Genomic DNA, 805,910 nt, shown 5'->3' on the forward strand with positions numbered 1-805,910 from the left:
GGCGACCACCCCGCCGAGGCCGCGCCGGCCGCTGGGGATGCCGAGCAGATCGATGGCGACCAGGGGCCGGAAGAACTCCCCGTACACCGAGACCACCGCCTCCGTAAGCTCGGCGATGAGCCGGGGTCCGGTCGTGCTGTCGAGCTGGTCCTCGTCGATGTGGACCTGGTAGTGCGGCATGCGGGGCTCCTTCACCGAGCAATTACCTTTGCACTCAAAGATAAAAGTCGAGGGATGCGATGTCAACGGACGAGAGCGGCCCGCAGGACGTGGACGCGGCCGTCAGGGATCTGCTGCTGCTCATGCCGCGGATGGTCGGGCGGGTCAAACGCATCCAGGTGCCCGCGGAACTGCGCTCGATGGCCCTGGCGCCGCGCCATCTGTCCCTGCTGTCCTACCTGCTCTTCGACGGCCCGATGACGGTCAACGACCTCGCCGCCCGGCTGGAGGTGGCCCCCACCACCGTGAGCCTGATGGTCGGCGATCTGACCCGGAAGAACGTGCTGGAGCGCCGTCCGGATCCCGCCGACCGCCGCCGCCGGATCGTCAGCGTCACCGACGAACTGCGCCCGGCCATCACCCGCTGGCTCGCCCCCGGGGCCGCCGCCTGGCGCCAGGCACTGGCGCCGCTCACCCCGGCGGAGCGGGCGCTGTTCGTCGCCACGTTCCGCGCGTACGAGGCCGCCCTGGCCCGGGAGGACGACACGGACCGGGCGGACGGCTGACGGGACCGGCCGTGCGGACGGCCGGCGGCAGGCCCGTGCATCCGGTCCGTGCATCCGGTCCCTGCCGCCTCCGGCACGAGAAAACCCCCGGGGCCGGCACGGGAGTGAGCCGGCCCCGGGGGTCATCCGGGGGTGAGGGTCGGGAAACGCTCAGCGGCGGGTGCGGCCACCCACCGGCGCCTTGGCGCCCTTGGTCAGTTCGGCGGCCTTGTCCACTTTCTCGGCCTCCTCCAGGGCGGCCACCGCCTCCTCGATCAGGCGTTCCTCCGTCTTGCGGCGCTGCGCCGCCAGATAGGCGGCCCGTTCCGCGCGGAAGGATTTGAGCGTGGCCACACACATCGCGATCATCACGAAACTGAACGGCAGCGCGATGATGATCGCCACCGTCTGGAGTGTGGTCAGCGCGTCACTGCCCGCCGCCACCAGCAGGGCGATGGCCACGGTGCCCTCGACGACCGACCAGAACACCCGGCTCCAGCGCGGCGGGGTGGGGTCGCCGCCCGAGGCCAGCATGTCCACCACGTACGAGCCGGAGTCCGAGGAGGTGACGAAGAACAGCACGATCAGCAGCATCGTGATACCCGCGACCAGGGCGCCGCCCGGGAAGTGGTCGAGCAGCTGGAAGAGGGCGCTGTCCTTGTTGACGCCGTCCGCGCCGACCATCGAGCCGGGCTCGTTCCGCTCCTGGTGCACGGCGGAGCCGCCGACGACGGAGAACCAGAAGAAGGTGAGCGCGGCCGGGACCAGCAGCACGCCGCCGACGAACTGGCGGACGGTGCGGCCCTTGGAGACGCGGGCGATGAAGATGCCGACGAAGGGCGCCCAGGAGATCCACCAGCCCCAGTAGAAGACGGTCCAGCCGCTCACCCAGGACTTGCCCTCCTCGCCGTACGCGGCTCCGGTGTCGAAGCTGAGCGAGGGCAGCGCCTGGAGGTAGTTGCCGATGTTCTCGGTGAAGTCCGACAGCAGCAGGGTGGTGGAGCCGGCGATCAGCAGGAACGCCATCAGGCAGAAGAACAGCACCATGTTGGTGTTGGACAGCCACTTCATGCCCTTGGCGAGGCCGGAGAGCACCGAGATCAGCGCCAGCAGCGTGATGCCGACGATCAGGGCCACCTGGAGCGCGGTGCCCGGGTTGTCGGCCCAGCCGAGGAAGTCGGCGCCCGCGGATATCTGGAGCACACCGAAGCCGAGCGAGGTGGCGACACCGAAGACGGTACCGACCAGCGCGATGACGTCGATGGCGTCACCGGCCTTGCCCTTCACCCGGTCGCCCAGCAGCGGCTCCAGCGCCCAGCGGATGGAGACCGGCCGGCCCTTGCGGTGCACGGCGTACCCGATGGCCAGGCCGACCACCACGTAGATCGCCCAGGGGTGGATGCCCCAGTGCAGGAAGGTCTGCGAGAACGCGGCGCGCGCGGCCTCCGCCTCGCCGCCCTCGACGCCGGGGCGCGGCGAGTCGTAGAAGGTCAGCGGTTCGGCGACGCCCCAGTAGACGAGGCCGATGCCCATGCCGGCGGCGAAGAGCATCGCCAGCCAGGAGGCGGTGGAGAAGTCCGGCTTGTCGTCGTCCTTGCCCAGCTTGATGTCACCGAAGCGGCTCAGGCCCACCCAGACGACGAAGACCACGAAGAGCGAGACCAGCACCATGTAGTACCAGCCGAGGTTGCCGACCACATCGGAGTTGAGCGCCATGACCGCACGGTTCGCGGCGTCGTCCCAGATGATGGCCCACAGCACGAAGGCGCCGATGATCGCGACGGAGGGCCAGAAGACCCAGGGGGCGATCGTGCGGTGCCATGGCTCTGGTCTCACCGGTGACGGTGCGGGTTTCCGGTCGGACATGCGTTTCCCCTCTGGGCGGTGCGAAGGCTGTGCAAACAGCCTGGTCAACGTGTCGCGCCTGCCCGAGAAGGAAAGATGTATGTGTCACGATTGGGTCTCTGTGCGGAGACGAACAGCACACGGGCCCCATCGGCCGCGTTCCGTACCGCCGTCCCCGCACCGCCGGGCCGCTATCCGGCCGAAAACCGCAGCACGTCGTTGAGGAACGGCACCTCCAGCCACGGCCGGGGCTGGGCCATCAGCGTCAGCAGCACGATCGTGGTGCCGAACACCCCGTAGGTGACGATGTCGGTGGTGCGCGAGCGGACCGCGAGCATGCCGACCTCCGGCACCCAGGCGCGCAGCAGCGCGCCCGCGGCCAGGGAGCCGCCGACGATGAGCAGCCCCACCCGGAAGTTGCCGAGCGTGACCAGCAGCCCCACCAGCGTGCCGCCGATCACCGTCAGCAGCGGCCACTGCCGTATGGCGGCGGGGGCGCTGCCGGGCGCGGTGCGCCGGCCGCCCTCGGGGCGTGCGGTGTCCCGGGTGCTGTACTTGTCGGACGGGGTGCCGCCACCGCCGACGGTGGCGACCTTCCGTACCCGGCGCACCCAGCCGCGTACCGGGCCCGGCAGCCCGATCCTTCGGGTCATGCGGTGGCCGCCTGCCGCTCGGCCGCCTCCACCACGTTGCTCAGCAGCATCGCCCGGGTCATCGGGCCGACCCCGCCGGGGTTGGGGGAGAGCCAGCCGGCCACCTCGGCGACGCCCGGGTGGACATCGCCGACGATCTTGCCGCTCTCGTCGCGGCTGACACCGACGTCGAGGACGGCGGCGCCGGGCTTCACGTCCTCCGGCTTGACCAGGTGCGGCACCCCGGCCGCCGCGACGACGATGTCGGCGCGGCGCAGCTGCGCGGACAGGTCGCGGGTGCCGGTGTGGCACTGGGTGACGGTGGCGTTCTCGCTGCGCCGGGTGAGCAGCAGCGGCAGCGAGCGGCCGACGGTGATGCCGCGGCCGACGACGGCGACCTCGGCGCCGGCGATCTCCACGCCGTGCCGACGCAGCAGCTCGATGATGCCGGCCGGGGTGCAGGGCAGCGGCGCGGGCTCGTTGAGGACGAGCCGGCCGAGGTTGACCGGGTGCAGCCCGTCGGCGTCCTTGGCGGGGTCCATGAGGGCGAGGACGCGGTTGACGTCGGTGCCGCGCGGCAGCGGGAGCTGCACGATGTAGCCGGTGCAGGCGGGGTCCTCGTTCAGCTCGCGGACGACGGCCTCGATCTCCTCCTGGCTCGCGGTGGCGGGCAGCTCGCGCTGGATGGAGGCGATGCCGACGGCCGCGCAGTCGCGGTGCTTGCCGGCCACGTACTTCTGGCTGCCGGGGTCCTCACCGACCAGGACGGTGCCGAGTCCGGGGGTGATGCCGCGCTCACGGAGGGCCTGGACCCGGGTGGTGAGGTCGGACTTGATCGCGGCGGCGGTCGCCTTGCCATCGAGAATCTGCGCGCTCATGCCCCCATCCTCGCGGATGCGGGGGCCTGCCTCCCAATCGCCCGCCGGGAACCCTGGACAGGGCACGGGTGGGCACGATCAAATGACGAGCGGCATTGTCCGCAAAGGGAACTTTCCGAGAGGGCCGTCGACCGCATGAGCACATCTCCGTCCCCGCAGCTGCCCAGCCGCGTCCGGTCGGCCCGTACCGTCTCCTACGCCGTGGCCGTGATCACCCTGCTGATGGCGGCGATCTCGCTCCAGGCCGGGTTCGGGGACGAGGAGGCGCTGCGCGAGCTGGAGATGACGGCCGGGCCGGTCATCGCGCTCGGGGTGATCTTCCTGGTGTACGCGGCGGCCGGGTTCGCGCTGGCCGCCCGGTTCACCAAGGGCGGGGCCGGGGTGCGGATCGCCGGGCTCGGCTGGGGTACGGCGGGGATCGTGCTGGGTTTCGGCACCGGGACGCTGGGGCTGCTGGTGCTCGCCGCCTCGGCGACGGTGGTGGTGCTGCTGGCGATGAAGGACAGCCGCGTCTGGTTCACCCGCGCGCAGAAGTAACCGCCCGGGCGCGTACGCGAGTTGGACGGCGCGTTATCAACTCGCGCAGTAAGCGTCATGAACATGTCATCTACGCGCTCAACAATCTGTCGGGAACCCCCACCCCCACCCCGGGAGGAACCCGATGCTCACCCGCGCCCGACGCCGCGCCACCGTGCTCATCACCGCACTGTGCACCGCGCTGCTGTTCGTCCTGCTGGGCCAGCCGGCCACCGCCGCACCCCCCAACATCCCCTCCGCCGCCACCGCACGCACCGAACTGAACGCCCTGCGGGTCGCCGCCGAGGGCCCCATGACCGGCTACTCCCGCGACCTCTTCCCCCACTGGACCAGCTCCGGCGGCTGCACCACCCGCCAGACCGTCCTCAAACGGGACGGCAGCAACGTCGTCGTGGGCAGCAACTGCCAGCCCACCTCCGGCAGCTGGTACAGCCCCTTCGACGGGGTCACCGTCACCAGCGCCTCCGGCGTGGACATCGACCACATCGTGCCGCTCGCCGAAGCCTGGCGCTCGGGCGCCAACTCCTGGACCACCGACACCCGCCGCGCCTTCGCCAACGACCTGTCCAACCCCCAGCTGATCGCCGTCAGCGCCTCCTCCAACCGCTCCAAGGGCGACCAGGACCCCGCCGACTGGAAGCCCGTCTCCTCCTACCAGTGCACCTACGCCCGGATGTGGATACGCGCCAAGTACCGCTGGAACCTCAGTGTGGACACGGCCGAGAAATCGGCCCTGACAACCATGCTGGGCACCTGCTGATCTGGTCGGATGTCCGGTATGAGCGAACGCTATTCCACTTTCAAAGCGCCGCGCGGCGGCATCATGACCACCGAAGTCGGCGCCATCACCGGTGAACTGGAACTGCACACGGCGGCGGACGAGAACGGCCTGCTCGCCCTGCACATCCGCTACGCGGGCGCCGACGAGTGGTACACCATCGAAGGCTCCCCGTACCAGCTCCACGACGCGCGCGACGCGGACGTCCTGCACACCATCCTCATCGAGATGCTGCACCGGCCGCAGCCCTGACCACCACGGCCGGACGGCCGCGCCCCTCTCGCGGGGGCGCGGCCGTCCGGCTGCCGGTGCGACCCGGCGCGGTATGTATCAGTGGAAGAAGTGCCGCGTCCCGGTGAGGTACATGGACACCCCGGCCGCCCGGGCCGCCTCCATGACCTCGCCGTCCCGCTTCGACCCGCCCGGCTGCACCACCGCGCGGATCCCGGCCGCCGTCAGCACCTCGAGACCGTCCGCGAACGGGAAGAACGCGTCCGAGGCCGCGTACGAACCCGCCGCCCGCTCCGCGCCCGCCCGCTGCACCGCCAGCCGCGCCGAGTCCACCCGGTTCACCTGGCCCATCCCGACGCCCACCGTGGCGCCGTCCCTGGCCAGCAGGATCGCGTTCGACTTCACCGCGCGCGAGGCCCGCCACGCGAACGCCAGCTCGGCCAGCTCCGCCTCGCCCAGCGCCTCGCCCGCCACCAGCGTCCAGTTCGCCGGGTCGTCCCCCTCCGCCTGGAGCCGGTCCGCGACTTGGAGCAGCGTCCCGCCCTCCAGCGGCCGGTACTCCACCGCGCCCGCGCCCGCCGGGGCACCCGGAGCGCGCAGCACCCGGATGTTCTTCTTCCGGGCCAGGACGTCGACGGCGCCGTCCTCGTACCCGGGCGCCACGATCACCTCGGTGAAGATCTCCGCGACCTGCTCGGCCAGCGCCACCGACACCGGGCGGTTCACGGCGATCACGCCGCCGTACGCCGACAGCGGGTCGCAGGCGTGCGCCTTGCGGTGCGCCTCGGCCACATCGGCGCCGACCGCGATCCCGCACGGGTTGCTGTGCTTGATGATCGCGACCGCCGGCGCCTCGTGGTCGTACGCGGCGCGGCGGGCGGCCTCGGCGTCGATGTAGTTGTTGTAGCTCATCTCCTTGCCGTGCAGCTGCTCGGCGGCCGGCAGCCCGGTGCCCGAACCGTCCGCGTACAGCGCCGCCCCCTGGTGCGGGTTCTCGCCGTACCGCAGCACGCCCTGCCGGGTGAAGGTCAGCGAGGTGGTGGCCGGGAACGCCTCGGCGTCGCCCGCCTCCTCGTTCTGCGCCGCGAACCAGCCCGCCACCGCCGCGTCGTACTCGGCGGTGTGCGCGAACGCCTCCGCCGCCAGCCGGCGCCGCTGCGGCAGCGTGAACCCGCCCTCGGCGACGGCCGCCAGCGCGTCCCCGTACCGGTCCGGGTTGACGACCACGGCCACCGACGGGTGGTTCTTCGCCGCGCCGCGCACCATCGACGGGCCGCCGATGTCGATCAGCTCCACGCACTCGTCGAAGGAGGCGCCGGAGGCGACGGTCTCCGAGAACGGGTAGAGGTTCACCACGACCAGGTCGAACGCGTCGATCTGGAGCTCCGACAGCTGCTGCCGGTGCTCGGGGCGGCGCAGGTCGGCGAGGATGCCGGCGTGCACGCGCGGATGCAGGGTCTTGACCCGGCCGTCCAGCATCTCGGGGAAGTTGGTGATCTCCTCGACCGGGGTCACCGGCACCCCGGCGGCGGCGATCGTCCTGGCGGTGGAGCCGGTGGAGACGAGCGCCACCCCGGCCGCGTGCAGACCGCGGGCCAGCTCCTCCAGACCGGTCTTGTCGTACACGCTGACCAGAGCCCGGCGGACCGGGCGCTTCGTACCTTCTTCGGAGGTCACGGGATGGAAACCTTTCGTCCCTCGATGCGGTATCCCTCGCGGGCCAGCCGGCCCACGGCGTCGACGAGCAGCGAGCGCTCGACTTCCTTGATCCGCTCGTGGAGCGACGCCTCGTCGTCCTCCTCGCGGATGTCCACCGCCCCCTGGGCGATGATCGGGCCGGTGTCCACCCCGGCGTCCACGAAGTGCACCGTGCAGCCGGTCACCTTGACGCCGTGGGCGAGCGCGTCCCGTACCCCGTGGGCACCGGGGAAGCTCGGCAGCAGCGCGGGATGGGTATTGATGAATCGCCCGCCGAACCGGGCGAGGAATGCCGGGCCCACGATCTTCATGAAGCCGGCCGAGACGACGAGATCGGGCTCGTACGCGGCCACCTCCCCGGCGAGGGCACGGTCCCAGTCGGCGCGGGTGGCGAAGTCGCCGACGCGCCGTACGAAGGTGGGCACCCCGGCGCGTTCGGCCCGGCGCAGCCCCTCGATGCCGTCGCGGTCGGCGCCGACCGCGACCACCTGGGCGCCGTACCAGCGCGGGCCGAGGGCGGACTGGGCATCCAGCAGCGCCTGGAGATTGGTGCCGGAGCCGGAAACCAGGACGACGAGGCGTGCGGGATCCTTGGGCGGCTGGGCTGGGGCCACGGCGGACATCTTCCTCGAGCGGTGGGCGAAGCGCGACAGGGCCGTCGGCCACCGGTCACCATACCGGCATACCGGGCTCCCCCATGCGACGGGTGAGGCGGGGCCGGGTACGGTCGTTGCCAGCGGATCCGCGGACGAAGGGGACAGCCGACCACCATGACCGATCGACGGCGAGCCTCGGGGCGGCAGGACCGGCCCGGCGAGGAGCACAACCCCTTCGCACCGCCGCCCGAGGGCCAGCCGGACCGGCCGTGGCAGTTCCGCCGTGACGACAGCGGCAACGGCGACAGCGGCGGACGCGGCGGCCCCGGGAGCGGCGGGGGCAACGGGAGCGGCGGCGACGGTGGCAACACCGGCGACGACGAGAACGAGGACAACCAGCGCTCCCGCTGGGGCAGCCAGTGGAGCCGGCGCCAGCCGGGCCGGGGCACCGGCGGCTTCGGCCAGCCCCCGCAGCAACCCGGCGAGGAGCCGGGCGGGCGGCCGTTCGGCCCGCGCTGGGACCCGACCGACCCGCGCCAGCGGCACGCCAGATACGCGCTGCTGGCCGGCCTGTGGGGCATCTTCGCCGGCCTGCTGGGCTGGGAATGGCTGGGCCTGCTGCTCGGCGCGCTCGCCCTGTACTGGGGCATCAGCGGACTGCGCGGCGCCCCGCGGGAGGAAACGGAGAAGGACGGGAAGACCGGCACGGACGAGCAGGAGCCGCACCACCGGGCGACCGTAGCCCAGGTGGAGGGCGAGGCCCCGCGCCCCGGCCCGGGCCCCACCGCCACCACCACCCCGCCCGCACCCCGGCGTTCCCCGGTGGGCATGGCGATCGGCGGTGTGGTGCTGGCGGGCCTGGCCCTGCTGATCGTCTTCACCACCTACACGGTGCAGCTGGTGTACAAGGACTACTTCGACTGCCACCAGGACGCCCTGACCACCACCAGCCGCGAGGCATGCGAGGACCTGCTGCCCGAGCGGCTCCGGCCGATCCTCGGCGACCGGAACTGAGGCGAGGGGCGGTGGTGGGCGCCCGGCCCACCACCGCCCGTCGCCGCCGCGCCCGCGCGGACTCAGTCCGCCGTTGCCGCGAACGCCCGGGCCACCGCCAGGCTGTCCTCGTAGATGTGCTGACAGGCGATCAGCCCGTCCTCGACGGTGAGGTGCAGGGCGAACGCCGCCGTGTAGGCCCGGCCCGTGGAGCGGGCGGTCTGCCTGATCTCCCCGGTGATCACGGCGTCGGTGCCGTCCACCAGGATCCGCTCGACCGTCGTGCTGGCTTCCTCCGGCACATGGTGCGCGGCCAGCTCCCGGTAGTGCGCGGCGATGTCGGCCCGGGTGCGGCGGTGCCGGATCCACGGGGTCGCAGCGCGGCCGTGCTCCTCCCGGGGCCAGTCCAGCCGCCAGTCGACCTCCGCCGCGTACAGCTCGGCGATCTTCTCCGGGTCCCCGGCGCCGATCCGGCCCAGCAGGTCGTGCACCACGGCCCTCGTTCTCGAACTGTCGTCCATGCGGGCGATGTTCTCACGCACCGCTCAGGTACGTCCGCCGGATTCACGGGCGTGCGGAGCCGTCCGTCTCCTGGTCGAAGGGCACATCCGGGGTACGGGGCACGGCCGACAGCGGTGGCTCGGCGGCGGCCCCGGACGGTTCGGGGCGCAGCAGCCGGCGCAGCCGGCTGATCGTGCCGGGTCCCAGGGGTTCGATGTCCGGGCCGCCCTTCCGCCGCCGCCCCGGCCACCGGCCGCGGGGACGTGCCCGGTCCGCGCCCCGCCCCCGGCCCCGGGTCCGGTCCCACCGCCTCCGCCGGGCCTTCGGCCCTCTCCCCTTCCCCGCCCCGGGCACCGGCTCCAGTTGCTCCGCCCGGGCCTCCCGCCACCGCCACAGCCGGCCCGTCAGCAACTGCCACGGGCCCGCAGTCCGCAGCTGCCAGGCGCGCAGCGCCAGCGCCAGCGGCACCCCGCCCACCACGCCCCACGCGGCACCGGCCGCGCCCGTCAGCAGCGGATCGGGGCCGAACTCGGCCAGCGCGGCGGTGCCCAGCGGCCCGCCCGCCAACGTCGCGAGACCGCCCAGCACCACCCCGCAGCCCACCGCCGCCAGCAGCGCGGTCAGCGCGGTGGCCGCCGGCCCGGAGCCGGACCGTACGGCGCCGCGCGCCGTGAAGTGCGCCAGGACTCCGATCCCGGCCGCCGGCACCACGGCGGCCACCGCCCACACCGCCCAGCCACCGCCCGTACCGCCGGGTGCGACCGCCAGCAGCGGGAACGCCGGCAGCCGCGGCCCCTCCCCCGTGCCGCCGCCGAACGGCAGCGGCGCCAGCAGGCTGCCCGCACCGAGCGTGAAGCCGGGCCCGAGGCCGTACGCCGCCGCCCACACCGCCGCGTTCGGCGCCAGCGCGAGCCCCAGCAGCAGCACCGCGATCTGCCCGGACCAGGGCCCGGACAGCTGGCCGAACGTCCGCTGCGCCGCATCCGCGTGCAGCACCAGCGCCCCGGCCGCCAGCAGCGCGCCCGCCCCGACCACCGCCGCCGTACCGGCCACGGCGGCGCGGCCGGCCGCCGCCAGCCGGTACGGGTCGGGCCACGGCGCCGGCCAGCCCAGCACCGAGACGGCGGAGGCCAGCGCGACCGCGCAGGTCAGCAGGGGCATCGCCAGCAGCGCGCTCGGCGGATGCACGCTGATCGGGCCGCCGAGTGTGTACAGCGCGGCGGGGACGGCCGGCAGCAGATAACCGGCGCTCACCCACAGCGCGGCGCGCGGGCCGAGCGCCGGATCCCGTTCGCCGATCAGCGCCACCCGCACGGCGCGGTGCAGCAGCCAGCACGGCAGCGCGGTGAGCAGCAGCGGGGTCAGTCCGATCGGGGCGGGGATACCGCTGAGTGTCTCGGCGCGCACGAGTTCGGCGCCGTGGGCCAGCAGCCACAGCCCGGCGACGACGCGCAGCGCGCCGCCCGCGCCGCTGTCCGGGAACGGGGAGGTGGTCCACAGCACGAGCCCGATGACGGCCGGCACACCGAAGCCGAGCCCGGCGGCGACCAGCCCCTCACCGAGCCAGCGGGTGCGGGCGATTCGGCCGTCCGGGGCAAATCGCTGGATAAGGGAGCGCACGCGGCCATGCTGCCAAGAACGCCCGGCAGGCTGGGGTACCGCCACGGCCGGGACCAGGAAGGACAGCCGTCATGGAGACCCTGACCAGCGCACCGGGCCGAAGACGTACGCCCGTTCGGTGGTGGAATCCGCCGGGCACCCCGGAGGCGGCGTTCGCGGCCCTGTACGAGACGTACGCGGCCGGGCTGACCCGGCAGGCGTTCCTGCTGTGCGGCGGGGACGCGCGGTTCGCGGCGCGCGCCGTGGAACGCGGGTTCCAGCGGTGCTGGGAGGAGTGGCCCGCCGTGGCGGCGGACGACGACCCGCCGGCCCGGGTGCGGGCGGCGGTGTACGGGTACGCCCTCTCGCCGTGGCACCGGCTGCGGCCCTGGGGCCGGCCCCGGCCACTGCTGCCCGCGCTGCTGGCGCTGCCGCCGCACCGGCGCGGCACGGTGGTGCTGCACGACTGCGCGGGGGTGGGCCTGGCCCGCACGGCGGCCGAGACCGAGGCGACCGAACCGGCGGCCCTGGCCCGCCTGCTGGCGGCCCGGGCGGCGCTGCCCGCCGGGATGCCGCCGCTGCCCGCGCTGGCGGCGGCGGCCCCGTCCCGCACCCGCCGCCCGGACGCGGTACGCCGCGCGGGCGAACGGTCCACCGCCCGCCGCACCCGCGCCTGCCTGCTGCTGACGGCGGCGACGCTCACCGCGATGACGGCCTCGGTCCTGTCGGCGCTGCGCTGAGCCGCGCCAGCACGCGCGGCCGGGCCGGGGGCGCAAGGTACGTCGTGCGGCGGAGCGACGTGCCCGACGGCACGAAGCCGAAGCCGCGTCCGGCACGGCGAGACACCGTGCCCGGGAACACCCTCCCGCCGCCCACGTCACGGGCCGGGCGGCCGAACGCGGCAGAGCCGCCCATCGCCCCTACGCCCGCCACCCCGTCACGGAGCAGTCCCGCACCACGCCCCGGCCTGCGTCGTCGGAAAGGCGAAGGGCGCCCCGGCCGTACGGTGTACGGCCGGGGCGCCCTTCTGTGCGTTCCCGTGGGTCAGCCGGCGGCCAGCAGCTCGCGGGCGAGCAGCGCCGTCTCGGACGGGGTCTTGCCGACCTTGACGCCCGCGGCCTCCAGGGCCTCCTTCTTGGCCTGGGCCGTGCCGGAGGAGCCGGAGACGATGGCGCCGGCGTGGCCCATCGTCTTGCCCTCGGGCGCGGTGAAGCCCGCCACGTAGCCGACGACCGGCTTGGTGACGTTGGCCTTGATGAAGTCCGCGGCCCGCTCCTCGGCGTCGCCGCCGATCTCGCCGATCATGACGATCAGCTCGGTGTCGGGGTCGGCCTCGAACGCGGCGAGGGCGTCGATGTGGGTGGTGCCGATGATCGGGTCACCGCCGATGCCGACCGCCGAGCTGAAGCCGATGTCGCGCAGCTCGTACATCATCTGGTAGGTCAGGGTGCCGGACTTCGACACCAGACCGATCTTGCCCGGCTTGGTGATGTCGGCCGGGATGATGCCCGCGTTGGACTGGCCCGGGGTGATGAGGCCGGGGCAGTTGGGGCCGATGATGCGGGTCTTGTTGCCCTTCTTGCCGGCGTGCGCCCAGAAGGCGGCGGTGTCGTGCACCGGGATGCCCTCGGTGATGACGACGGCCAGCGGGATCTCGGCGTCGATGGCCTCGATGACCGCGTCCTTGGTGAACTTCTCCGGGACGAAGATGACGGTCACGTCGGCGCCGGTCGCCTCGATGGCCTCCTTGACGCCGCCGAAGACCGGGATCTCGGTGCCGTCGAAGTCGACGGTGGTGCCCGCCTTGCGCGGGTTGACGCCACCGACGATGTTGGTGCCGGCGGCCAGCATCCGCCGGGTGTGCTTCTGACCCTCGGAGCCGGTCATCCCCTGGACGATGACCTTGCTTTCCTTGGTGAGGAAAATAGCCATGGTGTGTTCGGTGTCCTCGTCCTGTGATTACTTGGCGGCGGCCAGCTCGGCGGCACGGTCGGCCGCGCCGTCCATGGTGTCGACCTGCTCCACCAGCGGGTGGTTCGCGTCGGTCAGGATCTTCCGGCCCAGCTCGGCGTTGTTGCCGTCGAGACGGACGACCAGCGGCTTGGTGACCTCCTCGCCCTTGCTGCTCAGCAGGTCGAGCGCCTGGACGATGCCGTTGGCGACCGCGTCGCAGGCGGTGATGCCGCCGAAGACGTTGACGAAGACGGAGGTGACGTCCGGGTCGCCGAGGATGATCTCCAGGCCGTTGGCCATCACCTCGGCGGAGGCGCCGCCGCCGATGTCGAGGAAGTTGGCCGGCTTGGCGCCGTTGTGGGCCTCGCCCGCGTAGGCCACGACGTCCAGGGTGCTCATGACGAGCCCGGCGCCGTTGCCGATGATGCCGACGTTGCCGCCTTCGAGCTTGACGTAGTTCAGGCCCTTGGCCTTGGCCGCCGCCTCCAGGGGGTTGGCCGCGGCCTTGTCCTCCAGGGCGGCGTGGTCGGCCTGGCGGAACTCGGCGTTCGCGTCCAGGGAGACCTTGCCGTCCAGGGCGATGATCTTGCCGTCGCCGGTCTTGACCAGCGGGTTGACCTCCACCAGCAGGGCGTCTTCCTTGATGAAGACGTCCCACAGCCGCTGGAGGGTGGTGACGACCTGGTCGGCGATCTCGGCCGGGAACTTCGCCGCCTCGACGATCTCGCGGGCCTTCGCCTCGGTCACGCCGTCGATCGGGTCCACCGCGATCTTGGCCAGCGCCTCGGGGTTGGTGGCGGCGACCTCCTCGATCTCCACGCCGCCCTCGACGGAGGCCATGGCGAGGAAGGTGCGGTTGGTGCGGTCCAGCAGGAAGGAGACGTAGTACTCCTCCGCGATGTCCGCGGTCTGGGCCAGCATCACCTTGTGGACCGTGTGGCCCTTGATGTCCATGCCCAGGATCGCGCCGGCCTTCGCCACCGCGTCATCGGGGTCGGAGGCGAGCTTGACACCGCCGGCCTTGCCCCGGCCACCGGTCTTCACCTGCGCCTTGACGACCGCGCGGCCACCCAGTCGCTCGGTCACCTCGCGCGCCGCCTCCGGCGTGTCGATGACTTCACCGGCCAGCACCGGTACGTCATGCTTGGCGAAGATGTCCCTCGCCTGATACTCGAACAGGTCCACGCGCGTCCGTCCCTCAATCAGTGGTCTCGCGGTTCGTTTCAGCGTGGGCGTGCCGGGTGGCCGCAGCGCATGCGAGCACGCGGCAGGTCCGCAGTGCAGCGTACCGGTGGGTCATTTGCCTCTTTGAAATCCAGGTCACACCTGGGTGGTGACAAGGGTCACAAAACCGTACCCGGGCCGCCCCGGGACCCACCCGCCCCACCCGCCTCCGGCTCCGTCGGACGGCCCTCCGGCGGCCTCCGGACGGCTTCAGACGACCCTCAGGCGGCCCGGATGTGCTCGCGGACCCAGGTCACCACGTCCCCGGTGGGCGCCCCGGGGGTGAAGATCGCCGAGACGCCCGCCGCCTTGAGCGGCGGAATGTCCGCCTCCGGGATGATCCCTCCCCCGAAGACCTTGATATCGGTGGCGTCCCTTTCCTTCAGGAGCTCGATCACCCGGGCGAAGAGTGTGTTGTGGGCGCCGGAAAGGACCGACAGGCCGATGGCGTCGGCGTCCTCCTGGATGGCGGTGTCCACGATCTGTTCCGGGGTCTGGTGCAGCCCGGTGTAGATGACCTCCATGCCCGCGTCGCGCAGGGCGCGCGCGATGACCTTCGCGCCCCGGTCGTGACCGTCGAGCCCTGGTTTGGCGATAACGACCCGGATCGGTCCGGAAACACCCATCGCTAGCCTCCCGAGATGCTCCGGCGCCGATGCCGGAGTGAACGGACATTAACTTCAGCATCCCGCAATCGGCCAGGCTTACGCACCCGCCGCGAGGCAGATCACATGAGGGGGGGGGTGGCGGGACCTTTATCCGAACAGATATCGAACACAACGTGTGGCACCGATGATGCCGGTCCCGAATGGCGGCTGATTGCCCGATTCTTGAGCCCCCGAAACCTCGGGAAAGATTGTCTCGGCGAGGAAACGACAGGTACAGTCGCGCTGCCGTACGCAGCCGCCGGGTCCCCACCCCAGCTCCTGTAGTCGAGCCGAAAGGCGTAGTCAGTGAGCGATCGTCACCCGTCGGGAGTCTTCTCACCGACAGGCCACACTGACGAGATCGGAAACCCCTCCTACGGGACGCTCTCGTACGACGGTTACCCGGCGTACGACGGGTACCAGGCCCACACCCAGGCGCCTGCCCAGGACGCCGGGTACGACACCTACCAGGCCGGCTGGGACAGCGCCTACGGCTGGGAGCAGCAGCACACCCCCGCCACCGGCACCGGCACCCTGGCCCCCGAGACCGCCGCACCGGCGGACGGGCAGCAGGCGTACGCCGGTTACGACGCGTACGAGACCTACGGCGCCCCCGACCCCGGCACCGCGTACGACGCCTACGACACCCCCGTGCACGGAACTCCCCGCTACGAGCAGGAGTACCAGCCGGAGCACGCCGCCGGTTCCGAGCAGGAGTACCAGCCCGAGCAGGAGTTCCGGCCCGACCAGGCCGCCGGCTCCGAGGAGCAGTTCCCGGCCGGGCAGGCCGCCGAGTCCGCGCCCGGCCTCCAGGACCGGGAGGCGGACGGCGAGAGCGGCCCGGACGAGGCGGGCGAGGCCGGACAGCACGGCCCCGAGGACGCCTGGCAGCCGGAGCCCTGGCAGCCCGCCGAGGGCCCGCAGGGCGCCGCCGTGGACGAGTGCGCGCCCGAACGCCCGGCGGGACGCGGCCGGCGCCGCTGCCCCAAGCCCAAGCGCTCCGCGCTGCTCTCCGTCGCCGCCCCCTCCCTCGCCGTGCTGGGCATGACGGCCGTGGCCACCGCCGCCACCGTCTCCAGCTCGGACAGCGTGGAGGACGAGCCGCCCGTGGCCGCGCCCGACCCCGCCGAGGCCAAGCAGGTGGAGGCGAACAAGGAGTTCGACACCCAGCTGGAGAGCCTGTCGGCCGCCGCCGACGACTACGCCGACCGCGCCAACCGCACCCAGGGCCGGCTGGACCTGGAGGAACGGCTGGAGCAGGAGCGGATCGAAGCCGCGGAGGAGGCCGCCCGGATCGAGGCGGCCCGCCCCAAATTCGCGATCCCGGTCGACCAGCACGGGCTGAGCGCGTACTACGGGCAGGCCGGCATCAACTGGCTGTCGCTGCACACCGGCATCGACTTCCCGGTCAGCTACGGCACCCCGGTGAAGGCCGCCACCGACGGCACCATCCGCACCCAGTGGCACATCAGTTACGGCAACCTGCTGATCCTGACCGCCGCCGACGGCACCGAGACCTGGTACGCGCATCTGAGCAGCACCGCCTACCAGTCCGGGTACGTGCAGGCGGGCACCGTCATCGCGTACTCCGGCAACTCCGGCAACTCCACCGGGCCGCACCTGCACTTCGAGGTGCGCCCGGCGGGCGGCGGCACCATCGACCCGCTGACCTGGCTGCGCAACAAGGGCCTGGAGCCCACCTGATCCACGCCGGCCACGGCGAACGGCCCGCCCTCCCCCTGCGGGGACGGCGGGCCGCGGTGCGTTTCCAGTGCCGGACGGGTCAGTTGTTGCTGCTCTGGCCCACCCGGTAGGCGACACCGAGCGCGGCGAGCGGCGCCACGAAGACGAAGATCCAGTTGATGGCCTCGGCGCCTTCCTTCCACGCGTCGAAGACATCGCCGAAGTCCCCGAAGAAGTAGCCGAAACCGCTCTTGGTCTCCGCGCCCATGGCGGCGAGATCCGCCGAGCTGATGCCCTGCTGGTCCATGAACGCGGACTCGATGCCGGAGATCATGCTCGCGGTGGCGAACAGCTCACCCAGGAACATGGACAGCAGCGCGATCACCGCACCCGCCGCGTACGCACCCCAGTTGCGGGGCGCCAGCTTGCCGATCGGGAGCGCGATGAGCGCACCGACGACCACAGCGGCGTACGTCCACTGCGGGTACTCGGACGACCCGCTGCGGGCGGCCTCCTCGGCGTCGAAGAAGCTGGACACGATGAACCCGTACACGAACAGCAGCACGATGCCGATGCCGAGCGCGGCCGCGATCGCGAGCAGCACCTTGTTCTGGCCGCCGGTCTGCGGCGGCGGGGGCGGCGGGAAGCCGCCCTGCGGCGGGGCCCCGTAGGGCTGCTGCGGGGGCTGGCCGTAGGCGCCCTGGGCCGGGGACGGGCCGGGGGGCTGCTGCGGGTAGCCGTAACCGGGCTGCGGCGGCTGCTGCGGGGGCTGGCCCTGCGGCGGGCCGTACCCACCGCCCGGCGGCTGCTGGCCGTACCCGCCCGGCTGTTGCGGCTGCTGCCACGGCTGGCTCATGACGATTCCCCCTGGGTGGAGAGTGTGAAACCGTACTCCGCGGTCGATGAGGAACTGGAGTACGACAACGAGGATGAGAACAATGCCGGGCCATCTCATCCCGTCCCGGGGGACTTCACAAGGTTTTTATCCCGTCTGTGACAGGACAGCGACACATCCGCCGCACGGTGTCAGCTCAGCGTCAAAGCTTCTCCACCGGGGCGTAACGGAGCAGCAGCCGCTTGGGCTTCTCGCCGCCGAAGTCGATGGTCGCCTCCGCCCGGTCGCCGCTGCCCTGCACCGAGACGACCCGGCCCAGGCCGAACGAGTCGTGGCTGACCCGGTCCCCGGCCGCCAGCTCGACCACCTGCCGCGCCGTACCGCCCCTGGCGGGCGCCCGGCCGGTGGCGAAGCCGCCGGTCACCCCCGTGGAGGTGCCGCGCCGCACGGAACTGAGCGGGGGCGGGGGCGCCGCCGCCAGCGGGCCGGTGCGGCGCCAGTCCAGGTGCTGCTCGGGGATCTCCTCCAGGAAGCGGGAGGGCGGGTTGTGCTGCGGCTGGCCCCAGGCGCTGCGCAGCGCGGCCCGGGTCACGTACAGCCGCTCGCGCGCCCGGGTGATGCCCACGTACGCCAGCCGGCGCTCCTCCTCCAGTTCCTTGGTCTTGCCGAGGGAGCGCAGATGCGGGAAGACGCCGTCCTCCATGCCGCTGAGGAACACCACCGGGAACTCCAGGCCCTTGGCGGTGTGCAGGGTCATGAGCGTGATGACGCCCTTGTCCTCGCCCTCCGTCTCGTCCGGGATCTCGTCGGAGTCGGCGACCAGCGCCACCCGTTCCAGGAACTCGGCCAGCGTGCCGGGGGTCTCGTCCTCGCGCTGCTGCTCGAACTCCAGGGCGACGGAGGCCAGCTCCTGGAGGTTCTCCACCCGGGTCTCGTCCTGCGGGTCGGTGGAGGACTGCAACTCCGCCAGATAGCCCGTCTGTTCGAGGACGGCTTCCAGGACGGTGGCCGGTCCCGCGCCGGATTCGGCGATCGTGCGCAGTTCCTCCAGCAGCACATTGAAGCGCTTGACGGCGTTCATGGAACGGGCCGCCATGCCGTACGCCTCGTCCACCCGCGCGAGCGCCTGCGCGAAGGAGATCTTCTCGCGCTGGGCGAGCGCCTCCAGCATCGCCTCGGCGCGGTCGCCGATGCCGCGCTTGGGGACGTTGAGGATGCGGCGCAGCGGAACGGTGTCCTCCGGGTTGGCCAGCACCCGCAGATAGGCGAGGACGTCGCGGACCTCACGGCGCTCGTAGAAGCGGACGCCGCCGACGACCTTGTACGGCAGCCCGACCCGGATGAAGACCTCTTCGAAGACCCGGGACTGGGCGTTGGTGCGGTAGAAGACGGCGACGTCGCCCGGCTTGGCGTCGCCGGCGTCGGTGAGCCGGTCGATCTCGTCGGCGACGAACTGGGCCTCGTCGTGCTCGGTGTCCGCGACGTAGCCGGTGATCCGGGCTCCGGAGCCGGCCCGGGTCCACAGGTTCTTCGGGCGGCGGCTCTCGTTGCGCTCGATGACGGCGTTGGCGGCGGAGAGGATGGTCTGGGTGGAGCGGTAGTTCTGCTCCAGCAGCAGGGTGGTGGCCTGCGGGTAGTCCTCCTCGAACTGGAGGATGTTGCGGATGGTGGCGCCCCGGAAGGCGTAGATGGACTGGTCGGCGTCGCCCACCACGCACAGCTCGCCGGGGTCCTCGGTGCCGACGAGCTCGCGGATGAGGGTGTACTGGGCGATGTTGGTGTCCTGGTACTCGTCCACCAGGATGTGCCGGAACCGCCGCCGGTAGTGCTCGGCGATGTCGGGGAACGCCTGGAGCAGATGGACGGTGGTCATGATGATGTCGTCGAAGTCCAGCGCGTTGGCCTCGCGCAGCCGGGACTGGTAGAGCGCGTACGCCTCGGCCAGCGTCTTCTCGAAACCATCGCTCGCCTGTCCGGCGAAGGTCTCCTCGTCGATCAGCTCGTTCTTGAGGTTGGAGACCTTGGCGCTGAACGACTTCGGCGGGAACCGCTTGGGGTCCAGGTCCAGGTCGCGGCAGACCAGCGCCATCAGCCGCTTGGAGTCGGCGGCGTCGTAGATGGAGAAGCTGGAGGTGAACCCGAGATGCTTGCTCTCCCGGCGCAGGATGCGCACGCAGGCGCTGTGGAAGGTCATCACCCACATCGCGGCGGCGCGCGGGCCGACGAGATCGGCGACCCGTTCCTTCATCTCGCCCGCCGCCTTGTTGGTGAAGGTGATGGCGAGGATCTGGCCGGGGTGGGCGCCGCGCGCGGCCAGCAGATAGGCGATGCGGTGGGTGAGGACCCGGGTCTTGCCGGAGCCGGCGCCGGCCACGATGAGCAGCGGCGTACCACTGTGCGTGACGGCGGCGCGCTGCTGCTCGTTCAGCCCGTCGAGCAGTTGGGCCGGGTCGGTGACCGGCTTGAGGGCGCCGTTGCGGTAGTACACGTCGCGCTGGGACACCTCGGACGACATGGCGAACAGCTCATGGGGGACCTCCTCCTCCCCGTGGCCCGCGTCGTCCTCGGGGGGAGGCGGAGGCGCCTCCGCACCCGGGGGTACGAGGTCCGCCAGAACACTGTCGTCAAAGAGGCCGCTCATCGTCTCCCGAGTCTAGGACGTGCCCGCCGGTGGGCGGTCCCGGATTCCGACCGGGCGGACCGGCCGCGCACCGGATCGCCACTCCTACAATCAGGTTCATGACCGACCGCCGATCGCAGGACGAACTGCGTGCCTCGCACGCCGACCGGGACATCGTGGTGGAACGGCTCCGGGAGGCCGCCGGGGAGGGCCGGCTCGATCTCGACGAGCTGGAGGAGCGGCTGGAGCGGGCGCTCAGCGCCCGGACGTACGGCGAGCTGGCCGCCCTGACCGCCGACCTGCCGGGCCCCGGCGCGCCCACGCCCGCGGCGACCCCCGCTCCGCTCGCGCCCCGGCCGGCGGCGCGCCCCGTCCCCGCCGAACTCACCATCAAGGGCGGGGTGGGCGGCGCGGAGCGGACCGGCCACTGGCGGGCACCGGCCAGGATCATCGCCCGGGGCGGCATGGGCGGCGTCAAGCTCGATTTCACGCTGGCCGAACTGAGCGCCCTGGAGACCGAGGTGGAGATCCAGGGCGGGATGGGCGGGGTGACCCTGGTGGTTCCGGCGGGCTGGGCGATCGACGCCCAGGACTTCGAAGGGGACCTCGGCGGGTTCAAGAACAAGACCCAGCACGTGGTGCCCGACGAGCGCACACCCGGGCTGCGGCTGACCGGCAACGGCGGCATCGGGGGCGCCGTCGTCCGCCATCCGAACCTCTGGGAACGGCGCCGGCTGAAGGAAAACCCCTCCTAGGTCACAAATTGATTTCGGTCATATCGCACATCAGTCTTCACAAGAGCCCCTCGTGATGGCTACCGTGCGAGCGCAGGTGGCTCGCTCCCCTGTCCGCCGTCCCCGGCGGCACGAGCCGCCGACCGCTGACTCGGGGTGCGCCGTGGGGGCCACCTTCCCCCGGTAGGCGGCGAGGAAGAGGACACAGAAGGAGACCTCCGGCCTTGGGTACTCACCGCAAGCCGCGCACCGGAATCCTGGAATTCCCCGCCGGACGCAGGGGCGCCCTGGGCATGGGCGCCGCCGCCCTCGCCTCGGCCACCTGGCTGTCGTCCCAGCCCGCGTTCGCCGACGACATCGACGACCAGCGCCAGCGCGCCGAGGAGGCGACCGCCCGCGCCGCCGAGGTCAAGGACCGGGTGGACACCCTGTACCGGGAGGCGGGCACCGCCACCCAGCACTACAACGCGGCGCAGGAGAACGTCACCGAGCAGCAGGCGCTGGTCGAGACGCTGCTCGACGAGGCGGAGCGGGCCACCGACCGGGTCAACGAGGCCCGCCGCACGCTCGGCAGCTTCGCCGCCGCCCAGTACCGTTCGGGCGCCGGCTCCGCCATGCCGTCCACCGTCACCTTCATGCTGGCGGACGACCCGCAGAGCTACTTCGACCAGCGCTACGCGCTCGCCCGGCTCGGCGACCAGCAGCAGCAGGCGCTCAGCGACTACACCGACCGGCAGGCGGAGGCCACCGAGCAGCGCGAGGAGGCCACCGAGGCGCTGGACGAGCTGGTGGTGCGGGAGGACGAACTCCAGGCGCAGAAGGAAGAGGTGCAGGGCAAGCTCGCCGAGGCCCGGCAGTTGCTGGAGCAGCTGACCGAGGAGGAGCAGGACGAGCTGGCCGAGCTGGAGCGCCTGGAACGCGAGGAGGCCGAGCGGGTCGCCGAGCAGGAGCGGCTGGAGCGCGAGGCGGCGGAGCGGGCGGCGGCCGAGGAGGCCGCCCGCGCGCAGGAGGAGGCGGACGCGGCGGCCGGGCAGGGCTCGGGCGGTTCCGGGTCGGGCTCCGGCTCCGGGTCGGGCTCGGGAGGCTCGGACACGGGCGGCACGTACGCGACGAAGGCGCAGGCGGCGATCGCGTTCGCCGAGGCGCAGATCGGCAAGCCGTACGTGTGGGGCGCCACCGGCCCCAACTCGTACGACTGCTCGGGCCTGACCCAGGCGGCCTGGCGCGAGGCCGGGGTGCAGATCCCCCGGGTCACCTGGGACCAGGTGAACATCGGCACCAAGGTCGCCAAGTCCGACCTCCAGCCCGGCGACCTGGTCTTCTTCTACAGCGACATCAGCCACGTCGGCCTGTACATCGGCGGCGGCCAGATGATCCACGCCCCGAAGCCGGGCGATGTGGTGAAGGTCGAGTCGATCGACTACATGCCCTGGCACAGCGCGGTCCGCCCGGCCTGACCCGGGCGGGCCTGACACCGGCCGCCGCCGGGCGGTCGCGGGCCGGCCATGCCGGAATGGCATCGTGCCGCGCGTTCGCGTCTTGGACGGCGGGCGCGGGGGTGCGGAGGCTGAGCGGCATGACACACCGCACACACTCACGGGGCGGGCGGCGTCCGCTCCTTCTCTCCGTATCCCTGCTCGTGGTGCTCCTCGCGGCGACCGGCGTGATGCTGGGCCTGCGCGGGGACGGCACGGACCCGGACGAGGCGGCGCGGGCCGGGGCGCAGCGGTTCCTGGACGCCTGGGCGGCCGGCGAACCGGAGCGGGCCGCCGCGTACACCGACGATCCGGAGGCCGCGCGGTCGCTGCTGGAGTCGGTCGCGACCCACCTGCGGGCGGAGGACGTGGAGTTCGCCCCGGCGGGACCGGTCACCGCGGCGGACGGGGAGGACGGGGCGGACGCGCGGACCGTACCGTTCACCGCCACTTTCACCCTGCCCGGCCTCGGCGACTGGTCGTACGCCTCCGAGGCCGTCCTGCGGCCCGGCGGCGCGGACGGCGGCTGGCAGGTGGCGTGGCGGCCGGCGCTCGTCCATCCGGAGCTGGGCGAGGAGCAGACGCTGGTGCTGAACCAGGGGCGGGGCGAGCGGGCGCCGGTCCTGGCGGCGGACGGCAGCGAGCTGGCGGGCCCGGGCACCGTGTGGGAGGTGAGCATCTGGCCGGGGCGGCTGACCGACCGGGACGCCGCCTGGGCCGCGCTGGACGCCCTCGACGCCGGTATCGACACCGACGCGCTGGCCGGCCGGGTGGCGGCGGCCGGCGAGGACGAGGCGGTACCGGTGGTGACGCTGCGCGAGGCGGCGTTCGAGGAGCACGCGGAGCGGCTGCGCGCCGTCCCCGGGCTCCAGTTCGCCGAGGGGACCCGGCAGCTGACGCACGCGGCGCGCGCCGTGGTCGGCGCGGTCGATCCGGGCAGCGGCGCCGGTGTCTCGGGCCTGGAGGAGCGGTACGACGAGCGGCTGGCGGGCACCGCCTCGGCCGCCGTGGTGATCGCCGACCGGGCCTCGGGCGCGGCCGTGGAGACGCTGCACGCCTGGGAGGGCGGCGAGCCGGGTGAGCCGGTGGTGACGACGCTCGACCCGGCGGCGCAGCGGGCGGCCGAGGAGGCGCTGGCGGACGCGGGCCGGGAGGGGGCGATCGTGGCGCTCCGCCCGTCGACGGGCGAGGTGCTGGCCGCCGCCGACTGGCCGGCGGACGGCTTCAGCCGGTCGCTGTCGGGACAGCTGGCGCCCGGCTCGACGTTCAAGGTGGTGACGGCGGCGGCGCTGCTGGAGGGCGGGATGACACCGCAGGACGTGGTGGGCTGCCCGCGGTACGTCACGGTGAACGGCTTCACCTACGAGAACCAGGACGAGTTCGAACTGGCCCCGGACACCACGCTGCGCGAGGCGTTCGCGGCCTCCTGCAACACCGCGCTGATCGAGCACCGGGACCGGTTCGCGGACGACACCCTGCACACCACCGCCCAGGCGTTCGGGATCGGCGCGGAGTGGCGGGTGGGCGCGTCCACCTTCGACGGCGGCGTGCCGGTGGCCGGGGACGAGAACGAGCTGGCCGCCTCGCTGATCGGCCAGGGCCGGGTGCAGGCCAGCCCGCTGGTGATGGCGTCGGTGGCGGCCACGGTCGCCGACGGCACGTTCCGGCAGCCGGTGCTGGTGCCGGACGCCGCCGGCGCCCCGCACGAGGCGCCGACGACGCTGGCCCCGGCCACCGTGGAGGCGCTGCGGTCGATGATGCGGGCCACCGTCACCGAGGGGTCGGCGTCCGCCCTGGCCGGCGTCCCGGGCCTGCCGCACGGCAAGACCGGGACGGCCGAGTTCGAGACGGCGGACGGCGAACTGTCCACCAACGCCTGGATCATCGGCTACCTCGGCGAGCGGGACGTGGCCTTCGCGGTCGTCCTGGAGGACGGCGGCTCCGGCGGCCGGGACGCGGGGCCGGTGGCCGCCGCCTTCCTCACCGCGCTGGAGCCGTGAGCCGCCGGTCCGCCTGGCCGCCGGTCCCCGATCACGCGTACTGGGCGCTGGGATAGCTGATGAACGCGGTGTCGTCCTGGTAGAAGGTCATGTGGTCGGGCGTGGGGTGCAGCGGGGCGCCGGTGCGGAACCGTTCCACCAGGTCGGGGTTGGCCAGGTACTTGCGGCCGTAGCTGACCAGGTCGGCGCCCCGGGCCAGCCACTCCTCGCCGCCCTCGCGGGTGGCCTCCTGCGGGCCGATCTGGCCGGAGGGGTTGACCATGAAGGTGCCGGGCCACGCCTTGCGCAGGGCGAGGAGCGTGTCCTCGTCGGTGGTGACGAGGGTGTGGAGGTAGGCGAGCCCGAGCGGGGCGAGGGCGTCGGCGAGCGCCCCGTACAGCTGCGGGATGTCCTCCTCCGCGGTGTCCCAGGCGGTGCCGCCGGGCGAGATCCGCAGGCCGACCCGGTCGGCGCCGATGGCGTCGGCCGCCGCCTCCACCGCTTCGACGGCGAACCGGATGCGGCCGGTGACGCCGCCGCCGTAGGCGTCGGTGCGCCGGTTGGCGCGCGAGGAGAGGAACTGCTGGATGAGGTAGCCGTTGGCGCCGTGGAGTTCGACGCCGTCGAAGCCGGCCTCCACGGCCCGGCGGGCGGCGGCCCCGAAGAGCCGCGCCTCCTCGGCGGCCTCCGCCGTGGAGAGGGCGTACGGTACGGGCGCGGGCTGGAAGCCCAGCTCGGTGCCCGCGTACACCTGGCCGTCCAGGGCCACGGCGGAGGGCCCGACCGGCCGGTGGCCCTGGACCGCCTCGTGGCCGACCCGGCCGCCGTGCATGAGCTGGGCGAAGATCCGGCCGCCGTTGGCGTGCACGGCGGCGGTGACCGGCCGCCAGGCCGCGACCTGTTCGTCGGTGTAGAGGCCGGGGGCCTTGACATTGGACTGGCCCCGGGCGCTGGGGGCGACGCCCTCGCTGACGATGAGCCCGGCGGTGGCGCGCTGGGCGTAGTAGGTCGCGATGGCGGGGGTGACGAGCCCGTCCGCGGTGGCGCGGGCCCGGGTCATCGGAGCCATCACGACGCGGTTGGGCAGCCGGAGGCCGCCGAGCTGGTAGCTGTCGAACATGCTGGTCACAAGCTTGTCCCTGGCGTAGAGGAGGGGTGTTGCTGACTGCTCCGTTACGCTAGAACCTGACGCTGACGTCAGAGGCAAGTTGTGTGACGGGCTTCATACGGAAGGACGGTGGAGGCGGTGCGGATCGGCGAACTGGCCCGGCGGACCGGGGTGAGCGTGCGGGCGCTGCGCTACTACGAGGAGCAGCGCTTGCTGACCTCCGAGCGCAGTTCCGGCGGACAGCGGCACTACCCGGAGAGCGCGGAGGACCGGGTGCTGCTGATCCAGCAGCTGTACGCGGCCGGGCTGTCGAGCCGGGTGATCCTGGACCTGCTGCCGTGCGTGGTCTCGGGCAAGGCGGATCCGGGCGTGCTGGACCGGCTGGCGGCCGAGCGCCGGCGCATCGACGAGCAGATCACCTCCCTGATCCGCACCCGGGAGCGGATGGACCAGGTCATCGGCTACGCCACGACCTCCGCCACCACGGGCCACGCCTGCCCCCGCCCGGGGCGGTCCCAGGATCCGGTTCCGGCACGGGGTTGACCCGGTCGGCGTCGACGGCCAGCGAGTCGTCGGGGCCGACGGCCGCCACCTCCAGGCCGGGGGTGCGCAGCAGTTCGCCCACCAGCGCGGTGCTGCCGCCCACCAGGGTGGAGTCGAAGTCGATCTCGGAGGCCAGGCACCAGGCTCGGTCGGCGGGCCAGCAGAGGTTGGGCGACCGGTCGGCGAACCAGGGCGGCCACGCACCGTCCAGCGCGCCGCTGAACAGCAGGTACTCGCGGCCGGGCAGTTCGACGTGCGGCAGGGCGGCGGCCCCGGGCGGCAGGTCCACCGCGCCGTAGCCCTCCCACAGCCCGAACCAGCACGCGTCCGCGGTGCCGGTGTGCCGGGCCAGTACGGTGCGCAGCCGGACGAAGTCGGCCGGGTCCAGCCGTCCCAGCTCCGGGGGGTACCCGTCCCACAGCGGCTCGTGGCGGGAGAACGGCTCCGGCAGCCCCATCAGGGCGTGCCACTGCATCAGCGGATGCGCCGTCCGGCCGGTGGCGGCGGCCACCTCGGCCCAGGTGTGGTCATCGGCGGGGTGGAAGATCCGGGCATAGGCGGCGAACCCGCCGGGCACCGTACGCCGGACCGCGCCGAACGCGCCGCCCAGCCGAGGGCCGATCCAGTCGGCGGCGGTGATCTCCGCGCTGGGGCGCAACTCTTCGCTCATCCGGCAAGCCTGGCACGATGGGAACCATGGCGACGATGCTGCACGGTGCGCGGGTGGTGCTGAGGCCGACGGCGGACGCGGACGTGTCCGCGCTGGCGGCCATCCGCCGGACTCCGGAGGTGTACGCGCGCTGGCGCGGCGGGGACGATCTGCGGGCCGCCGTACGGGACGACCTGGCGGAGCCGGGTACGACCACCCTGGTCATCGAGTACGAGGGAAAGGTGGCCGGGGCCATCCAGTGGCACGCCGAGGAGGAGCCGGACTACCGGCACGCCGGGATGGACATCTACCTGGATCCGGCGCTGCACGGGCGCGGTCTTGGCTCGGACGCGGTGCGCACGCTGGCCCGGCATCTGATCACGGAGCTGGGCCATCACCGGCTGGTGATCGACCCGGCGGCGGACAACGCGGCGGCCATCGCCTGTTACCGCAAGGTCGGATTCCGGCCGGTGGGCATCATGCGGCGCTACGAGCGGGGGCCGGACGGCGAGTGGCACGACGGGCTGCTGATGGATCTGCTCGCGGACGAACTCAGCTAGCGGGGCTGCCGCCCTCTTCCTCCTCGCCCCACTGGCGGTACTGCTTGTAGGCGGGGCGCTGCATGAGGATGCGCTGCATCACGTGGACGGCGTCGACGACATCGGGGTGTCGGAGGGGTGGAGCTGCGGCAGCGCGAAGAACGCGGCTCCGGCGCGGGCCACCTCAACAATCCCAGAGCGGGTCTCCCGTCACAAGAGGCGTGCCGTCACCCCAGCCGTACCTTCCGGATCTCCTCCGTCGGCCACCCCGGCACGGGGTTTCTCACCAGAGGGTGGCGATGAAGATGTTCGCCGTCGTCAGCGCGCCGATCGTGGCGAAGACCGGGGTGGAGACCTTCTCCTCGTCCCGGTTGAGGTAGGCCAGCACGCTCAGCACCAGCAGCAGGACCAGCTTCACCGCGATCTTGGTGTTGTTGACCTCGTTGTCGTCGGCCTGGTTCAGGCCGACCAGCACCAGACCGGTCACCAGCATGGTCGCGGCGCCGTGCACCATGCCCGGGACGATGCGCGCCTCGCCGGCGCCCATCGCCTTCATCTGGGTGAGGAAACCACCGAGCAGCGCCGCGATGCCGATGATGTGCAGGGCGACGAAAATGTGGATGAGTACGTCCATGCCGCGCAGCGTACGCACCCCCTTTTTCCCGGAAAGCAGCCCCCCGCATTACGCTCGCCGGTGAGCGTGTGCGCACACCCCCGGCCCAGAAAGTCCTCCGATGCCCCCCTCCCGGCCGACCCGGCCCGCCCGGCGCCCCGACCCGCGCCCGTACGCCGTGCGGAAGCGTCCGCTGACCTTCGTGGTCCTGGCGGCCGTGCTCGTCCTGGTGCTGGTCTTCGGCGCCATGGCGGCCCTCTTCAGCAGCGGCAACAGCACCGCGGACAACCAGCGGAACCCCACCCCCGGCGACGGCACCCTCCAGCCGCTGCCCGAGGGCCACCCGGCCCTGGCACTGGCCCGCCGCGACGCGGACGACCCGCTCGCGCTCGGCGCCGCCGACGCACCGGTGGTCATGATCGAGTACAGCGACTTCCAGTCGGCCTTCAGCGGCACCCACGCCCGCGGCGTCCACCACGAGCTGATCGAGGAGTACGTGGAGCGCGGCGCGCTGCGCATCGAGTTCCGCAACTTCCCGGTCTACGGCCCCGAATCGGACGCCGCCTCCCGCGCCGCGTGGGCGGCCGGGCAGCAGGGGCGGTTCTGGGAGTTCTACGACGCCGCGTTCGCCGAGGAGTTCCACCGGGACACCGGCCGGTTCTCCGAGGACGGGCTGCGCGAGCTGGCCGAGGCGGCCGGGGTCCCCGACGTCGAGCGGCTGCTGGCCGACATGGAGTCCCCCGAGGCCGACGAGGCGGTGGCCACCGACGCCGAGGAGGGCGTCGAACTGGGGGCGACCACCACCCCGGCCTTCCTCCTGAACGGGCACCCGATCGTGGGCGCGCAGTCGATGGACACCTTCCGCGAGACCATCGACCAGCTGCTCGACGCGGCGTGAGGACCATCACACGCGTCACCAACAGCGAACCGACCCGGGCAGATCACCCGGAGTGAAACGGTCACCCTCGATCAGCGATCGAGCGATTGCCGCCAATCCCGTTCCGGCCACTCCCGGGGAGCCCGGCCCGGCCTAGCGTCCTCAGCCATGGCCCAGCATCGCAAGCCCGGCTCCCCGAGCTACCCGTGGCGCAGACCGTTCGCCGCCCCCGGCGCCGCGCACCGCAAGCCCCGCTCCGGCGGGGCGGTGCGCACCACCGCCACCCTCACCCTGGCCGGCGCCGCCTCGGCCGCGGTGGCCGGCGGCGGTACGGCCCTGGCCGACCCGCAGCCCGGGCCCGACCAGGTGCGCAGCGAGATCGACACCCTGCACCACGAGGCCGAGCAGGCCACCGAGCGCTACCACGCTGCCAACGAGGCCGTCGCCCGGGCCGAGCGCGAGCTGGAGCGGGTCAGCCTCGCCGCCGACAGCAGCACCGACCGGCTGAACGAGTACCGCCGGGCCCTCGGCTCGCACGCCGCCGCCCAGTACCGCGCCGCCGGGATGCCCCCCGAGGTCCAGCTGGCGCTCTCCTCCGACCCGGACACCTACCTCGCCCGCGCCGCCGCCATGGACCGCAGCGGCGACCGGCAGGCCGACGCGCTGACCGGCGCCCAGCGGCAGCTGCGCGACCTCGAACAGCTGCGCGCCGAGGCCGCCGAGCTGACCGAGGAACTGACCGGGGCCCGCGACCGGGCCGACGCCGAACGCGACACCGTGGAGACCAAGCTCGCCGAGGCCGAGGCCCTGCTGGAGACCCTCACCGAACGCGAACGGCAGCGGCTGCTCAGCCAGGACGCCCACGCCACCGGCCCTGGCCCCGGCACCGCCGCATCGGCCGCCGCCCCGCTCGCCGCACCCGCCCCCGCCGCCGGGCCGCGCGCCCAGGCCGCCACCACCTTCGCCCTCGGCCAAGTCGGCAAGCCCTACGGCTGGGGCGCCACCGGACCGGACGCGTACGACTGCTCCGGCCTCACTCAGGCCGCCTGGTCCGCCGCCGGGGTCGCCCTCCCGCGCACCAGCCAGAGCCAGTCCGGGGCGGGCACCCGGGTCAGCCGCGACCAACTCGCCCCCGGTGACCTGGTGTTCTATTACCCCGGTCTGACGCATGTCGCCCTCTACATCGGCAACGGCCAGGTCGTGCACGCCTCACGCCCCGGAACCCCGGTACGGACCGCCCCCGTCGACTCCATGCCGTTCGCCGCCGCCACCCGGCCCGCGTGACGTGAACCGCCCCGGATAGGGCAGAATTTCCCCTCCACCATCAGGGGAGGGAACCCATCGTGTCCGTGCAGCCGGCCCCACCAGGCGACTGCCCGCTCGGCGCCCGCGCCGCCCACCGGAGCGCCGTGCGCGCGTTCCGCGCCGAGCGCGACCGCCTGGCCGCCGGCCACGGCATACCGGAAGCCCTCGCCTACTCCCCCGAGGCCACCCGGCAGTGGATCTCGGACGAACTCACCGCCGCCGCCCACACGGTCGCCGACCGCGCCCGCGCCGCCGGCCCCGCCTGGCTGGCGCTGCGCGCCCAGCGCACCACCGTCCTGCTCTGGTCCGCGGTCCTCGCCCTGCTGCTGGGCCAGGCCCTCACCGCGATCGGCGCCGGCTGGACCCTGCCGCGCACCGCCGCGCTGCTCGCCGCCACCGTCCTGGCCGCCCTGCTCACCTGCGTGGCCTGGCTGCACCGGCGCAAGGGCGGCGCCCTCGCCCCGCTGATCGGCGCCGACAACCGCGTCTCCACCTCCCGTACGGTCGCCGCCGGCTGGCTGCTGCTCGCCGCCTACGCCGTCCTCACCCTCGCCCTCACCCTGGCCGGCACCGGCGACGGCGAGGACCGCGCCGCGCTGCGCGCCGGGCTCGGCCTGCCGGACGGCGCCGGGCTGCTCACCGTCACCGCCCTCACCTGCGCCGTCGCCCTGTGGACCGGGCAGGCCGTGGCCCACCGGGTACGGCACTTCCGCACCCAGAAGATCCGCGCCCACCGCCCGCGCGCCCTCGACCCGCTCACCGACGACTCCGGCACCATCAGCTTCACCGCCGCCCAGTACGTCCTGGTCAACACCGCCGCCGTGGTCTTCGCCGCCGTCCAGCTCGCCCGCGACCCCTACCAACTGCCCAGCCCGCCCTGGGCACTCGTCGTCCTGGTCGCCGTCTCCGGCCTCGGCTACGCCGCCGCCAAACTCACCGAGGGCGGACGCCCCGTCATCCAGTCGGTGGTCCGGGTGCGCGAGCCCGGCGGCCCGCACTCCGCGATCCGCTACGGCGACGAACTGGAGATCCGCGGCTCGGGGTTCGTGCCGCCGGGCGCCGAGACGGCCGACCAGCTGGCCAGGACCCTGGTGCGCATCGGCGACATCCTGGTCCCGGTCCCGCTGGTCCCGGTAGCCGGCGGCGGCTTCACCAACCCCAGCGACACCGTGCTGCGGCTGCCCGTCCCGGCCGAACTCGACCCGGGCCCCGCCGACATCCAGGTCATCACGGCAGCCGGTACGGAGTCTGGCCGCTACCCGATCACGGTGGCAGACTGAGGCACCGACCGACGCGCCGTACCCGCCGCACCACCCGGAGGGAGCCCGCGATGACCGTGCCGCACGACCCGCGCGAGAGCGCCACCGCCCGCTACGCACTGCTGCCGCTGCGCCTCTTCCTCGGCCTGACCTTCCTGTACGCGGGCCTCGACAAGTACCTGGACAGCGGCCCGTTCTCCGCGTTCTCCCGCGAACACACCATCACCCTGCTGGAGTTCTCCCACGACGGCAGCCCCGTCCCGTGGCTCGTGGACCTCGCGCTCGACCACCCCACGCTGGTGGGACACGGCACGGCCGTCGCCGAGATCCTGGTCGGCCTCGCCGTACTGGCGGGCCTGGCCACCCGCGCCGCCGCCGCCCTCGGCGCGCTGCTCACCCTGCTGATGTGGCTGACCGTCTCCTGGAGCACGTCCCCGTACTACTTCGGCGCCGATCTCCCCTACCTCTTCGGCTTCGTCACCCTGCTGCTCACCGGCAGCGGCCCGTACGCCCTGGACGACCTGCGCGAACGCGGCCGGCGGCGGCGCGGCAGCCTGATGTTCGGCTAGCCACCGCCTACCCCGCGTCCGCCGGCTCCCGCTTCTCCCCGTCCCGGTTGCCCTGCCGGGCCCGGCGCAGCGACCGCGTCACCAGCGACACCAGCCCGGCCAGCAGCAGCGACCCCGCCACCAGGGCCACCAGCACCGCCACCGGCAGCCGCCCGTCCTCGTCCCGGGCCCGCACGTACACCACGACGGCGACGGCGGTGAGCGCCAGCCCCAGCACCAGCCGGGCGGGCTCGAAGCGGTGCCGGTCGATCCCTCGGTACTGACTCATGATCCGATCTCCGCTTCCGGGGCGGGCTCGACGCGGTCCCAGCGGACCACCTCCACGTGCCCGATCCCCATGTCCAGGGTCAGCTCCACGGTGCCGGCCGCCTCCGCCCCGCCCGGCGGCGGGTAGGTGTCGGTCTGGTCGTTCCTGATCCCGCCCCACACATGGTCCGGGCCGCCGGAGCTTTCGTACTCCGGCGCCTCGTTGTAGGTGTACGCGCCGGCCGTGATGCTGGTGTGCACGATCACCTCGGCGTTCCACGGCACGATCACCTTGATCTGCCCCGCCCCGGCCTCCACCGTGGTCCGTACCGTCTCGTCCCCGGTCAGTGCGAGGCCGCTCAGGTCCAGCTGCCCCCGGCCCGTCCCCAGCTCGTACCGGTCCTGCACCTGCTCCGCCGCCACCGGCTCCCAGGTGCTGTCCGTCCAGCTGGTGGTGATGTTCCGCGGCAGCACCGAGGCGCCCGCCAGCGCCAGGGTGGTCAGCACGACCACCACCACACTGCCCGCGCCGAGCCGCCCGAAGAACGCGCTCATCAGCCAGCCCGCGCCGTACACCGCCAGCACCACGGCGAACGTGCACACCAGCACCGTGCCCAGCGGGTACCGCAGCCAGGTGGCCGCCATCACCACCAGCCCGGACACCACCGCCGCCAGGAAGACCAGCCCGCCCAGCCACGCGCCGCGCCGCGGCGGCGGCAGCGGCCGGACCGCGCCCGGGGTGCCCGGCGGCGGCGCGGCCCACGGGCCGGCCGTCGTGCCCAGGTGCACAGGACCGGTGGCCGTGCCGCCCGCGTACGGCGCCTGCGCGCCCGGAGCCGCGTCGGCCGGCCCCCACAGATAGTGGCCCTGTCCCTGCACGCCCATCGCTCCTCCCCCGGTTCCCCCACTCGTCCCGCCGCCCGCGGACTCCCGCCACCACGACGCGACCGCCGGGGCCGGCGGCGCCTGCGCCTCGGGCGGCGCGGTCGCCGCGGCCTCCGCCGCGCCCGCCCCGCCCGGCGCCGGCTCGTCCTCACCCGCCAGCACCCGGCGCCGCGACCAGTACGCCGCCCCGCCCACCGCCGTCACCAGCAGCACCGAGAACCAGATCGCCGGATGGCGGGTGCTCACCGACGCCACGTACAGGCCACAGCCCACCAGCGTGAACAGCAGCGCGGTCAGCCCGGGGCCCTCCACCCGCCCCGACAGCAGCCGCCGGCCCTCGTTCTCCTCCTCGCCCTCGAACGGGATCAGCAGCCAGGCCACCCCGTACGCGATCAGGCCGAGGCCGCCGATGACCGACAGCACCGCCAGCGGCACCCGGAACAGCACCGGGTCCAGATGGAAGTACCGCCCCAGCCCGCCGCACACCCCGCCGACCACTTTCTGCCGGCGGCTGCGTGTCAGCCGCGCGGTCACCGGTGCCGGAGGGGCCGACTCGTCCACGCTCATGCCCTCCATGGTGCGGCCTGCCGCCGCGGGCCGGGATCCGGGGCCGCCCCGGAGGAATCCCTGAGATCCCGGGCGGCCGGCGCGGGGGTTGTCCCCACCCTCCCCTGGGGGGCACCCCTGATGTGCCGAGGGGGCCACTCGTGTGACGATCGGAGCATGACCACCGCCACCACGCCCGCCGGCACGCCCGCGCCGGCCACGGCACCGCCGTCCGGGGAGGTGCCGCCGCGCAAGCTGTACCGCAGCGCCGAGGGCCGCTGGCTGGGCGGCGTGGCGCAGGGCCTGGCCGGGCACGTGGGGGTGCCGGTCTCCTGGGTACGGCTGGTCCTGGCCGCCCTGGTCATGGCCAACGGCCTGGGCATCCTGGTGTACGGCGCGTTCTGGTTCGTGGTGCCGCTGGGCACCCCCGCCCAGCAGGCCGCCCTCGCCCAGCCGCCGCGGCGGCTGCGGATCCCGTCCAAGGGGCAGCTGGTCGCGCTCGTGGTGGCGGCCAGCGCGATGGGCGTGCTGGCCGCCAACCTCCAGTTCTCGGTCGGCGACGCCTATCTGTGGCCGCTGCTGATCATCGCGGTGGGCGCCGCGATGGTGTGGCGGCAGGCCGACAACGCGCGCCGCGAGCACTGGGCCGAGGTCACCCGCCGTACCCGCTGGCTGCCGCTGGTGCGCTACGCGGCCGGCGCCGCCCTGGTCAGCCTGGGCGTCACCAGCTTCGTGTGGCTGCGCTCGGCCACCGAGCCCGGCGAGACGCTGAGCACCGCCCTCCAGGCGGCGGTGGCCGTCGTGGTCGGCATCGCGCTGCTGGCCGGCCCGTACCTGGTGCGCATGGTGCAGGACCTCTCCGAGGAGCGCACCATGCGCATCCGCGCCCAGGAACGCGCCGAGGTCGCCGCGCACGTCCACGACTCGGTGCTGCACACCCTCACCCTGATCCAGCGCAACGCCGACAACGCCCGCGAGGTGGCACGGCTGGCCCGCGCCCAGGAACGCGAACTGCGCACCTGGCTGCACAAGTCGGCCGAGAACCCCGGCCGGGTGGAGAGCGAGGAGGAGAGCGGACCCCGTACGTTCGCCGAAGGGGTACGCGCCACCGCCGCCGAGGTGGAGGACCACCACGGCGTGCCGATCGAGGTGGTGTGCGTCGGCGACTGCCCGCTGGAGGAGGCGCTGGCCGCCCAGCTCCAGGCGGCCCGCGAGGCGATGGTCAACGCCGCCAAGTACGGTGGCGAGGGCGGTCCTGTGCGGGTGTTCGCGGAGGTCGAAGGGCGTACCGTCTTCGTATCGGTCCGCGACCGGGGCCCCGGCTTCGACCCGGAGACGGTGCCGGCCGACCGGATGGGCGTACGCGAGTCGATCATCGGCCGGATGGGACGGCACGGCGGCACGGCGCGGGTGAAGTCCACGGCGGGCGAGGGGACAGAGGTGGAACTGACGATGGAGCGATCGGCATGAGTACGCAGCGCAGGGCCCGGGTGGTGCTGGTGGACGACCACCGGATGTTCCGGGCCGGGGTCCGGGCGGAGATCGGCCGCACCGAGGACACCGGCGTCGACGTGGTGGGCGAGGCGGGCGACGTCGACCAGGCGGTCGCCGTCATCAAGGAGACCCGGCCCGATGTGGTGCTGCTCGACGTCCACCTGCCCGGCGGCGGCGGGGTCGAGGTGCTGCGCCGCAGCGCCGGCCTGCTGTCCTCGGTGCGGTTCCTGGCGCTGTCGGTGTCGGACGCGGCGGAGGACGTCATCGGCGTGATCCGCGGCGGGGCGCGCGGCTACGTCACCAAGAACATCACCGGTACCGATCTGGTGGACGCCATCTTCCGGGTCGCGGACGGCGACGCGGTGTTCTCCCCCCGGCTGGCCGGCTTCGTCCTGGACGCCTTCGCGTCCTCCGACACCACCCCGGTGGACGAGGACCTGGACCGCCTCACCCAGCGGGAACGCGAGGTGCTGCGGCTGATCGCGCGGGGCTACGCGTACAAGGAGGTGGGCAAGGAGCTGTTCATCTCGGTGAAGACGGTGGAGAGCCACGTCTCGGCGGTGCTGCGCAAGCTCCAGTTGTCCAACCGTCACGAACTCACCCGCTGGGCGACGGCGCGACGGCTGGTGTGAGGGGGGCCTACCGGCGGGAGGCGGCGGTGAGGTCGATGTCGATGACGAACGGAACCGTCACCTTGAGCCGGTGATGGTGGATGCCGGTCAGGCCGTAGGCACCCGTCGCCTTGTCGAGCGCGTACGCGAACACCACGGGCAGGCCGTCGTCTCCCCGCTCCACCCGCCAGAAGTGCGGAATGCCGGCCCGGGCGTACTTGATCGGCTTGGTCTCCCGGTCCCGGGCCTCGGACTCGGGCGACACGACCTCGATCACGAGCACCGCGTCCGCCGCGTGCACGGCGGTCTGGAGATCGCCGGTGTCCGCGTCGGCCCTGGCCACCATCACATCCGGCTCCGGGCGCTGCTGCTTTCCCAGGATGACGTTGAACTCGCGCAGCACTTCGAGATGATCCGGAACGGTACGCAGCAAGCCCTGCTCGAACAGTCGCAGCACGCGCAGGTGGAATTTCGTCTGCGGGCTCATGAAGACCAGGCTCCCGTCGATCAGCTCCGTGTGCGGAGGCAGTCCCGGGAGTGTGTCGAGATCTTCTGCCGTGTAGCCCCCGGCCGGGGGGTGAGCCCAGTCGGGTGTGCTGTCAGGCGCGGCGCTCGTCATCGTTGCGGCTCCCATGCGACGGGACAGTAGACCGTCTCATCAGCCTATCGACCGCAGAAAGGGTTCGCCGCCACCCACACGTGTGGACGGCGGCGAACCCGTTGACGCGTCAGGGGGACCCGGCGGTCACTCCCACCTCGGACGGTGGAGCGCCACGTCTCGGCGGCGCGCCGGCTGGTGTGAGGGGGGCTTACAGCCGCTCCACGGCGGTGAGGTCGATGTCGATGTCGTACGGGACGGACAGCTTCACCTGGTTGTGATGGATACCGGTGAGGCCGTAGGCACCCGTCGCCTGGTCGAGTTCGTAGACGTGCACGACGGGAAGTCCGTCCTCACCCCGCTCGACGCGCCAGAAGTGCCGGATACCGGCCTGTGCGTAGAGCTGAGGCTTGCGCTCGCGGTCACGCCTCTCCGAGTCGGCCGAGACGACCTCGACCGCCAGGACCACGTAGCGGGCCCGGTAGTGGGACTCGTTCTCCGCGTGGGGGACACCTTCCGCCCGAAGCACACAGACGTCCGGTTCCGGCCCCTGCCGTTTGTCGATCACGACCGTCATTTCCCGCCGCACCCGCAGATCGCCGGGGACGGTCCGGCGCAGGCCATCCATCAACACATCGATCGTGAGTGAATGAAAGCTCCGCTGCGGACTCACAAAGACCAGGCTCCCGTCGATCAGCTCGGTGTGCGGCGGGAGGTCGGGCAGTGTCAGCAGGTCGTCCACTGTGTATCCGTCGGGCGGCGGTACCGGCCACGAGGCAGAAGCCTGCGGCTTTGCGGCAGTCATGGTTCCTCCCATACGACGGGACAGTAGACCGTCTCATCAGCCTATCGACCGCAGAAAGGGTTCGCCGCCACCCACACGTGTGGACGGCGGCGAACCCGTTGACGCGTCAGGGGGACCCGGCGGTCACTCCCATTCGATGGTGCCCGGGGGCTTGCTGGTGATGTCCAGCGTGACCCGGTTGACGTCCGGGACCTCGTTGGTGATGCGGTTGGAGATCTTCGCCAGCAGGTCGTACGGCAGCCGCGACCAGTCCGCCGTCATCGCGTCCTCGGAGGAGACGGGGCGCAGCACGATCGGGTGGCCGTAGGTGCGGCCGTCGCCCTGGACGCCGACGCTGCGGACGTCCGCGAGCAGCACCACCGGGCACTGCCAGATCTCCCGGTCCAGACCGGCGGCCGTCAGCTCCTCGCGGACGATGGCGTCCGCCGCCCGCAGGATGGTCAGCCGCTCCTCGGTCACCTCGCCGACGATGCGGATGCCCAGGCCCGGGCCGGGGAACGGCTGCCGGTGCACGATGGCGTCTGGCAGGCCCAGCTCGGCGCCGACCATCCGGACCTCGTCCTTGAACAGCTTGCGCAGCGGCTCGATCAGCTCGAACTCGATGTCGTCCGGCAGCCCGCCCACGTTGTGGTGGGACTTGATGTTGGCGGTGCCGGTGCCGCCGCCGGACTCCACCACGTCCGGGTAGAGCGTGCCCTGCACCAGGAACGCCACGTCCTCGCCGGCCGCGCCCGCCTCGGCGATCAGCTCGGCCTGCGCCTGCTCGAAGACCCGGATGAACTCGCGGCCGATGATCTTCCGCTTCTGCTCGGGGTCGCTGACCCCGGCCAGCGCGCCCAGGAACCGCTCGGAGGCGTCCACCACCCGCAGCTGGGCGCCGGTGGCGGCCACGAAGTCCTTCTCGACCTGCTCGCTCTCGCCCTGCCGCATCAGCCCGTGGTCGACGTACACGCAGGTCAGCTGGTCACCGATGGCCTTGACGACCAGGGCGGCGGCCACCGCCGAGTCCACGCCGCCGGACAGCGCGCAGATCGCGCGCTTGCCGCCCACCTGGGCCTTGATCGCGGCGACCTGCTCGTCGACGATGCTGCCGGTGGTCCAGGTCGGCGCCAGGCCCGCGCCCCGGTACAGGAAGTGTTCGAGCAGCTGCTGTCCGTGCGTGGAGTGCAGGACCTCGGGGTGGTGCTGCACGCCGTACAGCCGCCGCTCGTCGCTCTCGAACGCGGCGACGGCCACCGTGTCGGTGGTGGCGCTCACGGTGAACCCCTCGGGCGCGGCCGAGCAGGCGTCGCCGTGCGACATCCACACCTGCTGCCGCTCGGGGGTGCCCTCGAAGAGGGTGGAGTCGGGGCGGGAGACGGACAGTTCGGTGCGGCCGTACTCGCGCGCGCCGGTGTTGTCGACGGTGCCGCCGAGCTCGCGCGCCATCAGCTGGAAGCCGTAGCAGAGGCCGAGCACCGGCACGCCCGCCTCGAACAGCGCGCGGTCGATGCCGGGCGCGCCCTCCGCGTACACGGACGAGGGTCCGCCGGAGAGGATGATCGCCGCGGGCCGCTTGGCGAGCATCTCGGCCACCGGCATGGTGGACGGGACGATCTCGCTGTACACGCGTGCCTCACGCACCCGCCGGGCGATGAGCTGGGCGTACTGGGCGCCGAAGTCGACGACGAGCACGGTGTCGGGCGCGGGCGGAGGCGCGGGAGAGGGCACAGAAGCCACGGGGCGGCCTTTCGGCGGTGGAGCAGGGTGGTCTTGCCGTCGAGTCTACCGAGGCCGCGGGGCACCCCGGCCGGCCCGGGCCCGGCGGGGGTGGCATACTCGGCGGCATGCTTCCGCACGCGCGTTTCTTTACCTATGGCACCGGCCCGGCCGGCTGCCATGCGGCGCGCTGCGTTCAGCACTGAACCACAGCGACCTTCAGGCGCCCCGGGCTCACGGCCCGGGGCGCTTCGCGTGGGTGCCGGGTCCGTGGCCGGCCGGGGCTCCGTCCATCCGGACAACGGCAGGAGACCAGAGAGCATGAGCACGACGAAGACGCGGACGACGGCGGACGCAGTGACCGATCCGGCGACGGACCCGGCGGCCGGGGCCACGACGGCCGACCGGATCGCCGGGGCGCGGCGGCGGATCGACGAGTTGGACGCCCGGATCGTCGCCCTGATCAAGGAACGGATGAGCGCGTCGGACGAGATCCAGCAGATCCGGATCACCGACGGCGGGCGCCGGGTCGATCTGGCGCGCGAGATGGACATCCTGCGGACGTACGGGGACGCGCTGGGCCGCGAGCCCGGCACCCGGCTGGCAATGACGCTCCTGGAGCTGTGCCGCGGCACCGGGCGCTGACGCCGGGCGGGAGCCGGCCCCGGCGGTCGGGCGCGGTTTCCGTCCGCGCGCACGGGCGGGGCGTCACCCGTACGGCGCGTGACCGGGCCGCCCCGCCCCTCGTTGAAGGAAGTGTCCCCGGAGCGATGAGACGCCTGAGCGTCGTGGGACCTCGCTCCGGTGCCGTGACCGGGCAGCAGGGGACAGCAGGCCGGTCACAACCCTGACGGCCGGTCCTCGGGACGCCGAGGACCGGCCGACTGGCGCGGGGGAGACGGATTCACGCCGGGGCCTTGCCCGGAACGCCCCTCATCCCCCACCATGTCCGATACCGCGAACCCGCACCGCGCGTGGTGCGCACCACCGACCCGGTGGACCGGTGGCCTTCCCCCTCGCCACGGGTCCGGACCCCGCCGCCGGCGCCTCCCCCGGGCGCCGCGGCACCCAGCACCGGCGGCCCGCCCTGCCGCCCGTGCTGACCGCAGAGGCCCTGGCCGCCGCTTCCCCAAGCCGGCGGCCGGGGCCTCTCTCCGTCTCCGCGCCCCGTCCGGCCGCGCCCGTGCCCGCGCCGGGCGCGCCTCATACACCACATGAACAACTCGTGTCCATTCCGTGACCGTCATGAGCACAACCAATCGAATATGTGAGCGGTCGAACGGGGTGTCATCATCGTTTCTACGAGAGGCACTTATGAAGCTTCGTCGCGCCGCCGCAGCAGCGGCCGTGACCGCTGTCATGGCCCCCGCGGCTCTCCTGGCCGCCTCCCCCGCGTTCGCCACCGACGGCGAACCGCCGGCCGGGACCCAGGAGACCGTCCAGGAGGACGGCACCGCCGGGGACACCACGGAACCCGGCACCGGGGACAGCACGGAGCACGACGCCGACGACACCGGTCCGGACACCACCCCGGACCCGGCCGACACCGGAACCGCGGAGACCGAGCCCACCGGCACCACCGATGAGCACGAGATCCTCGGCGCGATCAGCGGTCCTGGCGGGGGCGAGGACTCCGACGACGACACCGACGAGGAAGAGGACGAGGACTCCGAGGAGGAGGACACCGACGACGACACCGGTGAAGGAGGCGAGGACACCGACGACAGCGGCCAGCTGCCGGACCCCGACGCCGAGTGCACCGACTACACCTGGGACGTCGAGGCGATCGGCACCGAGCTGATCGGCCTGCCCTCCGAGGTCGTCGCGGGCCGGTGGACCGAGTTCACCTACCGGATCACCAACGGGTTCGACCAGCCGGTCGAGGAGCTGTACGCGTTCGCCGAGGTCTACGCCTGGGACAACAAGAACTTCGACGACATCGCCATCGACCTCCAGTGGTTCGTCGACGGCGCCTGGGAGAACATCGAGGACGCGTGGGGCTACTTCGGCGTCACCGGCGTCCTCGCCCCCGGTGAGTACGCCGACGCCCGGCTGCGTCTGAAGGCCGCCGCCGACGCCCCCGCCGGGACCGGCTACGCGCTCAGCACCGGCGTGTACGTCTCCCCCGACGGCACCTGCCAGGAAGGCGAGTTCACCACGTCCTATTTCGACATCGTCCCGGCCGGCACCACCCCGGACGACACGCCCGCCCCCAGCACCAAGGAGCCGGTCAACAAGCCCGCTCCGCAGGGCGAGTTCGCGCAGCTCCCGGTGACCGGTGAACTGGCCGCGACCGGCGCCTCCTCGGTGCTGCCCCTGTTCACCCTGGCCGGCGCCGCCGCCGTCGCCCTCGGCGCCGGGACCATGGTCGCCGTCCGCCGCCGCTCCGGCACCGCCACCGCCTGAGCCGACGGCCCACCGACCGAAGGGACCCGCCCCACTGCCCCCGGAAGGCGGGTCCCTTCGCCCCCGTCCCGGGCCGCCGGCACCGGCGGCCCGGCGCGGCGCGGCCCTCCGCGCCGGCGCCCCGGCCTCAGCGCACCCGCAGCGCCTTCAGCACCCGCAGCATCCGCGAGACCAGCGCCGCGTACCGCCGGTCGTCCAGGCCCAGCACCGGCGGCCCCATCGGCAACAGCCGCTGCTGCGCCACGGTCTGCGCCTCGGTGTACTTGGTGATCCCCTCCGCGCCGTGCCGCCGCCCCAGCCCCGAGTCGCCCCAGCCGCCCATCGGCGCGCCCACGCTCCCGTACGCCGCCGCGAATGCCTCGTTGACGTTCACCGTCCCGGCGCGCAACCGCGCCGCGATCCGGCGCGCGCGCCGCCCGTCACGCGACCACACCGAGGCGTTGAGCCCGTACGGCGTGGCGTTCGCCCGCGCCACCGCGTCCGCCTCCTCCGTGAACCGGTACACCGACACCACGGGGCCGAACGTCTCCTCCGCGCACACCAGCATCGGAGGCCGTACCCCTTCCAGGATGGTCGGCTCGTAGAAGTACGGGCCCAGATCGGGACGCGCCCGGCCCCCGGTCCGTACGGTCGCGCCCTGTCCGACCGCGTCCGCGACATGCCGTTCGACCGTCTCCAGCTGCGCCCGCGAGCTGAGGGACCCCATGTCGGCGCCGTAGTCCAGCTGGGCGCCCAGCCGCATCGCCCGTGTGTGCTCGGTGAACCGCCGCACGAACGCGTCGGCGACCGACTCGTGCACGTACAGCCGCTCGATCGAGATGCACAGCTGCCCGGCGGAGGAGAAGCACGCCCGGACCGCCCCGGCTGCCGCCCGTTCGATGTCGGCGTCGGCGAGCACCAGCATGGCGTTCTTGCCGCCGAGTTCGAGACTGGCGCCGATCAGCCGGCCCGCCGCGGTACGCGCCACCTCGCGTCCGGTGCGCGTCGAGCCGGTGAACGTCACGTAGTCCGCCTCCCGAACCACCTGCGGGCCGACGACGGGTCCGGCGCCGAGCACGATCTGCCAGACCTCCGCCGGCAGCCCGGCCTCGATCAGCAGCCGGCGCGCCCACAGCGCGGTGAGCGCGGTCTCGGTATCGGGCTTCATCACCACGGCGTTGCCGGCCACCAGGGCGGGCAGGGCATCGCCGACGGAGAGTTCCAGCGGGTAGTTCCACGGCGAGATGTGCCCGACGACCCCGCGCGGGTGGCGCAGTTCGCGCACCCGGGTCAGGAACAGGAACACGCCGGCGTGCCGCCGGGGGCGCAGATATCCCGGCGCGCGGCGCCCGTAGTGCCGGGCCGCGCACAGCACGGCCTGTACCTCCTCGTGCGCGTGCAGCCGGGCCTTGCCGGTCTCCAGCTGGATGAGGTCGAGCACCTCGTCCTGCCGGTCGAGCAGCAGATCGTGGAAACGCAGCAGTACGGCCGCCCGCCGCCGTACCGGCCACTGCGCCCACAGGTCCTGGGCGTCCCTGGCCCGCCGGAAGGCCGCCGTCACCTCGGCCGGCGCCGCTTCGGGCAGCTCGGCGAGCGGCCGGCCGGTGAACGCGTTGTGGCAGACGGTCCGGCCGCTGCCGGTCACTCCCTCGGTGAGCCGCGCGACCAACTCGGTGGGCAGCTCATCGGACCGCAATGTCGTCATAGCGGGAGGGTACGGCCGCGGCGGCCCGCTGCCTATCGGGCCTGCCGGTCCTTCCCCGCGGTCAGTAGCGGTAGCTGTCGGCCACCGCGTCGAAGACCTCCGCGACCGTGTCCCCGGCACCGACCGGCCCGCGCACCAGGACCACGTGGTAGCGATCCCCCAGCTGCATCACCTGGTTGTGCGCGATCCACTCACTGCCGTCCGCGCGCCAGCGGAAGTTGCCCTGCGCCATGACGGAAGCACCCACCCGGGTCTCGCGCAGGCCGCTGGACGTCGCGTACGTGTCGGCGCGGAACCCGTCCAGTTCGCCGAGGTGGTCCATCTGATAGGCCATCGGACCCTGTGCGTACTGGTCGGTGCCGTCCCGGCCGGGGACGACCACGATCTCGACCTCCCCGTCGGAGAACACCACCGCGCCGTCGGACGTCGTGGTCCGCGACCAGTCCTCGGGCAGCGACATGGAGAACCCGGCCGGGTCCTCCAGCACCACGTAGCCCTGCGGAAGGCCGCGGCCCCCCTGACCGTCCGGGGTCGGCTCCCGCCCGCCGTCGTCCGCACCGTCCGCGTCGTCCGCACCGCCGGACGCGTCACCGGACGGGTCGGGCGGGTCCGGCGTGGGCTCGGTGGACGGCTCACTGCTCACCGGCGGCTGGCCGGCCCGGTCCTGCGGGTCCTCGGCCAGGAACAGCACGATGTAGGCGATCGAGCCCGCCAGTCCGAGCAGGGTCAGCGTGAGCAGCAGCTTGCCGAGCCGGCGCGGATGGTGTCCGCCGCCGCGTCCCCGGCGGCGCGGGCCGACCAGTTCGCCCCGGCGCCGCGCGATCGGCAGCCGGCGCGGATCGGAGGGCCGTCCCGGCTCCAGCGCGGGCAGCGGCGTGGTGACGGTGCGCCGCCCCACCTCCGGTTCCGGCGCGCTGCGCAGCAGCGAACGGAGCCAGCCGCGCAGTTCCTCGGCGCTGGGCCGCTCGGTCGGGTCCTGCCGCAGCAGCGACTCGACGATGGGACGCAGCGCGCCGCACTCCTCGGCAAAGGCGGGCGGCTCCGCGCAGACCGCCTGGACGAGTTCGGCCGGGTTCTCCTCGGGATACGGCGGGTGGCCCTGCACGGCCCGGAAGAGCAGGGCGCCCAGCGCCCAGAAGTCGGCGGGCGGGCCGACCGGCGGGGCGAGCTGCCAGTGGTCGTGCACGGGCCCGGCCTGCTCCGGCGCCCAGCGCTCGGTCACGGCGCCCACCGTCATGATGCGCGCCTGCCGGGCGCGTTCGGCGGCCAGCGCGGTGTCCGGTCCCCGGTAGCGGGGGGTCGCGGAGGTCTGCACGGCCGCACGGGGCGCGGGCGGCGGATCCCAGCCGGTGCGCACGGCACGGCTCTCGCGACCGGGCGCGGGCAGCGCGGCAGGACCCGAGGCGCCCCCGGCGGCGGCACCGGAGACCGGAGCCGGACCGGCACCCGTACCCGTACCCGTACCGGGAGCCGGGCTCGGCGCCGTCCCCGCACCCGGACCACCGGCGGTCCCGGCGGCGTTCGCCCCGGCCTGCGTACCGGCCCGGTACGCGGCGATGGCGCCACTGCGCGCGGCCCGCTCCTCGGCGGAGAGCCGGGCACCGCCCCCACCCTCGAAATCCCACGCGGCCGGGAACCCCTGGGTGGCGGGGCCCTGCGGCCCGCCACCGCCCCAGCGGCGGTACCGGTCGGTGACACCGGCACCGGCCCCGTCTGCCGGATCGGCGTCCCAGCGTTCGGTGGCGGCCCCCATGGGCCCGTGCCCCCCGGCGGCGGGCGGAGCGCCCTGCCCGTGCGGCGCGGACGGGGCGGACGGCGCGAGCGCCCCCGCGCCGTCGTGGTCGTGGCCGTGGCCGTGTCCGTTGTCGTGTCCGGTGGCAGCGCCGTACCCACCGGTGCCGTCGTGACCCTGTCCGTGCCCGCCGTACGGCTGCGGCCCGTCCGGTGCTTCCGGGCCGCCGTACCCGGCGCCGCCGTGCGACGCGGCACCGCCGTACGCGTCCCGCCCGTCGCGGTCCGGCGCGCCGTACGGCTCCTGCCCCGCGCCGTCCGCCGGGCCGCCGTGCCATTCCTGGCCTTGCCCGGCGGGCATCTCACCGGGCCCGCCCGCGTTCCCGGCACCCGCCGAGCCGTCGTCCCAGCCCACCGCCCCCGGCCCCTGCGGCCCCTGCGGCCCCTGCGGCCCGCCCGGTGTGCCGTCCCACTCGGCTCCGGGGCCGCTCACGCCCTCCCGGCCCGGCGCGCCGTACGGCTCCTGCCCGGCGCCGTCCGCCGGGTCGCCGTGCCACTCCTGACCGGCGGCCGGCGTGCCCGGAACGCCCGAAACGCCCGGGGCGCCCTCGCCGCCGGGCGACGGCCAGCGCCGGTAACGGTCCTCGGCCGACGGCGCGTTGCCGTCACTGCTCCACGGGGCACCGGCCGCCGGGGCCGCCTGGCCCTGCCGGGGAACGCCCCACGCCTCGCCCGTGCCGGGAGCCTGCCCGCCGCCACCCGGCGGCAGGGACTGGCGGTCCGGCGCCGCCGGCGCCGGCAGCGGGTCGTAGCCGCACAGCACCTCCTCGGCCGCGCCCGAGGCGAGACCCGTCAGCAGCGCCCGGCCGTCCTCGCAGATCAGCACGGTGCGGGTGGTGACGTTCCGGTGGGTCCAGCCGTGCGCGTGCACGATGCGCAGCGCCGCCAGCAGATCCGCCGCGACCTCCGCCGCCCGGTAGGGGCCGAGCCTGGCCTCGGCCAGCACGGCCGCCAGCGGCCGGGCCGGGACGAGTTCGCTCACGATCCAGAGCCCGTCGCCCTGGACGAACACATCAAAAACCTGATCGAGCCGTGGATGGTCCGGCAACTGCCCGGCGGCTGCCGCCGCTTCCAGCGCCCGGCGCACCACCGGGTCCTCGGGCGAGCGCGTGGCCCGGTCCCCCACCCCGCGCCGCGCCCCCACCGGGCGGGCCCGGCCGCCGTCCTCGTCGACCACCTCGGCGTCCACGACCTCCGGCAACGGCACCTGCCGTACGAGCACTTCCTGCCCGCTCGCCGTGTCGAAAGCCCGCGACTCGACCAGTTCGAACGCCTCGGACGGGGTCCTGGGAAGCCGATAGCGATCGGCCAGCAGCCGCCCCGCGTACGTTTCCACGCCGCCTCCCCACCGCTTCCGTGCCTCGGCCACTCACGATACTGGCCGTAGACATACCACGCCCACGATCCGTCAACTCCTGGCCAAGCCAGTCTGTATCAGGACCGAGTCACGGCAGCGGCGAAAACGTACGGAAAGCGGTGTCCCGAAGGGTGCGGCACTCCTCCTCGTCCCACGCGTCGGCGGCACACGTGATCATGATGGCGTAGCCACGTCCGGGGTCGACCTGGAATCCCCGGTTCAGAACACGTACCCGGGTACCGCCCTCCGTACGCTCGAACTCCCAGTCCGCGACGGTCGGGTAGTCGCGCCAGCCCACCGCCGCGATGCCGATGCGCTGATACTCCGTGCTGTTGCTGCGGACGGCCGGTTCCAGACTGTGCCAGGCACCGGCCGCGTCATCCCCAGGGGTGGCGTTGAAGTCAACCTGCACCTTCGGCGGTCCCCCGTCCGGGGCGCTGAAGATGCCACCGGAGTTCTGACCGGCTATGCCGGTACGGCGCCAGCCGTCGGGCAGCGACATCCGGAACCGGAAGGTCTCGTCGGTCAGTTCGGCGTACCCCTGGGGGTTCTCCGGCAGGGTGCCGTCCCCGTCGTTCTCCGGGCGGGTGCCGGGCACCCCGGACGACTCGCCGGAGTCCGTTTCACCGGCAGGCGGCTGCGCGGGGTCGGTGCCGGCGTCGCCGCCCGGGTCCGTCCCGGGGTCCGCGCCGCCGTCGGCGGCGTCCGCGCCCGGGTCCGTACCGGCACCGGCGTCGGCGTCCGCGTCACCGGCCGCGCCGTCGTCACCGGGCTGTTCCGATCCACCCGGGTCCTGGCCCTGCTCCTGGTCCTGCTGCCCGCCGTCCGCCTCGTCCCCGCCGCCGCGCGTCACGAGCAGCGTGGTGCCGATGACCGCCAGCACGGCGATCAGCACGGCGGCGACGATCAGTCCGCGCTTGCCGCCGCCCGCCGGGCCGGAGCCGAGCGCGGGCGCGCCGTAGGGGGGCGTGCGCTGCGGCGCGGGCGCCGCCGGCGCATCGGCGGGCGCGGCACCGGCCGTACGGAGCCCGACCACCATCGTCCGGTCCTCGGAGCCGTCCGGGTCGGCCGTCAGGGCGGCGGTCAGCAGCGCGCGGGTACCGGGCTCGTCCAGCCGCTGCTTGGGCGACTTGGCCAGCAACCCGGTGATGGCCTCGGTGAGCGGCCCGGACGAGTTGCGCGGGGGGCGCAGCGGGGCGTTCATGACGGCGGACAGCGTGGCGATCGCGCCGCCCTCGTCGTACGGCGGGCGGCCCTCGACGCAGCAGTACAGCAGCGCGCCGAGTGACCACAGGTCGGCGGCGGGGCCCAGCGCCTCGCCGCGCGCCCGTTCCGGGGAGATGTAGGAGGGGGCGCCGACGAGCATGCCGGTGGAGGTGATCGAGGGGTCGCCCTCGACCTTGGCGATGCCGAAGTCGGTGAGCACGATCCGGCCGTCCTCGTCCGCGATGAGGACGTTGGACGGCTTCACGTCGCGGTGCAGGATGCCCTTGTCGTGGGCGGCGCGCAGCACATCGAGGATGGCGAGGCCGATCTCGGCGGCCCGGGCGGGCGGCATCGGGCCGTCGTCACGGATGAGGTCGGCGAGTGAGCGGCCCTCGATCAGCTCCATCACGATCCAGGGGCGCGAACCCTCGTCCACCACGTCGTAGATGGTGACCACGCCCTGGCTGCGGACGGTGGCGATGGCCTTGGCCTCGCGCAGGGTGCGGGTGATCAAGCGCTTGCGTTCGCTGTCGTCGATGCCGTTGGTGAGGCGGAGTTCCTTGACGGCCACCTGACGGCCGAGGATCTCGTCGGTGGCCTCCCAGACGGTGCCCATGCCGCCGCGGCCCACGATGGAGATGAGCCGGTAACGGCCGCTCAGCAACCGTCCGGGGGGCGGCGTGGACATGCCCGCGATCTCCCCGGCACGCCGCCGGGCGGCGGCCTCGTCGTCACCCTCGGCGCCGGCCTTGGCGGCACCCTTGGCGACGGCCGGCTTCTGTCCGGAAGCCGGGCCCGGTTCCGGTACGGAGGCCGCCCGGCCCGCTGCGTCCGGCGCGGCTCCAGGCTCGTCGGCGTCGGCGGCGGACTCGACCTCGGTACCGGTCTCGGCCTCCGACGTGACCCGCTTCCCAGGAGCAGCGGCCTCATCGCCGCCCTTGGCCACGGCGGCGGATTCCGGTTCCGCCTCCGGCTCGGATTCCGCTTCTTGCCTCGTCAGGGGTTCCGCTTCCGGCGCGGCGTCGGCCTCGACCTCGGGCGCCGCCGCCTCGCTCTCCTCCGCCTTCCGCAGTACCACCGCCGGTTCCGCCCCGGCCGAGGACCGCGCCGCCGCGCTGTCCGTGGCGGAGGGTCCGGTCCGCTGCTCCCGGTCCACGGCCTGCTCCTCGTGCTCTGCGTCCGCCCGGGCCGCTCCGGGTCCGGCTTCCGGTTCCGCTTCCGCCTCCGGCGCTGCTTCCGGTTCCGCTTCCGAGCCCGGCACCGCTTCCGCTTCCGGTTCCGGTTCCGCTCTCGTGCCCGGCTCCGGTGCCGGCCCCGCGACCGCCGCCGCGTCGGCCTCCGGTTCTCCGTCCCGGATCGCGGCGGGCACCGCCCGGGGCGATCCGGCGTCCGGCGCCGCCCGTTCCTCTTCCGCCCGCGTCGGTTGGCCGGCCGCCCGGCCGGTGCGCTCGTCGGCTCGGGTTCCGATGTCCCCGCTGTCCTGGCCCATGCGTCGTGTCCCCTCCGGCTTCCCCGGCCATTGTGACCCATGACGCCGACGCTCCCGCCCCAGGCCCGGCCACCGAACAGCCCCGGGCGTGCGCAGCGGTTCAGCACGAACCGGCCCGAACGGCCGGGTATGCCCTACTCCTTCAGTCCAGCCCCGGTGGCGTTCCGCCACCGTCCCTCGCCGCCCGGTTCCCACCTCCGGCGGGCCGGTGGCCACCAGGCGCGCGCCGTCCGTGTGCGCGCGCCGTTCGTGGACGCGGGCCCGCCCCCATCTGCGGAGACGGCGGCCGAATCGCCGTCACCGGCCGGACACACCCCGGACGTTCACCGACGCGCGAACCTCCGCGCCCAGCCACACCGCGCCCACCCCGCCCCGCCCCCTACAACGGCACGGTGTCCGGCGCCCCCAGCCGGGCCGCGTCCGCCGTCTGGTCGTCCGGCTGCACCTGCGACTCGCGCTCCGCCTCCACCCGCTTCTCGTAGTGCTCCACCTCGCGTTCGATCTGCTGCTCGTCCCAGCCCAGCACGCCCGCCATCAGCTCCGCGCACTCGCGGGCGCTGCGCGTCCCCCGGTCGAAGGTCTCGATGGAGATCCGGGTGCGGCGCGTCAGGACGTCCTCCAGGTGCCGGGCCTGTTCGTGCGAGGCGGCGTAGACGATCTCGGCCCGCAGATAGTCGTCGGCGGCCGGCAGCGGTTCGGCGAGCGAGGGGTCGGAGTCGATCAGTTCCAGGATCTCCTCGATCATCGATCCGTAGCGGTTGAGCAGATGTTCCACCCGCGTGTGGTGCAGCCCGGTGCGGGCGGCGATCCGGGCCCGCGCGTTCCACAGGGCGTGGTAGCCCTCCGCGCCGGTGAGCTGGATCTCCTCGGTGCAGCAGCCGGCGACGCGCCGGTCGAGGCCGTGGACGGCGGCGTCCACCGCGTCCTTCGCCATCACCCGGTACGTCGTGTACTTGCCGCCCGCGACCACCACCAGGCCGGGTACGGGGTGCGCGACCGTGTGTTCGCGCGACAGCTGGCTGGTGGCGTCCGACTCGCCGGCCAGCAGTGGGCGCAGTCCGGCGTACACGCCCTCCACGTCGTCGCGGGTGAGCGGCACGGCCAGCACGGAGTTGACGTGTTCGAGCAGGTAGTCGATGTCGGCGCTGGAGGCCGCCGGGTGGGCCTTGTCCAGGTCCCAGGCGGTGTCCGTGGTGCCGACGATCCAGTGCCGGCCCCAGGGGATGACGAACAGGACGCTCTTCTCGGTGCGCAGGATCAGCCCGGTGGAGGAGTGGATGCGGTCCTTGGGCACCACCAGGTGGATGCCCTTGGAGGCGGTGACGTGGAACTGGCCGCGTTCGGCGATCATCCCCTGGGTGTCGTCGGTCCACACGCCGGTGGCGTTGACGACCTGCTGGGCGCGGATCTCGTACGTGCCGTTGTCCTCCAGGTCGGTCACCTTGACGCCGACGACGCGTTCGCCCTCGCGCAGGAACTCGGTGACCCGGGTGCGGTTGGCGGCCAGCGCCCCGTACGAGGCGGCGGTACGGACCAGGGTGGCGACGTAGCGGGCGTCGTCCATCTGGGCGTCGTAGTACTGGAGCGCGCCGACCAGCGCGTCCTTCTTCAGACAGGGCGCGACCCGCAGCGCGTGCCGCCGGGTGAGGTGCCGGTGGTGGGGCAGGCCGCGGGAGTGGCCGGAGGAGAGGGACATGACGTCGTACAGGGCGACGCCGGTGCCCGCGTACAGCCGCTCCCAGCCGCGGTGCTGGAGCGGGTACAGGAACGGCACCGGCTTGACCAGGTGCGGGGCGAGGCGGCCGAGCAGCAGTCCGCGTTCCTTGAGCGCTTCGCGGACGAGGGCGAAGTCGAGCATCTCCAGGTAGCGCAGTCCGCCGTGGATGAGCTTGCTGGAGCGGGACGAGGTGCCGGACGCCCAGTCCCTGGCCTCGACGATGCCGGTGCTCAGGCCCCGGGTCACCGCGTCCAGGGCGGTGCCGGCGCCGACGACGCCGCCGCCCACCACGAGAATGTCCAGCTCGCGTTCGGCCATCCGGGCGAGTGCCTCGGCCCGCTGCCCGGGTCCCAGGGTCGCTGTCTTCACGGTGCCTCCTCGTCGTTCGCTGCTCCGGGTCCCACCCCCTTGCCCGCCCCCTCGCCCGCGCCTCGCCCGCCGATCCCGCCGGGTGGTGACCCGCTTTTCGATGCTCTCCCATTTCCGGGGCCCCCGCGCGGCAGAAACCGGACCGAACTGACAATCCGCTATATATGTCATATAGGTGCGCTCCGGCGCACAGGGGAGAAGGGAAGCCGCCGCACATGCCCGCTGACCTCGCCGTCCTGGGACTCGGCCATCTGGGTCTGCCCGCCGCACAGGCCGCCTCCGCCACCGGGGTCGGCACCGTCGGCTACACCGACGACCAGCACACCGCCGCCGAACTCAACGCGGGCCGCCCCCCGGCCGGCAGCACCCTCGCCGCCGCCGAGCTGCGCCGCATGCTGGCCGCCGGCTTCCAGGCCGGTACCGACCCGGCCCTCCTCACCCGGGTCCGCACCGCCCTCATCTGCGCCCCCACCCCGCCCGCCGCCGACCAGCGCTCCCTCGACCTGACCGGTGTCCTGGAGTACGCCCGCGTCCTCGCGCCCCGGCTGCGCCCGCGCACCCTCGTCGTCCTCGAATCAGCCGTGCCCCCCGGCACCACCGAAGAACTCCTCGCCCCCGCCCTCGAAGCCGGCTCCGGACTGCGCGCCGGACGCGACTTCCACCTCGCCCACGCCCCCGGCCGCCTCGACCCCGGCAACCGCCACCACGACTACGCAGCCACCCCGCGCGTCATCGGCGGCCTCACCCCCGCCTGCACCGAGGCCGCCGCGGCCTTCTACGGGCGGCTCACCGACAAGGTGGTCCGCGCCAAGGGCGTCCGGGAGGCCGAGACCGTCAAGGTCCTCGAAACCAACTACCGGCACGTCAACATCGCGCTCGTCAACGAAATGGCCGTCCTCTGCCACGAACTCGGCGTCGACCTGTGGGACGTGGTGCGCTGCGCCGAGACCAAACCCTTCGGCTTCCGCTCCTTCCGGCCCGGCCCCGGCGTCGGCGGCCACGCCGCGCCCATGGACGTCGCCCCCGGCCGGCTGCGCATGGTGGAACTCGCCCAGGAGGTCAATTCCCGGATGCCCGGGTACGTCACCCAGCGCGCCGCCACCCTGCTCAACGAGTACGGCAAGTCGGTACGCGGCGCCCGGCTGCTGCTCCTCGGCGTCACCTACCGGCCCGACCTCCCCGACCAGCAAGGCGCACCGGCCCGCGAGATCGCCCGCCGCCTCGCCGACCTCGGCGGCCGGCTCAGCTTCCACGACCCCTACGTCACCCAGTGGCGGGTCGGCGGCGCCCCCGTCCCCCGCGCCGACTCCCTCTACGAGGCCGCCGCCGGAGCCGACCTGACCCTGCTGCTCCAGCACCACTCCGTCTACGACCTCCAGGGCCTGGCCGCCAAGGCCCAGCTGCTCCTGGACACCCGAGGCGCCACCCCGGCCGGCGCCGCGCACCGGCTGTGACCCCTGGCTCCACCGGGCTGGAGCCGACGGCTACCCGGCCAGGAAAACCGAGGTGTCCAGCGCCGGGTAGGGCTCGGGCAGCGGCAGCGCACGTCCCAGCTCGACCTCGACCTTGGTGGCGTAGCGCGCCTTGGCCGACTCATCACCCGGCTTCGGGTCCGAATAGGCGTACGCCTTCTTCTCGTCCCGGTGGATCAGCACATACACGGGGACACCGGCCGCCGCGTACGTCCGGTACTTCGGTCCGGTGTCCGTCTCGTGGTTGCTGGAGGTGACCTCGCCGACCAGATCCAGCAGATCGACCGAGTACCAGCCCTTGTGGGCCCGGCAGTACGCTTCGTCGACTTCGGAAGGCCGACGCCGCCGCACATAGAAGTCCGGAATGAGCAGGCCCTGCGTCCGCTCACCCTTCAGACCCGTGCGAAAGCCGTTGCCCATGCCCGCCAGCCGGAAACCGGCCGACCGCAGTTGGAAGTACAGCTCACTGGCACCATCGTTGTGCGCGTCTCCGGGCTGTGGTGGCACGATCGCCATCCCCTCGATGAACTCGGGCCGAAGCGGCACATCCACAGCCTCTTCGAGCGCGATCAGCAGATCGATGGGGTCCATTCGTGGCTTCTTCACCGGCTCGGTCACGGAATCATCGGCAGAATCGATGGCGCGTTCGGCGATCATCGTCACTTTCCGCCCCTTCCCTCTCTGGTGACAGGCTACGCCCGCATGGGTGCCCCGGCACCATCATGCGGGCGTCCGCGCGCCCTACCGCCGATCGAGGGAAATGATCACTCCATCGCGTTAACGCGACGCCGCGACCGTGACCTCCACACGCTGGAACTCCTTGAGTTCCGAGTAGCCCGTCGTCGCCATCGCCCGGCGCAGCGCGCCGAAGAAGTTCATCGAGCCGTCGGGGATGTGCGAGGGGCCGGTCAGGATCTCGGCCGTCGTGCCGACCGTCCCGAGCCGCACCTTCTTGCCGCGCGGCACGTCCTCGTGCACCGCCTCCATGCCCCAGTGGTGCCCGCGCCCCGGCGCGTCCGTCGCCCGGGCCAGCGGCGAGCCCATCATCACCGCGTCCGCGCCGCACGCGATCGCCTTCGGCAGGTCGCCGGACCAGCCGACGCCGCCGTCCGCGATCACGTGCACGTACCGGCCGCCCGACTCGTCCATGTAGTCCCGGCGGGCCGCCGCCACGTCCGCCACCGCGGTCGCCATCGGCACCTGGATGCCCAGCACGTTGCGCGTGGTGTGCGCCGCGCCGCCGCCGAAGCCGACCAGTACGCCGGCGGCGCCCGTCCGCATCAGGTGCAGGGCCGCCGTGTACGTGGCGCAGCCGCCCACGATGACCGGCACGTCCAGCTCGTAGATGAACTGCTTGAGGTTCAGCGGCTCCGCCGCGCCCGACACGTGCTCGGCCGAGACCGTCGTGCCGCGGATCACGAACAGGTCCACGCCCGCGTCCACCACGGCCTTGGAGAACTGCGCGGTGCGCTGCGGCGAGAGGGCCGCGGCCGTCACCACGCCCGCGTCCCGCACCTCCTTGATGCGCTGCCCGATCAGCTCCTCGCGGATCGGCGCCGCGTAGATCTCCTGGAGCCGCCGGTTGGCGCTCTCCTCCGACAGCTCGGCGATCTCCGCGAGCAGCGGCTCGGGGTCCTCGTAGCGGGTCCACAGCCCTTCGAGGTTGAGCACCCCGAGGCCGCCCATCTCGCCGATGCGGATCGCCGTGGCCGGCGACACCACCGAGTCCATCGGGGCGGCCAGGAACGGCAGCTCGAAGCGGTAGGCGTCGATCTGCCAGGCGATGGACACCTCCTTGGGGTCCCGCGTACGCCGGCTGGGCACCACCGCGATGTCGTCGAACGCGTAAGCCCGCCGCCCGCGCTTGCCGCGCCCGATCTCGATCTCCGTCACGTGCTGAGCCTTTCCCTGTGCTTCTCCCGGCAGACGTCCCAGTATCCCCGGGCTCAGCGCCGCGAGTAGTTGGGGGCCTCGGTCGTCATCTGAATGTCGTGCGGGTGGCTCTCCTTGAGGCCCGCCGCCGTGATCCGCACGAACCGGCCGCGCTCCTTGATGTCCGGAACGGTGCGCCCGCCCAGGTAGTACATCGACTGGTGCAGTCCGCCCACCAGCTGGTGCACGACGGAGGCCAGCGGCCCGCGGTAGGGCACCTGGCCCTCGATGCCCTCGGGGATCAGCTTGTCGTCGTCGCCGATCGACTCCTGGAAGTAGCGGTCCTTGGAGTAGGAGCGCTGCTCGCCGCGCGACTGCATGGCGCCCAGCGAGCCCATGCCGCGGTACGACTTGAACTGCTTGCCGTTGATGAACTGGAGCTCGCCCGGCGACTCCTCGCAGCCCGCCAGCAGCGAGCCGAGCATCACCGTGTCCGCGCCGGCCACCAGCGCCTTGGCGATGTCGCCGCTGTACTGGAGGCCGCCGTCGCCGATCACCGGGATGCCGGCCTCGCGGGCCGCGAGCGACGCCTCGTAGATCGCGGTGACCTGCGGGACGCCGATGCCGGCCACCACCCGGGTGGTGCAGATCGAGCCGGGGCCGACCCCGACCTTGATGCCGTCGACGCCCGCGTCGACCAGGGCCTTGGCGCCGTCCCGGGTGGCCACGTTGCCGGCCACGACATCGACCCGGTCGTGGTTGGACTTGATCTTGGCGGCCATGTCCGGGACGAGCTTGGAGTGCCCGTGCGCGGTGTCCACCACCACGAAGTCCACGCCGGCCTCGATCAGCGCCTGGGCCCGCTCGTACGCGTCCCCGGCGACACCGACGGCCGCGCCGACGATCAGCCGGCCCTCGGCGTCCTTGGCGGCGTTGGGGTACTTCTCCGCCTTGACGAAGTCCTTGACGGTGATCAGCCCGCCGAGCCGGCCGTCCGCGTCCACCAGCGGCAGCTTCTCGATCTTGTGCCGGCGGAGCAGCTCCATGGCCTGCTCGCCGGAGATCCCGACCTGGCCGGTGACCAGCGGCATCGGCGTCATGACCTCGCGTACCTGGCGGCTGCGGTCCGACTCGAACGCCATGTCGCGGTTGGTGACGATGCCCAGCAGCTTGCCGGCCGCGTCCGTGACGGGCACGCCGCTGATCCGGAACCGGCCGCACAGCTCGTCGGCCTCGCGCAGCGAGGCGTCGGGCCGGATGGTGATCGGGTCGGTGACCATGCCCGACTCGGAGCGCTTGACCCGGTCGACCTGGGCGGCTTGCTCCTCGATGGACAGATTGCGGTGCAGGACGCCCGCCCCGCCCTGCCGGGCCATGGCGATGGCCATCCGGGCCTCGGTGACCTTGTCCATGGCCGCCGAGAGCAGCGGGACGTTCACCCGGACGTTGCGGGAGATGTACGAGGAGGTGTCGATGTCGCCGGGGGCCATGTCGGCCGCGCCCGGCAGCAGCAGCACATCGTCGAAGGTCAGCCCGAGGGCGGCGAACTTGTCCGGCACTCCATCGGTGTAATCACTCATGACTGCGACTGCCTCTCCACGCTCGCGGCTCACGCGCTGCATCCCTCCGCACGCACGCATCCATCCGGCCTACGCACCCTTGCCCAGCCTGGCTGTCCATGCTAAGCGGAAGCCGGGGCTCACTCTTACCGCGTGCTTACGTCCCGGCCGTGATACTCGCCGCATGCCCTATCGTCCGGCGAGCGCCCGCAGCCGGCTGAGCGCCCGGTGCTGTGCCACCCGCACGGCCCCCGGGGACATGCCCAGCTTCTGCCCGGTCTCCTCGGCGGTCAGTCCGATCGCCACCCGCAGGAGCACCAGCTCGCGCAAGTGATCGGGGAGGTTGGCCAGGAGTTTGCGGGCCCATTCGGCGTCGCTGCTCAGCAGTGCCCGCTCCTCCGGCCCCAGCGAGTCGTCCGCCCGTTCGGGCATCTCGTCGGAGGGCAGGACGGTGGAGCCGGGGCCGCGCATGGCAGCGCGCTGCAGGTCGGCGACCTTGTGCTGGGCGATGGCCACCACGAAGGCGTCGAAGGGCCGGCCGGTGTCGCGGTACCGGGGCAGCGCGTAGAGCACGGCCAGGCACACTTCCTGTGCCAGGTCGTCGACGAAGTGTCTGGCCTCACCCGGCAGCCGCGCCAGCCGGGTGCGGCAGTAGCGCACCGCCAGTGGGTGCACATGGGCGAGCAGGTCGTGAGTCGCCTGGGCATCGCCCTCGGCGGCCCGATGGACGAGGGCGCCGATCGCCGTGGTCTCGTCATCGCGCATCGGTCCATGGTGCACCGTCGCGCCGCGGTCCGGTGCACCGTGTGGTGAGTTGTGCACCGAAGCGTTATGTGAAGCGTGCTGAGATGTCTTCGCAGCGTTCGGAGCGGGAGCACTGCTGCCCGTCATGTCCCGGGCCCTCCCCTCGCACGTGGCCGGCTCGTCCCCAAGGAGCGTCATGCTTCAAGCATGCGGCACCGGGGAAAGTTTCAGGCCCGCTCCGTGCCGGACGGGGCGACAGACACGGGCCGCCCCTCCCCGTCCGGCCTGGGTGGCCCGGCCGCTTCAGCGGACCAGGCCCCAGCGGAAACCCAAGGCCACGGCATGTGCCCGGTCGGATGCCCCGAGTTTTTTGAACAGCCGGCGGGCGTGTGTCTTGACGGTGTCCTCGGAGAGAAAAAGCTCACGCCCGATCTCGGCGTTGGACCGCCCGTGGCTCATTCCCTCCAGCACCTGGATCTCGCGGGCGGTGAGGGTGGGGGCGGCGCCCATGTCGGAGGAGCGCAGCCGGCGCGGGGCGAGCCGCCAGGTGGGGTCGGCCAGCGCCTGGGTGACGGTGGCCCGCAGTTCGGCGCGCGAGGCGTCCTTGTGCAGATAGCCACGGGCTCCGGCCGCGACGGCGAGGGCGACGCCGTCGAGGTCCTCGGCCACGGTCAGCATGATGATGCGGGCGCCCGGGTCGGCCGACAGCAGCCGCCGCACGGTCTCCACACCTCCGAGCCCCGGCATCCGGACGTCCATCAGGATGAGATCGGACCGGTCGGCACCCCAGCGGCGGAGGACTTCCTCGCCGTTGGCGGCCGTGGTGACCCGCTCCACACCGGGCACGGTGGCGACCGCCCGGCGCAGGGCCTCCCGCGCGAGCGGGGAGTCGTCGCAGACAAGAACGGACGTCATGGCCGGCCTCCGCAGCTGATGCGCATCACGTTGAGCCTCCAGGCTGTTGTATGTCGTCACCTGTGCGATTGACGGCCCCGGACCCCCTGGCCCGGCGGTGGTCTCTTCCGTCAACCGCCTCCGCCCTCTCAACGACGGTCACCCGAAAGAGTTACGGCTTCCGTACTTCACCTTCGATCGTCCTTGGGCTATCAACCCCACAGCCTTCAGCACTCTACGTGACGATTCCGTCACGCGATAGGCGTGCTTCACCCAACACGCCGAACATTCGTTTTTGCCCTATTTAGCGGCACCTGCCCTTTTTGAGAGGTTTCCGGATATATTCGGCTGGTAGTCATATTTACATCTGCCCAACGGCGGCGGATGTGGACTGATCAAGCCGGACCCGTACGACAGCTCGTATCCGATGGGACACTCTCATGGCAGATTTCTCCCGGCTTCCGGGCCCGAACGCCGATCTCTGGGACTGGCAGCTGCTCGCCGCGTGCCGGGGCGTGGACAGTTCCCTCTTCTTCCACCCCGAGGGCGAGCGCGGTGCCGCCCGCAGCGCGCGCGAGGCGCAGGCCAAGGAGGTGTGCATGCGCTGCCCGGTCCGGTCGGAGTGCGCGGCGCACGCGCTGTCCGTGCGCGAGCCCTACGGAGTGTGGGGCGGGCTGACCGAGGACGAGCGCGAGGAGCTGATGGGCCGGGCCCGCCGGAACCTCGTCGACGCGAACACGCCAACCCGCCGGGACTGACCGGAGCCGACCGGCTACCGTCTCCGCATGACAACTGCATTGGTGACGGGAGCCACCGCCGGGATCGGGGCCGCCTTCGCCCGGCGGCTGGCGCGGGACGGCCACAATCTGGTGCTGGTGGCGCGGGACGCGCAGCGGCTGCGGAGCACGGCGGCCGAGCTGCACGACCGGCACGGGATCGAGGCGGCGGTGCTGGTCGCCGATCTGGCCGGGGACGCGGGCATCGCGGCGGTCGAGGAACGGCTCGGTGACCGCCGTCATCCCGTGGACCTGCTGGTCAACAACGCCGGCTTCGGCCTCAAGGGCAGCTACCCGGACGTGCCCATGGACGATGAGCTGCGGATGCTGAAGGTGCACTGCGAGGCGGTGCTGCGGCTGACCACGGCGGCCGTCGTCAGCATGCGGGAGCGGCGGCGCGGCGGGGTGGTGAACGTCGCGTCGGTGGCGGCGTTCGTCCCGCGCGGCACCTACGGAGCGTCGAAGGCGTGGGTCGTGCAGTTCACCCAGGGGGCGGCCCGGGACATGGCGGGCAACGGGGTGCGGCTGATGGCGCTGTGCCCGGGATTCGTGCGGACCGAGTTCCACGAGCGGGCCCGGATGGGCACGAAATCCATCCCGGAGTGGATGTGGCTGGACGCGGACAAGGTGGTGGACGCGGGCCTGCGGGACCTGGCCAGGGGGCGCACGGTCTCGATCCCCGATCCGCGGTACAAGGCACTGCTCGGCGCGGCGAAACTCGTGCCGCGCGGGGCGCTGGGCGGGATCACCAGCCGGGCGGGGCGGAAATACGGGCCGCGGCGGGAGGCGCCGGGAGCGGATACCCCGGGTGGGTAGGAGGACATGACCATCCTCCCGGTTTTACGCTGAAGGTATGAGGTGAATGCACTCTCCCGAGGGAATCCGTCATGACGTTCGTGCAAGTAATCGACCTCAAGACCACCAGGGTCGGTGAGATGGACCGTCTCATGGACCGCTGGACCGAGGCGACCAGGGGAAAGCGTACGGCTACCCACTCGATCGTCGGGAAGGACCGGTCGGATTCCACTCATGTGGTGGAGATCGTGGAGTTTCCCTCGTACGAGGAGGCGATGAGGAATTCGAAACTCCCGGAGACCGACCGGATATTCAAGGAGATGATGGAACTGTGCGACGACGTTCCACGGTTCACCGACCTGGACGTCGTCCGCGACGAGCAGCTGAACAAGAGTGCGGCGCGTGCCTTCTTCGAGACCGTGATCAATGACCGGGACCTCGGGGCGGCGGACGGGCTGCTGAGCCCGGACTACGCCGACCACGACCCGGCCAACGCGGCCGATCCGCTGGGGCGGCGGGAGCTCAAGGAGCAGACGGGGATGTACCTCAGCGCCTTCGAGCCGGTGTTCGTCATCGAGGAGCAGATCGCCGAAGGGAATCTGGTGACGACCCGGTGGACGGTGACGGGTACCCACTCCGGTGAGTACCTGGGGCTGGAGCCCACCGGCCGCCCGCTGACCATCACCGGCCACACCACCTTCCGTTTCGAGGACGGGAAGATCGCCGAGGGCTGGTGGAACTGGGACCAGCTCGGCGTGATGAGCCAGCTCGGCCTGGTCGAGACCTGACCGCGCCGCCGGAGGCGGTACGGCCGCCGCACACCGTACGGGGAAGGCCCCCGTCACACCCGGGAAACGGGCGGGGACGGGGGCCTTCCTGTGGAACGTCCGTGCCGTGCGGGGTGCCGCGCGGCGGACGGGTCAGTGGCTGTGGCCGTGACCGCCGGCGGGGGCCTCCGGCTCCTCTTCCTTCTTCTCCACCACGAGGGTCTCGGTGGTGAGCAGCAGGGAGGCGATGGAGGCGGCGTTCTCCAGCGCGGAGCGGGTGACCTTGACCGGGTCGATGACGCCGGCCTTCACCAGGTCGCCGTACTCGCCGGTGGCGGCGTTGTAGCCCTCGCCCTTGTCGAGCTCGGCGACCTTGGAGGTGATGACGTAGCCCTCCAGGCCGGCGTTCTCGGCGATCCAGCGCAGCGGCTCGACGACGGCGCGGCGGACGACGGCGACACCGGTGGCCTCGTCGCCCTCCTTGCCCAGGCCGCCCTCGAGCACCTTGGCGGCGTGCACCAGGGAGGCGCCACCACCGGGGACGATGCCCTCCTCGACCGCGGCGCGGGTCGCGGAGATGGCGTCCTCCAGACGGTGCTTCTTCTCCTTCAGCTCCACCTCGGTGGCGGCGCCGACCCGGATCACGCACACGCCGCCGGCCAGCTTGGCGAGGCGTTCCTGGAGCTTCTCGCGGTCCCAGTCGGAGTCGGTGGCCTCGATCTCGGCCTTGATCTGGGCGACCCGGCCGGCGACGTCGGCGGTGTCGCCGGCGCCGTCCACGATGGTGGTGTCGTCCTTGGTGACGGTGACGCGGCGGGCGGTGCCGAGCACGTCGAGACCGGCCTGCTCCAGCTTGAGGCCGACCTCCTCGGAGATCACGGTGGCGTTGGTGAGGGTGGCGATGTCACCCAGCATGGCCTTGCGGCGGTCACCGAAGCCGGGCGCCTTGACCGCGACCGCGTTGAAGGTGCCGCGGATCTTGTTGACGACGAGGGTGGACAGCGCCTCGCCCTCGACGTCCTCGGCGATGATCAGCAGCGGCTTGGAGGCACCGCCGGCCTGCATGATCTTCTCCAGCAGCGGGAGCAGATCCTGGATGGCGGAGATCTTGCCCTGGTGGATCAGGATGTACGGGTCGTCGAGGACGGCCTCCATACGCTCCTGGTCGGTGACGAAGTACGGGGACAGGTAGCCCTTGTCGAAGGCCATGCCCTCGGTGAAGTCGAGCTCCAGGCCGAAGGTCTGGGACTCCTCGACGGTGATGACACCGTCCTTGCCGACCTTGTCCATCGCCTGCGCGATCAGCTCGCCGACCTGCTTGTCCTGGGCGGACAGCGCGGCGACGGCGGCGATGTCCTCCTTGGAGTCGATCGGGCGGGCGGTGGCCAGCAGGTCGTCGGAGATGGCGCGGACCGCGGCGTCGATGCCCTTCTTCAGGGCGGCCGGGGAGGCGCCGGCGGCGACGTTGCGCAGCCCCTCGCGGACGAGCGCCTGGGCCAGGACGGTGGCGGTGGTGGTGCCGTCACCCGCGATGTCGTTGGTCTTGGTCGCCACCTCCTTCACCAGCTGGGCGCCGAGGTTCTCGTAGGCGTCCTCGATCTCCACCTCACGGGCGATGGTGACACCGTCGTTGGTGATGGTGGGGGCGCCGAACTTCTTGTCGATGACGACGTTGCGGCCCTTGGGGCCGATGGTCACCTTCACCGCGTCGGCGAGCTGGTTGACACCGCGCTCGAGGGCGCGCCGGGCGTCCTCGTCGAACTTCAGGATCTTCGCCATGACGTGCGTATCCCTCGTAAAAGTATGTGGAAGCTGGAGCGAGCTGGTAGCTCGGGGCGAAAAGGCAGCCGCGCCCCTCTCCCGGCTGTCGGTGACGGGGAGCCGGGGCGCGGCCGGGTGAAGCGAAGCTCTTGGGGCTTACTTCTCGATGATGGCGAGCACATCGCGGGCGGAGAGCACCAGGTACTCCTCGCCGTTGTACTTCACCTCGGTGCCGCCGTACTTGCTGTACAGCACGATGTCGCCGACCTTGACGTCGAGCGGCAGCCGGTCGCCGTTCTCGAAGCGGCCCGGGCCCACGGCGAGGACGGTGCCCTCCTGGGGCTTCTCCTTCGCGGTGTCCGGAATGACCAGGCCGGAGGCCGTGGTCTGCTCGGCGTCGAGCGGCTGGACCACAATGCGGTCCTCGAGCGGCTTGATGGCAACCTTGGAACTGGTGGTGGCGGTCACGTCCGACCTCCCCCTTCGGAGAGCTCTTAAGGGTCTGCTGTCTTGGGATAGCGCCCTGGAGGACCCGTCGTCGCGGGTGCCGGATCCGCCCGTCGCGCATCGCTGGCACTCACCGGTGGAGAGTGCCAGAATTGAGAGTAGGCGGCGATTAGCACTCAGTCAACCAGAGTGCCAGCGCGCGCCCCCGCGACGGCGCCCACGGAGACCGCCGTACCCCGCTGACCTCACAGGTAGTCCTCCAGTCTCGCGATGGCGAAACCCTGCGCGGTGGCCGTGTCGACGACCCGCCGGATCATGTCGGGCATCGTGCCCTTCCACTCCTTTTCGCCCCGGAAGTGGGTGAGGATGATGTCGCCCGGGTGCAGCTTCTCGTCCTCGCGCCCCCACTCGATGCGGTCGGGGAACGCCTCCTCGGCCCACAGCGGCACCACCTCCACGCCGCAGGACGCGGCGGCGCGCAGGGTGTCGCGGTCGTAGGCGCCGTAGGGCGGGCGGAAGAGGGTGGGGCGCTCGCCCATCTCCTCCTCCAGGGTGTCCTGCTGGGTGCAGATCTCCTTCTTCTGCCCGGCGGCGGAGAGCGCGGGCAGTTCCCGGTGGTTGACGGTGTGGTTGTGGATGCCCCAGCCGTCGTCGCGGGCGGCGCGGAAGTAGTCGTAGTCGTCGCGGGCCACGTAGTCGGAGAGGAAGGCGCTGACCGGGATGTCGAGTTCGCGGAGCATCTCCAGCAGCTTCGGGTCCTTGTGGGCGCCGTCGTCGATGGTGAGGAAGACGACCTTGTCGTCCGTGGGGACGCGGGTGATGACGGGCGGCAGGCCCTCGCCGCCGATGTGGCCGGGTTCCGCGGTCAGCTCCGGCTTCCCGGCCGGCGGGGCGGGCGGGCGCAGCGGGGCCCCGGCCAGCCCCCAGCTCTTGGCGGCGGCCAGCCGCTGCTTCTCCGCCGCGATGAGCTGGTCGGCGTACGCGGTGAGCGCGTCGGCCGCCGTACGCGCCTGGGTGCGCTGCGGTGCGCCCGGGCCCGCCGCGGCGGCGTCGGGGGCGGGTGCCGCGGTGGTGGCGGTGCCGCAGGAGAGGAGCGTGAGGCCGAGGACCGCCAGCCCGGAGGCGGTGATCCCGGTCCAGAAAAAGGATGTTTGTCGTACTTGTCTTATGATCCTCATGGAGCGGATGCTGACACCGCCCACCGGGAACACCCCGCACGACGTCCCGGCCCGCCGGGGAGAATGACCCACGTGGCCGCACCCGATTCCTCCGCCCGACCGACCTTCGACGCCCTGCTGAGCCCCGAAGGACAACAGCTCCTGGACCGCCTGCGGGACTTCGACCCGGCGGACGAACTCGCCCTCGCCACCCGACTGCGCCGCGATCACCCCGCCGGCCTCGTCTCCGCCGCCCTCGGCCAGGCCCGGCTGCGGCAGCGCGCCGCGGCCAAGTTCGGCGCGGACGCCGCCCGCATGTACTTCACGCCGCACGGCGTCGAACAGGCCACCCGGGCCTCCGTCGCCACCTGGCGCGCCCGGCGGATGGCGGACCTGGGGGTGCGGCGCGTCGCCGACCTGTGCAGCGGCATCGGCGGCGACGCCATCGCCCTGGCCCGGGCCGGCATCGCCGTCCTCGCCGTCGACCGCGACCCGCTCACCTGCGCCGTCGCCGAGGCGAACGCCGCCGCCCTCGGCCTGGACGACCTGATCGAGGTGCGGTGCGCCGAGGTCACCGAGGAGCACACCGCGGGCTGCGACGCGGTGTTCGTCGACCCCGCCCGGCGCGGCGGACGCGGCCGGATCTTCGACCCCGAGGCGTACTCGCCCCCGCTGTCCTGGGCCGTCGGCGCCGCCGCCCGCACCCCGTACGCCGCGCTCAAGACCGCCCCCGGCATCCCGCACGAGGCCGTCCCCGACGGCGCCGAGGCCGAGTGGGTCTCGGACCGGGGCGAGGTCAAGGAAGCGGTGCTGTGGTTCGGCACCAGCGCCCCCGGCACCCGCCGCGCCACCCTGCTGCCGGCCGGCGCCACCCTCACCGGCGCCACCGGGCAGGCCCCGGCCGGCGAGCCGGGACGGTACCTGTACGAGCCGGACGGCGCGGTCATCCGCGCCCATCTGGTGGCCGAGATCGCCGCCCGGCTCGACGGCCGGCTGCTCGACCCGACCATCGCGTACATCACCACGGACACCCCCGCCAGTACCCCGTACGCCACCGGGTACGAACTGACCGACGTGCTGCCGTTCAACGTGAAACGGCTGCGCGCCCTGCTGCGCGAGCGCGGCGCCGGCACCGTCACCATCAAGAAGCGCGGCTCCGCCATCGACCCCGACGAACTGCGCAAACGCCTCAAGCCCAGCGGCCCGCACCGGGCCACCGTCATCGTCACCCGGCGCGCCGGCGCCCCGGTGATGCTGCTGGCCCGGCCCCTGGCCGGCGCGGACGGCGACAGGGACGGGAGCGGGAACGGCGACGGGGACGGGGACGGGAGCGGGGACGCCCCCGGAAGCTGACGCCGCCCGGGCCCCGGCACCCGCGGCTTCCGGTCACGCGCCGGGCCCGGCCGGGCGACCCGGCCGGAAACCGTCCCCCACCGCCCCCGTCCCCGCCCCGGATTTCCCGCCCCGCCCCACGCATGACCGGCCCGCCGCCGGGGCACCCGCACCGGCACGACACCCACAGGACCGGACAGCGAAAGGACGTGACCGTCGTGCGCGTGGCCTTCCTCGTAGCACCCGAAGGCGTGGAGCAGATCGAACTCACCGACCCCTGGGACGCTCTGCTCGCGTCCGGCGGAGAACCCCGCCTGATCTCCACCCACGGTGGCCGGATCCAGGCGTTCAACCACCTCGACAAGGCCGACACCTTCCCCGTCGACGAGACCGTCGCCGAAGCCTCGGTCGAGTCCTACGACGGCCTGGTCCTGCCGGGCGGCGTGGCCAACCCCGACGCGCTGCGGCTCAGCAGCCGCGCCCTGGCGTTCATCAACGGCTTCTTCGCCACCGGACGCCCCATCGCGGCCATCTGCCACGCGCCGTGGACCCTGGTGGAGGCCGACGCCGTACGCGGCCGGACCCTCACCTCCTGGCCCAGCCTCAAGACCGACATCCGCAACGCCGGCGGCACCTGGGTGGACGAGCCCGTCGTCATCGACAACAACGGCCCCAACACCCTGGTCACCAGCCGCAAACCCGGGGACCTCCCGGCCTTCGACGAGGCGTTCCTGGCGCAGTTCGCCGCCGCCTCCGCCTGAGGTGATCCGGCGTCCGCGCGCCGGTGGCTGACTCCCTCACCACCGTGTTGACGTTCCGTACCGGGCCATAAGATCGTCATCGGTCAAGCACGGAACTCAACGGAAATATGGGGTGGGCACATGCGCGGCCGTCAGATCTCAGTCGCAGTCGCCATAGCCGTCAGCAGCGCACTGGCGCTCGGCGGCTGCACGGTGGAGGACGCCGCCGAGCCCGCGGACCGCGCCACGGACAGCTCGCCGCCGGCCGACGGCGCCCCACCGGCCACCGACTTCATCGTCACGGCGCTCCCCGGACTGCCCACCCCCGAGGACGCCCGCACCCGGCTCGGTGAGCTGACGATCGCCGAACAGCGGTCCATGAGCGGCTACAACCGGGACAAGTTCCCCCACTGGGCCTCCACCGACGGCTGCACGGCCCGCCAGCAGGTCCTCCAGCGCGACGGCGAGGACGTCGTCACCGACGACAACTGCCAGCCCACCTCGGGCAGCTGGTACAGCGCCTACGACGGCGTCACCCTGGACGAGGCCAAGGACGTCGACATCGACCACATGGTGCCGCTGGCCAACGCCTGGCGCTCCGGCGCCGACACCTGGGACGACGAGCTGCGCGCCGCCTTCGCCAACGACCTGACCGGCCCGCAGCTGCTCGGCGTCAGCGCCGCCTCCAACCGCTCCAAGGGTGACCAGGGCCCCGAGGACTGGCAGCCGCCGCTGGAGGAGTTCTGGTGCGAGTACGCGCTGGCGTGGACCGAGGTGAAGCACGGCTACGACCTGACGGTCACCCAGGACGAGCACGACGAGCTGGCCGCGATGCTCGACACCTGCCCGGCCTGACGGCGGCGCCGCCCGGCCGCCCCGGGCTCCGTGCTCCGTGCTCCGGACTCAGCGCGCGGACCGGTAGTTCTCGGCCTTGTCGAGAATGGTGGTGAACCGCTGCCACTGCTCGGCCGCCTCGGCCGTGCGGCCCACGGTGAAGTCCTCCGGGTCGAGGAAATCCAGCCTCGCCCGGGTGGCCGGGTCCAGGTCCCGCCACGCCGCCTCGTCCTGGGGTGATCGCGCCACCGGGCGATGCTATCGCCTGGCCGGCGGCGGACGGGCCCGTACCGCGCGGTAGCACGCGGTACGGGCCCGTCCGGCCCCGATCAGCCCAATCGGCGCAGCTTCGCGCCGAACCCGGGCTCCGTCAGCTCCTCGGCGAGCGCCACCGGAACGGTCGTCTCCCGGCCGCCGGTGCCGTCACCGACCGTCAGCGTGCCGACCTCGGTACCGGCGGCGGCGGAGTGCGGCAGGTCCTCGGCGGCCTTCAGCTCCACGCGCAGTTCCAGGCCCGGCCAGCCGGCGGCCCGCACGTCCTCGGTGACGGTCACGGGGGTGCGCCCGCCGAGACCGTCGTCCACGTACCCGACGACGTCGCCCGCCGCGAGCACCGTCTCCTCGATCAGCTCCTGCTGGGCGAACTCGATCAGCGTCCTGCCCGCGTTCAGCGCGCCGGTGAGGATCGACAGGTCCACCGGGTCCGGCGGCTGGCGCAGCACGGCGCCGACGATGAGGCGGGTCTCCTCGCCCACGGTCTGCTCGGCGGCGAAGAGCAGATTGCCGAGGGCGGTGGTGGTGGTACCGGTCTTGATGCCGACGGTGCCGTTCATGGGTACGAGGTGGTTCCAGTTGCCGTGCCGCTCGCCGTTGCTGTCGTAGTACTCGGGCATCCGCACGATCTGCCGGAACACCGGGTCCTCCATGGCCGCTTTGCCGAGGATCACCTGGTCCTCGGCGGTGCTGACCGTGTCCGGGCTGAGGCCGGAGGGGTCGGTGTAGGTGGTGTTCTTCATGCCGAGTTCGGCGGCGGTCTCGTTCATCTTGGCGACGAAGTCGGCCTCGGAACCGGCGTCCCAGCGGGCGAGCAGCCGGGCCACGTTGTTGGCGGAGGCGATCATGATCGCCTCGATGGCCTCGCGCTGGGTGAGCTCGTCGCCCGCGGTGACCGAGACGACGGACTCGTCGTCCGTGTCACCGAGCGCCACGTCGTCCTCGGCCTGCCGGTCCACGGGGATGGTGGCGCCGGTGGATTCGGGATCGGCGTCCATGGGGTGGTCGCGCAGGATGAGGTACGCGGTCATGACCTTGGCGACGGAGGCGATCGGCACCGGCTCCTGGTCGCCGGAGGTACCGAACGTGCCGATCCCGTCCACGTCCAGCGCGGCCTGGCCCGACCCGGGCCACGGCGCGGTGGGCGCCTCGCCGTCGAAGGTGTGGGTGTCGGCGGCGGTGAGGCCGAGGGTGGGCTCGGGCAGCGGGCGCAGGGACTGGGCGACCGTGAAGATGATCAGCAGCAGGACGACCAGCGGCGACCAGATCTTGATCCGGCGCAGCACGGTCCGCAGCGGGGTGGGCGGCGGCGGGGGCGTGTTGGTGAGCGCGGCGAGCAGTTCGAGCGGTTCCCGCTCGGAATCCGGCACCGGCGGCGGCCCGGCGGGCGGCGGCGGCACGGGGGCGGCGGGCGCGGCGGCCTTCTCCGGCCCGGCGACGGGCGGCGGCATGGCGGGCGCGGCGGGGGGCTCGGACGCGCTGCGCGCGGGCTTGCCGCCCTCGGCGGGGGCGGTGTCGGACGGCTTGGACAGATCCGCGCCCTTGGCGGCGGCCTTACCGCTCGCCGCCGGGGCCTCGGCCGGCTTCGGCGGCGCGGAGGCCGAGTCTGCGGCCCCCGCCGGGGCGGCGTCGGACGGCTTGGACAGATCCGCGCCCTTGGCGGTGGACTTGCCGCTCGCCGCCGGGGTGCCGGCCGGCTTCGGCGGCACGGCGGCGCCACCCGCGCGCTCGCCGTCCTCGGACGAGGCGCCGGAGGACGGGGTCGCGGCGTCGGTCGGCTTCGACAGGTCCGCGCCCTTCGCGGTGGGCCTGGCGCCCTCGGCGGACGTACCGGTGGACGGGGCGTCGGCGTCCTTCGCGTCCCCGGCAGAAGTGGGGCCGGACGGCGCCTTGCCCGGCTTGGGCGGTACGGCGGTGGGCTTCGGCGGTGCCGCTTCCTCGCCCGCCTCGGAGGAGGCAGCGGCGTCCGGGGCCCGGCCCGGCTTCGGTGGCACCGGGGCCGCCGCCCCCGGCTTCTCCGCGGCGGCCCCGGCGCCCCGCGCGTCCGCGTCACGGCGCGGGTCGGCAGGGACCGCCCCGGACGGGGCGGGCGACGGGGAGAAGTCCAACGTGGCGTCCGCACCGGCCGCCGCGTCGCGGCGCGGCGTGGCCGGTACCGGGTCCGGCCCACCGGAGGGCGTGCCCTCACCCCGCTCGGCACCGCCGGACGAGGCCGAAGCGGCATCGTCCGCGAGAGCCGCCGCCGGGGAGAACACCATCGTCGCGTCTGAACCGGCGGCCTTGCCGCCGCGTGCCGTCGCTGCCCCGGACACACCGACGTCAGCGGCATCCGCGCCACTGTCCGGGGAAGCGCCGTCCGTGCCCGACGCGTCGGCCGAGGCAGCCGCACCGCTGTCCACGGCAGCACCCGCACGGGCGGCTGCGTCGGCCGGTGCGTCCGCGCCGGAAGCGGCAGCGGCAGCGGTGACGGCCGATGCAGCCGCAGCGGCCTTCGCGCCGCTGCGCGGTCCTCCCGGCGCGGCATCCGCCGTTTCGGCCCCGCTCGCCGTGGCATCCGGGCCCGCGTCCGTCGTTTCGCCGGCCGTCGTGGTGGCTCGCCGCTTCTTCGGTGCTGCCTCCGGGGCGTCATCGGCGTCCGCCGTCGTTCCCGAGGCACCGCCTTCCGGCCCGGCCGGGTCCGCTCCGGCCGCCCCGTCCCGCCGGCCCTCGCCGGAGGCCGTCGCTTCCGCCGCCGATCGCCGCAGCGCCGCCGCCGGGGAGAACACCATCGTCGCGTCCGAACCGGCGGTCTTGCCGCCGTCTCCGTCCGGGTCTCCGGCCCGTTCGGCCGGTTCCTCCGGGTCGTCGGCCGGTTCGGCCGGTTCCGCCGGCTCCTCGCCGGCCGGTGTGGGCCCGGATATGTTCCGCTTCGTGGGGGCGGGGGTCTCGGCGGGAACTGTTTCCGGGGGGCCGGACGTCCTTCCACCTGACTCCTGCTGATCCCGCTCCCGCTCCGCGATGTCCGGGGACTCGCCCGCCACCGTGCCTCCTAGCAACCTGTTCTTCATACGTTCGCCGCTGGCCCTAACAGTCTGCCGCGTGCTGTGCACCGTGGCTGACCACGCGCGGCCTGGCGGAAATCCGCCCTCCTCCCCCTTTGACGGGCCCGACATATCTACGGGTTCCATCACAAATCAACCACGCACTCTCGACAGCAGCATGTGAGAGGCGTCACCCTGTCTTTCATCCACGCGGGGAGGCATGGATGAGCAGGAGTCGTAGAACCATTCCGGAGGAGCTGCTGCTGCTCGCTCTGGACCCGGCCACGGGTACCACCGCACAGCCGCAGTCACTCGACCTCGGCCTGGCCGGGGCCCAGCTTGTGGAGCTGGCTCTGGCAGGACGGATAGCCCCAGACGGGGACCGCATAGCCGTGGTGCTGCCACGGCCGACTGGAGATCCCACCTTGGACTCCGCCCTGGAGCTGCTGCGCCGCCGTGGCAGCCCCGTGCGGGCGGTCAACTGGATCGGCGGGCCCCGGCTGGGGCTGCGCCAGACGTACCTCACGCATCTCGAACGCTGCGGCATGGTGCACGCGGTCGAGAACCAGATGTGCGGCGTGCTGCCGACCACCCGGTATCAGGCGACGGACACCGCCGTCAGCCGGCAGATCCGGGCCCGGCTGGACACCGCCATCCGTACCGGCACCCCACCGGATGCCCGGACCGCCGCGCTGGCGGCGCTGGCGCACGCCGTGGGGCTCGGCAAGCATCTGTATCCCGGGAACGAGGGGCGGTCATCCCGCGCCCGGCTGCGGGATCTGATCCGGCACGACCCGATGGGCGGGCTGGTGGCCCACGCGGTGATGGATGTGCAGAACGGAGTGGCGGGCCAGGCCGCCGCCCGGCGCCAGCAGCAGCAAGCGCAGCCGCAGGCACCGGAGCGGACCCCGGCCGCCGTCGGAACGGCGCCGGCACCGGCGCGGTCCGGCGGTGTGCGCGTGCGGTCGCGTTCGCTCTCCCACTAGACCTGCCGGGAGCCGCATCGGGCATGGGGTGCGGCCGGGGTGCCGACCGCACCCCGGCCGTACCCCATGCCGGTGTTTTCCAGCGGGCATACCTCCGTAGATGGCAGGCTGCTGAGCACCAGTCATACTGATCCACGCAACGGAGGTGCACCGTCAGTGGCGGGCAATGTCAATCCCACTGTCCGGCGCCGCAGGCTCGGTCAGGAGCTGCGGCGGCTCCGCGAAGACAAGGGCATGACCGCGGAGGAGGTCGCCGACCGGCTGCTGGTGTCGCAGTCCAAGATCAGCCGGCTGGAGAACGGCCGCCGGAGCATAAGCCAGCGCGATGTGCGCGATCTGTGCGGTGTCTACGAGGTCGACGACAAGAAGCTGATCGAGTCCCTGATGCAGATGGCGCGGGAGTCGCGGCTCCAGGGCTGGTGGCACGCGTTCGCGGAGCTGTCGCCGACGTACAGCGTCTACATCGGCCTGGAGATGGACGCGTCCTCGCTGCGGGTGTACGAGCCGCAGATCGTGCCGGGGCTGCTCCAGACGCACGACTACGCGGCGGCCGTGATCGCCGGCGCGCTGCCGGAGGTGGCGCGCGAGGAGGTGGACAGCCGGGTCCAGGTGCGGCTGCGGCGGCAGCACCGCATCCACGAGGACCGGGTGCCGCTGCGGATGTGGGCGGTGGTGGACGAGGGCGCGCTCCGGCGCATGGTGGGCGGCCTGGAGACGATGCGCGGGCAGATAGAGCATCTGCTGGACTGTGCCGGGCTGCCGCATGTGACGCTTCAGGTGATGCCGTTCTCTGCGGGCGCGCATCCGGGGGTGAACGGCCAGTACACGATCATGGAGTTCCCGGAGAACTCGGATTCCACGGTGGTGTATCTGGAGGGCGTCACCAATGATCTCTATCTGGAGAAGCCGCACGACGTGCAGCACTACAGCGTGATGTACGAGCATCTGCGGGCGCAGGCGCTGAGCCCGGAGCAGACGCGGGAGTTCTTGGAGGGGCTGCTGGTGGAGTTCACCAAGCAGCCGTCCTGAGGACGGTCCCGGGAACGGTCTCCAGCGGGTGGGCCCGGGCCGGCTGCGGCTGTACCGCCTCGGTCTCGCGCACAGGACTGCCGAAGGTGTGCGTGGGCCGGTTTCAGTCGGGTCGGGCGGGGGCGCGCAGTTCGACCGCGTAGCCGCCTTCCGGTGTGGGTCCGGCGGTGAAGGTGCCGTGCAGCAGTTCGGCACGTTCGCGCAGGCCGATCAGGCCCTGGCGGGAGCTGGGCAGGGCGACGGCCGGGCGGGCGGGTGCTGTGTTGGCGATGGTGACGCCGTAGTGGCGGGCGTCGTGCCACAGGCGCACCTCGGCGCGGGCTCCGGGGGCGTGCTTGCGCACGTTGGTGAGGGCTTCCTGGATCGTGCGGTAGACGGTGCGTTGGGCGGTTGTGCTGATGTCGGCCGGGAGTTCGCCGGTCAGGGTCGTCTCGATGCCGCTGTTGGCGATCAGTTGCCGGAGATCGGCGAGGGTGGGCTGGGGGGCGAGTTCGGTTTCCTTGCCGCCCGAGGCGCGGAGCAGGGTGACCATGTGGCGCAGTTCGTCGAGGGTGTTCACGCTCAGGGAGCGGATGGTGCGGGCGGCCTCGCGGGCGTCGGGATCTCTGGAGGCGACCTGCAGCGCTCCGGCCTGTACGGCGATGAGGCTGACCTGGTGGGAGACGACGTCGTGCATCTCGCGGGCCAGCTGGGCCCGCTCCCGGGCGAGCACGGTCTGGGCATGCAGGGCGCGTTCGTGTTCCCGGGCCTCTTCGGCCTCGCGGAGCCGGCGCGCCACATCGTGCCTGGCCTGCACGAGTTGGCCGAACAGGACCGGGGCGATCGCTGTGGCGAGTGTGTACACGAACTGGATGAGCGTCCAGGTCCGGTCATCGGTGAACGTGTCGGCCGGCGGCCAGAAGAGGGTGCCCGCCGCCGCTTGCAGCAGGGCGCAGCCGGCCAGCAGACGGCGGTCGCGGGTGGACGCGGCCAGGGTGTACAGGGCGGCGATCGGCGCGACCGCCACGTCCATGAAGACGGTCATGGGCAGCGTCAGCAGGAAGACGGTCAGCGGAAAGCGCCTGCGCAGGAACAGCCCCGCGCTGCCGATGGCGACGCAGGCCCACACGAGGGGTACCCCCTCGCCGAAGAGGTTGATCCAGGCGTCGAGCACGGCGAGCACGACGAGGCCCGAGTCGACGGCCCGGGGCGGCACCCGCCTCCACAGGGTCCGGCCCGTGCTCATCGCCCGTTGTCCCGTGGCGCGTCGCCGCCGTTCCCGCTGAGCAGTCCGGCCCGCTCGGCGAGCAGGGCCGCCTGGACACGGCTGGACACCCGCAGCTTGGTCAGGATCGAGCTGACGTGGTCCTTGACGGTGCCCGCGCTCAGATGGATGCGGGTGCCGATGTCGGCGTTGGACAGTCCCTTCGCGATCAGGACGAGGACCTCGCGTTCCCGGTCGCTGAGCAGGGCCACGCGCGCCACGTCCGCGTCCTGCGGTGCTCCTGCCCCCGGATGGCCGCGCAGCAGGGCACGTGAGGCTTTCGGGGACATCACCACCCCGCCCGCGGCCAGGGTGTGTACCAGCTGGACGAGCTGTTCGGGCTCGGTGTCCTTCAGCAGGAAGCCGGCGGCCCCCGAGCGCAGCGCGGTCAGGACGTACTCATCGGTGTCGAACGTGGTGAGCATGGCCACGTGCGGTGGCTCGGGCAAGGCCTGAATCTGCCACAGGAGGGTGAGGCCGTCCACGTCCGGCATGCGGATGTCCAGGAGCACGACGTCCGGCGTCTCGCGGCGGATCACGTCAGCCGCCTGCGCCCCTTCCGCGGTGGCCACGACCCGTACGCGGCGGAAGGCACTCCGGCTCCCGTACGGAGATCGTTTGCTGCCGAGCGTACGTCCGCGACGGCGCGCGACGGCGCGATCGCGGAGGGACGCCCGCCACCCGGCAGGCCCGTTCCAGCCGCTCGGGGGGAGCGCTCCGGCCCGTCGACGGGGTGGTCACCGAAGGCTGCCGGATGGTCCGCCTCCCCGGCCCGCCAGGAGGTTGGTCCCCATGACCTCTACGCAGCCGCCGTACCGGACAGCAGTGCCTGTGGAGCACTCCCCTCCGCGGCCCCCGACCGCGCCCGAGACCGCTCCGACCGGTGTGTCGCCGGGGCGTCTGGTGGGATTGGACGTGGCCCGCGCACTGGCGGTCTTCGGCATGTACATCGTCCACATCGGGCCCGCTCTGTCGGCCACGGACGGTGTCGGCAGCTGGGTGCGGTACCTGGCCGACGGCCACTCCTCGGTCCTGTTCGCCACCCTCGCCGGGTTCTCGCTGATGCTGATCGCGGGCCGCAGGGAGCCGAGGACCGGCCTGGCCGGCCGGCAGGCGAAGGCGCGGATCGCGATCCGCGCCGTGGTCCTGCTGGTGCTGGGCACCGTCCTGGCGATGGAGTACGGGGGCGTGATCATCCTCGCCTTCTACGGCGTCTACTTCCTCCTCGCCCTGCCCCTGGTGCGGCTGAGCGCCGGGACGCTCGCGGTGATCGCGGGCGGGCTGGCCCTTGTCGCACCGCAGCTGGCGTTCGTCCTGCAGTCGGTGCTGAGCGAGTCCGTCCAGCAGACCGTCAACGCCTACGACCCGCTCAAGGCGCTCAGCGATGTGGGGGTGCTGGATCTGCTGCTCACCGGCTTCTACCCGGCGATCACCTGGATGCCGATCGTGGTCGCCGGTATGGCGCTGGCCCGCCTGGACCTGACCGCCACCGCCGTCCAGTGGCGCCTGGCCGTGCTCGGCGCCGCTCTCACCGTGGCCGCGTACGGCATGTCCCTGCTGCTGGCGGGCAAGGACGCTCTGCGGAGCATGGCGGAGGACGGGAAGTCGTCCGTCGGCTCCGCGCCGGAGTCTTTCGGCAGCGGATCCTTCGAGGGCCACGGGGCGGCCTCGGATCTGCTCTCCGCCGGGCCGCACAGCGGCACCACGTTCGACATCATCGGCAGCGTGGGCGTCGCGATCCTCGTGATCGTGTGCGCGACGGTGCTGATGGACCGTCTGCCGCTCCTGCGCCGCCTGGCGAAGCCGGTCATCGCCGTGGGCACCATGTCTCTGACGGCCTACGTCGGCCACTTCGTCGCGCAGTCCGTGATGGGCGTGGCGGCGGGCGAAAGCAGCCAGGAGTCGTGGGTGCCTGTGCTGATGTTCATTCTGGGGGCGACCGTGTTCGCCGCGGTCTGGTCCCGGTTCTTCCGCCGCGGACCGCTGGAGTCACTGCTCAACGCCGCCACCGGGCCCGCGAAGTACGTCCGGTGAGACCGGGCCGGGGCGGCCCCGGGGGACGCAGCCGGGAAAGCGCGGATTGTAGGGTCAACTGCCCATGCGGTAAAGAGAATTACGCGCTCATCATTCGGTCGGGTGAAGCTCTCCATCGGGTGTCCGGCCGGACGAGTACGGTCGCTCCGACGCGCCGCCGGATGATCACCAGCGGCGCTCCCCACCCCCACCGGGAAAGAGAGCCGGAGCAGCCATGGCAATGAAGCAGGGCACGACCCGCACCTGGACGAAGTCCTCCTATTCCGGCGGCAACGGCGCCTGTATCGAGGTGAGGTCGGACGCACCCGCTCTGTTCAGCGTCCGGGACTCCAAGGTGCCCACCGGGCCGCGGCTCGGGTTCGGCGCCGGGACGTGGACCGCGTTCGTCGGCGCGATCGGCCGGGCCCACTTCCCGCCGCCCTCCCGCTGACCACCCCGCCCCCGCCTCCCGCCTCCCGCACCCGCACAGCGCCGCGCCCGCACCCCTCGCGTACGGGCGCCCTCCCGCTCCCACCCCCACCACGCCGGGAGGGCGTCCGTACTCCCGGCTCAGCCGCGCGGATAGCGCTCCAGCCAGGCCGCCGACGACTCACCGGGGCCGTGCAGCGCCGGCCCCTGCGTCATCTCCAGCGCGAAGTCGTCCGCCAGTTCGGCGATCGACGCCCGCCCCTCCAGCTCCACCAGCCAGCCCGGCGGTAGCGCCGTCTCACCGTGCAGCGCGCCCAGCAGATTGCCGCACACCGACCCCGTCGAGTCCGAGTCGCCGCCGTGGTTGACCGCCAGCAGCAGCCCGTGCTCCATGTCCTCGGCCACCAGCGCGCAGTAGACGCCGATCGCCAGCGCCTCCTCGGCCACCCAGCCCTCCCCGAGCGCCGCCACCCGCTCCGGGGACGGCATCCCCTGCCGCACCGCGCCCAGCGCCCGCTGCAGCGCGTCGGTGGTCTCCTCGTGGTCCGGCCAGCTGCTCAGCTGCGCCAGCGCCTTCTGCACCGCCGCGTCCAGGCCGTCCCCGCGCACCAGCGCGTGGACGATCGCCGCGAACGCGCCCGCCGCCAGCCGGCCCGTCGGATGGCCGTGCGTCTGCGCCGCGCACTCCACCCCCAGCTGGAACACCAACTGCGGCTCCCAGCCCACCAGCAGCCCGAACGGCGCCGAGCGCATCACCGTGCCGCAGCCCTTCGAATCCGGGTTCTTGGGCTTCTCCACGGTGCCCATCACCTCGTCCGCCAGACCGCTCAGACAAGCGTTGCCCGGCGCCCGGCGCGCGTACAGCCACTCCTGGCGCGCCAGCCAGCCGTCCCCGGCCCGCCGCTCGTCCGGGCCCCACTCGTGCTGCGTGCGGTACCAGCGGCGGTACGCGGCGTGTACGTCGGTGGGCGGATGCCAGGCGCCGGTGTCCCGCCGCACATGGGCGCGGATCAGCCCGTCCACCGTGAACAGCGTCATCTGCGTGTCGTCGGTGACCGCCCCGCGCCGCCCGTACGCCGGGACGTAGTCCCGTACCCCGTGCGGGCCGTGCGTCGCGCGGATCGCCTCCAGCGCGTCGAACTCCACGCCCGCGCCCAGCGCGTCACCGATCGCCCCGCCGAGCAGACAGCCGCGCACGCGGGAGCGGAACTCCTGCTGCTCCGCGCGCCCCCATATGGCGCCGGCGACCGGCGCCGTCACCGGCCACCACCGGTGCCCGTGCCCACCACCGGCAGCAGCGCGGGCAGCTTCCCGTCGCCCGCCTCGGCCGCCGCCGCGCGCTCCGCGCCCACCGGACCGTACAGCGTGGTCCGCGGGCGCGACGGCCGCCCGGCCGCCTCCGCGATCGCCCGCAGATCCGTCACCGAGCGGTACGAGCCGTACGACGACCCGGCCATACGGGAGATGGTCTCCTCCATCAGTGTGCCTCCCAGGTCATTGGCGCCGGATCGCAGCATCTCGGCGGCGCCCTCGGCCCCCAGTTTCACCCAGGAGGTCTGGATATTGGTGACGTAAGGGTGAAGGAGCAGCCGGGCCATCGCCGTGACCGCGCGGTTGTCGCGGGCGGTCGGCCCCGGCCGGGCGATGCCCGCCAGATAGACCGGGGCGTTGGTGTGGATGAACGGCAGCGTCACGAACTCGGTGAAGCCCGCCACCCCCTTCTCCCGGTTGGCGCGCTGGATACCGGCGAGCGTCCTGAAGTGGCCCAGCCAGTGCCGTGGGCTGTCCACATGGCCGTACATCATGGTGGACGACGAGCGCAGCCCCACCTCGTGCGCGGTGCTGATCACCTCCACCCAGGTGGCGGCCGGCAGCTTGCCCTTGGTGAGGATCCAGCGCACCTCGTCGTCCAGGATCTCCGCCGCCGTGCCCGGGATCGAGTCCAGGCCCGCCTCCTTGGCCGCGATCAGCCACTCCCGGATCGACAGGCCGGTGCGGGACGCCCCGTTGATGACCTCCATCGGCGAGAACGCGTGCACATGGATCCCCGGCACCCGCCGCTTCACCGCGCGCACGATGTCGAAGTAGGCGTCACCGGGCAGATCGGGATGGATGCCGCCCTGCATGCACACCTCCACCGCGCCCACCTCCCACGCCTGGGCGGCGCGTTCGGCGACCTGATCCAGGGAGAGGGTGTACGCGTCGGCGTCGGTGCGGCGCTGCGCGAAGGCGCAGAACCGGCAGCCGGTGTAGCAGACGTTGGTGAAGTTGATGTTCCGGGTGACGATGTACGTCACCTCGTCCCCGACCACCTCGCGCCGCAGCTCGTCGGCGGTGCGGCACAGCGCGTCCAGCGCCGGGCCCTCGGCGTGCAGCAGCGCCAGCGCCTGCGCGTCGGTCAGCCGGGTGGGATCGGCGGCGGCCACCGACAGAGCGTCCCGTACGTCCGCGTCGATCCTCTCCGGCACCATGCCGGGCGCCGCGGCCTCGCGCAGCGCGGACCAGTCCCCGTACACCTCGTCGAAGTCGGTACGGCGGTCCCCGGTCCGGCCCGCCGTGTCGATCTCCCGGTGCAGCGCGGTGCGGCCGGAGGCGGTCAGCGGCTCGTCCGGCTCCTGCCAGGGCAGTCCGGCGGGCAGCGCGTCCGGCCGGGCCAGGCCGGTGTCCGGATCGGCGAGCGCGCGCACGTGCGGCAGCACCCGGGGGTCCAGCCACGGCTCGCCGCGCCGGATGAACTCCGGGTAGACGGTGAGCCGTTCGCGCAGCGCGAAGCCGGCCGCCGCGGTGCGGGCGGCCAGCGCGTCGATCACCGGCCAGGGGCGTTCGGGGTTGACGTGGTCGGGGGTGAGCGGCGAGACGCCGCCCCAGTCGTCGATACCGGCCCGGATCAGCAGCGCGTACTGCTCGTCCACCAGGTTCGGCGGCGCCTGGATGCGGGCGGCGGGCCCCAGCAGCAGCCGGGCGGTGGCGATGGTGGCGGCCAGCTCCGCCACCTCCGCGTCCGGGGTGCCGCGCATCGCCGTGTCCGGCTTGGCGCGGAAGTTCTGCACGATGACTTCCTGGATACCGCCGTAGGCGCGGGAGATACGGCGCAGCGCGAACAGCGCGTCGGCGCGCTCCGCGTACGTCTCCCCGATGCCGATGAGCAGCCCGGTGGTGAACGGGACGTTGGAGCGGCCCGCGTCCTCCAGGACGCGCAGCCGGACGGCCGGCTCCTTGTCGGGCGAGCCGTGGTGCGGGCCGCCGGGCTCGGACCACAGCCGGGTCGCGGTGGTCTCCAGCATCATGCCCATGGACGGCGCGACCGGCTTCAGCCGCTGGAAGTCGGTCCAGGTCAGCACGCCCGGGTTCAGGTGCGGCAGCAGCCCGGTCTCCTCCAGCACCCGGATCGCCATGGCGCGCACATACGCGAGGGTGTCGTCGTACCCCTCGGCCGCCAGCCACTCCCGGGCCTCCGGCCAGCGGTCCTCGGGCCGGTCCCCCAGCGTGAACAGCGCCTCCTTGCAGCCCAGGGCGGCGCCCCTGCGCGCGATGTCCAGCACCTCGTCCGGGGACAGGAACATGCCGTGACCGTCACGGCGCAGCTTGCCGGGCACGGTGACGAAGGTGCAGTAGTGGCAGCGGTCCCGGCACAGCCGGGTGAGCGGGATGAAGACCTTCTTGGAGTAGGTGATGACCCCGGGGCGGCCGGCCGCCTCCAGACCGGCGTCCCGCACCCGTCCTGCGGCGGTCGCGAGCCGTTCCAGATCGGCGCCGCGAGCCTGGAGCAGCACCTCGGCCTCGGCGGCGTCCAGAGCCACCCCGTCCCCGGCCCGGCGCAGCGCGCGCCGCATCGCGTTGGCTGTTGGTCCCTGCGCGCTTTTCGTCATTCTTCGAGCATACGAGCGGCACCCGGCCGAATCGGCGGGAAACTCCCGTGCTCCGCAGGGGATGTCTAACCCACTCCTTATCGGGGAGAGTTCAGACCGATAGACTCCAACGTTCGCCCGAGCAGCGGTTCACGAGCGGTTGAGAAGCAGAGGACACCATGGCCGAAGGCAAGGGGATCCCGGTGCGCACGTCCGCCTTGCGGTTCGCCGTGCTCGGCCCGCTACGGGTCAGAAGCGGTGAGACCGACCTGCCGACGGGGAGCCCCCAGCAACGGGCCCTGCTGGCCGCACTGCTGCTGCGCGGCGGGAGTACCGCCACCGCGCAGGAACTCGTGGACGCGATATGGGGCGAGACACCGCCGCAGCAAGCGGTGGCGGCACTGCGCACCTACGCCTCACGGCTGCGCAAGGCGCTGGGCACCCGCGCCGACGTCCTGGTCAGCGAACTGGGCGGGTACGCGCTGCGCCGCCGCGAGGACGACGAGCTGGACAGCGACCGGCTGGCGGAACTGGCCGCGCGGGCCGAGGCGGCGGCCGGTGCCGGCGATCTGACCCGGGCGCTGGAGCTGTACGGGGCGGCGCTGGACCTGTGGGACGGCGAGACGCTGGCCGGTGTGCCGGGCCCGGACGCCGACCTGCACCGCGCCCGGTTCTCCGAACAGCGGGTGGTGCTGCTGGAGGCCCGGCTGGGCGTCGCGCTCCAGGCCGGGCTGCACACCGAGTCGGTCTCCGAACTGACCGCGCTGACCACCACGTACCCGCTGCGGGAGAAGCTGCGCGAGCTGCTGATGCTGGCGCTGTACCGCAGCGGCCGGCAGGCGGAGGCGCTGGCGGTGTACGCGGACGCGCGGCGTGTCCTCATCGACGAACTGGGCGTGGAGCCGCGCGCCGAACTGTCGGAGCTGCAACAGCGCATCCTGAGCGCCGACGCCACGCTCGACCAGCCGGCGGACGTCCCGCAGGGCGCGCCCGCGCTGGTACGTCCGGCGCAGCTGCCCGCCGCCGTACCGGACTTCACCGGGCGGGCGGCGTTCGTCCGCGATCTGGGCCGGGAGCTGGCGGCCTCCGGCGGCGGGGTGATGGCGGTCTCGGCGGTCGCCGGGATCGGCGGCGTCGGCAAGACGACGCTGGCGGTGCAGGTGGCGCACGCGGCGCGCGAGCACTTCCCGGACGGGCAGTTGTACGTCGATCTCCAGGGCGCCGGGGCCTCCCCCAGCGAGCCGGAGGCGGTGCTCGGGGCGTTCCTGCGGGCGCTGGGGGTGGCGGACTCCGCGATCCCCGACGGTGTCGCGGAACGGTCGGGGCTCTTCCGGTCGCTGCTGGACGGGCGGCGGGTGCTGACCCTGCTGGACAACGCGCGGGACGCCGCCCAGGTCCGTCCGCTGCTGCCGGGCACGCCGGGGTGCGCCGCGCTGGTGACCAGCCGGATCCGGATGGTGGACCTGGCGGGCGCCCACCTGGTGGACCTGGACGTGATGAGCCCGGAGGAGGCGCTCACGCTCTTCACCCGCATCGTGGGACACGAGCGGGTCGGCGCGGAGCGGGACGCGGCGATGGACGTGGTGGGGGCGTGCGGATTCCTGCCGCTGGCCATCAGGATCGCGGCGGCCCGGCTGGCGGCCCGGCGGACCTGGACGGTGTCGGCGCTGGCCCGCAAGCTCAGCGACGAACGGCGGCGGCTGGACGAACTCCAGGCCGGCGACCAGGCGGTGGCCGCCACCTTCGAGCTCGGGTACGGGCAGCTGGAGGCCGAACAGGCGCGGGCCTTCCGGCTGCTGGGCCTGGCCGAGGGCCCGGACATCTCGGTGGCCGCCGCGGCCTCCCTGCTGGACCGGGACCTGCACACCACCGAGGACCTGCTGGAATCCCTGGTGGACACCTCGCTCCTGGAGTCGGCGGCCCCCGGCCGCTACCGCTTCCACGACCTGGTGCGGCTGTTCGCCCGGGCCTGCGCGGAACGCGACGAACAGCCCCCGGCGGAACGGGAGGCCGCGCTGGCGCGGCTGCTGGACTTCTACCTGGCGACGAGCGCGAAGGTGTTCGCCCTGAAGCGGCCCGGCGGCCGGCTGGTGGAGAACCTGGAGACGACGTACCAGCCGGCGGCGGAGTTCGACAGCGACGAGCAGGCCCAGGACTGGCTGTTCGCCGAGGCGGGCGGGCTGCTCAGCGCCGCGCAGTCGGTGACCACGTCCCAGCGGGTGCGGTCGGCCGCCGACCTGCTGCTGGTGGCCCGGGGCCTGGCGGAATCGGGCGCGTACTCGCGGCAGTTCGTCGTGGCCTGCGAGGCGGTACTGGAGGTCGCCCGGCGGCGGGACGACCCGCACGCCCAGGGGCGGGCCCACTTCGCCCTGACGCTCGCGCACAGCCTCGCGGGCCGGTTCGAACTGGCCGACGAGCACGCGCAGCACGCCATGCTGCTGGGCGTGGCGGCGGAGGACCCGGTGGTGCGGACACAGGCGCCGACCGAGCGGGGGATCATCGCCTCGTACCAGGGGGACAACAAGGCGGCCGAGAGCTACTTCACCGAGGCCCTGGCGGCCTTCCGCGAGGAGGGCAACCAGGCAGGGGAAGCCAGCGCCCTCAGCAACCTGTCGCGGGCGCTGGGCGCCCAGGGGCGGGCGGAGGCGGCTGTCGAGGTGGCCAGGCAGGCCCTGACGATCTACCGGAGTCTGGGATCGGTGCTGCGGCTCGCCAACGGCCACTACGCGCTGGGGATGGCCCTGAGCCGGCGCGGAGCGCACCACGATGCGCTGCGTGAGTTCACCGCTGCCCTGACCATCTTCGAAGGCAACCGGCAGCCGCTGTGGGTGGGAATGACCCTGCTGCGTCAGGCGGAGTCGCTGCTGGAGACCGGTGGCGCGGCCGAGGCGGCCGTCAAGGCGGAGAACGCCCTGACCCAGTTGCGGGACATCGGCGGGGACTGGCGCCGTGGGCTGGTACTGACCGTTCTCGGCCGGGCGCTCGACTTCACCGGGCACTCCGACCGGGCGAGGGCCTGCTGGGAGCACGCCTTGAGGTTCTTCGAGGAGTCCTCCAGCCCCGAAGCCAAAGAGGTCCGCAACCTTCTGACGTCCACGAGCGTCTGACTCAGACGAACCGGCAGTACCACCGGCATCACGTCGGGCGTTCAGCAAACATTTATCTCCGGCTGACATCTTCTGTGGCGGCAGCCGGAACGGGGGATGCCGGGCAGGCCGCGCGTACCGCAGGGGGGATGGCGGTGGCCTGCTCTCACCAGCACAAAATGGGGAGATGAACATGACCAATGTCAAGCCGCTGGCCGACAACCGCGTCACGGGGGATCCCACCGTTCTGGAGGACAGCCACATCACCTCCGAACCCAAGGGTGGCAAGGTCAAGCCGCTCGAGGACAGCCACATCACCTCTGAGCCGGCCGGTGGCAAGGTGAAGCCGCTCGAGGACAGCCACATCACCTCCGAGCCCCTCACGTAACCGCCCTTCCAGCAACCACGGACCGGCTGTGTGCCAGCGCATCGCGGCGCGCGGCCGGTTCTTGCTGTGCCGAGGAGGGCACCTTCCACATACGGCCCCACCCGGGGTGGGTGACACCACGGGCAGGGGACTGACGGGGGAATCATCCGTTCACCGATATCAGGAGGCACGTATGACCTTCACGAAGAAGGTGTTCTCGACTCTCGCCCTCGCCACCGCGGTCGTCGGAGGAACCGCGGCCCAGGCGCTGGCGAGTGACGCGCACGTCAACGCCCCGACCGGTCAGCACCGCATAGCCGAGGCCCCCCTCGAGGACGGGCACATCACCGGCGGCCAGGTCCTCGAGGACGGCCACATCACCGGTGTCCAGCCCTTGGAGGACGGCCACATCACGGATGTCCGCCCGCTGGAGGACAACCACATCACCGACGTCCGGCCCCTGGAGGACGGCCACGCCACCGGCATCCGCCCCCTGGAGGACGGCCACATCACCGGCGCCGGGTGACGGCGGATCCGACCGGTCCGCCGGCCGGCTGAGACGGCCGGCCGGACCGGTGAGGGACGGGCCCTTCGGGGCCCGTCCCTCGCGTTTAGCGGTCGTTTATGAGGGGCTGTCATGCTCATACATGTCCGGCCGCACAGGGGTGCGCGGCCGGTCTCCAAGGGGGGATCTGTTCGGCGGTCGCGGGGGAACCGCTGAACAGATCCGGTGCCGATCGGCCCGGGTGGCGTGGAGGGGGCGCCATCCGGGCCGTTCTTCTGTGGGGCTCTTCCGTGGGACGTGGGACGGCCCCCTTACGGCACGTACACCGTGACGGCCGGCGGGCCGGCGTCCACCGGGCCGAACTCCAGCAGTTCGCGGGCGAAGATCCGCCCCCGGCCCGCCGGGTGGAACCCGGACTCCTCGGCGACGGCCGGCGCGGCGGACGGCGGCAGCGCCAGCACCTCGGCCTCTTCTCGCAGCAGCGGCCCCAGGGCGCTCCCGGCACCGATCCGGGACGGCTCGCCGTCGGTCAGCGTCACGGTCAGCGCCGCGTAGCCGGGGCCTTCCGCGCGTTCGCTCACCGGCAGGCTGGTGAGGACCAGGGTTCCCGTCCTGCGGTCGCCGTCGTCGGCCGCCCACACCGTCTCGGCCGACAGCCGCTTCTCCAGCCAGGCCGGCAGGTCGAGCCCGCCCGCCTCCGGGGTGCCGCGCGGCACCCCGTGCAGGACGGCCACCTGTGCCCCGGACTCCTCGATGCCGGCCAGCACCTCGTCGGGCGGTGTGCCCGTCACCTCCCAGTTCAGCAGCCGGTACATGCCGCCCGCCGTGTCCACCGGCAGCGGGTCGGCCGCCGGGCGGGCGGCCCCGGCCAGCGGGGGCACGGCCAGCAGCACGCTGGCCGCCACGACCGGGCCGAACGGCCGCAGCAGCCGGGCCGGGCGTACCGACTCCCCCGCCGCCCAGCCGAGCCCGATCGCGCCGGCCACCACCAGCCAGGGGCCGGGCACCAGCACCAGCGCGCAGCCCACCCCGCAGCCGGCGCCGGCCAGCGCCAGGTCGGCGAGCGCGCCGTGTCCGGTGGTCGCCGTGCGCTCCCAGGCGGTCAGGGCGCGGCGCACCACGTACGGCAGCACGGCCAGGGCCAGCAGCGCCGCCGGGGCGGCGACCGGGGAGGGCAGCAGCGCGAACGTGACGGCCAGCGGCAGCGCGATCGGCACGCCGCGCGGCAGCGGGACGGACAGGGCGGCGACGCCGATCGCGGTGCCGAGCGTGATCCACACCCCGGCCAGGGTCACCGGTATCCCGGCCCAGACGGCGAGGAACGCCGGGGAGCCCAGCACCGTGTACAGGCCGAGGGCCGGTCCCAGCAGTGCCACCTGGATCCCGCCGCCCCGGGCGGGCGGCGGGGTGCCCTGTGCGGTGGCCCAGGCGCCCGCGGCCAGCGAGCCGGTCAGGACGAGCGCGAGGACGGTGGCGAGCGCGCCGCCCCGCCACAGCGGGTCCCACAGGTCGCCGAACAGCCGCAGGGTCACATCGGCGGCCACCGCCAGCGCGAGAGCGCGCGCCACCCGCCCGGCGCCGTCCTCGGCGGCGGCGGACAGCCGGCGCACCAGCAGGACGAGCGTGGCCAGGGCGACGGCGAGCGTCACCCCGACGAGGGGGGCGACCCGCAGCGGCTCCGCGATCAGCAGGGTCCACAGCGCGGCCAGCGCGCCGAGAGCGGCGGGCAGGGACCGCCGGGGGCCCAGCCACCACGTCAGCGGCCCGGCCACGGCGGCGGCGGCCACGGCCGGCAGCAGGACGGGCAGCTCGGCGGGGGACGCGCCGACCACGGTCAGCGTCAGCCGCACGAGAGGAAGGGTGACCAGCGAGACCACGGCGGTGATCAGGGTGAGCGCGGTGGGCGTGGCCCGCGCGGTGGTAAAGGGCACCATGGCCGCTGACCCTAGCCGGTGCGGAGCGGTGCCCATCCCCCGAGGTCAGCCCCCGGGGTCGGCTTCCGGCGGCGGGGCCCGGCCCCGTCAACGGGGCGCGGAGGGCGGTGAGTCGGCCAACCGCCGGGGCGGGCGGTTCCGCCCCGGGTGCGAGAAGGCCCGAACCGGCTTACGGTCGAGAGATGATACGCAACGTGTTCGGGGCCGTGCTCGCCGTCCTCGGGGCGGCAGCGGTCCTTCTCGGTGTCTTCCAGGACTGGTACGGGTCTCGCACCGGCCGGTCGTTCCGGATCACTCAGCTCTTCACGGACGTCGGCATCACCGGGGACAAGGCGGCGCTCTTCAACGGCCTGTTCCTGGTGATGCTGGTGGCCGCGGTGATCGCGGCGCTGGCGCTGGTCTTCCGGTCGGGGTGGCTGGCGCTGCTCGCCGCCGTGCTGGTGCTCGGGTTCACCATCCTGTGGATGGTGCGGCAGTACCAGATCGCCGACAGCCTGACCTTCGGCGAGGGCGGCCTCGGCTGGGGCTGGGCCAGCACCATGATCGGCGGTGTTCTGCTGCTGCTCTCGGCCGCGGCCATGTTCGGCGCCGGTGGCGCGGGGGCCGGGCACGGCCGGCACGCGCGTCCGCGCCGTGGCCGGTACGAGGAGCCGGAGCCCGGGCACGGCGAGGTCGTCGAAGGCCCCTGGGACACGGGCCAGGCGCCCCCGCCCCGGCACCACCCCGGTGAGGGCGAGGGCGGCCGGGGACGGGACGCGGCGTAGCCGCCGCCCCGCCCCCGGCCGGGCGGCTCAGCCGATACGGATCAGGCTGTCGATGTAGCCGCCCCAGGCCTCACCGTCCCAGCCGATGTAGAGGCGGTTGCCCTCCGGGCTCAGCTCCAGGGTGCCGCGGACCCGCTTGGTGTTCTCGACCTCGCAGTCCAGCTCGATGACCGGTTCCGCGCTGTCCGGCTCGGACACCGTGCCGGGGCAGCTGAGCGGGCCGGTGGTCTCCACCGTCCCGCCGGTGATGGTCAGGGTCTCGATGTCGTTGTCGTCGACGATCGACTCCCAGACGCCGTCGAGACCGTCGCCCTCGATGGAGCGTGCCTCGTCCTCGGCGTGCTCCCGCGCCCGTTCGGTCTCGTCCGCGTCGCCGTCCGCGCCGTCGCCCTCGCCGGCCCCGGTCTCCTGCTGCTCCTGCTGCTGGTCGTTCTGCGCGTCGCCGTCACCGTCGTCGCTGCCGCAGGCACTCAGCAGGAGCACGGCGGCGGCAGCCGCCGCCGTCAGTCGCGCTGTTCCTCGTATGCGCATGTGGTCCCCGTCGGTCCCTTCACTCGTCAGCCTTGTCGTGTTCCCCTTGCGGCGTCCAGCGCGTACACGCAGTGGTCCTTGCTGCACGCGAACACCACACCTTGCGAGACCGCCGGGCTGCCCGTGATGGCGCCGCCGGTCTCCAGCTTCCAGCTGAGCCGCCCGCTGCTGGCGTCCAGCGTGTACAGACAGTGGTCCTCGGAGCCGAAGTGCACCCGCCCCTCGCTCACCACCGGGCTGCCGACGATCGAGTCTCCGGCCGCGAACCGCCAGCGCGGGGTGCCGCTCACCGCATCCAGGGTGTACATGGCGGTGCCGCTGCCGAGGTGGACGAGCCCGTCGGCGATCACCACGGCCTCGGTGGACTGCCGCGCCTCGGTCGCGATCCGCCAGCGGTCGTCGCCGGTGGCCAGGTCCAGCGCGTAGACGGTGCCCAGGTAGTCGGTGAAGTAGATGCCGGCGGCGCGGGAGGACGGCGGCTCGTAGGCGGGCGGCGCCAGGATGGCCGCCGGGGTGTCGAACCGCCAGCGCTCCGCGCCGGTGGCCGCGTCGAGCGCCAGCACCCGGGAGCCGGCCGCCACGTACACCGTCCCGTCGTCGGTCGGGCATATCCGGACCGGGACGCCGCCGGTGGCGGTGGCGTCGCCCACCGGGTAGCGCCACAGCTCGCTGCCGGTGCGCGCCTCCAGGACGTACAGCTGGCCCTCTCCCCACGCGTAGACCGCGCCGCCGTGGATGAGGGGCGCGGTCTCCCGGGTCTCGAAGTCGGTGTGCGCGCCCGACAGCTCCCACAGCTGCTCGCCGGTGCCCGCCTCCCACACCTGGACGCCGCCGCCGCGGGTCGCGGTCAGGACGGTGCCGCGCTCGGCGCGCAGCCCGTAGATCCACCCCTCGGTGGGCACCCGCCAGCGGTCGGAGCCGTCGGTGGCGTCCAGTGCGTACAGGCTCGGGCCGTCCGAGGCGAGCACCTTGCCGCCGGTGACGGCCATCGACCAGGCGACCTCGCGGGTCTTGAACTGTCTGCGTCCGCTGGCCACGTCGAGGGCGTGCACCTCGAAGGAGGTGACGTACAGCAGCCCGTCGCGGACCAGCGGGGTGCCCCACAGGTCGTTGGTCATCCGGAACCGCCACGGGCGCCAGTCCGCCGGCACCACCGCGGGTGCCGGCAGGGGCGCGGGCTGCGGCGCGGCCACCGGGGCGGGCGGCCGGGGGCCCGGGCCGATCGGCAGCTGGGATCCGGCGAGCCGGATCGTGGCCTGTTCCCTGACCTGTTCCCGGACCTGGACCTGCACCGGGGCCGGCGGCTCCTCGGCCGGCGGCGGGGGCGGGGTGGACGGCGGGGGCGGCGGGGTGGCCGGCTCCTCGGCCCGCGACGGTACGGACGCGGGAACGGACGGCGGCACCGACGGCGGTGGGGGCGAGGGCACCGGCACGGGCGAGGACGGCGAGGCGGGGCCCTGGACCGGCGCCGGCGTACCGCGCCCGCGGTGCCGCCGCTCCTCGATCAGCGCCACCGCCCCGGCGGGCAGCCACGCGGACGCCGAGCCGCTGTCGTCGTCCCCGGAGGAGGCGAAGAGGTGCGGTGCCAGCTGTGCCTGGAGGTCGGCCGGGGTGGGCCGGTCCTCCGGCTTGGAGGTCATCAGGGAATCGATCAGCGGGCGCAGCTCGTCGGGCAGCCCCTCCAGGTCGGGGCCCTCGCGCAGCAGCATGAAGACGGTCTCCACCGGGTTCGCGCCGTGGTAGGGGGCGTGTCCGGTGGCGGCGAAGACCAGGGTGGAGGCGAGCGAGAACACGTCCGAGGCGCCGGTCACCCCGCGGGAGTCCCTGGCCTGCTCGGGCGACATGTACGCGGGGGTGCCGACCGCGACGTTGGTGAGGGTCAGGCGGGTGTTGGAGACACCCGAGGCGATGCCGAAGTCGATCACCCGGGGGCCGTCCTCCACCACCAGGACGTTGGACGGCTTCAGGTCGCGGTGCACCAGGCCGGCGCCGTGGATCGACTGGAGCGCCTCGGCGATGCCGGCGGCCAGCCAGCGCACGGCCTGCGGCGGCAGCGGGCCGCACTCGCTGACGATCTCCTCCAGCGAGGGGGCGGGTACGTAGGCGGTGGCCAGCCACGGCACGGCGGCGCGGGGATCGGCGTCGACGACGGCCGCGGTGTAGAAGCCGGAGACGGCGCGGGCCGCCTCGACCTCGCGCGTGAAGCGCACCCGGAACAGCTGGTCCTCGGCCAGTTCGGTGCGGACGGTCTTGATCGCCACCCGGCGCCCGGATGCCGAGCGGGCCAGGTAGACCAGCCCCATGCCGCCGGACCCGAGCCGCCCCAGCACCTCGAACGGCCCGATCCGCCGTGGATCGTGCTGCGTCAGCTGCTGCACCATCGTGCTGGACACCTCCCCGTAGGTACGCTCGTTCGTTCGTGCCGCCCCCGAGCAGCATCTCATTGCTCCACGGCACCAGCGGACCTTCGAGCCGATTCTTCCCTCCGCCACTGACAGTGGCGAATCCGGGGCCGGATAGGCCGCGCGACCGCACCGATACCCGTTCGGACGCGGCCGGATCGCGCCGTTCGGACACGTCGATAAGCTGACGGCATGACAGGACATGTAACGACTGTGGACGGCCGGGTGGCGGGCCGCCGCGGGCAGGCCACCCGGCAGAAACTGCTGGACTGCCTGGGCAAGATGCTGTCCACCTCCCCGTACCGCGATGTCAGGGTGATCGACGTGGCGCGCAAGGCGGGCACGTCACCGGCCACGTTCTACCAGTACTTTCCGGACGTCGAGGCGGCCGTGCTGGAGCTCGCCGAGGTGACGCTGCGCGAGTCCGCGTCGCTGTCCGAGCTGGTGGCCGGCCGCTCCTGGACCGGCAAGGCCGGCCGGCAGACCGCCGAGGAACTGGTGGACGGCGTCCTGGCGTTCTGGCGCCGGCACGACGCGATCCTGCGGGTCGTCGATCTGGCGGCGTCCGAGGGCGACCGGCGGTTCGTGCGCATCAGGACCCGGATCCAGGGCGCGGTCGTCAAGCCGCTGGCCGAGACCATCGACGGGCTCCAGGCGCGCGGGCGCGGCAGCGGCGGCGGCATCTCCTCGGCGGCGCTGGCCGGTTCGCTGGTCACGATGCTGGCGGCGGTCTCCGCGCAGCCCAAGAGCCTCCAGTCGCTGGGGGCCAAGCAGACCGATCTCAAGCCGGCGCTGACGACGCTGGTGCACCTGGGCGTGACGGGCAGGAAGCCGGCGGCCTGACCGGCGTCGCGGGGAGCGTGACGGCGCGGGGGCGCCGGCCGGCCGGTTCCTGTCTCCGCCGGACCCGGTGTCGCCGCCGACCGTTCTGCGTATCCTCAACGCCATGTCCACGCCCACGTCCGAACCTCTGTCCCCGGTCCACGTCATCGGCGCGGGGCCCGGCGGGCTCGCCGTCGCGGCGGCGCTGAAACAGCGCGGCATACGCGCCGTCGTGGTCGACAAGGCCGGTGATGTCGGCGCCTCCTGGCGCGGCCACTACGACCGGCTCCATCTGCACACCACCCGCCGCTGGTCGTCCCTGCCCGGGATGCCGATCCCCCGGTCCGCCGGGCGCTGGGTGGCCCGTGACGACTTCGTGCGCTATCTGGAGCGGTACGCCGTCCACCACCAGCTGGATCTCGCGGCCGGGGTCGAGGTGTCCCGCGTGGAGCGGGACGACAGCGCCTCCCCGGGCGGCTGGACGCTGCTGGCCAACGGCGGCCGGAAGCTGCGTGCCTCCGCCGTGGTGCTGGCCACCGGGTACAACCACACCCCGTTCGTGCCGCCCTGGCCGGGCCGCGAGGGGTTCACCGGCGCGTTCCTGCACGCGCACGCCTACCGCAACCCGGGCCCGTACGCCGGCAAGGACGTGCTGGTAGTGGGGGTCGGGAACACCGGCGCGGAGATAGCCGCCGACCTGGCCGGGAAGGGCGGCGCCGGCCGGGTCAGGCTCGCGGTGCGCACCCCGCCGCACATCCTGCGCCGCTCGACGCTCGGCTGGCCGTCCCAGGCCAGCGGGGTGCTGGTCCGGCGGCTCCCGGCGGGCCTGGTGGACCGCATGGCCCGTCCGGTGGCCCGGCTGCTCCCCGATCTGGCGCAGTACGGGCTGCCGCGTCCGGCCACCGGCCTGTACACGCGGGCGCGGGCGGGCGCCATCCCGGTGCAGGACGTGGGGCTGATCCGGGCGGTGCGCAAGCAGAAGGTGCAGATCACCCGCGCGGTGACCGCGTTCGACGGGGAACGGGTCCTGCTGGCGGACGGCACCGCGATCACCCCCGAGGTGGTGATCGCCGCCACCGGCTACCGGCGCGGTCTCGAACCGCTGATCGGGCACCTGGGGCTGCTGGACGGGGCGGGGAAGCCGGTGGTGCACGGGAAGGAGACGCACCCCACGGCGCCCGGTCTGTACTTCACCGGGTTCACCAATCCGATCAGCGGCATGATCCGGGAGCTGGCCAGGGACGCCCCGCGGATAGCGGCGGCCATAGCGCGCACCCGGCGGGGCTGAGAAGAGGGCGGGGACGATCCGGCCACCGCGTGCGCGCCGGACCTGGCCGGATCCGTACGCCCCCGGGTGGCGCGAGCCCGGTCACAGCGCGGCGGGGCAGTCCAGTTCGCACCACACCCGCTTGCCCGCGGGCTCCCGCTGCCAGCCCCAGCGGTCGGCGAGCAGATCGACGAGTTCGAGGCCGCGTCCGCAGGTGTCGTCCGTGTCGGCGCTGCGCGGCCGGGGGGCCAGGGCGCTGCGGTCGGCGACTTCGAGGCGGACCGGGTGCCGGCAGGCTCTCTCGCGCATCACCAGCCGCAGGACGGCGGGGCTGCCGGTGTGCACCACGGCGTTGGTCACCAGTTCGGAGACCAGCAGCGTGAGGGTGTCGACCTGACCCGGTGAGACGCCGGTGCCGGCCAGCCGCTCACGCAGCCAGTGCCGTGCGCGCCGCACCTCCGACGGCTCGGGTCCGACCTCCAGCTGGGTCCGTAGCACCTGCTCCTGTACCTGCACCGTTCACACCATTCCGACCGGCGGACAAACTCGGTGCAGCACAGCATCGTTGAGGGCGAGTCGGGCAACAAGCACTTCCCGCGTATTCCGACGCAAAGGAGTACGGGGTACTGCTTCTGTACGAGACCCGGGCGCTTTTATCGCACACAGGTCCGCACACAGCCGCGCAGATTACCGCGCGGACCGCTCAGGCGGGCAGCGGTTCGGCGGTCGCCGACGCCAGATCCGGATAGCAGTCGAACAGCCGGCGCACGCCGAGCGCGGCCAGCACCCGGTTGACGTGGGAGCCGTCCTCCGCTCCCTGGGCCGGGAGGATCAGCCGCAGCCGTCCGGCGCACGAGCGCATCAGCCGCCGCGCGGCGATCAGCACTCCCACCCCGGAGGAGTCGCAGAACTGCACCTGCGACAGATCGAGTACCACACTGCGCCGCCCATCGGCCACCGCGTCATGGACATGCTGGCGCACCACGGGCGAGGTCACGAGGTCGAGCTCGCCCGCGACCCGCAGCACGGCCCACTCGCCCCGCAGTTCCGCATCCACCGTCAATGTCACGCCCGCGTGCCCTCTCCTTCGATGTTCACCGAGGTCGTCCCCGGTCCTTCCGGGGGCTCTCCCCAGCGCCCTTGCCCACTTTCACGCGTCTCACGCGTCACATTCCACCGTCCGCCGTCCGCCCCCGGTCATCCGGCCATCCGATCCGACCCCGATCCGGCCCGGACATCCGCGTCCTGGAAAGAGCGGGCGCATACTGCCTTTCGGGGGCGCGCGGAAACAGTTCCTCGCACTACATTTGACGTACGCACGGGGTCGGAGGTTGTGCCGGGTGTGAGAACGCTTGGGGGCAGGGATGGCACATGAGACACCGCCACAGTGGGACCGCGACATGCGCCGGCGGCTGGAGAGCGGCGAGGCGGCGGCCCTGGCCGAACTCTACGATCGTTTCGCTTCCCTGGCGTACGGCATAGCCCACCGGGTGCTGACCGACGAGGAGACCACCGGGCGCGTGACCAGGGACGTCTTCGGACGGATCTGGGCCACGCCGCAGAGCTTCGACCCGGACCAGGGGCCCATGCGGTCCTGGATCGCCGGCGAGGCGCACCGGCTCGCCGTGGCCCGGCTGCGCCGCCGGGAGGGGACGGCGGCAGGATCGGCCGAGCGCATCCGCACCGCGTCCACCGCCGCCCGCGCCGACTACATCGTCACGGCCATGCCGGCCCCGCTGCGCGAGGCGCTGGAGCTGGCCAGGGGCGGGCGCACCGACTACCGCGAGGTCGCGCGGGAGCTGGGCATCACGGACGCCGAGGCGCGGCGCAGACTGCGGCTGGGGTTGCAGTTGCTGGCCTCGGCGACTACCTATCCCGATGACGTACGACGGGAGCAGCGCGTATGACGGCCGCGCGGCCGGGAAGCCGGGAGCCCGGCGATCAGGAGCAGCCGGGCGGCGGGGCGGGCGCCGCCGGGGCGCCCCGGGTTCCGGCACCGCGCGGCGGGCGGGCGCCGGGGCCGGCGGCCCCCGGTCCCGGTACGGTTCCCGCCGTGCGCCGGGGCACGGCACCGCGGCAGCGCACCGGGCGGGAGCGCACCGGCGGACGTCCCGGCGCGGCACCGGGTCCGGAGGGAGACGGGCGGCTGACCCATCAGGAGCTGATGTCGCTGCTGGGCGTGTGGGCGCTGGACGCCTGTTCCGTCCAGGAGGCGGCCTGTGTGGAGGCGCATCTGAACGACTGCGCCCGGTGCGCCGACGAGGCGCTGCGGCTGCGGGACGCGGTGACCCTGCTGGGGCCGCCGCGCAGCCTGGACCTGGATCCGCAGTTGCGGCACGGGGTGCTGGAGAGCGCTCTCGCCCGCCGGCCGGCGGTGCGGCCGGTGCCGGGCTGGGCGGCGCCGTACGACGCGGAGGCCGCGCGGCTCGACGCGCTGCTGCACGACATCAACGCGGACGAGTGGGACATCCCGGTGCGGGTGCGGTGGTTCGCGGGCGAGGAACGGGCCGGGCGGTCGCTCACCGTGGCGCAGGTGCTGGATCATCTGGTGGCGATGGACGGGCTGCTGGCCCGGGCGGTCGGGCTGCCCGATCCGCTCGGCGCGGACGCGCCGGCCGATCCGCTGGAGCGTACCGAGACCCGGTGGCGGCTGGTGACCGCGGCCGGCGGGGACAGCGGGCCGGCCCGGCTGGTGGCGGCGCGGGCCTGGGAGGAGTGGCGCGAGCAGAGCCGGGAGCTGGTGCGGACGGCCGCGCGGCGCGGTGGCCGTACCGGGGAGGAGATGCTGCCGGTGTCCGTCTGCGATCCGGGGATCTTCCCGGGGCTCGGGGCGGCGGCCGGGCCGCGGATACCGCTGTCGGACGCCTATCTGAACCGGGCGTTCGCGTGCTGGACGCACGCCGGGGACATCGCGGACGCGGTGGACTATCCGTACGAGGCGCCGCTGGGCGCGCATCTGCGGCTGCTGGTGGATCTCACGGCGCGCCGGCTGCCGGGGTCGATCGCGGGGCGGCGCCGGGCCGGTCTGGCGACGACCCGGGCGCGGCTGACGACGGCGGGTGCGCCGGGCCGTACCGTCCATCTGGAGATCGAGGGCGCGGGCGGCGGGGACTACTGGATTCCGCTGGACTCGCCGACGGCCGCGGTGACGCGGGTGGCGGCGCGGGACGCGGTGGCCCAGGTGGCACTGGCGGATGTGGAGTTCTGCCGGCTGGCGGCGGGGCGTCAGTCCCCGGCCGAGGCGGCGGTGGCCGGGCAGGGCGACCAGGCGGCGATCAGTGATGTGCTGAGCGCGCTGACCGCGCTGTCGCGGCTCTGAGCCCGGGGCGCGCGGATCGCGGCGCGGGCCGGGCGGCGTTGATCCGGGGCGCGCCCGGCCTCCGGTGCGGGCCGGGCGGCGCGGCGTCGTCCGGCCGCGTCAGCCCCGGGCCGAGGCGAGGACGCGGTCGACGAGGTCTTCGATGAACTCCGGTGTGGCCGGGGATGCCTGCATGGCGACGCGGACCAGTACGCCGCCGGTGAGCAGGGCCACGCACGGCTCGACCGCCTCCTCGGGCAGATGTGTACCGAGGATGGCCTCCAGCGGGCCCGCCCCCTCGGCGTAGAGCTGTCCGCGCATCTCGTCGACGGCGGGGTCGCTCCCGGCGCGTTCGAAGACTCCGCCGAGCACCCGGGCCAGATGCCCCCGGGACAGGTCGTCGGCGAAGTCCAGCAGTGCGGTGATCAGATCGGCGCGCAGGTCGCCGGTCGGCCGGGGATGCTCGGAGGTGCCGCAGATCTGCCCGACGGACGCCCGTACCAGGTCCAGGCGGGTGGGCCAGTGCGCGTAGACGGTCGCTTTGGAGTAGCCCGCGCGGCGGGCGACCTCGGCATGGGTGACCGCCGCCCAGCCCTCGGACGTGAACAGTTCCGTGGCGGCGTCGACGACATCGCGGCGGGTGCGCTGGACCCGGGGGTCGACAGGGCCTTCCTCGGTCATCCCCATGGCGGCCACCCTACCCGAGACGCCGACCCGCCATAGGGCTACTTATGTCATCGTTCACTTCTGGACAGCTTGTTCAGTACTGATCCAGCGGTTACCTTGTGACCCCCGCGATCAATCAGTTGACCGCCGACCGGAGAAGGACACGATGACCACACCCCCGCACCCCCGGACGGACCACTCCCCCAGGGCCCTGACCCTCGGCCTGTGGAGCGCACAGGGACTCCTCGCCGCGATCCTGGTCGGCGGCGGCCTCTGGAAGCTGGCCGCGCCCCTCGACCAGGTCGCGGAGGCGTTCGCGTGGGCGGGAGAGCTGCCGGGTCTGCTCCGGGCCTCCGCGGGCTTCGACATCCTGGGCGGGCTCGGCGTCCTGCTGCCCTCGGTCACCCGCGTCCGGCCCCAGCTGGCCGTCCTGGCGGCCCTCGGCGTGGTCGCCCTCATGGGCTCCGCGATCGTCTTCCACCTCGCACGGGGCGAGGGAGCCGACACCGGCTTCAACGCCGTACTCACCGCACTCGCGCTCTTCGTCGCGTGGGGCCGCCACCGCAAGGCCCCGATAGCGCCCCGGCCATGACCCGGAGGCGCGGCCGGCCCGGACGCACCGCGCCCCCGGTCCGCCCGGGCGGGCGGAGCGGGGGCGCGGAGGGGACGAGCCGGGCGACAGCTGCTAGTCGAAGACGACGGTGCGGGTGCCGTTGAGGAGGACGCGGTGCTCGCTGTGCCACTGCACGGCGCGAGCCAGGGCCTGGCACTCCACGTCGCGGCCGATGGCCACCAGCTGCTGCGGGGTGACACCGTGGCCGACCCGGGCGACCTCCTGCTCGATGATGGGGCCCTCGTCGAGTTCGGCGGTGACGTAGTGGGCGGTGGCGCCGATGAGCTTCACGCCCCGGGCGTGCGCCTGGTGGTAGGGCTTGGCGCCCTTGAAGCTCGGCAGGAAGGAGTGGTGGATGTTGATGATCCGCCCCTCCAGCTTCTTGCACAGGTCGTCGGAGATGACCTGCATGTAGCGGGCGAGCACCACCAGTTCGACGCCCTCCTCCTCGACGATCCGCAGCACCCGCGCCTCCGCCTCGGCCTTGGTGTCGGCGGTGACGGGGATGTGGTGGAAGGGGACGCCGTAGGAGGCGGCCAGCTCGGCGAAGTCGGTGTGGTTGGAGACCACGGCGGCGATCTCGACCGGGAGGGCGCCGATGCGGGTGCGGAAGAGCAGGTCGTTCAGGCAGTGGCCGAACTTGCTGACCATCAGGACGATACGCGTCTTCTGGTCGGCGCGGTGCAGTTGCCAGTCCATCTGGAACGAGTCGCCGATGGCGGCGAAGGAGGCGCGCAGCTTCTCCGTGGCGTCGGTGCCGGAACCGGTACCGGCGCCGGCGCCCTCGGCGGTGAAGTGCACCCGCATGAAGAAGAGGCCGGTGTCGCGGTCACCGAACTGCTGGCTGTCCTCGATGTTGCAGCCGGTCATGAAGAGATAGCTCGACACGGCGTGCACGATGCCCGGTTTGTCCGGGCAGGAGAGGGTCAGCACATACTGATCGGGAGCGGCGGCGGAAGCGGCGGCGTTCATACTGCCCAAGCGTGGCACATCCCGGGCCCCGCCCAGGACGCCGTTCAGACCGTGGTCACCGTCGCGGCCAGTTCGTCCAGGCTGGTCGGCGGCGCGTCCGGATTGTCGCCGTCGGCGAGGGCCAGCCGGACGTGCGCCTCCCGGGCCGCCCGTACCGCCTCGGGCCAGCCGTGGTGCTGGAGGTACGCGGCCACCGGGGCGTCCGCGCCCACCTGGTGCATGATGCGCAGCACCCGCAGCACCGCCACGTCGACCAGCGCCGCCTCCTGCGTGTCCCGGAAGACGGTGCCGATGTACTTCTCGGCCGACCAGTTGTCCAGCCAGGTGTCCTCGACCAGCCGGTAGACGGCGTCGGTCACGTCCCCGTAGCCGGGCAGGCCGGGCAGCCAGCACTCCTGGTGGAACACCGGGTCCGAGAGCATGTGCAGCGCCGAGCGCACATTGGCGCGCCAACGCCACCAGGGCATGTCGTTGAGCGGCATGCCGCCCATGGTGAAGGAACGACGGGGGCGACGGGAAGGGCTTTCGGCAGCAGACACAGAAGAGATCGTATGTTTTTCCGCCCCCCGGATGCAGCCGGGCCGGACGTGCCCGACGCCACCCCCTCCGCTTCGCCCGCCATGATTTGAACCATGGTACAAGTAGTACGTGCGTTCAACTACTGATGGCGAGGTGTGACGAGCATGGGACAGCCAGCGCGTGCCGGGCGGCGCGAGTGGATCGGTCTCGCGCTGCTGGCGCTGCCGACCGTGCTGCTGGGGCTCGATGTGACGGCGCTCTACCTCGTCGTGCCGAGCCTGGCCGCCGACCTGGACCCGACCGCGACCGAGATGCTGTGGATCATGGACGCCTACGGCTTCTTCATCGCGGGCTTCCTGATCACGATGGGCACGCTGGGCGACCGGATCGGACGGCGCCGGCTGCTGATGATCGGAATGGCGGCCTTCGGCGCGGCCTCGGTCTTCGCGGCCTTCGCCCCCAGCGCCCTGTGGCTGATCGTGGCGCGGGCCCTGCTCGGGGTGGCCGGCGCGACACTCATGCCCTCGACGCTGTCCCTGATCAGCAACATGTTCCCCCACCCCCGGCAGCGGGCGCTGGCGATCGGCGTGTGGGCGACGATGTTCGCCCTGGGGATGGCCGCCGGCCCGGTCGTGGGCGGAGCACTGGTCGCCGGCTTCTGGTGGGGCGCGGTCTTCCTCGTCGCCGTACCGGTCGCGCTGCTGGTACTGGCCGCCGCGCCGGCGCTGCTGCCGGAGTACCGGACGCCCGCCGGCCGTCTCGACCTGCCGAGCGTCGGACTGTCCCTCGCGGCGCTGCTGCCGGCCGTCTACGCGATCAAGCACGCCGCCGCCCACGGCATCGACCTCCAGGCAGCCGCCGCCCTCCTCGTCGGTGGCGGCGCCGCGGTCGCGTTCGTCCGGCGCCAGCTGCGGCTGAGCGAACCGCTGCTGGACATCACGCTCTTCGGCAACCGGGCCTTCTCCGCGGCGCTGTCCGTCATGCTGATCGGCCTGGCCGGTTTCGGCGGGGCGATGTTCCTGGTCACCCAGTACCTGCAACTCGTCGAGGACCTCTCGCCGACGACGGCCGGGCTGTGGATGGGCCCGCCCGCACTGGCCATGCTCGCCGGAGCCGTCGGAGCCCCGCTCCTGGCCGCCCGCGTGGCACCCGGCGTCATCATGTCGGCCACCCTGGCGCTCTCCCTGTCCGGCTACGTCCTGCTCGCCCTCGCCGGCACCGGCAGCAAGCTGAGCGTGGTCACCGGCTTCGCCTTCGTCTACCTCGGACTCGGGGTCATCGCCGCGCTCGGTACCGACATCGTCGTGGGGGCGGCACCGGCCGAGAAGTCCGGATCAGCCGCCGCGCTCTCCGAGACCGTGCAGGAACTCGGCATCGCGGCAGGCGTCGCCCTCCTCGGAAGCCTCACCACCGCGATCTACCGGAGCCGGGCCGAGCCCCCGCCCGGGCTGTCCGCCTCCGCGGCCGACACCTACGGCGATAGTCTCTCCGGAGCCTCCTCCCTGGCGCACCGGCTGCCGGCCGGGGCGCTCGACGACGCACGCGCCGCGTTCACCAGCGGACTCAACACCGCCGCCGTGGTGGCCGGCATCGCCGTCCTGGCCGCCACCTCGGTCTGCTTCGCGACGCTGCGCCATCTGCGGCCCCTGGACGACGCCGGCCGTGAGGCGGAGCCGGTAGCCTCGACGGCCAGGAGCGGCGACGACGGGTGAGCGGGAGATGGCGGCGGAACACGACACGGTCGACGGGCGCACCCTGCGCGGGCAGCGCCGCCGGGCGCAGATCATCGAGGCGACGCTCGCGGTCGTCCGCCGCGACGGCGCCGCCGGGGTCACCCACCGCACCGTCGCCAAAGAGGCGGGGATCACCACCAGTCTGACCCTGTACTACTTCGCCACCCTGGACGACCTGCTGGTCGCCGCCCTGACCAGCGTCACGGACGAGTACACCCACCGCATCCGCCGGCTCATCGAGTCCGAGGACGAGCCACTCGACGGTCTCGCCCGGCTCATCGCCGAGTCCGCCGGCCCGGGCCGGGAGCGGGCGCTCGCCGAGCGGGAGCTGTCGACCCTGGCGGCCCGCCGGCCCGCCCTGCGCCCCGCCGCGCGGCGCTGGCGCGAGAGCGTCGCGGAACTCGCCAGGACACAGACCGACGACCCCGACGCGGTCGAAGCCGTCGTCGCCCTGTCCGACGGCCTGTGCGCGGCCATCCTCCTCAACGACGAGGGGGCCGACCCCGGCCACATCCGCGCCGTCCTCGGGCGAGCGCTGCGGGGGACCCGGCCGTAGCCCGCCGCTGTCACCGGCTCCCCCGGGGCATCTCCTAGAGCTGCGTCGCGTCCCGGGTGGGCAGCCCGTACTGGCCCGCCACCGGGTTCCACAGCCCGGACGCCCGCTCCTTCGCGGAGGTGGCCTTGCCGCTGGCCTGCTCGGCCTGCGAGGCGTTGTCGGTGTGACGCGGCTCGCCGCCCCGGCACATCCGGCGGTTGCCCTTCAGCTCCTCGGCCCAGGCCGCGTACGCGTAGTCGGCGTCGGCGGACGCCTGCCACGCCTCGCGCAGCGCGTCGGACAGCGGCTGGTGGTCGGGGAGCCGGTCGATGGTCAGCTCGTCCAGCCGGGTGATGAGGCCGTTTCGCTGTTCACCGGCGGCCCGCAGGTCCTCGGCGGCCTCGCCGAGCTTGTCGCAGGACTTGATGTGGTCGACGGCGGCGATGACGGACTCGCGGCTCTCGCTGCTGTCGGCGAGCAGGCCGGACAGCTGCTCGGCCTGCGCGCGAGCGAGCGTCTCGGGGTCCTCCTGGTCGGCGGGGGCCTCGCCGCCGGCGCCGCCCTCGGCCTCCGGGCGGCCGTCCACCGTCCCGCCGCTCTCCTCCTGCTGCTGTTCCAGGAAGCCGGGCCCCTCGCTGTCGTCCGAGCCGCCGCCGGAGCTGAGCAGCGCGCCGGCCGCGAGGCCGACGACCGCGCAGCCGATCACCACGGCCGCGATGAGCACGGCGGGCGAGTTGCGCGCCGAGGGGCTGGAGGACGCGGCCCGCCGGGCGGCGGCGCGGCCGCCCGGCTGCGGTCCGGCCCCCGCGTGGGAGCCGGAGCGGCCCGCGCGCGGCGGGGGCGGCCCGGGCAGGTCGGTGATCGGCGGCAGCATCTGGGTGGCCCCGAGGTCCGCGGCGGGTGCCGGGTCGGCGGCGGGCGGTCGGCCGTGCCGCCCTCCGCGGCCGGCGGGCGGGGCGACGGTGCGCAGCCGGGTGGTGGACTCCACGTCCTTGATCGGCGGTATGAGCTGGGTGGCGCCCTCGGAGTCCACCGCGCCCTGCGGCAGCCGGCGCAGCTGGGCCGTCGAGTGGTCCACGCCCACCGGCGGGATCAGCTGGGTGGCGGCGGCGTGGTCGTCGTCGGCGGGGATGGGCTGGATCAGCTGGGTGGCCGCCTCGTGGTGCGGTGCGGGCGGGGCGCCCGCCCCGATCTGCGGCACGATCTGGGTCGCGGGGTGGTCGTCCGTGATCGGCGGGATCAGCTGGGTGGCGGCCTCGTCGGGACGGGCCGGCGGGGTGCTCGGCATGGGGGGCGTGGCCTGCTGCGGCAGCGCGTGCCGGCCGCCCTGCTGCGGCGGCGCGGTGGCCTGCGGCGGCTCGTGCTGCGGGTACGGCTGGTGCTGCTGGTGCTGCTGGTGGCCGGTCTCCTGGCCGGTCTGCCGGCCGGTCACCGGGTTGCGCTGCTCGGGCCCCCACGGCTGTCCCCAGGGCTGCCCCACGGTCGGTGCCGTCACGGTCTCCGCACCCGCGTCGTCCCACGGCTGACGGTGCGAGGGCAGCACCACGCCCTCACGGGCTTCATCGTCCCGACCGTTGCGGCTGGTCACCTAGGAACTCCTGTTCGCTGAACGCCGATCGCCGGTCACGCTACCGGGTCCCGGGCGCCGCTCACCACGCGTCCGCCCCCGGCACCGCTCGGTTTGAGAAACCCGGGGGGTGATGAACCCCACGGAACCGCGCGGCGGGGGGCGGACGGGCCGGGCGGGTCAGCGGCGGTACAGCTCCAGCTCACTCAGCTGACCGGCCCCCCGGCCCGAGTTGGCGGTGGATTCCAGCTGGACGTACCGGGCCCGGGCGCCGTCGGGGAACGGCTGCTCGGCGCGGTCGCCGGCGGCCGGGTCGAAGGCGCACGGGGCCAGAGCCACGGCTCCGGCCCCGGTCAGCCGGCCAGATCCCAGCGCAGCGTGAAGTCCCGCACCTTCGGGTCGTGCTGATGCGCGTCCAGCCGGGTGCGGAAGTCCTCGAAGTACCCGGCGCCCCGGCCCGAACGCAGCGTCGAGAGCGTCGTCACCGCCTGGTCCGCCGTCGCACAGGCCGCCTCCAGCTCCCCCTCCTGCAAGTGGCCCGTCGCCAGCAGCACCAGACCGATCGCCCGCCGCCGCGCCCGGCTCTCCGGATGCGCGGCCAGCGCCTGCGTGGCCCGCTCCCGCAGCCGGTCGCCCTGCCCCAGATCCCGGTGGCAGTGCGCCAGTTCGTCCGCCAGATAGGCGGTGTCGAAGTGCCGGATCCACTGCGGGTCATCGGCCGGGTCCCCGGCCCGCTCCAGCGCGCTCTCCGCCTGCACGGCCGCCCGCCGGCTGGCGGCGGCGTCGCCGAGCTGCGCGTGCCCGCGCGCCTCGGCCGCCAGGAACATCGACTCCGCCCGCGCCCCGCACCGGCCCCTGGTGCCCTCCTGAGCCGCCCGCGCCAGCTGGATCACCTCGCGCGGATTGCCCAGTTCGGCCGCGAGATGGCTCATCCCGGCCGCCAGCACATAGCCGCCGAAGCCCCGGTCCCCGGCCGCCTGCGAGAGCCGCAGCGCCTGGATGTAGTACCGCTGGGCCAGCCCCGGCAGCCCGCTGTCCACCGCCATGTAGCCGGCCAGCTCCGTCAGCCGGGCCGCCGCGCCGAAGAGTTCACGGCCCACCGACTCCCGGTAGGAGCCGGCCAGCAGACCGGCCACCACACTGTTCAGGTAGTGCACCACCACCGGCCGCACATGCCCCGCGCCCCAGCGCCGGTCGAGATCCACCAGCGCGGTCGTGGTCGCGGCCACCGCCGCCACGTCCGAGGTACCCACCCGCGGGCCGCTCGCCCGCGCCACCTCCGGGTCCGCCGGGGTGATCAGCCAGTCCCGGCTCGGCTCCACCAGCGCGGCCGGCGCCACATGCGCCCCGCCCGCCCCGTACGCCCCGCCGGCCCCGCCCGCGCCGGCGCTCTCGCGCCGTGCCACGTCCGAGCGCCACAGCTCGGCGGCCTGCTCCACACCCTCCGCGAGCCCGGTCGCGAAGTGCAGCCCGACCGCCGAGGCGAGCTGCCGGGCCGTACCCATGCCGATCTCGTCGACGGTCACCGTCCGGCCCAGCTTGCGGCCCAGCGCCTCGGCGATGATGTCCGGGGCCCGGCCGCGCGGCTGCTGGCCTCTGATCCAGCGCGCCACCGACGTCTTGTCGTAACGGAAATCGAGGCCGCGCTCGGCGGCACACACATTGACCCGCCGGGCCAACCCCGCGTTGGAGCACCCCGCTTCGCGGATCAGCGACAGCAGACGCTCGTTCGGCTGCCGGGAATGGGGCAACCCGGGGGTCAGTCCGGGGGACACTGTTCTGGCAGTCATGACGTGGCTCCCTCGCTGGCCTGCACCCTGCACCAGGGAAGATCAATGCCCGGCCCCCGCCGGGTCCATCCCGTACGCCCCCACAGATGCTCCGATGCGCCCCACATGCGGACGGCATCCACCACGCAGGGTCGCCGACCGGACACGGCAGGCCCGTTACCCCCTGTGGAGAAGGTAAGTTGTGATCAACGTGGAAGAGAAGATCAGCGTTACTTCAGCCCCCGGCGTTCCGCAGCAGCGCAGCGGCTCGATGCTGGATCACGCGGTCCAGTACGCGGACGAGCGGCACTGGGACGTCCTGCCGGGCACCTGGCTCGAATACACCGACGGTGTCACGCGCTGCTCGTGCGACCTGGACGCCTGTGATGCGCCGGGGGCGCATGCGACGCGCCCCAACTGGGTGGGGCACGCCACCGGTAGCGCCACCTCCGCCCGCCGCATGTGGGCCAAGGAGCCCCGGGCGTCGGTGCTGCTGCCCACCGGCCGCACCTTCGACGTCCTGGAGGTGTCCGAGGCAGCCGGCTGTCTGGCGCTCGCCCGCATGGAACGGATGGGCACCGGGCTCGGCCCGGTGGCCGCCACCCCGCTGGGCCGCATGTACTTCTTCGTGCTGCCGGGCGGCGCCGCGAAGGTACCCGACCTGGTACGGCAGCAGGGCTGGTCGCCCGAGCTGATCGACCTGGTGGTGCGCGGCGAGGGCACGTACGTACCGGCGCCGCCGACCCGGATCGGCACCCGCGGCTCGGTGCACTGGGTCCGCCGGCCGACCGAGGCCAACCGCTGGCTGCCGGACGTGGACGAGCTGACCCCGCACCTCGCCTACGCCTGCGGGCAGGAGCGCCGCAACCGGCTCTGACCTGCGGTTGCACCGGGGCACCACGGGGGCGGGCCGTTTACCCGCCCCTTAGGGTGGGGTTCATGACAGAAACGGGGAATCAGGACCGGCCCGCGGTCCGGGTCACAGGGCTGTGGAAGACCTTCGGGGAACAGGTCGCGGTCTCGGGGATCGATCTCGACCTGCCCGCGGGGCGGTTCATCGGGCTGGTGGGCCCGAACGGAGCGGGGAAGACCACCACGCTCTCCATGATCACCGGGCTGCTGCGGCCCGACGCGGGCACCGTGGAGATCGCCGGTCGCGAGGTGTGGCAGGACCCGGTGGACGTCAAGTCCAGGATCGGCGTCCTGCCCGAAGGGCTGCGGCTCTTCGAACGGCTCACCGGCCGCGAACTGCTCAGCTACCTCGGCCGGCTGCGCGGCATACCCGCCGCCGAGGTCGAGCGGCGGGCCGACCAGCTGTTGGACGTCCTCGATCTGCTCGGCGCGCAGAACAAGCTGATCGTCGACTACTCCACCGGTATGCGGAAGAAGATCGGCCTCGCGGCGGCCCTGCTGCACAACCCCGAAGTGCTCTTCCTGGACGAGCCGTTCGAGGGCGTCGACCCGGTCTCCGCCCAGAACATCCGCGGCGTGCTGGAGCGCTACACCGCCTCCGGCGCCACCGTGATCTTCTCCAGCCATGTGATGGAGCTGGTGGAGTCGCTGTGCGACTGGGTGGCCGTCATGGCGACCGGCCGGATCCGCGCGCACGGCCCGCTGGCCGAGGTACGGGGCGAGGCCGACTCGCTCCAGCACGCCTTCCTGGAGCTGGTGGGCGCCGGGGCCGGGGCGGGCCCGGACGACCGGCTGGACTGGCTGGGCGGGGACCGCGACCGATGAGCACCCTCACCGAGCCGGGTGCGGCACCGGCGACCGCTCCCGCACCGCGCGGCACGTACGGCGACACCGCCGTCATCACCGCCACGTTCGTCCGGCTCAAGCTGGCGCTGATGCGCAACGGCCTGCGGCAGACCACCGGACGCAAGGCCGGCTTCATCTCCTCCGCCGTGCTGGGCGCCCTGTTCGGCGCGCTCGGCATGGCCGGGCTGCTGGCGCTGGGCGGCAGCCGCCACATGGCGGCGCTCGGCACCGTCCTGGTCGCGCTGATCGCGCTGTTCTGGGCGTTCGTGCCGGTGTTCCTGGGCGCCGTGGACGAGACCCTCGACCCCGCGCGGCTGGCGATGCTGCCGCTGCGCCCCCGGTCCCTGATGACCGCGCAGCTGGTGGCGTCGGTGGTGGGCGTCGGCCCGATCTTCACCACGCTGCTGGTGGCGGGCGCCGCGCTCGGCACGGCACGCGGCGCCGGCGGGTACGCGGTGGCGGTGGTGGCGATCGTCCTGACCGTGCTGACCTGCACCGTCCTCTCGCGCGCCGTCGCCACCGCCAACGCGGGCCTGCTGACCAGCCGCAAGGGCCGCGATCTGGCGATCCTGTCCGGCGTGGTGATCGCACTGGGCATCCAGGGCGTCAATCTGGCGGTGCAGAAGCTCGCGGACGGCCGCAACGCCGAGCCGGTGCACACCATGGCCGACGTGGCGCGCTGGCTGCCGCCGGCCACCTCCGTGGAGGCGGTACGGGCGGTCTCGGCCGGTGCGTACGGCGTGGCGGCGGCGGCGCTGGCCGGGACCGTGGCGGCGCTCGGGCTGCTGCTGTGGTGGTGGCAGCGGTCGCTGACCCGGCTGATGACCTCCCGCGACGGTTCCACGGTGCTGGCCGGGGACGGCGGGCAGGAGAGTGAGAAGGAGCGGACGGGCTCCGGCGGGGCGCTCTGGGAGCGGCTGCTGCCGGCCGGCCGGTCCGGGGTGGTGGCGCAGCGGGCGCTGCGCTACGCGTGGCGGGACCCGAAGGCCAAGATGAGCTGGGCGATGGCCATCGGGATGGGCCTGCTGTTCCCGGTCATCTGGGCTTCAACGGGCTCGGCCACCGTGTACCACGCGTGCTGGGGCGCCGGGCTGCTCGGCATGCAGATGTACAACCAGTTCGGCATGGACTACAGCGGCTTCTGGCTCGTCGCGCAGACCATCACCTCGGCCAGGGACGCCTACGCGGAGCTGCGCGGCCGGATGCTGGCGATCGCGCTGGTCGGGGTTCCGTTCACGGTGACGGTGGTGCTGGTGGCGGCCGTGGTCGTGGGCGACTGGGGGCAGTTGCCGGCCGCGCTCGGCATCTCGCTGGCGCTGCTGGGCGCCCTGCTGGGCTGCGGGGCGCTGGCCTCGGTCCTCTTCCCGTACTCGGTGCCGCAGGACAACGCGATGCGGAACGTGGGTGCCGGACAGGTGTCGCTGGTCTGGTACGGCATCGTGGGCGGGCTGGTGGCGAGCGCGCTGCTGTGCGCGCCGCTGATCGCGCTGACGATCTGGCTGCACGCGTCGGCGGCCGGCTGGGCGTGGGTGGTCCTGCCGCTGGGCGCCGGGTACGGCGCGGTGGTGGCCTGGGCCGGGCTGCGGCTGGCGGCGGGGCAGACGGTGGAGCGGCTGCCGGAGATCCTGGCGGCGGTCAGCCGCTCCTGACCGGACGGGCACGGTACGAGCCGCCGCCCCCTGTCCGTACCGGTGCGGTACGGACAGGGGGCGGCGGCCGGCGGTGTCAGACGCTGCCGGGGCCGCCCGCCAGTTCGTCCGCCTCCAGGACGAGCCGGGACGGCGGCTCCACGATCTCCACCGGGGTGTCGAAGTCGCTCAGCGACAGCTCGTTGGCCTTCCCGTTCTCGGTCTGGGCCATGTGCATCAGATAGGGCTCCCCCTCGGTGGCGACCAGCAGGGTGGTCGCCCGGGAGACGCCGCGCCGCGGAACCTCCTCCAGGGTGATCACCGGAACGCCCAGGTGGATGGTCGGCTCGCCCAGAGCGATCTCGTCGGCGCGGATGGTCTCCACGCCGTCGAAGGTGCCGAGGAAGTCCTGGAGGGCGCACAGTTCGCCGACGGCCGCCAGGCTGGGGTGGTCGATGGTGCCGTGCAGGTACATGCCCTCCATGTGCACGGCCTCCGGGCCGGCGAAGTGCTCCCAGAAGGCGGCGTCGGGCTTGTACCAGACCTCCTCGCCCCGCTTGAGCAGTTCGAAGGAGCCCTGTCCGGTCACGCCCATGGTGCCGGTGCAGTCGCCCCGGGTGTCCATCAGCATGTCGATGTCCATGGTGCCGCCGGCGCCCTCGTCGAGGGTGCCGGACAGCCGCATCGAGTCCGCGCCGTTCACCGCTTCCATGGCGCGGACGACGATCTCCTCGGGCGGCAGCGCGGTGATCCCGTTGTCCCCGCCGGCCGCCGGGTCCTCGGCCGGGTCGCCCTCGGCGGCGGCCTCGTCCGCGGCATCGTCCTGTTCAGCGGCGGTGGGCAGCCCGTCCGCGGGCAGGAAGGGCCGGTCGCGGTCGGCGGAGCCGCATCCGGTGAGGACCACCGCCGAGGCGAGGGCCGCCGCCCAGACCGCCGTGCGTGTACCGCGTCCGCTCATGTCCGCCCCGCTCCCCTGTGTTCCCCGTGTGCTTGCGCTCGCACCAGCGGGGACGCGGCGGTCAGACCTGTAGTTCCCCGAAGAGGTCGAAGATCAGTTCGTCCGGCCCGTACACCAGGTCGTCCGGCGGGACCTGGATGTCGACCGGCACGCCGAAGTCGCTGAGCCAGATCTCGGTGACGGCGTCCGCGTCGGCGTCGTCGATCAGCCAGTAGCGCAGGTAGGGGTCGTCCCCCGTCTCCACCAGGGCGCTCATCCACATCTCGGCGTCACCGCCCTCGACGGTGATGACCTCGCTGCCCTCGTGCGTGCTCAGCCCGCCCTTTTCCAGCGGGGAGTCGTTGGTGAGGTCCTCTTCCGGGAGGGACTCCAGGAAGTCCATGACCTCCATGAACTCGTCGGAGCGGCACACCCCGAGGAATTCGTCCTCGTCGGCCTCGTCGGGCCCGACGTGCCGGTACCGTCCCTCCAGTTCCCGGATCTGGTCCTCGAACTCGGGAGCCTCGGCGACCAGGTTCTCCAGCATCTCCTCGTCGGGCTTGAGCCATGCCTGCTCACCGTCGAGGATCAGCTCGAACCCGCCGGTCCCCCGCATCGTGACCGAGCCCGTGCAGCGGCCCGCCTGGTCGTAGTGCACGTCCAGCTCGATCACCCCGTCGGGCCCGTCCTCGGTGTAGACGGCGCGCAGCGATTCTGCGCCGAACGACGTTCCCATCGCGCCGAGCAGGATCTCGTCGGCCGTCCGGTCGAGCAGCGGGACGTCCTCGTCCGGCGTCCCCGCGTCGTCCGGCTCCTCGCGCGCCGCCGCCTCGGACAGGACGACCTCGCCGCCGTCCGGGCGGTCACCGCGCGCTTTGAAGAGAGTGGTCTGCGCGCATCCCGTCAGCAGCACCCCCGCCACCGACGCCGCCAGTGCGGCCCGCCAGCTGTCCCGCTCCATGTGCCCCCCACATGTTCCCCACCATCGAAAAGAGATTCGGCAAGTCTAGTGTTCGATGCGAAGATCCATCGTTCGGGTGAGGGAGGAACAGGGGTAACCGGCCACCGCCGTGGGGAGAGAAGAGGCGAGGACGGGAGGGACGACCCCGAGAGCTCGGGGCTCCGGGTCGTGCTCGGGGGGGTGGGTGAAGGGCCGCCCGCCGGGCGGGCGGCCCACGCTCCGCAGTGCTCTCCGGCTCAGGCCCGGCCGGCCGGGGCCACGAACACGTGCATGGCCACCTCCGCCGTCAGCTCGGCCGCCTCGCCGCCGCTGCCGACCTGCACCCCGCCGCCGGCGCCCGGCGTCACACTGACCGACGCGCCCGGCTGCACCCCGGCGCGGCGCAGGGTGTGCATCACGGAGGTGTCCGTCTGGATCGGCTCCCCGATCCGGCGGACGATCACCGTCTTGCCGCCGTCGGTCTCCATGTCGGTGAGCGCCACCAGACCGCTCCCGAGGAACGCGGCGGGCTCCTCCACCGTCTCGCCCAGCTCGGCCAGCGCCGGGATCGGGTTCCCGTAGGGCGATTCCGTCGGGTGGTTCAGCAGCGCCAGCACGCGGCGCTCGACCGCGTCGCTCATCACGTGCTCCCAGCGGCACGCCTCGGCGTGCACCTGCTCCCACTCCAGGCCGATCACATCGACCAGCAGACACTCGGCGATGCGGTGCTTGCGCATCACCCGCTCGGCGAGCAGCCTGCCCTCCGCGGTCAGCTCCAGATGGCGGTCGCTGGCGACCGACAGCAGGCCGTCCCGTTCCATCCGGGCCACGGTCTGGCTCACGGTCGGACCGCTCTGCTCCAGCCGCTCCGCGATACGGGCACGCATCGGGACCACGTTCTCCTCCTCCAGCTCCAGAATGGTGCGGAGGTACATCTCGGTGGTGTCGATGAGTCCGGACATAAGTGCCCCTCGATAGCTCGTGCGGTGGCCCTGGAACCAATTCTGACGTATGGCGCCGACAAACGAGCCCGCTGCGCGTTACCGCAGCCCTACAAGACCGCTGCCGCCGTATTGACACGGGCGTGCCCATGACCTCACCGTGACGCGTGACCGGCACCCACCCGTGAATGTACATCGTACGCGTACGGTGTACCGGACTCTTCCGGCCGCGTTCCCGGCCGGCGGACACCACCCATGGGCAGTCCGGGTGTCCGGAGGCATCGCGAGGAATCGCACCCACGAGGGGACGGCGCAATGAGCCAGCAGGCACCGCAGCAGGACGCGCAGGACGACGGCATACCCACCGGCGCACTCGGCGACCGGTTCTTCGACGCCGCCATCGCGTTGCTGCGCCGGGTCCAGGACGAGGAGCGCGCCGCCATCGGACGGGCCGGCGCCCTGATCGCCGACACCGTCACGGCCGGCGGGAAACTCTTCGTCTACGGCGCCGGACACTCCGCGCTCCCCGCCCAGGACATCGTCTACCGCGCGGGCGGCCTGGCCCTGGTCAATCTGCTCGCCGTCCCCGGCACCACCGGCGTCAACGTCAACCCCGCGCTGCTGGGCAGCGCCCTGGAGCGGGTCAGCGGCCTGGCCCAGGCCACCCTCGACGCCAGCCCGGCGCACACCGGCGACCTGCTCATCGTCATCTCGCTGTCCGGCCGCAACAGCCTCCCGGTGGAGATGGCCGCCCACGCCAGGACCCGCGGGCTGCGGGTCATCGGCGTCACCTCCCTCGCCTACACCGAGCAGACCGAGCCCCGGCACCCGTCCGGCACCTTCCTCAAGGACCACTGCGACCTCGTCCTGGACAGCAAGATCCCGGTGGGCGACGCCGCGCTGACCAGCCGCCGCATCGGCGCGCCGTTCGCGCCCGCCTCGACGGTCGTGGTCTCCGCGCTGCTCCAGGCCGTGATGGCGGACACCGCCGGCAAGCTCACCGAGCAGGGCGTCGAGCCGCCGCTGCTGCGCTCGGCCAATGTGGACGGCGGACAGGAGTGGAACGAGTCGGTGTACGCCACCCACGCCGACCGCATTCTGTGGCGCCGGTAAAAAACATTTGCCGCTGCCCGGAGCCGGTATTACGGTTCCAGGTACACAGAAGGGAGGTGGTTCGGCAGATGTATCAGATCCGGACGCGTGAGGTGACTGCGGCCTAGGGCCGTCGTCCCACGGAAACGTGGCGCCGGCACCGCCGGCCAATCCCAAGCAGTCACCCGACCCGCGAGCCGCCGGTACCGTCCGGCCGGCTCCCCGAGGCGCCGTCACCGGCACCGAGGGGAACCAGGCTCGCGGGTCGTTCCGTGTGCGGGCGCATTCACCGCGCCGCACACCCGGCCGCCCCGCGGCGGCCCCGCCCGGCCCGCCCCTCAGGGGCAGAGCCGTTCGATCGTCCAGCCGGCGGCACCGGCGCGCACATAGCGCAGCCGGTCGTGCAGCCGGTTCTCCCGCCCCTGCCAGAACTCCACGGTCTCCGGCACCACCCGGTACCCGCCCCACTGCGGCGGCGCGGGCACGTCCGTGTCCTCCGGGTACCGCTCGGCCAGCTCCGTGTAGAGCTGATCGAGATCGGCGCGCGAGGCCACCCGCGAGGACTGCTCGCTCGCCCACGCCCCCAGCTGGGAGCCGTGCGGCCGGGTCCTGAAGTACGCGACGGTCTCGTCCCGCCCGGTCCGCTCGGCCACCCCGCCCACGATCACCTGCCGGGCGATCCCGTGCCACGGGAAGAGCAGCGAGACCTGCGGGTTCGCCTCGATCTCCCGGCCCTTGCGGGAGCCGTGATTGGTGAAGAAGACGAACCCGCGCTCGTCGAACTTCTTCAGCAGGACGGTACGCGAGCTGGGCCGGCCCGCCGGGTCGGCGGTGGAGAGGACCATGGCGTTCGGCTCGGGCAGCCCGCTCTCGGCGGCCTGCCCGAACCACGCGAGGAACTGCGCGAACGGATCGGCCGCGCAGTCCTCCTCCGCCAGCCCGGCCTCCCGGTAGCGGGCGCGCATGGCGGCGGGATCGAGCGAGACGGACGGGGACGGCGCGGCACTGATACGGCGGATGGGATCGTCGGCGTGGGACACGCGCCATATCTTGCAGCATCCCACCGACACCCGCCGCCCGCCCGGACACGGGGCGCGGGGAGCGCACTCCCGGGCCAAAACGGGTGATAGGCGGGCCGAGAGGACGGGGACACATCCCTGCGGCGAATGATTGTCACATGAGCGGGAATCGGCCGCACCATCTCCCGCTTCCACGCGGAAATCCCCTTCGGTACGCTCCCGCCATGAGCGATCGGGTCCCGCAGGGATTTCTGCCTTTTACGGTGCCACGCCACGCGTTCATACCGCGGCAGGCGTGGGCCCGCCCGGAATGGAAAGAGGAATCGCACTGGATCGACAAGGACGCCGATCCCGATCTCTGGTGGAGTACCGTCTACTCGGATTCCGTCATCATCACGCAGATCGACGACGGCCTGACGGAACTCACCGAGGAGACCGTCCGCACCACCTTCAACCTCACCTGTTCTTCTTCGGCGCCCAACCTGGTTTTCACCTTTCTGGAACTGCTGGGGGCGCGACCGGGGCACAAGGTGCTGGAGATCGGTACCGGCACCGGCTGGACAGCGGGCCTGCTGGCTGAGTCGGCCGGTGACGAGCACGTGGTGTCCATCGACGTGGACCCCGCCCTGTCCGCCATCGCCGCGCGGAACCTCGCGGCGGCCGGCCGCTCGCCACGGCTCCTGGTACGCGACGGAGCGCTCGGCGCCCCTGAACACGCTCCCTTCGACGCCGTGCACGTCACCTGCGGGGTACGCGACATCCCCTACGCGTGGGTCGAACAGACACGGCCCGGCGGCCGGATCGTCCTGCCCTGGACGGCCCTCCAGCGGATCGTCGCGCTGACGGTCCACGCGGACGGCACGGCAATGGGCCGCTTCCACGGCGAGTGCTCCTTCATGATGCTCCGCGACCAGCGCCGGCCGCCGGACGGCGAAGTCCCGCCGGACGCGGAGGACGTCGAGTCGGAGTCCACCGCCGATCCGCGCACCGTGGCCGGTCCCTCCCCCGGCCGGACCGCGTACCTGGCCGGGGTGCTGCCCGGGATCAGCGTCTTCGGATGCGACACGGCGAACGGCGGATTCATGGCCATCCTGCACGGCGGGCATTCCCACGCCCGGGTGCGGGACGACGGACAGCGCGTCCTCGTCGAACAGCGCGGTCCGAGAAAACTGTGGGAAGAGGTGGTGGCCGCGCATCAGTCATGGGTGGACACCGGATCACCGGATATCGAGCGATTCGGGCTGTCCGTCACGCCGGCCGGCCAGCAGGTATGGCTCGATTCCCCGGAAAATTCACTCCGGGCCATCCACTGAAGGACAAGGAGATCCCGTCATGGGAAAACATGAGAGCGAACGCCCTGCCTGCCCGGTCTGTCATGGCGATGGCCATCTCGTGATCAGCGGCGACGGTGCGGGAAACAAGAAAAAGGAATTGGTGCCCTGCACCGTGTGCGACGGCACCGGAAAGAGCTGACCCCCATGGGGCCCGGCCGGGCGCCCGCCCGCCCGGCCGGCCCCCTTCTCCCGGCGGTGGCGGGACCGACGAAAGGAGGAGGGCGGCGGTCCGTCGCGCGCCTACGCTGTGGCGCGTGGAACTGGCCAGAACCGAGTACCGGCTGCCCTGGTGGGGCGAGCTGACGCTGGTGGTGTCCCTGTCCGCCGTCTCGGTGTCGGACGCCGCCGTGTCGGCCGGCGGGGCGCACGCCGCCGTCCCGTCCGTCGTCGCCTCGCTCGTCGCGGGCGCCGCGCTGCCGCTGCGCTACCGGCATCCGCTGCCCATCGCCGGGGTGGCCGTGGCCGCCGCCGGGCTGTTCGGGGCCATGCTGCCGTTGCTGCTCATGGCCTTCCATCTGACCGCGCACCGCCGCGCCCGGGTCGCCGCCGCGGGCATCGTCACCGCGCTGGCCGTCAATCTGCTGATCCAGCCGCCGCTCAGCCTGTGGACGCCGCGCGCGTACGGGCCGTGCGCGCTGTTCATCGTCGCCATGGTGCTCGGCCTGTGGGCCGCCGCCAGCCGGCGGCTCGCCGACGCGCTGGGCGAGCGGCTCGGCCATCTGCACCGGGAGCGCGAGCTGCGCGAGCAGGCCGCCCGCAGCTCGGAGCGCACCGCCATCGCCGGCGAGATGCACGACGTGCTGGCGCACCGGCTCAGCCTCATCGCCCTGCACAGCGGCGTGCTCGCCAACCGCGCCGACCAGCTGGACCCGGTCACCGCCGACCGGGTGCGGCTGCTGCGCACCGCCTCCACCGACGCGCTCGCCGATCTGCGGCACGTGCTCGGGGCGCTGCGCGCGCAGGACACGGCGGCGGACCGGGAGCCGACCCTGCGGGAGCTGGGCGAGCTGATCGACACCGCGCGCGAGGCCGGGCAGCTCATCGACGCCGACCTGGACGAGCCGGGTGACGCGATCGCCCCGGCCGCGCACCGGCTCGCGGTATACCGGCTGGTGCAGGAGGCGCTGAGCAACGCCCGCCGGCACGCCCCGCACACCCCGGTGCGAGTGGTGGTCAGGTACGGGCCGCTCGCCACCGTCGCCGACATCAGCAATCCGCTGCCGCGGAACGGGGAGACCGGCGGCGATCCGCCGGGGTTCGGCCTGGTCGGCCTGCGCGAGCGGGTGCAGTCGCTGGGCGGCACCCTGACCGCGGGAGCGGACGGCGGCCACTGGCGGCTGAGCGCCCGCATACCCACGGGGGCGCCCCGGCCGGCGGCACAGGCGTACCGTTCGGACATGTGAGTGACATGTGGACGGACGACGTACCGGGCCTGATCCGCTGCTGGGCGGCCGGCTACGCCCTCTCCCGGGATCTGCCGCCGCCGGACGAGGAGCCGTGGGGGCTGCGGCTGGACGTCGGGCTGCCGCACCAGCGGGCCCGGCACGTGCTGCCGGACGCCGACGAGGTCACCGTCCGCAAGGTCGCCCGGCACATCGAGGACACCGGTGAGCCGTGCGTGTGGATCAAGACCGGCCTGCCGAACGCGACAGTGGCCGCTCTGCTCGGCCCCGACTGGACCCCCAACGACCCCGGCTATCTGATGAGCACACCGGTACGTTCCCGGGAGCCGGCGCCACCGCCACCCGCCGGGTACACGGCGGTGCAGGGCAGCCAGCACGGCGTCACCCGGATACGGCTGCTCACCCCGGACGGTACGGAGGCCGCCTCCGGGCAGGTCGCGCTCGGCCGGGGCGCCACCGTCGCCGTGGTCGACCGGATCGAGACCCACCCGGACCACCGGCGCCGGGGCCTGGGCTCCGTGGTCGTCCGCACCCTGACGGCCGCCGCCGCGTCCGCCGGGGCCGGCCACGCGGTGCTGAGCGCCAGCCCCGAGGGCAGGGCGCTGTACACGGCGCTGGGCTGGCGGTTCCTGGGGCCGTTCGGCAGCTTCATCCACCGCGCCCTGTGACCGGGGGCCGGGGACCGCGCGACGAAAGTGCGGGCAAACGCTACTTTCGGCCACTGTGGTGCCGGGCAGGAGGTTCCTAGCCTGGCGGAGTGGACGACACGACGACCGAACTGGCCTTCCCGCGCCGCGATCTGCTGCTGATCCTGCTGGGCTTCCCCGCCCTGGGCGCGGTCCTCGCCTGGGTGCTGCCCGGCCTCGCGCACCAGGCCGTCACCCGGCTGCCGTGGCTGCCGTTCGAGGGCCCGCTGCGCCTGGTCGCCGGGATCGACCAGCTCTGGCAGCGCGGCCTGTTCGTGGCGGTCGGCGTGGCGGCGGGGCTGCTGGTGGCGTTCATCGCGGTCAGCGAGTCGATGAAGCTGACGCTCACCGACGAGGTGCTGACCGTCGAGAAGGACGACACCACCCGGCGCTTCGCCCGCGCCGACATCTCGGCGGTCTTCCCCGACGGCAAGGAACTGGTCGTCCTGGACCGCACATCACGGCCGCTGGTGCGCGGCGCGTACCAGGCGCCCCCGGCGGCCGTGGCCGCCGCCTTCCAGCGGCACGGCTACCCCTGGTCGAAGGCCGATCCGCACTCCGCCGCCTTCCGCCGCTGGGTGCCGCACGCGCCGGAGCTGTCGGCCGAGGCCCATGTCGTCCTCGCCGCCCGCAAGGACGCCCGGCGCCGCAAGGCGGAGGAGGAGGTCCGCGATCTGACGGAGACCCTCGGCCGGCTCGGCTACGTGGTCCGCGACGACGACGGACACCAGCACTGGCGGCCCGTCACCGGCTGACGGCGCGGCGCCCGCGCCCCCGCCGCCCTGTGGCAGGCTGCGCCGCATGCCCTTCGACCACAACGACCACTACCACCGGCTGCTGCTGCGCACGATAGGCCGCGCCTCCGGCGGTACCGGTGGCCGGGCGCTGGACGTCGGCTGCGGGACCGGCCGGTTCGCGCGGCGGCTGGCGGCGGCCGGGTACACGGTGGACGCCATCGATCCGAGCGCGGAGGTCATCGCCGAGGCCCGCGCCGCGTCCGGCACCGGAGACGGGGACGGGGACGGGGACAACCCGCGCTACCGGCAGGCGGACATCACCACCACCGCGCTGCCCGCCGGGCACTACGACGTCATCACCGCGCTGGCGAGCATCCACCACGTCCCGTTCGCCACGGTGGCCCGGCTGCGGGACGCCCTCGCCCCCGGCGGCACCCTGGTGATCCTGGGCTGCGCCCCGGAGAGCGGACCGGTGGACCTGCTCCGCGCCGCCGTCGCCGTCCCGGCGAACGCGGTGGCCCGCCTCGCCGTATGGACCCGCGACCGCGCCACCGGACGGCAGGTACCCGCCAAACCCCCGGTCGCCGAACCCACCCTGCCGCTGCCCGCGATCCGCCGGCAGGCCGCCACCCTCCTGCCGGGCGCCACCGTGCGCCGCAAGCTGTTCTGGCGCTACCTCCTCGTCTACCGGCACCCGCGGTGATCACCGCCCGCGCCCGGTCACGGGGAGGGCGCCGGGCGCCGGGTCCCGCATGCTGGGGTACGCCCGCGACACCGACCGACCGACCCACGGGAGCCACGCATGCCACGCGAACTCGCCGATCTGCCGTTCGCCGACCATCTCCGGCCGTTCGACGGGGTGCTGGAGCCCGAGGCGAATGTCGACACGGTCCATCTCGATGGTCTGGACTTCGACGACGTACCGGCCGCCGGCAGCCGGTTCACCGAGGCGGCGCTCAGCTCGGTGACGTTCTCCGGGGGCCGGCTGCGGCGGTCGCGGTTCTCGGACGTGTGGATGGACACCGTCCGGTGGATGGGGACCGATCTGGTCGAGAGCAGCTGGCTGGACGTGGAGCTGAACGGCGGCGCGCTGGCCGGGATCCAGCTGTTCGACGCGCGGCTGCGCCGGGTCGCCTTCTCGCACTGCAAGCTGGACGCGGTGAATCTGCGGGCGGCGGCGCTGCACGAGGTCACCTTCACGGACTGCGTGCTGCGCGACGTGGACTTCGGCGGTGCCACGCTCACCTCGGTGTCCTTCCCCGGCAGCAGCCTGGAGGGCGTACGGCTGGGCAAGTCCCGTCTGGCGAAGGTGGATCTGCGCGGCGCCAAGCGGCTGGACATCGCCGAGGGCTACGACGCGCTGCGGGGCGCGACCGTCAGCTCCCTCCAGCTGATGGAACTGGCCCCGGCGCTGGCGCAGTCGCTCGGCATCACCGTCACGGACCGCTGAGGGTGCGGGCGAGGCGGAAGCCCACGTCGTCGATCCGCAGGGTGGGGTGGCTGCGGCGGCGCACCGAGGCGCGGCAGCTCCAGTGGGCGTCGAACCAGCCGCCGCCGCGCAGCACCCGGTAGTCGCCGTACACCTCGGGGTCGTACCGGTCCCAGCACCACTCCCAGACGTTGCCCAGCATGTCGTACAGGCCGAAGGCGTTGGGCTGTCTGCCGCCGACGGGGTGCGGGCGTTCGCCGGAGTTGCCGCGGTACCAGGCGATGGCGTCCAGCTCGCCGTACCGGGCGCCGCCGGTGCCGGCGCGGCAGGCGTACTCCCATTCGGCCTCGGTCGGCAGCCGGTAGCCGGGCGAGGCCGGGTCCCACCGCGCCGTCCGCTCGCCGTCGATGCGGTACGCGGGCGGCAGACCCTCGCGCGCGGAGCGGGCGTTGCAGTGCCGGACGGCGTCCCACCAGGACACCTCGGTGGCCGGCAGCGCCCCGTCCGGCCCGGTGACCGGGGTGGCGGCCAGCTCGAACGGCGCCACCTCCACCGTCCAGCTGCGCCGCGTGCGCCGGTCGGACAGGGTGACGGACCCGCCCGGGAGGCGCCGCGGCGGAAGGTGTGTCCCCATGCCGGGAGCGTAGCCCCGCCCCGGGGCCGGGTCAGGGGCCGGGCCGGTCACGGGCGCGGGCGTGGAGCAGCTTCCAGCCGGTCCACAGGAGGTCGGCGAGGACGAGGTACGTCCAGATCTTGCCCGCGCCGTAGATCCAGCGGGCCAGGTCGCCGTCCCGGTGGCCGCCGTTGAGGGTGGCGAGCAGGTCCTCGGTGAACAGGTCCTGGATCCAGGAGAGATCGGCGGCGAGCAGGGCGAGCTGGGCGAGGGCGAACAGGGCGACCCGCTGGGCCAGGGCACGGGCGAGCGCCCGCGGTCCGGGCTCGGGCTCGGGCTCGGGTTCCCGGGTGGGGGTGGCGGTGTCCGGCTGCGGGGCGGGTTCGGGTTGCGGGGTCGGGGCCGGTTCCGGGGCGGGGGCCGGGGACGGAGCCGGCGGGAGGTCGCTGACGCCCAGGCGGCGCAGCGCGGCCGGGGAGATGACCGCGCCGGAGGCGAGCACGGCCGCCGCGAGCAGGCAGCAGACCGTCCAGTCGGCGCGGTCGTACAGCCACCCGGCCGCCAGGGCGCCGACCAGCGCACCGAACAGGCCGGCCGACTCGTACACGCCCATGCCGCGTCCGGTGTGCGGGCCGGACGCCTCGGCGATCACCGCCTGCTGGATCGGCATGACGGCGGCCCAGGACAGCCCGCTGAGGATCCACAGGGCGGCGATCGCGTACGGGTGGGGGACGAGGGCCAGTCCGGTGGCGAAGGCCGCGCCGGACAGGGCGGCGGCGGCCAGGACGCGGGAGCGGCCGAAGCGGACCGCGTACCGGTGCAGGGGTTCGGCGGCCAGGCTCATGGCGATGGCGCCGGGGAGGAAGACCAGGGCGATGTTCAGGGCGTCCAGGTCGTGTTCGCGCTGGAGGTGCAGCAGCAGGAGCAGCGAGAGCGTGGCCTCGGCGGTCATGGTGAGCGCGACGGCCAGCAGCATGGGGCGCAGCCGGCGGCCGATCGCGGCGATGCCCGTGCCCGGCGCGTTGCCCCGGGCGGCGGCGTCCGGGACGGGGCCGCCCGAAGCCGGGGCCGGAGCCAAGACGCCGCCCGTGCCCGGGGCGGGGGCACCGTCCCCGGCGGGAGCGGCGGCCCCCGTGCCCGTGCCCGGGGCGGCGGCGGGCGGCGGGCCGGCGGGGGCGCGCAGCAGCAGGACGGCGGCCACCAGGCAGGCGGCCGAGCAGAGCAGGAAGACGCCCGCGTAGTCGATGCCGGGCAGCAGGGCGAGTCCGGGGACGAAGGCGGCCCAGGAGCCGGTCTCCTGGGCGGCGAACAGCCGGGGGAAGACGGCGGAGTCCTCGGCGAGGCGTTCGCTGACGATGGCGCTGATCGTGACCCACAGCAGGGCGCCGCCGATGCCGCCGAGGGCGGCGGCCAGGCAGGCGGACAGCGGCCCGGTGGCGACCGCGTAGCCGGCGGCGGAGGCGGCGTACAGCGCCGCTCCCGCCGCCGCGACCCGGCGGCGGTCGCGGGTGTCGGCGAGGACGCCGGCGAGCGGGCGGGCGAGGAGGGAGAGCGCGAGTTCGACGGCGAGCAGGATGCCGGTCTCGGTGGCGCTGAGGCCGATGGCGGCGCCGGCCCACAGGGGCAGCAGGAAGTCGAGGAGTTCGTTGGGGCCGTTCGTCAGGGTGGCGGCGAGCAGGGTGGCGCGTTCGCGCCGCCGGCCCCGGCCGCTGTCCGTGGGTTGTCCGGTGTCGGTGGTCATGTCCGGTGCTCCGCCCCTCGTTCTCAAACTCCGAACGCCGTTCGGTGATAGTAGCCCGAACGGTAGCCTGGCGGTCGAGATGAGTGCGAAGGAGAATCAGCGGCGCATCCTCGGCCTGCTCTGGGACGACCCGGCCACCCGGCCGTCCGGCACCCGGGGACCGGGGCGCGGGCTGACCCGGGAGCAGATCGTGACCGCCGCCATCGAGGTGGCCGAGGCGGAGGGCCTGCCCGCGGTGTCCATGCGCCGGGTCGCGGCCGAACTGGGCGTGGGCACCGCCTCGCTGTACACCTACCTGCGCGGCAAAGCCGAACTCGAAGCCCTGATGCTGGACGCCGTGGCCCTCGGCGACACCCTGCCGCACGAATGGCCCGGCGACTGGCGCGCCAAGCTGGAGGCGTGGGCCATGGACGACTGGGCGGCGATCCGCCGCCACCCGTGGACCCTGCGGCTGCACGGCGCCGACCGGCTGCCCGGGCCGAACCAGCTGCGCTGGCTGGACTCGATGCTGCGTGTCTTCGAGGACACCGGGCTGACGGAGCCGGAGAAGCTGGCGGCGGTGGAGGCGCTGGACGCCTACAGCCGGGGCCTCGGGCTGCTGCTGGCGGAGGTGGAGGCACCGGCCGACGCCGAACCGTACGACGTGGCGGGCCGCAACGAGGGACTGCGCGAACTGGTGGACTTCAGCCGGTACCCCGCGCTGCTCGCCGCCATCCGCGCCGGGGCCAGCCCGTACGCCGGTGACCCCTTCCCGTTCGGGCTGCACCGGCTGCTGGACGGCATCGAAGCCCTGATCGCCCGCCGTACCGCTGAACGAGGGGACCGGGCGGAGTAGGCCGGCGAACGATCGGATACGTCTCGCCGCCCGTTCACCCGCCGTCAGCTGCGATCGATACGGAAAGCGACGGTAGGCGCCGGGAGGGACGGGGCACGACCTCCGCTGTGCCGCCCGTCACGGGGGACGGCATCCACACCCGGGAAAGCCGGGTCAACCGGAGAAGCGGAGAGCACATGCGCACCAGCATCACCAAGGCCCTGATCACCGCCGCCGCCGGGCTCGTCCTGGCGGGAGCCGCCGCCGCACCCGCCGCCGCCGCACCCGCCGCCGCGCCGCACCAGGCCCGTACCGCCCCGGCGGTCACCACGGCGACCGGCAACATCACCACCTGGATCCAGGGGAACGTCCGCAAGGGCGCCTCCACCAGCTACGACATCGCGTACACGGTCACCGCCAACCAGCAGCTCATGGGGGTGTGCTGGCTCACCGGCGGCACCGTGGACGCCAACGGCATCAGCCACAACACCTGGGTGAAGCTCTCCGACGGCAACTACATCTGGGGCGGCCTGCTCAAGGGCGACACCAAGGGCGGCATCTCCACCAAGTGCTGACGGCCGCCGCCGTATCCGGACGAGGGCGCGCCCTCGAACAGGTGAATACGGAGAAATGATCGATCCGGGCGTTCTGATCGGTTACGACGTTCTGCGTCGTTCCATCCGTTTTCCGCACTGGAGACAACATGCGTATTCGTACCGCCATCGCCGCCACCGCCCTGGCGGCCGCCGGTGTCCTGGGTGCCGCCGGTACCGCCTCCGCCGACGCCGAGGCCATCGGTGTCGCCACCCACTCCCCGGGCGTCCTGTCCGGCAACGTCGTCCAGGTCCCGATCGAGCTGGGCCTGAACGTCTGTGGCAACACGGTCAACATCCTCGCGTTCCTGAACCCCACGTTCGGCAACGTCTGCGTCATCGACTGACGCACCGCACCCCCCACGCGCAGCCGCCCGCACCCCTCGGGGTACGGGCGGCTGTCGCGTGTCGCGGAAGCCGTCAGGCCACCAGTTCGCGCTGGGCCGCCCGGCGCCGGCGCGCGGTACGGACCCGGTTCACCGCCGTGAGGACGATGGCGCCCGCCAGCAGCGTGTACAGCGTCACCGCGATCCCGCTGTCGAACAGCACCGTCACATCGCCCTCGCTCACCGCCAGCGCCCGCCGCAGCTCGGTCTCGGCCAGCGGGCCGAGGATCACCGCGATCAGCACCGGCGCCAGCGGCAGCCCGTAGCGCCGCATCATGAAGCCCAGCAGGCCGATGCCCAGCAGCAGCATCAGGTCGAACGCCGAGGCCGAGGTGGCGTAGATGCCCAGCCCGCAGAAGACCGTGATGCCCGCGTACAGATAGTGCCGGGGCACCAGCAGCAGCTTGGCCCACATCGGGGCGAACGGCAGATTGATGATCAGCAGCACGATCATGCCGATGAACAGCGAGGCGAGCAGCGTCCACACCAGCTCGCTGTTGCGCTCGAACAGCAGCGGGCCGGGCTGCATCCCGTATTGCTGGAACGCCGCCAGCATGATGGCCGCCGTCGCCGAGGTCGGCAGGCCGAGCGCCAGCAGCGCGCCCATCGCCGAGCCGGCCGTGGCGTTGCCCGCCGCCTCCGGGCCCGCCACGCCCTGGATGGCGCCCTTGCCGAACATCCGCTTCTTGCGCCGCTTGTCCAGCCGCTTCTCGGTGGCGTACGAGAGGAAGGTGGGCACCTCGGAGCCGCCGACCGGGATCACCCCGAACGGTACGCCGAAGCCCGCGCCGCGCAGCCACGCCGGCCAGGCCAGCTTGACGTCGCCCCGGCTCAGCCACGGCCGCCCGGTGAAGGCGACGCGCGGCGCCGGCGGGTCGCGGTGGATGCGGGAGGCCACGAAGAGCACCTCGCCCAGGGCCAGCAGACCGACCGTGATGACGACGATCGACACGCCGTCGAACAGCGGCGGCAGATCGAGGGTGAAGCGCGAGGCGCCGGAGGAGCCGTCGATGCCGATCAGGGCCAGCGAGAGGCCGATGACCAGCGAGATCGAGCCCTTGATGACGGAGTCGGCGACGACGGTCGCGGTCGCGGCGAACGCGAAGACGGCCAGCGCGAAGTACTCGGCGGGCCCGAAGAGACCGGCCAGGTCCGCCAGGTGCGGGGCGAAGAACACCACCAGGGTGGTGGCGATGATGCCGCCGATGAACGCGCCGATGGCGGAGGTGGCCAGCGCCTGCGGGGCCCGGCCGGCCTTGGCCATCCGGTGGCCCTCGAAGGTGGTGGCGATGGCCGAGCTGTTGCCGGGCGTGTTCAGCAGGATGCCGGTCGTCGAGTCGCCGAACAGACCGCCGTAGTAGACACCGGCGAACATGATGAACGCGCCGGTCGGGTCCAGGCTGAAGGTCACCGGCAGCAGCAGCGCCACCGCCATCGCCGAGCCGAGGCCCGGCAGCACGCCGACCGCCGTACCGAGCATGGCGCCGACGACGACCCACAGCAGGTTCATCGGGGTGAAGGCCCCGCCGAAACCCTCCAGGAGATGCGAGAGCTGATCCATCAGAGCACCCCTCCCAGAATGCCGGAGGGCAGGTTGAGGCCGAGCCCGGCGGAGAACGCGAGCTGGACGACGGCGGAGACGGCGAGCGACAGGCTCACGTCGAACACCGGCCGCTTGCCGTCCAGGGCGTAGGCCACCCCGAAGAACAGCAGCGCGGCGGAGAGCAGCCAGCCGACCGGTTCGAGGGCCACCGTGAACAGCAGGAAGGTGCCGACGATGATGCCGACGCTGCGCCAGTCGGTGTGGGTGCGGTACGCCGGCTCCGCCGCCGTGGCGCGGGTGGCGCCGGGCGCGCGGTCAGCGGCCCCGGGGGTGCCGTCCGCCGCGGGTTCCCGGCCCGGGTCAAGGTCCTGGTCAAGGTCCTGCTCCGGGTCCTGCTCGGTGCCGGGCGGCGCCGGGGGCGGGCTCGGGTTGCGGATGATCTGCCAGGTCAGCACCGCCGCCAGGACGTACGCCAGCCCCGTGATGATCCACGGGAAGAACTGCGGCCCCGGGGAGGCGGCGGTCGGCGGCACCGTCATGGTGAGGGTGCCGTGGGTCAGGAAGACGGCGAGCGCCAGCAGCACGGCGACGACGACGAACTCGCTGCGGCCCTTCCAGAAGGACGGCCGGTCCGCCCCGGGCGGCGCGGGCACCGGTTTCTCGGTCGTGGTGGTCACAGTCCCAGCTCCTCCACGATCTCGTCGATGCGTGCGGTCTCGGCGGCCAGGAACTCCTCGAACTCCTCGCCCACCATGAAGGTGTCCTTCCAGCGGTTGCGGGTCACGGCGTCCGCCCACTCCTCCGACTGCGCCATCTCGGTGACGATGGCGCGCAGTTCGGCGATCTCCTCCTCCGTGAGCCCGGGAGCGGCCACCACGCCGCGCCAGTTGGGCAGCGCCAGATCGACGCCCTGCTCGGCGAAGGTCGGCACCTCTATGCCGTCGATCGGCTGCTCGGCGGAGAGCCCGAGCGCCCGGAAGCGGCCGGTCTCGATCTGGTCGGAGAAGTCGTTGTAGCCGCTGATCCCGGCGTCCACGGTGTGCGACAGCAGCGCGGTGGTGACCTCGCCGCCACCCGCGTACGCCAGGTAGTTGAGCCGGCCGGGGTCGATGCCGGCCTCACGCATCAGCAACCCCGCCAGCAGGTGGTCCGTACCGCCCAGCGAGCCGCCGCCGATGGCCGTGCCGCTGGGGTTGGCGGCCCAGGTCTCCAGCAGGTCGTCCAGCGTCTCGAACGGCGAGTCGGCCGGCACCACCACGACCAGGTAGTCGTCGGCGAGCCGGGCGATGGGGGTGACGTCGTCCATCGTGTGCTCGGAGCCGGTGACGTTGATGCCGCCGAGCATGACGGTGCCGGTGACCATCAGCAGCGACTCGTCGCCCTTGCGGCCCACCGTCTGGCTCAGGCCGATGGTGCCGGCCGCGCCGGGCACGTTCACCACCTGGACGTTGTTGACGGCGCCGGAGGAGCGCAGCGCCTGCTGCGACTCCCGGGCCGCGAGATCCCAGCCGCCGCCCGGTGCGGCCGGGGCCATCAGCGTGAGGTTGGTACGGGCGCTGCCGCCCCCGGCGTGCGAGGAGGCGTCGACGACCGCCAGGGCCACCAGGGCGAGCACGACGACCCCGTACAGGCCGGCGAACACCGGCCGCCGCGGGCGCCGGATGCCCAGCCGGCCCTGCCACACCTCCCTCGCGGCGCTGCGCGGGTGGTGTTCCGGATTGCTCATGTGCACCTCAGACAGTTCAACGCGTCGCCGCGGCCCCTCGGTCCCGTTCGCGGGGGCGGCGTAAGCGGACATGCTGCCTGCCGGGTCGGCCGGTGTCTGCGGTCTCGCGGGTTAGGTCAGTTAGTGAGGGTTTTGGTCTTTGTGTTCGAACCGGCGCCCTCCCCGGCGCCGCCCCTGCGGAACAGGGGGATGACGGCGGCGCCGACGGCCAGGTGCATCAGGGCGAGGGCGGCCGTGGTGCCGCCGTCGGCCTCGATGCCGAAGAGCGGCATGAAGGAGACGAGGAGGACGACGAGCGCCACGATGGTCCACGTCCGCAGACCACGGGCGGTGAAGCGCTCCAGGAGAGCGAGCAGGCCCCAGCCGGCCGCCGCGGCGAGGACGGCGAAGCCGATGGACATCGCCGCCGTGACGTCGGTGGGGTCGGCGTCGCCCTGGACGACGCTCATATCGGCACCGGCGGCGTTGGCGATGATCCAGATCAGGGCGGCGGCGACGCCGGCGGCGGCAACGCCGATCGCTCGCGGCTGCCAGGGGCCCGGGCGGTTGGCCGCCGGGGCCTGGCCGGCCTGGGAGGACTGGGTGTTCGTGGTCATGTGGTCTCTCCTTGACATCAGCTGTGGGCTGCGGGTCGGTTGCCGGCGGCGGCGTGCTCTTCCTCGCCGGTGGGGGGCGGTCCGGGCGGACCGGCGGGCGGCGCGGGCTGGGGCCGCAGGACGAGGACGGCGACGGCGAGGCCGAGCACGGTCACGCCGGCGGTGATGAGGAACGCCAGCTGGAAGCCCTCGTTGAGGGCGTTGACCGGTTCTCCGCCGTCCGCGATGAGCGCGTTGGTGTGGGCGGTGGCGATGGCGGCGAGTGCGGCGATGCCGAGGGTGTCGCCGATCATCCCGGAGGTGCCCGCGACGCCGGAGGCCAGACCGACCTCATCGGGTGAGCGCACCGACATGCTGATCATCATCACGGCGGGCATCACGAGGCCGCCGCCCACGCCGACCAGCAGGGCCACCGGCAGGAAGTCCACGACGTACACCGGATCGACCGGCACCCGGGCGGCCAGCGCCAGACCGGCCACGACCAGGAGCAGACCGCCGATGAGGACGGTGCGCGGCCCGTAGCGCATGTTGAGCCGGGCGAAGAGCGCCAGGGAGCAGATGGCCGAGACGACGGCCAGCGGCAGGAAGGCGAACGCGGTGGACAGCGGCGAGTGGCCGACGACCTGCTGGAGGTAGAGGGCGATGAGGATGTTGAACGGCACGGTGCTGGCGGTGAAGAGCAGATGGACGATGTTGCCGCCGGCGAGGTTGCGGTTGCGGAAGACGCCGAGCCGCACCAGCGGGACGGCCGCGGTGGCCTCGCGGATCAGGAAGCCGATGAACAGGGCGACGGCGGCGCCGCCGAACCCGAGGGTGTGGCCGGAGGACCAGCCGTAGTCGGGGACGGTGGCGATGGTGTAGACGCCCAGCAGCAGTGCGCTGGTGACGAGGGCGGCGCCGATGACGTCGGCTCCGGCGCCGAGGCCGGGGCCCCGGTCGTCGGGGACCAGCCGGGCCGCGAGGTAGAGGGCGACCACGCCGATCGGGACGTTGACGTAGAACACCCAGTGCCAGCTGATGCCGTGGGAGAGGACGCCGCCCGCGATGATGCCGAACGAGGCGCCGGCGGCCTGGGCGAAGCCGGAGGCCCCCATGGCCATGCCGCGCTCGCGCGGGTCGGTGAACAGCGTCACGATGATGCCCATCACGACGGCGAAGGCCATCCCGGCGCCGGTGCCCTGGATGAAGCGCATCGCGATGAGCACTTCCTGGTTCCAGGCGAGCCCGGCGAAGGCCGAGGCGGCGGTGAAGGTGGTCAGACCGATGAGGAACATCCGCTTGCGGCCGACGAGATCGCCCAGCCGTCCGGAGAGCAGCAGAACGCCGCCGAAGCCGAGGGTGTAGGCGTTGGTGACCCAGGCGAGCCGGGCCTGGTCGATGCCCAGGTCCTCCTGGATGGAGCGCAGGGCCACCGTCACGATGCTGATGTCCACGACGATCATCAGCTGCATCGAGCAGAGCACCGCGAACGCGACCCATCGGGTGCGGCCGGGCGGGGGGACGGGTTCGGTCATGGGACGCCTCCTGGCTCCTCCGCGACGACACCAGCAGGACCGAACTATACCTTCCCGTTTCTCATTGTCTACTTCAAAACTATATTCCTGCGGATCGCCGCATGCGGATGATCGCTTTCGCAATCGTTTTGCTGACGAACTTTCCGGTTGCGGTCGATCCGCTACGCTGGACGGATGAGCGACCCGGCACCGGCCACCCCATCCACCGACGCCGACCTGATGTTCCTGTTGTCCTGGAGCAATCACGCCCTGGCGTCCGAGATGGCGGCGAACCTGGCCGACCTCGGCATCTCCCCCCGCGCCCACTGCGTCCTCCACGAGGCGCGCCACGGCGAACTGACGCAAACGCAAATCGCCACGGCCATCGGTCTCGACAAGACCACGATGGTGGTGCTCACCGACCGGCTGGAGAAGGACGGACTCGCCGAGCGCACCCCGTCCCCCAGCGACCGCCGCGTCAAAATCCTCACCCTGACGGACAAGGGCCGCCGGCTGCTGCGCCGCTCCCAGGAGGTCGTGGACCGCACGCACCGCGACGTCCTGGAGTCGCTGCCCGCCGAACTGCGCGCCCCGTTCGTGGAGGCGCTCACCCTCCTCGTCGGCGGCCGGCTGTCCACCTTCGCCCCCTCCGAGCAGCCGCCGCGCCGCCGCTCCGCCCGGCGCTGACTCCGGCGCCGCGACCGGCGGACCGTCGCCGCGCCCGCCGCACCCGGCGGACCGTCGCCGCGACCGGCGCGCCGGGCGGTGCGGCGGGGCGCGCGCGGTCCGTACCGCTACGCCCGGTGGCCGTCCTCCGGGCCTGTCGGCAGGGCGTCGTCGCTGCCCTCGTCGAGGGCGTCCGCCAGGAATTCGGCGAGGTGGTGCGCCGTGCGGCCGGCCAGTTGGTCGAGCTGGGTGCGGCAGGAGTAGCCGTCCGCCACGAGCGCGGCGCCCGCCGGGGCGCGGCGGACGGCGGGCAGCAGCTGGTCCTCAGCGCAGGCCACCGACACCTCGTAATGGCCCTTCTCGAAGCCGAAGTTGCCGGCGAGGCCGCAGCAGCCGGCGGAGAGTTCGCCGTGCAGTCCGGCGCGCTCGCGCAGCCGCCGGTCGGCGGCGTCGCCGAGGATCGCGCTCTGGTGGCAGTGGGTCTGGCCGGCCACCGGGCGATCCAGGCGGGGCGGCTCCCAGCCGGGGGCGCGTTCCTCCAGGGTCTCGGCGAATGTCCGGACCGAGTCCGCCAGTTGCCGGGCGCGCGGTTCGTCGGGCAGCAGTTCGGGCAGGTCGGTGCGGAGCGCCGCCGCGCACGGCGGTTCCAGGACGGTCACCGGCAGCCCGGCGTCCAGGGCCGGTACCAGCCGGCGGAGGGTGCGGCGCATGACGGTGCGGGCGGTGTCCAGTTGCCCGGTGGTGACGTAGGTGAGGCCGCAGCACACCGGGCGCGGTGGCACGGCGACGTCGATCCCGGCGGCGTCGAAGACCCGTACCGCGGCCCGGCCGGCCTCGGGCGCCAGGTAGTTGGTGAAGCTGTCGGGGAACAGGACGGTGCGGCGGCCGGCGCGGGCGGGGTCGGGCCGGCGGCCACGCCCGCGCCACCAGCGGGTGAACGGCTCGGTGGCCAGCGGCGGGATCGGGCGCTCGGGGGCGATGCCGCCGAGGCGTTTGGCGAGCGCGGCCAGCGGCGGCACCCGGGCCCCGGCGTTGGCCAGCGGCGCGGCGCGCAGCGCGGCGGTGAGCCGCAGCCACTGCGGCAGCCGCCCCATGGCGTAGTGGGCGGCCGGGCGGCGCCGCCCCCGGTACCGCTGGTGCAGGAACTCGGCCTTGTAGGTGGCCATGTCCACCTCCACCGGGCAGTCGCCCCGGCAGCCCTTGCAGGACAGGCACAGGTCGAGCGCGTCGGCGACCTCCCCGGACTGCCAGCCGTCGGTGATCACCTCGCCGACCAGCATCTCGTGCAGCAGCCGGGCCCGGCCCCGGGTGGAGTGCTGTTCCTCGCCGGTGACGCGGAAGGAGGGGCACATCACCTGGCCGCCGCTCGCTGTGGTCTCGCGGCACTTGGCGACGCCGACGCAGCGCCGTACCGCCGCCGAGAAGTCGCCGCCGTCGTGCGGGTAGCCGAACGCCACCGGTACCGGTTCCTTCGGCAGTCCGGCGAACCGCAGGTGGTCGTCCAGCTGGTCGGGGCGGGCCAGGACTCCGGGGTTGAGGCCGCCGTCCGGGTCCCACAGGTCCTTGAATTCGTGGAAGACGCCGACCAGTTCGCGGCCGTACATCAGGGGCAGCAGTTCGGCCCTGGCCAGCCCGTCGCCGTGCTCGCCGGAGAGCGAGCCGCCGTGCGCGGCGACCAGGCGGGCCAGTTCGGTGCTGAACTCGCGGAACCGGGCGATGCCGGGGGCGGTCAGCAGGTCGAAGTCGATGCGCACATGGATGCAGCCGTCACCGAAGTGCCCGTACGGCAGTCCGCGCAGCCCGTAGTCGCTCAGCAGTGCCCGGAACTCCCGCAGATAGCCGGCCAGCCGGGCGGGCGGTACGGCGCAGTCCTCCCAGCCGGGCCAGGCCTCGCCGCCGTCCGGGAGCCGGGTGGCGGTGCCGGAGGCGTCCTCGCGGATCCGCCACAGGACGCGCTGGCCGGCCGGGTCGGTGACCAGGGTGTGTCCGGTGGCGCCGTCCGCGCCTGCGGCGCGCACGAGGTGGCCGGCGGCGGCCTCGGCCTCGGCGCGGCCGGCGCCGCCCATCTCGACGAACAGCCAGGCGCCGCCGCGCGGCAGGGCGGCCCGCGCGGTGTCGCCGACGAGATCGCCGGCCATGCCCTCGACGGTGAGCGGCCGGTACGGCAGCAGGCCGGGCGCCGCTTCGGCGGCGGCGGACTCGTCGGGGTAGCCGAGGACGGCGAGGACGCGGGCGGGCGGCGACTCCACCAGCCGGACGGTGGCCTCGGTGAGGACGGCCAGGGTGCCCTCGCTGCCGGTGAAGGCGCGGGCCCAGTCCCGGCCGCGTTCGGGCAGCAGCTCGTCGAGGGCGTAGCCGGAGATGCGGCGCGGCAGTTCCGGGAAGCCGGTGCGCAGCAGCGCGAGTTCGCGCCGGACGAGGTCGTCGGCGGCGGTGCGCAGGGCGGCGGGCAGCTGGTGGCCGCCCCGGCCGAGCAGCAGCCGGTCGCCGCGGTAGGTGAGGGCGTCCAGGGCGTGCACGTTGTCGGCGGTGGTGCCCCAGGCGACGGAGTGGGAGCCGCAGGAGTTGTTGCCGATCATGCCGCCGATGGTGCAGCGGGAGTGGGTGGAGGGGTCGGGCCCGAACGTCAGCCCGTGCGGGGCGGCGGCGTCGCGCAGCGTGTCGCAGACGACGCCGGGCTGGACGACGGCGGTGCGGGCGTCGGCGTCCAGGGCCAGGACGCGGTTCATGTGGCGGGTGAAGTCCAGGACGACGCCGACGCCGGTGGCCTGCCCGGCGATGGAGGTGCCGCCGCCGCGCGCCACGACGGGCACGCCGTGCGCACGGCAGACGGCGAGCGCGGCGGCCACGTCGTCGGCGTCGTACGGGGCGACCACCCCGACCGGCACCCGCCGGTAGTTGGAGGCGTCCATGGTGGTCAGCGCCCGGGCGGCGGCGTCGAACTCCACCTCACCGCGCATCACCGCCCGTAGCGCCGCCGCGAGTTCCGTGGTCCCGGTGCTGTGCTGCTGTGCCATGCATCCCAGCGTGCACCGTCCCCCCACCCCCACGGAACCGCCGCACCGGTGCGGGTCGCCCGGGCGCGCAAGCGGCGTGCCCGCCCGCGCGCGCGTCGGCCGCCCAGTGGGCGGCCGGCCGCCCGGCGTCTCAGGGCAGCAGCAGGGTCTTGCCCACCGTCATGCGGTTCTCCACCGCCGCGTGGGCGGCGGCGGCCTCGTGGAGGGGGTAGGTCCGGCCGATCACCGGGCGGAGCTCGCCGGCCGCCGCGCGGGTCATGATGCGGTGGGCCCAGCGGGGGACGTGCGGCGGGAAGCCGTAGAGCTGGTCGATGCCGATCACCTCCACGCCGCGCCGGCGGGCCTCGGCCGGGTCGATGAGGGTGGCGTCGCCGCCCGAGGCGCCGTGGACGGAGAACCGGCCGCCGGGGGCGGTCGCCTCGAACGCCTCGCGGCCGATCCGGCCGCCGACGCCGTCGAAGACGAGGTCGGGTCCCGCGCCGCCGGTGGCGTCGCGGAGCCGGTCCGTCCAGCCGGGGAGGGAGTAGTCGACCGTGGCCGTGGCGCCCAGTTCGGCCGCGAGGCGGAGTTTGCGCTCGCCCCGGGCGGCCCCGATGACGTGGGCGCCCGCGGCGACGGCCAGCTGGACGAGCAGGCTGCCGACCCCGCCGGCCGCCGCTTCGACGAGGACGTGGCTGCCAGGGGTGATCCCGGCGTGTTCGGCCAGCCCCTCGGCGGTGGCGCCGTCGCTGTGGAGGGCGGTGGCCTCGGGCAGGCCGAGGCCAGCGGGTACGGGGAAGAGGTCGGGGACGGTGGCCAGGGCCCGTTCGGCGAAGCCGCCGGTGAGTCCGGTGGTGGCCAGGACGCGGCGGCCGAGCCAGTCGCGGTCCACGCCCTCGCCCAGCTCCGCCACCCGGCCCGCGACCAGGCCGCCGGGGACGTACGGCGGGGAGGGCCGTTCGTGCCACGGGTCGGTGCCTTGCCGGATCCGGGTCTCGACGAAGGTCATCCCGGCGACGGCCACCTCGATCACCACCTGGCCCGGGCCCGCCACCGGGTCGGGTGCCTCACGGGGCACCAGCACCTCGGGGCCGCCGAACCGTACCGCCTCGATCACCCGCATCACGCACGCTCCCATCCGTCCGCCGGTGCGGACCCGGAGCGAGCCTGCGGCCTCAAGTGCACTTGAGGTCAACCGGGCGGCGTGCACCGGTGTGGCATATACCTGCCGTGGTTGATCGGCTTCCAGAGATTTCCGTACAGAGGACGACCCCAAAAGGTTGCAGAACTCTCCTATAGTGGTCGGCAATTGATCGGATGGTCTCTGGCCCCACCGCCCTCCGAACCCGAACGCCGACCCACCCGCTCCGCGTCTGTCCGAGGTCCTCGATTGATGACTGCTGCGCACTCCCCCACCGCGCGCCCCGGGACGGAGCGTTCCCCGCTGCGGCAGGCGCTGCTGGTCCTGCTGACCGGCGTCCTGGCCGTCGCCGTACTCGCCCTCGCCGGGTGGCTGCTGATCGATGACTTCTTCACCGACGTCCTCGCCCTGGCCGCTCTCGCCCTCGCGCTCGCGCTGGCCGTCGCCCTCGCCGTCGCCACCCACGCCCGCCGCACCGCCGCCGCGCTCCGCGCCGACATCGCCGAACGCGAGCGGCGCGCCGCGCACTTCGCCGACGAGACGGTGCCCGCGCTCGCCGCCCGGCTGCGGACCGGCACCTCCGCCGCCACCGCGCTGGCCACCGCCGAGACCCCGGCCGACGCGCCCCACCAGCGGGTCCTCAAGGTGCTCGCCGAGGAGATGGGCCGCAGCGAGACCAGCAAGGCCGCCGCCATGGCCGCCTGCGCCAACGCCGCCGGCCGGATGCAGGCGCTGGCCACCTCCATGCTCGCCGACCTGCGCGAGATGGAGCACCGGCACACCGACGAGACCGTCCTCGGCGACCTGCTCCACCTCGACCACCGCACCGCCCAGGCCGGCCGCCTCGCCGACTCCATCGCCGTGCTCACCGGCGCCCGTTCCGGCCGCCGCTGGGCCAAGCCCATCGTCATGGAGTCCATCCTGCGCGGCGCCATGGGCCGCATCGGCGGCTACCAGCGGGTACGGCTGCACTCCACCAGCCGGCTCTTCGTCGCCGGGCACGCCGCCGAGGGCGTCATGCACGCCCTGGCCGAACTCCTCGACAACGCCGCCAACTTCTCGCCGCCCACCGCCGAAGTCCACGTCTACGTCGAAGAGGTGCCCTCCGGCGCCATCATCACCGTGGAGGACTCCGGCCTGGTGATGAGCGAGGTGGCGCTCCGCCGAGCGGAGCGCGCCGTCTCCGCCGCCCCACTGGACCTCACCGCGCTCTCCGGCACCCGGCTCGGCCTCGCCGTCGTCGGGGCGCTCGCCCGCAAGCACGGCATGTCGGTGTCCTTCCGGCCCTCCGCGCGCGGTGGCACCGGCGCGCTCATGATGATCCCGCAGGAGCTGATCTCCCGCCCCAAGCAGGAGGAGACCCAGACCCCCTCCCCCGCCGACAGCCGCGCCCCCAGGGCCGAGCGGCCCGCGCTGCGCGAGGTCACCGCCACCCCCGAGCACGCCCCGGCCGCCCCCGAGAGCGCCCCGCCCGCCACGGCGACGGCCACCGCGGCGAGCACCCCCGCCGCGTCCGAGGACCTCACCGAGTACGGCGAGAGCGGCCTGCCCAAGCGCCGCCGCGGCCGTACCCTCGCCGCCGCGCACGCCGACCACGACCCGCCGACCCGCAAACTGCGGCCCCGGGCCAACCACTCCCCGGCCGAGACGGCGGCCCGCTTCGGCACCTTCCGCCGCGCCGTGCGCGGCGAACAGGACACCGCCCCGGGGCGGGACGCCCCGGCGGCCGACACCCCGACTTCACAGCCGGAGGACGAGAACTCATGACCGCACCAGCCACGGGGGAACACACCTGATGCCCGGCAGTACCGCCACCGCAACCGCAGGGGCCGACGACCATCTGAACTGGCTGCTGGAGAGCCTTCTGGAGCGCACGCCGGGCACCCGGCACGCCCTGGTGCTCTCCCGCGACGGGCTCAAGCTGTGCCGCAGCCCCGAACTCTCCGAGGACCAGGCCGACCAGCTCGCCGCGATCGCCGCCGGCATCCAGAGCCTGTCGCACGCCGCCTCCATCGAGTTCGGCGACGGCACCGGCGGCGTACGCCAGCTGATGACCGAGTTCTACGGCGGCATTCTCTTCATCGTGGAGGCCGGGGACGGCGCGCACCTCGCGGTCGTCGCCACCGAACACGCCGATGTCGGGCTGATCGGACACAACATGAACGAACTGGTGGAGCAACTCGGCGACCATCTCTCGGCGCCACCGCGTGAACAGCCCGGCAGCGGCGGCGGGCAGGCATGAGCCGCCCGGGCCGGGACGAGGACCCCGACCGGCTCTACACCCTCACCGGAGGGCGCAGCCGGGCGGGCTCCGCCGCTGCCGCGTTCGACCTGGTCACCCTGGTGGTCAGCGAGAGCGAACCGACCGCGGGCATGCAGTCGGAACACGCGACCATCCTGCGGCTGTGCCAGTACCCCACCGCCGTGGTGGAGATCGCCGCCGAACTGCGGCTGCCCATCAGCATCGTGAAGATCCTGCTGTGCGATCTCCTCGACCAGGGCCGGATCACCGCCCGCCATCCGCGGACCGCGCCCGCCACGCCCCCCGGTGCCCGGACGGCAATCGCCGCCACCGGCACCGGCGGCCCGGTGCCGCACGCCGCCCCCCTACCCGACCCACATCTCCTTGAGCAGGTGCTCGTTGGACTCCGCAACCTCTGACCACCCGCCGCTGCCCGAGCGGCGCGAGCGGCGCATCCCGCTGGGCGGCAACGCCGACAACGGGCTGAAGATCGTCGTCGTGGGCGGCTTCGGGGTCGGCAAAACCACCATGGTCCGCTCGGTCAGCGAGATCCGGCCGCTGAACACCGAGGAGGTCATGACCCAGGCCGGCGCCGGCGTGGACGATCTGTCCGCCGTGCGTGGCAAGACCTCCACCACCGTGGCGTTCGACTTCGGCCGGATCTCCCTCAACGAGCAGACCGTGCTGTACCTGTTCGGCGCCCCCGGGCAGGAACGTTTCTGGTTCCTGTGGGACCGGCTGTTCGCCGGCACCCTGGGCGCGGTGGTCCTGGTGGACACCCGCCGGCTGGCCGACTCCTGGTACGCCATCGACCGCCTGGAGCAGCACGGCACCCCGTTCATCGTGGCCCGCAACGACTTCGGCGGCCCGCCGCACACCCAGCAGCAGATCCGCGAAGCGCTGGACCTGCCGGCGCACATCCCGCTGATCGACTGCGACGCCCGCTCCCGGGAGTCCAGCAAGCAGGTCCTGATCACGCTCGTCGAGCATCTGCACGCCCTGTCCACCACCGGCCGGCCGGTTCAGGAGACGACCTCACCGTGACCTCACCCCAGCACCCGCCCACCGCGGGCGGCACGCCACCGCCCCCGGGCTGTCCCGCGCACGCCGGTGCCGTCGCGCTGTCCGGGCCCCGGTTCCAGACCGAACCCGCCGAGCTGTACCGGGAGATGCGGCGCGACCACGGCGCGGTCGCCCCGGTGACGCTGACCGGCGACGTACCCGCCTGGCTGGTCCTCGGCTACCGCGAACTCCACCAGGTCTACAGCGACCCGGTGCTGTTCAACCGCGACTCGCGCCACTGGGGGCAGTGGGAGCGGATCCCGGCCGACTGGCCGCTGCGGCCGATGGTGGACCACTCCTTCGACTCGGTGCTGTGGACCACCGGCGAGCAGCACTCGCAGCGGGTCGCCATGACCGAGAACGCCCTGGACGCGGTGGACAGCTTCGAACTGCGCCGCAGCGCCGAGGAGATCGCCGACCGGCTGATCGACACGTTCTGCGGGCAGGGCGAGACGGAGCTGATGCAGCACTACGCCACCTTGCTGCCCGCCCTCGCCCTGGTGCGGGTGTGCGGCTACGACGACGAGGAAGGCCCGGGTCTCGCCGACTCCATCAACACCTTCCTGAACGGTACGCCGGAGTCGCTGGTCGCCTTCCAGCACTTCCACGCCGCCACCTACCGGCTGGTGGACGCCCGCACGGCCCGGCCCGCCGCCGACGCGGCCTCCCGGATGCTGGCGCACGGCGGGTACGGGCGCGAGCAGATCGTCCAGGACCTGGCGGTCATCATCGTCTCCGGGCAGCAGCCCACCGCCGACTGGATCGGCAACTCGCTGCGGCTGATGCTCACCGACGACCGGTTCGCCGCCTCCCTCACCGGCGGCCGGCACTCCGTCACCGAGGCCATGAACGAAGTGCTGTGGGAGGACGCCCCGCTGCAGAACTCGGTGGCCCGCTTCGCCACCCGCGACGTCCAGCTGGGCGGGCAGCACATCAGGGCGGGCGACATGGTGATCATGGGCATCGCCTCCGCCCACCACGACCCGCAGGTCCGCGCCCCCGGCGGCTCGTTCACCGGCGGCAACAACGCCAACTTCGCGTTCGGCCACGGCGACCACCGCTGCCCGTACCCCGCTCAGGAGATCGGCGAGACGATCGCCAGGACCGGCATCGAGGTCCTGCTCGACCGGCTGCCCGACGTCGAACTCGCCGTCCCCGAGGCCGCCCTGGTGTGGCGGCCCTCGGTGTGGATGCGCGGCCTGACCGCGCTGCCGGTGCGCTTCACCCCGGCGCCGGCCCAGCGTTTCCTCGCATGAATCCGGTGAAAGGCAACCCAGTGAGAGGTTCCCGATACAGATGACCTGCCCCGTGCAGCACCACGGCTCCGCCCCTTTCGTACTCGACCCCTACGTCACCGACCGGCTCGGGGAGGGCGAGCGGCTGCGCGCCGCGGGACCTCTCGTCCGGGTGGAACTGCCCGAGGGCGTCACCGCCTGGGCCGTCACCCACCTCGCCGAGGCCCGCAAGCTGCTGACGGACCCCCGGCTGGTGAAGGACGTCAACCAGTGGGGCCCGTGGCAGCGGGGCGAGATCGGCGCCAACTGGCCGCTGCGCGCACTGGTCGATCCGGGGCCGAGCATGCTGGTGGTGGACGGTGAGGAGCACCGCAGGCTGCGCACCCCGGTCTCGCAGGCGTTCACGCCGCGCCGGGTGGAGGCCATGCGGCCCCGGGTGGCGCGGATCACCGAGCAGCTCATCGAGGAGCTGGCGGCCCGGGACACCGGCGAACCGGTCGATCTGAAGCCCGCGTTCGCGTACGAGCTGCCGATGCGGGTGATCAGCGATCTGATGGGCCTCCAGGCGGCGGGCGACAACCGGCTGCGCGAGCTGTTCGACTCGCTGTTCTCCAGCTTCACCCCGCCCGAGGGGCTGCCGGCCGTCCTGGCGGAGCTGTCCACCCGTTTCACCGCGATGGTGGAGGAGAAGAAGCGCAACCCGGGCGACGATCTCTCCAGCGCCCTGCTGCACGCCGCCGAGGAGGGCCTGGCGCCGCTGACGGACGAGGAGGTGGTCGCCACCATCCAGGTGATCATCGCCGCCGGGCACGAGACCACCATCGCGCTGCTGCTCCAGGCGGTGCGCGGACTGCTCACCCACCCCGACCAGCTGGCGCTCGCGGTCTCCGGCAAGGTCGGCTGGGACGCGGTGGTGGAAGAGGCGCTGCGCTGGTCGCCGCCGATCACCCATGTACTGATGCGGTTCGCGGCCGAGGACGTCGAGATCGGCGGCACGGTGATCGCCAAGGGCGAGGGCCTGGTGCTGTCGCTGGGCCCGATGGGCATGGACGAGGCGCAGTTCGGTCCCACGGCACGGGAGTTCGACATCACCCGGGAGCAGCCGATCCGGCATCTGTCGTTCGGCCACGGCACGCATGTGTGCCCGGGGGCGCCGCTGTCCCGGCTGGAGGCGGAGCTGGCGCTGCCCGCGCTGTTCGAGCGGTTCCCGGACATGCGCCTGGCGGTGCCGGCCGAGGAGCTGCGCAACAACCCGTCGGTGACGCAGAACGACCTGGCGGCGCTGCCGGTCCTGCTCTCGCCGCGCGGCTGAACGGGGCCCGGCCGGCCCGCCGCGCGCCCGTCAACCCGCCGCGTACCGCCCTCACCCCCCTCACGCAGGGGGGACGGGGGTGGTACGCGGGCGTACGGGGGCGCGAGAAGCGTCCGCCTCGTGAAGATTTCCGTCTCAGCGAACGGACAGGGTACGGCGGCACCCCCCGGACGGACTACGCTCCGCTCGTGGCCGACATCCAGATTCCCGCTGACATCAAGCCCGCCGACGGCCGGTTCGGCGCTGGCCCCTCCAAGGTACGCACCGAGGCGCTGAGCGCGCTCGCGGCGACCGGCGGTTCCCTGCTGGGCACCTCGCACCGGCAGGCTCCGGTGAAGCGTCTCGTGGGGCGCGTGCGCGAGGGCGTGAGCACGCTGTTCTCCCTCCCCGAGGGCTACGAGGTGGTGCTCGGCAACGGCGGCTCCACCGCCTTCTGGGACATCGCCACCCACGGCCTGATCGAGGCGAAGTCGCAGCACCTGTCGTTCGGGGAGTTCTCCTCCAAGTTCGCCAAGGCGGCGCGGCTGGCCCCGTGGCTGGACGAGCCGACGGTGATCAGCTCGCAGCCGGGCACCCACCCGCAGCCGCGCGCCGAGCGGGGCGCCGACGCGTACGCGCTCACCCACAACGAGACCTCCACCGGGGTCGCGGCGCCCATCCAGCGGGTGCCGGGCGCGGACGAGGGCTCCCTGGTGCTGGTGGACGCCACCTCCGGCGCCGGCGGTCTGCCGGTGGACATCAGCGAGACGGACGTCTACTACTTCGCGCCGCAGAAGTCGTTCGCGGCGGACGGCGGCCTGTGGATCGCGGTCTTCTCCCCGGCCGCGCTCGCCCGCGCCGAGCGGATCGCGGCCTCCGGCCGGCACATCCCGGAGTTCTTCTCGCTGACCACCGCGATCGACAACTCCCGCAAGGACCAGACGTACAACACCCCGGCGCTGGCCACCCTGTTCCTGCTGGCCGACCAGCTGGAGTGGATCAACGGGCAGGGCGGCCTGGAGTGGTCCACCGCCCGCACCGCCGACTCGGCCGGCCGGCTGTACGGCTGGGCGGAGAAGTCGGCGTACGCCACCCCGTTCGTCACCGACCCGGCGCAGCGCTCGCAGGTGATCGGCACGATCGACTTCAGCGACGAGGTGGACGCGGCGGCGGTGGCCAAGGCGCTGCGGGCGAACGGCATCGTGGACACCGAGCCGTACCGCAAGCTGGGCCGCAACCAACTGCGGATCGCGATGTTCCCGGCGATCGACCCAGCGGACGTCGAGGCGCTGACGGCCTGCGTCGACTACGTGATCGAGCGCCTGTAGCCGTCAGCGGACCCCGCAACGGTGACAGTGGGCCCGCGTTCCGTGCGCCAGTACGGAACGCGGGCCCGGCTCATGTGCCCGGCCGCACGGCCGCGCCGGGCGCGAGGGCGTCGACGGCGCGGGCGAGGCCCGCGCGGGCGAAGTCGTACTGGGCGGGGTCGGTGTGGCCCCGGTAGACCGTCTCGATGACCATGACGAGCATCAGGTGCAGGTCGTACAGCCGGCGGCGGGCGTCCTCGTCCGGGGTGAGGGCGGGCTTGCCGTAGCCGTGCAGGAAGCCGGCGGGGTCGCCGAATCCTTCGAGCCGGCAGGCGGCGAACCCGGCCTCCATGAGCGGGTCGCCGTACAGGGCGCGTTCGTGGTCGATGACGGCGGCCAGGGCGCCGTCGCGGACCATGACGTTGCCGGGCCACAGGTCCCACTCGACGAGCACCGGTTCGGTGACCGCGTCGAGGCAGCCGGCCCGCGCGGCGAGCAGGGAGCGGACGGTGGCGTAGGGCACGCCGAGGTCGACGGCGCGGTGTTCGCCGTCGCGCAGGACGTCCGCCACCAGGCCGGTGAAGACCTCGCGCCAGGTGGTGCGGCCGGGGACGGGGCCGGTGAGCGGGCCGAAGTGCGGGCCGGGGACGCGGTTGAGGGTGCGGGTGGTGGCGCCGATCAGCCGCTGGTAGCCCTGTTGTTCGCCCGGGGTGAGCCGGTCGGAGAGGACGCCGAGATTGTCGGCGTCGATGTACTCCATGAAGAAGTGGTCGGCGCCGCACAGTTCGTGGCTGTCGTCGTAGTGGTACACGGCGGGGACCGGCACGGAGGTCTCGCGGCGGACCAGCGAGAGCGCGGTGACCTCGTTGCGCATCAGGCCGCGCTCGTACGTCATGACCTCCACGCCGGGCGGCGGGGCGATCTTGAGGACCACCGGCAGGCCGTCGCGCAGCCGGATCAGGTAGGCGACGTTGAACCAGCCGTGACCCAGCTCCTCGGCCCAGCCCTGCCCCTCGGGCACCCGGTGGGCGCCGAAGGCCCGCTGCGTCATGGTGCGCAGGACGGGTTCGGGCTGGCGGTTCTTGGTGATGCTCTCGGTCACGGCCTTCATGGCTGCACACCGTAGGACGTGCCGGGTGCCGTGCGGTAGGGAAGCGTTTCCACACGCCCGCCCGTACGGGGGGTCGGCGCGGCCGGTGCGGTCAGTGCGGGCCGCAGCTGTCGCGGAGCAGGACCCGGACCGGTGCCACCCGCTCCTGCCGGGGCAGCCGGGGGTCGGCCAGGCAGGCCCGCAGTACGTCGACGGCGAGCCGGCCGAGGTCGGCCATGGGCTGTTCGACGGTGGTCAGGCGCGGGGAGCACGTCCGTCCGGCGTCCACGCCGTCGAAGCCGGTGAGCGCGATGTCGCCGGGCACGTCGTACCCCTCGGCGGTGAACACGTCCAGGAAGCCGAGGGCCGTCTCGTCGTTGGCGCACACCAGCGCACCGGGGAGCGCCCGGTCCCCGGCGCGGTGGGCGGCGATCAGCTCCCGGGCCAGCCGCCGGGCGGTGGGGCGGCAGAAGTCGCCGCGCAGCGCGGGCACTTCGGGCACCGGCAGACCGGCGCGGCGCAGGGCGGCGCGGAAGCCGGCGAACCGTTCGGTGTCGTCGGGGGTGTCCGGCCGGCCCGCGACGTAGCGGATGTCGCGGATGCCGTGCCCCCGGTGCAGGTGGTCGACCAGGGCCTGGACGCCGCGCGCGTTGTCGACCCCGACGTGGTCGAAGCCGCCGGCCGGTCGCGGGCCGGCGACCAGGACGACGGGAACGCGGTGCGCCAGGTGGTCGAGCAGCCCATCGCTCTGGGTGCCGGCGACCACGATGAGGCCGTCCACCCGGCCGGCCAGCTCCCGGATCCTGGCGTCGGACTCCGGTGGCCGGGCGACGGCCACGGTGATGGCCAACCCGGCCTGCCAAGCGGCGTATTCGGCGCCCCGGACGACCTCGCCGAAGTAGAGGCCGCCCCAGGAGACCGTTCCCGCGCTGTCGTGGTCGGGCACCACCTCCACCCGCTGGCCGACCCGCACCGGCGCCCGCAGGTCGGCCACCGGCCCGGTGTCGGGCAAGCACAGGCCCAGCATCCCGGTGCGCCGGGTGACCAGCCCCCGGGCGGAGCCGGACGGGAGGTAGCCGAGGTCGGCGATGGCCGCCTCGACGGCGCGCCGGGTGCCGGTCTTCACATAGCCGGTGCCGTTGAGCACCCGCGACACGGTGGTGACGGACACCCCGGCGCGTACCGCCACATCCCGCATGGTCGCGATCTTCACCATCCGGTCATTCTCACCCCTGGTACCTCAGTCGCTCAGCCGCTGGTACTTGCGGACCGCGAGCGGCAGGAAGACCGCCGTGATCAGCAGGGGCCAGATCACCGCCATCGGCAGGGCGTTCGCCTCGATCCAGCTGCCGCCGGTGGGCATCGGGTTGCCGAAGAGGTCGCGGATCGCGCCCGCCGTGGCCGAGACCGGGTTCCACATGGCGATGGCGCCCAGCCAGTCCGGCATGAGGGAGGGCGGGGTGAAGACGGAGGAGACCATGCCGAACGGGAAGGCGAGGGCGAACAGGTTGCCCGCCGCTTCGGTGTTGGGGACCAGCAGGCCGATCAGGACGCCGATCCAGATGAGGGCGAACCGCAGCCACAGCAGCAGCGCGAAGGCGGCCAGCGAGGCGAGGAGGCCGCCGTCCGAGCGCCAGCCGATGACCAGGGCGATGGCGGCCAGGACGGCCAGGTCCAGGGCGGCGTGCAGGACATCCGAGATGCCGCGCCCGGTGACGACCGCCGAGGGCGCCATGGGCATCGAGCGGAACCGGTCGATGACCCCGCGTTCCTTCTCGACGGCCACGGCCATCGCGGTGTTCATGAAGCCGAAGGCCATGGTCATGGCGAACATGCCGGGCATGGCGTACGAGACGTAGTCGGCGCCGCCGCCGACGTCCATGGCGCTGCCGAAGACGTAGACGAACAGCAGCACGGAGACGATGGGGAAGCCCAGTTGCCAGGCGATGATGGAGGGTTGCCGGATCAGGTGGACCAGCTCGCGCCGCACCAGGGTCCAGCAGTCGCGGACGGCCCAGTACACGCGGCGTTCGGGGCCGTCGAGGGTGGGGAGGTCGAGGGTGCTCATGCGGGTGTCGGCTCCTCGTGCGCGGTGGTGTCGGTCAGCCGCAGGTACACCTCGTCGAGGGTCGGGCGGCGCAGTCCGATGTCGGTGACGGTGACGCCCCGGTCCTGGAGGGAGCGGGCGACGTCGGTGAGGGCCAGGACGCCGTCGGTGACGGGGGCGGTGACGCGCAGCCGTTCGGCGTCGGGTTCGGGCGCGGTGCCGTCGGCGCTGACCCGGGCGACGGCCTCGGCGGCGGCGGGCAGGTCGGCGGCGGTGGCGACCACCACCTCCAGGCGGTCGCCGCCGAAGGCGCGCTTGAGGGCGGCCGGGGTGTCCTCGGTGACCTTGCGGCCGTTGTTCATGACGACGATCCGGTCCGAGAGCTGGTCGGCCTCGTCCAGGTAGTGGGTGGTGAGCAGCACCGTGGTGCCGGCGGCGGTGAGCCGGCGGACGGCGTCCCAGACCTCGCCCCGGCCGCGCGGGTCGAGGCCGGTGGTGGGCTCGTCGAGGAAGAGCACCTGGGGGGCCAGCACCATGCTGGCGGCGAGGTCGAGGCGGCGCCGCATGCCGCCGCTGTAGGTCTTGGCGGGCCGGTCGGCGGCCTCGGTGAGGCTGAATTCCGCCAGCAGCTGTTCGGCGCGCGCGTCGGCGCGGCGGGCGTCGAGGTGGAAGAGCCGGCCGAACATCCGCAGGTTCTGGCGTGCGGTGAGGATCTCGTCGACCGCCGGGTGCTGGCCGGTGAGGCCGATGCGGCGGCGTACGGCACGGGGTGCGCGGCGTACGTCGACGCCGGCGACCTCGGCCCGGCCGCCGTCGGCGCGGATCAGGGTGGTGAGGATGCGTACGGCCGTGGTCTTGCCGGCCCCGTTGGGGCCGAGCAGGCCGCAGACGGTGCCGCGCGGCACGGCGAGGTCGAGTCCGTCCAGTGCGGTCTTGTGGTGTTTTCCGAACGTTTTGCGCAGTCCTTCCGCGCGGATGGCGAGTGCTGTCTCCGCCATGGCCCCCTCCTTATTGAGTACGCTGTACTCGCATCACCGTACACCGTACCCAGATGTGGGGGACAGTGATTAAACTGGGCCACACCATGACGACGGCACACAGCAGCGGAGGCGGCGACATCAGCCGCAGCCTGCGCCTGATGTGGGAGGGCAGGGAGAGCCCGAACCGGGGGCCGCGCCCCGGGCTGACCCTGGACGGCATCGTCACCGCCGCCATCGAACTGGCCGACCGCGAGGGCCTGTCCGCCCTCTCCATGCGCAAGGTCGCCGCCGAACTGGGCGTGGGCACCATGACCCTCTACCGCTACGTTCCGGCCAAGGAAGAGCTCCTTGACCTGATGCTCGACCGGGTCAACGGCCCCGCCCCCGGCCACGACGCCGAGCGCTTCACCGGCCTCCCCTGGCGCCAGTGCCTCAGCGAGATCGCACAGGGCTCGTACGCCACCTATCTGCGGCACCCCTGGCTGCTCCAGGTCAACCAGTCCCGGCCACTGCTCGGCCCCAACGCCCTGCTCGGCTTCGAGGTCTCCCTGACCGGGCTGCGCTCCCTGCCGCTCACCGGCCGCGAGAAGGTCGCCGTCATCTCCACGATCGACGCCTTCGTCACCGGCCTGGCCCGCACCCATGTCCTGGCCCAGCAGCTGGCGGAGCAGAGCGGGGTCAGCGACGAGGAGTTCTGGAACGCCCAGGCCCCGCTCATGGAGACGGCGCTGCACTCCGGCGCCTACCCGGAGGTCTTCGCCCTCCCCGACAACACCTTCGACATGACCGGCGAGGAGATGTTCGCCTTCGGCCTGGACCGGGTGCTGGACGGCCTGGAGGTCTACTTCGCCCGGCCGGAGGCCGCCGCCGACCCGGTCAGCGGGACCGGCTGCGGCTGAACAGCAGCCGGCGCAGCGCCACCACCAGCACCGTGCCCAGGGCGAACACCACGACGAGCCGGGTGAAGGTCTCCGACTCCCCGGACGTCTCCTCCGGCCCGGCCTCCGGATCGCTCCCGGCACCGGGCGGGGCCTCCGCACCGCCGGAGTCCGCACCGTCCCCGCCGTCCGCCGCCCCGTCCACCGGGTGCAGGCTCTCCGGCAGCAGCTCCCCCTTCAGCTCCACCGGCACCACTTCACTGCCCTCGCCCTCCGAGCCGTACATCAGATACCGCCCGTCCGGCGTGAACGTCACCGACTCGCCCTGCGGCTGCACCGGCACCAGCAGCTGCCGCTGGACCCGCTCCCCCAGGCCCTCGTCCGTCCACCGGTACATGTGCGCCGTGAAATAGCCGCGCAGCACCAGCCGGGTCCCGTCCGGCGAGAACGCGCCGTCCGTCATCCACAGATCGATGTCCGCGACCCGCTCGAAGGTGTTGACCTCCGTCGTCGACAGCGTCTCGGGCCCGGCGTACAGCGCGCCCGGCTCCTTGCGCTTCTTGCTGGCGATGTACACCCGCCCCGTCTCCGGATGCACCATCAGCGACTCCGCGTCGCGCGGCCCGTCGTCGTACCGCACCCGGTACACATCCGGGACGACCGTCGCGTCCGCCAGCATCTCGGGCTCCGGCACCCGGTAGATCCACACCTCGTCCCAGCCGCCGTCGAAGTTGTCCCCGATGTCCCCGACGTACAGCGCGCCGTCCGGCCCGAAGTGGATCGCCTCCACATCGCGCATCTCGGCGCCCTGGAGGGTGAGCGTGGCCACCGTACGCCCGGTGGCGCTGTCCACGGCGTACAGATACGGGCCGTACCCGCTGTCGTTGTGCGTCCAGTACACCCCCGGATGCCGGACGCTGGCCGCCAGCCCGCTCGACTCCGTGATCCGCTCGTCCTCGATCACGAACGGCTCCGGCGCCCCCTCCGCAACCGCCGGCGCCGCGGGCACCGCCAGCAGCACCGCGCTCATCACTCCGGCAGCCGCACTCCAGACCGTCATGCGCCCAAGACTGCCAGAACGTCTTGCCCCCGGCGCCCCCGAAGGCGTTGCATGGCGATCATGAAGTACACACAGCTGGGCCGCACCGGCCTCAAGGTCAGCCGACTGGTGCTGGGCACCATGAACTTCGGGCCGTACACCGACGAGGCCGACTCGCACGCCATCATGGACGCCGCGCTGGACGCTCACCGCTCCTGTGGACCCCGAGTGGAAACGACGAAGCCGCCGCCTCCGACTCGCTTCGAAGGCAAGCAGAAGGCGACGGCCCCTTGCAGAGACCCGTTACCTCACCATGCGAAGGCTTCGGGAGACGGTCCGGGACCGGGGAAGATCTCGTCCAGAGACGTCATCAACTCCTCGCTCAACTCCAGCTCCAGGGCACGCAGCGCCGAGTCCAGTTGCTCCTGCGTGCGGGGGCCGACGATGGGGCCGGTCACGCCGGGGCGAGTCAGCAGCCAGGCGAGCGCCGCTTCACCGGGCTCCAGGCCGTGCTTGTCGAGGAGGTTCTCGTACGCCTGGACCTGCTCGCGTGTCTTGGTGTCCTTGAGCGCGTCGGCAGCGCGGCCGCTCGCCCGACGCCCCTGCGTGGCCTCCTTCTTGAGGACGCCGCCGAGCAGCCCTCCGTGCAGCGGAGACCAGGGGATGACACCGAGGCCGTAGTCCTGCGCGGCCGGGATGACCTCCATCTCGGCGCGGCGCTCGGCGAGGTTGTAGAGGCACTGCTCGCTGGCCAGGCCGTACGACCCGCGCCGGGCTGCGGCCTCGTTGGCCTGGGCGATCTTGTATCCGGGAAAGTTGGAGGACCCCGCGTAGAGGATCTTGCCCTGCTGGACCAAGACGTCGATCGCCTGCCAGATCTCTTCGAACGGCGTCAACCGGTCGATGTGATGGAACTGGTAGATGTCGATGTAGTCGGTCTGCAACCGCTTGAGGGAAGCGTCGACGGCACGGCGGATGTTCACCGCGGAGAGCTTGTCATGGTTGGGCCACGCCTCGCCGTCGGCGGCCATGTTCCCGTACACCTTGGTGGCGAGGACCGTCCTGTCGCGCCGCCCGCCACCCTGGGCGAACCACGTGCCGATGATCTCCTCGGTGCGGCCCTTGTTCTCGCCCCACCCATAGACGTTGGCCGTGTCTACGAAGTTCAGACCCGCGTCGAGAGCGGCGTCCATGATGCCGTGGCTGGCTGATTCGTCCGCCTGCGGACCGAAGTTCATGGTGCCGAGGACGAGTCGGCTGACCTTGAGTCCGGTGCGTCCGAGCTGTGTGTACTTCATGAGCCACAAGCCAACTGCTTCGAGCCCGCTCCGGCAAGGAGCATCAGGTGCCGCCATCAGAAGTCGCCCCCGAGTGGCGGGACAAGGTAGCCCGGGAGGCGCTCAGAGCCTTGGCGATCGCGCTGACGCCCTCACTCTTTCGTCTTCCTCGCGCGGACCACGGTCAGCACGTCCTCGTTCACGACGGACGGCCTGCCAGACATGTGAGAGACGCGCAGGAGGGTCCCCGCCACAGGGCCTCCTCGTCACATGCAGTTGTCGGTCAGCCTTCGCTGTGGACCGCCGCGATGTTGCGCAGACGCTGCTTGAAGTCCATCGGGATCAGAACCTGAACCCTCCCGACCGGGTGTTGCCACATCCCGTCATGGCCATCGGGAGCCATGAGCTGCGCGGCGGCCACTGCGGGAATCGGCTCGGCATGGATGACGGCCTTGACCCCTGCGGCGCGTAGCTCCCTGCCCTTTTCGTGCTGTGTCGACAACGTGCTCCACCGCCCCCGGTAGGTTTCTCCTGTCGGGAACTCCTCCCAGGTGTCCGGGCGCGTGGGCTGCGCGATGAGCTGCTCACGCCGCGCGTCCAACCGCTTGTACGCCTCCCGGTATTCCTGCTTGCCCAGCTCACTGGAGTAGAGACCCGCCTCGCGGTCCTCCCTCAGGTCCGACAGGGCGCGGTTCGCTTCCTCGATGTCGCGCGTGTGGTCCACGCCCGGCCGGAAGACCTTCCGGACGATCTCGACGTCCCCGGCAGCGAGGAGGAACGCCTGTTCCACGGCGTCCTCCAGCGTGTGCGCCGCGATGCCCTTGCTTCCGGTCGGACACGGCTTGTGCGTGGTACGGGAGGCGCAGCGGTAGTAAGGCCAGTTACGGCCAGGGGCGAGATATGCCGGCTCCCCACATGTGCAGAACGCGACCCGGAGCAAGGGCGATCCACCCTTGCGGTTGCCGTTGCGCTTGCTGGTGTTCTCGTCCAGCTTCTTGTTGGCCAGCTCCCACTCCTCATGAGTGATCAGAGGCTCCGCACGCTGGAGCGGCTGACCGTCCGCGTCCCGAACGACCCGGCGTCGTGTCGTCTTCTTCCCATCGACCATCGTCTCCTCGGATACTTCCATCTGTCCCAGGACGCAGCGGGAGCGCACGACCTTGGCCGTGTTCGCGGCGGTCCACCGGCTCCCCTTCGGGGTTTTGCCGCTGCGGATCATCTGAGCGTCGAGTGACGTCGGGGTCCTCGACACGTCCTCGTTGAGCCACTGCGCGATAGTGTTCGCCGATTCACCCGCAATGAGACGGCGGATGATCTCACGGAGCGTCCCGGCCGTGTCGGTCCCGAAGTCGTCAGGGACGAGCTTCCATCCGTCGCCGGCCTCCTGCTTCTCCTCGCGGTAGCCGTACGGAGTGCGGCCGCCACGCCAGCGCCCCTCCTTCACCAGGTGGTTGTACGAGGACTTGGCCCGCGCCTTGATGGCTTCGAGCTCCCCTTCCGCAAAGGACGTGATCAGGCTGAGGAGGAGCCTCCCCAGCTGCGTGTTGAGGTTGATCCCGTCCTCAACTGTCGCGACCTCCTTGCCGTTCTTCTCGCACCACTCCAGGAGGGTGTGCACGTGGAGCACGCGCCGCGAGAGACGGTCGATCTTCAGCGCGCAGATGATGTCGTACTCGTCGGTGCGTGACTCCTCCACCGCGATCCGGTGCTCGATCACGCTGACCTCCTTCCCGATGGTCGAGGGAAGCCACTTGCCGAACTCCGGACGCTTCCACGGCTCGACCCCGCCCGACACGTCGATGTCCTCGGCCCACCCCACGACGACGTGCCCCTCCTGATCGGCCCATCGCTGGACGGACCGACGCTGACGCTCCGGCGACGTGGTCTCGTCCGACACCCTCGACAGACGCACCACGCCCAGAACTCTCGCCATGCTCGTTCACCCTCCCCCTGCCAGTAACCAGATGGTCACCTCATGCAGTCAGAGTACGGCATCAAAGTTGATCACTGGACACTGCCAACGTCTACGGCTGGAGCGAGAACAAGGGCCGCACGCGAGGAGATCATCGGCTCCTGGTTCGCCCGCGGCGGCGGCCGGGCCGCCGAGGCGCTGGCCGACCCGCGGCGGCGGGCCGCGATCCAGCGGTACGAGGACACGGTGGCCGCGCACGGTCTGGAGCCGGGCGAGGTGGCGCTCGCCTGGCTGCTGACCCGGCCGGCCGTCACCGGGCCGATCGTCGGCCCTCGGGTGGCCGGACAGCTGGACTCGGCGGTGCGCGCCGTGGAGCTGGAGCTGGGCCCGGAGCTGCTGGACGCGCTGGAGGAGATCTTCCCCGGCCCCGGCCCCTCGCCGGAGGCGTTCGCCTGGTGACCCCGCGGCGGGGCCCGGCCCGTCAGCCGAAGATCGCGGAGAGCGCCACCACGGCGAGGATGAGCACGAGCGCGGCGCTGACGATACGGGTCCGGGTCTTGGTGTTCACGCGTCCCAAGGTAGCTCAGCCGGGCCGGCCGCCCGCCAGCGGCCAGGACGCCTCGGTGGCGTAGCGCGAGCCCTCGGGAGAGGTCTCGCTGCGCACCAGGACCAGCTCACCGGCCGTCCACGGCCGGCCCGCGAAGCCGGCCAGCCGTTCGGCGTACGGGGCCAGCGGGGCCGGGGCGCGGCGGCCGGTGAGGGCCACGGTCAGATGGGGGACGTACTCCGGGCGCGCGTCCGGCAGCAGGCCGAGCGCGCGCCCGGTGTCGCGGGCCGCCGCCGCAAGCGCCATCAGCTCCCCGGTGTCCCCCGCGACCCCGGCCCACAGCGCGCGGTCGCCGAACCGGCCGCCGCCGGCCAGCCGCAGCGTGCAGCCGGGCCGCGCGGCGGCCACCGCCGCCAGCCGGCCGCGCAGGGTGGGCACCAGTTCGTCGGGCACCTCGCCGTAGAAGGCGAGGGTGAGGTGCCACCCGGCCACCGGCGTCCAGCGCACGCGCCCGGCGCCGTCCCCGGGCAGCGCGCGCAGCGGGCGCACCGCCCGCTCCAGCTCGCGTACGGCCTCGGCGTCCGGAAAGAGTGCCGCGAAAAGTCTCATGATCCCCGGTTCCCCCACTCTAGGATCGGGCCGCATGAAGATCCGATCGGGTGGCAGTGACGATATTCCCCTGATACTCGGCATGCTCGACGGCGCTGTCGAGTGGCTGGTGGCGCGCGGGCGCACCGGACAGTGGGGCACCGAGCCGTGGTCGGCCCGGCCGAAGGCGGTGGCGCGGGTCGGGGAGATCGTGGCCCAGGGCGAGCCGTGGATCGCCGAGATCGACGGGGAGCCGGCCGGGACGCTGACCCTCACCCCGCACCCGACGCCGTACGTCGCGGCGGTGGACGAGCCGGAGGTGTACGTCCATCTGCTGGTCACCGACCGCCGCTTCGCCGGGCGCGGGGTGGGCGCGGCGCTGCTGGAGCACGCGCTGGCAGAGGCCCGGCGGAAGGAGATCTCGCTGGTGCGGGTGGACTGCTACGCGGGGGACGACGGGCGGCTGGTGGCGTACTACCGCTCGCAGGGCTTCGAGCTGGTGGAGCACTTCACCGCCAACACCGACTGGCCGGGCGCGCTGCTGGCGCAGCGGGTCTGAGCCGGCGGACGCGGCGGGGGCGGGTCCGTACCGGCTGGTACGGACCCGCCCCCGCCGCGTGGCGCACAGCATGGAACACCGGACGCGGACGCCCGAACCGGCTCAGGCGGTCGTGGTGAGCGGCTGCGGGTCGCGCGGCACCAGGGCCACCGCGCGGCGGCCGGCCCGCAGGTCGATGCGCAGCCGCAGGCCGCCGATCCTGGCGAGCACCATGGCGAGGGCGGCCGTGGCCAGCAGGCAGACCGCGCCGCCGGAGAGCATCCCGACCCGGGGGCCGAAGTGGTCGGTGACCCAGCCGACCACCGGGGCGCCGATCGGGGTGCCGCCCATGAAGACCATCATGAAGAGGCTGATCACCCGCCCCCGCATCTCCGGGTCGCTGGCCAGCTGGATGCCGGCGTTCGCGGTGACCTGGAAGGTCATCGCCGTCAGCCCCAGCGGCACCATGAGCATGGCGTACACCCAGAAGAACGGCGCGGCCGAGGCCACCATCAGCACGGCGGAGAACATCGCCGCCGCCGCGAAGGTGAAGCGCATCCGCCGGCTGCCGCGCCGGGCGGCCAGCAGCGCGCCGACCACCGAGCCGCCGCCCATCAGCGAGTTCAGCAGGCCGTAGCTGCCCGCTCCGGCGTCGAAGACGCCGTCGGTGAAGGCGATGGCCCACACCGGGAAGTTGAACCCGAAGGTGCCGATGAAGCCGACCAGCACGATCGGCCACAGCAGGTCGGGGCGGCTGCCCACGTAGCGCAGCCCCTCCCGCAGCTGCCCCTTCTTGCGGGCGGCGCGCCGGGGCCGGGACAGTTCGCCGCTGCGCATGAGCAGCAGACCGACGATGGGCGCGGAGAAGGAGAGCCCGTTGACGATGAAGGCCCAGCCGCCGCCGACCGCCGTGATCAGCACACCGGCGACGGCGGGGCCGATCAGCCGGGCGGAGTGGAAGTTGGCGGAGTTCAGGGAGACGGCGTTGGGCAGCAGCCGGGGCCCGACCATGTCGGCCACGAAGGTCTGCCGGGTGGGGTTGTCGACCACGGTGACGAGGCCGACGACGAAGGCGAGCGCGTACACGTGGTAGACGTTCACGTGGCCGCTGATGGTGAGCAGGCCGAGCAGCAGGCCGGTGATCCCGAGGGACGCCTGGGTGATGAAGAGCAGCCGGCGCTTGTCGAAGCGGTCGGCGAGGACGCCCCCGTAGAGGCCGAACATCAGCATCGGCAGGAACTGGAGCGCCGTGGTGATCCCGACGGCGGTGGCGGATCCGGTCAGTTCGTGCACCAGCCAGTCCTGGGCGATGCGCTGCATCCAGGTGCCGATGTTCGATATCGAGCCCCCGATGAAGAACAGCCGGTAGTTGCGGACGGCGAGGGAGCTGAAGGTGGTGAGGGGTGCGTCGTGGTGATCGGTCGGTGCGGGTGCGGAGTCTGCTCCGGGTCCCGAACTCAAGAGAACACTCCTTTGTGCGGTACAGCGCATGGTGCGGTCAGTGCGGAGGCCCCGTACCGGAGTACGGGGCCGGGTGGTCACAGGTGCGCGAGTTTGTGCAGGACGGGGGCGGCCTCGCGCAGGGCTGCCCATTCCTCTTCGTCCAGTTCGTCGGCGAGCTGGGTCAGCCAGGCGTTGCGCTGGCCGCGGCTCGCTTCCAGCACCGCCTCGGCTTCGTCGGTGGCGGCGACCAGCTTCTGCCGCCGGTCCTCGGGGTGCGGCTCCAGGCGGACCAGCCCGCGGTCCACGAGCAGGGCGATGATGCGGGTCATGGACGGCGGCTGGACGTGTTCCTTGCGGGCCAGCTCACCCGGGGTCATGGCGCCGCAGCGGGCGAGGGTGCCCAGCGCGGACATCTCGGCGAGGCTGAGCGTACGGTCCACCCGCAGGTGGCGCAGGCGGCGGGAGAGCCGGAGCACGGCGATGCGCAGGGTGTTGACCGTCTCGGCATCGTCGGCGTGGGCGGCCGGCGTCACGTTCGGCATGTACACCACCATAGCTCATTAGCTTGCCTAACGAAATATACGCCCACGGCACGCCGTTCCGCACCCGGAATACCCCCCAAGATCACCCTTTCGAGTGAGCGCACTCCGAAAACTCTTGCGCGCCCCCGGAGTGCCGGTAGCGTGCAGCGCTCCGCCGCACTCGCCGCCTGGGGTCCCCCGCACGGTTCCTAGCGGGGCTCCTCATCCCGGGCCGCCACCGGCCCCGGTTACGCTGAGAAGCGCTACCTCGGGGACGGGGATCGGACGGGAAAGGCAGCGGCATGCGGCTGGGCAACTGGACCGACGGCAAACGGGTCGCACCCGAGCCGTTGGAGGGCAACGTGGTGGCGACCATCGCGGTCGGCACCCTCATCTGGGGCGCCCTCTTCGTGGTCCAGCTCCCCTTCTACAGCTGGTTCAGCGACCACGACCACACGTGGTGGCTGTGGACCTGTCTGGCCGGAGCCGGTCTGGGACTGCTGGGTCTGTGGATCGTACGGCGGCGCGAAGCCGCCCTGTACGCTGCCCGGAACAGCGGCCGGGACGCGCACGGACCGTCCGCCGATGGCGGGCCCAGTGAGCAGCCCGCCCCTTAAGGGACGGAAGCCATGAGTCAAGGGTCAGGCGGGGGCCGTACTCCCGTCACGCGTATCGCGGAGGAGCAGCCGGGGGGCGCGATCGGGGGCGAGGGCCGGCACACCGGCCTCACCGCCGCCGAGGTCGCCGAGCGGGTCGCGCGCGGCGAGGTCAACGACGTACCGGTACGGGCGTCACGATCCGTCGGCGAAATCATCCGCGGCAATGTTTTCACTCTCTTCAACGCCATCATGGGCGTGCTGTTCGCCGTCATCCTGGTGGTCGGCCCGCTCAAGGACGGCCTGTTCGGGTTCGTCGTCCTCTTCAACGCGCTGATCGGCATCATCCAGGAGCTGCGCGCCAAGAAGACGCTCGACAGCCTCGCCGTCATCGGCGAGTCCAGGCCCACCGTGCGGCGCGACGGGCAGTCCCACGAGGTCGCCACCGGCGACATCGTGCTGGGCGACCTCATCGAGCTGGGCCCCGGCGACAAGGTCGTGGTCGACGGCGTGGTCACCGAGTCCGACGGCCTGGAGATCGACGAGTCCCTGCTGACCGGCGAGGCCGACCCGGTGGTCAAGCAGCCGGGCGACACCGTCATGTCCGGCAGCTTCGTGGTGGCCGGCGGCGGCGCCTTCACCGCCACCAAGGTCGGGCGGCAGGCGTACGCGGCGCAGCTCGCCGAGGAGGCGTCCCGCTTCACGCTGGTCAACTCCGAACTGCGCAACGGCATCGCCAAGATCCTCAAGTTCTGCATCGCGCTGATGATCCCGGCCTCCATCGGTCTTGTCCTCAGCCAGCTGCTGGTGCAGCGCGCCGACACCTTCGAGGCGATCCGCCGCACCGTCGCCGGCATCGTCGTCATGGTCCCCGAGGGCCTGGTGCTGATCACCTCCGTCGCCTTCGCGATCGGCGTGATCCGGCTCGGCCGCAAGCAGTGCCTGGTGCAGGAGCTGCCCGCGATCGAGGGCCTGGCCCGGGTGGACGTCGTCTGCCTGGACAAGACCGGCACCCTCACCGAGGGCGGCATGGACGTCACCGACCTGCGCGTCCTGGACAGCGGGTCCGGCGAACCGTACGTCCGGCAGGTCCTCGCCGCGCTCGGCGCCAGCGATCCACGGCCCAACGCCAGCCTGGCCGCCATCATCGACGCCTACCCGGCGGACGGCGCCGAGGGCTGGCGGCACGGCGAGACCCTGCCGTTCTCCTCCGCCCGCAAGTACAGCGGCGCGGAGCTGACCGAACCGGACGGCACCCGCCGCACCTGGCTGCTGGGCGCCCCCGACGTGCTGTTGCCCCCGGGCCACACCCAGCTGGGCGCGGTCGACGAGCTGAACACCCAGGGCCTGCGCGTGCTGCTGCTCGCCCGCGCCGACGGCCCGCTGGAGGACGTACGGGCCTCGGCGGCGCCGGAGGCACTGACCCCGGCCGCCCTGGTCATCCTGGAACAGCGGCTGCGCCCCGAGGCGCCCGACACCCTGCGGTACTTCGCCGAGCAGGGCGTGGACGCCAAGGTCATCTCCGGCGACAACGCGGTGTCGGTGGGCGCGGTGGCCGGCAAGCTGGGCCTGCGCGGTGCGGAGTCCCCGGTGGACGCCCGCGAACTGCCGCAGGACCAGCAGCGGATGGCCGAGGCCGTCGAGGACGGCGCGGTCTTCGGCCGGGTCTCCCCGCAGCAGAAGCGGGAGATGGTCGGCGCGCTCCAGTCCAAGGGCCACAACGTGGCGATGACGGGCGACGGCGTCAACGACGTCCTGGCCCTGAAGGACGCGGACATCGGTGTCTCGATGGGCTCGGGCTCGGAGGCCACCCGGGCGGTGGCGCAGATCGTGCTGCTCAACAACAGCTTCGCGACGCTGCCGGACGTGGTGGCCGAGGGCCGCCGGGTGATCGGCAACATCGAGCGGGTCGCCAACCTCTTCCTCACCAAGACCGTCTACTCGGTGTTCCTGGCCTTCGCGGTGATCGCCACCCAGGTGCCGTACCCGTTCCTGCCGCGCCACTCCACGCTGCTGTCGGCGCTGACGATCGGCACCCCGGCGTTCTTCCTGGCGCTCGCCCCCAACAAGGAGCGCGCGCGGCCGTACTTCGTCCGCAGAGTGCTGAGACTGGCCATCCCGTTCGGCATCCTGGCGGGCGCGGCCACCTTCGGCACGTACCTGCTGGCCCGGGCGCACTACGGCGCGACGGACGCCACCCGCGAGGCGGAGACGACGGCGGCGACCCTGACGCTGTTCCTGATCGCCCTGTGGGTCCTGACGATCATCGCCCGCCCACTGTCCTGGTGGCGGGTCGGCCTGATCGCGACGATGTTCACCGGCTTCGTGCTGGCGATCAGTATCCCGTTCACCCAGGACTTCTTCGAACTCCAGCTGGTCGGCACGCAGATGCCGCTCACGGCCATCGGCATGGCGGTGGCGGCGGGCGTCATCATGGAGATCGCGGCGAGGATCGCCCCGAAGAAGGTCCCCGACCTGCCCAAGTCGGTGACGGAGCAGCAGCAGGAGCAGGACCGGGAGAAGGCCGGACAGACGGCCTGACCCCGCCCCACCCCACGGGCCCCCGCCGGCAGCGCACCGGCGGGGGCCCGTCGCGTACCGGGCGGCGCGCTGGTAACAGCTGTTACCATCGCGGGCATGGCGAAAGAACAGCTCGGGGCGCGCGTCGACGCCGACGTCGCCGACCTGGCCCGCAAGCGGGCCGCCGACCGGAACCTCTCCCTGGGTGACTACCTGGCCCAGCTCGTCCTGGAGGACGTGCACGGCATGCGGCAGCGGGCCATGACGGCCGCCGACCGGTTCATCGGGGAGTTCGGGGAACTGCTCGACGCGGCGGAGGACGCGCAGGCGGCGTCCGCGAAGGAGAACCGGGCCGCGTGAGCGTGCACATCGACGTCTCCTGGATCCTCCAGGTCGCCCAGCTGGCGGGCGCCGGCGACCCGGCCCCCGACGATCTCGGGGTTCCGGTGGCCGCGTGCGCCCGCCAGCAGGCCGAGTTGCTGGAGACCCCGGTGTACGGGGGCCCGTACCAGCGTGCCGCCGCCCTGGTGCACACCCTCGGCCGCTGCCGGTGGCTGGAGCGGTCCAACCTCACGGTCGCACTCGCGAGCGGCGTCATGTACCTGGAGGCTTCCGGGATTTCCGTCAAACCCACCCAGGACCACGTGACGGCGCTCCGCGACCTGCTCCTCGACCCCCGCTGCACGGCGGCCCAGGTCGCCACGGAACTCAAGGGCTGGCAGACGGCCTGAGCGAGGCCCCCGCCGGGGCGGGCCCGGCGGGGCCTTCGGGCGGGGCGGCGAGCGCGCCGCTCAGCAGGTTTCGCGCCAGGCGTCCAGGTCCCAGTTCTTCAGCATCGAGCTGAAGTTCAGCGGCTGCGTCACCGGGCAGAACTCGTCCGTCGTCAGCTCGTACTCGACGTGGAAGACCGCCTTGCCCGCCTCGATGAACGGGGCGACCTTGTGGCACTCGTTGTAGTACGCGCACTCCTCGTTGACCGCGAAGTCGAAGAGATCCACCAGCTCGGTGACCTGGTCCACGCCGTTCTTCAGGCCGACCGACAGGCCCCGCTCGTGCGCCAGGTCCGCGATCATCCGGTTGTAGGCCAGCTGGTCGTCCTTGGTCAGCGGGAAGCCGGAGTCATTGATGTAGGCGTCCATGTTGTCCGGCTCGATCGCGTCGAAGCCCTTCTCCGCGCACATGTCGAAGCGGGCCGCCATCAGCGGCTCCAGGACGTCCAGGGCGCGGATGTCCAGCCACTGCTCGCCCTCCCACTCGTCCAGCGGCGCGCCCAGCACCTCCTCGGGGAAGTCCCCGGCGTCCGGGCGCCAGTCCTCGAAGGAGCCGACACTGATGTAGCAGATCACCTTGCGGCCCTGCTCGTGCAGCCCGGAGACGACCGCTGCGGAGTTGTCGAACCCGTCGATGTCGTACACCGGGACGTCCACCGAGGTGTCCACGGTGCCGATCAGCTGCCACTGCCAGTCGGTGCCCGGCTCCGGCGTCCAGAACTCGGCCGTGCCGGAGGCGGCCTCCGTCCCGGCCGCGGCATCCGGCGGCGCCGCCCCGCGGTCCTCGGTCGCGGTCGCCGACGAGCAGGCGCCCAGCGTCAGCAGCGCGGCCGTGGACGCGGCCAGCACGGTCAGGGGGGTACGGGACATCCTGCGGCGCATCAGTCGAACCACCTCGCGGTCGCCAATTCCTCGGAACGGGACGGATCCTCCAGCAGGGCCGCGAGCTCGAAGCGGCGCTGCCACTGGCCGGTGGCCCAGGCGAGCCCCGCCGCCAGGCCCTCGACCGTGGCGGCGTGGACCCGGGCGTCCGCCCCGTCCCCGTCCTCCGCCGGGCAGCGCCACGTCACGTCCGTGCCGTCGATCACCAGTTCATTGTGTTCCACATAGGTGCGCGGTGTCCCGGGCCCCAGCAGTGATCGCGCCACGTCCGGCACCTCCCGCTCGGTGCCGCCCTCCGGTACGCCGGCGGTCAGCACCGCGCTCAACACGGGCACGTCCAGCACGGCCGCCAGCGCCGCCGCCCCGTCCGGCGGGACCGGCAGCAGCGCGCGCCCCGCCGCCAGCGGCAGCAGATCGGGCGCGTCGGCGACCGCCGCAGACTCGGCGGGCACCACCCGGGGCATCCCGTCCACCACCGCGCGCAGCGCGTCCGGCAGCGTCACCTCGTCCGGATCCAGCTCCGCCAGCAGGGCGTAGAGCCGCACCAGCCGGTCGGCCGTCACCTCGCGCTCCGGGTCGGCGAGCCGGGCCAGCAGCTCGGCGGCCCCGCCCGGCTCGGCGAGCAGCGCCCGCGCCGTGGTGCGCACGCCCAGCGCGCGCAGCACTTCCTCGTCGACGTCCGCGACCCGCGCCTCCTCGTAGAGGCCGGCCAGCAGCGGATCGGCGTCGGCCGCCCGCAGCCCCGCCGGGCGGCGGCCGTCCAGCACCGGGGCGCCGCGCAGCCACCAGGCGGTGTACGGGCGGGCCGTGGTGACGGTGCCGTCCGGCATCCGGATCTGGACGGGCGCGGTCAGCGCCTGCCGCCACGGCCGGCGCGCCAGCAGCGACAGCGCCTGCGGCCAGCGCGCCTCGTCGATCAGCTCCAGGTCGCGCACCCCGGTCAGCTCCAGGGCGACCGGCGGCAGCTCGGTGGGCGGCAGCCCGTCCAGGACGTCCTCGCACCACACGTCGATCGCGTCCAGCACCCCGGCGTCGTCCGGCTCGGGGTAGTCGGTGTCGCGCGGGTCGAGTTCGTCCGGGTCGAGCACCACGTCGGTGGCCCGGACCAGCACCAGGTCCGCCTGGACGCCGACCGCCGTCAGCGGCTGCTCGCCCCAGCGCGCGACCAGCTCGGGGTGGCAGGCGGCCAGCTCGCCCGGCCGGATCAGCTGCGCGAACACGCTGCCCGGGTACACCAGCTCGCCCGCCGGGGCGGGGGCGTCGTGCTCGTCGCGCAGCGCCAGCGCCGCCAGCCACGGCTCCTCGCCGGGCGCCAGCTCGGCGTCCCGCACCAGGGACAGGACCAGGTCGGCCAGTTCGACGGGGCTGAGCGCGTCGTCGTACCACACCTCCTGGTCGAAGGAGTCGGCGACCGCACCGCGCACCTGCGGGGTGGCCAGCACGGCGCGCGGGGTGGCCGGGTTGGCGCCCAGCTTCTCCAGCAGCGGGTGCGCGGCGTCCGGGTGGGTGATGCGCAGCCCGAGGCGGCCGAGCCCGGCCGCCTCGGTGCCCGGCACCGGCAGCAGGACGCGGCGCGGGCCCATCGTGGTGCGGCCGTCCGCCAGCGGCACCGGCAGCCCGGACAGCAGCTCCGGGTCGACGCCGGACAGCGAGTCGTACAGCCGCCACCACCACGACGGCGGGCGCTCCACGCCGGCCAGCCGGTCGATCATCTCGCCCAGCGGGACCCGGCTCACCTCCAGGATGCGCAGCTCCGCGCGGCGCTCCAGGCCGGCCGGCAGCAGGGTGGGGAACAGTTCGGCGAGGACGGCGACCGTGTCCGCGCCCGCCCGCTCCAGCAGTTCGGCCTGCTCGGGGCGGAGCGCCTGCGGCGCGTCCTCGTCCTCGGCCTTGCCGGCGGCCGTCGGCAGGAACGCGGTGGACGGCAGCCGCTCCAGCAGCAGTTCGCGCAGCGCCCCGTCCAGTTCGCCGCGGGCCAGCGGGCCGGGGACCAGGTCGAGGATGCCGGGGGTGACGGGGCGCCAGTCGGCGAGCAGCGAGGCGTAGAGGTCGGCGGCGCGGTGCAGCAGATGGTCCGTCAGCGGGCCGGGCGCGACATGGCGGCGGGTGGGTTCGAGCGGGAAGGTGGCGATGAGCAGCGCGGGCAGCCCCAGCGCCTCGTCGGTGGGGGTCGGCGCGTGCAGCACGGGCGGGCTGGCCGGCGGTACGGGGGCGCCCTCGGCGTCCACCGGCACGGCCCAGGTGACCGCCCAGCGCGGCCGGTGCCGTTCCTCCAGCGGCCGGTCGGCGAGCAGTTCGGGGGCGGCCTCGCCCTCGGCGGTGGCCACCCGCCAGCGGGTGGAGCGCACGGCGGAGCCGGCCGGCCCGGGCTCCTCGGTGATCTGGGTGTACGGGCCGAACCGGCGGTGGGTGAGGGTACGGGTGCCGCCGGGCGTCTCGACCGTCACCTCGGTGAGGGCGGGCAGCGCCAGCAGCAGCGTGTCGTCCACGGCGTCGAGCAGCCGGGTGACCAGGTCCTCGGCGGCGGCGTCGCGCAGCGGCAGCACCACGGCGGTGTCGTACCCCTCGGGCAGCCCCGCCGGCGGGTCGCCGGCGGGCAGCGGGAAGGGCAGCCGCAGCAGCGGTACGGCGTGCCGGCCGCCGGCCCGCTGTTCCAGTTCCGCGGTCAGCTCCGGGTGGTCGGCGGCAATCTCCCCGGCGAGCGCGGTGGCGTCGGCGAGGGACCAGCGCACCCCGCCGGCGGTGCTCACGATGGCGGGGGCGTCGCTCACCGCCAGCACGGCGGCGAAGCCGACGCCGAACCGGCCCACGGTGGCGGGCGCGGCGCTGTCCCGCTTGGCGGAGGCGCGCAGCGTGGACAGCGAGGCAACGCCGGCGGCGTCCAGCGGGTCGCCGGTGTTGGCGGCCACCAGTACGCCGTCCCGCAGGGCGAGCCGCAGCCGGCCGGGGCCGCCGGAGCGGGCGGCGGCGTCGGCCGCGTTCTGCGCGAGCTCGACCACCACCCGGTCGCGGTAGCCGCCCCGGGCCAGGTCCTCCTCGGCGTTGGCGTCCTCCCGGAACCGCGCCGGGGACGTACTCCAGGCGCTCAGTACGGCGCGCCGCAGCCGCTCGGTCTCGAACGGGTCCTCGTGGTTGGTCACGGGGGTGACAGTACCGGGCACCGCCGACACGCCGGGGCGCAGTCCGGGAGGCCGCGGGTAAACCCGTGGTCACCGGCCCGTGCCCGGCCGAGGATGGGCGGCATGACATCCCACATCGTGAACATCGCGGTCGACTGCGCCGACGCGTACGGGCTGGCGCGCTTCTGGAGCGAGGTCACCGGGCATCCGCTGCACCCGGAGGACCGGCCGGGCGATCCGGAGGTGCGGGTGCTGCTGCCGGAGGGTCCCATCCTGCACTTCAACCAGGTGCCGGAGCCCAAGACCGTCAAGAACCGGCTGCATCTGTGTCTGCGCCCGGAGACCTCCCGGGAGGAGGAGACGGAGCGGCTGCTGGCGCTAGGCCGTGTCTTTCGGATCTTCGCGGGGCCGCGCCGCCAGCTACGGCACCTCGCTGCGTTGTCGCATCTCGCGAGTACAACCCGGTACGAGCGAGATCCTCCGCCTTGCGATGCACCGCATCCGACGACGCGGCCTGATCCACGAAGATCCAAAAGACACGGCCTGGGCGCCACCGAGGTCGCCGATCTGCGGAACCCGGACGGTACGGGGTGGCGGGTGCTGGCCGACCCGGAGGGGAACGAGCTGTGCGTGCTGCGTGGGAAGCGCGATCTGGCGGCGGCCGAGGAGCCGGCTCCGGAGGGGTGGCCGGCGGCGGACGGGCCCGCCGCCGGCTGAGCCGCCGGTCCGCGGGGTTACAGCGGGTCGGGGCTCACGTGGTCGATCACCGGCTGCGGCGGGGGCGGCGGGGTGGGGACCCGGGCCGCCTCCGAGTGGGCGCCGCAGCCGTAGTCCAGGGCCACCACATGGCCGTCCGCCGGGGAGAACTCGTTGCCGCACACGCCGAAGGAGCGGCGCAGCGAGCCCGCGACCGGCACCAGGAAGCCGCAGGTGACGCAGGAGGCGGGCGCGGACTGGGCCATGGGGGTGCGCGGCCCGTACTGCTCCTCCCAGCGTTCGGCGGCCTCGCTCAGGCCGAGCCGGGACAGCACCCGGGGGCGGGTCAGGCCCAGTTCGCCGGCCACCGCGGCGATGGTGGCCCGGTCCGGTACGGCGCCGGCGGCGTCCGCGCCGGTCACGGCCGCGGCCTCCGGGCCCGCCTCGTCGGCGGCCGGCTCCCCGGCCTCCGCCGGGGCGGTGACCGGACCGGTCGCCTCCTCCTCCACGGCGTCCGGGACGTAGCCGGGCTCCAGGCGCGGGTCGTCGGGCTCGGACGGCAGCAGGTCGCCGGGGCCGAGGTCGCCCGGCCGCAGCCGCTCGCTCCACGGCACCCAGTCGGGCGCGAGCAGCGAGGACGGTCCCGGGGTGAGGGCGACCTCGTCCACCGTGACGTTCTTCGCCCGCGACGCGCGGGCCACCGTCACCGACCAGCGCCAGCCCCGGTAGCCGGGGTCCTGGCTCTCGAAGAGATGGGTGACCAGGCGGTCGCCTTCGGCCACCGCCCCCAGATAGGCTCCGATCGGCTGCGGACGGGCCGCTTCCACCGCCGCGTCGCGGGCCAGTTCCACGGCCTCCGCGCACAGCCGGTCGGGGGTACGGCTTCGCATCCCGGCACTCACAAGAATCGACCCTCCTACGCCGTTGATCGGTGCGGGCGCCTGAAGGCGGACGGAGCTGACGGAGCGGGCCCGGAACGAATGGCCGGCCGCTGCGACGTCGTACTGTTCGAGACTAGGCGCACCGTCTGACCACGCTACCGCACGGGTTACACCCGGGGCGCGTGGGCCGCGAGCCGGGGTGCACGGGGACGCTCAGGCCGTAGGCTGCTGATCGTGGTGGGTGCCAGCACCTCGGATGCCAAGAGCGCGACCGGATCCGGCTCCGGTCGTGTCGCGCGCGCGGGCCGGGCGACGGCCCGTGCCCTGCGCCGCCCGCCGGCGGCCCTGGCGCGCCGGGTGCGGCGGGCCACGCACGCGCAGGGGGCGGGCGAGTCGGGGCTCGGCAAGCTCATCGAACTGCACGCCGTGCACTCGGCCGGCGACATGCTCATCACGATGGCCCTGGCCTCCACCATTTTCTTCTCCGTCCCCACCGGCGAGGCCCGGGGACGGGTGGCGCTGTACCTGGCGGTCACCATGGCGCCGTTCGTGCTGCTGGCGCCGGTGATCGGCCCGCTGCTCGACCGGGTGCCGCACGGGCGGCGCGCGGCGATGGCGGCGGCGCTGCTGGCCCGGGGGTGCCTGGCGCTGGTGATCGCGGGCGCCATCGCGTCCGGGGCGAGTCTGGAGCTGTATCCGGCGGCGCTGGGCGTGATGGTGGCGTCCAAGGCGTACAACATCGTGCGGGCCGCGGTGGTGCCGCGCCTCTTGCCGGACCAGATCTCGCTGGTGAAGGCGAACGCCCGGATCACGCTCACCGGGCTGATCTCGGCGGGGGCGGCGGCGCCGCTGGGGCTCGGGCTGAACGCGCTGGGCGAGCGCTATCCGCTGTACGCGGCGTTCGTGATCACGGTGGCGGGCGCGGTGATGTCGTTCCGGCTGCCGCACAAGGTGGATCTGGCGCGCGGCGAGCGGACCGTCCACATCGAGGAGCTGGCGCGCTCCCGCGCGGAGCGGGCGGAGCGCACGAAGGAGCAGAGCCGGGGCCGCAAGCTGATGGCGGTGGGGATGGACACCCCGGTGCTGAAGGCGCTGATCGCGAACTCCTCGCTGCGGGTGCTCACCGGGTTTCTGCTGTTCTTCCTGGCGTTCCTGCTGCGCGAGCACGGGCTGTCGGGGCTCTCCCCCGCGTTCTCGCTGGCCATGGTGGGGCTGGCGGCCGGGGCGGGCAACGCGCTGGGCAATCTGCTGGGCTCCTGGCTGCGGGACCGGGCGCCCGAGGCGATCCTGGTGATGATGATGGTGCTGGCGCTGGCCTCCTCGGTGGCGGCGGTGGTGGCGTACGGGGCGGCGACGGTGACGGCGGTCAGCGCGGTGGCAGGAATCTGCCAGGCGATGGGCAAACTGTCGCTGGACGCGATCATTCAGCGCGATGTCCCGGAAGTAGTGCGTACCTCCACATTCGCCCGTTCCGAGACGGTGGTCCAGATGGCCTGGGTGTTCGGCGGGGCCATCGCGATGGCGCTGCCGCTGAACGGCACCCTGGGGATGGCCGTCGCGGCGGCCGTCGTGGTGGCCGGGATGATCCCCACGATGGGCAGCCTGCTGTCCACCGCCCGGCGCGGCTCCCCGCACCCGCGCGTCAGGTGACCGGGGCTGCCCGGTAATCTGCCCGCATGACTGCGATCTCCACGAGCCGGGGCCGACGGGCCATTCGTACCGCTGCCACCGTCGGCGCCGTGTCGCTGGGCCTCGTCGTCCTGTCGGCCTGTGAGAAGCCCACGCCCAACGCGCACTTCACGCTCGGCAGCTCGACCACCTCCCCCGAGGCGGCCGGCGACTGCTACGGGCACGGGGAGACGCTGGGCGCGGAGCAGGCGGAGCAGTGCCTGACGGCGGCCACCGACGTGCCGGTCTTCGACTACCGGACCGGCGACGAGTTCCGGATCGGCGTGGACCCGAAGGTCGCCGACTCCGGCTGGCTGCTCTTCGTCAACGACAACCCGCTGGAGTACCAGCGCTTCACCAGCACCTACCGCACGCTCTCCGGCGACCTGCTGTGGTCGCTGTCGCAGAACGCGGTGCAGCAGTCCGGCGACGGCACGCTGCGGATCTCGGTCGCCGAGGTGACCGAGGACTTCAGCCTGGACAAGCTGACGGAGATCGCGCAGACCGAGGGCCAGCAGGCGGTGCAGACCGCCCTGTACGACAGCGTCAAGGGCGTGTGGAACGCCGAGCTGTCCCCGGCCGACGAGGACTGAGTCCGCCGGTGCCGCATCCGCGCGTCCTCGTGGTGACCGCCGTGGCGGCCGAGCGGGACGCGGTGGTACGGGCGGCGGGTGCCGCCGGTGACCACCGCACCGTGCTGGCCGCCGGGGCGGGCCCGGCCGCAGCCGCCGCCGCGACGGCGTTCGCGCTGGCGGACGCCGCCCACCGGCCGTACGACCTGGTGATCTCCGCCGGCATCGGCGGCGGCTTCGCCCCGCACGCCGGGCCCGGCGACACCGTGGTGGCCTCCCGGATCGTCGCCGCCGACCTCGGCGCGCAGACGCCGGGCGAGGCGGACGGCTTCACCGACCTGGGCGCCCTGGGCTTCGGGGTGGCCGCGCACACGCCGGACGAGGCGCTGTCCACGGCCGTCGCCGCCGCGCTGGGCGCGGTGCGCGCCCCGGTGCTCACCGTCTCCACCGCGACCGGCACCGCCGGGCGCGCCGCCGAGCTGACCCGCCGCCACCCGGGCGCCGCCGCCGAGGCGATGGAGGGCTTCGGGGTGGCCGAGGCCGCCGCGCGGGCGGGCGTACCGGTGCTGGAGATCCGTACCGTCTCCAACGCGGTCGGGCCGCGCGACCGGGCCGCCTGGCGGATCGGGGAGGCGCTGGCGGCGCTCACCGAGGCGTTTGCCAGGATGGAACCGGTCCTGACCGCCCGGCCGGGAGAACGGAGCACCGCACCATGACGGACACCCTGACCCTGCGGCACTCCCCCTGCCCGAACGACACCTTCGTCTTCCACGCCTGGTCGCACGGGCTGCTGCCCGGCGCGCCGCCGGTCACGGTGGACTTCGCCGACATCGACATCACCAACGCCCTCGCCGAGCGCGGCGAGGGCGAGCTGCTGAAGGTGTCGTACGCGGTCCTGCCGTGGGTGCTGGAGGAGTACGCGCTGCTGTCCTGCGGCGGGGCGCTGGGCCGCGGCTGCGGTCCGCTGGTGCTCACCCGCGAGCCCGGCACCTCGCTGGCGGGCCGGACGGTGGCGGTGCCCAGCGAGCGCTCCACCGCCTATCTGCTGTTCCGGCTGTGGGCGGCGGCGAGCGTCCCGGCGCCGGGCATCGGCGAGATCCGGGTGCTGCCGTTCCACGAGATCATGCCGGCCGTACGGGACGGGGTGGTGGACGCGGGCCTGGTCATCCACGAGGCCCGGTTCACGTACCAGGGGTACGGGCTGCACAAGCTGGCGGACCTGGGCGAGTTCTGGGAGTCCACCACCGGGCACCCGATCCCGCTCGGCGCCATCATCGGCAAGCGCTCCCTCGGCGCGGAGCGGCTGACGGCCGTCGCCGACGCCATCCGCGCCTCGGTGCGGCGGGCGTGGCAGGATCCGGCCGCCTCCCGGGAGTACGTCCTGGCGCACGCCCAGGAGATGGACCCGGCGGTGGCGGACCAGCACATCGCGCTGTACGTCAACGACTTCACGGCCGACCTCGGCACGGCCGGCCACGCGGCGGTACGGGAGCTGCTGACCCGGGCGGCCGGGCAGGGGCTGGTACCGCCGGTGGCGGAGGAACTGCTGCTGCCGGTGGAAGCCGCCGGCCGGGCTCAGACGTCGAGCTGATCGGCGACCGCGCGCAGCATGCCGGCGATCTTGCGGCCGTGCTCCTTGTCGGGGTACCGGCCGCGCTCCAGCTGCTGGGTGACGTTCTCCAGCAAGGTCGTCAGGTCCTGCACGATCGAGGCCAGCTCATCGGGCTTGCGGCGCTGCTGCGCGGCGACCGACGGCACCGGGTCCAGGACGACCACGGACAGCGCCTGGTCACCCCGCTGCCCCGCGACCACGCCGAACTCGACGCGCTGCCCGGGCTTGAGGCTGTCGACGCCACTGGGCAGGGCGGAGGAATGGACGAAGACGTCAGCGCCGTCGTCGCGGGAGAGGAAGCCGAAGCCCTTCTCGCTGTTGAACCACTTCACCTTGCCGGTAGGCACGTGTCCTCGTCCTCGCACTCGTCCACTACGAACATCACCAGAAGCAATACCGCGCGATACAGCAATACGGCGGGCCCCGGGGGACCCGCTGCTCCAAGGCTAATCGCCCGTGCGCCCCTGGCAAGAGGCCATCGGCGCACGTCCCCCGACGGACACCGCGCCGTGCCATCGTGTCCATGCTCGCACCCTTTGCGATCAAGGTGAATGGCTTTTCTTGCCAGAAGGCCGGTGGACACTTCACCCTGGAGGGGTGAGCGGCACCGATGACAACACCCTCGATCGTGGGGATCTGCTGGTACGGATCGGCGGCGTGGTTTTCGCCGTGGGCGCGGTAGCGACCCTGATCACCTTCATTCCCCTGTTCGCCGGAACGGAACCCTTCCCCACCGCGGCGTACGCGGTCTCCATGCTGATGGGGGTAGGGTTCGCCATCGCCGGCGCCGGGCTGCTGCGCTCGGTGGCCCAGCAGCGCCGCCGGGACCGGGCCGCTCAGTCGGCGTCCGCGGCTCCGTAATCGCGGAGCCAGCCGGGGAAGTGGGTGAGGTCCGGCAGGACGGTGCCCGCCCCGGCCGCCGACAGTTCGGCGGCGTCGCAGGGCCCGGTGGCCACGGCCACCGCGTGCGCCCCGGCCGCCGCCGCGCCCCGTACGTCACCGACGTGGTCGCCCACGTACACGGTCGCGGCGTGTTCGCGCAGCGCGACGGCCTTCTGCTCGGCCCACAGCGAGCCGATGACGGCGTCGGGCCGCAGCCCGAGGGCGTCCAGGTGGAGCAGGGCGTTGGGCTCGTACTTCGCGGTGACGACGACGGCCCGGCCGCCGTGCGCGTGCACGGCGGCGATGGCCTCGGCGGCGCCCGGCATGGCGGGGGTGGGGCCGATGGCGTACTCCTCGTACATGGCGCGGTAGCGGTCGGCGGCCTCGCCGATGTGCTCGGCGGGGAACCAGTGCGCCAGCTCGACCTCCAGCGGCGGCCCGAGCCGGGTGACGGCGAGCGCGGCGTCGATCGCGACGCCCGTCTCGGCCGCCAGCGCCTCGTAGGTGGCGCGGATGCCGGGGCGGGAGTCGATGAGCGTCATGTCGAGGTCGAATCCAACGGTCAGTGCCATGGCCCCAGTGTGCAGGGCGGCGGCGCGCGGCGAAGTGGCCCGCGTCACGGTGGGCGCAGGAATGCGCGCGGCGGCGGTGGCTGTTGGCCCTCGCGTGCCTGAATCCCCCGAATCCGCCCCGCCCGCCGGCCCCGCCGCCTCCGGCCCCGCCACTGCCGGCCCGGAAGCGGCCGGCCCCACCCGGCTGCCCACCGCCGTCATCGTCCTCGGGGTCGCCGTGTTCGCGCTCGGCACCTCGGAGTTCATGCTGTCCGGGCTGCTGCCCGAGGTCGCCGACGACCTGAACGTCTCCATCCCGAGCGCCGGGCTGCTGATCTCGGCGTTCGCGATCGGCATGGTGGTCGGCGCGCCGGTGCTGGCGGTGGCCACCCAACGGCTGCCGCGCCGGGTGACGCTGATCGGGCTGCTCGCGGCGTTCGGCATCGGCCATGTGGTGGGCGCGCTGTCCTCCGGGTACGCGCTGCTGTTCGCCTCCCGGGTGGTGAGCGCGCTGGCCTGCGCCGGGTTCTGGGCCGTGGGCGCGGCGGTGGCGATCTCGCTGGTGCCGGTGCACGCCCGGGCGCGCGCCATGGCGGTGATGATCGGCGGTCTTTCCATCGCCAACATCGCCGGGGTGCCGGGCGGGGCGTTCCTCGGCCAGCACCTGGGCTGGCGGTCCTCGTTCTGGGCGGTGACCCTGATGACGGCCGTCGCGCTGGTCGGCGTGGTGCTCTTCGTGCCCCGGGACAGCGGTGCGAAGGGCGGCACCGGCGCGGACGGCGCCCGGCTGCGGCTCGCCGACGAGCTGCGGGTCTTCAAGGACGGCGCGGTGCTGCTGGCCATGGCGACGGTCGTGGCGTTCGCCGCCGGCACCTTCTGCCTCTTCTCCTACCTGGCGCCGCTGCTGACGGACGTCACCGGGCTGAGCGAGTCCTGGGTGCCGGCCGTACTGGCGCTGTACGGGGCGGGCGCGCTGGCCGGGACGATGATCGGCGGCCGGGTGGCGGACGCCCACATGTTCGGCACGCTCTACACGGGCCTGGGCGGGGCGGCGGCCGTGCTGGCGACGCTGGCGCTGACCGCGCAGTTCGCGGTGGCGGCGGTGCTGCTGTCCGGGCTGCTGGGCCTGGCCTCGTTCCTGGTCGCCCCGGCGCTCAACGCCCGGATCTTCAATGTGGCCGAGGGCGCCCCCACCCTCGCGGGCGCCAGCGCCACCTCCTCGTTCAACACCGGCAACACGCTCGGCCCCTGGGTCGGCGGCCTGGTCATCAACGCGGGCCTCGGCTACGTGTGGACCGCCTGGGTGGGCGCGCTGATCGCCCTGATGGGGCTGGGGCTCGCGTTCGCCCAGTCCCGGCTGTCGGCCCACCGCTCCCGGGTGATCGCTTCGGGCTGTCAGCCGGTGAGCAGCGAGAGTTCCGCCGTCACGTTGTAGCGGGCGGTGGCCTCCCAGTGCGCGGCGCCGTACGGGGTGTGGAACAGCCGGGGCAGCGCCAGCAGCCGCTCCAGCACCCCGGCGCGCCCGGCGCGGAAGGCGGCGTCCGGCACGAACCCGTACTCCTGGCGCACCTCGGCGGCGTAGACGGCGTACGCGGCGGGCGGCGAGGCCAGGACGCCGAGGTCGGCGTCGCACAGCGCGGCGCCGTCGGTGTCGCCGGGCGCCGGGTCGTGGGTGGTGGTGAGCCGCACCAGCCGCACCACCTCGGCGGTGCGCCCGCCGGGCGGCAGCCGGTCCTCGGCGAGTTCGGCGGCGGCCTCCTCGTTGCCGTCCGGGTCCCGGGGGTCGTACACGGCGTCGTGGAACCAGGCCGCCAGCGCGACGGCCACCGGGTCGGCGGCGTACTCGGCGGCCCCCAGCTCGTCCAGCCGGTCCAGCACCGCCCGCAGATGGGCGGCGGTGTGGTACCGGCGCTGCGGCTCGTGCCAGCGGTCCAGCAGCTCGCGGGCGAGCGCGGGCGGGCCGGGGAAGCGTGCGATCAGCGCGCTGTCGTCGTCACCACTCATCCGGGCATTGTGCCCCGGGACGCGCGCCGCCCGCGCGAACACCCGGGTGGCATTTCGGCATCCCCGCCCGGCAACCGGGGAAGGGCTCAGCCATGCCGCGCCCCTTGCTCGAAGTCATCGCCCTCACCGCCCAGGACGCCGTTGCCGCCCAGCAGGGCGGTGCCGACCGCCTCGAACTGGTGACGGGCATGGACCAGGACGGTCTCACCCCCGGCCCGCGCACGGTCGCCGCCGTGCGGGCCGCCACCACCTTGCCGGTCCGGGTGATGCTGCGCGCCTCGGCCGGGTTCGGCGCGGGCGGCACGGACGGGGTGGTGCGGCTGTGCGCGGCGGCCAGGGAACTGCGGGCGGCCGGGGCGCGGGAGTTCGTGCTGGGCTTCCTCGACCCGGCGGGCCGGGTGGATGTGGCGGCGGTACGGACGGTGGTGGAGGCGCTGGACGGCGCGCCGTGGACGTTCCACCGGGCGCTGGACCACAGCGCCGACCGGGCGGCGGCCCGCCGGGCGCTCCAGGGGCTGCCGGGCCTGGACACGGTGCTGACCGCCGGGGCGCCGGGCGGGGTGGCGGACGGACTGCCGGTCCTGCGCGGCGAGGCGGCGCCGGGCCGCCCGCCGGGGCCCCGGCTGATGGCGGGCGGCGGGCTGCGGCACACGCAGCTGCCGGTCCTGCGCGCGGCCGGGGTGGACGCCTTCCACATCGGCTCGGCGGCGCGTACCGGCGGCTCCTGGTCCGCCCCGGTGACGGCGACGGCGGTCCACTCCTGGCGCCGCGCGCTGGACGACGTACCGGTGGCGGGCTGATCCCCGCCCCGGCGAGGACGGCGATCTGCGGTCTCCTCTGCTCGAAGAGCTCGGGGAGGGCCACCGGGGCGCCCGTCTACACTCACCGCATGTCGACACTCGAACTGATCGCCGCCTGGGGCCTGGTGGCCGGCGGCGCTCTGCTGCTGCTCAGCACGCTGCGCGGCGACCACGCCCGCGGCCCCCGGATCAAGCAGAGCGGCATCGCGGTCGCCGTGATCGCGGTGGGCGCGCTGGTCCTGCTGAACGGCTGACGGACGGCCCGCCGGGGCGGGCGGCGTCCGCGGAGCATTCTCGAACGTCGACCCCACCCACGTGTACACAATCGTGCGTACACTGGTCCCATGACGGATTCCTTCAGCATCCGCGAAGCCCGGGCGCAGTTCGCCACGCTCATCCACCGGGCGGAAGCCGGCGATGCCACGGTGATCACCAGGAACGGCGTCCCCGTTGCAGCGCTCGTCCCCATCCACGAGCACCAGGCGCTGGAGGACGCGGCGGACGAACTGCTGGCCCGGGAGGCGGAAGCCCACCGGGGGGACGACACGGTCGGCATGAGCGAATTGCTGGCCGACCTGTTCGCTGAGCGGAACGGTGGGGGAACAGCCGCCGCATGAAGTACGCCTTCCGTTTCACCACGGCGGCGCAGCGCCAGCTGCGGGCCGTCGACCAGCCGACGGCGATGCGCATCCTGGCCGCCCTCACGGCGCTCGGGGACGACCCGTACCGCAAGGATGCGGACATCAAGAAGCTGAGCGGCCACGAGGACCTCTACCGGCTCCGGGTTGGTGCGTACCGCGTGGCCTATACCGTCGACGACGGGGAACTGGTGGTTCTCGTCATCAAGGTGGGCAACCGCCGCGACGTCTACCGCGGACTGTAGATCGCGCACCCGCCACTCTCCCCCGGCGTCAGATGTGCTCCATCACCATCACCGCCGAGGTGTCCGGGACCAGCGCGCGGAAGCTGTGCGGGGCGTCGCCGGGGTAGGAGAGGTAGTCGCCGGGGCGCAGTTCCACCGGGGCGTCGGCCGGGCCGATGAGGGCGTGGCCGGTGGCCAGGACGGCGTGTTCGACGGTGCCGGGCAGGTGCGGGGCGGAGAGCCGGGGTTCGCCGGGCTGGAAGACGATCCGGTAGATGTCGCGGCGGGCGCCGGGCGGGCAGGTGGCGAGGACGACGGCGGTGTAGTCGGCGTGTTCGGCGTGGGTGGCCGGGCCCTCACCGGCCCGGATGACGCGGGTGGTGGGGCGGGGCGGGTCCACGAGGTGGCTGAACGGGACGCCGAGCGCCGCGCCCAGGGCCCACAGGGTCTCGACGCTGGGGTTGCCGGAGCCGTTCTCCAGCTGGGAGAGGGTGGATTTGGCGATGCCCGCCCGCTTGGCCAGCTCGGTCAGGGAGAGGCCGGCGCGGGTGCGTTCGCGGCGGATGGAGGCCGCGATCGTACCGATGAGGTCCACTGACGACTCCCTGTCTCGCTGACGCGCTCGCGACTGTTCGCTCCACACTACCAATCGTTCGCCTTGACGAACGACGCCCGGTGCGTTCACTCTGATGGACATGCCTTCGATATGGCGAACACTGGACGGCGGGACCCGCCGCGCCATCGTGCTGGTCTCCCTCGCCTACACCCTCATCGCCGCCTCCTTCGGCGCCCTCGCCGTCTCCGGCGGCCTCCCGCTGTGGGTGCCGATCGTCATGTCCCTGACCGTGTTCGCGGGGGCGTCCCAGTTCGCCACCGTCGGCGTCGTCTTCGCCGGCGGCGGCCCGGTCGCCGCCGTCCTGGCCGGGCTGGTGCTCAACGCCCGGCTGCTGCCGTTCGGCTTCGCCCTCGCCGACTCCTTCGGCTCGCGCTGGTGGAGCCGGCTCGCCGGCGCGCACCTCCTCACCGACGCCTCGGTCGGCTTCGTCCTCCCGCACCGCGACCCCGCCCGCCGCCGCGCCGCGTTCTGGGCCGGCAACATCGCCGTCTTCCTCACCTGGAACGCCGGCGTCGCCCTCGGCGCCGTCGCCGGCGACCGGGTCGCCGACACCGACGCCCTCGGCCTGGACGCCGCCCTGCCCGCCATCCTGATCGCCCTCGTCCTGCCCGCCCTCACCAGCCGCGACGCCCCCGGACGCGCACGCCGCCGCGCCGCCCCGGCCGGCGCGGCGCTCGCCGTGGCCACCACCCCGCTGCTGCCGCCCGGACTGCCGGTCCTGCTCGCCCTGGCGGCGCTGCCCCTCACCCTGCTCGGCCCCCGCGCCGGAAGGAACGCCTGATGCTGCCGCTCACCGCCATCGCCGTCCTCGCCGCCGGCACCCTCGCCTTCCGGCTCGCCGGACCCCTCCTCCACCGCCGGCTCGCCCCGGGAGAGCGCACCCGCGCGCTGCTCGCCGACGCCGCCACCGTGCTGCTCGTCGCCCTGGTCGCCACCGCCGCGCTCACCGAGGGGCAGGGCGCGGCCGGCTGGTCACGCCCCGCCGGGGTACTGGTCGGCGGAGCTCTCGCGCTCCGCCGGGCCCCGCTGCTCGCGGTCGTCGTCGCGGCGGCCGGCACCACCGCCGTCCTGCGGCTGTGCGGCCTCCCCTGACCCGGCCCGCGCCCCGCGCGCCACCCGCTCCCGGCCCGCCATCCGCCTCCGGGCCGCGCCGAACAGCGCGCCCGCCCACAGCACGTTCAGCGTCTGCGCGGCCAGGATCGACGGCACCACGTACCAGCCGGGCAGCCCGTCCGCCCAGACCAGATGCCCCAGGCCGGTGGTCAGCATCAGGGACGGCAGGGACAGCGCGATCAGCAGCATCCCCGGGGCCATCGAGGTACTCCCCTCCCGCCCCAGCACCGGCAGCCACGCCAGCACCATCACCCCCGCCAGCACCGCCGTCACCGGATTGGCCAGCAGCGCGCGCCGGCGCACCGCACCTCCCGCGTGCCCTTCCATGGGCGCTCCCGTCCGTGGCCTCCCCCCTCGGACGCGCCCCCGCGCCCGCGGGTTCCGCCACCCACCGGAACGGGCCGGGGCCCCGCCACCAACGGGCCGCCAACCGGCCGCGCCGCGCCACCGACCGCCGTCGAGCGCCCGCTACCCGGCCGCCAGCCGGTCCGGCAGCGGCGCCGCGTGCGTGATCGTCAGCCCCGACACCGCACGGGTGAGCGCCACGTACAGCCGGCGCAGCCCGGTCCGTTCGTCCGGCTCGCCGTCCACCACCGCCGCCGGCTCGTCCAGCACCACGTAGTCGTACTCCAGACCCTTCGCCAGCGACGCCGGCACCAGCGTCAGCCGCGCCTCGGCGGAGGTCTCCTCACCCGGCGTCAGATACGCCAGCCCGGCCGCCGCCAGCGCCGCCCCCAGCACCGGCACCCGGGCGTCGGCCGCGATCAGACCCACCGAACCCTCCCGCGCCAGCGCCTCCCGGCACGCCGCCACCGCCGCCGCGTCCAGCTCCGCCACCGGCACCTCCCGGACCACCAGCGAACCCGCCGAATCCCGGATCGAGGTCGCCTCCGACAACTCGGGCGCGATCGCCGGCAGCAGCCGCGACGCGTACGCGATCACCTTGCGCGGCACCCGGAACCCCTGCGTCAGCTCCTCCACCACCGCCTCCGGCTTGCCCAGATGCGCCAGCGCCTCCGCCCAGCCCGAAGTCGCCCACGGCGTGGTGCCCTGCGCGATGTCGCCCAGCACCGTCACCGAACCCGTACTGCACCGGCGCCCCACCGCCCGGTACTGCATCGGCGACAGATCCTGCGCCTCGTCCAGCACCACATGGCCCAGCGACCCGGTCCGCTCGATCAGATCCCGCGCCTCGTCGATCAGCACCGCGTCGGCCGGCGACCAGCGTGCCGACTTCACCGAACGCGCCGGGCGCTCCCACAGCAGATGCTTCTGCTCGTCCTCGTCCAGCACCCCGTCCGCCACCCGGGCCAGGAACGCGGCGTCCGACAGCAGCCGCAGCACCAGCTTCACCGGATCGACCTGCGGCCACAGCTCCTTCACCACCGCCTTGACGGCCGGGGTGCGGGCCACCGCGTTCTGCACCCGGTCGTCCGGCGCCTCGCCCGCCGCCTCCATCCGCACCAGCACCGCGTGCGCGATCCGCTGCGGCAGCGCCTCCCGCGCCGCCCCGTACCGGATGTCCCGCGCCAGCAGTTCCGTCACGATCTCCGTGATCTCCTGGGCCGGCACCCGCCAGCGGCGCGAGCCGCGCACCACGACCACGCCCTCGGCCGGCACCGTCCGCACCCCGTCCCGCACCGCCCGGCGCAGCACCGCCGCCATCCGCGCGTCGCCCTTGAGCCGGGCCGTGGCCGGGGAGTCCGTGCCGCGGATCTCCAGACCGGCCGACACCAGATCGTCCACCGTCGCCTGCTTGACCTCCAGCTCGCCCAGCGCCGGCAGCACCTGCTCGATGTAGCGCAGGAAGGAGCGGTTCGGCCCGATCACCAGGGTGCCGCTGCGGGCCAGCCGCTCGCGGTAGGCGTACAGCAGATACGCCACCCGGTGCAGGCCCACCGCTGTCTTCCCGGTGCCCGGCGCGCCCTGCACGCACACCGAGCCGGACAGCCCGGCGCGCACGATCTCGTCCTGCTCGGGCTGGATGGTGGCCACGATGTCGCGCATCGGACCCACGCGGGGCTTCTCGATCTCGCGCTGGAGGAGGGCCGAGGAGCGCTCCGCTTCCTCCGGGTCGGTCAGGTGCTCGTCCTCGTACGCGGTCAGCTCGCCGCCGTCGTACCCGAAGCGGCGGCGCAGCCCGACGTCCTGCGGGTCGGTCTTGGACGCGCGGTAGAACGGCTGGGAGGCGGGGGCGCGCCAGTCGATGACCATCGGGTCGCCGTGCGCGTCGTGGACGTGCCGGCGGCCGATGTAGAACCGGCGGCCGGTCTCGTCGCCCTGCTCGCCCAGGTCGTGCTCGTAGTCGACCCGGCCGAAGAACAGCGGGGTGTCCGCCAGGTCGGCCAGGGACTTGATGCGCAGGGCCAGCTCGGAGGCGAGCACCTCGGCGTTGACCCAGTTCGCGGTGACATCGCTGATGTCCAGGCCCTCCGCCTCGGCGCGCATGGTGCGCAGCGCGGCACGGGAGGCGGCCAGGTGGGCCCGCTCGGTGTCCAGGGGCGAGGGGGAGGACGCGGGAAGATCCGTCCGGTCCGCTGGCATGGCGAAGCCTCCGGGAGAAGTCGTGCGGAAGGAACCGCGAGAGGTACGGAAGATGCCGGCCGGTTACCGTGCGGCCGGCTCCACTCCCGACCGGGAGGGAGGCAGACGCAGCACCCTAGGCGCGCCCTGCCGGGAACGCAAACGCTTATCGCGGCTCGGGGTTCTCCCTAAGGGCCGGGGACCGGGCTTTCCGACCGGAGACCGATGCCCGGCGCACACCCCGCGAGGCACGGTGGAGGCATGAGTACCGCGACCGTTCACGGAGCCTCCGCCACCGGGCTCCTCCCGCACCCCCGGCACCGGCTGGGGAACGCGCTGCGCGCCGGCCGGGTCTGGCTGGGCGCGGCGTTCGAGGTGGTCGTCCTGGGCCGCACCGACCCGGAGGCCGCCGGCGTCAGACGCCGTCCGGGGTCTCCCGCAGCTCGGACGCGTCCATGATCCGGTAGGCGTAGCCCTGCTCGGCGAGGAACCGCTGCCGGTGGGCGGCGAAGTCCTGGTCGACGGTGTCCCGGGCGACCACCGAGTAGAACCGGGCCTCGTGCCCGTCCGCCTTGGGCCGCAGCACCCGGCCGAGCCGCTGCGCCTCCTCCTGCCGGGAGCCGAACGTCCCCGACACCTGGATGGCGACCGTCGCCTCCGGCAGGTCGATGGAGAAGTTCGCCACCTTGGACACCACGAGCACGCTCAGCTCGCCCTCGCGGAACGCTCCGAACAGCCGCTCGCGCTGCGTGTTGCCGGTGTCGCCCTTGATGACGGGGGCGCCCAGCGCCTCGCCCAGCTCGTCCAGCTGGTCGATGTACTGGCCGATCACCAGGATCTGCTGCCCGGCGTGCCGCCGCACCAGCTCCTCGGTCACCCGCCGCTTGGAGTCGGTGGTGGCGCAGAACCGGTACTTCTCCTCCGCCTCCGCCATCGCGTACGCCAGCCGCTCCGACTCGGTCAGATCGACCCGTACCTCCACGCAGTCGGCCGGGGCGATGTAGCCCTGCGCCTCGATCTCCTTCCACGGGGCGTCGAAACGCTTGGGGCCGATGAGCGAGAAGACATCCGACTCGCGGCCGTCCTCGCGCACCAGCGTCGCCGTCAGCCCCAGCCGCCGCCGGGCCTGGAGGTCGGCGGTGAACTTGAACACCGGCGCCGGCAGCAGATGCACCTCGTCGTAGACGACCAGGCCCCAGTCCCGGGAGTCGAACAGCTCCAGATGCGGGTAGACGCCCTTCCGCTTCACCGTCAGCACCTGGTACGTGGCGATGGTGACCGGGCGGATCTCCTTGCGGGTGCCGCTGTACTCGCCGATCTCGTCCTCGGTCAGCGAGGTGCGGCGCACCAGCTCGGCCTTCCACTGCCGGGCCGAGACGGTGTTCGTCACCAGGATCAGCGTCGTGGACTTGGCAGTCGCCATCGCGCCCGCCCCCACCAGCGTCTTCCCGGCGCCGCAGGGCAGCACGACCACCCCGGACCCGCCGTGCCAGAACCCCTCGACCGCCTGCCGCTGGTACGGGCGCAGCGCCCAGCCGTCCTCGTCCAGCTCGATCGGGTGCGCCTCACCGTCCACGTACCCGGCCAGGTCCTCGGCCGGCCAGCCGAGCCGCAGCAGCGCCTGCTTGATCTGGCCGCGCTCGGAGGGGTGCACGGCGACCTGGTCGGCGTCGATCCGGGCCCCGACGAGCGGCTTGATCCGCTTGGAGCGCAGCACCTCCTCCAGCACCGGCCGGTCGGTGCTCTGGAGGACGAGCCCGTGCACGGGGTGCTTGACGAGGGAGAGCCGCCCGTAGCGGGCCATGGTTTCGGCCACATCGACGAGCAACGCCTGCGGCACCGGGTAACGCGAGTGGGTGACGAGCGCGTCGACGACCTGCTCGGCGTCGTGCCCGGCGGCACGGGCGTTCCACAGCCCGAGCGGGGTCACCCGGTAGGTGTGGATGTGCTCGGGCGCCCGCTCCAGCTCGGCAAACGGAGCGATGGCCCGCCGGCACGCCTCGGCCTGCTCGTGATCGACTTCGAGCAGCAGCGTCTTGTCACTCTGGACGATGAGCGGTCCCGACACGCGCCTACCTCCGTACTGGTCCGGTTCCGGCCAAGCTTCCAGTGTGCATCAAGGGTGCTGGGGTTCTGGAGCAAAGAAGGTGGAACGCTGAGGCAGTGAAGCCGTATCGAAAGGGTGAAGGCACTGGATCTTGCCGTTTGAGTAGCGGTATCGTCGCACTACGACGAAATCACCGCCCAAACGGTGCGGTGGATGCCGAGGGAGGTCCCGGTGCTCCTGCGCTTCCAGGTGACCAACCACGCGTCACTGCGTGACGAGCAAGAACTGTCGTTGATCGCGAATGACGACCGCCCGGGCCGGGCCGAGTGCGACGTTCCGAGTTCCGAGTTCCGGACGGTTCCGGTGGCCGCCGTCTACGGCCCCAACGCTTCGGGCAAGTCGAACGCGCTGGACGCCCTCATGTGGATGCGTTTCGCCGTTCTTTCCTCCTTCCGCCGCTGGGATCCCGCCGGAGGCGTCCCCCGCCGGCCCTTCGCACTGCGGACCGACCCGGCACAATTCCCCAGTACCTACGAAATGGATTTCGTGGCCGAGGGGACCCGATACGAATTCGGCTTCACCGTCGATGACGAACGCATTATCGAGGAGTGGCTTTTCTGCTTTCCCGAGGGACGGCGCCGGAGGCTCTATGTCCGCGAAGGCTCCGACAGTGAATCGATGACCTTCGGGCGCTCACTCGTCGGCCGCCCCAAGACCATCGCCCGGCTCCTGCGCCCCAACAGCCTGTACCTGTCCGTCGCCGCGGCGCAGGGACATGATCTGCTCGGCACACTGCACCGATGGTTTCGCAACGGTGTACGGGTGGCCTCCGACCAGGATTTCGCCGACCGCCTCGACTACACCATGGAGCTCTACCGGCGACGTGAGACCCGCGGAAGCCGGGGGGAGGCCCTGACGCGGCTGCTGCGGTTCGCCGATCTGGGCGTGGCGGATCTGCGCGTCCAGGATCAGGACGAAGAGGTCAAGGAAGAACACGGACGGGTCGTGGCGGCGCTGCGCGAAGCGCTGGGCCGGCGGGTCCACGTGGCCGGAGTTCCGCGCCACCGCGTCCAGGTGGAGCACCGCACGGACGAAGGACTGTTCGGGCTGGAGATCGACGAGGAGTCGAGCGGCACCCGGACCTGGATCAGCATGCTGGGCCCCGTCCTCTCAGCGCTCGGCGAGGGAAGCGTGCTGTGTGTGGACGAGCTCGACGCACGGCTCCATCCCTATCTGGCGGATGCACTGGTCGGCCTGTTCCAGAACGCGAACTCCAACCGGCACGGGGCTCAGCTGATCTTCAGCACACATGAGACGTCCCTGCTCGGCCACACTTCCCGGACAGAGCTGTTCCGGGATCAGGTCTGGTTCACCGAGAAGGACGCGGGAACCAGCGCGACACGGCTCTTCCCGATAACTGATTTCTATGTGCGCGACTCAGTGACCAAGGACAACCTAGAAAAGCGCTACCTTTCCGGGCGGTACGGTGCCCTGCCCTTCCTTGACGACGATCTGCTGAGTCAGCTGACGGCCGAACTCTCGGACGGAGGGGAACGTGGGTCGGGGAAAGTCGCTGAAACGTCCTCCGGCGCATCGCCGGGAGCGGCGTAGGGTCCTCATCTACTGCGAAGGGGAGTGCACCGAGGATCAGTACTTCAAGGGCCTGCGGGCGGACCTGCGCCAATTCCGCTGACCATCGCCCTCGGACCCGCCCACGGTGTGCCGACCGAACTCGTCCGCGCGGCCGTCAAACACAAGGAGCGTGCTCCGACCAGTCCAGCCGATCGCCGCACCGCGTACGACGAGGTCTGGTGCGTCATGGACGTGGAGGCGCCCGCGCCGCATCCCGATCTCCAGCAGGCGTTACGACTCGCCGGCGACCGCGGCATCAAGGTGGCCCTGTCCAACCCCTGCTTCGAACTGTGGCTGCTGCTCCACTTCCAGGACGTCACCCGATACCGCACCTCCGCGCAGGCGCAGCAGATGCTCGAAGAGCACAAGGGCTGCGGTTACCGCAGGGACCGCAAGCATCTCGATTACCCGGCTCTGCGGTCGCTGCACACGGATGCCTGCGACCGGGCCGCGGCGCTGCGCGCCGTCACCGAGCGGGGGCACCGGACCAATCCGTGGACGGATGTCGATCAGCTGGTGCAGGGGCTCATGGCCGAGCGGAGGCCGGGCGGGTAACCCACTGGGGTGTGCGGGCGGGGCCGGGCGGCCGGTCACGGTGCGTGGAGGGCCGCGTGGGTCAGGGTGTGGGTGGGGGGTGCGGTGGTGGTGCCGGATTCGGCTGCCCACAGGGCGTCCTGGAGGATCCGGGCCAGGGTCCAGGCCACCGCGCGGTCGCGGTCCAGGGCGGCGGTGGCCGTCATCAGGTCGAAGCGGCGGCGCAGCGCGCGGCGCGGGTCGGGGGCGGCGGTGATCTCGGTGAAGCGGTTGCGCAGGGCGGGGAACAGGTCGAAGCAGGGGTCGCCGGCCAGGGGTTTGGGGTCGATCGCCAGCCACGGCTCGCGTTCGCCCGCCAGGACGTTCGCGTAGTGCAGGTCCCAGTGGAGCAGCGACCCGCCCGGTTCCGGCAGCACCTCGCGGAGGGCGGCGGCGCAGTCGGCGTACAGTGCCCGGTCGGCCGGGTCGCGGTAGGCGGCGAGCGCCGGGGTGCGCTCCAGCATCCGGGCGCCGATGCCGGCCAGGGTGCGCAGCCCCGGCGGGGCGGGGACGGTGGCCAGCCGGGCCAGCAGGCCGGACAGCACCTCCAGGGCGGCCAGGTCGTCCGGCACGTCCTCCAGCGAGCGCGGGGCGAGCCGTTCCAGCAGCATGGCGCCGCTCGCCGGGTCGTGCGCGAGCAGCCGTACGGCGCCGCGCCCGGCCCAGGTCGTCAGGGCGAGGGACTCGCCCGCCGTCTCCTCGTCCACCATCTGGAGCTTCAGCGCCGCGGGCGTGCCGTCGGTGGTGCGGACGACCGGGAGCACGAGGGCGCACACGCCGTGCGCCGCCGGGCCGTCCGGGCGCAGGTCCCAGCGCTCCAGCAGGGTGGCGGCCAGCCGGGGCAGGGCGGCGATCCACGCGGCGCCCGGGGCCCCGTGGTACGCCGCGTAGGTGGCCGCCAGCCCTGCCGGTACCTCGATCGGTGCGCGCACGGGCTCACCCTAGGCCGGATCGTCAGCAGTCGGGTATGACGTTTCCGCTGTTGTCCCGGGCCTCGTCGTTGCCCCAGCGGGAGAGGAAGTAGGCCGGTACGTACGCGCCGCGGCCGTTGCCGCCGGGGTAGGTGCGGTCGAGGTCGGTGCGCAGCCACCAGTGGTTGTGGCCGTACACGCCGTCGTACCGGGCGCCCCACACCTTGCAGTACACGTAGTGGGTGCCCTGGAGCAGCACGCCCTGCGGGGAGGCGGTGTCCGGCGCGGCGTAGCCCTCGGTCTGCGCGAAGGTGTCCACCCAGTAGCGGCCCCCTCCCCCGCCGCCGCAGCCGTTGTCGCTGGTGAGGTACCGCTGGTGGTACGAGCCGGGGTACGGGAGCGCGGTGCCGTTGATGCGGATGTCCTGGCCGACGCCGTTGAGCAGCTGCTCGTAGTGGATGTGCGCGCCGGAGGAGTTGCCGGTGGAGCCGGTGGTGCCGATCTGCTGGCCCTGGGCGACGTGGGCGCCGCTGGGCACGGAGTACGCGGCGAGGTGGAAGTAGTAGGTGCGCCAGCCGCCGCCGTGGTCGATGACGATGTAGTTGCCGGCGCCGCCGGCCTGGCTGTGCCGGGTGGCGGTTCCGGCGGCGGAGGCGAGCACGGGCGCGCCGGCGGTGGGCCCGCCGTCGGTGCGGACGAAGTCCAGCGCGCGGCGTACCTCGGCGGAGTGGTGGCTGTACGTCCAGGTCTGGCCGCAGCCGAACGGGGCCTTGAAGGTGGGCGCGGCGGCCGGGGCGGCGGTGGCCCCGTTGGCGGTGCCGGGCAGCAGCATGGAGGCGATGAGCGCCCCGAGCGCGAGCAGGGCGATGCGGAGGGAACGCACCGGGGTCCTCCCGAGGTCGGTCCGTGTGGGGTCGCAGCGGACTTCCCCGGTGCGGGCGCGCGTTACGCGCCGGCCGGCTGGCAGCAAGCGGTCAGCGGGCCGGTCGGGTCAGGACAGAACGGGCGGCCGGCCGGTGGTCCACACCGCCTCGATGTCGATCCGGCTGAAGCGCCATCCGTCGTCCGGGCCGGTGCGCACCAGTTCGGCCGCGCACCGGCCGCCGACGGTGAACACGCCGTGCGCGGGGTCGTGGTGCACATGTGTCATGAGGGCGTTCCAGGTGGCGGTGGCGTGGCCGGTGAGCGGGTCGGTGGTGGTCAGCAGGTCGGTGGCGCAGTGCTGGGTCCGCGCGTAGCGGCGGACCGCCTGCTCGGTCTGCCGGGTGACGGCCCGGTGTCCGCGCACGGTGCCGATCGGGGCGAGCGCCTGGATGTCGTCGGTGTGGAAGGGGCGGCTCCACTCCGGGTCGTCGTCGAACGTCCGCCGGTCCAGGGCGAGGAAGTAGCGGCTGATGAGGGTGGCGATGGCGTGGTGCTCGTGGTCCATGCGGCGATCCTGATACCTCAAGGCCACTTGAAGTCAAGGGCGGTTGCGCCGGACGGGGAGCACCCGGGGGCCCTCGGGGACTAGTCGGCCGGGAGTTCGACGGTGCCGGTGATGCGGTGCAGCGGGTAGGTGCGGACCTCTTCCGCCGTGTGGTCGAACGCCGTGACGAAGCCGCCCTCCACCCGGACCGGCGCCAGGATGTGCTGGGCGGCGACGCCGTCGGCGCCGACGTAGCCGATCCGTACCAGGTCGCCGGAGAGCGCCGCCGCCTGGAGGGTGGCGAGGGTTTCGGCCGCGGGGGTGCGCGGCAGCGCGCCGGCCGGGGGTGGGGGGACGGGCCGGGCGGCGGTCCTGGCGCCGGCGGCCGTCGCCGCCTCGTCGGTGCGTTCCTCGGTACGGTCGCCGGCCCGGATCGCCCGGACCGCCGCCGCGAGCAGCCGGTCGTCGGCGGCGGGCGGGCCGTCCGGGACGGGTTCGGGCGCGGTGCGCGGCGGGGTGCGGTGCCGGGTGGCGGCCAGGGTCACCACGGCGCCCTCGGCGGATTCGGCGGCCGGGGCCAGGCCCAGTTCGCGCAGCCGGGCCAGCAGGATCTCGGGGGGTGCGCCGGAGATGACGACGGTGGGCGCGATGCGGCGCAGCCGCAGCTGTTCGGCGCGGCGGTCGGCGAGGACCTGGGTGAGCAGGGCCTCGTCCTCGCAGCGCAGATAGCCGGCGGCCACCCCGACCCGCAGCCGGCCGTGCCGCCGGGCGACGTCGTCGACGAGGTAGGTGAGCGGCTGCGGTACGGGGGTGCGGGAGTGCTCGGCGAGGAAGCCGTGCAGCGCGTCGGGGGTCCAGCCGGCGTCCAGGGCGCGGCGTACCGAGGCGGGGGTGAAGCGGTAGACGGTGGCGCCGCCCTTGGACTCGATGTCGGCGATCAGCGCCATGGCCTGGGCGGGCTCGCGGCTGAGCGGTCCGGGGGCGACGGCGGTCAGGTCGGCCTGGAGGAGGAAGTGGTCGAGTTCCTCGGGGAGGAGCGGGGCCAGCAGGCGGGCGGCCCCGGCCTCGCGGTCCGCCGCCGGGGCCGTCCCGGCGGGCGTGGAGTACAGCGGCACGGAGTCCGCGGACGGCGCCGAGTCCGCGGATGCGGAGCCGGGCGGCACCGAGCCCATCGGCGCCGAGTCCGCCGGCAGCCCCCCGTCCGCCGGAGCGGCGGCCAGCAGCGCGCGGCCGTACGAGGTCAGGGCGCCGCGGCCGGTCACGCCCAGCAGGTCGGCTTCGGCCAGGACCGCCGCGCACAGCGCGTCGCGCGCCTCCGGCGTCATCCGGCGCGGCAGTTCCCAGCCGATGCGGTCGCGCACCGCCGCCGGGTCGGGGGCGGTGCCCTCGGGGAGGGCTGCCAGCAGTTCCAGGACGCGGCGGCGCAGTTCGGCCGCCGGGCCGCGGTCCAGGCCGGGGCCCAGTGCGGTCAGGGTGCGGCCCTTGCCGTCCCGGTCGCCGACCAGGCCGGGGACCCGGGTGCCGGTGAGCCAGACGCCCACCAGCCGCGCCCAGCGCCGCTCCCCCGGTTCGGCGGCCCACGCGTCGTAGGCCGGGGTGGGCGCGTACCGTTCGTCCACCTCGCCGTCGCCCGCCACCAGACCGGCGGCGTACGCCAGTTCGGCCCAGAAGGCGGCCTGCGGCTCGGGGACGTCCAGGGCCACCGCCGTGCGCTTCAGCTCGCGGACGCCGACCCCGCCGGTGCGCAGCACCGGGGGCGGCTCGGCCGCCCAGCCGGTCAGCAGTTCCTCGATCACGCCCAGCGCGCCCTGCGCGGCACCGGCGCCCGCCGCGTCGGCCACGCCCGGCGTGTACGTCGCGCGCGCCGTGACCTCCGGCGGCCGGGGGCGCAGTTCGCGGTGCGCGCGCCCGCCGCGCAGCCGCAGCGCCACCTCGCGCGGCAGCACCACGGTGCCCGGCTGGGTCGGCAGCAGCAGGCCCCGGTCCAGCAGCCAGCGCAGCTGCGGCCCGGGGCGGGCGGAGACCTCGCCGTACGGCGGCCCCCAGGCCAGCCGGTCCAGCGCCTCGCGGGCGCCGGGCGGCGCCGCCGCCAGCAGCCGGGCGAACCGTTCCTCGTCCGCAAACAGCCCGGTGAGCGCGGTCACCGCGCTCACCGGGTCGCCGGTGGCCGGCAGCCCGGCGCCGGTCAGCAGTTCCTGCACCCGGCGCGGTGAGATGCCCGCGCACGCCTCGGCGACGGTCGGCCCGAGCCCCGTACCGCCGGGCCGGGCGGCGGTGGGCGCCAGCACCTCCTGCGCGGTGCGCACCAGCCGCGGCTCGTGTTCGGCGCCCCACAGCAGGGCGCGCCCGCGCAGCCGGGCCAGCGCGTCCGGCAGTTCCCGCTCGCCGCCGGGCAGCAGGGCGGCCAGCGTGTCGTACGGGCACGGCTGGGGGGCGACGGCCAGCGCCTCGGCGACCTGGAGCGTGAAGACGTCCAGGCGCTCCAGGGCGCGCACCACCGAGGCGCGGGTGCCGGCCCGGGTGGCCAGCTGCGAGACGTCCCCGGGCAGCGGGGAGAGCAGGTCGGCCCGGGCCCGCAGCAGGGCGGTCAGCTCCTCGTCGCCGCGGGACCGCAGCTCCTCGGCCAGGGTGCGCGGCGGGCGCGGACGCTGCTCAGTGGTCATCCCAGCAACGGTACCGGTACCACCCCCGCCAGGACAGGAAACCGCCGCAGAACCTCCCATAGCCCCCCCGGGGTACCTGTACCCCAGCGCATGCAAGTGGACTCGGGGAGTAATGGAGCGGCAAACTCAGGAGCCAGCGATCAACAGGACCGGAGAACCACCATGCCGCCGAGGGAGCGCCCCACCGCCCGGCAAGCCCGCCTGGGAGCAGAACTGCGCAAGCTGCGCGAACACGCCGGCCGCACCGCACGCGAGACCGCCGCCATGCTCGGCACCGACCAGGGCAAGATCAGCCACATCGAGTCGGGCCGGATCGGCGTCAGCGAGGAGCGCATCCGCAGACTCGCCGCCTACTACGGCTGCACCGACGCGCCGCTGCTGGACGCCCTGAGCGCGATCGCCCGCGAGCACCGCGGCCAGTTCTGGTGGGACTCCTACCGCGGCGTCCTGCCGCCCCGCTTCCTCGACCTGGCCGAGCTGGAGCACCACAGCACCCGGATGCGCATCCTGCACACCGTCAACGTCCCCGGCCTGCTCCAGACCGAGGAGTACATCCGCGCCGTCAACGGCATGCGCCCGGCCGGCGAGGTCGAACCGTACGTCGAGTACCGGCTGCGCCGGCAGTCCGTCCTGGACCGCACCGACCCCGCCCCGTTCGACGTGGTGCTGCACGAGGCGGCGCTGCGCATGCGGTTCGGCGGCCGGCACGTGGTGCGCGCGCAGCTGGAGCACCTGATGAAGGCGTCCGAGCGCCCGCACATCACCCTGCGGGTCATCCCGTTCACCAATGAACGCTTCTACGAGGCCACCCAGCCGCTGCTGTACGCGCACGGGGTGGTCCGGCAGCTGGACACGGTGCAGATGGACACCCCGATCGGCGGGCTGCTGCTCACCGCCGACGACCAGCTGGGCGAGTACCGGGACTTCTTCGACGACGCCCACGACTTCACGCTCAGCCCCGCCGAGTCGCGCGGGCTGATCCATCACATCGCGCGGGAGCTATGACCACTCGCTGGCAGAAGTCCACCTTCTCCTCGGGTGGCGGGGAGAACTGCCTGGAACTGGCCGCCGCCCCCGCGCCGGGCGGCGGCCGGCTCGGTCTCGTCCTGCTGCGGGAGAGCGACCGGCCGGAGACCGTGCTGGCCGCCACCCGGGCCAGGGTCGCCGCGCTACTGGCCGCCGTCGCACAGCAGGAACGATTCGTCTTACCCGTCCGGCCCACCCGGCCGCTCACCCGCCGGACCACCGGCCCCGCTCAGCCGAACCGGCCGCTGATGTAGTCCTCGGTCCGGGTGTTGCCCGGGTTGTTGAAGATCTTCTCCGTGGTGTCGTACTCCACCAGCGCGCCGGTGCGCATCCCGTGCTCGTCGTCGATGTCCACGCTGAAGAACGCCGTCATCTCCGACACCCGCGCCGCCTGCTGCATGTTGTGCGTGACGATCACGATGCTGTACGAGCTCTCCAGCTGCCGGATCAGATCCTCGATCTTCAGGGTGGCGATCGGGTCGAGCGCCGAGCACGGCTCGTCCATCAGCAACACATCCGGCTGCACCGCGATCGCCCGCGCGATGCACAGCCGCTGCTGCTGGCCGCCCGACAGCGCCGTCCCCGGATCGTCCAGCTTGTCCTTCACCTCGTCCCACAGCGCCACACTGCGCAGCGACTCCTCCACCAGCTGGTCGAGGTCGCCCTTGAAGCCGTTGAGCCGCGGCCCGAAGGCCACGTTCTCGTAGATGGACTTGGGGAACGGGTTCGGCCGCTGGAACACCATCCCGATCCGGCGCCGCACCTCCGCCGCGTCCACCTCGGGGCCGTAGATGTCCTCGCCGTTGTAGATGATCTTCCCGCTGACGGTGGCGTCCATCAGGTCGTTCATCCGGTTCAGACAGCGCAGCACCGTGGACTTGCCGCAGCCCGAGGGGCCGATCAGCGCGGTGACCTTGTTGCGCGGTATCTCCAGGCTGATGTCCTTGACGGCGGTGAAGCTCCCGTAGGCCACGCCGAGACCCTGGACGTCGAAGACCGACATGTCTGTCCGCCTCCCCCTTCTCACTTGAGCTTGTTGGCCTTGGAACCGAGCCAGCGGGCCAGCACCACCAGGATCAGCACCAGCAGGAACAGCGACAGCGCGCCGCCCCACGCCCGCTCGATGCCTGCCTCGAACTGCTGCCGGGCGCCCCGGTAGATCTGCAGCGGCACGGCGCCCTGCGCGCCCTCGAAGTAACTGCTCACCAGGTACTGCGAGCCGAGGATCGTCATGATCAGCGGCGCGGTCTCACCGGCGCCCCGGGCCACCGCCAGCATCGAGCCGGTGGCCAGGCCCGGCGCGGCGGCCGGCAGCACGGTGGTCAGTACGGTGCGGGACTTGCTGGCGCCCAGCGCGTACGAGGCGTTGCGCCACTCGTCCGGCACCAGCTTCAGCATCTCCTCGCTGGAGCGCGCCACGATCGGCAGCATGATGATCGCGATGGCGACCGAGCCGGCGAAGGCGTTGAAGCCCTGGCCCAGCCCGCCGGTGGAGGAGACCAGGAAGCCGTAGACGAACAGACCCACGAAGATCGAGGGGATACCGGTCATCACATCGGTGAAGAACCGGATCAGGTCGGACAGCCGGCGCCCGGCGCGGGTCTCGCGGCCGTACTCCACCACGTAGATGGCGGTGGCCAGGCCCAGCGGCACGGACATCAGGATCGCGCCGCCCATGACGTACGCGGTGCCCACGAACCCGGCCCGGTAGCCGCCCTCCTGGCGGTAGCTGGGCTCGTCCGTGGTGAAGAAGTCCCAGTGGATGGCGCCGATGCCGCGCCGGGTGACCTCCCAGATGATGAGGAGCAGGGGGACGACGGCGATGGCCATCGCGGCCGTCAGCACCCCGGTGGCGAAACGGTTCTTCACCGCGCGCGCACCGGCGTTGCCCTGCTTCACCAGCAGGCTGCGGTGGCCGGTCTCCGTGGTCTTCGCGGTGGTGTCGGTGGTGTCGGTGGTGCTCATACGGCGGCGTCCCCCGAGACTCGGCCGATCCGCCACACCAGCAGTCGGGCCCCGATGTTGATGATCATGGTGAAGAGGAAGAGCACCACGCCGATCGCCATGAGCGCCTTGGTGGTCTCCGGTGTCGCCTCGCCGAACCGGGCCGCGATGTGCGCGGCCATCGAGTCACCGGCGGACAGCAGCGAACCGTCCCAGCTCTTGGTGGAGCCGATCAGCATCATCACGGCCACCGTCTCGCCGACCGCGCGGCCAAGACCCAGCATGCTGGCGGCCACGATGCCGGAGAAGCTGGAGGGCAGCACCACCTTGCGCATCACCTCGAAGCGGGTGGCGCCCAGCGCGTACGCGGCGTGCTGCTGGTCGACGGGGTTGACCGCGATGACCTCACGGACGATCGCGGTGATGATCGGCAGGATCATGATGGCCAGCACGATGCCGGCCGCCAGGTAGCTGGAGCCGAACACCGGGCCCTCGAAGGGCTTCCAGCCGGCGAGGTTGATCCAGCCGAAGGTGGACTCCAGCCACTCCAGGAAGGGGCGCAGCACATTCGGCAGCAGCCAGAAGAAGCCCCACATGCCGAAGATGATGCTGGGCACGGCGGCCAGCATCTCCACGGAGTACGACAGCGGGTTGCGCAGCCGCTTGGGCGCGAGCTGGTTGATGTAGAAGGCGACGCACAGCGCGAGCGGCAGCGCGATGACGATGGCGATCAGCGCGGTGACGAGGGTGCCGTAGATGAACGGCCAGGCCCCGTACGTCCCGGTGAAGTCGCTGTCGGTGCGGCTGGAGCCGGCCAGCCACTGGTCACCGGTCAGGAAGCTGAAGAAGCCCTGGTACTGGAAGATGGGCCAGGCGTCGTTGGTCGTTCTGATGACCATCCCGGCGAGGATGACGAAGACGCTGGCGCCGGCGAGCGTCACGAACCAGCGGAAGGCCGGGTCGGCTATCCGCTTTCGTTGACGGGACAGTGTGGCCGACATCGTTGCTGCTGCTCCTGTCTGCTGCCACGGGGGGGACGGAACGTCGGACGTGGGGAGGAACGGGTACGGGGAACGCCCGGGGCGGGGTGGTTACCGCCCCGGGCGGCGGGGGGACTGCGGTACCGCGCGGATCAGGAAGGCGCTCAGGCCTGGCTGTTGATCAGGTCGATCTGCGCCTGCACCCGCTCCTTGAGGTCCGCGCCCAGCGGCGCGTAGCCCAGCTCCAGGGCCAGCGCGTCGGCGTCCTCGGTCAGCGTCCAGGACCAGAAGTCCTTGATGATGTCGGCCGTGGCGTCGTCGTAGCCGCAGGTGTAGGCGAGGATGAAGTTGGTGCCGGCGATCGGGTAGCCGTCACCGCCCACACCGTTGATGGTGAACTGGAAGGTGTCGGGGATGTCCGCCTCCTCGGAGGCGGCGGTGGTGGCCTCCAGGGTCGGCGCGATGGCGTTGCCGTCGGCGTTGATGACCTGGGCGGTGGGCAGGCCCAGCTCCAGCGCGTAGGACTGGTTGACGTAGCCCAGGCCGCCGGGGTTCTGGGAGATCTGCTGCGAGACGCCCTCGTTGCCCTCGCCGCCGATGGTGTCACCGGCCCACTCGATCTCCTTGCCCTCGCCGAAGGCGTCGGCCCACGCGGGGACCTCGGTGTTGAGGTAGTGGGAGAAGACGAAGGTGGTGCCGGAGGAGTCGGACCGGTGGACCGGCAGGATGTCCTGGTCCGGCAGGTCGAAGTCCGGGTTCAGTTCGGCGATCGCCGGGTCGTTGTAGTTGGTGATGTCGCGGGAGTAGATCCCCGCGATGACCTCCGGGCTCAGCACCAGGCCGTCCAGCGAGGCGTCGTTGAACGCGATCGCCACCGATCCGAAGACGACCGGGAACTGCACGGCCGGGCAGCCGCGGGCGGCCTCGGCCTCGGCCAGCGCCTCGTCGCTCAGGTACTCCTCGGAGGAGCCGAAGTCGATGGACTGGCCGATGAACTGCTCCACGCCGGTGCCGGAACCGACGCTCTGGTAGTTGACGGTGACGCCGGACTTGTCGCCCTGGTAGGCGGCTATCCAGTCCTGGAAGACGGTGGCGGGGAACGACGCGCCGGCACCGGTCACGGTGCCGGACAGCGAGGAACCGCCCTCGTTCTTCGTGCCGTCACCGCCGTTGTCACCGTTGTCGTCGCTGCCGCCGCACGCGGTCAGGGCCAGGGCGGACACCGCGACGAGGGCCGCGGTCTTGGCGCGCCAGTTGCGCATGGCCTTTGCTCCTTTGACTTTGAATGTCTCGGGGAGAACGTAGGAGCGCGTGGCGAAGGCGTGCGGTCGGGAAGGTGAACAGAAAGGTAGGTTCGGCGGAACCGGCAGTTTCACAAAGAGAGCTGAAATCGTTAAGAAAGACGTCACCTGGCGAAACGGGGACGCTAGGCGTACTGGGCCGGCGGCACCAGCCGGTAACCGACGCCGCGCACCGTCTGGATGATCTCCGGATGGTGCGGATCGTCGCCGAGCCGTTCCCGCAGCCGCCGAATGTGAACGGTGATGGTATTCGACCGGCTGGCGCCGTCGCCCCACAGTTCGGCGCGGATACGGTCACGGGTGATGACCTTTTCCGCGTGCAGCATCAGCAGATGCAGCAACTGGAACTCGCGCAGCGGCAGCCGGGCGGTGACCACCCCGTGCATCCGCACCTCGTACGTGCCCGGGTCCAGGGTCAGCGGCCCGCACACCAGCGGCTGGTCCCAGCCGCCGCGCTGCCCGCGGTCGGACAGGCTGAGCAACTGGGCGACCTCGCGCGGCCGGTAGGGGCGCGCCACGCAGGCGCTGGCCCCGGCCGCGAGGGCCGGTGCCACCTGGTCGCTGTCCTCGGGGCTGACCCCGAGGACCACCGGGATGGACAGCCGGCGGCGCACCATGCGGGTGACGGTGGCGCCGTCCAGCAGCGGCAGCCCGGCGGAGACGAGCAGCACATCGGGGCGGCGCAGGCCGGCTTCCAGCAGGGCGGTGGCGCCGTCCGCGCAGTGCACGACGGACACCTGGTATTTCGCCAGCTGGGCGGTGAGCCCCTGCCGGATGCGTTCGTCCGCGTCCGCCAGAAGCACCAGCGGATTGACGCCGAGCGCTATTCCGGGAACGTGGTCCTCTTCCTGCGGCTGCGGATTATCCGAAGCGTCCGGAGATGTAATCCTCGGTACGCTGGTCAGCGGGCCGGTTGAAGATTTTCTCGGTCGCGTCGTACTCAACCAGGCGCCCATGGCGTACCCCCTCGCTGTCGGTGTCGGCAGTGAAGAACGCGGTGCGGTCGGATACCCGGGCGGCCTGCTGCATATTGTGCGTGACGATCACCAGCGTGAATTCGTCCGCGAGTTTCTGCATCAGGTCCTCGATCTTCGCCGTGGCGATGGGATCGAGCGCCGAGCAGGGCTCGTCCATCAGCACCACGTCCGGCCGCACCGCGACCGCCCGCGCGATGCACAGGCGCTGCTGCTGCCCGCCGGAGAGCGCGTGGCCGCTGCTGTTCAGCTTGTCCTTGACCTCGTCCCACAGGGCGGCGCTGGTGAGCGCGGCCTCGACCCGGTCGTCCAGGTCCGAGCGGCTGAGCCGGTCGGGGCCGAACCGCAGCCCGTACGCGACGTTGTCGTAGATGGACTTGGGGAACGGGTTGGGCTTCTGGAACACCATCCCGATCCGCCGCCGCACCTCGATGGAGTCGACGTCCGCACCGTAGAGATCCGCGCCCCGGTAGGCGACCTTGCCGCTCACGCTCGCCCCGGGCACCAGGTCGTTCATCCGGTTCAGGCAGCGCAGCACGGTGGACTTGCCGCAGCCCGAGGGGCCTATGAGCGCGGTGATCTCGCGTTCGTGGATGTCCATGGAGACATCCCGTACGGCGCGGTGCGTCCCGTACGACACGTTCACCCCGCCGAGTTCGAACACAACGGGGGCGCCCTCGGTGGGGCGGCGCCCGCCGTGGGGGGTAAGGGGTGTCGCAAGACCTGTCGCCATGGTTCACATGTAACGAGGTGTGGGTAGCCGGTTGCGGGGTGTCGGGTGAACCCTTGATGAACAGCGGCGAAGCCATAGGTGCTGCCGCTACCATCGGGCCCGTGGGGATCGAAGGCGAACAGCTGGTACTCGACTATCTGAGCAAGGTGGGCGACCTGGCCCACACCACCAGCATGTCGGCGGCCGAACGGGCGGCGCTGGTGGGGCGGTTGCGCACGGAGATCGGTCAGCAGCGATCCCGGGTCGACGGCGAGGAGAGCCGGTCCGACATCAAGCGCATCCTGCGGCAGATGGGCCGCCCGGAGGACGTGGTGGCAAGCGCCGCGGGCGGCACCGCGCAGGCCGCTCACTCCGCGCCGGCCGTCCCGGCGCCCGCGCCCGCCCCCGAGCCGTCGGCACCGCCCGCGCCGCAGCCGGAGAAGCCGGCCCGCTTCTCCTTCCGCAAGCCGAAGGACCGGGCGCCCGCCGCGGAGCCCGAGCCGGCCCCGGAACCGGCGCCGCAGGCCCGGGCCGGGGCCGCGGAGGAGGACGACGAGGACTGGACCGAGCAGCCGAAGCCCCCGCAGCTGTACTGGCCGGACGGCCGGATCGGCGGCTTCGTCGGCGGGATCGAGATCCCCGAGATGCTGCGCGCCCCGGTGGAGGACCGCACCGCCCCGGGGCCCGCCGCCCCCGACCCGGCGGCGGCCCCCGCCGTGGAGACGCCGCCCGCCGAGGCGGCCCCGGCCGAGCCCGCCGCCCCGCCGCCGCCCACCGGCTGGCGCCGCGCCAACGCGGCGATCCGCGGCACCAACCGGCACATGGGCGGCCCGATCGAGCTGATCGGCGCCCTGCTGCTGGTCTCCGGCGCGATCCTCACCGAACTGGCCCCGCTCGCGATCGGCTGGCTGCTGGCCTACTGGTCCCCGCGGCTGTCCCGCCGCGAGGCGCAGTGGATCACCTTCGGCGGCCCGGGCCTGGTCTTCGGCGGCTACCTCACCTGGCTCTTCGGCCGGGTCAACGCCTACTGGGGCGAACCGCTGGTGGACACCACCGCCGGCGACCAGCTCGCCGACACCTGGCCGCTGCTGCTGCGCCTGTCGGCGGTGGTCTCCGCCGCCCTCCTCCTGTGGCGGGCCCGCCGCCCCCGCCCGCAGTGACGGGGCGGCGCCGGTTCAGGCCGTCCGGCGGTGCCGTTTGCGGCGGCGCAGGCCGGCGCGGGTGAGGTGGCCGAGGAGGGCCTTGCTGCCGACCTCCACCGCGCCGAGCCGGACCGCGTCCTGGTAGCTCTCGGCCGGGATGTCGTAGTGGTCGCCGTCGAACGCCCTCGGCGGCGCGCCCAGCCGAGCGGCGAAGGCGTGCAGTTCGTCGTACGAGACGTCGCTGATCAGGTGGGACCACATCCGGCCATGCCCCGGCCAGGTCGGCGGGTCGATGTAGACCGTCACGGTGCGCCGTCCGCCTCGCCGGCGCGGTCGAGGCCGCCCAGCGGTGCGACGGTGCGGCCCCGGGCCCCGCACACCCAGTGCGGGGCGTCGGACAGCTCCGGCTCCAGGTCAAGGGCGTGGTGATCCTCGCAGAACGGGCACACCGGCCAGCGTCCGGCCGCGCCGTGCGCGTCCAGCAGCGCGTCCTGGACGTCCTGGGCGAGCAGCCCGGGCAGGTACGGGGCGCCCTGCGGCCACTGGGCACACCACCAGCGGCGGTGTTCCATCGCGCTCTCCAGGGCGGAGACCTCGGCCGGCCCGGCCGCGTCGCAGGCCGCCAGATCGGCGAGGACCAGCGCGCGGCCCCGGTGCACGGCCTCTTCCGGCGTCTCCTGGTTCATACGCACTATTGGAGCACTCCCAGGGCTTGACGCGACAACTTCTCCGAAAATATGTTTCGTCTGTGAGGAATGCGATGAAGGAAAATTTCGTCCGCCGGGCCGGCCGACCGCGTCCCGTCGCCGTCTCACCCCCGCGTCCCGCTCCTCCGGAGCCGGCGGCCCTGGCTGCCAAGGTCCGCACCATGACCCCCTCCATGACCCGCTCCATGCAGCGCGTCGCCGAGACCGTCGCCTCCGACCCGGCCGGCTGCGCCGCTCTCACCGTCACCGGCCTCGCCGAGCGCACCGGCACATCCGAGGCCACCGTGGTCCGTACCGCCCGGATGCTCGGCTACCCCGGCTACCGCGATCTGCGGCTGGCGCTGGCCGGCCTCGCCGCCCAGCAGGCGTCCGGCGCCGCGCCCGCCGTCACCGCCGACATCTCGGTCGACGACCCGCTCAGCGAGGTGGTCGCCAAGCTCACCCAGGACGAGCGGCAGACCCTCACCGACACGGCGGGCGCCCTCGACCTCGCCCAGCTCGAAGCCACCGTCAGCGCGCTGGCCACCGCCCGCCGCGTGGACGTGTACGGCATCGGGGCCTCCTCGCTGGTCGCCCAGGACCTGGCGCAGAAACTGCTGCGGATCGGCCTGGTGGCGCACGCGCACGCGGACCCTCATCTGGCGGTCACGGGGGCCGTCCAGCTGCGGGCCGGCGACGTGGCGGTCGCCATCACCCACTCCGGCCGCACCGTGGATGTGATCGAACCGCTCCAGGCGGCCTTCGACCACGGCGCGACCACCGTCGCCATCACCGGCCGCCCGGACGGCGAGGTCACCCAGTACGCCGACCACGTCCTGACCACCTCCACCGCGCGCGAGAGCGAACTGCGCCCGGCGGCGATGTCCAGCCGCACCAGCCAGCTGCTGGTGATCGACTGCCTGTTCATCGGTGTGGCGCAGCGTACGTACGAGACCGCCGCGCCCGCGCTGCACGCCAGTTACGAGGCGCTGGCGCACCGCCACTCACCGCGCGACCGCTGACCGGCGCCGCGCCCGACCCCCTCGAACCCCCGTACTCCGGAGAGCCGCACCTCCATGTCCCTCAGTCCTTATGGTGAGCTGCGTTCCGAACTCGATGGTCTGACCACCGAGGCGCACCGTCCCGATTTCGCCGAGATCGACCAGCGCTCCACGCTCGACATCGCCCGCACCATGAACCGCGAGGACGCCGGGGTGCCCGGCGCCGTTGCGGCCCAGCTGCCGAAGATCTCCGCCGCGATCGACGCCGCCGCGCTGCGGCTGGCGCGCGGCGGGCGGCTGCTGTATCTCGGCGCGGGCACGGCCGGGCGGCTCGGGGTGCTCGACGCCAGCGAGTGCCCGCCGACGTTCAACACGGATCCGTCCCAGGTCGTCGGGCTGATCGCCGGCGGCCCCGGGGCCATGGTGACGGCGGTGGAGGGCGCCGAGGACAGCAAGGCGCTGGCCGCCGAGGATCTGCGGCGGCACGGGGTGACGGCCGACGACGTGGTGGTCGGCATCTCGGCCTCCGGCCGCACGCCGTACGCGGTGGGCGCGGTGGAGTACGCGCGCGGGTGCGGGGCGCTGACCATCGGCCTGTCGTGCAACGCCGATTCGCCGCTGGCGGCGGCGGCCGAGCACGGCATCGAGGTGGTGGTGGGGCCCGAGCTGATCTCCGGGTCCACCCGGCTGAAGGCGGGCACCGCGCAGAAGCTGGTGCTCAACATGATCTCGACCATCAGCATGATCCGGCTGGGCAAGACCTACGGCAATCTGATGGTGGACGTGCGCGCCTCGAACGAGAAGCTGCGGGCCCGTTCGCGCCGGATCGTGCATCTGGCGACCGGGGCGCCCGATCCGGTCATCGAGTCGGCGCTGCGGGCGACCGACGGCGAGGTGAAGAACGCGATCCTCACCATTCTCGGCAAGGTGGACGCGCCCACCGCCGGGCGGCTGCTGTCGGAGTCGCACGGCCATCTGCGGGCGGCCCTGACGGCTGCCGCGAAGGGCTGACGGCCACTCGGCCCGGCCCGGACACGCCGGCCCCGCCGGTGCCCGGCACACAGAACGCCGAGGGGCGGCACCCCGGACCGTGCAGGTCCGGGGTGCCGCCCCTGTCGCTCGGGCGGATTCGATCCGGGTGGGATCAGAAGTCCATGCCGCCCATGCCACCGGTCGGGTCGCCGGCCGGGGCCGCCGCCTTCTCCGGCTTGTCCGCGATGACGGCCTCGGTGGTGAGGAAGAGCGCCGCGATGGAGGCGGCGTTCTGCAGCGCGGAGCGGGTGACCTTGGTCGGGTCGGGGATCCCGGCGGCCAGCAGGTCGACGTACTCGCCGGTCGCGGCGTTCAGGCCGTGACCCTGCGGCAGGTTGCGGACCTTCTCGACCACGACGCCGCCTTCGAGACCGGCGTTGACCGCGATCTGCTTCAGCGGGGCCTCCAGGGCGAGCTTGACGGCGGCGGCACCGGTCGCCTCGTCACCCTCCAGGTCCAGCTTGTCCAGCGCGGAGGCGGCCTGGAGCAGGGCCACGCCACCACCGGCGACGATGCCCTCCTCGACGGCGGCCTTGGCGTTGCGCACCGCGTCCTCGATGCGGTGCTTGCGCTCCTTCAGCTCGACCTCGGTGGCGGCACCGGCCTTGATGACGGCCACGCCGCCGGCCAGCTTCGCCAGACGCTCCTGGAGCTTCTCGCGGTCGTAGTCCGAGTCGGAGTTCTCGATCTCGGCGCGGATCTGGTTGACCCGGCCCTGGACCTGGTCGCTGTCGCCGGCACCGTCGACGATGGTGGTCTCGTCCTTGGTGATGACGACCTTGCGGGCGCGGCCGAGCAGGTCCAGGCCCGCGTTCTCCAGCTTGAGGCCGACCTCCTCGGAGATGACCTGGCCACCGGTGAGGATGGCGATGTCGGTCAGCATGGCCTTGCGGCGGTCACCGAAGCCGGGCGCCTTGACGGCGACGGACTTGAAGGTGCCGCGGATCTTGTTGACGACCAGCGTGGACAGGGCCTCGCCCTCGACGTCCTCGGCGATGATCAGCAGCGGCTTGCCGGCCTGCATGACCTTCTCCAGCAGCGGAAGGAGGTCCTTCACGTTGCTGACCTTGGAGTTGACGATGAGGATGTAGGGGTCCTCCAGCTCGGCCTCCATGCGCTCCATGTCGGTCGCGAAGTAGGCGGAGATGTAGCCCTTGTCGAAGCGCATGCCCTCGGTGAGCTCCAGCTCGAGACCGAAGGTCTGCGACTCCTCGACGGTGATGACGCCTTCCTTGCCGACCTTGTCCATGGCCTCGGCGATCAGCTCGCCGATCTGGATGTCGCCGGCGGAGATGGAGGCGGTGGAGGCGATCTGCTCCTTGGTCTCGACCTCCTTGGCCTGGCCGAGCAGCGCCTCGGAGACCTTCTCGACGGCGGCCTCGATGCCCCGCTTCAGGGCCATCGGGTTGGCGCCGGCGGCGACGTTGCGCAGACCCTCACGGACCAGGGCCTGAGCCAGCACGGTGGCGGTGGTCGTACCGTCACCCGCGACGTCGTCGGTCTTCTTGGCGACCTCCTTGACCAGCTCGGCGCCGATCTTCTCGTAGGAGTCCTCCAGCTCGATCTCCTTGGCGATGGAGACACCGTCGTTCGTGATCGTGGGGGCGCCCCACTTCTTCTCCAGAACGACGTTGCGGCCCTTGGGACCGAGCGTGACCTTGACGGCGTCGGCGAGCTGGTTCATCCCGCGCTCAAGGCCGCGCCGCGCCTCCTCGTTGAACGCGATGATCTTGGCCATGTGAAGGGGTCCTCCCATATGACGGGGTGGATGCTCCAGGACCGCGCCGGCGCCCGCGACGGACGGCCGTACGCCCGGCGGTTCCTTGCCCCGCCTGGCTCACGACCTCACCGAACCGGTCTCTGCTGTCACTCTCACCCTCAGAGTGCTAACCCATGATTAGCACTCTCCCCATGAGAGTGCAAGCGCCTTCGCGTTGTCGCAGGTGACGGCGGGGGCGCACATGACAGGGCCCGCACCCCTGCGCTGGTGTGCGCTGGGTGCGGGCCCCGGTCGCTCGGCTGCGGTGGTAGTACGGTCGGCGGTTCAGGCGGTCACCCGGACCATGTCGGCCTGAGGACCCTTCTGTCCCTGCGAGATCTCGAACTCGACCCGCTGCCCCTCTTCCAGAGTGCGGTAGCCGTCCATCTGAATCGCGCTGTAGTGGACGAACACGTCCGCACCACCGTCTACCGCGATGAAGCCGTATCCCTTCTCCGCGTTGAACCACTTGACGGTGCCCTGAGCCATTCCAAACTCCCCATGTTGCTGGCCCTTTCACGAGACCGCACTTCACGGACCCGGGTCAGACCGGAACGCGTCGACCGCCGCTGAATGTATCTGGACGGAAGCCCTCTGCAACAGGCCATTGAGGAGAGAATTCTTGGAGCGCCCAAACGGGCAAATTACGCAAAGCAGAAGAAAATCGAATATTTCCTTCGCGTCTTATCGCGCCAATCCGGCAATTGGTGCAGCGAATTTCCGCGCGTTTCCGTCGAGAAGTGTCGTGAATTCATAGGCGACTGGCATCGGCTGGGCCGTGGGGCCGGCGACGCGCGCGAGCCCACTCTATCGCCCCGGAAACGCCCAACCGCCCCGAAGCGGGCAGCTCCGGGGCGGTTGTTGAAGATGTGATCAAACGTAGACGTGACGCGGTGCGGTCAGCAGCCGCCCGCCACCGCCGGGATGATGGAGATCCCGGCGCCGTCCGGCGTGGGAGTGTCCAGGCCCTCGGCGAACCGCACGTCGTCGTCGTTCACGTACACGTTCACGAAACGGCGCAGCTTGCCCGCGTCGTCCAGCACCCGGGCGGAGATGCCCTGGTGGTTCCGCTCCAGATCGGCGAGAACGTCGCGCAGCGTACCGCCGTCGGCGGAAACCTCCGCTTGGCCGCCGGTGTAGGTGCGCAGGATGGTCGGGATTCGGACAGTCACGCTCATGCGAGGCCAGCCTCTCGGAAAGCGTCCAGATTCGGACGGATGATGGCGGTCGGACCGGTGGTCCCGGCCACCGCGTCCAGGGTCTTGAGGCCGTCGCCGGTGTTCAGTACGACCGTCGTCAGCTCCGGGTCGAGCTGCCCGGTCTCGATCAGCTTGCGGGTCACGCCCACGGTCACCCCGCCCGCCGTCTCGGCGAAGATGCCCTCGGTGCGGGCCAGCAGCTTGATGGCGTCCACGATCTGCGGGTCGGTGACGTCCTCCACCGCGCCGCCGGTGCGGCGGGCGATGTCCAGGACGTACGGGCCGTCCGCCGGGTTGCCGATCGCCAGCGACTTGGCGATGGTGGCCGGCTTCACCGGGCGCACCACGTCGTGCCCGGCCTTGTACGCCTGGCTGACCGGGGAGCAGCCCTCGGCCTGGGCACCGAAGATCTTGTAGGGCTTGTCCTCGACCAGGCCGGTCGCGATCAGCTCCTTGATGCCCTTGTCGATCTTGGTGAGCTGGGAGCCGGAGGCGATCGGGACCACCAGCTGGTCGGGCAGCCGCCAGCCGAGCTGTTCGGCGATCTCGAAGGCCAGGGTCTTGGAGCCCTCGGCGTAGTAGGGGCGGAGGTTGACGTTGACGAAGCCCCAGCCCTCGCCGGCCGGGTCACCGATCAGCTCGCTGCAGAAACGGTTCACGTCGTCGTAGGTGCCCTCGATGCCCACCAGCTCGCCGCCGTAGACGGCGGCCATCACGACCTTGCCCTGCTCCAGGTCGTGCGGGATGAACACACAGGAGCGCAGGCCCGCCCGCGCGGCGGCGGCGCCGACCGCGCCCGCCAGGTTGCCGGTCGAGGAACAGGAGAGCGTGGTGAAGCCGAAGGCGCGCGCGGCCTCCACCGCGTTGGCGACCACCCGGTCCTTGAAGGAGTGGGTGGGGTTGCCGGAGTCGTCCTTCACGTACAGTTCGCCGCCGTGCCCCAGCGCCGCGGCCAGCCGGTCGGCCCGGACCAGCGGGGTGCCGCCGGGGTGGAGGTTGGGCTTGGTGGCGACGTCGGCCGGCACCGGCAGCAGCGGGGCGTAGCGCCAGATGCTGTGCGGTCCGGCCTCGATGGCGCTCCGTAGCGCTCCGGGGTCACCGGTGGGCAGATCGTACGCGATTTCGAGTGGGCCGAAACACGCCTCACAGGCGAAGATCGGGCTGAGCGGGAACCGCTCGCCGCACTCGCGGCAGGAGAGCGCCACGGCGGGCCCGAGATCGACGGGGGCGCCGGCGGATCCCGGGGCGGCGGAGGGGCGGGGAGCGCCGTCGGGCGCGGGAGTGTGCGAGGTCAGCACAGGCATGGCTACGAGGCCCTTCTCCTCATCTTCCCCGTGACGGATTTCGCCACAGGACGGAATTGGCACCTTCCCCACCGGGAGCCTCGCGTCCTTACGAGACCGGCGGAAGGGTTGCCGGGGCTTCAACGGGCCGTTCCCTCTGCCCCTCTGGATGAGCTGTATTCGATTGGCTGCGCAGCGTCCCCGATATGCGGAGGACACCTGCGCTGTCCGAGACTGTAACGGACGCCCCGGACAATGGCTCGGGCCGTCCGATCCGCGAGACGAACAGGAGACAGACATATTCTCGCCCGAACTGGGCACCTCCGATGAGGGCCATATACGGCCATTGATGACATGCCCGACAGAACCGACTGACGTGATCTACCTGACCTACCCGACTTATGTGGTCGAAGCGAACAGGAGCGACATTCGTGCTGGAAGAGGCTGAGGAGTGGCTGACCCGCCGGTCCTGGACTGCCGCTGACCGCTCGCTGCGACGGCTGCTGGACGCGAAAGCGTCGGCCGGCCCTGCGGGCAGCGTCAGCGTCGTGCTTCCCGCGCTGAACGAGGAAGCGACCGTCGGCACCATCGTGGAAGCGCTCCGGCGCGACCTGATGGAGACCGTGCCACTGATCGACGAGCTGATGGTGGTGGACTCCGGATCCACCGACCGCACCGGAGAGGTCGCCGCAGCGGCCGGCGCCAAGGTCGTCCACCGCGACGAGATCATCCCGCGCATGCCCACCGTCCCCGGCAAGGGGGAGGTGCTGTGGCGCTCCCTGATGGCCACCAGCGGCGAGATCATCGCTTTCGTCGACGCCGACCTGCGGGAGTTCGACTCCCGCTTCGTCTCCGGCATCCTCGGGCCGCTGCTCACCGAACCCGATGTGCACCTGGTCAAGGCCATGTACGACCGCCCGCTCGGTGACGCACCCTCAGGGGCCCACCAGGGCGGCCGGGTCACCGAGTTGGTGGCCCGCCCGCTGCTCAACCTGCACTGGCCGCAGCTGGCCGGCGTCGTCCAGCCACTGGGCGGCGAGTACGCGGCCCGCCGCTCCCTGCTGGAACAGCTGCCCTTCCCGGTCGGCTACGGCGTCGAACTCGGCCTGCTCATCGACACCCTGCACCTCGCCGGGCTCGACGCGGTCGGCCAGGTCGACGTCGGGGTGCGCAAACACCGCCACCAGGACGGCCAGGCCCTGGGCCGGATGGCGGCGGCCATCATGCGCACCGCCCAGAGCCGGCTGCCGGGCCACGGCCCGGTCCCGGTGCAGCAGGGCATGATGCAGTTCGAACGCCTGGCGGAGGGCGGTTTCTCGCCGCTGACGCACACCATCCACACCGAGGAACGCCCGCCGATGGCCACCGTCCCGGAGTACGCCGCTCGCCAGGCGGCCTGACCCCGGCGGGGCGGACGGCGCCCCCCGCACGGACACGCCGAGGGTGACCGGTGGCACGTTTGTGTGGGGGGCTTCCTGGCTAGGGTCGGGTCATGGGCGTTGCAGCAGACTCCGAGACACCCCCGGTCCTGGTCGCGTCCAACCGCGGCCCCGTCAGCTACACGCTCGCCGAGGACGGCACGCTCACCGCGCGGCGCGGCGGCGGCGGCATGGTCTCCGGGCTCTCCGCCCTCGGCGACGCCGCCGGCACCTGGGTGTGCGCGGCGCTCGGCCCCGGCGACCGCGAGGCCGTCTCCCGGGCCGGCGGCGCGACCCTGGACCCCGCCGACACCGGCGGCCGGCCGGTGCGCATGCTGGACATCCCCCCGGACATCTTCGACGCCGCCTACAACGGCATCGCCAACTCCGTGCTGTGGTTCGTCCACCACCTGCTGTACCAGACCCCGCTGGAACCGGTGTACGACGCCGAGTTCGAGCGCCAGTGGACCGGCTACACCACGTACAACACCGCCTTCGCCGACGCGCTCGCCGCCGAGGCGGCACCGGGGGCCGAGGTGCTGGTCCAGGACTACCACCTCTCCCTCGTCCCCGCCCTGCTGCGCGAACGCCGCCCCGATCTGCGGATCGGGCACTTCTCCCACACCCCCTGGGCACCGCCGGACCTCTACCGGGTACTGCCCGACGCCATCGCCCGGCAGGTGCTGCTCGGCATCCTCGGCGCCGACCGCGCCGCATTCCTCACCCGGCGCTGGGCGGGCGCCTTCGCCGACTGCTGCGCCGAACTGCTGGGCGCCGAGGTGCGCGAGGCCGCGCCCGGCGGCCCGGACGCCTTCACCGTGACGTACGAGGGCCGCACCACCCGGCTCGGCGTGCACGGGCTGGGCGCCGACGGCGCGTTCCTGCGCGAGCGCGCCCACCGGCCCGATGTGGACGAGCGGTTGGCTGCCCTCCGCGAACAGGTCGGCGAGCGGGCCACCATCGTGCGGGTGGACCGCACCGAACTGTCCAAGAACATCGTGCGCGGACTGCTCGCCTACCGCCGGCTGCTCACCGAACGCCCCGAATGGCGCGGCCGGGTGGTGCACGTGGCGTTCGCCTACCCCTCCCGGCAGGACCTGGCCGTCTACCGGGACTACACGGCCGAGGTGTCCCGGGTCGCCGAGGGCATCAACGCCGAGTTCGGGCAGGACGGCTGGACGCCGGTCGTGCTGCACGTCAAGGACGACTTCGCCCGCTCGCTCGCCGCCTACCGGATGGCGGACGTGGCGCTGGTCAACCCGATCCGGGACGGCATGAACCTGGTCGCCAAGGAGATCCCGCTGATCTCCGAGCGCGGCTGCGCCCTGGTGCTGTCCCGCGAGGCGGGCGCCGCCGCCGAACTCGGCGACGACGCCCTGCTGGTCAACCCCTACGACATCGCCGGCACCGCCGAGGCCCTGCACCGCGCGCTGACCATGGACGCGGACGAACGGCGGACCCGCGCCGGACGCCTGGCGAAGGCCGCCACCGCGCTCACCCCACGCGACTGGTTCCTGACCCAGGTCGAAGCACTGCGCACGACCTGACGGCCGGGGCGGGGCGGGCCAGGCCGGGCCAGGCCGGGGCCAACCGAGGGCCCGCTCCAGACGGCCGGGTCCGGCTCGGCCCCCCGCAGGGGTCAGCCGCAGACCGCCCGGTCCACCAGGTCGTAGCCCGCCTGGAACTGCGCCTCGGCCTTCTCCTGGTCGTCCAGCCACAGGGTGAACCCGGCCGCCGCCGCCGAGTAGCGGCCGTCGCCGCTCACCCCGCCCTCCGAGACGGTGCCGAACGAGGTGCCGCCGTGGAACCACAGCCCGCCGTCCGCACAGCGCCCCGGGTCGGCGCCCGCCACCGGGCGCCACACGATGCCGAGCCCGTACCCGGCGCCCGGCGCGAACTCCTCGGCGGGCACGGTCTCCTTCATCGTCTCCAGCGTCGCCGGCTCCAGCAGTTCACCGCCGAGGAGCGCCCGCAGGAAGGTGTTCATGTCGGCGGTGGTGCTGATGATGGCCCCGTCCGCCCCGGCGTCCGCCATGATCGAGGTGTCCGTCAGCTCTTCCCTCCCCGGGAACTGCATGTAGGCGGTGGCGGTGGGCTGCGGGACATACGCGCCGCTGCCCGGGGTGAGCGTGTGCCGCAACCCCAGCGGCTCGATGATCCGCTCGTGCACCTCGTGCTCCCACGAGTGCCCGGTCACCTTCTCGATGATCATCCCGGCCAGGATGTAGTTGGTGTTGGAGTACGACCACCGGGTCTCGCCCTGCGGATCGTCCGCGTCCGGCAGCCAGCCGGGGGCCTCGGTCAGGGCGAGGGCCACCTTCTCCTCGGCGGTGGAGGTGGCGAACCGGGTCTCGCGGTAGTTCTCCGGGGTGAGGGCGTCCGGATCGGAGAGGAAGAGAATGTCCGTGTAGTTGGCGAGACCGCTGGTGTGCCGCAGCAGATTGGTGACCGTGATCCGGCCGCCGTCGTTGCCGTTGCCGGTGACGACGCCCGGCAGCAGCTCCTCCACCGTGTCCTCCAGCGCCAGCTTCCCCTCCTGGACGAGCTGGAGGGTGACCACGGAGACGAAGGTCTTGGTGTCCGAGCCGATCCGGTAGTACGCGTTCCCGGGCACCTCGCCCTGCCGCTCCAGATCGTCGACCCCGGCCCGCGCCGTCCGGTGCGTCCCGGCCGCGTCCACCGATTCCGCCGTGACGCCGGTGGCCCCCGCGGCCACCACCGCCTCGGTGTCCCGCTCCAGCTGGCGCGCGAACCGGTCGCCGTGCCCCGCCCCGTGCTGCTCGGCGGCCCCGGCCACCGCGCCACCACCGCCCGGTGCCAGCAGGGCGACGGCGGCGATCGTGCCCAGGCCCGTGACGGCCAGCCCGGCCCGGGTCCACGCCGTGCGCCGCGACCGCGTGCCGCCGCGACCGCCGTTGTGCACCGCATCCATCATCCGACTCCGTTCTGTCAGTATCACTGCACACAACGTTACCGAGTGTCACTGACAACCACGAGCCGGATGGCCCCCGGAACCGGGGTGGGGCTGCCCCCACCCCGGCCGGTGGAGCCGACCGGGCCTCAGCCGAGCGCCGCCGCGAGGGCGGACAGCAGCCCCGCCACCCCGGCCGGCCCGTCCACCGTCACATCCGTGACCGCCGCCAGCTCGGCCACCTCCGTACTGCCGCTGCACACCCGCAGCCCCGGCACCCCGGCCTCGCGCAGCTTCGCCACCGCGTCGAACGCCGCCAGATCACCGAGGTCGTCGCCGCCGTACAGCACCGCCGAGGCGTCCGTCTCCCGGGCCAGCGCGGTCAGCGCCGCGCCCTTGTCGGTGCCGGGCGGGCGCACCTCCAGGACGAACCGGCCCGGCTCCAGGGCCAGTTCCAGCCGCGCCGCCAGCTCGGCCAGCGGCTCGCGCAGCGCGGCGAACACACCCGCCGGGTCGGGGGCGGTACGGGTGTGGACGGCCAGCGCGTTGCCCTTGTCCTCCAGCAGCACGCCGGGGCCCGACCGCTCCACCAGGTCCGTCAGTTCGGTGCGGGCCGCCGCCACACCCGGGTGCGGCGGCGGGCGGTGCAGGGTGCCGGTCGCCGCGTCCCAGCGCTCCGCGCCGTAGGCACCCAGCACGGTCAGCCCGGCCAGCTCCGGATGCCCGGCGAACCCGCCGAGCCGCACGGCCACCTCGGCCGGGCGGCCGGTGATGATCGCCAGCACCCCGATCCGGGGCGCGAGCCGGGCCAGCGCGGGCAGCGCGTCCTCGTGCGCGTACGCCCGGGTGGGGTCGTCCACGATCGGCGCCAGCGTGCCGTCGAAATCCAGCGCCACCAGCGCGCGTTCCGGGCGCGCGAGCAGCGCCGCGAGCCCGTCGCGGCCCGCCTCGGTCACCGGCTCCGGAAGGGAAGGCGAGGAAGGGGAAGAGGGGGAGGAAGGTACGGGAGGAGTGCCCATGCCCGGACCCTACCCAGCGGGCACCGTCATCTGCGCTCGCGGCGCTGCTCGCGCCGCCGCCGCAGCAGGTTGACCGTCACCGGGTCGTGTGCCAGCGCCCGCTCGTCGTCCAGCAGCGCGTTGAGCAGCTGGAAGAACCGGGTCGGCGAGATGCCCAGCCGCTCGCGGATGGCCCGGTCCCGGGCCCCGTAGTCCGTCCAGCCCTGCCGTGCGACGGCCAGCACCGCCAGCTCGCGCTCGGACAGCTCCGGCTCCGTACCCCGCTCACCACTCACCCGGGCATTTTATGTTCTTACGGACAGCCCGCTCCCGGCCCCTCCCCGCTGCTCCCCCGCTACTCCTGCGGCCCCTGCGCCTCCAGGTCGGCCGCCTCCGCCTGCTCCTGGAGGTCGGCGAGGATGCCCTGAACGTTGCTCCCCGGCTCCAGCGTGGCCCCGATGCCCTGCGCCACCAGCGTGGACACCCGGCCCCAGGACACCTTGCCCACCGGGAAGAACGTCGCCGTCGGCAGCGACTCCAGGAACGGCGTCAGCCGCACCCCCGCGTCGCCCTCCTCCGCGTCCTGCATCTCCTGCGAGGCCGGCGTCGTCACCGGCAGCAGCTCCCAGCGCTCCGCGAAGGAGTTGACGTTCTCGGAGGTGAAGACGTACTTCAGGAAGGTGCCGATCGCCTCCCGGTGCCCCCGCTCGTTGAACGCCATCACCCACGACGCCTCACCGAGCGTGGTGGTGGACGGCGCGGCGACGCCCGGCAGTTCGGCGATCCCCCACTCCACCTGCCCCCGGTCGGCCTGCCGCATCAGCACCGGGTCGGCGAACAGCATGCCCACCGTGCCGGAGGCGAAGTCCGCGTACGCCTGCACGCGGGTGGTCGAACCCGGCGCCCGCTCGCCGGTCAGCCCCGGGCCGACCAGCTCGTCCCGCAGCCAGTTGAACGTCGAGGCGTTCATCGGCGAGCTGATCGTGTAGCCGCCGGTGTTGTCGGTCAGCCCGCCCCCGCCGCTGACCATCCACATGAGCGTCTCGCCCGCCGCGTCGTCGTGCCCCAGCGGCAGCGCGAACGGGGTGGGGACGCCCGCCGTGCGCAGCGCGGTGGCCGCCTCCAGCAGCTCCTCCCAGGTCTCCGGCGGCGCCTTGGGGTCCAGACCGGCGTCCTCGAACAGGTCCTTGTTGTAGAAGAGCCGCCCGATGCGCGCCGCGAACGGCATGCCGTACTGCACCCGGCGCATCTCGCCCGCGATCGCCAGCGACGGAATGAAGTCGGCGAGCTGGGATATCGGCAGCAGTTCCTCCGCCCGGTACAGCTGGCCGGCCGCCGCGAAATCCGCGAACGCGCCGATCTGCGCGATGTCGGGGGCGTTTCCCTCCGCCACCATGCGTGCGACCTCGGCATTGGCGTCCTGCCAGCGCAGCGTCGTCACATCGATGATGATCTCGGGGTGTTCCAGCCGGAAATCGGCGACCAGTTCGTTCCAGTAGCGCTGGGTGCTGCCGGTGTCGGACGCGTCTCCGTACTCGGCGGCCACCAGTTTCAGCACGGTCTCCGAACTCCCGGAGTCCTCGCTCCCGCACGCGGTCGCCGAAAGGCCGACGGCCCCGGTCAGGCCGGCCGCCATTCCCAAGAACTTCCGACGTCGCACCTTCACTACCCCTTTGTCCAGAAAAGCATTTCTGCCCCGAAGTGCCGCGCGGCGCCGGCAGGCCCGCGCGATCCTCAGAGTCTGCCTTGCGGGGTCGTGATCACGACCGTGACCATCGGTATCGCTTTCACAACAGCTAGCGGCCCGTGGAGGTTTGACGGGCACATAATTCGGGGAACGGGGACGGACCGGATCAACTCCCCGCCGACCGGCACAGATCGAGCACGGCCGGGTCCAGCATCTCGCTCCCCAGCTCGCAGGCCTGCGCGAAGGACGACGGTACCCGGCCCACGCCGTCCACACCGCCCACCCCCTCCGGGAGTCCGGGCACCGCCCCGGCCGGCAGCCGGGACGCACCCTCCGCCGGCCCGTCCGGGCCCGGCCCGTCCGCCGCACCCGGGTCCGTACCGCCGCCCGGGGACGGCGCGGGCTCGGGCACCGGATGCGGCTGCGGCTCCCCCACCGGCGCGGGCTCCGCCGCGCCCGCCTCCACCACGTCCGTACCCTCCGCGCCCTCCGCGCCCTCGCTGCCCTCGGTACCCTCGCCGGCGTCGTCCGGCCCGCAGGACGCCGGGCGTTCGGCCGCCGGACCCGCGCAGAGGTCCCCGCCCGCCGGATGCACCGACACACACCCCGCGCTGCCGAGACCGGCCAGACACCCCAGCAGTACCGCCACACTCCGTCGCATCGTCATGCCCTCCCAACGCCCCGCCCCCGCAGGACCGGACGGCCGGCGCGCCCCGGATCACCCCGCGGGAGCAACCGGTTCGCCCCCAGGAGGGAAACAGGTGGACTAGACCTGTTGGCCCCGCCGGGTGAGACTGTGCCGGTGACCACTGATCACGACGACGGCTACGTCCTCGCCCTCGACATCGGCGGCACCGGCCTCAAAGGCGCCCTCATCGGCACCGACCGGCGCCGGCCCCGCCACGAGGCACGCCGCCCCACCCGGCGCGACGCCGGCCCGGACGCGGTCGTCGAAGGCGTCCTCCGCTTCGCCCGTGAGCTGTACGACACCGGGCGCGACCGCTGGGGCACGCCCCCGCTCGCCGCCGGCGTCGTCCTCCCCGGCATCGTCGACGAGACCACCGGCACCGCCGTGTACGCCGCCAACCTCGACTGGCGCGACCTCCCGCTGCGCCGGCTGCTCAGTGACGCACTCGACGGCCTCGACGTGCGGCTCGGCCACGACGTCCGCACCGCGGGACTCGCCGAGGCCCGCCTCGGCGCGGCAGCCAAGGCCGGCAGCGGACGGTTCTTCTTCGTCGCGCTCGGCACCGGCATCGCCTGCGCCATCGGCACCGGCGGCGGCATGGAACACGGCGCGCACGGCGGCGCCGGCGAACTCGGCCACATCATCGTCCGGCCCGGCGGCGACCGCTGCGGCTGCGGGCAGCGCGGCTGCCTGGAGACCCTGGCCTCCGCCGCCGCCGTCACCCGCGCCTGGGCCGCCGCCTGCGGCGACCCGGCCGCCACCGCGGCCGACTGCGCCCGCGCCGTCGCCGCCGGCGACCCGGCCGCCCGCGCCGTCTGGCAGCGGGCCGTCGACGCGCTCGCCGACGGACTGCTCACCGGCATCAGCCTGCTCGACCCGGAGCTGATCGTCATCGGCGGCGGGCTCGGCGAGGCCGGCGACACCCTGCTCACCCCGCTGCGCACCGCGCTCACCGACCGCGCGGTGGCCTTCCACCGGCTGCCCGAACTGCTGCCCGCCGCCCTCGGGGACGCCGCGGGCCGCCTCGGCGCCGGGCTGCTCGCCTGGGACGCCGCCCTCCCCCACGCCCCGAAAGGCCCCACACCATGACCGCCAGCACCGCGCCGCTCACCACCCTGACCGGCGCCGACATCGTCCGCCCCACCGGCATCGACCGCGGCGGCCGGATCACCGTCGCCGGCTCCCGCCTCGCGGACCCCACCACGCAGACGCGGGACAACGGCGGCGGCGACGTCCTCGACCTGACCGGCCACTGGATCGTCCCCGGGTTCATCGACATCCACGTGCACGGCGGCGGCGGCGCCTCCTTCTCGGCCGGCACCGCCGAGGAAGCCCTCACCGCCATCGACACCCACCGGCGGCACGGCACCACCACCCTGCTCGCCTCCACCGTCACCGGCACCCTCGACGACCTGGCCCGGCAGGCGTCCGCCCTCTCCGAACTCGTCGAACAGGGCGACCTCGCCGGGCTGCACTTCGAAGGCCCCTTCATCTCCCCCGGCCGCTGCGGCGCCCACGACCCGGCACTGCTGCGCGCCCCGGAACCCGGCGCCGTACGCCGCCTGCTGGACGCCGCGCGCGGCACCGCCCGGATGATGACCCTGGCCCCCGAACTGCCCGGCGGCATCGAGGCGGTACGGCTGCTCACCGAGCGCGGCGCGATCGCCGCCGTCGGACACACCGACGCCCCGTACGACACCGTCCGCGCGGCCGTCGAGGCAGGCGCCCGGGCCGCCACCCACCTCTTCAACGCCATGCCGGCCCTCGGCCACCGCGCGCCGGGGCCGGTGGCGGCGCTGCTGGAGGACGAGCGGGTCACGGTCGAGCTGATCAACGACGGCACCCACCTGCACCCCGCCGCGCTGCGGCTCGCGCTGCGCGCGGCGGGGCCGGACCGGGTGGCGTTCATCACGGACGCGATGGGCGCGGCCGGCATGGGGGACGGCAGCTATCCGCTGGGCCCGCTGCGGGTGGAGGTGACCGGCGGGGTGGCCCGGCTGCCGGAGGGCACCATCGCGGGCTCGACGCTGACCCTGGACCGCGCCCTGCGGCGGGCCGTCACGGTGGACGGCCTGCCGATCGAGGACGCGGTCCGCGCGCTGTCCACCACCCCGGCCCGGCTGCTGGGCCTGGCGGACCGCACCGGCTCCCTGGAGGCGGGCAAGGATGCGGACCTGGTGGTCCTGGACGCCGCGTTCACGGTGACGGGAGTGATGCGCCGGGGTGAATGGCTGGTGAAGCCGTGAGGCCATGAAAGAAGGCCGCCCGGGGTGGGGGGTGGCGGCCGTGAGGGGTGCGCGGAGGAAAGCGCGCGGCGGGCGTCAGCCGGTGACCTGCTCGTCGGTGATCCACAGCTTGTCGATGTAGACGTCGCACTTGTCACCGGGTGTGCAGCCGATGTGGAAGGTGTTCTCACCCGGTTCCAGATCCACCAGCTTCCAGGTGCGCGTCCACCGCTTGTCCAGGCCGTCCGAGTCGTCGATGTGCGGCCCGTTGAAGTCCCGCGCATCGATCTTGTCGTTGCGGATCTCGGAGTTGACCGCGAAGCTCAGCGACTGGTCGCCCTTCACGGTGTATCCCATATTGAAGTAGTACTGACCGGGCTCGCCCTGGAAGTCGACCGTCCAGGTCACGGTGGCGTTGTGGTTGTTCATACCGCCCACGTACGCGCCGCTGCCGGACCGGGCGCCGGGGATGTTGGACTCCAGGACGGCACCGGCGGACAGGGTGACCTCGCCGGGGGCGGTGATGTCCGCCGTCGGCAGTTCGGCGTCCGGGTCGCCGTCCTCGTCCTCCTCCTCGTCGCCCGGGTCCTCCTCTTCCGGGTTGGTGTCCTCGTCCCGGTGGTCGTCGGTCGGATCGACCGTCGGGTCGCCCTGGGACTGATCGCTGTCGTCGCTGTCGCCGTTGCTGAAGATCACCGCCGCGCCGACGCCCACGACCACCGCCGCGACGACGGCGATGGCGCCGATGAGCAGCCCGTTGCGCTTCGGCGGACCCGCGTCACCGCGCCCCCGGCCGCCGTGACCGCCGTGGCCGCCGTGCGCGCCGCCGGGCTGGGTCTCCGGGGCCGCGTAGTACGCGTCCTGCTGCCCGTGCCCGGCACCGCGCTGCTGGCCGCCGAAGCTCCGCTCGCCGACCGGGCGGACCTGGTGGTACGAGGGCGGGGGCTGCGGGGCCTGCGGCTGCCCGGCCCCGCCCTGCCCGCCCTCGGGTCGATAGAGGTACCCGAAGGGGTCGTCACCCTGCTCAGGCGTACCTCTGCCCTGGCTCCCCGCACTCATCGCCCGCGCTCCTTACCCTTACCTGTCACTGCTGTGCCCCGCCCTGGTACATACGGGCGCGAGCCTACCCCGTTCGGGGGACAGCGCCGCCCTGTCCGCTCAGCCGGCTCGGCGGCGGCCCTGTGACCTGGATCGTTTCTCGACGTACATGCGCTGGTCGGCGGATTCCAGGATCTCCGCCGTGGTCATGCCGCACGAGGCCCAGCCGATGCCGAAGCTCGCCCCGACCCGGACCGCGCGGCCCTCCACCCGGATGGGCGGGATGATCGCGTTGCGCAGCCGGACCGCCAGGTCGGAGGCGTCGGCCGTGCCGAGCCCCTCGGCAAGCACCACGAACTCGTCCCCGCCGAGCCGGGCCACCGTGTCGTTGTCCCGTACGCCGCGCTCCAGCCGCCGGGCGACCTCCACCAGCACCGCGTCGCCGCACACGTGGCCGAAGCGGTCGTTGATGGACTTGAAGCCGTCCAGGTCGCAGAAGAGCACGGCCAGGCCCTTGCCGTCGCCGCCGGGCGTCTCGGGGGACCTGATGTGCTCATGGTCGTACCCGGGCCGCAGCGGCCCCGTGGCGCCGCTGTCGAAGGCGTCGGCCGCGGCCTGGGCCGGGCTGGCGTCCCGGCCGTGCCGGGCGCGGCGCGGCGCCTGCTCGCATATCCGCTCGCTCAGCCGGGCCCGCAGTTCGGCGGAGTTCGGCAGGCCGGTGAGGGAGTCGTGGCTGGCGCGGTGGGCGAGGGCGAGTTCGTGCCGCTTGCGCTCCTCGATGTCCTCCACATGGGTGAGCAGCATGCGGGCGCCCTCGGCGGCGTCGGCGACCACCGAGTTGCGCAGGCTGACCCAGACGTAGCTGCCGTCGCGGCGGGCGAGCCGGAGTTCGGCGCGTCCGCCTTCGGCGGAGGTACGCAGCAGGACGCCGGTGTCCTCGGGGTGGACGAGGTCGGCGAACCCGTAGCGGCGCAGGACGGCGGCCGAGCGGCCCAGCAGCCGGCACAGGGCGTCGTTGACGCGCAGCAGCCGGCCGTGTTCCTCGCCGCCGACCTCGGCTATGGCCATGCCGCTGGGCGCGTACTCGAACGCCTGCCGGAAGCTCTCCTCGCTGGCGCGCAGGGCTTGCTGCTCGCGCTCAAGCCGGACCAGGGCGCGCTGCATGTTGCCGCGCAGCCGGGCGTTGCTGAGGGCGATGGCGGCCTGGGTGGCGTACATCTGGAGGGCTTCGCAGCCCCAGGCGCCGGGGCGGCGGCCGTTGCGCGGCTTGTCGACGGTGAGGACGGCGAGCAGTTCGCCATCCGGGGCGTGCATGGGGGCGAAGAGGCGGTCCATGGGGTGCCACTCGTCCGGGTACCGGGGGGCGGGCCCTGTGGTGCGCCACTGGGGGACGTCGTCCTGGTCGAGGACCCAGCCCTCGGTATAGGGGATGAAGCGCAGTTCCCCCCAGCGCTCGCCCATGCTGAGCCGGCGTTCCCAGGAGGCGCGCGGGCCGGAGCGGCCGGCCACCTCGGCTTCGACGGTGTGGCTGCCGGCGACGGCGGCGACCAGGAGGTCACCGTCAGGTCTGACGTAGTTGACCGCCGCCAGTTCGAAGCCGACGGCTTCGACGACCCCGTTGGCGATGGTCTGCAAGGTGTCGGCCACGCTGCGGGCGGTGCTGAGCTTCGCGAGGACGCGGTGCAGCTCTCGCAGCGAGGCGAGTCGAACGTATGGCTCCGTTTCCGTTTCCATCACTCCCCCGAACGACCCGAATGCACGTGCAGATACACAGGCCACTGAATCACAGGGAGCTGCCCACTAGGTACACAGGGTCAGCGATAAGTCGCCTGCTGTGATTCAAGTCACACTGCGGAAGGGCTCGGTCGCACGATGTAGGACGCCGGCCCGTCCCCTCTGGTTCTGGGGCCCGATGCGCCGCACCACTGTGCGCCGTTAGCGTGTCGGAGTGCGCCTCCCCACTGAGTCATCCCAGAGTCCGGAACCGCCCGTCCCCCATTCTGGAGGAGTGAGCGAGGACGAGTTCAAGGCCGCCATGTCCCGGCTCGCCGCCGGAGTGGTCCTGGTGACCGCCCACGACGACGAGGACGGCCCGCACGGCGCGCCCGCGGGCATGACCGCCACCGCCTTCATGTCCGTCTCCCTGGACCCGCCCCTGGTGCTGGTGAGTGTACGGACCGGCTCGCGCATCGACGAACTGCTCGAACGCCAGCCGCTGTGGGCCGCCTCCCTGCTCGCGGAGGGCGAGCGCGTCATAGCCGGCCGGTTCGCCATGAAGGGCCGGCTGAGCGACCGGCTGCTGTTCCAGGAAGTACCGCACCGGCTGGGCGAGATCACCGGTGCCCCGCTGCTGACCGACGCGCTGGCGACGGTCGAGTGCCGCACCGAGCAGCGCGTCGCGGCCGGTGACCACACGCTCGTGGTGGCCCGGGTGCTGTCGGTGGGCCTGCCGCCGGCGGAGGGCGGCCCGCTCGCGTACTTCCGGGGCCGGTACCGCCACCTCGCCTGACGGCGGGCGGCGGGTGGCGGGCGGTGGACGCCTGACTCCCAACGCCGGACGCCGGACGACGGACCGATCGCTCCGCCCGGCGAGCAGCCGGTCCGGTCAGTCCCAGCCCTGCCGCCCCGAACGCCCCCGCTTCACATCCGACCGCTGCTTCTTCTCCCGCAGCCGCCGCTCGTTGATCCCCCGCGGCACCTTCGTGGCCCGGCGCGGCGCCCGCGGCGGCGCCGTCGCCTCGGCGAGCAGCCCGGCCATGCGCAGCGCGGCGGTCTGCCGGTTGCGCCACTGCGAACGGTGCTCACTGGCGCGCACCACCAGCAGCCGCCCGTCCACCAGCCGCCCGCGCGCCGCCAGCTCGCGCAGCGCCCGCTCCTTCCACACCGGCGGCAGCGCCTCGGTCGCCGCGACGTCGAAGATCAGCTCGACCTGACTGTCGGTGGTGTTGACGTGCTGACCGCCCGGACCCCCCGACCGCGAGAAACGCCAGCGGAGCTCGGCCTCGGGCAGGAGGACCGAGCCACGGATGACATAGGGGCCGGACATGTGTCCATGGTCCTACGCGCCCCCGGGGGTCCGCATCCCACTTTCGTGCGGCGCGGAACCCCACGGGCCCCTGTCATCGTTGGAGGGGTGCGGGGTGCCTACCCGCACTCGGGCAACCGATCAACCAAGCAGGATTAAAGGGGATTCTCCATGGGTGTGAGCCTGACCAAGGGCGGCAATGTCTCGCTGACCAAGGAGGCTCCCGGTCTGACGGCCGTCACGGTCGGCCTCGGCTGGGACGTCCGCACCACCACCGGTGCCGACTTCGACCTCGACGCGAGCGCCCTTGCGGTGAACGCCGCGGGGAAGATCGTCTCGGACCAGCACTTCATCTTCTACAACAACCTCACCTCGCCCGACGGCGCCATCCAGCACACCGGCGACAACCTGACGGGTGACGGCGACGGCGACGACGAGACCATCAACATCAACCTGGCCTCGCTGGGCGCCGATGTCGACAAGGTCGTCTTCCCCGTCTCCATCCACGACGCCGACAACCGCGGCCAGAACTTCGGCCAGGTCCGGAACGCGTACATCCGCGTCACCAACCAGAACGGCGGCACCGAGATCGCCCGTTACGACCTGACCGAGGACGCCTCCACCGAGACCGCGATGGTCTTCGGCGAGCTGTACCGCAACGGCGCGGAGTGGAAGTTCCGCGCGGTCGGCCAGGGTTACGCCTCCGGCCTGGCGGGCATCGCCCAGGACTTCGGCGTCAACGTCTGAACGCCGGCCCACGGCCACGACGGGGGCGGCTCCCTTCGGGGAGCCGCCCCCGTCCGGTTCAGAACTCGGACGTGTCCAGGGTGAATCCGAACGGCTCCGGCAGCGGGAGCGGCTCGCCCAGCGCCTTCGACACGGTGTCGAGGTACCGCCCATTGCGTGGGCGGGAGAACAGTGTGACGAGACTCTTCTCCCGGTCGATCAGCAGGAAGCTGGGAATGCCTGCCCTGGCGTAACTGCCCAGCTTTCTGCCGCGGTCCTTGTCCGCGGTGGAAGGCGAGGTGACCTCACAAACCAGCAGAACCGGCGCGGGGTCGTGGTATTGCTCGGAGTTCTTGAAGACTCCCCGAGGGGCGACCACCAGGTCCGGTACGACGCGATCCGCGGGCGCGTTGCCCGGAATTCGCAGCCCCACCCCGGTTCTCATGCGCAAAGCCTTGTCCTTGCGCCCCGCGAGCTGCTCCAGCAGCTCACTCACGATCTCCTCGTGATCACCATTCGCCGGCGGCACCGTGTAGATGTTCCCCTCGATCAATTCCACGCGCCACCCCGGGGGGGCTGTCGCATCCAGGTCGTCGAAGGTCGTCTCGATCACACCGGCCATGAACTCGGCGTCGGAGACTTTCCGCCTGTCCAGCCGAGGCGCTCGGTGCTGCTGATCAGTGCCCAGATCACGCTCGGGAAGAGTCACGGTCACGGCGTACCTCCTTCTTACGGAACGCAACCCTGCCAGCGTAGAAGTGCCCTCCGACAGACGTGCCGTGACCGACCACCCGAAGGTGTGATCACCAGGTGTTCGGTTTGACCGGGGCCGGGAACACCGCCGTGTCGATCGTCGCCTCCAGCGGGGCGGGCAGCGCCAGCCGCTCGCCGAACGGGACCGAGTTCTTCTGGATGTAGCGCGCACCCGAGGGCCGGGTGAACAGCGTCGTCGAACGGTAGTGCCGGTCCACCAGGAGGTACGCCGCGACGCCCGCGCGGGCGTAGGCGCGGACCTTCTCCACCCGGTCCACGTTGCCAGTGGCTTTCATCGTCACCTCCGCGACCAGCAGCGCCGAGGCCGCCGTCACCGTGGTGGCCCCGGTGCGGGTCAGCACCAGGTCGGGCAGCACCCGGCCCGGCATCTCCGCGTCCGCCAGCGCCAGCACCGGCACCGGGCCGACCCCGGAGCGGACCTCCGCGTCCGCCCGCTGGGCGCCGAGCTGGGCGGCCAGTGAGGCCACGATCTCCGCATGCCCGGCGTCCTCCTGTGGCGTGACCCGCACATGGCCGTCCACCAGCTCCACCCGCCAGCCGCCGGGCGCCACCGCCGCCATGGCCGCGTAGCCGTCGAGCGCCGCCTGCGCCGCCACGGCGGCGGCCGTTCCCGTGTTCATGTCCCCGACCATCCCAGCGCGGCCCGGCGTGCCGACAGACCGCCCCGGCGATGATCACCCGAAGGTGTGAGCTTGACCTCAAGTTCACTTGAGGTTGCACCGTGGAGCCGTTCCACCGCCGGACACCAGCTCATCGGCCCACCGGCCCACCGGCCCACCGGGAAGGACAACCTCTCCGCCATGCACGCCATCCAGCTCCACGCCTACGGCCCGCCCGAGAACCTCCGTTACGAGGAGGTCTCCGACCCCGAGCCCGGCCCCGGCCAGGTCCGGATCGCCGTCGCCGCCGCCGGCGTCCACCTCGTCGACACCACCCTGCGCACCGCCCCGCTCCCCCACTGGCCGGAAACCACCCTCCCCACCATCCCCGGCCGCGAGGTCGCCGGCACCGTGGACGCGCTCGGCCCGGACACCGACCCCGCCTGGCTCGGCCGCCGCGTCGTCGCCCACCTCGGCATGGTCCCCGGCGGCTACGCCGAACGCGCCGTCACCGCCGCCGACCGGCTGCACCACCTCCCCGACGCCGTCCCCTTCGACCGGGCCGTCGCGATGATGGGCACCGGCCGGATGACCATGGGCATCCTCCGCTTCGCCACCCTCGGCCCCGAGGACACCGTCCTCGTCCTCGCGGCGGCCGGCGGCATCGGCGCGCTCCTCGTCCAGTACGCCCGGCACCGCGGCGCCACCGTCATCGGCGCGGCCGGCGGCCCTGCCAAGGAGGCCACCGTCGCCCGGCTCGGCGCCGATCTCGCCGTCGACTACACCCGCGACGACTGGGCGGACCGGATCCGCGCCGCCCACGGCGAGCGCCCCGTCACCCGGGTCTTCGAGGGCGTCGGCGGCGCGTGCGCCCGCACCGCCGTCTCGCTCCTCGCCCCCGGCGGCGCGCACGTCTCCTACGGGTACGCCTCCGACCCCGACGACACACTGGTCATCGGCGAGGAGGAGCAGCGGCGGCTCGGCATCACCTCCGAGCAGACGCTCGGCCCGGCCCTCGCCGCCAAGATCGGCGGCATGGAGAACATCCGTGTCCTGGAGGAGGAGTCCCTGCGCCACCTGGCGGCCGGCACCCTCACCCCGCTGATGCAGCGCTACCCCCTGGCCGAGGCCGCCCGCGCCCACCGCGACCTGGAGTCCAGGGCGACCATCGGGAAGGTGGTCCTCATCCCCTGAGCGGGCCGGCCTGGCGGCCGGCCGGACGGACAGGCGGACGGACGGACAGGCGGACGGACGGACAGGCGGACGGAACGACCACCGGACGGCCGGGGCCACGGGCCGGGCCGCCAGGCCACGAGACCACCGGAGCACCGGGCTGGGCCGGGCCGGGCCCGCCAGGCCACCGGGCGGCCGGGGCCACCACCGGACGGCCGGGTTCGGACGGCCCGGCCGGGCCCACCACCGGACGGGCAGGCCGGGTCCAACACCGGACGGGCAGACCGCCAGGGCACCGGGCCACCAGACGGCCGGGGCTACCACCGGGCGGCCGGACCGCCGGGCCGCCGGGCCGGGCTGGGCTGGGCTGGGCTGCCCGGACCATCGGACCATCGAAACCACCGGACGAGCAGGCCGCCAGGCCGGGCAGGGCAGGCCGCCAGGCCACTGGGCGGCCGGGACCGCCGGACCACCGGACCGGGCCGCCGGGCCGCCGAACGGCCCGAGCCACCACCGGGGAGGCCGCCGGGCCACGGGCCGGGGCGCCAGGCCGCCGGGTCACTGGGCGGCCGTCCGCAGGGCCACCGGACCGGGCCGGGCAGGCCACCGAACGGCCGGAGCCACCACCAGGGGCCGGGGGCCGGACCGGCCCGGGCAGGCTGGGCAAGGCAGGCCGGGCCACCGGCCCGTCAGAGCCGGACCACGACCAGCGCCGTGTCGTCCGTCGCGCCGTCCGGTGGCAGCAGTTCGTGCAGGATCACGTCGGCCAGGTGCTCCGGGCCGGCGCTCCGGTGCCGTACCAGGGTTTCCGCCAGCCGGGCCAGCCCCACGTCGATGTCCTCCCGGCGGCGCTCGATCAGCCCGTCCGTGTAGAGGACGAGGGTGTCCCCCTCCGCGAACCCGGTGCGCTCCTGCGGCCTCGGCAGATGCTCGATCCGGGCCCCCAGCGGCGGATCGGTGGCACCGTCCAGGAACTCCACGCCCCCGTGGGCCCGCAGCACGGCGGGCGGCGGGTGCCCGGCGCAGCTGTACGTCAGGAGGTGCGCGCCCCAGTCGACGGCGACCTGCGCGACGGTGGTGTTCTCCGCGCCCTCGACCGAACGGGCGTACAGCCCGAGGATGTCCAGCGCCTGGGCCGGCCCCTCCGCGACCCGGGAGGTGGCGCTGAGCGCGCTGCGCAGCAGGCCCATCACCCCCGCGGCGCGCAGTCCGTGGCCGACGACGTCGCCGACCGTGGCGACGATGCGGTCGTCCGGCAGATCGACCAGGTCGTACCAGTCGCCGCACACGTTCAGGGCGCTGACGGCGGGCTGGTACCGCACGGCGGCCCGGTGGTGCCCGACATCGCCGGAGACGGGCAGCATCGCCTCCTGGAGCGCGAGGGCCACCTCGCGCTCGCGGGCGTGCGCCCGGCGCAGCCGCTCGTTGACCTCCTGGAGTTCCCGGGCCCTGGTGTACAGCTCGACCTCCAGCACCCGGGTTCTGCTGTCGTCGGGCAGGGCGCCGAGCCTGATCAGCTCGGTGACCTCCTCCACCCGGTGCACCACCAGCACCACCCGTCCGCCGGGCCCGAGCACCGGGGTGTTGACCGGGCTCCAGTACCGCTGCTCCCACACCCCGGGCCGCTCCGCGTGCTGGACGTCGTACCGCTGGAGCGCCATGCTGTCCCGCTCGCCGGTGGCCACGACCCGCCGGAGGGAGGCGTGCAGGTTCCGGGCGCCCTCGGCACCGGCGTTGTCCGGGCTGTCGGGGAACACGTCGAACACATACCGGCCCACCAGCTCCTCGCGGGAGCGCCCGGAGACCCGCAGGTACGCGTCGTTCACGTCCGCGTACACCAGCTCGGGGGTCAGCAGCGCCACCATGCTGGGCAGCCGCCGGAACACCGCCGCGTAGTCGATGCCGATCCCTGCGTCCGTCATGCCAGCCCGCCTCAGCGCCGCTCCCGGTGATCCACCAGCCTAGGAGCGGTACGGGGCCCGCGCCCCCCGAGCGTGCGCGGAGCGTGCGCCGCGCCGGGGCGCCGGGGCGGGCCGGGGGCCAGGGGGCCGCCGCCTGGCGCGGGGGCACCGGTACCGCCGTACGGGCCCGGCCTCGCCCCGGTACGTCACCCCGGCGGCCGTCACCCCGACCGGCCCCGCCGGCCACCCCCGCCCCGCCCCGCTACCCGACCCGTTCCGCCTCCAGCAGCACCAGCCGCTCCGGATGCATCGTCGGCGCCCGCACCCCCGCCTCCGCCAGCACCCGCCCCGGCAGCGTCACCCCGTCCGCGTCGCCCCACCACGGCAGCGGCATCCACGACGACACCCCCGCCGCCCGCCCCGGCTCCAGCGGACGCACCCGGTACTCCGCCGCCGGGTCGAGGCCGGGCAGTTGCACCCGCCCCACCGGCGCGGTCACGCTCGTCGCCATCTGCACCAGCGCGTACACCGCCCGCGCCGCGTCCGGCGCCACCACCCCGTGCACCCACAGCGCCGGGTCCGGGTGGTCGCCGCGCACCACGACACCGCCGTGCAGCAGCCCACGCAGCCGCTTGTAGAGCGTGATCCACTCCGCCAGCTCCGCCCGGTCCTCCGCGCTCGCCCGGCTCAGGTCCCACTCGATCCCGAAGTGCCCGAACAGCGCCGTACCCGCCCGGAAGTCGAGCCGGTGCACCCGCCCCGTGGTGTGCGCCGCCGGGGACCCGACGTGCGAGCCCATCAGCTCGGGCGGCAGCAGCAGCCCGGTCCAGCGCTGGATCCGCTGCCGCTCCAGCGCGTCGATGCAGTCGCTCGTCCACACCCGGTCGGTCCGCTCCAGGATGCCGAGATCGACCCGGCCGCCACCGGACGAGCACGACTCGATCTCCAGTCCCGGATGCCGCGCGCGCAGTTCGTCGAGCAGCCGGTACACGGCGAGCGTCTGCGCGTGCACCCCGGCCCGGCCGCCGGCCGCGCTGTGCCCGGCCTCGATCAGGTCGCGGTTGTGGTCCCACTTCAGGTACGTCAGCCCGTACTCACCGACGATCGCGTCCAGCCGGTCCCGGATGTACGCGTACGCCTCCGGGTGCCCCAGGTCCAGCACCTGCTGCTGCCGCGCCTCGGGCGGCAGCCGGTCGCCGGTGGCCAGGATCCACTCGGGGTGGGCCCGCGCCAGGTCCGAGTCGGGGTTGATCATCTCGGGCTCCACCCACAGCCCGAACTCCATCCCCAGGCCCCGTACGTGCTCCGCGAGCGGGTGCAGCCCGTCGGGCCACACCTCCTCGTCCACGTACCAGTCGCCGAGCCCGGCCGAGTCGTTCCGCCGCCCCCGGAACCACCCGTCGTCCAGCACGAACCGTTCCACCCCCACCTCGGCCCCGGCCTCCGCCAGCTCCTTCAGCCGGGCCAGGTCGTGGTCGAAGTACACCGCCTCCCACACGTTCAGCGTCACCGGCCGGTCGTCGGTACGGGGATGGTGCGGCCGGGCCCGCAGGTACGCGTGGAAGCGGGTGGACAGCTCGTCCAGCCCGCTCGCGCCGTAACTGCCGTACACCCACGGGGAGACGTACTCCTCCCCGGCCGCCAGCGTCAGCTCGCCCGCCAGCAGCAGTTCGCCGCCGCCCAGCAGCGACACGGCGTGGCTGGTGCGCTCGGCGAGGGAACGCTGGTTGCCGCTCCACGCCACGTGCAGCCCCCACACCTCCCCGGTCCTGAACCCGAACGCCGCCGTCCCCGCCACGTGCACGGTCACCGCGTCCGTCCCCGTCCGGCCGCGCCGGTTCTCCCGCAGGTGGGTGCCGAGGGTGAAGTCGTGCCGCTGCGGGCTGCGCTCGCGCAGATGCCGGCCGGTGAGGGTCAGCAGTTCGGTGGCGCGCTCGGGCACGGGGAGGGTGAGGACCACACCGGAGAGCGTGTACGGGGCCCGGTCCGCGTCGGCGCGGTTGGTGACCGTGGCCCGCTGCCGCACCAGCCCGGAGTCCGTCAGCTCGACGTCGAGCCGCAGCCCGAGCGCGGCGTGCGCGTCCTCGGCCTCGACGGTCAGCGACGCGGCGGTGGCGTGCAGCGCGGTGACGGTGAAGGCGGTGGAGAAGTCCGCGCCCGCCCGGTGCCCGGTCAGCCCGGGGGTGCCGAGCCAGCCGGCCGACTGCTCGGGCAGCAGCGCGACGGGCACGGTCTCGTCGGTGCCGTTCGGCGCGATCGGCGGCACCTCGGCCCGTACCAGCGCGGCGAGCGCCGCCTCGGACAGCTCGCCGAGGTCGGCGCCCCAGTGCACGGCGCGCGGCAGTTTCGCGTCCGCACAGTTCAGCACCAGGCTGACCCCGCCGGCCCGAAGATGAACAATGGTCCCGTCGTGTCGCATCTGCGGCCTCTGCTTGGTTGATCGAACATGTTGAGACGTGTGCGATATTTCTACCTGGAGGACAGTCCCCATGACCACCCCGTACGCCTCCGAATCCCACACCAACCCCGACCGCTGCAACTGGTGCGAGGGCGAGGGCGCCCGCCCCTACACCTGGGCCTACATCCCCGGCAACGACCCGTTCCGCTTCAAGGACGCCGTCACCCACACCCGCATGGGCAACTGCCGCAACTGCAACGGCACCGGCCTCTACGACGCCCGCCGCGACCCGACGATCCCGCGCGACGAACACGAGGGCGGCTGAGCCGCCGAGCCGGGACCGCCGGAGTACCTTTGGGGCATCCTGGCTCCATGAGCTCTCAACTGGAAGACCTTCCGTTCACCGAGTTCATCCAACGGCCCACGGCCGCCACCGGCCGCCTCGCCTCGGTGCGCGCCCTCCGGCTGCGACGCCGCGACGCCGAGGATCTGACGGTGATGCCCACCGATCGCGCGGAGCGCGAGGGCCAGGTCGTCGATTTCACCGCGCGCCTGCTCGTCTCCCTCCTGGCACAGACCGACGGCCCCGAGCTGGTCCGCGCGGCGCTGCCGGCCGCCCTGCCGTGGGTGCGTTTCCTGCCTCCGGAGGAGGTGAAAACCCTCGCGTCCGAACTCGCCGAGACCTCCGTGACAGCGACCTCCCTCGGGAACACCGCACCCATCGCCCAGCTCCTCATCGAGTGGCGGCACACGGCCGAGCTCCACGCCGATCCAGAACTGTTCCACCTGCTCACCCACCCCAGCGGCGAGGACTACGGCCCGGCGACCCCTCCCGAGGCAGCGCACGCATGACCCCCAAACGCGGTGACCGGGCGGCGCCCCCACCCCTGCCCGACGAGTACGACATCCGCTTCGACAACGGCGAGAGCGCCAAGGGCTGGGAGTCCCTCACGAGGTCACCGGCGGCGGCCGTATCCGGTACCTGATCGACGACGCGGGCAGCACCCGGTGGACCACGTACGCAGGGACCGCGCACCCCAGAGCCACCGACAGCTGACCGGCCCTGCCCCACGGGACCCGGCCGTGGCAGGCTGGCCCCGTGGACTCCCTGTGGACGAGCGTCGTCGCCGTGGCCGGCACCCTGCTCGGCTCGCTCAGCACTCACCTCTTCCAGCGCCGGGCCACCCGCAGCCAGACCCTGCGGCAGGAACGCCTCGTCGCCTACAGCGCCTTCGCGGCGACCCTGGAGGAGTACCGGCACGGCCAGAACACCCGCTGGCACCAGCGGAACGAGCCCGACCGCACAGCAGCACGCGACGAGGCCCACCGGCTGCGAACCAGCGCCCGCCAGGCGCTCCACCGCGTCGAACTCCTCACCGACGACCCGGCGCTCACCGAACTCGCCCGGAACGCCTACCGCAGCACCTGGTCCATCTCCACCGCCGTCGAGCCCGACGAGCACCGCGAGCGGGACGGCGCCTCGCGGCAGGCCATCGAGGCATTCGTCACGGCGGCGGCCCGGCACGTGCGCTGAGCACGCCCGCCGGGCACCAGCGGACAACACTTCGGCTCCCGCCGAAACGGTTCGTTCCTAGGCTCGCGGCCATGCACATCGCGATCGAACCGAGCATCCTCTACTTCGGCACCCCCGTGGTCCTCCTCAGCACCGAGAACGAGGACGGCACCTTCAACCTGGCACCTCTCTCCTCGGCCTGGGCCCTCGGCCACACGGTGGTTCTCGGCCTCGGCAGCGACGGGCAGAGCGCGCACAACCTCACCCGGCGCCCCGATCTGGTGATCAACCTGCCGTCACCCGACCTGTGGCCCGCCGTCGAACGCCTCGCACCGCTCACCGGCCGCCACCCCGTCCCGCCCACCAAGGCGGCCGGCTGCCGCTACGAGCCGGACAAGTTCGGCGCCGCCGGACTCCACCCCGAACCGTCCGATACGGTCCGGCCACCACGCGTGGCCGAATGCCCGCTCCAGCTGGAGGCGCGGGCGGCCCAGGTACGGCCGGACGCGACGGGCACGTTCCTCATCATCGAGGCCCAGGTCCGCAAGGTCCACGCGGACCCGGCCCTCACCGTCCCCGGCACCGACCACATCAACCCGGCCGCCTGGACCCCGCTGATCTACAACTTCCGCCACTACTTCGGGCTGGGGCCCGAACTCGGCCGCTCGTACCGGACCCAGACCCCCGCGACGGTGGTCAGCGGGAGTTCTTGAGGTCGGCTATGAAGGCCGACCAGGCGGGGGAGGGGAAGAACACGACCGGACCGTCGGGGGACTTGGAGTCCCGGACCGGGAGACCGGCGGGGTGGCCGTCCGACACTTCGACGCATGCCGCATTGCTGGCGCCGCTGTAGCGCGACCGACGCCACGTGAACTCAGGGGGCATGTCTGTACTCTTCCGCTACTGATGCGAGGAGGGCCAGCGAGTTTTCCGGGGCCATGGCAAGGGCCCGGCCCATGTCGAACAACCGCTGGTAGAACCTGACCTGCCCCGGGTCGTCCGTGGAGTGGCCCCAATTGATGCCGTCAACGTAAGCCATGTCCGGGCGGTCTGCGAAGTTCATGATGATCAACAGCCCCTCCATCAGCGCGTGTACCCCAGCGCTGAACGGCAGGATCTGCACCACGATCCGGCCTCGCTCGCCGAGTGCGGCGATGTGCTCCAACTGTTCGGCCATGACCGAGGGGCCGCCGACAGGCCGCCTGATCACAGCCTCATCCATGAGCGACCAGAGCGCGGGCCCCTGGGGGTCGCTGAGATACTGCGCCCGCCGCATCCTCCTGGCGACTTTCGCATCGTTCAGCTCGTCGTCACGCCGGATCTGTCCGCTGGCGTACACCGCCTTCGCATAGGCCGGCGTTTGCAGGACGCCCGGCACCAGACTCGGTGCCCAGTCGCAGATGAGTGTCGCCTGGTGTTCCGTCTCGGCGACGGCCGTGAAGTAGTCAACGACACGGGAGCTTTCCCACGTACGACGCATTCTGTAGAACAGTTCGTCGTCCGCAGTCCCGAGGATCTGGTCCAGCCGCCTGGCATCCTCCGGACTCGGCCTGCGCCGCCCGCGCTCGAAATGGGCGATGTTTCCCGGCGAACAGATCATCAGCTTCGCCAGTGCTTCCTGGGTGAGTCCGGCCCGTTCGCGCCTGAGCCTCAGCAATTCGCCGTAGAGCTCGCGCGGCAGCTGGGGGACTTCTGGTTCTTCGCCGTTGGTCATGGCGTGCAACGTCCTTCCCTACGAAATTCGCTGTGGTGCGCGGGCCCCTGGTGCATCGTAGGAGCGGCCGGACACGCTGTGCACGTAAACAACCGCAAGTGGTGAGAAAGGCCCACCCATGAGCACAGCACCCCAACCACCCACCTCTGCCGAAAGGCTGGCAACAGCCGAACGTGTCCGCACGGCCGAGCAGGTGGTGAACGAGGTCCGTGAGGCGATGACGGCGGCCGGGGTGATCCTGCCGTCCCTGCGCATCGACCTCGCGTCCTGCTCCGGTGACGCGAAGCGTCCCCTCATCGAACTCGGCCGCTGCAACCTCGACATGGCGCGCAAGCTCGCTTCCGTCCTGCGGGGGTGCGCGCGGTGAGCGAGTCCGCGGGGCTGCTGCCCACCCGGCGCGGGAAGACGGTCACCGTGCGGCTGAAGCGGCGCGATCCGGACCGCCGGCCCCGGCTGTCCGAACTCCTCGCCCAGGCGAACGCCCTCAGCGCCGCGAACCGGCGCGGCAAGGGAGGTGCCGGAGCGTGACCCGCGCCGTGCTGCGCTTCATGCGCTGGACCAGCGAACCCGACCGCGAACCGGACGCCGCGCCCCTCACCCACCGGATGCGCTGCGATCTGTGCGGGGCCCGGTCGGACCGGACGGTGGTGTTCGGTGAGGCCCAGGACTGGCAGCTCGCCCACGCGGCCCGCAACCCGGACCACCTCACGTACACCGAAACCCTCACCCGCCCCTGGCGCGCCTGGATGAACGGCGCGGCCTGACGCGAAAGGCCCTCCGGAGTCCTCCGGAGGGCCTGTCCCCGTTGCCGAGCCGCCTGTCGGATTCGAACCGACGACCTACGCTTTACAAGAGCGGTGCTCTGGCCAGCTGAGCTAAGGCGGCAGGCCCCGAACATCAACTTCCGGGGCGCAGACAGCCTACAACGCTTCCCTTCCGCCCGGGCAGTACCCGGGCAGTGCCCACGCGCCGCCGTCCCGGTGCCCCGGGGCCCTTGCCCAGGCCGCTCGTAGCGACTGGGATGGCGGGATGGATCTCACTGCGCGGGTGTTCATCGACACCCTTCGGACGTTCCAGTCCGACGAGGAGCGGACGAAGATCAGCAAGTACTACAAGGGGGGTGGTGAGACCGAGGTCATCGGCGTCCGGATGAAGAACACCTTCGACACGGCCGCCCGGTTCGCCGGGATGCCGCTGGCCGAGGTGGAGGCGTTGCTCGACTCGCCGTACTACGAGGCGCGGATGGGGGCGGTGAGCATCCTCGACTTCAAGGCGCGCCGCAAGCGGATCACCGACGACGAGCGGCGCGCGCTGTACGACCTCTACATGGAACGGCACGACCGGATCGACAACTGGGATCTGGTCGACCGGGCGGCGCCCCGGGTGGTCGGCTGGTATCTGCTCGACAAGCCGCGCGCCCCGCTGTACGAACTCGCGCGCTCGGCCGACATCTGGGAGCGGCGCACGGCGATCACGGCGACGTTCTGGTTCATCCGGCAGGGAGACATCGACGACGCCCTGCACATCGCCGGGCTCCTGCTGGACGACGCGGAGGAGCTGATCCACAAGTCGGTGGGTACGGCGCTGCGCGAGGTCGGCAAGGTGGATCAGGAGCGGCTGGTCCGCTTTCTGCGCGAGCAGCCGGCCCTGCCCCGGGTCACGCTGCGGTACGCGACCGAGAAGCTGCCGCCGGAGCTGCGGGCGGAGTTGCTGGGCGCCGGGGACACGGCCCGGTCACCGGGGAAGGGCTGACCGTACGGTGGCGGGGCATGCGGTGCCGCACCGCATGCCCCGGAGCCGGACGGCCGGCCGGTTCACGCCTCGCCGGGTACCGCTCCCCCGCCGCCGAAGCGCGTCGTCTGGTCGTGGCGGGCGGCGTCCGCCGCCGTCGTGCCGGTGTCCCAGCGCCGGGGGCGGGAGCCGCGCAGCACTCGTTCGACCGGGGCCCAGCCGGCCGCCCGGGGGCGGTCCCAGCCGGGGGGCGGGGTCAGGGCCTCGATGGCGGCGGCGGTGTCGACGCGGACCCGGTCCCAGGCGTGGATGATCCGGCCCTCCCCGAGCGCGATGCCGACGTGGCCCCAGTTGCGGCGTGTGCCGAACAGTTCGCCGACGCTGTCGAAGAAGACGAAGGCGCCGCGCGGCGGCACTCCCTCGCGGGTGGCGGCCTCGTAGGCGGTGGCGGACTCGTGGGCGGTGTCGCCGCCGAAGAGTTCGAGGTGGTTGGCGCGTTCGTAGGCGTCCTCGGCGAAGGCGAGGCAGCGGGTGGCGTAGGCGGTGGAGCCGAGGTGGTGCTCGGCCCAGGCGATGGCGTTGTCGACGCGGGCGTCCTCCATCCGCCGATGGTGCGGGCGCGGCTCCGGGAGCGCCAGCGGTTTTCCCTGACCCGGCCGCCGGTGGCGCGGCTTCCGCCGTTCCGCTCCCCTCTGTGCGAACATGTGTTCGAGAGATCGAGCGTCACGGAGGAGCCCATGACTCAGCCCAGTTGCTATCTCCTGGAGTTCTCCGTCGGATCCGGCGGGGCCCGCAAGGGCGACATCTACGCCGCGGGCACCCTCGCCGACGTCCGGCGGGCGTTCGAGGAGGCGGACCACCTCGACCCGTACCTGCTGCTCTGGTACGGGGCCTGCCTGCGGCTGTGGGTGGCCCGGCACGGCACCGTCACCGGCGGGGTCGATCTGCGGCCGTACGTACGCTGCACCGACCCCGCCTACGACGCCACCGTCCGCCGGCTGCTGCTCGACCCGGACGGGACGAACGGCGACCTCCTCGACGACCTCGACGGGGCGCTGTCCGAACACGGCTGGGACATGCTCGCCGCGCTGCCGCTGCTGGACCGGGTGCTCGCCCTGCGCGACCGGGGCGGGCCGGCGGCGGAGGCCGAGGAGCGGCTGGCCGTGGCCGCCGCCGAGACCGGTGATCTGCCGCTGCCGGCCGGTGGACGGCCGGTGGCCGGGCTGTGGCTGGACTGGGCGGCGCTCGGCCGGCGGGCGCCGGCCCTGGAGGTGCCGCTGCTGACCGAGGGGCCGGTCAGCGTGGCGCTGGCGCGCGGCGTGCCCCGGGACCCGGACAGCTATCTGTGCGCCGGGGTGGCCGGCGAACTCGTCGCCGGGGCCAACCACCTGGAGTGAGCGGCGCGGCGCCCGGCACCCGGACGGACCTGCCGGGCGCGGCCCGCTCCCCGGGCCCGCCACGGCCACAAACGCCCAGGTCCGAGCGGTCGGGGGACGACGCGCACTTTTTCGCACAGGACTCGTGACAAACGTTGTCCCTTCGCGTTAGGTTCGCACTGCGTTCACAAGGACGGTGGACGTGGCGCCTTCCTACTCGGATCGTCCGGCACGTTCCTGCCGGTAGAAGGAGAGAACAGAACATGGCTTCGGTTACGTACGACAAGGCCACCCGCATCTATCCCGGCGGGGAGAAGCCCGCCGTCGACGCGCTCGACATCGAGATCGCGGACGGTGAGTTCCTGGTTCTCGTCGGCCCCTCCGGCTGCGGCAAGTCCACCTCGCTGCGCATGCTGGCCGGCCTGGAGGACGTCAACGGCGGCGCCATCCGCATCGGCGACCGCGACGTCACCCACCTGCCGCCCAAGGACCGGGACATCGCGATGGTGTTCCAGAACTACGCGCTGTACCCGCACATGACGGTCGCGCAGAACATGGGCTTCGCGCTCAAGATCGCCGGTGTCAACAAGACCGACATCCGCACCAAGGTCGAGGAAGCCGCCAAGATCCTCGACCTCACCGAGTACCTCGACCGCAAGCCGAAGGCGCTCTCCGGTGGTCAGCGCCAGCGTGTCGCCATGGGCCGCGCCATCGTGCGTGAGCCGCAGGTCTTCCTCATGGACGAGCCGCTGTCGAACCTGGACGCCAAGCTGCGCGTCCAGACCCGTACCCAGATCGCCTCGCTCCAGCGCCGCCTGGGCGTCACCACGGTGTACGTCACCCACGACCAGGTCGAGGCCCTGACCATGGGCGACCGGGTCGCGGTGCTGAAGGACGGGATCCTCCAGCAGGTCGACTCGCCGCGCAACATGTACGACAAGCCGGCCAACCTCTTCGTCGCGGGCTTCATCGGCTCCCCCGCCATGAACCTCGTCGAGGTGCCGATCACCGACGGCGGCGTGAAGTTCGGCAACAGCGTCGTCCCGGTCGAGCGCGCCGCGCTCGCCGAGGCGCAGAAGCAGGGCGACACCCGCGTGGTCGTCGGCTGCCGTCCCGAGCACTTCGACGTCGTGAACGGCAACGGCGGCGGCCTGGAGAAGGCCGACGCCGACAAGGAGGCCGGGCTGGCCGTCACCGTCAACGTCGTCGAGGAGCTGGGCGCCGACGGGTACGTGTACGGCACCGCCGAGGTCGGCGGCGAGACCAAGGACCTGGTCATCCGGGTCGGCGGCCGGGAGATCCCGGAGAAGGGCTCCAAGCTGCACGTGGTGCCCCGTCCGGGCGAGACCCACGTCTTCGCGGTCAGCAGCGGGGCGCGCCTCACCTGATACGTCCCCCTTTCGTGGCCGAGGGCCGCGCATTCCGTACCGGGTACGGGATGCGCGGCCCTCGCGCGTCAAGGGGCCATTCGAAAACAGCAAAACACGGTCACTCTTGAGAGTGACCAACTGCCATCAAACCGCTACTCCTCGCTACGATCGCAGGGCCCGTCCAATCCACCCGTCGTCTCGCGAGGAAGACACCACCAGTGAATCTGGCTGTTCGCCGCATCGGCAGAAGTCTCGCCATTGTCCTCCCCGTTGTCCTGGTGCTCTCCGGGACCATGGCCATCACCAAGGTGCCCTGGGCGTCCACCCCGTCCGAGGCGCTGCTGCTGCCGGCCTCCGCCGAGGCGGACACCACCGCCGCGGCCGAGGGGGCCGAGGAGACGGCCGCCCCGGCACCCGAGCAGGTCCTCCAGGACCACCTCGTCGCCACCCTGCGCAAGGAGGACCCGAGCGTCGCGCTCACCGCCCTCCAGGAGGCCGTGGACCGCGAACCGTCCTTCGCCGAGCACTGCATGGACATCGCGCGGGCGCTCGGCCGGGCCGCCGTGGAGAAGTACGGCAGCGCGGTGCGGGCCCAGCAGCACGCCCGCCCGGTCTGCGACACGTCCTTCGCGACGGGCGTCATGGAGCTGAGCCCGTCCTGGGGGTGACGCCGCGAGCCCGGGGAGCGGCCCGGGGCGCCGTCGGAGGGATCCCGTAGGCTGCGGAGCATGACTGTTGCCCCGCAGCCCACGCAGGCGGTGGTCCTGGCCGGCGGCCAGGGATCCCGGCTGCGGCCCTACACCGATGACCGGCCCAAGGCGATGGTGGAGATCCCCGGTACCGGGGTGCCGATCATCGGCCACCAGCTGCGCTGGCTCGCCGCCGAGGGCGTCACCGACGCCGTGATCTCCTGCGGCCATCTCGCCGAAGTGCTCCAGGAGTGGCTGGAGAAGGCCGAGCTGCCGCTGCGGGTGTCCACCGTCGTGGAGACCGAGCCGCTCGGCCGCGGCGGCGGGCTGAAGTACGCGGCGGCGGCGCTGCCCCGTCCCGACGAGGCGTGGTACGCCACGAACGGCGACATCTGGACCAGCTTCTCGCTGCGGGACATGGCCGCCTTCCACGCCGAGCGGGACGCCACCGCGACGCTGGCGCTGGCCAGGCCGCGCATCCCGTGGGGCGTGGTGGAGACCGACGAGTTCGGTCACGTCCTCGACTTCATCGAGGCCCCGCCGTCCCCGTACCTGGTCAACGCCGGCATCTACGTCTTCGCCCCCGAGTTCACGGCGCTGCTGCCGGACCGGGGCGACCACGAGCGCACCACCTTCCCCCGGCTCGCCAGGTCCCGCCGGCTGGCGGGCTTCGACCTGCCGCAGGGCACGTTCTGGCGGGCCATCGACACCGCCAAGGACCTCACCGAGGCCGCCCGCGAGCTGGACGCCCACCAGGCGCGCGGCTGACCGCGCCGCCGGCCGCGGGCGCCCCGCCCGGCACCGTGCCTACGGCTGCGCCGGGTACGCCGTCCGCAGCCAGTCCACCAGCAACGCCCCGACCTCCTCGGGGCGTTCCTGCTGCACCCAGTGGCCGGTGTCCGGCAGAAGATGCGAGGAGACCAGCCCCGGCAGCGTGGTGGGGAAGGCGTCGATGGCGGCCGACAGCCAGTCGGCGGACCCGTCCGCGGCGCCGCAGATGAACAGCGACGGCTGGGTGAGCGGCGCGCCGTTCCACGGCGCCAGATCCTCCCAGTCCCGGTCCATGGTGCGGTACCGGTTCAGCGCGCCCGCGAAGCCGGTGCGCTCGAACTCCCCGGCGTACACGTCGAGGTCGGCCTCGGTCAGCCAGGCGGGCGGCCCGTCGGAGGGGAAGCGGTCCGCCATCCGCGCCCCGGCCGGGACGAAGTACAGGGCCGGGTCGACGGCGGGGCCGCTCATGCCCGCGTAGCAGCCCGCCAGCCAGCCCCGTACGTCCGCCTCGATCTCCGCCTCGGCGCGGCCCGGCTGCTGGAAGTAGCGGACGTAGAACTCCTCCTCGCCGCCCATCGCGGCGAACACCTCGCTCGGGCGCGGCCCGCCCGGCGGCGTGTACGGCACGCTGAGCATGCCGACCGCCGTGAAGACGTCGGGCCGCAGCAGCGCCGCGTGCGCGGCGATCCCGGAGCCCCAGTCGTGGCCGATGACGGCGGCGGTGCGCTCGCCGAGCGCGGAGACCACGCCCACCGCGTCGCCGACGAGCGCGAGCATGCGGTACGCGTCCACGTCCGCCGGCTTGGAGGAACGGCCGTAGCCGCGCACGTCCACGGCCACCGCCCGGTAGCCGGCGGCGGCGATGACGGGCAGTTGGTGGCGCCAGGAGTACCAGGACTCGGGGAAGCCGTGCACCAGCAGCACGAGCGGGCCGCTGCCCTGCTCCACGCAGTGGATCCGGCCGCCCTGGACCGGCACGGTGCGGTGGACGGGGCCCGGCGGCTGTTGCGTCGGCTGTTCCGGCATGGTGGCTGCTCCCTCTGTGTCGTCCCTCTTCGGACCCGATCATCGTCCGGCGCGGCCCCGCCCGGGCCAAGACACCTTGCCGTTCCGGCAACACGCGCCCCGGCCCCGGTGCGGGTGGAGCGCGCACCGGGGCCGGGGGGGTCAGCGGGGGACGGTCAGCCGCCGCTGCCGATGACGCCGCCTAACCGAGCAGCCCTCCGATCGGATCCAGGCTGCTGCGATTGCCATCACCCCCCTCGTCGGCGGGGCCGCCGTCCGACTCCGCCGAGGGTTCACCGCCGTCGCCACCCGGGCTCGGAACCTGCTCGGGGGTGCTGCTCTGCGAGGGCGGCGCGGCCGGCGGGGCGGCCGGCGGCTGCGGCGCGGGCACGGTCTGCTCGCTGCGCGGCTGCTCCTCCTCCGCCGTCTCCTGCGGCTCCTCGGCACTCTCCTCCGGCGTCGCGGCATCCTCCCCGGCCGCACCGGCCGGGTCGTCCGCGCCGCCGACGCCCGCGCTCGGCTCGGTCTCGCCCGCGGTCTCCTCGCCCGCCTCCTCGGCCTCCTCCGCACTCTCCAGCGGCTGGCCGGGCAGGTGGTTGCGCGGCGGCTCGCCCGGCTCGGGCAGCCGGGCGATCTGCGAGGAGCGGACCGCGCCGCCCAGCACCGCGCCGATGAGCAGCGCCAGACCGATCAGCACGGTGGCCATGATCGCCCCGCGCCGCAGCACCCGGCGGCGCAGCTCGCTCAGCGGGGCGCGCGGGCCCAGGGTGCGCCACGCCTCGCCCGCCAGCCGCGCGTCCAGCGAGTACACCGGGGCGCCCGCGATGATCAGCGGGCTCCAGGCGGCGAGCAGGATCAGATCGGGGGTGTCGTAGACGGGGCCGCTGCGCCAGGCCACCGTGACCAGCAGCGCCAGCGACAGCGCGGCGCCGATGGCGGCGGCGCACCGCTGCCACAGGCCGAAGATGGTCAGCACGCCGACCACGATCTGGGTGAAGGCGACGGTGAGCCCGGCGGCCACCGGGTGGTTCAGCGCCCAGCTGTGCAGCGGGGCGGCCACGGCCCACGGCTCCAGCGAGGAGAGCCAGGTGACCATCGAGCCGCGTTCGCCGCCGTCGAAGTACACCGGGTCGGTGATCTTGCCCATGCCGGCCGAGATGGCGAGGAAGCCGAGCAGGAAGCGCAGCGGCAGCAGCACCACGCCCAGATCGAGCCGGCGGTCGGGCTTGTACGCCTGCCGGGCGTCCTGCGCGCGCCCGACGGTGACCGGCCTGCCGTCCGGCTGCCCGTCCCGGTCGCCGTCGTCCCCGGCGCCCGCGCCGAACGCGGGCGGCTCCTTGATCGGCGGCAGCAGCTGGGTCTCATCGGCGCCGCGGCGCGGCACCGGCACCGCGCCGAGGACCGAGGGGTCGAGCCGGGGCAGCACCTGGGTGGCCGGCCCGTCCGGCTCGGCGGCGATCGGGCGGGGCCGCTCCCGTACGGCGGTGGCGGTCGCGGTCGCCAGCAGCGAACTCATGCCCGCCGCACCGGCGGCGCCCGCTCCGGAGAGCACGACGGGGCGACGCCTGCCGGGGGGCGACGAGGTGGGTAGCTCCACCCGGAAGCTCGCGTGGTTCACGATGACTTGAGCGGGATCGCACGGCACCTTCACCGTGGAGAGCACCGACTGCTCGTCCTCGAAGAAACCGCGCGGCGTCCCCCCAGCGGGTGGGCGGTGTGTTCTGGTGTCCACACTCATCTAACCGAGTGACAGAGGTTTAAGACACTGCCTTGACCCGAGGAATGTGTCCGCGACCCGTCAAGTACCCGTCAAGTGACGGGGGATGGGCGCCGCCGCGCGCCTCAGCGCCGCGCGCGGGCCGCCTCGTACAGCACGATGCCCGCCGCCACACCGGCGTTCAGCGACTCCGCCTCACCCGGCATCGGGATCCGCACCCGCACATCGCACACCTCGCTGACCAGGCGCGACATGCCCTTGCCCTCGCTGCCGATGACGATCACCACCGGGCCGTCCAGCACATCGAGATCGCCGAGTTCGGCCTCGCCGTCGGCGGCGAGGCCGACGACCTGGAGCCCGGCCTTCTGGTACGCCTGGAGCGATCGGGTCAGGTTGGTGGCGCGGGCCACCGGCGTACGCGCCGCCGTACCGGCCGACGTCTTCCACGCCCCGGCGCTCATCCCGGCCGCGCGCCGCTCGGGCACCACCACGCCGTGCCCGCCGAACGCCGTCACCGACCGCACGACCGCACCCAGGTTGCGCGGGTCGGTCACCCCGTCCAGCGCCACGATCAGCGGCGTCTCGTGCGCGTCGTACGCGCCGGCCGGCAGGTCGTCCGGGTGCGCGTACTCGTAGCTCGGCACCTGGAGCACGATGCCCTGGTGGTTGAGCCCGTTCGTCATCCGGTCCAGCTCGGCGCGCGGCGCCTCCAGGAGGTGGATGCCGCCGCGCTCCATCGCCACCTTCACGGCGTCGGTGACCCGGTCGTCGCTGTCGATGAACTGCTGCACGTAGAGCGTGGTCGCGGGCACGCCCTCGCGCAGCGCCTCCAGCACCGGGTTGCGGCCCACCACCATCTCGGAGGCGGGACGGCGCCTGGCCTGCTGCGGCTTGTTGCCCTGCTTGCGGGCCTTGAGCGCGGCGGCCCGCTGCTTGGCGTGCCCCTTGCGCATCTCGGCGGGCGGGGTCGGGCCCTTGCCCTTCAGCGCGCGGCGGCGCTGGCCGCCGCTGCCGACCTGGGCGCCCTTCTTGTTGGACGTGCGGCGGTTGGGATTGCCTGCCATGGGTTACGTTCCTCGATACTTCCGTTGTGGGCGGTCGGGGGGCCGGGCGCGCTCAGCCCAGCTCCCACCGGGGCCCGTTGGGGGTGTCCTCGATGACCAGCCCGGCGGCGGTCAGCTCGTCACGGATGGCGTCCGCCGTGCCGTAGTCCTTGCGTTCGCGGGCCGCCGTACGCTGCGCGAGCACCAGCCGCACCAGCGCGTCGACGGTGCCGGTCAGCTCCTCGCCCCGGTCGCCGCCGCCGTGCCAGCCGGCGTCCAGCGGATCCATGCCCAGCACTCCCAGCATCGCACGGACCTGCCCGGCCAGCGAAGCGACCGACTCCTTGTCGCCCTCGGCCAGCGCCGCGTTCCCCTGCCGCACCGTGGTGTGCACGGCGGCCATGGCCTGCGGGACGCCCAGGTCCTCGTCCATCGCGGTGGCGAAGTCCTCGGGCACGGCGGCGGCCGGGGTGATCTCCCCGATCCGCTCGGCGGCCCGGTGCAGGAAGCCCTCGATACGCGAGAAGGCGGCGTCCGCCTCCGCCAGCGCGGCCTCGCTGTACTCGATGGTGGAGCGGTAGTGCGGGGTGCCCAGGTAGTAGCGCAGCACGATGGGCCGCCAGCGGGTGATCATGTCCGCCACCAGCACCGAGTTGCCGAGCGACTTGCTCATCTTCTCGCCGCTCATGGTCACCCAGGCGTTGTGCACCCAGTACGCGGCGAAGGCGTCGCCGTACGCCCGGGACTGGGCGATCTCGTTCTCGTGGTGCGGGAAGACCAGGTCGATGCCGCCGCCGTGGATGTCGAAGGCGGAGCCGAGGTACTTGTGCACCATGGCCGAGCACTCCAGGTGCCAGCCGGGCCGGCCCCGGCCCCACGGGGTGTCCCAGCTGGGCTCGCCCGGCTTGGCGGCCTTCCACATGGCGAAGTCGCGCGGGTCGCGCTTGCCCGTCTCGCCCTCGCCGGAGGGCTGGAGCAACTGGTCCAGGTCCTGGTTGGAGAGGCCGAGGTAGCCGGGGAAGCTGCGCACGTCGAAGTAGACGTTGCCGTCCGCCGCGTAGGCGTGGCCCTTGCCGATCAGCACCCGCATCATCTCGGTCATCTCCGGGATGTGGCCGGTGGCGCGCGGCTCGTAGGTGGGCGGCAGGCAGCCGAGCGCGTCGTAGGCGTTGTTGAACGCCCGCTCGTTGGCGTAGCCGATCGCCCACCAGGGCACACCGGACTCGGCGCTCTTGGCGATGATCTTGTCGTCGATGTCCGTCACATTGCGGACGAAGGTGACGTCGTAGCCCCGGTAGCCGAACCAGCGGCGCATGATGTCGAAGTTGAGGCCGGAGCGGATGTGACCGATGTGCGGTGCGGCCTGCACGGTGGCGCCACACAGGTAGATCGAGACGCACCCGGGGACGAGCGGGGTGAAATCACGGATCTGCCGGGCGTCGGTGTCGTACAGGCGAAGAGTCACGCGTCCAGAGTAGTAGGCGCACGGCTCGCCCCGCGCCGGTCGGCGCGGGGCGAGGGGGATCGTTACGCGTACGGGTGGCGGGGATCGTTACGCGTGCGGGTGGCCCGGGGGGCGGCTCACACCCGGCCGACGACCTTGCGGGCGGTGACCCGCACGACCACCCGCTCGGCGTCCTCGCCGGCGGCGGGGTTGAACTCGGCGTACGGCTTGCCCGTGTACTTCACGGAGAGCTGGTCGATCAGCTCCTGGCCGCCCTCGGTGGTGAGGGTGGCGGTGCCGCGGATCTCGGCGTACGTGTAGGGGTTGTCGAACGGCTGGACCTGCACGGTGACCCGGGGGTCGCGGCGCAGGTTCTTCTCCTTCTGCCGGCCGACGGTGGTGGAGATGAGTACGTCGTCACCGTCCCGGGCGACCCAGACCGGGGACAGCTGGGGGCTGCCGTCGGGCTGGATGGTGGCGATGGTGACGAAGACCGGGCCGTCGAGGATGTCCTTGAGCTGGTCGGAGAGTTCCGCTGCCACGTTGGCTCCTTTGCCTGGTACGGGAGTTGCTCGGCGGGACAGGAAACGCCGCGCGGCGTCCACCGTAGTCCCGGTCCGGCCCGGTGGGGCGGATCAGCGGGCGAAAAGCAGCGCCGTGGCGATCGCGGCCAGGCCCTCGCCGCGTCCGGTGAGGCCGAGCCCGTCGGTGGTGGTGCCGGAGACGGAGACCGGGGCGCCGGCCGCCTCGGACAGCGCCCGCTGGGCCTCGTCCCGGCGGGTGCCGATCTTGGGGCGCACGCCGATGACCTGGACGGCCACGTTGCCGATGGTGAAGCCCTCGGCGCGCACGATGCGGGCCGCCTCACCCAGCAGCCGCACCCCGGAGGCGCCGGCCCACTCGGGGCGGCCGGTGCCGAAGTGGGCGCCGAGGTCGCCGACGCCGGCGGCGGAGAACAGCGCGTCGCAGGCGGCGTGCGCGGCGACGTCACCGTCGGAGTCGCCGGCGAGCCCGGCTCCGGCGCCGGGCCAGTGGAGTCCGGCGCACCACAGTTCGCGGCCCTCCTCGAAGGGGTGCACATCGGTGCCGATGCCGGTCCTGGGGAGGCCGGGGAAGCCGGGGAAGGGGTCAGTAGCCATCGGTGATCCTTCTGCGGGCGAGCACGGCCTCGGCGAGGACGAGATCGAGCGGGCGGGTGACCTTGAACGCCTCTTCGTGTCCGGGGACGAGCACCACGGGCAGTCCGAGGCGTTCAACCATCCCGGCGTCGTCGGTCGCGCCCTCTTCCCCGCCCAGCCCGGCCAGCCGCCGGTGGGCGTCCAGCAGGGCGTCGGGGGCGAAGCCCTGCGGGGTCTGGACGGCGCGCAGCAGCGCGCGGTCGGGGGTGCCGGTGACGGGCACGGGCTCCCCCTCGCGGGCCGGGGCGGCGATCTGCTTGATGGTGTCGGTGACGGGCAGCGCCGGGACGACGGCGGGCGCGCCGTCGCGGACGGCGGCGGCCACCGCCTCGGTGGTGTCGACCGGGACGAGCGGGCGGGCGGCGTCGTGGACGAGCACCACATCGGCGTCGGCGGGCAGGGCGGCCAGGCCCAGGCGCACCGATTCCTGGCGGGTGGTGCCGCCGGGGACGACATGGAGGGCGACGGGGCGCGGAAGCGGATGCTCGTCGAGCAGGGCGCGTACGCCCTCGGCGCCATCGGGCGGGGCCACCACGATCACCGTGGCGACGGAGCGGGCGGCGGCCATGGCGCGGACGGCGTGGACGAGGATCGGTACCCCGTTCAGCAGCCGCAGGGCCTTGGGAATCCCGGGCCCGAGCCGCACGCCGCGGCCCGCGGCGGGGATGATGACGGCGGTGTGCGGGGCGGCGGGGACGGGGGCGATGTCTGACATTGGCACCGTGAGAGGTTTGTTTCCAGGGCGGGAGTGGGTATGGCCACAGCGTGCCGGGCTTCACCCGATCGGACCCTTCCGTGACACCGGTCGAGCCAACCGCCGCCCGGCACACCGCTTGGGGAACGACGCGCACGCACGAGGCGCGGGCGCACCGGTGCCGTACATGCCGCAGCGCCCGTTCGGCACGTGTCATGCCTTCGGGCGCTGGGGCAAGCCGGCCCTGGTGCTCGGTCGTCCGGAGATCTGCGATGTCCCGCGATGTCCGGGGGCGGAGGTCCGAGAGTCAGGGGGTACGGACCGGGGTGACGGTCAGGACGCGAGGACCTCGTCGAGGAGGCTTTCGGCCTTGTCCTCGTTGGTGCTCTCGGCGAGTGCCAGTTCGCTGACGAGAATCTGCCGGGCCTTGGCCAGCATGCGCTTCTCACCTGCGGAGAGGCCGCGCTCGCGCTCACGGCGCCACAGGTCGCGGACGACCTCGGCGACCTTGATGACGTCACCGGAGGCGAGCTTCTCCAGATTCGCCTTGTAGCGGCGGGACCAGTTGGTGGGCTCTTCGGCGTACGGCGCGCGCAGCACCTCGAAGACCCGGTCCAGACCTTCCTGCCCCACGACATCGCGCACACCGACGAGTTCGGCATTGTCGGCCGGTACGCGTACTTCGAGGTCGCCCTGGGCGACCTTCAGAACCAAGTAGAGCTTGTCCTCGCCTTTAATCTGGCGAGTTTCGATAGCCTCGATCAACGCGGCCCCGTGATGGGGATAGACCACGGTGTCGCCAACCTTGAACGTCATGTGACAGGTACCCCTTCCGTGGCTTTCCAGGGTAACACGGCCCGGCACCCTTCTGAATGACGTTTTCGCAGGTCAGGCCATATCTCGGGGGTTGACAAGCGCGCCACCGGCATGCTGCGGGAGGTGCGCTGGGGCGGGTATCCGCAGGTGGGAGCGGTGTTTCGCGCCCCTTGAACAATGCCGTCCGATACGGAAAGAACTTCGCGAAGGACAGGAAAGGTGTCCGTTTTGTCACAGTTGGAAGAATGCGTTCGGGCACAGTCTCGCAGCTCGAAGAATTGATCAGCACATTCTCCCGTAACACTCCCGTGATCCCCCTTCACATTCATACCTGGATCATGACCGGATTCACTCCGGCGGCCGGTCGCGGCCGGCGGGCGGGGCGGGTGCGGGCCCCGCGAGGGCGGTCGGTAGGCTTGGGGCGCTGATTTCGATCATCCGGACCGGACGACCAGGCCGGTCCGCCGAAGCTCGTCCGAGGAGATGCCGCCGCCGTGAGCAGCAGCCTTCGACGCGGCGCCGTCGCCGCCGTCTTCGCGTTTTCGACCGCCGTTGCGCTCAGCGCCTGTGGGGCGGGCCTCGAAGCCGAGACCCAGCAGATCAAGCCCGACAACGCGTCCGCGCACGTCGACGACATCAAGGTCCAGAACGTCAACGTGATCCTCCCCGACGGCCCCGAAGGTCCGGCCGGAGTGAGCGCGCGGGTGTTCAACGAGGGCACGCAGCCGCAGGTGCTGGAGTCCATCACCCTGCCCGGCTCCGACGTGGTGGTCGAGCTGACCCCGGCCGAGGGCGAGAGCGAGGTCGTGGTGCCGGCGCGCGGCTCGGTGGCGCTGGGCGGCGAGGGCAACGCCTCCGCCTTCATCGCCGACCCGGCCGCCGCGCAGATCGCCCTCGGCAACGCGCAGGAGATCGTCTTCCTGCTCAGCGACACCGGCGCCATCGAGCTGGCCGCCACCGTGGTGCCCGCCGAGGCCAACTGGGCCTACTACGCCGACTGGGGCCCGACCCCGCCCGCCCTGCCGGCGGACGAGGAGCCCGGCTCGGAGGCCGACGCGGACGCGGACCAGCAGGACGGCGAGCAGGCGGACGGCGAGCAGAGCGACGACGCCGCCAACGGTGCCGGCGCCCCCGAGGGCGAGGACGGCTCCGCCGCGGACGAGGAGTCCGGCAGCGAGGACCAGGCCGCCGGCGACAGCGTCGAGAACGACGAGAACACCACCGGGGTCACCGCCCCGTAACCGGCACGCGAGCAGCACGCACGGCGGCGGGGCGCCCCCTCGGGAGCGCCCCGCCGCCGTATGCGCGATCCCCCGGGGATCAGGGCTCGAACTTGTAGCCGAGCCCGCGGACCGTCACCAGATAGCGCGGGGCCCCCGGGTCGGGCTCGATCTTCGCCCGCAGCCGCTTGACGTGCACGTCCAGGGTCTTGGTGTCCCCGACGTAGTCGGCGCCCCACACCCGGTCGATCAGCTGCATCCGGGTGAGGACGCGGCCGGCGTTGCGCAGCAGCATCGCCAGCAGGTCGAACTCCTTCAGCGGAAGATCCACCTTCCGGCCGTCGACGGTCACCACATGGCGGTCGACGTCCATCCGGACCGGACCGGCCTCCAGGGCGGCCGGGCTCTCCTCCTCCGACTCGCCGCGCCGGCGCAGCACCGCGCGGATGCGCGCCACCAGCTCGCGGGACGAGAACGGCTTGGTGACGTAGTCGTCGGCCCCTATCTCCAGGCCGACGACCTTGTCGATCTCGCTGTCCTTGGCGGTCACCATGATCACCGGGACATTGGACCGGCCGCGCAGCTGGCGGCAGACCTCGGTGCCGGGCAGCCCCGGCAGCATGAGGTCGAGCAGGACCAGGTCGGCGCCGTTGCGCTCGAACTCATCCAGCCCATCGGGGCCCGTGGCCGCGGTGGCGACCTCGAAGCCTTCCTTGCGGAGCATGTACGACAGAGCGTCGCTGAACGACTCCTCGTCCTCTACGACGAGCACTCGGGTCACGGGAGTGCCTCCCGGGCAGGATCGTTGGTGCGGGTGGCTGCCGGCTCCTCCCCCGCCGCGGGGGCGGGGAACTCTGCCGGTTTGTGCAGGGTGCCGGACAGGCCCCGGCTGCCCTCGCGGGCGGCCGTGCGGGCCTGGAGGCGCTCTTGTGCGCTGCCGGGTTCCGGCAGCCGCAGGGTGAAGGTGGAGCCCTGTCCTTCGGCGCTCCACACCAGGACCTCCCCGCCGTGCGAGGCGGCCACGTGTTTGACGATCGAGAGCCCCAGGCCCGTACCACCGGTGGCACGGGAGCGGGCGGGGTCCACCCGGTAGAAGCGTTCGAAGATGCGCTCCTTGTCGCTGTCGGGGATGCCGATGCCCTGGTCGGTCACGGAGATCTCGATCAGATCGCCCTGCCGGGAGGTGGTGCGGGCACCGGCGATGGCGACCCGGGTGTGCGGCGGGCTGTAGTTGACGGCGTTCTCGACGAGGTTGCCGAGCGCGGCGGCCAGCTTGCCACGGTTGCCCCAGACGGCCAGCCCGGCGGTGCCGCCGGAGGCCATGGTGATCCGCTTGGTGCCGGCCTGCTGGCGGCAGCGGTCCATGGCCTCGGTGACCAGTTCGTCCACCGGGACCAGCTCGGCGTGGGTGAGCGGGTCGTCGTCCTGCACCCGGGAGAGGTCGATCAGCTCCTGGACGAGGTTGGTGAGGCGGGTGGCCTCGTTCTGCATCCGGCCGGCGAAGCGGGTGACGGCCTCGGGGTCGTCGGCGGCGTCCCGTACCGCCTCGGAGAGCAGCGAGAGCGCCCCGGCCGGGGTCTTCAGCTCGTGGCTGACGTTGGCGACGAAGTCACGCCGGACCGCCTCGATGCGGCGGGCCTCGGTGAGGTCCTCCACCAGCAGCAGCACCAGGCGGGAGCCCAGCGGCGCGGAGCGGGCGGAGACGGCGAGCACGTCGGGGCGGCCCAGGTTCTTGCCGGGCCGCTGCGGGACCTCCAGCTCGACCTGGCGGATCTCGCCGTCGCGGCGGGTCTGCCGGGCCATGGCGAGCATCGGTTCGACGGCGAGCCGGCCGCCGCGCACCAGGCCGAGGGCGTACGCCGCCGAGCTGGCCTTGAGGACGGCGTCCGACTCGTCGATGACGACGGCGGAGGAGCGCAGCACGGAGAGCACCGTGTCCACGCCGGGTGGCAGGGCAGGGATCTCGGGGGCCGGGTGGGCGCCGCGCGGTGGGCGCGTACGCTCGCGCTCACTGATGCGGAAGGCCAGCATGGCGACCACGCCGGTACTGAGCCCGGCGATCGCGGCCACTGCGGCCACCGCCGCGTTCACGTCCATATCCTCAGGTTATGCGGGGCTTGACCGTGGACCACAGGGATGGATGAAGATGCTCGTCGGCAGTCCCGCGAGTGTTCACCTTCCCGACAGTCACGGTTCACTCTGCGGGGTCGGACCGGCCGTCTTGCGGGCGGAGTGTGGCACGGGAGACAGCAGGCAACGGCCGCGCCGGCGGCCGTCCACGTAACAACCGAGGCTCGGGCGATCGTCCGGGGGAGGACTACCGTCATGCGTGACGCTTATCACGAGGAACTGGACGCGATCAGCGACACGCTGGTCGAGATGGCACGGCTGGTGGGCTCCGCCATGGGGCGGGCCACCACCGCGATGCTGGACGCGGATCTGAAGCTCGCCGAGAGCGTGATCGACGCGGACGACCGCATCGACGAGATGCAGCGCGACCTGGAGAACGGCGCCATCGCGCTGCTCGCGCGGCAGCAGCCGGTGGCCACGGATCTGCGGATCGTGGTGACCTCGCTGCGGATGAGCGCCGACCTGGAGCGCTGCGGCGACCTGGCCGAGCACGTGGCGAAGGTGGCCAGGCTGCGGTTCCCGGACTCGGCGGTGCCGCGCGATCTGACGGCGACCATTCTGGAGATGGGGCAGCTGGCGCAGCGGCTGATGGCCAAGGCGACCGAGGTGCTGCTCACCAAGGACGTCGAGCTGGCGATGCAGCTGGAGCAGGACGACGACGAGATGGACACCCTGCACCGCACCCTCTTCCGTCATCTGATGGACGACCGGTGGCAGCACGGGGTGGAGACGGCGGTGGACGTGACGCTGCTGGGCCGCTACTACGAGCGGTTCGCCGATCACGCGGTGTCGATCGCGCGGCGGGTGGTGTACCTGGTGACGGGTGAGCACGCGGACGAGTTCGCGCCGGAGCCGGAGCCCGAGGCGACCTGACGGGGCGCGCCCGCCGTGGTGGGGCGCTCGCGGTTGCGCCCCCCTGCGCCCCGTTGACGGCCGGGTGGCGGCGGGTTTCCCATGGAGGGGCACCGGTGTGTGTGGAAGGAATCCCTGCTGCCCAGGAGGCACTCCATGGCGAACCGTCCCGCGACCGCATCGACCGCCGCCGCTTGTTCGTGCGGCTCTGGCTGCTCCTGCGGCTGCCAGAACGGCGGCTCCTGCCAGTGCGGCGGCTGCTGACGGCCGTACCGGCCGGCACAGAGCCCCAGCACAGCGTTTTCTGACCCCGGCGCGGGCCCGGCTTTCCAGCGGGTTCCGCGCCGGGGTCATGCCGGTCCGCGACCGGTCCCGGGGGGTGGGGCCAGCGGTGGCGCGGCGCTCAGGCCACGGGCCAGGGCAGCTTGGCGACGAGTTCGAAGGCTCCGCCGGTGGTGCCGTGCTGAAGGGTGCCGCCGTCCAGGACGACGCGTTCCTCCAGGCCGGCCAGACCAGCACCGGCACCGGGGATGTGCGCGCCCGCCTTGCTGACCGGCAGCGGATTGCGGATGCGTACGGTCAGCCCCTGCCCGGGGGCGCCCACCAGGGAGACGGTGATCGGCGCGCCGGGGGCGTGCTTGCGGGCGTTGGTCAGCCCTTCCTGGACGACCCGGTAGACGGTGCGCTGCACCTGGTCGCGCAGCCCTTCTGCGGCGCCCTCGGCGTACTTCCGGTCGAGCGTGACCCGCTGCCCGGCCCGTACCGCCTCGGCGACCAGGTCGCCGATCTCGGCGATCCGGGGCTGCGGCCGGCCGCCGCCCTCGGTGAGCGCGCCCGCCTCGGTGCCGCGCAGCACGGTCAGCACCTCGCGCAGTTCCTCCAGCGCCTGGTGCGCGTTGTCCCGGATGACCTGGGCGCTCTCGCTGACCTCGGTCTCGGTGAGCGGCTTGGCGGTGCCGCCGGCGGAGCGGCCGGTGCGGTACGCGAGGGCCCCGGCGTGCACGGAGAGCAGCGAGATGCGGTGGGCCAGGACGTCGTGCATCTCGCGGGCGATGGCCTCGCGCTCGGCGCGGCGGGCGTCGGCGAGCCGGCGGGCGTGCTCGGCGCGCTCCCGGCCGGCGTCCTGGCGCAGCCGCTGGACGAGCTGGCGGCGGGCGCGGGTGGCGGTGCCCCAGGCGTAGAAGATGAACAGGTAGCCGATGACGAAGACGACGTCGCCCCAGCCGGCCTGCTCGTCGGGGAGGCTGATCCAGATGAAGTAGGGGATCGCCAGCACCGTGTAGAGGACGATGACGGCGAGGGCGCGCCGGGTGGGCAGCCGCAGCGCCATGCTGAGGATGACGGCGCCGAGCGCGCCGAAGGCGCTGGCGGAGAGGGCGCCGACCGGGGCCATGAAGAGCGCGAGGGCGAACGGGTGGCGGCGGCGGAACCACAGGGCGAAGCAGCTGATCAGGCCGAGCGGTGGGTCGATGGCCAGCAGCCAGTGGGGCACGTGGCTCATCTCCGGCAGCAGCACGAAGACCATCAGCAGCCACATGAGGAGCGACCAGCCGAAGACGGTGAGGTCCACGGCCCAGTCGCGCGGGGTGCGGCGCGGGCGCCGGGCGGTGCCGCCGGGGGCGGCGTCCGCCGGGTCGGTCAGCAGATCGCCGGGGAGCAGCCAGCGTTGCGGCCGGGTGAACCGGCCGCTGACGCCGGCCGCTGTCTCGGTCATGTCATCGAGCGTAGGCGACCGGCGGCGGAAGCCACCGGACATCCGTACACCTGTGCTACTTCTTGCCCTGGTTCTTCACGGCCTCGATGGCGGCGCGCGCGGCCTCCGGGTCGAGGTAGCGGCCACCGGGGGTGAGCGGGCGGTAGTCGGCGTCCAGCTCGTACAGCAGCGGGATGCCGGTGGGGATGTTCAGGCCCACGATGTCGGCGTCGGAGATGGCGTCCAGGTGCTTGACCAGGGCGCGCAGGCTGTTGCCGTGCGCGGTGACCAGCACGGTGCGGCCGGCGGCCAGGTCCGGGACGATGCCGTCGTACCAGTACGGCAGCATCCGCTCGACGACGTCCTTCAGGCACTCGGTGTCCGGGCGCACGTCGGAGGGGATGTGGGCGTAGCGCGGGTCGTCGGCCTGCGACCACTCGGCGCCGGCGGCCAGCGGCGGGGGCGGGGTGTCGTACGAGCGGCGCCACTGCGTGAACTGCTCCTCGCCGAACTCGGCGAGGGTGGCGGCCTTGTCCTTGCCCTGGAGCGCGCCGTAGTGCCGCTCGTTCAGCCGCCAGGAGCGGGCGACCGGGATCCACACCCGGTCGGCGGCGTCCAGGGCGAGGTTGGCGGTGCGGATGGCGCGCTTGAGGAGGGAGGTGTGCAGGACGTCGGGGAGCAGCCCGGCCTCCTTCAGCAGTTCGCCGCCGCGGACGGCCTCCTGCTCCCCCTTGTCCGTGAGGTTGACGTCCACCCAGCCGGTGAACAGGTTCTTCGCGTTCCAGTCGCTCTCGCCGTGGCGGAGCAGGATGAGCTTGTACGGTGCGTCGGCCATGTCCCGAAGCGTAGACGGCCGCGGGGAGGGGACCGCCTGTGGGGTGATCTGCTTCCGCCCCATATTGGTGCAAAGTGGAGGAATGACGGCATTCTCCCGGGTCAGGAACGCGGCGCGCGACGGCGGACGGCTCGCGTCACTGCGGTCGGCGCTCGGCGTCCGCAGCTTCGTCGGGCAGATGTTCGTACTGCAAGTGGTGACGGTCCTGCTGCTGGTGACCGCCGCCGCCGTCACCATCTACATCCAGATGGACCGCAACCAGCACGCCGCCGCCTTCAACCGCACCCTCGCCGTCGCCACCACGTTCGCCAACTCCCCCGGCCTCGTGGACGCCATGCGCTCCCCCGACCCCACCGCCGTCCTCCAGCCCCGCACCGAGGCCGTCCGCAAGGCACTCGACGCCGGCGCCGTCGTCGTCGTCAACACCGCCGGCATCCGCTACACCCACACCGACCCCTCCCTCATCGGCGAACACTTCGTCGGCGACGTCCAGCCCGCCCTCGCCGGCGAGATCGTCCAGGAATCCCTCGACGCCCCGCTGGGCCCGGCCGTACAGAGCATCGTCCCCGTCCGCGACGCCAGCGGCGCCGTCATCGGCGCCGTCGCCTGCGGCATCCAGGTCGAGACCATCACCGTGAACTTCTCCGCCCGGGTCCCGCTGCTGGCCGGCGCGCTCGGCGCCGTCCTGCTCACCCTGGCCGGCACCGCGTTCATCACCCGGCGGCTCCTCAAGCAGACCCGGGGCCTGGGACCGTCCGAGATCACCCGGCTGTACGAGAACCACGACGCCGTCCTGCGCTCCGTCCGCGAAGGCGTCGTCATCCTCGACGGCGACCAGCGGCTGCTGCTCGCCAACGAGGAGGCGCGCCGGCTGCTGGAACTGCCCGAGGACGCCCAGGGCCGCCCCCTCGCCGACCTCGGCCTCGCCCCCGCCACCACCGAACTGCTGGCCTCCGCCCGCGAGGCCACCGACGAGGTGCACCGCTTCGGCGGCCGGCTGCTCGCCGTCAACCACCGCCCCATGGACCTGCACGGCGGCCCGCCCGGCTCCGTCACCACCCTGCGGGACTCCACCGAACTGAGCGTCGTCGCCGGACGGGCCGAGGCCGCCCAGCGGCGGCTGCGGCTGCTGTACGAGGCCAGCGTGCGGATCGGCACCACCCTGGAGGTGGTGCGCACCGCCGAGGAACTCACCGAGGTCGGAGTGCCGGAGTTCGCCGACTACATCACCGTCGACCTCGTCGACGAGGTGGTGCACGGCGCCGAACCGGTCGCCAGCGGCACCGGCATGTACCGCGCCGCCACCCGGGGCGTACGCGAGGACCACCCGCTGTACGTCACCGGCGGCGGCGTCACCCTCGACACCACCGCCGAGGACGTGCGCGGACTGCTGCTCGGACACGCCCGCGCCGAACACGACCTGCCCGGCACCACCTGGTGGCGCGCCGCCGACCCCGACCACGCCAGGGAACTGATCGACTACGGCTTCCACACGCTGATCTCCGCCCCGCTGCACGCCCGCGGCGTGGTCCTCGGCGTGGTCAACTTCTGGCGCGCGGGCGCCTCCCCCGCCTTCTCCGACGAGGACCTGTCCCTCGCCGAGGAACTGGCCGCCCGCACCGCCGTCTGCGTCGACAACGCCCGCCGCTACGCGCGCGAACACACCATGGCCGTCACCCTCCAGCGCAGCCTGCTGCCCAGCGCGCTCCCCCCGCAGAACGCCCTGGAGGCCGCCTCCCGCTACCTGCCCGCCCAGGCCGGAGTGGGCGGCGACTGGTTCGACGTCATCCCGGTGTCCGGCACCCGGGTCGCGCTGGTCGTCGGCGACGTCGTCGGGCACGGACTGCACGCGGCGGCCACCATGGGCCGGCTGCGCACCGCCGTGCACAACTTCTCCGCGCTCGACCTCACCCCCGACGAACTGCTGGGCCGCCTCGACGAACTGGCCACCCGCATCGACGAGGACGAGGCCGCCGAGTACGGAGCGGGCGCCATCACCGGGGCCACCTGCCTGTACGCCGTCTACGACCCGGTCGACGGCACGTGCGCGCTGGCCCGGGCCGGCCACCTGCCGCCCGCGCTCGTCCTGCCGGACGGCACCGTACGCTTCGCCGACCTGCCGGCCGCGCCACCGCTCGGGGTGGGCGGGGTGCCGTTCGAGACGACGACGCTCGACCTCCCGGAGGGCAGCCGGCTCGTGCTGTACACCGACGGCCTGGTGGAGACCCGCACCCGCGACATCGACGGCGGCCTCGAACGCCTGCGGGCCGCGCTCGCCGCCGCCGGCCCCGGCCCGGAAGAGACCTGCGACACCGTCCTGGACCGGCTCCTCCCCGACCGCCCGGCCGACGACGTGGCGCTGCTCGTGGCCAGGACCCGCACCCTGCCCGCCGACCAGGTCGCGAGCTGGGACGTACCCGCCAACCCCACGGCCGTGGCCCCGCTGCGGGCGGCGGTCAGCCGGCAACTGGCGGACTGGGGCCTGGACGAGACGGCGTTCATCACCGAACTGATCCTCAGCGAACTGATCACCAACGCCATCCGGCACGGCTCCGCCCCCATCCGGGTCCGGCTCCTGCGCGACCGCGCGCTGATCTGCGAGGTGTCGGACAGCAGCAGCACCTCACCGCACCTGCGCAACGCCACCGACACGGACGAGGGCGGCCGGGGCCTGTTCCTGGTCTCCCAGTACGCGGACCGCTGGGGCACCCGGTACACCCCCGAGGGGAAGGTCATCTGGGCGGAACAGCGGCTGCCGGAGAACGACTGAGACGCGCCCGGCGGACGGACGGCACCGGCCGGGCCCGCGAGCCGGGCGGGACCCGCCGGACACCCTTTAGGCTCACGGTATGGAGAAGCAGGGCACGCAGGAGGCGGCGGGCACGGTCCGGGTGGACGTGTGGATCTGGTCGGTACGCCTGGCCAAGACCCGCTCCACGGCCGCCGCCGCGTGCAAGGCGGGCCACGTACGGATCAACGGCGACCGCGCGAAACCGGCACAGCCGGTGAAGCCGGGCGACGAGGTCCGCATCCGGCAGGAGGGCCGGGAACGCATCGTGAAGGTCACCCGCCTCATCCGCAAACGCGTCGGCGCCCCGGTGGCCGTGGAGTGCTACACCGACCACAGCCCCCCGCCCCCACCCCGCGAGGCGGTGGCCCCGGCCGGCATCCGCGACCGCGGCACGGGCCGCCCGACGAAACGCGACCGCCGGGAGATGGACCGCCTGCGCGGCCAGCGCGGCTGAGACGGGGCAGGGCGGGACCTCTCACGCCCAGGAGTCGGCCGCCGCCCTGAGCAGCCGGCGCGCGTCCTCGCCGTAGTGCGCGTCGGCGGCCAGCGTGTCGAACACTTTGCGGTGGAGAGCCACATCCTCCGGCCGGTCCAGCCGCATCTCCCCGCCGTAGAGCTCGATGAAGACCTGACCGTCCAGGATGGAGAATCCGTGCGAGAGCAGCACCTGCTGCTCCTCCCGCTGGGGCACGATGCCCAGGGTGAGCGCGGGCAGCGCGGTCGCCGGGACCAGCCGCTCGATCTGGGCCCGCATCACGGGAGCCGGGGCAATGCCATGCTGCAAGGCCCCGGCGAAGAGCAGCAGATGCCACCGCTTGCCGCCCGGCTCCTGGAGAATCCGCTGCCGGTCCATGCGCGCGGCCACCGCGTCATCGACATCGCCGGGCCCCTCCGAGAGCTGCGCGCACCGCGTCAGAACGGCCCGCGCGTAGTCGGGCGTCTGCAACAGGCCGTGCACGGTGCTCAGCTGGAAGGACCGCGTGGTCCCGGTCGCCGCCTCGATCTCCTTCCAGGACCGCTGCAACGCCGCGTATCCGTCGCCCAGCTGGCTGGGCCAATCGACATAACGACCGGTCGCCTGCGCCGGAGTCCCCATGGCATTACTCCTTCTCTCGTTCCTCTTCTTCGGGCGGGTCACCTCAGTGCCGTGCGCTGGAGGACGCGCTGCTCGTCGCGCAGCCAGACGAGTTGTTCTTCCCCGGTGACCGTGATGCCGAACTCCTCCGCCCCCGGGCTCCCCTCCGCCCGCCACCAGCCGAGGAACCGGCCCGCCTCCGCCACCAGGTCGCGCGGGCCGTGGCGGTACGTGGCGTCGCGCTTGATCCACAGCCAGGACTCGTCGTCATCGGACAGCAGGAGCAGCCCGTCCCCCCGCACCTGCGCCGAGAAGCCGGGCAGCCGCACGCCGAGCGCGAACCGGGCGTCGGCCCGACCGAGTTCCAGCAGTCCGGCGTCCCCGTCGATCCGGTCCGCTTCGTCCCAGGTGGCGTCCCAGAGAGCCGTGACCCGGGGATTCACCGTGCGCTGACCGCGCACCGGCATGAACGATGCCCGGCCCTGGAAGCGCCCCCGGGCTGTGCCGTCCTCGCTCATCCGCAGCCGGATCAGCCCGAATCCAGCGGGGTTGGGATACCAGGGGATGACCATGACGCCGCCCGGTCTCACCTGGCGCAGCCAGGCCGGAGGCACCCGCCGCACGGAGGCCGTGGCGATGAGCCGGTCGTACGGGGCGCGGTCCGGGTAGCCCGCTTCGCCGTCCCCGCAGACCACCAGCGGGCGGTGGCCGGCGGAGGCGAGCCGCTGCGTGGCGAGTTCGGCGAGCAGCGGATCGATCTCGACGGTGACGACCCTTTCGGCGCCCAGGCGTTCACACAGCAGCGCGGCGTTGTAGCCGGTGCCGCTGCCGATTTCGAGAACGGAGTGGCCGGGCCGCAGGTCCAGTACGGACAGCATGCTGAGCACCACTTCGGCGGAGCTCATCGAACTCGTGGCGCCGATCCCCGCGCCGTCCGCCGCCGGGGAACCGTCGTCGATCTGTGTGACCAGCGCTCCGGTGGGGTGGTAGACCAACTCGGCCCAGCCTCCGGGGTCCTCGCGCCGGTTCAGCGCACGCCAGCCGCCCTCGGACCAGCGCCACACGGTCTCGGGGGCGAACTTCTCCCGTGGAATGCGGCCGAACGCCAGCCGCAGCCACTCCTCACGGAAGTGGCCGGCCTCCGCCAGCGACTCGGTGAGCCGCCCACGAAGAGTGTCCAGGTGAGTCGCGGCGATCACTTCTTGTCGCCGTCCTTCTTGTGCGTCCCGCTTCCGGGCCCGAAGACGTCCGGCGGCACCTGGTGGTCGCCCTCTCCCGCCGGACCCTGCGGCTTCTGGTCGTCCGACTTCGGCTTGTCGTGCTTGCCCATGGCTGTTCCCCTTCCCCGATCACTTGGGGCAGCGATCCGGCTGCCATCCGTGACCATGATTGAGCGCATACAGCGGAGCGTCCAGGAAATTTCTAAGGATTTCTCAGGCCCAGGATTCGGCAGCAGCGATGATGAGGCGGCGGGCGGCGGCGTCGTACAGGGCGCTGGTAGCCAGCGCGTCGAATACCCGGCGATACAGTGAGACTTCTTCGGGCTGCCCCAGCCGCAGTTCCGCACTTGCGATCTCCACGGTGACGAGTTGATCGTCGAAGATGCAGAAGTTGTGGGCGGGTGAGACGGGCAACCGCTTGCCGTGGGGCACGATGCCCAGGCGGACCGTGGGCAGTGTGGTGGCCGAGACGAGCCGATCGAGCTGGGCCCGCATCACCGGGGCCGGGGCCAGGCCGTAGCGAAGAACCGACTCCGAGACGACCATGTGCCGCTGCCTGCGTCCGGGCTCGTACAACGCCTTCTGCCGCTCCAACCGCTCAGCCACCGCTTCCTGGGTGTCCCGAGGGCTGTCGAAGAGACCGGCGTGCTCCCGGAAGCGGGCAGCGGCGTATTCGGCGGTCTGCAGAAGGCCGGGAACCCAGCACGATTCGAAGGAACGGATGATGGTGGCCGACTCCTCCATCTGCTTCCATGAGCGCTGCACAGCAGCATGTCCCTGGTGCAGTTGGCGACGCCATTCCGCATAACGCCGGTCCAGATCGCGCAGCAGAACAAGAAGTTCGCCGGCTGCCTGCGGTGCACCGCAGGCAGCCGTCCATTCCCGGATGTCGCTCTCGGTGGGCGACTGACGGCCGAGTTGCAGCTTTGACACCTTGCTGGCCGGCCAGCCGAGCCGCCCAGCGAGAGTACGGCCGTCAAGACCGGCCATCTGCCTCAGGGCACGCAGGCGTCCGCCAAGCTCCTGCCTGGCCTCCTGGACGCCTCTGAGCGCCGAACTCAATAGCGTTCTCCCTCAGGTGAGAAATTTCTCTGAGTTTCTTCCCCTGCCCAGCGCCTCCAACCCTGCCCCACCACCCGCGCGGAGCACCACGGCGCACCGGGGGCGCACACGACAGCGCCCGGAGGGAACTCCGGGCGCTGGGAGGGGGGAACGAGCCGTCGGGGGGTCAGTCCGGGGGGAAGAGGTGGCTGAACGCCGCCAGGTTGTGGGTGGGTTCGCCGCGGGAGACGCGCCAGGCGTGTTCTTTGCGGATGGCCGTCGCGAAGCCCAGTTCCAGCAGGGTGTTGAACGCCCCGTCCGCCGTCTCCAGGACCACGCCCAGCAGGCGGTCCAGTTCGCCGGGGGTCGCCGCCGAGAGGGGGAGGCGGCCGGCCAGGTAGATGTCGCCGTGGGTGTCCAGGGCGTACGCCACCCCGTACAGCCGCGCGTTGCGTTCCAGCAGCCAGCGGTGCACCGCCGCGTGGTTCTCGTCCGGGCGGCGGATCACGAACGCGTTCACCGACAGCGCGTGCCGGCCAAGACGCAGCGAGCAGGTCGTGGACAGCTTGCGGGTGCCCGGGAGGGTGACCACGTAGTGGCCCGGGTCCGGGCGCTCCCACGTCACGCCCAGGTCGTTCAGCGTGTCCTCGACGGTGTGCCCGGTGTCCTCAGCCATGCGCCGATCGTAGGGCGAACCGGTGGGATTCCGTGGCCGCCCGGTACACCGACACCGTGCCGGCCGCCGTCGCCGCCCAGCCGAAGCGGCGGGCGTGCAGCGCCGCCGCCCGGCCCAGCCGGTCGGACAGGCCGGAGTCGGCCGCGAACCGGGCCAGCGCGTCCGCGTAGTGCACCGGGTCGTGGCCCTCGATCAGGTAGCCCGTCGCCTCGTCCCGTACGACCACCGGCAGCCCGCCCACCGCCGCCGCGACCACCGGGGTGCCGCACGCCTGGGCCTCGGCGGCCACCAGGCCGAACGACTCGCTGTAGGACGGCATCACCAGCGCGCTCGCCGCCCGGTACCAGTCGGCCAGCCGCTCCTGTCCGACCGGCGGGTGGAAGCGGACCAGGCCGGTGAGGCCGAGCCGGTCGGCGAGCCTGCGCAGCCGCTCGGGGCGGGCCAGGCCGGTGCCGGAGGGGCCGCCCACGACCGGTACGACGAGCCGGCCCGGGTCGGCCAGGGACGGGTCCCGGTCCAGCAGCTCCCGCACCGCGTACAGCAGCAGGTCCGGGGCCTTCAGCGGCTGGATGCGCCCCACGAACAGCGGGATCAGCGCGTCCTGCGGCAGCCCCAGCCGGGCCCGGGCCGCCGACCGGCCGTCCGCCGGGCGGAACACGTCCAGGTTGACGCCCGGGTGCACCACCGCCGTCCGCATCGGGTCGGCGTCGTAGTGGCGGACCAGTTCGGCGGCCTCCTCTGCGGTGTTGGCGATCAGCCGGTCGGCGGCCCGCACGATCTGCGTCTCGCCGATCACCCGCGCCGCCGGCTCCGGGGAGTCCCCGGCCGCCAGGGCGGCGTTCTTCACCTTCGCCATGGTGTGCATCGCGTGCACCAGCGGCACCCCCCACCGCTCGGCGACCAGCCAGCCCACCTGGCCCGACAGCCAGTAGTGCGAGTGCACGAGATCGAAGTACCCCGGCCGCTGCCCCGCCCAGATCTGGGTGACCCCGTGCGTGAACGCGCACATCTGGGCCGGCAGCTCCTCCTTGCTCAGCCCCTCGTACGGGCCCGCGTCCACGTGGCGCACCAGCACCCCGGGCGCCAGCTCGACGGTGGGCGGCAGCCCGCCGGCCGTGGCGCGGGTGAAGATCTCCACCTCGGTGCCCAGGGCCGCCAGCTGCCTGGACAGTTCGACGATGTAGACGTTCATGCCGCCCGCGTCGCCGGTACCCGGCTGGTGCAGCGGCGAGGTGTGAACGCTCAGCATCGCCACCCGGCGCGGTCGGTGCCCCACTGCGTCTCCTGACGGGCCGAGAGCGGAAAGCGGACGTCTCCCCCACACCAGTGTGCCCAACCCTTCCCGCTCGGCATCCTCCGGGTCGCCGCCGAAACGTACACTCGCCCCTATGCCCGAGGGGACGGTGACCCGGGGGACGACCAACCCCAACCGCTTGCGGCGCATGGACCGCTGGCTCGGCCATGCGCACGGCACCGCGCTGCGCGGCGCGCCGCCGGCCCCGCTGGCCGTGGACCTGGGGTACGGGGCGGCGCCGTGGACCGCCGTCGAGCTGCTGGAGCGGCTGCGCCGGGTGCGGCCGGACGTCCGGGTGGCCGGGGTGGAGATCGACCCGGAGCGGGTGGCGGCGGCGCTGCCGTACGAGCGGGGCGGGCTGTCCTTCGTACGGGGCGGGTTCGAGCTGCCGCTGCCGGGCGGTGAGCGCCCGCTGCTGATCCGGGCCGCGAACGTGCTGCGGCAGTACCCGGAGGACCGGGTCCGGGACGTGTGGGAGCGGCTGTGCGGGCGGCTGGCGCCCGGCGGGCTGCTCGTGGAGGGCACCTGCGACGAGCTGGGGCGGCGGCATGTGTGGGTGGCGCTGGGGCCCGAGGGGCCGCGCACGGTCACCTTCGCGGCCCGGCTCGGCGGGCCCGGCGGGCTCGGCGCCCCGTCCGATCTGGCCGAGCGGCTGCCCAAGGCGCTCATCCACCGCAATGTGCCGGGCGAGCCCGTGCACCGTTTCCTGCGGGACTTCGACCGGGCCTGGGCCACCGCCGCCCCGTACGCGCCGCTGGGGGCCCGGCAGCGCTGGGTCGCGGCGGTACGGGCGCTGGCGGCGGCCGGCTGGCCGCTGGCGGACGACGTACGGCGCTGGCGGCAGGGCGAGGTCACCGTGCGGTGGGCGGCGCTGGCGCCCCGGGACTGAGCCGGCGCGCGGCGGGGCGCGGCGGGCCGGGCAGGCGCGCGGCGGGGCGCCCCGCTACCGCACCAGCTCCGCCAGCGCCGCCTCCAGCAGCGGCCGGTCCTGGGCGTGGGTCAGCTGGGTCCGCGCCTGGCCGGGCGGCAGCCACAGCAGCCGGTCCACCTCGTCGTTGGGCGAGAACCGGCCGCCGACCGCCTCGCCGGTCCAGTACCTGACCTCCTTGGGCCGGCCCCGCACCAGATAGCGGGCGGTGGGCAGGGGGGCGCCCAGCACGCAGATCATGCCGGTCTCCTCCAGCACCTCGCGCAGCGCCGCGTCCTCCGGCTCCTCGCCCGGGTGCAGCTTGCCCTTGGGGTGCGACCAGTCGTCGTACCGGGGGCGGTGCACCAGGGCGACCTCCACCTCGCCGCCCGGGCCCGCCGCGTACCGCCACAGCACGCAGCCGGCCGCCCGTACCGTCTCCTCCTCAGCTGTTGCCGCCACGGCGTCTCCTTCGTGCCTCGATCTGCATCTCCTGCACATTGCGCAGCGCCCGGCCGTCCGTGCCGGTCCAGTGCCGGGTCCACGTCCCGTCCGGGCCCAGGTGCCAGGACGCCGTGGTGTCGGCGGTCCCGGCGGCCAGCAGCCGGGTCAGGGTGGAGCGGTGCGCCGGGTCGGTGACCCGGACCAGTACCTCGATGCGGCGGTCCAGGTTGCGGTGCATCAGGTCGGCGCTGCCCAGCCACACCTCGCTCTCGCCGCCCGCCGCGAACGCGTACACCCGCGAGTGCTCCAGGAAGCGGCCCAGCACGCTGCGCACCCGGATGGTCTCCGACAGGCCCGGCACGCCGGGGCGCAGCGCGCAGATGCCGCGCACCCAGATGTCGACCGGGACGCCCTCCTGCGAGGCGCGGTACAGGGCGTCGATGACGGCCTCGTCCACGATGGCGTTGGTCTTGATCCGGATGGACGCCGGGCGGCCCGCCCGGTGGTGGGCTATCTCGCGGCCGATGCGGGCCAGCAGCCCGTCGCGCAGGGAGCGCGGGGCGACCAGCAGCCGGCGGTAGGTCTCGCGGCGGGAGTAGCCGGAGAGCCGGTTGAACAGGTCGGAGAGGTCGGCGCCCACCTCCGCGTCGGAGGTCAGCAGGCCCAGGTCCTCGTACAGCCGGGCGGTCTTGGGGTGGTAGTTGCCGGTGCCGACGTGCGCGTAGCGGCGCAGTGTCTCGCCCTCCTGCCGCACCACCAGCGACAGTTTGCAGTGCGTCTTGAGGCCCACCAGCCCGTACACCACATGGCAGCCGGCCTCCTCCAGCTTGCGCGCCCACTTGATGTTGGCGTGCTCGTCGAAGCGGGCCTTGATCTCCACCAGCACCAGCACCTGCTTGCCGGACTCGGCGGCGTCGATGAGGGCGTCGACGATCGGGGAGTCGCCGGAGGTGCGGTAGAGGGTCTGCTTGATGGCCAGCACGCCGGGGTCGGCGGCGGCCTGTTCGAGGAACGCCTGGACGGAGGTGGAGAACGAGTCGTACGGGTGGTGCAGCAGGACGTCGCGTTCGCGCAGCACGCCGAAGATGTCGGGGGCGGAGGCGGACTCGACCTCGGCGAGTTCGCGGTGGGTGCCGGCCACGAACTTGGGGTACTTCAGCTCCGGCCGCTCCAGGGAGGCGATGTCGCCGAGCCCGGTGAGGTCGAGCGGCCCGGGGAGGGTGTACACCTCCTCCTCGCGGATCTTCAGTTCGCGCACCAGCAGGCTCAGCACGCCCGGGTCGATGGACTCCTCGGCCTCCAGCCGGACCGGGGGGCCGAAGCGGCGGCGCAGCAGTTCCTTCTCCAGGGCCTGGAGCAGGTTCTCGGTGTCGTCCTCCTCGACCTCCAGGTCCTCGTTGCGGGTGACGCGGAAGACGTGGTGGGCCAGCACCTCCATGCCGGGGAAGAGTTCCTCCAGGTGGGCGGCGATGACGTCCTCGACGGGGACGAAGCGCTGCGGCGAGGCTTCGAGGAAACGATCCAGCAGCGGCGGGACCTTCACCCGGGCGAAGTGCTTGTGGCCGGTGGCCGGGTTGCGCACCTCGACGGCCAGGTTGAGGGAGAGGCCGGAGATGTACGGGAAGGGGTGCGCCGGGTCGACGGCCAGCGGGGTGAGGACGGGGAAGATCCGCTGCCGGAAGAGGGTGAACAGCCGGGTCTGCTCGGCCTCGGTGAGGTCGGGCCAGCGCAGCAGGTGGATGCCCTCGGCGGCGAGTCCGGGGGCGACGGAGCGCTGGTAGCAGGCGGCCTGCCGCTCCATGAGTTCGCGGGAGCGGGACCAGATCTCCTGGAGCACCTCGCGCGGCAGCTGGCCGGTGAGCGAGCGGGTGGCGACGCCGGTGGCGATGCGGCGCTTGAGGCCGGCGACGCGCACCATGAAGAACTCGTCCAGGTTGCTGGCGAAGATGCTGAGGAAGTTGGCGCGTTCCAGCAGCGGGGTGGCGGGGTCCTCGGCCAGTTCGAGGACGCGTTCGTTGAACGCCAGCCAGCTGCGTTCGCGGTCCAGGAACCGGTCGCCGGGCAGCGGTTCGCCGGCCGGGCCGGCCACGGCGGCCGGGGCGGGCGCGGGGGCGGTGGCGGGCGGCGTCGCGCCGGGGGGTTCCGCCGCCGGTACGGGGGCGGCCGGGGGCGGCACCGTACGCTCCGGCTCCGGGCCGGACCCCGGGCCGGACCCCGGCGCGTCGCCGCCCGCCACCGCCGCCGCCTGCGCCGTCGCGGCCGTCTCGGGACCGGCCTGCGCGCCGCGCGCTCCCCGCACTTCAGGACTCATACCGCCCATTCTCCCGCCAGGAGTGCGAACGGAGCACGTCAGCGGTGTGACCGGGAGGTGGCCGGGATGCGGATCAGGTTTCGGTGCGGTACATGAGGTCGCGTTCGTGGGTGCGGAAACCGAGCCCCTCGTACACCCGCAGGGCCGCGGTGTTGTCGGCGTCGACGTACAGCATGGCGGTGGGCAGCGCCCGGTCGGCGGCCAGGTAGCGCAGGCCGATCAGGGTGAGCGCCTTGCCGAGCCCGAGGTTCTGCGCCTCGGGGGCGACGCCCACGACGTAGACCTCGCCCAGGGACTCGGCGCTGTGCACCTTCGTCCAGTGGAAGCCCAGCAGTTTCTCGCCGCGCACCGCGAGAAAGAACCCGGATGGGTCGAACCAGGGCTCCTTCTTCCGGGCGTCCAGGTCAATCTGGGTGAGGGCGCCCTGCTCGGGGTGGTGGGCGAACGCCTCCGCGTTGAGCGCCAGCCAGGCGGCGTCGTCCCGTCCCGGCACGAAGCTGCGGACCGTCACCCCTTCGGGCAGTACCGGATCGACGTCGCGCAGTCCCCCCAGCGGGCGACGCAGCTGCCGCAGCTCGCGGAAGAGGGTGAGGCCGAGCACCTGCGCCAGGTGCCGGGCGGCCGGGTGGCCGCCGTGCGCCCACAGCCGCAGCCGGTGGCCCGAGGCGGCCAGCAGGGCGCCGCCGAGCAGCCGTCCGTGGCCCTGCCCGCGGTGCGCGGGGTGCACCACCAGCTCGGCCGAGGGGGCTTCGACCGGGTCGGTGCCGTCCAGCTGGGCGTAGCCCACCAGTTGGTCCGCGTGCTGCAGGAGCAGGTGCTTCACCCCGTCCCGCCGGCCGCCGCGCAGCAGCAGCCTGCCCTGTTCCGATACGGCGCTCTGCCCGTCGGTGCGGGCCGCCGCGTCGATCAGCCGCTCGGTCGCGCGCAGCTGGGGGCCCGTCACCTCGTCGACCACGATGACGTCACTCATGACGGAGACTCTATGCCCATATCGCCCGGACCCTTCATCCGCTTGTTACCCGCGGCCCCCTGACACGCTACGCGCGTAGCCGTAGGCTGCCGTCGCACTGTCATGTCATCTCCCGCTGTCCGTCCCCTGCACTCCCTCGGTCCGCGGCGGCCGTGCCGGGGACCCCGCCGGCCGTCGCCCCCCTTCTCCTTGCTTGTCCCCTGATTCCACGAGAGGCAATCTCCGCTGATGCGCACCTCGGCCGCCACGCGGCGTTCCCGCAGATTCAGACTGACGGCAGGCGCGGTCACCCTCGCCGCCGCCGGTGCCCTCGCCGTCGGAGTGCCGGCCGCCCAGGCCGGCCCCGGCAACGGCAACGGCAACGGCAACGGGCCGGGCGCCGGTCACCCCGGGCCCGGTCTCGACCTCCAGATCCTGGCCATCAACGACCTGCACGGCGCGCTGGAACCCCCGGAGGGCTCCGGCGGCCAGGTCACCCACGAACACGCGGACGGCAGCACCGAGACGCTGACCGCCGGCGGCATCGAGTACCTGGCCACCGGGCTGCGCGAGGCCCGCAAGGGCCACCAGCGCTCGGTGACGGTCGCCGCCGGTGACCTGGTCGGCGCCACCCCGCTGCTCTCCGGTCTCTTCCACGACGAGCCCACCATCGAGGCCCTCAACCAGCTGAAGATGGACGTCGCGGGCGTCGGCAACCACGAGTTCGACGAGGGCTGGGAGGAGCTGATCCGCCTCCAGGAGGGCGGCTGCCACCCGGTGGACGGCTGCTACGCCGACGACCGCACCTTCGACGGCGCCGACTTCCCCTACCTCGCCGCCAACGTCGTGCACGAGGACACCGGCGAACCGGTGCTGGCCCCGTACACCGTCCAGAACATCAAGGGCGTCAAGGTCGGGTTCATCGGCGTCACCCTGGAGGGGACGGCCGACATCGTCACCCAGGAAGGCATCGAGGGCCTGGAGTTCCTGGACGAGGCCGAGACCATCAACCGCTACACCGCCGAGCTGGCGGCGCAGGGCGTCAACGCGGTCATCGCGCTGATCCACGAGGGCGGCTACCCGGCCAACCCCGCCTACAACGCCGACTGCGACGCGGGCGCCGACGGCATCTCGGGGCCGATCGTGGAGATCGCCCGGACCATCGACCCGGGCGTCGACGCGCTGATCACCGGCCACACCCACCAGCCGTACGTGTGCACCATCCCCGACCCGGACGGCAACGACCGGCTGGTCACCTCCGCCGCCTCCAACGGCCGGCTGTTCACCGAGCTGACCATGCGCTACGACCCGCGCACCAAGGACATCGTGCGCACCTCCGTCGAGGGCACCAACCGCGTCGTGCACCGCGACCAGAAGCCGGCCCGGGACCTCACCCGGCTCATCGACTACTGGAACGAGCTGGCCGCCCCGGTCGCGGGCGCTCCCATCGGCTACATCTCCGAGGACATCCCCGGGCGCGGCGCCGGCACCCCCGAGTTCCCGCTCGGCGACCTGATCGCCGACGCCCAGCTGGCGCACGCCATCGAGCTGGAGGGCAGCGCCGACCTGGCGCTGATGAACCCCGGCGGGGTGCGCGCCGACCTGGTGTACGCCGCGAGCGGCGACGAGGGCGACGGCGTCGTGACGTACGGCGAGGGCTTCACCGTCCAGCCGTTCTCCAACACCGTCAACCTGCTGTCCCTCACCGGCGAGCAGCTGCTCCAGGTGCTGCGCGAGCAGGTCAGCGGCCCGAACGCCGCCGCGCCCAAGATCCTCCAGCCCTCCGCCGGGCTCAGCTACACCCTGGACCTCACCCGCTCCGGCGCCGACCGGATCGTGGCGGACACCGTCCGGCTGGACGGTGAGCCGATCGAGGACGGGCGCACCTACCGGATCGCGGTCAACTCCTTCCTGGCGGGCGGCGGGGACGGCTTCCCGACCCTGGCGGAGGGCACGGACCCGCGCGTCGGCAACGACGACATGCGGGTGCTGGCCGACTACCTCCTGGCCCACTCCTCCCCCGAGAACCCGCTGGCCGCGCCGGCGGCCGACCGGATCACCGTCATCCAGTGATCCCCCCGGCCGGTACGGGGCGCGGCGCGGGGACGGCGATCGCCGTCACCAGCAGCCCGTCCCGTACCAGCCACCGGCCGGCGAAGCGCCGGATCGGCACCCCGTCGACCACCGGGCCCGGCACCAGCAGTTCGGCGGTGAACGCCCCGGCGTCCGGGTCGAAGGCGATCCGCGCCTCCTCGAAGCCCAGCCAGCGGCCGGTCAGCGGGAACCACGCCTTGTAGACGCTCTCCTTGGCGCTGAACAGCAGCCGCTCCCAGCGCACCCGGGGGTGCGAGGCGGCCAGCTTCGCCAGGTGCTCGCGCTCCCCGGGCAGCGTCACCATCTCCACCACGCCCGGGTCGCGCAGCGCCTCGTGCGGCTCGGCGTCCACCCCGAGCGAGGCCAGCCCCCGGCCGGCGGCGGCCACCACGGCGGCCCGGTAGCCGGTGCAGTGCGTCATCGAGCCGATGAACCCCGGCGGCCAGCCCGGCGCCCCGCGCTCGCCCGGCAGCAACGGCACCCGGGGGCCGCCGATCCGCTCCAGGGCGGTACGGGCGCAGGCCCGCACCGTGGCGAACTCCTGGCGGCGCTTGGGCACCGCGCGGGCCACCACCGCCGCCTCCTCGGGGAAGAGGTCCGGTGTGCCGTCCGGGTCCCCGAACATCTCGACCGCGCTCACCTCGCGCGGCAGCAGTTCCGCGATCACGCGCGGATCACCACCGGCCGGCCGGGCGTCCCGCCGCGCGGGCGCCACTCGCGCGGGTAGCCCAGCGACACCTCGTGGTGCGGGACGCCGTCGCGGGTGATGCGGCGCGGGATGTGCAGATGCCCGTAGACGACGGCGGCAGCCCGGAACCGTACCGGCCAGTCGTCGGTGGCCTCGGTCCCGCACCACAGCGCGAACTCCGGGTAACGCAGCACCCGGGTGGGCTGCCGGATCAGCGGATGGTGGTTGATCAGCACGGTGGGCACCCCGTCGGGCAGCGCGGCCAGCCGCTCCTCGGTGTACTCCAGGCGGGCCCGGCACCACGCCTGGCGGCTGGGGTACGGGTCGGGGTGCAGCAGGTATTCGTCGGTGCACACCACCCCGGCGGCCTCCGCCACGGCCAGCGCCTCGGCGGTGGTGCGGGTGCCGGGCGGCCGGAAGGTGTAGTCGTACAGCAGGAACAGCGGCGCGACGGCGACCGGGCCGCGCTCACCCTGCCACAGGGCGTACGGGTCCTCGGGGGTGAGGACGCCCAGGCCGCGGCAGAGTTCGACCAGCCGCTGGTAGCGGTGCTCGCCGCGCAGTTGCACCGGGTCGGAGGCGGGTGTCCACAGCTCGTGGTTGCCCGGGACCCACACCACCTGCGCGAACCGGTCGGCGAGCAGCGTCAGCGCCCACTCGATGTCCGCGAACGTCTCCCCCACATCGCCTGCGACCAGCAGCCAGTCGTCGTCCGACTCCGGTCTCAGCTCCTCGGTGATCTTGCGGTTCTCGTCGTAGGCCACATGCAGATCGCTGATGGCCAGCAGTCTCCCCATGTGCTGGGTACTCCCCACCCGGGAGGACCGCCGAAACGCAGAGTTCAATGGGGATTGAGGTCTGCGTACCATGGCGGACGTGCCTCCCACGATCACCAGAGAACTCACCATCGGACAGCTCGCCGAACGCAGCGGCGTCGCCACCTCCGCGCTGCGCTTCTACGAGGACCAGGGCCTCATCAGCAGCCGCCGCACCTCGGGCAACCAGCGCCGCTACCACCGCGACACCCTGCGCCGGGTGGCGTTCATCAAAGTCTCGCAGAACGTCGGCATGCCACTGAACGCCATCCGCGAGGCCCTGCACGAGCTGCCGGAGGGCCGCACCCCCACCAAGGCGGACTGGGCCCGGCTGTCCGAGTTCTGGAAGGCCGATCTCAACGCGCGGATCTGGCAGCTCACCCGGATCAGGGACGACCTGACCGGCTGCATCGGCTGCGGCTGCCTGTCGCTGGACAGCTGCGCGCTGGCCAACCCGCAGGACGTCTACGGCCAGCGCGGCACCGGGCCGGTGCGGCTCCTGGAGGACGCCCCCGAGGGCGCCCCCGGCTGCGGCGTCAGCTGCTCCTGACCCGCTGGGGCCCGCCGCGGGCCGCCCGGCCCGGTCACGGTACGGACGGCGGCGGGGTCGGGGCACCGGGAAGCCGCAGCACCGCCTCGATACCGCCGCCCGCCGCCGGGTGCAGCGCCACGTCCCCGCCGCTCTCGCGCACCGTCCGCGCCACGATCGACAGCCCGAGCCCGGAGCCCGGCAGCCCGCGCGCGCCCGGGGAACGCCAGAACCGTTCGAAGACGTGCGGCAGTTCGTGCGGCGGGATGCCGGGCCCGTGGTCGCGGATGCGCAGCAGCCCGCCGTGCAGCGTCACCTCCACCACCTCCCCGTCGCCGCTGAACTTCACCGCGTTGTCGAGCAGGTTGACCAGCGCCCGCTCCAGCGCGGCCGGTTCGGCGCGCACGAACCAGTCCTCCAGTTCGGCCTCGATGGCCAGGCCGCGCGCCCGGCCGCGCAGCCGCACCCGGTCCACGGCGCGGCGCGTCACCTCGTGCAGCCCCACCACCTCCAGCCGGCTGCCGTGCCCGGCGGGCTTCTCCGGGCGGGACAGCTCCTGGAGATCGCCGATGAGCGCGGCGAGTTCGGCCAGCTGATCGGTCACCGACTCCAGCAGCCGCCGCCGGTCGTCCGGCGGCAGCGGGCGCCCGGTCTGCTCGCTGCGCACCAGCAGGTCGATGTTGGTGCGCAGCGAGGTCAGCGGGGTGCGCAGCTCGTGTCCCGCGTCGGCGATCAGCTGTTGCTGGAGCTCGCGGGAGGAGGCGAGGGCGGCCGTCATGGAGTTGAAGGCGGCCGAGAGCCGGGCGATCTCGTCGTCGCCGGCCACCGGGATGCGGGTGCTCAGATCCTCGGTCGCGGCCACGTGCTCGGCCGCCGCCGTCAGCCGGTCCACCGGCCGCAGCCCGGCCCGGGCCAGCGCCACCCCGGCCCCGGCGGCGGTGATCGCCCCGGCGGCGGCGACCAGGGCCAGCACCACGACGAGGGAGCGCAGCGGGTCGGTGACCTCGCTCAGCGGGCGGGCCACGGTGACGGCGCCGTTGGTGGTGGTCTCCAGCGGACGGGTGAGCACCCGGTAGGTGACGCCGTCCGAACCGGTGGCGTTGTGGAAGGACTCGGCGGCCCTGCGGCCCGCGACGGCGGTGTCGGAGGGCGAGACGTCCAGGGTCGCCGCCCCGGAGATGATGCAGCTCGACCCGTCGGCCGAGACCACCTGGATGGTGGAGTCGAACGGCATCGGCACGTTCTGCGGGACGTCGGCCGGTTCCGCGTAGCACTGGCCGTTCTGCCACATGCGGTAGACCGCCACCGGGTCGGCCCGGTTGTCCCGCAGCGTGTCGTCGAGGGACCTGATCAGCTGGTCACGGACCAGGAACCAGGCCGCGATCGCGCACGCCGCCACGGCCACCGCCACGGCCGCCGCCGTCAGCAGCGCCAGCCGGGAGCGCAGCGACAGACCGCGGCCGGACCTCACGGCGCGTCCCGCAGCACGTAGCCGACGCCGCGCACGGTGTGCACCAGGCGCGGCTCGCCGCCGGCCTCGGTCTTGCGGCGCAGATACATGATGTAGACGTCCAGGGAGTTGGACGACGGCTCGTACTCGAAGCCCCACACGGCGTGCAGGATCTGCTCCCGGGTGAGGACCTGGCGGGGGTGGGTGAGGAAGAGCTCCAGCAGCGTGTACTCGGTGCGGGTCAGCTCCACCGGCCGCTGCCCGCGCCGTACCTCCCGGGTGGCGGGGTCCATGCGCAGTTCGCCGAAGGTCAGCAGCCCGGCGTCCGGGTCGGGCCCGGTGCCGTCGCCGCCGTCCGGCGCGGCCGGGCGGGCGTAACCGCTGCGGCGCAGCAGGGCCCGCAGCCGGGCCAGCAGCTCGTCGAGTTCGAAGGGCTTGACGAGGTAGTCGTCCGCCCCGGCGTCCAGGCCGCTGACCCGGTCGCCGATCGTGTCGCGGGCGGTCAGCATCAGGATGGGCACCCGGTCCCCGGTGGCGCGCAGCCGCCGGGCGGTGGTGAGGCCGTCCATGCGGGGCATGAGCACATCGAGGACGATCGCGTCCGGGTGGTAGCGCTCGGCCTTGGTGAGGGCGTCGAGGCCGTCGACGGCGGTCTCGGTGGCGTACCCCTCGAAGGCCAGGGAGCGCTGGAGGGCGTCCCGCACGGCCGGCTCGTCGTCGACGATCAGCACCCGCGAACCATCACTCATGCGCGTCAGTCTCGCATCACTCGCACCGGCCGGATCAGACGTTGCCGACCGCGCCGGAGCCGCCGCTCTCCAGGTCGCTCAGGACGGTCTTGACGGTGTTGACGGGGATGGCGAAGCCCAGTCCCGCGCTGCCGGAGTCGGCGGAGGCGCTGTACATGGCGGAGTTGATGCCGATGATCTCGCCGTTCATGTTGACGAGCGCGCCGCCGGAGTTGCCGGGGTTGAGGGAGGCGTCGGTCTGGATCGCCCGGTAGGTGGTGGTGCCGCCGGAGCCGAGATCGCCGTTGTACCGTCCGCCGCCGGACTCGAACGGCCACTGCTGCTGCTGTTGCTGCTGCGGGGTGCTGTCCTCGGTGGAGACGGTGACCTCGCGGTCGAGTGCGGAAACGATCCCGCTGGTGACGGTGCCGGACAGCCCCTCGGGCGAGCCGATGGCCACCACCTGGTCGCCGACGGCCACCGCGTCGGAGTCGCCGAGCGTCGCGGCGGGCAGCCCGGAGACGTCCCGGGCCTGGATGACGGCGAGGTCGGTGTCCGGGTCGGTGCCGGTGACGGTCGCGGTGGCGGTGGAGCCGTCGGAGAAGGTCACCTGGACCTCGCCGGCGCCGGAGACGACGTGGTTGTTGGTGAGGATTTTCCCGTCCGAGGAGAGGATCACCCCGGAGCCGGTGGCGGTCTGCGTGGAGATCTCCACGACGGACGGCGCCACGGCGGCGGCGACGGAGGCCACCGTGCCGTCGGTGTGCACCGACACATTGGTGCCGCTGACGCTGGTCCCGGTGCCGGTGGCCCCCACCTGCGCGTCCCCGAGCAGCGCGGCGGTCCCGCCCCCGACCCCGGCGGCGACCACGGCCACGGCGGCCAGCAGCGCCACGGACCTCCCGGCCCGGCGCCTTCTCCCCCGGTGGCTGGCCGGCCCGGCCGGCGGAGCACCACCGTCCACGGCGGCATCGGGCGCGTGCCCGGGCAGCGGCGGGTAGGCGTGGAAGGGCTCGTTCTCCTGGTTCCCCTGGTGTTCGCTCATGCCCCGAGCGTGCGCCCGGAAGATGAGAGGCGCCTGAGAGGCGCCTCAGAGTTCCCCTGCGATTTCCGCGGGGCGGTCAGCCGGCGGGGAAATCACTGGAGTCGATGGCGTGCTCGAAGGGGTCGGGCAACGGGATCGGATCGCCGAATTTCCCGGTCCACAGCGTCCGGTACACCCCGCTGCGGGGTTCACCGAACAGCGTGATCACGGGCCCCTGAGAAGCGACCCGGTCCACCAGCAGATAGAGCGGGACACCGGCCCGTGCGTACCCGGCGAGCTTTTCGACGCGGTCCCGGCCCGCGTTCCCGCGCGATGTGACCTCCACGACCAGGGCGGCGTCTCCCGCCTGGGTCTCCGGCGTGCCGTCTAGCATCAGGGCTTCGGGCAGCACCACCAGGTCGGGCTGGAAGACACCCGAGCGCAGCGGAATCCGCACGTCGACGTTCTGGTAGACGTCCCAGCCCTCGGGCAGCACCGGAAGCAGCCTCCGGTGCAGCTTGCTCGCGATATAGGTGTGCGGCTTCGACGGCGCGGGCCGCACGATGATGTACCCCTCGATGATCTCCGCTTTCCAGCCCTCGGGAACATCCAGCGCTTCCCAGGTCCTGAGGAGCTCATCCCAGGTCTCTCCCCTGATGTACGGGGGTTCAACGGCAGGCACACTCACAGCGGACTCCTTACCTTGCCGTCAGCGGCCGAGATGAGAGGTGCTTCAGAGCTCCCCTGTGTTCTCAGCTGGGAAAGCTGCTGGTGTCCAGCTCCAGGCCGAGGGGCTCGGGCACGAGGACGGGCTCGCCGAACTTGACGGAGGCCAGGGTCCGGTACACACCGGAGACCGGGGATCCGAACAGCGTCACCATGGGGCCGGCTGCGCCCAGAGCGTCCACCAGCAGATACAGCGGTACGCCCCCGGCAGCGTAGACCGCCGCCTTGTTGATCCGGTCATGATTGGCGTTGCTGGGGGAGGTGATTTCCACGATCAGCTCGGCCTCATCGGCCTCGATCCTGCGCTCGGGCCCGCACACCTGATCCCGGAGTGCCACCACAAGATCGGGGATGTACACCCTCTTCTGCCCGGAGGCGGCCACCCCGATGTTCTGAAATGTCTCGTACTCCTCGGGCAACCGCTTGACCAGTTGCCGGTGCAACAAGCTGGCGATGGCGGCGTGGTCCAGCGAGGGCGGCGGTGTCAACGTGATCGACTTCCCGTCAATGATCTCCGCCCTGTACCCGGGGGGAACATCGAGCTCTTCCCAGTTCCGGACGAGCTCGGGCCAGTCATCCGGCTGGAGCGCCGGGAAATCGGTCGCGGCTGCGCTCATGGCGGTCTCCTTACATGGCCGACACCAACTCCAGCATGCCCGGACCACCCGAATCAGGTCCACCGACCCACTTCACCCGAACGTATGACCATCCGCCGTCAAGGTGACGGCCGCTCCGCCGGGCAGCCGCAGGAGCGGCGGATGCGCAGCTGGGAGGGGAAGCGGCGGTGGCGCTCCAGGGGTGGGCCGTCCTGGTCGTTGATCGCCAGGTCCACCGCCGCGCGGGCCATGCCCACCCGGTCGGAGCCGACCGTCGTCAGCGGGGGATCGGTCAGCGCCGCTTCCTTCACGTCGTCGAAACCGGCCACCGCCAGCTCGCCGGGGACGTCGATCCGCAGTTCGCGCGCCGCCCGCAGCACGCCGATCGCCTGGTCGTCGGTGGCGCACACCAGCGCCGGCGGCCGGTCGGGGCCCGACAGCAGGTCCAGGGCCACCCGGTAGGCGTCGTACCGGTTGTACGGGGCCTGGAACAGCCGGCCCTCGGTGGACAGGCCCGCCTCGTCCATCGCCCGGCGCCAGCCGGTCACATGGTCGGTCACCGGGTCGCCGGACTCCGGGGTGGACTCCACCCCGCCCAGGCACGCCACGTACGGGTGTCCGTGGTCCAGCAGGTGCCGGGTGAGCCGGCGGGCGCCGCCGATGTCGTCGAGGACCACCGCCACGTCGTCGATGGCGTCCGGCCGGCGGTGCAGCAGCACCACCCGCGCGTCCCACGCGTCGATCTCCGCCGCCGCGTGCTCGCTCGGGCCCTGGCTGATCAGGATCAGGCCCGAGACCCGCATCCCGAGGAACGCCCGCAGGTAGTGGACTTCGCGCTCGTCCAGGTAGTCGGAGTTGCCGACGAGCACCATCTTCCCGCGCTCGGCCGCCGCCTGTTCCACCGCGTGCGCCATCTCCGCGAAGAACGGCTGCCGGGCGTCCGGCACGATCAGACCTATGAGATCGGTGCGCTGGGAGGCCATCGCCTGCGCCACCCGGTCCGGGCGGTAGCCCAGTTCCTTGATCGCCGCGAGCACCCGCTCGCGCGTACCGGCCGCGACGGGGCGCGGTCCGTTGTTGATGACATAGCTCACGACCGCGGTCGACGTACCCGCCAGTCGCGCCACATCGTCCCGCGTCACCTTGGCCACCGGGGCAGTCTACGCGCGCAGCCGCCCCCGGAACACAGGTCCCGGGGGCGGAAGACGGGCCGGTGGGGCGCTCAGGCGCGCCGCGCCGCCTCCTTGATGAGCTGCTCGGCCTCGCGGGTGACCGCGCGCGCGTGCTCGTCGGCCGGCTTCTCCTTCTCGGGGACGACGAAGCGGTAACCGACGTTGCGCACCGTGCCGATGAGCGACTCGTGCTCGGGCCCCAGCTTGGCGCGCAGCCGCCGCACGTGGACGTCCACGGTGCGGGTGCCGCCGAAGTAGTCGTAGCCCCAGACCTCCTGGAGCAGCTGGGCGCGGGTGAAGACCCGGCCCGGGTGCTGCGCCAGGTACTTCAGCAGCTCGAACTCCTTGAAGGTGAGGTCGAGGACGCGTCCCTTGAGCTTGGCGCTGTAGGTGGCCTCGTCGACCGACAGGTCGCCGTTGCGGATCTCCATCGGGCTGTCGTCGTTGCTGAGCTGCTGGCGGCCGGTGGCCAGCCGCAGCCGTGCCTCGACCTCGGCCGGGCCGGCGGTGTCCAGGACGACGTCGTCCACGCCCCAGTCGGCGGTGACGGCGGCGAGGCCGCCCTCGGTGACGATCAGCACGAGCGGGCAGCCGGGGCCGGTGGAGCGCAGCAGCTGGCACAGGGAGCGGACCTGGGGGAGGTCCTTGCGGCCGTCCACCAGGATCACGTCGGCGGTGGGGGCGTCCACCAGGGCGGGGCCCTCGGCGGGTGCGACGCGTACGTTGTGCAGCAGCAGTTCGAGGGCGGGGAGCACGTGCGAGGACGGCTGGAGTGCGTTGGTCAGCAGCAGCAGGGAACTCATGGGGGGCGGTTTCCTTCCTCGGTCCTGACGGCGGCGGGGGCGACGGGACGTTGTGAGCGGCTCTGCCCTGAAAGCACGAAAGGACCCGGTACGGCGCCATCGCCCGGATCCTTTACTTGGCGAGCAGCATAGCCGAAACAGTTCATCTCGCGCAGGGGCCGTCTTAAGGAGCGGGACGGACACCAGCCATCATGATGGCTGCGCGCACATCTCTTCGGGAGGCTTGATGGCGAGCGGGACCATCCGGTACTGGGCGGCGGCGAAGGCCGCGGCCGGTACGGCTGAGGAGGGGTACGAGGCCGCCACCCTGGGCGCGGCGCTGGCGGCGGCGCGGGAGCGGCACGCGGCCCGGCCGGAGTTCGCGCGGGTGCTGGCGCGCTGCTCCTTCCTGGTGAACGGGGAGCAGGTGGGGCGCCGCGGGCACGACGAGGTGGCGCTGCCGGAGGGCGCGGTCGTCGAGGTGCTGCCGCCGTTCGCGGGGGGCTGCGCGTGAGCGGGCCGGGCGACGGGCCACGGTCACCCGTCCATCCGTACGAAAATAGCGCCGTGAGTGACACCACTGATCCCGCCACCCGTCCGTCCGGCGACCCCCGCGCGACGAGCACGTCGCACCGGGCCGCCTCGCCGATCATCCCGCCCGGTATCCAGCCGGCCCTGCTGACGGCGGTGCTGGCGGCGCTGTTCGCCGTCACCGCGCCGCACGGGCAGTGGGCGCTGCTGGGGCCGGTGGTCGTGCTCCAGGCGGTCACCGCGGCCGGCTGGTTCCGGCTGAACGGGATGTGGCCGGCCCGGCAGGGCATCCTGCTGGCGTTCGCGGCGGGCCTGGCGGCCGATGTCGCGCTGCTGTCCACCTCCCGCGAGCACGGCATCACCGCCATGGTGGGCACGCTCGGCGTCTGGTTCCTGCTGGTGGTGCTGCTCCAGCTGCGGCACCGGGGCGGCGGGGACGAGCGGCTGGACGCGCTGACCGCGACCGCCGCGTCCACGCTGCTGACGGTGGTGGCCGCCGGTCATCTGGCGGCGGTGGAGTTCTCCTCGACGGCGGTGGTGGTGGCCGCGACGGCCGTCGCCGTGGCGGCGGTGGCGCGCGGGCTGGTGACGGCGGCGTTCGTGGCGCCCGCTCTCGCCTTCGTGCTGGCCACGGCGGCCGGGGCCGGGGCGGCGCAGCTGGCGGACCTGGAGCTGTGGAAGGGCGCGGCGCTCGGCGCGGCGGCCGGGGCGTGCGCGCTGGCGGGGCTGCGGGTGGCCAGTTACGACTTCCCGTCCCGGTTCGTGCACTTCACCGCGGGGGTGGCGCTGCCCCTGACGGCGGCGGCCCCGGCGGTGTATCCGCTGGCCCGGGTGCTCTTGTAACGGAGCTGCTGCAAGGCGATCGTCCGCCCGCCGCGAACCGGAGGGCCGGGTTACGCTCGCGGCAGACCGGACATACGACGGGGGAACCACACCCAATGCGCGCCTTGCGAATATCAGTGATCGTGCTCGTCGTCCTCGGCGTGCTCTTCACCGTGGCCGACCGGCTCGCGGTGTCGTACGCCGAGGACGAGGTCGCCGCGAAGGCACAGAGTTCGCTCGGCCTCTCCGAGACCCCGGACGTGTCGGTCAAGGGTTTCCCCTTCCTCACCCAGATCCTGGGCAAGAACCTGAGCCGGGTCGATGTCGGTCTCGACTCCTACCCGGCGCAGGTGGACGGCACCTCGATCACGGTGGAGCAGCTGGACATCGAGCTGCGCGATCTGAAGCTCGGCTCGAACTACTCGACCGCCACCGCGCGGCAGGCGGACGGCACCGGGCTGATCACGTACGAGGAGCTGGGCCGGGCGTACGGCGAGCTGCTGGGCTCGGACAGCACGGGGCTCGGCATCGCCTTCGGTCTCGCGGACGACGGGCGGCTGCTGATCACGCTCCAGGCGTCGGTGATGGGGCAGCGCCTCAATGTGGGGGACGTGCCGGGGGACATCACCCTGGAGGGCGACCGGGTGCGGGTGAACGTCGACAAGGACGAGCTGCCGAGTCTGCCCGCTGCCGCGCTGTCGCAGGTGGAGGCGCTGATCGACGAGCAGGCCGGGGTGGAGCGCACCATCTCGGGGCTGCCGGACGGGCTGAGCCTGGACGCGGTGACGCCGGGTGAGCAGGGCCTTGAGCTGTCGGTGAGCGGGAGCGATCTGCGGCTGGTGGGCTGACCGGCTCCGCGCACCGCCGGACCGCCGCCGCACCGCCGCCGGACGGGGCCTCGCCCCGTTGTCCGGATGGCGGACATCCACATCTCAGCATCCGGAAGCCTGGTGACAGGCCGGGGACCGTATCCGTACGATCACGGACATGATGCGTCAGGCTGCGGGCACCCCCGCCGGGGGACTCACCAAGCGGCGGGCAGTGGACCTCTGCCGCGTCGCCGCCATGCTCTGTCGCCGCGCCGGCTGACAGCCGCGCCCTTCCCGCGCACCGCCGTACCACCCCCGCACCGCCACCGGTGCGCCGCGCCGTGCCCTCGGCCCGTGCGTACGCCGGTCCGCGTCCGGTACGTATCGGTACATACCGGCATGAACTCCCGACTCCCCCCTGCTCACCACAGCCGAAGGAGAACGAGCATGAGCCGCAGTGACGTCCTGGTGGACGCCGACTGGGTCCAGCAGCACCTCGACGACCCCAAGGTCGTCATCGTCGAGGTGGACGAGGACACCTCCGCCTACGAGAAGAACCACATCAAGAACGCCATCCGCATCGACTGGAAGCAGGACCTCCAGGACCCGGTGCGCCGCGACTTCGTCGACCGCGAGGGCTTCGAGAAGCTGCTGTCCGCCAAGGGCATCGCCAACGACGACACGGTGGTGCTGTACGGCGGCAACAACAACTGGTTCGCGGCCTACGCGTACTGGTACTTCAAGCTGTACGGCCACGGCGACGTCCGGCTGCTGGACGGCGGGCGCAAGAAGTGGGAGCTGGACTCCCGCGACCTGGTGGCCGAGGTGCCGCAGCGCGCCGCCACCGAGTACCGCGCCCAGGAGCAGGACCTGTCCATCCGCGCCTTCCGCGACGAGGTCGTGGCGGCGATCGGCACCCAGAACCTGGTCGACGTGCGCTCCCCCGACGAGTTCACCGGCAAGCTGCTCGCCCCGGCGCACCTGCCGCAGGAGCAGTCGCAGGTGGCCGGCCACGTGCCGTCCGCCCGCAACATCCCGTGGTCGAAGTCCGCGAACGACGACGGCACCTTCCGCTCGGACGAGGAACTGACCGCGCTGTACGAGGGCGAGGGCGTCGACCTGAGCAAGGACACCATCGCGTACTGCCGCATCGGTGAGCGCTCGGCGCACAGCTGGTTCGTGCTGCACGAGCTGCTGGGTCAGCAGAACGTCAAGAACTACGACGGCTCGTGGACCGAGTACGGCTCGCTGGTGGGCGTCCCCGTCGAGACCGGCCCGGCGAAGTAAGAGAAGACGGAGACAGGAATCATGTGCGGAGCGAAGTCCGGCGGCCCCGACGCCGCCGCCACGGTGGGCCAGACGACCATCCAGGGCGTGGTCACGCGGGACGGGGTACCGGTGACGGGGTACGTCCGACTGCTTGACGGCACCGGCGAGTTCACGGCGGAGGTGCCCACCTCGGCGACGGGCCAGTTCCGGTTCTTCGCGGCCGAGGGCACCTGGACGGTGCGCGCGCTGGTTCCCGGCGGGAGCGCCGACCGCACCGTGGTGCTCGCCGAGCGCGGCGCGCTGGCCGAGGTCGCCATCGCGCTGTAGCCCCGGCCCCGGCCCCGGCCCCGGCGGAAACGCAAAACGACCGCGCCCCTTACGGTGTCACCGGAGGGGGCGCGGCCTTCGGGTATCAGGGGGTTCGGAGTCCTGGGATTCCTGGTTGGTCGACGGTGTTTCCGGGTTCAGCGGCAAGGTCGGTCAGCTCGCCGTCCCGCAGTTGCCGCAGACCCAGTCGCCCGCGGGTCCTTGATGCATGTTACCGCCACAGTTCGGACAATTCATGATCACATCCTCTCCACGCCGTTAGACGCACGAGCCGCCGAACCCGTTCAGTCCGGCGTGATCACAAAACGGTCAATGGGCACGGCACGCCACCCAGCCAACTGGCCTACCTCCCTCGGCTTCCCCAGGATGCGGCCCGCTAGACTCGGCAGAGCACCGTATTTTTCCCGCCGACGCACTAGGAGCCCCCGTGCTCGAGGCATTCTTCATCACCCTGATGGTTCTGGTCGCCGTGGGCACCGCGGCGTTCACCGGCCTGGTCGTGAAGAAGCTCTACCAGGGCCAGCGCTGATGATCGAGATCCCCTCCGATCTGCACCCCGATCTCGTACCGCTGGTCTTCCTGCTGGGCAACTGGACCGGCGCGGGCGTGGCCGAGTTCGCCGGTGAGGAAGCCACCAACTTCGGCCAGGAAGTCAGCTTCTCGCACGACGGCCGGGACTTCCTGGAGTACTCCTCGCACACCTGGCAGCTGGACGACCAGGGCGAGAAGGTCCGCCCGCTGGAGTCCGAGCACGGCTTCTGGCGGGTGACGGGCGAGCGCAAGGTCGAGGCCGTCCTGATCCGCCAGGACGGGGTCGCCGAGGTCTGGTACGGAGAACTGGCCGAGGGCAAGCCGCGCATCGACCTGGCCACCGACGCCATCGCGCGTACGCCGTCCGCCGGTCCCTACACGGGCGGAAAGCGGCTGTACGGCTACGTCAACAGCGATCTGATGTGGGTCGGCGAGAAGGCGACCCCCGAGGTGCCGCTGCGCCCGTACATGTCGGCGCACCTGAAGAAGGTCGTCGACCCCAGCACCTGGGCCAAGGACCTGAAGGACCTGCCGGACGACGGCATCGCCTTCTTCCGCTGACCGGCGCGGGCCGGGCCCGGCGGGCGCCGGAGCCCGGACAGCAGAACGCCCCCGGCCGCGTGCGCGGCACCGGGGGCATCCGGTGAAGCCCTGCCTCGGGCGGCATGTCGGTCAGAGGCGGACCCGAGGCTCACCTTGCGAACGTACCACGAGGGCCCCGGCCCGGCGAGAGCGCGTCCGGGGCGGGGGCGAGGAGTGCGGACCGGATGACCGAGCAGCCGCCCGTGTGGATGACCCGGGCGTTCTCCCGGCCCCGGCTGGCCGGCTATCTGCGGGCCAGTGACGGCGACCCCGGGCGGGCCGAGCGGCTGTACTGGTGGAACGTCGAGGCGTCGGCGGCGCTGTACGGGCCGCTGCACTGCCTGGAGATCTCCTTACGCAACGCGCTGCACGAGCGGCTGCGGGACGCCTACGGGCGGCCCGACTGGTGGCATGCGGCCCCGCTGAACGACGCCGGGCGGCGGCTGACGCGGGAGGCCGGCCGCATCAGCCGGCGGCGGCGCCCCGGGCCCGTCCCGCCGGACCATGTGGTCGCCGAGCTGAACTTCGGCTTCTGGGTGTCGCTGCTCAGCAAGGGCGGCCGGGGCGGCCAGTACGACCGCCAGCTGTGGGTGCCCGTGCTGCACCGGGCGTTCCCGCACTACTCCGGGCGCCGCGACGAACTGCACGGCACGCTGGACGCGCTGCGGCTGCTGCGGAACCGGGTGATGCACCACGAGCCGATACACCACCGCGATCTCGTGCACGACCACCGGATGATCTACCGGGTGCTCGGCTGGATCAGCACCGAGGCGGCCAAGGAGATCCAGGTCCTGGACCGCTTCCCGGCCGTGCTGGAGCACCGGGCCGCCACCTGCGGCGGCGGCCGGAGCCCACGGTTCTGAACCGGCGGGGGCACCGCCCTCACAGGGTGCGCAGCGCGCCGCCGTCCACCGGGATGACCGAGCCGGTGAGGTAGGAGGCCGCCGGGGAGAGCAGGAACGCGGCCGTGCGGCCGAACTCCTCCGGCTCGCCGTAGCGGCCCAGCGGGATGCCCGCCAGCGCGGACTCGCGGGCGTCGGGGAACGCCGCGTCCAGCTGCGTCATCCGGTCGGTGGCGATCCGGCCCGGCAGCAGCCCGAGCACCCGCACGCCGCGCGGCCCGAACTCGTCCGCCATGTCCTTGGCCACCATCGCCAGGCCCGGGCGCAGCCCGTTGGAGATGCCGAGCCCGCCGATCGGCGAGCGCACCGAGGTGGAGAGCACCAGGCCGATGGCGCCCTCGCCGGTGAGCGCGGCGGCGAAGGTCCTGGCGGCGCGGACGGCGCCGAGGAAGACCGATTCGAACGCGGTGCGCCACTGCTCGTCGGTGACCGAGGCGGCGGTACCGGGCGGCGGGCCGCCGACCGAGATCAGCGCGCCGTCCAGCCGGCCGAACCGGTCCAGGGCGAGCGCCGTCAGCCGTTCTGCCGCCTCCGGGTCGGCCAGGTCGGCGGCCAGGCCGGTCACCCGGTCCGGGGCGCCCAGGGCCGCCGCCGCGGCCTCGACGCGCTCCGCGTCCCGGGAGGCCAGTACGACCCTGGCCCCGTCCGCGACGAGGGCGGCGGCCGTGGCGTGGCCCAGGCCCTTGCTGCCTCCGGTGACGATGTGGACGCGATCCGCCAGTCCGAGATCCATCGCTTGGGTTCCTCCCGTGCGCTGTGGGCTTTACGCCCGTTTGACATACCCCCGGGCAGGGTGGGAACCGCCTCCCCGCACGGGGGCCGCCGATCCCCTCCGGCCGCCTCCGTGCGGAGGCGCTAACGGGCGACCCTATGCCCTGGCGGATTCCTCCTACACTGGGCTCGTGGTGAGCACCGACTGGCAGACCTCGCTCCGTGATCGCGGATACCGGCTGACGCCCCAGCGGCAGCTGGTGCTGGAGGCTGTCGACAAGCTGGAGCACTCCACGCCGGAGGACATCCTCACCGAGGTGCGCCGTACCGCCGGCGGGGTCAACATCTCCACCGTCTACCGCACGCTGGAGCTGCTGGAGGAGCTGGGCCTGGTCTCGCACGCCCACCTCGGCCACGGGGCGCCCACGTACCACCTGGCGGAGCGCCACCACCACATGCATCTGATGTGCCGGGACTGCGGCACGGTGCTGGAGGCGGACCTGGAGGTGGCCGAGCCGTTCGCCCGGCAACTGCGCAAGGACTTCGGCTTCGAGACCGATCTGCGGCATTTCGCGATTTTCGGCCGCTGCGGGGACTGCACGGCCGGTCCGGACGGAACGGCCGCGCCGTAGGCTGGCGGTATGTCGTACGCCAGTCCTCTGCTGTCCCTGCCCGGCGCGGTCGCCGCGGATGCCCCCGATGCCGGGGTCGCCGCGCACTACGGTGATCTCTTCCGGGAACAACGGGCGCTGGACCAGGGGCGGGGCCTGGTGGATCTCTCCCACCGCGAGGTGGTCGCGGTCACCGGCGCCGACCGGCTGAGCTGGCTGCATCTGCTGCTGACCCAGCACGTGGAGCAGCTGCCCGCCGGGCAGGCCACCGAGGCGCTGATCCTGTCCGCGAAGGGCCACATCGAGCATGCCCTGTACCTGGTGGACGACGGCACCACCACCTGGATGCACACCGAGCCCGGCAGCCGGGCGGCGCTGATCGGCTATCTGGAGTCGATGACGTTCTTCTACCGGGTGGAGGTCGCCGACCGCACGGACGCGTACGCGGTGGTGTTCCTGCCGGCCGGCTCGATCACCGAGGTGCCGGGCGACTGGGTGGTGCGCGAGACGCCGCACGGCCGGGACGTGTTCGTGCCGCGCGGCGAGCTGGCGGCGTTCGCGGACCGGGCGGGCCCGGCGGCCGGGGTGCTGGCGTACGAGGCGCTGCGGGTGGCCGGGCACCGGCCGCGTCTCGGCCGGGAGACCGACCACCGGACGATCCCGCACGAGCTGGGCTGGATCGGCGGCGCGGTGCATCTGGCCAAGGGCTGCTACCGGGGTCAGGAGACGGTGGCCCGGGTCCACAACCTGGGCCGGCCGCCGCGCCGCCTGGTCTTCCTGCACCTGGACGGCAGCGAGGTGAAGATCCCCGAGCACGGGGCGCCGGTGCGCCTGGCGTCGGAGGGCGCGGAGGGCCGGCAGCTGGGCTTCGTCACCACCTCGGCCCGCCACCACGAACTGGGCCCGATCGCGCTGGCCCTGGTGAAGCGCAACGTCCCGGCGGACGCCCCGCTGCTGGCCGGGGACACCCCGGCGGCGCAGGAGACGATCGTCGAGCCCTAGGTGTACTGACCACAGAGGTTGGTACTGCGGCTGGCCCGGGTGAGCACCGGACCGCCCCGGCGCCCGGCGAGCGTGTCGGGGCCGCGGCGCGGCACGGCGTGCGGGTGGGGCTGTCGCCGGGGCAGGCGACGCGGGTCGTCACGGCGTTTCCTCCGGGCCGGGCGGGCCGGCGTGCTCGCCGGTCCGGGGCCGGTGGTCGGTGCCGAGGCCGGCGGTGATGGTCAGGATGGACGCCGGCCCCGTCATGTCGACCGCGTGCCATGCTCCGGCCGGGTTGATGGTGGCCTCGCCCGGTCCGAGCAGCACGCGGTCGGGCACCCCGTCCAGGTCGCGGGTGACCGTCACGGACCCGCTGAGGCAGACGACCAGTTCGTCGCCGGCGGGGTGGCGCTCCCAGTGGTCGCCGGGGCCGTCGCCGTCGAAGATCGTCACCATCCGGCCCTCGGCGCCGTCCGCCGCGACCGCGGCGCTGTAGGCCTGGAGCACCTGAGGGTCCCAGGCGAACCCCTCGACGGGTTTCGCGCTCGATCCCAGTCCGAGGTGCACGGGGGTGGTCCGCAGGTCGATGGCGTTGCGTGCGTTGTCGACGAGTCTCATGCCGGTGATCGTCGCAGGACGGCGACCGGGTGGTCTTGAAGAAATGGGAAGAGAGGCCGGTGCGAGGGCGGACGGTCGGCGGCTACCCGGCCGCGAGGAGGACTTCGCCGTCCCGCCAGGCCGTCGGCGACCGGCCGGTGAACTCGCGCCAGTCCCGGACGAGATGGGCCTGGTCGGCGTAGCCGGCGACAGTCGCCACCTCGGTCCACGGGGGCGGGTCCTGCGCCGTCGCCAGTGCGTGCGCGTGCTCGAAGCGCAGGACCCGGGCGAAGGTCTTCGGCGACATCCCCACCTCGCCGCGGAACCGCTCGGCGAGGTACCGACGGCTCCAGCCGAGTTCCGCGGCGACCGCGCCGACCTGGACGCGACCCCGCGCGGCGACAAGGCGGCGCCACGCCTCGGCCACCTCGGGGCGCACGCCGCGCACACGGTCGCCGTGGGCGCCAAGGCCGCGCTGGACGGCTCGCAGGAGCAACGCGTCCAGCGCGGCGAACCGCGCCGCCCAGGTCGTCGCCGATCGGAGCCGGTCGACCAGTTCGGCGGCGAGCGCTCCGAGAAGTGCGTCGAGCGGGACCAGCCGGTGGGCGAGTTCGGCGGACGGCATGCCGTAGACGGCCCGGGCGCCGAGCGGTGTCAGCGCGATCCGCACACCCTGCTGGCGTCCGTCGTGGTGGATCGCGACGGACCGGGCCATCAGACCGCCGGCCACGCTGCCGAAGCGGGTGACCGGTGACCCGTCGTCAACGCCTGCCGCCACCTCCAGAGGCTCCGACAGGCTGATCACCGCGGTGAGCGCGCGGCCCGGCGGGCCGCAGTGCACCCCCGTCGGGAACCCGCGGAGGTCGAAGCCGACATACGAGTCGACGTACTCCCGCAAGACGGGCGCCGGACGGGCACGGATCCCGGTGGCCGTGTGGTCCTCCATTGTCGCGAGTGTACGAGCCGCCCGGCCCGGGAGAACGCGCGGAGCCCGGCCCGGCTGCGTCGTCCAGCTCCCGGACACCGCGCCTAGGGTGTGTCCGCTTCCTCCGCCTCCTCCGCCGCCCCGGCCGCGCGCCAGGGGCCGACGCCCAGGGTGCCGGTGGTGCCGAGGTCGACGACGGCCGGGACGCGCTGGGCGGGGAGGCCCTCGGCGGGGCTGACGCTGATCCGTTCCCCGTTGGCCAGGGGTCGGGAGAGGTCGTCGACGGTGTTGCGCCACACGAGCGCGGCCGTGGCGTACTCCCCGGGGGCCACGGTGAGCGGCTCGGGCTCGCTGTCCAGGGCCTCCAGGTCGCTGGTGATGGGGCCGGTGCCGCGCAGGACCTTGATGGGGTACGGGTCGCCGTCCTCGTCCAGCACGGCGACGGCGGGGTAGCCGTGCAGTTCGTAGGGTTCGGTGCCGCAGTTGGTCAGCCGCAGGCCCAGGACGCGCAGGCCCATGGCGGCGTCCCCGCCGTCCTCGGTGATGCGGACGCCGGACGCGGGGCAGTCGGGGCGTTCGGGGGCGGGGGTGCTCGGCCGGGGTGCGGCGGCGTCCGCGTCCGGGGGCGGTGGAGTGCCGGCGGGGGCGGTGCCGCAGCCCGCGGTCAGCAGGAGCAGCGCGGGGGCGAGTACGCCGGCGGCGCGGGCGAGCGGCGGACGGCGCACGCTCAGACCTCCAGCAGGACGGTGAACGGCCCGTCGTTGGTCAGCTCGACCCGCATTTTCGCGCCGAATCGTCCCGTCTCGACGTGCGCCCCCAGCGCGCGCAGATGAGCACACAACTTCTCGACCAGGGGTTCGGCCACCTCGCCGGGGGCTGCGGCGTTCCAGGTGGGCCGTCTGCCCTTCCTGGCGTCACCGTAGAGTGTGAATTGCGAAACAATCAGCAACGGAGCGCCCACATCCGAACAGGACTTCTCAGCATCGAGCACGCGCAGCGTCCAGAGCTTCTTCGCCAGCCGCGCCACCTGCTCATCGGTGTCCTCGTGCGTGGCGCCGACCAGCACACACAGTCCTTGGCCAACGATCTCGCCCACTGTTTCGCCGTCCACGGTGACCCGGGCACCGTCCACTCTCTGCACCACAGCTCGCATGCCGGCCATCATGCCGGAACGTTCCCTCGCACTGAATGGCGGCCGGATGCATGCGAAGACGCTGCGTCAGGTGGGTACACAGTGACACGATGCGTGGCACGGGGTACGTACCGCGCCAGCAACCCGAAATGGGGATGAGGGGACAATTCCGCATGATCACACCGGGCCCTGGCTCACAGCCCGCCGCCGCTGCCACCACCACGGTCGCCGAGGACGCGTCCGCCCGGAGGGACGGCGCCCCACGGGTACGGCTCGGCGGCGAGGGGGGCGAGCGCGAGCACTCCCTCGCCCGGCTGCGCCGGCTGCGGCTGGCCGAATTGCGGGAGCTGCGCCGCGAGGCGCAGCGCGAGGAGGCCGATCTCAGTTTTGTGCGGCGGCTGCTCCAGGGGCGGATCGACATCCTGGAGGCGGAGCGCCGCAGACGGCTGGCCCCGGACGCCGATCTGCTGGACCGGCTGCCGCAGATCCTGGCCGACAGCCCGTCGCCGCACCGCTCCTCGGCCCGCCATGTGACGCTGGGGCCGCCGTCCGGGCAGCGGTACCGCGAGCTGGCCGAGGAGATGCTGGCCGAGGTGGAGCTGTCGGATCTGCTGGCCCGCACGGACGACGAACTGCACGACGCGCTGGGCCGGCTGGCCCGGTACGAGACGCGGGTGTCGCGGCGGCGCCAGGCGCTCCAGCGGACGGCGGACGGGTGCAGCGCGGAGATCGCCCGCCGGTACCGGGAGGGCGAGGCGCAGGTGGACGACCTGCTGGCCTGAGCGGGGCCGGCCGGTCCGGCGGGCGGGCGCCACCGGCCCGGCCGGTGCGCGGAAATTCCGTGGCGGCCCGGTCGCGGCCCGGTTAGCCTCGGGATCATGTCCCTGAGCACCCGTATTGTCGCCGGCAGCGACGCCGACACCGACGCCTGGAACCGGGCGGTCATGCTGGGCTTCCAGCACCCGTTCGCCCTCACCGACGACGAGCTGAAGCTGCGCCGGGAGAAGCAGGAGTACCGGCGGGCGCGCGGCGTGTTCGACGGGGATCAGTGCGTGGCCACGTTCAAGAGCTTCGATCAGGAGCTGACGGTGCCGGGCGGCGCGCTGCTGGGTGTCAACGCGGTGAGCGCGGTGACGGTGAACCCGGCCTACCGCCGCCGGGGTCTGCTGAGCGAGCTGATGGGCACGGATCTGGCGGAGGCGAAGGAGCGGGGCGACGCCGCCGCGACGCTGATCGCCGCCGAGTACCGGATTTATGGCCGATTCGGGTACGGTCCGGCGGCCTCGCTCGCCGGTTTCACCGTCAAGGGGCTGCGTTCGGGCGTCCCGTCGCGGTGGACGGCGCCCGAGGAGGGCGCCACGGTGGCGTTCGTCGACGGCGCCGAGGTCCGCAAGATCGGCCCGGAGCTGCACGAGCGGTTCCGGCGCGGCCAGCCCGGTGCGGTGAACCGTCCGGCCCTGTGGTGGGAGAGGTTCACCGGCGAGGTGCGCTTCGGCCACGAGACCTGGGAGGACCCGTTCTACGTGGTCTACCGGGACGGCGCCGGGGTGCCGCAGGGCCTGCTGAAGTACACGACGGACAAGAAGTGGGACGTCGACCTGCCGGACAACACGGCCACGGTGCACGAGTTGATCGCCACCACGCCGGCCGCGCAGCGCGGGCTGTGGCACTTCCTGCTGTCGGTCGACTGGGTCACCACCCTGCGTACCGAGAACCGGGGCCCGGACGATCTGCTGCCGCTGCTGCTGCCGGACCCGCGCTCGGCCCGGCTGACCGAGCAGAGCGACTTCTTCTGGCTGCGTCCGCTGGACGTTCCGGCGCTGCTGGCGTCCCGTTCGTACGCGACCGCCGGTGAGCTGGTGTTCGAGGTGCGCGACGCGATGGGTCTGGCGGGCGGGCGGTTCGCGCTGACCGCGTCGGCGGAGGGTGCCGAGTGCGCGCCGACCACGCGGAGCGCCGATCTGACGCTGGACGTGGGGACGCTGGGGACGCTCTTCCTGGGGGACATCAGTGCGGTGCGGCTGGCCGGGGCCGGCCGGCTCACCGAGGAGACGCCGGGTGCGGTGGCCCGGGCGAACACGCTGCTGAACACGGGAGCGCGCCCCTGGTGCCCGGACAGCTTCTGACCGTTCCCGGTCGGGCTGTCGGGCGCCCAGAGGCGCTTCTCACAGCGTGTTCAGTCCCAGCATCACCAGCACTGTGATTCCCACACAGGTGCAGGTGAAGTTGCGCTTCCGCAAGCCGGTCCGCAGGATCAGCAACCCGATCACGCCCGGCAGCCCGAACTGAACCTCCACTGCCTGATCGACCACGATGGCGAAGGCAGCGGCGATGATGGTTGAAACGATCATGATCCCTCCTCCTCATCGACACATCGGCGGCAACTGGCAGAATTCTTTTCGGTAGTTGGTGAAGTTGGCGACCAACTCTAAGGTGGTTATCCCCAGTTGGTCGAACTGGCCAAACTCTTTCCCGCCAACCTCTGCCGCCCGATGTCAAGTTGTAAGGTGTCCGCGTGAGCGAGGAGATCGCCCCCGAACGCATCGCCGAGACGCTGCGCAGCCGGATACGTTCCGGCGAGCTGCCCCGGAACTCCCGGCTGCCCACCCAGCGCGCCCTCTCCGAGGAGTTCGGCGTCAACCGGGGCATCGTCCGCCAGGTCCTCGCGGTCCTCGAACGCGAGGGCTTCGTCAGCGCGCGCGGCCGGGGCGCCCCCGCCGTCGTCTCCGCACCCGCCTCCGACACCCCGCGTCCGGCCGGCGTCGAGGTCGCCGACCGGATCGCCCTCGCCTTCCAGGCCGAGCGGGTCTCCATCGACGCCTTCACCCTGACCACCGAGACGCTCAGCTCCGCCCTGGCCGGGCCGCTGATAGCGATCTCGGCGGGCGAACTGAAGCCGCGCTCCATCACCGTGCGCGTGCTGCTGCCCTCCTGGGACGCGCCGCTCGCCTTCCCCCGGCTGATCACCGACCCCGCCGACCCCCGCCCCATGGCCCGGCTGCGCGAACTCACCCGGACCTTCTCCACCTCACTGCGCCACCAGCTCAACTCCCTCGCCGAGATGCACCTGGTGCCCGAGGTGAGCGTCGAGATCCGCACCGTGGCCGTCACCCCGCTCCAGAAGCTCTACCTCCTCAACGGCACCGAGGCCCTCACCGCGTACTACACCGTCGTGCCGCGCACCGTGGAGTACGAGAAGGAACAGCTGGAGATCTACGACGTTCTGGGCCTGTCCTCCAAGATCTTCCGCTCCTCGTCGGACAAGGACAGCCGCGACGAGCAGGAGGCCGCCTACGTCACCGAGTCGCGTCTGTGGTTCGAGTCCCTCTGGTCAACGATCTCGCGACCACTCACACTCGGTTAGATGAGGAGACTTCTCAGTAACGCCCACTGTGTTCTCTTCGACTTCGACGGCCCCGTCTGCCGCCTGTTCTCCGCCCGCCCGGCCGACGCCATCGCGCACCGCTTGCGCGCACTGGCCGTCGAACTGGGCGCCGACTCGCTGCTGACGCCCCAGTTACGGGCCTCCCCCGACCCGCAGCAGGTGCTGCGCGGCATCGCCAGGCACCACCCCTCCCCCACCGTGGTCCACCGCATCGAGGCGGCCCTCACCCGCGAGGAGATCTCCGCCGCCGCCACCGCCGCCCCCACCCCGTACGCCGCACCGCTGATCGCCGCGCTCTCCACCCGGGGCCGCCAGGTCGCCATCGTCACCAACAACTCCCCGCTGGCCGCCGAGTTTTATCTGCGCCGCCAGCAGCTGTCCGGCTACGTGGCCGGCCGGGTGCACGGCCGCACCCGCGACATCACGCTGCTCAAGCCGCACCCCGATGTCGTCCTGCGCGCCCTGCGCTCCACCGGCACCCCGGCGGGACGGGCGCTGATGATCGGCGACACGAGCACGGATCTGACCGCCGCGCGCTCCGCCGGCGTCCGGTTCCTCGGCTACGCGCTGGACGACGCGCAGGCCGCCGCCTTCCGCCGTGCGGGCGCCGATTATGTCACTCGCTCGCTGGAGCATGTCCTGACTGCGCTTATTGCCCCAACTCACGGGTGATTTGAGTGCTTTGCCTCATGTCATGAGGCTCTGGGGGCGTACGGTGTCGCTACCTCGCGACCGTACAGCTCTCGGAGCCGATCATGACGAGACAGACAATGCCCCTGCTCGGCGGTCACCACCGGGTCTGGCATGTGCTCAGCCCGCAAGGCCGGCTGGCCGGACTGGGCCGGCTGAAGGCCGGCCGGGCGCGGCCCGGCGTGGCGCACTTCGATCCGCGGTGCTTCGCCGCGGAGGAAGACGTACTGATCGAACTGTCCCTGCTCGGCATGGACCGCATCCCGCCCGTGCACCACGTGGGCGAGGACGGGCTGCGCGTCCACGGCTACATCGAGGGGGAGACCCTCTCCCGCCCGCACCCCCCGGGCACCCCGCTCCCCGAGGCTCATCTGGCGCACCTGATGGAACTGTTCGGGCAGCTGGCCGCGATCCGGCCCGGCGCGCTGGAACTCGTCCACCGCTGCCCCGCCGGCCGCAGACCCCGCACCAGCGGGGACTTCCTGCGCCGGCTGATCAGCTTCACCCGCACCCGGGTGTACGAGGTGCACCGCCCGGAGCTGCACCGGCTGTTCGCGGCACTGCGCATCGAAGGCGATACGGTACTCGGCCCGTACGGGGCGCTGGCCCGCGAGGCGGACCAGCTGACGGACCGGCCGTTCTGCCTGCTGCACGGCGATCTGCACCGGGACAACCTCATCATCGCCGAATCCGACGGCGCGTTGTGGACCATCGACTGGGAACTGGCCCTGCTCGGTGACCCCGTCTACGACCTCGCCACCCATCTGCATCTGATGGGCTACCCGGCCGGCTGGCAGCGCGGGCTCACCCGCCGCTGGTCGCAGGCCGTCGAGGCGGCGCTGCCGGGCGCCTCGGCAGGGGTGTCGAAGGATTTGCCCCGCTATCTGGCGTACAAGCGCGTCCAGTCCGTGTTCACCGATGTCGTACGACAAGCGCAGATAGTCCGCTCCACCTCCGCCGCCGATCTGCCGGAACAACTCGAACGCACCGCCGGCACGATCAACACCGTACTGAGACGGGCGGCCAAACCGCTGGGGCTGGGCCGTGTGCCCAGCCCCAGCGCTGTGGAGGCCGCCTACGCCGGTTACGCGGCGCTGGCCGCACAGCCCGGCGCCGCGGTCACGGCCGGTGCCGCGGCTTCTCCAGCTCCACCGCAGGCAGCAGCCGGGCCAGCGGGGCCGGGAGCCACCACGCGCGGCGTCCCATCAGGCGCATGGCCGCTGGGACGATCAGGCACCTGATGACCACCGCGTCCAGGAAGATGGCCACCGCCATCCCGAACCCGAACTGCTGGAGCATCCGGTCCGCGCTCAGCATGAACGCGGAGAACACCACGATCATGATGGCGCCCGCCGCCGTGATGACCGACCCGGTGTGCGCCAGCCCCTCCCGGACCGCCAGCCGGTGGTCCCCGGTACGCGTCCACTCCTCGTGGATGCGGGAGATGAGGAAGATCTCGTAGTCCATCGACAGCCCGAAGACGATGGCGAAGATCAGCACCGGGATGAACGCCTCGATCGGGCCCGGCTCGAAGCCCAGCAGGCCGTGCTGGAAGACCAGGGTGACCGCCCCCAGCGCGGCCCCGATGGAGAGCAGGTTCAGCAGCGCCGCCTTGAGCGGGATGAGGAGGGAGCGGAAGACCACCATCAGCAGCAGCACCGAGAGACCGACCACGATCGCCACGAACAGCGGCATCCGCTCGGCGACCGTGGCCGAGAAGTCCTCGACGGCGGCCGTCGCGCCGCCGACGAGATAGCCGGCGCCGGTCCGCTCGGCGAGCCCGGGCAGCACCTCGGTCCGCAGCGCCGCCACCAGCTCGGAGGTCGCCTCGTCCTGCGGCGCGGAGGCCGGGAAGACGATCACCGTGGCCACCGTGCCGTCGGCGGCCGGGATCGGCGGGGTGGTGGCGGCCACCCCCGGCGTACCGGCGAGCACCCCGGCCGCCTCCCCCGCGGCCTCCAGCGCCGTACCGCCCGGCTCCTCGGCCACCACCACCAGCGGCCCGTTGAAGCCCGGACCGAAGCCCTGCGACATCAGGTCGTACGCCGCCCGGCTGGTGGACCCGGCCGGATCGTTGCCGGCGTCGGCGAAGCCGAGCCGCAGGCCGGCCGCGGGCACCGCCAGCGCCCCCAGCGCCGCCACCGACACCAGCAGCACCGCCACCGGACGCCGCTGCACGGCCGCGCCCCAGCGGCGCCAGCCCGCGCCGGTGGCCGCCTTGCCCCGGGCGGCGCGGCGCGCCGCCCGGGCCGGGAACTGCCGGGCGAACCGGGCACCGAAGATCGCCAGCAGCGCCGGCAGCAGGGTGAGCGAGGCCAGCATGGTGACCAGCACCGTCAGCGCCACCCCCAGCGCCATGCCCTGGAGCGAACCGAGCCCCAGTGCCACCAGCCCGAGCAGCGCCAGGATCACGGTGCAGCCGGCGAAGAAGACGGTACGGCCGGCCGCGTCCAGCGCCCGGCGGCTCGCCTCCTGCGGCCCCGCCCCGGCCACCAGCTCGGAACGGAACCGGGCGAAGACCAGCAGCGCGTAGTCGATGCCCACCCCCAGGCCGACCAGCATCATCACGTACGGCGTGTAGTCGGCGATGGTGAACCAGTGCGAGGCCAGCACGATCACGGCCATGGTGCTGCCCACCGCGAAGACCGCCGTGATGACCGGCAGCCCGGCGGCGATCACCGTGCCGAACATGAACACCAGGATGACCAGCGCGGCCATGATCCCGGCCCCCTCGGCGCCGCCCCCGTCGCTCTCGGCCAGCGCCCGGGCGGCCTCCCCGCCCAGCTCCACCCGCAGCCCGTCCCCGGCCGCCGCGCTCGCCGTGTCGTACAGGTGCTGGGTGTCCGCCACGGCCATCTGCTCGGACCGCACCTGGAGCACCACCGTGGCGTAGCCGACGGTGCCGTCGGCGGAGAGCGCGGCCGTACCGTCCTCGTACGGGGTGCGGACCTGCGCCACCAGCGGCAGCTCGGCGACCTCCGCGAGCATCGCCTCCACCCGCTCGCGCACCTCGGTGCGCTCCAGGCCGTTGGCGTCGTGCAGGACGATCTCCAGGCTGTCGCCGGCCTGGTCCGAGCCGTGCTCGGTGAGCAGTTCCAGCGCGCGCTGCGACTCGGTGCCGGGCAGGGAGTGGTCCTGCCGGTAGCGGTCCCCGGCGGCCGAGGCGCCCGCCCACAGGGCGGCCAGGACGACGACCCACACGATGAGGGCCGTCCAGCGGTGCCGGTGCGAGAACCCGGCGAGCCGTTCGAAAACGGTCATGACGTATCTCTTTCTCGGTCGGTTGAACGGAAGCAGGCCGATGGGGGATCAGAAGAAGAAGGCGGTGGTGCGCGCGGCGCCCTCGCGCGGGCCGGTGCGGGCCGTCGCACGCCACAGCCACAGCTGGGCGGCGAGCAGCACCGGGACGAACGCCGTCAGCGCCGGGACGAGCAGCCCGAGCACCGGGCCCGCGGCGGCGTTCTCGCGCAGCGGCAGTCCGGCGCCGGCCAGCAGCGGCAGCGCCGCCAGTACGGCCCCGGTCAGCGCGAACGTCTGGCCGCGTCCCGGGCCGCCGGCCAGCTGCCGCGCCCGCCGGTACGGCTCGCCGGTCAGCCGCAGCGCCCCGTAGCCCAGGCCGTGCGCGGCGAACAGCAGCGCCACCCCGGCGACCGTGGCGAGCGCCAGGCCGCCCGCGCCGCCGAGCAGTCCGGCCAGCGCCCAGCCCCAGGCGGCCACCACCGTCCAGCTGCCGGCGCAGATCATGACGTCCGGGACCCGGCCGCCGTGCACCCGCCACCACAGCCCGGCGTCCCGCACGATCCAGCCGGCCAGCAGCAGCACGAGGACCGGCAGCAGCTCGGTGAACAGCTCGCCCTCCAGCTCGGGGAAGCAGCCGATGAACACCCCGGCGGCGGCCACCAGCCACACCTCGCTGCCGAGGAAGTACGGGGCGAGGGCGGCGGCGATCCGGTCCCGGTCGGCGCGGTCGCGGCCCAGCAGTGGCAGCAGCATGCCGAGGCCGAGGTCGGCGCCGGCGAGCGCGAAGTAGCCGGCGGTGAAGAAGCCCAGCAGGCCGATGGCGAGCGTTTCCATGGCGGACGTCCTTCTCAGCGGGGGCCGGGGCCGGCGAGCGGCGCGACGGGCGGGGCGGCGGGCGGGCCGGCGGGCGGGCCGGGCGGGCCGGGTGGTACGAGCGGGGTGGGCGGGGGCAGCGGCCCGCTGAGCGGGGCGGTGGGCCCGCGCCGGGCGGTGCGCAGCAGCAGCACGGTGTTCACCGCGATCAGGACGGCGAAGAGCGTGCCGAAGACGGCCAGCGAGAGCGCCATCGCCCCGGCGGAGAGGTCGGAGACGGCGTCCTCGGTGCGCAGCACCCCGTACACCACCCACGGCTGGCGGCCGGCCTCCCGGAAGACCCAGCCGGCGGTCATCGCCACGTACGGCAGCGGCACCATCGCCATCAGCACCGTGTGCCACAGCCGGAACCGGTGCACCGCGCGGGGGAAGCAGGCCAGGATCGCCGAGGCCAGCAGCCCGTACATCAGCAGCGCGAACATCAGCATCATGACCGTGCCGGCGCCGCGGGTGAGGGCTTCGTGGGGCAGGTAGTCGCCCGGGCCGAAACGTTCCGTCAGCTCGGCTTGGAGCCGGGCCGTCTCCGCGGCGTCCTGCCGGAAGACGGCCGACTTCATCGGCTGGAGGGTGGTCAGCGAGGCCAGCTGCACCCCGCCGAAGACCACGGTGACGAACAGCGCGGGCAGCGCGGTGAAGACCCCCAGGCGCAGCGAGCGGCGGAACAGCGCGTGGTGCTCGGTGCGCCGGGAGAGGTGGTAGGCGCTCACCCCGGCCAGGAACAGCCCGGCGGTCACCAGGGCGCCGCCCGCGATGTGGCCGAAGGCGAGCAGGGTGGAGGGGTTGGTGAGCAGCGCCACCGGGTCCTCCAGCACCAGCGCGCCGTCACCGTCGGTGGCGTACCCGACGGGGTTGTTGAGGAAGCCGTTGGTGACCAGGATCCAGTAGGCGGACAGATAGGCGGTGCCGGTGACCACCCACAGGATCGCCAGGTGCACCCACCGGTTGAACCGGTCCCAGCCGAGGATCCACAGCCCCAGGAAGACGGACTCGACGAAGAACGCGAACACGGTCTCCACCGCGAGCGAGGCGCCGAACACGGCGCCCGCCGTGTGGCCGAGACCGCTCCAGGCCATCCCGAACTGGAACTCCATCACCAGTCCGGTGACGATGCCGATGCCGTAGTTGATCAGGTACAGCCGGCCCCAGTAGCGGACCATCGCCGTGTGCACCGGGGCGCCGCCGCGCAGCGTCGCCCGGGTCTGGAGCACCGCGAGCAGCGGCGCCAGCCCGAGCGTCAGGGAGACGAACAGGAAGTGTCCGGCGGCGGTGAGGCCGAACTGCCAGCGGGCGAAATCAAGGGTCTGCGGATCCACGTCCCCACGGTCGCGGCAGGACACCCCCGCGCGCGTCGGCCCGTGGCGTACACCCGCCGTACCACCGGGGTACCGGACCGGGGGCCCGCGCGTACTCCCCCGGTGGTGCTCGCGGCGCTACGCCAGCCAGCCCGGGGTGATCATGCCGCTCTCGTAGGCGAGGACGACCAGCTGGGCGCGGTCGCGGACGCCGAGCTTGGTCATGACACGGGAGACGTGGGTCTTGGCGGTGGACGGGCTCAGGACGAGCCGGCGGGCGATCTCGTCGTTGCTGAGCCCGGCGCCGACCAGGCCGAGGACCTCGCGCTCGCGCTCGGTGAGCGCGTTCAGCCGGGGGCCGGGGTCGGGCTGCTTGACGCGGCCGGCGAACTCGGCGATCAGCCGGCGGGTGATGGCGGGGGCGATCAGCGCGTCGCCGCGGGCGCAGACCCGTACCGCGTGCAGCAGTTCCTCCGGTTCGGTGTCCTTGAGGAGGAAGCCGGAGGCGCCGGCGCGCAGCGCGCCGTAGACGTAGTCGTCCATGTCGAAGGTGGTGAGGATGACCACCTTGACCCCGGCCAGCCGGGGGTCGGCGGCGATGTCGCCGGTGGCGGCGAGGCCGTCGCGGTCGGGCATCCGGATGTCCATCAGCACGACATCGGGCCGCAGTTCGCGGGCGAGCCGCAGCGCCTCGTGGCCGTCGCCCGCCTCGCCGACGACCTCGATGTCGTCCTCGTCGTCCAGGATCGAGCGGAAGCCCGCCCGGACCAGCCGCTGGTCGTCGGCGAGGAGAACTCTTACACATCCTGCGTCGGGGTCCCCGTGGGGCGTGGTGGCCATGCTTCACAGGGTAGGCGTGGGCGTATATGAAGAAGCCCCGCCCATGCGCCACAGGGGCGTACACAGACGGGGCTCAGGTGAGGTCAGACGCCCCTTGCTGGCAGGCGGGGGTGGGACTCGTACCGCTCGGCATGACGGCACCGAGGCCGAGGCCATGCCGTTCGCCACGGCCCACACGCTTCCTTGACTATGAAGACGGCAAAGATCTCCCCACAACCTCATGGATTCGAGCACCGGCCTCGGCCCTGACGGGGATGAGCGCGATAACGCCGGACACCACCAATGACCACATTGCCGCCTGCGCCAATTGGGGACTGCTCGCAATCTGCGGAATCATCGGGACAAGCCAGGCTGCGATGAACAGCGGGAGAGCCGAAAGCAGCCCTGAAAAGATCCTGGCAATAGAGCGGCTCGGCGCCAGGACGGCAGGCGCTGTCGACAGCAGAACGGTCCGCTCGTAACGTGCGATCTGAATCATTCCACGGGTCAGATTACCTACCACAGCCACAATATCCGCCTCCGAGGAGGCGGTTGCCAGCTCCTTCTTCAGCAAGCGAATCCCTGTAGCGATCTTTTCGGCCTCAGCTCTCAGTTCGTGTCGCAACCTCCGATCTGCCATATCGGCCCTCTTCCCGAGCGCGAGATGCACGCTCGCATCCACTGCAATGCCATCAACCAGGCCAACCCATCGTCTGCACGCCCTGGAAGAACGCCATTCCATTCGTTCGCAGTGAATACGATAAGTCACCTGGACGATGCCAAGTACAACTGAATCGTGAGGATGACATTCCCGGTCGATCCTGATCCGATGACGCACCAGCAGCCATACGAGCAAGGGAATTTCAACGAAGAGGAAGACAGCAAGTGCGACTTTTCCCATCTGGGGGAACAGCCACGGAGCATCCCACTCATTCGGCAAGCGCACCACCATGAACCACAGGAAACTGGTGAGCCCGACAGCAAGGCCGATCGAGAATTGAGCCAAGAGCACCCGCAGCTTCAGTGAACGTCCGAATTGCGCGACAGCAATGGTCCACACCACAGCGGTCAAGGTGAAAGAAGTGCGCTGGCTACCGCCAAGGACGACCAATACTGGCGGCACCGCCAGAGGAACCATCCAAGGTGAAAATCGACTGTGATAGAGCCGATGTCCCACACCGATTCTCCGTTGGATCGAGGCGCGAACAGGTTCCCAGGCCAACTGGTCTGAAGGCTGGTATCCCTGAGTGGCCATGAGAAAGCGTGCCATCCGCCAGGCGTCGATCATCTCGTCACGCTGACACCGCTCGACTGTTCGACCCTGTATCCAATCCTTGAATGAACACCACAGACCCATGTTCAGTCCCCCGTTGCCCTTGCTCCGTCAAAGGACCGACCATACGTGGCAGATCTGACACGGGCCCCACAGGAGCGAAGCGCATCGGTCCCCTGTAGAGCAACGGGCCCGGAACGACGGTTGCGGGTTCTGCCGTTCGTGCTTCTCCAGCAGACCAACGAGCCGGGTAGCTGAGAATGGCCGGCGAAGGCGGTGCTTGCCGTGTGGGCGGGTCAGCTGAAGTCCTGTCCCGGTGTCGTGCGGACCAGTTCTGGTTCGGGGAAGCGTCCGGGAGCGGGCGGGCTGCCTCAGCCGGGCAGGAGGGCGAGGTGGACGGCGAAGACGCCGAGGGCTTCCTTCTCCGGCGGGTAGATCTCGCGGATCACGGCGACGAGTTGGGCGTGGGTCATGTCGGGGCCGCCGATCGCGGCCGGATCCTCGGTGTCGAGCATGGTGGTGAAGGAGTCGTATCGCTTCACGGCGGTGACGCGAGTGGTCAGCGACTCGTCCGCGCAGGTGATCCGCAGACTGTCACCGGCCACGATCTTGCGGATCTTGGGATAGCCGACGCGGACCTCGATGGTTTTGGCGCCGGACGCGATGAGGTCGAAGTATGGCTTGCGGATGGTGAGGGAGTGCTCCGATGGCAGTTGAGAGCCGGTCACGTGATCTCTCCTTCGGTCCGTACTCCCGGGGCTGGGGCCGCGTCGGCGGCGGTCAGCCGTTCGCGAAGTTCCTCGACGTCGGCCTGACGAGGGTAGCGGCGGGCGAGGAACGTGGTGAGATCCCCGGCCCGGTGGCGGACGGAGTCCACGACGCGGGCGGAGTCAAGAGCCTGGTGGCCGAGGGCAACGGCGTCGTGGAGGTCTCCTAGTTGGGCGTGGGCGAGGGCTAGGTCGATGCGGGCGATGGCCTCGCGGCTCGGGGACCTGGAGGCCGCGGGGGCCGCCTCGTAGGTGGCCAGCGCTCGTTCAGCGTGCTGCTGGGCCTGCTCGGCCTGACCGAGCCAGACGAATGAGGTCGCTGGATACGAGGTCAGTGCGTAGTCGGCCAGGGGTAGTACGTCCAGGCCGAAGCGGCGGGGTGAGCGGGGCGGCAGCAGGCGGTAGGCGTCCTCGGCGGCGTGGAAAGCCGTGGTGAAGCCGTTCGCATCGCCCTCGGCAGCTGCCGCCCTGGCCGCCTGGGCGTGCAGCCGTACGGTCAGCGGATGGTCGGTGGGGGCCTCGACGAGTCCTTTGAGGGCGGCGTCGCGGGCTTTGCCGGGCCGTTGTTCGTACAGGTTGATGGAAGCGGCGGCGTCCATCGCCCATGCGCACAGCTGTCCGTGTCCGGCTTGCCGGCCGTGGACGAAGGCGTCGGTGGCGAATGCCAAGCCGGTGCGGGCGTCGCCGAGGTCGTGGGCGAGCCAGGCCAGCAGTTCGGACATCCATCCGGCGAACGCCAGCAGCTCGCGTTGTTGCCGGTGGGTGTGTCGGCCTTTGAGGAGGGCGTCTACCTTGCGCCGGTAGTCCATCACCGCGGCGAAAACCGTGTGGGGCGGTTTGAGCGAGTACGCACGGTTGAACTCGGTCACCACGAGATCGAGGTGACCGAGGGTTCCCGAGCCGAGAGCGGTGCATTCAGCCTGCTTGGTGAACTCCAGTGCCTCAGCGGCTGCCTGTTCGAGGACCTGTGCTGCGGCGACCGGGGAGGCCAGGGCCAGTCCGGCCAGTTTCACCGCGTTGCGTCGCTTCGTCTCCTCCACCTCCGTGAAGGCCGGCGAGCCCGCGCTGATGCGGGCCCCTTCTCGTCCTGAAAGTGTTCCATCGCTCGGTCCCGCGTTCCACCGTGGAGTGCCCTGCTCCCCCTGAGCGGGGGGCGAGTAATCGTGCGCGAAGCCCAGCTCGACCGGGTTGGTGGTGAACAGGCGGCACAGCAGGTCCTGATAGTCGGGGCTGGGCAGGACGCCCGCTTCCCAGTCCTTCCAGGAGCGTTCGCTCAGTCCGACTTTCCCGAGCTGTTCGGCCTCGACAAGGTCGTGGGCGGCCCTGACGGCCTGGGTGACGGTCCACCCCATCGCCAGGCGGCGACACTTGAGGAGCCGGTGTCCGCAGTGGTCCGCTATCGCTCTGGCGATCTGCACGATGAGCGCCACCGGCACTGGCTCCGGTGAGCCGGCCTGGCCGAGCGCCCGTTCGCGCAGAGCGCGGCCGCAGGAGATGCCGTGCACCGTTGTTGACCGCTTTGCCTGGATGCTCACGGCTGCTGCCTCCCCGCGTGGCATGGATGGGCGCCGGATGCGCCGTCCGTGCTGCCGGAGGTTGACTGCCTGCCGGGGGATGCGATCAAACCCCCGGCCGTGGGCGGGACTGACTCCCTCACCGGGCGGTCATCCCGCCCGATGAGGGCGGATACCTCTCACTACCTGCATAAAGGTCAGCGGATCACTCTGATAGCGGCGCCGGTCCGGCCGTCGGTCCCACCGTGCGGGCTCATCAGCCGCAAGGTGGGGCATCCGGCCGGACACGGCGCGACTTCCACCCGTCCTCACTTTCCCGGGCCGGTCCCGGGGCGAGAGACCAAGAGGGAAACCCATGGAAGAAGCACAGGCACTCCGTGGCTTGTCCGGGCAGATCGCCCAGCTGGACAGGCTGGACGAGACGTTGATCGAGCGGATGCGGCACGAGGCCCTGACCGCGCCGGCCCCCTGGAAAGCCGAGTACGGGGAGTTCCAGTCGGGCGGCTGGTGGACCACGTCCCTGATGAACGCCTCCGGCGAAGCGGGGGACGTGCTGATCGCCGATGGCAGCGCGCGCTCCACTCCGCTGCTGAAGCACATGCCCACCACCGCCGGCCTGCTGGCCGATCTCGGGTTGTCCTACATGTGGGTGCGGCTCGCCCGTCTGGAAGCGAACGCGTTCCTGTGGGAACACCGCGATTACAACGAACTCGACCAGGTCGAGCGCCACCGGCTGCACATCCCACTGCACACCAATTCCTCCGCGTTCCTGGTCACCGGCGGCACCAAGGTCCACATGGCCGGTGGGCGGATCTGGCGGCTGACACCGACATACGCGCACGGGGTCTGCAACCTTCTGGGCCCGGGCCGGATCCATCTGATCGCGGATGTCTACGCGGACGACGCCTACGACCGCCTCGCCAGGCGCACTCAGCTGCATCCCTCGGTCGCCGAACCCCTGCCGCAGGCGTCGGAGGCCGTCCTGGCCGAGCGGTTCGCCGCCGCGCGGCGCCTGGCCGGCCTCGGCTACATCGACGCCGCAGAGCAACTGCTGCTGCGGCTGTTCTACTCCTTCGCCCTGCCCGAGGGCACCGTCTACGACCTGATCGCCGATCTGCACACCGTGCTCGGCGACAGCGAGGCGAACCAGCGCTGGACGACCGCGAAGGCCAAGCTGCTCGCCCTCGCTTCGTGACACCGCCCGCACCAGCCACACCTGTCCGCGCCATCTCCAGCCCGGAAGGACCGCACATGCCCACCCTGTCCCTGGCCCCGGCCGAACTGCGCCTGGCCGAACTCACCGAAGCCAACCAGCCCAGCCAGCTGCCGCTGCTGACCCGCATCGCCGGGCTGCTGTCCGCATCGGCGGCGGTGACCCACCTGCTGGTCCGGGGCTCGCTCGCCTCCGGCACCGCCGACCGCCTCTCGGACGTCGATTTCATCGTCGGCGTCCACGACCGCGACCTGCCCGCCTTCACCTTGGCTCTGAACGACCTGATGACCGTGGCGGGCGGGGCCCTGCTGCCAGGCTGGCGCGACACCATCGTCGCCGATCTGGGTGGTATCGGGTTCGTCTTCCTCGTCCAGCACGAGGGAAAGCTCCAGCAGGTTGACCTCTACCTCGCTCCCGCCTCTCAGATCGCCACCGTGCGGCGGAAAGTCGCCGGGAAGGTGCTGCTGGACCGTCCGCCAGCCGAGGTTGCGCCCGAGCAGACCGAGCGGGCCACGGCGTATGTCTCCGAGCTGCTGAAGCGGCCGAAGTCCTGCGCCGAGTTGCTGATCGAGCACCTGGTGCTGGCTGTGCTGCTGCACAAGCGGATCCGGCGTGGTCAGCGGTTCATCGCCTACGCCGAGTGGCATCTGCTGCACTGTGCGACGAAGGACCTGGTGAAGGCCGCTCTCGCACCGGCCTCACGCTTCTGGGGCTGGTATCAGCTGCGGGAAGAGATCGCGCTGACCCCGATCGGCCGAGCCTGCCTGGCCGATCTGGACGCGGCGATCACCTCCCCGGCCGTCCCCGATGCCACCGACGTGGAAGCCGCTTTGGACCGAGTCCTGGCGCTGACCGAACGGGCCTGCCCCGACGCCTTGGACGGCCTGTCGGACGCCATCACCGCGTACCGCACCTACCTGGAGCTGGCATGACGCCCCAAGCCGACCGGTCGGGTGGTCAGCAGATGACGGCGTCGTTCTTCGGCGGGGTGGTTCCCGCCTCACCTGACGAGGAACGGCTGGCGGAGGAGGTGGGCGTGGCCCTGGCCCGGGCCGGGTTCGCCCTCCTGCACGGCGGCTACAACGGGCTGATGGAAGCTTGCGCGCGGGGGGCCTCCTCCGAGGGTGGCACGGTCACCGCGGTGACGCTGGCGGACAAGCACGCCGAGTGGGGCGGCTTCAACCGGTACGTCACCGGCGAGGTGCACCTGCCCGATCTCGGCTCCCGTCTCCACCACTACCTCGACCACGCGGACCTCGTGGTCGCGATGGGGGGCGGCGTCGGCACCCTGCACGAACTGACGTCGGCGGTCTACTACGCGAGCAGCATCCGGCCCGTCCCCGTATGGATCACCGGACCCACAGCGCTCGGGCTGCTGGACTTCCTCCACCGGGAACGGTGGCTGTTCGAGACACCCACCAGGCCGCTGGGATTCCTGAGCCGGATCGAGTCGGCAACAACGTTCACCGCCCGGCTGCGTGACCTGACCGACGATATGGAGGCCGACACATGAGCGCCACCACCCTGACCCTGGCGGCCAGGATCGCCGAGGTGGCGTGCGTCACCGACGCGTTCGCACTGGCCGACGCCAGGGTGCTGGAGTCGTACTTCGACGAGTACCGGCTCGCCGCCGACCCGCAGCTGCTGCACGACGTCGCCGACGCGATGGCCGCGCTCGTGCCCGAGGATGCCGAGGCGCTGGCCGGCGTCGAGCTGGGCGGGGTCCCGCTGGTCGTCGCCCTGTCGGCGGCCACCGGACTGCCTGCCGCGTTCCTGCGCCGGGTGCCCAAGCGCTACGGTTCCAGGCGACAGGTCGAGGGCGCCGCCGTCGAAGGGCGGCGGATCGTCCTGGTCGATGACGTGGTCCGTTCCGGCGGGCAGCTGCTGGCGATGTCCCGGATGCTCCGGGTCGCCGGTGCCCCGGTCGCCGACGCGCTGTGCGTGCTGGAACGGCCACTGGGCGGGCGGCGGCTGCTGGACGATCACGGTGTCAGGCTGCATCCGCTGCTGGTCGAGGCCGACCTGCCCACCCAGTCGAGGGCGGCGTCATGACGGGGGCGGTGCTGTTCGACATGGACGGGGTCCTGCTGGACAGCCGAGACGCGATGCTGGCCACCCTCGCCGGCGTCGCCACCGCAGCCCTCGGCAGGCGGGTGAGCGTGGCCGAGCTGCCGCCGGACGCCGTGACCACACCGAGGGTCAAGGTGCTGACCGGGCTCGGGGTCGCTGAACCGGACGAACTCTGCGAGCGCTGGTGGGATCCGTCCCTGGCCACCGCAGCAGGTACCCGGCTCTTTCCTGGCGCCTTGGAGGGATTGGCCGCGATCAAGGACGCCGGGATCGCGACGGGCCTGGTCACCTTGCAGACCCGGGCCCGGCTGCACTGGCTGCTGCCGCCAGCCGCCCTCGCCCTGCTCGATGTGACCGTCTGCCGAGAGGACGCCGAGCCGAAACCGGCCCCGGACGGGCTTCTGCTCGCCCTGGCCGAACTCGGCGTCGGGCCGTCCGAAGCGGTGTTCCTCGGCGACACCACGGGGGACATCGCCGCCGCCCGCGCGGCCGGTATCACCCCGCTCGGAGCCGGCTGGGGCTACGCCGGACCCGCCGCCCTGACGGCGGCCGGGGCAACCACCGTCCTGGACGACGCGGACCTGATCGGGCCCGGCCTGCTGGACTTCATCCCCTGCCGGCCGACCACGCTCACGGGAACCGCGCACACACGCTAAGCGATCTTGACACCGGACCCGCTACAGTCGGTGGTGCGGCAGACCAGGACAGCAACTCCGCCGGTCTTCCGCACCACCGATGTGATCAACGGATCTGGAGTCAAGGTGCGGCCCATGAGGGCGCGAGCTATCTGCGTCGAGCCGGAGAACTGAGAACCCTCTCAGTCCCTGTTCTCGGCCCGGCTCGGCGTGTGATCTCCCCACCACCTTCCGCGACTCCTTCCGTGAGGCCATGCCGCCATGCGCTCGACGCAGATCCGTCAGACGTTCACCGACTTCTTCACCTCCCGGGGCCACCAGCCGGTCCCGTCCAGTCCGCTCGTTCCGGACGACCCGACCCTGCTGCTGGCGAACGCCGGGATGAACCAGTTCAAGCCCTACTTCCTGGGCGAGACCGCCCCGCCGTTCCCCCGCGCCACCAGCATCCAGAAGTGCGCCCGCACCTCCGACATCGACAACGTCGGCCGCACCAACCGCCACGCGACGTTCTTCGAGATGATGGGCAACTTCTCCTTCGGCGACTACTTCAAGGAAGACGCCATCGCCTTCGCCTGGGAACTCCTCACCCAGGGCTACGGGCTGGAGAAGGACAAGCTCTGGATCACCGTCTTCGAGGACGACGACGAGGCCGAGCACCTGTGGCGCCGCATCGGCGTCCCCGCGAGCCGCATCCAGCGCCTCGGCATGGAAGACAACTACTGGTCCATGGGCGTCCCCGGCCCTTGTGGACCCTGCTCGGAAGTCAACTACGACCGCGGCCCCGCCTTCGGCAAGGAAGGCGGCCCCGCCGTCGACGGCGAACGCTACGTCGAGATCTGGAACCTCGTCTTCATGCAGTTCCAGCGCGGAGAGGGCGACAGGAAGGGCGACTTCCCCATCCTCGGCGAATTGGCGAACAAGAGCATCGACACGGGCCTCGGCCTGGACCGCCTCGCCGCGATCCTCCAGGAGGTGCCCAACGTCTGCACCACCGATCTGCTGCTGCCCACCTTCCACACCGTCCAGGAACTCGCCGGCCGCGAAGCACCCGGTGAGGGCGAGGAGAAGGTGTCCTTCCAGGTCGTCACCGAGCACGCCCGCAGTGCCGCCTTCCTGATCGCCGACGGCGTCCTGCCCGCGAAGGACGGCCGCGGCTACGTCCTGCGCCGCCTGATGCGCCGAGCGATCCAGCACGCCCGCCTGCTGGGCATCGACGGCCCGGTCCTCCCCGCGACGACCGCCAGCGTCATCGGCAACCTCGGCACCGTCTGGCCGGAGCTGACGGCCCAGGCCGCGCTGATCGAGCAGGTCGTCACCGCCGAGGAGGAGTCGTTCACCCGCACCCTGTCCCAAGGCACGCGGCTGCTGAACGCCGCCATCAGCCGTACCCGGGACAGCCGCTCGGCCACACTGCCCGGCGAGACGGCCTTTGAACTCGCCGACACCTACGGCTTCCCCCTGGAGCTGACCGTCGAGGCCGCCCAGGAGGCGGGGCTGACCGTCGACGCCGACCGCTTCGCCGCGCTGCTGGACGAGCAGCGGAAGCGTGCCAAGACCGGGGGTAAGGCCAAGACCGCCGAGGCGCTGCGCCGCATGGACACCTACCGCGAGCTGGCTTCCGCCCTGCCGCGTACCGAGTTCCTCGGCTACGAACACCTCACCGCCGAGACCACCGTCAACGGCATCATCTCCAGCGGCGCCACAGTGGCCACCGCGACAGCCGGATCCGATGTCGAAGTCGTCCTGGACCGCTCACCGTTCTACGCCGAAGCCGGAGGCCAGATCGGCGACACCGGCACCCTGCGTACGGCCGGCGGCGCCCTGGTCCGGGTCACCGACACCCGGTACGGTCTTGAGGGCTTCCACGTCCACACCGCCCGCGTCCTCGAAGGCGAGCTGCACACCGGCGACAACGGCGAAGCCGCCGTGGACGCCGAACGGCGCGCCGGCCTGATGCGCTCGCACTCCGCCACCCACATCCTGCACGCCGTCGTCATGGCCACCCTGGGCGATCACGCCCGCCAGCAAGGCTCTCTTGTCGAGCCCGACCGGCTCCGCTTCGACTTCGCCCACTTCTCCGCGCTCACCCAGGACCAGCTCGCCGCGATCGAGACGGCTGTCAACCGCCACGTCCTCGATGACCCCGGCGTACGGGCCTGGCACGCCGACCGCGCCGAGGCCGAGGCGGCCGGTGCCATCGCGCTGTTCGGCGAGAAGTACGGTGACACCGTCCGGATCGTCGACATCGGCGACTTCTCCCGCGAACTCTGCGGTGGCACCCATGTGGCCCACGGCTCCCAGGTAGGTGCTTTCCGCCTGCTCGGCCAATCGTCCGTCGGCTCCAACCTCCGCCGCGTCGAAGCCATCACCGGCCACAGCGCCCTGACCCACGCGGACGCCGAACGCCGGCTGCTCAGCGAAGTAGCCGGCCTGCTCGCCACCCGCCCCGCAGACGCCCCCGAAACCCTCCGCAAACGACTGGAAGCCCTGGCCACCGCCCAGGACCAGCTCTCCCGGCTGCGGACGAAGGAACTGCGCCACCAAGCGGAAGGCCTCGCGGGCCAAGCCCGGCCGGCCGGTCGGGGACAGCTGGTCGTCCAGCGCATCTCCGGTGTCTCCCCCGCCGAACTGCGCAGCCTCACCTCCGATATCCTTCAGCGCCTCCAGCGCGGACCTGCCGTCGTCATCCTGGGTGCCGAACGCGGCGGCAAGGCCCTCCTCGCCGCCGCGATCTCGTCCGGCCTCCACCAAGAGGGCACCGAGGCCAGCCACCTCCTCAACCGGGCGGCCCGGACAATCGGCGGCGGCTCCGGCGGCCAGGGCGCTCTCGCCAGCGCGGGCGGACGCCACCCCGAAGCCCTCGACCAAGCTCTGGCCGCTGCCGCAGCAGAAGCGTCGCTCCTCATGTCGAACCGCTGAGCGGTGCTGTCGGTCGGAGGGGGTCGTCTGGCTTCGGCGACGCCCTCCGACATCCGAACCGCCTGGTTGGCTGCCGGAACAGACAATGGCTCCGATCCGCCAGGAACTCGGCGACGAAGGCGCGGAAGGCGGCGCGCGGCATGAGCAGGAGTCGCACGTTCGGGTCCTTGGAGCGCTCCAGGGAGAAAGGGAGTAGCTGGACCGTGGTGATCGGTTGCTCGCTGGCGGACCGCAGCTTCCCCAGTTGCTTCGCCGTCACCGCCGGCGAGCCGATGATGCGGCGCAGCACCGCCTCGTCGAGGATCGCCGTCAGCGTGGCCGGCTGATCTCCGGCCAGGCAGCTGCTCGGGCGGCGCATCCGCACCCGTACCGGGTCCTCGCTGGGCGAGCTCCGGGTCCTGCGCATCCGAGAGATGACGGCGCGGGCGCAGTCCTCTGTCCGGAGCAGTCCTGGCACCAGCGTCGGCTGGTAATCCCCGGTCGTCAGCGCCGCCTACTCCAGCGCGAGATGGCCGTCGTAGCGCGTCTTGAGACGTACCCGGATCATGCCTGTCCTTCGGAGAGGGGCGCCAGCGGCAGCCGGGCGGTCACCCGGAAGCCGGAGTCAGTATGACCGGCGGTCAGCTCTCCGCCCAGGGCGCGGGCCCGCTCCCGCATGCCGCCGATCCCGGAGCCGGTGCCGTCGTCGGGTCCGGTGCTGCCGCCGCCCGGGGGCGCGCCGCCGCTGCCGTCGTCCTCGACCAGGATCCGCAGCTCCGCGGCGTCCCGGGTGACCTGCACCCGTACGGCGGTGGCGCCGGCCGCGTGCCGGGTGACGTTGGTCAGCGACTCCTGCACGATGCGGTACGCGGCCAGCGCGGTGCCCGTTCCCACCGCGTCCGGCGGCAGCGGGTCGGGGTCGGTGCGGAGGGTGACGGCGAGGCCGGTGGCGCGGGCCCGGTCCGCGAGCCGGCCGAGGTCGGCGAGGCCGGGGGCGGGGGCGGTGGGGGCGCCGCCGGGCTCCTCGTCCACCTGGCGCAGCATGCCGAGGGTGCCGCGCAGTTCGCGCAGCGCGTCCTTGCTGGTGTCGCGGACGGACTCCAGGGCGCGGGTCAGTTCGGCCGTCTCGCCCGGCCGCTTGGCGCTGCGGTGCAGGGCGGCGCCGGCCTGCACGCTGATCAGCGAGAGGCTGTGGCCGAGGACGTCGTGGATCTCGCGGGAAATGCGCAGCCGCTCGGCGACGGCGGCGCGGCGTTCGCTCTCCTCCTGGTAGGCCTGGCGCACCCGCATGGCGTGGCCGAAGGCGATGACCGCGAGGAACCAGCCCTCGAAGAGCACCATCGACATGTTGTCCACGTGCCGCTGGTCGGCGTTCGAGGCGACGAACTCGCCGTAGGTCATGGCCAGCATGGTGGCGACGGCGAGGGTGACGGCGGCGATCAGCTGCCCGGCGCGGGAGAGGGTGTAGAGGGCGAGGACGAAGGCGACGCCGGGCGTCAGTCCGTCCAGGGAGGACAGCGGGTAGTAGACGCCTGCCGCGACCAGGGTGAACAGGGCGACGGCGAGCGGCCGGCGGTGCCGCAGGCCGAGGGCCGCCCAGCACAGGGCGCCCAGCAGCCAGGTGGTGAGCAGGACGGGCAGCGTCTCGTCGGCGTGGCGCACGGCGAACAGAACGGTGTCCACGAGCAGCGGCAGCCCGGCGAGCAGTATCACCCGGTCCATCCGGAACATCGGCGGGGTCATAGCCGACAGAGTACGTAGGCTGGAGCCCCCGGCCCGCCCGCTTTCCGTCCCCAGGAGGCACCGCCCATGACGTCCCCGAAGAGCAACGAGCCCGCGCACGACCCGGAGGTGCTCCAGCTCGCGGCGAAGATCTTCGATCTCGCCCGGGACGGGGACACGGCCACGGTCGCCGCCTACGTGGACGCGGGTGTGCCGCCGAATCTCAGCAACGACAAGGGGGACACGCTGCTGATGCTGGCCGCGTACCACGGGCACGCGGCCACGGTGGAGGCGCTGCTGGCGCGCGGCGCCGACCCCGGCCGGGCGAACGACCGGGGCCAGACGCCGCTGGCGGGGGCGGTGTTCAAGGGCGAGACGGAGGTGGTCCGCACACTGGTGGCGGCGGGCGCCGACCCGGCGGCCGGCCAGCCCTCGGCCATCGACACCGCCCGGATGTTCGCCAAGACGGACCTGCTGGAACTGTTCGGCGCGGCCGGCTAGGCGGGCCGGCTAGGCGGTTTTCGGGGGTACGGGTCACCGGCTCCCGGCGTCCCGCCGAGTGCTGTGCCCGGCCGCGGCGCCCCCGCTCAGTCGGCGTCCTTCCAGCGGGCGAGGTCGCGCAGCCAGGCGTCCGCCGTGCTGTCGGAGGGGGCGCGCCAGTCGCCGCGGGGGGAGAGGGCGCCGCCGGCCAGCACCTTGGGGCCGTTGGGCAGCGCGGACCGCTTGAACTGGGCGAAGCCGAAGAAGCGGCGGGCGAAGGTCTCCAGCCAGTGGCGGATCTCGGGCAGGTCGTAGGCGACGCGTTCGGCCTCGGGGAACATCGGCGGCCAGGTGCCGCGCTCCCGGTCGTGCCAGGCGTGCCAGGCGAGGAAGGCGATCTTCGAGGGGCGGAAGCCGTACCGCAGGATGTGGAACAGCGTGAAGTCGTGCAGCGCGTACGGGCCGATCTTCGACTCGGTGGACTGGAGTTCCTCGCCGGGGACGAGTTCGGGGCTGATCTCGGTGTCCAGGATCGCGGTGAGGGTGTCGTTGGTCTCGGTGCCGAACTGGTCGGTGGCGATGACCCAGCGGATGAGGTGCTGGATGAGCGTCTTGGGCACGCCGGCGTTGACGTTGTAGTGGCTCATCTGGTCGCCGACGCCGTAGGTGCACCAGCCGAGCGCCAGTTCGGACAGGTCGCCGGTGCCGAGCACGATACCGCCGCGCTGGTTGGCGAGCCGGAAGAGGTAGTCGGTACGCAGCCCGGCCTGGACGTTCTCGAAGGTGACGTCGTACACCGGCTCGCCGGCCGAGAACGGGTGGCCCATCTCGCGGAGCATCAGGGTGGCGGTGGGGGTGATGTCGAGTTCGGCGGCGGTGATGCCGAGGGCGCGCATGAGGGCGTGCGCGTTGGCCTTGGTGTGCTCGCCGGTGGCGAAGCCGGGGAGGGTGTAGCCGAGGATGTCGCTGCGCGGGCGGCCGGCGCGGTCCATGGCGCGGGCGGCGACGATCAGCGCGTGGGTGGAGTCGAGGCCGCCGGAGACGCCGATGACGATCTTGGGATCGCCGATGGCGGCCATCCGCCGCTGGAGGCCGGCGACCTGGATGTTGTACGCCTCGTAGCAGTCCTGGGCGAGGCGGTCGGGGTCGGCGGGGACGAACGGGAAGCGCTCCACGGCGCGGCGCAGGCCGAGGTCGGTGCCGGGGGCGCCGAGCCGGAAGGGGATGCGGCGGTAGCCGGCGGTGCGCCCGGCGTGGGTGCGCCGGTTGTCGTCGAAGGTGCCCATCCGCTGCCGTTCCTGGCGCAGCAGGTCGAGATCGACGTCGGCCACCGCGTACTGGTCGCCCTGCGGGAAGCGCTCGCTCTCGGCGAGCAGGGTGCCGTTCTCGTAGATCATGGTCTGTCCGTCCCAGGACAGATCGGTGGTGGATTCGCCGAGGCCGGCGGCGGCGTAGACGTAGGCGGCCAGGCAGCGGGCGGAGGCGGAGCGGCACAGCAGCCTGCGGTCGTCGGCGCGGCCGACGGTGATGGGGCTGCCGGAGAGGTTGGCGAGGACGGTGGCGCCGGCCAGGGCGGCCTCGGCGCTGGGGGGCACCGGCACCCACATGTCCTCGCAGATCTCGGCGTGCAGGACCAGGCCCGGCAGGTCGTCGGCGGCGAAGAGCAGGTCGGTGCCGAAGGGGACGGGGGCGCCGCCGAAGGTGAGGGTGCCGCCGCGCTCGTCGTCGCCGGGGGCGATCTGCCGCCGCTCGTAGAACTCGCGGTAGTTCGGGATGTACGACTTGGGCGCGATGCCGAGGATCCGGCCGCGGTGGACGACGACGGCGCAGTTGTAGAGCCGGTGCCGGTGGCGCAGCGGGGCGCCGACGACGAGGACGGGCAGCAGGTCGGCGGAGCCGGCGACGACGGTGGCGAGCGCGGTCTCGACCTCGTCCAGCAGGGCGTCCTGGAGCAGCAGGTCCTCGATGGAGTAGCCGGACAGGCCCAGCTCGGGGAAGACGGCGACGGCGACGCCGTCCGTGTCGCAGCGGCGGGCCTGGCGCAGGACGGACTCGGCGTTGGCGGGCGGGTCGGCGATGGCGGCGTGGCCGGTGCAGGCGGCGACCCGGGCGAATCCGTGCTGGTAGATCGACCGGAAGTCGGTCATGCGAGAGGCCCCTTTCCGGCGACAAGATTCTTTGGGAATCGTATGCCGTGCGCCGGGGCAGGCGCGGGGTGGCGCCGTCCGGGGTGGTGTGGCGCACATCTGTTAGCGAAACGCTTGCAAAAGTTAGCACCGTGCTGCACGCTGGGGACATGGCCTCACTCGGGGAGTTTCTGCGGGAGCAGCGGCGGCAGGCGAAGCTGTCGCTGCGGCAGCTCGCGGACATGGCCGGGGTGTCCAACCCGTACCTGAGCCAGATCGAGCGCGGGCTGCGCAAGCCCAGCGCGGAGATCCTGCAGCAGATCGCCAAGGGGCTGCGGATCTCGGCCGAGACGCTGTACGTGCAGGCCGGGATCCTCGACGCCGAGGCCGTCAAGGAGGAGCCCGGCGCGGGCGGGGTGCCGGCGGCGGTGCTGGCCGACCCGGAGCTGTCCGACGAGCAGAAGCAGGCGCTCCTGCAGATCTACACCTCGTTCCGCAACGACCGGAGCCGACAGGAGAAGGAGAAGGAGTCACCATGACCATCACCGACGAGATCCGCAAGACGGTCACCACCGCGACGTACGCGGCGGCGGGCACCGCCGACCTGGCCGCCGAGAAGCTGCGCGAGCTGCGCAGCCACGCCCCCGAGCTGCGCGAGCAGGCGCAGAGCACCTTCCGGGTGTACGCGGCCAAGGCCAAGGAGACCTACGGCGAGCTGAGCGAGCGCGGCAAGGGCGCGGTGGAGACCTGGCGCGCCGAGCGGGCCGCGCGGGAGGCCGAGGAGGCGCGGGAGCAGGAGGCGAGCACCCCCGAGGTGATCGTGGAGCGCGCCGAGCCGGAGAACGGCCGGCTCGCCAAGGGCGAGAGCACCGAGGACAAGGGCGAGGACGCCTCACCGCGGGTATGAGGTGACTTTGGGCACCTTTCAGCACTACGCGCCCGGCGCCGCGCCCGGTAGCGTGGACTCGGACGGACTGCGCGGACCATGGTGGTGGACAGCATGCTGATGAACGGGTTCTACTCCCTGTGGGGGCTCATCACGCTCGGATTGCTGATCCTGAGCGTGTACGCCCTGGTGCACGCCGCCCTCCAGCGCGAGGACGCCTACCGGGCCGCCGACAAGCAGACCAAGCCGTTCTGGCTGGTCATCCTGGGGGTGTCGGTCGCCGCCCAGCTGATCATCCCGATGATGCTGCTGGTGCTGGCCGGTACCGTGGCCGCCATCGTCTACATCGTGGATGTGAAGCCCGCCATCACCGGTGTCGGCGGGCGCGGCGGCCGGGGCGGCGGCTGGAGCAGCAGCGACGGCCCCTACGGGCCGTACAACGGCAACCGCTGATCCGCGGCGCAAAGGTAACAACTGCGGCCGGATGGTTAGCCGTGGCTGGAATCAGCCCTTAGCATCATCGGGTACACCCGTTGATGAACCCCAGAGGAACTCCAGTGCGATTTCGCCTGACGCCCCGGGAGACGAGCTTTTACGATCTGTTCGCCATCTCGGCCGACAACGTCCTCAGTGGCTCCAAGCTGCTGATGGAGCTACTGGGGGCGGAGCCCGCTACGCGCGGAGAAATCGCCGACCGGATGCGCGCGGCGGAGCACGCGGGGGACGACGCGACGCACGCGATCTTCCACCAGCTGAACTCCTCGTTCATCACCCCGTTCGACCGTGAGGACATCTACCGGCTGGCCTCCCGGCTCGACGACATCATGGACTTCATGGAGGAGGCCGTCGACCTCGTCGTCCTCTACGAGCTGGACGAGCTGCCCAAGGGCATCGCGCAGCAGATCGAGGTCCTGCACCGGGCCGCCGAGCTGACCGCCGAGGCGATGCCCAACCTCCGCACCATGGAGCACCTCAACGAGTACTGGATCGAGGTCAACCGGCTGGAGAACCAGGCCGACCAGATCCACCGCAAACTGCTCGCCCACCTCTTCAACGGCACCTACGAGGCCATAGAGGTGATGAAGCTCAAGCAGGTCGTGGACGTCCTTGAGGAAGCGGCGGACGCCTTCGAGGCCGTCGCCAACACGGTGGAGACCATCGTGGTCAAGGAGTCCTGACCCCCGTGGACACGTTCGCCCTCCTCGTCGTCATCGGCGCGGCGCTCTTCTTCACCTACACCAACGGTTTCCACGACTCGGCGAACGCCATCGCCACCTCGATCTCCACCCGGGCGCTGACCCCGCGCGTCGCCCTGGCCATGGCCGCCGTGATGAACCTGGCCGGGGCCTTTCTCGGCAGCGGCGTGGCCAAGACCGTCAGTGAGGGGCTGATCGACACCCCGACCGGCAAACAGGGGATGATCATCCTCTTCGCCGGGCTGCTCGGGGCGATCACCTGGAACATGATCTCCTGGTATTTCGGGCTGCCCTCGTCCTCCTCGCACGCCCTGTTCGGCGGCCTGGTCGGCGCGGCGCTCGCCGGGGCGAGCACCGTGCACTGGGACGGGGTGCTCACCAAGATCGTCATCCCGATGTTCGTCTCGCCGCTCATCGGCCTGGTGCTGGGCTATCTGGTGATGGTCGGCATCATGTGGATCTTCCGGCGCGCCAACCCGCACCGGGCGCAGCGCGGCTTCCGGATAGCGCAGACGGTCTCCGCCGCCGGCATGGCGCTCGGCCACGGCCTCCAGGACGCGCAGAAGACCATGGGCGTGGTCTTCATGGCGCTGGTGATCGCGGACGTGGAGCCGGAGGGCGGCTCGATCCCGGTCTGGGTCAAGATCGCCTGTGCCGGGATGCTCTCCCTCGGGACGTACGCGGGCGGCTGGCGCATCATGCGCACGCTGGGGCGCCGGATCATCGAGCTGGACCCGCCGCGCGGATTCGCCGCCGAGACCACCGCGGCCTCGGTGCTGTACTCGGCCTCGTACATCTTCAACGCCCCGATCTCCACCACCCATGTGATCACCTCGGCGATCATGGGCGCGGGGGCCACCAAGCGGGTGAGCGCGGTGCGCTGGGGGGTGGCCAAGTCGATCGTGGCGGGCTGGTTCATCACGATGCCGGCGGCCGGCGGGGTGGCGGCGGTCACCTTCTGGGTGATCCATCTCTTCACCGGCTGACCCGGCCCGGCCCGGCACCGGCTGAAAACAGCCCCAAAAGGGGCCAAAAAAGAGCCAACAGCGAAAAATATCCGCAACTTCCGCACAGATTCTCCATCGATCGCGATCGCCTGCCCCGGCTGACCTGGACATGATCTGGGGCGGCGCGGGAGGCAGCGGACGCCTCCCGCCATCGGTTCACCACCGACATGTGGGGGCACAGTTGCGGAAGACATTCCATCGATCCCTCGCCGCCGGCGCCATCGCGGTCGCGATGGCCGCGGGCGCGGCCGTTCCGGCCGCAGCCGTCCCGGACGGCCCTCAGGGGGGCATCGACTCCATCACCTCCGAGAGCCCGGGGGTGCGCGTCACCCTCATCACCGGCGACCAGGTGGTCGTCGGCCAGGACGGCCGCGTCAGGGGACTGATACGGGCCGAGGGCCGCGCGTCCATACCCGTCCAGCACCTCACCCTGGACGGCGACTCCTACGTCATCCCGCAGGACGCCCGCTCGCTCATCCGGGCCGGCAGCCTGGACCAGCGGCTGTTCAATGTCACCCAGCTCGCGACCGAGCGCTACCAGCAGGCCGGCGGGCTGCCGCTGATCGTCACCTACGGCGGCGCCGCACGCTCCCAGGACAGCGCCGCCGCACAGCTGGCCGAGGCCGCGCCGGAGGGCTCCGGGGACAGCACACCCCTGACGGCCATCAACGGCGAGGCGTTCACCGTCACCGCCGAGGAGACCACCGATGTCTGGGCCGCGCTCACCCGCGGCGCGGGCGGCGACGACGCCTTCGCCCTGGCCGCCGCGCCCGGCATCACCACCGTCGCGCTGGACGGCACCGTCGAGAAGACGCTCGCCGAATCGGTTCCGCAGATCGGCGCCCCCGAGGCGTGGGAGGCGGGCTACGACGGCGAGGGCGTGACGATCGCCGTTCTGGACACCGGCGTCAGCGAGGAGCACGCCGATCTGGCCGGCGGCAAGGTCACCGCGGCCGAGAACTTCTCCGACGCGGCCGACGCCGGCGACCGCGACGGCCACGGCACTCACGTCGCCTCCACCGCCGCCGGAACCGGTGCGCACGCGGGCGGCACGTACACCGGGGTCGCCCCGGGCGCGGACATCCTCAACGGCAAGGTGCTGGACGATTACGGCTCCGGCTGGGAATCGGACATCATCGACGGGATGACCTGGGCGGTCGAACAGGGCGCCGACATCATCTCCATGAGCCTGGGCGGCTCGGCCGGCCCCGCCATCGACCCGATGGAGGACGCGGTCAACCAGCTGTCGGCCGGTTCCGACGTGCTGTTCGTCATCGCGGCCGGCAACTCCGGGCCGTACGCCGGCACCATCGGCTCCCCCGGTACGGCGGACGCCGCGCTCACCATCGGCGCCGTCGACAAGTCCGACCAGCTCGCCGACTTCTCCTCGGTCGGCCCGCGCACCCGCGACGGCGCCCTCAAGCCCGATGTCACCGCCCCCGGCGTGGACATCGCCGCCGCCGGCGCCCCGGACGCGGCGATCTGGAGTTACGGCGACCCGGTCGACGACGGGTACGTCGCCATTTCCGGCACCTCCATGGCCACTCCGCACGCGGCCGGCGCCGCCGCCCTGCTCAAGCAGCGCCACCCCGACTGGACCGGCGAGCAGCTCAAGGCCGCCCTCACCGGCTCGACCACCGGCGGCGAAGGGCTGACCGCCACCCAGCAGGGCTCCGGACGCATCGACGTCCCGGCCGCGCTGGAGACCACCGTCATCGCCGAGACCACCTCGCTCAGCTTCGGCACCGTGCCCTTCCCGCACGAGGACGCCGACCCGGTCACCCGCGAACTGACCTACCGCAACCTCGGCGACACCGACATCACCCTCGACCTCGCCCTGGACACCCTCGACCCCGAAGGCGCCCCGGCCCCCGAGGACTTCTACACCCTCGCCGCCGAGCAGCTGACCGTCCCGGCCGGCGGCACCGCGAGCGTCGAGGTCACCGCCGACACCTCCCGGGGGACGGCGTACGGCGCGCACAGCCTGTACGTCACCGCCACCGGCGACGACGGCCGGACCGTGCGCACCGCCGGGGTCGTCGACCGGGAGGAGGAGATGTTCGAGGTCGCGGTCGACGCCCGCGACCTGGCCGGCGAGCCGGCCGCCCTGTGGGACGGCCATCTCGTCAACCTGGACACCGGTGAGTTCCGGTGGCTGGACTCCGAGGAGGCCGGCAGCGTCCGGGTCCCCGGCGGCCGGTACCTGGTGGACATCAGCATCCACGAGGAGGACGGGCTGACCTGGCTCATGCACCCCGCGCTGACGGTGGACGCCCCGGTGACGGTCGACGCGCACGTCGCGGACGCCGGCGAGATCGCCCTCACCGCCCCCGATCCTGCCGCCACCCGGCAGGACCAGGTGCTGGTGTACCGGCTCGTCGAGGACGGCACGGAGGACGGTTTCTACTCCTCCTGGGGCATGGGCGGCTTCGACGGCTCCTTCCGCACCGCGCAGCTGGGCGAGCCGGCGGACGACTGGCGGCTCGCCGGCCATCTGACGACCCTGCTCTCGAACGGCGACGCCGACTACCACACCTTCGACGAGAACCTCTCGGGCTTCTTCACCGGACTGGGCCGGGAGATTCGGCGGCAGGATCTGTCCGAGGCCGTCACGCACTTCGGTTCGCCGGACGGCTCCACCCAGGGGTCGCTGCTCACCTGGCCCTTCGTGACGGGCGGCGAGCCCGTGGGGCACGAGATCGAACTGCCGGGCACCCGGCGGGTGTTCATGGAGGGCGACCTCGGCTGGATCCATCAGCTGTGGGTGTCCGAGCCCGAGTGGTCCTCGGTCATCGCCCGCGACCTGCCCGCCGAGCCCGGCGCGACCTACGAACGCACCCTGAACACCGGCGTGTTCGGCCCCGCCCTGACCGGCTACTGGGGTGGCGTGCACCGCGACGGCGACGAACTCTCCGGCGCCCTGCATCTGCTGACGGACGGCGCCGGGCACGAGGGGTTCGGCGCGTTCGCCGACGCGTCCGCGGTGCTCTACCGCGACGGCGAGGAGTACGCGCGGTCGGACACCGAGCTCGACACCATGTGGCCCGGGTTCGTGCTGCCCGCCGAGGAGGCGGAGTACCGCCTGGTCACCCGGGGCAGCCGGGACCCCGGGGTGTACCCGGTGAGCACGGAGGTCAGCGCCGACTTCACCTTCCGCTCCGCCCGGACGGAGGAGATCACAGCGCTGCCGGTCAGCGTGGTGCGGTTCACGCCGGAGGTGGCGCTGGACTCCACCGCGCCGGCCGGGGTGGACGGCTTCGCCGTTCCGCTGGTGATCCAGGGCGCGGCGCTGGACAATGGGGTGGACTCGCTCGCCGTCGAGGTGTCCCTCGACCGCGGCGCGAGCTGGTCCGCCGTGCCCGTCGAGGACGGCGCGGTGGCGGTGGACAATCCGGCGGCCGGCGGCTCGGTGTCGCTGCGCGCGACGCTGACGGACGGGGCGGGCAACGTCTCGGTCGTCACCGTCATCGACGCCTACCGCACCGCCTGAGCCGCACCAGGACCTGAGCGGCCCGCCCGGCTGGGGGCGGGCCGCTCAGCCCTGCGGGCGTGCGTCCCGGGGGGCGGGCCGGCTCAGCCGAAGCGGCCGGAGATGTAGTCCTCGGTGGCGCGGACGGTGGGGTTGGAGAAGATCCGGTCGGTGTCGCCGATCTCGATCAGCTTGCCGGGCTGGCCGACCGCCGCCAGGTTGAAGAACGCGGTGCGGTCCGAGACCCGCGCCGCCTGCTGCATGTTGTGGGTGACGATCACGATGGTGAAGGTGGACTTCAGCTGCCCGATCAGATCCTCGATGGCGAGGGTGGAGATCGGGTCGAGCGCCGAGCAGGGCTCGTCCATCAGCAACACCTCGGGTTCGACGGCCGTGGCGCGGGCGATGCACAGCCGCTGCTGCTGACCGCCGGAGAGGCCGGAGCCCGGCTTGTTGAGCCGGTCCTTGACCTCGTTCCACAGGTTGGCGCCGCGCAGGTTCTTCTCCACGATGTCGTCCAGCTCGGACTTGCGGTACGAGCCGTTCAGCCGCAGCCCGGCCGCCACGTTGTCGTAGATGGACATGGTGGGGAAGGGGTTGGGCCGCTGGAAGACCATGCCGACGGTGCGGCGCACGGACACCGGGTCGACGCCCGGCCCGTACAGGTCCTCGTCGTCGAGCAGCACCTTGCCCTCGACCCGGCCGCCGGGGGTGACCTCGTGCATCCGGTTGAGGGTGCGCAGGAAGGTGGACTTGCCGCAGCCGGAGGGGCCGATGAACGCGGTCACCGACATCGGCTCGACGTGCATGGAGATGTCGTCGATCGCCTTGTGGGTGCCGTAGTACGCGGTCAGGCCGGTGACGTCGATGCGCTTGGCCATGGGGGGTGTACCTCCTTGCAAGGTGGCCGTCAGCGGCCGGACTTCGGGGCCTTCCAGCGGGCGACGGCCCGGGCGGCCAGATTGAGGATCATGACGAAGGCGATCAGCACCAGGGCGGCGGCCCAGGCCCGGTCGTAGGCGGACTCGGTGCCGAACGCCCACTGCTCGTACACGAACAGCGGCAGCGAGGACTGGGCGCCCTCGAAGGGGTTGCCGTTGATCATGTTGTTGCCGAAGACCAGCAGGATGATCGGCGCGGTCTCGCCGGCGATCCGGGCGAGGGCGAGCATGATGCCGGTGGTGATGCCGCCGATCGCGGTGGGCAGCACCACCTTGAGGATGGTGCGCCACTTGGGGACGCCGAGGGCCAGGGACGCCTCGCGCAGCTCGTTGGGGACGAGCTTGAGCATCTCCTCCGTCGAGCGTACGACGATCGGCATCATCAGGATGGACAGGGCGAGGGCGCCGGCGAAGCCGGAGTAGCCGAAGCCCATCATCATGATCCACATGGAGAGGATGAACAGGCCCGCCACGATGGAGGGGATGCCGGTCATCACGTCCACGAAGAAGGTGATGGCGCGGGCGAGCCGCCCGGAGCCGTACTCGACCAGGTAGACGGCGGTGAGCAGGCCGAGCGGGATGGCGATGACGGAGGCGAGCAGCACCTGCTGGACGGTGCCGAGCAGCGCGTGGTAGATGCCGCCGCCGTCCTGCCAGCTGAGCACGCCGTTCATGGAGTGGGTCAGGAAGTACCAGCTGACGCCGGGGATGCCGCGCGCGATGGTCTCCCACAGGAGGGAGGCCAGCGGGAGGACGGCGACCAGGAAGCTGGTCCACACCAGGGAGGCGGCCAGCCGGTCGACGGCCTGGCGGCGGCCCTCGACGGCCGAGGTGAGGGCGAATCCGCCGACGACGAAGACGAGGGCGGCGATCAGGCCCCACTGGACGCGGCTCTCCAGGCCGGCGACCAGGCCGGTGGCGGTGCCGATGGCGGCGGAGCCGAGCAGCAGCGCGCCGCGCGACCAGCCCGGCAGCCGGGGGCGGCGCAGGGTGGTGGGCCGCACCGAGGGCCGGGGCCGCGGCGGTTCTTCGGTCACGGTGGTCTGGCTCATGCGTTGCCCCTCGCGTTCGTTGCCCGGCCCGCGTGGCAACCCGCGGGCCTCGTCGTCGTCTGCGGCACGGCCGCCGGCTGTGTGTCGCTCACAGGGACCCCGAGTACTCCTTGCGGCGCGCGATGATGAGCCGCGCGGCGCCGTTGACCAGCAGGGTGAGGACGAACAGCACCAGGCCGGAGGCGATGAGCGCGTCGCGGCCCATGGAGCCGGCCTCCTTGAACTGGCTGGCGATGTTCTGGGCGAAGGTGCCGCCGCCGGACTCCAGCAGGCTGGCGTTGATGAGGAAGCTGGGCGACAGGACGGTGGCCACGGCCATCGTCTCGCCGAGCGCCCGGCCCAGGCCCAGCATCGAGGCGCTGATGATCCCGGAGCGGCCGAAGGGCAGCACGGTCATCCGGATGACCTCCCAGCGGGTGGCGCCCAGGGCCAGGGCGGCTTCCTCGTGGGCCTTGGGGGTCTGCTTGAAGACCTCCCGGGTGACGCTGGTGATGATCGGCAGGATCATGATGGCCAGCAGGATGCCGACGGTCATCAGGGAACGGGCCGGGGTGCCGTCGTAGGCGAAGATCCCGGTCCAGCCGAAGAACCGGTCCAGCCAGTCGAAGAGGCCGGTCATGTGCGGCACCAGGAAGAGCGCGCCCCACAGGCCGTAGATGATGCTCGGGACGGCGGCCAGCAGGTCCACCACGTAGCCGATGATCCCGGCCAGGCGGCGCGGCGCGTAGTGCGAGATGAACAGCGCGATCCCTATGGCCACCGGGACGGCGAGCGTCATGGCGATCACCGAGGAGACCACGGTGCCGAAGAGCAGCACCGCGATGCCGAAGACCGGCGGTGAGGCGTTGGCGTCCCACTGGAAGGTGGTGAGGAAGTTTCCCTCGTTGTGGGCGATGGCGATCGCGGCGCGGATGGTGAGGAAGACGGCGATGGCCGCCATGATCACCAGCAGGGCGATGCCGGAGCCCTTGGAGAGGCCGCTGAAGACCCGGTCACCGAGGCGCACCGTGTTCTTCCGGGGGGCGGTGGCGGGCGTTCCCATGGGTGTTCCGCTCATATCGACTCGCAGGTACGGACGGCGTCGGCAGCGTACGGGGCAGGTGGGTGCGTCATGTCAGGACATCCCGGCCACTCGGTCGCGCACCTGCTCGATGATGCCGTCCGGGATCGGCGCGTAGTCGATCTCGGCGAGCGCGCCCTGTCCCTCCTCGCCCGCGGCGTAGCCGAGGAAGGCCCTGGTGAGATCGAGCGTGCCCGGGTTGTTGCCCTTGTCGCAGATGATCTCGTACGTGACCAGCACGATCGGGTAGGCGCCGGGCTCGCGGGTGGCGTAGTCGAGTTCGAGGGCGAGGTCGCCCCCGGTGCCGACGACCTCGCCGGCGGCGATGGCGCTGGAGGCGTTCTCCACGGAGACCGCGACCGGCTCGGGGGCGCCGGTGTCGATGGCGACCGTGCTGATGCCGTTCTGGTGGGCGTAGGACAGTTCGAAGTACGCGATGGCCCCGGCGTTCTGCTGCACCATGCCGACCAGCCCGGAGGAGCCGTCGGCGGCCTGGCCGCCCTTGCCGGTCCAGTTCTTGTTGGGCTCGTACGGCCACTGCTCGGGGGCCGAGCCGTGCAGGTACTGGGTGAGGTTGTCGGTGGTGCCCGAGCCGTCCGACCGGTGGAACGCGGTGATGGGGAGGTCGGGCAGGTCGGCGCCCGGGTTGAGCGCCGCGATGGCCGGGTCGTTCCAGCGGGTGATGCCGGAGTCGAAGATCAGGGCCAGGGTGGGGGCGTCCAGGACGAGGTCGTCCACGCCGGGCAGGTTGTAGCCGATGGCGATCGGTCCCGCGGCCATCGGCAGGTGGATGGCCTGGCCGCCGTCCCGGCACACCGCGCGGGAGTCCGCCAGCTCCTGGTCGCCGAGCAGGGAGTCGGAGCCGGCGAAGGCGGTCCGGCCCTGGAGGAACTCCTGGATGCCGGCGCCGGAGCCGGTCGCCTTGTAGTTGATCTGACTGTCGTCACAGTTGGCCTGGTAGGTGTTCACCCAGACCTCCATGGCGTTGGCCTGCGCGCTGGACCCCGAGGCGAGCAGCGAGCCGGAGGGCGCGCACTCGATGTGGTCCGCGGAGAAGTCCACCGCGCCGGGCAGTCCCGAGTTGTCGTCGCTACCGCAGGCGGCAGTGAGGAGCAGGGCGCTGGAGACCAGGGCCGCTGCCGCGCCGAGCTTCACTGTCGTTCATTTCCTTCCGGGAGACGTCCGAGACCGAAAGTAGGCAGAGCAGATGAAGCGACTGAAGGTCATAAGTGAACAGAAAATGAATCCCACAGGGCAGCCCGGTGGACCGGACGCCGCCACATGTCACCCGGGAGGTGCACGATACTGCCAGGCAGACGGCACATTCGTTACGCTATACCCATCGGGGGTATACGGCCGCAGGGAAGGACGATCATGACCGCCACCGAGGAGACGACTCCCGCCCACCCGGCCACCGCGACCCCCCACGGCACGCCCGGCGCCCCGTCGCCCCAGGGCCCGCACGGCTACAGCAAGGACAAGGACGCCCACCTCAAACGGCTGCGCCGCATCGAGGGCCAGATCCGCGGCCTCCAGCGCATGGTGGACGAGGACGTCTACTGCATCGACATACTCACCCAGGTCTCCGCCTCCACCAAGGCGCTCCAGTCCTTCGCACTCCAGTTGCTGGAGGAGCACCTGCGGCACTGCGTCGCGCACGCCGCCCAGGAGGGCGGCCCCGAGATCGACGCCAAGGTCGAAGAGGCCACCGCCGCCATCGCCCGCCTGCTGCGCACCTGAGACCCGGCCGGCCGCCGGCGGATCAGCCCACGGCCCCCGCGTAGATGTCCTCCGGCACCGGCAGGGTCACCGGCACCGGCGTGCCGAACCCGGAGAACTCCACCGTGGAGGCCACGTCGATCCCGTCGGGACCCGTCTCGCTCCCCAGGCTGAACTGGAGCCGGATCTTGCGCGGCAGCCCGTCCGCCCCCAGATACGCGTCGAACGGCACCGCCGGGTCCGCGGGCCCGGCCAGTGCCGCCGCCAGCTGCTCCCCGGCCGGCCCCGACGCCTCCCGCGCCGCCACCACCAGATCCGTCACCCCGCGGAAGTGCCGCACCCACTCCCCGTGCAGCTCCGTCCCCGGCAGCTCCCGCACGCTCACCACCCCGCGCAGCAGCTCCGCCGCCAGCAGCGGCTCGGTGGCCCCGTTCGCCACCAGATTGCCGTCCGTCAGCGTGGTCACATCCAGCCGCACCCACTTGTCGGCCGGCACCCCGGCGCCCCGGTTCTTCATGTACAGGGCGCCCGGGGTGAACACCTCCGTCACCGGCGGCACCCGCCCCGCCGGCATCTCCAGCGGCAGCGTCACCCGCAGTTCACCCGAGCGCGCCACGAAGTCGTAGCCGCCCTCGCCCCTGACCGTCACCCGGGTACCGCCCGAGGTCATCTCCATCGCCGTCGCCACCAGCGAGCTGCCCGCGCCCGCCAGCGCCTCCGGCAGCTGCCGCACCGTCTCCCGCGCCTGCCGCGCCCCGGCGTCTTCCTCCGCCGCCGCACCGGTCCCCGTGCACCCGCTCACCGCGAGCAGCAGGGCGGCCAGCGAAGCGATTCTGCCCACCATGGCCTGCCTAACGAGGGCCCCGCCCACCCGTCACGGGCCGGGCGGACACCCGGTGGTTACCGTGGAGAGGTGCAGGAAGCCAGCGCGGACGTCCCCCCGAGGCACGACGTCACCCTCCAGGAACGCGGACCCTTCATCGCCCCCCGGTGCAGCTGCGGCTGGTACGGGCCGGCCCGCCGCTCCCGGCCCCTGGCCCGGGACGAGGCCGCCGCCCACACGGCAACGGCCCGCCCCGCCTGAGAAGCGGCGGAGCGGGCCGTGCGGAAGAAGAGCGGAAGAAGAAGGGGAACGCTCAGGAGGGGGACTGGGCACCGACCCCGCGCCGGGCCCGCGCCCGGTGCCGGCCGCCGCCGTCCTCGCCACCCGGCTCACCGCCGTCGACAGGGTCCCCCGGCTCCCGCTCCGCGTCCGGCCGCACATCCTCCCCGGCCGCGACCCAGCCGAACAGCCTGGTACCGGCCATCACCCGCACCAGCGGGGTCAGCGCGTACAGCGCCAGCGGGGAGAGCAGCAGCGCCACCGCCGTGGCCAGCGCGAAACCGCCCAGCACATCGGTCGGGTAGTGCACCCCGGTGAACACCCGGCCCACACCCTGCACGATCGCCAGCGCGATCGCCGCGATCCCGATCCTGCGGTGCACCAGCAGCAGCCCCACGGCGATCGCCATGGCCCCGGCCGAGTGATCGCTGACGAACGACCACCCCTCCTTGCCCTGCACCAGCACATGCAGATCCGGATGATCGATGAACGGTCTGGGGCGGGCCACGAAACTACTGATCGGCTGATTGATCAGATACGACACCCCGGCCGCGCCCAGCGCCCACGACACCCCGGCCACCGCCTGCGCCGAGCCCGGACGGGAGCGCACCAGGAACCAGGTGCCCAGCACCGCCAGCACCAGACCGATCGCGAAGCCGTACTCCACCAGGAACGTCACGGCGTCGGACACCCAGCCCGGCAGACTGTCGGCATAGCCGTTGATCTTGTAGAGAAGATCGACATCGATGTCAGGGTTGTCGAGTCCAGCCATGTGCCGTTACGGCCCCTTCATGATGTCGTCGTGGGGTGGGGGGAGGAGCGCCCGCGTACCCGTCCAGGAAACGTCATCCGCCGCGCCCGGAGTTCCGATGTCCCCGAAAGAGCATCACAGCGTTACCGAAGAGAGACGCCCGTGTGTGACGCAGCGCGACGACCAGACTACTACCCCGCGGTGGGGCGCGTCGCGCCGAAATAATCGGCCGAATCAATGGGGTCGAAGCGGATCACGGCGCCAGTGTACGGGGCATTGATCATGTAGCCCCCGCCCACGTAGATCCCCACATGGTGGATGCTGCGGGAATCCGTCAGGTCGTTGGCGAAGAACACCAGATCGCCCGGCAGCAGCTCGTCACGCTCCGGATGCGGCCCGGTCGCCCACTGGTCGTTGGCGACCCGGGGCAGCTCGATGCCGACCGACTCGTACGCGGCCCGGCTCAGCCCCGAGCAGTCGAATCGCCCGTCGTGCTCGGGCGTGCCGTTGCCGCCCCACAGATACGGGGTGCCGAGCTGGTCCTGCGCGAAGTGCACGGCTCCGGCCGCCAGTTCCGACGGGTCCAGCCGCGGCTGGTCCTCGGGCGGCGCCGCGAAGCTCTCCTCGGCGCCCCGGATGATGCGCACATAGTTCTGCGTCTCGGTGTACGGGGGGACGCCGCCGTACTGGATCACCGCGTACGGGCCGGCGTTGTAGGCGGCCAGCATGTTGTCGACCGGATCGCCGGGCACATCACGCACATAGGAGGCCAGCGAGCAGTTGTACGTCGCCGCCGACGGGATGGCGTCCTCCGGGTCCCACACATCGGCCACCCCGTCCCCGTTGGCGTCCAGCCCGTGCACCGCCCAGGTGCTGGGGATGAACTGCGCTATGCCCTGCGCGGCGGCGTGGCTCTGGGCCCCCGGGTTCCAGCCGCTCTCCTGGTTCAGCTGGGCGGCGAGCAGAGCGGGCGACAGCTCGGGGCAGAGGTTCCCCCACTCCTGCACCAGGCCCTCGTACGCGGCCGGCACGGCGTTCTTCGCCAGCTTCCCGCCGTTCTTGCCGGCACCCCCGATGATCCCGGCGGCGGCGCTGTACACGCCCACCACCAGCAGCGCCACGAACAACGCCAGGCCCCCCAGCCCCAGCCCGGCGACCAGCGCCACCTTGCGCATCTCCCACCGCTCCCCTCGATCACCCCAAGTCTGCCCGGCGTTCCCCCGAACACAACAGCCGCGGACCGTACTTCGGACAGTGCGGCGTGGCACAATCGCAAGCGGAACGCGTATCGAACAGCACAGCACGTACTCAAGCCAGTTGGGCGGTGAACCCGGATGTTCCTTGCGGCCGACTCAGAGGACATCACTGAACTCATCGGCGGTATCGCCCCGGACTGGGGGCCGTTCGCCACGGTGGGGGACGAGGCCCGGACGATGATCCAGGTCATCATGGCCCTCGCCATCCTGATCTGCCTCGGCATCGCGATCTGGGGAGCGGCCAAGCAGCGGATCGGCTCCACCGCGATGCGGGACTCCTTCAGCGCGGAACAGGGCAAGGGCCTGATCGTGGCCGGGCTGACCGGGGTGTTCATCATCGGTTCACTCGGCACGCTGTTCACCATCATCTACGGCATGGCGGTCTAGCGGCGATGCGGCGCGCGGTGGCGGTGGCGGCGGTCCTGGCCGCCCTCACCACGGCCTGTGCGGGCGGCCCGGCCGCCGACCGGGCCGCGCAGCTGGGCGCGGCCCCAGGGGCCACGCCCGGCGAGGCGCCCGGCGGCCCGGACGGCGACCCGCCCGCCGAACCGCCGGACCGGGAGCCCGGGGACGAGCCGGCCGACCCGGTCGTCATCGCCCCGGAGCACGGCACGGTGGCGATCGCCGAGACCGTCGCCGAGGACCTGCCGCCCGGCCTGCGCCGCGCCGCCGCGCTCCCGGACGGCACCCTGCTGCTCACCCCCGCCACCGGCGGCACCGTCCACCACCTCGACCCGGCGACGGGGAACCTCACCGCGGCCGGAGAGGTGGAGAGCACCACCGGCGAGATGACGATCGTGGACATCGCGGCCTCCGAGGAGGCGGTGTACATCGCCTACGAGGGCGCGCAGAGCAACCGGATCTCCCGCTACACCTACGAAGCGGGCACCCTGCGCCCCACCGGCTCCGCCGCCGCCCGCGATCTGCCGCGCGGCGCCGGCCTGATGACGTTCGGCCCGGACGGCCTGCTGTACGCGAGCACCGGCCCGTCCGGCGACATCCTGCGCATCGACCCGGCCCGGCCCGCCGGCACCACCACCTTCTCCACCGGCCACACCGACCTGCGCGGCCTGGCCTGGGACCCCATGGGCGTCCTGTGGACGGTGGACCCGGGCAACGGCAGCACCACCGACATCTCCCCCGTCGTCCCGGAACAGCCCCTCCCGCCCGCGGACACCACCGTCCCGGCCGCCGAGGACCCCACCGACGTGGCCCAGCTGGCCGGCTCGCTGTGGATGACGACCACGGCCGGCACCCTGTGGCGCTACCCGCTGCCGAACGCCTCGCCCGAGCCGTTCCTGACCGACGACCTCGGCCCCCTGACGGCGGTGCTGCCCACCCCGGACGGCGAGGACCTGTGGCTGCTGACGGAGACCAGCCTGCTGCGGCTGACCGTCACCTGACACGAGGCACCACCGGCTCCGTCGACCGTGCCCGGCCCGCCGGGTACCGTAAGTACCGCTCAGGTGACACTCAGGAGGGGCCACCATGGCGGAGAACCGCAGTCTCGATCATCTGGACTGGATCAGGGCCGAGGTCGAGGACGGCAGCGACGAGCACTGCTTCGAAGTTGCCGCCGGGGACGGGGATCTCATCCACATCCGGCAGACCGACGAGCCGGAGAAGATCGTGACGACGACCCGCGCCAAGTGGGACGCGTTCGTCCTGGGCGTGCGGAACAACGAGTTCGATCACTTCGTCGAGGATTCCCCCAGGTGACGTAACAAACCCCGCCGCGTGTCGTTGATATGACGGAACGTGATCGGATTCGACACTGGGAGGTACGCTGATGGCAGGGACACTCCTGGAGGCTCCGATGAACGACGTCACTGAACGCGACCGCGGACTGGAGCTGTACGAGAGCATGGACCCGATCGAAGGCTTCTCCATGGAGTACCTCCGTGGGGAGATCGTCATGATGGCCGCACCCAACACCATCCACAACCGGATCGTGGTTCTGGTCGGCCAGCATTTCCCGGAGCCGGACTTCGCGTACTGGGCAACGACAGCGGTGGCCATCACCGGGCAGAGCGACCGGCCCGAGCCCGATCTCGCCGTCACCGGCGGGGAGCACGCCGACGACTACTTCACCGCCGTGCCCTCCGAACTGGTGCTGTTCGCCCTGGAGGTCGTCTCCACCACCCGGCCCGCCAGGCGGCGCGACTACGAGGACAAGCCGGAGATCTACGCCCAGGGCGGCATCCCCGCCTACCTGCTGGTGGATCCCAACGACGGCACGTGGCGGCTGCACACCGACCCGCGGCCGGAGAAGGGGCGCTACCAGACGCTGCACATGGGCGCTTTCGGGGAGCCCGTCGTGCTGCCCGAGCCGCTCGGGGTCACCATCGGCACCGACCGGTTCCGTACCTACCCGGCCGGCTGAGCGTCAGAGGATCGTCAGACCGCGTACCAGCAGGTCGGTCAGGGCGAAGGCGAACAGGGCGATGCCCACGAAGCCGTTGACCGTGAAGAAGGCGCGGTTCAGGCGGGAGAGGTCGTTCGGCTTCACCAGGGAGTGTTCGTAGACGAACGCACCCGCCACCACGGCGAGGCCGGTCCACAGCCAGGGGCCGGCGCCGGTGGCCGCCGCGTACCAGATCAGCAGGGCCATCGTCACCGCGTGGCAGGCGCGCGCCGTGCGCAGGGCGGCGGCCACGCCGAAGCGGGCGGGGAAGGACCGTACGCCCTGGGCGCGGTCCGTGGTGATGTCCTGGCAGGCGTAGATCAGGTCGAAGCCGCCGATCCAGATGCCCACCGCGAGGCCGAGCAGCACCGCGTCCCAGGACCAGGTGCCGGTCACGGCGAGCCAGGCGCCGACCGGGCCGGCCGCCTGGGCGAGGCCGAGGATGGCGTGCGGGAAGTCGGTGAAGCGCTTGCCGTAGGGGTAGACCACCATCGGCACCACCGCGACCGGCGCCAGCACCAGGCACAGCGGGTTCAGCAGCGCGGCGGCGCCGAGGAAGAGCAGCAGGGTGAGGGCCGCGCCCACCCAGCCGGCGCGGACGGAGAGGGCGCCGGTGACCATCTCCCGGCCCCGGGTGCGCGGGTTGCGCGCGTCGATCTCGCGGTCGATGATCCGGTTCGCCGCCATCGCGAACGACCGCAGCCCCACCATCGCCGCCGTGACCAGGCCGAGCGTCCCCCACTCCACCCGCCGGCCCTCGGCCAGGAACATCGCCGTCAGGGAGGCGGTGTAGGCGAAGGGCAGCGCGAAGACCGAGTGCTCGAACATCACCACGTTCAGGAACGCGCGCAGCCGCCCCGGCATGGCCGGCGGGGCGGGCTGGGACGCCGGGGCGGGGAGAGCGGTCACAGTCCGTATTCCTTCCAGCGGCGGTCCACCAGGGCCGCCGTATCCGGGTCCGACACCACCATCTGCGGCCAGCCGCCGTCGCGGGTGTAGCCCTCCTCGGGCCACTTCGCGGTGGCGTCGATGCCGGCCTTGCCGCCCCAGAACTGCTGGTACGAGGCGTGGTCCAGGTGGTCGACGGGCCCTTCGGTGAGCAGCAGGTCCCGGGCGTAGTCCGTGTTGCCCAGGGCCCGCCACGCCACCTCGTGCAGGTCGTGCACATCGCAGTCGGAGTCGACCACGATGATCAGCTTCGTCAGGGACATCATGTGCGCACCCCAGACCGCGGACATCACTTTCTGCGCGTGTTTGGGGTATTTCTTGTCGATCGAGATGATCGCGCAGTTGTGGAAGCCGCCCGCCTCCGGCAGGTGGTAGTCCACGATGTCCGGGATGATGATCTTCAGCAGCGGCAGGAAGAAGCGTTCCGTCGCCCGGCCGAGCGGCCCGTCCTCGGTCGGCGGGCGGCCGACCACGATCGACTGGAAGACCGGCTTCTTCCGCATCGTCACGCAGTCGATGGTCAGCGCCGGGAAGGGCTCCTGCGGGGTGTAGAAGCCGGTGTGGTCGCCGAACGGGCCCTCCGGGAGCATCTCGCCCGGCTCCAGCCAGCCCTCCAGGACGACCTCGGCGTGCGCCGGCACCTGGAGCGGCACGGTGACGCAGTCCACCATCTCCACCCGCTTGCCCTGGAGGAAGCCCGCGAACAGGTACTCGTCGATGTCACCGGGCAGCGGCGCGGTGGAGGCGTACGTCACGGCCGGCGGGCAGCCGAAGGCGATCGCCACCGGCAGCCGCTCCCCGCGCCGGGCGGCCACCTGGTAGTGGTTGCGGCTGTCCTTGTGGATCTGCCAGTGCATGCCGATGGTGCGCTTGTCGTGCCGCTGGAGCCGGTACAGGCCCAGGTTGCGCACCCCGCTGACCGGGTCCTTGGTGTGGGTGAGGCCGAGGTTGAAGAAGGAGCCGCCGTCCTCGGGCCAGGTGAACAGCGCGGGCAGCGCCTCCAGGTCCACCTGGTCGCCCTTGAGCACGACCTCCTGCACCGGGCCGCTCTTCACCTTCTTCGGCGGTACGTGCGTCATCGAGCCGAGCTTGCCGAACGCCTCGCGCACCCCGGTGAAGCCGTGCGGCAGCTCCGGCTTCAGCAGCCCGCCGATCTTCTCGCCGATCTCGTCGTACGAGGTCAGGCCGAGCGCCTTCAGCAGCCGCCGGTCGGTGCCGAACACGTTCATGGCCAGCGGCATCGAGGAGCCCTTGACGTTCTCGAACAGCAGCGCGGGGCCGCCGGCCTTGTTGACCCGGTCGGTGATCTCCCCCACTTCGAGGTGCGGATCGACCCGGGCGGTCACCCGCTTCAGCTCCCCGTCCTTCTCCAGGGCCTTCAGCAGCGCGCGCAGGTCGTCGTATGCCATGCGCCTCAGTATTGCCGACGCATTACCCTGGCCTTAGTCAGGGGGCCCCGCCCCGGCCCGGTCACACTTCCCCAGGGGGACGATCATGCTCAGGGTACTGATGTATCTGGTACCGCTCGCCCTTGCCATCTATGCCCTGGTGGACTGCATCAGCACCAAGGACGAGGAGGTCAAGCACCTCCCCAAGCTGATCTGGATCCTGCTGATCGTCTTCGCCTGGATCATCGGCCCGATCGCCTGGATCTTCATCGGCCGCAAGCGCGGTGCGGCGGCCGGCGGCACGGGCACCGGCCCCGGCTTCGGGCGCCGCACCGGCGGCGGGGGCGGCTGGGTCGCCCCGGACGACAACCCGGACTTCCTGCGCTCGCTGAACGACGAGAAGCAGCGCGAGGAGAACGCGAAGGACAAGGAGCTGCTGGAGAGCTGGGAGGAGGATCTGCGGCGCCGGGAGGAGGACCTGCGCCAGCAGGACCGGAACCCGGACGAGAGCGGCGGCCCGCAGGATCCCCCCGCGAAGTAGCCCGGCCTCAGGCCGGGGCGCGGCCCCGGCTCATCGGCTCACAGCCCCGAGTACGAGTGCAGGCTGTTCACGAACATGTTCACGCCGTAGTAGTTGATCAGGTAGCACACGAAGCCGGCGATCCCCAGATAGGCGGCCCGCCGGCCCTTCCAGCCGGCCGTGGCGCGGGCGTGCAGGTAGGCGGCGTACGCCACCCAGGTGATGAACGCCCACACCTCCTTGGGGTCCCAGCCCCAGTAGCGGCCCCAGGCGTTCTCCGCCCAGATGGCGCCCGCGATGATGGTGAAGGTCCACACCGGGAACACGGCGGCGGTGATCCGGTAGGAGAACTTGTCCAGCGACAGCGAGGACGGCAGCCGCTCCAGCACCGAGGTCGCCAGCTTCCCCGGGGTGCCGCCGGAGGCCAGCTTGTTCTCGTAGGAGTCGCGGAACAGGAACAGCACGGTGGAGACCACCGCGACGTACATCAGCGCCCCGCAGCCGATGGCGAGCGCGACATGGATGATCAGCCACACCGAGTCCAGCGCCGGCACCAGCTGGGTGCTGTCGGTGTAGAGCACCGCCACCGCCAGGCCCAGGTCCAGCAGCACGGTGGCGACCAGCGGCAGGCCCAGCCAGGCCACGTTCTTCTTCGCCAGCAGGAACAGCAGGTAGGCGCCCACCACGGTCATCGAGAACGAGGTGGAGAACTCGTACATGTTGGCCCACGGGGCCCGCTCCACGGCCACGGTCCGCACCACCACGGCCGCCAGGTGCATGAGGAACGCCAGGACCGTCAGCGAGAGGGCGATCCGCCCGTACAGGTCGCCCTTCTCGTCCCCGGCCGCCGCGCCCGGACCGTCCGGGACGGCGTCGCGCCGGGGGCTGGCGGAGCGGGTGACGACCGCCGGACGCTCCAGGACGTCGGTGCTGCCGCCCTTGCCGCGCACCGTCACGCCGATGGTGTCCGCGCCCCGCTGCGCCGGGACGGCCTCGGCGTCGGCGGTGAGCGCCGCCGCCGTACGGGCCACCTTGCTGCGGCTGCCGAACAGCCACTCGGCGATGTGCGCGAGGAAGGCCAGGGTGTAGACGGCCATCGCGGAATAGATCAGATAGTTGCTGAGGTCGGCGAGTTCCTCGCTCATGGCGAGATTCATGCGCGCGCTCCTTGATCGGAGGACTCGGGAATCATGGGGGCGTCCGGCTGGAGGGCGGCGGCGAGGTCGGCGAGTTCCTCGGGGATGCGCGCCGACTCGGTGCGGCCGAGCGAGGCCAGCTCCACCACGGTGCGGCCCGCCTCGTCGGTGGTGGCCCGCACCCACACCCGGCGGCGCTGGAGCAGCAGCGAGCCCGCCAGGCCCGCCACGGCGGCCAGGGCGCCGGTGAGCGCCCAGCCGTTGCCGGTCTTGGTGCTGACCTTGAAGGTGGCCCAGCGCTCGTACCCCTCGTAGCTGATCGTCCCCTTGCCGTCGGGCAGGTCGATGGACTCCCCGGGCAGCAGATCGAAGCGGAACGGCTCGCCGTCCTCGTCCGTGAACTGCTCCAGCTTGCGGGTGTTGAGCTGGTAGACGTTCTGCGGAATGCCGGAGTCCAGGCCCAGGTCGCCGTGGTAGGCGGTCAGGGTGAGGACCGGCAGATCGGGGTCGGGGAAGGTGGAGTGCGGGCCGCGTACTTCGTCGATGGCGTAGCTGGGGTTGAAGAAGCCCTGGAAGCCGAGCTGTTCGGGCTCGCCGTTCTCGTCGAGGTAGTCGGTCACCTTCACCACGCCGGTGGAGGTGAGGGCGGTGTCCTGCGGCAGGAACGGCACCGGGCCCGAGTAGGCGGTACGGCCCTGGCCGTCGGTGACGGTGATGACGGGGGCGAAGCCGTGGCCGAGCAGGTAGATCTTGGAGTCGCCGATGACGACCGGCTGGTTGGGCTGGACGGTGGCGTCGGTCTCGGTGCCGTCCGGCGTCCAGTAGGTGATGTCGGCGCGGAAGACGGTGGGGGTGCCGAGGTCGGGGCCCTCGCGGGAGAACTCGGCGGTGAACTCGTTCAGGGTGAACCCGAACGGATCGAGGTCGTGGTCGACGTCGAAGAGCGTGCCGGAGGAGAAGTCGTCGTACTGCGGCAGGGTGTTGGAGAAGCCGTCGCCCTCCACCACCAGCTTGCCGCCCTCGGAGTAGAACAGCTGGCTGGTGCCGAAGGCGACCAGCATCACGATGAGCGAGAGATGGAAGAGGAGATTGCCGGCCTCGCGCAGATAGCCCTTCTCGGCGGCCACCGAGCCCTCGCCCGGGGCGGTGCGGAACCAGCGGCGCTTGAGCACCCGCTGGGCCGCGCCGAGCACCTGCTCGGGGTCGGCGCCGGTGCGCCAGGTGGTGTACGCGGGCATCCGGTCCAGCCGGCGCGGGGCGCGCGGCGGGCGGCCGCGCAGCTGGCCGGTGAACTGCCAGGTGCGCGGGACGATGCAGCCGATGAGCGAGACGAACAGCAGGATGTAGATGGCGGAGAACCACACCGAGCTGTACACGTCGAACAGCTGGAGCCGTTCGTAGACCCGGCCCAGCAGGTCGTTGTCGGCCTTGAACTCCTCGACGAGGAGGGCGTTGGCGTCGCTCTGCGGGATGAGCGAGCCGGGGATGGCGCCGAGCGCGAGCAGGAAGAGCAGGATCAGCGCGACCCGCATCGAGGTCAGCTGCCGCCAGGCCCAGCGGGTCCAGCCGGTCACCTCGCGGGCCAGCCAGCCGGCCGCGCCGGCGGCGCCGGGGCGCCGTGCCCCGCCGAAGGAGCCGGGATGGACGGTGCCGCCCTCGCGCGGGGCGTCGGCCGCCGCCGGTGTCTCGTCCTCCTGCGCCGGGGCGGTGGACAGCCCGGCGCCGGCGGCGGCCTCGTCGCCGGCGTCCCGGGCGTCGCGCCCGTCGTTCACGTTGTCGCTGGCCATGTCGTTCAGATCCAAACGTCGAACTCGGAGGACCACACCTGGAGGTCGTACACCAGCCGGTCCCAGGTGCCGGTGAACAGCAGGACGCCGGTGACGATCATCAGCAGCCCGCCGACCCGCATCACGGCCACATAGTGCCGCTTGAACCAGGCGAACGCGCCCAGGGCGCGGCGGAAGAAGAGCGCCGCGAGGATGAACGGCAGGCCCAGGCCCAGGCAGTAGAAGACGGTGAGGAGCGCACCGCGGCCGGCGGTGGCCTCGTTCAGGGCGAGGAACTGCACGGAGGCGAGGGTGGGGCCGATGCACGGGGTCCAGCCGATGCCGAACACCGCGCCCAGCAGCGGGGCGCCGGCGAGCCCGGCGCCGGGCTTGACGGGCAGCTTGAACTGGCGCCCGGACAGCCGGGGCAGCAGCCCCATGAAGAGCAGGCCCATGACGACGATGAGGGCGCCCGCGACCTTGTTGATGATCTCGCGGTGTTCCAGCAGGGTGCGGCCGAACTCGCCGAACAGCGCGCCGGTGGAGACGAAGACGAGCGTGAAGCCGAGCACGAACAGCAGGGTGCCGAGGAACATCCGGCCGCGCCGCGCGTCCTTCAGGTCGGCGCCGCCCGCCCCGGTCACGTAGGAGAGGTAGCCGGGGACCAGCGGCAGCACGCAGGGGGAGAAGAAGGAGACGAGGCCGCCGAAGAGGGCCACCGGTATGGCCAGCAGCAGCGCCCCGGTCAGTATCGTCTCGTTGCCGTCGGTGACGGCGGCGAGAGTGTGCAAGGACATCGGGCCGTCACTTCTCGGTGGTACCGGCGGCCTCGGCCAGCACCGGCTCGATGGCCGAGCGCAGTTCCTCCTCGGTCAGCGGCTTCAGCGCGCGGGCGGCGATGTTGCCCTCCGGGTCGACGACCAGGGTGGAGGGGATGGCCTGCGGATTGAGGCTGCCCTTGGGGAACTGGAGCAGCAGCTTGCCGCTCGGGTCGTACAGGCTGGGGTACGGGACGCCGAAGCGCTCGTCGAAGGAGCGGGCGTTGGCGGCGTCCAGGTCGCGGGTGTTGATGCCGACGAACTGCACCCCGTCCTCGGCCAGGTCCTCGGCGACGGTGACGAGGTTGGGGGCCTCGGCGCGGCAGGGCGCGCACCAGGAGCCCCACACGTTCAGCACCAGGATCCCGCCCCGGTAGTCGGCGAGGTCGAGCTCCTCGCCCTCGGTGGTCTCGCCGCTCAGGTCCGGCAGCGGCTGGCGTTCGCCGGCCGGGACGTGGGTGATCTGGCCGGTGCCCTGGACGATGTTGCTGTTGCCGCCGGACGGGCCGGCCGATGCTCCGGAGCAGGCGGTGAGAACAGCGGCCAGGGACAGGACGGCGGCGCCCGTCCTCAGGGCCTGTCCGGGGCGGCGGCGTCGGCGCGGGGACACGCGGCTCTCGATCATGTGAAAAGTTTCCCATGCGCCCCGAGGCGATCTTCCGCGCCCCCCTTGTCCCGAATACAGCCCCGTTGAGCTGGGCAAACGCATCGGGACAGGGAGCGGGCGGCGACGGGTGCGCTCAGGCGCCGACGCCCTTGGAGGCGCCCTTCTCCGGCTTGGCACCGGCCCGCAGATGGGCCGGGACGAGCTCGATGGCGGGCTCCCAGTAGCGCACCGAGACGATCCGGTCGTCCTCGTAGGTGAAGCTGGTGAGCGAGGCCAGCGTGCACTGCCGCTTGCGCGGGTCGTGCCACAGCCTGCGGTGCTCGACATAGCTGCGCAGGATCCAGATGGGCAGCTGGTGGCTGACGCAGACCGCCTCGTGGCCGCGCGCGGCATCCCGGGCGGCGTCCAGGGCGCTCTTCATCCGCACCACCTGCTCGACGTACGGCTCGCCCCACGACGGGCGGAACGGGTTGCGCAGGTGCCGCCAGTTGCCGGGGTGGCGCAGCGAGCCGTCGCCGACGCCGAAGCTCTTGCCCTGGAAGACGTTGGCCGCCTCGATCAGCCGCCCGTCGGTGGCCACCGGCAGCCCGTGCGCCTTGGCCACCGGCTCGGCGGTCTCCTGGGCGCGCTCCAGCGGGGAGGCGACGACGTGGGTGATGTCGCGCCCGGCCAGGGCCTCGGCGACCGTCTCGGCCATCCGCTCGCCCAGTGCGGACAGGTGGTATCCGGGGAGCCGCCCGTAGAGCAGTCCGTCGGGGTTGTGCACCTCGCCGTGCCGCATCACATGGACGGTGGTGCGCTCGGTGCCGGTCGCGCTGCTCACTGGTACGTACTCCTCGCTGCTCGGGGTTACTCGGTGGCCTCGGCCGCGGCCCGGGCGGCGGCGGGCAGCGCGTCGGCGATCCGCTCCAGCGCGCGGTCGTCGTGCGCCGTGGACAGGAACCACGCCTCGAAGGCGGACGGCGGGAGGTACACCCCGGCCGCGAGCATGGCGTGGAAGAACGCGGTGAAGCGGAACGTCTGCTGGCGGCGGGCGGCGGCGTAGTCGGGGACGGCCGCCTCGGTGAAGAAGACGGAGAACATGCTGCCCGCCGACTGGATGGTGTGCGGGACGCCCTGCCCGGCGAGCGCGGCGGTGACCATCGCCCGTACCTTGGCGGCGGCGTCGTCGACCGTGGCGTAGGCGGCGTCGTCCAGCAGCCGCAGCTGGGCGAGGCCGGCGGCGGTGGCCACCGGGTTCCCGGAGAGGGTGCCCGCCTGGTAAACGGGGCCCGCCGGGGCGAGCTTCTCCATCACATCGGCACGCCCGCCGAAGGCCGCGGCGGGGAAGCCGCCGCCCATCACCTTGCCGAAGGTCATCAGATCGGGTGTTACCCCGTCCAGGCCGAACCACCCCTGGCGGCTGACCCGGAAGCCGGTCATCACCTCGTCGGAGATGTACAGCGCGCCGTGCTCGGCGCACAGGTCCTTCAGGCCCTGGTTGAAGCCGGGGAGCGGCGGGACGACGCCCATGTTGCCGGCGGCGGCCTCGGTGATGACGCAGGCGATCTCGCCGGGGTGGCGGGCGAAGGCGGCGCGTACCGCCTCCAGGTCGTTGTACGGGAGCACCACGGTCTCGCCGGCCGCGGCGCCGGTGACGCCGGGCGTGTCGGGCAGCCCGAAGGTGGCGACGCCGGACCCGGCCTGGGCGAGCAGCGCGTCCACGTGGCCGTGGTAGCAGCCGGCGAACTTGATGATCTTCTCCCGGCCGGTGAAGCCGCGGGCCAGCCGGATCGCCGACATGGTGGCCTCGGTGCCGGAGGAGACCAGTCGCACCCGCTCCACCGGGGCGACGCGGTCGACGATCTCCTCGGCGAGCGCCACCTCGCCCTCGGTGGGGGTGCCGAAGGAGGTGCCCCGGGCGACCGCCGCCTGTACGGCCTCGACGACGGCCGGGTGGGCGTGGCCGAGGATCATCGGCCCCCAGGAGCACACCAGATCGACGTATTCGCGGCCGTCGGCGTCCGTGACGTACGGACCGGTACCGGATGCCATGAACCGGGGCACTCCGCCCACCGCGCCGAAGGCCCGCACCGGAGAGTTCACGCCGCCGGGGGTCACGCGGGCTGCACGGGAGAAGAGTGTCTGCGAAACTGGGGTGGCCTCAGAGGTGTGCGTCACCGTTCCATGGTGGCAGAGCCCTCAGACAGCTGTGCGTTCGGGCGTTTCGCGAGCGCCTGTCGGGGGAGGTCCCTTCTGAGACGATGATCGGATTGCGCGGCGGGGACCGCGCCGAGGCGGGGCGGTGACATGCAGCGCGGAGGCGGACTGGGCGAGGGGGACCTCGGTCCCGAACCTGCGCCGCGCCCGCGTTCGCGCAGAGGCCGGCACCGCCGCAAGGGCGAGGCCGGCGGCACCCCCGCCACCGGCGGTGCGGGCGGCGCCGGCGGCCCGGCGGAGAGCGAGATCCGGCTGGGCGGGGGCCGGCTGGCCGTGACGTACAAGTACTTCGGCGCTCCGGACGGCGCCACCGCCGCCCGCGTCCCGCTGTCGATGCGCCCCGAGGAGCTGGGCGGCGACGAGCTGGGGCAGGGCATGTTCACCCGCATCAAGCCGGAGACCATGGCCGCCATGGTGCTCACCGGCATCGAGGGCATCCCGCTGCACCGCGTCCCGCCGCTGGAGCTGGTGGTGCTCCACCCCGACTACGCCGTGGTGAAGCTGCCCACCACCGCCGTCGACCCGCTGCGCGCCATCGGGGACGAGACGGTGGGCGCCGCCGCCTTCATCTGGTCCACCGTGCCCGACCGGCGCGGGCCCACCGACGCGTTCGGCGTCTACCGGCTGCTCAACGAGTGGCAGGACTTCTCCCGCCGGCTGCACGAGGCCGGCCACCAGCCGTACTGCCTGGTCTGGCCCTGACCCCGCCGCGCCCGGGCAGCCCGGGCGGCCCACTGGCAGGAGTGCCACCCACCGGCGGATAACCGCCATCCGGCCCCGGAAGCCGCTCCACCTGGCCCGATGCCCGCTCCCTCCCGCCTCCGGGGACAGGTTCCGCCTCGGCGGAGGAGTACGTTCTGGCCATGCACACCGTCGCCGTACTCGCCCTGGACCGGGTGATCCCGTTCGACCTGTCCACCCCGCTGGAGGTCTTCGCCCGCACCCGGCTGCCGGACGGGCGGCCCGGCTACCGGGTCCGGGTATGCGCCGAGCGGCCCGAGGTCGACGCGGGCGCCTTCACCCTGCGCGCCCCCTGGGACCTGGAGGGGCTGCGCGACGCCGACACGGTGATCGTGCCCGGCACCGCCGACCCCACCGCCCCGCTGCCGCCCGCCGTCCGGGACGCGCTGCGGGCCGCCGCCGCGCGGGGCACCCGGATCGCCTCCATCTGCTCGGGCACCTTCCCGCTGGCGGCCACCGGGCTGCTCGACGGCCTGCGCGCCACCACCCACTGGATCGCGGCCGGGGAACTGGCCGAGCGGCACCCGGCCGTGGAGGTGGACCCGGACGTCCTGTACGTGGACAACGGGCAGTTCCTCACCTCGGCCGGCGCCGCCGCCGGCCTCGATCTGTGTCTGCACCTGATCCGCCGCGACTACGGCTCGGCGGTCGCCGCCCACGCCGCCCGGCTGTCCGTCATGCCGCTGGAACGGGAGGGCGGGCAGGCGCAGTTCATCGTGCACGACCTCCCGCCCCGGCCGCGCGGCGCCACCCTGGAGCCGCTGCTGGACTGGCTCCAGGAGAACCTGGCCCGCGAGCTGAGCCTGGCCGACATCGCCGCCCACGCCGGCACCAGCACCCGTACCCTCATCCGCCGCTTCCGCGAACAGACCGGCACCACCCCGCTCCAGTGGCTGCACCGCGCCCGCATCCGCCAGGCCCAGCACCTGCTGGAGACCACCGACCACCCCGTGGAGGGCATCGCCGCCCGGGTCGGCTTCGGCTCCCCCACCGCCTTCCGCGACCGCTTCAAACGCACCACCGGCGTCAGCCCGCACACCTACCGCCGCACATTCGGCTCACCACCCCCGCAAAGTCAGACAAACTACCTTATTGCGGCAAGCGGGCGAGCGTCCCGGCGGGCCGTGCGGTAGACATGTCCCCCGGAGAGCGTCCACACCACACCGTCCGGGAGGCAGCCATGCGCAGTGCGCCGGCAGTGCTGCGCACCGCCCTCGCCGCCACGCTGCTCGGCGCACTCACCGCCGGGTGCAGCACCGGGGACGGCACCGACGGCGGCGGCACCGGCACAGGACCGGGCGGCAGCACCGCCGGGGCCGCCAAGCCGGGCCGCTACTCGGCCCTGCCCGAACCCTGCGGCTCCGTCAGCGAGAGCACCCTGCGCCGGGTGCTGCCCGACGCCGCACCCGAGGCGTACCGGGGCACCCCCGCCGTGACGTACGACACCGGCCGCCGGGGCGGCTGCTCCTGGCAGGGCACCGACGCCGAGACCGGCAGCACCCTGCAACTGAGCGTCGACTTCGAACGGGTCATCTCCTACGACCCCGAGGTCAGCGACGACGACCGGGCCGCCCTCGACTTCACCGCCCGCGCCGTCGCGGCCGGCCTCCCCGACCCGGACGCGCCGCAGGACGACACCGCGGACGGCAGCGCGGACGACGCCGACGACGACAGCGCCGACGACGCCGCGGCCGGCGAGCAGGACGGCGCACCCGCCGACGGCCGGGAGCCGGACGCGGCGGACGCCCCGGGCCGCACCGACAGCGAGGGCGAACCCGTGCCGCGCACCGTCAGCGGCATCGGCAGCGAGGCCTACCTCGACGACCGGCTCAGCAGCACCGCCACCGGCGCGCGCCGCGAGGTCACCCTGGCGTTCCGCAGCGCGAACGTCATCGCCACCGTCCACTACACCCGGATCAGCCCCGGCAGCGACACGCCCCCCGCCAGCACCCCGCTCCAGGACGGCGCCCAGCGCGTGGGCCGGCACCTGGCCGGCGGCTTCGACGATTAGCACCCGCGGCGGGCCGAGGGCTGTACCGTGCTGTGCGGCGGACCGTCCCGACCGCCCCTGGATTAACGGAAGCGAAGAGATCATGCACCCCACCGCCACCCCCCAAAAGGCCCTGCGCGCGCTGGCCTGGGCCGCCGTGCCCGCCCTGCTGATCGCCGGCTGCTCCTCCCCCGCCTCCGACTCCGGCGCGGACGGCAACGACGACGGGGCGGCGGCCGAGGGCAGCGAGAGCGCACCCGAGCCGGAGCCGGTACGGTTCGCCGATCTGCCCAGCCCCTGCGCCGTCATCGGCGAGGACACCATCGACGACATCGTGCCCAAGGCCGACCCCAAGGGCGGCTCGGCGCTGACCTCGAACGACACCTCCCTGTCCGGCACCTGCCTGTGGAGCGGGCTGAAGGAGTACCAGTACCGCTCGCTGACCGTCTCGCTGCGCCGCTTCGAGTCCGATCTGTCGCTGGGCAGCGGCGACGAGCGGGCGCAGGGCTTCATCGCGCAGCAGGTCGAGGAGATCACCGGGGACGGCGCCAACAGCGACATCGCCCAGGAGGATCTGGCGGGTACCGGCGACTCGGCGATCACGATCGCGTACAACGCCGAGAAGGACATCGACGACGACACCCAGGACTTCCGCCAGCAGCGGGTCGTGGTCCGCACCGGCAATGTGGTGGTGACCGTCGACTACGCGGCCACCGGCCTGGAGGGCGACGACATGCCCGGCGCCAAGGGCGTCCGGGAGCGCGCCGAGACGGCCGCGGCCGAGGCCGTGGAGCGGCTGGACGCGACCGCGCAGGAGGACGGCGGCGACGCGGACGAGGAGAGTGGCGCGGACACGGACAAGAAGGACGACGCGTAGCCGAGCCGCCGGGGCCGGCCCCGCGGTGTGCGAGTCTTGGGCCCGCGAGGGAACACCAGTTCACACGGGGAGGCCCCACCAGTGGCCGCGATCAAGCTCACACGCGCACACCGCGTCCTGGTCGGGATCATCCTGGCCGGGGCGGTCGTCATCGCCGCCATCGGCTTTGTCGGCTCCTACACGGCGGTCCGTGAACTGGCCGAGCAGAAAGGATTCGGCGCCTTCTCGCCGTTCTTCCCCATCGGCATCGACGCGGGCATCGTCGTCCTGCTCTCCCTCGACCTGCTGCTGACCTGGCTGCGCATCCCGTTCCCGCTGCTGCGCCAGACCGCCTGGCTGCTCACCGCCGCCACCATCGCCTTCAACGGCGCCGCCGCCTGGGGCGACCCGCTCGGCGTCGGCATGCACGCGATCATCCCGGTCCTCTTCGTGATCACCGTGGAGGCCGCCCGGCACGCCATCGGCCGGGTCGCCGACATCACCGCGGACAAGCACATGGAGGGCGTCCGCATGTGGCGCTGGCTGCTCTCCCCGGTGCCCACCTTCCGGCTGTGGCGCCGGATGAAGCTGTGGGAGCTGCGCTCCTACGAAGAGGTCATCTCCATGGAGCGCGACCGGCTCGTCTACCAGACCCGGCTGCGCGCCGAGTACGGCCGCGCCTGGCGCCGGCGGGCCCCGGTGGAGGAACTGATGCCGCTGAAGCTGGCCCGCTTCGGCGTCCCGCTCAGCGAGACCGCCCCCGCACTCCGGCGCGCCGACGCGGCTGGCGACCCGGACCCGGGCCGGGCCCAGCCGCCCCGGTTCCCGCTGCCCGAACTGCCGGTGCTCCAGCCCCGCGCCGACCGCGAGGAGTGGTACGGCGCCGGCGGGCCGGCCGGACCGGAGCCGGAGGCGGACTCGGCGGCGGGAACGGCTCCCGGGGCCGCGCCGGAAGCCGCGCGGCCGGAGCCCGTACAACCAGAGCCCGTACAGCCCGAACCCGGCGCCGAGCCCGAGCCCGAGCCGTACCCCGACGCCACCGTTCCGGTCGCCCCCGGCCGCCGCCGCAGCCTCGGCCAGGCCCCGGCCCCCGGCCTGCTGCCCGCGCAGCGCGGCGGCGAGGCCGACTACCTCCCGGACGAGGCGATCGACCCCGAGCCCATCGAGTTGCCCACCGATCTCGCCGAGGACGAGCGGTACTACGCGGCCTACCACCGCTACGTCGTCGAGACCGGCGGCTTCCCGACCCCCCGTCAGCTCTCCGTCATGCTGAACGAACGCTTCGGCGTCACCGACGCGGACGGCAATCTGCTCAGCGAGCAGCACGTGCGCGAGGTCATGCGCACCTACGGCTTCAAGGAGCGCTACAACTCCGACATGGGCACCAGCGTCTGACCCGGCGGCCGGGACGCGGCTCAGGCCGCCCAGGGCAGGACGTGACGCCACAGGGGCCGTTGGCCACCGGCTGCCCTAGGGTGACGGGCATGTCGCGCGACGCCTCCCTTTCCTCCGTCTGGCCGGTCCTGCACTACGACGACACCGGAGCGGCGTTGCGCTTCCTGGTCGAGGTGCTCGGCTTCACCGAAGCCGTCGCCGCGCCGGACGAGCACGGCGGAATCGGGCACGCCGAGGTGCGCTGGCCCGGTGGTGGGGCGCTGGTGTTCGGCTCGACCCGGCACAAGGACAGCGTGCACGGCCGGATGCGCGCCGGGAGCAGCGCCGTGTACGTGGTCACCGACGAGGTGGAAGCGGTGCACCGGCGGGTGTGCGACGCGGGCGGGGACGTACTGGAGCCACCGCACCGCACCGTGTTCGGGTCGGGCGCGGCGGCGTACGTGTGCACGGTGCGCGACCCGGAGGGCAATCTGTGGACGTTCGGCACCTACCGCGGCCCGGCGGCTGAGCGGCCGTGACGGCTGGCCCCGGCCGGCCTCAGTGCCCGGCCGGTTCGCCGGTGAGGCGCTCGTGCAGGTGGGCGCTCGGGGCGTTGAGGCCGGTGATCTCGACGGTCTTGCCGCGCCGGGCGTACTTCGCCTCGATGGCGTCGAGGGCGGCGACGGAGGAGGCGTCCCAGATGTGGGCGGCGGACAGGTCGATGACGACGCGTCCGGGGTCGCCCGCGTAGTCGAACCGGCCGACGAGGTCGTTGGACGAGGCGAAGAACAGCGCGCCGGTGACCCGGTAGACGACGGTGGTCCCGTCCGGGTCGGTGACGGCGGTGACCTCGGCGAGGTGGGCGACGCGCCGGGCGAAGACGGCCATGGCGGTGAGGGAGCCGACGACGACGCCGATGGCCAGGTTGTGGGTGGCGACGACGCAGCCGACGGTGATCACCATGACGGCGATCTCCCCGGCGGGCAGCCGCCGCAGGGTACGGGGCGCGACGGAGTGCCAGTCGAAGGTGGCGAACGACACCATGACCATGACGGCGACCAGGGCGGCCATCGGGATGTCGGAGACGACGGGGCCGAAGACGACGCACAGCACCATGAGGAACGCGCCCGCGAGGAACGTCGACAGCCGGGTGCGGGCGCCGGAGACCTTCACGTTGATCATCGTCTGGCCGATCATGGCGCAGCCGCCCATGCCGCCGAAGAAGCCGGTGACGATGTTCGCGATGCCCTGCCCGACGGACTCCCGGGTCTTGTTGGAGGGGGTGTCGGTGATGTCGTCGACGAGCTTGGCGGTCATGAGCGACTCCATCAGGCCGACCAGCGCCACGGCGAACGCGTACGGGGCGATCGTCGTCAGCGTTTCGACGGTGAACGGCACGTCCGGCAGGCCGGGTACCGGCAGCGCGGAGGGGAGTTCGCCCTTGTCGCCCACCGTGGGGACGGCGAGGGCCGCCGCCACCGTGATGACCGTGAGGATGACGATCGAGACCAGCGGGGCGGGCACGGCGGTGGTGATGCGGGGGAAGAGCACCATGAGGGCCAGCCCGCCGATGATCAGCGGATACACGGGCCAGGGCACATCCGTCATCTCCGGGACCTGGGCCATGAAGATCAGGATGGCGAGGGAGTTGACGAAGCCGGTCATCACCGGGCGCGGGATGAACCGCATCAGCTTGGCCACCCCGAGCGCGCCCAGGACCACCTGGAAGACGCCGGCGAGGATGACGGCGGCCACCAGGTGGCCCAGCCCGTGCTCGCGCTGGAGCGGGGCGATGACGAGGGCGACGGCGCCGGTGGCGGCGGAGATCATGGCGCGCCGGCCGCCGACGACGGCGATGGTGACGGCCATGGTGAAGGAGGCGAACAGGCCGACCGCGGGATCGACCCCGGCGATGATCGAGAACGATATGGCCTCGGGGATCAGCGCCAGGGCGACGACGAGGCCCGCGAGGATCTCGGTGCGCCAGACCTTCGGGTCGGCGATCCAGTCGGGCGTCAGCGCGCGCAGGCGCGCGGCCGGGGACAGGGGGGTGCTGGAGGACACGGGGGGCGGAACCTGTCGTGCTCGGGCGCACCGGTGCGGCGGCAGGGGTGCGCGGGGGGGAAGGGGTGGCCGGAACGGCGTGGGGGACGGGGCTGGCCGGCGCGGTGGCGCGGGCGGGCCGGTGTCCCGGGGGGCGTTACGGCGGGCAGGCGGAGGCGGCGGGCGCCGGGGACGCGGGCACACTGCCCTCCTGCGAGAATCGGGACGTCACCGGGGGCGTCGTCGTCTCCGGCATGGCAGGGCGCAGGGCGGGAAAACGGAACGCGCCCGCACCACCCGCAACTCTACCCTGACGTAAGGGTAGAGATCGGCGGAGGGTGCGGCCCCGGCCCGCGACAGCCCGCGACAGCCCGCGACGAGAAGAGCCAGGGGATCACCGACGTGGACAGCAGGCACATGCAGATCGGCGAGGTCGCCGCGCGCACGGAGCTGTCCCTGCGAACCATCCGGCACTACGAGGAAACCGGCCTGGTCACCCCCTCCGCCCGCTCCCAGGGCGGCTTCCGCCTCTACACCGAAGCCGACGTGGCCCGGCTCATGGTCATCCGCCGTATGAAGCCGCTGGGCTTCACCCTCGACCAGATGCGCGACCTCCTGGACGCCACCGACCGCCTCGACGCCGGCACCGCCGCGGACGCCGCCGAGCACGCGGCGCTGCTGGAGCGCGTACGGACCTACGAGCGGGCCGCCACCGAGCAGGTGGAGAAGCTGCGCGTCCAGCTGGCCCGCGCCGAGGACTTCGCCGCCACCCTGGCCGCCCGCCTGGAGCGGACGGCCGGCGCCGGGACGGCGGACCACCCGCCGACGGGCCCGTAGCCCCACCGCCGGCCGGCGCGGACCAGCCGCCGGTCCGCTAGCCGCCCAGCAGCGTCCGCACCCGGTCCGCGCCCACCGCGAGCAGCAGGGTGGGCAGCCGCGGGCCGGTCTCCTTGCCGATCAGCAGCCGGTACAGCAGCGCGAAGAAGCTCCGCTGCGCCACCTTCAGTTCCGGCGTCGGCTTGGCGTCCGGCGCCAGCCCGGCCCGTACCTTCGGCACGCCGTACACCAGCGTCGTCAGCCCGTCCAGCGACCAGTGGTCGGCGAGCCCGTCCCGCAGCAGCCGCAGCGACTCGCGCTGCTCCTCCTCCAGCGAGCCGAGCAGCTCCGCGTCCGGCTCCGCGCGCACCTGGGTGCGCGCCTCGGCCGGCATCTGGGTGGCCACCCAGCGCGCCGCCCGGTCCAGCCGCGGCCGGGTCTCGTCCAGGTCGCGCACCGGGTGCTCGGGGTCGAGCTCGCTCAGGATCCGCAGCGTCTGCTCGTCGTCGCCGGTGGTGATGTCCACCACCGAGGCGAGCATCCGGTACGGCAGCCGGCGCGGGGTGCCGGGCAGTTCGCCGGCGGCCGTGCCGATCGCCCGCCGGTAGGCCGCCGCGTCCGCCGGCTGGGCGGCGCCGTCGGCGACCTTCCTGGCCAGCGCGTCCCACTCGTCGTAGGTGCGCTGGATCTCGCCGTCGAAGGCGATCTTGAACGACTGGTTGGGCTTGCGCCGCGCGTACAGCCAGCGCAGCAGCGGCGCCTCCATGATCTCCAGCGCGTCGGCCGCGATCGGCACCCCGCCCTTGGAGCTGGACATCTTCGCCATGCCGCTGATGCCGACGAACGCGTACATCGGGCCGATCGGCTGCTTGCCGCCGAAGATCTCCGAGACCAGCTGCCCGCCGACCACCCACGAGGAGCCCGGCGAGTGGTGGTCCACGCCCGAGGGCTCGAAGACGACGCCCTCGTACGCCCAGCGCATCGGCCAGTCGACCTTCCACACCAGCTTGCCGTGGTCGAACTCCGCCAGCTTCACCGTCTCGCCGTGCCCGCAGGCCTCGCAGCGGTAGGTCAGCTCGGTGGTGTCGTCGTCGTACGCGGTGACCGTGGTCATGTCCCGCTCGCACACGGTGCAGTACGGCTTGTACGGGTAGTACGCGCCGCTGCCCGCGCTGCCGTCGTCCTCGGCGGCGGCGCCGGAGCCCTCGGCCGCGGCCAGCTCCGCCTCGTCCACGGCCTGCTGCTGGGAGGGCTTGGCGGCGGCGGCCTTGGCCTTGGTGCGGTACCGCTCCAGCACGGCGTCGATCCGGCGCCGCTCGCGCATCGCGAACAGGATCTGCTCGCGGTACACGCCCGAGGTGTACTGCTCGGTCTGGCTGATCGCGCGCACCTCGATGCCCATCTCGGCGAGCGCCGCCAGCATCGGGGCCTTGAAGTGCTCGGCCCAGCTGCCGTACGGGCTGCCGGCCGGGGCCGGGACGGAGGTCAGCGGCTTGCCGATGTGCTCGCTCCAGGAGGCGTCCACCCCGTCGACGCCGGCCGGGACCTTGCGGAACCGGTCGTAGTCGTCCCAGGAGAGCAGGTGGACGCACTCCACCCCGCGCCGCTTGATCTCGTCGGCGACCAGGTGCGGCACCATGACCTCGCGCAGATTGCCGAGGTGAATCGGTCCGGACGGGCTGAGCCCCGAGGCGCAGACAACGGGTTTGCCGGGGGCGCGCAGCTCCGCCTCGGCGATGACCTCGTCCGCGAGCCGGGAGACCCAGTCGGTCTCCGGGGTGGTCCGATCCACTGCTGTGCACTTCCTTCTGATATCGGGTGGCGGTCCGCGTGGGATACTGACGAAGATTCTCAGAATCCGCGTTCACTCCGCGAATCCATTGTCTCCTACGGAATGGCTCGCTCCCCCATGTCCTCGGTCCCCGCACTCGCCACCGTCGTCAACCAGCGGCTCGCCGCCGCTCTGGAGGCCGCCCGACCCGAGGCCGCCGGCGCCGATCCGCTGCTGCGACGCAGTGACCGGGCGGACTTCCAGGCGAACGGGATGCTCGCGCTGGCCAAGCGGCTGAAGGCCAATCCGCGCGAGCTGGCGACGGACGTGGTGGCGGCCGTCACCTCCGGCGGCCCGGTCCGGGACATCGAGGTGTCCGGGCCCGGCTTCCTCAACATCACCGTCACGGACGAGGCGATCACCGCCAACCTGGCCGCCCGCGCCGCCGACGACCGGCTCGGGGTGCCGTACACCGCGCACCCGAGCACGATGATCATCGAGTACTCGCAGCCGAACGTCGCCAAGGAGATGCACGTCGGCCATCTGCGCTCCACCGTGATCGGTGACGCGCTGGTGCGGCTGATGGAGTACCGGGGCGAGAAGGTCATCCGGCGCAACCACATCGGCGACTGGGGCACCCAGTTCGGGATGCTCATCCAGTATCTGATCGAGCACCCGCACGAGCTGGACCACCAGGGCGGTACGGAGGCGGGCGAGGCGGCGATCTCCCGGCTCAACCACCTCTACCGGGCCTCGCGCGCGGTCTTCGACTCCGACCCGGAGTTCAAGGAGCGGGCCAGGCGCCGGGTGGTGGAGCTGCAGGCCGGCGAGAAGGAAACGCTGGAGCTGTGGCAGAAGATCGTCGACGAGTCGAAGCTGTACTTCAACGCCGTGTACGACCGGCTCGATGTGCTGCTCACCGATGACGACGTGGTGGGCGAGTCGGCCTACAACGACGATCTGGCCACGCTCGCGGCCGAGTTGGAGGAGTCGGGCGTCGCGGTGCGGTCGGACGGCGCGCTGTGCGTGTTCTTCGACGACGTCAAGGGGCCCGACGACCGCCCGGTGCCGCTGATCGTGCAGAAGGCGGACGGCGGCTTCGGGTACGCCGCCACCGACCTGGCCGCCGTCCGCAACCGGGTGCGGGTACTGGGCGCCGACACCATGCTCTACATCGTGGACGCGCGGCAGTCGCTGCACTTCAAGATGGTCTTCGAGACGGCACGCCGGGCCGGCTGGCTGCCGGACGGGGTGGCGCACCACCTGCCGTTCGGTTCGGTGCTGGGCAAGGACGGCAAGCCGTTCAAGACCCGGGCGGGCGAGACGGTGCGGCTGATGGATCTGCTGGACGAGGCGGTGGAGCGCGCCGGCACGGTGGTGCGCGAGAAGGCGCCGGAGCTGGCGGACGCGGAGGTCGCGGAGCGGGCGGGCCAGGTCGGCATCGGCGCGGTCAAGTACGCGGACCTGTCCACCTCCCGGTCCCGGGACTACGTCTTCGACCTGGACCGGATGGTGTCGCTGAACGGCGACACGAGTGTGTACCTCCAGTACGCGTACGCCCGGATCCAGTCGATCCTGCGGCGCGGGCGCGAGCAGGGGGTGACGCGCGCGGTGGCCCATCCGGAGCTGCCGCTGGCGCCGGCGGAGCGGGCGCTCGGTCTGCATCTGGACGAGTTCGGGCAGACGCTGGAGGAGGCGGCGCGGACGTACGAGCCGCACCGGCTGGCCGGTTATCTGTACGCGCTGGCCTCGCACTACGCGACCTTCTACGAGAACTGCCCGGTGCTGAAGGCGGAGACGCCGGAGACCGTGGAGAACCGGCTGCTGCTGTGCGAGTTGACGGCCCGCACGCTGCACCAGGGCATGGCGCTGCTCGGCATCAGGACGCCCGAGCGGCTGTAGTACCCGCATCTTCCCCTCTACTGCGGTCACTTCTGCGGGGGCGGTGGAAAGCTGCCAGAAATTCGGCGCTTTCCCCGCCCCCGCGGGGTTTATCTCCCCGGCTACCCGGGCCACATGTCGTTGGTTGTGTCACTGCGTGACGCCTGCATGACATATACGTGACAAACGCCAACACCCCCTTGCCGGTCTCCTCTGCCGCGACGAATGATTTCCGCTGTGCCGATCGCGGGTGTCATGCCCACGTCTGTCGTGCACGGCTCTTCCCCCACAGCAGCAGCACCTCTATGAGGAGGACCCCTCAGATGGCAGTGATGCGCAAGACAGTTCTTGCCACCGCCGCAGTCCTGGCCGTCGGTGTGGCCGTCGCCCTGCCCGCGCACGCCACCACCGCGGACCAGCCCCAGGGCTTCATCACCAATGCCGACGCCCCCGGCACGATCGACGACAGCTACATCGTCATACTCGAGGACTCCACGTTCTCCGCCGCCTCCGCCGCGGCCGAGAATCTGGCCGACAAGTACGACGCCGAGATCGTCACCACCTACGAACACGCCCTCAACGGCTACGAGATCGCCGCCACCGAGGCCGAAGCCCTCGCCCTGGCCGCCGACCCCGCCGTCAAGGAAGTCGTGCAGAACCAGGTCTTCACCATCGACGCCACCCAGACCAACCCGCCCTCCTGGGGTCTGGACCGCATCGACCAGCCCGCCCTCCCCCTCGACCAGTCCTACACCTACCCCGACTCCGCCGGCGCGGGCACCACCGTCTACGTCATCGACACCGGCATCCGCACCACCCACCAGGACTTCGGCGGACGCGCCAGCTTCGGCTACGACTACTGGGGCGGCACCGCCAACGACGGCAACGGCCACGGCACCCACGTCGCCTCCACCGCCGCCGGCACCGCCTACGGCGTCGCCAAGAACGCCGACATCGTCGCCGTCAAGGTCCTCAACGACGCCGGCAGCGGCACCACCGCCTCCGTCGTCGGCGGCATCGACTGGGTCACCGGCAACGCCTCCGGACCCTCCGTCGCCAACGTCAGCCTCGGCGGCGGCGCCGACACCACCCTCGACCAGGCCGTCCGCAACTCCATCGCGGCCGGGGTGACCTACGCGATCGCGGCGGGCAACAGCAACGCGAACGCTGCCAACTACTCGCCGGCCCGGGTCTCCGAGGCCATCACGGTGGGCGCCACCCAGAGCAACGACTCCCGCGCCAGCTACTCCAACTGGGGCGCGACGGTGGACATCTTCGCCCCGGGCACCAGCATCACGGCCGCCTGGCACACCAGCGACACCGCCACCAACACCATCTCCGGCACCTCGATGGCGACCCCGCACGTCGCCGGTGTGGCCGCCCTCTACCTGGCCGACAACCCCGGCGCCACCCCGGCCCAGACCTGGTCCGCGCTGGACTCCGCCGCCGCCACCGGCCAGGTCACCAACCCGGGCAGCGGCTCCCCGGACAAGCTCCTCCAGGTCCCCTGACACGGCGCGGCGGTGGCCCCGGCAGCTGCCGGAACCACCGCCGTCACCGCGCAGCGGGGCCGCCTCGCGCACGCCGCGCTCAGAAGGGGCGCAGCTCCGCCTCCAGCGCGTCCAGCTCCCGCTCGAACCGGGCGCGGGCCTCGGCCCGCTCGGCGTCCGGCAGCCAGGACGCGTCGATACCCGCCAGGGACATCTCCCGCAGCCGGGCCGGGGACAGACCGATGTCCTCGGAGGCGATCCGGTACTCCTCGGCCAGGCTGGTCGGGAACATCCCCGGGTCGTCGGAGGCCAGGATGACGTTCAGTCCCGCCTCGGCCATCGCCGCGATGGACGCGCGGCGCCAGGGGCGCCACGAGCGGCGGGAGGTGGTGGAGATCACCGTGAACGGCACCCGTTCCGCGCGGCAGCGCTCGACCATGACCTCGTCCTCCAGGACGTAGTAGCCGTGGTCGATGCGGTCGCAGCCGAGCAGGTCCAGGCAGGTCGCGGTGTTGATGGCCACCGGCGCGTGCTCCGAGGAGTGCGCGGTGCGGCGCAGCCCCGCGTCGCCCGCCAGCCGGTACGCCTCGGCGAACCGCTCGGGCGGACCGGCCAGTTCGAGATTGACCAGCCCGATGCCCGCGAGGTACTCGTGCGGCCGTGCCACCACCCGGCGCACGAACTCCAGCGCCTGCTCGGCGCTGTGGCTGCGGTCGATCGAGGCGATGAGCCGGCCGGTCATGCCGAAGTCGCGCTCGGCCAGCCGGATGCCGTCCGCACAGGCGTCCACCAGGCCGTGGAAGCCGAGCGAGGCCAGCTGCGGCGGCACGTCGTCGATCTGGAGCTCCAGATGACGGGTGGCGCTCCGGTGCGCGGCGGCGAACGCCTCGTAGGTGATGCGGGTGATGTCGTCCGCGCTGCGCAGCGCGGCGTTGACCCACTCGCTGGCCTGGAACAGCGAGTAGGGCCGCTCCGGCTCGTCCGGGCCCTGCCCCTGCGGCACCGGGATGCGGGTGTTGCGGTAGAGGGCGGGGTCCGGCGGCAGGGAGTTGATGTCCCGCCAGATGGTCTCCGGGGCGTCGGGCAGGTCGAGCCCGGCGTTGCGGGCGAGTTCGGCGAAGGTGGCGGCGGACACGGTGCCGATCAGATGGCAGTGCAGGTCCGTCTTCGGCATCCGGGCGACGTACGCGGCGACGCGCTCCGCCCGGCTCGCGTCCGTGGCGGGGGTGCCGGGCTGTGCGGTGGTGGTGTCGGTCATCGCTTACTTCCCCGAGACTTCCCGCGCGAACCGCTCGACCCAGTCGGTGCGGTTGGCCGTGATCTCCTCCGGGGAGAGCGTCCGGTAGCCCATCTCCACCGGGTCGCCGGCGTTCTCGCCCATCAGTCCGGTGAAGGACGGGGCGGCGGTCACGTCGGGCCGCACCGGGAGGTCGGTGGCGATGGACGCCTCCTGGGCCTCCTGGGAGAGCATGTAGTCGATGAAGGCGTACGCGCCCTCCAGGTTCGGGGCGCCCTCGGGGATCATCAGCCGGTTGGTCGCCATGTAGCGGCCCTCGTTCGGCGGGATCCAGCCGATCGGCTGGCCGGAGGCGACCAGCGGCGGGACGAAGCCGATGATCGTCGGCACGGCGAGGATCTCGCCCTGGGAGATCAGGTTCGAGACCTCGGTGGTCGAGGTGTAGAACTGGAGCACGTCCGGCGCCCAGTCACCCATGACGGAGAAGGCGGTGTCCACGTCGTAGGGGCCGCTGCCGTAGGCCTCGGCGATTCCGGAGACGGTGAGCTGGCCGGCGGTCGCCGAGATGTCGGGCAGCGCCACCTTGCCGGCGAGTGCGGGGTCCTCGAACAGCGACCACTCGGCGGCCTCCTCGGAGGTGATCTCGTCCGAGCGGTAGAGGATGCCGTTGAGCTGGTAGGTGTAGGCCGGTCCCGCGTAGGCGTCGTCCACGGCGAACTCGTTCAGCTCGGCGAGGTTGGGCACGTCCTCGGCGTCGAACCGCTGGAACAGGTCCTGTTCCTGGCCGAGGGCGGCGAAGGTGTCGGAGATCAGCATCACGTCCACGCCCGGGCTGCCGCCGGAGAGCTGGAGCTGGGTGAGGCGGTCGGCGTTGCTGCCGCTGTCGATCTCGACCTTGGCGCCGGTGGCCCGCTCGAAGGGCTCCACGATGTTGGTCTGGAAGTCCTCCACGCCGAACGGGAAGGTGCTGACGACGATGGTGGAGCCGGCCAGCTCACCGCTCTCGCCGGATCCGGAATCCGAGCCGGACCCGGAGCCGCAGGCGGTGAGGGTGAGCAGGGCCGCAGTGGTGCCGGCGGCGAGCACGCCGCCACGCAGCTTCGGTATTGCCATGATGTCCGTGAGCCTCGCTTTTCTGGTGGTGCGGGGTTGGTGCGGTGGAGCGGTGATGCGGTGGAACGGATCGGGGGCCCGGCGTCAACGATTTCAGGCGCTGAGCCGCACCAGATGACCGGGGTCGGCGCCGACGGTGACCCGGCCGCCGGGCAGCAGGGCCGGCAGGTCCCGGGAGTCGATGGCGTCGCGGCGGACCGAGGCGATCAGCGGCACGGTGGCGCCCGTGGCGTCCACCGCGTCGAGGGCGACCCGCAGTTCCACGCCCCGGTAGGCGATGGAGGTCACGGTCGCGGGGACGGCGGTGGCCGGGGCCGTGCCGTGGCCGGCCGCCTCCAGGTGCTCGCCGCGCAGTTCGAGCAGTTCGGGGCGGACGGTCACCAGTCCGCGGCCGGGCAGTTCGAGGAAGTTCTCGTAACCGAGGAACTCGGCCACGAACCGGTTGGCCGGGGCGGGGAAGAGCTCGTCCGGCGGGCCTTCCTGCATCACCCGGCCGCCGTTCATCACCACCATCCGGTCGGACATCTCCAGCGCCTCCTCCTGGTCGTGGGTGACCAGGACGACGGTGAGGCCGGCCTCGGCCTGGATGCGGCGGATCTCCTCGCGCATCTGCACGCGCAGCCGGGCGTCGAGGTTGGACAGCGGTTCGTCCAGGAGCAGCAGCCGGGGGCGGATCACGATGGCGCGGGCGAGCGCGACGCGCTGTTGCTGGCCGCCGGAGAGCGCCTTGGGGCGCCGGTCGGCGAGATGCCCGAGCCCGACCAGTTCCAGCGCCTCGGCGACCCGCCGGGCCCGCTCGGCGCGCGGGACCTTGCGCAGCTTGAGGCCGTAGCCGACGTTGTCGGCGACGCTCATGTGCGGGAACAGCGCGTAGGACTGGAAGACCATGCCCAGGCCGCGCTTCTCCGGCGGTGTGCGGGTGACGTCCTCGCCGCCGATCCATATCTGGCCCTCGCTGGGGGCGAGGTAGCCGGCGAGCATCCGCAGCGAGGTGGTCTTGCCGCAGCCACTGGGCCCGAGCAGGGTGGTCAGCTCGCCCTCGCGGATGGTCAGGTCGAGGCCGTCGACCGCGGTGAAGTCTCCGAAGTGGCGGCTGACCGCCACGAACTCGGCGGCGGTGGTCATCGGTTGATCCCTCCGAAGATGCGGGCGAAGCCGAGGATCCGCTCGGCGGCGAAGGCGAGTACGACGGTGCCGGCCAGCAGCAGCGTGGACATGGCGGCGACGATCGGGGTGTAGTTCTGCTGCACGTAGTCGAGCATGGTGACCGGCAGGGTGCGGAAGTCGCGGGACTGGAGCAGCAGGGAGATGGGGACGTTGTTGAAGGAGGTGACGAAGCTGAGCAGCGCCGCGGAGATGATGCCGGGCCGCAGCACCGGCAGGGTCACCGTCCAGAAGCTGCGCCACGCCGAGGCGCCCAGGCCCCGGGCCGCGTCCTCCAGCGCGGGGTCGGCCAGCGCGAGCGAGGCGCCGGTGACCCGGACCGTGTAGGGGAGCAGGATCGCGGTGTGCCCGATGAGCAGGGTCCGGAAGTTGTCCATCTCCAGGTGGATCATGAACTGCTGGAAGAGGGCGAGGCCGACGACGAGTTCGGGCAGGATCAGCGGCGAGAGGAACAGCCCCTCGACGACCGACTTGCCGGGCAGCCGGCCGCGCATGATGGCGAGGGTGGCCGGGATGCCGATGCCCAGCGCGAGCACGGTGGAGATGAGCGCGAGCTGGAGGCTGGAGACCAGGGCGCGGGTGAACGGCTCGTAGGAGATCGCCGCTTCGAACCAGCGCAGCGAGAGGCCCTCGGGCGGGAAGGTGAGGGCGTCGCCGTCGGTGAACGCGGTGGCCACCACGAACAGGATGGGCACGATCATCACGACATAGCCGAGGAAGGCCAGTGTGACGGCGATGGGGCTGGAACGCTTCATCGGGAGACCGCCTTCGCCCGGGTGATTGCGGTGGACAGGCTGTAGACGACGAGCACCAGCACGGTCATGATCAGCGCGGTCGCGGACGCGGCGGCCCAGTCGAGGCTGACGCCGGAGTACCGGAAGAGCTGGGTGGCGAGCATCGTCTGCCGGGAGCCGCCGAGCAGGTACGGCGTGGTGTAGGCGGTGACGGCGCCGGCGAACACGAGGGTGGCCGCCATGGCGATGCCGGGCATCGACAGCGGGATGGTGACGCTCCACAGGGTGCGCATGCGCCCGGCGCCGAGGCCGCGGGCCGCCTCGTCGAGGTTGGCGTCGACCTGGGCGACGGCCGAGTAGCAGGTGATGATCGCCAGCGGCAGGAAGAGCTGGGTGAGGCCGAGCACCACGGCGAGTTCGGTGTAGAGGAGCTGGGGCGCGGGGTCGGCGAGTCCCAGGCCCTCGATGGTCTGCCCGACGACGCCGTTGCGGCCGAGGACCACCAGCCAGCCGTAGGTGCGGACGACGTTGCTCAGCAGCAGCGGGAAGATCGCGAGGGCGAGCAGCACGCCGGCCCAGCGGGAGCGGGAGCGGGCGAGCAGGTAGGCGGTGGGGAAGCCGAGGACGAGGCACAGGCCGGTGACGGTCAGGCCGATGCGCAGGGTCCGCCAGATGATGGCGAGGTCGTAGGGGTCGCTGAGCATGCGGCCGAGCCGGTCGAAGACCTCGCCGGTGGAGACCCTCGGCGGCGACAGCAGCATGGTCAGCGCGGGTATCACCACGCCCGCGACGAGCAGGACGAGCCCGGGGAGCAGCAGCACCAGCGCGATGCGGCGCGAACGGATCATGTGGTTTCTCGGTGGGTTCTCTCGGTGGTACGGGGCGGTGCTCGACCGGCGCCACAACGGTGGGGTGGGGGGTGGTGGTGTCTGCGACGGCCCAACGCAACCGGTTGCGCAATCGGTTGTGCAACCGGTTGTGGTGACAGTAATGTCCGACTGCGGAACTTCTCCAGCGGTGCTCACTAACGATACGTAAATGTTGCAGACGCCCGCGTAACTCTGTGTAATATTCCTTCAGGTCACCGTGACGGTGCCGGATCGCTATGGGGGTCGTGTGCCAACGCTGGACGATGTCGCCCGGCTCGCGGGAGTCTCCAAGTCCACGGCCTCCAGGGCGCTGGGCCGGCCCGCACTGGTGGCGCCCGAGACCGCGGTGCGGGTCCGCGAGGTCGCCGAGCGGCTCGGCTTCGTGCCCAACCGCGCGGCCTCCGCCCTCGCCCGGGGCCGCACCGGAGTGGTGGCCGTCGTCGTCCCCACCCTGGAGAACGCCTTCTTCCCCCCGATCGTCGGCGGCGCCCAGCAACGGGCCGCCGACTGCGGGCTCCAGCTCACCGTGGTGGTCAACGGCCTGGAGACGGACGCGGACGTGGCGGCGCTGGCCCGGCTCTCGGCCCAGGTCGACGGGTTCCTGCTGACCGCGCCGCGCGGCTCGGACGCCCAGGTGGCGGCCTCCTGCGGATACAAACCGGCCGTGTTGATCGACCGCGAACTCCCCGGCGTGCCCTCGGTGGTGGCCGATACCGCCACCGCCTTCGCCACGGTGGCCCGGCACTTCGTCGAGCGCGGCCACCGGCACATCGCCCTGGTCGGTGGCACGGACCGCTCCTGGCAGAACGGCCGGCGCATGGCGGCGGTGCGCGCCGTCACCGAGGAGACCTCGGCGGTGCTGACCGCCTTCGGCCCGCTGCCGCCCACCTTCGGGGCCGGTACCCGGATAGCCCCGGCGGTGGCGACCTGCGGCGCGACCGCCGTCATCCCGTACGCCACCGCGCTCGGGCTCGGCATCGTCTTCACCCTCGGGGCGCGCGGCATCCGCATCCCCGACGACATGGCGGTCACCATCGAACGCCCGGTGGCCGAGGCCCTCGGCTTCTCCGCCATGCCCTCCATCGACGTGGACGGCGCCCAGCTGGGCGGCACCGCGATGGACGTGCTGCGCACCCACATGACCACCGACCGCGCCGTACCGCCCCCGCCACCCGCCCGGCTGCGGCTGTCCGTCCCGGTGGTACTGCCCTGATCCCGCCGATTGTGGCCGGGTAACGACCAACCGAAACACGCGCCTCCGCTTCCGGGCTACCTTCCCTGGCGTTCATGACAGCCCTGCTCGGGAGGTTCGTTGAAAGCACGGAAGACGAGATCGATCGCGGCGGTCCTCGTCACCGCAACGGTGCTGGCGCTGACCGCCGGCCCGACCGGCGCCGCCGCCCTGCCCACCGCACCGCCGGGCTCGGGCGCGGGCGCCACCCTCACCCTGATCACCGGCGACCGGGTGCTGCTGGACGGCACCGGCGCGGTGAGCGCCGTCCAGCGCGGCGAGGGACGCGAGCACATACCCATACGCGTGGCGGAACACGAGGGCACCACCCTGGTGGTGCCCTGGGACGCGGAGGCGCTGATCGCCGAAGGGACGCTGGACGCCGCCCTGTTCGACGTGCGCGAGCTGACCCGGGAGGCGTACCGCTCCTTCGACGGCACCCCGCTCATCGTCTCCTACGAGGACGGCTCCCGGGCCGTGACGGACACCCTGCGCGCGGACGACGGCATCGAGGTCCGGGCCCGGCTGAACGCGGCGTCGGCCGACGCGCTCACCGTGGAGGACGAGAGCACCGCCACCCTGTGGGAGACCGTGACGCACTCCGGTCCCGCTCCCGAGGACACCCTCTCCCCCACCGCGGCCCCCGGTATCAAGGCGGTCTCGCTGGACCGGGTGCGTGAGCCGAGTCTGGAGCACAGCACGGGCCAGATCGGGGCCGACACCGCCTGGGAGGCGGGGTACGACGGCAGCGGGGTGACCATCGCGGTGCTGGACACCGGGATCACGGCGGACCACGGTGACTTCGGCGACCGGATCCGGGGAAACGCCGACTTCACCGACGAGGGCACCGCGGACACCGAGGGCCACGGCACCCATGTGGCCTCCATCGCCGCCGGATCGGGCGACCGCTCGGACGGCACCTACCGGGGTGTGGCACCGGGCGCCGACCTGCTGATCGGCAAGGTCCTCGGCGAGCGCGGCGGCCTGGACTCGTGGATCATCGCGGGCATGGAGTGGGCCGTCGACGAGGGCGCCGACATCGTCAACATGAGCCTGGGCGCCGCCGCGTGGCCCGGTCACGACCCGCTGGTGGAGGCGGTCGACCAGCTCTCCGAGGCGCACGAGGACGTGCTGTTCGTCATCGCGGCCGGCAACGACGGCCCGGACGAGGAGACCGTGGGCTCCCCCGGTATCGCCGCCGGCGCCCTGACCGTCGGCGCCGTGGACCGGGACGACACCGTCGGCGACTTCTCCTCGGCCGGCCCGGTGCCGCTGCGCGACGGCGCGCTCAAGCCGGACCTGTCCGCGCCGGGCGTCGAGATCGTCGCCGCCGCGGCACCCGGCAGCGCCGCGGAACTCACCGGAACACCGGTGACCGACGGGTACCTCGGGCTCTCCGGCACCTCGATGGCCACCCCGCACGTGGCGGGCGCCGCCGCCCTGCTGCGCCAGCGGAACCCGGAGCTGACCGGCGCGGAGCTCAAGAGCACGCTCGTCGGCTCGGCCACCGCCATCGACGCCGCGCCGGCCCGTACCGGGACCGGCCGCCTGGACCTGGTGCGCGCTCTCGACCAGACGCTCACCGCCGGCTCGGCCGCGCTCGACTTCGGCACGGTGCCCTTCCCGTACGGCGGCGCCGACCGCATCACCCGGGAGATCACCTACCGCAACAGCGGGGACCAGGAGCTGACGCTCGGCCTCGAACTGTCGGGCGGCGCCCCGGAGAAGCTGTTCAGCCTCGGCGCCGACACGGTGACCGTACCGGCCGGCGGCACGGCCACCGTCGCGGTCACCGCCGACCCGGCGACGCTCCCCGCCTCGGCGGCCGGCCACTACGGCCTCGTGGTCACCGGCACCGCCGGCGACCAGCAGATCCGTACGGCCGGCTCCCTCACCCTGGAACCCGAACTCGTCGACATCACCGTCGAGATCACCGGCCACGACGGCCGGCCGGCGGAGGGCGCCCGGCTGTTCGTCGTCGGGGAGGAGGACGGCTTCAACGTCCTGAGCGAGGACGGTATCGCCACCGGGCGGGTACAGGCCGGCGACTACCTCATCGAGGTGCTCGCCCCCAGCCCCTGGGACGCGGGCCCCGACGACACCCGCACCGACTGGGCGCTGGCCCCGGTGATGACACTCGACGCCACCACCACGCTCCAGGTGGACCTGCGCGAGACCGAGCCCCTGGACTTCACCGCGCCCGACCCGGCGGCCGTTCCGAACGAACTCGCCGCCGCGTACACCACCCCCGACTCCGGCTTCTGGATGTGGTACTTCGGCGCGCCACCGGACGGCGTCAGCTCGCTGGCGATCCCCGGCGCGGGGCACGACGGCCTCACCCTGTCGCTGGCTTCCTTCCACACCGGGCAGGACGGCGAGCAGTACCACGGGTATCGCGAGCTGACCGACACCTTCCCCACCGGCCTGGACAACCACCCCGCACCGGCGGACGTCGCCCAGGTCACCGCGGTGGCCGGCACCCGGCTGCCCGGCTCGTCCGGCTACGTCGGCGCCGTCTCCCCCGGCTTCGGGCTCGGCCTCGGGGCCGACACCGAGCTGCCCGGCACCGTCGAGCTGTATCTCCAGTCCGGCGCGCCGTGGGGCATCACCGCCTCCCAGTACGACGCGGACGGGATGCTGGTGCAGACCTCGCGCGACCCGCAGCGGGAGTTCGCCCCCGGCCGGGAGCACACCGTCACCCTCAACTCGGGTGTCTTCGGGCCCGCTCACCCCGTCGGCGGGGCGTTCGTCCGCGACGGGAACCTGCTGTGGGGAGAGCTGTCCTTCTTCACCCCGGGCAGCGCCGAGGACGGCTGGAGCGAAGCGCTCCAGGGCCGTACCCGCGTCTACCGCGACGGCGAACTGGTGCGCGACCTCGCCGAGCACATCGGCTACCTCGCCTTCGGGCTGCCCGCAGGTGAGTCCGAGTACCGGATCGTCTCCACCGCCTCGCGCGCCGATCTCGGCTACACCGACGTGTCCACCGAGGTGACGGTCGATCACACCTTCCGCTCGGACACCACCGCCGGCCCCGAGCCGGTCACAGGGCCGCTGGCCGTGCGCTACGCCCCGGAGCTGGCCGCGGACAACACCGCGCCGGGCGGCGCGGCCGGGTTCCCGGTGCCGCTGTCGGTGCAGGGCGGTACGGCGGTGTCCCTGGCCGTCGAGGTGTCGGTGGACGGCGGCGAGAGCTGGCACACCGTCCACGACGGCGCGGGTGACATCGGCGCGGTCGCGGTGGACAACCCGCCCGCCGGCGGCTCGGTGTCGCTGCGTGCCACGGCGGTCGGTCCGGACGGGCACCGCACCGTCCAGACCATCATCGACGCCTACCGCACCCACTGACCGGGCCCCGCGCGGCGCGGGGCCATTGGGAGGAGAGGAACGGCCCCGGCGGCCTGTCGGCCGGGGCCGTTCCGGCGTGCCTGGCAGCGTGCGGTGGGGCGGGCGCGGGAGTGCGCACCTACGGCGGACGAGGGAGTCGGATGCAGATCGGGTACAAGCTGGCGGCCGAGGGGTACGGCCCGGCGGAGCTGGTACGGCAGGCGGTGCTCGCCGAGCGGGCCGGGTTCGACTTCGTGGAGATCAGCGACCACTACCATCCCTGGCTGGACAACCAGGGCCACTCCCCGTTCGCCTGGTCGGTGCTGGGCGCGATCGCCGCACGGACCGAACGGATCGGTCTGGCGACCGGGGTCACCTGCCCGACCGTCCGCTACCACCCGGCGATCATCGCGCAGGCCGCCGCCACGCTGGCGCTGCTGTCCGAGGGCCGGTTCACACTCGGCGTCGGCTCCGGGGAGCGGCTGAACGAGCATGTCGTGGGCCGGGCTTTCCCCGACTCGGTGCGGGTCAGGCACGAGATGCTGCGCGAAGCGCTGGAGATCATCCGGCTGCTGTGGCAGGGCGGTTACCGCTCGTACGAGGGCCGGCATCTGCGGCTGGAGGACGCGCGGGTGTTCGATCTGCCGTCGAGTCCGCCGCTGCTCGCGGTGGCCGCCGGGGGCGAGCAGGCCGCCCGCATCGCGGCGGAGCTCGGTGACGGGCTGTTCGCGACCGAGGCCCGCGAGGACCTGGTCCGCCACTACCGGGACGCGGGCGGCGGCGGCCCGCGCTACGTCGAGGTGCCGATGGCGTGGGCCCCCGACGAGGCGACGGCGGTGCGGGCCGCGCTGGAGACCAGCCGGTGGGCGCTGACCGGCTGGAAGGTGATGAGCGAACTCCCCAACCCTGTCAACTTCGCCGCGGCCTCCGCCACGGTGCGGGAGGAGGACATCCGCGAGCACTTCGCCTGCGGCCCCGACCCGGCCCGGTACATCGAGGTGGTCCGCCCGTTCGTCGAAGCGGGCTACGACCGCCTGGTGATGCAGAACGCGGGCCCCGACCCGGACGGCTTCATCGAGTTCTTCCGCACCGAACTGGACGACCGCATCCGCTCACTGCACCCGGCCGGCTGACCGGCCGGGTGCCGCGCGGCCCGGTCCGGGAGGTCAGCCGGTGAACAACTGTGTCGCCTTGCGGGCCAGTTCGTACACCCCGTAGGCGAGGGGGACGCCCACCCACAGCCAGGAGAAGACGATCAGCGCCCGCCGGCCGGACGGCGCGGCTGGTGGGTCGTGCGGGTCAGTCCGTGCCATGGGTGGCCTCCTTCGGGGAGGGCGGGGCGGCGGGGGCGGGGAGGTGGTGGCGCGGATGGACCGGGCGGACCAGTTCGTTGGCGAGGAACCCGACCACCAGCAGGCCGATCATGATGCCCAGGGACAGGGCGTACAGGTCGGGTCCTTCCTTGCCCGCCGCCGCTTCGCGGTCGGCGAGCCAGTTGACGATGAGCGGGCCGAGGACACCGGCGGTGGACCAGGCGGTGAGCAGCCGGCCGTGGATGGCGCCGACCTGGTAGGTGCCGAAGAGGTCCTTGAGGTAGGCGGGGATGGTGGCGAAACCGCCGCCGTAGAAGGAGAGGATCACCAGGGTGCAGATCACGAAGACCGGCTTGGACGCGCCGCCGAACAGCGCGATCAGCAGATACATGAGGGCGCCCGCGCCGAGGTAGAGGCGGTAGACGTTCTTGCGGCCGATGAGGTCGGAGGTGGCCGACCAGCCGAGGCGTCCGGCCATGTTGGCGGCCGAGAGCAGCGCCACGAAGCCGGCCGCGGCGGATGCGGTGACCGGGGCGCTGGAGGTCGCGAAGAAGTCGGTGATCATCGGCGCGGCCTTCTCCAGGATGCCGATGCCGGCTGTGACGTTCATGCACAGCACCACCCACAGGCACCAGAACTGCGGGGTGCGGACGGCGCTGCGGGCGGAGACCCGGATGCCGTCGCCGCTGCCGGGTGCCGCCGGGTCCGGTGCGCCGGCGGGCGCGGGGCGGGGGCGCGGCACCCGGATCAGCAGGACGCCGAGCGACATGAAGACGGCGTATGTCAGCCCGTGCACGAGGAAGGCGAGGGCGATGCCGGTGTGGTCCTGGCCGAAGGAGTCGAGCATCCGGGCCGACCAGGGGGAGGCGATCAGCGCGCCGCCGCCGAATCCCATGATGGCGATGCCGGTGGCGAGCCCCGGCCGGTCGGGGAACCACTTGATGAGGGTGGATACCGGGGAGATGTAGCCGATGCCGAGGCCGATGCCGCCGACCACCCCGTAGCCGAACACGATCAGCCAGTACTGGGAGGTGGCGGCGCCGAGGGCGGAGAGCAGGAAGCCGGAGGAGAAGCAGACCAGGGCGACGGTCATCGCCCAGCGCGGGCCGTGCCGTTCGACCAGCGTGCCGCCGAACGCGGCCGACAGACCCAGCATCACGATGCCGAGCTGGAACGGCAGCGCGCTCTGGGTGCCGCTGAGGCCGAGGGCGGATTCGAGGGGTGGTTTGAAGACGCTCCAGGCGTACGCCTGGCCGATCGAGAGGTGGACGGACAGGGCGGCCGGGGGAACGAGCCAGCGGCTCCAGCCGGGTGGGGCGACGGGGGCGCTCATGGGGCGCAACGGTAGGAACCCGTGGGGCGGTTGGGAAGGGTCCTGACGGCACCGGCGCACGCCGTGGTGGCGCGGTTACCGGGCCGCCGCCCGGCGGATGCCGTACGCCGCCGCGCCGAGCGCCAGGACCGCCGTGCCGGTGAGGACGGAGGTGGCCGGCAGCGCGCAGGCCAGCACCAGGCAGCCGGCCAGGCCGAGGACGGGGACGGCCCGGGGCGGCCGGCCCTCGTCGGCGGTGAGGGTGAGGGCGGAGGCGTTGGCCACCGCGTAGTAGACCAGCACGGCGAAGGAGGAGAACCCGATGACGCCGCGCACGTCGGTCGTCGCGGCGAGCACCGCGACGACGGCGCCGACGCACAGCTCGGCGCGGTGCGGGACGCGGAAGCGGGGATGCACGGCGGCGAGGGTGTGCGGCAGATGGTGGTCGCGCGCCATGGCGAGGGTGGTGCGCGAGACACCGAGGATCAGGGCGAGCAGCGAGCCGAGCGCGGCCACCGTGGCGCCGGTGCGCACCACGGGGGCCAGCCAGTCGGCGCCGGCGGCGCGCACGGCTTCGGAGAGCGGCGCGGTGGACTGGGCGAGGGCGGCCGGGCCCAGCACCGCGAGGACGGCGACGGCGACGGCCGCGTACAGGGCCAGGGTGATGCCGAGGGCGAGCGGGACGGCGCGCGGGATGGTGCGGGCCGGGTCGCGTACCTCCTCGCCGAGGGTGGCGATGCGCGCGTACCCGGCGAAGGCGAAGAACAGCAGGCCGGCCGCCTGGAGTACGCCCGCCGCGGTGGTGTCCGCACCGACGGCGAGCCGCGCCGTGTCGGCTCCCGGTGCGGTGAGGGCGGCGATGACGACGGCGAGCAGCACGGCCAGGACCAGGGCCACGATCGCCCGGGTCAGCAGCGCGGACTTCTGTACGCCGGCGTAGTTGACGGCCGTCAGCAGCACGACGGCGGCGACCGCGACCGCGTGCTGCTGCCCGGGCCAGGCGTAGGCGCCGACGGTGAGGGCCATGGCCGCGCACGAGGCCGTCTTGCCGACCACGAAGCCCCAGCCGGCCAGGTAGCCCCAGAACTCGCCCAGCCGTTCCCTGCCGTAGACGTAGGTGCCGCCGGAGGCCGGGTAACGGGCGGCGAGCCGGGCGGAGGAGGTGGCGTTGCAGTAGGCGACGGCGGCGGCAAGGGCGAGGGCGATCAGGAGCCCGGAGCCCGCCGCCCGCGCGGCCGGGGCGAGCGCGGCGAAGATCCCGGCGCCGATCATGGAACCGAGGCCGATGACCACGGCGTCCGTGGTGCCCAGGTGCCGGCGCAGCGCGTCGGGGGTGGGGCGGGGGTGGTGTGCTGCGCTCATGTCCCGGCCTTTCGGTGGCGCGTCCGCACGCTATTACACCCTCCCCGGGTGGCGGGGTGCCGGGCGCCCCCGGGCCGGACGCCGCGGCGGTGTCAGGGCGGTGCGGCGCCGCGGCGGGCGGCGGCGGCCAGGACGTCGGCGAGGTCGTCCAGGCGGTCCAGGGTGTGGAGGGTGCGGGCCATCCGGGGGTGGTGGGCGAAGCGCTCGCGGTGGCGGTGGAGGAAGGCCCAGTAGCCGGTGGTGTACGGGCAGGCGCGGTCGCCGGTGCGGTCCGAGGGGCGGTAGGCGCAGCCGTCGCACAGGTCGCTCATCCGGTGGATGTAGGCGCCGCCGGTGGTGTACGGCTTGCTGGTCATCGCGCCGTCGTCCGCGTACTGGGACATGCCCAGGACGTTGGGCAGCATCACCCAGTCGTAGCCGTCCACGAAGCAGCGGTGGAACCAGTCGGTGACCGCGGCCGGGTCCCAGCCGTCCTGGAGGGCGCGGCTGCCCAGCACCATCAGGCGCGGGATGTGGTGGGTCCAGCCGGTGTCGCGGACCTGGGCGAGGGTGGTGGACAAGCAGCGGGCCCGTACGGCGTCGGCGTCCAGGTCGAGGAACCAGCGCGGCAGCGGCTCGTGGTGGCCGAGCGCGTTGCGGTCGCGATAGGCGGGGCCGAAGTGCCAGTACAGCTGCCACACGAACTCCCGCCACCCGGCGACCTGCCGGATGTAGCCCTCGGCGCTGTTGAGCGGGGCGTTCCCGGACCGCCAGGCCAGTTCGGCGCGGCCCACGCACTCGGCCGGGTCGAGCAGTCCGAGGTTGAGGGAACTGGAGAGCAGGCTGTGGGCGAGGACGCCGTCGCGGGCGAGCATGGCGTCCTCGTAGCTGCCGAACGCCGGCAGCCGGTGGTCCACGAAGTGGCGCAGGGCGGCCAGTGCCTGCCGCCGGGTGGCGGGGAAGCGGCGCGGGCCGTCCCGGCCGGCGAAGGAGACCAGGCCCTTGCGTTCCCACCGGTCGAGGTCGTGCCGGACCTCTTCGTCGATGGCGTCTTCCTTGGCCTGCCAGGGTCGCGGGACCGGGAGCCGGTCGTGGTCGCGCGGCGGGGGTTCGCGGTTGTCGTGGTCGAGGTTCCAGGTGCCGCCGGCCGGGCCGCCGTCGTCCATCAGCAGGCCCTGTGAGGTGCGCACCCACCGGTAGAAGTCCTCCATGCGCAGGCCCTGTGCGCCGCGCCCCTCGGCCCAGGTGGCGAAGTCGGCGCGGGAGGTGAGGAATCCGCGGGGCTCCAGCACGTCCACGCCGTCCAGGGAGGTGACGAAGTCCAGCGCGGCGCGGGAGGTCGGGGCGTGGACGGTCAGCCGGTCGCCGGAGCGCAGCGCCGTGCGCAGGCCCTGCCGGTAGGTGTCGGCCCGTACGTAGCGGACGCGGTCGCCGAGTTCGGCGGCGCGGTGGCGCATGGCGGAGAGGACGAGATGGGCCTTGGCGCGGTGGAACCGGCGGCGGCGCAGGACCGAGCGGGCCTCGATCATCAGCAGCGGTGCCCCGCGGTCGCAGCCGCCGTGCCGGGGGTCGGTGAAGCGGGGGCCGAGCTGGTCCCCGAAGAGCCAGTGCGTCCGTGCGGCCATGGTCCGTCCTCGGCTTCCGCGCGGGGGGGGTGGAGGGGGCGTCACGCTCAGGGTAGGGCGGTGTGGGCCGGGCCGCGCGTCCGGCGGGCCGCGTCGGAATCCGTCGCCGGGGTAGGTGGGGTGGACGGTGCAAGCTGGGAAGACGGAGTTTCCGAGGGATCAGGAGGGTGTGCGGCATGGACAGTACGGCGTTGCGGGTGATCGGGGCGGCCACGTGCGCGTACGGGGTGGCGGTGGCGGTCAGGCCGCGCTGGCTGGCCCGGCCGTCCGGGTTGGGCGGGGACGCGCGGGTGGATGCCGCGCTGCGGCCGGTGGGGCTGCGGGACGCCGTGTCGGGGGCGGCCATGGTGCTGGCGCCGGAGGGGCCGGCGCTGCGGACGGCGGCGCTGGTGCGGATCGCCGCCGATGTCGGGGACGCGGTGGTCCTGGGGCGGACGCTGGAGGGGGTGTGGCGGCGGCGGGGCGCGGTGGCGGTGTCGCTGGCCTGGGGGGCGTTGTCGGCGGGTGCGCTGGTGGCGCCGCACCGGGTGTCCTCCCGGGGGCGTGGCGGCGGGGCGGGGCGGCCGGTGGCCTCCCCGGCCGCCGGCTGAGGGGTCGCCGGGCGCCGCGGGCCGGGGGCTGTTCCCCGGCCCGCGGTGTCCGGTTCAGCCGTCCGAGACGCTGACCTCGAAGCGCTCCCAGACCCGGTGCCGGCCGAGCAGCCGGGCGATGTCGTCCCAGACGGCCGCCGGGTCGCCGGTGCGGACGACGCCGGGGGCGGCGGCCGGGATACCGGCCGCGTCCAGTACGGGGTCGGCGCCGCCCCAGGCGCCGATGGCCTTGCCGTGCCGGTACGCCTCGGACACCAGCAGGACGACGCGCGGGTCGGGGTCGCCCGGCGCGGTGGTGTCGCCGGCCTTGGCGTCCCGGGCGGGGAAGGCGTCGGCGCCCGGCGCGGGGACGCCCGCGAGGAGGATGGCGTCGAACTCGACGGAGCGGGCCGTCGCGAAGGTGCGCTGCACGGTGAGCGCGTCCTCGCCGCTGCCCAGGGTGCCGCCGGCGGGTGCGATCACCAGCGGCAGCAGACCGGAGGTCAGCAGGGTGTGCCGCACCGCGCGTACCCCGTCCAGGGCGGCGGGGTCGGCGCCGTCGGTGACGATGCCGATGACGCGTCCGTCCAGCGGCCAGGTCTTGCCGAGCTGGGAGAGCGCCGGGGAAGCTGACACGGCGGGCAGGTCGTCGGGGGACTGCGGGGCGGGCAGGCCGAGGCCGGCGGCGACGCGCCGGCACAGTTCGGGGTCGATGCGGGCCAGGGAGAGGAGGTTGCGTTCCTTGATGGCCTGCTCGTAGCACTTGCCGAGTTCGAAGGTGTAGGCGGCGATGATGTGTTCGCGTTCCACGGCGCTCATGCTGAGCCAGAACCGGCGCGGCTGGCTGAAGTGGTCGGCGAAGGTCTCCGGTGCCTGGCGCACCTTGCGGCCGGCGGGCACCTCGACGGGCACCTCGATGTACGCGCCTTCGGCCGCGCCGGCCAGGAACGGGCAGCCGCCGTCCAGGGAATTGGGCCGGTAGGGGGCGACGCCCTGGTGCACGGCGGTCTGGTGCATGCCGTCCCGCAGCATGTCGTTGACCGGGGCGTGGGTGCGGTTGATGGGCAGCTGGGCGAAGTTGGGGCCGCCGAGCCGGGAGATCTGGGTGTCCAGGTAGGAGAAGAGCCGGCCGGCGAGCAGCGGGTCGTCGGTGATGTCGATGCCGGGGACCAGGTGTCCGGGGTGGAACGCCACCTGTTCGGTCTCGGCGAAGTAGTTGGAGGGGTTGGCGTTCAGCGTGAGCAGCCCGATGGGGTGCACGGGCGCCAGTTCCTCGGGGACGATGTTGGTGGAGTCGAGCAGGTCGATCCCCTCGAACATCTGCTCCTCGGTGTCCGGGAAGATCTGCACGCCCAGTTCCCACTGGGGGTACGCGCCGGCCTCGATCGCATCCGCCAGGTCCCGGCGGTGGAAGTCGGGGTCGACTCCGCCGGCCAGCTGTGCCTCTTCCCAGACCTGGGAGTGGATGCCGAGCTTGGGCTTCCAGTGGAACTTGACCAGGGTGGTCTCGTCGCGGTCGTTGACGAGCCGGAAGGTGTGGATGCCGAAGCCCTCCATCATCCGGTAGGAGCGCGGGATGCCCCGGTCGGACATGTTCCACAGGGTGTGGTGGGTGGCCTCGGTGTGCAGGCTGACGAAGTCCCAGAAGGTGTCGTGCGCGCTCTGGGCCTGGGGGATCTCCCGGTCGGGGTGGGGCTTGCCGGCGTGGATGATGTCGGGGAACTTGATGGCGTCCTGGATGAAGAACACCGGGATGTTGTTGCCGACCAGGTCGAAGGTGCCTTCGCTGGTGTAGAACTTCGTCGCGAAGCCGCGGGTGTCGCGGACCGTGTCGGCCGATCCGCGCGAGCCGAGGACGGTGGAGAAGCGGACGAAGACGGGGGTGGTGACGTCCTTGGCCAGGAACGCGGCCTTGGTGATGTTGCCCGCGGTGCCGTAGCCCTTGAAGTAGCCGTGGGCCGCCGCTCCCCGGGCGTGCACGACGCGCTCGGGGATCCGCTCGTGGTCGAAGTGGGTGATCTTCTCCCGCAGGTGGTGGTCCTGGAGGAGGATCGGGCCGCGCGGACCCGCCTTGAGCGAGTGGTCCGTGTCGTACAGCCGGTTGCCCTGGGCGGTGGTCAGGTACGGGCCGCCCTGGGCGACGCGTTCGGCCGCCGTGCCGGAGTCCTGTCCGGTGGGGGTGACCGTGGCCGGGCCGCTCTGGTCCGTCTTGGGTGGCAGCGGGCCTCGCGGCTCGGTGGGCTCGTCGAGGGCGGGGGCTTCGACGGACGGCCGCCCGGGGATCCCGTGGGCGGCGTCGGTCGCGGACTGCGAGGAATGGGACACGGGGCTCCTTAGGCAGGGCGGAAAATGCCTATATCGACATTTTGCTTGTCAACTCGACCAGTTCCGGGGTGTTCCGGTCAAGGAACGGGCCCCGCGTGTCCGTACCGGTGTGCGACATCCCTCCGATGCCGCTGTCCGGACCGTGCACGCCGGGCACCGTTCAGCGGCGCCGGCCGAGCCATCGGGCCGCCAGGAAGGCGGTGGCGAGAGCCGCGGCCGTCACCAGGGGCGCGTCCACGCCGTGCCGTTCGGTGCGGGGCGCCGCCTCGCGCTCCGGCTTCTCGCGGGGGGCGGCGGGCGCTCCGGGCAGGCCGAGGGCGAGCGCCTCGGCCAGATGCATCGCCCGGCGTCCGGTGTCCGCCTGGTCGATCTGGGTGCGGCAGCTGAAGCCGTCGGCCAGGACGAGCGCGTCGGCGGGCGCGCGCCGGACGGCGGGCAGCAGGACGCGTTCCGCGCAGGCCATCGACACCGCGTGGTGGCCTCGTTCGAAGCCGAAGTTGCCGGCCAGGCCGCAGCAGCCGGAGTCGGGGATCTCGGCGTCGATGCCGGCCCGGCGCATGACTTCCCGGTCCGGATCCTGGCCGAGGACCGCGTGCTGGTGGCAGTGGGTCTGCACCAGGGCGCCGCGGTCCAGCCGCGGTGGCCGCCAGTCGTCGGGGGTGCGGTGCAGCAGCGCCTCGGAGAGCGTGACGGTGGACTGCGCCAGCCGCTGGACGTCCTCGTTCTGGCTGAACATCTCCGGCGCGTCGGCGCGGAAGACGGCGGTGCAGGAGGGTTCCAGGCCGACGATCGGGGTACCGGCGGCCAGCCACGGCCGCAGGGTGTCGACGGTCGAGCGCAGCACCCGGCGGGCGCGGTCCAGTTGTCCGGTGGAGATCCAGGTCAGCCCGCAGCACACCGGCCGGCGGGGGACGGCGACCCGCAGCCCGGCGTGTTCGAGGACGGCAACGGCGGCCTGGAGGACGTGCGGGTGGAAGTAGGTGCTGAAGGTGTCCGGCCACAGCACGACGGCGCGCGGGTCGCCGGGCTCCGGTTCGGGAGCGGCGCGCCGCCGCCACCAGGCGAGGAAGGACTCCTCCGCGAACAGCGGCGCCGGGCGTTCGGCGGTGACACCGGCCAGCCGTTTGCCGAGCCGGGCCAGTCCCGGGGCGTGCAGGAGGGCGTTCACCGTGCGCGGCGAGACCTGGGCGGCGCGGGCCCACACCGGCAGCCAGCCCAGCGCGTAGTGCGCGGCCGGGCGCGGCCTACCGGCGTAGTGGTGGGAGAGGAACTCGGCCTTGTAGGTGGCCATGTCCACCCCGGTGGGGCAGTCGGATTTGCATCCCTTGCAGGCCAGGCACAGATCCAGGGCGTCGCGGACGGCGGTGGAGCGCCAGCCGTCGGTGATCGCCGAGTCCGCGTGCCCGCCGAGCATTTCGAAGAGCAGCCGGGCCCGGCCCCGGGTGGAGTGCTCCTCCTCGCCGGTGGCCCGGTAGGAGGGGCACATGACGCCGCCCCGGTGCGAGCGGCAGTTGCCGATGCCGACGCAGCGCATCACGGAGCGGCGGAAGCTGTGCGCGTCCTCGGGGTAGTCGAAGTGCTGTTCCGGTGTCTCGTGCGGCTGCCAGTGGGGGCCGAGCCGCAGTTCGCCGTCGACCGGGTGCGGGCCCGTGGTGCGGTCGGGCGAGACGATCTTGCCGGGGTTCATCCGGTCGTCCGGGTCGAACAGCGCCTTGAACTCGGTGAACGCGCCGACCAGCCGCTCGCCGAACATGCGGACCAGGAGTTCGCCGCGGGCCTGGCCGTCCCCGTGTTCGCCCGACAGCGAGCCGCCGTAGGCGTGCACGAGGTCGGCGGCGCGGGCCAGGAAGTCCCGGAATCCGGCGACGCCCCGCGCGTTCTTCAGTCCGAACGGGATGCGGGTGTGCACGCAGCCGTGGCCGAAGTGGCCGTAGAGCGAGGGGTGGTCGTAGCCGAACTCGGCGAACAGGGCCTTGAGGTCCCGCAGATAGTCGCCGAGCCGTTCGGGAGCGACGGCCGAGTCCTCCCAGCCCTCCCAGGTCTCGCGGCCGTCCGGCGGCCGGGCGGTCACCCCCAGGCCCGCCTCCCTGGCCTGGAGGAAGCGCTGTTCCCGGTCGGTGTCGTCCGAGATCGCCACCCGGGGGTCGTCGGCGGTCAGGCCGAGACCGGCGAGCAGGGCGTCCACCCGGGCGTCGGCGTCCTCCTTGCTGTCGCCGCCCAGCTGCACGAACAGCCAGCTCTCTCCGGCCGGGAGCAGGGACAGCGACTCGGTGTGCACCCGCTCCTCGCGCATGAGCTGGGCCATCCGGTCGTCCAGCGCCTCCAGTTGCAGCGGCTCGCAGTGTGCGAGCAGCCGTGGTACGTCGTCGGCCGCCGCGCAGATGTCCGGGTAGCCGAGGACCACCAGGGCGTCGGCCGCCTCGATCGGGACCAGGTCGAGTTCGGCGCGGAGCACGGTCACGAGGGTGGATTCGCTGCCGACGAGCGCGCGGGCCAGGTCGAAGCCCTTCTCCGGCAGCAGCGAGTCGAGGTTGTAGCCGGAGACCCGGCGCGGGATGTCGGGGAAGCCGGCCCGGATGTCGTCCGCGTACCGTTCGGCCAGCTCCCGGGCGCCCCGATACAGCCGGGCCATCTCGCCGCCTCCGGCCAGGATCTCCGCGTACCGGCCCTCGTCGGTCGGCCCGGCCCACAGCCGGCAGCCGCCGTAGGTGAGGACCTCCAGCCGGCGTACGTTGTCGACCGTCTTGCCGTAGCGCTGGGCGGAGGCGCCGCAGGAGTTGTTGCCGATCATGCCGCCAAGGGTGCAGTGCGTGTGGGTGGCGGGCTTGGGTCCGAACTTCAGCCCGTACGGCTCCAGCCCGCGGTTGAGTTCGTCGAGGGCGATGCCCGGCTCCACCACGCAGGTACGGGCCTCGGCGTCCACGGAGACCAGGCGGTGGCAGTACTTGGACCAGTCGAGTACCACGGCCACGTTGGTGCACTGTCCGGCCAGGCTGGTGCCGCCGCCCCGGGAGAGCACCGGCGCGCCGTGCGCCGCGCAGACCGCGACCGCCTCGGCCCCGGCGTCCACCGTGCGGGGGACGACCACGGCGATCGGCACCTGCCGGTAATTGGAGGCGTCGGTGGCGTAGGCACCCCGGCTGCCGGGGTCGAACCGGATCTCCCCGTCGACCCGTTGCCGCAGTTCGGCTTCCAGGCTCCGCAGGTCGAGGCCGGCCGGATCCGCCGGTTCTCCCTCGTCCGTCACCGGCTGGCGCGTCGTCATGGCGTGTCCTTCTCGCGTCGGTGCGGCGCCCGGTCCGGACGGCCGGGCAGGAACTCCTGGAGCTTCTGCTTCAGACCGTCCTTGACCACATGGGCCCGGTCGGGATCGCCCTCGATCAGGGCGGTGGCGGTGGACTTGGCCTGGGACCAGGTCGCGTGCGGCGGGATCGGCGGGATGGCCGGGTCGGTGACGAACTCCGCCACGAATGGCCGGTCCGCCGCCAGCAGCCCGTTGATGCCGTCCCCGGCGTAGGCGAAGACGTGCTCGACACCCCATTCACGCAAACGGCGCAGCAGGTAGTCCGCCACCTTTTCGCCCATGCCACCAACCCGTTCAGGAAGTTTGTGCGGAATTCCTTGATAGCACCGGATCATCCTCTTCGTCGGCCCGCCGGTACCGGCCCGGTCGGCCATTGGGAGGGGGTGGCGCACTCCGGCGGCCTGTCGGCGCCCGGGCGCCCGCCGGGGGCTGGCAGCGTTCCGCGCACCGGGGCGTCCGGCCCCGGGCACCGCGCCGAACGAGGAGTGGACGGAGCAGATGCCGAACGCGTACCGGCCGAGCGGGCCACGCGGGTGAGCGCCCGCCCCGGCACCGCGCCCCCGCCACCGGCCGGACCGGTCGTGGAACGGGTCGAGACGCACGCCTTCCGGGTGCCGGTGGACGGCCCGGGCGGCATCGAGCAGGACGGCACACTCGACTGGAGCGCCACCACGCTGGTGCTGGTCCGGGTGTGGTCGGCCGGCACCGCCGGCCTCGGCTACACCTACGGCGACCGGTCCGTCGCCGCGTTCCTGGAGTCCACCCTGGCCGAGGCCGTACGCGGCGCCGACGCCCTCGCCCCGGCGGCGCTGTGGCAGCACTGCGACGCCCTGCTCCGCAACGCGGGCCGGCCGGGGGCCGGCGCGATGGCGCTCTCCGCCCTCGACATCGCCCTGTGGGACCTGAAAAGCCGTCTGCTCGGGCTGCCGCTGGTGCATCTGCTGCCGGCCTGGCACCGGGAGGTCCCCGTCTACGGCAGCGGCGGCTTCACCAACTACCCGCTCGGCCGGCTCGTGGAGCAGCTGGCCGGCTGGGTCGAACAGGGCATCCCCCGGGTCAAGCTGAAGACCTCCCGCTCCCCCGCCCACGACCCCGCGCGGCTGACCGCCGTCCGGCGCGCGATCGGGGACGCCCCGGAGCTGATGGCCGACGCCAACGGGGCGCTCTCCGGAAAACAGGCGCTGTACTGGGCCGGACGGCTGGCCGAGGAGTGGGGGGTCGGCTGGTTCGAGGAACCCGTCAGCTCCGACGACCCGCGGGGCCTGGCGCTGCTGCGGGAGCGCGGGCCGGCCGGACTGGACATCGCGGCCGGCGAGTACGCCTACCTCCTGCGGGACGTCACCGACCTGATCGAGGTGGTCGACTGCCTCCAGGCCGACGTCACCCGCTGCGGCGGCATCACCGCACTGCTGCGCATCGGCGGGCTCAGCGCCGCCCGGCACATCGATGTGTCGGCGCACTGCGCGCCGGCCGTCTCCGCCCACGCCTTCTGCGCGGTGCCGCGGCTGCGCCACCTGGAGTACTTCCACGACCACGTCCGGGTGGAAGGGCTGCTCTTCGACGGCGTACCGCAGCCCGCGGCCGGCGTGGTGCGCCCCGACACCGGCCGCCCGGGCCTGGGCCTGGAGGTCAGATGGGCGGACGCCGAACCCTGGCGGGTGCACGGGGAGCGACCCGGCTGACCCGCGCCCTCCGCTCTCCCCCTCCCCCGCGCCCTCCCCGCGCCGACGTCCCCGGAGGAACCACCCCATGCCACCCACCCCTTCCGGCGAACCGTCCACCCCGGGCCGGCCCCGCCCCTGGGCTCTGCGCGACTACGCCGTCCTCGCGGACGGCGAACGCGGCGCCGTGGTGGGACCGCACGGCGAGATCGTGTGGCTGTGCGTGCCGCGCTGGGACAGCGACCCCGTGTTCTCCTCGCTCGTCGGCGGCGCCGGCACGTTCACCGTCGGCCCCGAGGACCCGTGGCACGTGTGGGGCGGCTCGTACGAGGACGGCTCCCTCATCCATGTCGGCCGCTGGGTCACCGGCGACACGGTGATCGAGTGCCGGGAGGCCCTGGCCGCCCCGGCCGCCGCCGACCGGGTGGTGCTGCTGCGCCGGATCCGGGCGGTGCGCGGCACGGCGCGGGTGCGGGTGCTGCTGGAGGGCCGCGACGGCTTCGGGTCCGTCCCCATGACCGGGGCGCGCCGGCACGGTGACACCTGGACCGCCCGGGCCGGGCGGCACCTGCTGCGGCTCGACGGCGCCCCCGGGGCGGCCGGCAGCTGCACCATGGTGAGGCGCACCGGGGTCCGGTCGTGGCGCAGTTCGCAGCGCAGCGCGTCGATGAAGCCGCGCAGTGCGCTCTTGGCACCGCAGTAGGCGCTCTGGAGCGGGACGCTGCGGTAGGTCAGCGCGGAGCCGACCTGCACCACGGTGCCGCCGCCGGAGTGCGCCATGGCGCGCAGCGCCGCCTGGACCCCGTGGACGGACCCGAGGTAGGTGACCTGGTGGCGCGGCCGATCTCGGCGGCGCCCATCCTCCCGACCGGCCCGAAGACGGTCGAGAAGGCGGCGTTCACCCACACATCGATCCGGCCGTACTCGGCCAGCACCCGGTCGGCCGCCGCGTCCACCGCCGCGGCGTCGGCCACGTCCACCGGGACGACCAGGGCCCGGCCGCCCGCCGCCCGGACCTCGGCGGCGGCGGCCTCCAGGCCCCGGCGCCCGCGCGCCGGCCGCGCCGGAGCGGGTTTGCGGCCGGTGCGCGGGGGCACTCGCGGCGGCATGCCGGAGAACTCCCTGGCCGTGGTCATCGCCACCCGGAACCGCCGCAGCCGGCTCGCGCACACCCTGGAGAAGCTGCTGGAGCTGCCCGAGCGGCCGGCCGTCCTCGTCGTGGACAACGCCTCCACCGACGGCACCCGCGAGATGGTCGCCGCACGGTTCCCCGCCGTGCGCACCCTGGCCCTGCCGGTGAACCGGGGCGCGCTCGCCCGCAACGCGGGGGTGGCACTGCTGCCGCACCGCTACATCGCCTTCAGCGACGACGACTCCTGGTGGGAGCCGGGGGCGCTGGCCCGCGCCACCGGCGTCATGGAACGGGACCGGCGCGTCGGACTGGTCGCCGCGCACACCACGGTGGCGCCGCACGGCACCCCGGACCCGCTGAACCGGGCGCTGGCCGGCTCACCGCTGCGCGGCCCGGCCGGACTGCCGGGGCCCGCCGTACTCGGCTTCCTGGGCTGCGCGGCGGTGGTGCGCCGCGAGGCGTTCGTCGCCGCCGGCGGCTACCACCCGCTGCTGTTCTTCGGCGCCGAAGAGGCGCTGCTCGCCTACGACATGTCGGCCACCGGCTGGGTGCTGTGCCACCACCCGGGGGTGACGGCGGTGCACGGCCCCGACCCGGGCCCGCGTCCGGGGCGCAGCACGCTGATCCAGCGCAACGAGACGCTCACCGCCTGGCTGCGCCGTCCGCTGCCGGTGGCCCTGCGGCACACCTGGGGCCTGGCCAGACGCTCGCCGGCCGATCCGGCCGCCCGGCGGGCCCTGGGGCAGCTGGTGGTCCGGCTGCCCGCCGCCCTGGCCGCGCGCCGCCGGCTGCCCGCCCGGGTGGAGGCCGACGTACGCCGACTGGAGCTGGCCCGTGACGGCGCCGGCTGAACCCGCCCGCGTCACCGTCGCGATCATCACGCACGACCGGCGGCGGGAACTGCTGCACACCCTCGACCGGCTGGCCGGGCTGCCGGAGCGCCCGCCGGTGATCGTGGTCGACAACGGCTGCACGGACGGCACCGCCGAGGCCGTCGCGCAGCGGTATCCGGAGGTCACCGTGGTGCGGCCGGGCGCCAACCTCGGTGCGGTGGGGCGCAACCTCGCCGCCCGGCAGGTGCGCACGCCCTATCTCGCCTTCTGCGACGACGACACTTGGTGGGAGGCCGGCTCGCTGGACCGCGCCGTCGCCGTACTGGACGCGCACCCGCAGGTCGCCACCCTGACCGCCCGGATCGTGGTCGAACCGGGCGGACGGGAGGACCCGATCGTGCCCGAGCTGCGCGACTCGCCGCTGCCCCGGCCCACCGGGCTGCCCGGGCCCGCCCTCGGCTCCTTCCTGGCCGGGGCGACGGTGGTGCGCACCGAGGCATTCCGCCGGGCCGGCGGGTTCTCGCCGCGGCTGTGGCTGGGCGGCGAGGAGGAACTGCTGGCGGCCGACCTGATGACGGCGGGCTGGTGGCTGGTCTTCGACGAGGAGATGCTGATCCATCACCGGCCCTCCGCGCTGCGCGACCCGACCCGGCGCCGCGCGGACGGAATCCGCAACACGCTGTGGTTCACCTGGCTGCGCCGCCCCCCGCGCTCCGCGCTGCGACGCACCGTCCAGCTGCTGGCCACCGTCCCCCACGACCGCACCACGGCCCGCGCCCTGGCCCGCGCACTGGCGGGGGCACCCTGGGTGCTGCGCGACCGCCGCCCGGTCCCGGCCGCGGTGGAGCAGCGGCTCGCCGCACTGGAAGCGGCACAGCGCGCCTCGACGGCGCGCCGGTACGTCGGCTGAGTGGCGCGCCCGCGCGGGGTATGCGGGTCCGGTGCCGTACCGGCCGGCCCGGCTCAGGCGGGGTGGGTGGGGCGGGCCGGTTGCCGGGTCGGGGCGGCCAGGACCTCCTCGATCGCGGTCCGCGCCTCGTCGGCGCCGATCCGCAGCAGCCGGGCGTCGGGGTGGTCGCCGTGCGGGTCGCCGGGGCGGACGGGGGCGGTGGCCGGGTCGGTGCCGGTGTCGGGGTGCCACAGCGCCCGGTGGGCCGGGGCCGGGGGCGGGCCCCACAGGCGGGGGGAGACCGGGCCGAACAGGACCACCGACGGGGTGCCGTGCGCCGTCGCCAGGTGGGCGACCCCGGTGTCGCCCACCAGGACCGCCGCGGCGTGCGCGACCAGGGCCGAGAGCGCGTCGAAGGAGAGCCCGGACAGCACCGCGCCGGCCGGCAGGCCGGCCAGCGCGGCGACCCGGCGTGCCAGTCGCTCCTCCCCCGGGCCCGCGCTCACCACCACCGGGCGCGGGGCGAGCGCGGCAGCCACCGCGGCGAACCGTTCGGCGGGCCAGCGCCGGGCCGCCGCCTCGGCCCCGGGGTGGACGACGACGGCGCCGGGCGCGGGGCTCGGGGTGGCCGGGGCGGTGATGGCGACGTCCGCCGGGTCGGCGTTCATGCCGTGTCCGCGCAGCAGCCGGCACCAGCGTTCGCGTTCGTGCTCGGCGGGCCGCCATTCGGGCCCTGCCGCGCCGGCGTAGCCGATGAGGCGGCGCGGGCCGAGTGCGGCCAGGGGCCGCAGGCTCTGCGGTCCGCAGCCGTGCAGGTCCACGGCGAGGGCGGGGGCCGGGCCGCGCCAGGGGATCGCCGGCGGGACCTCGCGGCCGGGGGCCCGGGCGGGGACGAGCCCGTCCACGGCGCCGGTGGCCGCGACGGCGCCGGCCAGGGCGGGGGGTGCGGCCAGCAGCAGCCGGGCGGCCGGGTACGTGCGCCGCAGCGCGCGCAGCGCCGGGACGGCCGTCAGCAGGTCGCCGAGGCCGAGGGCGCGCAGGACGACGATCCGTTCCGGCGGGCGGCTCACGTCCGGGAGCCGGCCGCCCGGCGGGCCAGGTCCGTGGTGGAGCGGCCCTCCAGGTAGGGCAGGACGAGGGTCTGGCCGTTCCACTCCCGCAACTGCGCGGCTTCCGGCAGGTCCCGCACGCTGTAGTCGCCGCCCTTGACCCAGATGTCCGGCCGCAGCCGCTGGAGCAGGGCCTGCGGGGTGTCCTCGCCGAATTCGGCGACCGCGTCCACGCAGCCGAGGCCGGCCAGCACCCGTACCCGGTCGGCGGCGGCGTTGAGCGGCCGGCCGGGGCCCTTGAGGCGGCGGACGGAGGCGTCGGAGTTGACGCACACGATGAGCAGGTCGCCGGTGCGGCGCGCGTTCTCCAGGAACTGGACGTGCCCGGCGTGCAGCAGGTCGAAGCAGCCGCCGGCCGCCACCACGGTGCCGCCGCGCGAGCGGACGGCGTTCGCCAGGGCCAGGATGTCCTCCAGCCGGTGCGGTTTGTCCGGGCGCGGTCCGGAAGGGCCGCGCACCGAGGGGTTTCTGCCGGTGTGCCAGATGGCGTGCTCGCCGGTGCCGCCGGCGGCGACGAAGGAGGCGGCGGCCTCGGTCGCGGCGCCGGCCGCCTCGGGCGGCAGCCCGCCGTCGGCGAGGACGGCCGCCGCCGTGGCGGCGAAGCAGTCGCCCGCGCCGCACGGGTCGCCGTCGCCGCGCGAGACCACCGGGATGTAGAGCGGATCGTCGCACCGGGGGCGGGTGAGGACGGCGCCCCGGGCGCCGAGGGTCACCGCGACCGACGCGCACTGCCAGCGTTCGGCGAGCAGCGAGCCGCGCCGGGCGTGGGCGCGCAGCGAGTCGTCCGCGTCCTCCACCGAGCCGGACCGGTCCGCGCCGTGCCGGCGCAGGAACCAGCGGGCCTCGCGTTCGTTGGGGGTGACCATGCGCAGCCCGGGAATGGGCCGGGTGCCCTGCGGGTGCGGGTCCCACAGCACCGGCACGCGCTGGGCGGCCCTCTGCACGGCGGAGCGCACCGCGGAGACGGCGCCCCGGCCGTAGTCGGCCACCAGGATGGTGCCCGCTTCCTCCAGGACGCGCAGCACTCGGTCGCCGGGGGCGCCGGTCCGGCCGCCGCCGTGGTCCATCCGCATCAGCGGGCGGCCTCCGGCGAGCACCCGGCATTTGACGGGCAGGCTGCCCTCCAGCGGCAGTTCGGCCAGCCGGACGCCGGGCGGCAGCAGGGAACGTACCGTGTCGCTCGCCTCGTCGTGGCCCAGCCCGGTCACCAGGATCACCTCGCGCCCGTCGCGGGCGGCCAGCGCGGCGGCGAGTCCCGCGCCGCCGGGGCGGCACCGCTCGTCGGCCACGTCGACCACCGGCACCGGCGCGTCGGGGGCGAGCCGGCCGGCCCGGCCGGTGATGTCCCGGTCCAGCAGGACGTCGCCGACGACGACGATCGGCCGGCCGCTCACGCCGCGTCCTCGGCCGGGACCACCGCGGGCTCGCGGGCCGTGCGGGTGGGGACGGCGAGGGCCTCGTCGAACGCCTCGCAGACCACGTGCAGGGCGACCAGGTGGGCTTCCTGGACGCTGGCGGGCGAGTCGGAGCGGATGGCCACCACCGAGTCGGCCTGCGCGGCGAGCGGGTTGGGGGTGGGTCCGGTCATCGCCCACACCCGGACGCCGGCGGCGCGGGCGGCGGTGGCGGCGTCCAGCAGGTTGTCGCTGCGGCCGGAGGTGGACAGCAGCAGCGCGACGTCGCCGGGGCGGCCGTGGGCGGCGATCTGCCGGGCGTAGATCTCGTCGAAGCCGTAGTCGTTGCCGATGGCGGTCACCGCCGAGGTCTCGGCGTGCAGGGCGATCGCCGAGTACGGTCCGCGCTCGCCCGCGTAGCGCCCGACGAGTTCGGCCGTCATGTGCTGCGCCTGCGCGGCGCTGCCGCCGTTGCCGGCGGCCAGCAGGCGCCCGCCGGAGGCGAGCACCACGGCCAGCCTGCGGCCCCAGTCCGCGGCTTCGGCGAGTCCGGTGTCCGGGTCCTCGTGGAAGTCGAGCAGCGCCTGCCGGAGGGACTCGCAGTGGCGGCGTGCGGTGGCTGTGGGGTGCACGGGCGATCCTTTCTGTGGCGGTCTGTGGCGGTCGGGGTCGGGGGCGGGTTCTCCCGCCGGCCGGGTGGCCGGACGCGGTCGTGGCGCGCGGGGTGCGCGCGCCGCGGTGCGGTCAGACGCGGTGGACGGCGGGCGCCGGGTCGCGGACGCGCAGGTCGCGGTAGACGCGTTCGGTGGCCTCGGCCACCGAGGCCCAGCGGTAGCGGGTGAGGACCCGGCGGCGTCCGGCCGCGCCGCACGCCGCGCGCTGCGCGGGGTCGTCGAGCAGTTCCGTGACGGCGGCGGCCAGCGCCGCCGGGTCGCCCGGTGGTACGAGCCGTCCGGTGGCCGGGTCGGCGACCGTGTCCAGCTGCCCGCCGACGGCGCTGGCGACCACCGGTACGCCGCAGGCCATGGCCTCCAGCGGGACGATGCCGAACGGCTCGTAGGTGGCCGGGCACAGCACCAGGTCGCAGCCGCGCATCAGGGCGGGCACCTCGGGGCGGGGCACGGCGCCGGCGAAGCGGACGCGGTCGGTGACGCCGCAGCGCCGGGCGACGGCACGCAGCCGCCGTACCTCGGGGTCCCGGCCGGGTGCGGCGCCCGGGGAGCCGCCGGCGATGACCAGTTCGGCGCCGGGGACGCGGGCCAGCGCCTCGATGGCGACCTCGGCGCCCTTGCGCGGCACCAGCCGCCCGATGTGCAGCAGCCGGAACGGGCGTCCGTGCGGCGGCGCGTCCTGCGCCGGGCGGGGCCGGGGGGAGAACCACTGGGGGTCCACTCCGCACGGCACCACCCGCACCTTGCCCACCGGCACGCCGAGGGCGACGAGTTCGGTGACCTCGTCGCGGCAGGTCGCCACCGTGATGTCGCAGTGCGAGCCGATCTGCCGTTCCCAGTCGATGCGCCCGGGCGGGCTGGTGTCGGCGGCGCCCTGGTGGCGGCGCTTCACGCTGCCGAGCGCGTGGAAGGTGTGGACGAACGGGATGCCGAGGGCCCGGGTCGCCCACCAGGTGGCGATGCCGGACATCCAGAAGTGCGCGTGGGCCAGGTGGGGCGGTCTGCGGGTCCACTCGCGTTCCAGGAACTCGCTGAACTCCGGCATGTGGGGCAGCAGCTCGTCCTTGGGCAGGCTGTGCGCCGGCCCGGCGGGCACGTGCCGGATCTCCAGGCCGGGGCGGATGCGGACGGTGCGGGGCAGGGTGGCGCAGTCGCGGCGGGTGTAGACGGTCACCCGGTGGCCGCGTTCGGCGAGTTGTCCGGCCAGCTGGGCGACGTGCACGTTCTGGCCGCCGGCGTCGGCGCCGCCGAGTGCGGCCAGCGGGCTGGCGTGTTCGGAGACCAGGGCGATCTCCAGGGGTTCGGCCGGGCCGGGCCATGGGGGCCGCATCAGCGGATCACCTCCTCGATCAGCCGGTCCCAGTCGGCGAGGAACCGTTTGAGGCCGTACCGGGCCAGCGCCGCCTGCCGGGCCGCCGCGCCGGCCTGCCGGGCGGCGTCCGGGTCGCGGGCGTAGCGGGCCGCCGCCTCGGCCAGCACCTCGGGCCGGGTGGAGAGCACCCCGGCACCGGGGGGTACCGCTTCCACCGCCTCGGTGGTGGCGAGGGCGACCACCGGCATGCCCAGGTGCATGGCTTCGACGAGGGAGAGCCCGAGCGAGGTCCAGCGCACCGGGTGCAGATAGACCCGGCAGCGGGCCATCTCGGTGTGCAGCCGCTCTTGCGGCAGCTCGCGCACCCGGCAGCGGGGTTCGGGGATGCCGAGCCGGGCGGGCAGGTCAGCGGTACCCATGCCGAAGATCTCCAGCGGGACGGAGCGGGCCAGTTCCGGCAGCAGATCGGTGCCGGTGGTCCGGCCGCGCCGCAGCGGCTCGTTGACGACGACGGCGGCGGCGGCCCGTTCGCCGCTGTAGCGGTGGCCGGGGTCGACGACGCCGTGTTCGACGACGGTGGTGGGGGCGCGGCCGTTGTCCCAGAAGAGCCGGTTGAAGTGGGTGACGTGGACGAGGGTGAGGTCGTCGCGGTCGGCGCACGGGTGCCGGGTGTCGGGGACGTTCCCGTCGGGGGCGTTGTGTTCCAGGTAGACGGCGGGGATGTCGCGGCCGGGGCGGCGCCCGCCGAGCCACCGTTCGGCCAGCTCCGCCTCGTGCGGGCGCTGGAGCACCACCAGGTCGACCGGTGCGTCGCGCAGTTGTTCCGGGGTGCGTTCGCGTACCGAGGCGGGCCAGTTCCAGCTGTCGGCCCGGCCGCGTCCGTCGGCGGTGCGCCCGGGGAGCAGCGGCAGCAGATAGGTGTGCGGGCCCTGGACGAACGCGGTCGTCCAGGAGCCGTGCACGTGCCACATGAGGATGTTCATGTCCGTTCCTCCGGTGCGGGTGCCGATGCCGGTGCGGGTGCAGCTGCTGTTGCCGGTGCCGTTGCCGGGCGGATGCCGGGGGCGGCGCTGACGGTCAGCCGCTCGACGGCGGCCAGGACCTCCTCGTCGGTGATGGAGTCCAGGCAGGGGTGGCCGTCGACCGGGCATTCGCGGGCCCGGCTGCCCGCGCAGGCCGAGTCCTGCCGGCCGAGCAGCAGGTGGGGGACGCGGTAGGGCAGCCAGCGCTCCGGGCTGACGACGGGGGCGAAGAGGCTGATGACGGGGGTGCGGACGGCGGCGGCCAGATGGGCCGGGCCGGTGTTGCCCGCGATGGTGAGCCGGGCGCGGGAGAGCACGCCGGCCAGTTCCCCCATGTGGGTGCGCCCGCCCAGGTCCAGGGCGTGCCGTCCGGCGACGTGCCGGGTGAGATCGGCCTCCTGGGGGCTGCCGGTGACCACGACCCGGTGTCCGGCGGCGGCCAGCACCGCGACGGCCCGGGCGGCGCGGTCGGCGCTCCAGGTCCGGGCAGGGACGGCGGCTCCGGGGTGCAGGACGAGGTAGGGCTCCTCGCCGGTGAGTGCGCTGGTGTCCGGTGGGGTGCGCACGCGCAGTTCGCCGCGGTCGCCGTCCGGCAGCCGGAATCCGGCGGCCTCGGCGAGTTCCAGCGCGGCGGTGGCCTCGTGCCGGTGGGCGGCGCGGTGGTGGCGCAGTTGCAGCAGGGAGCCGGGGTAGTGCTCGCTGTCGGCGCCGATCCAGGGGATGCCGGCGAGCTTGAGCAGCAGGGCGGCGGGCAGCGGGCTCTGGTGCTGGGACGCCAGGATCAGGGCGCGGTCGTAGCCGCCGCGCTCGATGCGGCGCACGAGGTGGGCCACCTCCGCCGGGTCGGTGGCGGGGGCGGCCAGCCGCACCCAGGGCGCGTCGAACACCTCCACCCGGTCCACGCCCGGCAGCAGGCGGCCGGCGGCCTCGCCCAGCGGGCCGCAGAGCATGGTGACGGACCGGGAGCCGGCGGCGACGGCCCGGACGGCGGGTCCGGCCAGCAGGACGTCTCCCGCGCTGTCCAGCCGGACGACGAGGGTGTGCGGGAGCGTGCCGGGCGCTGTCACGGGGCGCCCGCCGTGCCGGGGGCGGGCCGCAGCAGGGCGCGTACGGCGGTCAGCAGGTCGGGGGCGCGGTGGGGCGCGGCGGCGACCTCGGCGATCCGGGTCGCCGGGGTGGGTACCAGGACGCCGTGGGCTCCGGCGGCGCGGGCGGCGTCCAGGTCGCTGCCGATGTCGCCGATCACGACGGTGTGGCGCGGGGCGACGCCCAGCCGGCGGCAGGCCGCCGCGACGAGGCCGGGGGCGGGTTTGCGGCAGCCGCAGCCGTCGGCGGGGCCGTGCGGGCAGACGGCCCAGACGCCGAAGGGGCCGAGCAGGGTTTCGACCCGGGTGCGGACCGCCGCGACCTCGGCGTGTCCGATGCGGCCCCGGGCGACGCCGGACTGGTTGCTGACCACGCCGAGGGCCACGCCGTGGTCGCGCAGCAGCGTCAGGGCGGCGCGGACCCGGGGCAGCGGCCGGACGAGGGCGGGGTCGCCGTTGTAGGGGACGTCCTCGATCAGGGTGCCGTCCCGGTCGAACAGCACGGCCCGGGGCCCGCGCCGCCGGCCGCCGGGGTGGAGCGAGGCCGGGCGGGAGGGACCGGGCGGAAAGAGCCAGGGGCGGGCCCCGGCTGCCGAGTCGTCAGCCATGCCCCGGAGAGTTGCCCGATATGTCCGATTTAAACACCGGCTGCGGGGTGACTCCCCGGTGCCGGGCCAGCCCCAGCGCCCAGTGCCCCACCGCGACCGGCGGGATCGCCGCGCTGGTGAGCACCATCCGCCACAGCTCCGGCCCGGTACGCGGCCCCGGCCGGATCCGCGCGGCGGCGAACTCGGCCGTGCCCGCCAGCCACAGCGCCCCGCTCATCAGCGCCGCCCGCCGCCGTCCCGTCCCCAGCGCGACCAGCGCCGCCGCACCCGCCGCCGTCACCGCCGCGTGGGCGGGGAAACGGCCGCGCGGCGCCCGCGCCCGCCGCCGCCAGTCGCGGCCGTGCAGCCGGGCCATCAGCACATCGTCCGCGTTGCCCGCCTGGGCGCGCACCGAGGCCCACGGCCCGGCCGGGCGCACCGGATGCGCCGTGCGCCGCTCCCCCACCGTGAGGTCCCAGCCCGCCGCCAGCACCCGCAGCGCCAGATCGGCGTCCTCCCGGAACGCCCGGGGGAACCGTTCGTCGAAGCCGCCCGCGTCCAGCAGCGCGGACCGCCGGTACGCCAGGTCGGCGGTGATCCAGCTGGCGGTCGCGAGCCCGGCGGTGCTCCGCTCCCAGTCGGTGGGCCGCCGGCCGGGCGGCAGCGGCACACTGATCCGCGCCTGGACCCCGCCGGTGCCGCCGCCCGCGGCGGCCAGGTCGGCGGCCAGGGCCCGCCGCCAGTGCGGGCCCGGCACCACATCGTCGTCCAGGAAGGCGATCCACGGCTCGGGAGCCCGCCGCCAGCCGGTGTTGCGGGCGGCGGCCGGGCCGCGCCCGCAGCCCGGCACGATCTCGATCAGGGCGGCGAGTTCCGCCGGCACCTCCACCGGCAGCGGGCGCGGATCGTGCGGCGGCCGGTCGTCCACCAGGATCACCCGGGCCGGCCACGGGCCGTCCCCCTCGGCCAGTGCGGCCAGCACCCGGTTCAGACAGGGGCGTCCCAGGGTCGGGATCACCACCGCGTACTCCGGGTCCGGCGCGCTCATGCCCGGCCCCCGCTTCCCGCGTACAGCCCCCGGCGGCGCACCACGAACGGGCCGAGGGCCAGCAGGTCCACCGGGGCGGAACCGAAGCACTCCAGCGCGTCGCGCGGATCGTCGACCATCGGGCGGCCCGCGGTGTTGAGCGAGGTGTTCACCACCACCGGCAGGCCGGTCAGCTCATCGAACCTGCTCAGCATCCGGGCCACCAGCGGCTCGGTGGCCGGGTCGACCGTCTGGATGCGCGCGGTGCCGTCCACGTGCACCACGGCCGGGATGCGCTCCCGCCAGGCCGGCCGGACCTCGTGGACGAACAGCATGTACGGGCTGGGCAGCGGCCCCTCGAACAGCTCGGCCGCCCGGTCGGCGAGCACCATCGGCGCCACCGGGCGGAACTGTTCGCGACCCTTGATGTCGTTCAGCCGCTCCAGATTGCCGGACCGGCCGGGGTGTGCCAGCAGCGAGCGGTGCCCCAGCGCCCGCGGCCCGAACTCGGCGCGGCCCTGGAACCAGGCCACCGTCGCGTTCTGCGCCAGGGCCTCGGCCACCGTGGCCGCGACATCGGCCGGACGTTCGAACGGCACCGCCGCGGTCTTCAGCCACGCCTCCAGCTCCGCCTCCGACCAGCCGCGCCCCAGGTCGGCGCCGGCCATCGGCCGGGCCGGCGCCGGATCGGCGTCCGCCGCGTGCCACAGCGCCCCGCCCAGGGCCGTACCGGCGTCGCCGGAGGCCGGCTGCACCCACACCCGGGAGAACGGGCCCTCGGCCGCGATCCGCGAGTTGGCCACGCAGTTGAGCGCCACCCCGCCGGCCAGCGTCAGCACCGCGTCATGCGTCTCGCCGTGCAGCCAGCGCACCAGGTCCAGCAGTGTCTCCTCCAGCACCGCCTGCCCGGCCGCCGCCAGATCGGCGTGCTCGGGCGTCCAGGCCTCGCCCGGTCCGCGGGCGGCACACAGCTCGGCCCACGGCACCCCGGCCGCCACGAAGCCGCCGTCCCCGGTGGGGTGGATGCGGCGCCGCAGCTCGCCGAGATAGCGGTCGCGGTTCCCGTAGGAGGCCAGCGCCATCACCTTGTACTCGTCGCTGGAGCGCAGAAAACCCAGGTGTTCGGTCAGTTCCTCGTACATCAGCCCCAGCGAGTGGGGCAGCCGCTGCGCGTACAGCGGCTCCAGCGCCTGCCCGGTGCGGCGCGCCGCCAGGTGCGAGGTGGCCTCGCCGCGTCCGTCGAGCACCAGGACCGAGCAGTCCTCGGCGTCCGGCGCGGCGAAGGCGGAGGAGGCGGCGTGCGCCATGTGGTGCGGGACGAACCGCACCTGTGCGGGGTCGAGTCCCGGCAGCGCCTCGCACAGGAACGCGGGCGCCTGCCGGGCGTAGAGCTGGCGCAGGTCGTCCCACGGGTCGTCGAGGCCGAGTTCCCGCGCCGGGTGCGCGAGTGCGGGGTCGTAGGAGTAGGTGACGGCGTCCAGGTCGCCGGGGCGCAGCCCGGCCTGGCTCAGGCACCAGGCCGCCGCGCGCTCCGGCAGTTCCCAGGCGGCGAACGGCACCGGGCGTTTGCCGTGCTTGCGGCGGGAGAATCGTTCCTCCTCAGCGGCGGCCACCGTCTCCCCGTCGATCACCAGCGCCGCCGCCGGATCGTGGAACAGGGCGTTGATACCGAGCACACGCATGGGACCTCCGCAACAGGCGTCGTTCGTCAGGGGGAAGAGCGGGGAGCGGGTGGGTCAGTCGCCGCGCTCCCGGGCGCGGAACCACGCGATGGTGCGGGCCAGTCCGTCCGGCGCGGTCACCCGCGGCTCCCACTGGAGCTTGCCGCGCGCCAAGGTGATGTCCGGGCAGCGCACCATCGGGTCGTCGGTGGGCCGGTCGATCAGCCGGACCCCGGAGGAGGAGCCGGTCAGCCGGATCACCAGCCGGGCCAGGTCGAGCATGGTGATCTCGTCCGGGTTGCCGATGTTGACTGGGCCGCGCAGCTCGGACCCGGCCATCGCCAGGACACCGGCGACGGTGTCCGCCACATAGGTGAGCGACCGGGTCTGCCGGCCGTCCCCGGTGACGGTCAGCGGCTCGCCGGCCAGCGCCTGGCGGATGAACGTCGGCACCGCGCGGCCGTCGTGGCCGCGCATCCGCGGACCGTAGGTGTTGAACAGCCGGACGATCCCGGCGTCGGTGCCGTGCACCTCGGCCTCCGCCACGGTCAGCGCCTCGGCGAACCGTTTCGCCTCGTCGTACACGCTGCGCGGGCCCACCGGGTTGACGTTGCCCCAGTAGCGTTCGCTCTGCGGATGCTCCAGCGGGTCCCCGTACACCTCGGAGGTGGACGCCAGGATGAACCGCGCCCCGTGCTCCCGGGCCAGGGCGAGGGCGTTGCGGGTGCCCAGGCTGCCGGTCTCCAGGGTGTGCAGCGGCAGCCGCAGATAGTCGGCGGGAGAGGCCGGCGAGGCGAAGTGCAGCACCAGGTCCACCGGCTGTGCCACCGAGAACGGCTCGGTGACGTCCGCGCGCAGCAGGGTGCAGCCGGGCCGGCCGGTCAGGGCCCGTACGTGGTCGGGGTGCGCGGTGCACAGATCGTCGACGCAGGTGACCTCGGTGCCCCGGTCGAGCAGTTCGGCACACAGATGAGAGCCGACGAACCCCGCTCCTCCGGTGACCACGGCGTGCCGGTAGCGGGGTGCGTCGGGCCGGGACGGCTGGACCGCCGCGGCACGGTCCCGGGTGCCTCGCATGTCTTCTCCCTTCGGTGACCACCGCCCCAAGTACCCGGACGAAACTCCGACAAACAGGAGTTTTTCCTCGCGCGTGAGGTACCCGAACCGGTACGCATCCCCGACCGCGACAAGGAGAGGCGACCGCGATGAGTGAGCACCCGGCCGACCGTCACCCGAGCCCGGAGTTCCCGCAGCAGTCCCAGCAGCCGCCCGGCGCCACCGGGGAGATGGCCCCGCGGCCCGACCACGGCGAGGACAGTTACCGGGGCTGCGGCCGGCTGCGGGAGCGGCGGGCCCTGATCACCGGCGGCGACTCGGGCATCGGCCGCGCCGTGGCCCTGGCCTTCGCCAGGGAGGGCGCGGACGTGCTCTTCACCCACCTGCCGGGCGAGGCGGACGACGCACGGGAGACCGCCCGGCTGGTGACCGAGGCGGGCCGCCGGGCCGTTCCCGTGGAGTGCGACATCCGGTACGAGGAGCAGTGCCGGGCGCTGACCGACCGCATGGTCGCCGAGTTCGGCGGCCTGGACGTCCTGGTGAACAACGCCGCCCACCAGATGGCGCAGCCCGACAGCATCGAGGGCATCAGCACCGAACAGTTCGACCAGGTGGTGCGGACCAATCTGTACGGCATGTTCTGGCTGACGAAGATGTGCCTGCCGCACCTGAGCGAGGGCGGCAGCGTCATCAACACCACCTCGGTGCAGGGGTACCACCCCGGGCCGCACCTGCTGGACTACGCCATGACCAAGGGCGCCATCGTCACCTTCACCCACGGTCTTGCCAGTCATCTGGCGGAGCGCGGCATCCGGGTCAACGCGGTGGCGCCCGGGCCGGTGTGGACGCCGCTGATCCCCGCGACGCTGCCGGACACCAGCGAGTTCGGCGCCAAGTCCGCCTTCGGACGCCCCGCGCAGCCCGCCGAGATGGCGCCGGCCTACGTCTTCCTGGCCTCGCAGGACGCGTCGTTCATCACCGGCGAGATCGTCAACGCCACCGGCGGCGCCCCGCTGCCCTGAACGACCGAGACCGACGACAAGGAACAGGAGCCTGTATGAAAGCCGCCGTCTGGCACGGAAAGCGGGACGTCCGCGTCGAGCAGGTCCCCGATCCGGTGATCCAGCAGTCCACCGACGCGCTGGTGCGCATCACCTCCACCGGCTTGTGCGGCTCGGACCTCCACCTGTACGAGGTGCTGGGACCGTTCATGACCCCGGGCGACATCCTGGGCCACGAACCGCTGGGGGTGGTGGAGGAGACCGGGGCGGACGTCACCGGCATCGCCCCGGGCGACCGGGTGGTGGTGCCGTTCCAGATCGCCTGCGGCACCTGCTTCATGTGCCGGCGCGGACTCCAGACGCAGTGCGAGACGACGCAGGTGCGCGGGGAGGGCAGCGGCGCCGCGCTCTTCGGCTACACCAAGCTGTACGGCTCGGTGCCCGGCGCCCAGGCCGAGTACCTGCGGGTCCCGCAGGCCCAGTACGGGCCGGTCAAGGTGCCCGAGGGGGTGCCCGACGACCGGTATCTGTATCTCTCCGACGTGCTGCCGACCGCCTGGCAGGCCGTCGAGCACGCCGGGGTGACGCCCGGCGGCTCGCTCGCCGTGCTGGGTCTTGGCCCGATCGGGGACATGGCCTGCCGGATCGCCCGCCACCGGGGTGCCGGGCAGGTGATCGGGATCGACCTGGTGCCCGAGCGGCTCTCCCGGGCGGCGGCCCGCGGGGTGCAGACGCTCGACCTGACCCTGCACGAGGACATCGGGGCCGCCGTCCGCGACCTCACCGCAGGGCGCGGCCCGGACGCCGTCATCGACGCGGTCGGCATGGAGGCGCACGGCAGCCCGGGCGGCTCCACCCTGCAGACGATCGCCGGGCTGCTGCCCCAGCGTCTGGCCGAGCGGATGGCCGGCAAGGCGGGCGTGGACCGGATGGCCGCCCTGTACACCGCCATCGACATCGTGCGGCGCGGCGGCACCATCGCGCTCAGCGGGGTCTACGGCGGCATGGCCGATCCGCTGCCGATGCTCACCCTCTTCGACAAGCAGATCGAGCTGCGGATGGGCCAGGCCAATGTGAAGCACTGGATCCCGGAGATCCTGCCGCTGCTCGGGGCCGACGATCCGCTGGGGGTGGACGAGTTCGCCACCCACCATCTGCCGCTGGAGCAGGCGGCCGAGGCGTACGAGCGCTTCCAGCTGAAGGAGACCGGCAAGGTGATCCTCAAGCCGTGATCCCGAGGGCCCTGCCCGCCGCCGGGACCGGGCCTCCCGTGGTGTGTGAGCAACGCCACGACAGGCCCGCATCCGGTGCGGGACAAGGCGGACATCCCGTACCGGCCCGGTGGGAACGATCTTGGTCTTCCCGGCGGGCCGGCTTTCTGCCACGGTGGTCTGCGCCGAACGCGGTGCACCGGAGCCCGCGCCGCACGATCCGCCCGCCGGGCACCGGACACCCCCATGCTTCCTCAGCGCCTCCGCCGCGCCCGGGGCCACAACCCCTGGCGCTCCCTGCGATACCCCAGCATGCGCTGGTGGTCACTCGCCAACCTCGTCTCCAACGCCGGTACCTGGATGCAGCTCACCGTGCAGAGCCTGCTGGTGCTCCAGGTGACCGGATCGGCCGCCATGACCGGGCTCTCGCTCGCGGTCCAGGCCGGGCCCGGGCTGCTGCTGGGTCTCCTCGGCGGCGCGGCCGTCGACCGCTGGCCGCGCAAGCTGACCGCCGCCGTCAGCCAGGTGGCCCTCGGCGCGGTCGGCTTCACCACCGCCGCGCTGGTCGCGCTGGATCTGCTGAACGTGCCGGTGCTGCTGACGCTGGCCGCCGTCACCGGGATCATCAGCACGGTGGACGGCCCGGCCTGCGCCCTGCTCGGCAACGACCTGGTGCCGCGCCGCGACGTTCCCTCGGCCATCGCGCTGGGCTCGGCGGTGCACAGCATCGGGCGGCTGGCCGGGACCGCGCTGGCGGGCGGCGCGGTCCTGCTCTTCGGCACCGCCTCGGCCTTCGTGGCCAACGGCTTCTCCTTCGTCTTCGTCGCCGCCGTCATCCCCTTCCTGAAGCTGGTCGACCGGTCCGCCGAGGAACCGGAGACCGCCCCGGAGCCGGAGCCCGCCGCACCGGCGGACCCGCGCGCGGATGGGCCGGACGAGCCGGACGACTCACGGCAGCGGGCGGGCGGCGGCGCCCGCGACGGGCTGCGCTTCTTCCTGGGCCGGCCGCAGCTGGTGCTGCTCGCCGCCATCACCGCGCTCAGCTCGGTCTTCGGCCGCAACTACACACTCACCCTGGCCGTACTGGTCACCGGCCCGCTGGCCGGCGGCGCCGGCTCCTTCGGCACCGTGTCCACCGCGCTGGCCGTCGGCGGGATCGCCGGCGCGCTGCTCGCCGGTGTGCTCCAGCGACCCTCGGTACGCCTGGTCGCCGCGATGTCGGCCATCGGCGCGGCGTTCCAGATCGCCGCCGGGCTCTCCCCCACGCTCGGCCTGCTGGTGCTCCTGGTGATCCCCATGGCGATCGTGGAGTCCGTCTCGGACACCGCGGGCACCACCGTGCTCCAGACCGACCCGCCGCCCGCCATGCGCGGCCGGGTCCTGGGCGTGTGGCGCAGTCTGAGCACCGGCTGGGGGCTGGTCGGGCCGCCCGCCATCGGGCTGCTCATGGAGTGGACGGGCCCCCGGGCGGCGCTGGTGATCGGCGGCCTGGTGGTGGCGCTGCCGGCGGTCGCCGGTCTCGCGGTGCACGCCCGCCGGGCGCGCCGCACCGTCGCCGACGCCGCCGGGCAGATCGCCGCCGCCCCGGAGCCGGTGGAGCCGGTGGAGCAGCCCGAGCCGGTACGCGTCCCCGTACCCGCTCGGGTGACCGACGGCGACCGCGCACCCGCCGCCGTGACCGTGAGCTGACCGGCGGGCCACCGGTCCGGGGGCGGGCCCCGCGGCCCGCCCCCGGCCGTACTCCGCCGCCGCTCAGTGCTTGGACCGCGCCGCGTTGATGGCGTCCCGGGTGCGGTCGACCATCGACACGAACGGCCCCACCGCCCACTGGGCCGCCGGTTTGCCCGCCGCCGAGGGATGCGGATGGGTCGGCGCGGTGGCCTCGGCGACCCGCAGACTGGAGCCCATCTGCTTCAGCTGCTCCTCGCTGCGCCCGGCCCGGATGGCCGGGAACTCCTCGCGCTCCTCCTGGTCGGCGTGCTCGGCGACCGCCCGCTCGAACTCGGCGAACTTCCGCTCGAACTCGGCGGACTCCAGGTCCATCTTCTCCAGCTGGGCCAGGACCTTGTTCGCCTCCGCCTCCTCCTGGTTGCGTGCCTCGGCCTCCGCCGCGCCCGCCGTCTTCTTCGCCACCGGGCGGACGATCATCTCCTCCGCCGTCTCGTGAACGGCGAGCAGCACGCGCAACTGGTCGAACGCCTCCCTGCGGTCGTCGCCGTGCGCGGCCTGCACCTGGCTGAAGAGGTCCCGGATCCGGGCGTGCTGTTCCAGCAGCATGCCCACCACGTCGCCCTCGGGCAGCTGCCCGGCCTGCTCCCGCTCCTCGTCGGCCCTGCTCATGTGCCTCAACTCCTCCGTGTCGACAACGGGTACCGCTGCACGCCAGGTCCGCGAAAGCCCCGGTGACGGGCGGGACCGGACGGTGGAGCCGACCGGCGGCGGTCGCCGTCCGAGGCGTTCCCCCCGATCGACCGGGTGTCGCGCAGCCGCAGCCGGGTACCCGGCCGGGCGGCGATCAACCGTGCCCGCACCGTTTTCCGGAAGGAAGGGATCCCTCATGCGCGTCGTCATCGTGGGCGCCACCGGGAACGTCGGCAGCGCCGTCGTCCGCGCTCTGGCCGCCGATCCCGCCGTCACCTCCCTCACCGGCCTGGCCCGCCGCAAACCCCGATGGCAGGCGGACAAGACCACCTGGCGGCAGGTCGATCTGCGCGCGTCCGACGGGGACGGGCCGCCGCTCGCCGACCTCTTCCGGGGCGCCGACGCGGTCGTGCACCTCGCCTGGCTGATCCAGCCCACCCGCGACCCGGCCGAGACCTGGCGCACCAATGTGCTGGGCACCGCCCGGGTGCTCAAGGCGGTGGCCGCCGCCCGGGTGCCGGCCCTGGTCTGCGCCTCCTCGGTGGCCGCCTACTCCCCCGGACCCACCGACCGGGCAGTGGACGAGAGCTGGCCCACCCACGGCTGCCCCACCTCCGCCTACAGCCGCGAGAAGGCGTACGTCGAACGCATGCTGGACACCTTCGAGGCGGAGCAGCGGGACATCCGCGTGGTCCGGATGCGCCCCGGCTTCCTCTTCTCCCGCGCCTCCGCCGCACAGCAACGCCGCTACTTCGTCGGCCCGCTGCTCTTCGGGCCGCTGGCCCGCCCCGAGCTGACCCCGGTCGTCCCCGATGTCGCCGGGCTGCGCTTCCAGGTGCTGCACACCGACGACGCCGCCGACGCCTACCGGCGCGCCCTCACCCGGCCCGTCCACGGCGCCTTCAACCTCGCCGCCGATCCCGTCCTGGACCCCGCCCAGCTCGCCCGGATCTTCCGCGCCCGGCGGCTGAAACTGCCGCCTGCCGTGCTGCGCGCCGCCGTCGCCGGAGCCTGGCACGGCCGGCTCACCCCCGCCTCGCCCGGGCTGCTCGACACCCTGCTGCGGCTGCCCGTCATGGACTGCTCCCGCGCCCACGGCGAACTCGACTGGCGGCCCGGACGCGACGCCGAGGATGCGCTGCGCGCCCTGGTGGACGGCCTGCGCCACAACGCCGGCGCGCCCACCCCGCCGCTGGACCCGCATCCGCCCGGTGGCCGGCTCCGCGAGTTCGCCACCGGCGTCGGACAGCGGCCCTGACCGGATCCCCGACGAAAGGAGCGACGTCCATGACGTCCTACGGGTACTTCCTGGCCAGCGAGGACCACGGCCCCCGCGCCCTGGTCGGACAGGCGCGGGCGGCCGAGTCGGCCGGCTTCCGCTCGCTGTGGATCTCCGATCACTACCATCCCTGGCTCGACGCGCAGGGCAACAGCCCGTTCGTCTGGACCACCATCGGGGCGCTCGCCCAGGCCACCGAACTGCCGGTGGCCACCGCCGTGACCTGCCCGTCCGTCCGCGTCCACCCGGCCGTCATCGCCCAGGCCGCCGCCACCTGCGGGGCGCTGCTCCCGGGCCGCTTCCGGCTCGGCGTGGGCACCGGAGAGGCGCTGAACGAACACATCCTCGGTGACGCCTGGCCCGAGGCGTCCGTCCGGCTGGAGATGCTGGAGGAGGCGGTCGAGGTGATCCGCGCCCTCTTCACCGGCAACCGGATCAGCCACCGGGGCCGGCACTACACGGTGGAGAACGCCCGGCTGTACACGCTGCCCGACGAGCCGGTGCCGATCGACGTGTCCGGGTACGCGCCGGCCGCCACCGAGTTGGCGGCCAGGATCGGCGACGGCTTCGTCACCATGGGCCCCGAGGGCGAGCTGCTGCGCCGGTTCCGGTCCGCCGGCGGGAGCGGCCCGACCGGCTGCGCCATCAAGGTCTGCTACGACGCCGACCGCGACCGGGCGGCCCGCACGGTGCTCCAGCGCTGGCCCAATCTGTTCCTGCCCGGCGAACTGGCCGCCCTGCTGCCGGAGCCGAAGCACTTCGAGCAGGCCACCCAGCTGGTGACGGAGCAGCAGATCGCGGGCGGGTCCATGCCGCTGGGCGACGACCCCGAGGAGCACATCCGGGCGCTGGCCGAGTGCCGGGACGCCGGGTTCGACGAGGTGTACGTCAGCCAGATCGGCCCCGACCTGGACGGGTTCTTCGACTTCTACCGCACCCGGGTGCTGCCCGCCCTGGGCTGAGCCGGCCCGGGCCGAGCACCGCCCGGGGCATCAGGCGCGCCGGGCGGTGAAGCGCAGCCCGGTGTGGTCGAAGGTGGCCGGCAGGGGCCGGTCCGGGCCCGGGCGCAGCGCCGAGACCGTCCGGTAGCGGGTTTCCGCCAGCAGCCCGGCCAGCCAGTGGCCGGCGGTCAGCAGCACCACCTGCTCGCCGGGGCAGCCGGCCGGGCCGGCGCTGAACGGCACCAGCGCCGGGTGGCCGGCCGCCGTACCGTCCCGCCAGATGTCGGGGTCGAAGCGGTCGCGGTAGCCGGTGGGTGGCTCGGCCCGGTGGAAGTAGGGCGTGAAGGCGGCGAACGCCGTGCCGGCCGGCACCACCGTGCCGTACCAGCGGGTGGCCCGGGTGGACTCGCGCAGCAGCACGGGGGTGGTCGGCCACAGCCGTACCGCCTCCAGGACCGCGGCGCGGGTCCGCGGCAGCGGGGCGACCGGTTCGCGCCGGGTGCCCGGCCACGGGGCCGCCGTCTCGGCCCTGACCTCCGCCTCCCGGTCGGGGTGGCAGCTGAGCAGGGCCAGCGTGCGTAGGGTGGCGGCGCCCGCCGCGTCGAAGGCGAACAGCCAGTGCGGCACCTGGTGCACCGGATCGACCCCGTGCTCCCGGGCAGCGGGCCCCGCGCGCAGCGCGCCGGCCAGCGAGTCCGGGTCGGCCCGGTCGATCGCGGTGCGCAGCCGGTCCAGGAACGCGGCCCGCAGCCGCCCCCGGCGGGGCGCCAGCATCGACCAGTTGCCGGTGGAGCGGAGCCGGTCGAGCAGGCCGATCAGTGCGGTGTCGTCGGCGGCGGCCTCCCCCAGGACCAGCCGGCGCACCGACCGCCACCAGCCGGCCGCGAACAGGTCCCAGTCCAGCTGTCCCCCGGCCCGGGCGCGCTCGGCGACCGCCGCGGCCTCCTGATGGATCCGGGCGGTCAGCGCCGGGGCCAGCCGGTGCTCGGGCCGGCCGCTGTCCAGGGCCTCCTCGTTCGCCCGGCGCCGCGCGGCCCGTTCCGGTCCCGGGGTGATCAGCGAGCCGTGCGGCTGGAACTGTTCCAGCGCGCGGCGTTTCTCCCACGACGCCGGGGTGAAGGGGTCGGGGGTCTCGCGCAGCAGCCGCGCCAGGTCGTCCGGGTCGAGCAGCAGCACGAGCGACCGGCCCGCCACGCTCAGCCGCAGCGGCCTCGGCCCGTACCGGTGGCGCAGGTCGCGCAGGGTGGTGATGGCGGCCCGGTCGGTCCGCAGCCGCTCGGCCAGCGACATCGCCCACGGGCGGCGTCTGATCAGCCCTTCGGCCGCGCCCGGCAGCAGGACCCGCAGCAGGAAGCGGGCCCGGTCGGCGGGCCCGGCCCGGTGCAGGCCCCCGGCGGCGGGCGGGGCGGGGCTCACCGGGCACCGGCCGGGTCGCGGCGGTCCCGGCCGGGCGGCCGGACGCGGCGGGTACGGTCCTGGCCCGGCCCGTCCCCGGGGTGTCGCCTGCGGGGTACGGCCGTCCGGTCGCCGCCTGCCATGTGCGCTCTCCCATTCGTCGGTCCCTCGGGTACCACGAGCATCGCGCCGCGCGGCACCGGGCGGCCGGAGGCAGGCGGGGTGGGGACGGCGGCCACCCGTTCGGGCCCGGCCGGGGCGGGCAGCCGGGCGGCGCGGGTCAGTCGCGGGGCAGCAGGGAGCCCAGCGGGCCCAGGTCGAGGTTCAGGTCCTCCGGGCGCAGGCCGAAGGTGGTGCGCAGTTCCGTCATGCGCTGTTCCAGCAGCATCAAGGTGGTGCCGACCCGCTCGACCTGGGCCTCGGTCAGCTCGCCGGAGTCCACCCGGCGCAGCGCCTGGCGTTCCATCAGCTGCCGCAGCAGTTCCACGACGGTGAGCACCAGGGCGACCAGGTCGCGGCCGACCGAGTCCTCGTCCAGGTCCATCCGCCGGCCGGGGCTCACCACGGGCCGCTGTCCGCCCACGGGGCGGGCATCCGTTCGCTGACCGAGGAGAGCAGGGCGTGCAGGGACAGCCGCACCAGGGGCACCTCGGCGATGGCGATGACCAGGTCGCCGCTGATGACCACCCCGGTGGCCATCACCCGGTCGAGGAGATCGACGAGCGGCACCCCGATGGGGCCGTACGGGCCCTCGTCGGGCTGCCAGGCAACGGGCTCATGGAGCATCGGCGGGTCTCTCCTGCTCTTCGTCGTCCAGGCGGGCGAAGGAGTACGGCACCCAGGGGCCGGTGACCTCGATCCGGGCGTGGGCGGCGACGGCGGGGTCGCGGGCCAGTGCGGCGACGGTGTCGCGGAACTCCCGCTCCCGGTCGTGGTCGAGCAGCAGGGCCGCGTTGAGCACCTGCCGCCGGCTGCCGCCGGTCAGCGCCGGGTCCTGGGGGCGCAGGCGGCGGGCGGCGGCGGCCTGCCGGGCGAGCGCGGCGTACACGTGCTCGGCGGTGCGCCAGGCGGTCTCGTGCTGCCGCTCGCGTTCTTGCTGCCGGTTGCGGAGCCGGTCAAGGTAGGCGCGTCCGGTGTCGGCCGCGGGGGCGCTGTCCGGCCCGGGCGGGTCGGCGGCGGGCGGGGTGGAGCGGACCGGGTACACCTTGAGGCCCCATTCGGCGCGGTGGCACAGCCGTTCCAGCAGGGCCAGCAGCCGGTCGGCGCGGCCGGCCACGGCGGCCGTTGCGCGTTCCGGACCGAGGTAGAGCGTGGCCAGCGGCAGCGGGACGACCGGGCCGCCGCGGGCGACGGCGGCGATCACCGCGTGGTGGGCGCGGGCGCAGCTCTCCAGGGCGGCCGGGTCGGAGAACCGTTCGGCGCACGCCTCGGGGGCGAAGTCGGCGGCGGACACGCTCTGGGCGATGAGGGTGAGCGGCCCGGCGGCCAGGGTGCGCACCGGTCCCCCGCCGGGGTGGCCGGTGAGGCCGTCCAGGTCGGGGGCGGTCTGCGCGTGGCAGACGGCGAAGATGCACACGGCCGTCCCGTCGGGCGGCGTCTGCGCCCCGGCGGCCGGCCGCGTGAGTCCGGCGGTCTCGGTCATGCCTGCTCGGTCTCCTTCTGCCGGTCGTGCCGGTGGTGGCCGCTGGTCTCCAGTTCGGTCAGCCGCTCCCGCAGGCGCTTGTTCTCGTCGTACAGGGCGTCGTGCGCGGCCCGTGAGGAGAGGGCGGGTTCGGTCTCCCACCAGTCGATGCCGGCCTTGCGGGCGGTGTCGACGGAGGAGATGAACAGCCGGATGCGGATGGTGAGCAGTTCGATGTCGAGCAGGTCGATCTTGATGTCACCGGCGATGACCACGCCCTTGTCGAGGATGCGTTCGAGGATGTCGGCGAGGTTGGCGGTACGGGGCGGGTACGGCTCCAGCGGCTCGTACGCCTCGACGGGGTGGACGGAACGTGTCATCGCCGCCCCCGCTTCCGGGGCTTCTCGTCCTCTTCCTCTTCCTCGTCGTCCTCGTCTTCGTCTTCGTCCTCGTCCTCGAAGTCCTCGTCGTCGTCCTCGTCCATCGCGTCGTCGGTGTCGTCGGTCTCCTCGTCCTCGCGCTCCTCGCCGTCGTCGTCGCCGTCCTCGGCGATCTCGCCTTCGTGGATCTTCTGGTGGCGGCCCTCCGGCTCGTCCTCCTCGTCCGCGAGCATCACATGGCTCTGGAAGCGCCCGCCGGCGATGCCGGCGGCGAGAGCGGCTTTGGTGTGGTCCATCGACGGTGCCAGTCCTTTCCGCGGGAGATACGGTCAGCCGGTGACGTACGGGGGCGGCTCGTGCTGCGGTTCCTGCCGTTGCTGGATGGCGAGCAGCAGCCGCTCCTCCCGCTCCTCGAACTCCTCCGGGGTCAGCTCGCCTTCCTCCAGGGCCAGGTGCAGCTCCCGGAGGCGGGTCATCAGGGGCGCGGGGTCGTACAGTTCCTCCTCGGCCGCGTCGGTGATCCGGCCGGCCACCCAGCCGGTGAACCGCACCGGGGCGAGCGGGAGCAGCAGGATTTCGGAGAACAGGCCCATGTCAGCGCGCCCGGGCGGTGGTGGGGGCCGAGCGGCGGGCCGGCGCGGCCTGGCCGGGGAGGGCGGTGAAGCTGAAGCAGGGCAGCGGACCGGAGAGCCGGAAGTCGGCGTGCCCGGTGTACTCGGCCACGCAGTCGGCGACCGTGGCCCGGAATTCCTCCTCCGCCTCGCGGCGCAGCAGAAAGGACAGGTTGAGGACGCAGCCGTCCAGTTCGGGCCCGGCGGCCGTGTCGTCCGCCAGAGCGCGGATCCGGTCCCGGGTACGGACGGCGGCGCGCAGCGCCCGCCGTTGCAGTCCCTCGGCGACGGCCTGGCCCAGCCGGATGCTCGCCTCGTAGCCGGGGTGGGCGCGCAGCTGGCTGTGCAGCCGGCGCAGCCGGCCGTCCTCGCGCAGCAGCTGCGGCAGCGCGTCCTCCACGACGAGCGCCTTGAGGTTCATCTCCACCCGGCCCGCGAGGCGTTCCAGGACGGCCAGCTGCTCCTCGGGGCGGTCGGACAGCCGAGCCCGTACGGTGTCCTCATCGGGTGCCAGGGACCCGAAGCGCATCGGGATCACCGGTCCGGTGGCGGCCAGCGCGAGCAGGGCGTCCTGGTGGGCGATGATGTCGCGGCGCCTGGCCAGCATCCCGTCCGGTGCGGCGCTGATGACCGCCGTCAGCGCTCCGGCGGGCAGGGCGCGCAACGGTTCGGGCGGGCTGCCCACCCCGGTCGGCCCGGTGGGCAGCGGATGACCTGTACGGACGACGCCGTACACGTAGATGCGGCTCATCTCAGTCCCCGGCCTCTCCGAGTCTGCCCGGCAGTGCGCTCCTGACCTTGTCCTTGGCCCCGCCCGCGGCCTTCTTGGCCTTGCTGGCCACGCCCTTGGCCTTCTTCTCGCCGGCCTTGGCGGCGTGCTTGGCGCCCTTCTCCCCGGCCTTGCGGACCATGCCGCCACCGCCCGCGCCGCCGAAGAGTTCGGGGACGGTGCGGCTGCGGGTGTCGGCCTCCAGGTCCATGCGGTTGCAGGCTTCGGCGAACCGCAGATACGTGTCGACGCTGGCGATGACGATTCTTATGTCCACCTTGACGATCTCGATCCCGACGAGGGAGACCCGCAAGAAGACATCGATGACCATGCCACGGTCGAGGATGATGTCGATGACGTCGTAGAGGGTGCCCGTACGCGGCACGCAGGCGACATCATCCCGGTAGGTGGTGGTGGTCGTGCTCATGAGGCTCTCCCTCGGTCGGAGGTCAGTCGTCGGTGGCGCACCGGCGGTAGCGGCGCACCCGCTCGTACTGCACGAGACGGCCGTCGCGGTCGAGATCGACCTCGTAGGTGGCCATCAGACTGGTGGTGTCGGGGATGCGGGGCACTTCGACCACGTCGACGCGTACCCGCCATCCCTTGTCGATGGGACTGACGGCCGATACGCCGTCGACCGTGTGCCCGGTGAGCGCGGCCAGGCGGTGCCCGGCCCGGCGGGCGGCGCCGACGGGCCCCTTGACGGGGGCGGGACGGCGCTTGGCAGGGTGGTCTGCCATGCCCCCATCACGTCACGCCGCCCCGGCGGGCGCACCCGCTGTTGAGCTGTTGGGACCGCCCCTGCGGGCCGGTCGGGTGGCGCGCCCGCCCGTGGTGGGGCCGCCGACAGGGCCGCCCCGGAGCACGGTGACCGTCTCGCCGGTCGACGAATTGGCCGAGCGGGCCCGGGAAGCGCCCTCCCCGATGAGGAGTTGCCGGGAACGCTCTCGGCACTCCTGGGCTGCACTCACTGCCTTCACGTGACCGAGCACGTTCCGAAAAGACTTCATGCGGTCAGCCGTTGGCCCAAGCCATCGGCTCGGCCGCACGTGGTCGACAGAGGCACTTCATTCGATGGGGTGATGTCGGCACTGCCCTTTCCGGTGCACGGGTAATGGGCCATTGAGTCATCGTGACTTCGCCCGGAAGGCGCGGAACTACCGGAGGCAACGTGAAGGCCCGAAAGCGCCGGAATGGAATCCTGGGGAGCAAGAGCCGAGTCACAGCGGCGGCGGTCTCGGCAATGATCGCGGTGGGGACGCTGGCGAGCCCGGCTACCGCGACGAACGCGAGCGCAATGGGCGACCGGACCGTCCAGGACCAGTCGCCGGTCCCCGGCGAGTACTGCCGCCCCTGGGAGAGCTTCTACGGCAGGGGAGGAAAAACGTATGTGTCCACGCGGGTCTGCCTTCTGGTCGATGCGCAGGGAAACGTGAAAGTCAAGATCTACACCCAGGACAGCATCTGGCAGAACTGGCTCGGCGTCTGGAACGCCGCCACCGTGGGCGCTCCGGCCTACTGGAGGTCCGACGGTTCGGTCAGCAAGGGCACCTCGCAGATTCTCGTGTACAACACGGGTGACATCACACAGACGAGGAGCTGGGGAAGTGCTGTCGCCCCGCAATCGGCGCCGCTGGAGGGATGCGGCGTCTACGATGTCATGTTCAATTTCTTTCAACGGGGTCCGGAACACGTCGGTGACGAGCACGTCATCGACCCCGACACGCGCTACTACAACAAGGACTTCGTGATTCCCTGCGACTGACCCACCGCCCACCGGGAGCCACCGGCCGGGCCCACGGGCTCGTCGCCTCCCTGCCCCGGATGCACCGGGCCGTCCACTTCTGCGTGGCCCCGATCGGTCGCCCTGACGGAGCGAGATCACTTCCGTTGGTCACGTGGTTGTTCACGCCGCGCCTCCGAAGGCCGGCGGAGAAACGAAAAACCCCAGCTCAGCTGGGGTTTTTCCGAAGTGTCCGAGGGGGGACTTGAACCCCCACGCCCATAAGAGGGCACTAGCACCTCAAGCTAGCGCGTCTGCCATTCCGCCACCCGGACGAGGTGTGTCGTTGCGACGACGACAACGATACCAAGCTTCGCCGGGTGGTCGGGACCTTGACCGCGTGTGATCATTTGGTGACTTCGGTGGGATGTGGTGGGGATTTGCGCGATGTCTTGACGCACTCTCCCGGCGGTGGGTTCATGGGAGCGCTCCCAATCAGGCTCTTCTTCGCCCCTCACTCCCTGGAGTCGCAGTGAGAACAGCAAGAAGCACCACGTCACGGAAACGCCCCTGGACCCGTCTGCTGACCGCCCTGACCGGGCTGGTCGGCGTCGCCGTGCTCGGTGGCCTCGGGCCGGCCTCCGCGCAGGCCCAGGAGGAGACGGCGCTCGCCACCGGTCTGCACATCAGTGACGGACGGCTGGTGGAGGGCAACGGCAACGACTTCATCATGCGCGGGGTCAATCACGCCCACACCTGGTACCCGAACGAGACCCAGTCGCTCGCCGATGTGAAGGCCCTCGGGTCGAACACGGTCCGGGTGGTGCTCTCCAACGGTCACCGCTGGAGCGAGAACAGCCCCTCGGACGTCGCCTCGGTGATCGAGGACTGCAAGGCCAACCGGCTCATCTGCGTCCTGGAGGTGCACGACACCACCGGGTACGGCGAGGAGCCGGAGGCCGGGACGCTCGACGGGGCCGCGGACTACTGGATCGGGCTCAAGGACGTCCTCGACGGTGAAGAGGACTACATCATCATCAACATCGGCAACGAGCCGTGGGGCAACACCAACCCCGCGGGCTGGACCGCGCCCACCATCGCGGCGATCCAGAAGCTGCGCGACGCCGGTTTCGCGCACACGATCATGATCGACGCGCCGAACTGGGGCCAGGACTGGGAAGGTGTGATGCGCGCCACCGCGCAGTCCGTCTACGAGGCCGACCCCACCGGCAATCTGATCTTCTCCATCCACATGTACAGCGTCTACGACACGGCGGAGAAGATCACCGACTATCTGGAGTCCTTCGTCCGGGCGGGGCTGCCACTGGTCATCGGGGAGTTCGGCGGCCCGCCGGACGAGTGGGGCGACCCGGACGAGGACGCCATGCTGGCCGCCGCCGAGCAGTACCGGCTCGGCTATCTGGCCTGGTCCTGGAGCGGTAACACCGATCCGATCCTCGACCTGGCCATCGGCTTCGACCCGAGCCGGCTCAGCTCCTGGGGCGAGCGCATCTTCCACGGGGTGAACGGCATCGCCGAGACCTCCAAGGAGGCCACCGTCTTCGGCGACGACGGCGGCAGCGGGCCGCAGCCGGGCGCCGGGTGCGCGGTCGGCTACCGGGTGGTCGGCGAGTGGGGCGACGGCTTCCAGGGGGAGATCGTCATCCGCAACACCGGCACCTCCGCCATCAACGGCTGGAGCCTCGCCTTCGCCTTCCCCAGCGGTCAGACCGTGACCAGCATGTGGGGCGGCAGCGTCACCCAGAGCGGCGGCAGCGTGACGGTCACCCCGGCCGCGTACACCGCCACCATCCCGGCCGGCGGCTCCGTCTCGGTCGGGTTCCTCGGCAGCAAGGGGAGCGCCAACAACGCGCCCACCGGGTTCACCCTGGGCGGCTCCGCCTGCGCGAGCGTCTGAGGCACCTCCGGGGCCCGGGCCGCGCGGAGCGGACCGGGCCCCGGACTCGTGCACGGGGGCAGGGGCAGGGGGTCAGAGGAACAGGTCCTTGCGCCGGAACAGGTGCACCGAGATCGCCGAGACCACCACCGAGGCGGCGGTCAGCCCCACCACCACCGCGAGGAACACCCCGGTGTTGCCGACGTGCCGGTCGACGTCGAACAGGGAGAAGACCGTCAGATAGCGCAGCCACGACAGATGCGGGCTCAGCGGCTCCACCATGCTGAGGAAGTACTGGAAGATGACCAGGCCGGTCGAGCCCGCGAGGGCTTCGACGCCGGTCTTCGTCAGCATCCGGATCAGGAAGACGACCGAGCCGAGGAAGAGGAACAGCACCAGCAGATTGACGTTCAGCACCACCATGCCCCGCCATTCGACGGGCGAGCCCCAGTCGAACACCAGCTGGCCCACCACCATGGAGACCAGCGAGACCACGGCGATGCCCACCGACGCCAACAGGAAGAACACCAGGCGCGCGATCAGGTACGACGCCCGGGGCAGCGAGCCGTTGAGAAAGTAGTTCAGCGAGGTGTCGTCGATCGGCTTGGAGACGAGCCGGTGTCCCAGCAGCAGGACGAGCGCCATCATGAAGTAAAGGTGGAGCGAGTTGTAATAGTTCGCCGTCAGAAAGCCGAAATACTCGGTCTGGTCCCCCGACACGCCCAGGGCCTGCCGCAGTTGCTCGGGGATCGTCTCCAGCATCTCCGTGTAGGTGGCGTCGGCCGACAGCAGCGGGAAGAGCCAGGCCAGCGACAGCACCATGGAGCCGATCACCACGGCGGCACCGGCCAGCAGCGGGGCATTGGTGAGGAAGGAATACCTCAGTACGGTCCGGTTCATCACGCCGCCTCTCCTCGGTACGCCTCACGGAAGTAGTCGCGGAACGACTGGCGTTCGGTCTCCACGTCGGCCACCGGGTGCCGGGCCAGGCTCGTGACGATCTCCCCGGTGTCGCCCCGGGGCCGGAAGACCAGGGCGCGAGGCCCGGCCTGTTCGACCGCGAAGCCGGGGAAGGAGGACGCGGCGACGTCCTCGGTGAATGTGACGCGCAGTGTGGTGCGCAGCGCGGCGCGCACCGAGTCCATCGTCTGGTGGGAGACGATGCGCCCGTCCCGGATGATGCTGATGCGGTCGGCGACCGCCTCCACCTCCTCGAAGATGTGGGAGGAGAGCAGGATGGTGGTGCCCGCCCGCTTGGCCTCGACGAGCAGCGCGATCAGCTCGTCCTGCATCAGCGGGTCGAGTCCGCTGGCGGGCTCGTCGAGGATGACCACCTCGGGGTCGGTCATGAAGGTCGCGATGATGGCGAGCTTCTGCTTCATCCCCTTGGACATCTTGCCGATCGGCGTGTCCAGCCGCAGCCGGAGCCGTTCGACGAGTTCGTACCGCCGGGTGGGGTCGGGGTGGCCGCGCAGCTCGCCCTGCATGCGCAGGAAGGTGCGGGCCGAGATGCCCTGCGGGAAGCCGATCTCTCCGGGGAGGTAGCCCAGGCGTGCCTTGGCCGCCACCGGTTCCTTCCAGCAGTCGTGGCCGTTGATCTCCGCGCGCCCGGCGTCCTGCTGGAGGTATCCCATGAGGTGGCGGATGGTGGTGGACTTGCCGGCTCCGTTCGGGCCGATGAACCCCAGCACCTCCCCCCGTCCCACCTCAAGGTTGACCTCGAACACCCCCTGGAAGGGGGTGAATCGCTTGGTCAGCCCTTCGACCTTGATCATCTGTGCTCCTTTCCTGCTTCGGTGTCCGGCTGCCGGACGGTGTCGCACCGGGGCCGGCGGGCGCGGTGCGCGCCCGCCGGCCCCGGTGAGGGTGGTCAGCGCGGGGCGCCGCAGTGCTGGTCGAGCAGCCGGGCGACCTCGGTGACGTGCGGTGCGCGCAGCATCGAGGCGTGGTCGCCGGGGATGTCGACGAAGGTGACCTCGCGGGTGGTGTAGCGCGACCAGTCGGAGAAGAGCCGCGCGACGTCGGTCCCGTGCTCCCCGGTGCGGAAGACGAAGACCGGGATGTCCAGCGCGCGGTCGGGCAGGGCCACCTCGCGCGAGTACATCAGCTGGTGCATCTGGAGCCGCAGGAACCGGTCGAGGTATTCGGCGCTGAGGAACGCGGAGACCCGCGGGTCCTTGCGGGCCCGTTCCAGCAGGACGCGCTTGGCCTCCTCGTACGGGAGCTGCCGCAGCCGGTCGCGGTCCTGGTCCAGCATGCCGCCGATGCCCATGGCGAGGATGAAGACCCGGGTCTCCTCCTCGGTGAGGTCGGCGTCGGCCACCGGGATGTCGCCGAGGTTCGGCGGGGTGTCGAGGATGATCAGGCCCTTGGGCTTGACGCCCTTGTCGATGAGCGCCGAGGCCAGGTGGAAGGCGATGTGGCCGCCGAGCGAGTGCCCGCCGACGTAGCCGCTGTTGCCGAGGACGTCCTGCGCCGCCTCGTAGCAGAAGTCGACCGCTTCCTCGAAGCTCGGCAGGACCAGGCTCTCCCCGGCGCCGAGCCCCGGTGCCTCGACGCCGTGGATCCGGCCGAATCCCCGCAGGTGGCGGGCGAGTTCGATGTAGCCGAGCACGGTGCCGCCGGCCGGCGGGGCGAGCACCAGGTCGGGTCCGTCGCCGGGCTCCGGCCGCAGCCGTACCAGCTTGGCGGCGGGCCGGCCGCCCCGGGCGGTCAGCTGCTGCTCGTGGTCCTCCAGCGCCGCGGCGAGGGTGCGTACGTCCGGGTAGAGGAAGACCTGCTTGGGGTCGACGGGCACGCCTTCCTCGCGGAGCACCGACACCAGCTTGATGGTGAGCAGCGAGTCGCCGCCCAGGTCGAAGAAGGAGTCGTCCGGGCCGACGTGCGGCACGTTCAGTACGGCGGCGTACGCGGCCAGCAGCCGCTCGGCGTGCGGTGGCAGGGGCTCGGCGGTGCCGGTCGCGGCGGCCGGCTCCGCCGGGGCGGTGGCGGTGCCGGTGCGCAGCAGGGCGACGTCCACCTTGCCGCTGCTCTTGAGCGGCAGCGCGTCGTACACCTGGATCGCCGAGGGCACCGCGTAGGGCGGAAGCAGGGTACGCACGCGGGTGCGCAGTTCGGCGGCGTCCGTCCCGTCCGCCGCCACGTGCGCGGCGAGTGCGCCGCCGGCGTCGGGGAGGCTGAGGACGAAGGCGTCGCGGACGCCGGGGAGCGAGCACAGCGCGGTGCGTACCGCGTCGAGTTCCACCCGGTGGCCCCGCACCTTGACCTGGCCGTCCTTGCGGCCCCGGTAGTGGATCACGCCGTCGGCGTCCTGGGTGGCGAAGTCGCCGGTGCGGTAGAGGCGTTCGCCGGGGAGGGCGGGAAGCTCGGTGAAGCGGCGGGCGGTCTCCTCGGTATTGCCGACGTAGCCGAGGGCCAGTCCTTCGCCGCCGACGTACAGTTCGCCCTGGACGCCGAACGGCACCACCTGGCCGCTCTCGTCGGCGACGAGGGCGGTACGGCCCCGGATCGGCCGGCCGATGGGGACCGGTCCGTCGACCGGGGCGGTCATGGTGTGGGTGGTGGTGAAGGTGGTGTTCTCGGTGGGGCCGTAGCCGTTGGTGATCCGGGTTCCCGGGGAGCGCTCCAGCACCCGGTTGACGTGCTCGGGCGAGACGACGTCGCCGCCCACCAGCAGGTCTGCGACCCCGGTGAACAGCGCGGGGTCCGCGTCGGTGAGCTGGTGGAACAGCGGGGCGCTCACCCACATCAGGGTGGGCTGCGAGCGTTCGATCTCGGCGCGCAGCCGGGTGACGTCGAGGATGTTCTCCTTGTCGGTGAGGACGAGGGTGCCGCCGTTGAGCAGCGGCGCCCACACCTCCAGGGTGGCGGCGTCGAAGGACAGCGATCCGGTCTGGAGCACCCGGGTGCCGGTGCCGAAGGAGATCCAGTCCGGGTCCCTGACCAGGCCCACCACGCTGGAGTTGGCGATGGCGACGCCCTTGGGCCGGCCGGTGGTGCCGGAGGTGAACATGACGTACGCCTCGTCGGCGCCGGAGATCTCCCGGTGCGGCGGGGCGGCGGCGGCCGGGCCGGAGGGTATCTCCCGTACCGCTCCGGTGCGTTCGCCGTCCGCGTCGATGCCGGTCCAGCCGCCGGTGGTGAGGTGGCCGCGGATGCCGCCGGCCCGCAGGACGGCGGCGGTCACCGGCGCCGGCTGCTCGGGGTCGACGGGTACGTAGGAGGCGCCGAGCCGCAGGACGGCGAGCATGCCGGTGATCGTGTCGATGCGCTTGGCCGCGTCCAGGGCGACCCGGTCGCCGGCCGCCACGCCGTGTCCGGCGAGGTGTGCGGCGAGTGCGGCGCTGCGGTCGTCCAGCTCCCGGTAGGTGAGGGTGTCCGCGCCGTGTTCCAGGGCGGTGCGGTCCGGGTGGGCGCGGGCGGTGGCGGCGAACGCCGCGGCCACCGAGCCCTGTTCGGGCACCGCGCGGGTGTTGCGGCCCAGGGTCAGGGCCCGTTCGCGTTCCCCGGCGGGTACCACGGCCAGCTCGCCCACCGGTGTGCGCGGGCCGGCGGCCATGGCCTCGATCAGGGTGCGGAACGCCTGCTGCCAGCCGCGTACCGTCTCGGCCCGGAACAGGGCGGTGGCGTACTCGAAGGCGAGGACGAGGCCGTTCTCCCGCTCGTAGGCGTGCAGCGAGAAGTCGAAGCGGGCGATGGGGTGGCGCAGTTCCAGCGGGGCGCGGGTGGTGCCGGTGAACTGCGGGAAGCCCTCCATCGGCACGTAGTTGAACATGGTCTGCACCAGCGGCGGGCGGGAGGTGTCCCGTTCGGGCCCGAAGCGGGCCACCATGTGGTCGAACGGGTAGTCCTGGTACCGCAGCAGGTCCGTCATGCCCTGCCGGACGGCGGCGCACTGGGCGTCCACCGGCCGGTCCGCCGGGACCGTCATCAGGTGCGGCAGGGTGTTGACGAGCATGCCGACCGCGTCGGCCAGGGCCGGGTCGTCGCGCCGCATCGCGGGCATGCCGACGAAGAACTCCTGCCGTCCGGTGAGCCGGGCGAGCAGCACCCCGTAGGCGCTGGCCAGCCAGACGGCCGTGGAGACGCCGGCCCCGGCCGCCGCCGTGCTGATCCGCCGTACCTCCTCGGGGCCCAGCTCCAGGAAGAGGGTGTCCCCGGCGTAGGACTGCATCTGCGGCCGTGGGTGGTCCAGGGGCAGTTCCAGCGGGGCGATGTCGCGCGACAGCTGCCGGCGCCAGTGCTCGGCGGCCTGCTCGGAGGCGGCGCCGGCCGCGTCCTGGCGGCGGACGAGTGCCGGGACGTCCGCCGGGAGCGCGGGCAGCTCCGGCAGGTCCCGGTCGGCCAGCGCGTTGTACACCAGGACCAGGTCGCGCATGAACACCCCGAGCGACCAGCCGTCGGAGGCCAGGTGGTGGTGCGAGACGATCAGGACCGCCCGGTCGCCGGGCAGCGCGGCGAGGGTGCAGCGGGCCAGGGGTGCGGCGGCCAGGTCGTAGACGTGGCGCAGTTCCGCGTCGAGGGTCCGCGCCAGCCGGGCCTGGGCCTCCTCCTCGTCGAGGGTGTCCAGCGCGACCCGGCGCAGCGGCACCTCGGGCCGGTCCACGACGCGGGCGACGGGCGATCCCTCCACGGTGTCGAAGACCGTCCGCAGGGCCTCGTGCCGCCGCACCACGTGGTGCAGGGCCTTCTCCAGCAGTTCCGCGTCGAGGGCGCCGGTCAGCTCCCAGGCGGCCACGATGTTGTACAGGGCCAGGCCGGGTTCGACGCTCTCGGCGAAGAAGATCCGGCGCTGGGCGGCCGACAGGCCGTCCTCGGGCTCGGCCCCGGGGGCGGCGGAGGTGTCGGGGGCGGCGGGAGTGTCGGCGGGGTGCGCCGATTTCGCGTCGATGACCGCGGCGATGGCCGCCAGGGTCGGGTCGCCGAACACCTCGTGCAGGGCGAGGGTGACGCCGAACTCGGCGCGGATGTCGTTGCCGAGCCGTGCCGCCATCAGGGAGTGCCCGCCGAGGGAGAAGAAGTCGTCGTCCCTGGCGAGGTCCTCGGTGCCGAGGATGCGTTCCCACACCGCCGCCAGCCGGCGTTCGGTCTCGGTCTCGGGGCGGGCGCCGGTGGCGCGGGTGCCTGCCGACTGGAGCAGCCGGACGGTGTCCACCTGGCCGTCGCGCCGCCGCGGGAGCTGCGGTACCTGGGCGATTTCCGTGCCGGGCGCGAGCGCGGCGATGCCGTCGGCGGGCAGTTCGGTACCGGCGGCGTAGTAGTACGCCGGGACGAGCCGCCAGCCGGGCTTGTGGCGCACCTGGGCGGCGATACCGGGGTGGGCGCCGTCCAGGCCGACGTAGGTGACGGGCCGGTCGTGGCCGAGGGCGAGCAGCAGCGACTCCAGGGCCGGGTCCGGCTCCAGGGGTACGAAGCCGCGCCGCTCGATCGGCAGGGCGGAGCCGCGCGACATGCCCAGGCCCGCCCACGCGCTCCAGCCGAGGGAGACGGCCGCGCGGTGGCCGCGGGCGCGCAGCACGCGCACCGCTTCGTTGAGCGCGCTGTTGGACGCGGAGTACTCGGCGTATCCGGCGCCGCCGAAGTAGGCGTTGACGGAGCTGAAGGCGACCAGGGGCGCGGCCGGGCCGGCGGCTTCCGCGAGGGCGAACAGGCCGCCCACCTTGAGGGCGGTGTACCGGGCCAGTTGCTCGCCGTCCACGGCGCCGCGCTCGCCGAGGCCGTCCAGGGACTCCTGGCCGAAGGTGCCGAGGCCGGCGAGGTGGAACGCGCCGTCCAGGCGTCCGGCGTCGGGGCCGACGGCTGCCCGCAGCCGGGCCGGCGCGTCGGGGGCGGCGAGGTCCACGGTGACGTACCGGACCCGGGTCCTGGCCGCCAGTGCGGCCAGTGCGCGGCGGCGGTCCTCGTCCAGCCGTTCCTCGGGGGTGCTGCCGACGAGGATCAGCCGCGCTCCGTACCGGTCGGCCAGGAAGCGGCTCACCTCGCGGCCGACGCCGCCGAGGCCGCCGCTGATCAGATAGCTGCCGCCGGTGCGCAGGGCCGTGCCACCACCGGCGTCGGGGGCCGGGGCGGGGGCGACGGGGGCCGGGGCCAGCACCCGTTCGGTGCGGACGCCGCCGTGGTGGGCGACCACCGGGCTGCCCGCGGAGGAGGTCAGTTCGGCGGCCAGGGCCGTCGCGGTCGCCGCGTCCAGGGTGTCGAGGTCGCACCACACGACGGTGGGTGCCCCGGTGTCGTCGTTGACGCTGCGCACATAGCCCTGGAGCGCGCCGAGGTAGGCGCGGGCGGTGTCGTCGCGGCCCCGGGCGGCGACGCTGACCAGCAGGATCCGGCGGGGACCGGCCGCTTCCCCGCCGTCGGCGGTGAGCCGGCCGGTGGTGGACTCCAGGAGCGCGAGCACGTCGTCCGCGCCCCAGCCGTCCCGGGTGAGGGTCAGATCGACCCGGGCGTCCAGTGGCCGCTCGGAGTGCTCCTCGACCGGCCCGGTCACCACGGTCAGCGCGCCGGCCAGGGCGCGGCCGACCTGTTCGCGGTCGGCGGGGGCGCCGCCGTCCAGGGTGAGCGCGACCGGCCGGCCGGCCGCGGCGGGGGGCAGGACGCGCGGGTGCGTGGTCTCGGTGAAGAACCACGGCGGGACCTGGGTCCGCCGGGTGCCGCGCAGTTGTCCGGTGGAGCGCAGGATCTCGTCGTACTCGCCGGCGGTGAGCCGGGCGACGAGCTTGCCGCGCTGGATCTTGCCGATGCTCGTCTTGGGGATCTGCTCGGTGCGCAGCGGCACCACGTAGCGGGCGGACATGCCGAACTCGCGGCGCAGCGCGGCCTGGATCTCCCGGATGTGGCGGGGCGCGCCGGCCGGGTCGGTGGTCTCGGGGACGTAGAAGACGGCCAGATGGTCGGTCACATCGTCCTCGGCGCGTACCGAGCAGGCCGCGGCGAAGGTGGGGAGGACGCCGGGGACGGTCTCGACCAGCGCCTCCAGGTCCACGTTCTGGTAGTTGAGGCCGTTGACGATGATGCGGTCGGCGCCGCGGCCGGTGAAGGTGACCCTGCGGTCCTGGATGAACGCCAGGTCCCCGGTGTCGAACCAGCCGTCCTCGCGGAAGAACCGGGCGTTGGCCTCGGGGTTGTTGAAGTACTCCAGCAGCCGGGTGGCGCCGCGCACCTGGAAGGTGCCGATGCGGCCCTCCGGCACCACGGTGCCCTCCTCGTCGACGACCCGGGCCTCCACTCCGGGGTAGACCCGGCCGCACTCGACGAACCGGCCGCCGGAGCCGCCGGGGCGGTCGGCGAAGTCCAGGGTGCCGTCCGGGTGGATGCGGCGTACGTCCCGTACGCCGGTGGTGCGCCCGCGTGCCAGTTCGTCGGAGACGATGACCATGTTGCAGGTCTCCGACATGCCCCACTCGGGTTTGACGGCGTCCGCCGGGAGCCCGTACGGCTCCAGCAGGGTCAGCAGCCGCTGGCAGGTGGCGTAGTGCACCTGCTCGCCGGCGTTGATCCAGCGGCGTACGGCGGACAGGTCCCAGCGGGCGGGGGCGGCGTCCGCCACCGCGTCGGCGAGCAGCGCCAGCATGGAGTTGGGGCCCCAGGTGTTGGTCGCGCGGTGGGTGCTCGCCAGTTCGGCCCAGCGCAGGGGTTCGTGCAGCACGTAGTCGGTCGCGGCGTGCACCTGCCGGGCGCCCAGGTAGACGGGCAGCAGATGGGCGTGGACCAGGCCCACGACGTGTTCGATCGCGAGCCAGTTGAGGAAGACGTCGTCGGCCGCGTAGCCGCTGTGCTGGACCGCCGCCCGCTGCTTGTTCAGCAGGGTGGCGTGCGACTGCACGACGCCCTTGGGGGTGCCGGTGCTGCCCGAGGTGAACAGGATCAGCGCGGGCAGGTCGGGGGCGATGTCGACCGGGCGCGGGGTGCCGTCGTGCGCCTCGGCGTCGGCCAGGGACAGCAGCGTCGCACCGTCCAGCAGGCGCGCCGCCTCCGGCAGCAGGCCCGGGGTGGTCAGCACGCGCGGCCGGCGGGCCGTGGTCCAGATCCGCCGCAGGGCCTCGGCCTCGGTGCGCCGCTCCCGGTAGTCGGCGGAGGGGGTGACGGGTACGGCGGTGGCGCCGCACAGCAGCGTTCCCCACAGGGCGACGGTGAACTCCTCCTGGCTGCCGGCCAGCAGCAGCACGCGGTCGCCGGTGGTCACCCCGTCCCGCTGGAGGTGGGCGGCGACCCGTTCGGCCCGGGCCAGCAGCCGGGCGTAGGGGACGGACACGGTGCGGCCGGCGGCGTCCACGAAGTGGCAGCCGGTGTCCTCGCCTGCGCGGGCGGCGCGGTACAGCGTGGCGGTGACGGTCTGCGCGTCCCCGGGCACCTCCAGGATCGGCGGCCCCTGGATGTAGGCGGGGACGGCGGGCCGCGGGCCGGCGGCCGGTGCGGTGTCCTCGTCGGCCGCCGGGGCGGGCGGGGCGAGCGGCGCCACCGGGGAGCCGTAGTCGTAGACCTCGCGGTGCAGGACGGCGCTCTCGCGCAGCCCGTGCGACGTCCGCCAGGCGCTCTCGGCTTCGCTCAGCGTCTCGCGGTCCAGGACGGCGGCCTGGCGCAGCAGCGCGTAGTCGACCCGGCCGTGCCGGTCCAGCGGCAGGCTGCTGAGGGTGACGACCTCGTCCACCGGTACGCCGGGCAGGTCCTCGGCGGTGACGGCGCGGCCGGAGGTGGTGCGGACGAAGGCGACGGCGCGGGTGGCTCCGCCGGCGGTGCGGCACTGCACGACGGCGCACTCGGCGATGTCGTCCGCTCGCAGCGCGCCGGCCTCCACGGTGGCGACCGGGTAGCGGCGCCCCCGGTGGCGGATCAGTTCGGATGCTCTCTTGGTGTGACGCGTACTCATGGTGAATCCCCCGATGGTGTGATCAGTCGTCCAGTTCGATGGTGGTGCCGTTCACCCACCTGCCACCGTCGCCGGTGGGGTAGAGGAACGCGCTCGGTGCGGGGAAGCCGGGTGCGATGGCGCCCTCGGCCATCCAGGCGGCCCATTCGCCGTCGGCGGGCAGGGCGGCCGGGGAGTCGGCGCCGGCGTAGATCTGCCCCGGGACGCCGTCCGGGCAGGGCCGCCCGCGGTCGTCCAGGACGTACACCGGCCCGGTGAAGCGCTCGAAGAACTCCCGCTGGTCCTCGTGGGCCGCGATCACCGCCGGGGACTTCTCCGAGCGGCGCAGCAGTTCGGCGACCTCGGCGGGGTCGGTCCCGTCGATGTCGGCGACCTCGGCCCGTCCCTCCGCGAGCTGGAGCAGGCAGGCGCGGAAGACGCGGGAGAAGGCGGCGACCCACTGCGGGTCGACGGCTCCGGTGGTCGAGGAGAACCGGACGGTGAGCCGGTCGCCCGGTACCGCGACGACGGTGAGCCGGTAGTTCGTCCGCTCGTGGCTGGCGAACTCCCCGATCTCCAGGCGCCGGGAGCGCAGGTGCTCGGGGCCCAGGGGGTAGTTCTCCAGGATGAAGAGGACGTCGAACAGGGAGCGTCCGGCGCCGATGCCGGCGCTCTCCAGGATGTGGGTGGTGGCCAGGTCACCGTGTTCCAGGGCGTCGAAGCCGTTGCGCTGCATCCGCTGGAGCAGGTGCGGTACGTCGTCGTCCTCGGTGGTCTCCACCCGGACGGGCAGGGTGTTGATCAGCAGGCCCACGATGCTCTCCACACCGTCGACCTCGGGGGTGCGTCCGGAGACGGTGGTGCCGAACAGCACCTCGTCGGTGCCGGAGACGACGCGCAGGGAGAGCGCGAGCGCCGTCTGCAGAACGGTGCTGAGCGTGCAGCCGGCGGTGGCGGCGAACGTGCGGACGGCGGTGGTCTCCTCGGTGTCGAGCACCAGGTTCAGCTGGCTGAAGCGGTCCTCGCTCCCGTCCGCCGGTGCGGCTTCCGGGGGCAGGGCCGAGGGCTGGGCGCCCGCCAGGTGGCGGGCCCAGTAGGCGCGGGCCGCGGCCGGGTCGAGCCCGCGCTGCCAGTGCGCGAAGCGGCGGAAGGGCGGTGCCGGTTCGGGGACGATGTCGGTGCGGTCGGCGTCGTACAGCTCCATGGCCCGGCTCAGCATCCGGAAGACGCTCCAGCCGTCCAGGGACAGATGCGGGAAGCTCAGCACGAAGGTGTGCTCCTGCGGGCCGGTGCGCAGCAGGGTGACCCGCAGCAGCGGTCCGCCGGCGAGGTCGAAGCCCTGCGCGATGTCCTCGGCCAGGGCCGCCTCCACCGCCGCGTCGATGGCCTCGGCCGCACCGTGCTCCGCCGTCAGGTCGCGGTAGGCGAGGGCGAAGCCCGCCTCCCGCAGCACGACCTGCACCGGGCGGGTGAGGTCCTCCCAGCTGTAGACGGTGCGCAGCATCTCGTTCTCGGCGACGACGGTGTGCCACGCCGCCTCGAACACCTCCGGGCGCAGTGCGCCCCGCAGGGTGGTGACGATCTGTCCGAAGTAGTCGCTGCCGCCGGGGTGCATCAGTTCGTGGTAGAGCAGCCCTTCCTGGGTGGGGGTCAGCGGCAGGACGTGCTCGATGCGGTCGCCGTAACGTTCCCGCAGCAGGTGCCGTTCGGCGGCGGTGAGCGGATCGTCGCCGGTGTCCGCGGAGCCGGCCGCCCCGGTGGGCGCGGCGTCCAGGCGGTGGGCGAGGTCGAGCAGGCGCTGCTCGTAGCCGGTGAGCATCCGGGCCACCTCGGGGCGGTCCGCGAAGCGGTGGTCCACCCGGACGGAGACCTTCAGCTCGTCGCCGTACCGGAAGATGTTGACCTCGATCGCGCACTCGCGCCGTGAGTCGGGGTCCCGGAAGAGGCCGTAGGCGGCGTCCGCCAGGCGCATCCCGGCGGGCATGGCGCCCAGGTAGTTGAACGCGACCGGGATGGCGGCGGCCGGGTGGCGGACCGCGCCGGCCAGGAAGGCGAGCGCGCCGTAGTCACGGCCGCCGGCCGGGATGTTCTCCAGGTGCGCGCGGCAGGCCAGCACGCCGGCGACCGGGTCCGGCGCGCCGCCGCTGGGCAGCACGGTGGGGTAGATGCTGGTGAACCAGCCGACCGTGCCGGACAGATCGAGGTCGTCCACGACGTCGGCCCGGCCGTGCCCCTCCAGCAGCACCGGCAGCGCGTCGGTGCCGAACGCCTCGGCGTAGGCGTCGCCGAGCGTCGCCAGCAGCGCGTGCTGGAGTTCGGCGCCGGGGACGTGGCGTCCGATGCGGGAGAGTGTGGCGGTGGCCGCCGCCGGGAGCCGGAACTCCCGGTCCACGGTGCCGCCCTCGGTGAGGATCACCTGCGGGAACGGGCTGCGCACCCGGGCGGTGACGTCCGACCAGTGGGGCAGCTGCGCGCGTATCTCGTCGGAGGCCGCCCGGCGGTGGGTGGCGGCGATCCAGGCGGAGAAGCCGGCGGTGCCGGTGGTGGCGGGCAGCGCGCCGGGGCCCTCGCGCAGGGCGGTGTCGAGGTCGCGGGCCATGATCCGCAGCGACACCCCGTCGCTCACCAGGTGGTGCACCGCCAGGACCAGTTTGTGCTCGGTGCCCACGGTGACCTTGGCGGCGCCCAGCATCCGGCCCGCCGCCGGGTCGAGGCCGCGCTGGAGTTCCGTCAGCTCCCCGGTGATCTCGGCGAGGTCGGTCACCGTCCAGGCCGCGACGGGGAGGTCGGCGGCCGGCAGGTCCTCCTCGTAGTGCCACCGGCCGTCCACCCGGTGGAGCCGGGCGCGCAGCGCGGGGTGGCGGTCGGCGACGGCGCGCAGGGCGGCGGCGATCCGGTCGGGGGCGTGGTCGTGCTCCAGATCGAGCACCAGCGGCAGGTTCCAGTGGCCGAGCCATTCCTCCTCGCCCAGCGCCTCAAGGATCCAGGCGTGCATCGGGGCCAGTTCGGCGGTGTCCTCGCGTTCGATGACGGCCACCGCCGCCCGGCCCGGGCGCAGGATCGCGGCCAGCTTGCGGATCGTCTGGTTCTCGAAGACGTCGCGGGCGGAGAGGTGGTAGCCGGCGGCGCGCAGCCGGTTGGTCATCTGGATGACCTGGATGGAGTCGCCGCCGAGGCTGAAGAAGGTGTCGTCGGCGCCGAACGCCTCGGTGCCGAGGAGTTCGGCCCACACCCGGCGCAGTTCGGCGGCCTCGGGGCCCAGGGCGGCCATGGCCTGCCGGTCCCCTGTGGTGGACTCGGGCCGGGCGGGGGCGATCTCGACGGCGGCCAGCGCGCGCCGGTCGACCTTGCCGTTGCGGTCCAGCGGCAGCCGCTCCAGCGGGACGAGGACGGCCGGGACCATGTAGTCGGGCAGCAGGCGTTCCAGGTCGCCGCGCAGGTCCCGGTCGGTGTCGCCGGACCAGAACGCCACCAGCCGCAGGGCGCCGCCGGTGCCCGGGCGGGCCTCGACGACGATCTCCCGTACGCAGGGCAGGGAGCGGGCGACCCGTTCGATCTCCGGCAGTTCGACCCGGAAGCCGCGGATCTTGACCTGGTGGTCGGCGCGGCCGATGAACTCGATGTCGAGGTCGTCGTTGAGCCGCACCAGGTCTCCGGTGCGGTACATCCGCCCGCCGGGGGCGAAGGGGTCGTCGAGGAAGGCGGCGGCGGTGAGGTCCGGGCGGTTGAGGTAGCCGAGCGCGACGCCCCGCCCGCCGACGTACAGCTCGCCGGGGACCCCGGCCGGCTGGAGCCGGCCGCTGCCGCCCAGTACGTACGCCGAGGAGTGTCCGATGGGGCGTCCGATCGGTACGGGCCGGTCGGCCGGGTGGTCGGCCGGGATCGGGTGGGTGGTGGAGAAGGTGGTGTTCTCGGTGGGTCCGTAGCCGTTGATGACACGCACGCCGGGGTCGGCGTCCAGCACCGCGCGGATGTGCCGGGGCGACAGGACGTCGCCGCCGACCAGCAGGTTCCGCAGCCCGGTGAAGGCGGCCGGGTCGGCGTCCACGATCTGGTTGAACAGCGGGGCGCTCGCCCACATCACGGTGGCGCCCGCCTCGCGGATCGCCTCCCGCAGGGTCCGGGCGTCCAGCAGCACGTGTTCGTCCACCAGGTGCAGTTGGGCGCCGTTGAGGAGCGCGCCCCACACCTCCAGGGTGGAGGCGTCGAAGGTGAGCGAACCGGTCTGGAGCACCACGTCATGGGCGCCGAGGGCGACGAACTGCGGCCGGTGCACCAGGCGCAGGATGTTCTCCGCCGAGACGACGACGCCCTTGGGACGGCCGGTGCTGCCCGAGGTGTACATGACGTAGGCGGCCGTGGTGGCGGCGTCGGCGGCGGGTGCGTCCCCGGGGCGGGGCGCGGCGTCCGCCGGCCGCTCGTACCCGCCCAGTTCCAGCTGCGGTACGGCGCTCTCGGTCCGCCCGGCGTGGTCGAGCAGCAGGACGGCCTCGGAGTCGGCGAGGACCAGGTCCCGCCGTTCGGCCGGGTCGGAGGGGCGCAGCGGCACATAGGCGGCGCCCATGCGCAGCGCGGCGATCATGGCGATCACCACGTGCGGGGAGCGGCGGGCCATGACCGCGACCCGGCTGCCGGCCCGGACGCCGCCGGCGTGCAGCCGGTCGGCGCAGGCGCCGGACAGCTCCCACAGCTGGGCGTAGGTGAAGCGTTCGGCGCCCATCACCAGGGCGGTCGCGTCCGGCCGTTCCCGTACCACCTCGGCCAGCCGGGCCGGGATCGAGGGCGGCAGGGGCGCGTCGAGCGGGCCGTTGACGGACAGGATCCGCTCCCGCTCGGCGGCGCCGACGATCTCCAGCGAGCCGACCTCGGGGTCGCGCAGCCCGGGCAGGTCCGCGAGCACGGTGAGGTAGGCGGCGCTCCACCGTTCGACGTCCCGCCGGGCGAACAGGTCGCGGCGGTACTCGAAGACCAGGTCGAGCCGCCCCTCCCGCTCGAACGCCTGCACGGACAGGTCGAACTTGGCGGTCTCGCTCTCCCAGATCCGCAGCCGCCACGCCGCCTCCGGGGTGGTCACCTGCTCGATCTGCGCGTTCTGGAGCGCGAACAGCACCTGGAAGAGCGGGTTCTTGTTGTGCGCCCGCTCCGGCTGCAGCGCCTGCACCAGGGAGTCGAACTGCACGTCCTGGTTGTCGTGCAGGCCGATGACCTTCTGCTTGACCTGCGCCAGCAGCGCGGAGAACGGCTGCGCGTCGTCGATCCGCAGGTCGAGGGGCAGGGTGTTGGCCAGGAAGCCGACGAGCCCGGAGGTGTCGCCCAGTCCCCGGTTGGCGACGAGCGTGCCCAGCCGCACATGGTCGCTCAGGGTCAGCCGCTGGTGCAGCACCGCGTACGCGGCGAGCAGCAGCACGTACAGCGAGACGTCGTGCTCGCGGGCCAGCCGGCGCAGCCCGGCCAGTACCTCGGGGGGAACGGTGGCGGTGAGGTGCTCCCCCGCCGAGGTGGCGCTCTCCCCGGCCGCCGCCCGGGCGGGCAGTTCGGCGGGCACCGCGATGTCCCCGAGCTGGTCCGTCCAGTACGCCAGCTGGCGGCGGTACGCCTCGGACCTCTCGTAGGCGGTGACGTCGGCGACGTACCGGGGGTAGAGGCCGTCGATCGGGTCGAGCCGGACCACGCCGTGGGCCAGCAGATCGCGGTGGATGGCGGCGAGGTCGGAGAGGATGACGCCCATCGACCAGCCGTCGGAGACGATGTGGTGGATCGTCAGCACGATGGTGGCGCGGTCCTCGGTCTCCCGGACCACGGCCGCCCGTACCGGCGGTTCGGCGAGCAGGTCGAAGGGGGTCGCGGCGGAGCCGGCGATGATCCGCTCCACCTCGGCCGCGCGCCCGTCCTCGGGCAGCGCGCGCAGATCGTGCTCGGTGAAGGCCGGTGCCAGCTCCGTCACCGGTACCAGCCGCTGGACGATGCCGCCCTCGCCGTCGCTGTCCGGGCCGAAGCGGACGCGCAGTGCCTCGTGCCGGTCGATCAGCTGCATCACCGCGACCTTCAGCAGCGGTGCCGCGACCTGACCGGTGACGGTGAGGGAGACGGTGTTGTTGTAGTACGGGCTGGAGGGGTCGGCTTCGAAGAGGAACCACAGCCGGCGCTGCTGCGGGGTCAGCGGGTGCGCGCCGTCCGCCGCCGCCGTGCGGGGCGCCGGAGCAGCGGCGGCCGGTACCGGCGCGGGTGCGGGCGCCCCGCCGGCCGCGGCGATCCGCGCCAGGTGACGGATCGTCGGCTCGGCGTAGAACTCCTGGTGGGAGACGTGGACGACCTTCTCGTCGCGGAGCCGGGCGAGCAGCTGGATGGTGGCGATCGAGTCGGCGCCGACGTCGAAGAGGTTCTCGGTGACGCCGATGGTGTCCACCCGGAAGACGGTGCGGCAGATGTCGCGGATGCGTTCCTCCAGCGGCCCGTCCGGGCCCTCGACGGTCACCGCGCCGCGCAGGACGTCCAGCCGGCCGAGCACCCCGGTGCGGTCCACGGAGCCGTTGCGGTCCAGCGGCACCTCGTCCAGGAGCGCGTACCGCGCGGGCCGGCCGCCGGGGGCGGTCCGCAGCGTGCCGGCGATCTCGGCGGCGCGCGCGGCGAACAGGTCCTCGAAGGTGGCGAAGTCGGTGACCACGCACACCTCGTCCAGATCGGGCCGGTCCTCGCGGACGGGCAGCGCGGCGGGCAGCCGGGCCCCGTCCACGCCCAGGTGGACGCCGGGCGCGTCGGTGCCGACGACCCGGGCCAGCGCGAGCAGCGCCCGCAGCGGGTCCATCGTCGCGATGCCGCGGCGGCTCAGCGAGCGGTTGACCCGCAGGTCGCGGCTCATGCCGGTCTCGTCCCACACCCCCCAGGCCACCGAGGTGGCGGCCAGCCCGCGCGAGCGCAGCAGGGCGGCGTGGTGGGCCGCGAAGTCCGAGGCGGACACATAGCCGGAGACGGTGGTGCCCGGGGCCAGGCTGCGGGCGCTGGCGAAGGCGACCAGGAACGCGTCCGGGTGCCGCTCCAGCAGCAGATCGCCGAGCCGTTCGAGGCCGCGTACCTTCGGCTCGTACACCGCCCGCAGCTCGGCGGCCGACTGGTCGGTGATCAGGGCCTCGTGGATCACGCCCGCGAGGTGGAACACCCCGTGCAGGGGCAGCCCGGTGGCCGCGCGGTGTTCCTCGACCGTCTCCCGCAGCGCCCCGGCGTCGCCCAGGTCGCACTGCCGGTAGCTGACGGCCCCGCCGTGCTCCCGCGCGAGCGCGCGCAGCGCGGCGAGGTCCCGCTCGGCCCGCTCCGGGGCGCGCCGCCCCAGCAGCAGCACGTCGCGTCCGTAGCGGCGCAGCAGGAAGGCGACCAACAGCCGGCCGATGCCGCCGAGCCCGCCGGTGACCACCAGGAAGCCGTCCCGGCGGGAAAGCGGCGAGGGGCCCTCGGGCAGCGGCAGGGCCGCCAGCGCCTGGGTGTGGCGCACCCCGTCCACGTAGAGCACCGAGACGCCGTCCGCGACGGTGCGCTCCTCGCGGCGCAGGACGTCCACCGGGTCGGCGCCGGTGCCGGACAGATCGATGTGGAGGGCGGTGTGGCCCTCGGCCACGGCGCTGCGCACGAAGGCGGAGACGGTGGCGTGCCGGTAGCCGGGGTTGGCGGCCGGGGCGCCGAGCGCGGCCCGGGTGAGGACGGTGGTGCGGGTGAGGAGAAGTCCGGCCTCCGGCAGCAGCCGCCACAGGTTCTGGAGGCTGAAGACGCCCCGGTACTGCTCCTCGACGGCATCGGCGTCGTCGCCGGACCCGTCCAGGGCCCACAGATGCGCGACGGAGACGGCCTCGGCGCCGGCGGCGCGCAGTGTGGAGGCGAGCGACCGGTAGCCCTCCTCGTCCCTCGGGTCGATCTCGGTGACCAGGACGCTGGGCGGTACGGCGGCGGTGTCCTGGCCGGCGATCCGCGGGGTGTGGGCCCACACCACCAGGCGCCCGGGGTCGGCGGCGAGCCGCCGCACCGGGGCGGGGTCGTCGGAGAGGACGAGCAGGGCGGACGCCTCTTCCCGCGGCGCCTGCTCGGGCGGGCCGGCCGGTACCACGGTGTCGCGGTAGGCGCCCAGCGGCGGCGGTGCCGCCGGGGTGAGCGGGCCCGGGTCGGCCGGCGTGGTGAAGGCGTCCAGCAGTTCTGCGTCCTGAAGGGAGGTCAGGTCGGTGGCGAACGCCACTTCCCGGACGGTCGCACCGGCCTCCCGCAGCCGGCGGGCGACCCGTTCCCTGACCGCCTCGCGGTAGTCGGGGTGGTCGAGCCGGCTCTGTACGGCGGCCAGCGCGCCGCGCACGCCGGGCAGCAGCACCTCGCCGGTCCACACCCGCGCGTCCGCCACACCGGGCAGGGCGCGGACGGCGGCCTCGGTCGCGGTGTCCCGGGTCCAGTCCTCGCCGAGCCCGGCCAGGACGGCCGGGGTCCCGGTGCCGGGCACGGCCGGGCGGGGCAGGTCCGCTTCCTGCGGGGAGGCGGTCAGATACCGGCCGGGGCCGACCAGGGAGGCCACCGTCTCGGCGGCGCGTGCCCGGTCGCCGCCGCTCTCGCCGACCGCGCGGTCGGCGAAGTCGCCGTCGCGGTAGCGGGCGCCGAGCTTGGCGCGCTGGATCTTGCCGAGGTTGGTCTTGGGGATCTCCCGGCGGCGTACGGGGACGACCGCGTGCAGCCGTACCCCGATCCGGCGCAGCACATGGGCGCGGATCTCCTCGACGGGCAGGTCCGCCAGGCGTTCGCCGCGCGGTACGCAGAAGACGATCGCGCGGTCCTCGCCGGTGGCGGGGTCGGTGTGGGCCCAGGCGGCGGTGAAGCTGGTCTCCACGGCGGGCAGTTCCTCGATGGCGGCCTCGACCTCGGAGAGGTCCACGTTGAGGCCGTTGACGACCAGGATCTGCTTGGCGCGGCCGGTCATGGTGACCTCGCCGTCCCGGATGCGGGCGAGGTCGCCGGTGCGGAACCAGCGGTCGGCGGTGAACGCCTCCGCGTTGACGGCGGGGTTGCGGAAGTAGGCGGGGGTGACACAGTCGCCCCGGACCACGAGGTGGCCCACTTCGCCCTCAGGGAGGATCGTGCCGTCCGGGCCGGTGACGGCGACCTCCAGCCCGGGGATGGGGCGGCCCAGGGAGACGAACTGTCCGGTGTGCTGCGCCTCCTCGTCCCCGCCGCCAGTGCCGGCCGGCTCGGCGGGCGGGCGGAAGTCCCGGTTGTAGAGCACGCCCGAGCAGGTCTCGGCCATGCCCCAGACCGGCACGAACACCTCCGGCCGCAGTCCGTGGCCGGCCAGCGCGCGGCACAGCAGGCCGGTCAGCCGGGCGTTCACCATCTCCCCGGCGTTGATGACCTCGCGCAGGCAGGACAGGTCCCAGTCGGCGTGGTCCCCGGCCCGCACCAGGTTGTTGAGGAGGGAGTAGGCGAACTGCGGCGCCCAGGTGTAGTTGACGCGGTGCCGGTCCACCAGGTCGAGCAGGGTGAGCGGGTCGGCGAGGATGTGGCCCGGTGCGACCTGCACCTGTTCGCTGAGCCGGCGGATCCCGCGCAGATGGGACATCAGGATGCCCGCCGCGTGTTCCAGCGGCATCCAGTTGAGCTGCACATCGGTGGGCGCGCCGTCGTCCTGCATGACGCCGGCCTCGCGGGCCAGCATCGAGCGGTGGGTCTGCACGGCGCCCTTCGGCACTCCGGTGCTCCCGGAGGTGAAGAAGATGACGGCGGTGCCGTCGGGAGCGGCGGCGGGCGCCGGCGGCGGGTCCGGGAGGGCGGGCAGGTCCGCGGGCCGCGGGAAGGTCAGTACGGTGGCCGGGTCGTGGCCGAGGAGCCCGAGGACCCCGGGGTACTCCTCGGCGAGGGGTGTGCCGAGCAGGATCCGGCCGGTGCCGAGGGTGTCCAGGACCCGGGAGACGCCTTCCAGGCTCTCGCGCCGGAGGGCCGCAGGGACGCTCATCGGGACGGCGACGACGCCGGCGTGCATCGCGGCCCAGAACAGCGGCAGGTATTCGTGGCCGTCGGGTATCTGGAGGACGAGGTGATCGCCGGGCCGCAGGCCCGCGGTCCCGGTCAGCCAGTGGGAGAGCCGCAGCGCCTCGTCGTGCAGTGCGGCGTACGTCGTCGTGCGGTAGCCGCCTTCGGCGCCGTAGAAATGAATGCTGGTGTCGGGCGCACGGTGGGCCGCGTCCTGCAATGCTGCGAAGAGGTGGGACCAGTCCGGCGCATGGAGAATTTCGCCGCCCGAGACATAGGAAAGCCCGGCGGCAGCGTCGTGAACAGCCATCTTTCTTTGTTCCCCCGAAATTTGGACTACGTTCTCGCTGCTATCAGCTGAGTGATGCCTTGAAGATTGCCGTCGATGAAGAAATGACCTCCGGCATATGCCCGGAAATCGACGGCGGAAGTGGAGAGCCTTTGCCATTCGGTGTGGCACACCGCGTTCGCGGTGTCGTCGTCCTCACCATTGAGCACGGTGATGGGACTGCGGACGGGCACGGTTTCGTCGGCCGTGGCCGCGCCGTCCTCCAGCAGCCGGAAGTCGGCGCGCAGGACGGGCAGGAAGAGTTCGGACACCAGCTCGTCGTGGTCGGTGAGGGTGGGCGGCAGACCGCCGAAAGCCGCCAGCGCGGACAGCAGCCGCCGGTCGTCCAGCTCACCGACCGGCGCGCCGAGCACGTCGCGGTAGCACGGTGAGCCGCGTCCGGAGAGGAACAGGTGCCGCCCCTGGAGGCCCAGGGATTCCAGGCGCCGTTCGAGTGCGAGCGCCAGGTAGGCACCCATACTGTGACCGAACAGGGCAAAGGGCTGCCCGGCCGCGAGCAGCGGCAGGGTGCGGTGGGTGAGATCGTCCAGCGCCTCGCCGAGCGAGGCGTACAGGGGCTCGCTGACGCGCTCCCCGCGCCCGTTCAGCTCCAGCGGCACCACGTCCACGTGCGCCGGCAAGAGCGCACGCCACCGGTGGTACCGACTCGCACTGCCCCCGGCATGGGGCAGGCACAACAACATGACACGCATGAACGCAAAGACCCCCCGAAGGCCGTGCGCGGGTGGCGCACGGCAGTCTTTGCAACCCCGCAAGGGCTGCTACCGCTCAAATTTTCGACATGGCACGGCGAAGCCGCGCGGGTCGCTCCTGCATTTCGCCGAGTGCGGCTCACATGAAACCGCACAGTGCGGAACCAGTCAATTCCCCGTCGTGTTCCTCCGTACCGCCACGGATGCTAGCAGAGGTGCGCTCGGATTCGCCAACATCTCTTTCTCCGCACCATCGAAGCTCTGTACGGGCAGCGCATCGCGAACCGACCCGCTTTCTTTACCGGCGAGTAATCGACCGGCCCGGCGAAAAACAGCATCGGCGAATTGCCCGGACCCGCGGCCGGCTTATTCCACCGGCCACGCCCGCATGACCCGGCGTTCCGGCCGGTCACACCCCCGGCCGGCACCGAGGACGCCCGGACGCTCCCTCCCGCGCGGCACCCTGCCGCGTCGGCCCGCCGGGCGATGTCCCGGCGCCTGCCGCCCTCAGACACGCGTGATCACCCGTGCCCGGTTCCCGCCTTCCGGCCCGGCCCGGCCGCAGCCGCCCCGGCCGCCCCGGCCGCCCCGGCCGCCCGGTGACGGACCGTCGGTACCCGCCGCGCCGGTACGGACCGTCAGAAGGCCAGGACGGCGACCGTGCCCGCGTAGATCACGACGAGCAGCACCCCGTCGAAGCCCAGCCGCCACCAGCCGCGCTCCTGGCGCACCAGCAGTCCGCCGAGCAGCACGGTGGTCATCACCAGGGCACTCGCCGTCAGGAGCAGTTCGTCCGGCTGTGCCGTGTGGTACAGCGAGCCGCCCCGGTAGGCGATGTCGCCGATCACCAGGTTGAGCACGTCCAGGCAGTTGCCGCCGATGACCGCCGCGATCGCCAGGGTCACCGCGCCGCGGCGCACCGCCGCCACCGCGGTGACCGCTTCGGGCAGCGCGTTGACGATGCCCATGAAGACCGCCCCGACGAAACCGGCCCGCAGCCCGGTGCTGTCCACCAGCGTCTCGGCCGCCCGGGCGATCACCCAGCCGCCGGCCATCACCGTGGCACCCACCGCCACGAACTCCGCCCACAGCGTCCGGGTACGCCGCTCCCCCGCCGGCACGGCGGCGGCCGGCGCGTCCGGTACGGTCTCGCGGGTCCGCACCGCCACCCACATGGGCCGCCGCCGGTCCAGGATCAGCCGCAGCCCGCCCCAGTAGAACCCCACCAGCACCAGGGACGCCGGGTGCACGCCGAGGACGGTGATCTCCGGGCTGTAGACGGCCATCAGGACGATGCCGAGCAGACCGATGAGCAGGCTGCCGAAGAGGACGTTCTCCAGCGAGGCCGCGGCATGCTCCAGATTGACGCGGCGGTAGGCGAGGTCGGCGACCGCGACGGCCAGCGTCTGGGCGGCGATCCCGCCGACCGCGTTGCTGTAGGCCAGTTCGGGATGGTTCCCGGCGGCGGTGACGGTCGTCATCACGATCCCGGAGAGGGAGGTCATCAGGCCGAAGAACACCGCGCCGAAGAGCGCCTCGCCCTGCCCGGTGCGATCCGCCAGCGTGTCACCGAGCCCGGCCAGCCGCACTCCGCCGACCACCGTCAGCGCCCCGGCGGCCAGAAACAGGACGACGCTCCATCCCAGCGGCCACGGCGAGGTGAGAAAGTCCGGCACGCACGCTCCTCCCCCGGCCACCGCCGGACACCCGGCCCGCACGGCACGCCTTCGCCCGTCCTCCATCATCGGCCCCGCCCCGCCCACCCGCATCCGGAGACGCCCGGTCCGGAACGCGGGGCGGTACCGGCGCGGCGCGCTGTCCGTGGTGGCTCCACCGCCCCGGGCGGGCCGGAACCCGGCCGGGCCCGCTGGCTCACCCTCGTCATGCCGGAACTGACCACCCGGGCCCGCCGGGCAGAAAGCTGACGGCCTGCCACCCCGCACACACCGCCGCGGCACGCTCCCGGCAGACACCCGGACGGCGCCGGGCAACCCCCGGGGCCAGCCCGCCGTCACCCGCGGAACCGGGAGCGGTACGCGCCCGGGGGGGATACCCCGGGCGCGTCGGAAGGCCCGGCTGAAGGCGTGCGGGGAGGCGTAGCCGACCGCGCCGGAGATCGACTCGACCGGCTCGTCGGTATCGCGGAGCCGGACGGACGCCAGGTCCATCCGCCACTGCGTCAGGTACGCACCGGGCGTCTGTCCGAGGGCCGACCGGAAGCGCCTGGACAGGGTCGTCCGGGACACCGCCGTCGCGGTCGCCAGGGACGCGGTGGTCCAGGGGTGTTCAGGTCGGGCGTGCACACGCTCCAGGGCGTCGCGCACGACCGGGTCGCGCAGCGCGCCCAGCCAGGAGCCGGCCCGCTGCTCCGGGTGGCGGGCCAGCCAGACCCGGATGAACTGGATGAGCAGCAGGTCGACGATGCTGTTGACGGCGGCGGTGGTACCGATCTGCGGCTGCGCGAGTTCGGCGGTGAGCAGTTCGACGGTCTTGCTGAGCTGTGTGCTCTCCCGGCCGGTGACGTGCAGCGGCCCGCCGAGGGAGGTGAGGACCGGTGTGCTCACCTCCGGGTCCTGTTCGTAGCGCAGGATGAGCACTTCCGTCCGGGCCGGCGCCGAGCCCAGACGCAGCGGGCTGCCGTCGGTGAGGGCCCGGTCCGTGGCCTTGCGGTCACAGGGACCCATCGCCGTACCGGACCCGCCGGCTATCCCGTGGGCGGTGCCCGGCGCCACCAGGACGGCGTCCCCGGCCCGCACCTCCCGGGGCTTCCCGCCCGGGAGGTGCAGCCACATCGTGCCCCGGGACACCACGTGCAGGGCCGCTGCCGGAGAGGAGTCCAGCCACTGGCCCCAGGTTCCTCCGGCCTCCAGCACAACCCCGAGCGCCCCGCGCGCGCCCGAGATCCGCAAGGCCTCCGCGAGTACGTCCATGGTTCCCTTCTCGCCGACAGCCGTCAGAGCACGTCGAGCACGATCTTCCCGGGTACTTTCCGCGCGAACAGCGCCCGGACGGCGTCGCCCACGTCCCGCCAGTCGCCGCGCAGCCCGATGGGTGCCGAGAGCTTCCCGGCGGCCATGAGGCCCAGCAGGTCCGTCAGCTCCCCGCCGGTCGGGGTCATGTCGCCGTAGGTGGCGATGGCGCGGGGTTCGCCGAAGCCGAACAACTCCCCCGGCGGGAACGTGGTCGCCTGCCCCGAGGAGTACCCGACCAGATGGATGGTGCCCCCTTCGGCGAGGGACCTCCACGCCTGCTCCACCAGTGGCCCGCCGATCGTGTCCAGGACGAGGTCGAACCGGCGCCCGGTCCCGGCCAGGTCGGTCAGCACCTCGCCGGCCCCGAGGTCGCGGAGTCCGGCGGCCCGGGCCGGCGAACCCACCAGGGCCGTCACCCGGGCGCCCGCCAGCGCCGCCAACTGGACGGCGAAGCGCCCCACTCCCCCACTGGCGCCGGTGACCAGGACGTCGCGCGCCAGCAGGGAGCGCCTGCGCAGTACCCGCAGCGGGGTGACTCCGGCGATCCCCAGTGCGGCACCCGCGGCCAGGTCCACGCTCTCGGGGACGGTGCCGAGCGAGGCGGGACGGACGGCCACCCGCTCCGCCCAGGCGTGGGGAGCCATCCCCACCGCGACGCGCGTCCCCGCGGGCGGCCCCGAACCGTCGGCCGCCGCGCGTATCACGACGCCGGCCGCGTCGTGGCCGTGGACGGCGCCGGCCGGCCACTGGTCGATGTAAATTCAGCTCGCCGAAGTTGAGACCGATGTGCCGTATCTCCACCACCGCCTCGTCGCCGGACGGAACGGGATCCTCGACATCGGCGAACCGGACGGGGCCGGCCTCGCCGTGTTCGACCACAAGGGCGCGCATGGGGGTGATTCCTCTCTTCGTGGATGCGCCGGAACACCGGGCGCGGCAGTGGGCGGCGGGCGCGCGTGCCGCACGGCCGCCTGTCCGAAACCCTCGTGCACGGCCGGCACGGCGACCAGCCCCGTGAGCGTCGATCGGTTGACCATCTGTGCCGGTGCGGCGCGCGCGGCGCGGGTTCCGGGACGGGGGAGGGCGCCGGATCGTCCCGGACCGGCTGCGATCACCGGGCGCGGTGACCGGGTGCGCGCGATGGCGGGCTAGGGTGCGCGCATGCACCTGGTGGGGAGGGACGCCGAGCAGGCGCGGCTCCGGCGTCTGCTGGCGGACGCGCGCGAGGGACGCAGCGGGGCGCTGGGGCTGCGCGGCGCGCCGGGGATCGGGAAATCGGCGCTTCTCGACCGGGCCGTGTCGATCGCCGAAGCCGCGGGCATGCGGGTGGTGCGCGCGGCCGGGATCGAGTCCGACCACGAGCTGGCGTACGGCGGCCTGCACCAGCTGCTGTTCCCGCACATGGACCGGCTGGACGCGCTGCCCACTCCGCAGGCGAGCGCGCTGCGTCGCGCATTCGGCCTGGCCGAGGGAGGCGACGCCAACCGGTTCCTGATCTCCGCCGGCACGCTGTCGCTGCTCGCCCAGCTGGCCGAGGACGCCCCGCTGCTGTGCCTGCTCGATGACCTGCAATGGCTCGACCAGGGCTCCGCGGAGGCGCTGTTGTTCGCCACCCGCCGCTTCGTGGCCGACCCGATCGCGGTGCTGTTCGCCGTACGGGAGACATCGGCGCCGTTCGTGCTGGCGGGCGTCGAGGTCATGGACCTGTCCGGCCTCGCCGCGTCCGACGCCGCCCGGCTGCTCGACGGTCACGCACCGCAGCTCGCCGAACGGGTACGGACCAGGGTGGTCGCCGAGTCCGGCGGCAATCCGCTGGCGCTCATCGAACTCGGGACGTCCCGGCTCGCGGCCCGCGACGCCGACGAGTCCGATCCCGCCGGGCAGGTCGGCCCGCTGCCGGTGACCCGCCGCGTGCAGGAGACCTACCGCCACCAGATCGTGGAGCTTCCCGCCGCCACCCAGCGGGCGCTGCTGGTGGCGGCGGCCGACACGGCGGCGCCTCTCGCGGTGATCCTGCACGTGATCGAATCGCTCGGCGGCGCCGCCGGCGACCTGGCGCCCGCCGAACGCGACCGGCTGGTCCGGATCGACAGCCGGATCACCTTCCGCCACCCCTTGGTCCGGGCGGCCGTCTACCAGGACGCGCCGCTGCACCGGCGGATCGAGGTGCACCGCGCGTACGCCGAGGCGCTGCGCGCGGACGCCGACGCCGACCGCCGGGCCTGGCACCTCGCCGCGGCCACCACCCGGCCCGACGAGGCGGCGGCCACCGAACTCGACGGCGTGGCGGAGCGGGCCTGGCACCGCGGCGGCGCGATGGCGGTGTGCGCCGCCTACGAACGCGCCGGCCGGCTCAGTGCCGACCGGGAGCTGAAGGCCCGCCGTATCGCCCGGGCCGGGCAGGCGGCGTTCGACGCGGGCCGGGCCGACCGCGCCGCCCGGCTGGCCGCCGAAACGCTCGCGCTCACCGCCGACACCGGCGTCCGGGCCGACGCCATCTACATCCGGGGCGCCGTGGAGTACGAACGCACCTCGCCGCGGGCCGACGCGGAGCTGACGCTGGAGGCCGCCGCGCTGGTGCGCGACACCGATCCGGAGCGTGCCGCGCTCACGCTGTACGAGGCCGCGCACGCCGCCCGGCACGGGGCGGCGCACGACCTCCTGGAGCGTGCGGCGGATCTGCTGCGCGGCTTCACCCCGCCGCAGCACTGGGCGCCCGTCGTCGCCGCCCTGCTGGGGTGGGCGGAGCTGTTCGCCGGGCGTCCGGAGCCGGCCGTCGGCCCGATGCGCGCCCTCCGCACCGCCGCACCCGGTGGCGGGCACGATCTGATGCGGCGCATCACCGCCGCGATCGGCGGGCTCATGATCGCCGACGAGGACGCCGTCGCCGCGGAGACCGAGGAGATGCTGGCGGTGGTGCGGGCCACCGGGGCGCTGGGGTGGGTCCCGTACACCCTGAACGTGCTGGCCGTGGCGCGGCTGTTGCGCGGCGAGTTCGCCGACGCCCGCGCGTGCGCGGCGGAAGGCGTCGCCGTGAGCGACGAACTCGCCAACCGGACCGAGAGCCTGGCCCACCGGTCGGTGGAGGTGTGGCTGCACGCCGTGTCGGGGGACGAGGCACGCGCCCGGGCCCTCGCCGAGGAGGTGCTGCCGCGAGCCCGCGACCGGCACCGGGTCAACGCCGAGATCGCGGCCTGGGGTCTGGGGATGCTCGACCTCTCCGCCCGGCGGTTCGGGGACGCGTGCGACCGGCTCGATCAGGTGTCCCGGGGACCCGCACGCCGCGACCTCCTGGTGCGGGCGGTCCCGGACCTGATCGAAGCGGCCGTGCGCGGCGGCACGCCGGAACGCGCCCGCGGACCGCTGGCGGGCTTCCGGAACTGGGCCGAGCACGTCGACCGCCCGGTCGCCACCGGGCTCCTTCTGCGCTGCCGGGCGCTGCTGGCCGACGACGGCGCCGCCGACGCGCTGTACACCGAGGCGCTGCGGCTCCACGAGCGGCACGGCGGCCCGTACGAACAGGCCCGTACCCGGCTGGTGTACGGCGAGTGGCTGCGGCGCCGTCGCCGCCGCGCCGAGGCCCGCGGCCATCTCGCGACGGCGGTGTCCGCGTTCGAGCGCCTGGGCGCGCGGCTCTGGGCCGAGCGTGCGCGCGGCGAGCTGGCAGCCTTCGGCGAGCGGGGCGATGAGCCCCGGCACAGCGGCCCGCTGACTCTGCTGACCCCGCAGGAGCTCCAGGTCGTACGGCTGGCCGCCGACGGCCGCACCAACAAGGAGATCGCCGCGCAGCTCTTCCTCAGCCCGCGGACCGTCGGCCACCACCTCTACAAGGCGTACCCGAAGCTCGGTGTCACCGGGCGCGCCGAGCTGGCCCGGCTCGTCCGGTGACCGGTGCCGGTCGCCCGTCGCCCGTCGTCGGTCGCCCGTCGCCCGTCGCCCGGACACCAGTCACGATGACTGATGCCTCAGCGGTGGGCCGCGCCTAGCGTTTCGGTCATCCGGGCAGCGGCCCCGGCCGCACGACGAGGAGACGAGCATGACGAAGTACTTCCTGAGCCTCCCGCACGACTCCGCCGAGGAGCCCACGATGGAGGACATGGACCCCGCGGAGCTGCAGGAGGTCATGGCCGCGGTCGGTGCGTTCAACACGGCCATCCAGGAGGCGGGCGCGTTCGTGATGGCCGGCGGCCTCCAGCCGCCGTCGAGCGCGACCACGGTGGACTACTCCGGGGACAGCCCCGTCCTCACACCCGGCCCGTTCGTCGAGGCCGATGAGTACCTCGGTGGCTTCTGGATCATCGAGGCCGAGAACGACGACGTCGCGTTCGAATGGGCCAAGCAGGCCTCGCGGGCGCTGCGCAGCCGGATCGAGGTGCGGGCCCTCCAGGAGGAGCCCGGTGCCTGAGGACGGGCGGCGCCGTCGGCCACCCCGGTCGCCGACGGCGCGGCCGGGCCGCTGATCCGAGGGCCGGTCCGGGCGTGTCAGCCGGTCCGGGACGGCGGGGAGAATGAGCGGCATGACACGTCTCCGGGCTCCGTTCGGCCCATGGGATCCCGCTCCCCTGAGCGAGGTCGTCGCGCGTTTCTCCGGCTCGGGTTCCCGCTGGTGGGTGGCCGGGGGGCACGCCATCGAGCTGGCGGTGGGCCGCCGGATCCGGAGCCACGCGGATGTCGATGTCCTGCTGCTGCGGCGTGACCAGCTCGTGGTCCAGCGGGCTCTGCCGGGCTGGCAGTGGTGGGCGGCCGATCCGCCGGGGACCCTGCGTCCGTGGGCGGCGGACGAGGTGCTGCCCCCGGAGGTCCATGACATCTGGTGCCGCCCCGGCCCCGACGATCCCTGGCGCGTGCAGGTCATGCTCGACGAGTCCGATGGCCATGAGTGGGTGTCACGGCGGGATTCCCGGCTGCGTCGGCCCATCAGCGCACTGGGGACGGTCTCGGCCGGCGGTGTCCCGTATCTCGCCCCGGACGTGCAGCTCTACTACAAGGCCGACTCAACCCGGCCCAAGGACGAGACGGACTTCGCCGCCGCGCTGCCCGTCCTCACGGACGAGCAGCGCCGCCGGCTCGCCGATGCGCTGTTGATGACCTACGGACCGCACCCCTGGATCGCGCGCCTGCGGGCTTGACCACCGGGCCCCTTGCCCGGCCCGGCGGGCGCCGTACCGGGCGCCCGCCACCGCTTCGGAGGTCGGGGACCATGTCAGCGGAACGGTCCCCCCGGGACTGACGGTCGGCCCGGGCCAGGTCCAGGTCACGAACAAGGAAGGGAACCAGAGCAGTAACTTCCTCCCGGTCCAGATCGACGCCCCCTGAACCGTCGTCCGCGCCGGTCTCTCCCGGGCCGGCCGCCTCCGTCCCGCATGGGCCCCGCGCACCCAAGGGTGTGCGGGGCCCGCTCGCTGCACCCCGGCGGCACCCGATCGGATCGGACCGCAGCGATCGGGTGCGGCCGGGGTAGCCGCTGTCAGGGTGGGAACCGAAAGGAGGCCGCATGATCTCGGCACTGAACCAACTCGTCGATCACATCGAGCAGCACCTCGCGGAGGAGCCCGACATCGACGGGCTGGCCGGGGCGCTCGGCACGACCGGATACCACCTGCGCCGGATGTTCTCGTCGCTGGCCGGTATGCCGCTGTCGGAGTACGTGCGGCGGCGGCGCATGACTGTTGCCGCCGCCGATGTCGTCCGGGGCGGGAAGGGGCTGCTGGACATCGCCGTCCGGCACGGCTACGGCTCCGGTGAGGCGTTCGGGCGCGCGTTCCGGGCGGTCCACGGTGCCGGCCCCGGTGACGTCCGCCGGGACGGCGGCCCGCTGCGTACGCAACCACGGCTCAGGTTCCGCCTGACCGTCGAAGGGAGCACTCCCATGGACACCCGCCTCGTCGACCGCCCCGCCTTCCGGCTGGTGGGACACGCCACCCGCGTCCCGCTGATCCACGAGGGCGTCAACCCGCACATCCAGGAGCACATCGCCGCACTGCCGCCGGAGGAACATCTGCGGCTCAAGGCTCTCGGCGACACCGAGCCCAGGGGATTGCTCCAGGTCAGCGACGACGTCGATCCGGACGGGAGGGAGGGCAGCGAGCTGACCCACCTGCACGGAGTCGCCGTACGCCGGGAGACACCGGTCCCGGACGCTCTCGATGCCATCGAGGTGCCGGCCGGCATGTGGGCCGTCTTCCGCACCAGCGGACCGTTCCCGCAGACCCTCCAGACCGCCTGGGCGGCGACCGCGACCGAGTGGTTCCCCTCCAACCCGTGGCGGCTGCGGCCCGGCCCTTCCCTCGTCGCGTTCCTGGAGCACGCGGACGACCTCACCACCGCGACGTGCGAACTGTGGCTTCCCGTCGAACCGGCGTGAGGCACCCCGGTGGGGAAGGCGGCTGAGCGCCCGACCCGCCCCGGTCGGCGGCGGACCGCCGGCCGGGGCGGGGTACGGACGCGGGTGCGGCGGTCGGTCCGTCAGCCGGTCACCCGGCCGCGCAGGCCGCGCCGTTGAGGGCGAAGGCCGCCGGGGCCGTGGCGTCGCCGGTGTGGGTGGCCTGGTACCCGAAGCCGACGGACGCCCCCGGAGCGATGACGGTGTTGTGGGCCACGGGGGTGGCCGTGACGGTGCCGCCGGAGGTGGCGTAGCCGGCGTTCCACCCGGAGGTGAGGGTCTGCCCGGCCGGCAGGGCGAACGTCAGCGACCAGCCGTTCACCGCCGCCGAGCCGGTGTTGGTGACGGTGACCTCGGCGGTGAGCCCGGAGTTCCACGCGTTCGTGGCCACCGCTACCCGGCAGGCACCCGGCTGCGGATCGGGGCCGGGCCCCGGCCCCGGGCCCGGTTCGCCGCCCCGGTCCAGGCCGAAGAACTCGATCACCCGCGCCGCCATGCCCCCGCCCGGCACGTTGTGCCCGGTGCCCTGGAGGCTGATGGCCTCCACCGGCGCCTGCGCTCCGGTGCCGCCGTACCGGGTGCGGTTCCAGCCGGCCTGCGGCTGGTCGCTGTACGCGGGGGTCTGGCCGACGCCGAGCACCTGCGTCCACTGTTTGATCTGCTCACCGAAGTTCGGGTAGCGCAGGACGTCGTCCTGTGTGCCGTGCCAGATCTGCATGCGCGGCCGGGGGCCGGTGTAGCCGGGGTACGCGGCGCGTACGGTGTCGGCCCACTCCTGCGGCGTCCGGCTGATCTGCCCCTGCGCGCAGGCGCTGTTCCAGCCGGAGCCGTCGGTGGTGGCGAAGCAGCCGAAGGGCACTCCGGCGAACGCCGCGCCGGCCGCGAAGACGTCCGGGTAGACGCCGAGCAGCACGTTGGTCATCATCGCGCCGGAGGAGGCGCCGGTGACGTACACCCGTTCCGGGTCGCCGCCGTGGGTGCGCTGCACGTAGTCCACCATCGACCGGATGCCGACCGGGTCGCTGCCGCCGTCGCGCCGCAGCGCCTGGGGCGAGGAGACGTCGAAGCACTGGCCGCTGCGGGTGGCGGACGGGTAGATGACGATGAAGCCGTACCGGTCGGCGAGCGAGGCGAATTCGGTCCCGGCGTGGAAGGCGGGGCCGGTGCCGGTGCAGTAGTGCACGGCGACGAGGACGGCGGGGCGCTGCGGGACGGTGTCGGGGACGTACAGGTGCATCCGCAGATTGCTGGGGTTGGCGCCGAAGCCGGTGACCTCGGTGAGGGTGGCGGCGGACGCCGGGGGTGCGGTGAGGAACATCGCCGCGAGGAGCGGGGCGAGTACGCCGAGGAGGGTGGCGGCCAGGGTGCGTGGCCGTCGCCGTTCTCCCGCCGTGCGGAGCGAGATGGGGGTCATCGGGGTCCCTTCAGCACAGGGAGTCGGGGGTGCGGGCAAGCGGTGCACCCCGGATCGTGACATGGACACGTCTTTCATGGAAGCGCTCCCACATCCCGGACCCGCCGCCTCGCCCGGCCAACCGCGGGCTCCGCACGGACCTTGGCCCGCCCCGCGCCCATGCGATGCTGGGCGGATGGCGGGTGATCCGATGGCGGCGGACGGGGCGCGGCGGAATCCGGAGCTGCGGCGGGTGGCCATCCGCCGGCAGGTGGCCGAGGCGGGGTTCGTCCGGGTGGACGCGCTGGCCCGGGAGTACGGGGTGAGCATCATGACGGTGCACCGCGACCTGGACGAGCTGGCCCGGCGCGGGTTCCTGCACAAGGTGCGCGGCGGGGCGACGAGTGCGCCGACCACCACCTTCCACGGGGATCTGGAGCACCGGATGCAGGCCCAGGTGGAGGCAAAGCTGGCGATCGCGCGCGAGGCGCTGGCCACCGAGGTGGAGTCGGGGCAGGTGGTGGCCCTGGACGACAGCACGACATCGCTGGTGCTGGCCCGGCTGCTGCCGGAGCGGGCGCCGCTGACGGTGGTGACCCACTTCCTGCCGGTGATCCGGGCGCTGGCGGCGCAGCCGGGGATCGAGCTGGTGGGGCTGGGCGGACGGTATGACGCGGCGTACGACTCGTTCCTGGGGCAGGAGGCGGCGGAGGCGGCGGCCGGCATCCGCCCCGATCTGCTGTTCGTGTCCACCACGGCGGTGGTGGACGGGGTGTGTTACCTCCAGTCGCTGCGCACCGCGATCACCCGGCGGGCGCTGGTGGCGTCCGCGTCGCGGACGGTGGCGCTGATCGACCACGCGAAGTTCGACCGGCGGGCACCGCACCGGCTGGCGGCGCTGGCGGAGCTGGACCGGGCGGTGGTGGACGGCGGGACGGCGCCGCGCACGGTGCGCGAGCTGCGGGCGCGGGGGGCGTGCGTCGATGTGGTGGAGACGTCCTGACGCGCCCTCAGTTCTGCGATGTGATGTGAAGTTCACCCGGTTGACCGGGCGGCACCGCCCTGTACATGGCCGCTCCAAGCTGCGGTTTTCCCGGACCGCGCGACACGCACCGCGAAGATCGATGTTAAAAGTTGCGAAATAGCGGGACCCTGCGTGTAATACGCGTCACATCACAGTCGGCCGGGAAGAGGTGCGGCGGATGGCGGCGCCGGAACGGGATCGGGCGCGGGGTCGGTATCGGATGCGCGACACGGATGTGGCGGTGTGCGTCGACGCCGGCACCACCGTGATCAAGGCCGTGGTGTTCGACGCCACCGGCCGGGAACTGACGGTCGGCCGGCGCGAGACGGAGGTGCACCACCCCCGTCCCGGCGCGGCCGAGCAGGACATGGACGAGGTGTGGCGGGCGGTGGCCGCCGCCGTCCGTGAGGCGGTGGCCGAGGCCGGCCGCCCGGTGGGCCTGCTGGCGCTCACCGCGCAGGGCGACGGGGCCTGGCTGGTCGACCGCCGGCACCGCCCGGTCCGCCCTGCGGTGCTGTGGAACGACGCCCGCGCCGCCCCCGTCGTCCGCCGCTGGCGCGCCGAGGGCGTCCTGGAGCGGGCCTACCGCGACAACGCCTCGCTCAGCAACGCCGGACTGCCGAACGCCATCCTGCGGGTGCTGGCCGAACGGGAACCGGAGTCCCTGCGCGCCGCCCACGCCGTACTGACCTGCGGCAGCTGGCTCTTCCTGCGGCTGACCGGCGTGCTGGGCCTGCACCCGTCCGAGGCGTCCGCGCCGTGGCTCGACATCCGCACCCGCGCCTACTCCGACAAGCTCCTGGACGCCTACGGGCTGACGGCGCACCGCGCGCTGCTGCCGCCGCTGCTGAGCGGCGGAGAAACGGTCGCGCCGCTCACCGCGGCGGCGGCGCGGCAGGTCGGGCTGCCGCCGGACACCCCGGTCGTACTGGCCCCGTACGACGTGGTCGCCACCGCCCTGGGCACCGGCACCACCCGGGCCGGGCAGGCGACCTGTGTGCTGGGCACCACCTTGTGCACCGAGGTCCTCGTCGAACGGGCCGCCCCCGAGGAGGGCGAACCCGCCGGTCTCACCCTGGACTTCGGCGCACCGGGGCTGCTCATGCGCGCCTTCCCCACCCTGGCCGGCACCGGCGTCCTGGACTGGACGGTGGACCTGCTCGGCCTGCGCGACCACCGCGAACTGTCCGAGCTGGCCGCCCGGGTGCCGCCCGGTGCCGACGGGCTGCGGGTGCTGCCGTATCTGTCGCCGGCCGGCGAGCGGGCGCCGTTCCTGGATCCGGCGGCCAGCGGTCTGGTCACCGGCATGCTGTTCCGGCACGGGCGGGAGCACCTGGCGCGGGCCGTCCTGGAAGGTCTCGCGCACGTCATCCGTGACTGCCTGCGGGCCGCCCCGCACCGCCCCACCGAACTGGCGCTGTGCGGCGGCGGCGCGGCGAGCGCGCTGTGGTGCCAGCTGATCGCCGACGTCACCGGCCTGCCGGCCGTCTCCTCCCGCGACAGCCAGGTCGGCGCGAAGGGCGCGCTGCTGTGCGCGCTCACCGCGTTGGGCGCCTTCCCGGACCTTCCGGCCGCCGCGTCCGCGCTGGTGCGCACCGGCCGGCGGTACGAGCCCTCCCCCGGGCTGACCGCCTTTCACGACGCGGAGCACACCGAGTTCCTGGCCACCCGTGAGCTGGCCGCGACCCGGTGGAGCGGATGGCGGGCCGATGACTGAACCGGTGTGGATCGGGGTGGACCTGGGCACGCAGAGCGTCCGCGCCCTGGCCGTCGACGACGCGGGCGGCACCGTGGCGGCCACCGCCCGCCCGCTGCGCGGCCGGCGGGCGGGCCCGCGCCACGAACAGGACCCCGCCGCCTGGTGGGAGGGGACCGCCGACGCGCTGGCCGAACTGTCGGCCGCGCTCGGCGGACGCCCGGTCGGCGCCCTCGCCGTGTGCGCCACCTCCGGCACGGTGCTGCTGACCGGCCCCGGCGGGGCGCCGCGCACCCCCGGGCTGATGTACGACGACAGCCGCGCGGGCGCGCTCGCCGCCGAGGCCCAGGAGGCCGGCGCCGTGCTGTGGGACCGGCTCGGCTACCGCATGCAGCCCGCCTGGGCGCTGCCGAAACTGCTGTGGTGGCGGGACGAGGGGCTGCTGGCGGAGCCAGGGGCCCGGCTGGCCCACCAGGCGGACGTGGTGGCCGCGGCCCTGGTGGGCCGCCCGGTGGCGGCGGACTCCAGCCACGCCCTGAAGAGCGGTTACGACCTGCTGGCCGACCGCTGGCCGGCGGCGGTGCTGGAGCGGCTGCGCATCGATCCGGCGCTGCTGCCGGAGGTGGTACGGCCCGGGACCGTGCTGGGCGAGGTCGGCCGGGCGGCGGCGGTACGTACCGGGCTGCCGCCGGGCACCCCGGTGATCGCCGGCATGACGGACGGCTGCGCCGCCCAGCTGGGCGCGGGGGCGCTCGGCGTGGGCGAGTGGAACGCGGTGCTGGGCACCACGCTGACGCTGAAGGGGGTGAGCGCGGCGCTGCCGCGCGACCCGGCCGGTGCGGTGTACTCGCACCGGGCCCCGTACGGCGGACTGTGGCTGCCGGGCGGTGCGTCCAGTACGGGCGCCGGTGCGGTGCGCGCGCTGTTCCCCGACGCCGACCCGGCGGAGCTGACGGCGGGCGCGGCACGGGTGGAAGTGGCCGGGCTGCCGCCGTGCTACCCGCTCGTGGGCGCCGGTGAGCGGTTTCCGTTCGTCGCCCCAGGGGCGCGCGGTTTCCTCGGGGACGGCCCGCTGGAGCTGCGGGACGGCGGCGATCCGGCGGTGACGTTCGCCGCCGTGTGCGTGGGCGTGGCCCAGCTCGAACGGCTGGCCTTCGAGGTGCTCGCCGCCTCGGGGGCCGATGTGGGCGGCGCGGTGAGCTTCACCGGCGGGGCGGCGCGCAACCCGTGGTGGAACCAGCTGCGCTGCGACATGCTCGGGGTGCCGGTGCGGCTGCCGGAGAACCCCGAACCGGCCCTGGGCATGGCGGTGCTGGCCGCCGGCGCGGTACGGGGCGACATCCCGGCGGCGGCGCGGCGGCTGGTCCGGGTGCGCCGCACGCTGGAGCCGGACCCGGAACGTACCGCGCGACTCACCCCCGGGTACCGGGCGCTGGTGGCCGCGCTGGAGCGGCGCGGCTGGCTGGGCGGAGCGAGAAGAAGGGACGACGACCGTGGAAGAACCGATCCAGGTGCTGGTGGCCGGTGACCACTTCGTGCTCAACCGGCTGCTGATCGAGGCGCTGGAGGCGGCCGGCGGCAGCGCGGCGTGGCGGGTACGGGAGCTGGAACTGCCGTGGCCGCACGTCCCGTTCGGGCCGGTCGGGGAGGTGGTGGAGGCGTCGGGCTCGGAGGAGGAGCTGATCGAGGCGCTGGCGGGGGTGCGGGTGTGCCTGACGCAGATGGCGCCGCTGACCCGGCGGGTGCTGCGGGCCTGCCCGGACCTGGAGCTGTTCGCGGTGTCGCGCGGCGGCCCGGTGAACGCCGACCTGGCGGCGGCGGCCGAGCACGGGGTGGCGGTGACGTACGCGCCGGGCCGCAACGCCGCCTCGACGGCCGAGCACACGCTGGCGCTGATGCTGGCGGCCATGCGGCGCATCCCGCAGGTGCACGCGAGTGTGCTGGCGGGGCGCTGGGAGAGTTCCCAGTACGCGTACGAGGCGACGGGGCTGGAGATCGAGGGCGCCACGGTCGGCCTGGTCGGCGCGGGCGCGGTCGGCGCGCGGGTCGCCACGGCGCTGACCGCGCTGGGGGCGCGGGTGCTGGTGGCCGACCCGTACGCGGACCCGGCGGCGCTGCCGGCCGGGGTGCGGGTGGTGGAACTGCCGGAACTGCTGGCGTCCAGCGAGGTGCTGTCGCTGCACGCGCGGCTGACGCCGGAGACGGCGGGCCTGATCGGCGCCGCCGAACTGGCGGCGCTGCCCCGCGGAGCGGTGGTGGTGAACTGCGCACGCGGCGGACTGCTGGACTACCGGGCGCTGGCCGCCGCGCTGCACGACGGGCAGCTGTTCGCGGCGGCGCTCGATGTGTACGACGTGGAGCCGCTGCCGGCCGATCATCCGCTGCGCGGGGCGCCGCATCTGGTGCTGACCCCGCATCTGGCGGGCGCGAGCCGGGCGGTGGCGGAACGCGCGGCGCGGATGGTGGCGGCCGAGGCCGACCGCTGGCGCCGCGGCGAACCGCTCCTGCACCGGGCGAACGGCGGCCGGCCATGACCCGTCCCCACGACACCGGAGCGCGGCTCCGGCACCGCCTGCGAAGGAGCACGCCATGACCGGGACGACACCACGCGGCACGGCCGGACGGCTGTTGCTGGTGCGGCACGCGCAGACCGTGTGGCACCGGGAGAACCGGTACGCGGGCGCGCGCACCGATCCGGCGCTGACCGCCGCCGGGGAGCGGCAGACCGGGGAGCTGGCGCGTGCCGCCGTCACCGAGGGCGTCCAGGTGGTGGTCAGCTCGCCCCTGGGGCGGGCCGTGCGCACCGCCCGCCCGGCCGCCGAGGCGGTCGGGACCGGCATCGAGCTGGAACCGGGGCTGCGCGAAGCCGACTTCGGGGAGCTGGAGGGACGGACCCGGCAGGAGGCGGACCCGGAGCTGGTGCGCCGGTTCGTGGCCGATCCGGTCGCGCACCCCTTCCCCGGCGCCGAACCGCCCGGCGAGGCCGCCGACCGGGCGGTCGCGGCGCTGCGCGGCGTCGTGGCCCGGCACGGCGACCGTACCGTGCTGGTGGTCGCGCACAGCACCGTGCTGCGGCTGGCCCTGTGCCGGCTGCTCGGTCTGCCGCTGCGCCACTACCGCCGGCTCTTTCCCCGGATCGAGAACGTGGCGCTCACCGAGATCGCCCTGCCCGCCGACGACGCCGCCCCGGCGGCCCTGCTCGCCCTGAACCGCACCGTCCCGACGCCGTGAGCGCGTGAACCGCCGTGACCGCCGTGACCGCCGTGAAAGGACCGACCGCCGTGCGCAGACGCCGACCTCTCTCCCTGACCGCCGCCGTCCTCATAGCCCTGACCGCCGCCACCGCCGCCGGCTGCGCCGCCGACGAGTCCGGTGACGGCGCGGGCGGCGGGGGCGGGGGCGACAAGATCGCCTTCCTGATGCCGGACATCGCCTCGCCCCGCTACGAGCTGTACGACAGCCCGCTGTTCGAGGCGCGGATGAAGGAGCTGTGCGGCGACTGCGAGGTGATCTACAACAACGCGAACGCCGACGCCTCCCGCCAGCAGCAGCAGGCCAACTCCGCCTTGGCGCAGGGGGTGAGCGCCATCGTCATCGACCCGGTCGACTCCAACGCGGCGGCGGGCATCGTGAACACCGCCCGCGCGCAGGGCGTACCGGTGATCGCCTACGACCGGCCGGTGCTGGGGACGCCGCCCGACTACTACATATCCTTCGACAACGAGGCGATCGGCGAGTCCATCGGCCGCTCGCTGATCGAGGAGCTGGAGGCCGGCGGCGCCGAGGGCGGGCTGCTCCAGGTGAACGGCTCCCCCACCGACGCCGCCGCCGGGCTCATCAAGCAGGGCATCCACAACGCGATCGACGACAGCGGTTTCGAGCTGCTGGCCGAGTACGACACGCCCGACTGGCAGCCGGCCAAGGCGCAGGAGTGGGTGGGCGGCCAGATCACCCGGTTCGGCGACGGGATCGCCGGGGTGGTGGCGGCCAACGACGGGACGGGCGGCGGTGCGATCGCCGCGTTCAAGGCGGCGGGTGTGGAGGTGCCGCCGGTCACCGGCAACGACTTCGAGGTGGCGGCGGCGCAGCGGATCGCCTCCGGCGACCAGTTCAACACCATCTCCAAGCCGATCAAGATCGTGGCGGAGGCGGCGGCCGAGGTGACGTGGCAGTTCCTCCAGGGTGAGGAACCGGCCGGTGAGACCACCCTGTTCGACACGCCCGCGCAGCTCTTCGAGCCGACGGTGGTGACGGCGGACAACCTGGCCGAGGTGGTGGCCTCCTCCGAGCAGCTGACGGCCGCCGAGGTGTGCACCGCGCAGTACGCGGCGGCGTGCGCGGCGCTCGGCATCGCCGACGCGGGCTGAGGGGGGCGCGGGATGTCAGTGGTGCTGTCGCTGCGCGGCATCAGCAAGAACTTCGGCGCGGTGGCGGCGCTCAGCGAGGTCGATCTGGACGTGGCGGCCGGTGAGGTGGTCGCCGTGGTCGGGGACAACGGGGCCGGCAAGTCCACGCTGGTGAAGGTGCTGGCCGGGGTGCACCGGGCGGACAGCGGCACGATCGCCTTCGAGGGCGCGCCGGTGACGATCGGTTCGCCGGCCGGCGCGCACGCGCTGGGCATCGCCACGGTGTTCCAGGATCTGGCGCTGTGCGAGAACCTCAATGTCGTCGAGAACCTGTTCCTCGGCCGTGAGCTGCGCCGCTCCCGGCTGGACGAGGTCACCATGGAGCTGCGTTCCTGGGAGCTGCTGCGGCAGTTGTCCGCGAAGATCCCGACGGTACGGGTGCCGGTGGCCTCGCTCTCCGGTGGCCAGCGGCAGACGGTGGCGATCGCCCGGTCGCTGCTCGGCGATCCGAAGGTCATCGTGCTGGACGAGCCGACCGCCGCGCTCGGGGTGGCGCAGACGGCCGAGGTGCTGGCGCTGATCGAGCGACTGCGGGACCGCGGCCTCGGCGTGATCATGATCAGTCACAACATGGCGGATGTCCGGGCGGTGGCGGACCGGGTGGCCGTGCTGCGGCTGGGCCGCAACAACGGGGTGTTCGCGGCGTCCGCCGTGTCCGAGCAGGACATCATCGCGGCGATCGTGGGCGCGGTGCCGGTTCCGGAGGACCACAGGGGGAGCGATGACGACACGTGAGAGCGAGGCCGCCGCCCCGCTGGATCTGCTGGACGAGCGGCTGCGGCACGGCGGCGGGTGGCGGGCCGTGGCCCGGGCCGGCTGGGAGCGGCTGCGGGCCGGCGACGTGGGGCCGCTGCCGATCGTCGCCGGTCTGGTGGTGATCTGGACGGTGTTCCAGCTCCTCAATCCGGCGTTCCTCTCCAGCGCCAATCTGGTGAACCTGCTGATGGAGTCGGTCGCGGTCGGGGTGATCGCGCTCGGCGTGGTGTGTGTGCTGCTGGTGGGCCAGATCGATCTGTCGGTCGGCTCGGTCAGCGGCCTGTCGGCCGCGCTGACCGCCGTGACGTTCGTCAACTCCGGCTGGCCGCTGCCGCTCGCGCTGGCGGCGGCGATCGGCGCCGGGGCCGCGATCGGCTGGCTGTACGCGCAGCTGGTCACCCGGCTGGGGGTGCCCAGCTTCGTGGCGACGCTGGCCGGGCTGCTCAGTTTCCTGGGGCTCCAGCTGTATCTGCTGGGCAGCACGGGCGCGATCAATCTGCCCTACGACTCGGGCCCGGTGCACTTCGCGCAGCTGGCGTTCGTGCCCGAGTGGCTGTCGTACCTGCTGGTGGTGGCCGCCGCGCTGGCGCTGTTCGGCGCCGGGCACGGGCTGGCCCGCACCCGGCGCGCGGCCGGTCTGTCGGCGCGTTCCACCCCGCTGCTGGTGGCGCGCAGCGCCGCGGTGCTGGTCGGCGGGGTGCTGGCGGTCCGGTATCTGAACCAGGGCCGGGGCGTGGGCTGGATGGTGGTGGCGTTCGTGGCGCTGGTGCTGGTGCTGAACTACGCGCTGACCCGCACCGCGTGGGGCCGTTCGGTGTTCGCGGTGGGCGGCAACGCGGAGGCGGCGCGACGGGCCGGGATCAACGTACGGCGCGTCTACACCTCGGCGTTCGTGCTCTGTTCGTCGCTGGCCGCGCTCGGCGGGGTGCTGGCGGCGTCCCGGCTGGCGGCGGCGAACCAGGCGAGCGGGGCGGGGGACGTCAATCTGAACGCGATCGCGGCGGCGGTGATCGGCGGGACGTCCCTGTTCGGGGGCCGGGGCAGCGCCTTCTCGGCGCTGCTGGGCATTCTGGTGATCCAGTCGATCTCCAGCGGGCTGACCCTGCTGGACCTTGACTCCTCGTTCCGGTTCATCGTGACGGGTCTGGTGCTGGCACTGGCGGTGGCGCTGGACTCGGCGGCGCGCCGCTCCCGGGCGGCGCACGGCAGAGCCTGAGCCCCCGGGCGCTGGCGCGGCCGGGCCCGACGGCCGTACGGGGCAGGGCGTCTCGCGCCGGTGCGTTCCCGTCCGCCGGGTGGCGGGAGCGGGAACGCACCGGGGCGACGGTCGGGGCGGGCGGCTCAGGCGGTCTGCGCGCCCGGTTCCGGGGTGCCGGTGCCGCGGCGGGCCCTGATCTCCAGGGCCGCGGCGACGGCGAGCAGCACGATCGCCGCGCCCAGCAGCCCGAGCGGGGCCAGCACCCGGACCAGCCACAGCATCCGGGCCGACTCGGCGGCGTCGTCGGCGCGTTCGCTCACGCCCTCCGCGGTGCCCTGGAGCGACATGGCGTTGACCGGTGCCAGCGTGACCGGCTGCCCGTCCGGGCCCGCCGTCTGGGCCACGATGGTCTGCTCCAGGGAGCCGTCGAGCACCATGCCGGTCTCGGAGTCGATCCAGGCGGTCCGCTGCACGGTGGCCGCGTACGTCAGTGGTACGGGGTCGGGCAGCGCCTCCAGCGCCTCGGGCGGCGGCAGCTGGTCGGCGGGCAGGGTCTGCGCGATGCCCGCGAGCAGGTCCTTCGGCAGGGCCTGCGGGAGCCGTTCGGCGATCGCGGGCTCGCCGAGCGGGCCGGCCGCCTCGACGACGAACACGTAGGCGGTGCGGCCCTCCAGGTCCTCGGTGCGGTCGTAGACGGCCGGCGCCTCGGTGGCGGTGGTCGGGTCCCAGAAGGTGTAGTCCTTCTCCTCCGGCTCCAGCGGCCAGGAGATCACCAGCCCCTGGTGTTCCTCGGCGTCGCTGCCCTCGGGCACCGGGCTGTTCACCAGGTCGGTGCGGTCCACGGACCAGCGGTGCGCGGTGCTGGACAGCTCGGAGCCGTCGGGACCGGCGACCGTGACGTCGTCGCTGACCACGGCGGTGCCGCCGTCGGTGTCCACGACCTTGACGTGGCGCTCGACGGTGACCGGTATGTCGCTGAGGAACGCGTTGGCGACATCGCCCTGTTCGAGGGCGGCGGCGTTCAGCAGCGAGGCGGTACCGGTGTACGCGAAGACGCTGTCGGTGTCGGAGGGGAGCTGGTGCACCTCCGGATAGACCGCGAATCGGGTGACCGCCGACGCGGCCACCAGTACGACGGCCGTTCCCGACAGAATCCAGGTGCTTTTCCGCATGGTTGTCTCCCGAAAGCAGGCGCGCACGACGATGTACGACAGCCCGGAGGCGGTGGCCGGGAAACCCCCCTGTGCCCACGTCCTCCGGTCAACCGCCCGGTCAACCTAGGGTTGTGGCAGTGAACCGTCAATAACATGGGCAGTACTCGCGGGTAACGGGTTGGGCACGCGTCACAACCGGGCCGCGCGGCGGGTCAGCACGGGTGACGGTCGCGGCGCGAGGAGGACGGGCGATGGACGGGCACGAGGAGCTGGCGGCACGGTTCGAGGAGCACCGGCCGAGGCTGCGGGCCATGGCCCGGCGGATGCTCGGCTCGGCGGCGGAGGCCGAGGACGCCGTGCAGGAGGTGTGGCTGCGCGCCGCGCGGGCGGGCGCGGCCGGGGTGGAGAATCTCGGCGGCTGGCTGACCACCATCACCGGCCGGGTCTGTCTGAATCTGCTGCGCTCGCGCGGGTCGCGGCCCGAGGAGCCGCTGCCCGAGGGGTACGAGCGGGCGGCGCCGCCCGCCGCCGGGCCGGCCACCGGGCCGGAGGAGGCGGCGCTGCTGGCGGACTCGGTGGGGGCCGCGCTGGTGGTGGTGCTGGAGACGCTGAGCCCGGCGGAGCGGCTGGCGTTCGTGCTGCACGACATGTTCGCGGTGCCGTACGAGGAGATCGCCCCGATCGTGGGGCGCGGCGAGGCGGCGACGCGGCAGCTGGCCTCGCGGGCGCGGCGCCGGGTCAGGGGCGCGGACCCGGGCACCGGGGGCGGGGCGGCGGACGCCGGGCGGCGGGAGGTGGTCCGGGCGTTCCTGGCCGCCGCCCGGGAGGGGGATCTGGAGGGGCTGGTGGCGGTGCTGCACCCGGAGGTGGTGCTGCGCTCGGACGACGGGAGCGAGGTGCGCGGCGCCGCCCGGCTGGCGCGCGGCGCGTCCGCGTTCGCCGCGGCGTACGGCGGCGGACGTCCGGCGCTGGTGGACGGGCGGCTCGCGGCGGTCACCCGCTCCGGTGGCGGCGCGGTGGCGGTGGCGTTCTTCACCGTCGAGGACGGCCGGATCACCGCGATGGACACGGTCGGCGACCCGGTGCGGCTGGCGGCGATGGAAATGCGGCTGCTGGAGGACTGACCGGCTCCGTACACTGCCCGGCATGATCACCCTGGAACCGCTGCGGGCGGAGCACGCGGAGGCGCTGCTGGCCTTCGAGCAGGAGAACCGGGCCTGGTTCGCCCGCTCGGTGCCGGACCGGGGCGACGCGTACTTCGCGGAGTTCGCCGACCGGCACCGGGCGCTGCTGGCCGAGCAGGAGACGGGCGCCGTCCGCTTCCACGTGGTGCTGGGCGAGGGCGGTGAGCTGATCGGCCGGATCAATCTGGTGGACGTGGCCGGTGGCTCCGCCGAGCTGGGCTACCGGATCGGTGAGCGGGCGGCGGGCCGGGGCGTGGCCACGGCGGCGGTCGGCCAGGTGTGCCGGCTGGCGGCCGGCGCGTACGGTCTGGGCTCGCTCACCGCCCGCACCACGCGGGACAACGCGGCTTCCCGGGCGGTCCTCGGCCGCAGCGGGTTCACCGAGGTCGGTGCCACGGAGATCGGCGGGCAGCCGGGCATCCGCTACCGGCGCGCGCTGACGCGGCCCTGACCGCCCAGCGGGGCGGGCCGGCGCCCCTTTCCGGGTTGCCGGCCCGCCGGCCGTCAGGTGAGCTGGCCGCGCTGGAGGCCGGCGTACGCGCCGCCGTGCGCCAGCAGTTCCTCGTGGGTGCCGATCTCGGCGATGCCGCCGTCGCGCATCACCACGATGCGGTCGGCGTTGCGCACCGTGGACAGCCGGTGCGCGACCACGAAGGTGGTGCGGCCAGCGACCAGCCGGCCCAGCGCCTCTTGGACCAGCGCCTCGGAGCGGGTGTCGAGCGCCGAGGTGGCCTCGTCCAGGATGAGCACCCGCGGGTTGCGGATCAGGGCGCGCGCGATGGCGAGCCGCTGCCGCTGCCCGCCGGAGAGCCGGCCGCCGCTCTCGCCGACGACCGCGTCCAGGCCGCCGGGCATCCGCTCGACGAACTCCAGGGCGTTGGCGTCGCGCAGGGCGGCCCGGACGGCGTCGTCGTCGACGTCGTCCATGCCGTAGGCGACGTTCTCCCGGATGGTGCCCTCGAACAGGATCGACTCCTGCGGGACGACGGAGACGAAACGCCGGTAGGTGCGCAGGTCGAGGGTGTTCATGTCGGCGCCGTCCAGCAGCAGCCGGCCGCTGGTGGGCCGGATGAAGCCGATGACGAGGTTGAGGACGGTGGACTTGCCGGCCCCCGAGGCGCCGACCAGCGCGATGGTCTCGCCCGGCCGGACGGAGAGGGAGAAGTCGCGCACCGAGGGCCGTTCGGCCTCCTCGTAGTGGAACCCGGTGTTCTCGAACTCGATCGCCCCGCCCACCTCGGTGACGACGGTCTTGCCCTCGTTGTCCTCCAGGGCGGGCGCCTGGAGGACCTCACCGACCGAGCGCACCGACTCCAGGCCCTTGGTGATGACCGGGGCCAGCCCCATCAGGGTGGTGGTGGAGTTGGTGAGGGTGGTGAGGAACGCGCTGAGCATCACCACGTCGCCGGCCGTCAGATCCCACACCTCGTAGTAGGCGATGAGCGCGGAGCCGGTGAGGAAGAGCACTCCGAGGGCGTTGAGGAAGACCCAGGCCAGTGAGGCGAACCGGCCGTTCAGCAGGTCCAGGCGCAGTCCGGAGCGCAGCACGTTGCCCAGGGTGTGGTCCATGCGGCGCAGCGCGCTGGGCTCCAGGCCGTGGGCGCGGGTGACGGAGATGAGCCGGGTCATCTCGGTGACGCGGGAGGAGAGGTTCTCCACCTCGTGCCGGAACTCCTCGTTGTGGGTGCGCAGCCGGGTGCGCAACCGCATCACCAGCAGGGCGGCGACGGGCACCACGATGAGGAAGACCGGGAGGAACTCGGGGGTGCGGATGCCGATGATGACCAGGCCGCCGACGAGGACGGTGATGGCGCCGAGGCCGGTGTCCGAGGATTGCTGCACCATCTGTTCGATGGTCTCGACGTCGCGCACCACCTTGGCCTGGAGCACACCGGCGCTGATCCGGGAGTGGTAGCCGATGGACAGCTGTTGCATCCGGGTGCACAGGGCGGAGCGGACCGCGGTGCCGACCCGGCGGATGCTGCCGTACAGCAGCCGGACGTAGAGCAGGTGCAGCGGCGGGTTGATGATCAGGATGATCATGACGACGCCGGCGCTGCTCCACAGCTGGCTGATGGGCAGGTGCTGCACCACGGTGTCGACGATGGCGGCGGTGACCAGGGGCAGCAGCCAGACGGGGCTGTGCTTGACGACGAAGACGAAGAGGGCGCCGGCGATCCGGTGGCGGCTGCCGCGGAAGAGATAGGCGAGGGTTCGTACGGGGTGTTCGCCACGGTAGTGGTGGTCGAGCGGCCCTTCGGGCGTTGCCATGCGGGAGGTTCCTCCGAACCTGGGCAGGGTCTCAGCAAGCCGTAGCAAGCGCTTTCCGACGGGACTCTACCCGCCCCGCCCCGCACTCGACAGGGCGTTTCGGAGGGCGGTCGGAGGCACGGCGCTTTTGCCTGTGGGACAAGAAATTTGCCTCACAGGCGAAGCGCTGCTTCGATCGGAGCCATGACACCCGAGCTGCCCGCCATGGCGCCCCGGCTGCGCGACCTGCGCACCCGGGCCGGGCTGACCCTGGAGGCGGCGGCGAGCCGGGCCGGCCTGTCCCCCGCCCATCTCTCCCGGCTGGAGACCGGCGGCCGGCAGCCCTCGCTGCCGATGCTGCTGGCGCTGGCCAGGATCTACGGTACGACGGTCGCCGAGCTGCTGGGCGAGGTTCCCGCCACCGCCGACCCGGTCACCCGGGGCGGCGGCCCGGGGGCGCGCGAGGCGGACGGCTGGACGTACTGGCCGGCCGGCGGGCCCTCCCGCGCCATGCAGGCGCTGCGGGTCCAGGTCCCGTACGGCGGCGGCCAGGACGATCTGGTGCGGGTCCACCCGGGCGAGGAGTGGCTGTACGTGCTCGGCGGCCGGCTGCGGCTGGCCCTCGGCGAGTCCGTCCAGCTGCTGGAGCCCGGCGACAGCGCGCACTTCGACTCGCTCACCCCGCACCGGATCGGCGCCGCCGGCCCGGAGGGCGTCCAGCTGCTGTTCGTCCACACCCTGCTGCGCAGCGGGGCCACCCAGCTGTGCCTGGGCGGTAACGGAAGGGAGGCCGTCCGGCCATGACCGACGGTGAACGTCACGACCAGCCGGAGCAGGTGAAGAAGAAGGGCAGCGAGCTGCCGCCCGGGTTCCTCCCCCGGTTCTTCCTCTACGGCGTGCTGGGCCATCTCGTGGTGGGCCTGATCTTCCTGATGATCTGGGCGGGTTCCCGCGCCCAGTAGCCGGCGCCCCGCCCGCGAGCGACGCGTCCCGTCCGGCATGCGAACGGGGTGTCCAGCGAGCGGGCACAGCGCTTAGGCTGGCTCCGCAGCTGGTTCGCCCTGCCCGCCAGGCAGACGCGTCGCAAGAGGGAACCCGGTGGGAATCCGGGACTGCCCCGCAGCGGTGAGCGGGAACGACCGCCGTCATACGCACTGGAGCCACCCGGCCCCGGGAAGCGACGGCCACTAGGACAGCTCGTCATCCGACGGGAAACGCCCGCGAGTCCGAAGACCTGCCACTGCCCGCGCGCACCCGCGCGCGGTCACCGGTGACCTTCGAGGGCGGGTCGGCGTCACGCGGCAGGCGGTCGGCACAGCGGGATCATCCCGTGTCCCTCCGTCCGGCGGCGATCGCCTCTTCGCGCCCCCGTTGAGCCATCGGTCATCGGAGTGAGACTCGCGAAGGAGAGTTCCGTGACCGCACAGTCCGCAGCCGCGGCAGCACGGGCGACCGTGTACGGCGTACCCCGGCAGGGCCCGGGCCGAGAGCTGAAGAAGGCCGTCGAGGGCTACTGGAAGGGCCGTGTCGACGCCGCCGCACTGCACCGCACCGCGCAGCAACTGCGCCGCGACAACTGGCAGTGGCTGGCCGAGGCCGGCATCCACGAGGTGCCCACCGGTGACTTCTCGTACTACGACCATGTGCTGGACACCAGCGTCATGGTCGGCGCCGTTCCGGCCCGGCACCGTGCGGCGGTCGACGCCGACCCGCTGGACGGGTACTTCGCGATGGCCCGCGGCAACCAGGAGGTGGCGCCGCTGGAGATGACCAAGTGGTTCGACACCAACTACCACTACCTGGTGCCCGAGCTGGGGCCCGACACCGTCTTCCGGGCCGACTCGCGCGCGCAGGTGGCGCAGTTCTCCGAGGCGCTGGCGCTCGGGCACACCGCCCGGCCGGTGCTGGTCGGCCCGGTCACCTTCCTGCTGCTGGCCAAGCCCGCGCCGGGGGTCGCCCCCGACTTCGAGCCGCTGACGCTGCTGGACCGGCTGCTGCCGGTGTACGCCGAGGTGCTGGCCGATCTGCGGGCCGCCGGGGCGCGGTGGGTGCAGCTGGACGAGCCGGCGCTGGTCGCCGACCGCACGCCCGCCGAACTGAACGCCGCCGCCCGCGCCTACCGCGACCTGGGCGCCCTCACCGACCGGCCGCAGCTGCTGGTGGCCTCCTACTTCGACCGGCTCGGCGAGGCGCTGCCGGTGCTGGCGAAGGCGCCCGTGGAGGGTCTGGCGCTGGACTTCACCGGCCCGGCGGCGGCGAACCTGCCGGACCTGGCCGCGGCGGGCGGGCTGCCCGGCAAGCGGCTGGTGGCCGGGGTGGTCAACGGCCGCAATGTGTGGATCAACGACCTCGGCGCCTCGCTCAGCACGCTCGGCACCCTGCTCGGGCTGGCGGACCGGGTCGATGTGGCGGCCTCCTGCTCGCTGCTGCACGTGCCGCTGGACGCCGCCGCCGAGCGGGACATCGATCCGCAGCTGGCGCGCTGGCTGGCCTTCGCCCGGCAGAAGGCGGAGGAACTGGTCACCCTGGCCCGCGGTCTGGGCGAGGGCACCGGCGCGATCACCGCGCGGCTGGCGGCCAACCGCGCCGACCTCGCCTCGCGGGCCAACTCGCCGCTCGCGCACGACCCGGCGGTACGGGCCCGTACCGCCGCCGTGACCGATGCCGACCACCGCCGCTCGCAGCCGTACCCCGACCGGGCGGCGGCGCAGCACGACCGGCTCGGGCTGCCGCTGCTGCCGGTCACCACCATCGGGTCTTTCCCGCAGACCGGCGAACTGCGCACCGCGCGCGCCGATCTGCGCGCCGGGCGGATCGATGAGGCGGCGTACGAGGAGCGGATCGCGGCCGAGATCCACGAGGTGATCGGCTTCCAGGAGCGGGCCGGGCTCGATGTGCTGGTGCACGGGGAGCCGGAGCGCAACGACATGGTGCAGTACTTCGCGGAGCAGCTGACCGGGGCGCTGACCACCCGGCACGGCTGGGTGCAGTCGTACGGCACCCGGTACGTCCGGCCGCCGATCCTGGCCGGGGACATCGCCCGCCCCGAGCCGATGACGGTGCGCTGGACCCGGTACGCGCAGTCGCTGACGGAGCGTCCGGTGAAGGGCATGCTGACCGGCCCGGTGACGATGCTGGCCTGGTCCTTCGTCCGGGACGACCAGCCGCGCGCGGAGACCGCCCGGCAGATGGCGCTGGCGCTGCGGGACGAGGTGCTCGACCTGGAGGCGGCGGGCAGTTCGGTGATCCAGGTGGACGAGCCGGCGCTGCGCGAGACGCTGCCGCTGCGGGAGGCGGGGCGTGCGGAGTACCTGGCGTGGGCGACGGAGGCGTTCCGGCTGACGACGGCCGGGGTACGGCCGGACACCCAGATCCACACGCACATGTGCTACGCCGAGTTCGGTGACATCCTGCGGGCGATCGACGAGCTGGACGCGGATGTGATCAGCCTGGAGGCGGCCCGTTCGCACATGCAGGTGGCGGACGAGCTGGGTGCGGCCGGGTATCCGCGCGAGGTCGGCCCCGGCGTGTACGACATCCACTCGCCGCGGGTGCCGGACGCGACGGAGGTGGCGGCGCTGCTGCGCAAGGGTCTGTCGGCGATTCCGGCCGAGCGGCTGTGGGTGAACCCGGACTGCGGTCTGAAGACCCGGGGCTGGCCGGAGGTCCGGGCCGCGCTGGAGAACCTGGTGACGGCGGCCCGTGAGGTGCGTGAGGGGCTGCCGGTGACGGGCGCCTGACGGGCATGCGGTGACCGGCCGGGGCCGGTGGGCGGGAGACGGTGTTCCGGTGTCCGCCCGCCGGCCCCGGTGCGGGTCCGGCGCCGGTACGGGTCCTGGCGGGTACGCGCTCGGCTGCGGAGCGGCACGCGCAGTGTTGGCGTGCCGGTCGTCTGCCGGTCACGAAGGTGTGGTGCGACGGTCGTGCTGGACGCGCGTAGCACGGCGCTGTGGGTGGCAGGATCACGACAACGTGCGTCCGCGTCGCGGACCGTTCCCCTCCCGCGAGAGGCCCCCACATGTCCGATCCCGCCCCCACCTCCACCGCCCCGGCCCCGCTGCCCGCCCGCGCCGGTGCCATACGCTTCCGCCGGGTGCTGCTGCCGGGCGCCGTCGCCACCGCGCTCGCGGCGGTCCTGCTCGCCCCGCTGCCGCAGGCCACCGCCGCCGACGACGCCTACTACCAGGATGCGCAGGGCAAGACCGGCGCCCCGCTGAAGCAGGCCCTGCACGCCATCATCAGCGAAGACACCACCCAGCTGACGTACTCCCAGGTGTGGGAGGCGCTCAAGGTCACCGACGCCGATCCGGCCCGGCCCGGCAACGTGGTGCTCCTGTACAGCGGCATCTCCCGCAGCGCCTCCAGCAACGGCGGCAACACCGGCCAGTGGAACCGCGAACACGTCTGGCCGCAGTCGCACGGCGGTTTCGGCACCGCCCCGGGCCCCGGCACGGATCTGCACCATCTGCGGCCCGAGGACGTGCAGGTCAACAGCGCACGCGGCAACAAGGACTTCGACGAGGGCGGCAGCCCGGTCGCCAACGCCCCGGGCAACTACACCGACGCCGACTCCTGGGAGCCCCGGGACGCGGTCAAGGGCGATGTGGCGCGCATGGTGTTCTACATGGCGGTGCGCTACGAGGGCGGCGACGGCTTCGCCGACCTGGAGCTGAACGACACGGCGGGCAACGGCAGTGTGCCCTACCTCGGCCGGCTCTCCGTCCTGAAGGAGTGGCACGAGCAGGACCCGCCGGACGCGGCGGAGAAGCGGCGCAACGACGTGATCTTCGAGGACTACCAGAACAACCGCAACCCGTTCATCGACCACCCGGAGTGGGTCGAGGCCATCTGGTGAGCCGGGGCCCGGCGGCGGACCCGGTACGACACCCGTACCGCCCGGCCGCCGGGTCTCCTCCCCCGCGCGGCCGACCGGTGCCGGCCCTGGTGAACCGTCGAACGGGCGTGGAATCATGACGTCATGTCACGTGGCGCGCGGTGGGGGGCGGCGGTCGGTGTCTCCGCCGTGGCGTTCGGGGTGGTGCTGTGGGTGGTGGCCGCCGATCCGTTCGGCTGGCTGCCGGAGGCCGAAGAGGTGCGCTGGGCGGTGGCCACCGCCTTCGCGGGCGCGGTCGCCGGGGCGGTCGGCACGGCGGTGGCCTGGTGGGCGGGCCGGGAGACGGCCGCACCGCCGCGCGCCGGGGTGGGGATGACGGCCGTGGGCGAGGACCGGTCAAGGATCACGCAGCGCGTCACGCACGCGGGAGCGGGCGAGGTCTCGCTGGACGCCCGGGGTTCGGGCGAGGCGGAGATCTCCCAGTCGGCCGAGGAACGCCGCCCGTGACCGGCGTGGAGGTACGTGCCGAGGGCAGCGGCGACGCCCGGATCGAGCAGCACGTCCAGGTGCGGATCTCGGGACGCGGCTCCGAGGTCATCGGTCATCTGCCGGCGGTCGGCCGGACACTGGGGCGGGCGGCGGAACTCAGGACGGTGCGCGAGCAGCTGACGCGCCGCAACCCTGCTGCGGGCCCGCTGGTGGTGCACGGCCCGGCCGGGGCCGGGAAGACGCACCTGGTGCACGCGGCGGCGCAGGGAATCCGGCGGGAGGAGCGGCAGGGCCGGCGGTTCTCCGGCGAGATCGAGATCCGGATCGACAACCGCACGCCCGAGCAGTACCCGCCCGCCCGGGCGCTGCGGCGGGTCGTGGACATCCTGGCGCACGCCCTGGACACCGAGGTCCCGGCGCGGCTCTCCGCCGAGGCGGCACAGGACCGGTACCGCGCCTGGCTGGCCGACTACAGCCGGCGGCACGGCGGGCGGCCGGTGCTGATCCTGGTGGACGGCGCCACCGACGCCGGACAGGTACGGCCGCTGCTCCCGCCGGACGGCGCCGGGGCGCTGGTGGTCACCAGCCGTACGCGACTGGCCGGCATCACTCCCCCGCCCGCTCTGGTGGAGGCCGGCCCGCTGGCGGCGCCGGACGCGGTGGCGCTGCTCGCCGCCGTCGTGGACACCGCGTCCCCGGGCTGGGAGCGGCGCGTCGCCCGCGATCCGGAGTCGGCGCTGCGGGTGGCCGACCTGTGCGACCGGCTGCCGCTGGCGCTCACCCTGGCCGGCCGGGCGCTGGTGTCCGCCGAGCGGCTGACGGTGCGGGAACTGGCCCGGCGGCTGGCGGACTCGCCCCGGCGCGCGGCCGAACTGGACGACGGCGCACCGGGGATACGGGCGGCCCTCGACGTCTCGCGGCGGCTGCTGACGGCCGAGGACCGCTCCGTCCTGGAACTGCTGGACTGCCATCCCGGGCCCTTTCTGCACGTCGACGGCGTCGCGGCGCTCCTCGGCACCGAGGCCGAGCAGGCGGCCGGGGTGCTACGGCGGCTGCACGAGGTGCGCCTGCTGGAGGACGCCGGAACGTTCCGGCACGCGTACCGCATGCCGGGCCTCATCCGGCAGTTCGTGGCCGAGCGGGCCGCCGGTCTGTCGCAGGACCGGCGCGACCGCGCCCTGGCGCGGCTGCTGCGGAGCTACGCGGAGACCGCGCGGGTGGCCGACCGCGCGCTGCACCGCGCGCCGCCCACCACGGACGGTGTTCCGCCAGGGGCCGGAGAGGTCCTGGACTCCCCGGAGACGGCACTGGCCTGGCTGGACGCGGAACGGCCCAACCTGGTGGCGGCCGTACCGCCCGGACTCGACCACCCCGACGGCGCCGTCCGGCACGACGCCATCGGGCTGACACGCGCGCTCACCGCGTTCCTCGATCTGCGCGGCCACCAGGAGGACTGGATCCTGACCCACCGGGCCGCAGCGCGGCGCGCGGCACGGGACGGTCACGGGGCGGACGCCGCCGTGCTGTGGCGGGAGCTGGGCCGGGTACTGCACCGGCAGGGCGATCTCGGCGCGACGCTGGAGTGCTACCGCAAGGCCTCCGCGGCCGGTACGGCGGGCGCTTCGGAGCAGGCTCGGCTGTACGCGTTGCTGACGCTCGCGTGCACCGAAGCGTACGGGCGGTCCGAATCCGAGCGTTGGGACGAGGGGGAACCGGCGGCCCTGCCGACCACGGCGGCGCAGTTGCCGGACGACCGGGGGCGGGCCGCCGTCCTGTTTCTGGCGGGTCTCGTCGAGGGACGGGCGGGTCGGATCGCGCAGGGTCTGGAGCAGCTGGCCACGGCCGAGAGACTGTTCCGCGAGCAGGACGACACCCACGGCCTGGCCCGTTGTTCGCTGGCCATCGGCAGGTACCGGCTCGCACAAGGGAACCTCGCCGGCGCCAGGAGCGCGTTCCAGCAGGCGTACCAGGCGGCCTCGTCCGGAGATCCGCTGGCCCGGGGTATGGCGCGGTACAACCTGGCGGTGCTGGACATCCGCGCCCGCAGGGTCCGGCAGGCGTACCTCTCGCTGGCGGAGGCGGCCGGGCTGTTCGCTTCGCTCGGGTCGCGGGAGGGCGAGCGGCTGGCGGAGAGGACCGCCGAACTGGAGCAGTTGCTGGGCGGCGTGTGGGGACGGCGGAAGCGGCTGCGTGCGGCGGAGCCGCTTGCCGTCCTGTACACCTGGCTGCTGCTGCCGCCGCTGGCGGCCGGGGCGGCGGCGTTGCGGGGCGCCCTGGACGCGTGGTCCGCCCCGGCGGACGACTGGGCCACCGCGCACGCCCTGCTCCCGACGTGGGCCGGAGAGCCGTCCGGGGAGGTGGAGGTGGGCGATACCGCCGCGCGCGGGCAGGCCATGGGGCTCTCGCTGTCCGGGCCCGAGCCCGAGCCGGAGCCGGAGCTGTTCGAGCCCGAGCCGTCGGCACCCGCGCCCTTCCGCGCCGTACGCTTCGCGCGCGCCGAGGACCGGGACGCCCGGGAGCCCGCCACGGAGGAGTCCGGTTCCTGGTCCGGCTACGACAGCGGGTCCTCGTACGACAGCGACCGGGAGGACTCCGCCACCTCCTCCGATTCCGCGTACGGCTCGTCGTACGGCTCCTCCGGCGACTCCGTTGCGGCCGATGACGACTACTGGCGCTGATTCCCGCTCCCCCGGTGCGCCTCCTCCAGGCGCTTGCCCTCGATGTCCGGGTCGGGCAGGTGGCGGAACCAGCGCGGATGGGACCAGATACGGCCTCCGACCAGGGCCATCACCGCCGGGACCAGGGTGAGCCGTACCACGAACGCGTCCAGCAGGACGCCGATGGCGAAGCTGAAACCGATCGCCTTGATGGTCGGGTCGCTGGTGAACATAAAAGCCAGAAAGATGCAGAACATGATCAATGCCGCAGCTGTGACCACCCGTGCCGAATGCGACATACCGCGCACCACCGCGCCGCGCGCGTCGCCGGTCCGTGAGTAGTCCTCCTTGATGCGCGAGACGACGAAGACCTCGTAGTCGCTGGAGAGTCCGAAGATGATCGCCAGCATGATGATCGGCAGGAAGCTGACGGTCTCGGCGGGCACGATGCTGAACAGGTGCCGCCCCCAGCCCCATTGGAAGAGGGCGACCTGGGCGCCGAAGGCGGCGAGGATCGACAGCAGGAAGCCGAGCACCGACTTGAGCGGGACGAAGAAGGTGCGGAAGGCGAAGGTCAGCAGGATGAGGGCCAGTCCGACGACCACGATCAGGAAGACGGGCAGCGCGGAGGAGAGTTTGGCGGAGACGTCGATGTTGGAGGCGGTGTTGCCGCCCACCAGGATGGTGGCGCCGGTGCTGCCCTCGATGGCGGCGCGGTCGTCGCGGATGCGGTGCACCAGGCTGGTGGTCTCGGGGTCGTTCGGTCCGCTCTGCGGGGTGACCTGGATGACGGAGACGCCGCCTTCCATGGTGAGCGGCTGCACGGCGGCCACGTCGGGCAGCTTGCCGAGGGCGGCCATCAGCTGATCGGTCCGGCGCTGTTCCGTCACCCCGTCCGCGACGATGAGCAGCGGGCCGTTGGCGCCGACCCCGAAGCCCTCCGTGATCAGGTCGTACGCCTGGCGCTGGGTGTTGGAGGTGGGCTGGGAGGCGCCGCTGGGCAGTCCGAGCCGCATGTGGGTGGCGGGCAGGGCCATCACCGCGAGCAGCAGCACGCCGAGGATCAGCACCGGGACCCGGTGCCGTACGACGAAGGCGCCCCAGCGGGCGCCCCGGTGCTCCTCGGGCGCGGTGGCGGCGGTGCGCGCGGTGCGCTCCAGGTGGGCGTGCAGCCGGCGGGGGCGGCTGATGAACTGCACGATCCTCGGCCCGGCGAAGCCCAGCATGGCGGGCAGCAGGGTCAGCGCGATCAGCATGGCGATCAGTACCGCCCCGGCAGCCGCCAGGCCCATCACGGCGAGGAACGGGATGCCGACCACCGACAGCCCGCACAGCGCGATGATCACGGTGAGGGCGGCGAAGACGACGGCGCTGCCCGCGGTCCCGACCGAGAGGGCGACGGAGTCCTCCGGGTCCATGCCGCGCAGCACGTGGTTGCGGTGCCGGTAGAGGACGAACAGGCCGTAGTCGATGCCGCAGGAGAGCCCGAGCATGATGGCGACGGTGGTGGAGGCGGTGGCGACGTTCACCACGGCGGCGAACGCGGTGACGGCCATGATGGTGATCAGCACGCCGAGGACGGCGGTGACGATCGGCATACCGGCCGCCACCAGCGAGCCGAAGGTGATCAGCAGGATGATCAGGGCGACGACGACGCCGACGAGTTCGGGGCCTTCGGAGGGTGCGGTGGTCCAGCCGGGGAAGACGCTGCCGGAGTAGGCGACGTGGACGCCGGCGGCCTCGGCGGGCTGGACCGCGCGCTTCACGTCGTCCAGCGTCGAGGAGTTCACGCTGCCGGGCGGCACCGTGTACTGGACGGAGCCGAGTCCGATGGTGCCGTCCGGTGAGGTCGCGCCGCCCTGGAAGGGGTCGGTGACCTCGGCGACCTGGTCCACCTTCCGCAGGTTGGCCACCGCCTGCTCGATCCCGTCGCGCTGCCGGGTGTCGGTGATGCGCGCGTTCTCCTCGGCGGCGAAGACGACCTGGGTCTGGCCGCCGCTCAGCGCCGGGACGCGCTGGGCGAGCAGGTCGGTGGCGCGCTGCGACTCGGTGCCCGGGATGGTGAAGTTGTCGTTGGTCTTGCCGCCACTGGTGACCGCGGCGCCGATGGTGAGGACCGCGATCAGCAGCCAGAGCGCCAGCACAATCCGGCGGTGCCGGAAGGACCACCTTCCGATACGGAACAAGAACGTGGACATGGTGTTCCTTCCCGGCCGGTGCAGATCACAGGCGATCATGCCCGGACAGGGAGGTACGGGACATTCACGACACGCGGCGGACCGCCGTCACGCCGCGGTGCCGGCGCGCCGCGCGGGCGGTCACCGGGCGCCGGCGGGCGGTTCCTGCTTCCGGGCGGCGGACGCGGGCGCGGGCGCGGCGGCGGGCGGCGGGACGGGGCCCTCGGTCAGCGGGGTGGTACGGGTGAGGGCCAGGACGGCGAGCAGGGCCAGCGCGTACAGTCCGGCCAGCAGCTGAAAGCCGAGGGTGAACGACCCGGTACTGTCCTTGATCGTGCCGAGGGCGGAAATGGCCGCGAAACCGCCCGCGTTGGCGCAGAAGTTTCCGAAGCCGGAGCTGAAGCCGGCCGTGCGCTGGCCGAGATAGTGCAGCCCCACCCCGAACAGCGGGCCGAAGTACAACTGTACGAACAGCGCGTTCACCCCGATCACCGCCAGCAGCGGCAGCACCCCGCCCACCAGCGGCAGGACGGCGAGCGAGGCGCACAGCGCGGTCAGCGCGACGGCGATGACCAGCAGCGGGCGGCCGAGCCGGTCGGAGAGCCAGCCGCCGAGCAGATTCGACGGGGCGGTGATCAGCGCGCTGGTGGCCGCGATCGCCCCGGCCCCCGCGAGCGACATGGCGTGCTCGGCCACCAGATAGCTGGGCAGCCAGAACGCGAGCCCCTGCGCCGTGGCGAGACGTGCGAACTGGATGACACCGATCAGCCACAGCGCCGGGTGTCCGAACAGCCGTCGCACCTCGGCGAGCCGGGGGAACGCGCCCGGCTCGCGGTGCGGATCGGTGCCCACCCGGTGGTAGAGCAGCGCCCACAGCACTCCGGTACCACCGAAGATCACGAACAGCCAGCGCCAGCCCAGCGGACCGACCGCCAGTGGCCCCAGGATGTTCAGCAGGACGCTGGAGGCGAACCCGCCGGCCACGTACAGACCCATCGCCGTCGCCTTGCGGTCGGCCGGGAACTGCTCCCTGATGAGCATCATCCCCGGCGCGAAGATCAGCGAGCGGAACAGGCCCGACACCGCCTGCACCGCCAGCAGCCAGCCGTACGGGTGCACGACGGCGAAGGCCAGTGACATGGCGTTGGTGCCCAGCACCCCGGCGCAGAACAGCTTCTTGGGCGAGTAACGGTCGGTCAGCCAGCCGGCGGGCACCTGCATCAGCGCGTACACCAGGGTCGCGGCGGCGGCGAGCTGACCGGCCTGGGCGAATGACAGCCCCAGGTCCTCGCGGATGAGCGGCAGGAACAGGGATATCCCGCCCATCCCCAGCGCCTGGCTGCTCTGCCCGAGCACGATCAGCCAGGTGTCCGCTCTGCCGCTCCCCCGTGCCATGACCGTCCCTCGCCCGCCGCTCGCCTGCCGTCCGGCTCGTCGTCCGTCCGCTGCCGCCGCCCGACCCTACCCCTCCCCGCTGTCCGCTTCGCCGGCACCGGACAGCGGCGCCCCGGGATCGGCGGTCAGCCGGTCCAGTACGGCGGCCAGCTCACGGCCCCAGCCGGCGACCGTGGCCGCCTCGAAGAGATCGGTGCTGTACTCCATCGTCACCGTCAGGGCGTCCTCGCCCGGGGTCAGCACCACGTACAGCTCGGTGCGGGCCGTGCCCGCGACCGGCAGCGCGGCGATCTCGGCGCGGACCCCGGGCAGTTCCAAGGCCGGCGGGTCGGTCGTCACCACCGTGAACAGCACGGTGGGGAACAGCCCGGCCGCGTACTCCGGCGCCACCAGCCGCACCACCTCGCCCAGCGGCAGCGCCTGATGGTCCATCGCCGCGAACAGCGAGGGCCCCAGCCGGGCCGCCAGCTCCGCGAAGGTGTCCGCCTCCGGCAGCCGGGCGCGCAGCGCCACCGCCTCGCCGAGCAGCCCGAACACCTCCTCGTGCTCGCGCACCGCCGCCCGGTTGGCGCTGGAGGCCGCCAGCACCACGTCCGGCTGCTCGCACACCCCGGCCAGCCAGACCGCGAACGCCCCGGCCAGCACGGCGTACGGGGTGGTGCCCAGCTCGCCGGCGACCGCCCGCACCCGGGCCGGCAGCTCCCCGGTGAGCGTGACGGTGTGCAGTGCGCCGCGTCCGGAGAGCACCGGCGGCCGGGAGCGGTCGGCGGGCAGTGCGGGGCGCAGCGGCACCCCGGCCAGTTCGGTGCGCCAGAACCGCTCCAGGGTTTCGCGGCGCTCCCCGGTCAGCTGCGCGTCCGCCCAGCGGGCGTAGTCCGGGTAGCCGGCGGCGGGCCGGGGCAGCGGCCGGCCCGCGTACAGCGCCGACAGGTCGCGCCAGAGCAGGCCCATCGACCAGCCGTCGCAGACGGCGTGGTGCAGCACCACGAGCAGCAGCCGGCGGTCCGGGGCGAGGCGGCCGAGCCGGAACCGGAACAGCGGGGCCCGGGCCAGGTCGAAGGGCTGCCGGGCGGTCTCCTGGCACCAGCGGTCCACGTCGGCGTCGGACAGCCCGGCCAGGTCGGTCTCGGTGACCTCGACCTCGACCTCGGCCTCGGCCAGGATCTCCACCCGCTCGCCGGCCACCCGGGCGCGCAGCGCCGGATGCCGGGCCACCAGGGCACGCAGCGCGCCGGTGAGCGCGTCCTCGTCGAGAGCGCCGGTCAGCTCGACGCGGTGCGCGACGTTGAAGACGCCGGGGTGCGGATGGGCGCGGTGCCGCCCGGTGAGGCGGCGCAGCGCGGACGGCGCGGGCACCGTGTCCGCCACCTCCCCGGCGGCCGGCCCGGGCGCGCTCTCCGCCTCGGCCCGGGGTACCGGGGCGGGTTCGGCGGTGAAGTGGGCGGCGCACTCCCGGATCGTGGGGGCCCGGAAGAAGTCGGCCATCGCCAGCGGGCGGCCGGCCTCCCGGGTCATCCGGTTCACCAGCCGGATGGCGCCGAGCGAGTGCCCGCCGAGCTGGAAGAACGACCGGGTGACGGATATCTGCCCCGGCAGGCCCAGTTCGTCGCACCACAGGTCGTGCAGCGCCTTCTCCAGCGGGGTGCCGGGCTCGTCGCCGGGCCCCCCGTCATCCCCGGGGGGCGCGGCGTCGGGCGAGGGGGCGGGCAGCCGGTCGCGGTCGAGCTTGCCCGAGGCGTTGACCGGCAGCCGCTCCAGCGGCACCCAGTGACGCGGCACCAGGTGGCCGGGGAGTGCGGAGGCGAGCCGGGTACGGAGTGCGGCGAGGTCGGTGTCCTCGCCGGCCGGGACGACATAGGCGACCAGTTCGGCCTCGCCGCGCCGGTCGGGTCGGGCCAGCACCGCGGCCTCGCGGACGCCGGGCAGCCGGGTCAGGGCGGCCCGTACCTCGGCCGGCTCCACCCGGTACCCGCGGATCTTCACCTGGTCGTCGGTGCGCCCCAGGTAGGCGAGGGTGCCGTCGGTCCGCCAGCGGGCCAGATCGCCGGTGCGGTAGGTGCGCTCGCCGGTCTCTCGGGTGCCGAACGCGGCGGCGGTCTCGCGCGGTCGGCGGTGGTAGCCCAGGGCCACGGCCGGGCCGCCGATCTCGATCTCCCCGACCGCGCCGGGCGGAACCTCCGTTCCCACGCCGTCCAGCAGCCGGATCCGCACGCCCGGCAGCGGCCGGCCGATCGGCGGGCGGTCCTCGGTGACCCGGTGCGAGGTGACGACGATCGACGCCTCGGTGGGGCCGTACTGGTTGAACAGCGCGCAGTCCGGGTGGGCGGCGAGGAACCGGCGGAAGGCGGGGGTGAGTTCCAGCGCCTCCCCGGCCGAGAACAGCTCGCGCAGTCCCGGCAGACGCGGCTGCGTCTCCATCAGATAGCGCAGCGGGGTGCACGGCATGAACAGGCGCCCGACCCGGTGGTCGCGCACCACGGCGGCGACGGCGGCGGGGTCGTACCGTACGGCGTCGTCGATGAGGACGAGTTCGGCCCCGGCGGCCAGGGTGGTGAAGACCTCCTGGACGTGCACGTCGAAGGCGGGCGAGGTCCACTGGAGGGTGCGCAGCGGCGGGTGGGCCGCCAGCTGGCCGCGGATCAGCTGGGCCGGGCCGCGGTGGGGCACGATCACCCCCTTGGGTTCACCGGTGGAGCCGGAGGTGTAGAGGCAGTACGCCGGGTCGTCCGGGCCCGCGGGGTCGTCCAGCTCGGCGGGATCGGCGGGGTCGGTCAGGTCGCCCGGGGTGGCTTCCGCGGCGTCGGGCTCCGGCGCGTACAGCACCTCGGCGTCCGTCCGCTCCCGCAGTCCCTCGTGCGCGGCGAGCGTCTCGGCGCCGGTGAGCAGCAGCACCGGATCGCTGTCGGCCAGCAGGTGGGCCAGCCGGGCGGTGGGCAGGGCCGGGTCCAGCGGCACGTAGGCGGCGCCGCTGCGCAGTACGGCCAGCAGCGCCGTGATCAGGGAGGGGCCGCGCGGCAGCAGGACACCGACCCGCTCACCGCGCCGGGCGCCGCGCGACCGCAGCGACCCGGCCAGGGCGTGGGCGCGGTCGGCCAGTTCCCGGTAGCTGACGGTGCTTCCGTCGGCGGCCGTGCGCAGGGCGACGGCGTCCGGGGTACGGGCCGCCTGCCGCGCGAACAGTGCGTGCAGGGTGTCGTCGGCCCCGGCCCGGGCGGGCGGCCCGGGGGTGTGGGCGGCGGCCAGCTCGGCCCGGTCGGTGTCGGTGAGCGCGGTGAGGACGGACAGCGGGGCGTCGGGCGTGCTCAGCACGCGGCGCAGCAGCTGTTCCACGTAGTCGGCCAGCCGGCGCACGGTGCGCTCGGTGAACAGCGCGGTGTCGTACTCGGCCATGAGACGCAGACCGGCGCTGTGGTGGGTGAGGTAGAGGCTCAGATCGAACGGGGCGCGGTCGCTGGGTACGTCCAGCAGCGCGGAGTCGGTCTGCCGCTCGTACTCGACCATGACCTGGAACAGCGGGTTGCGGCCCGGATCGCGCTCCGGGTTGAGGGCGCGGACCAGTTCGTCGAAGGGCACCTGGCGGTGCTCGAACGCCTCGGTGCTGCGGTCGCGTACCCGGCGCAGCAGGGTGCCGAAGCCGGGGTCGCCGCTCAGGTCGACGCGCAGCGCCACGGTGTCGAGGAACAGCCCGATCTCGTCCCCGGCCTGCGGCGGCCTGGCGTCGACCGCCGTGCCCAGGACGAGATCGGTGGTGCCGCCGAACCGGCCGAGCACGGCCGCGACGGCGGCCGTCATCGCCATGAACACGGTGGCGCGCTGTTCGGCGCAGTACCGGGCGAGCCGGTCCATGAGGGCGCCGTCCAGCTCGTGGCTGAGCGCGGCGCCCTCGCCGGTGCGCCGGGCCGGGCGGGGGTGGTCGGTGGGCAGGGCGAGGTCGGGGGCGCCGTCCAGCTCGGCCCGCCAGAACGCCAGATCGGCGGCGAGCCGTCCGGGGTCCGGCGGCGGGGTAGCGGTGGGCCGCAGCGGCGGCAGCTCGGCGGGGTGCGGCCAGGCGCGCAGCTGTGCGGTCAGCTCGCGGGCCAGGACGGCGGTGGAGGCGGAGTCGAGGATCAGATGGTGGGCGACGAGGAACAGCAGCTGCCGCTCGGGCCCCAGCCGCAGCAGGCGGGCGGCCAGCAGCGGGCCCTCGGCGAGGTCGAACGTCTCGCGCGCGGCGAGGTCGAGGGCGGCCCGCAGGGCCTCCTCCTCGGTGGCGCCGGTCAGGTCGGTGACGGGCAGTTCGACGGTCAGCCGCTCGTGCACCCGGCGGTACGGGGAGCCGTCGTCCCGCTGCCCGAAGACGGTGCGCAGCGCGGGTTGCCGGGCGATGACCCGGTGCAGCGCGCCGTGCACCGCCTCCGGGTCGAGCGGGCCGTCCAGCCGGATCGCCTTGGGCTCGTGGTACATGCGGGTGCCGGGCTGGAGCTGCTCCTGCACCCAGATGCGCCGCTGGGCGGCGGACAGCGGCAGCCGCTGCTCGGCGGTGGTGCGCCGCAGCCGGTCCAGCAGCGGCAGGGCGCCGAGCACCCGGTCCGGCGGCACGCCGAAGTCGACGAAGCAGGCGATCTCGTCGGCTCCGGCGTCCGTGAGGGCGGTGACGGTGCGGGCCGTGCTCGCCTCGTCACCGATCAGGGCGCGTGCGTCGCAGTACCGCTCGTAGGCGCGGCCGAGCAGGAAGTCCACATCGTCCGGGTGGGTGCGCTCCAGGTCGACCTCGACGCCGAGGCTGTTGGTGACCTGGTTGAACAGGGCCAGGGAGGAGCGCAGATAGGAGAGGAACGGCCGGTACGCCTCGGCCCGGGCGGTGGCGGCGTCCTCGGCGAGGAAGGTATGCACGAGCACCACCACCCGGCCGGCCGCCGGGTCCAGGCCGTGCTCGGCGCGGGTGCGGCGGTACAGGGCGATGTTCTCGGCCAGTTGCTCGACGGTCTGTGCCATGAGGTTGGTGACGATCCCCAGGTCCTCGGCGGCGGCCCGGCGGTAGCTGTCGGGGTTGCCGACGACGGCGACGAACAGCGGCGGCTGGTCCTGGAGGGGGCGGGGCTGGAGCCGTACCTCGGTCGGCTTGCCGTCGCCCGCGGTGACCTCCACCGGGTCACCGGCCCACAGCTGCCGCACGGTGGCCAGCTGCTCGTACATCAGCTCGCGGTGCCGGCCGAAGTTCTGCGGGGCGAGGGCGAAGTCGCGGGCGTGCCAGCCGCTGGCCACGCAGAGGCCGGCCCGGCCGCCGGAGATGTTGTCCACGACGGACCACTCCTCGGCGACCCGCGCCGGGTGGTGCAGGGGCAGCACCACCGACCCGGCGTGCAGCCGTACCCGCCGCGTCCGGGCGGCGAGGGCGGCGGCGAGCACGGAGGGGTTGGGGAAGAGCGCGCCGAAGGAGTCGAAGTGCCGCTCGGGGAACCAGAGCGCGTGGAAACCGTGCTGGTCGGCGAACTCGCCCGCCGCCATGATCAGGTCGTACTTGTCGCGCTGCTGTTCCTCGGGGTAGTCGCCGAAGAAGTAGAGGCTGAAGTCCGGTCCGGGGCCGGTGGACCGGGTGGCGGAGGCGGGGACGGGGACGGGGACGGGGAGCGCACCGGGCGCGGCGGGCGGGGCTGCGCCCGGCCCGGCCGGGGACGCCGCCGGGACCGCGGCGGCGGGCCGGCCGGTGCCGTCCGCCGGAGCGGGAGCCCCGGCGGAGGGAAGCGGAGCCGCGCTGGTGCGACCGGGGCCACCAGGGCGGGAGACCTGCGGCCGGCCCGGCCGTGCGGACGCGGCACCGGCGTCCGGAGCGCTGGGCTCCGGAGCGGGGGTGCGGACGGAGGACGCCACGGACGCGGCGGCCGAGGGCTGGACGGACGCACCGCCGGGACCGGAGTCACCCGGGACGGACCGACCCGGGCCGGCCGGTGCGGCGGATGGTGCGGCAGCGGCCGGGGACGCCGCCGGAGCAGCGGCCGGGGAGGCCGCTTCGGGCGCGGCGGCCGGCGGACCGGGCGGCTGAGCGCTGCCGGTGGCCGGGTCGGATGCCACGAGGTCGAGCTGGCGGGACATCAGCTGCGTCACCTGGTCCATCAGGTGACGCGCCGTGCGCAACTGCTCAGCGAAGAGGTGCGCGACCGGTTCCTGGCCGTGGCCCTCGGCGGACGTACCGGGGATGGCGGGGAGGGCGGGCAGAGGCTCGCCGAGCACCGGACCCGGGGCCGTGCCCGGCAGCGGGTCGCCGCTGACGGGCGGCCCGTCCGGCCGGGCACCGACTGCCGCCCCGGCAGCGCGCGGGGCCAGGGCCGATCCGGCGGATCCTGGCGGGCCCTCGACGCCGGCTACGGCCATCTGCTGCGGTGCCGGATCACCGGCAGGCGGCCCCGCCGTGGGCTCGCTGCCGCCGGCCACACCGGCGGCGGCGGCCGTCGTGCCGGGCTGTGGTGGGGCGGCCTCCCGTGGTCCCCCTGCCGTGGCGGGGGCGCGCGCGGTGATGAGCGCGGTGAGCCGTTCCGGGGTGTCGGCGTCCGCGAACAGCTCGCGTACCGGGATGCGGACGCCGTAGCGCTGCTCCAGTTCGGCGGTCATGCCCATGAGGGCGAGAGAGTCCGCTCCGAGGGCGAAGAACGACGCGTCCGGTTCCACGTCCGCCGGCTCCACACCGAGCTTGCGCGCGGTCAGCGCGCGGACATCGGCCAGCACGGGACCGGAGTCGGTGACCGGCTCGTTCACGGACATGTCGTCCCCTTGTGTGAGTGAGCCCCTGGGCTCCGGTGTCGAAGCGGCGCCTCGCGGCGAACCGGCCGTCCGGTCCGCCGGTGCCGGGGTGGCCTCGGCCATGGCCGAGGCCACACCCCGGCCGGGCTCGTCGCCCGGCGCGGCGAAGCCCTCGGCGGGCATGCCCGGTGCACTCGGTGGCACGGGCGGATGCGCCACCTCGTCCGGGGGACGCGGTTGTTCCGGCACGCCGGGAAGGTCGGTCTCCCCGGCCACGGCCCGCGTTGCCGGAGCGGCCGGGCCCGCAGGAGTGGCCGGATCGGGCGCGTTGGCGGGGCCGACCGCACGGTCCGGTGCGGCCGGGACGGTGGCACCGGCCGGATCGGCCGGAGGAACCGGAGCGAGGGGGACGGCCGCCTCCCCCCAGACCGGGAAGGTCCGGGGGCGGAGGGGGTACCCGGGCAGCGGAATGCGGGAGCCGGTGCGCGGCCAGGCGTGCCCGGGGATGTCGTGGCCCCGGCGGTACAGCTCGGCCAGGGCCGGGAGGAGACCGGAGAGCCAGCGGCTCTCCGGGACACAGTGCCGGCCCAGGCCGGCCAGGGTGGCTCCCGGGCCGATCTCCAGGAAGTCCGCGATGCCTGCGCGGGCGGCGGTGGCCATCGCGAGGTCGAACCGTACCGGCCGGCGGGCATGGCGGATGAGGTGTTCCGTGTCCGGGACCCAGCCGGCCGGGCGTATCTCGCCGTCCAGTCCGCTGATCAGCGGTATCCGCAGCGGGGTGAAGGTCACCGCCTCGGCGTGTGCGCGGAACGCTTCCAGCGCCCGGTCGAGCGTCGCCGAGTGGAAGGCGCGTTCCACCGGCAGGGTGCGGGTCCGGATGCCTTCCGCCTCCAGCAGGCGACGGGCCTCGGCCAGGGCGGGTTCCGGGCCGGACAGGACGATGGAGCGCGGTCCGTTGACGGCGGCCACGTCCACGCCTGCGGCCCGGGCCACGCGTTCGGCGGTGGCGAGGTCGGCGCGCAGGGCCACGGCCGCGCCGGGCGGGGCCAGTTCCCGCATCAGGCGTCCGCGTACGGTCGTGAGGGCCAGCCCGTCCGCCGGGGACAGACCGCCGGCCGTGCAGAGCGCCGCGTACTCGCCGAGGCTGTGGGCCAGCACCAGTTCGGGCCGGATGCCGAGCGCCGTCCACCGCTGTGCCAGGGTCAGCTGGGCGGTGAACAGGGCGGCTTGTGCTTCTCCCTGGCCGCCGTCGGCTTCGCCGTCGCCGCCGGGGGCGAGTTCGGCGGTCAGGGCCTCCAGCGTGCCGGGGGGCGCCCCCTGTCCGGAGAAGGCGAAGGCCGTCCGGCCGAGGGGCGGGACGGGGGCGGGGGCCGGTGACTGAAGTGCCTCGATCAGTTCGCCGAGGGTCGTGCCGGTGACGGCGTGGCGGGCGCCCCGGTGATGGTGGCGGCCCAGGGCGAGGGTGGTGGCCACATCGGCCGGGGACAGGTCCGGATGCTCGCGCAGGTGCTGGGCGAGGGCGGCGGTGAGATCGGAGAGGGCGGACGCGTCCCGCGCGGAGAGCGGAAGGACGACCGTTCCCGCTTCTTCCTTCGGCTGCGGTGCCGGGGCCTCCTCCAGGATCACGTGGGCGTTGGTGCCGCCCACTCCCAGCGCGCTCACCCCGGCCCGGCGCGGGGTCCCCGGTGGGAGCTGCCAGGGCCGGCGGGAGGTCGCCAGGGTGAGCGGACCACCGGTCAGGGGCAGGGCCGGGTGCGGGGTCTGCAGGTGCAGGGTGGGGAGCAGGGTGCGGTGCCGCAGCATCAGCACGGTTTTGATCAGCCCGGCCATACCGGCGCAGGTGTCCAGGTGGCCGATGGCGGACTTGACCGAGCCGACCGTGCAGAAACCGGTGCGGTCGGTGCCCTCGCCGAGGGCGCGGGCCAGCGCCTCGTGCTCCACCGGGTCGCCCAGGGCGGTACCGGTGCCGTGGGCCTCGACGTAGGAAACCGTCTCCCCGGCGATGCCGGCCGCCCGCAGCGCGTCGCGGACCACGGCGGCCTGGCCCGCCACGCCGGGGGCGCTGAAACCGACCTTGCCGGCCCCGTCGTTGTTGACGGCGGAACCCAGGAGCACGGCGTGCACCGTGTCGCCGTCGGCGAGGGCCCGGTCCAGGCGTTTGAGCACGACGGCGGCCACGCCGTTGCCGCCGACGGTGCCGTCGGCCGCCGCGTCGAAGGGGCGGCAGCGTCCGCTGGGCGACAGGATCGAGCCGGGGTGCGGGCGGTAGCCGGTGTCCTGGGCGGGGTGGACGGCGGCGGCGCCGGCCAGGGCCACGTCGGCGTCGCCGCTGAGCAGGGCCTGGGCGGCGAGGTGCACCGCCACCAGTGAGGAGGAGCAGGCGGTCTGGACGCCGATGGCGGGGCCGGTGAGCCCGAGCCGGTAGGCGACGCGGGTGGCGAGGAAGTCGGGCTGGGTGCCGAGCGCCCGCTGCATCGCCTCGACCGGGTCGCCGGCCGCGGGGTCCGCCGGGCCGGGCCCGGCGGTGCCGCCGTGCTCCTGATGGCCGTACAACTGCATCCCGCTGCCGGCGAACACCGCCGTCCGGCCCCGGCTGTCCTCGTCGCCCGCGTAGCCGCTGTGCTCCAGCGCGCGGTGGCAGATTTCCAGGAACAGCCGCTGGGCGGGGTGGGTGTGGCCGGCTTCGCGCGGGGTGATGCCGAAGAAGTCGGCGTCGAAGTCGTCGATGTCCTGGAGCGCGCCGATGACGGGGACCCGCTCGCCGCCCGGTGGGGAGGGGAGGGTGCGCACGCTGTCCACACCGTCGTGCAGATTGCGCCAGTAGGTGTCGATGTCGGGGGCGCCGGGGAACCGCGCCGCCATGCCGATGACGGCGATCCGCCGGTCGGCGGGCGGCACCGGGGCGGAGGCAGGCGGGACGGAGGCGGAACCGTCCGGCGCGGACGCAGCGGGCGCACCGGTGTCCGGGTCGGCGGCGGCCGAAGCGCCGTCAGCCGGGACGCCGCCGACCGGGACGGGCGTGCCCGGCCCGTCCGTCCCCGCTCCGTCCGCGTCCGGTCCGCCGATGTCCGGCGCGGGCGCGGTGGCCTTCCGCTCCGGGTGGGCGGCGCCCTCCGCGAGATGGGCGGCGAGCGCGGTGACGGTCGGGTGTTCGAAGAGGGCGGTCTGCGGCACCGGGCGTTCCAGGGCCTGTTCCAGGCGGGCCCGCAGACGCACCATGCGCACGGAGTCCAGGCCCAGTTCGTAGAACGGGGTGTCCTCCGCTCCGGTGACCGGGCGCCCCAGCACGGCGCTGACCTCGTCGGCGACCACGGTGCGCGGGTCCGGCGGGTCGAAAGCGCCGGCCAGCAGGCCTTCCAGCAGTGCGGCCCGGCGGATCTTGCCGGCCGGGGTGCGCGGGAAGCGGTCCTCGGGGACGGCGACGACCCGCTCGGCGGTGAGCCGCAGCCGTGCGAAGAGGGCGGCGCGGACGGCGCGGGCGGTCCGCTCGTCGGCGGCCGGGTCGGGGCCGCCGACGAAGAAGACGGCGAGGGTTTCGCTGCCGCCCCGCTCGCCGGGGACGCCGCAGGCGGCGACGGCGCCGGCCCGTACGCCGTCGACCGTGGCGGCGGCCTCCTCGATCTCCTGGCAGAGCACATTGAGCCCGTTGAGGATGATGACGTCCTTGCGGCGGCCGGTCATCACCAGCTGGCCGTCCGTCAGATAGGCGAGGTCGCCGGTCTCCAGCCAGCGGGGGCCGTCCGGGAAGGCGACGGCGTCCGCCTGCGGGTCGTGGACGTAGCCGGGGGTGATGCGGGGTGAGGCGACCTGGAGCCGGCCGATGTGCCGCTCGGGCAGGAGCCGCCCGTGGTCGTCGACCACGCGGAGCGTGGACCGGTGGGCGGGGCCACCGGAGGCGATGAAGGTGAGCACGGCGTGCTCGGGCGCCTCGGGCGGCGCGGGGCGGACCTCGTCCTCCAGGCTGTCGCGCAGGACGCGCTGGACGGTGCCGGGCCGGTCGAGGCGGCCGAAGGTGATGCCGGTGACGGTCTCGGTCATGCCCCAGGCGGGCACGAGGTGTCCGGCGCGCAGTCCGTAGCGGCCGGTGGCGGCGAGGAAGCGCCGCATGCCGGGTTCGGTGACGCGTTCGCCGCCGCAGACCAGGGAGCGCACCCGGGTCAGGTCGCGGTCGGGCGGGGTGCCGGCACCGGTGGTGAGGGCGTCGGTGATGAGCTGGAAGCCGAAGGCGGGGGCCCAGCTGTGGGTGGCGCGGTGCTCTTCGAGGAGGTCGAGCCAGCGCAGCGGGTCGGCCAGCACGCCGTCGGTGGGGGTGTGGACGTTGGTCGCGCCGGCGAACACCGGGAGCAGGTGGTAGAGGAGGAAGGCGCCGCTGTGGTCGACCGGGAGCCAGTTGACGGTGGTGTCGCCGGGGCGCAGGTCCAGGATGCGGCGGGTGCTGGCGCCGAACAGGGCGAGGCCGTGGTGGGTGAGCCGGACGGCCTTGGGGGCGCCGGTGCTGCCGGAGGAGAGCAGCAGCAGGGCGGTGTCGTCCCCGTCCGGCTCGGGCGGGGCGGTGGTGTCGTCGTGGTGGTCGCGGCCCGCGTGCGGAAGGTCGTCGGCGTCGACGGCGCGCAGGGCGGGGTCGGTGCGGGCGAGGCCGGCGGCGCCGGGGCCGTCGGTGAGGATCAGCGGGCCGTTCAGCAGGGCGGCGGTACCGCGCAGCCGGGTCAGGGCTGGGGAGCCGTCCTCGGGGCGGGCGGCGATGGGCACCGGGAGGGCGCCGCCGAGCAGGCAGGCCCACAGGGCGGGGAAGAAGGTGCCGAGCGGGAGGCCGCTGAGCACGACGGGGTCGCCTGGCCGGATGCCGTGGGCGCGCAGGCCGGCGAGCAGCAGGCGGGCACGGAATAACAATTCGGGATACGTCAGGAGCGTGCCGCCGGAGCCGTCCGGGGTGTGGGTGATCACTCCGGCCTCGGGGAAATCGCGCGCCGCGCGCAGCAGCGCCCGCACCGCGTCGGGTGCGTCGTCGTCGGTGAACTCCAGTTCGGGACCCCGGTATTGGGCGTCCCGTCGTGCGCTGGTCATGTGCGCTTCTCTCCCCCTCGCCCCCGGGCGGGCCGCGGTCGGGCGGCCGGTCGGTGATCGCCGGGGTGGTTCTGCGTGCATGATCCAGCACATCAGCCCGCAGATAAAGGTCTGGTCAAATGCGAGGTGAGGGGCCTATTCTGGCGGAGATTCCGCCTTTCGGGGGATGGATAACTTCATGCGTTGACGACCGAGGGAAGCCGGTGCGAATCCGGCGCTGACCTGCAACCGTGTGCGGCGTACCGCGTCGCGAGTCGGATCACTCGGCTCGCCGGCGTGAACACCTGCTTCTCACTGTCACGGTCCGCAGCGTGGAGCCCTCAGCCGTCCCGGCCTGTCGGCCCCTGCCGCTTTCTTCACCGAAAAGCGCGCCAGGGGTCTTCTCGTGCGGGTGGATGCCCGGGCCCCGCCACGCGCCGTGCCGGTCCGATGGAAAGGCATCCGATGCCCGTCGCCCGCGCCCGCGCCCGCGCCCGCGCCACGGTCGCCTGCCTGTTGCTGGCCCTGCTCGCCACGCTGTCCGGGGCGGCCGGTACGGCGGCGGCCTCGGCACCGGCCGGACGGGCGGCGGTCGCGGGCACCCCCGGGTTCTGCCCGGACAGCAGCGGCGTCACCGTGGTGGTCGACTTCCAGCGGCTGGGCGGCGGCCGGGTCGTGCGGTGCGCGCCCGGACCGCAGGCGGACGGCCTGGCCGCGCTGCGCAACGCCGGCTTCGAGGTGGGCGGCACCACCCGGTGGGGCGACGCGTTCATCTGCCGCATCAACGGCCGTCCGGGCACCGACACCGAGAGCTGTGTGGACACCCCGCCCGCCACCGCGTACTGGTCGTACTGGCACGCGCCCAATGGCGGCGACTGGACGTACAGCCAGCGCGGCGCCACCTACCGCACCCCGCCCGAGGGCAGCATCGAGGGCTGGTCCTTCGTCCTGACCGAGGACGAGGACGAGATGGCCGCACCGCCCGGCGTCGCCCCGCAGCGCCCGGCCGACAACGGCGGCGGTGCGGGCGGCGGCGGCTCCGCGGACGCCGGCGGTGCGGGCGGTGGCGGTGGTGCGGGCGGCAGTCCCTCCGGCGGCGGCTCCGGCTCCCCGGGCGGCGCGGCCGGTGGCGCGGGCGGCTCCGGGAGCGACGCCGCCGCGGGTGGCGCGGCGGCCGGCGGCCAGGACGGTGCGGCGGCCGGCTCCCCCGGCCAGCCGGCCCCCGACGGCTCCGGCTCCCCGGGCGACGACGCCGCACCCGGTACCGGTGACGGCGAGGACCCCGAGGCGGCGGACCGGGAGGACGCCGAGGACGCCCGGGACGAGGACGCGACCGAGGAGGACGCCGCGGAAGAGGCCGCGGAGCCGGACGGCGACGGGGAAGCCTCCCCGGGCCCGGCGCCCACCGAGGCCCCCGGCTGGAGCGGCACCGACGAGGGCCTCGACCCGGCCGCCGGCGCCGGTTCCGGCGGCCCGTCCACCGGCACCCTGGCCGCCGTCGGCCTGGCCACCGCCCTGGCGGCCGGCGCCGGGTTCACCGCCTGGCGGCGCCGCGCGGCAGCCGCCTCCGCCGCACCGGCGGGCTCCGACGGGGCGGCCGGCGACCAGTGATCACCCCGCTCCCCCGCGCCCTGCACCCCGGCGCCTGGTGGCTGTGGGCGCTCGGCCTCGCCGTCGCCGCCAGCCGCACCACCAACCCGGTACTGCTCCTGCTGATCATCGCCGTCGCCGGCTACGTGGTGGTCAGCCGCCGCACCGACGCGCCCTGGGCGCTGTCCTTCCGGATGTACCTGCTGTTCGGCGCGTTCATCGTGGTGATGCGGGTGCTGTTCCGCATCGTCTTCGGCGGCGGCCAGGGCTCCACCATCCTCTTCACCCTGCCCGAGATCCCACTGCCCGAGGCCGCCGCCGGCATCCGGCTGCTCGGCCCGGTGGCGGCCGAACAGCTGCTCGGCGGCGTGTACGACGGCCTCCAGCTCGCCGCCATGGTGATCTGCATCGGCGCCGCCAACGCGCTCGCCAACCCCAAACGGCTGCTCAAGTCCCTGCCCGGCGCGCTCTACGAGATCGGCACCTCCGTCGTGGTGGCCCTCACCGTCGCCCCGCAGCTCATCGAGAGCGTGCAGCGGGTGCGCCGCGCCCGCCGGCTGCGCGGCGCGTCCGGCAAGGGGCGCGGGGCGCTGCGCGGCATCCTCATCCCGGTGCTGGAGGACGCGCTCAACCGCTCGCTCGCGCTGGCCGCCGCCATGGCGTCCCGGGGCTACGGCCGGGTCGGCGCCACGCCCGCCCGGACCCGGCTGCTCACCGGACTGCTGGTGATCGGCGGCCTGCTGGGGGTGTGCGCCGGGCTGTACGGGACGCTGGACCCATCCGCGTCCCGGCTGCTGGGGCTGCCGCTGCTGCTGGGCGGGTCCGCCGTCGCGGTGGCCGGGTTCCTGCTGGGCGGGCGCCGGGTGCGGCGCACCAGCTACCGGCCCGACCGGTGGCGCGGCGCCGAACTGCTGACGGCCGCCGCCGGCCTCGGGGCCGGTGCGCTGATGTACGTGAGCACCCGGGTGGATCCGGCCAACCTCTACCCCTCGCTCTCGCCGCTCAGCTGGCCCGAGGTGGCCGCGCTGCCGGTCGCCGCCATCCTGGTGGGGCTGCTGCCCGCCTTCCTCACTCCCCCGCCCCCGCCGCCGGCCCCCGCCGTACCGCAGGACGCTCCGGCCCTTCAGGAGACCCGCGCATGATCACTTTCGACTCGGTGAGCTTCCGTTACGACGGCGCCGCACGACCCACCCTGGCCGGTGTCGATCTGCGCGTGGAGGAGGGCGAGCTGTGCCTGATCGCCGGCCGCACCGGCTCGGGGAAGTCCACGCTGCTGGGCGCGGTCAACGGTCTGGTGCCCCGGTTCACCGGCGGTGAGCTGCACGGCACGGTGACCGTCGCCGGGCAGAGCACCCACTCCCGGCCGCCGCAGGAGTTCGCGCAGCTGGTCGGCGTGGTGGGCCAGGACCCGCTGGCGGGCTTCGTCACCGACACCGTCGAGGAGGAGCTGGCCTACGGCATGGAACAACTGGCGATCGGCCCCGAGACCATGCGCAAGCGGGTCGAGGAGACGCTGGACCTGCTCGGCATCGCCGAGTTGCGGCACCGCCCGCTGCGCACCCTGTCCGGCGGCCAGCAGCAGCGGGTGGCGATCGGGGCGGTGCTCACCGCCCACCCGTCCGTGCTCGTGCTGGACGAGCCGACCTCCGCGCTGGACCCGACCGCCGCCGAGGACGTCCTGGCGGCGATCCTGCGGCTGGTGCACGACCTGGGGACGACGGTGGTGATCGCCGAGCACCGCATGGAGCGGGTGCTCCAGTACGCGGACCGGCTGCTATACCTGCCGGGGGACGGCACCGTACGGTCCGGGGCGCCCGCCGAACTGATCGCCGAGGCCGACATCGCGCCGCCGATCGTCCATCTGGGCCGGATCGCCGGCTGGGACCCGCTGCCGCTGTCGGTGCGCGACGCGCGGCGGCGGGCGGCCGGACTGCGGGAGCGGCTGGCCGGGCACCTGCCGCCCGGACCCGCCGCGCGCGGCGGCGAGGTGGCGCTGACGGCCCGCAAGGTCACCGTCTCCTACGGGGAGCGGATCGCGGTGCGCGAGGTGGACCTCGCGCTGCGCGGCGGGGAGATCGTCGCCCTGATGGGCCGCAACGGGTCCGGGAAGTCCTCGCTGCTGTGGGCGCTCCAGGGCTCGGGCCCGCGCCGCTCCGGGGAGGTTGCGGTGCCGGCGGAGGGCGCCGGTGCCCAGGGCACCGACCCCGGTGCGGTGTCCGCCCGGCAGGCGCGGGCCCTGGTGGGTCTGGTGCCGCAGACCGCGGCCGATCTGCTCTATCTCCAGACGGTGGACGGCGAATGCGTCCAGGCGGACACCGAGTCCGGCGCGGAGCCCGGCACCTGCCGGGCGCTGCTCGATCTGCTGACGCCCGGTATCCCGGGCGAGCGGCATCCGCGGGACCTCTCGGAGGGGCAGCGGCTCGCGCTCGTGCTGGCCGTGCAGCTGACGGCGGCGCCCGGCGTGGTGCTGCTGGACGAGCCGACCCGTGGCCTGGACTACCACGCCAAGCGGCACTTCGGGCAGGTGGTGCGGGAGCTGGCGGACGGTGGCCGGGCGGTGGTGATCGCCACCCACGACGTGGAGTTCGTGGCGGCCACCGCCGACCGGGTGACGGTGATGGCGGAGGGCGAGATCGTGGCGGACGGCCCGACCGCCGAGGTGATCTGCTCCTCGCCGTCGTTCGCGCCGCAGGTGGCGAAGATCCTGGGGCCCGACCCGTGGCTGACGCCCGACCAGGTGGCGGCGGCGCTGGCGCCGGCCGCGAGCCCGGAGGGTGCCCGGTGAGCGGGGGCCCCGCGCGGGCGACCGCGCTGCGGGTGGGCCCGCGGGCCGCCGCCGTGCTGGTGCTGGCATCGGTGATCGGGCTCGGCATGTTCTGCTGGCCGCTGCTCTCGCCCCCGCAGCCGCAGGCGATCGCGCACTCCGGGCAGGCGCCGCTGATGTTCGTGCTGCTGCTGCCGGTGATCCTCGCCGTGGTGCTGGCGGAGATCTCCGAGGGCGGCATCGACCCCAAGACCCTCGCCCTGCTGGGGGTGCTCGCCGCCGTCAACGCGGCGCTGCGGCCACTGGGGGCCGGGACCGCCGGCATCGAGACGGTGTTCTTCCTGCTGATCCTGGCCGGCCGGGTCTTCGGGCCCGGGTTCGGCTACGCACTGGGCGCCATCTCGCTGTTCGCCTCCGCCCTGCTGACGGCCGGGGTCGGCCCCTGGCTGCCGTTCCAGATGATGGCCGCCGGGTGGGTGGGGCTGGGCGCCGGGCTGCTGCCGCGCCGCCCGACCGGCCGCGCCGAGATCGCGCTGCTGGCCGGGTACGGGGTGGTGGCGGCGTACGTGTTCGGCTTCCTGATGAATCTGTGGTTCTGGCCGTTCGCGCTGGGCGACGGCACCCAGCTGTCGTTCGACCCGGAGGCGGGGCCGCTGGCGAACCTGCACACCTTCTTCCTCTACACCCTGGCCACCTCCACCTTCGGCTGGGACACCGGCCGGGCGGTGACCAACGCGATCGCGCTGTGCGTCCTGGGCCCCGCCGTGCTGGCGACCCTGCGCCGCGCGGCACGGCGCGCCGCCTTCGACGTACCGGTCACCTTCGCGACCGCGGCGTCCGCACCTTCGACCGACCAAGGAGCAACGACCCGATGATGACCCTGCGCAGACGCGCGGCGGCGGTACTGCCCGCCGCGCTGATAGCGACCGCACTGACGCTGCCGGGGGCGAGCGCCCGGGCCGACGAGGGGCCGGCGGAGCTGGTCTCGCCGGCGGAGGCCGCCGCCACCTGGGCGGTCGGCAAGCTCACCGAGGGCACCCACGCCTCGGCGGACCACGGGCTGACGGCCGACATCGTGATGGGGCTCGCCGCCACCGGCACCGCCGGGGACACCGCCGCGCGGGCCACCGACTGGCTGGCGGAGCACGCCGGCGACTACATCAACCGCGGCAACCCGGACGCGGTCAACGCGGGTGGCACCGCGAAGCTGGCGCTGGTCGCGGCGATCGAGCACCGCGACCTGTCGGACTTCGGCGGCCACGATCTGACCGGGCTGCTGCTGGACCGGGTGCAGGACACCGGCCGGTTCTCGGACGCGGGCCCCTCCGGCGACATGTCCAACCAGTTCACCCAGTCGCTGGGCGTGCTGGCGCTGGAGCGTACGGCGCAGGGCGCTCCGGAGAGCACGGTGGAGTTCCTGGCCTCCACGCGCTGCGCGGACGGCGGGTATCCGCTGTCGCTGCGCCGCAATCCGGACCGCTGCACATCCGACACGGACAGCACCGGCATGGCGGTGCAGGCGTTGCTGGCGGCCGGGCGGACGGCGGACGCCGAGCCGGGCCTGGACTGGCTGGAGTCCCAGCAGCAGGAGAACGGCGGCTGGGGCTACAACGCCGCCAGCGCCGCGAACTCCAACTCCACCGCCCTCGCGGTGCAGGCGCTGATCGGCGGCGGCCGGGACGCGGCGGCCGAGCGCGGCACGTCCTGGCTGCGCGGGGTGCAGGTGGGCTGTTCGGCGGCCGAGGGCGACCGGGGTGCGGTCGGCTACATGGAGCCGGTCGCGGACGGCATGGCGCTGCGGGCGACGGCCCAGGTGATCCCGGCGCTGGCCGGGGTGCCGCTGGGGGACATCGACGGTTCCGGCGGCGTGGCCGGTGTGGCGCCGGTGGCGTGCGCGCCCGGTGGCGGGGACGGTGACAGCGGCGGTGCCGGTACGGCCGGCGGCGCGGGCGGTGCCGCGAGCGGCGCGGACGGCGGCGCTGACGGGACGACGCTGTCCGGCGGTGGTGACACGGGCGGCGACAGCGGTGCTGCCGATGCCGGCGCTGCGGGCGATGTCGTCTCCGGTGGCGCGGACTCCGGTGCCGACTCGGGTGCGGACGGCGGGGCCGACTCCGGTACCGATGGCGGTGCTTCGGGCGACGCGGTGACGGGCGGGGCCGCCGACGGCGGTGCCACGGTGTCCGGCGGCGGCGACGCGGCGGTCTCCTCCGGTGGGTCGGACGGCTCGCTCACCCCGGACGGCGGGCTGGCCAACACCGGTACCGGCGCGGTGCCGGTGGCCGTGGCGGCCGGGATGCTGCTGGCGGCCGGCGCCGGGGTGTACGTCCTGGCCAGGCAGCGACGGCGCGACACGGTCTGACCGGCGCGCGCCGCCGCTGACCGGCGCGCGTCTTCGAAGGTTCCATCCGTTCCGTTCGAGGGAGAAGCATGATCCGTACCGCTACCGTCACCGTCACCGCAGCCGCCGTGCTGGCCCTGGTCGGCGCGGCCCCCGCTCCGGCGGCCGGCTCCGTCGCCGCGGCCAACGACCCGGTGACCGTGCAGCTGACCGTCACCGGACCGGCCGGGACGGTGTTCTCCGACGAGGTGACCACCACCGGGCACACCGTCTCGCCGCTGACCGGCGGGGCGCAGCTGTGCGACGGCACCAACGGGGGTGCCAACCCGGAGCCGGGCGCCACCCCGACGGCCGCGCTGGACGACGCGGCGCAGCAGAACGCTTTCACCTGGGACGGTGTCTGGTACACGTCCTTCGACGACTACCTGGTCACCCAGATCGACGGGATCACCCAGACCGCCGACGAGTTCTGGCTGATCTCGGTGAACGGCACGGCGACGCCGGTCGGCGGCTGCCAGTTCCTGGTGTCGGACGGTGACGAGGTGGCGTTCACCTGGACCGAGATCGACTGATCGAGGTTTCCCGCTCCCGCCTGGGCGCCGGGCACGGCCGCGTGCCGTTCCCGGCGCCCAGCCGTTCAGTTCACGGTGAGCGGCCGGGAGGCGTACAGCTCCTCGCCCACGGGGAGTTCGAGCCGGACGGTGATCGCGGGCCGCCGGAAGGCGCCGCCGGGCACCGGGACGCGGACGGAGAACGCCGGCCACTCCGCGACGTCGCGTTCGGGGCCCGGCACGGCGGGCAGCGGGTCCGCCGGGCGCGGTGCGGCGAGCGGGACGGGCAGCAGCCGGGGCGCGTCGTCGCCGACCGTGAGCCGCAGTCGCAGGTCGCCCGGCGGTGTTCCGTACACGCCGACCCGGCCGCTGACGACCAGTTCCCTGCGGTTGTCGGGGGCGCGGCCCGCACCGGCCAGCAGCAGCTGGTTCTCGGGGGTGAAGTAGATCCCGCCGGAGTCGAGCGCGAGGTAGCCGGTCCTGGTCAGGTACGGGGTGATGAGGCGGGGGCGGCCGTCGGGGCCGGTGAGGGGCCGTACCCGCCACAGCTCGCCGGTGGCCGGGGCGCCGGCGGCGCGCAGCCGCACCTCGCGGGTGACGCCGGGGGCGGTGAGCCGCAGGTGCAGGTCCCAGACGCCGGGCGGCAGCGGGCTGCCGTGGTCGGCGGTCAGCGGGTCGATGTCGGCCGTGAAGCCGAGGTCGGCGGGGACGCCGTGCGCGGGCAGCGCGTCCAGGGCCTCGCGCGGGATGTCGGCGGGGCGGGTGGGCACCGTCACCTGGAGCCGGGACTGGCGGCAGCGCAGGACGAGCTGGGCCGTCACCTCCTCGCGCGGCACGCTGTCGATCCAGCCGGCTCCGGTCACGCGCAGGGCCTCCCCGTCCCAGCGCTGGCCGGTGGCCATGCCCTGTGCGGTGAGCGGTCGCAGCCCGCCGCCGATGTCGAGGGCGAACTTACCGCCCTTGGTGCGGTACGGGACGACGGAGTCGCCGCCGGCGGCCCGGATCCGGCCGCCGGGGATCGGCCAGCCGCCGTCGTCGGTGGCGGCGGGCGCGGTCAGCCGTATCTCGCGCCGGATGCCCTGGATGTCGACGCGCGCCCACAGGTCCCACACGCCGGGGGCGAGGGGCCTGCCGTCGGCCGCCGTGTCGGGGTCGAGGGTGGCTTCCCAGCCGGCCAGTCCGAGGTCGTAGCGGCCGTCCTTGCCGTGTTCCCGGGTCAGTTCGGGGGTCGGGGTGTGCCGGGTGGGGAGTTCGTGGGTGCGTGCGCCGTCGCGGCTGCGCAGCAGCAGGCGGGTGGCGACGTCCCGGGTGGAGAGGCCGTCGATGCGGGCGTGACCGCTGACGGTCAGGGTGTCGCCGTCCCAGCGCGCGCCGGTGACGGCGTGCCGGGCCTTGAGCCGGTCGGTCATCTCGAACAGCTCGTCGGGGAGACCGGCGGCCGGGTCGCGGAAGAAGGGGTAGGGGCGGAAGACTCTGCCGTTCTCGACGATCTCGGGGTCCTGGCTGTGCTCCTCGAACCGGGCGAGGACTTCGAGCTGCGTATAGCGGCCTTCGAGGAAGCAGTACAGCCGCAGCCAGGTGAGGGCGGGGAGATGCGGGATCATCTCCGGTTCCCAGTAGGTGTCGCACACCTCGCGCACGTAGCGGTAGGTGTCGTCGCGGAAGGCACCGGCGAATTTCTCGGAGGCCGCGACGGGCAGCAGGACCTTGCCCATGATCTGCCGGAAGTGCCGGGCGAGCAGTTGGCGGCGGTTGTCCGCGTCGGTGACGCGCTCGGCGATCAGGTCCATCACGCGCTTGACGGGCTCCACCGATTGCCAGGCGCTTCTGTCGCGCAGGGTCAGATGCTGGCCGTCCTCGCGGCGCCGCGCGTAGTAGCAGTCGTAGTCGCCGACCACGGATATGACGTGGGCGGCGAGCATGGCCTCGGTGCAGAACATCTGGTCTTCGCCCAGCCACAGGTCGACCGGGAAGCGGATTCCGTGATCGTTGAGGAGGCTGCGCCGGAAGAGCTTCTGCGGGTTGAGTGAGCGGTAGACGTTGGATGTGTAGAGGTCGGCGCGGGCGGCGTGTTTGAAGGCGAGGACGGACACCTCGCGCCCGCCCAGGCCGGCCATCCGGCCGAGCACGACGTCGCTGTCGTTCTCCTCGGCCATGCCGACCATGCGTTCCAGTGCCTCGTCGCCGAGCAGGTCGTCGGCGTCGGCGACGAAGACGTAGCGGCCCCTGGCCTCGTCGATGGCGCGGTTGCGCGGTCCGCTGGGGCCGCCGGAGTTCTGCTGGTGGATGACGCGCAGCGGCGGGAAGCGGTCGGCCCAGCGGTCGAGTTCGGCTCCGCTGCCGTCGGTGGAGCCGTCGTCGACGGCGATGATCTCCATCCGGTGCGCGCCGATGGTCTGGCGCTCCAGGGACTCCAGTGCCTCGGTGAGGTAGGGCATGGCGTTGTAGACGGCCATCACCACCGTCACCACGGGCGGGGACGGGGACGGCGGGGTGGCCGGCCTCGTGCGGTGTGCGCTGCGGAGCATCACGGCTTCCTTCCGACCGGGAGGTCGTGGGTGGTACGGACGGACCCGGGCCGGAGGAGGGAGGGGGCGCGCCGGCGCTCCGCCGTGGGTGCGGCGGTGCTGCGGTACGGCCGGAGGCGGCCGGACGACGGCCCGGTTCCCGGCTGCGGCCAGGGGCGGGCGGCGGGCTTCGCCGCTGTCGGTGGGGGCCGGCGGGCCATGCGTTCCAGCTACACATCATAACAGGCGGTTATCATACTGAGTAAATATTGTTCGTCCTGTGCGCGGAAGTTGATCGCCGCACACGTCATCGACACATGCCGCCAACCCGCTTGACAGCTCGGCGGCCCGGCGGGATAGAGACCGCATGGGACACGAGCGCGCCACCACCGGTACCGAAGTCGCCGTCGTCGGAGCGGGACTGGCCGGCCTGGTGACGGCCGATCGGCTGACGGCGGCCGGCCACCGGGTGCGGGTCGCCGAGGCACGGCAGCGGGTCGGCGGGCGGCTCGCCGGACTCCGGCTCGGCGGGGTGAACGTCGAACTGGGCGGCACCTTCATCGGCCCCGTCCAGCGGCATGTCACCGCTCTCGCCCGGGAACTGGGCGTGACCACCGTGCCCACCTACGACAGCGGCCACCATGTCCTGCTGCGGCACGGCCGGTTGCGCCGCTACGCCGGCACCATCCCCCGGCTGCCACCCGCCGCGCTGCTCGACCTCGACCGGGTCATGCGGCGCTTCGAACGGCTGGCGCGCACCGTGCCGCCCGGCGCGCCCTGGCACGCGCCCGGCGCCGACCGGCTGGACGCGCACACCCTGGAGTCCTGGCTGCGCGGCATCCGGGCAGGCGGCACCACCCGCGCCATGCTCGCCCTGGTCGCCCGCACCACCTGGGGCTGCGAGCCGGCCGAGGTCTCCCTGCTGCACGCCCTGCACTACGTGCGCGGCTGTGGCGGGCTGCGGCCGATGCTGGACGTGGCGGGCGGGGCGCAGCAACAGCACTTCGCCGACGGGGCGCACACCCTGGCCGAACGGCTCGCGCAGCGGCTCGGCGACCGGGTGTTGCTGGGCGCCCCGGTCACCCGGATCGTCTGGGACGCGGCGGGCGCCGTCCTGCACCGGGCGGACGGCGCCGCGCCCGTACCCGCCCGCCGGGTGGTGCTCGCCGTGCCGCCCGCGCTGCGGAACAGCATCACCTTCGATCCCCCGCTGCCGGCGCCGTACGGGCAACTCGCCCAGCGCTGGCCGCAGGGCGTGCTCGGCAAGGCGTACGCGGTGTACGAGAAGCCGTTCTGGCGGGCCGCCGGACGGTCCGGGCAGGCGCTCGCGGACACCGGACCGGTCTTCATCACCTTCGACGTCTCCCCGGCGGGGCCCGGTCCCGGGGTGCTGCTCGGTTTCATCGGCGGGGAGTACGCCCGGGCCTTCGACGCGCTGCCCGCCGACGCCAGACGGCGGGCAGCCCTCGGGTCGTTCGCGGCGCTGTTCGGTCCGCGGGCCGCCCGGCCGCTCGCGTACGCCGATCACTCCTGGGGCGGCGAGCGGTTCAGCGCGGGCGGGCCCACCGCCGCCGTACCGCCCGGCGCGTGGCGCGCGTACGGGCCGTGGCTGGCCCGGCCGGTGGGGCCGCTGCACTGGGCCGGTACGGAGACGGCGGACGCCTGGTCGGGGTTCATGGAGGGCGCGGTCCGCTCCGGCGAACGCGCGGCGCGGGAAGTGTGCCGGAAGCTGGCGGAGCCGGCCCGGGCCCGGTGATCCCGGGCCGGCCGGCTCCGCCCCCCTCCCCCCGGTCGGTCCTGCGGGTCACTTCTTCCGGTGTTTTCCGGTCGGTGGCGGCGGAGGTATCTGGTCGTCCCGGTTCCCTCCCGGCGGCTTCCCCGTGCCGAGGTCGGGCTGTGGCTTCGCATGCTTTCCCATGAATGCCCCCAGTTGTGCGCGTTGCCACCTCCATGGTGACGCCCCGCGATGCTCTGCGGAAGGCGGCTCTCCCCAGCGCGTTCCCCGCGCCGCGCGCCCCATAGGGTGGGCCGTATGAGCGCCGCATCAGCCGCGTCGGCCGCCGCGCCGGTCACGGCCGACGACCTGGAACAGATCGTACGCCTGGCCGTCCGCGCCCTCGCCGAGGCACCGGCCGATGCCTGGGCGCGCCCGGCCGCCGGCCTGGAGTGGGACTGCTGGGAGACGGCCGAGCATCTCGCCGACGACTTCTTCGCCTACGCGGCCCAGCTCGGCCCGGCCGCGCCGCCGCTGGACCGCTATGTGCCGTTCGCCGCCGACGCCGCCCGCCCCGGCGCCCCGGTCCAGACCCTCCGCGCCGACCGCGCGGCCGGTCCCGCCGGGCTGCTCCAGGTGCTGGAGGCCAGCGGCGCCCTGCTGGTGGCCATGGTGCGCACCGCCGACCCGGCCACCCGCGCCTGGCACCCGATGGGCACCGCCGACCCGGAGGGCTGGGCGGCGATGGGCATCGTGGAGGCCGTCGTCCACACCCACGACCTGGCCGCCGGGCTCGGCGTCGACTGGCAGCCCCCGGCCGGGATCTGCGCCCGGACGCTGCACCGGCTCTTCCCGGACGCGCCACGCGACACCGACCCCTGGGCCACCCTGCTGTGGGCCACCGGCCGGGGCACCCTGCCCGGCCGGGACCGGCTCACCGCCTGGCGCTGGTACGCGCAGCCGCGCCCCTGAGCCACGGCCGCGGCGTCCGGCGCCCGAACTCGGGTGCTCCCACGGCTGGAAGGACGGTCCTTCCCGTGCTTGCATGACCCGCATGGTGTCTGCCGACCGTCTGCTGGCCTTCGCGGCCATGTCGTTCCTGCTGATCGTGGTGCCCGGCCCCAGCGTGCTGTTCGTGATCGGGCGCGCGCTGGCCCTGGGCCGCCGCGCCGCGCTGACCACGGTGGTGGGGAACACGCTCGGCGCGTACACGCTGATCGTGGCCGTGGCGTTCGGGGTCGGGGCCGTGGTGGAACGCTCGGTCCTCGTCTTCACGGTGCTCAAGCTGGTGGGCTCGGCCTACCTGGTGTTCCTCGGCGTCAAGGCCTGGCGGGAGCGCGCCTCGTTGCAGGCGGCGATCACCGGGACGGTGGTGGCGCAGGGTGGTTCGCGGACCTTCTGGGAAGGGTTCGCGGTGGGCGTGACCAACCCCAAGACCATCGTGTTCTTCGCCGCGGTGCTGCCCCAGTTCGTCGACCGCGGTCAGGGACAGGTCGCGGTCCAGATGCTGCTGCTCGGCCTGGTTTTCAGCATCATCGCGGTGGCCTGCGACATGGTGTGGGGGCTGGCCGCGGCCACCGCCCGGGGCTGGTTCGCGCGCTCGCCGCAGCGGCTTTCCCTGGTCGGCGGGGTCGGCGGGCTCACCATGATCGGCCTCGGCGTCACGGTCGCCGTGACCGGGCGCAAGGACTGAAGGCCGCACCGCGCACGCCGTGGCGCCACGGGGTGGTGGCGCCACGGCGGTTCGCGCGGGGTGTGCGGGGATCAGCGCTTGAGGTCGGTGATCTCCCAGCGCTGGTTGGCCCCCGAGTTGGGCGTCCACACCGTGACCGGCGCGCCCTCGTGCGTGGCCTGGCCGCTCACTTCGAGCAGCCGGCCGGTGGCCTCGTTGACCAGGGTGTACGTGCCGTCGCCGGTCGTGGACAGGATCCAGCGGGCCGCCGCGTCCGCACGTCCCCGGTCCTTCTCCAGCACGGCCGCGCCGTCCCGTACCGCGAACCGCTGGTTGCCCTCGCGGGTGCCCAGCACATAGCTCTGCCGGTTGTCGTGGCCCTTGGTGTGCGGGGTCAGCGTCCAGATCTGGCCGCGGTCACCGTCCACCGCCGTGCTGATCACCGCGCCGCTGCCGTCGTCCGCCACGGTCAGCGCCCGGCCGCTCTGCACCCCGGTCAGCTGGTAGGTGTGGCCCGGCTGGACCAGCGCGGCGTCCTTGGCGACGCCCGAGACGCCGTCGATCAGGAACGTGGTCACCGACTCGCCGGGCACGGTCAGCTGGGCGCGGCCGTCCCGGACCGGTACCGCCTCGCCGGTCACCAGGGCGCCGGAGGCGCTGGTGACCACGGGGGTGACGGTGGCGTTCTTCGCGATCTTCTTGAACTTCGACAGCTCCAGGGTGACCGTGCGCTCCTGCGCGCCGCGGTGGGTGTGCACCACGGTGGCGGCGTTCCCGCCTGCCGCGACGGCCGCGACGCTGGCGGTGTCGTCGGTCCCGATCAGCCGGTCGCCGGGCTTGATGTAGTGGGTGAAGTTCCGGGCGGTGTTGAACTTCTGGTTGGTGTACACCGGGCACGTCTCCAGCGTGTCACCTGCGGTGCAGTCGAACGGCAGCTGGATGCTGCCCCAGTTGCCGCCGCGTTCGGACTCGCCGCCCGGCTTCATGTTGTCGTAGTCCTCCACCGGCTGCCAGAACACCCAGGCGGTGGGCTCCAGTTCCCGCAGGTCGTCGGTGATGCGCTCGGCGAGACCGAGACCGGGCGCCATGGCTTCGAAGTCCTGGCCGTCGCCCCAGTCGCCCTCCACCTCGCTCATCCACAGCGGCTTGTCCTCGCCCTTGGCGATGTCGCGCACCGTGGTACGGCCGCCGGTGCCGTAGGTGTGCACGTTCAGCTGGTCGACCAGGGCCCGGACGTCGGCCGGGTAGCTCTCCCAGTTGCGGGCGAAGGTGGTGGGGTTGGTCTCGTCCATGGCGGAGATGACCGCGTCGGTGCCGGTCTCCTCGGCCGCCAGCCGGGCCGCCAGCGCCCGGATGACCTCCTGCTGGGCCTGCGGGCCGATGTGGGCGCCCTCCTGGCGTCCGCCGACGGGTTCGCCGTCGGGGCCCAGCCGGGTGCTCCAGTAGTTGGTGTTGGGCTCGTTGAACGGGTCGATGGTGTCGAACGTGATGCCGTGCGCGGCCTCCAGCCGGTCCACCACGCCCACCAGGTAGGCGGCGAAGTCGTCCACGCGGTCCGGGCGCAGCTGTTCGTCGGTGGCGTTGAAGCCGCCGGAGACGTAGCCGTTGACGGTCTGGAACCAGGGCGGCGAGTTGCTGAACGCCTCCCAGTGGTCGATGTCGTCCTTGATGCGCTCCACCCACCAGCGCTGGGTGGCATCCGCCTCGTCGTTCCAGTGGTCGGGGTTGTCGGCCCGCCACCAGTCGGTGTCGTGGCGGGTGGTTCCCTCGGGGGCCTGCCACCAGCCCTCGACGGCTCCGCCGGCGCGCAGATAGTCGGTGACGTCGGGGGCGTTGCCGCCGCCCACGTTGTAGCGGGCGAGGTTGAGGGCGAGGCCGTCGTCGCCGAACAGCAGGTCGGCGAGGTGCTCGCGGATCTCGTCGGGGTAGTCGCCGGTCGCGTTGGCGAACCAGACCAGGCTGGTCCCCCAGCCCTCGAACTCCTGGCCCTGGTAGGAGGGGTCGGGGGTGATGGTGTGGTCGGCGGCGGTCGCGGTGGCGGGTCCCGCGGCGACCAGGGTGCCGGTGGCCAGCGCCACCACTCCCAGTGCGGCGGTCCTCGTGCGCTTCCTTCGGGGGCTGCTCATGTGCGGTGTGGACCTCTTCTCGGCTCGCGGCGTTGCGATGGGAAAAGCGGAACGTGCTGGGTGCCGCCGGGCGGGCCCCACTCAGGGCCCGCCCGGCGAGCGACTAGGAGCGGCGGCGCAGGACGGCGACGCCGCGGGCGGGCAGCGGGGTGATCTCCCCGGTGAGGGGTTCCCCTTCGACGCCGGTCAGGTCGACCGGCTCGTCGGTGCGGTTGATCAGGAACCAGTACGCGTCGTCCCCGTGCGTGCGCACGGTCAGCTCGACCTTGCCGCGTACCGGCTCGGGCAGTTCGGCCGTGACGCCGGCGGCGGCCAGCAGCCGGGCCAGGAGCGGGGTGAGGCCGTCGGGGCCGAGCCGGGTGGAGACGTAGGCGGCCGAGCCGGTGCCGGTGTCGTGGCCGCGGCGGGTGACGGCGGGGCGGCCGGCGAGTTCGCCGGTGCGGTAGGAGGCCCAGACCTCGACGCCCTCGGGGTCGGTGACCTCGATGCGGTCGCTCCACAGGGTGCCGGTGGAGCCGTCGTCCAGTGCGGCGCTCTCGCCGGGCAGCAGCGGGGCGAACTCCTCGATCCGGATGCCGAGCAGGTCGCGCAGCGGGCCGGGGTAGCCGCCGAGGTGGGCGTGGTCGTTCTCGTCGACGATGCCGGAGAAGTAGGTGGTGACGAGGTGGCCGCCGCCGGCCACGTACCCGGTCAGTTCCTTGGCGAGGGCGTCGGGGACGACGTGCAGCACGGGGGCGACGACCAGGTCGTACCCGGCCAGGTCGGTGCCGGTGGGCACCACGTCGGCGCGGACGCCGAGCGCGAGGAACGCCGAGTACCAGTCGAGCGCTTCGGCGCGGTAGCGCAGCAGTTCGGTGGGGTGCGAGTCCTGCTCGCTGGCCCACCAGGACTCCCAGTCGAAGAGGATCGCCGCGCGGGCGGGGGCGCGGTGGGCGCCGGCCAGCGGGGCGATGTCCTTCAGCCGCCGGCCGAGGGTGGTGACGGAGCGGAAGACCTCGCTGTCGCGGCCGGCGTGCGGCACCATCCCGGAGTGGTACTTCTCGGCGCCGGCCGCCGACTGCCGCCACTGGAAGTAACAGACGGCGTCGGCGCCGTGCGCGACGTGCAGCAGGGCGTCGCGGGCGAGTTCGCCGGCGCCCTTGGCGCGGTTGACGGGCTGCCAGTTGACGGCGCTGGTGGAGTGCTCCATCAGGAACCAGGGCCGGCCGCCGGAGATGTTGCCGGTGAGGTTGGCGGAGAAGGACAGTTCGTCCAGGGCCTGCGGGGAGGGCACCACGTAGTGGTCGTTGGAGACGAAGTCGACCTCGGCGGCCCAGTCCGCGTAGTTCATGCCGCGGGTCTCGCCCATGACCATGAAGTTGGTGGTGATGGGGATGTCCGGGGTGACGGCGCGCAGCACCTCGCGCTCGGCCCGCAGGTAGTCCTTGAGCGCGTCGGAGGAGAAGCGCTTGAAGTCCAGCTGCTGGGTGGGGTTGGGGTGGGAGGCGGCGAGCCGGGGCGGCAGGGTCTGCTCCCAGTCGCTGTAGCGCTGGGACCAGAACGCGGTGCCCCAGGCGTGGTTGAGGGCGTCCAGGGTCCGGTACCGGCCGCGCAGCCAGGCGCGGAAGGCGCGGGCGGCGTCGTCGGAGTAGTCGTAGAGGTTGTGGCAGCCCAGTTCGTTGGAGATGTGCCAGGCGACGAGGGCGGGGTGGTCGGCGTACCGCTTGGCCATGGCGTCCACCAGGCGCAGCGCGTGCTCGCGGAAGACGGGCGAGGTGGGGCGCCAGTGCTGGCGGGCACCGGGCCACAGGGTCTCGCCGGTGCGGGTGACCGGCAGGATCTCGGGGTGCTTGGCGGTGAGCCAGGGCGGCGGCGAGGCGGTGGCGGTGGCGAGGTCGACGGTGATGCCGCCGGCGTGCAGCAGGTCCATGATCTCGTCGAGCCAGCCGAAGTCCCAGGTGTCCTCGGTGGGCTGGATGCGGGCCCAGGAGAAGATCGCCAGGGAGACGACGTTGACGCCGGCTTCGCGCATGAGCGCGATGTCCTCGTCCCAGACCTCGCGGGGCCACTGGTCGGGGTTGTAGTCGGCGCCGTAGCCGATGCCGGGCAGGCGCGGCCAGCGGTGGGCGGCGGCGGGTGCGGGGGCGCGGGTCATCGTGCTCCTTGGTGCGCGCGGTGGGTGCTGCGGTGCTGCGGTGTACGGGGGGTGGGCGAGGCGGGCAGGCCGGGGCGGGGTACGGGCGCGGGCGGGCGGGATGCGGCGCGCCCGCGCCCGTACCGGGGTTCCGGCGCCCGGGGGCGGCCGGTCGCCGGGGTCACTCGGTGACGGTGAAGCCCTGTTCCTTGCCGTAGGCGATGGAGGCGTCCTGCCAGGCCTTCAGGCCGTCGGCCAGGGTGGTGTTCGAGATGTAGGCCTGGCCGGCGGTGTCGTTGAAGATGGAGTTGGCGTAGACCTGGTACGGCAGGTACGACCAGCCGGCGCCCACGTTGGCGGCGGACTCGGCGAAGATCTCGTTGGCCTTCTGGCCGCCGAAGTAGGGGAATTCGACGTTCAGGAATTCCTCGGAGTTGAGGTCGGCGGTGGTGGCGGGGAAGGCCCCGGCGTCGGTGCGGACCTGCACGCCGTCGCCGACGTTGAGGTATTCGACGAAGGCGTAGGCGAGGGCCTGGTTCTTGCCGGCGCTGGGGATGGCCATGGAGCTGCCGCCGTTCTCGGCACTCACGTTGGCGCCCTCCTCCCACTGCGGGAGCGGGGCGACGCGCCAGTCACCTGCGGCGCCGGGCACGCCGGACTCGAAGTTGGGCGGCATCCAGGCACCGGTGGCGAGGGTGGCGATGCTGCCGTCGCCCAGGCCCTGGTACCACTCGTCGGTCCAGCTGTTGATGGGGGCCAGCAGGTCCTCGTCGAGCAGTTGCTGCCAGACCTCGGTGTAGGCGGTGGAGCCCTCGTCGGAGAAGTCGATGGAGATGTCGGTGCCGTCGACGGTGTAGGGCCGGCCGCCGGCCTGCCAGATCATGCTGGTGGCGGCGCCGCCTTCACCGATGTCGTTGGTGATGTAGACGCCGGGGTCGGCCTCGTGCAGGGCGCGCGCGGCCTCCACGTAGCCGTCCCAGGTGGTGGGGACCTCGATGCCGTGCTCGTCGAAGACGGTCTTGTTGTAGAACAGCGCCATCGGGCCGGAGTCGGTGGGCAGCGCGTAGATGCCGTCGCCGGACTGGACCGCGTTCCAGGGGCCGGGCGAGAAGGTGCCGTCCAGCTGATCGGCGCCGAGCGAGCCGAGTTCGGTGAGGGCACCGGAGAGGACGAACTGACCGAGCGCGTAGTACTCGATCTGGGCCACGTCGGGGACGCCGGAGCCGGCGGATATGGCGTTCTGGAGGGCCGTGTACTGGTCCTTGTTGGTGCCGGCGTTGACGACGTTCACCTTGACGTTGGGGTGTTCGTCCATGAAGGCCTCGGCGGCGGCGGGCAGGGTGGCCTCCCAGGACCACACGGTCAGGGTGCCGCCCTCCTCCAGGGCCGCCTCGACGTCCGCCGGGGTCAGGCCGGAGGAGGCGCCGCCCCCGCCGCCCCCGCCGTCGCCGTCGGAGGAGCCGCAGGCGGTGACGCCCAGGGCGAGGGCGCCGACCACGGCGGTGGTCCGCACCAGACGGCGCACAGTGGTGTTGCTCATGGTGTCCATCTCACTTCTTTGTCAGATTGCACGGGGACGGGGGGACGTGGGGGGCCGGGCGGAGCGCCGTCATTCCTTGACGCTTCCGGCGGCCAGGCCGGACTGCCAGTACCGCTGGAGCAGCAGGAAGGCGATGACCAGCGGGATGATCGTCAGCAGGGAGCCGGTGATCACGAGGTTGAAGATGGCTTCGCCGCCGGCGGTGGCGGCCTGGTCCTTCCAGGAGTTGAGGCCGACGGTCAGCGGGTACCAGTCGGGGTCCTTGATCATGATCAGCGGCAGGAAGTAGTTGTTCCAGGTGGCGACCATGGTGAACAGCAGGACGGTGACGATGCCGGGCGCCAGCAGCGGCAGGCTGACCCGGAAGAAGGTGCCGATCTCGCTGGAGCCGTCGATGCGGGCGGCCTCCAGGAGTTCGGTGGGGATGGCCTCGGAGGCGAAGACCCACATCAGGTAGAGGCCGAACGGCGAGATGAGGGAGGGGATGATGACGGCCCAGGGGGTGTTGGTGAGCCCCATCTGGCTGAACATCAGGAAGGTGGGGATCGCCAGGGCCGTGCCCGGTACCGCGACGGCGCCGATGATGACGGCGAACACGGCGCGCTTGCCGGGGAAGGTGAACTTGGCCAGCGCGTAGCCGCCGAGGACGGCGAGCAGGGTGGCGCCGCCGGCTCCGGCGACCACGTACAGCAGGGTGTTGAGCAGCCAGCGTACGAAGGCGCCGTCGTTGTAGCTGAGGGTCTTGCCGATGTTGTCCCACAGCGCGAAGTCGCCGCTGAACCACAGGCCGAAGGAGTCGAAGAGCGATCCCTGGGTCTTGGTGGCGTTGATGAAGAGCCACACCAGCGGCACCAGCGAGTACAGCAGGACCAGGCCGGTGAGCAGGGTCAGAGTGAGGCTGCGGCGCGGCCGGTTGACGCTGTGCGGGGGGCGCGGGCGGCGCGGGGTGCGCAGCCGTACGGCGGAAGCCGGGGTTCCCATCGCGTGGCTCACGCTTCCTTTCGCATGCCGCGCAGCTGCACGGCGTAGGCGATGACCATGGTGAAGAGGCCCATGATGATCGCGACCGTGGCGGCGTAGTTGTGCTGCTGGCCGGTGAAGGACAGCGAGTAGGTGTAGAGGTTGGGCGTGAAGTAGGTGGTGATCGCGTTGGGGGCCAGCTTCTGGAGGATGGACGGCTCGTTGAACAGCTGGAAGGAGCCGATGATCGAGAAGATGGTGGCGATGACCAGCGCGCCGCGGATGGCGGGGAGTTTGATGGCGGTGATGACCCGCAGCTGTCCGGCGCCGTCGATCTCGGCGGCCTCGTAGAGGGAGTGCGGGATGACCCGCAGCGCCGAGTAGAAGATCAGCATGTTGTAGCCGATGAACTCCCAGGTGACGATGTTGCCGATGGCGGCGAGGATCAGGTCAGGGGAGAGCGGGTCGGGGATGGAGACCCCGAAGGCGTCGTTGATGTTGCCGATCAGGCCGAAGCGGGAGCCGTACATGAAGCTCCACATGATCGTGGCGACGACGGCGGGGACCGCGTACGGCAGGAAGATCGATATCCGGAAGAAGTTGGCGCCGTAGAGCCGGCCGCTGTCCAGGGCGAGGGCGACCAGCAGTGCCAGGAACAGCATGATCGGCACCTGGACGGCGAGGAAGAGGCTGACCCGGCCGAGCGCCGACCAGAACTGCGGGTCCTCGAAGGCCCGCTGGTAGTTCTCGAAGCCCACGAAGGTGCTGCCGCCAACCAGTTGGTCGCGGAAGAGGCTGAGGTAGATCGAGTAGCCGATGGGCGCCAGGAACACCAGGGCGAAGACGGCCATGAACGGCCCGATGAAGCCCCAGCCGGTCCAGGAGCGCCGGTCGCGCTGCTTCCGGGGCACGCGGGCGGGGCCGGAGCGCCCCGCTCGCCCCGTCCCCTGGGGCGGTGACAACGTTGTCATGGCCGAATCCTTGTTCCGTCGTGCGGAATGTTTACGTAAACATGTTGGATTATGTTTACGTAAACATCAATGGCTGGATGCTTACACTGCTCCCTGATCGCCGTCAAGACTCGATGTGGCACCTCACATCCGCCCGGACGGTGCGGCAGCACGTGGTACGAGCACGAGGGGAACGTGATCGCTCAGGTGGCAACGGATCAGCCGGGACCGGCGACGGAGCCGGCCGCCCTGCCGGCACCGCGCCGCACCCAGCGGGTGTCGATGGCCCATGTCGCCCGGCTCGCCGGGGTCTCCTCGCAGACCGTCTCCCGGGTCTCCAACGGCCACCCCGGCGTGGGCGAGGAGACCCGCGCCCAGGTGCTCACCGCCATGAAGCAGCTCGGCTACCGCCCCAACAGCGCGGCCCGCGCCCTCAAACGCGGCGAGTTCCGCACCATCGGCGTCATCCTGTTCACCCTCGCCACCACCGGCAACATCCGCACCCTGGAAGCCATCGCCACCTCGGCCGCGAACGAGGGGTACGCGATCACGCTGATCCCGGTGACCGCCCCCACCCAGGACGGGGTGCGCGGCGCCTTCACCCGGCTCGGCGAACTCGCCGTCGACGCCGTGATCGTGATCATGGAGGTCACCCTCGCCGACGTCGGCGTACTGCCGCTGCCGCCGCACGTCCAGGTCGTCGTCGCCGACTCCAACGCCGGTGACCGCTACAGCGTCGTCGACACCGACCAGGCCGGCGGCACCCGCGAGGCGGTGCGGCACCTGCTGGACCTCGGCCACCGCACCGTGTGGCACATCTCCGGGCCCGCCGAGTCCTTCGCCGCCCAGCGCCGCGCCCGCGCCTGGCGCGCCACCCTGGAGGAGGCCGGGCGCGAGGTCCCGCCCCTGGCCGCCGGTGACTGGAGCGCCGAGTCCGGCTACCGGGCCGGACTGCTGCTCGCCCGCAACCCGGAGTGCACCGCCGTGTTCGCGGCCAACGACCAGATGGCCCTCGGCCTGCTGCGCGCCCTGCACGAAGCCGGCCGCTCCGTGCCGCACGACGTGAGCGTCGTCGGCTTCGACGACATACCGGAGGCCGGCTCCTTCCCGCCGCCGCTGACCACCGTCCACCAGGACTTCGCCGAGGTGGGACGGCGCTGCGTGGCCGGCGTCCTGCGCAAGATGCGCGAGGAGCACGCGCCCGAGCGCGGCACCACGCTCGTGCCCACCCACATGGTGATCCGGCACAGCACCGCGCCGCCGCCCACGGCCCCGCCCGCACCCGCCGGATAATTGCGTGACCGCCGGCGGCCGGACGGTGCTACGCTGTCAAGGACGCGCGACACGTGGGTCGCGCACCGGCGAGACGAGGGAGGTGAGGTTGATGGCTGCGAACGAGACCGTTGCACTGCGCAACGCCCGGACCATGACCACCCTCACATCCCGGGCCCCGGTCTGATTCCACACGTTTTCACACCGCAGGGGCCCCTTGTCCGCAAGGGTTACCACCGTTGTCCCACGCATCATCATCTGCGTATGACCTGTCCCGCTTCGGCTGGACGACCGACCTCGAAGAGCAATTCGCAGCACATCGCACCGCCGGCCTGACCCCGGCCCGTATCGTCCGCGTCGACCGCGGGCGCTGCGAGGTCGTCACGGCCGACGGACCGCTGCACGCCGACTCCACCGCCGTCACCGACCCGTGCACCGGCGACTGGGCCGCGCTGCGCGGTACCCGCATCGAGGCGCTGCTGCCGCGCCGCACCGCCATCGTGCGCGCGGGAGCCTCCCGCACCTCGCTGGCCCAGACGCTGGCCGCCAACGTCGACACCATCGTCATCACCGTGCCGCTGGCCACCGCCCTCTCGGCGGACCGGCTGGAACGGCTGGTCGCCCTCGCCTGGGAGAGCGGCGCCCGCCCGGTGATCGCCCTCACCAAGGCCGATCTCAGCCCGGACCCCGAAGTGGACCGGCTGGAGGCCGAGGCCCTGGCGCCCGGCGTCGAGGTCGTCCCCGTCACCGCCACCAGCGGCGCCGGGATGGACGCGCTGCGCGCCGCGCTGACCGGCACCGTCGTACTGCTCGGCGTCTCCGGCGCCGGCAAGTCCACCCTCGGCAACGCGCTGCTGGGCGCCGAGGTGCTGCGCACCGGAGCCGTCAGCGCCCAGCAGCACGGCAAGGGCCGGCACACCACCGTCAGCCGCGAGCTGGTGCCGCTGCCCGGGGGAGGCGTGCTCATCGACACCCCCGGACTGCGGGGGGTCGGCCTCCAGGACGCCGGCGCCGGGATCCAGCAAACGTTCGCGGAGATCGAGGAACTGGCCCGGCGCTGCCGGTTCGCCGACTGCGCGCACACCGCCGAGCCGGGCTGCGCCGTCCAGCAGGCCATCGCGGAGGGGGAACTCCCCGAGCGGCGGCTGGCCAGCTACCGCAAACTGGAACGTGAGAGCCGCCGCGCGGCGGCCCGGCACGACAGCTGGCTGCGCGGCGAGTTGCACCAGGAGACGGTCAAGCGGCAGAAGGCCATCAGCCGGCATCTGCGGGCGGTCTACGGCCGGGACGGAGGGCGGCAGAAGTGAGCGACGCGCTCCACGAGGCGTTCTTCGCCCTGCACCACGGGCTGCCCCGCCAGGGCCCCGGCTCGGACGCCACCACCCGCCGGCTGCTGGCGCTGGCCGGGCCGCTGCCCGAGCGGCCCCGCACGCTGGACGTGGGCTGCGGCCCGGGGCGGGCGGCGCTGCTGCTCGCCGCCGAGGCCGGGGCACGGGTGACGGCCGTGGATCTGCACCGGCCGTTCCTGGACGAGCTCCGGGAACGTTCCGCCGCACACGGGCTGTCCGACCGGATCCGCATCGAGCGGCACTCGATGACCGCACTCCCCTACCCCGACGGTGCCTTCGACCTGATCTGGGCCGAGGGCTCGGCGTATCTGATGGGGTTCGACACGGCGCTGCGCTCCTGGCGGCGGCTGCTGGCCCCGGGCGGTGTCCTGGTGGTCACCGAATGCGAGTGGGCGACGGACACCCCGGCGCCCCGGGCAGCCGCCTTCTGGGCGCAGGCCGGTGCGCTGCGCAGCGGGGAACGGAACACCGCCGCCGCCGAGGCGGCCGGCTACCGGGTGCTGGGCGTGCACGAACTCCCCGACAGCGACTGGTTCGAGGAGTACTACGACCCGCTGGCCCGGCACGCGGACGCCGCCGATCCGGCGCGGCCCGGCATGGCTCAGGCCATCGCCGGGGCCCGCGAGGAGATCGCGGTGCGCCGCGCGCACGGCGCCGACTACCGCTACCGGGGCTATGTCCTGACCCCCGCCGACACTGAGGAGAAGAGCATGTGGACCACCCGAGCCGAACGCCCCGGAAGCGCCGGTGCGGCGGACCGGGCGGCGATCCGCGAGGTACTGCTGGGGGCGTTCCCGACGCCGCTGGAGGCGGACCTGGTGGAGGCACTGCGCGCGGACGAGTCCGCCTGGCTGCCGGAACTCTCGGTGGTGGCGCAGACGCCGGACGGCACGATCGCCGGCTATGCGCTGATCACCCGGGGCTGGGTGGACGGTGAGCCGGTGCTCACGCTCGCTCCGTGTGCGGTGCGGCCGGAGTTCCAGCGCCAGGGCGCGGGAGCGGCGGCGATCCGGGCGGCGCTGGAGGCGGCCCGCGCCCGGGACGGGGAGAGGCTGGTGACGGTGCTCGGACACCCCGAGTACTACCCGAGGTTCGGCTTCACCCCGGCCTCGGGGTTCGGGATCCGGGTCGGCTTCGAGGTGCCGGACGAGGCCATCATGGTGCTCGCCCTGACCGAGGACCGCCCGCTGCCGGCCGGAACGATCCGTTACCCGGAGGCGTTCGGCGTCTGACGTTCCGTCACCGCGCCACATGTCATACGGTCCGGCCGCCCCGCCCGTTGGGGCGGGGCGGCCGGACCGCCGCGGGGTCACTTCTTCGCCGCGGCCTTGGCGGCCTTCGCCGCCTGCTTCAACTCCTGCTTGTTGGCGCGGACCTTGGCGAGGGTCTCGGGCCCGGTGATGTCGGCGACCGAGCGGTAGGCGTCGTCCGGGCCGTAGTCGCCGGCCGCCTCGCGCCAGCCCTGCGGCCTGACCCCGTACTGCTTGCCGAGCAGGGCGAGGAAGATCTGGGACTTCTGCTTGCCGAAACCGGGCAGTTCGGTGAGCCGCTTCAGCAGTTCGGCGCCGGTGGCCGCGTCCCGCCACACCGCCTCGGCGTCCCCGTCGTAGCGCTGCACCAGGAAGCGGCACAGTTGCTGGATGCGCCCGGCCATGGAGCCGGGGTAGCGGTGCACGGCGGGTTTGGCGGACAGCAGCGCGGCGAACTGCTCGGGGTCGTAGGCGGCGATCTGCCGGGCGTCCAGATCGTCGCCGTCCAGCCGGGTGGCGATCGTGTAGGGGCCGGTGAAGGCCCACTCCATCGGCACTTGCTGGTCCAGGAGCATTCCCACCAGGGCGGCGAGCGGGCTGCGGCCCAGCAGCGCGTCGGCCGCCGGCTCCTGTGCGAGACGGATCGTGACGTCGCTCATGGAGGGCACTCTACGGCCCGGCCCACCCGCCGCCCGGCACATCCGGCGCACCTTCACCCGTCGCGTACGGGTGAATCCCCGGCCGGTGGCGGTATGCCGCTGCGCGCGGGCCGGGGCTCTCCCGTCCCATGGACGGGTGAGCGATAAAACCCCTTTGCGGTACGACAACCTGCGTGCGCTGTATATGAACTGCACGCTGAAACGGTCGCCCGAGGTCAGCAACACCGGCGGACTGATCGACATCAGCCGTTCGGTGCTGGAGTCCCAGGGGGTGACGACAGAGGTGATCCGGGCGATCGACCACGACATCGCCACCGGGGTGTGGCCGGACATGACCGAGCAGGGCTGGGAGCGGGACGCGTGGCCGGCGCTGTACGAGAAAGTGCTGGCCGCCGACATCCTGGTACTGGCCGGGCCGATCTGGCTGGGCGACAACAGCTCGGTGATGAAGCAGGTGATCGAACGGCTCTACGCCTGCTCGGCAGAGCTGAACGACCGGGGCCAGTACGCCTATTACGGTCGGGTGGGCGGCGCGCTGATCACCGGCAACGAGGACGGGGTGAAGCACTGCGCGATGAACATCCTCTACAGCCTCCAGCACCTGGGCTACACCATCCCGCCCCAGGCGGACGCCGGGTGGGTCGGGGAGGCCGGGCCGGGGCCCTCGTACCTGGATGTGGGATCCGGCGGGCCGGAGAACGACTTCACCAACCGCAACACCTCCTTCATGTCCTGGAACCTGATGCATCTGGCGGCGCTCCTCAAACAGGCGGGCGGTGTTCCGGCGCGCGGCAACCAGCGCACCGAGTGGCAGGCCGGCTGCCGCCCCGGCGCCAAGAACCCCGAACACCGCTGACCGGACGCGCGGCGGCCCCGTACGCCCGCCGGACCGGCGGGCGTACGGGGCCGTTTGGTGGTCCGGCGGCGGTGTCAGCCGGGCTCGTTTCCGGTCACGGGCGGGCGCCGATGGGCTGGCCGTCGCGCGGGACGAGGAAGTCGGTGGAGAGCAGCGAGCCGTCCGCCGTCCGGTCGCCGGTGACCAGTGCCGTGTCGGTGGACAGGACGGAGCCGGGGCCCCAGTCGCCGCCCAGGTCCCAGGAGTTGCCGACGGCGGTGGAGTTGCCGAGGTTGACGGCGCGGGCGTCGGCGACGGACAGGTTCGCGGTCAGGGTGGAGGCGGAGCGGTTGACCTGGAAGCCGGTGTCGCCGTTGCGGAAGGTGGTGGTGCGGGAGATGGTGAGCGCCCCCGGGTTGCCGTTGTCGGTGACGCCGTCCTCCGCGTTGTCGAAGGCGATCGAGTGGGTCAGGGTGTGATCGGCGGCCGGGCCCGGGTTGCCGCCGCCCATCTTGAAGCCGTTGCCGTCGCCCTCGAAGTCGGGGAAGTCCCAGTGGTTGAAGCCGTTGCCCCAGGCGAGGGAGTTCTCGATGGTGATCGCCGACTCGAACAGCCAGGCGTCGAAGCCGTCGTCGGCGTTGCGCCACAGCCGGGCGCCGACCACCCGGTTGCCCTCGCCCCGGCCCTCCTTGATGCCCAGGCCGTCCGCGCTCTCCCCGTTCTTGCGCGGATCGTGGTTGTCGTAACTGTCGAGGTTCTCGATCAGGTTGCGGCTGGAGTTGCCCTGGAGCTGGAAACCGGTCTCGTAGTTGTCCCGGGTGATCAGGTTCGTGAACAGGTTGTCGTTGCAGCCGTCGCAGTAGATGCCGTACGGACCCCGGGTCAGCTCCAGTCCGTGGATCCGCCACCACGACGCCTCCTGGTGGATGGCGCCGCGCTCCGGGCGCGGGATGCTGCCGCCGATCGGCGTGTGGCTGGCGGGCAGCAGATCGCCGTCGATGACGACCCGCTCGTCCTGGTACGGGCCGAGCGTGATCGGGGCGGCGGCGGTGCCGGAGGTGAGGATCTGGATGTTGGTCGTCAGGGCGTACGTGCCGCCGCGCACCGCGATGACATCGCCCGGCTCGGCGCGTTCCACGGCGGCCTGGATGGTCCGCAGCGGGGCGGTCACCGTACCGGCGGCGGCGTCGTCGCCGTCGGGGGCGACCACGATCGTCGGATCGGCCAGCGCGGCCCGGGCGGCGGCCGGTGCGCCGGTCCCGGCGGGGGCGGGGGCCGGGGCGGCGTAGCCGGCGGGTGCGGTGAGCACCATGGCCGCCGCACCGAGCAGCGCGCCCAGCGTCGTGCGGAGCTTCATCTGTCGTCCTTCCGGAGTGGGGGTCCGGCGCCGGTGACCGGGAGCGGTGCCCGGCGCCGGAATCCGTGTGATCACCTGTGCGTCGCCGCCCGCCGGAAGAAGGTTGCCCGGTCAGCTGCCCTTTGCGGTCATTCCGTAATACGGTCGGGCGCATGGTGACGATCAACGCTCCCGCGCGGAACTGGGCGGGCAATGTGACCTTCGGCGCCCAGCGGCTGCACCGTCCGGCCTCCGTCGGGGAATTGCGGCGCATCGTCGCCGGATCGCGGCAGCTGCGGGTCCTGGGCAGCGGGCACTCCTTCAATCTCATCGCCGACACCCCCGGCGATCTGGTCCGGGTGGACGGACTGCCGCCCCGTATCGACATCGACGCCGCGCGCCGCCGGGTCACCATCGGCGGCGGCCTGCGGTACGCCGAGGTCAACGCCGCCCTGCACGCGGCCGGTTTCGCGCTCGCCAACCTCGCCTCCCTGCCGCACATCTCGGTGGCCGGCTCCTGCGCCACCGGCACTCACGGCTCGGGCGACTCCCAGCGCGGCCTGGCCTCGGCCGTGACGGCGCTCGAACTCATAGGCCCCGGCGGCGACACCGTCCGCCTCGACCGCGCCGCCGACCCGGACGTCTTCCCCGGCGCGGTCGTCTCGCTCGGCGCGCTCGGGGTGGTCACCGCCCTGGAGCTGGAGATCGAACCGTCCTACGACGTCGCCCAGTGGGTGTACGAGAACGTCCCGCTCGACGGCCTCGACGGGGCGCGGTTCGACGCCCTCAGCGGCGCCGCGTACAGCGTGTCCACCTTCACCCGCTGGCACGACGGCCGCGGAACGGTCGTCCTCAAGCGGCGGCTCGACCGGGAGAGCGCCGCCCACCCCGGCGCCGGCTGGCAGGGCGGTACCCTCGCCACCGCGCCGTGGCACCCGATCCCCGGCGCGCCGACCGAGCACTCCACCGAGCAGCTGGGCGTCCCCGGCCCCTGGCACGAGCGGCTGCCGCACTTCCGGCCCGGCCACCGCCCCAGTCACGGCGCGGAACTCCAGTCCGAACTCTTCCTGCCGCGCGCCGCCGCGCCCGAGGCGTTCGCCGTCCTGCGGGAACTGGGCGAGTTGCTGGCCCCGGTGCTCCAGGTCTCGGAGGTGCGCACCATCGCCGCCGACGAGCAGTGGCTGGCGCCCTCCCACGGCCGGGACTCGGTGGCGTTCCACTTCACCTGGGTCCTGGACGCCCAGGCGGTGGTCCCGGTGGTGGCCGAACTGGAGGCGCGGCTGCTGCCGCTGGGCGCGCGCCCGCACTGGGGGAAGGTGACCACGCTCCCGCCGGCGACCGTCACCGGCTCCTACGAGCGGTTCGCCGACTTCCGGCGGCTGGTGCTGGAGCGCGACCCGGACGGGGTCTTCCGCAACCCGTTCGTCGCGGATCTGCTCGCCGCCGCCTGACCGGCGCCCGCCGGTCCGACCACGCCCGCCCCGAACCTCCGCCGCGCCCGGTCGGCCGCCGCCTCGGCGGCCCGGCGGCGCTCGTCGCGCGGATCGAGGGTCAGCTGCTGGTGCGCGTCCTCGGCGGCACCGAGGTCGTCGGCGCGCAGCGAGAGGGTACGCACCCGGGCCCGCTGGAGGCCGAGCGCGTCGTGCAGGGCGTAGCCGGCGGCCACGAGGGCGGGGGTGTGGGCGGTCGGTTCGGGGAGGGTACGGCTGCGGGTGGTGGTGGAGCGGTCGGCGTAGCGGACGGTCAGGGTGAGGGTGCGCGCGGTCTGGCCGGTGTCGCGCAGCCGGTAGCCGAGGTCGTCGGCGAGGGCGAGGAGGGCGGCGCGGCGGTGGCCGGTGTCGAGTTCGTCGTGCGGGAAGCGGTGATCGGCGCGCAGGGAGCGGGGCGGGGCGGCCGGGGTGACGGGCGTGGGGTCGATGCCGCGGGCCAGGGCGCGCAGCCGGCGGGCGGGGGCCGCGCCGAGGATGCGCTGGAGGGTGGCGGCGGGGGCGGCGACGATCCGTTCGACGGTGTCCAGGCCGTAGTCGGTGAGGGCGCGGGCGGTCGCGGCGCCGACGCCGTGCAGGGCGGCGGGCGGCAGCGGCGCGAGGAACGCGGCGGCGTCGGTGACCTCGTGCACCCCGCGTCCGCCGCCCTGCTGTCCTGCCATCCGGGCGAGCAGCGGGTTGGCGGCGACCCCGATGGTGGTGTCGGTGCCGTGCAGCGCGAGCGCGCGTACCCGGATCAGTCCGGCGAGCGCGGCGGCTTCCCGGCCGAAGTACCGCCGGGCGCCGGACACGTCGACGAGCGCGGCGTCGGGCGGCAGGGCCTGGACGACGGGGCTGATGCCGTGCAGCAGATCGAGCAGGGCGGTGTACCGCTCCTCGGTGGGATGGTCGTGGAAGCGGATGTGCAGTACGGCCCGGGCCACGGACGGCCGTACGGGACGGTGGTCCGCGGGCCCGTGATCGGGCGCGGGTACGGGTCCGGGCGCGGGCGGCGGCGCCGGGGCGGCGGGGTGGCGGTGCGCGGTGCGGCGGCGGGCGGCGGTCATCCGGCGCTCCCGGGGCTGGCGTGCCACAGTTTGCGCGCCCCGGCCCCGGCGGCCCCGTCACCGGCCGGGCGCAGGTCGGCCCAGGGGTGCAGCGCGTGCCCTCCCCCGGCCGGTGCGATCGTCCGGCCCGGCGGCGCGGGCCGCGGTCCGGTCACCGGCTGGGCGGCGAGCCGTCCGGCCACCGCTTCGAGCCCTCCCGTCCGGCGCAGCCCGGCCAGTTCGGCGAGGTCCCAGGCGGCCTCGCCCACCACGCTGAAGCTGCGCGGGCCGCGCCGCTGCACCGTTCCGCGGACCAGGAGCAGCCAGGAGTGGAAGACGGTGTGCGCGCTCGCCTCGTGGCTGTCCTCGAAGAAGGCCAGGTCCACCAGTCCGGTCAGGTCGTCGAGCGTGACGAAGATGACGCGCTTGCCGGAGCGGATCGGCGGCGTCTGGGTGGCGGCCTTGGCGCCGGCGACCAGGACGGTGGCGCCGTGTTCGGCGTCCCGCACCTCCCGGGCCGGTACCACGCCCAGTTCCCGCAGGAAGTCCTGGTGCCCGGCCATCAGGTGGCCGGAGGCGTCCAGGCCCAGGACGCCCAGTTCGGCGGCGAGCCGTTCGTCCGCGTCCAGGTCGGGCAGCCCGGCCGGGGCGGTGCGCGCCGCGTCGGCCAGGGGCAGCTGCCGGGCGCCCTCGTTCCGCTGCCGGCTGTGCTGGCGGTGGAGTTCGGCGATGTGCAGCAGCAGGTCGCGGCGGCCGGCGCCGAAGGCGTCCAGGGCGCCGGTGCGGGCGAGGCGTTCGGCGGTGGGGCGGGAGGGCCGGGCGCGGGTGTACAGATCGCTGAGCGAGCGGTACGGGCGGCCGGCGGCGATCCGTGCCGCCTCCGCCTCGGTGATGCCCTGCACCTCGCTCAGCGCGAGCCGTACCCCCAACACCCCTGATTCGCACTCCAGTTCGATTCGATAGCCGGCGTCCGAGTGGTTCACGTCCAGCGGCAGCACCGGCACCCCGCGCCGCCGCGCGTCCGCCAGCAGCAGCCGCTTCGGGTACATCCCCGGATCGTGCTCCAGCAGCCCGGCGTAGAACGCCGCCGGATGGTGCGCCTTCAGCCACGCCGACTGGTACGTGGGCACCGCGAAGGCCACCGCGTGCGCCTTGCAGAAGCCGTAGCTGCCGAACGCCTCCACGATCTCCCAGGTACGGGCGATCACCTCGGCCGCGTACCCCCGCTTGCGGGCCTCCTCCGCGAACCACGCCCGCACCCGCCCCTGCCGCCGCGGATCGGACAGCGCGCGCCGCCCCTCGTCCGCCATGCCGCGGTCGCAGCCGGTCAGCGTGCTCAGGATCCCGATGATCTGCTCGTGGAAGACCACCACCCCGTACGTCTCGCGCAGCACCGGCTCCAGATCGGGGTGCGGATAGCGGGCCGGCCGCTTCCCGTGCCGGGCCTCGATGAAGGGCCGCACCATGTCGGCGGCGACCGGGCCCGGCCGGAAGAGGGAGATGTCCACCACCAGGTCGTGGAAGGTGCTCGGCTGGAGCCGGCCGATGAGATCGCGCTGGCCGGGGGACTCGATCTGGAAGCAGCCGAGCGTCTCGGAGGAGCGGATCAGCTCGTAGGTGGCCGTGTCCGGCGGGCCCTGACCGACGGCGCCGTCGAGATCGACGCGCTCGCCGGTGGCGCGTTCGACCTCGGTGAGCGCGTACGCCATGGCGGACTGCATCCGCACGCCCAGCACATCGAGCTTGAGCAGCCCCAGGTCCTCCACGTCGTCCTTGTCGAACTGCGACATGGCGAACCCCTCGCCGCTGGTGGGGACGACGGGGGTGCGGGCGCGCAGCGAACGGTCGGAGAGCAGCACACCGCAGGGGTGCATGGCGACGCCGCGCGGCAGCGCGTCCAGCGCCTCCACCAGTTCCCACAGCCGCGGGTCGTGCTCCTCGGCGGCGATGCCGCGCAGTTCGGGCAGCTCGGCGAGGGCGGCCCGGGCGTCGCAGGCGCGGATGTGCGGGAACGCCTTGGCGAGGCGGTCGACCTCCGCCGGGTCCATGCCCAGCGCCAGGCCGGTGTCGCGGACGGCGTGCCGCACCCGGTAGGTCTCGGGCATGGCGACGGTCGCCACCCGTTCCTCGCCGAAGCGGTCGAAGATGGCGCGGTAGGCGTCCAGGCGGCGGGCGGATTCGACGTCCACGTCGATGTCGGGCAGGACGGCGCGGCGCGGGGAGAGGAAGCGCTCCATGAGCAGGCCGTGTTCGACCGGGTCGGCCAGGGAGATGCCCAGGAGGTGGTTGACCAGGGAGCCGGCGCCCGAGCCGCGGGCGGTGACGCGGATGCCGAGATCGCGGATGTCGTCGACGACCTGGGCGACGGTGAGGAAGTAGGAGGCGAAGCCGAGCCCGCCGATGATGGCCAGCTCCGCGTCGAGGCGTTCCCAGCGCTCCCGGTCCCGGTCGTAGCGGCGGGCGACCATGCCGGCGGCGCAGCGGGAGCGCAGGACGCGGTCGGCGGTCCGGGCGTGGGCACCGACGAGGTGCGGCTCGGGGAGGTGGACGCTGCCGATGCCCAGGTCGTCCTCGGGGTCGACGCGGCAGGCGGCGGCGGTGTCGGCGGTGTGCCGCAGGAGGCGGTGGGCGGCGTCCTGGCGCAGGCCGGCGGCCTCGGCGATGCGGAGGGCGGCGTCGGCCATGGTGCCGGGGTCCTTGAGCCAGTGTTCGCCGTTGTCGCGCCCGGCGCCGCGCGGGTCGATGGGGACCAGGCGGCGGGCGGAGTCCAGGACGTCGGCGACCGGTCCCTGGCCGGGGTCGGCGTACCGGACGGCGTTGGTGAGTACGGGGACGACGCCCTGCTCGGTAGCGAACCCCAGCGTGCGGGCGGCATCCCGTACGGGGCCCGCGGCGCCGGTTTCGAGCCGGAGCGCGGACCCGAACCGTTCCCGCCAGGGGGCGAGCAGCCGGGCGGCGCGGTCGGGGCGGCCGGCGGCGAGGGCGCGGGCGACGTCGGAGTCGGCGCCGAGCAGCACGAACAGGCCGTCGGTGTGCGCGGCGTCCGCCATGTCGTCCCACTCCAGGAAGGGCCGCTTCCCGTCGCGGGCGTGGGCGGCGCTGACCAGCCCGCACAGCCGGGCCCAGCCGGCGGCGCCGTCCCGGGCGAGGAAGAGGGCGCGGGGCGCGGATTCGTCGGTGAAGGCGCCGCCCCGTACGGGGGTACGGCGGCGGGCGGCGGCCGGGGCGGTGTCCGCCGGGCCCGGGTGAACGGCGAGGTCCACCCCGTACAGCGCCCGTACCCCGGCCGCGCCGCACGCCTTGGAGAAGCGGACGGCGCCGGCGAGGGTGTCCCGGTCGGTGAGGGCGAGGGCGTCCATGCCGCGTTCGGCGGCGCGTTCGGCGAGCCGTTCGGGGTGGGAGGCCCCGTACCGGGCGGAGAACCCGGACGCGACGCGCAGCTGTGTGAAGCCGCCGCCGATCGCCGTCGTCATCCCGCACCTCCTGCCTGCCCGTCCGGTCCACCATAAACCAGACACCGAACAAACGTCCGATTATCGTGAAACGGCAGCTCATGGGGGTGATGGGACGGCCCGCCACTGTCCGAAAACACCTCTTGCGGCGGGGTGAGCCGTACGGCGACGGTGGAGGTGACACCAGAAGAGGGAGGCCATCGCATGGCGCGGGGGCGCGGAAACTATCGCCGCAACGACGATGACCGCGGAGGGCGGGCGGCCCGGGACCGGCGCGAACGCGAACGGGACCAGCGCCGGGACCGTGAACTCCACCGCGACCTGGACCGCGACCGCCGCTGGGACCAGGAACAGGAACGCCGCGCCGACCGCTCCCTGGACCGCGAACTGCACCGCGACCGCCGCCGCGAGGACGAACGCGAACGCCGCCTGGACCGCGAGACCCGCCGCGACATCGGCCGCGACCGCCAGTACGCGCGGGCCTCCCGCAGAACCCGCACGGGCGGAAGCGGCGCGCCGGTGGCGATCGGCCTGGTGCTGTTCCTGGCGGGGCTGCTGGCGCTGCTGGGGTGGCTGGTACTGATGCGGTAGGCGCGGAGGCGCGGGCGGGTGCGGGGCCGGTCGCGGGGCCGCGGGCGCTTGCGGGCCGCGATCGCGGTTGCGGTCGTGGCGACGGATCGGCCCGGCCACCGGTCCGCGCGGAGCCGACGGCGCGGACCGCCGCCCCGCTCCCTCACACGCCGGGCAGCGTGTCCTGGTCCACTTCCCGTACCGGCGGTCGCGGGGCCTGCCGCAGGCGCAGCTTCTCGCGGCACTCGGGGCCCAGCCCCCACGTCCGGGCCTCCCGGTCCCGCAGGGGCCGGCCGCACAGGCGGCAGTGGACCGGGGACCGTTCGGCGGGGGCGCCCGGGTCCACGCCCGGCAGCAGCGGGTCGGCGTCAGCGGAGGACATGCGTCAGGTCTATCACTCCCCCGCCGCGCGGCAGCCGCCCCACCGGCGCACGGCCGGGCGGGGCGCGGCTCCGGAGGGCTGTGCGGCTTGAGACCACGGGCCGCCCATGACAGGCTCCTGCCGCATGATCGATGAGTTCGCGAAAGACCATCTGCACGGGAGACTTCGGCGGGACCGCGAGGCGTTGCTGTGGAAACTCGACGGCTTGTCCGAGTACGACGCCCGCCGGCCGCTGACCGCCACCGGCACCAACCTCCTCGGCCTGGTCAAACACCTGGCCACCGTCGAAGCCAGGTACTTCGGCGAGGTCTTCGGCCGCCCTTCCCCGGAACCGCTGCCCCGGTGGCAGGACGCCGACGGCAGCGATCTGTGGGCGGCCGAGGACGAGACCCGCGATCGGATCACCGGGTTCTACCGGCGCACGTGGGAGCACGCGGACGCGACGATCACCGCGCTTCCCCTCGACGCCCCCGGCCATGTGCCGTGGTGGCCGGAGCCCCACGCCGACACGAACCTGTTCGCCGTCATGGTCCATGTCCTGGGCGAGTCCGTCCGGCACGCCGGGCACGCCGACATCCTGCGCGAAGGACTCGACGGCCGGACCGGGCTGCGCCCCGAATACGAGCAGCGGATCGACGAGAAAGCCCGTGCCGCCCACCGCGCGAGGATCGAGCGAGCCGCCGGGCGGGCCGCGTCCGTCGAGGCTCGGTGACCGAGCCCGTACATCCTTCGGGGGTTGATCACGTTGCCGGGGCGGCGGAGGATCCTTCCGGGTGATCGGCGGCGCGAGGCCAAACGGCTGTGGCTGTGGCTGTGACCGGCCATGCCCCGCGGCCCAGCAGGTCGAGGACGAGTGCGGCGATGTTCCACGCATCGTCCTCTCCGCGGTGATGGCGTCCTTCGAGCGGCAGTCCGGCCATCTGCAGAGCGTGGCCCATGCCGGGTTTCCTGCGCAGCCCGTAGGCCGCGGTGAATACGGCCTTGGCGTTGGTGTGGGTACGCTCCGTCGGATAGCCGAACGGGTAGGCCACCCCGTCAGCCCGGCTCTGCCGGGCGAATTGCCGACGGTCGTACTCGCCCCAACTCGCCCAGGGGCGCTCCCCCGCCTCGTGCTCCTCGACGAGGATCCGGCACGCCTCGGCGAAGGAGACGCCCCGTTCCACCTCGGATTGCGTCAGTCCGGTCAGTTCAGTGCAGAAGTCGCTCACCTGCGACCGGACAGGGCGGACCAGGACACGATGCCGGGATACGCGGCGCCCTGCCGACATGTCCACGACGGTGAGACCGATCTCGATGATCTCGTTCACCGAGCCGGGCGGCGGCTGCCCGTCCCAGCAGGTGGCTTCCACATCAATGACGTTCAGCAGAGCGGACGCGTGGCGCATGGGGCCGAGGGTAGGGATGCTCGCCCGGCCCGGGCACCTCAATTTCCACGTGTCCGCGCCGTCACCACCCACACTGACTTCTCGACGCGAATCCCACACCGCGATCCGAACCGGGTCCCACCCCGCGTCGATCCCGAAGGATTGACGCGCTCGTGGGCACGTCCGGAAGGATGACCGCCATGCCCACCCCTTCGGAATCCACCCGGCTCTCGCTGGAGCAGCGCCTTGGCGCACACGCTCGTACCGCCTGGCCGCAGCTGGCACGGCTGCACGTCCGCCACCGCGGGGCCTTCGCCTACGTGGCAGCCGAACCGGTAGGCGGCGAACGGGTCGAGCTGATGCGCCTGCGCTACGGTGGCACCGCCGACAGATGGGGCTTCGCCCTCCGCAGCGCCGGCAGCGGCCGCTACGAACGCTCGCTGCTCCCCACCGGCGGCTTCGCCGGCACCCCCGAGGACGCCTTCGACTGCGCCTGCCGGCTCCACCTCACCACCCCGGCCGCGCGTGGGGCGGGACCAAGCGAACCGATCGACTGGCAGGCACTGGCCGACAGTATCGGCGCTCGTCCGGAATCCAGCGGTGACCGCATCGCCCGGCAGGCCATCGCCGCTCTGCTGGGTGATGAGGCGATACGTGGGGCGGTGGACTGGTACGTGGAAGGTCGCCCGGCCTCCGAACACGCGCGTTCGGTCCTGTCGCTGCTGCGGCCCGAGGCTGCCCGGTCCCGCTGCCTGGAGATGTACCGCACCGAACCGGATCCGGAACGCCGGCGCCACGCGGTCGAGTTGCTGCGCGTCGTCGCCACGGCTGACGACCTCCCACTGGTCGGTGAGTTTCTCGCCGACGCCGATCCGGCCATCCAGCTCTGGGGCATCGGCGTCCTCGACCAGCTTCTGTACCGCGGCCTTGCCGACGCCGACGACGCGGAGCCCCATCTCCGGGCCGCAGAGCATCACCCGAACCCTCAGGTCCGCGAAAAGCACACCCACCTACGCGACTTTCTGGCTTCCCAGGAGTGTCGCGGCTGAATGCCGGCGCGGTTCTGCCGGGTTCTCCGGATGTTCGGCGATGTGCCGGTCGAACCTCCCTGCACGGCCTCGACCGGGGCCGCCCTCCCCCGCGGCTCCGCTGCGACCGGTGAGTTCACGGCATCGGAGCCGTTGTGAACGGGCCCGCGGAGCCGGCTACTCGATGGTGGCGACCCACTCGGGGTCGTCGCCCAGGAAGTCGGTGCCCTCGTCACCCCAGTAGTACGCGGTGATGACGACCTCCCGGCCGTAGGCCTCGGTGTCCATGCTGCGGCTGATCCGCTTGGTGACGGTCTGGCCGGGGGCCAGGCGGCCGGTCAGTTCCTCGTCGTCGTCGTGGTACTCGAAGTACACCTCGCCGCCGACCGTGGCGCCCTGGAAATCGAACGACACGCTGTCGAGGTCGGCCGGCCGGTCGCCGTCGTTGGTGAGGCTGATCGTGACCGCGAACAGCGTGTCCCCCTCGGGCTGGGACCACTCGTCCAGGCCCGCCGTGTCCACCTCGGTGAGCGCGTCGATCGTGAGGCTGAGGCCGCCGGGCCAGGTGTAGGACTCGCCCGGGGCCAGATCGCCGGGAGCCTGGGTGTCCGGTCCGGCGGACGCGTCGTCCTGGCTGTCGTCGCCGACGGGCTCCGCATCGTCCTCGGCGGGGGCGTCGCGCTGGCTCAGGGGCGGCCGGTCGCTGTCGCCGCCGCTGCTGCTGCACCCGGTGACGGACAGGGTGAGACCGGCGGCCACCGCTATGGCGGCACGGCGCAGACGCACGTTCATGATTCCCCCCAGGGATATGAAGGTTGTGTGTGGTGGCCGTGCAGCGTACCCGCTGTGTGGCCGGGCGCGCACCCCCCGTGGCCGGGAGGGGAAACGGGCGCCCGGCCGGTCGCGTTGCCGTTCCCCGCCGACCGGAGCCGTACAGTGCCGGTGCCGGTGCCGGTGCCGCCGGGAGGGAACGCCCGGCGGGCTACACGTAGCTTCCGGCCGGTTCCGCCGCCGTCCAGTCGATGATCTGGACGGCCGCCCCCGCCGCTTCCAGGCCCCGGCAGTGCGCGTGGTGCCTGCGGTGGATCTCCTCCAGCCGCAGGTTGCCGTGGAAGGCGGGCAGCGCCAGCAGCCGGCGCGCGTACGTCCACAGCCAGGGGTGGTCCGCGATCCGCTGCACCGTGTCCGCGCCCAGGTGCCAGCGGTGCACCGTGTCCAGTTGCACCAGGGTGACCCACAGCCGGACATCGGCCGCCGTGATCCGTGCGCCCAGCAGGTACGGGCCGCCCGGCTCCGCCAGCCGTTCCTCCACCGCGTCCAGCGCCGCCAGCAGTTCGGCGGTGGCGCCCGTGTCCGCCTCCCGCCGGCCAGCCCGCTGCGCGGCGGCGTCGATCCCGTTCTCGCACAGCTCGCCCAGCGCCGCGATCTCCGCCTCGGCCGCGGCCGGGTACAGCTCGGGGGCGTCCGGCCCGCGGAAGCGGGTGGCCAGGTCCCGCAGGATGTGCGGGGCGTGGTTGCTGACGATCCGTCCCGTCCAGCGGTCGCGCAGGACGGGCGCGACGGCCGGGCCGGTGAAGCCGTGCCGGGTGGCGGCGTACGCGCCGTGCAGCGCGCTGTAGCCGCCCTCGGCGCGGTCGGGGACGGCGGGCAGCGGGGTGAGCGGCACGCTGTCCGCAAGGCCCAGCAGCGCGTGGGTGATGGCGATCCGCAGACAGCCCGGACAGGACAGGGAGAGGGACAGGTCGTAGCGGTGCGGGGCGGAGTGGAAGCCACTGCGGGCGTCGGCGAAGATCCGGCCCCGGAACTGCGGCGCGGCGGTGTGGGACATGACTCTCCTTGGGGCGCACGGGGTGAGAGGGCATGCGAAACGGCGGCCTCTCACGGGGAGGGGCCGCCGGCGGGTGGAGGCTACGCCGCGCTGGAGGTGCGCAGCAGATCGATGTGACGGCGGGAGGTGAGCAGGGGCAGCGGGCGTCGCCGGACGGTGGTGTCCGGACAACCGGGCTCCGTGCCACCACCGTTCATGAAGTGCCCCACCCGTCCCGCTCGTCCACCGGTGCGGGATCCTGCGCCGGGACCAGCCCGGCACAGGACCATGACCTCGGATCGCCCGTCAGAGGGCGGCCTCGGCGAGCTGTGCGTCGCGCTTGGCCACTTCTTCCCGGACGATCGGGATGACATGGCGGCCGAAGTCGATCGCGTCGCCGAGCAGGTCGTAACCCCGCGCCGAGATGATGTCCACTCCGAGGTCGTAGTAATCCAGGAGCGCCTGGGCAACTGTCTCCGGAGTGCCGACGAGCGCGTTGGAGTTGCCGGCCCCGCCGGTGGCGGCTGCGGTCGGGGTCCACAGGGCGCGGTCGAAGCGTTCGCCGCGCTCGGCGAGGGCGATCAGCCGCTGCGAGCCGGTGTTCTCCGGGTCGCGCTGCGGGCCGCGGGCGGCGCGGATGGCGCCGACGGTGCGGTGTGCCTTCTCCCAGGCGAGTTCCTCGGTGGGCGCGATGATCGGCCGGAACGCCACCTGGATGCGCGGTACTTCCTTGCGGCCGGCGGCTGCCGCGGCCTGCCGTACGGACTCGATCTGCTCGGCGGTCTCGGCGAGCGGTTCGCCCCACAGGCAGTAGATGTCGGCCTCGGCGCCGCCGGCGGCGTACGCGGCGGGCGAGGAGCCGCCGAACGACACGCCGGGGCGGGGCTGCTGGACCGGGAAGACGTCGCTCACATAGTCCCGGAACCGGTAGAAGTCGCCTTCGTGGTCGAAGGGTTCGCGGCTGGTCCAGATCTTCTTGACGACGCGGATGTACTCGCGAGTGCGGGCGTACCGCTCGTCCTTGGTGAGGGTGTCGCCCTCCCGCTGCTGTTCGTGGTCGCTGCCGCCGGTGATGAAGTGGACGGTGAGCCGGCCGCCGCTGAGCTGATCGAGGGAGGCGAACACCCGGGCGGCGTAGGTGGGGTAGGAGATGTTGGGCCGGTGGGCGAGGAGGATCTGGAGCCGGTCGAGCCGGCTCGCGAGCAGCGCGGCCCCGGTGGCGGGGTCGGGCGAGCCGGAGCTGTAGGCGAACAGCACCCGGTCCCAGCCGTGATCCTCATGGGCACGGGCCAGCCGGAGGGTGTACTCGGGGTCGAACGCGCCGCCGGAGCGCGGCGATGTCTCGGAGCCGTCGTTGGTCGCGGCGATGCCAAGGAATTCCACGGGCATGGCGGAAGAGGCCTCTCGGGCGAAAAGGAAGCGGAACGGAAGGGGATGTGAGCCGGGGTTCACCCACGGCGCCAACAGGCCGCGGACCACACCCGACCGAAGTCGATATGCCCACGAATCACCAACCGCCGCTGGGGCCTCATCCCCCCAGTGCACCAGCACCGCACGCCGCCGTCAACGGTCCCCCGGCCGGCCGACGCGCGCCGGGGGCGCGGGAGACCGGTGTCCTGCCGGCCCGGGGCCGCCACCTCGGACCAGATCGCGCGGCAGCGGCAACCCCGTGCGGATCAGCGTGCGGTCATGGCCGGCGCAGCAGGTGGTCGGCCTTCCCGGCCTTGATGTCACGGATCATGGTGGCCAGCGCCTCCCGGGAATCCGTGAGATACACATCCTCCCGGCCGGCCACCGCGATGTAGGCATTCCCCTCCGCGTCGGTGCCCAACCGGAAGCAGCTGGAGCTCTCGGCGCAGAAGGGTTCCTCCCAGAGAATCTTGCCCATGGTGGGTTCCTCCGCCCCTTCCGTCTACAGCAGGTGGTCGGCCTTCCCGGCCTTGATGTCACGGATCATGGTGGCCAGCGCCTCCCGGGAATCCGTGAGATACACGCCCTCCCGGCCGGCCACCGCGATGTAGGCATTCCCCTCCGCGTCGGTGCCCAGCCGGAAGCAGTTGGAGCTCTCGGCGCAGAAGGGTTCCTCCCAGAGGATTTTGCTCATGAGGGCTCCTCCGCTCGTGGTAGCAGGATGTCGGCGGTTGCCGCCTCATCCGTCTACAGCAGGTGGTCGGCCTTTCCGGCCTTGATGTCACGGATCATGGTGGCCAGCGCCTCGCGGGAGTCCGTGAGGTACACATCCTCCCGGCCGGCCACCGCGATGTAGGCATTGCCCTCCGCGTCGGTGCCCAGCCGGAAGCAGTTGTTGCCCTCTCCGCAGAACGCCTCTTCCCATGTGATGCCCTTCAAAGCGCCTCCCTATAGTTCGCTGATGATGGCGTGGATGAGATCGCGCGAGGCCTTGGCCGACAGCGTCTCCGAGTCCATCCACTCCACGTGGGCCCGATACTTCGCGAGTTGCGCCTCACTGTGCAAGAACTCGGGTCCATGTGCCGAGTCCAGCTGGGCGGTATCGAGCTGAGGAACCGCCCCTTCCGAGTAGAGCAGTGCGTGTCCGGCACCGGGAAAGCTGCCGCGCTCCACCGGGATGATCCGGACCGTGATGTGGTCGCGCTCGCTCACCGCCAATAGGGCTCCCCCGTCCCGCCCACCGGCTTCTGCCCGCCGGTCGGGGCGGGTGGGGTGGAGCCGCGGGAAGGGGAACTGGCCTACGGGTTCAGCCTGCCCGCCACCGCCGCCGCGCCGGTGGTCGCGCACGAGACCGCCGAACTTCTCTTCGACATCCACCGCGTCTACGCGCTCGCCGAGCCCGGTCTCGCCCTGGCCCGGGAACTCACCGCCTACGCCTGCCGCTTCGCCCGGGAAGGGCAGGACGTGCACCTCACCCTCCATCAGCGTGCCGGGACGCTGCGGCTGGACGTCTACGACCCGCACGCCTGCTCCGGCTGTGCCGGGCAGCGGCACGACGGCCTCCGGCAGGCCCGTACGCTGGTCCGCCCCTACGGGGGCACGTGCGGTTTCGGGGCCGCCGAGCGGTGCGGGGCCGGGACCCGGACCTGGGCCACCCTCACCGACACCCCGCGCCGCTGGGCCGCCTGACCGGTCGGCGCGGGTCAGCGCAGGCGCAGGCTCTCCGGGGGGCCGAGGTAGCTGGGGCGGAGGCCGCCGGTGTCCGTCACCAGTTTCTGGACGATCACCGTGGGGTCGACCATCCACACCTTCAGGGTGTGCCGGCCGGGGACCGGCAGGTCGTGGTGGGTGGTGATCACGATGACGTTGTCGGAGGTCTGCTGTTCCCACGCGCCGTTCATCGCGGTGGCGTCCGCGCCCGTCGTACCGGTGATGTGCACCCGTTGCGGCGGCTGGTCGTCGAAGGAGACCGCGAACTCCGGGCCGCCGGTGGGCAGGACGTCGTTGCGCGGCGACAGATACGTCAGCAGGCGGACGCGGCCCGCCGTGAACAGCGTCAGGTCGTACTCCAGGCAGGGGCCCGTGCCCGGGGCGAAGCGCGGGGCCGTGACCGGGAACGGGGCCATCGCGGCGCCGGTGCGGCCCGCGTCGGGGAGGCGGCGCCAGCGGACGCCGAACGCACCGACCGAGCGCGTCCAGTGGCCGGCCTCGATGGAGACGTAGCCGTCCGCCTCGATGAAGCCCCTCAGCTCGCGGCGGCGCGCCCGTGGGTGATGGACCGGCACCACGACGCGGGCCGCCGCACCGTCCGGGCCGCGCACGGTGAGGACGGCGCTGCTCCGGCCCCTGGGGGCCCGGGACCAGTCGGCCGTGACGGTGATCCGGAGCTGGTCGCCGGTCAGCCCGGCGTGCTGGGACGGGGCCAGCCAGGGCTCCGAGGAGGTGATCGTCCAGGAGAGCGGGGCGCGGCCCCGGTTGAAGACCTCCAGGTACGGTGCGGGGTCCGCCCGGTACGGCGAGAGTTCGGGAAGGGTCAGCGGCTCCCGGGTGCCGGGCCACCACGCCGTCGAGCCGTCCACCGCCACGCCCAGCGCGGCCCGTTCCGGGAGTTCGATGCGGCGCACCGGGGGGTGGAGGGCGTCCGGGCCGGCGGCGTCCGGGTCGCCGTGGCCGGTCTCGGGCCGGGTCCGGAAGCCGCGCCAGGTGCCGCCCGCCAGCGTGGTGTTCCAGTAGTCCGTCATCGCCAGGTCGTCCGCACACCGCGCCTCGGCCGCGTCGGCCAGGGTGTTGGTGGCGGCCCGGCCCTCGCGGGCGTAGCGCAGGTTCGTGAACTGGGCGGCGCGCAGCGCGTACAGGTTGGCGGTGGCCTCCACCTGGTACTGCACCAGCTGGTAGTAGGCGTCCCGCAGGTCGGCGGGGAGGGTGTGGGCGATCCGTTCCGCCCGGTCGTCCAGTTGCTCCCAGGCGTCGGTGACGCGTTCCAGCTCGCGGTAGTTCTCCAGGGAGTAGGGGATCGCCGCGTCGTCGCAGCGCGCTTCCCCGGTGTCCGGGTCGCGGGTGGTCCGGCGGGTCGGCGGTTCCGGCTCGCGGCGCGACTGGAGCAGGCCGTAGGTGTGCAGCACCTCGGCGATACCGGGCGCGTGCCGGGGGCCGAAGTGCGTGGCAGCGTACGCGCGTTCCCACTCCCCCAGCCGTTCCAGCGGCAGACCGCCCGGGTCCCAGGCGTAGTCCAGGAAGAACTGGAGCGGCAGTTCCCGCCCCTTCAGACCGCCGCCGTCGGCGATCCACAGCCGGCCGATGCCGTACCGGTGGGCCAGATGCAGTTGCTCCCAGGCGGCGGCGAGGCTGGTGGTATCGGCCCCGGTGGTGGTGCCCGCGGCGCCGGTGTGGCCGAGGTGGTGGTACAGGCCGTAGCCGCCGGGGCGTTCGGGCAGGTCGGGGTCGGGGAGCGTGCGCAGGTTGCCCCGGGTGTCGTCGCAGAGGACGACGGTGACGTCGTCGGGTGGGCGCAGGCCCCGCTCCCAGGAGCGCTGCGCCCCGTCGCCGAGGATGTGGACCTGTGGGGTGCCGAGCGTGCCCGCGGCCCGCAGGATGTCGCGCTGGGCGGCGATGATCGCTTCCATGAGGCGGATGCGCTCGCCGTCCGGCAGGCCGGTGTCCTCGTCGCCGCGCATGCCGAGGGTGACGATGCCCTCGATGTGCTGTTCCGTCATGCGGCGGATGCCCTCCGCCCAGTGGCGGCGGACGGCCGGGCCGTTGCGGTGGAAGCTCCAGGCGCCGTTGCCGCCGTACGGGTCGGTGCCGTCACCGGCGTGCCGGTGCCACTCCCCGGCGGCGCGCATCATGGGGCTCTCGGGCGAGGTGCCCAGCACCACGCCGTACGCGGTGGCGGTGGCGTGGTTGGCGGCGTCGTCCTCGGCGAAGGCGCGGCCCCGTGCGGCCGGCCACAGGCAGTTGGCCTTCAGCCGCAGCATCAGTTCGAAGACGCGGGCGTAGAAGGCGCTGGTGAAGCCGCCGGGGTGGCCGGGCGCGTGGCCGGGGCCGAAGTGGGCGGGGGCCCAGATGCCGAGCCCCGGGTGTCCGTTGTCGAGGGAGAAGCCGCGGTACTTGACGGCCGGGGTGCCCTGGGTGTGCCGGCCGGGGAGGACGTGGACGCGGGGGCGGCGGCGGGCGGGGATGTCGTTCCACCAGTACCAGGGGGAGACACCGAGTTGCCGGGACAGCTCGTACACGCCGTAGATGGTGCCGCGCTGGTCGCTTCCGGTGATGACCAGGGCGCGGGGGACGCCGGGGGCGGGGTCGGTGACGATCTGCTGGAGGCTGGTCTCCCAGCGGCCCTCGATGCCGCGGACGTCGAGCCGGCCGGTGGCGATCAGCCGGTCGATCAGGGGGCTGCGGCCGATGGTGCCGATGAGGACGGGGGCGCCCTCGGCCGGGTCGGGGAGCCGGTCCCGGTGGTGGACGGCGGGGGCGGTGCCGGTGACGCGCTCGATGTCGTCGCGCAGGTCGGCGGTGACGCGCAGGACGCCGGGGTGGTCGGCGGTGCTGACCACCAGGGGCGCGGTCCGGCCCCGGTCGGCGAGGGTGAGGGCGCCGGGTTGCCAGGTGGTGGCGACGAAGGAGGTGGGGCGGCGTCCGGTGGTGGGGGGCGAGGGGGTGGCGGCGGGCACGGCGGCGGTCGGCGGAAGCGGGCTCGGGTACGCGCGGCGGCTCGTCATGAACGCGATAATTTCCGGGATTTTTCCGGAAGGTAAGAGGGCGGGAATCCGAAAGTTTTCCGGCGCTCCCGCCCCCTGGCCCTGGTCATACGGACCTACCGGCTCGGCGCCCGGAAGGAGTCGAGCAGATAGCCGGCCAGCCGGCGGGACGCGGCGGCCGGGTCGCCGGAGGAGCTCTCGACGATGCCGCAGTTGGCCCGGAGCGCCAGCAGCAGATCGGCGGGCCGGAAGTCGGCGCGCAGCCGGCCGGCCGCCTGGGCGCGGCGGACGAGTTCGGCGAGGTCGCGTCCGGCGCGGGCCCGCTGCCGGGCCAGCTCAGGGTGGTGCGGGAAGCGGGAGACGACGGCCGCCGTGAAGCCCCGCTCGGCGACCTGGAGGGCGAACAGCCGCTCGACCAGTGTCCGGAACCCGTCCCACGGGTCCGGGTCGGCCAGTGCCTCGTCCAGCACCCCCACGCAGGTGGCCAGTTGTCCGGAGAACACCTCCGCCACCAGCGCGTCGCGGGTGGGGAACCGGCGGTACAGGGTGGCGACGCCGACGCCCGCGCGGCGCGCGACGGTGGTCATCGGGACGTCGATGCCGCGTTCGGCGAACACCGCCCCGGCGGCGGCCAGGATGCGTTCGCGGTTGTGCCGGGCGTCCGCCCGCAGCGCCTCCGGCGGCGGGACCGGCGGGTTCTGAGAGGGCTGACCTGGCATGTCTCTCACTTTACGGCCAAGTGGAGGGCCCCTTCCGGTTGGCCTCCTAGCGTGAGCGCATGAACGAGATGCGCGCCGCGCTGTACGACCGCTACGGACCGCCCGAGGTGCTGTACGAGGGCACCGTCCCGACACCCGTGCCCCGGCCCGGCGAGGTGCTGGTACGGGTGCACGCCGCCGGCGTCAACGGCGGTGACCTGCACACCAGGGCAGGCCGGGTGAAGGTGGTGACCGGCCGCCGGTTCCCGCAGCGCACCGGGATCGACTTCACCGGGGAGATCGTGGGCCCGGGGCCCGCGTCCGGGGCCCGGGTGTGGGGGCTGCTGCCGCGCGGGGGATTCGGCAGCGCGGCCGAGTACGTGACCGTGCGGCCCCGGCAGCTCTCGCTCGCCCCGGCCGGTCTCTCCCCGGCCGAGGCCGCCGCGCTGCCCGGCACCGGCACCACCGCGCTGCGCGCCCTGCGGGACGAGGCACGGCTGCGCCCCGGTGAGCGGCTGCTGGTACGCGGCGCGGCCGGCGGTGTCGGCTCGATGGCGGTGCAGTTCGGCAAGGTGTTCGGGGCGCATGTCACGGCGCTGGCCGGCGGCCGGAACCTGGATCTGGTACGGGAGCTGGGCGCGGACGAGGCGTACGACTACGCGAGGACCAGCCCCGCCGAGCTGGGGCGCTTCGATGTCGTCCTGGACGCCGTGGGCAGCGAACCGGAGGTGTGGCGGGGGCTGCTGGCCCGGGACGGCGGGCGGATGGTGGCCGTCGCCTTCGACACCGGGCGTCCGCTGCGGTCGGTGGCGTATCTGCTGTTCACCCGGCGGGTGCGGTTCTTCAGCGGCAACCCGCGGCATCCACAGCTCGCCGAGCTGGCCGGGTTCGCCGAACGCGGGGAGATCCGGCCGGTGGTGGACACCGTGTTCCCGCTGGAGCGGATCGCGGACGCGCACCGGGCGCTGGAGGCGGGCGGGGTGCGCGGCAAGCACATCGTCGAGGTGGTGGCCGATGCGGCATGATGGCCGGCATGGGACGGGTCACCGAACGCCGGCGGGTGGTACGGATCAGGGACGGGGCGGTCACCGAACGCGCCGACACCCTGGTGGGTGAGGAGCCGCTGGAGATCCGGGTCGGCGGCCGGCCGCTGGCCGTCACGATGCGCACCCCGGGCGACGACTTCGCGCTGGCGACCGGCTTCCTGGTCAGCGAGGGGGTGGTGGCGCGGGCGGACGAGGTGGCCCGGGTCATGTACTGCGCGGGCGCGACGGCGGACGGCTCGAACACGTACAACGTCGTGGACGTCCGGCTGGCGGACGGGGTGGCCCCGCCGGACGCCTCCCTCCAGCGCAACGTCTACACCACCTCCTCCTGCGGGCTGTGCGGCAAGGCGTCGCTGGACGCGGTACGGACCACCGCCCGCTGGCCGCTGCCGCTGACCGGCGGTCCTGCCCTCACCCCGCGGCTGCTGGCCGCGCTGCCGGAGCGGCTGCGCGCGCACCAGCGGGTGTTCGCGCGCACCGGCGGGCTGCACGCGGCGGCGCTGTTCGACGGCGGCGGGGAGTTGCTGGACGTCCGGGAGGACGTGGGGCGGCACAACGCCGTCGACAAGGTGGTGGGCCGGGCGCTGGGCGCGGGGCTGCTGCCGCTGGCGGACACGGTGCTGCTGGTGTCGGGGCGGGCCTCCTTCGAGCTGGTGCAGAAGGCGGTGATGGCCGGGATCCCGGCGCTGGCGGCGGTGTCGGCGCCGTCCTCGCTGGCCGTGGAGCTGGCGGCCGAGGCCGGTCTGACGCTGGTCGGCTTTCTGCGCGGGACGTCGATGAACGTCTACGCCGGGGCGGAGCGGCTGGAACTGCCGCCGGAGGCGTCCGGGCCGCCCGGGCCGTCCTGACCTTCCGGGCCGCCGGATCCACCCGGGCCGGACGGACCGCCCGGTCCGCCCCGGTCGCCCGGGCCGTCCGGTTCCCCCGGCGCCTCCGCCGACCAGCGGCGGGCCAGGAAGGCGCAGACCAGCAGTTGCAGCTGGTGGAAGAGCATGAGCGGCAGCACGGCGAGCGCCGTCTGTTCGGGGAAGATCACCCCGGCCATCGGCAGTCCTGCCGCCAGGGACTTCTTCGACCCGGCGAAGGTGATGGCGATCCGGTCGCCGCGCCCGAAGCCAAGCCGCCCGGCGCCCCGGGTGGTCAGCACCAGCATCACGGTGAGCAGCACGCCTTCCACCGCGAGGAGCGCCAGCAGCCGCCCCCAGCTGGCCTCGGACCAGATGTTCTCGTTCATGCCCTCGCTGAACGCGGCATAGACGACCACCAGGATCGAGCCGCGGTCCACGGTCATCACCAGCAGCCGGTGCCGGGTGATGAACCCGCCGATCCAGCGGCGCAGCAGCTGCCCGGCGAGGAACGGGAGCAGCAGCTGGCCGCCGATGGACAGCAGCGAGTCCGCGCTGATCCCCGCGCTCGCGCCGATGAACGCGGCGGCCAGCAGCGGGGTGAGGACGATGCCCGCTATCGAGGAGAACGACCCGGCCGCGATGGCCCCGGCCACGTTGCCGCGGGCGATGGAGGTGAAGGCGATCGAGGACTGCACGGTGGAGGGCACCAGGCACAGGAACAGCAGCCCGGTGTACAGGTCGTCGGTGATCAGCCAGGGCACCAGGCCGCGGGCGGCCAGGCCCAGCAGCGGGAAGACGAGGAACGTGCAGCCCAGGATGGTGAGGTGCAGCCGCCAGTGCCGCACCCCGTCCAGGGCGTCGCGGGTGGAGAGCCGGGCGCCGTAGAGGAAGAACAGCAGGCCGATGAAGACCTTGGTGGCCCCGTCCACCACCTCCTGGGCGCCGCCGCCGACCGGGAACAGCGCCGCCAGTCCGACGGTTGTCATCAGGAGCAACAGGAAAGGGTCGATGAACCGGGTCAATGCACGCACTCGCGCCATTGTGCCCCCCGCCCTGGTCAGGTGCGCCGCCGGGCCGGATCATGGACGATAAGCACCGCACTACAAAGCGATCGGATTCCGATCAGAAGAAGGACTGATTCGTACGTGAGCAGCGTTCCCCATGTCACTCTGAACAACGGCGAAGAGATCCCGCAGCTGGGCTTCGGCGTGTGGCAGGTCCCCGACGACCAGGCCACCGACGCCGTGAACCACGCCCTGGAGGCGGGCTACCGCCACATCGACACCGCGGCGATCTACCGCAACGAGGTCGGCACCGGCAAGGCGCTGGCCGCCTCGGGGCTGCCGCGTGAGGAGCTGTTCGTCACCACCAAGCTGTGGAACTCCGACCACGGCCGCGACGACGCCCTGCGCGCCATCGACGTGTCGCTGGAGAAGCTGGGTCTGGAGTACGTCGACCTGTACCTGATCCACTGGCCGACCCCGATGTACGACCAGTACGTCGAGGCATGGCAGGCGCTGGAGCAGATCTACGCGGACGGCAAGGCCAAGGCGATCGGCGTCTCCAACTTCCGCCCCGCGCACCTGCGCCGGGTGCTGGACGAGACGAACATCGTCCCCGCCATCAACCAGATCGAGCTGCACCCCAACTTCGTGCAGGCCGAGTCCCGCGGCGTGCACGCCGAACTGGGCATCGCCACCGAGGCGTACTCCCCGCTCGGCTCGGGCAAGGGCCTGCTGGACGACCCGCAGCTCGCCGAGATCGGCGCCAAGTACGGCAAGACCCCGGCCCAGGTGGTGCTGCGCTGGCACCTCCAGCTCGGGAACGTCGTGATCCCCAAGTCGGTGACCCCGGCCCGGATCAAGGAGAACTTCGACGTCTTCGGCTTCGAGCTGGCGCCCGAAGACCTGGCGGCGGTCACCGCCCTGGACACCGGGACCCGGGTCGGCGCCGACCCGGAGACGGCCGCGTTCCGGTAAATCCGGAATCCGGACCCATCCGGGCCGCCAGCGGCTACGAATGACGGGTGGCACCCACGCCGGGGCGCGGGTGCCACCCGTTCCGTACGCCGACCACCGGAGACCCCTCCATGGAGCCAGTGCCCACCGATCTGCCCGCTCCGGGCCCGCCCGCGCCCGAGCTGGGCGCCCTGCTGGCGCTGGTCGCGCAGGGCGACCAGGACGCGTTCGGCGCCGTGTACGACCGGGTCGCGGGACCCGTACTCGGCCTGGTGCGCAGCGTGCTGCGCGACCCCGCGCAGTCGGAGGAGGTCGCCCAGGAGGTCCTGGTCGAGGTCTGGCGCCGCGCCGCCGCCTACTCCCCCGACCGCGGCACCCCGATGGCCTGGATCATGACGCTGGCGCACCGCAGGGCGGTGGACCGGGTGCGCTCCGCGCAGGCGGCCAGCGACCGCGAGCACCGGGCGGCGCTGCTGGACCACACCCCCGCCTACGACGAGGTCACCGAACGGGTGGAGGCCCGGCTGGAACGGGAGCAGGTACGCCGCTGCATGGGCGGGCTCACCGAACGGCAGCGGCAGTCGGTGACCCTCGCCTACTACCGGGGGCTGACCTATCGCGAGGTGGCCGAGGTGCTGGCGCTGCCGCTGGGCACGGTGAAGACCCGGCTGCGCGACGGGCTGATCCGGCTGCGTGACTGCCTGGGAGTGACGGCATGAGTGTCGAGGACGTGCACACCCTCAGCGGGGCCTACGCGCTGGACGCGCTGCCCGCCCCGGAGCGCGAGGAGTTCGAGCGGCACCTGGAGCGCTGCGAGGCGTGCGCCCGGGAGGTGCGGGAGCTGTCCGAGACCGCGGCCCGGCTGGCCGGCGCGGTGGCCCTCGCCCCGCCGACCGCGCTGCGCGACCGGGTGATGGGGCGGATCGGCACCGTACGGCAGGACCCGCCGCCCGGCGCGTTCGGCGGGCTGCGCCGCCGCACCCGGCGGATGCTGCCCGGCCTGGCGCTGGCCGCCGCGCTGGCGGCGGCGGCGCTGGGCGGCACCACCGTGTGGCAGTGGCAGTCGGCGCGCGACGCGCAGCGCGAGGTGCAGCAGGCGCAGGAACACGCCGCGCTGCTGGCGCAGGTGCTCGCCGCGCCGGACGCCGTGGTGAGCAGCGGTGCGCTGCCGGGCGGCGGCACCGGCACCGTGGTGGTCTCCGCCGGGACGAATCGCGCGGCGTTCATGACCTCCGGAATGCCGGCTCCGCCGGACGGCATGGTGTACCAGTTGTGGTTCGACGATCACGGTGCGATGCGGCCCGCCGGGCTGCTCGACCCCGCGGCGCCGGACGAGGCCGTGCTGATGGACGGCGCGCTGGACGGCGCGGACGGCATGGGCATCACGCTGGAGCCCGCGGGCGGTTCTCCGCAGCCGACATCCGATCCGCTGGCCGTCATGGAGTTCCCCAGCGCCTAGGAGCACCGAGATGGATGTCGCCGTCGTCCTGTTCACCAGCGATCTGCGGCTGCGCGACCAGCCCGCGCTGCACGCAGCCCAGCGCGCCGCCGACGCGGTCGTGCCGCTGTTCGTCCGCGACCCGGCCGTGGACCGCGCCGGGTTCGCGGCGCCCAACCGACTGGCGTTCCTCGCCGACGCGCTCGCCGACCTGGACGGCGCGCTGCGGGAGCGCGGCGGGCACCTGGTGCTGCGCGAGGGGGACGTGGTGGAGGAGGTGTGCGCGGTGGTGTCGCGGACCGGCGCCGGCGAGGTGCATCTGTCGGGCGGGGTGAGCGGCTTCGCGCGGCACCGCGAGGAGCGGCTGCGCCGGGAGCTGGAGCGGCTGCGCTGCCGGCTGCGGGTGCACGACGGGGTGGTGACGGTGGTGCCGCCGGGCGCGGTGGTGCCGGACCAGCGGGACCACTTCGCGGTGTTCACCCCGTACTTCCGCCGGTGGCGGGAGAGCGCGCGGCGCGATCCGCTGCCCGCGCCGCGCCGGGTGCGGGTGCCGGACGGGGTGGGCGGGCCGGCGCTGCCGCAGCGGCGGCGACTGTCCGGGGTCTCCCCCGGCGTACCGGCCGGCGGTGAGCGCGAGGGGCGGCGCCGGATGGCGGCCTGGCTGCGCTCGGGCGTGGACGCGTACGCGGAGCGGCACGACGACCTGGCCGGGGACGCCACGTCCCGGCTGTCGCCGTATCTGCACTTCGGCTGTCTGTCGGCGGCCGAACTGACCCGGAAGGCGCGGGAGCACGGCGGGGCGGGCGCCGAGGCGTTCGAACGGCAGCTGGCCTGGCGGGACTTCCACCACCAGGTGCTGGCGGCCCGCCCGGACGCCGCGTGGAGCGACTACCGGGCCCGGGGCGATCGCTGGCGGCGCGCGGGCCGGGACGCGGACGCCTGGCGCGCGGGCCGCACCGGCTACCCGATCGTGGACGCGGCGATGCGGCAGCTGGCGCACGAGGGCTGGATGCACAACCGGGGGCGGCTGCTGGTGGGCAGCTTCCTGACCAAGACGCTGTACACCGACTGGCGGGTGGGCGCCGAGCACTTCCTGGGACTGCTGGTGGACGGCGATCTGGCGAACAACCAGCTGAACTGGCAGTGGGTGGCGGGCACCGGCACCGACACCCGGCCCAACCGGGTGCTCAATCCGGCGGCCCAGGGCCGGCGTTACGACCCGGACGGCGGATACGTACGGCGCTGGGTGCCGGAGCTGGACGGGGTGCCGGTGCGGGCGCTGCACGAGCCGTGGCGGCTGGAGCCCGCGACGCTGCGGGAGCGCGGCTATCCGGAGCCCATCGTGGAACTGGACGCCGGCCGCGACCGGTTCCTGGCGGCCCGGGGACGGTGACGGGCCGCCGGCGGTGACGGGCCGCCGATCGTGACGGTCCGTCAGGCCCCGGGGCCCGGGGGCGGCGGTTCCGCGCCCGCCGCCCCCTGGCCCGGGTCAGCCGGTGCGGCGCGGCGGGCGCGGGAAGAAGCCGCTGGTGCGGGCGGCGTACGCGTCCCAGCCCGGCCGGCCGGCCATCCGCCGCTCCAGCAGGGCCTTGCCGCTGCCGAAGATCAGCAGAGCGCTCATCACCAGCGGCGCCGGGACGCTGATCAGCGCCGCCTGCCAGCCGGAGACCGCCAGCAGGAACAGCCCCCACCACACCGCGAAGTCACCGAAGTAGTTCGGGTGCCGGGTCCAGCTCCACAGACCGCGGTCCATCAGCCGGCCCCGGTTGGCCGGGTCCGCCCGGAACCGGGCCAGCTGATGGTCGCCGACCGCCTCGAAGAACATCCCCACCGTCCACAGCACGACAGCGGCGACGGTCAGCGGCAGCGGCGGGGCGCCCGCGTACAGCGCGGTCTGCACCGGCAGCGACACCAGCAGGATGAGCACGCCCTGGAGCAGGTACACCTTGCGCAGCGCGTACAGGGCGCGGCTGCCGGGGGCGGCGTCCAGCATCCGCGCGTACCGGGGGTCCTCGCCGTGGCCCCGGCCGCGCCGGGCGATGTGCACCGCCAGCCGCAGCCCCCACACCACCGTCAGCAGCGCCACCAGCAGCCGGTGTCCGTCGTCGCCGCGCCCGCCGGAGGCGATCCAGCCGGTGACGGCGACGGCGGCGAAGCCGAGCCCCCAGGCGCTGTCCACCACCCGGTGCACCCCGCCCTTGGCCAGCGCCACGGCGAACGTCGCCGCCATGAGCAGGGTGAGCACGGCGGCCGACAGGGCGATGTTCAGGCCGAGGGCGGCCCACGGGATTCCGTTCACCGCACGCTCCCCCGGTACCAGGCGGCGGGGGTGGGCTCCATGCCGCTGCCGCCGCCGTCACTGGGGCGGACCGCGAGGATCTGGTCCACGCCCATCCGGCGCTGTTCGAACGCCAGCGCGGCTCCGGTCAGATAGAGCCGCCACACCCGGCAGGTCTCCTCCCCCACCAGTCCGGTGAAGTCCGGCCAGCCGGATTCCAGCCTGTCCAGCCAGGCTCGCACCGTACGGACGTAGTGCTCGCGCAGCGACTCCACCGACCGCACCTCCAGCCCCGCCTCCTCCAGAAGTCCCACGGTGCCGCCCACCGGCCGCATGTGCATGTCGGGGGCGATGTACGTCTCGATGAACGGTCCGCCGCCGGGCGCGTGCGCGCCGCGCGACATCTGCTGGAGCAGCAGCCGCCCGTGCGGGCGCAGCATCCGCGTGAGCAGCTGCGCGAAGCCGGGGTACTCCGCGTCGCCCACGTGCTCGCCCATCTCGATCGACGCCACCGCCTCGTACCAGCCGCCCCGGATGTCCCGGTAGTGGCACAACTGCACGTCCACCCACTCGCCCAGCCCGCGCCGCTCGGCCTCCGCGCGCACGTGGCGGGCCTGTTCGGCGGAGAGGGTGACGGCGGTGACCTGCGCTTTGTGCTCGGCCGCGGCGTACAGGCTCAGCGCACCCCAGCCGCAGCCGACGTCGAGCAGCCGCATGCCCGGGCGCAGCGCCAGCTTGCGGCAGATCAGCGCGAGCTTGTCGCGCTGGGCGTCGGCGACCCCGTACGCCGGGTCGTCCGGGTCGGCGGTCCAGTAGCCGCAGGAGTAGGCCAGGGAGGGGTCCAGGAGCCGGGCGTAGAAGGCGTTGGAGAGGTCGTAGTGGTGGGCGATCGCGGCCCGGTCGCGGGCTCGGCTGTGCCGTACGCCGCGCAGCCGGGCGGCGCCGGCGGGCGCGGGCGGGCGGGGGCCGAGCACGCCGAGGCCGGCGAGGGAGGCGACTAGGCCGTGTCTTTCGGATCTTCGTGGATCTGGCCGCGGCGTCAGATGCGGTGCATCGCAAGGCGGAGGATCTCGCTCGTACCGGGTCGTACTCGCGAGATGCGACAACGCAGCGAGGTGCCGTAGCTGGCGGCGCGGCCCCGCGAAGATCCGAAAGACACGGCCTAGGCGGGCCCGGTCGGCGGCGGTCGGCCGCGGCGGCTCGATCCGCTGTTCGCGGACGGCGGTCCACAGGGTGCGCAGGGCGGTGCCGAGGTCGCCCGCGACGTCGAGGTCGCCGGTGATGTACGCCTCGGCCAGGCCGAGTTCCCCGGGCTGCCACAGGAGTCTGCGCAGCGCCCGGCGGTTGCGGAGCACCACGGTGGGCGCGTGCGCGGGTCCGGTCTCGCTGCCGTCCCAGGCCCGGACGCGGAGGGGCGGGGGTCCGTCGAAGAGCCGGTGCAGCAGGGGGGCGAGGCGGGTGGCGGCGTCGGTCATGCGGGGGTGCCCTTCGTGAGCAGGAGCTGCTGGACGTCGAGATAGCCGGAGCGGAACCCGGCCTCGCAGTAGGCGAGGTAGAAGGTCCACATGCGGCGGAAGGTGGCGTCGAACCCGAGGCCGGTGACGGCGGCGGCCTGCTCGGTGAAGCGTTCGCGCCACAGCCGCAGCGTCTCGGCGTAGTGCGGGCCGTACGGTTCGCGGCGGGTGACGCGCAGGGAGGTGTGCCGGGCGACGGCTTCGGCGATGGCCCGGGTGGAGGGCAGCTGGCCGCCGGGGAAGACGTACTTCTGGATCCAGGTGTGGGTGGTGTGGGAGGCCAGCATCCGCTCGTGCGGCATGGTGATGGCCTGGAGGGCGATCCGGCCGCCGGGGGCGAGCACCCGGTCCAGGGTGCGGAAGTAGCCGGGCCAGCCGCGGACGCCGACGGCCTCGATCATCTCGACGCTGACCACCGCGTCGTACCGTCCGGCGGGCCCGTCCGCCAGCTCACGGTAGTCCTGGAGCCGCACCGTGACCCGGTCCGCGGCGCCGGCCTCGCGGATCCGCTGCTCGGCGAGGTCGCGCTGGGCGGCGGAGAGGGTGAGGGTGTCGACGCGGGCGCCGCGCCGGGCGGCGCGCAGGGCGAGTTCGCCCCAGCCGGTGCCGATCTCCAGCAGCCGGGTGCCGGGGCCGACGTCCGCCAGGTCGAGGAGCCGGTCGATCTTGCGGTGCTGGGCGTCCGCGAGGTGTTCGCGGCGGGCGGGCAGGGAGCGGAAGAGCGCGGCGGAGTAGGTGAGGGTGTCGTCCAGGAAGAGCGCGAACAGATCGTTGGAGAGGTCGTAGTGGCGGCGGATGTTCTCGCGGGCGGCGTCGGGCGCGTTGTGCTGGGTGGCGGGCTGGCGCGGTGCCCACAGCCGGCGCAGCCGTTGCAGCGGTGCGGGGACGAGGGTGCCGGTGTGGCCGGCGAGCACGGTGAGGGCGGCGACCAGGTCGGGGGCGTCCCACTCGCCGGCCAGGTAGGACTCGCCGAAGCCGATGGTGCCGCCGGTGCCCAGCCGCCGGTAGAAGGCGTCCGGGTCGTGCAGGTCGATCCGGGGCCCGCCGGGGCCGGGCAGCGGCCCGGCCGGGGTGACGACGCGCAGCGGCATCCGGGCCACGGCGCGGCGCACCAGCCGTTCGGTGAGCGCGGTGCGCGGGCGGGAGGCGGCGGGGACGGTGGCGACACCCTCCCAGCGTGCGGGGTCGGCGGGCAGCGGGCGGGGTGGGGTGATCTGACGCATGGTCCTCTGCTTCGCGGGGCTCTGGGCGGATGACGGGAGGGGTGCGGTGGCGGCGGCGGGTGGCGGGGCGGCGGGCGGCTCGTGCCGGCGGACCGGCAGGCCGCGCAGGTACAGCGCGATGCCGTGGGCGCGGATCGCGGCCGAGACGGCCAGGGTGGACAGCGGGTGCCGGGCGGCGGCGCGCAGCAGCGGGAGCGGCCCGGCGGTTGAGCGGGTGCCGGTGACGGCGGCGGTGAACGGCCGCTGTCCCGGCTGCTCCAGGGTGACGGTGAGCCGCAGCCGTTCGCCGGGGAGCGGGAGCCGCATCCGGTAGCCGCCGGCGACCGGGAAGAACGGCGAGACGGGGAAGTCCTTGGCGGTGTGTGCCGCCCCGGTGGCGTCGGGTTGCAGCAGATACAGATGCCGCTTCCCGTAGGTGTTGTGCACCTCGGCGACGACGCAGCCGGGCGAGCCGTCGCGGTGGTGGCACCAGTAGAGGGTCAGCGGGTTGAAGACGTACCCGAGAACCCGGGCGTGGGTGAGCATCAGCACCGGCCCGTCCGGCGGGGACTCCAGCCGGGACCGCAGAAAGCGCTCCAGTCCGGCGGCGAGCGTCGGCGCCGTGCCGTCGAAGTGGTCGCGCGGGTCGAACCGGGCCAGCGGGCGCAGAGCGCGCGGCAGCCGGGGCGGGGCGGCCGGGTCGATGAGCCACAGATAGGTGCGGTGACGTACCCGGTGCCGCAGCGGTGAGCGGCGCAGATGGGTGATCTCGCAGCGGTAGAGGGCGGGTACGGCCCGGGGGGCGGTGGGCTGCCCGGACCGGCTCACCAGTCCACCCCCAGCGCGGCGGCGGCCCGCACGCCGGAGCGGCAGCCGTCCTCGTGGAAGCCCCAGCCGTGGTAGGCGCCGGCGTACGCGGTGACGGGGCCGCTGAGCGCGGGCAGCCGCAGCTGGGCGGCGACGGACTCGGTGGTGTGGACGGGGTGTTCGTACACCATCGCGGCGATGACCCGGTCGGGGTCGACGCGGTCCGCGGCGTTCAGCGAGACCAGGTAGCGGCCCTCGCCGGGGCGGCGGGGCAGCCGCTGGAGCCGGGTCATGTCGTAACTGACGTGGACCTGGCCGGGCTGGGCGTGGCAGGACGGCAGCCAGTAGTTCCAGGAGGCGGCGGCGGCCCCGGCGCGGGGGAGCAGCGAGTCGTCGGTGTGCAGCACCGTGGCGTTGCGGGAGTAGCGGAAGGCACCCAGCACCGCGCGTTCGGCGTCGCTGGGGTCGGCCAGCAGCCGCAGCGCCTGGTCGGCGTGGGTGGCGATGACGACGGAGTCGAAGGAGTGGGCGGTGCCGTCGTCGGTGACGATCTCCACGCCGTCCGCGGTGCGGCGGACGGCCCGGACGGGGGTGTCGGTGCGGACGGCGGGGAGGTGTTTCGCCAGCCGTTCCACGTAGCTGCGCGATCCGCCGCGGACGGTGCGCCACACGGGCGAGCCGGTGACGGACAGCAGCCCGTGGTGGTCGAGGAACTGGAAGAGGTACCGCGCGGGGTAGCGCAGCGCGGTGGCGGGGGCGCAGGACCACACGGCGGACACCAGGGGCGTCATGAAGTGGGCGGTGAAGTAGCGGGAGAACCGTCCTTCGGCGAGGAAGGCGCCGAGCGTCTGCCGGTCGCCGCCGGTGGAGCGCAGGACGGCGCGCGCCCTGCGGTGGAACCGGGGCACCTCGGCGAACATCCGCAGGGCGGCGGGGCGCAGCGCGGTGGCCGGGCGGGCGAACAGCCCGCGCGGTCCGCGCGCCCCCGCGTACTCCAGGCCGCAGCCGTCGCACCGCACGGACAGGCTCATCTCGGCGTCCTGGGTGCTGACGCCCAGGTCGCGGAAGAGCCGCAGCAGATGGGGATAGGTGCGGTCGTTGTGGACGATGAATCCGGAGTCCACGGCGTGGGTGCGGCCGGCTCCGGCGACGTCGTGGGTGTGGGCGTGTCCGCCGAGCCTCCTGTCCGCCTCGAAGAGCGTCACCTCGTCCCGTCTGGCGAGGATGTGGGCGGCGGTGAGGCCGGAGATCCCCGCTCCCACCACCGCCGTGCGGCGTGCCGTACCCGTCATGTGACTGCCTCCTCGGGTCGGTTCAGACACAGTTTTCGGGACGTATTCGGAGCCGCGGCCGACCTGGATGGGTCGTCGGCACGGGATTCACCCGGAGGAGGGAGATCTGCACATTCCCGGGGTGTGGACCCATCCGCCGGGCGTGCGGCCGCGAATGCGGGATGTGAGCGACGAACGGACGGCGAAGAGGACGACGGGCCCGGCCCGGCTGCGGGAGTTCTTCCCGGTGGCCGCGGCCGGCGCCGTGGCGGGGCTGCTGGCGGCGTTCACCTCGCTGACGGTGGCCGAACTGACCGCCGCCGGCGTCCGGGAGGAGGCCCGGCCGGTGAACGCGGTGGGCGGGGCGGTCATCGACCGGACCCCGGCTCCTGTGAAGGACTGGGCGATCGCGACCTTCGGCACCCACGACAAGCTGGTGCTCCAGCTCGGGATCCTGGCGCTGCTGGGGCTGTTCGCGATCGTGGTGGGTGTCTCGGCGATGCGGTTCCGCCGTGCCGGGGCGCTCGCGGTGCTGGGCTTCGGACTGTTCGGCGCCCTGGTGGCGGCCGGGCGGCCCGAGGGCGCCGGGGCGGACGCGGTGCCCTCCCTGACGGGAGCGGTCGCGGGCGCCGCGGTGCTGTACGTCCTGGCCGGTACGGGACTGCGGATGTTCCCGGACCGGCCGGGGCCGGGTGAGCGGGCGGGCCGCCGGGGCCGCGCGGAGCCGCCGGGCAGCGGCGCCGCGCGGACGCTGGGCGGTATGGAACGGCGGCGGTTCGTCGTGGCGGCGACCACGGTGACCGCGGCCTCCGCCGGGGCCGGACTCCTCGGGCACCGGCTGAACGCGGCGGGGCGTGCGCGGGCGGCGGCCTCGCGCGCCGCGCTCGGCCTGCCCGCTCCCTCCTCACCGGCCGGCGCGATCCCGGCCGGCGCAGGCCTCGATGTGCCGGGGCTGGAACCGCTGATCACCCCGAACCGCGATTTCTACCGGATCGACACCGCGCTGAGCGTTCCGCGCGTCGACGTGGACGACTGGCGGCTGACGGTGCGCGGTCTGGGGGTCACCCGGCCGCTGGAGCTGAGCTTCGCCGAGTTGCTGGAGCGCGAGCTGATCGAGCGGCGCATCACTCTCACCTGTGTCTCCAATCCGGTCGGCGGTCGCTACACGGGCAACGCCCACTGGATCGGGGTCCGGCTGGCCGATCTGCTGGCCGAGGCCGGGGTCCGGCCGCCGTCGCGCGGCGGCCCGGCCGACCAGCTGATCGCCCGCTCGGTGGAGGGCATGACGCTGGGCTCCCCGGTGGAGACCGTGCTGGATGGCCGGGACGCGCTGCTGGCGGTCGGCATGAACGGCGAACCGCTGCCGTTCGCCCACGGCTTCCCGGTCCGGATGGTCGTGCCCGGCCTGTACGGCTACGTGTCCGCCTGCAAGTGGCTGACGGAGCTGGAGCTGACCACCTTCGACGGCTACGACGCGTACTGGGTGGAGCGCGGCTGGGCGGCGCGGGCACCGATCAAGACGCAGTCGCGCATCGACACCCCGCGCGGCCTGGCCGAGCTGAGCGCCGGGCCGGTGGCGGTCGCGGGCGTCGCCTGGGCGCAGCACACCGGGATCGACCGGGTGGAGGTGCGGGTGGACGACGGGCCGTGGACGCCGGCCGAACTGGCCGAGGAGGACAGCGTGGACGTGTGGCGGCAGTGGGTGTGGACGTGGGACGCCACACCGGGCCGGCACACCCTCCAGGTGCGGGCCACCGACCGCTCGGGCGAGACGCAGACCGCCGACCGGGTGGGCACGGTGCCGGACGGCGCGACCGGACGGCATGCGGTGGTGGTCACCGTGAGCTGACCGCGGCGCCGCCGAGCCGGCGCCCCGCCCTCCCCTCCGCCGGTCCGCGAGCACCGGCACCGGACCGACCGTCACCCGGCGGTCGGCAACCGACAACCCATGGACATCAGGAGTACCTCATGCGTATCAACCGAATCCGCCGCGCCGCCGTCGCCGTTTCCGCCGCCGCCGTGCTGCCGCTGAGCCTGGCCGCCTGCTCCTCCGACGACAACGGCGGCAACGACGCCGCGGAGAACACCGAGTCGTCCACCGGTGGCGGCGCGGAGGAGGGCGCCGGGGGCGACGCCGGCTCCGACGCCCCCGAGGGCGGCATGGACAACGCGGCGCAGCCGTTCGGCCCGGCCTGTGCGGCCACCCCGGCCGAGGGGCCCGGCAGCTTCGACGGCATGGCGCTGGACCCGGTGGCCACCGCCGCGAGCAACAACGAGGCGCTGACCACGCTGGTCGGCGCGGTGGACGCGGCCGGTCTGGTGGACACCCTGAACGACGCCCAGGACATCACGGTCTTCGCGCCGGTCAACGACGCCTTCGCCGCCATCCCGGAGGAGGACCTGAACGCGGTGCTGGCGGACGAGGAGCTGCTGACCGGCGTCCTCACCTACCACGTGGTCGGCGAGCGGATCGCCCCCGAGCAGCTGGCGGACGGCACGTTCGACACGCTCCAGGGCGGCACCGTCACCACCGCCGGGTCGGGCGAGTCCTTCACCGTCAACGACGAGGCCGCCGTGGTCTGCGGCAATGTGCAGACCGCCAACGCCACCGTCTACCTCATCGACACCGTGCTGATGCCGTGATCACCGTCAGCCGCTGACGCCGTGGCCCGCCGCGATCTCCTCGATCCGGCGGGCCAGTTGCGCGTCCAGCTCGGTGATCTTCCCGCCCACGGAGTGGGTGTTGAGGGCGATGCCGAGCCGGTTGTAGACGAGGGTCAGCTCGGCGTGGTGGTTCAGCTCCTCCTGCGCGACCGAGATGTGCACCAGCAGCGCGACGGCCGCCGGATGTCCCGCCAGGGTGTACGAGCGCACCAGGTGGTCGTCCTCGGCCCGCCAGCCGGGCAGCCCGCTCAGGGTCTCGGCGATCTCCAGGTCGGTCAGCGGCTGCGGCGCCATCGGCGCGCTCCCTTCACACGGTACGGAACCACGGCGCCGGCCACCCTATGCCTTCCCGTGCGGATCTCCACGGGGCCACGCCTCGGCTCCGCCGGCTGCCGCCGTGGCCGGGGACGCCGGGCCCCGGAACCGTCAGTCGGGCTGCCGCTCCATGTGCGCGAGGACCCGGTCCGAGATCCGGGCGAGCACGGCGAGTTCTTCCGGGGTGAGGGCGTCGGTGAACAGCCGGCGGACGTGTTCGACGTGCATGGGCGCGGCGTCCTCGATCGCCCGGTGACCGGCCGGGGTGGCGACGATGAACGCGCCGCGCCCGTCGTCGGGGCATTCCTCCTTCGCCACCAGTCCGCGTTTCGCCATCCGCCGGACCTGGTGGGACATGCGGCTCTTCTCCCACTCCACCAGCTTGGCCAGGTCCATGAAGCGCATCCGCCCGTCCTCGGTTTCGGTGAGCTTGGCCAGCACGATGTACTCCGATGCGGACATGCCGGAGTCGTCCTGGAGCCGGCGGGTGAGCTTGCCGATGAGCTTCTCCTGCATGCGGATGAAGCTGTCCCAGGCGGCCTTCTGCTCCGAGGTCAGCCAGCGAGGCGTTGCGTTCATGGGGGGAGCGTAACGAGCGCGCCGAGCGCCCATCCATCCCGCTGACGGGGCCGGTTGCGACCGGCTCGCGGTGCGGTGGACGGACCGGGGCCGCGGCGGGACCTCGGTGACCGCGCACTGCCACCGGCAACCCGGCACCCCCGGCCGCTAGTTGACGCGTCAACCAGTGCGCCCTAATGTAGTTGACGCATCAACCACATGGGGTGGGGGCCGGCGCCGGGAACCTCGGCACGCCCCCGGCCAACCGACGCGCAAGCACCGGAGAGGGAATCTGATGAGCACCGGAAACAAGGCCGGACTCGACGCCCTGCTGACACCCGAGGAGAGCGTGCTGGTCCTGATCGACCACCAGCCGTTCCAGTTCGCGAACCTGAACAGCCACGAGCCGACGATGATCGTCAACAACGTCATCGGGCTCGCCAAGGCGGCCAGGGCGTACGACGTGCCGACCATCCTGACCACCGTCCTGGAGGAACGCGGCGGTCTGCTCCTCCAGGGGGTGCAGGACGTGTTCCCGGAGCAGCAGCCGATCAACAGGACGCTCATCAACACCTGGGAGGACGAGCTCGTCGTGGACGCCGTCAAGGCGACCGGGCGCAAGAAGCTGATCATCGCCGGTCTCTGGACGGAGATCTGCGTGGCGATGCCCGCCATCCAGGCGGCGGGCGAGGGCTTCGACGTCCACGTCGTGACCGACGCCTCCGGCGGCATCTCGCAGGAGGCCCACGACATGGCCGTGCGGCGCATGGTGCAGGCGGGCATCACCCCCATCACCTGGCTGGCGGTGCTGGCCGAGTGGCAGCGCGACTGGGCCCGGGAGAAGACCCTGCCGGGCGCCACCCGGATCATGCTGGAGCACGCCGGTGCCACCGGAGTCGCCTTCGCCTGGGAGACCCAGCTCCTCGCCGGGCAGAGCCGGACCGGCGCCTGACCCGACCACCGCGCCGGCACCCGTCCGGACGGGTGCCGGCCGGCGGCTCGCCCAGCGGCGTCGCGCGTGTGCCGCACCGGCCGGGCGACGCTTTGACTGAATCGGACCGGCGGGGAAAAGCCCTGGCCGCAGACCTGTGGAGGACACATGGCAGTGGACGTGCGGGACGTTCCCGAAGCCCAGCGGTACGAGGCCAGGATCGAGGGGGAATCCAGGGTCGCGGGCGTCGCGGAGTACCTCCGCACGCAGGAACTCATCGCCTTCGTGCACACCGAGGTGCCGCCGCAGTTCGAGGGCAGGGGCATCGGGTCGGCGCTGGCCCGCACCGCGCTCGACGAGGCACGCGCCGCGAATCTGCGGGTCCTGGCCACCTGCCCGTTCTTCGCGGGGTGGATCGCCCGGCACCCCGCGTACCAGGACCTGCTGTACCAGTCCCGCAGCGACGTCAGCGACTGAACCGGGCACGATCACGACGGAGGCCGACATGAGTACCGGAACCGGGAAGAAGACCTACCAGGGCCGGTCGATCACCGTGACCTTCGAGGCCGGGCGCTGCCGGCACGCCGCCGCCTGCGTCCACGGCCTGCCGGAGGTCTTCGACACCGCCCGGCGCCCCTGGATCCGTCCCGACGGCGCCGAGGCCGAGCGGCTGGCCGAGGTGGTACGGCGCTGCCCCTCGGGCGCGTTGCAGTACGAACTCACCGGCAGCGGGACCCGGGATCCGGAGCACCGGCCGTAACCGCGCCCCCGGCGCCCGGCGGCCCGGACGCCCCGGTCAGGGTACCGACGGAGCGTCCGTGCGCCCGCCCACCCGGGCCGACTCCGCCAGCCAGCGGCGCAGCACGCGGTGCACCTCCTCCGCGCCCACCGGCTCGCCGCCGCCGGGCACCGGCTCGGACAGGGCGTGCGGGGAGAGCAGGAACGCCTGGCTCTGCTCGCCGCCCAGGCCGCCGTGCGAGCCGATCTGGTCCTCGAAGGCGTGGATGGCGCCGGTGTCCGGGTGCACCGCCGAGTTGATCATCAGATCGGCGGTGTGCGGGAACCGGTCGGTGCGCCGCACCGCCTCCGCCGCGCCCGGCCCGAACGGCGCCAGCGGGTCGGGGCCGATGACCTCGCCGCCGGCCAGCCGGTGTTCGCCGCCGCCCGAGCCCAGCACCACCGGCCCGTACCGCTGGTCGCGCACCAGCACGAAGCCGACGCCCGGGTGCTCGGCCAGGGTGGACAGCAGCGCCGGATAGCGCGCGGCGATGTCCGCGCGGGTCGCCCGGCCGGTGATCTCCGGGAACGACACCAGGCCGAGGTTGCCCGAGGCCAGCACCACCGGTGCCCGCCGCCGCGCGTCCGGGTCCAGCGGCGGCTCGGCCGGCTCCTCCGGGCGGTGCAGCGCCGAGCGGGCCACCGCCCGCGCCTCCGCGCCGGTCTCCGCCCGCTTCTCGCGCCGTTTGCGCCGGGCCCGGCGCGGCTCACCGGCCAGCGGCCGGCCGCAGCCGATCCGGACCAGTTCCTCCAGCGAGTGCCCGTACGCGCTCTCGAACGGCTCCCCGTGGCTCTGCCCGTGGTCGGACAGCAGCACCAGGTGGTACGGACGCGGCGCGTACGCGATGGCCTGCCGGATCGTGGCCACGCAGCCGTCGAGCCGGCGCAGCACCTGCCGCACGTCCGGCGAACGCGGCCCCGAGTGGTGCGCCACCTCGTCGTAGGCGACCAGGTCGGCGTACACGGCGGTGCGCCCGGTGAGGATGTCGCCCACCACGGAGGCGGTGACCACGTCCCGCTCCACCACGGTGGCGAACGCGCGGATCAGCGGGTAGAGCCCGCCCCGCCCCACCCGGGGCCCGGCCGGGCGCAGCCGGGCGCGGACCGACTGGCCGATCTCGCGCACCAGTTCGGCGGCGAAGGACAGTACGGTGCGGGCGGCGTGCGCCGGGTCGGAGAAGTACGCGAAGTATCCGGCGCGGGAGCGCTCGCCCTTGCCGCGCCGGACGGCGATGGAGACCACCAGCGCGGCCTGCCCGGCGCCGCCGGTGAACAGATTGCCCCGGCTGGCGCCGTCCACCGCCAGCAGCCCCGGATCGCCGGTCCTGGCGACGGCGCGGCGCTGGAGTTCGGCGGCGGAGGAGGGGCGGTTGCTGACGACGACCACGCCGCGTTCCTTCTCGTACCAGCGGAAGGCGGGCACGTCCTCGTTGCTGCCGTGCAGGATCGCCAGCTGGGAGGCGCCGGTCTGGCTCGACCAGTCGGTGCGCCAGCGGGTGAGCCGGTGGCTGGTGCCGCACAGCGCGGCAACCGTCGGCATCAGCGGGCGCTCGCCGGCGATCGCCTCGCGCAGCAGCGGATACCCGATGCCGTCCAGCTGGAGGAAGACGGTGCCGGCGGGCCGTGGCCCGGCCGCCGCCGCTCCGTCGCCGGGCTCCCGGCGCCGGTCGGCCCACGGCGCCATCCGGCGCAGCCGGCGGCGCTGGGCGCCCTGGTCGCGGACAGCGAGCCAGGTGCTGGTGGCGGAGGAGGTCAGCGACATGGCGGCGGCCACGATGACGGCGGTCTGCGGGCTGGCCTCGCCCCGTCCGTACGGGATGAGGCTGAGCGCGAACAGCAGCAGCGAGCCGTTCAGCAGGAACACCAGGCTGGCGAGGGCGAGGGCGGGCACCAGCAGCAGGGCGCGCACCAGCCACGGCCACACCAGGGCGGACAGCAGGCCGAAGGCCCCGGCGGCGAGGAAGGCGGTGGCGCCGACCCGGGTGAAGCTGTCGCCGTGCGCGGACTGGAGCCGGAAATCGGGCAGCACCAGGGCGAGCACCACCATGGTGGCGGCGCTCACGGCCCACACCGCGAGCACGCGCAGCAGCGCCGCGCCCCCGCTCCGCACCCCTGCCACCGCCCGGCCCTCCCTGTCACTCGTGCCGCCCGTGCCGCTTGCGTCCCGTCCATCCTGCCCGGATCGTGCGTGCGGAGCGGGCGGACGTCACCGGGCAAACACACGTAGGCTTCCGGTATCGGAACGACGTACGGGCGGGTGGGAGGAGTTCCTGGTGCCGGTGGACATCACCTGGTGGGGCCATGCCACCGCCACCGTCCGGGATTCGGGGGTCGCGGTGCTGACCGATCCGCTGCTCACCCGGCGCTGCGCCCATCTGTGGCGGCGGCGCGGGGCGGTGCCGCCACCGGCGGTGCTGGGCGCGGACGTGGTGGTGGTGTCGCATCTGCACGCCGATCATCTGCATCTGCGGTCGCTGGCGCGGCTCGCGCCCGGCACCCCGCTGGTGCTGCCGCGCGGCGCGGTGCGGGCGGTGCCGGGGCTGCGGCGGCTGGCGGCGCGGCTGCCGGTGTACGAGCTGACGCCGGGGGAAGCGCTGCCCTTCGGCCCGGTGACGATCCGGGCGGTGCCGGCGGCGCACGACGGGCGGCGGCTGCCGGTGGGGCCGCGCCGGGTGTCGGCGCTCGGCTATGTGATCGAGGGCGCGTCGCGGACGTACTACGCGGGTGACACCGGCCTGTTCGACGGCATGGCGCGGGAGACGGGCCCGGTGGACACCGTGCTGCTGCCGGTGGGCGGCTGGGGGCCGGGGCTGGGGCACGGCCATCTGAACGCGGAGCGGGCGGCCCGGGCGCTGACCCGGCTGCGGCCGGCGCACGCGGTGCCGGTGCACTACGGGACGTACTGGCCGTTGGGGTTCGCGGCGGTGCGTCCGCACGAGTTCCACGCGCCGGGGGACGAGTTCGTCCGGCACGCGGCGCGGCTGGCGCCGGGGGTGCGGGTGCACCGGCTGGGGCACGGGGAACGGGTGCGGGTACCGGTGGGGCCGGCGGTCCGGGAGTGACGCCCGGGATACTGCGGTCGCTGCCGCAGGTGTCGCCCGTGGTGCCACTGGCGGCGGAGGAGGCCGAGCAGGCGTCGGTCGGGCTGCCGTCGCTGTTCCTGCTGGTGCTGGTGGGGTCGCTGGTGCCGGTGATACCGACGGGCGCGCTGGTCAGTTCGGCGGGTGTGGTGGCGTTCCACCACAGTGATCCGGTGGTGTTCACGGCGCTGGTGTTCGCGGCGGCGTCCCTGGCGGCGTTCTGCGGGGATCTGCTGCTGTTCGCGCTGGGCCGGGGCGGCACGCGCTGGCTGCGGCGGCTGCGCGAGCAGGCCGCGCCGGGCGCGGTGCGGCGCGCCCAGCGGCAGCTGGCGGAGCGGGGGACGGTGGTGCTGGTGGTGTCCCGGCTGGTGCCCGGGGGCCGGATCCCGGTGATGCTGGCGGCGCTGCTGACCCGGATGCCGGTGGCGGCGTACGCGCGCGGCTGCTTCCCGGCGGCGCTGGCGTGGGCGGCGACGTACCAGCTGATCGGACTGCTGGGCGGGGCGCTGTTCCCGCACCCGTGGCAGGGGGTGCTGGCGGCGGTGGCGCTGGCCCTGCTCTTCGCGGCGGCCCCGCACCTGTGGCGGCGGGGCACGGCGGGGGCCGGCTGACACCGGTCCGGAGCGGCCGGGACGCGGGGCCGGGCGCCTCAGGACGGGACGCCGGTGCGGACGCCCTCGGCGAACACGATGCGCAGCCGCATGGCGCCCTCCCGGATCTCCCGGGCGCGGGTGTACTCGGGCGAGTCGTACCACTCCCGGATCCGCGCCATGCCGGGGAACTCGATGACGATCAGCCGGGCCGAGTCCCAGTTCCCCTCGACCGGCCCCGGTGTCGGTCCGCCCACCAGGTACCGGCCGCCGTAGCGGGCGATGGACGGGATCGCCACCTCGCTGTAGGCGACGGCGGCCTCCTCGTCGTCCAGGCTCTCGACATCGACGATCACATAGGCGGGCATGCGCGCTCCCTCTCCACCAGAGACTTACTACACGGCGTGTACTTTTACCTCACTGAGGATGAACGCAACGCTGTAACCTGTCAAGGTGAGCGAGCAGACCACGACCATGACCCGCAGGGAGCGGCTGCGGGCCGAGACCACCCGGGAGATCACGGCGATCGCCCTGGCGCAGCTGGCCGAGGACGGCCCCGGGGCGATCTCGCTGCGCGGCATCGCCCGGGAGATGGGCATGACGCCCCGGGCCATCTACAGCTACTTCGCCACCCGCGACGAGCTGATCACCGCGCTGACCGGCGGCATCGCGACCGACCTGGCCGACACCCTGGAGGCCGCCCGGGACGCGGTGCCCACCGCCGACACCGGCGGCCGGCTGCTGGCCTGGGCGCTGGCCACCCGCGCGTGGGCCCTGGCCAACCCCCAGGGTTTCCGGCTCTTCTTCGGCGACCCGGTGCCCGGCTACCAGCCGCCGGAGGACGGCCCGGTGGAGCGCGCCTCGCGCCGGATCTGCGGCGGCCTCACCCGCCTGGTCGCCGACGCCTGGCCACTGGCCGGCCGCCATCAGCCGGCCGACGTCAGCTGGTCGGACTTCCCCCCGGCGTTCTTCGCCAGGCTCCAGGACGAGGACGGCGCCGAGATCCCGCCCGCCGCAGCCGCGCTCGCGCTGCGGGTGTGGGGCCGGATGCACGGCCTGGTCGCCCTGGAGATCCACGGCCACATCGGCGCGGTCGTCCACGACCCAGCCGCCCTGTACCGCACGGACATGCTCGACCTGATCGGCTCGCTGGGCCTGACCCCACCGGACTGACGCCCCGCCACCGGCCGTACCCGGTACCGCCCCCCTAGAACCCGCGCGCCTCGCGGGCTCCCTCCTCCAGGACCCGGGACGCGCCCACCGGCAGGTCCCACAGGTCCTGGCGGGGCAGCCCCGCCGCGCCCCAGGCGGCCCGTACCCGGTCCAGCGGTTCCAGCGGCGGTTCGGAGGAGAGCAGGAACGTGCCCCAGTGCATCGGTGCCATCCGGGTGGCGCCCACGTCCTGGAAGGCGGCGACCGCCTCCTCCGGGTCGGTGTGCACCGGCTGCTGGAGCCGGCGCGGCGCGTACGCCCCGATCGGCAGCAGCGCCAGGTCGATCCCCGGGTAGCGGGCGCCGATCTCGGTGAACCAGTGCCCGTAGCCGGTGTCCCCGGCGAAGTACACCCGGCGCCCGGAGCGCGCGGTGAGCACCCAGCCGCCCCACAGCGTGCGGCAGGTGTCGTACAGGCCGCGCCGCGACCAGTGGTGGGCGGGCACGAAGTCGAACCGGACGGCGGCGGCCCGGCCGCCCGGCGCGGGCAGTTCTGCGGCCTCCCACCAGTCGAGTTCGGTGACCCGGATGAAGCCGCGCCGGCGGCACCACGGGGCAAGGCCGGCCGGTACGAACAGCGGGGTGGCGCGCGGCAGCCGTTTGAGGGTCGGCGCGTCCAGATGGTCGTAGTGGTTGTGCGAGATGACGACCGCGTCGACCGGCGGCAGAGCGTCCCAGGCCACCCCCGGCGGGGTGACCCGGGCCGGGGTGCCGAGGATCTTGCGCGACCACACCGGGTCGGTGAGCACGGTGAGGCCGCCGATGCGGATCACCCAGCTGGCGTGCCCGGCCCAGGTGACGGCCAGGACGCCGGGCTCGGCCTCGGGCAGCGGGGCGGGCGCGTACGGCAGTTCGCCGCCGCGCCGCAGCGCCTCCTGTTCCGGCCGCAGCCCGCCCATCTCCCGGGCGGCGAGCACCAGGGCGGTCAGCCCGGGGCGGGGGCTGGTCAGCCGGTCCGCGAAGCTGCGCGGCCAGGTGCGGCGCTCGCCCAGCGGGCGCGGCGGGCGCTGGACGGGGGCGTGCGGTTCGGTCATACGGGGCCTCCCGGGTGCTGTCTCCCATCCACGGTGAGGTGGCGCGGCACGGCAATCCCGGTGGTCCGTCACGGTGACACCCGAAGCGGTGCGTCCACGATACGGAATGCTCTTGCTCACCATCCGAGACGCCCGGCAGGCTGGGCGGCATGCCGAACGACGCGACGTACACCCATGGCCACCACGACTCGGTGCTGCGCTCGCACCGCTGGCGCACCGCCGAGAATTCCGCCGGGCATCTGCTCCCGGAACTGCGCCCGGGGCAGCGGCTGCTGGACGTGGGCTGCGGTCCCGGCACCATCAGCGCCGATCTGGCGGAGCGGGTGGCCGGGGACGGCGGCGAGGTGGTCGCGCTGGACGCGGCGCCCGGCGTACTGGAGCAGGCGCGCGCCGCCGCGAGCGCGCGCGGGGTGACCAACATCCGGTTCACCACGGGTGACGCGCTGGCGCTGGACTTCCCGGACGGCGCCTTCGACGTCACCCACGCCCACCAGGTGCTCCAGCATCTCGCCGACCCGGTCGCGGCCCTGCGCGAGATGCGCCGGGTGACCCGGCCGGGCGGGGTGGTGGCGGTCCGGGACGCGGACTACGCGGCGATGACCTGGTACCCGGAGGTGCCGGGTCTCACGGAGTGGGCGGCGCTCTACCGCGCGGTGGCCCGGGCCAACGGCGGCGAACCGGACGCCGGACGCCGGCTGCTGTCCTGGGCGCGGCAGGCGGGTTTCACGGATGTCCGCTCCTCGGCCGGTGTCTGGACCTTCGCCACCGAGGCGGAGCGCGCCTGGTGGAGCGATCTGTGGGCGGAACGCACCACCGCCTCCGCGTACGCCGACCGCGCGGTCTCCGGCGGGTACGCCACCCGCGCCGATCTGGAGCGCGTCGCGGCGTCCTGGCGGGAGTGGGGCCGCGCGGCGGACGGCTGGTTCGCGGTGCTGAACGGCGAGGCACTGTGCCGGGTGTGACCCGCCGTCGTCCGGATTCCGGGGACCCGGCACGCGGGCCCGGCGCGGCCGGGCGGTCCTGACCGGCGTCCGCGTTCCGCCGTAGGGTCGGCTTGCGCCGGTGCGGAGGCCCGCCGGTGTGCGGCGGAGGAGGACCGGGATGATCACGGACCGGGTGCGGGCGGACGCCCGCCGGCTGTGGACCTATCACCGCATGGGGCACACCCCGCGGCCGTGCGATGTGCTGATCGGACTGGGCAGCCACGACATCGGCGTCGCGGAGACCGCCGCCGCGCTGTATCTGCGGGGGCTGGCTCCCCTGGTGCTGTTCACCGGCGGGAACAGCCCGACCACCCGGCAGCGGATGCCGCGCGGCGAGGCCGTGCACTACCGCGAGCGTGCCCGGGAACTCGGGGTCCCCGAGGAGGCGATCCTCACCGAGCGGCGGGCGTCCCACACCGGGGAGAACATCGACTTCTCCCGGTCGCTGCTGCGCGAAGCCGGCCTCGCCGTCTCCTCCGTCCTGCTGGTCAGCAAGCCCTACGAGGAGCGCCGCGCGTACGCCACGGTGGGCAGGCGCTGGCCGGAGGTGACGGTCGTCAGCGCCTCGGCGCCGGTGACGTACGAGGGGTACGCGGCGTCCCTCGGTGACGAGCGGCTGGTCATCGACATGCTGGTCGGCACCCTGCACCGGCTGCTGGTCTACCCGGCCAAGGGGTTCGTGGTCGCGATGCCCGTGCCGGAGGAGGTCCTGGCGGCGTTCGAGCGGCTGCGCGCGGCGGGGTTCACCAGCCGGATCACCGGATGACGCGCACGGCGGCACCCGCCGCCTCCGGCCCCCGCCGCCCGTCGCGGGCGCTCAGCGCCGGGCCCGTCACAGATAGCCGGTGACCGGCCCCAGCGTGAGCAGTCCGCTGCCCGCGCCGGCCAGTTCCCCGGCGGCCGGGGCCAGCGCCGTCCGGGCCCGGTGCAGCGTCTCCAGGTCGCCGACGGCCGCCGCCGCCTTCGCCGTCAGGCACCACATCGCCTCGTACAGCAGGTCCCGGGGTGGCGGCGGCAGGGCGCGCAGCGCGGCGGCGGCCTCGGTGTCCGCGCCCCGGGCGAGCAGCAGCAGCGGGCGGGTCCACGGGGCGTACGGCCCCCAGTCCGGCTCCTCCCCCGCTGCCGCCGGGTCCTCCCACGGCAGCCCGTGCCGGATCCGCAGACAGAGCAGGGCCAGCGGGAGCAGACCCCGTTCCAGACCGGGCATCCCGGCGCCGCTCAGCCGTTCCGCCGCCGCCCGGTACGCCGCCTCCGCCTCGGCCACCGGGCCGCGCTCCGCGCGTCTCAGCGCCGCGTACCACTGGGTGAACACCGCCACCAGCGGCCGGTCGTGCCGCTCCGCCAGCCGGTCGGCCGCCGCCGCGTGCCGGTCGGCACCGGGGAAGTCGCCGCGCGCGGCGTGCGCCTGCATCCGGATCAGATGGCCGAGGATCTCGTAGGCGGGCAGCCCGTGCCGGGCGGCGAGCGCGACCAGTTCGGCGCCGATCCCGTCCCGCCGCCCGGCCAGCCCGGCCCGGTCGAAGGTCTGCATGAACAGGCCGTTCAGCGCGAACGCCAGCAGCCGCGCGTCGCCCAGCTCGCGGGCGAGCGCCACCGCCTCCCGGGCGGCCACCCCGGCGCGTTCCGTGGGCGCGCCGCGCACCTCCACGGCGATGGTGGCCAGCAGCCGGGCCCGCGCGGCCGGGGCGGCGTCCGGCGGCAGCGCGGCCAGCGTCCGCTCGGCCGCCGCCACCACCCGGGCGGCCTGCTCCGGGTCGTCCACCCGGGTCCAGATCGCCGGTACGTCGTACGCGCCGATCACCCGTGCCGTCAGTTCCGGGTCGCCCAGTTCCTCCGCCGCCGCGACGGCCGACGGCCGGTGGCCGCGCGCGGCCAGCAGCCCCGCGCCGCCGGTGAGCGCCAGCTCCCGCAGCAGGCCGACCGTCGACTCCAGCCGGGCCCGGGAGCCGCCGGCCACCGTACGGTCGTACGCGGCGGCCGTCTCCTCCCACACCCGCTCCACCGTGCCGCCGCCCGCCAGCGAGCCGGCCTGGGCCAGGATGTCCGCCTCCAGCCGGCGCAGCGCCGGGCCCGGGTCCACGCCCAGCTGCTCCACCAGCAGCGTGCGGGCCCGGCGCAGCACGGCCAGCGCGTCGCCCTGCCGTCCGCTGCGGTACAGGGCCAGGGCCAGCAGCCGCCAGCCGTCCTCCCGCCAGGGGTGCTCGGTGACGTGCGCGTCCAGGTCGGGGACGGCCTCGGCCGCGCTGCCCCGGTCCAGCAGCAGCGCGGCGCGGCGTTCGACGGCGTGCAGCCGCAGCTCGCCCAGCCGGGTGCGCTCGGCGCGGGCCCACGGGGCGTCGGCGACATCCGCGTAAGCCGGTCCGCGCCACAGGGCCAGGGCCGCGGCCAGCGCGTCCGGGGTGGTGGCGGCGGCGACCGCCGAGGAGAACCGCTCGGCGTCCACCGTCCCCGGGTCGGCGCGCAGCGCGTACCCGGGGCCCTCGGTCACCAGCAGCCGGGCGGGGGTGCGGGGCGGGCGGTCCGGCTCCAGCGCGCGGCGCAGTGCGGCGACGAAGGTGCGCAGGGCCGGTACGGCGCCGGCTGGCGGCTCGTCCTCCCACAGGTCGGCGACCAGCCGGGGAACGGGGACGACGCGGCGGCGGGCGACGAGCAGCCGGGCGAGAACGGCACGGTGCCGGGGCCCCTTGAGCGGGATCGGGCGCCCGGCGGCGTCCCGCGCCGTGACCGGCCCCAGCACCTCGAACTCGACCCGCACCCGTTCACCGTACTCATCGGCTGCTCATTCGCGCCGTGGAGGGTCGAAGACGTCGGGTCCCGCGGGACACCAGCGCAGCACGGATGGGAAGTGAGTGACATGACGGAGACCGTCATCGAGGGGTTCGGGTACCGGCGGGTCCGGGTCGCGGAGGGGGTGGAGCTGAACACGGCGGTCGGCGGCTCGGGGCCGCCCCTCGTGCTGCTGCACGGGTTTCCGCAGACGCATCTGATGTGGCGGCACGTGGCCGCCGAGCTGGCGGCGGACCACACGGTCATCTGCCCCGACCTGCGCGGGTACGGGGACAGCGACAAGCCGGTGGGCGGGGACTACTCCAAGCGCGCCATGGCCGCCGACACGGTGGCGCTGGCCAGGGCGCTGGGGCACGAGAGGTTCGCGCTGGCCGGGCACGACCGGGGCGCGCTGGTCGCCTTCCGGGCCGGGCTCGACCACCCGGGGGCGATCAGCCATCTGGCGGTGCTGGATGTGCTGCCGACCCTGGACATGTGGGAGGCGATGCACGGGGTGAGCGCGGCGGTCGGCTTCCATCTGTATCTGATGGCGCAGCCGCCGGGGCTGCCCGAGCAGCTGATCAAGGGCGCCCCCGACGCGTTCTTCGGGTACTTCCTCGACGGCTGGGCGGGCGACGCGTCGGCGATCCCGGGGCCGGTGCGGGCCGCCTACCTGGACGCGTGCCGGGCGTCCGTCGATTCCATCGTGGCGGACTACCGGGCGTCGGCCGGGGCCGATCTCGACCACGACCGGGCCGACCGGGCGGCGGGCAACCGGCTGCGGATGCCGGTGACCGTGCTCCAGCAGGACTGGGGCGCGGCCCTGGGCTACGACGCGGCGGCGCTGTGGGGGGCGTGGGCGGCGGATCTGCGGCACGAGACGGTGGGCTGGGGCCACTTCATGGCGGAGGAGGCGCCGGCCGGGGTGGCGGCCCGGCTGCGGGAACTGCTCGCCCGCTGAACGCGGCCCGTGGCGGGCCTCAGCCCGGGTCCTTGCGCAGGCACCAGGTGCGGGGGCCGTCGTCGGGGAGGGGGACGTCGGCGGTGACGCGGAAGCCGAGCCGCTCGTAGAACCTGAGGTTCCGCTCGTCCGAGGTCTCCAGGAACGCCGGCAGGCCCGCCGCCCCGGCCTCCTGGAGCCCGGGGAGCAGTACGGCGCGGCCCAGGCCCCGGCCCTGTGCCTCGGGGGCGGTGGCCACCGTCTCCAGGAACCAGCCGGGTTCCTGCGGCCGGTGGGGGGCGAGGGCCGCTTCCGCCGAGGCGTAGGCGGCGGCCCGGTCGCCGCTCAGTTCGGCGAAGACCGGCGCGAGCGCGGCGAAGGCGGGCGTGGGGTCCTGGCCGGGGACGGCCCAGACGGCCACGGCGCGGCCCTCCTCGGCGACCCACACCCGGCCGTACTCCCGGCCGATGCGGGTCAGGCAGAGCTCCTGGAATCGCCGGATCCGCTCCCGGTGGCCGTCCGCGGCGATGACGTGCCGGGTGAAGGGGTAGTCGGCGAAGGCCCGGGCGAGGGTGTCGACGGCGGTGGGGACGTCGGCGTCCGTGAGGGGGCGTACGGCGGGGGTGCGGGGGTCGTGCGGTGTGCTCACCCGGCCATCCTCGCCACGGACCGGCCCGGCGGCAAACACTTTTGCCTGAGCCCGCAGCGCACCGGCCCGCCCGGGGTTCACGCCGCCCGCAGCACGGTGAGCGCGGTGCGGCGAACGCGCGGAGCCGCGCCCTCCATGGCCGGAAGGCGCGGCTCCATACGTGAGCGTCCCGCGGGTTACGGGGTCACCACGGTCTTGCGGCCCACGCCCTTGGCGAACTGGTCCAGCGCCTGCGGGTACTGGTCCAGCGGCAGCCGGTCGCTGATGAAGACCTGCGGGTCCAGGATGCCGGTGGCGAACAGGTCGGCGGCCCGCTCGTAGCTGTGCAGCACGGCCATCGAGCCGGTGATGGTGATCTCCTGGTTGTAGATCTTGTACGGCTCGATGGTGGCGGTGGTCGCGTAGTCCGCGACACCGAACTGGAGGAAGGTGCCGGCCTTCGCGACCCGGCCGAGCCCGTCCTGGATGGCGGCGGCGTTGCCGGTGGCGTCGATGACGATCTCCCAGCCCTGCGGCCGGTCCAGTTCGTCCGCCGAGACGGCCGCCGCGCTGACGCCGAGCGTGCGGGCGGTGGCCAGCCGCTCGGGGTTGATGTCGACGATGTCCACGCCGCTGGCGCCGGTGCGCTTGGCCAGCTCCAGCATCATCAGGCCCATGGTGCCCGAGCCGTAGATCAGCACCCGGGCGCCGAGCACCGAGTTCATCACGTCGTAGCCGCGCACCGCGCAGGACAGCGGCTCGATCAGCGCCGCGTCCTGGGTGCTGACGTGCTCGGGCAGCTTGACGCAGTTGGCGACCGGCGCGACCGCGTACTCGGCGGCGCCGCCGGGGACCGAGACGCCGATGGCGCCCCAGCGCTCGCACATGTTGGCGTGGCCGTTGCGGCAGTAGCGGCACTCGTAGCAGTACAGCGACGGGTCGACGGCCACCCGGTCGCCGATGGCGACCTCGGTGACGTCCTTGCCGATGCCGACGACCTCACCCGCGAACTCGTGGCCCGGGATGATCGGCAGGGTCGGGGCGAACTCGCCCTGAAGGATGTGCAGATCGGTGCCGCACAGCCCGCAGGCCGCCACCTCCACCACCACGTCGCGCGGCCCCGGGGTGGGGTCGGGAACGGTGGTCAGGGAGACCTTGCCCACGGACTCGATGAGTGCGGCTTTCACTTGACTGCTCCTAGCGACAGGCCCTGGACCAGCTTGTCCTGGGCGGCGAAGCCGGCGGCGAGCACCGGCAGGGAGATGGCGAGGGACGCGGCGGACACCTGGGCCAGGAACAGGCCCTGGCTGGTGATGAAGCTGGTCAGGAACACCGGGGCGGTCTCGGCGGTGACGCCGGTGAGCACCCGGGCGAACAGCATCTCGTTCCAGCTGAAGATGAAGCAGATCAGCGAGGTGGCCGCGATGCCGGGCAGCACCACGGGACCCACCACCCGGAACAGGATGGCCGGCAGCTTCGCGCCGTCGATCTGGGCCGCCTCGATGAGCGAGGGCGGCACCTCGGCCAGGAAGGACTGGAGCATCCACACCGCGATGGGGAGGTTCATCGAGGTGTACAGGAGGACCAGCAGCCAGATGTTGTCCAGGAAGCCGATGTTCTTGGCGAACAGGAACAGCGGCAGCAGACCGGCGATGGCCGGCAGCATCTTCGTGGACAGGAAGAAGAACAGCGCGTCCCGCCAGGCCTTCACCGGGCGGATGGACAGCGCGTACGCGGCGGGCAGCGCCAGCAGCAGCACCAGCAGGGTGGAGGCCACCGACGCGGTCATCGAGTTGATCAGCGGCGGCCACGGGCTGGCGCCGTCGGAGCTGAAGAACTGCCGGTAGCTGTCCAGGGTGAGCGGCGCGGTGAGCGCCGGCGGGTTGCTGGCGGCGTCCGACTCCGAGTGGAAGGAGGTGAGCACCATCCAGGCCACGGGGAGGAAGAAGACCAGGCCGGCGAACCAGGCGAGGAACCCCGGGATGAAGGACGTGAAGCGCTTGGGCCGGCGGGCGGTGCCGGTGGCCGGGGTGCGGCCGGGCGGCGGCGTCTTGGCCGGGGGCGACACGGCGGTCTCGGTCGTGGTCGTGCTCATGCTCGGCTTCCCTCCTCGCGGAAGAGCGAGGACACCACGCGCAGCGCGAACATGGCGATGATCAGCGAACCGATGACCACCAGCACACCGGCCGCCGAGGCCACCCCGTAGTCCTGCGCCTGGTAGAACTCCTCGTAGATCGCGTACGGCAGGTTCGCCGTGCCCAGGCCGCCCCGGGTGATGGTGAACACCGCGTCGAAGTTCTGGACGATGTAGATGGAGCCGAGCAGCGCGCCCAGTTCCAGGTAGCGCCGCAGGTGCGGCAGCGTCAGATGGCGGAAGATCTGCCAGTTGTCGGCGCCGTCCAGCCGGGCCGCCTCGTACTGCTCCAGCGGGCGGCTCTGGAGGCCGGCCAGCAGGATCAGCGTCATGAACGGGGTCCACTGCCAGATCAGCGAGAGCGCCACGGCCGGCAGCGGCATCTCGGAGATCCAGTCGGGCTGCGGCGGGGTGAAGCCCAGCAGGTCGCCGAGCCACACGAGCATGCCGTTGAGCAGCCCGTACTCCGGGTTGTACAGAACGTGCTTCCACATCAGCGCGGCGGCCACCGGCACCAGCAGGAAGGGGGTGATCATCATGGTGCGCACCAGGCCCCGGCCGCGGAACTTGCGGTCCAGCAGCAGGGCGATGGCGAGGCCGAGCACGAGGCTGATCAGCACGACGGACGCGGTCAGCAGCACCGTGGTGGTGACCGAGGACCGCAGCGCGGAGTCGGACAGCACGGTGGAGAAGTTGCCGAGGCCGTTGAACGAACGGTCGTCGGGGTAGAGCGCGTTCCAGTCGAAGAGCGAGATCACCAGGGTCGCCACGAACGGCAGCTGGGTGACCACGATCATGAAGATCAGGGCGGGGAGCAGCGGGGCGCGGGTGGCCCAGGCCTTCGCCCGGGACCGGGTCCCGGGCGAAGTCGCTGCCGGAACAGCGGGTGCGGTCATCGGTTGCGGTACTCCTCGGCCACGGCGTCGGCCAGGCTCTGGGACTTGGCGAGGGCGTCCTCGACGGACTGCCGGCCGGCGATGGCGGAGCTGATCTCCTGGGAGACCTTGGTGCCGAGGTCGGCGAACTCGGGGATGGTCACGAACTGGATGCCGGGCACCGGGCGGGGCTGGACACCGGGGTTGACCGGGTCGGCGGCGGCGATGGCGTCGTGGGTCACCTGGTAGAAGGCGGCGGCCTCCTCCTGGTAGTCCGGGTTCTCGTAGGTGGAGGTGCGCTTGCCGGCCGGGACGTTGGACCAGCCGAGGGTCTCACCGACCAGTTCCTCGTACTCCTTGCTGGAGGCCCAGGAGATGAACTCCCAGGCGGTGTCGGCCTTGTTGGAGGACGCCTGGATGCCCCACGCCCAGGTGTAGAGCCAGCCGGAGGAGGCGGTCTGCTCGACGGGGGCGGGCACGTAGCCGATGTTGCCGGCGACCGGGGAGTCGTCGGCCTCCAGGGAGCCGGCGCCGGCGGTGGCGTCGTACCACATGGCGGTGTTGCCCTGGACCATGTTGTTCAGGCACTCGGCGTAGCCGGACTGGGCCGCGCCGGACTGGCCGTGCTCGCGGACGAGATCGACGTAGAACTGGGTGGCCTCGGTGAACTCGGGCGAGTCCAGCTGGGCTTCCCAGTCCTCGGTGAACCAGGTGCCGCCGAAGGTGTTGACCACGGAGGTGAGCGGGGCGATGACCTCGCCCCAGCCGGGCAGGCCGCGCAGGCAGATGCCCTTCATGCCGTCCTCGGCCGCGTCGACCTCGGCGGCGAGTTCGGCGACCTCGGTCCAGGTGGGCTGCTCGGGCATGGTGAGCCCGTGCTCCTCGAAGACGTCGGTGCGGTACATCAGGAAGGACGACTCGCCGTAGAACGGCTGGGCGTAGAGCTTGCCGTCCTCACCGGTCAGCGACAGCTGGATGGGGGTGAGGATGTCCTGGACGTCGTAGTCCGCGTCGTCGCGCAGGTACGGGTCGAGTTCGTGGAGCCAGCCGTTGCGGGCGTAGATGGACGTCTCGTAGTTGCTGATGGTGGCGACGTCGTACTGGCCGGCCTGGTTGGCGAAGTCCTGGCTGATCTTGTCGCGGACCTCGTTCTCCGGGAGCACGGTGAAGTTCACCTTGATGCCGGTGTCCTTGGTGAAGTGGTCCGCGGTGAGCCGCTGCAGCTGGGTCATCTGCGGGTTGTTCACCATCAGGACGTTGATGCTGTCGCCGCCGGACGAGCCGGATCCACCTCCGGCTCCGGAACAGGCGGCGAGGAGGGCACCGGCCGCCGTGACGGCGGCGGCGGTGCGGAGGGCGCGTCGGCTCGGACTGCGGCGCATGGTCGGTACTCCTGGTGTTTCGGGCGTGCGGCGTTGCACCGCCCGCTGGGGGGTCGGGGAGACGGACGGGGGGACGTTCGGGGGTGTCAGACGCGGATGACCTGCGGGCCCTGAAGGCTGTAGCGATGGGCCTCCGCGGTGGACAGGCTGGTGCTGGTGACGATCACATCCAGATCGGTGACGGAGGCGAAGCGGCAGAAGCTGGCGGCACCGAACTTGGTGTGCACGCCGGCGAACACCCGGCGCCGGGAGGCGCGTACGGCCTGCTGCTTGACCTCGCTGACGGCCGGGTCGGGGGTGGTGAGGCCGTGTTCGCGGGAGATGCCGTTGGCGCCGATGAAGGCCAGGTCGATCACGAAGCCGGACAGCATCCGGGTGGTCCAGTGGTCGACGGTGGCCAGGGTGCCGCCGCGTACCCGGCCGCCGAGCAGCAGGACGTTGAAGCCGGGGACGGTGGCGAGGTGGCCGGCGATGGCCAGGGAGGCGGTGACGATGGTCAGGCTGCGGTCCCTGGGCAGGGATTCGGCGATGAGCTGGGGGGTGTAGCCCTCGTCGATGAAGAGTGTTTCGGCCTCGCCGGTCAGTTCGGCGGCGGCTGCGGCGATGCGCCGTTTCTCGGGGACGTGCATGGTGGAGCGGAAGGCGAGCGTGGTCTCGAAACCGGCGCTCTCGACCGGGTAGGCGCCGCCGTGGGTGCGGCGCAGCAATCCGTGGGCCTCCAGGGCGCGCAGGTCGCGGCGTACGGTCTCCTTGGCGACGCCCAGTTCTTCCGCGAGGGCGCCCACTTCGACCGAGCCGGCGCGGCGTGCCGCGCCGACGATGGCGCGCTGGCGCTCTTCAGCGGTCATTGCGTCCACGCTCCTTACCCGCACAGCTGCGTTGCTGTCGCTGCCCGTTCGGGCCGCTTGCAGAGTTCTACCGTTGGGAACGGGGCGTCGAACAGGCCAGGTGTTCGATGAATCCTGCCCGATTGTGCCCGTTCGGAGCTGTGGGGGGCTGCTTCGGGCAGCACGCGGACAGCGCTTTCCATGGCAGGAGCGGGCGCCCGTACGGTCACAGGCGATGCCCGTTTCGGGCCCGTTCGGTCGGGCGGAGCGTGCCCGTACGGTCGTTCAGGCGGGTTCCGGGCCGTCCTCGGGCCGCATCCGGAAGTCGTAGTGGGCGGGCAGCGGCTCGTCGGTGAGGGCGGCCCAGGTGGTGTGCAGCGACTCCTCGCCCTCGCGCAGATCGGGGATCTCGAAGGGCTCGTCGAAGAGGGCGCGGGCCGCCTCCCGCTGTCCGAGGGCGAGTTCGGTGCGGGCGGCCAGCAGCCGCAGCCGGCCCCGGGCGCGTACGGAGGCGGGCAGCCGGTCCAGGAGGGCGCGGGCGGCTTCCGGGCGGGAGGCGGTCAGCAGGGCGGTGACCGCTTCGGTGGCGAGCGCGGTCAGCGCGGGCTCGGTGGTGGCGGGTTCGGCCAGGGCCAGCTCGGTGGCGGTCAGCGCCCGTTCGGCGGCCCGGGTGGGATGCCCGGCACGGGCGTCGGCGACGGCGAGGGCGCGCAGCGGCCAGGGGCTCGGTCCGCCGGCCAGGGCGCGTTCCCAGCTGCGGACGGCCTGGGCGAGATCGCCCGCGTGCCACTGGGCGATCCCCAGGTGGTAGTCGGTCAGCGGGCCGCCGGGGGTGGCGCACTCCAGCTTCTCGCGCCAGGCGCGGGCGACCAGGGTGGGCCCGGGCGGGGCGGCGGGCAGGGCGTGGCCGGGGAGCCGGCCGGTGTCCAGGAGGGCCAGCCAGGGCCGCTGGGCCGGGCCGAGGGCGGCGGGGTCGAACGGGGTGCCGGGCAGTTCGTAGCCGCCCCGGGCGACTTCGAGGGCGCCCCAGCCGCTGCCGGTGTGCAGCGGCTCGCCGGGGTCGAGGTCGGCGTGCGGGCGCCAGGCGGCCAGCGCGGCGTCCAGGGTGGCGGCGGGGAGGGCGGCCTCCAGCGCGCGGCCGGTGTGGGTACGGGCCTCGGCCCAGTCCGCGCCGTGGCTGCGCGCGGGGTCGGCGGTGAGCGGGCCGTACGCCTCCAGCCAGCTGAGTTCTTCGCCGGCCGGCAGCGGGAGGTGTTCGAGCTGGGTGCGGGCGAGTCCCGCCTGGATCTCGACGTAGCCGGGGGTGCCGGGCTCGGTGAGCCAGCGCTGCCAGCGGCGCCCGCCGGGGCCGGTGCCCCACACGAAGAGCTTGCGGCCGGCCAGGGCGGCGGTGGAGGTCTGCACCAGGCCGTACCCGTCCGCGCCCAGGGCGGCGATCCACTTACGGGCGCCGGCGGGCACGTCGTAGAAGTAGTCGGCGGGGTGGTGGTCGCCGTGCCAAGGGCGGGTGCGGTCGGGCCCTTCGGGCGTGCCGGGGACGGGGACGCGGCGCAGCCGGCGCCGGTAGCCGAAGTGCCAGGCGGAGTCGGCGGGGACCAGGACGCGGGTGCCGGAGTGCTCGGGGACGGCGGTGTTGGACCACCAGTAGACGGGCGCGGTGGTGTCCTGGGGGTTGCGGATGCGAACGCCGGCGTAGAGGAAGTCGGAGCCGGCCGGCAGCCACAGGTCGACCTGGAAGGGGGTGTCGCGCAGCCGCTCCCACTCCCACAGCCGCAGCAGCTGCCCGCCGTCGGGGGCGGGGACGGCGGCGGCGTGCAGCGGGGCGCAGGAGAGGGTGGTGTGTCCGGTGGCGCCGATGTTCCATTCGATGCCGCCGGAGAACCAGGCGCCGTTGAGCGCGAAGTTGGCGGGTTGCAGCACCGGGTTGGAGTAGAGGAGTTCGCGCCCGGTGGGCTTGTGGAACAGCGAGTGGATCCGGCCGCCCCAGCCGGGCAGCACGGTGGCGCGCAGCCGGTCGTTCTCCAGGACGAGGGTGGCGATCCCGGTGGCCTCGCGGGCGCGGCCGTAGCCGTCGTTGAGCCGGGTGGGCAGGACGGAGGTGAGCGGCGCGTACGTGGCCTGCCGGGCGGCGTCGGGCGGCAGCACGGCGAGTTCGGCGGGGGCGAGGCGGTGCGCCTCGTCCAGCGGATGCAGCGGCGGCAGCGGGTTCTCGGGCCCCAGGGGCGCGACCGGCAGGGTGAGCGTGCCGCGGCGCACGGTGGCCGGGGTGGCTCCGGTGGTGGTTCCGGCCGCGCTTGTGGTTCCCGTCATGGACACCCTCGCTCCCCTTCACCTCCGGCCTGTGCGGCCGGCACCGTGATGACCATGGAACACGGTCACCCAGTCGGGTGAAAGAGGGCATCGGGGGTTTATCTTCTGCGGTGCGTCAGATACATGCCGAGGAACAGCCCGATCAGGCCGGTGGCCAGCAGGGCCACCCACAGCGGCATGGTGACCTCGGGGATGAGCAGCCGGATGCGGGTCTTGCGGGTGTTCTCGAAGATGAAGATCAGGACGAGCACCGCGATCAGCAGGGCGGTGATGCGGCCCGGAGTGAAGAAGTCCCCGAGCGGGGTGCTCCCGCTCGCCTTCCTGGGGCGTGGGTTCGTAGCCATGGCCCCAGCATGGCCGGACCCGGCGCCGCCCGCCCGCCGAGCGGCCCGCAGGCCGGGCGGGGCGGACGCGGCGGCTGGGCCGTCCGGGTGACGGCCGGCTCTCAGGAGCCGGCGTAGACCCGTTCGACGAACTCGGCCACCTGGTCGTCATCCAGCGTCCTGGCCACATCGGCCTCGCTGATCATGCCGACCAGATTCTTGTTGCCGTCGATGACCGGCAGCCGCCGTATCTGGTGCGTCTCCATCTCGCTCAGCACCTCTTCGGCGTCGGCGTCGGCGGAGATCCAGCGCGGCGTGCCCTCGCACAGGTCACCGCAGGTCACCCGGGCGGGGTCGTGGCCGGCGGCCACGCACTTCACGACGATGTCGCGGTCGGTGACGATCCCCTGCATGCGCTCGTCCGCGTCGCAGACCGGCAGCGCGCCCACCTTCAGCTCACGCATGAGCTGGGCGGCGCGGTCCAGGGTCTCGGTCATGGGGATGCACTGCGCACCCTGGCTCATCATGTCCGCAGCGGTGGTCATGGCGGGTACTCCTTTGCGTTCGCTTTCGCGTACCACCACGCGCGGGCCGCGCGATCGGAGCCCGTCGCGGCGTTCCCTCCACCGTAGTCCGGGTTGTCCGGGTTCGCTACTCTCCCCGCGTCCCGTCCGCCAGCTCGCGTACGACATCCAGGTGACCGGCGTGCCGGGCGTACTCCTGGAGCAGGTGGAACAGGATCCAGCCCAGCGTCGGCGCCTCCCCCTCCCCGGCGAACCGGCCGCCCCCCTCGGCCCGCGCCTCCAGCGCGACATCCGCGGTGATCGCCCGGGAGTCCGCGGCGTACCGGTGGAAGGTCTCCAGCACCTCGGCGGTGCTCACCCCGTCGGGCACCGCCCAGCGCTGCTTCTCCCCGCCCGGCCCGTGCAGCCAGTCCGCCCACGGCTCCTCGACCGCCTCCCCGAGGAAGCCCCAGCGCAGCCAGCGGCGTTCCACGTGCGCGAGATGCCAGATCATCTCCAGCGGTGCCCACCCGGACGGCAGCCGCGAGGTGCGCAGCTCTTCCTCGGACAGCCCGTCCACCTTGGCGAGCACCACGGCACGGTAGTAGTCGAGATACGCGAGCAGCAGCCCGTGCGCGTCCCCCACCTCGTGCCCGGGCTCGCGCGGCACCGCCGGGTTCTTCTCCATCGTCCCTCTTCTCGACCCGAAGCTGCGGCCGGGTGGTTCTCCGGCCGGCGTGCGGGCGGCCCGTCCCCGCCGGGGTGGCCGCTCCCGCATCGCCGCAGCAGCATACGGAGCCGGCACGCCGCCGCCCGTACGCACCCGGCCGCGTCCGGTGCGGTCCGGGCACGGGGTCACGACCGTCACCCGGGCGGGCGAGCGCCGGGGCCCGCTGGTCTACTGTGGCGCCGTGGACTGGGGGACTCTGGTGGGGACGGCCGTGGGTGGGGTCGTGGCTCTCGCGGCGACGATGATCGCGGAGCGGGCCCGGTCGCGGCGCGAGGAGGCGGTGCGGCGCCAGGAGTCGAAACGGCAGCTGTACGTCGCGTACTTGGCGGCGCTGACGCGGACCAGGAACGAGCTCAAGGACATCGTCCGCTCCCCCGGCCTCGGCCAGCAGGAGCGCGCACGGCTGAGCGCCGAGGCGTACCGGGAGGGCGGCGCCTACGAACTGCGCCATCAGCTGGGGCTGTTCGCGCCGGCGCCGGTCATCTCGGCCTCCGACGAGGCGTTCCGCGCCATCCGTGACGTCAGGGACCTCGTGCGGGACGGCGCGCCGGGCCCGCTGCCCGAGGCGTTCGAGGCGTTCGAGGCGATGATCCACGCCATACGCGGCCTCCGGGACGCGATGCGGAAGGATCTGGGCACGGACGGCTGACTCCCGTGGCGGGCCGGCGGACGCTCCGCACGCCACCGGCGGGCCGGCCCGGTGGGGGGGGTTCAGCTGCCGCCGGTCCCGGACGACGAGGGCGTTCCCTCACAGCTCAGGGTGGCCCGGTCGGCGTCCAGGGTGGCCGGGACGCCGAGCGGGACGGTGTGGGGGTGAGGGCCGTGGCCGAAGGCGAGTTCTTCCGCCATCGGGACGCCGAGCGGGGCCAGCCGGTCCAGCAGGACGGCGCGGACCTCCTCGTAGGGGCCGCAGTCCCGCCAGGAGCCGAGCGCGATGCCGGCCACCCCGGCCAGCCGGCCGGAGCGCAGCAGTTGGGTGAGCACCCGGTCGATCCGGTACGGCTCCTCGCCGACGTCCTCCAGCAGCAGGATGCCGCCGGCCGCCGAGGGGCGGGTGTGCGCGGTGCCGGCCCCGGCCGCCAGCAGGCTCGCGCAGCCGCCCATCGTGATGCCGCGGGCCCGGCCGGGGACCAGGGTGCGGGCGGTGGGCGCGGTGATCACGGTGGGCTCGTGCGGGGCGAACAGCGCCCGCCGCAGCCGCTCCTGGGCCACCGCGTCGTCGGTGAACGCGGTGGTGCCCGGCATCGGACCGTGCCAGGTGGGCACGGCGAGACGGACCGCGAACGCCTCGTGCAGCGCGGTGATGTCGCTGAAGCCGAGCAGGGGTTTCGGCCGGGCCGCCGCCAGCGCGGGCCAGTCCAGCAGGTCGAGAATCCGCTGGCTGCCGTAGCCGCCCCGGGCGCAGATCACCGCCGCCACGCCCGGGTCGCACCAGGCGCGCTCCAGGTCGCGGGCCCGCTCGGCGTCCGGGGCGGCCAGATGCGGCAGCGGCGCCGGCGCCCCGGCCGAGACCGATGGGCCCACCTCCACCCGCAGGCCCCAGCCGCGCAGGATCTCGGTGCCCGCCTTGAGCACGTCCGGTTCCACCGGCCCGGCCGGGGCCACCACCGCCACCCGGTCGCCGGGGCGCGGCGCGCGGATCACCGGCGCAGCTCCAGCGCCGGCGCGTCGGGCCGCTCCACGCCGAACACGGTCAGGTACAGGGCGAGTTCGGACTCGACGGCGGTCACGATGGTCTCGGCGCGGCGGAAGCCGTGGCCCTCGCCGGGGAAGGTGAGGTAGGCGTGCGGCACGCCCGGTCCCCCGCCCTCGGCGAGGGCGGCCAGCAGCCGGTCGGCCTGTTCCGGCGGGCAGATGGTGTCGTCAAGGCCCTGGAGCAGCAGGAAGGGCGCGGTGATGCGGTCGGCGTGGGTGACCGGGGAGCGGTCGCGGTAGCGCTCGGGGACCTCGGCCGGCGGTCCGACGAGCGAGTCGAGGTAGCGGGATTCGAAGTCGTGGGTGCCGGGCCCCGTCCAGCTCGCCAGGTCCAGGATGGGGTAGCTGATGGTGCCGCAGCGGTAGAGGCCGGCGGTGTCCGCGCCGGTGAGCGAGGCGGCGGCGGTCCAGCCGCCCGCGCTGCCGCCCCGGATGGCCAGCCGGTCCGGGTCGGCGGTGCCCTCGTCCGCCAGTGCGCGGGCGACGGCGGCGCAGTCCGCCACGTCCACCACGCCCCACTGCTCGCGCAGCCGTTCCCGGTAGGCGCGGCCGAAGCCGGTGGAGCCGCCGTAGTTGACCTCGGCGACGCCGATGCCGCGCGAGGTGAAGTAGGCGATCTCCAGGTCGAGGACGACGGGGGCGCGGGAGGTGGGACCGCCGTGCGCCCAGATGACGTACGGGGGCCGTTCGTCCTCCGGTGCCGGGGCGGTGGCCAGCGGATGGGCCGGCGGGTAGACGGTGGCGTGCACCTCCCGGCCGTCCGGGCCGGTGACCGTGCGGGTCCGCGGCCGCGGGTAGTAGGCCGGGTCGACCGGGTCCCGGTGGTGCTCGGCCAGCACCCGGGTGTGCCCGGTGGTGGTGTCCAGCTGGACGATCTGCCAGCCGGTGTGCGGGCCGGCCGCGATGCCGGTGATCCGGCTGCCCTGCACGGCCAGGGACGGCGCCCATTCGCCGTACGGGCCGGGTGCGTCGGCCAGTTCGCCGGTCGCCGGGTCGAGGACGCCGAGGCGCATGCCGCCCGTGCCGTGCAGCACGGCGATCAGGCCGCTCTCCAGCGGGGCCGACCAGCGCCAGCCGATGCGCCACAGTCCCTCGGCGAACTCCTCCTCGCGCGGGCACAGGTTGACCGCCTCGCCGGTGTCGGGGTCGACGCGGTGCGGGTTCCACCAGCCGGTGCGGTCGGTGGTGGCCAGCAGGGTGCCGTCCGGGGCCCACTCGGCCTGGGCGATGGCCTCCTCGGGGCCGCCGGCCAGGGTGCGGACGCCGGTCAGCCGGCCGTCCGGGCCCAGGTCGGCGATCTTCAGCTCGGTGCCTTCCCAGGGCATCCGGGGGTGGTCCCAGGCCAGCCAGACCGCGCGCCTGCCGTCCGGGGAGAGCCGGGGGCAGGTGACGAACCGGGGCCCTTCCGGGGTGAGTTCGCGCAGGGCGGCCGGGGCGGTCGCGGCGGAGCCGTCCAGCGGTATCGCGACCGGGACCCGGCGCACGGTGCCGCCCTCGCGGTGTTCCTCCAGCACCGCCCAGAGCTCGCCGCGCTCCGGGTGCGGGCGCAGGTCGCACCAGCGGAGCTGGCCGCCCGGGCCGGCCGGCGGGGTCAGCGGGCGCGGGGCCGCTCCGCCGGGGGCGTCCGGTTCCAGGGCGTGGACGCGCTGGTCGCCGTGGTCGGTGAAGGCGATCAGCGGGCCGCCCTCGGGGCGGGCGATGCCGGCCCACGGGTGGCCGCCGTAGCCGATGACCGCGTTGCGGGCGTTCCACGGGGCGGGCAGGACGGTTTCGGCGACGCCGCCGCCGTCCGGGCGCAGCCGCACCAGGGCGCGCCGGCCGCCCTCGGCGGGGCGGGGGGCGGTCCACCACAGTTCCTCGCCGACGGCGCCCAGGTACTCGGGTTTGCCGTCGTGGGCGGCGACCAGGGCGGCGTCGATGGGCGAGGGCCAGGTTCCGTAGCGGTCGTGCGCCATGAGCTGCCTCCAGGGCGGGGTCGGTCCGGGCGTCACCGGGTCACCCGGGGATCGTTCCACGACCTTGATCGGCGCTCCAGCCACCGGACCGGGTGTGTTCGGCGCGTGAGGGGGCGGCGGACGACTCGGCGTGGGCGCGGCGGAGTTGGGGGCGGCGCCGGGCGGCTACGTGAGGCGTTCGGCGGCTGCCTCGGCCAGTTGGTCGAAGGTGCGGTTCAGCACCGCGCGCCGTTCTTCCTTGAAGCCGGGTGCGGGCTCCAGTTCGTCGATCGTCCGCTCCCACACGGCCAGGTACCGCTGCTTCCAGTGCCGGACCAGCTCCGGCCGCAGCGGGGTGTCGGAGGTGTGCCCGGCGCGGATGAGGACGTGGAGCAGTTCCAGCCGGCACGGTACGACGACGCCCTCGTACTCGTCGGCCTCGATGGCGACCGGATCACCGTCCATGGCCTCGGCGATCTCGGCGACGAGCCCGTCCAGGAAGGAGGACAGATACTCCCTGGCCGGGTCGCTCTCGAAGTTCCCACTGCCCCAGGTGCCCACGGTGTCTCCTCCGCTCGGTGGTGTGCGCGTTCCCGCTGAGGCCATCGAAGCAGGGGGTACTGACAACGCGGCCCGGGGACGGCGTGCTCGCTCAGCCGGCGGGCCCGGCGGTGAGACCGGCGCGCAGCAGCTGAAGGTAGGCGTCGGTGGCGGCGGGGCGGCGGTCCTCGGGGTGCTCACTGATGGCGTGGATCAGTCCGCAGAACAGTTTCAGCAGGTTCTCGCCGGTCAGCGCCGGTGCGGGGTGCAGGCGGCCGAGGAACTGGGAGGCCCGGGTGACCAGTTCGGCCTTCGCCCGGCGCAGGGCGTCCGTCTCGTCGGTGACGGTGATCAGGACGTTGAACAGGCCCGGCTGCTCCAGGGCGGCGGCGAGCGCGGTGCGCAGGAACTCCTCCAGCGCGCGGTGCGGGTCGCTCTCCCGTTCCGCCGCGTCGGCCAGCCGGATGAGGTCGCGGGCGGAGTCCTCCAGGACGGCTTCGAGCATCGCCCGCTGGGTGGGGAAGACGCGGTAGACCGTGCCGACCCCCACCTCCGCGCGGCGGGCCAGCTCGTTGAGGGTGAGCGTGGTGTCGCCGGCGGCGATCGCCTGCCGCGCAACGTCGTGGATCCGCTGTCTGTTCCGTGCCGCGTCGGCCCGCATGTGTCTCCCTTCGGCACCTCAGATGGATAGCTTATCAACTTGGCTGCTACGGTGAAGTGGATACGTTATCCAGTTCCGTCCGAGGAGCCGTCATGACCGTTGTATTCGTCCACGGGGTGCCCGAGACCCCCGCCCTCTGGAACGCTCTCCGGGACCACCTCGACCGGCCCGGCGTCGCCCTGCGCCTGCCCGGTTTCGGCACCCCCCGCCCGGCCGGCCTCACCGGGAAGGACCCGTACGCCGCCTGGCTGGCCGATGAACTGCGCGCCATCGGCGGCCCCGTCGACGTCGTCGGCCACGACTGGGGCGGGCACCTCACGATGCGCGTCGCCTCCGCCCGCACCGATGTGCCGCTGCGCAGCTGGGTCTCCGACGTCGCCCACGGCTGGCACCCCGACTACATCTGGCACGAGGCCGCCACCCTGTGGCAGCGCAGCCCGGAGGGCGAGGAGTCTCTGGCCGGGCTGCGGGAAGCGCCCTCCGGCAGCGGCCGTACCTTCGGCGATCTGCTGCGCGGCCGGGGCATGACCCCGGAGCTGGGCCGGGAGATCGACGCGATCCACGACGCCGGGATGAGCGCGGCCATCCTGGCGCTCTACCGCTCGGCCCGGCCGAACCTCGCCGCCGACTGGGGGAAGGAACTCGACGGCCCCACCGCCGCGCCCGGACTGGTCCTGGTGCCGACCGGGGACCCGATGGCGCGCCCGGACCTGGACACCGAGGTGGCCCGGCCCCTGGGCGCCCGGGTGGCCGAGCTGGACGGCCTGACCCACTACTGGATGCTCCAGGACCCGGCGCGCGGTGCCCGGGTGCTCACGGAGTTCTGGGACTCCCTCGGCGACTCGCCCGGCGACTCCCTCGGCCGCTGACGGGCCGCCCGCTCCCCCGCCCTACCGGTGCGGCGGGAGGGCGGAGGCGGCGGCGCGGCTACAGGGCGAGCAGGGTGCGGTCGAGCACCCGGGTACCGAAGTGCAGCGCCTCGACGGGCACCCGCTCGTCCACGCCGTGGAACATCGCCTGATAGTCGAAGCCCTCCGGCAGCCGCAACGGCATGAAGCCGTACCCCTGGATGCCGAGCCGGGAGAACTGCTTGGCGTCCGTGCCGCCGTACATGCAGTACGGGATGACGTGCGCGCCCGGGTCGAAGTGCTGGAGCGCCTCCCGCATCACGGCGAACGCCGGGGTGTCCACCGGCGCCTGCAGCGGCGGCTCGTGGTGGTAGTAGTCCCAGGCCACGTCAGGGCCGGTCAGGGCGTCGAGGGTGGCGGCGAACTCCTCCTCGGTGCCGGGCAGCAGCCGCCCGTCGATGTGCGCGCCGGCCGTGCCGGGGATGACGTTCACCTTGTACCCGGCGTCCAGCATGGTGGGGTTGGTGCTGTTGCGCAGCGCCCCGGCGACCAGGGTGCCGGCCCGGCCGAGGTCGGCGACCAGCCGCTCGACGGCCGCGTCGTCGTCCAGGTCGGGCAGCGGCAGACCGTACAGCGCGGCCAGTTCGGTGAGCGCGGCCCGCACCGTGGGGGTCAGCCGCAGCGGCCAGCGGTGCTCGCCGATCCGGGTGACGGCGGCGGTGAGCCGGGAAACGGCGTTCTCCCGGTTGATGCGCGACCCGTGCCCGGCGCGGCCGTGGGCGGTCAGCCGCAGCCAGCCGGTGCCGCGCTCGCCGGCCGCCACCGGGTAGATGCGGCGGCCGTCACCGGGGTGGAAGGTGTAGGCGCCGGACTCGCTGATGCCGATGGTGCAGCCGTCGAAGAGTTCGGGGCGGTGGTCGGCGAGGAAGCCGGAGCCGACGTCGGCGGAGTCCTCCTCGTCGGCGGTGAAGGCGAGCACGATGTCACGGCGCGGGCGGATCCCGGCCCGGGCCCAGGCCCGTACGGTCGCCAGCACCATCGCGTCGGCGTCCTTCATGTCGACGGCCCCGCGCCCCCACACCACGCCGTCCCTGATCTCCCCGGAGAACGGGTGGACGGACCACTCGGAGGCATCCGCCGGGACCACATCCAGATGGCCGTGCACCAGGACCGCGTCGGCGGACGGGTCGGTGCCCTCGATGCGCGCCACGACATTGGTGCGCTCGGGGGCCTTCTCCAGCAGTATCGGGTCCAGGCCCGCCTCGGTCAGCCGCTCGGCGACGTACTCGGCCGCCTGCCGCTCGCGGCCGTCCCCCTGCCCCCGGTTGGTGGTGTCGATGCGGATGAGGTCACTGGTGAAGGTGACGGCCTCGTCCAGGGCCGTCCGGTCGATGTGGTGCGGTGCGTTCGGGTCGTGCTCAGCCATACCATTCCTCGACTGCGTTGGATACCAGCGTGGTCAGCGCCTTGAAGCAGCGGATGCCCTCGTACATGGTGGGCGCGGTGTAGGCGACCCGGCGCGGCCCGGTCTGCTCGACGCCGGGGACGAAGGTGGCGGCGCCGGCCAGCTGCTCGGCGTCGAACTCCACCTCGATCACCCGGTCCCGGGGCGGCGCGGGCTCGTGCCGGGCGGCCAGCACGGCGCCGCGCGCGGCGGCGGAGCGGATGTCCGCGGCGGTACGGGCGGGGGTGCGGCAGATCGCGGCGTGCCGGGAGACGTGGTCCTTGACGGCGACGGCGGGCGCCTGCGGCGCGTACTGGAGGGCGTCGACGCAGGTGAGGTCGTCGCCGGTGACCAGCACCACGGGGGTGCCGTACTCGGCGACGACCAGCGAGTTGAGCAGCCCTTCGCTGGCGCGGACACCGTCCACGAACACGCCGGTGATGCAGCTGCCGAGGTAGGTGTGGGCGAGCACGCCCTCGGCGCCGGCGGCGCAGTGGTAGCCGACGAAGGCGATGCCGTCGATGTCGCCGCGCTGGACGCCCTCGACCATGCCGAGTTCCTTGTGGCGCCCCGTCAGCAGTTCGGCGCGGTCGTCCAGCTGCTCGATCAGGAGGTTGCGCATGGTCATGTGCGCCTCGTTGACGATGACCTGATCGGCGCCGCCGTCGAAGAACCCGGCGATGGCGGCGTTCACATCCGAGGTGAAGACCGGCCGGAGCCGCTGCCACTCGGGCCGCCCGGGCAGACAGTCGGCGGGCCAGGTGACGCCGGTGGCCCCCTCCATGTCGGCGGAGATCAAGATCTTCATGCCGCGTCAGGCTACGCGCTCGGTCCGGCGCGCGGAAGCCGCCGGTACGGGACGGGGCCGGGGCGGCCCCCGACCGGCCGCACGGCGGGCGGCCCGTGGGCGCGGCGGGCCGGGGCGCGTGCCGTACGGCCGGCCGCCGGTGCCCTCACCCCGCGCCTCATCGCCGGGCCGCGCCGCTGCGCCCCGGGCGCGGCAGCGGCAGCTCGCACCAGACCGCCTTGCCCCGGTCGGTGCGGCTGCTGCCCCAGCCGCTCGCCAGCCGGCTGACCACCGTCAGCCCCCGGCCCGCCTCGTCCGTCTCGCGGGCGTCGAGCAGCACGGGCAGGTCGTGCCCGTCGTCGGCGACCTCGCACAGCAGCGCGTCGGAGCGCACCAGGCGCAGCTCGACGGAGCCGGTGCGGGCGTGCCGTACGGCGTTGGTGACCAGTTCGCTCACCAGCAGTACCGCGGTGTCCGCGACGGCGGCCAGGCCCCAGCGGCGCAGCTGCTCGCGCACCAGGCGCCGGGCGCGTCCGGCCTCCTCGGGGGCGGCGGCCAGCCGCCACTGTGCGGCGTCCTCGGGCGCGATGCCGCTCAGCCGGGCCATCAGCAGCGCCACGTCGTCCCTGCGGTCACCGGGGGTGCCGGCGGCGGCCAGGGTGCGGATGATGCTGTCGCAGGCGTCGTCCATGGACGCGGCCGGGTGGGCGGCGGATTCGCACAGCGCGGCGAGCCCGGTGCCGATGTCCTGGCCGCGCACCTCGATCAGGCCGTCCGTGCACATGACGAGCCGGTCGCCGGGGCTGACCGGCACGGTCACGGAGGTGAACGCCACCCGGCCGACGCCGATCGGCGCGCCGGAGGGGAGGTCGAGCAGTTCGCTGCGGCCGTCTGCGGCGCGCACCAGGACGGGCGGGATGTGCCCGGCGTTGGCGATCCGCAGCTCGCCGCGGACCGGGTCGTACACGGCGTACAGGCAGGTCGCCAGGTAGTGGTCGCCGAGCCGCTGGGCGAGGTCGTCCAGGGAGCGCAGCAGCTGGGCGGGCTCGGTGTCCAGGGCGGCCATGGTCTGTACGGCGGTGCGTAACTGGCCCATCATGGCTGCGGAGTTGAGGCCGTGGCCCATGACGTCGCCGACGACCAGGGCGGTGCGGCAGCCAGGCAGCCGGATGGTGTCGAACCAGTCGCCGCCGACCCGGCCGAGGCTGGTGCCGGGCAGGTAGCGGGTGGCGGTGTCGCAGCCGGCGGTGCGCGGGGCGCTGCGCGGCAGCATGCTGTCCTGGAGGGTGTCGGCGACGTTCTCCTGGTGGGTGTACATGCGGGCGTTGTCCAGGACGAGCCCGGCGCGGGCGGCGAGTTCGGCGCCGGTGACCCGGTCCATGTCGTGGAACTCGGCGCGCTCGCGGTGCCGCAGCAGGATCATGAAGCCGAGCACCACCTGCCGGGCCTTGAGCGGCACGACCAGCATGGAGCGGTGGTTGATCAGCGGGCGGATGTCACGCTTGTCGAACTGCGCGGCGATGGCGTTGCCCATCTCCTCGGTGACGCGCGGGACGAGGACGGGTTCCCCGCTGGTCATGCACTGGAAGAACGGGGTGTGGGCCGGGAAGGTCATGGATTCGCCGACCGGGACGACGTCGTCCCAGCGGCCGGGCTCGTCGGTGTGCTCGACGGCGACCCGGTGCCACAGGGTGGCGGTGTCGGGCGGGCCGTCGGGGAAGCCCTCGCCGGCGACGACCTGCTCGCGCAGATAGGTGCCGGCGACATCGGTGAAGCGGGGGACGACGGCCTTGCTGACCTCCTCGATGGTGCGGCCGAGGTCGAGGGAGGAGCCGATGCGGGAGCTGACCTCGTTGAGGAATTCCAGGCGCTCGCGGACGGCGGCGTACTCCAGGTCGGTCTCCGGGCCGGACGGCGTACCGGCCTGTGGACCGGCTTCCGGGCCGGCTTCCGGGGCGGCCGCGGCTCCGGGGTGCGCCGGCCGCCCGGTCCGGCGGCCGGCGCGGCGCGGGGTGCCCCAGTCGGGGGTGACGGGGACCCGGGCGTGCCGGCTCAGCTCCAGGACGGGGTAGCCCAGGGCCAGCACGCGGGCGGCGACGATGCCGCTCTCCCCGGGGCTCATGCCGGGCATGATCTCCGGCAGTCCGCGGGCGAGCTCCTCGGCGTGGGCGAAGTCGGTGTGCCGGGCGAAGCCGGCGCCGATCGTATCGCCCGGCGCCCCGGCGGTGCCCTCCAAGGCGCGCAGCGGGGCGGCGTCGGTGGCCAGCACCAGGACGCCGCCGGGATCGGGCCCGGTCAGCGGGTAGGCCCACCAGAGGATGTCACTGCTGCCGCGGGGGCGGCCGTCCTCGCCGTGGGTACGGAACCGGCCGGCGGTGGGATAGCCGGGGGTGTCCAGCACGCCGGTGACCGGGACGATCTCGGCGGCGGCGCGGCCGAGGGCTTCCTCTCTGCGGAATCCGAACAGCCTGCCGGCTCCGCGGCTCCAGTGGGAAATACGGCCCGTGAGGTCGGCGACGGCCACGGCCAGCGGAACGCGCCCGGAGACCGTGCGTGTGCCGGGGAGTGCGGGGTCACGCTGCTGGGGGATTTCCGGCTCTGCGGCCACCATCTCTCCTAACCCGGTGAGGGGAGCGCTTCCACGGTATCCCCGGGCGGGGTGGCGGCGGGAGGCAATGGCCAAGGTGGTGGTGCGCCCGGCGCTCGCGCACGCCGGGCGTGTGCGCCCCCTGCCCCGGCGCCCACGGCTGTACCGGCACGCGCGTTCGATTCATGGCCCGGTCACCGCGCACGATGCCCCACCGGTGGTTAGCGTGGAAGAAGAGGATTATCTGGATATTGCATGCCCATACTTCCTTGTGGAGGCGGTACCGATGGCGGAATTCCCCGACGGAGCACCGATCTGGGCCGATTGTGTGGTCGCCGAACTGAACGCGGGCAAGACCTTCTACCGGGAGATGTTCGGCTGGGACTTCAGAAGCGCGGGCCCGGATTACGGCGGATACACGCTGGCCACCCTGGACGGGAAGCCGGTGAGCGCACTCATGCCCCCGATGCCGGGCCAGGAGCTGACACCCACCTGGACCCTGTACTTCGCCACCTCCGACGTCCAGGCCACCGCCGGGCGCATCCGGGAGAACGGCGGCACGCTGCTGATGGAGCCGATGAGCGTCGGCGAGTTCGGCCGGATGCTGATCGCCCAGAGCCCGGACGGGCTGACCTTCGGCTGCTGGCAGCCCGGTACGCACGAGGGCTTCGGCCTGCTGGGCGAGCCCGGCGCGCTGTGCTGGAGCGAGATCGTCTCCCGCGACCCGGCGGCGTTCGACACCTTCTTCAGCGCGGTCTTCCCGGTGGAACTGCGCCGGATGGGCGATCCGGCCGAGTTCGACTACAAGACCGTGCAGGCCGGCGGCTCGCCGGTGGCGGGCCGGATGCCGATGCCGGCGGACACCCCGGCGGGCACCGGGACGTACGCGCGGCTGTACTTCGGCGTCGACCACTGCGACGACGCGGCGGCCACGGCGGAGAAGCTGGGCGGTCAGATCGTCAGCGAGCCGCAGGACAGCCCGTTCGGCCGCTGGGCGGAGTGCGCCGACGACAACGGCGCGCGTTTCACCGTGATCGACATGTCGACCACGAAGGGCGAGAAGCCGGCGATGTGAGCCGGGCCCGGGCCCGTACGGCACGGCGCGCGGCCCGGTACGTCCCGACCCGAGGGAAGGCGGTGGTGGGATGACCAGAGCGAAACGTCCACGCCCGCCGGAGCCGGAGTATCCGGTGTACGTGGGCTCCTTCGGCGACGATCACCGCTACCGGCTGGTCTGGCTGCGCGGGGTCGGCTGGGAGCCGCTGTCCGAGGAGGAGTTCGAACCGCGGATCCGCCAGCTCTTCCCCGACATCGATCTGGACGACCCGGAGCAGGTGCACTGGGCCGACCGCCCGCAGGAGTGGCCGGCCTGGCATCCGGGCGCCGCCTGACCGGCGCGGGGCCCCGCGCGGGCGCCACCGGCAGGGTCGCCGCCCGCCTGGTCGGGGCGGGCGGCGCGGTCGCGCGGGCGGCGCGACCACGTGCTACTGGGTACCGCCGGACTCCACTTCCCTGGCCAGATTGGCCAGGATCTGCTCGTAGAAGCCGTTCAGGCCACGCGGGGCGAAGATCCGCTCGAAGAAACCCCCGATCCCCGGCGCGCCCTCCCAGGTGCTGCGGATCGTCACGCTGGAGGTGTTCTTCACCGAGCCGGGCACGGCGGTGAAGGTGGTGACCAGCGAGGAGTTGCGGTCGGTCTCCACCAGGGTGTTGTCATCCGGCTCGGTGACCTCCATCAGGCATTCCCGGACGCGTTTGGCCGTGGCGTGCAGCCGGAAGAAGACGACCGTCCCCTCGCCGTCGCCGCCCTCCCGCACCTCGTAGTCGGTGAACTGCTCGGGGAGCAGCCTGGGGTGCACCTCCCGGTAGTCCGCGATGGCGTCCAGCACATCGTCCGGATCCGCATTGATTTCACGCTGAGTAACAACCTGTACCTGCGCCATTGCAATCCTCCTGGCGATCTTCGGACTTGGCGGCAAGCCAACCATCTGGGCGGCCCTCCCCCAAAATCCGCGCTTGACAGAGCTGATTCGAACCGGTGTTCTATTTGCATGCGCTGGAACAACCTGAGCGAGGACGGACGGGCCGCCAGCCCCGCCCTCTTCGGCTCCGAAGTCGTCACCAGGACGTTCGACACCCCGGAGTTCCGGGGGATCACCTTCCACGAGGTCCGGGCGCGCTCCATCCTGAACCGGGTGCCGGGCGCGTCCCGGATGCCGTTCGAATGGACGGTCAACCCCTATCGGGGCTGTTCACACGCCTGCGTCTACTGCTTCGCCCGCAAGACCCACAGCTACCTCGACCTCGACACCGGCATCGGCTTCGATTCACAGATCGTGGTCAAGGTCAACGCCCCGCAGCTGCTGCGCAAGGAACTGGGCGGACGCCGCTGGCAGGGCGAACACGTCGCGATGGGCACGAACGTCGACTGCTACCAGAGGGCGGAAGGGCGGTACCGGCTCATGCCCGGGATCATCGCGGCGCTGCGCGACTACGCCAACCCGTTCTCGATCCTCACCAAGGGCACACTGATTCTGCGCGATCTCCCCCTGCTGCGGGAGGCCGCCGCCGTCACCGACGTCGGGGTCTCGGTCTCCGTCGGCTTCACCGACCCCGACCTGTGGCGCACCGTGGAACCCGGCACCCCCGCCCCGCAGCGCCGGCTGGACGTGGTGCGGACGCTCGCCGACCACGGCATCGGCTGCGCGGTGCTGATGGCCCCGGTGATCCCCTACCTCGCCGACTCCCCCGACCAGCTGCGCACCACCGTCCGGGCCATCGCCGCCGCCGGGGCCACCTCCGTCACCCCGCTGGCGCTGCATCTGCGGCCGGGCGCGCGGGAGTGGTTCATGAGCTGGCTCGCCCGGCACCACCCCGGACTGGTACGGCGCTATGAGGTGCTGTACGCGGGCGGCGCGTACGCCCCCACCTGGTACCAGCGGCGGATCACCCGGCAGGTGCACGAGCTGGCCGCCGAGTACGGCATCGGCCCGGCCGCGCGCGGAGCGGCCCGCGCCATCAGGCCCGCTGCCGTCCGGGACGCGGACACCCCGGACGGGGCGGGGGCGGCAACCTCGCCGGAGCCGGCCGCCACCCAGCTGACCCTGCTGTAAGCCCTCAGCCCCGCACCGGCGCCAGTCCCAGCCGGTCGACGGCGGGCGCGGGGCCGTCCGGACGGGCCAGGGTGAGGGTGTGGGTGCCCGCCGGCAGGCCGCCCCGCCCCCGATCCCCCGCAGAAACGTGCCGTCGCTCGCGTGCGGGCTGCGCGCCGGCTCAGTGCTGCCCGCCGCACCGTGCTGGGCAGGGCGGCTGCGGAGTCGCTGTGGGCGCTGCTCGCGGACGCGGGCGGCCGTGCCGTCCTGGAGAGCTTCTGGCCGGCGCCGCTGCGCCCGGTGGTCGCGGCGAGTCTGGAGCGGGCCGGCGTGGCGGCGGCGCAGGAGGTGTGGTGCGAGGTGCCGGTGGCGGTGGCCCGGGCCCGGTTCGCGGCCCGCGCCCCGTACCGGCACCCGGGGCACCCGGTGCACCCGGTGGACGAGGGCGAGGCGCGGTGGCGGGAGTGGGAGCGGACCGCCGTGCCGCTGGCGCTCGGGCCCGTGCACCGGGTCGGCACCACCGGGCCGGTGGACGTTCCGGCGCTGGCGGCGCGGCTCAGCGCCCGGCGGGGATCCGGGCGGTGAACCGTACCTCCACCAGCAGTTCGGGGAAGGCGAGCCGGGGAGTGCCGATCATGGTGCTGGCCACCTGGGGATCGGGCCGCCCGTACGCCTCCTTGCGCACCGGGCCGGCCGCGGCGTCGGCCGCCGGCACGTCGATCGCGTAGACGACCTCCTCGACCACGTCGTCGAGCGAGGCGCCGAAGCGGCGCAGCAGGGTGGCCGCGTTGGTGTAGCACTGGCGCAGCTGGGCGGCGGTGTTGCCGGTGTCGGTGGCCCGGCCGGCGGCGTCGACCGGTGCGGGGGCGACGAGTGCGGTGCCGTCGTGGGCCACCTGGCCGGAGAGGTAGACGGTGTCGCCGTGCCGTACCGCCTGGGCGTAGCCGTAGGTCTCCTCCCACGGGACGCCGAAGCGTTCGGTGCGGCGCTCTTCGGTTCTGGTCATGGTGTTCCGATCGTCCGGAGGGATCTGGGTTCCGTTCCCGGACAACGCTAGGAAGCGCGCGAGGGGGTGGGCCAGTGCCGTCCGTGCCAGGTTCGGCGGGGATCGTGCCAGGTCACGGGCCCGTAGGCTGGGGCAGCTGAGGAGAGGGGTGGTCGTGCGATCGACCGAGGGCGGGACCGTGGTCGCGGTGCTGGCGGTGCCCGGGGCGTACGCCCTGGACCTCGGCGTCGCGGTGCATGTCTTCAGCCGGTATCCGGGCTACCGGGTGGTGGTGTGCGCCGAGGACGCCGGTGCGGCGGCGCGCGGGGAGTCCGCGCCCGGGGAACTGCGTCCGACGCGGGGGCCGGAGGCCGTGGCCGGGGCCGATGTGGTGGTGGTTCCGGGGTACGAGGATCCGCTGTCGCCGCTGCCGGAGGGCTGCGCGGCGGCGCTGCGGGCGGCCGTCGGGCGGGGCGCGCGGGTGATCGCCATCTGCACCGGGGTGTTCGCGCTGGCGGCGGAGGGCCTGCTGGACGGGCGCGCGGCCACGACGCACTGGCGGTACACCGCCGCGCTGCGCGAGCGCCATCCGCGCGTCGACGTCGTGGAGAACCGGCTGTTCGTGGTGGACGGGCCCTTGGTGACCACCGCGGGGGCGGGCGCGGGGATCGACGCGTGTCTGCACGTGGTGCGGGCGGAGTTCGGTGCGGTGGCCGCGGACGGGGTGGCGAAGGAGGTGGTCGTCTCCCCCGCCCGGGACGCGCGCGAGCCGCAGTTCGCCGAGTTGCCGGCGGCCTCGCGCGAGAGTCTGCGGGCGACCCGGGAGTGGGTGCTCGGCCGGCTCGGCTCGCCGGTGACGGTGCAGGAGATGGCGGATCACGCGCTGCTGTCGCGCCGGACGTTCATCCGGCGCTTCACGCGGGAGACGGGGATGCCGCCCATGCGGTGGGTGACCTCGCAGCGGATTCTGCTGGCCAGGCGGCTGCTGGAGTCCTCGGACCGGCCGGTGGAGCGGATCGCCGCGGCGTCCGGCTTCGGCACGGCCGGGCACTTCCGGGCGGTGTTCCGGCGGGAGGTGGGGGTGACGCCGAGCGCCTACCGGGCGGCGCATCCGCTGCCGGAGCGGCCCGGGCCGGCGTCTCAGCGCGCGGCCACCTCGTCGGCGACCTCCTGAAGCGCCTTCAGCCCGTTGTGCACCAGCGGGTGGTCGCGGCTGCCCTGGCGGACGCAGGTGAGGATGCGGCGGGCGAGCGGCGGCTCGCCGGCCAGCGGGACGCGTACCACACCGTGCTCGGACAGGGTGGGGGCCGTGCGGGGGATCAGGGAGACACCGAGCCCGGCGCCGACCATGGCGGAGACCGCCATCCACTCCTTCACCTGGTGCGCGACCTTGGGGGTGAAGCCGGCCACCGCGCAGAACACCACGACCCGCTGGTGGTGGTCGCAACTGCCGGGGGCGGGCAGCACCCAGTCCTCGTGGGCGACGTCCTCCAGCCGTACGCCCTCCTCGCGCGCCGTCAGCGGGTGGCCGGCCGGGACCAGCAGATCGAGCCGGTCGTTCAGCAGGGTGCGCTGGTCGAAGCGGGCGTCGCCGGGGTACGGGAACTCCTCGGACGGGGCGAGGACGGCGATGTCGGCGTCGGTCGACAGCAGCAGGTCGAACCCGGTCGGGGTCTCGCACTCGCTCACCTCGACGGTCAGCCCGGGGTGAGCGGCGCGCAGCCGGGCGGCGGCGGGGCCGAGCAGCGCGGCGACGGCGCTGGGGAAGCCGCACATGCGCAGCAGGCCCGCCGCGCCGGAGCGGTACGCCTCCAGCGCGGACTCGGCCTCCTCCCAGCGGGCCACCATGGCGTCGCCGTGCTCGATGACGACATGGGCCGCGCCGGTGAGCCGGATGCCGCGGCCCCGCGGCTCGACCAGCGGCACCTTCAGCTCGCGGGCCAGTTCCCGCAGATGGTGGGAGACCGCGGAGGGCGTCAGGTGGAGCGCCGCCGCGGCGGCGGTGACGGTGCCGTGCTGGTGGACGGCGCGGAGCACCTGGATCCTGCGCAGATCAATCATGCAATGATTGTGCACATAGTCATAGGGAAACATGCAATGGACGCGAACGGTCGGCCGCCCGACACTGGTGCCATGACGACCTCAGCGCACCGTTCGGACGAGACCGTGATCTCCCGCCATCTCACCAGCGAGGGCACCGTTGTGTGGACCCGCGACGCGGACGGACACCCGCGCATGACGCTCTATCCGCACGTCCCGGGCGCCCGGCCCGTGAGCACCGCCGGCCGCCGGGCCGGCGGTGGCCGGGGCCGCTGACGCCTCAGCCGCCCAGCGTCGCCAGCAGGGCGGGCAGGGCGGCGAGGGTGGTGATCCGGTGCCGTACCCCGGCACCGTCCGCCGAGGACGCCCGGTCCAGCCAGATGCCGTGCAGCCCGGCCGCCGTCGCCGCCTCGGCGTCCGTGATCCGCTGGTCGCCGATGTACGCCACCTGGGCCGGCTCCAGACGCATCGCCGCACACGCCGCCGCGAACGCCTCGGGCGCGGGCTTGGCGTGGCCCAGCTCCTCCGAGCACAGCAGCACCTCGAAGCGGTCCCGCACCCCCAGCCGGCGCAGCTTGTCGTCCTGGTGGGCGGAGTTGGAGTTGGACAGCAGCCCGTGCCGGTAGCGCGGGGTCAGCGCGTCGAGCGCCGGGACGACATCCGGGTACAGCCGCCATGCCGCCCGCATCCGTACCCCGAACCGCTCGAACCACGCCGCCGCTACCTCGCCGGGCAGCTCCGGCTCGCCCAGGAAGGCGCGCACCCGCTCCCGGCGCTGTTCGTCGAAGGTGAGTTCGCCGGTCAGATAGCGGGCGTAGTGCTCGTGCATGACGGCGGTCCAGCGGGCGATCTCGGCCGGCCCGGCGGGCAGCCCCTCGGCGGCGAAGTGCTCCCGCGCGCCCGCCTCATTGGCCCCGGTGTAGTCGAAGAGGGTGTCGTCGATGTCCCATACCACGGCCCGCACACCGCCACCCGTCACCATGCCGGGACCGTATCACCGGGATCACCCCTGACGGCAGCCCCGGTCCCTGTCACCGGTGGCACGACCGAACGCGTTCGGTCGTGCTGCGGGCCGCCCGGTCCCCGTAGCATCGGCGCGTGCGGATCATGACGTGGAATCTGTGGTGGCGGTTCGGGCCCTGGGAGCGGCGGCAGGGGGCGATCGCGGCCGTCCTGCGGGCCGAGCGGCCCGATATCTGCGGGCTCCAGGAGGTCTGGTCCACGGCCGAAGGGCATCTCGCCGAACGGCTCGCCGCCGAGCTCGGCATGCATCTGGCGTGGGCGCCCGCGCTGCTGCCGCCGCACTGGCGCGAGCGGCTTCCGGCCGATGCCCCGGCGGGGCTCGGGGTGGGGCTCGCGGTGCTCAGCCGGTGGCCCGTCGAGGAGTCGGCGGTGGTGCCGCTGCCGCGCGGGGACGGGCCCGACGAGGGACGGGTGGCGCTGTACGCGCGGATCGCCGCGCCCGGTGGGCCGGTGCCGTTCTTCACCACCCATCTGCACTCGGGCCCGGCCGGCTCCGGGGTGCGGTGCGCGCAGGTGCGCACGCTGGCCCGGCTGGTGGCGGACCGGCGCGGCGGCGGGGCGTTCCCGCCGGTGGTCACCGGGGACTTCAACGCCGAGCCGGACTCGGACGAGATCCGGCTGCTGGGCGGGCGGCTGACCGCGCCCGCCGTGCCGGGGCAGATGCTGCTGGACGCCTGGCGGTACGCCGGCCCGGGGCAGCCGTCGGCCACCTGGGACACCACCAATCCGTATCTGGCGGACGGTCTGGGGCTGGACATCCGCGTCGACTACATCCACACCGGGCTGCCGGCGGCGGACGGCACCGGCCGGGTGCGGTCGGTGCGCCGGGCCGGGGACGGGCCGGTGGACGGGGTGTGGCCCTCCGACCACTTCGCGGTGGTGGCCGAGCTGGAGGCGTAGGCGGCCGGGGAGACGCCGATCGTGGCGGTGAAGTCCCGGACGAGATGGGCCTGGTCGCTGTAGCCGAGTTCGGCGGCGAGCGCGGCCCAGTCCACCCCGTCCGGGCGGCCGGCCCGCTCCAGGGCGTCGTGCAGGCGGTGGCGGAGGACGACCCACTTGGGCGGGACGCCCACCCAGTCGGCGAAGAACCGTTGCAGGGTGCGGACCGGCAGCCCGGCGTCCCGGGCGAGGGCGGAGACCCGGCGCACCGTGCGGTCGGTGCGGATCCGCCGCGCCAGCTCCATGGCCTGCCGTGCCTGCGGAGCGGGGTGCGGGCCCCGTGCGAGGAGCAGGGCGTCGAGGGCGGCGACGCGCCGGTCCTCGTCGTCCGGTCCGAGGACGGCGGCGGCCTCGGCGGCGGTGCCGTACGGGAGGCGCCGTCCCGTCCAGGCCGAGACCGGCCGGTCCGGTGCGAAGGGCCGGAAGCCGCCGGGCCGGAACTGGACGCCGCACACCCGGCCGGTGCCTGCCAGCCGCTGGGTGAACAGTTCCAGGCCGATCCCGGCCAGCTCTCCGTGGCCGGTGGTGCGGCCGGGCGGCCCGTACCGCTGCGGCTCCCCCGGCACGGCGCGGCGGTGCTGCGCGGGCCCGGCTGCTGACCGGCCGCGGGGCCGGTACCCGTCCGGCGTACCGCGCGGAGAACCCACCCCGCAGAATGGTGCGATGACCCCCTCGATACGGGACATGACCGCGGCCGACACCGACGGCGTCGCCGAGGTGCGGGTGCTGGGGTGGCGGCACGCGTACCGCGGGCTCGTCCCCCAGCCACATCTCGACGCGATGGACCCGGCGCCGTTCGCCGCCGGGCTGCGCCGGGCCCTGCCCGGGCTGCCGGCGCACACCAGCCATCTGGTCGCGTCGGCGGCCGGGCGGGTCGTCGGCTGGGCCTGCCTGGGCCCGTACCGGCCGCAGGACGCGGACTGGGGAGAGGTACGCGCGCTGTACGTGCACCCCGACGTGCTCGGTACGGGCGTGGGCCGGGCGCTGCTCACGGCCGGCACCGCCCGGCTGCGCGCGGCCGGGCTGCCCCGGGTACGGCTGTGGGTGCTGCGCGACAACCGCCGGGCGCGCCGGTTCTACGAGCGGGCCGGGTTCGCGCCGGACGGGGCCGTGCAGTCCGACGAGATCGACGGCGCCGACGTCCCCGAAGTGCGGTACGCGCGGGGCTGAGCGCACCGCATCGGCAATGGTCAGCGGGGGGCCGGGGGATGCAGTACGTTCGCTTCCATGGCTCAGCCCGTGAAGTCCGACCGTTCGCAGATCTCCCAACGCCTGAAGGTGCGCCGGGCGCTGGCCGCCGCCGCCATGGAGCTGTTCGCGACCAAGGGGTACGCGGCGACCACCGTCGACGAGATCGCCGCGACCGCCGGGGTGGCCCGCAGAACCTTCTTCCGGCACTTCCGCTCCAAGGAAGAGGCGATCTTCCCCGACCACGACGACACCCTGGTGCGCGCCGAGGCGGTCCTGGAGGCGGCGCCCGAGCGGGAGAACCCGATCGACACGATCTGCCGGGGCATCAAGGAGGTCATGCGGATGTACGCCGCCTCCCCGGCCGTGTCCGTCGAGCGCTACAAGCTGACCCGGGAGGTTCCGGCGCTGCGCGAGCGGGAGATCGCGTCGGTGGCCCGGTACGAGCGGCTGTTCACCCGCTATCTGCTGGCTCGGTTCGACGAGAACTCGCACAACGGTGACGAGCCACTGCTCGCCGAGGTGGCGGCCTCCTCGGTGGTGACGGCGCACAACCATGTGCTGCGGCGCTGGCTGCGCCGGGGCGGGCAGGGCGATGTGGAGGCGGAGCTGGAGCACGCGTTCACCATCGTGCGCAGCACGTTCGGTTCGCTGCCGGTGTTCACCGGCGGCACCAGCGGCGGTGTGGCGGCGGCGCCTCCGTCGGCGGCCGAGGTGGCGACGGCGGCGGACGGGGCCGGGGGCGAGGTGCTGGTCACGGTGGCCCGTACCGATGCCCCGCTGGACGAGGTCATGCGCACCATCGAGCTGGCGCTGCGCGACTGCCGCCGCTGACCCGCCGTCCGGCGTACCACCGTTGCGCTGTTGCGCCGTTGCGCCGTTCGGCCCCACCACCGTGCCACGGCCGCGCCCGCACGGCACCTATCGTCATTCCGTCCGCTTGTCGTTCTCAACTTTCCGTTGTGGAGGCCCGCATGATCCTGCCCGGCACCCCGGGGCAGCGCCCGCTCCGCTCCCGCCGCTCCGTGCTGGCCGTGCCCGGGAGCAACCCCCGGTTCCTGGAGAAGGCCCAGGGGCTGCCCGCGGACGCCGTCTTCCTCGACCTGGAGGACGCCGTCGCCCCGCTCGCCAAGGAACGGGCCCGGCACGCCGTGGTCGAGGCGCTCAACGAGGGCGACTGGGGCACGAAGACACGGGTCGTGCGGGTGAACGACTGGGCCACCCCCTGGACGTACCGGGACGTGATCACGGTCGTCGAGGGCGCGGGCGCCCGGCTGGACGCGCTGCTGCTGCCCAAGACGCAGGACGCCGCGCAGGTGCGGGCGCTGGACCTGCTGCTCACCCAGGTCGAGCGGACGGTGGGCCTGGAGGCGGGCCGGATCGGCATCGAGGCGCAGATCGAGGACGCCCGCGGGCTGGTGAACGCGGAGGAGATCGCGGCGGCTTCGCCGCGGCTGGAGAGCCTGGTGTTCGGTCCCGCCGACTTCATGGCGTCCATCAATATGAAGTCACTGGTGGTCGGCGAACAGCCGCCCGGCTATCCGGCGGACGCCTATCACTACATCCTGATGCGGATTCTGATGGCGGCACGCGCGCACGGACTCCAGGCGATCGACGGCCCCTATCTCCAGATCCGCAATCCCGCCGGGTTCCGCGAGGTGGCCGGCCGGTCGGCGGCGCTCGGCTTCGACGGGAAGTGGGTGCTGCATCCGGACCAGATCGCGGCGGCGAACGAGATCTTCTCGCCGTCCCAGGAGGATTACGACCGCGCCGAGCTGATTCTCGACGCGTACGAGTGGTGGACCTCGGCGGCCGGCGGCGCCCGGGGCGCGGCCATGCTGGGCGAGGAGATGATCGACGAGGCCAGCCGGAAGATGGCGCTGGTGCTCGCCGGGAAGGGCCGGGCGGCCGGTCTGGTGCGCACCTCGGCCTTCGAGCCGCCCGCCGTCTCCTGAGCGGGGCCGGGCACCGGCGGGCACGGCCGGGCGTACGGGCGAGGTTTTACCCAATGATGGGGTGCGGGTGACCCTTCCGCGCCGTCTCACGTTGTGCGTGTGGAAACTCACGCTCCGCGCCGGTACAACTCGGAATTCGCCGGGCGATCCCGAATCACCTCTCCCGCTCGGCCGTGTTCTCGCGTATGGTGGCCAGGGCTGAATGTCCTCTATCGGGGCATTATTGAGACACACAGATCGACGGCAGAACAGGACTTATGGCCGTACCCGGCCTGCTGGCTTGCCGAGTTACCGTCCGAAGCCGCTAGCATCGGCTTAGTCGCGCCGCTTCGGGATGCGCGGCTTTCCCCGCTACGAAGGTCTCCCATGCCGCTCAGCTCCTCCTCCGTACGCCTCGCTCGCGGTGCTTCGCCGTGGCTGCTGCCCACGGTGGCCACGGCCGCCGTCTCGCTCGCGAAGGCCCGCCGCTCCGGACGCTGGGCGGCGGCGGCCGTTCCGGCCACCGCGCTGGCCGCGGGCATGCTGTGGTTCTTCCGCGACCCGGAGCGGGAGATCGGCGAGGGGCGGGTGATCTGTCCCGCGGACGGGGTGGTGCAGAGCATCATGCCGTGGGAGGACGGGCGCACCCGGGTGGCGATCTTCATGAGCCCGCTGAACGTCCACGTGAACCGGGCGCCGGTCGCCGGGACCGTGGCCTCCGTCGAGCACGTCCCGGGCGGTTACGTTCCGGCGTTCGACAAGGAGAGCGAGTTCAACGAGCGCGTCGTGTGGCGCTTCGACAGCGAGCTGGGCGACATCGAGATGGTGCAGATCGCCGGCGCGGTCGCGCGGCGCATCGTGCCGTACGTCCCGCAGGGCTGCAAGGTCGAGCAGGGCGAGCGCATCGGGCTGATCCGGTTCGGTTCCCGGGTGGACATCTACCTCCCGGAGGGCATCGAGCCGGCGGTCGAGGTCGGGCAGAAGACGACAGCGGGGGTGACACGTCTTGACCGTGATTGACCGCGGAGCCCAGGATTCCTGGGTCGACGAGGCGGACGAGGACGACGCGGACGAGCTGCCGCTGTCGATGCGGCTGTCAATAGCGGACACCCTGACCCTGTCGAACGCCATCTGCGGGTTCCTCGCGGTCTACTTCACCACCACCGGGGTGCTGATCCCGCACCTGACGGGCAGCGGCGACGTCGGCGTGGTCCGCAACAACGCGGCCACCGCCGTGCTGCTGATGCTGCTGGCCTCGGTCTTCGACCTGTTCGACGGCCTGGTGGCGCGCAAGCTGCGCAGTTCCCCCATGGGCGCCGAGCTGGACAATCTGTCGGATCTGATCAGCTTCGGACTGGCACCGGCCTACTTCGTACTCGTCTGGGGCATGGTGGTGGGCGACGCCCACGAACCGGTCGCGGCCCTCGCCGCGATCACCGTGCTGCTGGCGGTGGTGCTGCGGCTCGCCCGGTTCTCCTGCGTGACCATGCCCGACGGGGTCTTCCAGGGGATGCCGAGCCCGTTCGGGGCGCTCACGGTGGTCTCCATCGTGCTGCTGGAGCTGCCGTTCTGGCCGACCCTGCTGGCGATCGTCGGCGTGGCCTGGCTGATGGTGAGCCGGGTCGAGTACCCCAAGCCGCGCGGGCCGCTGGCGGGCGCGATGCTGTCCTGGATCGTGCTGAGCATGGCGCTGCTGACCGCGTGGGCGTTCGACGCCCCCGGCGGCGAGCTGATGCTCCAGACCGGCTGCTCGCTGCAGCTGGTGCTGGGAGCGGTGATCCCGCTGTTCGCGATGGTGCGCCGGGTGTACACCTTCCGTGATCTGCGCCGCGAGGCACGGGCCGAGGCACGGTCGTAGCGGCACGTACGGGGTGATCCAGCGGGTACCAGGGCCCGGGGCCGGTCGGAGAGCGACCGCCCCGGGCCCTCGGCGTACCACGGGCGGGGCGGCGGGCGCGGCCCGGCGTTGTCGCCGCTGTCAGTGGGCCGTAGCACAATGGCGGGCATGCGGCTCACCAAGAAGGGGCACTCCTGTGTCCGGCTCACCCGGGACGACGGCCGGGTGCTCGTCATCGACCCCGGTGGCTTCAGCGAGGCGGACGCCGCGCTGGGCGCCGACGCCATCCTCGTCACGCACGAGCATCCGGACCACTTCGACGAGGGGCGGCTGCGCGCCGCGCTGGAGGCGGCCCCGGGCGCCGAGCTGTGGACGCTGCGCAGCGTCGCCGATCAGCTCTCGGCGGCCTTCCCCGGCCGGGTGCACACCGTCGGGCACGGTGACGGCTTCACCGCGGCCGGCTTCGGTGTCGAGGTGTACGGGGAACTGCACGCGGTGATCCACCCGGATCTGCCGCGCATCACCAATATCGGCTTCCTGGTGGACGGCGAGGTCTTCCACCCGGGCGACGCGTTCACCGTGCCCGAGCGGCCCGTGCACACCCTGCTGCTGCCGCTGCACGCTCCGTGGAACAAGTTCTCCGAGGTCGTGGACTACGCGCGCGAGGTCGGCGCCGAGCGCGCCCTCGCCGTCCACGACGGCCTGCTGAACGACACCGGGCTCGGCGTCTACGGCCGCAATCTGGGGCCGCAGGGCCCCGGCCTCGGCGAGGCGACCGGCTACACGCGGCTGGCCCCCGGCGACTCCACCACCCTCTGACCCGCGAGAGAGACCCCGATCCGATGCGTATCGCCACCTGGAACATCAACTCGATCACCGTCCGGCTGCCCCGGCTGCTGGCCTGGCTGGAGAGCAGCGGCACCGATGTGCTGTGCCTGCAGGAGCTGAAGTGCGCCCCCGAGGCGTTCCCCGCCGAGCAGCTGCGGGAGCTGGGCTACGAGGCGGCCGTGCACGCCGGCGGCCGGTGGAACGGGGTGGCGGTGGTCTCCCGGATCGGGATCTCCGAGACGGTGACCGGGCTGCCCGGCGGCCCGGAGTACGACGGGCTGAACGAGCCGCGCGCGGTGGCGGCCACCTGCGACGGGGTACGGGTGTGGTCGGTGTACGTGCCCAACGGCCGCGAGGTGGGGCATCCGCACTACGCGTACAAGCTGCGCTGGCTGGCGGCGCTGCGGGACGCGGTGCGCGAGGATGCGGCGGCCGGGCGGCCGTTCGCGGTGCTCGGCGACTTCAACATCGCCCCGGCGGACGAGGACGTGTGGGACATCGCGGCGTTCGAAGGGGCCACGCACGTGACCGCCGAGGAGCGCGAGGCGCTGGCGGCGCTGCGCGGCGCGGGTCTCACGGATGTCGTGCCGCGCCCGCTCAAGTACGACCGGCCGTTCACGTACTGGGACTACCGGCAGCTGGGCTTCCCGAAGAACCGGGGCATGCGCATCGATCTGGTGCTGGGGAACAAGGCGTTCGCGGCCGGGGTCGGGGACGCGTACGTGGACCGCGAGGAGCGCAAGGGCAAGGGCGCCTCCGACCACGCGCCGGTGGTGGTGGACCTGAAGCTGTAGGGCGGCCGGGGGAGTTTCGGCGGGCGAACAAGAAGACGGGTGTGGCCCTGTGGTGCGGGGCCCGGCCGGGGTGGGACGCTGCACCGCATGAACATCCCTTTCCTGGACAACTGGCGCAAGCGCGCCGATCCCCGGCTGGGGGCGCCTCCGGGTCAGCGGGGCGGGGACGGCGCGTGGGGCGAGGGGGTCGCACAGCTGCTGTCCGAGTGCGAGTTGCTGCGCTCCCGGGCGCTGGCCGCCGGGGTGGTGCTCGGGGACACCGCGCACTCCCTGGAGGCGCTGGACCAGTTGCTGCCGCGCTGGCGCGATGACCCGGAGGAGCTGGCGGGCCTGGGGACGGACGCGGGTCTGTATCTGGGCACCGTTCTGGTGCGGACGGTGCCGGGGGCGCGCTGGGCGCCGGGGGCGCGGGGCGGTCCGGTGGTGGTGCTGGCGCCGGGGCGGCGGCTGGATGTGCTGGCGGCCGGACGGGAGTGGGCGGAGGCCGGGGCTCCGGGGCTGTCCCAGGTGTACGCGGCGTCCGCCCGGCTGTGAGCTCCGGCGGGGCCCGGGGCAGCGGGCCGGGGCAGCAGGCCCGGAGGCGTGGCGCGGGCAGGTCGAGGGCCGGCCGCGGGCGGGCCGGGGGGCGGCGCAGGTGCCCCCACGTGGCCGCCCCGGTGCAGCGGGCCGGAGCAGCGCCCCGGGGCAGCGGGCCGCGGCCGGCCCGCGCTCTCAGCCGCCGAAGCCGATCGTGTACTCCAGCCGCCAGCGGTCCCCGCGCAGCACGGTGTCGGAGGTCTCCACGGCGCGGTCGTGCTCGTCGTAGTGGGTGCGCTGCACCGAGGTGAGGCACTGGCCGGGCGAGCAGCCCAGCGCGTCGGCCTCCGCGCCGGTGGCGGGCCGGGAGGCGACCGTCTCGGTGGCGCGCACCACGCGGATGCCGATGGCGGCGAACCGGCCGCGGACGCCGCGCCGGGCGTAGGGGCCGCGTTCGGGGTGGAGCACGTCGGTGCCCTTGGTGAGCGCCAGCGGCTCCCAGCTGGTGGCGAGTTGCAGCGGCCGGCGGTCGGCGAGGTATTCGTACTGGGTGCACATCAGGGGTTCGCCGACGCCGATGCCGAGCCGCTGGGCGATCTCCGGCGGCGCGGCGATCGCGGTGGAGGTGGCCTCCCAGATCAGGTCGGGCGCGCCCGGGCCCTGCCCCTCCGCGCCGGTGAGGATCTGGACGCGGGCGGCGAGCGGGCTGTCGACGGCGCCGGTGGAGCGCACCAGCACCCCGAGCGGCGCCCGGTCGCTGACGAAGACGCCGCGCCCGAACTGGCCGGTGGCGTAACCGGCGGCCTTGAGCACCCGTACCGCGCGGTCCACGGTCTGGTCGCTGGCGGTGTAGGTGCGCTTCAGCTCGGCGCGGGAGGGGATGCGTGCCCCCACCGGAAGGGTCCCCTCATCGATCTGCTGCCGCAGATCGTCCGCGATGCGCTGGTACACGGGCCGGGCGTCGCCCATCCTCATCATCCTTTCCGCCGACGTCCAGGCTACGTCACTATGTCACGCCGCGTCAGAGATCCTTACTCCTGGTGAGCTTGGGCTGGGGCACGGTGGCCACCTTGGTGACGTCGGCGACGAGTTCGACGACATCGGGGCCGTAGGCCTGGGAGTTGACCACCTTCAGCAGCAGGACGAAGGTGCCGCCCGCGCCGTACTTGCGGCTGAGGCGGGCGTTGTGGCGGGCCAGGTAACGGGCGGCGGCCTGGTGGGTGATGGAGCGCTGGCCGCAGGCGAGGAAGACGGGGCGGCCCTCCTGTCCGGCGGTGAGGCGGGCGAGGAGGACGTGTTCGACGGAGCCGTTCTCCAGCCGGTAGCGCTCGCTGCCGATGACGAACGCCCCCCGGTCGGGTCCCGGATCGGCGTCCGTGTTGACGGAGACCCCCGGCAGCAGGCTGTGCAGGTGGGCGGCGGAGCGGCGATTGGCGACCGGGCTCCCGAGGCAGAACTCGGTGCGTTCGCCGAAGCCCTGCCGGGCGGTCTCGCCGGATATCAGCTGGGCGCGGGCGCCGCAGTTCTTCACGACGGCGGAGAGTTCGAGCAGGGCCATGACATCGTTGCGGGCCACCGCGCCGTCGGTGCCCGTGTCGCGGCTGACCACCAGCACGCATTCGGAGTTGTCGGGCAGGCCGAAGAACTCCTGGCGGCGGCGGTGGGCGTGGGCGGTGAGCCGGGAGCGGGCGAACCAGCCCAGGGCGAGGGCGGCGAGGGCGGTCGCGGCGACCGCGATCACGAGGGCAGGGGCGTCTTCCGTCATGGCGGGGACCCTACCGGCGGGGTGCGGCGGTCCTCGACCCCTCGGGCGGTGCGGGCGGGCGCGCCCGCGCCGGGGAGCAGCTCGCGCCGGGTGCAGTTCGCGCCGGGGTCCGGTTCGCGGCGGATTCGGCGACGTAGCGCTGATGGCCTTGCCACGGTGCGTGACGACTTCTAACGTCGCACCGGGCCCACCGGGCGGTCCGCCCCCCAGTTCACAGGAGCAGCCGATGGCCGAAGCCGATGTTGTGCGTGCCGCGCTGGTGCAGGCCGCCTGGAGCGGCGACACCGAGTCGATGATCGCCAAGCACGAGGAGCACGCGAGGGAGGCGGCCCGGCGCGGAGCGCGGGTGATCGGCTTCCAGGAGATGTTCAACGCCCCGTACTTCTGCCAGGTGCAGGACGCGCAGCACTACCGCTGGGCGGAGCCGGTGCCCGGGGGGCCGACGGTGGAGCGGCTGCGGTCGCTGGCCCGGGAGACGGGGCTGGTGATCGTGGCGCCGCTGTACGAGGTGGCGGACGCGGGGCACTACTACAACACGGCGGCGGTGATCGACGCCGACGGCACGGTGCTGGGTGTCTACCGCAAGCACCACATCCCGCAGCTGCCGGGGTTCTGGGAGAAGTTCTACTTCCGCCCCGGGAACCTGGGCTGGCCGGTGTTCGACACGGCGGCGGGCCGGATCGGGGTGTACATCTGCTACGACCGGCACTTCCCGGAGGGCTGGCGCGCGCTGGGGCTGGCGGGGGCGCAGCTGGTGTACAACCCCTCGGCGACCTCGCGCGGCCTGTCCGCGCATCTGTGGCGGCTGGAGCAGCCGGCGGCGGCCGTGGCGAACCAGTACTTCGTGGCGGCGATCAACCGGGTGGGCAGGGAGGCCGAGTACGGCGACAACGAGTTCTACGGCACGAGCTACTTCGTCGATCCGAGCGGCCGGCCGGTGGGCGAGCCGGCGAGCGACACCGAGGAGGAACTGCTGGTGAGGGACCTGGACCTGGGGCTGATCGAGGAGGTGCGCCGGACGTGGGCGTTCTACCGGGACCGGCGGCCGGACGCGTACGAGGGGCTGGTGCGGCCGTGAGCGCGGGATCGCTGTACGAGCGGCACCGGGCGGTGCTGCCGGGCTGGGTGGCGCTGTACTACGAGCGCCCGCTGGAGCTGTCGCACGGCGAGGGCCGGCACGTGTGGGACGTGGAGGGCAACCGCTACCTCGACTTCTTCGGCGGCATCCTGACGACCATGACGGCGCACGCGCTGCCGGAGGTGACGAAGGCGGTCGCGGAGCAGGCGGCGCGGCTGGTGCACTCCTCGACGCTGTATCTGAGCCGTCCGATGGTGGAACTGGCGGAGCGGATCGCGGATCTGTCGGGCATCGAGGACCCGCGGGTGTTCTTCACGACCTCGGGGACCGAGGCGAACGACACCGCGCTGCTGCTGGCCTCGGCGTACCGGGGCGGCGCCAACCAGGTGCTGGCGATGCGCAACAGCTACCACGGGCGGTCCTTCTCCACGGTGGGGCTCACCGGCAACGCGGGCTGGTCGCCGACCACGCTGTCGCCGTTGCAGACGCTGTACGTGCACGGCAGCGTCCGGACCCGCGGCCCGTACGCCGGCCTGCCGGACGCGGAGTTCACGGCGGCGGCGGTGGCGGATCTGGAGGACATGCTGGCGCACACCCGGCCGGCCGGGGTGGCGGCGCTGATCGCCGAACCGGTGCAGGGGGTGGGCGGGTTCACCTCGGGCCCTGACGGGCTGTTCGCGGCGTTCCGTGAGGTGCTGGCGCGGGAGGGGATCGTGTGGATCAGCGACGAGGTGCAGACGGGCTGGGGGCGTACCGGTGACCACTTCTGGGGCTGGCAGGCGCACGGGGCGGCCGGGCCGCCGGACCTGCTGACGTTCGCGAAGGGCATCGGGAACGGGATGTCGATCGGTGGTGTGGTGGGCCGCGCGGAGATCATGAACGCGCTGGACGCCAACTCCATCTCCACCTTCGGCGGCAGCCCGGTGACGATGGCGGCCGGGCTGGCGAACCTCGGCTATCTGCTGGAGCACGATCTCCAGTCCAACGCCCGCCGGGTCGGGGCGCTGCTGCGGGAGCGGCTGGAGGCGGCGGCGCGGCGGCTGGCGATGGTCCGGGAGGTGCGCGGGCGCGGGCTGATGATCGGGGTGGAGCTGGTACGGCCGGGCACCGACGAGCCGGATGCGCGGCTCGCGGCGCTGGTGCTGGAACGGGCCAGGGAGGCCGGGCTGCTGATCGGCAAGGGCGGTGGGCCGGGCGCCGGGGTGCTGCGGATCGCGCCGCCGCTGAGCCTGACCGAGGCGGAGGCCGAGGAGGGCGCGGACCTGCTGGTGGGCGCGCTGGAGCGGGCCGAGACCGGGTGGGAGGGCGGGGACCGGCCGTAGGGTGGGCCGCATGGAGCAGCAGGTGGAGCACGATGTGGTGGGCGGCCTGGGGCTGCTGACGCTGAACCGGCCGGCCGCGCTGAACGCCCTGACGCCGGAGATGGTGGCGGCGCTGGCGGCGGCGCTGGAGCGGTGGCGGGAGGATCCGTCGGTGGGCGGGGTGGTGCTGCGCAGCGCCTCGCCCCGGGCGTTCTGCGCGGGCGGGGACGTCCGGGCGGCGCGGGCGACGGTGCTGGCCGGGGAGCCGGAGGCGGCGGACGCCTTCTACGCGGCCGAGTACGCGCTGAACGGCCGGATCGCCGCGTTCCCCAAGCCGTATGTGTCGCTGATCGACGGTCTGGTGATGGGCGGCGGGCTGGGGATCTCGGTGCACGGCGCGGTGCGGGTGGTGACCGAGCGGGCGGTGTTCGCGATGCCGGAGACGCGGATCGGGTTCTTCCCCGATGTGGGGGCGAGCTGGTTCCTGCCCCGCCTCGGCGAGGCGCTGGGCCGGTATCTGGGGCTCACCGGAGCCCGGCTGGACGCGGCGCAGGCGCTGGAGTGCGGGCTGGCCACCCACTTCGTCCCGGGTGCGGAACTGCCCGCGCTGGAGGAGGCGCTGCGGGCGGGCGGCGCGGGCGGCGCGGGCGAGGGGGTGGTGGCGACGGTGGAGCGGTTCGCGCGGCCGGCTCCGGCGGTGGACGCGGCGTGGACCGAGCGGCGCGCGCTGATCGAACGGTGCTTCGGGGACGGGCGGTTGCCGGAGATCCTGCGGCGGCTGGCGGCCGAGCCCGGGGAGTGGGCGCGCGCCACCCTGGCGGAGCTGTCGGGCTTCTCGCCGACGAGTCTGGCGCTGACCGCCGAACTGCTGGCGCGGGGCGCGGCCAGTGCCGACCTGGAGGTGTGTCTGGAACGGGAGCTGATCCTGGCCCGCCGCATGGCGCGCGGCCACGACTTCGCGGAGGGAGTGCGGGCGCTGCTGGTGGACAAGGATCTGGCGCCGAAGTGGCGGCCGGACGACCTGGCCGGGGTCGATGTGCGGCCGTGGCTGGCGGACGTACCCCGGTAGCGGGCGGGCGGCCGGCGTTGCCCGTTGGTGCAGCCGGATCTGCCCGATGCCTCAGCGGGCGGGGGCGCGGTGTCCCTGGACGGCGGCGGCACGGAGACCGACGCTGAGGGGAGGCCGAAGGTCCGCCGAGTGCCGAGGAGCCGGCGATGCGCGCGCACGAGCAGGGACACGAGTTCGAGGACGGGACCGGGGCGGCGCGCGGCGACAGGCCGCGCAGGGAGGAGCTGCCGCCGGGGCTGGTGCGGGCGGCGGTCGCCGGGCGGCCGGACGTGGTCGGCGCGGGCGGCATGGCGCCCTTGCAGCGCGCGGTCGGCAACAGCGCGGTGGGCGCGATGCTGCAACGCGAGGCGGACGGCCGGGAGGAAGAGCCGGGCGGTGGCGGCCGGTCCTCGGTGCACGACGTGGTGGGTTCGGGCGGTGGCGCGCCGCTGGACAGCGAGACCCGGGCGGACATGGAGGGCCGGCTGGGCGCCGACTTCTCCGACGTCCGGGTGCACACCGACGCCCGGGCCGACGCGTCGGCCCGGGAGGTGGGCGCGCACGCCTACACGGTCGGCCGCGACGTGGTGTTCCAGCGCGACGCCTACTCCCCCGGTTCGCACGAGGGCCGCACCATGCTGGCGCACGAGTTGACGCATGTGATGCAGCAGCGCAGCGGCCCGGTGGACGGCAGCGAGGCGCCCGGCGGCATCCGGGTGAGCGATCCGTCCGACCGGTTCGAGCGGGAGGCGGCGGCCAACGCCGAGCGGGTGATGGCGGAACCGGCACCGGTACCGGCACCCGCGGCCGAGCCCGCCGCGGCCCCCGCACCGGCCGCCACGCCGGCCCCCGCCGTGCAGCGGACGACGGAGGACGGCGAGGGCGAGGACGAGGAACCGGCGGACGTCCAGGGCGCGTTCGTGCAGCGGGCCGAGTCGCCCGAGGAGGACGAGGAGGAGGACGGGGCGGCCGGGGACGCGCCGTGAGGCCGGGCGTCCCGGCCGGCCTGCTCAGTCCTGCGGCAGCGCGGTGAGCGTGCCGGACAGGAACAGCGCCTCGGAGCACTCGGAGGGGGCGCTGCTGGCCACCGGCCGGCCGACCTCGCGGCAGCCGAGGGTGATGGTGATCTCCTCGCCCGCCGGTACGGCGATCGGGGTGACGAAGTGGTAGTCGGTGTCCCGGAAGTTCTCCAGGGCGAGGGTGAGCAGCGGGGCGCCCTGGCTGGAGATGGTGAGGTCACCGGCGTCGCCCTGCGGGTTCTGGACGACGATGTCGGTCAGCTGGAAGGTCATCCTGGCGGGCACCTCGTACGCGCTGCGGGTGGTCGAGCCGCCGCCCGGCGCGTCGCGTACCTCGACGCGGGCGCTGGTGGGCAGCCCGGGGCCGCCGGGTTCACCGGGCGCGGGTGAGCCGGAGCCGGCCCCGCCGTCGCCGCCGTCCCCGCCGGCCGTGTCCTGGCCCGCCGGATCGCCGCCACCCGTCCCGGCCGTACCCCCGCCGCCGGCTCCGGCGTCCGCGCCGCCGTCCGCCCCCGCGCCCGGTCCGCCGCCGGTGCCGGCCTCCAACTCCTCGACGGCTTCCTGGACCGCCTCGGGGACCGCCTCCCGGGCGGCGGACTGAACGGTGGGCCGCAGCACCGTGAACCAGAGGCCGGTGAGCAGCGCCCCGATGAGGACGGCGGCGACCAGCGCGCGCGGCAGCCACTGCGGGATGATCGCCTGCTGTTCGTACACCCCGTCCAGGACCACCGGTTCGGCGACGGGCGGTGGGGTGTCGGTGCCCTCGGGGGCGTCGGCCGGGGTCGTGGTGACGACCGCCTGGAAGGGGTGGGTGACGGCGGCACCGCGCCACACCCGGTTCGCCGGTTTGACCCGCAGGGTGGCGAACCGGGCCTGGCCGGGCGGGATGTGGAGGGCGGCGGGTTCGAAGACCGGGCGGACCCGGTCGGTCGCCTGCTGGGTGCTGAGGTCGAGAGTGGCGGGGGTGTTGCCCCGGTTGTCGACGGCGATCCGGTGCCGGCCGCGCAGCCTGCCCTGCGAGCCGCGCGGCAGGAGTTCGGCGGTGACCTCGGCGTACGGCGCGAGGGTGACGGTGCGTTCGGGCACCTGGGGCCGACCGTCGTCGCTGGTGTGGGTGACCCGCAGGCCGAGCGGGGTCGGCCCCGGGGCGATGCCGGGATCGCGCGGCGGACGCAGCCGCAGTACGGCGGTGCCGGTGGATCCCGGGTAGAGGGAGAGGGTTTCGGGTTCGACCGTGGTCCAGGCGGCACAGGGCCCGACCACTTCGAACCGGACCTCTTCGACGATGGTGCCGGAGTTCAGCACCCGTACGGGGAGGGCGGCCTCGTCGCCGGGAGACACGGCGAGAGGCGACTCGTCCAAGCTCGCTGACACGGTCATAACGGGCACGGTAGGTGGATAACGGGTGAGCGAGGAGCGACCGTACAGGAACACTTTCGGGCAGGGTTGGGTTCTCTCCCAGCCATCCTCTGTGCGCCGGGGATTACCCTTCCCGGCCCGGAAGCAGCACCTAAAGGGGGGTGACTGGGACATAGACGTGACCGGCATATGACACGTTCATGACACAACAGGGGGAGGGCAACGCGACGTGCGATCGACAGTCACGGAGCGCATCACAGTGGATCTCCGGGCCCAGGATCCGATCTCGCAGGCGGGCATCGCCAGTCAGCTGCGGACCCGGCCCGAAGTACGCATCATCGACCGGGCGGCGGCGGCCGATGCCGCCGACGTCGTGGTGGTCGTGGTGGACGTCGTCGACGACGGCGCCCTGCGACTGCTGCGCCAGGCACAGCGCACCGGTACCCCGCGCGGGGTGCTGGTGGTGACCCAGATCGACGAACAGCAACTGGTGAGCGCCGCCGAGTGCGGCTTCGTGGGGGTGGTACGGCGGACGGAGGCCACACCGGAACGGCTGATCACCGTCATCGGCGCGGTGGCCAAGGGCGAGGGGTACGTACCCGCCGATCTGCTCGGCGGGCTGCTGACCCAGGTGGGGCGGGTGCAGGGCCAGGTCCTCGCCCCGCGCGGACTGAACTTCACCGGGCTGGCGGCACGCGAGATCGAGGTGCTGCGGCTGGTGGCCGAGGGGTACGACACCGCCGACATCGCGGTGCGGCTCGCCTACTCGGAACGGACGATCAAAAACGTACTGCACGCGGTCATGACCCGCCTCAACCTGCGCAACCGCTCGCACGCGGTGGCCTACGCGCTGCGCCAGGGCCTCATCTGACGCCTGCGGGACGCTCCGGCCCTTTCGGGAAGCACGGTCTTCCCGAAGGGCTGGCTCCCACCGCGCTGCGCTCCCCGCGCGCGCGGGAGACGGTGGAGCCCACACAGATCTCCAGGGGTATGTCCAGGGATGAGGTGGGGCCGTGCGGGGGTTGGCACCGGGGTGGGCACGAGGGCCGGCGGCCGGCCGCCGGCGGCCCGCGCTGATGACGGTACTGGTCCTGCTCCTGCTCGCGGCCACCGTCCCGGGCTCGGCGACGGGCGGCGGCACCGCGTACGCCGCCGCGGCCGACCCGGGCACCGGCACGGCGCCCGGCGGGGTGACGCGGGAGGCCGATCCGGGCGAGAGCTTCGCCGTGGACAAGGAGGTCCACACCCCCGCCGTACCGCCCCGGCCGGACGTGGTGCTGCTGGTGGACGGCACGAACAGCATGGACCCGACCATCACCCAACTGCGCGAAACCCTGACGGTGGTGACCGACCGCGTCCGGCAGGAACAGCCGGACTCCCGGTTCGCGGTCATCAGTTACGGCGACGGGGAGGTCGACGGCGACCGCACCTTCGAGGTGCACACCGCGCTGACCCACGATCTGACGGCCGTGCAGGACGGGGTGAACGCCATCGTGGCCGACCGCGGCGGATTCAGCCCCGGCCCGGCCGAGGACTGGATCAACGCCCTGTGGCAGATCGGCACCGGCGCCGGCGGCGCGACCGAGTTCCGCGAGGGCGCCAGCCCGATCATCGTGCTCATCGGCGACGCCTCCAGCAACGACCCCAGCATGGGCCACACCCTGGCCGCCACCGTCACCCTGCTCCAGAACATCGGCGCCCGCACCGTCGCCGTGGACATCGACACCCCGATCGGCGACGGCCTCAACGGCGACGGCACCCACCCCGACTGGGGCGACCCGGGCGAATGGCACCCGCCGGGCCAGGCCGACACCCTCGTCGCGGCGACCGACGGGGCACTCATCGAGGGCATCGACGCCGAGCAGGTCAGCGACGCCATCGTCGAAGGGCTCACCAACCTGCCCAGCACGGTCACCCACCAGATCCTGCGCTGCGACCCGGCGCTGACCCTCACCCTCACCCCCGACGCCCGGCAGGTCACCAGCGGCGCCACCGCCGCCTTCGCGGAAACCGTCACGGTGGCCGCGGACGCCCCGCAGGGCGCGACGCTGACCTGCGTCGTCCAGTTCCTGCTCAACGGCAGCGCCCCGCACGGCATCCCGCCCGAACTCCTGGACCCGGACGCGGATCCGCCGCCGCCACCGGCTGACGACGCGGCGGTGGACCCCGACTACCGGCAGACCGTCACCGTCACCGTCAACGACCTCGGCGCACCGGTCGTCACCATCGACGACCGTACGGCGCAGGCCGCCGACGAGGACGGCGCGGTCATCGAGTTCACCGCCACGGCCGTGGACGCGGTGGACGGCGAACTGCCGGTGGAGTGCGTGCCGCCCTCCGGGTCGCTCTTCCCGGTCGGCAGCACCGAGGTGGTGTGCACGGCCACCGACTCGGCGGGCAACACCGGGACGGGCACCGCCACGTTCACCGTCCTCCCGGTGCCGCCCGACCCGCCCCCGCCGCCGTCCGCCGATGTGTCGGTCAGCGCGGCCGTGGAGCCGGTCCTCGGGTACACCACCCTGCCGGTCACCGTGGAGTTCACCCTCGCCAACGCCGGCCCCGACCGGGCCGAGGGCGTCGTCCTGCACACCGCGTGGCCGCGCCGACCGGACGCCTCGGACCGTACGGTGGACGCCCAGTCCGCCTGCACCGCCGCCGACCCGTGCGCCATCGAGCCGGGCGAGCGGCTGACGGTGACCCAGTCCGCGACGTACGGCCTGCCGCTGAGCGGCGAACTGCGCGCCACGGCGAACGTCGCCACGGCCGACCCGTCCGCCGCCAACAACACGACCACCGCCCGGATCGACATCGTCCAGCCCGAACTGACCATCACCCCGGAGGTCGGGACGCCCGGCTCGGTGGTGATCGTGCGCGGCGAGAACTTCCCCCCGGACACGCTCGTCGAACTGTCCTGGGACCCGGGCATCACGCCGGCCCGCGTCCCGCTGCGGGCGGGAGCGGACGGCACGTTCGAGACGCAGCTGCCGGTGCTGCGCAAGGACCGGCTCGGGCCCCGGGTGCTGCGCGCGGAGACCGCGGAGTTCGCACCGTTCGAAGAGGACTTCCTGGTCGTGCAGCGCACCCTGCGGCCACCGGACTTCGTCGGGCGCGGCTGATGATCCACGAGGTGGACGAGGCGCTGCGCGGGCTGCTGCGGGCCGAGGTGATCGCGGGCGGGCAGATCGCGATCGTCTTCGAGGCGCCGACCCGGGAGTGGGCGGCGAAAGTGAACGCGCCGACGGTGAACCTGTATCTGTACGACATCCGGGAGGACATGCGGCGCCGGGAGCGCGGGCTGCACAACGAGTACAACGAGGCCGGGGTGATCGTGGCGCGGCGCCGGCCGCCGCGCTACTTCAAGCTCTCCTATCTGATCACCGCCTGGACCAAACGGCCCGAGGACGAACACCGGCTGCTGTCCTCGCTGCTGATCTCCCTGCTGCGGCACGACGCCCTGCCGGCCGCCCATCTGCCGGGCGCGCTGGCGGAACTGGGCATCGCCATCCCGATGACGATCGCGCTGCCGCCGCCGGAGGACCGTTCGTTCGCCGATGTGTGGAGCGCGCTGGGCGGGGAGCTGAAGCCGTCGCTCGACCTGGTGATCAGCGTGCCGGTGACGGAATCCCCCGTCTACCCGGCCGGGCCGCCCGTGACGGACGGGGGTGTGAGCGTGGGGATGACGAACACGGCGGAGCCCACCGGGGAACGGTGACGCCCGACCTGCTGCGCCGGGCCCGCCGGATCGAGGAGCGGGTCCGGCACGCGGTGGCCGAGCGGCGGCGCACCGACCCGGACCCGGACGACGCGTTCCGGGGCCTGTACCTCAGCGACGAACGGATCCACCGGCTGCTGGACGAGGGCCGCACCGTCGACGCGGGCGCACCCCTCGCCGACGGGGACGAGACCACCGCGCTGGGCCGGGCGTTCGGCCTGACCGCTCTCGACACGGAGCTGCTGCTGGTCGCGCTGCTGCCGGATCTGGACGACCGCTTCGAGGCGTTCTACGGCTACCTGAACGACGACGTGACGCGCCGTCGTCCCACCATCGGCCTGGCGCTCGGCCTGTGCGGGCTCTCCGGCGCGGACGCCCGGGCCCGCGACCGGCTCGCGCCGCACTCCCCGCTGGTCGAGGGCGGGCTGCTGCTGACGGAGGACCTGGACCGCCCGTTCCTGACCCGCGCTCTGCGGGTACCGGACCGGGTCACCTCGCACCTGCTGGGCAGCACGGCACCCGATCCGCGCGTCGCCCACCTCCTGGTGGCGGACGAGGTGACCGCCCCGCGGACGGACGCCTCGCCGCTGACGGCGGCGGTGACGAAGGGCGCGCACCTCGTCTATCTGAAGTCGCCGCTGGGCGGCACCGCCCACTCCCTGGCCGTCCAGGCGCTGCGCGAGACGGGCCGGAACCCGCTGACGGTGAACCTGCACCGGCTGGCCGAGGACCCGGCACCGGACCGGGCCGTCCACCTGCTCGTGCGCGAGGCCCGGCTCACCGGCGCCGGGCTGATCTGCTCCCCGGTGGACGCGCTGACCCCGCACCACCTTCCGACGCTGCGGCTGCTCACCGGGGCGGCGGTGCCGGTGATCCTTTCGGGGACCGTCCCGTGGGACGCCGACTGGTCGGCGCGTCCCCCGCTGCACCTTTCCGCGCCCCGGCTGGATCCGGCGCAGCGGGCGGCGATCTGGGCGGCGGCACTGCCGGGGCCGGTTCCTGCCGACATCGACCTGACCGATCTGCTGGCGCCGTTCCTCCTCACCCCGTCCCAGCTGGCCGACGCCGCGCGCACCGCGGCGCAGTCGGCGCTGCTGACGGACGGCGCTCTCCACCCGGACCACATCAGCGCGGGCGCCCGCGCCCAGAACGCGGCGGGCCTTGACCGGCTGGCCCGCCGCATCGAACCCTCGGTGACCTGGGACGACCTGGTGCTGCCGGCGGACACCCGCACCCAGCTCCACGAACTGGCCGCGCGGGCCCGCCACCGCGACCAGGTGCTCGGCACCTGGTCGATGCGCCCGGGCGGCGGCCGGGGCCGCGGCGTCTCCGCCCTGTTCGCGGGCGACTCGGGCACCGGCAAGACGATGTCGGCGGAGGTCATCGCGGCCGATCTGGGCCTGGACCTCTACACCGTGGACCTGGCGACGGTCATCGACAAGTACGTGGGCGAGACCGAGAAAAACCTGGAACGCATCTTCACCGAGGCGGCCGGCATCAACGGCGTCCTGCTCTTCGACGAGGCGGACGCGATCTTCGGCAAACGCTCCGAGGTGAAGGACGCCCACGACCGCTACGCGAACGTGGAGAGCGCCTACCTGCTCCAGCGCATGGAATCCTTCGACGGCCTGGCGATCCTGTCGACCAACCTCCGCGCCAACCTGGACGACGCCTTCACCCGCCGCCTGGACCTGGTGATCGACTTCCCCCTCCCGGACGCCGCGGACCGCAGACACCTGTGGACCAAGTCCCTGGGCACCCAGGTCCCCCTCTCCCCCGACCTGGACCTGGACTTCTGCGCCGAATCCTTCGAACTGGCCGGCGGCAACATCCGCTCGATCGCCATCACAGCGGCCTACCTGGCCGCGACAGCGGGCACCGAGATCACGATGCCCCTCCTGATCCGCGCCACCCAACGCGAATACCAAAAACTCGGCCGCCTGACCCTGGCCTCCGAGTTCGGGCCCTATCTGGATCTGAGCTGACCACCTCCCGCACATGAGGGGGCCTGCCGGACTCGGGGTACTTCAGGACTGTACGACAGGAGCCCGTTCGGGGTCCGTGGCGTCCAGACCACGATAGATCAGCGCACGGTACGCATCGTGCCTGTCCTCAAAGTTTTCCACAAAATCCACTTCCTCAGGAAACAGGGGAACTATGCGCAGGAGGCCGACCGCACTGGCAGGCTCCGGAAAACGGAATCCATAGACCGAATCCCAGTCAACCAACAGGGCCATGGTGAATCGAGAGAAACGCGGAAGCGTCAGTCCGGACAGAACCTGCCCGTCACTGAAAAGGCGCCCGGTTCTCACCGGCGCCGATGCCAGCTCAACCAATGCAGCGGCAAAGGAATCGACAGCGTGCTCATCCAGCGCGCCCTTGATTTCGACACCCAGTTCGGATGGCTGGTCAACACAGAGGGACTCCGCTCCGAATCCGGCGGTTCCGATCAGCGTCACATTCCCATCCGGATCCCGCTGCTCGGCCTCAGTCGGAACATAGACCACTACGGCACACTTTTCAGGGGGCTGTTTTGTGCGAGTGAACCAGATAGTGCGTGTCGGCGGATCGTACAGCTCCTCATATGCAGCAGTAACCGAAGCAATGAATTCGTCATTCATGCCACCCGTGCTCCCACCATGATTCATGACTACCGCGCTCCTTGGATGGCAGTTCATAACGTTCTGCCGCAGAGCCGCTTGCCGATGACTCATCTTCATGTTCAGGGCCGTGATAATTTATTGGCTGCTGATTCCAAGTGCGATTATCCTCTCGGGTCTGCTTATGGCCTTCACGGTTCCAGTGACCCGACGCGCCCGGGGGTGCGTGCCCAAGTATGGCCTTCTGAAACGGAAAGATCGGATAGTCGGCCGGATTGACGACACTCTCGTAGCGTGCGCGATTCTCATGGTAAGAAGAATCTGCCTTGTCGTTCGCATCGGCAGGGATCAGCGCCCCACTGGCGTCAAGACTTCCGAGCAACCCTTTGCTCAGGATCTCCAGCCCTGCGGCCGACGTTTTTTTCGGATTGACGTACCCATATTTGTGTCGATTGTTCGGATTCGTCTCACGCCATTCGGCAACTGCGGGATCAAAGGTGTTGCGCCCCGCTGGATCACGCTCGTGCGACTGCACTCGAAAGATAAAGCCGTGATTGACCCAGGACAGAACCAGCCTTTCGGCTGTTCGCTTCGAAACGCCCAGCACATCACTTAACGCACGGGTACTGAACGGGCTCGCTTTGAATTCCTTCCTGGCTTCTTGGAGTCGCTCATCCGATTCACTCCCAAGCTTCTTCTGCACTACATAGATCGAGTCGCGCAAGTTCTTCTGCTTTTCTTTTACTTTATTTTCCGCAACCTGGACATTTGCATTCGATGAGCCATTCTTCAGCTTGCTCTCATAATCAGCGAGAGCATTACGCAGGGATTGAAAACTTTCCTGCGCATCACTGATCGCCCCAAGTACATCGGCATCTTCCCTCTGAGACTGCTGAGCATGCCTCCGATAATTCGCAATAGCCTGCTCCACCGGATGCGGCCTGCTCGCCAGCATGGTGACATACGTGTTCCCCGAGCGAACGATCCACAGGCGGTGAGACTCGGCGTCCACGCCCCAGGAGAGGTCGTCTCCCACTCTCGCCGGAGCGTTACGAGCCTGCTGCGATGACATTTCGCCATCCCTGCCGGGTCTATCCCTTCTCTTCACCTTCTCCCAGATCTTCTTTCCGGCCCGGGCGATGCGGTCGATGATTTTGTCGATCGCGCGGCCGACGGGGCGGGAGACTTTTTGGAAGACGCTGCGGACTTTGGTGACCAGGCTGCCGATGCCCAGGAGGGCAGCGAGGAAGCCGAGGAGGAGGGGGATGCTGGTGGAGAGGGCGGATTCGATGAGTTTGGGGACTCCTGATGCCGCGCCGTTCGCGATGGCGATGACCGCGTCCAGGATGGCGTTCATGAAGTCGGTGATCTGGGCGGCCTGGGTCACGATGAAGGTGACGATGTCGATGATTCCCTTGACCGCGCGGACGAAGGCCGAGGCCGGGGTCAGGAGGGAGACGATCCAGGCGATGCCGGCCACGATGACCGTGGGGATCAGGTAGGACTTCAGGTCGTCCAGGATCGTTTTCTTGAGGTCTCCGGATTCGCCGGTGATCTCCTTGGTCAGGCCGGCGGGGCCCTCGCGCTGGAGGGCCTGGGCCTCGGGGATCGATTTCTCGACCGTCGCCATGGCCTTGTCCGGGACGCCCTTGCGGACGATCTTGGCGCGGATGGTGTCCCAGGTCAGGCCGAGGAGAGAGGCCAGGAGCTGGACGATGCCCTTCGCGTCGAACTTCGCCGGGATCTGGAGGCCCGTCTTGACGGCCGTGCCCAGGAGCCAGGAGACCAGGCCGGTTTTGAGGTGTTGCTCGATGTTGGCGGTGAACAGGTTGAGGCCGTCGCCCACGTAGCGGACCACGTTGCCCAGGAAGCCGATCGGGTCCTTGATGATCTTGGAAACGGCGGAGGCCGCCTTGGCGAGGATGCCCATCAGGGCGTTGGTCAGTTCGATAATCGTCTGGATCACACCGACCACCGCGTCCTTGACGCGGTCCCACAGGCCCTTGTTCGCCTCCTGGAGCGCGGTGATCTCCTCATCGATCGCGTCCAGCGCCTCGGTGTACTTCTGCGCCAGGTCCTGGACCAGCTGCTCGGATTTCTCGTCGACCTGGGTTTCCAGGTCGTCGAACTGCCCGGCGAAGTCCTGTGCCGCTTCCTCGCCGAACCGGCGCAGGTCCGCCGGGAGTTTCCCGACCTCGGCCTGGAGTTCGGCGCGGCCCCGGCCGATGCGGGTCTTGGCGCGGCCGAGTTCGCGGCCGATGGTGTCGGCGATGTCGGAGATGACGCCCTGCATCTGGTTGACGTAGAGCTTCCGGGACTCCTGGTAGATGCCGTTGGCCTCTTCCGGGAGGCCCGCGAACTTGTCCTTCACCCAGCGGGCCTTGCCGCGCAGCCCGGAGTAGCGCTTGTCCTTGTACGCCTTCATCCGGCGTTCGTGGTCGGCCGTGAACGCGTCGCGCGCCCGTTTCTCCCCGTTGGTGAACTGGGTGTCGACCTTGCCGTCCAGGGAGTCCAGGATCTTCTCGACGTCCGTCTTGGTCCGGTCGAAGACCTTCTGGAGCGTGGCGGTGACCTGTTCGCGTTTCTGCTCGTCCGCCGATTTCGTCTCGGTCTTGCCCGAGTCGACCTGCCGACCGGTCGCCTCGCGGGTCGCGGTGAGGCCGGCCATCGCCTGGGCGCCGGCCGCCGCCGCGCCCGACTTCGCGGTCTGGAGTTCGGTGTTCTCCGCGGCCCGGGCCTGGGCGGGCGCCGCGGCGGTCTCTTCCTCGCCCTGCTTCTTCTCGGCCAGGGCGTGGTCGAAGTCCGGTTCGTTGCCCCGGGCCAGCTGCTCCTCGGTGACGTCCGCCTCGGCCATCCGCTGTTCGGTGTCGCGTTGGCCTTCGGAGAAGTCGGTGACCTCCTCCGGCTGGCGGTCCGGGACGGCATCCCCCGCGTTCGGGGCGCCCGGGTTTCCCGGCGGCTGGTCGGCGGTGAGCGGGGTGACGTCCTTCTCGGTGGTGTTGGAGGTGTCCGGGGTTTCGCCGGTGGCGGTGGCGATGTCCTCGGAGGAGGTGTCCTTGCCGTCCGCGACCTTGCCGTCGACCTCGTCCTTGATCCGGTCCGCGTTGCCGGAGTCGGAGAACTTGTCCGCCTCGTCGAGGTTCTTCGGGGCCTGCGCCTCCACCGCCTGATTGACCGCGGCGATGAAGGCGGCCTTGTCGAAGTCCCCGGGCTCGGCGGCGTTCATCTTCTCGGCCTGTTGTGTCTTCGCCTGCGCCTGCCGGTCGTCCGGCGGCGCCACCGCCGCGTCCTGGGCGGCGCGGGACTCGGCCGTGGGCGCGGGGTGGGCGGCGAGTTTCTGCTTCTTCGCGCCGATGTCCGCGTTCACCCGGCGCATCCCCGGCGCCTGTGCAGGTGGCGGCTTCACCGGAGGCGTGTAGCGCTGCGCGACCAGCCGGGACACCGCCGCGTTGCCGGCGGTGCGCTGCAAGTGGTGCAGGGAGAGCGGGGCACGGGCGGGACGCGTGGTGGCGGGTGTGGCCGGTGTGGCGGGTGTGGTGGACGAGGTCTTCGGCTTGGCCTGCTCCCCCGTCTCCTTCATCGCGCAGCCGTTTCCGCCATGCCCTTCACCGTGGCCCGGCGGCGGGCGGGGGACGAGAGGGACCGTGGCGAGACATTCGGGCATAGCCGGGTGTTCGGAAGGGAAAGCACCCGCGCTTCTCATCAGGCAGCCCGGTCTGCACGGCCGATCGGCCGCCCGGCCGTTCCGGTGATCGGCCGGGCGGCGAAAAATCGTTGCTGTCCCCGGCCAAGGAGAGTGGTATGCCGTCGTACCTGTCCCCGGGTGTGTACGTCGAAGAGGTGGAATCCGGGAGCCGGCCGATCGAGGGCGTCGGCACCGCGGTTGCCGCCTTTGTCGGGTTCGCACAGCAGGGCCCCTTCGACGAACCCACGCTGATCACCAACTGGAGCCAGTTCGTCAGCGTCTTCGGTGACTTCGTCGAGGGCACGTATCTGGCCACGTCCGTCTACGGCTATTTCGCCAACGGTGGCGGTCAGGCGTACGTGGTGCGCATCGGCCGGGGCGGTGAGAGCGCCGAGCCGGCGCAGGCGCGCCTGGGCCCGTACACCGTGCGGGTGCTGCCCGGGGTCACCGGGGAGATCGGGGTGGAGATCGTGCACCCCGAGGAGGACGACGCCGACGACGGCCTCTTCACGCTGCTGGTGCGGCGGGACGGGGAGGTCGCCGAGACGTTCGACGCGGTGAGCACCAAGCGGAACAAGGACAACGCCGCCACCCGGGTCAAGGCCCGCTCGCAGCTGATCCGGCTGGAGGCCGCCCAGCGCGGCGCCCTCGCGGTGCGGCCCGAGGCGCAGTCCGTCGTGCTGCCGGCCGCCGCCGGCGATCCGCCGCCGGAGCTGTCCGCGGACACGTACGTGGGTGATCCCGACCGCCGTACCGGGCTGGGCGGTCTTGAGGCGGTGGAGGAAGTCACCATGGTGGCCGTCCCCGATCTGATGAGCGCCTATCAGCGGGGCGATCTCGACGCCGACGCGGTCGTCGCCGTCCAGCAGGGGCTGATCGCCCACTGCGAGGCGATGGGTGACCGGATCGCGATCCTCGACCCGCTGCCCGGGCTCAGCCCGCAGCAGGTCAGGACCTGGCGGACGGAGACGACCGGCTTCGACTCCAAGTACGCGGCGCTGTACTACCCCTGGATCAAGGTGCTGGACCTGGGCCTGGGGCGCAATGTGTTCGTGCCGCCGAGCGGCCACATCGCCGGGGTGTGGGCACGCAACGACGACTCGCGCGGGGTGCACAAGGCCCCGGCGAACGAGGTGATCCGCGGGGCCGTGGCCCTGGAGACGCAGCTCACCAAGGGCGAGCAGGATCTGCTGAACCCGATCGGGGTGAACTGTGTCCGGCTGTTCGCCGGCCGCGGCATCCGGGTGTGGGGGGCCAGGACGCTCTCCAGCGACCCCGCGTGGCGCTATCTGAATGTGCGGCGGCTCTTCAACTATCTGGAGGAGTCGATTCTCGCGGGCACCCAGTGGGTGGTGTTCGAGCCGAACGACGACGCGCTCTGGGCGCGGGTGCGGCGCACGATCCAGGCGTTTCTGACGAACGAGTGGCGCAAGGGCGCCCTGTTCGGGCTGACGCCGGACGACGCGTTCTATGTGAAGTGCGACCGGGAGACCAACCCGCCGGAGAGCATCGACGCCGGCCAGGTGATCTGCGAGGTCGGGGTGGCGCCGGTCAAGCCGGCCGAGTTCGTGGTGTTCCGGCTCGCGCAGTTGTCGGGCGGTTCCGGCGCCGTTGACGAGTGAAGTGAGTGAGGGGAGGAGAACGCCGTGCCGCTGCCCGATCTTGACAGCTCCGTGGGGCATTCGTTCGGCCTGGAGTTCGACAGTGTGCTCATCCGGCAGATCACCGAGGTGAGCGGGCTGAAGATGGAACAGGACGTCATCGAGCTGAAGCAGAACACCGCCGACGGCAAGTACGCGATCAAGAAACTGCCGGGGCGCCCGAAGGCCGGGGAGGTGACGGTCACCCGCGGGCTCACCGAGGACAACAGCTTCGAGCGGTGGGTGAAGGACTCCCGGTTCGGGCAGATGAGCAGCGCCCGCCGCAACGGGTCGATCATCGTGTACGACTACGAGGGCCTGCCGATCAAGCGGTACAAGCTCATCAACGCCTGGCCCAAGTCCCTGGAGATCAGCGCGCTGAAGGCCGGGGACACCTCCGTGCTCACCGAGAAGCTGTCCATCACCTACGAGAGCATGGAAGTCGAGTGATGCGGCGCGGCATTCCGCCGGTGGCCACCGCACCGCCCCCGGCGGCCGGGGGCAGGGAAGGGGGACGGGAACGGGACCGGGAGCGAGACCGGGAGCGAGACCGGGCCGAGGAGGGGCTGCTGCGCACGGAGTTCGCGTTCGAGCTGCCGCGCGGATACGTGGACCCGTCCGGGACGGTGCACCGGTCCGGCGTGATGCGGCTGGCGACGGCGCGCGACGAACTCGTACCGCTGCGGGACGACCGGGTGCGGGAGAACTCGGCCTATCTGTCGGTGGTGCTCATCTCCCGGGTGATCACCCGGCTCGGAACCATCGAGGACATCCACCCCGGGGTGGTGGAGGATCTGTTCGCCTCCGATCTGGCGTTCCTCCAGGACTTCTACCGGCGGATCAACTCCGAGGGCCATACGCGCGCGGCGGTCACCTGCCCGTCCTGCCGGGAGGGCTTCACCGTCGATCTGGCCGGTGGTGGTCGCCTGGGGGAATCGTGACGTACGCGGCCGACCGGATCCATGAGGAAGTCGCGTACCTGGCCTATCACTTCCACTGGTCGCTGGATCAGATCCTCGATCTGGAGCACGCCGACCGGTTGCGGTATGTCGCGCAGATCGCCCGGCTGGGCGGAAAGTGAGGCGGGCTCGTCGTGGGGCTGTTGTCGTGGCTGGGGTGGGGACGGCGGAGTGGCCGGGACACCGCGCCGGACGGCGCGGCGGCCACCGTTCCGCAACGGCGTGCGGAGTGGCGGGAGGTGCCGCCCGTGCAGCGGGTGCTGGGCGGGGGCGCGGACCTGGTGACGGACCCGGAAGGGTTCCGCGGCTCGCTCAGTACCTGGCGCGATGTGGCGCTGACCGGGGAGCTGGGGCACCGGGTGGATGACGCGGCGCCGTCCGGGGTGGGGCATCAGCTGGCCACCCCGTCCGTGCAGACCTTCGGCCGGCCGCCGGTCACCGCGCCACTGATCGTTCCCGGGGACGGTGCCGCCGCGCCCGGTGGTTCCGGTGGCGGGCCCGTACCGTCCGCGCCACCGGCGGTCGCGGTGCAGCGCGCGGAGGGGCCGGCGGTGACCTCGGCCGGTGCGGTGCCGTTGCCTGTCGTACGGCGGCTGGCGGCGGAGCCGCCGTCGGCCGTGGCCGAGGTGAGGGCGGAGCCGCCGGTGTGGGCGGAGCCGTCGCCGGGCCCGGGGACGGGGCAGGGCACGGGCATCGATACGCGTACGGATACGGGTGCGGCGCCGGACGCGGGTGCCGCGCCGACGGTGGCGCGCAGTGCGGCCGGGTCTCCGCCGCCCGCGACGGGGTCCGGACCCGGGTTCGGGTTCGGGCTCGGGGAACCGCTCACCGGGTTGCCGCCCACGGCGGGACCCGAGATCGTCGCCCGCAGTGGCGGCGCCGAGCGTCCACCGGCGGCCGGGCCGCCTGCGGACGGGGAGACGGCGCCCCTGCTCGGGGAGACGCCCGCGCTGTCCGTGCAGGGGTTCGGCACGGGTGACGGCCCGGAGGCCGCGCCCGCGCCCGATGCGCCGGGTGGGCAGCACATCACGGGCGGGGAAGAAAGGAGCGGTGCCGCCGTTCCGCCGGCCGTCCCGCCCCCGGTTCCGGCCGGGCCGGTGCCGGCCCTTCAGCGGCTGGCCTCGGACAACGAACCGGTGGAGACGTCTCCGGCCTCCGTGGTGCCGCTGACCGCGCAGCGTTCGGTCGGGCTGATCGCTTCCTGGGATCACCCGGTGGCCGCCCGCGCCGCCGACCCGCCCTCCGCCGCCCCTCCGGCCGCGACATCTCCCGCACCCGTGCCTGGGCCCGTACCGCACCCCGCCGTGCAACGGTTCCCGTCCACCTCGCCTGCTCCGGCCCCCGCCGACCCCGGCGCCGTGGCCGTCGCCGCCGGGGTGGCGCAGCGCATGGCCGACGGTTCGGTGGTGTTCCGGCCGCCCCCGGCCGCCGCCCCGCCCCCGGCACCCGCCGCCGTGGTGCAGCGGGCCGCCGACGACCTCCCCGAACCGCCCGCCCCGGAAGCGGAGTTCACCCCGAGCTTCGACTCCGCCGACCAGCCCGAGCCCATCGCCGATCCCGGTCAGGAGACCCCGGCCGCCACCGCCCCCACCCCCGAGGACCCATCGCCCACCGCCCCCGACCCGGCCGCACCGCCCAAAGTCACCGATGAGCTGGTGCGGGCGCTGTTCGCCCCGCTCAGCCGGCTGCTCCGCGCCGAGCTGCGGCTGGAGCGCGAGCGCGCCGGCCGGCTCATCAACACCCGGCACTGACCCCGCGCACCCGACAGCCCGGCACCGCACCACGGCAGCGCCACCGCCCCGCGAGAGACGACCTGTGAGAGGAAGGACCCGCCATGGCCGCGAGCGACGAGGATCCGGCGGTCAGTGTCTGTTTCGTCGTCACCATCGACGGGATCGAGCTGGGATCGTTCAACACCTGCGACGGCCTCGGCTGCGAGATCGTTCTCGAACAGCGCGAGGAGGGCGGCAACAACGGTCACCTGTGGCAACTGCCCACCCGTATCAAGTACTCCAACGTCAAGCTGTCCCGGCCGCTGACCCGCGAGACCGAGAAGGTCGCCCGCTGGTTCGCGAGCATGACCACCGGGTTCACCCGCAAGACCGCGCACATCGAGGCCCGCAGCCCGGACGGCCGTACCGTCGCCCAGTGGGGCCTGCTGGAGGTGGTACCGGTGCGCTGGACCGGCCCGTCCTTCAGCCCGGAGTCGCCCAAGGTGGCCATCGAGACGATCGAGATCGCCCACCACGGCTATGTGATGGGGGACTGATACGGCCATGAGTTCTCCCATCGCGTTCAGCGCGGCCGGCACCGGCACCACCACCGGGGCGGGCGGCGGCAACAGCGGCGGCGGCGTCCGTCCCAAGCTGGAGCACGCCTATCTGGAGCTGCGCACCCCGCCCCCCGGCGGCTCGCTCACCCCGGGCGCGCCGTGTGGCCGGATCGACTTCCAGTTCAACCCGAAGGAGCTGAGCCTCACCAAGGCCGCCGCCTGGAACCGGACGCCTGCCAAGGGCGCCAAGAGCGCGGGCCCGCCCGAATACCAGGGGCCGCAGCCGAGCAAGCTCACGGTGGAGATGTTCTTCGACGCGAGCGCGACGCAGGACACCAGCGTGGTGACGTCCGTCGAGCAATTGTTCGCGTGCTGTGTGCCGACCAGCGAGACCCGTCAGGCGCAGCGTTCCTCGCCGCCGTGGGTGGTGTTCCACTGGGGCGGGCTGACCGGGTTCCCCGGGTACGTCAGCCAGGTACAGGTCAAGTATTCGCTGTTCACGACCTCCGGGGTGCCGATCCGGGCCACCTGCCAGGTGACGGTGGAGGAGATCAGCGGTGAGACGCCCGGCCAGAACCCCACCTCGGGGGCGCTGCGCCCGCGCCGGGTGCACCGGGTGCTGTCCGGCGACACGCTCCAGGCGCTGGCCTGGCAGGAGTACGGCGACCCGGCCGCCTGGCGGCTGATCGCGGAGGCGAACGGCATCGACGATCCGATGCGGCTGGCGCTGGGCCGGGAGCTGCTGCTGCCGGCCCGCGACGAGGCGGGGCGGTGAGCGGGGCCGGTGACGGGTGCGAGTGTGGCCAAGGCGCTGGTGATCGAGTTCGGCGGGGCGCCGCTGTCTCCCGCCCTCACCAACACGCTGGTCGACGGGTACGTGGACGACAGCCGCATGCTGCCGGATCTGTTCGTGCTGCGGTTCCGTGACCCCTCGCGGGTGCTGCTGGAGCGCACCGGGGTGTCGGTGGGAACGCCGGTGCGGCTGCTGGCCAGCGCCGGGGAGGGCGGCGGTGCGGGGGCGGCCCGGCCGTTGCTGACCGGGAGCGTGACGGCGCTGGAGATCGAGATCGACGACACCGGGACGTTCACGGTGGTGCGCGGGCTCGACGAGTCGTACCGGCTGCTGCGCGGGCGGCGGGTGGCGAGCTATCAGAACATGACGCTCGCCGACATCTGCGCGCAGGTCGCGCGCCGGGCCGGTCTCGCGCCGGGCACGGTGGAGGTGGCCGGGCCGGTGCTGGAGCATGTGGCGCAGCCCAACTGCACCGACTGGGAGTTCCTGCGGATGCTGGCGGCGGACGCCGGGGCGCAGGTGTACGTGGCCGACGGGCGCTTGCACGTGGTGCGTCCGGCGGAGGCGGGCGGCGCGCCGGACACCTCGGCGCGGGCGGCGGCCAGTGCGCTGGTGCTGGAGGCCGGGGACAATCTGCTGCGCTGCCGGGCGGGGGTGTCGGCGGCCGAGCAGGTGTCGGCGGTGGAGGTGCGGGGCTGGGACGTGCGGACGAAGCAGCCGCTGGTGGGGCGGGCGGAGGCGGGTGCGGCGGCGACGCTGGACCTGGGGGTGACGGCGGCGCAGGTGAGCGAGCCGTTCGGGACGGCGGAGTTCGTGGTGGCGGGGGCCTCGTACGGGACGCAGGCGCAGGTGGATCAGGTGGCGCGGGCGCTGGCGGCGACGCTGGCGGGGTCGTTCGCGGAGCTGGAGGCGGTGATCCGGGGCAACCCGGAGGTGCGGGCGGGGAGCGCGGTGACGCTGACGGGGGTGGGGGCGCCGTTCGAGGGCCGGTACACGGTGACGTCGTCGCGGCATGTCTTCGATCCGCTGCGGGGGTACGAGACGTGGCTGACGGTGTCGGGGCAGCAGGAGCGGTCGCTGTTCGGGCTGACGGGCGGCGGTGGCGGCGCGGGTGAGGGCGCGGCGTCCGGGGGCGGGAGCGGGGGCGGCGGGGGCGGGCTGGTCAGCGGGACGGTGACGGACACCAAGGATCCGGAGGGGCTCGGCCGGGTGAAGGTGTGCTTTCCGTGGCTGTCGCAGGAGTACGCCAGCGACTGGGCGCGTACGGCGCAGACCGGGGGGACGGGCGGCGGTGAGGGCTTCATCCCGGAGGTGGGGGACGAGGTGCTGGTGGGGTTCGAGCAGGGTCGGCTGGACCGGCCGTACGTGCTGGGGGCGTTGTTCAACGGGCAGGACCGGCCGGGGGGCGGCGCGGGCGGCGGTGCGGACGGTGGCGTGGGCGCGGACGCCGCCGCGGGGACCGGCGGGGGTTCGGGGGCGATCGACGAGACGAGCGGTGCGGTCACCAAGCGGTCGTTCGGGTCGAAGGGCGGCGACAAGCTGGAGCTGCTGGATGTCGCGAACGGCCCACAGGGCGTTCGTTTGCTGACTGGTGATGGCAAGTTGCTGATCGATCTGGACAAGAAAGGCACCACGATCACCATCGACAGCGCGGGCGGGGTGGAGATCACGGCCGGGGCGCAGGTCACCGTCACCGCCGGCAGCGGTGCCCGTATCGACGCGGGCGAGGGCGTTCTCGATCTCAGCGGCGCGGGCGTGCGGCTGACGGCCCGGCGCGACGGCGTGGAGGTGGACGGCGGCGAGAGCAGCGTACGGCTGGCCGCCGGCGGCGCGGTCGAGGTGCGCGGCGGACGGGTCGAGGTCAAGGGCACCCAGCGCACCGAGGTGCACAGCGACGGTTCGCTGACCGTGCAGTCGCCGATGGTGCGCATCAACTAGGGCAGTTCGACAGCGAGGGAGGGCTCTCCATCATGTCCGCAGCCGTCAGCGGCAGCGCGGCGCAGGCCGCGCGGGCCGGCGATCCGACCGGCCACCCGGGGACCGTCGGCTCGCCGGGCCACAGCACGGTGCTCATCGGTGGCCGTCCCGCGGCCACCGTCGGCACCGCCCACCAGTGCGCCTCGCCGGCCGGTCATCCCGCCTCGGTGCTGACCGGGCCGGGCAGTTCGAGCGTCCTGATCGGCGGCCGTCCCGCCGCCCGGGTCGGTGACCGGGCCGGCTGCGGCGCCGTCATCACCGCCGGCTGCCCGACCGTGCTGATCGGCGGGTGAGGGCGCCGTGGGACAGCAATTCGTCGGCTCGGGCTGGGCGTTCCCGCCGCGCACCGATGCCACCGGCAGCATCGCCCTGGTGAGCGGGGCGCAGGAGATCGAGGAATCGATCCGGCTGATCCTGGCCACCACGCCGGGCGAGCGGCCGATGCGCCCGGAGTTCGGCTGCCCGCTGAACGACTACGTCTTCGCCCCGGCGGACGCCGGGACGGCCGGGCAACTGGCGTACGAGGTACGCCTCGCCCTGGAGCGCTGGGAGCCGCGCGTGACGGTGGCGGACGTGGCGGTGCGCTTCGACCGGGTGAACGACGGGGTGCTGTACCTCGACATCAGCTACTCGGTGCGCGATGCCAACGATCCGCGCAATCTCGTCTTCCCCTTCTATGTCATCCCGCAGCACGAGGAGCCGCTATGACGTCGTTGCCGAGCCCGAATCTCGACGACCGGCGGTTCCAGGGGCTGGTGGACGAGGCGAAGCGGCTGGTGCAGCAGCGCTGCCCCGAGTGGACCGATCACAATGTCTCCGATCCGGGAGTGACCCTGATCGAAGCGTTCGCGACCATGGTCGATCAGCTGGTGTACCGGCTCAATCGCGTACCGGACAAGAACTATCTGACGTTTCTCGACCTCATCGGGGTCCGGCTCTATCCGCCGACCGCCGCCCGGGTGCCGGTCACCTTCACCCTGTCGGCGCCGCAGCCCGAGCCGGTGCGGATCCGGGCCGGCACCCAGGTGGCCACCGTGCGCGGGGAGACCGAGGAGGCCGTCGTCTTCAGCACCGTCCGGGAGCTGTCGGTGCCGCCGTGCAGCCTGGAACACCTGGTCACCTGGCCGGCCGGCGGAGAGGCGGCCGACCGTACCCAGGAGCTGGCGCTGGAGCGCGACGTGCCGTGCTTCAGCGGCTCGGTCACGGCCGGCGCCGGGGCGGGCGGTACGGGCGCCGGGGCGGCGGCCGGCGGCACCGCGCCGGCCCCCGGGGACTGCCTGTACATCGGCCTGTCCGACCCGGTGCCCGGCGGCGTCGTGGTGCTGCGCCTGGACTGCCGGGTGGACGGGGTGGGCGTGGACCCGCGCCGGCCGCCGCTGCGCTGGGAGGCGTGGGACGGCGCGGCGTGGGCCGGATGCGAGGTGGAGGCGGACGGCACCGGCGGGTTCAACAAGGCGGGCGACATCGTCCTCCACCTGCCGGATGTGCACGCCTCCTCGCGGGTGGCACGGCACGAGGCGGGCTGGCTGCGCTGCCGGCTGATCGAGGCGGCGGAGGGCCAGCCCGCCTACCGGGCCTCGCCGACCGTGCGGGCGGCGCGCGCGTTCACCATCGGCGGGCGGGTGGAGGCGGTGCACGCGGAGACCGTCACCGGTGAACTGCTCGGCGCCTCGGACGGGTTGCCCGGCCAGAGCTTCCAGGTGGCGCGCCCGCCGGTGGTGCCCGGCGAGGAGCCGTTCGTGGTGGAGGTCTCGGAGGGCACCCGCTGGCGCGAGTGGCGGCTGGTGGAGAGCTTCGCGCACTCCACCGTGTACGACCGGCATGTCACCCTCGACCGCAACGCGGGGCGGATCGACTTCGGCCCGGCGGTGCGCGAGGCCGACGGCGGGCTGCGGGTGTTCGGCGCGATCCCGCCCAAGGGCGGGGCGATCCGGGTGCGTTCCTACCGCACCGGCGGCGGCCGGCGCGGCAATGTCGCGCGCGGTGCGCTGCGGGTGCTGCGCAGTTCGCTGCCGTACGTGGCGCGGGTGACCAACCGCGCGCCCGCGCTGGGCGGCGTGGACGGCGAGACGGTGGAGAACGCCCGGGTGCGCGGGCCGCTCACGCTGCGCACCCTGCACCGGGCGGTGGTTCCGCGCGACTACGAGCAGCTGGCGCGCGAGGTGGCCCCCGAGGTGGCGCGGGTGCACTGCGTCCGGGCCGGGGAACAGGAGGGCGAGCCGCTGCGGCTGCTGGTGGTGCCCGGCGGGCACAGCGACGCGCGGGGGCGGGTGGCGTTCGACGACCTGGTCCCGTCCCCGGAGACGCTGGCAGCGATCAGCGACCATCTGGACGAACGGCGGCCGGTGGGCGCCCGGCTGCTGGTGCAGCCGCCGCTCTACCAGGGCCTGACGATCGTCGCCTCGCTCCAGTCGGAGCGCGGAGTGGCCCTGGACCGGCTGCGGGAGACCGCGCTCACGGCGCTGTACTCGTACTTCAACCCGCTGACCGGCGGCCCGGAGGGGCGGGGCTGGCCGTTCGGGCGTCCGGTGCAGTCGGGCGAGGTGTTCGCGGTGCTCCAGCGGGTGTCCGGGGTGGACCTGGTGGAGGACATCCGGCTGTTCCCCGCCGACCCGCTGACCGGGGAGCGCACCGAGCCGGTGTCGCGCATCGAACTGGACGCGCATGCCCTGGTGTTCAGCTACGGGCATCAGCTGCGGGTACGGGAGGGCGGCTGAGGTGCGCGGGGCGTATCCGCGGCTGCCGACGCCGCATCCGCTGCTGGAACTGCTGCCGGCGGTGTACCAGGAGCAGGATTTCGTCCGGCGGTTCACCGGGGCGCTGGACGAGGTGCTGGCGCCGATCCTGCTGTCGCTGGACAACCTGCCCGCCCATCTGCACCCGCGCAGCGCGCCGGAGGATTTCCTGCGCTGGCTGGCGGGGTGGGTGGCCGTCGAGGTGGACGAGGAACGCCCGGTCAACCAGCGCCGCGCGGTCGTCGCGAGCGCCGTCACCCGGCACGGCAGACGCGGCACCCGGGCGGGTCTCGCGGCGGCGGTACGGATCGAGACGGGTGTCGAGCCGGAGATCGAGGAGAGCGGCGCGGCCAGCTGGTCGCCGCACCCCGGCGGCCCGGTGCCAGGCGCGGCGCGGCCGTGGGTGACGGTGCGGCTGCGGGTGGCGGACCCGGACGGGTTCGACCGGGTGGGTCTTGAGCAGGTGATCGCGCAGGAGGTACCGGCGCATGTGCCGTTCCGGCTGGAGGTCCTGCCGGTGGTGACGGCGACGGCGGACGGCGCGGCAGACCGCGCGGGGGACGGAACGGCGGACGGAACGGCGGACGGGGGCGGTGAGGGCGTGTGATCAGCTGCCCGGAGTGCGGTCAGGGCAACGCGGCGGGCACGCGGTTCTGCGACGCGTGCGGTGCCTTTCTCGACTGGGAGGAAGCGGAGGCGCAGGAGCCACGGAACGGGCCGGGCCCGGCCGGTGGGCCCGTTCCCGGCGGCGGCGGTGCTGCGGCTCCGGACGCAGCGGCCGGTGGCCCCGTTCCGCACCTGCCCGGCGGTGCCGGCCGCCCGGCACCGCCGGACCCGGACAGGCCCGCGCCGACGACGGATCAGCCGCCGCGAGCCGCCGCCCCTCCCCCGGCGTGGCCCGGACCGAACGATTCCGCCGCGCCGCGCCCGGACCATCACGCCGGACCGGCCGGACAACCACCCACACCCCCGGCCCCGCCGCCCACCGGCGGTGGCCACGCGGCACCCGTACCGCCGCCCGGCCCGCCCGCCGCCGCACCGCAGCCAGCCGCTCAACCGCCCACGCCACCCACCGCGTCACCTGACCGAGCCCCGTGGCCGACTCCCCCGACTCCACCCGCTGCCGCGAGCACCCCGCCGCCCAACCCACCACCAGCACCGCCGCCCACCGCACCACCACCCGCACCAGCCACCACGTCACCTGACCGAGCCCCGTGGCCGGTTCCCCCGGCTCCGCCGCCCGCCGCACCATCTCCCGCCCCGCCCGCATGGCCGGCTCCCCCGGCCTCCCCACCGCCGCCCGCGACGGCAGCCACCCCGCCGCCCGTCGGGCCGACCCCGCCGCCCGCCACCGCCGAGCCCCGGCGGCCCGGGGCCGGGGCGCCGTCGTGGGCGCGGGAGCAGGCGGAGCCGGGTCCGGCCGCGCCGAGGCGGCCGGGAGAGCACGCGGAGCGGCCCGCCGACCGGGGCGCCGACGCGCCGGAACCGGCGCAGGACCCAGCCCCCCGGGCGGACCCCGCGCCGCCCCGGATCTGTCCGGGCTGCGCGGCGCGGAACGAGCCCGGGCGCCGGCTGTGCGCGCGGTGCGGGACAGTGCTGGCCGGGGCCGCGCCCGAGGAGGCCCCGCCCCCACTGCCCTGGTGGCGGCGGTTCTTCCGGCGCGCGCCGCGTGAGCCGCTGGCCGCCGGTACCCGTCCGGCCGCCCGGCGCCGGCTGCGCCTGCGCCCGTTGCTGCCGGTGCTCGTGGTGCTGCTGGCGCTGCTGGCCTGGTTCGGCCGCGACCACATCGCCGGTCTCTTCGACTCGGCTCGCGACCGTACCGGCGAGCCGGAGGCGCTGCACCCGGTGGCCGTCCGGGCCTCCAGCGAGGCTCCCGACCATCCGGCGGCCCACGCCTTCGACGGGTTCAGCAACCGCTACTGGTCCCCCGCCGTCACCGGTTCCGGAGCAGGCGAGTACCTGGAGGTGGACTTCGGCGATCCGGTGCGGCTGACACATGTGCTGATCACGCCCGGAGTCTCCGTCAACCAGGACGAGTTCCTCACCCAGGCCAGACCGGAGACGATGACGCTCACCCTCACCGGCACGGACGGCACCGCGCAGGAGCGGACGGTCAGTCTGCGCGACGAGCCGGGCGGGCAGAGCTTCGAACTGGGCGGTACGGACGTCACCTCCGTCCGGCTCACCACCGACACCGCGCACGGCGCCCGCGACGACACCCGTCTGGCCATCGCCGAGGTCGAACTCTTCGGCCGCCGCTGAGGCCGGCACCGTTCCCCTTGACACCCCGTCACCGGGCGCCTACGGTGCGGCCGGGCGGCGGGCCCGGACGCACAGAGGGATGCCACCCATGACCCTGCATGCCGCCCAGCCACCGCGCGAACCCGCACCCGCCACGGAGCCGGAACCGGAGCCGGTACGGGACCGTCCGGTGACGGCCGCCCGGATCGCCGAACTGGCCGGGGTCTCCCCCTCCACCGTCTCCAAGGTGATCAACGGACGCCCCGGAGTGGGCCCCGGAACCCGCGCCGCCGTCGAGGAGGTCATCGGCCGGTACGGGTACCGGCGCCGCCCGGTGGCCGCCAAGGGCGGGGTGACCAGGCCGCTGGAGGTCGTCTTCCACGAGCTGGCCGGACCGTACCCGGTGGCCGTGCTCAACGGTGTGCAGCGGGTCGCCCGCGAACACCGCCTGGCCGTCGTCCTCTCCGAGCTCCAGGGCGACCACACCACCGGCGGCGGCTGGTTCGAGGACGTGCTGATGCGCCGTCCCACCGGCGTGGTGGCGGTGTTCTCCGGCCCGACCGAGGCGCAGAGCCGCCGGCTGCGGGCCCGTGGCATCCCCGTGGTGCTCGTCGATCCGACCGGTGAGACCGGCTGCCACAGCCTCTCGGTCACCACCGGCAACCGGGCCGGCGCGCGGGACGCCGTGCGGCATCTGCTCGGGCTCGGCCACCGCCGTATCGCCGTCATCACCGGCCCGCCCAGCACCCTGTCCGGGCGGGCGCGGCTGCACGGCTACCAGGACGCGCTGCGCCGGGCGGGGGTGCCGCTCGCGCCGGAACTGGTGCGCACCGGCGGGTTCCGGGTGGAGGACGGGCTGCGGCACGCCCGCGATCTGCTGCGGCTGCCGGAGCCGCCGACCGCCGTGTGCGCGCCCAACGACGGTGCGGCGATCGGGGTGTACCAGGCGGCGGCGGAGGCGGGCCGGGAGGTTCCGCGGGAGCTGAGTGTGGTGGGGTTCGACGACTTCTTCCCGTCCGCCTGGCTGGTTCCGCCGCTCACGACGGTGCGGCAGCCGCTCACCGAGATGGCGGCGGCGGCCACCGCCATGGTGGTCTCGCTCGCCCGGGGGCGGGAGGTGCCGGGCCGCCGGGTGGAGTTCGCGGCCGAGCTGATCGTGCGCGGCAGTACGGCGCCCCCGCCGCGGTGAGGGCGGGGGCGCCGCGAGGGCCGCCCGGCGGCCCGCCCGGTGTGGGGTCGGTCGGCCCGTCCGGGGGCGGTCAGCAGGTCGGGTTGGTCTGGGTGAGCAGCCCGAGGCGCCAGGGCAGTTGCGAGTAGTCGCCGCCCGCGCCGGGGTCCTGGCCCTGGTAGAGCAGTTGCAGACGGCAGGGGTCGATGGTCATGGTCTGGTCGGAACCGGAGCGGATGAGTTCACCGTGGCTGATGTCCTGGGTCCAGGCTCCGCCGGGGAAGGCCGTGTTGTTGGCCCGGGCGAACGGGTTCGCCTCGCTGGCCGCGAGCGGCTGCCACTGGCCGCCCAGCCCCTGGGAGGTGAAGGAGCGGTAGTAGCGCCTGCCGTCCGAGCCGATGGCCTCGATGATCAGCAGGTAGGTGTCGGTGTCCTGGACCCGGTAGATGGCCGAACCCTCGAAGAGGGCGTAGCGGTTGGCGTCCTGGAGCTCGATCCGGGTGTTGCGGAAGCCGTCGGGGAACTCGCCGATGGTGGTTTCGGCCCGGTAGAGCTGGCCGTTGTCGTCGGAGGAGTACAGGTAGCACATGGTGTCGTCGCAGATGACCCAGAAGTCGACCCAGTGACCGTCGCCGATGTTGTCCCGGATGATGTCGGGCATGCTGTTCTGGAAGTTGCGCGGCGCCGACCAGCCGGCCGGGTCACCGGGGTCGCTGTTGACGGAGAACGAGGGAAGGCCCGTCTGGTAGACGAGGTACCACTCGTCGCGCGGCGCGAAGTAGAACACCTGGGGTGCGGCGGCGTACCGGTTGCCGATGTCGGGGTTGGTGTCCAGGTAGGTGTGGGGAGCGGCGGCGGCCTGGGACCAGTCGGTGAAGCTGGTGTGGGCCAGGCTCCACTGGCCGGCGGTGTTGGCGGTGGTCATGTAGACGTGCCAGCGGCCGTCGTGCTGGACCACCGTGGGGTCCTTGACGGCGACGATGTTGTGGGAGCCGTCCGGTTTGGGGGATATGAGCTGGCCGCTGGAGGACCACTGGAAGCTGCTGGGCAGTGCGGCGGTCCGCACGTCGGCGGGGGCGGTCGCGGTGTCGGGCGCGGTGTCGGTGGTGGTGGCCGACCCGGCGGGGGCGGTGGTCAGCGCCATGAGCAGGCCGAGCAGGAGAACGACCGCGAGGCGTACGGGCCGGGTGCGGCGGCGGACGGCGCGGGGGGTGGGTGGGGTGGGTGGGGGACGACGCATGGGCACTCCTGGTGGGGGGCGGCGGCCGGGGACCGGCCGTACCGGCAGGGCGGGTGCGCTGGAAGGGGTACGCGCCGGGTGCGGTGGCGGAGCGGCTCACGGCGGTCGTCCGCCGACGCGCCCGGCGTTGATCCGGGATTTCGTACAGCGTTCCCGGTTCCGAACGGGACCGTAGGTGCGGCCTCATGGGGGTGTCAATCGCCCGATGTGTCGCTTTACGGTCAGGTCAGGGCGCCCGCCGACCGGGAAAGGTCCACGAAATCCGACCCCGGCCGGCCGCGCCGCGCGGCGGAGCCCCGGGGCAGGGACGGCACCTCCGCAGCGCCCGTCCGTACGGCGGGCGCCGGGGCCGCCCCCGGCGACGAAACCCGACGAAACCGCTCCCGGCCCCGGTGTCCTGGACCGGCCGACTCCCGCAGTGGTCTGGACATGACAGCGCACGCCTCGTACTGTCCCCGCCGAGTGCGTCCCCCCACGCCCGTCCCCTCCCGAGGAGCGGATCTGTCATGACCCCGCACATCCCCCGGCGCCGCCGCCCCGCCCTGGCCGGCCTCGCCGCCCTGCTCGCCGTCTCCACCGCGGCGCTCTCCGCGCCTGCCGCGGCGTCGGCCACCGCCGCGCCGGCCGCGGAGGTGTGGACCGAGGTGGGCTCCGACCGCGCCGACCCGCTGACCGAGAGTCAGGGCCTGACCTCCGTCGAAGTGCCGGCCAACAGCCCCAACCGGTACACCGGCATCGGCACCATCCCCGCCGAGCTGCGGCTGCGCGGCTGGAACCACGTCGGCGACCCCGACGCGCACTACGACGGCCACTACATCGAGCCGTACCAGCGGGACTCGGGCACCACCAAGATGTTCCGGGTCCAGGCGCCGGACGGCGGCTGGTCGGAGTACGAGCACACCCTCTCCCCCGGCGAGGCGCTCAACAACTCGTGGGTCGCGATCTCGCCCGACGGCCAGTGGATGCTCTCGGGCGAGTACGGCACCATGAGCCGGCTGCTGGTCTTCCCCACGCCCGGCGTCAACCCGTCCACCTCGCCCTCGGCCGACCTGCCGCAGGCCGCCACCGTGCACCTGGATCGCCCCGTACGCGATGTGCAGGGCTGCGACTTCACCGGGCCGACCACGCTGCTGTGCTCCTCGGACGACCCGGAGGGCGCCCTGTTCGGCATCACCAAACCCCTGCTCCAGGTCGATCTGTCGGCCGCCCCGAGCGGCACGGCCGATGTCGACGGCCGGGTCACGGCGCTGCGTCAGCTGCCGCTGCGCAGCGCCTGTTCCGGCGCCTTCGAGGTACAGGGCCTGGACTACGACCGGCGCTCGGGAACGCTGCGGGTGATCGTCATGTCGCCCGGTTTCTGCGTGCTGACCGACAGCATGACGTACCGCTTCACCCGCGGCTGACCCACCGGGCGCCCCGGCGCCGGGCCGCAGGAGGGTGCGCCCCGGCGGGCACACCCTCGGGCGATCGGGGCGCTCAGGGGGTGCAGACGCTGGTGAGTTCGCCCAGGGCGTCGCGCAGCGGTGTCATGTCGGGGGAGGTGTCTCCCTCGGCGACCGCCGTCTGGACGTTGTTCACCGCTTCCTTCATGTGCTCGACCGCCTGGGAGACATCGGCGTCGCCCGTCGACTCCCCGAGGTCGGCGAGCTGGCTGTCGATGTCGCTGAGCGACTCGTCGAGCTGCCCGGGTTCGCTGCCGACCTGTTCGACGCTGTTCTGGAGGTCGTCCACCTGCCCCGCGATGGTGTCGGCGACGCGGACGCAGTCCATCGCCTTCTCCACGGCCGCGCAGCCCGTGGTGAGGGTGAGGGCGAGCGCGGCTCCGGCCGCGAGCGCCAGGTGAAGGGGACGGGGACGGGAACTTCGCTTCATGGATACCTCGATCGGGTCGGATGCGGTCACGGTGGCGACAGCATGACGGAAGACCGCCGCTGCCGTCCGGGGAAGTGGTGCGGTGGTGGCTCCGGTCAGGAGCGCGCCGTGGTGACGCGGGGAGCGGGCGCGCCGCCTCCCGCGCCGGCCGGGGAGGCCGGCACGGCGGACAGGGAAAAAGGGGAACAGAGAACGGGGAACGGGGAACGGGGAGCGCGGGCGGAGCGCACCGGACGGCGCCGGGCCGCACTCGTCCCGGGAGTCCCGGGTCCCGGGGCGCTCAGCAGCGCATGACGTGCGGTGCGGCCGGCTCCGGCGGTGGCGCCGGTGACGGCGGCACCGGACGGGCGGCGTGACGGGGCGCCAGGTCCGGGGCGACGGCCCCCGGCTCCTCGGGGGCGGCGGGGCTGTCCTCGCCCGCCGGCCGGTGCCGGCGGTGCGCCGCGGCGTCCTGGTCGGCGCTCTGCGCCTGGAGCAGCGTCCGGTCGTCGTGCAGCGTGGCGGTACGCGCCGGGGCGGATGCCGCCGACTCGGCCGGCTGGAGGGTGGGGCCGACGCCCCCGACGAGGAAGACGGCGAACAGGAAGAGCGCGGCCAGACCTCCGCACAGGGTGCGTGCGCCGCGCGCGTTGGCCGTCATGGCTGCCCGTCTTTCGTTCCGGTGCACTGGCGTCCGTCGGGCGGCCGTCAGTGGACCGCCCCAGGGCTTCCGGAAGGTGTCCGGCCAGGATATGCACGCTTCCTGAAGCTCAGCTGAACGCGCGGTGTGCGTTCCGTGGGGGAACGGCCGTACCGGCACACCTTCTTATTGAAAATGAATGCCAAATCCATTACGTTGATCGCACATCAGTCCATTCCCGGGCCGGCCCGGTGCCACGGCCCACGGCGCCGAGGCCGCGACCGGGAGACCGGCAGGGCCGGCCGCCGCGCCCCGCTACGGCCCACGGCCGCCGCGTCCCCCGCGCCGTGCCGACCGGTACCGCCCGGGCCACTGCCTCCGTGAAGGTGAGACCACCGCAGTGCACCCACCCCTGACCTACGCCGAGCGACGTGTCCCCTTCGGCGCCGACGCCCTGGAGACCGCCGCCGCCCTGTGCGCCGCCTCCCGCGACCCCCACCTGCTGTACGAGCGGCGCGGCAGCGTCGGCTGGGCCGAAGGAGAGGCCGCCGTCGCCGGGATCGGCCCCTCGGGACCCACCCTGCGGTACGCGGGAGAGCTCCGGCGGCTCGCCCCCACCACCCCCGCGCCGGCCGCTCTCGGTACGGCGCTCGCCGCCGTCGGCGGCGACGCCTGGCGCGCGTACGGCTGGGCCGGCTACGAACTCGCCGCTCTCCTCCACCAGGACCGGCCGGTCACCGACACCGCCCTGCGCCTGGTACTGCCCGAGCGCGAGGTGCGGTTCGAGGGCGACACGGCCCTGCTGCGCGCCGTGGACCCGGCCGGTCTCGAGCCCTTGGCCGCCCGGCTGACCGCCGCCGCCGGCGCCGGACTCCCCCTCCCCGCCGGCCGGCTCAGCCCCGACATCGACCGGCACGACGCCGCGCCCTACCGCGCGCTGGTCGCCGAAGCCGTCCGCGACATCCGCGCCGGGCTCCTGGACAAGGTCATCGTCTCCCGGCACGTCCCCGTCCCCGGCCGGCTCGACCTGCCCGCCACCTATCTGACCGGCCGCCGGGCCAACGATCCGGCGCGCTCCTTCCTGCTGCGCCTCGGCGGCTGGGAGGCCGCCGGGTTCAGCCCGGAGATCGTCACCACGGTGGACGCCGACGGGCTGGTACGGGCCCAGCCGCTGGCCGGCACCCGGGCGCTCGAAGGCCACCCCGAACGGGACCTGGCCCGCCGCGCGGAGCTGTACCGGGACGCCAAGGAAGTCTTCGAACACGCCATCTCGGTCCGCCTGGTGGCCACCGAACTCGACCGGATCTGCGCCACCGGATCGGTACGGGTGGAGGACTTCATGTCCGTCTCGGAGCGCGGCAGCGTCCAGCATCTCGCCTCCCGGCTGGCCGGCCGCCTCGCCGAGGGGGCCACCCGGTGGGACGCGCTCGCCGCGCTCTTCCCCGCCGTCACCGCCTCCGGCATACCCAAGGCGGCGGCGTGCGACTGGATCAGCCGAGCCGAGCGGCCCGGCCGGGGGCTGTACAGCGGAGCGGTGATCACCGCGGACGCGGACGGGTCCCTGGACGCCGCCCTGGTCCTGCGCAGTGTCTTCCGCCGGGACGGGCGCACCTGGCTGCGGGCGGGCGCCGGGATCGTCGCGCACTCCGACCCGGACCGGGAACTGGAGGAGACCCGGGAGAAACTGCGCAGCATCGGCCGCCATCTCGTCCCGGCCACCCGTACGGTGCCCGTCCCCGCCTGAGCCCCGCGCCCCGGGCCGTACGCCGGGGTGCGCGCCCGGCCCGCGCTCCCCCGCCGGCGCCCGGCGGCGGTCAGACCCGACCGCCGCCGGGCGCCGGTGCGTCCCCGGACGGGACCGGCCGGCCGGCGTCCAGTACCACCACCCGGTCCGCCGCCGCCCGCACCCGCGCGTCATGGCTGATGAGCACGACGGACAGCCCCTCGGTGCGGCGCAGTTCCGCCAGCAGGTCCAGGATCGCGTCCCGCGTCGCGGTGTCCAGCGCGGAGGTCACCTCGTCGCACACCAGCACCCGGGGCCCGGCGGCCAGCGCCCTGGCGAGATTCACCCGCTGCCGCTCGCCGCCGGACAGCTGATGCGGCAGCCGGTCCAGCAACCGCGCGGGCAGACAGACCTGTTCGAGCAGGGTGTGCACCCGGGAGGCGGCTTCCTCCGGTGCCATGCCCCGCAGTCCGGTCAACGGCCGCAGCAGCGTCCTGCGCACCGGCTCGCGGGGGTTGAGCGCGTCCACCGAGTCCTGGGCGACCAGTTGCAGGGCGCGCCGGTCCCGCGGTGAGCGGCGGCGGAGGTCCAGCGGCACCTCCCGGCCCTCCAGGGTCAGCCGCCCCGCCAGGGCCGGGTGCAGCCCGACCAGGCAGTGCGCGACGGTGCTCTTGCCCGCGCCGGACGCGCCCGCCAGCGCCGTGCAGCCGCCCGGTGCCACCGTCAGGGACACCCCCGCCACGGTGATCCGCCGCCCGTGGCCGGCCCGCAGTCCCGTCAGTTCCAGCACGGGCGGCCGGGAGCCGGACGGCCCGGGCGGCGCGGGCGGCGCGGGCGGCCGGGAGCCGGACGGCCCGGGCGGCGCGGACGGCAGTACCAGCGCGGCCGGCCGCGCGGGTGGCCGGGGAGCCGGCCGCGGGGCGGCGGTGTCCTCCCCCGGCGGCAGCAGACGGCCGTCCGCCACCCGGAGAGTGCGGTCCGCGAGCGCGCCGATCAGCTCCCGGTCATGACTGACCAGCAGCATCGCCCCTGACCCGGCGCGCCGGCGCGCGCCCAGCAGGGCGCACAGCTCGTCGGCCAGCCGGCGGTCCAGCCCGCTGGTCGGCTCGTCCAGGACGAGCAGGACCGGGTCGCGGAGCGTCGCGATGACCAGGGCCGCCCGCTGGGCCTGACCACCCGAGATCTCGTGCGGGTAGCGGCGCAGGAACGCCCGGTCGGTGGGCAGGTCCACCTCCGCCAGCGCCCGTTCGATCCGCTCGCGCGTCCCCGGGCCGCCGGGCGCGGCGGGCCGGGAGCGCCGCGCCGCCTCGCGGAGCAGGCCGCCGAGCCGGCGCCCCGGGTTGAGCGCGGCGGCCGGATCCTGGCCGAGGAAGGAGACCACCCCGGTACGGACCCGGGAGCGGCCCGCGGTGGTGAACGGATCGATGCCGCCGACCCGTACCGTGCCCGAACGCAGCGCGAGCCCGGGGCGGAGGTGCCCCAGCAGGCTGAGGGCGAGCGTGGTCTTGCCCGAGCCCGACCGGCCGTACAGGGCGAGGGTCTCCCCGGTGTGCAGCCGCAGGCCGGGGCCGTCGAGTACCGGCGGGCCGCCGGCGGCCGGGCCCACCACCAGCCGGTCGATCTCGACGACGGCCGCCGGGGCCGGTGGCTCACGCATGGGGTGCTCCGGAGGGTCCGGCCGGGCCGGCCCGGCGGGCCGCGGCGTGGTCGGCGAGGAGGTTCACCGCGACCGCGAAGGCGGTGAGCAGGGCGGCGGGAAGCAGCACCGGCAGCGGGTTGAGCGCGGCGCCCGGCAGGTTCTCCCGGATCATCCGGCCCCAGTGGGCGGCCGGCGCTCCCCGGCCGAGCCCCAGGAACCCGGCGGTCGCGGCGAGGTGGACGGCGGCGACGAACCGGAGCCCGGCGTCCGCGAGGACCGTGCCCGCGATGTTCGGCCAGATGTCGTACCGGGCCAGCGCCCAGGCGCTGTCGCCCCGGGCCCGCGCGGTGCGGACATAGCCGCCCGCGGCGGTCTGCCGGGTCACCGTACGGATCACCCGGATCGAGAACGGCGCGCAGGCCAGGCCCACCGCCAGCAGCACCGCCAGGTCGCTGCCCGGCGCGCCGGTCGCGAAGAGCAGGAGCAGCAGCAGTGAGGGGAAGACCGCCAGCAGGTCCACCGCGCGCATGACCGGCTCCGCGGCGCGCTCGGACATCAGCCCCAGCAGGACGCCGCCGACCAGCCCGAGTGCCGTCGCCAGCACGGTGGCTCCGGCCGCCACGCCCAGCACCAGCCGGCCGCCGTGCAGGACGCGGGCGGCCAGGTCGCGGCCGAGGAAGTCGGTGCCGAGCGGCAGTCCGGCGCCCGGCCCCTCGAACGGCGCGCCCACCTGTTCGGTGGGCGATGCCCACGCGAGCAGCGGGCCGAGCAGGGCGATGCCCACCACCAGCAGGCAGATCGCGGCGCAGACCCGGGCCCGGGTGATCCGCCGCGCCGGTGCCCGCGCCCGTACCCGCGCCCCGCGCGCCGCCGGGCTCATCGCGCGCCGCCCGAGCGGGGGTCGAGCGCCCTGGCCAGCAGGTCGGTGAGCAGCAGGACGGCCAGGGCGATGGCGCACAGCACCAGCGCGATGCCCTGGACCAGCGGGACATCCCGGTAGGCCACCGCTTCCTGCAACTCCCGTCCGATGCCCGGGTATCCGAAGACGGTCTCCACGACCACCGCCCCGCCCACCAGCGCCCCGGTCACCATGCCGAGCGCCTGGACGGCGGGCCCGAGGGCGTTGGGCAGCACGTGCCGCAGCGCCAGCCGCGGGCCCGTCACGCCGCGCAGCCGGGCCGCCTCGATGTAGGGGGTGGCGGCGATGTCGGCGGTACGGGCCCGGATCAGCCGGGTGGCCACCGCGATCCCGGAGACGGCCAGTGTCGCCACCGGCAGGACCAGGATCTCCGGGGCGTCCAGCGGGGAGCCGCCCAGCGGCACCATGGACACCTGCGGGAGCAGGCCCGGGCCGGCCGCGAGCGCCCACAGCAGGAGGGTCGCCAGGACGAACTCGGGCAGCCCGGCGACCAGCAGCGTCCCCGCGGAGACGGCGTGGTCGACGGGTCCGCCCGCGCGCATCCCGGCGGCGAGTCCGGCGACGACGGCGACCGGCACCGTCACCGCGAGCGCCAGTGCGGCCAGCAGCAGGCTGTGCGGGAGCCGGGCGCCGACCACCTCGGTCACGGGGCGCGCCCCGAGGTAGCCGGTGCCCAGGTCGCCGCGCAGCGCGCCGCCGGCCCACTCCAAGTAGCGGGTGGCGGCGTCCCGGTCGAGACCGAGACGCTCGCGTACGGCGGCGCGTTCCTCCTCGGTGGCGGTCGGGCCGGCGACGGCGCTCACCGCGTCCCCCGGCAGCAGCTCCGTCGCGCCGAAGATCAGCAGGGACAGCGCCACCAGGGCCACCGCGCCGGCCACCAGCCGCCGGAGCCAGAACGCCCAGCGGTTCACGACAGGCTGGTCCGGCTGAACCCGGGGAACTGCCCGAACAGATCGTCCGCCACGCCGGACACACCGGGCACCGCCGCCGTGGTGAACGGCTTGAAGACGGGGGCGATGGTGTTGCCCTCCTCCCACAGCACCTGCTGCGCGGCCAGGCCCGCCTCGGCCGACTCCGCTCCCGAGCTGCCGCGCGCCTCGGCCACCAGGGCGTCCACGTCGGGCCGGTCCCAGCCGAGCGCGGAGGGGTTCTGTCCGCCGTAGGACATCTGGTAGAGCGGCAGCGCGGGGGTGGGCACCGAGAAGCTGGCGGCCAGCGGGAGCCGGGCGTAGGCGGGGTAGTCGGCGAAGAGCTGACCGGCCGGGAGTTCGTCCAGGGTGGCGTCGACGCCGATCTCCTTGAGGTTCTCGACGTACAGGGTGGCCACCTCCACCATGCCGGGTGTCTCGGGACCGGTGGTCAGGGCGATGCTCATGCCGTCCGCTCCGGCCTCGCGCAGCAGCCGGCGGGCGCGGTCCGGGTCGAAGGGGCGCTGTTCGATCTCCGGGGCGTAGTCGGGGAATCCGGGCGACATCAGGTCGTTGCCCACCACGGCGTCGCCGAAGAACACCGAGTCCACCATCGCCTGCCGGTCGGCGGCCAGTTTGAAGGCGGTGCGCACCCGGTCGTCGCGGAAGGGTTCGTGGGCCAGGTTCATCCGGAAGAACAGCCCGGAGACGTACGGGGCTTCGGTGCTGCTCACGGTGAACCGGTCGTCGCCGCGCAGGGTCTGGGCGGTGACGGGTGCCAGGTCGTGGGCGAAGTCGATCTGGCCGCCGGTGAGGGCGGCGGCGCGGGCGTCGCTGTCGGCGATGGAGCGCAGTTCCAGGCCGTCCAGGTAGGGGGCGTCGTCGGCGTCGGGGAGGGAGAAGGCGTCGTTGCGGGTCAGCAGGCTGCCCACTCCCGGTTCGAACTCCTGGAGGGTGAAGGGGCCGGAGGTGGGCGTGCCGGGGGAGAAGTCGCTGCCTTCCTTGACGACCAGGTAGTTGCCCTGGCAGAGCAGCAGCCGGCCGTCGGCGATGGGCGTGAGGGTGGGCAGGACGAGGGTGCGGTCGTCCTCGATGCGGGCGCCGGAGAAGTCGAAGTTGGCCGCCGGGTTCTTGTACACGGGGAGCGAGGCGGGGTTGTCGGCCGGGCTCATCAGGGACCACAGGACGTCGGCCGCGGTCAGCGGCGAGCCGTCGCTGAAGGTCAGCTTGGGGCGCAGCCGCAGGGTGTAGGCGCTGAGGTCCGTGGCGATCTCGATGGTGTCGAGGACGCCGTAGCGCACGCCGTCGGGGGCGGTGGGGTCGATGTCGCCGAGGGTGGCGTGCAGGGCCCTGGCCCGGACCATGTCCATGGCGGTTCCGCCGGTGAAGTGGTTCAGCGTCTCGGCGGCGCCGGCGCCGGTGAAGGCGGCGCGCAGCGTGCCGCCGCGGCGCCCGTCTTGCTGCGGGCGGGCGGCGGGTTCGCCGCCGGTGCCGCAGGCGGTCAGCAGGGCCGGGCCTGCCATGGCTCCCGCTACGGCCAGCAGGCCGGTGCGCAGCAGGGTACGTCTCCCGATGGGGTCCATCGTCGCTCCTTGGGTGCGGTGACCGGTGCGGGGCACCGGGGTGGAAGCGGTGCTTCCGTTCGTGCTCAGTTGTCGTGCAGGGCGATCGCGCCGGAGGGGCAGCGGTCGATCGCTTCGCGGATGGCGTCGTGGTGGGCGGGGCCGGGTGCGGGGTGGCGCAGCCGGACGAGTCCGTCGTCCTCGCCCTGGTCGAAGACGGCTCGGGCGGCGAGTACGCACTGTCCGGCGCCCACGCAGATGTCGGGGCGCACCTCGATGCGCATGGCTTCTCCTTGGGGTGGCGGCGCGGCTCCCCGGCCGTGCGTCGCGGCCGGGGAGCGGCCCGGGGCCGGGGCCGGCGCCGGGTCAGATCAGGGCGCGCAGGGCGTTCTTGTCGATCTTTCCGACGGCGGTCAGCGGCATCCGGTCGATCAGCCGGACGCGGTCGGGTGCCTTGTAGGCGGCGAGGCCGCGTTCGCGCAGGAAGGCCGCGATGCCCCGGACGGTGGGGGCTTCGTCGCTGACGAGGAAGGCGACCGAGCGTTCGCCGAGCGCGGTGTCGGGGACGGCCACCACGGCGGCCTGGAGGACGCCGGGGTGGGCGAGCAGATGGTCCTCGACCTCGGTGGCGTCGATCTTCTCCCCGCCGCGGTTGATCTGGTCCTTCACCCGGCCGACCACGGTCAGGTGGCCGCTGGGCAGGCGTCTGACGAGGTCTCCGGTGCGGTAGAAGCCGTCGTCGGTGAAGTGGGTGGCCGCGTGGCCGGGTGAGCGGTAGTAGCCGCGCAGGGTGTACGGGCCGCGGGTCAGGAGTTCGCCGGTGTGGCCGTCGGGGACGGGGCGGCCGTCCGGGCCGGTGACCCGGATCTCGTCGGCGGGGGAGATCGGCCGGCCCTGGGTGGTGCAGATGATCTCCTCGGGGTCGTCGGGGGAGGTGAGGTTGAGCAGGCCCTCCGCCATGCCGAACACCTGCTGGAGCCGGCAGCCCAGTTCGGGGCCGATGCGGCGGGCCAGGTCGTCCGGGAGCCGGGCGGCGCCGACCTGGAGCAGTTGGAGGGTGGCGAGATCCGGCTGGTGGGCGCGGTGTTCGGAGAGCCAGTACGGGACGAGCGGGGGGTTGACGGCGGTGACGGTCACGCCTTCCCGCTCGATCAGCCGGAAGGCGGTGAGCGGGTCGGGGTTCGGGGCGATGACCACGGTGCCGCCGGACATCAGGGTGCCGAGGATGCCGGGGCAGGCCAGGGTGAAGTTGAAGGCGAGCGGCAGGACGGCGAGGTAGACGGTGTCCGGCCCCAGCCGGCAGATCCCGGCCGCGGTGCGCGCGTTGTACGCGTAGTCGTGGTGGGTGCGCGGGATGAGTTTCGGGGTTCCGGTGGTGCCGCCGGACAGCAGCAGGAGCGCCAGGTCGCCGGGGGCGCGGGGGGAGGGTGGCGCGGCGGGGCCGGTGCCGTCGCCGTACAGCGTGTCGAAGGGGAGGAAGTCCGGGTGCCCGCCGGGGTCCCCGACGACGATCACCCGCTGGAGGGTGCGGTGGTTCTCCCGGATCTCGGCGGCGAGTTCGCGGTGGTCGAAGCGGGCGTGCCGGTCGGGGACGACGTAGCCGGCCGCCTCGGTCAGCCGGGCGAGGTGGCCGATCTCCGCGCGGCGGTGGCCGGGCATGGCGTGCACCGGTACGGCGCCCAGGCGGTGCAGGGCGAACCAGAGCAGCACGAACTCGGCCTGGTTGGGCAGCTGGACGATCACCCGGTCGCCGGGGCGGAAGCCCAGGCGGTGCAGGCCGCCGCTCAGGGCCCGGATGTCGCGGTCGAGTTCGGCGTAGGTCCAGCGGCGTTCACCGTCGACCAGGGCGGACGCGTGCGGGCGTTCGGCCGCCTGGCGGGCGGGGATGTCGCCGAGGAGTTCGTCGCGCCAGTAGCCGGCGGCGCGGTAGCGCTGTACGTCCTCGGCGGGCCAGCCGGGCCAGTCGGCGGGGGCACGGTCCGGCTCCCGGGAGGGTGGTGCGTCCATCGTGTGTCCCCTTCACCTGATCCCTGCCGGGCGGCGTTCCGGTGAACGGATGCCCAGCTCGAAGCACTTGAACATGATTATCATCTTTACATAAGCTCCCGGAAGCGCGGCCATGCACCCGCACCAGGAATCGATCCCACGCACCCCCGGGCCACCCCGCCCCCGGCCCGTGGGCGAAGGAGGCACGCAGAACTCGTGACCGAGGCAACGGAACCGGGACGGGCAGCCGTGAACAGGCCGGACATCCTGGCGGCGGTCGCCGCCCTGCTGGAGATCCCGCCCCACGACATCGGCCCCGACGACGACGTGTTCGCACTGGGGCTCGACTCACTCGGCCTCATCCGGCTCACCGCCCAGTGGCGGCGCCAGGGACTCGGCGTCGGCTACGAAGAGCTCGCCGAATCCCCCACCGTCCGCGACTGGGAACGGCTGCTGGCCGCCGCGGACGGCACCACCGGCGCGCCACCGGCGGCGGACCCAGCGGACGGGGCCGCACCGGACGGAGCCGCCGCCGACGCCGGGGACGGTGCCTTCCCGCTCGGCCTCATGCAGCACGCGTACTGGATCGGCCGCCAGGACGACCAGCCCCTGGGCGGCGTAGGGGCCCACTTCTACGCCGAACTGGACGGCCACGGCGTGGAACCCGGCCGGCTGGCCACCGCCGTCACCGCGCTGCGGCTGCGCCACGAGATGCTGCGGATCACCGTGCTCGACGACGGACGCCAGCGCGTCTCGGACGCACCGTCACACCCCGCGATCACCGTCCACGACCTCACCGCCACACCGCCCGAGGACATCTCCCCCGCCCTGGACCGGATACGGGAGAGCTCCACCCACCGCCGGATGGACGTGGAGCGGGGCGAGGTGTTCGACGTCGCGCTGTCCCTGCTGCCCGGCGGCGCCACCCGGCTGCACATCGACCTCGACATGATCGCCGCCGACGCCGCGAGCATGCGGGTCCTGCTGGCCGACCTCCAGCACCTGTACACCGCGCCGGACACCCCGCTGCCCGAACTGCCCACCGGCTACCGCGCCTACCTGGAACGGACCGGCGCCGAGCGGACCGAGGACCGCGAGCAGGCGCGCGCCTGGTGGCAGGAGCGGCTGCACACCCTGAGCGCGCCCCCCGCGCTGCCCACCGTCGTGGACCCGCTGAGCCCGGAGTCCTCCGCCCCGCACCACCACCGCACCACCCGGCTGCACCACCGGCTGGACCCGGAGCGGACCGCCCGGCTGCTGGAGCGGTCCAAGCAGCACGGGCTGACCCCCACCGCCGTGCTGGCCACCGCCTTCGCCGAAGTGCTGGCCGCCTGGAGCGCGGAGCCCCGCTTCCTGCTGAACCTCCCGCTGTTCCACCGCGACACCGCCACCCCCGGCGTCGAACGGCTCGTCGGCGACTTCAGCTCCTCGATCCTCCTCGACGTCGATCTCACGGAGGACCGGCCCTTCACCGAGCACGCCGGAGCGATCCGGGCCGGACTGCGGGCGGCCATCGCCCGGGGCGCGTACTCCGGGGTCGAGGTCCTGCGTGACCTCACCCGCGCCGCCGGCGGCACCCCGCGCCTCGCGCCGGTCGTCTACACCAGCGCGCTCGGCCTCGGAGAGGTCTACGACCGCCCCGTCCGGGAGACGTTCGGCGAACCCGTGTGGATCATCTCCCAGGGCCCGCAGGTGTGGCTGGACGCCCAGGTCACCGAACTCGACGGCGGTCTCCTGCTCAACTGGGACGTCCGGGAGAACCTCTTCGAACCCGGCACCGTCACCGCGGCGTTCACCGCCTACCGCCGGCTCATCGACTCCCTCGTCGACGACGAGGCCACCTGGTCCCGCCCGGTCGGCCCGCAACTGCCCGCCGCGCAGCTCCGGGTACGGGAGCGGGTCAACGGTACGGACCCGGCCGCCGGCCCCGCCCGCCTGCACGAGGGTTTCCACCGCACCGCCGCCGCCGACCCCGAGCGGGTCGCCCTGATCGACGAGCGGGGCCGGCCGGTCGGCTACGGGGAGCTGGCCCGGTGGGCCGGCCGGGTCACCGCCCTGCTGCGGTCCGAGGGCGTCCAACCCGGGGACACCGTCGTCGTCAGTCTCCCCCGGGGCGCCGCGCAGGTCGCGGCCGTGCTGGGCACACTCGGTGCCGGAGCGGCGTACGTCCCCGTCGGCACCGGGCAGCCGGCCGAACGGGCCGCGCTCGTCACCGGCGCCGCCGGGGCCGCCGCCGTCCTCACCGACACCCCGCACAGCGCGCCCTGGCGGGAGCGCCTGGCCGGGACGACCCCGGTACTGTCCCTCGACGCCGCCGACGACCTCGGTCCGGTCCCCCCGGCCCTGGACCAGCCGGCCGACTCCCTCGCCTACCTCATCTTCACCTCCGGCTCCACCGGCGTGCCCAAGGGCGTGGAGGTCTCCCACCGGGCCGCGATGAACACCCTGGCGGCGATCAACGAACGGTTCGGGGTCGGCCCGGCCGACCGGGGACTCGCCCTGGCCGAACTCGACTTCGACATGTCGGTCTACGACCTGTTCGGCCCGCTGTCGGCCGGCGGCTCGGTCGTCCTCATCGACCAGAGCGCCCAGCGGGACGCGCAGCGGTGGGCCGAGCTGGTCCGCGAGCACGGCGTGACCCTCGTCAACTGCGTCCCCGCCCTGCTGGACATGCTGCTGACGGCCGCCGAGACCGGCCGCGACCCGGGCACCTCGCTGCGGCTGGTCCTGCTCGGCGGCGACTGGGTGGGCCTCGATCTGCCCCCGCGGCTGCGGGCCCTGGTGCCGGAAGCCCGCTTCGTCGCCCTGGGCGGCATGACCGAGGCGGCCGTCCACTCGACCGTCTTCGAGGTCGGCGACATCCCGGAGCACTGGACGTCCGTCCCCTGGGGCGTCCCGCTGCCCGGCATGCGGACCCGCGTCGTCGACAGCCGGGGCCGGGACTGCCCCGACTGGGTACCCGGCGAACTGTGGGTGGCCGGCACCGGCCTGGCGGACGGCTACCGGGGCGACCCGGCGCGTACCGCCGAGCGGTTCGTCCAGCACGACGGGCACCGCTGGTACCGCACCGGGGACCGGGCCCGCTACCGCGACGACGGCGTCCTGGAGTTCCTCGGCCGCACCGACCACCAGGTGAAGATCAACGGCCACCGCATCGAACTCGGCGAGGTGGAGGCCACCGCGGCCGGCCACCCCGGCGTGCACGCCGCCGTCGCCGTGGTGACCGGCGAACCCCGCGGGCTGGGCCTGGTCGTGGCCGGGGCCACCACGGCGGAGGAGGTCGGCGCCACCCTGCGGGCCGCGCTGCCCGCGTACATGGTCCCCGGCCGGGTGACGGTCGTGGACGCGCTGCCGCTGACCCGGAACGGCAAGCCCGACCGCGAGCGGGCCGCCGCGCTGCTGGCGGAGCGTCCCGGCGACGCCGCCCCGGCCGGCAACGGCGGCCCGCCGACCGGCTGGGCCGAGACGGTGGTGGCCCAGGTGTGGTCCGAACTCCTCGGCGCCGACGGCATCGGCCGCCACGACTCCTTCTTCGCGCTGGGCGGCGACTCGCTGCTCGCCACCCGGATGATCGCATTGCTCCGCCGGCGCGGCGCGGGCGGCGCCGGAGTCGCCCGGCTGTTCAGCCATCCCCGGCTCGCCGAGTTCGCCGAGGCGGTGACCCGGACGGTCGCCCGGGAGGACGTCCTGACCGAGGGCGACCCGGCGCACCGCCACGACCCGTTCCCACCCACCGATGTCCAGCGCGCGTTCTGGATCGGCCGCGACGACCGGCTGCCGCTGGGCGGCGTGGGCACGTACCACTACAGCGAGTTCGACGGCGCCGATGTCGATCTGGACCGGCTGCGGCGCGCCTGGCGCCGGCTCGTCCGGCGGCACGAGATGCTGCGCGCCGTCTTCGACGACCAGGGCCGGCAGCGCATCCTCCCCGAAGTGCCGGAGCCGGCCATCGAGGTGACCGAGGTCGAGCACGAGAGCGAGGCGGACGCCGCGCTGGCGGCGCTCCGTCAGGAGTCCTCCCACCGGCGGCTGGACCTGACCCGGTGGCCGCTCTTCGACGTGCGGGCGGTGCGCTACCCGCACCGGGGGCAGACCAGGACCCGGCTGGCCATCGGCCTGGACTACATCGTGCTCGACGGGGCGTCCATCATCGCCCTGTACGGCGAACTCGACACGCTCTACCAGGATCCCGAGGCGCCGCTGCCGCCGATCGACGTCTCCTTCCGCGACTACGTGCTGGAGGTCGTCCCCGACGCGGACGCCGTGGAGCGCGCCCGCGCCTACTGGCTGAAGCGGCTCGACACCCTGCCCCCGGCGCCCGCGCTGCCGCTGGCCGGCGACCCCTCCGCCCTCGCCCGTCCGCACTTCACCCGGCGCTCCCGCCCGCTCGCGGCCGATCGCTGGGAGCGGCTGCGGCGCAAGGCGGCGCGGCATCAGCTGACGCCCTCGGCGGTCCTGCTGCTGTGCTACGTGGAGGTCCTCGCCGCCTGGAGCGAGCAGGACGGGGTGACGGTCAACCTCACCCTCTTCAACCGGCTGCCGGTCCACCCGCACATCCACCGGCTGATCGGTGACTTCACCTCGGTGTCCCTCATCGGGCACCGGCCGCTCCCGGACGAGGAGTGGCCGGCGGCGGCGCAGCGGCTCCAGGGCGTCATGGGCGAGGACCTGGACCACCGGGAGGAGTCGGCGATCTGGCTGATGCAGGAGCTGGCCCGGCGGACCGGGACGGTGGACGCCGCCATGCCGGTGGTGTTCAGCAGTTCGGTCGGGGTCGGGGACCGCGAGGTCAAGGATCTCTCCGACACCTTCCCCGCCAAGGTCTTCGGGATCTCCCAGACGCCCCAGGTGATGCTGGACAACCAGGTCACCGAGTCCCGGGGCGGCATCCTCATCAGCTGGGACGGCATCGAGGAGCTGTTCCTCCCCGGCGTGCTGGACGCCATGTTCGACACCTACTGCGCGCTGGTGGACCGGCTGGTGGAGGAGGAGTGGGCCGGGCCGCTGCCGCTGGCCCCGCCCGCGGAGCAGGTGCGGCGGCGCCGGGAGGCCGGGAACGGGGGCGCCGGAAGGCCGCCCGCCGCCGGGTCGCTGCACGGGGCGTTCTTCGACCGGGCGGCGGCGGACCCCGGCCGGACGGCCGTGCGGTGCGCGGAGGGCGATCTGACGTACGGGGCGCTCGCCGGGCGCGCCGAGCGGGTGGCCGCCGCGCTGGCCGAGCGCGGGGTGGGGCCGGGCGACACCGTCGCCCTGACCCTGCCGTCCCGGGCCGACCAGATCACCGCGGCGCTCGGGGTGCTGCGGGCCGGCGCGGCGTTCGCGGCCGTCGATCCGGGGCTGCCCGAGGCGGAACGGGAGGCCCGCTACCAGGCCGCGGAGGCGGCCACGGTCATCACCGCCGCCGGCCCCGCCGACCCCACGGCATCCGCCGAGGCCGAGACCGGATCCGGGCCCGGCAGTCCGGTACGGGTCCCGCTGCCGCTGCTGCTCGCCTCCGCCGCGCCGTGTCCGCCCGGCAGCGGGGACGCCACCGCCGCCGCCTACTGCCGGTTCCGCACCGGGCCGGGCGGTGCGCCGCGCGGCGTGCTGACCTCCCACGCCGCCGCGCGGGCCGCCCTCGCCGGGCTGGGCGAGCGCGTGGCGGTCACCGGGGCGGACCGGGTGCTCGCCCTCGGCCCGCTCGGCACCGACCGCTCCGTCTTCGACCTCTTCGGTGTCCTGGGCAGCGGCGGCAGCCTGGTCCTGCCGAACGGCGCCGAGCAGGAGGACCCCGCCGCCTGGGCCGCGCTCGTGGTCCGGCACGAGGTGACGGTCAGCGACACCACCCCGCTCCAGCTCGATCAGTTGCTGGACGCGCTGCCCGCCGGCGACGGCCGGCGCCCCGCGCACCGGCTGCGGCTGGCTGTGGTGTCCGCGGGCCGCGTTCCGCCGGACCTGCCCGGCCGGCTGCGGGAGGCCGCCGGCGACGGCTGCGCGCTGGTGGCCCTGGGCGCGGCGACCGGCGCCCCACTGTGGGCGAGCGTGCTGACGGCGGATCAGGACCCGCGTACACCGCTGGCGTTCCCGCGCGGTACGCCACTGCCCGGGCACGCGCTGCGGGTGGTGGACAGCCGGGGCCGGGACTGCCCGGAGTGGGTCGTCGGCGAACTGTGGATCGGCGGGGACGCGCTGCCGCTGCGGGAGACCGGCGCCGGTGACCCGTCCGCCCCGTCCGCCCCGTCCGGCGACGGCACCGGGCGCTGGTACCGCACCGGGGAGCGGGCCCGGTTCCGGCCGGACGCCACGGTGGAGTTCCTGGGCCCCGCCGGCCAGGCGGTCACCCTCGCGGGCCGCCGGGTCGAACCCGGCGAGGTCGAGACCGCCCTGGAGGCACACCCCGGTATCGGGCACGCCGTGGTCCTCGCCCTGGGCGAGGACACCCACCGGCGGCTGCACGCCGTCGTCGCCGCCCGGGGCGCCGAACCCACCGACCTGGCGCGGCAGCTGAGCACCCTGCTGCCGGCCCACGCCACCCCCACCGGCTACACCTTCCTGGACCGGCTCCCGCTGACCCCGGACGGCACCGCCGACCGGGAGCGGCTGGCCTCGCTCGCCGCGGCCACCTCCGGACGGGCCGGGCCGCCCGCCACCCCGATGGAACGGCGCGTCGCCGCCATCTGGGAGCGGGTGCTGGGCACCGAGGTCACCGACCGGCACGCCGGGTTCTTCGCCGAGGGCGGGGACAGCATCACCGCCCTGCGGCTGGTCGCCGCCGTCAACAGCGAGCTGGGAGCGGACGTCCCGGTACGGACCTTCCTCGCCGCCGCCACCCTGGCCGATCTCGCGGTCCAGGCCGAAAGCTCTGCCACCACCCACCTGCCGGAAGAGAGCGGAATCATATGAACGCCCAGCAGATCGTCTCCGACCTGGAAAAGGACGGCATCCGGCTCTGGGAGGAGGAGGGAACCCTGCGGTTCCGCGCCCCGCAGGGCGCGCTGACCGAGGAGCGCAAGGCGCTGCTGCGTGCCCACCGCGCGGAGGTCCTCGCCCACCTCGCCGAGCGCGCCCTCGCCACCCGGATCGTCCCCGACCCGGCCGCCGCGCACCAGCCGTTCCCGCTCACCGACATCCAGGCCGCCTACCTCGTCGGCCGGGGCAGCGCCTACGGCTACGGCGAGGTCGCCTGCCACGTCTACGTCGAACTCTCCTACCCGGCGGAAACCGATCCCGCACGGCTCAATGACGCCTGGTGGCGGATCGTCGGCCGGCACGACATGCTGCGGGCCACCGTCCACCCCGACGGGTACCAGGAAGTCCTCCCCAGCATCCCCGAACACCCCATCGCCGCCCGCGATCTGCGCGGCGCCGCCGCCGAGGAGGTGGAACGGCACGTCGAGAGCGTCCGGGAGGAACTGGCCGCCCGGGTACCGCCCACCGACGTGCCCCCGCTGTTCGCACTCCGCATGACCCACTGCGACGACGAACTGATCCTGCACCTGTCCATCGACCAGCTGATCGTCGACTACGCGAGCCTGCTGCTCGTGCTGGCCGAGCTGGAGGACGTCTACCACGGCAAGCGGCTCGAACCGCTGGACATCGGGTTCCGCGACTACGTCCTGACCCGCCGCCGCCAGACGCTCACCGGCGAGTACGACCGGCACCGCGCCTACTGGACGCGCCGGCTGCCCGAGCTGCCCCCGGCACCCGAACTCCCGGTGGCCGGTACGGGGACGACGGCCGTGGGACCGTTCCGCCGGCTGGAGGCGCGGCTCGACGCCCGCCGCCGCCGCGCCTTCGAGGCCAACGCCGCGGCCAACGGCCTCACCGCCTCCACCGCCGCGCTGACCGCCTACGCCGAGGTCATCGGCCGCTGGAGCGGCAGCCCCCGCTTCATGCTCAACGTCCCCACCTTCACCCGGCTGCCGCTGCACGACCAGGTCGACCGGCTGGTGGGCGACTTCACCGCCGTCGAACTCCTGGCCGTCGATCTGCGGGAGGAGGCGAGCTTCGCCGAGCGTGCCAAGACCGTCGGCGCCGACCTCCTGGAGGACCTGGCGCACTCGCTGTTCACCGGCAGCCAGGTCCTCGCCGAGCTGAGCCGGGCCGGCGAGTCGGGCCCGCTGCTGATGCCCGTCGTCTTCACCAGCACCCTCGGCTCCGCCACCACCCGGCAGCCCCGCGCGCAGGTGCGGCACGCCAGGACCCAGACCCCGCAGGTGTGGCTCGACTGCCAGGTGATGGAACGCGCCGACACCCTCGCCCTCAGCTGGGACATCCGGGAGGGCGTCCTCGCCGGGGACACGGTGACCGACCTCTTCGAGGCGTTCACCGCCCTGCTGACCACCCTGGCCGACGACCCCGCCGCCTGGCGCGAGCCCGCCCGCGTCGCGCTGCCCGCGCGCACCGCGGCGGTGCGCGAGCAGGCCAACGACACCGCCGCGCCCCTCCCCCGGGGCCTGCTCCAGGACGGCCCGCTGGCCGTCGCCCGCCGCACCCCGGACGCCGTGGCGGTCATCGGCCGCGACCGGACGATGACCTATGGCGAACTGCTGGAGCGGGCCGGCGGCGTGGCCCGGGCGCTGCGGGCCGCCGGCATCGGGGCCGGCGACATCGTCGCCATCACCATGGACAAGGGCTGGGAGCAGCCCGCCGCGGTCCTCGCCACCCTGCTGACCGGGGCCGCCTATCTGCCGCTGGACACCAACCAGCCGCGCGCCCGCCGGGACACCATCCTCTCCGACGCGCACGCCGCGGCCGTCCTCACCCAGTCCTGGCTGGAAGCCGGCCAGGACTGGCCCGAACACCTCACCGTCCTCCCGGTGGACACCTGCCCGCCCGCCGCGCCGCCCGCCGACGCCCCGGACACCGAACCCGACGACCTGGCCTACGTCATCTACACCTCCGGCTCCACCGGGGCGCCCAAGGGCGTGATGATCTCGCACGCCGCCGCGCTGAACACGGTCGCCGACATCAACCGCCGCTACGAGGTCGGCCCGCAGGACCGGGTGTTCGCCCTCGCCCAGCTCGGCTTCGACCTGTCGGTCTACGACATCTTCGGCCCCCTGTCCCTGGGCGCGGCCATGGTGCTGCCCGATCCGGCGCGCCGCGGCGACCCCTCCAGCTGGGCGGAGATCGTCCGCGCCGAGGGCGTCACCCTGTGGAACTCGGTGCCGGGCCAGTTGCAGATGCTGCACGATTATCTGCGGGCCGACGACCCGCCGCTGCCCGGGCTGCGGCTGATGCTGCTCTCCGGCGACTGGATCCCGCCCACCCTGCCCTCCGCCGTCGCCCGCTGGGCGCCCCACGCGCGGGTGCACAGCCTGGGCGGCGCCACCGAGGCGTCCATCTGGTCCATCCAGCACCCGATCGGCGCGGACGACGCGCGGCGCCGGAGCATCCCGTACGGCAAGCCGCTGGCCAACCAGACCTTCCATGTGCTGGACGCCGCCCTGCGGCCCCGCCCCGACCTGGTGCCCGGGGAGCTGTACATCGGCGGCGCCGGGCTCGCCCAGGGCTATCTCGGGGACAGCGCCAGGACCGCCGAACGTTTCGTCCACCACCCCGGCACCGGCGAACGGCTGTACCGCACCGGCGACCTCGGCCGTTACCTGCCGGACGGCTCGATCGAGTTCCTCGGCCGCGACGACCACCAGGTGAAGATCCGCGGCTACCGGATCGAACTCGGCGAGATCCAGGCCGCTCTGGACGCCCTGCCCGCCGTGGGCGCCGCCGCCGTGGTCGTCGCGGGCGGCCGGGGCGAGGCCCCCTCGTCCGCGCCGCAGACCCTGGCCGCGTTCGTGGAGCCCGCCCGCCGCGACACGCCGCTGCCCGTCCCCGCCTGGCTCGCCCCCGCCGCGGACGCGGCCATGGCCGAGGCGTCGTCCGGCGTCGACGTGGCGGCGCTCGCCGCCTTCCGTACGGCGCTGGGCGAGGCCGCGCTGTGCTCCATCGCGGACACCCTCGCCCCCGCCTTCGGCGACGGGTCCGGCCCCAGGACCGCCGCGGAGATCAACGCGGCGCTCGGTGTCGCCCCCGCCCACCACCGGCTGGTCCGCCGCTGGCTGCGCTCACTCGCCGACGCCGGACGGCTCACCGCCCTGCCCGGCGGCGGCTACCGGGAACTGCGGGCCCCGGGCGCGGAGGCCACCGCCGCGGCCTGGGAGTCGGCGGCCGGACACGAACGGGCGGCCCGCTGGTCCCCCGAGCTGTTCGCCACCGTCCGCCGCTGCGCCGGCATCCTGACCCGGCTGCTCACCGGGCAGCACACCGTCGCCGAACTGCCCTTCGCGGACGCGTCCCCCGAGGCGCTCGCCGCCGCATACCGCGGCAACACCGCCTCCCGTACCCTCCACCGGGTCCTGGCGGACGGCATCGGGGAGATCGCCCGCCGCCACGCGGGCGCGGCCCCCCTGCGGATCATGGAGGCCGGACTGCGCGGCGGCGGCGCCGTCGCCGGCATCCTGGCGGCGCTGGGCGACACCCCCGTCGACTACCTGGCCACCGATCCCGCCGCCCGGCACCGCGCCGCCGTGGAGGCGGAGTGCGCGGACGACCCGCGGGTGCGCTGCGCGCCCTTCGACCCGGCGCTCGACCCGCGTGACCAGGGCTACCCGCCCAACTCCGTGGACGTGCTGGTGTGCGTCGGCGTGCTCGACAACCTCCCCGACATCGGCGCGGCGGTGCACCGTCTGGGGTCGCTGGTGGCGCCGGGCGGCTGGCTCGTCCTGCTGGAGAACACCGACGACGAGGACCACGCGGTGCGGATCTCCACCGAGTTCCTGCCCGAGCACGCCGGTCCGTTCGACGACCTCCGCCGGGAGGCGGAGCAGACCTTCCTGGGGACGGCGCAGTGGTCGCGGCTGCTGACCGAGCGGGAGGGCAGGATCGTGGCGGAGTACCCGGCCGACGCGTCCACCGCCGCCGCCTTCGGCCAGCGGCTGTACTTCGTCCAGCCCAAGCCGTACCGGGAGCCGCTGGACGCCGCCGCGCTGGCCGCCCACGCCGGCGCGCTGCTGCCCGAGTACGCGGTGCCCGCCCAGTGGCAGATCCTCGACGCGCTGCCGCTGACCGCGAACGGCAAGACCGACCGGGCGCTGCTGGAGCGCTGGGCCGGCCGGCCCGAACGGCAGGCCCTCGCCCCCGCGTCCGACCAGCCGCGCGACGCTCTGGAGCGCGCGCTCGCCGCCCTGTGGTGCGAACTGCTGGAGCTGGAGCGGGTCGGCCGTGACGACGACCTGTTCGCCCTCGGCGGCGACTCCCTGCTGGTGGCCCGCATCGTCGGCCGGCTCCGGGAGGGCCTGGACGGTCTCGACAGCGAGTGGGACCTCGAATGGGAGGTCGTGCTGCGGCATCTGCTGCGCCGGCCCACCGTGGCCGGGCTCGCCGACTACCTCCGCGACGTCTCGGCCGGCCCCGGGGGCACCGAGGCCGCCGAGTCCTCTCCGATCGTCACCCTGGAGGAGGCGGACGGGCCGGTGACCGTCCTGGTGCACGCCGGGACCGGCACCCTGCTGCCCTACCGGCCGCTGATCACCGAGATCCGGGCCGCGTCCTCGGGCCGCAACGCCCTGGTGGGGCTGGAGATCCCGGAGCTGGACGCGTTCCTCAACGCGGACCCCACCGGGCTGATCGACCGGCTCGCCGCCCGCTACGCCCGCGCCCTGCAAGACGCCGGGCACACCCGGTTCGACATCGTGGGCTACTGCGTGGGCGGGGTCATCGCCACCGAAGTGGCCCGCGTCCTGGGCGAGTCGGGGGCGGAGGTCCGCAGCCTCACCGTCATCAGCAGCCACAGCCCCACCTTCCGGATCGACGACGAGCTGCTGTCGGAGTACTCCTTCGCCCTGATGATGGGCATGGACCTGGCGCACATCGGCTTCCCGGCGGACCAGGACCGGGTGGGCGCGGCCGTCGGGGCCGTCCTCGACCGCTCCCCCGACGCGGTCGCCGACGGCGCGATCGCCGACCTGGACGGCGCGTACGCCGACATCGCGGCGGCCTTCGCCGCCCTGGAGGCGCTGCCCAGGATGGCCCGGGTGGGCCGGATGGTGGAGGCCCTGCCGCCGGAACTGGCCGGCACCTACCAGCCGGAGGGCCTGCTGCGCGCCCTGCGCACCTACCAGCAGAGCACGTTCGCGCTCAGCCGGCACCGCGCCGAACCGTACGCCGGGGACATCACCTTCCTGCGGCACAACGGCGCCTACCCGTTCCCGGGCAGCGCCGACACCATCACCGACCACTGGGCGAAGATCTGCCTGGGTGAACTGAGCAGCCGGGACATCCCCGGCCAGCACTTCACCTGCATGACCGGCGATCACGTGCCCACCGTCTTCAGCCACCTGAGCGACATCGTCGAAGGGATGACGCCGTGATCGCCGTTCTGGGAGCCTCCGGAGAGGTCGGCCGGCACGCCGTCGCCGCCCTGGCCCGGGCGGGCACCGGCCCGCTCCGGCTGGGGGCCCGCCGCCCCGGAGCCATCGGCACCGAGGAGGCGGGCCCCGGGGCCCGGGTCATGGCGGTGGACGCCACCGACCCGGCCGCGCTGGCCCGGTTCTGCGCGGGCAGCCGGCTGGTCCTCAACTGCGCGGGACCGAGCTACCTGCTCAAGGAGACGGTGGCGCGGGCGGCCCTGGCGGCCGGCGCCGACTACGTGGACGTGCTGGGCGACGACCCGGTCGCCGAGGCCCTGGCCGCCGCCGGGGCCCCGGCCGCCGGGCGCACCGCCGTGCTGTCGGCCGGCACCGTACCGGGCCTGTCCGTGCTCGTCCCGCGCCATGTCCTGGCGCTGACCGGCCCCGGGGAGGCCGCGGCCACCGCGCTGACCGTCCACGCCGGGGGCCTGGAGCGGGCCACCCCCACCGTCGCGGCCGACATCCTGCTGTCGCTCACGACGGGCGGGGTGGGCGGCGAGCGGTTCGGCCACCCGCTGGCGGCCTGGCGCGACGGCCGCCGCGAGCAGCGCGTCCTGCGGACCGACGAGTCCGCCGAAGTGCCCTTCTACCCGGACCGGGTGGCGGTGCAGCCGCTGCTCACCGCCGAGATCGAACGGCTGGCCGCGGCCCTGCCCCTGGAGCGGGCCGACTGGTACAACGTGTTCCCCGGCCGCCGGACCCGTGCGCTGTTCACCGCGCTGCCCACGCTGCCGGTGGACTCCCCGGAGCAGCGCGCCGCGGTGATCGACCGCGTCATCCGGGCGAGCGAGGCCGACCTCGCCGGCGCCGACCCGTACTACCGGATGGTCTTCACGCTGTCCGCTCCCACCTGGTCGCGGACCGCCGTCGTCCGGGCCGGGGACAGCTACCGGCTCACCGGGGCCGTCGCGGCGCTCACCGTACGCGCCCTGCTGGCGGGCCGGATCCGGCCCGGGCTGCACTTCGCCGGGGACGTGCTGGACCCCGGCGAGGTCGTCGCGGAGCTGGCCCGGGACGGGGCCGCCGAGGTCGAGGTGTTCGCCACCGCGGCGCCCGGCGGCGCCCCGGCGCAGCTCGCGTTCGAGGACGGTGCCCTGTGACCGTCCCGCCGTCCCCGCCGTCCCCCGGCCGTCCGCTGCGCACCGTGGTCGCGGGCACCAACTTCGGCCGCTTCTACATCGACGCGGTGAACGCCCACCCCGGGTTCGAGCTGGCCGGCATCCTGGCCCGGGGCGGCGCCCACTCACGCGCGCTGGCCGGGAAGCTCGGCGTGCCCTGCTGGACACGGCTGGCCGACCTGCCCGGCGACATCGACGCCGCCGTCGTCGCCGTCCCGTCCGCCGTGATGGGCGGCAACGGGACGGAGCTGGGGCGGGAGTTGCTGGAACGCGGAGTGCACGTCCTCCAGGAACACCCGCTGCACCCGGACGAACTGGCCGGTTCGCTCCGTCTCGCCCGGGCCCGGGGCCGGCAGTTCCGGGTCAACACCCACTACCCGCACGTGCGGTCGGTGCGCCGCTTCCTGCGCGCGGCGACCGCGCTGCGGGCCCGGCAGCCGGTGCTGTTCGTGGACGCCGCCGCCCCGGTGCACGTCCTGGCTCCCCTGGTGGACATCCTCGGCCGGGCCCTGGGCGGGCTGCGCCCCTGGCGGCTGGACGACCCGGCGCCGGTGTCGCGGGAGGTCGGCGCGGCCACCGGGGACCGTACCCCGGTCCAGCTGCTGCACGGCGCGATCGCCGGTGCCCCGGTGACCCTGCGGGTGCAGAACCAGCTGCACCCGGGGGACCGCGACAACCACGCGCTGTTCTGGCACCGCGTCGCCATCGGCACCGAGGGTGGGGTACTCACCCTCGCCGACACCCATGGGCCGGTGCTGTGGCATCCGAGGCTGCACTCGCCCCGGGACGACGGCCACCGGCTGGTGTTCGAGGCGGGGCCGGGGGCGGAGGATCTGCTGCTCCCCGCCGCCGAGGTGGTCGGCGATCCGGCCGGGACGCCGCCGCGCTTCGCGGACATCTTCTCCTCGTGGTGGCCCGAGGCGGTCGGCGAGGCGCTCGGGTCGTTCGCCGAGGGCATCGCCAGGGGAGACGACCCGCTGCGGTCGGCGGGCCACGATCTGGCGGTCTTCGGGCTGTGGCGCGATCTGATGGCCCGGCTCGGCCCGCCCGAACTCATCCGCCCGCCCGCCCCGCGCCCGCTGACGGTCCGCGACCTGGACCCGGAGCCGGCGGGCGCGCCGGATCCGGCGCCGGACGGCGGTCCCCGTCCCGCCGAGGCCGCCGCCGCCCGCCGGCCCCCGGCGGCGGCCGGCGCCGGGGACGAACCGGGGGCGGGCTACACCGGCCCCGCCGAGTTCTTCGATCTGGGCGCCGGTGAGCACACCTCGCGCACCGGCCCGGCCGTGGTCGCCGCGCTCGCCGGAATCGACCCGCACAGCGGCCCGCTGCTGGACATCGGGGCGGGCACCGGCCTGGTCACCCGGCAGATCGCCCGCGCCTACCCGGACTGCCACCTCGTCGCCGCAGAACCGGCGGCCGGGATGCGGGCGGTGCTCACCGCGCGGCTGGCCGAGGACCCCGACCTCGCGCGGCGGGTCACCGTACGGCCCGACGCGGCGCACGAACTGGCCCTGCCGGACCGGATCTGCGCGGCGGTGCTCTGCGGCGTCCTGGGGCACATCGACGCCCCGGGCCGCCGGGAGCTGCTGCGCGCGCTGGCGGAACGGCTGGCGCCCGGGGCCCCGTTGATCGTGGAGATGATGGGGCTGACCGCGCCGGTCTCGATGCCCCCGACCCGGCTGCGCCGGGCCGCCCTCGGCCGCCGCACGTACGAGTGGTGGATGTCCGGGGAGCCCTCCGGCGAGGAGCGGATGCGGCTGGACACCACCTGGCGGGTGTTCGAGGACGGGAAGCAAGTGCACGAGGTGCGCGACCACTACCACTGGTACACGGTCGGCCTGGAGCGGATCGCGCGGGAGAGCGGGCTGGTGCTGGAGCGGCCACCCGCGCCGCACGCGGCGGCCGTTCCGCACCTCGGGGTGCTGCGCGGTGCGGAACGGCGCCCGGTCACCAGGTGACGAGGACCTGTTCCGGCCCGAAGGCGATCCCTTCGTGCCGGAACCGGACCGCGTCCGCGGGAACGGCCGCGCGCAGGGTCGGAATACGGTCCAGCAGCGTACCGATCGCGAGGTTCAATTCCAGCCGGGCGATGTTCTGACCGACACATTGATGCACGCCGTAGCTGAAAGCGACGTGCTGTTTTTCAGCGCGCCCGAAATCAATGGTCCCGGGATCACTGAATATCTCCGGGTCATGATTTGCTGCGGCAAGGAGAGGAATGATTCCCTCGCCCGCGGGGATGGTGTGTCCGCCGATCTCGATGTCCTCGGTCGCGGTGCGCAGGGCGATCGAGTCGCCGACGGACAGCGCGCGCAGCAACTCCTCCACGGCGGCGGGCAGGACGGAGTGGTCCCGGCGCAGTTCCTCGATCAGTTCGGGCCGCTCCAGCAGGGCCAGCACGCTGAGTGCGATCTGGTTGGTCGTGGTCTCCCAGCCGGCCACCACCAGGATGGCGAGGGTGGTGACCAGTTCCTCGCGGCCGACCAGCCCGGTGCGCAGCTGCTCGGCGACGAGCCGGCTGCACAGGTCGTCCCCCGGGGTCTCTTCCCGCTCGGCGATCACGTCGTCGATGACGGACGACAGGGCACCGATGCCCTCGCTCGCCCCCTCGGCGGTGCTGGCGCCGCCGCCGAAGACCTGGGAGCCGAGGGTGCCGGTGATGCGGCGGAAGGCGGCGTCCGCACGCCGCACGCCGATCAGTTCGCACATCACGGTGCTGGACACGGCATGCGCGTAGTGCGTGACGAGGTCGACCGGCGGTCCGTAGGCGAGGAGTTCGTCGATCCGGTCGTCCACGATCCGCTGGATGTCGCGGCGCATGCGGCGCGACTTGCGGACGGTCATCTCCGCGAGCAGCATCCGGCGGAACCGGGTGTGTTCGGGCGGGTCCATCCGGATGAAGGGCCGGGTCCTGGCCCCCACCTCCTGCTCGCCGGCCACCAGGGCGGGGAAGTTGGGGTGCCGGATGTCCGCGCTGACCCGCGGGTCGGCCAGTACGGCCCGCACCTCGTGGTACCCGGTGACCACCCAGGCCGTCCGTCCGGTGGGGAGCGTGACGCGGGCCACGGGTGCCTCGGCGCGCAGTGCCGCGTACTGCGCGGGTGCCGTGAAGGGGCACTGCCGGGCCATGGGGAACGGGTGCGCGGCGGGGTGGTCGGGGCTGGCATCACTCATGCGGATTTCCCTTCGTACGGACGCGCCGGCGGTGCGCATCGAATGTTCGCTCCTGCGAAATACCGTTCCGGTTCCGCGGATTGCAGGCACGTCGGCCGGGCATCGTCCATTTCTCGGCGGAAGCAGTGGCTACTATATGACGATCGCCCGCCGATGCCACGGCGCGGTTTCCGCTGAACAGGAATGGGTCATGCCGCCGATGAACCGCGATACGGAGCTGTGGCTCCGCCGCCCCTTCAGCCGGCCGGAGGCGTCCGTCCTGCTGGTGTGTTTCCCGCACGCCGGCGGAGCGGCCTCCTCCTTCCGCCCGTGGCAGGTGCTGCTGCCCACCGGGATCGATGCCGTGACGGTGCAGTACCCGGGCCGGCAGGACCGGTTCGCGGAGGACCCGGTGGACTCGATGGACGTGATGGTCCAGCGGATCGCCGACGCGCTCGCCGGCGCGCTGGAGGGCCCCTACGCGCTGTTCGGCCACAGCATGGGCAGCGCCATCGCCTACGAGGTGGCCCTCGAACTGCGGCGCCGCGAACTGCCGCCCCCGGTACGGCTGCTGGCCTCCGGTCGGCCCGCGCCCCGGCACGCGACGGGCGGTGAGGTGCATCGACGCGGTGACGAGGCCCTGGCCGCCGAACTCGTCCGGCTGGGCGGGACACCACCGGAGGTGCTGGCCGACCCGGAGCTGCGGGCCACCGTCCTGCGCTGTGTGCGCGGCGACTACCGGCTCATCGAGTGCTACCGGCCCGCCCCGCACCCGCCTCTCGACTGCCCGGTCAGCGTCCTGACCGGGGACCGCGACCCGGAGTGCGACGCGTCCGCCGCGCGCACCTGGGCCGGCGTCACCCGCGCTCCGCTGGATGTCACCGTCTTCGACGGCGACCACTTCTTCCTCGTCCCGCAACGGGAGCGGGTGGCCGAGGTGATCGCCCGCGACCTGGGCCTTCCCGCCACCCGCCCCGCACGGATCTGGCCCAGCACCCCCTGACGGAAAGGACACCCCATGGTCGCCGACTACTACACGGCCTCCGCCGAGTTCTACGAGATGGTCGCCGCCCGGCATGTGCGCACCAGCGCCGGGCCGCTGAGAACGGCCCTGGCCGGGGTCGACACCGCGCACGGCCCCGTGGTGGAGATCGGGGCCGGGACCGGCCGGATCACGGAGGTGATCGCCGGGGCGCTGCCCGGGGTCCCCATCATCGCGGCCGAACCCTCCACGCCGATGCGCGCGATGCTCACCAGCCGGGTTTTCGGCGACCCGGATCTGCGGCGCCGGGTGACCGTGGTCGCGGACCCGGCTCAGCGGCTGCAGCTGCCCGCAAGGGTGAGCGCGGTGGTGATCTTCGGCGTCGTGGGGCATCTGACCCGGGACGAACGCCTGGCCCTGTGGCGGGAGCTGCGCGGCAGGCTGCCGGCCGGCGCCCCCGTCGTCGTCGAACTGATGGGCGCCGGGGCCACCCGTACCATCCCGCCCTTCCGCATGCTGCGCGAGACGATCGGCGAGCAGACGTACGAGTGGTGGACGGAGGCGGAACCGGTGAGCGGGGAGGTGATGCGCTGGCGCACCTCGTGGAAGGTCTTCCGGGACGGCCGTCAGGTGCGGAGCACCACGGACGCGTACACCTGGGAGAACCTGACGCTGGAACAGCTGGCGGCGGAGGCGGGCATGAGCAGCCGGATGATCAGCGCGGGCGGGGTGCCCGGCTCCCCCGAGATCGGTCTGCTCCACCCCTGACCCGCTTCCGCCCATCCGGTCCGCGGCGGAGTGTGCCACCATAGTGAAAACGATACCCATATTCATCTAAGGGAGAGCGGATGGGCGCGACGACGGGGCCGGGCACGGCAGGGGGCCGGCGGCTGCCGGTGACGGTGCTGTCGGGCTTTCTGGGGGCGGGCAAGACGACCCTGCTCAACCACGTGCTCGGCAACCGCGACGGCTTGCGCGTGGCCGTGATCGTCAACGACATGAGCGAGATCAACATCGACGCGGAGCTGGTGCGGGACGGCGGTGCGCTCTCCCGTACCGAGGAGCGCCTGGTCGAGATGACCAACGGCTGCATCTGCTGCACCCTGCGGGACGATCTGCTGGAGGAGGTGGACCGGCTGGCCCGCGCCGGCCGGTTCGACTACCTGCTGATCGAGTCCAGCGGCATCTCCGAGCCGATGCCGGTGGCCGCCACCTTCTCCTTCCCGCGCGACGACGGGGCGACGCTGGGTGATCTGGCCCGGCTGGACACCATGGTGACCGTGGTGGACGCGCTCAACTTCCTGCCCGAGCTGGCGGCCGGCGACGCCCTCAGCGACCGGGAGCTCGCGCCGTTCGAGGGGGACGACCGCACCGTCAGCGATCTGCTGGCCGACCAGATCGAGTTCGCCGATGTGCTCGTGCTGAACAAGACGGACCTGGTCGGCACGGCCGAGACCGAGCGGCTGGAAGCGGCCCTGCGCCGGCTCAACCCGGTGGCGAAGGTGGTGCGCACGGCACACGGCCGGGTGGACCCGGCCGAGATCCTGGGCACCGGACGGTTCGATCTGGCGAGGGCGCAGGAGTCGGCGGGCTGGCTGGCGGAGCTGAACGGGGACCACATCCCGGAGACCGAGGAGTACGGCATCTCCAGCCTGCTCTTCCGCGCGCAGCGGCCCTTCCGGCCGGAGCGGCTGTGGCGGCTGCTGACCGAGGACTTCGACAGCGGCGCCTTCGGTGACGTGCTCAGGTCCAAGGGCTTCTTCTGCCTGGCGACCCGCCCCGGGATCACCGGGCTGTGGTCGCAGGCCGGTTCGGTGGCGCGGTTCGAACCCTCGGGGGTGCGGTCGCCGGGGGACACCGATGCGGGCGGCCAGGAGCTGGTGTTCATCGGGACCGGCCTCGACAAGGACGCGCTGCGGGCGGCGCTGACGGCCTGTCTGCTCGACGACACCGAGTGGGCGGCGGGCCCGCGCGGATGGGCGGAGTACGACGATCCGTTCCCGGCCTGGGACGCGGACCACCTCCAGGACCACGACCACGACCACGGCGCCCCGGTGCCCGGCATCGTGATCGGGGTGGCCGCCTCATGAGAGCAGCCCGGCGCGGCGGGTTTGGCCCGCTGCGCGGGGCCGCACGGGGTCAGCGTTCGCCGGTGACCAGCAGCATGGAGTGCACCAGGTAGTAGCCGGGTTCGTCGAGCAGGTAGCGGTCGCTGCCCGGTGTCAGCAGCGCCTCGGCCAGTTCCAGCTCGCCGTCGTCCATCCCGGCCTCCCGCCCCTTCCCCCGGGCGGCATCCAGGAGTTCGGGCCACACCACCCGCTCCAGGTACGGCCGCGCCGTCGGGTCGTCGTCGACGGGGAAGGCGACACGCGGCAGGACGCGGACCCGGACGTTGCGCAGCCCGGCGGCCACCGCCCAGTGCACATGCCGCTCGTAGTGGGTCGGCCCGCCGCCCGGGATGCCCCAGTTCAGCTCGGAGGCAGTGCGCAGTTTCTGCTGGAGGCGGGAGTGTCCGGGGAGGAACTGCGCCTGGTAGTAATTGCTGCTGAAGAGCGCGAGCACCCCGCCCGGGGAGAGCGCGCCGGCCAGTGCCCCGACCGCTCCGGCCGGGTCGGCGAAGTTGCCCGGCCACACCACGTCGCTCGCCCAGATCGCGTCGAACCCCTCACCGGGTGCGGACGCCTCGGCCAGTGCCTCCAGCAGATCGCCTTCGCGGGTCTCCACCCGGGAGGCGACGCGGGACTCTTCGGCGTGCGCCCGCGCCAGGGCCAGGGCCTGCGGGTTGCGGTCGATGCCCAGCACCCGTGCCGCGGGGTCACCGGCCCGGGCCAGTGCCACCAGGCCCCCGCCGGCGCCGGTGCCGGCGTCCAGCAGCCGGGTGCGGCCGGCGAGTTCCAGGGCGCCCACCGCCTGTTCGACCGTCGGTGCCACGAACGCGCGGTTGGCCAGCAAGTACGCGGTGATCGTGCTGGGTTGCATGTCCCTCACCGTCGAATCCCCTTCCCTTAAACGAAAATGATTATCAGTATAGGCAGACCCCGATCCCGGATGGGCAGCGTGACGGAGGCCACTTCGATGCACCGTTGTTGGCAATGATTATCATTTGTAGGCTCCTCGCCGTGCCGCCCCTTCGCGGCACCCCATCGCTTCGTCACGCCGAGAGCAGGGAGAAGCCACGCCATGACCACACGATCGAGTCCGCGTCGCCGAAAGGCGGTCGCGGTCCTCGCGGCGGTGATGCTGGCGGCAGGTACGGCGACTGCTGCGCACGCAGCCGATCCACTGATCCTGGACCACGGCCACATCGACACCTTCCATGTCGCCGTCGAAGACGGGGAGCTGGTGCTCTCCCTGGCGGAGGACGTCACCGGCTCACACGTCCGGCACCAGCCCGAGGACGTCCTGCTGAGAGTGAAGGAGGAAGCCTGGACGGAGCAGATACCCAGTCAGTTCCCGGGCTCCCCGGAGGGTTACGTCCTCCCGCTGACCCAGGACCGGAATCTGATCTGGCCCGGCTGGGACACCAATGGTGTCGCGGGCAGCGGCTACACGGACGTGTCGATCGACATCACCGACGTCAACGGCCCCGGCGACATCCACCTCTACACCCTCACGGGCTTCGGCACCCCCACGTCCCTCCTCCAGGACGGCGGGTTCCAGCTCCCCGGCACCATCCGGGAAGCCCGCCCCGCGCACACCCACGCCCAGTGGACCTTCAGCGCCGCGGGTGAGTACACCCTCCAGGTACGGGCGACCGCCACCGACCCGGACACCGGGGCGACCCTCACCAGCAACCCGGGAACGTACGCCTTCTCCGTCGGCGACGGGGCGGCCGGACAGCCCCAGATCCCGTCCTCGCTGGCCATCCACGGCCTCGCGGACCACTACCACACCGGCGACACCGTCAGCCTGACCGCCGTTCCGGACGTGGCGACCGACCTCGACCACTACCACTGGTACACCCGGGACAACGCCTCCGACAGCTGGTCGGTCGTCCCCGGCCTGGGCGGGGCGGAGTTCACCGGCATCGCCGACCACGACGGCCGGCAGATCAAGGCCGCGCTCTTCGGGGACGATCACGCGGTGGTCGCCGAGTCGGAGCCGGTGACCGTGCACATCGACGACCACGGGGACGGCGAAGAACCAATCGGGACGGTGCTGACCGTCACCGGTGCGGAAGGCCACTTCCACCCCGGCGACACCGTCGAACTCACCGCCGTCCAGGAACCCGCGACCGACCTGGACCACTACCACTGGTTCACTCGCCCGGACGGCGCCGCCGCCTGGAGTCTGGCCGGCGACGCGGGCACCACCGACACCTACACCTTCACCGCGCTGGCCGACATCGACGGCTACCAGGTGCAGGCCCGCCTCTACGACGACCACCACGACACCGTCGCCACCTCCGAACCCGTCACCCTGCACATCCAGGACCACGGGGACGGCGAAGGCCCCGTCGACATGGTGCTGACCGTCACCGGTGCGGAAGGCCACTTCCACCCCGGCGACACCGTCGAACTCACCGCCGTCCAGGAACCCGCCACGGACCTGGACCACTACCACTGGTTCACCCGCCCCGACGCCGACGCCACCTGGAGCCTGGCCGGCGACGCGGGCACCACCGACACCTACACCTTCACCGCACAGGCCGACATCGACGGCTACCAGGTCCAGGCCCGCCTCTACGACGACCACCACGACACCGTCGCCACCTCCGAACCCGTCACCCTGCACATCCAGGACCACAGCGGGGACCACGGCACCGGGGGCGGCACCACCGGCACCGTGATCGGGAACACCTCCGAGCCGCGGCTGTGCCTGCCGCAGGAGCAGGAGGTGGAGCGGGAGGTCCCGGTCACCGAGGACTTCTCCCTGGTGCTCGACCACGGCCACATCGACCTCTTCAACGTCACCGCCGACGGCGGGTCGCTGACGCTCGACCTCAAGGAGGACGTGACGGGCAGCCACGAGCGGCACGCGCCGGGTGAGGTGCTGCTGCACGTCAAGCCCGAGGCGTACACCGACGCGATCCCCGAGGGTTACCCGGGCGCCCCGGCCGGGTACCTGCTGCCGCTGACCCAGAACCCGGATCTGATCTGGCCGGGCTGGGACACCAATGGCGTCGCGGGCAGCGGCTACACCGACGTGACCATCGACATCACCGCCGTCGACGGCCCCGGCGACGTGTACCTCTACACCACCTCCACCTTCGGCGCGGCGGTACCGGTCCTGGAGGGCGGTGGCTTCGAACTCCCCGGTTCCGTCCGGGAGCAGAGCCCGGCGCACACCCACGCCCAGTGGACGTTCTCCGAGCCGGGGCAGTACACCCTGACCGCCCGGGCGACCGCCACCGACCCGGCCGGCGGCGGCAGCATCACCAGCGGCGAGGAGACCTACACCTTCGCCGTCGACACGCTGCCCGAGGCAGCGGCCTCCGCGACCGGGACGATCACCGAGACCGTGGTCGTCGGCCGCACGGCGGACGGCGAGGAGTGCGACCTGCCCGGCGGAGCGGGCGGGGCGGGCGGTGACGGTGCCAACGGCGGCCTGGCCTCCACCGGCACCCCGTACGTCGCCGGGATCGCGGTGCTCGGCACCTCGCTGCTGGCCGGCGGCGCCGCCACCACCGCGCTGCGCCGGCGCTTCTTCGGCCCGGCCGTCTGATCCACCCACTCCCGCCCGGCGGCAGGCAGCACCGCCGGGCGGGCCGCCCGGGGCCCCGGCCCCGTACGGCCCGCCGCGCCCGCGTCCCGGCGCGGCGGGCACCGGGTACGTCCACCCCCGTCGAGAGGGACCAGCACACGATGACGCGCGAGGCCGATCCCCGTCCCCCGTCCGGTCCCACGCGCCCGGGCGCGGCTCCCGCGCCGCCCGCCGTCACCGGCCGCGGACCGGCGCGGCACCGCCGGACGGCGGCGGTCCTCGCCGCCGGCCTCGCGCTGACGGCGGCCGGCTGCGACATCGCACCGGCGCCCTACGACGACGGACGGGTCCGGGTGGTCACCACGACGGGCATCCTGGCCGATCTGGCCGCCGAGGTCGGCAGCGACTTCGTCGAGGTGCACGCGCTGGTGCCGGACGGCGCGGACCCGCACAGCCACGAGCCGACGCTGCGCGATGTGCGGGAGATCGTCTACGCGGACCTGGCCTTCACCAACTACATGCTGCTGGAGGAGCAGAGCCTGGTCCGTGCCATCGACGCCAACCTGCCGGCCGGCGTACCGAATGTCTCGCTGGCCGAGTCGGCGGGAAAGTACGCGGCGGAGATCATCCCGCTGGTCGAGAACGTCAACCTGGACACCATCTGGCTGGGCCTGCGGGTGCGCGGAACGGGCGCCGGGTACGGCGCGGACCGCACCTCCGAAGTCCGGCTGAAGGCCACCGGGGTGGAAGGCCCGGGCGAGCTGATCGGCTACGTCACCGAGACCTTCGGCGCGCCCACGGTCTTCTTCGACTCCTCCGACGGCTTCGACGCGGACAACGGCTACCGGGACGACACCGCCACCCTGCCCCCGGACGCGCACACCCATATGAGCTGGGCGTTCACCGAGCCGGGCGTCTACCGGCTGGACCTGAGCGCGGAACTGGCCGTCTCCGGGCAGAGCCGCCCGGTCGAACTGGCGGGCGGCACCGTCACCTTCGCGGTGGGGGTGAACGCGCACACCGTCTTCCCCGAGTCGGCCGGCGCGACCGTGCTGGACTCGGGGCACGCCGACATCACCGTCGATCTCGGGGAGGACCCCGGCAGCGAGCCGGCCCTCCACCTCTACGCGGACCCGCACGGCGGCGGGGACGCGACCCAGGAGGTGTACGACCCGGCCCGCACCGTCGTCGAGGTGCCCAACAAGGCGCTCACCGACATCCCCGGTGACCCGCGTTTCCGTTTCCTCGGGCGCGGTGGCGACAGCATCCACCAGCTGCCGCAGGCCGTGCTCGGCCGCCATGTGCACGGTGAGATCGACCCGCATCTGTGGCAGAACGTCCGCAACGCCATGGCGTACGTGAAGATCATGCGGGACGAACTGATGGCCGCCGACCCGGCCAACGCCGCCCACTACCGCTCCAACGCCGCCCGGTATCTGGGGGAGCTGGACGAGCTGGACGCGTACGTGGCCGACACCCTCGCCCGGATTCCCGCGTCCCGGCGCCACCTGGTCACGACCCATGACGCATTCGGCTATCTGGCCGATGCCTACGGGCTGTCCGTCGCCGGTTTCGTCACCCCCAACCCCGGGTCCGAGCCGAGCATGGCGGACCGCCGCAAACTCACCGAGACCATCGCCAACCTCGGCATCCCGGCGGTCTTCCTGGAACCCAACCTCGCGGCCCGCTCCAGCACCCTGACCCAGGTCGCGCGGGAACAGGGCGTCGAGGTCTGCCCGATCCACGGCGACGCGCTCGGCCCCGGCAACGACTCGTATCTGGACATGATGCGCGCCAACGCGGACTCGCTGTACGCCTGCCTCGGCTGACCTCGCCCCCGGGCCCCCTCCCCCGTTCCTTCCGGACCATCCGAACCCATCCACCCACCCAGGGAAGTACACCCCATGCCACTGACAGCTCTTCCCGGCATCCCGCGCCCCGGGCAGCCGCTTCGCCGTCCGCGCCGGTGGGCGGGGCTCGCGCTGTTCCTGGTACCGCTGCTGCTCGTCCCCGGCGTCGCCCGGGCGGACGAACCGGCCGATCCCGTCGATCCGGGCGGCCCCGACGGCTTGGAGCAGAGGGTCGATCCGGACGAGGAGAACGTCGGGGGCGAGGCCGTCCTCAGCACCGGCCATGTGGACCTCGGACCCCGGTTCATCGACGGCGTCTGGCGCATCCAGGGCCGGGACGACTCCCAGGTCCCGCCGGTGTGGCGGCTGCTGACGGACGTGGTGACCGAGGTGTCCGAGGAGGCCAGGCAACCGGTCCCCGACGACGAGCAGTTCGCGTTCCTGGGCGCCGCACCCGGCGCGGACGTGTACGTCATCCCGCAGACCCAGGCGCCCGGCGTCATCTGGCTGGGCTGGAACACCCAGGACCCGGAGGTCATGAACCGGGTCGACCGGGGTGTCACGCTGTCCATGCTGGGCGCCGAGGGCCCCGGGCACTTCTCGGTCTTCCTCCAGGACGGGGCGTTCGGCCCGCCCGACGTGCTGTGGGACGGCTCCGAAGCGGACCGGCAGGACCTGTGGGTGGACGTCAACACGCACACGCACGCCAACTGGGTCTTCACCGAGCCCGGGGTCTATGTGATCGACATCGAGATGTCCGCCGACCTGATCACCGGCGAACGGGTCAGCGACCGGGCGGCGCTGCGGTTCGCCGTCGGCGGGGAGACCGACGTGAGCGAGGCGTTCGCGGCCCGTGCGCTGCCCGAACAGCCCGCCGTGCCGCAGGACGGCGACGGCGCCCCGGCGGAATCCGGCGCCGGGGACCCGGCGGAGCCCGGGGACGACGACGCCGGGCAGCCGGGCCGGGGCGCGCTGAGCGTGCCGCTGGCCGTGGCGGGCGGCGCCGTCGTCCTGCTGCTGGCGGCCGTCGCCCTGGTCACGGTGCGGGGCCGGCGTGCCCGGCGGCTCGCCGCGCTCCCGGAGTCCGGCGAGCGCGGGGACGGTGCCCGGTGAAGGCCCTGTCCGTCGAGGAGCTGACCGTGGAACTCGGCGGCCGTGACGTCCTCCAGCGGGTGTCGCTGGACGTCGAGGCCAAGGACTTCCTCGGCCTCGTCGGCCCGAACGGCGCCGGCAAGACCACCCTGCTGCGCTCGGCCCTGGGGCTGGTGCGGGTCTCCTCGGGCCGGGTGACGGTGGAGGGCAGGCCGGTGCGCCTGGCCCGGGACCGGGTCGGCTACGTCCCGCAACGCCACGAGTTCGCCTGGGACTTCCCCATCAGCGTGGCGGACGCCGTGCTCTCCGGCCGCACCCGGCGCGTCGGCTGGCTGCGGCGGCCGGGCGTGGCGGACCACCGGGCGGTGAACGAAGCCCTGGAGCGGGTGGCGATGTCCGGGCTGCGCGACCGGCCGGTGGGACAGCTCTCCGGCGGCCAGCGGCAGCGGGTCCTGGTGGCGCGGGCGCTGGCGCTGCGCCCCTCCGTGCTGCTGCTGGACGAGCCGTTCACCGGACTCGACGTCCCCACCCAGGAGTTGCTGACGGATCTGTTCGTCCGGCTGAGCCGGGAGGAGGGGCAGGCGGTGGTGATGACCACCCACGATCTGCTGGCCGCGATGCACACCTGCACCCGGCTGTGCCTGATCAACCGGACCGTGGTGGCGGCCGGGACGCCCGGCGAGCTGCGGGATGCCGCGCTGTGGCAGCGGGCTTTCGGCATCCGCGACGGTTCGCCGCTGCTGCGCGCCCTGGAGGTGGACTGATGCTCTCCCCCGCCGAGTTCGTCGCCGATCTGTTCAATCCGGCGCTGTCCTTCCTGCCGAAGGCGCTCTTCGTGGCGCTGATGTCGTCCGTGGTGTGCGGGATCATCGGCTGCTACGTGGTCCTGCGCGGCATGGCGTTCATCGGGGACGCGGTGGCCCACGCCGTCTTCCCCGGTCTCGCGGTCGCTTTCGTCGTCCAGGGCAATCTGGTGATCGGCGGCGCCACGGCCGGGGTGCTCACGGCGGTGGCGGTCGCGGTGTTCGCCCAGAACAGGCGGCTGCGCGAGGACAGCGTGATCGGGGTGTTCTTCGTCGCCGCCTTCGCGCTGGGCATTGTCGTCATCAGCCGCGCGCCGGGCTATTCGGGGTCGCTCCAGCAGTTCCTGTTCGGGTCGATCACGGGTATCCCGGACGAGGACCTCTATGTCGTGGCGGGGTCCTCCGCCGTACTGCTCACGGTGCTGTTCCTGCTCCACAAGGAGTTGGTCGCCGTCACGCTCGACCGCGAGACGGCGCGCGCGGCCGGGCTGCCGGTCTTCGCGCTGGATCTGGCGCTGTACGTGATGGTGTCCGTGGCCGTCGTCATCTCGGTGCAGACGATCGGCAACATCCTGGTGCTGGCGCTGCTGGTGACCCCGGCGGCCTCGGCGCGGCTGCTCACCGACCGGCTGCCGGTCATGATGGCGCTGGCCCCGGCGATCGGCGGTTTCTCGGCCACCGTCGGCCTGTATCTCTCCTGGAGTCTCGACCTGCCCACCGGCGGCACGATCGTGCTGGTCGCCACGGCCGTCTTCCTGCTGGCCTGGGGGCTGGCCCCGCGGCACGGTCTGGTGGCCCGGTTCACCGCGCGCCGCCGCCCCCGTACCGCCGCGACGCCCGACCCTTAATGGACATGGAAACCATCCCCATTTACAGTGCCGTTGCATGGCACGTTCGATCGAACGAGGTGAACCCCTGGTGGGCCGCCGGAAGCGTGAGCGCACCCCACCGGACGCCCCCGGCCCGCGGCCGGCCCGCCGCCGGGAGGCGGTCAGCCGGCTCCTGACCGGCTGCGGCGAGTTCGTCTCGGCACGGCAACTGCACGCCCTCGCGGTGCTCCAGGAGGTCGATGTCAGCCTGACCACGGTGTACCGCGCGCTCAACGAACTGGAGGAACAGGGCTGCGCCGACGTCGTCCTGGACGGCAACGGCGAACGCCTCTACCGGCCGCGAACGGCGGGCGAGCACCGCCACTACCTGCTGTGCCGCGACTGCGGCGTCAGCCGCGTCCTCGACGCGGCCGTCGTGGAGACCTGGACCGAACGGGTGGGCGAGGAGACGGGGTTCGCCGCCCTGGAACACCTGGTCCAGCTCTCCGGCATCTGCGGCCCCTGCCAGTCCACCGACCCGGCCGGCCGGGCGCCCGGGGCCACGGCCGGGGAGTGAGGCGAGACCGGCCGGACCACCGAACGGGGACGCGCGGACCGCCGCCGCCCGCCCGGCACCGCGCTCGCGCGCGGTACCCCGCACATCGGGGGAACTTCCGCGCCCGCGCTCCCGACGATTCACCCATGAGATTCCGTACGATGCCGCCGGCCGCCGCCGGGTGCCTGCTGGCGCTCACCGCCGCGTGTTCCACCGGCACCACCGAACCGGGCACGGCCACGGCTCCCCCGGCCCAGGGCCCCGGGGCGCGCACGTCCTATCCGCTGACCATCGACAACTGCGGCCGGGAGATCACCTTCCAGGAACCCCCCAGCCGTGTCCTGCTGCTCAACGGCACCTCCGTGGCCGAGGTGGAGAGCCTCATCGCCCTCGGTGTCGAGGACCGGATCCTCGCCAACGGCCAGTCCTACGGGGTGTCCGACGACCCCGGGATGGTCGAGCGGATAGCGGCGCTCCCCACCGGGGACCTGAGCCTGAACGAGAACTTCGAGGTCCCCCGCGAGCAGGTCCTCGCCCTCCAGCCCGATCTCGTCATCTCCACCTGGGCCGGCGGCTTCGATGCCGCGACGGGCTCGGCCACCCGCGACCAGCTCGCCGCCGCCGGCATCAACAGCCTCGTCACCCCGGTCAACTGCGCCTACGGTGACCCGGCGGCCCGGCCCGAGGACCAGCGGCGCCACGACGCGCAGTCGGTGGAGTCCTCCTTCGAGCTGCTGTACACCCTCGGCGAGATCTTCGACGTGTCCGACCGCGCGGCCGGCCAGGTGGAGCGGGCACGCGCCGAACTGGCGGAAATCGCCGAGGCGGTGGCGGGAAGCGATCCGGTCAGCGTTCTGGCCGTCTATCCCGGCATGGCGATGATGAACAACAACGGACTGCCCGCCGTCTTCGCCGGGGGCATCTCCGACGACATCGTCGCACGCGCCGGCGCCGTCAACGCCTTCGCGGGCAGCACCGGCCCCGAACTGGCCGACATCAACGCCGAGGCGCTCGCCACCGCTGACGTCGACGTGCTGGTCATCGGCCTCTTCACGGCGGACGAGGACGCCGAGGCGTACGCCCGCGACCTGTTCGAGCGCTTCCCCGCCTGGGAAGCCTCCCGCACCGGCACGTACACCACCGTCTCCGACAGCTTCTACCTCGGCCCGCTGAACGCCCTCGCCGTCGCCAGGATCGCCGATGCCGCGCACAGCCTCCCGTAGCCCTCACCTGATATCGGGCCGCCGCTATCCGCCGGCAGTCGCCGTACTGGCGGGTGCGCTGCTGCTCTCCATCGCGGTGGCGATCTCGGTGGGCACCGTGCACGTCCCGGTCGGTCAGGTCCTCGACGTACTCCTCACGAACCTGACCGGCGGCGGCCGGGAACCGGATCCGCTCACCCAGCAGATCGTCTGGGACTTCCGCACGCCGCGCGTGCTGCTGGCGGCGCTCGCCGGGGCCGGGCTCAGCCTGGCCGGGGTGTGCCTCCAGGCGCTGGTGCGCAACCCCCTCGCGGACCCGTACGTGTTCGGGGTGTCCGCCGGGGCCTCGCTCGGCGCGGTCCTCGCCATGACCACGGGCGTCACCGCCGTGGCCGGACTCGGCGTGACGGGGGCCGCCTTCGCGGGTTCGCTGCTGAGCCTGCTCGTGGTGTTCGCGCTGGCCCAGCACAGCGGGCGGCTGCTGGGCTCCAGCCTGATCCTGGCCGGCGTGGCGATCGCCTACCTCGGCAACGCCGTCACCGGCTACCTCCAGCTCCAGGCCAACCCCTCCGAACTGCGCGCCGTGATGTTCTGGCTCCTGGGCTCCGTGGCGGGCGCCTCCTGGCCGGACCTCGCCATCCCGGCGGTGGCCGCCGCCGTCTGCACGGTCGTCCTGCTGACCCGGGCGCGCCCCATGAACGCCCTGGCCACCGGCGACGACACCGCCGCCGGACTCGGGGTCGGCGTCCAGCGGCTGCGGGTGCTGCTGCTGGTGGCCTCCTCGCTGCTGACCGCCGTCATCGTCAGCGTCGCGGGCGGGATCGGCTTCGTCGGCCTGGTGGTGCCGCACGCCGTACGGCTCCTCGTCGGACCCGACCACCGGAAGGTCATCCCCGTCTCGCTGCTGCTCGGAGCCGTCTTCCTGGTGCTCGTGGACCTGCTCACCCGCACCCTGGACCGGCCCAACGAGATCCCCATCGGCATCGTCACCGCCCTCCTCGGGGCCCCCTTCTTCCTCGCGCTGCTCCGCGGCCGGAAGCGGGTACTGCGATGAGAGTCGACATCCACGGCCTGACCGTGCGGATCGAGGACCGCGCCCTCCTCGGCGACGTGTCCCTGACCGCCGAACCCGGCACCGTCACCGGCCTGATCGGCCCCAACGGCTCCGGCAAGAGCACCCTGCTGCGCTGCGTCTACCGCGCGCTGCGGCCCACCGGCGGGCGGGTCCTGATCGACGACGACGAAGTGTGGAAGCTGTCCTCCCGGGTCGCCGGGCGGCGTACGGCGGTGGTCACCCAGGACCACGACCTGGACAACGGCTTCTCGGTGGCGGAGATCGTGGCCATGGGGCGGCTGCCCCACAAGCGGTTCCTGGAACGTGACAGCGCCTCGGACCACGACACCGTCCGCGCCTGTCTGGCCAGGGTCGGCATGGAGTGGGCCGCCGGCCGGGTGTTCGCCGGGCTGTCCGGCGGCGAGCGGCAACGCGTCCTGCTCGCCCGCGCGCTGACGCAGCGGACACCGGTGCTGCTGCTGGACGAGCCGACCAACCACCTGGACATCGGCTCCCAGCTGGAACTGCTGGAACTCGTCCGCGCACTGGACCTCACCGTCGTGGTCGCGATCCACGACCTGGGGCACGCGGTGGCCTACTGCGACCGGTTGGTCCTCCTGCACGAGGGACGGCTGCGCGCCGCCGGTACGCCCGAGGAGGTGCTGACGCCGGCGACCGTGGCCGAGGTGTTCGGCGTCCGCAGCGCCATCGTCCCGCACCCGCTGACCGGCCGGCCCCACCTGGTGACCGCGCCCGCCGGTTAGAGAGGACGGCACCGAGATGCGGTCGCACCACCCGAGCCGGCACCACGGCATGCGACGGGACCGGCGGATCCGGCCGTCCGCGCCGGTGAGAGCATGAGCGCACCATGCGATTGGACGGAGCGGTGCGCGGCATCAGGGCGGCGGTGTTCGCCGGTGTCTGCGTCGTCCTCGCCCTGGTCGGTCACGTGCACGCCTCGGGTGCGCCCGTACCACCGCCCGTCGCGATGGCCGCCTTCGCGGCCGTCGCCCTCGGCGCCTGGCTGTGCGCCGGTACGGACCGGCGGCCCGTCACCGTCACGCTCGCGGCCCTCGGCACCCAGGCCGGTCTGCACCTGGCCTTCTCCGCCGGGCAGCGGGCCGGCACGCCCCCGGACGGGGCGTCCGGGGCGTCGGCTGTGCAGGATCTCGCGCGCGCCCTGCTGTGCGGTGACGGCCCGTGGACACCGCTGTCCCCCGACCGGGCGGCGGAGCTGATCACGGCCGCGGGTCTCACCGTGCCGGGGCACGATCACGCCGGTCCGGCCCACCACGCGGCGCAGGCGGGCGCGCACCTCGCCCACGGTGCCGGGGAGCACCACTCCGCCGGCATGCTCCTGGCCCACCTCGGCGCCGCACTGCTGTCGGGCCTGTGGCTGGCGTGCGGCGAACGGGCGACCTGCGCGGTGCTGGGGCTGCTCGGCCTGTGGCTGGTCGCGCCGCTGTGGCTGGCCCGGCTGTGGTCGGCGCCCGTCCCGCAGCAGCCCGGGCCCGCGTGCGTGCCCTCGGCGGACGTTCCGGTGCTGCGGGCACGCCTGTTGCTGCACACGATGATCTCGCGGGGGCCGCCCCGCCGGCGGGCTGTCGTCCGACGACAGCGGGGAAGCGCGACGCGGACCGCGTCGTGAGGCCGGGCCGCGCCGCGGTCCGGTGAGCACCCGGACGACCGGCGTACCGGTCGTCTCCTCTCTCATCCGTGACGAGGTCATTTCCATGATCACCCCTGCCCTGACCAGTGAGCCGTCAGGACCGTACCCCCAGGGCGGACCCACCGGCGCGGCACTCGGGACGCCCGAGCCCGGCCCGGCGACCGACGACCGGACCCGGCTGGCACTGACCGCCGCCCGCTCCGGAGCACCGGAGGACATCGCCCGCTTCGTGACGGCCTTCGCGGCGGACGTCACCCGCTACCTCGCGTTCCTGCATCCGGACACCGACGCCGTGGAGGATCTGGCGCAGGAGACGATGCTGCGCGCGATCGTGGCGCTGCGACGGTTCGAGGGCCGGTCCTCGGCCCGCACCTGGCTGTTCTCGATCGCCCGGCGCACCGTGGTGGACAGTGTCCGCCGCGCCTCGGCGCGGCCCAGGCTCGCCGACGGCGAGGACTGGGAGCGGCAGGCCGAGGTCCGTCAGGCACCCGGGGCCCAGGCCGTCCACGGCCTCGACGAGGCGGTGGCGCTGCGCGCCCTGCTCGGCACCCTCACCGCGGAACGCCGGCAGGCGTTCCTCGCCACCCAGGTGTGGGGCCTGTCCTACGAGCACTGCGCCTCGCTCAGCGGGTGCGCGGTGGGCACCGTACGGTCCCGGGTCTCCCGGGCCCGCGCCGATCTGGTGCGGACGCTGCGCGACGCCGAGCGGGTCTGACCGCCGGCGCCGTCCCGGGGCGCGTGGGAGGCGGTGGTACCGCGTCGCGCGCGCCCCGGAGACGGGATGTCAGCTGCCGGGCGGCACGACCACGGCGGTGACGGGGATCTCGCCGGCCTGCCGGAAGCGCAGGACGAAGTCGATCCGTTCCCCTTCGGCGAGCGGACGGTCCGGGGAGAGCATCACATTGGGGGTGAAGGGGCTCATCTCCAGGGTGGCGCCCGCCGGTACGGTGACCCGGGGGATCATCACCATCCGTCCGGCGCCCGTGGTCAGTTCCCGGTCGGAGAACATCGTCCGGCCCCTCTCCGTACGGACCTCCAGAAGCTGGTCGTCCGACCCGCCGGTGTTCACGAGGTCGAAGAAGACGCCGGTGGTGTCCTGGGTGTCGAGGACGGGCAGGAACACCCGGCCCTCGCCGGCCTCGATCGCGGCGGGGGTGCCCGCCCGGCCGGTCCCGGCCCACAGGCTCAGGCAGGCCAGCGTCAGCAGCCCGGCCGCGACCGGTGCGAGGGCCGCCCGGAACGCGCCCGGCAGGCGGGCCGGGCCCGGCCGCCGCGGTGCGGCGGTGCTGTCCTCGGTGGGGCGGGGGCTCATCCGATGCTCCTCGGGCCGTTGCGGTGGGGGCGGGGCGGGGCGGGCGTCCAGGCCCGCAGCCGCAGGCTGTTGAGGACGACGAGGAGCGAGCTGAGCGACATCGCCGCCGCGGCGACCATCGGGTTGAGCCGGCCGGTGGCGGCCGTCGGGATCAACAGCGCGTTGTAGGCGAACGCCCAGACGAGGTTGGCGCGGATGGTGGCCAGGGTGCGGCGGGCCAGCGCGGCGGCGTCGGCGAGCGCCGCCAGATCGCGGCGGACCAGGGTGATGTCGGCGGCGCCGATCGCGGCGTCCGTGCCGCTGCCCATGGCGATCCCCAGGTCGGCGGAGGCGAGCGCGATGGTGTCGTTCACCCCGTCGCCGACGACCGCCACCCGCCGGCCCCGGGCGCGGAGGCCGGCCACCAGGCGTGCCTTGTCCTCGGGGGTCAGCCGCGCGTGCACCTCCGCGATGCGGAGTTCGGCGGCCACGGCACGCGCCGTTCCGGGGACGTCTCCCGTCGCGAGAACGGGCCGGATGCCCAGCCGCCGGAGCCGGTCCACCGCGCGGTAGGCGCCACCGCGCACGGCGTCGCCGATCCCGGCCACCGCCTCCGGCCTGCCGTCCACGACGATGAGGACCGGGGTCAGCGCCCCGGCCTCCGCCCGGGACACCGCTTCCGTCAGTTCCGCGGGCAGTCCGGCCAGGGCGGACGCCGCACACACCTCCACCTTCCGCCCCTCGACCCGCGCGGTCACACCCCTGCCGGGGACGGCGGTGAACTCCTCCGCCGCGGGCAGGTCCTCCCCGCCTCGGGTGGCGTGGGCGACCAGGGCCCGGCCGAGCGGGTGTTCCGCGGGCTTCTCCGCGGCGGCGGCCAGCCGCAGCACCTCCGCCTCCCCGATGCCGCCCTCCCGCACCACGCACCGGGCGACCGTCATCCGGCCGGTGGTCAGCGTCCCGGTCTTGTCGAGGACGACGGTGTCGATCCGCCGCAGCGCCTCCAGGGCGCGCGGCCCCGAGATCAGCACGCCCAGCCGCGCCCCGCGCCCGGTGGCCGCCAGCAACGCGGTGGGCGTGGCCAGTCCCAGCGCGCACGGACACGCGACGACCAGGACGGCGACCGCCGCCGTGAGCGCGGCCTGCGGATCGGCGCCGGCCCCGGTCCAGAAGCCGAGCACCGTCACCGCGACGGCGAGCACGGCTGGCACGAAGCCCCCGGCCACCCGGTCGGCCACCCGCTGGACGCGTGCCTTGCCGGCCTGGGCGTCGGCCACCAGCCGGGCGATACGGGCCAGTTGGGTCTCGCTGCCGACCGCCGTCGCCCGGACCCGTACCGTGCCGCCGCTGTTCACGGCGCCGCCGAGCACGGGCGACCCGGGGGCCACCTCGACCGGCTTGCTCTCGCCGGTCATCAGGGAGGTGTCCAGCGCCGACCGGCCGTGGACGACGACTCCGTCGCCGGCGACGCGTTCGCCCGGGCGGACCACGAACACCTGCCCCACGGCGAGTTCGGCGAGGGGCGCGGTGCGCTCGGTGCCGTCCGCCGCCCGGAGCGTCACCTCGGCCGGAGCCAGGCCGGCCAGGGCCCGCAGCGCGGCGCCCGTCCCGGCCTTCGCGCGGCGTTCGAGTGCCCGGCCCAGCAGCACGAACAGCGGCACCGCGACGGCCGCCTCCAGATAGATGTGGGCGACGCCGTCGGAGGCCGACGGCAGAAAGCTGAACGGCATCCGCATGCCCGGCTCCCCGGCGCCGCCGAAGAACAGGGCGTAGGCCGACCACAGGAAGGAGGCCGTCACGCCCAGGGAGACGAGGGTGTCCATCGACGCGGAGGAGTGCCGCAGCCCGCGTACCGCCGCCGCGTGGAAGGGATGCGCGCTCCACACCACGACCGGCGCGGCCAGCACGAAGCACAGCCACTGCCAGTGGGTGAACTGCCAGGCCGGCACCATCGACAGCGCGATGACCGGAAGGGAGAGCACGGCGGTCACGGCGAGCCGGTGCCGCTCGGCGGGCCCCTCGGTCGGAGTCTCCTTCGGCGCGGGTTCCTCGCCGACCGCGGTGGCCGGGTACCCGGCGCTCTCCACCTGGCGTACGAGATCCTCGGCGCCGGTCTCCCGCGGGTGCGTCACCCGGGCGATGCCGGTGGCCAGGTTCACCGTCGCGTGCACGTCCGCGAGTTCCGCCAGCCGCTTCTCGACCCGGCGCACGCAGGCCGCGCAGGTCATGCCGCTCACCCGCAGATCGGTCGTCACCGTGGTCCGCACCCTCACCGGCCCGCCCCGTGGCCGTGGCCGCCGCCCTCGCCGACGGTGGCCGGGTCGCCGGCGCCGGGGTGCATGCCGGGTGCGACGGGGCCGAGGTGGGAGCCGGTGGCGTGGGCCACGGCGAAGAGCGCGAGGAGCAGCGCGACGAAGCCGGCGGCGGGCGCGCGGCGGTTGATGAGCTGGTTCATGGACGGTCTCCGGAACGGGGTCGGGGGTCGCCGGCAGCGGTGCCGGAGGGGCGGCGGGGCCATCCCTCCGGCATCCGGCCGCGCGGCGCTACGTGGGTCGGACCGTGCCCCCGCCCGGTTCCCGGCCGTCACCCATCGGGGCGCGTACGCCGTCCCGGGGCCGCCGCGAACCGGCGGACGAAGGCGTAGCGCGTCGACGCGATGGCGCCGTCGCGACCCCTCCGTCCCGCCCCCGCCGTCGGGGGTCAGGACCGGCGGGCCGCCCAGACGGTGCGTGTGGTGCGGACGGCGAGGTCGTCGCGGCGCAGGATGCTGTGCGGGCTGTCGGGGTCGAGCAGTTCGTCGAGTGCGGCGAGGTCGGCGGCGTCGAGGGCCGGCGCGGCGGCGGCGCGGATGCGCTGGAGGCCGGCCCGGGCGTAGCGGCCGACGGCGTCGCCGCGGGCGCCTTCGATGTGGACGGTGAGGGTGCGCTCGTCCTCGACGGTGAAACCGGCGGCGGACAGCAGGGGTCCCCAGTCGGCGCCGCGGTGCGGGACGTGCTCGGCGTGGAAGGCGTCGGTCGCCCGGTGGCAGCGTTCTTCGAGTCCCGGCCGGTGTGCGGGGGCGTCGGCGGGCAGGAAGCGCGGGAAGCCGTCCAGTTCGACCACGGCGAACAGGCCGCCCGGGGCGAGCAGGTCGTGCACGGTGCTCAGGGCGCGGGCTGGGTCGGCCATGTGGTGCATCGCGGCCGAGGCCCACACCAGGTCCGGGGTGCCGAGATCGGGCCAGTCGGCGGCGTCGAGGTCGGCCGCGACGGTGTGCACGCGCTCCGCCGCCCCACGGGCGTGCGCCTTGTCGCGCAAGCGTTCGAGGTGTGCGGCCGAGTTGTCGACGGCGGTGAGGTGCGCCTCGGGGAAGCGGTCGAGGAGTGCGAAGGTGCCCATTCCCGTGCCGCAGCCCAGATCCACGATGCGGCGGGGGGTTGCGGTGATCGGCAGCCAGGCGGTGATGGAGGCGATGTGCTCGGCGAGCACCTCGGCGTCCAGGTCGAGGATCTCCGCCAGGCCGCCGTTGTCGTCGTGCGGGGTGTGCTGATGCGTTGGGGTCATGGCACCGACCGTACGGGCATCATGCACCGGAAGCATGATGTCTTGCGCAGTACGCAAGAAGAAGGCCCTTCCCCCGGCCCCGCGGGCAAGAGCGACCGGCCCCCGCCCCCGTCCCGTCACCCGCCCCGAGCGCCCTCGGCACCCCCGGCACCCTCGCTCCCCTCGGCGGTCTCGCGCTGGTGGCCGCGCCGGGCGTCGCGGTCGAAGATGCCCAGGATCTCGCACGGCCCGCCCTCGGCGCCGATCGCGTGCGGCATCATGGTCGGGAACTCGGCGGCCTGGTTGGTCTCGACGCGGAACCGGCGGTTGCCGAGCATGAGCACGGCGGTGCCGGACAGCACCACCAGCCATTCGTGGCCCGGATGGGCCCGCATCCGGGCGGGATTGTCGGGCGGCGGATCGGTCAGCCGCTGCCGCATCACGCTCATCCCGGGGTCACCCTTGACGGGCCAGCGCAGCAGACCGTGGGCGCTGTCGATCGTCGGGCTGATGACCACATCGTCGGCGGCGTTCTCCACCAGCTGGTCCAGGGTGGTGTCCAGGGCCCGGGCGAGGGTGACGAGCTGGTCCAGGGCGAGGCGGCGCCGGCCGTTCTCGATGCGGCTGAGCGAGGACTGGCTGAGATGGGCGCGGGCGGCCAGTTCTTCCAGGGACCAGCCCTGGGCGAGCCGCAGGGCGCGGATCCGTTTGCGTACGAGGCCGTCCAGCTGCCCATCTTCTTGCGTCATGCGCAACATCGTATGCGTTTCGCACAACACCGCCTACCGTCGGGTCCAGGCGGTCCCGGCCACGGGACCACGACGACGAAAGGGCGCACCATGACCGAACCGGCTTCCCCCGACCGGAGCGACGGACTGCCCACCAAAACCGTGGACGCGGTGGTGATCGGCGGCGGCGCCGCCGGGCTGAACGGGGCCCTCATGCTCGCCCGCTCCCGCCGCTCGGTCGTCGTGATCGACAGCGGCACCCCGCGCAACGCACCGGCCGACGCCATGCACGGCTTCATCGTCCTGGACGGCACCCCGCCCGGGGAGATCCTCGAACGGGGACGGCGACAGGTACGCCACTACGGTGGCCGGATCGTCACCGGCGAGGTGGTCTCGGCCGCACCGTCCACGCCGTCCGCCCAGGGCGACCCGCGGTTCACCATCGGCCTGGCGGACGGCCGTACGCTGACCGCGCGCCGGGTGCTGGTGGCCACCGGGCTGCGGGACGAACTGCCCGACGTGCCCGGCCTGGCGCGGCACTGGGGGCACAGCGTGGTGCACTGCCCCTACTGCCACGGCTGGGAGGTACGCGACGAGCCGGTCGGCGTTCTCGCCACCGGGCCCGCCTCGGTCCACCACGCCTGGCTGTTCCGCCAGCTGACCGACGATCTGGTCTACTTCGCGCGCGGCACCGAGCTGGACGCGGACACCCGCGCCCGGTTCGCCGCCCGTGGCATCCGCGTCGTGGAGACCCCGGTGCGGGAGGTCGTCGACGACCGGAGCGGCGCCCTGGCGGGCGTGCGCCTGACGGACGGCAGTGTGGTGGAACGGCGGGTCCTGGCCGTCGTCACCCGGGCCAGGGCCCGTACCGAGGGGCTGGAGGGCTTGCGGCTGCCGGTGGAGGAACTGCCCGACGCCATGGGGAGCCGCTTCGTCTCCGCCCTGGCCGGTAGCACCGAGGTCCCCGGCGTCTGGGTGGCCGGGAACGCCACCGACCCGACGGCGCAGGTCGGCGCCGCCGCCGCGGCCGGCGCGCTGGCCGGCGCCCGCATCAACGCCGCGCTGGCCACCGCGGACACCGACGCGGCCCTCGCGGCGGCCCAGGAGCCGCCCACCCCCTGACCGCGCGGCCGTTCACCCCCTCCGCCCCCCAGGGCGCGGACGACACCGCCGCGCCGACCGACCACCGCGGGATCGGCCGCCGCCCGGCGCCGCCGGAAACGCCGGCGGCACAGACCCAGGGCACGGCGGTGCCAGATTTTCCGGACACCCCGCGACGAGCGGGTTCAGGGAAGGCGGCCGACTCCTCCGATGCCGACGCTGGCGCTGACGTCCGCGTCGGCCCCGGCGAGGTCCGGGCGCCACAGCGGGATGCGGACGATGCCGGGTTCGACGATCTCCAGGCCGTCGAAGTACCCGGCGATCTGCTCGGGGGTGCGCAGGATGTAGGGGACGGCTCCGGTGCGGTTGTACTGGTCCTGGGCCGCCGCGCGCTCCGGGTCGGTGTCGGGCGCGTCGTGCAGCGAGAGGTAGCTGCCGGAGGGCAGGCCCTTCAGCAGGCGGCGCACGATGGAACGGGCCTCGTCGTAGTCGGTGACATGTCCGAGGATGCCGCTGAGGATGAGCCCCACCGGGCGGGAGAGGTCCAGGAGTCCGGCGGCCGACGCGATGATCGACTCGGGGTCGGCGAGGTCCGCGTCGATGTACCGGGTCGCGCCCTGGGGCGTCGAGGTGAGCAGGGCCTGGGCGTGCAGCAGCACCAGCGGGTCGTTGTCGACGTAGACGATGCGGGATTCGGGCGCTTCGCGCTGGGCCACCTGGTGCGTGTTGTCCACGGTCGGCAGCCCGGTGCCGACGTCCAGGAACTGCCGTACCCCCGCTTCACCGGCCAGATAGCGGATCGTCCGGACCAGGAAATACCGGCCGGCCCGCGCGTCGACGTCAATGCCGGGAGACGCCTGCCGGAACGCGTCGCCCGCGACCCGGTCGACCTCGTAGTTGTCCTTGCCGCCCAGCCAGTAGTTCCAGATCCGGGCCGAGTGGGGCACCGTCGTGTCGATCCGCGAAGGGCCGCCGCTGTGCGCTGTCATCGTGGTCTCCATCCCGCGCTGTGGCTGTCACCGGCACCCTAACGGCGCGGTCACACCGGGGAGTTGACCTTTACGTGCTGGCGCGCGTGACCAGTTCGGTGGGCAGGATCAGGGAGCTGGGCTCCTCGCCGGCGACGAGCCGTACGAGCAGACGCGCCATCTCGCGGCCCAGGGCCTCGATCGGCTGGTGGACCGTGGTCAGCGGTGGTTCGGTGATCTTCGCGATGTCCAGGTCGTCGAACCCCACGACCGCGACGTCACCGGGGACCGTCCGGCCCGCCTCCCGCAGCGCGCGCAGCGCGTCGGCGGCCATGTTGTCGTTCGCGGCGAAGACCCCGTCGAGGTCCGGATGCCGCTCCAGCAGTCCGGTCATGGCGGCGGCGCCGGTGGGCCGGGCGAAGGTGCCGTACTCCGGGGGCAGCGGCTCAAGACCGGCCAGGATCATGGCCTCCCGGTAGCCGCGGTGCCGTGCCCGGCTCACCTGGCTGTCCAGCGGCCCGCAGATCATCACCACCCGGCTCCGCCCCCGGCCGATCAGGTGCTCCGTGGCCCGGCGCGCGCCGCCGACGTTGTCGACGTCCACGTACCACGGCGGCTCGTACCCCACGGGGCGCCCGCCGAAGACCACGGGCAGCTCCGTCCCGCCCGCGATGTGCAGCACGGGGTCGTTCTCCCGCACCGCCATCAGCAGGACGCCGTCGACGCCGCGGGCGCGGAGCAGTTCCTCCAGGCGCCGCCTGCTGCGGTCGGAGGCCGCCAGACAGAGCATCAGATGCAGTCCGGCTTCCTCCAGGGCGGCGGAGGCGCCGACGATCACCCGGGCGAAGAACGGGTCAGCGAAGATCGACGGGGTCTCCCCCGAGATCACCAGGGCCGCCGCGTTCCGCCGGCTGGTCGCCAGGGCCCGCGCGGTGGTGTCCGGTACGTAGTCGAGTTCCCTGATGGCGCGCTGGACGGCCTCGCGCTTGTCGCGCCGGACGTGCGGCGCGTTGTTGAGCACCCGGGAGGCCGCCGAACGGGAGACGCCGGCCCGCTCGGCCACCTCGTCGAGCGTGGGCTTGCGGCGCGGCGCGTCTGCCATGGATCCCGGAGCCTCTCCGCTGTGCCGAGGCAGCGCGCCCAGAACTGGGAGCGCTTCCAATTCATGGCTCCCAAGTCTCCCACCAGACCCGGATCGACGGTAGCCCGGCGACAGCCCTTGACAGGTCTCAACAGCGCACACACCATACCGAGCGAGCTACCTCGGGAGCGCGCTCCGGTTCTGGGAGCGCTTCCAATCACACCGCGGCACGTCCCGACGCGCCACCCGGGTACGGACGCCGCAGCCCGGTGCGTCACCCCGGCTCCGGACGAGAGCCGGGTGGCGCCTCCAGCCCTCCACAAAGCGAGGTACATCCGTGCGCAAGCTCCTCCGCGGGGCCGTGGCAGCCCTCTTCGCCCTGCCGCTCTTCCTCACGTCCTCGCCGGCCGCGCAGGCGGCACCGGCACCGGCGGCCGACCCGCTCGCCATGACCGACGGCTTCTACGTGGACCCCGACTCCAGCCCCGCCGCCTGGGCAGCCGCCAACCCCGGTGACGGCCGGGCCGCCGCGATCCGGGACTCCATCGCCCGCACCCCGATGGCCCGCTGGTTCGGTTCCTGGAGCGGCGACATCCGTTCCGCCGTCAACTCCTACACCGGCGCGGCCCAGTCGGCCAACAAGCTGCCGATCCTCGTCGCGTACAACATGTACGGCCGCGACGCCTGCGGCGGACACTCGGGCGGCGGCGCGCCGTCCCCGTCCGCGTACGGGAGCTGGGTGTCCGAGTTCGCCCGCGGGGTGGGCAACCGTCCCGCCGTCATCGTGCTGGAACCCGACGCGCTCGGCGACTACAGCTGCATGTCCCAGGGCCAGATCGTCGAGCGGCAGAACATGCTCATCAACGCCCTCACCCAGTTCCGCTCCACCGCCCCGAACGCCTGGGTCTACCTCGACGGCGGCAACGCCGGCTGGATCGACGCCTCGACCATGGCCGACCGGCTCAACTCCTCGGGGCTGAACCTGGCGCGGGGCTTCTCCCTCAACGTCTCGAACTTCTACCGCACCGACGAGTCCTCCTCCTACGGCAACAGCGTCAACCAGATACTGGGCCAGCGGTACGGCTACACCAAGCCGTTCGTCGTGGACACCAGCCGCAACGGCAACGGCTCCAACGGCGAGTGGTGCAACCCGGCCGGCCGCAAGATCGGCACGCCCTCCCAGCAGGGCGGCGGCGCCGAGATGTTGCTGTGGATCAAGACCCCGGGCGAGTCCGACGGCAACTGCGGCGTCGGATCGGGCTCCACGGCGGGCCAGTTCCTGCCGGAGGTCGCCTACCGGATGGTCTACGGCTACTGACGCCTCACCCGGCCGCCCCGGCTCCGGAGCCCCTCGCCCGGAGCCGGGGCCGGCCCGGGGTACGGAGGGTGCCGCGGGTCAGCGGACCGGAGAGGGGACGACTCCGGTGTCCGAGAACGCTGTCCGCCGGGCAGCGAAGGTGAGGGCCCAGGTGACGGTCAGCGCCCCGGCGATCATGACGACCCGCCCGGCACCGTCCCCCAGCTCGCCCGCCGGACCGGCGGCCAGCACAGCGAACGGGCCGAGCAGAGCGGTGGCCCACTGCCAGGCACCGGCCACCCGCACCCGCAGTTCCTCGGGGGCCGCCCGGTCCAGAGCGCTCATGGCCACCGGGGCGATCAAGCCACCCCCCAGGCCCGCCACGACCAGAGCCGCGCCGACAGCCACCGGACTCGGCGCGGCGAGAACCGCGCCCATACCGGCCAAAATCAGTGTTTGCGCGCCCACCAGTACCGGGGCACCGCCGAACCGCCCGGCGAGGCGTCCGGTGACCAGCCCGCCGCCGAGCAGCCCGACCCCGAAGGCAGTCACCAGCGGTCCCAGCAGCCGCGGTTCCCCGGCCACGTCGGCCACGTAGACGGGCAGCAGGACCAGGGTGACGATTCTGACGACGGCGTTCACCAGGCACGACGACAGAGCGAGCAGGCGCAGGCCCGGCCGCCGGACAAGCCAGTCGAGCCCGCTCCGCCAGTTCTTGGCGACCTGGGCGGACCGGGCGGGTGCGCTGCGTACCGGGCCGACATTTCCGGCCAGCACGAGCAGCAGCGCCGAGCAGCCGAACGTCGCGGCGTCGACCGCGATCAGTCCGGCGGCGGTCGTGAACGGCAGGAGAACGGCCGCGAGCACCGGTCCGGCGAGCAGCGTCAGCCGCTGCGCGGAGAAGAACGCGCCGTTGGCCGACTCGGCGCTCCAGCCGGATCGCCCGGCCGCGCCCGCCAGCAGCAGCCGGCAGGCATAGGCGGAGGTCAGCCCGCAGAAACCGGCCATGAACAGGAGGACGAACATGACGGGGAACGGCAACCCGACGGTGGTGTGGAGCACCGGGATGGCGACGGTGCACAGCGCGGCCAGAGTGTCGGCGAGGATGCAGAAGCGGCGTACTCCGAGCCGGTCGGCGAGGCTGCCCATCACCATACCGGCGAACAAGAGGGGCAGGGTGGCCGCGAATGCCGTGTAGGCGGCCTGGGCAGCGTCTCCGGTGGTGTCGATGACGTACCAAGGCACCGCGATCGCACACATCTGGGTGCCGAGCTGGGAGATCAGTGTCGAGCCGAGTACGCACCACAAGGGGCGGCGTGTGGCAGTCGGCCTGGACAAAGTACCCCCGCGTGCCGTGGGTTGCTTGGCGGTAGTGTACGCAATCCGTTCAACGCCCCAGGTGAGCAGCGTTTTTGACTGGGCTTCACATGACGGAAGGATGGCGCACAGGTGTCGGACAGGTGGGATCAGGATGTCGTGGTGGTGGGTGCCGGAGTCGCCGGTCTTGCGGCGGCGACCGTGCTCGGCCGGTCTCTCTTGCGCGTACTGGTGCTGTCCGGACCGGACCGCCGCAACTCCGGCTCTCCCGAGGTCCACAATCTGCCGCATGCCGAAGGCGTGCCTCCCGAGGTGCTGTACACGGGCATGGAGCGCACCGTCACGGGCTACGGCGTGGACATCCGGTGGGAAAAGGTCGATCGGGCGGATCTGGACGCCGGGACGGGTACGGTGACGGTGTCGACGTCCGCCGGTCCCGTCCGCGCACGCCGGCTGCTGCTCGCCACCGGTCTGACCGACGACGTACCGGCGTGGGTGCCGGACGGCGCGTGGGGAGTCCAGGTGTTCACCTGCCCGTTCTGCCACGCGTACGAGCACCGCGGCACGGATTTCGTCGTCGTGGGCCGCGGCGTCGTCGCTGTGGAGACGGGGCTGCTGTGTATGCCCCACGCCTCGGAGGTGACGGTGCTGGTGTCCGAACCGGACGCGGTGGACAGCCCCGCGGCCGACCGGGTGCGCGCCCTCGGCGGCGCGGTCGTCGCCGACACCGTACGGAGCGCCGTCGTGGACGCCGGCGTGCTGCGGCTCTCCACGGCGGGTGGCAGCACCTACGGAGCCGGGGCGGTCCTGCTGTCGCAGATCAAGAAGCCCGCGGCGGGAATCATCACCGCACCGGGCCTGAGGACGACCGCGCAGGGCACTCCCGAGTGCACCGGAGAGGGGCGCACCTCGCATCCGCTCGTCTGGGCCGCCGGGAACGCGGCATCTCCCGCCCATCTGCTGGCCGAGGCCATGGCGAGCGGTGTGCGGGCGGGGATGGGCCTGGTGAAGGACCTCACCTTCGAGGGCCTGTACTGAGAAAGAGACGCCGGCCGGTCGCCCGGCCGGCGAGGGGGGCACTGTCATGTCCGGGCGGTCGCCCGTTCTCTCGTGCTCGTCGGGCGCACCGCTGTCCGGGTGTCGGCGAGAACCAGAGCCGTGTTCCTGGCCGCGGACAAGAGGTCGCGGGCGTCGGAGGCCGTGTTGACGATGGGGCGGCCTCCCGGGTTGAGACTGGTATTGATGAGTACGGGCAGGCCGGTGCGGCTCCCCACGGCGTGCAGCAGAGCGTGCAGCAGCGGGTTCTCCTCCCGGTCGACGACTTGCAGGCGTGCCGATCCGTCGACGTGCCGAACCTCCGCCAGTTCGGTGGCACGGGACTCGACGACGGTGCAGGCGAACAGCATGGTCCGCGCGTGGTTCAGAGGGCCGGTGAAGTACTGGTCCGCCACGTCCGCGGGGCAGAGCGGCGCCACGGGGCGGAACCACTCACGGCCCTTGAGTTCCTGCGACACCCGTCGGCGCATGCCGGGTATGTGGGGGGACGCCAGGAGCGAGCGGTGGCCCAGCGCCCTCGGTCCGGTCTCCAGCGGTCCCTGTACCCAGCCGATCACGAGGCCGTCGGCCAGCCAGTCGGCCACGGTCTCCACCATGTCCTCGTCGTCGGCGAACCGTGAGGTACCGGAAGCGGGGAGACCACCGCGCGCGGAGGTACCTGCCGGCTGAGCGGCCGGGCCGGGAGCGCTCAGCGCCGGGCCGGCGAACGTCGCGGACGCCCGAAGGCCACCGGCCACCGCCAGGGCGGCGCCGAGTGCGATGCCGCTGTCGTCGCAGCAGGTGGGGATGTGTATCCGGGGGTAGAGGCCGGCCAGCCGGGTGTTCGCCGTGATGTTGAGCGCGCAGCCGCCCGCGTAACACAGCGCCGCGTGCCCCGGGTACCGGACGGACAGTCCGGTCACCAGGTGCACCAGCGTCTCCTCGACGACGTGTTGCAGCGTGGCGGCCACGTGCTGGGTGGCCGGGTCCTCCGCGTCGTCGCCCACGACGACGACCCGGTCACCCATGCGCACGGAATCCGGGAAGCGGCGGCCGAACCAGTTCACCGCGTCCTCACCGGCACGCACGTGGGCCGTGATGTAGCCGCCGGCCTCGGTGTCGTACGGGTACCACGTGTCGCCGTACCGCATCGCTGTTCCGGCCAGCCGTTCGTCGGACAGCGGTGCGAGCAGGTCCGGCATGGCTCGGCGGGCGGCGTTGTCGGCCAGCAGAACGGCCAGGGGTTCGGCCAGTTCGTGGTCGACGGTTCCGACGGCGCTGAGCCCGAGCAGTTTGCCCGTGTCGAAGTTGGTGCGGAACACCCGCTTCGCGAGTGCCTCGTACACCAGCCCTACCCGCGGGCCGGTCTCGTTGTGCAGCGACATCACCGGCGTGAGGCGGTCGCCCGCTCCGATGCACACCATGCCGCACTCGGCGTAGTTGCCCGCTCCGTCGAGGGCCAGGACCAGGGCGTCATCGGCCTCCGAGGAGTAGTAGGCCGATGCCGCGTGGGCGAAATGGTGCCGAACCGCGTACACCTCGGCGTCGCCGACCGCGTCGGCCAGGAACCACGGACCGGGGTCGATCCGCCGTACCACGGCATCGGCGATGCGTTCGGGGGCGGCCCAGGTCGGGTCGGCGATCAGCGTGTCGAGACCGGCGGGGGTGACCGGCGCCTTGACGAACGAGTAGTCCGACACCCCTACCCGGCTGCTTCCGGCCCAGTCGGCGGTCCAGCGCCGCAGCGTTTCCCTCGCCTCCTCGGTGCCGCCCGCGCAGGCGTGCCGGATGCCGATCTCCTTCTCGACCTCGATCACCAAAGCCCCGTCCGGACCGACCCGGGCCGCGCCGGCGTCGTGGCCGAAGTTCAGGCCGATGGCCCGCATGCAGTCCTCCCCTCTAGCCCGCGAGTGCCAGATTCCGGTGCCGCAGCAGCAGTCCGTGCACCACCTGCCGGATGTACGCGCAGTAGCCGGGGCTCATCTCGTGGATGCTCCCGTTCTCCTCCTCCAGTGCCCCGGTGCTGCCACCCGAGCAGGTGCCCTGGAGTTCACAGCCCGAGCACGCCGGGCCGTTGCGGTAGGCCCGCATCCCGTAGTCGCGGTAGGCGGAGGAGGTGAAGACACCGGACCAGTCGTCGACGGTTCCCAGCGAGCGGTTGGTCGCCTTGCACGCGAACACCGATCCGTTGGGTTCGATCGACAGCTTGCGCCCGATCGCCGGGCAGGTCTTGTAGTCGGCCTGGGCAGCCCACTTGGCCTCGTCCACGATCATCAGGTACGTGTGGTACCAGTAGCCGGTGAGTTGCACGCCGACCGACTGTCCGTAGTCGTAGGCGGCGAGCAGCCGCTGCGCCACTTCCGATGGCTGGTGCTCGGCGAAGAACTGCCGCGCCTGGAAGGCCACCGTCACGTCCAGTTCGTCCACGCCGATCCGCGCCAGCTCGTCGATCAGGTGGTGTCCCCAGTGCCGCCACGTGCTGCTGGAGAGCACCGAGGCGACCTTCAGCGGGATCCCTGCCGCCCGCAGCGATTCGATCGCCGAACGGACCACCGGCCACGGGGTCTTCTGCTGCTGCCCGCCGCGATACTCCCCGGTTTCCGGGTCGAGGTAGTCGACACTGACGGAGACACCCACCTGGTGGCGCGCCAGCGCCGCTATGAGTTCGTCGTCCATCCGGGAACCGTTGGTCGTCATCCGGTAGGACAGCCGTACGCCGTCGCACTCGCTGCCGAAGGTGTCGAGCACGTGCAGGATCGTCTTGCGGTTGAGGGTGGGCTCGCCGCCGAAGAACGCGATCGACAGCTCGTTCTGTCCGCTCTCGGCCCGGGTCCTGACGGCCTGTCGCACGGTGTGCTCCGCCACCGAGGGGCTCATGTGCATGGACGGGTTGCGGCCCGGCGACGTTCCGCGGTTCCAGTCCCCGGCTCCGAAGGCGGAATCCTGCCGCTTTCTGATCTGCAGCAGGACGGGACCCGCCTTGACCGACTCGCCTTGTTCGACACGCTCGCGCTGCGCGCCGTCGAAGTTGTAGGCGAAGCAGCCGTCGCAGGTGAAATTGCACGCGTTCGTCAGCACGAGCTGGAGCACCGACAGCAGGTTTCCCTTGGGCAGCAGTTCGGCGCGCGTCCGCAGCAGGTCGTCGATGTCCGACTGCTCGTCGTGGCCCTCCGGCACGAGGAACTGGGTGGCGAAAAGGTCACGCAGTACGTCGCTTTCCATGCGTTCCCGAAGGGCGTCCAGGGACATCGGCGTCCGCTGAGCCGAATCGAGCAGTTCGAGAACCTCGCGGTCGACCAGGCGCGCATTTCCGAACAGCGCGTGGAATACGATCTCGTCGTCCGTTCCGCTCCGCTCCGCGAGCAGTCCCCCAGTTCTACCGAAGTCGCTGTCGCCGGTGCGGAGGGTACGCAGGTATTCGGAAGTCAAGTAATGTGTGGTACCCAATTCATCTCCCCGGTGGACGTGCACCGGCCGTGTTCCGCGCCCCGGTCGGACCCGGTCCGGGAACACGGCCGGTGTCCTGTGGATGATCAGCGACGCTTGTCGGCAGTCGCCAGCGGGCACGTGGGCCGGCTGGGGGTGATCTGTGCGGCGACCTTGGACGGGACCGCGCAGTGGTCCGGCGAGTAGGTCGGCGCCGGCTTGCTGAGTTTCGTCGACTTGGCCATTTCCCTCGTTCCTTTCGCCGGGGTTCCCGGATCAGTGAAATCGAGTGCAGCGGCAAAAGTAGCACGCCATTATCACGGCACCGGAGTCAAGATCAGGCCAAACACGCGGGAAGTTCCCGCCAGCGCTCATATTATCGAGCAGGTTTCTCCGAGCGATGGGGGACACGATCGCCCCCTCGGAGACCGTTCCGCCACACAACTCTCCCGCCATCACCGGGCTCTCCGTGCGGCGGGCGCGTGGCGCGTATTCGCTGACGGATCACGGGACGGCCGCCCCGGGGAGAGCGTGCCGCCCCGCCGACGTCTCGCCATCGCGCAAGCTTGCACCATGGTATTTCCGCTGCGCACACCGGTTTCGGCGTCACGGATCCGAAGAGCCGCAATCCGGAAGGCGAACCTGTCTCAGGCGCCTGCCCGAACTCCCCACCCGTGGCCGGTCATGCCCACTTGACAGTTGCACATAAGGCGCCTGAAGAAAAGGTGTCCGGTCTCATTAACGGAAAGCGGGCGTCGGCCGCGCGGCGGAACAGCGATACCCCCCGGGAAGGGCCGGCCGAGACACCCCACCTCGCGCCCCCCGACCCGGCGCGGTGGGCGGACCGACGACAACACACCCACGCCGTCATTCACCGTGGTGTCGTTGCCACAGCGAGTTACCAGGGTCTACGGTCGTCCCCTCCGCTGTCGGCAGCTGCGAGTGAGATGGGGCGAGGCGCGTGGGGCGGGTCATGGTGCGGGGTGGGCTGGTGGTCACCGCTGCCGATGAGGTCGAGGCCGATGTTCTCGTCGAGGGTGAGAAAGTCGTCGCCCTGGCCGCCCGGGGCAGCGGGGTCAGTGAGGGGTGGAGCGCCGAGCGCGTCATCGATGCCGGCGGGAAGTACGTCATCCCCGGCGGCGTCGACGTGCACACCCACATGGAGTTGCCCTTCGGCGGCACCGCCGCCTCCGACACCTTCGCCACCGGGACCGTCGCCGCCGCCTGGGGCGGCACCACCACCGTCGTCGACTTCGCCGTCCAGCGGCCGGGGCAGGCGCTGCGTGAAGGGCTCGACGCGTGGTTCGCCAAGGCCGAGGGGCAGTGCGCCGTCGACTACGGCTTCCATCTGATCTGCTCCGACGTCACCGAGGCGGCTCTCCGTGAGATGGACGGCCTGGTGGCCGAGGGCGTCACCTCGTTCAAGCTGTTCATGGCCTACCCGGGCGTCTTCTACAGCGACGACGGGCAGATCCTGCGCGTCCTCCAGCGCGCCGCCGGCAACGGCGCCCTGGTGATGACGCACGCCGAGAACGGCATCGCCATCGACGTCCTCGTCGCCCAGGCCCTCGCCGCCGGCCGCACCGATCCGCGGTACCACGGCGAGGTGCGGGCGCCGCTGCTGGAGGCGGAGGCCACCCACCGGGCCATCGCGCTCGCCCGCGTCGCCGGCGCCCCGCTGTACGTCGTGCACGTCTCCGCCCAGGAGGCCGTCGCCGAACTCGCCCGCGCCCGCGACCTCGGCCTTCCGGTGTTCGGCGAGACCTGCCCGCAGTATCTGTTCCTCTCCGACGAACAGCTCACCGCGCCCGGATTCGAGGGCGCCAAGTACGTGTGCAGCACCCCGCTGCGCCCCCGCGAGCACCAGGCGGCGCTGTGGCGCGCGCTGCGCACCGACGACCTCCAGGTGGTGTCCACCGACCACTGCCCGTTCTGTTTCAGCGGCCAGAAGGAGCTGGGCCGGGGCGACTTCTCCAGGATCCCCAACGGACTGCCCGGCGTGGAGCACCGGATCGACCTGCTGCACCAGGCCGTGCTGGACGGCCGGATCTCCCGGCGCCGCTGGATCGATCTCGCCTGCGCCGCGCCGGCCCGGATGTTCGGCCTCTACGGGCGCAAGGGCACCATCGCGCCCGGCTCGGACGCCGATCTGGTGGTCTACGATCCGGCCGCCCGCCACACGATCTCCGCCACCGCGCACCACATGCATGTCGACTATTCGGCGTACGAGGGCCTGCGGATCACCGGCCGGGTGGACACCGTCCTCTCCCGGGGATCCGTCGTCCTGGACCGGCGCCGTTTCACCGGCCGGGCCGGGCACGGGCGTTACCTGCGGCGCGGCCTGAGCCAGTACACGGAGAGATGAATGGACTTCGGACTCGTCCTGCAGACCGACCCGCCCGCCACCGAGACCGTCGCCCTGATGCGGCGCGCCGAACAGCACGGTTTCCGGTACGGCTGGACCTTCGACTCGGCGGTGCTGTGGCAGGAACCCTTCGTCATCCACAGCCGGATCCTGGCCGAGACGGACCGGCTGATCGTCGGCCCGATGGTCACCAACCCCGCCACCCGCGCCTGGGAGGTCACCGCCTCCACCTTCGCCACGCTGAACGAGATGTACGGTCCGCGCACCGTCTGCGGCATCGGCCGCGGCGACTCCGCGCTGCGGGTGGCCGGGCGGCGCCCCACCACCCTGGCCCGGCTGGGCGAGGCGATGGCGGCGATCCGCGAGCTGGCCGAGGGCCGCGAGGCGGTGGTGGACGGGACGGCGCTGCGGCTGCCGTGGGTACGGGGCGGCCCCGGCGCGCGGCTGCCGGTGTGGCTGGCCGGCTACGGGCCCAAGGCGCTGCGGCTGGCGGGTGAGGAGGCGGACGGTTTCATCCTCCAGCTGGCCGATCCGTTCCTCACCGAGTGGATGGTGAAGGCCGTGCGGTCGGCCGCCGCCGCGGCCGGGCGCGACCCGGGCGCGGTGACCGTCTGCGTGGCGGCCCCCGCGTACGTGACGCCCGACGCCTCGCCCGGGGCGCTGGGCCACGCCCGCGAACAGTGCCGCTGGTTCGGCGGGATGGTCGGCAACCACGTGGCCGATCTGGTGGCCCGGTACGGGGAGGACTCCGGGCGGGTGCCGCGCGAACTGACCGCGTACATCGGGGAGCGGCGCGGGTACGACTACGCGCACCACGGACGTTCCGGGCATCCGGACACCGCGTTCGTGCCGGACGCGATCGTGGACCGGTTCTGTCTGATCGGGCCGCCGCAGGCGCACATCGACCGGCTGCGGAGGCTGCGCGCGCTCGGCGTCGACCAGTTCGCCGTGTACGCGATGCACGACGCCCGCAAGGAGGTGCTGGACGCGTACGGGGAGCAGGTCATCCCCGCGCTCTCCTGACCGGCGCGGCTCCTGCGGTCGCTGTCCGCCCGGAGTGGGTCTGGGAGGGGCGGCGTCCCATCGGTCTTTCACGCCATGATCGACTCTCCGCGCCGCTGCCCGCCGTGCCGTCACACCGGTTGGGGCGGCCCGTTGGGGGCCGGCCGAACGGCACCTCCGATTATCCGGACGAGGGCGGCCATGTTGCTTTCATCGGCCCAGGCTGTGTGGTCTTGACGGATCTCACGGCCGGCCTCCGGCTGCCGCTCCGTTTCACCGGAGGGAGAAGATCCAGGGCGCCCTGTTCGAATGGGCGGCGCGGTAAGAATTCACTCGTGTGAGCGAACGGAATGATGACCTGAAACACGGCTGATTAACCGTGTGCCGCATTGCTTGAATGGCTTTTCCGGCATCGCATCCGAGTATTTACCGAAGGAGTGGCTTATGGCTGAGGTTCTCAAGGTGACCAATCCGCCGGTCACCGCGTCGAGTCGTCCCTGCGCGTCGGTCTCCCCCGACAAGGGGAACGCCCCGACGATCACCCCGGCCCGCACTCGTGCGGAGCTGCCCCCCGTGACCGTCACTTCCCAGGAGACGCCGGCCTGACGTCCGGCCGGCGAACAGGAGGGGGCCACGGGGTACGACCGGGCTCCCTCCTCCCCGCGAGTGCGGCGTCCGTGCCACGCCTCGCCCTCAACCTTCACCAGCGGAACCCCCGGGGAGAGCGACTTGTCTGCCACTACTTTCCAGCCCTCACGCTACGCCCGCACACTGCGCACCTCCGGGGACCGCGACTTCAGCCGGTTCGGGGGCAAGCCGCAGTCGTACAACGGTCCCGAGCGCACCATGGCGTACCACTCCCTGTTCGGCAACGCCCGGATCGTCGACCACGAGATCGTGAGCCTGCTGGCCGAGTCCGGCACCGCCCGATCGCTGGAGGAACTGCGCGAGCTGTACGGCGACAGTGCGGTGCGTGAGCTGATCGACGCCCGGTTCCTGGTGGAGGCGGGGCACGACGAGGCCCGGGAGATCGATGAACTCCTCGCCGCGCGCCGTGAGGTGCTGGACCAGGGGGTCTTCCACTCCTCGATCCAGCTGGTGCTGACCAATGCCTGCAACTTCTCCTGTCAGGGCTGTTTCGCCTACAACTTCGACGGCGGTGTGGAGGAACGCAACTCCTCCGGCGAATCGGTGAAGCCGGGGCCGGTGCTGGTGCAGTTGCGCAGCAGCCGGCCCGACTCGGGCCCCACCCTGGCCCACGGGGACTGGAACCAGGGCACCGACCAGGGCCGCAATCCGTCGATGCACATGTCCAGGGAGGTGGCGGAGAAGACCGTCCGTGAGGCGGTCGCCTTGCGCAAGGCCAACGGCGGCGGCCATCTGACGGTCTCGTTCTTCGGTGGTGAACCCACTCTGGCACGCGGCACGATCCTGCATGTCCTGCGGACCTTCGGGGACAGCTGCGACGGGGTCTCGCTCTCCTACGACCTGACCAGCAACGGCTCGCGGATCGATGACGAACTCCTGGCCGAGCTGGCCCGGCACCGGGTGGCGACCACGGTGTCCGTGGACTACCTGGTCCCCGAGACCGGCGAATACCGGGGCAACCAGCAGCAGCGCACCCCCTGGGGCGTCGTGCGCAAGGCGATCCTGGACATGCGGGACGCGGGGGTGCCCGTGAGCATCACCACCGTGCTGTCCCAGTACACCTGGGACAAGTGGGGCACCCCGCTGATCGATTTCGTTGCCGAGGCCGGGTTGGACTCGCTCGACGTCATCGTCTCCTTCCAGGCCAAGGAGTTCTTCGAGCAGCACCACCCGCGTGATGTGGCGCAGCGGCTGCTGAGCGCCGTCGACTACGGGCGAGCCCGCGGCGTTCAGCTCAGCGGCTACTGGTACCAGACGTTCCAGATGATCGTCGACGAGCGGAAGTGGGCCGCGCAGGCCGACTACAAGACCTGCCCGGCGGTCGGCCGGCAGCTGTCCATCGAACCCAACGGCAGTGTCTTCGCCTGCAAGGCCACCGCCCGCAAGCTCGGCACGATCGACGACTGGCGGGGCGTGTTCAGCTCTCCCGCCTATGCCGATTACGGCATGCGCGCCTACACCAATGGTCCGGGCTGCCAGGGCTGCGAGCTTCAGGGCACCTGTTCCGGCGGGTCCGCCGGGGCCCTGGAGGAGGAGAACGGGTCGATCCAGCGGATGTCCCCGGGCTACTGCGCCTACATGAGGGAGATCGTGCAGGGGTTGCTGGAGCGGCACTACGCGCAGATCCAGCCGTCCGCCGCCCCGTCCTGACCGCGTCGTGCCCCGACCCATCCCTCAGGAGGCGTGTCACCGGCCGCGAGGTCCTGGCCGGTGACCCGCGTCCCGCCTTCACGACGAAAGGGCCCGCTCCCCGTATGCCTACGATCGGACTGCACCTCGGACACGACGCGGGAGTCGCCCTGACCCAGGCGTCGGGTGTCCATGTCATCGAGGCCGAACGCCGCCTGGGCTTCCGTCATGTCTGCGCGGGCAACGCGGAGTTCCCGGCCGCCGTTGCCGGGTGGCTCGCGGAGCTGCGGGACCGCGCGGACGAACCCGTCACCCAACTGGCCGTCGCCGACTACTACACCCGGGCCTGCCGGGTCCTGCCGCCGGGACTGGTGGAGCTCGTCGAGGGCGATGTCGCCTGGACGGGCGCCGGCGGCGACGCGGCGGACCGGGTGCTGCGCCGCGTCAAGTCCGAGGACTGGCCGCTGGCCCGGGAGCTCGGGGAGGTCACGGTCACGGTCGTCCGCCACCACTACGCGCACGCCGCACTGGCCTACTACACCTCGGGGGCCTCGCGCGCCCTGGTGCTGGCTCTGGACGGCACCGGCAACTACACCGAATGCGGCATGGTCGCGCTCGGTGAGGGGTCCACTCTGACCCCGGTGCTGTCCTTCACCAACCGGAACGGCCCGCGCTTCGGGCTGTTGTACGAGGCGCTGGCCCGGCGGGTCCACGGCGGGCAGTTCGACACCGGGAAACTCCTCGGACTCGCCGCGGTCGGCCGGGTACGGCACGAACTGCTGCCCGTGCTCCGGGCGATGCTCGTACCGGACCGGGTGCGCCGCGCCGAGCCCGACCTCTACGATCCGATCGACCCGGCGGACCTCGCCGGCACGGCGCTGCGCTACGCCGACACCTGGTGGGAGCTGGACCCCGCCGCGGGAGGCTATCTGGACGGCGGTCTCGCCGACAGCGCCGACGACGATGTCGTGCACTCACTCGGCTCGATCTTCCCCGACGCCATCCGCACCGCGGACGGCGCGGTGCTGACCGTGGGCAGCGGCCATGAGGACCCCAGCTGCCAGGATCTGGCGGCGACCCTCCAGGCAGCGGTGGAGAGCGACCTGGTGCGGCTGGTGACCGGCTTGAGCCGCCGCTTCCCCGGCCATGACACGCTGTGCTACGCCGGGGGCTGCGCGCTGAACATCACCGCGAACACCGCGCTGGCCGAGTCGGGCCTCTTCCGCCGCGTCCTGGTGCCGACGGCCTGTGACGACTCCGGTGTCGCGCTGGGCGCCGCGCTGGCCGCCGCTCCCCCGGCGGACCGCCCCCGGCTCACCGGCCACCGCGGCTGGGCGAGCGCCGGATACGCCGGCCCGGCCCTGGACACCGGTCCGCTGGGGCCCCGGCACACCGCGGAACTGGCCGACCGCCGGACGCGGGAGATCCCGGACCCGGAGGAGTTCACGGAGGCGGTGGCCGCGCTGCTGGCCGCCGGACGCTGCGTCGCCTGGCTGGAAGGCGGGATGGAGACCGGGCCGCGGGCGCTCGGCCACCGTTCCCTCCTGATCTCCCCGCACCGGCCCGGCGCACGGCGGCATGTGTCGCAGACCATCAAGGGCCGCGAGTGGTTCAGGCCGGTGGCTCCGTTGTGCCCCCGTGAGGAGGCGGCCCGCTACTTCTCGGGTCCGCTGGATCACGCGGACGCCATGCTCTTCGCCGTTCGGGTCCGCACCGAGCACAGCGAACGCCTGGCGGAAGTACGGCATCTCGACGGGACGGCTCGGCTCCAGACGGTGGACGCCGTTCTGCAACCGCGATTGCACCGGCTCTGTTACGCGCTGGGGGCGCACACCGGTCTTCCGGTACTGATCAATACGAGCGCCAATGCCGGCGGCCGTCCTATTCTCAACAGTCTCGGTGCGGCACTGGAATTGCTTTCCGATACGGAACTCGACGCGGTGGCCCTTCCCTCGGACGGATTACTGGTGTACTGAACAACTCCCGAGCCATATCCCCAGAATGGCCGGAAATCATATTGTTGATGTTCCGAGGGAAAGAAGACCATTGACGGCCCCCATTTCCACCGACCGGCGATCCGCCCGGCCGCGCCCCGTGGCCCGTGTGCGGACCGGACGGATCGAGCCAGGAAGCCCGAGAGACTGCGTCATGCGAGAACCCACCACGCCCCCGCCCGCCCGCCCCGACGCCCGGCGGACGGCGCACCCGGTCGCACTCGGGCCGGGAGAGGGCTGTTGACCCAGACCGTCACCGGGCAGCTGCCCGCCTCCGAGGGACTGGGCCGCCCGTTCGCCTGGCTGTGGGCCTCCTCCGCCGGGGCCAACGCGGGAGACGGCCTGGTCCGTACCCTCTTACCCCTGCTCGTCGTGGCCGGTCACCCGGAACCCGGCGTGGTCGCCGGGCTCCTGGCCGTCAACATGCTGCCCTGGCTGCTGTTCGCCCTGCCGGCCGGCGTCATCGTGGACCGCCTGGACAAGCGGCAGATCATGCTGGTCAGCAACCTGTTCCGGACCGCCGCCCTGCTGGGCGCCGCCGCCGCCCATTTCGCCTTCGACGCGCCGCTGCTCGCCTGGTTCGCTCTGGCCTTCGCGCTCGGCGTCGCCGAGACCCTGTACGACACGGCCGCCCCGGCGATGCTGCCCGCCATCGTCGAGGACCGTCATCTGGAGCGAGCCAACGGCAAGCTGTCGGTCCCGCAGATCATCCTCAACGAGATGGCGGGGCCGCCGGCCGCCGGTCTCCTGCTGGGCGTCTCCGTCGGCCTCACCCTCTTCACCGGGGCCACGCTCTACCTGCTGGCGGCGGTACTCCTCCTCGGCATCGCCCGCAGGGCGCCGGTCCCGGCCCTCCGGGAGGAGAGTGCCCAGCCACCACAGCGTTCGGTACGGCAGGACATCGCCGCGGGCCTGCGGTTCGTCGCCAAGCACCCCGCCCTGCGGCTGACTCTCCTCACCAGCGCCCTGTGCGGCCTGGTCTACTCGGCCACCTTCTCCCTGCTGGTGCTCCTGAGCACCAGCCACCTGGGAACCGGCCCCACGGGGTACGGGCTGCTGCTCGCCGCCGGGTCCGTGGGCGCCATCGCCGGGAGCCGGCTGACCCCGTTCCTGACCGACCGGCTGGGCACGCTGCGGGTCGCCCGCTGGTCTCTGGCCGCTTCCGGGGCCGCCTACGTGGCCCTGGGGCTGGCGCCGCACCCCCTGGTGGCGGCCGGCGCCCTGCTGGCCAACGGGGTGTTTCTGATGGGCTGGAACATTCCCGTGCTGTCGCTGCGCCAGCGGCTCACCCCGGCCGCTTTCCGGGGCCGGGTCATCAGTGTGGCGCGGCTCGCCGCCTGGGGCAGCATGCCCGTCGGCGCGGCGCTCGGCGGGCTGCTCGCCGGGCTGACCTCCGTACCCGCCATGTTCGTCATCGCCGGGTCGGTCCTGACCGCCGGCTCCCTGCTGCTCCTCGCCCCGCTGCGCGACCCCGAGCCATCCGCCCCGCAGACGCCGGGCCGGACCCCGGCCTGACCCGCCTCACCGGACGACGACGAGAAGAGGAACCATGACCGACACCCTGTACGACGCCATCATCGTCGGTGGCGGCCCGGCCGGCCTCAACGCGGCGCTGTACCTGGGCCGTTCCTGCCGCAAGGTCGCCCTGATCGACTCCGGAGACCCCCGCAACCTCGCCGCGGGAGTCATGCACAACATGATCACCAACGACGGGGTGACCGTCGAGGAGTTCCGCCGGCGCTCCCGGGCGGACCTGGAACCCTACGACGTGACCTGTTTCGAGGACGTGGTCGACACCACCACCCCGGCGGCCGATCGCATCACGGTCACCACCTCGGACTCCGGCACCCTGCACGGCCGGACCCTGCTGTGGGCGGCCGGGGTCCGCTCCCGGCTGCCGGAGATTCCCGGGCTGCCCGAGCTGTGGGGCAAGCAGGTCTTCGAATGCCCCTACTGCCATGCCTGGGAGGTACGCGGCAAGAGCTTCGGCGTCTTCGGCGGCGAGGTGCCCAGCGAATGCCTGGCGGCCACCCTCACCACATGGTCGCCGTCCGTCACCTACCTCACCGGAGCCCGGCAGCTGCCCGACGACGAGGCGGGACGGCTGCGCGCGGCCGGCATCCCGTCCGTGACCGACAAGGTGCTGGGGGTGCGCGCCGACCCGGAGGGCGTGGCGGTGTCCCTGGCCGACGGCAGCTCGCGGACCTTCGGGGCGCTCTTCCTCCACATGGACACCGAGCCCAGGATCGGCCCCCTGCGCGACTGGCTCGGTGCCCAGGACCTGGAGTCCGTCCAGATCGACGAGCGGGGCCGGACCCGGCACCCGCGCCTGTACGTGGCCGGCGACCTCGGCAAGAACATGCAGCAGGCCACGATGGCGGCGGCCAGCGGAGGACTCGCCGGCATGGCGATCAACTCCGACCTGGTGCGGGAGGACCGCCCCGGCTCGCTCTACGACCTGCCGGCCGTGCCGGAGTGACCGCCGCCGGACCACAGCCCACAGGGAGACGACGATGACCTCACCCCGCGCGGACCTCACACCCCATATGGAGCACTACACCTTCTTTCTGGAGGACCAGCCGTACATCGGCTTCTTCCAGTACGGTGACGAACGCACCCCCGTCTACCACACCGACCGGCACGGCTTCCGGATCACCCACGGCGCGGCCGGCGGACGGGCGTCGGTGGCCGGGGAGCGCCCGCCCGGCCCGGTGCGGCTGCTGGCGGGCAGCTCGGCCGTCTTCGGCGTCGGAGCCACCGGTGATCCGGCCACGATCTCCTCCCGGCTGTGGTCCCGGTACGCGCCGTACCGACCCTGGCTGAACTTCGCCGGGCAGAGCATCAACTCCGTTCAGGAACTGCTGCTCTTCTCCCTCTTCGGGCATCTGCTGCCCGACGTCGAGGAGATCGTGGTGTTCTCCGGTGTCAACAACCTGGTGCTCAGCCGGCTGCCCGCCGAGCAGCAGGGCCGGCACGGCGCCTTCTTCGACTGCGGACCGGCCCCGGACGCGGCCGCGGTTCCTTCGCCCCGTGACAGGGTGGCGCATGCGACCGAGCTGACGGCACGGCACCTCGCCACCTGGCACGTACTGGCCAAGGGGCTCGGCGCGAGTCTGTCGTTCGTGCTCCAGCCGCTGGCGCCGTGGGTGCGCGAGGAACCGGCCCCCCAGGAGAAGCTGCTCTTCGACGAACTGGACGACGCCTCCAACTTCCGGCGGCTGCACAACGACATCGCCGACCGGGAGATCGGGCGGCTTTACGCCGACAGCCTGCGCACCCGCTGCGAGGAGATGAACATCTCGTTCCTCGACATGAACCAGGCGCTCGCCGAGGTGGTCGCCCCCACCGACTGGCTCTTCGTCGACCGGGTCCATCTCCTCGATCCCGGCTACGACCTCGTGGCCCGGCTGATGACCGAACATCTCGACCTCACGTAGGAGACGTCATGGGCATCATCCAGCGGATCCGGTCCCGCCTCGCACGGCGTGGGCACCCCGCCGGGCCGGCCGGGGCACCGGAGGGCGCCGCGCCTCCGGCGGCACCACCGCGGGCGCCGTCGGCCGGCGAGCCGGCGGACGGGACACGGGAGGGGGGAGGCCGAGGCCGGTCGCCGCTCCCGCGGCAGGGCGACGACGCCTCCATCTATCCGCTGTTCTGAACCCCGGCGCGCGCCACCGCGGCGCGCCACCGCCGGGCCGGGTCCCGTGAGAAAGGCCAGCCCAGGGTGAGCGAACTGGTTCTCGGTATCTCCGCCTTCTACCACGACAGCGCCGCCGCGGTGGTGTCCGGCGGCACCCCCGTCGCGGCGGCCCAGGAGGAGCGTTTCAGCCGCCGCCGGCACGACGCCGCGTTCCCGGCCCAGGCCGTCCGCCACTGCCTGCGGGCGGCCGGGGCGGAGTTGGGCGACTTCACGGCGGTGGCCTACTACGAGGACTCCGCGCTCAAGGCTCGCCGGGTGCTGGCCACCTACGCGGGCGGGGCACCCTGGGGCCTGCGGGCCTTTCAGGACAGTGCGCCCGCCTGGCTGACGTGGAAACGCGACGCGCCGGCCACGGTGACCCGACACCTGTCGGCGCTGGGTGCCGGCCGCGTTCCCCCGGTCCTGGTCACCCGGCACCATCGTTCCCACGCCGCTTCGGCGTTCTACCCCAGCCCTTACGAGTCCGCAGCCGTGCTGTGCGTGGACGGGGTCGGCGAGTGGGACACCACCACGCTGTGGCACGGCCGGGGCGAGCGCCTGACGCCGCTGGGAGGGCTGTCCTTCCCGCACTCGCTCGGGCTGCTCTACTCGGCGTTCACCTACTTCTGCGGCTTCCGGGTGAACTCGGGCGAGTACAAGCTGATGGGGCTGGCTCCCTACGGAACACCCCGCTACGCCTCTCTGATCCGGGAGCGGCTGATCGACATCAAGCCGGACGGGTCCTTCCGGCTCGACGTGCGCCACTTCAGTTTCCTCAGGGGCCGCACGATGACTGGCCGGTCCTTCGAGAAGCTGTTCGGCGGGCCGCGACGGCTTCCGGAGGGGCCGCTCACGGAGCGGGAGTTCGACCTGGCCGCCTCGGTGCAGCTGGTCACCGAGGAGGTGATGCTGCGGCTGGCGAGGACGGCGGCGCACCGGACCGGCGAACGCCGGCTGTGTCTGGCCGGAGGGGTGGCCCTGAACTGCGTCGCCAACGGAAGGGTGGCCCGGGAGGGGCCGTTCGAGGAGATCTGGGTGCAGCCGGCGGCCGGCGACGCGGGCGGTGCGCTCGGCGCGGCGCTGGACACCGCCCATGCCCGGGGTGCCCGCAGGACCCATCCGGCGGGGGGCCGGGACGCGATGGCCGGTGCCCTGCTGGGTCCCGCCTACACCGACGACGAGATCCAGCGTTTCCTGGAGCGTCACGGGCTGCCGCACACCCGGCTGTCGCCGGAGGCGATGGCCGAACGGGTCGCCGCCGAGCTGGCCGCCGGCCGGATCGCCGGGTGGTTCCAGGGGCGCATGGAGTACGGTCCCCGGGCGCTGGGGGCGCGGTCCATCCTCGCGGACGCCCGCGACCCGCGGACGCAGTCCGAGCTGAATCTGCGCACCAAGTTCCGGGAGTCGTTCCGGCCGTTCGCCCCCGCCGTCCTCGCCGAGGACGCCCGGGAGTACTTCGAGCTCTCGCAGGACAGCCCGTACATGCTGATCGTCGCCCCGGTCGCCGCCGGGCAGCGGCGGCCGGGCGGACAGGAACCGGCCACCGGCCTGGATCTGCTGCGACAGACCCGCTCCACCATTCCGGCCGTCACCCACGTCGACCACTCGGCCCGGGTCCAGACGGTCGGCCGGCGCGAGCATCCCGCCTTCCACCGGCTGCTGACCGCCTTCAAACGGCGCACGGGATGCCCCGTCCTGGTCAACACGTCCTTCAACGTACGAGGCGAGCCGATCGTCAACACCCCGCAGGAGGCGTACACCTGCTTCATGCGGACCCGTATCGACCTCCTGGCGCTGGGGGGTTTCCTGCTGGAGAAGACGGAGCAGCCACCGTGGGCGGAGGAAGATGACTGGCGTGCCGCGATCCCGCTGGACTGACCACGCGGCCCGGGCGGTGCTCGCCTGCGTCTACTTTCTGGTGGTGACGCCGGCCGGACTCTGCGTCCGGCTGATCCGGGACCCGCTGCACGGCCGGCGGCGGGGCCGCGCGCCGAGCTACTGGGAGGAGCCGCCGGACGAGCGGCCCGCCACGGGTGAGGCGCGCCGGTGACGGAAGCGCAGGCGGAGCAGCGCGCCCCCCGAATCCGGCCTTCCGTGGCCGGCTGCCTCCGCCGCCCGCGAGGCGTACGCTTCGCCGCATGGTCACCACACGCCCCACCCTGCACGGCACCTTCGGCATGGTCTCCAGCACCCACTGGCTGGCCTCCTCCTCCGCGATGGCGGTGCTCGAAGACGGCGGCAACGCCTTCGACGCCGCCGTGGCGGCCGGTTTCGTCCTGCACGTGGTCGAGCCGCACCTCAACGGCCCGGCCGGTGACGTCCCGATCATCCTGGCCCCGGTCGGCGGCCGGATACAGGTGCTGTGCGGGCAGGGGCCCGCACCGGCCGGGGCCACCATCGGCCACTACCGGGACGCGCTCGGTCTCGACCTGGTGCCGGGCACCGGGCCGCTGGCCGCCGTCGTCCCGGGCGCCGTGGACGCGTGGCTGACGCTGCTGCGCGACCACGGCACCAAGTCCCTGGCGGAGGTGCTGAAGTACGCCATCGGGTACGCGGCCGACGGCCATCCGGCGGTGGAACGGATCGGGCTCACGGTGGAGTCGGTACGGCAGCTGTTCGAGGAGGAGTGGACCTCCTCGGCGGAGATCTATCTGCCCGGCGGCGCGGCCCCGGCGGCCGGCGGGATGCTGCGCAACCCGCAACTGGCCGCGACCTGGCGGCGGCTGCTCAAGGAGGCGGCCGGTCCGGGCCGGGACAGGGAGGCGGAGATCGAGGCGGCCCGCCGGATCTGGCGCGAGGGGTTCATCGGCGAGGCGATCGCCGCGCACGCCGCCCGGCCCGCGATGGACTCCTCGGGCGAGCGGCACGCGGGCGTTCTCACCGGGGACGACCTGGCGGGCTGGTCGGCCGGGTACGAGGAACCGGTGCGGCACGAGTGGCGGGGCTGGACGGTCTGCAAGCCCGGGCCGTGGAGCCAGGGCCCGGTGCTGCTCCAGCAGTTGGCGTTGCTGGACCCCGGGCTGGACGCGGACGCGTACGGCACGCCCGAGTACGTCCACACGCTGATCGAGGGCGGCAAGCTCGCGATGGCCGACCGGGAGGCGTGGTACGGGGACAACGGCGAGGTACCGCTGAAGGAACTGCTGTCGCCCGAGTACAACGCCGGGCGGCGGGAACTGATCGGCGAGCGCGCCTCGTTCGAGCTGCGTCCCGGGGCGCCCGGTGGCCGCACGCCGCGGATCGCGGCGGCGGCGCTGGCGGGCGCGGAGCGGGCCGGCGGCGCGGCGGTGGCGGGCTCCGGTGAGCCGACGGTGGACCGCAGCGGGGAGACGCGCGGCGACACCTGTCACGTCGATGTGGTGGACCGCTGGGGGAACATGATCAGCGCGACGCCCAGCGGTGGCTGGCTCCAGTCCAGCCCGGTCATCGCGGAGCTCGGTTTCCCGCTGGGCACCCGGCTCCAGATGACATGGCTGGAGGAGGGCCTGCCCACCTCGCTGACCCCGGGCCGCCGGCCGCGCACCACGCTGTCGCCGTCGCTGGCGCTGCGGGACGGCGAGCCGGTCCTGGCGTTCGGCACTCCGGGCGGGGACCAGCAGGACCAGTGGCAGCTGCACTTCTTCCTCGCGGCGGCGCTGCGCCCGCCGGTGCGCGGCGGACTCGACCTCCAGGGCGCGATCGACGCGCCGAACTGGCACCAGGACAGCTTCCCCAGCTCGTTCTATCCGCGGGGAACGCGCCCGGGCAGTGTCACCGTCGAGTCGCGGATCGGCGAGGAGACGATCGCCGGGCTGCGGCGCCGTGGGCACGAGGTGACGGTCGGCGGGCCGTGGACGGAGGGCAGGCTGTGCGCGGTCGGACGCGACCCGGAGCGCGGCGTGCTGCTGGCGGCGGCGAACCCGCGCGGAGCGCAGGGGTACGCCGTGGGCCGGTGACCGGCCGCCGCGCCAGTGGTCCGGAAAAGACGAGGGGAAAACTGCCCGTAGCACGGCGGTAACACGATCCGTAACACGGTTGGGTTCAGTAGCGGCCATGGCGGATGTGCCCAGGGCCCAGCAGCGGGAAGCGGCGGCCGAGCTGGCCGCGTTCACGGACGAGTTGCGCGCGGTCACCGCGGTGCTCGACCCGGCGGCCGGGTGGTACGCGGCGTTCTCCAGACGCAGCCCGGACGCACTGGCCGGCTGGCTGGCGGGCCGGGAGCTGCCGCCGTGGGACGTGGTCGCCGATCTGCTCCAGGACCTGGCGGTGCGCGGCGGTACGGACGCCGCCGGGCGGGCCGGCGAACGGCTGCGGACGCGGTACGAGAGCACGGCGCGGGCACTGGACGGACTGCCGCAGGCGCGGGCCGTGCTGGAACGGGCGGTGGCCACGGCGGACGAGGACCGCCGGTCCGCCGCGAGCCGCTGCGCGCGGCTGTCCGACGCGCTGCTGCTGGCCCGCCGGGTGGGGCAGGGCCGGGAGGTGGAACGGCTGGCGGCGCAGCGGCTCTGGGCCCGCGACGACGAGGAACGGGCCCGGGCGCGGGGCACCGCGCTGCGGGCGCGGCTGGCGGCGCTGCCACCTGCGGGGGTGGCGGCACAGCCGCCCGTGGAGGTGGCGGCACAGCCGCCCGTGGGGGTGGCGGAGGGTGCGGAGGGTGTGGGGGCAGGGGCAGCCGGGGCGGCGGAGTGGCCTGCGGAGGTGGTGGGGCCAACGGGGCGCGCGGCGGAGCAGCACGCGGGCCGAGCGGTCGGTGCCGCCGGGGCGGCGGCGCGGGCGTTGAGCGCGGAGGGGACGGAGACCGCGTGGAGGGCAGGGGCAGTGCCGTCTGCGGGAGCCGAGGGCCCGGCGGGGTCCGGGGAGTACGGGATCCGGCAGCCCGGCACCACTCCGGCCGCTGGGGGCCGGGCCGTTGCGCCGGGCACCGGCAGGGCGCGCGGCGGTGACCCGACCGTTGCGCCGGCCAGCGGCGCTCCGAGGGCCGGTGAACCGACCGTCGTCGATCCGGTCGTCGGGCAACCGGCTCCAGGTCCGGCGAGCGGCGGTCCCGGGGCGGGTGATGCGGTCGGCGCGTGGGCTGCCGGGCCGGTCAGCGGGCGACCGACCACGGGACCGGCACCGGCAGCAGGCGCAGCGAACACCGGGCCGGTCGCCAGGTGGCCGGGGGCCGTCCCGGACACCGGAGAACGAGCCCCTGCCTCCCCCGCTCGGCAGCCGCACAGCCGGCCAACCAGCGGCGGCGGAGCGGACATCGGCGAGCCGGCCGCCGCACCGTACGCCGGGGAGTCGGGTGCCGTGGGGCGGGCCATCGCGCCCGGTAACCCCGGCGCCGGGGTGCCGGCTCCCGCGCCGTACACCGGCAGTGGGGAAGCCGCTCCGGTTGCCGGTGGGGGCGCTGCCGCGCCGAACGCCGCCCGGACGGGCGCCCGGTCGGCCGGTGCCGTCCCGCAGGCCGGCGCTCCGGCCGGCGACGCGGCCACCGCACCGGCCGCTCAAGGACCCGGACTACGCGAGCCGGGCACCGGACAACCGGCCACGGCGACGGGGAGCCGCCCACCTGTCGCCGGACAACCGGACACCCCACCGGCCGCCGCACCGGAGGCCGGACCGACCGGCCGGGAGTCGGGGGGTGGTGAGCCGGCCGCCGGGGCGGGGAAGCGGCGGCGCAGGCCGCGCGGGGCGCGGTTCGCCGGGATCGAGGCCGAGGACGAGGTGGTGGCCGTGCCCCCGCCCGCCGATGGTGATGCCGTGCGGCCTCCTGCGGCGCCGCCGAGTGGCTCCCGGTTCGCGGGCGCGCTCCGCGAGTCCCGGCGGGAGCGGCGGCAGCGGCTGACCGAGGAGGACCGGCGGGCGGCGCTGGAACTGGCCGACCGGCTGGCCGCCTCGCGGTCCGCGGGGGCCAGCGGCGCGGCGCACATCGTGCTCAGCGAGGCGGTCGCCGGGCCGGCGGCCCGGCTGCCGGTGCTCATCGCCGAACTCGAACGCACCGGGCTCGCCTCGGAGGTGGCCACGTTGCTGTGGGAGGCGGCGTCGCTGCCGCCGGGGCCGCTGGCGGCGGTGGCGGAGGCGCTGGCGGGCGCCGACCGGGATCGCGACTGCGCCGTCCTGCTGCGCCAGGCCGCCGCCCGTCCGGCGCCGGAGGCGGGGGTGATCGCGGCGGAACTGTGGCACGCGGGCCGCGCGGAGGAGGCGGTCACCCTGCTGACGGCGCTGGTCGGCGCCCGTTCGGCGGAGGAGGCGGCGGGCGCGGCCCGGTCGTCCCCCGAGGTGGTGGGCCCGCTGCTGCTGACGGCGGCTCAGGCGCTCTCCCCGCGCCATCATTACGCGATCGGCAGTGAACTCCGCCGGGCCGGCCTGGCCTGACCGCCGACCGTGCCGCCGGGCCCGACGGCCAACCGCAGACCGCCGACCGCCGACCTGGCCCGGCTCGCCTCCCCGTAGGCTGATCGTCATGGCTGCGCGGGGGGCGGCGGGGCGCCGCAGGGTGGAGAAGTGGCTCGGTCCGGTGGTGGCGATGGCGCTGCTGGTACCGATGGGGCTGGTGGTGTGGCGCGCCGACGCGGATCGGTGGTGCTGGGACGTGCCGCCGGAGGTCGCCGCGCTCGCCGACGATCCGGCGGCGGCCACCGCGTACCTGGACCCGGGCCCGGTCTCCGGTGAGAGCACGGGGGCCGTGGCCGCGTTGCTCGCGCCCGGGCACTGGGTCACCTGTGACGGCCCGGCGGGGCCCGATCTGCTGGGGGCGATCCTTGTCGCCGCCACCACCGGGCAGACCCTCGCCGAGCAGGACGGTCCCGCGGTGCCGCACACGCCGGCCATGGCCTCGGTGGCGCACGAGACGGTGGTGGTCCTCGCGGCGGAACCCGAGGCGCAACGGCCGCCGTTCGTGCCGGGCGGCGGTGCGCGGTCCGCGATTCCGCCCGGCCTCGAACCGTATCTGGGGCTGATGCTCGCCGCCTATCTCACCGATCTGAGCCACCGGACCCAGCTGGCCGAGCTGGGCGACGTGCTGCTGGAGGAGCATCCGGTGCGGACCCTGCCGGATCCGGAGACCGGCGAGGCCCGGGTGCTGTTCGCCACCGCCGGTGAGCTGGTCACGGAGACGGATCCGGACAGCGGCGAGGCCCTGGAGTACTGGACCGATCCGCTACGGGATCTCACCACCGCGGTCGCGTCCCATCCCGAGGGGTACGCGGTGCTGTACGACGCCCACCTCGCGTACGCCGCGCGCTGTCTGGACCTGCTGACGGTGGACGAGGACGGGAAGCTGACCTCCGGAACGCGGGCCGCCGCGCTGCCCAATCCCACCGATCCCTTCGCGGAGATCACCGGGGGTGTCGCCGGGCTGTCGGTGCTCCGGGACGCGCTCGCCGAGGAGGGCGTCATCTCCGACGGGGCCGCCTTCGACGCCGCCGTACGGGAGCACAGCCGGGGTGTCCACCTCGCCACGGCCGAGCCGCCCGGGGAGCCGTCCGTCCTCGCCGGTGATCTGGCCCGCCGGGCCCCCGCCGGGCCGGCGGGCGACGCCGCGTTCCTGGACGGCCGGGCGCAGTTGCTGATGATGCTGGAGGACTGGGCGGGCGGGCGCGGGCTGCCCGAGCAGGAGTGGGTGCCGCTGCGGGCAGCGCTGGCGAGCAGCTACCACTGGTCGCACCGCTTCGCCTTCTGGAGCTAAGGCGTGACGGGCGGTTCGCAGCCGCGCCGTTCGGCCTGGTCGGTGGCGAAGGCGGTGACCAGCGCCGTGAGCGTCTCCTCGCCGACCGGGTTGTCCGAACTCGATGCGACCTCCGCCCGGAACAGGGCGAACGCCCCGTCGCAGGTGGTGAGGGCGGTCGCGGAGTACCCGTCGGCGCGGGGGCGCCACCGTTCGGAGAGCGGTCGCGCGGACGGATCGCGGGTACCGTCCATCCCGTCGGGACCGACGCTCTGCGCCATCGCCAGCTCGGCCCACGGGCCGTAGGCTCCGCTGACCGTCAGCATGCTGTTCCCTTCGTGGAACGGCAGCGCGCAGGAGGCGTACGGACCGCTGTCCGGGGCCGCCTCGTGCACCCGCCAGCCACCCTGCGGGGCGTCCTCGGGCAGGTCCGGGACGATCACCGCGCACGGCGACGCGCCGTTCAGCACCGCGACGGGCATCCCCGCCACCTGGCGGCGGACCGGGTCCTGGGGCGGCGGCACCGGGGCGTGGCCGCATCCCAGCCGGGAGGAGGCGGTGTTGGCGGCGGCGACCGCGGCCCGTACCAGCGGCTCGTCCTCGTCGGTGCCCCGGGAGACGGATGTCCGCAGTGTCACCAGCAGCGGGACGTCCGGGTCCGTGCAGGGCAGGAGCAGTGCGACGCGGGTGCCGTCGCCGCGCGATCCCTGGATCAGGAACCCGGGCAGCCCTTCCGGCAGCGCCGCCCCGCTGAGGGCGTCGCTCCAGCGGGCCGCGTCCAGCAGCCCGCCGTCCACGTCGTCCGCCCGGCGGCTCGCCGTCACGGTGAGCCACTGCGGATCGTGGAGCGCGCCGGTGCGCAGCAGGGTGCAGGTGAGCCGGTTCCGTCCGGGATCGCGTGCCACGCGCTGGGCGTCCACCTCGGGCCAGCCGGCCAGGGTGCGCAGTTCGGCGCGCGGCAGCAGCCCTTCGCAGGGCAGCAGGTGTACGGCCCGGGCGGGCGGGACGGTTCCCCCGGTGGCGCTCTGCAACGCCGCGAGCAGCGTCAGCAGCGCACCGAGCGCGATCCAGCGCTTCCCCGCCCCGCGCCACAACTCCCGTACCCGTACCCGTCCCACGGCCCGCCCCCGTCACCGTCCGCTGTGTTCCCCGCCTGCTCCCAGTGTGCCGCCCGCCACGGGGCAGCGGGGCACCGGGGCGGGGCCGCCCGTGTTTCGATGGGGTCATGATCGATGAAGAGCTGGCCATGAAGGTCGAGGAGGCCGTGCGGCTGGTCGCCGCCGAGGAGGTCATGCCGCGCTGGCGGCGGCTGGCGGCCGACGAGGTGGCGGTGAAGACGGCGCCGCACGATCTGGTGACCGTGGCGGACCGGCGGGCGGAGGAGCGGCTGACGGAGATACTGCCCCGGCTGCTGCCGGGTTCCGTGGTGGTGGGCGAGGAGGCGGTGGCGGCCGATCCGGCGACGTACGGGCGGCTGGCGGGTGACGCGCCGGTGTGGATCGTCGATCCGGTGGACGGTACGCGGCAGTTCGTGGAGGGCGATCCGGGTTTCTGCACCCTGGTGGGGCTGGCGCACCGCGGGGTGCTGGAGGGGGCGTGGACGCATGCGCCGGCGCTGGGGCTCACGGCGCGTGCGCGGCGCGGGGCGGGCGCGTTCCTGGACGGGGAGCGGCTGGTCGCCGGCGTGCCCGAGCCGGGCCGGCCGCTGACGGTGGCGCACGCGCATCCGCACTACACCTCCGCCGAGCAGAAGCGGGTGCTGGCCCGGCTGCGGGTGGACGGGGTGGCGCCGCGGGAGTGCGGTTCTGCGGGTCTGGAGTATCTGCGGGTGGCGCGCGGTGAGCTGGACGCGGTGGCGTTCGACTGGGAGTCGGCCTGGGACCACGCGGCCGGGCTGCTGCTGGTGCTGGAGGCGGGGGGCGTGCACGAGACGGTGGCGGGGGTGCCGTTCGCGCTGGCCGGGGGCAACGCGCTGCCGTTCACCGCGGCGCGGGACGAGCCGACCGCGCGGCGTATTCTCTCCTTGCTGTCCGGAGCGTGAAGAGCGCACAGAGCGTACAGAGCGTGCGGAGCGTCAACTCATCGGCGAGGGGAGCCGTAACGTGCCGACCATGCGGGACGCGGTGGTGGTGGGGGCCGGGCCGAACGGGCTGACCGCCGCCGTCGAACTGGCCCGGCGGGGGCTGTCCGTCGAGGTCTTCGAGGCGAAGGAGACGGTGGGCGGTGGCGCCCGCACCGAGGAGCTGACGCTGCCGGGGTTCCGGCACGATCCGTGCTCGGCGGTGCATCCGATGGGCGCGGGGTCGCCGGCGTTCAAAAGGATGCCGCTGGAGCGGTACGGGCTGGAGTGGCTGCACGCCGAGCTGGCGCTGGCGCATCCGTTCCCGGACGGGAGCGCGGCCGTGCTGGCCCGGGAGGTGGGGGTGACGGCGGCGTCGTTCGGGCCGCGCGACGCGGAGGCGTACCGGCGGCTGATGGCCCCGTATCTGGGCCGGTGGGACACGCTGGCCGGGGACTTCCTCAAGGTGCCGTGGGACGGGCTGCCGCGCGGGCCGCTGACGCTGGCGCGGTTCGGGCTGACGGGGATGCAGCCGGCGGCGTGGGTGGCGCGGGCCCGGTTCCGGGACGAGAAGGCGCGGGCGCTGTTCCACGGTCTGGCGGCGCATGTGATCTCGCCGGCCGGGACGACGCCGGCGACGGCAGCGATCGCGCTGGTGTTCGCGCTGGCGGCGCACGAGGGCGGGTGGCCGATCGCGCGGGGCGGGTCGCAGGGAATCGTGGACGCGCTGGCCGGGTATCTGACGGCGCTGGGCGGCACGGTGCACACCGGGGTGGAGGTGCGGCGGCTGGATGAGCTGCCGCCGGCCCGGGCGTACGTCTTCGACACCTCGCCGACCGCCATGGCGCGGATCGCGGGCCTGGGGCGGGCGTATCCGCGGTTCCGGTACGGGGCCGCCTCGTTCAAGATCGACTACGCGCTGGACGGTCCGGTGCCGTGGACGGCCCCGGAGGCGCACCGGGCGGGGACGGTGCATCTGGGCGCGACCGGCGCGGAGATCGAGACGGCGCTGCGGGCCGCCACGGTGGAGGGGCGGGCGCCGGAGGTGCCGTTCATGATCACCTCGCAGCCGACGCAGCTCGACCCGTCCCGCGCGCCGGCCGGCAAGCACGTGTTCTGGGCGTACGGGCATGTGCCCAACGGCTGGGACGGGGATCTGACGGAGGCGCTGGAGCAGCAGATCGAGCGGTTCGCGCCCGGCTTCCGGGATCTGGTGCTGGCGCGGGCGGTGGCCGGCCCGGCGGAGCTGGCCCGGCGCAACGCCAACTACGTGGGCGGGGACACCGCCTGCGGCGCGTTCAGCGGTCTGCAGACGATGTTCCGGCCGCGCCCGGCGTGGTCGCCGTACACCACCGCGCATCCGGCGGTGTTCCTGTGTTCGCAGGCCGCCTGGCCGGGGCCTGGGGTGCACGGGATGTCGGGGCACAACGCGGCGAAGGTGGTGTGGCGGCGGCTGCGGCAGCAGCGGCTGCGCTGAGCGTACGGGCGGGGCCGCGGCCGGCCCCGCCCGTTCCCCGCTCCGCTGCTCACTCCTCCGGCGGGCGCTCGGTGTTCTCCTCCTGCCGCTCGCGCGCCTGGCCGGCGACCCGGCGCAGCCGCCAGTGCCGCGGGCCGCGGGTCTGCTCCTCGACCGCCTCCCCGACCATGGCGCGTACCGCTTCGCGGACGCCGTGCATCGGCAGATGGCGCGGCATGCCGGCACCCGGGTCGGAGCGCAGTTCGCGCACCAGGGCCCAGCACATGGCGAGCATGACCACCACGAACGGCAGCGCCACCAGGATGGTGCCCGACCGCAGCGCGTCCAGGCCGCCCGCCACCAGCAGGACGGCGGCGACCGCGCCCATCAGCACGCCCCAGGAGACCACCAGCCAGCGGCGCGGGTGCAGGGCGCCCCGGCTGGTGAGCGAGCCCATCACCAGGGAGGCGGAGTCGGCGCTGGTGATGAAGTACAGCATCACCAGGATCATGGCGACGAACGCGGTGACGGTGCCGAGCGGCAGCGCGTCGAGCAGCGCGAACATGGCGGCTTCCTCGCCCTCGCGGGTGACCTCGCCGGTGAGGTCGGCGCCGCCGGTGGCGTCGATGCGCAGGGCGCTGCCGCCCATGATGGAGAACCAGATGATGGAGGCGCCGGAGGGGATGAGCAGCACGCCGATGAGGAATTCCCGGATGCTGCGGCCCCGGGAGATGCGGGCGATGAAGGTGCCGACGAACGGGGCCCAGGACATCCACCAGGCCCAGTAGAAGATGGTCCAGGTGCCCAGCCAGTCCTCGCTGCCGAAGGCGCCGGTGCGGGTGGAGAGCACCATGATGTCTTCGAGGTAGTTGCCGACCCCGGCCGGGATGGCGCCCAGGATGTACACGGTGGGGCCGACCGCGAAGATGAACAGGGCCAGGCTGATGGCCAGCACGATGTTGATGTTGCTGAGCCATTTGACGCCCTTGTGCAGGCCGCTGAAGGCGGAGATGACGAAGGCGCTGCCGAGCGCGGCGATGATGATCAGCTGGAGGGCGCGGGAGTCGTCGAGGTCGGTGGTGATGTTCAGGCCCCGGGACACCTGGAGCGCGCCCAGGCCGAGGCTGGTGGCGGTGCCGAACACGGTGGCGAAGACGGCGAGCAGGTCGATGAGCCGGCCGGGCCAGCCGGCGCTCAGCCGTTCGCCGATGAGCGGGACGAAGACGGCGCTGATCCGGTTGCCGCGCGCCTTGCGGAAGGTGGCGTAGGCGAGGCCGAGTCCGGCGATGCCGTAGATGGCCCAGGGGTGCAGCGTCCAGTGGAAGAAGGAGAATTCGAGCGCGGTGCGGGCCGCTTCGTCGCTGCCGGGTTCGATGTCGCCGAACGGGGGCGGGGAGGCGAAGTGCAGCAGGGGTTCGCCGACGCCGAAGAACATCAGCCCGATGCCCATGCCGGCGGCGAACATCATCGCGATCCAGGAGAGCGAGGAGAACTCCGGCTCGTCGTCGTCGCGTCCGAGCCGGATACGGCCGAAGCGGCTGAACGCGATGACCAGGCAGGCCACCACGAAGACGTTGCCGGCGATGATGAACAGCCAGGAGAAGTTGCCCAGCACCCAGTTGAGGGCGTGGTCGGTGACGGAGGAGAAGTTGTCCTTGCCGAACGCCGCCCAGGCCACCACGCCGAGGACGGCGGCCATGCCGATGGCGATGACCGTGGCATCGGGTGACGGGTCGGGGCGGTGCGGCGACCCGGTCCCGGTGTCGGGGGGCTCGGGAGGGGCGGTCGCATCCGTGGTCATAGTGCACCACTATGGGACGCATCTCCCCGTTCGGCGGGGTTCGGCGCGCCGCGATGTGAGCGGCGCGGCAGCCGGAAGGCATGGCCTCCGGCGGCGGGCGGCGGGTAGGGTCGCCCGGGCATGACTGCCTGGACACATGCAACGAAGCGACCACAACAGGGGCAGACCATGGGTCAGACGGCGCGCGTACTCATCGCCGCGGACAAGTTCAAGGGGTCACTCACCGCAGCGGAGGTCGCCGCCCATGTCACGGCGGGCCTGCACCGGGTCCGTCCGGAGGTGGCGGTGGAGGCCCTGCCGGTGGCCGACGGGGGCGACGGTACGGTCGCGGCGGCGGTGGAGGCCGGTTTCACCCTCCACGAGCGGGAGGTGACGGGGCCGCTGGGCGCCCCGGTCACCGCCGGATTCGCGGTACGCGGCGGGACCGCGATCGTGGAGATGGCGGAGGCGTCGGGGCTGCGGCACCTGCCGCCGGGGGTGTTCGCGCCGCTGACCGCGACCACCTACGGCACCGGCGAACTGCTGCGCGCCGCGCTGGAGACGGGCGCGCGCACCATCGTGCTCGGGGTGGGCGGCTCGGCCACCACCGACGGCGGCGCCGGCATGCTGGCGGCGCTGGGGGCGCGGCTGCTGGACGAGGACGGCGACCCGCTGCCGCACGGGGGCGGCCCGCTGCGGGAACTGGTGAGCGCCGACCTGACCGGCCTCGACCCGCGGTGGAAGGACACCGAGGTCATCCTGGCCGGCGATGTGAACAACCCGCTGACCGGCCCGCAGGGCGCGGCGGCGGTCTACGGCCCGCAGAAGGGCGCCGATCCGCAGGACGTCGCGGCACTGGACGCGGCGCTGAGCCACTTCGCCGGGGTGCTGGGCCGCACCGATCTGGCCGCCGCCCCGGGCGCGGGCGCGGCGGGCGGCGTCGGCTTCGGCGCGCTGGTCGGGCTGAACGCGGTCTTCCGGCCCGGGATCGAGGTGCTGCTCGATGTGCTGGGCTTCGCGCCGGCGCTGGAGCGGGCGACGCTGGTGATCACGGGCGAGGGCTCGCTGGACGCGCAGACCCTGCACGGCAAGGCCCCGGCGGGCGTGGCGGCGGCCTCCCGCGCGGCCGGCCGCAAGGTGGTCGCGGTCTGCGGCCGGCTGGCCATCGACAGCGGCACCCTGCGCACGGCGGGCATCGAGCGCGCGTACCCCCTGTCCGCGCTGGAACCGGACCCGGCCACCTCGATGCGCAACGCGGGCCCGCTGCTGGAGCGCGCGGCGGAGGAACTGGCCCGCGATCACCTGTAGGCCGGCCCGGATCGGCCGCCGCGCGCCGGAGTCAGCCGGACCGTACCCGCCCCCGGCGGGGGAGCAGCGCGAGACCGGCCGCGAACACCGCGGCCGACACCGCCCAGGCCCCCTCGTCCCCGGGCGGCAGCAGGACCACCGTCCAGGGGTGCGGGTAGCCGGCGTGGCCGTACCCGAGGAGGGTGACCAGGACCAGCCACACCACGGGTGCGGCCCCGGCCACGCGGTCGTCGGCGAGGCCGCGGACCAGCAGCATCAGGCCGCACAGGAACAGCAGGGTGCGGCCGGTGGCGGCCAGGGTCGGGGTGTCCAGCCACTGCGCGAGGGCACGTCCGAGCGGTACGGCCGGCGCGACCACGGCGACGGCCAGCGCCAGGTCGTAACGCCAGGTCCGCCGCACCCCGGTGTGTTCCTGGTCGGGCAGGCCCCGGCCGAGGCAGTGCAGCAGCCCGAGCACCACCAGCAGGGGGACCAACAGCGACAGCACGGTGGCGGGCGATCCGCCGGAGACCGCCGGCAGCGAGGCCGAACGGTCGTCCAGGATCACCAGCGCGAGCACGTACGCCGGGACGATGAGGCCGAGCAGCCACAGCTGCCGGGCCGTGGCCCACAGGATCACAGGACCTCCGGCCGGCAGACGGTCAGCGGTTCCTCGATGCTCCGGAACCACTCCTGCTGCTCGGCGACCGGCAGGGCCCGGATCTCCTCGGCGGCGCGCAGGTGTTCGTCGTGGCGGTTGAACGTCTCCGGCTCACCGGCGGTGAGCCACAGCCAGGCGCGGGCCGTGCTCTCCAGATCCCAGTCCGTCGTCGTGGCGAACGAACACGGCGGGTGCCAGGGCAGCGGGCTGAAGGCGATCGACTCCCGGTGCTGTCCTTCGGTCAGTGTGGGGTCGCTGTAAAAGAGCCAGCTGTTCTCGGGCAGGGGCGCCCGGTCGGACTGCATCACGATCCGTTCCGGCACGGTGAACCCGGCGGCGGCCAGCAGCGGGATCACTTCGTCCGCGGCCTCCCGTGCGCCGGGCAGCGCGGCGCGGTATTCGGGCGGCACGCAGACGGCGGGTGCTTCGCCGGCGCACACGGGGGTGAAGGCGCGCGGTACCGTCCTGGGCTCGTACTCCCAGTCCGCGACGATGGCGTACGCGCCGAGGGCGGCGGCGGTGACGCAGCCCGCCGCGGCCAGGACCCGGACCGCCACCTGCCGCAGCAGCGGGGCGACGGCCGCCATGGTGCCGGCGACGAGGCCGAGGGCGAGCAGGCCGGGGGCGGCCCAGCTGCCGACGGCGAAGGTTTCCGTGACCTGGACCGAGCCGGTGGGCAGGCCGTTGAGGTAGCGCAGCGGGGGCTCCATCGTGGCGGGCATGCCCATCCACAGATAGCTCGCCAGCAGCATCAGCGGGGCGGAGAGGAGGCCCGGCAGCAGGCTGCCGAGCAGGAAGCCGACCGCGCTGTGGGAGACGAGGACGAGGACGCCGGTGAGCAGCATGGGCACACCGGCGAGGTCGGGCACCGCGCGCAGTTCCACCCAGGCGGACGCCAGCGAGGTGAGCAGCCCGGCGGCGCCCAGGAGGGCCACCGGGGCCAGGGCGTTGGCGGCGACCGCGTACCGTCCGCGGCCGTGCGGGAGCCGCCAGATCCCGGCCCGCCGCAGCCGCCACGCCTCCCAGGCCGCGCAGCCGGCGCAGGCCGCGGCGGGGACGAAGAGGGCTTCCAGCGCGGAATTGGCCGCCGCGGCTCCGTAGCCCTCGACGGCGAACCGGGTGCGGTCCTCCGTCATCACCCAGGAGACCACCAGGGTCGGCAGCAGCACCCAGGCGACGCTGGAGACGCGCAGTGAGGTCAGGAAGCCCATGCCGCCTCCGGTCCGGTGAGCGCGTGGAAGGCTTCCTCGGCGCGGCGCGTCTCGGGGGTGCCGGCGGGGGCGTGGTCGAGGAAGTCGGCGACGGGGCCGGTGAACATGATCTGCCCGCCGTCCAGAACGACGACGTGCTCGAAGTCGGTTTCGACGTCCGCCACGTCGTGGGTGGAGACGATGGCGTGCACGTGCGGCGGCAGCTGGTCGAGGGCGTCCTGGAAGACCCGGCGCTGGCGCAGGTCGAGGCCGGCGGTGGGTTCGTCCAGCAGCAGGACCTCGGCGTCGTGGACGAGTGCCTGGGCGATGGCGACGCGGCGCAGCTGTCCGCCGGAGAGCTGGGTGGCCCGGTGGTCGGCGAACTCCTCCATCTCCACCTGGGCCAGGGCCTGGAGCGCCTGGCGCCGGGCGTCGCCGCGGCGCATGCCCTTGAGCCAGCCGGCGTAGGCGACCTGTTCGCGGACGGTCAGTCCGGGCACCGGGTGGACCTGCTGGGGCAGCCACGCGACCCGGCGCCGGTAGGCGCGCAGATCGGAGCGGCGGTCGGTACGCAGTGTGCCGTGGCTGACGTGGCCGGTGGCGGGGGTGCGGACGGTGGCGGCGAGGGAGAGCACGGTGCTCTTGCCCGCTCCGTTGACGCCCAGGAAGACCGTGCGACCCGTCGGGAAGGTGAAGGTGAGGTCATGGAGAACGGGGCGGTTCCTGCGGTAGCCGAAGGAGCAGCCCTGAAAGGTGATCGGCATGATCCGCTGACCTTATGATCATCCGGTCATCACTTCAACACGGGCTGATCACAAGGGAGTTGACCACGTGAACGACCGGCGTGCCGGCCGTGGCGCCCGGCGCGTCAGGGCTCGGTCGTGGAGACCACGTACACCCGGGGGTTCTCCTCCTTGGTGATGTCCACCGTGATCGTCACCTGGGGGGCCGAGGCGTCGCCGGGGACGACCGTGCTGGCGTAGGTGCGTTCCGGGTCGTCGAAGGACCAGCCGATCACGTCCGCCTGGCTGGGGGCGATGGCGATGGTGCCCTCCTCCAGGGCCGCGCGTTCGGTGCCGGCCTCCTCCAGGAAGACCGCCAGCTGGCCGGGGGTGGTGCGGAACTGCACGTACATCGTGCTGCGCTGCCAGGCGTTGGTCTCGTAGTAGCCGACGTAGGTGGAGCCGTCCGGGATGGGGATGTCGTAGATGCGGCGCTGCACCTTGCTGGGCCACTCGTAGATCAGGGCCCGGGCCGAGGCGGAGCGCGCCTTGTCCTCGCCGCTCTCCCGGCTCTGCCACGCCGACATCGCCAGATAGCCGGCCGGGATCGCGATCAGCAGCACCACCACGATCGCCGCCAGCCAGCGGTGCCGGGGGCGGTGCGGCGGGCGCTCGGTGTCCGGGGCCGTGCTCATGAGCTGATCGACCACGATCGCGGCAGGGTCAGGTCGAAGCCGCCCCGGTGGACGCGCTCGGCCCGGCGGCGGTTGGCGCGGCGGAAGCGGCGGGCCACCAGGCGGGCCAGGTCGGCGGCGCCGACCATGCCGGCGTCGGTGCCGAGCTGGGCGCGGACGATACGGGCCTCGGGGCGGTAGCCGCGGCCGGTGAGCTGGCGGCGGAACGCGTCCCTGGCCGGTCCGATGAGCAGATCGTCCGCCTCGCTGACGCCGCCGCCGATGACGAAGCAGGACGGGTCCAGGGCGGCGGCGAGATTGGCGATGCCCACCCCGAGCCAGTGGCCGATGTCCTGGAGCAGTTCGACGCACATGGCGTCGCCCTCCCGGGCCAGCTCCGTGATCATCGGCCCGGTGATCTCGCTGATCTGGCCGCTCACCCGCTCCAGCGTGTGGTGCGCCACCGGGGAGTCGGCGGCGGCCAGCTCCCGGGCCTCGCGCACCAGGGCGTTGCCCGAGCTGTACTGCTCCCAGCAGCCCCGGTTGCCGCACGGGCAGCGGTGCCCGCCGGGCACCACCTGCATGTGGCCGAACTCCCCCGCCACCCCGTACTGGCCGCGCTTGACCCGGCCGCCCTCCAGTATGGCGCCGCCGATGCCCGTACCCAGGGTGATCATCACCAGCTGGTCCTGGCCGCGTCCGGCGCCGAAGCGCCACTCGGCCCAGGCGGCGGTGTTGGCGTCGTTGTCCACCATCACCGGCACCGCCAGCCGCGAGGTCAGCGCGTCGCGCAGCGGCTCGTTGCGCCAGGCCAGGTGCGGGGCGAACAGCACCTTGGAGCGGTCCGCGTCCACCCAGCCGGCCGCGCCGATGCCCACCGCGTGCACATCGTGCCGGTCGGAGAGGTCGAGCACCAGCTCGGCGATGGTGTCCTCGACGACCTTGGGGCTCTTGGACTTGTCCGGAGTCTCGGTCCGCACCCGCTCCAGGACGGTGCCGTCGGCGTCCACGACCCCGGCCATCACCTTCGTGCCGCCGATGTCGATCCCGACGGTGGGCACCCTGGGCGCCGACAGGTGCGAGCGGCGCTCCCGGGTGGCGATGGTGCGCAGCACCGTCGCCCTCGCCGATGACCGGTGGACTCGCTCACGGTAGGTACTCATCGGCTCGATTCTGCCCTACGCCGCGCTAGGCGGCGTCCGTGGGATCACCCCGCCGCAGTTCGTGCCCCAGCTCGGCCAGCTCGGCGCCGCCCGCCATCTGGCGGGTCAGTTCGTCCAGGGTGATCTCGTCGGCCCGGTGGCTGCCGGCCATCGTGCCCCGCTTGAGCAGGACGAACCGGTCCCCGACGAGGTGCGCGTGGTGCGGGTTGTGGGTGATCAGCACCACGGCGAGGCCCGCGTCGCGGGCGGCGGCCACGTACCGCAGGACGACACCGGCCTGCTTGACGCCGAGGGCGGCGGTCGGCTCGTCCAGCACCAGGACGCGGGCACCGAAGTGCACGGCGCGGGCGATGGCCACGCACTGCCGCTCGCCGCCGGACAGCGTGCCGATCGGCTGGTCCACGTCCCGCAGCTCGATGCCCATCCGGGCCAGGGCCGAACGGGTGGTGGCGCGCATCGTGGCCACGTCCAGGCGACGCAGCGGGCCGCGGCCCTTGACCGGCTCGGAGCCGAGGAAGAAGTTCCGCCAGACGGGCATGAGCGGGACGACGGCCAGGTCCTGGTAGACGGTGGCGATGCCCCGGTCCAGGGCCTCGCGCGGGGAGCCGAGACGCAGCTCGGTGCCGTCGAGGCGGTACGTGCCCCCGTCGTGGCGGTGCAGCCCGGAGATGATCTTGATGAGGGTGGACTTGCCCGCGCCGTTGTCGCCCAGGACGCAGGTGACCTCGCCGGAGTCGGCGGCCAGCGAGACATCGGTGAGGGCACGGATGTTGCCGTAGAGCTTGCTGACCCGCTCCAGCTCCAGCAGGGGTGCGCGGTCGTTCATGGGGTGGCCTCCGCCCGCTTGCGGATCCAGGCGTTCAGCAGCGTGGCCAGCAGCAGCATGGCGCCCAGGAAGAACTTGAACCAGTTGGGGTCCCACTGGGCGAAGACGATGCCCTTGTTGGTCATCCCGAAGATGAACGCGCCGACCGCGGCGCCGATCGCCGAACCGTAGCCGCCGGTGAGCAGACAGCCGCCGATGACGGCCGCCGCGATGTAGATCAGCTCGTTGCCGATGCCCTCGCTCGACTGGATGACGTCGTAGCTGAAGAGCAGGTGCTGGCCGGAGATCCAGGCGGCCAGCGCCACGCCCAGGTACAGGCCGATCTTGGTGCGGTTGACCGGTACGCCGACCGCGCGGGCCGCCTCGGGGGCGCCGCCGACGGCGAAGATCCAGTTGCCGGCCCGGGTGCGCAGCAGGATCCAGGTGGCGAGCGCGAGCAGGCCCAGCCACCACAGGACGGTGACGTTGACGCTGACGCCGCCCACCTCGTAGCGGGCGGCGAAGACGGAGCGGGCGGCGCCGAAGCCGTCCATGTCGCCGATGCTGCGGGTGGTGACGGTGCCGCTGATGACCTTGGTCAGTCCGAGATTGATGCCGGTGAGCATCAGGAAGGTGCCCAGCGTGATGATGAACGAGGGCAGCTTCGTGCGCACCAGCATGAAGCCGTTGAAGAGGCCGACGGCCAGGGTGACCAGCAGGGACACCCCCACGCCCACCCACACGTTCGCGGTGAGCTGGTAGCTGACCTGGGAGGAGACCAGCGCCGAGAAGGTGACCAGCACCCCGGTGGACAGGTCGAACTCCCCGCCGATCATGAGCAGGGCCACCGGGACGGCCATGATGCCGATGGTGGAGGAGGCGTAGACGACCGTGGAGAGGGAGCCGAGCTTCAGGAAGCTGTCGGCGACGATCGCGAAGAAGACGAACAGGGCGGCGGCGCCGATGACGGCGCCGAGCTCCGGGCGGCCCAGCAGCCGGCGCGGCAGCGACCGGCGTATCAGGCGGTCGTCGCCCTCGGGGCGGCCGGCGGCGGGCGGCGGGGTGGGGGCGGTCGTGGTCTCGGTCACCTGGTGCCTCGCTGGGCGTACTCGATCAGGGCGTCGGCCTCGTCCTGGGTGACGATCTGCGGTCCGGTGAGCACCGGCTGCCCGCCGCCGAGGATGTTGCCGTTGGTCAGGTGCAGCCACAGCAGGTCGACGGACTCGTAGCCCTGGAGGTAGGGCTGCTGGTCGACGGCGAAGGCGATGGAGCCGTCCTGGAGGCCGACGGCGACCTGGGCGTTCAGGTCGAAGGTGACGATCTCGGCGTCGCTGCCGGCCTGGTCGGCGGCCTTGGCGGCGATCGGCGCGTAGGGCGCGCCGAGGGTGATCACGGTGTCCAGGGCGGGATCGGTGATCAGCTGGGCCTCCAGGGTGGACTCCACCGCGGGCATGTTGGCGCCGTCCGCGTACAGGTTCTCCACGGTGCCGTCGAAGGTGTTGCGGACGCCGTCGCAGCGCTGTTCGTGGCCGACGTTGCCCTGCTCGTGGAAGAGGCAGACGGCCTTGGCGGCGCCGCGGGCGTTCAGTTCCTCGCCGACCGCCTCGCCGGCCAGCACCTCGTCCTGGCCGATGTGGGCCAGGGCGCCGTAGCCGGCCGAGACGTCCTGGCCGGAGTTGACGGTGATCACCGGGATGCCGGCGGCGACCGCGCGGCGTACCACGTCCTCCATGGCCTCCGGCTTGGCGAGGGTGACGATCAGCCCGTCGACGCCCTGGTCGATGGCCGCCTGCACCAGCTGGGCCTGCTGGCCTGCGTCGCTGTGGTGGGAGTAGAGGAAGTTGATGTCGTCCTTCTCGGCCGCCACCTCGGCGCCGGAGCGCACGATGTCCCAGTAGGTGTCGCCGTCACCGGAGTGGGTGACCATGGCCAGGGTGTAGCCGCCGGCTCCGGTCCCCGCCGCGCTGCCGCCGCCTCCGCCACCGCCGCCTCCGGTGGTGGCCTCGGCCGTGGCCTCGGCGTTCTCCGCCCGCCGGCCGCCGGTGGAACTGCATCCGGCCATCAGCAGCATCGCGGTGAGGAGCAGTACGGCGGTGGCGGCCCGGCCCGTCTGCCTGCCTCGTCGTCGGCTCATGCGCACCTCACCACGCGGCCCCGTCTCCTTCGTCGTCTGTTTCATCCGGCATGTGTCCGGCTGGGAGTCCCGGCCAAGTATCCGCCACGCCGTCCGGAACCGTACCGGCGGGATCCCGCCATGCCCATGCCCGGGGTCACACGGGAGGCGACTCCGGCGCGAGCAGGCGGTTGACCAGGGCTTCGATCAGCTCCTCCTCGGGGTGGCCGGCGAGCAGTTCCGGGACGGTGAGTTCGTTGACGATGAGCCCGAGCATGGCGAGATACAGCAGGAACACCCCGGTCCGGCCGCCGGGCAGCTGGTGGTGGACGTGGAAGTCGGTCAGCTCCCGCACCTCGGCCCGGAGGAAGGGCCCCAGTTCGGCGGCCAGCTCCGGGCGGCGGGTGGCCTCCAGGCGCAGCTCCAGCATGGCGAGGTGGCCGGCCCGGTCGGCGCGCAGCCGTTCCATGAGCTGGCCCATCAGGGCGGTGACCAGTTCCCGGGAGGGGGCCGCCTCCAGGGTGCGGGCGAGCCGTTCGGGGTCGGGGGCCAGCCGTTCCTGGACGCGGGCCATGAGCTGGCCGAGCAGCTGCGAGCGGTTGCTGAAGTAGTTGGAGGCGGTGCCGGTGGGGACGCCGGCCGCCTTGTCGACGGCGCGCAGGGTCAGGCCGCGGGAGCCTTCCTCGGCGAGGACGCCGATGGCGGCGTCCAGGAGCGCGGTTCGGCGGGCGGGGTTCTGGCGCATCCGGATCTCCCTTGACACCACTGCGAGTGCAGTACTACGTTCAGACCACTTCAAACAGAGTACATCAGCTGGCAGGAGTTACCGTATGCGCTCTCTCACCTATTACGTCGCCGTCACCCTCGACGGCTTCATCGCCGCCCCCGACGGCGGCTTCGGCTTCTTTCCCATCGAGCCCGACGTCACGGAGGCGCTGCTGCCCGAATACCCCGAGGCCGTCCCCGTACAGGGCCGCAAGGCACTGGGCCTGGAGGACGTGCCGAACCGGCGGTTCGACACCGTGCTGATGGGCTGGGGCACCTATCTGCCGGCCCTCGGCGAGGGCATCACCAGCCCCTACCCGCATCTGGAGCAGTACGTCTTCTCCCGCACCAGGACCGGCACCGACCCCTCGGTGCGAGTCACCGCCGAGGACCCGGTGACGGTGGTGCGGGAGCTGAAGCGGCGCGAGAGCGACCTGGGGATCTGGCTGTGCGGCGGGGGCAAGCTGGCCGCCGCACTGCGCCCGGAGATCGACGAGCTGGTCATCAAGCGGAACCCGATCGTGCTGGGCTCCGGCATCCCGCTGTTCGACGGTCCCTTCGAGCCGTTCCGTTTCACCCCGGTCGCCACCCGCGCCTTCGACTCCGGTGTCAGCGTGACCCGGTACACCCGGGCCGGCGCGGACGGCTGATCCGCGGACGGCTAGACCGTGGGCGGCTTCCAGCGCACCGGCAGCCGCACCGGGCCGCGCACCAGGGACCCGTCCCGCCAGGTGATCGCGGCCGGGTGGATGTCCAGGGCCAGGTCGGGGACGCGGTCCAGCAGCAGGGTGCGCAGCGCGATCCGGCCCTCCAGCCGGGCCAGCGGGGCCCCCAGGCAGTGGTGGATGCCGTGCCCGAAGGCGAGGTGGCCGGAGGTGTCGCGGCGGATGTCGAACCGGTCGGGCCCGGGGAAGCGCTCGGGGTCGCGTCCGGCGTCGGCGATGGCCGGCAGGACGAGTTCCCCGCCGCCCGGGATGACGGTGCCGGCGATCTCGTACGGCTCCCGGGTGAAGCGGTAGGTGGGGGTGGACACCGGTCCGTCGTAGCGCAGGATCTCCTCCACCGCGCCGTCCAGCAGGTCCGGGTCCTGGCGCAGCAGGGCGAGTTGGTCGGGGTGCTGGAGCAGGGCGAGAACGCCGTTGCTGATGAGGTTGACGGTGGTCTCGTGACCGGCCACCAGCAGCAGCCAGGCCATGCCGACGAGTTCGGCGGGGGCCAGCCGGTCGCCGTCCTCGTCGGCGGTGTGGATCAGCGCGCTCATCAGGTCATCGCCCGGCCGGGACCGCTTGGCGGCGATGAGTTCTTCCAGGTAGTGGCTCATCAGGCCGACCGTCTCGTGCTTGGCCTCCTTGTCGAGGGAGGCGCCGAGCACCTGGTTGGACCAGGCGCGGAAGCGGTCGCGGTCCAGGAAGGGCACGCCCAGCAGTTCGCAGATGACGGTGATGGGGAGCGGGAAGGAGAAGGCGTCCACCAGATCGGCGGTGCCGTCCGGGGCCGCCAGCATGGTGTCGAGCAGTTCGTCGGTGATCTCCTGGACGCGCGGCGCCAGCGCCGCCACCCGGCGCGGGGTGAACTCACGGGCCACCAGCCTGCGCATCCGGGTGTGGTCGGGCGGATCGGCGCCGAGCATGTGCGTGGCCGGGGAGACCCGGGAGCCGCGCAGCCGGGGGTTCGCGTGCCGCCAGTCCTTGGTCAGCCGGTTGTCGGCGAGGACGGACCTGGCGTGCCGGTGGCCGACCACCAGCCAGCCCTGCGTTCCCTCGGGGAACCGCACCCGGTGGACGGGGCCGCGGCGGCGCAGCGCGGCGAAGACGGCGTACGGGTCACGGGTGAAGTCGGCGCCCACGGCGTGCTGATCGATGAGATCGATGACGTCATCGTCCTGGTTCATATCTGAGCACTTCACAGCCGCACACGGCGGTAAACGCCTATCCGGCCCGCGCGCAGGAGCGAAGGGTGACGGCGCCGGGGCCGCGCGCAGATGTGGGGTACGCGGGCCCCGGCGCCGTCGGTGGGGGGACGCCGGTCCGTGGCGGCTGCCGGGATCGGCAGCCGTGTCAGCAGCCGTAGTTGATCAGCCGGAAGGAGGCGTAGTGGTCGGCGGTGTAGTAGTCCTCGCGGTAGGAGTCGCCCGTGACGATGCGCCGGGCGCCACGGGTGTCGCTGCCGGGTGTGATGACCGTGTACTCCTTGTAATACCCAGTTGCCCGGCTCGGCAGCAGCCCTTCACGGTTGTAGAACGTCGTGCCGTCCTGGGGGAACGGGTAGGGGCCGCCGCGGGCGATGAGGCCGAGGGTGTCGTACGCCTGCGCGGGCAGGGCGCTGTAGCAGACGTTGCCCACGGCGGTGGGGGCGACGTCGGTGGCGGTGACGGTGGGGGGTGTGGGGGAAGGGGCTGCGCTCGCGGTGGCGGTGGTGCCGCCGCCGAGGAGCAGTCCGGTGGCGAGGGCGCCCATGGCGCCGGTCCGGACGATCCTGGAGATGAGGTTCATGCCCATGCCAATAGTGTGACGCGCGTAGCGTGACCGGCGTCAACGGCACCTGCGGGAATTTCTCCAGGAGTTCACAACGCCGCCGGGCAACTCCACAGCATCTCCCGGTCAGCTGAGCGAACCGTACAGACGCAGCCGGCCGATGCCGCCGTCCGGGAAGATGTCGAGCCGGGCGTGGGTGGCGGGCGGGGCCTCCGGCACCACGAACCGGTGCACCGTGTCCGGCAGCAGCGCGGTGCGCGGCAGCAGGACCCGCCACCGGCCCGCCTCCCCGTCGCGGACCGAAACCGCCGCGTGGCCGGGGGCGTTGCCCTTGTAGCAGCCGGTGTCGATCTCCACCGCGCGCACCACGCAGCGGCCGGCCAGCCGGTACCGCACCCAGTCGTTGCCGTCGTCGCGGCGGCGCCTGGTCTCCCAGCCCTCCCCCATGGTGCGCGGCCGGCCCGGGGTGATGGTGTTCAGCGGCGAGGAGTAGAACCGGTCCGAGGCGTCCTCGGCGAAACCCCCGTACTCCAGCGCCGCCACGTCGAAGGTGCCCAGCGCCCGCAGCCAGGCCGGGTCGGGCCGTACCTCCCCGTACGCCCGCAGCCGCGCGATGCCGCCGTCCGGATACTGCCGCAGCCGCAGATGGGTGAAGCGCCGCCGGGCGGCCGCCGGAACCTCGAAGACGTTGGCGGCGTGCCCGCCCGTCCCGGTGCGCGGCACGAGTTCGGTCCACCGGGTGGCCGGGCCGAGCAGGGCGGCGGCGTCCGGGTGGCCCTCGGCCTCGGTGGCCTCGACGGAGACGGACTGCGGGTGGTTGCCGCGGAAGTGGGCGGTGTCCACCAGCAGGCCGTGCACCACGCCGGGCGCCCCGAGCCGGATCAGCGCCCAGTCGTGGTCGTCCGCGGCGACGGCACGGCGCCGCCGCGACTCCCAGCCGTCCATGATCTTGCCGCGGGTGCCGAACGCCGCCGGGTCGAAGTGGGCCGGTGCCGGGGCCAGCAGGTGGTCGCGTTCGGCGAAGAACTCGTCGGAGGCGGCCAGGACGGTGCCGCCGATCCGCCGGTCGGCGAGATCGGCCAGCGCGGTGAAGGGGACCTCGTCCGGGGACGGCGCCCGGTAGTCGGCGTAGGGATCGCCGCCGGTGTACGGGGCGGCGGGGCCGGTGAAGTGCGCGGTGCTCATGGTGTGGTGCTGCTCCTCACGGGGGTCGCGGCCGGACCGGGGGCACGGTCGCGGTCGATGAGCCGGCCGGTCCTGGCCAGCACCCGGCCGCGCACGGCGATGAGTTCGCCGCGCAGCCAGGTCTCGCGCACCTGCCCGTGCAGGGTGCGGCCGGCGTAGGCGGTGACGGGGTTGCGGTGGTGCAGGGCGGCCGGATCGACGGTGAACGCGGCCTCCGGGTCGAACACGGCGATGTCGGCGTCGTGGCCGGGCGCCAGCGCGCCCTTGCGGTGGCCGAGCCCGGCGAGCGCGGCGGGGCCGGCCGCCATCCAGCGCACCACATCGGCCAGGTCGTGGCCGCGCGGCCGGGCGGCGGTCCACATCGCGGGCAGGGTGAGCTGGAGCGAGGAGATCCCGCCCCAGGCGGCGCCGAAATCGGGCACCTTGAGGTCGGCGGTGGCGGGCGAGTGGTCGGAGACGACCGCGTCGATGGTGCCGGCGGCGAGCCCCGCCCACAGCGCCTCGCGGTTGGCGGCGTCCCGGATGGGCGGGCAGCACTTGAACTCGGTGGCGCCGTCCGGGATCTCCTCGGCGGTGAGGGTGAGGAAGTGCGGGCAGGTCTCGACGGTGACCCGCACCCCGGCGGCGCGGGCGGCGGCGAGGGCGGGCAGGGCGGTGGCCGCGGAGAGGTGGAGGATGTGGACGCGGGCGCGGTACCGCTCGGCGAGATCCAGCAGCCGTTCCACCGCGGCGTGTTCGGCGGCGGGCGGCCGGGAGGCCAGGAAGTCGGCGTACCGGCGGCTGCCGTCGGGGGCGGCGGCGAGGTGGTGCGGGTCCTCGGCGTGCACGATGAGCAGCGCGTCCAGCGCCGCGCAGGCACGGACGGCCCGCTCCAGCGCCGCCGGCTCCAGATGCGGGAACTCCTCGACGCCGGACGGGGAGAGAAAGCACTTGAACCCGAACACGCCGGCGGCGTGCAGCGGCCCCAGCCGGCCGAGGTTGCCGGGCACCGCGCCGCCCCAGAACCCGACGTCCACGTGCGCCTGTTCGCGGGCGGTGGCACGTTTGACGGTGAGGGCCGCCGGGTCGGTGGTCGGCGGCAGGCTGTTGAGTGGCATGTCGACGAGGGTGGTGATGCCGCCGGCCGCCGCCGCGGCGGTGGCGGTGGAGAAGCCCTCCCACTCGCTGCGCCCCGGGTCGTTCACATGCACATGGGTGTCGACCAGTCCGGGCAGCAGGGCGGCGTCGCCGTAGTCGCGCAGCACCTGCCCGGGGACGGGCGGGGCGGAGTGCTCCCGTACGGCGCGGACCCGCCCGCCGGCGATCTCGACGGCGGCCGGCCGTACCCCGTCGGGCAGGACGACCCGGGTGGAGCGCAGCACCACCTCGGGTGCGGGCGGGCCGGGCGGCACACCGGGCCCATCGGATACAGCGGACAAGGGGCACCCCTTCGCCATGGCTGCTTCAACGCTTTGTTGAACCGATCCTCGGGGGGCCCGGGCGGCACGTCAAGGACGGGTAGGCTGCGGCTATCGGCTGGGAAAGGAACCCGACGTGCGGCCGTCCGATGTGCGCAAGCCCTCCGCCGGCGGTGGCGGCGTCCAGTCCCTCGAACGGGCTTTCAGTCTTCTGGAGCACATGGCGGACGCGGGGGGTGAGATCGGGCTGAGCGAGCTGGCCGCCGCCGGCGGGCTGCCGCTGCCGACCATCCACCGGCTGATGCGGACGCTGGTGAGCTGCGGATACGTACGGCAGCAGGCCAACCGCCGGTACGCGCTGGGGCCGCGGCTGATCCGGCTCGGCGAGGCCGCCGCCCGCCCGCTGGCCACCTGGGCGCGTCCGCAGCTGGCACGGCTGGTGGAGGAGACCGGCGAGACGGCCAACATGGCGCTGCTGGACGGCGACGAGGTCGTGTACGTGGCGCAGGTGCCCTCCCGGCACTCGATGCGGATGTTCACGGAGGTGGGCCGCCGGGTGCTGCCGCACACCACCGGGGTGGGCAAGGCGCTGCTGGCGGATCTGCCGGAGGAGCAGGTACGGGCGCTGCTGGCGCGCACCGGGATGCCGGCCTCGACGGAGCGGACGATCACCACGCCGGACGCGTTCGTACGGGCGCTGCGGACGGTGCGGGAGCGGGGGTACGCGGTGGACGACAACGAGCAGGAGATAGGCGTGCGCTGCATCGCGGTGCGGGTCCCGGACTCCCCCACCGCGACGGCGATCTCGATCTCCGGCCCGGCGGGCCGGGTGACGGAGCACTCGACGGAACGCTTCGCCCCCATCCTCCGCGCGGTGGCCGGCGACCTGTCGGCGGCGCTGGCCGGTCCGTGAATCCGCTGAGCGCGATGACCTGATCGGCTGACAAAAACACGCAGTATCGATTCACCTCCCGGCGGACGCCCTAGCGTTCGCAAGGGTCGCCTGCCCGCGACCGCGCCACCGAGGGAGGAGCAGCACATGAGCGATCCGGCACCGTCGTCCCCCTGCCGGGCGGTGGACATCGCCGCACCGGCCACCGCGACCCGGGCGGGGGTCCGGACATGACGGTCGCGCCGTTGGAATCCTCGACGCCCCGGGCTGCACACTGGAAGCCCCGCATCGAGGAGCACGTCATGGAGTATGAGCGGATCCGGGAGGTCGCGGTCCGGCTCGGTGAGATTCCCGAAGCAGCCAAAGTTGAGATCTCGGACGGTTCCATCATCATGATGATGTCCCCCTCGGGCACCCACGAGCTGATCGCGATGCGCGTCGCACGCCAGCTGAATCAGCAACTCGACGGCGATCTCGTGGCCCACACCGGGGGCGATGTGGAACACCCGGGGCTGGGGATCCTGCGCCGGCCGGACGTGGTGGTACTGCCCGAGAGCGCCATGGACACCCCGGGCAGCTGGGAGGCGTCGCTGCTGGAACTGGTCGGCGAGGTGGTGTCCCCGTCGAACTTCGCCAACGACTACCAGCAGAAACTCCGTGACTACCCCGCCATGGGCATCCCGCTCTATCTGCTGATCGACCCGCGCACCGCGGTGATCTCCGTGCTCTCCGATCCGGGCCCGGGACCGGACGGCCCGCGCTACCGGGCCCGGCACGACTACACGTTCGGCGACAAGGTCTCGGTCGGCCGCTGGCACCTGGACAGCCGCGAACTGCCCCGCTACCGGCAGTGAACGACGTCGTCGGCCTGCTGCTCGCCGCCGGTGGGGGGCGGCGGATGGGTGGGGGTGGGAAGGCGCTGCTGCGGGTCGGGGGGCGGACGCTGGTGGAGCGGGGGGTACGCGCGCTGCGGGACGGCGGGTGCGGGCGGGTCGTCGTGGTGCTGGGGGCGCGGGCGGCCGAGGTGCGGCGGCTGGGTGTGCTCGGTGGGGCCGTGGCGGTCGACAATCCGGCGTGGGAGTCCGGCATGGGGTCCTCGCTGCGCACCGGCATCGAGGCGGTGGCCGCGGCCGGCGGGGGTGCCGCGCTGGTGCTGCTGGTGGATCAGCCGGGGGTGGGGGCCGCGGCCGTCGCGCGGGTGCGGGGCGCGTACCGGTCCCCGGATGCGCTGGCCGCCGCCGGGTACGGCGGGCGGCGCGGGCATCCGGTGCTGATCGGGGCCGGTCACTTCGCCGGGGTGCGGGTCGCCGCGCGCGGCGACCGGGGCGCGCGGGACTATCTGCGGGAACGGGCGGCCGGGGTGCGGCTGGTGGAGTGCGGGGACATCGCCGATCCCGCCGACCTGGACACCCCGGGGGACCTCGCGGCGTTCGGAACACCTCATTGAGGTTCCGCGATGAGAAAACTAGTATCCATTTTCCATGCTGGTACCGCGTCGCCCCGCGAAGGAGTGAGTGCCATGGCCGTCACGGCTGTTGTCGACCGCCAGGAGGAGGTGCTGACGGAGGAGGCCCTGGCCTTCCTGAGCGAGCTGCACCGGCGCTTCACCCCCCGGCGGGACGAACTGCTCGCCGCGCGCGCGGAACGGCGGGCCGAGATCGCCCGGACGGGCACCCTGGACTTCCTTCCGGAGACCGCCCACATCCGGGACGGCGACTGGCAGGTTGCCCCGGCCCCCGAGGCGCTGCTCGACCGGCGGGTGGAGATCACCGGGCCCACCGACCGCAAGATGACGGTCAACGCCCTCAACTCCGGCGCCCGGGTGTGGCTCGCCGACTTCGAGGACGCCTCCTCCCCCACCTGGGCCAATGTGATCGGCGGTCAGCTCAGCCTCGCCGACGCCCACCGCCGGCGCATCGACTTCACCGACGAGCGCGGCAAGCGCTACGCGCTGAAGCCGGAGGAGGAGCTGGCCACCGTCGTCGCCCGGCCCCGGGGCTGGCATCTGGACGAGCGGCACCTCGTGCTGGACGGCCGCCCGGTGCCCGGCGCGCTGGTGGACTTCGGGCTGTACTTCTTCCACAACGCCGCGCTCCTGCTGGAACTCGGCAAGGGGCCCTACTTCTATCTGCCGAAGCTGGAGTCGCACCGCGAGGCGCGGCTGTGGGACGACGTGTTCACGTTCGCCGAGGAGTACATCGGCATCGACCACGGCTCCATCCGCGCCACCGTGCTGATCGAGACGATCACCGCCGCCTTCGAGATGGAGGAGATCCTCTACGAACTGCGCGCGCACGCCTCGGGGCTGAACGCCGGGCGCTGGGACTATCTCTTCTCCCTCATCAAGAACTTCCGCGACGCCGGTCCGGCGTTCGTGCTGCCGGACCGCAACGCGGTGACGATGACGGCCCCGTTCATGCGCGCCTACACCGAACTACTCGTGCGCACCTGCCACAAGCGCGGCGCCCACGCCATCGGCGGCATGGCGGCGTTCATCCCGGCCAAGGACGCCGACGCCAACGCCCTGGCCTTCGAGAAGGTGAAGAGCGACAAGGACCGGGAGGCCGCCGACGGCTTCGACGGCTCGTGGGTGGCGCATCCGGGGCTGGTGCCGGTGGCCCGGGAGTCCTTCGACGCGGTGCTGGGCGAGCGCCCGCACCAGAAGGACCGGCTGCGCGAGGACGTGCGGGTGACGGCCGCCGAGCTGCTGGACGTCGGTTCGCTCACCGCCCGCCCCACCGAGGCGGGGGTCCGCAACGCGGTGCAGGTCGGGACCCGTTACCTCCAGTCCTGGCTGGCCGGCCGGGGCGCGGTCGCCGTCTTCCATCTGATGGAGGACGTGGCCACCGCCGAGATCTCCCGCTCCCAGCTGTGGCAGTGGATCGACGCGGGGGTGGAGCTGGCGGACGGGCAGAAGGTCACCCGGGACTGGGTCCGGCGCATCGCCGCCGACGAACTGCTGGCCATCCGGGACGAGGTGGGCGAGGACGCCTTCGCGGCGGACGGCTGGCAGCGCGCCTTCGACCTGCTGCTGCGGATCGCGCTGGACGAGACGTACATCGACTTCCTGACGCTGCCCGCCTACGAGTTGCTGGAGCAACCCACGAAGTGATGAAAATCGCCGTCCGCGCCACCTCAAGTGGCGTGGACTGCCTACGCTCTGACAGCAAGTGACCGCGTACGCCCGAAAAGTACGATCGGATTCCGGTCACGCGAAGGAGCGGATGGGGAGTGGGTTCGCATGGCCGTGCCAAGGAGTAATCAGCGGAAGAAGAACAACACCGCCATGAGGACGGTGGGGGCCTTGGTCGGACGACTACGGACCCAGGCGGGTCTGTCACAGGGAGCCCTGGCGGACAAGGCGTGTGTGGCGATGGAGACGATCGCCTCCATCGAACAAGGACGGCGCCCGCTGCTGCCGCACATGGCGGAGCGGCTGGACAGCATCCTGGAGAGCAAGGGGGTGCTGTGGGTCCTGATCGACAACCTGCCGGATGAGACGAAGTTCCCGATCTGGGTTCTGGAGTACGTGGCTCATGAGCAGGAAGCGATTGCTCTGTCCTGGTACGAGAATCAAGTCCTGCCGGGTCTGTTGCAGACCGAGGGCTACGCAAGGGCCGTACTGGAGAACATCGTTCCAATTCTCAGCAAGGAAGAAACCGAGTCACGGCTCGTGGCCCGACTGGAGCGCCAGGCGGTCCTCCACCGTGAGGGGGCACCCTTGAACGCCAGCTTCATCGTCTGGGAGCCGGTGCTGAGGTACCGGATCGGCGGTGACGGAGTGTACTTCGCCCAGCTTCGCCATCTCCGCGCCTGTGCGGAACTGCCCGGTATCTCCCTCCAGGTCATGCCGCTGAGCGGTGAGTGCAACGCGGGACTTGACGGGCCGTTCATCCTGCTGGAGACCCCGGAACATCAGCAACTCGCCTACACCGAAGTGCAGCGCGGCAGTCATCTCATCCATGATCCATATGAGGTGAGCATCCTGTCCCAGAAGTATGCGATGCTGCGGTCGCAGGCTCTCAGCCCAAAGGAGAGTATGCGTCTGGTGGACCAGTTGCTGGGAGAGTCATGACGAACGCACTGACCTGGTTCAAGAGCAGCTACAGCGGTAGCGAGGGCGGCGCCTGCGTCGAGGTTGCCCGGCCTTCCGCCCACACCATCCGCGTCCGCGACTCCAAGAACCCCGCAGGGCCCGTGCTCACCGTGCGGCCGGACAGCTGGACCGCCTTCGCCTCCGCCGTGGCGGGTGACCGGGTCAGCCCACCGTGACCGGGTGCCGGACCACCGCGTCGAAGAGGTAGCCCTGGCTGTTGTACGGGGTGCGGTCCGGCTGGGTGGTGCCGTCCAGGTCGGTGGCCCGGGCCAGTAGTGCGGTGGGCCCCGCCGTGCGCGGGGTCCACCGCAGCGACCAGCGCGTCCAGCCGCCCGCGCGCGGCGGGTCGTGCAGGGTCGCCGGGTGCCAGTCGGCGCCGCCGTTCACGCTCACCCGGACCGTACGCACCCCGCGCCCGCCCGACCAGGAGCGGCCGGTGAGCAGGTGCGGGCGGCCGAGGGCCAGCGGCGCGTCCCACGGGAGTTCGAAGGCGCTCTTGAGGGTCTGCCGGGTCAGCGGTGCGCTGCCCTCCGCCGGGTGGCCGGGGCCGAAGAGCCGGTAGAGGTCGGTATTCCACGGCGAGTAGAGCGGGGTGGTGGACACCTCGATGTCGCCGAGCCACTTGATGGAGGCGATGCCGATCCAGGACGGCACCAGCAGCCGCACCGGGTGCCCGTGGTCCGGCGGCAGCGGTGCGCCGTTCATCTCGTACACCAGCAGGACGTCGTCCAGCGCCTTGGCGATCGGCAGCGGGCGCCGCACCCGGCCCAGGTCGATGCCGCCGGAGGCGAACGGGTCGTCCAGGCCGCGCGGCTGGACGTCCACGGCGTGCCGGGTGAGGCCGGCGCGGCGCAGCACCTCGGCCAGCCGTACGCCGCGCCAGCGGGCCACGCCGATGGCGCCGAGCGACCAGGCGGTGCCGGAGACGGTCTCGCCCTGCTGGCGCTGGAAGAAGCTGCGGCCGTTGCCCGCGCACTCCACGGCGGCGGAGCGTTCGGTGGCGGGCAGGGCGCGCAGGTCGGCCAGGCTGAACTCGGTGGTACGGCCGTGGCGCAGCCCGTCGCCCCAGACCCGCAGCCGCCAGTCGGCGGCGTCCAGGGCGGGGGTGACGGTGTGGTTGCGGACGAAGAAGAGGTCGTTGGGGGTGTGGTAGCCGGTGCCGCGCAGGGCCTGCCAGCGGGTTTCGGCGTTGGTGCCGTGGACGGTGAACCGGTCGGCGGGCAGCGGCTTCACGATGCCGGCGGCGGTGGCCGGGCCCACCGGGGCCGCGGCTGCCGCCGGGGTGGTTCTGGCCAGTGCGCCCGCCGTCGCCGCCGTGACCCCGGCGGCGGCCAGCAGCCGCAGCAGGTCGCGCCGTTCGATGCCCTCTGCCCGTGCCGTACCGGCCAGCCACTGCCGCAGCCGGCGGCGGTCGTACGTCCGCTCGTCGCTCGTCATGGGCACGATCCTGGCCGCGGAGCGCGGCCGGGACCATGGACGCACTATGAACTTTCCGCCAGTCGGCGGGCTTCGGCGCGGGCGGTGCGGGCGATGTCGTGCTCGTCGGCGGTGAGCAGCCGGCCCCGCTCCACGACCGGCCGGCCGCCCACCAGCGAGAGGGTGACGGGGGCGGGCGGGCCGAGCACCAGGGCGGCGACCGGGTCGGCGATGGTGGAGTGGCCGAGCCCGTCCAGTTGCCACAGCACCACGTCGGCCAGCTTGCCGGGCTCCAGGGAGCCGGTCTCGGCACCGCGGCCGAGGACCCGGGCGCCGCCGTGGGTGCCAAGACGCAGCGCCTGGCGGGCGGTGAGGGCGGCTTCGCGGTGCGGGCCGAGGCGGGCAACCAGCAGGCTGTTGCGCAGTTCGGTGTGGAGTTCGCCGGATTCGTTGGAGGCGGTGCCGTCGACGCCGAGGCCGACGGGGACGCCGGCGGCCAGCAGGTCGGGGACGCGGGCGATGCCGGCGGCCAGGCGGGCGTTGGAGGAGGGGCAGTGGGCGACGCCGGTACCGGTGCGGGCGAAGGCCGCCACGTCGTCGTCGGACATGTGGACGCAGTGCGCCATCCAGACGTCCTCGCCGAGCCAGCCGGTCTCGGCGAAGTAGTCGGTGGGGCCCATGCCGAACCGTTCGTGGCAGAACTTCTCCTCCTCGACGGTCTCCGAGCCGTGGGTGTGCAGCCGGACGCCCTTGGCGCGGGCGAGTTCGGCGGAGCGCCGCATGAGGTCGGTGGTCACGGAGAACGGCGAGCAGGGCGCGACCGCGATCCGCAGCATGGAGGAGAAACCGGGGTCGTGGTGGGTGTCGATGGCGGCCTCGGTGGCGGCGAGGGCGTCGTCGATGCTCTCCACGGCGAAGTCCGGGGGCAGTCCGCCGTCGGAGGTGCCGAGATCCATGGAGCCGCGGGCCGCGGTGAACCGCAGGCCGATCTCGCGGGCGGCCTCGATCTCGGCGCCCAGCAGATCGCCGGTGCCCCGGGGGAAGATGTAGTGGTGGTCGGCGGCGCTGGTGACGCCGCCCCTGGCCATCATGGCGAGGGAGGCGCGGGCGGCGGCGTGCACCATGCGTTCGTCGATGCGCGACCAGGTGGGGTAGAGCGCGACGAGCCAGTCGAAGAGGTGGGCGTTCTGCGCCAGGCCGCGGGTGAGCCACTGGTAGAAGTGGTGGTGGGTGTTGATCAGCCCGGGGGTGGCGAGCGCGCCGGAGGCGTCGATGCGGCGCGGCGGGGCGCCGTCGTCGGGCAGGTCGCGGGGGGCGGGGCCGGGGCCGACCGCCGCGATCCGGTCGCCGGTGATCACCAGATGGCCGTCGGTGTACTCGGTGTCCGCCGCGTCGACGGTGGCGATCGCGCAGTTCTCGATGACGGTGGTCATGGCGGCTGGGTCCCTCAGAGGTTGGTGGCGTCGATGGGGATGCGGGCGGTGGCGCCGTCGCGCAGCACGGTCGCCTCGATGAGGCCGTAGGGCCGGTCGGCGGCGAAGTAGACCGCGCCGTCCTCGGTGTCGTTCTCCATGCCGAAGGGGGTGAGGTCGGCCAGGAAGTGGTGCTTGTTGGGGAGGGAGAGCCGGATCTCGTCGATCTCGGGGCGGTGGTCTATGACGCGGGCGCCCATGCCGTACAGGGTCTGCTGGAGCGAGTACGAGTACGTCCGGGCGAAGGCGTCGAGCAGGTGGCGGCGGGCGGCGGCGTGGGAGGCGTTCCAGTCGCGGTCCTCGGCGGGGCCGGCCCAGCGGTGCCGCCACAGGGCGGTGACGTCGGTGGCCAGGACGCGGTCGCGGGTCTCGGCGAGGGTGGTGTAGCGGTCGCGGAGGAAGCCGTGGAACTCGGAGTGGGTGGTGTTCAGTACGGTGACGCCGGTCAGCCCGGAGAGCACTTCCCAGCCGTCCTCGGTGTCGTGGGTGACCTGGGCGGTGCGGATGCCGCGTCCGTCGCGCAGGAAGGAGTGGTCGCCCTCGCCGGGGGTGGGCACGCGTTCCCAGGCGTAGCTCTCCAGGCGGATCCTGGCCCGGGTGAGGGTGGGCTGGGATTCGGTGAAGTGCCGGGCGAGGAGGATGCCGAACCGTTCGGGTGAGCCGATGCCGTGTTCCTTGGCGAAGGCGAAGACGGTGTTCTTGGTGGCGTCGGTGGTCAGGACGGCGGCGTTGGAGCCGGAGTAGTGCACCTCGTCCATGTCGCCGGAGAGGGCGACGGAGACCTTGAGGTCCTCCAGGTGGTGGGTGGCGCCGTCGCGGGTGACGCGGACGACGCGGGTCTCCGCCTTGCCGTACTGGTTCTGGCCGAGTGTGGGCATCGCGGGGTCAGCTCCCTCGGTAGACGGAGTAGCCGAACGGGCTGAGCAGCAGCGGGACATGGTGGTGCTCGCCGGGGGTGACGGCGAAGGTGGTGCTGATCTCGGGGAAGAACGGGCCGGTGACGGCGAAGCGCAGCCGGGCGGCGGTGGTGTGGGCGGGCAGCGGCGGCAGGCCGGTGCAGCGGCCGTCGGCGTCGGTGACGGCGGTGGCGTGCGCGGTCCAGGTGCCGGGGCCGGGTCCTGGGACCGACAGGTCCACCGCGATGCCGGGGGCGGGGCGGCCGGCCGCGGTGTCCAGGATGTGGGTGGAGACGGTGGCGGCGGCGGCCGGGGAGTGAGTGGGATCGGCGGACGCGGCGGGGTCGGGGGACGCGGCGGAGTCGGCGGGGTCGGTGGGACCGGCCAGCAGCCGGGTGAGTCGCAGCCGGTGGATGGCGGCCAGTTCGGTGCGGACGGTCGCGCGTTCGGTGTCGGGGCTGTTGCCGAGGCGGGTGCGGAGCGCGTCGCGCAGTTGTCCGGCGGTCAGTCCGGTGGCGCAGATGAGGAAGACCTGGCCGAACCGTCGCCGGTAGGCGTCGTTCAGCTCGCGCACCTCGGCGGCGAGCGCGGGCGGGGCGCCGGCCATGCCGCGCTGTTCGCGCGCGGAGGCGGCGTCGCCCGGGGCGGGACGGCCGATCGGGGGGTGGGCGGCGAGCGCCTGGTCGATGCCGGTGGCGTCGAGGGCGGCGGTGGCGGCGTCGGAGGCGGCCAGCAGTGCGGCCGGGGAGGGATAAGGGCGCCCCGACACCAGTGCCCCGGCCCAATCGGGCGCGGCACAGACCGGCCGGAGCGCGGCGATCAGTTCTCCGGGGGGCGCGGAATTGAACCAGCTGAGGCGAGCGGGGGACGCGGACGGCGGGTCAGCGGGCATGGGGCCAGCTAACCGGGCACTCCGAGTGACGTCAACAGTTTGTTGATATTCACGCCGGTGGGGGACATACGCCCGGTCAGCCGCGCTGCTCGCGGTTGAGGTAGTTGTATACGGTGAAGCGGCTCACGCCCAGGGCGCTCGCCACCGTCTCCACTCCGTGCCTCATCGCGAACGCGCCCCGCGCCTCCAGGGTCCGTACCACCTGCTGCTTCGTGGAGCGGTCCAGCTCGGCCAGCGGCATGCCGTGCCGGCGGCGCAGCTCCGCCAGGATGCGTTCCAGCGAGGCGGAGAGATCGGGCAGCCGGACGGCCACCGCCTCGGTGCCCTGCCAGGACAGCACCACATCGTCCGGGCCGGCCCGCTCCGGGGCGAGCAGTTCGCCGCCGATGGCGTCCACCAGCGGGGTGACGGCGGCTATGAAGGACTCGGCGCCGGTGCCCGGCGCGCTCACGGCGCGGCCTCCGGGTCGCGCGGGCCGCTGCCCTCGACGACGTTCAGCTGGAGGGAGATCCGGGTGGCGCCGACCGCCAGGGACTTGCTGACCAGCTCGTTCACCAGGGTCAGCACCTCATCGGCTCCGCCTTCGACGGTGTTGCCGAAAGGCCCGACGTCCACGGTGTCGAGCGCCGCGCCCAGGGTGACCTCACGGGCCATCAGGGCGTGCGCGGGCGGCTCGTCCAGATCGAAGGGTTCGGTGGTGAACTCAAGTCTCAGTCGCACCCCGCCAACCTAACCCGGCGAAGCGGCCTCGGGCCGGTGGTCAGGGAGCGCCGTGCCGCACGGGCGGCTGCACCCGGTGCCGCGGCACCCCGAACAGCTCGACGGCCTCCCGCAGCTGGCCCAGCGCCGGGGCCAGCGCGCTGACCGAGCCGACGGCCGCCGCGATCCGCAGCAGCGCCGCGCTCAGCAGGGCGTCCTCGGGAACGCCGCCGGCCAGCTGCTCGGCCAGCACCGTCAGCTCGCGCTCGGCCACCTCCCGGTCGGCCAGCCACGCCTGATAACCGCTCAGGTCCCCCCGCAGCCGCTCCACCGCCGTCCGCAGGGATGTGAGCCGGGGATCTCCTTCGTCGGCCACCGCGCTCGCGCTGACGCGCGCGGCCTCGGCCTCGCCTGCCGCCACTGGGCCCTCCCCTGCCGTCCACACCACCCGACGCGCCCGCGTCCGCCCGGCGCATGCTTGGCGCCCGGCCGCCACGAACAACGACAGTAAATATCACTGTCCGCACAGTGCGCCATACGGAGGGCGAAAGTCCCGGTCACATTCGCGTGAACAGCCGCGACCCCATTGACGCACTCCGGATGACGTACCGCCACCACCCGTGAGCATACTCCTGCGTGATCAAGGGACCATAAGGAACACTGAGATGGCCCAACGCCGGCCCGGGAGCGTCCGATGAAGCAGAGCAGGCCCGTACGCTGCCCGGCGTGCCGGCGCGAGCACAGCTACGTCCCCCCGGAGTACCCATGCTCCTGTGGTGCAGCGGTGTCCGTGCCGGTGCGGTGGGACAGGGACCCCGCCCCGGTACGGCACCGGTCGTGGGCGGCGTCCTGGGCCGAACTGGACTGTCCGTCCTGCGGCCGGGCCGGGCAGTGGCCCCAGCCGGAGTTCGACTGCCCCTGCGGGGTGACGGTGCGGCTGTCCGCCGGGCGGCCGGAGCCCGGGGCGGTCCGGGACGGGGAGCGCGAACGGGCGCCGTTCACCCCGCTGACCATCAGGACCGGGTACGACGCGGTGGCGTGCGCGGCGCAGTTCCTGCGCTGGCTGGGCTTCCGCGAGGTGCGCACCGCCGTGCCGCGCCCGGAATCGGGGGTGGATCTGCACGGCCAGGGGGTGGTGGGCCTGGTGGACACCACCACCGAGCCGACCGGTTCGCGGGAGATCGAGACGCTGTGGATGCACGGACTGCTGGAGGCGGCCCGGGGCGTGGCGTTCTCGCTGGCCGGATACGACCGCCCGGCCCGGGGCCGGGCCGACGCGCTGCGGCTGCCGCTGTTCGTACTGGATCTGACGGGCGCTCCGCAGCCGGTCAACGACCCGGCGGACACCCTGCTGCAGGACGGCGGCGGACCGCGCCACCAGGAGCCGGGCCCGGCCGCCGGGACATGACCGAAAACGGTGGGTCGCCGGTGGCCGCCCGCCCCGTTCAGCCCGCCGGCCGGTCCGGCGCCGGCCGGTGGATGCGCGGCGCCCGCAGCCCGGTGAGCGGCTGCCCGGTGGCCCGCTCCCGGGTGGCCACGATCTCGGCCGCGATGGACAGCGCCGTCTCCTGCGGGGTCCGCGCCCCCAGGTCCAGGCCGATCGGCGAACGCAGCCGGTCCAGTTCCGGCTCGGTCAGCCCGGCCGCCCGCAGCCGGCGCATCCGGTCGGTGTGCGTGCGCCGCGAGCCCATCGCCCCGACGTACGCCACCGGCAGCCGCAGCGCGGCCTCCAGCAGCGGGACGTCGAACTTCGCCTCGTGGGTGAGCACGCACAGGGCCGTCCGCGCGTCCAGCCGGCCGGCCGCCGCCTCGGCGGCCAGATAGTCGTGCGGCCAGCCGGTCACCACCTCGTCCGCCGCCGGGAACCGCTCGGGGGTCGCGAAGACCGGCCGGGCGTCGCACACGGTCACCCGGTAGCCGAGGAAGGACCCGGCGCTCGCCAGCGCCGACGCGAAGTCCACCGCCCCGAACACCAGCAGCCGGGGCGCCGGCACCCGGCTCTCCACCAGTGCCCACTCCCCCGCCGGGAGCCGGAGCACCCCGGTGCGCCCGTCCCGCAGCAGGGCGCGGGCACCGGCCGCCGCCGTACCGTCCACCGCCGCGCCGCCCAGTGAGCCGCGCGGCGCGCCGCGGGCCGGTACGTACAGCGCGCCCCCGGCGGGCGAGCGGACCAGCGCGCCGTGCGGCCCGGCCAGCGCGGCGGCCAGCACCGTGCGCAGTCCGGTGTCGTCCGCGGCCACCGGGGTGATGAGGACATCCAGGCTGCCGCCGCAGGTCAGCCCGGTGGCGAAGGCGTCCGCGTCGCTGTAGCCGAAGCGCTCGGTGCGCGGCCGGCCCACCGCCAGCGCCTCCCGGCACAGCTCGTACACCGCGCCCTCCACGCAGCCGCCCGACACGCTGCCGACCACCGTGCCGGCCGCGTCCACCGCGAGCGCGGCGCCCGGCGGGCGGGGCGCGCTGCCGTGCACCGCCGTCACCGTGGCCACCGCGAACGCGCGGCCCTCGTCCAGCCACCGGCTCAGCTCCGGTGCGATCTCCAGCACGGCGGCTACGCCGTCCCGGTCAGGTGCTCGGGCCGCACCGGCACCCGGCGCAGCGGCAGCCCGGTGGCCTGGCGGATGGCGGCCACGATCGCCGGGGTGGCGGAGAGGGTGGGCGCCTCGCCGGCGCCGCGCAGGCCGTACGGGGCGTGGTCGTCGGCCAGTTCGAGGATGTCGAGCGGCATGCCGGGCACGTCCAGGATGGTGGGGATCAGATAGTCGGTGAAGGACGGGTTGCGGACCCGGCCGTCGGGGCCGACCACGATCTCCTCCAGCACGGCGAGTCCGAGCCCCTGGGCGCTGCCGCCGTGGATCTGGCCGGCCACCGCGCGCGGGTTGAGGGCTTTGCCGACGTCCTGGGCGGCGGCGAGTTCGACGACCTTGACCAGGCCGAGGTCGGTGTCCACCTCCACCACGGCGCGGTGTGCGCAGAAGGAGTACTGCACATGGCCGCGGCCCTGGCCGGTGCGCGGGTGGAACGGTTCGGTGGGCCGGTGCCGGAACTCCCGCTCGATCTCGACGGGCTCCTCCCCCAGCACCTCGGCGAGCGTGGCCAGCACTTCGCCGTCGGCGGCCACCACCTTGCCGGCCTCCAGGGCGGCGGCGGTGCCGAAGCGGGCGCGGGCCCGGGCCAGCACCGCCTCCCGTACCGCCTCGCAGGCGTGCTTCACGGCGCCGCCGGTCATATAGGTCTGCCGGGATGCGGAGGTGGAGCCGGCGGAGCCGACCGTGGTGTCGGCGGGGAGCAGGGTGACGTGGGTGACGCCCAGTTCGGTGCGGGCGATCTGGGCCTGGACGGTGACGCCGCCCTGGCCGACCTCGGCCGCCGCCGTGTGCACGACGGCCACCGGTTCGCCGCCCACCACCTCCAGCCGGACCCGGGCGGTGGAGTAGTCGTCGAAGCCTTCGGAGAAGCCGACGTTCTTGATGCCGACCGCGTAGCCCACCCCCCGGACGATCCCTTCGCCGTGGCTGGTGTTGGAGAGGCCGCCGGGCAGTTCCCGCAGGTCGGGGGCGGCGGTGGGGCCGGCCGGGTCCGCCCACGGCCGTTCGGGCGGCAGCGGGCGGGCGGCGACCCGGGCAAGCAGTTCGGCGACCGGGGCCGGGGAGTCCACCGGCTGTCCGGTGGGCATCACGGTGCCCTGCCGCATGGCGTTGCGGCGGCGCAGCTCGACCGGGTCCAGGCCCAGTTCGGCGGCGAGCTTGTCCATCTGGGACTCGTAGGCGAAGCATGCCTGCACCGCGCCGAAGCCGCGCATGGCGCCGCAGGGCGGGTTGTTGGTGTAGAGGGCCAGCGCCTCGATGTCGGCGTGCGGCACCTCGTACGGTCCCAGGCCGAGCGAGGCGGCGTTGCCGACGACGGCGGGTGAGGAGGAGGCGTAGGCGCCGCCGTCGAGCACGATGCGGCAGGTGACGTACAGCAGGGTGCCGTCCCGCAGGGCGCCGTGTTCGTAGGCGAGCTTGGCGGGGTGGCGGTGCACGTGGCCGAAGAAGGACTGCTCGCGGTCGTAGACCATCTTGACCGGGCGCCCGGTGCGCAGCGCCAGCAGGCAGGCGTGGGCCTGCATCGACAGGTCCTCGCGGGCGCCGAACGCGCCGCCGACACCGGAGAGGGTGAGCCGCACCTTCTCGGCGGGCAGGCCGAGCACGGGGGCGAGCTGCCGCTGGTCGACATGCAGCCACTGGGTGGCGACGTACAGGTCGACGCCGCCGTCGGCGGCCGGGACGGCGAGGCCGGATTCGGGGCCGAGGAACGCCTGGTCCTGCATGCCGACCTCGTACTCCCCGCGCACCACGACCTCGGCCCGGGCCCGGGCGGCGGCGACGTCGCCGTGCCGGATCGGCTGCCGGTGGACGATGTTGGGGTGCGGTACGTGGGCGGCATGGTGGTCGGTGCGGCCGGGGTGCAGGACGGGGGCGCCGGGTGCGGTGGCGGAGGACTCGTCGTGCACCAGCGGCCGTTCGTCGTAGTCGACGGCGATGAGGGCGGCGGCGCGGCGGGCGGTCTCGGGGTGGTCGGCGGCGACCAGGGCCACCGGTTCGCCCTGGTAGCGCACCACGTCCTGGGCGAGGACCGGCTGGTCGGTGAACTCCAGGCCGTAGTGGGTGGCGGCGGGCAGGTCGTGGTGGGTGAGCACAGCGTGCACGCCGGGGAGCGCGAGGGCGGCGGTGAGGTCGACACGGCGGATCGCGGCGTGCGGGTGTGGGCTGCGCAGGGTGTGGCCCCACAGCATGTCGTCGTGCCACAGGTCGGAGGAGTAGGCGAACTCGCCGGTGACCTTGAGGTGGCCGTCGGGTCGCTGGGTGGATTCGCCGATGCCGCCGGTGGTGTCGCGGTCGCTGCGCTGGCTGAGGGCGCCCGGGCCGATGGTCATGCGCGCTCCCCGGTCCCGGCGCGGCGGGCGGCGGCCAGCCGTACCGCGTCCATGATGGCCTCGTAGCCGGTGCAGCGGCACAGATTGCCGGCGAGGGCCTCGCGGATGTCGGCGTCGGAGGGGTCGGGGACGCGTTCGAGGAGTTCGTCGGTGGCCATGAGCAGACCGGGGGTGCAGAAGCCGCACTGGACGGCGCCGGTGTCGAGGAAGGCGCGCTGGACGGGGTGGAGCGTGCCGTCCTCGGCGGCCAGCCCTTCGACGGTACGGATGTCGGCGCCCTCGGCCTGGCCGGCCGCGACCAGGCAGGCGCACACCAGGTCGCCGTCGAGCCGGATGGTGCAGGAGCCGCATTCGCCCTGTTCGCAGGCGTTCTTGGCGCCGGGGAGGCCGAGCCGCTCGCGCAGCACGTACAGCAGGCTCTCGCCCTCCCAGACGTGGTCGGCCACCTGGCGGCGGCCGTTGACGGTGCAGGTCACGCGCATGGTGTGAGCCCTTTCGTGTAGGCGTCCCAGGTCCGGTCGAGGGTGCGGCGGGCGAGGACGCCGACGGCGTGCACCCGGTAGCGGGCGGTGCCGCGGACGTCGTCGATGGGGCGGCAGGCGGTGGCGGCCAGTTCGGCGAAGCGGCGCCGCACGGCCTCGGGCAGCGGCCGGGGGTCCTCCCACAGTCCGGCGCCGGCCAGGGCGCCGGTCAGGTAGTCCTCGGCGTCCGGGGCGCGGACGGGGGTGGGCGCGGCGGAGCCGATGCCGGTGCGTACGGTCCCGGTGTGCGGGTGCAGGGCGAGGGCGAAGGCGCACACGGCGATGACCATGGCGTTGCGGGTGCCGACCTTCGCGAACTGCTGCGGTCCGGTGGCCCGGTCGATGTGGATGGCGCGGATGAGTTCGTCGGGGGCGAGGGCGTTGCGTTTGACGCCGGTGTAGAAGGCGTCGATGGGGATGCGCCGGGTGCCGCGCACGGAGGCGGCCTCCACCTCGGCTCCGGCGGCGAGCAGCGCGGGGTGGCTGTCGCCGGCCGGGGAGGCGGCGCCGAGGTTGCCGCCGACGCTGCCCCGGTTGCGGATCTGCGGGGAGCCGACGGTGCGGGCGGCGAGGGCGAGCGCGGGCAGCGGCCCGGCGAGGTGGTCGAGGACGGCGCGGTAGGGGACGGCGGCGCCGAGCCGTACCGTCCGTTCGCCGGTCTCCCAGCGGCGCAGTTCGGGGATCCCGGACAGATCGAGGAGCCGGTCGGGGCGGCGCCGGTCGAAGGTCAGCTCGACCATCACATCGGTGCCGCCGGCGATCGGTACGGCGTCGGGGTGTGCGGCTTTGGCGGCCAGTGCCCCGGCCCAGTCGGTGGGGCGGAGAAAGTCCATGCGGCTGTCTCTCCCTGGGTGTGGTGATGCCCAGTACACCCGGCGGCGGGCCCCGGGGGCAGTCACGGAAGGGCCGAAGCACCCATTCGCCGGGACCCCACTTCTTGTAGGTTCATACGAGGACATGCGGCCGGCAACGGGGCGGCAGCCCGCCGGCAACACGGACGACATCGGCGGACGGACATGCGACTGCGCACACTGCTGGCTGACGGGGCGCTGGGACTGCGGCTGCTGCACGGCGCGGGCGGCCTCGACGCCCCGGTGCGCGGGGTGATGACCACCGATCTGCGCGACCCGAGCCGCTATCTGCGCGGCGGCGAACTGGTGCTGACCGGCCTCGCCTGGTGGCGCGGCCCGGCCGACTCCGAGCCGTTCGTGCGGATCCTGGCCCGGGCGGGGGTGGCGGGGCTCGCCGCCGGCGAGGCGGAACTCGGGGCGGTGCCCGACGATCTGGCCGCCGCCTGCGCCCGGCACGGGCTGCCGCTGTTCGCGGTGGCGCAGGAGGTGGCCTTCGCGGAGATCACCGAACGGGTGGTGCGGCAGATCTCCGGGCATCGCGCGGGGGATCTGGCGGCGGTCGTGGACCGGCACCGGCGGCTGATGTCGGCGGGGCCGGGCGGCGGCGGGCCGCAGGCGGTCCTGGATCTGCTGGGCGCCGACCTGGATCTGCCGGCCTGGCTGCTGTCCGCCACCGGGCGGGTGGTCGCCGGCACGGCACGCGCCGCGCTGCCCGCGCCGGTGGCGGCGCGGCTGGCCGCGCACGCGATGACGGCGGCGGCCGGCGGGCGGCCGGGGCCGTACCGGGTGCCGGCCGGTACGGAGGCGGGTGGAGAAGACGGGGACGACGACGGGTACGCGCTGTTCCCGGTGCCCGGCGACGGCGGCGACCCGCACACCGCCGCGCTCACCGGCTGGCAGCTCGCGGTGCGCGCCGACCCCCGCGACTGGCCCGCCGAACGCCTCGATCTGATGGCCGGGGTGGCGCAGCTGATCGCCGCCGACCGGGACCGGCGCGAGGCGTCCCGGACGGTGCAGCGCCGGCTCGCCCGGGAGATCCTGCGGCTGCTGCGCGAGCGTGCCGCGCCCGCCGAGGTGGCGGCGCGGCTGCGGGTGGCGGGCCCGCTGCTGGTGCCGGGGCTGACGGAGCCGCGCTGGCAACTGGTGGTGGCGCGGATCGAGGGCCCGGCCGCGGCGGCGGACGGCGGCGGCCGGGTGGCGGAGGCGCTGCTGGAGGAGTTGCTCGCCGCCCCGGGCACCGTCGAGGGCGCCCTGGTGGCCGGGGCGGCGGACGGCGAGGCGGTGGCGCTCGTCCCGCTGCCCGCGGTGCCGGGCGAGGGCGCGGCGCTGCGGGCCGCGACCGTGCTGGCGCCGGTCCGTACGGTCCTGGCCGCCGGGCTCGGCCCGGACGGGCGGCTGACGCTGGGCATGAGCGCCCCGGTGGCCGCGGCCGGCGGGCTGCGCGGCGCGCTGGAGGAGGCGCGGCACGCGCGGCGGGTGGCCGCCGCCCGTACCGGGCCGGTGTGCGGGGCGGGCCACGACGAACTGGCCTCGCACGTGCTGCTGCTGCCGTTCGTCCCCGAGGAGGTGCGGCTCGCCTTCACCGCGCGGCTGCTGGACCCGCTGCGCGCCTACGACCGGCGGCACCGCTCGGAGCTGATCCCCACCCTGGAGGCGTACCTGGAGGCCGACGGCTCGTGGACCCGGTGCGCGGCCCGGCTGCATCTGCACGTCAACACGCTGCGCTACCGCGTCGGCCGCATCGAGGCGCTGACCGGGCGGGACCTCACCCGGCTGGAGGACAAGCTGGACTTCTTCCTGGCGCTGCGGCTGAGCCGGTGACGGGCCGTCGGGGTACGGGCGCGGAGCGGCTCATTGCGTCCACGGCTTGATGCCGAGGAACCCGCCGTCGGAGACGGTGCGGTAGGGCATCTCGTCCCGCCACCGCCGGCGCCCGCCGAACAGGGAGGCGAGCAGCGTCACCACGACCCCGGCCACCGCCCAGATGCCGAGGACGACCAGCGGGTGGGTGAGCGCGTGCCCGTCGAAGTAGGCGACGGAACGGGCGCCCCAGGTGCCGGCGCCGGGGATCATCACGGAGCTGATGCCGCGCCAGAAGGCGGGCAGCAGCGCGGTGCCGATCGCACCACCCGCGCTGGGGTTGCCGAGGATCACCACCACCAGCAGCGTCAGCCCGATGCCGACGATGCCGAACAGCGCCTGGAGGGCCAGGGTGAGCGCCCCGGTCGCGAACACCACCAGGGCGCCCAGCAGCGCCAGCGATATCACCCGCCCCGGCAGCGCGTCGAGGACGGGGCCGACGATCACCGCGCCGCCCAGCCCGCCGAGCAGCGAGTAGACGGCCAGGGCGCCCAGCCGGAACAGGGCGCGCGGCACGGTGGCGGCCCGGCTGCCGTGACTGATCGCCAGCACGGCACCGCACAGATAGCCGCCCACCACCCAGCCGACGACCAGGAAGAACGAGCTGAGGCCGCGCGCGTCACCGGCGGCGGCCGGGGCGACGTCCCGGATCTCCAGGGTGCGGTTCTGCCCGGCCGCCACCGACTGGAGCACCTGCGCCAGCGCCTCGGCGGTGGAGGTGCCGCCGCCGGTGGCCACCAGCAGCGTGTCCTGGGTACCGCCGCCGTCCACGATCAGCGCGCCGTCCACGTCCCGGTGCTGGACCCTGCGCAGCCCGTCCGCCTCGTCGGTGGCGGTGTGCTCGACGCGGACGGGGTTGCCGGGCAGCCCGTCCAGCGCGTGGACCAGTTGTCCGGCCATCTCCTCGGGGGCCACCACCGCGAGCGGGATCCGGTGCGGCTCGGCGCGGTGCAGGGCGCCGACGTAGGAGGTGATGAACGCCCACTGCAAGAGCAGCACACCCAGCACCAGCAGGGCGGCGCGGGGTGTCACGGCAGCGCGCAGCGAGCTGAGAAAGCCGTCGCGCGCGTATCCGGATATCGGCTCCATACCTGGCATCGTGCGGGCGTGGCGGAGCGGATGCCCAGCTGGGCTGGGCCATTGGGTGAGCGGCGCATTTGTGAACTGGTTCACGCACGCCTCTTGGCCGCGCCCACCGGCGCGTGCTGAGATTCCTCCACACTCACGATCGGCTCACTGACGCGCCTGGAGGGCGATGTGGCCCAGACCGCCATACCACCGACCGTTCCCCTGGACAGCGCGGTGTGGCGGCTGCGGTCGCGCGGCTGCTGGCAGGACGCGGCGGCGCTGCTGGAGCACGCGGCGGCCCTCTCCCCGACGGCGGCGCTGCGCCGTACCGCGCTGCTGGTGGAGTGCTGCATGTTCACCGGCGAGGGCTGGGAGCGGGCGGAGGACGCGCTGCGGGCCGTGGAGCCGATGGCGCTGACCGACGAGGAACGGGGGGCGGCGGCCGGCGAGCGCGGCTATCTGGCGTACGCCTCGACGTTACTGCGGGTGCGCGACCGGGCCGATGAGGCGCGGGCCGCGCTGGGCAGGGCGGCGGCGCTGCTGGCCCCCGATTCGCCGGGCCGGGCGCTGCTGGACTTCCGGCGCGGACTGATGGCGCAGCATGTGAGCGGCAACGCGGAGGCGGCGGAGACCGGTTACCGGCGGGCGCACGCCGAGGCGGTGGCCCGGGGCGACGCGCTGCTCAGCTCGTACACCTGGCGGCAGCTGGCGGCGCTCGCCCAGCAACGGGGGGACCTGGAGCAGGCCAGGGAGGGGTTCACGCACAGTCTGCGGCTGCGGGAGGAGACCGGTTTCCTGGTGGGCATCGCCCCGGCGCTGGTGGCGCTGGCGGAGGTCCAGCCGGAGCCGGAGGCGACCCGGCTGCGCACCGAGGCGGGGCGGCTGTTCCATCTGCTGGACCGGGTGCCGCGCTGGCTGGCCGCCCAGCTCACGCCGCAGCCGCCCGCGCCGGCCCCGGCGTAGGCGGGGCCGGGCCGGGCCGGGCCGGGCGGCGGTGCGCGGCGGGCCGCGGTTGCTCGGGCGGCGCGGTGGTCAGACGCCGGTGAAGTGCTCGCTCGCCAGCTGTTGCGCGGCCGGCAGGTCGCGGCGGCGCAGCGCGTCGAGCAGGGCCGCGTGCTCCAGGGCGTCCGCGAGCAGTTCGGCGGTGCCGGGCAGGGGCCGGGAGGTGGCCGGGCTCTGCGAGCGGCGGTGCAGGTCCTCGGCGATGAGCACCAGCTGCCGGTTGCCGGTCAGCCGCAGCAGCGCGCGGTGGAAGCAGCGGTCGGCCTCGGCGTAGGCGGCGCGGTCGCCCAGGGTGGCGGCGGTGACGGTCGCCTCGGCCAGCGGGCGCAGTTCGTCCCAGCGCTCCGGGGGGACGGTGCGGGCCAGCCGCATGATGGCCGGCACCTCCAGGGCGGCGCGGACCTCGGCGAGTTCGGCCGCGTCGCGCGCGGTGTGGCCGGCGATGCGGAAGCCGCGGTTGGGCACGGTCTCCACGGCGCCCTCGCTCGCCAGTTGCTGCATCGCCTCGCGCACCGGGGTGGCGGAGACGCCGTACCGCTCGGCGAGGGCGGGGGCCGAGTACACCTCGCCGGGCGCCAGTTGCCCGCCGGCCAGGGCGTCGCGCAGGGCGGCGAGCACCTGGGCGCGTACGGAGTGGCGCTCGGGCAGCGACCTGGGCCGTACCGGCAGGGGTGGTTTCCCGGGGGGCGCCACCGGCGCGCCGGGGGGCGCCGCTATGTACGCATCCACGCGGGCGCCCCCTCCCGTAGAAAAAGTGATGTCGAGCACCCTAGGCCGATATGGGCCGAGATCAAACCCCCTCCTTGATCGGGTAAGGTAAGCCTTACCTCTCCGTCTCGTCCTTGCTCTTGATTCGGTGGCACCATGCACGTCTCCGCTCTCGCCCCGGCCCTGCCGCTGGCACCCGCACTCGATCGTGCGAATGATGTCCTGAGCACCCTCCGGTTCACCCAGGAGGCACCGCGCGGCGGCCCGGGATGGGTGCGCGGCAGCGATCTCGCCGAGGCGGGAACCGTGTTGGAGGATTTCCTGGCCTGGGACGACGAACGCATTCTCGCGGACTACGGACAGCGCGGCCGGCCGCAGGTCGTGGCCAGTTTCGCACTGCACCGGTACGCGTGGCCCGCCGCCGTCCTGTTCACGCTCCCCTATTTCCTGCTGCGCCGGGTGCCGTGGCTGGCGCCGGAGGATGTCGCATTCCATCGGGCGGATGGCTTGATCACCGCGGCTCCCGCTCCGTTCAGCTGCCTGCCGGACGATCCGCTGGCCGGCCATCCGGACGCCCGGGTCGTCGCGGACGAGGAGCAGCTGCGGGCGGCGGTGCGCGAGGCGGCGGCGGCGCATCTGGGTCCGGTGCTGGAGGGTTTCCGGCCGCGGATGCGCCGGGGCAGCCGGGCGCTGTGGGGCATGGCGACCGACGAGCTGACCGAGAGCCTGTGGTACCTGGGCTCGCTGCTGGGCGAGGAGGAGCGCGCGCTGGCCGAGACGGAGCTGCTGCTGCCCGGTGGCACCACCCCCTATCCGGGTGGTGCGTCGTTCCGGAACCTCACCGGTCCGGATGGTGCGACGCTGCGGACCCGCGACCGGGTCAGCTGCTGTCTCTTCTACACGCTGCGCCCGGAGGCCACCTGTGTGACCTGCCCGCGCATGTGTGACAGCGAGCGGATCGAACGGCTGTCGGCCGTTCGCTAAAGGTTTCGCAACAAATCGCGCAACCCCCGTTTACCCCTCACCCATTGGTGGGGCCGGGTTGTGAACCTCACCAGGCCACCGGCCTGTTGACGCAGGATGCTGGCGGAAACACAGCCGCGAAAGACGACTTCCCGAGCCGGGTAAGGTGCTCCGCTATGACCGACATAGAGTTCAGCTGGGTGATCGCCGGAGCCGTGCTCCTGGCCGGCGCCCTTGTCGCGGTGACCCTCATGAGCAAGGGGCGCAAACCTGCGGCAGCGGCTGCCGACGGAGCGCAGAGCGATTCGTGGGAAGTGATGGAGGAGCGCAGGCGGCGCAAGGAGCGCGCGTACGCGACCGCCTCCTACCTCCTGCTGTTCTGCTGCGCCGGGGTGGCGGCGGCGCTGTCCTTCCAGGGTCTGGTCGGCTTCGGCCGGGAGAACCTGAACCTCTCCGGCGGCTGGGAGTACCTGGTTCCGTTCGGCCTGGACGGCGCGGCCATGTTCTGCGCGGTGATCGCGGTGCGCGAGGCGAGCCAGGGCGACGCGTCGCTGGGTTCGCGGATGCTGGTGTGGCTGTTCGCCGGTGCCGCCGCCTGGTTCAACTGGGTGCACGCGCCGCGCGGTGAGATGCACGCCGGTGCCCCGCAGTTCTTCGCCGGGATGTCGCTGTCAGCGGCCATCCTCTTCGACCGCGCGCTCAAGCAGACCCGCAAGGCGGCGCTGCGCGAGCAGGGCCTGGTGCCGCGTCCGCTGCCGCAGATCCGCTTCGTGCGCTGGATGCGTGCCCCGCGCGAGACGTACGGCGCCTGGTCGCTCATGCTGCTGGAGAACGTCCGCACCCTGGACGAGGCCGTCGAGGAGGTCCGCGAGGAGCGGCGCACCAAGGAACTGGAGAAGGCCCGCCGCAAGGAGCAGCGCAAGCTGGAGAAGGCGCGGATGAAGGCGCTGGGCCGGCAGCAGCGGGTCGAGGTCGCCGTGGAGCAGGCCGGCGGGGACCGCGAGCCGGCCGCGCTGGAGTCCGGCCCGACGGCGGTTGGCCGCCCGGCCCTGGACGCTCCCGGCTCGCTGGGCACCGCGGGCGCCGCCGCCGGCTCCACCGGGACGGACATGTCCGGCGCGGACGGCCGGCTGAACTCGCTTGAGGAGAAACTGGCCCGGATCGAGCGTCAGTTCAACTGAACCGGGCCCCGCGTGCGGCACCGCTGACCGGAATACGGCAGCCTGATCCCCATGGGGATATGGCAGCTGTTACTGGTGGGCCTGGTGATGCTGTTGGGGCTGCTGGGCATCATGATGCCCGGGGTGCCGGGACCACTGGTGGTGTGGGCCGCCGTGTTCTGGTGGTCCTCCGCCGAGGGCACCTCGCAGGCGTGGTGGGTCCTGGTCACCGCCACCGCGCTGCTCTTGGTCAATCAGGCGGTGCAGTGGCTGCTTCCGGCCGCCGGCCGGCGGGAGGCCGGGGTACGGCGGCGGCAGCTGCTGTTCGCCGGGGGGAGCGGGATCGTCGGCTTCTTCGTCCTGCCGGGGATCGGCCTGGTGCCCGGATTCGTCGGGGCACTGTACGGGTGGGAGCGGGCGCGGCTGGGCGACCACGGCGCGGCGCTCGCCTCCACCCGCGTGATCATGCGGACGGTGGGACGCCGGATGCTGGTCGAACTGGCGGCATGTCTGCTGGTCACGGGGGTATGGCTCGGCGTGCTGCGCTGGGGCTGAGCGCGCCGCGTGGCAGGCTGCGGCCATGAGGGAACAGGCTGAGTTCAGCGCTCCGGAACGCGCCTATCTGGCCACCCAGCGGCTGGGGCGGCTGGCCACCGTGGACCCGGCGGGACAGCCGCAGGCCAATCCGGTGGGGTTCTTCCCGCAGGACGACGGCACCGTGCTCATCGGTGGCCGTGCCATGGGCGACACCAAGAAGTGGCGGAATCTCACGGTCAATCCGCTGCTGTCGCTGGTGGTGGACGATCTGGCGAGCGTGCAGCCGTGGCGGGTGCGCGGGGTGGAGATCCGCGGCGTGGCGCAGTTGCTGGTGGGCGAGCGGGATCTGGGGCCTGGCTTCAGCCCGGAGGTGATCCGGCTGCACCCGCGCCGCGTCATCAGCTGGGGACTGCCGGACTGACCCGCAGCTGCGCGTCCCCGGCGGCCCGCCACAGGTGGTGGACGGCGTAGGAGCGCCACGGCCGCCAGCCCCCGGCGTCGCCCGGGCCGGCCCCGATGGCGGCCAGCCCGTGGCGTACCCCGGCGTCGCCCGGCAGGAAGACGTCCGGGTCGCCCAGCGCCCGCATCCGCAGATAGCCAGCCGTCCAGGGCCCGATGCCGGGCAGCGCCAGCAGGGCGGCCTGCGCCGCGTCCCGGTCGGCGCCCGGTTCGAGCACCACGGTGCCCTCCGCCAGCGCGGCGCACAGCGCGCGCAGGGTGCGGCGCCGGGTGTCGGGCATGCCCAGCTCGGTGAGCGGCGCCTCGGCCAGGGCGTCGGCGGTGGGGAAGACATGGGTGAGGGCGCCGTCGGGGGCCGGCAGCGGCTTGCCGTACGCGGCGACCAGCGTGCTGGCGAGGGTACGGGCGGCGGCCACGGTGATCTGCTGGCCGAGGACGGCGCGCACCGCGAGTTCGTGGAGCTGGGCGGCGCCCGGGGACCGCAGCCCGGGGCGGGCGGCGGCGAGCGGGCCGAGCCGCGGATCGGCGGCGAACCGTTCGGCGACGGCGTACGGGTCGGCGTCCAGGTCGAACAGCCGGCGCAGCCGCTGGACGGCGGTGGTCAGATCGCGCAGATCGGTCAGCCGCAGCCGGGCGGGGAGCCAGCCGGGGCCGCCGCTCTCGCCGACCTCGGCGACACCGGTGCCGTGCGGCAGGTCGAGGGAGCGGCGGTAGCCGCGGGTACCGGGCTCGCCGGTGATCTCCTCGATGCCGGCCACGGCCCGGCGGGCGAGGAAGTCGAAGACCTCCCGGGCCGCGTACGGGCCCCGGTGGGCGAGCCGCAGCGGGACGCCGGCGCCGTCCCGGGGCGCGGCGGTGCGCGAGCCGCGCAGCTGGGTGGGGGTGCGGGCGTAGATCTGCCGGATGGTGTCGTTGAACTGGCGGACGCTGGCGAAGCCGGCCGCGAAGGCGATCTCGGTGACCGGCAGATCGGTGGTCCGCAGCAGGATGCGGGCGGTGTGGGCGCGCTGGGCGCGGGCGAGGGCGACGGGTCCCGCGCCGAGTTCGGCGGTGAGCTGGCGCTGGACCTGCCGGGGGCTGTAGCCGAGCCGGGCGGCGAGGCCGGTGACGCCGTCGCGGTCGACGACGCCGTCGGCGATCATGCGCATGGCGCGGCCCACGGCGTCCGCGCGGAGGTTCCACTCGGCGGAGCCGGGCACCGCGTCGGGCCGGCAGCGGCGGCAGGCCCGGTAGCCGGCGGCCTGGGCGGCGGCGGCCGAGGGGTGGAAGGTGACGTTGGCGCGCTTCGGCGTGAGGGCCGGGCAGCTGGGCCGGCAGTAGATGCCGGTGGTGCGCACGGCCGTGTAGAAGACCCCGTCGAACCGTGCGTCCCGGCTGCGGACCGCTTCGTACCTGCTGTCGTCGTCCATCACACTGCCCAGTGTGCGCCCGGGGCGGGGGCGCACACCGGCGGGAATCGGACACGGCCGTCCGCCGGGGCCGGCGGGCGGGCAGGGGCGGTGTTCAGTCGTCCTGGGCGAGCCGGGCCGGGAAGCCGCCGGTGGCGACCGGGCCCCAGGAGGTGGGTGTGATCCGGATCAGGGACTTGCCCTGCCGGGTCATCGCCTCCCGGTACTCGTCCCAGTCGGGGTGCTCGCCGGCGATGTTGCGGTAGTAGGTGACCAGTGGTTCCAGGGCCTCGGGGAGATCGAGCACCTCGGCGGTGCCGTCGATCTGCACCCAGGGGCCGTTCCACTCGTCGGAGAGCACGATCAGCGAGACCCGTTCGTCCCGGCGGGCGTTGCGGGTCTTGGCGCGCTCCGGGTAGGTGGAGACCACGATCCGGCCCTCGTCGTCCACGCCGCAGGTCAGCGGCGAGCCCTGCGGGGAGCCGTCGGCGCGGCGGGTGAGCAGGATGGCGCGGTGCCGGGGGCGGACGAAGTCCAGCAGTCCGGGGAGGTCCACCCGGGTGGTGGTGGCGATGGAAGGGCTCATGGGATCCGACCCTAGGTGATGACCGGGCCGGATCCCCTGAGCTTTTCGCGGTCTCAGGCGGCCATGGCCACCTCGGTGCCGGCCGGGGTCAGGGCCAGTTCCAGCACCTGGCGCACATCGGTGACCGGGTGCACCTCCAGGTCCGCCAGGACCTCCTCGGGGACGTCGTCCAGGTCCGGCTCGTTGCGCTGCGGGATGATCACCGTGGTGATCCCGGCCCGGTGCGCGGCGAGCAGCTTCTGCTTGACGCCGCCGATCGGCAGTACGCGGCCGGTCAGCGACACCTCGCCGGTCATCGCCACATCGGGCCGCACCTGGCGGCCGGAGAGCAGCGAGGCCAGCGCGGTGGTCATGGTGATGCCGGCGCTGGGGCCGTCCTTGGGCACCGCCCCGGCGGGGATGTGCAGATGGACGCCGCGCTCCTTGAGGTCGCCGACCGGCAGTTCCAGTTCGGCGCCGCGCGAGCGCAGGTAGGACAGGGCGATGTGGCCGGACTCCTTCATCACGTCGCCCAGCTGGCCGGTGAGGCTCAGCCCGGCGCCGCCGGTCTCCGGGTCGGCGAGGGACGCCTCGATGTAGAGCACGTCGCCGCCCGCGCCGGTGACGGCCAGGCCGGTGGCCACGCCGGGCACCGCCGTGCGGCGCTGCTCGGGCGACTGGGCGGCCTCCGGGGTGTGGTGCGGCCGGCCGATCAGGGAGCGCAGCGCGTCCTCGGTGACGGTGTACGGCAGCGTCAGCTCGCCCAGTTCGCTGCGGGCGGCGACCTTGCGCAGCAGCCGGGCCAGGGCGCGCTCCAGGGAGCGGACGCCGGCCTCGCGGGTGTACTCGCCGGCCAGCTTGCGCAGCACGCCGTCGGTCACCCGGATCTCCTCGCCGTCCAGGCCGGCCCGCTCCAGCTGGCGGCGCAGCAGGTGGTCCCGGGCGATGGTGACCTTCTCGTCCTCGGTGTAGCCGTCCAGCTGCACCAGCTCCATCCGGTCCAGCAGCGGCTGCGGGATGCCCTCCAGCATGTTGGCGGTGGCCAGGAAGACCACGTCGCTCAGGTCCAGCTCCACCTCCAGGTAGTGGTCCCGGAAGGTGTGGTTCTGGGCCGGGTCGAGGACCTCCAGCAGCGCGGCGGAGGGGTCGCCCCGGTAGTCGCTGCCGACCTTGTCGATCTCGTCGAGCAGGACGACCGGGTTCATGGAGCCGGCTTCCTTGATGGCGCGCACGATGCGGCCGGGCATGGCGCCGACGTAGGTGCGGCGGTGGCCGCGGATCTCGGCCTCGTCGCGGACGCCGCCGAGCGCGACCCGCACGAAGTCGCGGCCCATGGCGCGGGCCACCGACTCGCCCAGCGAGGTCTTGCCGACGCCGGGCGGGCCGACCAGGGCGAGCACGGCGCCGCCGCGCCGGCCGCCGATGACGCCCAGGCCCTTGTCGGCGCGGCGCTTGCGCACCGCCAGGTACTCGGTGATGCGTTCCTTGACGTCGGTGAGCCCGGCGTGGTCGGCGTCCAGGACGGCCTTGGCGGCGGCGATGTCGTAGGCGTCCTCGGTGCGGCGGTTCCAGGGCAGCTCCAGGACGGTGTCCAGCCAGGTGCGGATCCAGCTGCCCTCGGGGGAGGCGTCGGAGGAGCGCTCCAGCTTGTCGACCTCCTTGAGGGCGGCCTCGCGGACCTTCTCCGGCAGGTCGGCGGCCTCGACCCGCGCGCGGTAGTCCTCGCCCTCGTCGGCGGCGTCGCCGTTCAGCTCGGCCAGTTCCTTGCGGACGGCCTCCAGCTGGCGGCGGAGCAGGAACTCGCGCTGCTGCTTGTCGACGCCTTCCTGGACGTCCTTGGCGATGGATTCGGCGACGTCCTGCTCGGCGAGGTGGTCGCTGAGCAGCTTGAGGGCCAGCCGCAGCCGTTCGGTGGGGTCGGTGGTCTCCAGGAGCTTCAGCCGCTGCTCGGTGGTGAGGAACGGGGAGTAGCCGGCGTTGTCGGCGAGGGCTCCGGCGTCGTCGATCTGCTGGAGCCGGTCGACGGCCTCCCAGGCGCCGCGCTGCCGCAGCCAGGCGGTGGCCAGCGCCTTGTACTCCTTCATCAGCTCGGCGACGGCGCCGGGCGGCGGAGCGGGCTGCTCCTCGGTGACGGGCGTACCCTCGACCCACAGGGCGGCGCCGGGGCCGGTGGTGCCGGCGCCGATGCGCACCCGGCGCAGGCCGCGGATCAGGGCGCCGGGGCCGCCGGCGGAGAGCCGGCCGACCTGTTCGACGCGGCCGGCGACGCCGATGGCGGCGTACTGTCCCTCGACCCGCGGCACCAGCAGGACGCGGGGCTTGTCGCCGCGGGAGGCGGCGGACTGGGCCGCTTCGACGGCGGCGCGGATCTCCGGGTCGGACAGTTCCAGCGGAACGACCATGCCGGGCAGTACGACCTCGTCGTCCAGGGGCAGCACGGGCAGGGTGAGTGTGTCGGATGACGGTGCCATGACCTCTCCCTCAGCAGACAAGTTGAGTTCACTGCACTCAATGCGGAGAGGCGGCGGGATGTTCCCCGCCCGCCGGATGTTCGCTGTGAGCGATCAGCCGGCGGCGCAGGGGTACGGGCTCAGGTCTCGCGCAGCAGCCGGCGCAGGAAGTCCGCCGTCGCGGTGGGCGGCTCGGCCTGGATCACGACCTGGTTCATCACGTGCCGGTACTGCTCGATCTCGGCGGGCTTGTCCGGGTAGACCCCGCCGGTCAGCTGTTCCAGGTACACCACGTCGGGCAGCTCGGCGCCGGGCGGGCGCAGCACCGTCACCGGGCCGCCGACCGCCGCGTGGCCGCCGGCCGAGAAGGGCAGCACCTGGAGGGTGATGTGCGCGAGCCGGGAGATCTCCAGGAGATGCTCCAGCTGCTCGCGCATCATCGCCGCGCTGCCCATGGAACGGCGCAGCGCCGCCTCGTCGATCACCGCCCACAGATGGGGCGGGCCGGGCCGGTGCAGGATCCGCTGCCGGGCCATCCGCAGCTCGACGCGGCGCTCCAGCAACCCGTCCTGCGGCTCGGGGGTGAGCCGGTGCACGGCCCGGCTGTACCCCTCGGTCTGGAGCAGCCCCGGGATGAACTGCTGCTCGTAGGTCCTGATGACCACGGCCGCCTGTTCGAGACCGAGGTAGACGTTCAGCCAGCTGGGCACCACATCGTGGTACGCGTGCCACCAGCCCGGGGTGTTGGACTGGCGGGCCAGGGCGAGCAGCGTGGCGCGCTCGGCGGCGTCGTCCACCCCGTACAGGGTCAGCAGATCGTCGACGTCGCGCAGCTTGAAACCGGTGCGGCCCATCTCCAGCCGGCTGATCTTGGAGTGCGAGGCGCGGATCACCTCGCCCGCCTCCGCGCCCGTGATCCGGCGGGCCTCGCGCAGCCGGCGCAGCCGGGCGCCGAGGATCATCCGGGGAACGGTGGGGCCGGATCTGCGGTCGTCCAGCGGCCCGCCGGTGCGCTCAGTCACGGCCCTTGTCACGCCCATGTCCGCTCCCATGCCGTACCCGCGAACGCCTCACTGTACTAGAACCCTTGCCCCGCGATCCGGCCCTGACCGTCACCGACTTGGCCCCCCGGCGGTCGGTGCCCTGGATGCGCCGTCTGCGGTCGTTTCCCGCCCGGCGCATGCGCTCCAGCTCCTCCCGCAGCTCTCCGCGCCGCCAGGCTTTCGCCCAGCGGCCCGCCGTCACCAGCGGGTCGGCCGGTTCGGGGATGCCCTGGGCCTCGGCCCGGCTGCGGCGCGACTTGACGGCGGCGGCCATCGCGGCACCGGCCGCCGCCCTGGCGCGCTCGCTCTCGGCCCGGGCGGCGGCGATGGTGGCGGTGGGCCAGATCCGGTCCACGGCCGCGTTCAGCGCGGCGCCCACCAGCACCGCGAAGGCGGACATGCCCAGCCACAACAGGATCGCCACCGGCACCGCCAGTGACCCGTACATGCTGGGGCCTTCGACGGTGGCCCGCAGATACGCCTTGAGCGCGTACGCGCACAGCGCCCAGATGGTCAGCGCCACCAGCGCGCCCGGGATGTCCTCGCGCCAGGGCGAGCGCACCGGCACCGACACGTGGTACAGCGTGGTGAGGAAGGAGACGCACAGCAGCAGGAGCAGCGGCCAGTAGGTGTACCGCAGCACGCCGGCCAGCTGCGGCTGCCACTCGGCGACGATGCCGGGGCCCAGCACCACGGCGGGCACCGCGATCGCGCCGACCACCAGGCTGACCACGTACATGGTGAACGCCAGCAGCCGGGTGGTGGCCGGGTTGCGGTGCCCGTCCAGGCCGTACATGACGGTGATGGTGCCGACGAACACGTTCATCGCCCGGGACCCGGACCACAGGGCCACGATGAAGCCGAACGACATCACATCGGGGCGCGGCCCGGACATCAGGTCGTTGATCAGCGGGGTGATGACCTCGTCCACCCCGCGCTCGGAGAGCATCGCGCCGGAGAGGTCCAGGATGTGGCCGCGCACCGTGGGCAGCGCGCTGGTGCCGGCCACCGCGTCCAGGTTGGAGAGCAGCCCGATCAGGCCCAGCAGCAGCGGCGGCAGCGAGAGCAGCGTGAAGAACGCCGCCTCGGCCGCCATGCCCATCACCCGGTGCTCGGAGCAGGAGGTGATGGTGTCCTTCAGCAGCAGCCAGGAGAGCCGGCCCTTGGGGATGTTGCGGTAGACCGCGCTGCGCGAGGGGCGCCCGCGCCGCCGGCGCTCCCGCCTCTCCCGTTTCCGGTCCTCCTTCTCCTGCTTCCCGCCTTCCTTCCGCACGGTCCGCTCCGGTTTCCGGTCACGCTGTGCTTCCCCCCGCTCCGCCGTGCGCTGCGCGCGCTGCCCCGCCGGTATGGGTACTGACTCTTCGGCGTCCACGGCCCTAAGTTACGGGCATGACCTCCAGCACTCACAGCGTGGCCAACCAAGTCCCACCCCTGGTGGGACACGACGTCTTCGGTGCGGACGCCGCGCTGCGCGAAGCCGTGGCGCGGTACAGCACCGACGCCGCCCGCGCGCGGAGCACCGCCGCCGAACTCGGCGAGCTGGGCCGCACGGCCGGCTCCGCGCGGGCCCAGGAGTGGGGCCGGCTGGCGAACGAGAACCCGCCGGTGCTGCACACCCACGACCGCTACGGCGAACGGGTGGACGAGGTGGAGTTCCACCCGGCCTGGCACCAGTTGCTGGAGAAGGGGGTGGCGGCCGGGCTCACCGCGGCGTGGCCGCGCCCCGACGGGCACCTGCGGCGCACCGCCGCGTTCGTGGTGTGGTCGCAGGTGGAGGCCGGGCACGGCTGCCCGCTGTCGATGACGCACGCGGCGGTGCCCGCGCTGCGCGCCGAGCCGGAACTGGCCGCCGTGTGGGAGCCGCTGCTGACCTCCACCGTGTACGAGCCGGGGCTGCGGCCGGCGGCCGGCAAGGCGGGGGTGCTGGCCGGGATGGGCATGACGGAGAAGCAGGGCGGCTCGGACGTCCGGGCCAACACCACCGAGGCGGTGCCGCTCGCGGAGGCCGGGGCGTACGCGCTGCGCGGGCACAAGTGGTTCTGCTCGGCGCCGATGTCGGATGTGTTCCTGGTGCTGGCGCGGGCGCCGGGCGGGCTCACCTGCTTTCTGCTGCCCCGGGTGCTGCCTGACGGCAGCCGCAACACCTTCCTGATCCAGCGGCTGAAGGACAAGCTCGGCAACCGCTCCAACGCCTCGGCCGAGGTGGAGTTCGACGGCTCCACCCTGGCCTGGCGCATCGGCGAGGAGGGGCGCGGGGTGGCCACCATCATCGAGATGGTGGCGGCCACCCGGCTGGACTGCGTGGCCGGCTCGGCGGCGATCATGCGACAGGCGGTGACCCAGGCGGTGCACCACGCCCGATACCGCTCGGCGTTCGGCGGGCCGCTGATCGACAAGCCGCTGATGCGCAACGTCCTGGCGGATCTGGCGCTGGAGTCGGAGGCGGCGACCGCGCTGGCGATGCGGCTGGCGGCGGCGCAGGACCGGGCGGCGGCCGGCTCGGCGGGTGAGCGGCATCTGCTGCGGCTGGCGGTCCCGGCGGCCAAGTACTGGGTGACCAAGCGCTGTACGCCGCTGACCGCCGAGGCGCTGGAGTGCCTGGGCGGCAACGGCTACGTGGAGGAGTCCGGGATGCCCAGGCTGCTGCGCGAGTCGCCGCTGAACTCGATCTGGGAGGGCGCGGGCAATGTGCAGGCGCTGGACGTGCTGCGGGCGCTCCAGCGCGAGCCGCAGGCGCTGAACGCGTTCCTGAACGAGGTCGGGCAGTCCTCGGGCGCCGATCACCGGCTGGACGCGGCGATCAAGGAGGTGCTGACCGAACTGTCCGATCTGGACGGCATCGAGGCGCGGGCCCGGCGGCTGGTGGAGCGGCTGGCGCTGGTGCTCCAGGGCTCGCTGCTGGTCCGGCACGCCCCGGCGGAGGTCGCGGACGCGTTCTGTGCCTCGCGGCTGGGCGGGGAGCGGGGGCTGGCGTTCGGGACGCTGCCGAACGGGCTCGACCTGGAAGCGGTGGTGGAGCGGGCACTGCCCGGCTGACCGCGCCCGGCCTGTGATGGGATGTCCGTATGACGACCACCCCGGCGACCGAGGCCGTGACGTACTGGTATCTGGAGCAGACCGCCCCCGGGGACCTGCGGCCCGCCCGGGAGATCGCCCCGGGCGCGCCGGTGCGGATCGAGCGGGCGGCGGTGCCCAGCCCGGAGTTCAGCCGGTTCCTGTACACGGCGGTGGGCCAGGACGTGGCGTGGATCGACCGGCTGCCCTGGGACCGTGCCCGTTGGCAGGCCCAACTGGAGCGGCCCGGGGTGGAGACCTGGGTGCTGTACGAGCACGGCACCCCCGGCGGTTTCATCGAACTGTCCGGCGAGGAGTCCGGGGTGGTGGAGATCGGCTACTTCGGGCTGCTGCCCGCCTTCCGGGGCCGGGGCCTGGGCGGCGCGCTGCTGAGTGCCGGCACCGCCCGCGCCTGGGATCTGGCCGACCGGACGCCGGGGCACCGGCCGACCGGCCGGGTGTGGCTGCACACCTGCTCCCGGGACGGGGAGCACGCCCTGGACAACTACCGGCGGCGCGGCTTCCGGGTGTACGACACGCGCACCGCGCAGGAGCCGTACGCGCGGCAGCCGGGGCCCTGGCCGGGTGCGTGACGCGGCCGTACGGACCGCCTCTCACCGGCCACGTCCCAGCATGCGGGACTCCACAGTCCGGATGACGGACGATGGTGGACTGCCCCGCGCGCCGCGTGCCACGCTGACCGGCATGTCGCGAGCAGGAACCGCCCTGGTGAGCAGGCGCCACATCGACCTCGGTCGCATGTGCAGCGCCCTGTGTCCGCCCGGCTGAGCGCTTTCCGCCCCGCTTTCAGCCCCACCAGCCGACCCCGTTCCCCGACCGCCCGGTGCGTCCCGCGACCACCGGCCGCCTCCCGACGCCTCCGGCCAGCCGGTCCGCCCCCGCGCGGCCCCGCAGGCGCCGGACCCCTCCTCGCTGCCTGCAGAAGGACCGGAGAACCATGTCCGAATCCGCGGAGAAACCCGCCGCACCGCCCCGCCGCAAGGCCGGCCGCCACCGCGGCGAAGGCCAGTGGGCGGCAGGACACTTCAGCCCGCTCAACCCGAACGAGCAGACCAAGAAGGACGACGACGGTCTCAACGTACGGACACGCATCGAGACGATCTACGCCCACCGCGGCTTCGACTCCATCGACGGCGCCGATCTGCGCGGCCGGATGCGCTGGTGGGGCCTGTACACCCAGCGCCGCCCCGGCATCGACGGCGGCAAGACCGCCATCCTGGAGCCGGAGGAGCTGGACGACGAGTTCTTCATGCTGCGGGTGCGCATCGACGGCGGCCGGCTGACCACCGCGCAGCTGCGCGTCGTCGCCGAGATCTCCCAGGAGTTCGCCCGCGGCACCGCCGACATCACCGACCGGCAGAACATCCAGTACCACTGGATCCGCATCGAGGACATGCCGGAGATCTGGCGCCGGCTGGAGGCGGTGGGCCTGTCCACCACCGAGGCGTGCGGCGACACCCCGCGCGTCATCGTCGGCTCCCCGGTGGCCGGCATCGCCGCCGACGAGATCGTCGACGGCACCCCCGCCATCGAGGAGATCCAGCGCCGCGTCCTGGGCAACAAGGCGTTCTCCAACCTGCCGCGCAAGTTCAAGGCCGCCATCTCCGGCTCCCCGCAGCAGGACGTGGCCCACGAGGTCAACGACGTCGCCTTCGTCGGCGTCGAACACCCCGAACGCGGCCCCGGCTTCGACCTGTGGGTCGGCGGCGGCCTGTCCACCAACCCGAAGATCGGCGTGCGGCTGGGGGCCTTCGTCCCGCTGGAGGACGTCCCCGACGTGTACGAGGGCGTCATCGGCCTCTTCCGGGACTACGGCTACCGGCGGCTGCGCAACCGCGCCCGGATCAAGTTCCTGGTCGCCGACTGGGGCGCGCAGAAGTTCCGGCAGGTACTGGAGGACGAGTACCTGCTGCGCCGCCTGGCCGACGGCCCGGCCCCGGCCGCGCCCGTCGAGCAGTGGCGCGACCACATCGGCGTCCACCGGCAGCGCGACGGGCGGTACTACATCGGATTCGCCCCCCGCGTCGGCCGGGTGGACGGCACCACCCTCGCCAAGATCGCCGACCTCGCGGAGGCGCACGGCTCGGGCCGGGTGCGCACCACCGTGCAGCAGAAGATGCTGATCCTGGACGTGCCCGAGGACCGCGTCACCTCCCTGACCGAGGGGCTCGCGGCGCTGGACCTCACCGCCGAGCCCTCCCCGTTCCGGCGCGGCACCATGGCCTGCACCGGCATCGAGTTCTGCAAGCTGGCGATCGTGGAGACCAAGGCGCGCGGCGCCTCGCTCATCGACGAACTGGAGCGCCGCCTCCCCGGCTTCACCGAGCCGCTGACCATCAACATCAACGGCTGCCCCAACTCCTGCGCCCGCATCCAGATCGCCGACATCGGGCTCAAGGGCCAGCTGGTCACCGACGCCGAGGGCCGGCAGGTCGAGGGCTACCAGGTGCACCTGGGCGGCTCGCTCGGTCTGGAGCCCGGCTTCGGCCGCAAGGTGCGCGGGCTGAAGGTCACCTCGGCCGAACTCCCCGACTACATCGAGCGGGTGCTGCGCGCCTTCCAGGAACAGCGCGCCGAGGGCGAGTCCTTCGCCCGCTGGGCGGCGCGCGCCGACCAGGAGGCCCTGACATGAGCGGCACCCGGCGGACGGGAGGACGGCCCGGTGAGTGAACGCGCCGCCCCCCACTACTGCCCCTACTGCGGCGACGAGGATCTGCGCCCCTCCGAGGAGGGACACGGCACCTGGGAGTGCGCCGCCTGCAACCGCGCCTTCCGGCTGAACTTCCTGGGCCTGCTCGCGAGCGGGCTGCGGCACCGGCCGCCCGGCGGCCACGGGGAGGAGATATGACCGGACCCACCACCGACCCCGATCCCACCACCGACCCCACCGCCACCGCCGCCGCCCGCCGCGCCCTCGCCGAACGCGCCGGCCGCGAACTGGAGGACGCCCCGGCCCTGGAGATCCTGCGCTGGGCCACCGACACCTTCGGCGAGCGGTTCTGCGTCACCTCCTCCATGGAGGACGCCGTGGTGGCCCACCTCGCCTCCCGGGCCCGCCCCGGCGTGGACGTGGTGTTCCTCGACACCGGCTACCACTTCCCCGAAACCCTCGGCACCCGCGACGCCGTCGAGGCCGTGATGGACGTCCGCCTCATCACCCTCACCCCCCGCCGCACCGTCGCCGAGCAGGACGCCGAACTCGGCCCCGCCCTGCACGAGCGCGACCCCGACCGCTGCTGCGCACTGCGCAAGGTGGCCCCGCTGGAGCGCGGCCTGGCCGGGTACGACGCCTGGGCCACCGGGCTGCGCCGCGACGAGTCCCCGACCCGGGCCACCACCCCGGTCGTCGGCTGGGACGAGCGCCGCGGCAAGGTCAAGGTCTCCCCCATCGCCCGCTGGACGCAGGACGACGTGGACCGTTACGTCGCCGAGCACGGCGTGCTGACCAATCCGCTGCTCCAGGACGGCTACGCCTCCATCGGCTGCGCCCCCTGCACCCGCCGGGTGCGGGCCGGGGAGGACGCGCGCGCCGGACGGTGGGCCGGGCGCGGCAAGACCGAGTGCGGGCTGCACGGCTGATGACACGGAAGGGAGGGACCCGATGAGCGAGCAGCGTCCGGACGGTGGTGGCGCCACCGTCTGGCTGACCGGACTGCCCAGCGCCGGCAAGACCACCATCGCGCGCGCCCTGGCCGGCCGGCTGGCGCGGGAGGGCCGGCGGGTGGAGGTGCTGGACGGCGACGAGATCCGTGAACACCTGTCCGCCGGGCTCGGCTTCGACCGCGCGGACCGCGACACCAATGTGCGGCGCATCGGCTTCGTCGCCCAGCTCCTGGCCTCGCACGGCGTGCTGGTGCTGGCCCCGTCCATCGCCCCGTACGCGGACAGCCGCGAGGCGGTGCGCAAACGGCACGAGGCCGCCGGCACCCCGTATCTGGAGGTCCATGTGGCCACCCCGGTCGGCGTCTGCGCCCAGCGGGACGTGAAGGGGCTGTACGCGCGGCAGGCGGCGGGCGACCTGAGCGGGCTCACCGGCGTGGACGACCCGTACGAGGAGCCGGCCGCCCCGGATCTGCGGCTGGTCACCGAGGGCCGCAGCGCCGAGGAGTCGGCCGGCGCGGTGCACGCGCTGCTGGCGGAGCGGGGGCTGGTGTGAGCGGCAACGAACCGTACGCGCTGACCCATCTGGACGTGCTGGAGTCCGAGTCGGTGCACATCTTCCGGGAGGTGGCCGGGGAGTTCGAACGCCCGGTGATCCTCTTCTCCGGCGGCAAGGACTCCATCGTCATGCTGCATCTGGCGCTCAAGGCGTTCGCGCCGGCGCCGGTGCCGTTCGCGCTGCTGCACGTGGACACCGGGCACAACTTCCCCGAGGTCATCGACTACCGCGACCGGATCGCCGAGCGGCACGGGCTGCGACTGCACATCGCCTCCGTGCAGGAGTTCATCGACCGCGGCGAACTGCGCGAACGCCCCGACGGCACCCGTAACCCGCTGCAGACCGTGCCGTTGCTGGACGCCATCCGCTCCCACCGCTTCGACGCCGTCTTCGGCGGCGGCCGGCGCGACGAGGAGAAGGCCCGCGCCAAGGAGCGGGTGTTCTCGCTGCGGGACGAGTTCGGCGGCTGGGACCCGCGCCGCCAGCGCCCCGAGCTGTGGCAGCTGTACAACGGACGGCACGCCCCGGGCGAGCACGTGCGGGTCTTCCCGCTGTCCAACTGGACCGAGCTGGACGTGTGGCAGTACATCGGCCGGGAGAAGATCGAGATCCCCGCCATCTACTACGCCCACGAGCGCGAGGTGTTCGCCCGCTCCGGCATGTGGCTGGCCCCCGGCGGCTGGGGCGGCCCGCGCGAGGGCGAGCGCACCGAGCGCCGCCTGGTGCGCTACCGCACCGTCGGCGACATGTCCTGCACCGGCGCCGTCGAGTCGGACGCGGCCACCATCGAGCAGGTCATCGCCGAGATCGCCGCCTCCCGCCTCACCGAGCGCGGCGCCACCCGCGCCGACGACAAACTGTCCGAGGCTGCCATGGAGGACCGCAAACGCGAGGGGTACTTCTGATGCCGGACACCACCTCCCTGCTGCGCTTCGCCACCGCCGGCTCCGTCGACGACGGCAAATCCACCCTGGTGGGCCGGCTGCTGCACGACTCCAAGTCGGTCCTGGCCGACCAGCTGGCCGCCGTCGAGACCGCCTCCCGCAACCGGGGGCAGCAAGCGCCCGACCTGGCGCTGCTCACCGACGGGCTGCGGGCCGAGCGCGAGCAGGGCATCACCATCGACGTCGCCTACCGCTACTTCGCCACGCCCCGGCGCCGGTTCATCCTGGCCGACACCCCCGGGCATGTGCAGTACACCCGGAACATGGTCACCGGCGCCTCCACCGCCGACCTGGCCGTCGTCCTGGTCGACGCCCGCAACGGGGTGGTGGAGCAGACCCGCCGGCACGCCGCCGTCGCCGCGCTGCTGCGCGTGCCCCACGTGGTGCTCGCCGTCAACAAGATGGACCTGGCCGGCTACGCCGAGCCGGTCTTCGCCCGCATCGCCCGCGAGTTCGCCGACTACGCCGCCTCGCTGGGCGTCCCCGAGGTGACCGCGATTCCCATCTCGGCACTGGCCGGCGACAACGTGGTCACCCCCTCGGCGCACATGGACTGGTACGGCGGGCCCACGGTGCTGGAGCACCTGGAGACGGTACGGGTGGGCGGTGAGCCGTCCGCCGGTCCCGCCCGGTTCCCGGTGCAGTACGTGATCAGGCCGCAGACCGCCGAGCACCCCGACTACCGGGGGTACGCCGGGCGGCTGGCCGCCGGGGTGCTGCGGGTGGGCGAGCCGGTCACGGTGCTGCCCTCGGGGCGCTCCAGCACGGTGGCGGGCATCGACGCGCTGGGCACCGCGGTGGATGTGGCCCGCGCCCCGCAGTCGGTGACGGTGACCCTCGCCGACGATCTGGACATCTCGCGCGGGGACGTGCTGGTGCCGGCCGGCACCGGGCCCGTCCCGTCCCAGGACATCACCGCCACCGTGTGCCATCTGCACGACCGGCCGCTGGTGCCCGGGGCCCGGGTGCTGCTGAAGCACACCACGCGCACCGTGAAGGCCATCGTCAAGGAGATCCCGTCCCGGCTCGCGCTGGACGACCTCGCGCAGTACCCGGCGCCGGGCGCGCTGGCCGCCAACGACATCGGCACGGTGGTGCTGCGCACCTCGGAGCCGCTGCCGGTGGACCCGTACGCGCGGTTCCGGGCCACCGGATCGTTCCTGCTGATCGACCCGGCCGACGGCGCCACCCTCACCGCCGGCATGGCGGGCGAGGCGTTCGCGCGCCCGGCGGCCGGCGACGGCGACGGCGGCGGGGCTGCGGCGGACGACGAGGGGTGGGATTTCTGATCATGCCCAGGGACGTCTTCTCGACCTTCGCGAAGGAGGGCGGGCGGGTCGGCAGCGGCGCACTGGGCGCCGGGCACGGCGGGATCGCGCGATGTGCGGGCCACTGAGCACCTGAGCCGCTCGTCCCGCACCACCCTCCCGCCGCCGCTCCGCGCCGGGAGGCGCCCCCGACCGCCCGGCCGTCCTCCGGCGCGCCGGTCGGCCTCCCGAGAGGATTCCCCCGTGACCACCGCGCGCCGCTCCCTGCTGACCGCCGCCGTCCTCGCCCCGCTGCTGATCGGTGTCACCGCCTGCGGCTACGGCTCGAACAACTCCTCCGACGACTCCGGGACCCCCGCGGACCGGGAGAACGCCGGGGACGTCCTGTCGGTCGACAACGTCAACATCGGCTACTTCGCCAACATCACCCACGCCACCGCCGTCATCGGCCTCCAGGACGGCGGGCTCATCGAGCGGGAACTGGGCGGGACGACCTTCACCCCGTCGATCTTCAACGCGGGACCCTCCGCGATCGAGGCGCTCAACGGCGACTCCATCGACGTCACCTTCATCGGCCCCAACCCGGCCATCAACGGCTGGGCGCAGTCGGGCGGGCGCAATCTGCGGATCGTCTCCGGTGCCGCGTCCGGCGGCGCCTCACTGGTCGTCAACCCGGACCGGATCTCCGGCCTGGACGACCTGGAGGGCGCCACCCTGGCCACCCCGCAGCTGGGCAACACCCAGGACGTGGCCCTGCTCAGCTACCTCGCCGACCAGGGCTTCGACGTCGACCCGACCACCGGCGCGGGCGAGGTGGACGTGGTGCGCATCGCCAACGCCGAGATCCCGACCGCCTTCGAGGGCGGCGACATCGACGGCGCGTGGGTCCCCGAGCCGACCGCGGCCAAGCTGATCAACCAGGGCGCGGTGGAGATCCTGGACGAGGCCGAGCTGTGGGAGAACGGCCAGTACGTGGTCACCCACGTCATCGCCGCCCAGAGCTTCCTGGAGGAGCACCCGGACGTGGTGGAGGCCATCATCCGCGGCGTGGTGCGCACCAACGCCTGGATCAACGAGCACCCCGAGGAGGCGAAGGAGCAGTTCAACGCCGCCATCGCCGCGCTGCCCGGCGGCAGCGAACTGCCCGCCGAGGTGCTCGACCCGGCCTTCGACCACGTCGAGTTCCTGAACGACCCGCTGGCCGACTCGCTGCGGATCAGCGCCGAGAGCACCGTCAACGCCGGGCTGCTGGACGAGGTCGACCTGGCCGGGATCTACGACCTCTCGCTGCTGAACCGGGTCCTGGCCGAGGAGGGCCTGGAGCCGGTGAGCGACGGCGGCCTCGGTGTCGAGTGAGGACCGCCCCGGCCCGTCCGACCCGTCCGATCCGCAATCCCACCACGAGGTGAGAGCGATGGCCACCACACTCAACAAGCCGGACGCCACCACCACCGCCGCCGCCCCGGCCTCCGAGCCGGCCGTCCGGCTCGACGGGGTGTCGAAGTCCTTCGGCCGGCCGGGCCGGTCCCAGCTCGTCCTGGACGGCATCTCGCTGGATGTCGCCCCCGGCGAGTTCGTCACCCTGCTCGGCGCCTCCGGCTGCGGCAAGTCGACGCTGCTGAACCTGGTCGCCGGTCTTGACGCGCCCACCTCCGGGACCATCACGGTCCCCGGCGGCCGGCCGGCCCTGATGTTCCAGGAGCACGCGCTGTTCCCCTGGCTGAGTGCCGGCAAGAACATCGAACTGGCGCTGCGGCTGCGCGGCGTCCCCAAGGCCGGGCGCCGCCCCGAGGCCGAGCGGCTGCTGGAGCTGGTGCGGCTGAAGGGCTCGTACGGCAAGCGGGTGCACGAGCTGTCCGGCGGCATGCGGCAGCGGGTGGCGCTGGCCCGGGCGCTGGCGCAGGACAGCCGGCTGCTGCTGATGGACGAGCCGTTCGCGGCACTGGACGCCATCACCCGGGACGTGCTGCACGAGGAGCTGACCCGCATCTGGTCCGAGACCGGGGTGTCGGTGCTGTTCGTGACGCACAACGTGCGCGAGGCGGTGCGGCTGGCGCAGCGCGTCGTGCTGCTGTCCTCGCGGCCCGGCCGGATCGCCCGTACCTGGGAGGTGGACATCGCCCAGCCGCGCCGGATCGAGGACGCCGAGGTCTCCGCCCTGTCCCTGGACATCACCGAACAGCTGAGGGGGGAGATCCGCCGCCATGGCCAGCACTGAGACGACGGAAGGCAAACACGGCGGCGGTGATCTGGCCGGCCTGGAGGCGGGCCTGGACGCCCTGGACAGCAAGGCGGCGGACGAACGGCCGCCGCTGGGCCGGCTGCTGCTGAGCAAACTGGTGCCGCCGCTGGTGGCGGTGGCGCTGGTGCTCGCGGTGTGGCAGCTCGCCTACTGGGCGGAGGTCAAGCCGGACTACATCCTGCCCAGCCCGCTGGACGTGTGGGGCGCGATCGAGAAGATGTGGCTGGACGGGGTCCTGCTCGGCTACATCTGGACCAGCGTCTCGCGCGGCATCCTCGGCTTCGCCATCGCGATCGCGGTGGGCACCCCGCTGGGGCTGCTGGTGGCCCGGGTGAAGGTGGTCCGGGCGGCGATCGGACCGATCCTGACCGGCCTCCAGTCGCTGCCGTCCATCGCGTGGGTGCCGGCGGCGCTGATCTGGTTCGGGCTCACCGACACCGCGATCTTCGCGGTGGTGCTGCTGGGCGCGGTGCCCTCGATCGCCAACGGTATCGTGGCCGGCGTGGACCAGATCCCGCCGCTGTATCTGCGGGCGGGCCGGACGCTGGGCGCCCGCGGGCTGACGGCGGTGCGGCACATCCTGCTGCCGGCCGCGCTCCCCGGCTATCTGGCGGGCCTCAAGCAGGGCTGGGCGTTCTCCTGGCGCTCCCTGATGGCGGCGGAACTGATCGTCACCTCGGCGAAGCTGGGCACCGGACTCGGCCAGCTCATGGAAGGGTTCCGGGCGTTGCAGAACATGTCCGGGGTGCTGGCCACCATCATCCTGATCCTGCTGGTCGGGGTGGCCATCGATCTGCTGTTCTTCTCGCCGCTGGAGCGGCGGGTCCTGCGCAGCCGGGGCCTGCTGGCGAGGAACGGCTGACCGGGGCCGCCCCACTGCTGCTGATCGCCCACGGCAGCCGGGACCCGGGGCACGCGGCGACCGTGCACGCGCTGGCGGCGCGGGTGCGGTCGCTGCGGCCGGGGCTGCGGGTGACGGTGGGCTTCCTGGAGTTCGACCGTCCCTCGGTACCGGGGGCGCTGGCCGGGCTGCATGCGGCGGGGGTACGGGAGGCGGTGGCGGTGCCGCTGCTGCTGACCCGGGCCTACCACGCGAAGACCGACATCCCGGCCGTCCTGGCGGAGTGTCTGCCGCGGCTGCCGGGGCTGCGGGTGCGGCGGGCGGGGGTGCTGGGCCTGGACCCGCTGCTGCTCGGCGCGCTGGAGCGGCGGCTGGCGCAGGCCGTGCGGCCGGGGGCGGCGGGCGAGCGGGCCCGGGTCCCGCTCGGTGGCCCCGCTGCCGCCGCCCGCACCGGCATCGTGCTGGCCGCCGCCGGCTCCTCCGATCCGGCGGCCCGCACCGCCGTCGGGGCCGTCGCGCGGAGCTGGCGGGAGCGCGCCGGCTGGGCAGCGGTGCGGCCCGCGTTCGCCTCGGCCGCACAGCCGGGGACGGCCGATGCCGTCCGCGCGCTGCGCGCGGACGGCATCGGGCGGGTGCTGGTCGCCCCGCTGGTGATCGCGCCGGGCCGCCTTCCGGGGCGGATCGCGGCGGCGGCCCGGGAGGCCGGCGCCGACGCGCTGGCGCCCGTACTGGGCGCCGCCCCGGAGCTGGCCGCCCTGCTGCTGCGCCGCCACGACGAGGCGGCGGCGGCGAGCGGCGCGGCGGATCACACCGTGGCGGGCACGTACTTGTAGCCGACCCGGCGCACCGTCACGATCCGCTCCCGGTAGGCCGCCCCGAGCTTGCGGCGCACCCGCGCGACGTGCACGTCCACCGTCCGCTGGTCGCCGACCGGGCCGTACCCCCAGATCGTCGTCACCAGCTGCTCGCGGCTGTAGACGCGGTGCGGGTGGCGCACCAGGTGGGCCAGCAGCTCGAATTCGAGGTAGGTGAGTTCCAGCAGCGCCCCGTCCACCCGGGCGGTGCGCTCCTCCTCGTCGATGGTGATGCCCCGTCCGCTCGCCGCCCGTTCGGTGGGGACGGCGGCGGTCGGTACGGTGATCAGCTCGTTCAGCCGGGTGCCCGCGGGGGCGAGGACCAGGTAGCCGACCAGGGGTACGGAGCTGTCCACGCCTTCGGGGACAACGGTGATCGTCATGTCGGACAGGTCTGACAGGGGTGTGGTCAGCTGCGGCATGATCGGCTCCTTCACGGATATGGGACGGTCGAAGCCTGGGGCGGTCATGCGGTGGGTGCCTTTCGGAAGGTCACTGATGTCACTGCGGCGAGAGCGCCGGACCGGCGGCGGTGGACGCGGGGAGCGCTTCGATGAAGGCGTCGATCGCGTCGAACAGCCGCAGTTCGGCCTCGGGACGGATCTGCGCGGATCCGTCCGGGCGGCGGGCGATGTCGTCCTCCAGCTGGTAACAGCCGCCGACCACGTGCCGGGCGCGCAGGGCGGTGAGCACCGGGCGCAGCGCGTAGTCGATGGCCAGGACATGCGCGTAGCTGTCCCCGGTGGCCAGCGGCAGCACCGTCTTGCCGGCCAGTCCCGACTGCGGCAGCAGATCGAGAAAGGTCTTGAGCAGGCCGGTGTAGGCCGACTTGTACACGGGGGTGGCGACGATCAGCCCGTCCGCGACGGCGACATCCTCCAGCGCGCGCCGCAGCACGGCGCCCGGCCGGCGGATGCCCAGCAGTTCCTCGGCCGGCAGTTCCCGCACCACCAGGTGTCCCGCGTCGAATCCGGTGAGCGAGAGCCGGTCGATGGCGTGCTGCACCAGTGCGGCGGTGCGCGATTCCCCGGCCGGGCTGGCCGATACCGCGAGAATGTGCGTCATGAATCACTCCGGGAGCATCGGAAACCGGAAATGGACCGGGAATTGGGTGGAGCACGGCAGGGCAGGGCGACACGGTGGCGCGATTTCCGATGCGAGCCGCGGAAATGACGGGTTACCGCCCGTCGGCGGGTGATGATTCAACGACGCGGCTGGTGCCGGGGATTCACGGCCGCTGCGGGCCCGAGGAGGTCAGCTGTGCTGTGTTCAGCGGCCGTTGGCACAGATAGCGCTGGCCTGCCGTCGCAGATCGACGTGCAGGCGCGTCACGAGAACGTCAGCTTGACTCACAGTAGGTGAGCTTGCCAGCAACCGCTCCCCGGCGTCAAGGTATTGCCGCCCCGTCTCAATTACTGGAACGCCGGCAATGCGGCAGGGACCGTATTTCGCCGGATGACCGTCGTGAAAACACGGATGCCGCTTGACCGGGGCACGGACCGGCTGTCAATGTGGCCCGCATGTCGACCGGTAAGCGCTTCTTCTCCAGGCAGCACGTGGACTTCGTCCGCGTGGCCAGCGCGCTGTGTCGCCGCGGCCGTCCCTGACGGTCGCGCCCGGTGTCAGCCGTGGGCGCGGCGTCCCGCCTTCCCGCCCACCGCATCCGGCACCGCAGAAGAGGTCACCTCATGTCCGCTTTCTCCGCTCCGCCCCGTTCGCCCGCCGGCCCGGGAGCGCCGTACACCCCGGCCCGGCTGGCCGAAACCGTGCGCAGGATCGCCGCCCGTCCCGCCTCCTGGCGGCCGCTCGCCCGGTTCACCTCGCCCGAGCGCTGGTACCACCGGCTGCACCGGGCCGAGGGGTACGAGGTGTGGCTGCTGACCTGGCTGCCGGGACAGGGCACCGAGATCCACGACCACGGCGGCTCCGCCGGGGCGTTCACGGTCGTGGAGGGCACGCTGACCGAGGAGACGTTCCCGGGGGCGCGGCGACTCCCGGTGGGCGGACTGCGGTCGTTCGGGCCGCGCCACATCCACCGGGTCAGCAACCGGGGTACAGAACCGGCGGTCAGCGTGCACGCGTACGGCCCCGCGCTGACCTCGCAGACCTACTACCGGCTCGGCGCGGACGGCGCGCTGCGGCCGGACCGCACCGAGACGATTGACGACTGACTCCATGACGACGATCGACACCCATCTGGCGGCCGTCCGCGCGGGCCTGGACCGGCTCGGCCCGCACCAGGCGCAGGCGGCCCGGGAGCGCGGGGCGGTGCTGGTGGACACCCGGCCCGCCTTCCAGCGGGACGCGGACGGCACCATCCCGGGAGCGCTCGTGATCGAGCGCAACCATCTGGAGTGGCGCTGCGATCCGGCCTCCGGCGCCTCGGTGCCGGAGGCCACCGACCGCGACGTGCACTGGATCGTGGTGTGCGACGAGGGGTACGCCTCGTCGCTGGCCGCCGCCTCGCTGCGGGCGCTGGGGCTGCACCGGGCCACCGACCTGATCGGCGGCTTCCAGGCGTGGCGGCGGGCTGGGCTGCCCGTGGAGGTCTCAGACCCGACCGGCGATTCCCCCCTACGCGGCGACACGCAGCTCAACCACCGGCCGGGTCCCTCTCCCACCCCGGCGGGTCCGCCATCGTAAATGGTATGGACCGATCACCGCCAGTGGGCGGTCCGATACGCACCGGCTCATGCAGGATGAGGGCATGTCAGGTGAGCCCGAGCGACTGCCGTTCTTCGTCTACGGAACCCTGCGCGCCGGGCAGCGCCACCACACGTGGGCGCTGCGCGGGCGCACCGACCGCGAGGAGCCGGCCGTCCTGCCGGGCGCGCTGCTGTACGAGGGGCCCGGCTACCCGTACGCGGTCGCGGTGCCGGACCCCGCACAGCACGTCCACGGCGAACTGATGCACCTCGCGGCGGCCCGCTTCCCGGCCGTCCTGGCCACCCTGGACCGGCTGGAGGGCCCGGACTACGACCGGCTGACGGTCCGGCTGCTCGACGGCGCCCGCGCCTGGACGTATCTGGCCGCCGAACCCCTGGCGACCCGGCTGCGCACCACCGGCACCCCGGTCCCGGGCGGCGACTGGCTCGCCCGGGGCGGCTGAGCCGGTACGACGGGGAGGCGCACGCCCGGCCGGCAACCGGTCGCCGAGCCGCGGTCGTCCCCGTTTCCATGGCATGGGGAATCGATCTGCGTCCGCTGCGCATACCGGCGTTCCGCCGGCTGTGGCTGTCGAGCGCGGGCACCGCGTTCGGCGCGAGCTTCACCGCCGTGGGCATTCCGCTGCAGATCTACGAACTCACCGGTTCGTCCGCCTACGTCGGCCTGTCCGCGCTGGCCGCGCTCGGCCCGCTGACGATGGCCGCGCTGTGGGGCGGCGCGCTGGCGGACGCCGTTGACCGGCGGCGGCTGCTGCTGGTCACGGGCGGCGCCATGGCGGCCGTGGGGGCGGCGCTGTGGCTGACGGCGGGCGCGGCCTCCCCGGCCTCGCTGTTCGTCCTGCTCGGTCTGCTCCAGGGCTGTTACGGCGCCAACCACACCGCGCGCGGCTCGACCGTACCGCGGCTGGTCCCCGGGCCACTGCTGCCGGCGGCCAACGCGCTGGACAGCACGGTGCGCTGGCTCGGCCCCGTCCTCGGGCCGCTGCTCGCCGGGGCGCTGCTGTCCGTGGCCTCGGTGACAGCGCTGTACGCGGTGAACACCCTGATGCTCACCCTGGTACTGATCCCGGTGTGGCGGCTGCCGCCGCTGCCCGGCACCGGACGGCGGCGGGCCCGGCTGCGGGAAGCCGGCGCGGGGCTGCGGTATCTGCTGGGGCGCCGGCTGCTGTGGGCGGTGGCGGTGGCCGACCTGGTGGCGATGGTGTTCGGCAACCCGGTGGCGCTGTTCCCCGAACTGTCCCAGCGCACTTTCGGCGACCCGCCGGGCGGCGGCTTCGCGCTCGGGCTCCTGACGGCGGCGATGGCGCTGGGCGCGGTACTGGCCGGGTTCGTCTCCGGCCTGTTCACCCGGCTGGTACGGCACGGGCGGGTCATCACGCTGGCCGTCTGCGGCTGGGGGCTCGCCGTCGCCGCCTTCGGGCTCACCCGCCGGCTGTGGCCGGCCGCACTGCTGCTGGTGCTGGGCGGGGCGGCGCTGATGGTGCTGAGCGTGTTCCGCAGCACGCTGATCCAGCAATGCACCCCGGACGCGCTGCGCGGCCGGCTCCAGGGCGTGATGACCGTGGTGTCGGCCGGCGGGCCGTGGCTGGGGCAGCTGGCCCACGGCACGGCGGGCGCCGCCCTCGGCACCACCTGGGCGATCACCGGCGGCGGACTGCTGACGGTGGCGGCCGTGCTGGTGCTGGCGGCGCTGGTCCCGGAGCTGACCCGCTACCGCGCCGGGGTCACTCCGGCTCCTCCCCCGCCAGCTCCCGCAGCTTCGTGACAGTGCGCCAGTTCCGTGCGGTGGCCAGGTGGCCCCGCAGAGCACCGGTCAGGGCGTCCGCGAGTCTGCTGCGGCCCATGCCGTCCGGGAAGTACGCGAAGACCTCCCGCTCGCCGGCCTTGAAGGTGCCCGGCGCGTAGCGATCGGCGTCGAGGCGGGCGAGCGCGGCCCGGTCGGGCGCGCCGTCGAGGAAGAACACGAGCAGTTTCGCCGGGTCGAGCGCGGCCGTGTCGTACGGGCAGCGGGCGGCGACGGCGCGCAGCTCGGCGGCGGCGAGCACCAGGGTGTCCACCGGGAAACCGAACCTGCTCTCCAGCGCCGCCGCCAGCTCCCGGGCCAGGGCGGCCGGATCGCTGCCGCGCGGCGCGCCGAAGACCGCGTTGCCGCTCTGGAGGTGGGTCACCGGCGCCCGGTGGCCCAGCCCGGCCAGCACTTCCCGCAGGTCGGCCATCGGCACTCTGCGGTGTCCGCCGACGTTGATGCCGCGCAGCAGCGCCACGTACCGCGCGGTGCGCTCGCCGCTCTCCGCGGTGGGTCCCTCGGTGCCGTCCGTCATGCCGCCAGCTTAGGAGCGGGCACCGACATCGCCGGGCCGCCGGACCAGGGCGAGCCCGTAGCCGATGAGCCAGCCGGTCCACAGCAGCCAGCCGGTGAGCCCGAGCAGGCCCAGCGGGCCGTCGCCGTCCCTGATCAGCGGGGTGAGGGTGGCCGAGGCGGCGTGCAGGGCCGCGGCCACCAGCCCGAGGCGGCCCAGTCCGCGGCCGATCAGGCCGGCGCGCAGCCCGCCGAGCGAGAAGCCGGTCAGGGCCAGGGCGAGGAAGGTGCCGTTGAGGAGGAACAGCGCGTCCTGGAACGCCCACAGCCCCGGGGTGCCGACGCCGCCGTCGGCCAGGGCGAAGCGCAGCGCGGTGACCGCGAGGAAGGTGCCCTTCTGCAGCAGCACCCCGGCGAAACCGACCAGCGCCCATCCGGTGCCGCCGCGCGGCCCGCCGCCCCACAGGGCGGCGAGGGCGGCGGCGGCGAACACCGTGGAGAGCACCCAGGTGAGCGGCCCGAGGGCGAGCACGGCCGGGAGGGCGGCGGGCGGCGACCCGTAGAAGTCGAGGGCGTCCGCGTGACCGGCGCCGGGGGCCGGCAGTCCGGCGGGGACGAGAACGGCGTTGCTGAGGAGAATCAGGGCGGCGAAGCCGATGCCGGCGAGACCGCCGGTGACGGAGAAGGGCAGGGCGGAGCGCGCCCCACCCTCTTTCGATAGAGTGAGCATATATTCAATATAAGCAACATCAAGCGAAAGGATGCCCGGACGATGGGCACGGAACCGGCCAAGCGCCGCTACGACTCCCTGCACCGCACGGCCCAGGCGCACCGCACCCGGGGCGCGATCGCGGAGGCGGCCCGCCGGCTGTTCACCGGCCGGGGCTGGGCGGCCACCACCGTGCGGGCGGTGGCCGAGGAGGCGGGCGTCTCGGTGCCGACGGTCTACGCGGCGTACGGCGACAAGACCGGACTCGTACGGGCCGTCGCCGACGCCGCCGATCTGTCCGCCGGGGTGGACCGGCTGGTGGCCGCGCTGGAGGCGGCGGAGGGGGATCCGGCGGCGCAGCTGGCCGCGATGGCCGGCTACGACCGGCGGCTGTACGAGCGGGCCGGCGAGGTGATCGTCCTGCTGCGGGAGGCGGGCCGTACCGAGCCGGAGCTGGCCACGGCCTACGCCGAGGGCCGGCGCCGGGGGGACGAGACCCGGTGGCAGGTGTTCTCCGGCTGGCCGGCGGGGACGCTGCGCCCGGAACTGGACGTGCCCGGTGCCGTCGATGTGTACGCCGCGCTGTGCACCGTGGACGTGTACACCACCCTGACGGTGGAGCGCGGCTGGCAGCCGGACCGGGTGGAGCGCTGGTGGGCGGCGGCGCTGGCCCGGGAACTACTGGCCCCCGGCCGGTGACGCCGCGCCGCCCGGCGCGGCGCGCCCCGTTCGGCACCGGGGCGGGCCGGCAGCGGGGCGGCCACCGCTCCACGGGATGCGCTCAGTGCGGCACCGGCGCGCCGGGCTCCGCCGTGCTCTCCTCCTGGCTCAGCCGCTGCCGCTCGGCCGCGTCGAAGGAGTCCAGGGTGCGGGCGAAGTCGCGGGTGGACAGCAGCAGCTTGTAGATGATGGCCAGCTCGAAGAGGAGCAGCAGGACACCCGCGCCGATGGTCACCGGGATCACGGCGTTCAGCGCCGGGGCGATGATGAACACCGCCATCTGGAACTCGATGCCGCTGACCAGGTGGGTACGGATCCGGTGCCGCAGCAGGAAGGCGCGCAGCCGCAGATAGCCGGGGAAGCGGGAACGGAACTCGCGGTGCAGGTCGACGATGGCGCCCGCCGGGCGCGAGGACCGGCCCTCGGCGGCGCCGGGTCCGGCGGCGGCGGACGCGGAGGCCGCGGCGGCACGCTGGGCGGGGACGGCGCGCTCCTCGGCGGTGGGTTCGCCCGCCGGCGCGCGCTCGCTCTCGTGGTGGGCGGCGACCGCGTCCGCGTCGGCCTCCGGATTCTCCCGCAGCAGATCTTCCATGAAAGCCAGCTCGGTGGCGTTCTCGGCCTCCCGCGCCCGCCGGGCCCTGGCCTTGATCTGTTTGCGCATCCCGTGCCGGATCTTGAAGATCTGGAGGGCGTCGATATAGCGCAGCATGTCGAGGAAGACGACAGTGAGCGCCAGCCAGAGATAGATCACATCATCGGTGCGATAGAACTGGCCGCCCATCAGGGCGACCGCGCACACCAATACCCTGATCCGGTCAAACACATAATCGAGCCAGGCCCCGAATACGGAACCGGTCCTGGTCAGCCGGGCGAGTTTCCCGTCCATGCAGTCCAGGATGAAACTCACGTGATAGAGCAGGGCGCCGATCAGCAGCCAGTTCCAGGTGCCGAAGGCGAAACAGCCGGCAGCGCCGAGGCCGAAGAACAGGGCCAGCCAGGTGATCTGATTCGGCGTGATCCGGGTCCACAGCGCGGTCCAGCGCACCAGCGGGGTGGCCACCGGATCCACCAGCAGGACGGTCCACCACGCGTCCCGTTTCTTCTGCGTGGTCCGGCGCACCTCTGTCAGGGGGGGAATGTCGTGACGCATGGTCTGCTTCCAGGCGGAAATAGGACCTGAAAGACGCTACCACTTCACGCGCGGCACTCCGTTCACGAAACCGGGCGGGAATTCTCCCAGGCCCACTCGAACTCCTCGCGGTACGTTTCGAAAAGCGTCATTTCTCCGTCGGCAGCCGCGTCCGTTCGGTGCGGTATCTCCCGACCCGTGCGCCGGAGAACGAGAACCGGGGTTTCCATTCCCCGTATTCTCCGTAGATATGACTGCACCACGGCCACCCCATCGGGGCTGTCACCGTCCACGAAATAAGCACTGAATCGAGGGATCTCGTCGAACACATGAATGTCGAACGCCTCGGGATCCCGCACCTTGCTGCGCACCCGGCGCACCTGGAGGATGTTGGTCTCCACCGAGCGCCCCAGCTCCCCGCGCTTGAGCCCCAGCTCCCGCTCCCGGCGCCGCATCGCGCCGCTGGCCGGGTTCAGGAACAGCAGCCGCACCCGGCACCCGGAGGCCGCCAGATGGGCCAGCCGACGCCCCGGGTAGTTCTGCACCAGCAGTCCGAGCCCGGTCCCCATGGCGTCGATCCGCCGCGCGCCACCGAACAGTTCCTCCGGCGGCAGCTGCCGCTGCAACCGCACCCGGTCCGGATGCACCCCGGCCACATCCGTGAACCGGTCCCCCACCAGCCGCTCCACCGCGTCCGCCGGCAGCCGCCCGGCCGCCGTCTGCGGCCCCGTCTCCAGCAGCCGCAGCAGCCGGGCGCAGCCGCGCTCCGCCTGCTCCAGCACCGCACGGCTCATCCCCCGGTTGCGGCTGACCGCGCTGCGCGCCACCTCCAGTTCGTCCAGCGTCAGCTCCAGCTCGCGCCGATTGTCCAAATACGGGGCGAAACACGGCCAGTGCTGCACCATGAGTTCACGCAACTGAGGCAGGGTCAGAAAGGCGAGCACCGTGTCATCGGCCGGATCAAGCACCAGCCCCTTGCGGCGGCTCACCTCGCGCAGCGCCGCCGCCCGCTGCACCCACTCCTGCCCGGCGGGACCGGCCGCCGCGATCTCCCACTCCTCGCCGTGCACCGGCTCGTACACCGGACGCAGCACCGAGGCCACCACCGAGCGCAGCCGCTGTTCGACCAGATTGAGCCAGACGTACGCCCGCCCGGCACGCTCCACCCGGGTGCGCACCTCGGACCAGTCGGCCTCGCTCCAGCCCAGATCGGCCCCGATCTCCACCGTGCGCGGGACGGGCACCGCCTGGGTGGGTGCCTCGGCGGTGTCACCCCCGTTCCCCGAGGGCAGCTCAAGCCCCGATGAGCTCACCGCCTGCACCGCCTTCCACCCCGCCGTTGGATCAAGGAAGCCTACTGCGCGTCCGGCCGGCCGTGCAGCACGGTACGGACTCAACCACGCCACCCCGCACGGCAGTCGAGGCGGGTGGTGGTCATGACAGCGGTGCCCCGTACCCCCACCGCCACCTACCGGGTACAGCTGGAGCCCGGCTCCGGTTTCGCGGCGGCGGCCCGCGACGTCCCCCGCCTCGCCGCGCTCGGCGTCTCCCATCTGCATCTGTCGCCCCTCCTGGAGGCCGTCCCCGGCTCCCGGCACGGCTACGACGTCACCGACCACTCCCGGGTACGCGCCGAACTCGGCGGCGAGCAGGGCCTGCGGCAACTGGCCGCGACCGCCCGCGCCCACGGCCTCGGGCTGATCGCCGACATCGTGCCCAACCACATGGCACTGCCCGCCGACACCGCGCTCAACGCCCCGCTGTGGCGGCTGCTGCGCGACGGACCCGGCTCACCCGCCGCCGCCTGGTTCGACCTCGACCCGGCCGCAGGCGAGGGCCGGATGACCCTGCCGGTGCTGGCCGGACCGGTCGCGGACGAGCGGCACGCCCTGCGGGTCGAGGACGGCGCCCTGCGGTACGGCGACCACCACCGCTTCCCGCTGCGCCCCGGTACCGAGCACCTGCCGCCGGACGACCTGCTGGACGCCCAGCACTACCGCCTCGCCTGGTGGCGCACGGCCCGCACGGAGCTGACGTACCGCCGGTTCTTCACCGTCAGCGAACTGATCGCCGTACGGGTGGAGGACCCCGCCGTCTTCGAGGCCACCCACGCCACGGTGCTGCGCCTGCTGGCCGAGGGCGTCCTGACCGGGCTCCGCATCGACCACCCGGACGGGCTCGCCGACCCCGAGGGCTATCTGCGGCGGCTGCGCCGCCGGGCCGGGCCCGGCGTCTGGGTGGTCGCCGAGAAGATCCTCGGCGAGGACGAACGGCTGCCGGCCGGCTGGCCGGTGGCCGGCACCACCGGCTACGACGCGCTGCGCCGGGTGGACGCGGCGCTCACCGACCCGGCGGGCGCCGAACAGCTCACCGCGCACTACCGCGCGTACACCGGCGCGCCGCCCGACCTCGGAGGCGCCTGGGAGCCCACCGTGCGGCGTGCCGCCCACCGGGTCATCGACCGGGAGCTGGCGCCCGAGCGCGCCCGCCTGCTGCGCACCGCGCGCCGGCTGTGCGGCCCGGAGCACCCCACGGCCGCCCTGCGGACGGCGCTGACCGCGCTGCTGGTCGCCCTGCCGGTGTACCGCCCCTACGTCCCGGCCGGCCGCCCGCCGTCCGCCGCGGACACCGCCCTGCTGGCCACCGCCGCGGCGACCGCCGCCCGGGAACTGGCCGGCCCGGCGGAGCGCGGCGCGCTCGACGCCCTGCACGACCTGGCGCTCGGCCGCCCACCGCGTACCGCACCCGGCCCCGGCCACGGTCACAGCGCCGACCGGGCGGACTTCCGGGTGCGGTTCGCCCAGGTGGCCTCGGCGCTGCGGGCCAAGGCCGTCGAGGACTGCGCGGGGTACCGGTTCACGCCGCTGCTCTCCGCGTCCGAGGTGGGCGGGGACCCGGGCCGCCCCGCGCTGCCGGTGGCCGCCTTCCACGCGCACTGCGCCCGCGTCCAGCGCGACTGGCCGCTCACCGGCACCGTGTACACCACCCACGACACCAAGCGCAGCGGCGACGTCCGGGCCGCCCTCGCCGCGCTCACCGAACATCCGCGCGGCTGGGCGGACCTGCTCACCGAGGTGACGGAGCGCACCGCGCGCGCCGGCGTGCCCGCGCCCGACCCGCACGCCGCCTGGGGATGCTGGCAGACCGCGTTCGCGCTCGCCCCCTCCCCCGACCCGGACCGGCTCACCGCCGCCGCCCTCAAGGCCGCCCGCGAGGCGGCGCTGCACACCACCTGGACCGAACCCGACGCGGAGTACGAGGCGGCGCTGGAACGCTTCGTCCGGGGCGGACCGTGCGCCGCGCCCGGCTATCCGGTGGCGGCGCTCGCCCGGGAGCTGGCCCCGCAGCTCCGCGCCAACGTCCTCGGCGCCGCCCTGCTGCACCTCACCATGCCCGGGGTGCCCGACCTCTACCGGGGCAGCGAGAGCGTCTACCGGGCCCTGGTGGACCCCGACAACCGGCGGCCGGCCGAGCCACCGCCCCCCGTCCCCGACGCCCCGCCCCCGGTCCCGGGCGCGGGACCCTGGGACGGGCTGCCCGCCGAGAAGCTGTGGCTGACGGCCGTGGCGCTGCGGCTGCGCCGGGCGCGGCCGGAGTGGTTCGGCGAGCACGCCACCTACACGCCGCTGGCCGCCGAGGGGCCCACCGCCGAGCACGCGCTGGCGTTCTGCCGCTCGGACCGGGTGATCACGGTGGCCGCCCGGCTGACCCGCACCCTGGCGGCGGCGGGTGGCTGGGAGGGCACCGTGCTGCCGCTGCCGCCCGGCCGCTGGTACGACGCGCTGGCCGGGGACGCCGTGGCCGCCGGTGCCCCGGGCGAGGCGCCCGCGGACGGGCGGCCGGGCCACCGGGGCAAGACCGCGCTCGCCCGGCTGCTGGCCGACCGGCCGGTCGCGCTGCTGGTGCGCGCGGACGGGTTCTGACGCGCCGTCTTTACAACCGGGGCGCCCACCCGGAGACTGGGAGCGCTCCCACGGGCGTTGGACCCGTGAGCACCGTCGCACCCGGGACTCCGGTCTGCCGTCCCACACCACCCAGCCCCCGCTCGGGCGGCAGACCGGCTCCGGGCCTCCAGCGCGGCCCCGGGCGTACTCAGCGGGTACTCAGCGCGTACTCAGCCGGTAGGACACCGAGCCGAACCGCACCTCGTCGCCCGGCCCGACCGGCAGCGTGTCGGTCACCCGCCGGCCGTTCACCCAGGTGCCGTTCGCGGAGCCGAGATCGCGCAGCTGCCAGCCGGTCTCCGTCGCGGTCAGCTGCGCGTGGAACCGGGACACGCTGGGGTCGTTGAGCCGCAGCGCCGACCCGGGGGCGCGGCCGATGGACAGCGGATGCGGCCCCGGGGTGGGCAGCACCAGCTGCGGCAGCCGCTCGGCCCGCCACGCGGTGGACACCCGGTGCGGGAAGGACGCGATCCGGCCCACCGTCTGCACCAGCCAGCCGGTGCGCTCCGCCGGCCCTTCCGGCGGGGGCAGGTCCCGCAGGGCCAGGGCCAGTTCCTCCGGGCGCCGGGCGCCCACGACCTGGTCCATGCGCCGCTCGAAGGTGTCCTGGGACAGCCGCCCCTCCACCATGCCCTCGCGCAGCGTGCCGAGGGCACGCTCACGGTCCGCGTCGGATATCCGCGGGGAGGGCAGGCCGGATTCGATCGAGGTCATGAACAGGATTTTCCGCGACGGGAGTTGCTTCTGTCCAGAAACCCGTTCGCGCCCGCCGGAGCGCGCGGGGTACGGTGCCGGCACGCCCACGGATCCGGAAGGAGGCGCTGATGCTGTGTGTCACCCCCTCGCGCGTGCCCCGCTTCCGCCTCCCTGTCCCCGGGCGTTCTCACTGACCGGACGGACGGCCGCGCGCTCCGTATCCGGAAGGACCTGTCCCACCCATGACCGATCCGGTCTTCCGCTGCCTCGCCGAGGGCGAGAGCAGTTCCCGCTTCGCTTCCCTGCCCGATCCCGGCCTGGTCGGCCGGGCCCTGCTCGATCCGCCGCACAACGTGCTGCGCACCGTCGCCGAGGGCGGTGACTACCGCCCCGAGTGGGTGTGGCTGGCGCTGCGCGGCACGGAGGTGGTGGCCCGCGCGGCGTTCTGGGGCGGCCCGGGTGACACCGAGCCGCGCGTGCTCGACTGGTTCGACTTCACCGATCCGGCCGTCGGCACCGCCCTGCTGCGGGCCAGCGGTCTGCACGCCGAGTACGAGCTGATCCTGCCGCCCGGCTGGCGCTCCGACCCGCTGGCGCGGGCGGCCGGCGGCGCCCGGATGTCGGCGGCGGCCGAGGCCGGGTACGAGCCGCTGGTGGAGCGGTTCCGCTACACCTGGACGCCCGCGTGCGGCGTCCCCGACCGCCCCGGCCGGCTGGTGTTCCGGCCGGCGCCCGACGACGAGGTGCTCCTCGACGTGCTGCGCCGCATCCACAGCACCACCCTGGACGCCCACGCGCTGCGCGCCACCGCCGAGGGAGGTGCAAAGGCGGCGGCGCGCCAGGAGCTGGACTTCCTGCGCTGGTGCCCCTCGCCGCGCGAGTGGTGGCGGATGGCGTACACCCCGGCCGGGGAGCCGGTCGGCTTCCACGCCCCGGCCCGCAACCCGAACGGCCCGGTGGTCGGGTTCATCGGGGTGCTGCCCGAGCAGCGCGGCCACGGCTACGCGTACGACCTGCTGGTGGAGTGCACCCGGCAGCTCGCCGCCGAGGGCGCCGAGCGGATCGCCGCCGCCACCGACACCGGCAATGTGCCGATGGCGAAGGCGTTCGCCCGGGCGGGCTATCCGGTGGTCCAGCACCGCTACTGCCTGGCGTGAGGGCCGAGCGGGCCCGAGCATGGTGTCCATGCGCTTCGAGGTGTGGGCCCCCCGGGCCCGCCGGGTCTGGCTGTGGCTCGACGGGACGCGGCTGCCGCTGCGCGAGGATCCGGGCGGCTGGTGGCGTACCGAGGCGGCGGCCGGTCCCGGCACCCGGTACGGCTACGTCCTGGACGAGGAGGACGCCCCGGTGCTGCCCGATCCGCGGGCCCGCCGGCTGCCGGACGGTCCCGAGGGCCCGGCGGCCGTGACGGACCCGGCGGCGTACCGGTGGCGGCACCCGTGGGAGGGGCGCGGGCTGGCCGGGGCGGTGCTGTACGAGCTGCACACCGGGACGTTCACCCGCGAGGGCACCTTCGACGCGGCGGCGGCCCGGCTGGGGCGGCTGGCGGAGCTGGGGATCACCCATGTGCAGCTGATGCCGGTGTGCCCGTTCCCGGGGCGGCACGGCTGGGGGTACGACGGGGTGGCGCCGTGGGCGGTGCACGAGCCGTACGGCGGCCCGGAGGGGCTGGCGCGGCTGGTGGACGCGGCGCACGGGGCCGGTCTCGGCGTGGTGCTGGATGTGGTGCACAACCATCTGGGGCCCTCGGGCAATGTGCTGCCCCGGTTCGGCCCGTACTTCACCGACCGGCACCACACGCCGTGGGGGTCGGCGGTGAATCTGGACGGGCGGGGCTCGGACGAGGTCCGGGCGTACTTCGCGGGCAGCGCGCTGGCGTTCCTGCGGGATTTCCGGCTGGACGGGCTGCGGCTGGACGCGGTGCACGAACTGGCGGACGACCGGGCGCTCCCGTTCCTGGCCGAGCTGTCGGCGGCGGTGGACGCGCTGGCGGAGCGGATTGGCCGGCCGCTGTTCCTGATCGCGGAGTCCGACCGGAACGATCCGCGCACGATCGCCGCGCGGGAGCACCACGGGCTGGGGCTGCACGCGCAGTGGAACGACGACTTCCACCATGCGCTGCACGTGGCGCTGACGGGCGAGTCGCAGGGGTACTACGCGGACTTCGCGCGGGCGCCGATGGCGGCGCTGGCCAAGACGCTGACGGAAGGCTTCTTCCACGACGGCGGCTACGCGGCGTTCCGGGGCCGGGGGCACGGCCGGGCGCTGGACCGGGCGGCGACTCCGGCGCACCGGCTGGTGGGGTACGCGCAGACGCACGACCAGATCGGCAACCGGGCGCTGGGCGACCGGCTGGCGGCGCTGGCCGGTCCCGGCCGGGCGGCGCTGGGGGCGGCGCTGGTGCTGTGCGGGCCGCTGACGCCGATGCTGTTCATGGGTGAGGAGTGGGGGGCCCGTACGCCGTGGCAGTTCTTCACGGATCATCAGGATCCGGCGCTGGCGCAGGCGGTGCGGCAGGGGCGGCGGGCGGAGTTCGCGGCGCACGGCTGGGCGGCCGAGGACATCCCGGATCCGCAGGACCCGGCGACGCGGGAGCGTTCGTGTCTGCGGCATCCGGCGGACGCGGAGTACGCGGAGGTCACGGCGTGGTGCCGGCGGCTGATCGGGATCCGCCGGGCGCTGCTGCCGCCGGGGCTGCCGCTGGCGGCGGCGACGGTGGAGTACGACGAGGAGCAGCGCTGGCTGACGCTGTGCAACGGGCCGCTGGTGGTGGCGGTGAACTTCTCCCCCGACCGGCCGGCGACGGTGCCGGTGCCGGACCGCCCGCTGGCGCTGCTGGCGGCCACCCACCCGGTGCCCCCGGCGGGCCCGGCGGCGGGACTGCGGCTGCCGCCGGAGTCGGCGGCGGTGCTGGGTCCGGCCGGGGACCAGGCGGGTTCCGAGCGTTCGGCGGAGGGCGGGGGCGAGGGGGCCGGGTGAGCCGGTATCCGGCTCACCCGTTCCGCAGCACGGCCCCTCACCCCGGGGCGGCCACCGTCATTCGACGAGCAGCCCGAGATCGGCGAAGATCTCCCGGCACCTCGCCAGGGACGATTCCAGCGTGTTCCACTGATCGTCGCCCGGCTTCAGGGCCGGCAGGATGTACGGGTCCTCGACGCCGTCTGGCAGGTCGTCGCGGTAACTGCTGAAGGGCGGGTAGCAGTGCCGGTTGCTGTGGATCAGCCGGGCCAGTTCCTCGGGCGTGCTGTCCCAGATGCTGTGCCACAGTCTGCGGAGCATGGCGGGATGCGCCAGGGCGAAGATGAGCCGGCCCAGGTCCAGCGGTTCGGCCGGTGAGATCACCCGGGCGACGGCACTGGCGCGGGTGTCCGCCACCCGGCCGCCGAAACCGGACCAGATCTCCACGCTGTGACCGGCCATGATGATCGACGAGCACAGCGCGCTCAGGGCCAGCCCGCGGTTGCGGATCACCTGGTGCGGGATGAAGTTCTCGTACGAGGCGGGGATGAGGAAGGACACCACCCGCCCGTGCGTGGTGGCCTGCTGCGGTTCCGCGTCGATCATGCACTCGGGTTCGCCGGCGAGATAGGCGCCGATGTCGACCTCGCTGCCCGTGACGTCCCAGCGGGGCACGAGCACGGTGGTCCGTACCCGGCCCGAACCGGTGCGCAGTGCCGCGACGTCCGCCTCGACCTCCGGAAGCCGCGCCGACCATCCGTCCCTGGCCAGCCGCAGTGTCTCCTCCCAGCCGGCGCCGGCGAAGGCGGGGTCCTCCCGGCGCCCGGAGCTGTTCGGGATGGTGACGGGCTTTTTGGCCCGGTCGATGAACTCCTGCCAGGACCACAGGGGCGGCAGCTCGTACCGGGTCTCCGGCCGGCTCTCGTAGGTGCCCGGGGCGCTCACCGTTCGTCCACCCCCAGCGCGGACCGGTGGGCCGTGGAGAGGCCGCGCAGCACCCGCCACTCCACGACGTCCGCGACCTCGGCGCCGGCCTGGATCAGCTTGGCGGAGTCGATGCTGGCGCGCGGCGAGAACATCACCGGCAGCCGCTTCTCGCGCGCCGTGGCCCGCAGTGTCCGTACCAGGTCCAGGACTTCCCGCGCCTGGGCCGTGCGGGTGGGTGCCTGGGCGAGCGCCAGGCGCTCCTCCAGTGCCTCGTCGACGGGGACGTCGAGGATGACGAAGCGGTCGAGTGTCGCCGCGTCCAGGGCCTGGCGGCCGGTGTACTGCCGGTCGGGTCCGGTGCCGTAGGTGTTGGCCGTCGCGATCACCCGGAAGTCCGGATGGGCCGTCACCATGTCGTCGGCGAAGGCGCACACGCCGAGGGAGAGCGCCTGGTTGAGTTCGGAGAGCAGCCCCGGGTGGCCGCTGTCGAGTTCGTCGAGCAGCATCAGCCCGCCGTGCTCGAAGGCACGGCGGAAGGGGGTGTCGTGGTAGTGGCCGTGCGCGTCGTAGTAGCCGAAGATCTTGCTCATCGGGGTGGTCGGCCCCAGGGAGAGCGCGTGGAACTCCAGGCCGAGAGCCCGGGCCGCCTGCTGCGCGATCGTGGACTTGCCGGTCCCCGCGGGGCCCACCAGCAAGGCGTGGCAGCGGGCGTTCAGCACCAGGATGACGTCCGGCAGGACTTCGTGCGCGTTCTCCGTCACCTGGATGGGAGGGGCGCCGTCCATCCGGATGCTGATGACCGGTGGTACGGAATCGCGGAAGATCCGCTGGGCCTGTTCCCTGGCCCGTTCCAGATAGGCGCGGTTGGCCTCCTCCAGCATCCCGCGAGTGCGGGCGAGCACGGTCTCGGTGGCCTGCTTCACCGCCGTCTCACCGGCGGAGTCCATCCGCCGGTCCATCAGCGACCGCTGGTGGCCGAGTTCTTCGCGGACGGCGGCTTCCACGATCCGCTGGGCCTCCCGGTGCATGGTCTCCCGCACGCGCGAGGAGCGCAGTTCGGCCAGTTCGGTTGCCTTCTTCTCTATGAGGTGCTCCACCTGTTCGCGGGTCTTCTTGCGCACGGCGGCTCCCCCTTTCCCCCTGTGGTCGGCGCCGATGACCTGGTCGTCATGGCTGCTCAGCAGTATCGCGGACCGCCGGCCGGCACCTTCGGGCCGGGGATCTTCCGGCATCATCGGTGCCATGGGCAACAGGAGCGAACCGTCGTACGACGTACTGGTGGTGGGTGCCGCCGGGGTGGACACCATCGTACGGGTGCCGCGCCTTCAGGTGCCGGACGCCGATCTGGTGCACGTGCCGCCGATCCGCGACTATGTGGCGCACACCGGGACGGGGGCCGCGCTGGGCTTCCACGCGCTGGGGCTGCGCACCCACTTCCTGGACTTCATCGGCGACGATCTCCAGGGCGAGCTGATCCGGCGCCGGTTCGCCGCGGCCGGGCTCGGGTTCGACGCGCTGCCCGCACCGAACGGGACGCCGCGCAGCGTGAACCTGGTGGACGAGGCGGGGCGCCGGTTCTCCTTCTACGACGGCCGGCATCCGGCGGATCTGCTGCTGCCGCCGGAGTTCGTGGCCCCGCATCTGGACCGGGCGCGGCATGTGCATGTGTGCCGGTCCGGGTTCAACCGGGAGCTGTTCGGTGAGCTGGAGCGGCGGGGGCTGCCCTCCTCGACGGATCTGCACGCCTGGGACGGGGTGAATCCGGACAGCCACCCGTGGGCGTTCCGTACCGACTACGTGTTCCTCAGCGCGGCGGGGGTGCAGGGCCGGATCGAGGAGACGCTGCGGCTGATCCTGGCGCGCGGGAAGGCGAAGCTGGTGGTGGCGACGGACGGGGAGAGCGGGTGCCATCTGCTCAGCCGGGACGGGGACGGGGCCGTACGGCACGTCCCGGCGGTGGCACCGGCGGCCCCGGTGGTGGACAGCAACGGGGCGGGGGACGCGTTTGTGACGGCGTTCCTGGCGACGCTGTTCGCGGGCGGGGATCTCGACCGGTGCGCGCTGGCCGGGACCGTCTCGGGGGCGTTCGCCTGCACGCAAGTGGGCACGCACGAGCGGCAGCTGACGGCGGCCGAGCTGGACGCGGAGCTGGCCCGGCTGGACGGGGGTGCCGGCCGGGGGCCGGTCAGCCGGGTGTGAGGGCCCGGGGGCGGCGGGCGGCACCCCCGGTGCCGCCCGCGCCGGTCACCATGACGCCCGGCGTCACGCGCCCTCCACGTGCCGGATGGCGATGGAGTTGATGCAGTACCGCAGGTCGGTGGGGGTGCCGTAGCCCTCGCCCTCGAAGACGTGGCCCAGGTGGGAGCCGCAGGCGGCGCAGAGCACCTCGGTACGGGGGCGGCCCGGCAGCGAGGTGTCGGTGCGGGTCTCCACCGCGTCGCTGTCGGCCGGGTCGTAGAACGAGGGCCAGCCGCAGTGCGACTCGAACTTGGTCTCCGAGCGGAACAGCTCGGCCCCGCAGGCGCGGCAGTTGTAGACGCCGACCGTCTTGGTGTCGGTGTACTCGCCGGTGAACGCCCGCTCGGTGCCGGCCTCGCGCAGGACCCGGTACTCCTCGTCGGTCAGCTCCTCGCGCCACTGCTCGTCGGTCTTCTCGACCTTGTAACCCATGGTGTCGGTTCCTCCTCGGCAATCGGTCAGGGCCGGGCCAGCCGGTCCAGGATCTTCGGTCCCAGCTCGGTGACGTCCCCGGCCCCCATGGTGAGAACGAGATCACCGGGGCGCGCCATTCCCGCCACGGCCTCGGGCACGCCGTCCTTGCCGGCTTCCGGCGCCGGGTGGACGGTGGCGCCGTGGGCGGTGGCGGCGTCGGTGATCAGCGCGCTGGTGACACCGGGGATGGGGTCCTCGCGGGCGGGATAGATGTCCAGGACCAGGCAGCCGTCGGCCAGCGCCAGGGCCTGGCCCATCTCGGTGCCCAGTTCGCGGGTGCGGCTGAACAGGTGGGGCTGGAAGACCACCAGGACCCGGCCGTCCCCGGCGGCGCCGCGGATGGCCTCCAGGTCGGCGCTCATCTCGGTGGGGTGGTGGGCGTAGGAGTCGATGACCTGGACGCCGGCCGCCTCGCCCTTGAGCTGGAGGCGGCGGCCGACGCCGGTGTAGGAGCCGAGGGCCTGGGCGAGGCCGGCGGCCGGGACACCGGCGGCGGTGCCGGCGGCGAGCGCGGCGACGGCGTTGTGGGCGTAGTGGCGGCCGGGCACGGACACGCCGAAGGAGAGTTCGGAGCCGTCGGCCAGGCGTACGGTGACGGTGCTGGTCAGGCCGTTCGGCCGCACGTCGAGGACGCGGACGTCGGCGTCGGCGGACTCCCCGTAGGTGACGATGCGCAGGTCGAGGTCCTCGCGCGCGCGCAGCCGGGCGGTGAGGACGCGGGCGCCGTCCTGGTCGGCGTTGACGATCAGGGTGCCGCCGGGCCGCACGGCGGCGGTGAAGATCTCGAAGGACTCGTAGATCTCCTCCAGCGAGGCGTAGTTGGCGTGGTGGTCCAGTTCGACGTTGAGGATGACCGCGACCTCAGGGGTGTAGCGGTGGAAGCTGCGGTCGGACTCGTCGGCCTCGGCGACGAACAGCTCGCCCTTGCCGTGGTGGGCGTTGGAGCCGGGGCCGTCCAGGTCGCCGCCGATGGCGTACGAGGGGTGCAGGCCCAGGGTGCCGAGGGCGACGGCGAGCATCGAGGTGGTGGTGGTCTTGCCGTGGGTGCCGGCCACGGCGATGGAGCGGCTGCCGGTCATCAGGGCGGCGAGCGCCTCGGAGCGGTGCACCACCGGGATGCCCTGGAGGCGGGCGGCGGCCAGCTCCGGGTTGTCGGCGCGGATGGCGCTGGAGATGACCACGCAGCTGGTGCCGTCGGCGAGGTGGGCGGCGTCGTGCCCGATCCGTACCGTGGCGCCCAGGTCGCGCAGGGCGGCGGCGGTGGCCGAGTCGCGGAAGTCGCTGCCGGCCACCAGGGCGCCGCGCTGGGTGAGGATCTTGGCGATGCCCGACATGCCCGCGCCGCCGATGCCGATGAAGTGGGGCCGTTCCATGGCGGGCGGGATCGCCGGTGTCATGCGTGTGTCTCCCTCGTCCCTGGTCGGACCGGGTGCCTGGGGCCGCCGGCCTGGTCTGCGCTGCCGGTCGATTGTCGCACTTCGGTGCGGGGTGGCCGCACCGTGCGGGTCACTCCGCGTGGGCGAAGAGTTTGAGGACCGGCACATCGACCTTGTGCCGGGCGCGGGAGGCCCAGTCCCGGTGGAAGAACTCCTCCACCAGGTGCGGGGCGGTGAGCACGATGACCTCGTCGGCCGAGGTCTCGGCGACGACGGCGGTGAGCAGTTCCAGCGGGTGCTGGTCCACCAGCTGGCCCACCGCGTGGGCGCCGGTCTGCCGCAGCGCGGCGACGGAGTGGTCCAGGGCGCGCTGCGCGGGTTCCCGGGCGGCTTCGTCCTCGGTTTCGCCGGCCTCGCGTCCGGCCTCGGCGAATTCACCGAGGGCCACGTCGTCGAGGGCGCGCAGCAGCCGGTCCTGGTCGCCGCGCGGCTGCATGAGGACGATGAAGGACATCTCCTCGTCGCCGTGCAGGGTGGTGACGAGCTCGACGTCCGTGGGCACCAGCGGCTTTTCGATCATGAGGATGCTCGTGAACATGGTCAGCGCCCTTCTTCGCGGCCGGGCCCCGGCCCGGTGCAGCAGAAACCATCCTTCCCCGTGGACGCACGGGGTGTCGCGCCATCAGTCTGCCCACATCAGGATAAGCGGAACGTTCCATTCCGCCGATTGTCAGACCCTTTGATACCGCCCGAACAGAAAACCGGATTCCTCCAGCAGCGAGGTCAGCGCCAGCTCGCGCGGCACCTCCACCCCCGGGCCGCTCATCACCCGGCCGGCGGTGCCCACCACATAGCGCGGCGCCGTGGTCAGACACAGCTCGTCCAGCGCGCCCGCCTCGGCGAAGGCCCCCAGCAGCCGGGGCCCGCCCTCGGTCAGCAGCCGGGTGTGCCCGCGCTCCACCAGCTCCGCCTTCACCCGCGCCGGATCCACCTCGGCGCCCTCCCCCACCGTGATCACCTCGGCGCCGGCCGCCCGGGCGGCGTCCAGCCCGTGCCGCGGGGCCGCCGGGCCGGTGATCACCATCGTCGGCACCAGCGGGTCGGTGAACAGCGGCAGCGAGAAGTCCAGGTGCAGGCTCGCCGAGACCACCGCGATCGCCGCCACCCGCCGCTGCCCGGCCGCCGCCCGCCGCTCCGCGAACCCGGGCCGCTCGCGCGCCGGCCGGTACTGCTCGCGCCGCACCGTCTCCGCGCCCACGATCACCACATCCGCCAGCGCCCGCAGCACCCCGAAGATCCGCATGTCGGCCGGGTGCGACAGCGGCTGGGACCGCCCGCCGTGGTGCGCCGCGCCGTCCACCGAGGTGACCATGTTGGCGCGCAGCCAGCCCCGGCCGTGCAGCCGCTCCTCGGGGTAGGCGTAGGCAGCCGCCAGCTCGGCCGGCTCCCAGGTGCGGTCGAGGGCGTCGTCCGGGCGGTCGAGGGCGGGGGGCAGCAGGCGTCGCATGGGGCGCAGTGTGGCATACGGGCCGGACGTGGCCGGCGCGCACGCCCCGTAAACTGGACGATTGTGTCCACCACCGCCGCGCCCGATCCCCACAGCGGGATAACCGCGCCCGCCGCCCTCGCCGACCGTGAGCCGCGGGTCCCCGCCGAGCAGCTGGTGGCGGAGCTGGTGCCGCCGCCGCGCTTCGACGCGGTGCGGTTCGCCACCTATGTCCCCGACCCGCACCAGCCCTCGCAGGCGGCGGCGGTGGAGGCGCTGAGCGGCTTCGCGGCCGGTCTCGGCGGCCCCGCCGCGAAGGACGGCGGCCGGCGGCGCGGGCTGTTCCGCCGCGCGCCGCGCACCCCGGCGCGCACCACCCCGCGCGGGGTGTATCTGGACGGCGGCTACGGCGTCGGCAAGACGCATCTGCTCGCCTCCCTGTGGCACGCCACCGACGCCCCGGCCGAGCGCAAGGCGTTCGGCACCTTCGTCGAGCTGACGAACCTGGTCGGCGCGCTCGGCTTCCAGCAGACCGTCGCCACCCTGTCCGGGCACCGGCTCCTGTGCATCGACGAGTTCGAGCTGGACGACCCGGGCGACACCGTGCTCGTCTCCTCGCTGCTCAGCAAGCTCGTCGGCCACGGTGTGGCGCTGGCCGCCACCTCCAACACACTGCCCGGCAAGCTCGGCGAGGGCCGGTTCGCGGCGGCCGACTTCCTGCGCGAGATCCAGGGCCTGGCCGCGCACTTCACCCCGCTGCGCATCGACGGCGAGGACTACCGGCACCGCGGCCTGCCCAAGGCCCCGGCGCCGCGCACCGACGAGGAGGTGACCCGCGCCGCGTACGGCACCCCGGGCGCCTCGCTGGACGACTTCGGCGATCTCCTGGCCCACCTCGCCCGGGTGCACCCCAGCCGCTACGGCGCGATGTGCGAGGGGCTGACGGCGGTGGCGCTCACCGGCGTGCGCCCGGTCCCCGACCAGTCGACCGCGCTGCGGCTGGTGGTGCTGGCGGACCGGCTGTACGACCGGGAGGTGCCGGTGCTGGCGTCCGGCGTGCCGTTCGACGCGCTGTTCAGCGAGGAGATGCTGGCCGGCGGGTACCGCAAGAAGTACTTCCGGGCCATCTCGCGGCTGACCGCCCTGGCCCGCGACGCCGGGCGGCTGGTGCCCGCCTCCTGAAGCCGGCCGGCGCACCGCCCGGGTGGCGCGGCCCGGCACGCCGCCGCATCATCGGGGCATGGCGAACGGGCTGCGTGACCTGCTGCGGGTGCCACCGGGAGGCCCGGCTCGGCTGGACCACCGGGACCCGGACGACACCCCCGGCTTCCGGGGCAAGAAGGCCAAGGCGCGCGCCGCACTCGACGACCTGGCCCCGCTCCTCTCCGATCTCCAGGAACGGCTGTTCGCCGCCGCCACCGGCGGCTCCCGGCGGCGGCTGCTGCTGGTGCTCCAGGGCATGGACACCTCCGGCAAGGGCGGCACCGTCAAGCACGTCATCGGCCACCTCAACCCGGCCGGCTGCCGGATCAGGGCTTTCAAGGCGCCCACTCCCGAGGAGCTGGGCCACCACTTCCTGTGGCGGGTCAGCAACGGCCTGCCGCGGGCCGGTGAGATCGGGATCTTCGACCGCTCGCACTACGAGGACGTGCTGGCGGTGCGGGTCCACCACCTGGTGGACAAGGAGGTCTGGTCCCGGCGGTACGCGGAGATCAACGCCTGGGAGGAGGCGCTGGTCCGGGACGGCCTGGTGCTGGTGAAGGTGTTCCTGCACATCGGCGACGAGGAGCAGCGCGCCCGGCTGCTGCGGCGGCTCGACCGCACCGACAAGCACTGGAAGTTCAGCCGGAACGACATCACCGAACGCGGTCTGTGGCCGCGGTACCGCACGGCGTACGAGGCGGCACTGGAGCGCTGCTCGACGGAGCCGGCCCCCTGGTACGTGGTGCCGGCCAACCGCCGCTGGTACCGCAACTGGGCGGTGAGCCGGCTGCTCCTGGAACACCTGCGGGAGATCGACCCGCGCTTCCCGCCCGGCGACTTCGACGTCGAGGAGGCCCGGCGGCGGCTGCTCGCCGAGTGAGCGGCCACGGGGCGGGCGGGCGGCGGTCCCCGCCCCGCCACCGGGTCCGGCTCCGCTCAGGCGAGGGTGGCCACCAGCTCCGCGACCGGCTTGCGGCGGCCGGTGTAGAAGGGGATCTCCTCGCGCACGTACAGCCGCGCCTTCGAGCCGCGCAGGTGGCGCATCAGGTCGACGATGCGGTGGAGCTCGTCCGCCTCGAACGCCAGGATCCACTCGTAGTCGCCCAGCGAGAAGGACGCCACCGTGTTGGCCCGCACATCCGGGTAGCCGCGCGCCATCTTGCCGTGCTCGGCCAGCAGGGTGCGCCGCTCCTCGTCCGGCAGCAGGTACCAGTCGTAGGAGCGCACGAACGGGTAGACGCTCACGTAGTCGCGGGCCTCCTCGTCGGCGAGGAACGCGGGGATGTGCGACTTGTTGAACTCGGCCGGCCGGTGCAGCGCCATGTTCGACCAGACCGGCTCCAGCGCGCGGCCCAGCCGGGTGCGGCGGAAGAGGTTGTACGCCTCCTGGAGCGCGTCCGAGGTCTCCGCGTGCCACCAGATCATGACGTCGGCGTCGGCGCGCAGCCCCGAGACGTCGTAGGTGCCGCGCACCGTGACGTCCTTGCCCGCCAGCTGCTCGAACAGGTCCGTGACCTCCTCGGCGATGCCGGCCCGGTCCTCGGGCAGCGTGTCGCGCAGCCGGAACACCGACCACAGGGTGTAGCGGATGACCTCGTTGAGGTCCTTGGCACGCTTGCCCGCGTTGGGGGCCTTCTCGGGTGCAGCAGTCATGTCCTCATTCTCCTGTCTCCTGGCGCGGCCCGGCCTGCGGGGTGAGCAGCAGTTCCCGGGCGGCGCGCGTGCCGCTGGCGACGCACGCCGCGATGCCGACCCCGTCGTAGGCGGCGCCGCACAGCCGCAGTCCGGGCAGCGCCGCCAGATAGCCGCGGACGCGGGCCACCCACGCCGGGTGGCCGACCTGGTACTGGGGCAGCCCGTCGTACCAGCGGGTCACCACCGCGTCGACGGGCTCGGCCGCGAGACCGACGGCCTCGCCGAGGTCGCCGCGGGCGGCCCGGACGAGTTCGGCGTCCTCCCACTGGAGCGGCCCGGCCTCGCCGTAGCGGCCGATCGACGTCCGCAGGACGAACAGGTCCGGGTCGGCGGCGGCTGCCCAGCCCCACTTGGTGCTGGTGAAGGTGGCGGCCTTGATGGTGCGGCCCTCGACGGCGGGCACCAGGAAGCCGCTGCCGCCCGGCAGCCTGGCCAGGTCGGCGCGCCGGAAGGCGAGGGTGACCAGGGCCATCGACGCGTACTCCAGCGCGCCGAGTTCGCGGCCGGCGGCCGGGGCCTCGGCGGCCAGCAGCCGGGCGGCGGCGCCCGCCGGCACCGCCAGGATCACGCCGTCCGCCGTCAGCGAGCGGCCGTCCGCGAGGGCGGCGGCCCAGCCGCGCGCGGTGCGCCGCAGGCCGGTGACCGCGACGCCGCTGACCAGGGTGGCGCCTGCCGCGCGGCAGGCGGCGGCGACCGCTTCGGGCAGCCGGCCGACGCCGCCGTCGATGCCGTTGAAGACCGGCCCGGCGGGCCGGCCCTGCCGGGCCTCCTCCTGTTGCCGCTGCACGGCGCGCACCGCGGCCAGCAGGGAGTCGTGGGTGCGGGCTGCCTCGTAGAGCTGGGGGACGGCGGCGCGCAGCGAGATGCGGTAGGCGTCGCCCGCGTAGACGCCGCCGAGCAGCGGCTCGACGAGCCGGTCCACGACCTCGTGGCCCATCCGTTCGGCGACCAGGGCGCCGATCCCGGCGTCCTCGCCGACCTGGAGCGGGGGCAGTTCCGCGTCGCGGGCGATCCGGGCGAGGCCGCTGTCGGAGAGCACTCCGGTGAGGGCGGCGGCGCTGCCGGGGACGCCCATCAGCTGGCCCTTGGGGAGCGGGCGCAGCGCGCCGCCGGTCCAGATCGCGGCGCCGACCGGGGCGGGCGGGTGCAGGGCGTCGCCGAGGCCGGCCGCCTCGGCGAGTTCGACGGCCTCGGCGCGGCGGGCGAGGATCGACTCGGCGCCGAGGTCGACGCCGACACCGGCCACCTCGCCGCGCCGCAGTTTGCCGCCGAAGCGGTCGCCGGCCTCCACCACGGTGGCCCGGGCGCCGGACTGTGTCAGCCGGTGGGCGGCGGCCAGTCCGGTGATGCCGCCGCCGATGACGATCACCTGCATGGTCAGCGCGCGGTCCGCTCGTGCACGAACGCGGTGAGCCGGGTGAGGGCGTCCGGGTCGGTGTCGGGGAGGACGCCGTGCCCGAGGTTGAAGATGTGGCCGGGGAGCCCGGCGGCGGCGTCCAGCACCTTGGCGGCCTGCTCCTCGACGGCGGCGGTCGGGGCGAAGAGGACGGCCGGGTCCAGGTTGCCCTGGACGGTCTTGCCGCCGCCGATGCGGCGGGCGGCCTCGTCCAGCGGGACCCGCCAGTCGGCGCCGACCACGTCCGCGCCGGCCTCGCTCAGCAGGCCGAGCAGCTCGCCGGTGCCGACACCGAAGTGGATGCGGGGCACGCCGTGGTGGGCGACGGCCTCGAAGACCTTGGCCGAGTGCGGCAGGACCGAGCGCCGGTAGTCGGCGGGGGCCAGCGCCCCGACCCAGGAGTCGAAGAGCTGGACGGCGGAGGCGCCGGCCCGGATCTGCACGTCGAGGAAGGCGGCGGTGATGCCGGACAGCCGCTCCAGCAGCGCGTGGAACAGCTGCGGCTCGCCGTACATCATGGCCTTGGTGTGCTCGTGGTTGCGGGAGGGGCCGCCCTCGATGAGGTAGCTGGCGAGGGTGAAGGGCGCGCCGGCGAAGCCGATGAGCGGGGTGGCGCCCAGCTCGGCGGTGATCATCCCGATGGCCTCGGTGACGTAGGAGACGTCACCGGGCTCCAGCGGGCGCAGCTGCTCCAGGTCGGCGTGGCTGCGGATCGGGTGAGCGACGACGGGGCCGACGCCCGGCTTGATGTCGAGGTCGACGCCGATGGCCTTGAGGGGGACGACGATGTCGCTGAAGTAGATCGCGGCGTCGACGTGGTGGCGGCGGACCGGCTGGAGGGTGATCTCGGTAACCATGTCGGGCCGCGCGCAGGCCTCCAGCATGCCGGTGCCGGCCCGCAGGGCGCGGTACTCCGGCAGCGAGCGGCCGGCCTGGCGCATGAACCACACCGGGGTGTGCGGCACCGGCTCCCGGCGGCAGGCCCGCAGAAACGGGGAATCGGTCACGGCTCGGTCCTGCGGCAGGCTGCTCTCAGTCACGGTAGGAAGTTTCGCACGACGCGCGGATTGACCCGCACCCCCGGGGTGTGCTTGGCGGTACGGAGGTGCGGGCGGCGTGGCCTGGCGGTGATCGGGTGCGCGAGGACCTAGGGTTACCGGCCATGGCAGCCCCACGAATTGAGCCGACGGAGGATTCCGGAGACATGAACGGCCCCGGCGCTGAGGCTCCTTACGCGTTCCGGCGGGCGGTGGCGGCGCTCGGTTCCGCCCGGGTGCGGCCGGAGGTGCGGCTGGCGCCGATGCCGGCCCCGCGCCGGCTCGCCCCGTACGCGCACGCCCTGGAGGCGGCGGTCACGGCGGACGGTACGGAGGTGGCGGACGGCCGGTTCGTCCTGCTGCACTCGCCGCAGGGCGACGACAGCTGGCGCGGGGAGTTCCGGGTGGTCACCCTGGCCCGCGCGGATCTGGATCCGGAGCTGGGCGCCGATCCGCTGCTGCCCGAAGTGGCCTGGTCGTGGCTGACGGAGGCGCTGGAGGGGCGGGGTCTGACCTGGCTGGAGCCGAGCGGCACGGTGACCCGGGCCGGCTCGTACTTCTTCGGCGGGCTGGGGGACCGGCCGCCGCGCAGCGAGGTGGAGTTGCGGGCGTCGTGGACGCCGGGCGACGCCGAGGAGGCGGCGGGTCATCTGCTGGCCTGGTGCGCGTTGCTGGCGCAGTGCGCGGGGCTGCCGCCGGAGGCGGCGGGCGGCACGGTGGCGGCGTTCCCGCGGCGGCGGGGGCCGCGTCCGGTGTGAGGGGGCAGGAAAGCGCACAACGGGCCGTATGACAAGGAGAACCGAAGGAGAAACCTACGAATCACCGGTTCGTGATCATTCTCTAAAGGCCCAAGGAGTTCATGCCGAAGGAGTCAATGACCCTTCCATCCGGATCGCCCCGGCTTCACCAGATAAGTCGGCTCCGTCCCCATCCAGCCCGGAGGCCCGGTGTCAGTTCTCCTCGAGCACCCCACAAGCCTGGTGGCCTACCGCCCCAACAAGCCCACCGCGATGGTCGTCGTGGCCGACCCGCGCGTCCGTTCCACCGTGACCCGCCATCTGTGGGCGCTCGGGGTGCGGGACGTGATCGAGGCGTCGTCCATCGCGGAGGCCCGCCCTCGGGTGGCCAACCCCCGCGACATCTGTGTGGCCGATGTCCACCTGCCCGACGGTTCGGGGCTCACCCTGCTGTCGGAGACCCGGGCGGCGGGCTGGCCCAACGGGCTCGCCCTGTCCGCCGCCGACGACATCGGCGCGGTGCGCAACGCCCTGGCGGGCGGCGTGAAGGGCTATGTCGTCACCGGCACCCGCAACAACCTCGGGCCGCCGGCCCGGCACGGGGCGGCGCAGATCGGCGCCGCGGCCCGGATGCACCACCACCGCCGCCCGCCGGGGGCGCCGGCCCACCAGGGCGGTTACCGGGAGCTGTCCGGGCGCGAGGTGGAGGTGCTGCGGCTGGTGGCCGAGGGCCAGTCCAACAAGGCCATCGGGGTGTCGATGGGCCTGTCGGCGCTGACCGTCAAGAGCCACCTGGCGCGGATCGCCCGCAAGCTCGGCACCGGTGACCGGGCCGGGATGGTGGCGGTCGCGCTGCGTACCGGCATCATTCACTGAGCGTGCGGCGGCCCGGCCGCCACCCCTCGCCCCGCTGCCCGCGGTGTCCTGTGCGACGCCGGCGGGCAGCGGGGCGTTTGCGGTCGGATACGGTCCGACACCGCGCACCGTACGCACCCCGTTACCCTTGACAGGTGACCGACGCTCAGCAAACCGCCGATGACGCCGCCCCACCGACCGCCGAGCCGTCCGGTCCGGCGGCCGTTCCGCTGCTGGCCCCCCGGGAGGGTGTTCCCGAGGTCACGGCGGACGACGCGGGGCTGGCCGCGGTGGTGGCGGCCTTCGCGGCGGGCAGCGGTCCGGTCGCGGTGGACGCCGAGCGGGCGTCGGGTTACCGCTACGGGCAGCGGGCGTATCTGGTGCAGCTGCGGCGTGAGGGCGCGGGCACGGTGCTGATCGACCCGGTGGCCTGCCCCGATCTGAGCGCTCTGGGCGCGGTGCTGTCCGGCACCGAGTGGGTGCTGCACGCGGCGATGCAGGATCTGCCGTGCCTGCGTGACATAGGGATGGTGCCCGAGCAGCTGTTCGACACGGAGCTGGCGGGCCGGCTGGCCGGGTTCGCCCGGGTCGGGCTCGGGGTGATGGTCGAGAACGTGCTCGGCTACAGCCTGGAGAAGGGGCACTCGGCGGTGGACTGGTCCTCGCGGCCGCTGCCCGAGCCGTGGCTGCGGTACGCGGCGCTGGATGTGGAGCTGCTGGTCGATCTGCGGGACGCCCTGGAGGAGGAGCTGGCCAAGCAGGGGAAGCTGGAGTGGGCGCACCAGGAGTTCGCGGCGATCGTGGCCGCTCCCCCGCCGCCGCCGCGCAAGGACCCCTGGCGCCGCACCTCCGGGGTGCACAAGGTGCGCAGACGCCGGCAGCTGGCGGTGGTGCGGGAGTTGTGGACCACCCGCGATCATGTGGCGCAGCGGCGGGATCTGTCGCCGGGGAAGGTGCTGGCGGACGCGGCGATCGTGGCGGCGGCGCAGGCGGTGCCGGCGGATGTGACGGCGCTGGCGGCGCTGCCCGGTTTCGGGCACCGGATGGGCCGGCGGCAGCTGGCGCAGTGGCAGGCGGCGATCGACCGGGCGAAGCGGCTGCCGGAGGCGCAGCTGCCGCAGCCGGGGCAGCCGGCGGCGGGGCCGCCGCCGCCCCGGTCGTGGGCGGACAAGGACCCGGCGGCGGCGGCGCGGCTGGCGGCGGCGCGGGCGGCGGTGACGGCGCACGCGGAGGAGCTGCGGCTGCCGCAGGAGAATCTGCTGACGCCGGACACGGTGCGCCGGCTGTGCTGGGAGCCGCCGGCCCGTCCGGAGCCGGAGCTGGTGGCCGAGTCGCTGCGTGCGCTGGGGGCGCGCGAGTGGCAGATCGAGCAGACGGTGCCGCTGCTGACCCAGGCGCTGGCCGCCGGCGCCTGATCGGCGGGGACTCCCCCGGGTATTGGGGCCGGGATCGCCCTTGCCAGGCGGTTACCCGCGAGTAGCATGGAGGGTGGACCGCACACTCCCGCCGGGGCGCCGAGGACGAGCCCCGAGGTGGCTGCCCCCGGCCGGGATCCCACGCGTGGAGGAGAGCCAACGTGCCCCGTACCGTCAGGGATGTCGTCTTCGTCGACGGCGTCCGCACCCCGTTCGGCAAGGCGGGCCCGAAAGGGATCTACCACGAGACCCGCGCCGATGACCTGGTGATCAAGTGCATCAGGGAACTGCTGCGGCGCAACCCGGGCCTCCCCCCGGACCGGGTGGAGGAGGTGGCGATCGCCGCCACCACGCAGATCGGTGACCAGGGTCTGACGCTGGGCCGCAGCGCCGCCATCCTGGCCGGGCTGCCCTCGACCGTTCCCGGCTATTCGATCGACCGTATGTGCGCGGGCGCGATGACGGCGGTGACCACCGCGGCCGGGGCGATCGCCTTCGGCTCGGCCGATGTCGCGGTGGCCGGCGGCGTGGAACACATGGGCCGGCACCCGATGGGTGAGGCCGTGGACCCCAATCCGCGGTTCGTCTCCGAACGTCTTGTCGACGAGTCGGCGCTGTTCATGGGGATGACGGCGGAGAATCTGCACGACCGTTTCCCGCGGCTGACCCGGGCGCGCTCGGACGAGTACGCGGTGCGCAGCCAGGAGAAGGCGGCCAAGGCGTACGCGGACGGCAAGATCCAGCCCGGCCTGGTGCCGGTCTCGGTGCGCCGCACCGACGCGGACTCCGGCGGTGAGCTGGGCTGGGGCCTGGCCACCGAGGACGAGCCGATGCGGCCGGGCACCACGGTGGAGGGCATCGCCTCGCTGAAGACGCCGTTCCGCCCGCACGGCCGGGTGACGGCCGGCAACTCGGCGGGGCTGAACGACGGCGCGACGGCCTCGCTGCTCGCGGACGAGGAGACCGCGCGGGAGCTGGACCTGCCCGTGCGGATGCGGCTGGTGTCGTACGCGTTCGCCGGGGTGGACCCCGAGGTGATGGGCATCGGCCCGATCCCGGCCACCGAGAAGGCGCTGGCCAAGGCCGGTCTGCAGATCGGCGACATCGGTCTCTTCGAGGTCAACGAGGCGTTCGCGGTGCAGGTGCTCGCGCTGCTCGACCACTTCGGGATCGCGGACGACGACCCCCGCGTCAACCAGTACGGCGGGGCGATCGCCTACGGCCATCCGCTGGCGTCCTCCGGCGTCCGGCTGATGAACCAGCTGGCGCAGCAGTTCGAGGACCAGCCGCAGGTCCGCTACGGCCTGACCACCATGTGCGTCGGGCTGGGCATGGGCGGCACCGTGATCTGGGAGAACCCGCTGTGGGAGGGCAAGTGAGCACGTCGGCCGAGTTGCTGAGGACCGCCGCCGAGCGGTTTCCGGGTGAAGTGGTCACCCAGGCGCAGGTGCGTCATCTGGAGCTGCCGGAGAGGGGCGGCCGGTTCGCGCTGATCACGCTCGACAACGGCTTCGACCACAAGAAGCCGACCACCTTCGGGCCGCGTTCGCTGGCGAACATCGACGCGGCCATCGACCAGGTGGAGGCGGAGGCCCGGGACGGCTCGATCGTGGGCGCCGGGATCACCGGCAAGCCGTTCGTCTTCGCGGTCGGCGCCGACCTCAAGGGGGTCAGCGAGCTGCGCACCCACGAGGAGGCGCTGGCGATCGGCCGCGGCGGACACGAGGTGTTCAAGCGGCTGTCCGCGCTGCCGGTGCCGACCTTCGCGTACTACAACGGCGCGGCGCTCGGCGGCGGTGTCGAGATCGGGCTGCACTGCACCTACCGCACCGTCTCGCGCTCGGTGGCGGGTTTCGCGCTGCCGGAGGTCTTCCTCGGCCTGGTGCCGGGCTGGGGCGGCTGTACGCTGCTGCCGCAGCTGATCGGCGCCGAGCGGGCCGTCTCGGTGATCGTCGGCAACGCGCTCAACCAGAACCGGCAGCTCAAGGGCGCCCAGGTGCACGAGCTGGGGATCGCGGACGCGCTGTTCGACGCGGCGGACTTCCTGGAGCAGTCGCTGGTGTGGACCTCGGCGGTGCTGCGCGGCGAGCTGGCCGTGGCCCGTCCGGAGCCGGACCGGGGCGCCGCCTGGGACGAGGCGGTGGCGGCGGGCCGGCAGCTGGCCGACTCCAAGGTGCACGGGGCGGCACCCGCCGCGTACCGGGCGCTGGACATCATCGCGCAGGTGCGGGACGGCGATGTGGCGGCCGGGTTCGACGCCGAGGACCGGGCGCTGGCGGATCTCATCCAGGGCGATGAGCTGCGCAGCGGCATCTACGCCTTCAATCTGGTGCAGGGCCGGGCCAAGCGCCCGGTGGGCGCGCCGGACAAGGCGCTGGCGCGGCCGGTCACCAAGGTCGGTGTGGTGGGCGCGGGGCTGATGGCCTCGCAGCTCGCGCTGCTGTTCGCGCGCCGTCTGGAGGTGCCGGTGGTGCTCACCGACATCGACCAGGAGCGGGTGGACAAGGGTGTCGGCTGGGTGCACGAGCAGATCGATCTGCTGCTGCTCAAGGGCCGGATCAAGCAGGACCGGGCGAACCGGCTGAAGGCGTCGGTCACCGGCTCGCTGGACAAGGCCACCGCCTTCGCGGACGCCGACTTCGTGATCGAGGCGGTCTTCGAGGAGATGGGCCTCAAGCAGCAGATCTTCGCGGAGCTGGAAGCCGTGGTGCCGCCGCACGCGGTGCTGGCCACCAACACCTCCTCGCTGTCGGTCACCGAGATGGCCGCCAAGCTGGAGCACCCCGAGCGGGTGGTGGGTTTCCACTTCTTCAACCCGGTGGCGGTGCTGCCGTTGCTGGAGATCGTGCGGGCGGAGCGCACCGACGACGCCACGCTGGCCACGGCGTTCGCGGTGAGCCGGAAGCTGAAGAAGACCTCGGTGCTGGTGAAGGACGCGCCGGCGTTCGTGGTGAACCGCATTCTGACCCGGTTCATGGGCGAGGTGCTGCGGGCGATCGACGAGGGCACCGAGGTGGAGGTGGCCGACCGGGCGCTGGCGCCGCTGGGGCTGCCGATGTCGCCGATCGAGCTGCTGGAGCTGGTGGGCCCGGCCGTAGCGCACCATGTGGCGGGCACCCTGGAGCGGGCCTACCCGGACCGGTTCACGGTGTCGGCCAATCTCGCCCGGGTGGTGGAGGCCGGCAAGAAGACCTTCTACCTGCACGACTCGGGCAGCCCGCGGCTCGACCCCGAGGTGCTGGCGCTCTTCGAGACGGGCGGGAATCCGCTGACCGCCGAGCAGGTGCGGGACCGGGCCCTGGACGCGATCGCCCAGGAGATCGGGATCATGCTGGAGGAGGGCGTGGTGGCCGAGGCGCAGGACATCGACCTGTGTCTGATCACGGGTGCGGGCTGGCCGTTCCACCTGGGTGGCATCACCCCGTACCTGGACCGGGCCGGGGTGTCCGAGCGGGTACTGGGCCGGCGGCTGCTGGAGCGGGGCGTGGCCTCCGTGCCCGCATAGTCGGGACGAGCGGTACGGGTCCGGGGCGCCCGGTGGTCGCAGACCGCCGGGCGCCCCCGGCGCGTGGGGCCTGGCAATCCGACGAGCCGGACATATCATCGGTTGACATGCCATACCTCACGTTCGGTCTGTCACGCAGGATGCGTCACATCCTCGGCTGGAGCCTGGCCGGGCTGCTGGTGGTCGCCGCGGGCACCGGCTGGTGGCTCTACCGCCACGTCAACGGCAATCTGCGCAGTGTCGACATCAACGCCGAACTGGGCGAGCAGGACCGCCCCGAACCCGACCCCGGGCAGCCCGCCCAGGACATCCTGGTGCTCAGCACCGACACCGAGGCCGGCCAGCAGTCCGCCATGGTGGTCCACCTCCCGGAGAACGGCGGGGCGGTCACCGTCGTCGGACTCCCGCAGGACAACCCCGTACCGCGGCCCTCCTGCGCGGCGGACGACGGTGCGGCGGACGGCTCCGCCGGGCCCGGCACGCTGCCGTTCGGCGACCTCTACCCCACCGGCGGCCCCAGCTGCGTGGTGAGCAGCGTCGAGGCGATGTCGGACATCCGGATGGACCACTACCTGGAGGTCGATTTCGGCGGCTTCGCCCAGCTGGCCGACGCGATCGGCGGAGTGACCCTCACCCTGGACGCACCCGTGCACGGCCAGGACGGCTCCACCCTCCTGGAGCCGGGCACCCACACCCTCTCCGGCGCCGAGGCGCTGGCCGCCGCACGCGCCGCGCGGCCCGCCGAGGGCGAGCCCGATCTGCGCGAACGCATGCTGCTCGCCCTGCTCACCGAGGTCGACTCCGAGGGCATGCTCTCCAGCCCGGCCAAGCTCTACCGGCTGGCGGACGCCGCCACCCGGTCCCTGACCACCGATTCAGAACTGAGTTCGCTCACCGATCTGCTGGACTTCGCCCAGCGGCTGAGCGGCGTGGACACCGGCGCGCTGCGCACCCTCACCCTGCCCGCCCCCGGGGACGCCGCCGACCGGGTCTGGGAAGCGCTGCGCACCGGGGCGCCGGTACCCGGCGACGACGCCGGGAACGGATGAGCCCACGCCGGCCGGCGGCCGTGGCATCCGGGTGACGGCAGCCGGGCGCAGCGGTGGCCGGGACGCGGCCGGTGCGGGAGGGTGACCGGGCGGGCCCGCCGGAATTCCTTCCGCGCGGGCGATGAGTTCCGGGCCGCGCCCGGGTCTTGATTCCGGAGGGCCGCACCGCGGCGCCCGCATCGCCTGAAGGAGGCACCGGCCATGGCCAGCAGCATCTTCATCAATCTCCCGGTCCACGACCTCGACCGGTCCAAGGAGTTCTACCGCCGTCTGGGCTTCACCATCAACGAGCAGTTCACCGACGAGAACGCCTCCTGCGTGGTGCTGCGCGAGGACAGCATCTTCGTGATGCTCCTGACCCGGCCGTTCTTCGGGACGTTCACCCACAAGGAGGTCGCGGACACCGACCGCACCGCCGGTGTGATCAACGCGCTCTCGATGGACAGCAGGGAGGAGGTGGACGAGCTGGCGGACCGCGCCATGGCCGCCGGCGCCAAGCCGTCCAAGCAGTCCCCGGAGATCGAGTCCATGCACGGCCGGACCTTCCAGGACCCCGACGGCAACCTGTGGGAGGTCTTCTGGATGGACCCGGCGGCGATGCAGGGCGAGTGACGCCGCCCACGGGGGGCGGGAGGCTCGCGGCGGGTCACCTCCCGGACGACATCCGGTGGGGGCGACCGCGGCGAGCCTCCCGGCGGCCGGGGGCCGGGGCCTAGGCTCCGGCGGTCGCCGCGTCCAGCCGGCCGTCGAGCCGGGCCACCAGGCCGGTGACGCGGCGGGCGATGTCCGGCGCGGTCAGCCCGATCTCGCCCAGGATCTCCGCACGGGATGCGTGGTCCAGGAAGCGCTCGGGGATGCCGAAGTCGCGCAGCGGGATGTCCACGTCCGCGTCGCGCAGCGCCTGCGCGATCGACGAACCCACCCCGGCGGCCCGGCTGTTGTCCTCGACGGTGACCACCACGCGGTGCTCGGCGGCCAGGCCGGGCAGCGCGGCGTCCACCGGCTTGACCCAGCGCGGGTCCACCACGGTGGTGGTGATGCCCTGCCGCTCCAGCAGCGCCGCCGTCTCCAGGGCGACCGGCGCCAGCGCGCCGATCGACACCAGCAGCACATCGGGACGGTCGCTGCCCGCGTACCGCAGCACGTCCATGCCGCCGACGGTGCCCAGCGCCGGGACGTTCTTGCCGACCGAGCCCTTGGAGTACCGGACCACGGTGGGCGCGTCGGACACCTGCACCGCCTCGCGCAGCTGGCGGCGCACCTCCTCCGCGTCCCGGGGCGCGGCGATCCGCAGCCCCGGCACCACCTGGAGGATCGACATGTCCCACATGCCGTTGTGCGACGCGCCGTCCGAGCCGGTGACCCCGGCCCGGTCCAGGACGAAGGTGACCCCGCACTTGTGCAGCGCCACATCCATCAGCAGCTGGTCGAAGGCGCGGTTGAGGAACGTCGCGTACACCGCGAACACCGGGTGCAGCCCGCCGGTGGCAAGACCGGCGGCGGAGACCGCGCCGTGCTGCTCGGCGATGCCGACGTCGTAGACCCGGTCGGGGAACTCCTCCGCGAACGCCTGGAGCCCCACCGGACGGAGCATCGCGGCGGTGATGGCCACGATGTCCTCGCGCTCACGGCCCAGCTTGACGATCTCCTCGCCGAAGACGGAGGTCCAGTCGGCGCCGGGCGCCGCCACCGGCAGACCGGTGTCGGGGTGGATGACGCCCACCGCGTGGAACTGGTCGGCCTCGTCGTCGCGCGCCGGCTGGTAGCCGCGGCCCTTCTCGGTGATGCAGTGCACGATGACCGGTCCGCCGAACCGCTTGGCGCTCTTGAGGGCCGACTCCAGGGCGCCGATGTCGTGGCCGTCGATCGGGCCGACGTACTTCAGCCCCAGGTCCTCGAACATGCCCTGCGGGGCGATGACGTCCTTCAGGCCCTTCTTGGCGCCGTGCAGCGTGTCGTACAGCGGCTTGCCGACCACCGGGGTGCGGTTGAGCATCTCCTTGCCCCGGGCCAGGAACCGCTCGTACCCCTCGGTGGTGCGCAGCGTCGCGAGGTGGTTGGCGAGGCCGCCGATGGTCGGGGAGTACGAGCGCTCGTTGTCGTTGACGACGATGACCAGCGGGCGGTCCTTGGCGGCGGCGATGTTGTTCAGCGCCTCCCAGGCCATGCCGCCGGTGAGCGCGCCGTCGCCGGTGACCGCGACCACGTGCTGGTCCCGGCCGCGCAGCTGGTTGGCCTTGGCCAGGCCGTCCGCCCAGCCGAGCACCGTGGAGGCGTGGCTGTTCTCGATGATGTCGTGCGGCGACTCGGCGCGCGAGGGGTAGCCGGACAGGCCGCCCTTGGCCCGCAGCCGGGAGAAGTCCTGGCGGCCGGTGAGCAGTTTGTGGACGTAGGACTGGTGGCCGGTGTCCCACAGGATGGAGTCGGCCGGGGAGTCGAAGACGCGGTGCAGCGCGATGGAGAGTTCGACGACGCCCAGGTTGGGGCCGAGGTGGCCACCGGTTCTGGCGACGGACTCGATGAGGAAGGTGCGGATCTCCTGGGCCAGCTGCTCCAGCTGCTCCGGAGTCAGCCCGTCCAGATCGCGCGGTCCCGTCAGACGGGTCAGCAGCGCCACCGTTCCTCCTAGCTGTCGAGCGTTCGACGGTCCGGCCCGGTGCCGGTACGTCAAGCAGTTTATGGCCCCCTGCCCACCGGCAGGGGTCTCAGTATGCGAGATACGTCACCGGGCCCCGGGCACGATCGGCCAGGGGGCGTATCGATCGGGCGGGGCCCGGTGATGATCCGCTCACCTTACGGCGTCAGGTGCGCCCCGCGGTGCGCTGGGTGCGCCGGGACACGGAATCGAGTACCACCGCGAGCAGCAGCACCGCGCCGGTGATCATGTACTGGATCTCGGCCGCCATGCCCAGCAGGTTCAGTCCGGTGGTGATCGACTGGATGACCAGCGTGCCCAGCAGCGCCGACCAGACCCAGCCGCGTCCGCCGAACAGGCTGGTGCCGCCGATGACGGCGGCGGCGATGACGTTCATCAGCAGGTTGCCCGAGCCCAGGCTCTTGGAGGCGCCGCCGGCCTGCGCGGCCCAGAACAGCCCGCCGAGCGCGGCCAGGGAACTGGCGATGACGAACACGGTCAGCCGCACCCGGGCGACGTTGATGCCGGCCCGGCGGGCGGCCTCGGCGTTGCCGCCCACCGCGTAGATCTGCCGGCCGTAGGGGGTGTGCCGCAGCACGAAGTGGCCGGCGAACAGCACGCCCAGGAAGATGACCAGGGCCAGCGGCAGGCCGCGGTGCTGGTTGAGGGTGTACGCGACGGTGAAGGCGACCAGCGCCACCAGCGCGCCGCGCAGCACGATCTCGGTGACCGGGCGGGTGGCCAGGGCCGCCCGCTCGCGGCGGCGCTCGGTGCGCAGCAGGGCGAGGACGTACCCGGCGGTGATCAGCGCGGCGAGCCCGTAGGCGAAGGCGATGTCCGAGAAGTAGTACGTGGTGAAGTCGCGCACCAGCGAGTCGCGCGGGATGTTGATGGTGCCCTCGTTGCCCATCACCCAGATCTGCAGGCCGCTCCAGCCCAGGAAGCCGGCCAGGGTGACGACGAAGGCGGGGACGCCGATCTTGGCGAAGAAGAAGCCGTGGATGAGGCCGACGGCGGCGCCGGCCACGATCGCCAGGCCGATGGCGAGCAGATCGTGGTAGCCCTGGTTGACGGAGAGGACGGCCCACAGGGCGGCGGAGAGGCCGGCCACCGAGCCGACCGACAGGTCGATCTCGCCGAGCAGCAGCACCAGGACGATGCCGACCGCCATGATGCCGGGGCCCGCGATGTACACGGAGATGTTGCTGAGGTTGCCGGGTGTGAGGAAGGTCCCGGTCTGCGCCTCGAACACGATGGCGATGATGATGAGGCCGACGACGACGGGCAGCGAGCCGAGTTCGCCGCCGGCGATCCGGCGGCGGAACTCGGTGACGTAGCCGGCCAGGCCGCGTTCGCGGACCAGCAGCCGGGGGTCGGGGGCGGGCTGGGTCATGACGGATCCTCCTGTTCCCGCTCTTCGTCCCCGGCTTTGGAGATGCGGTCGCGGCGGCGGCTGACCGCGTTGTCGGCGGCGCCGGTGATGGCGGCGATGATCGTCTCGTGGGAGGTGCCGGCCACCGGGAAGACGCCGTTGTTGCGGCCGAGCCGCAGCACCGCCACCCGGTCGGCGACGGCCTGCACATCGGCCATGTTGTGGCTGATGAGGATCACGGCCAGGCCGCGCTCGCGCAGCCGCTCCACCAGGTCCAGCACCTGGGCGGTCTGCTCGACGCCGAGGGCCGCGGTGGGCTCGTCGAGGATGACGACCTCGGGCTCGCCGACCAGCGCGCGGGCGATCGCCACCACCTGGCGCTGGCCGCCGGAGAGCGAGGCGACCGGGATACGGACCGAGGGGATGCGGATGGAGAGGGTGTCCAGCAGTTCGCGGGAGCGCTGCTCCATGGTCACGTGGTCCAGCATCGTGTGCCGGCGGATCTCGCGGCCGAGGAAGAGGTTGGCGACCACGTCCAGGTTGTCGCACAGCGCGAGGTCCTGGTAGACGGTGGCGATGCCGAGTTCCTGGGCGTCGTGCGGGCGCGCGATGCGCACCGGCTCGCCGCGGAAGTGGATGGCGCCGGAGTCGATGGGGTGGACCCCGGCGATGGTCTTGACGAGGGTGGACTTTCCGGCACCGTTGTCGCCCACCAGGGCGGTCACCTCGCCGGGGCGTATCTCCAGATCGACGTCGGTGAGCGCCTGTACGGCGCCGAACCGCTTGGAGACACCGCGCAACTCCAGTACGGGGGCGGCGGTCATAAGGGGGTCGTTCTCCTTGGGTGTGGGGCCGGGCGCGGTTGCGGCCCGGCCCCGGGTCGAAGAGGGGGAAGGGGCGGTCAGCCGCCGATGCCGGCCTCCGCGCAGGCGTCCGCGTAGTCCCGGGTGCAGATGGCCTCGGCGGTGTAGAACTCGTCGGCGATGACCGTTTCGTTGATGTTGTCGACCGTGACGGTGACCGGGGTCAGCAGCGCGCTGGGCACGCCCTGGGTGGTCGGCGAGTCCACGGTGCCGGTGGTGAGGTCGGAGAAGTCCTCGCCGCGCAGCACGCGCACCGCGATCTCGGCGGTGAGTTCGCCCTGCGGGACCAGCGCCTTGTAGATGGTGAAGGTCTGCTCGCCGGAGATGATCCGCTGGAGACCGGCGAGTTCCGCGTCCTGGCCGCCGACGACGGTGTCGTGCAGGTTGGCGGCGTGCAGGGCGGTGATGATGCCGGCCGCCATGCCGTCGTTGGCGGAGTAGACCGCGTCGATGGCGTCGCCGCCGAGCGACTCCACCGCGCCGGTGACGTCCTCGTTGGCGAGGGCGGCGTCCCAGCCGTCCACGTCCGACTCGTAGACGATGTCCACCACGCCGTCCAGGACCTCGTGGGCGCCCGCCTTGAACATGGCGGCGTTGGGGTCGGTGGGCGAGCCGTTGATCATCACCACTCCGGCGCCCTCGGCGTCGTCGCCGAGCGCCTCCAGCAGGGCCTGGCCCTGGAGCCGGCCGACCTCGGTGTTGTCGTAGGACACGTACGCGACGACATCGCCCTCGGCGAGCCGGTCGTAGGCCACCACCGGCACGCCCTGGGCGGCGGCCTCCTCCACCCAGGAGGAGGTGCTCGCGGAGTCCACCGCGTCCAGGATGATGACGTCGACGCCCTGGGTGAGCATGGCGTCGAACTGCTGCTTCTGGAGCGCCGTGTCCTCGTTCGCGTTGTTGTACTGGACCTTGCAGTCCGAGCACAGCTCCGCGATCTTGCCCTCGATGGAGGGACGGTCGAAGGACTCGTAGCGGGTCGTGGAGTTCTCCGGGAGCAGGAGCCCGATGGTGCCGGACTCCTTGCCCTCGCCCGAGCCGTTGCCGTCCCCGTCGCCGTTGCCACCGCCACCTGCCTCGCCGCAGGCGGTCAGGGCCGCCGCGAGACCGAGGGACACGATGCCCACGGCTATCGGGCGCAGCTGCATACGCATGATGTTTCTCGCCTCCCTGTCCGGCCGCCACGGTGCGGCCGGGGTCGGCGCAAGAGATAACTCCGCGAATTCGCCGCCGTCAATACTTAAAACAGGCATCTCGCAAAACGATACGGATTCGCCGTCCGGTCGCCGGGTGCGGATTCAAGAGGTGAAGACGGCTTGCCCGTTCGGGCATTCCGGCCGCCTTCTTCTGTGGTTTTCCGGACCGCTTTTCAGTGGCTCACCAAAGCGGCGTCGCCGACTTCGCTCAGCGCCAGCGCGAGCGCGCCGAGGACTTCGGCCCGCCCGCCGAGCGCGCCCGGCACCAGGGTGAGGTTGCGGGCAGCGGAGGGGATGGCGTACCGGCTGACCGAATCGCGGATCGGGGTCAGGGCGACCTCGCCCGCCTCGGCCAGATCGCCGCCGAGCACGACCCGGGACGGGTTGAGCAGATTGCACAGGTGGGCGACGCCCGAGCCGATGTGGCGGCCGATGTCGGCGACCACCCGGCGGCAGCCCGGATCGCCCTCCCTGGCCAGCTGCACCACCCGGCGCATCGTCAGGTCGTGGCCGTGGCTGGCGTGCAGCAGCGGCAGCACGTGGCGGGCCGCGGTGAAGGTCTCCAGGCAGCCGCGGTTGCCGCAGCGGCACACCGGGCCCGACTCGTCCAGGGTGATGTGGCCGATCTCGCCGGCGGTGCCGCCGGGCCCCCGGTAGATGCGGCCGTCGATCACCAGTCCCGCGCCGACCCCGGAGGCGACCTTGATGTAGGCGAGGTCGCCGCAGCCGCGCCCGGAGCCCCAGACGAGTTCGCCGAGCGCCCCGAGGTTGGCGTCGTTGTCGACGTGCACCGGTACGCCCGTCCTGGCGGCGAGTTCCTCGCGCGGATTGGTGCCGCGCCAGCCCGGCAGGATGGCGGTGGAGCCCAGGATGCCGGTGGCCACGTCGATGGGCCCGGGCACGCCCAGGCCCATGCCGAGGATCTTCGCCCGGTCCACGCCCGCGGTGCCCAGCAGCCGGGAGACCAGTTTCTCCGCCCGGTCGAAGCCCTCGGCGGCCGAGGCGTCCACGTCGAACGGCTCGGCCTCCTCGGCGAGCACCTGGTGGGAGAGGTTGCCCACGGCCACCCGCAGATGCGAGTGGCCGAAGTCGATGCCCACCACGATGCCGGCGTCGGCGGCCAGCGAGACGCTGCGCGCCCGCCGCCCGCCGGCCGAGGTGGTGCGCACCTCGACGTGCCCGCCGTCCTTCAACTCCCGCACGATGTTGGAGACGGTGGCGGCCGAGAGCCCCGTGGTCCTGGCGATGTCCGCCTGGGTCAGGGCGCCGGCGCTGCGCACCGCGCGTACCACTCGTTCCAGGTTGGCCCGGTGCAGTGACGACTGCGACCCCGGAGTCTGCACGGCTCACTCCCCTTACGTTGCAGCGCCCGTACACTATTTGACCGCATGCGGCGCCGCAGGGGAAGCGTCCGGTTACCGTACGGCTCCGGCGGTGAGGCCGGTCTGGACCTGCCGCTGGAAGGTCACATAGACCACCAGCACCGGGATGATCGCCATCGAAACCCCTGCGTACAGCGCTCCCCAGTCCCCCTCGTACCGTTGCTGGACCATCAGGGCGGCCAGTCCCTGCGGCAGGACGGCGTCCTCGGGCGAGCCGATGTTGAGCACCTTGGGCAGGACGAACTGGTTCCACTGACCGAGGAAGTTGAAGATCCCGATGCTGATGAGCCCCGGTCTGGCCATCGGCATCATGATCTGGAAGAAGATCCGGCTGTGCGAGGCGCCGTCCAGGACGGCAGCCTCCTGGACCGCCCCGGGCAGGGTACGGAAGAAGGAGACCAGAAAGAAGACGGTGAACGGCAGGGAATAGGCGATGTAGACCAGGATCAGGCCCTGCCGGGTGTTCAGCAGACCGAAATTGTCCAGCACGAAGAACAGCGGCACCAGGGCGAGAAAGACCGGGAACATCAGACCGCCGGTGAAGAGCAGATGGACGGCCCGATTGCCGCGGAACTCGTATCGGGCGATCACGTACGCGGCCATCGCGCCCAGCAGCATGGTGCCGGTGAGCGAGCCGGAGAGAATGATCAGCGAATTGAGAGTGTAGCGGCCGATGTCGGCGGTGGTCCAGGCGTTGGTGAAGTTCTCCCAGTGCAGGCCGCCGGGCAGCCCGAAGGGGTCGGAGACGATGTCCGCGTGCGGGCGGAAGGCGGCCAGCAGCACCCAGATGAGCGGGCCGGCCGCCAGTACCGTCCACAGCACCAGGAAGGAGTGGGCGAAGACGTTGAGTACCCCGCCCTCGGTGCGGCGCGTGTCGCCGCGGGTTCGGCTCATGGCGTCTGGCTCCTTCACAGCTCGATGCGCTCGCGCCGCGCCAGGCGCATCATCAGGCCGGCGAACAGCAGGGTGACGGCGAACAGGGCGACGCCGATGGCGGTGGCGTAGCCGGCCTGGCCGTCCCGGAACGCCTTGTCGTAGAGGTAGCTGGGCAGCACGTCCATGCCGTGTTCGGGGACCATGATGGAGACCAGGGCGAAGCAGTCGAGCGCCTGGATGCCCATGTAGATCCAGCCGGTGCGCACGGTGCCCCAGCTCAGCGGCAGGGTGATGCGGAAGAACGTCACCGGGCGGGTGGCCCCGTCCAGCAGTGACGCCTCGTAGATCTCGTGCGGGATGGCGCTCATCGCGGCGGAGAACAGCACCACGTAGAAGCCGACGAAGGACCAGCACAGCACGGCGAGGATGCACCAGACGGCGAACCGGCCGCCGAGCCAGTCGTTCTGCCGCAGCGAGTCCAGGCCGACCGCGCTCAGCCCCTCGTTGAGGACGCCGCTGCGCGGTGAGTAGATGCGCGCCCAGATCACCGCGATGATCGCGATGGACAGCACCTGCGGGAAGAAGTAGAAGATCTTGTACAGCCGGGTGCCCGCCACCCCGGCAACCGCCTGGCCGCCGCGCCGCCGTCCGCCCGCGTTGAGCATGAAGGCGAAGAACAGCCCGAGGGAGAGGGTGATCAGCGGGGCGAACACCAGCAGCAGCAGGCTGTGCCGCAGCGCCTCCCAGAACTTGTCGTCGTTCCACATCCGTTCGTAGTTGGCGGTGCCGGTGAAGGTGTACTCGGCGGTGTAACCGGTCCAGTCGGTCATCGAGTAGAAGAACGCCTGGACGAACGGTGAGACGACGAACACCAGGTAGACGACGAGGGGCGCGGCGAGGAACCAGCCGATGAAGCGGTACTGGTCGATGGTGCGGTAGTGCCGGCTGTCGCGCACCCGCCGCGGGGTGAGGCGGGGCGGCAGGAAGAGTGCCGCCCCCAGCAGCAGCCGGTGCCCCAACCTCATCAGATGTGCTCGAAGTGCTGGAGCGAGTCGTCGGCCGCCGCGGCGTCCGCGGCCCGCTGGCAGCGGGTGATCGCCTCGCCGGGCTCGATGTCGCCGGCCATCATGGCGGCGATGGCGCCGCCGATCTCCTCGTTGTTGAGCTGGCGGTACCAGTCGGGCAGCCGGACGGTGATCAGGTTCTCGCCGGCGGCGGCCAGCACCTCGTTGGCGGAGGTGAGCCCGGGCGGCAGGTCCATGCCGTCGACCGAGTCGCGGACGCAGGTGAGCGAGGAGACCAGGCTGGTGAAGTTGCGGGCGGATTCGCGGCCCAGCATGATCCGCAGGAACTCCATGCCGCCGGCCACGTTGGCGGCGTCCGCCGGGACGAAGAAGGGCTCGCCCGGCGCGGCCCAGATCGTCTCGAACGGCATGGCGTCGGAGGTGTCGAGCGAGGTGGGCGGGCCGACCGCCATGTCGAAGTCGGCCGGGGTGTTCCGGGCGGCCTCGTTCTCCACCCAGGAGCCATTGGGGTGGAACAGCGCCCGCCCCGCGCACCATTCGTCCTGGGACTCCTCGTGGCTGAGCCCGGAGCTGCCCTCCAGCACGAAGCCGCGCGCGGTCAGCTCGTGGTACGCCTCGAAGGCGGCGCGCACCGCCTCGTGCCGCCAGGCGTTGGGCTCCAGGTTGTCGATGGCGCGCAGCACGTCGGCGCCGCCGATCTTGGCGATGAACGGGTAGAGCGTGAAGTTGAAGTAGTACGGGTACATACCGGCGTACGTCCAGCCGGCCATGCCCGCCCGCTTGGCCTTCTCGCAGACCGCGATCATCTCGTCCCAGGTGCGGGGGTATTCGGCGTCCAGGCGGTCCAGGGCGGTGCGCGAGTACCACTGGCCGTACACGTGGTAGGCGTAGTTGAGGCGGTAGACCGCCTGGGTGCCGAACTGCCCCATCTCGACGGTGCCGGGCTGGAGGGTCTCGCGCACGGTGACGTTCGGGTCGTCGAGGGAGGGCGCGTCGAGGAGTTCGGTGAGGTCGTGCACCTGGTCGTTGCGGATGAGGGCGGCGATGTCCATCGCCTCGGCGCCGGAGTTGTCCACGACGTCCGGCGGGTCGCCCTTGACCATGCGCGGCTGGAGCCGGGACTGGATCTCCTGGGTCTTGACGTGGGTGACGGAGCCGAAGCGCTGCTCGTAGAGCTTCTCGGCGTCCAGGGCGTACTGGTCGCCGAACCCGCCGTCGAAAATGACGACTTCGAGGTCGCCGTCGGGGTGGGCGCCCAGCGGGTTGTCGGCGGTGGGCTCGACGCGGCCGACGTCCTTGGTGCCGCCACCGCTGCCACCACTGGCGCAGGAGGTCAGGGCGCCCAGGGCCGGGACCGCGAGCAGGGAGGCGGCAGCGGTACGGGTCAGCAGGGCGCGGCGGCCGACGTACCGGGGGTGGGGGGTGTGCGGACCGTGCGGACGTGACGTCATGGCTCAAGTCCTCGCCTTCATACGGGACTCGGGCGGCGGCTGACCGCCCGGGTGGCGACAGGTATAGTCCACTCGCCGCGGCCGGGGAAGGTCGCCTGCGGGGCTCATGACAAGGCTTTTCCGAGTTGATACCTGCCGGACAAACGCCGAAGGGCCGCCCCTCCCCCGTTTCCGGGGGAAGGACGGCCCGTGGACCCGTGGGTCCAGCCGCGTCACTTGCGGATCAGCGACCTCAGCACGTACTGCATGATCCCGCCATTGCGGTAGTAGTCCGCCTCGCCGGGGGTGTCGATCCGGACGGTGGCGTCGAACTCCACGCCGGTGTCCGTGGTCACCTTGACCGTGGCGGGGATACGGCCCTCGTTCAGCTCGGTGACACCGGTGAAGGAGAAGGTCTCCTCGCCGGTGAGCCCCAGCGACTCGGCGGTCGTACCGGCCGGGAACTGGAGCGGGAGCACGCCCATGCCGATCAGGTTGGAGCGGTGGATGCGCTCGTAGGACTCGGCGATCACGGCACGCACGCCCAGCAGGGCGGTGCCCTTGGCTGCCCAGTCGCGGGAGGAGCCGGAGCCGTACTCCTTGCCCGCCAGGATGACCAGCGGGATGCCGGCGGCCTGGTAGTTCTGGGAGGCGTCGTAGATGAACGAGACCGGCCCGTCCGCCTGGGTGAAGTCGCGGGTGTAGCCGCCCTCGGTGCCCGGCGCGATCTGGTTGCGCAGCCGGATGTTGGCGAAGGTGCCGCGGATCATCACCTCGTGGTTGCCGCGGCGCGAGCCGTAGGAGTTGAAGTCACGGCGGGTCACGCCGTGCTCGGTGAGGTACTGGCCGGCCGGGGTGTCGGCCTTGATGGCACCGGCGGGCGAGATGTGGTCGGTGGTGACCGAGTCGCCGAGCTTCGCCAGGACGCGGGCGCCGGAGATGTCGGCGACCGGGGCCGGGTCCATGGTCAGGCCCTCGAAGTACGGGGGCTTGCGGACGTAGGTGGACTCCGGGTCCCACTCGAAGGTGGAGCCGGTGGGGATCGGCAGGGAGTTCCACTGGGCGTCGCCGGCGAAGACGTCGGCGTAGCTCTGGCCGAACATCTCCTGGCCGATGGCGGACGCGACGACGTCCTCGATCTCCTTCTCGGAGGGCCAGATGTCGGCCAGGTAGACCGGCTTGCCCTCGGAGTCGGTGCCCAGCGGCTCGGTGGTGATGTCGATCTTCATCGAGCCGGCCAGCGCGTAGGCGACCACCAGCGGCGGGGACGCCAGGTAGTTCATCTTGACGTCGGGGTTGATCCGGCCCTCGAAGTTGCGGTTGCCGGAGAGCACCGAGACGACGGCGAGGTCGTTGTCGTTGATCGCCTGGGAGATCTCCTCGGGCAGCGGGCCCGAGTTGCCGATGCAGGTGGTGCAGCCGTACCCGACCAGGTTGAAGCCCAGCTTGTCGAGGTACGGGGTGAGGCCGGCCCGGTCGTAGTAGTCCATGACGACCTTGGAGCCGGGCGCCAGGGTGGTCTTGACCCACGGCTTGCGGGTGAGACCGCGCTCGACCGCCTTCTTGGCCAGCAGCGCCGCACCGACCATGACGGACGGGTTGGAGGTGTTGGTGCAGGAGGTGATGGCGGCGACGGTGACGGCGCCGTGGTCCAGCTCGAAGGTGCCGTCCGCGGTGGTCACGGTGACCGGCTTGGAGGGCACGCCGTTGGAGACGGCGGGGGCGTCGGAGGCCGGGAAGGACTCCTTGCCCGCCTCGTCCACGTCGGCGGCCGAGACGTAGTTGCGGACGTCCGCGCCGAACTTCTGCTTGGCGTCGGCGAGCGCGATGCGGTCCTGGGGGCGCTTGGGGCCGGCGATCGAGGGGACGACCGTGGCGAGGTCCAGCTCCAGGTACTCGGAGAACTCCGGCTCGTTGGCCGTGTCCAGCCACAGGCCCTGCTCCTTGGCGTACGCCTCGACGAGCGCCAGCTGCTGGGCGTCGCGGCCGGTGAGCCGCAGGTAGCTGATGGTCTCCTCGTCGATCGGGAAGATCGCGGCGGTGGAGCCGAACTCCGGAGACATGTTGCCGATGGTGGCGCGGTTCGCCAGCGGGATGGAGGAGACGCCCTCGCCGTAGAACTCGACGAACTTGCCGACCACACCGTGGTTGCGCAGCATCTCGGTGATGGTGAGCACCAGGTCGGTGGCGGTGGTGCCGGTGGGCAGCGAGCCGGTGAGCTTGAAGCCGACCACGCGCGGGATCAGCATGGAGACCGGCTGGCCGAGCATGGCGGCCTCGGCCTCGATGCCGCCGACGCCCCAGCCGAGCACGCCCAGGCCGTTGACCATGGTGGTGTGGGAGTCGGTGCCGACCAGCGTGTCGGGGTACGCCTGGCCACCCCGCACCATGACGGTACGGGCCAGGTGCTCGATGTTGACCTGGTGCACGATGCCGGTGCCGGGCGGGACGACCTTGAACTCGTCGAAGGCGGTCTGGCCCCAGCGCAGGAACTGGTAGCGCTCGCGGTTGCGGCCGTACTCCAGCTCCACGTTCTGCTGGAACGCGTTCGGGGTGCCGAACTTGTCGGCGATCACCGAGTGGTCGATGACCAGCTCGGCCGGGGCCAGCGGGTTGATCCGGGCCGGGTCGCCGCCCAGCTCGCGGACGGCCTCGCGCATGGTGGCGAGGTCGACGACACAGGGCACGCCGGTGAAGTCCTGCATGATCACCCGGGCGGGGGTGAACTGGATCTCCTGGCTGGGCTGGGCGTTCGGGTCCCAGGAGCCGAGCGCCCTGATGTGCTCGGCGGTGATGTTCGCCCCGTCCTCGGTGCGCAGCAGGTTCTCCAGCAGCACCTTGAGGCTGTACGGGAGGCGGGCGGCGCCCTCCACTTTGTCCAGCCGGAAGATCTCATACGACTCGTCGCCCACCCGCAGCGTGGCGCGGGCGTCGAAGGTGTTGGCCGACACGACTTTCTCCTTCAGGGACCTTCACTAGATATCTCGATGTCGAGATAACTCTAGTACATCGACCCCGCGGACGCGCGGAGGGCCCCGCGTTCGGCACCACCCGGCCGGGTGCCCGGGCCGTCGCCACGGAAGATGGCGGGCCGGCCGCGTCCCGCGCCCGGGGCGCGGGACCGGGCGCGGCACCACCGGCACGGGCGCGCGCCCTCCCGGGACCTGATGCGCGGGTCCGCTCCCGCACCGATGCTGGGAAGGTGACAGCGGAGAAACGGCGGCTCCGGGAGACCACCCGGGGCACGGTCCGTGCCCCCTCCGCCTCCACCGGCGGCAGCCAACCGGGGGAAGCGGGGACCACGGCGCGCACCCCCGAACGGACCACCCGCGCCGCACCGGGCGGGCGCCGGATCCCCCGGGACACCGGGCCACTCACCCGAATGGCCCCCGCCCGGATGCCTCATCTCATATCTGAGATAGGGTCGCTTGCATGACCGATGACTACCTCGCCCGGATCGGGCAGCTCATCCGGGACGCGCGCCAACATCGTGGCTGGACGCAACTGCAACTCGCCGATGCGCTCAGCACCTCGCAGAGTGCCGTCAACCGGATCGAGCGAGGAAACCAGAACATCAGCCTTGAGATGATCGCGCGCATCGGGGAGGCCCTGGACAGCGAGATCGTGTCGCTGGGCTACTCCGGTCCGATGCATCTGCGCGTGATCGGCGGACGCCGGCTCTCCGGCAGCATCGACGTCAAAACGAGCAAGAACGCCTGCGTCGCGCTGCTGTGCGCCTCGCTGCTGAACTCCGGCCGCACCGTACTGCGCCGGGTCGCCCGCATCGAAGAGGTCTTCCGCATCCTGGAGGTCCTCAACTCCATCGGCGTCCGCACCCGCTGGATCAACGACGGCGCCGACCTGGAGATCCAGCCCCCGGCCCAGCTGGACCTGGACGGCATCGACGCGGACGCCGCGCGCCGCACCCGCAGCATCATCATGTTCCTCGGCCCGCTGCTGCACCGCGAGACCCACTTCAAGATCCCCTACGCCGGCGGCTGCGACCTCGGCACCCGCACCATCGAACCGCACATGACGGCCCTGCGCCGGTTCGGCCTGGAGATCACCGCGACGGAAGGCATGTACCACGCCACCGTCAACCGGCAGATCACCCCCGAACGGCCCATCGTCCTCACCGAGCGCGGCGACACCGCCACCGAGAACGCCGTCCTGGCCGCCGCCCGGCACGACGGCGTCACGGTGATCCGCAACGCCTCGTCCAACTACATGGTCCAGGACCTGTGCTTCTTCCTGGAAGAACTGGGCGTACGCGTCGAGGGCGTGGGCACCACCACCCTCACCGTGCACGGCGTCCCGCACATCGACCGCGACGTGGACTACTCCCCCTCCGAGGACCCGGTCGAGGCCATGAGCCTGATCGCCGCCGCGGTCATCACCGAATCGGAACTGACCATCCGGCGCGTCCCGGTGGAGTTCCTGGAGGTCGAACTGGCCGTACTGGAGGGCATGGGCCTCAACCACGACCTCTCCGCCGAATACCCGGCCGACAACGGCCGCACCCGGCTGGCGGACCTGACGGTGCGCCCCTCCAAACTGGAGGCGCCCATCGACAAGATCCACCCGATGCCGTTCCCTGGCCTGAACATCGACAACGTCCCGTTCTTCGCGGCGATCGCGGCCTCGGCCCACGGCTCGACCCTGATCCACGACTGGGTCTACGACAACCGCGCCATCTACCTCACCGACCTCAACCGCCTCGGCGGACGCCTCCAACTCCTGGACCCGCACCGCGTCCTGGTCGAAGGCACCACCCGCTGGCGCGCCGCCGAGATGATGTGCCCCCCGGCCCTGCGCCCGGCGGTGGTCGTCCTCCTGGCCATGATGGCGGCCGAGGGCACGTCGGTGCTGCGCAACGTGTACGTGATCAACCGCGGCTACGAGGACCTGGCCGAACGCCTGAACTCGGTGGGCGCCCAGATCGAAACCTTCCGCGACATCTGACGGCATGGACGCCGCCGCGCCCCTGCCCGCCCGCTGCTAAGCGGGGGCGGGGGCGTCTGTGTGTCAGGGGTGCCTAGACGACTTACTTCAGACGGAAGTCCCCAGTGAGGTATGCCGGTTGCGCGCGTCGTGCTGAGTGCGGCTGTTGGCTGCACACAGGGATCACCCCCCGCAGGCGCGGGGCCGACAGGGCGTCGGCGAAGCCGCGCACGCCGCGCGTCGGAACATCCCCGCGGGCGCGGGGCCGACAGACAGATGGTGATGTCCGGGCAGGCCGCGCAAGGAACATCCCCGCGGGCGCGGGGCCGACACCCCGCCAGCGTCGGCCGGTGACCGTCGCGTAGGAACACCCCCGCGGGCGCGGGGCCGACACCTGAGACGAGGCACGGAATCCGGCGTCGGTCGGAACATCCCCGCGGGCGCGGGGCCGACGGCCTGTACCTGCACCGCCACGATCCGGGCGCGGGAACATCCCCGCGGGCGCGGGGCCGACATCCGGCCGCCGGGGCCGCGCCACGACAGGGCCGGAACATCCCCGCGGGCGCGGGGCCGACGGCCTGTACCTGCACCGCCACGATCCGGGCGCGGGAACATCCCCGCGGGCGCGGGGCCGACATCCGGCCGCCGGGGCCGCGCCACGACAGGGCCGGAACATCCCCGCGGGCGCGGGGCCGACACCACCAGCGCGTCCATGGCGGACGGCGCTCAGGGAACATCCCCGCGGGCGCGGGGCCGACGGCAGTCAGGTCGGCGACACCGGGCGGCAGTTCGGAACATCCCCGCGGGCGCGGGGCCGACTTAACGGAAGACAGCAGACGCACGGGTGGTCAGGGAACATCCCCGCGGGCGCGGGGCCGACCTGACCGGCGTCCCGCGCTTCGGCGGGTCCGCCGGAACATCCCCGCGGGCGCGGGGCCGACTGCCGCCGCAGCGTCGCGCCCGTACACCAGCTCGGAACATCCCCGCGGGCGCGGGGCCGACTTACCGGAAGCCAGCTGGCGCACGGGTGGTCAGGGAACATCCCCGCGGGCGCGGGGCCGACCCTTTTTGAGCTGGGGTTTTATCGTGCCAGGGCTCCGTTTTCATTCAGTTGCGTCGGCACTGGCTCACCTCCTGTTCCGTGCCGAGAGGATCAGACCGTCGAAGTCCACCGGACGCCAGCGGTCGCGGCCGGCGGTGCGGACGGCCCAGCCCTGTTCGTTGGCCGCGGGTTCCACGAGCACGGCCTGGCCGTCGCCGATGCGCGTGGTCAGGAGGTCCCACAGACGGTCCCGGACCCGGCGGTTCGGGTTGCCGACGAAGACGCCCGCGTTGACCTCCACCATCCAGCGTGTGAGGTGGCCACGCAGTCCTTCCGGGGCGGCGATGAGCACGATAACGGTCATCCGGACGTCCTCGGGTCGCTGTCGGGTTCCTCGAACTCGGGGCCGATGACGGCGATGTGCTGGTCGCCCATGGAGGCCGGGCGGGAGGCGGTTTCCGGCCCGGGGAACGCCGCCTCCGCGGGGCTGTCCCGGTCGTCCGCCCAGTTCACACCGGACGGCACGGCGCCCAGCCGTTCGTCCCACAGCTCTCCCGCCGCCGGGGTATCGGTCTCCGTGCCCTCGGCGGCGAGGAGCATCTTGATGTCCGCCACGATGCGCGCGAGCAGCTTCGTCCCGGCCACCAGGTCACGGAGGCCGAGGCGGGCGTCCCGTTCCTCGGTCAGTCCTTTGGCCATCAGGTCGAAGGCCAGCGGAATGGTGTACTCCGCCTTGTAGAGGTCGGCGATGTCGAGAACGAAGGAAATAGCCGACCCGGTGTGCACGAAGCCGAGGCCCGGGCTCGCTCCGATCCCCACGATGACCGCGTGACAGATGCCGTACAGGGCTGCGTTGGCCGCCGAGAGCAGTCGGTTGAGATCGTCACCGGCCGCGAAGGCGTCTCCCGCCTTGTACACCCGGCCGTCCCAGGGCACCCCGGTACGGCGCGCGTGTTCCCGGTAGAGCCGGCGGATGCGGGTTCCCTCGCGTCCGCGGAGTTGTTGCATGGTGGCGGTCGAGACGTCCTCGCCGGGGAAGCGCATCCCGTACATGGCACGGGCGACCGCCAGGCGTTCCTTGGGGCGGGTCACCAGCCACGCCTGCCGGTGGAGCAGCCCGGCGCCCCTGGCGGGTCCGAGACCGGCGGCGTACATGCGCACGCCCTGTTCGCCGACCCAGCACACGGCGGTGCCGGAGTCCGCCAGCAGGCGTATCGCGCCATGGGTGACCCGGGTGCCGGGTCCGAGGAGGACAACGGCGATCATCGCGGCCGGAACCCGCACCGTCTGCCGCTTGTTGACGATGACGACGGCGTTCTCGTCGCGGTCGAGGTGGCTGCGTTCCACGTAGACGCTGGAGACGCGGTCCACGATGCGGTGCAGGTCGTGCGGGTCGGCCTTCCACCAGATGTCGGCCATGGGTCAGTGGTTTCCTTCGGGGACCGGGGCGAGGGTGAGCAGTCCGCAGCCGTACGCCTTGGCGGGGCCGATGCCGTTGAGCAGGCGGTCGGTGAAGGTGGCGGGATCGGTCACGCGCAGGCGCCCCTCGAACGTCGCGGTGCTCAGGGTGACGTGCGGTTTCCGGGGGTTCCCGGGGTTGCCCCGTGCCTCGCCTTTCGCGAACGAGTGCCGCCGCCGTTCGGTGATCCGCAGGTCACGGGGGACGTCCTCGCCCCCGGAGAGGTCTGCTTCGTCCTCCGAAACGGAGGGAACGAACCGGGCCGGCGGAACGGTGAAGCCCCACCGCTCCGTGCGTTCGAGGAACCAGCGCAACTGAGCACTCGCCGTGCGGTGGCCAAGACGCAGCCCACGGGGGCGGCGGGCCTCGGCCGACGAGCCCGCGGCATTCAGCCGGGCCTGCTGCCCCGGGGTGGGCCTGAGCGGTTTGAGCGTGTTCTGCACCGGGTTGGCGGTCAGCCGGAACGCGAACTCGCGGCCGAGCGCGACGCGGTCCAGCAGAGGGGTGTAGTCGCGGACGGCGACGTGCTCGCCGTCCGCGTCCGGCCACCCGGCGCTCTCGACGATGTGCGTCCAGTCCGGCTTGGAACGGGTGAGGACGAAGAGGTGGGGGCGGTGCGGGTTGTCGGCGTCGAGGCGCCAGAGGACCCGTTCCGAGTCGGGGGCGCCCGGGATGCCACCGGCCACCGCGCCGTGCATCGCGCGCGGGTTCGCCAGGAGGGCACGGCTCGCGGCCCGCAGGGGATTGATGCGGATGCGGGAGAGGTACGTCATGTGGTCACCAGCCCAGGAGGGCGAAGGGGTCGTGCCCGGCGCCGTCCTCCGGGCTCTCGGTGGCGGAGCTCCCGGCCGGCCGGGGAAAGCCGGTCGGGACGGAGAACCAGTCGTGCCGCACCCGTCGGTCGGCGAACGACCGGCGCAGCGGGTCGAAAGAGAGCGGGACGTCGTTGAGGACGTCGTCCCCCTCGGGGTCCTCCACGGTGACCGCGCAGCGGACAGTTGCCGGGAAGGCGGAACGTTCGGCTCCGCGCTCGCGTCGCCAGCGGGCGGCGTAACGCTCCCGCGCCCGCCGGGAAACCTGCCACGGGGTCTCGCGCAGCGCCGTTTCCGCGTCGGTGTCCCGGACACCCAGGCAGACCGGCTGTGTGGGCGGACACGATCGGCGTCCCAGCGCCAGTGGGAAGGCCGGATGGCGGACGGCGTGCTGAAGGCTGAGCAGGACGTCCCGCGGGCCGGCGACAGCGGCGAGGAAAATTGCGTCCTGAAGGTAGTAGCGCGTGGTCACATGGGTGTGCTTGGCGGGTGAGGTGGGTTTCTGGATGCCCTTGGCCGAGACGCCGGCCTGCGGCAGCGGGCGTCCCCGGTAGTCGCTGACGGTGTGGAAGTCGCGCAGCAGGGTGCCGGGCTGGTCCACCCGTACGCCCAGCGTCAGGGGGGCCAGGTCTTCTAGGGAGTCCTCCCTGGCTCGGCCGGACGCCGCCGCGAGCAGGCCGATGACGCCGGACTTGGTGGGGGTGGGGCGGGTCTCGCGCCGGTTGAAGGTGCTCCGGTCACCCCATGCCTGAAGGGGGCCGGCGAGTCGCAGGAGCAGGACGGCGGCATCCCCGGACGGGCTCGTGGTCACCGGGCCTCGCCCCCGGTGAGGTGCGTGTTCAGGTCGGCCAGCAGTGCGTCGAAGGGCCGGGCCGCGCCGAACGCCTGCTCCAGGGCGTCGAGCGTTCCGCCGTGCTCGGGGGACAGGGTGTGACAGTGGGCGGTGAACGACGGCGCGTCGCCCCAGGCACGGAAGGCGGTGAGCTGTTCATGCGCCAGGCGGCTGATCGAGGCGGGGGCGATGCCGGCGTGCGTCCCGGTGCCCGGGGTGACCGGCTCTTCGAAGGCGGAGATCAGATTGACCGGCTGATCGGTGCGGACGGTGACGGCGACCAGACGAGGGAGGGTGTGGTGGGCGAAGGAGTTCTGGTAGCCGGTGGGCATGGCGCGGGCGAAGGAGGTCAGAAACTGGGTGACCGCCTCGGCAGCGCTCTTCTCGTCGGAGAGGTTGTCGACGAGCTGGTGCAGGCCGATGGTGGCGTACCGGTAGAGCGTGGCGGAGTTGAAGCCGATGGTGCCGATCATGCCGGCGCCGGTCTCCTCCTTCTCGTTCTCGTCGTCGACGGCCGTGTAGTAGTCGAACTCCAGCTCGGTGGTGTGGGTGGACAGCGCGTGAGCGACCTGTACGGCGGCGTCCACGTTGAGGGCGGGGATGTCGGCCACCATGCGGCCGAAGAGCGCGACGTCGATGGGGTGGCCGGCGCGGAACGCCTCCCGTACCGGCAACTGCTTGACCTCGGCCGCGAGGTCGGCGTCGTCGAGGGCGGCGAGTTCGGCGGCTCGGTCCTGTACGAGAGCGGCGACCGCGTCGAGCTGGCGGCGGCCGTAGAAGAAGAGGTACGCGGTGTCTCCTTCCTTCTTCCCGGCGGTGATCCCGAGAGGGGCGAGGAGGGCACCGCTGAGCCGGGCCGCGGTTGCGGAGTCCAACCCGGTGGTGTCGGCGATGCGTTCGGTGAGCTTGCCGGCGACGCGCTTGGTGCGGGTACCGAGGTCCTGCTGCGGAACGCGTTCGGCGAAGTGGAGGCGGGTGGCCCGCTTCCAGGCCTGGGAGGAGACACGGGAGCGGCGGGTTCCGCCGAAGTGGGCTTCCTTCGGGTTGCCCTGGTCATCGCGGTTCAGGTTGGCCGGCGGAACGGTCTGGATGATGTGCACGTCGATGTACTTGCGCGAGGTCATGGTGTTCTCCGCGGATCGGATACGTGAGGTGGTGGTGGGCGCGAGCGAGCCGGTTCCTGCAAGGAGGAACGCGCTCAGCTCAGCTCAGCGGCTCGGGCTTGCGGGCGTAGTACTCAAGGCCCCAGCGGCGGCGGACCCGGCGGCGCCGGTCCGGCAGCCGCCAGTCGTGAAGGTCCTCCAGCAACATGTCGTAATCCAGGGGCTGGCCGCCGGTGCGCAGCTGGGTGACGAGCCCGCGCAGCCGGTGGCGCAGCGAGGACACCGAGGTGGCGTTGGCGGCGGCGTCCACCCGGCGGTCCAGCGCCTCGGCACCGAATCGCCCGCTGTTCCGGAGGTGGGCCAGGGCGGTGCCCAGGCCGACGTGCGGCCGGTGCATGGGATCGCGGCGGCTCTGCTGGTGCAGGCCGTACAGGGCGAGGGCGGCGTGCTCGGCCTCCAGCCGCGGCGGAAGGTGCCCGTCGCAGGGGGTCGTGTAGAAGGCCCACAGGGAGAAGACGTCCCCGGCGGGGCGGCCCAGCCCGGACCGCAAGGCGGCCAGGTCCTCGCCGGGTGGCTCGATCGGCTGCCCGGTGGAGCGGACCCGCCAGGTGCCGCCGGCGGTGACGTAGCGGTTCCAGTAACGGGGGGTCCGTGCGGGCGTGTTCTCCGGCGTCTCCGCTCGGGTACCGGCCGCGCCGGGCCCGGGCGTCGGGCGCGGGGTGTTCTCGCTGGTTCCTGTGCTGTCGGACGTCACGAGGTCGGTCATCCTTCGCTGCGGGGGTGTTCGGGGGTCGGCACGGCGGCAGCGCGAGCGGCTCGGCGTGTGGCCGCGGCCCGGGGCAGCACGGTGGCGAGCCGGGCGCGGAAGCTCTGTTCGGCCGTGGCCAGGCGGTAGATGTGCTCGGTCTTGTCCTTGATCACCCGGCGCCCGGAGAAGACGCCGGGCGCGGTGGTGGCGAGCACCTGCTCGGCCACCTTCCAGGCGTGGCCGGCGGCGTGCCGTTCCCACTGCTCCAGGGCGCGCTCGGTCGCTTCGAAGTCGGCCGGGCCGGCGCGGAGTTCGAGGAGCAGCAGCCGGGCGGGGGCGTCCAGGGCGTACAGGAGGGTTTCCCCGGGGCGCTGGCCCTTGTCCCAGGGGATGGGGTCACCGCCGGCGGCGCGCATCAGGTCGCCGGAGAGGTGGTTGAGGGCCGTTGCCAGCTGTTCCGCCTGCTCGGCGGCCACCAGCAGGGAGGTGCGCAGTTCCCCTTCCGGGTCGAGGGCGACGAGCGGCAGGGGGATGGCGTCGGCGTAGAGGTCCTCCACCACGGCGGACTGATTGCCGTAGGCGATCCCGGTGAGTTCCACGCGCAGCGGGTAGTCGGCGGGCAGTCGGTCCCGGATTCCGGCGAGTTGGTCCAGCAGCATGCTGGTGCGGAAGCCGGGTCGGTCGCCGCGGGCATCGCGCTGCTCGCGCTCCACCGCGAGGAATGCTTTCAGTCCGCGCCAGCCCGCTGTGCCGGTCTGGTGGCGGTAGGGCAGCGCGGCCGCAGCGGGCCGTTTCGCGGCGGCGCCCGTCTTCGGCCTTTTGGCGGCGGGAGGCAGCTTCCAGGCGGTGTGCGGTTCGTGGTCGGGTGTGACGGTCAGGCGGTCCCCGGCGGAGACGACGACCCTGGTCACCCGGACACCGGCCGGGGTGTCCTCCGGAATCAGCCGGATGCGGCGGGACTGCCAGGTCCACAGATCCAGAGGTCCGCGGGATGCTCGCTCCTGCCAGGCGGGAAGGGCACAGGAGAGGGTGTCCTCGATGCGTCCGCTGGTATCGCGCCGACGCCACTGCGGGAGATCGTCGGAAAGCGAGGTGCGGCCGACGGGGATGTTCAGGACCAACGTTTCGAACAGGGTGGGGCCCAGCGGCATCACCACGCCCAGTTGCCCCAGGGGGCCGGTCGGATTGCCGGTCGTTTTGCCCGCTTTGACGCGGGGGTCCCCGACCGCTCCGGTCTTGATGGCGGCGGTGTCCCAGCAGTGGGCGTGCAGCAGCCAGCGCGCTGCCTGAGCGGGCGTGAGCTCAAGCGGATCGCCCTCGGTTCTCGACGCGAACAGGGGCACGTTGTTCCCGGTTGCGGCAGTGGCCACCACCAGGGCGGCTCCCTTGGTCTCCCCCTTCGCGGTCCGCAGACCGGCCACCTGCCCGAACGGATCGGACGGGTCGAAGAGGTCGAACCGGGCCCGGTGTTCGGCCAAGTAGTCGCTGAGGCGCTGACGTTGGCCGGCGTCCAGAGAACCGGCGCGTAACAGCGCCAGTCCGTCGGCGGCGTCGGCTGGATACCCGAGGGCGTCCACGAGAATCGGCAGGAGCACCTGCCGGAAGATGGCGGGCTTCTGGGTGGGGATGTCCACCACCAGGTCCCGGTACCGCTCGGCATGCAAGAGCAACTCCCGCACGCCCACCTCCACCGTGCCACCCGGCCCGGTGTGGCCGGTGTCCGCACCCGGGTCCGTGACCTGGACGGATAACCAGGGTTCGTCGAGCAGGTTGAACGACATCATGCTTCTCCAAACTTCTTTGTCTGGTGCCACAGCACTCTTGCAGCCCCTTCCGGTGCCCCGCAGCCGAATGCGAGAATTCCCCCGGCCTCGCGTGGGCGCGCCCCGCTCGGACAAGGGGCACGGCCCGGCGGGGGTGGCTCCCTTCTGTGTCTCGCCGACCGGTCGGCCCCGCAGTGGCGGGGCCGGAGCCACGACCGGCCCGGCCGGCGATGTCAGTGCGCGGTGAGCCGTCGCTCCACCAGCCCCAGCTCGCGGTCGTACCGGACCTCGTAGTCGCCCAGCACGGCCGTACGACGGCTGTCCAGTTCCAGCGCCGGGCAGTACCGCAGACGGGCATGGCCCCGCCACCCCGGCAGCGGGCGCAGCTCCCGCAGCGCAGCCTCGGTGAGCGACTGCGGCAGCCGGACGGTACCGGCGAGCAGATCCTCCAGCAGCTCGTCCGCGACATCACCGTTCACGGACAGGGCGCGGCCGTTGATCGTGTGGGGCACCTGGCCCTGCCGCACCACCACAACCACCTCGACCGTGGGCGCGCCGTCCCGCACGAGCCATTCCGCCGAGGCGTCGTCGCCGTTCTCCGCCCGCCCCGCGTAGTGCAGGCCGGCCAGCGTGCGCCCCTCCCGGTCGCCGCGTCTGGTCAGCAGGGACGCGCCCGCTGTCTCCGCGCGTTGCCGCTCCGTTGTCTCCCACTGGGTGCGTGCGGCCTCGGTGGCCTCCCGCCACGGGGGTGGCAGTGAGGCGTCCGACGCCTCGTATCCGGCGGCGACCAGGTCCGGTACCCGCGCCGGCACCCGCCAGCCCGCCTCCGCGGTCTCCCTCTCGGCGCCGGGGAGCGATTGCCGTACCAGTGCGGCGGACCGCAGCAGCAGAAAGCGCCCGTACACGGCTTCCGAGACGCCCGGAAATCGGGGCGCGCCACCCCCCAGGGCGGTCGTCCCGGTGACCACCACCCGCGGGGCGGCCAGCCGGGCCGGCCGGCGCACCCCGGCATGGCGGTGCAGGCGCCCGATGCGCTGAAGGAGCAGATCGACGGGCGCCAGGTCGGTCACCAGCAGGTCGGCGTCGACGTCGAAGGACTGCTCCGCGAGTTGGGTGGCCACCAGGATCAGCCGGTGCGGGCGCCCCTCCGTTCCCCCGGTCGGACCCAGCAGGTCAAGACATCGCGCCGTCCGATCCGCCCGGTCACCTGCGGTGAGACGCCCGTGCAGCAGGTGTACGTCCGCGCCGAACCGGTCGCGCAGCAACTGGTACAGCCGTTGGGCTCTGGCCACACTGTTACGGATGACCAGAGCACAACCGCCGGTGGACAGTTCCCGCTCCAGCAGATCGGCGACGGAACGGGCCGCTGCCTCATCGGCCGCCTCTCGCTCCGCCCGCTTCGTACGAGGCGGCGGCACGCGTTCGGGGAGAACGTCGATGGCGACGGAGAGGTCGGGGCGCCAGCCCGGGCCGTGGTCGACCAGGTACGCGGGCTCCGTTCTGCCCTCCATCTCCCCCGGGGCCCCCACCGGAACCTCCGGCCAGGCAGCTGTCACCGAGGGGTAACCACCGGGCTCGGGCAGGCCGCCGGCCGTGTACTCCTCGCGGGACATGGCACCGGCCAGGTAGGCGCCGACGAGATCCTGCCGCTGCCGGGGCGGCAGCGTCGCCGAGAGCAGTACCACCGGAACGCCGGCTTGCCCCAGCCAGCGCAACCCTTCGCGCAGGAACTGGGACATGTAGACGTCGGCGGCGTGCACCTCGTCGAGGATCACCACTTTGCCCATCAGCCCGGCCATGCGCAGCATGACGTGTTTCGTCCTGGTCGCCGCGAGGAGCAGTTGATCGATGGTGCCGACGACGAACGGGCAGAGCAGGCCACGCTTGGACCCGAGGAACCACTCGGCCGGGCCCCGGGCTCCCGGCCCGGTGGCGGAGGGCTCGTCCCACGGATCGCTGGAGGTGACCCCGTACGGGTCGTCGTCCAGGCACTCCCCGTACGCGTCCACGCCCCCGAACCGGGAGGCGTCGTCCTCCTCGGAGCCGGCCACCATCGCGCGCCATTCCGGGTTGAACATCCGCTTGCCGTGCAACAGCGCCACCCGAGAGGACAAGTCGCCGTCGATCCGGTCCAGCCAGGTCCGGACCTGCCCGAACATCGGATCGCTGGTGGCCTGCGTGGGCATACCGACGAAAACACCGTCCGCCCCGAACCGGGCCGCGAGGATCTCCGCCGCCAGCAGCGCGGCCTTGGTCTTGCCCTCCCCCATCGGCGCCTCGACCACCACCAGCCCCGGCGCGGTCATGCGCCGTGCCGCCTCGATCACCATCGTCTGGGAGGGGCGCGGGTCCTGGCCGAACCGGTCGCGGAACGCCTCGGAACCGGGCAGATCGTGGCTCCCCCAGCCCCGGTGCAGCCCCAGGGCGGTCCACGCCTTTCCGGCGCGTGCGCGAGCGGCTTCGAACGTCACCCGGTGCGGGTCGTCGACCCCTTCGAAGTGCCGCTCGTCGCTGGCGATCCAGTCCGCCATCACGATCAGCCCGCTCAGATGCAGCTGCACGGCACGACTCGGCGTACGTACGGGAGCCACGGCCGTGACGTTCTCGAAGCCCAGCTCCGTGGTGAAGCGTTCCAGAAGGGCTCGTTGGGCAGCGGGCCACGGCCCGGTGCCGGCCAGATGCCCCTTCGCGGTTCGGGCGGGCGTGAGTTCCCCCCGACTGGGGAACCTGCCGTGATGCCCGGCGACGAGCGGCCAGACCCAGTCGATCTGCTGTTCCGTCCAGCCGGCTGCGGCGAGGTCCCGGCACAACAGGTGCCCACCGGCGCGGTCATGGCGCCACCGCCTGCGGGCGACGAGCGGCTCGTGCCAAGTCAGCCCGGCCCGCCGCACCGCCTCGGCGCCCTCCGGCCACATCCGTTGGAAGGCGGGGGTGGCCTTGCCGTAGTCATGGACGCCGCAGAGCCAGGAGAAGAACCGCCGCCCCTTGCCCGGTCCTCCTGCGATGTCGTCCACGACCAGCCGGGTGGAGGGGGCCAGGAAGCCGTCCCACAGGCGTTCGGCCACGGCAGCGGTATCGAGGAGATGCGAGAGCAGCACGTTCTTCCTGCCACCGGCCTTCCCGGCCGACTTCCCCCACAAGGCCGCCACCACCCGCTCCCCGCAGGCCGGCGCCCCGCCCTGACCATCACTCAATGTGCCACCCCTGGTACAACTGGTAGGTACTTCTTGGGATGCAGACCTTAGAGCAAGGCACTGACAATCGACGGGGGATGCGGCGGAGCCGGTCGGTTCCGCCGTGCCACCGGATGCGCAAGGATGAGGGAGGATCCGCGAACGTACCGAATGAAAACCGGCCTTCGGCCCGGTAAACGAGCAGGTCAAGAAGTGTCGGCCCCGCACCTGCGGGGGTGTTCCTGCAAGAGCTTCGATCGATCACGGTCACGGAGAGTCGGCCCCGCACCTGCGGGGGTGTTCCGACCCGGGCGGAGGTTGCATACTGGACTCGAAGGTCGGCCCCGCACCTGCGGGGGTGTTCCCCGGGTGGGCATGATGCTCAGCTCCGCCCATGAGTCGGCCCCGCACCTGCGGGGGTGTTCCGCGATATCAGCAGAGACGTGACGCCCGCGCAGAGTCGGCCCCGCACCTGCGGGGGTGTTCCCTGTCCTCACGCCCCAAGATCAGGAAGTGCCCGGTCGGCCCCGCACCTGCGGGGGTGTTCCGAGCCCGCGTCGCGCGGGCGGCGCGCGCGGCTGGTCGGCCCCGCACCTGCGGGGGTGTTCCCTT

At 73.3% G+C, this 805,910-nt stretch carries 719 protein-coding genes, 2 tRNA genes, 13 pseudogenes, 2 CRISPR repeat arrays and 3 riboswitches; of the genes and pseudogenes, 357 read left to right on the forward strand and 377 right to left on the reverse strand.

What is annotated here, in order from left to right; translation table 11 throughout:
• A pseudogene (locus BM385_RS00005) lies at positions 1–180 on the reverse strand (hypothetical protein); the annotation flags it as partial.
• A gap of 59 nt (positions 181–239) precedes the next feature.
• On the opposite strand from BM385_RS00005, the gene BM385_RS00010 reads away from it, so the two are divergent.
• Entirely contained in the window at positions 240–725 is a 486-nt protein-coding gene (locus tag BM385_RS00010; RefSeq protein WP_093841804.1) for a MarR family winged helix-turn-helix transcriptional regulator, read from the forward strand.
• Between the two features lie 150 nt (positions 726–875).
• Here the strand turns inward: BM385_RS00010 and BM385_RS00015 are convergent, their stop codons facing one another.
• The 3 genes from BM385_RS00015 to BM385_RS00025 form a co-directional block, all read right to left on the reverse strand.
• Positions 876–2,540 (reverse strand): BCCT family transporter, encoded by a 1,665-nt coding sequence (locus tag BM385_RS00015; protein WP_254791401.1) that lies wholly within the window; start codon positions 2,538–2,540, stop codon positions 876–878.
• 200 nt (positions 2,541–2,740) lie between these two features.
• A complete protein-coding gene (locus BM385_RS00020; protein ID WP_078575719.1) occupies positions 2,741–3,202 on the reverse strand; it encodes a DUF3017 domain-containing protein in 462 nt (153 codons plus the stop codon).
• Positions 3,199–4,059 (reverse strand): bifunctional methylenetetrahydrofolate dehydrogenase/methenyltetrahydrofolate cyclohydrolase, encoded by an 861-nt coding sequence (locus BM385_RS00025; RefSeq protein ID WP_019431550.1) that lies wholly within the window; start codon positions 4,057–4,059, stop codon positions 3,199–3,201. The genes BM385_RS00020 and BM385_RS00025 overlap by 4 nt, the downstream gene beginning before the upstream one ends.
• 135 nt (positions 4,060–4,194) lie before the next feature.
• Between BM385_RS00025 and BM385_RS00030 the strand changes: the two genes are divergently transcribed.
• From BM385_RS00030 to BM385_RS00040, 3 genes are all read left to right on the forward strand, one after another.
• Positions 4,195–4,596: a hypothetical protein gene (locus BM385_RS00030; protein ID WP_019431551.1), complete on the forward strand. Its 402-nt coding sequence runs from the start codon at positions 4,195–4,197 to the stop codon at positions 4,594–4,596.
• Between the two features lie 124 nt (positions 4,597–4,720).
• Positions 4,721–5,356, forward strand: coding sequence for an HNH endonuclease family protein (locus BM385_RS00035; RefSeq protein ID WP_093841806.1), 636 nt, complete (start codon positions 4,721–4,723; stop codon positions 5,354–5,356).
• 18 nt (positions 5,357–5,374) lie between these two features.
• Positions 5,375–5,626 (forward strand): hypothetical protein, encoded by a 252-nt coding sequence (locus BM385_RS00040; protein WP_093841807.1) that lies wholly within the window; start codon positions 5,375–5,377, stop codon positions 5,624–5,626.
• Between the two features lie 78 nt (positions 5,627–5,704).
• Here the strand turns inward: BM385_RS00040 and purH are convergent, their stop codons facing one another.
• Positions 5,705–7,282 carry a bifunctional phosphoribosylaminoimidazolecarboxamide formyltransferase/IMP cyclohydrolase gene (purH, locus tag BM385_RS00045; protein WP_093841808.1) on the reverse strand — a complete coding sequence of 526 codons (1,578 nt, stop codon included), beginning with the start codon at positions 7,280–7,282 and terminating at the stop codon, positions 5,705–5,707.
• Positions 7,279–7,926 (reverse strand): phosphoribosylglycinamide formyltransferase, encoded by a 648-nt coding sequence (purN, locus tag BM385_RS00050; RefSeq protein ID WP_019431555.1) that lies wholly within the window; start codon positions 7,924–7,926, stop codon positions 7,279–7,281. The genes purH and purN overlap by 4 nt, the downstream gene beginning before the upstream one ends.
• Positions 7,927–8,073: 147 nt before the next feature.
• Between purN and BM385_RS00055 the strand changes: the two genes are divergently transcribed.
• Positions 8,074–8,913, forward strand: coding sequence for a hypothetical protein (locus tag BM385_RS00055; protein ID WP_019431556.1), 840 nt, complete (start codon positions 8,074–8,076; stop codon positions 8,911–8,913).
• A gap of 62 nt (positions 8,914–8,975) precedes the next feature.
• On the opposite strand, the gene BM385_RS00060 is transcribed toward BM385_RS00055, so the two are convergent.
• Together BM385_RS00060 and BM385_RS26655 are read right to left on the reverse strand one after the other, a co-directional pair.
• Entirely contained in the window at positions 8,976–9,413 is a 438-nt protein-coding gene (locus BM385_RS00060; protein ID WP_037755125.1) for a nuclear transport factor 2 family protein, read from the reverse strand.
• A 43-nt stretch (positions 9,414–9,456) separates the two neighbouring features.
• Complete coding sequence (locus BM385_RS26655) at positions 9,457–11,013, reverse strand: cell division protein PerM (protein ID WP_139275122.1); 1,557 nt, start codon at positions 11,011–11,013, stop codon at positions 9,457–9,459.
• 71 nt (positions 11,014–11,084) lie between these two features.
• Here BM385_RS26655 and BM385_RS00070 point away from each other — a divergent pair, with 71 nt between their 5' ends.
• Positions 11,085–11,732 (forward strand): hypothetical protein, encoded by a 648-nt coding sequence (locus tag BM385_RS00070; RefSeq protein ID WP_019431558.1) that lies wholly within the window; start codon positions 11,085–11,087, stop codon positions 11,730–11,732.
• A 304-nt stretch (positions 11,733–12,036) separates the two neighbouring features.
• Here BM385_RS00070 and sucD read toward each other — a convergent pair whose 3' ends face one another.
• The 3 genes from sucD to icmB form a co-directional block, all read right to left on the reverse strand.
• Positions 12,037–12,924 (reverse strand): succinate--CoA ligase subunit alpha, encoded by an 888-nt coding sequence (gene sucD / locus BM385_RS00075; RefSeq protein ID WP_026047035.1) that lies wholly within the window; start codon positions 12,922–12,924, stop codon positions 12,037–12,039.
• A gap of 27 nt (positions 12,925–12,951) precedes the next feature.
• On the reverse strand, positions 12,952–14,130 hold the full coding sequence (gene sucC, locus BM385_RS00080; protein ID WP_019431560.1) for an ADP-forming succinate--CoA ligase subunit beta: 1,179 nt from the start codon (positions 14,128–14,130) through the stop codon (positions 12,952–12,954).
• 260 nt (positions 14,131–14,390) lie between these two features.
• On the reverse strand, positions 14,391–14,795 hold the full coding sequence (icmB, locus tag BM385_RS00085) for a coenzyme B12-dependent isobutyryl CoA mutase small subunit (protein ID WP_019431561.1): 405 nt from the start codon (positions 14,793–14,795) through the stop codon (positions 14,391–14,393).
• Between the two features lie 327 nt (positions 14,796–15,122).
• On the opposite strand from icmB, the gene BM385_RS28105 reads away from it, so the two are divergent.
• Complete coding sequence (locus BM385_RS28105; protein ID WP_093841810.1) at positions 15,123–16,520, forward strand: M23 family metallopeptidase; 1,398 nt, start codon at positions 15,123–15,125, stop codon at positions 16,518–16,520.
• Between the two features lie 79 nt (positions 16,521–16,599).
• Here BM385_RS28105 and BM385_RS26925 read toward each other — a convergent pair whose 3' ends face one another.
• Positions 16,600–17,355 (reverse strand): hypothetical protein, encoded by a 756-nt coding sequence (locus tag BM385_RS26925; RefSeq protein ID WP_019431563.1) that lies wholly within the window; start codon positions 17,353–17,355, stop codon positions 16,600–16,602.
• Between the two features lie 181 nt (positions 17,356–17,536).
• Positions 17,537–19,975, reverse strand: coding sequence for a DNA helicase PcrA (gene pcrA / locus BM385_RS00100; protein ID WP_093841811.1), 2,439 nt, complete (start codon positions 19,973–19,975; stop codon positions 17,537–17,539).
• A 98-nt stretch (positions 19,976–20,073) separates the two neighbouring features.
• Between pcrA and BM385_RS00105 the strand changes: the two genes are divergently transcribed.
• The 3 genes from BM385_RS00105 (at position 20,074) to BM385_RS00115 (ending at position 24,163) form a co-directional block, all read left to right on the forward strand.
• Positions 20,074–20,709, forward strand: a complete 636-nt coding sequence (locus BM385_RS00105; protein ID WP_093841812.1) for a DUF1707 SHOCT-like domain-containing protein — start codon at positions 20,074–20,076, stop codon at positions 20,707–20,709.
• Between the two features lie 203 nt (positions 20,710–20,912).
• A complete protein-coding gene (locus BM385_RS00110) occupies positions 20,913–22,145 on the forward strand; it encodes a C40 family peptidase (protein WP_107407783.1) in 1,233 nt (410 codons plus the stop codon).
• A gap of 119 nt (positions 22,146–22,264) precedes the next feature.
• Positions 22,265–24,163, forward strand: coding sequence for a penicillin-binding transpeptidase domain-containing protein (locus BM385_RS00115; protein ID WP_093841813.1), 1,899 nt, complete (start codon positions 22,265–22,267; stop codon positions 24,161–24,163).
• 31 nt (positions 24,164–24,194) lie between these two features.
• Here BM385_RS00115 and BM385_RS00120 read toward each other — a convergent pair whose 3' ends face one another.
• Positions 24,195–25,271: an alkene reductase gene (locus BM385_RS00120; protein WP_019431568.1), complete on the reverse strand. Its 1,077-nt coding sequence runs from the start codon at positions 25,269–25,271 to the stop codon at positions 24,195–24,197.
• Between the two features lie 117 nt (positions 25,272–25,388).
• Between BM385_RS00120 and BM385_RS00125 the strand changes: the two genes are divergently transcribed.
• A complete protein-coding gene (locus BM385_RS00125; protein WP_093842210.1) occupies positions 25,389–25,793 on the forward strand; it encodes a MerR family transcriptional regulator in 405 nt (134 codons plus the stop codon).
• Here the strand turns inward: BM385_RS00125 and BM385_RS00130 are convergent.
• Positions 25,705–26,463, reverse strand: coding sequence for a hypothetical protein (locus BM385_RS00130; protein ID WP_175542880.1), 759 nt, complete (start codon positions 26,461–26,463; stop codon positions 25,705–25,707). The genes BM385_RS00125 and BM385_RS00130 overlap by 89 nt on opposite strands.
• Before the next feature lie 35 nt (positions 26,464–26,498).
• Here BM385_RS00130 and BM385_RS00135 point away from each other — a divergent pair, with 35 nt between their 5' ends.
• Positions 26,499–27,002, forward strand: coding sequence for a GNAT family N-acetyltransferase (locus tag BM385_RS00135; RefSeq protein ID WP_026047038.1), 504 nt, complete (start codon positions 26,499–26,501; stop codon positions 27,000–27,002).
• Positions 27,003–27,264: 262 nt separating this feature from the next.
• Here the strand turns inward: BM385_RS00135 and BM385_RS00140 are convergent, their stop codons facing one another.
• Positions 27,265–27,615: a hypothetical protein gene (locus BM385_RS00140; RefSeq protein WP_026047039.1), complete on the reverse strand. Its 351-nt coding sequence runs from the start codon at positions 27,613–27,615 to the stop codon at positions 27,265–27,267.
• Positions 27,616–27,715: 100 nt separating this feature from the next.
• Between BM385_RS00140 and BM385_RS00145 the strand changes: the two genes are divergently transcribed.
• The 4 genes from BM385_RS00145 to BM385_RS00160 all read left to right on the forward strand — a co-directional run bounded on the left by BM385_RS00145 (position 27,716) and on the right by BM385_RS00160 (position 31,604).
• A complete protein-coding gene (locus tag BM385_RS00145) occupies positions 27,716–28,492 on the forward strand; it encodes a DsbA family protein (protein WP_093841814.1) in 777 nt (258 codons plus the stop codon).
• A gap of 147 nt (positions 28,493–28,639) precedes the next feature.
• Positions 28,640–29,755, forward strand: a complete 1,116-nt coding sequence (locus BM385_RS00150) for a C40 family peptidase (RefSeq protein WP_254791402.1) — start codon at positions 28,640–28,642, stop codon at positions 29,753–29,755.
• A 59-nt stretch (positions 29,756–29,814) separates the two neighbouring features.
• A complete protein-coding gene (locus tag BM385_RS00155) occupies positions 29,815–31,056 on the forward strand; it encodes a hypothetical protein (RefSeq protein WP_093841815.1) in 1,242 nt (413 codons plus the stop codon).
• Between the two features lie 50 nt (positions 31,057–31,106).
• On the forward strand, positions 31,107–31,604 hold the full coding sequence (locus tag BM385_RS00160; RefSeq protein WP_019431577.1) for a DoxX family membrane protein: 498 nt from the start codon (positions 31,107–31,109) through the stop codon (positions 31,602–31,604).
• Between the two features lie 7 nt (positions 31,605–31,611).
• Here the strand turns inward: BM385_RS00160 and BM385_RS00165 are convergent, their stop codons facing one another.
• Both BM385_RS00165 and BM385_RS00170 read right to left on the reverse strand, forming a co-directional pair.
• Complete coding sequence (locus BM385_RS00165) at positions 31,612–31,872, reverse strand: hypothetical protein (RefSeq protein ID WP_019431578.1); 261 nt, start codon at positions 31,870–31,872, stop codon at positions 31,612–31,614.
• Positions 31,869–33,302, reverse strand: coding sequence for a PspC domain-containing protein (locus BM385_RS00170; protein ID WP_175542881.1), 1,434 nt, complete (start codon positions 33,300–33,302; stop codon positions 31,869–31,871). Before BM385_RS00170 ends, BM385_RS00165 begins: the two co-directional genes overlap by 4 nt.
• A gap of 156 nt (positions 33,303–33,458) precedes the next feature.
• On the opposite strand from BM385_RS00170, the gene BM385_RS00175 reads away from it, so the two are divergent.
• Both BM385_RS00175 and BM385_RS00180 read left to right on the forward strand, forming a co-directional pair.
• Positions 33,459–34,751: an ATP-binding protein gene (locus BM385_RS00175; RefSeq protein WP_093841817.1), complete on the forward strand. Its 1,293-nt coding sequence runs from the start codon at positions 33,459–33,461 to the stop codon at positions 34,749–34,751.
• Positions 34,748–35,407, forward strand: a complete 660-nt coding sequence (locus tag BM385_RS00180) for a response regulator (protein WP_037755070.1) — start codon at positions 34,748–34,750, stop codon at positions 35,405–35,407. Before BM385_RS00175 ends, BM385_RS00180 begins: the two co-directional genes overlap by 4 nt.
• 7 nt (positions 35,408–35,414) lie before the next feature.
• Here the strand turns inward: BM385_RS00180 and BM385_RS00185 are convergent, their stop codons facing one another.
• The 3 genes from BM385_RS00185 to guaA all read right to left on the reverse strand — a co-directional run bounded on the left by BM385_RS00185 (position 35,415) and on the right by guaA (position 38,499).
• Positions 35,415–36,005 carry a Uma2 family endonuclease gene (locus BM385_RS00185; protein ID WP_026047043.1) on the reverse strand — a complete coding sequence of 197 codons (591 nt, stop codon included), beginning with the start codon at positions 36,003–36,005 and terminating at the stop codon, positions 35,415–35,417.
• Positions 36,006–36,195: 190 nt separating this feature from the next.
• Entirely contained in the window at positions 36,196–36,789 is a 594-nt protein-coding gene (locus BM385_RS00190; RefSeq protein WP_026047044.1) for a Uma2 family endonuclease, read from the reverse strand.
• Positions 36,790–36,912: 123 nt separating this feature from the next.
• Positions 36,913–38,499, reverse strand: coding sequence for a glutamine-hydrolyzing GMP synthase (gene guaA, locus BM385_RS00195; RefSeq protein ID WP_026047045.1), 1,587 nt, complete (start codon positions 38,497–38,499; stop codon positions 36,913–36,915).
• A 309-nt stretch (positions 38,500–38,808) separates the two neighbouring features.
• Between guaA and BM385_RS00200 the strand changes: the two genes are divergently transcribed.
• Together BM385_RS00200 and BM385_RS00205 are read left to right on the forward strand one after the other, a co-directional pair.
• Complete coding sequence (locus BM385_RS00200) at positions 38,809–39,132, forward strand: chorismate mutase (protein WP_093841818.1); 324 nt, start codon at positions 38,809–38,811, stop codon at positions 39,130–39,132.
• Between the two features lie 702 nt (positions 39,133–39,834).
• Positions 39,835–40,893, forward strand: a complete 1,059-nt coding sequence (locus BM385_RS00205; RefSeq protein ID WP_139275123.1) for a hypothetical protein — start codon at positions 39,835–39,837, stop codon at positions 40,891–40,893.
• A gap of 127 nt (positions 40,894–41,020) precedes the next feature.
• On the opposite strand, the gene BM385_RS00210 is transcribed toward BM385_RS00205, so the two are convergent.
• The 4 genes from BM385_RS00210 to BM385_RS00225 all read right to left on the reverse strand — a co-directional run bounded on the left by BM385_RS00210 (position 41,021) and on the right by BM385_RS00225 (position 50,506).
• The gene (locus tag BM385_RS00210) at positions 41,021–42,577 is read right to left on the reverse strand and encodes a succinic semialdehyde dehydrogenase (RefSeq protein ID WP_093841820.1); all 1,557 of its coding nucleotides are present in this window, start codon (positions 42,575–42,577) and stop codon (positions 41,021–41,023) included.
• 61 nt (positions 42,578–42,638) lie between these two features.
• Complete coding sequence (locus BM385_RS00215) at positions 42,639–45,704, reverse strand: serine/threonine kinase C-terminal domain-containing protein (protein WP_093841821.1); 3,066 nt, start codon at positions 45,702–45,704, stop codon at positions 42,639–42,641.
• 109 nt (positions 45,705–45,813) lie between these two features.
• Complete coding sequence (locus tag BM385_RS00220) at positions 45,814–48,087, reverse strand: serine/threonine-protein kinase (RefSeq protein ID WP_254791403.1); 2,274 nt, start codon at positions 48,085–48,087, stop codon at positions 45,814–45,816.
• Between the two features lie 712 nt (positions 48,088–48,799).
• Positions 48,800–50,506 (reverse strand): glycerol-3-phosphate dehydrogenase/oxidase, encoded by a 1,707-nt coding sequence (locus BM385_RS00225; protein ID WP_019431589.1) that lies wholly within the window; start codon positions 50,504–50,506, stop codon positions 48,800–48,802.
• 215 nt (positions 50,507–50,721) lie between these two features.
• Between BM385_RS00225 and BM385_RS00230 the strand changes: the two genes are divergently transcribed.
• On the forward strand, positions 50,722–51,960 hold the full coding sequence (locus BM385_RS00230) for a nucleotide sugar dehydrogenase (RefSeq protein ID WP_093841823.1): 1,239 nt from the start codon (positions 50,722–50,724) through the stop codon (positions 51,958–51,960).
• Between the two features lie 30 nt (positions 51,961–51,990).
• On the opposite strand, the gene BM385_RS00235 is transcribed toward BM385_RS00230, so the two are convergent.
• The 5 genes from BM385_RS00235 to BM385_RS00255 form a co-directional block, all read right to left on the reverse strand.
• Positions 51,991–52,635: a Uma2 family endonuclease gene (locus tag BM385_RS00235; protein WP_019431591.1), complete on the reverse strand. Its 645-nt coding sequence runs from the start codon at positions 52,633–52,635 to the stop codon at positions 51,991–51,993.
• A 120-nt stretch (positions 52,636–52,755) separates the two neighbouring features.
• The gene (locus BM385_RS00240; RefSeq protein ID WP_019431592.1) at positions 52,756–53,871 is read right to left on the reverse strand and encodes a GuaB3 family IMP dehydrogenase-related protein; all 1,116 of its coding nucleotides are present in this window, start codon (positions 53,869–53,871) and stop codon (positions 52,756–52,758) included.
• A gap of 53 nt (positions 53,872–53,924) precedes the next feature.
• Positions 53,925–55,430 (reverse strand): IMP dehydrogenase, encoded by a 1,506-nt coding sequence (gene guaB, locus BM385_RS00245; protein WP_026047048.1) that lies wholly within the window; start codon positions 55,428–55,430, stop codon positions 53,925–53,927.
• A 168-nt stretch (positions 55,431–55,598) separates the two neighbouring features.
• Complete coding sequence (shbA, locus tag BM385_RS00250) at positions 55,599–56,174, reverse strand: RNA polymerase sigma factor ShbA (protein WP_019431594.1); 576 nt, start codon at positions 56,172–56,174, stop codon at positions 55,599–55,601.
• A 282-nt stretch (positions 56,175–56,456) separates the two neighbouring features.
• Positions 56,457–57,068: a response regulator transcription factor gene (locus BM385_RS00255; protein WP_019431595.1), complete on the reverse strand. Its 612-nt coding sequence runs from the start codon at positions 57,066–57,068 to the stop codon at positions 56,457–56,459.
• A gap of 419 nt (positions 57,069–57,487) precedes the next feature.
• Here BM385_RS00255 and BM385_RS00260 point away from each other — a divergent pair, with 419 nt between their 5' ends.
• The 3 genes from BM385_RS00260 to BM385_RS00270 all read left to right on the forward strand — a co-directional run bounded on the left by BM385_RS00260 (position 57,488) and on the right by BM385_RS00270 (position 59,406).
• Positions 57,488–57,805 carry a WhiB family transcriptional regulator gene (locus BM385_RS00260; protein ID WP_019431596.1) on the forward strand — a complete coding sequence of 106 codons (318 nt, stop codon included), beginning with the start codon at positions 57,488–57,490 and terminating at the stop codon, positions 57,803–57,805.
• A gap of 27 nt (positions 57,806–57,832) precedes the next feature.
• Positions 57,833–58,639, forward strand: coding sequence for an SDR family NAD(P)-dependent oxidoreductase (locus BM385_RS00265; protein ID WP_037755071.1), 807 nt, complete (start codon positions 57,833–57,835; stop codon positions 58,637–58,639).
• A gap of 71 nt (positions 58,640–58,710) precedes the next feature.
• On the forward strand, positions 58,711–59,406 hold the full coding sequence (locus BM385_RS00270) for an ester cyclase (protein WP_026047049.1): 696 nt from the start codon (positions 58,711–58,713) through the stop codon (positions 59,404–59,406).
• A gap of 132 nt (positions 59,407–59,538) precedes the next feature.
• On the opposite strand, the gene groL (BM385_RS00275) is transcribed toward BM385_RS00270, so the two are convergent.
• The 3 genes from groL (BM385_RS00275) to BM385_RS00285 all read right to left on the reverse strand — a co-directional run bounded on the left by groL (BM385_RS00275) (position 59,539) and on the right by BM385_RS00285 (position 62,771).
• Positions 59,539–61,164, reverse strand: coding sequence for a chaperonin GroEL (gene groL / locus BM385_RS00275; RefSeq protein ID WP_093841824.1), 1,626 nt, complete (start codon positions 61,162–61,164; stop codon positions 59,539–59,541).
• 138 nt (positions 61,165–61,302) lie between these two features.
• Positions 61,303–61,614: a co-chaperone GroES gene (groES, locus tag BM385_RS00280; protein WP_019431600.1), complete on the reverse strand. Its 312-nt coding sequence runs from the start codon at positions 61,612–61,614 to the stop codon at positions 61,303–61,305.
• A 224-nt stretch (positions 61,615–61,838) separates the two neighbouring features.
• Positions 61,839–62,771, reverse strand: a complete 933-nt coding sequence (locus tag BM385_RS00285) for a polysaccharide deacetylase family protein (RefSeq protein WP_254791404.1) — start codon at positions 62,769–62,771, stop codon at positions 61,839–61,841.
• Positions 62,772–62,834: 63 nt separating this feature from the next.
• On the opposite strand from BM385_RS00285, the gene BM385_RS00290 reads away from it, so the two are divergent.
• The 3 genes from BM385_RS00290 (at position 62,835) to BM385_RS00300 (ending at position 65,677) form a co-directional block, all read left to right on the forward strand.
• Positions 62,835–64,103 carry a THUMP-like domain-containing protein gene (locus BM385_RS00290; protein ID WP_093841826.1) on the forward strand — a complete coding sequence of 423 codons (1,269 nt, stop codon included), beginning with the start codon at positions 62,835–62,837 and terminating at the stop codon, positions 64,101–64,103.
• A gap of 197 nt (positions 64,104–64,300) precedes the next feature.
• A complete protein-coding gene (locus tag BM385_RS00295; protein ID WP_026047051.1) occupies positions 64,301–64,843 on the forward strand; it encodes a type 1 glutamine amidotransferase domain-containing protein in 543 nt (180 codons plus the stop codon).
• Between the two features lie 120 nt (positions 64,844–64,963).
• Positions 64,964–65,677 carry an HNH endonuclease family protein gene (locus BM385_RS00300; protein ID WP_093841827.1) on the forward strand — a complete coding sequence of 238 codons (714 nt, stop codon included), beginning with the start codon at positions 64,964–64,966 and terminating at the stop codon, positions 65,675–65,677.
• A gap of 48 nt (positions 65,678–65,725) precedes the next feature.
• Here BM385_RS00300 and BM385_RS00305 read toward each other — a convergent pair whose 3' ends face one another.
• Positions 65,726–65,905, reverse strand: coding sequence for a hypothetical protein (locus tag BM385_RS00305; protein ID WP_019431605.1), 180 nt, complete (start codon positions 65,903–65,905; stop codon positions 65,726–65,728).
• A gap of 80 nt (positions 65,906–65,985) precedes the next feature.
• The gene (locus BM385_RS27540) at positions 65,986–68,949 is read right to left on the reverse strand and encodes a D-alanyl-D-alanine carboxypeptidase (RefSeq protein ID WP_254791405.1); all 2,964 of its coding nucleotides are present in this window, start codon (positions 68,947–68,949) and stop codon (positions 65,986–65,988) included.
• Between the two features lie 224 nt (positions 68,950–69,173).
• Here BM385_RS27540 and BM385_RS00315 point away from each other — a divergent pair, with 224 nt between their 5' ends.
• Both BM385_RS00315 and BM385_RS00320 read left to right on the forward strand, forming a co-directional pair.
• Positions 69,174–69,935, forward strand: coding sequence for a GOLPH3/VPS74 family protein (locus tag BM385_RS00315; RefSeq protein ID WP_093841829.1), 762 nt, complete (start codon positions 69,174–69,176; stop codon positions 69,933–69,935).
• Between the two features lie 156 nt (positions 69,936–70,091).
• Positions 70,092–70,964, forward strand: coding sequence for a helix-turn-helix domain-containing protein (locus tag BM385_RS00320; RefSeq protein ID WP_026047053.1), 873 nt, complete (start codon positions 70,092–70,094; stop codon positions 70,962–70,964).
• A 103-nt stretch (positions 70,965–71,067) separates the two neighbouring features.
• On the opposite strand, the gene BM385_RS00325 is transcribed toward BM385_RS00320, so the two are convergent.
• Entirely contained in the window at positions 71,068–72,189 is a 1,122-nt protein-coding gene (locus tag BM385_RS00325; RefSeq protein ID WP_026047054.1) for a sensor histidine kinase, read from the reverse strand.
• Positions 72,186–72,788, reverse strand: a pseudogene (locus BM385_RS00330) (response regulator); the annotation flags it as partial. The pseudogene BM385_RS00330 and the gene BM385_RS00325, both read right to left, overlap by 4 nt.
• A 211-nt stretch (positions 72,789–72,999) precedes the next feature.
• On the opposite strand from BM385_RS00330, the gene BM385_RS00335 reads away from it, so the two are divergent.
• Positions 73,000–74,241 (forward strand): DUF418 domain-containing protein, encoded by a 1,242-nt coding sequence (locus tag BM385_RS00335; RefSeq protein WP_093841830.1) that lies wholly within the window; start codon positions 73,000–73,002, stop codon positions 74,239–74,241.
• 214 nt (positions 74,242–74,455) lie between these two features.
• Positions 74,456–74,671, forward strand: a complete 216-nt coding sequence (locus BM385_RS00340; RefSeq protein ID WP_026047056.1) for a DUF397 domain-containing protein — start codon at positions 74,456–74,458, stop codon at positions 74,669–74,671.
• A gap of 119 nt (positions 74,672–74,790) precedes the next feature.
• Here the strand turns inward: BM385_RS00340 and BM385_RS00345 are convergent, their stop codons facing one another.
• Positions 74,791–75,909: an ADP-ribosylglycohydrolase family protein gene (locus BM385_RS00345; RefSeq protein WP_093841831.1), complete on the reverse strand. Its 1,119-nt coding sequence runs from the start codon at positions 75,907–75,909 to the stop codon at positions 74,791–74,793.
• A complete protein-coding gene (locus BM385_RS00350; RefSeq protein WP_093841832.1) occupies positions 75,906–78,518 on the reverse strand; it encodes a bifunctional FO biosynthesis protein CofGH in 2,613 nt (870 codons plus the stop codon). Before BM385_RS00350 ends, BM385_RS00345 begins: the two co-directional genes overlap by 4 nt.
• 158 nt (positions 78,519–78,676) lie before the next feature.
• Here BM385_RS00350 and afsR point away from each other — a divergent pair, with 158 nt between their 5' ends.
• From afsR to BM385_RS00365, 3 genes are all read left to right on the forward strand, one after another.
• Complete coding sequence (afsR, locus tag BM385_RS00355) at positions 78,677–81,604, forward strand: SARP-family global regulator AfsR (protein ID WP_175542882.1); 2,928 nt, start codon at positions 78,677–78,679, stop codon at positions 81,602–81,604.
• A 172-nt stretch (positions 81,605–81,776) separates the two neighbouring features.
• Positions 81,777–81,971 carry a hypothetical protein gene (locus BM385_RS00360; protein ID WP_093841833.1) on the forward strand — a complete coding sequence of 65 codons (195 nt, stop codon included), beginning with the start codon at positions 81,777–81,779 and terminating at the stop codon, positions 81,969–81,971.
• 172 nt (positions 81,972–82,143) lie between these two features.
• Positions 82,144–82,476, forward strand: a complete 333-nt coding sequence (locus BM385_RS00365; protein ID WP_093841834.1) for a hypothetical protein — start codon at positions 82,144–82,146, stop codon at positions 82,474–82,476.
• A 290-nt stretch (positions 82,477–82,766) separates the two neighbouring features.
• Here BM385_RS00365 and BM385_RS26930 read toward each other — a convergent pair whose 3' ends face one another.
• Positions 82,767–84,389: a hypothetical protein gene (locus tag BM385_RS26930; RefSeq protein ID WP_093841835.1), complete on the reverse strand. Its 1,623-nt coding sequence runs from the start codon at positions 84,387–84,389 to the stop codon at positions 82,767–82,769.
• Positions 84,390–84,571: 182 nt separating this feature from the next.
• Between BM385_RS26930 and BM385_RS00375 the strand changes: the two genes are divergently transcribed.
• On the forward strand, positions 84,572–85,153 hold the full coding sequence (locus tag BM385_RS00375) for a hypothetical protein (RefSeq protein ID WP_093841836.1): 582 nt from the start codon (positions 84,572–84,574) through the stop codon (positions 85,151–85,153).
• Between the two features lie 27 nt (positions 85,154–85,180).
• Here BM385_RS00375 and BM385_RS00380 read toward each other — a convergent pair whose 3' ends face one another.
• Positions 85,181–85,684 carry a hypothetical protein gene (locus BM385_RS00380; protein ID WP_139275124.1) on the reverse strand — a complete coding sequence of 168 codons (504 nt, stop codon included), beginning with the start codon at positions 85,682–85,684 and terminating at the stop codon, positions 85,181–85,183.
• Between the two features lie 26 nt (positions 85,685–85,710).
• On the reverse strand, positions 85,711–88,065 hold the full coding sequence (locus tag BM385_RS00385; protein ID WP_175542909.1) for a serine/threonine-protein kinase: 2,355 nt from the start codon (positions 88,063–88,065) through the stop codon (positions 85,711–85,713).
• Positions 88,066–88,278: 213 nt separating this feature from the next.
• Between BM385_RS00385 and BM385_RS00390 the strand changes: the two genes are divergently transcribed.
• Together BM385_RS00390 and BM385_RS00395 are read left to right on the forward strand one after the other, a co-directional pair.
• Entirely contained in the window at positions 88,279–88,929 is a 651-nt protein-coding gene (locus BM385_RS00390; protein WP_026047058.1) for a TetR/AcrR family transcriptional regulator, read from the forward strand.
• Between the two features lie 103 nt (positions 88,930–89,032).
• Positions 89,033–90,196: a flavin-containing monooxygenase gene (locus BM385_RS00395; protein WP_175542883.1), complete on the forward strand. Its 1,164-nt coding sequence runs from the start codon at positions 89,033–89,035 to the stop codon at positions 90,194–90,196.
• Between the two features lie 81 nt (positions 90,197–90,277).
• On the opposite strand, the gene BM385_RS00400 is transcribed toward BM385_RS00395, so the two are convergent.
• Both BM385_RS00400 and BM385_RS00405 read right to left on the reverse strand, forming a co-directional pair.
• A complete protein-coding gene (locus BM385_RS00400) occupies positions 90,278–90,691 on the reverse strand; it encodes an ATP-binding protein (protein WP_019431624.1) in 414 nt (137 codons plus the stop codon).
• A gap of 187 nt (positions 90,692–90,878) precedes the next feature.
• Positions 90,879–91,244: an STAS domain-containing protein gene (locus tag BM385_RS00405; RefSeq protein WP_026047060.1), complete on the reverse strand. Its 366-nt coding sequence runs from the start codon at positions 91,242–91,244 to the stop codon at positions 90,879–90,881.
• Positions 91,245–91,539: 295 nt separating this feature from the next.
• Between BM385_RS00405 and BM385_RS00410 the strand changes: the two genes are divergently transcribed.
• Together BM385_RS00410 and BM385_RS00415 are read left to right on the forward strand one after the other, a co-directional pair.
• Positions 91,540–92,082, forward strand: coding sequence for a sigma factor (locus tag BM385_RS00410; RefSeq protein WP_051130992.1), 543 nt, complete (start codon positions 91,540–91,542; stop codon positions 92,080–92,082).
• A complete protein-coding gene (locus tag BM385_RS00415) occupies positions 92,079–93,494 on the forward strand; it encodes an MDMPI N domain containing protein (RefSeq protein WP_093841838.1) in 1,416 nt (471 codons plus the stop codon). The genes BM385_RS00410 and BM385_RS00415 overlap by 4 nt, the downstream gene beginning before the upstream one ends.
• Positions 93,495–93,593: 99 nt before the next feature.
• Here BM385_RS00415 and BM385_RS00420 read toward each other — a convergent pair whose 3' ends face one another.
• Complete coding sequence (locus BM385_RS00420) at positions 93,594–94,160, reverse strand: TetR/AcrR family transcriptional regulator (protein ID WP_093841839.1); 567 nt, start codon at positions 94,158–94,160, stop codon at positions 93,594–93,596.
• 145 nt (positions 94,161–94,305) lie between these two features.
• Between BM385_RS00420 and BM385_RS00425 the strand changes: the two genes are divergently transcribed.
• Positions 94,306–94,731, forward strand: coding sequence for a DoxX family protein (locus BM385_RS00425; RefSeq protein WP_093841840.1), 426 nt, complete (start codon positions 94,306–94,308; stop codon positions 94,729–94,731).
• A 93-nt stretch (positions 94,732–94,824) separates the two neighbouring features.
• Here BM385_RS00425 and purU read toward each other — a convergent pair whose 3' ends face one another.
• A complete protein-coding gene (gene purU, locus BM385_RS00430) occupies positions 94,825–95,724 on the reverse strand; it encodes a formyltetrahydrofolate deformylase (RefSeq protein ID WP_019431630.1) in 900 nt (299 codons plus the stop codon).
• Between the two features lie 44 nt (positions 95,725–95,768).
• Positions 95,769–96,215, reverse strand: coding sequence for an SCO4402 family protein (locus BM385_RS00435; protein WP_019431631.1), 447 nt, complete (start codon positions 96,213–96,215; stop codon positions 95,769–95,771).
• 192 nt (positions 96,216–96,407) lie between these two features.
• Here BM385_RS00435 and BM385_RS00440 point away from each other — a divergent pair, with 192 nt between their 5' ends.
• Positions 96,408–97,955, forward strand: a complete 1,548-nt coding sequence (locus BM385_RS00440) for an MFS transporter (protein WP_019431632.1) — start codon at positions 96,408–96,410, stop codon at positions 97,953–97,955.
• A 7-nt stretch (positions 97,956–97,962) separates the two neighbouring features.
• The gene (locus BM385_RS00445) at positions 97,963–98,532 is read left to right on the forward strand and encodes a TetR/AcrR family transcriptional regulator (RefSeq protein ID WP_019431633.1); all 570 of its coding nucleotides are present in this window, start codon (positions 97,963–97,965) and stop codon (positions 98,530–98,532) included.
• A gap of 34 nt (positions 98,533–98,566) precedes the next feature.
• Here the strand turns inward: BM385_RS00445 and BM385_RS26935 are convergent, their stop codons facing one another.
• From BM385_RS26935 to BM385_RS00455, 3 genes are all read right to left on the reverse strand, one after another.
• Complete coding sequence (locus BM385_RS26935; RefSeq protein WP_019431634.1) at positions 98,567–100,099, reverse strand: hypothetical protein; 1,533 nt, start codon at positions 100,097–100,099, stop codon at positions 98,567–98,569.
• A gap of 159 nt (positions 100,100–100,258) precedes the next feature.
• Complete coding sequence (locus BM385_RS26940; RefSeq protein ID WP_175542884.1) at positions 100,259–100,417, reverse strand: hypothetical protein; 159 nt, start codon at positions 100,415–100,417, stop codon at positions 100,259–100,261.
• A 14-nt stretch (positions 100,418–100,431) separates the two neighbouring features.
• Positions 100,432–101,868, reverse strand: a complete 1,437-nt coding sequence (locus BM385_RS00455; RefSeq protein WP_093841841.1) for an NsdA family TPR-like regulatory protein — start codon at positions 101,866–101,868, stop codon at positions 100,432–100,434.
• Positions 101,869–102,049: 181 nt separating this feature from the next.
• On the opposite strand from BM385_RS00455, the gene BM385_RS00460 reads away from it, so the two are divergent.
• From BM385_RS00460 to BM385_RS00470, 3 genes are all read left to right on the forward strand, one after another.
• Complete coding sequence (locus BM385_RS00460; RefSeq protein ID WP_019431636.1) at positions 102,050–102,724, forward strand: bifunctional DNA primase/polymerase; 675 nt, start codon at positions 102,050–102,052, stop codon at positions 102,722–102,724.
• Between the two features lie 62 nt (positions 102,725–102,786).
• Complete coding sequence (locus BM385_RS00465; RefSeq protein WP_019431637.1) at positions 102,787–103,584, forward strand: ABC transporter ATP-binding protein; 798 nt, start codon at positions 102,787–102,789, stop codon at positions 103,582–103,584.
• A complete protein-coding gene (locus BM385_RS00470) occupies positions 103,581–105,254 on the forward strand; it encodes a hypothetical protein (RefSeq protein ID WP_019431638.1) in 1,674 nt (557 codons plus the stop codon). The genes BM385_RS00465 and BM385_RS00470 overlap by 4 nt, the downstream gene beginning before the upstream one ends.
• 76 nt (positions 105,255–105,330) lie before the next feature.
• On the opposite strand, the gene BM385_RS00475 is transcribed toward BM385_RS00470, so the two are convergent.
• From BM385_RS00475 to BM385_RS00485, 3 genes are all read right to left on the reverse strand, one after another.
• Entirely contained in the window at positions 105,331–106,191 is an 861-nt protein-coding gene (locus BM385_RS00475) for a hypothetical protein (protein WP_019431639.1), read from the reverse strand.
• A 61-nt stretch (positions 106,192–106,252) separates the two neighbouring features.
• On the reverse strand, positions 106,253–107,131 hold the full coding sequence (locus tag BM385_RS00480; protein ID WP_093841842.1) for a hypothetical protein: 879 nt from the start codon (positions 107,129–107,131) through the stop codon (positions 106,253–106,255).
• 236 nt (positions 107,132–107,367) lie between these two features.
• Entirely contained in the window at positions 107,368–108,072 is a 705-nt protein-coding gene (locus BM385_RS00485) for an iron-dependent transcriptional repressor DtxR (protein ID WP_019431641.1), read from the reverse strand.
• 294 nt (positions 108,073–108,366) lie between these two features.
• Between BM385_RS00485 and BM385_RS00490 the strand changes: the two genes are divergently transcribed.
• Positions 108,367–109,164 carry an SIS domain-containing protein gene (locus BM385_RS00490; protein WP_019431642.1) on the forward strand — a complete coding sequence of 266 codons (798 nt, stop codon included), beginning with the start codon at positions 108,367–108,369 and terminating at the stop codon, positions 109,162–109,164.
• Between the two features lie 317 nt (positions 109,165–109,481).
• Here the strand turns inward: BM385_RS00490 and pdxH are convergent, their stop codons facing one another.
• A complete protein-coding gene (gene pdxH, locus BM385_RS00495) occupies positions 109,482–110,108 on the reverse strand; it encodes a pyridoxamine 5'-phosphate oxidase (protein WP_093842213.1) in 627 nt (208 codons plus the stop codon).
• 278 nt (positions 110,109–110,386) lie between these two features.
• Between pdxH and BM385_RS00500 the strand changes: the two genes are divergently transcribed.
• The 7 genes from BM385_RS00500 (at position 110,387) to BM385_RS00525 (ending at position 115,772) form a co-directional block, all read left to right on the forward strand.
• A complete protein-coding gene (locus tag BM385_RS00500; RefSeq protein ID WP_158687152.1) occupies positions 110,387–111,475 on the forward strand; it encodes a methyltransferase domain-containing protein in 1,089 nt (362 codons plus the stop codon).
• Positions 111,476–111,494: 19 nt separating this feature from the next.
• Complete coding sequence (locus tag BM385_RS26945; RefSeq protein WP_158687153.1) at positions 111,495–111,635, forward strand: hypothetical protein; 141 nt, start codon at positions 111,495–111,497, stop codon at positions 111,633–111,635.
• 115 nt (positions 111,636–111,750) lie between these two features.
• The gene (locus tag BM385_RS00505) at positions 111,751–112,899 is read left to right on the forward strand and encodes a sensor histidine kinase (RefSeq protein WP_093841843.1); all 1,149 of its coding nucleotides are present in this window, start codon (positions 111,751–111,753) and stop codon (positions 112,897–112,899) included.
• Between the two features lie 5 nt (positions 112,900–112,904).
• Complete coding sequence (locus tag BM385_RS00510; RefSeq protein ID WP_093841844.1) at positions 112,905–113,567, forward strand: GNAT family N-acetyltransferase; 663 nt, start codon at positions 112,905–112,907, stop codon at positions 113,565–113,567.
• Positions 113,568–113,656: 89 nt separating this feature from the next.
• Positions 113,657–114,340 carry a YqeB family protein gene (locus BM385_RS00515; RefSeq protein WP_093841845.1) on the forward strand — a complete coding sequence of 228 codons (684 nt, stop codon included), beginning with the start codon at positions 113,657–113,659 and terminating at the stop codon, positions 114,338–114,340.
• A 46-nt stretch (positions 114,341–114,386) separates the two neighbouring features.
• A complete protein-coding gene (locus BM385_RS00520) occupies positions 114,387–115,025 on the forward strand; it encodes a class I SAM-dependent methyltransferase (RefSeq protein ID WP_093841846.1) in 639 nt (212 codons plus the stop codon).
• A gap of 99 nt (positions 115,026–115,124) precedes the next feature.
• Positions 115,125–115,772, forward strand: a complete 648-nt coding sequence (locus BM385_RS00525; RefSeq protein ID WP_093841847.1) for a pentapeptide repeat-containing protein — start codon at positions 115,125–115,127, stop codon at positions 115,770–115,772.
• Here BM385_RS00525 and BM385_RS00530 read toward each other — a convergent pair.
• Entirely contained in the window at positions 115,759–116,385 is a 627-nt protein-coding gene (locus tag BM385_RS00530) for a formylglycine-generating enzyme family protein (RefSeq protein WP_026047063.1), read from the reverse strand. The two genes, BM385_RS00525 and BM385_RS00530, sit on opposite strands and share 14 nt — an antisense overlap.
• A 31-nt stretch (positions 116,386–116,416) precedes the next feature.
• A complete protein-coding gene (locus BM385_RS00535) occupies positions 116,417–118,105 on the reverse strand; it encodes an MFS transporter (protein WP_093841848.1) in 1,689 nt (562 codons plus the stop codon).
• A 79-nt stretch (positions 118,106–118,184) separates the two neighbouring features.
• Here BM385_RS00535 and BM385_RS00540 point away from each other — a divergent pair, with 79 nt between their 5' ends.
• The 3 genes from BM385_RS00540 (at position 118,185) to BM385_RS00550 (ending at position 119,859) form a co-directional block, all read left to right on the forward strand.
• Positions 118,185–118,940, forward strand: coding sequence for a TetR/AcrR family transcriptional regulator (locus BM385_RS00540; RefSeq protein ID WP_019431652.1), 756 nt, complete (start codon positions 118,185–118,187; stop codon positions 118,938–118,940).
• A gap of 176 nt (positions 118,941–119,116) precedes the next feature.
• Positions 119,117–119,494 (forward strand): hypothetical protein, encoded by a 378-nt coding sequence (locus BM385_RS00545; RefSeq protein ID WP_019431653.1) that lies wholly within the window; start codon positions 119,117–119,119, stop codon positions 119,492–119,494.
• Between the two features lie 128 nt (positions 119,495–119,622).
• Entirely contained in the window at positions 119,623–119,859 is a 237-nt protein-coding gene (locus BM385_RS00550; protein WP_019431654.1) for a chaplin, read from the forward strand.
• 73 nt (positions 119,860–119,932) lie between these two features.
• Here BM385_RS00550 and BM385_RS00555 read toward each other — a convergent pair whose 3' ends face one another.
• The 5 genes from BM385_RS00555 to BM385_RS00575 form a co-directional block, all read right to left on the reverse strand.
• Positions 119,933–121,459, reverse strand: coding sequence for a tripartite tricarboxylate transporter permease (locus BM385_RS00555; protein ID WP_019431655.1), 1,527 nt, complete (start codon positions 121,457–121,459; stop codon positions 119,933–119,935).
• Positions 121,459–122,118: a tripartite tricarboxylate transporter TctB family protein gene (locus tag BM385_RS00560; RefSeq protein WP_093841849.1), complete on the reverse strand. Its 660-nt coding sequence runs from the start codon at positions 122,116–122,118 to the stop codon at positions 121,459–121,461. The genes BM385_RS00555 and BM385_RS00560 overlap by 1 nt, the downstream gene beginning before the upstream one ends.
• On the reverse strand, positions 122,115–123,167 hold the full coding sequence (locus tag BM385_RS00565; RefSeq protein ID WP_217650926.1) for a Bug family tripartite tricarboxylate transporter substrate binding protein: 1,053 nt from the start codon (positions 123,165–123,167) through the stop codon (positions 122,115–122,117). The genes BM385_RS00560 and BM385_RS00565 overlap by 4 nt, the downstream gene beginning before the upstream one ends.
• Positions 123,168–123,283: 116 nt before the next feature.
• Complete coding sequence (locus BM385_RS00570) at positions 123,284–123,763, reverse strand: DUF6069 family protein (RefSeq protein WP_019431658.1); 480 nt, start codon at positions 123,761–123,763, stop codon at positions 123,284–123,286.
• A 17-nt stretch (positions 123,764–123,780) separates the two neighbouring features.
• On the reverse strand, positions 123,781–125,277 hold the full coding sequence (locus BM385_RS00575) for an MFS transporter (protein ID WP_217650927.1): 1,497 nt from the start codon (positions 125,275–125,277) through the stop codon (positions 123,781–123,783).
• Positions 125,278–125,451: 174 nt separating this feature from the next.
• Here BM385_RS00575 and BM385_RS00580 point away from each other — a divergent pair, with 174 nt between their 5' ends.
• On the forward strand, positions 125,452–125,943 hold the full coding sequence (locus tag BM385_RS00580) for a MarR family winged helix-turn-helix transcriptional regulator (RefSeq protein ID WP_093841850.1): 492 nt from the start codon (positions 125,452–125,454) through the stop codon (positions 125,941–125,943).
• A gap of 107 nt (positions 125,944–126,050) precedes the next feature.
• Here BM385_RS00580 and BM385_RS00585 read toward each other — a convergent pair whose 3' ends face one another.
• On the reverse strand, positions 126,051–128,939 hold the full coding sequence (locus BM385_RS00585; RefSeq protein WP_093841851.1) for an FAD-binding and (Fe-S)-binding domain-containing protein: 2,889 nt from the start codon (positions 128,937–128,939) through the stop codon (positions 126,051–126,053).
• Between the two features lie 130 nt (positions 128,940–129,069).
• Complete coding sequence (locus tag BM385_RS00590) at positions 129,070–130,041, reverse strand: zinc-binding dehydrogenase (RefSeq protein WP_093841852.1); 972 nt, start codon at positions 130,039–130,041, stop codon at positions 129,070–129,072.
• Positions 130,042–130,311: 270 nt separating this feature from the next.
• Between BM385_RS00590 and BM385_RS00595 the strand changes: the two genes are divergently transcribed.
• The 7 genes from BM385_RS00595 (at position 130,312) to serC (ending at position 137,217) form a co-directional block, all read left to right on the forward strand.
• The gene (locus BM385_RS00595) at positions 130,312–131,826 is read left to right on the forward strand and encodes an ATP-binding protein (protein ID WP_093841853.1); all 1,515 of its coding nucleotides are present in this window, start codon (positions 130,312–130,314) and stop codon (positions 131,824–131,826) included.
• 28 nt (positions 131,827–131,854) lie between these two features.
• Positions 131,855–132,301: a roadblock/LC7 domain-containing protein gene (locus BM385_RS00600; RefSeq protein WP_019431665.1), complete on the forward strand. Its 447-nt coding sequence runs from the start codon at positions 131,855–131,857 to the stop codon at positions 132,299–132,301.
• The gene (locus BM385_RS00605; protein WP_019431666.1) at positions 132,298–132,720 is read left to right on the forward strand and encodes a DUF742 domain-containing protein; all 423 of its coding nucleotides are present in this window, start codon (positions 132,298–132,300) and stop codon (positions 132,718–132,720) included. Before BM385_RS00600 ends, BM385_RS00605 begins: the two co-directional genes overlap by 4 nt.
• On the forward strand, positions 132,701–133,345 hold the full coding sequence (locus BM385_RS00610; RefSeq protein ID WP_019431667.1) for a GTP-binding protein: 645 nt from the start codon (positions 132,701–132,703) through the stop codon (positions 133,343–133,345). Before BM385_RS00605 ends, BM385_RS00610 begins: the two co-directional genes overlap by 20 nt.
• A complete protein-coding gene (locus BM385_RS00615) occupies positions 133,342–134,619 on the forward strand; it encodes a cytochrome P450 (RefSeq protein WP_019431668.1) in 1,278 nt (425 codons plus the stop codon). The genes BM385_RS00610 and BM385_RS00615 overlap by 4 nt, the downstream gene beginning before the upstream one ends.
• A 40-nt stretch (positions 134,620–134,659) precedes the next feature.
• A complete protein-coding gene (locus BM385_RS00620; RefSeq protein ID WP_019431669.1) occupies positions 134,660–135,910 on the forward strand; it encodes a cytochrome P450 family protein in 1,251 nt (416 codons plus the stop codon).
• Positions 135,911–136,098: 188 nt separating this feature from the next.
• Complete coding sequence (gene serC, locus BM385_RS00625; protein ID WP_019431670.1) at positions 136,099–137,217, forward strand: phosphoserine transaminase; 1,119 nt, start codon at positions 136,099–136,101, stop codon at positions 137,215–137,217.
• Positions 137,218–137,287: 70 nt separating this feature from the next.
• Here the strand turns inward: serC and BM385_RS00630 are convergent, their stop codons facing one another.
• The 4 genes from BM385_RS00630 to BM385_RS00645 form a co-directional block, all read right to left on the reverse strand.
• Positions 137,288–138,307 carry a phosphotransferase family protein gene (locus tag BM385_RS00630; protein WP_093841854.1) on the reverse strand — a complete coding sequence of 340 codons (1,020 nt, stop codon included), beginning with the start codon at positions 138,305–138,307 and terminating at the stop codon, positions 137,288–137,290.
• Between the two features lie 91 nt (positions 138,308–138,398).
• Positions 138,399–139,502, reverse strand: coding sequence for a LacI family DNA-binding transcriptional regulator (locus BM385_RS00635; protein ID WP_093841855.1), 1,104 nt, complete (start codon positions 139,500–139,502; stop codon positions 138,399–138,401).
• A gap of 24 nt (positions 139,503–139,526) precedes the next feature.
• The gene (locus BM385_RS00640; protein WP_093841856.1) at positions 139,527–140,354 is read right to left on the reverse strand and encodes an ABC transporter permease; all 828 of its coding nucleotides are present in this window, start codon (positions 140,352–140,354) and stop codon (positions 139,527–139,529) included.
• On the reverse strand, positions 140,351–141,331 hold the full coding sequence (locus BM385_RS00645) for a daunorubicin resistance protein DrrA family ABC transporter ATP-binding protein (RefSeq protein WP_019431675.1): 981 nt from the start codon (positions 141,329–141,331) through the stop codon (positions 140,351–140,353). The genes BM385_RS00640 and BM385_RS00645 overlap by 4 nt, the downstream gene beginning before the upstream one ends.
• 86 nt (positions 141,332–141,417) lie before the next feature.
• On the opposite strand from BM385_RS00645, the gene BM385_RS00650 reads away from it, so the two are divergent.
• Positions 141,418–142,212, forward strand: coding sequence for a TetR/AcrR family transcriptional regulator (locus BM385_RS00650; RefSeq protein ID WP_093841857.1), 795 nt, complete (start codon positions 141,418–141,420; stop codon positions 142,210–142,212).
• Here BM385_RS00650 and BM385_RS00655 read toward each other — a convergent pair.
• Complete coding sequence (locus tag BM385_RS00655; RefSeq protein ID WP_380979922.1) at positions 142,190–143,251, reverse strand: hypothetical protein; 1,062 nt, start codon at positions 143,249–143,251, stop codon at positions 142,190–142,192. The two genes, BM385_RS00650 and BM385_RS00655, sit on opposite strands and share 23 nt — an antisense overlap.
• 60 nt (positions 143,252–143,311) lie before the next feature.
• On the opposite strand from BM385_RS00655, the pseudogene BM385_RS26405 reads away from it, so the two are divergent.
• Positions 143,312–143,437: pseudogene (locus BM385_RS26405) on the forward strand (aldo/keto reductase); the annotation flags it as partial.
• A gap of 101 nt (positions 143,438–143,538) precedes the next feature.
• Here BM385_RS26405 and BM385_RS00660 read toward each other — a convergent pair.
• On the reverse strand, positions 143,539–144,528 hold the full coding sequence (locus tag BM385_RS00660; protein ID WP_019431679.1) for an aldo/keto reductase: 990 nt from the start codon (positions 144,526–144,528) through the stop codon (positions 143,539–143,541).
• Between the two features lie 262 nt (positions 144,529–144,790).
• Entirely contained in the window at positions 144,791–146,440 is a 1,650-nt protein-coding gene (locus BM385_RS00665; RefSeq protein ID WP_019431681.1) for a recombinase family protein, read from the reverse strand.
• A gap of 51 nt (positions 146,441–146,491) precedes the next feature.
• On the opposite strand from BM385_RS00665, the pseudogene BM385_RS00670 reads away from it, so the two are divergent.
• Positions 146,492–146,878, forward strand: a pseudogene (locus BM385_RS00670) (aldo/keto reductase); the annotation flags it as partial.
• Positions 146,879–147,002: 124 nt separating this feature from the next.
• On the opposite strand, the gene thpR reads toward BM385_RS00670, so the two are convergent.
• Positions 147,003–147,575: an RNA 2',3'-cyclic phosphodiesterase gene (gene thpR, locus BM385_RS00675; RefSeq protein ID WP_019431683.1), complete on the reverse strand. Its 573-nt coding sequence runs from the start codon at positions 147,573–147,575 to the stop codon at positions 147,003–147,005.
• Between the two features lie 34 nt (positions 147,576–147,609).
• On the opposite strand from thpR, the gene BM385_RS00680 reads away from it, so the two are divergent.
• Positions 147,610–148,113: a GNAT family N-acetyltransferase gene (locus tag BM385_RS00680; RefSeq protein ID WP_175542885.1), complete on the forward strand. Its 504-nt coding sequence runs from the start codon at positions 147,610–147,612 to the stop codon at positions 148,111–148,113.
• 102 nt (positions 148,114–148,215) lie between these two features.
• On the opposite strand, the gene BM385_RS00685 is transcribed toward BM385_RS00680, so the two are convergent.
• Both BM385_RS00685 and BM385_RS00690 read right to left on the reverse strand, forming a co-directional pair.
• On the reverse strand, positions 148,216–149,553 hold the full coding sequence (locus tag BM385_RS00685; protein WP_093841860.1) for an MFS transporter: 1,338 nt from the start codon (positions 149,551–149,553) through the stop codon (positions 148,216–148,218).
• A gap of 77 nt (positions 149,554–149,630) precedes the next feature.
• Positions 149,631–150,077 carry a MarR family transcriptional regulator gene (locus tag BM385_RS00690; protein ID WP_026047068.1) on the reverse strand — a complete coding sequence of 149 codons (447 nt, stop codon included), beginning with the start codon at positions 150,075–150,077 and terminating at the stop codon, positions 149,631–149,633.
• 281 nt (positions 150,078–150,358) lie between these two features.
• Here BM385_RS00690 and BM385_RS00695 point away from each other — a divergent pair, with 281 nt between their 5' ends.
• The 4 genes from BM385_RS00695 (at position 150,359) to BM385_RS00710 (ending at position 153,903) form a co-directional block, all read left to right on the forward strand.
• Positions 150,359–150,673 carry a DUF2530 domain-containing protein gene (locus BM385_RS00695; RefSeq protein WP_019431687.1) on the forward strand — a complete coding sequence of 105 codons (315 nt, stop codon included), beginning with the start codon at positions 150,359–150,361 and terminating at the stop codon, positions 150,671–150,673.
• A gap of 12 nt (positions 150,674–150,685) precedes the next feature.
• Positions 150,686–153,193 carry an HAD-IC family P-type ATPase gene (locus BM385_RS00700; protein ID WP_093841861.1) on the forward strand — a complete coding sequence of 836 codons (2,508 nt, stop codon included), beginning with the start codon at positions 150,686–150,688 and terminating at the stop codon, positions 153,191–153,193.
• A gap of 96 nt (positions 153,194–153,289) precedes the next feature.
• The gene (locus BM385_RS00705; RefSeq protein WP_093841862.1) at positions 153,290–153,532 is read left to right on the forward strand and encodes a hypothetical protein; all 243 of its coding nucleotides are present in this window, start codon (positions 153,290–153,292) and stop codon (positions 153,530–153,532) included.
• On the forward strand, positions 153,529–153,903 hold the full coding sequence (locus tag BM385_RS00710) for a fic family toxin-antitoxin system, toxin component (protein ID WP_093841863.1): 375 nt from the start codon (positions 153,529–153,531) through the stop codon (positions 153,901–153,903). Before BM385_RS00705 ends, BM385_RS00710 begins: the two co-directional genes overlap by 4 nt.
• A gap of 60 nt (positions 153,904–153,963) precedes the next feature.
• On the opposite strand, the gene BM385_RS00715 is transcribed toward BM385_RS00710, so the two are convergent.
• Complete coding sequence (locus BM385_RS00715) at positions 153,964–154,812, reverse strand: endo alpha-1,4 polygalactosaminidase (RefSeq protein ID WP_093841864.1); 849 nt, start codon at positions 154,810–154,812, stop codon at positions 153,964–153,966.
• A gap of 11 nt (positions 154,813–154,823) precedes the next feature.
• Entirely contained in the window at positions 154,824–157,985 is a 3,162-nt protein-coding gene (locus BM385_RS00720; protein ID WP_093842215.1) for a sacsin N-terminal ATP-binding-like domain-containing protein, read from the reverse strand.
• A gap of 81 nt (positions 157,986–158,066) precedes the next feature.
• On the opposite strand from BM385_RS00720, the pseudogene BM385_RS00725 reads away from it, so the two are divergent.
• Positions 158,067–158,318: pseudogene (locus tag BM385_RS00725) on the forward strand (VOC family protein); the annotation flags it as partial.
• 165 nt (positions 158,319–158,483) lie between these two features.
• Positions 158,484–158,660 (forward strand): annotated as a pseudogene (locus BM385_RS28110) (VOC family protein); the annotation flags it as partial.
• A gap of 17 nt (positions 158,661–158,677) precedes the next feature.
• On the opposite strand, the gene BM385_RS00730 reads toward BM385_RS28110, so the two are convergent.
• Positions 158,678–159,529, reverse strand: coding sequence for a DUF3027 domain-containing protein (locus tag BM385_RS00730; protein WP_019431693.1), 852 nt, complete (start codon positions 159,527–159,529; stop codon positions 158,678–158,680).
• Between the two features lie 228 nt (positions 159,530–159,757).
• Between BM385_RS00730 and BM385_RS00735 the strand changes: the two genes are divergently transcribed.
• The 4 genes from BM385_RS00735 to BM385_RS00750 are packed head-to-tail and all read left to right on the forward strand — an operon-like array spanning position 159,758 to position 163,351.
• The gene (locus BM385_RS00735; RefSeq protein WP_019431694.1) at positions 159,758–161,170 is read left to right on the forward strand and encodes an MFS transporter; all 1,413 of its coding nucleotides are present in this window, start codon (positions 159,758–159,760) and stop codon (positions 161,168–161,170) included.
• Between the two features lie 26 nt (positions 161,171–161,196).
• On the forward strand, positions 161,197–161,781 hold the full coding sequence (locus BM385_RS00740) for a hypothetical protein (protein ID WP_139275126.1): 585 nt from the start codon (positions 161,197–161,199) through the stop codon (positions 161,779–161,781).
• Positions 161,782–161,789: 8 nt separating this feature from the next.
• Positions 161,790–162,476, forward strand: a complete 687-nt coding sequence (locus tag BM385_RS00745; RefSeq protein ID WP_019431696.1) for a futalosine hydrolase — start codon at positions 161,790–161,792, stop codon at positions 162,474–162,476.
• Positions 162,473–163,351, forward strand: a complete 879-nt coding sequence (locus tag BM385_RS00750; protein ID WP_093841865.1) for a 1,4-dihydroxy-6-naphtoate synthase — start codon at positions 162,473–162,475, stop codon at positions 163,349–163,351. Before BM385_RS00745 ends, BM385_RS00750 begins: the two co-directional genes overlap by 4 nt.
• Here BM385_RS00750 and BM385_RS28115 read toward each other — a convergent pair.
• A complete protein-coding gene (locus BM385_RS28115; RefSeq protein ID WP_019431698.1) occupies positions 163,336–163,719 on the reverse strand; it encodes a cold-shock protein in 384 nt (127 codons plus the stop codon). The two genes, BM385_RS00750 and BM385_RS28115, sit on opposite strands and share 16 nt — an antisense overlap.
• Positions 163,720–163,969: 250 nt before the next feature.
• Between BM385_RS28115 and BM385_RS00760 the strand changes: the two genes are divergently transcribed.
• Complete coding sequence (locus BM385_RS00760; protein ID WP_019431699.1) at positions 163,970–164,233, forward strand: hypothetical protein; 264 nt, start codon at positions 163,970–163,972, stop codon at positions 164,231–164,233.
• On the opposite strand, the gene BM385_RS00765 is transcribed toward BM385_RS00760, so the two are convergent.
• The gene (locus BM385_RS00765) at positions 164,209–164,826 is read right to left on the reverse strand and encodes an HAD family hydrolase (protein ID WP_026047070.1); all 618 of its coding nucleotides are present in this window, start codon (positions 164,824–164,826) and stop codon (positions 164,209–164,211) included. The two genes, BM385_RS00760 and BM385_RS00765, sit on opposite strands and share 25 nt — an antisense overlap.
• A 94-nt stretch (positions 164,827–164,920) precedes the next feature.
• Here BM385_RS00765 and BM385_RS00770 point away from each other — a divergent pair, with 94 nt between their 5' ends.
• Positions 164,921–166,240, forward strand: coding sequence for a Cmx/CmrA family chloramphenicol efflux MFS transporter (locus BM385_RS00770; RefSeq protein WP_175542887.1), 1,320 nt, complete (start codon positions 164,921–164,923; stop codon positions 166,238–166,240).
• On the opposite strand, the gene BM385_RS00775 is transcribed toward BM385_RS00770, so the two are convergent.
• Positions 166,201–166,809: an HD domain-containing protein gene (locus tag BM385_RS00775; RefSeq protein WP_247482581.1), complete on the reverse strand. Its 609-nt coding sequence runs from the start codon at positions 166,807–166,809 to the stop codon at positions 166,201–166,203. The two genes, BM385_RS00770 and BM385_RS00775, sit on opposite strands and share 40 nt — an antisense overlap.
• A gap of 92 nt (positions 166,810–166,901) precedes the next feature.
• On the opposite strand from BM385_RS00775, the gene BM385_RS00780 reads away from it, so the two are divergent.
• The 4 genes from BM385_RS00780 to BM385_RS00790 all read left to right on the forward strand — a co-directional run bounded on the left by BM385_RS00780 (position 166,902) and on the right by BM385_RS00790 (position 168,492).
• Complete coding sequence (locus BM385_RS00780) at positions 166,902–167,609, forward strand: copper homeostasis protein CutC (protein WP_019431703.1); 708 nt, start codon at positions 166,902–166,904, stop codon at positions 167,607–167,609.
• Between the two features lie 89 nt (positions 167,610–167,698).
• Entirely contained in the window at positions 167,699–167,863 is a 165-nt protein-coding gene (locus BM385_RS26950) for a hypothetical protein (RefSeq protein ID WP_175542888.1), read from the forward strand.
• Between the two features lie 90 nt (positions 167,864–167,953).
• Positions 167,954–168,226: a type II toxin-antitoxin system Phd/YefM family antitoxin gene (locus BM385_RS00785; protein ID WP_019431705.1), complete on the forward strand. Its 273-nt coding sequence runs from the start codon at positions 167,954–167,956 to the stop codon at positions 168,224–168,226.
• Entirely contained in the window at positions 168,223–168,492 is a 270-nt protein-coding gene (locus BM385_RS00790) for a type II toxin-antitoxin system RelE family toxin (RefSeq protein ID WP_093841868.1), read from the forward strand. The genes BM385_RS00785 and BM385_RS00790 overlap by 4 nt, the downstream gene beginning before the upstream one ends.
• 28 nt (positions 168,493–168,520) lie before the next feature.
• Here BM385_RS00790 and BM385_RS00795 read toward each other — a convergent pair whose 3' ends face one another.
• Entirely contained in the window at positions 168,521–169,057 is a 537-nt protein-coding gene (locus BM385_RS00795; RefSeq protein ID WP_246338364.1) for a helix-turn-helix domain-containing protein, read from the reverse strand.
• Positions 169,058–169,166: 109 nt separating this feature from the next.
• On the opposite strand from BM385_RS00795, the gene BM385_RS00800 reads away from it, so the two are divergent.
• Together BM385_RS00800 and BM385_RS00805 are read left to right on the forward strand one after the other, a co-directional pair.
• Positions 169,167–169,868, forward strand: a complete 702-nt coding sequence (locus tag BM385_RS00800; RefSeq protein ID WP_093842216.1) for an AzlC family ABC transporter permease — start codon at positions 169,167–169,169, stop codon at positions 169,866–169,868.
• Positions 169,868–170,179, forward strand: a complete 312-nt coding sequence (locus tag BM385_RS00805; RefSeq protein WP_093841870.1) for an AzlD domain-containing protein — start codon at positions 169,868–169,870, stop codon at positions 170,177–170,179. The genes BM385_RS00800 and BM385_RS00805 overlap by 1 nt, the downstream gene beginning before the upstream one ends.
• On the opposite strand, the gene BM385_RS26665 is transcribed toward BM385_RS00805, so the two are convergent.
• The 3 genes from BM385_RS26665 to BM385_RS00820 all read right to left on the reverse strand — a co-directional run bounded on the left by BM385_RS26665 (position 170,060) and on the right by BM385_RS00820 (position 174,791).
• On the reverse strand, positions 170,060–170,527 hold the full coding sequence (locus BM385_RS26665) for a hypothetical protein (RefSeq protein WP_139275127.1): 468 nt from the start codon (positions 170,525–170,527) through the stop codon (positions 170,060–170,062). The genes BM385_RS00805 and BM385_RS26665 overlap by 120 nt on opposite strands.
• Positions 170,528–170,668: 141 nt before the next feature.
• Positions 170,669–172,744 (reverse strand): HelD family protein, encoded by a 2,076-nt coding sequence (locus BM385_RS00810; RefSeq protein ID WP_019431710.1) that lies wholly within the window; start codon positions 172,742–172,744, stop codon positions 170,669–170,671.
• Between the two features lie 394 nt (positions 172,745–173,138).
• Entirely contained in the window at positions 173,139–174,791 is a 1,653-nt protein-coding gene (locus tag BM385_RS00820; RefSeq protein WP_019431711.1) for a DNA repair helicase XPB, read from the reverse strand.
• 210 nt (positions 174,792–175,001) lie between these two features.
• On the opposite strand from BM385_RS00820, the gene BM385_RS00825 reads away from it, so the two are divergent.
• Entirely contained in the window at positions 175,002–176,381 is a 1,380-nt protein-coding gene (locus BM385_RS00825) for an AAA family ATPase (RefSeq protein ID WP_237751207.1), read from the forward strand.
• 108 nt (positions 176,382–176,489) lie between these two features.
• Positions 176,490–176,957 carry an RloB family protein gene (locus tag BM385_RS00830; protein WP_254791407.1) on the forward strand — a complete coding sequence of 156 codons (468 nt, stop codon included), beginning with the start codon at positions 176,490–176,492 and terminating at the stop codon, positions 176,955–176,957.
• 35 nt (positions 176,958–176,992) lie between these two features.
• On the opposite strand, the gene BM385_RS00835 is transcribed toward BM385_RS00830, so the two are convergent.
• The 4 genes from BM385_RS00835 to BM385_RS00850 form a co-directional block, all read right to left on the reverse strand.
• Positions 176,993–177,907: an aminoglycoside phosphotransferase family protein gene (locus BM385_RS00835; RefSeq protein WP_093841871.1), complete on the reverse strand. Its 915-nt coding sequence runs from the start codon at positions 177,905–177,907 to the stop codon at positions 176,993–176,995.
• Between the two features lie 22 nt (positions 177,908–177,929).
• Positions 177,930–178,769, reverse strand: coding sequence for a M23 family metallopeptidase (locus BM385_RS00840; protein WP_019431715.1), 840 nt, complete (start codon positions 178,767–178,769; stop codon positions 177,930–177,932).
• Positions 178,770–178,877: 108 nt separating this feature from the next.
• Positions 178,878–179,315: a nuclear transport factor 2 family protein gene (locus tag BM385_RS00845; protein ID WP_093841872.1), complete on the reverse strand. Its 438-nt coding sequence runs from the start codon at positions 179,313–179,315 to the stop codon at positions 178,878–178,880.
• An 80-nt stretch (positions 179,316–179,395) separates the two neighbouring features.
• Positions 179,396–181,957, reverse strand: a complete 2,562-nt coding sequence (locus BM385_RS00850; RefSeq protein WP_093841873.1) for a helicase-associated domain-containing protein — start codon at positions 181,955–181,957, stop codon at positions 179,396–179,398.
• Positions 181,958–182,119: 162 nt separating this feature from the next.
• Between BM385_RS00850 and BM385_RS00855 the strand changes: the two genes are divergently transcribed.
• Together BM385_RS00855 and BM385_RS00860 are read left to right on the forward strand one after the other, a co-directional pair.
• Positions 182,120–182,962 carry a helix-turn-helix domain-containing protein gene (locus BM385_RS00855; protein ID WP_019431718.1) on the forward strand — a complete coding sequence of 281 codons (843 nt, stop codon included), beginning with the start codon at positions 182,120–182,122 and terminating at the stop codon, positions 182,960–182,962.
• Positions 182,959–183,237 carry a DUF397 domain-containing protein gene (locus BM385_RS00860; protein WP_019431719.1) on the forward strand — a complete coding sequence of 93 codons (279 nt, stop codon included), beginning with the start codon at positions 182,959–182,961 and terminating at the stop codon, positions 183,235–183,237. The genes BM385_RS00855 and BM385_RS00860 overlap by 4 nt, the downstream gene beginning before the upstream one ends.
• Here BM385_RS00860 and pstB (BM385_RS00865) read toward each other — a convergent pair.
• The 6 genes from pstB (BM385_RS00865) to pstB (BM385_RS00890) all read right to left on the reverse strand — a co-directional run bounded on the left by pstB (BM385_RS00865) (position 183,213) and on the right by pstB (BM385_RS00890) (position 188,846).
• Entirely contained in the window at positions 183,213–183,986 is a 774-nt protein-coding gene (gene pstB, locus BM385_RS00865; protein ID WP_019431720.1) for a phosphate ABC transporter ATP-binding protein PstB, read from the reverse strand. The genes BM385_RS00860 and pstB (BM385_RS00865) overlap by 25 nt on opposite strands.
• 20 nt (positions 183,987–184,006) lie before the next feature.
• Complete coding sequence (gene pstA, locus BM385_RS00870; protein ID WP_019431721.1) at positions 184,007–184,948, reverse strand: phosphate ABC transporter permease PstA; 942 nt, start codon at positions 184,946–184,948, stop codon at positions 184,007–184,009.
• Positions 184,945–185,928, reverse strand: a complete 984-nt coding sequence (pstC, locus tag BM385_RS00875) for a phosphate ABC transporter permease subunit PstC (RefSeq protein ID WP_019431722.1) — start codon at positions 185,926–185,928, stop codon at positions 184,945–184,947. Before pstC (BM385_RS00875) ends, pstA (BM385_RS00870) begins: the two co-directional genes overlap by 4 nt.
• A gap of 143 nt (positions 185,929–186,071) precedes the next feature.
• The gene (pstS, locus tag BM385_RS00880) at positions 186,072–187,169 is read right to left on the reverse strand and encodes a phosphate ABC transporter substrate-binding protein PstS (protein WP_093841874.1); all 1,098 of its coding nucleotides are present in this window, start codon (positions 187,167–187,169) and stop codon (positions 186,072–186,074) included.
• Between the two features lie 164 nt (positions 187,170–187,333).
• Positions 187,334–188,011, reverse strand: coding sequence for a response regulator transcription factor (locus BM385_RS00885; protein ID WP_019431724.1), 678 nt, complete (start codon positions 188,009–188,011; stop codon positions 187,334–187,336).
• A 58-nt stretch (positions 188,012–188,069) separates the two neighbouring features.
• The gene (gene pstB, locus BM385_RS00890; RefSeq protein WP_019431725.1) at positions 188,070–188,846 is read right to left on the reverse strand and encodes a phosphate ABC transporter ATP-binding protein PstB; all 777 of its coding nucleotides are present in this window, start codon (positions 188,844–188,846) and stop codon (positions 188,070–188,072) included.
• Between the two features lie 170 nt (positions 188,847–189,016).
• Between pstB (BM385_RS00890) and BM385_RS00895 the strand changes: the two genes are divergently transcribed.
• A complete protein-coding gene (locus BM385_RS00895) occupies positions 189,017–190,054 on the forward strand; it encodes a hypothetical protein (protein WP_093841875.1) in 1,038 nt (345 codons plus the stop codon).
• Between the two features lie 15 nt (positions 190,055–190,069).
• Here the strand turns inward: BM385_RS00895 and BM385_RS00900 are convergent, their stop codons facing one another.
• Positions 190,070–190,342 carry a DUF4031 domain-containing protein gene (locus tag BM385_RS00900; protein WP_019431727.1) on the reverse strand — a complete coding sequence of 91 codons (273 nt, stop codon included), beginning with the start codon at positions 190,340–190,342 and terminating at the stop codon, positions 190,070–190,072.
• A complete protein-coding gene (locus BM385_RS00905; protein WP_019431728.1) occupies positions 190,339–190,722 on the reverse strand; it encodes a DUF8819 family protein in 384 nt (127 codons plus the stop codon). Before BM385_RS00905 ends, BM385_RS00900 begins: the two co-directional genes overlap by 4 nt.
• A gap of 74 nt (positions 190,723–190,796) precedes the next feature.
• On the opposite strand from BM385_RS00905, the gene BM385_RS00910 reads away from it, so the two are divergent.
• Both BM385_RS00910 and murQ read left to right on the forward strand, forming a co-directional pair.
• Positions 190,797–191,744: a MurR/RpiR family transcriptional regulator gene (locus tag BM385_RS00910; protein ID WP_078575733.1), complete on the forward strand. Its 948-nt coding sequence runs from the start codon at positions 190,797–190,799 to the stop codon at positions 191,742–191,744.
• A gap of 54 nt (positions 191,745–191,798) precedes the next feature.
• Positions 191,799–192,734 carry an N-acetylmuramic acid 6-phosphate etherase gene (murQ, locus tag BM385_RS00915; RefSeq protein WP_093841876.1) on the forward strand — a complete coding sequence of 312 codons (936 nt, stop codon included), beginning with the start codon at positions 191,799–191,801 and terminating at the stop codon, positions 192,732–192,734.
• A 133-nt stretch (positions 192,735–192,867) separates the two neighbouring features.
• On the opposite strand, the gene groL (BM385_RS00920) is transcribed toward murQ, so the two are convergent.
• The 4 genes from groL (BM385_RS00920) to thrC form a co-directional block, all read right to left on the reverse strand.
• Positions 192,868–194,493: a chaperonin GroEL gene (gene groL / locus BM385_RS00920; protein WP_019431731.1), complete on the reverse strand. Its 1,626-nt coding sequence runs from the start codon at positions 194,491–194,493 to the stop codon at positions 192,868–192,870.
• Positions 194,494–194,799: 306 nt separating this feature from the next.
• Positions 194,800–195,003, reverse strand: a complete 204-nt coding sequence (locus tag BM385_RS00925; protein ID WP_004986573.1) for a cold-shock protein — start codon at positions 195,001–195,003, stop codon at positions 194,800–194,802.
• Positions 195,004–195,413: 410 nt separating this feature from the next.
• Entirely contained in the window at positions 195,414–195,692 is a 279-nt protein-coding gene (locus BM385_RS00930) for a MoaD/ThiS family protein (protein WP_026047076.1), read from the reverse strand.
• Positions 195,689–197,017, reverse strand: a complete 1,329-nt coding sequence (thrC, locus tag BM385_RS00935) for a threonine synthase (protein ID WP_254791408.1) — start codon at positions 197,015–197,017, stop codon at positions 195,689–195,691. Before thrC ends, BM385_RS00930 begins: the two co-directional genes overlap by 4 nt.
• Before the next feature lie 16 nt (positions 197,018–197,033).
• Positions 197,034–197,172, reverse strand: a riboswitch (SAM riboswitch).
• Positions 197,173–197,427: 255 nt separating this feature from the next.
• On the opposite strand from thrC, the gene BM385_RS00940 reads away from it, so the two are divergent.
• Together BM385_RS00940 and BM385_RS00945 are read left to right on the forward strand one after the other, a co-directional pair.
• Positions 197,428–198,396 (forward strand): glucosyl-3-phosphoglycerate synthase, encoded by a 969-nt coding sequence (locus tag BM385_RS00940; RefSeq protein ID WP_019431734.1) that lies wholly within the window; start codon positions 197,428–197,430, stop codon positions 198,394–198,396.
• A gap of 92 nt (positions 198,397–198,488) precedes the next feature.
• Positions 198,489–199,961 (forward strand): alpha,alpha-trehalose-phosphate synthase (UDP-forming), encoded by a 1,473-nt coding sequence (locus tag BM385_RS00945; RefSeq protein WP_093841878.1) that lies wholly within the window; start codon positions 198,489–198,491, stop codon positions 199,959–199,961.
• A gap of 92 nt (positions 199,962–200,053) precedes the next feature.
• Here the strand turns inward: BM385_RS00945 and BM385_RS00950 are convergent, their stop codons facing one another.
• The 5 genes from BM385_RS00950 to BM385_RS00970 all read right to left on the reverse strand — a co-directional run bounded on the left by BM385_RS00950 (position 200,054) and on the right by BM385_RS00970 (position 204,677).
• Entirely contained in the window at positions 200,054–201,346 is a 1,293-nt protein-coding gene (locus BM385_RS00950; protein WP_093841879.1) for a serine hydrolase domain-containing protein, read from the reverse strand.
• A 128-nt stretch (positions 201,347–201,474) separates the two neighbouring features.
• The gene (otsB, locus tag BM385_RS00955) at positions 201,475–202,344 is read right to left on the reverse strand and encodes a trehalose-phosphatase (protein ID WP_093841880.1); all 870 of its coding nucleotides are present in this window, start codon (positions 202,342–202,344) and stop codon (positions 201,475–201,477) included.
• Positions 202,345–202,370: 26 nt separating this feature from the next.
• Positions 202,371–202,619 (reverse strand): DUF3263 domain-containing protein, encoded by a 249-nt coding sequence (locus BM385_RS00960; RefSeq protein ID WP_093841881.1) that lies wholly within the window; start codon positions 202,617–202,619, stop codon positions 202,371–202,373.
• 59 nt (positions 202,620–202,678) lie between these two features.
• A complete protein-coding gene (locus BM385_RS00965) occupies positions 202,679–203,881 on the reverse strand; it encodes an ABC transporter substrate-binding protein (protein WP_246337901.1) in 1,203 nt (400 codons plus the stop codon).
• 295 nt (positions 203,882–204,176) lie between these two features.
• The gene (locus BM385_RS00970) at positions 204,177–204,677 is read right to left on the reverse strand and encodes a hypothetical protein (protein WP_139275128.1); all 501 of its coding nucleotides are present in this window, start codon (positions 204,675–204,677) and stop codon (positions 204,177–204,179) included.
• A 135-nt stretch (positions 204,678–204,812) separates the two neighbouring features.
• Here BM385_RS00970 and BM385_RS00975 point away from each other — a divergent pair, with 135 nt between their 5' ends.
• On the forward strand, positions 204,813–205,787 hold the full coding sequence (locus BM385_RS00975) for an ROK family protein (RefSeq protein ID WP_093841884.1): 975 nt from the start codon (positions 204,813–204,815) through the stop codon (positions 205,785–205,787).
• On the forward strand, positions 205,784–206,944 hold the full coding sequence (nagA, locus tag BM385_RS00980) for an N-acetylglucosamine-6-phosphate deacetylase (RefSeq protein WP_019431742.1): 1,161 nt from the start codon (positions 205,784–205,786) through the stop codon (positions 206,942–206,944). Before BM385_RS00975 ends, nagA begins: the two co-directional genes overlap by 4 nt.
• Positions 206,945–207,019: 75 nt before the next feature.
• Here the strand turns inward: nagA and BM385_RS00985 are convergent, their stop codons facing one another.
• Positions 207,020–207,982, reverse strand: a complete 963-nt coding sequence (locus BM385_RS00985) for a carbohydrate-binding protein (RefSeq protein ID WP_093841885.1) — start codon at positions 207,980–207,982, stop codon at positions 207,020–207,022.
• Between the two features lie 99 nt (positions 207,983–208,081).
• On the reverse strand, positions 208,082–209,695 hold the full coding sequence (cdgB, locus tag BM385_RS00990) for a diguanylate cyclase CdgB (protein WP_019431744.1): 1,614 nt from the start codon (positions 209,693–209,695) through the stop codon (positions 208,082–208,084).
• Between the two features lie 214 nt (positions 209,696–209,909).
• Here cdgB and BM385_RS00995 point away from each other — a divergent pair, with 214 nt between their 5' ends.
• On the forward strand, positions 209,910–210,470 hold the full coding sequence (locus tag BM385_RS00995; protein WP_237751209.1) for a flavin reductase family protein: 561 nt from the start codon (positions 209,910–209,912) through the stop codon (positions 210,468–210,470).
• 96 nt (positions 210,471–210,566) lie between these two features.
• On the opposite strand, the gene arfB is transcribed toward BM385_RS00995, so the two are convergent.
• Entirely contained in the window at positions 210,567–211,007 is a 441-nt protein-coding gene (gene arfB, locus BM385_RS01000) for an alternative ribosome rescue aminoacyl-tRNA hydrolase ArfB (RefSeq protein ID WP_019431746.1), read from the reverse strand.
• 150 nt (positions 211,008–211,157) lie between these two features.
• On the opposite strand from arfB, the gene BM385_RS01005 reads away from it, so the two are divergent.
• Positions 211,158–211,733 (forward strand): TerD family protein, encoded by a 576-nt coding sequence (locus BM385_RS01005; RefSeq protein WP_019431747.1) that lies wholly within the window; start codon positions 211,158–211,160, stop codon positions 211,731–211,733.
• Positions 211,734–211,791: 58 nt separating this feature from the next.
• Here BM385_RS01005 and BM385_RS01010 read toward each other — a convergent pair whose 3' ends face one another.
• A complete protein-coding gene (locus BM385_RS01010; protein ID WP_019431748.1) occupies positions 211,792–212,427 on the reverse strand; it encodes a Uma2 family endonuclease in 636 nt (211 codons plus the stop codon).
• An 88-nt stretch (positions 212,428–212,515) separates the two neighbouring features.
• On the reverse strand, positions 212,516–213,106 hold the full coding sequence (locus BM385_RS01015; protein ID WP_019431749.1) for a Uma2 family endonuclease: 591 nt from the start codon (positions 213,104–213,106) through the stop codon (positions 212,516–212,518).
• A gap of 180 nt (positions 213,107–213,286) precedes the next feature.
• Here BM385_RS01015 and BM385_RS01020 point away from each other — a divergent pair, with 180 nt between their 5' ends.
• The gene (locus BM385_RS01020; protein WP_093841886.1) at positions 213,287–214,279 is read left to right on the forward strand and encodes a zinc-binding dehydrogenase; all 993 of its coding nucleotides are present in this window, start codon (positions 213,287–213,289) and stop codon (positions 214,277–214,279) included.
• Between the two features lie 668 nt (positions 214,280–214,947).
• Here the strand turns inward: BM385_RS01020 and BM385_RS01025 are convergent.
• Both BM385_RS01025 and BM385_RS01030 read right to left on the reverse strand, forming a co-directional pair.
• A complete protein-coding gene (locus tag BM385_RS01025) occupies positions 214,948–216,180 on the reverse strand; it encodes a PP2C family protein-serine/threonine phosphatase (protein WP_093841887.1) in 1,233 nt (410 codons plus the stop codon).
• Between the two features lie 241 nt (positions 216,181–216,421).
• Positions 216,422–218,578, reverse strand: coding sequence for an alpha-galactosidase (locus BM385_RS01030; protein WP_093841888.1), 2,157 nt, complete (start codon positions 218,576–218,578; stop codon positions 216,422–216,424).
• A 70-nt stretch (positions 218,579–218,648) separates the two neighbouring features.
• Here BM385_RS01030 and BM385_RS01035 point away from each other — a divergent pair, with 70 nt between their 5' ends.
• The 5 genes from BM385_RS01035 (at position 218,649) to BM385_RS01055 (ending at position 220,783) form a co-directional block, all read left to right on the forward strand.
• Positions 218,649–218,882: a hypothetical protein gene (locus BM385_RS01035; RefSeq protein ID WP_019431753.1), complete on the forward strand. Its 234-nt coding sequence runs from the start codon at positions 218,649–218,651 to the stop codon at positions 218,880–218,882.
• A 47-nt stretch (positions 218,883–218,929) separates the two neighbouring features.
• A complete protein-coding gene (locus tag BM385_RS01040) occupies positions 218,930–219,409 on the forward strand; it encodes a hypothetical protein (RefSeq protein WP_093841889.1) in 480 nt (159 codons plus the stop codon).
• A complete protein-coding gene (locus BM385_RS01045) occupies positions 219,406–219,543 on the forward strand; it encodes a hypothetical protein (protein ID WP_367889582.1) in 138 nt (45 codons plus the stop codon). The genes BM385_RS01040 and BM385_RS01045 overlap by 4 nt, the downstream gene beginning before the upstream one ends.
• 113 nt (positions 219,544–219,656) lie before the next feature.
• A complete protein-coding gene (gene kilB, locus BM385_RS01050) occupies positions 219,657–220,091 on the forward strand; it encodes a plasmid transfer protein KilB (protein ID WP_019431755.1) in 435 nt (144 codons plus the stop codon).
• A gap of 71 nt (positions 220,092–220,162) precedes the next feature.
• The gene (locus BM385_RS01055; RefSeq protein ID WP_019431756.1) at positions 220,163–220,783 is read left to right on the forward strand and encodes a flavin reductase family protein; all 621 of its coding nucleotides are present in this window, start codon (positions 220,163–220,165) and stop codon (positions 220,781–220,783) included.
• Here the strand turns inward: BM385_RS01055 and BM385_RS01060 are convergent.
• Both BM385_RS01060 and BM385_RS01065 read right to left on the reverse strand, forming a co-directional pair.
• The gene (locus BM385_RS01060) at positions 220,767–220,955 is read right to left on the reverse strand and encodes a DUF397 domain-containing protein (RefSeq protein ID WP_026047083.1); all 189 of its coding nucleotides are present in this window, start codon (positions 220,953–220,955) and stop codon (positions 220,767–220,769) included. The two genes, BM385_RS01055 and BM385_RS01060, sit on opposite strands and share 17 nt — an antisense overlap.
• On the reverse strand, positions 220,945–221,784 hold the full coding sequence (locus BM385_RS01065; RefSeq protein WP_019431757.1) for a helix-turn-helix domain-containing protein: 840 nt from the start codon (positions 221,782–221,784) through the stop codon (positions 220,945–220,947). Before BM385_RS01065 ends, BM385_RS01060 begins: the two co-directional genes overlap by 11 nt.
• 118 nt (positions 221,785–221,902) lie before the next feature.
• Between BM385_RS01065 and BM385_RS01070 the strand changes: the two genes are divergently transcribed.
• Genes BM385_RS01070 through BM385_RS01075 form a run of 3 tightly spaced genes read left to right on the forward strand, consistent with a single transcriptional unit; the run spans position 221,903 to position 222,548 of the window.
• Positions 221,903–222,151, forward strand: a complete 249-nt coding sequence (locus BM385_RS01070; RefSeq protein ID WP_093841890.1) for a hypothetical protein — start codon at positions 221,903–221,905, stop codon at positions 222,149–222,151.
• Positions 222,148–222,312, forward strand: coding sequence for a hypothetical protein (locus BM385_RS26955; RefSeq protein ID WP_019431759.1), 165 nt, complete (start codon positions 222,148–222,150; stop codon positions 222,310–222,312). Before BM385_RS01070 ends, BM385_RS26955 begins: the two co-directional genes overlap by 4 nt.
• Positions 222,309–222,548 carry a DUF7848 domain-containing protein gene (locus BM385_RS01075; RefSeq protein ID WP_019431760.1) on the forward strand — a complete coding sequence of 80 codons (240 nt, stop codon included), beginning with the start codon at positions 222,309–222,311 and terminating at the stop codon, positions 222,546–222,548. Before BM385_RS26955 ends, BM385_RS01075 begins: the two co-directional genes overlap by 4 nt.
• 47 nt (positions 222,549–222,595) lie before the next feature.
• Here the strand turns inward: BM385_RS01075 and BM385_RS01080 are convergent.
• Positions 222,596–222,669: transfer RNA gene (locus BM385_RS01080), tRNA-Thr, on the reverse strand.
• Positions 222,670–222,813: 144 nt separating this feature from the next.
• Here BM385_RS01080 and BM385_RS01085 point away from each other — a divergent pair.
• Entirely contained in the window at positions 222,814–223,536 is a 723-nt protein-coding gene (locus tag BM385_RS01085) for a DNA alkylation repair protein (RefSeq protein ID WP_019431761.1), read from the forward strand.
• 62 nt (positions 223,537–223,598) lie between these two features.
• Here BM385_RS01085 and BM385_RS01090 read toward each other — a convergent pair whose 3' ends face one another.
• Positions 223,599–224,117: an NlpC/P60 family protein gene (locus BM385_RS01090; RefSeq protein WP_093841891.1), complete on the reverse strand. Its 519-nt coding sequence runs from the start codon at positions 224,115–224,117 to the stop codon at positions 223,599–223,601.
• 135 nt (positions 224,118–224,252) lie between these two features.
• Between BM385_RS01090 and BM385_RS01095 the strand changes: the two genes are divergently transcribed.
• The 4 genes from BM385_RS01095 to BM385_RS01110 all read left to right on the forward strand — a co-directional run bounded on the left by BM385_RS01095 (position 224,253) and on the right by BM385_RS01110 (position 227,718).
• Positions 224,253–224,912 (forward strand): hypothetical protein, encoded by a 660-nt coding sequence (locus BM385_RS01095; RefSeq protein ID WP_019431763.1) that lies wholly within the window; start codon positions 224,253–224,255, stop codon positions 224,910–224,912.
• 242 nt (positions 224,913–225,154) lie between these two features.
• Positions 225,155–226,279: an ABC transporter ATP-binding protein gene (locus BM385_RS01100; protein ID WP_019431764.1), complete on the forward strand. Its 1,125-nt coding sequence runs from the start codon at positions 225,155–225,157 to the stop codon at positions 226,277–226,279.
• A 200-nt stretch (positions 226,280–226,479) separates the two neighbouring features.
• Entirely contained in the window at positions 226,480–226,929 is a 450-nt protein-coding gene (locus BM385_RS01105) for a hypothetical protein (RefSeq protein ID WP_026047085.1), read from the forward strand.
• Positions 226,930–226,989: 60 nt separating this feature from the next.
• Positions 226,990–227,718, forward strand: coding sequence for a nucleotidyltransferase family protein (locus tag BM385_RS01110; protein WP_026047086.1), 729 nt, complete (start codon positions 226,990–226,992; stop codon positions 227,716–227,718).
• Positions 227,719–227,757: 39 nt separating this feature from the next.
• Here BM385_RS01110 and BM385_RS01115 read toward each other — a convergent pair whose 3' ends face one another.
• From BM385_RS01115 to BM385_RS01150, 8 genes are all read right to left on the reverse strand, one after another.
• Positions 227,758–228,747, reverse strand: a complete 990-nt coding sequence (locus BM385_RS01115) for an alpha/beta fold hydrolase (RefSeq protein WP_093841892.1) — start codon at positions 228,745–228,747, stop codon at positions 227,758–227,760.
• Between the two features lie 181 nt (positions 228,748–228,928).
• The gene (locus BM385_RS01120) at positions 228,929–230,464 is read right to left on the reverse strand and encodes a DoxX family protein (protein WP_093841893.1); all 1,536 of its coding nucleotides are present in this window, start codon (positions 230,462–230,464) and stop codon (positions 228,929–228,931) included.
• Between the two features lie 104 nt (positions 230,465–230,568).
• The gene (gene rlmB, locus BM385_RS01125) at positions 230,569–231,507 is read right to left on the reverse strand and encodes a 23S rRNA (guanosine(2251)-2'-O)-methyltransferase RlmB (RefSeq protein WP_093841894.1); all 939 of its coding nucleotides are present in this window, start codon (positions 231,505–231,507) and stop codon (positions 230,569–230,571) included.
• Between the two features lie 52 nt (positions 231,508–231,559).
• The gene (gene cysS / locus BM385_RS01130; RefSeq protein WP_019431770.1) at positions 231,560–232,951 is read right to left on the reverse strand and encodes a cysteine--tRNA ligase; all 1,392 of its coding nucleotides are present in this window, start codon (positions 232,949–232,951) and stop codon (positions 231,560–231,562) included.
• A gap of 116 nt (positions 232,952–233,067) precedes the next feature.
• A complete protein-coding gene (locus BM385_RS01135) occupies positions 233,068–233,472 on the reverse strand; it encodes a PPOX class F420-dependent oxidoreductase (protein ID WP_019431771.1) in 405 nt (134 codons plus the stop codon).
• A 93-nt stretch (positions 233,473–233,565) separates the two neighbouring features.
• Positions 233,566–234,069: a 2-C-methyl-D-erythritol 2,4-cyclodiphosphate synthase gene (gene ispF, locus BM385_RS01140; protein WP_019431772.1), complete on the reverse strand. Its 504-nt coding sequence runs from the start codon at positions 234,067–234,069 to the stop codon at positions 233,566–233,568.
• On the reverse strand, positions 234,059–234,823 hold the full coding sequence (ispD, locus tag BM385_RS01145; protein ID WP_093841895.1) for a 2-C-methyl-D-erythritol 4-phosphate cytidylyltransferase: 765 nt from the start codon (positions 234,821–234,823) through the stop codon (positions 234,059–234,061). Before ispD ends, ispF begins: the two co-directional genes overlap by 11 nt.
• Before the next feature lie 312 nt (positions 234,824–235,135).
• Complete coding sequence (locus BM385_RS01150) at positions 235,136–235,618, reverse strand: CarD family transcriptional regulator (protein WP_026047088.1); 483 nt, start codon at positions 235,616–235,618, stop codon at positions 235,136–235,138.
• 494 nt (positions 235,619–236,112) lie between these two features.
• Here BM385_RS01150 and BM385_RS01155 point away from each other — a divergent pair, with 494 nt between their 5' ends.
• A complete protein-coding gene (locus tag BM385_RS01155; protein WP_175542890.1) occupies positions 236,113–236,859 on the forward strand; it encodes a DUF461 domain-containing protein in 747 nt (248 codons plus the stop codon).
• Positions 236,860–236,938: 79 nt separating this feature from the next.
• Here the strand turns inward: BM385_RS01155 and phoP are convergent, their stop codons facing one another.
• On the reverse strand, positions 236,939–237,610 hold the full coding sequence (gene phoP / locus BM385_RS01160) for a two-component system response regulator PhoP (protein WP_019431776.1): 672 nt from the start codon (positions 237,608–237,610) through the stop codon (positions 236,939–236,941).
• Between the two features lie 5 nt (positions 237,611–237,615).
• Complete coding sequence (phoR, locus tag BM385_RS01165; protein WP_019431777.1) at positions 237,616–238,935, reverse strand: two-component system sensor histidine kinase PhoR; 1,320 nt, start codon at positions 238,933–238,935, stop codon at positions 237,616–237,618.
• 228 nt (positions 238,936–239,163) lie between these two features.
• Between phoR and phoU the strand changes: the two genes are divergently transcribed.
• The gene (gene phoU, locus BM385_RS01170; protein WP_019431778.1) at positions 239,164–239,841 is read left to right on the forward strand and encodes a phosphate signaling complex protein PhoU; all 678 of its coding nucleotides are present in this window, start codon (positions 239,164–239,166) and stop codon (positions 239,839–239,841) included.
• A 382-nt stretch (positions 239,842–240,223) separates the two neighbouring features.
• On the opposite strand, the gene BM385_RS01175 is transcribed toward phoU, so the two are convergent.
• Together BM385_RS01175 and BM385_RS01180 are read right to left on the reverse strand one after the other, a co-directional pair.
• Positions 240,224–241,534: a sensor histidine kinase gene (locus BM385_RS01175; RefSeq protein WP_019431779.1), complete on the reverse strand. Its 1,311-nt coding sequence runs from the start codon at positions 241,532–241,534 to the stop codon at positions 240,224–240,226.
• Positions 241,535–241,589: 55 nt separating this feature from the next.
• Complete coding sequence (locus BM385_RS01180; protein ID WP_019431780.1) at positions 241,590–242,348, reverse strand: phosphoglyceromutase; 759 nt, start codon at positions 242,346–242,348, stop codon at positions 241,590–241,592.
• 82 nt (positions 242,349–242,430) lie between these two features.
• Between BM385_RS01180 and BM385_RS01185 the strand changes: the two genes are divergently transcribed.
• Positions 242,431–245,118 (forward strand): SpoIIE family protein phosphatase, encoded by a 2,688-nt coding sequence (locus tag BM385_RS01185; RefSeq protein WP_019431781.1) that lies wholly within the window; start codon positions 242,431–242,433, stop codon positions 245,116–245,118.
• Positions 245,119–245,197: 79 nt separating this feature from the next.
• Positions 245,198–245,593, forward strand: a complete 396-nt coding sequence (locus tag BM385_RS01190) for an RNA-binding S4 domain-containing protein (RefSeq protein WP_093841896.1) — start codon at positions 245,198–245,200, stop codon at positions 245,591–245,593.
• Between the two features lie 21 nt (positions 245,594–245,614).
• Here BM385_RS01190 and BM385_RS01195 read toward each other — a convergent pair whose 3' ends face one another.
• The 6 genes from BM385_RS01195 to mshA all read right to left on the reverse strand — a co-directional run bounded on the left by BM385_RS01195 (position 245,615) and on the right by mshA (position 250,400).
• Positions 245,615–246,235, reverse strand: coding sequence for a DUF5753 domain-containing protein (locus BM385_RS01195; RefSeq protein ID WP_093841897.1), 621 nt, complete (start codon positions 246,233–246,235; stop codon positions 245,615–245,617).
• A gap of 38 nt (positions 246,236–246,273) precedes the next feature.
• A complete protein-coding gene (locus BM385_RS01200) occupies positions 246,274–247,413 on the reverse strand; it encodes a methyltransferase domain-containing protein (protein WP_093841898.1) in 1,140 nt (379 codons plus the stop codon).
• Complete coding sequence (locus BM385_RS28120; protein ID WP_282614879.1) at positions 247,410–247,544, reverse strand: hypothetical protein; 135 nt, start codon at positions 247,542–247,544, stop codon at positions 247,410–247,412. Before BM385_RS28120 ends, BM385_RS01200 begins: the two co-directional genes overlap by 4 nt.
• Positions 247,545–247,647: 103 nt before the next feature.
• Complete coding sequence (locus tag BM385_RS01205) at positions 247,648–248,496, reverse strand: helix-turn-helix domain-containing protein (RefSeq protein WP_093841899.1); 849 nt, start codon at positions 248,494–248,496, stop codon at positions 247,648–247,650.
• Between the two features lie 166 nt (positions 248,497–248,662).
• Positions 248,663–249,151 carry a type III secretion system chaperone family protein gene (locus tag BM385_RS01210; protein ID WP_093841900.1) on the reverse strand — a complete coding sequence of 163 codons (489 nt, stop codon included), beginning with the start codon at positions 249,149–249,151 and terminating at the stop codon, positions 248,663–248,665.
• Positions 249,144–250,400, reverse strand: coding sequence for a D-inositol-3-phosphate glycosyltransferase (gene mshA / locus BM385_RS01215; RefSeq protein WP_093841901.1), 1,257 nt, complete (start codon positions 250,398–250,400; stop codon positions 249,144–249,146). Before mshA ends, BM385_RS01210 begins: the two co-directional genes overlap by 8 nt.
• A 139-nt stretch (positions 250,401–250,539) precedes the next feature.
• Between mshA and BM385_RS01220 the strand changes: the two genes are divergently transcribed.
• Complete coding sequence (locus BM385_RS01220; protein WP_093841902.1) at positions 250,540–251,334, forward strand: class I SAM-dependent methyltransferase; 795 nt, start codon at positions 250,540–250,542, stop codon at positions 251,332–251,334.
• 54 nt (positions 251,335–251,388) lie between these two features.
• Here the strand turns inward: BM385_RS01220 and BM385_RS01225 are convergent, their stop codons facing one another.
• The 3 genes from BM385_RS01225 to mshD all read right to left on the reverse strand — a co-directional run bounded on the left by BM385_RS01225 (position 251,389) and on the right by mshD (position 255,077).
• Positions 251,389–251,814: an NUDIX hydrolase gene (locus tag BM385_RS01225; protein WP_019431789.1), complete on the reverse strand. Its 426-nt coding sequence runs from the start codon at positions 251,812–251,814 to the stop codon at positions 251,389–251,391.
• Positions 251,798–254,107, reverse strand: a complete 2,310-nt coding sequence (locus BM385_RS01230) for an RNA degradosome polyphosphate kinase (protein WP_254791409.1) — start codon at positions 254,105–254,107, stop codon at positions 251,798–251,800. Before BM385_RS01230 ends, BM385_RS01225 begins: the two co-directional genes overlap by 17 nt.
• Before the next feature lie 73 nt (positions 254,108–254,180).
• Positions 254,181–255,077 carry a mycothiol synthase gene (mshD, locus tag BM385_RS01235; protein WP_093841904.1) on the reverse strand — a complete coding sequence of 299 codons (897 nt, stop codon included), beginning with the start codon at positions 255,075–255,077 and terminating at the stop codon, positions 254,181–254,183.
• 228 nt (positions 255,078–255,305) lie between these two features.
• On the opposite strand from mshD, the gene BM385_RS01240 reads away from it, so the two are divergent.
• Positions 255,306–257,129 (forward strand): bifunctional metallophosphatase/5'-nucleotidase, encoded by a 1,824-nt coding sequence (locus BM385_RS01240; protein ID WP_093841905.1) that lies wholly within the window; start codon positions 255,306–255,308, stop codon positions 257,127–257,129.
• Here BM385_RS01240 and BM385_RS01245 read toward each other — a convergent pair.
• Together BM385_RS01245 and BM385_RS01250 are read right to left on the reverse strand one after the other, a co-directional pair.
• Positions 257,119–257,817, reverse strand: coding sequence for a 4'-phosphopantetheinyl transferase family protein (locus tag BM385_RS01245; protein WP_051131009.1), 699 nt, complete (start codon positions 257,815–257,817; stop codon positions 257,119–257,121). The genes BM385_RS01240 and BM385_RS01245 overlap by 11 nt on opposite strands.
• Positions 257,814–258,635, reverse strand: coding sequence for a metallophosphoesterase family protein (locus BM385_RS01250; protein ID WP_093841906.1), 822 nt, complete (start codon positions 258,633–258,635; stop codon positions 257,814–257,816). Before BM385_RS01250 ends, BM385_RS01245 begins: the two co-directional genes overlap by 4 nt.
• Before the next feature lie 70 nt (positions 258,636–258,705).
• Here BM385_RS01250 and soxR point away from each other — a divergent pair, with 70 nt between their 5' ends.
• Positions 258,706–259,203 (forward strand): redox-sensitive transcriptional activator SoxR, encoded by a 498-nt coding sequence (gene soxR, locus BM385_RS01255; RefSeq protein WP_019431795.1) that lies wholly within the window; start codon positions 258,706–258,708, stop codon positions 259,201–259,203.
• A gap of 34 nt (positions 259,204–259,237) precedes the next feature.
• Here soxR and BM385_RS01260 read toward each other — a convergent pair whose 3' ends face one another.
• The 7 genes from BM385_RS01260 to BM385_RS01290 form a co-directional block, all read right to left on the reverse strand.
• Complete coding sequence (locus BM385_RS01260; RefSeq protein WP_093841907.1) at positions 259,238–260,653, reverse strand: HAMP domain-containing sensor histidine kinase; 1,416 nt, start codon at positions 260,651–260,653, stop codon at positions 259,238–259,240.
• A complete protein-coding gene (locus tag BM385_RS01265; protein WP_026047091.1) occupies positions 260,650–261,381 on the reverse strand; it encodes a response regulator transcription factor in 732 nt (243 codons plus the stop codon). Before BM385_RS01265 ends, BM385_RS01260 begins: the two co-directional genes overlap by 4 nt.
• A 34-nt stretch (positions 261,382–261,415) precedes the next feature.
• Positions 261,416–262,405, reverse strand: a complete 990-nt coding sequence (locus BM385_RS01270; protein WP_037755079.1) for a S1C family serine protease — start codon at positions 262,403–262,405, stop codon at positions 261,416–261,418.
• A 76-nt stretch (positions 262,406–262,481) separates the two neighbouring features.
• The gene (locus BM385_RS01275; RefSeq protein ID WP_367889583.1) at positions 262,482–263,066 is read right to left on the reverse strand and encodes a Uma2 family endonuclease; all 585 of its coding nucleotides are present in this window, start codon (positions 263,064–263,066) and stop codon (positions 262,482–262,484) included.
• 70 nt (positions 263,067–263,136) lie between these two features.
• Positions 263,137–263,727: a Uma2 family endonuclease gene (locus BM385_RS01280; protein ID WP_019431800.1), complete on the reverse strand. Its 591-nt coding sequence runs from the start codon at positions 263,725–263,727 to the stop codon at positions 263,137–263,139.
• 98 nt (positions 263,728–263,825) lie between these two features.
• Complete coding sequence (locus BM385_RS01285) at positions 263,826–264,857, reverse strand: LacI family DNA-binding transcriptional regulator (RefSeq protein WP_093841909.1); 1,032 nt, start codon at positions 264,855–264,857, stop codon at positions 263,826–263,828.
• Between the two features lie 71 nt (positions 264,858–264,928).
• Positions 264,929–265,681, reverse strand: a complete 753-nt coding sequence (locus tag BM385_RS01290) for a response regulator transcription factor (RefSeq protein ID WP_019431802.1) — start codon at positions 265,679–265,681, stop codon at positions 264,929–264,931.
• Positions 265,682–265,907: 226 nt separating this feature from the next.
• Between BM385_RS01290 and BM385_RS01295 the strand changes: the two genes are divergently transcribed.
• The 8 genes from BM385_RS01295 to BM385_RS01330 all read left to right on the forward strand — a co-directional run bounded on the left by BM385_RS01295 (position 265,908) and on the right by BM385_RS01330 (position 271,394).
• On the forward strand, positions 265,908–266,174 hold the full coding sequence (locus BM385_RS01295) for a MoaD/ThiS family protein (RefSeq protein ID WP_019431803.1): 267 nt from the start codon (positions 265,908–265,910) through the stop codon (positions 266,172–266,174).
• A 53-nt stretch (positions 266,175–266,227) separates the two neighbouring features.
• Complete coding sequence (locus BM385_RS01300; RefSeq protein ID WP_019431804.1) at positions 266,228–267,034, forward strand: hypothetical protein; 807 nt, start codon at positions 266,228–266,230, stop codon at positions 267,032–267,034.
• A 104-nt stretch (positions 267,035–267,138) separates the two neighbouring features.
• The gene (locus BM385_RS01305) at positions 267,139–267,861 is read left to right on the forward strand and encodes an LmeA family phospholipid-binding protein (protein WP_175542891.1); all 723 of its coding nucleotides are present in this window, start codon (positions 267,139–267,141) and stop codon (positions 267,859–267,861) included.
• Positions 267,862–268,003: 142 nt separating this feature from the next.
• A complete protein-coding gene (locus BM385_RS28335) occupies positions 268,004–268,102 on the forward strand; it encodes a putative leader peptide (protein ID WP_367889587.1) in 99 nt (32 codons plus the stop codon).
• A gap of 167 nt (positions 268,103–268,269) precedes the next feature.
• Positions 268,270–269,109, forward strand: a complete 840-nt coding sequence (locus BM385_RS01310) for a sulfurtransferase (protein ID WP_019431806.1) — start codon at positions 268,270–268,272, stop codon at positions 269,107–269,109.
• A 21-nt stretch (positions 269,110–269,130) separates the two neighbouring features.
• Complete coding sequence (locus tag BM385_RS01315; RefSeq protein WP_093841911.1) at positions 269,131–269,418, forward strand: DUF1416 domain-containing protein; 288 nt, start codon at positions 269,131–269,133, stop codon at positions 269,416–269,418.
• A 528-nt stretch (positions 269,419–269,946) separates the two neighbouring features.
• On the forward strand, positions 269,947–270,510 hold the full coding sequence (locus BM385_RS01325) for a heme-binding beta-barrel domain-containing protein (protein WP_019431809.1): 564 nt from the start codon (positions 269,947–269,949) through the stop codon (positions 270,508–270,510).
• A gap of 206 nt (positions 270,511–270,716) precedes the next feature.
• On the forward strand, positions 270,717–271,394 hold the full coding sequence (locus tag BM385_RS01330) for a hypothetical protein (protein WP_093841912.1): 678 nt from the start codon (positions 270,717–270,719) through the stop codon (positions 271,392–271,394).
• A gap of 19 nt (positions 271,395–271,413) precedes the next feature.
• On the opposite strand, the gene BM385_RS01335 is transcribed toward BM385_RS01330, so the two are convergent.
• Positions 271,414–272,166, reverse strand: coding sequence for an SDR family oxidoreductase (locus BM385_RS01335; RefSeq protein ID WP_093841913.1), 753 nt, complete (start codon positions 272,164–272,166; stop codon positions 271,414–271,416).
• Positions 272,167–272,335: 169 nt separating this feature from the next.
• Here BM385_RS01335 and BM385_RS01340 point away from each other — a divergent pair, with 169 nt between their 5' ends.
• The gene (locus BM385_RS01340; RefSeq protein WP_019431812.1) at positions 272,336–272,776 is read left to right on the forward strand and encodes a Fur family transcriptional regulator; all 441 of its coding nucleotides are present in this window, start codon (positions 272,336–272,338) and stop codon (positions 272,774–272,776) included.
• Between the two features lie 9 nt (positions 272,777–272,785).
• Positions 272,786–273,757, forward strand: coding sequence for a CAF17-like 4Fe-4S cluster assembly/insertion protein YgfZ (gene ygfZ / locus BM385_RS01345; RefSeq protein WP_019431813.1), 972 nt, complete (start codon positions 272,786–272,788; stop codon positions 273,755–273,757).
• A 138-nt stretch (positions 273,758–273,895) separates the two neighbouring features.
• On the opposite strand, the gene BM385_RS01350 is transcribed toward ygfZ, so the two are convergent.
• The 4 genes from BM385_RS01350 to dtd form a co-directional block, all read right to left on the reverse strand.
• Positions 273,896–274,354, reverse strand: a complete 459-nt coding sequence (locus BM385_RS01350; RefSeq protein WP_093841914.1) for a cupin domain-containing protein — start codon at positions 274,352–274,354, stop codon at positions 273,896–273,898.
• Positions 274,355–274,436: 82 nt separating this feature from the next.
• A complete protein-coding gene (locus BM385_RS01355; RefSeq protein WP_093841915.1) occupies positions 274,437–275,279 on the reverse strand; it encodes an AraC family transcriptional regulator in 843 nt (280 codons plus the stop codon).
• Positions 275,280–275,362: 83 nt separating this feature from the next.
• Positions 275,363–275,983: a DUF4232 domain-containing protein gene (locus tag BM385_RS01360; protein ID WP_093841916.1), complete on the reverse strand. Its 621-nt coding sequence runs from the start codon at positions 275,981–275,983 to the stop codon at positions 275,363–275,365.
• 2 nt (positions 275,984–275,985) lie between these two features.
• Positions 275,986–276,411 carry a D-aminoacyl-tRNA deacylase gene (gene dtd / locus BM385_RS01365; protein WP_026047094.1) on the reverse strand — a complete coding sequence of 142 codons (426 nt, stop codon included), beginning with the start codon at positions 276,409–276,411 and terminating at the stop codon, positions 275,986–275,988.
• Positions 276,412–276,563: 152 nt separating this feature from the next.
• On the opposite strand from dtd, the gene BM385_RS01370 reads away from it, so the two are divergent.
• Together BM385_RS01370 and BM385_RS01375 are read left to right on the forward strand one after the other, a co-directional pair.
• Positions 276,564–277,172 carry an RsiG family protein gene (locus BM385_RS01370; RefSeq protein ID WP_019431818.1) on the forward strand — a complete coding sequence of 203 codons (609 nt, stop codon included), beginning with the start codon at positions 276,564–276,566 and terminating at the stop codon, positions 277,170–277,172.
• A gap of 96 nt (positions 277,173–277,268) precedes the next feature.
• Entirely contained in the window at positions 277,269–278,516 is a 1,248-nt protein-coding gene (locus BM385_RS01375) for a GNAT family N-acetyltransferase (protein ID WP_019431819.1), read from the forward strand.
• A 39-nt stretch (positions 278,517–278,555) separates the two neighbouring features.
• On the opposite strand, the gene BM385_RS01380 is transcribed toward BM385_RS01375, so the two are convergent.
• Positions 278,556–278,741: a hypothetical protein gene (locus tag BM385_RS01380; protein WP_019431820.1), complete on the reverse strand. Its 186-nt coding sequence runs from the start codon at positions 278,739–278,741 to the stop codon at positions 278,556–278,558.
• A gap of 164 nt (positions 278,742–278,905) precedes the next feature.
• On the opposite strand from BM385_RS01380, the gene BM385_RS01385 reads away from it, so the two are divergent.
• The 3 genes and pseudogenes from BM385_RS01385 to BM385_RS27555 all read left to right on the forward strand — a co-directional run.
• Complete coding sequence (locus BM385_RS01385; protein ID WP_019431821.1) at positions 278,906–279,754, forward strand: winged helix-turn-helix domain-containing protein; 849 nt, start codon at positions 278,906–278,908, stop codon at positions 279,752–279,754.
• Positions 279,755–280,447 carry an HAD family hydrolase gene (locus tag BM385_RS01390; RefSeq protein WP_019431822.1) on the forward strand — a complete coding sequence of 231 codons (693 nt, stop codon included), beginning with the start codon at positions 279,755–279,757 and terminating at the stop codon, positions 280,445–280,447.
• A gap of 269 nt (positions 280,448–280,716) precedes the next feature.
• Positions 280,717–281,274 (forward strand): annotated as a pseudogene (locus BM385_RS27555) (phosphotransferase family protein); the annotation flags it as partial.
• A gap of 310 nt (positions 281,275–281,584) precedes the next feature.
• Here the strand turns inward: BM385_RS27555 and BM385_RS01400 are convergent.
• From BM385_RS01400 to BM385_RS01425, 7 genes are all read right to left on the reverse strand, one after another.
• A complete protein-coding gene (locus BM385_RS01400; RefSeq protein ID WP_093841918.1) occupies positions 281,585–283,726 on the reverse strand; it encodes an MMPL family transporter in 2,142 nt (713 codons plus the stop codon).
• 48 nt (positions 283,727–283,774) lie between these two features.
• On the reverse strand, positions 283,775–284,539 hold the full coding sequence (locus tag BM385_RS01405; protein ID WP_019431825.1) for a cytochrome d ubiquinol oxidase subunit II: 765 nt from the start codon (positions 284,537–284,539) through the stop codon (positions 283,775–283,777).
• Between the two features lie 14 nt (positions 284,540–284,553).
• Positions 284,554–285,891: a cytochrome ubiquinol oxidase subunit I gene (locus tag BM385_RS01410; RefSeq protein WP_093841919.1), complete on the reverse strand. Its 1,338-nt coding sequence runs from the start codon at positions 285,889–285,891 to the stop codon at positions 284,554–284,556.
• Positions 285,892–286,008: 117 nt separating this feature from the next.
• Positions 286,009–286,710 carry a response regulator gene (locus tag BM385_RS01415; protein ID WP_093841920.1) on the reverse strand — a complete coding sequence of 234 codons (702 nt, stop codon included), beginning with the start codon at positions 286,708–286,710 and terminating at the stop codon, positions 286,009–286,011.
• 187 nt (positions 286,711–286,897) lie between these two features.
• On the reverse strand, positions 286,898–287,977 hold the full coding sequence (locus BM385_RS26670; RefSeq protein WP_139275130.1) for a hypothetical protein: 1,080 nt from the start codon (positions 287,975–287,977) through the stop codon (positions 286,898–286,900).
• A gap of 356 nt (positions 287,978–288,333) precedes the next feature.
• Positions 288,334–288,690, reverse strand: a complete 357-nt coding sequence (locus BM385_RS01420; protein WP_093841921.1) for an ASCH domain-containing protein — start codon at positions 288,688–288,690, stop codon at positions 288,334–288,336.
• The gene (locus BM385_RS01425; RefSeq protein WP_254791410.1) at positions 288,687–290,264 is read right to left on the reverse strand and encodes a tetratricopeptide repeat protein; all 1,578 of its coding nucleotides are present in this window, start codon (positions 290,262–290,264) and stop codon (positions 288,687–288,689) included. Before BM385_RS01425 ends, BM385_RS01420 begins: the two co-directional genes overlap by 4 nt.
• A 334-nt stretch (positions 290,265–290,598) precedes the next feature.
• Here BM385_RS01425 and BM385_RS01430 point away from each other — a divergent pair, with 334 nt between their 5' ends.
• From BM385_RS01430 to alaS, 6 genes are all read left to right on the forward strand, one after another.
• A complete protein-coding gene (locus BM385_RS01430; protein ID WP_093841922.1) occupies positions 290,599–291,438 on the forward strand; it encodes an aspartyl/asparaginyl beta-hydroxylase domain-containing protein in 840 nt (279 codons plus the stop codon).
• Between the two features lie 56 nt (positions 291,439–291,494).
• The gene (locus BM385_RS01435; protein WP_093841923.1) at positions 291,495–292,388 is read left to right on the forward strand and encodes a hypothetical protein; all 894 of its coding nucleotides are present in this window, start codon (positions 291,495–291,497) and stop codon (positions 292,386–292,388) included.
• Entirely contained in the window at positions 292,385–292,969 is a 585-nt protein-coding gene (locus BM385_RS01440) for an LOG family protein (RefSeq protein WP_093841924.1), read from the forward strand. The genes BM385_RS01435 and BM385_RS01440 overlap by 4 nt, the downstream gene beginning before the upstream one ends.
• Complete coding sequence (locus BM385_RS01445; RefSeq protein ID WP_093841925.1) at positions 292,966–293,508, forward strand: orotate phosphoribosyltransferase; 543 nt, start codon at positions 292,966–292,968, stop codon at positions 293,506–293,508. The genes BM385_RS01440 and BM385_RS01445 overlap by 4 nt, the downstream gene beginning before the upstream one ends.
• Positions 293,505–294,182 (forward strand): HAD family hydrolase, encoded by a 678-nt coding sequence (locus BM385_RS01450; protein WP_254791411.1) that lies wholly within the window; start codon positions 293,505–293,507, stop codon positions 294,180–294,182. The genes BM385_RS01445 and BM385_RS01450 overlap by 4 nt, the downstream gene beginning before the upstream one ends.
• 240 nt (positions 294,183–294,422) lie before the next feature.
• Positions 294,423–297,080, forward strand: a complete 2,658-nt coding sequence (alaS, locus tag BM385_RS01455) for an alanine--tRNA ligase (RefSeq protein ID WP_093841927.1) — start codon at positions 294,423–294,425, stop codon at positions 297,078–297,080.
• On the opposite strand, the gene BM385_RS28340 is transcribed toward alaS, so the two are convergent.
• Positions 297,064–297,537 (reverse strand): Scr1 family TA system antitoxin-like transcriptional regulator, encoded by a 474-nt coding sequence (locus BM385_RS28340; protein WP_367889584.1) that lies wholly within the window; start codon positions 297,535–297,537, stop codon positions 297,064–297,066. The two genes, alaS and BM385_RS28340, sit on opposite strands and share 17 nt — an antisense overlap.
• An 86-nt stretch (positions 297,538–297,623) precedes the next feature.
• On the reverse strand, positions 297,624–298,802 hold the full coding sequence (locus BM385_RS01465) for a sensor histidine kinase (protein ID WP_093841929.1): 1,179 nt from the start codon (positions 298,800–298,802) through the stop codon (positions 297,624–297,626).
• A 66-nt stretch (positions 298,803–298,868) separates the two neighbouring features.
• Here BM385_RS01465 and BM385_RS01470 point away from each other — a divergent pair, with 66 nt between their 5' ends.
• Entirely contained in the window at positions 298,869–299,282 is a 414-nt protein-coding gene (locus BM385_RS01470; RefSeq protein ID WP_019431829.1) for an ankyrin repeat domain-containing protein, read from the forward strand.
• Between the two features lie 86 nt (positions 299,283–299,368).
• Here the strand turns inward: BM385_RS01470 and BM385_RS01475 are convergent, their stop codons facing one another.
• Positions 299,369–301,408 carry an NAD(+) synthase gene (locus BM385_RS01475; protein ID WP_019431830.1) on the reverse strand — a complete coding sequence of 680 codons (2,040 nt, stop codon included), beginning with the start codon at positions 301,406–301,408 and terminating at the stop codon, positions 299,369–299,371.
• Positions 301,409–301,557: 149 nt separating this feature from the next.
• Here BM385_RS01475 and BM385_RS01480 point away from each other — a divergent pair, with 149 nt between their 5' ends.
• From BM385_RS01480 to BM385_RS01505, 6 genes are all read left to right on the forward strand, one after another.
• Positions 301,558–301,926, forward strand: coding sequence for a helix-turn-helix domain-containing protein (locus BM385_RS01480; protein WP_019431831.1), 369 nt, complete (start codon positions 301,558–301,560; stop codon positions 301,924–301,926).
• Positions 301,923–302,294: a hypothetical protein gene (locus BM385_RS01485; protein WP_019431832.1), complete on the forward strand. Its 372-nt coding sequence runs from the start codon at positions 301,923–301,925 to the stop codon at positions 302,292–302,294. Before BM385_RS01480 ends, BM385_RS01485 begins: the two co-directional genes overlap by 4 nt.
• A 93-nt stretch (positions 302,295–302,387) precedes the next feature.
• Entirely contained in the window at positions 302,388–302,726 is a 339-nt protein-coding gene (locus BM385_RS01490) for a DUF2516 family protein (protein ID WP_026047096.1), read from the forward strand.
• A gap of 104 nt (positions 302,727–302,830) precedes the next feature.
• Positions 302,831–303,451 (forward strand): DUF47 domain-containing protein, encoded by a 621-nt coding sequence (locus tag BM385_RS01495; RefSeq protein ID WP_019431834.1) that lies wholly within the window; start codon positions 302,831–302,833, stop codon positions 303,449–303,451.
• Between the two features lie 5 nt (positions 303,452–303,456).
• Positions 303,457–304,455 (forward strand): inorganic phosphate transporter, encoded by a 999-nt coding sequence (locus BM385_RS01500; protein ID WP_093841930.1) that lies wholly within the window; start codon positions 303,457–303,459, stop codon positions 304,453–304,455.
• A gap of 202 nt (positions 304,456–304,657) precedes the next feature.
• Positions 304,658–307,966, forward strand: a complete 3,309-nt coding sequence (locus BM385_RS01505) for a S8 family peptidase (protein WP_093841931.1) — start codon at positions 304,658–304,660, stop codon at positions 307,964–307,966.
• A gap of 83 nt (positions 307,967–308,049) precedes the next feature.
• Here BM385_RS01505 and pstB (BM385_RS01510) read toward each other — a convergent pair whose 3' ends face one another.
• The 4 genes from pstB (BM385_RS01510) to pstS (BM385_RS01525) form a co-directional block, all read right to left on the reverse strand.
• Positions 308,050–308,826 carry a phosphate ABC transporter ATP-binding protein PstB gene (gene pstB, locus BM385_RS01510; RefSeq protein ID WP_019431838.1) on the reverse strand — a complete coding sequence of 259 codons (777 nt, stop codon included), beginning with the start codon at positions 308,824–308,826 and terminating at the stop codon, positions 308,050–308,052.
• Positions 308,827–308,855: 29 nt separating this feature from the next.
• Positions 308,856–309,938: a phosphate ABC transporter permease PstA gene (gene pstA, locus BM385_RS01515; RefSeq protein ID WP_019431839.1), complete on the reverse strand. Its 1,083-nt coding sequence runs from the start codon at positions 309,936–309,938 to the stop codon at positions 308,856–308,858.
• Positions 309,939–310,026: 88 nt separating this feature from the next.
• Positions 310,027–310,980 carry a phosphate ABC transporter permease subunit PstC gene (gene pstC / locus BM385_RS01520; protein WP_019431840.1) on the reverse strand — a complete coding sequence of 318 codons (954 nt, stop codon included), beginning with the start codon at positions 310,978–310,980 and terminating at the stop codon, positions 310,027–310,029.
• A gap of 72 nt (positions 310,981–311,052) precedes the next feature.
• The gene (gene pstS / locus BM385_RS01525) at positions 311,053–312,153 is read right to left on the reverse strand and encodes a phosphate ABC transporter substrate-binding protein PstS (protein WP_019431841.1); all 1,101 of its coding nucleotides are present in this window, start codon (positions 312,151–312,153) and stop codon (positions 311,053–311,055) included.
• A gap of 219 nt (positions 312,154–312,372) precedes the next feature.
• Between pstS (BM385_RS01525) and BM385_RS01530 the strand changes: the two genes are divergently transcribed.
• The gene (locus tag BM385_RS01530; RefSeq protein WP_019431842.1) at positions 312,373–312,738 is read left to right on the forward strand and encodes a metal-sensitive transcriptional regulator; all 366 of its coding nucleotides are present in this window, start codon (positions 312,373–312,375) and stop codon (positions 312,736–312,738) included.
• A gap of 22 nt (positions 312,739–312,760) precedes the next feature.
• On the opposite strand, the gene BM385_RS26675 is transcribed toward BM385_RS01530, so the two are convergent.
• Entirely contained in the window at positions 312,761–313,561 is an 801-nt protein-coding gene (locus BM385_RS26675) for a hypothetical protein (RefSeq protein WP_019431843.1), read from the reverse strand.
• A 69-nt stretch (positions 313,562–313,630) separates the two neighbouring features.
• Here BM385_RS26675 and BM385_RS26960 point away from each other — a divergent pair, with 69 nt between their 5' ends.
• Entirely contained in the window at positions 313,631–313,801 is a 171-nt protein-coding gene (locus BM385_RS26960; protein ID WP_019431844.1) for a hypothetical protein, read from the forward strand.
• A gap of 52 nt (positions 313,802–313,853) precedes the next feature.
• Here BM385_RS26960 and BM385_RS01540 read toward each other — a convergent pair whose 3' ends face one another.
• Both BM385_RS01540 and BM385_RS01545 read right to left on the reverse strand, forming a co-directional pair.
• A complete protein-coding gene (locus BM385_RS01540; RefSeq protein ID WP_019431845.1) occupies positions 313,854–314,591 on the reverse strand; it encodes a phosphatase PAP2 family protein in 738 nt (245 codons plus the stop codon).
• A 170-nt stretch (positions 314,592–314,761) separates the two neighbouring features.
• A complete protein-coding gene (locus BM385_RS01545; RefSeq protein ID WP_093841932.1) occupies positions 314,762–315,745 on the reverse strand; it encodes a C40 family peptidase in 984 nt (327 codons plus the stop codon).
• A 159-nt stretch (positions 315,746–315,904) separates the two neighbouring features.
• Between BM385_RS01545 and BM385_RS01550 the strand changes: the two genes are divergently transcribed.
• The 4 genes from BM385_RS01550 to BM385_RS01565 all read left to right on the forward strand — a co-directional run bounded on the left by BM385_RS01550 (position 315,905) and on the right by BM385_RS01565 (position 318,209).
• Positions 315,905–316,213, forward strand: a complete 309-nt coding sequence (locus tag BM385_RS01550; protein ID WP_019431847.1) for a DUF8827 family protein — start codon at positions 315,905–315,907, stop codon at positions 316,211–316,213.
• A gap of 5 nt (positions 316,214–316,218) precedes the next feature.
• Positions 316,219–317,229 (forward strand): PQQ-dependent sugar dehydrogenase, encoded by a 1,011-nt coding sequence (locus BM385_RS01555; protein WP_093841933.1) that lies wholly within the window; start codon positions 316,219–316,221, stop codon positions 317,227–317,229.
• An 85-nt stretch (positions 317,230–317,314) separates the two neighbouring features.
• The gene (locus BM385_RS01560) at positions 317,315–317,545 is read left to right on the forward strand and encodes a DUF397 domain-containing protein (protein WP_019431849.1); all 231 of its coding nucleotides are present in this window, start codon (positions 317,315–317,317) and stop codon (positions 317,543–317,545) included.
• Between the two features lie 97 nt (positions 317,546–317,642).
• Positions 317,643–318,209 carry a Uma2 family endonuclease gene (locus tag BM385_RS01565; protein WP_175542892.1) on the forward strand — a complete coding sequence of 189 codons (567 nt, stop codon included), beginning with the start codon at positions 317,643–317,645 and terminating at the stop codon, positions 318,207–318,209.
• Positions 318,210–318,212: 3 nt separating this feature from the next.
• Here BM385_RS01565 and mqnP read toward each other — a convergent pair whose 3' ends face one another.
• Together mqnP and BM385_RS01575 are read right to left on the reverse strand one after the other, a co-directional pair.
• Entirely contained in the window at positions 318,213–319,139 is a 927-nt protein-coding gene (gene mqnP / locus BM385_RS01570) for a menaquinone biosynthesis prenyltransferase MqnP (protein WP_019431851.1), read from the reverse strand.
• A complete protein-coding gene (locus BM385_RS01575) occupies positions 319,136–320,587 on the reverse strand; it encodes a menaquinone biosynthesis decarboxylase (protein WP_019431852.1) in 1,452 nt (483 codons plus the stop codon). Before BM385_RS01575 ends, mqnP begins: the two co-directional genes overlap by 4 nt.
• 85 nt (positions 320,588–320,672) lie before the next feature.
• Between BM385_RS01575 and BM385_RS01580 the strand changes: the two genes are divergently transcribed.
• Positions 320,673–321,107, forward strand: a complete 435-nt coding sequence (locus BM385_RS01580) for a PLD nuclease N-terminal domain-containing protein (RefSeq protein ID WP_019431853.1) — start codon at positions 320,673–320,675, stop codon at positions 321,105–321,107.
• A 38-nt stretch (positions 321,108–321,145) separates the two neighbouring features.
• Here the strand turns inward: BM385_RS01580 and ccsB are convergent, their stop codons facing one another.
• The 6 genes from ccsB to hemL all read right to left on the reverse strand — a co-directional run bounded on the left by ccsB (position 321,146) and on the right by hemL (position 327,573).
• Positions 321,146–322,243, reverse strand: a complete 1,098-nt coding sequence (gene ccsB, locus BM385_RS01585) for a c-type cytochrome biogenesis protein CcsB (protein ID WP_019431854.1) — start codon at positions 322,241–322,243, stop codon at positions 321,146–321,148.
• Positions 322,240–324,009: a cytochrome c biogenesis protein ResB gene (gene resB, locus BM385_RS01590; protein WP_078575765.1), complete on the reverse strand. Its 1,770-nt coding sequence runs from the start codon at positions 324,007–324,009 to the stop codon at positions 322,240–322,242. The genes ccsB and resB overlap by 4 nt, the downstream gene beginning before the upstream one ends.
• 5 nt (positions 324,010–324,014) lie before the next feature.
• Positions 324,015–324,785, reverse strand: a complete 771-nt coding sequence (locus BM385_RS01595; protein WP_019431856.1) for a cytochrome c biogenesis CcdA family protein — start codon at positions 324,783–324,785, stop codon at positions 324,015–324,017.
• A gap of 7 nt (positions 324,786–324,792) precedes the next feature.
• On the reverse strand, positions 324,793–325,431 hold the full coding sequence (locus BM385_RS01600) for a TlpA family protein disulfide reductase (protein ID WP_019431857.1): 639 nt from the start codon (positions 325,429–325,431) through the stop codon (positions 324,793–324,795).
• 115 nt (positions 325,432–325,546) lie between these two features.
• Positions 325,547–326,194 (reverse strand): histidine phosphatase family protein, encoded by a 648-nt coding sequence (locus BM385_RS01605; protein ID WP_051131010.1) that lies wholly within the window; start codon positions 326,192–326,194, stop codon positions 325,547–325,549.
• Between the two features lie 68 nt (positions 326,195–326,262).
• Positions 326,263–327,573, reverse strand: a complete 1,311-nt coding sequence (gene hemL / locus BM385_RS01610; RefSeq protein ID WP_078575744.1) for a glutamate-1-semialdehyde 2,1-aminomutase — start codon at positions 327,571–327,573, stop codon at positions 326,263–326,265.
• A gap of 129 nt (positions 327,574–327,702) precedes the next feature.
• Here hemL and BM385_RS01615 point away from each other — a divergent pair, with 129 nt between their 5' ends.
• The 6 genes from BM385_RS01615 to BM385_RS01640 all read left to right on the forward strand — a co-directional run bounded on the left by BM385_RS01615 (position 327,703) and on the right by BM385_RS01640 (position 333,112).
• Entirely contained in the window at positions 327,703–328,314 is a 612-nt protein-coding gene (locus BM385_RS01615) for a hypothetical protein (RefSeq protein ID WP_019431860.1), read from the forward strand.
• Between the two features lie 161 nt (positions 328,315–328,475).
• Entirely contained in the window at positions 328,476–329,486 is a 1,011-nt protein-coding gene (locus tag BM385_RS01620; RefSeq protein WP_019431861.1) for a GlxA family transcriptional regulator, read from the forward strand.
• A 47-nt stretch (positions 329,487–329,533) separates the two neighbouring features.
• Positions 329,534–330,364, forward strand: coding sequence for a DUF3558 domain-containing protein (locus BM385_RS01625; RefSeq protein ID WP_139275131.1), 831 nt, complete (start codon positions 329,534–329,536; stop codon positions 330,362–330,364).
• Between the two features lie 82 nt (positions 330,365–330,446).
• The gene (locus BM385_RS01630; protein ID WP_019431863.1) at positions 330,447–331,220 is read left to right on the forward strand and encodes a hypothetical protein; all 774 of its coding nucleotides are present in this window, start codon (positions 330,447–330,449) and stop codon (positions 331,218–331,220) included.
• Positions 331,221–331,301: 81 nt separating this feature from the next.
• Positions 331,302–332,594, forward strand: a complete 1,293-nt coding sequence (locus BM385_RS01635) for a DUF2637 domain-containing protein (protein ID WP_093841936.1) — start codon at positions 331,302–331,304, stop codon at positions 332,592–332,594.
• Positions 332,595–332,683: 89 nt separating this feature from the next.
• Positions 332,684–333,112: a VOC family protein gene (locus BM385_RS01640; protein WP_093841937.1), complete on the forward strand. Its 429-nt coding sequence runs from the start codon at positions 332,684–332,686 to the stop codon at positions 333,110–333,112.
• 19 nt (positions 333,113–333,131) lie between these two features.
• Here the strand turns inward: BM385_RS01640 and BM385_RS01645 are convergent, their stop codons facing one another.
• Positions 333,132–334,619, reverse strand: coding sequence for a SulP family inorganic anion transporter (locus BM385_RS01645; RefSeq protein ID WP_093842218.1), 1,488 nt, complete (start codon positions 334,617–334,619; stop codon positions 333,132–333,134).
• A gap of 414 nt (positions 334,620–335,033) precedes the next feature.
• Here BM385_RS01645 and BM385_RS01650 point away from each other — a divergent pair, with 414 nt between their 5' ends.
• Positions 335,034–335,453 (forward strand): MerR family transcriptional regulator, encoded by a 420-nt coding sequence (locus tag BM385_RS01650; protein ID WP_093841938.1) that lies wholly within the window; start codon positions 335,034–335,036, stop codon positions 335,451–335,453.
• 37 nt (positions 335,454–335,490) lie between these two features.
• On the opposite strand, the gene lysS is transcribed toward BM385_RS01650, so the two are convergent.
• Positions 335,491–337,224, reverse strand: coding sequence for a lysine--tRNA ligase (lysS, locus tag BM385_RS01655; protein ID WP_093841939.1), 1,734 nt, complete (start codon positions 337,222–337,224; stop codon positions 335,491–335,493).
• A gap of 117 nt (positions 337,225–337,341) precedes the next feature.
• Between lysS and argS the strand changes: the two genes are divergently transcribed.
• Both argS and BM385_RS28130 read left to right on the forward strand, forming a co-directional pair.
• Positions 337,342–339,105: an arginine--tRNA ligase gene (argS, locus tag BM385_RS01660; RefSeq protein WP_093841940.1), complete on the forward strand. Its 1,764-nt coding sequence runs from the start codon at positions 337,342–337,344 to the stop codon at positions 339,103–339,105.
• Positions 339,106–339,389: 284 nt separating this feature from the next.
• Positions 339,390–340,589, forward strand: a pseudogene (locus tag BM385_RS28130) (S8 family peptidase); the annotation flags it as partial.
• A gap of 85 nt (positions 340,590–340,674) precedes the next feature.
• On the opposite strand, the gene BM385_RS01670 reads toward BM385_RS28130, so the two are convergent.
• The 5 genes from BM385_RS01670 to BM385_RS01690 form a co-directional block, all read right to left on the reverse strand.
• A complete protein-coding gene (locus tag BM385_RS01670) occupies positions 340,675–341,832 on the reverse strand; it encodes an adenosine deaminase family protein (RefSeq protein ID WP_019432729.1) in 1,158 nt (385 codons plus the stop codon).
• Positions 341,833–341,835: 3 nt separating this feature from the next.
• Positions 341,836–342,924 carry an ABC transporter substrate-binding protein gene (locus BM385_RS01675; protein WP_106438378.1) on the reverse strand — a complete coding sequence of 363 codons (1,089 nt, stop codon included), beginning with the start codon at positions 342,922–342,924 and terminating at the stop codon, positions 341,836–341,838.
• Between the two features lie 93 nt (positions 342,925–343,017).
• Positions 343,018–344,049: an ABC transporter ATP-binding protein gene (locus BM385_RS01680; RefSeq protein ID WP_093841942.1), complete on the reverse strand. Its 1,032-nt coding sequence runs from the start codon at positions 344,047–344,049 to the stop codon at positions 343,018–343,020.
• Positions 344,046–344,843 (reverse strand): ABC transporter permease, encoded by a 798-nt coding sequence (locus BM385_RS01685; protein ID WP_093841943.1) that lies wholly within the window; start codon positions 344,841–344,843, stop codon positions 344,046–344,048. Before BM385_RS01685 ends, BM385_RS01680 begins: the two co-directional genes overlap by 4 nt.
• Positions 344,840–345,670, reverse strand: a complete 831-nt coding sequence (locus tag BM385_RS01690) for an ABC transporter permease (protein WP_019432733.1) — start codon at positions 345,668–345,670, stop codon at positions 344,840–344,842. The genes BM385_RS01685 and BM385_RS01690 overlap by 4 nt, the downstream gene beginning before the upstream one ends.
• Before the next feature lie 268 nt (positions 345,671–345,938).
• Between BM385_RS01690 and BM385_RS01695 the strand changes: the two genes are divergently transcribed.
• The 3 genes from BM385_RS01695 (at position 345,939) to BM385_RS01705 (ending at position 351,379) form a co-directional block, all read left to right on the forward strand.
• Positions 345,939–346,904: a LacI family DNA-binding transcriptional regulator gene (locus tag BM385_RS01695; protein WP_019432734.1), complete on the forward strand. Its 966-nt coding sequence runs from the start codon at positions 345,939–345,941 to the stop codon at positions 346,902–346,904.
• A gap of 99 nt (positions 346,905–347,003) precedes the next feature.
• A complete protein-coding gene (locus BM385_RS01700) occupies positions 347,004–350,267 on the forward strand; it encodes a S8 family peptidase (protein ID WP_093841944.1) in 3,264 nt (1,087 codons plus the stop codon).
• Between the two features lie 140 nt (positions 350,268–350,407).
• A complete protein-coding gene (locus tag BM385_RS01705; protein ID WP_093841945.1) occupies positions 350,408–351,379 on the forward strand; it encodes a TIGR03557 family F420-dependent LLM class oxidoreductase in 972 nt (323 codons plus the stop codon).
• 33 nt (positions 351,380–351,412) lie between these two features.
• Here BM385_RS01705 and BM385_RS26965 read toward each other — a convergent pair whose 3' ends face one another.
• The 4 genes from BM385_RS26965 to BM385_RS01720 form a co-directional block, all read right to left on the reverse strand.
• Entirely contained in the window at positions 351,413–351,559 is a 147-nt protein-coding gene (locus BM385_RS26965; RefSeq protein WP_175542894.1) for an MFS transporter small subunit, read from the reverse strand.
• On the reverse strand, positions 351,546–352,892 hold the full coding sequence (locus BM385_RS01710; RefSeq protein ID WP_093841946.1) for an L-lactate MFS transporter: 1,347 nt from the start codon (positions 352,890–352,892) through the stop codon (positions 351,546–351,548). Before BM385_RS01710 ends, BM385_RS26965 begins: the two co-directional genes overlap by 14 nt.
• A gap of 75 nt (positions 352,893–352,967) precedes the next feature.
• Positions 352,968–354,233, reverse strand: coding sequence for an APC family permease (locus tag BM385_RS01715; protein WP_093841947.1), 1,266 nt, complete (start codon positions 354,231–354,233; stop codon positions 352,968–352,970).
• Between the two features lie 92 nt (positions 354,234–354,325).
• Entirely contained in the window at positions 354,326–355,837 is a 1,512-nt protein-coding gene (locus tag BM385_RS01720) for a cryptochrome/photolyase family protein (protein WP_093841948.1), read from the reverse strand.
• A 176-nt stretch (positions 355,838–356,013) separates the two neighbouring features.
• On the opposite strand from BM385_RS01720, the gene BM385_RS26970 reads away from it, so the two are divergent.
• Positions 356,014–356,427 carry a hypothetical protein gene (locus BM385_RS26970; protein WP_019432741.1) on the forward strand — a complete coding sequence of 138 codons (414 nt, stop codon included), beginning with the start codon at positions 356,014–356,016 and terminating at the stop codon, positions 356,425–356,427.
• A 54-nt stretch (positions 356,428–356,481) separates the two neighbouring features.
• Here the strand turns inward: BM385_RS26970 and BM385_RS01730 are convergent, their stop codons facing one another.
• From BM385_RS01730 to BM385_RS01740, 3 genes are all read right to left on the reverse strand, one after another.
• A complete protein-coding gene (locus BM385_RS01730) occupies positions 356,482–358,731 on the reverse strand; it encodes a catalase (RefSeq protein ID WP_093841949.1) in 2,250 nt (749 codons plus the stop codon).
• 160 nt (positions 358,732–358,891) lie between these two features.
• On the reverse strand, positions 358,892–361,996 hold the full coding sequence (locus tag BM385_RS01735; protein ID WP_093841950.1) for an FAD-binding and (Fe-S)-binding domain-containing protein: 3,105 nt from the start codon (positions 361,994–361,996) through the stop codon (positions 358,892–358,894).
• Complete coding sequence (locus BM385_RS01740; protein ID WP_019432300.1) at positions 361,993–362,316, reverse strand: hypothetical protein; 324 nt, start codon at positions 362,314–362,316, stop codon at positions 361,993–361,995. The genes BM385_RS01735 and BM385_RS01740 overlap by 4 nt, the downstream gene beginning before the upstream one ends.
• A gap of 252 nt (positions 362,317–362,568) precedes the next feature.
• On the opposite strand from BM385_RS01740, the gene BM385_RS01745 reads away from it, so the two are divergent.
• Both BM385_RS01745 and BM385_RS26685 read left to right on the forward strand, forming a co-directional pair.
• Positions 362,569–363,717 (forward strand): enolase C-terminal domain-like protein, encoded by a 1,149-nt coding sequence (locus BM385_RS01745; protein ID WP_093842219.1) that lies wholly within the window; start codon positions 362,569–362,571, stop codon positions 363,715–363,717.
• A 67-nt stretch (positions 363,718–363,784) separates the two neighbouring features.
• Positions 363,785–364,399: a trehalase-like domain-containing protein gene (locus BM385_RS26685; RefSeq protein WP_367889585.1), complete on the forward strand. Its 615-nt coding sequence runs from the start codon at positions 363,785–363,787 to the stop codon at positions 364,397–364,399.
• On the opposite strand, the pseudogene BM385_RS28435 reads toward BM385_RS26685, so the two are convergent.
• Positions 364,363–364,476: pseudogene (locus BM385_RS28435) on the reverse strand (SDR family oxidoreductase); the annotation flags it as partial. The gene BM385_RS26685 and the pseudogene BM385_RS28435 sit on opposite strands and share 37 nt — an antisense overlap.
• A complete protein-coding gene (locus tag BM385_RS26415) occupies positions 364,428–364,805 on the reverse strand; it encodes an SDR family NAD(P)-dependent oxidoreductase (protein WP_380980831.1) in 378 nt (125 codons plus the stop codon). The pseudogene BM385_RS28435 and the gene BM385_RS26415, both read right to left, overlap by 49 nt.
• Between BM385_RS26415 and BM385_RS01755 the strand changes: the two genes are divergently transcribed.
• The gene (locus BM385_RS01755; RefSeq protein ID WP_037755482.1) at positions 364,804–365,679 is read left to right on the forward strand and encodes a glycosyltransferase family 2 protein; all 876 of its coding nucleotides are present in this window, start codon (positions 364,804–364,806) and stop codon (positions 365,677–365,679) included. The genes BM385_RS26415 and BM385_RS01755 overlap by 2 nt on opposite strands.
• Positions 365,663–366,571: a glycosyltransferase family 2 protein gene (locus BM385_RS01760; protein WP_093841952.1), complete on the forward strand. Its 909-nt coding sequence runs from the start codon at positions 365,663–365,665 to the stop codon at positions 366,569–366,571. Before BM385_RS01755 ends, BM385_RS01760 begins: the two co-directional genes overlap by 17 nt.
• A gap of 53 nt (positions 366,572–366,624) precedes the next feature.
• On the opposite strand, the gene BM385_RS01765 is transcribed toward BM385_RS01760, so the two are convergent.
• The 10 genes from BM385_RS01765 to BM385_RS01810 form a co-directional block, all read right to left on the reverse strand.
• Complete coding sequence (locus tag BM385_RS01765) at positions 366,625–367,620, reverse strand: glycosyltransferase family 9 protein (protein ID WP_093841953.1); 996 nt, start codon at positions 367,618–367,620, stop codon at positions 366,625–366,627.
• The gene (locus tag BM385_RS01770; RefSeq protein WP_019432306.1) at positions 367,617–369,053 is read right to left on the reverse strand and encodes a PfkB family carbohydrate kinase; all 1,437 of its coding nucleotides are present in this window, start codon (positions 369,051–369,053) and stop codon (positions 367,617–367,619) included. The genes BM385_RS01765 and BM385_RS01770 overlap by 4 nt, the downstream gene beginning before the upstream one ends.
• Positions 369,050–369,685, reverse strand: a complete 636-nt coding sequence (locus BM385_RS01775; protein WP_019432307.1) for a D-sedoheptulose-7-phosphate isomerase — start codon at positions 369,683–369,685, stop codon at positions 369,050–369,052. Before BM385_RS01775 ends, BM385_RS01770 begins: the two co-directional genes overlap by 4 nt.
• A 112-nt stretch (positions 369,686–369,797) precedes the next feature.
• The gene (locus tag BM385_RS01780; protein WP_093841954.1) at positions 369,798–371,054 is read right to left on the reverse strand and encodes a glycosyltransferase; all 1,257 of its coding nucleotides are present in this window, start codon (positions 371,052–371,054) and stop codon (positions 369,798–369,800) included.
• On the reverse strand, positions 371,054–372,019 hold the full coding sequence (locus BM385_RS01785) for a glycosyltransferase (protein ID WP_093841955.1): 966 nt from the start codon (positions 372,017–372,019) through the stop codon (positions 371,054–371,056). The genes BM385_RS01780 and BM385_RS01785 overlap by 1 nt, the downstream gene beginning before the upstream one ends.
• Complete coding sequence (locus BM385_RS01790) at positions 372,016–373,125, reverse strand: glycosyltransferase family 9 protein (protein WP_093841956.1); 1,110 nt, start codon at positions 373,123–373,125, stop codon at positions 372,016–372,018. The genes BM385_RS01785 and BM385_RS01790 overlap by 4 nt, the downstream gene beginning before the upstream one ends.
• Positions 373,122–373,751, reverse strand: a complete 630-nt coding sequence (locus BM385_RS01795) for a D-glycero-alpha-D-manno-heptose-1,7-bisphosphate 7-phosphatase (protein ID WP_093841957.1) — start codon at positions 373,749–373,751, stop codon at positions 373,122–373,124. Before BM385_RS01795 ends, BM385_RS01790 begins: the two co-directional genes overlap by 4 nt.
• The gene (locus BM385_RS01800; protein WP_093841958.1) at positions 373,744–374,778 is read right to left on the reverse strand and encodes a glycosyltransferase family 2 protein; all 1,035 of its coding nucleotides are present in this window, start codon (positions 374,776–374,778) and stop codon (positions 373,744–373,746) included. The genes BM385_RS01795 and BM385_RS01800 overlap by 8 nt, the downstream gene beginning before the upstream one ends.
• Positions 374,775–376,439 carry a carbamoyltransferase family protein gene (locus BM385_RS01805; protein WP_093841959.1) on the reverse strand — a complete coding sequence of 555 codons (1,665 nt, stop codon included), beginning with the start codon at positions 376,437–376,439 and terminating at the stop codon, positions 374,775–374,777. Before BM385_RS01805 ends, BM385_RS01800 begins: the two co-directional genes overlap by 4 nt.
• Positions 376,440–376,493: 54 nt before the next feature.
• The gene (locus BM385_RS01810; RefSeq protein ID WP_019432314.1) at positions 376,494–377,495 is read right to left on the reverse strand and encodes an NAD-dependent epimerase/dehydratase family protein; all 1,002 of its coding nucleotides are present in this window, start codon (positions 377,493–377,495) and stop codon (positions 376,494–376,496) included.
• Positions 377,496–377,623: 128 nt separating this feature from the next.
• On the opposite strand from BM385_RS01810, the gene BM385_RS01815 reads away from it, so the two are divergent.
• From BM385_RS01815 to BM385_RS01825, 3 genes are all read left to right on the forward strand, one after another.
• Positions 377,624–378,496 (forward strand): SDR family oxidoreductase, encoded by an 873-nt coding sequence (locus BM385_RS01815; RefSeq protein ID WP_019432315.1) that lies wholly within the window; start codon positions 377,624–377,626, stop codon positions 378,494–378,496.
• A 35-nt stretch (positions 378,497–378,531) separates the two neighbouring features.
• A complete protein-coding gene (locus BM385_RS01820; RefSeq protein WP_019432316.1) occupies positions 378,532–379,707 on the forward strand; it encodes a zinc-dependent alcohol dehydrogenase in 1,176 nt (391 codons plus the stop codon).
• A 291-nt stretch (positions 379,708–379,998) separates the two neighbouring features.
• Positions 379,999–381,375 carry an MFS transporter gene (locus tag BM385_RS01825; protein ID WP_093841960.1) on the forward strand — a complete coding sequence of 459 codons (1,377 nt, stop codon included), beginning with the start codon at positions 379,999–380,001 and terminating at the stop codon, positions 381,373–381,375.
• Positions 381,376–381,438: 63 nt separating this feature from the next.
• On the opposite strand, the gene BM385_RS01830 is transcribed toward BM385_RS01825, so the two are convergent.
• Complete coding sequence (locus BM385_RS01830) at positions 381,439–382,026, reverse strand: hemerythrin domain-containing protein (protein ID WP_019432318.1); 588 nt, start codon at positions 382,024–382,026, stop codon at positions 381,439–381,441.
• Positions 382,027–382,243: 217 nt separating this feature from the next.
• Here BM385_RS01830 and BM385_RS01835 point away from each other — a divergent pair, with 217 nt between their 5' ends.
• A complete protein-coding gene (locus tag BM385_RS01835; protein ID WP_093841961.1) occupies positions 382,244–383,305 on the forward strand; it encodes an NAD-dependent epimerase/dehydratase family protein in 1,062 nt (353 codons plus the stop codon).
• A 29-nt stretch (positions 383,306–383,334) separates the two neighbouring features.
• A complete protein-coding gene (locus tag BM385_RS01840) occupies positions 383,335–384,288 on the forward strand; it encodes a TIGR03557 family F420-dependent LLM class oxidoreductase (protein WP_093841962.1) in 954 nt (317 codons plus the stop codon).
• 30 nt (positions 384,289–384,318) lie between these two features.
• Here BM385_RS01840 and BM385_RS01845 read toward each other — a convergent pair whose 3' ends face one another.
• The 10 genes from BM385_RS01845 to BM385_RS01890 form a co-directional block, all read right to left on the reverse strand.
• Entirely contained in the window at positions 384,319–385,683 is a 1,365-nt protein-coding gene (locus BM385_RS01845) for a cytochrome P450 (protein ID WP_217650928.1), read from the reverse strand.
• Between the two features lie 259 nt (positions 385,684–385,942).
• Positions 385,943–386,206: a gas vesicle protein K gene (locus BM385_RS01850; protein ID WP_037755490.1), complete on the reverse strand. Its 264-nt coding sequence runs from the start codon at positions 386,204–386,206 to the stop codon at positions 385,943–385,945.
• Between the two features lie 14 nt (positions 386,207–386,220).
• Positions 386,221–386,448 (reverse strand): gas vesicle protein, encoded by a 228-nt coding sequence (locus tag BM385_RS01855; RefSeq protein WP_019432323.1) that lies wholly within the window; start codon positions 386,446–386,448, stop codon positions 386,221–386,223.
• Complete coding sequence (locus BM385_RS01860; protein WP_093841963.1) at positions 386,438–387,304, reverse strand: GvpL/GvpF family gas vesicle protein; 867 nt, start codon at positions 387,302–387,304, stop codon at positions 386,438–386,440. Before BM385_RS01860 ends, BM385_RS01855 begins: the two co-directional genes overlap by 11 nt.
• Positions 387,301–387,663 (reverse strand): gas vesicle protein, encoded by a 363-nt coding sequence (locus BM385_RS01865; RefSeq protein WP_019432325.1) that lies wholly within the window; start codon positions 387,661–387,663, stop codon positions 387,301–387,303. The genes BM385_RS01860 and BM385_RS01865 overlap by 4 nt, the downstream gene beginning before the upstream one ends.
• On the reverse strand, positions 387,660–387,959 hold the full coding sequence (locus BM385_RS01870) for a hypothetical protein (RefSeq protein ID WP_093841964.1): 300 nt from the start codon (positions 387,957–387,959) through the stop codon (positions 387,660–387,662). Before BM385_RS01870 ends, BM385_RS01865 begins: the two co-directional genes overlap by 4 nt.
• 33 nt (positions 387,960–387,992) lie before the next feature.
• A complete protein-coding gene (locus BM385_RS01875) occupies positions 387,993–388,256 on the reverse strand; it encodes a gas vesicle protein GvpG (RefSeq protein ID WP_019432327.1) in 264 nt (87 codons plus the stop codon).
• 1 nt (position 388,257) lies between these two features.
• The gene (locus tag BM385_RS01880) at positions 388,258–389,025 is read right to left on the reverse strand and encodes a GvpL/GvpF family gas vesicle protein (RefSeq protein ID WP_037755470.1); all 768 of its coding nucleotides are present in this window, start codon (positions 389,023–389,025) and stop codon (positions 388,258–388,260) included.
• A 1-nt stretch (position 389,026) separates the two neighbouring features.
• Positions 389,027–389,470 (reverse strand): gas vesicle protein GvpJ, encoded by a 444-nt coding sequence (gvpJ, locus tag BM385_RS01885; protein WP_093841965.1) that lies wholly within the window; start codon positions 389,468–389,470, stop codon positions 389,027–389,029.
• A gap of 22 nt (positions 389,471–389,492) precedes the next feature.
• Entirely contained in the window at positions 389,493–389,783 is a 291-nt protein-coding gene (locus tag BM385_RS01890) for a gas vesicle protein GvpO (protein WP_093841966.1), read from the reverse strand.
• A gap of 431 nt (positions 389,784–390,214) precedes the next feature.
• Between BM385_RS01890 and BM385_RS01895 the strand changes: the two genes are divergently transcribed.
• Positions 390,215–390,808, forward strand: coding sequence for a hypothetical protein (locus BM385_RS01895; protein WP_139275132.1), 594 nt, complete (start codon positions 390,215–390,217; stop codon positions 390,806–390,808).
• Positions 390,809–391,016: 208 nt separating this feature from the next.
• Here the strand turns inward: BM385_RS01895 and BM385_RS01900 are convergent.
• Positions 391,017–391,101 (reverse strand) — tRNA-Leu (locus BM385_RS01900).
• Between the two features lie 197 nt (positions 391,102–391,298).
• Here BM385_RS01900 and BM385_RS01905 point away from each other — a divergent pair.
• Positions 391,299–392,684 carry a cellulase family glycosylhydrolase gene (locus BM385_RS01905; RefSeq protein ID WP_026047176.1) on the forward strand — a complete coding sequence of 462 codons (1,386 nt, stop codon included), beginning with the start codon at positions 391,299–391,301 and terminating at the stop codon, positions 392,682–392,684.
• 72 nt (positions 392,685–392,756) lie between these two features.
• Here the strand turns inward: BM385_RS01905 and BM385_RS01910 are convergent, their stop codons facing one another.
• The 8 genes and pseudogenes from BM385_RS01910 to BM385_RS01945 all read right to left on the reverse strand — a co-directional run bounded on the left by BM385_RS01910 (position 392,757) and on the right by BM385_RS01945 (position 417,401).
• Positions 392,757–393,563, reverse strand: a complete 807-nt coding sequence (locus BM385_RS01910) for an ABC transporter permease subunit (RefSeq protein ID WP_019432360.1) — start codon at positions 393,561–393,563, stop codon at positions 392,757–392,759.
• Positions 393,563–394,438, reverse strand: coding sequence for an ABC transporter ATP-binding protein (locus tag BM385_RS01915; RefSeq protein ID WP_093841968.1), 876 nt, complete (start codon positions 394,436–394,438; stop codon positions 393,563–393,565). The genes BM385_RS01910 and BM385_RS01915 overlap by 1 nt, the downstream gene beginning before the upstream one ends.
• 95 nt (positions 394,439–394,533) lie before the next feature.
• Positions 394,534–402,528: a non-ribosomal peptide synthetase gene (locus BM385_RS01920; protein ID WP_093841969.1), complete on the reverse strand. Its 7,995-nt coding sequence runs from the start codon at positions 402,526–402,528 to the stop codon at positions 394,534–394,536.
• A 22-nt stretch (positions 402,529–402,550) separates the two neighbouring features.
• On the reverse strand, positions 402,551–412,807 hold the full coding sequence (locus BM385_RS01925; protein WP_254791413.1) for a non-ribosomal peptide synthetase: 10,257 nt from the start codon (positions 412,805–412,807) through the stop codon (positions 402,551–402,553).
• A gap of 26 nt (positions 412,808–412,833) precedes the next feature.
• A complete protein-coding gene (locus tag BM385_RS01930; RefSeq protein ID WP_308404684.1) occupies positions 412,834–413,538 on the reverse strand; it encodes a thioesterase II family protein in 705 nt (234 codons plus the stop codon).
• A 638-nt stretch (positions 413,539–414,176) separates the two neighbouring features.
• Positions 414,177–415,214 (reverse strand): sodium:calcium antiporter, encoded by a 1,038-nt coding sequence (locus BM385_RS01935; RefSeq protein ID WP_093841971.1) that lies wholly within the window; start codon positions 415,212–415,214, stop codon positions 414,177–414,179.
• 335 nt (positions 415,215–415,549) lie between these two features.
• Positions 415,550–416,468, reverse strand: a pseudogene (locus BM385_RS01940) (AraC family transcriptional regulator).
• Between the two features lie 23 nt (positions 416,469–416,491).
• Positions 416,492–417,401 (reverse strand): annotated as a pseudogene (locus BM385_RS01945) (zinc-binding dehydrogenase).
• A gap of 270 nt (positions 417,402–417,671) precedes the next feature.
• Between BM385_RS01945 and BM385_RS01950 the strand changes: the two are divergent.
• The 4 genes from BM385_RS01950 (at position 417,672) to BM385_RS01965 (ending at position 422,874) form a co-directional block, all read left to right on the forward strand.
• Positions 417,672–420,398 carry an ATP-binding protein gene (locus tag BM385_RS01950; protein ID WP_093841972.1) on the forward strand — a complete coding sequence of 909 codons (2,727 nt, stop codon included), beginning with the start codon at positions 417,672–417,674 and terminating at the stop codon, positions 420,396–420,398.
• 148 nt (positions 420,399–420,546) lie between these two features.
• On the forward strand, positions 420,547–420,915 hold the full coding sequence (locus BM385_RS01955) for a YciI family protein (protein WP_093841973.1): 369 nt from the start codon (positions 420,547–420,549) through the stop codon (positions 420,913–420,915).
• Between the two features lie 112 nt (positions 420,916–421,027).
• Complete coding sequence (locus tag BM385_RS01960) at positions 421,028–421,639, forward strand: nucleotidyltransferase domain-containing protein (protein ID WP_019432370.1); 612 nt, start codon at positions 421,028–421,030, stop codon at positions 421,637–421,639.
• Between the two features lie 365 nt (positions 421,640–422,004).
• On the forward strand, positions 422,005–422,874 hold the full coding sequence (locus BM385_RS01965; RefSeq protein ID WP_093841974.1) for an AraC family transcriptional regulator: 870 nt from the start codon (positions 422,005–422,007) through the stop codon (positions 422,872–422,874).
• Positions 422,875–422,983: 109 nt separating this feature from the next.
• On the opposite strand, the gene BM385_RS01970 is transcribed toward BM385_RS01965, so the two are convergent.
• A complete protein-coding gene (locus BM385_RS01970) occupies positions 422,984–424,306 on the reverse strand; it encodes an extracellular catalytic domain type 1 short-chain-length polyhydroxyalkanoate depolymerase (protein ID WP_093841975.1) in 1,323 nt (440 codons plus the stop codon).
• 175 nt (positions 424,307–424,481) lie between these two features.
• Here BM385_RS01970 and BM385_RS01975 point away from each other — a divergent pair, with 175 nt between their 5' ends.
• The 8 genes from BM385_RS01975 to BM385_RS02010 all read left to right on the forward strand — a co-directional run bounded on the left by BM385_RS01975 (position 424,482) and on the right by BM385_RS02010 (position 433,383).
• Positions 424,482–425,288, forward strand: coding sequence for a DeoR/GlpR family DNA-binding transcription regulator (locus BM385_RS01975; RefSeq protein ID WP_246338075.1), 807 nt, complete (start codon positions 424,482–424,484; stop codon positions 425,286–425,288).
• 241 nt (positions 425,289–425,529) lie between these two features.
• Positions 425,530–427,026, forward strand: a complete 1,497-nt coding sequence (locus BM385_RS01980) for an FGGY-family carbohydrate kinase (protein WP_093841977.1) — start codon at positions 425,530–425,532, stop codon at positions 427,024–427,026.
• On the forward strand, positions 427,019–428,533 hold the full coding sequence (locus BM385_RS01985) for an FGGY-family carbohydrate kinase (protein ID WP_254791414.1): 1,515 nt from the start codon (positions 427,019–427,021) through the stop codon (positions 428,531–428,533). Before BM385_RS01980 ends, BM385_RS01985 begins: the two co-directional genes overlap by 8 nt.
• Positions 428,499–429,539 (forward strand): 2-hydroxyacid dehydrogenase, encoded by a 1,041-nt coding sequence (locus BM385_RS01990; protein WP_093841978.1) that lies wholly within the window; start codon positions 428,499–428,501, stop codon positions 429,537–429,539. Before BM385_RS01985 ends, BM385_RS01990 begins: the two co-directional genes overlap by 35 nt.
• A 55-nt stretch (positions 429,540–429,594) precedes the next feature.
• Positions 429,595–430,236 carry a histidine phosphatase family protein gene (locus tag BM385_RS01995; RefSeq protein WP_093841979.1) on the forward strand — a complete coding sequence of 214 codons (642 nt, stop codon included), beginning with the start codon at positions 429,595–429,597 and terminating at the stop codon, positions 430,234–430,236.
• Positions 430,237–430,286: 50 nt separating this feature from the next.
• Positions 430,287–431,372, forward strand: coding sequence for an ABC transporter substrate-binding protein (locus BM385_RS02000; protein WP_254791415.1), 1,086 nt, complete (start codon positions 430,287–430,289; stop codon positions 431,370–431,372).
• Positions 431,373–431,384: 12 nt separating this feature from the next.
• Entirely contained in the window at positions 431,385–432,146 is a 762-nt protein-coding gene (locus BM385_RS02005) for an ATP-binding cassette domain-containing protein (RefSeq protein ID WP_051131044.1), read from the forward strand.
• Positions 432,133–433,383 carry a sugar ABC transporter permease gene (locus BM385_RS02010; protein WP_093841981.1) on the forward strand — a complete coding sequence of 417 codons (1,251 nt, stop codon included), beginning with the start codon at positions 432,133–432,135 and terminating at the stop codon, positions 433,381–433,383. Before BM385_RS02005 ends, BM385_RS02010 begins: the two co-directional genes overlap by 14 nt.
• Before the next feature lie 125 nt (positions 433,384–433,508).
• Here BM385_RS02010 and BM385_RS02015 read toward each other — a convergent pair whose 3' ends face one another.
• Entirely contained in the window at positions 433,509–434,537 is a 1,029-nt protein-coding gene (locus BM385_RS02015; RefSeq protein WP_093841982.1) for a porin PorA family protein, read from the reverse strand.
• 233 nt (positions 434,538–434,770) lie between these two features.
• Here BM385_RS02015 and BM385_RS02020 point away from each other — a divergent pair, with 233 nt between their 5' ends.
• Together BM385_RS02020 and BM385_RS02025 are read left to right on the forward strand one after the other, a co-directional pair.
• Entirely contained in the window at positions 434,771–435,643 is an 873-nt protein-coding gene (locus BM385_RS02020; RefSeq protein WP_093841983.1) for a sigma-70 family RNA polymerase sigma factor, read from the forward strand.
• A 22-nt stretch (positions 435,644–435,665) separates the two neighbouring features.
• Positions 435,666–436,154 (forward strand): GNAT family N-acetyltransferase, encoded by a 489-nt coding sequence (locus tag BM385_RS02025; protein ID WP_093841984.1) that lies wholly within the window; start codon positions 435,666–435,668, stop codon positions 436,152–436,154.
• Between the two features lie 53 nt (positions 436,155–436,207).
• Here BM385_RS02025 and BM385_RS02030 read toward each other — a convergent pair whose 3' ends face one another.
• Positions 436,208–437,974 (reverse strand): ABC transporter ATP-binding protein, encoded by a 1,767-nt coding sequence (locus tag BM385_RS02030; protein WP_019432385.1) that lies wholly within the window; start codon positions 437,972–437,974, stop codon positions 436,208–436,210.
• Positions 437,975–438,157: 183 nt separating this feature from the next.
• Between BM385_RS02030 and BM385_RS02035 the strand changes: the two genes are divergently transcribed.
• The 6 genes from BM385_RS02035 (at position 438,158) to BM385_RS02055 (ending at position 445,954) form a co-directional block, all read left to right on the forward strand.
• The gene (locus BM385_RS02035) at positions 438,158–438,757 is read left to right on the forward strand and encodes a helix-turn-helix domain-containing protein (protein WP_093841985.1); all 600 of its coding nucleotides are present in this window, start codon (positions 438,158–438,160) and stop codon (positions 438,755–438,757) included.
• Positions 438,754–438,915, forward strand: a complete 162-nt coding sequence (locus tag BM385_RS26975; RefSeq protein ID WP_175542895.1) for a hypothetical protein — start codon at positions 438,754–438,756, stop codon at positions 438,913–438,915. The genes BM385_RS02035 and BM385_RS26975 overlap by 4 nt, the downstream gene beginning before the upstream one ends.
• 90 nt (positions 438,916–439,005) lie before the next feature.
• Positions 439,006–439,193, forward strand: a riboswitch (cobalamin riboswitch).
• 175 nt (positions 439,194–439,368) lie between these two features.
• On the forward strand, positions 439,369–441,693 hold the full coding sequence (metE, locus tag BM385_RS02040) for a 5-methyltetrahydropteroyltriglutamate--homocysteine S-methyltransferase (protein WP_019432388.1): 2,325 nt from the start codon (positions 439,369–439,371) through the stop codon (positions 441,691–441,693).
• 278 nt (positions 441,694–441,971) lie between these two features.
• Positions 441,972–442,808, forward strand: a complete 837-nt coding sequence (locus BM385_RS02045; protein ID WP_019432389.1) for an endonuclease I family protein — start codon at positions 441,972–441,974, stop codon at positions 442,806–442,808.
• 123 nt (positions 442,809–442,931) lie between these two features.
• On the forward strand, positions 442,932–443,294 hold the full coding sequence (locus BM385_RS02050) for a hypothetical protein (RefSeq protein ID WP_093841986.1): 363 nt from the start codon (positions 442,932–442,934) through the stop codon (positions 443,292–443,294).
• Entirely contained in the window at positions 443,291–445,954 is a 2,664-nt protein-coding gene (locus tag BM385_RS02055) for an AAA family ATPase (protein ID WP_093841987.1), read from the forward strand. The genes BM385_RS02050 and BM385_RS02055 overlap by 4 nt, the downstream gene beginning before the upstream one ends.
• Here BM385_RS02055 and BM385_RS02060 read toward each other — a convergent pair.
• The 3 genes from BM385_RS02060 to BM385_RS27570 form a co-directional block, all read right to left on the reverse strand.
• A complete protein-coding gene (locus BM385_RS02060) occupies positions 445,942–448,131 on the reverse strand; it encodes an MMPL family transporter (RefSeq protein ID WP_093841988.1) in 2,190 nt (729 codons plus the stop codon). The two genes, BM385_RS02055 and BM385_RS02060, sit on opposite strands and share 13 nt — an antisense overlap.
• Before the next feature lie 120 nt (positions 448,132–448,251).
• Complete coding sequence (locus BM385_RS02065) at positions 448,252–449,505, reverse strand: MFS transporter (RefSeq protein ID WP_093841989.1); 1,254 nt, start codon at positions 449,503–449,505, stop codon at positions 448,252–448,254.
• Between the two features lie 66 nt (positions 449,506–449,571).
• Positions 449,572–461,286 (reverse strand): non-ribosomal peptide synthetase/type I polyketide synthase, encoded by an 11,715-nt coding sequence (locus tag BM385_RS27570; protein WP_254791416.1) that lies wholly within the window; start codon positions 461,284–461,286, stop codon positions 449,572–449,574.
• A 155-nt stretch (positions 461,287–461,441) separates the two neighbouring features.
• Positions 461,442–461,592, forward strand: a riboswitch (cobalamin riboswitch).
• Between the two features lie 138 nt (positions 461,593–461,730).
• Between BM385_RS27570 and BM385_RS26985 the strand changes: the two genes are divergently transcribed.
• From BM385_RS26985 to BM385_RS02105, 6 genes are all read left to right on the forward strand, one after another.
• On the forward strand, positions 461,731–462,876 hold the full coding sequence (locus tag BM385_RS26985) for an SCO2322-related protein (RefSeq protein WP_175542896.1): 1,146 nt from the start codon (positions 461,731–461,733) through the stop codon (positions 462,874–462,876).
• On the forward strand, positions 462,873–463,997 hold the full coding sequence (locus BM385_RS02085; RefSeq protein ID WP_093841990.1) for a CbiQ family ECF transporter T component: 1,125 nt from the start codon (positions 462,873–462,875) through the stop codon (positions 463,995–463,997). Before BM385_RS26985 ends, BM385_RS02085 begins: the two co-directional genes overlap by 4 nt.
• Complete coding sequence (locus BM385_RS02090; protein WP_093841991.1) at positions 463,994–465,640, forward strand: ABC transporter ATP-binding protein; 1,647 nt, start codon at positions 463,994–463,996, stop codon at positions 465,638–465,640. The genes BM385_RS02085 and BM385_RS02090 overlap by 4 nt, the downstream gene beginning before the upstream one ends.
• Positions 465,637–466,494, forward strand: coding sequence for an ECF transporter S component (locus BM385_RS02095; RefSeq protein WP_019432398.1), 858 nt, complete (start codon positions 465,637–465,639; stop codon positions 466,492–466,494). Before BM385_RS02090 ends, BM385_RS02095 begins: the two co-directional genes overlap by 4 nt.
• Entirely contained in the window at positions 466,491–467,981 is a 1,491-nt protein-coding gene (locus BM385_RS02100; protein ID WP_020699874.1) for a prenyltransferase/squalene oxidase repeat-containing protein, read from the forward strand. Before BM385_RS02095 ends, BM385_RS02100 begins: the two co-directional genes overlap by 4 nt.
• Positions 467,982–468,049: 68 nt before the next feature.
• Positions 468,050–468,532 (forward strand): DUF4430 domain-containing protein, encoded by a 483-nt coding sequence (locus BM385_RS02105; protein WP_019432399.1) that lies wholly within the window; start codon positions 468,050–468,052, stop codon positions 468,530–468,532.
• 65 nt (positions 468,533–468,597) lie between these two features.
• Here the strand turns inward: BM385_RS02105 and BM385_RS02110 are convergent, their stop codons facing one another.
• Positions 468,598–471,039, reverse strand: coding sequence for a glycosyltransferase family A protein (locus BM385_RS02110; protein ID WP_093841992.1), 2,442 nt, complete (start codon positions 471,037–471,039; stop codon positions 468,598–468,600).
• A 346-nt stretch (positions 471,040–471,385) separates the two neighbouring features.
• Here BM385_RS02110 and BM385_RS02115 point away from each other — a divergent pair, with 346 nt between their 5' ends.
• The 3 genes from BM385_RS02115 (at position 471,386) to BM385_RS02125 (ending at position 474,425) form a co-directional block, all read left to right on the forward strand.
• The gene (locus BM385_RS02115) at positions 471,386–472,774 is read left to right on the forward strand and encodes a flavin monoamine oxidase family protein (RefSeq protein WP_093841993.1); all 1,389 of its coding nucleotides are present in this window, start codon (positions 471,386–471,388) and stop codon (positions 472,772–472,774) included.
• 276 nt (positions 472,775–473,050) lie between these two features.
• The gene (locus BM385_RS02120; RefSeq protein ID WP_093841994.1) at positions 473,051–473,704 is read left to right on the forward strand and encodes a maleylpyruvate isomerase N-terminal domain-containing protein; all 654 of its coding nucleotides are present in this window, start codon (positions 473,051–473,053) and stop codon (positions 473,702–473,704) included.
• A gap of 73 nt (positions 473,705–473,777) precedes the next feature.
• Entirely contained in the window at positions 473,778–474,425 is a 648-nt protein-coding gene (locus BM385_RS02125) for a LysE family translocator (RefSeq protein WP_175542897.1), read from the forward strand.
• Positions 474,426–474,496: 71 nt separating this feature from the next.
• Here BM385_RS02125 and BM385_RS02130 read toward each other — a convergent pair whose 3' ends face one another.
• The 5 genes from BM385_RS02130 to BM385_RS02150 all read right to left on the reverse strand — a co-directional run bounded on the left by BM385_RS02130 (position 474,497) and on the right by BM385_RS02150 (position 482,114).
• A complete protein-coding gene (locus BM385_RS02130) occupies positions 474,497–476,530 on the reverse strand; it encodes a glycoside hydrolase (protein WP_175542898.1) in 2,034 nt (677 codons plus the stop codon).
• A 103-nt stretch (positions 476,531–476,633) separates the two neighbouring features.
• On the reverse strand, positions 476,634–478,664 hold the full coding sequence (locus tag BM385_RS02135) for a beta-galactosidase (RefSeq protein WP_093841996.1): 2,031 nt from the start codon (positions 478,662–478,664) through the stop codon (positions 476,634–476,636).
• 160 nt (positions 478,665–478,824) lie between these two features.
• Positions 478,825–480,192: an ABC transporter substrate-binding protein gene (locus tag BM385_RS02140; RefSeq protein WP_019432406.1), complete on the reverse strand. Its 1,368-nt coding sequence runs from the start codon at positions 480,190–480,192 to the stop codon at positions 478,825–478,827.
• Positions 480,193–480,252: 60 nt separating this feature from the next.
• Positions 480,253–481,164, reverse strand: coding sequence for a carbohydrate ABC transporter permease (locus BM385_RS02145; protein WP_019432407.1), 912 nt, complete (start codon positions 481,162–481,164; stop codon positions 480,253–480,255).
• Positions 481,165–481,172: 8 nt separating this feature from the next.
• A complete protein-coding gene (locus BM385_RS02150) occupies positions 481,173–482,114 on the reverse strand; it encodes a carbohydrate ABC transporter permease (RefSeq protein ID WP_093841997.1) in 942 nt (313 codons plus the stop codon).
• Between the two features lie 186 nt (positions 482,115–482,300).
• Here BM385_RS02150 and BM385_RS02155 point away from each other — a divergent pair, with 186 nt between their 5' ends.
• The 3 genes from BM385_RS02155 to BM385_RS02165 all read left to right on the forward strand — a co-directional run bounded on the left by BM385_RS02155 (position 482,301) and on the right by BM385_RS02165 (position 485,946).
• Positions 482,301–483,386 (forward strand): LacI family DNA-binding transcriptional regulator, encoded by a 1,086-nt coding sequence (locus BM385_RS02155; protein ID WP_093841998.1) that lies wholly within the window; start codon positions 482,301–482,303, stop codon positions 483,384–483,386.
• 218 nt (positions 483,387–483,604) lie between these two features.
• Complete coding sequence (gene rsgA, locus BM385_RS02160) at positions 483,605–484,672, forward strand: ribosome small subunit-dependent GTPase A (RefSeq protein WP_093841999.1); 1,068 nt, start codon at positions 483,605–483,607, stop codon at positions 484,670–484,672.
• The gene (locus BM385_RS02165; RefSeq protein ID WP_093842000.1) at positions 484,669–485,946 is read left to right on the forward strand and encodes a bifunctional class I SAM-dependent methyltransferase/N-acetyltransferase; all 1,278 of its coding nucleotides are present in this window, start codon (positions 484,669–484,671) and stop codon (positions 485,944–485,946) included. Before rsgA ends, BM385_RS02165 begins: the two co-directional genes overlap by 4 nt.
• Positions 485,947–486,023: 77 nt before the next feature.
• On the opposite strand, the gene BM385_RS02170 is transcribed toward BM385_RS02165, so the two are convergent.
• The gene (locus tag BM385_RS02170) at positions 486,024–486,623 is read right to left on the reverse strand and encodes an HhH-GPD-type base excision DNA repair protein (protein ID WP_019432412.1); all 600 of its coding nucleotides are present in this window, start codon (positions 486,621–486,623) and stop codon (positions 486,024–486,026) included.
• Positions 486,624–486,807: 184 nt separating this feature from the next.
• Here BM385_RS02170 and BM385_RS02175 point away from each other — a divergent pair, with 184 nt between their 5' ends.
• On the forward strand, positions 486,808–487,479 hold the full coding sequence (locus BM385_RS02175; protein ID WP_078575864.1) for a flavodoxin family protein: 672 nt from the start codon (positions 486,808–486,810) through the stop codon (positions 487,477–487,479).
• 94 nt (positions 487,480–487,573) lie between these two features.
• Here BM385_RS02175 and BM385_RS02180 read toward each other — a convergent pair whose 3' ends face one another.
• Positions 487,574–488,815, reverse strand: coding sequence for a right-handed parallel beta-helix repeat-containing protein (locus BM385_RS02180; protein ID WP_093842001.1), 1,242 nt, complete (start codon positions 488,813–488,815; stop codon positions 487,574–487,576).
• Between the two features lie 152 nt (positions 488,816–488,967).
• On the opposite strand from BM385_RS02180, the gene BM385_RS02185 reads away from it, so the two are divergent.
• Complete coding sequence (locus BM385_RS02185; protein ID WP_093842002.1) at positions 488,968–490,245, forward strand: FAD-binding protein; 1,278 nt, start codon at positions 488,968–488,970, stop codon at positions 490,243–490,245.
• Here the strand turns inward: BM385_RS02185 and BM385_RS02190 are convergent.
• Together BM385_RS02190 and BM385_RS02195 are read right to left on the reverse strand one after the other, a co-directional pair.
• The gene (locus tag BM385_RS02190; protein WP_380980379.1) at positions 490,146–491,327 is read right to left on the reverse strand and encodes a DNA polymerase Y family protein; all 1,182 of its coding nucleotides are present in this window, start codon (positions 491,325–491,327) and stop codon (positions 490,146–490,148) included. The genes BM385_RS02185 and BM385_RS02190 overlap by 100 nt on opposite strands.
• The gene (locus tag BM385_RS02195) at positions 491,324–494,779 is read right to left on the reverse strand and encodes a DNA polymerase III subunit alpha (protein ID WP_093842003.1); all 3,456 of its coding nucleotides are present in this window, start codon (positions 494,777–494,779) and stop codon (positions 491,324–491,326) included. The genes BM385_RS02190 and BM385_RS02195 overlap by 4 nt, the downstream gene beginning before the upstream one ends.
• 183 nt (positions 494,780–494,962) lie before the next feature.
• On the opposite strand from BM385_RS02195, the gene BM385_RS02200 reads away from it, so the two are divergent.
• A complete protein-coding gene (locus BM385_RS02200; protein WP_019432418.1) occupies positions 494,963–495,349 on the forward strand; it encodes a hypothetical protein in 387 nt (128 codons plus the stop codon).
• Positions 495,350–495,491: 142 nt separating this feature from the next.
• Here BM385_RS02200 and BM385_RS02205 read toward each other — a convergent pair whose 3' ends face one another.
• The gene (locus BM385_RS02205) at positions 495,492–495,710 is read right to left on the reverse strand and encodes a DUF6011 domain-containing protein (RefSeq protein WP_019432419.1); all 219 of its coding nucleotides are present in this window, start codon (positions 495,708–495,710) and stop codon (positions 495,492–495,494) included.
• A 124-nt stretch (positions 495,711–495,834) separates the two neighbouring features.
• Between BM385_RS02205 and BM385_RS02210 the strand changes: the two genes are divergently transcribed.
• Positions 495,835–496,422: a DinB family protein gene (locus tag BM385_RS02210; protein WP_093842004.1), complete on the forward strand. Its 588-nt coding sequence runs from the start codon at positions 495,835–495,837 to the stop codon at positions 496,420–496,422.
• 28 nt (positions 496,423–496,450) lie between these two features.
• Here the strand turns inward: BM385_RS02210 and BM385_RS02215 are convergent, their stop codons facing one another.
• Entirely contained in the window at positions 496,451–497,095 is a 645-nt protein-coding gene (locus tag BM385_RS02215) for a 3'-5' exonuclease (protein ID WP_051131053.1), read from the reverse strand.
• Between the two features lie 179 nt (positions 497,096–497,274).
• On the opposite strand from BM385_RS02215, the gene BM385_RS27450 reads away from it, so the two are divergent.
• Positions 497,275–498,123, forward strand: coding sequence for a hypothetical protein (locus tag BM385_RS27450; RefSeq protein WP_217650929.1), 849 nt, complete (start codon positions 497,275–497,277; stop codon positions 498,121–498,123).
• Positions 498,124–498,279: 156 nt separating this feature from the next.
• Here BM385_RS27450 and BM385_RS02230 read toward each other — a convergent pair whose 3' ends face one another.
• From BM385_RS02230 to BM385_RS02260, 8 genes are all read right to left on the reverse strand, one after another.
• Entirely contained in the window at positions 498,280–498,894 is a 615-nt protein-coding gene (locus BM385_RS02230) for a DUF4352 domain-containing protein (protein ID WP_139275133.1), read from the reverse strand.
• 190 nt (positions 498,895–499,084) lie between these two features.
• Positions 499,085–499,930 carry a glutathione S-transferase C-terminal domain-containing protein gene (locus BM385_RS02235; protein WP_093842006.1) on the reverse strand — a complete coding sequence of 282 codons (846 nt, stop codon included), beginning with the start codon at positions 499,928–499,930 and terminating at the stop codon, positions 499,085–499,087.
• Positions 499,931–500,010: 80 nt separating this feature from the next.
• Positions 500,011–500,127 (reverse strand): putative leader peptide, encoded by a 117-nt coding sequence (locus BM385_RS28345; RefSeq protein WP_343043517.1) that lies wholly within the window; start codon positions 500,125–500,127, stop codon positions 500,011–500,013.
• A gap of 88 nt (positions 500,128–500,215) precedes the next feature.
• On the reverse strand, positions 500,216–501,298 hold the full coding sequence (locus BM385_RS02240) for an LLM class flavin-dependent oxidoreductase (protein ID WP_019432425.1): 1,083 nt from the start codon (positions 501,296–501,298) through the stop codon (positions 500,216–500,218).
• Positions 501,299–501,596: 298 nt separating this feature from the next.
• Positions 501,597–501,797: a hypothetical protein gene (locus BM385_RS02245; RefSeq protein ID WP_093842007.1), complete on the reverse strand. Its 201-nt coding sequence runs from the start codon at positions 501,795–501,797 to the stop codon at positions 501,597–501,599.
• Between the two features lie 24 nt (positions 501,798–501,821).
• Entirely contained in the window at positions 501,822–502,013 is a 192-nt protein-coding gene (locus tag BM385_RS02250; protein WP_093842008.1) for a hypothetical protein, read from the reverse strand.
• Positions 502,014–502,066: 53 nt separating this feature from the next.
• Positions 502,067–502,258: a hypothetical protein gene (locus tag BM385_RS02255; RefSeq protein WP_019432427.1), complete on the reverse strand. Its 192-nt coding sequence runs from the start codon at positions 502,256–502,258 to the stop codon at positions 502,067–502,069.
• Between the two features lie 9 nt (positions 502,259–502,267).
• Entirely contained in the window at positions 502,268–502,531 is a 264-nt protein-coding gene (locus BM385_RS02260; protein ID WP_019432428.1) for a Scr1 family TA system antitoxin-like transcriptional regulator, read from the reverse strand.
• A 60-nt stretch (positions 502,532–502,591) separates the two neighbouring features.
• On the opposite strand from BM385_RS02260, the gene BM385_RS02265 reads away from it, so the two are divergent.
• The gene (locus BM385_RS02265; protein WP_093842009.1) at positions 502,592–503,008 is read left to right on the forward strand and encodes a hypothetical protein; all 417 of its coding nucleotides are present in this window, start codon (positions 502,592–502,594) and stop codon (positions 503,006–503,008) included.
• A 14-nt stretch (positions 503,009–503,022) separates the two neighbouring features.
• Here the strand turns inward: BM385_RS02265 and BM385_RS02270 are convergent, their stop codons facing one another.
• Entirely contained in the window at positions 503,023–506,037 is a 3,015-nt protein-coding gene (locus tag BM385_RS02270) for a glycosyl hydrolase 115 family protein (protein WP_093842010.1), read from the reverse strand.
• Positions 506,038–506,132: 95 nt separating this feature from the next.
• The gene (locus BM385_RS02275) at positions 506,133–506,735 is read right to left on the reverse strand and encodes a TetR/AcrR family transcriptional regulator (protein WP_019432431.1); all 603 of its coding nucleotides are present in this window, start codon (positions 506,733–506,735) and stop codon (positions 506,133–506,135) included.
• Positions 506,736–506,794: 59 nt separating this feature from the next.
• Between BM385_RS02275 and BM385_RS02280 the strand changes: the two genes are divergently transcribed.
• On the forward strand, positions 506,795–507,739 hold the full coding sequence (locus tag BM385_RS02280) for an NAD(P)-dependent alcohol dehydrogenase (RefSeq protein ID WP_093842011.1): 945 nt from the start codon (positions 506,795–506,797) through the stop codon (positions 507,737–507,739).
• 8 nt (positions 507,740–507,747) lie between these two features.
• Positions 507,748–508,608: a formate dehydrogenase accessory sulfurtransferase FdhD gene (gene fdhD, locus BM385_RS02285; protein WP_093842227.1), complete on the forward strand. Its 861-nt coding sequence runs from the start codon at positions 507,748–507,750 to the stop codon at positions 508,606–508,608.
• Here the strand turns inward: fdhD and BM385_RS02290 are convergent.
• Entirely contained in the window at positions 508,545–509,648 is a 1,104-nt protein-coding gene (locus BM385_RS02290; protein ID WP_093842012.1) for a bile acid:sodium symporter family protein, read from the reverse strand. The genes fdhD and BM385_RS02290 overlap by 64 nt on opposite strands.
• Before the next feature lie 105 nt (positions 509,649–509,753).
• On the opposite strand from BM385_RS02290, the gene BM385_RS02295 reads away from it, so the two are divergent.
• The 4 genes from BM385_RS02295 to BM385_RS02310 all read left to right on the forward strand — a co-directional run bounded on the left by BM385_RS02295 (position 509,754) and on the right by BM385_RS02310 (position 513,397).
• Entirely contained in the window at positions 509,754–510,587 is an 834-nt protein-coding gene (locus tag BM385_RS02295; protein ID WP_019432435.1) for an aldo/keto reductase, read from the forward strand.
• A 110-nt stretch (positions 510,588–510,697) separates the two neighbouring features.
• On the forward strand, positions 510,698–511,285 hold the full coding sequence (locus BM385_RS02300; RefSeq protein ID WP_037755478.1) for a sigma-70 family RNA polymerase sigma factor: 588 nt from the start codon (positions 510,698–510,700) through the stop codon (positions 511,283–511,285).
• Positions 511,282–512,025, forward strand: a complete 744-nt coding sequence (locus tag BM385_RS02305; RefSeq protein ID WP_093842013.1) for an anti-sigma factor — start codon at positions 511,282–511,284, stop codon at positions 512,023–512,025. The genes BM385_RS02300 and BM385_RS02305 overlap by 4 nt, the downstream gene beginning before the upstream one ends.
• Positions 512,026–512,035: 10 nt before the next feature.
• A complete protein-coding gene (locus BM385_RS02310) occupies positions 512,036–513,397 on the forward strand; it encodes a cryptochrome/photolyase family protein (RefSeq protein ID WP_093842014.1) in 1,362 nt (453 codons plus the stop codon).
• 96 nt (positions 513,398–513,493) lie between these two features.
• Here BM385_RS02310 and BM385_RS02315 read toward each other — a convergent pair whose 3' ends face one another.
• The 5 genes and pseudogenes from BM385_RS02315 to BM385_RS02335 all read right to left on the reverse strand — a co-directional run bounded on the left by BM385_RS02315 (position 513,494) and on the right by BM385_RS02335 (position 519,097).
• Complete coding sequence (locus tag BM385_RS02315) at positions 513,494–514,303, reverse strand: DUF1295 domain-containing protein (RefSeq protein WP_093842015.1); 810 nt, start codon at positions 514,301–514,303, stop codon at positions 513,494–513,496.
• A complete protein-coding gene (locus tag BM385_RS02320; RefSeq protein WP_254791418.1) occupies positions 514,300–515,757 on the reverse strand; it encodes an SAM-dependent methyltransferase in 1,458 nt (485 codons plus the stop codon). The genes BM385_RS02315 and BM385_RS02320 overlap by 4 nt, the downstream gene beginning before the upstream one ends.
• Entirely contained in the window at positions 515,754–517,019 is a 1,266-nt protein-coding gene (locus BM385_RS26990) for a class I SAM-dependent methyltransferase (RefSeq protein ID WP_175542913.1), read from the reverse strand. The genes BM385_RS02320 and BM385_RS26990 overlap by 4 nt, the downstream gene beginning before the upstream one ends.
• Positions 517,020–517,094: 75 nt before the next feature.
• A pseudogene (locus tag BM385_RS26995) lies at positions 517,095–517,826 on the reverse strand (DUF1365 domain-containing protein); the annotation flags it as partial.
• Positions 517,823–519,097, reverse strand: coding sequence for an NAD(P)/FAD-dependent oxidoreductase (locus BM385_RS02335; protein ID WP_093842017.1), 1,275 nt, complete (start codon positions 519,095–519,097; stop codon positions 517,823–517,825). The gene BM385_RS02335 and the pseudogene BM385_RS26995, both read right to left, overlap by 4 nt.
• A gap of 154 nt (positions 519,098–519,251) precedes the next feature.
• Between BM385_RS02335 and BM385_RS02340 the strand changes: the two genes are divergently transcribed.
• Together BM385_RS02340 and BM385_RS02345 are read left to right on the forward strand one after the other, a co-directional pair.
• On the forward strand, positions 519,252–520,925 hold the full coding sequence (locus tag BM385_RS02340; RefSeq protein ID WP_019432443.1) for a molybdopterin-dependent oxidoreductase: 1,674 nt from the start codon (positions 519,252–519,254) through the stop codon (positions 520,923–520,925).
• A 119-nt stretch (positions 520,926–521,044) separates the two neighbouring features.
• A complete protein-coding gene (locus BM385_RS02345; protein WP_019432444.1) occupies positions 521,045–521,719 on the forward strand; it encodes a fasciclin domain-containing protein in 675 nt (224 codons plus the stop codon).
• A 6-nt stretch (positions 521,720–521,725) separates the two neighbouring features.
• Here BM385_RS02345 and BM385_RS02350 read toward each other — a convergent pair whose 3' ends face one another.
• Entirely contained in the window at positions 521,726–522,034 is a 309-nt protein-coding gene (locus tag BM385_RS02350) for a 4a-hydroxytetrahydrobiopterin dehydratase (RefSeq protein WP_093842018.1), read from the reverse strand.
• Positions 522,035–522,166: 132 nt separating this feature from the next.
• The gene (locus BM385_RS02355; protein WP_019432446.1) at positions 522,167–522,634 is read right to left on the reverse strand and encodes a MarR family winged helix-turn-helix transcriptional regulator; all 468 of its coding nucleotides are present in this window, start codon (positions 522,632–522,634) and stop codon (positions 522,167–522,169) included.
• A 274-nt stretch (positions 522,635–522,908) separates the two neighbouring features.
• Between BM385_RS02355 and BM385_RS02360 the strand changes: the two genes are divergently transcribed.
• The 3 genes from BM385_RS02360 (at position 522,909) to BM385_RS02370 (ending at position 524,304) form a co-directional block, all read left to right on the forward strand.
• On the forward strand, positions 522,909–523,565 hold the full coding sequence (locus BM385_RS02360; RefSeq protein WP_019432447.1) for a hydrolase: 657 nt from the start codon (positions 522,909–522,911) through the stop codon (positions 523,563–523,565).
• 147 nt (positions 523,566–523,712) lie between these two features.
• Positions 523,713–524,021 carry a GNAT family N-acetyltransferase gene (locus BM385_RS02365; protein ID WP_026047192.1) on the forward strand — a complete coding sequence of 103 codons (309 nt, stop codon included), beginning with the start codon at positions 523,713–523,715 and terminating at the stop codon, positions 524,019–524,021.
• A 28-nt stretch (positions 524,022–524,049) separates the two neighbouring features.
• Entirely contained in the window at positions 524,050–524,304 is a 255-nt protein-coding gene (locus tag BM385_RS02370) for a (4Fe-4S)-binding protein (RefSeq protein ID WP_019432449.1), read from the forward strand.
• A gap of 36 nt (positions 524,305–524,340) precedes the next feature.
• Here the strand turns inward: BM385_RS02370 and BM385_RS02375 are convergent, their stop codons facing one another.
• Complete coding sequence (locus BM385_RS02375; RefSeq protein ID WP_093842019.1) at positions 524,341–526,431, reverse strand: alkaline phosphatase family protein; 2,091 nt, start codon at positions 526,429–526,431, stop codon at positions 524,341–524,343.
• Between the two features lie 163 nt (positions 526,432–526,594).
• On the opposite strand from BM385_RS02375, the gene BM385_RS02380 reads away from it, so the two are divergent.
• Both BM385_RS02380 and BM385_RS02385 read left to right on the forward strand, forming a co-directional pair.
• Positions 526,595–527,383 carry an MBL fold metallo-hydrolase gene (locus BM385_RS02380; RefSeq protein WP_019432451.1) on the forward strand — a complete coding sequence of 263 codons (789 nt, stop codon included), beginning with the start codon at positions 526,595–526,597 and terminating at the stop codon, positions 527,381–527,383.
• Positions 527,380–528,012, forward strand: a complete 633-nt coding sequence (locus BM385_RS02385; RefSeq protein ID WP_380980395.1) for a DedA family protein — start codon at positions 527,380–527,382, stop codon at positions 528,010–528,012. Before BM385_RS02380 ends, BM385_RS02385 begins: the two co-directional genes overlap by 4 nt.
• A gap of 38 nt (positions 528,013–528,050) precedes the next feature.
• Here the strand turns inward: BM385_RS02385 and BM385_RS02390 are convergent, their stop codons facing one another.
• Entirely contained in the window at positions 528,051–528,359 is a 309-nt protein-coding gene (locus BM385_RS02390; protein ID WP_019432453.1) for a DUF1330 domain-containing protein, read from the reverse strand.
• A gap of 85 nt (positions 528,360–528,444) precedes the next feature.
• Here BM385_RS02390 and BM385_RS02395 point away from each other — a divergent pair, with 85 nt between their 5' ends.
• Positions 528,445–529,164: a TetR/AcrR family transcriptional regulator gene (locus BM385_RS02395; protein WP_019432454.1), complete on the forward strand. Its 720-nt coding sequence runs from the start codon at positions 528,445–528,447 to the stop codon at positions 529,162–529,164.
• Positions 529,165–529,198: 34 nt separating this feature from the next.
• Here the strand turns inward: BM385_RS02395 and BM385_RS02400 are convergent, their stop codons facing one another.
• A complete protein-coding gene (locus BM385_RS02400) occupies positions 529,199–530,236 on the reverse strand; it encodes an MBL fold metallo-hydrolase (RefSeq protein ID WP_093842020.1) in 1,038 nt (345 codons plus the stop codon).
• Positions 530,237–530,385: 149 nt separating this feature from the next.
• On the opposite strand from BM385_RS02400, the gene BM385_RS02405 reads away from it, so the two are divergent.
• Complete coding sequence (locus tag BM385_RS02405) at positions 530,386–531,198, forward strand: methyltransferase domain-containing protein (protein WP_093842021.1); 813 nt, start codon at positions 530,386–530,388, stop codon at positions 531,196–531,198.
• A gap of 139 nt (positions 531,199–531,337) precedes the next feature.
• A complete protein-coding gene (locus tag BM385_RS02410) occupies positions 531,338–531,985 on the forward strand; it encodes a YdcF family protein (protein ID WP_019432457.1) in 648 nt (215 codons plus the stop codon).
• Positions 531,986–532,051: 66 nt separating this feature from the next.
• Here the strand turns inward: BM385_RS02410 and BM385_RS02415 are convergent, their stop codons facing one another.
• A complete protein-coding gene (locus tag BM385_RS02415; RefSeq protein ID WP_093842022.1) occupies positions 532,052–533,974 on the reverse strand; it encodes an AfsR/SARP family transcriptional regulator in 1,923 nt (640 codons plus the stop codon).
• Between the two features lie 99 nt (positions 533,975–534,073).
• Between BM385_RS02415 and BM385_RS02420 the strand changes: the two genes are divergently transcribed.
• Positions 534,074–534,946, forward strand: a complete 873-nt coding sequence (locus BM385_RS02420; RefSeq protein ID WP_093842023.1) for an alpha/beta fold hydrolase — start codon at positions 534,074–534,076, stop codon at positions 534,944–534,946.
• 19 nt (positions 534,947–534,965) lie between these two features.
• Here the strand turns inward: BM385_RS02420 and BM385_RS02425 are convergent, their stop codons facing one another.
• The 10 genes from BM385_RS02425 to BM385_RS02470 all read right to left on the reverse strand — a co-directional run bounded on the left by BM385_RS02425 (position 534,966) and on the right by BM385_RS02470 (position 544,595).
• Positions 534,966–535,574, reverse strand: a complete 609-nt coding sequence (locus tag BM385_RS02425) for a GNAT family N-acetyltransferase (protein WP_093842024.1) — start codon at positions 535,572–535,574, stop codon at positions 534,966–534,968.
• A gap of 176 nt (positions 535,575–535,750) precedes the next feature.
• Entirely contained in the window at positions 535,751–536,740 is a 990-nt protein-coding gene (locus tag BM385_RS02430; protein ID WP_019432462.1) for a zinc-dependent alcohol dehydrogenase family protein, read from the reverse strand.
• The gene (locus BM385_RS02435) at positions 536,737–537,648 is read right to left on the reverse strand and encodes a carbohydrate ABC transporter permease (RefSeq protein WP_254791419.1); all 912 of its coding nucleotides are present in this window, start codon (positions 537,646–537,648) and stop codon (positions 536,737–536,739) included. Before BM385_RS02435 ends, BM385_RS02430 begins: the two co-directional genes overlap by 4 nt.
• On the reverse strand, positions 537,645–538,583 hold the full coding sequence (locus BM385_RS02440; protein WP_019432464.1) for a carbohydrate ABC transporter permease: 939 nt from the start codon (positions 538,581–538,583) through the stop codon (positions 537,645–537,647). Before BM385_RS02440 ends, BM385_RS02435 begins: the two co-directional genes overlap by 4 nt.
• On the reverse strand, positions 538,580–539,944 hold the full coding sequence (locus BM385_RS02445; protein WP_019432465.1) for an ABC transporter substrate-binding protein: 1,365 nt from the start codon (positions 539,942–539,944) through the stop codon (positions 538,580–538,582). The genes BM385_RS02440 and BM385_RS02445 overlap by 4 nt, the downstream gene beginning before the upstream one ends.
• Before the next feature lie 86 nt (positions 539,945–540,030).
• Complete coding sequence (locus BM385_RS02450) at positions 540,031–540,792, reverse strand: DeoR/GlpR family DNA-binding transcription regulator (protein ID WP_019432466.1); 762 nt, start codon at positions 540,790–540,792, stop codon at positions 540,031–540,033.
• 264 nt (positions 540,793–541,056) lie between these two features.
• Positions 541,057–543,081, reverse strand: coding sequence for a DUF5107 domain-containing protein (locus tag BM385_RS02455; protein WP_093842025.1), 2,025 nt, complete (start codon positions 543,079–543,081; stop codon positions 541,057–541,059).
• Between the two features lie 98 nt (positions 543,082–543,179).
• Entirely contained in the window at positions 543,180–543,425 is a 246-nt protein-coding gene (locus BM385_RS02460; protein ID WP_019432468.1) for a LapA family protein, read from the reverse strand.
• A gap of 101 nt (positions 543,426–543,526) precedes the next feature.
• Positions 543,527–543,949 (reverse strand): CBS domain-containing protein, encoded by a 423-nt coding sequence (locus tag BM385_RS02465; RefSeq protein ID WP_093842026.1) that lies wholly within the window; start codon positions 543,947–543,949, stop codon positions 543,527–543,529.
• 106 nt (positions 543,950–544,055) lie between these two features.
• Positions 544,056–544,595, reverse strand: a complete 540-nt coding sequence (locus BM385_RS02470) for a DinB family protein (RefSeq protein ID WP_019432470.1) — start codon at positions 544,593–544,595, stop codon at positions 544,056–544,058.
• 223 nt (positions 544,596–544,818) lie between these two features.
• On the opposite strand from BM385_RS02470, the gene BM385_RS02475 reads away from it, so the two are divergent.
• Positions 544,819–545,286, forward strand: coding sequence for a hypothetical protein (locus BM385_RS02475; protein ID WP_139275134.1), 468 nt, complete (start codon positions 544,819–544,821; stop codon positions 545,284–545,286).
• Between the two features lie 62 nt (positions 545,287–545,348).
• On the opposite strand, the gene BM385_RS02480 is transcribed toward BM385_RS02475, so the two are convergent.
• The 4 genes from BM385_RS02480 to BM385_RS02495 all read right to left on the reverse strand — a co-directional run bounded on the left by BM385_RS02480 (position 545,349) and on the right by BM385_RS02495 (position 549,467).
• The gene (locus BM385_RS02480) at positions 545,349–546,281 is read right to left on the reverse strand and encodes a S66 peptidase family protein (protein WP_093842028.1); all 933 of its coding nucleotides are present in this window, start codon (positions 546,279–546,281) and stop codon (positions 545,349–545,351) included.
• Positions 546,278–548,287 carry a prolyl oligopeptidase family serine peptidase gene (locus tag BM385_RS02485; RefSeq protein WP_093842029.1) on the reverse strand — a complete coding sequence of 670 codons (2,010 nt, stop codon included), beginning with the start codon at positions 548,285–548,287 and terminating at the stop codon, positions 546,278–546,280. The genes BM385_RS02480 and BM385_RS02485 overlap by 4 nt, the downstream gene beginning before the upstream one ends.
• 165 nt (positions 548,288–548,452) lie before the next feature.
• Positions 548,453–548,827 (reverse strand): DUF4259 domain-containing protein, encoded by a 375-nt coding sequence (locus BM385_RS02490; RefSeq protein WP_093842030.1) that lies wholly within the window; start codon positions 548,825–548,827, stop codon positions 548,453–548,455.
• A gap of 91 nt (positions 548,828–548,918) precedes the next feature.
• A complete protein-coding gene (locus BM385_RS02495) occupies positions 548,919–549,467 on the reverse strand; it encodes a TetR/AcrR family transcriptional regulator (protein ID WP_019432475.1) in 549 nt (182 codons plus the stop codon).
• A gap of 92 nt (positions 549,468–549,559) precedes the next feature.
• Between BM385_RS02495 and BM385_RS02500 the strand changes: the two genes are divergently transcribed.
• Positions 549,560–550,336: an alpha/beta fold hydrolase gene (locus BM385_RS02500; RefSeq protein WP_093842031.1), complete on the forward strand. Its 777-nt coding sequence runs from the start codon at positions 549,560–549,562 to the stop codon at positions 550,334–550,336.
• Positions 550,337–550,394: 58 nt separating this feature from the next.
• Here the strand turns inward: BM385_RS02500 and BM385_RS02505 are convergent, their stop codons facing one another.
• The 3 genes from BM385_RS02505 to BM385_RS02515 form a co-directional block, all read right to left on the reverse strand.
• The gene (locus BM385_RS02505; RefSeq protein ID WP_093842032.1) at positions 550,395–551,741 is read right to left on the reverse strand and encodes a M20/M25/M40 family metallo-hydrolase; all 1,347 of its coding nucleotides are present in this window, start codon (positions 551,739–551,741) and stop codon (positions 550,395–550,397) included.
• The gene (locus BM385_RS02510; RefSeq protein WP_019432478.1) at positions 551,734–552,567 is read right to left on the reverse strand and encodes a M55 family metallopeptidase; all 834 of its coding nucleotides are present in this window, start codon (positions 552,565–552,567) and stop codon (positions 551,734–551,736) included. The genes BM385_RS02505 and BM385_RS02510 overlap by 8 nt, the downstream gene beginning before the upstream one ends.
• A gap of 157 nt (positions 552,568–552,724) precedes the next feature.
• A complete protein-coding gene (locus tag BM385_RS02515; protein WP_093842033.1) occupies positions 552,725–555,157 on the reverse strand; it encodes an ATP-binding SpoIIE family protein phosphatase in 2,433 nt (810 codons plus the stop codon).
• 262 nt (positions 555,158–555,419) lie between these two features.
• On the opposite strand from BM385_RS02515, the gene BM385_RS02520 reads away from it, so the two are divergent.
• On the forward strand, positions 555,420–556,208 hold the full coding sequence (locus BM385_RS02520) for a VOC family protein (RefSeq protein ID WP_093842229.1): 789 nt from the start codon (positions 555,420–555,422) through the stop codon (positions 556,206–556,208).
• Between the two features lie 70 nt (positions 556,209–556,278).
• Complete coding sequence (locus tag BM385_RS02525) at positions 556,279–556,524, forward strand: hypothetical protein (RefSeq protein ID WP_051131047.1); 246 nt, start codon at positions 556,279–556,281, stop codon at positions 556,522–556,524.
• Positions 556,525–556,617: 93 nt separating this feature from the next.
• On the opposite strand, the gene BM385_RS02530 is transcribed toward BM385_RS02525, so the two are convergent.
• On the reverse strand, positions 556,618–557,076 hold the full coding sequence (locus BM385_RS02530) for an SRPBCC family protein (RefSeq protein WP_026047197.1): 459 nt from the start codon (positions 557,074–557,076) through the stop codon (positions 556,618–556,620).
• Positions 557,077–557,184: 108 nt separating this feature from the next.
• Between BM385_RS02530 and BM385_RS02535 the strand changes: the two genes are divergently transcribed.
• Both BM385_RS02535 and BM385_RS02540 read left to right on the forward strand, forming a co-directional pair.
• Positions 557,185–558,246 (forward strand): Rv2578c family radical SAM protein, encoded by a 1,062-nt coding sequence (locus tag BM385_RS02535; protein WP_093842034.1) that lies wholly within the window; start codon positions 557,185–557,187, stop codon positions 558,244–558,246.
• A 141-nt stretch (positions 558,247–558,387) separates the two neighbouring features.
• Positions 558,388–558,810, forward strand: a complete 423-nt coding sequence (locus tag BM385_RS02540; RefSeq protein ID WP_093842035.1) for a hypothetical protein — start codon at positions 558,388–558,390, stop codon at positions 558,808–558,810.
• Here the strand turns inward: BM385_RS02540 and BM385_RS02545 are convergent.
• Positions 558,782–559,231, reverse strand: coding sequence for a Rid family hydrolase (locus BM385_RS02545; protein ID WP_093842036.1), 450 nt, complete (start codon positions 559,229–559,231; stop codon positions 558,782–558,784). The genes BM385_RS02540 and BM385_RS02545 overlap by 29 nt on opposite strands.
• Before the next feature lie 154 nt (positions 559,232–559,385).
• Here BM385_RS02545 and BM385_RS02550 point away from each other — a divergent pair, with 154 nt between their 5' ends.
• Positions 559,386–560,384 (forward strand): GlxA family transcriptional regulator, encoded by a 999-nt coding sequence (locus BM385_RS02550; RefSeq protein ID WP_254791420.1) that lies wholly within the window; start codon positions 559,386–559,388, stop codon positions 560,382–560,384.
• On the opposite strand, the gene BM385_RS02555 is transcribed toward BM385_RS02550, so the two are convergent.
• Complete coding sequence (locus tag BM385_RS02555) at positions 560,351–561,271, reverse strand: LysR family transcriptional regulator (RefSeq protein WP_037755480.1); 921 nt, start codon at positions 561,269–561,271, stop codon at positions 560,351–560,353. The two genes, BM385_RS02550 and BM385_RS02555, sit on opposite strands and share 34 nt — an antisense overlap.
• Positions 561,272–561,343: 72 nt before the next feature.
• Between BM385_RS02555 and BM385_RS02560 the strand changes: the two genes are divergently transcribed.
• Positions 561,344–561,526, forward strand: coding sequence for a hypothetical protein (locus tag BM385_RS02560; protein WP_019432488.1), 183 nt, complete (start codon positions 561,344–561,346; stop codon positions 561,524–561,526).
• 4 nt (positions 561,527–561,530) lie between these two features.
• On the opposite strand, the gene BM385_RS02565 is transcribed toward BM385_RS02560, so the two are convergent.
• On the reverse strand, positions 561,531–562,232 hold the full coding sequence (locus BM385_RS02565; protein ID WP_019432489.1) for an HAD family hydrolase: 702 nt from the start codon (positions 562,230–562,232) through the stop codon (positions 561,531–561,533).
• A gap of 125 nt (positions 562,233–562,357) precedes the next feature.
• Here BM385_RS02565 and BM385_RS27575 point away from each other — a divergent pair.
• Positions 562,358–563,083: pseudogene (locus BM385_RS27575) on the forward strand (endonuclease/exonuclease/phosphatase family protein); the annotation flags it as partial.
• Here the strand turns inward: BM385_RS27575 and BM385_RS02575 are convergent.
• Positions 563,041–563,778, reverse strand: coding sequence for a helix-turn-helix domain-containing protein (locus BM385_RS02575; RefSeq protein ID WP_093842038.1), 738 nt, complete (start codon positions 563,776–563,778; stop codon positions 563,041–563,043). The pseudogene BM385_RS27575 and the gene BM385_RS02575 overlap by 43 nt on opposite strands.
• Positions 563,779–563,875: 97 nt before the next feature.
• On the opposite strand from BM385_RS02575, the gene BM385_RS02580 reads away from it, so the two are divergent.
• The 8 genes from BM385_RS02580 to BM385_RS27000 all read left to right on the forward strand — a co-directional run bounded on the left by BM385_RS02580 (position 563,876) and on the right by BM385_RS27000 (position 570,327).
• Positions 563,876–564,382, forward strand: coding sequence for a GNAT family N-acetyltransferase (locus BM385_RS02580; protein WP_254791421.1), 507 nt, complete (start codon positions 563,876–563,878; stop codon positions 564,380–564,382).
• Between the two features lie 57 nt (positions 564,383–564,439).
• Entirely contained in the window at positions 564,440–565,234 is a 795-nt protein-coding gene (locus BM385_RS02585; protein ID WP_254791422.1) for a TetR family transcriptional regulator, read from the forward strand.
• 140 nt (positions 565,235–565,374) lie between these two features.
• A complete protein-coding gene (locus BM385_RS02590; protein WP_093842040.1) occupies positions 565,375–566,355 on the forward strand; it encodes an HpcH/HpaI aldolase/citrate lyase family protein in 981 nt (326 codons plus the stop codon).
• A 366-nt stretch (positions 566,356–566,721) separates the two neighbouring features.
• Positions 566,722–567,354 carry a phosphatidylserine decarboxylase gene (locus BM385_RS02595; protein ID WP_019432494.1) on the forward strand — a complete coding sequence of 211 codons (633 nt, stop codon included), beginning with the start codon at positions 566,722–566,724 and terminating at the stop codon, positions 567,352–567,354.
• Positions 567,341–568,192, forward strand: a complete 852-nt coding sequence (gene pssA, locus BM385_RS02600; RefSeq protein WP_175542899.1) for a CDP-diacylglycerol--serine O-phosphatidyltransferase — start codon at positions 567,341–567,343, stop codon at positions 568,190–568,192. Before BM385_RS02595 ends, pssA begins: the two co-directional genes overlap by 14 nt.
• A gap of 147 nt (positions 568,193–568,339) precedes the next feature.
• A complete protein-coding gene (locus tag BM385_RS02605) occupies positions 568,340–568,990 on the forward strand; it encodes an MBL fold metallo-hydrolase (RefSeq protein ID WP_026047198.1) in 651 nt (216 codons plus the stop codon).
• Between the two features lie 23 nt (positions 568,991–569,013).
• Complete coding sequence (locus BM385_RS02610) at positions 569,014–569,793, forward strand: exodeoxyribonuclease III (RefSeq protein ID WP_093842041.1); 780 nt, start codon at positions 569,014–569,016, stop codon at positions 569,791–569,793.
• A gap of 87 nt (positions 569,794–569,880) precedes the next feature.
• The gene (locus tag BM385_RS27000) at positions 569,881–570,327 is read left to right on the forward strand and encodes a DUF6278 family protein (protein ID WP_093842042.1); all 447 of its coding nucleotides are present in this window, start codon (positions 569,881–569,883) and stop codon (positions 570,325–570,327) included.
• 177 nt (positions 570,328–570,504) lie between these two features.
• Here the strand turns inward: BM385_RS27000 and BM385_RS02620 are convergent, their stop codons facing one another.
• Together BM385_RS02620 and BM385_RS02625 are read right to left on the reverse strand one after the other, a co-directional pair.
• On the reverse strand, positions 570,505–571,278 hold the full coding sequence (locus BM385_RS02620; RefSeq protein ID WP_019432499.1) for a GntR family transcriptional regulator: 774 nt from the start codon (positions 571,276–571,278) through the stop codon (positions 570,505–570,507).
• A gap of 52 nt (positions 571,279–571,330) precedes the next feature.
• Entirely contained in the window at positions 571,331–572,074 is a 744-nt protein-coding gene (locus BM385_RS02625) for a hypothetical protein (protein WP_026047199.1), read from the reverse strand.
• A gap of 226 nt (positions 572,075–572,300) precedes the next feature.
• Here BM385_RS02625 and BM385_RS02630 point away from each other — a divergent pair, with 226 nt between their 5' ends.
• The 4 genes from BM385_RS02630 to BM385_RS02645 all read left to right on the forward strand — a co-directional run bounded on the left by BM385_RS02630 (position 572,301) and on the right by BM385_RS02645 (position 576,487).
• Complete coding sequence (locus BM385_RS02630) at positions 572,301–573,152, forward strand: nitrilase-related carbon-nitrogen hydrolase (protein WP_019432501.1); 852 nt, start codon at positions 572,301–572,303, stop codon at positions 573,150–573,152.
• Complete coding sequence (locus BM385_RS02635; protein ID WP_093842043.1) at positions 573,149–574,474, forward strand: aspartate aminotransferase family protein; 1,326 nt, start codon at positions 573,149–573,151, stop codon at positions 574,472–574,474. The genes BM385_RS02630 and BM385_RS02635 overlap by 4 nt, the downstream gene beginning before the upstream one ends.
• Positions 574,475–574,484: 10 nt before the next feature.
• Entirely contained in the window at positions 574,485–575,522 is a 1,038-nt protein-coding gene (locus tag BM385_RS02640; protein WP_093842044.1) for an enoyl-CoA hydratase/isomerase family protein, read from the forward strand.
• Between the two features lie 146 nt (positions 575,523–575,668).
• A complete protein-coding gene (locus BM385_RS02645; protein ID WP_093842045.1) occupies positions 575,669–576,487 on the forward strand; it encodes an eCIS core domain-containing protein in 819 nt (272 codons plus the stop codon).
• Positions 576,488–576,511: 24 nt separating this feature from the next.
• Here BM385_RS02645 and BM385_RS02650 read toward each other — a convergent pair whose 3' ends face one another.
• Positions 576,512–577,900 carry a COG1470 family protein gene (locus tag BM385_RS02650; RefSeq protein ID WP_175542900.1) on the reverse strand — a complete coding sequence of 463 codons (1,389 nt, stop codon included), beginning with the start codon at positions 577,898–577,900 and terminating at the stop codon, positions 576,512–576,514.
• A gap of 277 nt (positions 577,901–578,177) precedes the next feature.
• Between BM385_RS02650 and BM385_RS02655 the strand changes: the two genes are divergently transcribed.
• The 4 genes from BM385_RS02655 to BM385_RS02670 all read left to right on the forward strand — a co-directional run bounded on the left by BM385_RS02655 (position 578,178) and on the right by BM385_RS02670 (position 583,576).
• Complete coding sequence (locus BM385_RS02655) at positions 578,178–578,750, forward strand: helix-turn-helix transcriptional regulator (RefSeq protein WP_078575866.1); 573 nt, start codon at positions 578,178–578,180, stop codon at positions 578,748–578,750.
• Positions 578,751–578,955: 205 nt separating this feature from the next.
• Entirely contained in the window at positions 578,956–580,995 is a 2,040-nt protein-coding gene (locus BM385_RS02660; RefSeq protein ID WP_093842047.1) for an HYR domain-containing protein, read from the forward strand.
• On the forward strand, positions 580,995–581,591 hold the full coding sequence (locus tag BM385_RS02665; RefSeq protein WP_019432507.1) for a Pvc16 family protein: 597 nt from the start codon (positions 580,995–580,997) through the stop codon (positions 581,589–581,591). Before BM385_RS02660 ends, BM385_RS02665 begins: the two co-directional genes overlap by 1 nt.
• Positions 581,588–583,576 carry an AAA family ATPase gene (locus BM385_RS02670; RefSeq protein ID WP_093842048.1) on the forward strand — a complete coding sequence of 663 codons (1,989 nt, stop codon included), beginning with the start codon at positions 581,588–581,590 and terminating at the stop codon, positions 583,574–583,576. The genes BM385_RS02665 and BM385_RS02670 overlap by 4 nt, the downstream gene beginning before the upstream one ends.
• A 42-nt stretch (positions 583,577–583,618) precedes the next feature.
• On the opposite strand, the gene BM385_RS02675 is transcribed toward BM385_RS02670, so the two are convergent.
• Both BM385_RS02675 and BM385_RS02680 read right to left on the reverse strand, forming a co-directional pair.
• On the reverse strand, positions 583,619–584,212 hold the full coding sequence (locus tag BM385_RS02675) for a suppressor of fused domain protein (protein WP_158687171.1): 594 nt from the start codon (positions 584,210–584,212) through the stop codon (positions 583,619–583,621).
• The gene (locus tag BM385_RS02680; protein ID WP_093842049.1) at positions 584,205–587,771 is read right to left on the reverse strand and encodes a hypothetical protein; all 3,567 of its coding nucleotides are present in this window, start codon (positions 587,769–587,771) and stop codon (positions 584,205–584,207) included. The genes BM385_RS02675 and BM385_RS02680 overlap by 8 nt, the downstream gene beginning before the upstream one ends.
• Positions 587,772–587,992: 221 nt before the next feature.
• Between BM385_RS02680 and BM385_RS02685 the strand changes: the two genes are divergently transcribed.
• From BM385_RS02685 to BM385_RS02755, 14 genes are all read left to right on the forward strand, one after another.
• Positions 587,993–589,498 carry a phage tail sheath family protein gene (locus BM385_RS02685; protein ID WP_093842050.1) on the forward strand — a complete coding sequence of 502 codons (1,506 nt, stop codon included), beginning with the start codon at positions 587,993–587,995 and terminating at the stop codon, positions 589,496–589,498.
• A 24-nt stretch (positions 589,499–589,522) separates the two neighbouring features.
• Positions 589,523–589,966 (forward strand): phage tail protein, encoded by a 444-nt coding sequence (locus BM385_RS02690; protein ID WP_019432512.1) that lies wholly within the window; start codon positions 589,523–589,525, stop codon positions 589,964–589,966.
• Positions 589,966–590,457 carry a hypothetical protein gene (locus BM385_RS02695; protein WP_093842051.1) on the forward strand — a complete coding sequence of 164 codons (492 nt, stop codon included), beginning with the start codon at positions 589,966–589,968 and terminating at the stop codon, positions 590,455–590,457. The genes BM385_RS02690 and BM385_RS02695 overlap by 1 nt, the downstream gene beginning before the upstream one ends.
• A complete protein-coding gene (locus BM385_RS27005; RefSeq protein ID WP_019432514.1) occupies positions 590,454–590,597 on the forward strand; it encodes a DUF6760 family protein in 144 nt (47 codons plus the stop codon). The genes BM385_RS02695 and BM385_RS27005 overlap by 4 nt, the downstream gene beginning before the upstream one ends.
• 12 nt (positions 590,598–590,609) lie before the next feature.
• Positions 590,610–592,226 carry a hypothetical protein gene (locus tag BM385_RS02705; RefSeq protein ID WP_217650930.1) on the forward strand — a complete coding sequence of 539 codons (1,617 nt, stop codon included), beginning with the start codon at positions 590,610–590,612 and terminating at the stop codon, positions 592,224–592,226.
• An 83-nt stretch (positions 592,227–592,309) separates the two neighbouring features.
• Positions 592,310–592,744 (forward strand): phage tail protein, encoded by a 435-nt coding sequence (locus BM385_RS02710; RefSeq protein ID WP_019432515.1) that lies wholly within the window; start codon positions 592,310–592,312, stop codon positions 592,742–592,744.
• Positions 592,745–592,751: 7 nt separating this feature from the next.
• A complete protein-coding gene (locus tag BM385_RS02715) occupies positions 592,752–593,522 on the forward strand; it encodes a CIS tube protein (protein WP_019432516.1) in 771 nt (256 codons plus the stop codon).
• Between the two features lie 9 nt (positions 593,523–593,531).
• Positions 593,532–595,478 carry a VgrG-related protein gene (locus BM385_RS02720; protein ID WP_093842053.1) on the forward strand — a complete coding sequence of 649 codons (1,947 nt, stop codon included), beginning with the start codon at positions 593,532–593,534 and terminating at the stop codon, positions 595,476–595,478.
• 32 nt (positions 595,479–595,510) lie between these two features.
• Positions 595,511–595,810, forward strand: coding sequence for a PAAR domain-containing protein (locus BM385_RS02725; RefSeq protein ID WP_019432518.1), 300 nt, complete (start codon positions 595,511–595,513; stop codon positions 595,808–595,810).
• A gap of 7 nt (positions 595,811–595,817) precedes the next feature.
• The gene (locus tag BM385_RS02730; protein WP_019432519.1) at positions 595,818–596,225 is read left to right on the forward strand and encodes a GPW/gp25 family protein; all 408 of its coding nucleotides are present in this window, start codon (positions 595,818–595,820) and stop codon (positions 596,223–596,225) included.
• Entirely contained in the window at positions 596,222–598,234 is a 2,013-nt protein-coding gene (locus tag BM385_RS02735; RefSeq protein WP_093842054.1) for a putative baseplate assembly protein, read from the forward strand. The genes BM385_RS02730 and BM385_RS02735 overlap by 4 nt, the downstream gene beginning before the upstream one ends.
• A gap of 1 nt (position 598,235) precedes the next feature.
• Positions 598,236–598,859: a phage tail protein gene (locus BM385_RS02740; protein ID WP_093842055.1), complete on the forward strand. Its 624-nt coding sequence runs from the start codon at positions 598,236–598,238 to the stop codon at positions 598,857–598,859.
• A 986-nt stretch (positions 598,860–599,845) separates the two neighbouring features.
• Positions 599,846–600,514 carry a discoidin domain-containing protein gene (locus tag BM385_RS02750; protein WP_093842056.1) on the forward strand — a complete coding sequence of 223 codons (669 nt, stop codon included), beginning with the start codon at positions 599,846–599,848 and terminating at the stop codon, positions 600,512–600,514.
• 88 nt (positions 600,515–600,602) lie between these two features.
• Positions 600,603–601,682 carry a LacI family DNA-binding transcriptional regulator gene (locus BM385_RS02755; protein WP_019432524.1) on the forward strand — a complete coding sequence of 360 codons (1,080 nt, stop codon included), beginning with the start codon at positions 600,603–600,605 and terminating at the stop codon, positions 601,680–601,682.
• 70 nt (positions 601,683–601,752) lie between these two features.
• Here the strand turns inward: BM385_RS02755 and BM385_RS02760 are convergent, their stop codons facing one another.
• Positions 601,753–602,901, reverse strand: a complete 1,149-nt coding sequence (locus BM385_RS02760; RefSeq protein ID WP_019432525.1) for a glycoside hydrolase family 62 protein — start codon at positions 602,899–602,901, stop codon at positions 601,753–601,755.
• A 506-nt stretch (positions 602,902–603,407) separates the two neighbouring features.
• Here BM385_RS02760 and BM385_RS02765 point away from each other — a divergent pair.
• Positions 603,408–604,304 carry a hypothetical protein gene (locus BM385_RS02765; protein ID WP_019432526.1) on the forward strand — a complete coding sequence of 299 codons (897 nt, stop codon included), beginning with the start codon at positions 603,408–603,410 and terminating at the stop codon, positions 604,302–604,304.
• A 73-nt stretch (positions 604,305–604,377) separates the two neighbouring features.
• Here the strand turns inward: BM385_RS02765 and BM385_RS02770 are convergent, their stop codons facing one another.
• Both BM385_RS02770 and BM385_RS02775 read right to left on the reverse strand, forming a co-directional pair.
• On the reverse strand, positions 604,378–604,773 hold the full coding sequence (locus tag BM385_RS02770) for a hypothetical protein (protein ID WP_026047205.1): 396 nt from the start codon (positions 604,771–604,773) through the stop codon (positions 604,378–604,380).
• A 280-nt stretch (positions 604,774–605,053) separates the two neighbouring features.
• Positions 605,054–605,413: a hypothetical protein gene (locus tag BM385_RS02775; protein ID WP_019432528.1), complete on the reverse strand. Its 360-nt coding sequence runs from the start codon at positions 605,411–605,413 to the stop codon at positions 605,054–605,056.
• A gap of 379 nt (positions 605,414–605,792) precedes the next feature.
• Between BM385_RS02775 and BM385_RS02780 the strand changes: the two genes are divergently transcribed.
• Positions 605,793–607,136, forward strand: a complete 1,344-nt coding sequence (locus BM385_RS02780) for a salicylate synthase (RefSeq protein ID WP_019432529.1) — start codon at positions 605,793–605,795, stop codon at positions 607,134–607,136.
• 70 nt (positions 607,137–607,206) lie between these two features.
• Here BM385_RS02780 and BM385_RS02785 read toward each other — a convergent pair whose 3' ends face one another.
• The 6 genes from BM385_RS02785 to BM385_RS02810 all read right to left on the reverse strand — a co-directional run bounded on the left by BM385_RS02785 (position 607,207) and on the right by BM385_RS02810 (position 614,150).
• The gene (locus BM385_RS02785; protein ID WP_093842057.1) at positions 607,207–608,772 is read right to left on the reverse strand and encodes an ABC transporter ATP-binding protein; all 1,566 of its coding nucleotides are present in this window, start codon (positions 608,770–608,772) and stop codon (positions 607,207–607,209) included.
• Complete coding sequence (locus BM385_RS02790; protein ID WP_093842058.1) at positions 608,765–609,634, reverse strand: ABC transporter permease; 870 nt, start codon at positions 609,632–609,634, stop codon at positions 608,765–608,767. Before BM385_RS02790 ends, BM385_RS02785 begins: the two co-directional genes overlap by 8 nt.
• Complete coding sequence (locus tag BM385_RS02795; RefSeq protein WP_093842059.1) at positions 609,631–610,584, reverse strand: ABC transporter permease; 954 nt, start codon at positions 610,582–610,584, stop codon at positions 609,631–609,633. Before BM385_RS02795 ends, BM385_RS02790 begins: the two co-directional genes overlap by 4 nt.
• Positions 610,581–612,164 carry an ABC transporter substrate-binding protein gene (locus BM385_RS02800; RefSeq protein ID WP_093842060.1) on the reverse strand — a complete coding sequence of 528 codons (1,584 nt, stop codon included), beginning with the start codon at positions 612,162–612,164 and terminating at the stop codon, positions 610,581–610,583. Before BM385_RS02800 ends, BM385_RS02795 begins: the two co-directional genes overlap by 4 nt.
• Positions 612,165–612,229: 65 nt before the next feature.
• The gene (locus BM385_RS02805) at positions 612,230–612,427 is read right to left on the reverse strand and encodes a ferredoxin (RefSeq protein WP_019434244.1); all 198 of its coding nucleotides are present in this window, start codon (positions 612,425–612,427) and stop codon (positions 612,230–612,232) included.
• An 82-nt stretch (positions 612,428–612,509) separates the two neighbouring features.
• On the reverse strand, positions 612,510–614,150 hold the full coding sequence (locus BM385_RS02810) for a (2,3-dihydroxybenzoyl)adenylate synthase (RefSeq protein WP_093842061.1): 1,641 nt from the start codon (positions 614,148–614,150) through the stop codon (positions 612,510–612,512).
• A 228-nt stretch (positions 614,151–614,378) separates the two neighbouring features.
• Between BM385_RS02810 and BM385_RS02815 the strand changes: the two genes are divergently transcribed.
• The 4 genes from BM385_RS02815 to BM385_RS28135 are packed head-to-tail and all read left to right on the forward strand — an operon-like array spanning position 614,379 to position 629,594.
• Positions 614,379–621,011: a non-ribosomal peptide synthetase gene (locus tag BM385_RS02815; RefSeq protein ID WP_093842062.1), complete on the forward strand. Its 6,633-nt coding sequence runs from the start codon at positions 614,379–614,381 to the stop codon at positions 621,009–621,011.
• A complete protein-coding gene (locus tag BM385_RS02820; RefSeq protein ID WP_093842063.1) occupies positions 621,008–626,479 on the forward strand; it encodes a non-ribosomal peptide synthetase in 5,472 nt (1,823 codons plus the stop codon). The genes BM385_RS02815 and BM385_RS02820 overlap by 4 nt, the downstream gene beginning before the upstream one ends.
• Positions 626,476–627,618 (forward strand): saccharopine dehydrogenase NADP-binding domain-containing protein, encoded by a 1,143-nt coding sequence (locus BM385_RS02825; protein ID WP_093842064.1) that lies wholly within the window; start codon positions 626,476–626,478, stop codon positions 627,616–627,618. The genes BM385_RS02820 and BM385_RS02825 overlap by 4 nt, the downstream gene beginning before the upstream one ends.
• Positions 627,615–629,594 (forward strand): Gfo/Idh/MocA family oxidoreductase, encoded by a 1,980-nt coding sequence (locus BM385_RS28135; RefSeq protein ID WP_093842065.1) that lies wholly within the window; start codon positions 627,615–627,617, stop codon positions 629,592–629,594. Before BM385_RS02825 ends, BM385_RS28135 begins: the two co-directional genes overlap by 4 nt.
• Here the strand turns inward: BM385_RS28135 and BM385_RS02835 are convergent.
• Positions 629,584–630,810, reverse strand: a complete 1,227-nt coding sequence (locus BM385_RS02835) for a cytochrome P450 (RefSeq protein ID WP_093842066.1) — start codon at positions 630,808–630,810, stop codon at positions 629,584–629,586. The two genes, BM385_RS28135 and BM385_RS02835, sit on opposite strands and share 11 nt — an antisense overlap.
• A 190-nt stretch (positions 630,811–631,000) precedes the next feature.
• Between BM385_RS02835 and BM385_RS02840 the strand changes: the two genes are divergently transcribed.
• The 3 genes from BM385_RS02840 (at position 631,001) to BM385_RS02850 (ending at position 633,861) form a co-directional block, all read left to right on the forward strand.
• Complete coding sequence (locus BM385_RS02840) at positions 631,001–631,792, forward strand: thioesterase II family protein (RefSeq protein WP_019434237.1); 792 nt, start codon at positions 631,001–631,003, stop codon at positions 631,790–631,792.
• 15 nt (positions 631,793–631,807) lie between these two features.
• Complete coding sequence (locus tag BM385_RS02845; RefSeq protein ID WP_019434236.1) at positions 631,808–632,539, forward strand: class I SAM-dependent methyltransferase; 732 nt, start codon at positions 631,808–631,810, stop codon at positions 632,537–632,539.
• Between the two features lie 80 nt (positions 632,540–632,619).
• Complete coding sequence (locus BM385_RS02850) at positions 632,620–633,861, forward strand: GTP-binding protein (protein WP_093842067.1); 1,242 nt, start codon at positions 632,620–632,622, stop codon at positions 633,859–633,861.
• Positions 633,862–633,910: 49 nt separating this feature from the next.
• Here the strand turns inward: BM385_RS02850 and BM385_RS02855 are convergent, their stop codons facing one another.
• The gene (locus BM385_RS02855) at positions 633,911–634,750 is read right to left on the reverse strand and encodes a class I SAM-dependent methyltransferase (RefSeq protein ID WP_093842068.1); all 840 of its coding nucleotides are present in this window, start codon (positions 634,748–634,750) and stop codon (positions 633,911–633,913) included.
• Between the two features lie 201 nt (positions 634,751–634,951).
• Between BM385_RS02855 and BM385_RS28140 the strand changes: the two genes are divergently transcribed.
• The 11 genes from BM385_RS28140 (at position 634,952) to BM385_RS02910 (ending at position 647,164) form a co-directional block, all read left to right on the forward strand.
• A complete protein-coding gene (locus BM385_RS28140; RefSeq protein WP_093842069.1) occupies positions 634,952–637,435 on the forward strand; it encodes a choice-of-anchor M domain-containing protein in 2,484 nt (827 codons plus the stop codon).
• Between the two features lie 140 nt (positions 637,436–637,575).
• Positions 637,576–639,243, forward strand: a complete 1,668-nt coding sequence (locus BM385_RS02865; RefSeq protein ID WP_093842070.1) for an anchored repeat ABC transporter, substrate-binding protein — start codon at positions 637,576–637,578, stop codon at positions 639,241–639,243.
• A gap of 75 nt (positions 639,244–639,318) precedes the next feature.
• Entirely contained in the window at positions 639,319–640,377 is a 1,059-nt protein-coding gene (locus BM385_RS02870; RefSeq protein WP_217650931.1) for a choice-of-anchor M domain-containing protein, read from the forward strand.
• Positions 640,374–641,120 carry an anchored repeat-type ABC transporter ATP-binding subunit gene (locus tag BM385_RS02875; RefSeq protein WP_093842071.1) on the forward strand — a complete coding sequence of 249 codons (747 nt, stop codon included), beginning with the start codon at positions 640,374–640,376 and terminating at the stop codon, positions 641,118–641,120. The genes BM385_RS02870 and BM385_RS02875 overlap by 4 nt, the downstream gene beginning before the upstream one ends.
• Entirely contained in the window at positions 641,120–642,007 is an 888-nt protein-coding gene (locus BM385_RS02880) for an anchored repeat-type ABC transporter permease subunit (RefSeq protein ID WP_019434230.1), read from the forward strand. The genes BM385_RS02875 and BM385_RS02880 overlap by 1 nt, the downstream gene beginning before the upstream one ends.
• Positions 642,008–642,044: 37 nt before the next feature.
• Entirely contained in the window at positions 642,045–642,545 is a 501-nt protein-coding gene (locus BM385_RS02885; protein ID WP_254791423.1) for a Fur family transcriptional regulator, read from the forward strand.
• Between the two features lie 125 nt (positions 642,546–642,670).
• Positions 642,671–643,747, forward strand: coding sequence for an ABC transporter substrate-binding protein (locus BM385_RS02890; RefSeq protein WP_254791424.1), 1,077 nt, complete (start codon positions 642,671–642,673; stop codon positions 643,745–643,747).
• The gene (locus tag BM385_RS02895; RefSeq protein WP_093842074.1) at positions 643,725–644,780 is read left to right on the forward strand and encodes a FecCD family ABC transporter permease; all 1,056 of its coding nucleotides are present in this window, start codon (positions 643,725–643,727) and stop codon (positions 644,778–644,780) included. Before BM385_RS02890 ends, BM385_RS02895 begins: the two co-directional genes overlap by 23 nt.
• Positions 644,777–645,544, forward strand: a complete 768-nt coding sequence (locus BM385_RS02900; RefSeq protein ID WP_093842075.1) for an ABC transporter ATP-binding protein — start codon at positions 644,777–644,779, stop codon at positions 645,542–645,544. The genes BM385_RS02895 and BM385_RS02900 overlap by 4 nt, the downstream gene beginning before the upstream one ends.
• A 104-nt stretch (positions 645,545–645,648) precedes the next feature.
• Positions 645,649–646,428, forward strand: coding sequence for a hypothetical protein (locus BM385_RS02905; RefSeq protein ID WP_139275136.1), 780 nt, complete (start codon positions 645,649–645,651; stop codon positions 646,426–646,428).
• Between the two features lie 85 nt (positions 646,429–646,513).
• A complete protein-coding gene (locus BM385_RS02910) occupies positions 646,514–647,164 on the forward strand; it encodes a sigma-70 family RNA polymerase sigma factor (RefSeq protein ID WP_246338046.1) in 651 nt (216 codons plus the stop codon).
• A 69-nt stretch (positions 647,165–647,233) separates the two neighbouring features.
• On the opposite strand, the gene BM385_RS02915 is transcribed toward BM385_RS02910, so the two are convergent.
• From BM385_RS02915 to BM385_RS02935, 5 genes are all read right to left on the reverse strand, one after another.
• Positions 647,234–647,761 (reverse strand): copper chaperone PCu(A)C, encoded by a 528-nt coding sequence (locus BM385_RS02915; RefSeq protein WP_093842078.1) that lies wholly within the window; start codon positions 647,759–647,761, stop codon positions 647,234–647,236.
• Positions 647,758–649,968, reverse strand: a complete 2,211-nt coding sequence (locus BM385_RS02920; protein WP_175542915.1) for a heavy metal translocating P-type ATPase — start codon at positions 649,966–649,968, stop codon at positions 647,758–647,760. Before BM385_RS02920 ends, BM385_RS02915 begins: the two co-directional genes overlap by 4 nt.
• A 41-nt stretch (positions 649,969–650,009) precedes the next feature.
• Complete coding sequence (locus tag BM385_RS02925) at positions 650,010–650,195, reverse strand: hypothetical protein (protein WP_093842080.1); 186 nt, start codon at positions 650,193–650,195, stop codon at positions 650,010–650,012.
• A 245-nt stretch (positions 650,196–650,440) separates the two neighbouring features.
• Entirely contained in the window at positions 650,441–651,283 is an 843-nt protein-coding gene (locus BM385_RS02930; RefSeq protein ID WP_093842081.1) for a class I SAM-dependent methyltransferase, read from the reverse strand.
• A gap of 116 nt (positions 651,284–651,399) precedes the next feature.
• The gene (locus BM385_RS02935; protein ID WP_217650932.1) at positions 651,400–652,011 is read right to left on the reverse strand and encodes a helix-turn-helix domain-containing protein; all 612 of its coding nucleotides are present in this window, start codon (positions 652,009–652,011) and stop codon (positions 651,400–651,402) included.
• Positions 652,012–652,101: 90 nt separating this feature from the next.
• Here BM385_RS02935 and BM385_RS02940 point away from each other — a divergent pair, with 90 nt between their 5' ends.
• Positions 652,102–653,112 carry an NAD(P)/FAD-dependent oxidoreductase gene (locus BM385_RS02940; RefSeq protein WP_093842083.1) on the forward strand — a complete coding sequence of 337 codons (1,011 nt, stop codon included), beginning with the start codon at positions 652,102–652,104 and terminating at the stop codon, positions 653,110–653,112.
• A 164-nt stretch (positions 653,113–653,276) separates the two neighbouring features.
• Here the strand turns inward: BM385_RS02940 and BM385_RS02945 are convergent, their stop codons facing one another.
• Both BM385_RS02945 and BM385_RS02950 read right to left on the reverse strand, forming a co-directional pair.
• The gene (locus BM385_RS02945; RefSeq protein ID WP_026047494.1) at positions 653,277–654,080 is read right to left on the reverse strand and encodes an SAM-dependent methyltransferase; all 804 of its coding nucleotides are present in this window, start codon (positions 654,078–654,080) and stop codon (positions 653,277–653,279) included.
• A gap of 70 nt (positions 654,081–654,150) precedes the next feature.
• Positions 654,151–655,161, reverse strand: coding sequence for a LacI family DNA-binding transcriptional regulator (locus BM385_RS02950; protein WP_019434216.1), 1,011 nt, complete (start codon positions 655,159–655,161; stop codon positions 654,151–654,153).
• 316 nt (positions 655,162–655,477) lie between these two features.
• On the opposite strand from BM385_RS02950, the gene BM385_RS02955 reads away from it, so the two are divergent.
• Positions 655,478–656,458: a glycoside hydrolase family 6 protein gene (locus BM385_RS02955; protein WP_019434215.1), complete on the forward strand. Its 981-nt coding sequence runs from the start codon at positions 655,478–655,480 to the stop codon at positions 656,456–656,458.
• A 78-nt stretch (positions 656,459–656,536) separates the two neighbouring features.
• On the opposite strand, the gene BM385_RS02960 is transcribed toward BM385_RS02955, so the two are convergent.
• Entirely contained in the window at positions 656,537–657,745 is a 1,209-nt protein-coding gene (locus tag BM385_RS02960) for an MFS transporter (RefSeq protein WP_019434214.1), read from the reverse strand.
• A 141-nt stretch (positions 657,746–657,886) separates the two neighbouring features.
• On the opposite strand from BM385_RS02960, the gene BM385_RS02965 reads away from it, so the two are divergent.
• Positions 657,887–658,792, forward strand: a complete 906-nt coding sequence (locus BM385_RS02965) for an FAD-dependent oxidoreductase (protein ID WP_019434213.1) — start codon at positions 657,887–657,889, stop codon at positions 658,790–658,792.
• A gap of 44 nt (positions 658,793–658,836) precedes the next feature.
• Here the strand turns inward: BM385_RS02965 and BM385_RS02970 are convergent, their stop codons facing one another.
• Positions 658,837–660,675 carry a carbamoyltransferase C-terminal domain-containing protein gene (locus BM385_RS02970; RefSeq protein ID WP_093842085.1) on the reverse strand — a complete coding sequence of 613 codons (1,839 nt, stop codon included), beginning with the start codon at positions 660,673–660,675 and terminating at the stop codon, positions 658,837–658,839.
• Positions 660,676–660,688: 13 nt separating this feature from the next.
• Positions 660,689–662,218, reverse strand: coding sequence for a radical SAM/SPASM domain-containing protein (locus tag BM385_RS02975; RefSeq protein ID WP_019434211.1), 1,530 nt, complete (start codon positions 662,216–662,218; stop codon positions 660,689–660,691).
• A gap of 970 nt (positions 662,219–663,188) precedes the next feature.
• On the opposite strand from BM385_RS02975, the gene hydA reads away from it, so the two are divergent.
• The 13 genes from hydA to BM385_RS03035 all read left to right on the forward strand — a co-directional run bounded on the left by hydA (position 663,189) and on the right by BM385_RS03035 (position 681,186).
• Entirely contained in the window at positions 663,189–664,580 is a 1,392-nt protein-coding gene (hydA, locus tag BM385_RS02980) for a dihydropyrimidinase (RefSeq protein WP_093842086.1), read from the forward strand.
• On the forward strand, positions 664,581–665,603 hold the full coding sequence (locus BM385_RS02985; protein WP_093842087.1) for a TIGR03842 family LLM class F420-dependent oxidoreductase: 1,023 nt from the start codon (positions 664,581–664,583) through the stop codon (positions 665,601–665,603).
• A gap of 423 nt (positions 665,604–666,026) precedes the next feature.
• Complete coding sequence (locus BM385_RS27010; protein ID WP_175542902.1) at positions 666,027–666,188, forward strand: hypothetical protein; 162 nt, start codon at positions 666,027–666,029, stop codon at positions 666,186–666,188.
• Positions 666,189–666,311: 123 nt separating this feature from the next.
• On the forward strand, positions 666,312–667,880 hold the full coding sequence (locus BM385_RS02990; protein WP_093842088.1) for a radical SAM/SPASM domain-containing protein: 1,569 nt from the start codon (positions 666,312–666,314) through the stop codon (positions 667,878–667,880).
• 104 nt (positions 667,881–667,984) lie between these two features.
• On the forward strand, positions 667,985–669,835 hold the full coding sequence (locus tag BM385_RS02995) for a carbamoyltransferase C-terminal domain-containing protein (RefSeq protein WP_093842089.1): 1,851 nt from the start codon (positions 667,985–667,987) through the stop codon (positions 669,833–669,835).
• Between the two features lie 258 nt (positions 669,836–670,093).
• Positions 670,094–671,368, forward strand: coding sequence for an MFS transporter (locus BM385_RS03000; RefSeq protein WP_254791425.1), 1,275 nt, complete (start codon positions 670,094–670,096; stop codon positions 671,366–671,368).
• Between the two features lie 34 nt (positions 671,369–671,402).
• Positions 671,403–672,332: an NAD(P)/FAD-dependent oxidoreductase gene (locus BM385_RS03005; protein WP_093842090.1), complete on the forward strand. Its 930-nt coding sequence runs from the start codon at positions 671,403–671,405 to the stop codon at positions 672,330–672,332.
• 34 nt (positions 672,333–672,366) lie between these two features.
• Complete coding sequence (locus BM385_RS03010) at positions 672,367–673,290, forward strand: SGNH/GDSL hydrolase family protein (RefSeq protein ID WP_093842091.1); 924 nt, start codon at positions 672,367–672,369, stop codon at positions 673,288–673,290.
• 287 nt (positions 673,291–673,577) lie between these two features.
• Positions 673,578–675,410 carry a carbamoyltransferase family protein gene (locus BM385_RS03015; protein WP_093842092.1) on the forward strand — a complete coding sequence of 611 codons (1,833 nt, stop codon included), beginning with the start codon at positions 673,578–673,580 and terminating at the stop codon, positions 675,408–675,410.
• Complete coding sequence (locus BM385_RS03020; protein WP_093842093.1) at positions 675,388–675,582, forward strand: hypothetical protein; 195 nt, start codon at positions 675,388–675,390, stop codon at positions 675,580–675,582. The genes BM385_RS03015 and BM385_RS03020 overlap by 23 nt, the downstream gene beginning before the upstream one ends.
• An 88-nt stretch (positions 675,583–675,670) precedes the next feature.
• Complete coding sequence (locus BM385_RS03025) at positions 675,671–677,467, forward strand: gamma-glutamyltransferase family protein (protein ID WP_019434208.1); 1,797 nt, start codon at positions 675,671–675,673, stop codon at positions 677,465–677,467.
• A 97-nt stretch (positions 677,468–677,564) separates the two neighbouring features.
• Positions 677,565–679,874 carry a hypothetical protein gene (locus BM385_RS27015; protein ID WP_093842094.1) on the forward strand — a complete coding sequence of 770 codons (2,310 nt, stop codon included), beginning with the start codon at positions 677,565–677,567 and terminating at the stop codon, positions 679,872–679,874.
• Between the two features lie 88 nt (positions 679,875–679,962).
• Positions 679,963–681,186: a hypothetical protein gene (locus BM385_RS03035; protein ID WP_139275137.1), complete on the forward strand. Its 1,224-nt coding sequence runs from the start codon at positions 679,963–679,965 to the stop codon at positions 681,184–681,186.
• Here the strand turns inward: BM385_RS03035 and BM385_RS03040 are convergent.
• A complete protein-coding gene (locus BM385_RS03040) occupies positions 681,183–682,283 on the reverse strand; it encodes a hypothetical protein (protein WP_139275138.1) in 1,101 nt (366 codons plus the stop codon). The two genes, BM385_RS03035 and BM385_RS03040, sit on opposite strands and share 4 nt — an antisense overlap.
• 107 nt (positions 682,284–682,390) lie before the next feature.
• Here BM385_RS03040 and BM385_RS03045 point away from each other — a divergent pair, with 107 nt between their 5' ends.
• Complete coding sequence (locus tag BM385_RS03045; protein ID WP_019434204.1) at positions 682,391–683,206, forward strand: inositol monophosphatase family protein; 816 nt, start codon at positions 682,391–682,393, stop codon at positions 683,204–683,206.
• 61 nt (positions 683,207–683,267) lie between these two features.
• The gene (locus BM385_RS03050) at positions 683,268–684,701 is read left to right on the forward strand and encodes a phytoene desaturase family protein (protein WP_093842097.1); all 1,434 of its coding nucleotides are present in this window, start codon (positions 683,268–683,270) and stop codon (positions 684,699–684,701) included.
• Between the two features lie 49 nt (positions 684,702–684,750).
• On the opposite strand, the gene BM385_RS03055 is transcribed toward BM385_RS03050, so the two are convergent.
• The gene (locus BM385_RS03055; protein WP_093842098.1) at positions 684,751–686,481 is read right to left on the reverse strand and encodes a BCCT family transporter; all 1,731 of its coding nucleotides are present in this window, start codon (positions 686,479–686,481) and stop codon (positions 684,751–684,753) included.
• 168 nt (positions 686,482–686,649) lie between these two features.
• On the opposite strand from BM385_RS03055, the gene BM385_RS03060 reads away from it, so the two are divergent.
• On the forward strand, positions 686,650–687,768 hold the full coding sequence (locus BM385_RS03060; RefSeq protein WP_019434201.1) for a glycerate kinase: 1,119 nt from the start codon (positions 686,650–686,652) through the stop codon (positions 687,766–687,768).
• Between the two features lie 31 nt (positions 687,769–687,799).
• Here BM385_RS03060 and BM385_RS03065 read toward each other — a convergent pair whose 3' ends face one another.
• The 9 genes from BM385_RS03065 to BM385_RS03105 all read right to left on the reverse strand — a co-directional run bounded on the left by BM385_RS03065 (position 687,800) and on the right by BM385_RS03105 (position 695,820).
• A complete protein-coding gene (locus tag BM385_RS03065; protein WP_019434200.1) occupies positions 687,800–688,387 on the reverse strand; it encodes a hypothetical protein in 588 nt (195 codons plus the stop codon).
• Complete coding sequence (locus BM385_RS03070; protein ID WP_019434199.1) at positions 688,384–689,619, reverse strand: DUF7224 domain-containing protein; 1,236 nt, start codon at positions 689,617–689,619, stop codon at positions 688,384–688,386. The genes BM385_RS03065 and BM385_RS03070 overlap by 4 nt, the downstream gene beginning before the upstream one ends.
• Entirely contained in the window at positions 689,607–690,362 is a 756-nt protein-coding gene (locus BM385_RS03075) for an ABC transporter ATP-binding protein (protein WP_019434198.1), read from the reverse strand. The genes BM385_RS03070 and BM385_RS03075 overlap by 13 nt, the downstream gene beginning before the upstream one ends.
• 104 nt (positions 690,363–690,466) lie before the next feature.
• A complete protein-coding gene (locus BM385_RS03080) occupies positions 690,467–691,015 on the reverse strand; it encodes a hypothetical protein (RefSeq protein WP_106438442.1) in 549 nt (182 codons plus the stop codon).
• Positions 691,012–692,157, reverse strand: coding sequence for an ROK family glucokinase (locus BM385_RS03085; RefSeq protein WP_026047492.1), 1,146 nt, complete (start codon positions 692,155–692,157; stop codon positions 691,012–691,014). Before BM385_RS03085 ends, BM385_RS03080 begins: the two co-directional genes overlap by 4 nt.
• 25 nt (positions 692,158–692,182) lie before the next feature.
• Positions 692,183–692,983 (reverse strand): ATP-binding cassette domain-containing protein, encoded by an 801-nt coding sequence (locus tag BM385_RS03090; RefSeq protein ID WP_019434195.1) that lies wholly within the window; start codon positions 692,981–692,983, stop codon positions 692,183–692,185.
• Positions 692,980–694,050 (reverse strand): ABC transporter permease, encoded by a 1,071-nt coding sequence (locus BM385_RS03095; RefSeq protein WP_019434194.1) that lies wholly within the window; start codon positions 694,048–694,050, stop codon positions 692,980–692,982. The genes BM385_RS03090 and BM385_RS03095 overlap by 4 nt, the downstream gene beginning before the upstream one ends.
• Positions 694,047–695,033, reverse strand: coding sequence for a sugar ABC transporter substrate-binding protein (locus BM385_RS03100; protein WP_455568283.1), 987 nt, complete (start codon positions 695,031–695,033; stop codon positions 694,047–694,049). The genes BM385_RS03095 and BM385_RS03100 overlap by 4 nt, the downstream gene beginning before the upstream one ends.
• 199 nt (positions 695,034–695,232) lie before the next feature.
• Positions 695,233–695,820, reverse strand: a complete 588-nt coding sequence (locus BM385_RS03105; protein ID WP_093842100.1) for a TetR/AcrR family transcriptional regulator — start codon at positions 695,818–695,820, stop codon at positions 695,233–695,235.
• A gap of 85 nt (positions 695,821–695,905) precedes the next feature.
• On the opposite strand from BM385_RS03105, the gene BM385_RS03110 reads away from it, so the two are divergent.
• Positions 695,906–696,490 carry a dihydrofolate reductase family protein gene (locus BM385_RS03110; RefSeq protein WP_093842101.1) on the forward strand — a complete coding sequence of 195 codons (585 nt, stop codon included), beginning with the start codon at positions 695,906–695,908 and terminating at the stop codon, positions 696,488–696,490.
• Between the two features lie 11 nt (positions 696,491–696,501).
• Here BM385_RS03110 and BM385_RS03115 read toward each other — a convergent pair whose 3' ends face one another.
• The 4 genes from BM385_RS03115 to allB form a co-directional block, all read right to left on the reverse strand.
• Positions 696,502–697,731, reverse strand: coding sequence for a cytochrome P450 family protein (locus tag BM385_RS03115; RefSeq protein ID WP_093842102.1), 1,230 nt, complete (start codon positions 697,729–697,731; stop codon positions 696,502–696,504).
• Between the two features lie 166 nt (positions 697,732–697,897).
• A complete protein-coding gene (locus BM385_RS03120; protein WP_026047490.1) occupies positions 697,898–698,332 on the reverse strand; it encodes a guanyl-specific ribonuclease in 435 nt (144 codons plus the stop codon).
• Positions 698,333–698,440: 108 nt separating this feature from the next.
• A complete protein-coding gene (alc, locus tag BM385_RS03125) occupies positions 698,441–699,499 on the reverse strand; it encodes an allantoicase (RefSeq protein WP_093842103.1) in 1,059 nt (352 codons plus the stop codon).
• A complete protein-coding gene (gene allB / locus BM385_RS03130; protein ID WP_254791426.1) occupies positions 699,496–700,917 on the reverse strand; it encodes an allantoinase AllB in 1,422 nt (473 codons plus the stop codon). Before allB ends, alc begins: the two co-directional genes overlap by 4 nt.
• Before the next feature lie 115 nt (positions 700,918–701,032).
• Here allB and BM385_RS03135 point away from each other — a divergent pair, with 115 nt between their 5' ends.
• The 6 genes from BM385_RS03135 to BM385_RS03160 all read left to right on the forward strand — a co-directional run bounded on the left by BM385_RS03135 (position 701,033) and on the right by BM385_RS03160 (position 706,060).
• Positions 701,033–701,809: an IclR family transcriptional regulator gene (locus tag BM385_RS03135; RefSeq protein WP_019434186.1), complete on the forward strand. Its 777-nt coding sequence runs from the start codon at positions 701,033–701,035 to the stop codon at positions 701,807–701,809.
• A gap of 281 nt (positions 701,810–702,090) precedes the next feature.
• Positions 702,091–702,642 (forward strand): Uma2 family endonuclease, encoded by a 552-nt coding sequence (locus BM385_RS03140; RefSeq protein ID WP_019434185.1) that lies wholly within the window; start codon positions 702,091–702,093, stop codon positions 702,640–702,642.
• Positions 702,639–703,235, forward strand: coding sequence for a nucleotidyltransferase family protein (locus tag BM385_RS03145; protein WP_093842105.1), 597 nt, complete (start codon positions 702,639–702,641; stop codon positions 703,233–703,235). Before BM385_RS03140 ends, BM385_RS03145 begins: the two co-directional genes overlap by 4 nt.
• Positions 703,236–703,307: 72 nt before the next feature.
• Entirely contained in the window at positions 703,308–704,900 is a 1,593-nt protein-coding gene (gene aceB / locus BM385_RS03150; RefSeq protein ID WP_093842106.1) for a malate synthase A, read from the forward strand.
• Positions 704,901–705,074: 174 nt separating this feature from the next.
• On the forward strand, positions 705,075–705,863 hold the full coding sequence (locus BM385_RS03155; RefSeq protein ID WP_093842107.1) for a helix-turn-helix domain-containing protein: 789 nt from the start codon (positions 705,075–705,077) through the stop codon (positions 705,861–705,863).
• Positions 705,860–706,060: a DUF397 domain-containing protein gene (locus BM385_RS03160; protein WP_093842108.1), complete on the forward strand. Its 201-nt coding sequence runs from the start codon at positions 705,860–705,862 to the stop codon at positions 706,058–706,060. Before BM385_RS03155 ends, BM385_RS03160 begins: the two co-directional genes overlap by 4 nt.
• Here the strand turns inward: BM385_RS03160 and BM385_RS03165 are convergent.
• From BM385_RS03165 to BM385_RS03195, 7 genes are all read right to left on the reverse strand, one after another.
• The gene (locus BM385_RS03165) at positions 706,047–707,321 is read right to left on the reverse strand and encodes a sulfite oxidase (protein ID WP_093842109.1); all 1,275 of its coding nucleotides are present in this window, start codon (positions 707,319–707,321) and stop codon (positions 706,047–706,049) included. The two genes, BM385_RS03160 and BM385_RS03165, sit on opposite strands and share 14 nt — an antisense overlap.
• Before the next feature lie 44 nt (positions 707,322–707,365).
• Entirely contained in the window at positions 707,366–708,733 is a 1,368-nt protein-coding gene (locus BM385_RS03170; protein ID WP_093842110.1) for an 8-oxoguanine deaminase, read from the reverse strand.
• A gap of 14 nt (positions 708,734–708,747) precedes the next feature.
• On the reverse strand, positions 708,748–709,650 hold the full coding sequence (gene pucL / locus BM385_RS03175) for a factor-independent urate hydroxylase (RefSeq protein ID WP_019434180.1): 903 nt from the start codon (positions 709,648–709,650) through the stop codon (positions 708,748–708,750).
• A gap of 7 nt (positions 709,651–709,657) precedes the next feature.
• Complete coding sequence (uraD, locus tag BM385_RS03180; protein ID WP_078576132.1) at positions 709,658–710,560, reverse strand: 2-oxo-4-hydroxy-4-carboxy-5-ureidoimidazoline decarboxylase; 903 nt, start codon at positions 710,558–710,560, stop codon at positions 709,658–709,660.
• 76 nt (positions 710,561–710,636) lie between these two features.
• Positions 710,637–711,011: a helix-turn-helix domain-containing protein gene (locus tag BM385_RS03185; protein ID WP_093842111.1), complete on the reverse strand. Its 375-nt coding sequence runs from the start codon at positions 711,009–711,011 to the stop codon at positions 710,637–710,639.
• Complete coding sequence (locus BM385_RS03190; RefSeq protein WP_019434177.1) at positions 711,008–711,280, reverse strand: YkoF family thiamine-binding protein; 273 nt, start codon at positions 711,278–711,280, stop codon at positions 711,008–711,010. The genes BM385_RS03185 and BM385_RS03190 overlap by 4 nt, the downstream gene beginning before the upstream one ends.
• A gap of 40 nt (positions 711,281–711,320) precedes the next feature.
• The gene (locus tag BM385_RS03195; protein ID WP_019434176.1) at positions 711,321–711,680 is read right to left on the reverse strand and encodes a DUF5955 family protein; all 360 of its coding nucleotides are present in this window, start codon (positions 711,678–711,680) and stop codon (positions 711,321–711,323) included.
• A gap of 273 nt (positions 711,681–711,953) precedes the next feature.
• On the opposite strand from BM385_RS03195, the gene BM385_RS03200 reads away from it, so the two are divergent.
• Positions 711,954–712,667, forward strand: coding sequence for a hypothetical protein (locus tag BM385_RS03200; RefSeq protein ID WP_093842112.1), 714 nt, complete (start codon positions 711,954–711,956; stop codon positions 712,665–712,667).
• Positions 712,668–712,704: 37 nt separating this feature from the next.
• On the opposite strand, the gene BM385_RS03205 is transcribed toward BM385_RS03200, so the two are convergent.
• The 4 genes from BM385_RS03205 to BM385_RS03220 are packed head-to-tail and all read right to left on the reverse strand — an operon-like array spanning position 712,705 to position 717,528.
• Complete coding sequence (locus tag BM385_RS03205) at positions 712,705–713,802, reverse strand: XdhC family protein (RefSeq protein WP_093842113.1); 1,098 nt, start codon at positions 713,800–713,802, stop codon at positions 712,705–712,707.
• Positions 713,803–713,807: 5 nt separating this feature from the next.
• The gene (gene pucD, locus BM385_RS03210; RefSeq protein ID WP_093842114.1) at positions 713,808–716,174 is read right to left on the reverse strand and encodes a xanthine dehydrogenase subunit D; all 2,367 of its coding nucleotides are present in this window, start codon (positions 716,172–716,174) and stop codon (positions 713,808–713,810) included.
• Positions 716,171–716,656: a (2Fe-2S)-binding protein gene (locus BM385_RS03215; protein WP_019434172.1), complete on the reverse strand. Its 486-nt coding sequence runs from the start codon at positions 716,654–716,656 to the stop codon at positions 716,171–716,173. The genes pucD and BM385_RS03215 overlap by 4 nt, the downstream gene beginning before the upstream one ends.
• Positions 716,647–717,528, reverse strand: a complete 882-nt coding sequence (locus tag BM385_RS03220) for an FAD binding domain-containing protein (RefSeq protein WP_019434171.1) — start codon at positions 717,526–717,528, stop codon at positions 716,647–716,649. The genes BM385_RS03215 and BM385_RS03220 overlap by 10 nt, the downstream gene beginning before the upstream one ends.
• A gap of 183 nt (positions 717,529–717,711) precedes the next feature.
• On the opposite strand from BM385_RS03220, the gene BM385_RS03225 reads away from it, so the two are divergent.
• On the forward strand, positions 717,712–719,367 hold the full coding sequence (locus BM385_RS03225) for a PucR family transcriptional regulator (RefSeq protein ID WP_019434170.1): 1,656 nt from the start codon (positions 717,712–717,714) through the stop codon (positions 719,365–719,367).
• Between the two features lie 30 nt (positions 719,368–719,397).
• On the opposite strand, the gene BM385_RS03230 is transcribed toward BM385_RS03225, so the two are convergent.
• The gene (locus BM385_RS03230) at positions 719,398–720,495 is read right to left on the reverse strand and encodes an ABC transporter permease (RefSeq protein WP_093842115.1); all 1,098 of its coding nucleotides are present in this window, start codon (positions 720,493–720,495) and stop codon (positions 719,398–719,400) included.
• 168 nt (positions 720,496–720,663) lie between these two features.
• Here BM385_RS03230 and BM385_RS03235 point away from each other — a divergent pair, with 168 nt between their 5' ends.
• Positions 720,664–721,437 carry a hypothetical protein gene (locus BM385_RS03235; protein ID WP_093842116.1) on the forward strand — a complete coding sequence of 258 codons (774 nt, stop codon included), beginning with the start codon at positions 720,664–720,666 and terminating at the stop codon, positions 721,435–721,437.
• A 69-nt stretch (positions 721,438–721,506) separates the two neighbouring features.
• Here the strand turns inward: BM385_RS03235 and BM385_RS27455 are convergent, their stop codons facing one another.
• Entirely contained in the window at positions 721,507–722,205 is a 699-nt protein-coding gene (locus BM385_RS27455; protein ID WP_374312770.1) for a GntR family transcriptional regulator, read from the reverse strand.
• A 135-nt stretch (positions 722,206–722,340) separates the two neighbouring features.
• On the opposite strand from BM385_RS27455, the gene BM385_RS27460 reads away from it, so the two are divergent.
• The 4 genes from BM385_RS27460 (at position 722,341) to BM385_RS03260 (ending at position 725,265) form a co-directional block, all read left to right on the forward strand.
• Positions 722,341–723,168 (forward strand): (2Fe-2S)-binding protein, encoded by an 828-nt coding sequence (locus tag BM385_RS27460; RefSeq protein WP_019434166.1) that lies wholly within the window; start codon positions 722,341–722,343, stop codon positions 723,166–723,168.
• 155 nt (positions 723,169–723,323) lie between these two features.
• A complete protein-coding gene (locus BM385_RS03250; protein WP_093842117.1) occupies positions 723,324–724,328 on the forward strand; it encodes a DUF2637 domain-containing protein in 1,005 nt (334 codons plus the stop codon).
• A gap of 51 nt (positions 724,329–724,379) precedes the next feature.
• Complete coding sequence (locus tag BM385_RS03255; protein WP_037756039.1) at positions 724,380–724,862, forward strand: DUF456 domain-containing protein; 483 nt, start codon at positions 724,380–724,382, stop codon at positions 724,860–724,862.
• Between the two features lie 25 nt (positions 724,863–724,887).
• A complete protein-coding gene (locus BM385_RS03260; protein ID WP_019434163.1) occupies positions 724,888–725,265 on the forward strand; it encodes a PPOX class F420-dependent oxidoreductase in 378 nt (125 codons plus the stop codon).
• Here BM385_RS03260 and BM385_RS03265 read toward each other — a convergent pair.
• The 5 genes from BM385_RS03265 to BM385_RS03285 form a co-directional block, all read right to left on the reverse strand.
• Positions 725,243–726,712 carry a DNA-3-methyladenine glycosylase 2 family protein gene (locus tag BM385_RS03265; RefSeq protein ID WP_093842233.1) on the reverse strand — a complete coding sequence of 490 codons (1,470 nt, stop codon included), beginning with the start codon at positions 726,710–726,712 and terminating at the stop codon, positions 725,243–725,245. The genes BM385_RS03260 and BM385_RS03265 overlap by 23 nt on opposite strands.
• A gap of 94 nt (positions 726,713–726,806) precedes the next feature.
• Positions 726,807–727,277 (reverse strand): PPOX class F420-dependent oxidoreductase, encoded by a 471-nt coding sequence (locus BM385_RS03270; RefSeq protein WP_019434161.1) that lies wholly within the window; start codon positions 727,275–727,277, stop codon positions 726,807–726,809.
• A gap of 53 nt (positions 727,278–727,330) precedes the next feature.
• Positions 727,331–729,727, reverse strand: a complete 2,397-nt coding sequence (gene lon, locus BM385_RS03275) for an endopeptidase La (RefSeq protein ID WP_019434160.1) — start codon at positions 729,725–729,727, stop codon at positions 727,331–727,333.
• A 119-nt stretch (positions 729,728–729,846) separates the two neighbouring features.
• A complete protein-coding gene (locus BM385_RS03280; protein WP_019434159.1) occupies positions 729,847–730,728 on the reverse strand; it encodes a Sco1979 family transcriptional regulator in 882 nt (293 codons plus the stop codon).
• Positions 730,721–732,022: a YihY/virulence factor BrkB family protein gene (locus BM385_RS03285; protein WP_019434158.1), complete on the reverse strand. Its 1,302-nt coding sequence runs from the start codon at positions 732,020–732,022 to the stop codon at positions 730,721–730,723. Before BM385_RS03285 ends, BM385_RS03280 begins: the two co-directional genes overlap by 8 nt.
• A gap of 116 nt (positions 732,023–732,138) precedes the next feature.
• Here BM385_RS03285 and BM385_RS03290 point away from each other — a divergent pair, with 116 nt between their 5' ends.
• The 12 genes from BM385_RS03290 to BM385_RS03350 all read left to right on the forward strand — a co-directional run bounded on the left by BM385_RS03290 (position 732,139) and on the right by BM385_RS03350 (position 744,111).
• Positions 732,139–733,785, forward strand: coding sequence for an acyl-CoA dehydrogenase family protein (locus BM385_RS03290; protein ID WP_078576128.1), 1,647 nt, complete (start codon positions 732,139–732,141; stop codon positions 733,783–733,785).
• 29 nt (positions 733,786–733,814) lie between these two features.
• Positions 733,815–734,396, forward strand: coding sequence for a GNAT family N-acetyltransferase (locus BM385_RS03295; RefSeq protein WP_019434156.1), 582 nt, complete (start codon positions 733,815–733,817; stop codon positions 734,394–734,396).
• Between the two features lie 365 nt (positions 734,397–734,761).
• On the forward strand, positions 734,762–736,456 hold the full coding sequence (locus BM385_RS03300) for a nitrite/sulfite reductase (protein WP_093842118.1): 1,695 nt from the start codon (positions 734,762–734,764) through the stop codon (positions 736,454–736,456).
• A 30-nt stretch (positions 736,457–736,486) separates the two neighbouring features.
• Complete coding sequence (locus tag BM385_RS03305) at positions 736,487–736,672, forward strand: hypothetical protein (RefSeq protein ID WP_019434154.1); 186 nt, start codon at positions 736,487–736,489, stop codon at positions 736,670–736,672.
• Positions 736,669–737,403, forward strand: coding sequence for a phosphoadenylyl-sulfate reductase (locus BM385_RS03310; protein ID WP_019434153.1), 735 nt, complete (start codon positions 736,669–736,671; stop codon positions 737,401–737,403). The genes BM385_RS03305 and BM385_RS03310 overlap by 4 nt, the downstream gene beginning before the upstream one ends.
• A 22-nt stretch (positions 737,404–737,425) precedes the next feature.
• Complete coding sequence (cysC, locus tag BM385_RS03315) at positions 737,426–737,980, forward strand: adenylyl-sulfate kinase (protein ID WP_093842119.1); 555 nt, start codon at positions 737,426–737,428, stop codon at positions 737,978–737,980.
• Positions 737,977–738,888 carry a sulfate adenylyltransferase subunit CysD gene (gene cysD / locus BM385_RS03320; protein ID WP_019434151.1) on the forward strand — a complete coding sequence of 304 codons (912 nt, stop codon included), beginning with the start codon at positions 737,977–737,979 and terminating at the stop codon, positions 738,886–738,888. Before cysC ends, cysD begins: the two co-directional genes overlap by 4 nt.
• Entirely contained in the window at positions 738,888–740,216 is a 1,329-nt protein-coding gene (locus BM385_RS03325; RefSeq protein WP_019434150.1) for a sulfate adenylyltransferase subunit 1, read from the forward strand. Before cysD ends, BM385_RS03325 begins: the two co-directional genes overlap by 1 nt.
• Before the next feature lie 222 nt (positions 740,217–740,438).
• Entirely contained in the window at positions 740,439–741,551 is a 1,113-nt protein-coding gene (locus BM385_RS03335) for an ABC transporter substrate-binding protein (protein WP_019434149.1), read from the forward strand.
• Between the two features lie 58 nt (positions 741,552–741,609).
• Positions 741,610–742,413 carry an ABC transporter ATP-binding protein gene (locus BM385_RS03340; RefSeq protein ID WP_019434148.1) on the forward strand — a complete coding sequence of 268 codons (804 nt, stop codon included), beginning with the start codon at positions 741,610–741,612 and terminating at the stop codon, positions 742,411–742,413.
• Positions 742,400–743,299 (forward strand): ABC transporter permease, encoded by a 900-nt coding sequence (locus BM385_RS03345; protein ID WP_019434147.1) that lies wholly within the window; start codon positions 742,400–742,402, stop codon positions 743,297–743,299. The genes BM385_RS03340 and BM385_RS03345 overlap by 14 nt, the downstream gene beginning before the upstream one ends.
• The gene (locus tag BM385_RS03350; RefSeq protein ID WP_037756059.1) at positions 743,296–744,111 is read left to right on the forward strand and encodes a sirohydrochlorin chelatase; all 816 of its coding nucleotides are present in this window, start codon (positions 743,296–743,298) and stop codon (positions 744,109–744,111) included. Before BM385_RS03345 ends, BM385_RS03350 begins: the two co-directional genes overlap by 4 nt.
• Here BM385_RS03350 and BM385_RS03355 read toward each other — a convergent pair.
• From BM385_RS03355 to BM385_RS28350, 3 genes are all read right to left on the reverse strand, one after another.
• Positions 744,084–744,602 carry a winged helix-turn-helix domain-containing protein gene (locus BM385_RS03355; protein WP_078576123.1) on the reverse strand — a complete coding sequence of 173 codons (519 nt, stop codon included), beginning with the start codon at positions 744,600–744,602 and terminating at the stop codon, positions 744,084–744,086. The genes BM385_RS03350 and BM385_RS03355 overlap by 28 nt on opposite strands.
• A gap of 31 nt (positions 744,603–744,633) precedes the next feature.
• Complete coding sequence (ssuE, locus tag BM385_RS03360; protein ID WP_019434144.1) at positions 744,634–745,197, reverse strand: NADPH-dependent FMN reductase; 564 nt, start codon at positions 745,195–745,197, stop codon at positions 744,634–744,636.
• A gap of 204 nt (positions 745,198–745,401) precedes the next feature.
• Positions 745,402–745,485, reverse strand: coding sequence for a putative leader peptide (locus BM385_RS28350; protein WP_106438435.1), 84 nt, complete (start codon positions 745,483–745,485; stop codon positions 745,402–745,404).
• Positions 745,486–745,820: 335 nt separating this feature from the next.
• Between BM385_RS28350 and BM385_RS03365 the strand changes: the two genes are divergently transcribed.
• From BM385_RS03365 to BM385_RS03380, 4 genes are all read left to right on the forward strand, one after another.
• Positions 745,821–746,303 carry a cysteine dioxygenase gene (locus BM385_RS03365; RefSeq protein ID WP_093842120.1) on the forward strand — a complete coding sequence of 161 codons (483 nt, stop codon included), beginning with the start codon at positions 745,821–745,823 and terminating at the stop codon, positions 746,301–746,303.
• Between the two features lie 4 nt (positions 746,304–746,307).
• Entirely contained in the window at positions 746,308–746,775 is a 468-nt protein-coding gene (locus BM385_RS03370; protein WP_093842121.1) for a rhodanese-like domain-containing protein, read from the forward strand.
• A gap of 64 nt (positions 746,776–746,839) precedes the next feature.
• Entirely contained in the window at positions 746,840–747,241 is a 402-nt protein-coding gene (locus BM385_RS03375) for a gamma-glutamylcyclotransferase family protein (RefSeq protein WP_019434141.1), read from the forward strand.
• Positions 747,242–747,309: 68 nt separating this feature from the next.
• Positions 747,310–748,563 carry an MFS transporter gene (locus BM385_RS03380; RefSeq protein WP_093842122.1) on the forward strand — a complete coding sequence of 418 codons (1,254 nt, stop codon included), beginning with the start codon at positions 747,310–747,312 and terminating at the stop codon, positions 748,561–748,563.
• Here BM385_RS03380 and BM385_RS03385 read toward each other — a convergent pair.
• Positions 748,523–749,119: a DUF1697 domain-containing protein gene (locus tag BM385_RS03385; RefSeq protein WP_093842123.1), complete on the reverse strand. Its 597-nt coding sequence runs from the start codon at positions 749,117–749,119 to the stop codon at positions 748,523–748,525. The genes BM385_RS03380 and BM385_RS03385 overlap by 41 nt on opposite strands.
• Before the next feature lie 9 nt (positions 749,120–749,128).
• Complete coding sequence (locus BM385_RS03390; RefSeq protein WP_093842124.1) at positions 749,129–749,827, reverse strand: 2-oxoglutarate/malate transporter; 699 nt, start codon at positions 749,825–749,827, stop codon at positions 749,129–749,131.
• A gap of 42 nt (positions 749,828–749,869) precedes the next feature.
• Between BM385_RS03390 and BM385_RS03395 the strand changes: the two genes are divergently transcribed.
• Complete coding sequence (locus BM385_RS03395; protein WP_019434137.1) at positions 749,870–750,505, forward strand: TetR/AcrR family transcriptional regulator; 636 nt, start codon at positions 749,870–749,872, stop codon at positions 750,503–750,505.
• Between the two features lie 82 nt (positions 750,506–750,587).
• Here the strand turns inward: BM385_RS03395 and BM385_RS03400 are convergent, their stop codons facing one another.
• Both BM385_RS03400 and BM385_RS03405 read right to left on the reverse strand, forming a co-directional pair.
• Positions 750,588–751,676: a CDP-alcohol phosphatidyltransferase family protein gene (locus BM385_RS03400; RefSeq protein ID WP_051131149.1), complete on the reverse strand. Its 1,089-nt coding sequence runs from the start codon at positions 751,674–751,676 to the stop codon at positions 750,588–750,590.
• A gap of 62 nt (positions 751,677–751,738) precedes the next feature.
• Positions 751,739–752,968: a DUF5919 domain-containing protein gene (locus tag BM385_RS03405; RefSeq protein ID WP_026047484.1), complete on the reverse strand. Its 1,230-nt coding sequence runs from the start codon at positions 752,966–752,968 to the stop codon at positions 751,739–751,741.
• Between the two features lie 123 nt (positions 752,969–753,091).
• Here BM385_RS03405 and treY point away from each other — a divergent pair, with 123 nt between their 5' ends.
• Positions 753,092–755,578 carry a malto-oligosyltrehalose synthase gene (gene treY, locus BM385_RS03410; protein WP_175542905.1) on the forward strand — a complete coding sequence of 829 codons (2,487 nt, stop codon included), beginning with the start codon at positions 753,092–753,094 and terminating at the stop codon, positions 755,576–755,578.
• Between the two features lie 180 nt (positions 755,579–755,758).
• Here treY and BM385_RS03415 read toward each other — a convergent pair whose 3' ends face one another.
• Entirely contained in the window at positions 755,759–756,313 is a 555-nt protein-coding gene (locus tag BM385_RS03415) for an FHA domain-containing protein (protein WP_019434133.1), read from the reverse strand.
• A 224-nt stretch (positions 756,314–756,537) separates the two neighbouring features.
• Here BM385_RS03415 and BM385_RS03420 point away from each other — a divergent pair, with 224 nt between their 5' ends.
• Together BM385_RS03420 and treZ are read left to right on the forward strand one after the other, a co-directional pair.
• Entirely contained in the window at positions 756,538–757,452 is a 915-nt protein-coding gene (locus tag BM385_RS03420) for a GNAT family N-acetyltransferase (protein ID WP_093842126.1), read from the forward strand.
• Between the two features lie 28 nt (positions 757,453–757,480).
• Positions 757,481–759,274, forward strand: coding sequence for a malto-oligosyltrehalose trehalohydrolase (gene treZ, locus BM385_RS03425; RefSeq protein ID WP_051131151.1), 1,794 nt, complete (start codon positions 757,481–757,483; stop codon positions 759,272–759,274).
• A 57-nt stretch (positions 759,275–759,331) separates the two neighbouring features.
• On the opposite strand, the gene BM385_RS03430 is transcribed toward treZ, so the two are convergent.
• A complete protein-coding gene (locus tag BM385_RS03430; protein ID WP_019434130.1) occupies positions 759,332–760,198 on the reverse strand; it encodes a DUF7192 family protein in 867 nt (288 codons plus the stop codon).
• Complete coding sequence (locus BM385_RS03435; RefSeq protein WP_237751305.1) at positions 760,195–761,301, reverse strand: AAA family ATPase; 1,107 nt, start codon at positions 761,299–761,301, stop codon at positions 760,195–760,197. The genes BM385_RS03430 and BM385_RS03435 overlap by 4 nt, the downstream gene beginning before the upstream one ends.
• Before the next feature lie 121 nt (positions 761,302–761,422).
• Here BM385_RS03435 and BM385_RS03440 point away from each other — a divergent pair, with 121 nt between their 5' ends.
• Positions 761,423–762,379, forward strand: coding sequence for a carbohydrate kinase family protein (locus BM385_RS03440; protein ID WP_093842127.1), 957 nt, complete (start codon positions 761,423–761,425; stop codon positions 762,377–762,379).
• Positions 762,380–762,442: 63 nt separating this feature from the next.
• Here the strand turns inward: BM385_RS03440 and msrB are convergent, their stop codons facing one another.
• The 4 genes from msrB to BM385_RS03460 form a co-directional block, all read right to left on the reverse strand.
• Positions 762,443–762,850, reverse strand: coding sequence for a peptide-methionine (R)-S-oxide reductase MsrB (msrB, locus tag BM385_RS03445; protein ID WP_019434127.1), 408 nt, complete (start codon positions 762,848–762,850; stop codon positions 762,443–762,445).
• Positions 762,851–762,876: 26 nt separating this feature from the next.
• Positions 762,877–764,289, reverse strand: coding sequence for a UDP-N-acetylmuramate--L-alanine ligase (gene murC, locus BM385_RS03450; protein ID WP_093842128.1), 1,413 nt, complete (start codon positions 764,287–764,289; stop codon positions 762,877–762,879).
• Positions 764,290–764,398: 109 nt separating this feature from the next.
• Positions 764,399–764,866, reverse strand: a complete 468-nt coding sequence (locus tag BM385_RS03455) for a hypothetical protein (protein ID WP_019434125.1) — start codon at positions 764,864–764,866, stop codon at positions 764,399–764,401.
• 132 nt (positions 764,867–764,998) lie between these two features.
• Entirely contained in the window at positions 764,999–765,775 is a 777-nt protein-coding gene (locus tag BM385_RS03460) for a pyrimidine reductase family protein (RefSeq protein ID WP_019434124.1), read from the reverse strand.
• Positions 765,776–765,835: 60 nt separating this feature from the next.
• On the opposite strand from BM385_RS03460, the gene zapE reads away from it, so the two are divergent.
• Both zapE and BM385_RS03470 read left to right on the forward strand, forming a co-directional pair.
• Entirely contained in the window at positions 765,836–766,936 is a 1,101-nt protein-coding gene (gene zapE, locus BM385_RS03465; protein ID WP_026047483.1) for a cell division protein ZapE, read from the forward strand.
• Positions 766,937–766,994: 58 nt separating this feature from the next.
• Complete coding sequence (locus tag BM385_RS03470; protein WP_093842129.1) at positions 766,995–767,837, forward strand: PPK2 family polyphosphate kinase; 843 nt, start codon at positions 766,995–766,997, stop codon at positions 767,835–767,837.
• A gap of 56 nt (positions 767,838–767,893) precedes the next feature.
• Here the strand turns inward: BM385_RS03470 and hemQ are convergent, their stop codons facing one another.
• The 3 genes from hemQ to hemE are packed head-to-tail and all read right to left on the reverse strand — an operon-like array spanning position 767,894 to position 771,088.
• The gene (gene hemQ / locus BM385_RS03475; RefSeq protein ID WP_093842130.1) at positions 767,894–768,610 is read right to left on the reverse strand and encodes a hydrogen peroxide-dependent heme synthase; all 717 of its coding nucleotides are present in this window, start codon (positions 768,608–768,610) and stop codon (positions 767,894–767,896) included.
• 4 nt (positions 768,611–768,614) lie between these two features.
• On the reverse strand, positions 768,615–770,027 hold the full coding sequence (gene hemG, locus BM385_RS03480) for a protoporphyrinogen oxidase (protein ID WP_093842131.1): 1,413 nt from the start codon (positions 770,025–770,027) through the stop codon (positions 768,615–768,617).
• A 2-nt stretch (positions 770,028–770,029) separates the two neighbouring features.
• Complete coding sequence (gene hemE / locus BM385_RS03485) at positions 770,030–771,088, reverse strand: uroporphyrinogen decarboxylase (protein WP_093842132.1); 1,059 nt, start codon at positions 771,086–771,088, stop codon at positions 770,030–770,032.
• A 164-nt stretch (positions 771,089–771,252) separates the two neighbouring features.
• Between hemE and BM385_RS03490 the strand changes: the two genes are divergently transcribed.
• The 7 genes from BM385_RS03490 to BM385_RS03520 all read left to right on the forward strand — a co-directional run bounded on the left by BM385_RS03490 (position 771,253) and on the right by BM385_RS03520 (position 779,258).
• Positions 771,253–771,843: a DUF3000 domain-containing protein gene (locus BM385_RS03490; RefSeq protein ID WP_019434118.1), complete on the forward strand. Its 591-nt coding sequence runs from the start codon at positions 771,253–771,255 to the stop codon at positions 771,841–771,843.
• Positions 771,844–772,032: 189 nt separating this feature from the next.
• Entirely contained in the window at positions 772,033–772,698 is a 666-nt protein-coding gene (locus tag BM385_RS03495) for a response regulator transcription factor (protein ID WP_026047480.1), read from the forward strand.
• A gap of 134 nt (positions 772,699–772,832) precedes the next feature.
• The gene (locus BM385_RS03500) at positions 772,833–774,092 is read left to right on the forward strand and encodes an HRDC domain-containing protein (RefSeq protein ID WP_093842133.1); all 1,260 of its coding nucleotides are present in this window, start codon (positions 772,833–772,835) and stop codon (positions 774,090–774,092) included.
• 161 nt (positions 774,093–774,253) lie between these two features.
• On the forward strand, positions 774,254–775,471 hold the full coding sequence (locus BM385_RS03505) for a thiolase family protein (protein WP_019434115.1): 1,218 nt from the start codon (positions 774,254–774,256) through the stop codon (positions 775,469–775,471).
• On the forward strand, positions 775,468–777,597 hold the full coding sequence (locus tag BM385_RS03510) for a 3-hydroxyacyl-CoA dehydrogenase NAD-binding domain-containing protein (protein ID WP_093842134.1): 2,130 nt from the start codon (positions 775,468–775,470) through the stop codon (positions 777,595–777,597). Before BM385_RS03505 ends, BM385_RS03510 begins: the two co-directional genes overlap by 4 nt.
• A gap of 107 nt (positions 777,598–777,704) precedes the next feature.
• Positions 777,705–778,646: an LCP family protein gene (locus tag BM385_RS03515; protein WP_093842135.1), complete on the forward strand. Its 942-nt coding sequence runs from the start codon at positions 777,705–777,707 to the stop codon at positions 778,644–778,646.
• Between the two features lie 201 nt (positions 778,647–778,847).
• Positions 778,848–779,258 carry a VOC family protein gene (locus BM385_RS03520; RefSeq protein WP_019434112.1) on the forward strand — a complete coding sequence of 137 codons (411 nt, stop codon included), beginning with the start codon at positions 778,848–778,850 and terminating at the stop codon, positions 779,256–779,258.
• Positions 779,259–779,358: 100 nt separating this feature from the next.
• Here BM385_RS03520 and dxs read toward each other — a convergent pair whose 3' ends face one another.
• The 9 genes from dxs to acnA all read right to left on the reverse strand — a co-directional run bounded on the left by dxs (position 779,359) and on the right by acnA (position 792,376).
• A complete protein-coding gene (dxs, locus tag BM385_RS03525; RefSeq protein WP_019434111.1) occupies positions 779,359–781,263 on the reverse strand; it encodes a 1-deoxy-D-xylulose-5-phosphate synthase in 1,905 nt (634 codons plus the stop codon).
• A 184-nt stretch (positions 781,264–781,447) separates the two neighbouring features.
• Positions 781,448–782,674, reverse strand: a complete 1,227-nt coding sequence (locus BM385_RS03530) for a sugar ABC transporter permease (protein ID WP_019434110.1) — start codon at positions 782,672–782,674, stop codon at positions 781,448–781,450.
• Positions 782,671–783,477 carry an ATP-binding cassette domain-containing protein gene (locus tag BM385_RS03535; protein ID WP_019434109.1) on the reverse strand — a complete coding sequence of 269 codons (807 nt, stop codon included), beginning with the start codon at positions 783,475–783,477 and terminating at the stop codon, positions 782,671–782,673. Before BM385_RS03535 ends, BM385_RS03530 begins: the two co-directional genes overlap by 4 nt.
• Before the next feature lie 77 nt (positions 783,478–783,554).
• On the reverse strand, positions 783,555–784,670 hold the full coding sequence (locus BM385_RS03540) for a sugar ABC transporter substrate-binding protein (RefSeq protein ID WP_026047479.1): 1,116 nt from the start codon (positions 784,668–784,670) through the stop codon (positions 783,555–783,557).
• A 215-nt stretch (positions 784,671–784,885) separates the two neighbouring features.
• Complete coding sequence (locus tag BM385_RS03545) at positions 784,886–786,055, reverse strand: ROK family transcriptional regulator (RefSeq protein ID WP_026047478.1); 1,170 nt, start codon at positions 786,053–786,055, stop codon at positions 784,886–784,888.
• A gap of 72 nt (positions 786,056–786,127) precedes the next feature.
• Complete coding sequence (locus BM385_RS03550; RefSeq protein ID WP_019434106.1) at positions 786,128–786,988, reverse strand: carbohydrate ABC transporter permease; 861 nt, start codon at positions 786,986–786,988, stop codon at positions 786,128–786,130.
• Between the two features lie 14 nt (positions 786,989–787,002).
• Complete coding sequence (locus tag BM385_RS03555; RefSeq protein WP_078576118.1) at positions 787,003–787,995, reverse strand: carbohydrate ABC transporter permease; 993 nt, start codon at positions 787,993–787,995, stop codon at positions 787,003–787,005.
• Complete coding sequence (gene ngcE / locus BM385_RS03560; protein ID WP_019434104.1) at positions 787,995–789,446, reverse strand: N-acetylglucosamine/diacetylchitobiose ABC transporter substrate-binding protein; 1,452 nt, start codon at positions 789,444–789,446, stop codon at positions 787,995–787,997. Before ngcE ends, BM385_RS03555 begins: the two co-directional genes overlap by 1 nt.
• Positions 789,447–789,658: 212 nt before the next feature.
• Positions 789,659–792,376 carry an aconitate hydratase AcnA gene (acnA, locus tag BM385_RS03565; RefSeq protein ID WP_093842136.1) on the reverse strand — a complete coding sequence of 906 codons (2,718 nt, stop codon included), beginning with the start codon at positions 792,374–792,376 and terminating at the stop codon, positions 789,659–789,661.
• 481 nt (positions 792,377–792,857) lie between these two features.
• Between acnA and BM385_RS03570 the strand changes: the two genes are divergently transcribed.
• The gene (locus BM385_RS03570) at positions 792,858–794,387 is read left to right on the forward strand and encodes a UDP-N-acetylglucosamine 1-carboxyvinyltransferase (protein WP_019434102.1); all 1,530 of its coding nucleotides are present in this window, start codon (positions 792,858–792,860) and stop codon (positions 794,385–794,387) included.
• Positions 794,388–794,608: 221 nt separating this feature from the next.
• Positions 794,609–795,429: direct repeats of the CRISPR family, unit length 28 nt; unit sequence GGAACATCCCCGCGGGCGCGGGGCCGAC.
• Positions 795,430–795,493: 64 nt separating this feature from the next.
• Here BM385_RS03570 and cas2e read toward each other — a convergent pair.
• From cas2e to BM385_RS03610, 8 genes are all read right to left on the reverse strand, one after another.
• On the reverse strand, positions 795,494–795,772 hold the full coding sequence (cas2e, locus tag BM385_RS03575; protein WP_093842137.1) for a type I-E CRISPR-associated endoribonuclease Cas2e: 279 nt from the start codon (positions 795,770–795,772) through the stop codon (positions 795,494–795,496).
• A complete protein-coding gene (gene cas1e / locus BM385_RS03580) occupies positions 795,769–796,827 on the reverse strand; it encodes a type I-E CRISPR-associated endonuclease Cas1e (protein WP_093842138.1) in 1,059 nt (352 codons plus the stop codon). Before cas1e ends, cas2e begins: the two co-directional genes overlap by 4 nt.
• A 3-nt stretch (positions 796,828–796,830) precedes the next feature.
• Positions 796,831–797,640: a type I-E CRISPR-associated protein Cas6/Cse3/CasE gene (cas6e, locus tag BM385_RS03585; RefSeq protein WP_019436508.1), complete on the reverse strand. Its 810-nt coding sequence runs from the start codon at positions 797,638–797,640 to the stop codon at positions 796,831–796,833.
• A gap of 4 nt (positions 797,641–797,644) precedes the next feature.
• A complete protein-coding gene (gene cas5e, locus BM385_RS03590) occupies positions 797,645–798,490 on the reverse strand; it encodes a type I-E CRISPR-associated protein Cas5/CasD (protein ID WP_093842139.1) in 846 nt (281 codons plus the stop codon).
• Positions 798,487–799,635 carry a type I-E CRISPR-associated protein Cas7/Cse4/CasC gene (cas7e, locus tag BM385_RS03595; RefSeq protein ID WP_093842140.1) on the reverse strand — a complete coding sequence of 383 codons (1,149 nt, stop codon included), beginning with the start codon at positions 799,633–799,635 and terminating at the stop codon, positions 798,487–798,489. Before cas7e ends, cas5e begins: the two co-directional genes overlap by 4 nt.
• Positions 799,636–799,714: 79 nt before the next feature.
• The gene (gene casB, locus BM385_RS03600; RefSeq protein WP_093842141.1) at positions 799,715–800,368 is read right to left on the reverse strand and encodes a type I-E CRISPR-associated protein Cse2/CasB; all 654 of its coding nucleotides are present in this window, start codon (positions 800,366–800,368) and stop codon (positions 799,715–799,717) included.
• A gap of 8 nt (positions 800,369–800,376) precedes the next feature.
• Complete coding sequence (gene casA / locus BM385_RS03605) at positions 800,377–802,146, reverse strand: type I-E CRISPR-associated protein Cse1/CasA (RefSeq protein ID WP_093842142.1); 1,770 nt, start codon at positions 802,144–802,146, stop codon at positions 800,377–800,379.
• 212 nt (positions 802,147–802,358) lie between these two features.
• Positions 802,359–805,274 (reverse strand): CRISPR-associated helicase/endonuclease Cas3, encoded by a 2,916-nt coding sequence (locus BM385_RS03610; RefSeq protein WP_093842143.1) that lies wholly within the window; start codon positions 805,272–805,274, stop codon positions 802,359–802,361.
• A 239-nt stretch (positions 805,275–805,513) separates the two neighbouring features.
• A CRISPR array of direct repeats spans positions 805,514–805,907; the repeat unit is 28 nt; unit sequence GTCGGCCCCGCACCTGCGGGGGTGTTCC.
• Positions 805,908–805,910: the final 3 nt, after the last annotated feature.

The organism is Streptomyces harbinensis, from assembly GCF_900116145.1.
GTDB classification, from domain to species: Bacteria; Actinomycetota; Actinomycetes; order Streptomycetales; family Streptomycetaceae; genus Streptomyces; species Streptomyces carpaticus.

Bases quoted from the DNA above. Each gene is read 5' to 3' on its own strand.
- BM385_RS01280 (WP_019431800.1), bottom strand. From the start codon at position 263,727: ATGAGCGCAGCCGCGACCGATTTCCCGGCGCTCCAGCCGGATGACTGG.
- BM385_RS00630 (WP_093841854.1), bottom strand. From the start codon at position 138,307: ATGAAGGCCGTGACCGAGAGCATCACCAAGAACCGCCAGCCCGAACCC.
- BM385_RS00020 (WP_078575719.1), bottom strand. From the start codon at position 3,202: ATGACCCGAAGGATCGGGCTGCCGGGCCCGGTACGCGGCTGGGTGCGC.
- BM385_RS00440 (WP_019431632.1), top strand. From the start codon at position 96,408: ATGGGACAGCCAGCGCGTGCCGGGCGGCGCGAGTGGATCGGTCTCGCG.
- BM385_RS00730 (WP_019431693.1), bottom strand. From the start codon at position 159,529: ATGCGAAGCCGTACCCCCGACCGGCTGTGCGCGGAGGCCGTGGAACTG.
- BM385_RS02645 (WP_093842045.1), top strand. From the start codon at position 575,669: ATGCGCGCGCACGAGCAGGGACACGAGTTCGAGGACGGGACCGGGGCG.
- BM385_RS00395 (WP_175542883.1), top strand. From the start codon at position 89,033: ATGTCCACGCCCACGTCCGAACCTCTGTCCCCGGTCCACGTCATCGGC.
- BM385_RS00540 (WP_019431652.1), top strand. From the start codon at position 118,185: ATGAGTGCGAAGGAGAATCAGCGGCGCATCCTCGGCCTGCTCTGGGAC.
- BM385_RS03380 (WP_093842122.1), top strand. From the start codon at position 747,310: ATGGCATGGGGAATCGATCTGCGTCCGCTGCGCATACCGGCGTTCCGC.
- BM385_RS00165 (WP_019431578.1), bottom strand. From the start codon at position 31,872: ATGAGTCAGTACCGAGGGATCGACCGGCACCGCTTCGAGCCCGCCCGG.
- BM385_RS02640 (WP_093842044.1), top strand. From the start codon at position 574,485: ATGGAGCAGCAGGTGGAGCACGATGTGGTGGGCGGCCTGGGGCTGCTG.
- BM385_RS02545 (WP_093842036.1), bottom strand. From the start codon at position 559,231: ATGACCAGAACCGAAGAGCGCCGCACCGAACGCTTCGGCGTCCCGTGG.
- BM385_RS02985 (WP_093842087.1), top strand. From the start codon at position 664,581: ATGGACTTCGGACTCGTCCTGCAGACCGACCCGCCCGCCACCGAGACC.
- BM385_RS02460 (WP_019432468.1), bottom strand. From the start codon at position 543,425: ATGGCTACGAACCCACGCCCCAGGAAGGCGAGCGGGAGCACCCCGCTC.
- BM385_RS03200 (WP_093842112.1), top strand. From the start codon at position 711,954: ATGAAGCAGAGCAGGCCCGTACGCTGCCCGGCGTGCCGGCGCGAGCAC.
- BM385_RS00530 (WP_026047063.1), bottom strand. From the start codon at position 116,385: ATGGGGACACACCTTCCGCCGCGGCGCCTCCCGGGCGGGTCCGTCACC.
- BM385_RS02710 (WP_019432515.1), top strand. From the start codon at position 592,310: ATGGCCGCGAGCGACGAGGATCCGGCGGTCAGTGTCTGTTTCGTCGTC.
- BM385_RS01615 (WP_019431860.1), top strand. From the start codon at position 327,703: ATGCAGCGCGGAGGCGGACTGGGCGAGGGGGACCTCGGTCCCGAACCT.
- BM385_RS00010 (WP_093841804.1), top strand. From the start codon at position 240: ATGTCAACGGACGAGAGCGGCCCGCAGGACGTGGACGCGGCCGTCAGG.
- BM385_RS00170 (WP_175542881.1), bottom strand. From the start codon at position 33,302: ATGAGCGTGGACGAGTCGGCCCCTCCGGCACCGGTGACCGCGCGGCTG.
- BM385_RS00620 (WP_019431669.1), top strand. From the start codon at position 134,660: ATGACCTGCCCCGTGCAGCACCACGGCTCCGCCCCTTTCGTACTCGAC.
- BM385_RS00785 (WP_019431705.1), top strand. From the start codon at position 167,954: ATGACGGATTCCTTCAGCATCCGCGAAGCCCGGGCGCAGTTCGCCACG.
- BM385_RS02935 (WP_217650932.1), bottom strand. From the start codon at position 652,011: ATGACGCAAGAAGATGGGCAGCTGGACGGCCTCGTACGCAAACGGATC.
- BM385_RS00255 (WP_019431595.1), bottom strand. From the start codon at position 57,068: ATGACGTCCGTTCTTGTCTGCGACGACTCCCCGCTCGCGCGGGAGGCC.
- BM385_RS02320 (WP_254791418.1), bottom strand. From the start codon at position 515,757: ATGACCGACGCCGCCACCCGCCTCGCCCCCCTGCTGCACCGGCTCTTC.
- BM385_RS02910 (WP_246338046.1), top strand. From the start codon at position 646,514: ATGATCACCCCTGCCCTGACCAGTGAGCCGTCAGGACCGTACCCCCAG.
- BM385_RS26985 (WP_175542896.1), top strand. From the start codon at position 461,731: ATGCCCGTCGCCCGCGCCCGCGCCCGCGCCCGCGCCACGGTCGCCTGC.
- BM385_RS03515 (WP_093842135.1), top strand. From the start codon at position 777,705: ATGCCATACCTCACGTTCGGTCTGTCACGCAGGATGCGTCACATCCTC.
- phoR (WP_019431777.1), bottom strand. From the start codon at position 238,935: ATGGACGTGAACGCGGCGGTGGCCGCAGTGGCCGCGATCGCCGGGCTC.
- BM385_RS01650 (WP_093841938.1), top strand. From the start codon at position 335,034: ATGCAGATCGGCGAGGTCGCCGCGCGCACGGAGCTGTCCCTGCGAACC.
- BM385_RS00950 (WP_093841879.1), bottom strand. From the start codon at position 201,346: ATGGATGCGGTGCACAACGGCGGTCGCGGCGGCACGCGGTCGCGGCGC.
- BM385_RS00605 (WP_019431666.1), top strand. From the start codon at position 132,298: ATGAGCCGCCCGGGCCGGGACGAGGACCCCGACCGGCTCTACACCCTC.
- BM385_RS00860 (WP_019431719.1), top strand. From the start codon at position 182,959: ATGACCACTCGCTGGCAGAAGTCCACCTTCTCCTCGGGTGGCGGGGAG.
- BM385_RS03060 (WP_019434201.1), top strand. From the start codon at position 686,650: ATGGGTCAGACGGCGCGCGTACTCATCGCCGCGGACAAGTTCAAGGGG.
- BM385_RS01735 (WP_093841950.1), bottom strand. From the start codon at position 361,996: ATGACGACGCGCCAGCCGGTGACGGACGAGGGAGAACCGGCGGATCCG.
- BM385_RS03295 (WP_019434156.1), top strand. From the start codon at position 733,815: ATGACGACCACCCCGGCGACCGAGGCCGTGACGTACTGGTATCTGGAG.
- hydA (WP_093842086.1), top strand. From the start codon at position 663,189: ATGGTGCGGGGTGGGCTGGTGGTCACCGCTGCCGATGAGGTCGAGGCC.
- BM385_RS02660 (WP_093842047.1), top strand. From the start codon at position 578,956: ATGACGGTACTGGTCCTGCTCCTGCTCGCGGCCACCGTCCCGGGCTCG.
- BM385_RS02205 (WP_019432419.1), bottom strand. From the start codon at position 495,710: ATGTCCTCCGCTGACGCCGACCCGCTGCTGCCGGGCGTGGACCCGGGC.
- BM385_RS00365 (WP_093841834.1), top strand. From the start codon at position 82,144: ATGACCTTCACGAAGAAGGTGTTCTCGACTCTCGCCCTCGCCACCGCG.
- BM385_RS01015 (WP_019431749.1), bottom strand. From the start codon at position 213,106: ATGAACACGGGAACGGCCGCCGCCGTGGCGGCGCAGGCGGCGCTCGAC.
- BM385_RS02470 (WP_019432470.1), bottom strand. From the start codon at position 544,595: ATGGAGAAGAACCCGGCGGTGCCGCGCGAGCCCGGGCACGAGGTGGGG.
- pstA (WP_019431721.1), bottom strand. From the start codon at position 184,948: ATGAGCACCACCGACACCACCGACACCACCGCGAAGACCACGGAGACC.
- BM385_RS00375 (WP_093841836.1), top strand. From the start codon at position 84,572: ATGATACGCAACGTGTTCGGGGCCGTGCTCGCCGTCCTCGGGGCGGCA.
- BM385_RS26990 (WP_175542913.1), bottom strand. From the start codon at position 517,019: ATGCGTCAGATCACCCCACCCCGCCCGCTGCCCGCCGACCCCGCACGC.
- dtd (WP_026047094.1), bottom strand. From the start codon at position 276,411: ATGCGAGCTGTGGTGCAGAGAGTGGACGGTGCCCGGGTCACCGTGGAC.
- BM385_RS02190 (WP_380980379.1), bottom strand. From the start codon at position 491,327: ATGACCGCCGCCCGCCGCCGCACCGCGCACCGCCACCCCGCCGCCCCG.
- BM385_RS00425 (WP_093841840.1), top strand. From the start codon at position 94,306: ATGACCACACCCCCGCACCCCCGGACGGACCACTCCCCCAGGGCCCTG.
- BM385_RS02340 (WP_019432443.1), top strand. From the start codon at position 519,252: ATGCGGGATGTGAGCGACGAACGGACGGCGAAGAGGACGACGGGCCCG.
- BM385_RS02270 (WP_093842010.1), bottom strand. From the start codon at position 506,037: ATGACGAGCCGCCGCGCGTACCCGAGCCCGCTTCCGCCGACCGCCGCC.
- BM385_RS01595 (WP_019431856.1), bottom strand. From the start codon at position 324,785: ATGTCCTTGCACACTCTCGCCGCCGTCACCGACGGCAACGAGACGATA.
- BM385_RS01975 (WP_246338075.1), top strand. From the start codon at position 424,482: ATGGCGGGTGATCCGATGGCGGCGGACGGGGCGCGGCGGAATCCGGAG.
- BM385_RS01880 (WP_037755470.1), bottom strand. From the start codon at position 389,025: ATGAGCCGCATCTACGTGTACGGCGTCGTCCGTACAGGTCATCCGCTG.
- purU (WP_019431630.1), bottom strand. From the start codon at position 95,724: ATGAACGCCGCCGCTTCCGCCGCCGCTCCCGATCAGTATGTGCTGACC.
- BM385_RS03400 (WP_051131149.1), bottom strand. From the start codon at position 751,676: ATGCGTCACGACATTCCCCCCCTGACAGAGGTGCGCCGGACCACGCAG.
- murC (WP_093842128.1), bottom strand. From the start codon at position 764,289: ATGACACCGGCGATCCCGCCCGCCATGGAACGGCCCCACTTCATCGGC.
- BM385_RS03325 (WP_019434150.1), top strand. From the start codon at position 738,888: ATGCCGGACACCACCTCCCTGCTGCGCTTCGCCACCGCCGGCTCCGTC.
- BM385_RS00500 (WP_158687152.1), top strand. From the start codon at position 110,387: ATGAGCGATCGGGTCCCGCAGGGATTTCTGCCTTTTACGGTGCCACGC.
- pstC (WP_019431840.1), bottom strand. From the start codon at position 310,980: ATGGGAACGCCCGCCACCGCCCCCCGGAAGAACACGGTGCGCCTCGGT.
- BM385_RS01575 (WP_019431852.1), bottom strand. From the start codon at position 320,587: ATGGCATACGACGACCTGCGCGCGCTGCTGAAGGCCCTGGAGAAGGAC.
- BM385_RS00925 (WP_004986573.1), bottom strand. From the start codon at position 195,003: ATGGCTCAGGGCACCGTCAAGTGGTTCAACGCGGAGAAGGGATACGGC.
- BM385_RS01375 (WP_019431819.1), top strand. From the start codon at position 277,269: ATGTCCCTGAGCACCCGTATTGTCGCCGGCAGCGACGCCGACACCGAC.
- BM385_RS02650 (WP_175542900.1), bottom strand. From the start codon at position 577,900: ATGACCGTGTCAGCGAGCTTGGACGAGTCGCCTCTCGCCGTGTCTCCC.
- BM385_RS01670 (WP_019432729.1), bottom strand. From the start codon at position 341,832: ATGACCGACACCACCACCGCACAGCCCGGCACCCCCGCCACGGACGCG.
- BM385_RS02235 (WP_093842006.1), bottom strand. From the start codon at position 499,930: ATGTCCCACACCGCCGCGCCGCAGTTCCGGGGCCGGATCTTCGCCGAC.
- BM385_RS02620 (WP_019432499.1), bottom strand. From the start codon at position 571,278: ATGGGCGACGCCCGGCCCGTGTACCAGCGCATCGCGGACGATCTGCGG.
- BM385_RS02060 (WP_093841988.1), bottom strand. From the start codon at position 448,131: ATGTCCACGTTCTTGTTCCGTATCGGAAGGTGGTCCTTCCGGCACCGC.
- BM385_RS01335 (WP_093841913.1), bottom strand. From the start codon at position 272,166: ATGGATCTCGGACTGGCGGATCGCGTCCACATCGTCACCGGAGGCAGC.
- BM385_RS00030 (WP_019431551.1), top strand. From the start codon at position 4,195: ATGAGCACATCTCCGTCCCCGCAGCTGCCCAGCCGCGTCCGGTCGGCC.
- BM385_RS03120 (WP_026047490.1), bottom strand. From the start codon at position 698,332: ATGAACCTCATCTCCAGGATCGTCCGGACCGGCGCCATGGGCGCCCTC.
- BM385_RS00055 (WP_019431556.1), top strand. From the start codon at position 8,074: ATGACCGATCGACGGCGAGCCTCGGGGCGGCAGGACCGGCCCGGCGAG.
- BM385_RS01980 (WP_093841977.1), top strand. From the start codon at position 425,530: ATGCGCGACACGGATGTGGCGGTGTGCGTCGACGCCGGCACCACCGTG.
- BM385_RS01985 (WP_254791414.1), top strand. From the start codon at position 427,019: ATGACTGAACCGGTGTGGATCGGGGTGGACCTGGGCACGCAGAGCGTC.
- treY (WP_175542905.1), top strand. From the start codon at position 753,092: ATGACAGCGGTGCCCCGTACCCCCACCGCCACCTACCGGGTACAGCTG.
- BM385_RS00140 (WP_026047039.1), bottom strand. From the start codon at position 27,615: ATGGACGTACTCATCCACATTTTCGTCGCCCTGCACATCATCGGCATC.
- lon (WP_019434160.1), bottom strand. From the start codon at position 729,727: ATGGCACCGTCATCCGACACACTCACCCTGCCCGTGCTGCCCCTGGAC.
- BM385_RS26675 (WP_019431843.1), bottom strand. From the start codon at position 313,561: ATGGTGGGCAGAATCGCTTCGCTGGCCGCCCTGCTGCTCGCGGTGAGC.
- hemG (WP_093842131.1), bottom strand. From the start codon at position 770,027: ATGCAGGTGATCGTCATCGGCGGCGGCATCACCGGACTGGCCGCCGCC.
- thrC (WP_254791408.1), bottom strand. From the start codon at position 197,017: ATGCCTGTGCTGACCTCGCACACTCCCGCGCCCGACGGCGCTCCCCGC.
- BM385_RS01780 (WP_093841954.1), bottom strand. From the start codon at position 371,054: ATGCGGCCCCCATGGCCCGGCCCGGCCGAACCCCTGGAGATCGCCCTG.
- otsB (WP_093841880.1), bottom strand. From the start codon at position 202,344: ATGGGCACTCCTCCCGTACCTTCCTCCCCCTCTTCCCCTTCCTCGCCT.
- BM385_RS00535 (WP_093841848.1), bottom strand. From the start codon at position 118,105: ATGACCACCGACACCGGACAACCCACGGACAGCGGCCGGGGCCGGCGG.
- BM385_RS01835 (WP_093841961.1), top strand. From the start codon at position 382,244: ATGCGCGTCGTCATCGTGGGCGCCACCGGGAACGTCGGCAGCGCCGTC.
- groL (WP_093841824.1), bottom strand. From the start codon at position 61,164: ATGGCGAAGATCCTGAAGTTCGACGAGGACGCCCGGCGCGCCCTCGAG.
- BM385_RS02525 (WP_051131047.1), top strand. From the start codon at position 556,279: ATGACCAGAGCGAAACGTCCACGCCCGCCGGAGCCGGAGTATCCGGTG.
- BM385_RS01150 (WP_026047088.1), bottom strand. From the start codon at position 235,618: ATGACGTTCAAGGTTGGCGACACCGTGGTCTATCCCCATCACGGGGCC.
- BM385_RS03025 (WP_019434208.1), top strand. From the start codon at position 675,671: ATGGTCACCACACGCCCCACCCTGCACGGCACCTTCGGCATGGTCTCC.
- BM385_RS01390 (WP_019431822.1), top strand. From the start codon at position 279,755: ATGAGGAGACTTCTCAGTAACGCCCACTGTGTTCTCTTCGACTTCGAC.
- BM385_RS03300 (WP_093842118.1), top strand. From the start codon at position 734,762: ATGTCCGAATCCGCGGAGAAACCCGCCGCACCGCCCCGCCGCAAGGCC.
- BM385_RS03165 (WP_093842109.1), bottom strand. From the start codon at position 707,321: ATGACGAGCGACGAGCGGACGTACGACCGCCGCCGGCTGCGGCAGTGG.
- BM385_RS02845 (WP_019434236.1), top strand. From the start codon at position 631,808: ATGGTCGCCGACTACTACACGGCCTCCGCCGAGTTCTACGAGATGGTC.
- BM385_RS02920 (WP_175542915.1), bottom strand. From the start codon at position 649,968: ATGACCTGCGCGGCCTGCGTGCGCCGGGTCGAGAAGCGGCTGGCGGAA.
- BM385_RS01095 (WP_019431763.1), top strand. From the start codon at position 224,253: ATGACTCAGCCCAGTTGCTATCTCCTGGAGTTCTCCGTCGGATCCGGC.
- BM385_RS00565 (WP_217650926.1), bottom strand. From the start codon at position 123,167: ATGAGCAATCCGGAACACCACCCGCGCAGCGCCGCGAGGGAGGTGTGG.
- BM385_RS03420 (WP_093842126.1), top strand. From the start codon at position 756,538: ATGACCGATCCGGTCTTCCGCTGCCTCGCCGAGGGCGAGAGCAGTTCC.
- BM385_RS01295 (WP_019431803.1), top strand. From the start codon at position 265,908: ATGGCGAGCGGGACCATCCGGTACTGGGCGGCGGCGAAGGCCGCGGCC.
- BM385_RS02310 (WP_093842014.1), top strand. From the start codon at position 512,036: ATGGATGTCGCCGTCGTCCTGTTCACCAGCGATCTGCGGCTGCGCGAC.
- BM385_RS00105 (WP_093841812.1), top strand. From the start codon at position 20,074: ATGACCGACCGCCGATCGCAGGACGAACTGCGTGCCTCGCACGCCGAC.
- BM385_RS01550 (WP_019431847.1), top strand. From the start codon at position 315,905: ATGTTCCTTGCGGCCGACTCAGAGGACATCACTGAACTCATCGGCGGT.
- BM385_RS00490 (WP_019431642.1), top strand. From the start codon at position 108,367: ATGAGCCAGCAGGCACCGCAGCAGGACGCGCAGGACGACGGCATACCC.
- BM385_RS00570 (WP_019431658.1), bottom strand. From the start codon at position 123,763: ATGACCACGAACACCCAGTCCTCCCAGGCCGGCCAGGCCCCGGCGGCC.
- BM385_RS03255 (WP_037756039.1), top strand. From the start codon at position 724,380: ATGGGGATATGGCAGCTGTTACTGGTGGGCCTGGTGATGCTGTTGGGG.
- BM385_RS02520 (WP_093842229.1), top strand. From the start codon at position 555,420: ATGGCGGAATTCCCCGACGGAGCACCGATCTGGGCCGATTGTGTGGTC.
- BM385_RS00645 (WP_019431675.1), bottom strand. From the start codon at position 141,331: ATGGCGGAGACAGCACTCGCCATCCGCGCGGAAGGACTGCGCAAAACG.
- pucD (WP_093842114.1), bottom strand. From the start codon at position 716,174: ATGACCATCGGCCCGGGCGCCCTCAGCCAGCGCAGCGACCGCGACACC.
- BM385_RS01045 (WP_367889582.1), top strand. From the start codon at position 219,406: ATGACCCCCAAACGCGGTGACCGGGCGGCGCCCCCACCCCTGCCCGAC.
- BM385_RS00335 (WP_093841830.1), top strand. From the start codon at position 73,000: ATGACCTCTACGCAGCCGCCGTACCGGACAGCAGTGCCTGTGGAGCAC.
- BM385_RS02680 (WP_093842049.1), bottom strand. From the start codon at position 587,771: ATGAAGGAGACGGGGGAGCAGGCCAAGCCGAAGACCTCGTCCACCACA.
- BM385_RS01795 (WP_093841957.1), bottom strand. From the start codon at position 373,751: ATGGCTGACGACTCGGCAGCCGGGGCCCGCCCCTGGCTCTTTCCGCCC.
- BM385_RS02120 (WP_093841994.1), top strand. From the start codon at position 473,051: ATGAGCGCCGCATCAGCCGCGTCGGCCGCCGCGCCGGTCACGGCCGAC.
- BM385_RS03390 (WP_093842124.1), bottom strand. From the start codon at position 749,827: ATGCTCACTCTATCGAAAGAGGGTGGGGCGCGCTCCGCCCTGCCCTTC.
- BM385_RS03045 (WP_019434204.1), top strand. From the start codon at position 682,391: ATGATCGATGAAGAGCTGGCCATGAAGGTCGAGGAGGCCGTGCGGCTG.
- BM385_RS02450 (WP_019432466.1), bottom strand. From the start codon at position 540,792: ATGACCGCTGAAGAGCGCCAGCGCGCCATCGTCGGCGCGGCACGCCGC.
- BM385_RS01270 (WP_037755079.1), bottom strand. From the start codon at position 262,405: ATGAGCGAACACCAGGGGAACCAGGAGAACGAGCCCTTCCACGCCTAC.
- pstB (WP_019431720.1), bottom strand. From the start codon at position 183,986: ATGTCGGTCTTCGACGTCCAGGGTCTCGGCGTGGCCTACGGGAGCTTC.
- BM385_RS02590 (WP_093842040.1), top strand. From the start codon at position 565,375: ATGATCCTGCCCGGCACCCCGGGGCAGCGCCCGCTCCGCTCCCGCCGC.
- BM385_RS02715 (WP_019432516.1), top strand. From the start codon at position 592,752: ATGAGTTCTCCCATCGCGTTCAGCGCGGCCGGCACCGGCACCACCACC.
- BM385_RS01005 (WP_019431747.1), top strand. From the start codon at position 211,158: ATGGGTGTGAGCCTGACCAAGGGCGGCAATGTCTCGCTGACCAAGGAG.
- BM385_RS00640 (WP_093841856.1), bottom strand. From the start codon at position 140,354: ATGAGCACCCTCGACCTCCCCACCCTCGACGGCCCCGAACGCCGCGTG.
- BM385_RS00145 (WP_093841814.1), top strand. From the start codon at position 27,716: ATGCCCCCCTCCCGGCCGACCCGGCCCGCCCGGCGCCCCGACCCGCGC.
- phoU (WP_019431778.1), top strand. From the start codon at position 239,164: ATGCGTGACGCTTATCACGAGGAACTGGACGCGATCAGCGACACGCTG.
- BM385_RS00650 (WP_093841857.1), top strand. From the start codon at position 141,418: ATGACGACGGCACACAGCAGCGGAGGCGGCGACATCAGCCGCAGCCTG.
- BM385_RS01480 (WP_019431831.1), top strand. From the start codon at position 301,558: ATGGCCTCACTCGGGGAGTTTCTGCGGGAGCAGCGGCGGCAGGCGAAG.
- BM385_RS00340 (WP_026047056.1), top strand. From the start codon at position 74,456: ATGGCAATGAAGCAGGGCACGACCCGCACCTGGACGAAGTCCTCCTAT.
- shbA (WP_019431594.1), bottom strand. From the start codon at position 56,174: ATGCGCGATGACGAGACCACGGCGATCGGCGCCCTCGTCCATCGGGCC.
- BM385_RS02535 (WP_093842034.1), top strand. From the start codon at position 557,185: ATGCGCTGGAACAACCTGAGCGAGGACGGACGGGCCGCCAGCCCCGCC.
- arfB (WP_019431746.1), bottom strand. From the start codon at position 211,007: ATGTCCGGCCCCTATGTCATCCGTGGCTCGGTCCTCCTGCCCGAGGCC.
- BM385_RS28140 (WP_093842069.1), top strand. From the start codon at position 634,952: ATGACCACACGATCGAGTCCGCGTCGCCGAAAGGCGGTCGCGGTCCTC.
- BM385_RS02595 (WP_019432494.1), top strand. From the start codon at position 566,722: ATGCCGCTCAGCTCCTCCTCCGTACGCCTCGCTCGCGGTGCTTCGCCG.
- BM385_RS00805 (WP_093841870.1), top strand. From the start codon at position 169,868: ATGCTGCCGCTCACCGCCATCGCCGTCCTCGCCGCCGGCACCCTCGCC.
- BM385_RS00350 (WP_093841832.1), bottom strand. From the start codon at position 78,518: ATGACGAAAAGCGCGCAGGGACCAACAGCCAACGCGATGCGGCGCGCG.
- BM385_RS01120 (WP_093841893.1), bottom strand. From the start codon at position 230,464: ATGAGTGTGGACACCAGAACACACCGCCCACCCGCTGGGGGGACGCCG.
- BM385_RS00235 (WP_019431591.1), bottom strand. From the start codon at position 52,635: ATGATCGCCGAACGCGCCATCGATTCTGCCGATGATTCCGTGACCGAG.
- BM385_RS02885 (WP_254791423.1), top strand. From the start codon at position 642,045: ATGGCACGTTCGATCGAACGAGGTGAACCCCTGGTGGGCCGCCGGAAG.
- BM385_RS01115 (WP_093841892.1), bottom strand. From the start codon at position 228,747: ATGCCGGAACAGCCGACGCAACAGCCGCCGGGCCCCGTCCACCGCACC.
- pstS (WP_093841874.1), bottom strand. From the start codon at position 187,169: ATGCGCAACTGGCGCGCCAAGACCGCGGCCCTCGTCGCGGTGTCCGCC.
- afsR (WP_175542882.1), top strand. From the start codon at position 78,677: ATGGCCGAAGGCAAGGGGATCCCGGTGCGCACGTCCGCCTTGCGGTTC.
- cas1e (WP_093842138.1), bottom strand. From the start codon at position 796,827: ATGGCCGACATCTGGTGGAAGGCCGACCCGCACGACCTGCACCGCATC.
- BM385_RS02445 (WP_019432465.1), bottom strand. From the start codon at position 539,944: ATGCGCCGCAGTCCGAGCCGACGCGCCCTCCGCACCGCCGCCGCCGTC.
- BM385_RS01815 (WP_019432315.1), top strand. From the start codon at position 377,624: ATGAGTGAGCACCCGGCCGACCGTCACCCGAGCCCGGAGTTCCCGCAG.
- fdhD (WP_093842227.1), top strand. From the start codon at position 507,748: ATGGGACGGGTCACCGAACGCCGGCGGGTGGTACGGATCAGGGACGGG.
- BM385_RS02900 (WP_093842075.1), top strand. From the start codon at position 644,777: ATGAGAGTCGACATCCACGGCCTGACCGTGCGGATCGAGGACCGCGCC.
- BM385_RS01825 (WP_093841960.1), top strand. From the start codon at position 379,999: ATGCGCTGGTGGTCACTCGCCAACCTCGTCTCCAACGCCGGTACCTGG.
- BM385_RS01950 (WP_093841972.1), top strand. From the start codon at position 417,672: ATGCACCTGGTGGGGAGGGACGCCGAGCAGGCGCGGCTCCGGCGTCTG.
- hemQ (WP_093842130.1), bottom strand. From the start codon at position 768,610: ATGACTGCTGCACCCGAGAAGGCCCCCAACGCGGGCAAGCGTGCCAAG.
- treZ (WP_051131151.1), top strand. From the start codon at position 757,481: ATGCGCTTCGAGGTGTGGGCCCCCCGGGCCCGCCGGGTCTGGCTGTGG.
- BM385_RS02185 (WP_093842002.1), top strand. From the start codon at position 488,968: ATGGTGACGATCAACGCTCCCGCGCGGAACTGGGCGGGCAATGTGACC.
- BM385_RS01195 (WP_093841897.1), bottom strand. From the start codon at position 246,235: ATGGGGACTCCGGCGCAGGCGACCGGTCGTTATGTCGATTGGCCCAGC.
- BM385_RS01190 (WP_093841896.1), top strand. From the start codon at position 245,198: ATGGAGAAGCAGGGCACGCAGGAGGCGGCGGGCACGGTCCGGGTGGAC.
- BM385_RS02760 (WP_019432525.1), bottom strand. From the start codon at position 602,901: ATGCGTCGTCCCCCACCCACCCCACCCACCCCCCGCGCCGTCCGCCGC.
- BM385_RS01555 (WP_093841933.1), top strand. From the start codon at position 316,219: ATGCGGCGCGCGGTGGCGGTGGCGGCGGTCCTGGCCGCCCTCACCACG.
- ispD (WP_093841895.1), bottom strand. From the start codon at position 234,823: ATGTCAGACATCGCCCCCGTCCCCGCCGCCCCGCACACCGCCGTCATC.
- BM385_RS02840 (WP_019434237.1), top strand. From the start codon at position 631,001: ATGCCGCCGATGAACCGCGATACGGAGCTGTGGCTCCGCCGCCCCTTC.
- BM385_RS03340 (WP_019434148.1), top strand. From the start codon at position 741,610: ATGGCCACCACACTCAACAAGCCGGACGCCACCACCACCGCCGCCGCC.
- BM385_RS03540 (WP_026047479.1), bottom strand. From the start codon at position 784,670: ATGCGTATGCAGCTGCGCCCGATAGCCGTGGGCATCGTGTCCCTCGGT.
- BM385_RS02005 (WP_051131044.1), top strand. From the start codon at position 431,385: ATGTCAGTGGTGCTGTCGCTGCGCGGCATCAGCAAGAACTTCGGCGCG.
- BM385_RS02170 (WP_019432412.1), bottom strand. From the start codon at position 486,623: ATGAGCGACGTCACGATCCGTCTCGCACAGGAGCCGGCGGCCGACGCG.
- BM385_RS03385 (WP_093842123.1), bottom strand. From the start codon at position 749,119: ATGACGGACGGCACCGAGGGACCCACCGCGGAGAGCGGCGAGCGCACC.
- BM385_RS00380 (WP_139275124.1), bottom strand. From the start codon at position 85,684: ATGCGCATACGAGGAACAGCGCGACTGACGGCGGCGGCTGCCGCCGCC.
- BM385_RS03005 (WP_093842090.1), top strand. From the start codon at position 671,403: ATGACCGACACCCTGTACGACGCCATCATCGTCGGTGGCGGCCCGGCC.
- BM385_RS02410 (WP_019432457.1), top strand. From the start codon at position 531,338: ATGATCACGGACCGGGTGCGGGCGGACGCCCGCCGGCTGTGGACCTAT.
- BM385_RS03550 (WP_019434106.1), bottom strand. From the start codon at position 786,988: ATGAGCCGAACCCGCGGCGACACGCGCCGCACCGAGGGCGGGGTACTC.
- BM385_RS00185 (WP_026047043.1), bottom strand. From the start codon at position 36,005: ATGACGAGCGCCGCGCCTGACAGCACACCCGACTGGGCTCACCCCCCG.
- BM385_RS01100 (WP_019431764.1), top strand. From the start codon at position 225,155: ATGGCTTCGGTTACGTACGACAAGGCCACCCGCATCTATCCCGGCGGG.
- BM385_RS00800 (WP_093842216.1), top strand. From the start codon at position 169,167: ATGCCTTCGATATGGCGAACACTGGACGGCGGGACCCGCCGCGCCATC.
- BM385_RS26945 (WP_158687153.1), top strand. From the start codon at position 111,495: ATGGGAAAACATGAGAGCGAACGCCCTGCCTGCCCGGTCTGTCATGGC.
- BM385_RS03310 (WP_019434153.1), top strand. From the start codon at position 736,669: ATGACCGGACCCACCACCGACCCCGATCCCACCACCGACCCCACCGCC.
- BM385_RS01820 (WP_019432316.1), top strand. From the start codon at position 378,532: ATGAAAGCCGCCGTCTGGCACGGAAAGCGGGACGTCCGCGTCGAGCAG.
- BM385_RS02405 (WP_093842021.1), top strand. From the start codon at position 530,386: ATGCCGAACGACGCGACGTACACCCATGGCCACCACGACTCGGTGCTG.
- pstB (WP_019431838.1), bottom strand. From the start codon at position 308,826: ATGGCCAAGCGCATCGACGTCACCGGCCTGACCGCGTACTACGGCACC.
- BM385_RS02305 (WP_093842013.1), top strand. From the start codon at position 511,282: ATGAGTGTCGAGGACGTGCACACCCTCAGCGGGGCCTACGCGCTGGAC.
- BM385_RS02555 (WP_037755480.1), bottom strand. From the start codon at position 561,271: ATGATTGATCTGCGCAGGATCCAGGTGCTCCGCGCCGTCCACCAGCAC.
- BM385_RS01490 (WP_026047096.1), top strand. From the start codon at position 302,388: ATGCTGATGAACGGGTTCTACTCCCTGTGGGGGCTCATCACGCTCGGA.
- BM385_RS00190 (WP_026047044.1), bottom strand. From the start codon at position 36,789: ATGACTGCCGCAAAGCCGCAGGCTTCTGCCTCGTGGCCGGTACCGCCG.
- BM385_RS02895 (WP_093842074.1), top strand. From the start codon at position 643,725: ATGCCGCGCACAGCCTCCCGTAGCCCTCACCTGATATCGGGCCGCCGC.
- BM385_RS03415 (WP_019434133.1), bottom strand. From the start codon at position 756,313: ATGACCTCGATCGAATCCGGCCTGCCCTCCCCGCGGATATCCGACGCG.
- BM385_RS01890 (WP_093841966.1), bottom strand. From the start codon at position 389,783: ATGGCAGACCACCCTGCCAAGCGCCGTCCCGCCCCCGTCAAGGGGCCC.
- BM385_RS01400 (WP_093841918.1), bottom strand. From the start codon at position 283,726: ATGACCGTTTTCGAACGGCTCGCCGGGTTCTCGCACCGGCACCGCTGG.
- BM385_RS02765 (WP_019432526.1), top strand. From the start codon at position 603,408: ATGACCCCGCACATCCCCCGGCGCCGCCGCCCCGCCCTGGCCGGCCTC.
- BM385_RS03170 (WP_093842110.1), bottom strand. From the start codon at position 708,733: ATGACCACCGTCATCGAGAACTGCGCGATCGCCACCGTCGACGCGGCG.
- BM385_RS03140 (WP_019434185.1), top strand. From the start codon at position 702,091: ATGGAGTATGAGCGGATCCGGGAGGTCGCGGTCCGGCTCGGTGAGATT.
- BM385_RS02565 (WP_019432489.1), bottom strand. From the start codon at position 562,232: ATGGTGACGGGTGGCGGTGTGCGGGCCGTGGTATGGGACATCGACGAC.
- BM385_RS02150 (WP_093841997.1), bottom strand. From the start codon at position 482,114: ATGACAACGTTGTCACCGCCCCAGGGGACGGGGCGAGCGGGGCGCTCC.
- resB (WP_078575765.1), bottom strand. From the start codon at position 324,009: ATGGCCAGCGACAACGTGAACGACGGGCGCGACGCCCGGGACGCCGGC.
- BM385_RS00780 (WP_019431703.1), top strand. From the start codon at position 166,902: ATGCCGCGCCCCTTGCTCGAAGTCATCGCCCTCACCGCCCAGGACGCC.
- pdxH (WP_093842213.1), bottom strand. From the start codon at position 110,108: ATGCGCGCCCGCTACCGGGAGGCCGGGCTGGCGGAGGAGGACTGCGCG.
- BM385_RS01930 (WP_308404684.1), bottom strand. From the start codon at position 413,538: ATGCGTGTCATGTTGTTGTGCCTGCCCCATGCCGGGGGCAGTGCGAGT.
- BM385_RS02755 (WP_019432524.1), top strand. From the start codon at position 600,603: ATGACCCTGCATGCCGCCCAGCCACCGCGCGAACCCGCACCCGCCACG.
- BM385_RS03085 (WP_026047492.1), bottom strand. From the start codon at position 692,157: ATGAGTACCTACCGTGAGCGAGTCCACCGGTCATCGGCGAGGGCGACG.
- murQ (WP_093841876.1), top strand. From the start codon at position 191,799: ATGTCCCTCAGTCCTTATGGTGAGCTGCGTTCCGAACTCGATGGTCTG.
- BM385_RS00200 (WP_093841818.1), top strand. From the start codon at position 38,809: ATGAGCACGACGAAGACGCGGACGACGGCGGACGCAGTGACCGATCCG.
- BM385_RS01315 (WP_093841911.1), top strand. From the start codon at position 269,131: ATGTGCGGAGCGAAGTCCGGCGGCCCCGACGCCGCCGCCACGGTGGGC.
- BM385_RS00435 (WP_019431631.1), bottom strand. From the start codon at position 96,215: ATGGGCGGCATGCCGCTCAACGACATGCCCTGGTGGCGTTGGCGCGCC.
- BM385_RS02350 (WP_093842018.1), bottom strand. From the start codon at position 522,034: ATGGCGCCGCAGCCGCTGACCGACCTGGAGATCGCCGAGACCCTGAGC.
- BM385_RS00445 (WP_019431633.1), top strand. From the start codon at position 97,963: ATGGCGGCGGAACACGACACGGTCGACGGGCGCACCCTGCGCGGGCAG.
- BM385_RS02020 (WP_093841983.1), top strand. From the start codon at position 434,771: ATGGACGGGCACGAGGAGCTGGCGGCACGGTTCGAGGAGCACCGGCCG.
- BM385_RS03100 (WP_455568283.1), bottom strand. From the start codon at position 695,033: ATGCTGCTGATGGCCGGATGCAGTTCCACCGGCGGCCGGCGGGCGGAG.
- BM385_RS01970 (WP_093841975.1), bottom strand. From the start codon at position 424,306: ATGACCCCCATCTCGCTCCGCACGGCGGGAGAACGGCGACGGCCACGC.
- BM385_RS03470 (WP_093842129.1), top strand. From the start codon at position 766,995: ATGGCGAACGGGCTGCGTGACCTGCTGCGGGTGCCACCGGGAGGCCCG.
- BM385_RS02035 (WP_093841985.1), top strand. From the start codon at position 438,158: ATGACACCCGAGCTGCCCGCCATGGCGCCCCGGCTGCGCGACCTGCGC.
- BM385_RS00845 (WP_093841872.1), bottom strand. From the start codon at position 179,315: ATGGACCACGAGCACCACGCCATCGCCACCCTCATCAGCCGCTACTTC.
- BM385_RS02695 (WP_093842051.1), top strand. From the start codon at position 589,966: ATGCGGCGCGGCATTCCGCCGGTGGCCACCGCACCGCCCCCGGCGGCC.
- BM385_RS02995 (WP_093842089.1), top strand. From the start codon at position 667,985: ATGCCTACGATCGGACTGCACCTCGGACACGACGCGGGAGTCGCCCTG.
- BM385_RS00070 (WP_019431558.1), top strand. From the start codon at position 11,085: ATGGAGACCCTGACCAGCGCACCGGGCCGAAGACGTACGCCCGTTCGG.
- BM385_RS02105 (WP_019432399.1), top strand. From the start codon at position 468,050: ATGATCCGTACCGCTACCGTCACCGTCACCGCAGCCGCCGTGCTGGCC.
- BM385_RS01925 (WP_254791413.1), bottom strand. From the start codon at position 412,807: ATGGCTGTTCACGACGCTGCCGCCGGGCTTTCCTATGTCTCGGGCGGC.
- BM385_RS02250 (WP_093842008.1), bottom strand. From the start codon at position 502,013: ATGAGCAAAATCCTCTGGGAGGAACCCTTCTGCGCCGAGAGCTCCAAC.
- BM385_RS03160 (WP_093842108.1), top strand. From the start codon at position 705,860: ATGACGAACGCACTGACCTGGTTCAAGAGCAGCTACAGCGGTAGCGAG.
- BM385_RS00265 (WP_037755071.1), top strand. From the start codon at position 57,833: ATGACAACTGCATTGGTGACGGGAGCCACCGCCGGGATCGGGGCCGCC.
- BM385_RS02335 (WP_093842017.1), bottom strand. From the start codon at position 519,097: ATGACGGGTACGGCACGCCGCACGGCGGTGGTGGGAGCGGGGATCTCC.
- ispF (WP_019431772.1), bottom strand. From the start codon at position 234,069: ATGGCTACTGACCCCTTCCCCGGCTTCCCCGGCCTCCCCAGGACCGGC.
- BM385_RS01740 (WP_019432300.1), bottom strand. From the start codon at position 362,316: ATGGGCGAAAAGGTGGCGGACTACCTGCTGCGCCGTTTGCGTGAATGG.
- BM385_RS00545 (WP_019431653.1), top strand. From the start codon at position 119,117: ATGCGCACCAGCATCACCAAGGCCCTGATCACCGCCGCCGCCGGGCTC.
- BM385_RS01580 (WP_019431853.1), top strand. From the start codon at position 320,673: ATGCTCAGGGTACTGATGTATCTGGTACCGCTCGCCCTTGCCATCTAT.
- BM385_RS01920 (WP_093841969.1), bottom strand. From the start codon at position 402,528: ATGAGTACGCGTCACACCAAGAGAGCATCCGAACTGATCCGCCACCGG.
- BM385_RS26665 (WP_139275127.1), bottom strand. From the start codon at position 170,527: ATGGAAGGGCACGCGGGAGGTGCGGTGCGCCGGCGCGCGCTGCTGGCC.
- BM385_RS00775 (WP_247482581.1), bottom strand. From the start codon at position 166,809: ATGAGTGGTGACGACGACAGCGCGCTGATCGCACGCTTCCCCGGCCCG.
- BM385_RS03070 (WP_019434199.1), bottom strand. From the start codon at position 689,619: ATGGGCTTCCTGACCTCACTGCGCGTCTCCAGCGTCGCCTGGGTGCTG.
- BM385_RS01840 (WP_093841962.1), top strand. From the start codon at position 383,335: ATGACGTCCTACGGGTACTTCCTGGCCAGCGAGGACCACGGCCCCCGC.
- BM385_RS02030 (WP_019432385.1), bottom strand. From the start codon at position 437,974: ATGGCAACGCCCGAAGGGCCGCTCGACCACCACTACCGTGGCGAACAC.
- BM385_RS27570 (WP_254791416.1), bottom strand. From the start codon at position 461,286: ATGACCAGCGCACGACGGGACGCCCAATACCGGGGTCCCGAACTGGAG.
- soxR (WP_019431795.1), top strand. From the start codon at position 258,706: ATGGCGGACGTGCCTCCCACGATCACCAGAGAACTCACCATCGGACAG.
- BM385_RS02240 (WP_019432425.1), bottom strand. From the start codon at position 501,298: ATGCCCGTGGAATTCCTTGGCATCGCCGCGACCAACGACGGCTCCGAG.
- BM385_RS02145 (WP_019432407.1), bottom strand. From the start codon at position 481,164: ATGGGAACCCCGGCTTCCGCCGTACGGCTGCGCACCCCGCGCCGCCCG.
- BM385_RS03260 (WP_019434163.1), top strand. From the start codon at position 724,888: ATGAGGGAACAGGCTGAGTTCAGCGCTCCGGAACGCGCCTATCTGGCC.
- BM385_RS00810 (WP_019431710.1), bottom strand. From the start codon at position 172,744: ATGCCAGCGGACCGGACGGATCTTCCCGCGTCCTCCCCCTCGCCCCTG.
- BM385_RS01265 (WP_026047091.1), bottom strand. From the start codon at position 261,381: ATGAGTGATGGTTCGCGGGTGCTGATCGTCGACGACGAGCCGGCCGTG.
- BM385_RS02610 (WP_093842041.1), top strand. From the start codon at position 569,014: ATGCGTATCGCCACCTGGAACATCAACTCGATCACCGTCCGGCTGCCC.
- BM385_RS26970 (WP_019432741.1), top strand. From the start codon at position 356,014: ATGGACAGTACGGCGTTGCGGGTGATCGGGGCGGCCACGTGCGCGTAC.
- BM385_RS01640 (WP_093841937.1), top strand. From the start codon at position 332,684: ATGTCGCGCGACGCCTCCCTTTCCTCCGTCTGGCCGGTCCTGCACTAC.
- BM385_RS02045 (WP_019432389.1), top strand. From the start codon at position 441,972: ATGTCCGATCCCGCCCCCACCTCCACCGCCCCGGCCCCGCTGCCCGCC.
- BM385_RS01055 (WP_019431756.1), top strand. From the start codon at position 220,163: ATGCACATCGCGATCGAACCGAGCATCCTCTACTTCGGCACCCCCGTG.
- BM385_RS02125 (WP_175542897.1), top strand. From the start codon at position 473,778: ATGACCCGCATGGTGTCTGCCGACCGTCTGCTGGCCTTCGCGGCCATG.
- BM385_RS01560 (WP_019431849.1), top strand. From the start codon at position 317,315: ATGGCGGAGAACCGCAGTCTCGATCATCTGGACTGGATCAGGGCCGAG.
- BM385_RS03535 (WP_019434109.1), bottom strand. From the start codon at position 783,477: ATGACCGCCGCCCCCGTACTGGAGTTGCGCGGTGTCTCCAAGCGGTTC.
- BM385_RS00715 (WP_093841864.1), bottom strand. From the start codon at position 154,812: ATGTCCCGTACCCCCCTGACCGTGCTGGCCGCGTCCACGGCCGCGCTG.
- BM385_RS01855 (WP_019432323.1), bottom strand. From the start codon at position 386,448: ATGCTCCATGAGCCCGTTGCCTGGCAGCCCGACGAGGGCCCGTACGGC.
- BM385_RS03370 (WP_093842121.1), top strand. From the start codon at position 746,308: ATGACGACGATCGACACCCATCTGGCGGCCGTCCGCGCGGGCCTGGAC.
- aceB (WP_093842106.1), top strand. From the start codon at position 703,308: ATGGCCGTCACGGCTGTTGTCGACCGCCAGGAGGAGGTGCTGACGGAG.
- mshA (WP_093841901.1), bottom strand. From the start codon at position 250,400: ATGCTGAGCGTTCACACCTCGCCGCTGCACCAGCCGGGTACCGGCGAC.
- BM385_RS26950 (WP_175542888.1), top strand. From the start codon at position 167,699: ATGTCGACACTCGAACTGATCGCCGCCTGGGGCCTGGTGGCCGGCGGC.
- BM385_RS00655 (WP_380979922.1), bottom strand. From the start codon at position 143,251: ATGACGGTCTGGAGTGCGGCTGCCGGAGTGATGAGCGCGGTGCTGCTG.
- BM385_RS00485 (WP_019431641.1), bottom strand. From the start codon at position 108,072: ATGTCCGGACTCATCGACACCACCGAGATGTACCTCCGCACCATTCTG.
- BM385_RS01310 (WP_019431806.1), top strand. From the start codon at position 268,270: ATGAGCCGCAGTGACGTCCTGGTGGACGCCGACTGGGTCCAGCAGCAC.
- BM385_RS01810 (WP_019432314.1), bottom strand. From the start codon at position 377,495: ATGCGAGGCACCCGGGACCGTGCCGCGGCGGTCCAGCCGTCCCGGCCC.
- BM385_RS28335 (WP_367889587.1), top strand. From the start codon at position 268,004: ATGCGTCAGGCTGCGGGCACCCCCGCCGGGGGACTCACCAAGCGGCGG.
- cdgB (WP_019431744.1), bottom strand. From the start codon at position 209,695: ATGGAAACGGAAACGGAGCCATACGTTCGACTCGCCTCGCTGCGAGAG.
- BM385_RS02605 (WP_026047198.1), top strand. From the start codon at position 568,340: ATGCGGCTCACCAAGAAGGGGCACTCCTGTGTCCGGCTCACCCGGGAC.
- BM385_RS00130 (WP_175542880.1), bottom strand. From the start codon at position 26,463: ATGAGCGAAGAGTTGCGCCCCAGCGCGGAGATCACCGCCGCCGACTGG.
- BM385_RS01705 (WP_093841945.1), top strand. From the start codon at position 350,408: ATGCAGATCGGGTACAAGCTGGCGGCCGAGGGGTACGGCCCGGCGGAG.
- BM385_RS03395 (WP_019434137.1), top strand. From the start codon at position 749,870: ATGGGCACGGAACCGGCCAAGCGCCGCTACGACTCCCTGCACCGCACG.
- BM385_RS01620 (WP_019431861.1), top strand. From the start codon at position 328,476: ATGCACACCGTCGCCGTACTCGCCCTGGACCGGGTGATCCCGTTCGAC.
- BM385_RS00600 (WP_019431665.1), top strand. From the start codon at position 131,855: ATGCCCGGCAGTACCGCCACCGCAACCGCAGGGGCCGACGACCATCTG.
- BM385_RS00230 (WP_093841823.1), top strand. From the start codon at position 50,722: ATGCCCGCTGACCTCGCCGTCCTGGGACTCGGCCATCTGGGTCTGCCC.
- pucL (WP_019434180.1), bottom strand. From the start codon at position 709,650: ATGCCCACACTCGGCCAGAACCAGTACGGCAAGGCGGAGACCCGCGTC.
- BM385_RS01830 (WP_019432318.1), bottom strand. From the start codon at position 382,026: ATGAGCAGGGCCGACGAGGAGCGGGAGCAGGCCGGGCAGCTGCCCGAG.
- BM385_RS02010 (WP_093841981.1), top strand. From the start codon at position 432,133: ATGACGACACGTGAGAGCGAGGCCGCCGCCCCGCTGGATCTGCTGGAC.
- BM385_RS02775 (WP_019432528.1), bottom strand. From the start codon at position 605,413: ATGACGGCCAACGCGCGCGGCGCACGCACCCTGTGCGGAGGTCTGGCC.
- uraD (WP_078576132.1), bottom strand. From the start codon at position 710,560: ATGCCCGCTGACCCGCCGTCCGCGTCCCCCGCTCGCCTCAGCTGGTTC.
- BM385_RS02835 (WP_093842066.1), bottom strand. From the start codon at position 630,810: ATGAGTGATGCCAGCCCCGACCACCCCGCCGCGCACCCGTTCCCCATG.
- BM385_RS26975 (WP_175542895.1), top strand. From the start codon at position 438,754: ATGACCGACGGTGAACGTCACGACCAGCCGGAGCAGGTGAAGAAGAAG.
- cas2e (WP_093842137.1), bottom strand. From the start codon at position 795,772: ATGACCGTTATCGTGCTCATCGCCGCCCCGGAAGGACTGCGTGGCCAC.
- groL (WP_019431731.1), bottom strand. From the start codon at position 194,493: ATGGCCAAGATCATCGCGTTCAACGAGGAGGCGCGGCGCGGCCTTGAG.
- BM385_RS00175 (WP_093841817.1), top strand. From the start codon at position 33,459: ATGACCACCGCCACCACGCCCGCCGGCACGCCCGCGCCGGCCACGGCA.
- BM385_RS02810 (WP_093842061.1), bottom strand. From the start codon at position 614,150: ATGGACGCACCACCCTCCCGGGAGCCGGACCGTGCCCCCGCCGACTGG.
- BM385_RS02870 (WP_217650931.1), top strand. From the start codon at position 639,319: ATGCCACTGACAGCTCTTCCCGGCATCCCGCGCCCCGGGCAGCCGCTT.
- gvpJ (WP_093841965.1), bottom strand. From the start codon at position 389,470: ATGAGCACGACCACCACCACCTACCGGGATGATGTCGCCTGCGTGCCG.
- BM385_RS02630 (WP_019432501.1), top strand. From the start codon at position 572,301: ATGGCCGAAGCCGATGTTGTGCGTGCCGCGCTGGTGCAGGCCGCCTGG.
- BM385_RS02360 (WP_019432447.1), top strand. From the start codon at position 522,909: ATGAGCACCGGAAACAAGGCCGGACTCGACGCCCTGCTGACACCCGAG.
- BM385_RS27000 (WP_093842042.1), top strand. From the start codon at position 569,881: ATGAACATCCCTTTCCTGGACAACTGGCGCAAGCGCGCCGATCCCCGG.
- BM385_RS02025 (WP_093841984.1), top strand. From the start codon at position 435,666: ATGATCACCCTGGAACCGCTGCGGGCGGAGCACGCGGAGGCGCTGCTG.
- cas6e (WP_019436508.1), bottom strand. From the start codon at position 797,640: ATGACGTACCTCTCCCGCATCCGCATCAATCCCCTGCGGGCCGCGAGC.
- BM385_RS03250 (WP_093842117.1), top strand. From the start codon at position 723,324: ATGACCGACATAGAGTTCAGCTGGGTGATCGCCGGAGCCGTGCTCCTG.
- BM385_RS01220 (WP_093841902.1), top strand. From the start codon at position 250,540: ATGCCCGAGGGGACGGTGACCCGGGGGACGACCAACCCCAACCGCTTG.
- BM385_RS01250 (WP_093841906.1), bottom strand. From the start codon at position 258,635: ATGGGGAGACTGCTGGCCATCAGCGATCTGCATGTGGCCTACGACGAG.
- BM385_RS02275 (WP_019432431.1), bottom strand. From the start codon at position 506,735: ATGCCAGGTCAGCCCTCTCAGAACCCGCCGGTCCCGCCGCCGGAGGCG.
- BM385_RS27460 (WP_019434166.1), top strand. From the start codon at position 722,341: ATGCACGTCTCCGCTCTCGCCCCGGCCCTGCCGCTGGCACCCGCACTC.
- BM385_RS02855 (WP_093842068.1), bottom strand. From the start codon at position 634,750: ATGCAACCCAGCACGATCACCGCGTACTTGCTGGCCAACCGCGCGTTC.
- BM385_RS02890 (WP_254791424.1), top strand. From the start codon at position 642,671: ATGAGATTCCGTACGATGCCGCCGGCCGCCGCCGGGTGCCTGCTGGCG.
- BM385_RS02050 (WP_093841986.1), top strand. From the start codon at position 442,932: ATGTCACGTGGCGCGCGGTGGGGGGCGGCGGTCGGTGTCTCCGCCGTG.
- BM385_RS03490 (WP_019434118.1), top strand. From the start codon at position 771,253: ATGAACGGCCCCGGCGCTGAGGCTCCTTACGCGTTCCGGCGGGCGGTG.
- BM385_RS00970 (WP_139275128.1), bottom strand. From the start codon at position 204,677: ATGACGATGCGACGGAGTGTGGCGGTACTGCTGGGGTGTCTGGCCGGT.
- BM385_RS00555 (WP_019431655.1), bottom strand. From the start codon at position 121,459: ATGGATCAGCTCTCGCATCTCCTGGAGGGTTTCGGCGGGGCCTTCACC.
- BM385_RS02455 (WP_093842025.1), bottom strand. From the start codon at position 543,081: ATGACGGGAACCACAAGCGCGGCCGGAACCACCACCGGAGCCACCCCG.
- BM385_RS03215 (WP_019434172.1), bottom strand. From the start codon at position 716,656: ATGCGCGTGACCTGCACCGTCAACGGCCGCCGCCAGGTGGCCGACCAC.
- BM385_RS01955 (WP_093841973.1), top strand. From the start codon at position 420,547: ATGACGAAGTACTTCCTGAGCCTCCCGCACGACTCCGCCGAGGAGCCC.
- BM385_RS01440 (WP_093841924.1), top strand. From the start codon at position 292,385: ATGACGCCCCAAGCCGACCGGTCGGGTGGTCAGCAGATGACGGCGTCG.
- msrB (WP_019434127.1), bottom strand. From the start codon at position 762,850: ATGGGTTACAAGGTCGAGAAGACCGACGAGCAGTGGCGCGAGGAGCTG.
- ccsB (WP_019431854.1), bottom strand. From the start codon at position 322,243: ATGAATCTCGCCATGAGCGAGGAACTCGCCGACCTCAGCAACTATCTG.
- BM385_RS00705 (WP_093841862.1), top strand. From the start codon at position 153,290: ATGGCGAAAGAACAGCTCGGGGCGCGCGTCGACGCCGACGTCGCCGAC.
- BM385_RS01860 (WP_093841963.1), bottom strand. From the start codon at position 387,304: ATGACCGAGACCGCCGGACTCACGCGGCCGGCCGCCGGGGCGCAGACG.
- BM385_RS01540 (WP_019431845.1), bottom strand. From the start codon at position 314,591: ATGGCTGGACTCGACAACCCTGACATCGATGTCGATCTTCTCTACAAG.
- BM385_RS02390 (WP_019432453.1), bottom strand. From the start codon at position 528,359: ATGCCCGCCTATGTGATCGTCGATGTCGAGAGCCTGGACGACGAGGAG.
- BM385_RS01090 (WP_093841891.1), bottom strand. From the start codon at position 224,117: ATGGAGGACGCCCGCGTCGACAACGCCATCGCCTGGGCCGAGCACCAC.
- alaS (WP_093841927.1), top strand. From the start codon at position 294,423: ATGCGCTCGACGCAGATCCGTCAGACGTTCACCGACTTCTTCACCTCC.
- BM385_RS03555 (WP_078576118.1), bottom strand. From the start codon at position 787,995: ATGAGGTTGGGGCACCGGCTGCTGCTGGGGGCGGCACTCTTCCTGCCG.
- BM385_RS01680 (WP_093841942.1), bottom strand. From the start codon at position 344,049: ATGACCACCGCCGCCGAGTTCGTGGCGGTCAGCCGCCACTTCGGAGAC.
- BM385_RS01175 (WP_019431779.1), bottom strand. From the start codon at position 241,534: ATGACCGAGACAGCGGCCGGCGTCAGCGGCCGGTTCACCCGGCCGCAA.
- BM385_RS00360 (WP_093841833.1), top strand. From the start codon at position 81,777: ATGACCAATGTCAAGCCGCTGGCCGACAACCGCGTCACGGGGGATCCC.
- BM385_RS02820 (WP_093842063.1), top strand. From the start codon at position 621,008: ATGAACGCCCAGCAGATCGTCTCCGACCTGGAAAAGGACGGCATCCGG.
- BM385_RS02180 (WP_093842001.1), bottom strand. From the start codon at position 488,815: ATGAAGCTCCGCACGACGCTGGGCGCGCTGCTCGGTGCGGCGGCCATG.
- purN (WP_019431555.1), bottom strand. From the start codon at position 7,926: ATGTCCGCCGTGGCCCCAGCCCAGCCGCCCAAGGATCCCGCACGCCTC.
- ssuE (WP_019434144.1), bottom strand. From the start codon at position 745,197: ATGACGCACATTCTCGCGGTATCGGCCAGCCCGGCCGGGGAATCGCGC.
- BM385_RS00660 (WP_019431679.1), bottom strand. From the start codon at position 144,528: ATGAAGTACACACAGCTCGGACGCACCGGACTCAAGGTCAGCCGACTC.
- nagA (WP_019431742.1), top strand. From the start codon at position 205,784: ATGACCGCCAGCACCGCGCCGCTCACCACCCTGACCGGCGCCGACATC.
- BM385_RS02370 (WP_019432449.1), top strand. From the start codon at position 524,050: ATGAGTACCGGAACCGGGAAGAAGACCTACCAGGGCCGGTCGATCACC.
- BM385_RS02940 (WP_093842083.1), top strand. From the start codon at position 652,102: ATGACCGAACCGGCTTCCCCCGACCGGAGCGACGGACTGCCCACCAAA.
- BM385_RS02945 (WP_026047494.1), bottom strand. From the start codon at position 654,080: ATGACAGCGCACAGCGGCGGCCCTTCGCGGATCGACACGACGGTGCCC.
- BM385_RS26930 (WP_093841835.1), bottom strand. From the start codon at position 84,389: ATGGTGCCCTTTACCACCGCGCGGGCCACGCCCACCGCGCTCACCCTG.
- BM385_RS02805 (WP_019434244.1), bottom strand. From the start codon at position 612,427: ATGCGCATCGAGGTGCGCCCCGACATCTGCGTGGGCGCCGGACAGTGC.
- BM385_RS02580 (WP_254791421.1), top strand. From the start codon at position 563,876: ATGACCCCCTCGATACGGGACATGACCGCGGCCGACACCGACGGCGTC.
- BM385_RS02245 (WP_093842007.1), bottom strand. From the start codon at position 501,797: ATGGGCAAGATTCTCTGGGAGGAACCCTTCTGCGCCGAGAGCTCCAGC.
- BM385_RS02510 (WP_019432478.1), bottom strand. From the start codon at position 552,567: ATGAAGATCTTGATCTCCGCCGACATGGAGGGGGCCACCGGCGTCACC.
- BM385_RS00420 (WP_093841839.1), bottom strand. From the start codon at position 94,160: ATGGGGATGACCGAGGAAGGCCCTGTCGACCCCCGGGTCCAGCGCACC.
- BM385_RS26415 (WP_380980831.1), bottom strand. From the start codon at position 364,805: ATGCCGCCGCGAGTGCCCCCGCGCACCGGCCGCAAACCCGCTCCGGCG.
- BM385_RS03365 (WP_093842120.1), top strand. From the start codon at position 745,821: ATGTCCGCTTTCTCCGCTCCGCCCCGTTCGCCCGCCGGCCCGGGAGCG.
- casA (WP_093842142.1), bottom strand. From the start codon at position 802,146: ATGATGTCGTTCAACCTGCTCGACGAACCCTGGTTATCCGTCCAGGTC.
- BM385_RS02110 (WP_093841992.1), bottom strand. From the start codon at position 471,039: ATGCTCCGCAGCGCACACCGCACGAGGCCGGCCACCCCGCCGTCCCCG.
- BM385_RS02485 (WP_093842029.1), bottom strand. From the start codon at position 548,287: ATGGCGCACGACCGCTACGGAACCTGGCCCTCGCCCATCGACGCCGCC.
- BM385_RS02365 (WP_026047192.1), top strand. From the start codon at position 523,713: ATGGCAGTGGACGTGCGGGACGTTCCCGAAGCCCAGCGGTACGAGGCC.
- BM385_RS00315 (WP_093841829.1), top strand. From the start codon at position 69,174: ATGAGCAGGAGTCGTAGAACCATTCCGGAGGAGCTGCTGCTGCTCGCT.
- BM385_RS01330 (WP_093841912.1), top strand. From the start codon at position 270,717: ATGACCGAGCAGCCGCCCGTGTGGATGACCCGGGCGTTCTCCCGGCCC.
- BM385_RS02585 (WP_254791422.1), top strand. From the start codon at position 564,440: ATGGCTCAGCCCGTGAAGTCCGACCGTTCGCAGATCTCCCAACGCCTG.
- BM385_RS00210 (WP_093841820.1), bottom strand. From the start codon at position 42,577: ATGACGACATTGCGGTCCGATGAGCTGCCCACCGAGTTGGTCGCGCGG.
- BM385_RS00680 (WP_175542885.1), top strand. From the start codon at position 147,610: ATGAAGATCCGATCGGGTGGCAGTGACGATATTCCCCTGATACTCGGC.
- BM385_RS03520 (WP_019434112.1), top strand. From the start codon at position 778,848: ATGGCCAGCAGCATCTTCATCAATCTCCCGGTCCACGACCTCGACCGG.
- BM385_RS03455 (WP_019434125.1), bottom strand. From the start codon at position 764,866: ATGTTCACGAGCATCCTCATGATCGAAAAGCCGCTGGTGCCCACGGAC.
- BM385_RS01675 (WP_106438378.1), bottom strand. From the start codon at position 342,924: ATGGCAATACCGAAGCTGCGTGGCGGCGTGCTCGCCGCCGGCACCACT.
- BM385_RS00290 (WP_093841826.1), top strand. From the start codon at position 62,835: ATGACCCACGTGGCCGCACCCGATTCCTCCGCCCGACCGACCTTCGAC.
- BM385_RS00385 (WP_175542909.1), bottom strand. From the start codon at position 88,065: ATGGTGCAGCAGCTGACGCAGCACGATCCACGGCGGATCGGGCCGTTC.
- BM385_RS02100 (WP_020699874.1), top strand. From the start codon at position 466,491: ATGATGACCCTGCGCAGACGCGCGGCGGCGGTACTGCCCGCCGCGCTG.
- BM385_RS03225 (WP_019434170.1), top strand. From the start codon at position 717,712: ATGCGACTGCGCACACTGCTGGCTGACGGGGCGCTGGGACTGCGGCTG.
- BM385_RS01415 (WP_093841920.1), bottom strand. From the start codon at position 286,710: ATGGCCACCACGCCCCACGGGGACCCCGACGCAGGATGTGTAAGAGTT.
- BM385_RS02505 (WP_093842032.1), bottom strand. From the start codon at position 551,741: ATGGCTGAGCACGACCCGAACGCACCGCACCACATCGACCGGACGGCC.
- BM385_RS00040 (WP_093841807.1), top strand. From the start codon at position 5,375: ATGAGCGAACGCTATTCCACTTTCAAAGCGCCGCGCGGCGGCATCATG.
- BM385_RS01545 (WP_093841932.1), bottom strand. From the start codon at position 315,745: ATGCGCAAGGTGGCGCTGGTCGCCGGGCTGGGGCTGGGGGGCCTGGCG.
- BM385_RS02200 (WP_019432418.1), top strand. From the start codon at position 494,963: ATGGCGCGGGGGCGCGGAAACTATCGCCGCAACGACGATGACCGCGGA.
- BM385_RS01405 (WP_019431825.1), bottom strand. From the start codon at position 284,539: ATGGAAACGCTCGCCATCGGCCTGCTGGGCTTCTTCACCGCCGGCTAC.
- argS (WP_093841940.1), top strand. From the start codon at position 337,342: ATGTCCTCGGTCCCCGCACTCGCCACCGTCGTCAACCAGCGGCTCGCC.
- BM385_RS03105 (WP_093842100.1), bottom strand. From the start codon at position 695,820: ATGCGCCAGAACCCCGCCCGCCGAACCGCGCTCCTGGACGCCGCCATC.
- BM385_RS00580 (WP_093841850.1), top strand. From the start codon at position 125,452: ATGAGCGACCCGGCACCGGCCACCCCATCCACCGACGCCGACCTGATG.
- BM385_RS01355 (WP_093841915.1), bottom strand. From the start codon at position 275,279: ATGGAGGACCACACGGCCACCGGGATCCGTGCCCGTCCGGCGCCCGTC.
- BM385_RS00910 (WP_078575733.1), top strand. From the start codon at position 190,797: ATGAAGGAAAATTTCGTCCGCCGGGCCGGCCGACCGCGTCCCGTCGCC.
- BM385_RS00475 (WP_019431639.1), bottom strand. From the start codon at position 106,191: ATGAGCGGACGCGGTACACGCACGGCGGTCTGGGCGGCGGCCCTCGCC.
- BM385_RS00525 (WP_093841847.1), top strand. From the start codon at position 115,125: ATGCCACGCGAACTCGCCGATCTGCCGTTCGCCGACCATCTCCGGCCG.
- BM385_RS01965 (WP_093841974.1), top strand. From the start codon at position 422,005: ATGATCTCGGCACTGAACCAACTCGTCGATCACATCGAGCAGCACCTC.
- BM385_RS02135 (WP_093841996.1), bottom strand. From the start codon at position 478,664: ATGACCCGCGCCCCCGCACCCGCCGCCGCCCACCGCTGGCCGCGCCTG.
- BM385_RS01875 (WP_019432327.1), bottom strand. From the start codon at position 388,256: ATGGGCCTGTTCTCCGAAATCCTGCTGCTCCCGCTCGCCCCGGTGCGG.
- BM385_RS00470 (WP_019431638.1), top strand. From the start codon at position 103,581: ATGAGCACCCTCACCGAGCCGGGTGCGGCACCGGCGACCGCTCCCGCA.
- BM385_RS02915 (WP_093842078.1), bottom strand. From the start codon at position 647,761: ATGAGCCCCCGCCCCACCGAGGACAGCACCGCCGCACCGCGGCGGCCG.
- BM385_RS01475 (WP_019431830.1), bottom strand. From the start codon at position 301,408: ATGACCGACTTCCGGTCGATCTACCAGCACGGATTCGCCCGGGTCGCC.
- guaB (WP_026047048.1), bottom strand. From the start codon at position 55,430: ATGAGTGATTACACCGATGGAGTGCCGGACAAGTTCGCCGCCCTCGGG.
- BM385_RS01210 (WP_093841900.1), bottom strand. From the start codon at position 249,151: ATGGCTGAGGACACCGGGCACACCGTCGAGGACACGCTGAACGACCTG.
- BM385_RS02090 (WP_093841991.1), top strand. From the start codon at position 463,994: ATGATCACTTTCGACTCGGTGAGCTTCCGTTACGACGGCGCCGCACGA.
- BM385_RS03290 (WP_078576128.1), top strand. From the start codon at position 732,139: ATGACCTCCAGCACTCACAGCGTGGCCAACCAAGTCCCACCCCTGGTG.
- BM385_RS00150 (WP_254791402.1), top strand. From the start codon at position 28,640: ATGGCCCAGCATCGCAAGCCCGGCTCCCCGAGCTACCCGTGGCGCAGA.
- BM385_RS03035 (WP_139275137.1), top strand. From the start codon at position 679,963: ATGGCTGCGCGGGGGGCGGCGGGGCGCCGCAGGGTGGAGAAGTGGCTC.
- BM385_RS00945 (WP_093841878.1), top strand. From the start codon at position 198,489: ATGGGCGTTGCAGCAGACTCCGAGACACCCCCGGTCCTGGTCGCGTCC.
- BM385_RS01960 (WP_019432370.1), top strand. From the start codon at position 421,028: ATGACACGTCTCCGGGCTCCGTTCGGCCCATGGGATCCCGCTCCCCTG.
- BM385_RS02500 (WP_093842031.1), top strand. From the start codon at position 549,560: ATGACCGTTGTATTCGTCCACGGGGTGCCCGAGACCCCCGCCCTCTGG.
- BM385_RS00285 (WP_254791404.1), bottom strand. From the start codon at position 62,771: ATGAGGATCATAAGACAAGTACGACAAACATCCTTTTTCTGGACCGGG.
- BM385_RS03115 (WP_093842102.1), bottom strand. From the start codon at position 697,731: ATGAACCAGGACGATGACGTCATCGATCTCATCGATCAGCACGCCGTG.
- BM385_RS02115 (WP_093841993.1), top strand. From the start codon at position 471,386: ATGGGACACGAGCGCGCCACCACCGGTACCGAAGTCGCCGTCGTCGGA.
- BM385_RS01060 (WP_026047083.1), bottom strand. From the start codon at position 220,955: ATGCCCCCTGAGTTCACGTGGCGTCGGTCGCGCTACAGCGGCGCCAGC.
- BM385_RS01630 (WP_019431863.1), top strand. From the start codon at position 330,447: ATGCACCCCACCGCCACCCCCCAAAAGGCCCTGCGCGCGCTGGCCTGG.
- BM385_RS02290 (WP_093842012.1), bottom strand. From the start codon at position 509,648: ATGGCGCGAGTGCGTGCATTGACCCGGTTCATCGACCCTTTCCTGTTG.
- cysC (WP_093842119.1), top strand. From the start codon at position 737,426: ATGAGCGAGCAGCGTCCGGACGGTGGTGGCGCCACCGTCTGGCTGACC.
- BM385_RS01485 (WP_019431832.1), top strand. From the start codon at position 301,923: ATGACCATCACCGACGAGATCCGCAAGACGGTCACCACCGCGACGTAC.
- BM385_RS02850 (WP_093842067.1), top strand. From the start codon at position 632,620: ATGGGCGCGACGACGGGGCCGGGCACGGCAGGGGGCCGGCGGCTGCCG.
- BM385_RS27450 (WP_217650929.1), top strand. From the start codon at position 497,275: ATGCCCACCCCTTCGGAATCCACCCGGCTCTCGCTGGAGCAGCGCCTT.
- BM385_RS01085 (WP_019431761.1), top strand. From the start codon at position 222,814: ATGGATCTCACTGCGCGGGTGTTCATCGACACCCTTCGGACGTTCCAG.
- BM385_RS02560 (WP_019432488.1), top strand. From the start codon at position 561,344: ATGACGACCTCAGCGCACCGTTCGGACGAGACCGTGATCTCCCGCCAT.
- BM385_RS02345 (WP_019432444.1), top strand. From the start codon at position 521,045: ATGCGTATCAACCGAATCCGCCGCGCCGCCGTCGCCGTTTCCGCCGCC.
- BM385_RS00595 (WP_093841853.1), top strand. From the start codon at position 130,312: ATGACTGCTGCGCACTCCCCCACCGCGCGCCCCGGGACGGAGCGTTCC.
- BM385_RS01910 (WP_019432360.1), bottom strand. From the start codon at position 393,563: ATGAACCGGACCGTACTGAGGTATTCCTTCCTCACCAATGCCCCGCTG.
- BM385_RS00700 (WP_093841861.1), top strand. From the start codon at position 150,686: ATGAGTCAAGGGTCAGGCGGGGGCCGTACTCCCGTCACGCGTATCGCG.
- BM385_RS00590 (WP_093841852.1), bottom strand. From the start codon at position 130,041: ATGCGGGTGATCGAGGCGGTACGGTTCGGCGGCCCCGAGGTGCTGGTG.
- BM385_RS00035 (WP_093841806.1), top strand. From the start codon at position 4,721: ATGCTCACCCGCGCCCGACGCCGCGCCACCGTGCTCATCACCGCACTG.
- BM385_RS02195 (WP_093842003.1), bottom strand. From the start codon at position 494,779: ATGACGACGGCGATCGGCGGCGGCTTCACACAGCTGCGCGTCGCGTCC.
- BM385_RS02300 (WP_037755478.1), top strand. From the start codon at position 510,698: ATGGAGCCAGTGCCCACCGATCTGCCCGCTCCGGGCCCGCCCGCGCCC.
- BM385_RS02785 (WP_093842057.1), bottom strand. From the start codon at position 608,772: ATGCGTGAGCCACCGGCCCCGGCGGCCGTCGTCGAGATCGACCGGCTG.
- BM385_RS01240 (WP_093841905.1), top strand. From the start codon at position 255,306: ATGCGCACCTCGGCCGCCACGCGGCGTTCCCGCAGATTCAGACTGACG.
- BM385_RS01185 (WP_019431781.1), top strand. From the start codon at position 242,431: ATGACGGCATTCTCCCGGGTCAGGAACGCGGCGCGCGACGGCGGACGG.
- BM385_RS00510 (WP_093841844.1), top strand. From the start codon at position 112,905: ATGTGGACGGACGACGTACCGGGCCTGATCCGCTGCTGGGCGGCCGGC.
- BM385_RS02790 (WP_093842058.1), bottom strand. From the start codon at position 609,634: ATGAGCCCGGCGGCGCGCGGGGCGCGGGTACGGGCGCGGGCACCGGCG.
- BM385_RS01065 (WP_019431757.1), bottom strand. From the start codon at position 221,784: ATGACCAACGGCGAAGAACCAGAAGTCCCCCAGCTGCCGCGCGAGCTC.
- BM385_RS03345 (WP_019434147.1), top strand. From the start codon at position 742,400: ATGGCCAGCACTGAGACGACGGAAGGCAAACACGGCGGCGGTGATCTG.
- BM385_RS00520 (WP_093841846.1), top strand. From the start codon at position 114,387: ATGCCCTTCGACCACAACGACCACTACCACCGGCTGCTGCTGCGCACG.
- BM385_RS01565 (WP_175542892.1), top strand. From the start codon at position 317,643: ATGAACGACGTCACTGAACGCGACCGCGGACTGGAGCTGTACGAGAGC.
- BM385_RS00750 (WP_093841865.1), top strand. From the start codon at position 162,473: ATGACGGACACCCTGACCCTGCGGCACTCCCCCTGCCCGAACGACACC.
- BM385_RS26965 (WP_175542894.1), bottom strand. From the start codon at position 351,559: ATGGCACGGACTGACCCGCACGACCCACCAGCCGCGCCGTCCGGCCGG.
- BM385_RS01805 (WP_093841959.1), bottom strand. From the start codon at position 376,439: ATGCGTGTGCTCGGTATCAACGCCCTGTTCCACGATCCGGCGGCGGCG.
- BM385_RS00695 (WP_019431687.1), top strand. From the start codon at position 150,359: ATGCGGCTGGGCAACTGGACCGACGGCAAACGGGTCGCACCCGAGCCG.
- BM385_RS02685 (WP_093842050.1), top strand. From the start codon at position 587,993: ATGCCGTCGTACCTGTCCCCGGGTGTGTACGTCGAAGAGGTGGAATCC.
- BM385_RS01755 (WP_037755482.1), top strand. From the start codon at position 364,804: ATGCCGGAGAACTCCCTGGCCGTGGTCATCGCCACCCGGAACCGCCGC.
- BM385_RS27010 (WP_175542902.1), top strand. From the start codon at position 666,027: ATGGCTGAGGTTCTCAAGGTGACCAATCCGCCGGTCACCGCGTCGAGT.
- BM385_RS00690 (WP_026047068.1), bottom strand. From the start codon at position 150,077: ATGCCGAACGTGACGCCGGCCGCCCACGCCGACGATGCCGAGACGGTC.
- BM385_RS02015 (WP_093841982.1), bottom strand. From the start codon at position 434,537: ATGCGGAAAAGCACCTGGATTCTGTCGGGAACGGCCGTCGTACTGGTG.
- BM385_RS00850 (WP_093841873.1), bottom strand. From the start codon at position 181,957: ATGACCACTGAGCAGCGTCCGCGCCCGCCGCGCACCCTGGCCGAGGAG.
- BM385_RS03010 (WP_093842091.1), top strand. From the start codon at position 672,367: ATGACCTCACCCCGCGCGGACCTCACACCCCATATGGAGCACTACACC.
- BM385_RS00455 (WP_093841841.1), bottom strand. From the start codon at position 101,868: ATGACTGCCAGAACAGTGTCCCCCGGACTGACCCCCGGGTTGCCCCAT.
- BM385_RS01380 (WP_019431820.1), bottom strand. From the start codon at position 278,741: ATGATCGTTTCAACCATCATCGCCGCTGCCTTCGCCATCGTGGTCGAT.
- BM385_RS28345 (WP_343043517.1), bottom strand. From the start codon at position 500,127: ATGAACGGTGGTGGCACGGAGCCCGGTTGTCCGGACACCACCGTCCGG.
- BM385_RS02495 (WP_019432475.1), bottom strand. From the start codon at position 549,467: ATGCGGGCCGACGCGGCACGGAACAGACAGCGGATCCACGACGTTGCG.
- BM385_RS01070 (WP_093841890.1), top strand. From the start codon at position 221,903: ATGAGCACAGCACCCCAACCACCCACCTCTGCCGAAAGGCTGGCAACA.
- BM385_RS03110 (WP_093842101.1), top strand. From the start codon at position 695,906: ATGCGCTCTCTCACCTATTACGTCGCCGTCACCCTCGACGGCTTCATC.
- BM385_RS03075 (WP_019434198.1), bottom strand. From the start codon at position 690,362: ATGCCGATCACCTTTCAGGGCTGCTCCTTCGGCTACCGCAGGAACCGC.
- BM385_RS02770 (WP_026047205.1), bottom strand. From the start codon at position 604,773: ATGAAGCGAAGTTCCCGTCCCCGTCCCCTTCACCTGGCGCTCGCGGCC.
- mshD (WP_093841904.1), bottom strand. From the start codon at position 255,077: ATGAGTGACGTCATCGTGGTCGACGAGGTGACGGGCCCCCAGCTGCGC.
- BM385_RS02970 (WP_093842085.1), bottom strand. From the start codon at position 660,675: ATGCGGGCCATCGGCCTGAACTTCGGCCACGACGCCGGCGCGGCCCGG.
- BM385_RS02905 (WP_139275136.1), top strand. From the start codon at position 645,649: ATGCGATTGGACGGAGCGGTGCGCGGCATCAGGGCGGCGGTGTTCGCC.
- BM385_RS26685 (WP_367889585.1), top strand. From the start codon at position 363,785: ATGCCACCCACCCCTTCCGGCGAACCGTCCACCCCGGGCCGGCCCCGC.
- BM385_RS00115 (WP_093841813.1), top strand. From the start codon at position 22,265: ATGACACACCGCACACACTCACGGGGCGGGCGGCGTCCGCTCCTTCTC.
- BM385_RS01715 (WP_093841947.1), bottom strand. From the start codon at position 354,233: ATGAGCGCAGCACACCACCCCCGCCCCACCCCCGACGCGCTGCGCCGG.
- BM385_RS02925 (WP_093842080.1), bottom strand. From the start codon at position 650,195: ATGAACCAGCTCATCAACCGCCGCGCGCCCGCCGCCGGCTTCGTCGCG.
- BM385_RS03375 (WP_019434141.1), top strand. From the start codon at position 746,840: ATGTCAGGTGAGCCCGAGCGACTGCCGTTCTTCGTCTACGGAACCCTG.
- BM385_RS03265 (WP_093842233.1), bottom strand. From the start codon at position 726,712: ATGGACGACGACAGCAGGTACGAAGCGGTCCGCAGCCGGGACGCACGG.
- BM385_RS01110 (WP_026047086.1), top strand. From the start codon at position 226,990: ATGACTGTTGCCCCGCAGCCCACGCAGGCGGTGGTCCTGGCCGGCGGC.
- BM385_RS02800 (WP_093842060.1), bottom strand. From the start codon at position 612,164: ATGGACCCCATCGGGAGACGTACCCTGCTGCGCACCGGCCTGCTGGCC.
- BM385_RS01445 (WP_093841925.1), top strand. From the start codon at position 292,966: ATGAGCGCCACCACCCTGACCCTGGCGGCCAGGATCGCCGAGGTGGCG.
- BM385_RS26670 (WP_139275130.1), bottom strand. From the start codon at position 287,977: ATGATCGACGCCTGGCGGATGGCACGCTTTCTCATGGCCACTCAGGGA.
- BM385_RS01530 (WP_019431842.1), top strand. From the start codon at position 312,373: ATGACCGCCACCGAGGAGACGACTCCCGCCCACCCGGCCACCGCGACC.
- ngcE (WP_019434104.1), bottom strand. From the start codon at position 789,446: ATGACGTCACGTCCGCACGGTCCGCACACCCCCCACCCCCGGTACGTC.
- BM385_RS02230 (WP_139275133.1), bottom strand. From the start codon at position 498,894: ATGAACGTGCGTCTGCGCCGTGCCGCCATAGCGGTGGCCGCCGGTCTC.
- BM385_RS02865 (WP_093842070.1), top strand. From the start codon at position 637,576: ATGACGCGCGAGGCCGATCCCCGTCCCCCGTCCGGTCCCACGCGCCCG.
- BM385_RS00465 (WP_019431637.1), top strand. From the start codon at position 102,787: ATGACAGAAACGGGGAATCAGGACCGGCCCGCGGTCCGGGTCACAGGG.
- BM385_RS01605 (WP_051131010.1), bottom strand. From the start codon at position 326,194: ATGCGGCACGGCGAGGTGCACAACCCCGACGGACTGCTCTACGGGCGG.
- BM385_RS01465 (WP_093841929.1), bottom strand. From the start codon at position 298,802: ATGACCCCGCCGATGTTCCGGATGGACCGGGTGATACTGCTCGCCGGG.
- BM385_RS03440 (WP_093842127.1), top strand. From the start codon at position 761,423: ATGGGCAACAGGAGCGAACCGTCGTACGACGTACTGGTGGTGGGTGCC.
- BM385_RS00550 (WP_019431654.1), top strand. From the start codon at position 119,623: ATGCGTATTCGTACCGCCATCGCCGCCACCGCCCTGGCGGCCGCCGGT.
- BM385_RS03530 (WP_019434110.1), bottom strand. From the start codon at position 782,674: ATGACCCAGCCCGCCCCCGACCCCCGGCTGCTGGTCCGCGAACGCGGC.
- BM385_RS01180 (WP_019431780.1), bottom strand. From the start codon at position 242,348: ATGGCCGACGCACCGTACAAGCTCATCCTGCTCCGCCACGGCGAGAGC.
- BM385_RS02355 (WP_019432446.1), bottom strand. From the start codon at position 522,634: ATGAACGCAACGCCTCGCTGGCTGACCTCGGAGCAGAAGGCCGCCTGG.
- BM385_RS01600 (WP_019431857.1), bottom strand. From the start codon at position 325,431: ATGATCGAGAGCCGCGTGTCCCCGCGCCGACGCCGCCGCCCCGGACAG.
- BM385_RS00765 (WP_026047070.1), bottom strand. From the start codon at position 164,826: ATGGCACTGACCGTTGGATTCGACCTCGACATGACGCTCATCGACTCC.
- sucD (WP_026047035.1), bottom strand. From the start codon at position 12,924: ATGGCTATTTTCCTCACCAAGGAAAGCAAGGTCATCGTCCAGGGGATG.
- alc (WP_093842103.1), bottom strand. From the start codon at position 699,499: ATGAGCACCGCGCACTTCACCGGCCCCGCCGCCCCGTACACCGGCGGC.
- BM385_RS01865 (WP_019432325.1), bottom strand. From the start codon at position 387,663: ATGACACGTTCCGTCCACCCCGTCGAGGCGTACGAGCCGCTGGAGCCG.
- BM385_RS02530 (WP_026047197.1), bottom strand. From the start codon at position 557,076: ATGGCGCAGGTACAGGTTGTTACTCAGCGTGAAATCAATGCGGATCCG.
- BM385_RS01325 (WP_019431809.1), top strand. From the start codon at position 269,947: ATGATCGAGATCCCCTCCGATCTGCACCCCGATCTCGTACCGCTGGTC.
- BM385_RS00740 (WP_139275126.1), top strand. From the start codon at position 161,197: ATGACTGCGATCTCCACGAGCCGGGGCCGACGGGCCATTCGTACCGCT.
- BM385_RS01800 (WP_093841958.1), bottom strand. From the start codon at position 374,778: ATGAGCGCGCCGGACCCGGAGTACGCGGTGGTGATCCCGACCCTGGGA.
- BM385_RS02880 (WP_019434230.1), top strand. From the start codon at position 641,120: ATGCTCTCCCCCGCCGAGTTCGTCGCCGATCTGTTCAATCCGGCGCTG.
- BM385_RS00390 (WP_026047058.1), top strand. From the start codon at position 88,279: ATGACAGGACATGTAACGACTGTGGACGGCCGGGTGGCGGGCCGCCGC.
- BM385_RS02675 (WP_158687171.1), bottom strand. From the start codon at position 584,212: ATGAATGACGAATTCATTGCTTCGGTTACTGCTGCATATGAGGAGCTG.
- BM385_RS00135 (WP_026047038.1), top strand. From the start codon at position 26,499: ATGCTGCACGGTGCGCGGGTGGTGCTGAGGCCGACGGCGGACGCGGAC.
- BM385_RS01915 (WP_093841968.1), bottom strand. From the start codon at position 394,438: ATGATCAAGGTCGAAGGGCTGACCAAGCGATTCACCCCCTTCCAGGGG.
- BM385_RS01230 (WP_254791409.1), bottom strand. From the start codon at position 254,107: ATGAGTCCTGAAGTGCGGGGAGCGCGCGGCGCGCAGGCCGGTCCCGAG.
- BM385_RS03230 (WP_093842115.1), bottom strand. From the start codon at position 720,495: ATGGAGCCGATATCCGGATACGCGCGCGACGGCTTTCTCAGCTCGCTG.
- BM385_RS02065 (WP_093841989.1), bottom strand. From the start codon at position 449,505: ATGGCACGGGGGAGCGGCAGAGCGGACACCTGGCTGATCGTGCTCGGG.
- BM385_RS01430 (WP_093841922.1), top strand. From the start codon at position 290,599: ATGGAAGAAGCACAGGCACTCCGTGGCTTGTCCGGGCAGATCGCCCAG.
- BM385_RS01450 (WP_254791411.1), top strand. From the start codon at position 293,505: ATGACGGGGGCGGTGCTGTTCGACATGGACGGGGTCCTGCTGGACAGC.
- BM385_RS03080 (WP_106438442.1), bottom strand. From the start codon at position 691,015: ATGAGCACGGCCCCGGACACCGAGCGCCCGCCGCACCGCCCCCGGCAC.
- BM385_RS01470 (WP_019431829.1), top strand. From the start codon at position 298,869: ATGACGTCCCCGAAGAGCAACGAGCCCGCGCACGACCCGGAGGTGCTC.
- BM385_RS00415 (WP_093841838.1), top strand. From the start codon at position 92,079: ATGACGGCCGCGCGGCCGGGAAGCCGGGAGCCCGGCGATCAGGAGCAG.
- BM385_RS03460 (WP_019434124.1), bottom strand. From the start codon at position 765,775: ATGCGACGCCTGCTGCCCCCCGCCCTCGACCGCCCGGACGACGCCCTC.
- BM385_RS01690 (WP_019432733.1), bottom strand. From the start codon at position 345,670: ATGATCCGTTCGCGCCGCATCGCGCTGGTGCTGCTGCTCCCCGGGCTC.
- BM385_RS01025 (WP_093841887.1), bottom strand. From the start codon at position 216,180: ATGACGGACGCAGGGATCGGCATCGACTACGCGGCGGTGTTCCGGCGG.
- BM385_RS02210 (WP_093842004.1), top strand. From the start codon at position 495,835: ATGATCGATGAGTTCGCGAAAGACCATCTGCACGGGAGACTTCGGCGG.
- BM385_RS00060 (WP_037755125.1), bottom strand. From the start codon at position 9,413: ATGGACGACAGTTCGAGAACGAGGGCCGTGGTGCACGACCTGCTGGGC.
- BM385_RS01435 (WP_093841923.1), top strand. From the start codon at position 291,495: ATGCCCACCCTGTCCCTGGCCCCGGCCGAACTGCGCCTGGCCGAACTC.
- BM385_RS28120 (WP_282614879.1), bottom strand. From the start codon at position 247,544: ATGGGCAAGCACGACAAGCCGAAGTCGGACGACCAGAAGCCGCAGGGT.
- BM385_RS02625 (WP_026047199.1), bottom strand. From the start codon at position 572,074: ATGACGGAAGACGCCCCTGCCCTCGTGATCGCGGTCGCCGCGACCGCC.
- BM385_RS00665 (WP_019431681.1), bottom strand. From the start codon at position 146,440: ATGGCGAGAGTTCTGGGCGTGGTGCGTCTGTCGAGGGTGTCGGACGAG.
- BM385_RS00025 (WP_019431550.1), bottom strand. From the start codon at position 4,059: ATGAGCGCGCAGATTCTCGATGGCAAGGCGACCGCCGCCGCGATCAAG.
- thpR (WP_019431683.1), bottom strand. From the start codon at position 147,575: ATGAGACTTTTCGCGGCACTCTTTCCGGACGCCGAGGCCGTACGCGAG.
- BM385_RS03570 (WP_019434102.1), top strand. From the start codon at position 792,858: ATGACCGATGACTACCTCGCCCGGATCGGGCAGCTCATCCGGGACGCG.
- pstC (WP_019431722.1), bottom strand. From the start codon at position 185,928: ATGTCGGCCACACTGTCCCGTCAACGAAAGCGGATAGCCGACCCGGCC.
- BM385_RS03270 (WP_019434161.1), bottom strand. From the start codon at position 727,277: ATGAGCCCTTCCATCGCCACCACCACCCGGGTGGACCTCCCCGGACTG.
- BM385_RS00635 (WP_093841855.1), bottom strand. From the start codon at position 139,502: ATGGTGAAGATCGCGACCATGCGGGATGTGGCGGTACGCGCCGGGGTG.
- BM385_RS03220 (WP_019434171.1), bottom strand. From the start codon at position 717,528: ATGGACTTTCTCCGCCCCACCGACTGGGCCGGGGCACTGGCCGCCAAA.
- BM385_RS03155 (WP_093842107.1), top strand. From the start codon at position 705,075: ATGAGGACGGTGGGGGCCTTGGTCGGACGACTACGGACCCAGGCGGGT.
- BM385_RS02435 (WP_254791419.1), bottom strand. From the start codon at position 537,648: ATGAGCACGACCACGACCGAGACCGCCGTGTCGCCCCCGGCCAAGACG.
- BM385_RS00260 (WP_019431596.1), top strand. From the start codon at position 57,488: ATGGCAGATTTCTCCCGGCTTCCGGGCCCGAACGCCGATCTCTGGGAC.
- BM385_RS02400 (WP_093842020.1), bottom strand. From the start codon at position 530,236: ATGACCGAACCGCACGCCCCCGTCCAGCGCCCGCCGCGCCCGCTGGGC.
- BM385_RS01030 (WP_093841888.1), bottom strand. From the start codon at position 218,578: ATGCGACACGACGGGACCATTGTTCATCTTCGGGCCGGCGGGGTCAGC.
- BM385_RS00985 (WP_093841885.1), bottom strand. From the start codon at position 207,982: ATGAGTGCGGGGAGCCAGGGCAGAGGTACGCCTGAGCAGGGTGACGAC.
- BM385_RS01370 (WP_019431818.1), top strand. From the start codon at position 276,564: ATGATCACACCGGGCCCTGGCTCACAGCCCGCCGCCGCTGCCACCACC.
- BM385_RS00790 (WP_093841868.1), top strand. From the start codon at position 168,223: ATGAAGTACGCCTTCCGTTTCACCACGGCGGCGCAGCGCCAGCTGCGG.
- BM385_RS02950 (WP_019434216.1), bottom strand. From the start codon at position 655,161: ATGGCAGACGCGCCGCGCCGCAAGCCCACGCTCGACGAGGTGGCCGAG.
- pcrA (WP_093841811.1), bottom strand. From the start codon at position 19,975: ATGAGCGGCCTCTTTGACGACAGTGTTCTGGCGGACCTCGTACCCCCG.
- BM385_RS02130 (WP_175542898.1), bottom strand. From the start codon at position 476,530: ATGAGCAGCCCCCGAAGGAAGCGCACGAGGACCGCCGCACTGGGAGTG.
- BM385_RS00300 (WP_093841827.1), top strand. From the start codon at position 64,964: ATGCGCGGCCGTCAGATCTCAGTCGCAGTCGCCATAGCCGTCAGCAGC.
- BM385_RS01040 (WP_093841889.1), top strand. From the start codon at position 218,930: ATGAGCTCTCAACTGGAAGACCTTCCGTTCACCGAGTTCATCCAACGG.
- cas7e (WP_093842140.1), bottom strand. From the start codon at position 799,635: ATGACCTCGCGCAAGTACATCGACGTGCACATCATCCAGACCGTTCCG.
- BM385_RS00325 (WP_026047054.1), bottom strand. From the start codon at position 72,189: ATGAGCACGGGCCGGACCCTGTGGAGGCGGGTGCCGCCCCGGGCCGTC.
- BM385_RS00160 (WP_019431577.1), top strand. From the start codon at position 31,107: ATGACCGTGCCGCACGACCCGCGCGAGAGCGCCACCGCCCGCTACGCA.
- BM385_RS26925 (WP_019431563.1), bottom strand. From the start codon at position 17,355: ATGAGCCAGCCGTGGCAGCAGCCGCAACAGCCGGGCGGGTACGGCCAG.
- BM385_RS01870 (WP_093841964.1), bottom strand. From the start codon at position 387,959: ATGGACCACACCAAAGCCGCTCTCGCCGCCGGCATCGCCGGCGGGCGC.
- BM385_RS01685 (WP_093841943.1), bottom strand. From the start codon at position 344,843: ATGAAGCGTTCCAGCCCCATCGCCGTCACACTGGCCTTCCTCGGCTAT.
- BM385_RS01710 (WP_093841946.1), bottom strand. From the start codon at position 352,892: ATGAGCGCCCCCGTCGCCCCACCCGGCTGGAGCCGCTGGCTCGTTCCC.
- BM385_RS02735 (WP_093842054.1), top strand. From the start codon at position 596,222: ATGACGTCGTTGCCGAGCCCGAATCTCGACGACCGGCGGTTCCAGGGG.
- BM385_RS00410 (WP_051130992.1), top strand. From the start codon at position 91,540: ATGGCACATGAGACACCGCCACAGTGGGACCGCGACATGCGCCGGCGG.
- BM385_RS27015 (WP_093842094.1), top strand. From the start codon at position 677,565: ATGGCGGATGTGCCCAGGGCCCAGCAGCGGGAAGCGGCGGCCGAGCTG.
- BM385_RS02515 (WP_093842033.1), bottom strand. From the start codon at position 555,157: ATGGTGGCCGCAGAGCCGGAAATCCCCCAGCAGCGTGACCCCGCACTC.
- BM385_RS00270 (WP_026047049.1), top strand. From the start codon at position 58,711: ATGACGTTCGTGCAAGTAATCGACCTCAAGACCACCAGGGTCGGTGAG.
- BM385_RS02280 (WP_093842011.1), top strand. From the start codon at position 506,795: ATGAACGAGATGCGCGCCGCGCTGTACGACCGCTACGGACCGCCCGAG.
- BM385_RS01350 (WP_093841914.1), bottom strand. From the start codon at position 274,354: ATGAGACTCGTCGACAACGCACGCAACGCCATCGACCTGCGGACCACC.
- BM385_RS00480 (WP_093841842.1), bottom strand. From the start codon at position 107,131: ATGGAGCGGGACAGCTGGCGGGCCGCACTGGCGGCGTCGGTGGCGGGG.
- BM385_RS01020 (WP_093841886.1), top strand. From the start codon at position 213,287: ATGCACGCCATCCAGCTCCACGCCTACGGCCCGCCCGAGAACCTCCGT.
- BM385_RS02140 (WP_019432406.1), bottom strand. From the start codon at position 480,192: ATGGACACCATGAGCAACACCACTGTGCGCCGTCTGGTGCGGACCACC.
- ygfZ (WP_019431813.1), top strand. From the start codon at position 272,786: ATGTCGTACGCCAGTCCTCTGCTGTCCCTGCCCGGCGCGGTCGCCGCG.
- BM385_RS01850 (WP_037755490.1), bottom strand. From the start codon at position 386,206: ATGGACCTGGACGAGGACTCGGTCGGCCGCGACCTGGTCGCCCTGGTG.
- BM385_RS02420 (WP_093842023.1), top strand. From the start codon at position 534,074: ATGACGGAGACCGTCATCGAGGGGTTCGGGTACCGGCGGGTCCGGGTC.
- pstA (WP_019431839.1), bottom strand. From the start codon at position 309,938: ATGAGCCAGACCACCGTGACCGAAGAACCGCCGCGGCCCCGGCCCTCG.
- BM385_RS00905 (WP_019431728.1), bottom strand. From the start codon at position 190,722: ATGAACCAGGAGACGCCGGAAGAGGCCGTGCACCGGGGCCGCGCGCTG.
- BM385_RS00855 (WP_019431718.1), top strand. From the start codon at position 182,120: ATGCCGCCGAGGGAGCGCCCCACCGCCCGGCAAGCCCGCCTGGGAGCA.
- icmB (WP_019431561.1), bottom strand. From the start codon at position 14,795: ATGGGTGTTTCCGGACCGATCCGGGTCGTTATCGCCAAACCAGGGCTC.
- BM385_RS02725 (WP_019432518.1), top strand. From the start codon at position 595,511: ATGTCCGCAGCCGTCAGCGGCAGCGCGGCGCAGGCCGCGCGGGCCGGC.
- BM385_RS02930 (WP_093842081.1), bottom strand. From the start codon at position 651,283: ATGACCCCAACGCATCAGCACACCCCGCACGACGACAACGGCGGCCTG.
- BM385_RS02215 (WP_051131053.1), bottom strand. From the start codon at position 497,095: ATGCGCCACGCGTCCGCTCTGCTGAACGTCATTGATGTGGAAGCCACC.
- BM385_RS01785 (WP_093841955.1), bottom strand. From the start codon at position 372,019: ATGAACATCCTCATGTGGCACGTGCACGGCTCCTGGACGACCGCGTTC.
- BM385_RS01035 (WP_019431753.1), top strand. From the start codon at position 218,649: ATGACCACCCCGTACGCCTCCGAATCCCACACCAACCCCGACCGCTGC.
- BM385_RS00575 (WP_217650927.1), bottom strand. From the start codon at position 125,277: ATGACCGAACCCGTCCCCCCGCCCGGCCGCACCCGATGGGTCGCGTTC.
- BM385_RS00930 (WP_026047076.1), bottom strand. From the start codon at position 195,692: ATGAGCGTGACTGTCCGAATCCCGACCATCCTGCGCACCTACACCGGC.
- BM385_RS03355 (WP_078576123.1), bottom strand. From the start codon at position 744,602: ATGACCGCCCCAGGCTTCGACCGTCCCATATCCGTGAAGGAGCCGATC.
- BM385_RS00585 (WP_093841851.1), bottom strand. From the start codon at position 128,939: ATGGCACAGCAGCACAGCACCGGGACCACGGAACTCGCGGCGGCGCTA.
- BM385_RS01720 (WP_093841948.1), bottom strand. From the start codon at position 355,837: ATGGCCGCACGGACGCACTGGCTCTTCGGGGACCAGCTCGGCCCCCGC.
- BM385_RS01625 (WP_139275131.1), top strand. From the start codon at position 329,534: ATGCGCAGTGCGCCGGCAGTGCTGCGCACCGCCCTCGCCGCCACGCTG.
- BM385_RS00180 (WP_037755070.1), top strand. From the start codon at position 34,748: ATGAGTACGCAGCGCAGGGCCCGGGTGGTGCTGGTGGACGACCACCGG.
- BM385_RS03090 (WP_019434195.1), bottom strand. From the start codon at position 692,983: ATGAACGACCGCGCACCCCTGCTGGAGCTGGAGCGGGTCAGCAAGCTC.
- BM385_RS03055 (WP_093842098.1), bottom strand. From the start codon at position 686,481: ATGACCACGGATGCGACCGCCCCTCCCGAGCCCCCCGACACCGGGACC.
- BM385_RS02175 (WP_078575864.1), top strand. From the start codon at position 486,808: ATGAACTGCACGCTGAAACGGTCGCCCGAGGTCAGCAACACCGGCGGA.
- BM385_RS02665 (WP_019432507.1), top strand. From the start codon at position 580,995: ATGATCCACGAGGTGGACGAGGCGCTGCGCGGGCTGCTGCGGGCCGAG.
- BM385_RS02440 (WP_019432464.1), bottom strand. From the start codon at position 538,583: ATGACCGCACCCGCTGTTCCGGCAGCGACTTCGCCCGGGACCCGGTCC.
- BM385_RS01995 (WP_093841979.1), top strand. From the start codon at position 429,595: ATGACCGGGACGACACCACGCGGCACGGCCGGACGGCTGTTGCTGGTG.
- BM385_RS02465 (WP_093842026.1), bottom strand. From the start codon at position 543,949: ATGACCACCGCTGCGGACATGATGAGCCAGGGTGCGCAGTGCATCCCC.
- rlmB (WP_093841894.1), bottom strand. From the start codon at position 231,507: ATGGCAGGCAATCCCAACCGCCGCACGTCCAACAAGAAGGGCGCCCAG.
- BM385_RS01290 (WP_019431802.1), bottom strand. From the start codon at position 265,681: ATGAGTTCCCTGCTGCTGCTGACCAACGCACTCCAGCCGTCCTCGCAC.